Origin of the sequence: Archangium minus (assembly GCF_044360475.1) — a bacterium.
GTDB classification, from domain to species: Bacteria; Myxococcota; Myxococcia; order Myxococcales; family Myxococcaceae; genus Archangium; species Archangium minus.
This window is the reverse complement of the sequence record NZ_CP043494.1, coordinates 9,243,576-10,158,412: the sequence shown is the minus strand read 5'-3', so window position 1 is coordinate 10,158,412 and position 914,837 is coordinate 9,243,576. Positions and strand designations below refer to the sequence as shown.

Genomic DNA, 914,837 nt, shown 5'->3' with positions numbered 1-914,837 from the left:
GAACACCACCGCGCCCACGAGGTTGAAGGCCAGCGTGGAGCCCCACAACACGAGCAGGTCGCGGACCTTCCCCCGGCCGCTCATCAGCCCGGTGACCGGGATGAAGAAGTTCTCGGTGAACAGCTCGCCCTTGCCCACGAGGAGGATGATGAAGCCGATGGGGAAGGCGAGCGAGCCCAGCAAGTGCACTTGATTGTGCTCCATCACGTGGCTCCACGGTCCGGCCGTCCAGGCCATGGCTACCGCGCCGAAGCTCACGGCCAATCCGCCGATGAGCGCCGTCATCGCGTGGGCCATTGTCATCCGGTGGAGCCGCCGCTCGCCGAGCGCAATGGCGGTGTCGATGACCTCCGGTGATTCGGCGCTCAGCTCCTCGGTGGGGCTCGAGGTCTCCTCGGTGATTCCGGAGATGCGCTCGAGGACCTGCTCCACGGTGTTCGTCAGGCCCTTGAGCCGGTCGTGTGAGGCGAGCAGCTCGGCGGCGGCCACCTTCCCGATGCGCTGGAAGCCTCGATACGCGAGCTGCGCCAGACACTCGCGGGCCGCCTGGAGGCCGCGCAGCAGCTCGGTCATCTCCGTCTGGGCCTTGCCCATGGCGACCAGGGCACCCGCGGAGGCCCGCGGACCCGGTGCCTCCATCCCTTCCAGCTCCTTCCGGAGGGTTCTCCATATGGCGTCGAAGCCGTCTACGACCTCCTCGACGAGCGCCGCGAGGAAGCGATCCGTGCCCCCGGGAGGGTCATGGCGGAGGAATCGTGCGCGAGCCTGTTCCACGGGCCGAAGGGAACGGGCCTCCGCGGTGAGCACGGCGTCATCGGTGAGCACCACGTCCAGCCGCTCCCACCGCAGGGTTCCCTCCTCGTTGGTCTCCGGGACGTTGAGGCGGACGAGGAGCTGGCGGGGGAACTCGACAGCCCCGGGCGCGAAGTCCGGGTCCTGGAGCTGGTGCAGCAGGCTCTGATGGAGACCGAGCGACTGCCGGAGTGCTTGAAGCTCCTCGCGGGAGGGGTGGAGGGTGCGCAGGTGGCGCAGCTCACGGTCGGGCGCCACCTTCCAGCTCACCGTGTCCAGGGAGGGCGTGGGAGTCTCGGTATTTCTCACCCGAGGAGCTTGGGCATCCTCCCAAATCAGAGCAGCCATGGGCCCTTCGCTACAGCAGAGACCACGGTGACTGGCGCCTGCTCGTGCGCTCGGCGTGCATGGCTCGAACGTTGAGCACAGCACATCCGGGAGGGGAGGTGCTCTCCGTCCGTGTGGGCCAGCAACAGCCTATCCTCATCGTGGCGGATTTGAGCGAGGCCACGACCCTGGAGCTCGAGGGGGGGCGTTATCTCAGCGAGCATATCCAGCCAGAGTGGATTCTAGGCACCATCTACATCGGAGCGCGGTTGCTGCACAGGGCCGTGTCCAAGGGCATTGCCCTCGCGATGCACCTGACCGGGCGCACGGATGCGAGCGCGCTGACCAAGGTCCACTTCGTTGCCTCGGAGGCCCAGGCGCGCGAGCTCATTGACCGGCTGCGTGCGGAGCGGCTCGGGAAGGTGGCTTGCTAGATGGAGTTGTGAGCGTCATTCCGCGCGGGTTCGGGTACGGTCACGCTTCATTGCCTTCGGTGAAGGGTGTCTCGTGCAGCCGGTCATCTCCGTCAAGAACCTCAGTAAGACCTACGCCTCGGGCTTCCAGGCGCTCAAATCCATCAACCTGGAGATAAAGCGTGGGGAGATCTTCGCCCTGCTGGGCCCCAACGGGGCCGGCAAGACCACGCTGATCAGCATCATCTGCGGGATCGTCAACCCGAGCGGAGGCACAGTGCTGGCCGACGGGCATGACATCTTGACGGACTTCCGCGCGGCCCGGTCCAAGATCGGGCTGGTGCCGCAGGAGCTGTCCACCGATGCGTTCGAGAGCGTCTGGGCCACGGTGAACTTCAGCCGCGGCCTGTTCGGAAAGCCCCGCGATCCGGCCTATATCGAGAAGGTGCTGCGCGACCTGTCGCTGTGGGACAAGAAGGACGCCCGGATCATGACGCTGTCCGGCGGCATGAAGCGCCGGGTGCTGATCGCCAAGGCGCTGTCGCACGAGCCACAGATTCTGTTCCTTGACGAGCCCACCGCGGGGGTCGACGTCGAGCTGCGCCATGACATGTGGCAGATGGTGCGCCGCCTGCGTGAGAGCGGGGTGACCATCATCTTGACCACCCACTACATCGAAGAAGCCGAGCAGATGGCCGACCGGATCGGGGTGATCCGCAAGGGCGAGCTCATCCTCGTGGAGGACAAGGCGGTGCTGATGCGCAAGCTCGGCAAGAAGCAGCTGACCTTGACGCTGCAGCATCCGTTGGAGCGTATCCCCGAGGCACTGGTGGGGCTTCCGCTCGAGCTGTCTAACGCAGGGACGACCCTGGTCTACACCTTCGACTCCCAGGTCGAGGAGACCGGCATTGCGACGCTGCTGCAGAGGTTGGGCGAGCACGGCATCAGCATCAAAGACCTGCACTCCAGCGAGAGCTCGCTCGAGGACATCTTCGTCAGCCTGGTGAGGGCCCAGTCATGAACCTGTATGCGATCCGCGCCATCTATCGGTTCGAGATGGCCCGTACCTTCCGCACGTTGATGCAGAGCATCGCCTCGCCGGTGCTGTCCACGTCGCTGTACTTCGTGGTGTTCGGCTCGGCGATTGGCTCGCGCATGGGGCAGATCGACGGTGTCAGCTATGGGGCCTTCATCATCCCCGGCTTGCTGATGCTGTCGCTGCTGAACGAGAGCATCTCCAACGCGTCGTTCGGCATCTACATGCCGAGGTGGTCCGGCACGATCTACGAGGTGTTGTCCGCGCCGGTGTCCTACGTCGAAGTGGTGATCGGCTACGTCGGTGCCGCGGCCACCAAGTCAGTGATGCTGGGCACGCTGATCCTGGCGACGGCCCGGGTGTTCGTGCCCTATGAGATTCAGCATCCGCTGTGGATGGTGCTCTTCCTGCTGCTCACCGCGGTGACCTTCAGCATGTTCGGCTTCATCATCGGCGTCTGGGCGGACGGCTTCGAGAAGTTGCAAGTCATCCCGCTGCTCGTCGTCACCCCGCTGACCTTCCTTGGCGGTGCCTTCTACTCGATCAACATGCTGCCGCCGCTCTGGCAGAAGATCACCCTGTTCAACCCCGTGGTGTACCTGGTCAGCGGCTTCCGCTGGAGCTTCTACGGCGCCTCCGACGTCAACGTGGTCGTCAGCGTCGGCATGACCCTGGGGTTCCTCTCCCTGTGCCTCGTGGGCGTGTGGTGGATCTTCAAGACGGGGTACAAGCTGAAGTCCTGATGGACCGGCCTCAGGGGTCGCAGGCGACGGGGTACGCCGCGACGCTCACCACCGGAGCACTGTGAGGCACCTGGACCCAGGCACTGGAAAGGGTGGCGCGGGTCCAGAGGGCATTCTCCAGGCCCACGGCGACGAGGGTCCCGTCCTTCAGCGTGGCAGCACCCTTCACCGCCTGGCTGAGGGGAATCTGCTTGTAGGTTCCACTCAGCTCCTGCTTCCAGCGCGTGGTGTCCTTTCCAATGCCCAGGATGACGCCGTTGCGCAGCACGGTCATGGCCGCGAGGGCAGGTGGCCAGGAGCCCAGCTTCTCCCACGGCGCCTGCACGGTCCTTCTCATCAGGAGGGTGTTGTCCGGTCCAATGCCAAGAATCATGGGATTGTTCTCTGGGTTCGAGGTTTGTCTTTGAATGGCATTCAGGCCGCGGTGGCGGCGGGCTCCTCCATCCGTCGCCGCCAGAAGGGCTCGTCCGGCCAGCGGCGCTCGGTGGCGTAGTGGCCGAGGCGTGCCTCCAGGTACCGCGCGAACTCGGAGGACTGGGCCTCCGCGTACTGCTGGTGCGCCGTGCTGTCTCCTTCCTGGGCCGCACGGAGGGCCGCGGCAGCTCTGTGTCCGGAGCGGAGTGCCTTGAGGATGCCACCTGAGGACAAGGGGTCGAGCCCCGACGCGGCGTCTCCGACAGCCAGCCAGTGCTCTCCAGCGGAGCGCTCGAGGCTGCTGGTCTCGCATGGACGCACGTGGAGCCGGAGGTCCTCCGGCAGCGTCCCCAGGCGCTCCCGGATGTACCGCGTGGCGGACAGCAGCGCGAGCCACCCAGAGGGCCGGAATGCACCTGCGAGCGCGAGCAGATCCGCATCGCTGAGGAGCGAGACAATGACCCGCTGGTCGGGCAGGGGCGCGGCGTACCACCAGCCCAGCGGGGTGGACTCGACGAGCAGCGTCTGCTCCAGCCTCTCTGGTTGCGTGAGGACAACGGACACGCTGCACAACGCGTCCACCTGGTGCCGCCGCACGCCGCACTGCCGTGCGATGGAGGAGGCCCGCCCCGTTGCATCCACGACCCGCTCGCAGGTGAGGTTCAACTCCCCGGAAGGAGCGTTGGCGTGGACGTTCCACGCGCCCGGGCCCCGCTCGATGTACACGGCGGAGGTGAGCCTCAGGATGGGGACCTGATGCGCCTCCGCGTGGTGGGCCAGCAGCGCGTCGAAGCGCTGGCGGTCCACGTGCCAGCCACCCCCATAGGGGTTGGTGATGAACGGGTGGAACTGGGGATGCTCGGAGCCCCAGACCGCCTCGATGCCATGAGAGGGGATGAGGTCCTCACCGGCTTCGGGCAGAGGCACACCCAGGCGCAGCAGCTCCGCGTGCGCCAGTGGGGAGAGCGTCTCCCCGGGTCGCCACCGGTCGTACTGCGTCCGCTCGAGGACACAGACCGGAATGCCTTCCCGAGCCAGGGCGAGGGCGGTGGTTGTCCCCGCCACGCCCCCTCCGACCACGATGACGGCGTACTGGCGCGCGGGCCTCATTTGACGGACTCCCCCACCTTGGCCTCGAAGTACTCCTCGCCCTCCTTGAGGATGAAGCCGAGCGTCGACCCGTTCTTCTGCCTCTGCGCGTCCTGCTCGAGACGCTCCGGGCCGAGCTTCTCACTGGGGTAGAAGTCCGCCTGCCAGGGCAGCGCCATCTGCTGCGAGAAGAAGCCCGGGCCAATGGGCATGAGGTCCGGGAAGACGCGCGCGCCGTGTTTGATGCGGAACGGCTCCGCGTACACATTCTCGTGGCGGATGAGCCAGCTCACGTCGATGCCCGGGAAGAAGGGCCCTCCCGCGCAGTTGTCGAGCGCCGCGAAGTCGAGCCCCTCCGGCGTGAAGACGCCAGGGGTCGGAGGAGCCTCCGGTTTGCCGTCCCAGTCCTCGAGGAACTTCCCGTCCTTCCACTGCCGCAGCAGTGCGTACTGGACGTGGGTGAGGCTCATGAACTGCGTGGATTTGCCCGTGAAGGCCTCGTCGCCCAGCGCCTTGGGCATCTGTTTGGGATCGACCTTCGTCCCAGTCGAATCGGGGTTGTGGACCTGGCGTGCGAGCAGCGCGCGTTCGAGCAGGGGTTGGATCTCCCGCTTGAACGAGGGCTTGTAGTTCTTGAAGGACTTCGTCGCCTCGTTCCAGTCCTCCTTCTGCGCCTTGAGCTCGGCGAGTCGTCCCTGGAGGAACGTGCCGTTGTCAGGCGAAAGAGGGAGCTTGCGCACGGCGACGTCCCACATCGTGTCGGAGAGCCGGACGATGTTAGCCACGGACGACGCGAAGTCGGGCGGACCCACCAGGCACCAGGCGGGGTCCGCGGCAATCTCCTCTGCGTAGCCGTTCTCGTTGCGCACCACGATGACAGCGCTCACGGGCCCGTCGGCCATGTCACCAAGCCACGTGTCGTTGTTGACGTGTCCGCCGAGTACCAGCAGGTGGCCGGCCTCGTCCGTGCGCAGCTCCCCAAGGAACTTGATGGGAATCTCTGGGTTGGGGTTGTCGAACCGGACGGAGCTCTGCCTGACGCCGGAGATGATGCGCGGGCCTGGGTCGAACCACTTGCCAGTAGTGCCGTCTTGCCCGTCGAACTGGAAGCAGCTGGCCTTACGGTTGGCCAGATGGACAGTCCAACGGATGGCAACAATGTTGGCCGTGGACAGGGTGATCTCCCGCTTTGGGTAGAGGAGGCCACAGCACCCCTCGTATTCCCAGACGCGGAAGCGCGCAGCCTGACGCTTCACGCGGCCCTGGGCGTCCTTGAAGGGCAGGACGCGCCCCGTGGCCGGAGCGGGGTTGGGCGCCACACCGGGCTGCTCGGGGCCGATGAAGAACTCGGATTCGGGGTGACCGACCCGGGCGATACCCACTGCGGGATGGATGCGGAACACTCGGGACATGGTGCAGCCTCCTCATTCGTAACCCAGCCACTCGAGCTCCTCGTCGAGGTGGGTGCCCAGGAGGGGGTCAGGCGTGCGGACGCCGAGTGTCTTTGAGGGCATTTTAGTGCCCGCATGACTCGTGCGAGTGCGGCAATTCTTGACATGGTACTCCCCCCTGTTGCTGGCCCGGGGAGGACCCTGCCTTCTCGTTTCGTTGAACCCCCGGGATTCTAGGAAAGTCGAGTGTGCTGACATGTCATTGACGTGTCAACACGCGCGCTGACATGTCAGCGCGTGAGGCTCGAATTTCCTCGAGATGTCTGCCCTTGAGGACGAGGTCTTCGTTCTCTTGATTACAATCGAATGTATGGGTTCAGCCCTCCAGCTGATCCTCCACGAGCCGCCGGTAGGCGCCTCCCTCGAGGGCCAGCAGCTCCGCGTGAGAGCCTTGCTCCACCACGCGTCCTCGCTCTAGCACCACGATGTGGTCCGCTCGGCGCACAGTGGAGAGCCTGTGGGCCACCACCACCAGAGTCCTGCCGGCGGCCTCGCGCTGGAGCGACTCGGTGATGGCGCGCTCGGTGGAGGCATCCAGGTGGCTCGTTGCCTCGTCGAGGAAGAGCACGCGTGGATCGCGATAGAGGGCACGCGCGAGTTGCAGCCGCTGCTCCTCGCCCCCCGACAGACGTACGCCTGCCTCGCCAATGCGCGTCTCCAACCCGCGAGGCAGCCCGAGCAGGTCTCCCAGGCAGGCCGTGCGCGCCGCGTGGAGCACCCGCTCCCGGTCCGGCTCCGGGTCCCCAAGCGCGATGTTCTCCGCGAGCGTGCCATCGAAGACGTCTGTCTTCTGGAAGACATAGGCCACGGAGCGACGCAGGCCCGCCAGTGGCAACTCCTCCAGGGGCCGGCCGTCATACAGGATGCGCCCCTCCTGGGGTCGGTAGAGGCCGGACAGGAGATGGGAGAGCGTGCTCTTTCCCGCCCCCGAGCGACCCACGATGGCGGTCATCTTCCCCGCGGGCAGCGTGAAGCTCACGTCCTCCAGTGTGGGCGGCTCGTGAGGCGAGCCGTAGCGGAACGTCACGTGCTCCAGCCGGATCTCTGGTGCACGCTCCAGGGCAGGAGGCGCGCGCTCCGCGTCCTCGAGCGGCTCGGGCTCCACCTCGTGCACGACATCTACCCGGCGCAGCGAGAGCCCCACCTCCTGCAAGTCCCTCACGAAGCTGACGAGGTTCTGCAACGGCGCGAGCACCAGGCCGAGCACCGCCGTGGTGGCCACCATCTGCCCGAGCGTCAGCGTTCCAGAGATGACCAGCCAGGCCTCGTACAGCAGGATGCCCGCGAACATGGCCTGTCCCACGAAGAGGGTGCCGGCCTGGTGCAGGGTGTCCAGCCGCCACAACCGGTGGCTGGCCTCCAGGTCGCGCGCCTGGAGCCGCTCCCAGGCGGTACGCAACTGCCGCTCGGCGCCGCACGCCTTGAGCGTCTGGATGCCCGAGAGCATCTGCATCTCCAATCGTTGGGTCTCGGCCCCGACCCGGAAACGCTCGGTGTCCAACTCGGTGCGCCGGGGCAGCACCCACAGGGTCCACCCCACGTAGGTTGCGGTGCTCGCGAGGAAGATGGTGAAGATGCCCACGCCATAGCGCAGCAGCAGCGCCCCGTAGCCCACCAGCATCAAGCCATCCAACAGCACCGAGGCGGACGTGCCCTGCAGTACGCGGCGGATGCGCTGGTGGTCCCCCAGCCTCCGCAGCAGGTCTCCCCGGTGGCGTCGGGCAAAGAAGGACAGCGGCAGCATCAGGAGCCGCTCCCAGAAGCGCGTCAGCAGCAGCGTCGAGTAGCGCCCCGACAGCCAGAAGAGCGCGGCACCACGGGCCACTATGGCCACGGCCTGCGAGACGATCACCCCCGCGAGCGCCACACCGATGGTCCCCAGCAGCGGCACCGCCCTCCCAGCCACTGCCCGGTCCACCAGTCGCTGCAAGAGAAAGGGCTGCGCGAGTGCGAGCCCCTGCAGCAGCAGCGTGGCCAGCAGCGCCTGCGCCAGCAGCGCTCGGTAGCGAAGCAGCCCCTGTGCGAAGCGCCTCAACGGGGACGGACGGCGCACCTCCTCCTTCGGCTGCGCCGGGCGGAATACCGCCTCGGTGGGCTCGAGCAGCAGCAGGATTCCCTTCCAGTGCTCGCCCAGCCGTGCACGAGGCACGCGCCGCAGCCCGGCCGCGGGGTCTCCCACCACGGCCTCACGTGCGTTCACCTCATACAGGACGACGAAATGATCCTCGTTCCAGTGCGCGATGGCGGGCAGCAGCGCGCGGCCTTCCTCGTCCTCCAGGTCACTGGGGTCCTCCACCTGCACACCGCGCGCGCTCCAGCCCAGTTGCTGCGCCACGGTGAGCAGATCGAGCAGAGAGGTGCCCCCAGCTCGCACGTGCGCCAATTCTCGCAGCAGCTCGGGCGGATGCCGGACACCATGCCAGGCGGCAACCATCTCCAGGCAGGCGGGGCCGCAATCGGCCTCCTCGAGCTGGCGTCGGATGGGGTAGCGCCGCCAGGGGGCGGCGAGGCGGGAGAGGGGAGACACGCCTCTGGGTTATCACGGGCGAGGCCCTGAAGGCCTCGCCCTGGTACCGCGGGAGACGTCCGCGACTACAGCGAGTCGCAGCCGCCCGGCTCCTCACCACAGGCGGTGGTGGTGGTCGCCTTCACGTTCTCGGCCGGCGTGTAGCCGCGGCCACCCTGCAGGCGGGCGAGGTCCTGGATGAACAGCTCCTTGATGGCCTTGCTCTTCTTCTCGTTCTTCTCGTTCTTCACGATGCCTCCGGGGGGAAGAGGAACAGCGAGACCGGATTACTTTCCGGCCGGGCAATACAGCCCTGGCTCATCCTAGCGAATCCGTGGAACGTTGGAAGAGTTAGGAAGAGCCGGTAAACGCGCTGGAACAGGGGAGCTCGCGATAAATTCGACATCACCGTTCAGAACGAGCCGCTGTTCCAGACTCCGGACTACCCCAGCATGGGGATGAGCTCGGAGCAGCAGCGGCAGTTAGGGCTCCACGTCTGGCTGGGGCAGTGGGTGGGGGTCTACAGCGATGCCAACGCCCACAACTGGGCGGCGTTCGACCACTTCGAGCTGGTGAAGAACTAGCCCCGCGTCCCCGGTGGGGAGCACCCGTCTTGTGGCGCTCCCCACCGTGTGAATCGTGTCGCTTCTGGCTCAGCCCTGGACCCGGACCACGGAGCTGGCGATGAGGCACGGCGACGGGTTGCTCGAATCGAACAGGCGCACGCTGCCGTTCAAGATGTGGGCCTCCACCTCCTGAGGGGCGCCCGTGTTCTTGTTGTGGCCCATGTAGATCGACACGTGCGCGATGTTCCCCGCGGCGCAGGAGCGATAGATGATGAGGTCTCCCGGGCGACGCTCCGCGAAACGCACGGTGCGGCCCCAGGAGCTGAGGGTTGACACGCTCACACGCGACACATTGAAGCCTGCCTGGCTGTAGGCGAAGTAGGGCAGACCGACGCTGTCAAATCCATCCGGACCCGAGCCGCCGGCGATAACGGGCTTGCAGATCTGATCGCGGGCCACCGTGAGCGCCTTCTTGACGTTGGCGGAGTCGGGCTCTTCCCAGAGGTAATCCGCCGGGCGCGAGCACACCTCCTGCTGCTCGACGCCCATCCGCTCCTCCGCCGCTTCTCCCTCCCACTCCTCGGGTCCCACGTTACAGCCGACCAGGGAGAGGGCGAAGATGCACGAAGAGGCGACGAGAGACATTGGCTTGTGGAAGGACACGGTTGGATTCTCCTGAGAATGAACGTCAATCCAGTGGCTGGGAATTGAGAGAGTCCATCACGCATCTCCGCGGAGGCGCGTTCCAGCTGCGATGGTGGATGCGGCTGGCCGCGAAGGTCTTCCGATCGATGGAGACATGTCTCTCCCTTCGCCGGTATTGAGGTGACAGCGGGGAGAATCGGGTCAAAGAAGGAGCGCCCCCCGGCACGTTCTTCATCCACTTGTCCGATTGTTCGGACAAGTTGGACAAAAGTTCGGTCGGAGCGCCGCGCGGCCTCGTTCGATGTCCACTGGCCCCCGACCACGCCGTCGAGCCCTTTCACCCCGCGTGAAGACTCGGAATATGCCGGGGTGATACCCGGGACGCCTATCGCGGGGGCCCTCGATTGGACTAGGAGGGGGGCCGTTCCCCGCTTTCAGGTACTCGCCATGGCCGCCAGCCCCGAGGCTCCCGTCTACTTCCAGGCGCTCATCTTCCTTGGCGCGGCCGTTGTCGCCGTGCCCCTGTTCCGCAAGCTGCGCCTCGGCTCCATCCTCGGCTATCTGGCCGCGGGGCTCGTCATCGGCCCTTTCGGGCTCGGGCTCCTCTCTGACTCCACCTCGGTGATGCACGTCGCCGAGCTCGGTGTCGTGCTCTTCCTCTTCATCATCGGGCTGGAGCTGAACCTCTCGCGGCTGTGGGCCATGCGCCGCGACATCTTCGTGCTTGGCACTGCGCAGGTTGTCCTCTCCGGCCTGCTCACCATGCTCTACCCGCTCCTCGTGGCGGACCGCCCGTGGAAGGCCTCGCTCATCGCAGGGCTGGGCCTCGCCTTGTCATCCACCGCGCTCGTCATGCAGCTGCTCGGCGAGCGTGGTGAGGTGCAGCAGCCCCACGGCCAGAAGGCGTTCGCCATCCTCCTGCTGCAAGACCTGGCCATTGTGCCGCTGCTCGCGCTCGTGGCGCTGCTGTCCCCGTTGGACTCGGAGGGAGGGGACCCCGCGTGGCTGTCCGCGGCCAAGATGGTGGGCGGCGTGGCCGCGGTAGTGCTTACGGGCCGCTATCTGCTCAGCCCCTTCTTCCGAGTGCTCGCGAGCGCGGGGGCTCACGAAGTGATGACGGCCGCCGCGCTGCTCATCGTTATCGCGGCGGCCACGCTGATGACGTACGTCGGGCTGTCCTCGGCGCTCGGTGCGTTCCTCGCGGGCGTGTTGCTTGCTGAGTCGAGCTACCGGCACGAGCTGGAGGCGGACCTGGAGCCCTTCCGGGGGCTGCTGCTCGGTCTCTTCTTCATCTCCGTGGGCATGACGGTGGACCTTCAGCTCATCGCGAGGAGCTGGGCCGTGCTGCTCGGCGCGGTGGTGACGCTGACGGTCATCAAGACGACGGTGGTGTATGGGCTGATGCGGCTGCTGCGTCACGGGCACGAGGTGTCCATCCGCACCGCGCTGCTCCTGCCTCAAGGGGGCGAGTTTGGCTTTGTCCTGTTCTCCACCGCGGTGGCCGCGGGGGTGATGGAGCAGGAGCAGGCCACGCTGCTCGTCGCGCTCGTGACGCTCACCATGGCGCTTACGCCCCTGGTGGCCGCGCTCGTTCCCCTACTCGTCGGCACGCGCGCGGCTCCTGAGCGAGAGGAGCGCTTCGATGGTGCGCGCGGCTCCGTGATTATCATCGGCTTCGGGCGATTCGGACAGGTGGTCAGCCAGCTCCTGCTGGCGGAAGGAGTGGACGTCACCGCGATCGACAACGACGTGGAGATGATCGAGGCCGCCGAGCGCTTCGGCTTCAAGGTCTACTACGGTGACGGCACGCGGCTGGACGTGCTGCGCGCGGCGGGCGCGGAGCGGGCTCGGCTCATCTGCGTGTGCGTGGAGCGCAAGGAGGCGGCCACGCGCATCGTGGAGCTATGCCGGACGTCCTTCCCGCTCGCGGAGGTGTACGTGCGCGCGTACGACCGGGTGCACGCGTTGGAGCTGCTGGAGCACGGCGCGCATTTTCAGCTACGGGAAACCCTCGAGAGCGCCATCGTCTTCGGGCGGGCCACGCTCGTGGGACTGGGGCTGTCTCCGGAGCGCGTGGCGGAGGTGGAGGAGGACATCCGCCAGCGAGACCGGGAGCGCTTCGCCTTGCAGCAGCAGGGGAGGGACCCCAGGGCAGGCAACGACAAGCTCTACACCCGCCCAGTTCCCCGCCCCGAGCCGTTCCTCCCCCCTCAGCGGCAGGCCATCGCGCTGAACCCGGTTCCAGGCACAGGGGAGGACTCCGATCAGGATGGGAAGGGGAAAGGGGACCGCTAGCACGAGCGGTCCGGTTTCCGCTGTTGTTCAACACGACTCGACCGCGGAAAGAATTCCCCTCGGTGTAGCCCCCAAGGGGTCTCCTGCCCGCGGCCGCGCGCGCTCAGGGCTGAGCGGCGACCGTCACTGTCAGCTGCGCCTTGTCGTTGTCGCGGTTGGCGTCATGATCCAGGAGATCGGAGAGCGCGAACGCGTCGAGCTTCAGGGTGCCGACCGTGTTGGGCGTGCCGGTGATCGTCACGGTGGCAGAGCCGCCGATGGGCAGGTCGCCCAGCTTGCAGCGGATGCCTCCGAGCTCGCCGCGAGTGCACGTCCCCTGAGAGGATGTGAGCGAGGTGAAGGACACGGACGGTGGCAACTGGGTGGTGGCGATGACGTGAGGCACAACCGCCCACCCTGTGTTGTGTACCTTCAGCGTGAAGGTGATGGGCTGACCGGCGACAGCGGGCGAGGGGCTCGCGGTGAGCTCCGCTGCGCTGTCGTACTGGAGCACGAGCGGCTCACAGGCATCCCCGAAACCATCGCCATCCGCGTCGGCCTGGTTGGAGTTGACGGTACTCGGACAGTTGTCCTCGCCGTCAATCGTTCCATCGCCATCCGAGTCGTATTGGTTGAGCGCTTCGATGTCCATGGGGCTCTCCGCCTCCGGGCCCCACGTGGTTCCGGCGTTGGTCTCGACCGGCCTCGTGTTCTCGAACTCGAACCTCATCAGCTCCCAATCGTTGTAGCCCACGAGCGCGCTGTACGGGTCGGTCGTACCGAGCGCGATCTGGGGGCAGGCCTCTTCAATACGCTTGATGTAGTTGATGTTCTGCTTGGAGCTCCCAGGCTTGCCGTCCCAGTCGATGGGGCCTTTTGCTGACACCACCTTGACGTCACCCGCGTCGTTGCCGTGCACCACCATTCGATCGAGGCCCGTGTATTGGATGCCAATGGACTCATCCAGCGCGCCCTCGTAGAGGACGTGGTATTCGCCCGTGAGGACGGGCAGGGCCGCGTCGGAGAAGCTCAGCGGGCGCTTCGTATCTCCCCACGCATGCCGGAGCTGGAGGGAGTAGGACATGACACTCAGGTAGTTGGGCTTGCAGTTCTGCGCATCTTCACCGCCGTGCAGGAGCCCCAGCATGTGACCCAGTTCATGCATGTAGGTCCCCTTCTCGTACTCCCGAATACCGCAAAGCACACGGTCCTCGCTGCCATAGCAAGAGGTGGATTCATCACCCGTGTAGCTTCTCAGGGACGAACGAGTATGGAGCGCCACGAAGCCGTCGTTGCCGGTGAAATCGGCGATGCCGGACGACTTGGGGGCATCGTTGAACGAAGTACCGAAGATGAAGTAGCGGAAGGCGAGGTGGCGAGCGCCCAGGATGCTGGTGCACTTCGGGCTCTCGCGGTCCTTCTTGGAACCGAAGTGCCCCGAGCCACAGAGGGAAGGGATCGTCCCGAACTTCACGTCCTCGAAATAGGGCGGGGGCAGGGCGATGCCATTGTCCAGCTTCCTCCCAAACGAGAGGGTGCCTGTGGTGATCCGATCGGTGTCGTCCACGAGCGTGTGAAGCGCGATGTCCTTCTTGGCGAAGACCTTCGCCACATCGTCAAAACCTACCACGGACGGCCGTACCTCGTAGTCCACCTCCACGAAGATGTCTTTTCGTTCAGGGGCGGCACCAAGCGCCGCGAGATCGAGGTCGATCTCACCATCTTGATTGAAGTCGATGCCATGGCGCTCCCAGTGGTCCATCAGCCCGTCGTCGTCGCTGTCCAGACGCGTCGCACGAAGCAGCAGATCGCCATTGGCGGTGCTGACCTTGAATGCCAGCCGGTGGTCCCCCCGGTGCACGGCTCGGGGGAGCGAATCAATCACCTTCGCGCTCGCGATGGGGTCCCAGTAGTCGAAGCCAGTGACGACCCGATCACCCAGTGTATCGCCCACCTGCACTGCGGGCACGGGGCGCGCGATGCGCGCGGTGAGCCTCTTGGTTTCAAATTCCAGGCCCCTGAGGTCGACTCGTACGGTCCACAGCCCCAGGTTGGTATTGAATTCACCGAAGAAGCTGGCCTTGTCCGGCTTCGCGGAGAACGCCACCACGAAGCTATGGTAGTCGATGTCCGTGCTGCCCACGGCGTTATGGACGACCGCGACGCGCCCCGTGCCGTAGCTGGCGAAGGAGACGGGATCCGGCTCGCCGCCGGTCGGGTTGAGGCCCAATTCGCCGGGGACTCCGATGATGCGGATCAGCCGGTAGTTGCCGGTGCTGCCCCGGATGCTCGCGAAGACGCCGGGTCCCTCATTCGTGTGCAGCGCGGACGCGCCAGCACTGTTTAGCACGCCCTGGAAGACGACGATGCTGCCGTCGTCACTGATTCCCGGGTACTCTCCGACCTCGGAGAAGAAGAGCGAGGTGGCGATGTCCGTTACCGTTTGCAGGCTCTTGTTTCGCAGGCGGATGGTGGCCTGGGTCGCGCTTCCCTCCCGGCTCACGATGAGACCGTCATCGGAGATCATGGGGCGCGCCATGGTGGGGGTGGAGACCGTGGTGTAGGTGGGCGAGGCGCCCGTGCCCAGCACGTTCGTCGCGCTGTTGTTGGCGTACGCCGCGAAGGCGAGCTCCTTGTTGTTGTTCATGCTGGAGCGGCTGATGAGCGAGTTGAAGTTGCTCCCGGACTCGCCGCTCTTGGCCAGCACGACGTTCGTGTTGGGATTCGCCGTGTCCCAGCGGCGCTGGAAGTAGGCGCCGCCCGACGCGCGATCCTGCGCGAAGATCCATCCATCATTGGAGAGTTGGACGTGGTCGCCGAAGCTCCGGCTGGAGGAGACCCAGTTGGGGGTCACGTTGATGGGCATGACCGGGGCCAGGCTGACCACCGGAGCTTCCGGGGGCGAGCCGTCCGAGTAGAAGAGCGCTTGTCCTCCGGAGACCGAGGCGGAGAAACCCACGCGCCCGTTGTCATTGATGGACGGCCCGGTATTCAGCCCGGTGATGGGCTGCTCACCCGTGGCGGCCAGCACCTCGATTTCGTAATGCTTGCCATAATACCTGGCCCCTACCTTGGGCGAGACCACGACCGGGGCGCGCTGGCTGCCATGCTCGGAGGCACTCTCCTCCGGGGCGGTGGTGTTGTCTGGGACTTCCGTGGAACCACAGGCGGTGGCGAGCAGCGCGGCGACCATCAGTGCACAGCGCTGGGCGCGCGGCGCGGATAGGCCTTGGCTGGACGCGTCAAGAGGCCCGGTGACGCGATTGAACGATTTCACAACTCTACCTTTTTCCCGCGTCCGGCCCCGCTCGGGATTGTCTCTACAGGAGGTTGTCGTCGCATTCTCGTGACACAGCCATCAGGCGTGCCACGGTCGAAGCGTCGACGGGCCTCTCATACCAGACAATCCGTGGAAGTGAATCAAATTCCTCGTGGAGCGAGGCCACTCTGCTGCTCCTGTATTTGTTGCTCGTGAGTGTTCGAGGCGCGATGCGAGAAATTGTCGGGCCATGAGAATGTTTGGAGGTCAAGCCAGGAGCCCGCTCGCATGGCGGCTCAGGGCAGGACAGTTAATGAGAGAGTCGGCGTGTCATTGTAGCTGTTGGCGTCGTGGTCGAGCGCGTCAGTCACGGCGAGCGCATCGAGCTTCACTCTTCCTTCCGAGCGGGGTGTTGAGACGACAGTCAAGGTGGCGGAACCGGCGATGGGCAGATCGCCCAGTTTGCAGCGGATGGAGTTGTGCTCGTGAACAGTGCAAGTTCCCTGCGAGGGGGTGAGCGAGATGAAGGTCAGGGGGGGCGGTAGCCGCATGACCGCGACAATAAATGGAGCCACGACGGGCCCGTTGTTGCGAACGGTAAGGGTGAGGGTAAGGGGTTGGCCGACACGGACGGTGGTGGAAGAGGTGGTCAGGGTTGCGGAGGTGTCGAGCGTCAGGGGCTTGGGCTCGCAAGCATCACCGAAGTCATCACCATCGCTGTCCTCCTGCCCGGGATTGGGGGTGGAGGGGCAATTGTCCTTGCCATCCGCCCACCCGTCCCCGTCGGAGTCGAACCGGTTGAGTGCTTCGATATCCATGGGAGCCTCGTCCTCTGGACGCACCGTCACGATGCTCCGAGGTGGTCTTTCGGATGGAGTGAGAGGGGCTGCGGCCATACAGCCAGGGCCGCAGGCGAGTATCGCGGCGGAGAGGGCGAATACCGTACGCCGTGCGGAACCGGCGGCCCAAGGGCTCACCAGAGGATGGGGACGGGAATGGGCGACAGCGAAATTCATACTTCCTCCTTTCCGTGCAATCTATACGTATAGATGAAGCTCGGGACTCGACACTCAAATGCCGAGGGTACGACGCGCAAGAGCCATCAGTTGAAGAGAGCCCTCTTCCCGAGTCCGGGTAGAATCGCATATCCCTCGAAGCAGCAGTCAAGAATCTCTAATGCGAATTCCACTGAGCCCGACATCCGAGAAGTCAGGCTGAACAACCTCACCATCTCTGCGTTCCTGGAGCCAGCTCTTAACGATGGAAATCGCCTGGTCGGGCCGCTGGTCCGCTGGATCGCACTGGCATGCCAGCTGCCTGGAGGCATAGGCCATTGTCAAACACATCCACACGACCCTGCCGTGGCCTTCCTCCCATCCCTTATCCCACAATCCACGCACGATACTGTCGCACGACTCCACCAGTTGCACGAGGGACTTCCCTGAAGGTTCTTCGTAAAACTCGCGGTATTTTGTGTTCCAGCACCGCTCCAACCGTTCAATCCAGTGAGGGCTCGAAGTAAACTCAGGAGGAGTCTCGAACTGCGGAAAGTAGTCAATCATGCATTCAACTCCTCACCGGAGCAGGGCGCCCTGTTGGAAGTAGCCGCCAGCGAGAAGCCGGAGCGGGAGGAGCAAGCGAAGAGCTCCGCCCGCTACGCCTCGCCGAGACCATTCCGGGAGTGGACACCGGAGCAGGGGCAGTTGCTGCCGCAGTACGCGCGGGAGGTGCTGGGAGAGGGACATCTGGCGTGCTTCTTCGTTGAGGTGCGCAAGGCGCTCGACTTCAGCCCCATTCTGAAGGCGTACACGCAGGAGCGCGGGCAGCCGCCCTACCACCCGGTGATGATGACGCTGCTGCTCATGTACGCGTACGCGCGGGGCATTACGAGCAGCCGGGAGATTGAGCGGCGGTGCGAGACGGACATCGCTTTCCGTTACCTGACGGGAGGAGAGAGGCCCGACCACGACACGGTGTGCACCTTCCGGGTGCGGCACCTGGAAGCCTTCCGGGCGCTCTTCGTGGACACGCTGAGGCTGGCGCGTAGCTCCTCCTCGAGGACGCCCGCCGGCGGGACTGAGCTTCAAGGAGCGAATGAAGCGCAAGCTTTTGACGAAGCGGGGACGCAAGGCGTACGCGCGGCGCAAGGTGACGGCCGAGCCGGTGATTGGGCAGGTGAAGAACACAGTCCTGCCACGCTTCTCGCTGCGGGGCCTCACCAAGGTGCAAGGGGAATTCTCGCTGGCGTGTGCCGTCCACAACCTCAAGAAGTTGTGGAAGCTGGGCTGGGAGCTTCCCAGCCTGGCCGCGCAGGCGGCGTAGCGGAGAAGGTCGCCGCGAGGCGGCCACGGCTCCACGGCATCGCGCCTGTGGTGCCATATGGCTCCCGCTACGCGCACCCTACCTCTGGCCGATTCGCCGACAGGCTCCTAGCTCGCTTCGCGGTAGGCGATGAACGCAGGGAGGGCGCCTACGCGACCAGCACGGTCAGCCCGTGGAGCAGGTGCAGGGCCTGTTCACGCGTGGGCACACCTGCCTCGCGCACGAGTTGCACGGGAGGAACCTGGCTGCCCACCTCGTGCTCCAGCGTGCGCAGTGCCTCGCGGCGGGCCTGGAGGACGCGCTCTCTCGACGAGGGGGGAAGGTGCTCGGCGGCCCAGGCGTCGATGGCCCAGGCCAGCTCGGCGTGGCGCAGCTCGTCCCGTGAGATGGGGCCTAACGCGCGGCGCACCTTGGCGTCACCGGCGGTGCGGGCCTGCCAGGCCGTCACCAGGGCACCGAAGGTCTCGCGCACGCAGCCCTCGACAGCGTTCTCGGTGACCATGGCCTCCAGGGAGCGGGGCTGGAAGGGATGGATGTCCACCTCGGGCATGCGCGCTGCGAGCCGGAGGAAGGCCGGGACGGAGGCCGCTTCCAGCCAGGCGACATGGGCATGGAGGGCTCCGAGCAGGGAGTCCGACTCCCCCAGCCGGGGCTCCTGGAGTCCCTCCGGCCGCCGGCCGTCGTTGGAACACGTGCGGTAGGTGCAGACGGCCTTGGGAGCTCTTGGCGTCCAGGGTGATGGGGCCGAACACGCAGTCCTCGACGGGATCGTAACAGGCCGTCAGTGGGAGCGCGGGCGCGGCGAGCAGCAGGTGGTAGAGCGTGCGCCGCAGCAGACGGTTCTTCGGGAGCGACTCGTACTTCTGGTGGGACATCGGACCCCCCTCTTTCAGGGATGGGTCCAACCTCCGGCCAGGTTGGAACGGACGCCACCAGCCTACACGCTTCGAGCGGGTGGGCATAGAAACCCGGAGTGGATGCACTCATTTCAATGCCTCACTGAGTGCATTGCCCCTGCCCGCGGCGACACAGACGAGCACTCCGTCCAGGGAGCCACAAGTGGCTCGGCCCGCGGTGTCCTCCTGGAATTGCGCGGCGACGGAGCCATGGATGACGTAGAGGGTGGCCGGGTCGAGCCGCCCCTGGCGCATGTCACGCTCCAACTCCTGACAGTAGGCCAGCGTGCGTTGCTCATTGACCCGGGCCACGTAACCGGCGTTGAAGGTCATGCCGGCCTGCCAGGCCTGCCATGCGAAGGGGAGGCTCTCCTCGGTGGAGAACGTGTGGTCGGGTGGGCACCCATGTCCGGTGCCATCCACCATGACGGTGGGGTAGAGGACGACGTGCCGGTAGTGGCCGGTGGCAAGGCTCCAGAAGGCGCTGCCTCCTGGAATCTCGAGTGACTGGGGTTCGAAGCGGGCGCCCCCACGCAGGTCGTCGGGGACCTCGAGCGCCTGGAGGGCGAGCGCCAATCCCAATGCACCCGCCGCGGCGCGGGGGTGATGGCGGAGCAGGCGCAGCAGCGCGGCCACCGCACCGGCCATGAGCGCGTAGTGCAGAGGCCAGATGAAGCGCCCCGGCGCGCGGAAGATCTTCCCGAGCGGCTCGAACGTCACCTCGTACAAGCGCTCGTAGGAGAACACGGTGACTTGGGCGAGCTGGATTCGTGCCGAGAAGGCGAACAGGGCCAATAACAGGCACGCGGCCACCAGGGGCCACAGGCGTCGTGGGAGCAGTGGCCCCTCCTTCCTCCGCACAAGGAGGGCGCCCCCGGCGATGGCTCCCAGTCCGAGCACGCCCAGCCCGAGGTAGGCAATGCCTTCGTATTGTCGACGTCCGATAGGGAAGGCTGGGAGGAAGCGGGACAGGCCGGCCGGGTCGATGAAGGTGAGGAGGTTGGAGGAGAAGTAGTTGTAGCCGAAGGCCTCCGTGGTGACGCCGGAGAAGAAGCCGAAGAGCGCCATGATGCCGAGTGCCACCACGGGCATCCCGATGGCCCAGGCGACTGCTCGCCGCGCGGAGAGGTGCTCATCCAGGAGCCACAGGCGCACGGTGAGGGACAGGGCCAGGAGCAGGTTCATGACCGCGAGGTAGACGTGGACGCCCGCGGACAGGGCGATGAAGAACGTGGCGAGCGTCAGGGTCCGCGTGGCGGTGCGCGCGTCGGGGCACGGCCGCAGGTACAGCCAGAGGAAGACGAGCACCAGCCAGTGGGCACACAGCGAGACATGGCTCAGGCGCGAGTTGAGGGCTGGGGAGAGGACGAAGAGCGTGCCCGAGAGGAGTTGCAGCAGGGGGCGCGGGGTGAAGCAGGCGGCGATGCGAGCGCCGAAGAAGCCCTGAAGGGCGAAGCAGAGGGCGAGCCACGGTCCATGCACCTGGAAGACGGTGGGCAGCCAGGGGGAGAGCAGCTTGAAGAAGGTGCTCAGCCAGGGCGTGGCATCGGTATAGGCCAGCGAGGTGCCGATGGGGTGGAGGTAGCCCGGTGCCTGTCCGAGTGGGAGGCCCCATGGGGCGCTTCGGCTATAGAGCCAGCCGAACAGCGGCGGGGCCCAATCGTCGCGCATCATCCACGAGACGGAGGTGGGATCGATCGTGGAGGGGCCAATGAGGTACGTCCCCCAGGCGAGACCCGCCACCGCACACAGGGCAAGGACCCACCACCGAGGTGCGGAGGCGGGCGTTGACTCAGACATGGCCCCGCACGCTAGACCAGTAGGAGGGTCGCGGGGGAGGGGCGGGCGACCGTTGGTGGCGCCGTCACGCGTCCGCGCGTGCACCGTTCTCGGCGAGCCGCCGCAGCAGTTCGGCGGTGGGCCGATCCGCGGGGAAGAAGGATTCGATCGCCAGTTCGGAGAGGGTGATGTCGATGGGGGTGCCGAAGACGGTCGTGGTGCTGAAGAGCGACAGCACGCCGTACCGGGTCTTCAACCGCATCGGGACGACCACTCCCGCGAAGTCTTGTTCTCGTGCGGGGCCCGTGGGCTGAGAGGCTCCGCTCTGAGTGGCACCTTCGCGGAGCTCCTTGTGGAGCGCGGCGAGGGTCTCATCGGCGGAGGCGTCGATCTGTCGCTGGAGCCGCGTGAGCACGTGGGCCCGCCACTGCTCCAGATTGACGATGTTCCGGCCGAGACCGTCGGGGTGCAGGCTGAGCCGAAGGACGTTGACAGGAGGCTGGAGCAGCTCGGGTGGGACGTCGGCGAGGAGCACGCCGACGGCGCGGTTGGCGGTGATCAAGGTCCAGTGCCGATCCACGGCCAAGGCGGGGTAGGGCTCGTGACCGGAGAGGACGAGCTCGACCGCTTCCCGTGCGGCCCGGAGAGCAGGTGCATCGAGGCTCTCCTCGGAATAGACGGGGGCGAACCCCGCGGCGATCAGCAGCGCGTTGCGCTCACGCAGGGGGATGTCGAGCTCCTCGGAGAGGTGGAGCAGCATCTCCCGGCTCGGCTTGGAACGGCCGGTCTCGAGGAAGCTGACATGCCGGGCGGAGACGTCCGCACGGCAGGCCAGGTCGAGCTGGCTGAGAGAGCGTCGCTGGCGCCAGACGCGCAGCATTTCTCCAACGGGGCGGCTTGGGAGCGTCATGTCCCGAAGATAGGGCCTGGACGTAGTGCCACCAATTACCTCCGACGTAATCGACACCGGAACTGGCGCGGCGCACTTTGTGTCTCGACGCGAACCCATCCCAATGGAGGACACACACATGAGCGCAATGACCGCTTCGAATACCCTGCTGGGCCGTGCACTGCTCGCCGACGGAGTCGTCAGTGGAGCCACGGGCGCCCTGATGTTCGTCGCCGCCGGCCCCCTGAGCCAGTTGCTGGGGCTGCAGACCACCTTGCTGCGGACGGCGGGCTTCAGCCTGCTCCCCTTCGCCGCCCTGCTGGTGTACCTCGCCGTGCGGCCCCGTGTCCCGCGTCCGCTCGTCTGGGGAATCGTGGGCTACAACCTGCTGTGGGCCATCGACAGCCTCCTGCTCCTGACGACCGGGTGGGTCTCACCGACGCTCTGGGGCTATCTCTTCACCGTGGTGCAGGCGCTGGCAGTCGCCCTCTTCGCCGGGTTGCAGTACGCCGGACTGAGGCACTCTCGCGCGGCGCTGGCCTGACATGTTTCCCGACTTCGACCGAGGTGACGTCATGGAAAGACAGAACATTCGGACTCGCGACGGCGTTGACCTGTTCTACAAGGATTGGGGCACGGGCAGGCCCGTCGTCTTCCTCTCGGGCTGGGCGCTCTGCTCGGACATGTGGAACTACCAGATGGTCCCCCTGTCCGAGCAGGGCCTGCGCTGCATCGCCTACGACCGGCGCGGACATGGCCGCTCCGGTGACCCGGGGCGTGGTTATGACTACGACACGCTGGCGGATGACCTGGCCGCTGTTCTCGAGGCGCTCGACCTGCGCGAGGTCACGCTCGTGGGCCACTCCATGTCCAGCGGCGAAATGGTCCGTTACCTGTCGCGCCACGGTGCCGGGCGGATCGCTCGCCTCGCCTTCGTCGCTCCGGCGGCCACGCCGTTTCCGCTGAAGACCGCGGACAATCCGGAGGGAATCGACGCGAGCGTCTTCGAGTACGCCCGTAACCAGTTGATGCTTCGGGACTTTCCGAAGTGGCTGGCCGACAACGCCCGTCCGTTCTTCACCGCGGAGACGTCGCTTGAGATGATGGAGTGGATCATGAGCCTGATGCGGCAGTGCTCGATGAAGGCTGTCATTGAGTGCAATCGCTCCGGGACCACCACGGACTTCCGGGCCGAGCTGCCTCGCATCAGGCTCCCGACCCTGGTCATCCACGGCGACAAGGACGTGTCCGCCCCCCTCGAGCTCACCGGACGGAAGACCGCGCAGCTCATCCCAGGCAGCAGGCTCAAGGTGTACGAAGGTGCGCCGCACGGCCTCTTCGTGACTCACATGAACCGTCTGAACTCGGACCTGCTGGCCTTCGCGCGGAACGACGGCTGAACGGATGGACGCCGGCCGCCCCTGCCTGGGTCAGGGGCTCGTCGCCCTTGCCACCGCGAAGCTGTCCTCGAAGAGCCGGTAGCGAACGATGAGGCCGTTCCGTATCGTCAGGTGGAGGGCGAATTCACTGTCGATGATTTTGCCCGTGCTCTTGACCCGTGATTCCAGATGGCCCAGCGCCACGGCCTCATTGCCTTCGACGACGAGCGAGCGGACCTCGAAGCGGAGTGGTTCGACCTGCTCCCGAAGCTCGCGGAGGAAGGCCGCAACGCCAGCACGCCCCTTTCTTTTCCCTATCCAGGGAACCCGCTGGGTGTCGCCTGGAATATCCCAGTCGATGTCCTCGCTGAACAGCGACGCGATGGCGTCCGGCTGCGCTCCCGCTCGCAGGCGTTCGAAATAAGCGCTGGCGATGGCGCGGGTATCCGCGTGCCCCGCGGCTTCGCCCCGTAGGAGCCGGATGCGCTCCAGGTCCTCGCTGGTGAAGTCCGGATCGACATAGATATGAACGCGCCGGATCAGCGGCCCATCGAATTCAAAGACGTTGCAGAAACGGCCCTGGGATATCTCATTGTCCGGCCAGTGCACACCGGCGCGCGTCACGCCGCGCTCCGTCCCCTCGACCACGATGCTGTCGCCCGAGACCACATAACGGAAGCCCTCGATGTCGTGCTCGATGCTCTCCAGGTAGTTCGTGAGCCGTTGCGAGAACCGCGCGAGCTCGGCCTTGCCTCGGCTCACGCCAAACTTGGGGAAGAACAACTGCACGTCGTCGGTGAAGAGCTCCATGAGTCCAGGGTCTCTGAGATTCACCTTCCTGAAATAGTCCTGGACCGTCCTCAACCGGCTGTCGCTGTCGGGCTGCTCTGCCATACCGCCTCCGTTTTGTATGAACGACTACAGAAATAGGGAGCTTGATGGAGAGCGTCAAGAAGTTCTATAGCCCTGGCTACAGAAATAGGGCCGACATGTCGAACCGAGGAAGACCGCGCAGTTTCGATCGCGAGCTCGCACTCCAGCGCGCGTTGGAGGTGTTCTGGGCCAAGGGGTACGAAGGCGCACAGGTCGCCGATCTCACCTCGGCCATGGGCATCAATCCGCCGAGTTTCTACGCGGCCTTCGGCTCGAAGGAGGCTGCTTTTCGCGAAGCGCTCGAGCTCTATCTGGGCACGGCGGGTGCCGGCAGCATGCGAGCCCTGGAAGAGGCGGAGACAGTCCAGGAAGCCATCGAGGCCATGCTGAGGGCGAGCGTGGAGAGCGCGCTGGCGGCTCCCCACGCGAAGGGCTGTCTGGTGGTCTTGGGGCTCGTCAACTGTGCTCCGGACAACGCCCCGCTTGGCGGCCACCTCACGGAGATGAGGCACACCACCTTCAGGCTGATCCATCAGCGAATCGAGCGAGGCGTGCGGGAGGGAGACCTGCCCGCCCACGTCAACACGCAAGCCCTGGCCGCCTTCTATTGCACCGTCATGCAGGGCTTGTCGCTACGGGCCAGGGATGGCGCCCCTCGCGAGGAGCTTCTCGGTACGGTGACCTTGTCGATGGGCGTCCTGAACGGCCGCACTGGAGCACGACGCGTCTGACCCATGAACATTGACCACCTGCTGGTCCTAGCGGATCCCTCGTCGTCCTACCTGAAGCACCTCGAGCGGCTGGCCCCGAGAATCACCCTCACCGTGGGCCTTTCTGAAGAGCGCCTGGTCCCGGCCATCGAACAAGCCCAGGTGCTCTTGGTTGGCGCGCAGAAGAAGGAGTTGCTGCGCACGCTGCTGCCACGGGCCAGAGCCCTTCGATGGATTCACGCCCTCTCCGCGGGAGTGGAGAACCTCCTCTTCGAGGAGCTCATCCACAGCCCCCTGCCCCTCACCAACTCCAAGGGGGTCTACAGCGGTTCGCTCGGTGAGTTCGCCCTGGCCGCGATGTTGTTCTTCGCGAAGGATTTGCGCCGTCTGGTGCGCCAGCAGGGCGAGGCGCGCTGGGAACAGTACACCCCCGTGGAGCTGCGTGGTCGGACCCTGGGCATCCTCGGGTACGGAGACATTGGCCGCGCGGTCGCGGAACGCGCCAGGCCCTTCGGTATGCGCGTCCTGGCCTGTCGGCGCCGGCCGTCGCGGAGCGAGGGCGATTCCCTGGTGGACGAGGTGTTTCCCCTCGAGCGGAGGCTGGAGATGATCGCTGCCTCGGACTACCTGCTCCTGGCCATGCCCCACACGCCCGGAACACAGCGGCTGATGGGTGAAGCGGAGCTGCGAGCGATGAAGCCACAGTCCGTGTTGATCAACATCGGTCGCGGCAGCACCGTTGACGAACAGGCGCTGGTGAAAGCCCTGGAGGAAGGACGCCTGCGAGGGGCCGCGCTGGATGTCTTCGAGACTGAGCCGCTGCCGCCAGGGCATGCCTTCTGGCGGCTCGAAAACGTCCTGCTTTCACCTCATTGCGCCGACCAGACGCCCACCTGGAGGGATGATGCCGTGGCGTTGTTCCTGCGTAACCTCGACCGGTTCGAGAAGGGCGAGCCGCTGCTGAACGTCGTGGACAAGGAGGCGGGTTACTGAATTTGACGTCCCACCCAGAAGAGCACGGGGAGCGAGGCCGCCACCGTGGGCACCACCACCGCCGCGCCCCAGGCGATGGCGCGGCGGGTGAGCACTCCTTCTGCCAACGCCCGGCGCAGCAGCAGCGCGTTGACCGGGAGGTTGAGCATCAAGGCGGTGACCACGCCCGGGGCGTAGCGGTGCATCAACACAGTGGCCAGGACGTGGGGCAGCAGCACGTTGAGCAGCATGAGAACCCAGCTCCCGGCGGCGAGCGCGAGCCAACGACCCCCGCGCCTCGACGCCATCCACGTCAGCCACCACCCCGCGGCCGTCACCACCCCCACGGCGAAGTGGAACTCCCCCGTGCCCACCGGCGGGTGGAGTGCCCCCGCCTGCTGCGACCACCCCGGTAGCCAGAGCGCCTCCTCCAGGTTGTGGAACGTGAGGGCGAAAGGGAAGAGCCACAGGGCACGGCTCAGGGGAACGGTGTCAGTCGACATGGGAGCCTCCGGATGCGCGGAGCGGCACCGGTCGCGGGCCACCTCCACGTCGCTCACCTTGCGCCTGGCGCTGGGGAGTCCGCAGTGGCGGGGAGCGACAAGCGCATGTCTTGGCACGACAACTCCGTTCCGCTCCGGGTTTGGCTCGGGCAAGCTGTCTCCATGAGCGCATCGGTGCTCCTCACCCGGGTGGTGCTTGCCGCCGCGGAGCGAGCGGGCGTACGGACCCGGGAGTTGGCCGCCGCCGCGAGGCTGGACCTCTCGCTGCTCGAGGACCCAGACGCCCGCGTGCCGCACCCTGTCCACCTCGCCGTGTGGCGGGAGTCCGTCGCACGCAGCGGGGATGAGTGTTTCGGAGCGCGCGTGGCCGAGCTGCTCGTCCCGAGCGCCTACGGGGTTGTGGGCTACGCCTTCGCCGCGAGCGCCACCCTCGCCGAGGCGTGGGAGCGCATCGCCCGGCACTCCCGCCTCCTTTACGACGAGGTCCGGTTGACGCGCGAGGAGCACGGGGACGAGGTGACGCTCGGCTATGTGCTCGCCGGCCGGGAGGGGCCGGACGCCCTCTATGAGGCGGCGCTCGCGAGCCTCACCCTCAATGCGCGCCGTCTCTCCGGGGGAGCGTTCCGCGCCTTGCGCATCACCCTCCGGCACCGGGCCCCGCCCCGACGGCTGCCACAACTGCTGGGCGCGCCCGTGCTCTTCGGGCAGACGGAGGATGCCCTCGTGCTGGCCCGTGAGGCGATGTCTGTCCCCGTGCGTGGCGCCGACCCGCAGCTAGCGGCCATCCTCGAGCGGCACGCGCAGGACCTGCTGCAGCGACTGCCGCCCTCCAACGACGACCTGGTGCAGCAGGTGCGGCGAGTGCTGGTGGACGCCCTGCCCGATGGGCTGCCCGATGCGGCCACGGTGGCGGCGCGGTTGGGGCTGCACGTGCGCACCCTTCAGCGGCGTCTCCGCGAGCGGGGTCTCTCGCTGCACGTGCTCGGGGATGAGGTGCGCCAGGAGTTGGCGCGCGTCCACCTCGCCAACCCGCGACTGCCGTTGGCGGAGGTGGCCTTCCTGCTCGGCTTCTCCGAGCCGAGCGCCTTCCACAAGGCCTTCCGGCGATGGACAGGCCTGTCCCCTGGTGCCTTCCGTGTCAGGAACTCTTGACCTTGGCGCTGTTGAACATCCAGCTGATGCCGAACTCGTCACAAACCACGCCAAACAGTTCACCCCAGGGGGCATCGAAGAGCGGTTCGATGACCTTGCCGTTCGTCGCCAGCGCGTCGAAGCATCGCCGCGCCTGATCAGGATCATCGAATTGGAGGGCAACGCTCACGCTTCCGCTCTGCGGCGGCGCCTCCTCGTTGGGGCTGTCGCTCATCATCAGAAGCGCATCGCCCACGCGCAGCATCGCGTGCATGACCCGGCTCTTCATCGCGGCGGGACAGCTCTGGTTGACGTCTCCAAACCGCTGCAGCGTCTCGAGCTTCGCGCCGAGGGCACGCTGGTAGAGGGCGATGGCCTGCTCGGCCCTTCCGTTGAGGATGAAGTAAGGGGTCGCTGCCTTGATCGTCATGACGGTTCCTTCTCGGTTGAGAAAACGGCTCCCCATGGGAGCCTCAGCCCATGGACGGCCGAGCCGGCTCGAAATCATCGGTCATCCCGTCGATTTCGCGATTCGGCTGCTCCCCACCAAAGGTAGCGGGCGATCGCCTCCGAAATGGGCTGCCCCGCGTTCTCCTCGAAGTAGCTGAAGGCCGGGCTGGGATTCACCTCGAAGCAGAAGACCCGCCCCTCGCTATCCCGCTTCAGGTCGATGCCCGCCAGCGGCAGCTCCAGCGTCGCGGCCAGGCACACGCACCGCTCCGCCAGCTCCTCCGGAAGTTCCACCGGCTCGAACTCCAGGTGCGAGGCCCCCTGCTTGCGCGCGTAGCGGTAGTCCGTCACGTCCGTGGTGATGGCCGTGGCGAACACTTCATTTCCCACCACGTGCACCCGGATGTTCGTCCCGTCGATGAACTCCTGGAACTGCACCGGGCACCACCGGATGCGGTGCAGCCGCGTCAGGTCCTCCTCCTGGAGCTGTCGGACGATGGAGCGCACCCCGCTGATGGACTTGAACACGATGCGTCCTTTCCTCTCGCGGAAGTCCAACACCTGCTCCGGATCATTCGTGATGAGCGTCTCCGGGATGAGGAAGCCAGACTCTCGGATGAGCTGGGCTTGATAGGGCTTCGAGGCGTTCGACTCCATCGGGCGGTTGCGGTTGACCACACGGCAGGGCGCCAGCTCGCACCAGCTCCGCAGCACCTCGTGCAGCCGCGCACAGTGTCGATGGGCCTCCGAGCCGGGAGACTCGCCGCGCAGCTCGGGCAGCAACTGCTCGTCCATCAGTCGGGTGTAGACCCCCCGAATGTCCTCCAGCGCGTACTCCCGTCCCTCCAGCACGAGGGTTCCCGTCAGGGTCCCGCCCCGCAGCTCGTACGCGATGTGCGCCGACTTGAAGTGTCGTTGATTGAAGAAGAGGTGGGGAAGCCCCAGCTGCTCGACCCGCGCGAGCACCCGAGCCATCGGAGGCTCCGAGGGAATGCCGCAGAGGAGGATCATGACTGCACCTCCGTTCCCGCGCGCAGTTGCCGCGCCAGGTGGTCCAGCAGGGCGGGACCGCCCGGTCGGAGGTCGGGGAGGGGCGTGGCCCCCGTGAAGACCCAGGGCTCCACGCCGTTATTCGCGAACGAGAGGCCGAGCAGGGACGTCCGGGCGAGGGTCGCGAGCTGGATGCTGCCTTCGCGAATGGTGGCGGGAACGGGGGGGCCGAAGAGCTCGCCCTCGAGGACGAGGAGGCCCTGGTACCCCAGGAGGGCTGGGCCGGGCTGTCCGCGGAGGGCGCCGTTGTCCTCGCTCGATTGGTGGAAGGAGACCACCGGGAGGCCCGCTCGGGATGCAAGCCAGGTCCACTCGCTGGGATGTCGGTACCGCCCTGCCAGCGCGAGCGCCGACGGACGGTTGATGACCCGCCCGGGAAGCGACTGCAGCCAGCTGGCTATGAACGCCCCCAGCTCCTGGGCGGCGTAGTCCCGGTCCACCGGCGATGCGGCCAGGAGGTGCTCGGTGGGCAGCATCCCGAGCCGGTTGAGCACGCCCTGGACGTCCTCGCTGTGCAGGCGCCGGTGGGAGGGGAGGTCGAGCTCGAACGACGCTCCTCGCGAGGAGAGGTGGTAGCGCCAGCGCGGGCTATACATCAGCTCCTCCGCGCTGATCAGCTCCAGGGGGCTCAGCCCGCGAGCCTTCAGGCCCTGGTAGGCCCAGAGAGCGGAGGGGTCGCCCAGGTTGCACAGGATCAGCCACATCGAGAGTCTCCTCCAATCAGGGTTCAGGCTGGGTGTTGGACCTCATGACTCGCGGGGCTTCTCGGTGTCCTTGGCATCCTTCGCCTGCTTGGCATCGCGCGCGTTCTTCTCGAGCTGCTGGGAGAGGGCCTTCTTCTCCTCGGCATCGGCCTCGCTGGCGAGCGCCGAGGCTCCCAGGTTCGGGCGGAGCTGCGGGTCGATGAAGTGGGCCAGTTGCGCGACGGTCTGTTCCAGGCGCTCCATCCGGGCTTCCATCGGGCTCGGGTTGGAGACTTCGGTGTTCTTGGGGTCGACCTCCACGACGGCCTTCTCCAGGGGGAGCTTCTCCAGGGCCACGTCCTTCTCCAGGGGGAGCTTCTCCAGGGCCACGTCCTTCTCCGGGACTCCTTTGTCCTGGATGGCCGCCTTCTCCAGCAGGTCCTTGCGGTCCTTGGTGAGCTCCTTCTCCTTGGCATCCTTGGTGTCCTTGCGGTCTTTCGTGAACTCCTTGGCGTCCTTGCGGTCCTTGGTGAGCTCCTTCTCCTTGGCGTCCTTGGCGTCCTTGCGGTCCTTCGTGAACTCCTTCTCTTTGTCCTTGTCCTTGTCCTTGGCGATCTTCTCGAGCTCCTTGTCCTTGGCGATCTTCTCGAGCTCCTTCTGGGCCTTCTCCGGGGAGGGTTTCACGACCGCGGGCGTGTTGACATCCGGCGTCGTCTCTTGAGAACTCTTGTCTTGCTCGCTCATGTCTGTCCTCCTGAAAGCCTTCGCGAAGTAGCGTTGGCTCCACCCCCATTACGTTGAGCGGAAGAAACAGGATTTTGGCGAGCCGGGAGCCACCAAAGCTTGGTCCGTCTCCGGGTGAGCTCCGTCAGACGGTGCATCACATTGGCCGGAGCCCAACTCCCCCCGGAGTACAGGGTCGAGGCAGTCCGGCTGGTGCCGCAAAGTAGCGGCGGTGTATCAGGTGAGCGTGGTAGGTACGGCAGCCCGCGCTTGCCTGAAGAGGCGCCGTTTCGTGCAGACGTAACCCGGGTAAACTCAGTCGACAACATGGGGGCGAGTCCGGGTGTGACGCCGACGCCCACCTCGAAGCCAGGGCCACACGAGCACTGGCAGTGCCACAAGGGCGCCTGGCGCCGAGGTGCAGCCCAAGTCTGTCGTCCAGGGTCCCTCCGCGTCCTCGTCCGGGTCTTTATTTTCCTCGGGAGGCACGAGTCCCTCCAAGGGGAGCGTCGCGGAGAGGAAGTCCAGGTGCGTGGCCTTCACCGTCGCGGTTCCTCCGGTGCCGCCAGGGCGGAAGTACACGCGCTGTTCGGAGGCTCCCGCGCGGAGGAGAGCGCCCGGCACCGGGAACCTGCAGGCCGCATCCATGTGGAAGCGGCCCGCTCCCTCCGTGACGGCCAGGGCCACCATCATCGTGTACGGTGCGGGGGCGGGAGCCTCGGAGACGGAGCTTTGCAGGGACACGTCTACAGCGATGCACCCCGAGGAGGTCTCTCCGTCACCGGGTCGCCGGAGCTCCAGTCGGCTCGCCATGGGCGTGGTGCTCACCCGCACGTCATCGAAGTCGAGGGTGCCGATGAACTCCCCTTTGTCCGCCCACGGCTCGCCTACCACCAACCTGTTCATCACGTAGTTCGTGCCGCGCCAGTCGCGCCCGGAGAGGGCCCCCTGCTCGACGCCGTCCACCCACAGCCTTGCTTCTCCGGCAGCGGTGCCCAGTCCCCGAGCGTGGATTTCGACCAGGTACCACCGCTCCTCCTCCACTCGCGAGCCATGGAAGCTGACGTAGGTTGCCTGGTCCGAGCCATTCCTCCCCGCCAGCTCCCAGATGGGGCCTGGCGCCAGCAGCCGCAGTTCCACCTTGGCCGGCAGGGCCTGCAGGACCACCATGCTCCCGGGCGTGCTGACATTCCGCAGTCGCAGCCACGTCCGGATGAAGAACTCCTGGGTCAAGGCGTCACGCACGGCGTTGGCGTTTGCCTGAGAGCCCGCGTTGCTGGTGCGATCGACCACGGTGAGGCCGTATTGTCCCCGGTGCGCCCCCGCCGTGCCGCTGGTGAGGGTATTGGGGCTGCTGGCCCCAGTGCTGTCCCACCGGCCCTCGGGAGTGTCGCTCACGCGCAGCGTTCCCGTTTCAAAATCATCCGAGAACCAGTCTCTGGGGGCAGCGGCGCCAGGCAGGGGCTGGAGGAGCACGCAACTCCCCAGCACCATGCCCAGCCACGACCGTCTGACCCTTCCCGCGAGCATCCTGACGCAGTCTAGTTCCATGGCTCGAGGATAGGGCACGTGGACCTCAGGATTAGCGGAGGACCGTCAGGTTCAGGGTGGTCGCGTTCATTCCCACCATCTGGTAGGGCGCACCGTTCAGGTAGAGCTGCTTGCCCTGGCGGTAGAGAAAGTTGGCGGGAACTGCTTCGGGTAATGCGGTGCACGCGGCCAGCAGGAACAGGGAGCAAAATCCGATGACTCGGCGGAAGGGGAGGGCTGCTCTCATGAAATATTTCTCGGGGGTTGAGAGCGCCGTTTGAGAGCGCTTGCGGCTCTTTTGAGCAAACTTAGGGCCAATTCATGTGTTCCTGAATTCCTGAGACTTATGTGGTTCCTCGTGCATGCCAGGCCAGCTCTCGCGCTTCACCTGTCCTCTCCCGAGGACAGGACCTGTTCGCTCGACAAGACAGGTTCTCGGTCGTGGAGAGGTCAGCGGCGTTGGTCAGCCTTCCACCACATCGCTCGTCGAAGGAGATGGCGACACTGTGTTGACACGGTATTTCCCATGAAGGTGCACCGTGCCGAAGACAGTGCGCCGCGTCGCGAGAGTCGGCTCGCGGCTTTTCCATGGGGGAGTTCGTGCAACGTCAAAGTATTTCCCTGCTGTCATCTTTGGTAGCGGGGTGGATATGGATTCTTTCGGGCTGCGGCCTGGAGCAACCTCTGGATCCACAGTCCCTGGGCTTGGCCCAGGTGGAGACCCACGTCGAGCGGACCGCGCTCTCGGGGTCCACCGAGTCCCTTCCACAGGGCTCGTGGAGTGCCATCGGGGGATTGCGCTGGGGCCGCGAGGCCGTCACGGCAACACTGCTGCCCTCGGGCAAGGTCCTGGTGATCGCCGAGTTCGCGAGCTGGGCGCGGCAAGGGCAGGCGGAGGTCTACGACCCGAGTTCAGGGCTCTCCCTCCCGACGGGCGTCATGGTGGATCTTCGCTCCTTTCACTCCGCGACCCTGTTGCCCTCGGGCAAGGTGCTGGTGGCCGGAGGCGATACGGCCTCGGCCGAGCTGTACGACCCGGAGACGGGCACGTGGAGCCCGACGGGCTCCATGTCCGAGGCGCGCTCCAAGCACACGGCGACACTGCTGCCCTCGGGCCAGGTGCTGGTGGTGGGGGGCTACTCGACGGGGCGCACGGCCCTCACCTCGGCGGAGCTGTATGACCCGGCGACGGGCACATGGAGCGCGGCGGCCTCCACGTCCATGAGTCATCACAGCCATACAGCGACGCTGCTGCCCTCGGGTCTGGTGCTGGTCGCGGGTGGAGACAGCGCGGTGACGGAGCTGTACGACCCAACGACGGACACCTGGGCGCTCACGGGCTCCCTGGGCGCGAGCCGGTCCCAGCATGCGGCGACGCTGTTGCCCTCGGGGCAGGTGGTGGTGATGGGGGGCTCTGTCAATGGGAGCGATGCGTCGACGTCGGTCGAGAAGTACGACCCGGCGACGGGCACGTGGGCCCTGACGGGTGACATGGTCGCGTTCCACACCCATGTTTCGGCCGTGCTGTTGCCATCGGGGAGGGTGCTGGTAGCGGGCGGAGGCTCGGACGTGGCGGAGCTGTATGACCCGGCGACGGAGACGTGGGCGGCCACTGCCAGCCTGCGGACGTTCCGGGAGCGCAATGTGCAGGTGCTGCTGCCCTCGGGCAAGGTGGTGCTCCTCGGAGATGCTTTCGACTATTCCTCGGAGCCAATGGAAGGCGTCGCCTACGTGGAGGTGTTTGACCCGGCGACGGAGACGTGGGCTTCCCCTGGTTTCTGGGGCAGGAGCCGCACCCTGCACACGCTGACGCTGCTGCCCTCGGGCAAGGTGCTGTCGGCAGGAGGCAGGGTGCCACGGTGGATGAGCCCGGGCCTCGTCACGGCGGATCTCTACGACCCGGTGACGAACTCCTGGTCGGCCACGGGAAACATGCTTGAGGACCGGTGGATGCACACGGCGACGGTGTTGCCCTCGGGCAAGGTTCTGGCGGTGGGGGGCGTGCGGACGACGGAGGACTCTGGAGTCTATCACTTCGACTCGCTCGATACGGCGGAGCTGTACGATCCGGCGACGGGCTCCTGGTCTCCGGCGCGCTCACTGGGGACCGCCCGAGGGGGACATACGGCGACGCTGTTGCCCTCGGGCAAGGTGTTGGTGGTGGGGGGGGCCGCGTCGGGGCTCTCGGCACTCACCTCGGCGGAGCTGTATGACCCGGCAACAGACACCTGGTCCTCGGCGGCAGCCCCGCTCGCGGCCCACGACGAACACACGGCGACGCTGCTGCCCTCGGGCAAGGTGTTGGTGGTGGGTGGAGCGGATGCGTCCTCCGGTGCGGAGCTGTACGACCCAGCGACGGACACGTGGTCCTGGACGGCGGCGCCGGCCCACCCGCGTTGGGGACACACGGCGACATTGCTCCTCTCGGGCAAGGTGTTGGTTGCAGGGGGCTCCGACACGAGCCACGCGGCGGAGTTGTATGACCCGGCGACGGGCACCTGGTCCCTGACGGGCTCTCTGCGCTACACGCGCACTTCGCACACGGCGACGCTGTTGCCCTCGGGCCACGTCCTGGTGGTAGGGGGCGTTCCGACTGTCTGGTACCAGCGGGAGGTGTTGGTGATGGCGGATCTGTATGACCCTGACACGGGCACGTGGAGCGCCGCGAAGGAAACCCAGTCTGAGCGCGGGGGACACAGGGCGACGCTGCTCCCCTCCGGGCAGGTGCTGGTCGTGGGAAGCGACACCCCAGGCTATGCCACGGGGATTCTCTACACGCCCTGAGTCTGCATGAAGGTGGGGGGCACCCCCCTCCGGGCGCGGTCTTCCGTGACTTGTCCAACTGTCGGACAGGTGCGTGAAGAACGCGCCCGGAGGTCAGAGAAGCGCTACTTCAACGACGGCGGCCGCTTCGCTGGCACGCAGCGAAGCAGGGTGGGGTGGCAGGTGACGGCGAAGTCGGGATTGATGCTGAGCTCGTTCTGGCAGACGCTGTCATCTGGCTGGTCAGCCTCATTCCCGCAGGCAACGTCTCCCGGCCACATGGCCCAGACCTCGTACTTCACGGTGCAGCCGTTTTCGGTGCGCTCGAGCTCCGCCACCATCTGCGTGCCCGGTGCCTGGGCGATGGCGAGGATCCGCACGTTGCTCCACTGGTAGGAGATGTTCGTGGCGGGCCCTTCCTTGGAGTCGGGGACGTTCTTCCTGGCGACCGCCATCTCCGAGGCGGAGCAGAAGCCCTCCTCGTCCGCTTCCCGGGCCAGCGTGCCGAGCGAATACGACGGCTGGGAGGAGTCGCGCTCGTTGAGGTTCACGAGCGACTCGGGGTTGATGGACAGCCGCTCGTCGCCCGTGCGGCTGGAGAACTTCTGGATGCCGAGCATCTCTCCCGCGATGACGGGACAGGTGGTCGGCTCCTTCGGGATGTAGACGGCGGACCAGTCCAGGCTCTGCACCGGGCAGCCGATGGGAGGCTGGGAGGAGTCACAGGCGGACAAGAGCGCCACGGCCCAGGCCAGCCCAAGAATTCGTCGAGTCATGTGTGAAAGACCTTTCCTGAGCAAGGAGGGCTAGAAGGACAACCGAGCGCCGAAGCGCAAGGAGCGCGGAGACTGGTAGGCAATGGGCTTGCCGAAGTTCTTGTTGAGACTCGCGGCGTCGATCGGCTCGCCGTCGGGACCCACCAGCTTCGCCGGCAGATCGCTCGGCTGGCCGTTCTCGATGGGGAGCACGGGCGAGAACGTGTAGTTCTGGTCGTACGCGATGGGGGCCTGGAAGTTGAACAGGTTGAAGACATCCACGCTGAACGACGCGGTGAGCTCGCGGGTCAACCGGTAGTTGAGTGCCAGGCGACCGTCGATGCGGTGGTTCCAGGGCAGGCGGCCCCCGGCTCCGCGCGGCAGGATGAAGGCCTGTCCCGCGCCATAGTCCTCGTGCGCGCCGAGATAGCTGTAGGGCGTGCCCGAGGAGCTCCGGTAGGACGCGCCGAGGTTGAGGCTCAGGTTGGAGCGCAGGACGAACTCCCTCGCGCCGAAGACCTTGAACTGGTGGGTGCGGTCGGCGGGCAGTTGCCCGGAGCGGTTGGGCAACAGGGAGACGAGGTCGAAGTCGGAGTTGATGTTGGGATCCAACTGGCCGGTGTCCGAGCGGAACAGGCCCTCGTAATTGCCGCGCAGGGTGGACCACGTGTAGCTGACCTGGGCGAGCCACTGGTCGGCGAAGTTCTTCTGGAAGAAGAGGGTGACGGCGTCATAGTCGCGCTGGGGCTTGTAGGGGGCGAAGTCCTTGGCGAACCCGAGTCCCGGGTTGCCAATGAAATAGGTGGCCCCGTTGTCACGGCTCATGTCCTCGATGGCGATGTTGAGGGAGCGCCGGGTATAGGTCGCGCCCACGCGCGCGTTGGGCAGGAGCTCGTACTCACCGCCCGCCACGAACTCGTCGGTGGACGAGGGCTGGATGGAGGGGTCCACGATGGTGGCGCCCGCGCCCACGGTCTCCCACAGGCGGTTGGCATCCAGCCCGCCGGTGAAGGGCAGCCGGGCCGCGTCGGTGTTGCAGCTTCCCTGCTGCTGAGCCGGGTCCCGGGGATCGCAGATGACGGAGCTCTTGTACGAGCGCACGCCGGGCTCGCCTGGGAACGAGCGGTCCACGAGATCCAACGGGACGTTTTCGTAATAGCGGGCGTAGTTGGCGTAGAGCTTGGATTTGCCGGACCGGGTGGGATCGACGATCACCCCCAGCCGCGGAGACCACTGGTTGGCCAACACCATGGCCAGCTTGTCGCCCCCCATGAGGTACTGGGCGTCATAACGCACGCCCACGTTGAGCGTGGCCAGGTTGTTGAACAGGCTCCAACTGTCCTGGAGGAAGCCTCCGATGGAGTTGGACGTGGACACCCGGTGCTGGGACACCTCGATGTCCTCCTCGTCCGGGCCCACCAGGTAGCCAAACTGGCGGTAGTCGTAGAAGTACGCCCCGTCCTCGGACTCGATGAGCACGGTCCTGCCGGTCGCGGCGCGGACATGGTCGTAGCGCATGAGCTCCACATCCAGGCCCGCCTTGATGACGTGCTGACCCGCGCCCTGGAGCAGCAGGGTCCCGATGAGCTTGCCCTGATAACGATCCAACCGGCTGTCATCGATACGACCAGGACCTCCCGTCAGGTAGTTGATCACGGGACAGCGGGTTCCCCCGGGTGCATTGGGCGCGAGACAGACGGAGGGATCCGGCAGGGTTTCGAACTCGGTGATGGAGTGGGGATTCGGGCGCCCATCCGTGTCGGTGCTCCGCTGCCAGGTCGTGTTGGCGATGCCCGCGAGTCCGGTGGCGCTGCCCACGGCGGAGCCGTCCGAAGGGAGCAGGGCCGAGTCCTGGTGATGCCATCCCAGGGTGGCGTTGAAGAGCAGGCGCTTGTCCAGGAAGGACGAGGACCACTTGACGCTCGTGTCGAAGGCATTGGCGATGCGCTGGGTGGCGAGGGCTCCCGTCTGACCCGAGATGCGCTCCGCCTCTGGCAGGCCGGTGCGCTCACTGATGGAGAAGCGACCCTCTCCGCCCGCGGACGAGGGCGTGCCCGTCACCGTCACGCTGACGTTGTGATCCTGGTTGAGGAGGTAGGTGAGCTTGCCGATGAACTGGAAGTTCCGCTGATCCGCGAAGTATGTCTTTTGGGTGCCCGGGATGCGCTCGGTCTGGATGAAACCCCGCTCGTCCACCCGGGGCTGACCGTTCTCGTCCAGGACCTGGGCGTTGATGTTGCGCTCCAGTTGGTAGCGGGTGAATGAGGGGGCCACGCCGGCGAAGAACCACAGCTTGTCCCGGAGGATGGGGCCGCCCACCTCGAAGCCTACGTCTGCCAGGTTCCACGGCGCCGCCCGGCCGGAGATGGTGCCCGCCTCTTGGATGATTTCGGTGCCGCTGGAGGCCAGCGCGCCCGGCGTGAAGTTGCCAAAGATCGACCCATGGAACTCATTGGAGCCTGACTTCGTCACCGCGTTGACCACGCCTCCCGTCGAGCGTCCGTACTCGGGCAGGTAGCCGCCGCTGATGACATTCACCTCGCCCATGAACTCCATGCTCAGCGGGGCGCCGTTGATGCCGAAGCCCGGGTCGTTCACCGACACGCCATCGATGATGTACTGGTTCTCTGGAGAGGTGGCGCCGCCGATGGACACACCATAGGTGTCCGCATTCGCGCCCGGAGCCAGCTCTGCCAGGGCCTCGAAGGAGCGCGTGGCCGCGCCCTTGCCGGTGGGTGAGACGACTGCAACGTTGCGCAGGAAATCCGCGCTGACGTTCACCCCGGTGGCAGCCGAGCCGATGTCGACGGTGGGCGCCTGCGCCACCACGGAGATTTCTTCTCCAAACGCCTCGGGCAGCATCTCCACATTGACGCGGACCGAGTAGTCCAGGCGGATGTTGATGCTCTCGCGTGACAGGGGCTTGTATGACTCCTTGTCGAAGCGCAGCGTGTAGACGCCGGGAGGAAGCTGGGGAATGCGGTACTGGCCCTGGCTGTCGGTGACGACTGTCTGTTCTCCCTGGAGATTTGGAGACGTTGCGGTCACCACCACGTCTGTAACCGGCTTGCGCGTGGCCGCGTCTGTCACCGTTCCGAGGATGACGGAGGTGCCCTGTGCCAGGGCGGCATGACCCACCAGGCACAGGGCGAGCGCGAGCAGGCCGGAGTGCCGGAGGTTGCTTCTTCGTGTCATGGGACGTGTTGTGCCCAGGGGGATGAAGGGGGTGGGGGAGATCTCCCCTGGGCGCTCCTCGGGTTATGGAGCAAAGCGTCATAAACCGGAAGGATCAAGAATCGTGACAAAACACCGCCGTGCCGCGGGGACCGGCGGCTGACAGGTGTGCCCGATTGCCAATCGCGGTGCTGGAGTGGCGGGCTAGAGTTTCCGCCCATGTCCCATCAACTCATCCTCCACCACTACCCGCGTTCGCCCTTCTCCGAGAAGATCCGCGCCATCCTTGGCTTCAAGGGCCTGCACTGGACCTCCGTCATCATCCCCATGATCATGCCCAAGCCGGATGTGATCGCGCTGACGGGCGGCTATCGCAAGACACCCCTGCTGCAGATCGGCGCAGACATCTACTGTGACACGGCGCTGATCGCCGACGTGCTGGAGCGGCTCGCTCCCACGCCGACGCTGTATCCCGCCGAGTCGGCGGGGGTGGCGCGCATTCAGGCGCAGTGGGCGGACTCCACGCTGTTCTGGACCGTGATCGCCTACAGCTTCCAGCCAGCGGGCGTGCAGAGCATCTTCAGCAACCTGCCGCCCGAGCAGATCAAGGCGTTCATGGCGGACCGAGCGGTCTTCGGTCGCAACGTGACACGCATGCGCGTTCCGGAAGCGGTCGGCGCACTGAGGCTGTATCTCCAACAGCTCGAGGCCCAGCTCTCGGACGGCCGCCCCTGGCTGCTCGGGAAGTCCACGAGCATCGCCGACTTCTCCGTCTACCATTGCCTCTGGTACGTCCAGGGAGCGACCGCGGTCGCGGACATCCTCGAGCCGCACCCTCGCCTGGTGGCCTGGATGGAGCGCGTTCGGGCGCTGGGCCACGGCACGTCCGAGACGATGGAGAGTGGCGCGGCCGTCGCGCTCGCCGCCGCCAGCACACCAGTGTCCACCGAAGAGGAGCCCTTCCTCGACCTGCACGGCCTCGCGCGTGGCGCGCGCGTGACGGTGGCACCGACCGACTACGGCATCGATCCGGTGGAAGGGGAGCTCGTGCTTTCGCGCCCCAATGAGCTCGCGGTCAGGCGCGTCGATGCGCGAGCGGGCGAGGTCGTCGTGCACTTCCCCCGCCTCGGCTTCCAGGTGCAGAAGGTGGAGTGAGGCGCTCATGCTCGTTCGTCCCCAAGTGGCCAGGCTCACTCCCGAGCTGCGGACGACGAGAGGGCCCGCACACCGGTGACGGCGGCGCCGGAGACGAGCGCTGCCAGCACCAGCAGCCCGAGCATCGACGAGACCGGCAGAGAGGCACTCGATGGCCTGGGCTGGTAGCGGGGCAGCTGATCGAAGTCGGCCTTCTGGAACGGCCGCTCGTGGAACATGTACGGGTAGTAGAAGCCGCGAAGCCGTGTGTGGAACTGCTCGATGCTGAGTTGGTACGCCAGATGCGCCAGCAGGTCGCTGTCCGCGGCCCGGTGGAGGATCGTCTGAACGGCGGCTACTGGCAGGAGCCAGCCGAGCCGGGCGGTCCACACCTCGCGGGCCGTCAGGCTCTGGCGGTATTCCGCGACCTCGGCTGAGACCCCGTCGTCGCCCACCTCGTGCATGGCGTAGTACCACTTCCAATGGAAGCGTCCGAGCACCGGCGGCGTGTCGCGCCACTCCGGATGCTTGACGAAGAAGGGACGGAAGGTCTCCTCCTTGGGAATGTCCCAGGCGCGGTGCACCAGCTCACGCTGCGCCAGGGTCAGGTCGACGCCCTTGGCCACGGGGATGGCTCGAGAGATCACGGCGTTGGCCAGCGCGGGCGCCAGCAGGGTCAGCACGATCCAACATCCAACCAGCGTGGCGCCGTTGGCCGCCGAGCTCCGGCCCCGAGCGGCGACAAGAAGCGCCAGCCCCAACCAGAACGCCACGTAGAGCGCCGCAGCCAGGGAGATCGCGAAGGTTCCCACCACTGAGGCTCTGGCGATCACGGCGCCGAGCACAAGCGGTGCAAGCAGGGCACCCAGGACCAGCAGATAGCGCAGGGTGCTGCGACGCACCCACACCCCGCGACCGGACGCCGGCAAGGAGACGAGCAGCCGGAGCCGTCCAGCCTCACGTTCGCCCGACACCAGGTCGTGCATCAGCGCGATGATGACCAGCGGAGCCAGGTAGATCAGCACGAAGGCGAAGTCGAAGGCGCCTGGAAGCGCGAGCTCCGGGTTCAGGGTCTCGGACTCGTAGAGCTGCGATTGCAGGCCCAGCAGTCGTACCCGCAGGACATAGGGCTGCACATCCCGCTGGCCGAGTGCCGCGAAGGCCAGGGGCGAGGGTGGGTCCGTGGTGAGGTGGAAGGTGTAGTAGGCGGCGTTACCCGCATTTCCGTCGGGCTTGCCATAGTCCTTCACCACCGAGGCCAGGTCCTGCTGCTGGGCGGCTTCCACCCGCTCAATGACAGCCTTCTGCCGAGCGGTCGCCGCGAGGCCGGCCGCCACCGCCAGGGAGGTCAGGACGAGGAGCAGCAGGAGCGCGCCTGCGCTCAACGGTGCCCGGAACAGCAATCTGAAATCCGCTTTCCAAGCGCTCATCGTGCGGCCTCCCCCAAACGACGGGCAGCCAGGCCGCAACCTACGAGCAAGGCCGCCAGCCAGCAGACCAGAATCACCAGGTTGGCCCAGATCCGGTCGCCTGCGAGCTGGAGCACGTTCGGCTCCCGATAGGTAAAGCTCGGCAGCGTCTTCCAATGATCGGCGGATATCCGGGGGTCCGCTCCGGCGTTCCGGTTCGGGATCTTCGTCACCTGCATGAGGTTCAGTTCCTGGACAAAGCGGTAGCGGTGCTGTTCCACCTGCTCGAGGAAGTCCTGGTGGCTCTCCGTGTCGGTGGCGGCCAGGCTCATGGAGAGCTGGCGCACGGCGATGAGCGGGCTGACGATCCCAAACTGGCGCACGAGCCGGTTCTGCTCGGCCTCTCTTGCGAAGGCTTCCTGCGCGTAGCGATCGAACAGCCCACTGGTCAGGCGCTCTCCTTCCATTCCGACCAGCCCCGCCCACTGGACCGGCAGGTCCTCGACCTTCTCGACGCCGTACTTTGCGAGGGTCTTCGCCTTGAACTCGTAGAAGTAGGGGTCGTCTGGATTGTGGCTGTCGCCGATCTGCTTGAGCTCATGATGGACCGCCACATCCGTCTCGATGCGCGTCGGCGTTGGGAGCCGCGCTACCGCGAGCTCGGGCAGGATCCGAGGAGCGAGGATGACCACGCCCATCCAAGCCGCGACCAGGACGATCAGCGAGTCCCGGGCGCGCCGCACCAGCAGCGAAACGAGCAGGGCCGCGACCGCCCAGATGGACAGGTAGATGAGATAGCCGGACACCATCAGCAGGCTTGGGACTGGCGGCGCCCAGCCGGCGAGCGCCGAGGCTGCCAACACCAGGAGCGCCGGCGCGGCGACCGCGGCCACCACGCCGACATAGGCCGACAGCTTGCCCGCGGCGAGCTCAGATGGCCGCAACCCCTGGGCCAGGAGCAGCCGCAGGGTTCCCTGCTCACGCTCCCGCGCGACGGCGCCGAAGGCGAGGAAGACGATGAGCAGCGGGGCCAAGGTCTGCAGCACGAAGGCCGGTGTCAGTTGGCCGAACCGCAGCAGCAGCGAGGATTGCCGCGCCTCGCTGAAGTTGGCGCTGTTCTGCCTGTGTCCTTCGAGGAACACCGTGTTGCCGGTGAAGCCGTCCACCCCCGGATCAAAGAAGGCCAGCGCCGAGATCGGCCGGAAGACGAATTGTCCATAGTGCACCATCCGATGCGGATGGCGGTCCGGCTGGGCGTCGAAGGCCTCGTCCGCTGTGGCCTGGTAGCGGGCCCTGGCTGCCTCCGTGGCGTTGCGCTGCTCCATCCCCAGGACGGCAGAGGTCACGAGCAGGGCCGCGAGTGTGAGACTGGCAATCATCGCCACCCGGTTTCGTACCAGCGCCCGCCACTCCTCGGCGGCGACTCTCAGCACCGTCGTGCTTCGGAGGCTCATGCTGCCTCTCCTGCTTGCGCGTAGCGCTGATGCAGGGCTCTGACATCGAACCGCTCTGCGCCGGTGGCGGCCAGCTCCTCCTCGAGTCGGCCCTGCGCCAGGAAGCCGATTCGGTCAGCGATCTCGGCAGCGCTCAGGAGGTCGTGCGTCACCATCAGGGTGGCGACGCCGCGCGAGCGGGCGGTGTCCAGCAGTCGGTTGAAGTCGCCGGTTGCTCGCGGGTCCAGGCCGGAGGTCGGTTCGTCCAGCAGAAGCACCGGCACGCGCCGAGCGATGGCGAGCGCGATCGCCACCTTCTGGCGCATGCCTTTCGAAAACCCGCCCACGCGCTTTCCCCACGCTTCGCGCGCCAGTCCGACCGCCTCCAGCGCTTCATCGATGTGCGCCGGTGACCGTTGCTCGCTTCCCGCGATGGTCAGGAAGTAGTCGATGTTCTCCCGCGCGCTGAGGTGCTCGTAGAGCGCCACATTCTCGGGGACATAGGCCAGCCGCGAGCGCGCGACCCGGGGGTCAACCGACACGTCGTGGCCACAGACTCGGGCCAGCCCCGCCGTCGGGCGCACCAGGCCCAGGAAGATGCTGAGCGTCGTCGACTTGCCCGCGCCGTTGCCGCCGAGCAGGGCATAGATCTGGCCGGGCTTTACGGTGAAGTTCAGTCCTCGAAGGACGGTCTTCGACCCATAGCGATGCTCAAGCCCGATGGCCTCCAAGGCGCCGGTGCTTACAACGTCGGACATGCTTCCCTCGCTCCGAATGAACGGCGACAGCTTGCAATGCTCCACCGTCTCGATACGGGAGCTATATGCAACTCAGTAGCAATATCAAGCCTGTTGTTAATGCCGGGTACGCGTTCACGCGAATGGGGATGAAATCCCTTATCGAGCGGATGAAGTCTCTTATCGAGCTGCGGCGCTGGGAGCGATGTTTGACTGAGGGTGCGGCTTCCTGCACCTCGAGCTCATGAGGTGGGTGGGCTCACACCGAGCGTCCGGACATGTCAGGCCCGCCCAGCGCTCACCGAAAGGTAGGGCCGCTATGCTCTCTCGACGCGAACACATCACGGTGGCCAACGCCTCGCGGCTGACGCAGGTGAGGCCGGGGAAGGTGTCAGACGATTTGTTCGGACGATTTGTACGACTCGGGGGGGGGGCCAGCGGAGGGCCCTTCCCCAGAGCGGAGTGCGGCGTCTCGCTGACGGGACGAAGGTGGCGGAAGCGGACGTACACGGCTTACTGGTTCCCTGCATGGTGCGACTGGCCCGCTCCGTGCTGGGGCGCCGTGCGCCATGCCCGGACCTCATGACCTCTTCGCCCGGTATACCTTTGGCCGCCCCGAGCGGGCGGAGGCCGAGCTGCGTGCCGTCCTGCCCGCCCATGTTGTCTCCGAGGTGGACTGGTCGAGTCTGCGCCTGGAGCCCAGCAGTGTGGTGGACCCAGAGCTGCGGGAGACCGAGAGCGATCTGCTCTTCTCTGCCCGCCTGCGTACGGGCCGCTCGCTGCTGCTTTACGTGCTGCTGGAGCACCAGTCCACTGTGGACAGGTGGATGGCGCTGCGCATGCTGCGCTACGTGGTTCGCCAGGTGGAGCGCTGGCGCCAGGAGCACCCGGAGCGCTCACTGTTGCCGGTCATCATCCCGCTGGTGATGTACCACGGGCCGGAGGGAGCCTGGACTGCGCCGCGGCGGGTGCAGGACCTGTTCGAACTGCCTGGGGAAATAGAGGAGGAGCGGAAGCGCTGGCGAGCGCTGGTGCCGAGCTTCGAATACCTGCTCGATGACCTGACGGCCGAGCGAGAAGAGGCGCTGAAAGCAAGGCCTGGCCCTCCGCTAGCCCGGCTGGCGTGGTTGGTGCTGCGCTATGGGCGTACCGAGGAACTGGCGCGGAAGCTGCCGGAGTGGGTGAGCCTCTTCGCCCAAGTGCAGGCGGCTCCGGAGGGAACCGAACACCTGGTGGTGGTCATTCGTTACCTGTTGTGGACTGGGGACGAGGCCGTCCACGACGCCACGGGGCAGGTGCTACATTCAGTCCTGGATGAGCAACGAGCGGAGGAGTTGATGCGGAGCTATGGCGAGGAACTCATCGAGCGGGGACGCCAGCAGGGCCTGGCGCAGGGGCTGGAGAAGGGGCTGGAGAAGGGGCTGGCGCGAGGCAGGGAAGAGGGTCTGGCACGGGGGCTGAGCCGAGGACGTGCCGAGGACATCCTGCGGATTCTCGCCATACGGGGGGTTCACGTGGACGAAGGGGCCCGGCAGCGCATCCTCGACTGCACCGACATGGACATGCTCAACAGCTGGTTCGACCGGGCCCTCCAGGCCACGACCCTCTCCGAGGTGCTGGACGGCGGGGCACACGCGTCTCGGCAGAAGGACTCGTAGGGCTTACTGCAACAGCGAGCGCGCGTCAGTCATAGCAGCCGATGACCTGCGAGTTGGGGACCCAGTCACCACACAGCTCGCGGGTCGAGTGAAACACGAGTTTTTGCAGCACTCCCGACTCGACTGCGTCACGGTGCGCGACGTAGCTCGAGCCTTCGAGGGTGACCTCGATGCGACCGCGTCGATAGCGCTCGTTGTAGTAGTAGTAGCCCGAGGTCACTCCTTCGAGCGTCCATCCCGCGCGCGTGTGGCCACGGTCATCGAGGATCGCATCCATCAGTGCGCGCATGGGGGCTCGGTGGGTTGCGATCCACCGTGTCTCACGGTTTTCGCGGTAGATGTCGCCGAGGACGCTGAGCTCGCGAAACACAACGTGCTCGACGCCGAGCGCTTCAGCCTCGTCCAGATAGCGCTCGACGTGATCGATCGTAGCGACGCCCTGAGTATTGAGGATGCACACGAGCTTCACCCGCACGCCTTCACGTTGCACACGCCGAACGGTCTCGCTGAATACTTCGCTGCGACGGATCGGCTGTGCGAGGCCGAAGCGCATGATGCGTTGGTTGAGCTTCTCGTCGAAGTGAGCCCGGGAAACCTCGGCGCGATCGAAGCGAGCGCGGGCGAGCGCTGTCACCAAGCGCTCGTCGGTCGCGAGCCCCGAGCCGTTGCTGTAGAGCACGCGCTCTGCAAAAAGCGCGCTGTGCGCGTCGAGCAGCGAGAGCAGGCGCAGGAGCCACTCGGGCTCGGAGGTTGCTTCGAGTCCGCTGAGGCTGAGCCCCATCTCGAAGCCACGAAGCTCGCTCCACGCGCGATCGAGCGCCGCGAAATAGCGATCGTAGTCGGTGATCGGCGTGTGTGCGGAGAGTCGCGTCGCGTCGATGCGCGCGAGCTCTTCGGAGCAGAACGCGCAGTGCGCGTTGCAGCGTGTGGGGTTGGCGTACGGCGTGAACGTGAGGCCTGGCCGAAGGAGCCAGCGGCGGCCGAGAAGGATGCGCTCGACAGGGGCGCGCGGGGTGAAGGTGTGCCAGCGTCCGTCCCGAAATTCACTGGGGTGGGTGATGCTCGAGGCGTGGCGGAACTGGTTCGGGCTGAAGCGCTCGGAGCTCATCGGATGTGCTGGTTCAAGACCGTGTGGGCCATGGCGACGCCGAGTGTTCGCGGAGGGGTGAAGGCTTCGCGCGAGTGTCCGTAGCGGATGTTGTCGCAGAGCAGAATGTCGCCTGCTTCGTAGTGAAGGCCCTCGCGTGTCGCGAGAAACGCGCTGAGCAGGAGGTCGACTTCGTCGTCGTCGAGCTCGCGGCCGTTTCCGAGGGGATAGCGTCGGTGTCCGTTGACGATCGACGGGGGATCGAGCGCGATTCGCGGAAAGAACATCGTCTCGCGCCCGCTCGATGGATCCACGTAGAAGCCCGGAACACGAACGCGTGTCATCAAGGTGAAGCAGGGCTCACGTGAGGGGGTGGGCTCTTCGCGCCACCAGCACTCGTCGAATTGCAGCGTCGAGGCTCGACAGCGTGCTTCGGCTTCGTCGCGTGAGTGGGTCTCGAAGCGGTCTTGCCACGAGCGAAAGAAGTTCTTGTGCTTCTCGGGGTGTCGCTCGTCGACGAAGCCCATCTCGATGAGCATTCCGTGTTCGCGCAGGGCGCGGAGCAGGGCTTCTCCCTTGGGGCCTCGCGAGCGAATCCAGCGCTCCATCCCATCGGCTTCGTGCACGAACGTACGTCCTCCCTGCGCGATGGGGCACGCGCTGGCGGAGAAGAAGAGCAGGCTCGCAGGCATGTGCCGCTGGTAGAGCACTTCGTTGTGCGGGAGCAGCCAGAGGTGGGCGGGGTACTCGTCGGTGGCGCGGAGCTCGCGCGAGAGGGCTTTTCGCGTGGTGCGGCCGCTGTTCATTCCTCCCCAGGCGAAGCTCGAGTTCTGGCCGAAGCCGAGGGGCTCGAGAATGCTCCCGCCGAGCTGTCCGGGTTCGCTGAACGAGAGCCCGGTGTTGCGGATATGCAGCGCTCCGTGGCGGGCGAATTCGCGACGAATGGCTTCGAACGTCCTCGCGTTGAGCGCTCCCTCGGCATCGAACGTACGTACGCTGAACAGCTCGTCGCACCGCACGAACGCGGGGGCGATGGCGTATCGCTGGGACGGGTCCGAGGCGGTATTGGCGAAGCGCGCAAGAGAGGGAATGGGCTTTGCTTGCGCCTCTTCTCTCTGCCGTCGCGCCTGCTTGGTGCGGTCATCCCAGAGCTCGCCGCCCATGGCGACGTAGACCTCTCTGTCGCCCTCGAAGCTCTCACGCGAGTGTCCGTAGCGGAGGTTGTCGAAGAGGACGAGATCCCCGGGGCTCCAGTGAATCCCCTCGCGAGAGGCGAGGTACGCCGTGATAAGAGCCTCGCGCTCATCGCCGCTGAGCTCTTCGCCGTTGCTGAGCGTGAAGCGTCGATACCCGTTCTTCGCGCTCGGCGGATCCATCGCGATGCGTGGAAAACGCAGGTACCTCCGCCCATCGCTTGGATCGGACCAGAACGCACTGATCGTGATGCGAGTCATCAGCGTGGGGTGCGCGCGCTCGCTCGGGTCGTCGCGAAACCAGCACTCGTCGTACTCGAGCGTCTTCGCTCGTGCGCGCACGAGCACTTCGTCAGGGGAGTCGGTGCCGAAGCGCTCTTGCCACGATTGAAAATAGTTGGCGCTTTTCAGTGGGTGAGCGCGATGGAGAAAGCCTGTCTCGATCACCAGACCGAAGCGCTCGAGCTTGTCGATAAGGGCTCGTCCTGCGCGGCTCGTCTCGCGGAGCAGAGGGACAATGGCGTCTGCGCGGTGGACGAAGGTGCGACCACCCTTCGAGGGGGCTCGATGGCAGTAGAACAGCACGCGACGTGGTGAGCAGCGCTGGTACTGCACCTCGTTGTTGGGCAGCAGGTAGAGCTCGGGCGGATAGAAATCCATCCGTCGAAGGCCGGGTTCAACCCACTTCTTCTGCCACGATTCGCTGGTGCGACCGCCCGCGGTGAACTGCTCGTGCGGAGCAAAGCCGAGTTCACACATCGCACGGAGGGTGTCGTTGACGCCGCGGAGTCCTGTGCGACGAACGTGTACTGCGCCAAACTGCTCGAGCGTCTCACGGATCGATGCGAGCTTGCCGGCATCGAGCACTTCGTGGGCATCGAACGTCCTGGCGCTGAAGCGCTCGGGGTGCATCGCCGCGGAGCGAGCGCGCCATTTCTCCCATGAATCGTCCACGACGATGATGTTTAGCACATGACACGACACTTGGTGGGGGCCGGGGGCAGGAAGGCCCGGGAAGGTGTCAACCGAGCTGATGGCCGCGGGCGCCCGCGTGACGGATGCGGCGCTATCCGTCGGCTATGCCGCGCCCAGCGCCTTTTTGGTCGCCTTCCGCCGGGCCATGGGGACGAGTCCCGTCGTGCTCACCCGGGCCTGGGACCGTAGAGTCTGTCTGGATGCGAGTGGGAAGGGCGGGCTAGGCTTTCGCGTCATGAGTCTCGTCACGAAGGGTCGCGAGCCGCGGCGGCAGTTGGTCCTCCGACCCCAGCTCGGGTCGAAGCAGATTGTCACCGCCACCCACTCCTCCTCCGTCACCGTGGAGACGGCGGGCAGGTCTCATCCCGCTCCGCCAGTCCCCGCCACGCGGATGACTTTCATCATCCAGGTGCAGTCCCTCTCGTTGGAGGGCGATGCGCGGTATGACTTCACGCTCGACGCGGTGGACCTGCTCGTCCAACCGGGCACCGCCGAGCGGCACGTGGATGAAGTCCGCCAGAGCCTCGCCTTCCTGCCAGGGCTCACCGGAAAGGGGACGGCGGGTCGTCACGGCAACACGCTGGAGCTGAACCTTCCTCCCCAGCTGTCGCCCGAGCGCCGCAAGGAGCTGCTTGGGATCGCCAAGGCGCTCCAGTTCGTGGGCAACCCCTTCCCGCAGGAAGCCATTGGCCTGGGCGCCCGCTGGGAGCAGCCCCTCTATGGCTCCGGCCCTGTCGCGGCCCATGGCACCGCCAGCTTCGAGCTGACCTCCATGGACGGCGTCCGCGTGGGCACCCGGTTCCTCATCCAACAGACCTCCAAGAGCCAACCGGTACCCCCCGAATATCAAACGCGGCCGGATGCCTCGGAGCAGATGACTGTTCGCTCTCAAACACAAGGGGAGACGTTCTTCCGGTTGGATCGCCTCTGGCCCGCGAGCACGCAGATGGAGATGCGCGTCCAGGCGGACCTGAGCGCCGAAAAGGAGGACCCGCCACGGCGGCTCCGCATCATCACGGATGTCAAAATCCGCCTTGAGGAGAAAACCGTCTGAGGAGACGCGCCTCATCGGCAGGGGGGCGTCCCCTGTTGGCGCGGTGAGACAACTTGGGCCAGGTATTCTCCGATAACCTCGGGGAGAGATGTCCGAGGCCACCCATGAGGGTCGCCTTGAAGGTAGATGTCCGCCGTGGCGGACCGACGGGGAGCTGTAGGCATGCGAGTCAACGACGGGGGAGCTACTCGGACCACGGGCACGGACGGAGCGGGGGGTTCTGGTAAGAACTCCGCGGCGGAGGCCGCCGAGCGTGCCGCGCGCGAGGCGAAGCGTGCCGCGGAGGCGGCCGCGAGGGCCGCGGCGGAGGCTTCCCGGGCCCGTGCGGAAGCGGCGGCACGACAGGCGCAAGAGGCGCTCAAGCAGGCGCAGGCCGCGCTCGCGGAGGCTCAGAAGAAGGGCGCTCCCAAGGCGGAGCTGACCCGCGCCCAGCAAGCGGTGGCCCAGGCGAGCACGTCTGCCCAGCAGGCGGCGGCGTCGGCCCGCAGCGCGGCGCAGCGGGAGGCTGGGACCAGCTCCTTCGTCCCCTCGAATGCCCCCTCGAAGCCCGCCACGACAGCCACCACCACCCCGGCGGCGCCCGCGCAGCAACCCTCGGGCCCTCCGGGCGTCACCCCGGGCTACACGAAGGAGCAGGCCTCGAAGGATGCCACCGAGCTGTACAAGGCCACCCAGGGCGGCCTTACGGGGTGGGGCACGGACGAGGACGCCATCTTCAAGACGCTGGACAAGAAGTCCCCCGCCGACGTCGCGCTCATCCGCCAGGCCTTCAAGGAGCACTACAACCTGGACCTGGACGCCACCCTCCGCGACGAGCTGAGCGGTGATGACCTCACCCGCGCCAAGAGCCTCCTGGCTGGCAACAAGGGGAACGCGGGCGCCACGGCCATCCAGCAGGAGATGGGCTTGGGCACGGACGAGGAAGCCATCCTCGACACGCTGCGGAAGGCCACCCCGGCCGAGCGTCAGTCCATCGCCCGCTCCTTCCAGCAGATGTATGGGAAGGACCATCCGGACATCAAGGCTGCCACGCCGGAGGAGTTTCTCCAGAAGGCGCTGGATTCAGAGCTGGATGGGCCGCAGAGAGCCCAGCTCAGGGATTTGCTCGCCACCACCCAGGCCAGGTCGCCCGAGGAGGTGTCGAAGCTGGAGGCCGGGGCCGCGCGCTCGAAGGTGCATGACGCCCTCCAGGGCTTCTGGGGCGCGGACAGCGGCAAGGTCTTTGACACCATCAAGGACCTGCCCCCCGAGCAGAAGAAGGTGCTCCTCCAGGACACCGCGCTCCAGTCGGAGTTGCGCGACAAGCTGTCGAAGGAGGATTACACCCGAGCCAGGGGGATGCTGGAGGGCAACACCGCCGCCGCGAGCGCCGCGCAGATCAACAGCGCGACCCAGGGGTGGCTCGGCTCGGACGAGGGGGCCATCCTCGACGTGCTGAAGAACACCAAGCCGGAGGACCTGCCCGCGCTCAAGGCGGAGTTCCAGAAGCAGACCGGTCGCTCGTTGGAAGCCGAGGTGAAGAGCTGGGGTGGGGCGGACTCCGAGGTCGGTCTGCGCTACCTCAATCCCCCCGCCGCGAATGACAAGGCGGGGCAGGCGAAGGCCGCTGCCGAGCAGCTTCACCGGGCCCTGGACGGCATGGGCACCGACGAGGCCGCGCTGCGCGAGGTCCTGGGCAACAAGTCCAAGGCGGAAATCAATGACATCTCCGCGGCCTACCGCGAGCTCTACAAGAAGGACCTGCGCCAGGATCTAACGTCGGAGCTGGGCGGTCGAGACAAGTTCGAGATTGTCGACCAGATGTTCGACCTGGGCGCCATCGACCCGAACTCACCGATCGCGGCGCGGCAGCAGGCCGAGCGCCTGCGGGCCCAGCAGAAGTTCGAGCAGAGCGAGGGCCTGGGCTTCATCGACACCGTCCAGAGCTGGACGAAGGGCGAGTCGGACTCGGCGCGGCTGGAGCGCAACCTGGATGCCGCCGAGGCGGCGATCTCCTCCGGTGACACCGAGGCGGCGCAGCGGCGCCTGGGTTACTCCACCGACGACGTGAAGACCCTCCAGGAGACGAAGGACAGCACCGCGGACATGGCGGCCACCGCGGCCGTGGCGGTGGTGACGACGGCGGCGGTGGTGGCCACCGGTGGCGCGGCCACGCCGCTGGCCCTCGCGGGCTACGCGGCTCTGGGGGCGGGGACGAGGCTGGCGACCCAGTCGTACTTCAAGGGTGATGCGCTGGGGCTGGATGGCGCGGCCCAGCAGGCGTTGGTGGGCGCTGTGGAAGGTGGCACTGCCGTCATCCCGCTGCCCAAGGGGCTCAGCGGCGCGGGCAGGACGGTGGCGACGGAGTCCGCCGAGCAGGTTGCCAAGCAGACGGTGGGGCAGCGGCTGCGCAACACCGCCATCCAGGGCGCCTGGGAGGGAGGCATTGGCGGTGCCGCGGGCGGCGCCACGGACCAGGCGCTGCAGAGCGAGACGTGGGAGAACGGCCTGATGTCGGGCCTCGCCCAGGTGAGCAAGCGCGCGGTGGTGGATGGCGCGGTGGGCACCGTGTTCGGCGCCGGTGGCGGCGTGGCCATGGACGGCGTCATGGCGGGGGCGCAGCGGCTGACGCGCCCACGGGAAGTGCCGGTGTCCGTCAACCCGAAGCTGGAAGGGCGCACGGTGCATGTGCGCTATGGCGACGGGCGGGTGCGAATCGAGGCGGGACCGAAGGCGACGGACGCCGACATTGCCGCGCACATGGAGACGGCGCGGACACTGCAGAAGTACGAGGGCCCGCTGGGCCAGGTGCGCAAGCTCCGGGACGGCGTTCGCCAGGAGCTCACCAGCAGGCCTGGTTACGGCACCCAGGGCTTCGAGTCACAGCTCGAGGTGAAGAAGCTCACCACCCTCATCAAGGACCTGGAGGGCATCCAGCAGCGCATCGACTCCCGTCTGAAGCAGTTCGATGGCACCGGCCAGGTGCCGACCGCCGCGCAGCGCGAGGCCATTGAGCGGGAGATCGCCAACCTCCGCTCCCAGCTCGACGTGCACGCCAAGCAGGTGGACTCGCTCGCCGTGGCGCGCGGCTACGTGGCGGCGGAGGACGAGCGCGCAGGTGTCGCGGCTGCACGTCGGTTCGGCTACCCGTTGACCAAGGAGGAGGGGCTCCCCGAGGGCTACCACTGGCAGCCGAACCGCGATGATCCCGACGCGCCGCCGTACCTCCAGAAGAACCGGGGGGTCGACGGCGATACGCTGACCTACAAGCCGAGCGGCGACGAGCTCAATCCAGACCCGGCCAAGCGCAAGTTCGGCACCTTCGAGGTCTCTGACGGCAGCTCCCAGCCCAAGAAGATTCCAGACGGCTTCACCCGCGAGCAGGCGTTCGTGGAACTGGGGGGCAATGATCCGACGAAGGCCTTCGGGAAGTGGATGGAGGTGATGAAGACGGAGGGCATCATCAAGAACGATGCCGAATTCATCGCCAAGATGAAGCAGAACCCCGGGGGGAGCGACGCGGACTACGTGCGCCACGAGGCCAAGCGGGCCTTCGCCGACAAGATCGCCCATCACCTGACGGATGAGACCCGGCTGCGGGGGACGCAGGCCTACAAGGACGCACTCAAGCTCAAGAACGCGGAGGGGAAGCCACTGACGGACCGAGAAGCACTCGCCGCGGCCAGCCACAGCGAGATGTTGCGAATCACCAGTCAGCTGCCGAGCGCCGACAAGGGCGGTATCGCCAACCGCTGGTACGAAGCGCAGTACGGCGCGAGCCGTCCGCTCCAGCGCGAGGTCACCGTGGGGATGACCCAGGCGAACGAGGTGGGTGGCTTGAACCTCCGGAAGAATCGCCACCTCGACGTCGTCGAGAACGTCGATGGTGGCGTGCGCGTCCGGGAGCTGAAGAACGTCTCCACCGCGTTTGGTCAGGGGGAGATGGAGCAGATCGAAGACAATGTGAGTCTGCTCGGGTCTCGCGGGTTGCTGAAGGGATATGACAATCAAGAAGTGAAGGAAGTGGTTGTCACCTTCCTGGACCCCAAGGGGGCCGCTGCCAACGTCGGTTTCCTGGACGGTTTGTTCAAGGGAGCCAGCGACGGATTCAAGCTGGAGGTCTACAAGCCGGATGGGACCTCTGTGTTGATTGACGCGGATACCTGGAATAGAACCATCTTCAAGGAGGGGGGCGACCCGAAGGCCGAGCTCCTCATGGACTATCTCAGCAAGACGCCAGCGGAGCACCAGGCGCTTCGTAACGCGATGCTGGAGGAGGGTGGCGGGTGAAGGACATGGAGCTGAAGATGGGCCTGTCGGGCCCTGACCTTCCTGCTTTGGTGCGAGCGGTTGCCGGGCGCCTCTTTCCGAAGACGACCCCCAACCGCGTGTATGCCGACTTCAAGGCGCAGACGCCGGGGCCGGACTGGCTGGAAGCCCATCTGGTGAACAGCAAGCGTCGGGCCTATGCGGAGTGGCAGGACTCCGCTTGGAAGCTGCTCGTGGTCCACGCGCCGGTGGTGATGGCGGAGGGCCACTTCCCGAAGGACCCGCATCGGGTCGTGTCGGAGCTGGCGCCGCTCCCGTTCGCGTTGGGCTCGTTCGGCAGTCTGTTCCTCAGCTGGAAGGCAGGCACCCCGAGCTACTCCGGCCCCATCTTGGACGCGCTGCACTACCCCCATGGCTGGGCCTGTGCGTTTCGTGGGGCGGGGCACTCGCGGCTGGTGTCGCGCAGGTGGCTGGAGTTCGGCCCCTGGCGGCTGCTGCGCGGCGCCGATGACCTGTCGCTGGTGCAGTTCCATGACTTGGAAGTGGACGCGGCCACCGCGCAGGCCCAGGCAGCGCCAGGTCATGCGCGGCTGGGTCCTTCCGCGGAGGGAGGCTTCATCCGCGTGGGCCACCGCCGCACGCATGAGCTGAACGGCCTCTACGATCCAAAGGACAAGATTCTCCGAATCATCGTCCACGGCCGCGACGTCTCGCAGGAGGAGATGTTGGACGCTTGCGCGCTCCGGCTCGAGGGCATGGTGGAGAAGGGGCAGCCGCTGGCGCGCGTGGCCTACATCTTCATGGAGCCCCAGAAGGCGCGCGAGCACTTGCACGAGCTCTGGCTACGCGAACTGGAGTGCTGGACCATCGAGCTGGGCAAGGAAGTCCGGCTGGACACGGACTACCGCCCGAAGCCGTCGCCGCCCGACTGGGTGAAGGCGCTGGAAGCGCGTGAGGCCGCCGCGTCGAAGCGCTAGCACCCAACGCCAGATGGGGCCGTCGGGGGAGTAGAATCCGCAGCCCCGTGTTGTTGATGGCGCTGAAGCCGGAGTTGGGCTCTTCTTCTCGTGCTGAGACGCGGAGAGGAGCCCGGGCGCTCCTCTCTCCCTCTGCTCGCAATCCCTCTCACGCTGGTGCTGTTCCTGCCTTCAGGAGGGGTCGTGGCCGAGTCACACTCAGAGGAGCAGGCACACGGCGGCTCGGGGCCGTCTTTGGGGCAGGACACCGGTGTTGGTGCGCAGGAGGCGCTGCGAGACATTCAGCAGGCCCTCCGTCGCCAACGCAGGCTGGATGCCTTGCGCCGCACTGCCCTCCTGGACACACCCTCCGAGGAGGCGTTTGATCGGCTGGCTCGGCTCGCTACCCGGGTGGTGAACGCACCCGTGGGGCTTGTCACCTTGGTGGACCGAGACCGTCAGTTCTTCAAGAGCTGCGTGGGCCTACCCCCTCCCTGGTGCGATGTCCGCCAGACACCCCTGGCGTACTCCTTCTGCATGCACGTGGTGGCCACCGGAGAGCCACTCGTCATTGAGGACGCGCGCCTGCATCCCGTGCTGCGCGACAACCTGGCCATTGATCAGCTCGGGGTGGTGGCCTACGCGGGGGTGCCCCTGACTGCGTCTGAGGGGGAGACCCTCGGCACCTTCTGCGTCATCGATACACAGCCTCGTGTTTGGACGGATGAGGAGCTGTACATCCTCGGGGAGCTAGCGGCCTCGGTGATGACGGAGATTGAGCTGCGCGCGAGCCGAGCACTGGAGGCCCAGGCCCGGTCGGCCGAAGCGGCCCGTGCCGAGGCGGAGGCCGCGCGCCAGCGCTTCGCCCTGCTGGCCGAGTTGAGTGCGCTGCTGGCCGAGGGCTTCGACATCCGCGCCATGCTCGCCCGGGCCGCGCGTCGGGTGGTCCCCCTCGTGGCGGAGGGGCTCATGGTGGAGCTGCTCGAACACGACGGCCGGTTGCGGCGGGTGGCGGTGGTCCACCAGGAGCCCTCCGAGGAGGAGCGGCTGCGCGCTCTTCCCGAGTCCCTCTCCTTGCTCGAGTCCGAGCCAAGGGCCACGCCGTCGGTGGCTGGACACATCCGCCTCTCAGGGCCCGAGGGCTCCTTTCTTCGGTTGCCGCTGACGAGCCACGGCCGGGTGCTCGGGGTCGTGACCTTTCTCCGTCTGCCACAGCGCCACCCGGGAGAGATTGATTCGTCCCTGGCGGAGGATGTGGCGCGTCGCATGGCGATGGCGGTTGAGAATGCTCGGCTGTACGAGGAAGCGCACGAGGCCATCCTGTTGAGAGATCGGTTCCTCTCCATTGCCTCGCATGAGTTGCGCACGCCGTTGACGGCGCTACGGCTGCAGGCGCAGAGCGTGCTGCGCGGTACGAGTCCGTCCGCGCGGCAGTCCGCACAGGCGGACGTCACGGGGAAGGTGCAGGGCATTTGCCGGCAGGTGGAGCGGCTCGGGCATCTGGTGGACGAATTGCTAGACATCTCCCGCCTGTCGGAGGGGCACCTGTCCTTCCAGCTCGAGGACGTGGACCTGGCCGAGGTGCTGCGCGACGTGGCCTCGCGCTTCCAAGAGGAGCTGGTGCGCTCTGGCAACCGTCTGGTGAAGGTTGGGTTGGACGCACCCGTGGTGGGCCGGTGGAACCGGCTGCGTCTGGAGCAGGTGGTCGTCAACCTGCTGACCAATGCCATCAAGTACGGGCAGGGTCGGCCCATCACGTTGCGGCTCGAGGTGGATGAGGAGCACGCGTGGATCACCGTGCGCGACGAAGGAATTGGCATCGCGCCGCGGGACCAGGAGCGCATCTTTGAGCGCTTCGAGCGCGCCGTGTCCGAGCAGCACTACGGTGGTTTCGGCCTGGGGCTGTGGATCGTCCGGGAGATCGTCCACAGGCTGGGCGGCTCCATCTCCGTGACGAGCAGGCAAGGGGCTGGCTCGGCTTTCACGGTGGAGTTGCCTCGCCACCCAATGCCGGACCCCGTCCCGCTGCTGCACTGAGCGGCGCTCCGTTTCGTGGGGGCGACGCCCATCCCGCCTGCGAGATGGACGGCGGAACGCATCGCCGGATGTGACACTCGGAACGTTTTGTTCGCTGGAGCTGGCAGGGCGCCTGCACATGGGACGCCGCCATGACTCCACGAACTCCCTTCATGACGTGCCTGTGTGTTGTGTCCTTTCTCCTGCTCTCCGTCCCAGGTTGTGGCTCTGCTGGTGAGCGGTTCCTCGGTCGTTATGCGGTGACAGGGACTGCCCACTACAGCATCCAGGAGCTCGGCAACCGCTCCTCCCAGGTGTCAGAGACTTTTCGCGTGTCGGAGGGGACGACGTCGGAGCTCGTCCTCACTGATTCGGCGGGGAAGTGCTTTTTGCTCGCGGAGGTGGAGGGGGAGGTCGCGAGCCTCGAACAGGGGGCCTCCTGCAGTTGGAGCGACGACGGCGTCTCTTTCACTCTGACCCTCACGAGCGGGACGTTCTCTCTCTCCGGCGAGAGCGGTCGGTTCGACATGGCCGGCACCGTGACGGCCACGACGCGAGGGAAGATGTACCCGGGCTCCTTCTTTCAGAACGCCACACTCACTCGGCTCGGGGAGTAGGTGCTGCGCCCGAGCAGGACGCTTGCTCCATGCCCACATTCCCGGGGCCATTCGTGGCCCGTGACCATTCGGAATGGAGGAGATGCGGTATGGAGAACTTGACGCTTGGCTATGGATCGCTGCTGACGACACTCGGAGTGGGTGGGTTCCTCGCGACGGGGGCTCAACACAAGACGGCCCTCATCCCCGCGGGCTTCGGGACTGCGGCGCTCGGTTTGGGGCTGCTGGCGCGCCGCAGATCCTCCCAGCGTGGGTTGCTGGGGGGCTCGGCGCTCGTTGGGCTGCTTGGTTTCCTGGGGGCTGCCCGAGGCCTCCGCAAGCTGCCTGCCCTGCTGCGTGGGGAGAAAGTCGAGCGGCCCATCGCGATCGTATCCCAGTCCGTCATGGCGGGACTGTCCGCGGCGTACGCGTCGCTCTGCCTGCGCAGCCTGCTCGCGAAGTAGAACCGGGAGGCCCGCGAGTGGCTCGCGGGCCTCGTTCGGTTCCACCCTCCGTCAGGGCTGGACCGACGTGTCCGCTCCGTCCAGCGCGTTCACCAGAGGGAGCAGCCACAGCTCGTTGCCGTGGACTGCGTCGTTGGCGACGAAGAAGACCTTCGAGCCCACGCGGGTGAAGTCCCGAGGGAATGAGGAGGCGGTGCCCGGTGCGATGTCCTTCAACAGCCGCGTGCCGTTCTCCGTCCCGTCGCTCACCCAGGGCTCCAGGCCGTTCACGTCATCGCGGCCACTGAAGAGGACGCGGTCGTCCAGGGTGTACAGCGTGGACCCGAACTCGTCGGACAGGCTCAACGGGTGGTGCAGCATCTTCGTGCCGGTGTTCGTCCCATCGCTCACCCAGAGCTGGGTATCGAGCGGAGCCGGGCCCATGCCTTGGAGGGTGAGTGCGAGGAAGAGCTTCCCGTTGGCCACGGTGGAGTTGGTGATGGTGAGGGACGTGTCTGGATCAATGGAGGAGTTGGGCAGCGGGGCGACGAACTTCACTTGAACGCCCGCGGTGTCGTTCTTCAACTTGTACAGGCGCATCGAGCGGTTGGCCGTATCCATCGTGGTGAGGTACAGGCCTCCGCCGATGGGCGCGAGGAGCTGTGGGAAGCTGCTGTCTGGGCCCGGTATCAGGTCCGCGACGAGCGTCGTGCCCGCTTCGGTGCCATCCGTCCTCCACAGCTCGGTCCCATGCGAGGCCTCCGCCGCGGTGAAGAAGACGTGCTGGCCCACGGCTCGCAAGGAGAACGGATTGGAGCTATCGGGGCCCGGGACGATGTCCTTGACGAGCCTTGTACCGGCTTCGGTGCCATCGCTCTTCCACAGCTCGCTCCCGTGCGCCGCATCCGACAAGGCGAAGAAGAGCGTGTTGCCCACGATGGCCTGCGAGAAGATCAAGGACGCGTCGGGCCCCAAGTCCTTCACCCGCACCGTACCGGCGTCGGTGCCGTCGCTTCGCCACAGCTCATTGCGTGCGGGGGTGGTGGTGGTGGCGGAGACATAGCGGAAGAAGAGCAGGGTGCTCCCCACCGCCTTGAGGTTGTACGCCCCCGAGTCCGCCTGCCCCGGCGCGATGTCCTTCACCAGCCGGGTGCCCCCGGTGGTTCCATCGCTGACCCACAGCTCGCTGCCGTGCGTCTCGTCATTCACCACGAAGAAGAGCCGCGTGCCCATGGGCGTCAGCTGCGTCAATGAGCTGGAGAAGATGGGCCCCGAGAGAGGTGGGAACTGCTTGAGCGGCCCTGTTCCCGCCGGGGTGCCGTCGCTCGTCCACAGCTCTCTGCGACCATCCTCGAAGTTGGCCGCGAAGAAGAGCTTCCCGCGGAACTCCACCAGGTTCTCCGGATAGGGTCCGTACCACGCGGGTCCCGAGAGCGGAGGGAAGATGTCCTTCACAAGCCGTGCCGTCCCCAGCTCCGGGCGAGTCCCCTGTGCGGCCGTTTCTTCGTTCCCTTCCTCGGCTGGTGAGCGAGCCTGCGGCCGTTCACCCTCTTGAATTGCTTCCTCGGGGAGCGGCCCGCCGCATCCCACGGAGAGCGAGCAGAGCAGGACAACGTGACGCCACGAACCCATCCCCTACCTCCATGCATTGGGTGATACCGGAGGGTGGGGCGACCAGGGCGGTTCGTCCAGTGCCCCCCTGGAATGGGAATGCCCTTATTTGCTGTTCCGCATGCCCCGTGTGCGAAGCGATTCACTCCCTGTCGGCAACGACCGGGAACTCGTACCTGGCTACTGGCACCTCGGGCATCCCAGCAGGCTCGACATACCGGCGGTGCAAGTCCACACGCTCAGGTGTGACATCCATTCGGAAGCCATGTCGCGCGAGGAAGGGGCGCAGCTCCCTTTCAGGGATGTGCCAGAGGAACGGCTCGCCCGCGAGCCTCAGCCCCTCCTCGACCATCCACCGGGTCGCCTTTCCCAACCGGAGTCTGCCCTGCTCGTCGTTCTGGATGCAGGTGAAGAGCAGCAGGCTCCCGGGTCCGGTGCATCGATGCACCGCCTGGAGGAACGCCGAGACACTCTTCTCCTCCAGATACATCAGCAAGGCCTCGGCGATGACGACGCTCGGGAGCTCCGCGCGCCACACCGGCAGCCCGGAGAGCGCCTCTTCCAGGGTCGTGCGCGCCAGGTCCACTCCCAGCAGGTGCAGGTTGGAGGGGCGCGGTCCCGTGGCGTCCAAGGCCTCGCGCTTGAGCGCCTGGGTGGCCGGGTGGTCTACCTCGACGAAGGTGATCTCCGGGTGCTCGGGAGCCAGCCGCCAGCACAGCATGTCGAGCCCCGCTCCGACGACCAGCACCTGCCGCGAGCCCCGGGCCAGTGCGGCGCGGGTCTCGTCGTCCATGAAGCGCTTGCGCAAGCCGATCTCCAGGGCCTGGCCAGGGATGGTCCGCCGCTCGATGGCGGTGATGAGGCGGCTGTACCAGGGGCTCTCGTAGACCCGGAGCATCCAGGGCTTCAGCTCGCCGACCTGGAGCAGAATCCGCTCCATGGAGCTCAGGATGTTCTGGGGTACCAGGGGCCCCAGTCGGGGCTGCCGAGAGAGCCAGACAATCATCCGGCCCACCTTCACCGCGGTCCGGCTGGCGTGATGGGTTCGCATGGGCTTGGAGGTAATCACAGGCTTCCGTGACATGTACGTCATACCTGGGCACGGCTCTCCGCTGGGGTCTCCGAGGGAACACTGCTTCGGCATGGAGTTTGCGATCGCCTGGAAGCGCTTTCCGCTGGGAGGAACACCCATGACGAAGCCCCCCCGTCGTCTGCTGCTCTCCCTGATGGCGCTGTCGTGTCTCTCCGCCTGCGATGCCTCCTTCACCGTGCCGGTGGAGGTGACCTTCTCCGAGCGCTTCCAGGCGGAATGGGAGCCAGGCTTCCCGGCGGAGGTGGGTATCCGCTACACGACCCGGGCAGGCCTCCCGTCCTACACGCGGGGCAGCCGGCTGGGCTACTTCTGCGAGGCCTCCTCCGCACCGGTGAAGTTCCTGACCACTCTGGACGAGATGGGCTGTGTGCCGGAGGACCTGGAGGTGACGGTGTGGATTGCCCCGGCCCCCGAGCTCGCGCGGAGCCGGTGCGCGGAGCCGGGCGGCGCCAGGGTGCGCCAGGAGGGCACTCCCTCGGAGCCGGAGACCCTGCCTGAGCAGGGGGTGGTCAAGACCCTCAAGGTGAAGGCCCGGAGCTGTTCGAATGGAGAGACGGCGTTCCTCGACTTCTGAGGCACGCGCTTGTGGCCCTCAGCGCGTGGGCATCAGCGTCGAGAGCGTGCGCTCCACCCGGGCCGAGCCGGGCCCGTAGTCACGCTCCGGCGCGGAGTAGAGGACGAGCACGAACCGGTCCTTGAGGGGGAGGAAGTACACGAGTGTCCGGGACGCGCCTTGCTGGAACTCGTAGCGCGCCACCGGGCCCGCGGGGAGCGTCCCCTGGGTGGCGTTCAGCTGCTTGCCGGGCACGGGGATTCCCGCGGCGCCCAGCACGTCCGCAGAGGGCGAGTCGAGCCTGGGGACGCCCTGCCCAGAGACGGAGCGCAGCTCCAGGCCTCCCTCGAAGCGAGCCACGGCCGGTGGACCCGGCTCCTCGGTGCGCAGGGCCATGCCCGAGGGGGGCTCGTACTGGAGCCCGAGCGCGTTGGACTCCAGCTTGCGCGAGCAGGCCAGGGCACAGCACAGCAGCAGCCACGGGAGGAGCGCGGAGCGGTTCACGCACGTGACTGTGCCACAGCCGAGGCTCGGGAGCCCGGCTCAGAAGAGGCAGAGGCCGCAGTCCAGGGCGCAGGAGCGGGTGGTGATTCCGAGGCCGCAGGACTCGGTGAACTGGCAGGTGCCGTCACCGCACCGATAGATGTCCTGGGGATGGAGGCGGGTGGTGAGGGCGGCGTAGGTGATGCCGTTGTGCGTGCAGTGCGTGTAGTACGTGTTCGTGGGGTCGGGCGTGCAGTTCGCGGCACAGCTTCCAACCTGGGTGATGGGCTCGCACACCTTGCCCTTGCTCTGCCCGAGCGCGCAGACCCGTACGCTGCTCTCGTTCCAGGCCAGCGGCCTGGCGTCATGGCCGGAGAAGACGCCCTCTTGGGTGAAGAGGTTGCCGAAGAAGCACCCCTCCCGCTGCCCGAACTCCTGCAGTTCCGTGGGGGGCGTGGGGATGGGCTGACCGTCCGCCTTCTTTCCCTGGAGGGAGATGGCCACCTTCCGCCCGTACTTGTTGACGTGGGCGGCCAGACACGCGGAGATGAGCTGCTGCTCGAGCACCGTCGCGGGCATGCCGCTGGCCCAGTTCGGTGTCAGTCCTAGCGCACCCTTCCATATATAGGTGCTGCCGTTGTCGCCCTGATAGGTGCGCGTCTCTCCAGCGGGCACGGCACAGGCGGTGATGTACTTCATGACCATGGCGGCCTGTGAGGGGGCCTGCTCGAACCAGGACGAGAAGGCCGGGCTGTTCAGCCCATTGAAGGCGAGGCCATTGAACGCCAGCCCGTTGAAGGCAAGGCCGTTGAACGCCAGCCCGTTGAGCGTCTCTCCGTTGGTGGATTCGAGCTCCTGGGCCTGGGTGGCGGGCTCCTGGAGCTCGAGGGCTCCGTCCACGGGACCACAGGCCGTGTTCGCCAGCAGCAGTGCCACCAGCGGGGTGCCGACTCCGAGGCCTCGAAGGACACGGTGGCTCTTCGGGATCATCGTCATGTCCATTCATTTCCCCCCACTGCCATGGGCCTAAAGCACGTTTATAGAGAAAATGCCGCTGATTGTGCAATCCTGGAAAGGCCCCGTACTGCTTGTTTCGTCCGAACGTCACTCGGAGGATGTTTGGGGCGTGGAGTGGCGAACGGTTCACGAGGATTCCGTTTGCCGGCGGACGCTTGGGTAGGATGGCCCCCATGTCCGTACCCAAGCACCAGTCCGCGTCCATGTTCGTCGACTTCGAGCGTGAGACGTGGAGGGCCCTGCGCGCCGCGACCCCGCTCCCCCTCACCGCGGAGGAGGTGGAGGGGCTGCGCGGGCTCGGGGAGCACCTGGACCTCGAGGAGGTGGCGGACGTCTACCTGCCGCTCTCCCGGCTGCTCAACCTGCACGTGGCGGCGACGCAGAGCCTCTGGGCGGCGCAGCAGGCGTTCCTCGGAGGCATCACCCAGAAGGTGCCGTTCATCATCGGCATCGCGGGCAGCGTCGCGGTGGGCAAGAGCACCACGGCGCGCATCCTCCAGGCGCTGCTCTCAAGGTGGCCGGATCACCCACACGTGGAGCTTGTCACCACGGACGGGTTCCTCTTCCCCAACCGCGTGCTCACCGAGCGCAACATCATGCACCGCAAGGGCTTTCCGGAGAGCTACGACCGGCGCGCCCTGGTGCGCTTCCTCGCCGAGCTCAAGGCCGGACGCGCCGAGGTGACCGCGCCCGTCTACTCGCACCTCGTCTACGACATCGTCCCCGACCAGGTGGTGACGATCCGCCGGCCGGACATCCTCATCCTGGAGGGGCTCAACGTCCTTCAGACGGGTCCAGTGGAAGGCGGGAAGATGCCGCACATCTTCCTCTCGGACTTCTTCGACTTCTCCATCTACGTGGACGCGCACGAGCAGGACATCCGCCGCTGGTACGTGGACCGCTTCCTGCGCCTGCGGCAGACGGCGTTCCGCGACGAGCGCTCCTTCTTCCGGCGCTTCGCCGAGCTCACCGAGGAGCAGGCCATCGCCCGCGCCGAGTCCGTGTGGGGGGAGATCAACGGGCCGAACCTGGCGCAGAACATCGCGCCCACGCGCTCGCGGGCACGGCTCATCCTCGTGAAGGGGTCCGATCACAAGGTGCGCCGCGTCCGCATGCGCAAGCTCTGACTTCACACGCGCAGCACGCGTCCGAAGCCGCGCTCCCGACCGAGCTCAGGCTGGAGCGCGCCGCCGTGCACCGCGAGCCGGCCATTGATGAGCACCGTCTCCACGGCGCCACCATTCTGGTTCACCAGCCGTGCGAAGCCGTCGAAGCCCTCCATCGTGGATTCCTGGGGCACGTCCAGCCCGGCGCCGAGCCGCTCGGGAGCCATCACCACCACGTCGGCCCTGCGGCCCGGCGCGAGCGTCCCAGCATCCAGCCCGAGCCAGTCGGCGAGCTCCCCGGTGAGCCGGTGCACCGCGCGCTCCATGGGCATCACCGGCTCGCCGCGCTTCTCCGCCTCGCGCACCAGCCGCAGCATTCGCAGCGGGAAGTTGTAGTGCGCCATGTTGCGCAGGTGTGCCCCCGCGTCCGAGAAGCCGATGAGCACGTCCGGGTGGCTCACGATGGACTCCAGCTCGCGCGGCCGGTCGTTGGCCATCACCGTGTACCAGCGCAGCTCCGGGCCGTAGCGCGCCACCAGGTCCAGGAAGGTGTCCACCACGTCCTGCCCTCGCTCTCGGGCGATGTCCGCGAACGAGCGCCCCATGAGTGACGGGTCCGGCGCCTTGAGTATCTGGGACTGGTTGAAGTCCCGGTGGAACACCTTGGGCAGCAGCCGGCTCTTCCACTGCCGCTTGAACTGAGCCCGGTACTCCGGGTCCTCCAGCAGGCGCCTGCGCTCCGCCGCGTCCTGCAGGTGCAGCGCCGCCGCTCCCGCGCCGAACTCCTCGAAGACCACCAGGTCGATGCCGTCCGACCACAGGTCGAAGATTTCAGGCAGCGCTTGCCAGCGGAAGTCCGCCTTCAAGAGTCGGTTGAAGACGCGGGACAACAGGCCGACCTGCCAGTGAATGCCCCGGTTGGCGCGGCTGTCCATCATGGAGATGACCGTCGTCTTCAACGGCTGGCGCAGCAGCCCCATGCTCTCCCAGAGGAAGAGGAAGACATTCACCTTGGTGGTGATGTTGGGCACCCCTTGGAAGACGCGGCCCTGCTCGCGGAGGATGCGCGTGAAGCGGCGGTACTCGGACCAGCTCGCGAAGGTGGAGGGCAGGGGCTGGCTGCGGATGGCTCGGTTGCCGCCAATCTTGTCCCACTTCAGCGTCATGATGGAGAGGCCGGCGTAGCCCTCGTCGAGCCCCTCGCGCAGCAGGGTCTCCATTCGGGCCAGTTCCTCGGAGGAGGGCTTCACCGTGCGGTCCAGGCTGCGCTCCAGCCCCATCACGTGGGCGCGGAGGGCCGAGTGGCCCACGAAGGAGCCCACGTTGGGGCCCAGCGGCATCCTGTCCAGGTGCGCGAGGTATTCGCCGTGCGTCTCCCAGTCCTTCTTGCGCTCGAGCAGCGAGCGCACGGTGTCATAGGGGATGGCCTCCACCCGGCAGAACTGATCGGCGAGGTCCTCGGGGGTGCCCACCGCGAGGCTGAGCGAGCAGCTCCCCACCATCACCGAGGTGACGCCGTGGCGCACGGATTCGGAGAGCGAGGGCGCCAGCTCCACCTCGGCGTCATAGTGGGTGTGCAGGTCGATGAACCCGGGCATCACCCAGCGGTCCGTGGCGTCGATGACGCGCGTCCCGGGCCCGTGTGGCAGCGGCGACTCGCTGACAGCCGTGACCAATCCATCGCGGATGCCCAGGTGCCGCACGCGGGGCGGACTGCCCCGCCCATCGAAGAAGAGGCCATTGGCGATGATGAGCTCGTACGTCGAAGCAGTCATGAGGCCCTCCAGGTAGGGTGGCAAACGCCGTACCCTAGCCTCCTTCAAGGAGGGAGGGGCTCGTGGCCTCGCTGTGTTGACCAGGGTTGGACCTTGCCACCACGCGGCGGTCCTGGGACGAGGTCCGGGCAGGGTGTGCATTTTTCCAATCAGGAGGGTGCTCATGGGCTCGGAGGACGGCCACGCTCCAGTGGGGGTTGCCCACCTGGAGCAGGCGGCACAGCAGGCCCGGATGTGGCGGTATGGCGTGCTGGCGAGCCTGAGTCAGCTCGCCTTGCAGGGCCTCTCCCTGTCGAGCCTCGTTCGAGAGGCGCTCGCCCAGCTCCTCGAAGTACTGGAGCTGTCCCAAGGGGCGTTGCTGGAGCACCTCGCTGAAGGCCGGTTCCAATGTGCGGCCTGCTTCGGAGCCTCCCTGGAGCCCGGTCAGCTCCTGGAGCCGTCGGAGCTCGGTGGGTGGCAGTCGCTCCTCTCGACGCGCTCCCTCACCGCGGAGGTCTTTGGCGAAGACACGCGGGTTCCTCTCACGCCGCTCGGCACGGGCGCGCGAGGCCTCCTGGTCCGGCTGCCGGATTCCCTGGGGGAGACCGTGGCCGTGCTGGCCCTCGCGGTGTTCCCGGAGCGGCGTTTCGACGTGGACGCCATCTCTTTTCTCCAGGCCGTTGCCCACATCCTCGGAGCGGCCATCACCCGTGAGCGCCAGGAGCGGATGCGACGGGAGGAGGTGGCCCGGCTCGAGGCGCTCCTCGAGGTCTCACCCCTGGTCATCTGCCTGAAGGGGCCGGACGGACGCTATGTCTATGTGAATCGCCGGTTCGCCGCCTACCTGCGCAGGTCCGTGGACGAGGTGCTCGGACACACCGACGAGGAGCTCTTCTCCGCCGACACCGCCCGGAGGCTGCGCGCCCATGATGACGAAGTGCGGTCCTCGGGCGAGGCGCGGGAGTTCGAGGAGGAGCTCGCGCTGCCCGAGGGAGCGCTGTTCTTCCTGGTGCAGCGCTTCCTGCTTCGTGACCCGCAACATGGGCCAGGGGTCCTCGGGCTCATGGCCACCGATATCTCCGGCCTGAAGCACTCCGAGCGGGAGCTGCGGCGCGTCGAGGCGGAGCTGCGCCAGCTGGTGGATGGGCTCCGCGATCAAGGCATCATCATGTTGGACGCGGAGGGCCGGGTGGCGAGCTGGAGCCGCGGCGCGGAGCGGCTCAAGGGCTACCGCGCGGAGGAGATCATCGGCCGCCCGGTGACCTTCATCCACGAGGGCGAGCTCTCTCATCCCGGCCTGGTGCGCGAGATGCTGGATCAGGCCGTGGCGAAGGGTCGCATCGAGGTGGAGAGCTGGTGCATCCGCAAGGACGGCACACGGTTCCTCTCCGAGGATACGGTGTTCCCGCTGTGGTCGCAGGACGGCAAGGTCCGGGGTTTCTCCGCGGTGAGCCGGGACGTCACCGAGCGTCACCTGGCGCGCAAGCGGCTGGAGCGCAGCGAGGCGCGCTACCGTCTGGTGAGCCGCGCCACGCGCGAGTCCATCTGGGATTGGGATCTCCTCCAGAACCGGATGGAGTGGGGCGAGCAGGCGCTGGGGCGGTTGGGGTACGCCGAGGAGGAGGACGCCAGTCATCCGAGCTGGTGGGAGGCGCGCATCTACCCGAGGGACCGGGAGGAGGTGCTGGCGGGGCTGGTGCAGGTCCTCGAGGGAGGAGAGGAGCGCTGGAGCGCCGAGTTCCGCTTCCTGCGAGGCGACGGCAGCTACGCCTGGGTCAGGTTCCAGGGCTACGTGGTGCGCGAGGAGGAGCGGCCGGTGCGGCTCATCGGCGCCATGGCGGACATCACCCGCAGACGGCGCGCCGAGGAGGCGCGGAACCGCCTCTACCAGGAGGCCCAGGAGGCCATCCGCTTGCGCGACGAGTTTCTCTCGGTGGCCTCGCACGAGCTGAAGACGCCCATCACCCCCCTCCAGCTCCACCTGCAGGCGCTGCGTGTGCTGGCCTCGAAGGGGGACGAAGCCTTCAACGTGGAGCGGGCCACGCGCAAGCTCGCGCTCGCCGAGCACCAGGTGCAGCGGTTGGCCCGGCTCGTCGATGACCTGCTCGACATCTCCCGGCTCAACTCCGGGAGGGTGGAGCTCCGCTTCGAGACCGTCGACGTGGCCCGGTTGGTCCGCGAGCTATTGGAGCGGCAGCGGGCCGCCTTGCGGAGCAGTGGCTCCGAGGTGCGGCTCCAGCTCCGGGAGGCGCTCATGGCTCGCGTGGACCCGATGCGGTTGGAGCAGATCTTCACCCACCTGCTCGCCAACGCGGCGAAGTACGGGCGGGGTAAGCCCATCGATGTCACGCTCGAGGGGGATGAGGCCGGGTACTGCATCCGGATCCGCGACCGGGGCATTGGCATCGCACCGGAGGACCAGCAGCGCATCTTCGAGCGCTTTGAGCGGGCTGTTTCCGAGCGTCACTATGGTGGGCTCGGCCTGGGACTGTGGCTCGTCCGGCGAATCACCGAGCACCTCGGGGGCTCCATCAACGTCCGGAGCCAGCCGGGAGAGGGCGCCACCTTCGAGGTGCGCCTGCCGCGCTTCCCGCTCGAGGCGCGCCTCACCGGGGTGCCGGACGCGCCGATGGTGACCTGAGCGTGTTCAGCTGCGGTAGTCCGCGTTCTCGCTGATGTACTCGTGGCTCCGGTCCGCGCCGAGCACCGTGCTGGCCGCTGGGCCGGTGCCGAGGTCCACTTCGATCTCCACCGCGCGCTCGTGCGGAGGGAACGTCACCGGCGGGCGGAAGGTGAGCCCGTCCGGCGGTGCCACGCTGGCGTAGAGCTCAGCGCCCTTCATGTGGGCGACCAGTGCCTTCTCGGCCTCATTGTCGAGCCGGAAGGCGCCGTGCTCGAGGATGACCCGTCCCCCCATGCGCAGCGTGCAGTGCGAGAGGTCCACCTCGGGGTGGTTCGCTCCCACGTACTTGCCAATGGCCGCCACCAGCCGGCCCACGTTCGGATCGTTCCCGTTCACCGCGCACTGGAACAGCGGTGAGTTCACCACCGACTTGCCGATGCCTCGCGCCACCTCTTCGCTCGGCGCTCCGTGCACTCGCACGCGCATGACGTGGTGCACGCCCTCTCCGTTGCGCACGATGTCCTCGGCCAGGTCCGCGCACACCCGCTCCAGCGCGGCCTCGAACTCGGGGAGGCTCGGGCAGGGCACCTTCCTCGACGACAGCAGCGCCACCGTGTCCGACGTGCTCGTGTCACTGTCCACGCTGATGCAGCCGAAGGTCCTCTGCGTCACCGCGTGCAGCGTGGTGCGCAGGGCCTCGCGCGGCACGTCCACGTCCGTCATCAGGAAGACGAGCATGGTGGCCAGGTTGGGCTCGATCATCCCCGCCCCCTTGGCGATGCCTACGATGCTCCCGTTCCCCACCACGGCTCGGCGTGCCTTGGGGTACAGGTCGGTCGTCATGATGCCCTCGGCGGCGGGCATCACCGAGCCGGCCTCGAGCGCGGAGACCGCCTGGGGCACCGCGTCCACCATCGCGTCCACCGGCAGGCGCCAGCCGATGACGCCCGTCGAGCAGGGGAGCACTTGGGAGGCGCTCAGCCCCAGCTTCCCCGCCACGGCGGAGCACAGCCGCTCGGAGGCCTCGACGCCTCCGGGGGCGCACACGTTGCTCACCTTGTTGTTCACCACCACCGCGCCCAGCGTGGGCTCCTTCAGCCGCTGGCGCCCGATGAGCACCGGCGCTCCCGGGAAGGCGTTCCGGGTGAACAGCGCCGCGAACGACGGGGTCGGCTCGTCGAGCACGATGAGCGTCAGGTTCATCTTCGCCGGCTTGGCCACCTCGACGGGCATGAACTCGAGGCGCGTGCGTCCGACGCGGAAGCCGCGCGGCAGGGCGGACTGGCCCTCCAGCCAATTCCGGTGGGCCTCGGCGGACGAGAAGGTCAGGTTCGTGCTGGGAATGGCGTTACCTCGCGGCGTGGGGGATGGCGCTTGGTGCCGCAATCCCGCGCTCGAATCAATGGCGGAAACCCGGAGCCCGTGGGGGCGTGGAACCGAAACCCGCCGTTTCTCACCGCCAGTGCGGATCAGCCCGTGCGCTGAGAACCCCTGAAAGTTCTTCCGTCCACCCCCCTGTAAGAGCCACCGTCCTTCAGTGGACGTTGCTCGTAAGTGGTTGATCTCACGAAGATGCACGTTGGCCTGCTTTGTGCTCAAAATACGAAAGGACCTTTACCGCGACGTTTCATGCCCCGTTCCGTTTACACCGTCGACATCAGCCCTCCCGCCTGGAACCAGCTCGCCCACCTGACGCTGGAGACCTACCGCCGTATCCGCGAGGAGCTGGATGCTGTCGCTGTCTCCCTCACGCAGGAGGGGGGCCGCGGCGCTGGGCCCAACGCTGGGCCTAACAAAGTGAAGACGGACGGGCAGGCTCCCTCCAAGCTGTCGGTGGTGGTCGATGACGCCATCGCCCTCTACGACGTGGATCATTCGAGCCGGCGCGTGCTGCTGCTCGAGGTGGCGCGTCGCCTCCCCCGGGAGCTCTAGTCGCAAGAGGGACGCCTGCTGGGCTGCCTGCCCTGCGGACGGAGGGGCAACGGAGTCCGTGCGTGTCTCCGCCCCCGGTACAGGGGTTGCGTTCACATCCTTGGGATATGGCCACGCATGAGCCAGTGACCGAAGCCGAGGGGCGGATTCGCCTCTGTGACTTCATCCGGGCGCAGCGCACCGTGATCCTGGAGGACTGGGAGCACGCAGTGCGGCGGCTTCCCTGTGCCCGGCAGCTCGATTCCCCCCATCTGCTCAACCACCTGCCGCTCTTGCTGGATCGGGTGGCGAGCCTGGTGGAGGGCGTCCATACCGGCGAGCGGGGCTCGCTGGAGGAGTTGCCGGAGATCCACGCGCTGCAGCGGCTGGATGTGGGGGTGGACCTGGAGCAGGTGACGAACGAGCTTGCCCTGCTACGGGCCTGCGTCCTGCGGCTCTATGGCCGGTATGTGAGAGGCCGCGGAGCGGATGACGTGGAGCTGCTGCTGCGGGAGGTGGAGCGCTTCAACACGCTGTTTGACGAGGCCGTGTCCACCGCCGTCTCCCGCTATACGCGAGCCCGGGATCGCCTGTTGGTGGCGTTGGATCGCATCTCCGAGGCGGCGCTCGGCACGGAGGCGCTGGACACCTTCCTCGAGCGGCTGCTGCGCGTGGTACTGGAGACGACGGAGGCGGTGGACTCCGTCACGCTGCTGTTGCGCGAGGGGGATGCGCTCCGGGTCAGGGCGTCAGTGGGCCTGGAGATGGGCGCGGGCTTCGCCGAGAAGATTGCCGCCGAGCGGCGGCCATGGGAGGTGCGCTCGGCCCAGCTGTTCCAGGAGCGGGGCACGCGGGCCCTCTACGGGGTGCCGCTCATCGCCGGGGACGAGGTGCTCGGCGTGGCCCTCATGGGCAGCACTACCGCCTTCGAGTTCTCCAACGAGGACAAGCTCCTCTTCCGAGTGATGGTGGGCCGGGCCACGGCCCTGTTGGTGCAGACGCGGCTTGCCACCCGAGAGCGCGAGGCGCGAGAGGAAATGCGGACGCGCGATGATCTGCTGCGCCTCTTCAACGCCGAGGCCGAGCGTCAGTCCGAGACACTCGCGCTGCTGGACTCGCTGCTGTCCACCGCGCCCATCGGCCTGTCCTTCGTGGACCGGCAGCTGCGCTACGTGCGCCTCAACCGCATGCTCGCGGACATTCACGGCCTGGCCATGGAGCAGGCACTGGGACACACCGTGCGCGAGGTGCTCCCTGAAGAAGAGGCCAACCTCCTGGCGCCGTTGCTGCGTCAGGTCTTCCAGACGGGCGAGCCCCTCCGAGACGAGGAGCTGACCCTCTCTTCGCAAGTGGACGCGGGCCGTCCCCACCACTTCCTGGTGAGCATCTACCCGGTGCTGGACGCGTGGGACGAGGTGCATTGGGTGGGCACGGTGGTGGTGGACATCACCGAGCGCCAGCGTACCGAAGAGGAGCTGCGTCGGGCGGCGGAGTTCCGCGAGCGCTTCCTGGGCATCGTCTCGCATGACCTGCGCAACCCGCTCAACGCCATCCTCCTGTCCGCCACCACGCTGATGTGCTCCGAGGAGCTGCCCGCGCGTCACCTCAAGGCCGTGCGCCGCGTCGTCACCAGCGCCGAGCGCATGGCGCGGATGATCGGCGAGCTGCTGGACTTCACCCGGGGACGGCTGGGAGGAGGCATTCCCGTCTCACCCCAGCCAATGAACCTCCGCCACCTCGTCCGGCACGTGATGGAGGAGCTGGAGGCCGGCCACCCCGGGCGTGAGCTGCATCTGGACGCGGAGGGCGACTTCCTGGGGACGTGGGATCCGGATCGGCTCGCCCAGGTGGTGGGCAACCTGGGGAAGAACGCGCTCGACTACAGCCCCGAGGGGACACCCGTGCGCTTCACGCTGCACGACGAGGGCGACAGCGTCGTCCTGGAGGTGAACAACGGCGGGGCGCCCATTCCGGCCGAGCAGCTCGCCACCATCTTCGAGCCCTTCCGGCGGCTCACCCGGGCAAGCCCGCACCCGGCCTCGGGCCTGGGGCTGGGCCTCTACATCGTCGAGCAGATCGTCCGCGGCCACGGGGGCACCCTCTCGGTGCGCTCCAGCGCGGAGGAGGGCACCACCTTCGCGGTGAGGCTCCCCCGACACGTGGTTCTCGCGGCGTGAGCTACAGCGGAGTCTGGCCCACGACGCCCGGGGCGCTGGGTGCGCCAGGAGCGGTGGCCGGGGGCGCGAGCTCCTCGGGCGCGAGCGGCGCCGGAGAGATGGCTCCGTCCTGCGTCACGACCCACGAGTTGTAGCGCTTCTCGCTGACCTCGCGCAGCTTGCCGTCCTCGTAGCAGACGACGTGCAGGACGAAGGACTCCACCTTGATGCTGGGGCGACCGTACTGGTAGCACTCCTGGTTGCCGCGGCGCTCCTTGCTGGTGGGCTGGCCGAGGATGCCCGAGACATCCTGGGGCGACATCCCCTTGCGCACCGTCCGCAGGCCCCACGTCGTCTCCACGCGGATGGGCGTGGCCGCCTGCTCGAGGGACACGGTCCAGATGCCGAGCCCGATGAGGAGCAGCAGGGCCGCGGGGTAGAGGAGGATGCGAGGGTTGAACCGGGCGCGCTGCTGCTCCGTGTAGGCGCGGAAGATGGGCTTGTGCTGACCCTGGCCCATCACACTCGACCCCATCTGCTGCTGCTCTGGCTGGCTCACACCCTGTGACATGCCCCGCGTGAACGCCGGATGCAAGCAGGTCGAGGCCTGAAGCAGGCAGGCGAGCGGATGGACTGTCCGCTGGGCGGGGAGCTGTGTTCTCTTGCGCGACATATGGCGCCCCCCCTTGTCTATCGCCGCTATGGCGGCTCCCTCCAGGTCTCCATTCCCTCGTTCGAGGTGCTCGTGGAGGCCATCCGCATCCCGGAGACACAGTGGCTGGCTACCGCCTGCCCGCTCGAAGGGCTGAATTGTGATCGCCGCTTCCTCGAGCTCCTCGACGCCGACCACAACGGACGCATCCGGGTGGCCGAGCTGCGCGCCGCCGTCGAGCACACGGCGAAGCTGCTGAAGTCCCACCAGGGCGCGGACGCGGCGAGCGACGTGCTCGTGCTGGACGCGCTCTCCGAGCAGGGCGCGAAGCTCCGGGACGTGGCGGGCATCCTGCTGGGGACGCTGAAGGCCGAGGACCGGACGCGGCTTTCGTTGGAGCAGGTGCGCGCCAGTGAGAAGGCGTTGCTCGAGGCGGGGCAGAATGGGGATGGCATCGTCGCCCCGGCCTTCCTTCCCGAGTCGCTGCGTCCCCTGGCGGTGAAGATCCTGGCTTGCTTCCCCGAGGTGAAGAACCGCGCGGGACAGGCGGGCGTGGACCTGCCCATGCTCCAGCGCTTCCGCGAGGAGCGGAGCGCGCTGTTGACGCACCTGGCCGGGAAGGAGTCGGTGCTCGTGTGGGGGGCGCAGAGCGTGGAGCGCGCGCGGCGCATCCAGGAGATTCGGCCGCTGCTGGATACGTACTTCCTGCAGTGCCGGCTCGTGGCGGCCCAGCCCGAGGCGGTCACGAGCCTCAAGCTGGAACCGGGAAGGGTGCAGGGCGCACTGGGGGACACCCAGGCGCTCGCGCGGGTGGTGTCGGAGCTGCCCGTTGCGCCTCCCGAGCCTGGAGGCGCGCTGCGCTGGTCCCGGCTGTACCGGGGCCAGGCGTTCGAGAAGCTCGATGCCTTCCGGCGGGACGTGGCCGTGCCCATCACCGCGGACATGGCGACGCTCGGGGATGCCACCTGGCGGGAGATGTGCGCGCGGGCCGATGCCATCCTGGCGTGGCAGGCGAGGTTGGACGCGAGTCCCCTGCATGCATGGGTGGAGGGGCTGGCGGACATCCCCGAGTCCTCGCTCGATGGCCTGGAGGCAGCGTGCCGGGCGGACCTGGCGTTGAAGGACAAGCTGGACGCGGTGGTCGAGCTGGAGCGGTTGATCCTCTACCAGCGCTGGCTGCTGACGTTCGCCAACAACTTCATCAGCATGCCGGACCTGTACCAGACGAAGCGGCGCGCGCTGATGGAGAAGGGGACGCTCATCCTGGGAGGCCGCCGGTACAGGCTGTCGGTGCTGGTGACGAACCGGGCCGCGCACTCCGCGCTGACGAGCCAGGGCACGACCTGCACCCTCTACGTGCAGGTGGCGTCGAAGGACGGCGGTGAGAGCTACGAGGTGGCCGTGCCCGCTACGCGTGGCCGGAGTGGCGGGCTCGCGGTGGGCAAGCGCGGCGTGTTCTACGACGTGGAGGGTCGCGAGTTCGACGCCGTGGTGACACAGGTTGTCCGCCAGCCCGTGTCGCTGTGGGAGGCCATGACGATGCCGTTCGAGCGGATCGGCCAGTTCATCTCCAAGAAGATCGAAGGGATGGCGGCGGCTGGGGAGAAGTCGCTCGATGCGTCGCTGGAGAAGAGCTACGCGCACGGTACCGGTGTCGCGACCACCGCGGCGACGGCTCCGGCCACACCGGCTCCTGCGGCTCCCGCGGCTTCCCCGGTGGCGGGGCCAGGTGGCTTCATCGCGGCCACGGGCATCGCGTTCGCGGCGGTGGGCTCGTCACTCGCGTTCATCGTGACGCAGGTGAAGTCCCTGACGCTCTTCGATGTCCTCTCGGCGATCATCATCGTCGCCGCCCTGGTGATGTTGCCGTCAGGCCTGCTGGGGTGGCTCAAGCTGCGCAAGCGCAACCTGGCGCTGCTGCTGGAGGGCTCGGGCTGGGCGCTCAATGACAGGCTGATGCTCACGAGCGATCTGGCGGCCCTCATCACCCGGAGGCCGAGGCTGCCGAAGAACGCCACCGTGGACCGGACGGATATGTTGCGCTCGGCCCTCGTGAAGGTGCGCGAGGACGACGAGGAAGAGGAGCGCTCTCCGGGTCTCCGGGTGGGCATCGTGCTCGCCCTCCTCTTCGTCGTGCTCTGGCAGTTCCGTGAGCCGCTGATGCGCGAGGCCTGCAAGCGTCAGTGGCTGCCCGGCAGCACGTGCGAGGCCGTGCTGTCACCGGGCGCCTCTCCAGCGGAGCCGGTCACTCAGCCGAAGCCATGAGACGCGGGCGTCACTTCCAGCCGAGCAACTCGCGGAGATAGCGCGTCATTTGCTCGGCCACGCGCTGGTGCGTCTTGCGGCTGGGGTGCCAGGTGCAGCCGAAGCCCTCGTCCTCGAGCCTGGGAGGGACCTCGACGAAGTGCACGCGGGCATCTCCGGCCTGGCGAAGGGTCTCCACCACACCGGAGATCATGGCCCGAGCGTGGGTGCGCGCCTTGACCTCCTTGGGATGGTTGTCGCTGAGGCTGGAGCCGAGGACGCAGACGATGTGGGCGCTTGGGTAGTGGCCGCGAATGCTCTCCACGAGGGAGCGGTAGGCGTCGCGGAAGCGCTCCTCGCCAGGGTGCTCCTTCCAGAAGTCATTGGAGCCGAGCTGGATGAGCACCGCATCGGGCACCCATGACGTGAAGTCCCAGCGGCTGTCCTCGCGATGGGGGAGGGTGCGCGCGTAGAGCTGGGGCAGGGGGGGCGTAGGGTCGTTGGCGTAGTTGACGGCCACGCCCTTGCCGGAGAAGGCGACGATGGAGGCCTCGGCGCCCAGTGCCTGCGCGGTGAGGGAGGCCCAGGTGCGGGAGTTGCGCTGGGTCTCCGCGTTGAAGCTGCAGAGCTCGTTCTTGCCCTCGATGCCGAAGCCGGTGAGCCCCGAGTCTCCGACGAACTCGATGCGACGCGCGGGTCCAGGGGGCGCGGGTAGCACTCGGGCCCCTGGGTCCAGCTCGAGCCCGAGGAGCTGGGTCTCTCCAACGACGGGCTCGGTCTCCTTCTCCAGGCGCAGCACGTGCTCGCCTTGGGGGAGGCCCTCGGCGAGGCGGTAGAGCATGTGCCCCTCGCCCACGTAGAGGTCACGGAAGGGCGCGCCATCCACGCTGAAGCGGAAGCGGTTGGGCGCGTGCTCCTCGACCTTGGGGAGGTCGAGCAGGCGCAGACCGATGGACGTGCCGGTGAAGCGCACGGTCAGGGACGTGCCGCCCCAGGAGAGCCGAGGCCCCTGTGGGTCTGCACGGTCCACGCGGCCACCGAAGCGCAACTCCGGGGCCTGAGGGGATACCTGCACGGGAACGGTGCGGCAGCCACTGAGTGCGGCCAGGGTCACCAGCATTCCCATCAACTTCCAATACGTCCGTCTCATCCTGGGGTTGCCCTGAGCTTGTGGCTCTTCCACGGTTTGTGTGAATCCTGAGCACAGGAGGGGGGCCAGTGCAAAAGAGGCCCGCTGCCTTGCCATCCCTGATCCACACGCAGTGAAGGAGCGCCACGAAATCGGGGCAGGCTCATACCCGGGGTGTTTCGTCCGCGCCAGGCACCGGAATCTCCTCGCCCTGAATGCGTCGTCGGAACACCGCGGCCCGCATCAGGAACAAGGTGGTGACTGGCGCGGTGAGCGCGATGAAGATCGCGATGAGCAGCGCATGAAGGTAGAGCTGGCCGTGTTCGAAGGAGACCTGCACCGCCGTCGCGAGCGTGAAGCCCCAGGTTCCCAGCGTCGCGCCCAGGGTAGGCGCGTGGACGCGCTGGAAGAAGCTCTTCAGGCGCAGCACCCCGAACGAGCCGATCAGTGCCGCCAGAGCGCCCACCACCACGAGCAACGCGGTCAGCGCATCCACCCACGGAGGAGCCCACGCGTTCATTCGATGATCTCCCCGCGCAGGAGGAACTTGGACATCGCCGTGGAGCCCACGAACCCGAAGAGGGCAATCAAGAGCGCCGCCTCGAAGTAGGAGCTGCTGCGATAGACGAGCCCCAGCGCGAGGATGACCAGCATCGTGTTCTGGTACAGGCAGTCAAACGCCAACACGCGGTCCTCCGCCCTGGGCCCAACGATCATCCGTGCCAGCGCCAGCATCATCGCGAGGGCAAGACAGCCGAGGGCGAATGCCAGCGCCCAGGAGAGCAGAGGGCTCATTCGAAGATCTCCCTGAGCGGACGCTCGTAGTGTTGCTTGATGAAAGCCACCAGATCCGTCCCTCTCTGCATGGCGAGCACGTGCAGCAGCAGGACGCGATTGTCCGCCGACAACTGCGCCCAGGCGGTGCCCGGCGTGAACGTGACGATCATCGCCAGCACGGCCAGTCCGTTCGGATCCTTCAGCTCGAGCGGAATGAGAACGAAGCCAGATGGGATGTCGCGCGAGCGCCTTGTGAGAACCGCCCACGCCACCTCTGCGTTCGACCGCAGCATCTCGAGCACTACCCGGCAGAACAGGCGTGCCATGACGAGGGGCTTGCGCAACCGCATGGGGGTTGGCCTGAGCCTGACGGTCACCGCGGGCCAGAACAGCGCCAGGGCGGCGCCCAGCACCAGCGTCCCCGCGCTCAACGACTGCATGAGCAGGATCCAGAGCAGGAGCAGCGCCACCGAGAGCGCAGGGGAAGGGATGAGCCTCCTCATCGCCCAGCCTCCTGCGCCGTGGCTGACGGCCGCACCTCTGCTCCGAGGACCGCGTCAATGTACCCGCGGCGATCATAGAGGGACTGGGCCGTCGCGCGCGCGAGCTCCATCGCGGGGCCTGCAGCGAGCGTCAGCACGCCGCACGCGGTGAGGAGCACCACCAGGGGCAATCCCTCCGGCGCCCGGACCCGAGGTGGCTCGCGCTGCATCTCCGACCAGAAGGTCCGGATTCCTGTTCGCGTGAGCGCGGTGAGGGTGAGCAGGCCGCAGCCCAGGAGCACGCCGGTGAACAGCCATGCACGGGCGGAGACCGGCCCGTTCCCTCCGCTCAACCCGAGCGCCGCCGACAACATGCCGAGCTTGCCGATGAAGGTGGGTAGGGGCGGCAAACCGGAGGTGAGCAGCGCGCACGCGATGAATGCCATGCCCAACAACGCGGTGGAGGCAGGGAACGGCAGGGCGACGAGCGGCTCCTCCGCGTCGTCGAGGTTGACCTCCTGCGTTTCGAGCGTCGCGCTCAAGAAGGGCGCCTCGTCCACGACGGTCGCGCCCGCTCGCCACCGCTCGACGAGGTCGACGAGCAGGAAGAACGCGCTGGAGGCCAGCGTGGAGCTCACCAGGTAGAACACCGCGGAGCCGAGGACGGCTTCCTCGCCCAGCCCCAGCGCGGCCAGGAGCGTCCCGGCGGAGACCATCACCCCTGCCGCCGCCTGGACCGCGAGCCTCTGCGAGGCGAGCATCCCCAGCGCCGCGAGCACCGCGGAGACCACTCCGAACGCGAGCAGACCGTCCGCGCCGAACCCCGCCAGCGGCCCCCCGGCGAACATGAGCGTCCAGAGCCGCACCAGGGCGTAGACGCCGACCTTCGTGAGCACCGCGAACATCGCCGCCACGGGCGGAGTCGCCGACGCATAGGTGGGGACGAGCCAGAAGTTGAGCGGCCAGGTCCCCGCCTTGGCCAGGAACGCCACCGCGAGGATGGCCGCTCCCGCGTCGATGAGGTGCCGGTTGGCCACATTCCCCTCGGACAGGCGCGCGGAGAGCTCCGCCATGTTGAGGGTCCCCGTGACGCCGTAGATCATCGACACGCCGATGAGGAAGAGGGACGAGGCGGCGAGGTTCACCGCCACGTAGTGCAAGCCCGCGCGGACCCGTGGCCTTCCGGAGCCATGCAGCAACAGGCCGTACGAGGCGGCGAGCAGGATCTCGAAGAAGACGAAGAGATTGAAGACGTCCGCCGTCAGGAACGCGCCGGAGAGCCCCATGAGCTGCAGCTGGAAGATCGAGTGGAAATGAACACCCGCGCGGTGCCAGCGCGTGAAGGCGAAGGAGAGCGCACAGGTGCCCAGGAGCCAGGTCAGCACCAACATTCCCGCCGACAGGCGGTCCACCGCGAGGGTAATCCCGAACGGTGCGGGCCAGTTGCCGGGGAGGTAGGCCACGACGCCGTATTCATCCACCCACGCCAGGAGCGCCGCCGAGACAGCGAGCCCCAGGAGCGCGGAGCTCATCCCCAGCACCAGCTTGGCAGGGCGCTTTCCCTCGCCCATGAGGAGCATCACCGCCGCGCTCAACATCGGCAGGAGGATGGGAACCACCATCAAGTGGGGCATCAGTCCTTGAACGAGCGCTTTCATGCTTCGTTGCCGTCCACGTGATCGGTCCCGGTCATCCCGCGTGAGGCCAGGGTGATGACCAGAAGGAGGGCCGTCATCGCGAAGCTGATGACAATGGCTGTCAGCACGAGCGCCTGAGGGACCGGATCCGTGTAGTGGGCGAGATCCCTCGGGACGCCGTCCACGAGGATGGGCTCCTTATCAATGGCCAGGCCGCCAATGCAGAAGATGAAGAGGTTGACCGCGTAGGAGAGGAGCGACAGGCCAACGACCAGCTGAAACGTGCGGGGCCGTAGAAGCAGCCAGACGCCCGAGCCGGTCAAGATGCCAATCGCGATTGCAAGCACCACTTCCATCAATCATCTCCCGAGGCCCGGTGAGCGCGGATCGACTGGTGAGCGATTGCCACGAGGATGAGCAACGTGGAGCCCAGCACCAGACAGAACACGCCCAGGTCGAAGAACATCGCGCTTCCAATGTGGAGCTCGCCCAGCACCGGCACGCTCAGGTGGATGGTGTGCGAGGTGAGGAGCGGATACCCGACCACGAACGAGCCCGCGGCCGTGCCGAGGACCAGCAGGAGCCCGGCTCCTATCAGCGCGCGCGGCGCGAGGTTCAGCCGCTGCTCGACCCACTCGGTCCCGGAGACGATGTACTGGAGCAGAAACCCCACCGACATCACCAGCCCCGCCACGAAGCCACCCCCTGGCGCGTTGTGCCCACGCAGGAAGAAGAACGTCGCCACGACTCCCGAGACGGGCAGGAGCAAGCGGACCAGCACCGCCGGGACCATCAGGTACCCCACTGCTGTGTCCTGCGCCATGCGTGGGTTCACCAGGTCCGTCTGCAGGTCCTTCGGCAGCGCCTGCTGCTGTGGCGTAAGCGCCATGACCTCCTGCGCCGGCCGGAAGCGCCGCAGGAGCGCGTAGACCGTGAGCGCGACGAGTGCCAGCACCACCCCTTCCCCAAAGGTGTCGAACCCGCGGAAGTCCACCAGCATCACGTTCACCACGTTCCGTCCGCCTCCGCCGCTCAGCGCGTTCTCGAGGAAGAAGGAGGTGCGCTCGGGGAGCTCGCGCGTCATCACCGCATAGGCGAGGAGCGCCATTCCGCAGCCGGCGCTCACCGCGATGATGAAGTCGCGGACTCGCCGGCCCCTGGCAACCCGCAGGGTGTGCGCGTCGTACACGCCGCGAGTTGGCTCTCGCGGTGGGAGCCACCTGAGTCCGAGCAGGATGAGCAGCGTCGTCACCACTTCGACGGTGAGCTGGGTGAGCGCCAGGTCCGGAGCGGAGAACCAGATGAAGGTGACGCAGCTCACCGCGCCCGCGGTCCCTGAGAGCATGAGCGCGGCGAGCCGGTGGAACTTTGCCTGCCATGCTGCCCCCAGCGCCGCGACGCCTCCAACCACCCATAACGCGATGAACACCGGCGAGAGAGGCACCAGCGGACGATCCCCCTTTCCCATGCCACCCCACAACGCCGCGACACCCACGAGCAGCGTGACCAGAACCATGGCCAAGAGCTGCCGCTGGAGCCCCGTGGTGAGCAGCCACCGGCGGAGCCATCGGGCCAACGCGGTGAGCCACGCCAGCAGGGACGTCAGGAGCTTCGCGCCATCCAACCGCCCCACGAAGCGGCCTCCGTGGCGCACTCGCCCCACTTCCAGCCGCCGGAGCACCAGGTACAACACCGTGCCCCCGCCGAGCGCCAGCACGCTCATGAGGAGCGGGGGCGTGAACCCATGCCAGAGCTTGAGGCTGTACGGCGGGACCTGTCCGCCCACGACCGGCCGGACCGCGGCATCGAGGATGGGCCCGATCGACACCGCTGGCGCGACACCCACCACCAGGCACATGAGGACCAGCACCTCGACGGGGACGCGCATCCACTTGGGTGGCTCCTCCGGAACACGCGGGGTGTTCAGCTCGCTGGCGGGTCCGAAGAAGACCTTCACCGAGAACCGGAGCGAGTAGGCAACGCTCCCCATGCCGGCCAGGGTCGCCGCGATCGGCAGGCCCCACTGGACGGCGGGGATGGCGTTGATGAAGACGGTCTCGGCGAAGAACATCTCCTTCGACAAGAAGCCATTGAGCAGCGGGACTCCCGCCATCGCCGCCGTGGCGACGAGCGCGAGCGTGCCGCTGATGGGCATCAGGCGGAAGAGCCCCGACAGCCGCCGGATGTCTCGCGTCCCCGTCTCATGATCGATGATGCCCACCGCCATGAACAGCGACGCCTTGAAGGCCGCGTGATTCATGATGTGAAACACCGCCGCCACCGCCGCGAGCGGGCTGTTGAGCCCAAGCAGCAGCACCACCAGCCCCAGGTGCGAGATGGTGGAGTAGGCGAGCAGTCCCTTCAAGTCACGCTGGAACAGCGCCGCCCACGCGCCGAGCAGCAGCGTGACGAGCCCCGCGGAGCCGATGAGCCAGAACCAGGTCTCCGTCCCTGACAGCACCGGCCACAGCCGCGCCAGCAGGAACACGCCCAGCTTCACCATGGTCGCCGAGTGCAGATATGCCGACACCGGCGTCGGGGCCGCCATCGCGTTCGGGAGCCAGAAATGGAAGGGGAACTGGGCGCTCTTGGTGAACGCACCGAGGAGGATGAGGCAGAGCGCTACTGGATAGAGTGGGTGGGCCTTGACGCGCTGTGCGCTCCCGAGGACGGTGTCCAGCTCGTAGCTGCCGGCCACCTGGCCGAGCACCAGCAGCCCAGCGAGCAGGCACAGGCCTCCCATGCCGGTGACCGTGAGCGCCATCCGTGCCCCGCGCTGCGCGTCCTTCCGCTGGTTCCAATAGCCAATGAGCAGGAACGAGAAGAGGGAGGTCAGCTCCCAGAAGAAGGCAAGCTGCAGCAGGTTTCCCGAGAGGACCACGCCCAGCATCGCCCCCATGAATGCCAGGAGGAAGGCGAAGAACCTCGGCACGGGATCCGACGGCGAGAGGTAGTACCGCGCATACAGCATCACCAGCGCGCCGATGCCCAAGACGAGCACGCAGAATGTCCAGGAGAGGCCGTCGAGCCGCAGCACGAGGTCGAGCCCGAGCGAGGGCACCCACGAGAAGCGCTCGGCCCTGAGGCCTCCGCCCTGGACGCTCGGGAAGTGGAGCGCCACACCCACGAGGCCCAGCAGCGCGGTGAGGCCCGCGAGCCCCGCTGCGCGATTCCGGGCGCTCGTGGGCAGCAATGCCGCGAGGGCACCGGAGACCCAGGGAATGACCAGGAGCGCAAGGAGCGGCATCAGGAGAAGTTCGTGGGTGGAGGCGGGAGGCCAGTGACTCTTCTCCTGATCATGGGGGCGCCGCCGGAGCTTGGGGCATTGAAAGAAAGGCGGCGGTTCTATGGCGTTGGGTATGTGGCAGATGTCCCCAATCCCATTCAGGAACACGGGTTGGGAATACCCTCACCCTCGCCCTCTCCCAGAGGGAGAGGGGACATCCACGGAGCCTCGGGATTCTGTCTGAGGACTGCGTAGTCCGAAGGGGTTAGCTCGCGGCGCTCGTGGCGGGCGGACGCGAAATCCACGCGGCGATGAAGACGTCCAGCTCGCCGCGCAGCACGTCTTTCACCCGCGGGGTGCCGGCTCCGGTGCGCGGATCCTCCACCCGAGCGCCTCGGCCCAGGTGGTAGCGCCGGGCCTCGTCCGCCGTGTTGCTGCTTCCCTGACCCTTCACCACCCGCGAGGCGATGTCCTTCATCTCGCCCAGCTCGCCCGCGCCCGCCAGCGTCATCATCCGGCCCGAGCTCTCATCCCGCACCGTTACTTCCGTCTTCACCCGCGCGAGGTAGGTGCCCTCGTGCCGCTTCACCTCGCGGCCCTCCACGTCCAGGCTCTCCTCTTCCTCCACCGGCCCGCCCCGGTGCACTCGTACGTAGGCCCGTTGACGCTTCTCGTCCTCGATGCGCCGGTGCAGGCCCGCCTCGCCCGACAGGTAGCCGTAGGCACCCGGTCCCGCGATGCGCACCACCACACGGAAGGGCTCCTCCGCCTCCGCCACCGCCATGGCCTCGTAGCCGCGCCGCTCCGCCCAGCCCAGGTACATGGTCGCCAGCTCCTGCACCCACGCGTCCTGCCCCTCGCCCGTCTCGCTCGCGCAGATGTCCACCAGCGCCTCGTCGCCGTGGTCAGTCGTCCCTGCCGCGCCCAGTGCCTCGGCCATCTGCACTTCTCGCGCGACCTCCTCCACCTGCTTCGCCGCCGACGCGAGCTGCGCCTCTCCCTTCGCCTCGCGTACCAGCCGCCGTGCGAAGGTGGTCCGCTCCTCCATCCGGTCCAGCTCGTTGAGCTGCGCTTCCACCGAGCGGAAGGCCCTCAGCGTCGAGGCCGCCCGCTCCGGGTCGTCCCACAGGTTCGGGGCCTGCGTCGCCGCCAGCAGCTCCGTGCGCCGCTCCTCCAGCCTCGGCCGGTTGGCTGACACCGCCAGCGCTCGCGCACGGCCCACCAGCCGGTCCATCTCGTTGAGCAGCGACTTCTTGTCCAGCCGCCGCTTCACCGCGGACACCGACTTCTCCGTGGGCAGCGCGAGCTGTGCCGTCTCCTGACGCGGGTGCGGGGCGAGCTCCGCCACCGCCACCACCTTGCCTCCCGGCCTCGTCTCCACCCGCACCGGTGCACCCGGTGGGAGCGGACGGCGGGCGATCTCCACCGCCAGCGCCGCGGTGAGCGTCTTTTCAATCTCCCGTTGCAGGTAGCGCGCGCCGAACTGCGGCGAGTAGCCCCGGTCCACCAGCAGATCCACCACCGCCGGAGTCACCTCCACGTCCAGCCCGCGCGCGCGAATACCCTCGCGCTCCAGCACCCGGCCCACCTCGCGCTGGGCAATCTTCCGGATCTCCACCTTCGTCAGCGGCTGGAAGTGGCAGATGGCGTCGAAGCGGTTGAGGAACTCGGGGCGGAAGGCCTCGGCGATTCGCCGGTCCACCTCGGTGATGAGCTCCTCGGCCCGGCGCGAGCCCATGAAGCCGATGGCCGGCTCCCGGTACACTTCGGAGCCCACGTTGGACGTGGCCACGATGACGGTGTTGTTGCAGGAGATGGTCTCTCCCGCTCCGTTCACGAAGGTGCCCTCGTCGAACAGTTGGAGGAACCGGTCGTGCACGCTGCGCGCAGCCTTCTCGAACTCGTCGAGCAGCAGCACGGTGAACACCTTCCCCTCCAGCAGCGCCGTCAGCTCGCCGCGCTTCGTCTCGAGCGCGGGCGCCCACGAGGCCCCGAAGGGAACGCTCTCGTCACCGTCGTTGGGGAAGTCCGCCATGTTGAGGCGGACGAGCCTGTCCTGGGAGCCGAAGAGGTACTCGGCGAGCAGCTTCGCGAGCTGCGTCTTCCCCACGCCGGTGGGGCCGGCGAAGAGGAACACGCCCAGCGGGCGGCGCGGGTCGTTCAACCCCGCCTTGAGCAGCGCCACCGAGCGCAGCACGGCCTGCACCGCGTCTGTCTGCCCGAGCAGCCGCTCGCCGAAGAAGCGCTCGGTCTCCTCCAGATCCAGCGGCATGGCGTCGTCCACGACGAAGCGCGGCAGCCGGGTGGCAGTGCAGAAGCGGGTGAGGACGTCCTCGGGACCCACGCGGTCCTTGGCCCCACCGGCGGCCTCCGCGGCTGTCTCCTTGAGCAACTCAATCGCCTTGCGCGGCAGCCTCTGGGCCAGCAGGAACTTGGAGGCCAGCCGCAGCGTCAGGTCGCACGCCGCCGGGTCGATGGGCAGGCGCAGCTCGCGCTCCAGCTCCTCGGCCACGCGGCCCAATATCCACCGGGCCCGCTCGGCAGGGGGCTCCTGGAGAGGGATGAGGTGGAGCCGCTCGGCGAAGGCCTCATCCGCGCGCAGCAGCTCCTGCACGCGCTTGGGCTCGGTCTCGAAGATGAAGCGGATGCCCCCGGTGCGCAGGGCGCGGAAGGCCACGGGGGCCAGCGGCCCGCCGATCACCGCGGGCAGGTCGCGGATGTAGACGATGGGGCAGGGGTGCCTGCTCAGCCAGGCCAGCAGCTCCTCGAACGTCTCCGCCGCCTGGCGCTGAGTGCTGCGCGCCAGGATGTTGGCGACGGACACCTCCACCATGCGCGCGTTGGCCAGCTCCGCGTCCACGCGGCCTTCGATGATGCGGCGTGCCACCTCCTGCACCAGGGCGGACTTGCCCACGCCCGGTTCTCCCGAGAGCAGCGGGTGCTTGCCCCCTCGCGACAGGAGGCCGAGCACCTCCATCACGGGGCCGTCCACGCCGTGCGCGGCCGGAATCCTTCCCTCCCGCGCCAGCGCGGTCAGGTCTCGGTCGATGAGCCGCTCGTTGTCCTCGCTCTTCCTGGTGGCCATGGTCGGGAACGCCTCGGCGGGCGCGGGAGCACTCTAACGTGCTGAACCGCAGTGGTGGACCCCGACCCTCCCGGGCCAGAGCCTTTCCTTCCCAGAACTCGAGACTTCGCGCCCGCCATGGCCACCGACGCCCGGCTCAGCACTCCGCGACGGGGTGCCCCCAGGGGTTGGTGGCCGGGGTCTGCCGCAGCAGGGCCTGCAGCCTCTGGGCCCGGGCGCTGGCGCTCTCACGCGCCGGGGTGGATGGAACGAGGGGATGGGCCGTCGCGCTCAGGCGGGCTGCCTGGTTCGCGAGGAGCTGCTCCACCTCCGGAGACCAACGACCGAACTCGAGCCACTCCATATGCGTCCTCCGCGTCAGAAGAGATACGGCAGTACGCATCCATGCCCCGGCCCCCGTATGGGTTCATTACGCCACGCGTCAGGGGAAGACGGGAGTGATGGGTTCCAAACCTTTCAGGGTTTCCGGGCTGGTGATTTATCAATCAACACCGGTGATTTATCAATCAACGCCGGTGACATATCAATCAACGGAAGGCGGAGGACTCGAACCTCAGACCGGGAGACCCGGTCCGCACCCGGTAGCAACGGGGCCTGGCGCCATCGCCAGTTCACACTTCCAGAATGTGCCGGCAGCTGCTCCCGCCTGCCGGCGCGCGGGGCGTACGGGCCGGGGGATGCCTCTGGCTTCCCCAGTAAGCACCTGCTCCCTTCCGGGAGCAGGGCCGGGGCTCCCCCTCTGGAGGTTCCCCTGTACCCGCCGCTCACTCCTCCAGCTCCGTGTGCCAGTACGCGACGTCACGGAGGAACCTCTTCCACGAGAGGGGCATGCCCTTCTCGTAGGCGAACGTGAGCTGCACGGAGCCCGGGAGCTTCCGAGGCTTCTCCGGCGCGGAGAGCAGCTTCATGTTGGCCTGTACGGGCGTGCGCCCGCCCTTCTTCTGGTTGCAGGGCACGCAGGCGATCACGATGTTCTCCCAGGTGGTGCGGCCACCCTGGGCCCGGGGCACGACGTGGTCGTAGGTAGCCTCGGGGCGCGACACCTTCCGGCCGCAGTACTGGCACTTGCAGCCATCGCGCATGTACACGTTGTCGCGGCTGAACTTGATGCCTCGCCCCTTGCGCCGCTCGCCGCGCAGGAAGCGGATGACGGAAGGCATCCGGATCTCCAGGGTAACGGAGCGGACGAGGCGGTCATCGTACTCCTCGACCACCTCGACCTTGCCCTGCCACAGCAGCATCATCGCGCGCTGCCAGGAGATCCGTGCCACGGGCTCATACGACTGGTTGAGGACCAGCGTCTCCATGACTCGGGTGTCCTTCTTGGGGGATATGTCCGCGGCGAGAGTCGAACTCGCACATGAGCTGGGTTTGAGCCAGCCGCCTCTCCCGGTTGGGCCACGCGGACGGGTTGGGGAGCTTCTTCGAATGCCGACCCCAGGAATCGAACCTGGTCCTCCCATTTTTCAAACGGGCGCGCGGACCACCTACGCAAGGACGGCGAAACATCTGGGTGACAGGATTTGAACCTGCAACCTCGCGGACCCGAACCGCGCGCTCTACCAAATTGAGCCACACCCAGGTGATGCTCCACAGGAGGGACTCGAACCCCCAACCTGGCGGTTAACAGCCGCCCGCTCTTCCATTGAGCTACTGTGGAATGTGTTGCATGAGTACCTCCGGAGGGACTCGAACCCTCACCGTCCGCTTAAGAGGCGGATGCTCTACCCGTGAGCTACGGAGGCGTATGCCGCCCCTCGTGTGGGCAGGCGGCGTTTCACCACTGCGATTCAGTTGTCAGAGAGCTACAGACGGCGCGCTGCGAGTGGGGACGCTGGGAGTCGAACCCAGCGGGCCAATGGCTCCGGCTCTACAGGCCGGCGCGTCTCCGTAACGCTCTACGTCCCCAGGAGGTGAGGCTGGAAATGCGAGAGGCCGGGACCCTTTCGGGAGCCCGGCCTCGTTCGCGCCGCCTCACGTCTGGAGGCGGAGCATCAGCAGAGGCCAGGATACGAGCGATACGGATACGGCAACCACAAGGAAGGGGCCGGAAAGGCGCTGACGTGCGCGGGGTTGAAACCGGCCAGACTGTCGTACTGCTTCGGATTCATCGTGCTCGGCATCTTCATCGTCCGCATCGTCACCGCTCCTTTCGCAGAGAAGAGACGCCGGGCCCGAGAAATCCTGACGCGGTATTTCCCGGTGATTTTCCCGTCAGCCTTCAGGCCACCGCGTGGGCCGAGACTTCCAGGGGAGGCATCCCCGGCTGGCCGATGCGCATGGCGTACTGCAGCAGCGTCGTCCCATCCTCGCTCTCGGCGAAGAAGCTCCGCACGGGTCCGAACAACTGCTGGACCTCCTTCGCGGTGCAGGTGGGCAGGTACACTCGGAGGACGCGGGGATCGTAGTACCGGAAGTAGAGCTCCTTGCCCTGCTCGGTGCGCACCAGCAGCAGCGACTGCAGGTGCTTGCGCACGAGCTCCCTGTCACCCGTCGCCTGCAAGAACACTCCCCAGCTCTTGGTCCAGGCGTGCTCGATGAGCCAGGCCGGAAAGGGGGTGCCGCGCCTGAGCCTCACCAGATAGGGGGCCACCCGGCTCAGCTCTGGGGGCAGCACTCCGGAGAAGAGGCAGTCCACCTCCAGGTCGCTGTTCTGGACGGCGGGCAGGATGGCCTCGTCGCGGGCGGCATCCAGGAGCACATACACATCCAACAGGTTCCGCGCCTTGGGCGGCGGCCACACGTACTGGAGGATCTTCTCGACATGCGGAGCGGTCATCGCGGCTCACCGTTTCAGGTCGTGATCCCTCGTTTGATGTTCTCGCACACCTCGCAGAAAGGGGTGCCGTCCTGGGCCGCGCTCCCCAGGCAGCTGTCCTGCTGGGCCACGTTGACGTTGCGGGTGGGAGTGGCCTGGGCGGGCTTCGGCTCCTGGGCCAGCACCGCCGCATCGACGACGTCCTTGGGAACGGGGGGCGCCGGCTTCACGAAGAGGCTCAACGCGGGCTGCCTCGGCTCACGGCGGAACGCGACGAGCCGGCCGGACTGGAAGAGGTCGGTGAGCAGCCGCTTGAGCTGCCTGCTCTCCTCGGTGGGAGACAGGTCGGGCAGCACCCGGTCCATCGCGCCGAGCATCGAGCGAAGGGTGTTCAGGGAGTACCTCACCCATCCGTCGAATTCCCGCTGGAGCTCCTCAGGGGGCACCACGTGGGGGGCCTCTTCCTCGTCCAGCTCGAACTCCCGGATGACCTCATACTCATGGGAGGCGGTCTTGAGACGCCAGGCGCGTCGCTGGGCCTCGGGGGCGTTCTGCATGTCGCTCCTCGGAGTGTGTGGCGGGTGCTCGAATCCGCCGCAGCATACCGTCAACCGGAGGGACAGAGGAGGCGGGAGATGAAGAAGCCGGGTGAGCGGCTCTGGAGTTGCCCATAGACGAGGCCCCGGTGGTAGGGTGCTCGTCCCATGGCCAAGTCCCCTTGCCCCGTTACGCATCCGCAGTTCATGGAGAAAGCCGAACCGTTGAAGGTGGTGATCAACGGTCAGGAGATGATCGCCGAGGTCAAGTCGTTCTCGACGGGTTCCTTCGGCTGGTACATCAACGGCAAGACGACCGTCACTGTCGATGGCAAGCCGCTGTCGGTGCAGATCGGCATGAACCTGACCGTCGTCGGCTCGAAAGAGGCCGCGCGCTGAGCAGGGCGTCCTCGCGCCCCGCCCTGGAGCGGCTCAAGCGGCTGTAGGTGTCACCGCCACGAGGCTCACCATCGCGTCGCGGCGGGTGCCGTGCTTCACGAAGTCCTGCACCACCCGTGCGAGCGTGGCGCCAAGCTGGCCAATCAGGGGCAGGTGGGCGCCTCCCTCGCACGTGGCCTGGCCTTCGGTGTCCTCGGCGTCCGGGACGAAGCGCTCGTCCCAGCGCACCAGCCCGAAAGTGCCGTCTGCTGCCAGCGCTCCGTGCACCAGCGGCTTGTTCGCCTCCCTCGCGAACCCGCTCAGCAGCAGCCGGCTCGCCTGGTTGTCGAAGCAGTCCACGAGCAGGTCCGCGCTCCCGCACAGCGCTGCCACGTTGTCGCGCGTCACCCGCACGCCAAAGGCCTCCGCCTTCACCCCGTGCAGGTTGAGCAGCTGGAGCTTCAGCGCCTCCGCCTTGTTCTTCCCCACCGACGGCTTCACGAAGGCCTGCGCCAGCAGGTTCTTCGACTCCACCCGGTCGAAGTCGATGAAGACGAGCGTGGCCTCCAGGTTGCGGCACAGCACCGCCGCCGTGGAGCCGATGGCCCCCACCCCGCAGAAGACGATGCGCATGGCGGGCCCTCCTCACGCCCCGAAGGGCACCTTGGGTCGCAGGTAGATGCGATCCTCGCCCCGGGGCCCGCGGAACCGGTCCACCACGTAGTGGTTGAAGGTGTCCTCCGGCAGGTGGGCGATGTGCAATCCCGGCACTCCGCCCGAGCGCACCACCTCCACTGCGATGCGCCGAATGTCCACGTCCGTCACGTGACCGTCCAGCTCCAGGGGCAGGTCCGAGGACAAGCCGTTGAAGGTGATGTTCAGCGTCGCCATTTCACGTCTCCTTTTGTCGTGGGGGACGTGAAGGGACGAGGGTTCCTGACCGGGCTGTCAGACGCTGTGTCTCATCCGTGCCCGTGCCCCCCTCGGAGGGGCGTGCAGGAACGTGCCGCCGAGCGGACGCCGTAGGGCGAACTCGGGCGTTGGGCTGGCAGGAGCGGGCGCGGCGGAAGGATGAACCCAGACAGGGTGCGGAGGCCGCCGGCGAAGACCGCGAGCACCAGGCTCAGGAAGCCCACCGGCTCCAGGCCACGCGCTCGCACCGCCGCGGAGAGCCCCAACGAGAAGCTCACCAGCAGGTTGATGACTCCCACCACCACAATCCCCAATACCGCCCAGAGGAAGTCCGGCTCCATCAGCCGCTCGGGCCCCAGCGCCGTGCCCGCGAAGGTGAGCGTGCCGGCACTCAGGGTGACGTGCCGCACGTCCAGCGGCAGGCCGAAGAAGCGGCCCAGCGCGGGCGTCATGCCCAGCAGCAGGCCCAGGCTGACATTGGCTCCCAGGCCACACGCGTTACGTGCGAGCGCCTCGCCCAGCCAGCGTGCCCGCTTCTCACCCAGCAGGCCGATGAGGCCCCGATGGCTCGCGAGTGCCTCCGGCAGGCGCTGGTAGTGCACCCAGTTCTCCAGCCAGCCCCCGAAGACGCTCGAGCACCACAGCAGCACTCCCGTCAGGGCGGCGAAGAAGATCGTCCCACTCTTGAAGGGGTGCAGCGAGCGCACCACGTACTCCGCCTCCTGTTGCTCCAGCAGGGGCCGCCCCTGGAACACCTGGATGCCGAGTCCCACCAGCGTGACCGTGGCCACCACCGCGCCCAGGTTGCCGAAGACCGAGGCCAGCTGGGAGCGGGTGATGCAGGCCAGCCGCTCCATCAATCCACTCATCTCCTTGTCCCGAGCCTTCACGTCCAGCGACGCCGCCAGGGCCGCGCCCGTCATGGAGGGCTGCTTGGTGGCCAGCGTGAAGCCGAGCAACTGGATGAGCGTGAAGCTGAGGGCGTAGTTGGTGGCCGCCACCAGTCCCTCGAAGAAGAGCGGCAGCGCGGCGAAGGTGATGGCCAGTTTGAGCGCTGCCGTGCCCGCGGTGAGCAGTCCACCTCCCGCCGCCGCGCTCACCAGCCGGTGGTACTCGTCCTCGCTGGTGGTGATGTAGTGGCGGCCCACCTCACCGGTGTGCTCGAAGATGCGCCGCGAGATGCAGCGCACGCTGCCGCGCAGCAGCCCGGCCAGGCTTCGCTCCTCCTCGTACGCCCGCACCAGGGTGCAGAGCAGCCGGGTGGCGGCACCCGGCGTGACACCTGCGCGCTCCGGGGCGAGCAGCCACAGGAGTGCCTCCAGTCGATCCAGCGTGTGGCTGAGCTGCTCCAACCGGTAGACAAGGTCCGTGTCCACCGCGTGCGCATGCAGGTGGTTCAGCACCGCCTGTGCGGCGGCTCGGCACCCCGCGAGGGTTTCAGCGCAGGCCTCGCGTTGCTGCTCCAGCACGAGCCCTTCGGCGCCTGCACGCACCGTGTCCCGCAGCGCCTCGCACGCGCGAGGCAAGCGGATGAAAGCGGTTTGCGCGAGGGGCTCCGGTGGCAGCCGCGCTAGCACGTCGCTCGCCAGTCCGAGGGCACTCGCGCGCAAGGCGAGCACCGCCACGGCGTCGTCCACCGCCGCCTTCAACGGGGCGAAGGTCTGTGCTCCCAGTACGGCGCAGAGGGCGGCCACAGGCTCCTCCGACAGCTCGTCCAGCCAGGCCCGTTCCTTCTCTCCCGGAAACAGGCGCCACACCAGGGGTGCCAGTGCTCGCTCATCCGGGGCGGGCGGTACCATCCGACGGCCCAGCCGTGCCAGGGCCTCACCCAGGAGTCCTCGTCCGGCAGACAGGCCCGGCTCAGCGAGCAATCCCAGCGCGGAGGTCTCGGCGAGCACGGACGCGACGACACCTCGCAGGGCCTCGCACCACACCGGAGTCTCTCCGAGCACCTCGACCAGAAGCCGCAGGCGCGCCGAGCCCGCGGACTCCACCGGCGCCAGCCGCCCGCGCCTCGATGGCGTGGCTCCCGGCGCTCGGAGCCAGTGGGCCAGCTCCTCCAGCCAGCTCATGCGCTCTGCGAGCGGTGCTCGGGGCGGAGCCGAGGTCAGCAGCGCATGCAGCTCGCGCAGGCGCTCCTCCGTCTCGAGCGCATTCGGATAGCGGGCCAGCAGTTGTTCCAGAGAGGGGACTTGGGAGCCGGGCTCGGAACTCGGCGCGTGGACGGGGTAGTCGAACATGGGCAGTGGGATTTTTGTTCTCAAACCAACAGAGTTCAAAATGAGCCCACGGGGCCTGCCTGCTGCGCGGGCAACCCCTGTCCACACGCCATCCTGCCCCGCGGTGCGGGGTCATGGTTGGCCCATGTTCATCTTCCATGGGGGCGCTGGACTCGACTTGCATTTCGCTGTCTGCTCAGGCTTTCACGGAAATCATGATGTTGGCGGTCCTCGCGTTCAGGAGGCACTGAGGGATGAGCAGTCCAGGTCCGGAGAGCGAAGGAGTTGCCGCGCGCCTGCTCTTCGTGGCGGGTGAGAGCGAGACACGGCAGGTGTTGGAGCGGCTGCGAGGGACGGGACTGAACGTCTTCGCGGAGCGGGTGTGCACAGCGGAGGCGCTGACGGTGGCGTTGGCGCATTCCTGGGACCTGGCCGTCTGTGGCTCGGAGGTGACGGGGCTGGGCTTCCGAGAGGTCGCGCCGCTGCTGCGCGAGAAGGCGCCCTCGCTGGCCTTCCTTGTGCTCACTTCGCGATGGGAGGAGGAGGAGCTGAGCGCGGCTCTGGTGGCGGGGGCGCAGGGGTACCTGGACATGGGGCGGCTGGCGCAGGTGGTCCTGGAGGTTCAGCGGGAGGTGCGGCGGGCCATCGAGCGCCGCCAACGCCTCCAGGCCGAGGAGCGGCGCCAGCGCAAGAACGAGTTCCTGTCCGACCTCAACCACGACATCCGCTCGCCCCTCAACGGCATCATCGGCTACTGCGATCTCCTGATACTCGAGGAGGGTCGCCACCTGACGCAGAATGGTCTGCACGACCTGGGCATGGTGAAGAAGAACGCCCAGACGCTGCTCTCGCTCATCAATGACGTCCTGGCGCTCATCAAGCTCGAGGCAGGCCGGACGGATGTGGTGAATGAGCTGGTGAACTTCCGGGAGCTGACGGAGGAATGTGTCGGCGCGGTGCGAGAGACGCTCGAGGGCAAGGAGCTCGCGCTCACCACCCATCTGGCCGAGCAGGTGTACCTCCTGCGGACGGACGAGCTGAAGCTGCGACAGGTGTTGCTCAACCTGCTGGGCTACTCAGCCCAGGCCACCGCGTCCGGAAGGATTGCGCTCACCGCGCGGGCCGAGGGACAAGACGCCCTCCTCATCGTCGAGGACACAGGCGAGGGCATTCCCGAGGATCAGCTTCCGTTTCTGTTCGAGGACTTCTGCGAGGCGGAGGATTCCAGGGGACGCAAGGCGGCCGGCACCTCACTGGGGCTGGTGCTCGCCAAGGAGCTGACGCGGGTGCTGGGGGGCTCCCTGTCCGTGCAGAGCACCTTGGGGCAGGGCACCACCTTCTTCGTGCGGCTGCCCTGTCTCGTCGAGGACGAGGCCAGCTGAACGCCAGCCTCGTGGACGGCATGCGCGAGGGCTCAGTGGTCGCCGTAGCGCTTCTCGCCGGCCTCCACGCGCAGCTTCAGCCGGTTCTGCGGCGGCGGCAGCGGGCACGTGGCATAGGGAGAGAAGGCGCACGGGGGGTTGTAGGCCCGGTTGAAGTCCAGCACCACCTTCCCGTCCTTCGGCGGATCCGCGTACAGGAAGCGCCCTGCTCCGTAGGACTCCGTGCGATTGGTGAGGTCCGCGAAGATGATGAAGAGCTGCTCCGAGCTGTTCTCCTGCACCGGATCCAGCCGGTACTCCTGGCCGTTCACCGTGAAGACGATGGTGCCAGGCGAGGTCGCTTCATCCACCGTCCCGAGCACCGTGGGCACCGCCAGCTTTCGCGGGGTGGCCGCCGGCTCGAAGCGGGCCTCGATGCGCCAGGCCGTGCTCACCGGCCAGGTGGGAATGCCGTGGAATTGCTTGCGCGCTGGTGCCTCCGGATCCTTCACCCGGACGCCGAGCCGATCGCCCCGGCGAATGACGTAGAAGCGCAGCGAGCCCAGCATGAGCATGTCCTTCTCGCTCTCGCTGTCACTCACCTCGCCTCCGGTGAAAGGCTGGCCGGCCCGGGTGAGGGTGACTCCCGGCTGCACGGTCAGCGTCACCTTGCCGCCCTTGTTCGTGAGGGTGCCGATGCGCGCGGGGGTGCTGGCGGGGAAGACAAGGTCGTTGTCCTGGGCGGAGCCGAAGCGGTTGTCTCCTTCCTTCAGCCAGTGCAGGCCCACCAGGGAGAGCCAGCCTTCTTCGCTGGTGAGACTGGCGATGCGCTTCTGATGCCAGGCGCGCGTCTCCGCCTCGAGTTCGGAGTGCTTCGTATCAGGGGCTTTGGTGTCAGCGGGCTTCATCATGGCGGGCTTCACGGGGGGGCGGGTAGCGACCGCGGGAGTCGCGAACGCCAACGTCAGGAGGGGGGTTAGACGAGCAATTCGCATGGGTTGACCATCGCAAGACCGCTCGTGCTCGTCCACCCGCTTGGCGTCAGACCACCCAGCCCGGGCGAGACGCCCACCCCTCTCTTCCGCTAAGGGGGGGGCCAATGGGTGACGCGATGGGTGCCGTGAAGAACATGTGGGCTCGGGGCCGCGAGTACGTGGCCGCGCTGCTGGCGGGAGCCTTCGGGGTGTTCTGGTTCATCCAGAGCCACGGCGACCGGGCGCTCAACCCCCAGAAGGTGGACTGGTTGATGGAGGGGGATTGGTCCACCCACCTGGTGGGATGGCTCTTCTTTCGCAACGAGTCGCTGCGCTTTCCCCTCGGTGCCGTGCCCAGCCTGGCCCATCCGCTCGGGACGACGGTGGGCTTCACGGACTCCACGCCCCTGGTGGCCTTGCTCCTGCGCCCGTTCGCGGGCGTGCTGCCCTTTCCCTTCCAATATGTGGGGCTCTGGCTCGCGCTCTGCTTCTTCCTCCAGGGCTTCCTGGGCAGCCGGCTGACGGCGCTGTTCACCCCCCATCGGCTCGCGCAGCTGCTGGGGGGCATCCTCTTCGCGCTCGCCCCCGTGCTGGTGTCGCGCATGGGCCATGAGAGCCTGTGTGCGCACTGGCTCGTCCTGGGGTTGCTCTGGGTGAACCTGCGCGACTGGCCGGACGCCGCCGCGACCCGTCGAGCCCTTGCGGTGACGTTCCTCCTGGTGGGCCTGAGCGCCACCATCCACCCCTACCTGTCAGCCATGGCGGTGGTGCTTGGCGCGGCGGCGCTGGTGCGGCTGCGGCTGGTGGACAGGACGCTCTCCTGGCTCGGGCTGGGGCTCGGCCTGGGGGGGCTTGTGGCGCTCCTGCTGGCCCTGTTCTGGCTCTTCGGCTACCTGGGCACGGGCACCCCGTCTGGCATTGAGGGCTTCGGCCATGTCTCCGCGGACATGCTCACGCTCATCAACCCCCTGGACTGGTCCCGGCTGCTGCCCACCCTGCCCATCGCGGCGCGCGTCCAGGGCGAGGGCTTCGGCTACCTGGGCGCAGGCGTTCTGCTCCTGCTCGGGGTAGGCGTGGGCTCCGCGCTGCTCGTGTGGCGGAGGTGGCGCTCGGACTGGACGCCTCAATGGAAGCGCGTGGTGCCCCTGGGGGTGTGCTGCCTGCTGCTCGCCGTGTACGCGTTCTCCTCTCGTGTCACCTTCATGGGTCGGCTGGTGTTGGACCTGCAGGCGCTCTACCAGCCGGTGTTGCGGCTCGTGGAGCCGTTCCGCTCCTCGGGGCGCTTCATCTGGCCCCTGCACTACGCCCTGCTGACAGGCGCCATCGCGCTCGTGCTGGGCGTCTGGCGCCGCCGGCCGTGGGTGGGAATGGGTCTGCTCGCCCTCGCGGTGGGCGTGCAGGTGTTCGACCTGAGCCTGGCGGTGAGGCGGGAGCGCTTCCAGCCCCTCTCCTGGAATGGCCTGCGCTCCCCCGACTGGCGGCGGATGAAGGAAGACTACCGTCACCTCGTGCTGTTCCCGCCGCAGCTCCACGACGGCAATGGCCGGGGCTGTCCCTATCCCGGTCGTGGCGCGCCCTTCAGCCCCATGTTCGCGTATCACGCGGCCTCGCTCGGGATGACCTTCAACAGCGCGTACCTTGCGCGCGTAGACCCCGCAGCGGCCCAGGCCTACTGCACCGCGCTCCAGCAGGAAGCCGAGCGCGGCGAGTTCCAGCCCGACACCGTCTACGTGGTGCACCCCGCGCACCTGGCGCTGTTCCTGCGTCATCCGGAGCGGATGGTGTGCGGCAGGCTCGATGGCCACGCGGTGTGCGTCTCCTCAGGCAAGGAGAGCGCGTTCCGCCGGGTGCTCGAGTCGCGGCGGCTCCAAGCTGCTCCGCTCGCCAGTCCGTGAGGGGAGGGGAGAGGTTCTAGCGGCGGCCGGTGGCGCGCTTCACGGCGCGTCGGGCGGCGGCCGGAGCACGCTTGGCGACCGTCGTCGTCTTCGTGGCGGCGCGCCTGACCAATGTCTTCTGGGCAGGGCCGGCCTTCTTGGTGGGCCCCTTCTTCTGCGAGGCTGAGGGCTTGCGGCCACCCACCTTCGGTGTGGTGCTCCAGCCCTCCTTCTCGCGGAAGGTCTTGGTGGTGGCTCGCGTGTTCTTACGACGCGCGGCGGCCCTCTTCTCGCCGGTGGGGGCTGGGCGCTTCTTCTCGGGCTTGCGCTTGGCGACGGTGCGTCCCTTCCTGGCCGGCCCCGGTGGCCCGGACTTGCCCATCTTGCGTCGGGCACCCGCCTCGCCCGTGGGTGTCACGGAGGCGGGAGCCTGTTCGGGTGGATTGGCGGTGGGGGCCATCATCTCGGCCGTGTTCTGGTGTTCGGCCTCCTGGGGCGGGCGCGGTGACTCGCTGGACATTCGGTGCTCCTCCTTGAGTGAGCGATCCACGCCTGGTCACCGGATGTCAGCGTCCAGGCGTTGGAGGGGTGGAGTGAGCTCCACCCGACGAATGCGTAAGCATCGCGAGGCCATGATGCTCGGACGTGGAGATGCGCGGCACGAGCGACGCGCGCGCCGGTGCTACAGGAGCCGCCGCAGGACGAAGGCCATCAGACTGAGCAGCACCGAGAGCAGCAACATGGAGGCGAAGGGGACGTAGATCCGGGTGTGCTCACCCTCCCAGCGCAGGTCGCCCGGCAGGCGGCCAAACCAAGACAGCGCGCCCGAGTACACCAGCAGCCCGATGACGACGAGGACGGCCCCCGCCACCATCAGCATCAACCCCGTCGGCTTCACCCTGTCCTCCTACGCGCGTGTCGTGGCCCGTGGTCTGCCCATGTTCGGCCACTTCGACAAGGGGGATGCTGCCTCGCCTGCCCCTCCCTGAAGTGCCCCTCTGCCTGGGAGTGGCTTCCGTGGGAATCCAGTGGGACAGGTTGTCCGCCGGGTGGTGCGCACCAAGGTTCCCAGGACGAGGAGGGAATTCCATGCAGATGCGCGTACACGAGCTGCACCCGACGTTGATCCATGCCCCGTTGGCGCTGCTGCCGTCCACGGTGGTCGTCGACCTGACGGCGGCGCTCACCGGAAACCAGAAGCTGGACACGGCGGCCCGGACGTTGTGGTGGACCACCGCGGCGAGCGGGTTGATGGCGGGCCTGGCCGGTATGGCCGCCTCGCAGGAAGTGAAGGCGGATCGGCACACCCGGGACATGATGTTCCTGCACGGCCTGGGCAATGTGGTCATCGTGCTGAGCGCGTTCGGGGTCGCCGCCTGGCGCACCGCCCACCGCTCGTCGCTGGTCTCCAGTCTGCTGGGACTGGGCTCCTTCGCCTTTGCCACCTACACCGGCTGGTTGGGCGGCGAGATGGTGTATTCGCACGGCGTGGGTGTGAAGGAGCTGACGATGAAGGATGCGGAGCTCGACCAGCTCAGCCCTCCGCTGGCTTCGCGTCAGGCGCCTGTGCGCATTCTTCGCGACGCGGTGAAGGGCCTCGGGTGGTTGCTGGGGCGCGCCCGTCGCGTCTTCTCGGGTGACGAGCAGCTTGATCCGAGCGCGTTCGGCGTGGTGGCCGTTGAACAGAGGCTGACGCAGCAGTCGCAGGCCACGCCGGGTGACGTCCGGTCCGAGCTGCGTCCCGTGTGAGCACTGCCGCCGGCGCGCTCAGCGGCCGCTCTGCTCCAGGGCGTGCCGCAGGGCCAGGGCCATGCGCCGGACGGCGTAGCCCTCGAAGTCCTCCAGCGGATCCAGGTGTGATGGGAAGACCTCGAGCAGGCTGTCGAGGTAGCGGAGGGTTGGGGGAATCGCACCCGCCCTTCTCTCCGCTGCCTCCTTCGAGGCCAAGGTCTCCTCCAACAGGAAGGCCCCCGCCACTAGGCTCTGCCACCGGTCCGTACGCCCGCTTTCGTCGGGAAGATCCGCGCTCACTGCTTCATCCTAGAGCACGCGAGGTGCTCGGGGAGCCTGGGATCTCCGTGTGTCGGATGGTGTGTTAAAGAGGGGGGTGGTGTCAGATGGCAGCGACTGGTGACCAAGTTGTAAAGTTATGGCCAATGGATACGCGTGAGGCCGTGCGAAGCCGAATTGCGCTTGCCTTGCCCGATGAGCGCACCCATGGGCAGATGTTGGTGGACACCCTGGGCGGTTTTTCACAGCTCTATGGTTCCGAGGTGGCGGAGCAGGCGCGAGCTGCGGCCTCCGTGCCCGTGGAACTTGGGCTCTTCTCGTGCCCCATTGCGGAGCTCCTGCGTGTGACCGACGCGGGAGCGAGCGCCGCCGAAGCTCAAGGCCTGGATTCTTATTCGGAGGCCTTGGAGCGGATCGGCATCTTCCTGGCGGGCAGCTATCAACGCTCTCCTGTGGGCCAGGCGTTCCGGCGGATCACCGGCTCGGACGTGCTCAAGTCCATGGAGTTGTCGATGGCCTCCACCCGGGCCGTCACCACGTATGGGAACCGGCGGTTCGAGCGGCTCGGCCCCTCCTCGGCTCGCATTGTCTTCAAGCGGGAGCTGATGGGCCCGCTGTGGATCCGCGGCATCTATACGAAGGCGTTCCAGGCGAGCTCCGGGCTCGACTCCCTGTCGGCCAGCGTGGAGTTCCACCGGGAGCCGGGCATGGACTTCGCCTTGCTCTACACGTGGACGTTGTCCTGACGGAGCTGCATCCTGGACTCGGCCCGCAGGCGCCCGGTCCAGTGGGGCTCTTCGGTGACGAGGCGCTCCTCGCCGTGCTCACGCACCACCATGCCGTTGGGGGCCACCACCGAGAAGCGCACGGGCCGGCCGAGCGCCAGGGTGAGTGCCCCCATCGTCGTCTCGTCCTCGGCGCTGAAGGCCAGCGGTCCCACGGGGTGGCTGTGAGCAATCTCCTCCAGCTCGTCGCGCAGCCGCCAGATGGCCTCCCACCGCGCGCGAGAGTCCGGCAGGGCCACGGGGCTGTCCGAGGCATCGCTCCACAGCACCTTCCCGTCTCGGCCGATGAGCAGACAGACTTCACGCGGCTGCATGGCAAGCCCCTCACGCGTGCCGGGTGATGACCAGCACGTCGTCCTCAATGGCCTCGCGGATGACCGACGGCAGGCTCTCCAGCGTCACCTGTCGATCCTCCCCCGCGAGGCAGATGCCCGCGTCCACCACCCGCAGCGAGTCCGCTTCCACGATGCTGATGAAGCGCTCGCCCATGAAGCCGAACGTCACCTCGAGCCGCTCATTCTCCAGCCGCCGCGTGTCGAGCAGCCGGGCTCCTGCTGACTCCAGTGCCCGCTCCACCCGCGCGGTGCCCTGGGGCTGCCGCTCCTGGTGACGCGGAGCGCTCCGCGGCCGTGCCTCCACCACCCGCGCGTGGACCGCGCGCTCGGTGGCCAGTGCCCGCAGCCGGGCCTCGGCGACGGGACGCCCTCCCTCGGCCACGGACAGCACCTGGCCACGCACCTCAACGGGGGAGAAGCGGATGCCGAGCGCGCGCGAGGCGCCCTCCAGCACGGCATAGCCAAAGGCTGCCCGCAGCGAGGCCGGCACGGCCTTCACCTCCGCGAGCGTCCGGCCCTCCTCCAGCATGAGGCGTGCGTTGCCCTCCGCCTCGCCCTCGAACTCGAGCGCCTCGAAGACGAGCGTGCCGTCATGCCAGCGCCGGGCACGTACCGGAGAGAAGCGCGGCGGCTCCTCGTCGGGGAGGAGTTGCACCGGCTCAGCCACCGCGCCCTCACGCACCAGCCGCGTGCCCCAGAGATGTCCACGAAGGAGCGGGAGCCCGTCGAGCCCTTCTGGCCCGGCCGGCTCCCGCGCGGTGGCGGTGCGCCCCTGAACGTCGAAGCGCCACCACCCGGGAGCGGGCGGCGTGGTGACGCGGAGGCGCCGCGAGGGCGCGTCGACAGAGGGGCCGCCGAAGTAGGGCAGCACCGCCGATTCCACCTTCCCGAGGAACTTCCGGTAGTCCACGACACCCACTCCTCTCTCACGCCACCTTCAACAGCGGCGTGCGCATCACCCGCTCGACCCAGCCGGACTGGCTGGCTCCGGGCGTCGTCGGCGCGTCCAGCAGCGCCTTCAACACACGGGGGACCTGGTACGGGTCCTCGAACTGGCTCACCGACACCTCACTGAACGGCACCTGCATCTGCCGCGCGCACGTGCGCACGGTGGTGCCTCGCGTGCTCACCACGCTCAGCAACAGCGCCATGGCGGCCACGTCGTAGCCGCACTCGCGGAAGGCCCGGGCGAGCTGGTCCCCCGACTCACCGGCCTCGTCACCCACGACGATGACGATGAGCTTCGCCTCCTCCGGTACCCGCACTCCCGCCCGGTGCAGCGCATGCACACCGGCCGCGTGCGTGGTACCGCCCGACGCCTGGATGCCCTGCAGCATGTGCTGCACTGCCGCCCGGCTCGCTGCCTTGGGCTTGAGCACCGTGCCCATCGTGTCGAACGACGCGATGTGCAGCTTCTCCAGCGGGAAGCCCGCGAGGATTCGAGACAGCGCCTCCTTCGACTGCTCGATGGCGCCCTCCATGGAGCCGGACTTGTCGATGAGGAACATCACCCTCACGTCCGTCTCCGCCGTCGCCTCCGCCACCGCGGCCTTCGCCGCGTTGTCGCTCGCCTCCTCCAGCTTCGCCTTCAGCTCCTGGCTGCGGACGTTCTTCACGATGTGGAGCGCCCGCTGGTCGGTCGCCGTCTGCACCGCCTTCTCCCAGCGCGCGCGGATGGCGGGGTCAGACATCAACCCCAGCTCCTCGAGCGTGGGCGTCAGCATGCGCAAGTCCCTGTCGGACAGCGAGGGCAGGAGCGCCGCCATGATGGCCGGCGTCAGGCCCAGGTCCTTGGGAAGCCGACCCACCACCTCCTTGAAGGAGAGGCGATCCCGCTCAATCCACTCGCAGATCTCCGCCTCCGAGAGCCCATCGAAGCGCTCCCGCTTGACCAGGTTCAGTCCCTCCAACCCCACCGAGCGGTGGCCCGCGGCCGCCTGCTTCTGCTTCCAGCCGAGCACCTCGAAGAAGGCCTGCGATACCGGCTTGTAACCGGCCTTGCGGGCGATCTTCTTCAGCGTCTCCTTGTAGCCGGCCTTCACCAGGCCCTGGAGCATGGGCAGGTTCTGCTCACGCATGCGCAGCCACTTCGTCGCCACGGCCTTCCACCGGCCGAGGGGCGGCTTGCGGGACGCGGGGTCACCGAAACCGGCCTCGCGGTTGAGGCGGGCGATCTCCGGCGTCTCGAGCAGCTCGGCCACTCGCAGCACCGCCTTGGGCGTGAGCATGCGCGTGGACTTGCGCTCGTAGTGCAGGAGCATGGCCGCGCCGATGGCACGGAAGTCGTCGTCGAGGAACGCGATGGAGCCGTCGTCCTCGCGCACGGGCTGACCGGAGTGGTTCTGCACGAGCATCAGCGCGCACGTGGCCACCTTGAGGTCACGCCAGTCCGTCTGCGTGAGCGCGTAGGACGCGAAGTGCGCCATCAGGTCCGTGTTGAGCCGGTAGATGTCGAGCAGCTGGCGGTAGAGCTTCACCGCAGCGGGCACGAAGAGGCCCGGCTTCACCGGGGTGCTTCGGCGGACGAGGGTGTCCTTGGCGCCCTGCGCGGGATGCCAGACGCCATTCACGTCCAGGCCCGGGCGGTTGTGCCACAGGTGCGCGGAGCCACTGAGCACCAGGTCCAAGAGCTTCTCGGCCGGGCCGAGCTGGGCCTCAGGAAGCGTGGGCGTGGTCGGGTTGTGCGTCGTCATGTACTGCCCTCCGTCGTTCTGCCCGGAGGGACGCGAGCGCCCGCGGTTCCTGACGGAGGCTGTCAGTTCATGGCGGAGCCAGCGCTGCTCACCCGACCGTTGCGAGGCAGCCGGACGTGGAAGGTCGCTCCTCCTCCAGGCGTCTCTTCGACGAGGATGGTCCCCTGGTGGGCCTCGACGACCTGCCGCGTCACCCACAGCCCCAGCCCCAGGCCGCCGTAGTTGCGCACCGGGACGGCTCGCTCGAAGCGCTCGAAGACGCGGTCCCTATCCTCCGGGGGAATGCCGATGCCGTGGTCCACCACGCTCAGCTGCACCACGTTGCCTTCTGAGCGCAGGCTCACCTCCACGGGCTGCCCCTGGCCGAACTTCAAGGCGTTGGACAGGAGGTTGTGGACCACCTGCTCCATCCGGTCGGGGTCGAAGTGTCCGGCGAGGGGGCTCTCGATGCGGACCGACAGCGGTGTCTTCAGCTTCCGCGCTTCATCCTGGGTATTGGCCACGACCTCGCCGACGAGGGCCGAGAGGTCCACCTGCTCGGGCATCAGCTGCATGCGGCCGGTGGAGAGCTGCGACACGTCCAGCAGCGTCTCAATGAGCCGGGCCAGTCGGCGGACGGAGCGGCGCGCCACATCCAGCCGATCGCCGATGTTGTGCTCCGAGGTCCTGCTCAGCCCCCGCTCGATGGCGTTGAGGTTGAGCTGGAAGGCGGTGAGCGGGGTCTTCAACTCATGGGAGGCAACGGAGAGGAAGTCGTCTCGTGCCCGAATCGCCTCCATGAGGCTCTCCACGCGGGCCCGCTCCCGAGCCACATCGCGGCGCATGCGCATCCGCTCGAGATTGGACCTTACACGGGCGAGCAACTCGCGCGCGGAGAAGGGTTTGACGAGGTAGTCGTCCGCCCCGGACTCGAGCCCCTCGAGCGTGGCCTCCTCTCCGGCGCGGGCCGACAACAGGAGGATGGGCAGCTCCTTCGTATGCGGAGCCGCCCGCAGTGCGCGCAGCAGCCCCACGCCATCCAGCCGCGGCATCATCACGTCCGAGAGCACGAGATCCGGCGGATGGGCCAGCGCCGACTCCAGGGCTGCCTGTCCGTCCGCGACTGCCTCCACCTCGAAGTGAGGGGTCAGCACCCGGCGGATGTAGTCGCGCATGTCCGCGTTGTCGTCCGCGAGGAGCACCCGGGCTCGGGGCTCGTCTGCCTTCGGCGAGTGTTTCGACGAGGGCGAGGGCGCATGGGTCGGGTGGGGAGCCTCCTCCCTTGGGGTCTCCTCCAGCGACCAGCGCAGCGCCTCCTCGACATAAGGGGTGGCCCCGGTGGCAGTCGAGGGGAGGCTGCGGGCGGCGCGGATGCGCTCCTGGGCGAGGTGCGCCGTTCCAAAGGGAATCTCCAGGGTGAACGTCGTCCCTCGGCCCTCGGTGCTGTCCACGCTCACGGTGCCCCCATGCAGCTGCACCAGCTCTCGCACCAGCGCCAGGCCGATGCCCGTGCCCTCGTGCGTCCGGGAGTGCGTGTCCTTCACCCGGTGGAAGCGCTCGAAGATGCGCGGCAGCTCCGAGGCGGGAATCCCCGTCCCGGTGTCGCGCACGACGAGCACAGCGCGTCCCTCCCGCTCGAGGGTGTGGATGGAGATCTCCCCCTTGTGGGTGAACTTGAAGGCGTTGGAGACGAGGTTGAGGACGACCTTCTCCCAGAGCTCCTTGTCCAGGTAGACGGGCTGAGACAGGGGAGGACAGTCCACGAGGAGCTTCAGCCCGGCCCGCTCCACCGCGGAACGGAAGCTGCTCGCGAGGTCGGCGGAGAGCGCGGAGAAGTCCGTGGGCGCATAGCTGGCCTCGATGCGCCCCGCTTCCAGGCGGGAGAAATCGAGCAGCGTGTTGACGAGCCGCAGCAGTCGCTCCGCGTTGCGGTGGATGACCTGGAGCTCGGCCTGGACGCTCTCCGACACGGCGCCCGCGCCCCCCGCGAGCAGGTGCTCGGTGGGCCCCAGCATCAGCGTCAGCGGCGTGCGGAACTCGTGGCTGATGTTGCTGAAGAAGGTCGTCTTGGCTCGGTCGAGCTCCGCCAGGGCCTCCGCGCGCCGGCGCTCCTCCTCATAGGCCTGGGCATTGCGCAGGGCCACCGATACCTGGCCCGCGAGCAGCTCATAAAAGGAGCGGTAGCCCTCGTCGAGCGCGCGGTTGGGGCTCACCCCTGCCACCAGCACGCCAATGGGGGCCGTCTGGCCCGAGGAGGCAATGGGAATCACCAGCGCCGAGCGGACCGGATCCTTGTAGGGACCGCCCGTCAGCGCGACGCGACGCTCGACGTCCTCGACGAGGACCGTCTCTCCAGCAGCCGCGCGCTCCAGGGGCCAGATGCTGTCGGCGTCCACCCCCACCTTCACGGTGGCCGGGCACACGGGCGCATTCTCGTCCAGCCCGATGACGCCGCCGCGCGTGAGCGTCTTGCCATCCGGGCCGCGCAGGTAGATGAGCGCGAAGGGGACATCCAGCGGGTGCTCGGCGATGGTGGCGGAGAGATCGCCGCAGGTCCTCTCGACGCTGCGGGTCCCGTCCGTTCTCGAGGCCAGGTCTCGCAGCAGCCGCATCCGCCGCTCCCCGAGGAGCTGCTGGGTCACCTCGCTGCAGACGGCGAGCATGCCGACGATCTGTCCCTCGTCGTTCTCGGCGGGGGCGTGGGAGACGCTGAAGTAGGCCTCCTCGCGGTAGCCGGAGCGCTCCATGAGGAGCGGGAGGGCCGGCGTCCAGTTGGCCACACCGGTGGTCATCACCCGATGAATCATCGGGCCGAGCGTGTCCCACGAGGCGGCCAGGGTGATGCGGATGTCGATGCCAAGCGCGGCCGGGTGCCCATCGCCGATCAGCTTCGAGTAGGCGTCATTGTAGAACTGGGTGAAGTCGGGCCCCCACGTCAGCACCATGGGGTAGCTGGACGAGAGGAGCGTCCGCACCAGGGCCTTGAGGCTCTGGGGCCAGGTCTCCACGGGACCCACTGAAGTGTTGGCCCAATCGTGTGCCCGGACGCGCGCGTGCATCTCGCTTGGGCCGGCAAACATGTCCTGTTGGGTACGCGCCCGCTTTCCAGACTGCTCCACACCTGCCTCCGAACAAAAGGACCCACTAACAGGGACGTGGCCCTGGACGCGACCCTCCGCTTCCTGACCTCCCTGCGTTGATGGGATGTGAACATTTGCCCCCACACATGCCGTCAGAGCGCTAGACAGCCGGGCTGGAGAGCTGCCGGGCGTCCTATACGCGTCAGTGCCAATCGGCTCGACGACAGGACCGCCCAGGTGCTGTGTGGCGATGAGGAGGCGTGATGAGCATGGAATCGGCCGGAGCTGGGCGGACGGCGGATCTCACCAACTGTGACCGGGAGCCCATCCACATTCCAGGGGCCATCCAGCCTCATGGGGTGCTGCTCGTCCTGCGAGAGCCGATGCTGGAGATCCGCCAGGTCAGCGAGAACGTCCAGGCGCTGCTCGGCGTGACGGCCCAGGACCTGCTAGGCAGGACGCTCGAGGTCCTCCTGCCTTCCGCCCAGGTCGAGAGCGTCCGCGCGATTCTGTTGTCGGAGCGGCTCAAGGACCATAACCCGCTCAAGCTCACCATCCGGGGCGGGAGCGGCGAGCGCACGTTCAATGGCATCGCGCACCGGCATCAGGGCCGGCTCTTCCTCGAGCTCGAGCCCTCGTCCGGGCAGGAGGCGCTCCCGTTCTTCGGCTTCTACCACCAGGCGCGTGGCTCCATGTCACGCCTGCGTGACGCGAGGGACCTGCGCGAGCTGTGCGAGGAGGCCGTCCGCGAGGTCCGCCGGCTCACGGGGTTTGATCGCGTCATCATCTACCGCTTCGATGCGGAGTGGAACGGTCAGGTCCTCGCCGAGGATCGGGTGGAGAAGGCGGACCCGTACCTGGGCCTGCACTTCCCCGCCTCGGACATCCCCCGCCAGGCCCGCGAGCTGTACACCCTCAACTGGCTGCGCATCATCCCGACGGTGGATTACGTGCCCGCGCGCATCCTCGCGCTGCCGGAGGAGGCGGCTCAAGGTCCGCTCGACATGTCCTTCTGCGTGCTGCGCAGCGTGTCGCCCATCCACCTCGAGTACCTGCACAACATGGGGGCCTTCGCCTCGATGAGCATCTCACTCATGAAGGAGGGGCGGCTCTGGGGCCTCATCTCCTGCACGGACGTGTCTGGGCCCCGGTACATCCCCTACGAGGTGCGCACGGCCTGCGAGTTCGTGGGCGAGTTCATGTCCTCCTTCATCCCCTCGAAGGAGGGCTACGAGGACTATGACCAGCGCCTCCGGGCCAGGTCCGTGCAGGCGCGGCTGCTCGAGCGCATGACCCGCAACCCCGACTTCGCCGAGGGGCTCTGCCACCCACCGCCCGAGCTGCTCGAGCTCACCGGCGCGACGGGCGCGGCCGTCTACTTCAATGGCGCGACGACCATCGTCGGCAAGGCCCCCACGGACGAGCAGCTCCAGGGCCTCATCCGCTGGCTGGGCGAGAAGGCGGATCCAACGGAGGTGTTCTCCACCACCAGCCTGTCGCGGGAGTACCCCGAGGCGGAGGCGTTCAAGGACGTCGCGGCGGGCCTCATCGCCGCCTCCATGTCGCGAGGCCGCCACAACTATGTCCTCTGGTTCCGCCCGGAGGTGGTGCAGACGGTGGAGTGGGGCGGCAACCCGAACAAGCCGGTGGACATCCAGGACGATCAGCTGCGGCTCCACCCGCGCAAGTCCTTCGCGCTCTGGAAGGAGACGGTGCGCGGCAGGTCCCTCCCGTGGAAGGACTATGAGCTGGAGGCGGCCCAGGAGCTGCGCAGGAACATCATCGACATCGTCCTGCAGCGCAGCGAGGAGCTGCTCAAGCTCAACACGGAGTTGGAGCGCAGCAACGTGGAGCTGGACTCCTTTGCCTACGCGGCCAGCCATGATCTCAAGGAGCCGCTCCGGGGCATTCACAACTACGCCAGCCTGGTGCTGCGCGAGGAGTCCGGCCACCTCAAGCCCACCAACCGCACGCGCATGGACACGGTGGTGCGGCTCACGCAGCGCATGGAGAGCCTCATCAACTCGCTCTTGCACTACGCGCAGGTGGGCCGCACCGAGCTCTCCCTCCGGGAGACGGACCTCAACGAGGTGATCGCGTCGGTGCTGGAGGTGCTCAAGCCGAGGATCGACGAGGCCCAGGTGGAGGTGCGCATCCCCAAGCCGCTGCCGCCCGCGCGGTGCGATCGCGTGCGCATGGTGGAGGTCTTCACCAACCTCATCACCAACGCCATCAAGTACAACGACAAGGAGACGAAGTGGGTGGAGCTCGGCGCCACGAGCACGCCCGAGGGCGACACCGTCTACTTCGTGCGCGACAACGGAATTGGCATCAGGCCCGAGTACTACGAACCCATCTTCCGCATCTTCAAGCGCCTGCACGGGCGCGACAAATACGGCGGCGGTACCGGGACGGGCCTGACCATCGTCAAGCGCCTCATCGAGCGGCACAACGGTCGTATCTGGTTGGAGTCCCAGCCGGGCGAGGGCACCACCTTCTTCTTCACCTTGGGCAGTGAGAAGGATGAGCCCTCTTCGACAGAGGTCGGTCGATGAACCGCGATCTGCCCATCCTCGTGGTGGAGGACAACGACGAGGACTTCGACATGCTCCAGATGACCTTCCAGGGGGTGGGCATCCCCAACCCGCTCTACCGCTGTGCCGAAGGCGAGGAGGCGCTCGCGTTCCTCCACAACACCGGCCGCTACGCGGGCTCAGCGCCGGCGCCACGCCCGGGGCTCATCCTGCTGGACCTGAACCTCGCTGGCTTGGACGGCAGGCAGGTACTCGAGCACGTCAAGAACGATCCACACCTGAAGAGCATCCCTGTCATCGTGTTCTCTACTTCGGACAATCCGAAGGACGTCCAAAGTGTCTACGCGAATGGCGCGAGCGGTTATCTTCTCAAACCCGTGGATCTGACTCGGTTCGAGCGAATGATTCAGCTCTTCAAGGACTTCTGGCTGGACCACATCGTGATGCCGGAGGGTGACGGCCGGGAGAGCTCGCGCAGATGAGCCGCCGACAAGTGACGCTGCTCCTCCTGGAAGACAGTCCAGAGGATCGGCATGTCTTCCGCACCTACCTGGAGCAGGTGGAGGAGTACGCCTTTCGCTTCATCGAGGAAGAGAACGCGGAGCAGGCGCTCGAGGTGTGTAAGCGCGAGCGCGTGGACTGCATCCTCCTGGACTATGAGCTCCCAGGCGCGAACGGGCTCGAATTCCTCCGGAGGTTGGAGATTGACGAGGGCCTCCTCCGTCCGCCCGTGGTGATGGTGACCGGGCGAGGGAGCGAGCGCATCGCCGTCAAGGCGCTCAAGGGGGGAGCGTCTGACTACCTCGTGAAGTCGGAGGTGACTCCGGAGAGCCTCTACCGCGCCGTGCGCAACGCGGTGGAGAAGGAAGACATCCGCAAGCGCCTCACCGAGCAGCGGCTGCGGACGGGGATCGCGGAGTCGCGGCTCCAGCTCGCCCTTGAGGTCCTGGAGCACGGGGACGCGTTGATCGTCCTCGACAGGGACGGCCGCGTCGTCCTCGTCAACAGCAACCAGGAGCGCATCTCGCGCAAGCCGCGAGACGAAACCCTGATGCGCAAGGTGTGCGAGCTCTGGCCGCTGCTCGCCGACCCCAAGACGAAGTTCTGGTCCGAGTACCACCGGGTCATGAACGAGCGGGTGCCCGTGCACTTCGAGGAGTTCTATGCGCCCATGGACCTGTGGTTGGACGTCAGCGTCTACCCCACGAAGGAGGGGGGCCTCGCGGCCTTCTTCCGGGACATCAGCGAGCGCAAGCGCAAGGAGGAGCAAGTCCGGGCCGAGGAGCAGCAGCGCTCGGGGTTTGAGCAGCAGCTCATCGGCATCGTCAGCCACGACCTGCGCAACCCCATCACCGCCATCTCCCTGGGGATTTCGCTCCTGCTGCGCCGCGAGGGGCTGGATGAGCGCATCCTCAAGACGCTCGTGCGCATCCATTCCTCGGCCGAGCGCGCTATCCGGATGGTGAGGGATCTCCTCGACTTCACCCAGGCCCGGCTGGGCGGGGGCATCGTCCTGCACCGGGAGCAGATGGACCTGCACCCCCTCCTCCATCACGTGGTGGAGGAGGTCCACATGTCCTATCCCGAGCGCGAGGTGCGGGTCGAGGTGAACGGCAGTGGTCAGGGAACGTGGGACTCGGATCGGGTGGCGCAGGTCATCACCAACCTGGTCACCAATGCGTTGAAGTACAGCCCCGAGGGGACGCCCGTCACGGTGCGGACACACGGAGACGTCGACACCGTGGTGCTGGAGGTCCACAACCTGGGCGAGCCCATCTCGCCTCAGCTCCAGGCCCACCTCTTCGAGCCCATGAGACGCGGGGGTGACCGGCCCGACAGGACGAGCCGCAGCATCGGGCTCGGCCTCTTCATCGTGGACCACGTCGTCCGTGCCCACGGTGGCACCATCGACGTGCGGTCCAACGCGGCCGATGGCACCACCTTTTGTGTGCGGCTGCCCCGGGGCTCGGTCGACGTCTGAGCCGAGAAGCGCTACCCGTTGCGGGGTGTCCCGGACTTGCGGCGTCGCCCGGCCAGTAGCGCCAGGGTCGACAGGAGCAACCCTCCGGCGAACTCACTGGTGGAGGACGCGCCGCAGCCGCAGCTCCCGCGGGCGTACTGCCGGCTCACTCCCACCTGGAATGTGCACCGCGAGGTGTTGCCGGCCGCATCGGTGGCGGTGACGACGACGGGGGTGATTCCCACGATGAAGTCACTGCCGGGCGGAGGGTTGTAGGTGAGCGCCGGCGAGGACACGGAGTCGCTGGCCGAGGCCTTCGGGTAGTCCACAGTTGCCCCATACCGGGTCGTCCTCCAGACCTCATGGTCCTGGGGGCAGATGATCGTCGGCGGCTGGGTGTCGCGGACCTTCACGGTGAAGGAGCACTGCGCGCTGTTGCCGGACTCGTCGGTCGCCGTGGCGGTGACCTGGGTCGGACCGAGCGGGAAGGTCTCACCCGTGGCATGGCTGTAGCTGAAGACCGGGGGCTCGGGCTTGTTGTCGTGCCCCGTGGCGGCTGGAAATTTCACGGGCGCACCACTCGAGTCCCAAGCCTCGGCCGTCATCTCGGAGGGGCAGGAGATGGTCGGAGGCGTGCAGTCGTTGAGCACCCACGGCTCTGCGCCAATATCGCTCGCACCGGCGGAGGTGTTGTCTCCCGCGAGGAAGAAGACGCGCGGTCCCACGGGCGTGAGCAGCGAGGGCGACAGGGAGCCAGGTCCGGGGACGGCGTCCTGGAGCATCTCCGTCCTCTCCAGGGTGCCATCGCTCGACCAGAGCTCGCGGCCGGACTCCGTGGTCTCCGCGCTGAAGAGGACCTTGCCGTCCACCACGGTCAGCCACGAAGGCGCCGAGCTGTCGCTCCCAGGACGGATGTCTTCCACGAGGACCGTGCCGGCCACCGTCCCGTCGCTCCGCCACAGCTCGAAGCCGCTCGCCTCATCCCAGGCGGTGAAGACGAGCGTTCCGTTCAGGTTCGTCAGGAAGCGGGCGTCCGCCGAGGGCTTGATGAGGGACGTGCCCTTGTCGGTCCCGTCACTCCTCCACAGCGAGCCATCCGCGCCGGCCCGGAAGTAGATCAGCTCTCCCACCGGCGTCATGGAATCGGGACCCATGGCGTAGTCGGCGGCGCTCAGGGCCAGCGGCGTGACGCGGACCGTTCCCGGCCCCGTGCCATCGCTTTTCCAGAGGTCCCACCGCTTCTTGTAGGCCGACCCAGCGAAGAAGTAGAGCCGATCGTCTACGGCCGTCAGGCCTTGGATGAGCTCCTCGCCGGGATCGCTCTCGATGACTCGGACGACGGCGACGCGCTCGGTCCCATCCTTCGTGCCATCGCTGCGCCACAGCTCCGTCTCCTGGGGCCCACCGTCAGCCGCGAAGAAGAGCGTGTTGCGCATCACCGTCAGGGAGCTGAGCCCCGAGCCCAGGGAGCCGGGGACGAGGTCCGCGACCAGCTCCGTGCCCGCCTCCGTGCCGTCGCTCTTCCACAGCTCCAGGCCGTTCACGCCGTTGTTGGCGATGAAGAACAGCGTGTTGCCCAGCGCCGTCAGTGCGGTCGCTTCCGAGCCCTCGGTGCCAGGCCGGATGTCGCGCACGAGCACCGTTCCGTCCGCGGTGCCATCCGACTTCCACAGCTCGGCGCCGTGAGCACCGTCATCGGCGATGAAGAAGAGCGTGTCGCCGACCACAGTCAGGAAGCGCGGCTCCGAGTCCTTGGACCCCGGGAAGATGTCCTTCACCAGGGCCGTGTCGCCTTCCTTGCCGCGGCTTCGCCACAGCTCGAGTCCGGTCGTTCCATCCTTTGCGGTGAAGAAGACCGTCTTGCCCCGAACAGCCGGAGTCTGGACGTAAAGGTCTGGAATTGAACTGGCCGGCCCGGGGGCGATGTTCTTGACCAGCGTAATGGGCTGACAGGTTTCCAGTGCGTCCGCTCGCGTCGAAGCGCACACGCCTGCCAGCGCACAGACGGATAGCAGCGAAGACACACCGGTTGAATACCGACGCATGTCCACCTTCCTATGGGGCTTTTTGTGGGTGAGGGGGGACGTAGTCTGGGTATTCGGCTCGGCGGGACAACCTGCTCTCCAGAGAGGGTTGACGTTCTGCTTTCGGACGGCCTCGGCGCTATTCGGCCTGGGGGGCCGGAGTCTCGACGGCGGGAGGTTCGGCGGCGGGGGCGGGCTTTTCCTCCAGTGCCGGAACGGGTCGTGGGGGCATGGCGCGGTAGATGTCCACGGCGAAGACCGTGTGGGCCACCGAGAAGCCCAGCCGTGTGGCGATCACGAGCTGGGCCATCCCTAACGCCAGCCACGCCTTCCCCGTGCTGGTCACCTGCACCGCCGAGTGCAGCCGCGCGAGGGCGATCACCGCCAGCAGTCCGAGGAGGCCCAGGACGATGTAGCCGAGCAGTGCCCCGGGAGAGCGCACCATCTGCTTCAGGGCGCGCCAGGCGGCGACGCGCGTCTTGCGCTGGTCATCCGCGAAGAGCTGGACGCGCGCCAGGTCGAAGCTCGAGCGCCACAGCGCGAAGAGCACCACCACGAGCGCGAGGTGCGCCAGGCTCCAGCCGGTGAAGGGGTTGTCGAGCGCCCACTGCTCGGCGGCGAGGGTGAACAGGGTGGGCTTCTCCGCGCGGGCGAGGAGCACGGTGGCGAGCACTGCCAGCGCCGCGAGGGGGAGCAGTCCAAGCAGGGCCCACCCGAGCAGGCGCAGGTTGCGACCGAGCTGGTCGACGCAATTCCGAGCGAAGTGAGCCAGCGAGAAGCGCCCGGGCGTGCACAGCTGCGAGACGATGCCGCCGGCCAGCACGAGCTGGAGCCCAACGGAAAAGACGAAGCCCAGCAGGAGGGGGCCCGCGAGGAACGAGCCGCCACCCTGGGCGAGCAGCTGGGTGAAGTCGAACACCGCCTCGGGCGAGGGGAAGGCGCGTCCCCGGCCAGCGAGCGAGTGTCCGAAGTGGCCGAGGGCGGGGAGGAGGACGGGCGCGGACTGGACGAGTGCGACGCACAGGTTCGCCACCAGCAGCACGCCGAGCAGCTTCAGCTCGGAGAAGGCCCTGAGGGGCGCCATGAGAAGGGAACGGAGTGGCTTCATGGTTCGGGCCTGGTTCAGAAGAGGAGGGAGGCGAGTGTGGAGAGCAGCTGGCTCACGTAGGTGGTCCAGCCAAACAGTGAGACGGCCACGTGGCCGGACATGCCCTTCGTCCGGGTGTCGTTGGTCGGGTTGGCATCCAGCGCGTTGATGCCGCGGAGCTCCACCTGTTGGATCTCCTTGCCGGTGGGTTCGAAGATCAGCCGTGTCCAGCGCTCCTGGCCCTTCCAGTGCGCCTCCTGGGTGGTGCCGTCGTCGAAGGTCACCTTCACGTCCACCGGGACGCGGATGTCCCCGAGCCGGCTCACCTGCACCTCGCAGCGGTTCACCGCGTCCGCCTTCGATTCGACTCCGGGCTCGCGCTCCACCAGCAGGAGACCGCCCTGACCATCGTCGAAGAGACCCTTCTTTCCGGCGCGCTGCTCGCACGACAGCGAGCCCACCGCGTAGTCCAGCGTGCCGGTGCCCCGGAAGAATGTGTCGAAGAACCAGCCGAGGTCCTGCCCGGACACCTCGTTGGCCACCGCGAAGAAGTCCTCGCTGCGCGGGTGGCGGAACTTCCAGCGCTCCACGTAGGTGCGCAGGATGCGCGCCATCGTCTCCTCGCCCACGAGTTGCTCCAGCGCATGGAGCGTCACTTGCGTGCGGTCATAGCTGTTGTGGAAGTAGTCGCCCCTGCTTCGGTACTTCCACGAGGCCTGCAGGATGGGGGAGTTCTCGCGCGGCTGGGGCGTGCCGCGCATCCGCTCGCGCTCGTCCCAGTCAATGGAGAACAGCGGCCCCACCAAGCCACGCAGCGGGCTGGGGAAGAACTGCTCCGGGTGGACTCGCACGTCCTCCGCCAGGCACAGCTTGTAGGTGCCATAGCTGTTGATGCCCTCGTCGAGCCAAGGCTCCTCGAACTCGTTCGAGGCGAGGAGGCCCTGCCAGTAGTTGTGGCCGAACTCGTGCACCACCGTCTGCCAGATGAGGAAGTCCTTGGGCTCTCCGGGCTCGGCGCGTCCCACTGCGGTGATGAAGGTGGGGTACTCCATGCCTCCCGCGGCGATGCCATCCGTGGGCGGCGCCACCAGCGTCAGGTGCGGGTACGGCCAAGGGGACCACCATCGCCCGAAGTGCTCCAGTGAGGCCTTGGCGGCTTCGATGAGCTGCGGCCCCGAGCGGAGATGCTTCCGGTCTACCAGCACGGTGAGGCCCACCTCGGGCAGGCCCGGTGAGCGGAACACGTCCTCGAGCACCTCGAAGTTCTCGGAGGCGGTCCAGGCGAAGTCGTGCACGTCGTCCTGGTGGTAGCGCAGGGTGGTGGTGTTGTCCGGATTGTCCCGGCGCTCCACCAGCACGCCGGTGGCGCCCACCTTCATCGTCTTGGGGACTGTGAGGCGGACGTCGTAGGTGCCGAAGTCGGCGTAGTACTCGGAGGCGGAGTGGTACTGGTGGCAGTTCCAGCGAGGGCTCGTGGCGCCGCGCTCGGGGGGAACCTCGAGCACCCCGAGCTTCGGGAACCACTGGCCCATCAGGTAGAAGCCACTCTTTGAAACGCCGGCACGAGCGATGACCCTGGGCACGCGCGCCTCCCAGTGCACCTCCAGCGTCACGCGGCCTCCGGGGGGCACCGGCTCGGGCAGCGTTACGGTGAAGACCGTCTGGTCCTCCGTGTTGTCGTCATCCGGGTGCTCGAAGCGCAGCGTGGGCAGCAGCTCCGCGCCGCCCTTCACGCGGATGGCCTTCACGTCCGAGGAGCCCCACTCGTCCGGCTCGCGCTCTGGGAAGGCGGGGGAGCTCGCGTCCTCGTCGCGGACGCCGCCCATCATCTTGGCCTCCCGGTAGAACGTGGAGCGGTCGTTCTTGAACGCGTTCCAATAGAGATGGAACCACAGGGTGGACTGCGGCTCGGCGCTCCGGTTGCGCCAGGTGATCGTCTCCTGGCCGGTGAGCCGCTGGGTGGAGGGATCCAACCGGGCGTCGATCTCATAGTCGGTGACGCGCTCGGAGAGCGGTGGCCCCAACGTGCGTCCCTGTTTGTCGAAGAGGGGAGGCGCGACGGCCGGGGCCTCCGCGGCGTGCACAGACATCTGGCCGAGGAGCAACAGCAAAGTGAGGAGGCGTGTCATTGGGCCGCAGCTTCGCACGAGCACGGCGGTGGCGCGTGGGCGTCGGCCATGAGAAAGAGGCCCGCATGACTCACGTGCCTACGGATCCGGAAGAGGCCTCGCGGCTTGCGCGGCGGCTGGCGCAAGAGGAGTTCTTCGAGAACGAGACGTTCGCCGATTTGGACCTCCAGGGCTGCGACCTCGGCGGGAAGGAGTTCTATCGGTGTACCTTCCTGAGGACCCAGTTCCAGGAGAGCCGCTGGCGGAACGCCAAGCTGGAGGTCTGTGTCTTCAACGGGTGCGATCTCACCCGAGCACAGCTCAAGGGCACGGCGCTCCGGGACGTGCGCTTCGAGGGCTCGAAGTTGATGGGGATCGACTTCACGGAGGTGTCGGCCAACCCCGAGATGTCGTTCGAGGATTGCGTCCTGCGCTACGCCTCCTTCGTCGGCCTCAGCCTGCGCAAGACGGCCTTCCTGCGCTGCTCGGCCCTGGAGGCGAACTTCTTCGACCTGGACCTGTCGGAGGCGGACTTCACCGGGACGAATCTCGCGGGCAGCAACTTCCGGGGCTGCACCCTCACCCGGACGGACTTCTCCCAGGTGTCGGGGCTCTTCCTGGATCCGGCGAGGAATCGCCTCAAGGGCACCCGGGTTCCCGTCGAGACGGCCGTGAGTCTGGCGCAGTCGCTCGGGATGCAGGTGACGGGCTTCGATGACGAAAAGACCGAGCGCCGCAGCCGGAAGAAGTCCTGAGCCGCGGGCCTGGTGCGGGGCTCACGAGAAGACGTTCACGTCGCCGTGGACGGGGAGCAGGGACACGTCCTTGCCGCCCCGGTACGTGGTCCGCGCGGGGACCGAGACGAGCTCCCACGAGGGGAGCACCACCGCTGTGAGCGAGCGGCCGTAGACGCACCCGGTGTCGATGCCCACCGCGTGCTCCGTCACGAGCGGCCGGTCGAACACGGTGTGTCCGAAGATGATGCGCTGGGGGCCCTTCCAGTGGTGCGTCCAGAAGCGGTAGTCGGCAGGCGCCTTGGAGGGCCAGAAGCTCTTGCGCTCCGGGGGGCGCACGCACTGGGCATGGAGCAGGTGATAGGGATCCTGCGCCTGGATCGGCTTGCCGGGCAGCACGCCCGCGTGCACGACGGCGGCGTTGTGCTCGGGCAGCAGGATGTAGTGGGGCAGGGTGGCGAAGTAGTCGAGGTGCTCGGGGCCGAGGACCTGCCGCGTCTCCAGGTGGTCTGGAATGAGGTCGGCGTCCTTGCGGCGGCGCTGCTGCAGGTGCTTCTCCTCGTGGTTGCCGAGGATGGACTCGTGCTGCATGGCCAGCTCGACGCACTCGCGGCGCTTGGGGCCGCGGTCGACCAGATCTCCCGTGAAGATGATCCGATCACTCGAGGTGGCGCCCACCTTCGCGAGCAGCTCCAGGGCTTCGTCGTAGCACCCGTGGAGGTCTCCGATGACGATGGTGCGGGACATGATGATGCTTCCTTGAAAAGAGTGGGCACCCGAGTGGAGAAGCCGTTTGGCTGAATCCCTGATTCAGTGCCGTCCGCCGGCGTTACCCCCTATTGAGGGAGTAAGGTGGAGTCTAACCACCGAAGCTTGTGTGGCCTCTCCGGCCGGGTGCCCGAAAGGCGCTTTCGCCTCCCAGTGACGCGGAGACGAAACCGCTCCTGACATGGAGCTTCACCGCCGCGCATCGGGGGGAGGTGAGGAGAGGGGCAGGTCCACCGTGAAGGTGGAGCCTTCTCCCACGCGGCTCTCCACCCGGATGCTCCCGCTCATGGCTTCCACGATGCCGCGGGTGATGTAGAGCCCCAGCCCCAGCCCTCCGGAGTGGCGTTCGGAGACGGCCCGCTCGAACTTCTGGAAGATGCGCTCCTGGGCTTCCGGTGGGATGCCGATGCCCTGGTCGCGCACCACCAGCCGAGCGACGTCTCCCTCCACTGTGACCCGGGCGTGGATGGGGCGGCCGGCGCCATAGCGGATGGCGTTGGAGATGAGGTTGGTGACGACCTGCTCCAGCCGCAGCCTGTCCCACTTGCCAGTCACCCGGGTTAGTGTCTCCACCTGAAGCACCGAGCCCACTCGGACCGCCTCGGGCGCGAACCAGGCGGCGACCTCGTCCAGCATCTCGCCCAGGTCCGTGTCCTCCAGCTCCAGCTTCAGCTTCCCCTGAGAGAGTCGGCTGACGTCGAGCAGCGCGTTGATGAGCATGGACATCTTCTTCACCTGACGCTTGGCCACCTCCACGTGGCGCTGGAGCCCCTGAGAGCGGGTATCCCCCTCACAGCACCGGGGCAGCTCGCGCATGAGGGCGGTGAGCTTGAGGTGCAGGGGCGTGAGGGGCGTCTTCAGCTCGTGTGAGGCCACGGACAGGAACTCGTCGCGCAGCTGCACTGCGAGCTGGGCCTCTCGGTACAGGCGCGCGTTGTCCACCGCGAGCGCGGCCCGGTGCGCCAGGTCCTTGGCCAGCACCTGGTCCTCCTGGCTGTAGTGGGCAGAGTTGCGGCAGTAGTAGAAGGTGAGCGCGCCAAGGGTGCGGCCGCGGGCGCGCAGGGGAACCGTCAGCGTGGACGTGACCCCGAGGTTTCGCACCAGCTTCAGTTGCTCCGCGTCGATCGCATGCCCGGTGCGCAGCTTCTCGGAGAAGTCCGTTATCAGCTCAGGCTGCCCGGTACGGATGACGGCCCCGGGCCCACAGGGGGCGTTGAGCCCCTTGAGGTAGCGCCGCGCTACCTCCCAGGCGAGCTCCGCCCGGGCCGGATCCACGTGGGACACCGCGAGCCGGCGGAGCGTGCCATCTGGTTCGAGGATGTCCAACGAGCAGCCGTCTCCGAGCGTGGGTACAGCCCGCTGCACCACGTGGGCGAGTGTGTCCTCGTAGTTCAGCGAGCTGGCCAGGGTTTCGCTGACCGAGGCGAGGAAGGCCTGGTGCCGCTCGGTGCGCTTGAGCTCGGTGATGTCGATGCAGCTCGCCACCGCCGCCTGCAGTTTCCCCTGGCCGTTCCAGATGGGTCCAGCGCTGATGAGGAAGAGCCGTACGGAGCCGTCAGGCCGTTCATAGAGGAGCTCCTCCTCGGGCTGCGCTTTTCCGGTGAGCAGCACCTTCGTGAGGGGATACTCCTCCGCCGCGTAGCGGCGTCCATCCGGGTGGATGGCTCGGTAGCGGACGAAGTCCTTGATGCTGCGCACCTCGATCATGGGATGTCCGAGGAGCTGCTCGGTCCGGGCATTGACGGCCACGGTTTTCCCCGAGTGCGCCTCGACGATGTGGACCGCGCACGGGAGCTGTTGGAGGATGGCCTCCAGCCGGCTGTGCTCCAGCCGTGTCTGGGTCAGCAGTCGCTCCCGCTCCTGCTCGGCCTGGTGGTGCACGGTGATGTCGGTGACGAAGCCCTCCAACATCAGGAACTCGCCTTCGGGCCCGTAGATGGCCACCCCGCGCTCCCAGACCCAGCGCTCCTCCCCGCTTCGCGTTCGGATCCGGTAGGTGAGCGTGAAGGGCTCCCGGGAGTGGAGCGCCGCCTGGATGTGGGCCCAGACCTCCTGGACGTCATCGGGGTGGAGCAGGTCCACCCAGTGCACGCGGTGCGAGGTGAAGTCCTCGGCGCTGTAGCCGGTGAGCTCCAGGGCTTTCGGGCTGGCGTAGGACAGCGGGAAGCCCGGCGCGTTGTGGCACCGGTAGGCCATGCCGGGTAGGTTCCCCAGCAGCGTGCTCAGGACGCGCTCGCTCTCATGCGCGGCCGCCTCGGCCAGCTCGGCCCGTGCGAGCGCCGCCCGCATCGCCCGCTCTCTCCGGTGGAGCTCGATGAACATCCCCACCTTGGCGCGGAGCAGCTCCTCGTGGAGGGGCTCCAGCAGGCAGTCCACCGTCCCCAGCCCCTTGTCGCGCAGCAGGTCCGCCCCCGCGAGGGTGCTGCCTACAAGGACGAGCAGGGGGATGTGCCGGGCTCGCTCGTGGTCGCGCAGGTGGTGGGCCGTCTGAAGGCCTCCGAGCCCGTCTCGGCGTGCGTCCACCAGGATACAGGCGGGCTCTTCCTCGAGCAGGGGTGCAAACGCCTCGCTCCAGGGGCTGACCGTGTGCACAGGCTGTTCAAGGGGCGCCAGCATGGCCTTCAGCCCCTCCACCTCAGAATCAACTGCTCCCACGACCAGGAGGGGTGCGGCCGCCGTGTCCTCCGGCTGGACTCCTTCGCCCCCGGGTGGGGGCCTGGAGTCTCGGTGCTGCCCTGGAGCGGGAGGGGGGCTGACGTCCGGTTGGGTTCCCCACATCCCCTTGTCCTCCTCCTTCCCCCTCCAGGATTTCCGGGGGGTGACATTTCGCCAACCCCTCGCCCTTCCCAAGTCGTCCTGGCCGCCTGTTGCTCGGGGCGAAGGATGCCCGCTCGGCTAGGAGCGGAAAAAAGGCCGAAAATCGGCTGGAAAATCCCCGCCGTCAGGAATCCAGGGGGGGTTCCGTCGCTCTTCTCCAATACCCCTCGTGTGCCCTCTGTCGGACACACGAGGGTCGTGTCATCGGGAGACTGCCTTCGGATGCCGACGTGCTACCTTGCCCCGCCGTTTCACCCCACCCCACCCTGCCCAGGCGAGGGGCTCGTACTTCCTGGCGGCGCTCCGAGGACCTTCCGGTGTTTGACGATCTCACGGATGACGAACTGTTCGCAGAGGTGCTCCAGCGCCGCGCCGCGGGCGAGGCCGTCGGGGCCCCGCTTGGCGCGCTGTGTGAGCGCTGGGCCCGTCCGGCCCGCTACGTCATCTCCAAGATTCAGGCCAGCTATGGCCGTGGCTCTCCGGCGGACGCGGACGAGCTCTATCAGGACGCGGTCGGCAAGTTCCTCGACCGGGGGTTGGATCAATTCCGCGGTGTCTCCGAGCAGATGCCCGGGCGCAGCGCGTCTCCCAAGACGTTCTTCCTGCGCATCGTCAAGCACGTGGCCATCGACTTCTACCGGCGGCAGCGCGAGGACCTCGCCCCCGCGTCGGCGGACTCGGATGACGCCATGGAGGAGCCGCCTTCCGAGGTGGCTCGCGCAGTGGAGTCTTCACGGCGGCGCGAGGAACGCTCCGAGGCCCAGGAGTTGTACTGGCGCGCCTTTGAGCGTCTGCAGCAGGAACATCCCAAGGAAGCAGGTGCGTGGGAGCTGTACCACCACCAGGACGTAGAGGACCACGAGGAATGCGCCCGGCGCCTGAACATCAGCGTGGTCAATTCGTACAAGCGCGTCAGCCGCGCACAGGCCTACCTGCGGCTCTATCTGCTCGACCTCCAGCAGGAGGTTGGGCACGAGTGAGCCGCCCCCCCGTACCCGAAGGAGGGTACTCACATGGTCGTCGATGCACTCTCTCGTTATCAGGCTCGGCGTGAGCAGCTTGCGCAGGGTGGTTCTCCCAACGGTGGTTCGCTCGAGCTGATTGGAGACATTCTCCGGCGTGGCGAGCGGTTGGGCAGGGAGGGAGTCGAGCGGGCCCTTCGGGGCATGTCCCGCGGAGACATCGACACCTGGCTCCGGGCGCAGAAGCCGGAGTCCTTGCAGCCCGCGCTCCTGCGGGCCGCGGAGGAAGCTGCCGAGGTTGCCCTCGGGGAAGAGGGAGAAGAGGCCGAAGTCTGGCGCGCCTCCTCCTTGGAAGGTCTCACCGCACGAGACAGGGCCGAGTCCGCCGCCCGCGCCATCAGCGAGTGGGAATTACTTCATGGAGCGCTGGACGGCGAGACGGCACGGACGCTGCGCGCGTTTCGCGAGGGCCTGGGACGTCTGGATGAGGCGCTCCGCTCGAAGGCCCGCTGGTTCATCCCGCTCAATCCGCAGCGCAGGGCCGAGCGAGATCTCCTCGATGCCGCCGAGCGCGCCCGGGCCTGGTGGTTTACAGCGCGCGCCGATTGTGACGACTTCATCGCCGCACTCAGCCAGCGCCCAGCGCGACCGAGCTCCCACCTGCAGAGTTGCCCGGAGTGCCGTGCCGACCTGTCGAGTACAGAGCCCGTCGAAGCTCCTCCCAAGCGGCACCTGAGCGCGGATGACCTGTGGCGCTTCGACATGGGCTTGATGTCGGCCGTGGAGCTGAAGTGGGTGGATGGCCACACGGAGAAATGTCTGGATTGCGCGCAGGCCATCTGGGCGTTGGAGGAGGGCGACGAGGCCATCGAGCAGGCGCAGGACGAGCAGCCCGCCCCCGCGGCCCGGAGCTCACGGGCGATGGAGAACCCCGCGCGACGGCCAGGTGCCGCGCGCCATCCCGAGCAGCGTGAAGTGCTGGAGGAGCGGCGGGAGTTCCGAGTGGTGCTCGTGAGAGAGCGTCAGCGGGCCCGGCTCCTGGTTCAACCCCTCTCCGGGCGTGTCGTGACGGCGGCCGTCTTCCTGGCTCCCGGCAAGCCCTCCCTCAAACCCCAACAAGGCCCGGAAGGTCTCCAGTTCGACCTCGGCACGGGCGGCGGTCGCTCCGCCCACCTGATGGTGCGGGTGGGCAACAACGAAATCTTCGAGCGCGACTTCTCCTTCTAGGAACGTGCGTTTTGGTGCTACCGGCCGAGCTCCTGCAGCTCTCCGGAGGGCACCACCCGCACACCCGCGGGTGCGCTGTGCGCGAGGGCTCGCATGGCCCGTGCGACGGTGCGGGCCTCGATGGGGCGGCTGGCCAGCGGACGCAGCAGCGGTGCGAGCACTCGCGAGGCGATGATGGCCGCGTGCTCGCCCGGGCGGCGCTCCGCGCGCTCTCCGAGCAACAGTGACGGCTGGAGGATGACGAGCGACTCGAAGCCCACGGTCTTCAGCGCCTCCTCCACCTCGCCCTTCACTCGGTTGTAGAAGACGCGCGAGCGCGGGTTGGAGCCGAGCGCCGTCACCACCAGGAAGCGCTGGGCGCCCGCCCTTTTTGCCGCCTTCGCGAAGGCGAGCACGGCGTCATGGTCCACGGCGCGGAAGGCCTCCTGGCTGCCGGCCTTCTTGATGGTGGTGCCCAGGCAGCAGAAGGCATCCTGAGTAGCGGGGAGGGCCTCGTCCGCGAGCCGGGCGAAGTCCACGGTGTGCTGGACAAGCTTCGGGTGCTGCTTGGGCAATGGGCGGCGGCCCAGGGAGTGCACTTCCCGGTACCGTTCATCCTCGAGCAGCGCGCCGAGCAGGAAGCCTCCGACGAGCCCGCTCGCGCCTGTGACGACCGCGGTGCGCGTTTGCGTGTCCATGCGGCGGATGCTCAGCACATCCGGCGAGCTGGCGCCAGGAGCGTGTGGCTAGCGGGGCTGGTTGGGCGACAGTGGATCCTTGGGCGCCCGGGGTGGCGAGACAGGTCCCATTCGAGCCGAGACCGATTGGAAGCCTGTGAGGAGGAAGGAGACCGTCAGGGGCACCAGCGGTGGACTCTTGCTGAGTGCCAGGCCGCAGACGTCGAGGGCGTCACCCGCGAAGAGTCCTCCGGCGTCCCGGTAGCGGATGCAGCGCCCGTTCTCGGGGCGAACGTCGTCGCGCACCAGCTCCCGCTTGAAGACGCCCTTCTTCATGACGAGCTTCTCCGCGCCCAGCTCGATGGACACCTTATCGACTCCCCACTCGCCCTGGATGAGGGTGGTGGGGCCTCCCGCCTTGATGGTGACGTTCAGCGGCTGCTGCCTCAAGGTGCCCTGCACCTTGTTGCCGTTCACCAGGGAGGCGACATCGGAGAAATTGTCCTTCCAGGAGCCGTCCGGCTGCGCCACGGACCGGTACAAGCCATAGTCCACCATCTCCCGGCTGAACCAGACCTCTCCCACTCGGCCGGCGGCCGGGTGGGGCTTTGGCCTCTCCGCGATGAGGTTGGTGACCGGGACCGAGGCGTCCACCATTTCGAAGCGCACAGCGCCGATCCACGCCTTGCCCGTGCCGCTGAGCATCAGCCCGGCCATGATGGCCTTGGACTCCTGGGGCACGTCCAGCACCACCTCGTAGCGCTTGCACTGCGTGGTGCCCACCACCGCGCGCGACTGCATGTTGTCGAAGGCGAGCGGCTCCTTGGGATCCTCTCCCTCCACTCGCATCCACAGGCCAGCCCAGCCCTGTACGTCTTCGGTGCGCATCACCGCGGAGAAGCGCAGCCGCTTGCCGCGGAAGCTCTGCGCACCGAAGGCCTGCATGAAGGTGCCGTAGCTCGTGGGGTTGGCCTGGAGCGAGCGCAGATACGCGCTGCGGTTGCCCTCGCACGGACTCTGGGTGTCCAGGCCGGCCTCGTAGAGCTTCGGGGCGCTCTCGGTGACGAACCACCCCTCGGGCAGGCCCTTCTTGTCGTCCGCGGCCCAGGCGGTGCCTCCCATGGCGAGCGCCGCCATCCACAGGAGCGTCAGGATTTGCTTCATCCGATCGATCATGGCGGTGCCTTTCACAGCGAGTGGGGCCCTGCGGCGTTCAGCGCGCCCGCTGGGATTCCGGCGTAGCCTTCATAGCGCGGCACCTCGCCCACGCCCTGGGGGTACTGCACCAGCAGCCCGCGCGCCAAGGCTTCCGAAGCGCACTCCTCCTGGCTGTCCAGATCCGGGCAGGCGACCAGCCGCTGCGGCGTCTCTGGTAAGTCCACTGGCAGCGCCATGACGGGGAAGTCGTCGTCCTGGGTCCGCGGCTGGACAGCCCGCTCGGGGCGGAGGACGAGCAGCGTCACCGCCGCCGCGGCCGCCATCATCACCCCCGCGGCGGCGGACGAACGAGCCCGGTTCCAGCGAGCGGGGCGGATCACCTTGGCCTGCGTGGCGATGACCTGACCCACCTCGCGCAGCTGCTCCTCCAGCATCGCCTCCTGCTGGAGGAGGAGGGCACAATGCGGGCATTCGACTGTGTGGGCCTCGAGGGCCGCCGCGGCCTCCGGTTCCAACGCACCCAGGACGTACTGCTCAGCGTCGGCTGGGCGGATGTGCGGCTGGTTCATGGTGCTTCCTCCTCGAGGGCGCTCCGCAGCTTCTTGCGGACCTCGCACAGGATTTGTCGGACGCGCTGCACGGACAGGCCGACGCGCGCGGCCACCTCGGCGTGCGGCAGCTCTTGGCCGTCACACGCCAGTTGAAAGACACGTTGGGCGCTCGCCGGGCATTCCCGGAGCGCCGCCTGGGCTCGGGCGAGCTGCTCCTCGGAGAGCAGTCGTCGCTCGGCGGAGGCCGAGGGATCCACCGGGTGGTGGGACTCGGGCAGCTCCTCCACCGGACCCGCGAGGGACTCACGGCGGGCCCGGCGTGCCTCGTCAGCGGCGAGGAACGCCGCCTGGGTGAGGGCGAGGTTGGGCAGGCGCAGCTCGGTGAGCAGCCCCTTCTGTTGCTGCTGGATGAGCCGGGCCCAGGTCTCCTGGGCGAGCTCATGGGCTCTATCCGCCCGGACCCCCCGGGCGAGCAGCGAGACCACGACGCGGTGCTGGTAGCGGGAGATGAGTGCGTTCCAGGCGGTGCGCTCCCCATTCAGGGCGCGCCGTGCGAGCTCAGCATCCTCCTCCAGCGCACCACCCCCCGGTCGTGCGCCCCCCTCTCGCTGTCGCACCGCGCTCTGAATTGGCTGCACCAAGGCCACACCCATCGTCTCTTCCCGAGCTTCCGCCGGCTCGCCGGTGTCTCGCTGCTCCCCGGTGTCCAGGAAACGTCCGGTGTCGGTGGACATATCGATGGGGGGTGGAGGGCGTCAGTTGACGGCCGGGCTCTCTCCCGAGGCCCACTTCATCCTGGAGAGCTTGACCACGCCCTGACAGCGGGCACACACCTGCCCCTGTGCGTCGTACATCCGGGCGGAGGCGAAGAGGGTCGAGGTGCCGACGCTGTCGATGGTGGCTTCGGCGCGCACGGTGTCGCCGCGGAGGGGGCGCTCGAAGCTCGTGGAGAGCTGCATGGTGGCGGCGCGGCGGGTGGGATCCAGCAGGGCGGGCGTGCAGCCGATGGCGTAGTCGAAGAGGGCGGAGATGATGCCCCCATTGACGGCGGCGGTGCCCAGGCCGCCCCGGTGCTCGGGACGGACCTCGGGGAGGGTGACGACCACCTTCTCGCCATGAGGAAAGCTCACTCGCGCACCGAAGAGTCTCAGCGTCTGACTCTGGTTGAACTGTTCAGCGTAGCGGTCGAGCTGTTCCTGGGTCGGTCGGGGGTCGGCGTCGGACATGGGCGCGACTCTACTGGTAGAACGTCGTCCATGCCTCGCTTGTCGCGTGTCCTGGTCATCGTGCTGCTAGCCCTGTCGGGATGCACGGAGCTCCGGGGTTGTGGGGCCTCCGAACCGGTCCAGCCCCCGACTCCCCAGGCTCCGGCCGCCGAAGCACCGGATGCCTCCACTCCCAGTGTGGTTCCGCCGCCGCCAGAGGCACGCTACGCGAAGCTGTGGCTGGTCATCATCCACTCCTCGGCGACCCCGGGGGAGGGCAGTGGGGCGCTGGAGGCGCTGAAGAAGACGGGGTTGGCCGCGGAGCCGCTCCGGCTGTCCACCAACGCCTTCAGGGATCTGCGTCCGTGCTTGGAGGTGGTGGTGGCGAAGGCCTTCGCGGGCAGGGCGGAGGCGAACGCCTTCCAGGCGCAGCTGGCCCAGGCGGGCGTGGAGGCCTACGTGAAGAACGCGGGGCCGTTGGACCCGGACCGAGAGGGCAAGGAGGCCACGTGCCGTTCCGGAGCCGAGGCCCATGCCGCGCGTGCGGAGAGCTTGAAGCAGCAGGCGGTGCCGCGCTTCGTGGAGTCGCATGTGGGGCGCACCTTCATGCTGTTGGGCGAGGCGAGCGAGAGCGTCACGCTGGAGCCCGTGGACGCGCGCCGGAGCCTGTGGATGGCCGCGGTGGAGCAGGACCCCACCGGCCTCTTCACCAAGGGGGATACGGTGGACCTCTACGGTGCGGAGGGGCCTCTGAAGGCGGGCTGCGCGGTGACGGGGTTCGCGTGGATCAACCGCGGCATGCCCCACTTCGGCTACTTCCTGCAGGAGCCGCCCCCGGAGGCGCCGGGCTGTGGCCGGGCGTGGGCCTTCGCCGAGCTGGACTGTGCGGTGGCACCGGAGGCGCAGGTGTTTGCCCTGCCCGCGGGCACGAAGGCGCCGGTGTTCTTCGCACCCGAGGAGGGACCTCCGGATGAGATTCGGGCCTCCCAGGAGAACGAGCTCCGGCGGCTCCCGCGCTTCGCCGCGCTGCGCTCCGAGGGCTCCATCCTGGCGGAGCAGGTGGAGGAGGCGTTGAGCGAAGAGGTGAGGGCGTTCAGCTATGCCTCGGGCGAGCGGCACGCCGTCTTCACGGTGGCGCGCTTCCGTACGGGCGAGGGCAACTCGACGTGCGGCACCGACTACAACCAGCAGGTCTCCCGGGCAGTGGTGCTGGAGCCAGGAGCCGGAGAGCGGCTGCTGCCCATGAAGGAGCTGGTCGGCGACGAGGTGGTGGGCGTCTTGGACCTGGAGGGGGATGGACAGCTGGAGCTGCTGCTGCACGAGTCCTGGCCCTCCCAGACGGTGCGCCTGGTGCGCGAGGACGGTACCGAGGTGGCGGGGGCCTCGGTGGAGAACTGCGACTGCGGGTGCTGAGGCTCCCCAACAGGGCAGGCGGGCGTGCCCCTGCGTGGAACGTCCTTCCAGACGGGCGGAAACTCGTTAGAAGCAGGGTTTGCCTCTAAAAATGGCGCCTGCCTTGAACGCCGAAAACGAACTCCTCAAAGACCTGAACGAGCCCCAGAAGGAAGCCGTCCTTCACGGGGATGGTCCGCTCCTCGTGCTGTCGGGCGCGGGCAGCGGCAAGACCCGTGTCATCACCCGCCGGGTGGCCCACCTGGTCCAGGTGCGCGGCGTCTACCCCTGGCGCATCCTCGCGGTGACCTTCACCAACAAGGCCGCGCGAGAGATGAGAGAGCGGCTCGTCCAGCTGCTCGGCCCCCAGGCGCACGAGCTGGTGGTGAGCACCTTCCACTCCTCGTCGTCGATGATCCTCCGCCGCGTCCTGCGGGACCCGACGGTGGGCGCGGACAAGTCGCTGGAGGCGGTGACGGGAGGGCTTACCCCCTCGTTCGTCATCTACGACGACGGGGACCAGCTCCAGCTCGTCAAGCGCGCCATGCGCGAGGTGCGGGTGGACCCGATCATGCAGCCGCGGGAAATCCTCCACCGGATTGATCAGGAGAAGAACGCGGCCCGCCTGCCGGACGACATGGTGGTGGACTCGGAGGACCTGCGCGGGATGGTGGTGCAGAAGACCTACCGGGCCTACCAGCGGCTGCTGCGTGCGGCGAACGCGGTGGACTTCGGGGACCTGCTGCTGCTGCTGGTGGCGCTCTTCCGCAAGCGCTCGGACGTGCTGGAGCAGTACCGGCGGCGCTTCCAGCACATCCTGGTGGACGAGTTCCAGGACACCAACCCGGTGCAGTACGAGCTGCTGCGCCTGCTGGCCCCGCCGGAGCGGAGGCCCAACCTGGTGGTGGTGGGCGATGACGACCAGTCCATCTACCGCTGGCGCGGGGCGAGCGTGGACAACATCCTCGGCTTCCCAGAGGAGTACGTGGGCGCCCGGGTGGTGAAGCTGGAGCAGAACTACCGCTCGGACCAGACCATCCTGGACGCGGCGCACGCGGTCATCGCGCGCAACACGCGGCGCATGCCCAAGAAGCTGTGGAGTGATCGGCCCAAGGGCGAGCACCTCCAGCTGTTGATGAACCGGGACGAGCGCGCCGAGGCTCAGGACGTGGCGCGCCGCATCCACGAGCTGCAGCGCGAGGGCTTCATCAAGTACTCGGGGATGGCGGTCTTCTACCGGACCAACGCGCAGAGCCGCGTGCTGGAAGAGGCGCTGCGACTGGCGCGGGTGCCGTACACGCTGGTGAGCGGGCGCAGCTTCTACGACCGGGCCGAGGTGCGGGATGCGGCGGCCTACCTGCGGCTGATGGTGAACCCGCGCTCGGACGCGGACCTCTTGCGCATCATCAACACGCCGGCGCGAGGCATCGGCGACACCACGGTGGAGCGGCTGGTGGATTGGGCCCAACAGGCCGGGGTGAGCCTGTACGAGGCCACGGCGGCGCCCGAGCGGATTCCGGGCCTGAACACGGCGGCGGTGCGCCGGCTCACGGGGTTCCACGCGGTGGTGTCCTCGCTGCACGCCTTCGCACAGGAGTCGAAGGACGCGGCGAGCGCGGTGGACCAGATGCTGAAGGAGTCGCACCTGGTGGAGTCGCTGGTGACGGAGGGCAGTGACGAGTCGCTGTCGCGAGCGGAGAACCTGCGCGAGTTCCTGGGCGCGGCGCAGGAGTTCGACCTGAACCGAGCGGCGGCGGCGGTGGCGGCGGCCTCGTTGGGGGATGAGGAGGGAGAGGAGGAGGTGCCCGAGCGGCCACCGGAGGAGGAGAGCCTGGACGACTCGCCGCTGACGGCGGACGTGCCGCCGCTCAACGCGTTCCTGGAGCAGATCAGCCTGGTGGGCGAGGCGGACGCGGAGGTGGGCGAGGGGCGGGTGGCGCTGATGACGCTGCACGCGGCGAAGGGGCTCGAGTTCGACGCGGTGTTCATCACGGGGATGGAGGACGGGGTGTTCCCGCACTCGCGAGCGCTGGCGTCGGAGGACCCGGACGGGGAGGAGATGGCCGAGGAGAGGCGGCTCTGCTACGTGGGCTTCACGCGAGCGCGCAAGCGGCTGTTCGTGAGCCTGGCGCAGTGCCGGTCGCTGTTCGGCGAGCTGCGCTACAACCCGCCCTCGCGCTTCCTGAGAGAGGTGCCGCAGTCGCTGTTCGGCTTCGCGGAGCAGGAACTGGAGACGCCGGTGCCGAAGTCCGCGCCGATGGTGGCGCGCAAGCGCAACTGGGCGGACGAGGACGACGGGCCGCGAGTGGACCGCTCCTACTCCCAAACGTCGGACATGGACGGAGTGGGAGGGGACGTGAGGGGGATGCGGGTGCGCCACGAGCAGTTCGGGATGGGGCGCATCGTCTCGGCGGACGGAAACGGTCCGAACGCGAAGGTGACGGTGGAGTTCGGAGGGGGAGTGGGCCTCAAGCGAGTCATCGCCCGCTTCCTGATGCCGGGCTAAACGCCGCCTCCTCCCTCTCCCTCTGGGAGAGGGTCGGGGTGAGGGTATACGGGCCGCGAGTTCGCTCCTCGGTTGAAGCGCCTGCTAGCCCATCGTGTTCTTCTTGTTGTGGAAGAGCGGATCTCCCAGTCGGCACACATTCTTGCCTTCGAACTTCACATCGAAGGAATACATCATGAACTCCGCAGGCCCCTTGGTGGAACTGCTCATCACTCCACCGCCGGCCGTGCCCGCCTCGTCGCCAACGGACGTCTGGTACTGAGCGCCCTTCACCGCGGGCATCTCGCCGTTGATGGTGACCGTCTTCGGCCCCTTCGACGTGTCGGAGGACTTCGCAGTGTTGGGGTAGGGAATGGGGACTGGTCCTCCGGGAGAGGGCGTCTTGCAGACATCCGGCAGAACAATGCTCATGCCCCCGCTCCCACCGTGAGCGATTCCCCGTCCGTTGGCGTACGTCTTCGTTCCCATGTTCAGACTCCCTTGAGCTTCTCGAGTTGGATGTGGACTTCACGAACCTTCAGGACGCGCTTGTCACAGCGTACGGCTCCACGCCACGTCATGCACACCCGGGATTCTGACGGCTCGAGCAGTAATGTTTCCAGTCGTAGGGTGGGTTTTTCCTCGGCGCGGTCCAGCAGGACGCGGACGTGGAAGGAGCACACGGGCAACTGGAACTGGATCACGCTCACCGGTGCGAGGTTGATGAGCTTCACTGATTCGCCGCCCACCAGGGCCTTGTGGCTGTGCAGCCCTGGGGATGCGACCTGAAAGAACTCCGGCTTGAAGTCGAGAGGAAGGTAGGGGGCCCGTCGGGTCTCCCAGGTGTGGTCGTAGGTGCCTGCCAGGGGGCGGCGTGGCTCCCACCCCGGGGCGATGCAGCCGAATCCGGTGGGGGCTGGCGCGTCCGAAATGCTGCCAATCAGGTGTTGGGGGTCCTCCAGGTTGGGAAGGCGTACGCCTTCCATGTCGGAGGCGCTCCGTTTCCCTCGGAAGCCCGTGCCCACGGGGTTGCGGGAGTCGAAGAGGACCTTGTCCTGCTTTGAATCAACCTCATGCTTGCCGCCGAAGGCCCGCTCATAGACGAGAGGCATGGTCTGGAAGGGGATGGGCGAGGACATTCGTGGCGAGAGCACTCCGCCCTGCCAGGTCCGGTCTCCGAAGACCTGGATGCCCTTGCGCAGGGCGCCCACCTGCAAGGCCACGAAGCAGGAGTCGACCGGGCGCGGCGAGTGGGCCTCGCCCACCAGCACCACGTCCGTTCCGGGCTTCATCAGATGGGCTTCGCTCGCGTACTTCACACTCGACTGCCCGGGCTCCCCCCAGTACTCGTCCGCCATCACCACGGGGCGCTGCTCCGGTGCGATGGCAAGTGAACCGGCTCGCAGTTCAAACGTGGCCTTCACCACCACGTATGCCGTGTCCACGCCCTGCTCGTCGGGGAAGAGGAAGAGGTGGGTGTCGAAGGGGGTCTGGTTCTTGACCTGAAGCACCTGGAATCTCCTGTTCCTTCAGCCACCGAGCGTCCGCGAGAACAAGGATGCCTTCAACTGTGTCTGGGTTGCCCGGGCTCTTGCCAATCCCGCGTACTGCTGCTCCGTGAAGGCGCGTGTCGGGAGGATGCAGGTGCCTCGACTTCGGACGGCCAGTTCCAGGGCGTGCGCGTGCCGGCGCCGCATGGGTCCTCGTTCGAGTTCTCCCAACAAGCCATCGATGCTGAACGCCGCGCCGCGCAGGTAGCGTCCCCCCCGGTTGAAGCTCTTCCGGGCCTGCGACCACCAGTCGGTTACCGCCTCGCGGTCTGGTATTGGCAGGGCGTTCTCCGGCTTGGGCCCGAGGTCGCGCGCCAGGTCTTCTTCCAATGGCGGTAATGACTCCTCTTCCTGCTGCTGCACCACGTAGGACGCCGTCAGGTCCAGTCCGGTCATGGCACTGAAAGCCTCACCAGCCAGGGCCGCCAGGGACTGCTGTCCCATCAGTTCCAGGCACGTCTCCATGGCCAGCACCTGGCCGCTGAACCCCAGTGCGAAGAGCGCACCGCCGTCCGCCCCCGTCGACGTGGCACGCGCCACGAGCCGCTCGATGTCCCGCTCCTCACCTCCGAGCGCCAACAGCAGCAGCGTTCCCAACCCCACCTCTCCGCGTCCTTCCACTCGCTTGCGGCACGCCTCCCAAGCCGCTCTTGAGCCGGAGACCAGCCCGGTCTCGATGGCCGCCTCCTGGACCCTGGTCCGTCCATCCGCCAGCAGTCGGGGCAACTCTCGGGAGATCATCTCCCGGGGTAGGGGCCGCAGACCCCGGAGTGCCGCCGCCACCACCTGTTCGTCGGAGTGGTTGAGCAGCTCCATGCTCATATCCGGTGTCAGTTCCCCCCGGAAGGTGAGCACCTCGAGCGTCAGCGCCTGAAGGGGGGCACTTCCGTTCTTCAACAGCGGACGTAGTGCCGTGCCAACCTCCTCACGTTCGTTCAGTTCTAGCGCTCGTCCCAAGGCAGCGAGCGAGTCTTCGGGGGCGGCCTGCAGCAACTCCGTTACCTCGGTGGGCTCCAGTAGCCCCGGCTCGGCCAGAAGGGACCAGAGAGCGGCGGAGTGGCGCGGTGCTTCCCCTGATTCCAACGCCGGCTTCAAGAGCGCCTTGGCCACGGGCTCGCCCCCGAGCACCAACCCGTCTAGATGTGCCAACAGCCGTTTTTCCAACTCGGCCGTCTCCTCGATGTTGTACTCCGGCGCCACCAGAGCGTGCTCCCACCGCGCCCACAAGAAGGCCGCCTCGTCAAGGTGCTCCTCGTAGACGTCCATCATCACTGATGCCAAGATCCATTCCTTGCTGTTCCGCCCGTAGACGGCGATGGCTGAGTGAGGCGTCGTCCTCGCGCTAGCGGTTGATATTATGTCCGCCAGGAAGCACCTGTCATCCGGGTGTCTGTTACTCCTGGGATATTCCTTCCAAAGGATCAATGAGCGTCTTCACACCGCTGGATATCGCCGCCATTGGCATGGTGACGCCCGTAGGACTGACCGCGCCCGCCTCAGCCGCCGCCATCCGCGCGGGAATCGCTCGCCTGGGCGAGTCCCAGATGTATGGCAAGAAAGGCGAGCCGCTCGTGATGGGGCTCGTGCGCGACGATTACCTCCCGCCCCTGACTGGCTCCATCCGCAACCAGGTGGGCTTTCTTAGCAGGCAGGGGCGTCTGTTGCGGCTGGCGGCCCCAGCCCTCCTGGAGGTCTGCCGCGGACTGGAACTTCGGCAGATACCGCCGCTCCTACTCGCCTTGCCCGAGTCCTGGCCGGCTGGCGCACAGAGCGTTGGTCCCGCTCTGCTGGGACAACTGGCGGCCCAGAGCGGACTGCAACTGGACCTCCGCCGCAGTCGCACCGTCCAGCAGGGCCGCGCCGGTGGTTTGGTGGCATTGAGGCGGGCCCTGGACCTGCTCACGATACAGCGTGAGCCCTACGTTCTTGTCGGGGGGGTCGACACGTACATGGATCGTTCGCTGCTGAAGGCGCTCGACAAGGAAGAGCGGTTGGCCGAGCGTGGCGTCTCCGATGGTTTCATTCCGGGAGAGGCGGCGGCGTTCCTTCTGCTGCGGCTCGCGAGCCAGGGCCGGGTGAGCCCCATCGCACCCATCGCGCGGATCTCCTCGCTGGGACTCGGTGTGGAGCCCGGACATCTCTACAGCGAGCAGCCATATCTGGGTGATGGATTGGCGGATGCTTTCCGGGAGGTCTTCAACTCGCTGCCGCCGGATGCGCCCAGAGTGCGCAGTGTGTATGCGGGGCTGAACGGGGAGCGGTTCTGGGCCAAGGAGTGGGGGGTCGCCTACCTGCGTAACCGGGCCCGCTTCGAGGAGCAGCTCGATCTGGAGCATCCCGTTGATTGCATCGGGGACGCAGGGGCTGCGCAGGGTCCGCTCATGCTGGGACTCGCGGCGATAGGAGTGCAGCGCGGCTACCGGTCCTCTCCGTGTCTCGTGTGGTGCTCCTCGGACAAAGAAGAGCGGGCCGCCGCGCTGGTGCAACAGGCTCCGGAGCGCGGGAGTTCCACTGCATCTGCTGGTCTCCGGAGGAATGCATGACGGAGTTCAAGGAAGATATCAACGCCGCCCAACCCGGGGATATTATCGAGCTCAAGGAGGAGCCCGCCAACCCCAAGCGCATCTACCTCCAAGCGTTCCGAGGTAACCGGGACAAGGTGTACATGGCGATGTTCGATTCGAAGTTGGAGCAGAGTCGAAATAACGAGGGCCCGGGCCCGACCGAGTGGGAATGCCTGGTGTATACCGGCCACGTCGGTGTCTCGTTCGAGGCGCTCAAGCCCATCTATGGCTTCAACCCGAGCACTGGTGATGACCCGGTACATGTTGTCATGGAAAATCTCAAGGCGAGAAAGGCCTACCCGGGGAAGGTTACGGATGACACGCCTGCGTTCGAGCTTGGAAGCTCGCATGGATTGGAGACCATCCGGATTGAATATGTCTGTTCCGAAGATGCCTATAACAAGATCAAGGCTGCGTTCGACAAGGAGAAGAGCAATACAGAGCTGCGTTACAGCTTCCCCAATGGAAATGGCGACTGTAATTGCGCCACATGGCCCGCGAATATTGGAGTGCCTATTCCATCGGCGGACGGAAACATGCGGATGTATATGAAAGCCATGCAGGATGCACCCAAGCGCAAGTACCTCGGCCTGATGCCTGAGTAGAAGAAGAGCCATGACTGAGATAGATAGGTTGCTGGAATCCGCTCGGGCCATTGTCGAGGCCTGGAAGCGCACGAACCCCCAGGGAAAGCCCGGCCAGGAGCAGATCCGGCGGTTCAATGAGTTGCTGGAGCAGCTCCATCAGAGTGGTTGGGACTATGTTTTGGGCTGCGAGAACGAACTGCCTGATGAGAATCTCCCGGCTCGCTATCTTCGTAGGAGGGAGCAGGTGCTCGATGAGCTCCAGGATGAATTGGCAAGCATTGCTTCCCGGTATCGAGGCAGCCAGGAGGGCTCCGAGGCGGAACAAAAGGCCATCTCCGACTACCAACAGGTGGTGGAAGAGCTCTTCCGGATCGGACACTGGTCGGAGGTGATCGAGCCTGACTCCGAGCTCCCTGATAAGCACATGCCTCAGATTTACAAGGATGCCCGGCGAAAGAGGATCGAGGAGTATCGGGCCACCCACAAGCCGTGAGCTCCAGTCTCCAGCGAGGTTGGACCTGGGTGTCCGCTCAATGCTTCGGTGGCCGCAACCGCCACGAGAGCACCCGGCCGTCCTGTCCCTGGACGAAGAGCTGATCCCCCAGCACCACGGGCCGGGTCAGGAGCGGCGTATCCAGCCGCAGCGAGAAGACGGGAGGGCCCTCCCGGGGCTTGAGCCCGAGCAACCACCCCTGGCTGCTTCGGGTGGGCACCAACAACCACTCGCGGAACTCCGCCACCTGCGTCACCAGGGGCGCGGGCAGGCCCAGGCGGAAGAGCTCCCGTCCATCCTGGGGCGACAGCGCGAGGAGTAGGGGCTCCTCCGTGCCCACCCAGACATGGCCCTGGGCGAAGCTCGGTGGGCTCGTGAGGGCAGGGGAGGGCGTCTGCCGCCAGCGCACCTGACCGTCAGCGAGCCCGAGCGCGAGCACCTCGCCCTTCCGGGTGGAGACGTACAGCTCCTCCCCCTGGGCCTCCAGGCCCAGCACCTGTGTCAACGGATGGCGCCAGCGCACGGTGCCATCCTGGGGCGACAGCGCGAACAGCCCCGCGTCGCCCAGCACCACCACCAAGACGCCTCCGCCCAGGACGGGGGCGGGCAGGGGCCGGGTGGCATCGGGGCGGGGCTCTTTGGGGGGAAGGGGCCACCGCCAGCGCACCTCGCCCGATTCCACTGCCAGTGCGCGTACGGAGCCGTCCGGGGCCACGGCATAGGCGGAGCTCGCGTCCGAAACGATCGGAGTCAGGACGGCCGGTTGCCCGGTAAGGCGCCAGCGCTCCGAGCCATCGGCGAGCGCGAGGCTGACGAGAGTCCCTCCAACCGTTCCCACGATGAGGGTGTCTCCGGACACCGTGGGGCGCGCGGCGACCTCGCGGCCGAGCTCCACCTGCCAGACCGGCTCTCCTTGGGAGTCCAACCGCAGGAGCCGGCCGGCCTCGTTGCCCACCAGGACCCCATCCTCCAGGGCCACCAACCCCGCCCGGGAGGGGGCATTGGAGGAGAAGTCGAAGAGCTTGTCGGTGGGCTGCCGGCAGGCGGCCATCAGCGCCGCAATGGCGAGCAGTAAGACGAGGCGCTGACAGACGGATGGCGGCATGGTTGAGGGAGGATTTTCAGACCCCTAGGATGCTTGGCAAGGAAGGAACCCGACATGGCTTCAATACGCGACGACGAGCTCCCCAGCTCGACTGGTATTCCCTCATCCGCTCGCCGGGCTGACTGGGCCCCACCCCCGGCCATTCCCGTGACGGAGGAGCTGCTCCACGCTCTGCCCAAGACGGACCTGCACTGTCACCTCGACGGCTCCATGCGGCTCAAGACGATCCTCGAGCTGGCCGAGCAGCAGAAGGTGAAGCTGCCCGCGGACACGGAGGACGGCCTGGCCAAGGCCATCCACATGGGCGAGGTGTGCGAGAGCCTCGAGGACTACCTGGTGGCCTTCGACGTGACGCTCTCGGTGCTGCAGACGGCCGAGTCCCTCTACCGCTCGGCCTACGAGCTGGCGGTGGACGCGGCGGCGGAGAACGTGCGCTACATCGAGGTGCGCTACTCGCCCGCGCTGCACCTGCAGAAGGGCCTGAAGATGACGACGGTCATCGACTCGGTGCTCGAGGGCCTGCGCGTGGCCAAGCGCGAGACGGGGATCAAATACGGCGTCATCGTCTGCGGCATCCGCCACATCAACCCGCAGACGTCCATGCGGCTGGCGGAGCTGTCCGTGGCCTACAAGAACCGGGGCGTCATCGGCTTCGACCTGGCGGGCGCCGAGGCGAGCTTCCCGGCCAAGGACCACAAGGAGGCCTTCCAGCTCATCCTCAAGAACAACGTCAACTGCACGGCGCACGCGGGCGAGGCCTTCGGGCCCGAGTCCATCTCCCAGGCCATCCACTACCTGGGGGCGCACCGCATTGGCCACGGCACGCGGCTGCGCGAGGACGGCGACCTGCTCAACTACGTGAATGACCACCGCATCCCGCTGGAGGTGTGCCCCACCTCCAACGTGCAGACGGGCGCGGTGCCGAGCCTGGACGCGCACCCGTTGAAGTTCTACTTCGACTACGGCCTGCGGGTGACCATCAACACGGACAACCGGCTCATCACCGACACCACGGTGACGAAGGAGCTGTGGCTGGCGCACAAGGAACTGGGGCTGTCGCTGGAGGACCTGACCACCATCATCGTCTCCGGCTTCAAGAGCGCCTTCCTGCCGTTCCGCGAGAAGCAGGATCTGCTGCGCCAGGTGAACCAGGAGATCGCCCGGACGCTGGCGGACTTCGAGAAGCGGCCGCAGGCGGTGAAGCAGTCGGCCTGAGCCGGAGGTCTCACGGGGCGGGGGGGCTGGCCGGTGGCGCGTGCGCGTCGGCCGCGCCCTCCACCACCGGGAGGGTGAAGGAGAAGGTGGAGCCGAACCCCACCTCACTCTCCACCCAGATGCGGCCGCCGTGGTGCTCGACGATGTCCCGGCAGATGTAGAGCCCCAGCCCCAGCCCTCCGAAGCCCGAGATGGGGGCGTTGCGCGCCCGGAAGAAGCGCTCGAAGAGGTGGGCCTTCTGGTCCGGCGGGATGCCAATGCCCGTGTCCGTCACGGACACGAGGGCCTGGGCGCCGTGCCGCTCCACGGTGATGCGGATGGTTCCGCCCATGGGGCTGTACTTGAGGGCATTCTCCAGCAGGTTCACCAGCACCTGGGCGAGCCGTCCCCGGTCTCCCTGGATGGTGAGCGCCTCGTCGGGTTCCTCGTACTCGAGCGTGTGGTGGGTGCTGACGGGGCGGAGCTCCGCGAGCACCTCGCGGATGAGCTCCCGGAGTGGCACGGGCGCCTGCTTCAGCTCCAGCCTTCCTGCCTGGATGCGCGAGGTGTCCAGCAGATCATTGATGAGCCCGGAGAGCCGCGCGACCTGGGTGAGCGCCTTCTCCACGTGAGGGAGTGGGCAGGGTTGTCCGGACACTGCCTTCTGCTTGAGCACCTGGAGGTGGAGCTTGAGGGGGGTGAGTGGAGTCTTCAACTCGTGGGAGGCGATGGAGAGGAAGTCGTCGCGCACGCGGATGGCTTCCTGGGCCTCGCGCAGCAGCCGCTCGCGCTCCGCCTGCGCACGGCGCTCCGCCGTCACATCCCGGTAGCTCCACACGCGGCCGATGAGGGTGTCTCCCAGCCGCTGGGGGCGCGAGTAGCGCTCGAGGATGCGCCCATCTCGCATCTCGAAGGTGTCGAAGCTCTCCTGCTCGGGGGCCACGCGCAGCGCCTCGACCCGCTCGCGGAACTGCTCCGGGTGCTGGACCTGGGTGAGCGCGTACGTGAGCAACTTCTGGCCGTTCCAGTCCTTCCGTAACTCGTCGGAGATCCGCCAGAGCTCCAGGAACCTTCCGTTGTAGGCCGTGACTCGCCCGCGCCGGTCGACGACCACCACTCCATCCGCGGTCGAGTCGAGGGTGGCGCGCAGCAGCGAGACCGTGTGCTCCAAGTGCTCGCGCGCCCGGCGATGCTCGGTGACGTCCACCATGATGCCGCGCAGCTCTCGGGGGGCGCCGTCCTCGGAGACCACCGTGACGATGTCGCGCAGCCACACGATGCTCCCATCGGCGGCGATCATCCGGTACTCGAATTCGTGCGGTCTGCACTCAGCCGCCGCCTTCATACAGAAGCCGGGGGCCCAGTCCCGGTCCTCGGGGTGCAGGTGTTGCAGCCAGAAGTCAGGCTCCTGCATCCATTTCTGGACGGGATAGCCCAGCAGGCGTTCGGCCTGCTTGCTGACGAACGTGAAGCGGAAGTTCGGATCCGTGGACCAGACGATGCCGTCGACGCTGTCGGTGAGCTCCACGTGCTCGCGCTCGGTGCGGGTGAGCGCCTGGGCCACCTCTTCCGGCGGTCCCTCCAGGGCCGTGTGGACGGTGGGCGGTTGCTGGGGCGTGGGCCGCTGGGGAGAGGAGAGGATTTGGACGGTGCCGATGAGCTCTCCCGCTCCATCCGCCGAAGCTTCAATGGCGCTCAGCTCGACGGACAGGCGGACGAGTCTTCCCTCCGTCGCTTCGGCATGGAACTCGACTGTGCGCGACCCACCTGTCTTGGCCACCCCGCGCCAGGCCTCCAGCACCCGGTCGAGATCCTCCGGGCACACGAGCCGGAGGACGAAGCCCGATGTCCTCCACTCCTCCAGGGAATGGCCCAGGGCGCGCAGAAGGGACGGGCTCACCCATCGAAAGCGAGGAGGGATGCCTGCTCCGAGCCAGAGCAGGGGGGCGGCACTCGCAGAGTCGGTCGCATCTAGCCTCTTCTCGCTGCGATGCGTATCAGCCATGGCTCCCTTCTTCTCCGTGGGCTGTCGCGATGCCCTTGGCATTCAATATCCACCGTTGCTTAAGGAGTCCCGGCAGCTCCCTTGCTGACCGGTTGGGCGGGAGGGCTCAGGTTCGCACTGGAAGGGTGAAGCGGAAGGTGGCGCCGTGGCCTGTCTCGCTCTCCGCCCAGATGTGGCCGCCGTGACGCTCGACGATGTGGCGGCAGATGTAGAGCCCGAGTCCCATTCCTCCGAAACCTGAGATGGGGGCGTTCCGGGCCCGGAAGAAGCGCTCGAAGAGGTACTCATGTTGGTCCGCCGGGATGCCGATTCCGGAGTCCGAGACAGAGACGAGGGCGTCTGCTCCGCTCCGGGTGAGCGTGACGCGAATCGGTCCTTTCTGGGGGCTGTACTTGAGCGCGTTCTCCAGCAGGTTCGTCAGCACCTGCGCGAGCCGAGCCCGGTCTCCCAGGACGACCAGCTCCTCCGCGCACTCCTCATACTCCAGGGGGTGGTGGAGACAGTTCGGGCGGAAGTCGGCCAGGGTTTCGCGCAGGAGCTGCTGGAGCGACAGGGGCTCATGCTCCAGCTCCAGACGTCCTGCCTCGATCTGCGAGGAGTCCAGCATGTCGGAGATCACCCCTGAGAGGCGATCCACCTGGGCGAGTGACTTCCGCACGAGGTGGGGTGGGATGGGCTGATCGGAGGTGCACCGCTGCTCGAGCATCCGCAGATGGAGCTTGAGGGGGGTGAGGGGGGTCTTCAGCTCATGCGAGGCGATGGAGAGGAAATCATCCCGGATCTGAATGGCCTCGTGCGCCTCGCGCAGCAGCCGCTCGCGCTCCGCCTGTGCGCGGCGTTCCGCCGTCAGCTCCACGACCACGGCGCCGAGGCCCACGATTCTGCCGCTCTTCGTCCGGACGGGGTAGTAGCTGACGCGAAAGTACCGCAGCTTGCCCGGGGTGGCTGGGACCTCGAGCTCCAGGTCGAGTCCAATGACGGGCTCTCCCGTCTCGATGACCCGGCGCATGAGGGGCTCGATGGTGGCCGCCGCGTAGGGCGTCATCTCGCGGAGTGTCCGGCCCACCTCCTCCTCCCGGGTCCTGCCGTGGAGCAAGGCCAGCGCGTCGTTGGTCCGGATGAAGCGCAGGTCTCGGTTGAGGAAGCCCATTCCAATGGGCGCGTTGTTCAGGAAGGTGTCGAGCAGGGCGAACGATTCCTCCAATTGTTCGCGCGCGGTCTGCTCGGCTGCGAGCAACCGCTCCTGCTCTGCCTTGGCGCGGCGCTCCTCCGTGACATCCCGGAAGCTCCAGATGCGTCCGATGATGGTGTTTCCCAGCCGTTGGGGCAGCGAGGTGCGCTCGAGGATGCGCCCGTTGAGGAGCTCGACGGTGTCGACGTCCTCCTGCTCGGGAGCCGCATACAGCGCATAGACCCGTGCGCGGACGAGTTCTGGATTCTTGAGCTGGGCAACCGCGGCCGCGAGAACCTTCTGGGGGTCCACTTCTCCTTGCAGAAGCTCATCGGGGATGTCCCAGATCTGCAGGAACCGCTTGTTGAAGGCGGTGATCCGCTGGTTCCTGTCCACCACGAGCACGCCATCGGTGATCGAATCGAACGTGGCGCGCAGCATCGAGGCCACCTGCTCCAGCGTCTCCCGGGCCTGGCGCTGCTCGGTGACATCCACCATGATGCCGCGCAGTCTCAGGGGCCGCCCTTTCTCGGCAAGCACCGTGACGAGCGCCCGCAGCCACACGCTGCGTCCATCCGTGGCCAGCATGCGGTACTCGAACTCGTAGGGCCTGCGCTCCCGGGTCGCCTTCATGCAGTAGGCCTGGGCCCACTCGCGGTCCTCGGGATGGACGTGGTTCCTCCAGAAGTCCGGCTCCTGGAGCCATTGCTGGGGGGGATGGCCGAGCAGGCGCTCCGCCTGTTTGCTGACGAAGGTGAAGCGGAAGCCCACATCGGCTTCCCAGACGATGCCGTCGAGGGTGTTGACGAGCTCCTCGTACTGTTGCTGGGTGCGGGTGAGCTCCTGCTCGAGTGTCTCGTGTTGGGCGGACGCTGGCTTCACGGGCTCGCTCGCGCTGAGGCGGGCACATGCTCCCAGGCACTGGCCCTCGTTTCCGAAGACAGGAAGCACCAGGGCTCTCATTCGCTCGTCCCGCTCGCCGCCCTCGCAGACCGTCTCCCTTCCGGTGAGCGCCGTATGGAGGGCCCTCATGAGCCAGGGAAAGTCATGGAGTACTTCCTCCATGAAGCGTCCTTCGGGGGACGCTCCGTTTCCCCACCCGACGGCAGTTGCCAGCTGGCGGTCTATCCGACCAATCCGACCCTGGTTGTCGACAATCAACGTGGCGTGGAGGCTCCTGCCCACCTGCAGGAGTAGTTCGGGAAAGGAGCGCACGGAAGCCCCCAACCTTGCTTCACGTCCATGCCCGTCGGCTGTCGTCATGGGCTCCTCTGCTCCCCCTGCGACGAAGCGTCTCTCCGCCACATCAAATCTGCAACACCTCACGGTCAGGACAAAGTCGGCTCCGCCCCTCCTTGTCCTACCCAGCGTCTCTCGGTGTGTCAGGCGAGCGCGGGCTGGAGCGTCCTTCAGGCGGTGGACGCCGCGCTGCGTCCACGACCGCGGCTGCTGACCCGAGGTCTCGAATCCATTCGTACCGGTCCCCCGTGCCCCTCCGGGCGCGGGCCAGATTCCGAGAAGGTCATGCAGCCGAACTTGAACCGGCTCCTGCGGGCACTCGCCCGTGAGGGGCTCGATGTGACGTACGACGGTCGTGTCTACACCGTGCGCCTCCAGGGGGATGCGAATGCTCCGCCCGCCGAGGTGCTCCTCCCTCCGGACCTGCCCGTGGAGGGCAAGGCCTTCCAGCAACTCGCTGCGCTCGCCGCGCTGAAGCACCCGGGCGGTGGCGAGGTGAAGCGGGTGCGCGCCACGCCGGACTTCCACCCGGGAGACGCAGGGGTGGCCATTGGCTCGGTGGTGCACACAGAAGGGCTGGTGGTGCCCGGTGCGGTGGGCACCGACATCAACTGCGGCATGCGCCTGCACGTCGCGGACATCCCCGTGGAGGCCTTCCTCGCCCGCCGCGACGCCTTCGTCGAGCGGATGAAGGGCCATTACTTCTTCGGCACCCGGAACGTGGCGCTGGGCTCGCGCGCGGTGGAGGCGTTGTTGCGCGAGGGGCTTCCCGGCTGGCTCCTGGAGACACTGGAGGAGCCGCTGGGCATGGTGGCGAAGGCGGACCTGGAGCAGCTCGATCGGGAGTCCGCGCGGGTGTACCTGGGTGGGGCGCTCGAGGGAGATCCAGCCTGGGCGCCCACGGGGCTGCGCCGGGAGGGCGTGGTGAGAGACCCGGGGCTGGCCACCATTGGAGGCGGCAACCACTTCGTTGAGGTGCAGCGAGTGGAGGCGGTGATGGACCGCGCGCGGGCGTGGGAGTGGGGTGTGCGCGAGGGACAGCTCGCGTTCATGGTGCACTCTGGCTCCCGGGACATGGGCAGGCACGTGGGGCTCACGTGGCAGGAGCGGGCAAGGGCGGCCTGGCCGGTGGGGGCTCCCTTCCCAGAGAGCGGGATTCTGCCGTTGGCGGACCCGGAGCTGGTGCGCGAGTACCTGCGGGCCGAGGCGACGGCGGCCAACTACGCCTTCCTCAACCGGCTGCTGCTGGCGGAGCTGTTGCGGCTCACCCTGCGGGAGCTGTTCGGGGACGTGGAGGCGCCGCTCGTCTACGACGTGCCCCACAACATCACCTTGCCCTGGGAAGGCGGGTGGCTGGCGCGCAAGGGGGCGTGCCCGGCGGAGGCGGAGCAGCCGGTCATCATCCCCGGCTCCATGGGGGCGGCGTCCTACCTGATGGTGGGGTTGGGCAACGCGCGGGCACTGGCCTCGGCGTCACATGGAGCGGGGCGGGCGCGCTCGCGCTTCTCCTTGTCTCGCGGTGGGGCGGACCACCGGGAGGAGGCGCTGGGCCTGACGGGGGTGGACTGCATCACCCTTCGGGCCGAGCGTCGTATTGAGGAGGCGCCGGCGGCCTACAAGCCCATTGGACCGGTGGTGGCCTCTCAGGTGGAGGCCGGCATCGTCCGGGAGGTGGCGCGGATGGCCCCGTTGATGACCTTCAAGGCCTGAGGAGGGTGGGGAGGCCTCAATTCTCTGGCGCTCTTCCCCTCGTCCGGGTGGAATCCGCCCGCGCCTCGGCCCCTGGGCTCGTGGCAGCTCTTCTCATCCACCTACGACAGGGGGAAACGCACATGGAGAATCGTCCTGAGGACTTTCCGGGCATGCCGGGAGCAACGAACACGGCCGCGGCCCGGGAGGCTGTGGCCACGCCGGCCATCCTGCTGATGGTGACGGGGGGCCTGGGGGTGGTGATGGCGTTGTTCGGGCTGCTTTCGTCGGCCATGGGGGGCGGGGAGCTTCCTCCCGACCTGTTCGAGGCCAACCCGGACCTGGAGCAGCTCCGCCCGTGGCTGGAGCGCTCGCGGTCCTTCGGGGCCTTTGGAAACGTGCTCACCCTGGCGCTGAGCGGCGTGACGTTCTTCGGCGGCCTGAAGATGAAGAACCTGGAGAACTTCGGCCTGGCCATGGCCGCCTCCATCATCGCCATCCTCCCCTGCTTCGGGCCGTGCTGCTGCATCGGCATCCCGGTGGGAATCTGGTCGCTGGTGGTGATCAACAAGCCCGAGGTGAAGTCGGCCTTCCGCTGAGGTGACGTGTGTGTGACGTCCGAGGAGGCCCGGAGCGCTCGGCTCGGGGCCTCCCGGAGGGGTGGCTCAGGCGACCTTCATCCCCTTGGGGATGACGACCACGCCACCCGGAGTGACGTGGAAGCGGCGCCGGTCCTCTTCCAGGTCGTACCCGATGGTCATCCCGGGGGGGATTTCCACGTTCTTGTCGATGATGGCGCGGCGGATGCGGCAGCGCCGCCCGATGGTGACGTTCTCGAAGAGGATGGAGTCCTGCACCTCGGAGAACGAGTTGACGCGCACCTTGGGTGAGAGCACCGAGCGGTGCACATGGCCGCCGGAGATGATGCAGCCCTCGCTCACCAGCGAGTCCGTGGAGTGGCCCACCCGGTGGTTCTCCCGGTCGGCGAAGACGAACTTGGCCGGCGGGAAGTTGTTGGGCTGGGTGTAGATGGGCCAGCGGTCATTATAGAGGTTGAAGACGGGGTCCACCTCCACCAGGTCCATGTTGGACTGGTAGTAGGTGTCGATGTTCCCCACATCCCGCCAGTAGCCGCGCTCCTTCTCCTCCTGGCCGACGATGACGTTGCGCGCGAAGTCGTACACGTACACCGGCTCGCGCTTGTACAGCTCGCTGATGATGGACTTGCCGAAGTCATGGGCGCTCGACTCGTCCGCGGCGTCGCGCACCACCTCCTTCACCAGCAGGTCGGTGGAGAAGAGGTAGTTGCCCATGGAGGCCAGGCACATCTTCGGGTTGCCGGGCATGGGGGGCGGGTTCTTGGGCTTCTCCACGAAGCCCTTCATCCGGCCGTCCGGGCCCACGTCGATGATGCCGAACTCCCGGCCCTGCTCGATGGGGACGGGGATGGCCGCCACGGTGCAGGTCGCCTTCCGGTCGATGTGGAAGTCCAGCATCTGCTGGCAGTCCATCCGGTAGACGTGGTCCGCGCCGAAGGCGAAGATGTAGTCCGGCTCCTCGTCCGTGATGATGTTGAGGTTCTGGTAGATGGCGTCGGCGCTGCCCTTGTACCAGTCCATGCCGGTCCGCATCTGGGCCGGGACGGTTTCCACGTAGTGGCCCAGGAAGGCCGTCATCCGCCAGGCCCGGGACAGGTGCTTGTTGAGCGAGTCGCTCTTGTACTGCGTCAGCACCTTCATCCGATAGATGCCGGAGTTGGCGAAATTGGAAAGGACGAAGTCGATGATGCGGTAGCGCCCGCCGAAGGGCACAGCCGGCTTGGCGCGTTCACGGGTGAGGGGTTCCAGCCGGGTTCCGGCGCCCCCTGCGAGGATCATTGCCAGCAGTTTGGCCATAGGAGACGCAAGTTACCCGGGGGCAAGCGTCCTTCAAGGCCGCTCTAGAGCGTTCGTTGAATACCCAAACCGGGGGGGAATGGCGGGCCCTCGTGGCTTCTACCGGGGGAGCCGTGCTATGTCTCGAAGGCGATGGCTGGCGACGAAACCCGAGTAACCAAGATCTCCTCGATCAAGGATCTGGCGACCCCGGTCGAGGCGGAATGCTGCATCGTGCAGATCCACGGGCCGGAGCTGGGGAAGAAGTACACGCTCCAGGAGACCGAGTTCACTATCGGGCGTGAAGAGGGCAACCACATCGTGGTGGACCTCGACAACGTCTCGCGCAAGCACGCGCGCATCCTCCGCAGGCAGGGGAGGATGTTCGTGCAGGACCTGGGCTCCACCAACGGCACCTACCTGAATGACCAGGAGGTGACGCAGGAGACCCCGCTGCGCAGTGGCGACCTCATCAAGGTGGGCGGCTCCATCTTCAAGTTCCTCACCGGTGACAACGTGGAGCTGCAGTACCACGAGACCATCTACACGCTGACGATCGTGGATGGCCTGACCGGGGTGAACAACAAGCGCTACTTCCTCGAGTACCTGGAGAGGGAGATGGGGCGGTGCCACCGCTACGGGCGCCCGCTGACGCTGATGATGTTCGACATCGACTTCTTCAAGAAGATCAACGATGTCCACGGGCACCTGGCGGGTGACTACGTGCTGCGCGAACTGGCGCAGACCATCAAGCGGATGGTGCGCAAGGAGCAGTGCTTCGCGCGCTACGGCGGCGAGGAGTTCGCGCTCGTCATCCCCGAGGACGGGGCGGACAAGGCGCGCATCTTCGCGGAGAAGATTCGCCAGACCATCGAGAAGAAGCACTTCTCCTTCGAGAACCAGGACATCCCGGTCACCCTGTCGCTGGGGGTGGCGGACATGACGCCGGAGATGATGGAGCCGCTGCAGTTCATCAAGCTGGCGGACGCCAACCTGTACAAGGCGAAGAAGACCGGGCGGAACCGGGTGGTCGGCTAAGTGGCGGACGGTCGTCCTTCGTTGTTGCTCCGGGGCCTGCTGGTGCTGGGTGGCCTCGGAATGCTGGCGGCGGGCGTCGCGTGGAAGCAGGTGCCCAGGGCCAGCGAGCTGCGCATCGAAGTCGCACCCGAAGTCGTGGGCCTGAGCGACGGCCAGTCCTATGCCTGGGTGATGCGGACCCGGAACGGGGCGGCGCTCATCGACACCGGGGCGGATTCGAGCGGCGAGAAGCTGCTGGCCGAGCTGCGTCAGGAGGGTTTGAAGCCCGAGGATGTGCACACGGTCCTGGTGACGCACGGCCACCGGGACCACTGGAGCGCGGCGCACCTGTTCCCCAAGGCGCGGGTGCTCGTGGGGCCGGGAGAGGCCGAGGTGGTCCGCGGCGAGCGAGCGCTGCACAGCCTGGCCGGTCGGTTCCTCGCGCGTTTCACGAAGCAGCCCCCGTTGCCCGAGCGCCTCGAGGAGGTGGAGGCCGGGCAGACGCTGGACGTGGACGGAGAGTCGCTGCGCGTCTTCCACGTGCCGGGACACACCCCGGGCAGTGTCATGTACCTGTGGCGGGACATCCTCTTCTCGGGCGACTCGCTGCTGGGCGGCTCGGGTGAGGTGGTGCTGGCTCCGACGGTGTTCTCGGAGAGCACGAAGGAGAACCGGAAGTCGCTGGAGCAGCTGAAGGACGTGCCGTTCACGCGCATCGCGGACGGGCACGTCGGGCTGACGAGCAACGCGCGGCTGAAGCTGCGGGCCCTGCTGAAGTAGCCCGCGCTCCCTCAGGTCCTCTCGCGCAGCTCCTCGAGCCGGCCCTTGGTGCCGGGGAGATGACCCGGCGCCATCCGCGTGTACAGGTACTGCACCGTGTCGTGCAGCGTCTCGTGGACGTCGCGCGCCTTGAAGCCCAGCTCGCGCTCGGCCTTCGAGGAGTCCAGCCAGAACCAGTGCTCGCCGATGTCCACTTCCTGCGGATCCAACGTGGGCTTCGTCCCACGCCACTTGGCCACCTGCTCGAGCACCTTGGCCCCGAGCACGTTCACCCGCGGAGGCAGCTTCAGGCGGGGAGCGGCCACGCCCGACAGGCGCTCCAGCCGCTGGAAGAAGTCCGGCATGGACATGTTCACGCCCATCAGGTGGCGCCCGTACACCTCGCCCTGCGTCAGCGCGTTCACGAAGGCATCCGCCAGGTCGCGCACGTCCACGAAGGACATGCCTCCACCGGGCATGGCGGGAATCTCGCCCTGCAGGAACTTCAGCACCGTCCACGTGGAGGACAGCCGCTCGTCCCCCGGGCCCATCAGCAGGCTGGGGTTGAGCACCACGAGGGGGAGGGCGTGCTTGCGGCAGAACTCCAGCGCCAGCTTCTCCTCGTAAATCTTGGACAGGTAGTACGGCCAGCGTCCCACCACCTCGATGGGGTAGTCGTTGTCCTCTGTCTTGACGCGCGCTTCCTTGGACACGGCGATGGTGCCCGAGGTGGAGGCGAGGATGACGCGCTGCACGCCGGACTCGCGCACGTCCTTGAGCAGCTCGCGCGTGGAGTCCACGTGCAGCTCGTACATCTTCCGCGCGTCCTTGTCCTGGAAGGAGACGAGCCCCGCCAGGTGGTAGAGGGCCTGCACACCCTCGAGCGCGCGCCGGACGGCGTCGCGGTTCTTCAGGTCTCCTTGGACGTACTCCACCTTGTCGAAGCCCGGGCCCACCGGCTTGGAGCGGCCGATGATGCGCACCTCATGGCCCGCGGCGACGAGCCGCGGCACCAGGTGCGAGCCCAGGAAACCGGTGCCTCCGGTGACGAGCAGCTTCACGACTCGCTCCCTCCCGAGGACAGCGCGAGCCGCTGCTCCTCGATCGTCGCGGATTCATCGAAGTTCAGCACGCGGCCGGCGGCCAGCGCCTGGATGGAGTCCTCCGCCAGCCTGGTGGCGTAGCGGTAGCTCTCCGAGCGCGCCATGCCGTGCGTCTTGGCGCGCAGCATCTCGTACGTCAGCGCGGGCCCGATGTGGGCCTCCAGCTCGCGCGACTTGGGGAGCATGCGGCCCTTGGGCAGCGCCTCGTAGGTGCCCTTCAGGTAGATGGGCAACACGTCCACCTGGTAGGTGAGTGCCAGGTAGCCGAGGGTGGGCTTGAACTCGAGCAGCTCCCCCGTCGTCGAGCGCGTGCCCTCGGGGAAGATGAGCAGGTTGAAGCCCTGGCGCAGCGCGTTGCCGGCCAGCCGCAGCGACTCGCGCAGCGAGCCGTGCCGGTCCATGGGGAGCAGGTCCGTGAAGTTCTCGAAGTACGCGCGCTTGAGCGGCGTATCGAAGAAGTAGTCGCGCGCCGCGAGCGTGGTGAGCCGCTGCCCCTGCTCGCCGAGCACCACCTTCACGAGCCCCATGTCCAGGTGGCTCGTGTGGTTGGCGATGACGAGGAAGTTGCGGTTCATCGGGATGAAGGGCTTGCCCGTCACCTTCACGTCGAACAGGCCGCCGAAGATGGCCTGCTGACCGAGCCGCACCAACTGCCGGCCCACCGTGACGAGCGGCTCCGGCACCGGAATCTCCACCTCCTCGGAGCTCGTCGTCTCCCGGGTGATCTCCTTGGCGCGCGTCTCCACGGAGGGGCGGCGTCCGCTGGACACGACGAGCTTGCGCAGATCGTCCACCGTCTGCACGTGCGTCAGATCGCTCACCGCGGGCAGCGGCACGCCGGCCTGCTCCAGGGCCACGGACAGCTCGGTGAGCATCAGCGAGTCCAGGCCCAGGTCCACGGACAGGCGGGCCTCGGGGCGGATGTCCGCGAGGGGCTTGTTCACCACCTCGGCGATGAGCGGGTAGAGCCAGTCGGCCACACCCCCGGTGCTCAGCACCTTCTCGCGGGCCTTCTCACCCGAGGAGGCCAGCCGCTCCAGCCGCTTGAGCTCCTCCACCACCACCTTGCGCTTCACCTTGCGCGACGAGGTGCGCGGCAGCTCGCCATCCCAGAAGCGCAGCACCTTCACGCGGCGGTAGAAGGGCATCTCGTTGCCCACCTTGCGGAAGTGCTCCTCCAGCTCGCGCCGCACTTCCTCGCGGGGCCGCTCCTTGTAGTCCGGCACGCACAGGCAGGCGACCTTCTCCCCGCCAGCCTCGTCCGGCAGGCCGACGATGGACAGCTCCTTGATGTGCGAGTGGGTGCTGTACACGTCCTCGAGCTCGTCCGGGTAAACGTTCTTCCCGTTGGCATCGATGATGACGTCCTTTTTGCGACCCACCAGGTACAGCCGGCCCTCGGCGTCGATGCGCCCGAGGTCGCCCGTGTACAGCCAGCCCTCCTTGAGGACGGCGTCGGTGGACTCCTTGTCCCCGAAGTAGCCGGCCATGACGTTGGGGCCGCGGGCGATCACCTCGCCGATGCCCTCGGTGTCCGGGTCGAGGATGCGCAGCTCGATGCCAGGCAGTGCCTTGCCCACCGTGCCCGCCTGGCGCTTGTTGATGTTCGTCTCGGACACCGTCAGCACCGGGGCCGCCTCGGTGAGGCCATAGCCCTCGATGATGTTGAAGCCCAGCTGGTGGAAGGCCTTGTGCACGTCGTCCGGCAGCGCCGAGCCACCCGACACCAGGAACTTGATCTTCCCACCGAACTTGCGGTGCACCGGCCAGAAGAGCAGCTTGCCCAGGTTGAGGCTGCTGCGGTTGCGCAGCTCGCCGTGCGCCGACATGAGCGACTTGATGGCCTGCTCCACCAGGGGCGGCCGGCTGGCCATCTCCTGCGTCACCTTGCGGTGCAGGAGCTGCCAGAGCGCGGGCACGCCAATCATCGCCGTCACGCGGCCCGTCTCGAACACCTCGCCCAGCCGGTCCGAGGTGAGCTCGTCGATGTACGTAATCTCCGTGCCGCGCGAGAAGGGCGTGAGGAAGCCGGCGGAGAACTCGAAGGTGTGGTGCAGCGGCAGCACGGAGAGGACGGCGTCACCCACGCCCACGTTGAAGGCGCCCGCCAGCTTCGCGATGAGGGAGGCGAAGTTGCGGTGGGTGAGCATCACGCCCTTGGGCGTGCCCGTGGTGCCCGAGGTGAAGATGAGGCTGGCCACGTCGTCCGCGGCGGCCGTGCGGCGCACCGGCCCGATGTTGTCCGGGTACGCGGGGTCTCCGCTCATCGCCTCGGCGAAGCTGACCACGCGCGTGGACAGGCCGGCCCCGGTCAGCGCCGCCTCCAGGCCCGGCAGCTCCTCGGCGGCCTTCTCCGAGAGCAGCAGCACCTTCGCCTCGGAGCGACGGGCGATATTGACGACCTCGGCCTCGGTGAGGCTCGAGTCCACGGGGACGGCGGTGGCGCCCGCGCGGAGGATGCCGAAGTAGGAGACGGGCCACTCGGGCCGGTTCTCCGAGAGGATCATCACCCGCTCGCCGCGCTTGACGCCTTCCTTCATCAGGAAGCTGCCCACGCGGTTGGCGTAGCGGTTCACCTCGCCGTAGGTGAGGCGCTCCTCCTTCTCGTTGGCGGCATAGCGGAAGGCCACCCGGTGGCGCCACGCGTTGACGCTGGCCTCGAGCATCTCCAGCAGATCGCGGTTCGCGGGGATGACCGTGCGCCGCTTCGTCTCCTCCTCCATGCCTGGGAACACCCACTTCTCCAGGCCGGGCAGGTGGGTGTCGAGGAAGTAGGTGCGCCAGTCGATGGCCTCCGGCGCCCAGGGGATGAGGGCCCGGTCGTGGGCGGCCATGCGCGCGTACACCGAGCGGGTGTTGTCGCAGCGGAAGACGTAGCGGTTGTCGTAGAGGAAGGGGAGGAAGAGCTCGATGAGCCCCACCAGGCTCTGCGCCTGGTTCTCCACCTCGTCCAGCGTCTCGCGGGCCTTCTCCAGCACGGCCTGCACGTTGGGTGCGCCCCAGGTGGGCTTCACCTCGTCGATGACCTGGCGCAGGAAGCGCGCGCCCTTCACGAACATGGGGGCGCTGAGGTTCTCGAAGACCTGGCGGCTCACGGGCACGGGCTCGACGCGCGAGCGCACCTGGTTCATGAGCGAGTTGCCCGTCTCCTTGTTGCGGTAGTAGCGGCGGCGGTACAGGCCCACCAGCTCGATGGAGCGGCTGGCGTAGAACGGGTTCACGTCACCCGAGGCCAGGTTGTAGACGCGCCGCTCCTCCACCTGCATGCAGTGCGCGGTGATGCCGATGGTGGCGCCGGCCACGTGGTCCACGGGGATCATGTCCAGGATGGCCCGGTCGCCCGCGGGGATGTTGCGGTGGCCCTTGATGCCGGCGAAGGCCAGCGGCGCCGAGGTGGTGAAGCCCTCGTTCCACCCGGGGAAGGGGAAGTGCTGGGCGGACTCGACGATGGAGGGCCGGACGATGGCGTAGCGCAGGCCCGGCGTGCTGGCCATCACCTGCTCGCCCAGGCTCTTGGTGTACGTGTACGTGTTGGGCCAGCCCCAGTGCTTCGCCCGCTCCATGCCGGCGCGCACCAGCTCGCCGGTGAGCCACAGCTTGCGCTCGCGGCCCATGGCCAGCCGCAGCGTCTTGTCGTCCGTGGCGTCGCGGCCCTCCTGCTCCAGCCGCTCCAGGGCCTTCTTGCGGAAGAGGGACGCCAGCGCCTTGTCATCCGCCTGCTCGCGCAGCCGGGCGACGATCTTCTCTGCGTCCGCGAGCTCCTGCTCCAGGCTGAAGTCGCGCCCGTCCAGCTCGTCGCGGCGGGGGAAGTAGCCCACCACCTCCTCGTCCTCGAAGACGAGCCCGCTGCGGTTGCCGGCCACGAAGGCGGTGGACATGTGCACCAGCGGCACGCCCCACTTCAGCGCCAGCTCCACGGTGTACTTCACGCCGTGGGTGTTGACGTTGAGACCCACCTCCAGCGATGGGTTGAAGGACACCAGGCCCGCGCAGTTGACGATGGCGTGCACCTTGCCCGTGAGCGCGTCCGCCTGCTCCGGCGTGAGGCCCATGAGCGGGTCGGTGATGTCGCCGTCGAGCACCTCGCACTTGCGGCGGATGTACTCGAGCGCGCCCTCCTCGCCGTGGGCGTCACGCAGCGGTTGGAAGGGCTCGCTGGTGGCCACCTTGTCGAAGAAGCGCTGCTCGGCGGACTTCGCATTGCCCTTGCGCACCAGCACGTAGAGCTTGTCCAGCGCCTCGCCGTAGCGGGTGAGGAGCATGGACAGGGTGACCTTGCCCACGAAGCCGGTGGAGCCCGCGAAGAGCAGGCGCTTGCCGGAGAAGACCTGGGAGACGTTCAGCTCGGAGACACTCATCGTGGGGAACTCGGGGGGGCTTTACTTCACGTCGACCATGACGGTGGGGGCGATGCGCAGCAGGCTGATGCTGGCCGAGCGGCCCATGAAGCCGCGCGCTTCCTCGATGGCTTCGGTGAGGGTGTCAGTGCGGTCCCAGCCGAGCAGCGCCGGAACGTGGTTGTTCTCCGCGCCCGCGACGATGACCTTGCCCACGTGCTGGCGACCGTTCTCGCCCCAGTACCACATGTAGAGCGGGTGCACGCCGTGGTAGGCGTTGCCCTTGCGGTACAGGTGCACGTAGCTGGGGTTCTCCGCGAACTCGCGCTCGTACTTCTGCTCGATTTGAACCGCGTCGCGCGTCTCGGGCAGCACCCGGTTGAAGAACTCGATGTAGCTGGGGTGCTGCACCGGGTCGAACTCGTCGAAGGCCGGGTGGGTGAGGATGAGCACGCCGCCCTTCTTCACCAGCGGCACGCCGCGGTTGAGGTTGAAGAAGTAGCCCAGCCCCATCACCTGCACCAGCAGCGGGTTGAGGATGGAGTTGACGCTGTAGGGCGAGATGAACGGGATGGGGAAGATGACGATGTCGCTCTGCCCCTGCACCGGCACCACGTACTGCTGCCAGCTCTTCTCCAGCGTCTTGGCGTGGGTGGGCTCGGTGGCGCCGGCGAACACGCCCGTTACGTCGTAGGGCGCGGGGATGGAGTTGAGCACCTTGCGCGCCGCGGCCCGAGGCATCTTCGACAGGGCGTAGCGCATGGCGTGGAACTTCAGCCGATCCGCCTCCGTGTAGTCCTCCTCCTTCTTGTGGAGGAACTCCACGCCGGGACCGAACATGCGGTTGTTCAGCGCCGTCTCGATGTGGAACACCTTGAGGTGCTTGTCGATGGCCTTGCCGATCCGCTCATTGCGCCGGTACAGCTCGCTGTGCCCCGGCTCCATGTAGCTCTTGGACTCGCGGATCGTCTTCGGGTTGTGGTGCGCCCGGAGGCTGGCGTAGTTGGCCACGCCGGTGCCCATGGACTTGTGCCCGCCGTTCATGGGCACGAAGTTGACGTTCACGTAGACGATGAGGTCGCTCTCGGCCACGCGCCGGTTGACGGCCACCACGTGCGAGCCACACGGCGTGCGCTCGAGCTCCACCATGCCGTCGGGATCCTCGGCGTCATGGTTGTAGTAGCGGTCCGGGTAGTAGGCGTCGAAGATCTTCTGACCCACCATGCGCCGCATCTCGCCCTCCGTCATGCGGCGGTGCAGGGCGTTGGCGATGACGAGGTGGACGTCGTCCACGCCCGAGTCGGCGCACAGCTCCAGCACCACCTCGAGGATGGACTGGCGCACGTCCGGCGTCGCCATGGGCGGCAGCGGGACGGAGATGTCGTCAATGACACAGGTGAGCCGCATGCCCGGGCGCAGCAGGGCGTGCAGGGGCTCCATGCCCTCGGGGTGGTTGATGGCCCAGCGGATGGCGGCCTTGACGTTGGGCACGCCGGCCATGGCCGGCCGAGGGAAGATGACCCGGGTGCCCACGGGCAGGTCCTCGAGGAGGAAGTTCTCTCCAGAGAAGAGCGCCCGTGGCGGGCTGCCCTTCTCGGTGATGATCACCTGACTTTCCTCGTCGTAGAGCTTCTGGAGCGTCTTGAGCGGGCGCATGTCTCGGGGGGGGCTTTCCGTTACTTGAGGTCGAGGATGGGCCAGTTGTAGGCCCGAGCGATGGAACGCAGGCGCATGTCCGGGTTGACGGCCGTGGGCCGCCCCACCACGGACAGCATGGCGTAGTCGGAGGCGCTGTCGGAGTAGCCGTGACACTGGTCGAGCGCCAGGCCCTCCCGGACACAGTAGGAGCGGATGGCGTTGGCCTTGTTCGCCCCTTCGATGATGGGGGGGATCACCTTGCCCGTGGCCTTACCACCGACGAACTGCATCTTGTTGGCGATCATGTCGTCCGCGCCCAGGTAGCGGGCCAGCGGGCGCATGCTGAAGTCCAGAGCTCCGGTGACGAGCACAATGCGGCAGCCGACGCGACGCGCCTGGTCGATGAGGTCGCGCGTCTGCTCGTAGATGGCGGGCTTGAGCACGTCCTCGAACATGTCCTCGGCGACGGTCACCAGTCGGTCCTCGGACAAGCCGGCGTAATACCGGTAGAAGAACTCGTTGAAGGCCTTGCGGTTCACCGCGTCCATGGCGGCGAACAGGGGCGCGCTGGCCGCGGTGGCCAGGGTCCTCCCGGCAATGCCCAGGAGCGAGCCCCGGTTCATCGCGTAGTAGGCGTAGACGTGGACGACGTTGGTCTTCACCAGCGTCCCGTCGACATCGTAGAAGGCAGCTTTCGCGGGCATGGGCAAGGCGGGCTTCCTGACACCTGAGTCAGGCGTGTGTCAACCACGCGTAGCAGCCGTGAATTCGTCCCGAGTAGGGCAGGGAAGCGCTGAAGCGGTGGGGTCGTGCGGTCGAGCAGCCTCGGGTGTGGAGAGGTGGCTCGGTGAGCACGGAGCCAGCCGGCCCGCGCAGGCGCTCGGCGCGTGGACGCGAGCGACGCCCGTGTCGTCTCGCGCTTTATCCTACATATTGAGGACCCTTCAGGTGGTGGCCTGGATCGGGCCTGGCTCGGTGCTCAAAGCCACCCCTGCTCTTTGTACCAGCGAGCGCTGCGGCGGATGGAGTCGGCCACGTCCCGCGTGGCCCGGAAGCCCAGAAGCCGCTCGGCCTTGGCGCTCGAGCAGGTCCAGGCCGGCGCCAAGAGTTGACGTGCGAACTTCCGGTTGAGGGGCAGTCGTCGGCCCGTCAGCCGCGTCACCCCGTCCGCCAAGGTGGCCAGGGTCGTCAGCACGGAGGGGGGCAGGTGCACCGTGCGGGGTTGGATTCCCAGCGCCCCGGCGGCGATGTCCTGTAACTCTTCCAGCGAGAGGGGCTGGGGTGCGCCCACGAAGAAGGCCTGGCCCAGGGCCTCGTCCCGCTCGGCCAGCAGCAGGAGCAGGTCCACCACGTCCTCCACGTCCACCAGCGTCAGCGGCCGGGGGCCCCCACCCAGCTCCAGCCGCAGGCCCTTGGACACCAGCTTGAAGAGGAGGAGGTTCTCGCGATCTCCCGGCCCCACGATGCGGGGTGGGCGCACCACCGTCACCGGGAGCCGGTCCGCGAACGAGAAGGCGATTCGTTCGGCCTCGGCCTTGCTCTCGCCATACCACTCCACGGGTTGGAAGGGGTCCTCCTCCACCTTCGGCCTCCCTGGGGTGCCAGGCCCTGACGCGCCCAGCGAGCCGGCCAGCACCAGCCGAGGCCGCGTCCCGGTGGCCACCAGGGCCTCGCACAGCAGCCGCGTCCCCTCTGCGTTGACGCGCATGAAGTCCTCCCGGGTGGCGGCACGGCGGATGCCCGCCAGGTGGAAGACCACCTCCCGGCCCTCCACCGCCCGGGCCAGCCCGGACGCGTCCGTCACGTCCCCCTCCACCGTCTCGTACTTGCAGCCGACCAGACTGGAGAAGTCACTTCCGGGACGCAGCAGACAGGCCACTTTCAGCCCCCGCAAGGAGAGCGCTCGTACCAGCCAGGAGCCGAGGAAACCGTTCGCGCCAGTGACGAGTATGTTCAACATGGTGTGTTTCTCCTGAGAAAACACTCTTCCTTTCCGAGGGAGAAACACTATTTTCCCCTCGGCCCTCAGAGGGAAAAATGCAGCGGAGGGCTGTTTTTCGGCCTCGGGCGTGCTACTAGGCGCTCGACGGCTCTGGGTGTGAACAAGCCGTGCAACGCCCCCGGACACGCGAACAGGGGGAGGAGATCCGAACAGAATGGCCGCCAAGAAGACCACCGCCGCGAAGAAGGCTCCCGCCGCCGCGAAGAAGGCCCCTGCCGCCAAGAAGTCTGCTGCTGGGGGCAAGAGGAAGCCGAACGCGGCGTTCATGAAGGAGATGACTCCGTCCGCCGCCCTGGCGGAGATCGTCGGCAGCAAGCCGCTGCCGCGCACCCAGGTCGTCAGCAAGATCTGGGACTACATCAAGAAGAACAACCTTCAGGACGCGAAGAACAAGCGGCAGATCAACGCCGATGACAAGCTCAAGCCCATCTTCGGTGGGAAGAAGTCCGTCACCATGTTCGAGATGACGGCGCTGGTGAACAAGAACCTGAGCTGATCCAGATTCCGCTGAGTTGTCATCGGAGGGCTCGCCACCATGTGGCGGGCCCTCTGCACTTTCGAGGGACAAGCGGCCAGAGAGCGTTGGATAGCGTGCGGATGGGCGTCTCGGCGGTGGTCAGAACGGCCCATCGATCCTACGACTGGGGCATATGCGACTCGAGGGGACGGTTGTGTCGGGAGGAGAGATGGGGCAGGCGGGCGTGGAGACCCTGGCCGGGGCGCTGTACGGGCGAGTGCGGGATGAGCTCTTGGCGCGCGCCACGCCGCTCTCCACCTATCGGTTGCAGCTTCATAAGGGCTTTCCCTTCACCGCGGCGCGGGAGGTGGTGCCCTACCTGGCCCGGTTGGGGCTGTCGGACGTGTACTGCTCGCCCTACCTGAAGGCGACGCCGGGCAGTACCCACGGCTACGACTGCGTGGACCACAAGCAGCTCAACCCCGAGGTGGGCTCGCCCGAGGAGCACGGGGCCTTCTGCTCCACTGTGCGCGAGCACGGGCTCGGTCAGGTGCTGGACGTGGTGCCCAACCACATGGGCATCGAGTCCTTCAACCCGCTGTGGTTCGACGTGTTGGAGAACGGCCCCTCGTCCCTCTACGCGCGCTTCTTCGACATCGACTGGAGCCCGGTGAAGGACGAGCTGGAGGGCAAGGTGCTCCTGCCGGTGCTGGGGGACCAGTACGGGGTGGTGTTGGAGCGGGGGGAGCTGAAGCTGGGCTTCCGGGAGGGGGCCTTCTTCATCCACTACTACGATCGCACCCTTCCCCTGGCTCCCCGGCAGTACGGGCGGGTGTTGCGGCGCGGCCTGGAGGAGCTGGAGGGCCGGTTGGGGGTGGAGAACACGCACCTGCTCGAGCTGCACTCCATCCTCACCGCCATCGGCCACCTGCCCTCTCGCACGGAGACCGAGCGCGCCAGGGTCATCGAGCGCAACCGCGAGAAGGAGATCATCAAGCGCCGTCTGGCCGCCCTGGTCGAGGCCAGCCCCGAGGTGGCGGAACACATCTCCACCAACGTGAAGGCCTTCAACGGCACCCCGGGCAACCCCCGCTCCTTCGACGAGCTGGGCGAGCTGCTGGAGGGGTGCAGCTACCGGCTGGCCCACTGGCGCGTGGCGGGGGAGGAGATCAACTACCGTCGGTTTTTCGACATCAACGGGCTGGCCGCCATCCGGGTGGAGGATCCGGATGTGTTCACCGAGGCCCACCAGCGCATCTTCGACTGGCTGCGTCAGGGGTGCATCACCGGGCTGCGCATCGATCACCCGGATGGGCTCTATGATCCAACGGCCTACTTCCTCAACCTGCAGGAGCAGTACTTCATCGAGCGGGCGCGGGCCGTCTTCGAGGCCGAGCACGCCGAGCGGGCGGAGCTGTGGCCGGAGGTGGAGCGGCGGCTGCGCGAGCGCTGGCAGGGAGAGGCGGGGGCCCAGGTGGGCTCGCCGCTGCGCAAGGCGCTCTACGTGGCGGTGGAGAAGATTCAGGGCGGCCGCGAGCGCATCCCGGAGGCCTGGGCGGTGCATGGCACCACGGGCTACCGCTTCGCCAACGCGGTGGGGGGCGTCTTCGTGAAGCCGGACGCCGAGGCGTCGCTGACGGAGACGTACCACCGCTTCATCGACGAGGCGCCGGACTTCGAGGAGCTGGTCTACGAGAAGAAGCGCCTCATCCTGCGCGACTTCATGTCGAGCGAGCTGAACATGCTCGCCCACCGGCTCAACCGCATCTCGGAGATGAACCGGCGCACGCGGGACTTCACGCTCAACAGCCTGCGGCGGGCGCTGGCGGAGTTCATCGCGCTCTTCCCCGTCTACCGCACCTACGTGGACGACTGGCGGCCGGAGCTGGACGAGCGCGACGTGCGCTACATCCAGGACACCCTGCGTCACGCCAAGGCGCGCAACGCCACCCTCAACGCCAGCATCTTCGACTTCCTGGGGGACGTGCTGTTGCGGCGCTACCCGGAGCACCTGGGGCCGCACGAGCGGGCGGAGATGCTGGCCTTCGCCATGAAGGTGCAGCAGGTGACGGGCCCGGTGATGGCCAAGGGCCTGGAGGACACCGTCTTCTACGTCTACCACCGGCTCGTGTCCCTCAACGAGGTGGGTGGGGAGCCGGAGCACTTCGGCACTTCCGCGGAGGTATTCCACACCCGCAACCAGGAGCGCGCGGAGCACTGGCCCGCGAGCATGCTCACCTCCAGCACGCACGACACCAAGCGCAGCGAGGACGTGCGCGCGCGCATCAACGTCCTCACCGAGCTGCCCGAGGAGTGGCGTCAGCGGGTGGAGCGCTGGTCCCAGCTCACGCGGGCCCACCGCACGGAGCTGCCCCATGGCGTCGCTCCGTGCCCCAATGACGAGTACCTCTTCTACCAGACGGTGGTGGGGGCCTGGCCCATGGGCCCGTCCCTCTCCTCGGAGGGGCTGGCGGACCTGCGCAACCGCATCCGCGACTACATGCTCAAGGCCATCAAGGAGGCCAAGGTCCTCACTTCGTGGACCAACCCGGATCCGGCCTACGAGGAGGGGGTGGCGCGTTACGTGGAGGCCTGCCTGGACGAGGGCCGCAGCCGCGCCTTCCTCGAGGATCTCCAGTCCTTCAAGCGTCGCATCGAGCGGGCCGGGCAGCACAACTCGATCGGGCAGCTGCTGTTGAAGATGATCTCCCCCGGCGTGGCGGACACCTACCAGGGCTGCGAGCTGTGGGATCTGTCGTTGGTGGACCCCGACAACCGCCGGCCGGTGGACTATGGCCTGAGGGCTCGGCTGCTGGAGGTATTGGATCGGGAAGCGGAGGCCAACCGGCCCGGACTGTGCTCTCAGCTGGTGTCGAACATGGACGACGGCCGTATCAAGCTCTTCGTCCTGGCCGAGTCCCTGCGTCTGCGCAAGCGTCAGTCGGCGCTCTTCCACCACGGTGGGTACCGGGCCCTTCACCTGGTGGGCCCGCGCGCGGACGCTGCGGTGGCCTTCGCCCGCGAGCACGAGCGCTCCGTCGTTATCGCCGCCGCACCGCGTTACACCCTCTCCGCCCTGGAGTCCCCTGGGGGACTCACGGGTGCTTATGAAGAAACGTCCCTGGATCTGCCCGAGTCCTATGCCAGCATGACGTTCCGGGACGTGTTCACCGGGCAGGAGGTCCGGCCAGGGCGTCAGGCGGGTAGCGTGGTGCTGCCCCTGGCTCCGCTGCTGGCGGGCTTCCCGCTGGTGCTGTTGGAGAGGAGCGATGGATGAAGCGGGCCGAGGTGCTTCCGGGCAAGCCGTATCCCCTGGGCGCCACGTACCTTGGTAATGGAGTCAACTTCGCCGTCTTCAGCGAGCATGCGCGGAAGGTGGAGGTGTGCATCTTCGATCCGGAGCAGCCCTCGCGAGAGCTGCGCCGCTACGTGCTGCCGGAGCAGACGCAGCACGTGTGGCACGGCTTCATCCCGGGGCTGCAGACGGGCACCCTCTACGGCTTGCGCGCCCACGGCGCTTACGAGCCTCGGCGCGGTCTGCGTTTCAACCCGCATAAGCTGCTGGTGGACCCCTACGCCCGTGCCCTGCACGGGCAGGTGGACTTCTCCGCCCCTGTCTACGCCTACTCGCTTGGGGAGTCGGAGCAGGATCTCAGCTTCGACACGCGCGACAGCGCCGCCGGCGTGCCCAAGGGCGTGGTGCTCACCGACGACTTCGACTGGGAGGGGGACAGTCTTCCCTCCGTTTCCTGGAACCGGACGCTCATCTACGAAGCCCACGTGAAGGGCCTCACGAAGCTGCACCCGGCCATCCCCGAGCACCTGCGTGGCACCTACGCGGCCATGGCCCACCCGGCCATCCTCCAGCACCTCACGAAGCTGGGCGTCACCGCGGTGGAGCTGCTGCCCATCCACGCCCACGTGGATGAACCCTTCCTCGTGAACAAGGGCCTCACCAACTACTGGGGTTACAGTACCCTGGGCTATTTCTCCCCGGACGCGCGCTTCAGCGCCTCCGGCTCGCGCGGCGGCCAGGTCGTCGAGTTCAAGTCCATGGTGAAGGCGCTCCACCGCGCCGGCATCGAGGTCATCCTCGACGTCGTCTACAACCACACCTGCGAGGGCAACCACCTCGGGCCCACCCTGTCCTTCAAGGGCCTGGACAACGCCGCCTACTACCGGCTGCTGGACAAGGATCCGCGCTACTACCAGGACTTCACCGGCACCGGGAACTCGTGGAACGCCACCCACCCCTACGCGCTCAGGCTCGTCATGGACAGCCTGCGCTACTGGGTGCAGGTGATGCACGTGGACGGCTTCCGCTTCGACCTGGCCACCACCCTGGGACGCGATCGGTACGGCTACGACACCCGCGCCGCCTTCTTCCAGATGGTGCACCAGGATCCCGTGCTCAGCCGCGTGAAGCTCATCGCCGAGCCCTGGGATGTGGGCGACTTCGGCTACCAGGTGGGCAATTTCCCCGTGATGTGGAGCGAGTGGAACGGCAAGTACCGCGACACCATTCGCCGCTACTGGAAGGGTGATGACCGGCAGGCCGCGGAGATCGGCTATCGGCTCACCGGCTCCTCGGATCTGTTCGCGCTGAGCGGCCGCAAGCCCACCGCGAGCGTCAACTTCATCACCGCCCACGACGGCTTCACCCTGCACGACCTCGTCACCTACAGCCAGAAGCACAACGAGGCCAACCTGGAGGAGAACCGGGACGGGGCCAACGACAACCACTCGTGGAACTGCGGCGTGGAGGGTGAGACGACGGACGCCGTCATCACCGAGCTGCGCGAGCAGCAGAAGCGCAACTTCCTCGCCACGCTCTTCCTGTCCCAGGGCGTGCCCATGCTGCTGGCCGGTGACGAGATGGGCCGGACCCAGCGCGGCAACAACAATGCCTACTGCCAGGACAACGCGCTCTCCTGGGTGGACTGGAACCTCTCCGAGTCCCAACGCAAGCTGCTGGACTTCACCTGTCTCCTCAGCAGGCTGCGCCGCGAGCAGCCGGTGCTCACCAAGCGCAAGTTCTTCCGCGGCTCCCACATCTGGGACAGCGAGCTGAAGGACCTGGCCTGGTTCCGCCCGGACGGCCAGGAGATGAAGAAGGAGGACTGGGAGAAGCCCTACGTGCGCTCCATCTCCTTCCTGCTGGGCGGCGATGCGATCGCCACCCCGGACGACGAGGGCAACCGCATCGTCGGGGACACACTCCTGGTGCTGATGAACGCCCACCACGAGCCCATCACCTTCCAGCTCCCGGCCATCGAGTGGGGCGCGGACTGGGAAGAGGTGGTGGATACCGGCCAGTCCCGAGTTTCCCTGCACACCCATACGCCCGCCGGTGGCTCTGTGGTGGTGGCCGGCCGGGCCCTGGTGGTGCTACGTCGCCCAGCGACGGAATGACCGCTCGCGGGAAGAAGCCGCTCAAGGTTGTCGACGTCGGGTCTCCTGCCCCGGTATGAGGGGGGCGCCCGGCGTCTGTGGCCGGATCAGGGAAACACACTCGTGAACACACAAACCGCGCTCTGGGTGGGATTCAACGTCTTCGTCCTGGCCATGCTGGCCCTGGACCTGGGCCTCTTCCACCGCAAGGAGCACGTGGTAACGCCCAAGGAGGCGGGTGGGTGGACGGTGGTGTGGATCGTCCTCAGCCTGCTCTTCTGTGGAGGCCTCTGGTACTCGGGCTTCTGGACGACGTCCCAGGCCACCGAATGGGTGACGGCCTACGTCATCGAGTACGCGCTCTCGGTGGACAACCTCTTCGTCTTCCTCATGGTGTTCGCCTACTTCCGGGTGGCTCCGGAGGTGCAGCACCGCGTGCTCTTCTGGGGAATCATGGGCGCGTTCGTCATGCGCGCCGCCCTCATCCTGGCCGGCACCGCGCTCGTCCAGCGCTTCCACTGGCTGCTCTACATCTTCGGCGCCTTCCTCGTCTTCACCGCGGCCAAGATGGCCTTCTCCAAGGAAGACGATGACGCCGCGGACCCCGAGCAGACGGCGATCGTGAAGCTGTCGCGGCGCATGCTGCCGGTGGCCCGCCAGGGCGAGGGCAACCACTTCTTCACCATCGAGGACGGCCGGCGCAAGGTGACGCCCCTCTTCCTGGTGCTGATGGTGGTGGAGGCCACGGACCTGCTCTTCGCCCTGGACTCGATCCCCGCCGTGCTGGGCATCAGCCAGAACCCCTTCATCGTCTACACGTCCAACGTGTGCGCCATCCTCGGCCTGCGCTCGCTCTTCTTCGTGGTGTCGAGCCTCATGGACAAGTTCCACCTGCTCAAGATGGGACTGGCCGCCATCCTCGGCTTCGTGGGCATGAAGATGCTCATCACCTACTTCGACATCCACGTCCCCATCGGGCTGTCGTTGGGCGTCATTGGCGGGGTGCTGGTGGCCTCCATCGTGGCCTCGCTCATCTGGCCGAAGGCGGAGGCTCCTGTGCAGCCAGCGCAGCCGGGGCGGGACCGGGAAGGGGCTAACTCCTAAGCCCCTGAGTGGCTGGTTTGTTTGGCTTGCGTCCGGGCGGCGAGCCAGCCAATTGTGTGCCATGTCCTCCGTCACGACCGAAGGCGTCCGCATCACCGTCAAGCCCAGCTACTGGCCGGAGCGGAGCGCCCCTGAGTCCCACCAGTACGCCTTCATGTACACGGTGGAGATCGTCAACACGGGTCAGGAGGTGGCGCAGCTGCGCAGCCGCCATTGGATCATCACCGACGCCACCGGAAAGGTGGAAGAGGTGAAGGGCGAGGGCGTGGTGGGCAAGCAGCCACGGCTGGGTCCCGGGGAGCGCTTCGAGTACACGAGCTGGGCGCAGCTGCGCACGCCCTTCGGCTCCATGCGCGGCTCCTACACCATGGAGCGCGCGGACGGACGTCAGTTCGAGGCGCGCATCGGGGAGTTCGCCCTCACCCAACCCCACTCCCTGCACTGAGCGGACATGACTCCCGCACGCAAGGGGCTGCTGCTCATCAACCTGGGCACGCCGGATGCCCCTGAAACCGGCGCCGTGCGCCGCTACCTCCGCGAGTTCCTGAGTGATCCGCGTGTGGTGGACATCCACCCGGTGGGCCGCTGGTTCCTGCTCAACTTCATCATCCTGCCCTTCCGCTCGCCCAAGAGCGCGCACGCCTACCGCACCATCTGGACGGAGCAGGGCTCGCCGCTGATGGTGCACTCGCGGGCCCTGGAGAAGGCGGTGGCCGAGCGGCTCTCCGGTGAGTACGAGGTGGAGCTCGCCATGCGCTATGGCAACCCCTCGTTGCCGGATGCCGTGGCGCGGCTGCGGGCGCGGGGCGTGGCGGACTTCACCGTGCTGCCGCTCTATCCGCAGGAGGCTCCGTCCTCGTCGGGCTCCTCGCTGGCGCGCACCTACGAGGTGCTGTCCTCGCCCTGGGATGTGCCCAACGTGCGGGTGGTGCCCGCCTTTCACGCGCACCCGGCGTTCCTGGATGCCTTCACGGAGGTGGCTCGCCCCGTCATCTCCGACGCGCGGGCGGATCACGTCCTCTTCAGCTTCCACGGTGTCCCCGAGCGCCATGTGCGCCGCTCCGATGCCTCGGGCTCGCACTGCCTGGCCTCGGCGGGGTGCTGTGACGCCCTCACGGACGCCAACCGCCACTGCTACCGGGCCCAGTGCTTCGCCACGGCGCGGGGGCTGGCGAAGCGGCTGGGGCTGACGCCCGACGGGTGGAGCGTGTCCTTCCAGTCCCGCCTGGGACGCACCCCCTGGGTGCAGCCCTACACGGACGTGGTGCTGCCGGAGCTGGCCGCGCGCGGGGTGAAACGCCTGGCGGTGATGTGCCCGGCCTTCGTCGCCGACTGCCTGGAGACGGTGGAGGAGGTGGCCATACGCGGGCGCGATCAGTTCCTCGCGAGCGGGGGCGAGTCGTTCACCCTCGTCCCCTCGCTCAACTCGCACCCCGCATGGGTGGAGGCCGTGGTCCGACTCGTGCGCGAGTCGGAAGCGGCGGCTACTTCTGTGCCTGTGGCTGCAGCAACTCCTGCGGTACCGAATCGAGCGGGGTGAGGCGCAGCACGCGCTCGCCATTGGCCAGGCCGGGGACGGTGGTGCCCTCGGTGCTCGTGGTGATCGTGGCCTCCCAAGAGCGCCACCGGCCCGCCTTCACGAGGAACTCGCCCCGGCCCTTCACCCGCACCTCGGAGGAGGCAGTTGGGGCGCTTGGAGCCGACGCCTCCTCTTCGTGCGCGCCTTCCTTCCCGTGATCATGCCCGCCCCCCTTGCCGCTCGCTGCCGCCGCGGGCTTTGTCTTCTGGGGGGGCTGCCTCATGGGGCGGAGCTGCCCGGAGATGTCCTCGGAGAGCTCGTACTCGAGCGTCGCCACCTGCTCCCCATTCTCGGCGGGGGTGAGCGCGGTGAGCTTCACCTGGTTGCGCCGCTCGGCCTTCTTCTCGACGAAGCCGGGGATGGAGCTCAGGTCCACCAGGTCCGTCCCGAGCTGCCAGGTGGCGTTCTGGCCCACCGCGTCTCGAGGCAGCTCCAGCACCAGCACGGCCGTGTTGCGCAGCGGCCCCGCGAGCCCGTCCAGCACGAAGCCGCGCTCACTCATGGTGCCCTGGTCCGCCTCGCCGCCCGGTCCCTCTGGGACGATGCGGAAGGCGTAGTCGCCGGACTCGGTCTTCCGCAGGACAAAGATGGAGGACGTCTCTTTCTCCGTGGCCGAGTCCGCCTTGTCTCGCTTGCCCTTGGCGGACGGAGCGGACTCGGAGGCGGTGGTGGTGAGGCGGAAGGCGGTGGGGGCGTCGAGTTTCCAACGCAGCACCACCTTGGAGGGGTCCGGCGGTGGCTCGGGCGCGGGGGTCGGCTTCGGAGCCGCGGCCTGGTTTGCCGGGGTGACGGTCGTGTCGCGCGGCCGGGGGATGGGCTCCATCTTGCCGACGGGCTCATCCTTACAGGCGGAGGACAGGGAAAGGGCGGCGAGCAGGCCGAGGAGGCGCCGGTTCACGAAGAGGCTCCTGGTAATGGAGGCTGGAGAGGTTCCCGACTTCAGGTGTTCAGGAGTCTACGGCAGTGTTCCGGTAGGTGCACGCGGGGTCTGATTTCCCATTCCCTGAGTAACACCCCCCCCTCAGGTACCGGGGGGGCGGGGGGCGGCGGCGCGGGCGAGCCGGTCCCTTACGGCGATACCGAGGCCCTCGGCGCGAGGCAGGCAGGCCACCAGGACATCATGGCCCTGGAGATCCGCCTCGCGCAGCCGGGTGTACAGGGCGCGCGCCGCGCCGGCCGGATCTTCCGGCACGTCGTAGCGGGGCACCCCTTGGGGCAAGGTGAGGCTCGGAGGACCCAGCACCCCGACGCTCCGCCCCTGGGCGCGCAGGGCCTCCACGCGGGCAACGACGTCCGCGGGCTCGGAGAGCACCACACCTGCCCGGGGAGCGTAGTGCGAGGCGAGGCTGCCCGAGACGCGCACTGTGGACGAGGTTCGCACCGGCACCTGGCGCCCCAAGACGCGCTCAATCTCCTCCACCGCCAGGCCCCCGGGACGCAGCACCGCCGGCTCCTTGCTGCTCAAATCGACGATGGTGGACTCCACGCCCACCGTGCACGGGCCTCCGTCGAGGATGAGGTCCACCTCGTCTCCCAGGTCCGCTCGCACGTGCTCCGCCGTGGTGGGGCTCACCCGGCCGAAGCGGTTGGCGCTCGGAGCGGCCACCCCGCCGCCCAGGGCGTCCAGCACGGCCAAGGCCACGGGGTGTTGGGGGACGCGTAGGGCCACCGTGTCCTGGCCACCCGTCACGGCATCCGTGGCGCGCGCGGTGCGAGGGAGCACCAGGGTGAGGGGCCCCGGCCAGAAGGCGCTGGCCAGACGCCAGGCGTCCTCGGGGACATGGCGGGCCCAGGAGGACAGCGCCTCGGCGCGGGCCACGTGGACAATGAGAGGGTGGGTGGCGGGGCGTCCCTTGATGGCGAAGACGCGGCGCACGGCCAGCTCGTCCTCGCAATTGGCTGCCAGCCCGTAGACAGTCTCCGTGGGCAGGGCGATGACGCCGCCGTGCCGGAGTGTTTCCACTGCGCGTGTGAGGAGGTCCGGGGTAATCATGCCTGTCGGGCGCAATCTGGCTCTCGGAGGGGATGATGGGCAAGTCGCAGCTATTTGAAGCTCGCAGCCAGATGCCCGTGGACGCCGAGGCGGTCTTCGCCTGGCACGCCCGCGAGGGGGCCTTCCAGCGTCTGACGCCCCCCTGGGAGCCCGTCGAGGTGGCGGAGAAGCAGGGCGAGGGCATCCGCGAGGGCACGCGCGTGGTGTTGCGCATGCGCGTGGGGCCGGTTCCCCTTCAGTGGACGGCGAGGCACACCCGCTACATCCCCGGCTCGCTCTTCCAGGACGTGCAGGAGTCGGGGCCCTTCGCCCGGTGGGTCCACACCCATCGCATGTGGGACGAGGCCGCGGGGGGCACGGTGCTGGAGGACGACGTGGAGTACGCGCTGCCGGTGGGGACGCTCGGGCGCGTGTTGGGCGGCGGCTACGCGCGGCAGCGGCTGGAGCGGATGTTCGCCTATCGCCATGCGGTGACCCGCGAGGACTTGCGACGCCACGCGGCCTTCGCTGGACACAAGCCGCTGACGGTGGCGGTGAGTGGCGCGTCGGGACTGGTGGGGAGCACGCTGGTGCCTTTCCTCACCACGGGAGGCCACCGGGTGCGGCGGCTGGTGCGTGGGCAACCGGGAGCCGGGGACATTGCCTGGGCACCAGGCCAGGGCGAGATGGACCTGATCGCGCTGGAGGGCGTGGACGCGGTGGTGCACCTGGCGGGGGCACCCATCGCCGAGGGCCGCTGGACACCGGAGTACAAGGCCCTCATTCGTCGCAGCCGCATCGATGGCACTCGAGTGCTGTGCGAGTCGCTCGCGCGTCTGGCGCGTCCGCCGCGGGTCCTGGTGAGTGCGTCGGCCATAGGCTTCTACGGCAACCGGGACGACGAGGTGCTCACCGAGTCCAGCTCGTCCGGGGACGGGTTCCTCGCCGACGTCACCCGGGAGTGGGAGGCGGCCACGGCCCCCGCGGAGCAGGCGGGCATTCGTGTGGTGCACCTGCGCCTGGGCACGGTGTTGAGTGCCCGGGGCGGCGCGTTGGCGAAGATGCTGCCCGCCTTCCAGGCTGGAGGCGGAGGCCGCATCGGAGGCGGCCAGCAGTGGATGAGCTGGGTATCCCTCGAGGACGTCATCGGACTCATCCACTTCGCCCTGTTCTCCGAGGCCATGCGCGGACCCGTCAACGCGGTGGCGCCGAACCCCTTGCGGCAGGAGGAGTTCGCCCGGGAGCTCGGCCGGGTGCTCTCCCGGCCGGCACTGTTCCCTCTGCCGGTCACCGCCGTGCGGACCCTCTTCGGGGAGATGGGGCAGGAGACGCTCCTGATGAGCGCGCGCATCCGCCCCGAGGTGGCCGAGCGCCAGGGCTTCACCTTCCTCCACCCCTCGCTGGAGCAGGCCCTGCGCTTCACGCTCGGGAAGACCATCGAGGGGCCGCGCTTCCGTCATGGCTGACAGCAGGTCCGCCTGGATGATCGACGTCGAGGGACTGACCCGGTACTACGGCGGCCACGCGGCCATCCGTGAGCTTTCCTTCCGCATCGGTCGGGGCGAGGTCATCGGCTTCCTGGGACTCAACGGCGCGGGCAAGACGACCACCCTGAAGATTCTCGGGTGCGTGCTGCTGCCCACCTCGGGACGGGCCGTCATCGATGGCTATGACGTCGTGAGCCATCCACACGAGGTGCGCCAGCGCATCGGCTACCTCCCGGACACGCCGCCGCTGTACGACGAGATGGAGGTGGGGGAGTTCCTCGCCTTCGTGGCCAGGCTGCGCGGTGTGTCCTCGCGCGAGGTGTCCGCCCGAGTGGACGAGGCCGAGGAGAAGACGGGTCTGCGTGACGTGCACGACGCGCCCATCTCCTCACTGAGCCATGGCTACCGGCAGCGTGTGGGCGTGGCGCAGGCGCTCGTTCATCGTCCGGCCCTGCTCATCCTCGACGAGCCGGGCAGTGGCTTGGATCCACGGCAGTTGGTGGAGATGCGCTCGCTCATTCGCGGGCTGAGGGGGGCGCACACGGTGCTCGTCTCCAGCCACCTGCTGCCGGAGATCAGCCAGACGTGTGATCGGCTCCTGGTCATCAAAGAGGGGGAGCTCGTGGCCCAGGGCACCGAGGAGGAGTTGGGGCAGCGGCTGGGCGGTGGCGGCTTCATCGAGGTGGAGGTGCGGGGCGAGCGGGAGCGGGTGTTGGCGGCGCTCGAGGGTGTGGGGCCGGTGCGCGTGACGGGTGAGGCGGAGGGCGTGGTGACGCTTCGCGTGGAAGCTCCGGCGGACCTGCGGCCGAGGGTGGCCCGGGCGGTGGTGGGCGCGGGGCTGGAGTTGCTCCGGCTGGACCGTGGGGTGGAGAAGCTCGAGTCCCTCTTCCTGCGGCTCACCCAGGCGGGGGAGGGGAGCGCGTCATGATGCGGACACTGCTCATCGCACGCCGCGAGCTCGCGGCCTATCTGCGCACCTTCCAGGGATACATCATCATCGCCATGGTGCTGGCGGTGGACGGCCTGCTCTTCAACGCCTTCGCGCTGGGCGGGGTGAGCAAGCGCTCCTCGGAGGTGCTCTCCCTCTTCTTTCTGTTCTCCAGCGGCACGACGATGGTGGCCTCGGTCTTCATCTCCATGCGGCTGCTGGCCGAGGAGCGCCAGGCGGGCACGCTGGCCCTGCTGTACTCCTCGCCGGTGAAGGACCATGAAATTGTCCTGGGCAAGTTCCTCTCGGCGCTGGCCTTCCTGGCGCTGATGACGCTGGCCACGCTCTTCATGCCGCTGCTGGTGATGGTGCACGGCAAGCTGTCCCTGGGCCACATCGCCGCCGGCTACCTGGGGCTTCTGCTGCTGGGGAGTGCTTCGCTGGCCATCGGCACATTTGGCTCGGCGTTGGCGCGCAACCAGGTGCTGGCCGCGGTGCTCTCCGGGTGCATGCTGGTGGCGCTGCTGACGTGCTGGCTGCTGGCGCGCATCACCGAGCAGCCGCTCTCAGATGTCTTCAGCGCGCTGGCGCTGTGGAACCAGCACTTCCAGCCCTTCCAGGCGGGCGTGGTGCACGTGCGCGATGTTGTCTACTACCTGCTCGTCACCTACGTGGCCCTCTTCGCTGCCACGCGGGTGCTCGAGGCGCGGAGGTGGCGGTGAGCCTCCGTCCCAACCCCTGGGTGTCCGTGTTGTACGTGGTGGGGCTGGTGGCCCTCTTCCTCGGCGAGCGCGTGGTGGGCGCCGGCACAGCGAGGCTCGTGTTGAGCGGGCCAGGCCTGGCGCTCGTGGGGCTCGCGGTGGCATGGCGCGTGACGCGGATGGTACGGGCCTCGGGGGATGCGCGCATGCTGGAGCGCTGGCTGCTCGGCCTCTTCCTGCTGGGGGGGCTCGGCCTGACGCTCTACTTCCTCCAGTCGGATGTGGCGGCGCTCACGCCCGTTGCTTCGTTGAAGCGGCGGGTGCCGGAGCTGACGGGAGTGCTGCGGGCGCTCTTCCCCGCGCTGCTGGTGACCGCGTTGTTTCCGCTCGTCCTGGTGGAGTTGGCAGCCGCGGCCATGGTGCGAGGGCCCGTGCTGGCGCCAGGCCGATTGCGTGCCGCGCTGCACTCGGGGCTGGGGCTGGCCTTTGCGCTCATCTTCGCCTTCTCGACCATGTACGTGGCCACGAAGGCGGACGTGTCATGGGACCTGGCGTACTTCCGCACCGCGAGACCGGGCGATGCCACGCGCCTGCTGGTGCGTCGTCTTCCCGAGCCGGTGGAGATCACTCTCTTCTTCCCGCCCGCCAACGATGTGCGGCAGGCCCTGGAGCAGTACTTTCGAGAGCTGGCCCGGGAGTCCGGTTACCTCAAGGTGGAGGTGCTGGATCAGGCCGTGGAGCTCGCGCGGGCGAAGGAACTGGGCGTGGGGGAGAACGGCTCCGTGGTGTTCAGCCGGGGTCAGCGCATCGAACGGTTGAAGGTGCCGCTTGAGCTCGACAGAGCCCGAGGGCAGTTGCAGCGGCTGGACGAGGACGTGTACCGGCGGCTGCGAGTGGTATCGCGTCCCCGGCGGGTGCTGTACCTCACGGCGGGCCATGGTGAGCGGGGCCTGCTGCCCCAGGCCGCCACGGCGCTGGAGAAGGCGCGGCCTGGTCTGTCACAGCTCGAGGAGTGGTTGCGCGTGCTGAACGTGGAGGTTCGCACGCTGGGCATGGCCGAGGGGCTGGGGACGGAGGTGCCTCGTGATGCCTCGGTGGTGGCCGTCGTGGGGCCCGCGCGCGACTTTTCCCCAGAGGAACTTGCCGCGCTGCGCCGGTACATGGAGCGCGGTGGGCGGCTGTGGCTCGCGTTGGAGCCGGACGGGCCCGGCCTCGAATCGCTGTTGGAGCCATTGGGGTTGAAGCTGCTGCGCGTGCCCTTGGCGAATGACCAGCGCTTCCTGCTCATGAGCCACCAGCGGAGCGATCGCGGCAACCTGGTGACGGCGAGCTTCTCCTCGCACGCCTCTGTGGGAACTCTGGCCTCGTTGGGAAGCGATGCGGCGCTCGTCTTCGGTGGCGCGGCGGCGCTGGAGCCCTTGCAGCCCCTGCCCAAAGGTGTGGCCCAGGACGTCTCGGTGCGAGCGCCCGCGGAGACGTTCCAGGACAACAACCACGACTTCACTGCGGACGAGGGAGAGCCTCGGCGAGCCTGGCCCCTGGTGGTCGCGGTGGAGAAGGCCGGCGTCTCGGGAGCATCGCCCTCGCGTGTGGTGGTCATGGGCGACTCGGACGTGATGACGGATTCCGGCCCACGTGGCTATGGCAACCCGTACCTGCTGGTGGACTCGGTGCTCTGGCTCCTGGGTGAAGAGGAATTGGCGGGCGTGGTGTCCAACGAGGAGGACGTGCCGCTACAGCACACCCGTCAGCAGGATGTCCTCTGGTTCTACTCGGCTGTCTTTCTTGCTCCCTCGCTGGTGCTCGGGGCGGGCTTCCTCGTGACGCGGCGCCGGAGACGGCGAGGTGCGCGATGAGGGCGCGGGGAGTGGTGCTCCAGGGGGCGCTGGCGGCGGCGGGACTGATAGCGGCCTTCTTCGTCTGGCAGCGGGAGCCCGCCGGCATTCCCGGTGAGGTCGTGGTGCTGGATGCGCCGAAGCAGACGCTGGAGCGCGTGCGCTACGAGGACGCATCCGGCTGGGTGGAGCTGTTCCGCGAGGCGTCAGAGGATGGCGCGCTGTGGTTGCGATTGGGAACGAAGGCGCTTCCGAGGGAGCTGCGCGCCAACGAGACGGCGGAGAAGCTCTTCATCCGCTTCGCGCCACTGAGGGCCACGCGGAGCCTGGGCGTGCTGGACGCGGAGACACTGGCCGAGGTCGGGTTGAAGGACAGCCCCCGGAAGCTGGCGGTGAAGCTGACCAGCGGAGAGCACGTCTTCTCCCTGGCCGCTTCTTCGATTGGCTGGGGCAGTCCGTACCTGCGGCGGGAGACGGACGGGCAGGTCTTCCTCCTCTCCCCCTCGCTGCTGCCCGATCTGGAGAACGCCGCCAACCGACTGGTGGACCGGACGCTGCACGCCTTCGGTTCCGGGGAGTACGACGTCCTCACCGTCACCTCCGGGGACTCCTCGCGGACCTTCCTCGTCCGTGCGCGGGCGCAGCGCTCGGCGGAACTCGTGCCTCGGGATGCACCGGACTCGGTGGATGAAGCGGCTCGAAAGTGGCACGAGCGGGTCTGGCTGCTTGCGCCGGCGCAGGCGGACTTCCTTGGCCGGGGAGAGGCGCCGCCCGGAGGTGAGCCGCGGGAGGTGTTTCGCGTGGAATACCGGCGTGGGGACGAGCGCCTCGGATGGCTCTCCGTGGCGCGTGGCGCGAGCGGTGAATTCTACGCACGCACCGAGCACACCGCTGGCTGGGCGAAGCTTCCCCCCTGGGCGGACTCCATCGTCCAGGACGCGGAGAAGGTCGCCGCGGGGCGCTGAGTGGCCCGTCCCCTCCAGTTGTTCGCAACGGCATGGACCGAGGCCTGCCTCCTCCCCGAGCCATCGGACGCCGTGCGCCCCGGGGACGCTGCTAGGCCGCGGGGGAGACGGTCGCGAGTACCCGCTGGACCTCCTGGACCAGCGCGTCCGGCAGGCACGGCTTGGTGACGTAGGCATCACAGCCGGCGTCCTCTGCTTCGCGCGAGTGCCCGTCCAGGGCATGCCCGGTGAGCGCCACCACGGGGATGGAGCGCGTGCGGGGATCCATCTTGAGGCGCCGGGTGGCCTCCCAGCCATCCATCACCGGCAGCGAGAGATCCATGAGGATGACGGACGGGCGCAGCGCGAAGGCCTTCTCCACGGCCTCCAGACCATTGCGAGCCTCGGCCACACGGAAGCCGGAGTATTCGAGGTACTCGGCGTACATTTCCCGAGCATCCTGGTAGTCGTCGACGATCAGAACGAGGGGCGAGATGTCGTTGCGAGCTGAGCTGTTCATGTCCGCCTCGTGCGGCGTGGAAGGTGCAGTGTGAAGGTCGAGCCCTGTCCCACTGCGCTCTTGAGCGAGATGCGCCCATCGAGCATAGCGGCCAGACGACGACAGATGGAGAGACCCAGGCCCGTGCCGCCATAGGCGCGCGTGGGGGAGCTGTCCACCTGCTGGAAATCTTCCCAGATCTTATCCTGGTGACTGGGGTCGATGCCGATGCCGGTATCGGCGACGGCGATGTGGAGCGTGGCGGTGGCGACCTCGTACGAGGCCATCACCTTGATGGAGCCCTCGTGGGTGAACTTCAGGGCGTTGGACAGCAGGTTGACGACGATCTGCTTCACCTTCTGTCGATCGCTGTGCACCGGAGGCAGGCTCGGGTCCACCGAGGCGCTCACCGACAGCTTCGAGCGCGCGATGATGGGATCCAACTCGGCCATGACCTCCTGGACGAGCTCGGGGATGCGGAACTCGGACAGGTGCAGGGGCATCCGACCCGCTTCAATGCGGGTGATGTCGAGGATCTCGTTGATGATCTCCAGCAGGTGCCGGCCGTTGGAGTCAATGCGGGTGAGGCTGCGGCGCTGGGGCGCGGGGAGCTCTCCGTTGACGCCCTGCAGCAGCATGTTGGTGTAGCCGAGGATGGCGTTGAGCGGCGTGCGCAGCTCGTGGGACATGTTGGCGAGGAACTGCGACTTGGCGGCGCTCGCCTGCTCGAGCTGGATGGCCTGGCGGCGCAGCAGCTCGTTCTGCGTGGCCAGCTCCTCGGTGGCCGCGTTCACCCGGGCGGCCAGCTCGGAGGAGGCCTCCTCGAGTCGCGCGAGCTGGTGGCCCTTGTACAGGCGCGTCAGGTGCATGCCCAGGTGACCGGCGAGCCACGGGGCCTGAGGGGACAGCTCCGGCACAGGCGCGCCGATCAGCAGCAGCCCAGGGGCAGGCGAGCCCGAAGCGGCTCTGCCGAGTGACAGGGTGAAGAGGCCCGTGCCCGCCAGCGGCAGCTCCGAGGGGAGCTGGCCGGGATGGAACCAACGGGGCTCGGTCCACTGGAGCGCCTCCACCAGCGGATGCTTCGAATCATGCAGGGCGAGCACGAAGCTCCCCATGCTGGGCAGACCCTGTGCGGCGAGCGACACGAGGCAGTGCGAGTCCGACTCGTCGGGAGCCAGACACAGCACCTGGTCCACATGGGCGTGGTGAACGAGCCAGGCCACCGCGGCCTCGGCACAGGTCTTGGCATCGTCGCAGCCCAGCAGCAGCTCGGCGAAGGCGAGTCGCGCCTCGGGGCCGGGCGCGGGCAGCGACGGCAGGGCGGCGGTGGATGGCAAGACGCGACGCTCCGGGGTCCTCGGGGTACAGGTCGGGAACTACTAATCAGTGGAGCCGAGGCTACCTAGGGTTGTGCGTCACCTTCCGCGAATCGCCAACACCCCCCGGGCGGGGTTGTTGGCTCGTGCACATCCCAAGGCTTCAGTGGAGGACAGGCAGGCGGGCGGGGACGGTTGGTTGCTCGCCTTCCCGCCCATCGGCCTCGTTCCTAGCCTTGGAGCATGGTGGAAGAGCGCACGCACAAGTCGCTGTGGACGGTCTCGGCCCCGGCGCGGCGCTACCCGGCGCTGCAAGGGGACCTGGAAGTGGATGTGGTGGTGATTGGCGGAGGGATCGCGGGTCTCACCACGGCGTACCTGCTCAAACAGGAGGGCAAGCGCGTGGCGGTGGTGGAGATGCACCGGCTGCTGACAGGGCAGACGGGGCAGACCACGGCGCACCTCACCGAGCTGTTGGATACGCCCTATTACACATTGGCCTCGGACTTTGGGGAGAAGGGCGCGCGGATGGCCGCCGGGTCCACCCGGGCCGCCATCGAGAAGATCGCCGGGCTGGTGGAGGGGCTGCGCATCTCCTGCGGCTTCCAGCGGCTGCCCGCGTTCCGCTACGCGGAGACGGAGCGCGAGGCACGAGACCTGGAGCGCGAGGCGTCCGCGGCCCGGCAGGCCGGCCTGATGTGCTCGCTGACGAACGAAGTGCCGCTGCCCTATCCGGTGAAGCTGGCGTTGCGCGTGGAGGATCAGGCGCAGTTCCACCCGCGCGAGTACCTGCTGGCGCTCGCCGAGGGGATTCAGGGAGGTGGCAGCCACATCTTCGAGGAAACACAGGTGACGGAGCTGCACGAGGGCGTGCCCTGTCGGGTGCACACCTCGAGGGGCATCATCACCTGTAGGGACGTGGTGGAGGCGACCACGACTCCGCTCAACCGCGTCTTGCTGCACACCAAGCTCTATCCGTACCGCACCTACTCGGTGGCGGGGCCGCTCGAGAGTCCGCTGGAGACGGGGCTCTATTACGACAGTCAGGATCCGTATCACTACATCCGCACCCAGCGGGTGGAGGGCGTGGACTACGTCATCGTCGGGGGCGAGGATCACAAGGTGGGGACGGAGGAGGACACGGAGCGCCACTTCGAGGCGCTGGAGGCGTACACGCGGCGGCGCTTCCCGGTGACGCGGATTGAGTACCGCTGGTCCGGACAGGTCATCGAGCCCGCGGACGGACTGGCGTACATCGGGCGCAACAGCAATTCGCGGCATGTGTGGGTGGCCACGGGCTTCTCGGGCACGGGCATGACGTTCGGGACGCTGGCGGGGATGATTTTGACGGACCTGATCCTCGGGAGGCAGAACCCGTACGCGGCGCTCTACGACGCCACGCGGGTGAAGCCGAAGGCGGGGGTGAAGGACTTCATCCAGGAGAACGCGGAGGTGGCGTTCCACTTCGTGGCGGACCGGCTGGCGAAACCGGAAGGGCACGACCTGTCCGAGGTGCCAGCCGGAGAGGGCCGCATCCTGGAGGTGGACGGGAAGAAAGTGGCCGTCTTCCGCGAGGAGGGTGGGGCGGTGCACGCGGTGAGCCCGGTGTGCACGCACCTGGGGTGCCACGTGCACTGGAACAAGGCCGAGCGCTCGTGGGACTGCCCGTGCCACGGGGCTCGCTACAGTCCGACGGGCGAGGTGCTCAACGGTCCGGCCGTGAAGGGCCTGCCGTCGAAGAAGATTCGCTGAGCCGGGACGCGCTTTTCGAGGGCGGGAGGCTCACGCGACGACCGTAGGATGGGGCGCATGAGCTTCCTGCGCTCCAGGGTGGGGCTTGCGCTCCTCGGCGTGCTGTTATGCGCCTGTGCCTCCTCCGCGCCCACGGGGCGTGAGGAGGCACAGGCGCCCGAGGTCGTGTCCTCCGCATGGGAGGAGGCCCGAGCGGACGCCACATGCGTGGTGCCGCTGTGCGACGAGGAGCGCTGCGCCATCTGGCGTTGCCAGGACGTGGTGGAGGCGGAGGCCCCGCCCGTGCGTCTGGCACAGGCGATGATTCCGGCACCAGCGCCCGCGCCGGTGCCGATGTTCCGCACGCCCCTGGCGGAGGCCCCCAGCGCAAGCCGCTGGTGGGGACATCCGCTCGCGGTGCCCACGAGGGTGGAACCCGTCTTCGAAATCCCCTGGCACAACTGGAAGACCCGGGAGCTGAGCGCGCCCAGGCTCTTCCGCCACCAGTGCCTCTCCCCTCCGCGCGAGCCCTTCGAGAAGCACCACATCTTCCCTCAACAAAAGGAATTGGCTGAGTGGTTTGGCAGCAGAGGTATCGACATCCACGCCTTCACCATCCGCCTGCCAAGGAGCTTCCACCAGTGGCTGCACAGTGGCGAACCCAGGGGTGGGCAATGGAATGAAGCGTGGCGTCAGTTCATGAGGAAGAACCGCACCACTGCCAACGCAGATGACATCTGGCGGTTCGCGGGTGAGCTCATGATCCGGTTCGGCGTGAATGGGTCCTTCGTGCCCTACTCTTGCGATTGAGCGGTAAGGTGTCGAACACACGGATGCGATACTTCACCATCGACGAAGACAGAGCTGCGGGCTACACGGGCTTCGTTGACGCCGCGCACAAGTGGAAGCTTCCGGGCGTCCGCAACTGCCCTGTCTGCAAATCCACCTGGAGTGCCGGTTTCGCGTACCCCTGCGTGGACCTGACCCCAGTGGCCGCCTTGGCCGATTTCGAGAATGCTCGGCCTGAGCCCATCGAGGAGTATGAGCGGCTGTGTGAGCTGGTTCGTCCCCTGCTGCCTCCCGGGGCGTTGTTGGAGCCGGGTACGACTTTCGGTCCGCTGATTGGTAACGGCCAGGGTCGTTTCGGGCAGCTGGTAGCTCCTTATCCCTGGTGGCTTCTGGTGCGGCGCGAGGCACTGGAGCCGCTTCAGGCCGAGGACTTGCGCGGACTCGAGGGCTGCCACACCCAGGTGCGTTTCCGCCAGCGCAACGCGCCCGAGTTGCTGGAGCTGCAAATCCTCCCAATGGGCCGTCTGCACCGGGATTGCCTGCCCCCGGATCACCAACCGCCTTGTTCGCGTTGTGGTCGGGGCAGTACTCCGCTACCCGATGACCTTCTGTTGGATGCCACCGCTGTTCAAAGGGACCTGGATTTATTTCGATTGGAGGACTTCTCCGGAGTGATCGTCTGCACCGAGCGCTTCGTCGATACCTGCCAGCGCCTGGGCTTGGACGGCGTTGCTTTCAAACCTCTGCCGTCGAAGAAGAGCCGCTGAGCCGGGACGCGCTTTTTGGGGGAAGCTCATGCGGCGGAGGATAGGCCGCATGAGCTTCTCTCGCTTCAGGCGGGGGCTCGGTGCTGCTGCCGCGTTGGCTACTGCGCGAAGATCTTCACCGAGGACATCTTGTCGTTGGCGTCCTGCGGGATCAGCGGCGTATCCGCCGTGAACGTCCACATCGTCCCGGTGAAATTGTCGTCCTGATAGACCTGCACCGTCCATCCGGCAGGGACTCTGAGCGAGCTCATCCAGTCGTTGGGGATTCCCGCCGCGTTGAGCTGCGCGAGCGTGTAACTCCCGGCGGTCAGCGAGATCCCGAGACCGCCGTATCCTCCGTCCGCGTAGAAGATGGCCCCGGGCGGCTTCGATGCCTTCACGTTGTCGAACGCGGCCGCGCTCTCATGGGCCCGGAGTCCGAGCGCCCCTGATGCAAACGTGGTGTCGATGGCCGTGACGCTGGGGACCGTCGAATGATTCAGATAGACCGAGATGCGGTCGCCGTTGGCCACGACCACGAGGTGGTAGGTGACATTCGGGTCGATCGCTACGGCGGCGCTCGCGAGCTCGGTCCAGGTCCCTGCGTTCGCCTTGCCCAGAATCACCCTGTCACTGCCCGCGGCGATGCCGGCGTAATAACCCTTGTAGGCGTCGAGCCCCGCTCCTGGGTTGCTCACGCGGAACACCAACCCAGCGTCCCCGGTGGGGCCCGGCGTGACATCCGCCTCATAGGTCAGTGCGGAGAAGTTTGTGTTCAACAAGGCCTTGGCGTCGGGGCTCCGCTGGGTGACATACCGGCCGTTTGACACGGTCCACGTCGCGCCGTAGGTGGTCCAGCCCAGCGCGTTGTTGTCGCAGAAGTTGTCCTGGCTGCTCATCTCCACTGGCTTGATCGTCCCGTCGCTATTGAAATACATGCGATCGTAGGCGAGCACGCGGTGATTCCCGTCCGTCTCTCCGAGCGGACGGCGGTGATAGAAGATGTACCAGTCATCCGTTCCAGGGACGTTGACAACCGAGTTGTGGCCCGAGCCGGTGGCAATGGCTGCGTTCTGGCTGAGGATCGTCCCCGCCTTGGGGAAGGGCCCGAGCGGCGAGTTGGCCATGCCATAGGACACGCGGTAATCCGGCCCCGTCCACCCGCCCTCGGACCACATCAGGTAATACTTCCCGTTGCGCTTGAACATCAGCGCGCCCTCGACGTAGCCCGATGGCGTGATCTCCTTGAAGGACGAGCTGTCCAGGCTGATCATGTCATTGTTGAGCTTGACGACGTTGCAGTGTCCCCAACCGCCATAATAGAGATAGGCTTGGCCGTCGTCGTCGATGAAGACGTTTTGATCAATCGGCTGCGCTCCGTTGATGAACGTGCTGATCAGGGGGCGGCCGATCGCGTCGACGTAGGGTCCGCCGGGGTTGTTGGACTTCGCGACCCCGATACCACCCAACTGTCCGTTGCTCTGGATGTCGTTGGCCCCGAAATAGAGGTAATAGGTATTGTTGCGGAAGATGGGAGACGGCGCCCAGATCGCCCGGGTTGCCCAGGATACGTTCGCCTTGTCCAACACCTTGGAGTGCTTCGTCCAGTGGATGAGATCGGGGGAGGAAAAGGCGTCCAGATAGGTCTGCTCGTCATAAGGAGCGGAGTACGTCGGATAGACCCAGTACACGCCGTTGTAGAACTTGATGTCCGGATCGGCGTACCAGCCGCTCACAAAGGGATTGCCGGTGGTGCCGGGCGAGCACTCCGATGCCAGGGGCGCGCCTCCCACCCCTTCGGGGCCAACGTCTGCTCCACCAGTGCCGGGAGCTTGTACAGGCGAGCCCTCCGCGCCTCCGCCGGTGTTCTGATGAGACATCGTCCCGGCGCCGCAATGGACCGTGGCGGTCAGGAGCAGCGGCGCCAGCGCCAGGCGGCTCAGCCAGGGACGTCGCCACACGGGTCCTGGATGCGATGACTCACGAGCTTCACACGACTCCTCTTCACGCCGCTTCAAGGCCTGCGGCTGCACTGTCACCGAGCCTGTGTCCTCGCAACCGACTGCACGTCCATCATCGAGCGTCAATTTCATGGCAGCATCCTGTGTTGATCAAGCTTATCCATCAAGTCAAGAAATTCGAGCATAGTTCTCTTGTTGGTTTGTTGCCACTTCCGCGAGTTGTGTAGGGATGAGTCAAGAAAACGGGTTTCGCCTTGGCGGCCCGCGGCATGCCAACGACAGGCAGAGCCTGGATGTGTAGGTATTGGGAGCCACCGCCAGGGCAACCGCTGCGACGATAGGCGACGTGGAGCCCGCTCGCATCCAGTTCCGACTGACATTGCTACAGCCCGCTCCGCTGTCCGGCGGTCTCATCACCATCCAGACGGGGTGCGGCGAGCTTTTACCGACTTTCGGCCATCGGTCGGTAAGGCGCAGGGTCGCTTCGGGTCATGCGTTATGAGCTCCCCCTTGGGTGCTGATGGTACGGCACGATTCCAGAGTGAGCGTCTGCACTGCGCGCTTCGTCGATGCCTGTCAGCGTCTGGGCTTGGACGGCGTTGCCTGCGGGGAGGCGCTTTTCCGGGAGCGGAGGTTCACGCAGCGACCGTAGGATGGCCGTGCCCGATATCCACGCCTTCACGGTTCGCGTTCCCAAGAGCTTCCACCAGTGGCTGCACAGTGGTGGGCCCGCAGGTGGACAATGGAATGAAGCGTGGCGGCAGTTCATGGACCTAAACCGCAATACCGCCAAGGCGGAGGACATTTGGCGGTTCGCGGGCGAGCTCCTGGTTCGGTTTGGAGTGAACGGGCCATTTGTGCCCTACTCTTGCGACTGAGCGGTAAGGTGGCTGGCACACGCATGCCCTACTTCATCATCAAGGAAGACAGGTCCGCGGGTTACACGGGCTTTGTTGACGCCGCACCCAAGTGGGGGCTTCCGGGCATCCTCAACTGCCCCGTTTGCAAGGCCACCTGGGGGGCCGGTTTCTCGTATCCCTGCGTGGACTTGTCCCCCGTGGAGGCCCTGGCCGACTTCAAGGAGGCCCGGCCCGAGCCCATCGAGGAGTATGAACGGTTATGTGCGCTGGTACGTCCCTTATTGCCTCCAGGGGCGTTGTTGGAACCAGGCACGACGTTTGGCCCATCGGTCGGTAAGGCGCAGGGTCGCTTCGGGCCGTTCGCCATGAACTGCTCCTGGATATTAATGGTGCAGCGCGAGGCGCTGGAAAGGCTCCAGGCCGAGGGTGTCCGAGGGCTTACGGGTTGCCGTGCCGAGTTGCGCTTCCGTCAGCGCAATTCGCCCGAGTTGCTCGAGCTGCAAATCCTCCCAATGGGCCGCCTGCACCGGGATTGCCTGCCCCCCGATTACCAACCGCCCTGCTCTCGCTGCGGCCGGAGTTTCATTCCGTTGCCTGAAGAGATGCTGCTGGACGCCAGCACGCTTCCCAACGACCGGGACCTATTCCGGCTGGAGGACTTTTCCGGAGTGATTGTCTGCACTGCGCGCTTCGTCGAGGCCTGCCAGCGCCTGGGCTTGGACGGTATTGACTTCAAACCGCTGCCGTCGAAGTAGGATGGGCCCATGCCTGCTGCGACCGCTCGTGTTCTCCCGACCGCCGACGCTGTTCCTTCCTCCGAGCGCCTCCTGCCCGAGGGCTTCACACTTGCTGCGCGAAGGGTCCTAGCGAAAACGGATCCAACGCTCGGCGCGCTGATGAAGCAGGTGGGACCCTTCCGCATGAAGGTCAATTCAATCCAGAGCCCCTTCCTGGCTCTGGCGGAATCCATCGTCTACCAGCAGCTCACGGGGAAGGCGGCGGCCACCATCTTCGGCCGTGTCTGCGAGCGCGTGGGCAAGGGGCGGCGTTTCACTCCGGAGGCAGTGCTCGCCCATCCGGTGGACGGCCTGCGCGAGGCGGGGCTGTCCGGCGCGAAGACGGCGGCGCTCCGGGACCTGGCGGCGAAGGCGCTGGAGGGCGAGGTGCCCACGCTGGCCCGGGCGCGGCGCATGAGTGACACGGAGTTGGTGGAGCACCTCACGAAGGTGCGCGGCATTGGGCAGTGGACGGTGGAGATGCTGCTCATGTTCCGGCTGGGCAGGCCGGACGTCTTGCCGGTAGACGACTACGGCATCCGCAAGGGTTTCATGCGCACGTACGGCCTCGAGGAGCTACCGCGTCCGAAGGAGCTACTGGCCTACGGTGAGCGCTGGCGTCCGTGGCGTTCGGTGGCGAGCTGGTACCTATGGCGCTCGCTGGAGCTCTCAAACAACCCCGCTTCTCCAGGGGGCGGGCGTGCATGACCGTGTATGTCCCCTCTCCCTTCGGGAGAGGGCTAGGGTGAGGGTATGTCCGCCCGGAGCCCGACTTCCCTTCTGTCCTTCTTCCGAGGCGCGTATCCACTCCGCGCCCTCGCCAGCAACTCACGCACCTGCGCATCCGTGACGTCCGGGTAGCTGTCGTACCCATCCGACACGGAGACGAAGGGCTCGGGCTGAGCGCAGCAGACGACCTCCTCGAACTCGCTGGCGAGCAGGCGCAGTGCCTCCTCGGCACCGACAGGGACGGCGGCGACGAGGGCCCGAGCCCCGGCCCTGCGAAGAAGCCCCGCCGCACGGCGGAGTGTCATGCCCGTGGCGGTGCCGTCATCCACGACGACCACGGTACGCCCCTCGAGCGAAGGCACGGGTGCGGCAGGCCGCATGGCGCGCACGCGCTGACGGAGTTGCCGGCGGGCGCGGGAGAGGGCCTGCCCGAGCGCTTCGTCGGAGAGGTCGAGCGCGTTGAGCGTGGCCTCGTGGAGCTGCAGCGCTGCGGGAGCGCCGAGCAGCCCGAGTGTCACGTCGCGCGAGGAGGGTCCCCTCGAGTAGAGGATGGGCTGGACGACGGCCAGGTCCAGGGGCGCATCGAGCGCACGGGCGACCTCGAAGGCCACGGGTACGCCGCCATGGGGCACGGCGAGCACCAGGACGTCCTCGCGCCCAGCAAGGTGCGAGAGCGACTGGGCGAGTGTCCTACCGGCCTCGGTCCGATGACGGAAGGGGACATTCATTTGCGCACAACGTGCGCCCATCTCTTGGGTAGCGCAATACGGGGAATCGCCCTCGCGTCCAGGTCACGACGCTTGCCCGAGTTCCCGCCGGGAGGAAGTGCGCTCGCGCGTTGCCTCGCCGGGTGTACGTCTGTACAGTGCCCGACCCCATGAAGTCTGAGAAGGAAGAAGGGTCTTTCGCCGGGCCGCGGCGCAAGCCCTGGACGGGTCCCCGTGGTCTCAACGCCGTCCTACAGGGTTGGCGCGATGACAAGCAGGTCTGGCCCAACATCGTCCTCGACGAGGTGACGCCGGCCCGGGTTGGAGCTTATGCGCCCATCCCCGAGGACGTGGCGCCCCAGGTGCGCGAGGCGCTGAATCGCCGAGGCATCGACCGGCTCTTCTCCCACCAGGCCGAGGCCTACCGACTGGCGCGCTCCGGGCGCAGCCTGGTCATCGCCACGCCCACGGCCTCGGGAAAGAGCCTCTGCTACAACCTGCCGCTGCTGGACCAGTTCGCGCGGGAGCCGCAGGCGCGCGCCCTGTACCTCTTCCCCACGAAGGCGCTGTCGCGAGACCAGGAGGAGTCGCTGCGCGTCTTCATGCGCGAGGCGGGCCTGGAGCACGGCGCCATCACCTTCGACGGGGACACGCCGGGGGATGCTCGGCGGGCGGCTCGCGAGCGCAGCGGCGTGGTGCTCACCAACCCGGACATGCTGCACACGGGCATCCTCCCGCACCATGCGAACTGGGCGCGGCTCTTCTCCAACCTGCGCTACGTCGTCATCGATGAGCTGCACACGTACCGGGGCGTCTTCGGCTCGCACCTGGCCAACGTGCTGCGCCGGTTGCAGCGCGTGGCGGCCTTCCACGGCTCGTCACCGGTGTTCATCCTGGCCTCGGCCACCATCGGCAACCCGAAGGCACACGCCGAGCGGATGCTGGGCCGCGAGGTGGCGCTCGTCTCCGAGAGCGGAGCGCCGTCCGGTGAGCGCCGGATCATGGTCTACAACCCGCCGGTGGTGAACGCGGAGCTGGGCATCCGCGCCAGCTACCTCAAGAGCGCGGTGCGGCTGGTGGCGGACCTGGTGCGTGCCGAGGTGTCCACGCTGCTCTTCGGCCAGTCGCGCAACAACATCGAGGTAATGCTCAAGTACCTGAGGGACCGGTTCATCGAGGAGAAGATGGACCCGAACCTCATCCAGGGCTACCGCGGCGGCTACCTGCCGGGGACTCGCCGGGCCACCGAGGCGGCCATGCGCGCGGGCGAGGTGCGCTGCGTGGTGGCCACCAACGCGCTGGAGCTGGGCATCGACATTGGCTCGCTGGACGCGGTGGTGTGCGCGGGCTACCCGGGCTCAGTGGCGGCGTTGATGCAGCGCTTCGGACGCGCGGGACGCCGGGGGGCGGGCAGCCTCGCGCTCCTCGTGACCTCGAGCTCGCCGCTGGACCAGTACTTCGCGGGGGACCCGAAGTCCCTCACGGGTGCTCCGGTGGAGCACGCGCGCATCGATCCAGACAACGTGGAGATCCTCGTCCAGCACCTCAAGTGCGCGGCCTTCGAGCTGCCCTTCGAGGAGGGAGACACCTTCGGAGACGTGCCGGCCGAGTCCACCACGGACGCGCTCGGCTACCTCGCGCAGCACGAGGTGGTGCACCCCACGCCGGGCCCTCAGGGCAAGCGGATGTTCCACTGGTCCGCGGATGCGTACCCGGCCAACCACGTCTCACTGCGCAGCGTGGGCTGGGACAACGTGGTCATCATCGAGCTGGGCACGGACCGGACGCTCGCGGAGATGGACTTCCGCTCGGCGCACACGATGCTGCACGAGCAGGCCATCTACCAGCACGAGGCCGAGCAGTACCAGGTCGAGCGCTTCGACTACGAGAACCACAAGGCCTACGTGCGCAAGGTTGCGCCGGACTACTTCACCGACGCGATGACGTACGTGCGCGTGAACGTCATCCAGGAGGACCAGGGCGCCGCGCTCGGGCCGGACCTGCAGGCGGGCATGGGCGAGGTGAGCGTCATTGAGAAGGTGGTGGGCTACAAGAAGATCAAGTTCCACACCCACGAGAACGTGGGCTACGGAGACGTGAACCTGCCCGAGATGCAGATGCACACCACCTCGCTCTGGCTCACCGTGCCGGAGAGCGTGGTGCGCTCCATGGGCGCGCCGCGGCCCGCTGTCATTGATGCGCTTCGGGGGATCGCCAGCGCGTTGCGGACGGTGGCCTGCGTGGGGCTGATGATCGATCCGAGGGATATTGGCAAGACGCTCGGGAGCAAGGACGACGCGGATGGGCCACCGCGCAAGGACGGAGGCGTGGGCTTCGACCCGACCATCTTCCTCTACGACAACATCCCGGGCGGGGTGGGGCTGGCCGCGCGTCTGTTTGATCAGCGCGAGGAGTTGCTGCGGCGTGCGCGGCGGCTGTTGGAGTCGTGCGGCTGCGAGGATGGGTGCCCGGCGTGCATCGGTCCCGCCGCGGGCGTCATGCCCGGCAGCGCACCGGTGGAGACCCATCCGCGCAAGCGGCTCGGGTTGGAGATTCTCTCGGCCCTGGGTGTTGTGGCCCTGCAGTAGGCGAGGTGCGCCGTGGACTTGAAACGCAAGCTGGCTCGGCTCGGCGGCGTGGGTCCCGGCGGCAAGCCGGGCGCGAAACCGTCTCCCGCTCCTCGTACCCCGGAAGAGGAGACCGTATCCGTCGCTCCGGCGGTGGAAGTTCCGCCCAAGCAGGAGGAGGCTCCTCCCGCCGAGGTGCCCCGGAACGAGCCGGATCCGCGCGTGGTCGCCTTGCGTCGGATGCTCGGCGACTGGGCCGAGCGTCGGGGCGCGGCGGTGGGGCGCCGGGGGACGTCCGCGGTGCCGCCTCCGGGGCCTCTGCCCGCCGAGCCCCGAAGCACACCGCACGGCGTCGTCCACGTCGCTGAGCGCGTGCTGCCACCGGACCACCACCATGGCAACGCACCGCTCGCGGAGGCGTTGGACGTGGAGTCGCCGCTGGTGGCGAGCCTGGCGCTGCAGCCGGGGCTGGCAGGCGTGGACTTCCGGCGGATGCTCTTCCTGGACACGGAGACGACAGGGCTCGCGGGCGGTACGGGCACGGTGCCCTTCCTCGTGGGCCTGGCCTGGTTCGAGGGCCGCTCGCTGCGGGTGCATCAGCTCTTCCTGCGCAAGCTGGGAGAGGAGGCGCCGATGCTGCGCGTGTTGGCCGAGCGCATGGCGGAGTCCTCCTGCCTGGTGACGTTCAACGGTAAGAGCTTTGACTGGCCGCTGCTGCGCACGCGCTTCGTGCTCAACCGCGTGACGCCTCCCTCCGAGCTGCCACACCTGGACTTGCTGCACTGCGCGCGCCGCGTCTTCAAATACCGCGGCTCCGGGACGCGGCTGGTGCACCTGGAGGAGCAGGTGCTCGGGTACCACCGAGTGGGGGACGTGGATGGATCGCTGATTCCAGACCTCTACTTCCGCTTCCTGCGGGGGGCGGACGGCTCGGCTCTGACGCCGGTGCTGGAGCACAACGCGAACGATCTCCTGTTGCTGGCGGCGCTGCTGGGAGTGCTGGTGCGGCGCTTTCGGGCGAGCGGCACCGAGGGGAAGGATCCACGCGACCTGCTGGGCTTCGCGGGCGTGGCGCTACGGGCGCGGGACTACGAGCGGGCCCACGCCTTCGCCCGGGCCGCCGCGGCGGGAGACGGAGGCGCCGTGGGAGTCGAGGCGCTCGCGCTGGCCTCGCGCCTGTCACGCCGGGTGGGGGATGATCAGACGGCGGCGGCGAACCTCCAGCGGGCGCTCGAGTCGGCGCGGGCGGACCAGGCCGCACCCCTCCACCTCTCGCTGGCCAAGCTGTACGAGCATGACCTCAAGGACCTCCCGCGTGCCCTGCACCACGCGCGGCTCGCCTCGCCCGCCGAGAGCGCCGACGCGCTGCGACGCCGCATCGAGCGTCTCGAGCGCAAGCTCTCCCGCATGTCACGTGAGTACACGCTGGACTTCGGGGCCGCGCCGCCCCGGAGCGTGTCGTGAGCTGAGGCGTGTGAGCAGGAGCGAACGGCGCAAGCCTCCCTGTGGGGGGCGCCCATCGTTCGAGGGTGGTTCCTTCCATCTTGCCGCGGTCTGAAAGGTGCCAGGGGGCACTTGATCCGCACCCAGGTACTTCCCAAGTAGGGCGGGCCTGGATCTCCCAGGGGAGACGCGGAGGTGGCGGTATGGACGGCAGGATGGTGGGGAGTCTCGTCTGGCTGGTCTTCGCGGGGGTGCTGGGGAGCTGTGCTTCGGCTCCGCGCTCCTCGCCACCCCCTGCCGAAGGCACGGGAGGCAGCGGCTCGGTGATGTCGGAGCTGTCCGGGCGGGAGCGCGAGGTCTTCTACCATCTGCCTCAAGGCAACGAGCACCTCTGGCTTGCCGTCCTCCGGGCGCTGCCGAGCCGCGATACCCAGCAGGGCAGGACGGCCGGGTTCCAGTCCTTCTTGGAGGGCTTCGAGCGCTTCGGCTTCTTACCGGATCCCGATCACCCCGAGCGCCTGCCGGTGGGAGTCGCGCTCGTGCCAGCTACCGAGCGACAACCTGTGGCGCGCGTGGGCATCAACTGTGCCGCCTGCCACGTGGGCGAGTTCCACCATCGCGGTGCGAGGGTTCGGGTGGATGGGGCGCCGAGCCTCCTCAACATGGATGCCTTCAACCGGGAGGCGGTCGAGGTGATCGCCCTGACGCTCTCGGACCGGACGCGCCTCCTGGACTTCCTCGAGCGGCTGGCCACGTACCTTCCCCCGCAGACGCGCGAGGGCGGGCTGCAGGCCGCCTATCCGGACACGAACCTGACTCCGGATGGGAGCTCGAGCGCACGGGAGAAGCTCGTGGCCGAGGTGGCGTGGTACTGCAGCCAAGGCGCGGACTTGTGTAGGCCGCCGAAGCTCGGGCCTGAGCCGGAGCGCGGGCTGGAGTTCGATGCGCAGCTCTCGCTGTATGTCCGCGAGCTGAGTCGCAAGCAGGTGCGCACGGTGCCGGATGCCATCCGCTTGCTGCGCGGGCACCTGCTGTACTTCATGCGGCTGGGCAGGCTGCGGTTTGGCACCTACGCGGGCCCGGGCCGTGTGGATGCCTTCGGGGTGGCGCGCGGGGTGTTGTTCGGCCCCGAGGCGGCAGGCGTGCTGGCCGCGCCGGTGAGCTACCCCTGTCTCTGGGAGTTCCAGAAGAGCTCGTGGCTGCATTGGGACGGGAACACCAACTCGGTGATGGAGCGCAACATCGGCCAGGCGCTCGGGATGGGAGCGACCGTGGACCGACGCGACTTCTCGTCCTCCGTCCTTCCGCGCAACCTGGCGGAGCTCGAGCGGCTCTCGAACAAGATAGGCTCGCCGCGGTGGCCACAGGACGTCTTCGGGCCCTTGGAGACGGCGCGCCTGGAGCGTGGGCGTGAGCACTTCGCTCGACACTGCCAGAGCTGCCATGGCGCCGAGGACGCTGTGGTTCCCCTGGAGCGGATAGGCACCGATGGGAATCGGGCCCGGAGCTTCGCGTCGAAGGTGGGGGACCTGGAGTTCCCCGCGGCGTTGCAGGATTTGCTCTCGCGGGTGAAGCAGCGGGCCTATGCGCGCGAGGGGCTGACCCAAGAGGAGATCCATCCCTTGGAGCCGCGCATCGTCTATTGGCGCGCGCCGGTGGGGTACGTGTCCCGGCCGCTGGAGGGCATCTGGGCGACTGCGCCCTATCTGCACAACGGCTCGGTGCCTACGCTGTGGGATCTGCTCCAGCCCGCGTCGGCGCGTCCGGCGCGCTTCCCCATGGGCCAGCGGGAGTACGACCCGGGCAAGGTGGGCTACGTCACCGAAAGCTCCGATCCGTCCCTCTTCACCTTCGACGTGTCGATGCCCGGCAACAGCAACGCAGGGCATGAGTACGGCACGGGCCTGTCTGAGGAGGAGAAGCGCGACCTGCTCGAGTACCTGAAGTCACTCTGATCCTCCCCGTGGAGCACCGCGGGACAGCGCGCTGCCAGTCCCGCAGTGCGCCTCACAGATTACTGCCGGATGACCTCCACATCGTCCAGGTGGACGAAGCTGCTGCCGCTCGTGGCCTTGGTGTGGAGGCCGAACTCAATGTAGCCCGCGGTCACAGCAAGGGTCGGCGTCTCCAGCTGCGTCCAGTTGCCGTACGTGCCGAGCTCCGTGGCGGCGGGCGTGCATTCGGCGCACGTCTTGGCCTGGAGCCTGGAGAAGTGGAAGTCGCCGCCCTTCCGGACCCAGGCACGCACCCGGTAGTTCCCGTTGGGAATGTTGTAGAGCTGCTGGTACGTCCAAGTCTCGAAGGCCCCCGGGCTGTAATGCGTCAGGTGGTAGGTGCTGTTGTGGCCCCCGTTGTAGGTCTCCGTGAACGCGGCCCCGGCGGTGCCATCGGGCGACCAGGTGTTCCATCCCGTCAAACCGGACTCGAAGCCGGCGTTAACGACGGTGGGGGACGGCTGGGTGCCATTGAGGATGCTCGCGGCCTGGTCGGGTTGCAGGGCCACGAGGTAGTTGAAGGCCTGGTCGAGCTGGGCCTGCCTGGCTGCGTCGCCCGCGTACTGCTTGCGCTGCTCGTAGAGCTTGGCGATGAGCTCCAGCTGGCCCTGCCCATAGGGCACACCGAGCTTCTGCTGCAGGGTGGTCAGGAAGCCATAGCCGAACTCGCGCGTCGGCTCGATCATCGTGCCTTCGCCGTAGTCGTTCCAGGTGGCGAGCTGAATCCAGTTCACGCCGCTGTTCTTGGCCATGTCCAGCGTCTGACCAAAGGTGCCGGTCCCGTTATAGGGCAGGCCCCACGTCGGACCGCCCCATCCACCCGCGGTGTAGAAGGTGTTGAAGCCCGGGTAGGCCACGCCGAACTTCACGCTCAGCGGACGGTTGTCATAGAAGTTCTGCAACCCAGTGGTGAAGTCCGAGTAGATCCACGGGTACTCGCCCTGGGCGTTGGCCCCGGCATCACCGATTTGGTACCAGAGCGTCAGGAAGGTCGGCTTGGTCGACAGGGGTGAGAAGATATTGCTCCAGTCGCCCGGCGACTTGAAGGTCTGCGGACCGAAGTCCAGGAGCAGGGGCGCATTGTTGATTTTGATATAGTTGCTCCGCGGGAAGTAGTTGTCCCGCAGGTAGGCCATGTCATTCCGGGCCGCGGCGAGTTTGTCGGGAACGGAGCAGCCATACGTGGGCGCCAGCGTCAGGTTGTGGTCCTCGTAGACGATCGCGAACTCGAGACCCACCGCGGCGGTCTTGTTGATGAAGGCCTCGGCGTTCTGCTTGTTCTTGGGGTAGTCCACGCAGTTGAGGGTGCCGGGCCAGTCGATGAGCACGCCATCCACGCCCGCGTACTTCATGAGCAGCAACTGGTACTCCACCACATCCTTATCGCCCGACGCGTAGGGCCCGATCAGCGGGTAATAATATGAGGCGATCTGCCGCTTGCCCGAGGAGTCGACCACGTCGGGGTTCTGGTTGCTCATGGTCCAGTGGGCTCCCCAGGTGCCGTTGCCCGAGGACTCCTTGGTCTCGAACCAGGGCATGAGGTGGGCATAGACCTTCTTGGTGAAGGTCTTGCTCACGGCCACGGGCGCGGTGAGGGTGGAGGTGGGCTCCTTCTCCCTCGAACGGGTGATGCTCTGGGGGTCGGGTGAGGCTAGACCACACCCCGTCAGAATGAGCGCAGCGAACACTGCTCCTTCGGTCAAAAAACGATGATGTGTCATGACTTTGATTTCCTTGAATCTGAGAGGCTCATCACGCTGTGTTTGTGAACTGACAGGGGGGATGAACGAGGCAGTGATGAGGCAACGACGCGATTGCTCGCTGCGTGAAAGTCATTAACACGTGGTCGAAGTCTCGTAAAAACTTTCAGATATGAGAAAAGATACGGCGTTCTTGGACAGAGTCCGAGAGCCCGTGGAGCTCCCCTCTTCCAGAGGGAGAGGGGGCCTGCTCAACACGACCCTGTCCAAGAACTTCGTGACCCCACTAGGTCAAGGCGAGTGGGTTCCGGGTCAGAGGGCTCGAGGCCTTGGCCAAGACGTTGAGCGTGTCGTCCACGCGTGCGAGCCAGTGCAGGAAGATGGGCGGGCTCGCCGGACCGCGCCGCACGGTCTCCTCGCCGACGAGTGCCCTCCGGGCCTTTTCGAGCAGTGCAGCCGCGGACTCGAGGGTGGGTTTTTCCTCCTGGTCCAAGGTCTGCGCGAGCGTGCGTGCATTGCTCGCGAGCTTGGTTCCAGCCTCGCGGATCAGCTCGCGGACCTCCTCATGCACCTGCAGGACACCCTTGCCCAGCGCGAGGTGCCGGACGAAGACGACAAGCTCAGACACCGAGTGCACTGTGCGCGCCGTTCGTGGCGCCAGCCGCACGAAGGAGCCGGTGAGGGGACGCGCCACCGTCCGCAGCTCGCGAAGGCGTGCATCAAGGGTTCGCGCCGCGTCGATCAACCGGGCCGGGTCTGACTCCGGCGAGCGATTCACCACGGCTTCCTCGAGGTAGTCGCACACCGCGGAAAGGACCTGCTTCGCGGTCGCGTGGATGTGCACGGTCATCTTCTCCGGGAAGAGGAGGGTGGCGATGACCACGCCCGCGCCGGCGCCAATCATCGTCTCCTCGATGCGCAGGAACAGGAGCTCGGGCGAGAACCGGCCGAGCAGGCTGTAGAGGACCGACAACATCGTGGTGAACCAGAAGACCATCCACGCGTACGAGAGCCGTATCAGGTAGAAGCCGAAGAAGACGCACACGAAGAGGATCACGAGCTCGACGAAGCGGTGTCCGCTGACGAGCCCCGCGAGTACCAACCCGGCGATGACCCCCAGGAAGGTTCCGAGCACGCGGGACCAGCCGCGGAGCAGGGTATCGCCGAGTGTCCGCGTTCGCGTGAAGGTGACGAAGGCGGTGATGGCTGCCCAGTACCAGCGCTCGGAGGACACGACGTGGCCCACCATCATCGCGAGTACGCTCGCCACGGTGACCTGGATGGCCTGTCGCGTCGCTGGATGGAGTCCGTTCCCCAGGGGGATGGCGGGTGAGGCGGTGACGGCCTTGGGGGTGGCGCCTTGTCCCGGTGCGGGCAGGGGGACTTCGTCCGGGAGTTGGGCGGCGGCATCCACCAGGTCGGTGATGGAGTTGGAGAAGCGCAGGGCATCCACGCGGCCACGCTCGGGATCGGCCGCGCGTGGCACGGACTCTCGCACGTGCTCGAGGTGTTCGTGCATGAGCTGCCGCGCGGCCGTATCTCCGTTTCGCACGGAGGCGTGGGCGGCGAGCAGGGCCTGTCGAATCTCCCGGCGCGCATCGGGTGCCAGCGCACCTGATTCCACCACCTGGCGGACGGCGCTGATCACCCGGGTGGCCGCGAGCTCCAGGTCGAAGATCCGCAGCCGGAGGCCAGGCTGGCAGCGGGCGAGCAGGTCCTCCACCGCGAGCGCCGCATCATTCAGGCGATCCGCCTCCCGACGAAGCCGACGCTGGAGGGAAGGGGTCAGCCGTGGGCGCTCGGCGATGTCCGTGAGCTCCCACAACACGAGGGCGACCGTCTTTCGGAACGAGCGGAGGAAGCGCTGGAGATCGAGGTCCGCGCGGTCACGGACGAGCACGAACCGCACCCCGTAGGCAATGCAGAGCGCGACCACGATGGCACCGACGAGGGCCGGTACCTGCGCCAGCTGCGCGTGGAAGAAGAGCGCGTTGAAGAAGGCGAAGAAGCCAATCATCCCGAGCGCCAGCCCTCGGGGTCCGAACCGCCGTACGAAGGTGGCGATGAAGATTGTCACCGCGAAGGCCGCCGCACCGAGCAGGGGGATGCGCGAGGCGAGTGTTCCCACGATGACCGACACCGTGGCCGGGAGGACCATGAGGAGGGTCGTGATGCGTTGATCGCGCGGCTTGGGATCCGTCGCGATCTGGGAGCCCATCATCCCCATCATGGTTCCCACCATGGTGACGGTGGGCGGCTCACCCAACAGGCGTGCAAGCTGAGAGATGACGAGGGCGGACAGGCCAGCACCCAACACGGAACGCAGGCCCATCCGCAGTCGACCTAGATCTGGGTCGGAGGTGACGAAGCGATCCCAGAGATGAGTCGGGTGTAGACGGCGCTTCAGGCGTCTCAAGCAATTCCTCCCGGAGGAGGTTGCGAACGAGAGAGCGCGGATGCTCGCCCGTCTGCCCGGTCGGCCGGTGGAGGGACCGTCGACCGGGGGTCCTACTCCTGGTTGGGACCGAGGAGGCGTGGAGCCGTGTCGCGCTCCTGCCCCTTGGCCAATGCTTCGAGCGTGGTGCGCCAGCCTGGAGACAGGAACGAGACAGTGGAGAGTCGGGCTGCCAACTCGCGCTCCACTGGCCGGTGGTGCATGGCCCTGTTGGCGAGCGCCACCGTCCAGTCCGGACAGGGCCGTTCGAGCAACTCGAGCAGGTCGCCCTCGCGCACGTGGCCCTCCCTCAGCACGCGGAAATACCACCCCGTCATTCCCGTCCGCTGGATGATCAGCGACAGCTCTTTCCGGCGCCAGCGCCGCGAGGGTTTCCAGCAAGGCTGTCGGGGCTGGGACACCTGGAGGAGCGCTTCGCCGCACCGGAAGGTGTCTCCAATGCACACGGAGTCCTCGGTGGCACCTTCCAGCAGGAAGTTCTCGCCAAAGGCACCAGGGCCCACCTCCTCGTGTCCGAGCACTTCCCTCCACGCCGGTAGATGCTCGGAAGCGCAGGCGAAGACAGCCTTCTCGGGTCCGCCGTGGTGCCTCAGGTCCGCCTGCTCATCTCCCGCGAGTCCCTCCCGGCCCAGCCAGATGGGCCCCTGTCTGGGTGACTTGAAGATGCCGCTCGTCCAGGGCCTGTCGAGGACATCCACCGCCCCCTCAGTGCCGAGGGCTTGCGTCCGGCCCACCAGGAGGGTGATGAGCCGGATCGGACCGCATCGGAACTGTGACTCGGGGGCGGGTGTCATGGGGTGTGCTGGTCTTTGTGAGAACCGCGGACGAGGACGCTCCTCACGCCTCGAGCTTCGCGAGGATACGCCGCAGCGCCTCCACCTCGGGAGCGGGGAGTGGATGGAGGGGCGCACGCAGCGGCCCTACCTCTGTCCCGAGCAACTCCAGGCCCGCGGACACTGTGCGGGGCAGCCCTCCCTTCACGATGAACTGGAGGAGCGGGAGCTGCTTCTGGAACACCTTGCGCGCCGCCGGAAGGTCGGCCTTCTCGACGACCTGCCGGTGTAGCTCCAGGGTGAGCTCGGGGATGAGGTGGGCCGCGGCGGTGCACCAGCCCCGGGCTCCCGCGGCGAAGGCCGCGAGGGCGAGGGGGTTTGAGCCGTTGAAGAAGGCGACCTCCTCACCCGCCACCTGTCGCAGGCGGTGCATCCTCCCGACGTCTCCCGTGCTCTCCTTCACCATGGTGACGTTGGGAATCTCCAACAGCCGTGCGAGGAACTCCGGCGTCATGTCCAACCCGCCAGTGGCCGGGTTGTTGTAGGCCATGATGGGGAGGGAGGTGGCTCGGGCCACTGTGTCGAAGTGCCGGAAGATCTCCTCCTCGGTGAGCTTCCAGTAGCTCATCGGGATGATCATCACGGCATTCGCTCCCACGCGCTCGGCGAAGCGGGCGTGGTGGACGGTGCGCTCGGTGGTGAGGCTCGAGACGCCGACCATCACTGGGACGCGGCCTCCCACGGTCTTCACGGTTGCCTCGGCGATGGCCTCGCGCTCCTCGTCGTCCAGGTAGGGCAGGCAGCCCGTGCTCCCGAGCGGGGCGATGGCATGGACGCCCGAGGCCACCATGCGCTCGGTGAGCATCCGGAGCTTGTCGAGGTTCACCTTCCCGTCGGTGCCGAAGGGCGTGAGGGTGTAGCCGATGATGCCGTGCAGCGGAACGTGGCGGTTCATGTCAGCCCTCCTCCTCGTCACCACGGACGAGCTTCTGGCCCTTCTCCGGCACCTCCTCGCGCAGGGCGATGCCTCCCATGTTCTGGAGCATGGGCGCGTTCTCGCAGGCCAGGTAGCGCGCGCGCTGGGTGGGGTGGGTGTTGACGTGGTTGTGCCAGGCCCACACCGGGATGTAGAGGGCGTCTCCCTGCTTCCAGGGGATGCGCTTGCCCTGGATGTCCGAGTACCCCTCGCCCTCGAGCACGTAGAGGACGGTCTCGTACGTGTGGCGGTGCCTGTTGGAGGACTGGCCTGGCTCCAGCCAGCCGATCGTCATGCTGAGGGCGTGCGAGGGCAGGTCCACGAAGAAGACGGGGTGCTTGCGCTCCTTCGAGTAACCCTCGTTCTGGCCGGCGCTCTCCACGGCGGGGTGGAAGAGCTTGTCGGGAATCACCACGCGCGGGCGCGGGGGCGTCTTGTCGAAATCGGCGGAGTGGTACTTCGTGCTCTGGGTGCTCACGGTCTGGCTCATGAAGGGCCTCCTTGTGTGGGGCGAAAGGTAGAGACCGACCGGCACCCTCGAAAGAGCCGGTTTGGCGAAGTACATTGGGCCGGTGCTACGTACCTGGAAGCTCACTTTGGAGGTCGATCCGTCCTCGTCGGTGCCGCTCTTCGTCCAGCTCGCACGCGCGGTCATCCGCGACATCGAGCGGGGACGGTTGTCCCCTGGGGATGCGCTCCCCGGGACTCGGGCACTGGCTGTCTCCTTGGGGATTCATCGCAACACGGTGGACGCCGCCTATCGCGAGCTCGTCCAACAGGGTTGGGCCTGCGCCGAGCCTTCCCGCGGCACCTTCATCTCCCAGTCGCTTCCCGTGGCGACGCCGAAAGGGTTTGGTGGCTCGCCTCGGCAGCGGATGCCCGCGCGGCCGGGCTTCTCCCTGCCGCGGGAAGAGCTGTCTCTCGAGGGAGGGGCACCTGCTCCGAAGAAAGGAGTGCTGGTGTTCAACGATGGCGCTCCCGACGTGCGTCTGGCGCCAGCGGTGGCCCTGTCGCGTGCCTTCCGGCGGGTTCTCATGGGCCGTGCTCGAACGGCGCTGGGCGTGGGAGATGCGCGCGGAGAGCCCGGACTGCGCGAGGCGCTGGCTGGGATGCTCAGCCGCACGCGGGGCCTCGCCGCGGGAGCGGACGATGTCCTCGTCACGCGGGGGAGCCAGATGGCCCTCTTCCTCGTGGCGCGTGCCCTCCTCCGTCCGGGAGATGTCGTGGCCGTGGAGGCGCTCGGGTATCGACCCGCGTGGGACGCGCTGCGCCTGGCGGGCGCCCGGCTCGTGGGGCTCCCGGTGGATGCCCAGGGCATGAGGGTGGATGCGCTCCAGGCGTTGATGGCGAAGCAGCCGGTGCGTGCTGTCTATGTGACGCCCCATCACCAGTACCCCACCACCGTTACCCTTACCGCGGCGCGGAGGATGGAGTTGCTGCGCCTGGCCACCGAGGCCCGCGTGGCGGTGGTGGAGGATGACTATGACCACGAGTTCCACTACGAGGGCAGGCCCGTCCTGCCCCTGGCGAGCTCGGACCGCGCCGGGTGTGTCGTCTACGTGGGCTCGCTCTCCAAGCTGGTCGCTCCGGGGCTGAGGCTCGGTTACGTGGTGGCTCCCGCGCCGCTGGTGCGGACCCTGTCGACCCTGCGGACGGTGGTGGATCGCCAGGGGGATGCGCCGCTGGAGCGGGCCATGGTGGAGTTGCTGGAGGAAGGGGAGCTGCAGCGGCATGCCCGCAGGGCCCGCCGGGAGTACCTCACCCGGCGGGATGCGCTGGCGGAAGCGTTGCACGAAGCGCTGGGCGGCTCCGTGGACTTCGAGGTGCCGGCAGGCGGGCTCGCGCTCTGGGCTCGGGTGGACGAGTCGCTCGACGTGGGTGCCTGGGCGGAGCGTGCGGCTTCGCACGGTGTACACGTCACCCCGGGCCATGCCTTCGCGCTCGAGGGACGTGGCCCAGCGGCCTTCCGGTTGGGCTTTGCCTCGTTGACGCCCCAGGAGCTGCGCGAGGGCGTGCGACGCCTGGCCCTTGCCCGCCCGCGGCGGAGCTGAGCCGGGATGTCTCCGTCCAGGGGGCTCTCTCAACCGGCCGTGTGGCGCAGCACCAGGGACTCCAGTCGACCCAGAGCCTTGTCCAGCACCTCCAGGGAGGGGCCGAAGGACAGCCGCACGTAGTTGCGGAATCGCGAGGGGCGGGCGCGGCGCTTGCCGGGGTTCACGTCGAAGAACTCGCCGGGGACGGTGATGATCTTCTGCTCGAGCGCGGCGCGGAAGAAGCCCATGCCGTCATTGAGCGGGGCGGGCAGTCCGGACACGTTGCCCCAGATGTAGAAGGTGCCATCGGGAGGCCGGTCGGTGCGAATGCCCAGCCGCTCCAGCCGCGAGTGGAAGCGGTCGCGCTTCTCGCGGAAGTGGTGGTTGATGGCGAGCGTCTCCTTCACCACGTTCTGTTCGTCCAGCAGGGGAATCGCGGCGCGCTGCAAGGGACGGCTTCCGCCACCATCGAGGAAGCTGCCCGCGCTCGACACGGCCTCGATGACCTGGCGAGGGCCCAGCGTCCACGTCATGCGCCAGCCCGGGTAGCGCCAGTTCTTGGTGAAGCCGTCGAAGAGGACGATGGGGTCCTTGTTGACGTCCTCCACGTAGCGGGCGGCGCTCTCCACGGGGAGCTGACCGGGGCGGCCCGTCCAGACGTAGTGCGAGTAGAACTCGTCGATGAGCAGGGTGCACTCGAGCTCGCGAGCAACGGACACCCAGCGTGCCAGCTCCTCGCCCTGCACGAGCTTGCCGGTGGGGTTGCAGGGGTTGGAAAAGAGGAGGGCGGAGAGGCCGCGGCCCTGTACCTCGCGGCGGAGATCCTCGTGGGTGAAGGCGTAGCCGCGCTCGCCCTCCAGGAGGATGGGGATGGCGGTGAAGGCCTTGAAGACGTCCAGCAGCTCCTCGTAGGCGGTGTAGTCCGGGAGGAAGTGGCCGAGGTTGACGGAGCCGAGGCTGGCGGCGGCGCGGGTGAGGGCGGCGCGGCCACCCCCGGAGAGGCAGACGTTCTCCGCGCTGTACTGGCTCGGCAGGCCGCGCCGGTAGAGCCGGTTGTAGAGGGAGGCAATGGCCTCGCGGACTTCCCAGAGGCCGGCCACGGGGGCGTACTCCAGGTCGTTCACGTCTATCGAGACGCTGCCAATACGGGGTGGGGCGTTGGGCAGGTCACCCGTCTCGGGTTGCCCCTGGCCGAGGTTGCACCACTCGGGGTCGCCGCCCCGGTAGCCTCGGCGCATGGCCTCGGCGGTGACATAGATGACGCCCGTGCGCGGCACGGTGCGGAACGCTGGCAGGGAGGGAATGTCGTCGCTCACCCGCCAGACGCTAGCGGAGAAGGCGTGTGGCCTTCATCCCTGAATCGCTACTGCGAGTGAGGGCCAGGTGTCGAGCAAGCGGGCGCGGGGTTCTCCTGGATGGTCTCTTCAGCTTGACCTGCCCCGTCCGACGAGAGACAGAAGACGGGTTTCGGGAAGGGGGGGCGCCAGGCTGGGGTGTTGGCCAGTGAAACGTCGTGTCCGTCTCCGTTTTCCGGAGATCGGACCTTTTCGGTAGGCGCTGTAGGAGGCATCGATGGCGGAGCTCAAGCGCGTGTTGCTCGTGGAGGACAGCCCCAATGACGCAGAACTGACGTTGGAGGCGTTCGCGGAGAGCGGGCTCGCCAATGAGGTGGTGTGGGTGCGGGATGGTAGCGAGGCACTCGACTACCTCCACCGCGAAGGGTCCTTCGCGAATCGACCTGATGGGCTTCCGGCCGTGGTCCTGCTGGACTTGAAGATGCCCAAGGTGGATGGGTTGCAGGTGCTCGAGCAGGTGAAGAATCACCCGCAGCTCAAGTCGGTCCCGGTGGTGATGCTCACCAGCAGCAGGGAGGAGTCCGACCTGGCGCGCTCCTACGGGCTGGGCGTCAACGCCTACGTGGTGAAGCCGGTGGGCTTTCCGGAGTTCGTCAGGGCCTTGAAGGAGCTGGGGCTGTTCTGGGCGGTGGTGAATGAGCCGCCTCCGGGTTCGCTTCGAAGGTCGAAGGTTTCCTGAAGGAGCAGGTCACGACATCTCGAGGGCTTCCCATGCACCCACTCGACTTCGGAGAGATCTTCCGGCTCTCGCCCAACCCGTACATGGTGCTTGACCGGCAGCTGCGCTACGTGGCCGCCAACGACGCCTACCTGCGCTCTACTGCGAGCCGATTCGAGGACCTCGAGGGGCGCTTTATCTTCGAGCGCTTTCCCCACGACCCGGACGACCCCAACAACGAGAGTACGCAGATGTTGCGTGTCTCCCTGGAGCGGGTGCTCGCCACGCGGGCTCCGGATGTCCTGGCGCTCATCCCCTACCGCGTCCCCATGAATACCGAGACGGGCATCGTGGTGAAGGAGCGCTTCTGGAGCGCCACCCACACGCCCCTGCTCGATGAGCGCGGAGAGGTGGCCTACATCCTCCAGCACACGGTGGACGTGACGGAGTTGCAGCAGCTCAAGCAGGCCGCCGGCGAGGCCAGGGCGGAGCCGCGTGAGGCCTCGGCTTCCGTGGCCATGGAGGCGGGAGTGCTGGGCCGAGCGAAGATGCTCCAGGAGGCCAACCGGCTGCTCGACTCGGAGCGCCGGCACCTCCGGCTCCTCTTCGAGCAGGCGCCCAGCTTCATGTGCTTCCTGCGCGGAAGGGAGCACGTCTTCGAGCTGGCCAACCCCGCCTACGCTCAGCTGGTGGGACGGCAGGAACTGGTGGGCAAGCCGGTGCGAGAGGCGCTGCCGGAGGTGGTGGGGCAGGGGTTCATCGAGCTGCTCGACCGCGTCTTCTCCACGGGCGAGCCCTTCATCGGCCGTGGCATATGCGTCTCCCTCCAGAGACACGCGGGGGCGCCGCTGGAGGAAGCGTACGTGGACTTCATCTACCAACCCATCCTGGGGGGAGACGGCAAGGTATCGGGCATCTTCGTGCAGGGCCACGACATCACCGAGCAGAAGCGCGTGGAATCAGCGCTCAAGGAGAGCGAGGCGCGCTTCCGCAACATGGCGGACCACGCCCCCGTCATGCTGTGGGTGACGGACCCCACGGGCTTCTGCACCTACCTCAACAAGAGCTGGTACGAGTTCACGGGACAGACCGAGGAGCAGGGGCGGGGCTTCGGGTGGCTGGCTGCCACCCACCCGGACGACCTGAAGCGAGCCGAGGCCATCTTCCTCGCGGCCAACGCGAAGCAGGAGCCCTTCCAGCTCGAGTACCGGCTGCGGAGGAAGGACGGGGAGTATCGCTGGGCCATCGACTCGGCCTCGCCCCGCTTCAGCCCCTCCGGCGAGTACCTGGGCTACATCGGCAGCGTCACCGACATCACGGAGAGCAAGCGCGCGGAGGAGGAGATGCGGCGGTTCAACCAGCAGCTCGAGCGGCGGGTGCAGGAGCGCACCGCGGCGCTGCTGGAGGCGAACAAGGAACTGGAGTCCTTCAGCTACTCGGTGAGCCACGACCTGCGGGCTCCCTTGCGCCACATCATGGGCTTTGCCCAGTTGCTCGAGTCGCGCTCGGGCGCGAACCTGGATGCCACCGCCCGCCGCCACGTGAAGACGATCGCCGATGCGGCCCGGCAGGGCGGCAAGCTGGTGGATGACCTGCTCGAGTTCAGCCGCATGGGTCGCACGGAGTTGAAGAAGGCGCCGGTGTCGCTGCGAGAGCTCGTGGAGGAGGTGCAGCGCGATCTCGCGCCCGAGTTCGAGGGGCGCAAGGTGCAGTGGCGGGTGGGGACTCTGCCGGAGGTACAGGCGGACCCGGCGCTGTTGCGTCTGGTGCTCAAGAACCTGCTGGCCAATGCCCTGAAGTATTCGCGGCCTCGTGAGGAGGCGGTCATCGAAGTGTGGGCCAGCGAAGGGGAAGGCGAGACCGAGGTGTGCGTGCGGGACAACGGGGTGGGCTTCGAGATGCAGTACGTCGACAAGCTCTTTGGCGTCTTCCAGCGGCTGCACCGGCCCGAGCAGTTTGAAGGGACAGGAATCGGCCTGGCCAACGTGCGACGCATCGTTGCTCGTCACGGAGGGCGCACCTGGGCGGAGGGGGTGGTGGATCAAGGAGCCACCTTCCACTTCACCCTGCCGCACGCGGAGGTGGCGCGGCCCCTCTCCGCCTGATGTCTCCTCAGCCGCGGACCAGCGCGGCGAGGATGTCCTTCCAGTGGGAGTAGAGGGAGAAGTGCCCGCCTCCCTGCAGGAAGTGGGGCACCGTGCTCGGGATGCGCGCGTGCAGGTAGCGTCCCATCTGCAGCGGCACGATGGAGTCTCCCTCCCAATACCAGAGGTGCACGGGGATGCGGATGTCCTCGAGCGGGAAGCCCCACGGTGAGGTGAGCAGCCGGGCCTCTTGAATCATCCCCTGCACGCCCTGGCGCGAGGCCTCGAAGCGGAAGCCCTTCACCTGGGCGGCGATGGCTGGATCCGACAGCAGCGCCCGGTCATCCGCCGAGCACTCCTTCATCAACGTCTCCAGCGCGCGCTCGGGCTTGCGGCGGACGGTCTGGTCGTGCAGCGACATCACCGGTAGCAGCAGCCAGCCCGGCCACATGGCCATGCTATAGGCGGCGCGGTAATCCCGGTTGACGCCCGCCATGGCCCCGGAGCGGTTGAAGGGCGCCGAGCCGGAGACGATGGCCGCGCCCGTGAGCCGCTCGCCCAACCGGTACGCGCAGGCCGCCACGTAAGGGCCTCCCGCGGACACGCCCATGACGGCGAAGCGGCCCAGTCCCAGGGTGTTGGCCAACTGCTCGATGTCCGCTGGCATGTCCAGCAGCGTGCGGCCCTTCTTGAAGTCAGACTTCCCGTAGCCCGGCCGATCCGGGGTGATGAGCCGCACGCCCAGGCTCGCCGTGAGGCCGTCATCCGGATGCCGCATGTAGCGGGAGCCCGGGTTGCCGTGCATGAAGATGACCGGCATGCCCTCCAGGTTTCCGGACTCGACGTAGGCCAGCGTGCGCCCGTCGCGCAGCCGGATGGCGCCCTCTCGCGATTGCACCGCGCTCTCTCTTGCCCGCGCCTCGTTCATTCACCTGCCTCCAGCACCTGCGAGCGTTGTCCCATCCAGGCGGAGATGCGGGGCCACACCTTCACCGGCGACTTGCTGGACGCCGACAGGCCGATGTGGCCCACCGGGAAGCGCATCGTCTCGCAGTCCTTCGTGCCCACCAGGTCCGGCAGCGGCTCGCTCATGGCCGGCGGGGCGATGTTATCCTGCTCCGCGATGATGTTGAGCACGGGGCACCGGATGTTGCCCAGGTCCACGCGCTCGCCACCCACCTCCATGCGGTTCTGGCAGAACAGGTTCTGCTGGTAGCAGTCGCGGATGTACTGCCGGTAGACCTCGCCGGGGAACGGGACGGCATCCGAGCCCCAGCGCTCCAGGGCGAGGAAGGTGGTGACGAAGCCCGGGTCATCGATCTGCCGGCATACGTCGAGCCACTTGGTGATGCGCTGCACGGGGCCGGCCATGAAGAAGCCGCTCTCCAGCACGTAGGTGGGCACGTTGCCGTAGGCGTCCACCAGCGAGTCCACGTCGAAGTGCCGCTGCTGCGTCCACAGCGAGTAGATGCCGCCCTTCGTGAAGTCCACGGGGGTGGCTTGCACCACCAGGTTGCGCACGCCCTCGGGATAGAGCGAGGTGTAGGCCAGCGCCATGGTGCCGCCCATGCAGTAGCCGTAGAGCGTCAGGTCGTCGCTGCCGCTCACGCGCAGCGTCCAGCGCACGGCGGAGCGCAGGTGCCCGCCGAGCAGCTCGCTCCACGTGAGGTTCTGCTCGTCCTGCCCGGCAACGCCCCAGTCGATGGCGTAGACGTCATAGCCCTGTCGGGTGAGGTACTCGATGAGGCTGCGGCCGGGCAGGAAGTCGAGGATGTACCAGCGGTTGATGAGCGAGTAGACGAAGAGGATGGGCGTGCGGAAGCGGCGCCGGGGCGAGGCGTAGCGCAACAAGCGCATGCTGCCGCGCGTGTACACCACCGAGTGCGGGGTGGGGCTGATGGGCGGCTCGCGGACGTTGGCGGCCTTCTCGATGAAGGGCTTGAGGTACGGGTAGGGGTTGATGGAGCGGTCCTGCAGGGCCTGCGCGAGCGAGCGCGAGACGTCGACCTGGGACGAGACGAACGAGCGGATCCGCTGGATGGCTTGGGCGGGCCGATTCACGAGAGAGCTCCGGGTATCAGGTAGCCGCTACCATAGCTCAGGGCTTGAAGAGCCGCAGGATGGTGTCGGTGGAGGGAAACGGCGTCTTCCTCAGCTGGGGGAAGATCTGCGTCAGCGCGAGCCCCTGCACTGTGGCCAGGAAGGTCCGCGCGAGCTCTGTGGCCGGGACGTTCACGATCTGCCCCGCCTTCTGTCCGGACTCGATGAGCTCCTCGAGGTGCCGGTTGAACTGGGTGCTGTAGCGGTCCAGGGCCTGCTCCACCACAGCGGGGACGCTCTCGCTGGCATGCGCCTGCACGAGGATGAGGGGAATCGAGGGCTCCTCTCGGATGCCCTCCAGAAGCCGAGTGCAGACATAGTGGAGCTGCTCCCAGGGTGTTCCGGGTCTTCGCCTCGCCGAGGCGAGCAGCTCGATGCCACCCCGCACGGCCTCCTCCACGAGTGCGGCGAACACGGACTCCTTGTCCGGAAAGTAGTGGTAGACGAGCCCGTAGCTGATGCCCGCGGCGGCGGCGAGGTCCGTCATCTTGGTGGCCGCCAGCCCCCGGCGAGCGAAGACCTCGCGCGCCGCCTTCAGCAGTGCGCGCCGCCGCTCCTCCTTCAGCCGCTGGTTCTGTTCTGCGGTCCGAGGCATGGGAGACCTCGTGGGTCCCAAGAGACCTACCGGGAGGAAGGCGTCCGGCGGCGGCGGGGCGCGGGGGTGGAGGAGGGGGCCGGCTGCTGCTCCTGGCGCTCCAGCAGCTCGACGACGTGCTCGAGCTGCGAGCCCAGTGCCTCGACCTGATCGCCCATGCGGCGCAGCTGGTCGCGCAAGGCCTCGACCTCGGAGGCGGTGGGCACGCGCAGCGAGTGCAGCGTCTTCTCCATCATCGATGCGCGGCGGATCTGCTCGGTGAAGCCGCGGCGCATGAGGCCGCCGCTGACGCGCAGGAAGGTGGGGCTCTCGGCGAGGCGCGCGGCCACCTGGGTGAGACCCCGCTCGGCCTTGGCGAAGACCTGGCCCGAGCGGGTCTCCGGGCTGGTGAGCTGCCCGACCTTCTTCAGGGCACGGGCGAGCAGGCCAGGGGAGGGACGGGAGTCTGGGGCGGTCATGCCCCGGAATCCTACCTCGGACTCAACGAACGATGGGCACCGTCACCGGCTCCTTATCGTCGATTTCGACCTCCACCTTGCCCACGCGCCACAGCACTTCACTGAAGGTGACCCTGAGCCGGCGGCCATCCGCGGTCGTGATGAGGGCCTCGCCCTTCTTGGGCAGGAACTCGCCCACCTCGTACTGCAGCTCGGTGAGGGTGATGTGATCCGTGCCCAGCGGCCCGGAGACCTCGGCGGGCCCATCGAATACGAGCGTGGTGCCGCCGATGAGCGGCAGGCCATTGTCGCGCAGGCCCACCCGACCGTTCACGCTGTAGCTGCTGCCGGCCCGGCCTGGGAGGGCGCCCGCTGCCTCGGTCCAGAAGCGCTTCTCGTCGCCGCAGGTGCCGTAGCCCACCTTGGCCTCGAGTGACTCGCCATCCACCTTCAGCCTGCGTAGATCGGCGAAGACGTCCATCCGCTCCTCGCCTCCCTGGAAGATGAAGGCGCTCTGGCCGGACACGGTGTGCCCGTTCACGGTGCAGTGGGCCTCGGGGAAGGAGAGCACCACCTCGTCCGAGGTGTCGTCCAGGGCCTTGGCGGTGGCGGTGACGCAGGCCACCTGCACCTGGACACCGTCGGTGACCTTGCCCACGAAGGTGCGCCGCGGCTCGCCGCAGGTGTAGACGGGGAGAAGTCCGAGCAGCTCGAGCGCCGTGCGGGCCTGATGCGCCGCGTGGACCGCGAGGTCCACCCGAACCCTCGCGTCTTCGATCTCCTCCTTCGAGGGCAACTCCCGGCCGCAGGCGGTGGAGAGGAGGACGAGGGCGAGGCACGTAGGAATTCGCATGGGACAGCTCCGCTGAGAGGGGACCCGGCTGCACTGGGCTCCGGACGGATGTTCATGAGAGCAACCCGCGTGCCCTTCGTGCAAACCCGCGAAGCCTCGAGGCTTGGTCTGGCTCCCGTGCAGGGGGTTGCACAGTCTGGGGGTGGATTCGTCACGCTCGGACGGTTGTACCGGGAGGAGCGGGAACGGCATGCTCCCGGCAACCCGAGGCCCCGACATGCCCCCGCCAGAGATCACCCTCTACCAAATCCCCATCTCGCACTACTGCGAGAAGACCCGCTGGAACCTCGACGCCAAGGGACTCTCTTTTCGCATCGAGAACCTGATTCCCGGCCTGCACCGCCTGGTGACGAAGCGTCTGACGAAGGGGGGTCGAGGCACCGTGCCCGTGATGGTGGATGGGGGGACCGTCGTCGCTGATTCGACCGACATCGCCCTGCACCTGGATCGAGCCCATCCCTCGACGCCCGCGCTGATACCGACCGCGGGGCCCGAGCGCGAGCGGGTCCTCGAGCTGGAGGCCTACTACGACGAGGTGGCTGGCAAGCACGTGCGCCGCTGGGTGTACGCGAAGCTCTTCGCCAGTGACGCGGACATCAAGTCATTCATGTTCAACGCGTTCACGCCGCCGCTGCGCCTGGTCGGGTCCGCGATGCTCCCCCTCATCAAGGCGGCCATCCGGCGCCAGTACACGCTGACGCCCGACAAGGTGGAGGAGTCGCGTGTGAAGATCCTGGAGGGAATCGAGCGGCTGGAGCGGGAGATTCAAGGAGACCCCTCGCGCTATCTGGTGGGCGAGTCTCTGTCGATCGCGGATATCACTGCAGCGGCGCTCTACGGTCCGCTGATGGCGACGGAGGGTTCTCCGTACGCGGTGCGACCCGGAGAGATCGTACCGCTCGAGATCGCCGAGCTGCGCGCGGCCATCCAGGCGAGGCCCGCGGGCCAGTGGCTGCTGCGGCGCTACAAGGAGGATCGTCGGCGACTGGCTCGTGGATTCGTCACGCGCTCCGAGGCGGCGAACGGCTGATCCCTTTCAGGTAAGTCCGCGAAGATTTCCCCTCTCCCTTCGGGAGAGGGACGGGGTGAGGGTGCCAGGGCCTCGGGTTGAACCCCGTGTTTACACTGAGGGCCACGGGTTGGAAGAACGGGCTCGGATACCCTCACCCCAACCCTCTCCCAGGGGGAGAGGGAGCATTCATCCCCTTCGGTCACTTTCCCCTGAAGGGGGTTAAGGCCGCCGCCCTGGTCAGAGCACCCAGAGGCGCAGCAGGCCCACCGCCGCGCCTCCCAGCACGAGCCACGCGGAGTTGACGCGGTAGCGGATGAGCAGCACGGCGCTGAGGAGCGCGAGGCCCACGGTCCACACGTCCACCAGCGCGGCGCGCCCGAGCTGCCAGGTGACAGTGGCCATCAGCGCGAGCGAGGCCACGTTGACGCCATCGAGGAAGGCGCTGGCCACCCACGAGCGGCGCATGCGGGGCACGAGCGGTCCGCTCACCGCGACGAAGAAGAAGGCGGGCAGGAAGATGCCCACGGTGGCCACCACCGCTCCCGAGGGCCCCCCCAGCACGTAGCCGATGAAGGTGGCCGTGGTGAAGACGGGCCCGGGGGTCACCTGGCCCACCGCCACCGCGTCGAGCAACTGCGCCTCGGTGAGCCAGCCCCAGCGCTCCACAAGGTCCGCGCGCAGGAAGGCCAGCAGCACGTAGCCGCTGCCGTAGAGGATGGAGCCCACCTTCAGGAAGAAGAGGAAGAGTCCACTGAGGTTGAATCCCTGGGCTGCCGTCGCCGCCACCACTCCTCCCAGCGGCAGGCCCGGGAGGAGCGCCTTCACGGAGGGGGCCACGCCTCCGCTCTCGCGTCTTCGGGCCACCAGACGACACAGCGCCACGAAGCCGCCCGCCAGGACCAGCAGGAGCAGCTCGTTCACCCCGAGGAAGCCCAGCGCTACGCAGGCGATGCCCACCCCAGCCAGCAGCTTTGTCTTCGCCGCTCCGCGCGTCAGTCCCCAGATGGCCTGGAGCACCACGGCGATGATGACGGGCTTCACACCGTAGAGGAGGTTCGCCACCTGCGGCAGTTGGCCGAAGCGCGTGTACACCCAGCCAATGGCTGACACGATGAGGAACGCTGGGAGGATGAAGCAGGTGCCCGCCACCACCAGCCCGCTCCAGCCGGCGCGCCGGTGGCCGATGTGGATGGCCAGCTCGGTCGAGTTCGGTCCGGGGATGAGGTTGGCGGCTCCGAGCAGATCCAGGAACTCCTCGCGCGTGAGCCACTGACGGCGCCGGACGACCTCGTCCTCCATCATGGCGATGTGGGCCGCCGGGCCGCCGAAGGCTGTCGTTCCCAGCCGGAGGAAGAGCAGCGCCAGCTCCCGCAGCGCGCCGGGCTCGCTCATGTCCGGTTCCCCGTGCGAGCCGAGAGCCGAGCATCCAACGACCTCGGCCCCGCCCCGACGAGGAGCAGGAAGAGGGAGCCAAGCAGCATCGAGAAGTCCGTCCGGGAGTCGTGCGCCATGTTCCAGAAGCCACGCTGCAGGAGGATGGGCACCTTCGTGCTGGCGATGGCCACGAGCATGTTGATGATCAGCGGCACCGCCGCCAGCCGCGTCATGAGTCCGAGCAGCAGGAGCGTGCCCCCGACGATCTCCACCACTCCAACGAAGGGAGCCAGCACCTCCGGAGCGGGAAGGCCAATCTTCGTGAAGCGGCCGACCCCCAGCTCTCCGGGGAAGAGGAACTTCTGGATGCCCTCGGAAAGGAAGACCGCGCCCACCATCACCCGGATGAGGAGGGTGGCGGGTGGGGCGTCACTGTGCAGAAGCCGGTCGAAGCGCATGCTCATCCTCCCTTTGTCGCGGCGCATCATCTGCCACGGGGGAGAGCCTGGAGGATGAAGAATCCGTCACGACCCGGCGTGTCGGAAGGGGCTACTGGGAGCGGGTGGACGTTGCGCTCCCGGCCCGGGCAGCATGCGCGCCTCCGAAGGGGGGTGGAATCCCGGGCGTCCTGGGAATTCCCCGTCGCTTCCGGAGTTACCTACTTTCGTCCCACTCGACACAGCACAGTGAGAGCGCATGAACAGCATGAAGTTCCTCCGTCATTCCTGGGCTAGCGGCACGCTCGGCGCCTGCCTCCTCCTGGGGTGCACGGCTACAACGCGCAACACCCCGCCGGACGCGACCATGCAGCAGCAGACCCCGACCGCCCAGACCGCGAAGCCCCGGGCGCTCGGTGTCGAGATGAAGTACTTCGACACCAGCGTGCGCCCGCAGGATGACTTCTTCCGCTACGTCAACGGCACGTGGCTGAAGACGGCGCAGATCCCCGCGGACAAGGGCCGTTACGGCTCCTTCATCGAGCTGCGCGACAAGAGCGAGGCCGCCCTTCGCGCCATCATCGAGGAGGCCGCCGCCGCCCAGGACACGAAGGCCGGCTCCGACCTGCAGAAGGTGGGTGACCTGTACCAGAGCTTCATGGATACGGCGCGCATCCAGTCGCTTGGCGTTGAGCCGGTGCGTCCGGACCTCGCCCGTGTCGCCGCGCTCAAGGACAAGAAGGATCTGCCGGAGCTGATCGGCTCGCTGGCACGTCTGGGCGTCCAGATGCCGTTCTCCACCTACGTGGGTCAGGACGCGAAGCAGGCGGACCGCTACATCGTCTACGCCAACCAGAGCGGGTTGGGCCTGCCGGACCGCGACTACTACTTCAAGCAGGAGCCTCGCTTCGTCGAGACGCGCGCCGCGTACCTCACCTATATCGAGACGCTGCTGCGCCTGGCGGGTGAGAAGGATCCCGCGGGTGGGGCCAAGGCCATCCTGGCCCTGGAGACCTCGCTGGCGGAGAAGCACTGGGATCGCGTGCGCAACCGCGACCGCGAGGCCACCTACAACCTCAAGAGCGTCGCCGAGCTGGACAAGCTCACGCCGGGCTTCTCCTGGTCACGCTTCCTCCAGGCCGCGGGCGAGGAGAAGACGCCGGGCGTCATCATCCGCCAGCCGGACTACTTCCAGGCCCTGGCTTCGACGCTGGCCAGCACGCCGCTGCCCACGCTCAAGACGTACCTCTCCTTCAAGGTGCTCGACAGGTACGCGCCCCTGCTGAGCAGCCCCTTCGAGGAGGCCCACTTCGTCTTCTACGGCAAGACGCTCCAGGGCCTGCAGGAGAACCGCCCCCGCTGGAAGCGCGGCGTGGAGACGGTGGAGCTCGCGCTGGGCGAGGTGCTCGGCAAGCTCTACGTGGACCGCCACTTCAGCCCCGAGAGCAAGGTCCGCATGCAGGAGCTGGTGAAGAACCTGCGTGTGGCCTTCCAGAAGGGGATTGATCAGCTCGAGTGGATGAGCCCCTCCACCAAGGCCCAGGCCCAGGCCAAGCTGGCGAAGTTCAACGTGAAGATCGGCTACCCGGAGAAGTGGAAGGACTACTCCGCGCTCACCATCGACAAGGGCGATCTCATCGGCAACGTGCGGCGCTCCAGCGAGGTCGAGTTCCGCCGCAACGTGGACAAGCTCGGCAAGCCCATTGACCGGCTCGAGTGGGGCATGACGCCGCAGACGGTGAATGCCTACTACAGCTCGACGATGAACGAGATCGTCTTCCCGGCCGCCATCCTCCAGCCGCCGTTCTTCAACCCCGAGGCGGATGACGCCACCAACTACGGCGCCATCGGCGGCGTCATCGGGCATGAGATCAGCCACGGCTTCGACGACCAGGGCAGCCGCTCCGACGGTGACGGCAACCTGCGCGATTGGTGGACCGCGGAGGACAAGACCGCCTTCCAGCAGCGCACCACCATGCTCGCCGACCAGTACAGCGCCTTCAGCCCGCTGCAGGGCCTGAACGTCAACGGCAAGCTGACGCTGGGCGAGAACATCGGCGACCTGAGCGGCCTGACCGTGGCCTACAAGGCCTACAAGCTGTCCCTGGGAGAGCAGGGCGCTCCGGTCATCGAGGGCTTCACCGGGGATCAGCGCTTCTTCCTGGGCTGGGCCCAGGTGTGGCGCACGCTCAACCGCGACGACGCGCTCCGGCAGCAACTGCTCACGGATCCGCACTCCCCGGGCGAGTACCGGGTGAACGGCGTGGTGCGCAACATGCCTGAGTTCTACTCGGCCTTCGGCGTGAAGGAAGGCGATGGCGCGTACCTGCCGCCCGACAAGCGCGTGAAGGTGTGGTGAACGCGTCCTGAGGGTGCGCGCCCGGGGGCGGTTCCGACGCGGTGAGTCATGCCCCGTTTCGGAAATACGTCCCCGGGCTGGTAGGTTCGCGCGCACCATGAAAATTCGCGCATTCTCCGCCGTCGCGTGCGCCCTCTGGCTCACGCACTGCAGCCATGCCCCGACGCAGCTGGAAGCCCAGGCCCCCAGCGCGTCGCAGGCCTCCGAATCCGGGGCCGCCTCGTCCGCCACTGCCCAGGCTCCTGTTCGTCTGCGCTATCCGATGGCGCGCAAGGACACCGTGGTCGACAACTACCACGGTACCGAAGTGGCCGATCCGTACCGCTGGCTGGAGAACCCGGACTCCCCCGAGTCTCGCCAGTGGATTGAAGCCGAGAACCAGCTCACCTTCGGCTATCTGGAGAAGATCCCCGTTCGCGCCCGCATCAAGCAGCGGATGACCGAGCTGTGGGACTACGAGAAGTACGGGGTGCCCTGGCGTGAGGGCTCCCGTTACTTCTTCAGCCGCAACAACGGCCTGCAGAACCAGTCGGTGCTCTACACGGCCGACTCGCTCGGAGCCGAGCCCCGGGTGCTGCTCGATCCGAACACGCTGTCCGCGGATGGCACGGTGGCCCTGGCGGGCGTGGACATCACCCAGGATGGCAACCTGCTGGCGTACGGCGTGGCCTCCGCCGGCAGTGACTGGAAGGAGATCCGCGTGCGTGACGTGCGCACGGGCAAGGATCTGCCGGACATCGTCAAGTGGGTGAAGTTCTCGGGTTCTTCGTGGACGAAGGACGGCAAGGGCTTCTTCTACAGCCGCTATGACGAGCCCAAGGCCGGCGAGGCGCTCAGCGGGACCAACTACTACCAGAAACTCTACTTCCACAAGCTGGGCACGCCGCAGAGCGAGGACGTCCTCGTCTACGAGCGCAAGGACCAGAAGGAGTGGGGCTTCGGCGGCCACGTCACCGATGACGGGCGCTACCTGGTCATCAACGTCACGCGCGGCACCGAGCAGAAGAACCTCGTCTTCTACAAGGACCTCAAGGACCCCAAGGCCAAGGTCGTCGAGCTCCTCAAGGAGTGGGACGCCGAGTACGGCCTGATCGGCAACGACGGTCCGCTCTTCTGGTTCCAGACGGACCTGGACGCGCCGCGTGGCCGCGTCGTGGCGATCGATCTGCGCAAGCCGGAGCGCAAGAACTGGAAGGAGGTCATCCCCCAGGGTGAGGAGACCCTCTCCACGGTGAGCCTCGTCAACGACCAGTTCCTCGTCAACGTGATGAAGGACGCGCACTCGCAGGTGCGCCTGTACTCGCGTGACGGCAAGCCCGCGGGCGAGCTGCCGCTGCCGGGCCTGGGCACCGTCTTCGGCCTTGGCGGTAAGCGCGAGGACACGGAGACCTTCTACGCCTACTCCAGCTACACCTCGCCGACCACCATCTACCGCTATGACTTGAAGAAGGGTCAGAGCGAGGTGTTCAAGGCGCCGACGGTGAAGTTCGACCCGTCGCAGTACGAGACGAAGCAGATCTTCTACACGAGCAAGGACGGCACCCGCGTCCCCATGTTCCTCAGCCACAAGAAGGGGCTGAAGCTGGATGGGACGAACCCCACGCTGCTCTACGGCTACGGCGGCTTCAACGCGCCGATGACGCCGGGCTTCAACGTGGCCAACCTGGTGTGGATGGAGCAGGGCGGCGTCTACGCCGTGGCCAACCTGCGCGGCGGTGGTGAGTACGGCCGCGAGTGGCACGAGGCCGGCACGAAGCTGAAGAAGCAGAACGTCTTCGACGACTTCATCGCCGCGGCCGAGTGGCTCATCTCCAACAAGTACACGTCCACCCCGCGTCTGGCCATCAACGGTCGGTCTAACGGTGGCCTGCTGGTGGGCGCGGCAGTGACGCAGCGTCCGGACCTGTTCGGCGTGGCCCTGCCGGGCGTGGGCGTGATGGACATGCTGCGCTTCCACAAGTTCACCATCGGCTGGGCGTGGACGAGCGACTTCGGCTCCGCGGAGAACCCGGAGGAGTTCAAGGCGCTCCATGCGTACTCGCCGCTGCATAACCTGAAGCCGGCGCGCTACCCCGCGATGCTCGTCCACACCGCGGACCACGATGACCGCGTGGTGCCGGGCCACAGCTTCAAGTTCACGGCGGCGGCCCAGGCGGCGCAGACCGGCGAGGCCCCGGTGCTCATCCGCATCGAGACCAAGGCCGGCCATGGCGCGGGCAAACCCACGAGCAAGATCATCGAGGAGTACACCGACCTGTGGGCCTTCTCGCTGCACCAGATGGGCCTGGGTGGCGAGCAGTCCGTCGCGGGTGATCAGGCCCGCTAAGGGCCAGAGAAGGCGAGCGGGCGTCCGGGCCCTGCTCGGAGTGCCCGCTCGCCGCCTTGCCTCCGACTGGAGGGCATCCACCTTGTTCGGGGACGACTCGGACAAGGAGATGCAACGTGAAGAAGCTTTCCATCCTGGCTGCCACCGCGGTGCTCGGTCTCTGGGGCTGTGCCAACACCTCGAAGGCGCGGAGCGCTGACGAGCCCTCCATGGAGGAGATCATCGGCGAGGAGCAGGCTCGCCAGGATCGTCAGGGCGCGCCCACCGTCTATGACGGCGAGACCTCCAGTGACAGTGGCTCCCACAGCACGGTGACCACTCCGGACGGGCAGAAGTGGGATGTCCAGGAGGAGCCCGGCGGTGACGAGCCGAAGACCCCGGCTCAGGACCAGGCCACCGGTGGCTCCGGTGATGCGGCCAGTGGCTCCGGTGATGCGGCCGGTGGCTCCGGCGACGTGAAGGAGGACTCCCAGGTCATCGATGAGGGTCCGACCGACGATGCCGCGAACCAGACGGACGAGGCTCCGCGGCAGTAAGGCACACCTGCTTCCAGGAGCCCGGGCCAGACTCGGCTCCTGGAAGGAGCGGGGTGTCCGGGCTCAGCTCTCCAGCGAGGCGCGCAGGAACCAGGCGTGCTTCTCGAACTCGGTGATGATGCCGGTGAGCAGGTCCACCGTGTCCGTGTCCTGGTGCTGCTCGGCCACCTTGCGGCTCTCGCGCACGCCGGTCAGGTACGCCTCGATGCGCTCGGCCAACAACCGCACGTGCTCGAGGTCCTTCGTCGTGTCCTGTGGATAGTCCGGGATGCGGCTCGTCTTCGCCACGTGCCGGGTCGTTCCGTACGCCTTCCCACCCAGCGTCACCGCGCGCTCGGCGACGGAGTCGTTGTGGGTCGCCAGGCTGACGGCGAAGGTCTCGAAGAGCGGATGGAGCGCCGCGAACTGCGGGCCCTTGATGTTCCAGTGGGCGACCTTGATCTGACTGTGCAAGTCCAGACCATCGGCCAGCCGCTCGTTGAGGGTGGCGGAGACGGCGGAGCGGGTCTGCTCGGGAAGAGGGCTCGGGCTGCGGTACATGCGTTCGTTCCTTTCGTGTTCGTTTGCTTCTTTGGATGCGTGGACGCCAAAAGCGACGCGCCCCCCGGCGTTTCCACCGGAGGGCGCGTCTGATGTCAGCATGAAGCGGAACGCCTACTACGACTCGAGACCCACCGCCGCCGCGTGGATGACCGCGGCGATGCGGACGGCGTCGTGCACCTGGTCCTCCGAGAGGCCGCCCTCGATGACGACCTTCTCGTGGGCCTGGACGCACGTCTCACAGCCGTTGATGGCGCTCACCGCCAGGCAGACGAGCTCGAAGTCCACCTTGTTGGTGAGCACCTGCACCAGCCGATTCATCCGCAGGCCGGCCCGCTTGGTGGAGTACGACTCCTTCCCCACCATGTGGCGGAACCGGTAGTAGACGTTGTTCATCCCCATCAGCGAGGCCGCGGCGCGCGCGTCCTCGATGACGTTCTCGGCCTTCTCGCCCAGCGCCTGACGGGCCTCGTTGAGCAGGGCCTTCTTGAGCAGCTCATTGCGAGCCGCGTAGGCACTGCCCACCGCCACCCCCCAGCGCTGCTCGGGGGTGAGACTGTTGTTCTCCAGTACCGACTGGAGATTCAGCCGGGTGTCCCTGTGGGCATCCGCCAACTCACCACGAACGACTTCGAGCGACGCCATGGCGTATTACCCCGCCTTCGCCAGCTTCTTGGTGAGGGTCTCCTCGCCCTTCTGCCAGTTGCAGGGGCAGAGCTCGTCCGTCTGGAACGCGTCCAGCGTGCGGAGCACCTCGCTCACGTTACGGCCCACCGACAGGTCGTTCACCGACACGTGCCGGATGATGCCCTGGGGGTCCACGATGAAGGTCGCGCGCAGCGCCACGCCCGCTTCCTTGTGCAGGATGCCCAGCGCCGCGCTCAGCTCGCGCTTGATGTCCGCCAGCATCGGGAAGGGCAGGTTCTTCAGGTCCGGGTGGTGCGTGCGCCACGCGTGGTGCACGTACTCGCTGTCGGTGCTCAGGCCGAGCACCTGCGCGTTGCGGTCCTGGAAGTCCTTATCGCGCTTACCGAACTCGGCGATCTCGGTCGGGCAGATGAAGGTGAAGTCCTTGGGCCAGGCGAAGAGGACCAGCCACTTCCCCTTGTAGGAGTCCTGGTTGATGTCCTTGAACTCCTTGCCCTTCTCGAGGCTCACGGCGGCCGTGAGGTTGAACGCGGGAAGCTTGTCGCCAACGGTCAGCATTTGGTTCGACTCCTTCGGGGTTGAGGCCCGCCTGCTGGCGGGCCGGACAGGTTCGATTCGCGTACTACTTGGAGCAGCGTTCGTGCCAGGGAAACTCCACCAATGATTCCAGAGGGTTGACTCCTTCCCACTTCACGAACGACGCTGCCGGTTCGGTACATACCGAAATATCGGTGACCGACGCCACTGACATTTCGGTGGCGCTCCGGTTATTTAAGCTGACGCATGGCGGATGACATCGTTGCGCTGACACGGGCGGAACTTCGTAGGGAAGCCCGGGACCTGATCGAGCTGGCGACCTCGGAAGAGACGGTGGCGGAGCTGTTGCGCCGGGGCCTGGACTGGCTCACGCGCGTGGTGCGCTTCGACCTGGCGACGCTCTTCTTGTTGCGAGAAGGAAAGCTGGTGGCGGTGGCGGCGCGGGGGCCGCTGGCCTCGGAGCAGGTGCGGCGCCACGAGCTGAAGCTGACGGACTTCCCCACGCTGCGCCAGGCCCTGGAGACGCGCCGGGCGCGGGCCTTCACCCACGAGGACCATGCGCACGGGGACGGAGATCCCTTCGATGGGGTGTTGGACCTGCCGCCGGGGCACTCGTGCATGGTGGTGCCGTTGTGCGCGGGGGAGCGTTGCTACGGGCTGCTGACCTTGGACCGGACCGAGTGCGAGACATACCCGCAGGCGGTGGTGGATTTGGTGGAGGTGTACGGACAGATGCTGGCCACGTCGCTGCAGGAGACGGAGCAGAAGAGCACCTTCGAGCAGCTGCACCGGAGGGAGCACGAGCACGCGCGGCTGCTGGAGGCGCAGCTGGGCGGGGATGAGGTGGGGGTGCTGGAGACGTCGCGCAACGCGGCGGTGCGCGAGCTGGCGCGGCGGGCACGGCAGGTGGCGGAGACGGAGACGCCGGTGCTGGTGCTGGGCGAGACGGGCACGGGCAAGGAGCGGCTGGCTCGAGCGGTACACCGCTGGAGCGCTCGGGCAGAGGGGCCCTTCGTGACGCTCAACTGCGCGGCCATCCCCGCGGGGTTGTTGGAGAGCGAGCTGTTCGGCCATGTGAAGGGGGCCTTCACGGGCGCCACGCGGGACAGGGCCGGTCGCTTCCAGATGGCGCATGGAGGCACGCTCTTCCTGGACGAGGTGGGCGAGCTGCCGGTGGAGCTGCAGGCCAAGCTGTTGCGTGCCTTGCAGGAGAAGACCTTTGAGCCGGTAGGGAGCGACCGCACGGTGCGCGCGGACGTGCGGATCCTCGCGGCCACGCACGTGGACCTGCAGAAGGCCATCGCCGAGCGGCGCTTCCGGGAGGACCTGTACTACCGGCTGAGCGTCTTCCCCCTACGGCTGCCTCCCTTGCGCGAGCGGCTCGAGGACCTGCCGCAGCTCTGCGCGTTCCTCTTGGAGGAGCAGGCGCGGCGCACCGGGCGGCGAGGCGTGAGGGTGACGCCGGAGGGAATCGCCCGCCTCGCGGCGTACGACTGGCCGGGCAACATCCGCGAGCTGGCCAACGCGCTGGAGCGCGCCACCATCCTGTCGCGCAAGCCGGAGCTGGGCGCCGAGGCGTTCGATCTGCCGCTGCGCGTGCCGGAGACGGTGGACGGCACGGTGGAGGCTCCGCCGCTGCAAGCGGGCGCGGTGCCCACGCTGGAGGAGGTGCAGCGCCAGCACATCCTCCGTGTGCTGACGCTGACGCAGGGCCGCATCTACGGCCCGGGAGGCGCCGCGGCGTTGTTGGGTCTCAAACCCTCCACGCTGCAGAGTCGTATGAAGAAGCTGGGAATCGCCCGGTTGGAGCAATACGTGGCGAAATAGACACCCCCTTCCTGGAGGAATCATGAGCGACCCGCAGCCGCAGCAGCCTCGAGACGGCGCACCTCAGCCCGCCGCCCCGTCGCGCAAGTCCTTGCTCATCGCCCTCGGCCTCGGCGTGGTGGCCTTCCTGGGTATTGGCGGGTACCTGCTGTGGAGTGGGAAGGAGGCGCCGACTGCCGCCCCGGCTTCGCCTCCCGCGCAGCCTGTGGCGGCCGCGGAGCCGTCCACTCCCGATGCTGGGGCCGAGGCACCGCCAGCCCAGCGCATGCCGCCCCTGGGGCAGAGTGATGTCCGCGTGCGCGAGCTCGTGGGCCTGCTGTCCCCCGAGCCCCTGATGCAGAAGTGGCTCGCCTCCACCGAGGACCTGGTCCGGCGCTTCACCTCGTCCGTCGGCAACATCGCCGAGGGCGAGAGTCCGCGCGCCGCGCTCTCGTTCATGGCGCCTCCGGGGGCCTTCCAGGTCGTCGAGCGCGATGGCCGCACGGTCATCGCCCCCGAGAGCTTCGCCCGCTATGACCCCGTGGTGCGCGTCATCACCTCGCTCGATACGCAGACGAGCGCGCACACGTACAAGGCGCTCAAGCCGCTCATCGACGAGGCCTACGGGGAGATCAGCCGCCCCGGTCAGCGCTTCGACCAGACGCTCTCCCAGGCCATCCAGCGGATGCTCGACACCCCGGTGCCCGAGGGGGACCTGGAGGTGGTGGACACGCCGGGGGTGAACTTCACCTACGCGGCCCCGGAGCTGGAGCAGCTCAGCGCTTCGCAGAAGCACCTGCTGCGCATGGGGCCGGCCAACGCTCGTGCGCTCCAGGCGAAGCTGCGCGAGCTGCAGGGGGCGCTTGCGCTGCCCTCCGCCAGCCGCTGAACCGCCTCACCCGCGCGGTGGAGGCTCTGCCATGTAGAAGTGGAAGCGCGTGACGGCCCGGTACCCCATACGACGGTACACGGGCAGTCCCGCCGGGGTGGCGTGTAGCACCGTGCGCTCGATTCCCCAGGCCTGCTTCGCCTCGGCGAGCGCGTGGCGCATGACGGCCTCAGCGCAGCCGAGCTGCCGATGCGAGGGGAGGGTGGCCACCATCGCGATGTAGGCCACGTCCTGCACCCGGATGACGGCGGCGCTGGTGGCGGCCTCGCCCTGGCGGTAGCCGACGAAGCCCTTGCTGTCGCCCGAGAAGAGGCCCGGCACATCGAAGGCCTCGCGCCCCACCGGGAGCGGCACGTCGTAGCAGAGGGAGTTGACGTCGGAGAGATCGCTCCGCCCCCGCGAGTCCTTCGCCTGGCGCACGTCCATCACCGGCAAGGGCCGCATGGCGGGTGCGAGGCGCTCGGCCACCATGCCCGTGGCCACCAGGGACGGCTTGAGCCCATGTGGCGCGAAGAGCGCGGCGGCTCGCTCACGCAGCCGGGACGGTACCCAGTCCTCGCACAGGGCCAGCATCCATCCCCGCCCCTTGGGGAGGAAGAAGCGGGCAGCAGCTGCTGCGGCCCGCTCCAGCGCCTCCTCCGTCTCCACCGGGGCCGGAACGAAGGCCGCGTTCATCATCGACCAGGACACATTGCTCGACGCGATGCTCACCTCGGGCAGGTCGAGCACTTCTCCGGCGACGCTGTTCCTGGCGAAGAAGCGCCAGGAGTCATGGAACTGGGTATTGGACTCGTGGATCTCGTCGATGGACATGCGGGGGCTCAGCGCGAGCCCGCATTATTGGAGCCGCGCTCCCCGAAGGCCAGCGTGGTGAAGGAGGAGGCGTAGAGCAGCTGGTAGGCCGCTGCGCTGCCGAGCACCCGCTTGACGTAGAGGCGCGTCTCCTCCACGGGAATCCGCTCCACCCACTCGTCCAGCTCGGAGTCCGGGAAGCGCGACAGCCAGCGGTCCACCGCGCCAGGGCCCGCGTTGTAGCTGGCCACCGCGTAGGCCGGGTTGCCCGCGAAGCGCCGCTGCAGGCTGCCCAGGTATGCCGAGCCGAGGCGGATGTTCTCCCGCGGCTCGAGCAGCGCCGAGGGCGTGGCCAGCGGCACGTTGAGCTGGCGTGCCACCGCGAAGGCCGTGGCCGGCATGAGCTGGGACAGCCCCAGCGCTCCCGTGGGCGAGCGCGCGTTGGGGTTGAAGGCGCTCTCCTCGCGGATGAGGGCCTGCATGATGTCCGGGTGCACGCGCGCCGCGCGGCTGTGCTGCACCACCAGGTTGCGGAAGGCGTGCGGGTAGGCCGCCGCGTAGATGAGGCGTGTCTCGGCCTCGGTGGGCGCGGCCAGTCCTTCACGCCGCAGGGCCCAGGCGATGCTGCGTGCATACCGCTCGTAGCCGGACGCGTGGAGGATGTGGAAGAGCAGCCGGATGGACTCCTCGCTGCGACCCTTGCGGTCCACGGCCAGCAGCTCCGAGGGCGCCTCGCGGTGCTCCAGCTTCAGCAGCTCGATGCCGGTGACGAAGTGCGGATCCTGCGCGAGGTTGCCCGCATCCAGCGGCCAGACGTCCGCGTTGGCGAGGGGGCTGCGCAGCCGATCCAGCACGGCACGGGCCCGCTCTGGAGCCTCGTGCGTCAGGCGCGAGCGCGCCAGCAGCCCGTACCAGGTCGCCGCGCCCTCGGCCGCCACCCGCTCCATCAGCGCGTGCGCCTCCACGGGGCGGTTGAGCGCCAGCAGCACGCGCGAGCGCCAGTAGCGAGCCCGCTGCACCGACTCGTGCGTGGAGCCCTTGCCCTTGAGCTCCTCGATGCGCGTGAGTGCCTCGAGCGCCGCTTCGTTCTGGCCCTCCGCGCGGTGCACCATGAAGCGCTGGAAGAGGGCCTCGGACGCGAAGTTGCCGTCCGGGTGGTGGGCGATGAGCTGGTCCAGGTAGCCCATGGCCGCCACCTTGTTGCCCAGCTCCAGCGACTTGTGCGCCGCGTAGAAGAGCGCGTCATCCGCGTACGCATGCTGCGGATAGTCCTGCGCCAGCTTCAGGTAGGTGGGGATGGAGCTCTCCGGTTCCACCACCGATTCCGAGTAGCCCAGCACGTACAGCGCGCGCGGGCGGAGGTTGGCGTCCTGGCACTGCTCGACAACGGGCCTCAGCGCGCGGATGGCCAGCGCGTGCTTGCGCTCCTTGCGCAGGGCCGTGCCGTAGGCGAACTGCGCGCGGCAGGCGAGCGGATCCGGCAGCTCCATCTTCGGAAGCAGCCGCTCCAGGATGTCCATCGCCTCGTGGTTGTGGTGCAGGGAGAGCAGCGTCTCGGCGCGCGCCACCTTCCACTTGGGCACGTAGGGCAGGTCGCGCAGCCCCTTCACGGCCGCGGAGGACTCTTTGGAGAAGGGATGGAGTGCCCACACCGCGAGGTGCGCCCGGTGCTCGCCGTTGTAGTCGGCCTGGTAGCGCGCCAGCCGGGCAATGGTCAGCCACGCCTCGGCCTGCGCGGGGTTGTTGGGCTTGGGTGACTCCGTCTGGACGATGGGGGTGAGCGCCGCCACGGCCCCGGCGTAGTCTCGCTTCTTCTTCTCGAGGATGTACGCCATGCCGAAGCGAGCATCCTCGTAGCGCCGCGCGCCCGGGGACACGGCTCCGTAGTGCTGGATGGCCTCGGTCCACTTGCGCATCCGCTCATAGGCGCGCGCCGCCTCGAAGTGGCAGTAGTCGCGCAGGGGCGGATGCGCCTCCGCCAGCGATGCGAACTCCTCGGCCGCCGTGGCCCACTGGCCCATGCGCAGCGCGCTCATCGCCCGGAGGTAGCGCACCGGCGGCGTGGCCTCGTGGGTCTCCAGCAACTGGCGCGCGGTGCGGTAGCGACCCCGGTCATACGCGGCCTTCGCCTTCGCGAGCTCTCCCTCGGCGAAGTAGGACTTGATGTCCGAGCGCTCAAACTTGCGCACCCACTGGCGCTCACCGGGAGCCACCGGCTCCGCGGGCCCGATGGTGAACTCGGGCGGGGCCTCCTCGCTCTCGCTGTCCAGCGAGGAGTCCAGCTGGGGCCGGGAGGAAGCGCTCTCGGCGAGATTGGAGATGTCTCCGTCCTTCTGCTGGACCGTGCTCTGCGGTCCAGACGCCGATTCCTCGGCCCGGGCGGGCGCCACCCAGAGGGCGGCAACGAGTGGCCAGCTCATCAGCGGGCTCGTGTGCCGCAGGATGCCTCGGAGCGTTGCGTGTTCCAGTCCCACGACCATTCCCCTTGTTCGAGGCACGCATATCGCGTGAGGGCCTAGAACTAGCGACGGCCCGCAGGCACCGGGAGTGTGGGAGTGTGGCGCTATGCGCGCGTGCGTTGTCTCGTGCACGGCTCACATCCCTTCCGGAGGGCAGGCGAGCAAGCTGCGCAACAGTGCCTCCGTGGGGCTCGCTCCCTCTCAAAATCTGGGAACGCGAGTCCTCATGCGCCGAGGGTTTTCACGCGTGTCGCAGTGTCATCTCGTGAACGTTGGCGCTGTGCGGCGAACGTCAGTCGAGGAAACGGCGCTCCCACCGACGGAGATCCTCTTCGCTGAAGCCATCCCAGAGCGGGCGTTCCCTGTACAGCCAGGGTTCCAGCACATGCGCCAGCTCGCGGTAGGCGGGGAGCGTGTGGCTCTTCTCCGTGTCGCCTGCCTCCGGCCACTTCCCCAGTGTCACCAGGGCCTGAGCTTCGTTGAGTTCCTGTACGGAGATGTCGGGCGAGTGTAGGCGCGCGCGCAGGCTCGAGGTGCCTCCCAATTCTCCCAACACGGATTGGCCCAGGAAGTTCAGCCAGTGCACGCCGTCCACCCGTGTACCAATCGAGGATGCAGCGGAGCGTGCTCCTGGAATGTCCAGGCCCGGGTACCGGAAGGCCAGATCGCGGATGGGGCGGGTGATACCGAGGAGGGTGTCCGGGAAGTGGAAGCAAAGGCCTGCATGGCCGGAGTTGAAGGGCAGTTCCGCCGCCAGCTTCAGTGCCAGCTCTCGCACGCGCCCAGGGCCGTGCTCCTCCAGGTATTCAGTGGGGAGGAAGAAGGTCACTGCGCTTGCGGGGTCCCCCTCATGAACCTTGAGCAGAAGGCCGTCGTAGAGGAACTCGTAGCCCGTGGTTTCACTGGGAGATTCGCTCAGCCACGGATAAGCGGCGGGCTCCTCGAACAGATGCTGGCGGATGTATGCCCATCCCTTGTCATCGAGCTCATCCCAGTCACCCGTGTACGGATCGGCATACCAACCAAGATCATGGGGCTTCACCGCGCGGCGATACATCTCTAGGGCGCGTATCACCTGCTGCACTATCTCCTGGTGGGAGTGCTTCATGTAGAAGGTGATGCTCACGCTCTCCCGGATGCACAGGTAGCGTTTCTCCCCAATACTCCTGTCGATACGTATGCGCGGGTAGTGTTCGCTCATCACTGAGCTCCCTTGGGAGTAATGGGTTTGGGCTTACTCTTGCCTCCAAGGAGCGCGTCCGCGTACATCTTTTCCTGGTTCTTTGGATGGTGGGGATGGCCCTTTGCGTATGCTCCCCAAGAAGGAGCGTTGTCGGCGGGGCAGGGGAACTTGAAGTCATAGACGCGCTGAGCCTGATTCGGGTTTCCCGATGCGTGAAGGACGATATCGGGAACCAATGCGCCCCAGAGCTTGCTGGTCAGCCCGAGCTGTAGCCACTCCTCCACCTGCTCGGGGTTGATCCACCGCCACTGTCCCGTGTTCGGGTCCTTCTGGTAGGTCGGCTCCACGCGGACGTTCTCCGAGAAGCGTTCCGCGAAGACTTTTCGTGCGCAGTCGAGGGCCAGTGCATGCTTCTTGGTCCCTAGCTCCATGGCTCGTGTCACCTCCCTGGTTCCCTCTCGGCGTACCACCTTCTTGCACTGCTCCCGAGTGGGCTCCTGCCCCCGGAGCTCTTCATCCTCCTGGTTGACCTGCTCGTTCGCCGCCCGGGCGCAATCGGTCAGGGCTCGTTCGATGATTTTGATGTCCGCCTCCTGCAGCATCATCGCCACGGTGGTGGTGGCGCGAACCGCGCTCGTAGCGCGTGACAGCCAGGGGATGATGGCCTCTTCTCCCGGCGGAGTGGTGTAGCAGGCGGGGTTGCGCAGGCAGCCGCTCGTCGCCGAGTCCGTGGTCTGCGCGTAATGGCCAGCACTCCCCGCCGGCCCGCCCGTGGCGCATCCGGTCAGCAGCAAGAGAACGAGCAGGCTCGGCTGTCGGCTACTTCTCGGCCTTGGGGCCATGGGCCGGGTGGACATACCTCGACTTCCTCCAGGTGCAGTGCACTTCGACTGTAGTGGATTCCGGTGAGGTGGCTCGCGGCGTAAGGTGCGGCGCCATGGCCATCACCCAGCTTGAAGTCGCCGGGTACCGCTCCGTGCGCAGTCTCGTGCTGCCCGTGGGTCCCCTCACCGTCATCGTGGGGCCCAATGGCAGTGGCAAGACGAACCTCTATCGCTCGCTCTTCCTCCTGTCCGCGGCGGCCGAGGGGCGGCTGGCGCAGGTGCTCGCGGAGGAGGGCGGTGTGCCGAGCGTGCTGTGGGCGGGCTCGCGCGAGAAGAAGCCTGTGCGCATGACCGTGGGCGTCACCCTGGATGACCTCGCCTACGAGCTGAGCATCGGTCCGGTGCCGCCGGCGGGTGGAAAGGACGAATTCTCCTCCAGCCTCTTCAACCTCGACCCGGAGGTGAAGGAGGAGCACCTCTGGTCCATCGAGGGCAAGCGGCGCGCGGTGCTCATGGAGCGCAAGAACCGCACGGCTTTCCTCCGGGACTCGGAAGGGAACCGGACCTCCTTCCCCGTGCAGCTCTGGGAGGGTGAGTCGGTGATGTCCCAGCTCGCCGAGCCGCACCGCTTCCCGCGCCTGTCCGAGCTGCAGCGCACGCTGCGGATGTGGCGCTTCTACCACCACTTCCGCACCGATCCGGAGGCGCCCCAGCGCTCGCCGCAGGTGGGTGTGCGCACTCCCGTACTGGCTCATGACGGGCGAGACCTGGCCGCCGCCCTCCAGACCATCATCGAAATCGGAGACGAGAAGGGGCTCGAGCGCGCCGTCTCGGATGCGTTTCCGGGCTCGCGGGTAGAGGTGCAGGCGCCGCAGGGGCGCTTCAGCCTGTTCCTCCACCAGCCAGGACTGCTGCGTCCTCTCGCCGCGCGTGAGTTATCGGACGGGACGCTGCGCTACCTCTGCCTCCTGGCGGCGCTGCTGAGCCCGAGACCTCCCGCGTTCCTCGCGCTCAACGAGCCTGAGACGAGCCTCCACCCAGATTTGTTGGCGCCGCTGGGAAGGCTCATCGTGGACGCCTCGCTGCACAGTCAAATCTGGGTCACGACCCATGCGGAGCCGCTGGCCCGGGTCATCGCGGAGCGCTCGGGGGTGGAGCCGGTGCGGCTGACAAAAGAACTCGGGGCAACAGTGGTGGAGGGAAATGAGGCGCCGGAGGAATAATTCCACTGTCCAGCCTCTCGCCTTGTGGCACTACTGCCCCGTGGTCATTTTCGCGACAACGATTGCCACCCCCCTGAGGCTGTCATGAACGAATTGACGACCAAGCTCGCCCTCGTGCGAGACAATATGAACGAGCACGGTCTGAGCGCCGTCCGCCTGCGTGGCGTGGACTGGTTCGCATGGATGACGTGCGGTGGTTCCAACGTGGTGATCCTCACGACGGAGGCGGGCGTCGCCGAGGTGCTCGTCACCACGGATGGTGCCTGGGTGCTCACGGACAACATCGAGGCGGCTCGCCTGGAGCAGGAGGAGCTGCCTCCAGGGCTGCAGGTGTGGGCGCATCCGTGGCAGGACAGTGCTCAGCGCGAGGCCTTCGTGGCCGCGCGTCGTGGGTCCGGCGCCGTCGCCTCGGACCGTCCCTCTGCGGGCGAGGTGCCGCTGCCCGAGCGCCTGACGCGTGCCCGCTGGTCGCTCCTTCCCGAGGAGCTCGAGCGGTACCGCGCGCTCGGGCGGGATGCGGCCGAGGCGATGACCGAGGTGCTGCTCGCCGCGAAGCCGGAATGGACGGGCTTCGAGCTGGCCGGCGCCGGGGCCGAGGCGCTCTGGGCGCGCGGCATCCATCCCACCCTGACCCTCGTCGGGGATGAGCGCCGCCTCCCCGTGCACCGGCATGCCACGGCGTCGAAGGAGCGGCTCGGCGGACGGGCGATGCTCGTCTTCTGTGGTCGCAGGCACGGCCTCTTCGCCAACCTCACCCGCTTCGTCTATTTCCGGCCGCCCTCGGCCGAGGAGCGCCGGCTCGCGGCCGACGTGGCTCGCGTGGAGGCCGCCGCGTTCGAGGTGTGCCGCCCGGGTGTCACGCTCGGCCAGGTGTACTCCACGCTCGTCCAGGCCTACGCCACGGCGGGGCATCCGGGAGGCGAGGCGTTCCACCACCAGGGGGGCTCGTGCGGCTACCTGTCCCGCGACGTGGTGGCGCGCCCTGGCTCGACGGTGGCGCTCGAGCTCTACAACGCGATGGCGTGGAACCCCTCCCTGCCTGGCTCGAAGATCGAGGACACCGTGGTGGTGTCTCCGGACGGCCTGGAGATCCTTACAGTGGATCCGCGCTGGCCCACGGTGCAGGTGGCGGGGCGCGCGAGGCCAGACCTCCTCGTGCGGTAGTGGAGTGTCCACGATGCCTTGAACGGAATCTCGAGGCTCCGTGGATGTCCCCTCTCCCTCTGGGAGAGGGCTAGGGTGAGGGTATCGGGTGCAACCGGGTTGAACTCCCTGTCCACACCGGGGGCCATGGGTTGAAGAACGGGCTCGGTTACCCTCACCCCCCGCCCTCTCCCAGAGGGAGAGGGAGTATGCGCAAAGCTTCCGCTAGCGCTTGCGCTGCATCCAGCGCCAGGCGGACTCCACGATGGTGTCGAGCTTCTGCTGCGTAGGCCGCCAGCCAAGCTCACGCACGATGCGCGCGGAACTGGCGATGAGCACCGCTGGATCCCCGGCCCGCCGTGGTCCCTTGCTCACGGGAATGTCCCTTCCCGTGACGCGGCGGGCGCAGTCGATGACCTGCTTCACGCTGTAGCCCTCACCGCCGCAGCCCAGGTTGTAGATGGAGCTCGGGTGTCCCTTGGCCAGCGCGTGCAGCGCGAGGATGTGCGCCTGCGCCAGGTCCACCACGTGGATGTAGTCGCGCACGCACGTGCCATCCGGGGTGGGGTAGTCATCGCCGAAGACGGTGACCTCGGGCCGCTGGCCGGCCGCCGCCTGGAGAATGATCGGGATGAGGTGCGTCTCGGGATCATGGCGCTCGCCGCTGCGCTCGGTGGCGCCCGCTGCGTTGAAGTAGCGCAGGCTCACGAAGCGCAGCCCATGGGCCGAGTCGTACCAGCGCAACGCCCGCTCGAAGGCGAGCTTCGTCTCGCCGTACGGATTGGTCGGTTGGGTGGGATCTGTCTCCTCGATGGGCTGCTTGGCCGGCTCGCCGTAGACGGCTGCGGTGGAGGAGAAGACGAGGTACTTCACCTCCGCCCCGAGCATGGCATCCAGCAGGCTGAGCCCCCCGAGGACGTTGTTGCGGTAGTACTTCGCCGGCACCTTCACCGACTCACCCACCAGCGAGTCGGCCGCCATGTGCACCACGGCCTCGACCTTGTGGTGGGCGAGCGTTTCGCGCAGCAGCGCGGTGTCGAGCAGGTCTCCCTTCACGAAGGCGGCGCCCTCCACCACCGCCTCCCGGTGACCTTTGTAGAGGCTGTCGTAGACGACGACCTCGTCACCCCCCCGCAGCAACTCCTCCGTCACCACGCTCCCGATGTAGCCCGCACCGCCCGTCACCATGACCTTCATCGACAGTCCCTCCACACTCCGCGCAGACCGCCCGGCCCCCGCCGGCTGCCCGTCGCGCGGGCTTGATTTCATTCTCCTCGAGGTAACGCTCGAGGGCTTTGGTGAGCGGGGGCATGAGTTGGGCGCGCTCGCTCGACAGGGCACTATAGCGAGGCCTCGGTGCCGACCACCCAAATGATTCCAGGGGACGGCCATCCACCCGCCGCGGGTTGAGCCCCATCAGGGAGGCAGCCTGGCGCGCGAGCTCCGCCCACGTCACCTCGCCAGCGTTGGTGAGGTGCCAGACGCCGCTCGCCTCGTCGAGGAGGAGATCCAAGCAGGTGTGCACCAGGTCTGGCACGTACGTGGGGGAGACGACCACGTCATCCGCCGCCGCGAACCGATCTCCGTTCGCGAGTGTCCCGAGCGCGAGGGTGACGAAGTTGTGGCGATCCCACGGGCCGAAGAAGGCTCCTGTACGCACCACGAGTGCCTCGGGCATCCGCTCCAGCACTCGGCGCTCGGCTTCCACCTTGCTGCGACCGTACTGGTTGAGCGGCTGGACTGGGCAGCTCTCCAGGTAGGCCGAGCTGCGTTCTCCTCCGAAGACGAGGTCCGAGGAGAAGGTCACCAGCCGCACGCCCCGCGCACCGCAGGCGGTGGCGAGCACCTCCGGACCGAGGGTGTTCTCCCGGAAGCACCTGGCGGCATTCATCTCGGCATCATCCACGCGCACGTAGCCCGCGGCGTTGATGATGGCCCAGGGTTGGAACCGCTCGAGCGCGCGCTCCACCGACTCCAGCGAGGCGATGTCCATCTCCTGGCGTGACAGGAGCTGGAAGGCGATCCCCCGATTCCTGCACAGCCGGGCGAAGGCCCGTCCCAGCGTTCCCGTCGCACCCGAGATCAGGACGGGCCGGGGAGACTCGGACCCCGCGCGCCGAGCGGGCACATACGTCACGTAGGGCGCCGGGCTGTCTCCATGGAGGCTGGCGGCGAAGTTGGCTTCCGGCCGCGCTGTCCTCCGCCACCAGCCTGGCGAGGCGAGGACCGGGTGCTCGAAGTCCCCGCGGGTGGCTAGCGCATGCGTCATGCGAGCCAGCGCGGTGGGACGAGGGCGCGGCGCGCGTATGTCGAAGACTCCGGGCTCGTAGAAGCCGCGGTCGGCTGTCACCAGCGTGTTCCAGTCGTAGGCCCCCAGCAAGCTCCACACCGTGAGGGCGCGCACGTCCACGCCCTCCGCGCGCAGCGAGCAGGCCGCCTCCCACGCCTCCGCCAGCCAGCGCAGTTGGTCCTCCCGCGTGCAGCCCAGGTGCACCTCGGTGAGGGCCACGGGCAGCCGGTAGCGCTCCCACGCCCAGGCGAGCACGTCCCGGTGGCCGGAGATGGCGTCCTTCCACACTCCGGCCACATGCACGTCCGCGTAGGCGTCGCGATGGTTGCCGCCGTGGGACCAGGCCGGGTAGTGCTCCATCCGCTCGTCGAGCAGCCGGTCACTGGTGATGTAGTAGTTGAGCCCCACCACGTCCGGAGGCATCGGGTTGTCGAGGAACCACCCGAGCTCCTTCTCGCAGACGCCCCAATGCTGGAGGTGGTGCCAGAGGGGATGGTTGCGATCGATGCGCCCGCAGAGCAGATCCAGGCTCAACCAGCGCCGGTGGTTCTCGAACTCCGCCTGGTAGGCCAGGTGCGGGGTGCTGTACGTGCGCCCCATGTCCTCTGTCTGGATGAGGCGCGCTCCGGGCGTCACCTCGCGGATGGCGCGCATGGCTTCCACGATGGCACGGCACTGCACCACCATCGTGCGCGCGAAGGTGGTGTAGTCCTTGCCGTGTGGATACCAGTGGCCGTACAGCCCGCTGAAGCGCCCGGTGGTCAGCGGCTCGTTCACCGGAGTGTAGTCCTCCACCCACGGGTAGCGCTCGGCCACGGCCCGAGCGTACTTCGCGAGTTCGAAGGGGAAGGCCGGGTCCACCAGGCTGGTGTGTCGCGGTCCGCTGCCGTGGTGGACGAGCCCGACGATGGGCCGCACTCCCAACTGGCGCAGACGTTTCAGCCGCACGTCCGGCCAGGTCCAGTCCGCTCGCTTGGGCCCGAGCGGGGCAATGTGCTCCCACAGCACCGGATAACGCAGCGCCTGAATGCCAAGCGCCGCGATGAGATCCAGATCCTCGATGCGCTCCCAGTGGCCGCTGCGCCTCATCTGGTCGAAGTACTGGTCACCCACCCGGTTGACCGTGCCTTCGATGCCACCCCATACCTCGGGGAGCCCACCGGGTCTCTCGGAGGTCGCGCTCACGCGTGTCCCTCCACCTGCATGTTGAGCAGTTCCCGGCGGCGCATGCCGATGATCTTCGTGCAGAGGGTGAGCGCCTGCGCCACCACCTGGTCCATGTTGTAGTACTTGTACGTGGCCAGCCGGCCCACGAAGTGCACACCCGGCGTGTCCTTCGCGAGTTGCTCGTACTTGCGGTACAGCTCGGCGTTCTCCGGACGGGGCACCGGGTAGTACGGATCTCCCTCGGCGGTGGGGTACTCGTAGACGATGCTCGTCTTCGGATGCTCCTGGCCGGTGAGGTACTTGAACTCGGTGCAGCGGGTGTACGGGTACTCGTTGGGGAAGTTCACCACCGGCGCTGCCTGGAAGCGCTCCGTGCTGTGCGTCTCGTGGCGGAACCTCAGCGAGCGGTAGGGCAGCTTGCCGTAGCAATAGTCAAAGTACTCGTCGACCGGGCCCGTGAAGATCATCTCCCGGTAGGGGATGATGTTCTTCACCTCGTGGTAGTCCGTGTTCAGCAGCACCTTGATGTTGGGATGGTCGAGCATCCGCTCGAACATCCGGGTGTACCCGTGCAGCGGCATCACCTGGTACTTGTCGCTGAAGTAGCGGTCATCGCGGTTGGAGCGCACCGGGATGCGGGCGATGACGGTGGAGTCCAGCTCGCTTGGATCCAGGCCCCACTGCTTGCGCGTGTAGTTGCGGAAGAACTTCTCGTACAGCTCCTTGCCCACCTTGGTGATGATGACGTCCTCGGAGGTGCGGATCGTCTCGCGCTTCTCCGCGAGCTTCTGCAGGAACTCCTCCACCTGGAAGGCCGTGAGGTTGAGGCCGAAGTACTGGTTGATGGTGGTGAGGTTGATGGGGATGGGCATGAGTTGCCCGTCCACGCTTGCCAACACCCGGTGCTGGTAAGGGCGCCACTCCGTGAAGCGGCTGAGATAGTCGAAGACGTCCTGCGAGTTGGTGTGGAAGATGTGCGGGCCGTACTTGTGCACGAGCAGCCCGTCATCGTTGTAGTGGTCGTAGGCATTGCCGCCGATGTGCGGCCGCTTCTCCACGATGATGACGCGCTTGCCGTACACCGTAGCGAGCCGCTCGGCCATCACGCTGCCAGCGAAGCCCGCCCCTACGATCATATAGTCAAACATGGGTCTTCCTCGCTCAGGGCGCCCGTTCGCGCCGGTTGTCTCAGATGGTGGCCATGTCCACGGGGGTTGCCGCGCTCTCAGGTCGCTCCCCCACCTCGCGCCGCATCGAGGCCGCGTCGAGCAGGGCCTTCATCCCGGACCAGGTGTTGTCCCAGGACATCTCCGCCAGGTACTCGTCCACTCGGGGCAGCCAGGCGGCGCGGTCCTCGGCCAGGGCCGCTTCGCAGGCGCGCACGAAGTCCTCTGGCGTGTCCGCGATGCGCACCAGGCCCAGCTCGCCGTACGGGCGCACCACGTCGCGGATGGACGTGGACACCACGGGCTTGCCAGCCGCGAGGTACTCGGGCGTCTTGGTGGGCGAGATGAAACGTGTCGACTCGTTGCGCGCGAACGGCAGCAGCGCCACGTCCCAGCTCGCGAGGTAGGCCGGCAGCTCGGTGTAGAGCTTGCCCCCGAGGAAGTGGAGGTTGGGCCGACGCGGCAGGGCCGCCGGGTCGATCTTCACCACCGGACCGATGATGACGAGCTGCCAGTCAGGGCGGGCTTCGGCCACCGCCTCGAGCAGCGCGAGGTCCATCCGTTCGTCCACCACGCCGAAGAAGCCGAGCCGGGGATGGGGAATGGACGCCTGGTCCGGGGGCTCCCGGAGCGTGCCGCGCGCGGTGGCGAAGTGCGCCACATCCACGCTGCTGGGGAAGGCGTGCACGCTGTGATGCCGGTCCCGCTTGGCCTCATAGAGGCTCTGGCCACCGGTGAAGACCACGTGCGCGCGCTGGAGCAACTCAATCTCGTAGCGCAGCAACGCGGGAGGCGCGCCCCGGAAGGCGGACAGCTCATCCATGCAGTCGTAGGCGACGGCCCGAGGCTGGAGGTGGCGCGTGAAGGGCAGCGCCATCGGCGTGTAGTACCAGCTCACGTAGTGGCGTACGGCGTGCTCGAGCAGGAGCTCGTCGAGCATCTCCTGTTGCAGGGCTACGAGCCGCTCCGCATCGAGACCCTCGGGCAGGTGGGGCACCGCCACCCAGACGCCCTCGGGAGAGCGGGTGACGTGCAGCCGCGGCCGGCTGTTCTGCCCAAAGATGGGCTCCTCGTAGAAGAAGACCCGGCGCTCACGCGCGAAGCGGCTGAGCAGGTGCTGGGGACGCTGGAAGACGAAGTTCCAGCGCAGGTGCGAGAGGCACACCAGATCCGGCAGCTGATGGGTTCCCACCACGTTGTTGTTCGACTGTATCGTCATTTACCCGCCTCCATCTCCGTACACGCCCTGGAGTACGGAATGAGGGTGGGCACCTCTCGCGGTCACTCCTACTGACCTGGGGTACAGCTACCCCTATCGCTCGCTCAGCCGTTCGTCCCTCCCCGTGGATCAGGTCGAGGGAGTGGTCTGCGGAACGAGGACAGTGGCTTTGGGGGCCGCGCGCTCGCCGTAGCGGGTGGCGATGCGGCGCGCCGCGTCCGCGCTTTTTCCCGACCGAGCGAGCATCACCACGGAGCCGCCGAAGCCGCCGCCGGTCAGCCGCGCGCCGAGGACGTCGGGCTCTTCACGGGCGAGGTCCACCAGGAGATCGATCTCCGGGACGGACACTTCATAGTCGTCTCGCTGTGAGGCGTGCGAGGCGTAGAGCAGAGGTCCCAGCGCGGCCAGGTCTCCCGCGCGCAGCGCCCGCACGGTGTCCAGCACGCGCGCGTTCTCGGTGAGGACATGGCGCACGCGCCGGCCGAGCGGCTCGGGCAGGGCGAGCGCGCGGGGCAGCTCCGCGTCGGGCAGGTCGCGCAGTTGTTCGACACCGAGCAGCTTCGCAGCGCGCTCACACTCGGCACGGCGCACCCGGTAGTCGCCTCCTGCGTGGCTGTGGGTCACGCCCGAGTTGATGACGATGGGTTCCACCTGCGTGGGCAGTGGCACGCGCTCATACTGGAGGCTGCGGGTGTCCAGGAAGAGCGCCGCGCCCCCCTGCGCGAGGCTGGAGGCCATCTGGTCCATCACGCCTACGGGCGCGCCGACGAAGTCGCACTCCACCTTCTGGCCCAGCAGCGCGATGCGCACGTCATCCAGCTTCAACCCGAAGCACTCCCGCAGGCCACGCAGGAGTGCCACCTCGAGGGCGGCGCTCGAGGACAGTCCACTGCCGAGTGGGACGTCCGAGCGCAGCCACAGGTCGAAGCCTCCGAGCGCATGGCCCTCATCGCGCAGCACGCGGGTGACGCCCTGCACGTAGTCGAGCCAGCCCTTGCCTGCCTTCTCCTGGCCGAGCTCATACGTGTCCACCTTCCCGGCGGCGCCGAGGTTGGCGCTGAAGGCGCGCACCTGGCGATCCTCGCGCGGGGCCAGCACCACCTCGGTCTGCTGCGGGATGGCCATGGGCAGCACGAAGCCACCGTTGTAGTCGGTGTGCTCGCCAATGAGATTCACCCGCCCGGGTGCCCGGGCCCGTACCTTCGGTGGCCGGCCGAAGAGCGCTTCGAAATGGGGGGCTTCATCCTGGGGGCCTCGCATGGCCGCTCCTCTCGTGGCTCAGGCCCCCGCGGTCTCGGGCTCGCCCGTTTCCGTCGTGGGGCGGGGCCGTCCGGAGGGGGCGGGGGGCATGGGAATGTCGCTGAAGAAGCGCGGGCCACGCGTGGCCTCCGCCATCCGCTCCAGGGGGAACTTGGGCGTGCGGTCCGAGTAGAGCAGCCCGTTCGCCTCCTGGTACGTGTCGGCGAACTGCGTGTAACAGAAGCCCGCGAACAGCGCGAGCGAGCGCACCACCTCGAGCAGCGCGGTGTAGCGGCGCTCTAACTCCTCGGGGCCCTTGCATTGGGAGTAGCCCCACTCCCGCTGGTCTCCCCGCGCCATCGAGATGCCACCGAACTCGGAGAGCACGATGGGATGATCGGCATGCGGGTGCTCGGCGAGGACGATCACTCGCCCGCCGGGCCGCTCACGCTGGAACAGGTGCGGGCGTACCTCGTGCGAGTGGTAGCGCTGGGCGATCTTCGCAGGGTCCGAGTCGTAGTCGTGGATGCCGATGATGTCGGTGGCCACGCTCTCCCAACCATCGTTGCCGATGACCGGGCGCACGGGATCCAATGTGCGGGTGAGGTGGAAGAGCGCCTGCACGTAGTGCCGCTCGGCGGCGTTGTCGGGCAGGTTGGGCACGCCCCAGGACTCGTTGAGCGGGACCCACGCCACAATGCACGGGTGGCTGTAGTCGCGTGCGAGCACCTCCAGCCACTCGCGCGTGAGCCGCTCGACGGACTGGCGGGTGAAGCGGTAGGCGCTGGGCATCTCCTCCCAGACGATCAGCCCCAGCCGGTCCGCCCAATAGAGGTAGCGCGGGTCTTCGATCTTCTGGTGCTTGCGCACGCCGTTGAAGCCCATGGCGCGGGCGAGCTCCACGTCACGTCGGAGTGCAGCGTCATCCGGTGCGGTGATGCCGGTGCCATCCCAGTAGCCCTGATCGAGCACCAGCCGTAGCGGGTAGGGGCGCCCGTTGAGCACGAAGCGGTCACCCTGCACCGAGACGGAGCGCAGCGCCGTGTAGCTGTCCACCGCGTCGAACAACTGGCCGTCAGCGCCGCGCAGCTCAATCCGGGCATTGATGAGCGTGGGCGAGGAGGGGCTCCACAGCAGCTCGTTGCGGAAGTCGTCGATGCCCGGATCCGAAAGGGCGATGCGGCGGTACACCTCTCCCAGCACCACCGTGTACGAGTCCTGCGCGAGCAGCGTGTCTCCCACGCTCAGCCGCACGTCCAACCGCAGCCCCTCGGGCCGAGTCCCCTCGATGTGCACCTCGAGCCCCAGCTCCCAGCGCGCGAGGTTGGGTGTCCAGCGCAGGCTCTCAATGCGGGTGACAGGAACACGCTCAAGCCACACCGTCTGCCAGATGCCGGTGGTGCGCGGGTACCAGATGGAGTGGGGCTCCAGTTGCCAATCCTGCTTGCCTCGCGGTTTGGCGAGATCGGCCGGGTCGTCCTCCGCGCGCACGACAATCTCTTGAGGGCCGTCGCGGTGGAGCAGGTCCGTGATGTCGACCTTGAAGGGCGCATAGCCGCCCTCGTGGTGGGCGCAGCGCGAGCCGTTGACCCAGACGGTGGCCGCGTGGTCCACCGCTCCGAAGTGCAGCACCAGTCGCTCCTGCGGACTCAGCGTGGGGGGCTCGAAGGTGCGGCGGTACCAGCACGCGCGATAGAAACCGGTGTCGCCCACGCCGCTACGCTCCGTCTCCGGAGCGAAGGGCACGCGGATATGGGCGTTCCAGCTCACCTCAGCCGGGACTGACCAACGCCCGAGCGGATCCAGCGCGAAGTCCCAGCGGCCATTGAGCGGGCACCAGGCCGCACGCCTCAGCTGCGGACGTGGATAGCCACGGACCTCGGTGACCTCGTCTTTCCTCGCGCCTGTCCAGGGCGAGGGAGCCGGGGTGGCCTCCGGTACAGTGGCCCCCGGTACAGCGGAAGTGTTTGCCGCACGCGTCGAGTCCTGGCTACCCATGCGGCAAGAGTAGGCACCCCGCGCGAGTGCGGAATGAGGGGGCTTCTTTCGCCCGGTCGCGGAGCGGCCCAGCGGATGCGGCCGTTAAGGTGCGGGCGGCGGTGGGAGCGGTGAGACGGCTGGGGCGAGAGCCGCCGGTTCGGGGAGGGCTTCCGTGCGGTCGGCTCGGCGTGGGTGGCGCATCGGGCGTGGTCCTCGTGATGCAATCGCCCCCGAGGGTTGGGGCCGTATTGCCGGCTCGATGAGCTGGCGCGAGAGCAGCGCGGCGAAGCCCCGGGCGAGCGCCGAGACGAGGAAGGTGAGCTGCAGGGCCGTGCACGCGTACCCGAGCAGCAGGTGGCTGGGTGGAAAGAGCCGCATCAGCATTCCCCCCGCTGCCGAGGCGAGGGCAAAGGCCGCACCGCCCGTCATGGCGAAGGCCGCGTGGTAGAAGGGCCGCTCTCGCGCGGGGGACACTCCCAGGGACAGGGCGAAGTTCGCCAGTCCATGGCCGCTGAGCAGCACGCCTCCGAGGAGCGCCTCGAGCGCGATGGGCCACCAGCGGTCTGGTCCCGCCAGGACCCACAGCACGGGGCTGAGCACCAGGCCGGAGACGCAGGCCCTCAGCACCCAGCGTGCGCCGAGCCGATCGATGAGCTTGCCCCACAGCGGTGCGCTCAGCATGCGCGCGATGGAGGCGGCGGAGCCCTGGAGGGCCACGAGCGTGAAGCCCAGCTTCAGGTCCTGGAGGAGATAGAGGGAGAAGAAGGGGCCCGCGAGTCCGAGGGCCGCGTTCCACGTCATGCCATACGCGAGGAGCCGGCGCGCCGCACCATCGCGCAGCGGTTGGAGCACGCGAGCGGCCTGGAAGGGGCTCGCCACGCGATGGCGGACCGGGTCGTGTTTGAGCGCCATGAGGGCGGTGCTCAACGCGCCCAACACGCACGCGGTGAAGGCGAGCGCGGCGAGCGCCGGGCCCGTGTACTCCGAGGCGCGGGCTCCATCCAGGAAGGTGCCGGTGGTGAACGTGGCGAGTGCCCCGGCAAGGGTGCTGATGGCGGTCCGCCGTCCGAAGTACCGCCCGCGCACGCGCGTGGGCACCAGGTCCCCCATCCAGGTGACCCATGCGTTGTTACAGAGGATGCCCAGTCCGTGATGCGCCACGGCCACGGTGAAGAGCACTCCGCGCTTCACCTCGATGGGGAGTGGCAGGAAGGGCAGCGCGACAAGGGGCAGGAACGCCTGGCGCGAGAACAACACGGTGAGCAGTGCCACCCGGCGAGCTCCGAACCGCGAGGTGAGCCATGCGCCGGGTAGCTGCATGAGCTGGGCGAGGAACGGCAGCGCGCCCAGGAGTCCCACCCAGAAGGGGCCGCAGCCCAGGTACAGCGCCCAGCCGGTGAGGATGGCTCCTCCGGCACAGGCCATCACGCCCTCGGCCACCACGCCTTCCGCCACGGAGGCCCGGAGCGAGCGGCGCAGTCTTCTCGGGGGCTCTCTCTTGAACGGAGGTGGGACGGCACTCGCGGGCAAGGGCCTGCGGCGGAGCGGAGCTCGGGCGAGGATGTTCACGGGAGGATGGGGGGAGACGGCGGCGGATGCTGTCAGCGGGAGCTGGAGGCTTCAACTCGCGCCCTGACGCCGCTTGGATGGTTGACCGCCCACCAGCCCGGCGCGTCTCGTCCTGGAGGACAATGCGTCCCGGGGAGGCAGGGCTGAACCTTGTGCCCGTGACCTGCCAACCGATGGATACGGATCTCGATAATCCTCAATTCGCGCGTGACGGCTTCGACGTCTCGAGCTTTCGCGAACTGCTCGCCCGCTATCATCGCGGTGAGCTGGTCGAAGCTCCTCCGCTCGCCGGTTCCCTTCAGCCACTTCAGGAGGGTGACATCCGAGCGCTCCCTGCTGAGGGGACTCCCGAGTACGAGCAGTACCGGGTTCGTGGCGAGGAGGCGTTCCGCCAGGGCCAGGTGGCCGCCCTCGTGGTGGCGGGTGGTGCCGGCACGCGCTTTGGTGGTGGCGTGAAGGGGCTCGTGCCCGTGGTGGGGGATCGCACCTTCCTCGACTTCAAGATCGCGGAGGCGCGCCGGCTGGGCGAGCGCTTCGGGCGCCCGGTGCCCGTGGCGGTGATGACGTCCTTCCTCACTCACGACGAGATCGACGCGCACCTGTCGCAACGAGGTCAGAAGGAGGGCGTGTTCCTCTTCCGTCAGCGGATGCTTCCGCGGCTCACACCGAAGGGGGAGTTGTTCCAGGGGGCGGACGGCAAGCTCTCGTTTGCTCCCTCTGGGCATGGGGACGTCTTCCGCGCCTTGCGCGAGAGCGGCGTCGGGGCGGAGCTGCGCAATCGCGGCGTGCGCTGCGTGTACTTCTCCAATGTGGACAACCTGGCAGCGACGCTCGACCCGGTGGTCATCGGCATGCACCTGACGCAGGGCAAGGCCATGACGGTGGAGGTGACGCCACGGAAGAACCCCAGCGGGGCGCTCGATGCGGGTGCGGCACCGGTGCGGCTGAAGGGTCAGCTCCAGCTCGTCGAGAAGGTGGACCCGACCCAGCATGCGTTCATTTCGACCAACAACATCACCTTCGACCTGGAAGCCATCCTCGACAAGGAGATTCCCATTCCCTATCGGGTGGTCTCCAAGAAGGTGGAGGACCAGCCCGTGCTCCAGCTCGAGCAGGTGACGGCGGAGGCCAGCAGCCTCACCCGTCCGGATGGTCAGCCGCTCCTCCCCGTTGCTTTCATCGAGGTGAGCCGGACGGATCCGGTGACCAGTCGGTTTGAGCCGGTGAAGGCGCCTGATGACCTTCCGCGCGTAGCGAAGCGACTCCGACAGCGCCTCGTGTCTTCCTGAGCATGCTCCCTCTCCCTCTGGGAGAGGGGACTTCACGTCAGTGGACTGCTCCCTCCAGCCACCAACGCACTGCCTCGCGCGTCATCTCCTCGGGCACTACGTGCGGGCCCTTGAACTCCACATAGTGCACGTCCTGGCCCGCGCGCTCGAATACCTGCACCAGCCGGCGGCTGCATCGGTCGATGGGAAGCACCCGGTCATCCGTCCCGTGGCTCATGAAGATGCGCGGCGTGCCCTGCCGCCTAGGCGGTACGGCGAAGCCTGGCGAGAAGGCGATGATGTGCCGGAACAGGTCCCCGTTGCCGATTCCCAGTGAGAGCGCGTACGACGCTCCGTCGGAGAAGCCTCCAATCGCCACTCGCGCGGGGTCCACCGCGTACTGCTCGAAGACGTGCGCGAGCGCCTGATCGATGAACTGCACGTCCGGCCCGTAATCGTCCACGATGACGTCCCACGTGGGGCCTCGGGAGCCCGGTGCCAGGAGGATCGCGTTCGCCTCATCGGCAAGGGCCAGGAGCAGCTCCAGTCCATGTTGGGCTGAGCCTCCTGCTCCATGAAGCATCACGGCGAGCGGTGCAGGCTGGTCCGGTCGGTAGGCAGGGGGCACGTAGATGATCCCATCATGCCCAAGGCTCAAGCCCAGGGGGTGCAGACCCAGAGCTCCTTGGGTCCGAGGGGTCCCCGGCCGAGCACGCAGATGTCCCTGCCGGGCGGAACGCCAGGCCGCGTCCCGCTGTCCCGCTTCCACCTTTTCCCTACTCGTCATGGGCTCCGCCTTCCCGTAGGCCACACGCAGGTGAGTCCTTGGCCCGTCACCCTGTTCAATCAAGGAGGCGAGACCAATCCTTCCTGGAGAGGGAGAGCGCGAACCGCATGGCACGAGCGACGAGGACGAAGCGAGGTGGCAACAACGGGCATCGTGGCAAGGCCCGACGCGAGAGTTCGGCCCAGAGCCGGACCCAGACGGAGCGGCCGAGCGATGGTTCCCTCCTCCCTCCGGCGCGCACCCTGGCGCCCTCCGAGACGCGACGGCCGGTCGCCGGGCGGCTCATCATCATTGGGGGGCACGAGGAGAAGGAGAAGGGGAGCGATCGTCTTATCCTGCGCGAGGTGACCCAATGCACGAAGGGCGGACGCGTCATCATCTGCACGGTAGCGAGCAGCGTGCCCGGGGAGCTCTGGGAGGATTACAGGCGTACCTTCCAGGAACTGGGGTGCAAGGACGTTGTCCACCTGAGCATCGAACAGCGCGCGGACCTGCTGCTGGAACCACCGCTGGAGCTGCTCGAGGGGGCTGACGTCTTCTTCTTCACCGGCGGCGCACAGTTGAAGATCACCACGCGCTTCGCGGGCACCCGGCTGTGCAGCGCGGTCGAGGAGTTCTACCGTCGGGGCGGCACGGTGGTGGGCACGTCGGCCGGTGCGGCCGTCATGGCCGATACGATGCTCGTGTCCGGTGTCAGCGGGGAGACTCACAAGATTGGAGAGACGCTGCAGATGGCCCCGGGGCTCGGGTTCATCCGGGACGTCATCATTGACCAGCACTTTGCCGAGCGCGGGCGCATCGGCCGGCTCTTGGGCGCAGTGGCCCAGAATCCGCGCTTCATCGGCCTGGGAATTGACGAGAACACAGCGATCATCGTTGAGCGGGAGGAGTCCTTCACCGTCGTGGGCTCGGGAGCCGTCTACGTCGCCGACGCCGAGGACGTGACCTACACCAACGTGGCGGAGGAGGAGCGTGAACGAACCCTCTCGCTCTTCAACGTCCGGCTGCATGTCTTGAGTCAGGGCGACAGCTTCGACCTCCGGACCCGTCGTCCGTCACACGAGTTCGCCAGGATGATGGAGCAGCGGCTCGACAAGTCCTCGCACCACTCGGGCGACGAAGTCCGGCACTGAGGTGGCCCGGAGCGCCGGGCCACCCCTCGTATGCGCTCAATCTGGCGGCTCCAGGTAGTTCCCCTCGTCGTCCTTGATGGTGTCCATCGCGCAGCCCTCGATTTGATCCTCGGGCCCCGCGTTGGCCTTACCTCCGGGGGAGGAGGGGATCGCGTCCGCACTGGCCGAACGATCCTCTTCCGACCGGACGCCTTCGAGACGCTCCTCGGGACCGGGTGGGGCCGCGGAGCCTCGTTCCTTCGCCGGCTCTTTCATGGTGTGGACCTCCGTGCTCGAGCTCTCTCTCGAATCTGCCCACGGGAAATTCGTTACGCCCGATGCTTTACATCGCGATGCAGCCCGAGCAGGGGAACGAGCCCCAGGCAGGCGGCTCGGGAGGAAGCGGGGAGTAGTGGGGATGCCTACCCTCCAGGCATCACGGGGGCAGGTGCGGCCGTGCCGCGGGCCCTCGCAGCCATGGGGGAACGTTCATGAAGAAGATGCTGCTTCACGAGTTGCACCCGTCCGTCGTCCACGCTCCGCTGGCCCTGTTGCCCACTGCGACGGTGGCCGACTTCATCGCCGTCGCGAGTGGGGACAAGGCCTGGGCGAAGGTGGGCCGGCGGCTGTGGGTGGCCGGTACGGTGAGTGCCCTCTTCTCGGGACTGGCTGGACTGGCCTCTTCCCAAGAGGTTCGGCTGGAGGAGCCCCGCGCTCGGGACATGGTGTTCCTCCACGGTCTGGGCAATGCCGTCATTACGCTCGGAGCGGTGGGCGTGACGCTGTGGCGGCTGAGCCGTCCACCCTCGCTCGGTCAGAGCATTATTGGGCTGATCGCCAACTCCATGGCGCTGTACACGGCGACGCTCGGCGGCAAGATGGTCTACGAGCTGGGCGTGGGCATCAACCCGATGCCGGCGGACGCCTCGACGGGCACGTTGAAGGGACCGCCGCTGCTGTCGCGCGAGGCGCCGGCGGCGCTCGTGCGCGATGGGCTTCAGGGCATCCGCTGGCTGTTCGGCCGCGCGAGGAGCCTCTTGTCGGGGGCTCATCCCCTGCACTCCGGCGCCAAGGGGTTTGGCCGGGGCTACGAGGGACCCACGATTCCGGACGAGGCCGTGGTGCCGGACTCCACCGAGCCCATCCCTGACGCGCCGCGGCTCTGACCGGTCGCGGCCGGAACCGCTTGCGGCCACGGAGCCCGCTTCTCAACTTCCCCAGGTGGTCGAGCTTCCAGAAGGACTGAGCTATCTGCCTGGCTTCCTCTCCGAGGAGGAGGAGCGGGCCTTGGTGGACGAGCTCACTCGGCTCGACTACCGGGAGATCCACATGCACGGGGTGGTGGCCCGGCGCACTGTGGTGCACTACGGCTGGGACTATGGCTATGAGTCCTGGCGTCTCACGCCCGCGCCACCCTTGCCCCGCTTCCTCGAGCCGGTGAGGGCGCGCTGTGCCGCCGCTGTGGGGCTTGAACCCGAGGCGCTCGAGGAAGTGCTCGTCTCGCGCTACCCACCCGGAGCGAGCATCGGCTGGCACCGGGATGCGCCCATGTTCGGCCCCCGTGTGATTGGCATCTCGCTGCTCGGCGCGGCGCGGATGCGCTTCCGGCGTAAGGTGGGCGACACCTTCCAGACCGCCGTGCTCGAGCTCGCGCCGCGCTCTCTCTACGTGCTAGCGGGAGCGTCGCGCTCGGAGTGGCAGCACACCCTCTCGCCCGTGAAGACGCTGCGTTATTCGCTGAGCTTCCGGACCGTGAAGCATTCCCCGGGCCGCGTGGCTCCGTTGCTCGGATAACGACAGACACGTCGACGCTCGGGGCTCATTGAACCCGAGGACAAGTGCCGGCCGGGAAGGGCAGGAATACCTCTAAAAGCAGTCAGATGGCCATACGGCTCGTCTGGAATCATCTCGATCCGGAATTCATCCCATGACCTCCCACGGCGTGACGGTCCGCAGGGTTCAGGCCCTTCGGGGTCCCAATCTCCATGCCTACAAGCCCGTGCTGCGCATCGAACTGGACATCGGTCCCTTCGAGACGCGGCCGAGCAGCTCCTTCCCAGGTTTCGTCGAACGGCTGACGTCCTGGATCCCCGGGCTCCATACGCACGAGTGCAGCGTGGGCAGACCTGGCGGTTTCGTGGAGCGGCTGCGGCGCGGCACGTACCTGGCCCACATCTGCGAGCACGTCACGCTCGCGCTTCAGAACGAGATGGGCTTCGACGTGGGCTATGGCCGCGCACGAGGGACGGGCGAGACCGGGGTGTACACGGTGGTGATCGCCTATGAGGAGGAGGAGCCCGCGCGCGAGGCCTTCAAGACGGCGCTGGAGCTGACGCTTGCCGCCATGCTCGACGAGCCCTACGACGCGGCCGCCGCCATCGAGCGCCTGCGAGAGATCGCCGACGAGTACCGGCTTGGCCCGAGCACCCGCGCCATCGTCGATGCGGCGCGTCGCCGGAAGATCCCCGTGCGCCGGCTGACCCCTACCGGCAGCCTGGTGCAGCTCGGCTATGGCATCCACCAGAAGCGGATCCTCGCTTCGCAGACGTCCGACACATCCGCCCTGGCCGTGGAGATCTGCCAGGAGAAGCCGCTCACCAACCGGGTGCTGCGCAACGTGGGTATCTCCGTGCCCGAGGGCCGCACGGTGCGCTCGGCGGATGAGGCTTGGGAGGTAGCCGAGGAGCTGGGGCTGCCCGTCATCCTCAAGCCGGAGGCGGGCAACCAGGGCAAGGGCGTGATGGTCAACCTCCGCTCGGAGGCCGAGGTGCGTGCGGCCTACGAGGTCGCCAGTCAGTATCGCGGCGACGTGCTCGTGGAGCGGCACATCGAGGGAGACGACTTTCGCCTCTTGGTCGTCAACGGGAAGATGGTGGCCGCGGCGCGGCGAGAGCCCGCGCAGGTCATCGGGGACGGCCGGCACACGGTGACTCAGCTGGTCGAGGTGGCCAACCAGGATCCGCGTCGGCGGCCGGGGCACAGCAGCTCCCTCACGCGCATCCGGTTGGATGAGGCCGCTCGGGTGGTGCTCGGGCAGCAGGGCCTCACTGTGGACTCGGTCCCGGCGGCGGGCCAGGTCGTCAAGCTGCGGCAGAACTGCAACCTGTCCACCGGCGGCACCGCCACGGACGTGACGGACGAGGTGCACCCGAGCAACGCGCGCATGGCCGAGCTGGCCGCGCAGGTGCTCAACCTGGACATCGCTGGCATCGATCTGCTCTGCAAGGACATCCGGCGACCGGTGGGGGAGCAGGGTGGAGCCATCGTCGAGGTGAATGCGGCGCCAGGGTTGCGCATGCACCTGCAGCCGACGAACGGCCAGCCGCGTGACGTGGGCGTGCCCATCGTGGAGGCGCTCTATCCGCCAGGGGCGACCTCGCGCATCCCCATCATCGCCATCACGGGTACCAACGGGAAGACGACGGTCACCCGGCTGGTGGCGCACATGTTCGAGACGGCGCGCCAGTGCGTGGGCATGACGAGCACCGACGGGACGTACATCCGCGGCGAGCGCATCCTCGAGGGCGACTGCTCGGGGCCGAAGAGTGCCCTGGCCGTGCTCCTGCACCCGCGCGTAGAGGTGGCGGTGCTGGAGGTGGCGCGCGGCGGCATCCTGCGCGAGGGGCTCGGCTTCGACTGGTGCAGCGTGGGCGTCGTCACCAACGTCAGCTCGGACCACCTGGGCCTCGGTGGCGTCAACACGTTGGAGCAGTTGGCGCGGGTGAAGCAGGTCGTCGTCGAGTCGGTGGCGGCTGACGGCGCGGCGGTGCTCAACGCGGATGATCCCCTGGTGGCGGAGATGGCCGCCGCCTGCCATGGCAAGGTCGTCTACTTCGCGCGCAGTCCGGACAACGCCATCCTCCAGGCTCACCTGGCCCAGGGCGGGAGCGGCGTGTTCGTCGAGGACGATGCCATCATCACGGCCCAGGGAAGCCGTCGTCAGCGATTGGTGGAGTTGGATCGCGTCACCTTCACCGCTGGAGGTGCCATCCGCTTCCAGCTCGAGAACGCGCTCGCGGCCACCGCGGCGGCCTGGGCACAGGGGCTCAACCCTGCCCTCATCGTGCGGGCGCTGACCACGTTCCGTTCGGATCACCGCATGACGCCGGGGCGCTTCAACGTGCTGGGGTTGGCGGGGCGGCAGGTCATCCTGGACTACGGGCATAACGTCGGGGCCATGCGCGCCCTCGCCGAGGCACTGCCTCGCGATGGCCAACGCCGCACGATCATGGTGATGGGCCTGCCCGGAGACCGCCGCGACGAGGACATCCTGGCCACCACCCAGGCGTCGCTCCCCATCGTGGATGAGTACGTGCTCCATGACTTGAAGGATCGCCGCGGGCGCGCGGAGCTGGAGGTTCCGCAGTTGATGCGCAGCTGCCTGGCTCCGGACACGCCGCACCACTTCGCTGCGGACCAGCGCGAGGGCATCCTCCTCGGCTTCCAGCTCTCCCGGCCCGGGGACCGGCTGGTCATCATCGCGGACCTCGTGGAGGAGGCGCTGGCGGTGCTCGAGGCGCTCGCCGACATGGAGGTGGGTGAGGAGGGCGCGTGCGAGGCTCCGGTGTCGCGGAGCTTTGAGTAGGCGGAGCGAGGGGTCCGATGCTCACCCTCATCCGCAACGGGGTCCTCCATACGCCGGTACCGATAGACGCCCGGTCCGTGCTGCTGGTCGGTGACCGCGTGGCCCGGCTGGGGGCGGTGGAGGAGGCCGCGTTGGCCGCGCTCGGGTTGCCCTTCGAGGTCGTCGATGCGCGAGGGGGTCTTGTCATCCCTGGCTTCGTGGATCCCCACCAGCACCTCATCGGGGCTGGTGGAGAGAAGGGCTTCGCCAGTCGCATGCCCGAGGTATCCCTGGAGCAGCTGCTGCTCGCGGGCATCACCACCGTGGTGGGGTGCCTGGGCACGGATGGCTCCACGCGACACCTGGGCGCGTTGCTGGGCAAGGTGCAGCAATTGGTGGCGCAGGGGGTGAGTGCCTTTCTCTATACGGGTGGCTTTCACCTTCCACCCCTCACGCTCACCGGCTCCGTGACGGATGACCTGGTCTTCATCGACCGCGTGCTCGGTGTGGGCGAGCTGGCCATCTCCGATGTCCGATCGAGTCACCCCACGTTGGATGAGCTGGCGCGGCTGGTGTCCGCGGCGATGGTGGGCGGGCGGACCGCGGGCAAGGCGGGCGTCACCCACTTCCACGCGGGGCCGGGTCGCACCTTGCTCAAGCCCCTGCACGAGCTGCTCGACAGGTATGAGGTGGTGCCCGAGTGCCTCTACGTCACTCACGCCAACCGCACCGACGCGCTGATGGAGGACGCCATCGCCCTGTCTCGCCGGGGCGCTTTCGTGGACGTGGACACGGTGGACCCCGGAGCGGGCCGGTGGATCCGCTACTACCTGGAGCACGGAGGCGTACCCGAGCGGCTCACCGTGTCCTCGGATGCTCACACGGCGGGCGCCGAGCCGGCGAGGCTGCACCAGGAATTCGTCGCCGCCGTGCGCGAGCACGGGCTCCCGTTCGAGCAGGTACTACCTTTCTTCACGGCCAATCCGGCCACGGCGCTGAAGCTGCGCGGAAAGGGGCGGCTCGCACCGGAGTTGGATGCCGATGTGGTGGTGTTGGATGGGCGCTCGCTTGAGGTCGTCCACGTCTTCGCGCGGGGACGGCAGCGAGTGCGGGATGGGCGGCTGCTCGAGGGGAGGCAAGGAGACGAGGCATGAAAAGGCAGCCGGGGGATCTGCTGATCATCGGGGGCAGCGAGGACAAGGAATCCGACGAGGAGCAGGCCATCCTGCGGCAGGCGGCGAAGAAGGCGATCTCGGAGGATGGCGGGCACATCGTCCTGCTGACCGTGGCCACCATGGAGCCCGAGCAGACCGCGGAGACCTACCGCAGAGCCTTCGGCCGGCTGGGTGTGCGCCGCATGGAGGTGCTCGACATCCGCAACCGCGAGCAGGCCTATGACCCGGCGAACGTAGAGAAGCTCTCGGGTGCCTCGGTGCTGTTCTTCTCGGGTGGCGACCAGCTGCGCATCACCAGCCAGATGGGAGGCTCTCCGCTGCTCGAGCGCATCTTCGCGCTGCACCAGGAGGGGGTGGCCATCGTCGGCACCTCGGCGGGCGCGGCGGCCATGTCCGGGACGATGCTCATCGGTGGTCCCGGAAGTGCCACCACCAACGGGAGCAATCCCTGCCTCTCTTCCCTGGCCATGGCACCGGGGCTCGGGCTGCTCAAGGGCGTCATCGTGGACTCGCACTTCTCCGAGCGGGGCCGCTTCGCGCGGTTGATGGGCGCCGTCGCGCAGAATCCCCACAACCTGGGCATCGGCCTCGACGAGGACACCGCCGTTCTCGTGAGGAACAACGACGAGGAGTTCACAGTCCTGGGCTCGGGCGGTGTCTATGTCATCGATGGACTGGGCATCCGCTTCACCAGCCTCTCGGACATGCACACCCAGGGAATCCTCACCGTCCACGACGCGCGCGTCCATGTGCTTGCGCGCAACGATCGCTTCAGCCTGAAGGGGCGCCGTCCCCTTCCTCCCTTGTCTCCTGCTACCCCGTAAGCCGCGCGCCTCCTCGCGCCTCGAAAGGCATGGCTCGTCCGTCACGCTGTTCGGCTGACGGCCACGGAAGGGGCCTCGTCTTCGGGTCCAATGCTGCGCGGAGTGAACAGTACCTAACCTTCGCGATGTAGCCCTTTCACAGGAGGAGGACGGGTCAATGAGGCACATCAAGGCTGTATTCGTGGGTGCGGCGGCGGCGGCATTGCTCTTGGGGGCGGGGTGCAGGGGCGGTGGGCAGCAGGGGCAGCAGGGGCAGCAAGGACAGCAGGGGACGGGCGGCGCGGGAATGAACCAGGGCGGTTCCACGACTCAAGGTGGAGACGCGACGGGCGGCGACATGGGTGGAGGTTCCGGCATCGGTGGCGATACCGGAGGAACGGGCGGCACGGGCGGGACGGGCTCGGGCGGCGTGGGTGGCGGCTCCGGCGGCACGGGTGACGACATGGGTGGCTCGGGTGGCGGCGGTACGGGTGGCACGGGCGCGGGTGACGTGGGTGGTGGCACCGGTGGCACGGGCACGGGCGGCGGCACGGGTGACGTGGGTGGTGGCACCGGTGGCACGGGCACGGGCGGCGGCACGGGTGACGTGGGTGGTGGCACCGGTGGCACGGGCACGGGCGGCGGCACGGGTGGTACGAGCTCGGGTGGCAGCACGGGCGATTGAGGCCAGAAGACCTGGCGTGCGCTGACATCGCGTACAGACACCGTGGGTGGGTCAACCTGGTTTCACGAGAGGGGCCACTTCGCCCCCCAGTGGTTCCCTCTCGCGTAGACTCCGGTGCGACCAGGGAAAGATCCCCGAGGCCACGTGCCTCGGGGATCTTTCCCTATCTATCTGCTCCCTGACCTCCAGGACGATGTGTGCCCGGCGGCGTGCTCCCATTATGCGTGATGAGGGAGGGCTTTCACGTGCCTCCCTGGGCCGCGTATGGGACGGAGCGTGGTGGCCCGCGCGGTGGAGCCCGGGGTGTCCCCGTTGCCTCCCCCCACGGTGTGCCGCCTCCGTTCCCGTGCCGGGTTTCGGGAATGGAGGAGCGCTCCGCCCTGGTATCCTCGGGAGGGCGCCTGTCCTTGTCCTCCAGGACAATTGGGGCAGGGCTTCCATCAGGGTCCAAAGGCCAGTTCATGCTCATCGACACGTTACTGGGCGATCTTCCGCGTTCGACGTTCTTCCAGGAGCACTACCTCCAGCAGCCGCTCGCGCGGCCGTCCACGGCGGCGTCCCTGGTGGAGCTGGCGACCTGGGCCACCGCCGAGCGGCTCATCGAGAGCACCCCGTGCGATCTGCTGCTGGTCCGCGATGGCGAGGTGTGGTCGGGCCAGCGGCCCACGAGCGCTCGAGAGGCCCGTGCGCTCCATGCGGAGGGCTACTCGCTCGTCCTGCGGCACGCGGATCGTCATGACGCTGGCCTCGCGGAGCTGGGGCGTCGTCTCTCCGCCGAGCTGCAAGGCACGGTCAACCTGCAGCTTTATTGCACCCCGGCGGGGCACGGCAGCTTCGGGTGGCATTGCGACCCGGAGGAGGTCTTCATCTTCCAGACGCTCGGGGCCAAGCGCTACCTGCTGCGACAGAACACGCTCAACCCGACGCCCGTCCACGAGACGCTCACAGACGCGCCGGACATCTCGCGCGAACGGACACCGGTGCAGGAGTGCCGGCTCGAGGCCGGTGACTGGCTCTACATTCCCGGTGGCTACTGGCACCACGTGACCGCACCGGAGCAGGAGTCCATCTCCATCTCCGTGGGCCTCATGCCCCCGACGGCACTCGATGTCCTGGATTACCTGCGCGCCCAGTTGGTGCGCTCGCGTGACTGGCAGAGGCGGCTGCCCGTGCTGGGACATGCCTCCCCGCTCTCGGACGCGGAGAAGATGGAGGCCTACCGGACTCTGTTCCAGGGGCTCGGGGGCGAGCTGCAGCGGATGCTGGCGGATCCGCGGCAGGCGCTCCGGTTCATGGCGCTCACCGCCAGCGCCGGCCTCAAATCCTCGGCGATTGGGCTAGACGCTCCGCGCAAACCAGAGCGCTGATTCTTCTCCTGGCTTAGAGGCTGTGCTGTGTCGCGAGCCGCGCCACCACTTCCCCGCGGGCGGCGAATGCGAGGACGGCTCGGGTGAACTCCTGTGAGTCGGTGATGAGCCAGTCGTGGCTGCCAGAGCCCACGTACACCTGGGCCCGTGGCATGCGCTCGCGCAGCCGGTCCGCGCAGGACAGGGGCATGGTGTGGTCCCTCCGGCCCCACGCGAGGAGGGTGGGCCTTCGCACCTGGGGCGCATGGCGAAGCAGTGCCGCCAGGCTTCCCACCTTCACCTGGTGGAAGAAGGAGCGCGGGTGGCGGAGCGCGTTGTAGACGATGTGCCACCAGGCGCGCAGGTTGAGCCCCCACTCGAGGAACGCGTCCACCATACGTGCTCCCACCACGCGGGGAATGGAGCGCTCGCGTCGGGCCCCGATGCTGTCCGCGAGCACGAGCCTGTCCACGCACCCGCCGTACCGGGCCGCCACCAGCAGCGCCACGCCTCCGCTGTTGGAGTGTCCCACCAGCACCACGTGCCCGAGCAGCAGCTGCTGCATGAGGCGCGCGGTCCACCGGGCATAGGCCGAGAGCGTCCACGGCCTACGGACTCGAGCCGAGCGTCCGCAGCCCGGCAGCTCCACGGTCAGAACGCGGAAATGTTTCGACAGCCGGCGGATGAGCGGCAGGTAGGTGCGGGCCCGCACCAGCATGCTCGAGAGCAGGAGCAGCACGGGCCCCTCTCCCGCCTCGAGCACCTGCGCACGCACGCCGTCCACCTCTACCCAGCGCTGGATGGGACGTGGGGACCGCAGTCCGACGTGGCTCCGCCGAGGCTCCTGAGCTGGCGTCTTCAGTGGATTCCCCCCTCGGCGCCCATCTCCTCGGCGCTGCCGCTCCGCTTGTCGCGCTTCTTCGTTGGCAGCGTGAAGTAGAACGCCGCGCCCGCTCCCGGTGCGCTCTCCACCCAGATGCGCCCGCCGTGCCCCTCGATGATGCCCTTGGCGATCGCCAACCCGAGCCCGGCCCCGGTTCCCTTGGTGTGCTCGGCCTGCCAGTACGCATCGAAGACGTGCGGGAGATCCGCCTCCTTGATGCCCGGTCCCGTGTCCTTCACGCAGAAGCGGGCTTCCTGGTCACAGTCCTCGATGAAGACGACCGCCAGCCAGTCCCGGCAGATGCTGTCGCGCGAGCGCCGGAGCCGTGCCGAAGTGGCCTGGGCGGTGCCGTTGGCGCGAAGGTTCATAGGCAGAACGTGGGGGGTGGGAGGTCTCGGTGGAAGGGGCACTCACCTGCCGGGCGAGGCACCCCTCCATGGCTGGCAGGGCCCAAAGCCGCCGGGCAGCCGTGGACCCTCCGGCCCTTGCTCAGGTGTCCTGCATGTCCATGGGCGGGGCGTGGGTGCTCTCCTCGCCCGACATCGTGGAGAGCTCCGAGCGCAGGTCATTCAAGAAGCTCTCCTGGTCCCTCGCGTCCATGGACCCGAGGATCCGAGGAGCGATCATCCGCATCACACCGAGCTGGGCCTGGAAGGGGAGCTGGAAGATGCGCTCAACCACTGCCGTGAGCGACTCGCCGGTGCTCTGCTGCGGCGTGCCCATGCCGATGGGGCTCATCGTGCCCATACCCATCTCGGTGTGGCGCTTGGTCGTCTCAGTCCCGTTCCCGAAGCCGTGCACGGGCGCCCCGCGCATGCCCGTCTCGACGGTTTGCTGTGACATCCCTATCTCCCTCGCGGCGGCGTCGCGGATGCTCATCTCTCCCTTGGGCTTGTCGGCATGCTTCTCGGTCAGGGGGGGGTTGATTTGAATGTCGGTGTCCTTGTCATACCGGGCCATAGGGTTGCTCCTTGGGGATGGGGTCATGTCCGCCCCTCTTGCTGAGCTATGCAGGACATCGGACCGTACCCACCCACGAGAGAGCGGCGCGGCCCCTGAATGCCCGCTAGCATCGGGTGCCTCGTTGCCCCTCGGCCGCGGGAACACGTGCAACCCGACTCGGAAGGATTCACCTTTAGACACGCTATGAGTCCACGCGACGCCATTGCCGCTCCTGTTCCTGATGACGACTTCCAGTCCCTCGTGGGCATCCTCCCCGAGCCGCTGCAGGCCGCGGTCCGGGACCTGCCCTCTGGGGAGATCCTCGAGGTGGTGATGGATCTGGGCCGCGTGCCCGAGGCCCGGCTCACCGGACGCGTGGTGCGCCTGTCCGGGTCCGCTGTCACCCGCAAGGATCTGGAGCATGTGCTGGCGCAGGTGGGCACGGTGAGTGAGGACAACCGCGCCGGCATCGAGCGCACCCTCCACCGTGTCTCCGCCATCCGCAACCGTCAGGGCAAGGTGGTGGGCCTCACGTTGCGCGTGGGCCGCGCCATCTACGGCACCATCGACATGCTCAAGGACCTGATTGGCACGGGCTTGAACATCTTGCTGCTCGGCCGGCCTGGAGTGGGCAAGACGACGAAGCTGCGCGAGGTGGCGCGCGTGCTCTCGGATGACCTGGGCAAGCGCGTCATGGTGGTGGACACCTCCAACGAGATTGGCGGGGACGGAGATATCCCTCACCCGGGCATTGGCGGTGCGCGGCGCATGCAGGTGTCACGGCCGGATCGCCAGCACGACGTGATGATCGAGGCGGTGGAGAACCACATGCCCGAGGCCATCATCGTGGATGAGATTGGCACCTCGGCCGAGGCCTCCGCGGCGCGCACCATCGCCGAGCGCGGTGTGCAGCTCGTGGCCACGGCTCACGGCAACACGCTGGAGAACCTGGTGCTCAACCCCACGCTGTCGGATCTGGTTGGCGGCGTGCACACCGTCACGCTCAGCGACGAGGAGGCGCGCCGCCGCCGCACGCAGAAGACGATCAGCGAGCGCCGGGCTCCGCCCACCTTTGACGTGGTGGTGGAGATGGTGACGCGCGACGAGGTGCTGGTGCATCGCGACACCGCGCAGTCGGTGGACCGGCTGCTGGCGGGCGAGAACGTGGGGGGCGAGCGGCGCCAGCTCGTGGAAGGCCAGGTGGAGGTGAAGGAGGAGCCCGAGGCGGTGGCTCCATTGCCCAGCCGACCCGCGCGGCCCGGCCGGACCGCCCCAACAGGCGAGGCCCCTTCGCGGGAGGGGGCGCCCACGCCTCGGCGTGAGCCTGGCCTGCGCCAGGGCACCACGCGCGTCTACGCCCATGCGGCGAGCAGGGATCTGCTCGAGCGCGTGTTGCGCGACATCGGAGCGGATGCGCGCGTGGTGGGCCGACTGGAGAACGCGGATGTCGTCCTCACGCTGCGCTCGCGCGCCAATGATCCGAAGCTGCGCAAGGTGTCGGAGCGGACGGGGGCGCGGGTGCTGGCCATCAAGCGCAACAGCTCGTCGGAGATGCGGCGGGTGCTGCGCGACATCTTCCTCATCGCCGAGGGCGTGGACGAGGACCAGGTGCGTGAGGCCGTGGCCGAGGCCGAGCACGCCATTCAGCGTGTGTTGAGTGAGAGCGTGGTGGTGCCCCTGGCCCCGAGGCCTCCGCGGCTGCGCAAGCTGCAGCACCGGCTCGTCTCGCGCTACCACCTGGAGACGGTGAGCCACGGCAGCGAGCCCCAGCGGCACCTCATCATCTATCCGCTGGGCGCGCTGGTGGACATGCCGCAGGGCCGGGAGCTGGATGTCGAGGAGGAGGGCGCGGGAGGCCTGGCCTGAGGCCGGGGCCCGCCGCACGCCCTCCCGGGTGAGGCTCAGGTGCCCATGTGGGGCTGATCGCCCCGCTGCTCCCGAGGCCGTTCGTCGCGCAGCTCCGTCGCCTCGCGCGCCGCCGGCCTGTCCTCCACGGGCCGCACGCGGACGCGGTTGTGCACGTCATGCACCCCGCGCACGTTGGCGGCGATGTCCTCGATGGCGCGCTTCTCCCAGCGCTCTTCCACCGAGCCGCTCAGGGTCACCTCGCCGTCCTTGACGAGGACCTCCACGTCACCCACGTCGACGGGGCCCTCCATGAGCTGCTCGCAGACCTCCTCGCGGATGCGGTCGTCCGAGCGCTGGTATCCCTTTGGCGGCCGGACCGGACCGCGCCGGGCCTCCATTCGCTCCAGCATCCGGTCGTAGCTGCCGGGCTGGTAGCCGCGCTCATAGGCGCCCAGTCCTCCACGGCCACCCTGGTTGTAGCCGCGTTCGGCTCCGGACCCGGCGGGGTAGCCCGGGCGGCCCGGCTCGCCGCGGTGGATGCCTTCGTCACGCACCGGTTGCTCCATCCGCCGTGCGCGCACGGGAAATCGGGCCCCCTCGTAGTTGTCTTGATCACGCTGTGCCATTCGTGGATTCCTCTCCTGTCGGATGCGTGGGGTGCCGTCTCACTGCAGCATCTGGTCCTGCCGCGCGCCCTGGTTCTCGTCTCGCCGTTCCTCTCGCTGCTGCTGGGGGCGGGCGACGCGGAGCTCGTTGTGGACCTCCTTCACCCCGAGGATGTCCTCCGCCAGGTCTTCGATGGCGCGCTTCTCGTCCCGACTCTTCACCGTGCCGGAGAGGGTGACCTCGCCCTTCTCCACCCGGACGTCCACGTCGTCGGCGTCCATCCAGGCCCGCATCAGCTGTTCGCAGATGTCCTCGCGGATGCGGTCATCCGAGCGCTGGTAGTTGCGCGGCCCGCGGCCCTGACGGCGGGGAAGCTCGGGGGACTGCTCGTAGTAGGGATACGCCCCCTGCATGCCGCCGCGTCCGGCGCCGTGACCCATCTCTCGGTCCATGTCGCGCGTGGGGCTGGTGGCGTAGCCGGTGCGCGGGCGCTGCTCGATGAACGAGGATTGAATCCGGGGCGGTTGGTAGTCGTCGGCGCCGAAGCCACGGGTGCCGAAGCTGTTGTCGCGGCCCTGGTCCTGGCTCCAGCCCTCACCCCAGCCATAGCGACGCATGTCCTCGGGGTCCGCCGAGGCGCCCAGGGCGTATTGGCCTCGGTCCCAGCGGTCGGTGTCGTAGTGCTGGGTGCGCTGGGCGCCGCGAGCACCATAGCGATCGAAGTCACCCCGGGTCCGCTCGCGCGTCACCTCGCTCCAGAAGCCCTCGCCGAACTCCTCGCCAGGACCACCGGCCCGGCGAACCCCCGGGGCGCCTCGCATCAGTCCGCCTCGGTGGTACTCCTCACGACTGTCCTGGTCGAAGCGGCCCCGGTCCTCATCTCCGCCGTACTCGTAGCCTCGGCCGTAGCGGCCCACGTCTTGATCGCTGAAGCCGCTGCCCCGCATGCCTCCGCCGCCTCCGAATCGACCCCGATCCCGCTCCTCCTCGCGGGAGCCGCGGCCCGGTCCCCGGTCCTCTCCGCGGAATTCCCGCATGCGTCCCATGTCCCGCCCGCGCTCCGTCACGTCTCGTCGGTTGCCGCGCTCCGGGTCTTGGCCCAGTCCCTGTCGCTCAATGCCATGCCGCCGCCTGTCGGCCATCACCGTCTCCTTATGGGGTGTGAGATCGATCTGAAGGTCTTGATCGGCTCGCACCCACGGCAAGGGGGCGGAGTGAGGGCGGCTGCCTGGCTACCCATCCACGGAGAGGGAGACCGCCTTCGAACCGTGGATCTTCAACACCGGAAGGCCCCGGTTACCGGACGAGCAGGCTGGCAAGACCACGGGCCGCTCGTTCGATTCCCGTCGGGGCCGTTTGCCGAGCTCCCGTTTCCTTCGGAGACGCGGCGCCGTCTGCTCGCCTGCGGCTGGGCCTCATTGCGACACTCTCTCGGCAGGTGCGCGGCCAGTGGTCGGTGGACAACAGACCTGCGCCAACTCTCGCGCTCGGGAGAGGAGACTCTCGAAGGACGCGAGGACCGCCTGTCCGTCAACCTCGTAGATGCGGTGCCGTCGTGCAGCACCTTGAGGTGGCGTGAGATGACGGAGCGGTCCTGCGGCAGGTGCGCGGCAATTGCCCCCACATGGGCGGGGCCATAAAAGGACGACACGCGACCCGGGGTTCTACCGGGCCCAGCCCTCCCGGGTGAGCAGCTCCGAAACACGCAAGCGCACCTCGTCACGAATCTGCCGGACGCGCTCCACCGGCTTGCCCTTGGGGTCCTCGAGTGGCCAGTCATCACGCTTGAGGCCAGGCACATGGGGGCAGGCTTCACCGCACCCCATGGTGATGAGCCAGTGGGCGTCCCGGGCCAGCTCGTCCGTGAGGCGCTGCGGCTTCGCGCGTGACAGGTCGATGCCCACCTCGGCCATGGCGGATTGTACTTCCGGGTGGATACGCTCCCCGGGCTGTGTGCCTGCGGATACGCCGCGGGCCTTCGTCGGGTCCGCCAGCGCGTTGAAGAAGGCGGCGGCCATTTGCGAGCGGCCCGCGTTGTGGACGCAAGCGAAGATGACGGTCCTCATGGAAGCTCCAGGGCTGATGGTGGAGGAGTTCCCCGCACCGATGTGGCGGGCCGAGTTGCCCGTGCAGGAGAAGAGCTCTTTGAAGGGGGCGCGAGGCGTCACGACCGTGCCTCACCGGGAGGGGAGGCGGACGCGTCGGAGGGGGTGGCCTTGCTCTCGAAGCGGCGGGGCAAGACGACGGACTCCGACTCCGGGAAGAGCCGGCGCCGCAACCACAGGGAGAGATAGACGAGCGCGATGAGGGCGGGCACCTCGATGAGCGGGCCCACCACTCCCGCCAGCGCCTCGCCCGAGGCCATGCCGAAGACACCCACCGCCACCGCGATGGCCAGCTCGAAGTTGTTGCCCGCCGCCGTGAAGGACAGCGAGGCCGTCTCCTCGTAGCTGAAGCCCATCTTCCGCGACAGGAAGAAGGCGGAGGCGAACATGATGACGAAGTAGAGCATCAGCGGGATGGAGATGCGCACCACGTCCAGCGGCAGGCGCGTCATCTTCTCCCCCTGCATCGCGAACATCAGCACGATGGTGTAGAGCAATCCCAGCAGTGCGGTGGGCGCCAGGCGCGGAAGGAACTTCTTCTCGTACCACTCCTCTCCCTTGAGCCGGGTGAGCCCGAGGCGGGTGAGCGCCCCCGCCACCAGCGGCACGCCGAGGAAGATGAGTACGCTCTTGGCGATGCTCCACATGGACACGTCGAACGCGGTGCCTTCCGCGCCGAGCCAGCCGGGGACGACGGTGATGAAGAACCAGCCAAGCACTGAGTAGAAGAGAATCTGGAAGACGGAGTTGAGCGCCACCAGCACCGCCGCCACCTCAGTGCTGCCGCAGGCGAGCATGTTCCACACCAGCACCATGGCGATGCAGCGGGCCAGGCCAATGAGGATGAGCCCCGTACGGTAGTGGGGCAGATCCGGCAGCAGCGCCCACGCCAGGGCGAACATCAGCACCGGTCCCACTACCCAATTGAGGAAGAGCGAGACGCCGAAGAGCTTGCCGCGCGAGCGCAGCCGGCCCAGCTCTCCGTAACGTACCTTCGCCAGCACCGGGTACATCATCCACAGGAGACCGATGGCAATGGGCAGGGAGACGGTATCCAGCTTCACCATGTCCAGCCGGGCCCCAATGTCGGGGAAGGCCCGCCCCAGGCCAATGCCCAGCCCCATGGCGGTGAAGATCCATACCGGCAGGTAGCGGTCGATGAAGGAGAGCCGTTTGACGATGGCGTCGGACACTGAGAGGTACCTCGTGGAAGAAGAAGGGGCGGGTGGAGGGCCGAGGCTCACCGGCAGGAGCCGGGCCCTCGAGTCTCGAGGAGTTGCTCCACGTCCTTGCGGAGCGTCTCCTGCTTGCCGAAGGTGCTGACGAGCGCCTTGAGCTGCTGCTTGCACACCTCGTCGAGCTGGGGAGCGAGCCGGTAGTAGACCCAGCTCCCCTCCCGGCGAGGCTCCACCACGCCGGCCGCACGCAGCACGCTGAGCTGGCGGGAGGTGGTGGATTGCGTCAGCCCGAGGGCGGACTCCAGGTGGCAGACGCACAGCTCACCGTGGGAGAGCAGCGCCACGATGCGTAGACGGGTTTCATCCCCCAGCGCCTTGAAGAGGCGGGAGGCCTGTTGAACTTCGAGGGATGCAGCGGCCGACATGATGATATGCAGATATCCGCATGTCCTGTTGTTTCCAACTCCCCGTTTGCAACTTTTCGAAGTCCTTCTAACCCGCCGAGCCTGGAGTCTCCGGGGGCACGCGCTCCGCCGGGGACGGGTGCTGCGCGGACAGCACGGCGAGCTCCTGCGCCAGGCGTTGGATCTGCTTGCGCTGCTCGGCCACCTGGAGGCTCAAGCGGAAGAGGAGCCAGAGCAACCCGCCGCACACGATCGCGAAGAGCGCAGAGGGGGGGTAGTAGATGCCCATCGCGCTGGAGAGGGCGTCGATGACATTGCGCCAGAGCGCCAGGGAGGCCGTCAGCACGGAGACGAGCAGCCAGCTGAAGGTGTGGTGCTCCGACGTGCGGCGGCGACGCGCCGACAGCAGGACGGCCAGGGCGAACGCGGCCGAGAAGATGAGGACGATGATGCTGGAGCGGCTCATGTTCAGACCGCCCGGAAGCGCTCCATGAAGAGCGCGAAGGACACCTTGGCCATGTAGAACGTCGACCGCCAGGCGGTGAGGGAGCTCTCCCCCGCGCGCCGCGAGCGCATCTTCACGGGCACTTCCACAATGGGGAAGTGCTGCCGCGACGCCATCAGCACACTCTCCGGTTCCGGGTAGTCATGCGGGAAGCGCGTGGAGAAGAAGCGCATGGCCCTGGGGCCGAAGCCGCGGAAGCCGGACGTCGGGTCGGTGATGCGCTGCTTGCACAGCGACGAGAGCAGTCCGGAGATGAGCTTGCTGCCAAAGCGGCGCAGCCACGTGGAGCGGAAGCTGGCCACTCCGGCGAAGCGGCTTCCCACCACCAGCTCCGCGCCTTGCTCCAGGGCCTTCAGCAGCGCGGGGACGCTGTGCGGGTCATGCTGGCCATCCCCATCCATGCGCACCACGTGCGAGTACCCGTGGCGCAGCGCGTACAACAGGCCGGTGGCCTCGGCCGCGGCCACCCCGAGGTTGATGGGGTGACGGACCACGTGGGCGCCCGCCTTCCGGGCCCGCTCCGCCGTCTCGTCGCGCGAGCCGTCGTCCACCACGGCCACGTCGATGCCGGGCAGCTCCTGCCGGAGCTCGGCGACGACATCCGCGATGCAGGCCTCTTCGTTGTAGGCCAGCAGGATGATGAGGGTCCCTGCTTCCATGGCCACCCTTCTCGCCGAGAAACTCCCCTCGGGCAATAGAGGGGATGGGCTCGGATGCTCACACGCGCTGTGCGTGAAGATGCGACACACGGTCCGGTCTGGTATAGGGCGCCGCCGGTGGACACCGTCAACGCGAAGCCCTCCTCCTCTCTGCCGGTGCCACCCCGTGGGCTCGGCACGCTGTTCTTCCTGCTGCTCCTGTGGCTGCTGTTGCCAGGAGCCCTGGCGGGCGTGCTGCGGGCGGCGCTGGGCCTGCCCCTGTGGGTGGGTGCCCTGGTGGGCCTCGCGGGGGCGGCTGGGCTCACGTGGAAGGGGGTCTCGCATGAGCGGCCCTGGCCCACGCACGTGCCGCTGGTGCTTCTCCAGGGGCTCTACCTCGCCACGGTGTGGGGCGTGACGTGGCGGATGCTGGGCATCCCCGCCATGGAGGGCCTGGTGACGGTCGGGGGAGGGGACGCCGGCAACCACGCTGCGCTCCGGGCCGACTTCGTCTCCCACGAGCCCGGCGTCTACCAGGGCTTCATCCTCTTCCACACGTTGACGTATGGGCTGGAGTGGCTCTTCGGCCTGGACGCGTTCACCAGCTTCCGCGCCGGTTTCTACCTCGTGCCCATGGTCATCGCCGTGGCGCTCGCCGCGGGAGTCGAGTCCGTCGCCGGGCGGCTCTGGCACTCGGGTCGCGCGCAGGTGGCGGCGCAGGTTGTCCTGCTGGTGGCCACCGTCGCGGCATGGCGGTTCCTGCTGCTGCGGTGGCTGCACTACCACCAGGCCGATGGCTTCTATCCCCATCTCTTCGGGCTGGTGACCCTCGTGCTGGCGTGGCTCGCCTATGGCCTTCCGCGCTCGGTCTGGGGGCGCTGCGGCGCGCTCGCCGTGTTCACGGTGTTCTACCGGTTCACCTACGGGCTGAACCTCGGGGACTTCCTCTTCACGGGCGGGGTGCTCCTTCTGGTGGAGGGCTTCCGCTCGTTCGGCCCGAAGTACCGTTGGGGGGTCTGGTTCGTGGGGCTCGTGTTCCTCGGGGCCGCCGCGTACGCGTACTCGCGGCTCCTTCCCCTGGCGCAGGTCCCCGGCGCCATCGTGGCCCACTCGCACGAGCGCGCGCTGCGGGTGCAGTGGTGGACCCTGGTGGGGCTCCTGGTCGTGCGCTTCCTCTCCCCCCGGCAGGATTCCGTCGAGCGGCGGTTGATCGACTTCGCCGTGCTGTTCTGTGGGGCCAGCGCGCTGGTGCAGTTTGCCTACAGGAAGGCGGGGCTGCCCATTGACTACTACTTCCTCAAGTACGGCTTGCACGCCGTGGTGCTGCTGCTGTGCGTGGCCCTGTTCGTCACCAGCATCCGGATGGGGGCGGTGTTCCAGAAGGGGCTGGTGCGCGCATGGTACTGGGATCTCGCACTGGCCGTGCTTGTCGCCATCGGGCTCTTCGAGGTGACGCGTGGGTGGGGCCGGGCCTACGAGTCCTATGAGTCGAGCTACCGGGAGCGCGTGCGTGGAGCACCGCCCTTCCAGACGCTCGATGCGTTGGAGGATCGCGGAGCGACGGCGATCATCCGGCGGGTGCTGCATGACGAGGGCAAACGCTTCGGTGGGCTGCTGACTCCCTCCTGGCCTCGGGCGAACTTCTCCAACGTTGCGTTGGGCTGGGTGCCAGAGAACTGGTCCGCCACCGGTGGACACTGGCCGCTGTTCAGCAGCGGCGCGGTGCGGGAGGGGCCGGGCTTCTGTGTCTTCTGGGAGGCCTCCGCGGGGGATTGGGAAGGCTACCAGCGCATCTCCGATGACAACCACACGCCCCTGGTGGACGTCGTCCGGAAGCTCCAGGCTCGGCCCGACAAGGTCTGCCAGGACTACGCCGCCCCGTGGGTGTCGAGCGGCTCACGGACGCTCTGCTACCGCTGCGACTAAGGCGCAAAAGTTGCGCGGTGCGTTGAGGGAGACGTGCTTGCGAGCCGGGCCAGCTCGCGAACATCATCGGCCATGCCTTCTCCTTCCTACGTCCACGGAACCAGCACCACCCCGCTGCTTGGGGAGACCATCGGCCAGAACCTGCGCCGCACCGTCGAGCGTCATGGTGATCGCGAGGCGCTCGTCGTCGTCTCTCAGGGCTACCGCGCCACGTGGAGCCAGCTCTGGGAGCAGACGACGCGGGTGGCCCTGGGCCTGCTGGCGTTTGGCGTGGAGAAGGGGGACCGGGTGGGGCTCTGGTCTCCCAACCGCTTCGAGTGGGTGGTGGCCCAGTACGCCATGGCCCGCATTGGCGCGATCCTGGTGAACCTCAACCCCGCCTACAAGTCGGCGGAGCTGGAGTACGCGCTCAAGCAGTCCGGCACCAGCGTGCTGCTGCTCTCGCGCGGCTTCCGCCAGACGGACTACCGGAAGATGCTCGAGGAGGTGCGCCCGCGCTGCCCCGAGCTGCGCGTCGCGCTGGTGATGGAGGATGACTGGGAGCTGCTGCTGAAGAATGGCACCCACGTGAGCGAGAGCCTGCTCACGGCGCGTGAGGCCTCGCTCCAGTTCGACGACCCCATCAACATCCAGTACACGTCCGGCACCACGGGCTTTCCCAAGGGCGCCACGCTCAGCCACCACAACGTCCTCAACAACGGCTTCTTCGTGGGCGAGGCGCTGCGCCTCGGGCCCGAGGACCGCGTCTGCATCCCCGTGCCCTTCTACCACTGCTTCGGCATGGTGATGGGCAACCTGGCCTGCACCTCCCACGGCTCGACCATGGTGATTCCGGCCGAGGCGTTTGATCCACTCGCGGTGATGCAGACGGTGGGGGCCGAGCGCTGTACCGCGCTCTACGGCGTGCCCACCATGTTCATCGCCGAGTTGGATCATCCGCGCTTTGGCGAGTTCGACTTCTCCTCGCTGCGCACCGGCATCATGGCGGGCTCGCCGTGCCCCATCGAGGTGATGAAGAAGGTGCAGTCGCGCATGAACATGCGGGAGGTCACCATCTGCTACGGCATGACGGAGACCTCGCCCGTGTCCACGCAGAGCGCGTTGGACGACCCGCTGGACAAGCGCGTCTCCACCGTGGGCCGGGTGCACCCGCACGTGGAGGTGAAGATTGTCGAGCCAGCCACGGGCGCGGTGGTGCCTCGCGGCTCGCCTGGCGAGCTGTGCACGCGGGCCTACAGCGTGATGCTCGGCTACTGGAACAACCCCGAGGCCACCCGCAACTCCATCGACGCGGCCGGCTGGATGCACACCGGCGATCTCGCCACCATGGACGAGGACGGCTACGTGAGAATCGTCGGCCGCATCAAGGACATGATCATCCGCGGCGGCGAGAACGTGTACCCGCGCGAGATTGAGGAGTTCCTCCACACGCACCCGGGCGTCAGCGAGGCCCAGGTCATCGGCGTGCCCAGCGAGAAGTACGGCGAGGAGGTGATGGCCTGGGTGAAGACGAAGCCCGGGACCTCGCTCACCCAGGAGGAGCTCGTGCGCTTCTGCACGGGCCGCATCTCCACCTTCAAGATTCCCCGCTACTGGAAGTTCGTGGACGAGTTCCCCATGACGGTGACTGGAAAAATCCAGAAATTCCGCATGAGGGAAGTAGCTGTGGTTGAGCTGGGACTGGAGGGGGCCGCATCCATCCGCACGGCGTGACCCGGTGCACGGAGTTTTGCGCTCTAATGCACCTATCGTGACCGCCGCCCCCATTCCCGCTCCCGGCCTGGAGCAACTGCTGACCCTGGCCACTCCCGCGGACACCTGCCGCGGGATGTTCTTCAACGGCCTGTTCGAGGCGGTGCTCGCATTGGGGGGCGAGGAGGCGCGGAGGAAGTGCTTCGTGGCCGCCGGGGAGAAGCGGTTCGTGGACTTCTTCAGCTACCCGGTGACGGACCTGCTCAAGGCCGTCTTCACCGCCGCGGAGCTGCTCGGCCCGACACAGGGGGGAAGGGACGCCGTGCTGCGCCTCCTTGGGCGGCGCGCCACGGAGGACTTCCTCCAGTCCACCGTGGGCAAGACGATGGTGGCGCTCGCGGGCGATGATCCCCAGCGGTTGCTCGCGAGCTTTCCCAACTCGTTCCGGGTCTCGCTGAGCTATGGCGAGCGAACCGTGGAGCGGCTCGGGGAGAAGGAGGCGCGGATGAAGGTGCGCCGGGACTTCATGCCCCTGGAGTACAACCTGGGCGTCCTCACCGCCGCGATGGATCGCTCGACGGCCCGGGAGCTCGTCGTGGAGGGGCACCGTCTGGCGCCGCTCGACGTCGATTACCACTTCCGTTGGTCGTGAGGCGCTCCGAGCGCCCGTCCGGCTCCTTGCCCTTAGCGCTCCGCACCACGGAAGCGTGGATTGCCGCGTGTTCGGAGACATATTCCCCCCACTCCACCCGTTGCGTTGAGATGGAGGCCCCGCTCGTGGGAGAGGAGTGGACGCGATGGGAGTGAAGCTGCTGCTGGCAGGCTGGTACGGAAGAGAGGAGCTCTTCAACGCGCCCGAGGCTCCTCGGCCTTGGCTGCGGCGGGTGGAGCGCTGGGTCCATGAAGCGGCGGAGGTGCTGCTGGAGAGCTCGCGCACGGTGGATGGCCCGCAGGGTCCCATCCTGTTCCTGCGCCTGCATCCGGCCGCGGAGGAGGTGGCCATTGTGGCCGCGGGCAAGGGGCGGGTCGTCGTCTCGGCCAATACCTCCATGGTGGGGCCCGGCTACCACCGCTACCTTTGCGATCTGCTCCATGCACTGGGGGATGCGCTTCAGGTGGACTGGGCTGACCCGGCCCTCACCGTCGCGGGAGTGGGGGACCCTACGGGGTACTTCCATACGGGCGACGCGAGCGAGATTGCCCCGCGCATGCTCGCTTGGCTGAAGAGCATGGCTGAGCGGGCGCTGGAGTTTCGGAGACAGGGCCACTCGGGGGCCGCGCTCTCCCTGCGTGCTGGGCACGGCTTCGAGTACCCCGGTGCTCTGCTGACGCCGCTGGGCCCACGCAACGAGGAGTGGCTGCGCGCCGTGCACGAGGATCCGCAGCGGGGCCAGGACATCTTCCCGTGGTGGGAGCCGGGCCTGGGCGCCTCGACGAAGCTGGGCCGTGCGCTCAGCCGCATCTGGACGGAGATGGTGTGGCGTCCACCGTTGCTCGAGGAGGAGCGCCACCTCTTCCGAGACGTGGCGCGGCTGCTGGAGTCGGCGTGGCGGGAGGAGCCAGAGCTGGCCTACCCGTGGCGCGAGTGGCAGCAGGTGTTGGGTTACCTCGGCATTGGGGGAACGTTGGCGGAGGAGGTCTCCCGGCGAGCCATTGCTGCGCCTCCGGGTCCGCTCATTGGCTACCGGCGGGGTGCGGTGCAGGTGACCTTGCCCGAGGGCTGGGAGATTCGCATTCCGGGCTCGTTGGCGGAGGAACGCCTGGCGGACGGGAGCTGGGTGGCGAGAGATCACCGCCGCAGCGTGCGCTTCGTTCCGTTGGATGACGTGAGAGGAATTGCGCCGGGTCCCGAGGAGAAGATGGCGTACGAGTTCCAGCACCAAGGGGAGCGGGTGAGTGGGCGGGCCACATTGCACGTGGAGCCGGGGGATTGCCGGCTCACGGCGTTGTGCGAGTCCGGCACGCACCGGGCCTTGTGTGTCGTCAGCTTCGACGACCCCGAGGAGCAGGACTGGGCACTGGGCACCTGGCGCTCGTTGGACCACGCCGCCGCAGCGTGAGGGGCGCTGCATTTCGTTGGTCTCGGGGCAGGGCTGTGGCATATCGCCCGGGGCACACGCCCATGCGCTGCTCCACACGAATCTGCACGTCTGGTTATTGGCTGCTCGCGCCAGTTCTCGTGGCGACATGAAACCCGATCTCATCAAGAACACCCTGTCCTTGCTCCAAGAGGTGGCGTTGCATGCATCCACTTCGGAGCAACGTGACGCGCTCGAGAACTGCATGCTCACTCTCCACTTCATTAGCGGAAGGGGAGAGGCAGGTGAGTTCTCGGATTATGCCGAGAGCTTCGATACGGCACCTCTGACCCCTGTCCTCTCTTTTGCGACGAAGGATGAAGCGGATGGTTGGCTGCGGAATCACCCCGCTCCGCCCCATGGGGCCACCATCAGAGCCGCGGATGTTCTCTATACCGTTGCTTACTCACGAGAGCTCGAGCACCGGAAGTTGCTCCGCCTTCCCTCCAAAGAAGAGTTGGCGCAGATGGAAGGGGACGAGGAGAGCGGTGAAGAGGCCGAGGAGCAGGTGAGTCCTCCCAAGCCGAGCCTCGGTGCAAGTTTCGACTTCTTCGATTTCTTCAAGTGGACCTGCTTCCACCTCTTCGAGTTGGAGCAGCGTATTTCCTCACCCGAGGAACTCGAGGCCATCCGAACCGCCAGAATTGCCTTGCACTTCGTCATGCACGTGGGGGAGTACCACGGCTTCGAGGCGTACCTGGAGACTCTCCGCTCCTCGAGACTCTCACGTCCGCTTGAATCCTTCTCGACTCGGGATGCTGCGGAGACCTGGGTGGAGACTCAATCCGAGCCTCCAGCTCCTGGAGTGGTCGCCATCGGGAACGGCCTCTATTCCGTGGGATACAACCGCAGGCGTGCGCTGCGCGTGCTGATCCGCATTCCCACGCAACAGGAGTTGGACGCTGGAGCAGCGTGACTCAGGGAGCGGGCGGCGTCAGGGGCGCTCCGATCAGGTCGGGGTACTTCGCTCCTGTGGCGATGGGCCCCTCGTGTTTCAGCAGCTCGCGGGCTGCTTCCTGGAAGGCGCGCTCGTTGGGGGCCTTGGGCTGCCGCTTCATCGAGGGCACCGGAGGACACGCATGTGGCGCCACGGCGGGAACGGGCCGTAGGGCGGGTGCGTTCGCGAGTGCCTCGGACACGCTTCGGATTCCCTGCTCCTGGTTTCTTCGGTGCGTGACTGAGTCCGAGTAACCCTCTGGGCCTGACCCGAACTTCTCGGCGAGCAACTGAAGGATGGACGTGTGGTCGAGGTTGCCGTGGAAGGCCTTCCCGGGTTGTACCCAGGGGGAGATGAGCAGGCCGGGGACCCGCGGCCCGGTCGTTGTGAAGCGTTCTGTGTACTTCGCGTTTGGCGGCTTCAGGTTGTCGATGGGCAGCGGTGGCACGTGGTCGAAGAAACCGCCGTGCTCGTCGTAGGTGTGGATGAACAGCGTCCGCGCCCACTTGTCTGGGTTGCTCGTAAGCGCCGTATAGACCCGGTGCAGGAGCAGCTCGCCATGGCAGACACGTGCGATCGGATGGTTGCAATTGGGCGGCTCGTCCGACCAGAAGAAGTCGAAGTAGCGCGGCTCGATGAAGATGACCTCCGGCGTCTCGTCTGCCGGCTCGTGTTGGATGTCGTGCGCGAGCTCGCTGATGGGGCGGTACTTCGCCCCCACCAGCTCGTGGAACCGCCCGAACAGCAGGAAGAAGGGCGGCCCGTCATGGTAGACGCGCCAGCGGACCTTCCTCTTGTTCTTCTTCTGGGCGTTGTCCAACCAGTCGAAGACGTGCTCCTGGTGCTCGATGAGCCGCGAGCCCGTGTCGTCGATCAGCGTGGTTCCCGTGAAGGCCATGCAGCGGTTGGGCTGCGTGTCCGTGGGCAGGGGCGTGAACCAGCGATCGCACACGCAATACTCCCTGGCCAGGAAGGACGTCATCCAGGCTCCGCGCGAATCGAAATACCCCATGGGGGGCGAGTGCTCCCCCGCTCGATGCTGGGTGTAGTCGACATACGCCTCGACGAAGCCTGACATCCGGAACTTCTTGCCGCTGCGGCTCCGCGCCATCTGCATGTTCACGTGGTAGCGGCTGTGGGGGAGATCCCGGATGACCAACGCCTCGTCCTGGATGAGGAAGGGCCGGAAGAAGCGCTGCGCGAAGAAGTTGGCGTAGCGCGGCTCGGTGTCGGGGTTGCGCAGTCCGTCCACATCCCACTCCGGATGCTCCAGAGACAGGTGCCCCAGCATGTGATCGAACGACCTGTTCTCCTGCATCAGGATGACGATCGTCCGGATTTCGTCGAGCGCGGCCATGGCTTCACCTCGGGCATGCGAGCTGGAATTTGATGATCAACCGGCCATCCACTGACTCGAGCGCGTCCTCGCAGCTCTCGCCCGCGTCGAGCGGGACGCGCAGTTGCCAGAGTCCCTGGGCGGGCTGTCCCTCGAAGCCGGGTGCCTTCGCGCCTTCTCGTACCGTCTCGGAGGTCTCTCCCTTTCCGATGACCAGGGGGCGCGCGTTCATGTTCGTCACCTGCCCAAGGCGCACGTTGGGCGAGAGGTGGCTGCCGTCCAGCTGGAAGGAGGACTCCAGGGCCCCCGTCTGCTCCGAGCAGGTGAACTGGCTCCGACCCTCGGCATCGACGACGCCGTACTCGAGGTCCTTCGGAGGAGAGAGCACCTCGCTCTCGGTGAGCTCCTTCTTGAGGCCGAAGACGCGGGAGGTCTCCAGGTGGAAGCGCGTGGGTCCGCTGATGGTGACGGTCTGGGTCCCCGTGTTGTCCTTCCGACCGAGCGCGGGAATTTCGGGGAAGGCCTCGATGCGGACGGGCCCGTTGGTCTCCCAGCGGAGCGTGACCTCGTCGCCGGGGCAGGCCACCGGAGGGGTCGCGGTGAAATGCTGGATGTGGGGCTTGGGCAGGCAGCCACCCAGCACTGCGGCGAGCACCATGCACACCAGGACGCTCTGTTTCCTTGCCGCGCTCATACATTCCCCCCGGCCCCACCAAGGTTGATGGGCGGTTGTTGCGCCGGACTGCTTTGCGCCCTTGGAGGATGATGGAACTCACCCTGTTTGTGACGGGACACCTGCCGCCAGGCTCCTGTTCCCGACAGGAGAGGGGGCGGGCGGGGAGCACCCTCTGTAGAGTGCGCGCCACGATGCCGGACGCGTCCACGCTCGCCGAATGGGGATTGCCGGGGCTCTTCCTGGTGGCGCTGGTGGCCGGCTCGGTGCTGCCGGCGCCCTCCGAGGCGGTGCTGGCCGCGCTCATTTATGGAGGGGTTCCTCCAGCGCCGGCCGTGGCGGTGGCCACCGGGGGCAATGTGCTCGGGGCCCTCACCGTCTATCTGCTGGGCCGTTGGGTGGCACGCGGAGGAGGGGGCCCCGTGGGTCGCTGGGTGCAACGCCGAAGTGCCAGCGAGGGCCCCCGGTTGGAGCGAGCCCGGGCGCGGCTGGCCACCTGGGGCGCCCCGGTGCTCGCCCTCGCGTGGATCCCCGTGGTGGGAGATGTGTTCGTCCTCGCCGCCGGCCTCGTGGGAGTGCGCTGGGGGCCCTTCGTCGGCTTCGTCACACTGGGCAAGGGGCTGCGCTACCTCTTCGTCGCGTTGTCCGCTGTCGCGGCGAGCCATACTGGAATTTCACAGTAGGGTTGCGGGACAACAGGGGGTAAATGGACGATGATGGGGCCGCTGTACCCCTCAATCGCCCGCCCGCTGCGGGCAGGAAGTCGCTGATGCATCAGTTACCTCCCTCGAAGCGCGCTGGCTTCGGCTCCTGGTTGTTGGTCCCTTTGCTCACCCTGGTGCTCGCCGCGTGCGGTGAGGGTTCTTCCGTGGACTCGCTGGAGCCCACGCAGAACAGCGTGTCGTTCAATGGCGCCTCGCTCACCGATGTCCGGGTGCGGCTGATGGCCGCCAACATCACCAGCGGCAACAACCAGAGCTACGACCCGGGCCACGGCACCCGCATCTTCCAGGGCACGAAGCCGGACGTGGTGATGATCCAGGAGTTCAACTACGGCAACAACTCGGCTGCCGCCATCCGGAGCTTCGTGGATGAGGCTTTTGGACCGGGCTTCTACTACTACCGCGAGGGCGGGGCGCAGATTCCGAACGGAATCATCAGCCGCTGGCCCATCATCGCCTCGGGCGAGTGGACCGACACGCAGGTGAGCAACCGGGACTTCGCGTGGGCCCGCATTGACGTGCCGGGTCCCAAGGATCTCTGGGTCGTGAGCGTGCACCTGCTCACCTCGGGCAGCACCGTGCGCAACACCGAGGCGACCAACCTGGTCAAATACATCAAGGCCAACATCCCCGCGGGGGACTATTTGGCTATCGGCGGTGACTTCAATACCGACAGCCGCTCCGAGAGCTGCCTCTCCACGTTCAGCCAGGTGGTGACCACGAGCGGCCCGCACCCGGCGGACCGGAACGGCAAGGAAGGCACCAACGCCGGTCGCACCAAGCCGTACGACCACGTGTTGGTGGACTCGGACCTGCGCGCCTACCAGACGGCCACGGTCATTGGCTCCAGCTCGTTCAGTGCGGGCCTGGTGGTGGACACGCGTGTGTACTCGCCCCTTTCGGAGATCTCCCCCGCGCTGTCGGGTGACAGCGGCGCGTCGAACATGCAGCACATGGCCGTCATCAAGGACTTCCTCATCCCGGGTGGCGATGAGCCGACCCCTGTGGGGAGCGTGACGGTGGTGGCGCCCAACGGCGGGGAGAGCTGGACGGCGGGCAGCAGCCGGACCCTGACCTGGACGTCGAGCAACGTGAGCAACGTGAAGCTCGAGTACACGACGGATGGGAGCACGTGGAACGTCATCTCCGCCAGCACGCCGGCCTCCGCGGGCAGCTACACCTGGACGGTCCCGAACTCGGTGACCACGACGGCGAAGGTGCGGGTGAGCGATGCGGCCAACGTGGCCGTCACCGACGTGAGCGATGCGGCCTTCGCCATCACCTCGTCTACCCCTCTGCCGGATCCGACGACCGTCATCACGCAGGAGACCGAGAACAACGACACCGCGGCCACTGCCAACGGGCGGGTGGCGGCGGGCACCAGCGTGAGTGGGGCCCTCACCACCAACACGGACGTGGACTGGTTCAAGTTCACGGTGACCTCGCCCGGTACTGTCACGGTGCGGCTGGTCATGCCCGGGGTGGCGGACCTGGACTGGTACCTGTACACGCCGGATGACGTGAACCTGTACGCGGCGCGCGGCTACTCCTCGAGCAACCCGGAGGTGGGCAGCTACTCCGCCACGGCCGCGGGCACCTACTACGTGAAGGTGGTGGGCTACGCGGGCGCGATGAGCAGCTACACGCTCACTGTGACGGGCGCTGGCGTCCAGCCGTAGTCCCAGCGAGAAGACGTGAGGACTCCCGGGCGCACGTGACACCCGGGAGTCCTAGAGGCGCCCCTTCTTGAGGCTTCAGTGGCGGTGCTCGTCCGCCCCACCATTCGTGTGGAACCCGGAGGCCTCCCACTCCTCGCCTTCGGGCACCGAGGGCTCCGCCAAGGCGGGCTTGGTCAGCGGTGGGGTGCCCGGGTCTCCAGGGCGGGGGGAGGGCCGGCCGTAGTCGCGCTCGTAGATGCGCACCACGGCGAGGAAGAAGGCCACGATGAGCGGCCCCAGGAGCAGGCCAATGGCGCCGAAGACGGCCAGGCCGCCGAGCAGGGCGAAGAAGACGATGGCGCCGTGCATGTGCATGCCGCGCTTGGCGAGTATGGGCTTGACGACGTTGTCGGAGAGCCCCACCACGACGACGCCCCAGACGGCCAGGATGAGCGCGGCGATGGGGTGGCCGGTGGCGAGCAGCAGCAGGGCGGCGGCCAGACACACCACGGCGGCGCCCACGGCGGGGATGAGGGCGAAGAAGAACGTCACCGCCGCGAAGAAGATGGGGACCGGCACACCGGTGATGAGGTAGCCCACCAGGGCCGCCACCGCCTGCACACCCGCGGTGGCCACGCTGGACACCAGCACGGACTTGGTGACGCGGCGGAACTCGTTCAGCAGCTCCGTCGTCTGCCCTCGCTTGAGGGGAGACACACTCTCCATCCACGCGACAAGTCGCTTTCCATCCACCAGCAGGAAGTAGAGCGCGATGAGCATCATGACGGTCTGGAAGACCGCCGAGCCCGTGGTCGCCACCACTCCGCCCACCGTCTGGGCCGCCGTGGCGCCCCGGGTGGTCAACTGCTCCTGGAGGGTCTGCCACACCCCGGCGCTCTCTGACTGGAAGCGCTCGAGCAGCCGCCCCGCGTGATCCTTCAGGGGACCGGGGACGTAGGTCACCAGTCCCTGCAATCCCCGCTGCTGCACCGTGGTGGAGATGAAGTTCACCCCCTCGATGACCTGGGAGACGATGAAGGCGGTGAGGGCCGCCAGAGGCGCCAGGAGGGCCAGGACGGTGCCTACGCAGATGAGACCGGCCGACAGCCCGCTCTTCCCCCGAAAGCGCTGCGTCAACCACCGCTGCAGGCCCTGGAAAGCTCCGGCAAGCACCGCGGCCAGGAAGAAGGCGTTGAAGAACGGGGAGGCGACTAGCAACAGCAGGGCAATAGAGACGAGGATGAGCCCCACGAGGACACGCCGGGCTCCTTGTTCAGTGGCCATGGCCCCACTATGGGGGCGATCCCTGGTGGGAGGAAGGGGCAGGGGCCGTCCAGCCATCCGCTGGGCTCCCCTGCTTGGTGCTTGGGGAAGCAGGCAGGCCGGTTAGAGTGCGCGCCCATGCCGCCTCTCGACTCGAACCTCTTCCCCCTTTGGCTCGTTCAGGCGCTGTGCGCCCTCTTTCTCGCCATCACCTTCCTCCAGTCTGGCTTGGACAAGGTCATCGACTGGAAGGGCAACCTGGGGTGGCTTACCGGACACTTCGCCAAAAGCCCGCTGCGCAGCATGGTGCCGCTGCTGCTGGCCACCCTCACGGTGCTGGAGCTGGCCGCTGGTGCGGTGAGCGCGGTCGGGCTGGTGTTCCTGGTGCTCTCTGGCGCCACGCGGGTCGCCATGTGGGGCGCGGCCCTCTCCGGGCTTTCTTTCGTGGCCCTCTTCTTCGGCCAGCGCATGGCCAAGGACTACGCGGGGGCCGGAGGCCTCGTCCCTTATTTCCTCGTGAGTCTGGTGGCGCTCCTTACCCTGCGCGGTTGAACCGTCAGGTGGCGGGCACTTCCGGCACGTCCTGGTCGGGGCAGCACCCCCGACGTGGACCGTAGTAGGCTGAACCCCCGGCCTTCCCGTGGAGGGTGGACCGGGGGAGGCCCATGGAACGCCTGCGCTTCTTCCTGAATGACCGGCCCGTCGAGGAGACGGGGCTCTCTCCCACCACCACGCTGTTGCGCTACCTGCGTGACAGGGCCCACCTGCCCGGTACCAAGGAGGGCTGTGCCGAGGGCGACTGCGGGGCCTGTAGCGTCGCCGTGCTCGAGCACGATGGCCAGGGAGCCCCCGCGCTGCGCTCGGTGAACGCGTGCCTCGTGCTGCTGCCCATGGTGCAGGGCAAGCGCGTGTACACGGTGGAGGCGCTCAAGGAGGGCGGGAAGTACCACGTCGTCCAGGAGACGCTGGCGCGCGAGCTGGGCTCGCAGTGCGGTTACTGTACCCCTGGCGTCACCATGGCGATGCTGGAGGCCTGCCACCGCCGCGACCTGGATGAGCCCTGGAAGCTGGACGCGCAGATGTGCGGCAACCTCTGCCGCTGCACCGGCTACCGGCCCATCCGTGAGGCCGCGGGCCAGGTGGCCGGCCTTCGTCCTCCGGATCGCTTCGCTCGTGCGCTCGCGGAGACGCAGCCCGAGCCCATGGAGCTGGCCTACGCGGCCGGCGCCCAACGCTTCTTCACCCCCGGCTCGCTCGAGGCCCTCTGGGACGTGTTGGACAAGCACCCGGAGGCCCGCTTCGTGGTGGGCGGGACGGACTTGTCGCTGGAGGTGACGAAGCGCTACGCGGAGCCCCCGCTGCTGGTGTCGTTGGAGGCGCTCTCCGAGCTGCGCGTGCTGGAGCCGCGCGGCGGCGGGCACCGCCTGGGTGCCACGGTGCGGCTGACGGACCTGGAGGACTACGCGCGCGCCACGTGCCCGCCCCTGGAGCGGATGCTGCGCTACTTCGCCTCGCGGCAGATCAAGAACCGCGCGACGGTGGGGGGCAACCTGTGCACCGCCTCGCCCATTGGAGACCTGGCGCCGGTGCTGCTCGCGCTGGGGGCCGAGGTGGTGCTGCACTCGCGGGCAGGGGAGCGACGGGTGCGGCTGGAGGACTTCTTCCAGGGCTACCGGCGCACGGCGCTCGGGCGTGGCGAGGTGCTGGCCTTCGTGGACGTGCCGGCTCAGCCGGAGGGGACGAGGGCGCTCGCGTACAAGGTGTCCAAGCGGCGCGAGCTGGACATCAGCGCCGTGTCCGCGGGCTTCCGGGTGGTGGTGGACGGGGAGGGGAAGGTGGCCGAGGCGCGGCTGGCCTACGGAGGCATGGCGGCCACGCCCTCGCGGGCCCGGCGTACCGAGGCCGCGCTGGTGGGCCGTCCCTGGACGGAAGCCACGGTGGAGGAGGCGCTCGCCTTGCTGGACGAGGACTTCAAGCCGCTGTCCGACCACCGAGGCTCGGCGTGGTACCGCGCGCGGGTGGCGAAGAACCTCTTGCGCGGCTTCTTCCACGAGACGCTCGCGGAGCCGATGCCCCGGCTCGCGGAGCATCATTCGGCCACGGTGCAGGTGAGGTGAAACGGATGAGCACGCTTCCTTCTTCTCCTGATTCCACCCGCGCCCAGCAGACCGAGCCGGCCCGTACGCCCCTGCATGCCCCGGCTCCGCACGAGAGCGGCCTGAAGCACACCAGCGGCGAGGCCCTCTACGTGGACGACCTGCCCGCGCCGCCGGGGATGCTGGCGGGGCACCTCGTCACCTCGCCGCACGCGCACGCGCGTCTGTTACGCAAGGACGCCTCGCGTGCCCAGGCCCTGTCCGGTGTCCACGCCGTGCTCTTCGCCGAGGACATCCCTGGAGAGAACCAGGTGGGCCCCGTCATCCACGACGAGCCCCTGTTTGCCGACGGCGAGGTGCACTTCGTGGGGCAGACGGTGGCGCTGGTGCTGGCGGAGAGCGCCGACCTGGCCCGCCGTGCCGCCGCGCTGGTGGAGGTGGAGTACGAGCCCCTGCCCGCGCTCCTGACCCTGAAGGCGGCGGTGGAGGCCGGTGCCTTCCACACCACCCCGCATACCATCCGCCGGGGAGAGCCGGAGGCGGTGCTCGCAGCGGCGCCGGTGCGCCTCTCGGGCGAGTGCATGACGGGCGCTCAGGACCACTTCTACCTGGAGACGCAGGTGGCACTGGCGGTGCCCGGTGAAGACGACGCGGTGCACCTGTGGAGCTCCACCCAGCACCCCTCGGAGGTGCAGGCCATCGTCGCCGGAGTGCTGGGAGTGGGGCGGCACCAGGTGGTGGTGGAGGTGCCGCGCATGGGAGGCGGCTTCGGCGGCAAGGAGACGCAGGCGGCGCCGTTCGCGGCCCTGGCGGCCCTGGGCGCGCGCGTGACTCGGCGGCCGGTGAAGGTGTGGCTCAACCGCGACCAGGACATGGCCTTCACGGGCAAGCGTCACCCCTTCTGGGGCCACTATGACGCTGGCTTCGACGCCGAGGGGCGGCTGCTCGCGTTGAAGGTCGAGCTGTTCTCCGATGGAGGGTGGAGCACGGACCTGTCGCACGCGATCCTGGATCGAGCGCTCTTCCACCTGGACAACGCGTACTTCGTCCCGGCGTTGCAGTTCGTCGGCCGGGTGGCCCGGACGAACCTGCCCTCCAACACGGCCTTCCGCGGCTTCGGCGGGCCTCAGGGCATGTTCGTGATGGAGGAAGTGCTGAACCGCGCCGCCGAGCAGCTCGGGTTGGATCCGGCCGTGGTGCGCGAGCGGAACTTCTACCGGGACGCTCCCGGGAACGTCACCCCGTATGGGCAGCCGGTGGAGGGCAATCGCCTGCCGCGCATCTACGCCGAGCTGATGGCCTCCAGCGATTACGTTCAGCGGCGCGCGGAGATTGATGCATTCAACGCCTCCTCGCGGTGGACGAAGCGAGGCATCGGCTTTCAGCCGGTGAAGTTCGGCATCTCCTTCACCACGAGCTTCCTCAACCAGGCGGGTGCCCTGGTGGTGGTGTACACGGACGGCAGCGTGCAGCTCAATCACGGTGGTACCGAGATGGGGCAGGGGCTGCACACCAAGATGCGAGCTGTGTGTGCCCATGAGCTGGGCGTCCCTCCCGAGCGCGTGCGGGTGATGAACACCGCCACGGACAAGGTGCCCAACACCTCGGCCACGGCCGCCTCCAGCGGCGCGGACCTCAATGGCCAGGCGGTGAAGCAGGCGTGCGAGGTCCTCCGGGATCGGCTGCGCCCGGTGGCCGCGCGGCTGTTGCAGCTCGAGCGCGGTGGAGAGGTGGACTCGCTCGCCTTCTCCGGGGGCCGCGTCTTCCTTCCCGCACGTCCCGAGCGCTCGGTGTCGTTCGCCGAGGTGGTTCATGCCGCGTACCTGGCCCAGGTGTCGTTGTCGGCCACGGGCTACTACCGCACGCCGGACATCTCGTATGACCGGGTTGCCGGACGCGGCAAACCCTTCCACTACTACGCCTTCGGCGCCGCGGTGGTGGAGGTGGAGGTGAGCGGCCTCACCGGCGAGCACCGCGTGCGCCGCGTGGACATTCTCCACGATGTGGGCTCCTCACTGGTGCCCAGCATCGACAAGGGCCAGGTCGAGGGAGGCTTCATCCAGGGCTTGGGGTGGCTCACGTGCGAGGAGGTGCTGTTCGACACGAAGGGGCGGCTCGTCACGCACTCGCCGGACACGTACAAGATTCCGGCGGTGGGGGATGCGCCCGAGGACTTCCGTGTCGCCTTGCTGGAGCGCGCGCCGCAGGACAACACCCTCCACGGCAGCAAGGCGGTGGGCGAGCCTCCGTTCATGCTGGCCATCGGCGCGGTGACAGCGCTGCGGCACGCAGTGGCCGCATTCGGGGCGCCGCGCACGCCGGTGGAGCTGACCTCGCCCGCGACGCCGGAGGCCATCCTGCGCGCCGTGGAGATGGCGCGGGGCGGGGGCGCTCTCCCCGAGGGCTCGAAGTGAAGCGGCTCCCGCGCTCCCTGTGACTGCACGGGGGGCGCGGTGCGCAGAGATTCGATCTCTTGTCGACGGTGCTCCCCCACTGCGCTCCGCATGAGGACTCTCTCTTTCCTTCTCATCGTGCTGCTGGTGGCGGTGTCCGCATGCCGGAGCCACACGGACGGCGGCCCGGGTTCTCGCCTGGAATTGTCGAGGGGCGGGGTGGGAGTGGGCATGACCTCTTCGATGACACCCGCAGTCGAGGTGCTGGAGGGGACGAAGGAGATACGTACCCAGGCGTGGGCGGCGGTGCGCGGGTTGAGGCGCAGGGGGGCGTGGCTGTCTCTCGGGATGCGTGTGGAAGGAGGGCGGGTACGGTTACTTGCCCTCCACAAGCACGAGGGGACAGGTGCCCGTGTTGCTGCGGTGGAGGCGGAGAGCTTCCGCCAATTGCTGGAGTGGGCGCTGTACCGGTACGTGCGAGGCCACCGGGGCGAGGTGGTGCTGACATTGAGGCGGAGCGAAGGCATGTGGAGGGAGGAGGTGGAGTCGTCGGGCCCGGTGCTCTCGGCCGTGTCGCCCCAGGCTCCCTACGAGGCCTTCCTTCGCCACCAGCGGGAGAAGCTCCAGGCTTCCAGCCTCTCCGAGGCCGCACTCCGCAAGGAGCTGGCGGCGCTGACGAAGCTGGATGCATGGGTGCTGCGGCAACCGGAGGCTGCGTTGGAGAAGGCCCCCTCGCCTCTGGCTCGGTACGTGGAGCTGTTGGAGGAGGAGCGAGAGCGTGAGGTTCGCGGGCGAGCCGTGCAGCGCAAGCTGGCGGAGTATGAGGCCTGGGGACGTACGCTACTGGAGACGCACCTGGCGCCTCCGCGCCGTGTGGCACCGGGCTACCTGCTCGCGGAATCGCCTCTTCGCGAGCTGTCGCTGCGGGCCCTGGGCAACGCCACACTCTCCTGGGCCTACGCTCATACGGAGGACCCGGACTTCTTGAAGCGCACGCCCGAGGAGGTGGCGCTCTACTTGCTGGCGAGCCGCTCCGCTCTGGCGAGCGCGGTGCAACTGGGCCGGCTGGCACCCGTGCACCTGGATTACAGCGAGGCCCTGGACCCGGAGGTGTACACCTCTGATGAGCTGGTGCTGGAACTCCTGGTGGGTTTGTCACCGGGGGTGGGAGAGGTGACGGATGCGCGGGCGGCCGTTACCGGCGAGAGCTTTACAGGCCATCAACTCTCGCGCACCGAGCGAGTGGTGTGTGCGCTGGGTGTGCTGCTGCCCTTCGTCACGGGTGCCGTGCTGATGAAGGGGGGCAAGGAGGGCGCCGAGCGGCTGGCGCTGCTCACGGGCCGGGGATTGAACGAGGTGGAGGTGCTCTCGCGCGTGGCCTCGCACCTGTCCCCCAAGGATGCGAAGGAGATCGAGCGCTTGATGATGGAGGCCTCCCGGGGCCACACCTTCACCCAGGAGGAGCTGCGATTCCTCGAGCGGGTTGCGCATGGGCTGGAGGCGGCTCTGCGCGAGGCGGCCGAGGCGCTGCGGGCCGGCCAGAAGGTGCCGCTGCTGGGCGTGCGAACCCTGCCAGATGGCAGCCGGCTGCTACCCGGTACGCGGGCCCACAAGGCGCAGCGCTGGGTGGACTACCAGTTCCGCCACCCGGAGAAATACCGGCGATTCTCCTTCCAGCCAGACGAAGACTGGGAGCGCCTGTATGAGACCATTCTCAAGAACCGGCCGGCGGGCAACGCCTTCGAGGACGCCATCCTCAAAACCAAACACCATGAGCGCAACACCGCGATGATGATGCCCCCGCCGGGTAGCCGTTCACAGGGGTTCATTCCCGACGCCGTGAAGGGCAACCCGACGGAGTTGATATGGGGCCAGCCCTACTCCTTCGTCGAGGCCAAAGCACGCAAGGAGCTATCCGTCACCGGCAACCTCGATGCGATGATTGAGTATGTGGAAGAGTTCGGTGGCCACCTCGAATTGTGGGTCCGCTCCGCCAATCATCGTGATGGCCCTACGCATTTGTCGAAGCCGCTTCTGCGGCGCTTGAAGGGCCTGACAGACGATGGCAAAGCACGTCTGAACTACTATCCATGATTCGGAACCCAACATCCCCCTCTCCCGATATGTCATGTCCGTCAAGTACCTCGACATCCAGATAAGACTTCCTCCAGGCCGTCCTTCAGGCGAAGTCGTACGGGGGTTCCTCGGTCTTGTGCTTGTCCAATACCGATGGTTCGAGCCCAGGCGTTATGGTTCCGCCTCTCTGGCCAATGCCATGGATCCCACTCGTCTTGATCTTGCTCCGCTTATCGCCCACTACGAGGCTCGTAGGAGTCTGTGCGTCGCGGCCAGGACAGATCGGGACTTCATCTGGATTCAGCCTTCCTCTACAGGTGCGCCCCCCTTCACGGGTTCCATTTCTTGGATGACATCGGTCAGTTCCGCCTCGAAAGCCTCCTGGCGCGCATCGCTTGCACCTCAGGTGGCGGAGCTCATGCGTCTCGTTCAATCACCCCTTACCCTGGTTGGACTGGAAACGGATCTCGAAGGCAAGCAACGGCGGCGCGTTCGTAAGAGCATCCCCACGGAAGGAGGGGAGTTCACCTACTCGGAAGACGAATTCACCGTGCGCGACTACAGCGAGGGTCTTCCGGGTCTCGTCTGGCGCAACTTCTACGGGCCTCCCTTCATCCGCATGTTCGGCCAGCGCCTTGGCTCATTGCCCGCTGAGTGCCACAAGCAATTCGGGGAGGACATCGTCCTCGTCCAACCCTACGAGCTGCCCACCGAGGCCGGCACTGAAACGGGCATCGCCCGCGAGCGCGAGCTCATCTCGCTGCTCGGCCCCGAGTGCTTCTACGATCACGAGCACCGAACCCTCCCCACTCGCCGTCCTGTCCTGGACTCCCTCGGCCAGCCGCTTCATTGACGCGACTGTCCGTCCAGCCGCCTCAGGACATCCCACGCGCTGGTACCCACAGCCGTGGCAGCCAGCTTCCCGTCCTCGAGCTCTCGCGCCGTCCGTGAGCCGCGGGGAGGCTCCGGCCCAGCGCCTCGAAGAGCAGGTGCACCCCACGCACGGCGCGCCGCGCCTCGTTGGCGAGTACCTCACGTGCTTTCCCGTCCAGAGGCATCTGGTCGAGCGTATCGAGCAGGTGGGCCCGGTAGGCCTCTCCATCCAAGTGGGTGGCATGGCGGAGGAAGACCGTTCCCATCTTCCCGCGCAGCCCGAGTGTACGCGCAATCCCCGCGCCGCTCTGGCCGGCTCCGGGCAGGTCCGTGGCGTAGAGCACCCAGGCGTGCGCTGCGAGCAGCTCGGGGGCCTCGTCGCAGAGGAGGCCGAGCCGCTCCACATAGGCCGCCACCTCCTGGCGTGGCGCGTTCGAATACCAGCCCGGGCCGAGCAGGGTCCGCAGATCGTCCTGCAGCAGCTCGTTCCGCCACAGCTCGGGTAGACACAGGGGGCCTACCGCCGGGTGCAGGCGATTCCACATCAGCGCCCACTCCAACTCCGCGTAGACGGTCTGGAGGCAGGACAGGAGCCGCACATAGTTCGCCCGCTCCAGCTCTCCTCGTGCGAGCCGCCCGGCGAAGGCCGTGTGCGTCGCGGCGTGGGCCTCGTTGGCGGTGGCCTGCCGCAGCAGCTCCGTCAGCGTGCTCACTGCTTCCACCCTCCGACGGCGGCCTCCTTGGAGGGTTGCTCGGGTCCCCCGGACAGGGCCCGCACCGCATCCCCCATCGTGAGCCAGATGGCGTGCAGCGCGGCCTCGTCCATTCGGATCGTCATCGGCCCGAGGCTCAGGTGGATGTGGCCGCAGGTGCAGCGCGTCACCTCCGCGCTGGGGCTACGGGCCAGGAGGGTGCGGCAGCAGGGGGTCGTCGGCATGGGTCCTCCTCGGATTCACGTTGAATGTTGAAAATGATTTTGATTTTCGTTTTCAAAATCAAGATGCCAGACGGAGGGCAGGCGGTCAAGCCCTAGAGGGCAGGGAGTGGTATCCGGGCGGGTTGGACGGAACGCGCGTCAGAGCACCTTGCGCGGCGGGAGGAGGGCGTTGGCGAACAGGAGGCCGGCGACGAGGGCCACGGCCACCATGAGCATGGAGAAGGCGGTGTCTACGCCCGCGAGCACGTCTCGGGCGAGCAGGGACTCCATGCTGCGGAACCCGATGCTGCCCGGCACCAGCAGCATGATGGCGGGCACCACGGTGATGACGGCGGGGCGGTTGCGCACGCGCGAGAGCAGGTTGGTGCCCATCCCCACGACGAGCGCTCCGAGAAACGCGCCGAGCTGCGGTCCCAGCAACTGGGAGCCCAGACGCGAGCCCTGGTAGGCCAACATTCCGGCGAGGGCGATCCACCCCCAGTCGCGGGGCCGGGCGCGGAAGAGGACGCTCACTCCGAACATCATCAGCACGATGGACAGCGGCTCCGTCCAGGCCGGGAGCGCCGGGAGCGGACCGAGCTTCGGGGGGACGGGGAGCCACTCCGTCAACCGGGTGCCGAGCGCCACGCCGAAGCCGAGCTCCAGGAACACCAGCGCCGCGCCCGTGAGCCGCGACGTCCCGGAGATGAGGTTGCGTGTGGCGAGCTCGTTGAGGGCCACCGTCAGGCTCAGCCCGGGCAGCAGCACAATGAGGCCCGCCAGCGTGACGACCTGGACCGACAGCGGGCCCACGAGGCTCGCCGCCGCCACGGCCAGTGCCGAGGAGAGGACGGCCGCCACGGGCTCCAGCACCCAGACCGTCGAGGCCTGTCGCCGCGTCCACAGGTCCAGCCCGCCAATGAGGAGGCTGATCAGCGCCGCCACCCCCATCTCCCGAGGGCCGCCGCCGAAGAGCCGCGCTCCGCCCGAGGCGGCCAGGGCCCAGCACAGCAGGTGCAGGCCATTGCCGTAGCGAGGGGGCTCGGCGAGGACGGCCTCCACACGCTCGGCACCCTCCTCGGGGGAGAGCGCGCCCCGGATGACCTCGTCCGCGAGCGCATCGAGGCTCGCCAGCCGGCCCAGGTCCATCTCCCCGGGCTCCACGCGGATGAGGCAGGTCTGGAGGGACTCGGGAGGACCGAAGGACGCGAAGATGGAGGTAGGCGTGGAGAAGAAGCGAGCCTCGAGCCCCAGCCGTTGCGACACCAGCCGCATCTGCTCCTCCAGCCGGTGGGCGGGAGTGCCATAGCGGTGCAGCGCCTGTCCAAGACGCAGCGTGAACGAGACCGAGGGGCCTGGCGGTGGCGGCTGGAAGGCGACGAACTGTTCTGCCGGAAGCACGGGGCGCACATGGCAGAGGCTCTCTGGGGAGTCAAACGAAGCCTCTGTCATTCCTGCTGTCAGGTTGCCTGCCCCACGGCGTCCCTCCGAGCGCTCCCTCTTGACGAAGGCGTCCGTTCGCCGTGCTCTTGCGACCTATGAGTGACTTCGCGCAGGGATTCATCGTGTTGGGAGCGGCGCGTACCAAGGTGCAGCGTTCGCTCGGCTCGCGTCGATTGTCGGCCTTCCTCGCCTCCGGTCCGGGTAAGGCGTTGCGGCTGTGGCCCCAGGTCGAGGGCGAGGCCGCCGAGGAGGCCGCGACTGCGCTCTCCCGAGAGCTGCCGGGGAGCCGTGTCCTCGTCTTCTCCACCGGCGAAGACACCCTGAAGGTCGGCGCCCATGTGGAGGGTGCCTGCCAGACTCGCGAGGAGGTCGCCTTGCGCATGCGCACCGCGAAGCAGCTCGCTCAGGCTCATGCCGCCCTCCAGCGCGTGTCCACCGCGCTCGACTTCAAGGGACACCGGCCCACGCTGCTGCGTGATGGAGAGAGCCGCCCCGGCTTCCTCGCGCTCGCCGGCGTGAAGGAGGACGACATCGCCTCCCTGTCCTACGCACGGCTGGCGGAGGCTCGCCAACACCCGGAAGCCCCGGACGCCGCGCGCTTCCAGGGCTTCTTCTTCGTCGATGAGGAGGGAATGGCCCATCCCTTCTTCTCCTCTGACTCGGGCCAGGAGTCCTGACCGCCATGCTGCTCACCACGCCCCTGTCCACGCCCCGCCTGCTGCTGCGCGAATTTGAGGAGGAGGACTGGCGCTTCACCCACCCCTACGAGTCCGATCCCGAGGTGGTGCGCTACCAGTCCCACGGTGTTCGCACTCCGGAGGAGAGCCGGAGCTACATCCGCAGGGTGATGGACCTGGCGCGTGAGACGCCTCGGAGCGTCTACGACTTCGCGGTGGTGCTGCGCGACGGCCACCGGCTCATCGGCCGCTGTGGCATGCGCATCACGGACTTCGAGCAGCGAGAGGCCACCGTCTGGTACGTCCTCGATCGCTCGCGGTGGGGCCAGGGCTACACGTCCGAGGCCGCACAGGCGCTCGTGGACTTCGGCTTCGGAACGCTCGGTCTGCACCGCATGTGGGCCGACTGCGACCCGCGCAACCCGGCCTCCGCCCGAGTGATGCAGAAGCTGGGCATGCGCCAGGAGGCTCACTTCCGAGAGAACATGTTCATCAAGGGGGAGTGGTGCGACTCCCTCATCTACGCCCTGCTCGATCGCGAGTGGCGGGCTCGCGTCTCGGCTCCGGCGGACAGTCGATAGAGCAAGGCCGGGCGAGGCGTTGTCCGCCCCGTCCGGCCTCGTGCGCTCCGTGACTCAGTGCACGGAGGTGTAGTCATCGAGCGGCGGCAGTGGCGGGATGGAACCCCGCTCCCGCTCGCTCTCCGCGGAGGCGGACGACCGGAACTCTTCCTCCTGGCCGCGCGTGTCCTCGGACTGACCCGACAGCTTGCTCTCGAGCTGATCGCCCAGGTCGGAGATGCGCTCCTTCACCTTGCTCTTGGCGGGCTCAATGAGCTGGCGCTCGCGGTTGGTCACCGGGATGAGGCTGGCACACAGCGCGCCGATCGCGAGGCCGCCGATGGCCAGCAGCACCGGATTGTCGGTCACGGTGCTGTACCAGTCGGAAGCCTGGTGCCGCATCTCGCCCCGGTCCGGGATGCGCTCGCGAAGCCCATGGGCCTTGTCCACGGCCCGGTCCACCATCCCGCTGGCGCGCTCCTTGAGATCAGACGCCTTGTCCTTCGCCATGTCCACGGCGTCCGAGGCGCGGCTCTTCAGGTTGCTTTCCCCGGCGTTTACGTCACCCACGTCCGTGCTGGTCCGCACGCCGACGTCACTGCCGCGCATGCCCCGTACGTCTCCGGTGGGCCTCATCAGGCCGCCCTCGGGCGCCGGAACCAGCGATGGCGTCTCCAGGTCGTGACGGCTGTACATGCGGCGACCGCCGATGTCCGAGCCGTCATGGCGCACGTCGAAGGCCTTCTTCATCAGCACGGAGCCCACTCCGGCGCCGATGATGGCGCCCAGCATGCTCCATCCCTTGGGCGTATCTGCCCGATCCTTGATGTCATAGGTCCTGCGCATCACCGCCTCCTTGGCATGCGTCTTCAGTTCGTCTGCCTTCTCGGTGACCCGTTCCCGGGCCTGCTCTTTGATCTCCGTGACCTTGTCCGCGGCGAGCGCCTTGATGTGCTCTGGCTCCATGCGACGGGCCAGCTCATCGGCGAGCTCGCTCATGCGTGCCCGTGCATCTGTGATTTCACGGATTGGAACGTCCTGCTCGCCCATTGCCCGTCCTCCTTCAGGGTTTGGATTGTCTTGGTGGGTGCGTGGAGTTGCTTCATGCTCTTGATGCCCGCGAAGGCGACGCCCGCGCCGATGGCGAGGAAGGCCACCGTGACGATCAGCGTCGCGGCCCAGAAGGGCAGCACCATCGCCAGCAGGGCACAGGCGAAGAGCATGAAGGCGATACCTCCGATGAGGAGCAGCGCGCCGCCCACTCCCACCATGACGCCGCCGGCCTTGAACTTCGTTGCTTCCTGGCTCAGCTCGGTCTTCGCGAGGGAGAGCTCCGCGCGGATCAGCCGCTTGGCCTGATCGAAGAACTCGCCCACGAGCGAGCCGAAGGCGCGCTCCGACATGCCGTCGCCGGAGACGGTGCGCTCTTCATAGGTGTAACTTCCGCGAGTCTCTGGATTGCCGGGTCGCATCGTGGCCTCCCTATTCCTTCAGGACGCGGGCGGCGAGGAACCCCAGGGCGATGCAGCCAGCGAAGAAGGGCGCAGGCTTCTCGCGGACGAACTGCCGCGCGTCCTGCATCAACTCCTCGGTGGTGCCGTTCTCGATGCGGTCGGAGAACTTGCGGATGTAGCCCACGGCGCCATGGAGCACCTGCTGCGACATGCCATCGGCGTTCTGCGAGGCGTTCTCCAGCGTGGAGATGAATCCCTGCAGGCCCTTAACGAGCTCGTCCTTCCGGCTGTCCACCTGATGGTAGACCCGATCCCGGGTCACGCCGGTGAAGCGCTTCACCTGCTCCTTGCCCTGAGCCGCGAAGCCGGTGTCAGCGCTCTGGGCCGACACACCACTCGCGCCGATGTTCGAGCCGGTGTTGGTGAAGCTGCTCCCTTGGATGCCTCCTTCAGTCACGGTTGCCATACGGTCTTCCTCCGAGTCTGTTGGAACGTTGTGCTGCTCATGCAGGAATGACCCACACATGGCTCAAGCTAGGCACGCTCAGGAATGCGCCAGGATGGGGAGGGGGAACGCTCGCGAAGCAGGCGGCGGAGGAAGGTGCTCGCGCGTGGGGAATAGGAATGGGAAACAGGTGAACAGGGAGCAGGTGCGCTGATGGCGAGGAAGCCGAAAACACCGCGGTGGCTGGAGGCCGCGCGGCGACGCAAGGAGCCCGTGCCGGAGGGGCAGCGCGCGGACTGGTTGGTGCGCGCCCTGGGCCGAGCGGGGGTGTTGCCGCGGGCTGAAGCGGAGCAGGCCCTGCGCGAGGGCAGGGTGGAGGTGGACGGACGGGTGGAGACGGAGCCCTTCGCACCGGTGCACGCGGGGAGCGTGGTGCGGGTGGATGGGCAGCTGCGCACGCTGGAGGCGCGGACGCTCGCGTTGATGTTCCACAAGCCCGCGGGGGTGGTGGTGCACGGGAGCGATCCCGAGGGCATCGGCACCGTCTTCGAGCGACTGCGCGCGGTGCTAGCGCCAGAGCTACGAGGCTACGAGTGGTACGCGGTGGGGCGGCTGGATCGAGACACCACGGGCCTGTTGCTCTTCACGAACGAGGAGCGACTGGTGGCGCACGCGACCTCTCCGGAGACCCACGTGTCCAAGCGATACGTGGCAGAGGTCGAGGGAACCCCCTCGGAGGCGGCGCTCCAGCGGCTGCGTGAGGGCCTTGTCCTGGAGGATGGACCGACGAGGCCGGCGGGGGCTCGGCTGCTGGCTCCCAGTCAAGTCGAGCTGATGCTGACCGAGGGGCGGCACCACCAGGTGAAGCGGATGCTGGCGGCGGTAGGACACCCTGTGAAGACGCTGCATCGAGAGGCCGTGGGAGAACTCACTCTGGATGTACCCGAGGGAACCTATCGCCAGCTCACCGATGCCGAGATTGCGCAGGGCCTCGGCTTCCACGCCATTCCCTCTCCCTCTGGGAGAGGGCCAGGGTGAGGGTCGTCACCCTTCTCGCCGTGCAAACTCCCGCACCACAGTGCGCGCATACCCGGCCCATTCATGGCTCTCGGGCAGCGCGCGCCCGAGCAGCAGTGGGACAGCGAGGACCAAACTGACAGAGTTGGTGAGGACACAACCCCGCACGTCCCCGAGCCGCTCCCGAGTCAGCACCCGCTCCACGACAGGCAATCCTCCGAGCCGACCTTCCTCCAGAAGCACGGATCGGATGACCCCCGGCAGACACGGGGCCTCCAGCGGCGGGGTCACCACCGTGTCCCCCACGAGGAAGAACAGGTTCCCATTCGGAACCTCGCACAGCTCTCCGGCCTCGTTGACGAAGACGGTCCCTCGCCCGAGGTGTGTGTACTGCCGGAGGTACGAGAGGCTCTTGTGATTCAGGGAGGGATCTCCGCGGCGGTAGCAGCGGTCCTCCACCTCATCGAGGACCCACCCGTCGCGCAGCGTGCGCTCGTGTTGGGGCGCCAGGGAGCGGAAGGACAGCAGCAGCCGACCATCTCCCGCCACCCACTTGCCCACGCCTGTGAAGCGCGGCCCCAGGTGGACATCCGCCTCCAGGCATCGGCGCAGCGCCTCGCGCACAGCACCAGCGGTGAGCACTTCCGGCGGAGGCGCGCGTACGCAGCTCGCATGGGCGGCGAGACTCGAGCGGAGCCGCGCGAGGTGCCGCTCGAGGAACATCGGGGCCCCTTCCTCGATGAGGAACGTCTCGAAGAAGCCCGCGCCGAAGAAGAAAGACTGGAGGAAGTCCTGAAGCCGCAGTTCTTCCAACCGCCGCACCTCTCCGTTCACCGCGACCGTGTCCATCATCCGATGCGCGCCTCCATGAACCTGGCGAGCAGGTGGTTTCCGTGCGGCGTGAGGAAGGACTCGGGATGGAACTGGATGCCTTCCAGCCACGGGTGCTCGCGGTGGCGCAGGCCCATCACCAGGTCACCGCACCACGCCGAGACCTCCAGACACTCCGGGAGACTCGCTCGGTCCACCACCAGCGAGTGGTAGCGAGCGGCGACGAAGGGATTCGGCATCCCGTGGAAGACACCCCGGCCATCGTGGTGAACCTCACCCGTCTTCCCGTGCACAGGCACCGGGGCGCGGACGACGCGCCCTCCGAAGACCTGTCCGATGGATTGGTGACCCAGACACACGCCGAGGATGGGGACTCGACCCGCGAAGGCGCGGATGAGCTCCAGGGAGATGCCTGCCTCGTTCGGCGTGCAGGGGCCCGGGGAGATGACGATGTGGTCCGGTCTCAGCGCCTCCGCCTCGGCGAGTGTGAGCGCGTTGTTCCTCACCACCTTCAGCTCCGCCCCGAGCCCGCCCAGTGCTTGCACGAGGTTGAAGGTGAAGGAGTCGAAGTTGTCGATGAGCAGCATCATGACGCGTCTCCCACCGGGCGCGCGGACAGCGCGAGCAGCAACGAGCGCGCCTTGTGCAGCGTCTCCTGGTACTCGCGCCTTGGCTCCGAGTCGTGGACGATGCCCGCGCCCACCTGTACCCAGGCCCTTCCGCCCTTGAGCACCATTGTGCGGATGACGATGTTCAGGTCCATCTCTCCCGTGAAGCTCAGGTACCCGAGCGAGCCCGTGTAGAGGCCTCGCGCGTGTGGCTCCAGCTCGGTGATGATCTGCAGGGTGCGAATCTTTGGCACACCGGTGATGGTGCCTCCCGGGAACACCGCCGCCACCACGTCGAGCGGCTCCACGCCCGGCGTCAGCTGACCCACCACCTCGGACTCGATGTGGATGACGTGGGCGTACTCGATGATCTCCATGAGCTTCGTCACCTGGACGCTGCCGTGGACGCAGACGCGCCCCAGGTCGTTGCGCTCCAGGTCCACCAGCATCGCGTGCTCGGCGCGCTCCTTCTCGCTGGTGCGCAGCTCGTGGACAAAGCGGGCGTTCTCCTCCGGCGTCCCCTTGCGGCGCGTACCCGCGATGGGCCGCGTGATGGCTCGGCCGTCCTCCACCCGCACCAGCCGCTCGGGCGATGCGCTCACCACCTCCACTCCGTCTACCTCCAGGTAGCTGGCGAAGTGCACGGGGTTGAGGGTGGACAGGGCCTCGTACAGCTCCAGCGCGGACAGCCTTGGCTCGACCTCCAGCCGCTGCGAGAGGTTCACCTGGTAGGTGTCCCCCGCGCGGATGTACTCCCGTACGCGCTCCACCGCGCGCAGATAGTCCTCCTGCGTGAAGTTGGAGCGCCATGCCACGTCGGGCGCCTGCTCGTTCCCGAGGCGCCACGCAGGCGTCCTGGGCTTACGGGCATCGACCTCACGTACCACTTGCTCCAGCTCCGCCACCCGCCGGTCGCAATCGTCGTAGTCGCTGCCCGTGGCCACCAAGAGCGCGCGGCCCTCCTGGTGGTCCACGGCAACGAACGTGTCCACGAAGTCCAGCGCGATGTCCGGCAGCCCCAGGTCGTCGTTTGGGTGGCGTGGTAGCGACTCGAAGTAGTGCGCGGCCTCGTAGGCGAAGAAGCCCACTGCGCCGCCGCAGAAGAGAGGCATCCCCGGCAGCCGGAGGCCTCGCGAGCGCTTCAGCAACTCGCGCAGGGTCTCCAGGGGAGGGCCCGGGCGCGGCTCGCCGTTCACCTCGCACCGCCCACCCTTGGCCCGGAAGGTGAGGAACGGCTTCGAGCCCACGAAGGAGTAGCGCCCCTCGCTGGACGTCCGGGTGCTCTCCAGCAGGAAGCGATGTCCCGGGGGCAGTGCTCGCAGCAGCTCCAGCGGCCGTAGGCCGTGGAACTCCACGGTGCGGAAGAGAGGGACCTGATCATAGCCCTGGGCCACGAGCGCCTCGAAGCGCTCGCGGCTCAAAGGAACCGGAGGAGGGGAGGGGGACACCGACATGAGCGGAGGGCTTCTAACAGAGGCCGCGCGCCCATGTTCATCGTCTGTCCGCCTGCCTCCCTCACCCCTTTGAGCTCAAGAGGGGTGAGGGGAGGGAGGGCTCAGTGAAAGTGGCCGGCTGCCTGGGGCTGATAGGTGACCGAGACGATGCGTAGGCGCTTGTGCTTGCCCCCAGGCAGCTCCCATTCGATCTCTTGCCCCACCGAGAGCCCGAGCAGCGCCGCGCCTACGGGCGCCAGCACGGACACCCGCCCATGCTCCAGGGACGCATCCTGGGGATAGGAGAGTGTCACCTCGCGCGTCTCCCCCGAATCCTCGTCCCGGTACACCACCCGGCTGTTCATGGTGACCACGTCAGGCGGTATCTGGCTGGGCTCGACGACCTCCGCGCGCAGCAACTCCGCATCGAGCGTCTCCGCCTTATCTCCGGCGGTCGTGTCGATGAGAGTCCGCAGCCGCTCCATGTCCGTCGACGTGACCACGATCCTCGGCTCTTGCGTGCTCATGACTACTCAATCCTTTGACCCTGCGTGCGGCCGGTCAACCGAGCAGGAACCGAGCCGTGCCTGCATGGCGGCAGGGCGTCGGGAAGCGGACGTCCCACCGGGCGATACCCTGACGGTACGTCAAGGATTGAGCGGCTTCAGGAGCGGAGGGCAAATGACAAAAAACAAATCGGGGAGGAGCTGCCCCATCAGCTCCTCCCCGACTCGTTCCCCAACCCACTTCCCCCGAAGTGCTACTGCTCTGCCCCTCCCCCCAAACGACCGACCCCAACCCGCCCGTCCTGCCCAACCCGCCCGTCCTGCCCCGAACCGCCCGTCGACTTCTTGCCTGGGGGCTATAGCAGTCCGCGTGCCACGCCTTTCTCGTCCCATCCCTTGTGATTCAGGGGGCTTACAATGGTGGGTGGGCGGTAGTGCCCCGGAGGGCAGTAAGACTTACGGCGGCGGACCCTTTCGAAGAGCAGGTGGCCACATCACTCCTGGAGATCCAGCATCGGAATGCCGTTTTTCTGGCACCAGCCCCGATACACCTCGAATTGTGAGAGGCAGGTTGCTCGCTTCACAACTTCGCCGCGCTCATCGAGGTACTCGACCGCGCCGTACGCGGTGACGTGAACGATGACGGGCTCGGTGCCCACGGCCATCCAGCTGTCAACGTTGCCGGCGGGTTCGTAGACATACCCGCCTGGACCCACCAACTCGCCCGTGTCGAGCAGCTTTCGCTGGCCCACGAGGTTGAACCCGTGGACCTCTCCTGTATGGCGATGACGGGGAATGATGGTTCCGGGCTCGAGGCGCAAGAGCTGGATTCGGCCGAGCTCATTGCGGAGGAAGCGGAGGGGCTTGAATGAGAACCCAGGACTCAGCGGAACCCAGGGGATGCGCTCGGTATCAATGAAACGCGACGACACGACAGCCTGTTGGGACATGACGGCTCCTCTTGGAATGGCGCGGAAGGTGCCATGGGCTCTGGTCCACTAGGAGAGCCACAATTGACGAAAGTCACTGGGCCAAGTTACAGGCCGAGGTCGCATGGAGCTTCACGTCAACCTTCAGAACCGGCGGGACCTGGCGGGGCAGATCTACCGGGGTATCCGAGCCGCGATTCTTGACGGACGTCTGCGCCCGGGCGACCGGCTGCCTCCCACGCGCGAGCTGGCCGTGCGCCTCGACGTGTCTCGGAACACCATCGCGGTTGCCTACGAGTGGCTCACGGCGGAAGGGTTGCTGGCCGGTCGCGCAGGCGTCGGAAGCTTCGTCCAGGGAGAGGTGCGCACCACCGGCGTTCGAAAGGTCTCGAGCCCCGGGCGGCCCTTGAAGCTCCGCGAGTTCTGGCGCGAGCTCCCGGGTTCGAGCGAGCCCAGGACTCCCGTTGCTTACGAGTTCCGCGTGGGCATCCCAGATGCCCGGCTGTTTCCATTCGAGACGTGGCGCCGGTTGGTCGCGCGACAGTTGCGCGCCGCGACGCAGACGGCGGATGACGGCGAGCCCGCCGGTCATCCCGCACTCCGGGCCTCCGTCGCTCGGCACGTCTTCCTGGCACGCGGCGTTCGCGCGACCGCGGACGAGGTGCTCATCACGCAAGGGGCACAGCAGGCGCTCGATCTCATTGGGCGCGTGCTGATTGAGCCAGGGGCGTGTGTGGCCGTAGAGGAGCCGGGCTACCCGCCGGCACGACTCCTCTTCCAGTCACTGGGGGCCAGGGTGGTGGGTGTTCCCGTGGACGCCGAGGGCCTCGATGTCAGCGCGTTGCCGCATGATGCTCGGCTTGTGTACGTCACGCCCTCGCACCAGTTTCCGCTCGGGGTGGCCATGTCCCCCTCTCGTCGCAACGCCCTGCTGGCCTGGGCCGAGCAGCGAAACGCCGTGGTGATTGAAGACGACTACGACAGCGAATTCCGGTTCGGCGGTCGTCCCCTCGAGACCTTGCACGGGCTCGATCGCTCCGGGCGGGTCGTCTATGTCGGCTCGTTCTCGAAGGTGATGCTGCCCGGGCTGCGCCTGGGGTTCCTTGTCGCGCCGCCCTCCCTCTTCGCCGCTCTGCGGATGGCGAAGTCCGTGGCTGATGGGTACTCGCAATGGCCCGTGCAGGCGGCATTGGCCCGGTTCATCGACGAGGGCCACCTCGCTCGGCACATCCGCAAGATGCGACGTGAATACGAGTCCCGGCACGAACGCATCGTGGAGGCGTTGACGCGCCACTTCAGCCCGTGGCTGGAGCCGGTTCCTTCGCGGGTCGGTCTCCACGTGAGCGCGGTCTTCAACCGGAGCAGTACCCGGTGGGAGCAAGACGTCGTCGCGCAGGCGAGGGAGGCGGGAGTGGGGGTGCAATCCCTCTCGGAATACTGCGCGGAGCGGTCTGCCCAGCACGGGCTCATTCTGGGCTACGGTGCGATGGCGACGAACAGGATCGACGAGGGGCTACGGCGATTGCGCGCCAGCTTCGAGGCCGTCTCGCGGGCGCGGTCGCTTGCGCGTGGATGAGCGTCCCGGCACGCTGGCCGCTGCTCTCCCACCCGAGTCGCCCCCATGGACCTCACGCCAGCTTCTGAGTTGCCGCTCCACTCCCTCTCCACGCTCTTTGCCCGCGCCTTCGAGGGCTACTTCGTCACCATTCCCGACGCGCCCTTGCTGTTCGACGCGCGCGTGCGGGGCGAGCACATCTCCCTGGCAGACAGCCGTATCGCGCGAGTGGACGGCGAGCCGGTGGGGTTGGTGCTGATGGCTCGGCGGGGGCGGGTGAGCCGAGTCGCGGGCATGGGCATTGTGTCCACACACCGCAACCGCAAGCTCGGGGGTGCCATGCTGCTGCCCTTGATGGAGGAGGCGCGTGCTCGCGGGGACACGCGGATGCAGTTGGAGGTCATCGAGCAGAACCTCCCCGCGGTGAAGCTCTACGAGCGTCTGGGTTTCCAGCGCGTGCGCCGGCTGGTGGGGTTCATGGGGACTCCCACTCCCGAGCCTGCTGCACTGGAGGAGGTGGACCCCTTGGTCTGCGCGCGGCTCCTCCCCGAGGGGCTGCCCTGGCAGGTGGCGCCGGCCACCCTTGCGGGGCTGGCGCTCCCCTCCCGGGCCTTCCGGCTGGGGCCCGCGGTGGCGGTGCTCGGAGATGTCTCCGCGCCCACGCTTGCGCTGCGGGCCCTCGCCGTGGAGCCAGAGGCGCGAGGGCAGGGGGCCGGACGTCGGCTGCTGCGCGCACTGGCGGCGGCCTGGCCCGGCAAGCCGATGGCGGTGAGTGCCATCGTCCCGGAGGGGCGGTGCGAGCGCTTCTTCCTCGGGGCGGGGTTCTCACCTCTGGCGCTCTCGCAGCTCGAGCTTGCCCATTCCCTGACACCGTAGTGCCGTCCGCCTGCGCGCGCGTGACGGCGCTGGCGGTCAACCGCGGGCGGCGGGCGGCGGCGCAGGCGGCGTGGTGCGCTTCCACGCCTCGAGCGCCTGCACGCGCCCGAGCCAGGCCTGGATGTTCGCGTAGTCCCCGATCGGCAGGCGCGCCGGACCGGCGAGGGCGAACGACGCGGCCAGGGAGAAGTCAGCGAGCGTCAGGCGATCCTGCGCGACCCACGTCCTGCCCGCGAGGTGCGCGTCCAGGATCGGTGCGTGCTGCGCGAAGAGCGCCTCTCCCCGCGCGACCTCGGCGGGATCCGGCCTGCCGCCCGTCAGCGCCTTCACGAAGTTCTCGAAGACCAGGATCGTGTTCGCCGGGGCCATGTGGGTCGCGCACCAGAAGAGCCAGCGGCTCACATCGGCGCGGCCGCGCGCGTCCGTCGGGAGCAGGGTCTGCCCCGGCGTCTTTTCGGCCAGGTACTCCATGATGGCGCGCGACTCCCACAGCACGAAGCCGTCGTCATCGAGGACCGGGACGCGCCCGTTGGGGTTGCGCCCCAGGTGCGGCGCCCCGCGCTGCTCTCCTTTGGTCAGGTCGACCATGATGCGCTCGAGGGGCACGTCGAGGTGGGTGGCCACGAGCAGCACGCGGCGCGAGTTTCCGGACATGGGGTGGAAGTAGAGCTTCATGGCAATCCTCTTGGACGGCACCGTGCCGTCTCCTTCGCGGCCGTGGTGGCCGATGCCCCCCTTGCTACCGCCACCCTGCTGCCAGCATGCTGTCAGCATCGATTCACGATGATGGTTTCATGAGACGCGCCGAACGCCTTTTTCAGATCATCCAGATCCTCCGGCGGGCCCGGGGGCCAGTCACCGCCGACGCCATCGCCGCCGAGCTGGAGACCTCCAAGCGCAGCGTCTACCGCGACATCGCCGCGCTGATGGACCAGCGCACGCCGATCCGAGGCGAGGCAGGCGTGGGCTATGTGCTGGATGTTGGCTTTGACATGCCACCCCTGATGCTGACGGCCGATGAGATCGAAGCTGCGGTTCTGGGCGCCCAATGGGTGGCCGGGCGCGCGGATCCCTCCCTGGCCCGGGCCGCGAGGGATTTGATTGCCAAGATCCGCGCCACCGTGCCCGAGCGCCTGCAACCCTATGTGCTCGAGCCGGCCTCCGGTACGCCGCCCGTCTGGAACGTGACTCCCGACGGGCTGGACGTCGCCGGAGTGCGCGCCTCCATTCGCGAGGGCCGCAAGATCGTCCTTCGCTATCGCGACGAGCAGGGCCGCACGAGCGAGCGCACTGTCTGGCCCGTCATCGTCGGGTACATGGACACCGTGCGCATCCTGATTGCGTGGTGCGAGCTGCGGCGGGACTTCCGCAGCTTCCGCACGGACCGGGTGGTGGGCGCGGACTTCCTGAACGAGTCCTATCCTGAGCGTCCCGCCTCCTTACGAGCCCGGTGGCGCCGCTCGCTGGAGGCTCGCGAGCGTCCGGCCCCACGGCGGCAGGCTGCTGCTCCCGGTCGCTCATGAATCGTCCGATGAATGGGTTGCGCATGCTCCCTCTCCCTCTGGGAGAGGGCGGGGGGTGAGGGTATGTCTCCCCGTGTTGTTCTCTGCCCTGGTTCGTCTCGGAGCACGAGACTCCTGGTCCTTGTTCCCAGTCAGGAACACCAGGTGGGAAATACCCTCACCCTAGCCCTCTCCCAGAGGGAGAGGGGACATACACTGTCTTGACAAGCTGGTTTTGCGTTGTTTCCCTGTTCGGATGAACGCGAAACGGTCGAGCCGATTGTTCCTGGCGGTAGCTCTGTCGATCTCCGGGGTAGGTTGTGTGGAGCCGGGTGAGTCCACGCAATCGAGCCCCTCGGAACCCGTGCGTGAGGCGAGCCAGGCGGTCGTCACGCAAGGCATTCGGGACAAGGTCATCGTCGGTTACCAGGGCTGGTTCACCGCCTATGGTGACGGCTCCCCCGTCGAGCGGTGGTCTCACTGGTCGGCCGGTGTCTACCGGTCCAACGAGGGGGTGCCCGCCCCCGGCCATCAAACCTTCGAGCTGTACCCGGACATCTCGGAGTACGCGGCCGGGTCGCTCTTCCAGACCGGCTATGCGCCGCTCGGCAACGGGGCTCCGGCGAAGCTGTTCTCTTCGTACCCCGCAGACGTCGTGAACAAGCATTTCCAATGGATGCAGCAGTACGGCCTCGATGGGGCCGCACTGCAACGGTTCCTCACGACGGATGGGGTGTTCATGGCGCATCGCGACAGTGTCGCGACCAAGGTGAGGGCCGCCGCCGAGGCCACCGGGCGCCTCTTCTATGTCATGTATGACGTCTCTGGCCTGAACGAGGCCACCTTTGTCCAGATGGTGAAGGACGACTGGACGAGCAAGATCATCGGCCAACTCCGGCTCACCTCCTCCTCCCGCTACGCGGTGCAGGATGGCAAACCGGTGGTCGCCATCTGGGGCTTGGGCTTCACGGATCGGCCGGGCACCGCCGCACAAGCCTCGGAGCTCATCGAGTGGTTCCGAGCCCAGGGCACCTATGTCATTGGCGGTGTCCCGACGAACTGGCGCGACAGCCGCGAGGACTCGAAGCCCGGCTTCATCGAGGTGTACAAGAAGTTCGACATGATCTCTCCGTGGACCGTCGGGCGCTACGCCACGGACGCCGATGTCGACAGCTACAAGAACAACTACCTGATCCCCGACCGCGATTACTGCGCCACCTACGGCAAGGCCTATCAGCCGGTCTTGTTCCCCGGCTTTGCCTGGTCCAACTGGAATGGCGGGACGAAGAATCAGATCCCCCGGCGCGGGGGCGCGCTCCTGTGGAAGCAGGCCGTCAACATCCGCAGCGCGGGCATTCCCTCGGCCTACATCGCCATGTTCGACGAGTACGACGAGGGCACGGCCATTGCGAAGGCGGCTGAGGACTCGTCGATGGCTCCCACCAACCAGTACTTCCTCACGCTGAGCTCCGATGGCAGCTACATCTCCTCCGACTTCTATCTGCGTCTGGCGGGCAAGGTGACGCGGATGATCGCGGGGCTCGATGCGCTCACGCCGAGCGTGCCCATCCCCTATACGAATGGCCCGGTCTGGTTCCGGTCGGGTGCGGAGGAAACGGACGCCGCGCTGACGTGGAGCAACACCATCGATTCAACGGGAGGGGGGGTTCAGGGGGTGACGGGTTACGGAGGGACCGGCAGCGTCGGGTTCGGAGTCGTGGCGGGCGAACAGGCCCACAGCGGGAGCCGGGCGCTGCGGATCTCCGGGCGCGATACGCTCACCACGGGAGGCTCCTTCGCCTACTTCAAGGCCTACGACGTCCACATCCCGGTGCAGTCCACGACCCAGCTGTCCTTCTGGACATACCCACAGAACAGCCTCTCCCAACACGTGACCGTGGATCTCGTGATGACGGACGGCTCGACGCTCCGGGACTCGGGTGCGACGGACATCAACGGCATCAGCATGCACCCCGGAGCCAGCCGTGGCACCGTCAACGCGTGGACACAGACGAAGTCCCGGATCGGTCAATGGCTCGCGGGCAAGACGATCGACAGGATCCTGATCACCTATGATTACGGCCCCCTGACGGGTGACTTCCGCGGGTACGTCGACGACATCGAAGTCGCCAACTAAGAGGAAAATGATGGCTGCTCAAATGCGCGCCGCGATGACGACCATCGCCCTCATGGCGCTCGCTGCTGGGTCGACATGGCTGCTGACCGGCTCGTACGGCTGCGAGATCGATCAGGACTGCGCCGAAGCAGGAGTGCGCTACTGCATGGGTTGGCCGCACGCCGAAGCAAGCTCCATCGAACGGCCCTGGTGGGCACACTTCAAGCAATATCGGAGCTGCGAGCAGCTGTGTGGGACGGCGTTCAGCCCTTGCCCTGGTGGCTACTTCTGCACGGGCTCCTCGCATGGCGAACCCAGCATCTGCGTTCCGAAGAAATGACCGGGTAGTATTAGACATGGCGTGTCTTCGAGGGGGCTGGTTAGGAGGAGCACCATGGCGCTGAACCTGCAGTCCACCGTGAAGCTGAACAATGGGGTGGAACTTCCCCGGCTGGGTCTGGGCGTCTTCCGGGCACCCAGGGGGCAGGTGACGCGCCAGGCGGTGCTCTCGGCTCTGTCGGCGGGTTACCGGCACATCGACACGGCCCGCATCTACGGGAACGAGCGGGACGTGGGCGCCGCAGTGCGCGAGAGCGGTCTTCCTCGCGAGGACATCTTCGTCACCACCAAGCTGTGGAACGAGGACCAGGGCTACGACTCGACGCTGCGCGCCTGCGAGCGGAGCCTGAAGGACCTCGGGCTGGAGTATGTGGACCTGTATCTGGTGCACTGGCCCGTGCCGGGGCGGCGGCTGGATTCGTGGCGCGCCATGGAAAAGCTGCTCGCCGAGGGGAAGTGCCGCGCCATCGGGGTGAGCAACTTCCTGGAGCACCACCTCGACCAGCTGCTCGCGCACGCCCAGGTCGTCCCCGCGGTCAATCAGGTGGAGCAGCATCCGTTCCTCTATCAGCCCTCGCTGCTGCGCTACTGCGCGGACAAGGGCATCGCCGTGGAGGCGTACAGCCCTCTGACCAAGGGGCTCCGACTCGGAGACCCGCGCGTCGTGGAGATGGCCCGGAGGCACGGCAAGTCCCCCGCGCAGGTGCTCATTCGCTGGTGCCTCCAGCACGAGCTCGTGGTCATCCCCAAGTCCGTCCACGAGGAGCGCATCCGCGAGAACGCCAGCGTCTTCGATTTCTCCCTTTCCTCCGAGGATATGCAGCGGCTCGATGGGATGAACGAGGACCTGTACACGGGGTGGGATCCGACAGACGTCCCATGAGGCTCACCGGAGTCCTGGGAGATGGGCGAGAATGCCGGGCCGTATGACCCTGCCAAGCGAGCCCATCTACCTGGACCACAACGCCACCGCACCGCTGCTACCGGAGGTGGTCGATGCCATGGTGCCGTACCTGCGTGAGCACTTCGGCAACCCGTCGAGTGCTCACGTCTACGGGCGCCGAGCCCGCGAGGCCGTCGACCGCGCTCGGGCTCAGGTGGCCGCACTGCTTGGTGCGACGGCAGAGGAGATCTTCTTCGTCGCGCATGGCACCGAGGCCAACAACCTCGCCATCCGTGGCGTGGCGGCGGCGCTCCCAGACAAGCGTCACCTGGTGACCTCCGTCATCGAGCACCCAGCCACTACCGAGCCGTGCCACGAGCTGGAGAAGCATGGCTGGCGGGTGACGTGGCTCCCGGTGGATGCGGAGGGGCGCGTTCGCGTCTCCGAGGCGTTGGCCGCGCTGCGCAGCGACACGGTGCTCGTCACCCTCATGCACGCCAACAATGAGACGGGGGTGTTGCAGCCCATCGCGGAGATTGCCCGCGAGGCCCGGGCTCGGGGGGTATTGGTGCACACCGATGCGGCCCAGTCCGTGGGCAAGCTGCCTGTGTCCGTAGAGGCGCTCGGCGTGGACCTGCTCACCGTGGTGGGCCACAAGTTCGGCGCGCCCAAGGGCGTGGGGGCGCTGTACGTGCGCCGGGGAACGCCGCTGCGCCCGGTGCTGCTCGGGGCGGGGCATGAGCGCGGCCTGCGTCCGGGGACGGAGAACGTCGCGTCCATCGTGGGCCTCGGGGTCGCCTGCGAGGTGGCGCTCCGCACGGTGATGGTGGAGGAGGCTCGGGTGCGTGGGCTCCGGGACGAACTCTGGGAGCGGCTGCGAGCGCGTGTTCCGGTGCTGGCGCTCAATGGTCACCCGGAGGAGCGGCTGCCCAATACGCTCAACGTGCGTTTCCCGGGCGTGAGTGGCTCTGCGTTGCTGGCGGCGGTGCCCGAGGTGGCCGCGTCCACGGGCTCGGCGTGCCACGCGGGCGAGGAGTCCGCATCCTCCATCATCACCGCCATGGGCGTGGATCCCTCGGCGGCACTCGGCTCGGTGCGTCTGTCCCTAGGTCGGACGACGACGCATGCGGATGTGGTGGTGGCCGCGGACGCACTTGCCGCTGCGTGGAAGCGTCTGTCGGCGGGTGTTCAGGCCGGCCTCACTTGAAGCAGGCGCAGGGCCTCTTGTGGAGTGTCCACGAAGTCTTTGTGCGCATGCTCCCTCTCCCAGAGGGAGAGGGGACATCCACGGGCTCTCGGACTCTGTCCAAGCAGGGTGTTGCCCCCCAGAGCAATTGCTCGCACGAGACAGCGCTCCGGCTCGGTTGCCGAGGCCCTGGTGCAAACCAGTGGCCCGCTGGGTCATACTTCGGGTCCCCCCGCTGAAACGCCGGTGACCGAGGCTCCGCTGGCGTGACCCCCCCGAGGCAAGCATCTTGGCCGAGTCCACCTCCGCGCCCTCCCAGACCGCCTTCGTTCAGCAACTCAACTTCTGGGCTCGTGACGCGAGCAATGAGTCAGCGGCGCTCCTGGGTGCTGTCGCGCTCGGGATGTTCGAGCACCTCCCGGATGAGGGCTCCTCTCCTGTGTCCCTGGAGGTGCTCGCCCAGCGCATCGGTGGCTCCGTGCGGGGGACTCGCTCCGTCATCGAGCCGCTGGTGGGGCTCGGCTTCGTCCGGCTGGAGGAGGGGAGGGGTTATTCACTCCCGGTGGCGAGTGCCTTCCTCCGCCGCCCCGGGTTCGTCGCTCGGATGCGCGAGGCGCGGGGCTGGTGGCTCGTGTCCGCGAAGTTGCCCGAGGCCGTCCGCACCGGTTCGCCGGTGGCTTGGCTCGGCGAGTCCCGCGACCTGCTCGGGTGGTACCAGCAGGAGTTCCTGGCTCCTCGTGCACCCGCGCCGGATGCTCTCGCTGCGGACTATGATGAGCGTGCCGCCCGCAACTTCCTGCGCACCCAGGCGCTCGTGACGAGCGGTGAGGTGGGGCTGCTGGAGGCGCTGGTGCCCGGTCCCCGTCCCCTCGTGGAGCTGGCGAAGGTCACGGGCTCCCAGCCCGAGGCGCTGCGCGTCCTGCTCGGGGTCCTCGCATCCATGGGCATCGTCCGGCAGGAGGGCGAGTCCTTCGGTTTCTCCGAGCTGGCTGGCCGATCCCTGGACGCGAGCAGCCTGCCGTATTTCCAGCGCTCGTTCCCGGCCACCATGGACTACTGGGAGGCCTTCGGGCACCTAGATGAGGCGGTCACCCAGCGGAGGTTCCGGTTGGATCTGCGCGACCCCGAGACCGCCCGGCGCATCTACCAGCGCAACGCTTCGCGCATCACCGGCATCTTCGCCTCGCACGTGAAGCTGGGCCGCAAGGCCGCGGAGCTTGTCGTCCGCATGCGCCCGCTGAAGGACGCGCGTGTCCTCGACGTGGGCACCGGCTCGGGGGTCTGGGGCGCCGCCTTCGGGTTGAGCGAGCCCTCGGTCCACGTCACCTACCTGGACTCCGAGCACGTCCTGGAGCAGGTGAAGCCCAACATCGCGAAGCTCAAACTGGAGGGCCGTGCGCGCTATTGGGCCGGCGATTGTCTCTCCGTGGATTACGGCGAGTCCCAGTACGACGTCATCCTCCTGCCCCAGGTCATCCCCGCGCTTCCTCCCGAGGCGTTGCCAGGGTTCTTCGCGAAGCTCGCCCGCGCTCTGCGTCCCCAGGGGTTGCTCGTCATCTCGGGCTACCTGCTTACCGACCGGCGCGATGGTCCCCTGGACGCGCTCTACTTCTCGCTGCGTCGCTACGTGTCCAACGAGGGAGATGTGTTGTCCATGCCCGACTTCCGGCGGCTGCTCGAGCCCGTGGGGCTCACGTCCTCCCGCGGGTTCGAGATGCCCATCCAGCAGGTCGTCATCGCCTCGCGCGGTGACGTTCCGTGGCCGGATGTCGCCCCGGTCCGCTGACTCCGTTCTTCCTCCTTCCTTTCCGTCTGGAGAGACATGGAACTTCTGCGCTCGTTCTTCATGGAGGACTACCTCGAGGGCTCGCGCTTCACCGCGCGCTACAACCTCGGCGAGTCCGGTGCCCGGCCCCGCACCGTCGGAGAGCTGCTCACCGGCTCGGGCATCAACCCCCAGCAGGCCCTGGACACGTTCCTCTCCACCCTGCTGCGCGACAGCCCTAACTGGGGCCGTGCCGACCTGCGCGACCTCGTGGCCGCCATGCACCCCGGCGCCACGCGCGACAACGTCCTCATCACCACCGGTACCAGCGAGGCCCTGCTGCTCCTCTTCCGGCAACTCCGCCCTCGTAAGGTGGCTCTCGCCTGGCCCGCCTTCCAGCTCCTCTATGAGCTGCCCATGCAGCAGGGCGCGGAGATTGTCCGCCTGCCCGTACGCTGGGACTCGCGCGGCGTGCCCTCCGTCGACGCGGACGAGTGGCTCGCACGGCTCGAGCGCGAGTCCCCGGACGTGGTCGTCATCAACAACCCCCACAACCCGAGTGGCCTGGTCCTCGACTCGGAGTTGCTGGAGCGCATCTTTCGTTGGACGGAGCGCTCTGGCGCCACGCTCGTCGGTGACGAGCACTATCGCTTCCTCTCCTCGGAGACGGAGGTTCTGGGCGGCACCGTGTACCGCCCCGGTGCCCGAACTTTCATCACCGGCTCCTTCATCAAATGCCTGGGTTGTCCCGGCCTGCGCATCGGCTGGTGCGTGGGCGATACGGCCATGCTCGCGCGTGTGCAGAACGAGAAGAACTACACCACGCACACCGTGAACCCGATCACCGAGTGGATTTCCTTCGAGGTGCTCAAGGCGCTCGACAGTCCTGTCCTGAGTCAGGCTCGCGAGGAGTGGAAGCGGAACCGGCGTCTTCTCTCCTCTTTTCTGGAGCGCTCCCAGGGCGTGTACGGCGTGGCTCCGACGGGAGGGCTCGTCACTTGTATCGGTGTGAGCGGCGTGGCCAGTCCGAAGGAGTTCGAGGCGAAGCTCCAGGCGCTCGGTGAGGCTGGGGTGTTCGTCCTGCCGCTCAGCGCCATGGAGCACGGCGACCCCGCGGGGACCCACCCGCTGGAGCGTGGCCAGGGGTTCCGTCTGGGCCTGGGCATGTCTCCGGACCGTTTCCCCGAAGCACTGGAGGCCATCGAGCGCGCCACTCGCGGCTGACTCCGGCCGTGCTCCTCACAGCAGCGCGGAGAGGGAGTGCGGGCGAGCCGCGTACTCTGGATCCTTCATGAGGAGCTCGTGCACCCGGCCCTGCGCGGTGGTGGGCACTGCCGGGAAGAGGTGGTGCGTGAGGTGGTACTGGTCATTGCGTGGGAAGAGCATCCGGTTGAGCCACCCCCACGCGAAGATGTGGTTGCGCGAGCGGTGGAACTCGTCCGCCGAGCCGATGATGCCCGCGTGGTCCACCGCGTCCGACCAGTAGCGGATGACCTGATAGGCCACGAAGTAGGGCAGCAGGTAGAAGAGCCCGAAGGCCCTCCAGCCCACGCCCCAGTGCGCCAGCGCGAGCAGTCCCGCCACGAAGGCCCACCTGCACAGCGTCACCGGCCACGGGTCCGTGCGGCTGAAGAGCACCGGGCGCACGAAGGACGGCAGGTGGATGAGCAGCAGCGGTCGCAACAGGTGGCGCCGCGCGAAGTGCTCCGTGGGCTCGGCGAACCCGAACCTCCGGCGCGGCACGAAGTCCAGGTCCCGCTCCGCGTCTCCCAGGTGCTGGTGGTGCGTGAAGTGCTCGCGCGTGTAGGGCTCGAGCGCGGTGAGATCGATGATGGCCAGCAGGTGTCCGAAGGCGCGGTTGATGCGCTTGCCGCGCACGAACATGCCGTGACACGCCTCGTGCAGCATGTTGCCGAGCGCGCGGAACCGGGTGGCGATGAAGAAGGCCACCAGCGGGTAGAGCGCCCAGCCCGCCACGGGCCACGTCTCCAGCAGCGCGTGGGCTCCGATGGCCGCTCCCACGCCGAGCCCGAGGTGCAAGGCCAGGTGTCCGATTCCTCCGGCCGTCGAGTGCGCGTGGTTGCCCTGCCGGGCCACCTCTCGCGCGTACGTCGCCCTCAGCCGCGCCGCCACCGACGTGGATCTGCGGGGAGGGCTGTCCAGCGGCGCCAGGCGCATGGAACTTCCGGGGGGGACGAAAAAGTGTAATTCAAGTCTAAGTCGTTCCTCGCTTTCTGAGCAAGCGAGCAGCGCCCCGGCGTGTCGATGACGGGGCGTGTCAGGCGGCGGCGCGTGTGGCGGGCGCGAGCCGCGTGGGCAGCGTCACCCCGGGTCGCGCGGCGAGGAGCAGCTCCTGCGTGGGGAGTGGCAGGCAGACCGACGCGGTGAGGCCCACGTTGGACAGCAGCTCGCTGTACTCCGAGTGGGAGAGCAGATCCCCCTCGTTGGTGAGGAAGCGCCGCAGCCCGAAATAGAGGTGCTCCAGCGGGCCGTCACGCCGCTCGTTGAGCACGTACTCGGCGATGACCAGGATGCCGTCGGGTTTCAGCGCGCGTGCCACGCGGCGGAACATGTCCGGCAGGGACTCGGGCCGCAGCACGTTGAGCACCTGCGGGAGGATGATGAAGTCGTACGCGGCGCTTCCGAAGTCCTGGGTGAAGAGGTTGCCCGGCCAGAAGCGGGCTCGGCTCAGCGCCTGGAGTTGCTCCACGTTGCGCTTCGCCTGCGCCAGTACTTCCTCCTGGTCGAAGTAGGTGACGTGCGCGGTGGGCTCCGTCCGCGAGAAGGCCACGCCCCACACGCCCGAACCCGTGCCGATGTCGAGCACCGATGCGCCCGCCAGGGGTCGCACCTGGGCGATCGTCGCGGCCGCTCGCCGGCTGAGCTGGAAGTGCGAGGCGAACACCGCGGTGATCTGGTTCGAGTTGTCCGCGTAGAAGCGCCGGCTCACCTCGGGATCCTTCAGGTCCAGGACGAAGCGCTCGTGCCGCACCGTCTCGTCGAGTCGCTCCAGCGCCTCCCAGTACTGCGCGGAGACGGAGAAGGAGCGGAGCAGGTACTGCAGCGCCTTGCCTTCGAGCACCTGCCGGGCCTCATCCGTCAAGCGCACCGTCGTGCCTTCGGTTCGGGTGAGGCCCAGGTGGGCCAGGACGTCGAGCACCGTGCGCAGGCCCCGCTCGCTGGCTCCCGTGGCCGACCGGAGCGCCGCTTCGCCCTGGGGACCCATGGCGAGCTGCTCGAGCAGCCCCAGCCGGCCCACCGTCACGAGCAGCCAGGTGCGTGCGCTGCCGCGCGCGAAGCGATCGAAGAAGTCCTCCGCCTCGGGCGAGGGCGCGGGCGTCGTCTCCAGGAAGAGCCGCTGGTAGTGCTCGAGCACGTCCCAGCGTTGGCCCTCGTGGGTCATGGGCGCTCCGCTTCGCACCGCCTCTTCCAGGTGGCCGATGGGACCCCACCAGCGCGCCGCTTCGTGGAGCCTTTCGCGGAACACGGCATCCCGTAGGAAGGCCGCCACCGGACGGGCGAGCACGAGGCCCCGTGCCTCGTCCATGTGCACCAGCCGCAGGCACACCAGCAGTTCAACCAGCGAGCGCACGCCGCGGACCTTGGCTCCCACCTGCTCCGCGAGCCGCTGCACCGTCACCGGTGCGCCCTCGTCCTCAACTGGCAGTGTGTCGAAGATGCCCACGCTCAGTGACGTGCGCAGCAGCGCCGATTCATTCGAGGCATTGCGCGCCCAGAAGTGCAGGGATTGCGCCAGAGAGGGGGGCGTGGCGCTTCGCGGAGCCGTCATCGGAACCTCGCAGGGGGAGCCTCAGCTTCGCTTCTTCCCTCGCGTATCCGCAACCTGGACGCCCGGTGCGTCGGTGCCGCATGGCTTGCCAGGGTTGGCAGGGTTTTCTAACTTCCAATCCCTCGCGAGAGGGAGTGCGCATTGACTCTGGTGTTGTTGACGTTGCAGGGCGTCCTGGCGCGCCGCCGCAGCTGGTGGGTCGGTCTTCTCGCGGCGGGCGCGGCGGCTCTGCTGACGCCGGGTCTCGCGCTGGTGGAGACCATCCATGAAGGGACGCGGCGCAGCCTCATTGAGAGCGGCGCCGGGCACCTGCAGGTGTACCACTCGGGCTCGCCGCAGACGCCTGTGCTGCTGACGGGCCCGGCGGGGCCGCCAGAGCTCGTTCCCTTCGAGGACTTCCCCGCGACCGAGGCGCTCCTGCGTTCGGTGGAGGGCGTGCAGGACGTGGTGCCCATGGAGGCGGGGTCGGCCTCGGTCTTCCGGGGCAACTACCTGGACGAGAAGCTCGCCGTGGTGCGCGCGGTGACTCGGGAGCCCGCCTCCGAGGCGCGCGATGCGCGGCTGGGGCGGCTCGCGGAGGATCTGCGGCGCACGCTGGAGCGCGTGGCCCGGGACGAGCGTCAGCGCGAGGAGGCCTTCGCGGGTGAGGAGGGGCTCCTGGAGGATCGGCGCACCCTGGAGGAGGTGTCCTCCGACGCCTTCTGGGAGCGGTTCCGCGCCCAGCCTGAACAGGGTCTCGAGTTCCTCGAGGAGCGCGTGGCCAAGCTGGCCGGGGAGGGCGAGTCCCTGCCCCTCGACTATCTGGGGACGGATCCGGTGCAGTTCGCGCGGGCCTTTCCCCGCTTCGAGCTCCTGTCGGGGAGCATGCCGCCGCCCGGCAGCCGGGGCATCCTGTTGGGGCACGCGGCCTATGAGCAGAGCTTCAAGCTGCCCATCGCCTTGCGGCTCGACGCGCTGCGCCGGGAGCGCGAGCGCGGGGGCTCGTTCGAGGACGAGCGGCTGAGGACCGAGGTGGAGCGCAGCCTGGCCGAGCTCCCGGATTTGTTGTCGCGGCTCGACGTGGAGCGGGCCTCGTCGCTCCAGGCAGCGCTGACGCGCGTGCTGGGCCATGCGGGGGAGCTCGAGGCGCTGCTCCGCGAGTTCCTGTCCGTCGACGACAGCAACTTCGACACCCGGTACCGGCTCTTCTACGACGAGCTGGCGCCGCACCTGCCGCTGTACCGGATCCGCCCCGGCGACACCCTCACGTTGCGCAATCGGCAGCTCACCGCGGCCAGCGTGCCGGTGCGGGTGTGGGGCACCTTCCGGTTCCGTGGGCTGGGCGGAGACACCAGCCAGGTCAACACCACCTGCCTGGTGGATCTCATCAGCGCGCGGCTTCTGGCGGGCCGGCAGACCCAGGCGCAGGAGGACGAGGCCCGGACGCTCGTCGCGGCCTTCGGCATGAAGGACTCCTCGTTGTCGATGGGTCCGTTGGGCCGGCCGGCCATCATCGACGCGGAGCCGCAGGTGCCCGGCGCCGAGACGCCCGTGCTCGACAAACACGCGCCGGCTGACACCTTCACGGACGAGGAGCTGCGGGCCGGCAGTGTGCTGCAGGCGGCCCTCGTGCTGCGTCCGGGTGCCTCGCCCGAGGACGTCACCGGGCGCATTCAACGGCTCGCGGACGAGCGCAAGCTGCCGCTGGGCGTCGTGGGCTGGCAGGACGTGGGGGGCGCCTTCAGTGGGATGGTGGGGATGAGCCAGCTGGTGCTGGCGGTGTTCGCCGGGTTGCTCGCGTTCTTCGTGCTGCTGGTGGCCACCGGCACGCTGCTGCTGCTGGCCAAGGAGCGGGTGGGCGAGGTGGGCACCCTGCGCGCCATGGGCATGCAGCGCCGGGAGGTCTTCTCCAGCCTGCTGCTCGAGGGGCTCGCGCTCGGGGCCCTGGGTGGACTGCTCGGCGCTGGGCTGGGCGCGGCCCTGCTCGTGGGCTTCGTGGGACAGGGGCTCGAGGTGAGCAACGACTTCCTGCAGTTCTTCCTCGGGGGCGCGGTGCTGAATCCCCGGCTCGAGGGGGTGCAGCTCCTGTCGGTGGTGGCGGGGGTGGTGGCCGTGGTGGCCGTGGCGTCGCTGGTGCCCGCCTGGCGGGGCAGCGCCGTCTCCCCGGTGGTGGCCATGCGCCGGGGGGAGGACTGAGCCATGCTCTCCCTGCTGCGTATCGCCCTGCGCAACCTCTTCGTCGACCGCGAGCGCGGGCTGCTGCTCTTCGGTGTCATCGCCAGCGCCAGCGCGGTGCTCGTCGGGATGATGTCCCTCACCGCGGGCGTGGCCTCGGAGCAGCGCCAGGCCGTGCGGACGCTGCTGAGCGGGGACCTGAACGTCGGTGGCTTCTTCAAGGTTCACCCCGACACCATCGCCCCGGTGATTGGAGACGCTCGTCGCGTGCGCGCCGTGGTGGATCCGCTCATCCCGGCCGGTTGTGGTCTGCGCGAGCGGGGCAGGGGTTATGCCTCCGTGGGCGCGGGTCGGCACCGCGGCCGCTCCTACATGATGAGCCTGGACGTGACGCGCGAGCGTGATTCGCTCGGGCTCATCCGGGTTGAGCAGGGCTCGCTGGGGGCGTTGGACAAGCCGCGCACCGTGGCCCTCTCCTCGCCCCTGGCCGAGCGGCTCCGGGTCCGGGTGGGAGACGTGGCCACCCTCTTCTCGGAGATGGTGGGCGGCAAGCGCAACGCCCTCGATGTCGAGGTGGTGGCCATCACCGGGCGCGCCGGCATCCTGGGGGAGGCGGCGGGCATCCTCGTCTCCAACGCCACCCTGCGGGAGCTGGGCGGGTTCCGGCCCGAGGCCGCCAGCGTGCTGCAGCTCCTGTGCGGCGAGGATGTGGAGCTCGGTCCCCTGGATGAGTCCCTGCGCCAGGCGTTGCGGCGGGCGGGCTTCGAGGTCCTCCCGGCTTCGCACGAGGCCTACGGCGACAAGGTGTCGCCGCTGCTGCGGGAGAACTGGGCGGGTCAGCGGCTCGATGTCAGCACCTGGGAGGATGAGTCCTCCTTTCTCTCCTTCGTGACCGAAGGGCTCACGGCCCTGACCGGGCTGGTGGGGTTGATTTCCATCGCGGTCATCATGGTGGGGCTGTTCGTCTCCCTGAGCGTCTCCGTGCGCGAGCGGACGCGGGAGATCGGCACGCTGCGCGCCATGGGCATGCACCGCCGCTCCGTGGTGGGCCTGTTCATGCTCGAGGGCCTGCTGATGGGCCTGCTGTCCTCGGCGGCCGGGGCGCTCCTGGCCTCGCTCCTGTGCGTCCTGCTGCGTGGCGCTCTTCCTCTGCCCGGGGAGATGGTCAACCTCTTCTTCAGCGACACCCTCCCGCTGGAGCCCCACGCGCCGGGGGCTGTGCTCGTGGTGCTCCTCGTGACCATGGGCGCGGTCCTCGCCTCCATCATCCCCGCGGCCCGTGCCGCCGCCCTCCCCCCACGTTCCGCCATGGAGTCCCTGTGATGAAGCCGAGTGCCCGCCTGCCCTTGCTCCTCCTCGCGCTCCTCGTGTCGCCCGCCCTGGCCGCCGAGCGCGCCCCGGGCGCCAAGGCTCCCGCAGGCGGGGGGGACTCCCAGATGTCCGTGGTGGACTTCGTCCGCCGCATCGACAAGCGGTTGAGCTTTACGAGCGACTACAAGGGCGTCGTCCGCGTCCGGGAGCTGCGCAAGGACGGCACCGAGAACGCGGTGGAGATCCTCGTCTACCGCCGCGATACGACGCGCGACCTGCTCTTCATGACGACCAAGCCGAAGATCATGGCCGGCAGTGGGTACCTGCGCCTCGGCAAGAACCTGTGGGAGTACGACCCGGCCGTCGGCCAGTGGACGCGGAGCACCCTGCGGGCCAACATCGCCGGCACCTTCACCTGTGAGTCGGACTTCGATCGGTCCCGGCTCTCCGAGGACTACGACCCCAAGGACGAGGGCGAGGAGGTCATCGACGGCACGCCCTACCGGAAGGTGCTGCTGACCGCGAAGCCCGGCACCGAGGTGTCCTTCCCCATGCTGCGTATCTGGGTGGACCCCGACCTCAATATCGTCAAGCGCATCGGGTACGCGCCCTCGGGGAGGGTGCTGCGCACCGACTTCATTCGCAGCTACCAGCGGCTGAAGGATCCGGTGTCCGGCGAGAACGTCTACCACTACAAGGAAGTGCTGGAGATCGAGGAGGAGGAGGGCACGCAGATGCTGGTGCGGTACGACGAGGTGGTGCTCGCGCCCGTCGACCCCCACATCTTCACCAAGTCCTGGCTCGAGTCGCGCTCGCGTTAAGTCCGCGAAGATTTCCCCTCTCCCTTCGGGAGAGGGACGGGGTGAGGGTACCAGGGCCCTGGGTTGAATCCCGTGTCTACACTGTGGGCCACGGGTTGGAAGAACGGGCTCGGATACCCTCACCCTAGCCCTCTCCCAGAGGGAGAGGGGACATCCACGGACCCTCAGTCCTGCTCCCGCGTCAGCGTGGTCAGCACCCGTGCCACCACCGTGTCCACCTGCGGTGGGCGGATCATGTCGGGGTGATCTCCCTCCAGCGGCACCACCTCGAGCTGCTCGCGCGGCATCAGCTGGCTCCAACCGAGTGTTTCCTCTCGGCCGGTGCGCGAGTAGGTGGAGGTGAAGAGCAGGGGCCGTACGCGGAGCTTGGGCGGCGCCCATCCCCTTACCTGCGGAGTCAGCACCTCGCCGAGGATGTGCCACAGGCGGGAGAGCTGCGCGCCGGGGAAGTGGGGGGCCAGGATGCCCCGGTCCCTCGCGCGGGCCGCCAGCAGCTCCCAGCGTGCGTCGGGGGACAGTGGCGCCAGCTCCCGCTCCAGGTGCTCGTCGAGCACGCCGAACTCCTCCGCGAGCTGCAGCACCGGGTCCGGCGTCTCCATCACGGAGATGGAGTGGACGGGGAGGGTGTCCAGCAGGGCCACCAGTTCCACCCGCTCTCCCGCCGCCTCGAGCTCCGCCGCGACGCCCAGCGCCGGGTAGCCGCCGAACGAGAACCCGAGCAGCCGGTAGGGCCCGTGGGGTTGCACGGCGCGAATGTCCTGCGTGTACACCGCCACGCGCTCCTCGAAGGTGGTCAGGTGCCGCTGTGACACCGTCTCGGGTGCCTGGATGCCGAAGCAGCGCAGGCGTGGCTCCAGCCGCCCGGTGAGGTCCCGGTAGTGGTGCAGCTCGCCGTCGCCCGGGTGGAACAGGAAGATGGCCGGGGCCTCCGCCGGGGTGCCCGCGTTGGACAGGGGAATCACACTCGTCCGCGGAGGCCCGGCCTCCAGCAGCTCGTGCACCGCGTCCGTGCTCGCCTTCAGCGACGGGTACTGGAAGAGGGTGGCCAACGGCACCGGCATGCCGAACTCCTCCTCGATGCGCCCGAGCAACCGCATGGCCAGGATGGAGTCGCCGCCGATTTCGAAGAAGTCGTCCCCGGCCTGGATGTCCGGTTGGTTCAGCACCTCGGCCCACAGTCGCTGGAGCGTCATCTCCAGCGTCGAGCGGAACGCGGTCTCCCGCTTCGTCTGGGGCGGTGCCTCCCGCGCGGGAGCGGCCACGTCCGGGTCTGGCAGGGCCTGCCGATCCACCTTGCCGTTGTTGTTGACCGGCAGCTTCTCCAGGACGACGAACGTCGCGGGCACCATGTACTGGGGGAGCTGTGCCGCCACGTGCTCGCGCAGCGCGTCCGCACGTACCGGGGCCGGTGCCTGCACCCAGGCGCATAGCTGCTGCGCGCCCGCGGCCGACAGCCGCACCAGCACCACCGCCTCCTCCACTCCAGGGTGGCGCCGCAGGCAGGTCTCTATCTCCGACAGCTCGACGCGGAAGCCGCGGATCTTCACCTGGTGGTCCGCCCGCCCGAGGAAGCGCAGGCGTCCGTCAGGCAGCATCCGGGCCAGATCTCCCGTGTGGTACATGCGCGCGCCGGGCTCGCTGGAGAACGGATCCGGCAGGAAGCGCTCGGCCGTCAGGTGCGGTCCTCCGAGGTAGCCTCGCGAGAGCGCCGCGCCACCGATGTACACCCGGCCCGGCAGGCCCGGGAGCACCGGCTCGAAGTGCGCGTCGAGCAGGTAGACGCGGACGCGGGGAATGGGACGCCCGATGGGGAAGGTGGGCTCGGTGCCCACGCCCTCCGCGCCGGGGATGTCGCACGTGGCCGAGGTGATGGTGCACTCGGTGGGGCCGTAGACGTTGAGCCACGGCGCGTGCGTGCCGCCCACGCGCAGCCAGGCCTCGTACGTCTCGCGCTTGAGCACGTCGCCGCCGGGAGCCAGCAGCCGCAGCCGCGCGGGCACGCGTTGGCCCTGGGCCTCCATCTCGCGCACCCACTCCTCGATGTACGTGGGCGGCAAGCTGATGAGGGTGATGCCCTCCTGCTCCAGATAGGGCGTCATCTGGTGCGCCGGTACCAGCCCGTCCCGCATCACCACGGTGGCACCCACCGCTAGCGGTGGATACAGGTCCTCGGCGGCCGCATCGAAGCTGAGCGGCGCGAACTGCAGCATGCGATCTCCCGGACGCAGGCCGAAGCGGGCGGCGAGGGCGAGGTTGTGGTTGACCACCGAGCGGTGCTCCACCATCACGCCCTTGGGCTCGCCGGTGGAGCCGGAGGTGAAGATGATGTAGGCGAGCTGCGTGCTGGACACCGTCCGCGGCCCGGGAGCCGTCTCTCCCGTCACCTGCTCGGGCTGGGGCGGCACCTCCACGAGGGGCACGAGCCCTTCATGGGCGTGCAGTGCCGTCTCATCCACCCACAGGCGCCACACCCCGGAGCGCTCCAACACCGCGCGCTTGCGTGGCTCGGGCCAGCCCGCGTCCAAGGGCACGTAGGCGCCGCCGGCTTTGAGGATGCCCAGCAGCACCGCCAGGGCCTGTGCGGACGGCTGCATCACCACGCCCACCCGCTCCTCGGGTTGCAGGCCCTGCTCGACGAGGCGTGCGGCCAGGTGGTTGGCGCGGGCGTTGAGCTCGGCGTAGCTCCAGGTGGTGGTGCCGTGGGACACGGCGGGCGCGTCCGGCGTGCGGTGCACCTGGGCCTCGAAGAGCGTGTGCACGCACGCCCCGGCCGGCACCTCCTGGGCACCGCCATCCAGCGCGGCCAGCACCCGTTCCCGCTGGAGCGCCGACAGGAGGGAGAGCCGCAACAGGGCCACGTCCGGGGCCCGCACCACCTCCGAGAGCAGCTGCGCGAAGGCACCGGCCATGCGCTCCGACGTCGCCGCGGAGAAGAGGGCGCCGTCGGTGGCGATGAGCACGCGCGTCCAGCCCTCGGGCATCTCCACGAAATGGAGCACCACGTCGTAGGCCGGGATGATGCCCCGGCTGTCGCCCTCGAGTGGCGATGCGGCGAGCCCCTCGAAGGCCGGGGCGGCGAGGGTGTCCACCTGGAGGAGCACCTGGGCTAGGGGCGCTGCGGTGCGCTCGGCGTCGGGCTGGATCGCGTCCGCGATGCGCTTGAAGGGCACCTCCTGGTGGGTGGTGGCGTGCGCCACGACGTCATGGACCCTGCTCAGGAGCGCGCGGAAGGAGGGGGCGCTCCCCACCTCGGTGCACAGCGGCAGCAGGTTGGTGAAGAACCCCACCTGCCGCTCCGTCCCCGGGAGGACGCGCCCGGCGAAGGGCGAGGCCACCACCACGTGTGACTGTCCGCTCAGCCGGTGCAGCCAGAGCTGGGCGAGCGCGAGCAGGGCCACGTAGGGCGTGACGCCCTCCCGCCGGGCCAGCGCCTTGAGTGCGCCTACCTCGTCAGTGCGCAGCGTGAGCTGCACCGGGCGCATGTTGGCGTTGAGCGTGGGCGCGCGGCGCGGGAAGTCGTGCGGCAAATCCAACACCGGGGGGGCGTGCGCCAGCGCCTGCTTCCAGGACTCGAGGCTCTCCTCCAACTGGCGCAGGTTCTCGGGCCGCTGCTGCCACAGCGCGAAGTCGGCGTACTGGAGTGGCGCTGGCGGCAGCAGGGGAGTGCAGCCCGCCCGCGCCGCGCCATAGGCCACCGACAGCTCCTCCAGGAACGCTTGCTGGCCGACGCCGTCATTGACGAGGTGGCTCATCGCCATGACGAGCGCGTGCCGGGTGCCCGAAGGCTCCAGCCGCACCAGCTCGAAGCGGTACAGCGGCCCCGCCTCCACGTTGAAGGGCGTCTGGTCGTGCCGCAGGGCAAGCCGGCGCGCGGCCTCCAGTGCCTCGGGGAGCGGCAGGTGCGAGACGTCCGTGTGCGCGAGCACCGGGTGGACCACCGGGCCCGCCCGCGTGATGAGCTCGCCGCCCTCCATCGCGAACGTGGTGCGCAGGGTCTCGTTGCGCTCGAGCACCGCCACGAGGGCCGCCTCCAGCTTCGCGACGTCGAGCGGGCCGTCGAGCACGAGCGCGGACACCGTGACGAAGGGCGGCGCCTCCGGTAGCTGCAGCGCGTACCAGAGCCGCTCCTGGACTCGCGAGGCCAGGAGCCGCGAGGGACGCGGCTCGCCGGACGGATTCCACGGACTCTCCCGCCGGGGGGCGGTGTCGATGCGGGCCGCCAGTCCGGCCAGCGTGGGCGTGGCGAAGAGGGTCGCCACGGGCAGGCTCACACCGAAGCGGGTGCCGATGTGCGCGAGGAGCTGGACGGCCATCAACGAGTGGCCGCCGAGCTCGAAGAAGTCGTCCTGGGAGCCCACGTGGCGCACGCCGAGCAGCGCGCGCCAGAGCTCCGCCAGCGCCTCCTCGGTGGGCGTGGCGGGGGCGGCCAGGCCCTGACGGGGCGCGGCCTCGTCCGGCGAGGGGAGTGCCTGGCGATCCACCTTGCCGTTGGGCGTGAGCGGCAGCTCCGCCAGCGGCACGAGGGCCGAGGGCACCATGTACGCGGGCAGCGACCGCGCGAGCTCGGTGCGGAGGGCCGCGGTCTCCGGGCGCCCGTCGTGGCCCACCACGTAGCCCACCAACCGAGGGCCGGTGGGTCCGTCCTCGCGCAAGACCACGGCGGCATCGGCCACGCCCGGCAGCGAGCGCAGGGCCTCCTCCACCTCTCCCAGCTCGATGCGGTAGCCGCGCACCTTCACCTGCGAGTCGAGGCGTCCCAGGAAGTCCAGCTCGCCCGAGGGCAGGTAGCGCACCAGGTCTCCCGTGCGGTACAGGCGCGCGCCGGGCTCGCCGGAGAACGGATCCGGCACGAAGCGCTCCGCGGTCAGCTCCGGGCGGCTCCAGTAGCCGCGCGCCACGCCTACCCCGCCGATGTAGAGCTCGCCAGGCACACCCACGGGCAGCGGCCGCAGGTTCCGGTCCAGCACGTAGAGGCGGGTATTGGCGATGGGCCGGCCGATGCGCACGGTGCCCTCGTCCGGCTCCTCTGGGCGGACGGTGTGCACGCAGCAGCCCACCACCGTCTCGGTGGGGCCGTACTCGTTGATGAGGCGGGTGCCGGGCGCGTGACGGCGCCAGAAGGCGAGGCTCGCGGCGGACAGGGCCTCTCCTCCGATGACGAAGGCGCGCGTGCGTCCGGCGGCCTCCTCGGCGCGCAGCTGCCGCGAGAGGAGCTGCAGGTGCGTGGGCGTCAGCTTCACCAGGCTGAAGTCGCTTTCCGCGCGCAGGGCCTCGCCCAGGCCCTCCACGCCGGCCTCCTCCGGCACCAGCACCACGGGCCGGCCCATCACCAGCGGGGCGAGCAGGCTCGTGACGGTGAGGTCGAACGAGAGCGACGAGTGGACAGGGGTGCCCGTGCCTTCGGCCACCGGGTACGCGCGGCAGGCCCAGTGCAGATAGTTCACCACCCCGCGGTGCTCCAGCATGACGCCCTTGGGGCGCCCGGTGCTGCCGGAGGTGTAGATGACGTAGGCCAGGTCATCGGCCGTGGCGAGCGGGGCGGGGTTGTCCTCACGCTCGTGGGCGAGGAGCGTGTCCCTCTCCGACTCCAGGCACACCAGCATCTGGGTCCCCGTCGGGAGCTCGTCGGCCACCTCCTGGTGCGTGAGGATCACCGGGGCCGCGCTGTCCTCCAGCATGAAGGACAGCCGGGGCATGGGGTAGCCGGGGTCCATCGGGACGTAGGCGCCACCGGCCTTGAGCACGGCCCACAGCGCCACCACCATGTCCAACGAGCGCTTCAGACACAGCCCCACCAGCGTCTGCGGTCGCACGCCCAGGCCGCGCAGGTGGTGAGCCAGCTGGTTGGCTCGGGCATTGAGCTGCCGGAAGGTGAGCTGCTCTCCGCCGTGGCGCACCGCCACCGCGTCCGGTGTGCGCTCGGCCTGCGCCTCGAAGAGGTGGTGGAGACACACGTCGCGCGGGAAGTCCGCCCGCGTCGCATTCCAATCCACCAGCAGGCGCTGGTGCTCCTCCTCTGGCAGCAGCTCCAGCGCGCCGATGCGCGTGTCCGGGGCTTCCAGCGCATGCGCGAGCAGCCGCACGTAATGGCCCAGCATGCGCCGCGCCGTCCCAGCCTCGAAGAGGCCGGTGTTGTAGCGGATGGCCAGCTCGTAGCCCTCGTCACTCGCGGCGATGCCGAGCGAGAGGTCGAAGGGGCTGGTGGACAGCTCCGGATGGAGGGAGGTGGCCCGGAGCTCGGGGAAGCTCTCCCGCAGCGAGCGCTCCGCTCGGACGACGTCGATCATCACCTGGAAGAGCGGGGTTCGGCTGGGGCTGCGCTCCACGACCAGGGACTGGACGAGCCGCTCGAGGGGGACGTCCTGGTGGGCGATGGCCTCCAGGGTGGTGGTGCGCACCTGCTCGAGGAGAGAGGAGAAGGGGGAGGCCGGGTCGACGCGGGTGCGAAGAACGACGGTGTTGAGCAGCAGGCCGACGACGTCCTCGGTGGCCGGGTGGGTGCGGCCGGAGACGGGCGTGCCGACGCAGAAGTCTTCCTGTCCGCTGTAGCGGTGGAGGAGCGCGGCGTAGGCGGCCTGCAACACCATGAAAGGCGTCACCTGGTGCTGGAGGCAGAAGGCCTCGAGGGCCCGGACGAGTCCTGGGGGCAGCGGCTGCTTGGGGGTGACACCCCCGTGGTGCGACAGGACGGCGGGGCGCGGTTTGTCGGTGGGGAGCTGCAGGAGTGCCGGCGCCCCGGCGAGCTGGTGCTTCCAGTAGGCGAGATGGTGCTCCTCCCGTGCGCGCACGGCCTCGGTGCGCTGCCAGGCGGCGATGGCCGAGTGACTCAGCCGCACAGGGGGCAGGGCGGGCCGTTGGCCCTGGTGGAAGGCCGCGTAGGCCTCGCTCAGCTCGCGCAGGAGGATGTCCAGCGACAGGCCGTCCACCAACAGGTGGTGGAAGAGCAGCAGCAGCACGTGGCGCTCGGGGCCGGAGCGCAGCAGGCGGAAGCGGTAGAGGGCGCCGTCCAGTGAGAAGGGGCGGTTGACCTCCTCGCTCACCCACCGCTCCCGCCGCTCCGGGATGTCCGTCCCCGGCTCCAGCGACTCCACCGCCAGCACGCGCGAGGGGACTGGCAGGAGGAGGGGCTGGGGCAGGCCCTCGCGCGAGGGCACCGACAGGCGCAGCACCGTGTGACGCTCCAGCAACCCGTGCAGGGCCTGCTCCAGCGCGCTGGCGTCCAGTGGGCCCTCCAGCTCCACCGCCTCCAGCATGTGGTAGGCGCTGGAGTCCGGGAGCATCTGCTGGATGAACCACAGCCGCTCCTGCGCGAACGACAGCACCGGCGGAGCGTCCTCCGGGAGGGGGGAGGGATCGGGGAGAAGGGGCGGGTTGTCCTGGAGCTTCGCCACCTCACGGGCCAGGCCGGCCATGGTGGGGGCGGAGAAGAGGGCCGCCAGGGGCAGCTCCACACCGAAGGCCTGGCGCACGCGGGCCACCAGGCGGGTGGCGCTCAGCGAGTGGCCGCCGAGCTGGAAGAAGTCGTCCTCGCGCGACACCTCCTTCAGCCCGAGCACCTCGCGGAAGTGGGGGGCGAGCCGCTCCTCCAGGGCACCGCGCGGTGCCTCGCCCCGAGGCCGGGCTCCGGTGTCCTCCGCCGGCAGCGCGGCCAGCGCCTTGCGGTCCACCTTGCCGCTGGTGGTGAAGGGGAGCGCCGGGAGCGTGACGAAGCGCGAGGGCACCATCGCGTCGGGGAGCGAGCGGGCCAGGGCTTCGCGCAGGGAGTCCACTCCCCGCGCCGCGTCGCCCTCCAGCACGAGGAAGGCCTCCAGCCGCGCGTCGCGGCCACTGCCGCGCACCACCACGGCGGCCTGGCGCACGGAGGCCTGGCGCAGCAGGGCCGCTTCGATCTCCTCCAGCTCGACGCGGACGCCGCGCACCTTCACCTGGAAGTCGGTACGCCCCAGGAAGCTCAGCGTCCCGTCCCCGTTCCAGCGGACGCGGTCACCGGTCCGGTACAGGCGCGAGCCAGGGTCACCGGAGAATGGATCGGGCACGAAGCGCTCGGCCGTCAGCGCCGGCTGGGACCGGTAGCCGCGGCCCAGGCACGTGCCGCCGATGTACAGCTCACCCGGGACACCCGGAGGTACAGGCTCGCCGCGCGCGTCGAGCACGTACAGGCGGCATCGATCCAGCGGCCTTCCCAGTCTCACGGGCCGGTCCGGCAGCGTCCGCTCCGCGGCGACGTTGATGCTCGTCTCCGTGGGGCCGTACGTGTTGACCAGCTTCGTGCGGGCGAGCGGGAGCTGCCGCACCAGCGGCTCCGGCAGCACCTCGCCGCCGGTGACAAGCACCTTCAGCGAGCCGAAGGCCTCCGGCGCGCCGGGCTCCTCCAGGGCCGTGGCCAGCGAGGAGGGCGTGATGACGACGTGGGTGATGCCGTAGCGGAGGATGTCGCGCCCCAGCCCCAGCGGTCCCACCTCGCGCAGCACGGTGCACGCGCCCCGGGTGATGCTGAAGAGCAGCTCCTCCAGGTGGATGTCGAACGAGAGGCTGCCGGACGAGGCCCAGCGGTCCCCGGGCTGCGTCTCGTAGTACGGGTCGAAGGCCGCGAAGCAGTGGACGACGTTGCGGTGGGTCAGCTCCACGCCCTTGGGCTCACCCGTCGAGCCGGAGGTGTAGAGGAGGTAGGCGAGGTGGTGGGCGCGAGCGCGCTCCCGCGGGACGGGCGAGGGAGGAAGCTCCTGCGTGCGCACGTCCGGGGACACCAGGGGCACGTCGTTTCCGGCGTCGGCGAAGAGCTCCGGGCGGCTGATGACGAGCTTCGCGCCCGATCGGCGCAGGAGCGCGGCGCGGCGGGCCGCCGGGTGGGAAGCCTCCAACGGGAGGCAGCCGGCTCCACTGAGGAAGATGGCCAGCAGCGACACCACCGCGTCGAGCGAGCGCTCCAGGCACAGGCCCACCACGGTCTCCGGCCCGGCGCCCGCCGCCGCCAGATGCTCCGCCAGCCGTGAGGCTCGAGCGTGCAGCTCGCGGAAGGTGAGCGTCCCCTCGGGAGCCACCACCGCCGGTGCGTCCGGAGTGCGCGCCACCTGGGCCTCGAAGAGGGAGGCGAGGTTGGCCTCGGTGTCGAAGGGCCGCTCGGTGTCGTTGAAGGTGGACAGCACCTGCTCGCGTTCGCTGGGACCGAGCAGGGACAGGGCGCCCACGGGCGTCTGGGGCGCGGCCACCGCGCTCGCGAGCAGCTGGAGGTAGTGGCCCAGCATGCGCTGCACGGTGCCGGCCTCGAAGAGGTCGGTGCTGTACTGGAGGAGCAGCTCGGTGCCGTGTGAGCGCTCGGCGACGCTGAGGGAGAGATCGAAGAGGCTGCTGATCACATCCGGCTTCAGCGGGCGCGCCTGAAGGCCGGGGAACACCTCGGCCAGCGAGTGCTCGACCTCGCTGCGCTCGAACATGACCTGGAAGAGCGGCGAGTGGCTGGAGCTCCGCTCGGCACCGATGGACCGGACGAGCCGCTCAAGGGGCACGTCCTGGTGGGCGATGGCCTCCAGGGTGGTGGAGCGCACCTGCTCGAGGAGGGAGGAGAAGGGGGAGGCCGGGTCGACGCGGGTGCGAAGAACGACGGTGTTGAGCAGCAGGCCGACGACGTCCTCGGTGGCCGGGTGGGTGCGGCCGGAGGCGGGCGTGCCGACGCAGAAGTCTTCCTGGCCCGAGTAGCGGTACAGCAGGGCGGCGAAGGCGGCGTACAGCACCATGTAGGGCGTCACCTGGTGCTGTTGGCAATACGCGCGTACCGACTCGGCCAGCGCTGCGGGCAGCGGGAGATAGGAGACGCCACCGTGGTGCGACAGGACGGCGGGGCGTGGCTTGTCGGTGGGGAGCTGCAACACCGCGGGCGCATCGGCCAGTTGGCACTTCCAGTACTCCAGTTGCTCCTGCTCACGCGCGCGCAGGGCCTCGGTGCGCTGCCAGGAGGCGATGGCCGAGTGACTCAGCCGCACCGGAGGCAGCGCGGGCTGCTGGCTCCGGCCAAAGGAGGCATAGGCCTCGCGCAGCTCACGCAGGAGGATGCCCACCGACAGGCCGTCCACCAGCAGGTGGTGGAAGAGCAGCAGCAGCACGTGGCGCTCGGTACCCAGCCGCAACAGTTGGAAGCGGTAGAGCGGGCCGCCCGCGGTGAAGGGTCGGTTGATCTCCTCGTTCATCCACCGCGCGAGCCGCTCGGGTACATCCGCTTTGGATTCCAGCACCTGGACCGTCAGGGCCCGCTGGGGTGTGGGCAGGAGGACGGGTTGGGGCTGGCCCTCGACCGCGGGCACGGCGAGGCGCAGTGCCGTGTGGCGCTCCAGCAACCAGAGCAGGGTCTTCTCCAGTGCGTCCGTGTCCAGTGGCCCCGTCAGCTCCACGGCCTCCGGGATGTGGTAGGCGCTCGAGTCGGGCTGGAGCTGCTGCAGGAACCACAGTCCCTCTTGCGTGGACGACAGCACGGGAGGGGCGTGGGGAGGGAGGGGAAGGGGCTGAGGGAGGGGTGAGGAAGAGGCGCCCTGAAGCCGGGAGATTTCGAGGGCGAGGCCGGCGACGGAGGGGGCGGAGAAGAGGGACTCGAGAGGAAGCTCGACGCCGAAGGACTGACGGATGCGGGAGACGAGGGAGATGGCGTTGAGGGAGTGGCCGCCGAGGTCGAAGTAGTCGTCGTGGCGAGAGACGGAGGAGAGGCCGAGGGAGAGACAGAAGAGCTGAGCGAGACGCTCCTCGAGGGGGCCGAGGGGAGGCGCACCGGAGGGAGAGGACTCGGAGGAGGAGAGGGGGAGGGAGCCCAGGGCGTCGTAGTCGACCTTGCCGGTGTGGGTGAGGGGGAGGGAGCGCAGCAGCACCAGGCGGCTGGGCACCATATAGGAAGGCAGGGCGTGCTCGAGGGAGGCCAGAAGAGAGGAGGGGGAGACACCCTCGGAGGAAGGCACCACCCAGGCCACGAGGTAGTTGTCACCGGGGCTGCGCTCGCGCACGGAGACGGCGGCTGAGCGCACCTGGGGAAGGGCGTGGAGGGCGGCCTCCACTTCACCAGGCTCAATGCGGAAGCCACGCACCTTCACCTGGAAGTCGGCGCGGGAGACGAATTCGAGCAGGCCCTGGGGAGAGAGGCGCACCCTGTCGCCGGTGCGGTAGAGGCGGGCGCCAGGGGAGGAGGAGAAGGGGTGGGGGAGGAAACGCTCGGAGGTGAGCTCCGGACGGTGGAGGTAGCCGCGGGCGACGCCGGTGCCACCCACGTACAGCTCGCCGAGGACACCCGGAGGCACGGGACGAAAGGAGTCGTCCAGGACGTAGGCCTCCATGTTGGCCTTGGGCAGGCCAATGGGAGTGAGGGAGGTAGTGGGGGCCGAGCGCATGGGGTGCACGGTGACGATGTCGGTGCACTCGGTGGGCCCGTAGGCGTTGACGAGGAGGGTGCCCGGGTAGCGCGTCAGCCAGGAGGAGACGAGGGAGGGAGGAAGAGCCTGGCCGCCGATGACGAGGGCGCGCACGTGCTTGAGGAAGGGGGAGAGAGGGTCATCACCGTCCTCGAGAATGGACTGGAGGAGGGAGGGGACCATCTCGGCGATGGTGACGCGGGCCCGCTGAAGGGCGGGGACGAGCAGTGGGGGATTGCGGACGAGCTCGTCTTCGAAGACGTAGGTGGTAGCGCCGAAGGGGAGGGCGCCGAGCATCTGCCAGAGGGAGATGTCGAAGCCCATGGAAGCAGTCTGGGCGTTGACGTCACCCGGGGAGAAGCCGAGGAGCTCCTGCATGCCCAGGAAGTGGTTGAGCATGCTGCGGTGCTCGACCATGACGCCCTTGGGGGTGCCGGTGGAGCCGGAGGTGAAGAGGACGTAGGCGAGGTGGTGGGGGAGGCGCGGGCGCAAGAGGCTCAGGGCTGAAGGAGTCGAGCCCGTCGAGGGAGAGGACGTGGGGGCGCTGGGAGGGGGGAAGCAGCGCGAGCACCTCGGAGAGGAGGGTGCTGGAGGAGTCGAGGGGAAGGAGGAAGGGGGCGCGGCTCTCGGAGAGGAGCTGGGCGAGGCGGGCCGGGGGAAGCTGAGCGTCCAGGGGCAGGTAGGTGCCACCGGCCTTGTGAATGGAGAGGACAGCGCGGACGAGAGCCTCGGAGCGGACGCAGAGGACGGGGACGAGGCACTCGGGGCCGACACCCTGGGCCACCAGGAGCCGGGCGGCACGGTTGGTATGGGCTTCCAGCTGGGCATACGTCCACTGGCCCTCGCGTGAGGCGAGTGCCACCTGATGCGGGGTGCGCTGGGCCTGCTCGGAGATGAGCTCGTGCACGCACCTGTCCAGCTCCCACTCCCTCTCGGAGTCGCGGGAGGTCCGCCGCACGGACTGGTGCTCCTCGTGCGTCAGCAACTCCAGCGCATCCAGGCGCGTCTGGGGAGCCCGGAGCGCGTGGGTGAGGAGTTGGATGAAGTGGCCGCGCATCCGCTCCACGGTGGTGCGGGTGTACAGGTCCTCGCTGTAGCGCAAGAGGAGCTGGAAGCCGCTCGCGTGCTCGGTGACGGTGAGGACGAGATCGAAGAGGGTGTTCCGGTTGTCGAGGTGCAGCGGGCGCGCGCCGAGGCTGGCGAGCGCGTTCTCCAGAGTGCCCTCCACCTTGTACAGCTCGAACAGCACCTGGAAGAGGGGCGTATGGCCGACGCCGCGCTCCACACCGAGCGCGCTGACGAGGCGCTCGAAGGGCAGCTCCTGGTGGGCGATGGCGTCCACGGTGGTGGTCCGCACCTGCTCCAGCAGGGAGGAGAACGCCGCGGCCGGATCGATGCGGGTGCGCAGCACCACGGTGTTGATGAAGGGACCGACGACCTTGTCGAAGGCGGGGTGGGTGCGGCCGGAGGTCGGAGTGCCGACGCAGAAGTCCCTCTGGCCCGAGTAGCGGTACAGCAGGGTGGCGAACGCGGCGTACAGCACCATGTAGGGCGTCACCTGGTGCTGCTGGCAATACGCACGCAACGCCTCGGTGAGCCCGGCGGGCAGCGGCAGATGATTCGTTTCGGCTCCCCGGCTCGTGCGGGTCGAGGGAGCCATGTCGGTGGGGAGTTGCAGTGCCGCGGGTGCACCGGCGAGCTGGCGTTTCCAATACTGGAGCTGCTCGGCCTCGCGCTCCGCGGTGATGGACGTGCGCTGCCATGCGGCGAGGTCCGCGGCTTCGAGTTCCAGCGCCGGGAGCTGAGGAGGCTCCTGGCGGCTAAGCGCGGAGTAGAGGGCTCCGAGCTCCTGCATCATCAGGTTGAACGACCAGCCGTCGAAGATCAGGTGGTGGAGCACCAGCAGCAGGACGTGCCGGTGCGGCGAGAGGCGGAAGAGGTGGAAGCGATAGAGGGGCCCGTCCTCCAGCGCGAAGGGGAGTGCCACCAGCTCCTGCATGCGCCGGGAGAGCGTCTCTTCCGGCTGGCCCTCCAGCCGCTCGAGGCTCAGCACCTGGCGCGGGACGTCGTGGAAGGTGAGCTTCGGGTAGCCCTCCTTCGAGGGGAAAGCGGAGCGGAGTGCCTTGTGCCGGGAGAGGAGTTGCCGCAGCGCCGCGTCGAGTACCGCCGGGTCGACAGCGCCACTCAGCTCCACCGCCCGGGGCATGTTGTAGACCGGGACACGGGGCTGGAGTTGCTGCAGGAACCACATGCGTTCCTGGGCGAACGACAGCACGGGAGAGGCGTGGGGAGGGAGGGGAAGGGGCTGAGGGAGAGGGGAGGAAGAGGAGCCCTGGAGCCGGGAGATTTCGAGGGCGAGGCCAGCGACGGAGGGGGCGGAGAAGAGGGACTCGAGAGGAAGCTCGACGCCGAAGGACTGACGGATGCGGGAGACGAGGGAGATGGCGTTGAGGGAGTGGCCGCCGAGGTCGAAGTAGTCGTCGTGGCGAGAGACGGAGGAGAGGCCGAGGGAGAGACAGAAGAGCTGAGCGAGACGCTCCTCGAGGGGGCCGAGGGGAGGCGCACCGGAGGGAGAGGACTCGGAGGAGGAGAGGGGGAGGGAGCCCAGGGCGTCGTAGTCGACCTTGCCGGTGTGGGTGAGGGGGAGGGAGCGCAGCAGCACCAGGCGGCTGGGCACCATGTAGGAAGGCAGGGCGTGCTCGAGGGAGGCCAGAAGCGAGGAGGGGGAGACACCCTCGTCGGAGGAAGGCACCACCCAGGCCACGAGGTAGTTGTCACCGGGGCTGCGCTCGCGCACGGAGACGGCGGCTGAGCGCACCTGGGGAAGGGCGTGGAGGGCGGCCTCCACTTCACCGGGCTCAATGCGGAAGCCACGCACCTTCACCTGGAAGTCGGCGCGGGAGACGAATTCGAGCAGGCCCTGGGGAGAGAGGCGCACCCTGTCGCCGGTGCGGTAGAGGCGGGCGCCAGGGGAGGAGGAGAAGGGGTGGGGGAGGAAACGCTCGGAGGTGAGCTCCGGACGGTGGAGGTAGCCGCGGGCGACACCGGTGCCACCCACGTACAGCTCGCCGAGGACACCCGGAGGCACGGGACGAAGGGAGTCGTCCAGGACGTAGGCCTCCATGTTGGCCTTGGGCAGGCCAATGGGAGTGAGGGAGGTAGTGGGGGCCGAGCGCATGGGGTGCACGGTGACGATGTCGGTGCACTCGGTGGGCCCGTAGGCGTTGACGAGGAGGGTGCCCGGGTAGCGCGTCAGCCAGGAGGAGACGAGGGAGGGAGGAAGAGCCTGGCCGCCGATGACGAGGGCGCGCACGTGCTTGAGGAAGGGGGAGAGAGGGTCATCACCGTCCTCGAGAATGGACTGGAGGAGGGAGGGGACCATCTCGGCGATAGTGACGCGGGCCTGCTGAAGGGCGGGCACCAGGCGAGGCGTGTGGCGGACGAGCTCGTCCTCGAAGACGTGGGTAGTGGCGCCGAAGGGGAGGGCGCCGAGCATCTGCCAGAGGGAGATGTCGAAGCCCATGGAGGCAGTCTGGGCGTTGACGTCACCCGGGGAGAAGCCGAGGAGCTCCTGCATGCCCAGGAAGTGGTTGAGCATGCTGCGGTGCTCGACCATGACGCCCTTGGGGGTGCCGGTGGAGCCGGAGGTGAAGAGGACGTAGGCGAGGTGGTGAGGGGAGGCGCGGGGAGCAAGAGGCTCAGGGCTGAAGGAGTCGAGCCCGTCGAGGGAGAGGACGTGGGGGCGCTGGGAGGGGGGGAGCAGCGCGAGCACCTCGGAGAGGAGGGCGCTGGAGGAGCCGAGGGGGAGGAGGAAGGGGGCGCGGCTCTCGGAGAGGAGCTGGGCGAGGCGGGCCGGGGGAAGCTGAGCGTCCAGGGGCAGGTAGGTGCCACCGGCCTTGTGAATGGAGAGGACGGCGCGGACGAGGGCCTCGGAGCGGACGCAGAGGACGGGGACGAGGCACTCGGGGCTGACACCCTGGGCGACCAGGAGCCGGGCAGCACGGTTGGTATGGGCCTCCAACTGGGCATACGTCCACTGGCCCTCACGTGAGGCGAGTGCCACCTGATGCGGGGTGCGCTGGGCCTGCTCGGAGATGAGCTCGTGCACGCACCTGTCCAGCTCCCACTCCCTCTCGGAGTCCAGGCGTACCGTGTTGCGCGGTGGCGACGGCTGCGTCTGCTGCACGAGCTGCTCGGCGGAGGACGGGGCGTCGAAGTCTTTTGGAGAGGCCATGTCGAGAAGCGAGGAAGACGTGTGGGGTCCGCTCAGAGCCGCATGCGGACGTTGATGCCTGCACGGAAGAGGCCCAGATCCACCGCGGGGAGGGGAGCCACCGCCAGGTCTGGTTGGAAGAGGAACTCGCTTCCGCGAGCGCCGAAGGGGGCCTCGACGAAGACGAAGAACTTCACCGCGGTCGTCACCACCATCGAGTACTCCAGGCGGGACATGTAGGAGTGGTCGCTCACGTTCGCCACGGCGGTGAGGCTCAGCGTGGGCGCGTACATGCTGCGGCGGCTGAGGGAGACCTGGCCCATGCCGTAGTAACGACCGAAGAAGAGTGCCCGGTAGTCGCCCGTGGACTGCAGCCAGGTGAGGAAGGCGCGATCCTCATACCCGAGCGAGTTGTAGAAGCCCTCGAGCCGCAGGCCGACGCGGAAGACATCCGCGAGGCGGAACTGGGTGGACATGCCTCCGCTGGCGAGCAGCTTTGGCCCGCCGAAGTCACGCGGGGCGAAGCCTTCCGGGGTGCGCTCCCAGAGGCGGACGTCGGAGTCCCTCACGAGGGCGAGCTCGGCGTTGAGATCCACCGGGCCCACGCCCATGCTCCAGTCCAGGCCGTAGCGGGGGCGGCGCCGCTGGAGGAAGGACGCGGTGAGACTGAGCTCGCCAGCGTCGCCAATCACCACATCGGCGCGCAGGGCGCCGCCATAGCGCAACCGTTGCTCGGACGGCCCCAGGAGATCCGCCGTGAGCATGAGCGACAGGTGCGCGCCGAGGGACTCCCACGGGATGTTCACCTTCAGCATGTCCACGCCCGTGCGCAGGTCGATCCCCTCGAGCGGCTGCGGGTTGGGCTGCTGGAGGAAGTCGGTGGGGTTCCAGAGCAGGGAGCTGCCCCACTTGATCTGCTGCCGTCCGGCGGTGATGAACACGCGGTTGGCGAGGTCGAAGCTGAACCAGAACTGGTCGAGGAGGGTCTGTGGGCCGGACCGCGTTGAATCCAGCGGATCGTAGACGAGCCGCCCCACCACGAAGCCGCGCAGGCGCTCCGACGGCCTGGCGTCGAGGTAGAGGTTCACGAGCGCGGGGAACTTGGGCTGCAGCCGGGTTTGTCCCTCCAGGCGCGAGCCGAGCAGGTCGGCGCGCTGGTAGAAGAGTCCTCCCAGGGTGAGGAAGTCCTTCTTCCGCTCGAGCTCTTCCTGGAAGGAGGGCTGGGCGGGAGCGCTGGCCTCACCCTCTTCGGCTTCGGTGATGGTGGCGCGCCGGATCGTCCTGTCGGGCTCGGTTGGCTCGGTGGCGGGTGCCGTCTCCCCGGAGTCCTTGGGCTCGTCCTCGGGCTCGGTGAGGGTGGCGGGCCGGATGGACGTGTCGAAGGGGTCGCTGGCGGAGCTGGTGCAACTCCAGACGAGGACCACCACGGCTGCTGCACGAGCGAGAAGCTCTGTCTGGAATATCACGGGAGGGGGCGGTGATCTCTCGGGGGGAGCGAGAGTGTAACGGCAACCCATCGAGCGATGGAAGGCGCCCCGGCCCGGGGCCTATCCCCGCCATCCGTGTACGCGCATCATCGCTCCCAGTGCGATCCACGCGGCGCCGGCCAGGCCGAAGGGCAGGTCATCCACGAAGTACGCGGGCACCGGGCCGAACGAGAGCGTGGAGGCGAAGATCAGCACCACTGTCAGGCTTCCCACGGCGAGCAGCGCGATGCTGGCCCTGCGCGGAATTGATCGCTCACGCCATGTGGCGACACCGAGGAGCACCGCGCTGACACAGGTCGCCATCGCGCCGGTGCCTCCATGGAAAGGGTCGAACCGGGGGCGTCCCAGCAGCCCCGTCAGCAGGACGGTGTTGGCCAGGGATGACCCGACGGCGATGGTGGCCAGGAGCAGGCCCGCGAGGCTCGTCTTCCGCCGCCAGCGCCGGACCTGGAGCCCCACCAGGCTCGCGCCCAACGCGAGGGTGGCCCCGGCGAACGCGGTGAAATACGACCAGGCCAGCCACGAGGCGCTCGCGTCTGCTCGGGCCGAGCCGTTCTCCCGTCCGAGTTCCACCGAGGCCGCATAGGCCACGAGCCACAGCAGTCCGCCCACGCTGGCGGCGAGGCCCTCCCAGAGGAGGGGCAGGTTCGGACGAGACTCTCTGAGGAGGGGCTGGCTCATGGGGGATCGTCACTGGCAGCGTACTCGACTTGCTTGGGGGTGCATTGACAGCCACCCCTGCTTCGCATGACCATCCCGAGTTGCAGTATCTCCGCACCTTTCCTCCTGCTTCCCCCCAACTGGAGGTCCCATGGCATCGCAAGAGAATCCCCTGCCGTCGACCGAGTCCGCGGTGACTGCTCCTGCTCAGACTTCGGCCGCAGAGCCGAGTGTCACTCCCGTTGCCATGGCGGCTCCGGAGAAGCTCGACGAGCTCGAGGAGATCAACTTCCTGCTCGAGGAAATCGAGAGCAAGATCGCCCCGCTCGCGCTGGCGTGAGCGGAGCGGGCCCCCTGGCGCAGCCTGCGCGGGCTGGGCCTGGCTCGCTGAGTCGAGACATGGATTCGAGCGTGCGCTCCTATCAAGAAGCCTTCTCTCCGTACTGGCACCCCGTCGCGTTCTCGCACGAGCTGAAGGAGCGCCCGCTCGCGGCGCGGCTCCTGGAGACGGAACTCGTCGTGTGGCGCACAGGCTCTGGAGTGGCTGCCACGCAGCGCTACTGCGCCCATCGCGGCGCGGACCTGTGCGGTGGGCAGCTCACCGAGGAAGGTTTGCGCTGTGGCTTCCATGGCTGGACGTACGGGCGGGACGGGCGGTGTGTCCGGGTGCCTTCGCAGCCCGGCGTCCCCATCCCGGCCCGGGCCGCGCTCACCTCCTTTCGGGCCGTCGAGCGCTACGGCCTCGTCTGGGTGTGCCTGGCCCCGGAGCCCGCGGCGCCGCTGCCCGAGTGGCCGGAGCTAGAGGATGGCAGCGTGGCCACTGTCCCGCTGCCTCGCCTGGACTGGAACACCTCCGCGGGCCGCATGATTGAGATCGTCCTGGACGTGGCCCACCTGTCCTGGGTGCACGAGGGGACCTTCGGCAACCCGCAGCAGCAGGAGGTTCCTCCCTACGAGGTGGAGCGGAGCGCCGCTGGGGTGCGGGCGCAAATCTCCTATCCAGCGCTCTCGCCCGCGATTGGCGGGATGCCCCCCAAGGTGGACCGGACCACGCTCTCCTACGAGGTCTTCTTCCCCTTCGCCGCGCGCCTCTCCTTCAAGCCCACCATCTTCTACGCACACACCGTGTATGCGATCGCCTCGCCCTGGTCCGAGGAGAAGATGCAGTGCTTCTACTTCGCCTCGTACCACCCCAGGCTGCGCAACCACTTCCCGGACATGTTCGTGAAGAGCGAGCTGGCCATCCTCGAGCAGGATCGGCTCATCGCCGAGGCGCAGCGGCCCCGGGCGCACCCGCTGGACTTCTCCAGCGAGGTCCACGTCCGGGCGGACCGCCTGCCCCTCGAATACCGCCGCGGGTTGATCGCCATCCGCACGGGCCACCCGGTGGACGCGCCCACTCCGGACTGAGCCTCTCCCCAACAAGCGCCCATTCCATATAGAGTGCCGTCTCCGCGCTCATGTTCTCCCCCCGTCCTGCCGCCAGTTGTCGCGCAGGACTCGAGCTTCCATGAACCTGCACCAGAAGATCCTCCTCCTGTCCCTGGTGGTGCTCGCCTCGGGCTGTGATGTCCTCAATACCACCGACGCAGAGGGAACTCGTGGTCGTGGCGCGAAGGCGTTCGACCCCTACTCGAGCTCCGCCTCCGGTGCCATCTCGCTGTCCCTGCTGCAGTTCAAGGGCTGCGCCATCCTGCCCAACGGTCTGCCCGTGTCGGCCGGCTCCCTCAATCTGCCCGGCTATCCGTCCGAGTGCATCCACCTCACGGATGGCGTGCCGTTGGGTGAGCCGCGCCCGCCCACCGAGGTGCTCACGGTCACGCCCGGCGAGCTCTACTTCCTGCGCGAGTTCACCGCGATGGACACCGTGGTCAACGAGCACACGGACCTCAACGACCGGCGCAGCCCCGCCGCGTGGATCCGCAACAAGTCGCTCTTCAAGGACCTGGACTGGTCCGGGATGACCATCGGCCGTGACGAGTGGCGGGCCCTGAACAACCGGGGCTCCTTCCAGCGTGAGACCTTGTACGAGAACGCCGCGTGGATGTTGTCCGACGACGACGCGCTCACGCTCGAGGTGCTCGACGCGGACGGAAACGTTCGCGCCACCGCCACCTACAAGCGCAAGGACTTCCTCGCCGAGAACAGCACCACCGGCCGCACCCGGGTGAGCTGGGCGACCCTCGGCCTCCTCCGGCCTCGCTACCCCAATGATCCCGAGCTGCAGCCGGACCCCGACTATGGCGGCCTCCTCCACCTGACGGGCGTGAAGGTCTCCTTCGCCAACTCCACCAATCCCTTCAACACCTTCCGCATGCCCCAGCTGAACGGGGAGGGCGTCATCCGCGTCACCTGGAGCCTGCTGCCCGAGCAGCCCTTCCTCTTCCCGGTGACGTTCATGCCGGAGCCGAGCCGCGAGGCCTCCTGCTACAAGCTGGACGCGGACGGGCTGGCCACCACCGAGCGGGTGCCCTGCGGATTCGGCCTCAAGCAGAAGGTGAGCGTCGCGAAGCCGCAGAACGGCAAGTACTTCATGCCGGGCGACACGGTGGACTTCCGGCTGTCGCTGCAAGACGGTGACGGCCACGGCCTCCACCCGCGCGAAGCGCTGCCCACCTTCAACGAGTATATGGGCGGCAAGTCCAACGGCTTCAGCTACTTCAACGAGTTCATGCTCGTCACCTTCCGTGACGCCAGCAGCTCCGAGTCCGGCTTCAAGGTGGTGGGCCCCCTGCAGGATCTCCAGGTGGGTTACGGCACCTACAAGCTTCCGTACTTCGCCTATCCGGTAACCAGCGAGCCCTTCTACTACCTGGATCCCGGTGCCCCCTATCTGCCTCGCGGCGGGGATGTAGCGCCGCCCACGCAGTGGTCCGTCACCCTGCCGGAGAACGCGAAGCCGGGCACCTACGCCATCTTCGTCAAGGGTCACCGCTCCTTCATGGGTGAGCGCCTCAACCGGTTGGATCCGTTCTTCTTCCAGGTGGGCCAGGAGAAGCCCACGGTCTACCCGGGCCGGGTGGGGAACTGCCAGCTGTGCCACAACGGCGTGAACTCGCTGGACAACCTCCACCACGGCCTGTCCGTGGACCACGTGGAGGCGTGCAAGACGTGCCACAACGACGAGACGGTGGGCTTCCTGCCGGACTCCATCCACCGTCTCCACATGAGCTCGCGCAAGTACAAGCAGAACAAGGCGGACTGCACCATGTGCCACCTCTCGCGCGAGAGCACCCTGCGGCCCAGCATCCAGGTGTGCAACAGCTGCCACCTGCAGTCGCACGGCTCGGATTACTTCGACCTCAAGTTCGAGCGGTTCCAGAACACTCCCAACTCGTACGGCAACTGTGCCCAGGCGTGCCACGTCAGCACGCCGCCCACCCAGCACGTGCTGCCGCGTCAATGAATCCACTGAGGACCGCCATGAGAACTTCGAGCGTCGTTTCCAGCGCGCTGCTTCTCTCCGCCACCCTGTCCGGCTGTCTCGGCCAGGGGCCTTCCACCCCCACGACTCCGGATGCGGGCTCCTACGTGGACATGCCGCGGACGAGCACCGTCTCCGGTTTCCTCCTGGACCCGGAGGCCTTCTTCCTTCTGTCCTCCGCCTGGCCGGTGGCGCCGGATGATCCGGAAGGGCCGCCGCCGCCCTTCCTCGTCGATGGGACTCCCTACCTGGAGTACGCGAGCATCTCGGGCGCCAACGTGAGCCTTGTGTCCGGGAGCACCCAGACGAGTGGCTCGATCTCCGCGCAGAAGGGCGTGTGGCAGGTGTACAACGTCCCCCGCGGCGATTCGACCCAGTACGTGATGAAGGCCGATCCGATGGCCGCGGGCGTGGAGCTCGGCGCGGGGATTGATGAGCCCTCCCCAGTCGAGGTCCCCAAGAGCCGGTATGTGTCGACCACCACGCTGCGCCCCATCCTGCCGAGCGTGCCGCTGTGCCAGTTGATGGTGGCCACGATGGTGGGAGAGGCCGGGGCACTCTCGGCGCTCGCCCATGCTCGCTCGAGCACGGTCGCGGACCTGCTCAACCCGAGCAAGACGGGCGGCGTGGTGCTCACCTGGGTGTTCGTTCCCAGCATGATGCTCGACTGGGTCCAGTTCAACGCGGACCAGGTCTCCGTGGAGAGCAGCGCGGGTCAGGTCTACGCACTGAACTGGGATCTGCCGGGAGCGGGCGGGGCGGGCCAGTCCCCCATGGGCTTCATGGCCAGCGCGGGCGGGGTGAGCCCCATCGGCTACTACGCCATCGTGCTGCCGCCGGGCGGCTCGGGTCCACTGTCGGTGCAGTTCGTCGACCATGGCACGGGGGAGGACATGTTCGGGAATCCGCGGCCGTGGTTCATTCCCTCGCTCGAGGCTGACATCCAGCCGGGTGGCGTCTCCGTGGCCCGCGTCTTCGCCCTCCCCGGTGGGGAGGAGCCGCCTCCGCCCGAGGACACGGACGACGAGCCGTCGCCGGGCCAGGACTTCAGCTGGGTGTGCATGCCGTAAGTGTCAGGACGTTCCCCGCTGGCGGGCTTACCGCCAGGGCTGAACGTGGAGTTGGCGGAACCGCACGGCCGGCTGCCCGAAGGACACAGGCAGCGGGCCGTGGTCCTGTTTGCGGCAGCCGCGGGTGGCGAACAGGTTCTGGAGATCCGCGCCGACGGCGTCGATGTTCGCCAGGGCTTCCAGGCCATTGCCGCTGAGGATGCCCGGCGACACCAGCCGCCCCGGACGGCCCTCGCGGATCTCCTGCGCCTCCACCACATAGAAGCTGAAGTCCCCCGACAGGAGGTTCATGTGGCGGGGCGTCAGGTGGCGCACGAGCAGCCCGTGAGGGATGTCCGCCATCAGGCCTTCCAGGTCGCCCTGATGGGGCTCGACGCGGGTGTGCGCCATTCGGGGAAGAGGTGGATGCCGGAAGCTCACCCTCCGGCCATGTCCGTTGGAGGGCCGGCCCAGGCGTCGGGCGCTCTGCGCATCCAGCAGCGGCGAGCCGACGACGCCGGCGCGGAGGAGCGGCACGGATTGGGCGGGGTGGCCCTCGTCATCGCAGGTGTACGCGAGGGCTCCGCGGCCGTCCGTCGGGTCATCCGAGATGGAGACGAAGGGCTCGGCCACCCGCTGTCCGAGGCGGCTCGCCAGGTACGAGCCTCCCCGCGCGACGACGTCCCCCTCCAGCGGGTGTCCGCATACCTCGTGGAAGAAGCAGGCCGAGGCTGCCCCGGGAGGGAACACCACGGGCAGCGCGCCGGTGGGACAGGCCACGGCGGGGGTGCTCTCGCGCAGGAGCTGCACCATGTGCTCCACCTGGGACTCGAGCTCCGGCAGGGCCTCGCGCATCCGCTCGCCGTCCGGCCAGGCCGCGCAGCGCCACAGCTCGGCCATCCCGCCGGGGGTGGCGTGGAAGGCCTTCACCTCGAGGAGGGTGTAACGCCGCCGGTCCTCGGCCTGGTGCTCCTCACCGGTGAAGAGGATGTGTTGCTCCACCTCGCGCAGCAGCACGTCCAGGTGCGCCGCGCCTGCGGCCCGAGCTGTGTCCACGAGCCGCTGCACTGCCCACGTGAACACGGCGGCGTCCGGCAGGCGGAGCCCAGGGGAGAGCAGCTCGCTCGCCCGCGCGGACACCTCCGCGGGCAGGGCACCGGGGGGCAGTGTGTCACCGGCCACCTCCGCCCAGGTTCGCTCGATGCCACCGGGCACGTCCCGGCGTATCGAGTAGCCGCGCTCGAAGGTGGGGGCCTGGACACGCAACCCCGTGCGCTGATGGACGACCTCGGTCAGCTCGCGCCGCTCCACGAACCAGTCCAGCAAGAGGCAACTCCTTCCTGCCTTTTCATATCACCCGTGCGTGTCCGTCCGCTCGCAGGCAGCCGCTCCGGAGGACCCCCGGGATGAGGCATGATGAGAGGTATCGTGAAGGTGAGCGTGGAGCGCGAGGAGGTCGCGGTGAGCGCCGCCGGTGAGGAGCCCGGTGAGAGCGGAGGGGCGGCGTGTGGAGACGCGGCGCTGCACGCGCTGGCCGGTGCGGCCCGAGCGGAGCTGGACGTCTTCTCGCGAGGGAACGCGGGCACCCGGGCCGAGCTCTTCCTCTCCGCGGGCCGCCGACTGACGCTGGAGTACGAGGCCTCCACCACTGCCTTCACCCTCAACCGGGGCGGCTCCCTGCTGGCGGCGGCACGGGTATGGCAGGGGGAGCACTCCGGGTTCGCGGCCTTGCCCGTGAGTGGGCCCGTGGAGCTGGCTCGTGTACTGGAGGCCGCCCGACAGCGGATGGGGACGAGTCCTCCCCCGTCCTTGCCCGAACTGCTGGACCCGGCCGGCTCCGCGCCGCCGTCGTTCCCGGATCTCTCGGCCGAGCGGTCGCGGAGCCTGGCGGAGCACCTCCTCCGGACGGTGGTTCCCCCGGGCCGGGTGGTGCAGGCGGCGCTGCTCACCCAGTCCGTGACCAGGACCGTGCTCGTGCGCGGCGAGGGGGGCTGCTCGTGGGGAGGAAGCTCCCGGGAGGACGCCTTCGTGCGTTGCGAGACGCCGCGCGGGGCCATTGTCGATGCCGTGGCCTCCCCGCTGGGGCAGCCGTGGCCGCTCGAATCCCTCCGCGCGCGGCTCGCGCAAGCCGTCGAGGTCCTGGAGGGACCCGCGGAGCCGGTGGATCCAGACCTGCCTCTCGTCCTGCGGCCCGCCGTCGCGGTCCCGCTCGTCGAGGCGCTGGCCTGGCTGTTGAGGGGGGACGTGGGGGCCTCTCTGCCGGCGCTCGTTCGCGCGGTGGGGAAGAAGCCCTTCCCCTCGGTGCTGAGCGTCCAGGATGATCCGCGCCACCCCCTCGGGACGCAGCGGCTGGAAACGGATGACGAGGGGATGCCCGCCTGTCCACTGGGGCTCATCGAGGAGGGGGGACTGCGCGGCTTCCTTCACTCCACGGGGACGGCGGCGCGGCTCGGCGTGGAGCCGAACGGCCGGGGTCTGCGTCTCGAGGGCGCGCCGCCAGCGCCCTGCCCGATCAACCTCTTCGTGGTGCCGCGCGGTGACGCGCTCCCCGAGCGCTACACGGAGTTGGTGGCGCGCGTCGAGACGTTCACCACGATGCCGCGCCCCGGCCTGGTCTCTCTGATGGCCGGAGGCTGGGAGGTGCACGAGGGCCGGCGCGTGCGCCGGGTGGCCCCCGTGGACCTGAGCCTGCCGGTACTGGAGACATTCCGGATGCTGCGAGGCGTCGGGTCGGACCTGGCCTTCTTCCCCACTGCTGGGGGATGCGGCACTCCGACGCTCGTGTTTCCCCCGCTGCTGCGGGGCTGAGGCTGCTGCGCGGCTCAGCGGCGTTGGGAGGCGGGTGGCTCGCAGCGCCGTACCGCGCGCCAGCGCACGAGCTCATCGAGCAGTTCGCGGAAGGCACGCCGGCTGAACGCGCGGGCCGTCAGCCGGGTGAAGAAGGCCTCCTCGAGCGCCTCCACCTGCTGGGGAGCTCCGCTGTTGAGGCGCTCCACGAGCCCTTCGAGGCGGCGGCGCACCGCGGGGGGCGCGGGAATCGCACGGGAGTGGCCGTTGGCGGACACCAGCACCTGCGCCTCCGGCAGTGGAAAGCTGACGAGGGGGCGCGCGGGGGAGCCGAGGAGCCACTCGTGGGGGGAGAGCGGGGCCTCGGTGAGCACGGGGGCGGCACCCTCCATGGCGCCGCTCGCGAGGAGGCGGACCCACTCGGTGGTGCGCTCGCGCTCCAGGGCGAGCAGGCTCTTGCGCCCCATCCGTTGCTGGAGGGCCGTGCGCAAGGTGGCCGGCATCCGCCAGTCCCGCCCGCCGGGCAGTTCGGTGTGTCGCACCCGATCGGGCCACCCGTCCGGAGCCACCGCGCCGACGAACTCCGGTGGGCGGAAGGCCACCCCGAGCGAGGCGCTGACGGCCAGCCCCTCGGAGGGCTCGGCCCGGTGCCAGTAGGAGTCGGGCCAGTACATCAGGTCACCGGCCCGGCCCTCCAGCAGCTGGGCCTGGGAGAGCAGTCGTTCCTCCTCGGCCTTGTCTCGCAGGTGGATGGCACCCGCCCGGTGGATGAAGCCCGGCTCCTTGGGAACCTCCTCGCGCTGGGAGAGCGCCTCGAAGGGCCAGAGGCTGATGGTCTTCTTCCCCTCGACGACGAAGTAGAAGATGTGCCAGTCGTCCTTGTGGATGCCGAAGGGCGTGTAGCGGTAGTTGCCGAAGAAGACGGCCGAGTCGGCGCCGGCCAGGGGCACGCCCACCGTCTCGTAGAACCCCGACAGGAAGCTGCGCATCTGCAACCAGTGGCCCCAATGGTGACACTGGGCCCGGTTGAGGATGACACCGAAGCGCTTGCCTCCCAGCCAGCGGGTGACGCGCTCCAGGTACGCGTGCGCGTTGCCGTCCTCCCGCACCGGCAGGTGGTTGCGGTTGAGGGGGAAGAGCATCGAGTAGTACGGAATGCCCCCGGGGCCGTCCTCGTGCTCGACGTAGAGGCGGACGGCGCGCATGGGGGGAATCTCTCCCCGGAGGCAGCGCTCGCTGGCATCCACGAGCGCCGCGAACATCTCCTCGAGGGTGGGGAAGTGCGCCTGGAACAGACCCCGGAAGAGGCGCGGCTCGCGGTCCCAGTTCTTCCTGGCGAACTCCTTCCAGAAGGAGCGGGGCAGTGCGAGGGAGGGCTCGTCGGGGATGGAGAGGCGAGGAGTGGGGACCCGCATGGAGGTGTCTCGAGGGAGTGCGGAACGAAGGGGAGGGGAGGGGGTCGGCTAGGCCTGGAGGGGTTGGAGCGGGCCTGAGCAGAGGCGCTCGAAGCGCCAGAGGAGGGCGAGCGCCACGACGGCGAGCCCCATGCACAAGCCACCCCAGAGGCCCATCACGCCGTAGCCCAGCCCATAGGCCAGCAGCAGCGCCACGGGCAGTCCCACCAGGTACTGCCCGGCCATGACGGCGGCGGAGGTGAAGCGCGTTTCCCCCATGCCCCGCAGCACGCCCGCGCCCACCCCCAGCACTCCGTCCGAGAGCTGGAAGACGGCCGCCACCATCAGCAGCGGTATCAGCAGGGGCTCCACCTCCGGCGGCGCGCCGATCAACCGGACCAGGGACTGGGGGAAGAGCGCGAACAGCAGCGCGCTGCACGCCATGAAGGCCGCCCCGGACGCGAGCGCCACCCGTCCGCTCTGCCGCACCTGCTGGAGGTTGCCCGCGCCCACCGCCCAGCCCACGCGAACGCTGCCCGCGTTGCCAATGCCCGCGGCCACAGTGAAGGAGAGGATGCAATAGGAGATGGCGATCTGGTGGGCGCTGATGCTCTCCGGGCCCAGACTTCGCGCGAGCAGGCTGGTCACGGCGTGGATGCCCTCTTCCGCGACGACCTGCACCCCGATGGGGATTCCGATCCACAGGGCCTGGAGGATGTTGGCCCACTGCGGCCGCCGCGAGGGCGGCTCCCCGGACACGGGTACCCGGCGCACCGCCAGCGCCACGATGGCCCATTGCAGCGCGCAGCACAGCGTGGTGGACAGGGCCGCGCCCCTGGCCCCGAGCGCCGGTACCGCGCGCAGCGGTCCGAAGAGCTCGGGCAGTCCCGCTCCGCCGAAGACGAGCAGGAGGTCCGCCGCCAGGTTGAGGACGTTGGCGGCCACCGTGGCCACCACCAGCGCACCGGTTCGCCCCACACCCTGGAGGTAGGCGCGCGCGGTGATGAAGAGCAGCAGCAGCGGCAGGCCGGGCGCACGCCAGGTGATGTACTCCTGCATCTGGGGCAGCTCCACGAAGCGCACCCCGAAGTGGGGCAGCAGGTGGATGCCCACGACCATCGGCAGCGCGAGCAGGATGCCCGCCACCACCGCCAGGTAGCTGCCCTGCCATAGCAGGGCCCGGGTCCGCGACTCGTTGCCCGCCCCGAAGGCCTGGGAGACGAGCGGATCCAACCCCATCATCATTCCCGCCCCGAAGCCGCTCACCAGGAAGAAGATGGCGTTGGAGAACGCCACGGCCGCGAGCTCGGCCAGGCCCGCCCGGGCCAGCACGGCCGTGTCCACGAACCCCATCAGCGACTGGCCTGCCTGGGCGATGGCGATGGGGAGGGCCAGCTTCCAGAGCTCTCGGAGTTCCGCGCGGCGGCTGGTGACGGCTGGAGGGGTGGTCATGGAGGGGGGCGAGCGGAAGTCTAGCGCGGCCCGCGGGCGGGAGCGACCCGCTCCCTGGGAGTGGCTTCGTGCCTCGTGCGAGCCTGACGCCGTTGGGGCGCTGGTGGTCTCCAACGCCTACTCCGTCGACATCATCTACTCGCCGCTGATGGAGACCTTCCCGGACCTGGTGGGGGAGAAGGTGCAGTCCGTCGAGGAGCCTCATCCCATGACGCCCTACGAGCCGGAGCGCCGTCAGGAGCTGGCCGGCGCCATACCCGGGATGCTGCACGACACCACCCGGCGTGTGGTGCAGGGGCTGAAGGAACTGGTGGAGGGGGGCGGGCTCGCGCGGGAGCTGGAGCTCACGTGGCTGCGGTATGTGAGCGGCGGGGGCTTCCTGCGCGTCCCACCGTCCGCCTCTGGCGTGGTGCTGGATGAGACGCAGGCGCTGAAGCTCGTGCCCGAGTCGAATCTCGTCTGGCGCAAGCTCGCGAGCGGGGAGATCGGCGTCGCGGCCAACGGGCTGGTGGAGTGCTACCCGGAGAGCCGCGGGCTGTTGGAGACGCTCCAGCGCCTGTTGGGGGGAGGAGCGCACCGGGTGGGGGCGCTGCTCGAGGAGGCAAAGGAGGAGCTGCGGGGCGGCACGGTGGTGTGGTCGCGCGAGCGGATGCGGGAGCTGCTCACCACGCTCCTCGCGCAGCGCGCGCTCGTCCGCGCCTGAGCGGCCCGAGGCGTGTGCGCCTCAGGCGTCCTCGAGCCGGAGCTCCGCCCGACCTTGGAGCCGCTCGCCCACGAGGCCGAGCCGCCGACACGTCTCCAGCGCCACCTCCACCTCGCGCAGGCGCGTCTTCATCTCGTGCTCGGGGGTGGCCACGACGTGGCGCAGCCAGGGCTCGAGCGCCAGGGCGTAGCTGTAGTACCTGCGTGGCCTGAGCAGCTCGAGCAGGCCGGAGAGCTGGGAGCCCGTGGCCGAGCCCTGACGGCGCGTCTGGTCCATCTGCCGATTGGGGGGCTGGGTGAGCAGCGGGCCGTTGCCCCAGCTCAGCGGTGCTCCGTTGGCCTCGACCGCGTAGAAGAAGGCGTCCACCTCGCGGAGCAGGGGGGCGAGCCGTTCGTACAGCCTGGGCTCGGGCACCGACGCGTCGGAGCCGACGAAGATGCGCCGGCCTCCCAGCTCCAGCAGCCAGGACGCCTTGGAGAGGATGTCCAGGTCCCCGTGCTCTCCGAGGAACGGAATCGCGGTGGCCCGCCCACCGGGAAGGTCGAGCGTCTCGAGGTTGTCCAGGGCTCGGACCTTCCGGAAGCCGATGGCCCGGAGCATCGCATCGAGCGCCGGATCGCTCAGGTTGCCGCCGCTGCCGCGAGGTACCACCACGGTGTCGGTGCGGCCGCGCAGCTGTAGCAGTGTCTCCACCGAGAAGTGGTCCGCGTGGGCATGGGTGATGAAGACGCAGTCGAGCCGCTCGGGGAGTTCGGCGAAGGAGTAGCGGGCTTCGCCCTGGAGGCCGCCGTACCCGAGGGTGGGATCCACCATGATGGCCGTCTCCCGCGTTTCGATCAGGAGCGAGGCATGTCCGAAGTAGCGGATGCGGGCTCCCGGGCCCGAGTACCGTGGTGAAGCGGGGGCGCACTCCGGGGTGAGGAAGGTCTCGAGCAGCCGTGCGCGTTCATCCTCCAGCCGCAGGGCTTCCCGCACCTCGCCCAGGGGGCGGGCCTGGAATCGGAGCCCAGCGAGCAGGTCAACGAGCGGCGAGGAGAAGGGAACGTCCAGGGTGAGCAGCCCGGGCCCATCCAGGCGCGGCGTGCTGTAGCCGAAGGCCCGCTCGTCGCTCTGGGCGAGGGAGAGTTGAAGGGACTGATCCTCCTCGCGGTAGAGGGCGCTGCGATAGAGCAGGGGCTCGATCAGCCGGAAGCGGGCGCGGTGACGCGTGTCGTAATAGAGCTCGACGAGGCCGCGGAGCGGCTCGGCCACTTCCGAGTAGAGACGCTCGATTCCGGTGCCGGGATCGGCGGCCAGTCGCTCATCCAGCGCCTGTATGGCGTCCGCGAGTTGCTGGGGAGCGAAGGGGGAGGAGAGCGTCCTATCGAGCAGCTCCCGGACCTCCTGCGTGCGCTCGGGAGGGATGTCGACGAAGGGGCCGCCGCGCAGGGCGGGGATGCGCACGGCCTCGGCGTGGCGCTTGGGCTGTTCGAGAAAGGAGCGCAGCACCGGCAGATGGGAGCGCGACACCTTCAAGGCCCGGTGCACAGGCGGAATGAGGTGATGATCCGCGAGCCACCGGAGGATCAGCGGCTCGATGCGGACCTGGGGCCTGAGGAAGACGGGGGTGTCGGAGTTCACGTCGATCAATGCCACGGGCCCATTCTAGCGCACGGGGCACCTGGGAAAACCGGCTCCCCTGGCCCTGTTCCGGCCAGGGCTCCTCCAATCCTCCTCCCCGAAGCTCGAACGGAGTCCCGGATTGGGATGGCCGTCCAACAGCGTGGACGGAGCGCCGTGCTGCTGCCGTCACGGGAAGGCGGAAATTTCATTCCTGGAGATAAAGGACCCGGTCGTCTTCAAGCTTCGGTAGGTGCACCGAGAGGGTTCCCTGTGCCTGATTCACGTTCCTGAGTGGGTGGAGACGGGCCAAACCTTGTCAGTGTGCGAACGGGAGCTGGCACCTGTCAGGGAGAGGCGGCGAGACGCTTCCTGGAGTCCAGAGCGTTGAAGGCTCTCGTGGCTTGGTACGTCTTGTGCTTGGGCGACCGCCGGCCATGGATGTGAGGAACCGCGTGGAGCAAGCGATAGAGGGGCGTCTCCTTGAATCCAGGCATTCAACAGAGGTGTGTCGAATTGTGAGAATGAAAGACTCGCATCGTTCGAGCGGAAAGACGAATTCATGAGGCGGATTGTCGTGCTGTGGGGGCTCACCCTGGGAGTGTGGGCGGGCTGTTCGAACAACCAGACAGAGCCCGCGGCGTCAGGTGTAAGGGAGGTGCTGACGGAACATCGCACGCTGCAGGCCACAAAGGCGATGAAGCAGTTGGGGGAGGATTGTACGGAGAATGGCGCCAGCGCGTGCCTTTCCGGTGTCTGTCTCCATGTGAAGCCTGGGCGAGAGGAAGGCTACGTGTGCAGTCGCGCGTGCCAGAACGAGCAGACGAGTCCTATGCCCTGAACAATCCCATGATAATGGGCGACCTGGATGGACTTGCCCCATGGAGGATTGCACACCGGGTTGTTGGAGCAGGCATTCGCGCGGGGGAGCGCATTACTCGAAAAGTCGCCAAGCGGATATACAGGGCGGGGGGGGACGTTGTGTCAGGATCTGCCCGAGCTTCAAAAAAGCTTGCCAAGGATGTAAGCAAAGGAGGCGGGTGGTGGTGGCAAGGCCTGCCATGTCGAGGCGCATGGAAATGGTGCAAATCACTATCATTCCCTGGACAAGCGAGGCCGGCATTTGGAAGGCGCCGGGCATGTGTTTTATGACGAGGACCTGGTGATGATTCCAACCTTGCTGTTCGACCCCAATGAGAATGGTGAGTGGATGGATAATGAGGAGTTGTTTGAGTGGTTTAATCCATTTCCGTTTGGTTCGTATGAGGATTTCATATCCCCGGAGTGTTATGGAACCTGATTTCAATCCCGTGGTAGGGAGTTGATTCCTCCTGGGTCTTGAGTCAATTCTGGGTGAATTGGGGTCTTTGATGCCAAGCAGGGAAGAGAAATTGAGAGCGATTTGTCTCCTGGTCGAAGGCGAAGAGGATGTTGATGGCGAGCGTCTTCGATTCTTCCAGAGTATAGTTATCTATGCTCTGGATTTTCAGGATGCGGAGAGGCGGGTGACGGTGGAGTTGGCGCGTCGGGGGGCATCTTTGATCTCGATTGATCCAGAGGAAACACGAGAGGTTGAGCCCGACACCGTGAAGTTTGGCGGAGCCGATCCGGAGGCGGGCATTGTCGGTAAATCTGGACGTATTTGGGTCAAGCCGGGATTGTTCCGCAGGATCGGTTCAAGACTCCGGCGGATCTGGCACTGAGCTTTACGTGGAATCGCGAAGCGCGGCGCCGCTGGCGTATCTGCCTTCGTGGCTTGCTGTGTAGTGCTTGGCTTGGTGGTCCTTCTCCGAGCAAGGGGATGCCTCAGAATCGCTGAGGCATCCTCTTGTTGTTGCTTGCGCCGGGCGAGCTCGCGCACCGATTCCGGCTCAGGGTGTGAGGCAATAGGCGCCGCGGCGGGTTCCACACTGCTGTGGACTGGTGCAACAATAGGAGCGGTCTGGGTCGGCGCTGATCTCCCGGCGCCCGCATTGATGCCAGCTCGTGCGAGAGCTCGCGAGGGTTCCAGTCCATCTCATGGAAATGCTCCCGGCGTGCGACCGGGGTACGCGCTGGCCCCAATGACGTGAGCGGGTATCATCCTGGAACAGTATGGGACGGTGTCCCTCATATCCATATTCTTGGCGCAGGTAGAGGTGGACATGTTCCCGTCAAACCCGGGGTGGAGCCGCGATGAAGCTCGATGTGAATGGTTATATTGTTGTCGACAAGCCTCGGCAGGGTTCTCTCTATCGTGGGGTCGATAGAAATCCTTGGGACGTGGTTGCTGGCCATTTCTACGAAGGTCGGCTTCCGAAAGAGGAGCGGAGCAGGTTTGAGCACATCAAACTTCGTGAGCCGCACGAACTATGGTGGCCAGTGAGCCGTGAGGTTGGACCTGCCCATGAGTTGTTGGCCTATTCCATCGCCAACGGGTCTACCTGTGAGTTGATTGCGGTGTCTTCCCCGTATCTTTCTTCCCTTCGATTCCGAGCCGAAGCTTCCGGGCGTACTCTCTTGCGCCTGGGGACTGATGTGATTTCGGTCGGAGAGTGGTCTCTCTTGAAGATCTTGCAAGAGCATGTGTTGCAAGACCCGTCGCACTCGCTTTCCTTTATCCTGAATGAGCACGGGCTACTACGGGATGGGCGGGATGTTAGGAAGGTCGAGGCCCTGTATCGAGAGTGGTCCGACTTGGGGCGGGTCGAGCCCATTGCAGACGTTGCGAGCGGGCTTCCAGTTGAGCCTGTAGACGTATTTCTTCTGCAGTAGCCCGCGCGAGCCTTCTTTCATCCAGAGTTGAGATTCTCCAAGGGGTACTGAAATCAATAGGTGCCAGTGCGTCAGAAGTAGGTGGGGAAGGGGGTATTCACCGACCCGTGCTTCTGGGGAATCGTGTGCTGCTACTAAATGCCTTGAGTCAGATGCGGCGTGAGCTCGAGGCCGGTCGGCTCGAAATGCACCTGGGGGGTGTGGATGCGAACGTGCTTGCTAGGTTCGTGGCCGGGTATAATAGGGCGTGCCTTGGGGACAACGGAGTCGAGGACACCGAGTACGCGGCGTTCTCCGTTCGGAGCGATAGGCATGGAGGGGACATGAGACCGTATGGCCCGACATCTCTCGTGGTTGCTTGTGGTGTGGCCAGTGTCGGCGTGCTGGTTGCGTATCTGGGGTACAGCACGGTTGTTGTACCCCTTGTGAAAGGCGGAGGGGCGGTCCCTACCCTCCTGTGGACTGTTCTTGTTGGGGTGGCCCTCCTCGGGGTCATGGGTGGTGGGATGCTGGCACGGAGGGGGACCCACATCGTCGCGATCGGCGCATGGGTGACGATTCTGCGGAATACCGTCCAACTGCTCCTCGCCTCGACCAAAATGCCCGGATTCTTGAAGTTCGACGTGTTCGACACCTCAGTGTTTGATTGGAGTGTGGCGCTGGTGCTGGAGACGGGGCTGTGGTCGGTGACAGCCTGGCTCGGGTTGGCTCTCCTTACGGTCATCAATCGGGTGAACGCGTGGCGAGCGTCTCAAACCCGATGAGTCAACCTGCGTGTGTTGAGCAGGCCAACGGAAGTAACCTTCGGTGGAGACGCCTTTGCGCCGGTACGGAATCAGCATTTTCTACAATGCTCTGCGGTTGGGAGTTTCAGCCGTCTTCGCATTGAGTACGTCGTGCACCCGGAATGTTGTTCCCCAAGGAGTGTCGCCTGAGGTGACCTGGGAGAATTTCGAGCGGGAAGTCGAGTGCGCAACTCGTGCGGGTCATGAGGTTCCCGTCGCGGAGCGCGACCTGTGTCTTCAACGCTCGTTTGAAGGTCTCCTCGCGGCTGATGAGAATGCCTTCTGCACTCGGGATGATGATTGCAGCCTCGTGCGCGACTGGCCCCCCTTGGGGCCATCATGCCTTCCTGTTCGCTACGAATGGATCCAGAGTCAGGCCTACAGGGAACTGCGGGAGCGCCTGACGGACGCGTGCGGGTTCCTGGACAGTTTCTCTTCCCCACCATACTGTGAAGCGATCTGTCTCCGAGGTCGCTGCGTCGTGCCGGGTCGGAGGTGGCTGATTCTTGAGCCGACTGACCTCTGTGTCGCGAAATAGCAGCACTTCGGGACGAGATTGCTCCGATAGAAATAGCCTGTAATCCCGTTGAAGAGGTCGTCAAACGTTGTGAGGATGCATTGATGAGATGGGAAGGCCCATGATCGATCCTGAGCGAGCGCGGATTCTGACTTCAATCCTGGACCGCTCCATGGTCCACGCAGTCCCTGACGCCAAGGTGCGTGATGAGTTGTCGTTTCATATCGCCGACGTTCTCAGGGACTTTCTCCGGATTGAATCGCTCCTGGAAAAAGCCTTCGACGGTGGAGAATTGTCACGCGTCGACGTGGAGGAGGTTGTTTCCTTGATGGCCTCACATTGGCCTTATCATCTGAAGGCCATTGCGCGTCTCCGGAAACGCTTGGATGGCGAGTTTCAATGATCCACTTTGAGGCCATTCGTCTCGACCGCGAAGGTCGGATCGAGGAGGCTGCGCTGCTCTACGAAGAGGCGCTACTGGCTGGAGAGCGGACGCTGGAGCTGTTCTTGAATCTTGTGATTCTGTACTGGCAAGCCACCGATTTTGGATTCTCGACACATCACAGGCTTGGTCCAGGATTCGTCGCTACGGCTGGCAAACGATTCCCTTCTCTGCTCCGTGAAGCGGGTCGAGCCTATCCGGGAAGCACGGAAGTCAGGTTCTGGCAGAAGTACATCCCCTGGGCGGATCTTGGGGAGTACTTCGCTCCAGAGGACTGCCGGAAGCTGTTGCTGGAAGACCCATCCGTGTTGGTCCCAGTGGTGTACCTGTTCAATGAGAGGGAGGGTCGGGAGTACCGAGAGAAGGCCGTCGAGCTCCTTCAGCGATGCTGGGAGGACGGTACAACGCGCTCTCGATATGTCGCATCGGTCATCGGGGGAGTGGTGACTCGAATCGAGTGGGCCGATGCGCGTGGAAAAGGGTCGTGAATCGAGATGGGAGTTGTTGGAAGTGACGGAGGGGACGGGACTGAGAGGCAGTGGCAAATCGTCTGATGCCACATCGTCTTCCTCTCAATCCTGCCCCATCCATCACCGGCGCTCAGGCATTGACGGGCGGCGGCTCCCTATGTGCTCCCGTCGGAACGGTGCCCTTATGACTCTGGGCGATGTGCTCGAGCGCCTCGTCATACGAAGGCATCAGGCTGGCCGATAGGGCGCTTCGCGGGAATCCCTCCTGCTCGAGCATCCGGGCCACCTCACCCTGTGCGACCACGACGACCATGCCCTGGCGCACGATGATGCTCTCCCGGAGATCCTGCACGGCCTGGAGTCCAGTCGCGTCCATGTAGGGCACCGCCGACAGATCGAGCAGGAGGTACCTCGGGGAGGGATGGTTGGCGAGCGCTGTATTGAGGACACCCGGAGAGAGGAAGTCGAGCGGCCCGCGGACGCGGATGCGCTGGAGCGGCGGTCGATCATCCTGCTCGGCGGCGGCCGCGCCCAGGCTGCGGAAGTAGGGGCGTCCATCCAGCCGCAGGATGCGCGTCTGCACCTCCGTCCGAGGCCGCTTCATCAGGAGCAGTCCGATGGAGAGCGCCACGCCCGCGCCGAGTCCGAGCAGGAGATCCACCGAGGCGATGACGGACGCGGTCACCGCGACCACCGCCACCTGGGGGCGCTCCTTCTCCCACAGCGCACGCGCACCCTTCAGATCGAGCAACCGCACGCCGACGACCACGAGGATGCCCGCCAGCGCGGCGATGGGCACGCGAGCGACGAGCTGTCCGGCCACGAGGCACACCCCGAGCAGCAGGAGCGCATGCAGCACCGACGCCGCGCGGGTGCGGGAGCCCGCCTGGATCGACACCGAGGAGCGAACGATGGCGCCCATCACCGGCATGCCGCCGAAGAGCGAGGACGCGAGGTTCGCCATGCCCTGGGCCATCAGCTCCTGATCATGATCCGTCTGGTTCTTCTCGAACCCAGGGAACTGATCAATGGCGCTGGCCGACATCAGCGAGCCCAGTGACGCGAGGATGGTCAGCGAGAAGACATCAGGAAGCAGCGCGCTCCAATCCACTCCCCCCAGCGAGGGGAATTGAGGCGGAGGAAGCCCCGGGGGCAGCTCCCCCACACGGGCCAGCTCCGGACCCATCAGTCCGCCGAGCACCGTGGCCACCACAAGCCCCACCAACACCGAGGGCACTCGCCGCTGCACCCGTGGCAGGCCCACCATGCAGGCGATCACCAGCACGCCGAGGGCGATGCCACCCCAATGCACCGCCCCTGCTCCCCCTTGCGAGACCAGGGAGGAAAGCGAGCCGACGCTCTTCGGCAACCCCATCAGCCTGGGCAGCTGGACATTGAGGAGGATCAGCCCGATGCCCGCCATGAACCCACGCACCACCGGCGCGGGTAGCAGCTTCGCCAGCCGGCCCACCCGCATCACTCCGAGAAGAATCTGCAAGAACCCGCAGCAAAGGGTGGCCACCACCATGCCTTCGATTCCATGGCGCTGAACCAGAAGGAGCACGATGGGCACCAGCGCTGCTTCGGGCCCTGTCACCTGCAGGCGGGAACCTCCCAACAGTCCGGCCACGACACCCGCGATGGCGCCACTGATGAGGCCCACGCTGGCGGGCAGTCCCGAGGCCACTGCGAGCGCAAGATTGAGCGGAAGCGCTACGCACGCCACCGTAAGGGCTCCGGACAGATCCTGCCCGAGCGTCTTGGGCGACACCATCTGCTTCCAGTCCTGCCACAGCAGACGAACGCGATCCGCGGCTCCAACCGAGTGTTGTTCGAGCATGATGCCCGGGCGTCTCTTCACATCGCGTGCCGCACCGCTTTCTCCTCTGTGAGCGTGCCCCGCTGTCGGCTCGGGCCGACATGTCTGCTGCGGGGATGAACCGACACCTGTCTGTTCCAACCGACGCTACGACTGGCAGGTGGACAGTCGGATACATTCACACGTGCACGTGAAGCGGGAGCGCATTAGGAGGCGCTCCTCGGAGTTCGCCCACGACATGCGCCTCGTCCAGCGTCTGCTCATCTCCCACGCTCTGCTCACCACCGTCCTGCTCGGGGCCGCCGCGTTCGCTGTGGTGGCCCTGGTCCGCATGACGAGTCTCCTCACGGAGATCCGAGAGGAACATCTGGGAAAGGTGCAGGAAGAGGAGGCCGTTCATCAGGCCACCTGGGGCATCGAGGTTGCTGCTCGGCACTCCATCCTGGCCTGTGAACGTGACCCGACCGTGGGACCTCAGGTGGCGAGCGCCATGCAGACGTCACTGCTCCGGCTGGAGGCGCTGCTGGCCAAGTATGGAGAGGCCATCCAGCCGAACATCCGGGACACGGCGGAGAACTACCGCACCTATGCCCGGTATGTGATCGAAGAGAACACGTGCGCCCGTCTGTTCGATCCCTCGATGCGCGAGAAGCGGCTCTCCTGGGACGAGAACCTCACGGATGCCTGGATCGCCATCGTGCACTCTCTGCACGAGGTGGTTCTTCAGCGCGAAGCCGAGGCCTATGCCATCGGCGCCACCGCGATCAGCGTAGGGCTGGTGTTCGGCGTCCTGGCGGTGCTGGCCGCCTGGGGCGTGGCGCGCTGGATGGCACGAGGGGTCACCCGTCCTCTGGAGTTGCTCACCACGCAGGCTCGGCAAGTGGGGCAGGGGAACTTCAGCCCCATCACTCAAGTGGGGGGACCGCTCGAGGTGGAGGAGCTGACCTCAGAGCTGGAGCGGATGCGCGCACGCCTGGCGGAGATCGATCAGCTCAAGGACGCCTTCGTGGCCTCTGTGTCGCACGATCTCCGGACTCCGCTCACGCGGCTGCGGGCTGCGCTCGGGTTGATGGCGGATGGCACGACCGGTCCGCTCAACGAGCAGCAGCGGCGGGTGGTGGAGTTGGCCCGCAGTGCCTGCGAGCGGGAGATCCGCCTGGTGTCCGCGTTGCTCGACATGTCCCGGGTGAAGTCTGGAAAGGCCCTGCGGCGCGAGGCGGGCTGCCTCCTGGATGACGTGCTCCTCCGGGCGATAGAGGACGTGCGCAGCGAGGCCGATGCGGCTGGAGTCCAACTGGAGTTGCGGACCGAGGGGACGCTCGCTCCCGCCTCGCTCGACGCCGCCCTCATCGAGCGCGCAGTGGCCAACCTCTTGGGCAACGCGATTCGCGTCTCCTCGCCAGGGCAGCGGGTTCGGATGGTGCGCACCGTGACCCAGGAGGGACCACCGGGACACGCCGCGTCCGCCTCTAGCTGGGCTCGAGTGGTGGTGCGCGACGAGGGGCCGGGAGTCCCGCCCGAGGTTCGTGATCGGCTCTTCGAGCACTTCTTCACCTCTCCGGTGGGGAATAACGCCTCCTCTCCTCCTGGGATTGGCCTGGGCCTGCCACTGGCGCGCGAGATGATGCGCATGCATGGAGGCGAGGTAGCGTTCCTCGATGAGCCTGGCCCGGGAGCGGCCTTCGCTGTTTGGATACCGCTCGATCGCTCCACTCCGCCCCGCTACTCTTCCGAGGCGACGCCCTCTTCTCCGTCGCCGTCTGACCGGAGCCCCGCATGAGCCCGTCCTCCCAGCCTCTGTCCTCCCCCGCCAACCGTGTGCTGGTGGTGGATGACGACCTCGAGCTGTGTGAGCTCATCTCCCTGCGCCTGGCAGCTCAGGGAATGCAGGTGGCGAGTGTCTCCACGGGCCAACAGGCGCTCGCGCGGGTGGATCGCGGCGAGGTCGACGCGATGGTGCTCGACCTTCGCTTGGGAGACGCGGATGGCCTGGAGATCCTCGCCCAGGCGCGCGAGCGCATCCCGGAGCTGCCGGTGGTCATCCTCACCGCGCACGGGACCATCGAGACCGCGGTGGAGGCCATGCGCCGAGGCGCCTATGGCTTTCTCACCAAGCCGTTCCAGGACCACGAGCTGGTGCAGAAGCTGGTGCACGCGCTCGAGCGCACGACCTTGCAGCGCGAGGTGGATGATCTGCGCCGCATCGTGGCCGGCGTCCCACGCGAGCGGCTGATCGGCGGAAGCCCGGCCATCACCCAGGTGCGTGCACACATCGCGCGGGTGGCGCCGTCGGATGCCACGGTCCTGGTGCTTGGCGAGTCGGGCACGGGCAAGGAGCTCGCCGCGCGGTTGCTGCACGGACTCTCTCGCCGCGCGCACGGACCCTTCGTCGCGGTGAACTGCGGGGCGCTGCCGCCGGAGCTGCTGGAGAGTGAGCTGTTCGGCCACGTGAAGGGCGCCTTCACGGGTGCGACCCAGTCACGCGAGGGGCTCTTCGGGGCCGCGCGCGGCGGGACGCTCTTCCTCGACGAGGTGGGGGAGGCGCCTCCCAGTGTGCAGGTGAAGCTGCTGCGAGTGTTGCAGGAGCGGCGCTACACCCGGGTGGGCTCGAGCACCGAGGAGGAGGCGGATGTGCGGGTGGTGGCGGCCACCAACCGGGATCTCCGCGAGGAGGTGGAGGTTCGGCGCTTCCGTGAAGATCTCTACTACCGGCTGTGTGTGGTGCCGATCACCATGCCGCCATTGCGCGAGCGCCCGGAGGACATTCCGCTCTTGGCCCAGCTCTTCTTGGAGCGAGCCGCGGCGCATAACGGGATGAGGGTTCCGCGCCTGAGCACAGATGCGCTCCAGTTGCTCCGGGACTACGCGTGGCCGGGCAACGTGCGCGAGCTGCTCAACGTGATGGAGGCCGCTGTTCTACTGGCGGCCTCCGAGGAGCTGAGGGCAGAGCATTTGACCCACCTCGTGCAGCCGTCCCCACGTTCCGAGCAAGCCTCGGTGGAGGAGGGCGCACCCGGCGCCTTCATCTCCAAGTTGCCCGGGACGGAGGCCCCGCTGCCCACCTTGCGCGAGGCGCGTGACGCCTTCGAACGCAGCTACCTGATTGAGGCGCTGCGTCGCAGCGGAGGGAACGTGAGCGCCGCGGCACGCATGGCGGGGCGCAACCGTACCGACTTCTACGAGCTGCTGCGCCGGCACGGTCTGTCGGCCGCGGACTTCAAGGACACGGGCAACGGGCGCTGAGTCGCGGTCCTGAATCGTTTCCGAGCAGCACGGGGCATTCCCATGAAGTTGATCGGAGCTGTGGTGCTGTTGGTGTGCCTCTCCGGATGCGCGACAACCCGGAGCGCGGATGGCCCTGGAACGGGAGGCTCTGGCCCTTCGCCCTCTCCAGGGGCCAAGCCCGCCGTGAAGAAGGAACTGCCCTGGTTGAACGTGCCGGGCGGGCGCATGAAGACGACCCTCTTCTATGGCCCCTGGCAGTGCCGCCGGGAGTTCATGAACCAGTGCCAGAAGGAGTGCGGCGCGGGTTACAAGCTCAAGGGCTGCATGTGGCTGGCCGATCTCAAGTTCGACTGGGAGGGAAGCCTCGTCGTCTTGCCCGTCCCTGTGAAGGCCGGGAGCCGCTACGGCCTCTTTCACTGCTGCTGCAACTACCCCGAGCTGTCACCCGAGGACAATGCAGCTCAACGCAAGGCGTGGAACAGGTTTCGGACTTCCTTCCGGAAGGACTGGAGCGAGAAGTTTGGTCAGTGGCCCGAGCAGGGCGGGGTGTCCTGGCCGGGGCACCACATCCGAGACCTCTGGCACGGCGGGGACCCGGTGGACCCTAACAACGTCTTCCCCGCGCAACCGGACGTTCACGACGTGTACAACGAGCAGTATCCCGCCTGCTACGCCGGTCAGGCCCCCTGGAATACAGTGGGCCCCAACCTGCCCTACACGGACAACTGACGATGGCCACGTCCATGAGCCGCTTGCTCGAAGAGGTCTCCCGCGACCACTTCCCGTATCCCCCCGCTACGCCCGAGGCGATTGAGGAGTTCGAGCGGCGGGTGGGCTGGCGGTTGGATGCGGATCTGCGGGCCTTCTACCTGCACTGCAACGGGGCGGAGCTGGTTGAGCGCTTACCGGACACCCCCTACCGCATCCTCCCGCTGTCACAGGTCGTTCGGGCGCGGGTGGCCATCTTCGGGAAGAAGAACGACGATGACGCGCATGGGCCCGCCTCGATGTGGGCCATCTGCGACGTGCAGGATGGCAACTACGTGTTGGTGGACGTGGCCCGCCAGGAGAACGACCGCTACCCCCTGACGGACGGCTACCACGAGGCGTGGCCCAACCCGAAATACTGCGGGCCAGTCGCCAGCTCCTTCGCGGAGTTCTTGGAGCAGGTGTTGCGCACCCGGCGCGGTCTCTACTGGCTGGGGGAGTGAAATCCCTTCCTGTCCTAGCTACTTCTTCACGCGGCGCCTGGACGCCATCTTTTTCGTCCACCATTCCGGTTCCTGCACCTCAATGGACTCGATGTTCTCGATAAGGGCCGTGGCAACTATGGGCTCCTTGTTCTCGTCGTATTCGAGATCAACTCGGATGAGCGCCTTGACCTTCAGTGTCAGGTACGCCTGCGCTGCCAAGTAGTGGTCGTTCCAATCCCCCTCCGAAACAGAGAAATGAGTACCCTCATCTTCTTCGCTGGCCCAGAAGTCAGCCTTGAAAGCAAAGAAGTCCGCCAAGGCGTCGACGATAGTGAGGGTTGCAGGAACGAGGACTGCTTCGTGTCCAAGATCGTCCATGGCTCCCAGGTCGAGATTGAGTTCTTCGATTGAGCCATCGCCCGTGAGTTCGGCCGAGTTGTCTTCTGAGGGCAAGTGGCCTGCCGTAACGGACTTCCCTTGAAGAGCGCCCCAGAGCGAATCCTCAACACCGCTCTGGACAGAGTCCATCTGCTGAGAAATGGCCTCTTGCACGTGCTCTCGCCAATGGGCTTCAGTGGGTGGCTCGGGCAACTCGTCAGCAGCAGGGGGCTCCGCTGCCTTCAACGCGTCTCGTATATCTTGTGACGTGTTGAACGCGCTCAGCGTCTCATGCCCTACGAACCTGTCCTTCGGCATGCTCTTACGCATCCGTTCGTCCGCGCTCACCAGATGCAGGATCTTTCCGAGGCGGCTCTGTTCTTCAAGAGCGGCAGCCACGATGAACGCATCGGGAATATCTTCGCGGCTCTTGGCTTGCTTCATAGGGCCGTCGCCTTTGAAGTACATATCCCACGCCGCGCGTGTCGAAGCTTCCGACAGATGCAGGAACCGAGCACGTAGCGCGCGGAGACGCTGATCAACTCCATCGACCAGCAGCTTCTCCACCTGTTCGGAGAACTCGCTGACGTGCCCCAGGGCGGACTCCGCCTTTGTCGTCATTTCGCCGGGAATGCACCAGGAGAGAACCTTCTGCGGATCCTTCTCTCCCTTGTGCTGCCACTTCTTCCACTCTGCTGCCAACTGGGTTGCCAATTCTCGGGGAACAAGTTCCGGCACGAGAACCTCGACAACATGCTTGTCCACCAATTCTTGGAGCCGCTGAAGAGCACCGCTGCCGGGTGATACCTCCTTGCGGAGAGCGGAGGTGTCCAAGATTACGTGAACAACGCCAGGATTCGCTTTCGCTACTGCGCCAACGATGTCCCCCTCGTTCTTCTTGTTCTTGGGTTCGGTCACGCGTCTTCCTCCTGTTCATCACTTCCTGCGCACCACCATATGGGCCAGCGCAGAGCCAGTTGGATGAATACTAGGCAAGGGTGGGAACCTTCGTCGGGACGGCATGTGTTGCGTAGAAGCGCCGCGTAGTGGCCGGGCTCTTGTGGTTAAGGAAGGCCGCCACCGATGCCGGGTCCGCTCCGTTCTCGATGGCCCAGGTGGCAACGGAGTGCCGGAACCGTCCCGGGGTGAAGGGCGGGATGCCCGCCGCCGTGCAGGCCCTCTTGATGGCCATGCCGTACTTCTCGAAGCTGAACGAGCCGCGCTCCAGCAGCCGCTTCCCGGCCTCCAACACCTCGGCGGACACAGCGGTGCGCAAGGGCTCGCCGCTCTTGGTCTGCGGACACACCAGCACGCCCGCGATCCCCTCGGCCTCGCCTCGGTACGGCTCCACGCTGCCCAGCTTGGCGAAGCGCACCAGCTCCGAGACGTGCCAGCCGGTGCCCGTCTGCACGTCCATCCCGTCACGCCAGTGAGGCGCAAGGTGCTCGTGGGCGAGGAGGTAGTGCTCCCGGGGAATCACCTTGTCCCGCTTCCACTGCTCGGGCCGGGCCTGGGGCACGGTGAGCCGCCCGAAGGTCGGGTCCTCGGCCACCGAGAGGACGTGCTTCACCTTGCGCAACCAGGAGTAGACGCGCTTGAGGACCGAGAGCTGTGCCTCTCGCTTTCGCCCATGTGCTCTCGCCCTTGATTGGGGAGAACGTCCGGGTGGCTCGTCTTGTGTTCGGGGGGAGGGCGGGGCAAAAGAAAAAGGGCGCCGGGTTTGCACCCAGCGCCCTTCTTCAGCTCCCCGACGTGGACTCGAACCACGGACCTAGTGATTAACAGTCACCCGCTCTACCGGCTGAGCTATCGGGGAATATGTCCGCTGCGCGTTGGCCCGTGTGGGCCGCCGCGACAACGAGGTGCTTTCTAAAGAACGGAGTCCGTCCTGTCAACATCCTGTTTTGACCCGCTCTCACGACTTCGCTCGGTTCCCTGGTCGGCGCTCGATGGACTCGCCGTGGTGGTGACCGGTGCCATCGACACTGTCCTCGCCGGCAGTCCGGCCGAGCGGGTGCTCGATCGGACCCTCCGCTCCCACCGGGAGCTCTCTCGCGAGCAGCGCCAGGTCCTCGCCGAGGCCGTCTTCAATGTGGGGCTCTGGCGCCGCCGGCTCGGCTTCCTCCTGGGCCACCCCGAGCCCTCCTCGTCCGCGTTGCTCCATGCCCTGTTGCACGGACTCGCGGGAGTCCCGGCTGAAGAGGCGGCCCGGCTCGCCGGGTTGGGCGCGCCTCCGCCCCTCGTCACCGGGGAGCCCCCCACGCTCGCCCTCCGCTATTCGCTTCCGGACTGGCTCGCCGAGCACTTCACTCGCGAGCTCGGTCCCGCCGCCGAGGACTTCTGCGCCCACCTCAACGTCCCCGGCCCCATCACCCTGCGTGTGAATACGCTGCGGACTCACCGTGATGCCCTGGCGGCCCGGTTGCGTGACGAAGGCGTGGAGACCCGGCCCGGCGAGCTCAGTCCGCTGGCGCTCCACGTCGTGGGTCCCAGGCCCAACCTGTATGGGCTCGACTCGCTTCGGGAGGGGCTCTTCGAGGTCCAGGACGAGGGCAGTCAGCTCCTCGGGTTGCTCGTCGAGGCGCGGCCCGGGGAGACCGTGCTCGACCTATGTGCCGGCGCCGGGGGCAAGACGCTCCTGCTCGGCGGTGCCATGGAGGGCCGGGGACGGCTGCTCGCTCATGATCCGGATGCCGGGCGGCTCGATCGGCTGATGCTGCGGTGTTCCCGGGCGGGGCTCTCCAACGTCCAGGTCCTCCGGGCGCCCCCCGAGGGGTTTCTAGCCGACCGGGTGCTCGTGGATGCGCCGTGCTCGGAGCTGGGCTCCCTGCGGCGTGGACCCGACCTGCGCTTCCTCATTGAGCCGGCCCGCCTCGTCGAGATGGTCCGGCTCCAGCGCGACATCCTCGAGCGCGCGCGCCAGCTCGTGCGCCCCGGTGGGCGGTTGGTCTACGCCACCTGCACGGTGAATCGCGCGGAGAACGAGGAGCTCGTGCATGGGTTCCTGCGCGACGCCCCCGGGTTCCACCTCGTGCCTCCCGGGGAGGGCTGGTTGGCTCCCGGGTGTGTCCGGGAGGGATTCCTGTTCTGTGCTCCGCATCTGCATGGGACCGATGGCTTCTTCGCCGCCGTGCTCAAGAGGGAAGGGTGAACGGTGGGTCCACCCTCCGTGGATTGACGGACTTTTCAACCCCATGGTCTGCTTGCCGCCTCGGCTCTGGACGGTCCTGGCCGGCAACCTCCTCCTCCGCACCCACCACCTCATGGCACAGACCCAGTATTGGACCTCTAGGGGACTCATCATCCATGTCGAGCCAGACGGTTCGATCGTGGCCAATGCCTCGATGTCTCGCCCCTCGATACCGATGAACGCCGAGCACCTGTTGCTCCTGCATGCGTTCAAGGCGGCGAAGGGGCCGGAGCAGGCCTTCGACGAGGTGGCCCCGCGGATGTCGCGCGAGTTCTTCGAGCGGCTCCTGGCCGAGCTGGTGGAGCTGGACATCCTCGTGCCGGTGGTCAATGGGGGCGTGGATGCGACGCAGTTCCTGCCGGCCTCGGGTCTGTGGACGGACCTTTGCGAGCACTACGAGATGCTCCGGGACACCGTTCGCGTCAATTCGTACAAGTCGGCGATCTTCCAGAACGTGCGAGGCAAGGTCGTGGCGGAGATTGGCGCCGGCACGGGCATCCTCTCCATCCTCGCCGCGCAGGCGGGGGCCACGAAGGTCTACGCGATCGAGGAGACCGAGCTGGGCTCCCTGGCCGAGGAGATGTTCCGGGCGAACAAGGTGGACGACCGCGTCACCCTGATCCGGGGCAACAGCCGCAATGTGACGCTCCCCGAGGGCGTGGACGTCATCTTGCACGAGCTGATCAACGTGGATCCGTTCGCGGAGAACCTGATCACCAGCATCCGGGATGGCAAGCGATTCTTCCGCAACCCCAAGGAGGGGCGGTTCCTCCCGTACCGCATCCAGGCCGTCTGCATGGGGGTGAGCCCCCGGGATACGCCCACCGAGGGCAATCGCATCCTGCGGGATGTCGAGAACCTGGATGGCTTCTACGGCGTGGACTTCACCCCGTTCCGCGAGCGCGTCCGCGCTGCACGCCGGGATCTGGGGGCCTCTCTCTTCTTCCGCGGGGACTACACGCGGGTGGCGCCCAAGGGCATCCTGACGGAGGAGTGCGTTCTCCGGGATGTGGATTGCCATCAGGACATGAGCCGCGTGCTCGACGACAGCCCGGTTCCGGGCGTGCTGCGCGTCACCGACGCCGGAGTGCTCGGAGGCGTCGCCATCTTCTTCAAGGCCTGGCTGGACGAGAAGCACATCCTGAGTGCGTCCCCGTTCGCGCCGCCGACGTGCTGGGGCTTCATGGTCAAGGAGTTGGAGCACACGTTGCACGTCAAGCCGGGGGACGAGGTGCGGATTACCTCGCGCCTGCGCACCACGGCGCGCTCGCAGCGCATGGAAGTCAACCTGGCGTGAGCCTGCGGGGGGCCGCCGCCGCCCGAGTGGCCAGGCGGCCCCTCCGTCCCCCTCTCGCGGCGGGAGAGGAGAGGTTGTGGCGCTGACAGGTGCCTTCAGAAGCCCGGGGATGTTCTCTTCCGCGGTGCTATGAAGGCGCCCGTGCGTTGGCTCAAGCCCCTCCCGTTGCGTCCCCGCGACACCGTCCACGTCATCGCCCCCGCCGGCCCCTTCGATCGTCCCAGCTTCGAGGTCGGTCTCGGCGTCATCGGGCAGCGTTACTCGCCCGTCTTCCGGCCCGACCTTTATGAGTCCTGGCGCTACCTCGCCGGTACCGATGCGCGCCGCACCGAGGAGTTCTCCCGGGCCCTTGTCGACCGAGACGCCCGCGCCATCTTCTGTGCCCGTGGGGGCTACGGGAGCATGCGCCTGCTGCCCTCGCTCCCGCTCGCCGACATGGCTCCCACGGCACTCGTCGGCTTCTCCGACCTCACTGCCGTCCACCTGCCGCTTCAGGGGCTAGGTCGCGTCACCATCCACGGGCCCGTCCTCACCCACCTGGGCAAGCAGCCGCCCGAGGTCCAGGAGTACCTCTTCCGCCTGCTCGAGTCCTCCGAGCCCCCGCCGCCCCTCCAGGGCAAGGCCACCTACGTCCCGGGTGTCGTCGAGGGCCCGCTCCTCGGGGGCAACCTCTCCGTCCTCTCCCGGCTGCTGGGCACCCCCTACATGCCGCCGCTCGATGGGGCCATCCTGCTGCTCGAGGACGTGGGCGAGCGTCCCTACCGGCTCGACCGCATCTGGACGCACCTGATGCTCGCGGGCGTCTTCAACCGGGTGCGCGGCATCGTGCTCGGCGACTTCACCGACTGCGAGCAGCGGGATGCTTCCTACAGCAGCGCGGATGTCCTGCGCTCGCTCGCCGAGGAGGCGGGGGTGCCGTGCGCCGCTGGCTTCCCCATCGGCCACGACATCCCCAACTACCCCGTCGCTCTGGGCACCCAGGTGCGGTTGGATGCCGGCGCCGCCCGCCTCACCTTCCTTGAAGGAGCGGTGCAGGCATGAGCAGTCACCCCATCGCGGAGCTCCAGGGTGTTCTCGAGGAGGCCGTCTCGCTCGGCATCTTCCCGGCCGCGCAAGCCGTGGTGATGTACCGAGGCGCCCAGGTCTTCGGCGGCGTGGCAGGCAACGTCTCCGGAGACACGCGCTTCGACCTGGCCTCCCTGACCAAGGTGCTCTGCACCACCGCGCTCTTCTTGCGCTCCTGGACCGAGGGCAAGGTCGGTCCCGAGACGCCCGTGGCCCGCTTCTTCCCGGGCTCGCCCGTAGGGGACGCGGGCGCCACGGTGGCGGACCTGCTCTATCACCGCTCAGGCTTGCCGCCCTTCGTGCCCTTCTTCGCCGAGGCGCTCACCTCCACGCCCGAGCTCCTCGAGCCCTCCTGTCCCTCGGCCACCCGCGCTCGCGTCCGTGAGGAGGTCATCCAGGCCGCCGCGCGCACTCCGCTCGTGGCCAAGCTGCGCACCGCCACTGCCTACAGCGACGTGGGCTTCATCCTCCTGGGGGAGATTCTGGCCCGCGCGGGAGGCGCGTCCCTGGACGTCCTCTTCTCGCGCCATGTCGCCGAGCCGCTCGGGCTCTCCGCGCGCTTCCACCGCCTCACGGACTTCCCCACGGATGGCCTCGTGGCGCCCACCGGAGCCACCCGTCCTCGCGAGCCCGCTCCCGGTCAGGAGGGGATGTGGGGCGAGCTTCCCTCGCGTCCCTCGGTGCCCGGCGAGGTGGATGACGACAACGCCTGGGTGATGGACGGCGTCAGCGGCCACGCGGGCCTCTTCGGCACCGCGGTGGACGTGGCCCGTTTCGGCCAGGCCATCCTCGCTGGGTGTGCAGGGGACGCCTCCCTCGCTCCCGGGCCGCTCTGGTACCGCGCGTTGGCCAGCGATCCCATCCTGGAGGGCAGCACCCGCTCCATGGGGTTCGACTCGCCCTCCCAGGGCCTGTCCAGCGCGGGCCACTTCATCGGTGACACGCCTCCGGGCGCGGTGGGCCACCTCGGCTTCACCGGCACCAGTCTCTGGGTGGACTTGCGCCGCTCGCTCGTGGTGGCGCTCGTCACCAACCGCGTGGCGCATGGCCGCAAGGAAGTGCGCATCCGCGACTTCCGCCCCGTCTTCCACGATCTCGTCGTGCAGGCCCTCGGCCTCAGCGACCTCACCCCGAAAGCACATGGCTGACGACAACGGCAACGTCCTCGAAACCATCACTCCCGGCGCGGTGCGCCGCATCCACCTCGTCGGCGTGGCCGGCACTGGCATGGGCTCCTTCGCCGGCATGCTCAAGGCCGCTGGCTACGACGTCACCGGCAGCGACGAGAACGTCTACCCGCCCATGAGCGACATGCTCCGCGAGTGGGGCATCCAGGCGCTCACGCCCTACCGTCCGGAGAACCTCGAGGTGGCGAAGCCGGACCTGGTCATCATCGGCAACGTCATCCGTCGGGTGAACCCCGAGGCCACCGCCGTGCGCGAGCGCCGGATTGCCCAGATGAGCTTCCCGGCGGCGCTGGGCTCGCTCTTCCTGGATCGGGCGCACTCCGTCGTGGTGGCCGGCACCCATGGCAAAACGACCACGTCCTCGCTGATGGCGCACGTGCTCGTGGAGGCGGGGAAGGATCCGTCCTTCCTCGTGGGCGGCGTCACGCAGAACTACTCGGGCAACTACCGGGTGGGGAAGGGGCCGCACTTCGTCGTCGAGGGCGACGAGTACGACACGGCCTACTGGGACAAGGGCTCCAAGTTCCTCCACTACCGCCCGAAGACGGCCATCCTCACCAGCGTGGAGTTCGACCACGCGGACATCTTCCGGGACTTGCCGCACTACGAGTCCACCTTCGACAAGTTCGTCCGGCTGATTCCCAAGGACGGCCGGCTGGTGGTGTGCGCCGCGTACCCCAACGCCGTGAAGCTGGCGCAGGCGTGCCAGGGCCAGGTCATCACCTACGTGGCGAAGGAGGGCGCCGAGGCGGACTACACCCCGCGCAACGTGCGCTTCGGTCCCGAGGGCGCTCGCTTCGAGGTGGTCGAGCGCGGCACCGTGCTGGGCACCGCGCTGCTGCCGCTCTCCGGTATGCACAACGTGGAGAACACGCTCAGCGTCATCGCCGCGGCGCGCGGGCTGGGCCTGTCCTTCGAGGAGATCACCAAGGGCCTGGCCACCTTCCGCGGGGTGAAGCGCCGCCAGGAGGTGCGGGCGGAGCTTGGCGGCATCATGGTGGTGGATGACTTCGCGCACCACCCCACGGCGGTGCGGGAGACGATCGCCGCCATCCGCCACCGCTACCCGGAGCGCCGGCTGTGGGCCATCTTCGAGCCGCGCTCGAACACCAGCCGCCGCAACATCCACCAGGAGGACTATGCGCACTCCTTCACCGGGGCGGCCAGGGCCAGCCTCAAGGTGCCCGAGCGCCACGACAAGGTGCCCACCGGCGAGGAACTGGACGTGCCCCGCGTCACCGAGGAGCTGAAGTCCCAGGGCATCGCCGCGGATTACGCCTCGGACGTGCCCACGCTCGTCGAGCGCGTCGCGCGCGAGTCCCAGCCAGGTGACGTGCTGCTCGTCATGAGCAACGGCGCCTTCGGTGGGTTCATCGACAAGTTGCTCGTCGCGCTGCGGGCCCGTCTGGGGGCACAATAAGGCATGCGTCCCTTCCGCCTCGCCCTGGCTGTGCTCGCCCTCTCTGGTTGCGCGCAGAGGATGCCGTCGCTCACGGCTCCCGCGCTGGCCTCCTCCGAGGCGAGCCTGGCGTCCGCGCCCGCCCCGCTGGAGTTCTCCGTCAAGCGCTACCCCGGCGGTGAGCCCTACTCCATTGCCAGCGACCGGGGCAGCGTGGTGCTGCTCGACGTGTGGGCCACCTGGTGCGCGCCCTGCCGCGATGCGCTCCCGATGTACCAGGACCTCGCGAAGCACTACGCCTCGCGGGGCCTGAAGGTGTACGCGCTCAACGTGGACGCGGACACCCGCGGGATTCCCGCCTTCCTCGAGGAGGCGAAGGTGACGGCGCTGCCCGTGCTCCTCGACGCTGACGCCGAGGTATCGGAGAAGGTGCTGAAGATTCGCGGCATGCCCACCACGGTGCTGCTGGATCGCAAGGGTGTGGTTCGCTACGTGCACGAGGGCTTCGCCGAGGAGTTCCTCTCCAAGTACCAGGCGGAGATCGAAGAGCTGCTCGCAGAGCCCGCGAAGTAGACGAAGGAGGAGCCGATATGTCGGATGAATCGCCCGCGACCCTGCGCCGCATCGCCGAGGAAGGAGCCCGGCTCGCGGGTCGCGTGCTCGCCGAGCGTTTCCAGGGCGAGCGCACCATCGAGTACAAGGGTGGCATCGATCTAGTCACCGACGCGGACCGGGCGGCCGAGGCGGCGGTGCTCGGCTTCATCCGCCAGCGCTACCCGGGCCACGCGATCCTGGCCGAGGAGAGCGGATCCTCCCAGGGCTCGGGCCTGCGGTGGATTGTGGATCCCCTGGATGGCACCACCAACTACGCGCACCGGGTGCCGCACTTCTGCGTGAGCGTGGGGGTGGAGGGGCCGGACGGGGTGCTCGCCGGCGCCATCTACAACCCGATGTTGGACGAGCTCTTCTCCGCGGCGCGAGGGGAGGGGGCCACGCTCAACGGTCATCCCCTGAGGGCCTCGGGCACCACGGAGTTGGGGCACGCGCTGCTGTGCACGGGCTTCCCCTATGACGTGCACCAGCGGCCCGAGGGCCCGGTGGGGCTGTTGCGGCGCTTCATCGTCCGGGCGCAGGGCATGCGCCGCACGGGCAGCGCGGCGTTGGACCTGGCCTACGTGGCCGCTGGCCGCTTCGACGGCTTCTTCGAGTTCGGTCTCAAGCCCTGGGACGTGGCCGCGGGCTCGCTGCTGGTACGGGAGGCGGGCGGGACGATGGTGCGCATCGACGGAGCCCCCTTTCAGGTGGGCATCGGTGACGTGCTCGCCTGTGCGCCGGGGCTGGCCTCGCAGCTCATCGCCGAGTCCCAGGGCTTCCTCGCCGACATTGGCTGGAAGCCCTCGGCCCCGCGCGCCTAGAAGAAGCTCTCCGGCACGAAGATGATGTCGCCCGGCTGGAGGGGGAAGTTCTTCTCCGCGCCGTCACGGATGTCCTTCACCGGGACGCGGATCTTCAGCTGCTGGCCTTCCGTCTGCCGCGCCACCTGGGTGCCGTTGGGCGAGGCCACCTTGGTGAGGCCGCCGGCCAGGGTGATCGCCTCGATGACGGTCATCCCCTCCTCATAGGAGAACGTGCCCGGCTTCTGCACCTCGCCGAAGACGAAGACCTTCTTCGAGTTGTACTCGCGGATGACGACGGACACCTCGGGGTGCTTCAGGTAGCGGGCGAGGCATTCGCGCAGCGCGTCCGCGGCGGTCCCCGAGGTTCGGCCCGCCAGGTGAATCTTGCCGCACAGCGGGTAGTCGATGGTGCCTTCGGTGGACAGGGCCCAGACGCCCGAATGATCGGGCTCCTGGTAGACGCGTACATCCACCAGATCTCCCGCGCCGAGCGTGCGGCCGGTATCCGTGGCCACGGCAGCCGGGGGCGGCGGGGGAACCGCAGAGGCGTCGAGCGCCTGAGAAGACGCGGGAGTGCGGCACGCAGTCAGCGCGCCGAGCAGCAACACGAGGAGGGAAGAGGTACGCATCACGAAGGCCGTCTCAATACATCACGGACACTCGAACATACCCTTCGTGGCGGGAGTAGTTGATTCCGGCGCCTCCCATCGAGGACGAACGGACTCCCAACAGGTAGCCGGCCCCAAGCACGAGCCACCGCTCGAACTGATACTGGGGGCCGAGCTCCAGCTTGTAGAGGGTGTCGCGCCGGTCGCCCTGGAACTTCAGGAAGTCCAATGAGCTGATTGCCCGGAGGGAGAGCCGGCCCCCGAGCAGGGCCTGCGCTTCCACGTACCCGCGGTCATCGCGGAACAGGCCCAGGTACGCCACGGGCTCTAGCGTGCGCGTATAGCCAACCTTGAGGCTGGCCGTCTGGCTCAGCAGGTAGTTGGCCTCCAGCTGGGCGAGGAGCGCACTGCCTGCCACCTCGCCGAAGTCCTTGCCCCAGCCCATCGTGGCGGTCACGGCGATCTTCGGGGTCACCAGGCCTGACAGACCCGCCCTGGCGTGCATCAGCAGGGCCGTCGGAGTCCTGCCTCGGGCATAGGTGTGCACGTTGAAGTCGGTGTCCACCACCACCGCCGTCTTCGGCAGGAATCGCCAGCGGGCATTGAGACCCATCCGCACGTTGCTGTAGTCGAAGGTGCTCACCAGGTCCGGATCACACTCGGCGCTGTCGCAGCCCACCGGGGGCAGGGCGCCGGTCGCCTTGAAGTGCTCGATTCCCCAGGCCAGCAGGGGCGTCACTTCGAAGGCGCCGCCTCCGGGCCGGATCGGCACCTTGAGCTGCACCTCGTTGTAGAGCGACAGCACGCCCGCGCCGATCGCCGCGCTGCTCGTCTGATCCGAGCGCTGGAGGTGATCTTGCAACTCGAACCCGATCGGCGCTTCCCGGTCGTAGGTGAGGTTGAGGTCCGCCATCGCCTCCACGCGGGAGGTGTTGGTCGAGCCCGGGGTGATCAGGCCGGTGTAGTGGATGTAGTCGGCGTAGCCCTTGAGGCTCAGGTCCAGCTTGGAGCCGGGGAGCTCCAGCCTCACTCCAGGCCGGATGTGCAGCAGGGCCTCCCCGGAGAGCTGGTCCGACACCACGACAGGGTCACCACTCCCCGGACGCGGGAAGTAGCCGGCGGCGCTGTCGAACCGCGTCTCGAAGTCGAAGGTGAGGTGGAGCCGACCATTACCCACCTTGAGGCCGTTGCCGCCCCGCTCGGGGCCACCTCGTACGGCGGGGGGATCGGCCTGCCCAAACGCTGGCCATGCGGCCACCATTGCCAGCAGGCACAAGGCCCTCCATGTGTTGGCAGGCTGCGTCATGAGGCGATCAGTTCCCCGAGCCCGGCGTCATAACACGCACGTCCTCTGTGCTCGAAATGACTTTAGACTCACCCTAACGGCCACGGCCGCTTGGGGGGCTGAAGGTCAACCTGGCTGGAATCATCGAACAGCGCTGCTCGGAGGGGGGCGGACCCGGATGTCCTCAATGGGCCTGGGCTGGGTGGGATCTCCTCCCGGCAGGCCCTCGGGCTCCTCGACCTCCACGGACATATTCTCGTCCGCTTGGAAGGCGAGCTGCCCGATGCACTTCTCCGCCTCGGAGCGGAGCCCGGACACCTTCTGTTGAGCGATCATCACCTTGGTGTACTCGTGCTCGCTGGAGGTGTTCTCCTTCCGGGCCACCGCCTCCTGGAGCGCCACGCCTGATTGCTCGGAGATGCGCAGCAAGCCCTTGATCTGCGTGAGCTTCTCGTTGACGCAGTTGAGCTTCACCACGTCCTTGGCGCGCCGAGCCTCCTCCAGCTTGGCGAGCACGTCCCGAAGGGTCTCTCGCATGGAGGTGAGCGACTTGCTGCTGCGCTCGAGCTTCGTCTCGTCCGGTATGTCGCTGGCCTTCTCTTGTAGGAAGGAGGAAGGGCCGGTGGCTGGGGGTGGACGGGGGGCGGACTGGGCCGCCTGCGCAAGCCCGCTTGCGAGCACCACCGCCAGCATTCCGATGTAGCGCATGTCCTCTGCTCCAGGGCTGCGGCGAATGCCCCGACCCTAGAAAGGCCGAGCCGGGGGTGTCAACGCGGGCTTATTGCTTAGGCCTGCCTGGCTGTCAGGCGAGCGTTGGCCTCGCGCACCCGTGCCGACAAAATTCGCGCGATGTTGATGACGACGAAAGTGAAGCCGTCGCGGTGGGTCTGACGGAAGGTGGCCAGGTGTTGGGTGGTGAGCCGCAGCAGCACTGCCTCCGTGCGCGCCCGCACCGTGGCGGAGCGGTACTCCTTGTCGATGACGCTCATTTCCCCGAAGAAGTCCGGGGCGGTGAGCACGGTGAGTGGCCGGAGGATCCCACCGCTGTCGCTGCGGACCACCTCCACCTCGCCGCGAACGATGACGTAGAGACTGTCACCCAGCTCTCCCTCCTCGAAGACGAGCTCCCCGTCGGCGTAGCGCCGCTGCTCAGCCAGCTCGGCCAGATGCGCCAGCTCCGTGCTGGAGAGCATCTCGAACAGCGGCGATGAGGAAATGATGGCCAGCTTCTCCATGTCCCCGACCCCCCAGGATGCGGTGCGCTGACTGGAGCTTACCCCGCGGGCGAGAAGACGAACGGGTAGGCCACCGAAACATCGTCATCTGGTTTGAAGGGGAACACCCAGCCGCGGATGACGGCCCGGATACAGCTGGCCACCGCGTCACTGCCCAGGGTGTTTTCCTCGATTTCGATCTCCCCCGTGCGTCCGGTGGGTCGGATGCTGAAGCGCACCAGCACCTTGCCCTTGAGGTTGGGGTTTCGCTTGAGCTCCTTCTCGTAGCAGCCCTGGATGGACCTGAGGCGGCTCTTGACGTAGCGGGCGAGCGCATCGCGGTCCACCTCGGAGCTCTCCACCTCGGGGGCGGAGCTGGTGACGCGGCCGGAGACCTCGACTTCCTTCTTGGCGCCCAGGTCCACCTTGCCGCCGCCCTGGGTGCCGAGGTCGCCGATCCCGGTCACCTTTCCGCTGTCACCGCCGCGGGGACCGCTGTTTCCCACCGAGGCCTCGGTGGCGACGCCCACGCCTCCCGCGCCCTCCAGCGCCGCTGCGATGTCCCTCCCGCCGGTGCCGGAGCCGAGCACGTCCGCAAACGCGCCCCCGCCGCCACCACCACCCGAGGAGCCGAGGATCTTCAACAGGCCCTTGCTGGCCACCTTCTTCGCCACCTCGGCTTTCCGGGCGGCGGCCTCCTCCGCGTTGGCGGGCTTGGAGGCCGTCTCGGCGGGCTTGTCGTCCGAGTCATTCTCCTTGGGCTTCTTCTCCTCGGGGGCCTCGGCTTGAGCCGTGTCGGCGGCCTGCTTCTTGGGCTCCTCCGGCTTGGGCGGAGGGAGGAACACCCGGGCGAAGCGGTCATCCAGCTGATCCAGCTCCAGCTCGGGCTCCGGGGGCGTCTCGGAGGCGATGATGATCGCCGCGCCGGAGAAGTGGATCAGCAGCGAGGCGGCCAGGATGCCGAAGAACATCCGGTCCATGGTCCGCCACGAGCCGCCCTGGAGGTCCGGGGGCAGCTGCGGCTTCTCGGACTCGGGTGGCGGGGTGATGAACTGGAAGAGGAGGCGGAGATCCTTGTCGAGCTCCACCAGCCCGCGGGCGCTCTCCTGGAGGGGGAGGACGAACTGGTCGCCGCGCTCCATGGCCATGCCCTGGGTGCGCAGCGTCTGGAAGTCCACGTCCGAGGAGCCGAGGTTCACCCGGCCCTGCATGCCCTCGTTGAAGACAAGGTTGTACTGGTTGGCCCGGTACTCGAAGACGGGGAAGCTGGCCGGCAGGTCCGGCAGCGGCAGCACGAGGGAGTTCTTGGGATCCTGCCCGACGGTGAAGTCACCGGGCTGGCGCAGGTGGCGCTCCTCGAGGATGCGCCCATCCTGGACGAGGCCGATGCGGAGGATCCTGCTGTGCTGAGGGGAAGCCATGGTTCTTCTCTGGGACCCTTCCTACCCTAGAAAGGTTCCTTCTCCACGCTCTTGACGACCTTGGGCGTGAAGCTCTCGGCCTTGTTGAGCTCGTCGAAGTTCAGGTTGGAGCGGGAGAGGACGTAGAAGGCCTGCGGTTTCTGGATGTGGCCCTCGACGGTGATGGCGTCCAGGCGGATGACCTTCTTCTTCTTGGTGTCCTTGTCCTTGGAAGCAGTGGACGCCGTGGACGCGGAGCTGTCCTGCGCGAGCGCGGGCGCGGCGAGCAGCAACAGGAGGGCGAGGGCAGGGCGCATGGGCGGGCTCACTTTTTGTCCTCGGCTACCTTACCCGAGCCGGCGGCCTCGGGGGCAGGGGGTGGGGCCTCGTCAGTCTTCTTCTTGTCTTCCTCGGCTTTTTGGGCCTTGCGGAGCTGCTCCCGCTTCTCGCGCTCGCGCCGACGCTCTTCCTTCTCGATGCCCTTCTTCGCGTCCTTGACGTAGGTGTCCACCCGTTCGTCCTTGCCGCCCTTCGCGCGGTACTGCTCGAAGTAGGAGAGGCACGTCTGGAGCCGGACCACGGGGTCCATGTCCGGGGGCTCGGCGTCGAGGTGGAGGATGGCGAGGTTGAACAAGGTGTCCGGCAGCTCCGGGGCGAGGCGGAGCACGTGCTGGTACTCGGCGAGGGCGCGGGCGAAGTCCCCCTGGCCGCGGTAGGCGTTGCCGAGGTTGAGCCGGGCGGAGACGAAGTCCGGGGCGGCCTGGACGGCGGCCTCGAGCTCACGGATGGCGGCGTCGTAGTCCTGGGCCTCGTTGAGGAGGGCGCCGAGGTTGTTGCGCGCCTCGGCGAACTCCGGCTTCAGCTCCGAGGCCTTCTTGAAGGACTCCAGCGCAGCGGGCTTCGTCCCGAGCGCGAGCTGTACCAGCCCCAGGGCGTTGTGCGTCACGGCCTCGTTGGGGGCGAGGGTGCGAGCGTTCTCGAGCACCATCTTGGCCAGCTCGTATTTGCGCTCGCGGTAGTACACCTGGGCGAGCAGCTGCATGGCGCGCACGTTGCGCTCCTCCGCCTTGAGGACGCGCTTGGCCTCGGTGGCAGCCGCGTCGAGCCTCTTCTGACACAGCAGGGCCTGGACGAGCGCGATGCGCGGGGCGATGGCGTTCGGCGTGGCCTGGAGCTGCTCACGCAGTGAGGACTCGGCCTGGGCGGCGCGTCCGGTGCGGCACTGGAGGCGCGTGAGGTTCTCCCAAGCGGCCTGCTGGTCCGGCTTGAGCGCCAGCGCCTGCCGGTAGGAGCGCTCGGCCTCGTCATTGCGGCCCAGGCGCTCCTGAACGATGCCGAGGTTCGTCCACGCCCGGTCGTCCTTGGGGCGGTCGTGCTGGGCCAGGGCCTGCGGATCCGCAGCGGGTGGTGGGGGAGTGGGGGCCTTCTTGCCGGTGTCCTGGGTCGGCTGCTTCTCCAGGCTGGCGGCCGGTGGAGTGCGCGTGTCTGGAGTGCCCGTGTTCGGCGTGTCCGTCTCCGCAGGTCGGGTGTCCGGGGTGTCCGTTCCGGCCTCCGGGCCTGGGGTGGGCGTGGTGGCGCAGGCCAGGGAGAACAGCAGGAGGCCCGGGGCGAGCAGTCGGCGCAGCTTCACTGTCCACCTCCTTCCAGCGTGCCCTCGGGGTAGAGCAGGTCCGAGGCGATGGCGTCCTTGGGCTCCTTGAGCACCGGGTACTCCTTGGGCCGGAAGCGGTGGAGCGACTCGAGCGTCTTCTTCGTCCACTCGTTGGAGATACGGCTCTTGCGTGCCTCCTGGAGGGTGGCGGCGTAGCTCTCGACGGCCGCGTCCTCCAGCGTCGCGGTCTGCTGGGAGAGCAGATCCTGGTAGGCGACCACGGCCTCCTCGCCGAGCCGCTTCACGTCCGGAGGGATGGGCGTCTCGATGATGGTGTTGGCGAAGCGCTCCAGGGCGTAGCCGCGGCGGTAGAGCGCAGCGAGCGTCCACTCCAGCCGCTTGTAGGGGAAGACGCGGGCGTAGGCGTCATTGACGGACTTCACCGCGGTGCGCTTGGTGGTGAAGCTTCGCTCGAGTGCCTTGCCCTTACCGCCGATCTTCAGCGTGTCGAACTTGCGCAGCTCCGCCTCAGCGAGCTGGAAGCGGCTGTAGGCGGCGGCGTCCGCGGCGCGCGGGTGCGTGTCCGGCTGGAGCTTGCGGCGGTCGAACTCGTCGGCGGAGGACGCATAGGCGCGCAGGGCCTCCTTCTCGTTCTTCTGCTTCGCCCACGCGTCGCCGATGCGGCGCCTGGCCTCCACCACGAGCTCCGCCTGCGCGGGCTGGGAGGCGAACTTGCGCACGAAGGACTCCAGCGCGCGAATCTCTCCCTGCCAGTCCTGCTGCTTCTCCAGGATGAGCGCGGCCTGGTACTGGTTGCGCGGTGCGTCCTCGGCCTTGGGGAAGAGCTCGGCGTAGCGTTGGAAGGCGGTGGCGGCCTCAGCGTAGCGCTGCTGGCCCTCGAGCAGGCGCGCGGCGTTGAAGAGCGCGGCCTCGCGATCCTTCGAGGCAGGGTAGTCCTTCACCAGCTTCTGGTAGCTGTTCACCGCCTTGTCGAAGTCGTACGAGTTCTCCGCATTCACCGCCACGCGGAAGAGGGCACCGTCGGCGAGTGGCGAGGAGGGGTACTCGCGGAAGATACGCTCGTAGAGCTTGAGGGCCGAGTCGAAGCGCTGGGTCTTCTCATAGGCCACGGCGGCGTTGTTGAGGGCCTTGTCGGCGAACTCGTGGCGCGGGGCCTCGTCGACGAGCTCGATGTACTTGGCGGCGGCCTCCTCGTTCTTCCCCTCGGCGAGGAGCTGGTCGGCGAGCTTGAAGCGGCCGGCGAGCTTGAAGCGGACCAGGTCCTTGTGGAGGTCGCTCGTGGGATCGATGACGTCCTTGTTGCTGGCGAGCTTGCCGCTGACCTCCTCGACGCTCTTCCAGTCCTGGTCGATGAGGAAGCTCTCCACGATGAGGTTGGTGGAGAAGCGGGCCACCTCGTGCTGGGGGTAGGCCTTCACGAGCGCCTCGAAGCGCCGGCGCGCCTCGGGGAAGTCGTCGTGGGCGTAGAACAACTCCGCCGCCTTGTAGGCGATGGTGGGGTTGCGCTCGCTCGTGGGGAGCCTGGCCACGTGCGTGTCCGAAGCGGCCACCAGCTTTGCCTCGAGCGGGGTGAGCGGGGTGGGCGTGACGGCCTGGCCCTCGGGACGCTCGGTGGAGCGCCGCGGGATGGGCTCGGGCTGCTTGCCTGCCTTGATGTCCACCTCGAGCTGCTTCTGCCAGGCGAGCACCGCGCTGAAGGCCGACTCGGCGAAGTACTTGTTGCCCAACGTCGAGTCGCGCACCGCCTCGTAGTGCCGGGCGGCCTCGGCGAACTGCAGCGAGTTGTAGAGGCACTCGGCGGCGTAGAACTCGATCTCGTAGGAGTTCTTGCTGCGAGGGAAGCGCTCCAGGTACTTGCCGTAGCCGGCGGCGGCCGTCTCGAAGCTCACCTTGGCCTGGTCGACCTTGCCCTCCTGCTTGAACACGAGCGCCTGCTGGTGGTGGTAGATGGCGCTGGAGTAGAGGCTCTTCTCCGTCAGGTCGTTCGCGGTGGCCAGCACGTCCGCATCGCGCTGGTGCTTCTGGTACCAGGCGGAGCCGGGCGAGTAGAGCTCGGAGAGCTTCTGGGCCTCGGCGGAGGACTCGGTCAGCTTGCGGTCGCGCTCGTACGCCTGGACGATCTTCTGTTGGAGCAGAGGGGCGTCCGGCGCGAGCGGCTCCTTGTCCAGCACCAGCCGCCAGGCCGCGATGGCCGCCTCGTGGTTGGTCTGGTCGAAGTAGACATCCCCCAAGCGCCGATACACCTCGGGCTCATAGGGACGGGGGCCGATCTTCGCGAAGTACGCCCGGGCCTTGTCGAGGCCGCCCCACTGCTCGTCGGCGAAGGAGATGGCCGTGTACTGGAGCGCCTCGGTGCGCAGGTCGCCGCCGGCCTCGTTGCCTGTGGCCGCGCGCTGGGCCTCGTAGAAGTCCACCAGCGCGATGAAGCGATCGACCGCCTCGTCGAAGCGGTCCATGCGGTAGTACGTCCACCCCAGCTTGTAGAGCGCCCTGTCGTAGAGCGGGTGCGAGGTGTTGCGGATGGCGGCTTCGTACGCCTCGGCAGCCTGGGGGAGCGTGTCCGGATTGTCGAAGTAGTACTCGCCGATGCGGACCCACGCCTCGGTGGCGAAGCGGCTCTTGGGGTAGCGGGTGATGATCTGCTGATAGGCGACGCGGCCCTCTTCGAAGGCCCGCTGCTCCTGCAGACAGTAGCCGAGCAGGTACCAGGCGCCGTCGTTGAGCCGGTAGTCCGGGAAGCGGGAGAGGAGCTGCCGGTAGAGCTCGATAGACGGAGTGAAGTCCACCAGCGGCTCGGCGGGGGGCTCGGCGTTCTCCGAGAGGGTCCGCAGCTTCTCCTGGTGCTCTCGCAGGGCGATGTTGTGCGAGTCGCTGGAGCGCTCGAAATACAGCTCCGCCAGGCGGAACATCACGTCCGGGGTGTAGCGCGGCTCATCGGGGTAGCGCCGGAGGAACTCCTCGAAGCGCGCGATGGCCTCCTGCCGCTCCTGGCGCTCCTGGACCTCCAGGTTCGAGAGCGTCTGCTCGTACGCTTCCGACAGCCGATCCCGCCGCTCCCGGTACTTCTTCTCGATGAGGCGCTGCACCTCGCGCTTGTACGCGCGTGACTCTTCCTCGTAGCGCTGGACGGCCTCGCTGAGCTCTTCCAGCAGCTTCTCGTGCTCGGGCGTGCGACCCAGGCCCGCGAAGCGCGAGCGCACCGGCTGCTGCTGAGGCGCGGCGGCGGCCGACTGGGGACGTGCCGAGTCCTGCGCGGCGGCCTGCGCGGTGGCCAACGTCAGGAGGGTGAGCAGCAAGGGGCGGCGCATCTAGTTCACGTCCTTGAGGACTTCCTCGAACTCCTTCTCCAGCGAGCGCAGCTCCTCGTCCTTCTGCACGGACAGCTGCTGGATTTCCGTCGTCTTGTCCTGCTTGCGCGTGAAGGCCACGTCCACCAGCCCCACGTCTGCCTTGAGGACCAGGTCATAGAACTGCTTGCGCACCTTCTGGATGCTCTCGAAGGCGATGCGGCCCACCAGGTTGCGCGCGCTGCCTGTCACGCTGGCGACCTCCTGGTGGTAGTCCTGGAGGAGCTTCTGCTCGGCTAGCACCTTGTCGCGGATGAGCCTGCCGCGCTGCTCCACCTGGGCGCGCAGCACCTGCCGAGCCAGCTCCACCCGGGCACGCAGGGCATCGGAGCGCTGGCGTGTCTCGTGAGTCCGAGCCACCAGCGCCGCGTCGTCTCCGGACAGCCGCTGCTCGGCCGCGGTCAGGAGCGCATGCTCGCGGCGCAGCGTCTCACGGTACTGCTCGCGCAGCACGTGCTCTCCCGAGACGTAGGCGTTGGCGGAGGCGCGTTCGTCTGACAGCCGCGAGCGCAGCTGTTGCAGCTCGACCTGGAGCGCCCCCACCGTCTGCTCCTCGTTGTGCAGCTGGGCGAGGAACTCCTTCTCCACTTCGGGATTGGCCTGGCGATCCTCGCGCGTGTCATCCAGCCACTTGCGCACCGCGGTGGAGATGGCGTTCATGCTCTGAAGCTCGAAGCCTAGCTGGAAGGCCTCGCGGTCCAGCGCGTCCACCTGGTCCTGCATCCGCTGCTGGCGGGCCTTCAGCTCCTCCTGGTTGGTGGGAAGGGTGGCCAGGCGCTTGCCCAGGGCCTCACGCTCCTGGCGCACGCCTTCCAGCGCGGTGCGCTCCTCCGGGGTGAGCTTGTCGCGCAGCACGTCTCCCTCCACCTGCACCATCCACTGCTCTGACCGAACGAGCGCGCTGTCCACCGCGTCCGCCCGGAGGTAGCCCTCCTGCAACTCGGGGAACACCTCGAGGCCGCGCTCGTCCAGGGCCTGGAGGATGCGCATGGCAATGGCCTTCGACTCCTCCACGCCCTGCCGGCTGCTGTCGATGTCCTTCTGCATCCGCAGCGCGTCCGCCACCTCCTTCTGCGTGGAGGCGAACTTGAGCGCCATGGGCGGCAGCAGCGTGGTGATGTCCAGGGTGCGCTCGTTGCGCGCCAGCAGGTTGTCGAAGTACGCGATGGGGTCCTGGTTCTCCCTCAGCAGCCCGTCCACCTGGTCGCGCACCGGCTTGTAGGTGCCGATGACGCCCTCGTACGTGGACGTGGCCTCGTCGTAGTTCCTCAGCTTGAGCTGCAGGTGCCCCTGGAGCAGGCGGGCGTCGGGGGCGAGCGTGGAGTCAGGCCCCACCAGCAGGAGGATGTCCGTGGCGTTCTTCGCCTTGGCGAAGTCCCCCTTCTTCACGTGCACCCAGGCCATCTCGTAGAGCGAGTCCACGAAGGAGTCGCTCTCTCTCGGAATCTCCGCGTAGCGGTCGAGCGCCTCGTCGTAGCGTCCCAGCTCGTAGAGCAGCCGCGCCAGGGAGAGGCTGGCCAGCTCCTTCAGGCGCTTGAGCTCCGGCTGCTCGGGCGTGCCGGTTGCCAGGGGGCGGAACTGCTCCACAGCGCGCGCGTAGTCGCCGGCCTGCACGGACAGCACACCCAGGAAGTACGCGCTCTGCTTCTGGAAGCGTCCACCCTCCGTCCGAGCCAGCGGCTCAAAGGCCGCGCGGGCGCGCTCCCGCCGCGTCTCGTCCGGCAGGTCCGTCCGCTTGAAGAGCCACTTGGCGTAGACGTACTCGAGCTCCGGCGGGAGCTGGCCGCCCGACAGGCTCCGGGCCCGCTCGATGTACTCGTCGAGCCCCGTGAACTGGTTGAGCCGGCTGGCGATCTCCAGGTAGCGCACGAGCGCTTCCCGGTAGTGGCGGGTGTTGGAGAGCGTGAGCAGCTCGCGCAGGTAGATGCGTGCGGCGATGTAGTTCTGCTGCTGGTAGAGCGAGTCCGACAGGTAGAAGAGCGCGTCCGGGTAGCGCGGGTTGTTGCGGAACCGGGGGTCGCCCACCAGGTCGTAGAAGAGCACCGACGCGGCGGGCCAGTCGCTCAGCAGGTATTGAATCTCCCCGTCGGAGAAGCGCCGCAGCTGCATCTCCTCCTCACCGGGCTCGGGACGCTGGGTGTACTGCGTCTCGACGAAGCGGAGGTTCTCCTCGGCCACCTTGAGCTGACCGGACACCTGATCCAGGCGCGAGGTCAGCTCCTTGACGGAGGGGCGAGTGGCAGGCGCGGGCTCCGCAGCACGCACGGAACCAGGAGCCACGAGCGTGGCCGCCGCGAGCAGCAGGGCATGGAGGCGCGACGTACCCAAGGCCGGCCCTCTACTTTGTTTCGGTGGCGGCGGGGGGCGGTTGAGTGGCGTCCGAGGCGGGAGGCAACTGCAGCTTCGCCGCTTCGCGTGCCGACTCGACGTCGTAGCGTACCGCCGGCCGATCCTGCAGGTCCGTGGTCAGCCCCCCCTTCTCAAATCCCACCACGCGCACGGTCGTGACCTTCCCCGGTTCCGCGTTGAAGGTGTAGCTGGACTGCACCTTGAAGCGGTAGCCCTCGAGGTAGCTGAACAGCCCGTAGCCATGGCCGCGGTAGACGAGCCGCACGGCGATCTGGTGCTGGCCCGGCACGATGCGGCCGTTGAAGATCTCGAGCTCCGGACGGCCCGCCAGGTCTCCGTTCTCGTCGGTGCGGGTGAAGATGGGCGCACCGTCCAGCGCGTACGCCACCGACTCCAGCACGAACGAGTCTCCCATCTCGTTGCGATGGAAGAGCACCGCGCGCGCTCCGGTGGAGAGGTCTCCTCCCAGCACCGTCTCCTGCAGGACCTGCAGGCGTGCCTTGGAGCGGAAGACCTTCTCCTTCAGGTCAACGACCTGCTCCTCGAGCGTCCTCACCCGGGTGTTGAAGGCCTCGTCGGCCGTCTGGGCTTGGGGGCTGGTGGATGCAGGCGCCGGGGCGGCGGTGGAGGAGGACGACGTCGGCGCTGGCGCGGCAACGGCACCAGGGCCCTGCTGCGCGAACGCAGGGGCCCACAGGGCCGTGCCGACCAGGGCCAGCACTCGGAGGGTGGAGGTTGCGGAGCGCACGAAGGAGCGACCTCGTCTGGGGCGGACCCAAGAGTCCGCCACGTGCCTAGCCGCCCTTCTTCAACTCCGTCAACACCAGCTTGGCCACGGCCTTGAGCGTGTCGAACACGCCTACACCCGTGGGGGCGACCGCCTGGTACTCGGGGATATTGCGCGGGTTGAGGGCCTTGCGCATCTCCTCCACCGTCACCGCGTTGGGGAGGTCCCGCTTGTTGTACTGGATGACGTAGGGGATCTTATTCAGATCATAGCCCTGCTCGGCCAGGTTGACGCGGAGGTTTTCCAACGACTCCATGTTGGCCTCCATACGCTCCACCTGGCTGTCGGCCACGAACACCACGCCGTCCACCCCCTTGAGGATGAGCTTGCGGCTGGCGTCGTAGAAGACCTGACCCGGCACCGTGTAGAGGTGGAAGCGCGTCTTGAAGCCGCGGATCTCACCGAGCGACAGCGGCAGGAAGTCGAAGAAGAGCGTGCGATCCGTCTCCGTAGAGAGCGAGATGAGCTTACCCTTCGTTTCCGCGGCGGTCTTGTTGTAGATGTACTGCAGGTTCGTCGTCTTCCCGCACAACCCGGGACCGTAGTAGACGATCTTGCAGTTGATTTCGCGAGACGAGTAGTTGATGAAGGACATGGCTTCCCGGGTTACTCGCTGAAGAGGTTGTCGATATCGTCGTCGGAAATCTCGGCGAACGGCGAGCCGACCCCGGGACCATCCGTCTTCTTCACCAGGCTCTCGAAGATCTTGGTCAGCTCGTCGCTGGCCTTCTTGATGCGCAAGCGCACCAGACCGAGGCTGGTCCGATTGTCGAAGATGACGACCAGGACCACCCGACTTCCGACGATGGTCATGTAGAGCGAGTCCTTGGCCCCCTCATGGAACTGGTGGGGGAACTCGTTCTCGCCAATCAGCTTCGCGAGGCCGCCCATCGCCGCCACGTTACCGGCCGTCAGCGAGGCCAGCGAGGTGGTGTCGATGTTCTGCGTCTGTCCCGCGGAGGAGATGAGCTGGCCGTTCTTGTCGACGAGGAACACCACCTTCGCGTTCGCGTCCTTGGTCAGCCGGTCGCAAACCGCGTTGATTTTGGTGAACTCCTCTTCGTACATCACCAATTGCGTGCCCATGGGCGTTTACGCTCCTAAGCGTCTCGCTCGACCTTGTACTTCCGCGGCCCCCGAGGACTCCCCGTAGGTTTCCGGAATGAATTTCGGAGGTTAGGTGCGGCGCTCCCGACCGGGGGAGCTTTAGCAAAGCCCTTCCAACCCGGCAAGAAGCCACCGCCTTCCGTAGAAGCCCGTGCTCCAGGGGCTGGCATGCAGGCACGTGCCCACAGAGGTTGCCTGCTCAGGTCTGGCGAGGGTAGGGAGGCGATCATGCGAGGGGGGACCATCCAGGACATCGGAGCATGGATTTCCAGGCGCTTCCAGTTTCCGGGGGCCCTGTCGAGTATTCACTATACTCCGGCCGTGCTGGTTCGCTCGCTCTCCTTCTTCTTCGCCCTCCTACTTGTGCTCACCCTGGTGGGGCCGATCAGCGCCTCGGCGGGGGGCGTGCCCCCGGACGCGGAGGGGGCGACGCTGCGCTTGCGCTACGGGTTGGCCTTCCGTGAAGGCGCGCAGGAGTCCGGGCCGGCGGTGACGTACGGGGGCATGACGCCCAATGATGTGGCGCTGTGGGCCGCGGTGTTCGGCGGGAGCTGGGTGGGGGCGTGGGCCAGCGTGCAGCGCGAGGGCCTCAGCCTCTCCCGGGAGACGGAGCTCATCACGAGCGGCGGCCTGCTGCGGGCCTCGGTGGGGCCGGCGGCGCGTGTCTTCCTGGGGCCTCTGCGTGCCGAGCTGAGCGCTGGCTACGGCTTCGCGCAGCTGCCGGCGTTCTCCGGCTCGGGACAGGTGCAGCTCGTGCCCACGGCCCGCCATGCCGCGCTGGTGGGGGCCCGTGTCCTCGTGCCGCTGCCCGGGCAGCTGCGCATGGAGGTGCGCGGCGAGGTGCCCGTGGCACTCGGCTCTACGTCGAGTGGCTTCGCGGCCGGTGGCGCGTTGCTCCTCCCGGTGGTGCGGCGCGACGGGTGGGGTGGGGCGCTGGTGCTCGACTACCAATACGTGCGCGATGTGCTGACGACCGCGGAGGGATTGACGTCCCGGCAGGTCATCAGCCGCGCGGGAGTGGCCTTTGAGCTCTCCCTGGGTGGAAGGGCTGCCCGCGTGCAGCCGAAGACGGGCGAGCTCTTCCTGTCGGTGGTGGACGCGGACTCCGGCGCGGCTCTACCCGAGGCCCAGGTGGTGTTGGCGGCGGGCGGTGTGGAGCAGGCACCTCGCGTGACCGGCATGGACGGACGGTTGCCGGGTGTGGTGCTGCCTCCGGGCGAGGTGCTCGCGCGGGTGAGCGTGGGCGGCTATCTGCCCTCGGAGGAGCGCTACACCGTGACAGAAGGTGGGCGAGAGGTGCGGGTGGTGCGGCTAGGGCGGGTGCGCCCGGTGCCTCGCGTGGGCTCTCTGCTCGTGACGGTGGTGGACGCACGCGGCGGGACGCCTCTTCCGGGTGCGGCCGTGTCCGTGGGAGAGGCCGAAGTTCTCACCGATGAGGCGGGGCAGGTCCGCGTGGAGGGGCTCGCTCCGGGGCCTGTGGACGTGAAGATCTCCGCGGAGGGCTTTCGCGCAATCCAAGAAGCTGTAGTCGTTGTCGCAGGAGCCGAGACAGGGTTGCCTGTGTCGCTGGTGACCAAGCAGCAGTCAGCGCTTGCTACCCTGTCCGGACAGGTACGGAGCGTGCGCAAGGGCAAGCCACTTCGGGCTTGGCTGTCCATCCCAGAGGCGAAGCTCCGACGCCGCACGGACGTTCGGGGGTCTTTCCAGGTCCAGCTCAAGCAAGGTAGGTATCGTCTCGTCTTCTCGGCTCCCGGTCACTTGTCCCAGACCAAGGTCGTCACAGTGCAGGACGGCGAACAAGCCATCTTCAACGTCGATCTCTTCCCCAAGACCCGGTGAGCTCCCTCCGCCCTCGACTCCTGTCCGCGCTGTGCCTGCTGCTGGCCACTGGCTGCGGGGAAGAGGAGCCATTGCCTGCCGCGTCTCCTCCCGCTGCGGTGGAGAAGCCAGCCAGGGGGCCGGAGGTGGACGCGGGTGTGGAGGCGCTCGCGCGGCTCACGACGGTGACAGGCGAGGTGCGGCTCGAGCGCGGAGGGAAGCTGTCTCCCGCTACGACTGGCCCGCTGTGGCGCGGTGACGCCGTGGAGACGGGCGCGGACGGAGGCGTCACGGTGCTCTTTGCCGATGGGCGCACGGTGGAGGTAGGGCCGGAGGCGCGCTTCCTGCTCGACGAGGATGCGAGCGGCGTGGTGGTGGCGGTGTCGCGAGGCTTCGTGTTGTCGCGCGTGCCGGCGGAGCGGGCGCAGGGGAAGTCGAGCCCGCGGGTACAGCTCACCGTGCTCACGCCTTTCGGCCTCACCCGCACGGGCTCGGATGCGAGCGAGGTGCGGGTGGAGGTGGGCCAGGACGAGGGCCGCGTGGAGGTGCTGCTCGGCACCGTGGAGGTGGTGGCGAAGAACGGGAAGTCGGTGCGAGCCACGCAGGGCCAGGTGCTGTCGGTGAAGCCCGAGAGCGTGACGACGCGGGTGCTGGAGCTGGCGACCGTCCAGGTGACGGTGCACGCTGGGTCGGGCCGCGCGGAGTGGCGCCAGAAGGGGAGTGCCCGGTGGCGCGGGGTGGACCGGGACGGCGAGGCGCTGAAGGCCGGAGACAGCGTGCGCGCGCGTCAGGGCTCGGCGTTGCTGCGGCTGGAGGGCTCGGAGTCCGCGCTCACGCTGAGCCCGGGTGGCGAACTGGTGGTGGAGGGCGTGGAGCGGCGCGGCTCGACGGACGAGGCGCGGTTGGATCTGCTCAAGGGCGAGCTGGGGCTGATGCTGGCTCCGGGTCGTGCCAGCCGGGTGGTGTTGCCAGGGCTCTCGCTGGAGAGCGACGGGGCGGCACGGCTCGACGTGCGGCGCACCGGGGATGGCTTCACCGTGGACTCGCGCGTGGGGGATGTGACGCTGGTGCGCGGCGAGGCCCGCGAGTCCCTGCGCGCGGGTGAGCGGGCCACCGTGGCGGGAGCGGCCACTGCGCGAGTCGAGACCGTGGAGCAGGCGCCTCTCGTGCTGGCCTCGACCGCGGGCCAGCAGGTGTTCCACAAGCGTCTGTCGGAGGTGGCCCTCACGTGGGAGGAGGCCGGCGAGGTGCGGGTGGAGGTGGCCTCGGATGCTGAGTTCAAGAAGCCGGTGCTGGTGGGGGTGGCCCGGCGCGGCTTCGTCAACGTGACGGCTCCCGCGAAGGGTGCTCTGTACTGGCGGGTGCGGCGACCGGAGGGCTCGGAGGTGGCGCGTGGCAGCGCGTTCTTCGGTCCGGAGCGCTCCGCGAAGGGCGAGCTGGGCCGGCTGCGCAACCGTGTGCCCGAGGGGCCGGAGAAGACGACCATCTTCTTCCAGGACAAGCCCCCGGCCATCACCTTCACCTGCCAGGCGGAGCCCGGCGCGGCGTCCTACAAGGTCGCGGTGTACCGGAGCGGCGCGCTCGGCCAGCCCGTGGCGGAGCGCTCCGCGTCCTCGCCTCAGGTGCCGCTGGAGGCGGGCGTCCTCGAGGAGGGCAGCTTCGTCTGGTCCATCACCCCGTTGGCGGCCAATGGACAGCCGGTGCGCGGCGGGCGGATGAGCAAGCTGGAGCTCGTCTTCGACAACTCGGTGCCCACGCTCATCGTCAACGCGCCTCGGGAGGGGCAGCGGGCGGGGCGTCGCGTCCGGGTGTCCGGAGTGGCCCCGGTGGATGCGAAGTTGTTCGTAAATGGGCGGCCCCTGGCCCTGGATTCGAAACACCGGTTCGATACCTGGGTATCCTCCGAGGGAAGGCCCCCCCGCGTCGTATTCAAGATGTCTCGCCCCGGTGCACCGGACGTGTATTCGGTGCGCACCCTGAAGTGAGGCCCCGCATGACAACCCCCCAAGCCAGGACGGAAACCGGAGGGAGCACCGAGGCTCAGCCTCGGCCCTATGGTCAGTACGTGCTGGTCCGCAAGCTGGCCGAGGGAGGCATGGCGGAGATCTTCCTCGCCAAGCGGCTCGGCGCGGATGGCTTCGAGCGCAACGTCGTCATCAAGCGGATGCTGGCCAACTTGTCGGGCCTGCCGGACTTCGTGGAGATGTTCCGCGACGAGGCTCGGCTGGCGGCGCGGCTGGTACACCCCAACGTGGTGCAGATCCACGAGCTGGGCTTCGCCGACGGCTGCTACTTCATCTGCATGGAGTACCTGCCGGGGGAGGACTTCTCCACCACGGTGCGCACGGCGAGCTTCCGGGGCGAGTACGTCCCCATTCCACTGGTGCTGCGCGTGCTCGCCGACGCGGCGCGCGGCCTGCACTACGCCCACGAGTTCACCGATGAGTCGGGCCGGCGGTTGAACATCGTCCACCGCGACATCTCGCCCTCCAACCTGTACGTGACGTACGAGGGACAGGTGAAGGTGTTGGACTTCGGCATCGCCAAGGCCGAGTCGCGCCTGGCCCACACGCGGACCGGCGTGGTGAAGGGCAAGTACATCTACATGGCGCCGGAGCAGGCCCGGGGCGCCGAGGTGGATCGACGCGCGGACATCTTCTCGCTGGGCGTGTGCCTCTACGAGGCCCTCACCCACGTGCGGCCCTTCGCCCGGGAAAACGACCTGGCGGTGCTCAACGCGTTGATGGCGGACGACTACCAGCCGCCCCGGGCGCTGCGGCCCGACCTGTCCCCGGAGCTGGAGGCGGTGATCCTCAAGGCCATGTCCCATGAGCCCGCGCACCGCCACGCCACCGCCGCGGAGTTCGCCGACGACCTGGAGCGCATCCTGGCTCGCGAGCCCCAGCCGACGACCGGGGCCCACCTCGCCGCGTACCTGCGCACCAGCTTCGGAGAGCAGCGCTATACGGAGAAGACGCGCATCCCCACGCTCTCGACGCTGGGGATGGTTGGGATCCCCGTGTCGCTGGCGTCCGGTTCCTTCCCGACGTACTCCGGGGCCATGCCCGCCGCGCCCTCCGAGACCCGGACGGGTGTCATCCCTCCGCCGTCCCGGACGGGCATCCCGACGGTCCAGCGCTCGCGCCGCGGGGGGCTCGTCGTCGCGCTCGTGGCGAGCGGCCTGCTGCTGGTGGGTGGGGCGTTCGTGGTGGGACGCAAGCTCGCGCCCGTGAGCGAGGCCACTCCGCCACCGTCGAATCCCGTGCCTTCGGCGAGCCCCGAGGTGCCCGCCGCCGCGTCACCCGGGACCGCCGTGGCTCCGGCCGCGGTCGCCGAGGCACAGCCGGCCACCCAGCCGTCCGCGCCGGCAGAATCGGCTCCCACGCCACAGGCCGCCGTGGCCGTCGCTCCGACAGAGGCCCAGGTCGAGCCACCTCCTCCCGCGGCGAAGGCGTCGGCGCGCACGGCGACGAAGGCGCGCGTGTCGCTGGAGGCCGCGGACATCCAGCGCGTGGTGTCGCGCAACCGGGCCCGCATCATGACGTGCTTCGAGCAGTACAAGCGCGACCTGCCCGCGGATGAGGGCGATGTGCAGGTGCGCTTCACCATCTACTCCTCGGGCAAGGCGGACGCGGCCACCCAGGGGCCCCTGGCGAAGCGGCCCGTGGGCAGGTGCCTGGAGAAGCAGGTGGAGCGCCTGCGCTTCCCCGCGCACCGGGACAAGGAAGTGACGGTGGTGCTGCCCTTCGGCTACCGCGTCACGCGGTAGCCGCGGGTCTCACAGCTCACGCCGGGCGCTGAGCGCCTTGGCCAGCGTGGCCTGGTCGGCGTACTCGAGGTCGCCGCCCATGGGCAGGCCCTGGGCGATGCGGCTCACGCGGATGCCCATCGGCTTGAGCAGTCGCGTGAGGTAGAGCGCGGTGGCCTCTCCCTCCACGTCTGGGTTGGTGGCGAGGATGATCTCCTCGACATGCCCGTCTCCCAGACGCGTGAGCAGTTCCTTGATGCGCAGCTGCTCGGGGCCTACGCCATCCAGCGGCGAGAGCACTCCATGCAGCACGTGGTAGCGCCCCTTGAACTCCCGGGTACGCTCGAGCGCCATCAAGTCCGCGAACGTCTCCACCACGCACAGGACGCGCTCGTCACGCCGGTTGTCCCGGCAGAAGCCGCACAGCTCCGCATCGGTGAGCGAGAAGCAGCGGGTGCACAGGTGCACCTTCTCCTTCACCTCGCGGATGGCCTGGGACAGCTCCTGGGCGTACTCGCCCGGAGAGCGGAGGATGTGGAACGCCAGACGCTGTGCCGTCTTCTCCCCGATGCCAGGGAGCTTCGCGAGCTGGGCGACCAGGCGATTGAGCGGATCAGGAGTCATTCGGTATCAAGTAATGCCGGGGATCTTCACGCCGCCGGAGATCTTACCGAGCTCGCGCTGCATCTTCTCACGGCTGCTCGCCAGGGCAGCGTTGACGCCGGCGGTGACCAGGTCCTCGAGCATGCCCAGGTCGTTGGGGTCCACGAGCGACTTGTCGATCTTGATGCTCTTGATTTCCTGCACGCAGTTGGCGACCACGGTCACTCGGCCGTCACCGGCCTTGGCCTCGACGGTCTCGTCGGCCAGCTCCTTCTTGCGCTGTTCGATCTTCTCCGTGAGCTTGTTGGCCTGACGGATGAAGTAGTTCAGGTCGATGCCGGGCATGAGCTTCCTCGTTGAACGTGCGAGCGGGCATCGGGAGACCGCTCGGCTGAGTCGAAGCGCGCACCCTAGCGTCGGGCGCGCCCGTTGTCAGGGGCTCTCGTCAGGGAGGTCGTTCGTCGGGGCGGCCACCGGGCGCACGGGCTGGTCGTACACCTGGATGTGCTCGATCTCTCCCCCCAGGTACTTGAGGGTGGCCTTGAGCGCGGGATGGGCACGCACCCGGCCCTCGGCGCTCTTCTCGTACGCGGCACGCTCCTGGGCGTCCTGCTCGGCGAGGCTGATGAGGCCCGTGCCTGGTGCTCCCGGTGCATCCGCCGCGGCTTTGTCGGCCTCCGCACAATCCTGCACCACGAGCTTCGTGGGACGACCGAAGTGCTCAGCGAGGGCCTTCTCGACGATGGGGCGCCCGCTGCTCCCGGACACCGTGGTCTTGTGGAAGCCCTGGCTTGGAGGGTAGGCGAGCGCCACCTCCCCCTCGCGGATCCACAGCAGGCGTCCGCAGGCGAGCGACTTGGCATGTCGTCCGGAGGCCGTGCGCACGGTGTCCACGGCCGCGCGCCACCGCTCCTGGAGGGGGCGTCGGGGGTTGTCACGACCCGAGGCAGCCATGATGGGCGCCGCGGCGCGTGGGGCGTGGTGGACGTCGAAGGGGCGAACCGACTCGGCTTCTGGCTCCGGCTCTGGCTCGGCGAGAGGGACGGGCGGTGCGTCAGGCAGGCACTCGCCCGAGGCACAGCCGTCGGCCGGGCCCTCCTCGGGGAAGAAGCGCTCGTCGTCGACGGGAGGGGAGGCCTGAGGGGGCAGGCGCACGTTCGTTACGCGCACCACGGGCTGCGCGGGAGCGGGAGCCTCGGGCTGACGCGCGACAGGGGCGGGGCCCCCCTGGGACATGCCCCACGGAGACGAGGCCGGAGCCGCGGCGTTGCGAGGCGCCGGGGCAGGCGGTGCCGCCACGGGACCAGGACCTCGGGCCTCCACTGGGCGTGACGGGGCCGGAGCCGCCGCTGGAGACACGGCGGGCGCAGGCGCACGAGGCGCGGGGGGAGGGCGGGCAGGCTCTGGCGGGCGCTCAGTGGGCGCGAAAGTTGGGCGAGTTGGAGCGACCTCCGGGCGCCCCAGCAGCTACCTTGCGAGCGTCATCGGAACCACCGAGTCCGGCGGCGAGGCGATCCACCCGAGCGAGGAGCTCCGGGATGGAGCCCACCGGCGAGAGCTGGATGGCCTTGAGCAGCGCCATCTCCAGCGCGAGCCGGGGCTGCGCCGCGCGCGACACGTCCCACACGCACCCGTGCACGATGTCGAAGAGGCGGGAGATCTGCGCCGGGTCCGCCTCCTTCGCCAGCGTGGTGAGGGCGTTGCGCTCGGACTCGGCGAGCTCCGCGGGCGCCTCGCCCAGCGTCTTGGCCACGAAGAGGTGGCGCAGCTGCAGCGCCAGCTCCTCCGTCAGCCGCTTGAGATCCGTACCGCGGTTGAAGACTTCTTCCACCCGCTCCAGCACGCGCTTCGCGTCCTTGCGCACCAGCGCCTCAGCGAAGTCCTGCACCACCGTGCGATCGATGGCGCCCAGCGCGTCGGCCACGGCCTCATTGGTGGGCTCGGCGCCACAGGCGGAGAAGATCTGATCCAGGAGGCTGAGCGCGTCGCGCATGCCGCCCTCGGACTGGCGCACCACCATGGAGAGCGCGGTCTCCGAGATGGCCACCTTCTCCTGCTCGCAGATGTACTTCAGCCGCTCGAGCATCACCTTCGCGGGGATCCGCCGGAAGTTGTGGCGCTGGCAGCGCGAGAGGATGGTGTCCGGGAGCTTGTGCGCCTCGGTGGTCGCGAAGATGAACTTCACGTGCCCAGGCGGCTCCTCCAGCGTCTTGAGGAGCGCGTTGAACGCCGCCCCCGAGAGCATGTGGACCTCGTCGATGATGTAGATCTTGTGCCGGTCGCGCTGCGGCAGGTACTTGGCGTTCTCGCGAATCTCGCGGACGTTCTCCACGCCGTTGTTGGAGGCACCGTCGATCTCCGCCACGTCCACCGAGGTGCCCGCGGCGATCTCCGTGCAGGCCTGGCAGACGCCGCAGGGGCTCGCGGTGGGCCCCTTCTCACAGTTGAGCGCCTTGGCGAGCAGGCGGGCAGCGGTCGTCTTGCCCACGCCTCGCGGGCCGCAGAACAGGTAGGCGTGCGCCACCCGGTTCATCTTGATGGCGTTGGCGACGGTCCGGACCACGTGCTCCTGGCCGGTCATGTCGTCGAAGGTCTGCGGGCGCCATTTACGGGCAAGGACGAGGTAGCTCATGGGGGGCCGGAATCTAACCACGTAGAACACGCGAGCGCACGAGTTCCATGCGCTGGCTGCTCTACTTTTGAAGTCCTCCTCAGTGAGTCCAGGAATGGGATGCCAGGAGTCGGGTGCTTCACTCTGTGTCCGAGGGCCTTCACGACGACTCCAACGGCGTCGTGGCCGGCAGTGTCGATTCGTCGTCTATTGTTGGCTCCCGTTCCAATGACCGCGCCCGCGCCCCTTTCCGTTCTTCCGCCCTCCGCCGCTCCTGTTTCAGAGGCGCCACCCACCGCGGCGCGCCGGCGCTGGTCGCACGTCCTGCTGCTGGGCCTCGTGGGGGTGCTGCCCGCTGTCGGGGCGGTGGTGCAGCTCGGCCGCATCCACCCGGACGAGGTGTACCAGCTGCTCGAGCCGGCCTGGTTCCGTGCCCATGGCTACGGAGTGCTGGCCTGGGAGTGGCGAGCGGGTCTGCGCAACTGGGCGCTGCCCGGAGCGGCCGCGTGGCTGCTGCGGCTGGCGGATGTGCTGGGTCTCTCGCACCCGGTGGCGTACCGGGGCTTGCTCGCCATTCCCCAGGCCATGCTGCATGGGTGGATGCTGTGGGCTGTGTACCGCTTCGCCGAGCGTCGCGCAGGGACCGTCGGGGCGCTGCTCTCGGCCCTGGCCGTGGGCCTCTACGGGCCGGTGATCGTCTTCGCAGGGCGGACGTTGGGTGAGTCCTTCTCCACCGCCTTCTTGGTGGTGGCCCTGGAGGCACTGGACCGCACCGAGCGCCCGGTGCGAGCGGGCCTGGTGGGGGGGTTGATGCTGGGGCTGGCGGTGGTGGCGCGCTACGGCTCGGCGGTGGTGGTGCTGGCGGCTCTCCTCTGGCTGGTGGTGGAGCGGCGCTGGCGGGTGCTCGCCTTCAGCTGCCTCGCGGGGTTGGGTGTCGCGCTCGGGCTGGGCGCGCTTGATTGGGCGACGTGGGGCAAGCCCTTCCACTCCTTCTTCGCCTACGTGGACTTCAACGTCCTCTCCGGGCAGGCCGCGAGGCAGTTTGGCGCTTCCCCTCCGGGCTTCTACTTGTGGCCCTTCTTCTCCGGACTGCCCCTCTGGGTCTGGGCGACGATGCCCCTGGGCCTGCGCTCGCTCCACCAGCGGCGTGCCCTCTTGCTGCCGCTCTTCTGCGCGGTGGCCTACCTCCTGGCCATCACCGCCACCGCCCACAAGGAGGAACGGTTCCTCTACCCGGGGCTGGTCCTCCTCGTCATGGCCGCAGCCCCGACGCTGGCCGCCTTCGTGCTGAGCCGGGAGCGCGTCCTCCTGCGGAATGCAGTGGGCGCTCTGGCCCTGGTGGCCACGGTGGTGACCGGGCGCTTCTTCCCGCCGGTGGACCTACGCGGAGACCAGTTTAGGGGCATCGTCGCGGCCACCCGGGACGATGGCGTCAGCGGGCTGCTCATCGTCAACGAGGGGCTGTGGGGGGCAGGGGGGTACTTCTACATCGGCAAGAACATCCCCTGGATGACCTGCGACTGGCCTCGGGACGCCAACTTCAAGGGGGCCATGCGGGACAGGCGCTTCAACCGCGTCGTCACCTTCGAAGGCCGGGCCCTCGCCGAGCTTCAGGCGGCCGGCTTCCGGGTGGTGCAGCGGGTGGGCCGGGAGACGGTGCTCGCGCGCGACTGAGCCCAACCCAAAAAAGAAGAAGCCGACTCCCTTCTCAGGGAATCGGCTCCTTCACAAGAACGGCCGGGACACACGCGGAGGTGCGCTACCGTTGCTTCCTTCCGGACCTGGCGGGGTTCACGTCCCCACGTTGTCCCGACCACAAGCTCTTCAATGACTGAAACAACTACGGAGAGGGTGGGATTCGAACCCACGATACCCTTTCAGATATACACGCGTTCCAGGCGTGCGCCTTCAACCGCTCGGCCACCTCTCCATGAGACACTCTGCGGAGAGCGTAGGATTCGAACCTACGATACCGTTCCCGGTATGCCTGATTTCGAGTCAGGTGCCTTCGACCACTCGGCCAGCTCTCCAATATTCACTTGTCGCGTTTCTTCTCGCGCAGTCGCTCGAAGAAATCCTTCAGCATCTGGCGGCTCTCGTCCGCCAAAACCCCACTCATCACTTGGAGCCGGTGATTGTGCCGGGGCTCCTCGGCCAGGTTGTAGAGCGAGCCAACGGCTCCGGCTTTCGGATCCATCGTTCCGAAGACCAAGCGCGTGACCCTCGACTGGACCAGCGCTCCAGCGCACATCGCGCACGGCTCCAGCGTCACATACAGGGTGACACCCGTGAGCCGCCACGCGCCTAGCGCCTTGGAAGCTGCGTCCAGCGCGAAGATCTCTGCGTGGGCCAGAGGGTTCCGGTCGATTTCCCGTCGGTTGAAGCCGACCCCGATGACCTTGCCATCGTGTACGGCGACTGCTCCGACAGGAACTTCCCCGAGCCCAGCGGCTTCCCGCGCGAGCGCGAGCGCCTGCTGCATGAAAGCTTCGTCCAGACTCATGGGAATGGGGGTGAGGGGAAAGGTTGGCGCTCCCTGGAGGATTCGAACCTCCGGCCTTCGGATTCGTAGTCCGACGCTCTATCCAGCTGAGCTAAGGGAGCTTGCCGTTTCCTTTTTACCGCTCTACCACAACCGCGACCTCTGTACCACAACCACTTTCGCGCTACCACAACCAAGATGAGTGGCGGAGAGAGAGGGATTCGAACCCTCGATACCCTTTCGAGTATGCAGGTTTAGCAAACCTGTGCCTTCAGCCTCTCGGCCATCTCTCCACTGCCTTTACTGTCAAAGAACCGCATACAGCAACAACAAACTCGGAGGAGGTAGGATTCGAACCTACGGGAAGCTTGCGCCACCTGCGGTTTTCAAGACCGCTGCCTTCAGCCGCTCGGCCACTCCTCCAACCGCTTGAAGCCGTGCGGACCACCGAACCGCGTGGGCCGCCCTTCTACAACATCCGGGGCCCATTGCAACAACGTTGTGGGGCCCCGGATGCTGACAGCACTCCGGCGACTACATCGGCCGGAGTTCCTTGAGGCCTCCCATGTAGGGCACCAACGCCTCGGGGATGACGACGCTTCCGTCCTCGCGCTGGTAGTTCTCGAGGATGGCGATGCTCGTCCGCCCCACGGCCAGGCCACTTCCATTGAGCGTGTGGAGGAGCTGGGGCTTGTCCCCCTTCTGGGCGCGGTAGCGGATCTTCGCGCGGCGCGCCTGGAAGTCACCGCAGTCCGAGCAGGAGGAGATCTCCCGGTACGCTCCCTGGCCCGGCAGCCAGACTTCGATGTCGTAGGTCTTCCGGGAGCTGAAGCCCATGTCTCCGGTGCACAGCATCATCACCCGGTGGTGCAGCCCCAGGCGCCGGAGGATGTCGCAGGCGTCGTCCATCATCTTCTCCAGCTCGTCCAGGCTGGACTCCGGGGTGGCGAGCTTCACCAGCTCTACCTTGTGGAACTGGTGCTGGCGGATGAGGCCGCGCGTGTCCCGACCCGCCGAGCCCGCCTCGGCCCGGAAGCACGGGCTGAAGGCGCAGTAGCGCCGCGGCAGCGTCTCCCCCTCGAGAATCTCGTCCGAGTGGTAGTTGGTGACGGGCACCTCGGCGGTGGGGATGAGGAAGCGCTCGAACTCACCCGCGGTCTTGAAGGCGTCCTCCTCGAACTTGGGCAGCTGGCCGGTGCCCATCATCGCCTCGCGGAGCACCAGGTAGGGAGGCAGCAGCTCGACGTACCCCTTCTGGGTGTGCACGTCGATCATGAAGGTCACCAGGGCGCGCTCCAGCCGGGCGAGCGCTCCCTTGTAGAAGGTGAAACGGGAGCCGGACACCTTGGCGGCGCGCTCGAAGTCCAGCATCCCCAGCTTCTCACCCAGCTCGAAGTGCTGCTTGGGCGTGAAGGGCAGGTTGGGCTTCTCGCCCCAGGTGCGCACCTGGACGTTCTCGTCGGCGCTGGCGCCCACGGGGACGGACTCGTGGGGGATGTTGGGGATGAGCAGCAGGATGCGGCTGAGCTCCTCCTCCACTTCCTTGAGGCGCGCCTCCTTCTCCTTGATGGTCTGGGAGACGGTGCGCATCTCCCCGCGCAACGCCTCGAGCGCGGCCGGGTCCTCCTTGGCCTTGCGCTTCATCTCCTCGTTGGCCGTGTTGCGGCGCGCGGAGAGTGACTCCATGGCCACGTAGAGTTCGCGCCGTTCCGACACGAGGCTCTTGAAGGGGCCGAGGTCCAGGTTGCCGCCCCGGGACTGAAGTCGGGCGACCACCGCATCGAAGTTCTGCGCGACGTACTTGATATCCAACATGGCGGGGCGGGTTCTAGTCACCCCGCGAGGGTCCGGCAAGGCAGGAAGTACCCGGGCGCCCGGAAACGGACGCCCGGGTAGGGGCAAGTGACTACTCGAGGAAGCTGATCTCGTCCTCGATTTCCTTGCGGTTCTCGGCCTCGGGCTTGCGCGTCAGGTACTCCTGGAAGGCCTTGAGGGCTTCCTTCTTCTTGCCCTTCTCCTTGTAGGCGTAGCCGAGGTCATGCCAGGAGTCGGCGTTGTCCGGCGTGGCGGTGGTGGCCTTCGAGAGCCACTCGATGGCCTTGGTGTACTGGTTCTGCTCGCTCCAGGCGCGGCCCAGCTTGTAGTAGACGGAGGTGAGGCTCGGGTCCCCCTTCACCGCCTGCTCATAGGCGCGGGCGGCCTCCCTCCAGCGCGTGGCGCTGAAGTGTGCGTCACCGATGAGGGCGGAGGCCTGGCTGCTGCGCTTGGGATCCGCCTTGAGCGTTGCCTGGAAGGCGGCGATGGCCTGATCGAACTCGTTGCGCTCCAGGTAGGCCTTGCCCAGGGCTTCGTGGGCGTCAGCCATCTTCGGCTCGAGCTTCACGGCCTCCTTCCACTGCTCGATGGCCTCCGCCAGCATCTTGGCGTCTCGATAGATGACACCGAAGGCGTAGTGGTAGCCGGCGTTGGTGGGCGCGCGCTCCACCGCGATCTTCATGCTGTCGATGGCCTCGGCGTAAGCGTCGTCCCCCTTCTTGCCCTGGGACTTCTTGCTCGGATTCAGCTTCTGCTGGGCCGCCTTCACCTGCGCCATGTAGAAGTTGGCCTCGGCGTTGGAGGGCTCGCTCTTGAGCGCCAGCATCAGGCTGACCTCGGCCTCCTTCAGGCTGTTGCTGACCTCGGTCGTGCTCTTGCCCTCCTCGGTGGCATGGGCCTTGTCGAAGAAGACGGCGCCCAGGGTGATGGAGATGGCCGCCGAGCGTGGCTCCTCCTTCTTGGCCTGCTGCAGCTCGGCGATGGCGTCATCCAGCTTGCCCTGGCGCCACAGCACGGTGCCGCGATGCAGGCGAGCGCCCCGGAGCGTGTGCGGATCCAGCTCCAGCGCGGTGTCGGCCTCCTTCTGCGCGGTCCCCAAGTCTCCGGCGCGCAGCGCCAACTGGGACAGCCCGAAGTGGGCGGCGGCGAGGTGGGTGTCCAACCCAACGGCGCGCTCGAACGCCTCCCGGGCTCGGGCGTCGTCATTTTCGGCGAGCGCCAGCTCACCCAGGGCGACCTGCACCAGGGCGTTGTCGGGCGCCTTGGCGGAGACCGCCTCGAGCTGCTCCTTGGCCTGATCGATGCGGCGCATGCGCAGGTGGAAGCGGCCGAGGGCGATGCGGGCCTCGAGGGACTCGGCGTCGGCCTTGAGGGCGCGGGTGTAGTGCTCCTCGGCGGAGATGTTGCTGTCGCGCAACTCGTCGACGCGGCCGTGGAGGTACTCGATGCGAGCGTTGTTGGGGAAGGCCTTGGCGGCCTCCTGCACGACCTTTTGCGCGTCATCCAGCTTGCCGAGCGTCATCAGGGAGGTGATGTAGCCCTCCATGGCCTCGAGGTTCTTCGGCTCGGCCTTGGCCACCGCCTCATAGAGGGGCAGGGCGTCCTTGAACTGGCGCTGGGCGTACAGCACACGCGCCAGGTAGCTCTTGACGAGCAGGGGGCTGTCCTTGTCCAGCGCGGCCCGCAGCTCCTGCTCGGCCTCCGGGAGCCGGGCGAGCTGGAAGAGGGCAATCCCCTTCAGGGTGCGAGCATGGGAGAGCTCCGCCGGCCCCAGCTGAGACTTCTGCTTCTCGTCGAGCGCGCGCTCGGCGGCCTCGAGGCCCTTCTGCGCGTCCTTGCGCAGCAGCAGCTCCACCGAGGCCAGCTCCACCGCGGAGATGAGATGGGTGGCGTCCGCCTTGAGCGCGGCCTCGTAGGCCTTGACGGCCTCGTCCGCCTTGCCGCCTGCCTGGTAGAGGTCGCCCAAGGCATGGTGCGCCTTGGTCAGGTCAGGCTTCTTCTGCAGCACGCGGTTGAGCGTGTCGATGGCCTTCGCGTTGTCCTTCTTGGCGGCCTGCGCCTCTGCGAGCAGGAGGGCCAGCTCGATGTCCCCCTGATTGGACTCGCGGCTCCAGGCGTCCTGCAGCAGCTGGAGCGCCTTGCTCGGGTCGCGTGAGGCGAGGGCATTGCCGGCGAGGTACTTGGTGTACTCGACGTTCTTCTCGCCCAGCAGCTCCAGGCTCGACATCTCCTCCTCGGAGCGGCAGCGGCCCAGGTCGCCGCCGTTGGCGGCCGAGTAGCGGCGCTGGAGGTAGAAGACGGACTGGCACCAGATGGCGCGCACCTCGGGGTACTCGTCACCGGCCAGCACCTTGCTGGTCAGCGTGTGGGCCTGCTTGTAGCCCTGGAAGGAGTCCTGGAGCAGCGCTTTGCGCGCGGCCTCCACGTCCGCGTAGGCCTGGGAGCCGGGCTTCACCTGGGCAGGGAAGAACTTCTTCATCCCGAAGGCGCCATAGCGCGTGGCGCTGAAGCTGAAGCCCACGCCGAGCACCGCCAGCGCCGACGCGGCGGCGATGACCACCGGCAGGCGCTTCTTGACGTGGCCGAGGATGACCTCCATGCGAGAGGTGCTGTCCACCACGGAGACCTGGGCCATGCGGCCGCCGTAGAGCTGATTCAGCCGCTCCATGTTGGCGGCGGTGGCGGCGGGCTGGCCGGCCTTGGAGCCGGACTCGGCGGTGGGCATCGGCGGCGCCGCGGCCGGGATGGCGGGCGTGCCCGGCCCCTCCATCAGCTTCTGGATGGCCGAGGCGAAGATGGACACCGTCCCAATGGGCGCCCACGCGTCTCCGTCGGTGGAGACGTCCTCGTTGCCCAGGAGCTGGCCGTCCTCGAGCATCTTGACGACGACGCCTTCCTCGAACGGACCGAAGACCTTGCCCGAGCGGCGGCGCACGTGGAAGCGGCGGACGTTGGCCTTGGGCTTGTTGCCCCCGTTGTCCTTGGCCGCGTCGTCAATGAAGCTCAGCATCTCCAGGCCGTCGGCCGTGCCCGCGGCAGGCGGGGGAGGCAGCGGCGCGGAGAGGTCCGCCTCGAGGTCATCGCCCCCAGGCTGGGCGGGAGCGGAGGGATCGAACTCGAGCGCGTCGGGGATGGAGGGCGCGGGGCTCCCGAAGTCCACGTCGTCGAAGCCGCCGACGGCGGCAGGCGCCATGGGCGCGGCCGGCGGAGGCTCCGAGAAGTCGATGCCGACATCCACCGTGGCGGGCGCGGCGGCCATGGGTGGAAGGGCGAATGGATCATCCGCGCCGGGAGCGGCGGCGTACGGGTCCGCGGCCGGCTCGGGGGGCAGGCCGAACGGATCATCCGCGCCGGGAGCGCCGGCAGGAGGCAGGGCGAACGGATCGTCCGCTCCAGGAACTGCGGCGTAGGGGTCCGCGGCCTGCGCGGAGGGCATGCCGAACGGATCATCCGCGCCAGGAGCGGCGGCGTAGGGGTCCGCGCCAGGAACTGCGGCGTAGGGATCCGCGGCCTGCGCGGAGGGCAGGCCGAACGTATCCACCTCGGACGTGGTCGGCTGGTACGAGCCGAACGCGGCATCGCCCCCGAAGTCGGAGGCGGAGGCGTACGGGTTATCGGCGGGCGGAGGAGGCAGCGCAATCGCGCCCGCCTGAGGCGCGGCGGCGTACGGATCCTGCGCGTAGGGGTTGCCAGCGGGCGGAGGTGGCAGGGCGAAGGCGTCTGCCTGGGGCGCGGCGTCGTATGGGTTCCCGCCGTAGTAGCCATCCGAGGCTCCGCCGCTCTGCGGGTACGCGCTGCCCGCGTACGGGTCGCTCGCGCCGGGCAGGGGGATGGCCTCGCCCGTGGACGGCGCGGCGGCACCGGGCAGCGGGATGGCCTGCGAGGCGGGAGGCGCCACGTTGTCGCGGTAGGCCGCGGTCGGCAGAGGCATGGAGACGACGCGCGTGGTCTCCGTCTCCGCGGGCCGCTGGAAGTCATCATAGGCCGCGTAGGGGTCCGCCTGGGGCGCGGTGGCGCCGGGCAACGGGACAGCGGCCGAGTGCGGCGCGGCGGTGCCCGGCAGGGGCACGGCGGCGGGCGTGCTCACCGTCTCGGCGGGCCGGATGGGAAAGGTGTTCTGGCACCGGGCGCATTTGAGCTTCGCGCCGCCCGGGGGGATCCGCTTGTCATCGATGTTGTAGTTCGTCTGGCAAGACGGGCAGGAGACTTTCATGGGTTTCCTTCAGCGGGGGCCATCGGACGCGAGCGGCCGCACTGACCCGCGGCCGGCGCAGGTTATCAGAGGCATTTTCCAGGCGGCAAAGAACGCGACGTCCGGAGTGGACATATCCCCGGCGGCAGGGCAGGCGGGCGGGGGACCGACTCCCAGTTCAACGCAGTCACGCTCCTGTTGCCCCTCGTAGCGGCGAAGGTGGTAGACCCGGGGCTCCATGGAACCCATCGTCATTCTCGGCGCGGGCCTCGCCGGGCTCTCGGCCGCGCACTTCCTGCAGCGTCCCTGGCGCCTCATCGAGAAGTCCGAGCGGGTGGGCGGCCTCATCAAGACCGAGGTCATTGAGGGGTGCTACTTCGACCCCACCGGGCACTGGTTGCACCTGAGAGACCCGGAGATCCAGGCGCTGGTGGACACCCTCTGGCTGCCGGGCCAGATGGTCACCATCCAACGCAAGGCTGGCATCTACTCGCGGGGCGTCTTCACGCGCTTCCCCTACCAGGTGAACACGCACGGGCTGCCGCCCGAGGTGGTGGCGGAGAACCTCCTGGGTTACGTGGAGGCCATCTACGGGGAGAAGGGCCGGGAGCTGCGCGAGCGCGAGCCGCGCAACTTCACCGAGTTCATCCTGCGCTACATGGGGGAGGGGTTCGCGAAGAACTTCATGCTCCCCTACAACAAGAAGCTGTGGACGGTGGATCCGTCCGAGCTGTCCGCCGCCTGGGTGGGGCGCTTCGTGCCTCGGCCCACGTTGAAGGAGGTGGTGGATGGGGCGCTGGGCGTGGGGAGCGACGCGTTGGGCTACAACGCTTCCTTCCGCTATCCACGTGAGGGCGGAATCGAGAGCCTCGCCCGTGCCATGCAGGCCCACCTGCGGGGTGGGGAGCTCAGCGTCAATACGGAGCCCACCGCCATCGATTGGAAGGCCCGGCAGGTCACGCTGTCCGACGGGCGCACGCTCGGCTACTCGCACCTCGTCTCCTCCATCTCGCTGCCAGGGCTGGTGCGGCTGGTGGCGAAGGGGGCTTCAGGCGTGCCCGAGGAGGTGCTGGCCGCCGCCGGACGCCTGCGCGCCACCACGGTGACCTATGTGTGCGTGGCCGCTCGGGGGAAGAACCGGCAGCCGTGGCACTGGATTTACCTGCCCGAGCCCGAGTTCAAGACGTACCGCATCGGCTCTCCCTCGGCCGTGTACGCGCCGCTGGCCCCTCCGGACACCGCCACCTTCTACGTGGAGTACAGCCACCACGGCGAGCTCTCCATGGCCCAGGCGGAGACGTATGCGGTGGAGGATCTGGTGCGCTCGCAGATGGTGCACTCGGCAGACGACATCCTCTTCGCCCAGGCGCGGGAGATCCCCCACGCCTACGTGCTCTACGATGAGGCGTACGGGCCCGCGAAGACGGAGATCCTCCGCTTCCTGGAGCACGCGGGCATCGTCACCGCGGGGCGCTACGGGCAGTGGGAGTACTCCTCCATGGAGGACGCCATCCTGGCCGGGCGAGCATGCGCGCGCCGGTTGAACGGTTGATGGATTGATCGTCGACGGGGCCCTTGGGGGCGTGCTACGTCGCACGTCCGTCCATGGCCCCGTATCTCTCCATCGTCATCCCCGTCTACAACGAGGCCTCCATCGTCGCCTCCGCCGCGGCGGAGCTCACCCAGGGGTTGGATGCTCGCGGGTGGGACTACGAGGTCATCTTCGCGGAGAACGGCTCGCGCGACGCCACGCCGCAGATCCTCGAGGAGATGTGCGCGAAGAACCCGCGCCTACGCTGGTTCCACTCGGAGCGGCCCAACTATGGCGTGGCGCTCAAGGCCGGCATCGAGAAGGCCCGGGGCACCTACGTCTTCTGCGATGAGATCGACCTGTGCGACCTGTCCTTCTATGACACCGCGCTCCCCGTGCTGGAGAAGGGCGGGGTGGACATGGTGGTGGGCTCGAAGGCGGCCAAGGGCGCCAGTGATCAGCGGCCGCTCGTGCGGCGCGTGGCCACGCGGGTGCACAACAAGCTGCTGCGCGTGACGCTCGGCTTCCAGGGGACGGACACGCATGGGCTGAAGGCCTTCCGGCGCGAGGCGCTGCTGCCCGTGGTGGCCCGGTGCGTGGTGGACATGGACGTGTTCGCCAGCGAGTTCGTCATCCGCGCCTGGCGCGAGGGGCTGCGCGTGGTGGAGATCCCCATCAAGCTCCACGAGAAGCGCCAGCCGTCCATCCACCTCTTCAAGCGCGTGCCCAACGTGCTCAAGAACGTGGGCAAGCTGTTCTACGTCATCCGCATCCGCGGAACCTGAGGGGGCGAGGGTGGCGCGGCGGCTCGCATCCATCTCCGTCGACCTGGACTCGCTGCCGCACTACTGCCGCATCCACGGGCTGCCCGAGTCGCTGCTGGATGCGCGGGCTCGGGGGCTCGTCTACACCACGGCCGTGCCCCGGTTCATGGAGCTGCTGGCGTCGGTGGGCGTGCCAGGGACGTTCTTCGCCATCGGCGAGGACGTGGCGGCGGACGCGGGCGCGGCGCGAGTGCTGCGCTCCTCGCACGAGGCCGGCGTAGAGGTAGCGAGCCACAGCTTCTCGCATGACTACGCGCTGACCCGGCGCCCACTCGAGAGCATCCGCGAGGACCTGCGGCGTGCGGACGAGGTGCTCGAGGCAGCCACGGGCGTGCGTCCGGTGGGCTTCCGCGCGCCGGGTTACACGCTCAACGCGGCCCTGTATGCGGCGACGGTGGAGCGTGGCTACCGCTACGGCTCGTCCACGTTCCCCGCGGCCCCGTACTACACGGCCAAGGCCGCGGTGATGGGCGCGCTGGCGTTGCTGGGGTGTCCCTCGCGGGCGGTGCTGGACTCACCTCGGGTGTTGCTCGCGCCTCGCACGCCCTACCGGCCCGAGCCCGCCCGGCCCTACTCGCGGGGGAGGGGGGCCGTGTTGGAGCTGCCCATGACGGTGACGCCCAGAGTGCGCTTCCCGTTCATCGGCACCTTCGCCACCACGCTGCCGATGCCGGCTGTCCGGGCCTTGTACCGGGCCTGCCTCGGTGACTCGTTCTTCAACTTCGAGCTGCACGCGGTGGACGTGCTGGGTGCAGAGGACGGCATCCCTCCTGAGCTGGTTCGCCAGCAGCGAGACCTGCGGGTCCCCGTCGCGCACAAGCTGGAGCGGTTGCGGACCCTCTTCGGTTGGCTGAAGTCCGACTACGACGTGGTGACCCTGCGCGACGCGGCGTCCCACCTCGCCGTCAATGGGCAGGGCTCACCCCTGTCGTAAGCGGGGACGCTCAGTCGCCGATGAAGCCCCTCAGCGTCTCGATGCGCTGCTGCTGGGCCTGGATGACCGGCGAGGTCCTGGTGAGCAACAGGGCCAGGGACGTGTCGTCGCGGTACTCCTTCAGACCCTTGTCGATGAGCTCCTCGCCGCGCTCCTGGTCCTTCTTCACCTGCTGCAGGAAGGCCCGGTCGAACTCACGGCCGCTCAGGCCCGCCAGCTCGTTGCGCCTCTCGAGGAACTGGTTCACCTGCTTGTTGAACTTCTTGTCGTACTTCTCCTCCCCCTTCTCCATGCCCTGCATGGCGCCTTCGCTGCCCGCGCCACCGATGGCCAGGTCCTGCGTGGACAGGTCCACCGCGGCCAGCGAGAAGGCCTTGGACTGGGCCAACGTCTGGAGATCCTCCTGGCTCTTCTGGTGGTTGCGGATGAGCTCCTGGGCGAAGGCCTGCACCTCGGGCTCGCTGGACTTCTGGAGGGCGAGGTGGCCCAGGACGATCTGCTCTTGGTTCAACAGCGAGAGTTGGTCCGCATAACGGACCTTCTCCGCGAAGGCCTCGCCGACTTTTTCACCCCGGCTGCGCGCCTGCTTCGCCTCGTCATGGGCACAGCCCGCGCCCATCCCCATGAGCGCCAGCAGCCCCGCGCCCCACAACAATCGCCGCATCCTCATGTCCGCAACCCCCTTGGCCAGATGAACGATGCAAAGCTGATGCGCGGCTCAGAGGCCCGCAAGCGTTGGGGGCAGGGGGCCCGGCGGGGGCCCGGTCCCCACCTGCCTGCTCTCCCCCCTTGCTGCGCGGCGCTCCCAGGACGGCCGCTAGTCGGCACTCGGGCCCCGTTTCCCTCCCAGTGCGGGTCACGATGGTATAGACACGCCCCATGCTCGAGCAGCTCGGCGACAAGGTGAAGCAGGAGCTCCGGGAGTGGACGGAGCGCATGGTGGGGCCGGAGCGCAAGGAGCGCCTGCAGGCGCTCTCCCGTTCCGGCAACGAGTACGGGGTGGATCCGTTCGGCTTCAATCTCGACTACAGCCTGTCGGCGCTCGCCCCCATCTTCTGGCTCTACCGCCACTACCACCGGGTGGAGGCCTACGGCATCGAGAAGGTTCCCAAGGGGCGCGTCCTCCTCATCTCCAACCACTCCGGCCAGCTCCCCATGGACGGGGCGATGATCGGCGTGGCCATGCTGCTGGAGGCGGATCCTCCGCGCGCCATCCGCAGCATGGTGGAGAAATGGGTGCCCACGCTGCCCTACGTCTCCACCTTCATGGCGCGGGTGGGGCAGATCGTCGGCACCCCGGAGAACTGCCGGCGCCTGCTGGAGTCGGACGAGGCCATCCTCGTCTTCCCCGAGGGCGTGCGTGGCCTGGGCAAGCTGTGGCCCCAGCGCTACCAGCTCCAGGACTTCGGCCTGGGCTTCATGCGCCTGGCCCTGGAGACGAACACCCCCATCGTCCCCATCGCCGTGGTGGGCGCCGAGGAGCAGGCCCCCGCGCTCATGGACGTGAAGCCCGTGGCGAAGCTGCTCGGCTTCCCCACCTTCCCCATCACCGTCACCGGGCTGCCCCTGCCCCTGCCCACCAAGTACCGCATCTACTTCGGAGACCCGCTGCGCTTCACCGGCCGCCCGGATGACGAGGACTCCGAGCTGGACAAGAAGGTCCGCACCGTGAAGACCGCCATCCAGACCATGCTCAACCAGGGCCTCAAGGAGCGCCAGAGCGTCTTCTGGTGACGGGCCCGGCACGCGCGCCATGAATCAGGATCCTTCCAAGAGACCGGCCGTCGTCGTCACCGGCATCAGCGGCAACCTGGGCCGGGCCCTCGCCAAGCTGCTGCACAAGCACGAGCGCATCATCGGCATCGATCGGCGCCCCTTCGTGGGCCGACCGAAGGACGTCGAGATGCACCAGCTGGACCTGCGCAAGAAGAAGGCGGAGGACGTCTTCCGCAAGAATGAGATCCGCGCGGTCATCCACATGGGCATCATGCACGACCCGCGCATGAGCGAGGAGGAGCACCACTCCTTCAACGTGGTGGGCACCACGCGCCTGCTCGAGTACTGCGCCAAGTACGGCGTGTCCAAGGTGGTGGTCCTCTCGTCCGCCAACGTCTACGGACCCAGCCCGGACAACTCCAACTTCCTCACCGAGGACGCTCCGCTCATGGCGGCCAGCCGCTTCTCGGGCGTGCGCGATCTCATCGAAGTGGACATGCTCGCGCACGGCTTCTTCTGGAAGCACCCCCACATCCAGACGGTCATCCTCCGGCCCGTCCACATCGTGGGCCCCACCATCAAGAACGCTCCCAGCAACTACCTGCGGCTGCGCCGTCCGTGGGTGCTGGCGGGGTTTGATCCCATGGTGCAGCTCATCCACGTGGAAGACGTGGCGCGCGCCATGGTCGAGGCCGCCCTGCGCCCCGAACCCAAGGGCGTCTACAACGTGGTGGGCCCCGGTGAGGTGCCCCTGTCCGCGATCCACCGCGAGCTCGGCCACAGCCCCATCCCCGTGCCTCACCCCGTGGCCCGGCCTCTCCTGGGCGTCCTCTTCAAGTACCGGCTGGCCAACTTCCCCCCGCCCGAGCTGGACCACATCCAGTTCCTCTGCAACGTCGACGGCTCGCGCTGGCAGAAGGACGTGGCCTGGAAGCCCCGCCACTCCATGCGTGACACCATCCGTTCCGTCGTGGGCGAGTAAGAGTTTCCCCCGACGCGCATGTCAGGGGCCCCAAACCACGGGGCTCCGAGGGCGATCTGACACAGCTGTCAGGGCCCTTGGCTTTTTCGACACACGCCTTCACCTGGGGGCCGCGCGCAACCCCTTGATTTCACGGTGCGGGTGGGAGGGGCAGGGGATTGGCACCCGCCTTGCTCAATGGCCGGACATGGTTAGGGGGTTCCATGGGGGAGCCTCCGGCGCCCACCGTCTCGGCCGGCCCCGAGGCGGTGGGCGATTTTTTTTGCCCGGCTTCTCTCAGGGCAGCACGCCGTCGAACGGTCCCCCAAGCTGCCGCTCCAGGAGCCACGTCCCATTCCGGAAGACGAACTCGGAGGTGACGGCGGCCTTCTGCTCGGACACCGAGGGCAGGCGCGTCCACCGGATGGTGCTGGTGACGATGGCGCGTTGGCCCTCCTCCACCATCTCGACGCTCTCGATCTCGTAGTCGGTGATGTTCAGATCCCGCTCGGCCTCGCTCTCCCGGAGCGCCCTCTCAAAATCCTGACGGCGCTCGGGGACGATGTGGCCAGAGGCGACCCGGAAGTCCTTCCAGCGCACACGCTGATGGAAGGATTCCACTGTGGGGCGAAGATTCTCGGTGTTGGCGTTCTTCTTTGTGTGGGCACAGGCCCCACCGAGAGTGAGGGCGAGGAACACAGCAAGCAGGCGATTCACCCGGAGGACGGTAGCACCCCTCGCGGAGGGGGCGAAACGGGAGCAGCCCCGGTGCTATGGTCCGTGGCCGCATGGCCAAATCGTTGGTGGAGCGCTACGAGCAGCTCCTCGCCCAGGATCCTGCATCGTCGGTATTCGTAGAACTGGCCAAGGCCTTGATCGCCAAGGGCGAGCATGCCCGTGCCATTTCGGTGTGCGAGCAAGGCATTTCCCACCATCCCAACTCGGTCACGGGGCGGGTGTTGTGGGGCAAGGCCCTCATCCTCATGGGTCGCCCCGCGGAGGCGATGGCTCAGTTCGATCAAGCCATCGCGATCGACAAGGAAAACCCACACGCCTACAACCTGATCTCCGAGGTGCTGCTGCAGCGGGGCCTGTTCCGCTCGGCGCTGCCCATCTTGCGCAAGGCCCTGGCCCTGCAGCCCAACGATGGCCGCGTGCGCGGATGGATGGAGCAGGCTCAGGCCGCGCTCGCGGGTGGACCCGCGCCGGCCTTTGGTGATTTGAACGCGCTCGAGCCCCAGTCCGCGGAGGAGCCCGTTCCCCAGGCCGAGGCGTCCGCGCCGGAAGCTTCTCCTGAGGCGCCCGCGGAAGCGGCCCCTGAGCCAGAAGGGTCGGTTCACGAGGCCGTGACGGCCGAGACTCCGGTGGGACAGGCTCCTGCCGAGGAGTCCCAGCCGGTGCTGGCGCTGGAAACCGGAGAGATCGACGTGGGCTCGCCCTCCGAGGCGTCGCCTCCTCCGGTCGAGGCCTCCGAGGCAGCTCCCTCCGAAGCGCCTGCGGAGGGCGTGTCCACCGAGGAGGTGCCGCTGCTCCTGTCGGCGGAGATTCCCATCACGTCGGATGTGGAGGTCTCCGCTCCGGTGGAGGCCGCTTCCGCGGATGAGGGGGGATTGCTCTCGGATCTCCCTCCTCTGGAGGAGCCCGCCGCGCCCGCGGCCGAGGCGCCGCCCGTGGCCGAGGAGCCGCCCACCGTCCTCTCGCCCGCTCACGCCGCGCGTCCTGGTGCGACGGGCTCCCGGCGTGGGCTGCTCGAGGAGTTGCCCGAGGCAACCACGGAAGTCGCCACCCGGGCTGCTCCCGCTCCGGCCGCCGCTCCGGTGAGCCGACTTCCCGTCCAGGACGTGGCGGCCCTCACCGCGGCCTACGAGCGCGAGCTGCGCGAGAAGCTGCTCCCCAAGGGCTCGGACACCTTCTTCTCTCCCCGCACACTGAAGGTGATGGCCGCGGTCGCCGTCGTGGTGGTGCTGCTCGGCGTGTTCCTCGTCGTGCGGGCGAAGCAGGGGGGACAGGCGCTCGTCGCGGCGCTGGATCGCGTCTCCCGGCTGCTCGAGCAGGACACGGAGTCCTCCCGGCGGGAGTCGCTCCAGCTGCTCTCCCACGTGGTGGGGCTGGAGGATGACAACACCCGGGCTTGGGCCCTCTCGGCCTATGCCCATGCCCTGCGGTATGCGGACACTGCTTCCGCCGAGGAGCGCGCGCAGGCGCTCGCCGCGCTGGAGCACCCGGGCGTGCGCGCGGAGCACCCGGTGAGCGCTCTGCTCGTGGACATGCTGGTGGCTGACGCGCAGGGCCGCGACGCCGCCCGCCGGGCGCTCGTGGGCGCGAAGGTGGAGGCCCCGGAGGCGCAGGCGCTGGCGGGCGCTGTCCTGCTCGAGCAAGGCAGGACGAAGGAGGCCCTGGAGCGCCTTGAGCGAGCGCTGAAGGCCTCGCCGCGCAACGTGCGCGCCCTGGTGACGCTGGGGGCGTACTACCGGGACGCGGGTGATCCGGTGAACGCCTTGAAGATGTACACGGCCGCCATGAAGCTGGCCCCCGAGCACCCGGCGGCACGGCTCGGCGTCGCAGAGAGCCGGCTGGTGCTGGGCCAGGAGCTGGATCAGGCCCTCGCCGACGTGCAGGACCTGACCGGAGACTCGCTGCCGGTCTCCCTGCGTGAGCGTCATCGCCTGGTGCAGGGTCGGTTGATGACGGCGCTCGGCAAGGGCCGCGATGCGCGGACGCTGCTCGCCGAGGGCACGAAGGGCGCGCTGGCCTATGAGACGCACCTCGCGCTCGGAGAGGCGAACCGCGGGGCCGGGGACATGGCCGCCGCCCAGCGGGCCTTTGAGGAGGCCCTCAAGCTGAAGCCCGACAGTGATGACGCGAAGGCGGGCCTGGGCCGGGTGCTGCTGGACCGCGATCGTGAGCGCGAGGTGCTCTCCCGCGTGGACGGCGAGGGCCGCCAGGTGTCGCTGGTGCGGGGCGCGGCGTACTCGAAGCTGGGTGATTGGAAGCGCGCTCGGGTGGAGCTGGCCCGCACGAGTGTGGAGGACCGCTACCCCGTCGAGGCCATCATCTACCTGGCTCAGGCTGACGTCGCCGAGGGCGAGCGCGACCGGGCGGTGGCCGCGCTGGAGAAGACGCTTGCGACGACGAAGACGGCCAAGGCCGAGGTGCGCACGGCGCTGGGCCTGCTGCACTGGCAGGACAAGTCCCTGGACAAGGCGAGCTCCCTGCTGGAGGCCGCCGTGGCGGAGGATCCGCGGGACTACGAGGCTCCGTGCGCGCTGGGCCGGCTCCTCATCTCCCGGGGTCTGCCGGACCTGGCGATGAAGCCGCTGACGCAGGCGGTGGAGCGCAACAGCTCGCATGGCGAGGCGCGCGAGGCGCTTGGCCGGGCGCTGTTGGCGCTGGGCCGCACCAAGGATGCCCTCAAGCAGTTCGAGGAGTGGCAGCTCGACAACCCGGGCACCCCGTCTGCTCACAAGGGCTTCGCCCTGGCGCTCTTCCACGAGGGCCGGACGAAGGAGGCGGAGGCGGCCTCGGCGCGCGCGGTGAAGCTGGTTGCCAATGATCCCGAGGCGCACCGCGTGCGCTCGGACATCCTCTTCGCCCTGGGCGATACCAAGGGAGGCTTCGGCGCCCTGGAGAGCGCCAACAAGCTGGACAGCAAGTCGCCGGAGACCTTCTGCGCCATCGCCCTCGCCTTCATGCGGCAGGGCCTGGTGGCCAACGCTGAGAAGGCCTTCGAGGCGGCGCGGCGCGAGGGGCCGGACACCCCCTGTGGCCGGACGGGCGAGCACTGGGTGGCGGACTCGGGCGGACGGGCCGCGGCGAAGGTGCTGCAGGGCATCGCCGACAAGGCGCCCACCACGTGGGACAAGGCGTTCGCCCAGGCGGCCATGGCGCGGGTGCTGCTCGCCGCCGGGGCCACGAAGGATGCGCGCGCGGCGGCGGACGAGGCGGTGCGGCTGGCTCCCTTCTCCGGGCGCAACCACCTGGTGCTGGGGCAGGTGGCGCTCAAGCAGCGCGATGAGGCCACGGCGCTGAAGGAGCTTTCCCGCGCAGTGGAGCTGGAGCCCGTGGATGGACTGGCCCGGCTGGCCCTGGCGGACGCGCTCGTGCGCAACCCCGCCGAGACGGCGAAGGCGGTGGAGGCGTACCAGTCCTTCCTGAAGCTGGCGGCGGCCTCTCCCGAGGCGGGCCGGGTGAGGAAGGCCCTGCCGGCGCTGCTCCGCAAAGCAGGAGGCAAATGAGCGTGCGGCCCCAGACCCCGCCGCCTCTGCCGTTGATGCGCATCATGGGAGGCAATGCCTTCCTGCTGTCCGTGCTCTACCTGCTGGTGGGCATCGTGGTGGAGGGCGCGCGGCGCCTGCGGCCCTCGCCCTTCCTGCAGCGGCTCTCCCTGTCACTCGACTCGCTGCCAGCCCGGGCGCTGGAGTTGACGGGGCTGATGCATCCGCTGCGGGAAGCCTACTTCTCCGGCCGTATCACCGAGCCCGTGCTGCGCCTCGTCTTCGGCGCCACCACCGTCGTCATCATCTTCCTGCTCGCGGTGGTGGTGGGGCTGTTCATGGGCACGCTGCGCGGCCTCGCGATGCGCAAGGGCTCGCGGCCGTAGCTCCGCCCGCGGGCCTCAGTGGCGGGCGCTTCGGGACTTGCGTACTCGGGGCGGCACGGGGGCCACCGCGATGGGCTCGTGGCCGGCGGCGCGAGCCATGAGGCAGATCTCCACCACCTTGGGCCCGAACCGCTCCCAGCGACTCTCGCCCGTCCCCTTCACCGTGAGGAAGGACTCGCGATCAATGGGGAGGGCCGCGGCGAGCCCTCGCAGCGTCTCGTCGTTGAAGATGATGAAGGGGGGCACCTCGAGCTCGCGCGCGAGCTCCTTGCGCCAGCGGCGCAACTCGGTGGCGGCCAGCTCGCTGTAGCCCTCGGGCCGTCCCGGAGCCAGCGTCGGCGTGGCGCGGGAGGCGGTAGAGGAGCGGGCGAGTCCCTCCAATCGCCTCATCCGGCTCCCGGCGCACGTGTCGCAGTTGCCACACGTGGGCTCCACGTCCTGCTGTCCGAAGTACTGGAGGATGAAGGCCCGCCGGCACCGCTTCGTATAGGCGTAGTCCGTCATCCGCTTGAGGTGCAGCATGGAGCGCCGCTCCTGCTCGCGCACCTTGCTCAGGTCCACGCCCAGCTCGCGGAAGGGCACCTGTGACAGCGCGCGGATGGTTCGTCCCGAGAAGGGACGGCGCACCCGCAGCGCTCCAGCCCGCTCCAGCAGCTTCAACGCGTGCTGGATTTCCTCGCTGGACAGTCCCGTGCGCCGCGCAAGGATGGGGAGCTCGGTGGTAGCGGAGCGTCCCACGGGGAACGTCTCCAGCAGCGAGGCCAGCAGTCGCCGGGCGTCCGGGGCGTGAGGCTGGGTCGCGGAGGCCTTCTCCGTCAGGGTGATGCCGTACTCGCCCTCGCCGCGGCTTCCGCGCTCCACCTTGCCCTCGCGCTCGAGGATGCGGAGCGCGGCGGAGATCTCGAACTCGCTGGCGCCTGCCTGGGCGGCCAGCACGTGCAGGCCCTTGTCGTACTCGGGCACGCTCCGCAGCACGTTCCACATGTCCGAGATGACGGCCTCGGAGGGGTGGTTGCTCTCGATGAGCCGCTCCTGCGTGTAGACGTCCGCGTGGTTGAAGAGGAGCGCGGCGAAGGCCGGCCCCCTGTCGCGGCCCGCGCGGCCGATCTCCTGGTAGTACGCCTCCACCGCCTTGGGGATGTTGGCGTGGGCGACGAAGCGGATGTCCGGCTTGTCGATGCCCATGCCGAAGGCATTGGTGGCCACCGCCACCGCCTCCTTGGCGGACATGAACTCGTCCTGGGCGCGGCGCCGCGCGTCGTCGTCCATTCCCGCGTGGTAGAGGATGGCGTTCACCCCTCGCTCGAGCAGCGACGAGTGCGTGTTCTCCGCCGACTTCCGGGTGGAGCAGTAGATGATGCCGCTGCCTCCCAGCGACGCGAGCCCCGCACAGGCCCGGCGCTTGTCCTCGTCTCCGCCGACCTCGAACACCTCCAGGAAGAGGTTGGGCCGGTCGAAGCCCTCGGCGAACACCTGCGGATCCTTCATCAGCAGGGAGCGGATGATGTCGTCGCGCACCTCGGGGGTGGCGGTGGCGGTGAGGGCCACGGTGCGCGGCGGGCGCAGGCGCTTACGCACCTGGCCGAGCTGCGCGTAGTCCGGCCGGAAGTCATGGCCCCACTGGGAAATACAGTGGGCCTCATCCACGGCGAGCAGCTCCACCCCCACCTGCGCCAGCGCGTCCAGGAAGCTGGGGCTGCGGAAGCGCTCGGGCGCCACGTAGACGAGCTTGTACTCGCCCGCGCGCATACGGCGGATGCGGTCCGCGCGCTCCATGTCCGACAGGGACGAGTTGATGAACGTGGCGGGGATGCCCCGGCCGGTGAGCTGCTCCACCTGGTCCTTCATCAACGCGATGAGGGGGGAGATGACGAGCGTCACCCCGGACAGCAGCAGGGCGGGGAGCTGGTAGCACAGGCTCTTCCCCGCGCCCGTGGGCATCACCACCACGGTGTTGCGCCCGCTCAAGACGGAGCTGATGACCTGGGCCTGTCCCGGCCGGAACTCGGTCAGCCCGAAATGGCGGACCAGTCCCTCCTGGGCTTGCTCGAAGTAGGGCAGGGCCACCGGCATCCGTCGCATATTCACTGTTCCTTACTGGTCGTCAACGACCCAGAGGCTCCTGAGTCCAGGTCCAGCCCGTCAGGTACGGGAACAGCCAGGCGCGCACGCCATTCGGCCACCTCTCGGGCCAGCCGGGCTCCCAGCTCGGTATCCAGGCGGCCCTCCCGTACCACGTCTCCCTCTCTCGCTCCCGGGGGCAGTGTCGAGCGCGGCACCACGTAGGCCTTGCCGCCGCCCACGGGCACCACCTGCGCCACCTCGTCCTCCAGCACCTCCACCTGAAGAGCCCCGCTCATCCCGCCACATGCCGCTACACCCCATGCACCCAGCATCATCCACGCTCTCCCGCCATGCTCCATGAGCCTCTCGTCTCCCCACCCAGCAGCGGCAACTCGCCCCGCTCGAGCAGCGAGGTGTACGTCCCGTCTCCCACCACCACGTGATCCAACACCTTGATGCCCAGCACCCGGCCCGCCTCGATGAGCTGCGCGGTGAGGCCCAGGTCCTGCCCCGAGGGCTCCGGGTCTCCCGACGGGTGGTTGTGGGCCAGTACGATCGCGGAGGCGCGTGAGGTGATGGCCGCGGCGAACACCTCACGTGGATCCACCGGGCACGCGTTGATGGTGCCCTCGGCCACGCGGGCGTCGTGGAGCAGCACGTTGCGCGCGTTGAAGCACAGCACGTGGAAGACCTCGCGCCGCAACGCGCTCAGGTTGGGCGCGAGGTACGTGTAGATCTCCCTCGGGGTGCGCAGGCGGGGTCGCCGCTCCGTGACGCGCTGGGCTCGACGTCCCAGCTCCAGCGCCGCCATCACCTGCGCCGTGCGCACCGGCCCCATTCCGGGACGCGCGCACAGCTCGCGCGGATCCTTCTGCACCAGCTCCTTGAGCCCCCCTCGCGTGGCGAGCAGCGCTTCCGCCAGGGCCTGCGAGCGCGAGCCCAGCACCACGGAAAGCAGCTCCGGGTCGGTGAGGGCCGCCGCCCCCAACCGGAAGAGACGCTCCCGGGGGCTCTGTGCCTCCGGAAGTTTCTCCCTCACCGACCCATCGCCCGCGGACTCCTCCCACCCCACCGTCGCCAACGCCACCGTCCGTTCCATCCCGCCCTCCATCCGCGTCGCGTGACAAGAGCAACGCGCGTGCCGGGCGTGCTCCCCTCGGGCGTGTCAGGTCTCACCGTCCCGTTGTGTGTGGATCAGCTCTCCACCGAGACGGGCCCATGTGAGGCCGCGGCGCTCCTCACATTCGTTTCGAAGTTCCTCTCTCCTTTCGAAAGCAAGAAGCCGTACGGCCTCTCAATGGGACCAACGCAACGCATTTCCACACGGAGAGCACGCCATGCCTGTACCTGGTAACTGGACCTTGTTCTACGACTGGTATTCCGATGGCTCCTACAGCTCGGTACCGATGACGGTGAATGCCAACGGGACCTTCACCATGGGCGGTGGCCTTGGCGGCCTATGGGTCCAGAGCGCTGGAATGTTCATGTTCACGTTTGACAACTCCGAAACGACCTACGCTGGCAACCTCGCGAGCAAGTCGATCACCGGCATCATGAGTACCTTTGCTGGGTTGAACGGCAGCTTCTACATGCTGCAGGAAGGCGTGCCGACCGCGTTCACGGCCGCGCGGGTCGGCACCAAGCCGAACGCAACGGGGAGGTGAACGTCCACGGCGGGCCTGTCCCGGGCCCGCCGTTGGCTTACGGAGCCAGGGACTCAGGGTCGGTGAGGCAACGGACCTCACCGACCCCTTACCCACGGACATTCCTCCGCACTTTCCTCCACGCCACCCGACACGCCCGCTCACCCTTCGTCCGCGCCGGGATGTGGAGCAACGTGCGTGCCGACCCGTCCTGCCTCGGGGTTTCCGGGCGCGACCGTCGCATTGTGTGCGGATCGACCCACTGCCGGGATGGCGACGGCTGGCGGATCTCCCCGCGCGGTGTCACGTCAGGGAGGTGCCTGGCGTCGGCGTCCGTCTCGCGCTCACGCCTCGCACGGGTCCGCGGTCCGGGGGGACCCCGAGCAATCGAGGAGGTACCGATGACCACCAATTCCGAGCAGACGAAGGCGCACGCGTGGGGGCTCTATCCCTGGCATGGGCAATCTGAAGCCGAGCGTCAGCTCGTTCATCCCGATGACCTCGAGCGCTTCTCGCTGCTGTGGCCCTACTGCAAGGTGCTCCAGCGGCTCGGCGAGGCCGCGGAGCAGGGCTTCATCGTGCTGCGCTATGGCGAGAGCACCTTCCGCGTCCGGCCGGAGCTCTTCCAACCCATTGCCCCGCTCGCGTTCGGCTTCGGTGGCGAGGTTCGGTTGCGCAGGGACCGCGAGCGGACCGGCGTCGTCGTCGCCATCCACTGGCACTACAAACAGGCTCGGCCCTTCTTCCTCATTCGCTGCGGACAGCGGCGAGCTGCCGGGCGCTACTGGGCCGAGGAGCTCCTGCCCCGCTTGGAGTCCCCTCCGCAGCTCCCGTCCTCTCGGGGTTGAGCTCAGCCCTCGAGGCGGTTGCCACCCTGGGCCTTGGCCCGGTACAGCCGCTCGTCCGCCACGCGCAGCAGGGTCTCCACATCCGCGCCGTCCTGGGGCGCCACCGCGAGCCCCGCGCTGAAGGTGACGTGGAAGTGCTCGCCCTTGTCCCCTTCGAAGTCGGCCCGCGCCAGCTCCGCCGCCGTGCGCGCCAGGATGTCGCGAGCGCCCTCGGCTGACGCTCCCATCAGCGCCACCACGAACTCCTCGCCACCCCACCGGCACCGCAGATCTTCCTTGCGGAAGCGTGCTGTCAGCAGTCGTCCCAACTGCATCAGCACGCGATCTCCCGCCAGGTGCCCGTGCGTGTCGTTCACCTTCTTGAAGCGGTCCACGTCCAGGAAGCCCAGCGCCAGCGTCCTGCCCATCCGTTGCGCCTCGGCCAACTTCGCGCGCAGGCCCTCCAGGAAGGGACGGCGGAGCAGCAGCCCCGTGAGGACATCTCGCTCGGCCCGATCGCGTGCCAGCCGTGCCCGCTCCAGCCGGGACTGCACGCGGGCTCTCAGCTCCTCGCGCATCACCGGCTTGGCGAGGTAGTCGTCCGCGCCCGCCTGGAAGGCCGCCACCCGGAACTCCACCCCCGTGTGCGCGGTGATGAAGAGGATGGGCAGGCTCTGCCACTCGGGCATGGAGCGCACGATGCGGCACAGGTCGAACCCGCTCGGCCCCGGCATCTCCACGTCCAGCAGCAGCAGATCCGGCCGTTGCTCGGCCAGCACGTCCACCATGCGATAGGGATCTTCCAAGCCCACCACTTCCACCAGCTGGCTGGTCAGGGCTGCGCTTAGGGCGCGCACGGCTTCCGGGTCATCGTCTACCACCAGCACCCGCGAGCGCTCCGGGCGCCGGGCGGCCACCATCCGCTCTACTGCCTCCGAGAGCTCCACCGCGGAGAAGGGCCGTGGCAGGTAGAGCGATGCGCCGCAGTGGATCGCCGCGATGCGGTAGGTGACATCCCCCCCAGCGCCGAAGAAGCCCAGGGGCAGCTCTCGAAGCTCCGGCTCTGCGCGCAGCCGCTCTGCCACCGGGAAGCCTCCTTCTTTGCCTCCCAGGTCCACGTGCAGCAGCACGCCATCCAGCCGCTGCCGTCGCGCTTCTGCCACGGCCTCGTCCGCGTTACGGGCTGTCACCACCCGCAGCAGCCGCTCCTTCCCCATCCGCTCCACGTCCGCCAGCCACGCCTCGTCGTCATCCACCAGCAGCACCGTGCCACGTGGCTCCACCTCCATAGGGGGAGCCTTGGTCTTCGCGGCGCCTGGAGCCTGGGCAGCAGGGGAGGTGGGGGCGATGCTCCGAGCCACTGTGGCCAGCTCGTGCAGTGCCGCATCCAGGGCCCTCCAATCGACGGCTCCCTTCACCTCGCGGGCTGGCTTCAGCAGCGACTCCAGGTGCCGCGCCGCCCCGCTCACCGCGTGGAAGCCGTAAGAGCCCGCCGTCCCATGCAGCTTGTGGACGAGCTGGTACGCTTCTTCGAGCGCCTCGGGGTTCGCAGCTCGCGCCCGCAGCATCGCCGCCATCAGCTCCCGTAGCTTCTCCGCCAGGCGCGTGCCGTACTCGGCGCGCAGGGCCTGGAGGGTGGCATCCAGGTCGTCGTCGGCACGCGTGTTCTCGGCCAGCGTCTTGGGCGGCAGAGGTGGGGGCCGCCGCGCCAGGACCTGTTCCACCCAGATGAGGAGCTCCTGGGGGGTGTAGGGCTTGTGCATCACGCGCGACACCTTGAACCGCCGGGTGAGCTGATCGTGGCTCTTGAGGTCCTTCCAGAAGGCGGACGCGAAGAGGATGGGCAACGTCGGCTGCGTCTGGCGCAGCTCCTGGATGAATTCCGTCCCCGTCATCCCCGGCAGCAGCCCGTCCACGATGGCCGCGTCCACCCGGATGAGCGACAGCAGGTTGCGCGCCTCCTTCACGGTGCGGGCCGACTCCACCTCGTAGCCCCGCTCGCGCAGGTAGGCGCAGACGAGCGACTGCAGATCCTGATCATCCTCAAGGAAGAGGAGCGTTCCACGGCTCATGAGGCCTCCTTGCGTTGCTTCGGTTCATCGTCCCGGCGGGCCAGCAATCCATTGAGCAGCTCCCTCACGGAGGAGAGCAGCTCGTCCTCGGACGTGCGCGCCTTGGTGAGGTGGCGGGTGATGCCGAGCGTGAGTTGGTTCTGGTCCAGAGAGGACAGCTCGCGTCCCGTGAAGACGATGAGCGGCGTGCCGCGGCCCTTGCCCTGGCGGAGGATGTCCACCACCTCGAAGCCATCGAGCTGGGGCAGGCCCACGTCCAGGACGATGAGATCCGGGGGCGTCAGGCGCGCCATGGCCACGGCGCTCTCCCCATCCTCGGCCTCGTAGCAGGCGGCTCCGAGTCGCTCCACCTGGGCGCGCAGCACCTGGCGCGTGGCTGCGTCGTCGTCCACGATGAGCACCCGCGCCTGGCCGGGCCGGCGGATGGCGTAGCGCAGCGCCTGGAGGAAGCGCGTCTCGTCGAAGGGCTTGTCCACCCAGTCCACCAGCAGGGGTTTGACGAGTCCCTCTTCTTGCGGCGAGCGCCCCGCGAGCATCAGCACCGGCAGCTCGCGGGTTCGCGGCTCCTCGCGCAGCCGCCGGACGAAGTCCAAGCCGCTGCCGTCCATCCACTGCGCGTCCAGCACCAGCACGTCTGGCGCGCCTACTTCGATGAGCTTCTCCGCCTCCTCCGGCGAGGGGCTGCGCAGCACGCGGTAGCCCTCGTGGGTGAGCAGTCCGCGCAGCAGGCCAGAGAGCTCCGAGTCCGTCGTCACCACGAGGATGGTGTAGCGGGAGTCGTCCATGACGCGGGAGACGACCCCCGAGCCCGCGCGCAGCGCTGGCAGCGAGAAGGTGAAGGTGGCGCCCTGGCCTGGCTCGCTTTGGACCTCGATGCGGCCGCCGTGCTGCTCGATGATGGCCTGAGAGATGGCCAGCCCCAGGCCGGTGCCTCCCTTGGAGCGCGTGTCCGAGCTGTCGAGCTGCTGGAACTTGCCGAAGAGCCGGTCGCGCTTCTCCAGGGGAATGCCCGGGCCTTGGTCCACCACGGAGAAGCGCACCTGGCCGCGTGCGTCCCGAGCGGCCCGCACCTCCACCTGGCTGTCCTGGGGGGAGAACTTGATGGCGTTGGAGACGAGGTTGGTGAGCACCTGGATGAGGCGATCCCTGTCGGCTCGCACCGCGCCCGCGCCCACTGCCTCCGCGTGCAGCTTCACCCGCGCCGTGTCCGCCATGGCCTGCACACCGCTGAAGGTGGCCTCGATAGCGTCGGAGACCTCCACCGGCTGCAGCTTCAGCTCCAGCTTGCCGGACTCCATCTTCTCCAGGTCGAGGATGTCGTTGATGAGGCGGATGAGGCGCTCGGTGTTGGTGCGGGCGATGCGCACCATGTCCTGGGCCGGAGGGGGCAGCTCGCCCAGGACACCGCCCTCCAGCAGGCCCAGCGAGCCGCGGATGGAGGTGAGGGGCGTGCGCAGCTCATGGCTGACGGTGGAAACGAACTCGTTCTTCAGCCGCTCCACCTCTCTGCGCTCGGTGATGTCGCGCACGTAGGTGGTGAAGCGCGCGGGGCCGTCGCTGCGTACCCGGAGGAGGGTGAGCTCGGCGGGGAAGGTGCTGCCGTCGATGCGCAGGCAGGACAGCTCCAGGCGGGTGGCGTGGCCCGGCGTGGCGTCGGCCCGGAGCGCGCGTCTCACCGTCTCGCGCTGCTCGGCCTTCACGGTGGCGGCCAGTGCCAGGGTCAGGAAGTCGCGTCCCACCGCCTGGGCCCGAGGCAGCCGGAAGATGTGCTCCGCGGCCGGGTTGAACTCCAGGATGCGGCCTCCCTCGTCCAGGGAGATGATGCCATCGAGCGAGCTCTCCAGGATGGCGGCCTTGCGATCCTCGCTCTCGCGCAGCTCTGCGTTGGCGGTGGCGAGGGCCGAGGTGCGCTCCTCCACGCGTCGCTCCAGCTCTGCGTTGAGCGCGTCGAGCGCCGCACCCGTGCGTGCCAGCCGCATCAGCACCATCAGCACGAAGGCGACGAGCAGCAGCGAGAAGGCGAAGAGGATGATGCGGAAGCGCTCGGTGCGCGCCAGGGCCCCCTCGTAGAGCTGGAGGTAGGTGGTGATGAGGCGCTCGGCCTCGAGGCTGGCGGGGTGCGCCATCAGCTGCCGGAGCGTGGCGTCGACTTCCCGCTCCTGGGTCAGGAGGGCCCGGGCCTGTGTCTCCAGCTCTGCGCGCGGCGCCTCGAGCTCTGGTTTCCCGGCCGTCAGCGCCGCCAGGGAGGCCAGGGCCTCGTCCACCTGGGACTCACGGCCCGCGTCCGCGCCGGCCAGCACGGCGCTTGTGAGTGCCTGAGTCCTTCCCCGCGGCTCGCCCGGAGGCAGCTGCTCGGCCAGGGTGGCGGCTCGCCGTTCAAGGTCCGACCGGGTTCCGGTCCTTCTCTCTTCCTGTTCCTGGAGGCGCGCCAGCAACAGCTCCTCGTCCACCAGTGCGCGGACATAGGCGTCCAGCACCGCGCCCAGGGTGCGCTGCTCCTGCTCCGGCAGCAGGCTCGGGAAGTGACGCAGCTCCGCCGCCCTCAGGCGCAGCTCGGCCACCGTCTCTCGCGACGAGCCCTGTGCCTGCGGCAGCCCCAGGTGGGTGCGGAGGGTGTCCTGCTCCAGCTCGGCACTCTTGACGCGCAGCTGGCGCAGCCGAGTCCGGTAGCTGTCATGCTCGGCGGCCCTCATCGGGCGGCCCAGCACGAAGAGCACGCAGAGGAGCACGAGCGCCCCTGCCGCGAGCACCACCGAGCGTTTCGAGAGAAGGGTCTTCACGCGTCCTCAGGTGGGTGGCAGCAGCCGCTTGATTTCGGCGGGCAGGGTCATGGGATCGAACGGCTTGCCGATGACGCCCACGGCCCCCAGCTCCAGGTAGCGCGTCACCTCCTGCTTCTGGATCTTCGCCGTCATGAAGATGACGGGCGTCTTCGCGGTGGACGCCTGGGCGCGCAGCTGGACGAGCGTGGTGGGCCCGTCCATGCCCGGCATCATCACGTCCAGGAGGATGAGGTCCGGCTGCTCGGCGGCGGCCTTGGTCAGTGCCTCGGCACCCGATGCGGCGAGCACCGTCTGCCAGCCGCCCACGCGGCTGAGGCTCAGATGACCGATGGTCCGGATGTCGTCCTCATCATCCACGAGCAGCACCTTGCGAATCGTCATGGGGCTTCCTGTTCGGGCGGTGAGACTGCGAGGCACTCGGGCAACTCCACCCGGAAGGTGGTGCCGGCCCGCTCGGCGGTGACGAAGTCCAGGCGAACGGGGGCGGACAGACGCCGAGTGCTAGCGCATCCGAGCGGGTGTTGGCGAGGTCTCCCATGCGGGCACAGGTCACCCCGGCGGGACCCCGTGCCGCCAGGCGGGAAGGGGCTCGGCCCGGGTGGAGGCAAGCCCGCCTGTCAGAACCGCGACAGCGCGAGGAAGGTCTTCATCTTCGCGTTCGTCTCGCGCAGCCGCACCGACAGGGTGCGCACGAAGGACCACAGCAGTACATAAGCCAGGTCCTTGTCTGTGAACATCAGGTGATCCAGGTGCTCGCGCTCGATAACCCACAGGGTACACGCGGTGTGAGCGAAGGCGTCGGCCGAGCGGGGAATGTCCTCGATGACGGACATTTCCCCGAAATATTGGCCCTTTTCCAGGATGGCGAGCGCTTCCTCGCCCATGCCGGGCACTTGCTGAGAAATGCGAACCTTACCTTCCAGGATGATGAACATTTCCTGGCCGGCATCTCCCTCATGGAACAGGCAGGCGCCCGCCTCGTAGCCCCGGGGACGGGCAATTTTCGCCACGCGATGGAGCTGACTCTGGGTGAGTCCCTCAAAGAGCGCAACCTTCTTGAGGATCGAGGCATCCATGTGGCGCCAGTTCGTACCACGACCCGAGGGGCTCTGGTACGGTGACACCCCACATTTGAGATACAGAGGAGTGACGACCCGTGGCGGAGAAGATCAACAAGGTGACCATCATCGGCTCGGGGCCCGCGGGTTACACCGCGGCCATCTACGCCGCGCGTGCCAACCTGGAGCCGGTCATGTTCTCCGGCGGCCCCACGCTCGATGACCCGCAGCGCGTGCCCGGCGGCCAGCTCATGGTCACCACCGACGTGGAGAACTACCCTGGCTTCCCCGAGGCCGTGACCGGTCCGGAGCTGATGGAGCGCTTCCAGAAGCAGGCCGAGCGCTTCGGCACCGTCATCCACATGGAGAACGTGGTGAAGTTGGATCTCTCCAAGCGCCCCTTCTTCATCCAGGGCGAGAGCGTGAGCTGCTACTCGGAGACCATCATCATCGCCACGGGTGCGAGCGCGAAGTGGCTGGGCGTGAAGGGCGAGGACCAGTTCAAGAACCGCGGCGTGTCCGCGTGCGCCACGTGCGACGGCGCCTTCTTCAAGAACCAGGACGTGCTGGTGGTGGGCGGTGGGGATACCGCCATGGAGGAGGCCACCTACCTGGCGAAGATCGTCAAGAGCGTCACCGTGGTGCACCGGCGCGACTCGCTGCGCGCCTCGAAGGTGATGCAGGAGCGGGCCCTGAAGAACCCGAAGATCTCCTTCCTGTGGGACAGCGCCATCGACGAGGTGGTGGGCGACCAGAAGGGCATGTCGGGCGCGGTGGTGCGCAACCTGAAGACGAACGACACGAGGCTGGTGGCGGCCACGGGCCTGTTCGTGGCCATCGGCCACACGCCCAACACGGCGCTGTTCCAGGGCGTGCTGGAGACGCACCAGGGCGGCTACCTCAAGACGGTGCCGGGCAGCACCCGCACCAACATCGAGGGCGTGTTCGCCTGCGGTGACGTGCAGGACAGCTACTACCGGCAGGCCATCACCGCGGCGGGCACGGGCTGCATGGCGGCCATTGACGCCGAGCGCTGGCTCATCGAGCACGGCGAGTAGGCCCTTGCGGCACAGGTTTTGGGAGACCCTGGACACACCATGAGCACGAAGCGGAAGACGGTGGCGGTACACGCGGGCGCACAGCTGACGGGCAGCAAGTCCCAGCCGGTGGTGCCGCCCATCCACGTGTCGGCGGTGAGCTTCTTCGACAACAGCGACGAGCTGGACGCGGCGCTGGATGGCAAGGACTACGTCTACTCGCGCATCGCGGCGCCCAATGCCGCGCTGCTGGAGGAGGCGGTGGCGGCGCTGGAGGGCGCGGAGGCCTGTGTGGCCTACGCGAGCGGCATGGCCGCGCTCCGAGCCGTCTTCGACGTGCTGAACCTCAAGCAGGGCGACGTGGTGGTGATGCCGGCGGATGGCTATGGCGTCACCCGGTCTCTCTTCAAGAACCTGGCCGCGCGGACCGGGGCTCGCGTCGAGGCGCTCATCCTCTCGGACGCCTCGGCGCCCGAGCGCATCGTCGCGCTGCGCCCCAAGCTGGTGCTGGCCGAGAGCGTCACCAACCCGCTGCTGCGCGTGCCGGACATCCGGGCGCTGTCGCGGGCGTGCCGGGAGGTGGGCGCGGCGCTCGCGGTGGATGCCACCTTCCCCTCGCCGTACGGGCAGCGCGCGTGCGAGCTGGGGGCGGACTACTCCATCCAGTCCACGACGAAGTGGCTCAACGGGCACAGCGACGCGCTGGGCGGCACGGTGAGCGGCAGCCGCGAGAAGATGGCGGCGCTGCGGGCCGCTCGCCTGCTCGGCGGTGACGTGCTGGGGCCCTTCGAGGCGTGGCTCACGCTGCGCGGGGTGCGCACGCTGCCGGTGCGCATGAAGGCCCATTGCGAGCACGCCCTGCACGTGGCGAAGCGGCTCTCCGAGTCGCCGCTCGTCGCGCGCGTCCACTACCCGGGTCTGCCGGAGCACCCGGACCACGCGGTGGCCAGGCAGGTGCTGGAGGGCGGCTTCGGCGGCATGGTGGCCTTCGACATCAAGGGCGCGGGCCGGCCGGACTGCTTCCGCTTCCTGGAGAAGGTGAAGCTGGCGCGGGCGGCGCCGTCGCTCGGGGACGTGTGCACGCTGGTGATGCACGCGGCCAGCGCGAGCGCGCGTCGTATGACGCCCGAGGAGCGGCAGGCCGCCGGCATCGGCGAGAGCCTCATCCGCGTCTCGGTGGGCCTGGAAGACCCGGATGACATCGCGGACGACCTGCTCGCCGCGGTGGCGGAGGCGATGCAGCGGTGAAGATGGTGGATGTGGGAGGAAAGGAGAAGACCGAGCGCGTGGCGGTGGCCACCGCTCGGCTGCGCATGCTCCCGGCGACGCTCGAGCGCATTCTCCAGGGGAAGGTGGAGAAGGGGGACGTGTTGGCCGCGGCTCGCCTCGCGGGCGTGATGGCGGCCAAGCGCACCCCGGACATCGTCCCGCTGTGTCACCCCATCGCGCTGTCCGGGGTGGAGGTGCACCTCCAGCCGCTGGAGGATGCCCTGGAGATTCGCGTGACGGTGCGGACGGTGGACCGCACGGGCGTGGAGATGGAGGCGCTCACCGCGGCGTGCGCGTCAGCCCTCACGGTCTACGACATGTGCAAGAGCGTGGACCGGGGCATGGTGATGGAGAACGTGCAGCTGGACCACAAGTCCGGCGGTCGCTCCGGCACATGGGACCGTGCGAGCGAGTCCGAGAAGCCGACCGGGAAACGGCCGGCGACCCGCTCTCAGCGCAAGGCGACTCGCTCGTCGAAGCGGTAGTCCCTCGCGCCTACTGAGCCCGCCCACCCTTCGCGGTGGGGGGCTTCAGGGGAGTGGCCGTCACGTACGCGGGTGGAGACTCGCGCATGTCGATCAGGACGTCATAGTTCTTCGGCTCTGGGGCGCGCGGGCCGGCGGCGAAGCGATAGAGGCCACTCACATCGCGGACCTCCGGGAAGCGCTCCTTCATGAGCTGCTTCAACATCTCCTTGGCCACCCATTCGGCATCAACGGAGATGGAGCCAAACTCATCCAGATACCGGCGCGGCGCGGAAGAGTCGGTCTGCCGAGCGGTGACGACGAAGATTCGCGGGCGTTCCTCCGGCTCGATTTGACGAAGGCGGGCCTCCATGCGCGCGAGCTCGCGGCTCTGGGGAACCGCGAAGAGCTCGAAGCTCTGCTGGTACGCGAGGAGCACACTCGTCACCGCGAAGCACGCGAGCAGGGCGGTTGCGACCTTCTGTCCCCGAGCGGGCCAGCAGCTCCCGATGTTCACCAGCGACGCGGCGAAGAAGACGGTCCACACGCCGGTGAGCGCGTAGAGCGTGCGGTAGGTCGGCCAGCGCTCCTTCGCGAGGAAGCTGATGCCGTAGGCCACGGCCGAGAGCGCTACCAGACCCAGGATCCAGCGCCAGCGACCCGGGCTACCGGTGCGACGTCCCTCGATGAGGATTCCCGCGGTGACGATCACCAGGGTCAGCACCACCATGACCCAGAACCCACGGGCCGAGGCGTCGCGAACATCCTCGATGACGAGCAGCGCCAGGCTGTTGGGAAGCACCTCGGTGACGGCCCAGACCGCTTTGTCCAGCCAGTGGAGCTCGAAGGTGATTCGCGGTGAGGCGCGGAACACCCCGGCCGCGAACAAGATCTTCATGAACACGAACGCGGAGCCCAGTCCGGCGGCCATGACACACAGGTGGCGCACCAGCCAACGGAGGGTGTCCTTGACGGTGTCGTGGTGCCGCACCGCGAGCGCTGCCGCCACCAGCACGGCGTAGAACAGACCGCTCGGCTGATACGTGAGCGTCGCCGCGGCCATGACGAGGACCGCGAGAAGCCATCGGCTCCAGCGAAGCAGTCCCGAGGAGTGCCGTGTTGCCCCTTCCGAGAGCGCGAAGGCAAGGGGCCCCATCAGCGACGCCGGGGCTTGTGGCCAGCAGATGGCCCAGCTCGCGATCACCTGCGCGGAAGGCAACATCGACAAGGTGGCCGACAGCAGGGCGGCCTGCGGCAGGTGCCAACCCAGCTGGCCGAGAATCAGGAAGACCACCGCGCTGAGCAATCCCAGGCACACGACTCCCGCGAGCCGCTGCCAGCACAAGCCATCAATCTCGCCGGCCACACGCGCGGACAGCTCGAGGAGCCAGCCGTACAGCGGTCGCCCATGGGCGGCGCAGACCCTCAGTATCTTTCCGGGCTCCTCCTGGGCCTCCCGCAGGATGGCGTAGTCATCACGCAGTCCGTAGCGGTGGAAGATGGTGCGCCAGTAGGTGGCCAACGGCAGCAAGAAGAGCAGCGCGGTCGTCCCGAGGACGCCTGCTCCGCGTTGCATGTGGGTGTTGCCCATGTGTGAGAGGTTCCTCTTGTGCGCGGGCAATTAGCACAAGCGGAACCCGGTCACATGCGGGGCCCGGGAGCCCCAAGGTTGGAGCCCTAAGCTTTGCGCTCTAAAAGAGCCCTGCGTCCTGCGAACCCGTTCCGAGAGACGAGGGGGGCATCAGCCCGGAGCCGCCAACCCCCGCATCCGTCGCACCGAAGGGCGAGGGGTAGGTCGGTATCGCGCCGGAGCCTCCGGTGCCGGCATCCGTCCCGGTGTCATACGGGGACGGCTGCGTGGGAGGGACACTTCCAGGGGGAGGGGAGACCCCCGGCGTCGTCTGGGGGACGCCCGGCGTGGTGGTGGGCGCGCCGGTGCTGGGATCGAACTGCGCGTTGGCCACCGCCAGGGACAGCATCGAGGCGCCGACCACGGCGCCGGCCAGCATGAGCCGAGTCTTCTTGTTGATGACCACGTGTTGCCTCCTGCCAGGTTCAAGCGTCACGAAAGTGGCCATGTAGGCACTTTCCATGCAGCGAGCCCCGCCCCCTCTGTTTGGGGAGGAGACGTGCAGCTGTAACCCCCTGAAATGACTCGGGGAGTGCGGTTCCCAAAGCTTTCCCCTTGACGCCTTGTGTTGGTTCCGGGCATTTACCGACCGGTCGGTAGGTCAGTCGGGAGTTTGCTGGCTGGCCCCCCTCAAGGAGGACACGCGATGCATTCGGGTCGGAAGCAGGATGACGGCGAGCGCTACCGGACGATCCTGGAGACGGCGGCGCGCCTCATCTGCGAGCGCGGCTACGAGGGCACCTCGATGCAGGAGATTGCCGCCGCGTGCCGGATGACGAAGGCGGGGCTCTACCACCACGTGCAGAACAAGGAGCAGCTGCTCTTCGACATCATGAGCTACGGGATGGACGCCTTCGAGCAGCAGGTGCTCGACAAGGTGCGCGACTTCCCGGACCCCGTCGAGCGGCTGCGTGAGTGCATGCGGCTCAACATCCACCTGGTGACGGGTGGGTGCAGCAAGGAGGTCATCATCATCCTCCACGAGCACGCCACGCTCACCGGCGAGGCTCGGGCCTTCATCGACAGCCGCAAGAAGAACTACGTCCGGTTCCTGGAGGACGCGTTCTCCGAGGCCGTGCGCATGGAGCGTATCCGCCCCGTGCAGCCCACCGTGGCCGCGTTCTCGTTCCTCGGCATGGTGCTGTGGATCTACAAGTGGTTCCAGCCCGACGGGCGACTGTCGGCCGAGCAGGTCGCCAACGAGATGGTGGAGCTGCTCTTCACCGGGCTGGTGACTCCGGCGATGGCCGCCGCGGGTGCGACGGGTACTCCCGTGCTGTCGATCGTTCCTCCCAAGGTGGCGGGAGGGGAGTCATGAAGCCCGGTCGCTGGGGCTCGGTGACGGAGTTGGTGGCGTCCATCCCCGACGGGGCCTCGCTGGCCACCGGGGGCTTCATGCTGGGCCGCGCGCCCATGGCGCTGGTGCTGGAGCTGATCGCCCAAGGCCGCAAGGGTCTCCATCTCATCTCCCTGCCCAACCCGTTGCCCGCCGAGTTCCTGGTGGCCGGGGGCTGTCTTTCGCGAGTGGAGCTGCCCTTCGGCGCGCTGAACCTGGAGGGCCGGGTGCGTCCCATGCCCTGTCTCAAGCGGGCCATCGAGCAGGGGCGCATCGTCTGGCGTGAGCATGACGGGTACCGCGTGGTGCAGCGGCTGCGCGCGGCGTCCATGGGGCTGCCCTTCATTCCGGCGCCTGACGCGGACGTGTCCGAGCTGGCCGATGCCGAGCCGCTCCAGGTGGTGGTGGATCCCTTCACGGGTCAGCGGGTGCCGGTCGAGCCGGCCGTCTATCCGGACGTAGCGCTCATCCACGCGCGCGCGGCGGACGAGCGGGGCAACCTCTACATCGAGGACCCCACGACGGACCTGCTGGTCGCTGGCGCGGCTCGCCGGGTGCTGGCGACGGCCGAGGAGCGTGTAACCCGGCTTCCTCGGGTGACGATCCCCGGCTTCCAGGTGGAGCGCGTCGCGCTCGCGCGGGGTGGGGCGCTGCCGACTGGCTGTGTCGGGCTGTACCCGCATGACGACGCGATGCTCGCGGACTACCTCTCGCTGGCCGAGGCCGGGCGTGAGGCGGAGTTCCTCGACAGCCTCCTGCGGCGGACCCGGAGCGCGGCATGAACGTGGAATCGTCCGTGACGCCCGCGGAGGTCGTGGTCTCGCTGCTCGCCCAGGAGATTGACGATGGCGGCGTGGTGGCCACCGGGGTTGCCTCGCCGCTGGCCATCCTCGCCATCGCCGTGGCTCGGGCCACGCACGCGCCCTCGCTGACATACCTGGCGTGCGTTGGCTCGTTGGATCCGGATCTGCCCTCACTGCTCCCCTCGTCCGAGGACCTCGGCTACCTGGAGGGGCGCTCGGCGGAGGTCACCATTCCGGACCTCTTCGACCATGCCCGGCGGGGCAGGGTGGACACCGTGTTCTTCGGGGCCGCCGAGGTGGATGCCCTGGGACAGACGAACATGACGGCCTCGGGGAGCCTGGAGCGTCCGCGCACCAAGTTCCCCGGTGTGGCGGGGGCGGCCACGCTGCGGCAGTGGGTACGCCGGCCGGTGCTGGTGGTGCCTCGGCAGTCGCGCCGCAACCTCGTGCCCGAGGTGCAGGTGGTGACCACGCGGGATGATCGCCGCCCGGTGAAGCTCATCTCCGATCTCGGCGTCTTCGAGCTCGGGGCGGGCGGGGCGCGGCTCCTCTCGCGTCACCCCTGGGCCTCGCTCGACGCGATTCGCGAGCGTACCGGCTTTTCGTTCCACGCGGACGTGTCGCTGCCCGTCACCTCGCTTCCGGATGCGCGCACCGTGTCGGCGATCCGGGCGATCGATTCCCGCTGCCTCCGCGACCAGCTCGTGGGGGCGTGAGCCACCGTCTTTCCTGTCAGGAGTACCCGGTATGAAGGCTGTCGTTCTGCGTCAGTTTGGTGAAGCGAGCAACCTGAAGATGGAGTCCGTGCCCGACCCTCGTCCGGGTCGCGGCGAGGTGCTCATTCGCGTCCACGCTTGCGGCGTCTGCTACCACGACGTCATCAACCGCCGGGGAAACCTGCCGCGTACCCACGTGCCCGCCATCCTCGGCCATGAGGCCGCTGGCGAGGTGGTGGAGGTGGGTCCGGACACGCCGGGATGGAAGGTCGGAGACCGCGTGGCGACGCTGCAGCGGCTCTCGTGTGGCGAGTGCGCCCTGTGCAAGAGCGGCCGCAACAGCCTGTGCAAGAAGGACAACCGCTTCTTCGGAGAGGAGATCTCCGGCGGCTACGCGCAGTACATGACGGCGCCGGTGGCGGGGCTGGGCCGAGTGCCCGCGAACCTGCCCTGGCCGGTGGCGGCCACGGTGTGCTGCACGCTGGGCACGGCTGTCCACACGGTGCGCACGCGCGGCCGCGTGCGGGATGGCGAGACGGTGCTCATCACCGGCGCCAGCGGTGGCGTGGGGCTCGCGGCGGTGCAGCTGGCGAAGCTGGACGGGGCGCGCGTCATCGCGGTGACGTCCGGTGAGGCGAAGGTGCAGCCCTTGCGCGAGGCGGGAGCAGACGAGGTCATCGTGTCGCGCGGGCTGGACTTCGCTTCCGAGGCGCGCAAGCGCACGGGCGGCGAGGGCGTCAACGTGGCCATCGAGATCGTCGGCAGCGCCACCTTCGGACAGACGCTGAAGGCGATGGCGCCGGGCGGCCGGGTGGTGGTGGTGGGCAACCTGGAGTCGGGCAAGGTGGACCTCAACCCGGGCCTGGTCATCGTCAAGGAGCTGGAGATCCTCGGGGCCTACGCCACCACGCGTGACGAGCTGGACGAGTCGCTCCGGCTGACGGCCGACGGGAAGATCCGTCCCTTCGTGTCGGAGGAGGTCCCGCTGGCCGATGCCGGACGGGCGCACTTCCGGCTGGAGAACCGCGAGATCGCGGGCCGGCTGGTGTTGGTTCCCCCCGAGTTGCAGTAAGCGCACCGCGCGAGGAGCAATCTTATGAAGAAGCAAGTTGGAATCGAAGCGCTGGCCATCGCGGTGCCCCGCCGCTACGTGGACATTGAGGACCTCGCCCGGGCGCGCGGCGTGGACCCCGCGAAGTACACGGCGGGCCTGGGGGCGAAGGAGATGGCGGTGGCGGATCCAGGTGAGGACTCCGTCTCGCTCGCCGCCACGGCCGTGGCGCGGCTCATCCAGCGCAACGGGGTGGACACGTCCCGCGTGGGCATGCTGGTGGTGGGCACCGAGACGGGCGTGGACCACGCGAAGCCGGTGGCCTCGCACGTTCAGGGGCTGCTGAAGCTGCCCAAGACGATGCGCACCTACGACACGCAGCATGCGTGCTACGGCGGCACCGCCGGGTTGATGGCGGCCGTGGAGTGGATTGCTTCGGGCGCGGGCGCGGGCCGCTCGGCCATCGTCGTCTGCTCGGACATCGCGCGCTATGGGCTGAACACCGCGGGCGAGCCCACCCAGGGCGGCGGCGCGGTGGCCCTGCTCGTGTCGGAGCAGCCGGACCTGCTCTCGCTCGACATCGGGCTGAACGGTGTCTGCTCCATGGACGTGTACGACTTCTGGCGGCCGCTCGGCCGGCGGGAGGCGATGGTGGACGGGCATTACTCCATCAGTTGCTACCTGGATGCGCTCTCGGGCGCGTACCGCGGCTGGCGCGAGCGCGCGCTGGCACACGAGGTGGTGCGCTGGGGCGACTCGCTCCCGGGCGAGCAGCTCGCGCGCATCCTGTACCACGTGCCCTTCTGCAAGATGGCGCGCAAGGCCCACACGCAGCTGCGGCTGTGTGACCTGGAGGACGCGCCGAACGCCGCGGCCAGCACTCCGGCGGCGCGCGAGGAGGCCGCGAAGTCCACCGCCAGCTACGATGCCCAGGTGGCCTCGTCCCTGGGGCTCAACGCCCGCATCGGCAACGTGTACACCGCCTCGCTGTACCTGGCGCTCGCGGGACTGATGAACGGCGAGGGCGCCGCGCTGGCCGGCAAGCGGATCGGCCTGCTGTCCTACGGCAGTGGCTGTGCCGCGGAGTTCTACTCCGGCGTGGTGGGAGAGAAGGCAGCCCAGCGGATGGCCCAGGTGGACGTGGAGGCGGTGCTCGCGAAGCGCGAGCGCGTCACCGTGGAGGAGTACGAGCGCATCATGCGGCTGGCCTCGGATGCGCCGGAGCAGCTGACCCCGGCCCCGGGCGAGTTCCGGCTCTCGGAAATCCGCGACTTCCGCCGCATCTACGCCGCCGGCTGAGCACTGTGACGGACGCGGGTACCTGGAGCTGTGCGGTTGTCCAGGTACCCGGTTCGTGTGAAGGTGCACACGTCGAAATGACGAGTGTTCGGGCCGGCGAACCCTTCTGAAGTGGAAGGATCATGAGCCGACCCACGAATCCGTTTCTATTGATAAGCGTGTCAGTCCTGCTCTGGAGTGCCGCGGCCTGCAAGCCCAAGGACGATTCCGAGAAGCAGACACAGGACGCGGGAATCAACTGCCCTGCTGTCGAGGACACGTGCTGCGATGGCAGCTGTAGCGGGGAGACGGGGGCCGAGGGCTCTCTGTCTCTCGAGGACTTCTGCTCCGGGGCCAGCGATAACCTCTGCGAGCACTACGTGCGGTGCGGATACGCCGCCAGCTTCGCGGGTTGCAAGCAGTACAGCGGGGACCGAGACCCGTTTGCCAACAGGCTGTGTCCGAGCATTTACGTTCAGGCCGTACGAGAGGGGCGGATGAACTTCCATCCCGATCGGGCGGCGGCCTGTGTTGACTGGCTTATCGCAGCGGGCGGGCAGTGTTTGCGGGAAGACTTCTCGAAGACGCCCTGCGACAAGATCTTCACGGGTGCGAGGAAGCTGGGAGAGTCCTGCGCTGAGAACCTCGACTGCTGCGCGGGTGAGCTCGCCTACTGCCAGCCCCCACGAGAGGAAGGGGGAACGTCTGTCTGCGCGCCCAGGTTGTGTGAGGGAGAACGGGCGCCGGATAGCGGCGCCTGTCGCCCTGGACTCTATTCCTATGAAGGGGTTTGCACTGTGCTCGCGACCAACGACTGCAGACCGCTCAGAGAGGGGGGTCCCTACCAACAGTGCGAGCAGGGCTCCTTCTGTCGGCACAGGGATACGAGTTGTGTGTCAGGGCCCTTTCCGTCGTGTTCCATTTGCCCGTCCCCGCTCGTCTGTAGCTCCAGCTGCAGCAGTCCGATCGCCGCGGGCCAACCGTGTCCCATTGATGCGACGGATTTTTGTCAGGTGGATGCCACCTGCGTTGCAACGCCTGGCGCTCCTTTTGGCGGTATATGTCAGCCCAAGCCGCTATCCAATGAAGGCTGAGTAAAACAGTGACAGTGGCCGAGTCCCGCTCCTTCAGGTCCTGGAGGGCGGGACTTCTAATACCTGTGTTGACAGCGTGGCATGAGGTTTATAGGTCTATCAGTTGTTGATGAGACGGTAGGCACTTAAATGGAGGAAGTCATGCCATCCAACATGCTCGCAGGGCGTTTTGACCTCACGACGGGGAAGTTTGGAATGGAGACGGTGGCCATTCCGGAGCCCGGCCCGGACGAGGTGCGCATCAAGGTTTCCGCCGCGGGCATCTGCCTGTCCGACATCCACATCATCGACGGCACGTTGCGCCTGGAGCCGCGCGAGGGTCTCACGAAGGTCACGCTCGGGCACGAGGTGTCCGGTGTCATCGAGAAGCTGGGGTCGGCGGTGCCTCCCATGTGGCAGCTCGGCATGAGGGTCCTGCTGCAGGCGGGACAGAGCTGCGGCAGGTGTCCGACCTGTGTGGGCCGCACGGGCCCGTGCGTCAAGCCACTGACCCGGGGTGTGGACTACGACGGCGGTTGGGCGGAATACGCGCTGGCGCGCTTCGACACGCTGGTGGCCATCCCCGAGGACCTGCCCTCGGAGCAGGCCGCCATCCTTCCGGACGCGGTGTCCACGCCGTACGCCGCCATCGTGGAGACGGCCCAGCTCAAGCCCGCCGAAGCGGTGGGTATCTGGGGCGTGGGTGGTCTCGGCGCGCACGCGGTGCAGCTCTGCCGGGCCTTTGGCGCGGCGCCCATCGTGGCCATTGATCCCCTCCCCGATGCGCGGGAGCGCGCGCTGAAGCTCGGCGCGGACGCCGCGTTGGATCCCCGACAGCCGGATTTCCGCGAGCAGATCAAAACGCTGACGGGTCGCCGCGGTCTCGATGTCGCCCTGGATCTGGCGGGGGTGCAGCAGGTGCGCGAGCAGGCCCGGTCGGTGCTCGCGCCCATGGGCCGGCTGGTGCTCGTCGGGCTCGCCGGAGCCCCGCTGTCGCTCGGCCTGGATGTGCCCTTCTGCTACGCCATGCAGCAGGTGCGAGGCCATTACGGCTCCTACCCCCGGCATCTTCACCAGTTGGTGACGCTCTCCCGCTTCCGCCGAATTGATTTCTCCGGCTCCATCTCGGACGTCCTTCCTTTGCGAGACGCCCCGCGAGGCGTGGAGCGGCTCATGAAGAAGGAAGGGAGCCCCATCCGTCTGGTCTTGCGTCCAGGAGTCTGAGGTCCACCCGGTTTGTCCACAGGAGTAAAGCCCGTGTCCGCCTCTTCGCATGTCCTAGAGCTCTCCGAGCCCGTGCCTCTCACGATGGAATTGCTGCGCGCCGCCGTGGCCCTCCGCCCGGCTCGTCATGGCGAGGTCCCTCGTCTCGAGGTGCGCGTCCGTCACCTCTCGCCGGACCCGCGGCAGCTCGCGCGCTACCGCGAGGTGTGTGACTTCCCCGCGGATGGTTACCTGCCGCTGACCTTTCCCCAGGTGATGGCCACGTCGCTGCACCTCTCGGTGCTCAACCGCCCCGAGTTTCCGTATCGGCTGCTCGGCATGATCCACGTGCGCAACCAGATCCGTCAGTACCGGCGGCTGGCGGAGAACGCCTCGCTCTCCGTGCACGTGTGGGTCGAGGGCCAGCGCGAGGTCCGGCAGGGAATCGAAGTGGACCTGCACACCCGCATGGAGCAGGACGGGGTGCCCGTGTGGAGCGCCGTCACCACGATGCTGCGCCGTCTGCGTGGCGCGGACAAGCGCCGGCGCGAGGAGCGGCCCGCGGGGGCCACGTCCACTGCCACGGAAGAGGACGTGCTCTTCGCCCACAGCCGCCCCGCGCGTTGGTCGGTGTCCGAGGACACGGGCCGGCGCTACGCGCGAGCTTCCGGGGATTACAACCCCATCCACCTGAACGCCCTCACGGCCATCCCCTTCGGCTTCCCGCGTGCCATTGCGCACGGCATGTGGACGGTGGGCCGCTGCGTGGCGGAGATGGGCGAGGCGGCAGAGGCCTCCGCGCTCACCCTCTCCTCGGAGTTCCGCCGTCCGCTGTTGCTGCCCTCGCGGGTGGTGTTCCAGACGACGGCGCTGAAGGGCGGCGGCGTCGCCTACCGGGTGAAGTCCGAGGACGGCCAGCCGCACGTCATCGGCCGGCTGTCGCCCGGGGCAGCGGCGGAGTCCTAATCCCCTTCGGAGAAGTGACCGAAGGGAAGGCACCCTCTCCCTTCGGGAGAGGGTGGGGGTGAGGGTATCCGAACCCGTTTTTCCAACCCGTGGCCCTCAATGTGGACACGGGGTTCAACCCGGGGCCCTGGAACCCTCACCCCGTCCCTCTCCCGAAGGGAGAGGGGAAATCTTCGCGGACCTACCTGAAGGGGATTAGAGCCCGGCCACCTTGGAGGAGCTGACCACCGAGTAGGCGAAGGCCAGCTCCTGTTGTGAGCGGGGTGGGGCGCCCAGCTCGAAGCGCACGATGCCGTCCTCGCTCACCTTCGCGGGGGCGGGCTTCGTCTGCTCCTGGAGCAGCTTCACCTCCACGGCCTCGAGCTCGGACACGGGCATCCGCTCCTCGAGGACCACCTTCTCCGCGCGGGTGCCGGTGTTGGAGAGGAACAGCTTCACCTGATGGGTCCGGGTGCGCTTGCCGGTGATGCGCTGGGTGTCCTGCTTCGAGTCCACCAGGCGCGCGATGCGGAGGGTGTCTTCGCTGCCGAAGCCCAGCTTGAGCTTCTCGCCCAGACCCGTGAACTTGAGCTGGGCCCGGCCCACGTAGCCGCTCGAGCGAACCAGGTCCACCGGGCCGGCCAGCAGCACCGCTGGGCCCCGGTTGTCGAAGCGCGCCACCCGGTGCACCAGCGGCGAGTGCTCCGGATGGCCGATGAGCTCGGACGTCGCCGGGGCGGTGAACTGGAACAGCGGCACGCGGTGGGGTGCGCCGTCACTCGGCACGGTGACTCGGTGGGAGGCCCGCAGCGTCTGGGCCTCGCCGCCGTCGTCCAGGCCTGGCATGGAGTCGGACGGGCTGGCGCCCCCCTCTCCGGTGGTCTGGAGGACCTCCTCGCGGATGGATACCTCCACCGAGTGCTTCTCCTGCTCGCTCTTGTCGCGCAGCTGCAGCCAGTCCTCCATCAGCCGAGGCGGCGAGGCGCCCAGGGTGGGGCGAGCCGTGGAGAACAGCAGCTCCACGTCCTTCCACTCCTCCTCGGTGCGCTGCCACACCACGGCCTCGCATTCGAGCGTCACTGCCTCGCCGTTGTCGACCGGGGCGAGCGTGGCACGGTACGCCGGCCGCCACACGGCACAGGGCACCAGGTACGTCACGCGCAGCGATGCGGTTCCCCCTTGGGGGAGGTTCGTGTCCAGCTCCGCGGTGGTGACGAGCTGTTGCTCCGTCTGCTCGCTCTGGGCGAGCACTGCCCGGGCCTCCACCAGCCGCTTCCACGTCGCCTCCACGTGCTTGCGCGCCCGCCGAAGGGACTCCTCCGTGGAGGCGGACTCCTTGCGCACGGTCTCCAGTTGCTCGTGCCAGGACTCCGGCTTTGCGCGGCCGACGCCCGAGAGCTCGGCGATGGCGCGCAGCACATCCTCGCGAGCCACGTTCACCACCTCCAGGCGGGATTGCAGTCGCTGCGCGTCTGCCTGCGCGCGCTTCAACTCCGTCTCCAAGTCCTCGACGCGGCGGCGTAGCTCCGTCTTCTGTTCGCGCGCGTCCTCGCGGGGCTTCTCCTTCCACGCGCGGCTCACGCGCGCCTGCGAAACGGTGCCTCCGGTGAGCTGGGCCTGGAGCGACCGGTCTACCGCGAGCGGCGAGAGTCCCTCCACGCACAGCCGCTGCGGCCCGGCAGGCAGCACCACGTCTCCGCGGCGCTCCACCAGCGCGCGGTCCTCGAGGACGGTGACCTTGACGATAGGCAAATGGATGCGGGTGCTCATCACGTCCTCCGGTTGCCACCCACGAGCATCTTGCTCGAGGGAATCCGTACGGCCCACGTTGCATTCAGCGTCTGCGTCTCACCCGGCTGCAGCGTCACCTTCCAGGCGCGCTCGCCCTCCACGGGCGTCTCTCCGGGCAGGAGCGTGCGCTTGCTCCAGGCGGGTTGCACCTCGGACTCTTCCACCTTGATGTCCCTCTCCGCCGAGGGCACGGCCGGCACGCGCTCCAGCACCTCCACGGTGACACGCTGTTGCGTCCGGTTGGCCAGCTCCACACAGACGTGGTGGGTGAGCATGTTGGAGTTGCTGAACATGCCGCCGGAGACTTCGTCGAAGCGCGTGTTGCGCGACACCTTGATGGACTCTTCGACGCCCAGTCCCAACTGCTGCGTGGCGCCGGGCGCGAGCGTGGGCAGGGGAGACGTCATCAGGAACTCGTCGCCGAGCGTGATGTCCACCGGGCCCGCGAGCAACGCGTGCGGCGTGCGGTTCTCCACCTTCACGGTGCGGAAGGCGCGCGGCTCCATCGAGGGCACGCAGACGTATTGGGCGCTCAGCCCCACCGGCGCGGAGAACACGGGTACGGTGTGCCACACCCCATCCGAGGGCACATCGACGCGCATCTCCACGTCAAAGCGGTAGTCGAAGTGCGGCGTGGATTGGCGGGGGGGCACGGACCAGGCCGGGGGCGCCACACGCTGCACGGAGGCCGCTGTGCTTTCATACTGGGCCATGAGCGCGAAGACATCCACGCGCACGTGGATGCCCATGAGCATGAGCAGCTCTCGGGACATGGCCTCGGGCTGGGGACGCAAGCGACCGCGCTGGGCGGGTTGGTCCGCGGCGCCAAGCTCCAGGCTGCCGTAGTCGAGCAGGTCGCCTGCCGGCACCAGCTCCCCAGCCAGCTCAAACGGCGGGCTTCCAAAAGCACCGCCGCCGCCTTCGCCGAACGACAGCGCACCGTCCAGGTCCATGGCCTCGGACTCCGGTGCCTCCTCCTTCACGGAGGGACTCCTCCGCATCTCCCCGGAGGACGAGAGGTCGCCGCTCCTCATCATGTTCGAGCTTCTCTTGAGCGCGGGAGGTGGCGCGCTGGGAGCAGGGGCGGGCGGAGCGCCTCCCGGGGCCGGGGAGCGGAAGGAGCCGGTGGGCCTGGCCGCGGCCATGGGCGCGGCGGGCGCGGCCAGGGCGGGCATGGACTGGGACACGCGCGCCGGCGGAGGCGGAGGGACGAAGGCGGGGAGTGAGGGCCGTGAAGGGCGTGAGGGCTCCTCCATGACGGCCTGCGGTTTCGGAGTGGGCTCGGGTGGTGGGGAGCCGGGTTGGGGGCGGGGCGGACTCGCGGGTCGTGCCGTGTCGTAGCCCGCGAACAGCTCGTCGAGTCCGGGCGGTGGCTCGCGCCAGCCCGAGCGGGCCGGTGGAGGCTGGCGCCGGCCGATGCGCAGGGCCTTCAGCTCGGGGACGTCGGCGCGCCGCTCCAACTGGGCAGTGGACAGGGACATCCGCACGTTGCTCCAGTCCTCACCGGTGCGCTGGATGATGGAGGCGCGCATGAGCAGCGTGCCTCCATCGAGCGTCCGGGGCAGCCGCAGGTCGTATCCCGGCACCCAGCGGGCACCGTGCACCACGTACTCGAGCGCGAGCTGAGCGCCCTCGTGAGTCCCGTCCACCTCGGAGAGCGTGATGACGGCTGCCCGGTAGAGCTGCGCGCGTTGCCCGCGCACCGCGGATGAGCCCTCTTCCAGCCGGCGTCGGCGCAGCTCCACCTCTTCCATGGCCTCGCGGTGCTGGCGCTCCAGGTCGATTTGCTGGGCCAGAAGGGTGGAGAGCTCCGTGTCGACGAAGCCCGCGAGCGAGAGGATGGCGGTGAGGGCCGACTCGCGGGGCTCCTGGAGCACATCCTTCTTGTAGGGAGGGAAGGAGGGCTTGAGCTTCTGGAGGGCTGCGATGTCTCGCTGAACGCGCTCCATCTCAGAGGCGAGGCCGGAGAGCTTCTCCTGGGCCTCTTCCAGGGCGCGCTGGGCGGTAGAGATGTCCACCTCCTGAGGCAGCCGCACGTCGAAGACGGGCCGGATGTCCTGGACCCGGAGCGTGTGGGGGCCCTTCTGCACGGAGGCCCGGAGCGAGCCGGTGCGGAGCCCGAGCGGTAGGCCCTCGATGCGCACCTGTCTAGGAAGTCGGCCGTTGTCGGACGGCACCGCGGCCAGGCGTGTGCAGAGCGCGCCCTCGGCATGAACGGTGACCGCATCCAATGTGGAAGGTATGACGACCATCGAAGCCCCCTCGGTCGAGACAGCAACAGAGGGGAGGCTAGCCGGGATGAGGGGTGGACCGCGAGCCCCCTCTACGTTCGGCCATGGTCTCAGCCGAGGAGCTTCATTCCTGAGGTGAAAAGGACCAGGGGCGATTCTGGGGAAAGCCTCTGTCGGGTAGGGCCTTCATCGACCGCGTAGCTTCGCGCGTGTCCCCGTTTGTGGTGCTGTTGCGCCCGCTGCCGCGAGCCGTTCCGCGCGCAGGCGGCGCACGCGGCGAGTGCTGATCGTCAGCCCATCCACCTTGCCTGACGCCGTTCGCGTGAAGGTCACCGTCCCGAGCGAGCTGCTGACGAAGCGGTCGCCGCCGATGGCTTCGAGCGTGATGGCCGTCTGGCGCGGCCAGTACACCGTCAACTTGCCATCGGTGACGCGCACCGTGTAGGTCATGTCGACCTCGTCACTCCGGTACTGCCCCGCGAACGACGACAGCGCTGAGACGGTCGGCAACGGCGCGGTCACGCGCGCAAAGACCCTTGGCGGCAGCGGCTCGCCCAGGATGTGCAGCTCGCGCGGCGCATGGGCCGGCGCGCCGGCGGCTGGCGCGGGGAATCGCCATTCCTCGGTTGACTCGCCCACGCGGAACGCACCGTTGCCGAGCGGCACCAACGATGTCGGTGCATCGATACGCCGCAGCACGCCGTCCTTCACCTCCAGTCGCAGCACCGCGTCCGACAACTGGCTCCAATAGACGCCGGCCAGCGCGGACAGCTCCGTCTCCGGCACCTCCACCGCGGGCGGTGTAACGGCGGTCATGCGATCGCCCAGATACACGTCTGCGACCTTCCGTGTGAGCGTGTCGGGCGCGATCGTGGCACCGTTGCACAGCGCCACGATGGCCAGCCGTTGATCTGGGAAGGCAATGACCTCCGCGCGATAGCCGGCATCCGCGCCGCTGTGCCCCACGGTCCGCAGGCCACGATAGGTGCCGACGTACAGGCCGCCGCCGTAGCTAATCGCCACGCCGTTGTTCAGCGTCGCCGATTTCTGCATCCACTCCACCAGTGCGCGCCCGCCGACGCGCGCGTGGACGAAGTTCTCCTCCCATTTCAGCAGGTCGCCGACCGTGGTGAAGAGGCTACTCGCGCCGTAGACGTCGAACACCGGGATGCTGATGCTCCACCCGCCCCCTTTGCGCTGACGGTAGGCCGACGTGCGCTGCCGCACGATTTCCGTGTGATCGTCATGGAAGTGGGTGGCCGTCATGCCGAGGGGTCGAAAAATCCGCTCGTCGGCGAACGCCCGCAGCGGCTTGCCCGACACGCGCTTGATGATCACCGCCAGCAGCGTGTACCCGGTGTTGTTGTAGAGATCCTCCGTCCCTGGCTCGAAGTTCAGCCCGCGCTGCTTCGCCGCGACCCACAGCACATCCTCTTCGGTAATCAGGTCATCGAATCGCCAACCAGCCAGATTCAGCAGCGACCACTGGTCCCGCAGGCCGCTGGTGTGATGGATCAGGTGCGCGAGAGTGATCTTCTTCCCATAGTCGGGCATCTCCGGCAGGTACTTCCTGATGTCATCCTCCAGCGACAGCTTGCCCTCTTGCGCCAGCAGCCCGATCGAGAACGCGGTGAACTGCTTGGCGATGGATGCGACATGGAAGATCGACTCCGGTGTGATGGCGACGTCGTACTCAAGGTTCGACATGCCGTAGCCGCGTGCGTAGTCCAGCACACCGTCACGGGAGATCGCCACGGCGCATCCCGGCGTCGTGGGACCGGCCCACGGAGCGAACACTGCGTCGACCTGCTTGTGGCGATCGGCTGGCGAGGCGCTCGCCGCCTGGGCGTGGGCAATGGGGGCCTGGGTGGCCCACGCTACGGCGATGGCCGCCATCAGCATGATGGGTGGAGTGACACGCATGAGAGGCTCCTGAAGCCCAGTACACACGAGGATGTGTCCGCAACGTACCACACGCTTTCGTGGACACAGGTGGAGTGACGCGACTTGCTGCGAGCCCCCAGTTGCTGCGTGCCGGAGGCACCCCATTTGTGGACATTCAGGGATATGAAATACGCGTTAAACAACCGCCGGTCCTGCTGGAGAGAGGTCGATGCTTCGTCTTTTTTTTCTTTGCATCCTGCTGTTCGGAGCCGTGGCCGATGCCGCTGAAGCCGAGGGCTTCCGCGAGGACGCGCGGTCGATTGAGAAGCTGGTCAATGACCATTACGCCTATCTGGACCGTTTTTCGGATGGGCGGATGCCCCTGTCCGCGAAGCTCCGCGCCGAGGCGGAGCAGGTCCACGACAAGCGTTCGTTGCTCCGCTTCGCCGAACGAGCACTGCTCACCCTCGCTGATCACCATGCCATCACGGGGAGCTCCTTCTCGGACAGCTGGGCGATCGTTCCAAGCTACTCGGACCTGTGGATCGAAAAGCGCGGACCCGACTTCAGGGTGGAGGCCGTGCGGCAGGGCTCACCCGCGGAGCGAGCGGGGATCAAGGTGGGAGACCGGCTGACCGCGATAGAGGGCATGCCGATAGCACGAGCGGTCGAGGCTTTCTGGGCGGACCTCGGGATGACCTCGACCGACGAGCGGGCGGGTTTTGCCGCGCGTGTGCTGGCAGCGGGGAAGCGGGACCGGCCTCGGACCCTCTCGATTCAGCGTGAGCGGGGCAAGCCGCAACGGATGGTTCTGCCCAACCTCTATACGGTGGCGGCCCATCATCCCCCCATCTCCGCCAGCCCTTCGGGCACCGACCTGCGGATCAAGTTCAATGACTCGCTCGGCGATGACGAAACCATCGCGGCCTTCGACGCGGCGATGGCGCAGGCGCAGCCGGGACAGCGGGTGATCATCGATCTCAGTGAAACGCCGGGCGGAGGCAATACGGTAGTTGCCCGGGCGATCATGGGCTGGTTCGTGTCAAAGCCAACCGCCTATCAGGTGCACAATCTCCCCGAGGAGGAGCGGCGAACCGGAATCCCCCGCCAATGGGTGGAGCAGGTGCTGCCGAGGGCAGGGAAGCACCATCCGGGTCCTCTCGTGATTCGCGTCGGCCGCTGGACCGGGAGCATGGGCGAGGGGCTGGCCATTGGCTTCGCTGCACTGGGAGCAGAAGTTATTGGCGAGCCCATGGCGGGGCTGCTGGGCGCCATTTACGATTACAATCTCACCCACTCGGGCCTGCTCCTGAAGCTGCCAACGGAGCGACTCATGACGGTGGACGGGAAGCCTCGCGAGCACTTCATGCCGCACAGTCCAATCGCCGTCCCGAGCCGCTAGCCGAGCCTCGCTTTCGCGAACCTGTCCGACAGTCGGACAAGTTGTGGAAGAACACGCCCGGAGGGTCTCCTGCTCTGGATTCATTCAGGCCCCTGGAGGGACTTTCTTCGACTGGCTTAAAGGTAGAGACCTAGATTGTCCTCGATCAGGCCCGACCAGGTGTCGCTCGGAATGAGGCAGAACCGAGCCTGTCCGGCCTGGGCCTCGCGGAGTCGCCCGAGAAGGCCGTGCAGGTCGACCAGGAGGGGGGAGGATTCGGGGAGCGTCTGGGGTGCCTCCTCGAGTGCCCGGATGAGCGCCTCGACCAGAGGTATCGCGCTCTCTGGCTCATGACATGCAGCGCCCCGGCTGGTGACGGGTAACGGCGCCATGAACTGGCTGAGCGGAGGATAGCCCGATGCGACAGCGAGCCGGTCGAGCTCCTCTCCGTAAAGGGTCAGCATCCTCCCGCTGTCACGGGTGAGGCGGGTCCCCATGGGCACACGCCGGTCGAGGGCCACTTGAGTCGTCTCGGGCTTGCCGAGGAGAAAGGCCACATAGAGGTACCCGAGGTAGAGCGCGACGGCGGTGGACAGACCCGCGCACAGCACTGGGATGTACTCGTGCATGAAGCCATAAAAAATCAGCAGGCTGAGACAGATGACGCTCACAGTCACGAAGCCCCAGGTGACTTTCTTTCCCCGTAGAAACTCCCGATATGGACTGGCCAGCATGGAAGAACGCATCGCAAGGGTTGTGCCAGCCGCGCCCGCTTCGCATCGTGAGTGTGGCTCAGGCGCTTCCACGACTTCTCGTCCCGATTGAAGAGCAGCGGCGCGACAACCTGGCAAACGCACAGCCCGGTGGAAAATACATCGTCAGATCAAAATGAAGCCTTCCTCCTCCTTGGGCATGGTTCACTTCATGCTCCACCGACGCCCCTGACTGTCCGGGTTTGAGACCTACATCAGGCACGCTAGCGGCTTCAGGAAGAGGACACTCATGAGACGTTTGATGAAGGGAATTTGGCTTCGTTCGGTCGTAGGCCTCCTGGGGGCGGCATTGCTGCCTGCCTGCGACAAGACTCCTCCCCCGGAGCCGGAGATTCCCGTTTGCAGTGAGCCGGGCATCCCTGAGCTGGAGCCCCAGACACAGGTCCGCCCAGGGCCTGTGAGCTCGCTGGCTGCGGTGGATATCCGCACCCAGCTGGAGTCCATCCCCGGCCTCACCGTGCTGGATGAAGTGCAGGTGGATGGCTTCCGCTTCTTCACGCTGGACTTCGAGCAACCGGCGGATCACCTCAACCCCCAAGGTGAGCGCTTCCTCCAGCGGATGACGCTGTTCCACAGCGCGGTGGACGCCCCCATGGTGATGGACACGGAGGGAGAGGCCATCTTCGCGGAGCCTATCGCCGCCGAGCCCGTCTATCTCCTCGGGGCCAATCAGATCACCGTGGAGCACCGCTTCTTCGGCACCTCGCGGCCCGCCTCGGGCGACTGGAAGCTGCTGACCATCGAGCAGGCCTCGGCGGACTTCCACCGCGTCGTCGAGACCTTCAAGCCCATCTATGGCGCTCGGTGGCTGTCCACGGGAGTCTTCAAGGGAGGAACGTCCGCCATCCTCCACCGCTACTTCTACCCGGATGACGTGTATGCCACCGTGCCCTATGCGCTGCAGCACAGCCAGGGGCTGGAGGACGAGCGCCCCGGGCACAGGCTGGCCCAGGTGGGTGACCAGGCCTGCCGGCAACGGCTGGAGGAGCTACAAAGGGCCGCCTTGGAGCGGCGAGAGGAGCTACTGCCCCTCGTGAACGCGCTGGCGAGTGAGGGCACCCGCTTCGATACCCTGGGGCCAGACCGGGCCCTTGAGTTCGCCGTCGTCGAGCTGCCCTTCAACTTCTGGCAGCGCTACGGGCTCGAAGTTTGGGATTGCAGCAACCTTCCCGCGCCCACGCTCTCTGCCCAGGAACTCTTCAACTTCGTGCTCGACGTTGGGGGTCTCGCCTACGCCTTTTCGGATGAAGGCCTGGAGACGGATGCGCCGCTTCGCTACCAGTACGCCACGCAATTCGGCTCACCTCACTACCCGGAAGAGCACCTGCGGCCGTTGCTGCGTTATCCCGGTGAGCACGAGGTCACCCGCTTTCCTCCCACGGGAGTGGAGAAGCGCTTCGAGGGCCAGCTCATGAAGCGGGTAGAGGAGTGGATGCGCACGGACGCGCAGCGAATGCTGCTCGTCCATGGCACCCTCGACCCTTGGACCGCGAGCACCTTCGACGTGAACGTGTGCAAGGGCGCCTACCGCCTCGTCGTTCCGGACAGCAACGGCTTCTACGGCGTGCTGGGAGAGCTGAACGAACCCGCGCGCGGCTTCGTGTTCAGCAAGCTGTCGGAGTGGGCGGGCGTGCCGGTGAGGGAGCCCTCTTCGAGCCCCTTCGAGCGCCACCCGCGTGCTTCCAAGTGGCGTGCGAGGGTGGATCGCGGGCAGACGCTCCGTTCCATACGGTAGCTGCTCGCTTGTGGCGCGCTCGCCCGTCGGCGTATGGGCGGAAGGGGGGCCCTGTTGCTGGGCGGTGGGCTGGAAAAGCAGCCGCGGCTCACCGCCCGGGGATGCCGCCCCACGAGCGGCCCCCTCGAACAGATGCCTGGACCTCACCGCCGCCGCGGAGGACCTAGAGCGGGCCGTTGAAATTCAGGCCGAAGCCCGTACCGGAGACGTAGTACCAGGCCGGGTACGTGGAGCTGAACTGCGGCACGTAGCACAGCACCTGGCCGCCATCGGCGCGCACCGTTTCGCGGACCTGCTGGAGGATGTCCATCGTCTCCGAGACGCTCGTCCCAGAGATGTTGCAGTAGACCCAGTTATTGTCCGTCGTGAGCGCGGTCACCTGGAGGGTGTTGTTCCGCATGTGGACGAACCGGATGTTGGCATCGCGCCACTGATTCGTCGCCTGGGAGTAGATGGACAGCCTGGCGGGTACTGCCAGGGCGGTGCTCGACGCCAGCAGCCCGAAGAGCAACAGCGTGCGCATCATGCTCATCACTACACTCCTTGGTGCAGGGTGATGCGGCATCCTACGAGGGGGCTCTGACACCCTGCGGAGGTCGGGAGGGGGTCCTCCCATCGAGAAGCGCCCGCCCTGTTACGACAGGCAGGCCGAGTACAGGGGCAAGTGCTACCTACCGGTCTCGGCCAGCTCCCGGAACACGCGCGAGCCCCGGTCCTTGCGCCGGTAGGCAAAGGGTCGCGACGAAGCGACGGTGAAGGACCCAGGGTCAGTCCGCCCTTGACGAAGCCTCCTCCTGGCTTCTGCTCACTGCAGGGGGTCGCTCTTCGAGACCTCCTTCACCACGTCGATGAACGCACGCAGCCCCGCCGGAACGTGACGATGGCTGGGGTAGAAGACGCACAGCCCGGGCCACGTCGGCAGCCAGTCCTCCAGCACGCTCACGAGCTTTCCGGACGCGAGATACGACCGGACCTCCCACTCGAACAGATACGCGAGCCCGGCGCCACTCAGCGCGGCCTCGATGACGAGCGAGAGCGTGTCGAGCGTGAGCGGCCCATCCACCTCGACCGCGAGCTCCTCACCGTGACGTTCGAACTCCCAGGCGTAGAGTCCACCGTTCCTCTTCCGCAGGCGGATGCAGGAATGCGCATGCAGATCGGCCGGTACCTTCGGGCGAGGATTCGCCTTGAAATACCGGGGTGAGCCGACCACCGCGGCGCGCTGTCTCGGACCGTAGGGCACGGCCACCATGTCTTGCGGCACCGCTTCGAGTAGTCGGATGCCGGCGTCGAATCCCTCCTTCACGATGTCGACGAAGCGCGAGTCGGCCACGAGCTCGACCTTCATGTCGGGGTAGCGCCTCATGAACTCGAGCACCACGGGCTTGAACAACTGCCGCGCGGCGCCCTCCGCCGCGGTGATGCGCAGCGTGCCTGTCGGTGTGTCGCGGAACTCGTTGACCGACTCCATCGCCGCCGAGAGCTCGGTGAGCGCGGGCCGGACGCGCGAGAGGAGCCGCTCGCCTGCTTGCGTGAGCGAGACGCTGCGTGTCGTGCGCTGGAAGAGCCTGACGCCCAGCTGCTTCTCGAACGCCGCGACCAGATGGCTCAAGGCTGACGGCGAGAGACCGATCTCGGCCGCAGCGGCCCGGAAGCTGCGGTGCGCCGCGACGGCCGAGATGGCTTGGAGCTCGAAAAAACCCGGTCGTTTCATTGTGCTGTCTCCTGCATCAGTCCATGCCACTTAGCGGTGATGGTTGCACCAGTCGAGCGGGGTTATCTGAGCGCCACACAGGAGGAAGCACCATGAAGAAGACGGTCCTCATCACTGGCGCATCGTTTGGATTCGGCAAGGCCACGGCGGAGTTGTTCGCCGCTCGCGGCTGGAATGTCATCGCCACCATGCGCACACCGCGGGAGTTGCCCGGCACGTTCGTCACCCGGCTCGACGTCGAGAAGCCGGAGACCATCCGCGCCGCCGTGGACGCGGGTCTGGCGAAGTTCAGGCGCATCGACGCGGTGGTGAACAACGCGGGCTACGGCCTCTCCGGCGTGTTCGAACTGACCCCGGACGAGAAGGTGCGCGAGCAGTTCGAGGTGAACGTCTTCGGCGTCATGAATGTCGTGCGCGCGGTGCTGCCGCACTTCCGTGAGAACAAGGGGGGCTGCATCGTCAACGTGAGCTCCGGAGCCGGCGTGTTCGGCCTGCCGCTGATTTCCCTCTACACCGCGAGCAAGTTCGCCTTGGAGGGCTTCTCCGAGTCACTCTCGTACGAACTGGGCGCGCTCGGCATCCGCGTGAAGCTCGTCGAGCCGGGCGGAGTCACCAGCACGAGGTTCGTCGAGCGCTCGGCGAAGGAGGCGAGCGCGTTGCCAGGCGACGTCCGTGACTACGCCGCGTTCGTCTCGGCGGCGAACCAGGTCTTCGCGGCGATGCGCGCATCACGAGGCGTGGACAAGGCCGCGACACCGGAGCACGTCGCCGAGGTCATCTTCGAGGCCACGAACGATTCGTCGGACCGCCTGCGCTACGTCGCGACGAACGACATCCTTCCACTGGTCGAGGCGCGCCGGCAGACGTCCGAGACTGAGTACATGGCGTTCATGCGAACCCACTTCGGGCCAAGGTTGCCGCTGGCCATGAACCAGACCCTCCTCATCACAGGTGCATCCGGCCAACTCGGCCGCCGAGTGCTCCACCATCTGCTCGAGAGCAACGAGGTTTCACCCGCGAGAATCATCGCGACGACGCGTGAGCCGGCAAGGCTCGCGGAGTTCGCGGCGCGCGGTGTCTCGGTCCGGCATGCCGACTTCAACGATGCGGCCTCCCTGGAAAAGGCCTTCGCGGGCGCTGACAGGATTCTCATCATCTCGACTGACGAACTGGACCTCGTCGGCGGAAAACGCCTCAGGCAGCACGAGACAGCGGTCGCGGTGGCCAGGAAGGTGGGCGCTACGCATCTGGCCTACACGTCCATGCTCTCACCGGAACCGGGCTCGCCCTTTTTGCTCGCAAGCGACCACTACGGCACCGAGCAGGCGCTCAAGGCAAGCGGACTCTCCTACACCCTCTTCCGCACCAACTCTTATTTCGAGAACCTGATGTGGTCGCTGCCAGCCATCATCGCCACGGGCCGCTGGCATACGTCCGCGGGAGAGGGACGTGTCGCTTATGCCGCGCGCGACGACATGGCCGCCGCCATCGCGAGCCATCTGGCATCGGCTTCGAACGACAGCACAACGCTCATGCTGACGGGTTCCAGGGCCTACAGCCACGCGGAGGTCGCCAGGCTGGTGACGGAAGTGACTGGCAAGCCGATCGAGCTCGTCCCCCTCTCCGACGAAGCCTTGACCGACACCTTGATTGCCTCGGGCGTTCCCGAACCCTTCGCGCGGCTCCGCGCATCGGTCGATGCCAATGTGCGCGCCGGAAACTCCGACCCGGTGAACGATACGCTCGAGACGCTGTCACGGCGCAAGCCCATGTCCCTCGAGCACTTCCTCGACACGAACAGGGCCGCCTTGATGGGCGGATGAGGGAGCCCCCCCGAGGCACATAGGCCTCAAACTTCCAGCTCGCTGCGGGCAACTCGGCCCTGGTGGTGCGCTCCTTCCTCGAGTCGTTCTGAGTGCGAACAACCTCTAGGATGGGCGGCATGGGGAACTCGCTCTCTTGGTCGGGGTCCGCCTCGACCTGCTTTCACCTGGGGCTTCCGCGCTGTGAGCGTGTAGCTTCCGCTCCGTGGAGACCATCGGAATGACGGACCCAGGACCTGCCGGCAGGCGGGCTTTGGCTCGCGGGGCGACCGCGAGGTGGCTGCGATGCATCACGGGCCTCGGCTTGCTGATGTGCTGCGCGTTCAGTGGCGCGCACGCGGCGGAGCCGGCCCGCCTCATCAGGGATTTCCACCATACCGCGTGGACGCTCAAGGACGGCGCACCCGCGGGCATCTGGACCATGGCGCAGACCCAGGACGGTTGGCTCTGGCTGGGCACGTCCGCGGGGCTCTGGCGCTTCGACGGGGTCGTGTTCGAGCGATACGACCTGCTGCCAGAGGGCAGCTCGGTGTCGCGCTCGGTCAACATTCTGTTCGCCTCCCGGTCGGGTGGATTGTGGGTGGGCTACTCCTACGGTGGCGCCGGTTTCCTCAAGGACGGCGTGGTGACCCATTACGGCTCCAAGGAAGGCCTTCCGCAGGGCTCGCCCATCGAGAATTTCGAGGAGGATGGAGAGGGGCGGCTCTGGGTGGCGACCGCCAAGGGCCTCTACGTGCTCGAGCAGGGGGCCTGGCAGCTGGCCGACGCGCGATGGGGTTTCTCGGTACCTGGCGGCGCCTCGCTCGTTCGAGACCGGACGGGTACCCTGTGGGCCTCCACAGACGATGGCGTCTATGTGCTTCGCATGGGGGCGCGGCGCTTCGAACGTGTCGAAACCAACGCACAGCCGAGCGCCGGCTTGTTTCGCACGAACGACGGGACCCTTTGGAAGTACGACAAAAGTGGATTCAGCCCGCTTCTCGGTCCCGATGTGCCGCCGCGGTCGGCCACATTCTCCGAAGACGCGTCACTGGAATCGGACTCGCTCCTCTTCGACCGCGAGGGCGCCTTGTGGGGGATTTCTTGTCCCAATTCCGTCTGTCGCCTCGAGAATCCCTACGCCTCCAACCTACCCCTCCGCCGGCGGACTCTCTCCAGCGACATGTTCTTGGCGTCGGACGGCCTGTCGTCCGATTCCGCGATGATCCTGCTGGAGGATCGAGAAGGCAGTATCTGGGTGGGGACGAAGCTCGGGCTCGACCGCTTCCGGCGCAACGATGTCACGACCGTCCGGTTCCCCGAGCCGCTGGTGTACTTCGCACTGCTGCCTGGTGAAGCCGGCGCGATGTGGGCCGGGACGGCGACCAATAGCGGCCTTACCGATCGCTTGTGGCGGCTGGAGCCGCGCCCGAGCCTCGTACCTGGCTTCTCCGGCGAAGTGACGGCGGCCTACCGCGATACGGACGGCAGCATGCTGCTGGCCGGTTCTCAGGGCGCGTGGCGCTTCGCCGACGGGAAATTCACACCCCTGGCCGTTCCGAAGAAGGAAGAGGGCAACAGGGTGCAGGCCATCATGCGCGACGGGGCCGGGCGGCTGTGGATGTCCTTTCGTGCGTCGACCGCCTACAGGCTGGACGGCGACACGTGGACACCGCGCGGTGGTATCGCCCACCTGCCGGAGCTGCCTCCTACCCGCATCGTGACGGACGAGCAGGGGCGCATGTGGTTGGGGTACGGCCAGAACACGCTGGCCATCGTGGAGGGCTCGAAGGCGCAGGTGTTCTCCGAGGCCGACGGCTTGCGGACAGGAATCGTGAGCGCGATCCTTCCGGGCCCGGACACGCTCGTGGGCGGTGAGCTGGGGATGGCTGCCTTCGACGGCCGACGCTTCCGTCCGCTCGTCGCCACGCGGCCGGACGTGCTCACCGGTGTCACGGGCTTGTTGCGGACGCGGGATGGGACGCTCTGGGTGAACGGCAATGCGGGCGCCGTGCGTATCTCGGCGAACGACCTCCGCCGGGCGCTCGCCGAGCCGGACTTCCGGATGCCTTTCGAGCTCTTCGATATGCTGGACGGCATGCCGGGCGCCGCGCAGCAGGTTCGGCCCCTCCCGACGCTGGTCGAAGGCACGGACGGGAAACTCTGGTTCGCCGCGACGGACGGTCTTGCGTGGATCGATCCGGAACGCATTCATCACAACCCCCTGCCACCGTCTGTCGTGATTCGCTCCATCATCGCCGGCGATCAGCGCTATGCGCCGCGGGCTGACCTCCGGCTGCCGCCGCTCACGCGCAGCCTGAAGATTGACTACAGCGCGCTCAGCCTCGCCGTGCCTGAGCGTGTCGCCTTCCGTTACCGCCTCGATGGCGTGGACGACGGCTGGCAGGATCCGGGCTCACGGCGCGAGGCCATCTATACGAACCTCAGGCCGGGCCACTACCGCTTCCGGGTCATCGCCGCCAACGACGATGGCGTGTGGAACGAACAGGGCGCATCACTCGCGTTCGAGATTGAGCCGACGTTCTTCGAGACTCGCTGGTTCCTGGCGCTCTGTGTGCTCGTCGCGTCGGGGCTGTTGTGGCTGCTGTACATCCTCCGCCTGCGGCAGATGACGGCGCGCGTGCGCCAGCGCCTGGAGGAACGCCATGCAGAGCGCGAGCGGATCGCCCGCGAGCTTCACGACACGCTGTTGCAGGGCATCCAGGGATTGATGCTGCACTTCCAGGCGGCCACCGCGCGCCTGCCGCAGGGGGAACTCCGAGCGGGGATCGAACGGGCGCTCGACCGTGCGGACGATGTGCTCGTCGAGGGGAGGGATCGGGTGCGGGAGTTGCGTGCGTCGAGCGGCGGCCTGCCGGACCTCACCAACGCCTTCACGGCGATCGCGAGCGAGTTCGGCGAGAATCATGCCCTGGCCTTCCGCATCGTCGTCGAGGGCGCCTTGCGTGCATTGGATCCGCTCGTCGCCGACGAACTCTACCGTATCGGCCGCGAGGCCCTCTTCAATGCCTTCCAGCACGCGGACGCGAGCGAGATCGAAGTCGAGATTTCGTACGGCGTGGACGAGCTGCGCCTGCGCTTCCGCGACAATGGGCGTGGGATTGACTCGTTGATCCTCAGCGCTGGCCGAGCCGGCCACTGGGGACTTCGCGGCATGCGCGAGCGGGCGGAGAAGCTAGGGGCGCGCCTGGACATCCAGAGCGGCGTTGGACAGGGCACCGAGGTGGTCCTCTCGCTCTCCGCCGCTCGGGCCTACGTCTCGCGTGCCGGGGACAGAGGGCGGCGCTGGATACGTCGAGTCTTGCGTCTGCGCTGACGGGGTGGACGGAGCTCCCGTCCACCCCAGTCCCTACCTGGGGCACCACCGGGCCGTCAACGCTCGTCCTAGGGCGACGTGGCACCGTTGGAGACGGTGACGATGACGGCCGCCGAGGTGCTCTCGTTCCCCGCGGCATCGTGGGCCTTGACGCTCAGGGTCCGGGAGCCGTTGGGCAGCGAGGTCGTGTTCCAGCTCCAGGTGTACGGTGCGGTGGTGTCGCTGCCCAGCAGGCTGCCCTCGTCGTAGAACTCCACGCGCGTGACGCGCACGTTGTCCGTGGCGGAGGCGGAGAGGACAACGGTCCCCGTCACCGTCGTGCCTGGAGCGGGCATTCGGAGCGATACCCGGGGCGCGACGAAGTCGTTGTCAACGGTGACGCTGACGGTTGCCGAGGTGCTCGTGTTACCCGCCGCATCGTGGGCGATGGCCTGGAGGGTATGCGTCCCGTTTTCCACCCGTGACGTGTCCCAGGCGCCGTGGAAGGGCGACTCGGTCTGGGTCGACTGGACCGCACCGTCAATGACGTACTGCACGAGGATCACTCCGACGTTGTCCGTCGCGTTGACGCTGAGGGGCACGATTCCTCGCACCGTCGCACCGCTGGCCGGTGAGGCGATGGAGATGACGGGGGCCGTCAGGTCGTTGCTCAGGTTCACCTGGATGCTCGTGGAGGTACCCACATTCCCTCCCTCGTCGTAAGCCTTGGCGAGCAGGGTGTGCGTCCCATTGGCCGCCGAACGAGTGGCCCAGCTCAGGGTGTACGGCTCGGACGTGTCGCTGCCGAGTGGGGTGGTGCCGTCATAGAAATCCACGCGCGTGACGCCCACGTTGTCGGAGGCGGAGGCGGAGAGGGTGACGGTGCCCGTCAGTGTGGCGCCCGCCGTGGGCTCGGTGAGGGACACCTGGGGGGCGGTCTTGTCGTTGTCGATGGTGACCGTGACGGACGCCGAGGAGCCCACGTTCCCTGCCGCGTCGTAGGCCTTGGTGGATAGGGTGTGCGCCCCATTCGCCACGGTGCGGGTATTCCACAGGAAGGAGTAGGGCGAGGACGTGCTGCTGCCGAGCGGGGTGGTGCCGTCATAGAACTCCACGCGCGTGACGCCCACGTTGTCGGAGGCGGAGGCGGAGAGCGTGACGGTGCCCGTCAGCAGGGTGCCCGCGGCTGGGGACGTGAGCGACGTCACGGGGGCCACGGAGTCCGAGGAGTCGACGGCGAACACCAGGTCGTCATGGTCGTTGTAGGAGCCGCTCACGCAGGGCCCGGTCGCGCTTCCCCCATACCGGAAGAGGCCACGGATGACCTGGAGGCCGGCCTGCTGCGGCAGGGTGTAGGTTTGCGAGAGCACCTGGGCACCGCTGGCCGTGGACGTGAGGGTGCCGAGGAAGGTCCAGCTCGGGCTGTTGGCGTTGGCGGCGGCGTAGAGGTCCAGCTGATCCGACGAGGCGCCCCACACCCAGACGGTTGCCTCGATGCGGACCTGCTTGCCAGCGGTCAGTCGGGTGCCGTCCACGCTCACCACGCGCAGCCGGTCCAGCGACTCATCGCTATGGTAGGCACCCGACGTGCCGTCCGCGCACGAGGCATTCAGGGTGTTGGGGGCGTTGGCCTCGGGGCCGAGCTGGGCGCGGCCGTTGAGCAGCGTGCCCGAGGTGCACTCCGTGCCGACGGTGGAGCACACCGGCACGCGGCGCGTGCTGTCGTATACGGCCGTCACGACCTGGCTCGCGGTGGTGCAGACGTTCTGGGTGCTGCACACCTGGCCCGAGCCGCAGGTGCCGCACTGGAGCGTGCCGCCGCAGCCGTCCGGGATGCTTCCACAGTTCTTCCCTTGCGCGACGCAGGTGGTGGGCACACAGGTCCCGTTCCCGGGGGTGTAGCGCTCCGCCCCTGGTGAGCTGGCCCCACCCACCACCAGCACGCTGCCATCGGCCAGCAGGTTGGCCGTCAGGTACGAACGAGCCGAAGCGAGGGGTTGTTCGGCTGTCCAGGTACCCGTCGCGGCGGTCCACCGCTCCACCGAGGAGAGCCAGGCTCCGCTTGCGTTCTGGCCGCCCATCGCCAGCACGTCGCCATTGGAGAGGAGGATCAGCCCATGGTTCTTGCGTCCCTGCGCGAGCGAGCCGGTGAGCGTCCAGGTGTTGGCCGCCGGGTCATACAGCTCTGCGCTCGCCGCTCCCGCGGTGGTATCTCCGCCCACGACGAGCACCTTGCCGGAGGGCAGGAGCACGGCAGCACCCGAGCCATGCGGCTGGTTGCTGTTGCCCGCGTTGCTCCAGGTGTTGGTAGAGGGATTGTAAATCTCACACGTGGTGATGTTGCCGAACGTACCGGCCACCAGCACTCGGCCATCTGTGAGGCGCGTGGCTGTGTGCTTCAGCCGGGTGTAGTTCATGGCCGCCGCCGTGGACCAGGTCCCGCTCGACGGGTTGTAGATCTCAGCGCTGTTCGCATTGCCGCCCGTGGCGAGTTGGCCGCCCGTCACCAGGACGCGGCCATCCGACAGCAGCGTGGCGGCGGCCTTCGAGCGAGGGATCGCCATCGAGCCCGTCGTGCTCCAGGTCTCCGAAGCGGGATCGAATAGCTCAGCGCCGCTCAACACCACCGAGCCCAGGCCTCCGGCGATCAGCACCTTTCCATTGGAGAGTCGGGTCGCCGAGAAGTCGTAGCGAGGCACCGACACGTAGCCCGTGTAGACCCAGTCATTGGTGGAGGGACGGTAGGCCTCGGTATAACTCGAGACCTGGCCCGAGGACGTCAGTCCGCCGACCGCCAGCACGCGGCCATCCGCGAGCGTGACGGCCTGGTGAAGCTGCCGTGGCTCGAACATGGCCCCCGTGGGCTGGGTGAGCGCGGCCGGGGTGGTCCGCACCCGCTCCTCCTCTGCATGATGGGTGTTGCAACCTGCGCCCAGCCATGTGGCCGCGACGAGCAGTCCTATTGCCTCGAGCTGATGTTTCATTTCATCCCCCTCCGAGGAGAGCTGTCTTTCGAAATCCCCACAGCAGACGTCTCTATCGTCCGGCTCTGACATGGGAGCCACCTGTAAGAGAGAGATTGCGGTGACTGTCAGGTTGTGTGTCGGTGCCACGTGATAGCTGGGAACAATGGCCTCCAGAGGGAGGGGGAGAGACACATGACAGAGAAGAGAGCTGCAGCTGCGGGACCCTGGTGTCTCGCATTGGGAGCATTGCTGGGGGCCTTGCTCCTGGCGGGCTGCGAGGCGCCCGCGGGTAGAGAGGGTGGGGCGGTGGATTCGGTTTCCCAGGCCGTGCGGGAGTCGGAGAGCACCCGGCCAACATTCGCGAAGTTGGCGGCGGGAGCCGAGCACTCCCTGGCACTCGGCCCGAATGGCACGGTACGGGCCTGGGGCTCCAATGCCCACGGCCAGCTCGGGGATGGGACGACGGTACCGCATGCTACGCCTGTGCAGGCCGTGAGCCTGAGCGCCGTGGTGTCCGTGGCGGCCGGGGACTTCCACTCGCTGGCGCTGCGCTCGGATGGCACGGTGTGGGCTTGGGGCTCCAACGGCTATGGCCAGCTCGGAGATGGAACGACGGCCTCGCGCGCCACGCCGCTCCAGGTGCCGGGATTGAGCTCGGTTATCGCGGTGGCGGCCGGGAGCTACTCCTCGCTGGCGCTAAGCGCGGATGGCACGGTGTGGGCCTGGGGTGAGAACTCCCACGGCCAACTTGGGGATGGAACGAGCAGCGATCGCTCCACGCCCGTGAAGGTGGTGGGCCTGGACTCCGTAGTGTCCGTGGCGGCTGGGGACTTCCATTCGCTGGCGGTGCGCGCAGACGGGACCGTGTGGGCCTGGGGCGACAACTACAACGGCCAGTTGGGAGATGGGACCACCACCGACCGCCTGACTCCGGTGCAGGTGACGGGCCTGGGCTCCGTGGAGTCCCTGACGGCTGGGGACTTCCATTCACTGGCGGTGCGCGCGGACGGGACCGTGTGGGCCTGGGGAGCCAACTCGGAAGGCCAACTGGGAGACGGGACGTTCAATCAGCGCGCCACGCCGGTGCAGGTGACGGGGCTGAGCTCCATGGTGGCCGTGTCGTCCACGGGCTACCACTCCTTGGCGATGCGCGCGGATGGCACGGTGTGGGCCTGGGGCTACAACGCTCACGGCCAACTCGGGGATGCGACGAGCACCTCCCGCCCCACGCCGGTGCAGGTGACGGGCCTGGTCGCAGGGGTGGCCGTGGCGGCCGGAGGGTACCACTCGCTGGCGCTGCGCCCGGACGGCACGGTGTGGGCCTGGGGCTCCAATGCCGCCAGTCAGGTGGGAGATGGAACGGTCAGTGACCGCGCCACGCCCGTGAAGGTCTCGGGTCTCTCGTCGGGAGTAGGGACCGTGGCGGCCGGAGGGTACCACTCGCTGGCGCTGCGCCCGGACGGCACGGTGTGGGCCTGGGGGAAGAACATGTATGGCCAGCTCGGAGATGGCTCGACCAATGACCGCCCGAGCCCGGCGCAGGTGACCAACCTGGACTCGGTGGTGTCCGTGGCGGCCGGGGGACAGCTGTCTCTGGCGTTGCGTGCGGATGGCACGGTGTGGGCCTGGGGCGAGAACACGTATGGCCAGGTCGGCGATGGGACGACCACCCATCGCTCCCAGCCGGTGAAGGTGTCGGGCCTGAGCGGAGTGGTGGCCATGGCGGCCGGGGATATCCACTCGTTGGCGCTCCGCTCGGATGGCACGGTGTGGGCGTGGGGCAATGGCAACCTCGGCCAGCTCGGGCTCGGGGTGTACACCACCCGTAGCACGCCCGTGCAGGTGCCCGGGCTCAGCGGAGTGGTGGCCGTGGCGGCCGGAGGGTACCACTCGCTGGCACTGCGCTCGGATGGCACGGTGTGGGTTTGGGGCGACAACAGCGACAATCAGCTTGGGGATGGAACCACCACGACCCGTATGTCGCCGGTGCAGGTTCAGGGTCTGAGCAAGGTGGTGTCCCTGGGGGCTGGTCGATACCACTCGATGGTGGTGCGCGCGGATGGCTCCGTGTGGGGTTGGGGCTACAACAGCTATGGTCAGCTCGGCCTCCCGACGGGCAGTAACACCACCACGCCGGTGCAGATGCAGAACATGAGCGGAGCGGTGGCTGTCACGGGTGGGATGTACCACTCGCTGATGCTGCGCTCGGACGGGACGGTGTGGGGCGCTGGCTACGACAGCAACGGTCAGCTTGGCGGTACCTTACGGGGCAGGGTCTATAGCTCGCCGGTCCAGGTGCAAGGGCTGAGCGACGGGGTGGCCCTGTCGAGCGGAGACAGCCATGGGCTGGCGATGCGCGCGGATGGCACGGTGTGGGCCTGGGGCTCCAACCTCGAGGGCCAGCTTGGCAACGGACAGTCGGGCCAGCGCACGACGCTGGTGCAGGTGGTGGGCCTCAGCACGGCAGTCGGCTCAGTGGCCGGCTGGTACCACTCGCTGGCGCTGAGCTCGGATGGGACGGTGTGGGCGTGGGGTAACAACAGCTACGGCCAGCTCGGTATTGGGACGTTCGTCCAACGCAACACGCCCGCGCAGGTGCCGGGTCTGAGTGGGGTGCAAGCCCTTGGGGCAGGGGGGTATTACTCGATGGCGCTGCGCACGGACGGGACGGTGTGGACCTGGGGCGACAACTACGACGGCCAGCTGGGAGATGGGACGACGACCCGGCGCATCATGCCGGTGCAGGTGCAGGGGCTGAGTGATGTACGCGCCATCGCACCCGGAGCCAGCCATGCGCTGGCGCTGCGCACGGACGGGACGGTGTGGGCCTGGGGCAACAACGGCGGGGGGACGCTCGGAGATGGAACGACGACCGCGCGTGCCACACCGACGCAGGTGACAGGGCTGAGCGGGGTGCAGGCCATCGCCGGAGGGCTCAACCACTCGGTGGCGCTGCGCTCAGACGGGACGGTGTGGGCCTGGGGCAGCAACAGCTACGGCCAGCTCGGAATTGGGACGAACACCCAGCGCACCACGCCGGTGCAGGTAGTAGGGCTGAGCGGGGTGCAGGCCATCTGGAGCGGCCACGATCACGTCATGGCGCTGCGCTCGGACGGCACCCTGTGGGCGTGGGGTCGCAACTCCAATGGCCAGCTCGGGGATGGGACGACCGTCAATCGCTGGACGCCGGTGCAGGTGATGGGGCTGAGCGGGGTGAAGTCCTTCGCACCCAGTTCCGGCGCCAGCCACTCCCTGGTCCTGCGAACGGACGGGTCGGTCTGGGGTTGGGGTGCCAACACCACCGGCGAGCTTGGTGATGGGAGCACCACCCAGCGTACGACTCCGGTGCAGGTGCCGGGAGCTGTCGACATGGTGACCATGGCGCTGGGACATGGCCACTCACTGTTCGTTCGAGCGGATGGCACGGTCTGGTCCACCGGGTACAACCGTTATGGCCAGCTGGGGGACGGCAGCCCGTCCACCGACGTGAGCACCCCCATCCAGTGTCCGGTGCCCTGACGTCGCGAGTAGATGGCTTTAGAGGGCGGCTCCCCGCGATGGGGGGTCGCCCTCGTGTCACTTTTCACCCCTCGGAGAAGGCGCGCTCGATGAGGGCTTGCATGGGCGCATGGGCCGGCAGCGTGCCGAACGTCTGCCCGTGGGCTCCGCCCAGGCGCGATTCGCAGAAGGCGTCCGACACCGCGGTGTTGCCCGCGCGGATGAGGAGGGACGCCTGCAGCGCCAGGGCGAGCCCCTCGACGATGAAGCGCGAGCGCGTCTCCAGCGCGTCCGTGTTGGACAGCTCCTTGTGCAGGCGCGCTGTCGCCTCGTCGAACGCCGCGTGTCCGCCCTGCGCCGCGAGCAGCTCCTGGAAGAGGGCCTCGCGGCTGGCCGGCTCGCGCGAGGCCGCGCGCAGCACGTCCAGGCACTGGATGTTGCCGCTGCCCTCCCAGATGGAGTTCAGCGGCGCCTGCCGGTACAGGCGCGCCAGGTTGGTCTCCTCGACGTAGCCGACGCCGCCCAGGCACTCCTGCGCCTCGTTGACGAAGACAGGCGTGCGCTTACACACCCAGTACTTGCCCACGGCGGTGGCAATGCGGCCGAAGGCGGCCTCCTTCGCGTCCCGCTTGCTGGCGTCCACGGCCCGGGACACGCGCGCGGTGAGCGCTACGTGCGCCTCCAGCTCCAGCGCCAGGTCGGCGAGGACGTTGCGCATCAGCGGCTGCTCGATGAGCCGCTTGCCGAACGCGGTACGGTGACGGGTGTAGTGGATGGCCTGCACCAGCGCCTGCCGCATCTGCCCGCTGGAGCCAATCATGCAGTCCTGCCGCGTCATTGCGACCATCTCCAGGATGGTGGGCACGCCGCGGCCCTCCTCGCCCACCATCCAAGCGAAGGCGCCATTCAGCTCCACCTCGGAGGAGGCGTTGCTCCAGTCGCCCAGCTTGTCCTTGAGCCGCTGGATGCGGATGGCGTTCAGCTCGCCGTCGGGTGTGAAGCGCGGCATGAGGAAGCACGACAGCCCGCCCTCGGCCTGGGCGAGCACGAGGAACGCGTCGCTCATGGGCGCGGAGAAGAACCACTTGTGGCCCACCAACGCGTACGGCTGCCCGGGCCCGCGGGCGCTGCCCAGCCGCTGCGCCCGCGTGGAGTTGGTGCGCACGTCCGAGCCGCCCTGCTTCTCCGTCATGCCCATGCCCACGGTGACGCCCGCCTTCTGGGACGCGGGGATGAAGCGGCCGTCGTAGGTGGTGGACGTGATGCGCGGCAGCCACTCGCGCGCCAGCTCCGGCTGGTGGCGCAGCGCGGGCACGCTTGCGTACGTCATGGTGAGCGGGCAGCTCGTGCCCTGATCCGCCTGGTTGTGCAGGTAGAAAAGGGCCATGCGGGCCACATGGGCTCCGGGCTTCTCCTCGTTGCGCCATGCAAAGCCGGGCACCCCGTGGGAGATGCCCAGCTCCATCAGCCGGTGGTAGGCGGGATGGAACTCCACCTCGTCGCGGCGGTGACCATAGCGGTCAAAGGGCTTGAACTTGGGCTTGTTCTCGTTGGCCAGCACCGCCAGCTGCATCATCTCCCCGCTCACCACGGGGCCGTACTTCGCCAGCTCGGCCTCCGCCCAGCCGCCTCCTTCACGGGCCACGGCCTCCCGGAGCACGGTGTCCGTCTTCCAGGCGTCGTAGACGAGCGGCGGGGGCTGGTTGGTGACTTCGTGGGTGATGAAGCCAGCGGCGATGGCGTTGCGTTCAGTCATGGTGACGGTCCTCCCGGCGGGCCTGCGGCCTACGCCCCTTGGCTTATCGTGAACGGACGGGCCACACCACCGGCTCGGTGTGGTGATGGGCCCGGCGCACGGCCTGGCGCACAATCAGCCGGGGGGACATGATGTCCCCCCCTGAATGGAGACCTTGGCATGTCGATCCTGGGCGGATGTCGCTGCGGAGCCGTGAGCTATACGTTGGCCATCGATGTGTTGCCCGCGACCTACGCCTGCCACTGCCTCGATTGCCAGACGTGGAGTGGAAGCGCGTTCGCTCAGCATGCGCTGCTGCCCGAGGATGTCATCGCAGTGACAGGCCCCGTGGTCCTCTACGAGCACGAGGGGCCCGGTGGTCAGCCTTCATGCCAGCGGGTGTGCGGCGTTTGCCACACGCGCATCTACAACACCAACGCGGCCGTGCCTGGCCTCGTGGTGGTGCGGGCGGGGACGCTCGCCGACAGCCACCTGCTCGACCCGGTCGCGCACATCTGGGTGAAGCGGAAGCAGCCTTGGGTGGTCATTCCCGATGGCGTGCCGAGCTGGCCCGAGAGCCCGTCGCCGGAGGAGTTCGCGGCGGCGGTGCGAAGGCACAGGGGATAAAGCGACACCGAGGCCCCGAACCATCCACGGGCGGACAGGGCGGCTTCGCGGGGGATGGTGTTGACTTGACACTTACAGGCCGGGTGGCGGAGAACCGAGCGCATGACGACGCCCGGAAAGTCCGCTGACCTCGCCACGCGCCGGGAGCGCGCCCGCCTCTCGCTCGAAGGACTGTCGGTGGGAGACGCGTTCGGGGAGCGCTTCTTCGTGTCTCCCTCGGTTGCCCAGTCCATGGTGGAGCAGCGGCTCCTGCCGCGCGAGCCGTGGAACTATACGGACGACACGGAGATGGCACTCGCCATCGTGCGGGTGCTTGAGGAGCACGGGCGCATCGACCAGGACGCGCTGGCGCGGCTGTTCGGCCAGCGCTACCGGAGGAATCCACGCCGGGGTTACGGCGCCACCGCGCACGACATCCTGCAGAAGATTCACCTGGGGATGCCCTGGCGGGAGGTGTCCTCCGAGGTCTTCGAGGGCACGGGCTCCATGGGCAATGGTGGGGCCATGCGCGTGGCGCCGCTGGGCGCCTGGTTCGCGGATGACCTGGGACGGGTGGTGTCCGAGGCGCGGGCCTCGGCGGAGGTGACGCACTTCCACCCAGAGGGACAGGCGGGAGCCATCGCCATCGCCGTGGCGGCCGCGTGGGCGTACCGATGGCGGGAGGCCCGCCCGCCCGCGCGCCAGCTCTTCGACGTCGTCCTTGACCACACGCCCTCGGGGGAGACCCGGGCGGGACTGGAGAAGGCGCGCGAGTGGCCGCTCGATGCGACGCCCACGTCCGCGGCCCGGGCGCTGGGCAGCGGGCAGCGCGTCATCTCCCAGGACACCGTGCCCTTCTCGGTGTGGTGCGCGGCGCGGCACCTGGACAGCTACGAGGAGGCGCTCTGGAGCACGGTGGCGGGGATGGGGGACCGCGACACCACCTGCGCCATCGTGGGAGGCATCGTCGCGCTGAGCGCGGGGCGCGAGTCCATCCCCCGGGCATGGCTCTCGGCGCGCGAGCCGCTCGACATGACCTAGCGTTGCTCCTGCGCCTCTTCCCGGGCGCTCCCCCGTCACGGACACGTTCTGTCTGTGACGGGGGCGCCCTTATCGTGCTTCCGCTGAGGCCTCGAGCACCACCCGGTGCTTGCGAATCCCCAGGCTGAGGGGCACCGCCACCAGGGCAATGAGCGTGGCGACCAGGTAGACGTCGTTGATGCCCTCCACGAACGAGAACAACTCGATGCGACTGCGCTCCGTCATCCCCTGCCGCACGAGCTCCTGCGCCTCCCGGGCCGTGAAGGTGGACAGGAGCGACGTGAAGATGGCGATCGAGAACGCCCCGAACACGTTTCGCAACCAGTTGCTGATGGAGGAGGCGTGGCCGCTCAGCTCACGTGAAATCTGCTCCATGCCCGCGTTGCTGGCCGGCATCATGGAGAGGGCGATACCCACGTTTCGCACCACCATCCACATCACCATGTAGAAGCGTGGAACGTCCGGCGTCAAACGGCTCAAGGCAAACGTGCCCCCCGCTATCAATAGGACGCCAGCCGTCATGAGCGTGCTCGGCCCGAGCGGGCCATACATGCGCCCGACCAGGGGCATCAGGAGCGCCATGGCCAGGGAGGCCGGAAGGAGGATCAATCCGGTCTCGAGCGGCGTCACGCCCTGGACCTTCTGCAGGAACACGGGCACGAGGAACGCGCCCGAATACAGGCTGATCGTGATGATGCTCGAGATGATCAGCGTCACCAGATAGCGGCCGTTGGCGAGCACACGCAGGTCGAGCAGCGGAGCGCTCGTCTTCAACTCCCTGACGACGAAGACGATCAGTGACAGCGTCCCGATCATGAACAGGGACACGGTCTTCACCTGCGTCCAGCCCCAGTCCCTCCCCTGGCTCAGGGCGATCAGGAGCGACAGGGTGCCGGTGATGACGGTGAGCAGTCCGGGGAGATCAAACGCCTTCGGGGCCTGCAGGCGGTAGAAGGGAATGGTCCGCACGGCCAGGCCCACGGCGACGAGGCCGAGCGGAACGTTGATGAAGAACAACCACCGCCAGTTGCCCAGGGTGATCAACCAGCCCGCGAAGGTGGGTCCGAACGCGGGAGCGAGGCTGGCCGACAGGCTCCAGAGACTGGCGGCCAGCGCCTGCCGCTCCCGGGGAAGGAGCTGGTAGATGAGCGTCATGGTCACGGGCATGATGGCGCCGCAGAACGCGCCTTGGACGAACCGGAAGACCACGAGCGAGCGCGTATCCCAGGCCAGCCCACACAGCACGGACGCCAGGGTGAAACCCACCAGACTTGCCACGTACAGCCATTTGAAACTGAAGCGTCCGCCGAGATAGCCGGTGAGCGGCGCGCTCGTGCCCATGGCGAGCATGAAGCCCGTCAGGGTCCATTGCAGCAGGGAGAGCTCGGCACCGAAATATCTCTGCAACTCGGGGATGGCGATCGTGATCGTGCTGGAGCTCAGCACGGACATGAACGACCCCACGAAGAGGGCGAACATGAACGGCCAGAATCGGATGGCCCGTGACTCTTCTGATGGGTTCATGGGTTCGCTATTACCAGACCAGCGGCAGGCTCGTGATGCCCAGGTTGAAGCCACCCACGAATTGCGGCTTCTTCTCGGGGTCCAGCCGGAACGGCGGTACGCGCTTCAACCACTCCTGGTAGAACACCTTCATCTCCAGGCGGGCCAGATTCAGACCGACGCACCGGTGCGGACCCGTGTTGAATGTCTGGTGTTGCTCCTTCCGGCCGATGATGAACTGCTCGGGGTTGGGGAACGCCTCGTCGTCGTAGTTGGCCGCTGGCAAGAGCAACGACACCGTGTCGCCCTTTTTGAACTGGACGCCTTGGCAGACCTCGTCGCGCATCACCTGCCGGACCGTGGACGCGATACCATAGAGCCGCAGCAGCTCCTCGATGGCTCCGGGGATGAGGCTGGAGTCGGCCCGGAGCTTCGCCTGCAACTCCTGATCGCGCGCCAGGTGCCGGACGCCGAAGCTCAGGGCATTCACCACGGTCTCCAGCCCTCCGAGGAACAGGGCGATGCTGTAGCCCAGCATCTCATGGAAGTTGGGGTTGCGACCGTTGAGGTTCGCGTCGAGCAGCTGGCTGATCAGGTCATCCTCGCGCTTCTCCTGCCGGGCCTTGATGGTCTCCGCCAGGATTCCCGCGATGCTCTTGAAGACCCCCGCGCGGGTCGCGGGATCCACCGTGGCGGACGTCGCTTGCGTGGCCAGGTGACGGAACTCCGCCAGGCGGTTGGTCGGCATGCCCGCCAGCTTCATGAACAACGTGACGGGCAGCGGCTCGGCGACGTCCGAGAGGAAGTCGCAGCGTCCCGCGGCGAGCACCTTGTCGATGAGCTCGTTCGTCATGTCGCGGATCGCCGTCTCGAGTCCGGCGACGGATTTGGCCGACAGCGGCTGGTTGAGCGGCGCCCGGTACATCGTGTGCTGTGGCGGATCCGCCGCGATGGGCAGCATCATCAATCCCGGCTGCGAGTCCTTGTGTTCCCCCGAGTGTTCCTCCGAGTGCCCCGAGACGAGGAAGGCGTTGCTGTAGACCTCCGGCTTCATCGTGATGTCCACGATCGCCTTCTTCCGAGTCACCACCCAGTTGCCACCATTATACGGGGTGAAGAAGATGGGCGGGGCCTCGAGGATGAGGGAGCGCATCCGGGCGTGAGGATCCTCGAGCATCCTCGGATCCCTGGCGTTGTCGTATTCGTAGACCAGCTCCGGCGGGACGTGCGCGGGAATCTTGTCCAATTTCTTTCCGCTAAAGGAACTCATGTTCGAACCTTTCTGACTGTTGGAGAAAAAGCGTGGGCATCTACCCAGTCCTCACTCGCTCGTGTACGAGACGGGAAGACGGACCACCAGCCCATGAGGCTGTTGAGCGGGACGGCCGCGTCGCACAGACGGGTGACTTCGCGGCCATGAACTCCGCGGCAATGACCCGTCTGTCTTTGAAGTAGAAGGCCGAAAACTCCCAGCCCGCGTGACGCACTGCTCAGAGTGGGTGGAGAGTCCCCACTCTGAGCAGCTTCTGGCTCCTACCAGACCAGCGGCAGGTTCGTGATCGCCAGGGTGTAGCCACCGATGAACTGAGGCTTCTTCTCGGGGTCCAGCCGGAACGGGGGTACGCGCTTCAACCACTCCTGGTAGAACACCTTCATCTCCAGGCGGGCCAGATTCAGACCGACGCACCGGTGCGGACCCGTGTTGAACGTCTGGTGTTGCTCTTTCCGGCCCAGGATGAATTGCTCGGGGTTGGGGAACGCCGCGTCGTCGTAGTTGGCCGCTGGCAAGAGCAACAACACCGAGTCGCCCTTCTTGAACTGGACGCCATGGTAGACCTCGTCGCGCGCCACCCGCCGAGGCATGCACACGATGCCATAGAGCCGCAGCAGCTCCTCGATGGCTCCGGGGATGAGGCTGGGGTCGGCTCGGAGCTTCGCCTGCAACTCCTGATCACGCGCCAGGTGCCGGACACCAAAGCACAGGGCATTCACCACGGTGTCCAGCCCTCCGAGGAACAGGAGGATGCTGTAGCCCAACATCTCATGGAAGTTGGGGTTGCGGCCGTTGAGGTTCGCGTCGAGCAGCTGGCTGATCAGGTCATCCTCGCGCTTCTCCTGCCGGGCCTTGATGGTCTCCGCCAGGATTCCCGCGATGTGTTTGAAGGTCTCCGCGCGGGTCGCGGGATCCACCGTGGGGGACGACGCCTGCGCGGCCAGGTGACGGAACTCCGCCAGGCGGTTGGTCGGCATGCCCGCCAGCTTCATGAACAACGTGACGGGCAGCGGCTCGGCGATGTCCGAGAGGAACTCGCAGCGTCCCGTGGCGAGCACCTTGTCGATGAGCTCGTTCGTCATGGCCCGGATCGCCGGCTCGAGGCTGGCAACGGATTTGGCCGACAGCGGCTGGTTGAGCGGCGTCCGGTACATCGTGTGCTGCGGCGGATCCACCGAGATGGGCAGCAGCGTCAATCCCCCCGTCGGGTCCTTCTGTTCCCCCGAGTGTTCCCCCGTGGCAGAGGAGCGACTGCTGAAGACCTCCGGGTTCAGCGTCATGTCCACGATGGTCTTCTTCCGGGTCACCATCCACTGGCCCCCATTACACGGGGAGAAGAAGATGGGCGGGGCCTCGTGGATGAGGGATCGCATCCGGGCGTGCGGATCCTCGAGCATCCGCGGATCCCTGGCGATGTCGTACTCGTAGACCAGCTCCGGTGGGACGTGCGCGGGAATCTTGTCCAACTTCTGGCTTCCGCTGTCGGCGTGCATGGTTGAGCTCTCGGATTGTTGGAGAAAGAAGCGCGGGGGCCTGTCCAGTCCTCACTCGCTCGTCTGCGAGAGAGGAAGACGGACCACCAGCCCATCCAGCGCGGGAGTCACCTTGATCTGACAGGTCAGCCGGCTGTTGGATTGCACGTGGTAGGCGCACGAAATCATTCCCTCTTCCGCTGAATCGGGCGGGGGGAGCTTCTTCAGCCACGCCTCATCGACGTAGCCGTGGCAGGTCGCGCAGCTGGCGAAGCCTCCACACTCGGCGACGATGCCCGGCACGAGGTTGTCCATCGCCGCCTGCATGACGGACTGTCCCTCCTGCGCCTCGACCTCGTGCTCCTTCCCATCCGCCTCGATGAACTTGATCTTCGCCATGATGTCCTCTTGGGTGTTGCTTCCTGGTGTTGAACTGTCTTCAAGCGGCGAGGCTGTTGAGCGGGACGGCCGCGTCGCCTAGGCGGGTGATGTCCACCTCCGCTCGGCTCGAAACCAGACGCTTCGCGGCCATGAACTCCGCGGGGCGACCGATGACGTCCGCGGCGATGACCCGTCTGTCCTTGAGGTAGAAGGCCGAGAACTCCTTGCCCTCGACGGCGCCTCGCGTGACGCACTGCTCGTAGCCGGTGGAGAGCCCCACCATCTGCAGCTTCAAGCCGTACTGGTCCGACCAGAACCAGGGAATGGCGGCGTAGGGCTCCATCTTTCCCATCAGGGTGGCCGCCGCGACGCGCGCATGCTCGATGGCGTTAGGCACGGACTCGAGCCGGATGCGTCCGCCCGTGTAGGCGCTGGGCTGATTCGCGCAGTCCCCAATGGCGAGGATCGCTGGATCGGCCGTACAGGCGTACTCGTCCACGACGATGCCATTGTCGACGGCCAGACCCGCCGCGGAGGCCAGCTCCGTGTTGGGGATGAGGCCAATTCCTACCAGCACCAGGTCCGCCTCGAGCCGCTCTGGCACGCCACGACACGCGAGGCTCACCCCGCGCACCTGACGCCGCGCCTCGTCGAGCTCCAGGTCCCGCACCTCGCACGAGAGCCGGAACTCCACGCCCCGCTCGCGGTGGAGTTGCTCGATGAACGAGGACACCTCCGGCCCCGTCACTCGGGGGAGCAGGCGAGGTGCCGCCTCCAGCAGCGTTACACGCAGTCCAAGCTGCACGGCCACAGCCGCGACCTCGAGCCCCACGTAGCCGCCACCGATGATGATCAACCGGTTGCCTGGGACGAACTTCCCGCGCATTGCCTCGATGTCGGAAATCGAGCGCACCGAGAACAGGTTCTCGAGCCGGGCACCCTCCAGCCCGGGGAGGTTCAAGGGACGTGCCCGACCTCCCGTGGCCAGAACAAGCTTGTCATAGGCCAGCCGGCTCCCATCCCCCAGGGAGATCTCCCGGGTGGAGCGATCGATGGCCTCGACGCGCGTGCCAGTCTTGAGCTCGATGTCGAAGCGCTCATAGGTCGCGAGCGGCTTGAGATAGAGATCCGTCAGCGCCACCTTTCCCTGTAGGAATCCCTTCGAGAGCGGAGGCCGCTGGTAGGGTGGATGCGCCTCGTCTCCCAGCAGGAGAACGCGCCCCTTGTAGCCCTGCTTTCGCAAGCCGGCGGCCAGCTCGCCACCGGCCTGGCCGGCTCCCACGATGATGATGCGCTCTTCCATTGCCAAGACGTTCCTTTCTCGTTGCGCCCGGTTCGAATCGGTCACCGCCGAGCGGAGACGGGGGCTAACCACAACCCGACGAGCGCGTCGACCAGTCCGGCCGCGGTGGACTCCCACGTCGAGCGGGGCGGGGCCGTGCCCTCGTGCAGCGCGCGTTCCCGCTCGGCGCACATGTGCGCGATGAGCAACCGGCTCATGTTGCCGCGATCCTGCCGCACATCCTCGGGGAGACGCGGGACCAGCTGGAATACGCTCTCGATGATCTGCTGCAGCGCCCGCGAGGAGCCCACCTCTTTGCTCACGCGCTCACGCCAGGAGGGATGGGTCGTCACCTGGGCGATGAACCGCGCGTACCAGGAGGGGCTGCCCAACGAGGCGAGGTGCTCGGTGGTCGGCCGTACGAGGCAGGACATCCAGTCGCGCAGGTCGGGCGAGCCGGCGATCTCCGCGAGCATCTCAGCCCGCCGCCGTTCCACCGACTCGGAGTGACGGCGGACGATGGCCACCACGAGCTCCTCCTTGGAGCCGAAGTGATAGCCGACGGCGAAGTTGTTCGACTGGCCGGCCGCCTCGCTCACCTGGCGGTTGGAGACGGCCTCCACGCCGTGCTCGGCGAACAGCCGCTCGGCGGTGACGAGGATCAGCTCGCGGGTCTCGCTGCCTCGGTCGGATTTGCCCTGACTCATCAGCGCACCAGGTCCTTTCAGTTCATCAGCTCCGCGGGGGCGCACAGCCGCGCGCGCACCGTGGCCACGGGGGTCTCCCAGTGGTTCTCGAACCAGAAGTCGAGGAACAGCGGGGACGCGCGGCCACGGCGGTACGCGGCCCAGATCCGCCGCAGGTACTCGGACGTGTCGACGCCGGCTTGCCGGCCCTTGAGTTGTCCGAGCGTGCCGAACAGCACGATGAGTGCCGCAGTCCAGATACCCAGGTTTCCCTGGACGTATGCCTGTAGCTCTATCTCGCCCATCACGTCCGTGCCGTAGCCCGTCACCAGGTGCATCACGTCATGCGTCTCGCGGTAGCGCTTGGCGACGAAGTCGATGTCGTTCTTGAGCTTGAGCGTTGTCTCGAAGGGTGTGATCTTGTTGTCGCGGTAGTAGCGCGCGTACGCATGGCCGAGCGTTCCCTCGGGCAGGCGCTCGAGCGCGGCCAGATCCAGATCCTTGGCCTCCAGAGAAGGGTGCTTGGACAGCATGCGGCGCCAATCCTCGCTGTGCTGGAGCTTCTGGATGAGCGATTCGTAGACGTCGTAGTCCAGGCAGGCATTGAGCGTCTGGCCATAGACGGGATTCCCCTCGTTGCCCTTGACCAATTTCAGGATCTTGGTCGCGATGCGCAGGCGGGTGAACAGAGAGGCGTTTTCAGGCAGGGTCAGGGTATTGGTGTCGACCATGGGGTTTGGGGACAGGGTCTTGGGGTTGAAACAACCAGGACTTCCAGGGGGGCGCGGAAGAATCAGGGCGTGACTTCCAGGCCCGCGAGCTCGGCTCGGGTGTGTCACCGCCGGGCGGTAACGGGGGCCAGCCACAAACCGACGAGCGCATCGACCAGGCTGTCCGTGGTGGACTCCCACGTCGAGTGGGGCGAGGCCGTGCCCTCGTGCAGCGCGCGTTCCCGCTCGGCGCACATGTGCACGACCAGCATCCGGCCCATGTCGTTACGCTCTTGTCTTACGTCCTCGGGGAGACGAGGGATCAGCCGGAACATGCCCTCGTGGGCCTGCTGCATTGACTGCGAGGTGAATGACTCCTTGCGCACGCGCTCTCGCAAGGCGGGATGGGTCGTCACCTGGGCGATGAACCGCGCGTACCAGGACGGGATACCCAACGAGGCGAGGTGCTCTGTCGCCGGTCGCACGAGGCAGGACACCCAGTCGCGCAGGTCAGGTGAGCCGGTGATCTCCGCGAGCATCTCAGCCCGCCGCCGTTCCACCGACTCGGAGTGCCGGCGCACGATGGCCACCACGAGCTCCTCTTTAGAGCCAAAGTGGTAGCCAACGGCGAAGTTGTTCGACTGGCCCGCTGCCTCGCTCACCTGGCGGTTGGAGATGGCCTCCACGCCGTGCTCAGCGAACAAACGCTCGGCGGTGACGAGGATCAGCTCGCGTGTCTCGCTGCCTCGGTCGGATTTGACCTGACTCATCAGCGCACCCACCAGAGGGCGCGGAACGGGTCATCCAGAACCACCTTGCAGTCGTCGGCACTCATCCAGACCTCCGGGGCGTGGCCCGTCCTCGAGCCCACGCCACAAGGTCTAAGTCGAATGACTGAAACAGTCAACTGACTTAAATGGGTGCCTGATTGAGCAGGGGGCGGTCTCAGCCAGTGGGTTCGAGACGCACACGCGACCTGCTCAAGGTCGACCTTCGCGAGGGAGCCAGGTGTGCAGACTGGCTCCCTCGCCTGCTCCTACGGCGATGGGGTGGGGGAGGGGGCGGTGCTCTCGTCCGGCGCGAAGCCGAGCACCTTCGCGCCGGCCGCCTTGGCTCCATCCAGCGCGGCCACCAGCTTGCCGTAGCTCGCCTTGTCGTCCGCCACGAAGAAGACGATGCGCTCGTCGTTCTTCTTGGTGTTGAGCAGCTGGGTGAGCCGCGTGACGTAGTCCGTCGGCGCGATCTTCTCCGTGTTGATGGAGTAGTCCCCCGACTCGGTCACCTGCACCACAATCTGCGAGTCGTTCGAGTCGGGTGTTGGGTTCTCCGCCACCTCGGTCTCCGGCACGCGCACCTCGATGTCCTTCTCCATCAGCGGCGTCACCACCATGAAGATGATGAGGAGCACCAGCACCACGTCCACCAGCGGGGTGACATTGATTTCCGAGTTGGGTGCCGAGGCGGGTTTGACCCAGGACTTGCGAAGGTTGTTCTTGGCCATGGCTACTCCTTGAGCTGCTCGACCCCCAGGGACACGCGCTTGGCGTTAGCCTTGCGCGCCACGTCCATCACCTTGCGCACGTCGCCGACCCGTAGCGAGTTATCCGCCTTGAGGAGAATCCTGCGGACGGGGTCCTTGGCGAGCACCCCCTTCAGTCGGTCTTCCAGCGCCTTCTCGTCCAGGGGGTCGTTGTCCAGATAGAGCTTCTTGTCGGGTGTCACCGAGAGGATAAGCGCGTTGTCTTTGGTGTCCGTCTTCTTGTTTTCAATCTCCTTGGCCTTGGGCAGTGTCACGTTCTTGCCACGCTGGAGCATGGGGGTGACGACCATGAAGATGATGAGCAGCACGAGCACCACGTCCACCAGCGGGGTGACGTTGATTTCGGCCTTGGGGCCCCCGGAGGGACCCCCGACTGACATTCCCATAAGTGCACCTGGGGTTCTGGAAGGGTTGGACCACCGAGCTCAGGAGTGCAAGCCGCCGAGGTGTCGGGCCACCATGTCCAGGAACTCGTTGGAGGACTCGGAGATGTCCACCGAGCGAGCGTCCACCCAGCCCTGCAGGAAGTTGTAGGCCATCACCGCGGGGATGGCCACCAGCAGGCCGAAGGCCGTGGTGATGAGTGCCTCGGCAATACCAGACGAGATGGTGTTCAGACCCCCGGAGTTCGCCTCTGCCATGAGGCTGAAGGCGTTCACGATGCCCATCGTGGTGCCGAGCAGGCCCACGAAGGGGGCCGTAGAGCCCACCGTGGCCAGCACGCCCAGGCCGCGCTTGAGGCTCTGAACCTCACGCTGGGCCTGGCGCTCGAGGGCGCGCGCCACGGACTCCACCGCCACATCCTTGTTGGACGACGACACCCGGTAGGCCGTCAGGCCCGAGTTGATGACCCGGCCCAGGTGCCCCACGTCCTTGCCTGTCTTGGCATTGGCTGCCGTGTTGAGGTCGTCCTTCGCGAGGATGGCCCCCATCTTGGTGGCGAAGCTACGCGATTCGGAGCGGTTCTTCCGGTACACCATGATGCGCTCGGCAATGACAACCAGTGAGGTGATCGACATCGCACCCAGCGCAAAGATGATCATCCGGGCGAACGGACCCGTGTGCTCCCAGATTCCAGTGATCGTGAATTGCATGGCTGTGAGGCGCCCCTCCTTGAGCGCGTGGAGGCGAGTTCCATGTCGCCCGTCCACATGCCAGTCACCTTAAGGAGTTGCGGATGCGCCATGGCCAAGGGATGACCATATTTTTGTCATGGTCTTGTCATGGCCGCCGAAGGAACAGAGACACAGTCCCGCCAAGTCCTCAGGGAGCGAGTGAGCCCAGTGCTCGACGCAGCATCGAAAGATGAATTCCAAGCACGTCGGGCCAGCGCCACACCACCACATTGCATATGCATTCGCTGAAGGATTGTGAGCCCAGGCAGCATGGCCGTTGGAATCGCATGGAGCCGAACACGAAGAAGCTCGAGATCCGGGACCTCGGCTGCTCTTCCCCGTAATGTGCACCCGCACCAGACTCCCTGGTTGATGACGGAGGTGTACCTTATGAGGTTCATTGGGCTCGCGCTGATGCTGGTCTCGGTGGGTGGGGTGGGGGCCTGTCGTGCCACTGGAATGGGGAGTGAACCCCGGAGTGAGAATGAGCCACCTGCTGGCTCAGCCTGCACGGATGACACACGAGAGGACGACGACACGCTGGAACAAGGGCTGGCTGCCAGCCCCGTCCACCATATCTTCAACCAGGGGCCGTTGAGGCTCGAGGGCGTGGCGTGCCCCGGGGATGCGGACTGGATTCACGCCCATGTGGACTGCTGCAACCCGTCCGGTGCGGTCGTGCGGTGGGATGCTTCGCTCGGCGCGTTGGAGGTGGAGCTCCTCGACAACAAGGGCAGCCCGCTTCCGCTGAGCGCCCCCGGTGACACCGTCCAGCGTCAACCGGGTGAGGTGCGCCTGCTTCGCGCCGAGTACGGAGGCTCTTTCCTCGTCCGCGTTCGTGCCGAGGGCGCGGCGGCCGTGCCGTACTCCTTGGAGCTGACCGCGCCCGTGTTCGTCCGGTAGGGAGAAGGTTGGAAGAAGCGGGTCCATCCCCGCCGGCCCGGATGATACGGTCCGGCGCTGCTTCCTTTGTCTCTCCACAACCGAGGGTTTCAAGCCATGATGAACCATCGATTTGCGTCGCACCTGAGCCTCTCCGCCCTGGCCGCGCTCCTCTTCTTCGCGGCTACGCCCGCCCTGGCGCAGAAGAGCATTCCGCCCGCCAAGGCGCCCGTCAGCCCGTTCGAAATGACGGCGAAGAAGCTGAACGACACCACGTACGTGAAGGTGACGTACAACTCGCCCCGCATCCAGGACCCCAAGACGGGCCAGAAGCGCGTCATCTTCGGCAAGCTGGTGCCCTATGGCGAGGTGTGGCGGCTGGGCGCGAATGCCGCCACGGAGCTCACCACGACCGGCGACATCGAGCTCGCGGGCAAGCGGCTCCCGGCCGGCACCTACGCGCTCTTCGCCATCCCCCAGGCTGACAAGTGGACCCTCATCGTCAACAAGGATGTCGGTCAGTGGGGCGCCTACAAGTACAACAAGGACAACGACGTCCTGCGCGTGGACGTGCCGGCGAAGAAGACCGCCGACACCTACGAGGCCTTCACGATTGCCTTCGATGAGAAGGGCACCGCGCTGAACCTCACGTGGGAGAACACGCAGGTCACCGTTCCCGTGAGCCCGGCCAAGAAGGGCTAAGCCCCTTCAGGGAAGTGGGGCCAGCTGCCTGGCCGAGCACAAGGCGGGCGACACGGAGGTCTGCCGGGGCGCCCGCCTTGGTGTGGTGAGGGGCGGCGCCCGGGCCCGCCTCGTCAGGCCAGGAGCGAGCCGGCCAATGCCAGCATGACCAGCCCGATGGCTCCATCCAGAAGCCTCCAGGCGAGGGGCCGGGCGAAGAGGGGCGCGAGGTACCGCGCGCCAAAGCCCAGGCTGCTGAACCACGCGCAGCTGGCGGCCGCGGCCCCGACGCCGAAGAGCGGCGCGTCGCGCTCCCCTTCCCGCGCCGCGACGGAACCCAGGAGCACGACGGTGTCCAGGTAGACGTGGGGGTTGAGGAACGTGAGCGCCAGGGCCGTGCGCAGCGTGGGCCCCGCGCCCGCCTCCCGCCCGCCGGCGGCCTCCAGCCCTGTGTGGGCGGGGCGGAGTGCGCGGGCGAGCGACGTCAGGCCGAACCAGGCCACGTAGGCGGCGCCGCACCACGTGGTCACCACGACGAGCCACGGGAGGCTCTCGACGAGCCGCCCCATGCCCGCGACGCCTGCGGCGATGAGGAGCACGTCCCCGGCCACGCAGACGCCCACCACCAGCGGGACGTGCGCGCGCAGCAGGCCCTGCCGCAGGACAAAGGCGTTCTGGGCTCCGATGGCCACGATGAGCGAGGCGCCCAGCCCGGCCCCTCGGATGAACGGCGACAGCTCCATGACAACCCTCCGTGTGGTGCGCTCTTCGCGCCCCCACTCGGCAAGGTGCCCAGGTACAGGTATGTAGTGAAGCTAAACATCCTGAACCTGATGAAGGAGCGCTAAACCATGCTCGACTACCCTCTGCTGGAGGCGCTGGCGGCTGTCGTGCGCGAAGGGTCCTTCGAGCGTGCCGCCCGGGTGCTCCACGTCACGCCGTCGGCTGTCTCCCAGCGCGTCAAGCTCTTGGAGGAGCGCCTGGGCCAGGTGCTGGTTGTACGGGCGCAGCCCTGCCGCCCCACGGCGACGGGCGCGGTGCTCTGCCGGCACGCCGAGCAGGTCGCGCTGCTCGAGCACGAGCTGCGCGCCCGCCTTCCCGAGGTGGGGACGGCCTCGGGCCCCCTGCCCACGTTGCGCCTGGCGGCAAACGCCGACAGCGTCGCGACCTGGCTCGTGCGCGCCTTGGCGGCCTTCGCCTCGCGCCACGCCTTGCTGTTCGACCTGGCCGTGGACGACGAGACCAACACCGCCGAGATGCTTCGGTCGGGCTCAGTGCTCGGCGCCGTGACCTCGCAGGGCGAGCCCGTCCAGGGCTGCCGCTCCACGCGCCTGGGGGCGCTCCGCTACCTGGCGACGTGCTCTCCCGACTTCCACCGGCGCCACTTCGCCTCGGGCGTGACGCCCGCGGCCCTCGCCGGCGCACCGTGCCTGCGCTTCGACACCAAGGACGCGCTCCAGCGCACGTTCCTGCGACGGCTGACGCGCGCCCAACTCGAGCCGCCGACCCACTGGGTGCCCAGCCCGCACGGCTTCCTGGAGGCCTGCCGCGAGGGGATGGGTTGGGGGATGAACCCCGAGCCCCTCATCCGCGAGGAGCTGCGCGCCGGGAAGCTCGTCGAGCTCGCTGCCGGCCGACACCTGGATGTGGTGCTGTACTGGCAGCAGTGGCGATTGGCGTCCCCGCTTGTGGAGGATCTGACGCGAACGCTCCAGGCGGCCGCCCGCGCCACCCTGCGCTAATACTCGCCCACCAGCGCGTCATGCGTCAGACGGCCTCTCGCGTCCTCATCGCCTCGGGCTGGGGTTCTTCGGCCCCCGCCGTCAGGAGCTTGGGGGCGCGCGAGAACTCCATCGTGCCGTCATCGACCTTGCCGAAGCGCAGCGTGAACAAATCGAGCAGGTAGTTCTGATAGAGCCGCCACGGCCTCTTCGAGCCCTGCTTCGGCAACAGCTCGAGCGCCCGCTGGACGTAGCCCGACGAGAAGTCGAGGAACGGCCGCTCCTCCACCGTGGGATCTCTGCGCGGCGTGCAGGTCGTGGCTCCGTACCGCTCCATGTGGTTGAGCAGCCGGCAGACGTACTCGCTGGTGAGGTCCGCTTTCAGCGTCCACGACGCGTTGGTGTAGCCGAACGTGTAGGCGAGGTTCGGCACGTCACTGAACATCATGGCCTTGTAGCTGAGCGTCTTCGACAGGTCGCGCCGCTCGCCGTCGATGCTGAACTCGACGTCGCTCAGGAGCTGCAGCTTGAGACCCGTGGCGGTCACGACGATGTCCGCCTCGAGCTGCTGGCCGGAGCGGAGCGCGAGCCCCTTCTCCGTGAATGTTTCGAGCTGATCGGTGACGACCGAGGCGCGGCCCTGCTTGATGGCATCGAACATGTCGGCGTCCGGGACGAGGCAGACACGCTGATCCCACGGGTTGTAGCGTGGCGTGAAGTGGGTCTCGACGTCGTAGTCGTGGCCGAGATGTTCGCGCACCTGGCCGATGAGGAGCTTCTTCACCCGCTCGGGCATCTTCCTCGACAGCTTGTAGATGAGGATGCTGAGCAGCACGTTCTTCCACCGCGTGAGCCCATAGGCGAGCTTCTCCGGGAGGATGCGGCGCAACCCATTGGCGATGCGGTCCTCGGCTGGACGCGAGACGACATACGTCGGCGAGCGCTGCAGCATGGTGACGTGCGCGGCCTTCTTGGCCATCTCCGGCACGAGGGTGACGGCTGTCGCGCCGCTGCCGATCACGACGACGCGCTTGTTCTCGTAGTCCAGCTTCTCTGGCCAGAACTGCGGATGGACGAAGGTGCCCTGGAAGCGCGCCTCACCGGGGAACTCGGGCCGGTAACCTTCGGCGTAGTTGTAGTACCCGCAGCACATGAGCAGGAAGTTGCAGGTGATGCGCACGGGCTCCTTGTTGGGTCCGCGCACGGCCTCGATCGTCCAGCGCGCCTCCGCGGATGACCAGGAGGCCCGCTTCACGTGGTGGCCGAAGCGGATGTGCTGGTCGATCCCATACTCGCGCGCCGTGTCACGCACGTAACGGAGGATCGACGGCCCGTCGGCGATTGCTTTCGCCTCGGTCCACGGTCGGAACGAGTAGCCCAGCGTGTGCATGTCCGAGTCCGAGCGGATGCCCGGATAGCGGAACAGATCCCAGGTGCCGCCGATCGCGTCGCGACCCTCGAGGATCACGTAGGTCCTGGTCGGGCAGCGGGCTTGCAGGTGATAGGCCGCGCCGATGCCGGACAGTCCCGCCCCGACGATGAGCACGTCGTAGTGCGCTGTAGTTGTATCAGTCTCCACATTGTCAAAGTGGATCTGACAACGCATCATGTCAACAGGAGTCCTATGTCTCCCTCTCCCGTGACTAACCGGCGCTATCGCGGCTCCTCAGCCGAAGAGCGGAGAGCCCAGCGGCGCGAGCAGTTCCTCGAGGCGGCCATCCAGGTTTATGGGGAGCAGGGCTATCGCAACGCGACGGTGAAGGCCGTCTGCGAGGCGGCCGGGCTCACCGAGCGCTACTTCTACGAGTCGTTCTCCAACAGCGAGGAGCTGCTCGTCGCTTCCTTCCAGGCCGTGACGGACTTCGTCCTGGGCGAGCTGGAGAAGGCAGGGGCCGGGGCTTCGGGCCGCCCCGTCGAGCGGGCTCGCGCGATGCTCAGCGCCTATTACGAGGCGCTCAAGAACCATCCCCTGTCGGCGAGAGTGTTCCTCGTTGAGATCTCGGGCGTGAGCCCCGCCGTGGATCAGGTCTTCGAGGCGTTCCTTCGTGGCTTTGGCGAGCTGCTCGCGCGGACGCTCGACCCTCACGGGAAAAGCAGCGCGGCGGGCGAGCCGCTGCTGCGGGCGGGCGTGGTGGGTGGCGTCATCCACATCGCCTTGAGTTGGATCGCGAGCGGCTACTCGCGACCGATTCACGAGGTCGTCGACGCCGCCATGCGCCTCTGCCTCGTTCTCCGCGGGGATTGAGCCGGCGGGTTACTTCAGCACCCCGAGTGCCTCCAGCTTGTCGAAGAGCTCCTCCCGTCGCGGGCGCGGGGGAGGGTGGGCCTCCAGGAAGGACTGGATGGTCTGCACCTCGTCATAGCGGAAGGTGAAGCCGGTGGCCTGCTGGAAGGCGCGTGCGTCCACCACGATGGGGTACTGCAGGTGGTAGAGCGCTCCGGGGGGTAGTCGTGGCAGTCCGAAGCGGCCGATGAGCTGGCGCAGCACCATCATGGGCAGCGGCACCGGCTGGCGCTGGGCGTGTTGGATGATGACGGACAGCGGCAGCGGCTGCGGCCCCGCCACGTTGAAGACGCCGCGCACGCGCTTCTCCACCGTGAGGGCGATGGCCGCCGCCACGTCGTCCTCATGCATGAACTGGAAGAGCGGATCATACCCCGCCACCATGGGCACCCGCCGGCCCCTCAGGAAGGTGGCGAGCGTGCCCTGCGCCGAGGGTCCCAGCGTGTAGCACACGCGCAGCACCGACGTGGTCAGCTCCGGGTAGCGCCACAGCGCCGTGGAGGCGTACAGGTCCGCGGCCACCAGGTCTCCCAGCTCCGGGAAGGAGGCCAGCTCCTTCGGCGGCTCGTCCTCGGTGTGGTAGAGCGCCGAGTCCGGTGCCGCTCCGTAGAAGGTGTGCCGGCCCACGAAGACGGCGTGCTTCACCCCGTAGGTGCGGCAGTGCTCGAAGACCACGCGCGTGCCGCCCAGGTTGATGCGGTGGCGCTCCTCGCCCTGCACACGCAGCGACGTCACCGTGGCCATGTGCACCACCGCCTCGGGCCGCCGCGTGCGGAACACGTCCTCCGCCGCCCGCTTGCGCAGGTCCACCTCGTGCACTTCGACATCCGCGGGCGCGTCCTCCCACGGTCGGGTGTCGATGCCCATCACCGTGTGTCCGCTCTCCCGCAGCTGCAACGCCACGCGCTGCGCCACCGCTCCGCCAATACCGAGGATGAGAATCTTCATGGCTCAACGCCCTTCCAGCGCTCGTGACGGCGCTTCTCGACGATGCCCGCGATGCGCTCCTTCACCTGCTCCACATAGCCCAGGATGACCGAGTCCTCCTCGTTGCCCGTGCCCTCGAAGTGCATTGGCTCGCCATAGTGGATTTCCAGCGGCACGGGGAGGGGCACCGGCAGCACGTAGGGCGTGACGGGCACGTAAGGCATTCCGAGCGCCCGGCCCAGGCCGTAGAGGTTGGCGATCGTCGGAATGGCCGCTCCGCCTCCCAGAAAGCCGAAGGGGATGATGGGGGTGCGCGTCTTGAGCGCCAGGCGCATGAAGCCCGTGCCGAACTCCACCAAATCGTAGCGCTGCGGATAGAGCTTCGCGGTGCCGCGCGCGCCCTCGGGGAAGATCATCAGCAGCCGGTCCTCCTCCAGGAGGCGTATCGCGTGCTCGGGCAGGCCGGGGAACTGGCCGCAGCGGCTGGCCCACGTGGAGGCCACTGGCATCGCGTTGATGAACTTCTCCGCCATGCCCTGCGCCAACCGCGGGGGCTCCATCTCCAGGAAGGCCGAGGTGATGACCATGGCCCCATCCACCGCCACGCCTCCCGAGTGGTTGCCCACCACCATGGCCCTTCCTCGCGCGGGGATGTGCTCGATCCCGTGGCAGCGCACCCGGAAGTAGTTCCGGTAGAAGAAGGCCATCACCTCAAAGAAGACGCGCAGGTGTGATTTGGAGACGCCGTACGGGTCTACCCCATACGCGTTGAACGGCAGCTCCATTCGCTCCAGCCGCTCCCTCACCGACTCTTCTTGCTTCACGCCTTCTCCCCCTCCGCATCCTGGGGCGACCATCGTGTCAGATTCCGCATTCTCTCGGGGAAATGCGTTGCCTTCCCTCCACGCGCCGCGCTCGCGGGCCGCGGGCCTCTTCCCCTTACACGATGTTTTGTGTGAAAAGTTATTTTCATTGGAATTATCCGATTACAAGCAATAGCAGATGTGCCAAAATTTTCGTGTAATCGAGCTTTTCAAGAGTTCGTAGGAGAGAGGATCGTCATGAGGAGGATGAGGCGTTTCGTGGGCATCTGGATGGCGCTGGTGCTGGGCCTGGCGCTGGCGTTGCCGGGCTCGGCCGTGGCCAAGGGCTCACGAGACGTGAGGGTGGAGCGGCGGGAGTTCCCGGTCCGCCTGTCCGATGGGCACACCTATACGGTGGTGGGCTACCTCTATTACCAGGGCAGCTTGAAGCACCGCCCGGTGCAGATCCTCACGCACGGCATCACCTACAACCACGAGTACTGGGATCTGCCGGAGATCGACGGCCGGAACTACTCGTACGCGCGGTACATGGCCCGCCAGGGCTACGCGGTGCTCGCGGTGGATCTGCCGGGCACGGGTGAGAGCGACAGGCCGGACGGGGACTTCATCAACCTGGCGGAGTCAGCGAGCGCCCTGCACCAGGTGGCGCAGTACCTCCGGGTCACCGCGCCGAAGCACACCTTCGAGAAGCTCATCTATGTGGGGCACTCGAACGGGGCGCTCATCTCCACCTTCGCGCAGGCGCTGTATGGCGATGCGCAGGCGCTGGTGATGACGGGCTGGCTGAACACCCTGCACTCGGTGCCGGTGGACGAGGCGACCATTGGCGCCCTCCTGGCGCAGGGCCCGTATGTCCGCGTGCCCGATGAGCTGCGCACCGCGCTCTTCTATGACGTGGCGAACGCGGACCCGGACGTCATCACCTACGACAACCAGGTGGCGGACACGGTGACGCGTGGCCAGCTCACGGACCTGCTGACCATGCTGGCCTCGCCGGAGCTCATCCCGGTCCAGGACATCCGCGTGCCGCTGCTGGTGCAGCTCGGGGAGAACGACGTGGTGGCGAACGCGTCCTACGCCCGGAACGAGGCGAAGGCCTACCCCCGCTCCCCCTTCGTGTGGGTGGACACGCTTCCCAACATCGGACACGCCGTCAACGGCCACTCCACCCGGCTGCAAAGCTGGGCGGGGATTGATCTGTTCCTGCGCCTCGTGGTGCGGTGAGGCTCAGGAGGCGGAGGTGAGCTCGCCGAGGATGCGCGCCACCTCCATCGCAGCGGCCTCGGGACGCAGGCTGGTGTCGGAGATGCCAGCCACCACCCGGGTGATGTTGTGGTCCACCGCGCCCGGACTGGCCCAGACTCGGGCCTGGGGCGCGGTGACGTAGGCGGAGAAGCTGTGGTGCCCGGAGCCCGGGCGCTCGCCGACGACATGGATGAGGGCTCGGGGCCCCTCCAGCGACGGGTCTCCGAAGAGGATTTCTCCCGCGCGGTAGCCGGCCCGCACGCGCCCGAGTGTCAGCACCAGGTGCTCGGGGGCCACGCGGTGGCCAGCGGCCTCCAGCCGGGCGCGCAGCGTGGTGAGGAAGGGCTGCAGGTGGCCCTCGTCCATGAGCGAGCGCGCGTCCAGACCATCCGAGATGACGAACTGGACGTCGTAGCGGCCGGCGTGGCGCGCGCGCAGCGCCTCCAGCACGCGCTCGGAGGAGGGCTCCAGCTGCTCGCCCGCGGGCGGGCGGAGGATGTAGTCGCGGCGGGTGGAAGCCCGGGTGCGCAGGCGCACGGCGTCGGGGATGGCCGCGATGAACTCCGGGGAGAGGTCGGTCCACAGGCCGGCCTTGGCGTCGTTGTAGAGCTGGCGGATCTCCCGCTCGAGCGTGGGCTCCATGTCCCACGGCTGCGCGCCATGCCCCACCGCGAGGGGCACGCCGCGAGCGTGGACCTCGGCCATCTGCCGCGCGGCCTCGGCGAGCACGTCGGCGTCCGGGCGCATGTCGCCCTTATGGCGGCGGTACTGGAGGTACACCCAGGCCGGGTCTCCGAAGTGCTCGGTGGGCCTGCCTTCCGCGTCGATGACGCCCAGCCGCTGGAAGAAGGCCCACATCCGGTCATCCACCTTGTAACCAAACTTCTGGCGCAGCCGGACATGGTCCTGGAAGGCCGTGGTCAGGTAGCTGAGCATCGGATCATTCCGGGTGGGCAGCGCCATGAGGTAGCCGGGGTTGGCCGGCATGAGCTGCTCCAGGCACCAGCCCAGGTCGTCCAGCGAGACGTCCATGTGCAGCGTGGAGCAGACGTCCAGGCCGATCGTCAGGCCGTGCAGCTTGCCCATGACGATGTCCTCGAGGCAGCAGCGCACGAGCTGCTCACGGGTGCGGAACACCTCGGGGCCGATGAAGCCGGCCACGTCGTTGACGATGACCCAGGGCGCGGGCTCGGCGACGCCAGCGCGGGCCTGTGCGGCGCCCACCCGCTGCTTGAGGGCGCGCGAGAAGCCGTACTTGCGCGACTCGTGCACCACCATGTCCACGCCGGCGGCATGGCCGTTGGTGGCATCCGCGCCCTGGCCCGTTTCGAAGTACATGCCCCAGCGCCCGGTGCGCGCGGCGGTGTGGGCCTCCATCTTCTCCAGCGTGACGTCGAAGGTGCGGTTGGCGGCCTCGGTGCTGCCCAGGCTCTGGAACCAGACACCCGTGGTGCCCGGCTGCATGGCCTCCACCACCGCCTGCACGTCCACGTGCGCCAGCACGCAGTGCGGCATCACGTCCTGGAGCCCGAACGTCACGAGAATCTCGTGCAGGGCGGACTCCACGGCGGCCACGGACTCGGGCGCCGAGGACACAGGGTTGGTGCCGAGCACCACGTCACCCACGGCGAAGCTCCACCCGTTGAAGACCTGCCAGCGGATGTCGTCCGGGTGGTCCGTGGGCGAGTTGGGCTGGATGCGCGCGCCCAGGTAGCCCTTCGCGCCCACCTTGCCGCCAGGCAGCGGATTGAAGACCTTGCGCCCCACCGCGGCGAGCTCCTCGTTGGACATGAGCTTCACGACGCAACCAATGGCGTCGCTGCTCAGCCCGTCGATGAGCTCGTGGATGTCCTCCTCGCTCGCCGACAGCAGGAAGGCCTTGAGCTCGCCCAGCGTCCAGCTCGCGGTGCGCGCCTGCGCCGAGGGCTCGATCGCCCCCTGCATGTACGAATAGAGCCGCTCCTCGATGAGCGGGTAGGCGTCCAGGTCTCCCAGGCGCGTGCGCGCGAGCAGCTCGCGGGCGTTGCGGCGGGACACCTCGTCGGCCGCGGCGACCCCGATGGCGACGTCGCCTTCCTTGAGCTCGTTGGCCGCACCCACCACCTGCTGGTACAGCCGGGGCTCGAAGCCGCCGCGGACGCGCCGTACGTAGGCGAACACGTCCTCGTCCGGGAGGATGTCGGGGATGGAGACGCGGGCCGGGGCGCTCTCGTGAGAACGAGCGGCCTCGTGGCCGGCGTCAGAGGGAAGGGACACGGGGAGCTGCTCGGGGTGCTGCTCCTCGCGGGGCTGCGTCAGGCTTTCCGCCATGGCGAACTCACCTCGTGGGCAGAGGCTAGTGCTGCCCGGAGTACATGTCACGGGGGAGAAGCCCGGAAGAGGGTCTCCTGTGTGACGCTGGCGTCAAACGCGGCCGCGCACCCAACAATTTCAGCGGGAGCCCGGGGCCTCGGCGTGCAGACGCTCCAGGAAGAAGGCCACCACCACCAGCGAGTGGGAGATGGCCCCACTTTGGAGCAGCTGCGTCACCGCCGAGCGCGGGTGCAGCTCCACGGCGATGTCCTCGCCCTCATCCTGCTTGCCCTCGTGCTGCTTCACGCAGTCGAGCGCCAGGTAGCTGTGACAGAGGTTGTTCTGGATGGCGGGGTTGGGGTGCACCTGCCCGAGCCTCACCACTCGGCCCGGCACGTACCCTGTCTCCTCCTCCAGCTCGCGCGCGGCGGCGGCCCCGGGGTCCTCTCCGGGCTCCACCATGCCGCCGGGAATCTCCAGCGTCGTCTCCTCGGTGCCGAAGCGGTACTGGCGGATGAGGACGACCTGCTCGTCCTTTGTCACCGCGATGACGTTCACCCAGTCCGGGCAGTCGATGAGGACGCGCGGGTGCTCATGGCCGGTGCGCGGGTCCGCCACCACGTCCTGGCGGACCTTGAGAACGCGGTAGTCGTGCTCCAGGCCCCGGCGCAGGCGGGGCCACGGTTTGATGAGGCTCATCGGCTCAGTTCAGCAGAGAGGCGCGCTCGCGCAACTCCCGAGCTGTCAGTTCCAGCCGATCCCGGTCCGGTGCGTCCGGCGACAGCTCCATGCAACGCTCCACGTCCTTGAGGGCCGCTCGGTAAGCCCCCAGGTTGGCGAGCAGCGCCGCCCGCGTGCGCAGCTCGCCCGGATGGTTGGGGGCCAGCATCAGCAGCAGGTCCACCACGGCCAGCCCTCGCTCGTACTCCTCGCGCTCCAGGTACACCCGCCGCAGGTTGGAGAGCATCCGGTAGGTGATGAGCTCCACCGGCGCGGGCGCCAGCATGGAGGGCGTGAACTTGAGCTGCGGCGCCACGCGCTCCAGCAGCTCCTTGCAGCCCTCCTCCGTGAGGATTTCTCCTGCGTGGAACGGGTCCACCACCAGCTTGTGGTCCCCGGCGCTGCAGGCCACCAGGAAGTGCCCGGGGAAGGGCACCCCGTAGAGGGGGATGCCCGCACGCCGCGCTACCTCCAGGTACACGACCGAGAGAGAGATGGGCAGGCCCACCTTCCGCTCCAGTACCAGGTCCAAGAAGCTGTTTTCCGGGGACTGGTAGTCGTCCTCGTTCCCGCGGAAGCCCTCAATGTCCGCCAGCACGTGACGCAGCGCGGTGAGGCCCGCCATCACCTCGCCATGGCCCGCGTGGCGCTCCATCTCCAGTTGGACCCGGCAGGCCAGGGCATCCAGCGTGTGCAGGCACGCCGCAGCGTCCAGCTCCGGCTGATTGAGGGTGGCGATGGCGATAGCAGCCAGGTCCAGCCGCGGGGGATCGGCCGCGAGCGCGGACAGGAGGCGTTCGCGGGCGAGCGGCGGGCTCAAGGTCGAGGTGATACTCACGGCGGAAAGGACTAACCCACAGGAGGGCGGACGGCAAAGGCAGGCAGGCAGTCAGCGCTGGGGAGGTTCGGGGGGCAACAGGCGGCTCTTGATTTCCGCGTTGAGCGCCACTTGTGCGGAGATAAGCCCCGAGAGCAACCCGTCCTCGAACTCAAAGGTCGGGTGTTCCTTGAGTTTCGGGAAGTCATGTGGGTTGCGCAGCTCCTCCGGGGTGATGTTGGGGACCACCTCGCGGGCCAGGCGGAGGACCTTGGCCTGCTGCTGGGAAATCATCCGCTCGTAGAGCTTGCCGGCAATCTCCAGCATCTCCAGTCCGCTCTCTTCCGTCATGTGTCTCCTCGCTTACTGCTGGGCGATGTCCCACTTCACCCGGCGCCAGGTGCGCCGGAAGGCCGTTACATCTCCCTCCACCGCATCCCGCTCCTGCTCGCGTCCGTCGAGGAACGCAACGAAATCCAGCTGACGCTCGGGGCTGTCGTACTCGGAGTCGAAGAGGCGGACGAACTCATTGGCGGGCAGGGTGCGCCGGCCGGCCACGTCCACCAGGTCCACGCGCACCCCCTTCGTCTCCTGGGAGGGGACATAGGACTTATAGACGAGCTCGGTGCACACGAGGGTGGAGTCGGAGAAGAAGTCGAAGTTGAAGTCGTAGGGTCGGCCCTGGAGATGGAAGGCGCGGGCGATGGCGCGGGCCTTGTCCACGGGCTTGAGGCGCGGGCGCATGACGCCGAGGTAGTCCACGCGCATACCGTGCTCGGGCCCGGTGAAGGACACCCCCTCGCTAATGGATTCGATGATGCGCAGCGCGTCACCATGGCTGTCCGGGGTGCCGTAGGCGGCCCACTTGGCGGGGTACTCGCGCGCCAGGTGCTCAGCGAGCGTCTTCGGTGAGCCGGGCTGGGTCTTCAACCACGCCTGAACCTCGGGGTCACCGTCGAAGAAGGTGACCCAATCCTGGGGCGTCCCCACGTACAGCTCCGCATGAGGCCAGAAGCCGGGCAGGCCGATGTTGGAGAGGTACCAGTTCTGCCGCGCCACGAGGATGTCGCCTGGCTGCATGCGGGAGAGCAGGGCGAGCGTCTGCTCGCGCTTGATGAGCGGCTGGCCGATGCGCTTCACCCGCGTGTCGCCCATCCACTCGGCCACCGAGCGCTGCACGGGGAAGACGGCACTGCTGGTGGCGTCCTTGAGCACGTCCGCGCCGGCCTTGGCGAAGAGGGTGGGCCCTCGCTTGAGGAGCTTGCCCCGGGCCACCTTGGAGTTCTGCCGCATCTCCTGGAGGAGCCACACCGCGCGGCCCACGTTGAGGATGCCTGTCGTCTTCAGCAGGGGCCGGAGCTGCTCGGCGTAGGAGTCCCCCGTCATGAGCTGGGTGGAGGTGGAGACGTGGATGGCCTTCTGCTTGAAGCGGGCGAAGGTTCGCGCGGGCAGGCCGTACTCCTCGGCGGGCTCGTCCAGGATGATCTCGAGCTGCTTGCGGCCGTTGGTGAGCTCCGCGTACGTGAGCCCGTGGGCCAGCTGCGTGGTGAGCGCGCCATGGGTGAGCAGGAAGCCCCAGGCGTGCTTCGTGTCCTGGGTGCGCTTGGGCATCTTGAGGAAGTCCCAGTAGCGCTGGCGGATGAGCTCGAGCGAGGCGAAGTAGTCAGAGAAGGCTGCCCAGGTGGTGAGCAGGGTGCGCTTCTCCTCGGGCGTGTAGGGGATGTCCTGCTCGCGCGTGTAGAGGCCGCGCGTCTGGGTGATTTGTGCCTGCAGGGCGCGCAAGCCCTGGGCGTGGCGCTCGAGGAGCTCCAGGTCTCGGAGGGCCTGGTCCACGAAGGCCCCATCCTCCAGCGAGTAGACGCTCGTGGCCTCAACAACGGGGCTGTCCGCGTCGGGTGCCTGGGGCAGGGGAGTGGGGGGGGCGAACGCGAGCCAGGTGACGAGCAGCGGGGTGGAGAGCATCAGGAGTCCCGGAAGGGGTCTGGGAACCAGCAATCTACCCTGGCCCTGGCCGGTTGGCTGCCCAGGGGGCGCGAACGGAAGGGGCATTGCGAGGTGGCCCGCCGGACATTCCGTCCCCAGGTTGAAGCCGAAGCCCCGGGAGAGGGAGGCAAGCCCGGGCGGAAAGGCAGAGGACACGATGGCATTCGGATTTGCGGAGAACCCAGCGCTCTCCATCACGCCGCATCTGGACTCCGTAGACTACCCCGCGACGCGCGAGCAGATCGTCGCCGCAGCGGAGGACAACGGCGCCTACATGGACATCATCAACGTCCTCAAGTCGCTGCCGCAGGAGGAGTACCAGTCCCGGGAAGAGGTGATGAGGGATCTGGCGGAGGCCGCGCGGCGGTTCGCGCTGGGTGGCCGCCGGTACGACGATGACGGGGTGGATCGGGATCGTCGCAATATCGGCCGGGACCTGGTGGAGAACGCCCCGGACGGCAACCAGCGGCATCCGTAGCGACGATACGTTGAGCAACAGGTGAGAGGTGAGGCGCTCGCGGGAGCCGGCCAGGGGGGGCCGGTCCTCGCGGGCGTCTGGTGTTTCAATCCCTGTCAGGCGATCGGGCTAGCGGCGACGAGCCGGAGGTACTCGTGCACGGAGCCGTCGGATGGGCGGTGGGTGATCAGCCCGATGTAGCCATCCGGGCGGACCAGCACGAGTGCGTTGCCGTCGAGGTCGTATGCCGTCCGCGCGTGCCGATGGGTATCAACGAGAGTGTTCGCGCCGGTGGGTTCTCCCGGCTCGACCACGGTGTGCGCGCGCACGAGCGGACCATACCGGGCGTTGATGTGGGCGACCGTGTCCGCGTGGGCCGCGCCAAAGGCCAGCAACGTGAAGTGGGGGCCGCGGAACGCCTCGAACAGTCGCACGGGTGTGCCGGCCGCATCGTGGCAGGGCGCGTCGGGAGCCCGGTCTCCGGCTCGTATGCTTCCACGCGAGTCCCGCTCGTCGCGGGCGAGCCGGCTGTCCCGGTAGTGGAGTCCGAGTTGTTGTGTCTCCTTACCCCGCCGGTGCGCATCCGGTTCTCCCCGGACGGTCTTTTGGTGCAGCTTCGTGCTGAGGCCGAGCACGTCCGCGGCGATGGGCAGCCGTTCCTCTTCGTAGCTGTCCAGCAGGGCCCGGGGGGCTCCCGCGAGCACCTGGCCGAGCTTCCAGCCGAGGTTGTAGGCGTCCTGGATGCCGGTGTTCAGGCCCTGCCCTCCCTCCGGAGAGTGCACATGCGCGGCGTCGCCGGCCAGGAACACCCGGCCCACCCGGTACCGGTCCACCATGCGGATGTTGACCCGGTACACGGACATCCAGCTCGGGTCGTGAAGCCGCACGTCGGAGCGGCCGGACCCCTCGTCGAAAATCTTCTGGAAGGCGCTCAACGACAGCTCGGGGACGGCGTCCGGGGCGAGCGGCGCCACGAACTGGAAGACGTTCGTGCCGGGCAGTGGGCACATCATGACCCTGGGCGTGCGTGTCTCGGGGTTCACCCAGGCGTGCCAGTGCTCGCGGTCCAGCCCGTCGGCCTGGACGTCGCCGATCAGCATCCGATCCGTCTCGTACGTCTCGCCCACGAAGCTCACGCCGAGGTGCTTGCGCACGAAGCTGTGCCCGCCGTCGGCGCCGACGAGGTAGCTGGCCCGGACCCGCTCGGTCCTGCCCGCGTGGACGAGCGTGGCGGTCACTCCCTCTTCGTCCTGTTCGAAGCCGGTCAGCTCCGTGGCGAGCTCCACGCGGACGCCATATCCGGCGAGCCGGGTGCGCAAGATCTCCTCCATCCGCCACTGAGGGATCATCCAGCCGTTGGGGTAGGGCACGTCCGGCATCGGCTCGCGGGGCTCATGCATGCGACCTTCCCAGACGACCTTCTCCCCGGCGTAGGCGCGCATCAGCGGATACAGCGCGCCCGAGGCCAACACCGCGTCGAGCACCCCGAGATCCTCGAGCACCTCCATGCTGCGCGGTTGCAGACCCTTGCCCCGGGAACCGGAGAAGGGCTCCAGCGCCTTCTCGACGAGCCGGCATGCCACGCCACGCCGGGCCAGCTCACACGCCAGCGTGAGCCCCGTGGGCCCGCCACCCACGATGAGAACCGGAACATCCACGTGCTGCTCCATGTGCTTCCTCCTTCGCCAGGGAGGCGAACTTAACGGCGTTAAGCATGCATTTAACGGCGTTAAGCTGTCAAGCTCCGAGCCGGACCGAGGTGGTGATGGGACTGGATCGCGAGTTGGTGGTGCGCACGGCGCTGCGGGTGCTGAACGAGGAAGGACTGGAGGGGCTGACGCTGCGGCGGATCGCGCGCGAGCTCGAGGTGCAGGCGCCCGCGCTGTACTGGCACTTCAAGAACAAGGACGAGCTGCTCGACGAGATGGCCACCACGATGCTCAGGGATATGGTGGGGGCGACGAAGCGTCCCGGTGCCAGACAGTCCTGGGCGGAGTTCCTGGCGGAGACAGCCCGGGGCCTGCGGCGAATGATGCTCAGCTACCGCGATGGAGCGAAGGTCTTCAGCGGCACGCGCCTCACCGATGAGACGTTGTACGCGTCGATGGACGCTATTCTCCGGAAGCTCGTCGACGCCGGGTTCTCGCTTCGCGACGCGGTGTGTGGCTTTTCCACGGTCTACAACTACACGGTGGGGTTCACCATCGAGGAGCAGGCCGTGAATCCGCTGCCGGGCCAACACAACGAGGAGTACGACCCGGAGCGGCGAGCCCAACGAGTCGATGGCAAACGTTTCCCGCTCGCCTTGGCCGCGGGCGAGGAGATGTTCACGAAATTCGATGATCGCTTCGAGCGAGGGCTGAAGCTGATCCTCGGTGGAATGGAGCAGTTGCTCCCGCGTGGGCGGTGAGACTCGCGGGCACCGGCTGCATAGGACCGGTGCTCGTAGGTGTCCGGACTTACTCTCTGTGCGCGCTAGCTCCACTCGGAGAGCGGGAGCTATGCTGGTGCCTCCGAGCGCTTCCCGCGCTCAGGGGGGCCGGGTTGATGAAGCGTGTGCACGCGGCGGCGGCAGGGCTGCTGATGTTGATGGTCAAGACGGGATGCCCTCATGCCTTTGGCAAGGGGGGGAACCATTGATCAGGCCATGCTCAAGGACATCGCCAAGGAGTTGGCCGAAGACAGTTGCGACCCGCAGGATGTCCAGATGGAATGCGGGTATGAGCCGGGGGGCTACGATAAGTGCATGGCCTCATGTGAAGAGGAATTGAGGAAGAGGGCGGCCCGGAAATGAAGTGGCGTGCCCTGCCCGCCGTTTTGCTGGGGCTTCTGCTTCCGGTTCCCCTCATCTGGGCTGTGAGTTGGCTGTTGCCCGGCGGAGTTGGACCGCATGCGGTGCGTATCGATGACCGCAGGATTGTCCCCATGCTTCCCCCGGAATCACTGCGCCGGTTGCTCACTTTTCAGAAGCCCTGTCGCGGAGATGAGGATTGCGACGCCCCACTCATCTGTCTGCGAGATCAGTTCATGCGGAAACCCTTTTGTACGGCGAGCCAGTGTGCGACGGACCTGGATTGCAATGAGGGATTCGCTTGCCGCTCGGTGACCATGGGCGAGCGTGTGGTGCGTGTGTGCGGGGCCATGGGAAGTGCGAAGGAGGGGGAGTTTTGCCTGAAGTTACCTATAAAGCAGGACATGGGATGCATCCCGGGTCTGGTGTGCACTGCCAGGAAATGCCGCCGCCCCTGCCAGCCTCATGCTCCCCGGAGTTGCCCCGATGGCTATTTCTGTGGCACTGCGGATGCGGAGGGTCCTTCATGTCTTCCCTCTTGCGAGGGACAGGCCTGTCCCGAGGGACAGCGATGTGTGGCATTGGAGCACGGAATGTCGATGTGCGCGCGGGTGCATGGAGTGGATTGTCAGCTCAATCCCTGTCCTGCGGAGCAGGTGTGCGACGTCTCCTTGTCTTCCCAAGAGTCGCAAGTTGATGCGCTGATGAAGTGTGTACTGACGTGTGACGAGCAAGGGGCTCCGTGCACCGATGGTTTTTCGTGCGTCAAAGGGCGGTGCCGTCAGCGATGTCGCTCCGAATCACAGGGCTCCTGTGGGCCGCTGGAGAAATGTGTGGGCGCATCGGAGCGGTACCTCGGGTTTTGCGTTTTCAACACAGACAACTGAGGTGCGCCCGTTGATGGTATCCGTCCTGGAGACACGCGGCGCATGGAGCGCCGCGGTTCCGACTGGCCCAAGCGGAAGGACTCAGCGCCAGTCCGGTGGGGCCATGTTGACGCGGGGCATGTAGTAGCCCTCGGGTCCCTGCAACACCGTCTCGAAGCGTGGGTCGTTGAGCACCACGCTGCCGGGACTCTTGTCCACACGGGCCGGGTCCACCTTGGCCCCATGCATGGGCAACTTCGCGTACGTTGGGATGCCGTACTGATGCAATCCATCCAGGGCCACTCCACAGATGGGATACGAGGTGCCATCTGGTAGGTACAGTCGGTCGAACTGGATGTAGACACGATGGGGGGCCGTCACGGCCTCGCCGGTGATTCTCACGTACAACTCCTGTCCCTTCATGTTCACGAGCATGGAGGCGGAGATGGGACCGGGCTTGAGGTTGAGGGCGCCCCCATCCTCGATGGATTCATCCGATACGGGAGTACCGGATTCCGGGTCGATGAAGGAACCTTGCTCGTCGGGCACGATGCCCAGCTTGACGGGAGTGGCGCGGGCCTCAGGTGAGCAACTCGCGAGGTATCCGATGGGATCGGGCCGGACGGGAGCGGTGGCACACCCGGCGAGTTGCGCGGCGGCCACTCCCAGCATGCTGGTGAGCAGCACGCACAGGCGTGAGTCCGCCTGGGTCGGGGTAGGGGAAGAGAGGGTGGCTTCGGAGTTGGGAGCGGAGGACACGGACTGCGTTCCTTTGTCGGAAGGCGCCGGACTGGCCGGCGCGGTGGGCTCCGCATGCCAGCCGCCCTCTGGAGGAGGCGCCTGTGCGACGCGGAGGAGCGTCCACCCTATCCCGAGCAACCCCAGTCCGAGTGCCAGCGCGACGAATCGCCGCGTCCGCCTTCCCACTGGCCCTGTGTGCGCGGGTAGCGGGGTCTCCTGGGATAGAGGGGGGGCGGGTTGCTCCGGCTCCTGTGCTTCATCCCGCGACTCCTCCAGCATGTCCACGTCCGGAAAGAGCTTCCTCAACCCCGTGCATTCGGAAGGCCGCTTCGCGGGAGCCTGCCAGGACTCGGTATGCCCTTCTTCTCCACGCAGCCGCTCCAATTCCTCACGCACGGCGCGGGCGCTCGGGGGCCGGTGTTCGGGGTCCTTCGCCAGGAGCGACAGGGCCAGGGCGCACAGGGAAGCGGGAGCTGCGGGGGCGAGCTGCTGGGGGTGCAGGGGCGGTGTGGTGGCGATGGCCACCAGTGATTGCTCCAGCGACAGCCGGGTGCTGAAAGGACGGCAGTTGGTGAGGGTTTCGTAAAGCAAGACACCAATGGCATACAGATCAGCGGCGGGACGTGCCTCCAGTCGCGACCCCGGGCGCGTGGCGTCGAACAGCACGAAAGCGATGGCCTCGGGTGGCTGGCAGTAGAGGGTTCCGGGAGCCAGTCCCTCCGTCAGGGGGCGAGCCCAGGGCAGGTGCGCCGAGCCGAAGTCGATGAGGATTGGGCTGTCATCTCCCTGGCGCACCAGGAGGTTGTCCGCCTTGACGTCCCGGTGGCATACGCCGCGTTTATGCAGGGCCTCCAGCGTTTTCAGGAGCTCGCACAGCACACCCACCGCGCGGTGGAGCGATGCTCGTTTACGCCAGCGCCACACGTGAAATGTACTCCCTGAGATGTAGGGCGTGACAAACCATGCGTAACCCTTTTCCGGATTGGGCCACCGGCCCCACTCGAGTACTGGCAGCAGGTGGGGGTTGTCGAGGTACTCCAGCGAGGCGACCTCGCGGCGCATCCAGGCATCCACCCGGTCCTCGTCCTCTGCCGATGGTGGTCGGGCCGCCATCTTCATCGAGTACTGGTGACCCCCACGTGCCACCTGGAAGACGAAGGCGAATCCTCCGATACCCAGCTGGCGCACGATGTAGAAGTCCCTCACGCGGTCCCCCGCGCGGAGTTGGTTGGGATGGATTGGCGGGCTCATGGGCGGGTCCGCACTTCCTCTATGGGGATGCGTTGGAATGCTCCGGGTGATTCCTGTCCGTCCAGAGCCAGCTCCAACCTTGAGGCCCCTTCCGGGAGGAGGTCGGTCACGATGTGGCGCTGACGGATGGTGTCTGCTGTTCCAGAGGTCAGGTGCGCGGGCCACTCCAGGAGGGTTCCGTCCGGGAGCGTTGCCCGCAGGCGTGCTTGAACCAGTCTCCAAGGTGGGGCTCCCTTCTTGCGGCTGCGCACGGCCACGGTGGCGAAGAAGCGCTGCCCCACCCAGAGCACGGATTCGGCCTGTCCGCGTGCGGCCCGTGGGTCGCGGTCCACCGTTACTTGGGGGATGGCGAGCATGGCGCGGGCGTCTGGCGTGGCGAGGATGCTCCGGGCCATGGACTCCGCCTCCGTCCCATCGTCGGACGTCTGTCCGAACACCACGCGTACCTGCGCGTCCACCGTGTCGTGCCGGGTGATGAACACGAAGCGGAGGGGCTCGGCACCGGGCTCGGTCTCTACCGTGAGTGGGACCTGTTCTCCCTTGGCCAGGTTCGTGGTGGAGATGACGACCAGCGCACCGTCGTTCGTTCGGACGAGTTGGATGCGCTCCTCGTGTGCCGGAAGCCTCATGGCTCCGAGCCGCAAGGGGGCTTCGAACCGGGCGAGCGTGGCCACTCCGGCGCGAATGTGTAGCTCCAGGGGAGGCACCTCGTCGGGGCGGGCGGGAGCCACGAGCGTGCGCCACTGGAGCACTTGTCCACCGGGCGGGTCCTGCGCAGAAGCCAGGGTGGAGAGCAGGAGTGACGGCAGCAGGAGCCAGGGACCAGGGCGCACGCGGAGCCTCGACGAATGGGCGCGCAGGGTAGGGGAGGCCCGTTCGAGGGGACAAGCGCAAAACCACTCGTGTGGTCACCTTGGTGGAAATGACTCGGGAGATGGTGCGTGGTAGGAGCCGAGCCCTTCCTGGTTGCTCGATCTACCGTTCAGGCAGGCAGGGGTCCGCGGCTCGCTCCCTGATGCCCGCGACGGGCGTGCTCATGGAAGAGGCATGGACTGTTCTTCCGACGTGGTCGTCCTGGGCGCCGGGGCCGCGGGGCTCGCCGCCGCGGATCGGCTGACCCGCGCGGGCCTGCGCGTCGTCGTGCTGGAGGCCCGGGATCGCCCAGGTGGCCGGGTGGACACCGTGCGCGACGCGCTCGATGACATCCCCCTGGAACTGGGCGCGGAGTTCTTCCATGGCAAGCCTCGCCTTCTCCAGAAGCTGGCCCGGCGCGGCCGGGTGAAGGTGGGCACGTGCAACGACTCACACGCCCTGCTCTGGCGCGGAAGGCTTCAGGTCGGAGACGCAGACTTCGAGTTCGTGGAGGACCTCGCCGCCGCTGAGCCTCCGGACCGCCCCGTGAGCCAGTTGATCTCCGAGCACGCTCGCTCCGGGCACTGGTCCGAGCGCAAGGTCCTTCTGGCCCGCGCCTACGTGGAGGGCTTCTACGCGGCCACCGTGGACACGGCCAGCTCGCTCGCCATCGCCCGCATGGAGCGCGCCGCGGAAGCGCTCGGAGGCATTGCGCCTTCACGTGCGCTCCAGGGTTATGACCGGGTGCTGGCGCCGCTCGTCCGGGGGTTGATGCGCCGGCCCCAGACGCTCTTCTTCAACGCTGTCGCCGAGCTGGTGAGGTGGTCGCGTCGGGGAGTCGAGGTGCGCGCTCGCACGCGTGAGGGCGCACCTCTCGGCGTCTTTCGGGCCCGGCGAGCCGTGGTGACGCTGCCCCTGGGTGTGCTGAAGGCCGCGCCTCCCGAGCCCGGCGCGGTGCGGTTCCTTCCCCGCATCCCGGAGAAGGAGCGTGCGATGGCTCGGCTCGAGATGGGGCCTCTCGTGAAGGTGCTTCTGCGCTTCCGCTCGCCCTTCTGGGAGGAGCGCGAGGACACCCGGCGCCATGGCTTCTTCCACGCCCCGCAGCTCTCCATTCCCACCTGGTGGACGCTCTCGCCCCTGCGCTCGCGCTACCTCGTGGGCTGGACGGGTGGACCTGCCGCCGAGGCGCTCTCCCGACTTCGCGAGGAGGAGGTGTTCCGGCACGCGGTGGAGTCGCTCGGGCGCATCTTCAAACTCTCCCGTCGTGCGCTCGAGGAACAGGTCGAGAGCTGGCGAGTCCAGGACTGGCAGCGGGAGCCCTTCTCCCGGGGCGGGTATTGCGTCATTCCGGCCGGGGCCGTGGATGCGATGGAGGTCCTGGCCCGGCCTGTTCAGGGCACCGTGTTCTTCGCCGGCGAGGCCACCCACCTCGAGGGCGAGGAGGGCACTGTCCATGGAGCGCTCGCGACGGGGATTCGCGCGGCTCGCGAGGTCCTGAGGAACGAAGCGCTCGCGAGCAAGGGTGCTTTCTGACAGCGTGCGCCGACGTCATGCGACTCCTTCGTTCGTGCTCCCTGGTGCTCCTCGTGGCCTCGGCCACCGCGTGCAGCCGCAAGGTCCTTCCGCCGGTGCCCGAGTCGACCACGCCTCCTCCTCTTCGGCTCGAGTTCCAGCCTCCCGAGGACTCGGTCCTCACGGAGACGGTGAAGAGCTCCCTGCAGCGCAGGGGGGCGCCGGGTTCTCAGGAGGCGGTGCTGACCACCGTCACGCGCTTCACGCCTGAGCAGGGCGGCTGGCTCCTCACGCAGCGGGTGACGCAGGCGCGCTACTCGCGCGACGGGACTCCGGTGGAGACGCTGGTGGATGATGTCCTCACACGCTTTGACTTGCGCGTGCGGCTCGCGGCGGATGGTGCCTACGTGCGGGTGGTGGAGCCAGAGGGTGCTCTGGCGGCGCTCGATGCGGTGGCTCCACCCGGACAGGACGTCACGCCCCTGGAGGCCTTCTTCGCCCCCGACGCGCTGGAGTCGCGCACGCGCGGTGAGTGGGCGGTGAAGTACGGCGGTCTCTATGGGCGGACGTTGGCACCTGGGCAACACAGCTACGTGGTGGGCACGGTGCCGCTGGGTGGGCACGAGGTGACATACCTGCTGGAGCGCACCTTCCACGGTACGGGGCCCACCGAGCAGGGTGAGGCGATGGTGTTCACGCTGCGCTGCCTGGAGGCGCCGGGGGAAGGGGCGTCCCAGGAGTTGCACGAGGCGCTGCTCCTGGCGGGGAACCCGCAGCTCACGCCAGGGGTTGAGTGTGAAGGAGAACAGTTGCTCGGGAGGGGCCGCTTCCTGCCGGTGCGGCGCGGGCTCACCCTGAAGGCGACGTTGGACGGAGAGACCTGGACGTGGGCGACGCAGTCGGCGTTGGAGTCGTTGCGAGCGCCCGAGGAGGAGCGGCGATGAGCTACGAGCAGAACCTCATCAGTGACGAGGCGGGCATCCGCGCGGTGGTGCAGGGCAGCAAGCGCGTGGCAGTGCTGGGCATCAAGACGGAGCTGCAGCAAGGCCAGCCGGCTTTTTACGTGCCGCAGTACCTGGCCGGGGCGGGCGTGGAGGTGGTGCCCGTGCCCGTCTACTACCCGGACGTCACGCACATCCTCGGCAGGCCGGTGTATCGGCGGCTGGTGGACATTCCGGGAGAGATTGATCTGGTGGACGTGTTCCGGCGACCGAACGACATCAACCAGCACGTGGACGACATCCTCGCCAAGAAGCCGAAGGCGGTGTGGTTCCAGTCGGGCATCCGCAATGACGCGGCGGCCCGCCGGCTGGCCGAGGCGGGCATCAAGGTGGTGCAGGACCGCTGCTTGATGGTGGACCACCGTCGCTACGGGCGCTGAGCTCCACCCGATGCCCGGTGTGCGGGTTGCCACGGATTGACGCGGGACGTCCCTGGATGCATGTAGGGGCCAGCCTCGGGCTCCTGACCCCATGGATAGACAACCCGCCACCGGTGCGTTCTTCGATGACTCACTGTGGCCGCTGCTCATCGTCCGCCTGGTCGGGCAACTGAGCCACGCCCAGTTCGAGGCGTATCTCGAACGGATGAGGTCCTATCTGCTGCGCGGCGAGCGGCACCTCTTCATCATGGACACGAGCCAGAGCCGCAGCACGTCGGTGGATGGCAAGCGGCGGCTCCAGGCGGACTGGATGGATGCGAACGAGGCGTTGCTGCGCGAGTGGCGTCTCGGCACTGCCTTTGTCATCCGCTCGCCCTTCCTCGGGTTGGCGATGCGGGCCTTTCTGCATGCCAAACCGCTGGTGACTCCCTACGTCGTTGTCTCCAACCTGCACGAGGCGGCGGCCTGGGCGGCCGGACGTTTCGAGGAAGCGGGGCTCCCGCTCCAGGCGGGGCTCATTCGCGAGCACTTCGGGCTCCGGGTGTCCCGCCTGGAGCACTCCGCCCGTTAGGCCTCCTCGAAGGGGACAGGAGGCCGGGCCATGGCGCGCTCGGCGCTGAGCTTCGCCTGGTGCAGCGCATCGAAGCCGCGCTCCATCTGCGTCGGGGACACCGGCGGCAGGTTGGACACCACCACGTAGACGGGGAAGCCGCGCTCCTTGAGCAGCGAGAGCTGCAGCCGGAAGTGATCGTGCCGCAGCGCCGCTGAACCCGCGGCAATGCCCTGGGCATACGCCATGGGGCCGCCCAGCATCTTGCGTGTGCGGCTCGGCAGGTAGTGCACGAGGATGGCGTCCAGGTCCTTACCGAAGGCGCTCTCCCTCATGGAGAGCGCGGGCGCCTTGTCCACCAGACCCCCGTCCCAGTACAGGTCGCGACCCAGGCGCACCGCGCGGAACAGGCCCGGGTAGGCGCACGTGGCGTGCACCCGAGGCGCCAGCTCGCCGGAGGTGAAAATCTCGTGCGTCCCCTGTGAGAGGTTGGCGCTCGCCAGCAGCAGCGGGTGTGGCAGCTCCTCGAAGCTCTGCACCGGCAGCGTCCGCTCCAGCAGCTTGCGGAAGCGCTCGCCCTTGAGCAGGCCCGTGGCACCGTGGCCATTCACCGGGAGCGCGTTGACCACCGCCCCAATGGGGTCCGGATCCCAGAAGGCCTGCCGTGTCTGCTTGAGGACCAGCTCTTCGATGAAGGGCACGCTCGCTCCCGCGGCGGCGTACGCGGCGACCAGGCCGCCGGCGCTCGTTCCGGCATACGCGGTGGGCTTGAGGCCTGTGGCTGCCAGCCCTTTGAGGAAGCCGGCGTGTCCGTAGAAGCCGAAATACCCGGCTGAGAGAACGAGTCCGAAACGTTTGCCTTCGAGGAGCTGGCGCAGAGAGGGAGCGGGCATGCCCCGTCTCTAGATGACCCTTCCCCACATGGCAACGCGCCGCGTCGATTCTAAGTGTTCCCCCTCTGGCCTTTCGTGGCGTATCGACGTATGTAGATTCGACGATATGGAGGAACTCTCCCAATCCTTCCGGGCCCTCGGTGACCCGACACGACTGCGCATCCTTCGCCTGGTGGCGCGGGCCCCGCTGAACGTGTCGGAGCTGGTGTCCCTGGTGGGAGTGGCGCAGTCCTCGGTGTCGCACCACCTGGGGAAGCTCAAGGGCCTGGGGCTCATCCGCGAGGAGCGTCAGGCGGGCTTCACCTATTACTCGTTGGCGCTGGAGCCGACGGACTCCCGCTGGCCTCTCATCCGTCTGGCGCGCGAGGCGGCGGACGACGAGGGTGACTCGGCCCGGCTCGAGGATCTGCTGCGGCAGCGCGAGGATCGGCAGGCCCTCAACGAGCGGCTGCTGGAGCCGGGACAGTCCTGGTTCCTGTGGGCGGGGGCCTTGGCCTCGCTGCTGCCGGCGCTGGACGTGGCGGACTTCGGGTGTGGCACGGGGGTGCTGTCGGTGGCCATTGCGCGATGGGCGTCGCGGGTATGGGCCATTGATCAGAGCGCCGCCGCGCTGGCGCAGGCTCGGGAGCGCGCTGCTCGCGAGGGCCGTTCGAACATCACTTTTCTTCGCGAGGATCTGCACCGGTTGTCGCTGCCCTCGGGCGAGCGCGACCTGGTGGTCATCTCCCAGAGCCTCCATCACGTGGAGTCCCCCCCGGCGGTGCTGGCCGAGGCCGCCCGCATCCTCAAGCCCGGGGGCAAGCTGGTGTTGTTGGAGTTGATGCCGCACGACGAGCGGTGGGTGCTGGAGCGGTTGGGCCACCGGCACCTGGGTTTCGCGCCAGAGACGCTCGAGACCTCCCTGCGCGAGGTGGGCTTTGGAGCCCTCACGCGCGAAACGCATGCACGCGAGGGGGCGAGTCCCTTCCGCGTCTTTCTCATCACTGGAGTCAAGAAATGAGCAGCCACCTTCCCACGCCTCTTCCTCCTCCTCCGGGTGAGCATGGTCGCCGCGTTGAGGCCCTCCGGGCCGCGATGCGCGAGCGCGTGCTGGTGCTGGATGGCGCCATGGGCACGCTGCTGCAGCAGAAGAACCTCAAGGCGGCGGACTTCGGCGGGGCCGAATACGAGGGCTGCAACGAGAACCTCGTCCTCACGCGGCCGGACGTCATCAAGAGCATCCACGCGACGTACTTCGCCTCGGGCGCGGACGTGACGGAGACGGACAGCTTCGGCGGCACGCCGCTGGTGCTGGGCGAGTTCGGCCTGTCGCACAAGGCGGTGGAGATCAACATCGCGGCGTCGAAGCTGGCGCTCGAGGCGGCGCTGGAGGCCGAGGCCCGGGATGGGCGGATGCGCTGGGTGGCGGGCTCCATCGGCCCCACCACGAAGGCCATCAGCGTGACGGGCGGCATCACCTTCGAGGAGCTGGTGGACAACTTCGCCGTGCAGGCGGAGGCGCTCGCGCTGGGTGGCTCGGACTACCTGCTGCTGGAGACGTGCCAGGACACGCGCAACGTGAAGGCGGCGCTGCTCGGGTGCGACAGGGCCTTCCGCAAGCTGGGGTGGAAGCTGCCGGTGGCGGTGTCCGGCACCATCGAGCCCATGGGCACCATGCTGGCGGGCCAGTCCGTGGAGGCGCTGGCGGTGTCGCTGGAGCACGTGGAGCTCCTGTACCTGGGCCTCAACTGCGCCACGGGCCCCGAGTTCATGACGGACCACATCCGCTCTCTGGCCTCCATGAGCCCCTTCGCGGTGTCGTGTGTGCCCAACGCGGGCCTGCCCGACGAGAACGGGCACTACCTGGAGACGCCCGAGATGCTGGCGCGCTCGCTGCGCCGCTTCTGTGAGCAGGGTTGGCTCAACGTGGTGGGTGGCTGTTGTGGCACGCACACGGGCCACGTGCGCGCCATCGCCGACGCGGTGAAGGGCCTCAAGCCGCGCAGCGAGCTTCCGCCGGCGCGCTCCACGCTCTCCGGGGTGGACTTCCTGGAGGTGCGTGACGAGGAGCGCCCGGTCATCGTCGGCGAGCGCACCAACGTCATCGGCAGCAAGAAGTTCAAGGAGCTCATCGTCGCGGGCCAGCTCGAGGACGCATCGGAGATCGCCCGGGCCCAGGTGAAGCGCGGCGCGCAGGTCATCGACGTCTGCCTGGCCAACCCGGACCGGGACGAGCTCGAGGACATGCGCAACTTCCTGGAGGTGGTCGTCAAGAAGGTGCGCGTGCCCTTGATGATCGACTCCACGGACGAGCGCATCATCGCGATGGCGCTCACGTACTCGCAGGGCAAGGCCATCATCAACTCGGTGAACCTGGAGGATGGTGAGGAGCGCTTCGAGAAGGTGGTGCCGCTGGCGCGTCAGTACGGAGCCGCGCTGGTGGTGGGGTGCATCGACGAGAAGGGCATGGCCGTCACCCGTCAGCGCAAGCTGGAGGTGGCCGAGCGCTCCTTCGAGCTGCTCACCGGCAAGTACGGGATGAGGGCGGAGGACCTGTACTTCGATCCGCTTGTGTTCCCGTGCGCCTCGGGCGATGCGCAGTACACGGGCAGCGCGGTGGAGACCATCGAGGGCGTGCGCCTCATCAAGCAGCGCTTCCCTCAGTGCAAGACGGTGCTGGGCATCTCCAACGTGTCCTTCGGCCTGCCCACCGCCGGCCGCGAGGTGCTCAACTCGGTGTTCCTCTACCACTGCGTCCAGGCGGGCCTGGACATGGCGCTCGTCAACTCGGAGAAGCTCGAGCGCTACCCGTCGCTGCCGCAGGAGGAGCGCCAGCTGTCCGAGGACCTGCTCTACGACCGGGGCACGGATCCCGTGACTCCCTTCGCCGCGCACTTCCGTGAGCGCAAGCCGAAGAAGGCGGATGTGAGCACGCTGCCGCTCGAGGAGCGCCTGCAGCGCTACATCATCGAGGGCAGCCGCGACGGTCTGCATGCGGATCTGGAGCTGGCGCTGCAGAAGTACGCGCCGCTGGAGATCATCAACGGCCCGCTGATGAAGGGCATGGACGAGGTGGGCCGGCTCTTCGGCGCCAACGAGCTCATCGTCGCGGAGGTGCTCCAGAGCGCCGAGGCGATGAAGGCCGCGGTGAGCTACCTGGAGCCGAGGATGAGCAAGGCCCAGGCGGCCTCTCGCGGGAAGATCGTGCTCGCCACGGTGAAGGGCGACGTGCACGACATCGGCAAGAACCTGGTGGAGATCATCCTCGCCAACAACGGCTTCCAGGTGGTGAACCTGGGCATCAAGGTGCCGCCCGAGCAGCTCGTGATGGCGGTGCGCGAGCACGGCCCGGACATCGTCGGCCTGAGCGGCCTGCTCGTGAAGAGCGCGCACCAGATGGTGGCCACGGCGGAGGACCTGAAGCGCCAGGGCGTGGACGTGCCCATCCTGGTGGGTGGTGCCGCGCTGAGCCGCAACTTCGTGGACCGCAACATCGCTCCGGCCTACGGCGGCACGGTGGCGTACGCGCAGGACGCGATGAGCGGCCTGGAGCTGGCCAAGCAGATTGTGGACCCGGCCGCGCACGAGAAGCTCAAGGGCGAGCTGGCTGAGCGCCGCACGAAGCTGGCGCAGCAGGACAAGGACCGGCCCAAGCCCAGTGCCCCGGTGGCGGCGGTGCGCAGCCCCGAGGTGTCCATCCTGGAGCAGGTGCCTCCGGCGCCGGACTTCTCGCGGCACGTGCTGACGAACACGCCGCTGGACACCATCTGGCGCTTCGTGAACCCGGTGATGCTCTACGGGCGGCACCTGGGTCTGCGCACGGCGTCGCGCTCGCTGGGCACGCCCGCGGAGGCGGAGCTGGCGAAGACGGAGGAGGGCCGCAAGGCGCTCGCGCTCAAGGAGCAGGTGGAGTCCATCAAGGGCGAGCTGCGCGGTGGACGCATGCAGGCCAAGGCCGTCTTCCAGTTCTTCAAGGTGGGCAGTGAGGGCAACCGCATCCACCTCTTCGACGGGGAGTCGGGCCGGCCGGTCGTGGTGTTCGATCTGCCGCGTCAGGAGAAGACGGGCGGACTGTGCCTGGCCGACTTCGTGAAGCCGCTGGAGAACGGCGAGCCGCGCGACAACCTGGCCATGTTCGTGGTGACGGCGGGGCAGGGCATCCGCGAGCTGAGCGAGGAGTTCAAGGCGAAGGGCGAGTTCCTCAAGATGCACGCGGTGCAGGCGCTCGCGCTGGAGACGGCCGAGGCCTACGCGGAGATGCTGCACACCCAGCTGCGCAGCATGTGGGGCTTCCCGGATCGTCCCGACATGACGATGCTCGAGCGCTTCCGCGCCGAGTACCAGGGCAAGCGCTACTCGTTCGGCTACCCGGCGTGCCCTCGGCTCGAGGACCAGACGCTGCTGTTCCAGGCCCTGCGTCCCGAGGACATTGGCGTGCAGCTCACCGACGGCTGCATGATGGAGCCCGAGGCCAGCGTGTCCGCGCTCGTCTTCCACCACCCGCAGGCGAACTACTTCGCGGTGACCTGAGCGGCTCCCGAGCGGGCTCCCTGAGGGTGGTCTCATGTGGGCGAAGTGCATGCATTCGCCCGCTCGGTGAGTCGCCTACTACCCAGAGGTGGGTCAGGGAGTTACGGAAAATTGCGGAATCATGGTAGAAGTCCAGGAACACTGGTTGCGCATCTTGCGCCACCAAGCTCCTGGAGCCCGGCCCCATGAGTACGCAGAACTTGGAAGGCAAACATTTCGGAGTGGTTCGGGAGCTTCAGAACCAGTACGCGGAGGCCAAGGCCCCGGGCATTCCGAAGGAGCTCCTCGAGCGCGTCCAGGCGCGGGTGAAGGAGCTCATGCCGGGGCTGATGGCGTGGAGGGAGCGCTTCCCGGCCATCGCGACCTCTCGGCTCAAGGCGGCCACGCTGGGGTGTGTTGCCTCCGACCCCGGAGCGACGCTGGAGCAGCACCTGCTCATCTCCAAGGTGGGGCTGCTGGTGTTCGCCGTGGACGACATCGCGGACGGGGAGATCGGCGCGCTCTCGGACGAGGAGATTCACCGGGTGCTCGCGCGCTACGCGGAGACGGCCCGCGCGCCCGAGTCCCAGTCGTGGACGGGCGCTGGCGAGGCTGAGGCCGTGGGCGGCGCCGTGCAGGACGTGGCGCGCTCGCTCCACGCACTTCCCGGTGCGAAGCGCTATCTGGCCCTCTGGCAGGAGCACTTCCGGCGCATGTGCGAGGCCCACTCGACGGAGCTGAAGGACAAGCGCCGCGCGCAGCAGGACGGCACGCTGCCCACGCTGCAGCATTACCTGGACGTGTCGCGGTGGACCTGCGGCGCGCCCATGTACCACGCCGCGGCGCTCGTGGTGCTCGGGCCGGACTTCGCGGGAGATGTTCTGCAGGAGCCGCTCGTCGAGCGCGCCCTCGTGGAGATGGCGCTGCTGGGCCGCTGGATGAATGACGTGCGCAGCCTCGAGCGCGAGCGCGCTGAGGGGAAGGCCAACGGGCTGAGCCTGCTCATCGCGGGCGGCATGTCCGAGGCGGAGGCCGAGAAGTCCGCGGTGGAGCGCGCTGGGCAGCACCTCGAGTCGCTCCAGAAGGTCGTCGGACAGCTCCCCGAGCCCCTGCGGCCCTGGGGCAAGACGCTGGTCGCGACGGGCCACTTCAGCCGGATGTTCTACATGCAGCGCGAGTTCCACCATGCCGAGTCCGGTGGGTAGGCGCGCTCTCGCTGAAACCTTCCTGAAACCTCCCCTCCTGAAGTCCCCCCCCAAAAAGGTGTCTGCCTCACAATGAAACGAATCCAGGATGTCTTGGTGGCGGAGTTGCACTCGTTGATCTCCGCGTTGGGCTCGAAGGGTGGGCTGATGAGCCCGTCCGTCTACGACACGGCCCAGATGCTCCGGATCCTCCCTCCGGCGGAGGGGGTCTGGCCCGCGGTGGATTGGTTGTTGTCGAAGCAGCAGCCCGATGGGGGCTGGGGTGACCCCGCCATGCCTCTCCACCGGGACATTCCCACGCTGGCCGCGGTCCTCGCGCTGCGCGAGTACGGCCGCCGCAACGAGACCCGTGTCGCCATCCGGGAGGGCGTGGCCTTCGTCCGCAGGCAGGCGGCGATGTGGTCCACCTCGGCGAAGATGGCCAAGGACGATCTCCCCGTGGGCGGAGAGATTGTCCTCCCTGGCCTGTTGGATCAGCTCGACGCGGCGGGCGAGATGCACATCCCCCGCAAGCCCTACGGCCAGCTGCTGGAGTTCGGCGAGCGCAAGCGCAAGTCGGTGGCGAAGCTGCCCGTCATTCCGGGCATGCCCTGGAACCACTGCTGGGAGATCACTGGCACGGAGCCGAACGCGGTTCTCCTCGATGGCTCGGGGGGTATCAGCCACGGCCCGGCGGCGACGGCGGCGTGGGTGAAGGCTGCCTCGAACAAGCCGGAGTTGCAGGAGTCCGTCAACCGTGCGCGCAAGTACCTGGCCAATGCCGAGCGTGCGTGCGAGATCGGCATTCCGGGTGTCACGTCGACCATCTACCCGTTCGAGCGCTACGAGCAGCTCTTCTCGCTCTACGCCCTGCAGATCGCCGATCTCCTCAAGGATCCGCGCCTCGAGGGCGTGGTGGCCCCGGTCGTGAAGGAGATCGCCGGTGCCCTGGGGCCCAAGGGCATCGCCATGAGCGACTACTTCCTGCAGGACGGCGATAACACGGCGGCGGCCGTGATGCTGCTGCACGAGTTCGGCTACCCGGTGGATTTGTCCATCCTCTACCGCTTCCAGAACGACAACCACTTCGTCGCCTACGCGGGCGAGCTGCACCCGTCACCGACGGTGACGGCCCGCTGCATCCACGCCCTGATGGTGATGGGCAAGGACGTGGCGCCCTTCCAGAAGTTCCTGCTGGATCGGCGCGAGCCGGACGGCCGGTGGACGGTGGACAAGTGGAACCGCTCGTGGCTGTACACGACGAGCCACGCGGTCATCGCCCTGGTTGGCTCCCCATACGAGCAGGAGATGCGTGAAGCGGTCGAGGCCGTGCTCGTGTCCCAGCACCGGGATGGGGGTTGGAGCACCCATGGAGCGCCGAACCTGACGGAGACGGCGTATGCCGTGCTGATGCTCGCCTACCTGGAGCGGCAGGGCTTCACCCACCCGGGCATCGGCGCGTCGCTCGACCGGGCCTCCGCGTGGATGCTGGACAACTACCGTCCCTTCGCCCGGCCCGACAGCAAGGTGAAGTGCTGGATCGCCAAGGAGCTCTACCGGGTGGACCGCATCGACACCATCTTCGAGCTGAGCGCCATGCTCATTCTAGACCAGCGCAAGTCGAAGGAGCGGGGGGCCTGAGTCGGAGCTGAGCGGTCCGCTCCCGGTGGGGGACCGGGAGCGGGGGCCGCGGGCGTGGGCGCTACGCCACCTTCGTCTGGGGGGCGTCGCCGCTGCGGCGCTTCACCCGCATCTTGTACGCGGAGGGGCGCAGCGACACCGTGAGCACCTGGGGCTTCACCTGCTCACCCGCCGGCAGCTCGAGATCCAACTGCTGGAGCATCGTCGCCATGATGAGCTGCGTCTCCATCATCGCGAAGTGGCTGCCGATGCAGGTGTGGGGGCCGGAGCCGAAGGGCATGTAGCTCTGCTTGGGGCGGCTCTTCTCGCGCTCGGTCTCGAAGCGCTCGGGCTGGAAGCGCTCCGGCTCCGGGAAGTACTCGGGGTTGCGGTGGATGCAGTAGGGCGGAATCAGCACCATCTGCCCCTTGCGGATGGGGTAGCCATCGATCTCCACGTCGCGCACGGCGGCGCGGGCGATCATGAAGATGGTGGGGTGCAGGCGCAGCGACTCCTTGATGACCTGCTGCAGGTAGCTCAGCCGGGGCAGATCCTCGAAGCCCGGGGACTTTCCGCCGAGCGCGTCCACTTCCTGCCGGACCTTGGCGTACACCTCGGGGTGGCGGGCCAGCAGCTGCCAGGTCCAGCTCAGGGCGAGGGCGGTCGTCTCGTGCCCGGCGCTGAAGAAGGTCACGATGTGGGCGCGGATCTGCGACTCGTCGATGGGCTGGCCGGCGTCGTCGCGCACCTGCAGCAGCGAGCTCATCATGTCCTTGCGGTCCGTGGAGTCGCGGCGCCGCTCGTCGATCATCGCCCGGATGCTGTTGTCGATGGTGGCGATCGCCGCACGGGCCCGCTTGTTGCGGGCGGTCGGCCAGGACAGGGGGATGGGCGCGCTGGAGCTCATGTGATCCAGGTGCTCCAGCGTCACCATCATGGCCTCGCGCAGCTCGGGCGCCTCGTTCTGGAAGTCCACGTCGAACATGGTCTTCCCGATGATGCGCATGGTCAGGATGGTCATCTCATGGACCATGTCGAGCATCTGCCCGTCCTGCCAACCTGACGCGGCCTCCTGGGTGTAGCGCGTCATGGACTGGCAGAACTCGGCCAGGCGCTTCGGGTGGAAGCTGGGCGCCAGCAGCTTGCGCTGCTCACGGTGGGGCGCGCCATCCTGGAAGATGAGGCTCTTCTCTCCCACCAGCGGTACGAAGATGCGGCCGATGGGGCCTCCGTTGAAGTCCTCCGCATGGCCGACCAGGAGCGAGTTGGCGAGTGTGGCGGAGCTGATCACCACGACCTCGACGGGGCCGATCCGGAAGGACCCGATGTCGCCACACTCCCGGCTCACGCGCAGCAGCAGATCCAGCCGGCTGGCGCGGAACTCAGACAGGTTGCCGATGAGGGGAGCCCCCGAGATGCGGGGGATGGTCTTGTAGGGCTGGGAAGTTTCCATAATATTGTAACTGCGCGGCGGAGTGGGTTGTAACTGCGCGGCGGGGGGGCGGGGGAAACCGGCGCCACGATGTGTGGCGCCGGTGGTGCTACCTGGCCGAGCCGGGGGGGCGGCTCCAGGCCGTGTGCTGCGGCTAGGCCATGGGCTCGGAACGGGAGACGGTGGCCTGCTTGGCAAGCTCCTCGCTCTCCCACTCGTACTCGCCCACGAAGCCGGTGACGCGCTCGACCACGCCCTGGACGACGTTCATCGCGTCCTCCGAGGAGCGCAGCCGCGTCATCGTCTGATCCATCATCGTGGACAGCTCATTGACGGCCTGGAAGATCTGGCTGATGCCCGCGTTCTGCTGGGCGACAGCCGCGGAGATCTGCCGGACGGAGGCGGCGTTCTCCCGGACGATGCCTGACAGCTGACGGATGTTGTTTCCGAACTCGCGCACCTGCCCGAGGCTGCTGTCGATCCTCGCCGAACCGCGCTCGGTGATCTCCACCGTGGTGCGGATGGCGGTGCTGATGTCCTGGAGCAGCTCGCGCACGTTGCGCGTGGCCTTGATGGACTGGTCGGCCAGCATGCGGATTTCGCGGGCAACGACGGCGAAGCCCTTGCCGTGCTCGCCCGAGCGCACGGCCTCGATGGCGGCGTTGAGCGCGAGCATGTTGGACTGGTCGGCGAGGTCCTTCACCGTGGTGGTGATGTTGCCGATCTGCCGCGTTCTGCCGTCCAGCTCCTTGATGCGCCGGGCCATCTCCATCACCTGCTGGCGGATGCTCTCCAGGCCGGCGAGGCTCTGCTCGATGACCTCCTCGCCGGCACGGCTGATGGCGTCGGCGCGCTCGGTCTCCTTGAGGACGTTCTCGGCCTTCTGGAAGGCCAGGGTGGAGGTCTCCTTGATCTCCTGGGCGGTGACCTGGGTCTCCTGGAGCGCGGCGGCCTGACGGGAGAGCACCTCGGTCTGCTTCGTGGTGGACATGCCCAGCTCCTGAGCGGAGCTGCCCAGGCTCTGCGCGGACTCCTTCAGGGCGAGCGAGAGCGCCCGCAGCTTCGCGAAGGCCTTGCTCGTCGCCTGCGCCAGGTCGCCGATCTCATCCGTGCTCACCCACGCCGGCAGCTTGGGCGTACCGGACACCAGCGCCTCAATGGACTCCTGGACGGCCCGAGCGCCCTCCACCTGGTGACGGGCCACGCGCCACGCGGAGCTGGCGGCGTTGAGCAGGATGTACACGCCGACGACCAGCAGCGGCACCATCAGCTGCTTGGCCAGCATGCCCAGGCTCTGCTGCAGGTAGCTCGCGAGCTGCTCGGCCGACATGCCGCTCATCGTGGCGGCCATCTCCGGCATCATGCCTTCGGCGCTCTTGAAGATGATGGTGAGCATCGTCGCCACGGTGCAGGCGATGAAGATGCCGAACGCGTAGGGGAGGAACCACTCCTGGCGCGGCCAGAGGTAGCCCCTGTCCTGGATGTTCGGCGACGGGATGCGATGGAACTCCTTCATCGCGTACGGGCGCAGGTAGCTCTCGATGGAGAGCCGGACCTGGATCCACATGAGCGAGTTGATGAGGTACATCAACGTGAGGCCCCAGGGGATCGACATGACGCTCTTGTCGAACATGACGACGAGCGTCGTGATGTAGCCGGCCGCGAAGATCAGGAGCGCGCCCAGGATCTTCCACTCGAGGATGCGGGGGACCTTGAGGATCAGCCGCAGCCGGGTCTCGGGATCAGTCGGTGCGAAAGCCTTCTGGAGCTCGGAGCGCGTGACCAGGTTGGGAACGGCGCCGAACGCCGCGGAGATGACGCCCGCCAGGATGATGGCGGTCGTCGTCTCCTTCCCCGACTTGATGCCGAGGAGGATGGCGAACGTGAGGACCAACGGAGCCGCCCCCAGCATGTTGTTGATCTGGTAGGCGTTGTAGATCTTCTTGGTGAGGCTTTTGATTTCGTCCGATTGCATGGTGGCGTCTACCGACGTGTCTCTCTGGGAGCGAGCGGTTCCAGCCTAGCTGGGTAAAGGGGGAAGATTGAAGACGTTCGGGAACCAGCCCGGGCTGGCCGCTATCCGCCTACGTGAGCATCCGTTCGTCGGAGTCAGGAGCAGTTGATTCCATGGCCATCAAGGATTCTCCCTCGACTGCACTAAGGAGAGCCTACACCGCCTGTACGCGGTGGGCCAAATACCCGGGCCCGACCGTGGAGCGGGCAGGCGTACGTTGGGTCCTGGAGGCCTACCCGCACTGGAGGCCCAGCCAGGCTCGGTCGAACCGGCGGGCTCTCAGGTCCGCGTCCCGGATGAGGAGGTACAGGTTGCCCATATCTCCCCACATGAAGCCGGACGCGTCGTCGGAGCCGATCTGCCACATCAGGCTCCAGTCATGGGCGCCGGACTCCAGCCGCCGGGCCTGGGGCGAGTCGTAGCCGCGTGAGTCGCCGCAGTACAGGCCGTGGGAGACGAGCTGGGCCTCCAGGCGTGCGTCGCTTTGGATCCACCAGGGGTGCCCCCCTACCTGGTGAGCGTGCTCGCCGCCTGTGAGGCGCTCGCGCAGCACCGTGTAGTCATCCGCCGCGTCCTGGCCCCACTCGTCCACGGGCAGGGATGCGCGGCGATCCCAAGGATCGGGCAGGGACAGGCCGAGCCGGGGCGTGAGCTTCAGGGGAAGGTCGAAGGCCAGGCCCGCCTCTTCCAATTCCCGAGGTGGAGCGAGTGCCACCGCGTCCGCGCTGCGCGGCGTCCACAGGAGCTTCGACGAGGCGCTGTCCTTCGGGTCGAACCCCCAGGGCTGCTCCTGGACGTCGTAGAAGAGGGCGAGGACACCGTCGCGAGGCAGGTCCGGCAAGGACTCCGCCCGGCACGCGGCCAGCTCGGCGAAATCGAGCTGTCCCACGAAGGCGAGCGGGCCGCGGGGAGAGTGGGGCCACGGCGTCCCCGGTGGAACGAGCGGGTGTCCTCCGTAGCGGCACCCGGGCAGGCCCGGATCCTCCTCATCCCGGGCGGTGAAGAGGATGCAGGGCGCGAGGGCGGTCTCGATGCGGTCGCGCCAGGCATCCAGCGAGGGGGGCAGGGTGGGAAGCTCGGGCATGTGTGCGGCAGGCTACTCGACTCGCCGACAGCGTCCAGCATCGGCTGTCGGGCGGTCCTTTCCCTCCAGGGACGTGGTAGGGAGGGGCGATGATCACGCGCACGCTCGATCTTGGCGGACCCGTTCACTACGTCGACTTCGGTGGCTCCGGACCGACGATGGTGCTGGTGCATGGGCTGGGAGGCTCGCACCACAACTGGATGATGGTGGGGGAGAAGCTGGCCCGGCGCGCGCGGGTGTTTGCGCTGGACCTGGCGGGCTTCGGCCGTACGCCGCTGGCGGGACGCTCGGCGAGTGTCCACGCCAACCAGGCCCTGCTGGACTCCTTCATTCAGGCGGTGTCCCCCTCTGAGCCCGTCCTCCTGATGGGCAACTCCATGGGCGGGGCCATTTCGGTGATGCAGGCTGCCCGCCAGCCCCAGCGGGTGTCCGGGTTGGTGCTGGTGAACCCCGCGCAGCCGAGTGCCGAGAACACCCGAATGGAGCGGGCCGTGTTCATGATGTTCGCCCTCTACGCGATTCCGGGGGTGGGCGAGTTCTTCGTGAAGCGGCGCTCGGCCAGGTATGAGCCCGAGAAGCTGGCGCGGGGCATGCTCCAGCTGTGCTGTCGGGACCTGAGCCGCTTCCCGGAGGAAGTCGTACGGGCGCATGTGGAGTTCGCCTGCGAGCGGCACAAGCAGATGCCCTGGTCCGATGATGCCTTCGTCGAGGCCGCGCGCTCGCTGGTGATGATGCTGCTGCGCAAGAAGAAGTTCCGCGCGATGGAGAAGGCGATTCGCGTCCCCACGCTGCTCATCCATGGCACCGAGGATCGGCTGGTGCCGGTGGCCAACTCCCGCGAGCTGGCGCGGGTGCGGCCGGATTGGACGTACGTGGAATACCAGGGCATCGGTCACACGCCGATGATGGAGATTCCGGAGGAGTTCCTCGCCACGGTGGAAAGGTGGCTCGACAGCCAGGGCCAGGCAGCAGTGGGGCCTGGGGTGAAGGTTGCTTAGATTGGGGGAACCATGAGCGCGCCGAACATCCGCCGTGCCCTTCAGTTGCTGCCCACCTGTGCCACCACAGGCATCGGGAGTCTTCCGCACACCCAGCTCGAGATGGGCCTGCAGGCCGCGCTCGCGCTGGACATTCCCTTCCTGCCCCAGTTGCCGATCGGGCGGCCCTCGGAGTTCATGATTCCGCAGGCGCTCGAGGGGCTGCCGGGGCTGCGATGGGATGACGAGGGCCTGTGCTCGGTGGACCTGGAGACGTGGGCCAGCGCGCGCGGGAACTTCGAGGAGCGGTTGGAGGCGGCGCTGTCCTCGGGCGCCGTGGAGGCCTTCGAGCCCTCACTGGAGGGGTGCCGAGCGTGGCGGCCGTTCCTCTGGGAGGTGGAGAACCGGAAGCTGGCCTTCGCCAAGGCGCAGCTCGCGGGGCCCTTTACGGTGCGCTCGGTGGCTCGCACGAGCGAGGGGCAGGCAGCCTTGGATGTGCCGGGGCTGGACGAGGCCATGTTCCGGCTGCTGCTGGCGCGCTCACTGGCCATGGTGAAGGCGCTGCGCCGAGCAGGGACGACGCCCCTCTTCTTCCTGGATGAGCCGGGGCTCTACGCCTTCGATCGCTCCAACCCGAGGCACCTGCTGGCCATGCAGGAGCTGCGGTTGCTGGTGGTCGCGCTGCAGCGTGAGGGCGCGCTGGTGGGCGTGCACTGCTGCGGCAACACGCACTGGGGGAGCCTGCTGGAGGCGGGGATGGATGTGCTGTCGCTGGATGTGCGGCTGTCGCTGGACGCGGTGCTGGAGGAGTCGAGTGCGTTCGCGCGCTTCCTGGAGTCCGGGGCGACGTTGAGCCTGGGCATCATCCCCACGGATCTGACTTCCACGTACGAGGTGGGGGAGCTGGTGGACGCGGTGGAGGTGTCGCTCGAGGCGGCTTTGCCGCCGGGGTACGACTTCGCGCGGGTGGGCGCGCAGGTGCTGCTGACGCCGGCGTGTGGCCTGGCGATGCGCACGGTGGTGGATGCTGAGCACGTCCTCGAGCAGCTCAAGGTGGCTCAGCGGCGGCTCCGGGCGGCGCTGGTGGCGGAGTCCGAAGCGGTGCGGACACCGTACGTCAGCTGACGAGGAGGCCCCACTCGCGATGGAGAAGGACCTCTCGAGCGCACGACGATTGCGGACCTGGTGCGGGAAGTGAAGACGCTCGCGCGCTGAGGCGCTCAGCGTCCGAGCCGCAGCTCGCGCTCGGCCTGGATCCAATCGTCCTCATGACGGCCGTGGCTACCGCCACGCGCGAGGAAGAGCTCATAGGCGCGCCGGGCGATCTGCTCCTGGGTGGGCCCACTGCGGTTGGAGTTGGCGGCGTTGCGCGAGGTCTCCGCCACCTGCTGCGGCTGCGCGTGCTGCTGGGAAGACGTGTTCTGGGTCGCCTTGGCGTTTGCTCGTGCCATGTGGGGGCTCCTTCGGGGGCAAAAGGAAGACTGCTCCCCACAACATCAGCACCGTCATCGGAGCGGGGAAATTGGGCGCGAAGCCCTGCGTTCTCGGAGCAACATGCCGGCGCGGGGCTTGTCCGTTGCCGGACAGTGCTCACGCTTGAAGTGCTCCAGCGGAGACAGCGGCCTCGAGGGCCTTGTGCATCGCGGTGCTCATGCCGAGCGAGGAGGCCTCGTCGGGGGTGCACCAGCGCAGCTCGCGGAAGGCGGGGGCGTGCGTGGGGTGCGTGGCTCCCGTCACGCGCAGGAGCCGGAGTGAGAGGGCGCGGTGGGTGAGCTGCCGGCGCACGGTGCCGAGGTGTCCCCGGAGGGTGACGTCTGCGCCGAGTGCCTCGGCCAAGCGAGAGGTGGACTCTGTGTCAGGCGTGTCGTCGTCCACTTCCGCAGCGGGCAGCTCCCACAGGCCACCGAAGAGGCCTTTCTCCGCGCGGCGCGCGAGCAGCAGCCGACCCTCGTGGGCCCAGACGGCCACGGCGAGCGTCATGCGCTTGGGCGCGGCGCGAACCCTGGCCGGGGGCAGCTCGTCCACGCGGCCGTGGCGGTAGGCGAGACACTCCTCGCGCACGGGACACAGGAGGCACAGGGGGCTCTCCGGACGGCACACGGTGGCGCCGTGCTCCATGAGGGCCTGGTTGAAGTCGCCGGGCCGCTCGCCGTGGACGAGCTCGGTGGCGAGCGCCCACAGTCGAGCCTCGCGAGCGCGGTCTCCGGGTGCTCCCTCCACCTCGAAGATGCGGGAGAGGACGCGGGCCACGTTGCCGTCCACGAGAGGAGCGGGCTCGCCGAAGGCGATGGAGGCCACGGCCCCCGCGGTGTAGCGACCGAAGCCGGGGAGGGTGAGCAGCTCAGCGGCGGTGGAGGGGAGCTTGCCGCCGAAGCGGGCCACCACCTCTTGAGCCGCGCCGTGCAGGTTGCGCGCGCGCGAGTAGTAGCCGAGCCCCCGCCACAGGGCGAGCACGTCCGGCAGCGGCGCGGCGGCCAGGGCCTCCACCGAGGGGAAGCGCTGGAGGAACCGCTCCCAGTAGGGGATGACGGTGGCCACCTGGGTCTGCTGCAACATGACTTCGCTGAGCCAGATGGCGTAGGGGTCGCGCGTGCGACGCCAGGGCAGGTCGCGCTTCTGCCGGTCGTACCACTCCAGCAGCCGTGTGCGCAGCGACTCGCGGCGCCCGGGCTCGACGAGGCGCTCGGCGGAGGACTCCTTGCGCTTGCGCGGAGGGCTCATGGCTTTCTGGCCGGATTCACAACGCGGCGTGCAACGCGGTCGAAGAGACTCGGCATCCACCGGTTGGCGAGCACCATGACGCGCCCAGGGAGGGTGAGCACGGTCTCCCGGCGCTTGCGGCGGCTGGCGCGCACCATGGCGTTGGCCACGGCCTCGGAGCTCATCGCGTTGAGGGGGATGGCGTCCTGCTTCCAGCCCTCGGCGTTGAGGCGCGAGTCGCGGAACTCTGTCTCGGTGAGGCCCGGGGAGACGAGCAGCACGGAGATACCCTCGGCGGCGAGCTCGGCGCGCAGGGACTCGGTGAGGAGGTTCACCGCGGCCTTGGAGGAGCCATAGCCACCGAGCAGGGGCAGACCCCGGTGTCCGAGCACGGAGCTGACGTTGACCACCTGGGAGCCTGGGGCGCGCTTGCGCAGCAGGGGCAGGGCGGCGCGGGTGACGCGCACGAGGCCGAAGAAGTTGATCTCGAAGACCTGACGCAGCTGGGTCTCGCTGAAGCCCTCGACGGGCCCGTAGAGCCCGAGCCCCGCGTTGTTGACGAGGATGTCCAACCCGCCGAACGCGCGCTCCGTCTCCTGCACCAGCCGCGTCACGTCCTCCTCTCTCGTGATGTCACAGCGCACGGGGAGTGCCCGCACGCCGAGTGCTTCCACCTCACGCGCAGCGTCCTGCAAGTGAGACTCGCGGCGCGCGGCGAGCACAAGGTGGGCCCCCTGCGCGGCGTAGGCCTTGGCGGCAGCCCGTCCGATGCCGCTGGAGGCGCCGGTGATGAGTACCACCTTCTCCTGGAATGCTTTGGTTGCCATGGCGGCGCGCACCTTAGCGGCTCGCCCGTGTCGGAAAAGGACCTGCCGGGGTGTGCCTGCACGCCTGTCCCTCTTTCAAGTTGAGCGAGGCCCTATCTAGGATGCGCGGCTTCCATGCGGCGCACGTCCTTTACCAACGACTTCTCCTGGTCCAAGAGCCGTCACGAGAAGCTCCAGGAATGCCAGCGGGCCTACTACTTCTACTACTACCGCTCCTGGGGCGGCTGGGAGTCAGGCGCACCGAAGGAGGTGCGTGAGTTGTACGTGCTCAAGAAGCTGGGCAACCGCTACACCTGGGCGGGCAGCGTGGTGCACGACGCCATCCGGGATGCGCTGCTGGATTGGCGGGCGGGGCGCGAGGTGGATCCGGCGAAGGTGGAGAAGCGGGCGCTCGACCTCATGCGGGAGGACTTCCGGTACTCGCGCGGCAAGTCCTACTGGACGCAGAAGTACCGCAAGACGTTCTCCGGCTTGGTGGAGCACGAGTACGACGAGGCCGTGCCGGACGAGGCCTGGAAGCAGAACGCGGAGACGGTGCGCTCGGCGCTGAGCTGGTTCTTCAGCTCGCGTTGGCCGGCGCTGGTGCGGGCGCTGAAGCCCGCGCAGTGGCTGGAGGTGGACGCGGGCGCGGACTTCTCCACCTTCACGTTGGACGGTGTGAAGGTCTTCGCCATTCCAGACTTCGCCTTCGTGGACGCGGAGGGCGCGCCGGTGGTGGTGGACTGGAAGACGGGGAAGGCGCGAGACGGGTACGACGAGCAGGTGCTGGGCTACGCGCTCTACGTTTCGCAGCGCTACCGGCTGCCCCTGGAGAAGGTGCGCGCGTCGCTGGTGTACCTGAACGACGGGGCGGAGCAGCAGGTGCAGGTGGACCGCGATGCGGTGGAGGGCTTCAAGTCCCGCTTCGCGCAGAGCGTGGCGCGGATGCGCGAGCTGCTGGAGGACCCGGCCACGAACACACCCAAGGGCGAGTCCTTCTTCGCGCAGACGGAGAACCTGGCCTCGTGTGCCCGCTGCGCGTTCCGCCGCCCCTGTGGCCGCGAGCAGGCGGCGGCGAAGGTGGCCTGAGTCTCAGGCCGTCAAGGTCTTCGCCTCCATCCACGGCCAGGGCCCAGAGTGTCCGAATGAAGCCCTCAGATACTTCAACAAGGCTCCTTACCCTCATCCTCCTCGTATTGCTGACTTCCTGTGGCGCCACTCGTCATGCAGCCCCTGCCAGCCCTAGAGAGCTCATGGGTTTCGTGCTCCTCATCGAGGAGACGCCCCATGCGCAGGTGACTCACTCCTGGCGGCGCGTCGAGGAACTCGACCTCTCGCATTATCGCCAGCCATTGGGTGGCAACAGTCTGTCCGGTAGCACTGTCTTTGCCTCGGCCAGACTGCGGGATTGCCATGCGGAGTTCAATGATTGCCAGGATGACTGCTTGAAGCGCCCTCTTGCTCCTGGTTATGAACATGTCAAGCAAGGTAGCGGCGCACATGGTCGCATCTGCCGGGATGGATGCTGGCAGGCCTACCGGGACTGCGAAGAACTGCAGGAATTGCGAGTGCGTCAGACCCATGAATTCACCGCGACAGAGCGCGCCGTTGAATGGCTGAAGCGCAATCGCAAGGCGATTCTGGTTGGAAGCGTCGTCGTCATCGCGGGGGTGGTCTTCGTCGTGGCTTCCGCTGGGGCTGGGGCTCTCGTGCTCGCGCCTGTCATACTGCTAACCTCGGCGGGATTCCCTGATGGCTCGCACCTCGCGACGGTGTCTCCATGAACATGCATGAGCTCCTTCCCAAAGTGCAGGAGTTGCTCGTACGCCTTCGGACAACTGCTTCCTCCGAAGAGAAGGAACTGCTGGCGGTTGCCTATTTCGCTTTGGACTTCATCGAGGTGACGGGCAACTTCTATCCATTCGAGGCGTTCCTCCAGAGCTGGAACAGCCCGGATGGCACTCTCCCCACGGTGGCGTCCTTCGGTTCGCTCGCGGAGGCGGAGACCTGGTTGAAGGAGCACCCCGAGCCGCCGCATGGAGCCTATGTCCTGGTTTCCGGCCAGCCCTACTCCGTCTTCCACGTCCGCCACCTCGACAGGAGGTTGCTACTCCCAGCCCCCTCTCCTGGGACACGCGCGTCGGAGTGAAACCCTCAAGTCGTTCCTCGACGATACCGCGTGGCGACAGTTGAGGATGACCTGGGGAACCAGAGGCACCAGGGTGGGCACCTTCCGCCGCCCCTGTGGCCGCGAGCAGGCGGCGGCGAAGGCGGCCTGAGGCGGGCGGCCTACCGTCCCAGCGAGAGGCGTCGCACCACGACGCCCGCCGCGTTCATGCCGAACACGGAGGTGACGAAGGCCACGCTGCCGTCGATCTGGTTGCGGTGCTCGCAGGAGTGGAAGTCGTTGTCGTTGGGGCACACGCAGCTGAAGCCATCGTCGGCGTCGTAGCGCAGGGACACGGGCTGACGGCGCGTCTCAATGGAGTAGACGGCGGTGATACCCGTGGGACGGTCGGTGTTCACGTCGTACTTGCGCTTGAGCAGCTTGCGGATGTCCTTGGCGAAGGGATCCATGTGCGTCTCGCACAGGTCCTCCACGCGGATGGCCGTGGGATCCAGCCGGGCCGCCGCGCCCATGGAGCTCACCACCGGGATGCCCAGGCTGACGCAGCGGTGGAGCAGGTGCAGCTTCGCCTTCACGTTGTCGATGGCGTCCACCACGTAGTCATAGCTGCCCGGGGCTCGATACGTAGGCCACGAGTGCTGGTGGCTCAGCCGAGTTCGGGCTGCGCCTGGCGGATTTCCTGCCACAGCGGCTCGGGCGCGTTCTGCCGGATGTGCTCCAGCACACGCCCCATGGGGACGCCCACATTGACCCAGGCCGTGGCCTTCCCCTGGAAGCTGACGTTCTCCACGCAAACCGACGACCGGTGCAGGGCCACGACCTGCCACGAATCATCGAGCACGGGAGAGCCGGAGGACCCCTGCTGCGTGTCCGTGAAGTAGCGAAGCTCGGCGGGGGCGCTCGCTGTGACGAGGTTGTTCCGACAGGCGACCTTCTTTTCCTGCCCGAGCGGGTGCTGGATGATGTTCACCGGTGTTCCCACCGCCACCAAGCCGGTCTTCACGGTGAGCGGCCGGCGGGTCTGCCTCTGCGCGAGCCTCAGGACTGCGTAATCGAGGCCTGGATCGCAGCTCTCCAGCTTCGCGACCGCGACCGACACCGGCACCTGGGCCTTGGAGTCGAAGTCGAAACCGAGTCTTGCGTTCGCCGCCTGTAGCTCGAAATCCGAGCGTGCCGCGGCGGCTTCCCCATCCTGCCGCGCATGGATGATGTGGTGGTTGGTGATGGCCAACTCGGGGGTGAGCAGCCAAGCCGTCCCCTGGGAGAGGTAGTCCCCTCCACTCGCGAGCATGCGGCGCGCGCCTCCGTCGTAGCGGGGCACCGTCACCAGGGCCACGGCCGCGCCAGCTGCAACCGCTCCCGCGAAGAAACCGAACGACACCATGTCGTTCTGATGGATGATCCGCTCCTTGCGCTCCGGGACACTCTCCAGATCGATGGGCGGAGCACCCGATGAGCGCTGCGATATGACGGAGAGTGCTCGGGCGAAGACCTTTGCGTCCTCTACCGGCCCCGCCACTGCCACCGCGCTCTTCAGCCAGGCTTCGAGTGGCACGGAGCCATCCGTCAGGCGCTCGGTGCCATTGAGCCGGTTGAGGGTATTGAGCAGCATCACCGAAGGCGGAAGGCCCAACGTCTGGATGCTTCCCGCGAACTGGGGGTTGAGGCTGCCCAGCAGCATCATCTGGGTCATCGGGTTGCCGAGCCCCATCCTGGTGGCTGCGGCCGTCAGCTCGTTGATCTCGTCCTGCTTCAGGTATCTGAATTCCACGCTTCCCCCAGAGAGGCTCACTTGACGGTGTCTCCTCGCAGGGGGGTTGTGTCCAGCTCGAGGCTCCCACGCTCGACGAAGGTCAGGGCGAGCATCGCGGGTAGATCGGCTGGACAGTCCCGGGATCTCAAGACCTCGGCCAGGAACCGTTCGGCGGCAGTTGGGTGATACCAGACGGCCTGTACGCGGGGCCATCCCGCGTGCCGCAGGAGCCGTGCGATGTCATCGCCGATGCGCAAGAGCATGAAGCCGTCACCCCCGAGTCCCACGCCCTCAAGCCCCCACATCAATAGCTCGGGACGGGCCGAGGCCACCAGCCCGATTCCCAGCCGTGCGAGCTGTGGATTCTTGTTGGCGACATGGTTGGGGTTCGCGGCCAGTAGCGCGGCGAGTGAGTCCCTTCGCTCGTACCATTGTTCCGGAGTCGCCGCGTCGAGCTGGGCGCGGCGGGTGAGAGCCTGCAGCCATCTGTCGAACTGCCTCGTGCGCTGCGCGATCCGAGCGACCTGAAGCAGACTCGTCTCCGCGAGCGCGATGTCGCCCATGCGGCTGGCCAGTTCCGCGCGAATCAGAAGCATCGGGATTCTCACGCCGGCCTCGTCCGCCTCCCGCGTTATTTCCAGAACCGCCTCGAGTGACTCCAGCGCCACGCGTCCGGGGTACCTGCCCTCGAGCGCTCTCAGGAAGATCGGCCGTTCACCGAGCGCCTTTTGGAATGGTTCGTAGGATTGGACAATCCAGCCGGGTACCCCCCCGTCCCACCCCGAGCCCTCCTCATGGCTCACCGCTGCCCAGCGCCTCTCGCGAGCAGTGCGTTCAGGATCCTCGGGAAGCCCCTCGAGCATGAAGATCCGAGCAACCCAGGTGCCGAGCTCTGGAGGGCAGTGCCTCGCCTGGAGGACGTCCACCAGGAAATCCTCGACCGCACCCGCCTCAAGCGCGTTCGGCGCCGAGGGCCACCCTGTACGTCGCAGCAGGCACAGCACATCCCGCACATCGGGAGCCGAGGCCCGGACCTCGCCGAATCCCACGACCTTGAGGCCTCGAACCAGCAACTCGCGCTGACTGCCCGCCACCAGGCCGAAGGCCAACCTCGCGAGCCGGTCGCGTCGGGCCAAGAGCTCGTGTGCAGCACCCGCGAGGAAGGCCTGGAGGGCACCTGCTCGCTCGCGCCACTGTTCCGGGCTGCTCGCGCCACTCCGCACGCGCGCGACGAGCGCCTGCAGCACGAGGTCCTCCCGCCCGATCCTCCGCGCGATCTGCTCGGCATGACTCAAGCTTTCATTCGCACGCTCGTGCTGCTGCAGGGTGGTAGCCAGCTCGCCGCGGAGCAGCAGCAGCGGTACCGAGGAGGCTCCCGCCATCGGGGTCGCGGTGGCCAATCCCTCCTCCACCACCTCGAGCGCTTCGTCCATCTTCCCGAGCCGTTGAAGCACCTGGGCTTCCAATTCGTAGAGCGGACTCCCGGGAGTGCGCTCCTTGCGAGCCCCCAGTACCTGGGGCGCCAGATGGGCCTCGCCGCGTTCCAACATCCCCCGCACGCGCGACTCCACATTGCGCTCCCAATCCGCCAGCTCCGCCTCCTCCCACATGCGTGGCGGCAGCTCCAACCCCAACCGCGAGGCCAGGAACGGTCTGGCTGCTGGCGGTAGCTCCTCCAACGCATTGCCCAGGTACGGCTCGACCCCTGGCATCCAGCGCCCCTCCACCTCCCGGGGCGACGCTCCCATCGAGAGGCGGTGGTAGATTTCCTCTGCCCGGCTGAGCGGATCCGCGTTGCCTTCGTAGTAGCGAACCGCCGCCTCGTGGATCTCCTGGACCTGGACGGGTTTCTCGGCCTTGAGCGCCTCCAGCATCACTCGCCGGACGTCGGTCCGGTGGTGCAGGGACTGATCCGCCGCGACGAAGACGAGCGACACCTCGCGCTTGAACTCCTCGAAGAGCACCTCCGCGTCCCCGAGTCCGTCCAGGTGCAGCTCGCAGGGGCCCGCGAGCACCCTGGCGATGATCTCCGGGGTGATGCGCCGCACCACCAGGCCAGGATGGGCCAGCTTCCGTACCCGCGGATCATGGATGTGCCCCAGGATGCGCTGGTAGAGCTGCCCCTGGATCACTGCCTCTCGCGCGCTGAAGAAGAACAGCCGACGCGTTTTGAGGCCCTCGATACCGCCGCGGCTGGAGCCCTCCCGCTTCACCACATCCGCCGCCAGCTTGAGCGTCAGCGGATTCCCACCGAGTTGCTTCACGAGGCCGTCGATCGCCTCATCATCCTCCACGCCGCTCAAGCGCAGCAGCTCCCGGGACGCCTTGGTATCGAGCTCCGTCAACGGGAGTGCGTCGGCCCGCATGGTTTCCGTGGGAGCCCGGCCGCAGATCACCGTGCGCAGCTCGGGGCAGCTTTCCTGGAGCAACACCAGGAAGAGCGCCAGGGTCTCGACATGACCGATGCCCCTGAACTGCACCTCCTCGTACGTGTCGAGCACGAGCAGGACGCGAGGCAGTCTCCTGGGGGACTGGCTCCGAAGCATCGTCGCCAGGATGACGCTCAGGGTCTCGGTCAGGACCTGCCAATGTGGCCAGAGCGTGAGGCGGGGTTGTACCGCATCCGGGTGGGTCGGTGGGTGGGCTTCATCTCCCAGGGATTCCAGACGCTCCAGCAGGGCGGAGAGCGACCCGGCTGTGGGCGTGCGCTCCTCATCCGTCAGGCGCCGCCATTGATGCGCCCGCGCCGAGGTGACGCCCTCGCAGACACGACGAAACCGCGCGAGTTCCTTCATCTCCGGACGCTGGAGACTCAGTTGCCGGGCGATTTCCACGAGCAACGTGGCCGGGTTGTCGAGCAGGAGCGCCGGATCATCGAAGTCGAGATAGATGAACGGGATCGGCTCCTCGGCTTCAGCGTGCTCGAGAATGAAGCGGGCGAGGAGGGTGGACTTGCCCATTCCCCCCGGCCCATGGACGAAGAGCGGCTTCCGGGAAAAAGAGCCGAACGCCTCCAGCAGGGACCGCCGGACGGCCTCCGACGCGGAGACATCAACGACCCCCACGTAGTCGCGGAGCTTCTGCAGCTCGGCACTGCGGCCACAAAAGCGCTGCCCCGCGAGATACTGGAACGGCGCCATGAACTGCAGCCATTCCAGGCGGCGCTGGACCTGCTCGGGGCCGGGCAATTCCGGCACCAGCGCCCGGAACCAGTGCACCACTTGAAGCGTGCAGACCAGCTCCTCCAGTCCCTGCTCCTCGAGAGGCCGGGCCGTGCCCTTCAGCCAGTCCGAGATCATCCGCTGGAGGAGCTCAGGCTCACCGGGCGGGTTCGCCGCGAGCGCGCGCAACAGCTCCGCGCGCGAGCCAAGACGCGTGATGGCCGCCTGGCGGACGCCCTGGCGCAACGTCCACCGCGTCCTGCCACCGGGAGTCGTCACCGCCTCGCAGTCGCCCATGAGGTGCTGTAGCGCCCCCTCCCGGACATCCTGGGCGTGGAGCGGCCGGAGCGTGGTGGGCTCGAACGTCGAGAGGACGCAGGCCGCCATGCGGTACTCCCAGCGCAGTGGCTCCACCACCTCCTCCTGGACCGGAGCGGTGGGAGGCTTCAGCTTCGCGAACCGCTGCTCCACTTCCTCCAGGGTGAGCTTGCGATCAGCGGAGTGCATCGGAGACCTCCCGGACCGCGATGAAGACCTGGGACTGCCAGCCCGGCTCCGTGGGCAGCAGCGTCACGCGCTGAAGCACCTCCGTCACCGCGCGCTGGATGATGGCGGCGTCCTGCCCGGGCAGGAGTCTCTGGAAGTACTCCGTGATGTGCAGCGGCTCGATGGCGCGCAGTTCCTCGACTTCCACCGGGCAAGGCGCCAGCAACCGTGGCTCGTAGTCGAGCAGGAGGAGCCGGCCATCCGTCTGGTTGAGCGCCTGCGAGATGTGATGCGCCAGATTCTGGATGAGGGCCTGGGTTCCTGGAGGTGCGTCCCGGAACCCGTCGAGCACCAGCCAGAACGGCAGTCCCGGGCGGTTGAGAGCGGAGAGGATCCAGATGCACAGCTCCTGAGCCCAGCGCTTCTCCTGGGCCCGCTGGGGCGGCATGGTGGACAGATGTCCCTTGGCGAGCTGGACGAGGTCCCGCGCCACGTCGCCCAGCGTGTAGGTTTCCGCGAGCCCCTTCTCGGCCGCGTATGCGAACGTGACGAAGGAGGGCATGGTGTCATTGAGGTGGCTGACGAACCAGCTCGAGTAGGACTTGCCGCTCTGCGCGGGGCCGTTCACCACCAACACCCTGGGACCAGCCACACGCTCCACGAATCGGCGCAGCACGACGCGGAGCCGTGCCCGATCCAGGAAGGGACCGACGTGGAGCTGGCACCTGGCATACGGATCGTCCGCCGTCTGCTCCATCTTGCGGGCTTCCAGCTCGGTCCGGATCTGCTGCAGCTCGGGGAAGACGGAGAAATCGGGCAGCCGCAACAACCGCAGGATGGCAGGTTCCGGCGGTGCGAGGCCCTCCTCGTCGAAGAACCGGAGCAGCGCATGGATGTACTCGTGGACTGAGGTCTTGATGCCGATCCTGCTGCGCACCGCCAGTCCCAGCCAGGCTCCGATGGTGTCCGCAGGACTCTGGCCACCGAGGAGCTGGTCGAGCCGCGAGAACAGAGCGCTGGTCTGAGCCGAGGAGAGAAGCATCTGGGCGTCATGCGATCATACCGCGCCGGTCATGCACGAGCCAGCACCACCCCCCTCGCGTGTCGGGGGAGGCTCGTGGCACCGTCGAAGGCCGTTGCGTAGACTCCACCGGCCCCGAGTTCTGTGAGCCACGCCTCCGGGGGCCACCCGCTATCACCCAGGCCTCACCTCTTGGAGGACCCATGCCTTACGTCTGTGGAAGCTGCAGAACCGATCTCACCCACTTCGTCACGGAGAAGCAGACCGAGGTGGGCGTGATGGTCTTCGAGGGGTTCTCGTCGGACTCAGCCGCTCCGACGCCCTCTCCGAAGTTCCAGAGCGTGAGCTTCAAGTGCACCAACGCGCCCAGCTGCGGCAAGCTCAACGCCTTCGAGATCGCGGCGAAGGATGCCAACGACACGGTCCATGGCCGCATCCTGGATGAGGAGGAGAGCCAGACGTACACGCAGCTGCGGACTTATGTGACCCCCAAGGAGACGGGAGAACGGATCGACAAGTACGTGTCCTGGCTCTTCGGCGGTGCCGGGACCCTGAGCACGGTCCTGGCTCTCTTCAACAGCGTCATCCCCTTCACCACGGTGGGCAAGGTACTCCTCACGATCTCCATCATCTTGATGGTGGCCTGCCTCCTTGCCGCCGCAAGCGCCTCGACTCTGACCACGAAGAAGCTCAATCCGAACAACCTCAAGGCGCTCATGGCGCATGTCGTCGAGCGCCGCGGCAAGCAGGGCTCGCAGCTCTGGCTGGCCACGTTGTTCTTTGCGGGAGCGATTCTCGTGGTGGGGCTCATCCCCGCCCTGAACCTGATGACCGGGGAGAGCAAGCACCCTCAGCTCCAGGCCGGCTACTCGTATGACTCGAAGAGCCTGACCGCCACCTTGAACGCGTCGGGACTCGAGCCGTTCGAGGTGATCGAACTCCAGGTCACCGCTCGGAATGACCCGACTGCGGTGGTGGCCCGCGGGCGCTCGGCCGCCGGAGCCTCGGGTGAGGCCCAGCTCAACCTCGTGCTGGACCGCGGGGACCTGGTCCGCCCGCTGGCGATGAAGAGCTGGAGGTCACGCGACGGAAAGACGGAGGATGAGCTGCTCACCGCGATCGAAATCCCCGCCCCCTCCATCTCGGAGCAGGTCAGCTATAGCCTCGAGAACGGCAAGCTGCGGCTCGGCCTTACGGTGACCAACCTCTCAGCACCCAGGACCTACGTGCTCGAGATCTCGCGAGATAGCAAGAATGCACCGCACGTGTTGGCTCAGACCCGCCTCGTTCTTAGCCCTACAGTTTCGACAGGTGAGCTGAGGCTCGAGAAGGACGTCGAGCTGGCATCAGGAGCCCTTTCCCTCGTCGTCGCTCGGGAGGAGGGAAGCAATCTCGTGGACGTATTCAACCGCACGCTCGCGGACAGCGCACTGCGGGTCTCGCAAGTGCCGCTCACGAACGGGGCGGCGAACTGATGGGTCCGCGCCTCGCATGGAGACCCCTCCATCCTGCCGTGAACTCGAAGTGCCCGGATTCACCCACGACTCAGCGACAGACGTGTGCCGTCGCGGGTTCAAGGGCACCTCTCCTCCACGGGCTCGCATCCCGTAGGGACGCTCACCGTCCCAGCGAGAGGCGCCGCACCACGACGCCCGCCGCGTTCATGCCGAACACGGAGGTGACGAAGGCCACGCTGCCGTCGATCTGGTTGCGGTGCTCGCAGGAGTGGAAGTCGTTGTCGTTGGGGCACACGCAGCTGAAGCCATCGTCGGCGTCGTAGCGCAGGGACACGGGCTGACGGCGCGTCTCAATGGAGTAGACGGCGGTGATACCCGTGGGACGGTCGGTGTTCACGTCGTACTTGCGCTTGAGCAGCTTGCGGATGTCCTTGGCGAAGGGATCCATGTGCGTCTCGCACAGGTCCTCCACGCGGATGGCCGTGGGATCCAGCCGGGCCGCCGCGCCCATGGAGCTCACCACCGGGATGCCCAGACTGACGCAGCGGTGGAGCAGGTGCAGCTTCGCCTTCACGTTGTCGATGGCGTCCACCACGTAGTCATAGCTGCCCGGGGCGAGCAGCTGGTCAGCCAGCTCGTCGCGGTAGAACTCGCGCAGGGCCTCGACGTGGGCGTCGGGGTTGATCTCCTTGCAGCGCTGCGCCATCAGCTCCGCCTTGGGCTTGCCCACCGTCTTCGCGGTCGCGTGGAGCTGCCGGTTGGCGTTGGTGACGCACACGGTGTCGAAGTCCACCAGCGTGAGGTGGCCAATCCCACTGCGCACCAGGCCCTCGGCGGCGTAGCTGCCCACGCCGCCCAGGCCGAACACCACGACACGGGCGCGTGACAGCCGCTCCATCGCCGAGTCTCCAAGCAGGCGGCCGGTGCGGTCGAAGCGCCGGTGCAGCTTGAAGGGCTTGGGCTCCGAGGGGGCAGGGGTGCCAGGGGTGGCGGGGACGGTCTCGGGAGGAGGGGGCTGCGGATTCATGGGTTGCCTCTATAACGCGACGGCATCCCTACCGCGAAGACGTGGGAAAGGCTTCCCGGAACAGGCGGCGGGCATTCTCGGTCGTCCGCTGGGCGAGCACCTCCACCGGCTCCCCCAGGACCCGGGCCATGCCCTCGATGATGCGCGGCAGGTAGCCGGGCTCCGAGCGCTGTCCCCGATGGGGGGTGGGGGCCTGGTCCGGGGCGTCCGTCTCGGCCATCAGCCGGTCGGGGGGGATGACGCGCAGGGCGTCCAGGGGCTTGCGTGCCTCCGCCCAGGTGACAGGGCCCGCGAAGGAGAAATAGCAGCCCTTCTGAATGTAGAAGCGCGCCAGGTCCACGCCCCCACCGTAGCTGTGCATGAGCACGCCGGCCTCGGGCAGGGGCTCCTGCTTGAAGAGCTCGATGAGGGCAGGGTGGGCCCGGAAGCAGTGCATCAGCACGGGCAGGTGGTGCTTGCGCGCGAGCTCCAGGTGTCGTCGCAGCACCGCCACCTGCCGCTCCAGGGGGGCTCCGGGGATGGAGGGCCCGTCCAGTCCGCACTCGCCCACGGCGATGGCACCCCCTTGTGCGAGGAGCGCATCCAGACGCTCGAGGTGTTCCTCGTCCTCCTCGGGGGGGATGTCCGGCAATAACTGCGGATGGATGCCGAGCCCCACCTGGAGGCGCGGCTCGGCGCGGGACATGGCCAGCAGCGGCTCCCAGTTCTCCGGGCCCACGCCTGGCACGAGGATGCCGTGCAGTCCGGCGGCCCATGCCCGGGCGAGCACTTCCTCACGGTCCGGATCGAAACGCGGTGCGTCGAGATGGCAGTGGGTGTCAATCATCGGAAAGGTCCGGTGGCACTTCGTTCGTCCGTCGTTCAGCCCGCGACAGCAGGCACGGTGTGGGTGCCCGAATCCGCCTCCCATTGCTTCGGGGCGACCCTATACGCACGCGGCGGTTTTGGAGGGTCCATATGATCAAGCGTGTTGTCATCAGTGCGCTCGCAGGTGCGCTGATGGTGGTGTCGACAGGCTGTGCTGACGAGTGCGTCGATCCATTCGACTGTCTCAACGACGAGGGAGCGCCAGCGCAGGGGAGGGAGTGGGCCTGCGTCGACAACAAGTGCGAGCAGCGGGACATCCAACCCCCTTCTGGCGATGACGCGGGCACGGACACGGACGCGGGGACAGAGACGGACGCGGGCACGGACGCGGGGACAGAGACGGACGCGGGCACGGACGCGGGGACGATGACCGTCGACAAGGGCGGTGCTTGCACCGCCTCCATGGAATGCATGGCGGGCCTGCGCTGCGAGGGCGCCGCGGGGGCCAGGACGTGCCAGCCGCTCCACATCGCGGTGACCGCCTCCCTGGACGGCGGGAGCGGTGCCATCGAGGCGGTGGCGGTGCTCGCTGAGTCGGGCGCCACCGTGATCGAGCTCAGCCAGGGCGCGGGCCCGAGCCGTTTCCCGCGCTGGAACACGGACGGCACCGCCGTCGCCTTCGTGGAGGAGGAGACCGCGGGAGCTGCGGCGCTCGTCTCCCGGACCATTTCGCCCACCGCGGGGGTAGGGACGCCCCTCACCACCGCCGGCACCGCTGGAACCGAGGACTTCCGGCACCTGGAGTGGGAGCCGTCGTCCAGCGTCACCTGGGTCAAGAAGGCCGGGACGAGCATCTCGGGCATCTACGCCATCCCCAGCGCGGGTGGCGCCGTCGAGGAGCTCTCCCCCAACGGCGGGTTCCCGTCGTGGAAGAACGCGCAGACCTTCGCCTTCAGTGCCAAGGGGCAGGGTCTACAGACCCGGACGATCGGCGGGGCAGCCCAGGCGGTGACCGGCGGCGAGACGGGCGAGCAGCCCAAGTACAACCGGGTGAACGACTTCCTGCTCTATCTGGCCAGCACCGAGTCGGACACCTTCTCGGGGGGTGAGCAGCAACCCCTGTATGAGCTCTTTACCCTCCCCGCGACTGGGGCAACGGCGACCCAGCCCGCCAGCCCCATTGCCCGGCGGAGCGAGCCGACGCCTGTGACGGCGGGGGAGGTCAAGTCGTTCATCACGGCCCACACCTGGTCACCGGATGGGACGTACGTCACCTACGTCCGTGCGTTCTATTACGACCCGACCCTGCCCACCGCCCCCAACGTCATCTGCGGCGGTATGGGGGCCGAGTGTGGGACCCAGGCCGGCCCCAACGTCTACCTGCAGCGCACCAACCCCGAGAATGGCCAGGCGGTAGGCGATCCGATCCTCGTGGCGACCAACGCCACGCTGCCGGCGGTCTCCCCGGACGGGCATTTCGTGGCCTACATCCAGGGACAGCGCCTCTATATGCGGCGCATCAATCCCACGGATTGGAGCCTCGGGGAGCCTGCCGTGCTCACCCCGGCGACGATGCGGGTGCAGACCAACCTCGGCGACGACCACCGTCCTCGCTGGCAGCCTCGGTAGTCCTCTGTAGAGCCTGGTAGGGGCTGACGCCCGCGTCCCAGAAGCCACGGGGCGCGGGCGTTCTCATGTACACACTCCCCCGCATCCGAGGACTTGCCTCCCGGTCCAAAGCGACGTACGCAGGCGCCCCGCTTCCCGCTCCGCGGGCCGCTCTCGATTGGGAGGACTCGGATGAAGCTCCACGCCGCGCTCATTCTTCTGGCCATGGCTGGCTGTGCGACCGTTTCGTCGCGCACCAGTGACGCCGAGCCCCTGGCGGGCAGCGGTGGCCCCGGGGGAGACGTGCGCGGGAGCTCCGAGCCGGTGCGCATGGAGACGCCTGCGGGGACCTTCCTCGTGCACCCCAACAACGCCGAGGACTTCGCGAAGCTGCTCGCGGGCGAGCCCACCGACAAGCAGTACATGTCCGTCTCGGACGTCCCCTGAGGGCCTCCGAACGGACGCACCCGCGGAAGGGGCGACTTAGCGCACCAGGACGATGCGGCGTCCCAGGGCCCGGGTCATCTGGGGCGAGGTGACCAGCTTGAGCACCTCGAGGCGCTCTCCGCCGGCCGTGTCATAGGCCGCGGCGATGAGCTCTCCCACCGTCAGCGACGGAGCCACCTTGCGCTGGGTGGCCCGCCGCGGTGCTGGCATGACGCGCCGTCCCTGGCGCTTGACCGAACCGCTCTTGCGTGTCGCCGTCTTGGCCATGTGTCCTCCTACCCGCACTTCTGGGGTTGATGGACTGATACGGCCAAATGCTTTGCACTCAATGTGCCAAGGGGGTGTCTGTCTGCCCCTGGATGCTGCCCACGGGATATCAGGTATTTACAGTCAGCACTTGTCTCGGACCGTGGGGCAGGATTCCAAATTTCGTTCACTCTTCCAGGGACAGTGGCTCGTTTCGTCGAGTCTTTTCGTCCACATATGACACCAGAGTCAGGTAAGGCCAGCCCATGAACGTCCAGGTTCTGTTCCACGACAGTTGCTTCGACGGGGCCGCGAGCGCGGCGGTCTTCTCCCGCTTCTATCGCGAGCGCATCCGGCCGGATGCCCGCTTCAGCTACCGGGGGTTGTCCCACCAGGCGGGGGGCGCGGCGATTGATCCGTCCGTCTTCACCGGGGATGAGAACGTCATCGTCGACTTCCGCTACAGCCAGGATCCGCGGCTGTCCTGGTGGTTCGACCACCACGTCTCTGCCTTCCAGCAACCCGGTGACGAGGCTCATTTCCGCGCCGACACCAGCGGGCACAAGTTCCATGATCCACACCGCAAGAGCTGCACCTGCTACCTCGCGGACGTGGCGCGCGAGCGCTTCGGGTGGGATCCCTCGCCCATGGCGGACCTCCTGCACTGGGCGGAGATCATCGACGGCGCGCTCTTCCCCAACCCGGAGATGGCCGTGGCGCTGGAGGAGCCCGCGCTGCGCATCATGACGGTGCTCGAGGCCAACAAAGATCCGGCGCTCATCCCCCAGGTGATTGAGCGGATGCAGAGCGAGTCGCTGGCGTCTATTGCCGCCTCGCCGCTCATCGCCGGGCCGCTCGCGCCGCTGCTCGAGCGCCACCGGCGCCACATCGACCTGGTGCGCGCCAAGGCCCGCTACGACAATGGCGTCGTCTCCTTCGACCTCGTGGATGAGGGGGTTGACAGCCTCAACAAGTTCATCGCCTACGCGCTCTACCCCGAGGCTCGCTACACCCTCTGGGTGGGGCAGGGTCCCTCGCGCGCCAAGGTGTCGCTCGGCTCCAACCCGTGGCGTCCCCAGGAGCGGCGGCATGACCTGGCCGCCATCGCCTCGCGCTACGGCGGCGGTGGGCACCCCGTGGTGGCCGCCATCAGCTTCAAGGCCGGCGAGACCGCTCGCGCCCGTGCCGCTTTCCAGGAAATCCTGTCTGAGCTGTCTGGGTAGGCGCGGCCACTACATTTTGCGAGCCTCGCAAATTTTGCGAGGTTCCAGGCCGCAACACCTGCAGTGACATCCCTCCAACACTCGTGGTTTCGGGGGGTTGGCAGGCGGCCTGCCGTTTGCTTGTCGTTTCAAGTGTGAATGCCCCCTACCTGAAACTCCAGTGTCATCGGAATGTGTTGCACATTCCTGATCCGATGGCCCGTGAGGGCGCAAGCAACCGGGCGACAGCTTGCCCGATAATGGACGTGCTCGGGTTTTCCTGTGATTTTCCCATCACGGGAGCTGGGTGCGGATCGGGTCGGGTGCGTGTCGGGGGCCGGTTTGCGTCCGCTCAGGGCGTCGGAGAAGTCTCTCTGCGCGAGAGAACCCCTGCGGTAGGGCGGCGTACTTTTCGCAGAGTGTAAGGTTCCTCACATTCGATGCCCTGAGAATACTTTGTCTTTTCTGTAAGAGCGGGTAGTGTGCACTCCCGTATAGAGTGGATGGAATGAACGACCACGTAAGTCCAGTGAAACCGGGACGGCGCACCCGTGGCTTCACCCTCGTTGAGGTGATGATGGTCGTGGCCATCCTGGGCGTGCTGATCGCCATGACCCTGGTGGCCTTTGACGCGATGGGTCGGCGTGGGGCGCTGCAGAATGTCGCCTTTGACCTGCAGGGCGTGTTGAACACGGCGCGTGCGCAGGCGAGCTCGCGTGGACATTCGGTGTGGGTCGTCCTGTACCCGACTGCGAGCCGCGCTGATCGGTCGAGCGCCACGGGTCAGGGCGCGTTCGCCCTGGTCGAGGATCCGATTGGTCGGTTTGTGAGTGCTCCTGCCGATCTCTTCTTGCTGCCCATCGACAAGACGTCGACGGATGTGTCGGCGGTGTACTTCCTGGAGGACTACAGCAAGCAGGTGCGCTTCGCGGCCCTGAAGCCAGGTGAAAAGGGCCGTTACGGCCCGCCCTTCGCCACGCTTGATGTCGATACCTGCAGCTTCTGCTCGGGTGCACCTGCGCGTGGCGCCATCGTCTTCAATGCGGATGGGAGCGCCCGTTTCGTCGACGGGCAGGGCGTGTATCAGGGGCGCGTGAATCAGGCGCTGGCCCTGAGCTCGGTGGACCGCACGAACCAGTACCTCTTCGCCATCTCAGGCCCCTCGGCCTACGTGGCGACCTTCTCGCCCTGATGCCGACCGGAGGATCTACCGTGGACCTTGCTTCCCGACGTCGTGTCCGCCGTATGAGTTCTGCTCCTCGTGGGGTGTCGCTCATCGAGGGAATGGTCGCCTCCGTGGTGTTCCTCATCGGCCTGGTGGGGGTGTTCCAGGGAATCATGGTGGCCAGCGAGCAGAACGCGATGGCCAACCAGGTCAACCGTGCCTCCGGTATCGCCTCCCAGGTTCGTCTGGCGCTGGATTCGCTGGGCCATGACCGGGTGATTGGCGTGCCGGCGGGTGTCGGGGGCCTGCTCTCGGGCGAGTGCAACCCGGGCGCGGACGTGCAGGCGCTCGCCGGAGGGTTGGAGAACCTGAATCCAGGCTCGGAGAAGTGGCGCGTGCGGTGCATCTTCGATCTCGACGCGTACGAGCAGAACGTGGCGCCCAGCGCCAGGCTGCTGCCGGGCTATTTGGGTGAAGATGCATACCGCTTCCGTCGCGTGCTGGTGTGGGTGTCGCGGGTGGATGAGGTCTCCGAGGTCCGTATCGATGAGGTGGCGGTCGTCGTGTCGTGGCGGGAGATGGGTCGGCGGCGCTTCGTGCGTCAGTTCGTTGGCTTCTACGACGCGAGCTCCTTCGGCAACGCGACCAACATCGAAATCTGAGTGGTCTTCATGCCCCGTTCGAACTCCCCCCAGCCTCACGTACCGCGCGGCTTCACCCTGATTGAACTGCTGGTGGGCGCGGTTGCCACCAGTATCATCCTCTTTGGCGTGGCCTTCACCGTCGCGGCGGTGCAGGGCTCGTATCAGGCCGAGTCGCGCATCAAGGTGGCGGTGGAAGGGGTGCGCACGGCGACCACCTTCATTGAGCAGCGGCTGCGTCTGGCCGGCTACGGAGTGGATCCGCGCTTCGCGTTCGACTTCGACCCCGCCCCGCTGCCCAACAACAACAAGACCAACGAGGTCCTCTCCTTTGGGGCCGGTGTCCCGGTGTCCGTGACGGATGATCTGGCCTTCCGTTACCGGGATCCCTCGTGGTTGCGCCGGGGCACCTATACCGCGGAGGGCCTGCTGACGCTCGAGGATGACGACACCTTCGGCATGGACTTCCGCGAGGGTCAGCGCTTCATCGTCTCGTGCGTGGGCGGGCGTGACTACCTGATGCTGCGGGTGCTCGACGGCGGTTTGCCGAAAGGCGCCAAGAACTCCAACAACTTCGAGGTGGACGCTCGTTTCTCCTCTGTGGGAGCGGATGCCGGGTGTCTGACCCGGGCGGGGACCCAGGCCCCCTACATCATGCTGATGCACGAGGTGCGCATCCGCGTCATGGACATGGGGGGCCGGCCGTTCCTGATGGCCTTCCAGGGGATCGACGAGCTGGACGAGGCCACCGCCGTCCCGCTGGCCGCGGATGTGGAGTCGTTCCAGGTGGCCTATGTGATGAACCGCCCGCCGCCGGCCGGAGCCCCCGCTGGGGTCCAGGCTGTGGACAGCGGCTCTGTGCCCGTGAACTGGGTGCTGGGTGACGTGGGCAGCGTGGACTTGGAGCGCATCCCCGACCCGAACGCCGTTCCGGCTCCCTTGTACGAGACCCCCTACGACGACGCGGCACGCTACAACAAGCATCCCGCGAACATCCGGGCCGTGCGCGTGACCATCAGCGTGCGCTCGACGCGCCCTGAATCCAGCGGTCGCCGTGCCTTCCCTCGCGTGGACCTGGAGGACTCGGATGAGGACGAAGACTCCGAGGCTCAATCGGACGGCTATTACCGGACCAACATGACCACGACGGTGCGCGTGCCGAACCTGATGTCGCGCTCCGCCTTCAATCCTGAGGTGGGCACCTCGCCCGCCGACAACGCGTGGGGAGGCTGACCCATCATGAAGCTGCCGAGGACCCGGGTCCCCCGAGGCAACGCCCTGCTGCTCACCGTCATCGCCATTGCCGTGCTGATGGTGCTGGTGGGAGGAGCCATCCAGTTCACCAACCGTAACCGTGAGGCGTCCGCCGAGAAGCTGCGCGGTGATCGCGTCAACGTCTGCGCGGAGGCGGCACGCCGCCACCTGCTGTCTCGCCTGTCACTGTTCCAGGCCACGGGTTCGCTGCAGATCCTCGACACGCGGCTCATCGATGATCCGGACCCGGACGCGCGCTCGCGCATGACGACCGGGCACTACGGTAACGATACGGCTGTTGCCACGGTGAAGACCGTGGATGCAGTGACGATGGGAGCCGCGGGCCGTCAGGCCCGTGACATGGCGAATGCCGCTCCCAGCTCCGCCACCCTGGGCGGGCAGTACTACCGGGTGGTGGTCAAGTGCGAGGAGTCCTCGGGTGGCGGTCGCGAGTCCGAGGTGGAGTTCCTCTTCCGTTATGGCCTGTGAGGGAAGGCGCCATGTTCCGCAAGCTGACGTTATGTCTCGTTGCCCTGCTGGTGGTGGTGCTCCGGGCGGATACCGCGGTCGCCATTGATCAGGCGGCCTGCTGTCTGCCAACCACCTCCCGGTTGGATTCGTTGATGAACCCGACGCAGGGCGGAGACGAGAAGTTCTTCTCCCGCCCGGGCGGGCCCCCCAACATCCTCTTCATCATCGACACGTCGGGGTCGATGCATGCCTGGCCGATGACCTGGCCGAGCACGAAGGGGTGCTCGTACGACCCGATCAACAACCTGGGCTACAACAAGGACGAGACGTACCCGCGTCTGTGGACGGGTCTCAAGACCCAGTCCGACGACTGGTTCGCCACGAGCAAGTACTACGACGCGCCCGCGAGCGGTTACGGCTACAACTTCAAGAATCCCCCGGTTGCCAGCTCGTGGACGAACACGACGGATGCGTGCAGCGCCATGCCCAAGGCGGACCGGCCGCTTTGCCAGCAGTGCCTCGATACCGAGGGCTACTACGTTCAGAGCAGTTCGGTCCGGCGGGTGAAGGGCAACTTCCTCAACTTCTACGCGCCGCGTGACTCCGGTGCCGTGAAGGTGATGGCCGACGTCATCCGCGACCTGCGCGAGGTTCGCTTCGGTGTGATGGCGTTCCAGACCTCCAACACGAATGCGTGCTGGGGCAAGAAGTCGAACAACGGCGCCCAGTGCCTCTGCATGTCCCAGAGCGTTGGACCCACGTGCGACAAGTCCTACCCGCTGGATACCAGCTCGGTGGAGAACAACCGCAACAGCGTCCTCAACATGCTCACCAACGGGGATACGGGCAAGGGGCTCGCGTGGGATGCGTGCAACACCCCGCTCGCGGATGCGCTCTACGCGGCGGGTTACTACTTCCAGTCCAAGGATTCACCCACGCCCTACACCACCCTGTTCGGTGCCTCCCACAAGACGCCGTCGAACAAGAATAATGACTTCGCGAACACGGACGGCATCTGCTTCGAGTGCGGGTTCAACGCCATCATCCTGCTGACGGACGGCGAGCCCTACGACGAGGGCAAGGTGATTGACCTGCCTTCCGCCATCAAGAACGACACTACGCAGTGCGAGGGCTGCAACACCTCCAGCCATCTGCACAAGGTGGCCAAGTTCCTGTGGCAGAACGACCTGCGCGCCGACAAGGAGGGCGTGCAGAGCGTGGCCACGTACACCATCGGTTTCTCCGAGGACGTGTACTCCAGCAAGCTGCTGCAGGAGACGGCGCGGCTGGGCGGTGGCGAGTTCTTCCCGGCCCGGAGCACCAGCGAGCTCAAGCAGGCCATCCTGGACATCCTGGACAACATCAACGCCCGCAACAACGCCTTCTCCTCGGCGGCCGTGAACAGCCTGCAGTCGCAGACCTCGTCGCAGCTGGCGGTTGTTCCGCGCATGTTCCCCACGCGCAACAAGGGCTGGTTGGGCAAGCTCTACCGCTACGAGCAGTTCAACGAGTTCGTCCTGGATGAGGACAGGAACGGCGACAAGGACCTCGAGGACGTCTTCCTGACCGACAAGGACGGGAGCGTGGTCGCGGAGGACGAGGACGGCGTGTTCCGCAAGGTGACGGGCTTCAGCGACTCGTCGGGCGGCAAGACGCAGTTTGGTGACGTCGCCGAGCCGTACTGGGAAGCGGGCGAGCGGATCGAGAAAGACGGGCACGTCGACCGGCAGATCTTCACGGTGACCGACAACGGCAAGGTGAAGGGCGGGAAGGATGGGCTGCTCAATCAGGATGACGCGCTCGTCCGGTTCGACCTCAAGAACCTCGATGAGCTCCGCCAGTACCTGGGCGTGAGCGGGGCGCCGCTGTGCCCCACCGGCTCCGGTGTCAACTACAAGCCGGGCTACATCCTGGACAAGATGGAGTACACCCCCGCGAAGGCCTCGGAGCTGTTGAACGCCCGGTCTGGGGCGGGCTCGGTGCTCGCGCCCAACCCGGTGACCCAGGCCGAGTTCGACCGGCTGTGCGCGGCGCTGGTCATCCAGTACGTGCGCGGTCAGGACCTGTTCGACGAGGACAAGGATGATTCGCGCTGGGACACCCGGCCGTCCGCGCTGGGCGACATCTTCCACTCGTCGCCCGTGGTGGTGAGCCCGCCGGTGGACAAGTTCCTGTGTGACCTGGGCGTGAGCACCCAGTGCGTGCGGACGCTCTATGCCAACTCGAAGCAGCTCGGCATGCCGGCCACGGAGTTCGTGCCCGAGAACCTCACCATCCCCTCGTCATGCAAGCCGGGCGCGCCCTTGAAGGCGGCGGACGGCTACGACTACTACCACTACAAGCAGGGCATGCGAGAGCGGCTCATCCTCGTGGGCGCCAATGACGGCATGCTGCACGCCTTCAGCGATGGGGTCGGCTCGCAGGACGAGGCGTCGTGCAACATCTCGTACGATCCGGCGTCGGAGGAGGGTGGCAAGGAAGTGTGGGCCTTCATTCCGTCGGACCTGCTGCCGCGGCTGCAGGATCTGCTGCAGGGCCACGCCTACTACGTCGACGGTGACATCATGGTCCGCGACATCTGGGCGGACGAGAACAACGACGGCAAGAAGTCCGCCAACGAGTTCCACACCGTGGCGGTGGTGGCCGAGGGCCGGGGTGGTACGCACTACTTCGCCCTGGATCTGCAGTGGACTCCGGACGCGAAGCCGCGGGCGGTGGCTCCCAAGTTCCGCTGGATGTTCCCGCAGCCGTGCACGGACGAGGCGCAGCGCTTCGGCAAGACGCTCTTCAGCCTCAGCCCCAAGGCGCCCCCCATTGGTCCCGTCCTGATGTCGGCGGGTCAGTCCAATGGCCTGGCGCGGGATCCGTCGGATCCGGACAAGTACAGCGCCGAGCGCTGGGTGGCGATGCTGTCCGGTGGCTGGTCTCCCGCCGGGGAGAAGGGCCGCGGCATCTACATGGTGGACGTGTGGAACGGCAAGGTGGACAGCCGTCGCGACAACCTGCTGTGGAAGTGGGAGTACTCTCCGCCGGGCAAGGCCCCGAATGAGGCCCACAAGCCGCGCGAGTACATGAAGTACGGCTTCGTGGCTCCGGTAGCCATGGCGGACTACGGCGCCAACGACAAGCCGCGTCTGGACGGTTTCTTCGACACCGCGGTGGTGGGTGACCTGGGTGGCCAGCTCTGGACGCTGCGCTTCCACGAGCCGGGCGTCATCGACAGCACGGGTCTGGTGACCAACTGGAGCGGTGCGCGCTCCTTCTCGATGGACCGGCAGGATGTGGCTCCCTCCGAGGAGGAGGACATCAACCGGCGCTCGCCCTTCTACTACATGACCGCACTGGGTCTGCAGACGGACACGAACGCCCTGCGCGCCTTCGTGGGCTCGGGCAACCGCTACTCGCTGCTGGATGATGGGGTGGGCACCTGCCGCTTCGACAACCCGCAGGCGTGCTCCAAGCTCGGGTGCTCTCAGACGCTGGTCAACTACAAGATGACGCGCGGTACCTCCGAGTACCAGCAGATGACCAACGAGTGGGCCGACGGCATCTACAAGAGCACGAAGTTCACGCCGTGGAACGACACCTCGGCCTCGTTCAACTACTGCGGCCCGCAGAGCAACCCGTCCTTCATCAAGGCCACGTACGAGAATCGCGACGTGAAGGCCTGCCCCAAGCTCACCGGTGGCAAGGCCGACTACGAGTTCGCCCACACCAGCGTGGAGTGCGGTCAGTACGCGTTGAACGTCTTCGATTGCCGCGTGAAGACGGCGGGCAACACGCTGAACATGGGCGATGTGGACCTCAAGCAGCCGGCGGCCACGGACTCCTCGATTGGTAAGAACCGCTTCTTCGGCGTCTGGGTCTACGGTGGCTCCGAGGACCGCATCTTCGACGAGGATCCCGGCAAGTTCTCATCCAAGCTGGCCGCCAGTTTCGACGAGAAGCGGCTGACGGATACCGGTGGCGCGAACGGCTCGGGCGACCTGCGCAACGTAACGGAGGTCACCTGCAAGGCCGACGGCACCTGCACGTGCGAGAGCGGTAGCACGACGTGTGACTCGGCGAGGCCGTTGGCTCGCTCGGAGGACGCGGGTTGGTTCTACGAGTACGACGGGCTGGAGCACAAGACGGCCAGCGGTTCGTCGCTGCTGGCGAGCTGCACGATGTGGAACTCCATGCACGCGACCTCCGTCACGCCGCCGAGCAACGGCAAGAAGTCCGTGGCCTGCTCCGGCTCCTACGCGAGCAAGGCCCGCCTCTTCCAGGCGGACTTCATCTCCGGTGCGCCCAACTGCGCGGCGGGCCTCGCGGATCAGGGCCTGTTCGCGCGCTACCAGGAGCGTGACGTGATCGCGCCGCCGCCCGATGTCTCCACGTCCATCCAGGTGTCGAAGACGGGCAGGGTGAAGTACAGCACCATCTTCCTGGAGGCCGGGCCCAACCGGGAGCAGGCCTCCCAGACGCAGGTGGCGTCCGGCACCGACGTGCTGCAGTACATCTACGAGCTGCCTGTCTCGCGCGGTCTGCATGCCTGCCGCCATGACCAGGCGCACGGTAAGGAGTCCTGCGTCGCCTCGGACATGTAGGCAGGGTTCGACGCGGTGACTCCGGGGCCCGTCCTCGCCAGGTGGCGGTGACGGGCCCCGTCGTTTTTAATCAGAGGGCGGGCAGGCAGGCTCCTGACATCTTCCCGTGGTGCGGGCGATGCCGTAGCCTGCGTCCCCCATGTCCCGGCGCGGTCCGTTCGCCCTCTGCCTTCTTCTCCTCGGTGCCTGCCAGCGGACGTCCGCTCCGGCTGTGCCCGACGCGGGCTCCCCCGTGGCCGCTTCGGCGCCCGCGCCCGCCGCCGTCCCCGTGCCTGAGCCGATTCCCACGTGCCGGGCCGCGGGGGCTGCTCCGCTCGACGCGGCGCTGGACTACCTTGATAACGGCAAGTTCCCGGAGGCCCTCTCCTGTGCCGCTCAGGCCTCCGCCTTGGAGCCGGACTCGGCCGCCGCCCACTCGGCCCGGGGCGAGGCACTGGCTGCCCTCAACCGCACGGCGGAGGCGCAGGTGGCCTATGCCCGGGCGCTCGCCATTGATCCCGGCCACCCGGATGCGCTGCTCGGCGCGGCCCACCTCTACGCGGTGCAGCTGCCCTCCAGCCGCGAGTACGACGAGCTGGGCGCGCTCTATGCCGAGCGCGGGCTCTCCCAGGCCGATGTATCGCCGGAGTCATTGCCCCGCTTCGCCCTGGTCTCAGCCATGGCGCTCAATGATCTGGGACAGGCCAGCGAGGCGCTCCAGCGCGCGCAGCTCGTCCTGGCGCGAGAGCCCCAGAACCATGAGGCTGCCTACGAGAAGGCCCTGGCCCTCTTCGAGCTGTGCCGCTTTGCCGAGGCCAGGTCGGCCTTCAGTGGCCTGGTGAACGACAAGGAGCGCGGGGCGCACGCGCACTACCACCTCGGCCTGCTGCTGGAGCGCGAGGGCAAGTGGAAGCAGGCGCAGACGCACTTCGACAAGGCGCGCGCCCTCTCGCCAGAGGACTTTCCCGTACCTCCCACTCCCTCGCAGGAAGAGTTCCGCGCGGAGGTGGCCCGTGCGGTGTCGGCCCTCCCCGAGGACATGCGCAAGGATCTCTCCGGTGTGCTGGTGCGCGCAGAGGAGCTGCCTGCAGACGAGGATCTCCTCTCCGGTGAGCCGCCCCTGTCTCCCGCCATCCTCGGCCTCTTCCGTGGCCCGCCGCTGGGTGAGCCCTGCGACGGCATGGAGACGCCCTGCCGCTCGGTGGCGCTGTACCGCCTCAACCTTGCCCGCGCGGTGCGCTCCCGGGAGGAGCTGCGGGAGCAAATCCGGGTGACGCTGCTCCACGAAGTGGGGCACCTGCGGGGCGAGGACGATCAGGAGCTGGCCGCCCGGGGCCTGGAGTGACACGATTTATGGCCCGTCCAACATCTCTTCCCATCGCCCGAGTGAGCCTCAAGGGGGCCAAGGCCCTGCGCCGGGGCCACCCCTGGCTGTACCGCACCGAACTGGTGGAGCTGCCCGACACGCAGGATCGCGGCGCCGTGGTGTCGGTGGTGGACCCGCAGGGCAACCCCGTAGGCCAGGCCTTCTACGCGCAGCGCTCGCCGCTGGCGCTGCGGCTGTTGACGCGCAAGAGCCCCACCGAGGAGAAGGTGGACGAGGCATGGCTGCGCCATCGCCTGGAGCTCTCCCTCGCGAGGCGTGCGCCGTTGAAACAGCGCGACGGCTTGCGTCTGGTGCACGGCGAGGCGGATCTCCTGCCTGGCCTCTTCGTGGATCGCTACGGCTCAGGCCTGTCGCTGCAGACGCTCTCCGAGGGCATGGACGTGCGCAAGGAGTGGGTGGCGCGCACCCTGGCCGAGCTCACGGGAGCCACCCATGTGGTGTGCCGCGACGATGCCTCCGGCCGCGATTTCGAGGGCCTGACGCGCGAGGTGCGGCTGCTGCACGGCGAGGGCGAGGCCCGCTTCAGCTACCACGAGGGGGAGAACCTCTTCGAGGTGGACCTGCTGGGCGACATGAAGACGGGCGCCTTCCTGGATCAGGTGGACAACCACCTGCGCGCCGCCGAGCTGGCCCGGGGCGAGGCGTTGGATCTCTTCAGCTACCACGGGGGCTTCGCGCTGGCGCTGAGCCGGAGCTGTGACTCGGTGCTGGCGGTGGAGCAGGACGCCAAGGCCGCCGAGCGCGCCCGGGCGAACGCTGAGCGCAACGGGCGCACCCACGTCACGGTGGAGAACGCCAACGCCTTCGACGTGCTGCGCCGCTTCTCCGAGTCCGGTCGCCGCTTCGACACGGTGGTGGTGGATCCGCCGGGGCTGGCCAAGCGGCGCGAGGGCCTGGCCACCGCCCTGCGCGCCTACCACGAGCTCAACCTGCGCGCCCTCAAGTGCCTGCGTCCCGAGGGCCTGCTCGTCACCTGCTCATGCTCCGGCAAGCTCTCGCGAGACGCCTTCGAGGAGATGGTGCTCTCGGCCGCCGCGGACGCGAAGCGGCCGGTGCAGATCCTCGAGCGCCGGGGCGCGGGGTTGGATCACCCGGTGCTCGGTGGCCTGACGGAGACCGAGTACCTCAAGGCGTTCTTCGTCCGCGTCCTGTAGTCCCGGTGGGGTGGGGGCTCAGACCCCCAGCTCCTCGCGCAGCCGCTTCACCTGCTTGAAGTACTCGGTGCGGGGGAAGGGGACGTTGAGGATGTGGAAGTCCTTCTTGGACAGGCCCACGCTGCCGAAGCAGTAGTTGCTGTCGGACATGTTGCGGCACAGCACCAGGTAGGCGCTGCCGGTGCAGTTCTCGCTCTGCACGCAGTAGGCGCACTGGTGGCACTGCTTGCAGTCCACGCAGTGCGAGCAGTTGTTGCACAGCTCGCAGCGGGTGCAGTGGGTGCACTGGTAGCAGCTATCGCAGTCCTTACAGAACATGCAGTTGGCGCACCGCTCGCAGCCCTCGCACGCGTAGGAGCCGGGGTTGCCCGGATCTGCCGTGTAGAGCTTGGCGAGCCGCTGGTACTGCTCGAGGAACTCGCGCTTGCCCATGCCGGCCACCTGTTGGCGCGCCTGGGCCTCCTGCTCGAGCACATCCGGTGCGTTCCCCCGCGACCCTCTGTCCTTCACCACGGATGCTCCTTTCCTTGATGATCCGCGCCACCGGGGGCGCGGTCCAACCGTGCCAGCCCCTCGAGGTCGATGTCACGCGCCACGCGGCGCACCTCCACGGTGCCCGGGTACCCTCGACTGCTCACCGCGACCACGTACCGGTTGCCTACCAGCAGGCTGGCCTCGGCCTGTCCTGTAGACGCGTCGTAGCGTACGAAGCCCACCGCCTCTTTGTCCTTCCAGAAGATGGGGGCGGTGGGATCGTTCTGGGCCCGGTCCCGACCCTCCTCGGCCGCGGCGCGGATGGCCTGCCCCAGCTTTTGCCCCAGGGTGGTGTCCACGATGCGCACCTTCACTTCCCGCTCCTCACCGAGAGTGAAGCTGCGCTCGGCTTCGCTGACGGACACGTCGCCATAGCGGCCAGTGGAGCCCCCGTCCGCGGCGCGTGTGAGGCCCTCCATCTTCTCCGGGAGAAAGCGCCGCAAGTCCTCGAAATGCATGCAGGGGAAGGGGGCCTGGGTGTCCGCGGAGGCACGCTCCGAGACGCCCGGTGTCTTCTTTCCACCATCGGTGCAGGCGGAGCTCGCGACGAGCGCGAGGAGAATGAGCCGCCGCGGAAAAGAATAGTCGCGCACGGGGGAATCAAAGGGTATCCCCGAGCCGCGCGCAATGGACCTTTCGAAGCTCAACCCCCCGCAGCGCGAAGCCGTGCTCACCACCGAGGGCCCCCTCCTGGTGCTGGCGGGCGCAGGAAGCGGGAAGACCCGTGTCATCACCAACCGTATCGTCCACCTGCTCGATAAGCGGCCGGGTGGGCTGCTGGCCCGCAACATCCTGGCGGTGACCTTCACCAACAAGGCCGCCACGGAGATGAAGGAGCGCCTGGTCCACATGGCCGGGCCTCGGGCCCAGAACGTGCTGGTGTGCACCTTCCATGCCTTCGGCGCGGAGATGCTCCGCGAGGACATCTACCGGCTGGGCTGGCCCAAGAAGTTCACCATCGCGGATCAGGGCGATCAGGTGGCCATCATCCGGCGGGCCATGCGGGAGCGGCGCATTGATGATCGCTCCTTTGATCCTCGCAAGGTGCTCAACCTCATCTCCAAGGCGAAGAACGCCGGCAAGACGCCCGAGCCGCTCGGGGAGGGGATGGGGGACGACTACGATCTCATCGCCCACATGGTCTACGAGTCCTACCAGCTCGCCCTCAAGGCGCAGGGCTCGGTGGACTTCGATGATCTGCTGATCCTCCCGTCGCGGCTGCTGCGGGAGCACGAGGACCTGCGGCAGAAGTACACCCAGCGCTTCCGCTACCTCCTGGTGGACGAGTTCCAGGACACCAACCAGGCCCAGTTGGATCTGCTGAAGCTGCTGGCCAGCGGAGAGACGCGCAACGTGTGCGTGGTGGGCGACGATGACCAGTGCATCTACAGCTGGCGCGGCGCCGAGGTGCGCAACATCCTGAGCTTCGACCAGTACTTCCCTGGGGCGAAGGAGGTGCGGCTGGAGCAGAACTACCGCTCCACCCAGGTGGTGCTGGACGCGGCCAACGCCGTCATCGCGAAGAACCCCGAGCGCAAGGCCAAGCAGATGTGGTCCGAGCGCAAGGGCGGCCCGCTCATCAAGGTGGTGACAGCCCCCACCGAGGAGGAGGAGGCCCGGTACGTGGCCCACGAGATCGCCAAGCTCGTGGCCGGAGGCATCCCCCCGGATGAGATCTCCATCCTCTACCGCGTCAACGGCCAGTCTCGTCCCATCGAGGAGATGCTGCGCGAGAAGAACATCCGCTACGAGGTGGTGTCGGGCAGCGAGTTCTTCGATCGGCGCGAGGTGAAGGACGTCATCGCCTACTTCAAGCTGATCGCCAACCCTCGGGACGAGACGGCGCTCTTGCGCATCATCAACGTGCCGGCGCGGGGCATCGGCGACGTCACCATGGAGCGGCTGGTGGCGCACGCGCGGCGCGACAGCGTGTCGCTGTGGGGCGCCATGGAGCGCGCCGAGGGGTACGAGGACCTGCCAAAGGGCGCGGCCGAGAAGGTGAAGGAGTTCCTCCAGCTCGTGGAGCGCTACCGGCAGTCGTACGAGCACGGCAACCTGGCGGCGACGACGCGCAAGCTGCTGGAGGAGATCGGTTACAAGGACGACGCCAAGTCCCTCACCACCTCGCAGGCGAGCGCGGACCGGAAGCTCAAGTCCATCGACCAGGTGATCAACTCCCTGGAGGCCTTCGAGAAGCGCGAGGGCCCCAAGGCCAGCCTTCTGACCTATCTGAACCGGCTCAGCCTCGACACCCGCCAGGAGGAAGAAGAGGTACCTGGCGGGCAGAAGGCGGTCACCCTGATGACCCTCCATGCCTCCAAGGGCCTGGAGTACCGGGTGGTCTTCTTCATCGGTATGGAGGAGGAGCTGATGCCCCACAAGGGCATGCAGGGCGAGGCGCAGAACCTCGAGGAGGAGCGCCGGCTCTGCTACGTGGGGATTACCCGGGCCAAGGAGGTCCTCTACCTCACCCGGTCCGCGATGCGGGTGAAGCGGGGGAAAGAGGTGCCTCGGACCCCCTCGCGCTTCCTGGAGGACATCCCCCCGGAGCTGGTGGAGCTGGTGGACCTGGACGCCCCCCGCAAGGGCCCGCCTACCACGGAGGAGAAGAACTTCTTCGCCAACCTCAAGGAGCGCTTCAAGGCCAAGGCGGCCGCGCCCCAGGGAGCAGGCGGGGGAGCGACCCCTCCTTCCCCGACTGTTGGGGGGACGGCGGGAGCGGGGCCAGCCCCCACCGGAACGGCGGGTGGGGCACGCTGAACGCAGTGTGACCTTGACTTGCCTCCCGCCCGCCTCTAAGACGGTCGGCCTTTCCGGGACAGCTTGGAAGTTCTCAGGGTGGACCCGTGGTTGCTACGGCTACAGGCGCTACACGCGCCAACCATGCTTTTGGAGTTCAAACAATGTCGCAGAGGACCTACAGCGCCAAGCCGGCGGACATCAAGCGCGACTGGCACATCATCGACGTGAACGGGAAGGTGCTGGGCCGCGCTGCCAGCCAGATCGCCACGCTGCTCAAGGGCAAGCACAAGGCGATGTACACCCCGTCTATCGACACGGGTGACCACGTCATCGTCATCAACGCCGACAAGGTGCGCGTGACGGGTACGAAGGAGCAGGACAAGATGTACTACCGGCACCCGCGCGCGGGTTTCCCGGGTGCCCTGAAGATCACCAACCTCGAGAAGCTGCGTCAGCGGCACCCTGAGGACATCATCATCAACGCCGTGCGCCGGATGCTGCCGCGCAACGCGCTCGGCCGCCAGATGATGACCAAGCTCAAGGTCTACGCCGGTGACACCCACCCGCACGCCGCCCAGAAGCCGGTCGCGCGCGAGGTCGAGGCGTAAGCGCTCCTTCCTTCCCCACTTTCCGCACCTTTAGAGAAGAGACGACATGGCTACCGCCACCGAGAAGGGTTTTTATGGCACCGGCCGCCGCAAGGAGGCCACCGCGCGCGTGTGGATCCGCCCGGGCACCGGCGTTGTGATTGTCAACGGCCGCGACATCAACGTGTACTTCGGCCGTGAGACGTCGAAGATGATCCTCAACCAGCCCCTGGACGTCCTCGAGCAGAAGGGCAAGATCGACATCGAGGTCAACGTTCGCGGCGGCGGTCTGAGTGGTCAGGCCGGCGCGATCCGCCACGGTCTGTCCCGTGCGCTGTGCAACTACAACCCGGACTTCCGCCCCGCGCTGAAGAAGGCCGGCTTCCTCACCCGCGATGCCCGCGCCGTCGAGCGTAAGAAGTACGGCCAGCCGGGCGCGCGTCGTCGGTTCCAGTTCTCCAAGCGCTAAGCCGGCTTTCCGGTTTCGCTGGAGTACCCGCACGGCGGGGGTCCTTTCGGGGGCCTCCGCCGTTGTGTTTTGCGGGCCAGGGCAGGCGATCGAGCCTCGTCCCGGGGGGCCCCCTCGTCGGATCCGTTCGACGTGCTAGCATCCAACGGTATCCATGGAACTCAACGAGATCCTCCAGATTGCGCTCCGCGGCGGTGCCTCCGACATCCACCTCAAGGCGGGTTTGCCGCCCATGTTCCGTGTCGACGGCTCGCTGGTGCCGCTGAAGGACGGCAAGCGCCTCCCTCCCGAGGAGGTGGCTCGCATGGTCTTCGGCATCATGAACGAGTTCCAGAAGGAGAAGTTCAAGCAGAGCAACGAGGTGGACCTGGCCTATGGCGTGCCCGGGCTGGGGCGTTTTCGCGTCAACGTGTTCCAGCAGCGCGGCACCATTGGCGCAGTGATGCGTGTCATCCCCACCAAGGTGATGGCCATCAAGGAACTGATGCTGCCGCCCATCCTGGAGAAGATCTGCCTGGACGAGCGCGGCCTCATCCTCGTCACCGGTACGACGGGCTCGGGTAAGTCCACCACGCTCGCGGCGATGATCGATCACATCAACGCCACGGAGACGAACCACATCATGACGATTGAGGATCCGATCGAGTTCCTCATCCGTGACAAGCGCTCCATCGTGAACCAGCGCGAGGTGGGCGTGGACACGATGTCGTTCGCCCAGGCGCTCAAGAGCGCGCTGCGCCAGGATCCGGACGTCATCCTCGTGGGCGAAATGCGAGACCACGAGACGATCGAAACGGCGCTCGCGGCGGCGGAGACGGGCCACCTGGTGATGTCCACGCTGCACACGCTGGACGCCACGGAGACCATCAACCGCATCGTCTCGGCATTCCCTCCGTACCAGCAGAAGCAGGTGCGCATCCAACTGGCGAGCGTGCTCAAGGCCGTGGTGAGCCAGCGCCTGATTCCGCGTGCGGACGGCAAGGGCCGAGTGGCCGCGGTGGAAGTGCTGCGCTGCACGGCGCGCGTGAAGGAGCTCATCGAGGACAAGGACCGGACGAAGGAGATTCCGGACGCGATTTCCCAGGGCTTCGACACCTACGGGATGCAGACCTTCGACCAGTCGCTGATGTCGCTGGTGAGACAGGGGCTCGTCACCTATGAGGAGGCCCACCGGCAGGCCACCAACCCGGACGACTTCGCGCTGCGCTTCTCCGGCATCAGCGCCACGTCGGACTCGAAGTGGGACAACTTCGATGCGGGGGGAGCCAAGCCTGTGCCGGGCTCGGCCAACTTCGGCCAGCAGAACCAGCAGCCCCAGCCCGCGGCGACGCCGGCGCGTCCGGCACCTGCTCCCGCTGCGGCGGCCCGTCCTGCGGCTCCGTCCTCGGTGCCCCGTCCGGGGGTGCCCGCTGTCCCCAACCCCTCTCGCGCGGGGGTTCCGGCAGTAGGCGCGGCGGCCCGTCCCTCGGCTCCAGCTCTGGCGCCGGCCCCGGCCCCCAAGGCACCAGCGCCGGCACCGGCCGACGACGACTTCCAGATCGAGCGCTTCTAAGCGAAGTATCCCAGGGTTCCCGGACCTGCTGTGTATGTCCCCTCTCCCTCTGGGAGAGGGCTAGGGTGAGGGTATTTCCCCGCGCTGTGAGCCCGAACACCAGGCGTCACTCTGCAATCCTTGCGGCGCGGGTGCCGTAACCGCACCTCTTGCAGGCCCCTGAAGGAGAGCCGCTCGCAGTGCGGGGGGGCACCCTGGGTGGACCGTCGTTTGCTATGCGTCGGGCCCATGAACCCTGAGCCCTCCGTGGAACGCAACCGATGGTGGCACGCGTTGTTGTTCGTGGTGCTGCTTGCGCTGGGCTACCAGTTGCTGGACCGCGTGGAGCACACCTCTTTCTCGTACTCGGACTTCCGAGAGGCGCTGACGGCGGGGAAGGTGCAGGCGGTGACCGTCACCGAAGACCGTATCAGCGGGACGTTGGCGCCCGAGTCGGCGGGCGGTGAGCCGCGGCCCTTCGTCGTCGTCCGGGTGGAAGATCCGGAGCTGATGCGCGAGCTGATGGCGCACCAGGTGAAGGTGACGGGGACGGTGCCGGGAAACCCATGGGTGCAGCTCGGCCTCTGGCTGCTGCCGCTGGGGCTCGTGTTCCTGATGATGCGGCTGCAGTCGTCGTCAGGGCAGGGCACTCCCGGGGGTTACCTGTCGGTGGGGCGCAGCAAGGCGAAGGTGTACGTGGAGAAGTCCATCCCCGTGCGGTTCTCCGATGTGGCGGGGGTGGACGAGGCCAAGGGCGAGCTGCAGGAGGTCATCGAGTTCCTGCGCTCGCCGGACCGGTTCTCCAAAATGGGGGGCAAGGTGCCCAAGGGGATTCTCCTGGTGGGCCCTCCGGGAACGGGCAAGACGCTGCTGGCGCGGGCGGTGGCGGGCGAGGCCAACGTGCCCTTCTTCAGCATGAGCGGCTCGGAGTTCGTGGAGATGTTCGTAGGAGTCGGCGCCGCGCGAGTAAGGGATCTATTCGCTCAGGCGCGGCAGAAGGCGCCGTGCATCATCTTCATCGATGAGCTGGACGCGCTGGGGAAGGTGCGCGGCGCGGGGCCCAACGCCCACGAGGAGCGCGAGCAGACGCTCAATCAGCTCCTGGTGGAGCTGGACGGGTTCGATCCGCGAGGGGGCGTCATCCTGATGGCGGCGACGAACCGGGCGGAGATCCTGGATCCGGCGCTGCTACGCGCCGGGCGCTTCGACCGGCATGTGCTGGTGGACCGGCCGGACCGAGTGGGGCGGCTGGCCGTCCTGAAGGTGCACGCGCGCAAGACGCCGCTGGAGAACGAGAAGGACCTGGAGTTCGTGGCGGCGATGACGGTGGGGGCGGTGGGCGCGGACCTGGCCAACATCCTCAACGAGGCGGTGCTGCTCGCCGTACGCCGGAAGAAGGAGAAGGTAGGGCGTGCCGAGCTGGAGGAGGCGGTGGAGCGGGTGGTGGCGGGTCCGGAGAAGCGCAATCGCGTGCTCTCCGCGGCGGAGCGCGAGCGCGTGGCGCACCACGAGATGGGCCATGCACTGACGAGCGTGGTGCTCGCGACGGGCCAGTCGGTGAAGAAGATCTCCATCATCCCGCGGGGAATCGGGGCGCTGGGGTACACGCTGCAGCTGCCCACGGAGGACCGCTACCTGATGACCCGCGGCGAGCTGGAGGCGCGCATCGCCGTGCTGCTGGGGGGCCGGGTGGCCGAGGAGCTGGTGTACGGAGAGGTGTCCACGGGCGCGCAGGATGATCTGCTGAAGGCCACGGACATCGCCCGGAGCATGGTGAAGGGGTACGGGATGAGCGACTCGCTGGGCCCGGTGACGTTCGACCTGGAGCGCCGCTCGCCCCTCCACGACGGGAGCGTGTCGGGCTCGCGCGGTGACTACAGCGAGGAGCTGGCGCGGCGCATTGACCAGGAGATCCGCGGCCTGCTGGACTCGCAGCATGCCAGGGTGACGCGAGTGCTCAGCGAGCGGATCGACCTGCTCCGGGAAGGAGCGGCGCGGCTGCTGGCCCAAGAGGTGATGTCGGGCGAGGAGCTGGCCGCGCTGGTGAACCCGGCGGAGGGGAAGGCACCCGAGCCCGTGAAGGACGCCGCGTGACCCATCCCCGCTCCTTCGGGAGAGGGCGCTTTACGCCTCCTCGTCCCCGAGCTGGGCGCGGAGGCGCGAGAGCCGCTGGGGGCCGATGAGACCCTCCTTGGCCAGTACCTGGAGGAAGTCCACGGTGGCACGCAGGCTGGCCTCCAGCTCTTCCTCGGGCTTGTCGGCGATCTCGGATTCGTAGAGCGCCTCCATGTGCTCGGGGTTGATGGGGGTGGGCCCCTCGCCCCAGGCGGTGTTCACCAGGGCCCGGGAGATGCGCGCGCGGACATTGCGCTCCGTCTCGTCCCGCCCCGCCTTCTCGAAGCCGAGGATGAGGGCATCCACCTGCTCACGGGTGAGGGCCGCCAGGGCGGGAACCTCGCCGAGCGCCTCCTGGACGTACGTCCGGTCGAAGGACTCCACCTCCTCCTCGTAGCCGAAGGCCTCCTCCAGCAGGATGGAGGCGATGAAGGCGTCCGTCTCGTCCTCGGTGGCGCCTTCCTCCTCGAGGGCCTTCCGGGCCTTGGCGGTGGCGGCGGAGAGGGCGGGGTCCTCGGCGATGGCACGTGTCGCGGCGTAGGCGGCGAGGAAGACGACCGCCGCCTCGGCATCCGAGGAGAGGTGGCGCTTGCCCTTGCCCCCCATCAGCGCACTGCGCTTGTCGGGGTGGGCGGCGGCGGTTTGGGCGAAGAGCCGCTCCTCGGGCTCGAGGGGCGCTCCGTCCTTCTCCTTCTGGAGCGTCTCACGGGCGGTTTCGGGGCTGAGGTAGCGGGCAATGAGGGGGTGCATGCCGCGCCTGTTACCACATGCTAGAGAGCTGGCGATGGACTCCGAGGACTCCACTCCCGAGGAAGTCAGGCGTGCGACGGACGCGTGCCTGCGACTGTTGTCTGCTCGCGCTCGCAGTCGGCACGAGCTGCTGACGGTGCTCGAGCGCAAGGGCTTCTCCGAGCCGGTGCGCGAGAAGGCGCTGGCCCAGGTGGAGGGCTGGGGGTACTTGGACGACGAGCGCTTCGCCCGGGAGCGGGCGGCGGTGCTGTTGCAGCGGGGGAAGTATGGCCCTCGGGCGGTGCAGCAGCGGCTGGAGGCCCACGGGTTGAGCCGCGAGGCGGCCAGCGAGGCGGTGGCCACGGCCAGCGGCGAGGTGGAGTTCGACGCCGAGGCGGCCGCGCGCCAGGTGCTGGAGCGGCGGGGGCTGCTGGGCCGGAAGCTGGAGCCCAAGGAGGCGGCCCGGGCCGGTCGCCTCCTGTTCAGCCGGGGCTTTTCCTCGGACGTCATCCAGCGGGTACTCGGTGACGCGGCGCTGGAACCTTCGGGCCCGGAAGATTAGCTTGCCCCCCTACCCATGCGTTTCCTTCGAGCTGTCTGCCTGACTGCCTTCCTGTGCAACGCCGCTGGCTGCGCGGCCCTTTCCACCGGCCAGACCGTGGCGCCGGACTTCACCACCGCCGCCGAGACCAACCTCCAACGCGGCGACGAGGCCCTGGAGCGGAAGGACTTCCTCCAGGCCCAGCAGTATTACGAGCACGTCCGCACCAAGTACCCCTACCTGGAGGTGGCCAACGAGGCCGAGCTGCGGCTGGCGGATCTCGACTTCGCCCAGGAGCAGTACGCGGAGGCGCGCGAGAAGTTCTCGTCCTTCATCAAGCTCCACCCCACGCACCCCAAGGTGGACTACGCCGCGTACCGGTCGGCCCTCACCCACTACGAGGACTTCCCCTCGGAATTCTTCCTGCTGCCGCCCTCCACGGAGAAGGACCAGACGGAGGTGGTGGCGGCGCTGAGCTCGCTCAACGACTTCGTCCGCCAGTACCCCAACTCGCAGTACGTGTCCGAGGCGAAGCAGAAGATCGAGGAGACGCGCCAGCGGCTGGCCGCGCACGAGAAGTACGTGGCCGACTTCTACGCCCGGCGCAAGCGCTGGAAGGCCGTGGCGCAGCGGTTGGAGGGGTTGCTGAAGAACTACCCGGGCACCTCCCTGGAGGAGGAGGCCCTCTTCGATCTGCATGACGCCTACGTGCAGCTCAACGACACCGAGCGCGCGAAGCAGACGCTGCAGCGGATCATCGAGCGCCTGCCGGGGTCGCCCGCCGCCGAGCGGGCCCGGAGGATGATGGGCTCGTGAGCCGCTCCGAGGCATGGAGCCGGCTGGGCGGAGTGATCATCGCCGTGCTGGCCGCTGGGGCCGCCATGGTGGTGCTGGTGCCTCGCTGGTTGGGCGTCGCGGCCGGGCCGGAGGCGGAGATCATCACCGTCCTCAAGAGCACGGAGCGGGCGGGCCTGTCCCTCGCGCTCCCCGGCGTGGGTGAGCCGCTCACGTCCCGGGAGCACCACTTCGCGCGCATCACCGTCAACGTGGAGCCGGGCGGACAGCGCGCCGTGGCCTGGGCGACGCTGGACTTCAGTGGCCGGCTGGGCCGCACCTCGGTCAGCTCCCTGGGTGTGGAGCGGGTGCCCTTCGTCCGTCGCGGGCGGGATTGGGTCCCGGAGGGACTGGCCGCGCCCCGGCTGGCGGCGGCGGTTCGGGCGCTGGAGTCCCGGCGTCAGGCGCTGGAGGTGGGGGACCGCGAGGCCCTGGAGAGACTGCTGGTGCGGGGAGCGGAGGCCGACGCGGGGGCAGGGGAGGCGGAGCTGGCGCGGATCATGTCGCTCCAGCGGCGCCGCTACCGGTCGGAGGCGTGGTACCTGCGGCTCGAGCGGGACGAGGCCGTGGCCAGCGAGGAATGGCGGCTGGAAGGACAACTGCCCTCCCGTCCCGTGGACGAAAAGGGCCAGCGTCGGCTCTCCTTGATTCGCAGCGGAGAGGAATTCTTGTTTTCGCCCGGTCTCATGTAGGCTAGGGCGTTATTATCGGCTGACTCAGCTGCGGGGTCGGGTTCAATGGATGGACGGGTGCTGGGAGCCAGGGCAACACTCAATATCGAGGGCGTAGCACCGTGAGCACTCCGACGCCGGGCAAGATGACGTATGCGCTCAAGTTCATATCCGGCAAGTACCAGGGCGGTGAGTTCCCGCTGAAGACGGAGAAGCAGATCGTCATCGGCCGCTCCAGCGAGCTCGACATGGTGCTCGTCGAGGACATGGTCTCGCGCAAGCACGCGCGGATCGTCGTCAATGGGGCCGGGCAGATCTCCATCGAGGATCTGGGGTCGACGAACGGCACCTTCGTCAACGGCGAGAAGGTGAAGCAGGCGACGCTCAAGGAGGGGGACCGCATCCTCATTGGGACCTCCATCCTCAAGCTCATCCAGCAGGGAGCCGGTGTCGGCGAGGTCGACGACGCCATGGCCAAGCAGAAGCTGGAGGAGGCGGCGGCGGCGCAGGCGGCGCGGACCTCGACGAAGGCCTCGTCGATGACGGGGAAGATCGAGGAGATCCCCCTGCCGGACCTGCTCCAGCTCTTCCACACGTCGAAGAAGAACGGCGTGCTGGTGGTGAGCAACGAGAACGAGGGGAAGATCTACCTGCGCCAGGGCCGCGTGTACTACGCGGTCATCGACGACAACCACAACCTGGGGCCGCAGAAGAGCTTCAACCGCATCATCACCTGGGAGCAGGGCGACTTCGAGCTGCGTCCGGCGGATCCGCAGGAGTTCATGGTGGAGCTGGACTCGTCCACCGAGGCGCTGCTGATGGACGCGCTGAGGCAGCTGGACGAGTACAAGCGCATCCAGAAGGAGCTGCCGGCGACGAGCACGCATCTGTCGCTGGCCTCGCCGATGACGGCGCCGCTGCGCGAGCTGACGCCGGAGCTGCTGGACGTGCTGCAGGCGGTGCACAACTACGGCTCGCTGGGCGGGGTGTTGGACCACTCGGAGCAGGACGACGTGGTGGCCGCCGAGGCGGTGTTGCAGCTCATCAAGCGCGAGTACGTGCGCGCCAGCTAACGAGGCCTTTCGTGTCCGAGAATCAGAAGCCGCGCCGACTGACCGAACTGTCACATTGCGCGGGTTGAGCGGCCAAGATCCGGGCCGCGGACCTGGCGCAGGTCCTGCGCCAACTGAAGACTGCGAAGGACACGAGGGCGCTGGTGGGCTTCAACACCAACGATGATGCGGCCGTGTATCGTGTGGCACCGGGCCTGGCGCTGGTGAGCACGGTGGACTTCTTCCCGCCGGTGGTGGACGACCCGTACCAGTTCGGGGCCATCGCGGCGGCGAACGCGTTGTCGGACATCTACGCCATGGGGGCCAAGCCCCTGTTCGCGCTCAACCTGGTGGGCTTCCCGAAGGATCGCCCCATGGAAGAGCTGTCGAAGATTCTTGCGGGAGGTCAGGCGAAGGCGGACGAGGCGGGCATCCCCATCCTGGGTGGGCACTCGGTGCAGGACCCCGAGCCGAAGTACGGCCTGGCGGTGACGGGCCAGGTGCATCCGAAGAAGGTGCTGACGAACGCCGGGGCGAAGCCGGGGGACGTGCTGATGCTGACGAAGCCGCTGGGCTCGGGCATCGCCACCACGGCCATCAAGCGGGGCGTGGCCTCCGAGGAGCTGACGGAGCGCGTGGTGGCGCTCATGTCGACGCTGAACAAGAAGGCCGGTGAGGTGTTCGCCTCGGGGAAGTTCAAGGTGAACGCCCTCACGGACGTGACGGGCTACGGCCTGCTGGGGCACCTGCTGGAGATGATGACCGGAGCCAAGGCGAAGGCCTTCCTGGACCTGGAGCGCATCCCCATCATCTCGGAGGTGCCGGCGCTGGCGCAGCAGGGCGTGGTGCCGGGCGGGACGAAGTCAAACCTGGCCCACGTGGCGAAGAAGGTGCGCTTCCCCAAGGGGCTGCCCGAGGACATCCAGTGGGTGCTGGCCGACGCGCAGACGAACGGGGGCCTCCTGGCCTCGGTGCCGGCGCGCGACGCGGCGAAGGCGTACCGAGCGCTGGAGCGGGCCGGGGTGGACGTGGCCCTCATCGGTGAGGTGGGCGAGGGTCGGTCCGGCATCGAAGTCGTTGGTTAGACGGGAGCCCCCGGTCCGGTCGCTCGGCTGCTGGCGCACCCTCGTTTGCCCTCGTACGATCCGCGCCGGCATGACGCTTCGATTTCTCGCACTGGCCCGTGTGCTCGTCCTCCTCTGTCTGCCCGCGTCCTCGCTCGCGGCCGAGCGCCCCGCGCGCATCGTGGTGGACCCGGGGCACGGCGGCGCTCAGGAGGGCGCGACGAGCCCCACCGGTCTCCTCGAGAAGGAGGTCTCGCTCCAGATTGCCCACCGGGTGCGGGCACACCTGGAGAAGCAGCTCGGGGCGCAGGTGCTGATGACGCGGGACGAGGACCAGTCGATGCCGCTGCCCGAGCGAGTGGAGTTCGCCAACAAGCAGCGGCCGGACCTCTTCTTGTCCATCCACTGCAACGCGATGCCCACGAAGCGCACGCGCGCGCGCGTCCAGGGCATCGAGACGTACTTCCTGTCCGCCAACGCCTCCAACGCCACCGCGCGAGCGGCCGCGGACCGCGAGAACGCCGAGGCCCCGGCGGCGCGGGAGGCGCGAGGGGACTCCACGCTGGCCTTCATCCTCCACGACCTGGCGCGTACCGAGGCGCACCAGGACTCCTCACGCCTGGCGTACGCCATCCACCAGAAGCTCATCGCCGCCACGGGGGGTTCGGACCGCGGGGTGTTGCAGGCGCCCTTCTACGTCCTCAACGGCGTCGAGGCGCCCGCCGTCCTCATTGAGGTGGGCTACATCTCGCACCCAGAGGAGGGGGCCCGCCTGGGTCGGGCCGAGCACCAGGAGAAGCTCGCCATCGCCATCACCGAGGGCGTGCGCGCCTTCCTGGCCGAGGTGCGCAAGCGCGACGCTCCCAAGCCCCCCAAGGTGGCGGCTCCCGCCACGCCCTGACACGGGACGACACTCGGGACGGACAGCGGGGCCCTTCGTCTGCTAGAGAGGCGGCCCCTATTTCCTTGCCGAGGAGCCTCCCATGCGGTCCTTCAATCGTGGGGCGCTGGACCTGCGCCCCGTTACCCTCACTCCTGGTATCACCCGCCATGCCGAGGGCTCGACCCAGGTGGAGTTCGGCCATACCCGCGTGCTCGTCACCTGCTCGGTGGAGGACAGGGTTCCGCCCCACTTGATGGGCAAGGGCTCCGGCTGGGTGACGGCCGAGTACGGCATGCTGCCGCGCTCGACGCATACCCGCACTCAGCGTGAGGCCGCCAAGGGCAAGCAGACCGGGCGCACGCTCGAAATCCAACGGCTCATCGGCCGCTCCATGCGCGCCGCGGTGGACCTGCCCGGCCTGGGCGTCCGCACCTTCACGCTGGACTGCGACGTCCTCCAGGCGGACGGTGGCACCCGTACCGCCTCCATCACCGGAGCCTACGTGGCCCTGGTGCTCGCCCTGCGCAAGCTGCACAAGGACGGAGTGATGCCGCGCATGCCGAAGCTGACCCCGCTGGCCGCCGTGTCCGTGGGCGTGGTGAAGGGCGAGGTGCGGGTGGACCTCGACTATGACGAGGACTCCACCGCCGACGTGGACCTGAACCTGGTGGCCACGGGCGACGGCCGCATCGTCGAGGTGCAGGGCACCGCCGAGCACCAGCTGTTCGACCGCAAGGCCCTGGACTCCATGCTGGACGCGGGACTGGCCGCCATCCGCCAGCTCACCGAGGCCCAACAGAAGGCACTGGGAGGTTGATGACATGAAGCCCCGCCTGCTCTTCGCCACCACCAACAAGGGCAAGCTGCGCGAGCTGCGCGGCCTTGTTGGGGACGTGGTGGAGGTGCTCGCCCTGAGCGACCTGCCCCCCATCCCCGAGCCCGTCGAGGATGGAGTCACCTTCGAGGAGAACGCCGAGCTCAAGGCTCGCGCCTACGCCGAGGCCACGGGGCTGCCGGCCCTGGCGGATGACTCGGGGTTGTGCGTGGACGCACTGGATGGCCGTCCTGGCGTCTACTCGGCGCGCTATGCCGAGGGGAGCGACAAGGATCGCTACGAGAAGCTGCTCGGAGAGCTGTCAGGCGTTCCGGACGAGAAGCGGACGGCCGCCTTCGTGTGCGCGCTCTGCCTGGCGCTTCCGGGGAAGGGCCGCGCCCTCATCGAGGTGGGCCGCTGCGAGGGGCGCATCGGCCACGCACCGCGGGGCTCTCACGGCTTCGGCTACGACCCGGTCTTCGTCCTGCCGGGGGGCAAGTCGATGGCGGAGCTGACCTCCGAGGAGAAGGCTGGAATCTCTCACCGGGGCGTTGCCTTCCAGAAGATGAAGCCCCATCTGTTGGCCCTGGCCAGTGGCTCACCTGTTGGTGGGTGAGCAGGCGTCAGGAACGTTGCTCTTGCACGTCTGTTCCGGATGGTTCAACAATGTCGGCCTTTATCGGGGCGTAGCGCAGCCTGGTAGCGCACCTGCCTTGGGCGCAGGGGGTCGGAGGTTCGAATCCTCTCGCCCCGATACAGCAGTACCGCGGTAACGGAGTGAACTGGGCGCCAGTAGCTCAGCTGGATAGAGCATCGGCCTTCTAAGCCGAGGGTCGTGGGTTCGAGTCCCGCCTGGCGTACCAAGCCTCCGCTGTGACAAAGGGCTTGAACCGTAACGGTTTCCACGGTAGGGAAGCCGCCACGTTTCAACGCGGTTGTTCGACGTAACGGCGGCCATAGCTCAACTGGTTAGAGCGCAGGACTGTGACTCCTGAGGTTACCGGTTCGATCCCGGTTGGCCGCCCTCTCTGAATCCCCCGCTTTTTGCGCCCGTAGCTCAACTGGATAGAGCATTGGCCTTCGAAGCCAAGGGTTGGGGGTTCAAGTCCCTCCGGGCGCGCAGCAGCACCCTCTCTCGAGGGTGCCGCCGCACCGGGGACTTCTTCCCCCTCTCGCGCTAGGCCTTGGCTTCGTTTGCCGCGGGGATGCGGCAGCGCAGCTCGGCTTCGGTCTCGAGCGCCGCGAGGTTCTCGCGCATCGGCCGGGCCCACTTCGCCTTGGGCTGCTCCATCAGCTTCTCGTGAGCCAGGTCGATGGTCTCGGCCAGCTCCTCGTCGCTGAGCTCCGAGGCCGTCTTGCCCTTGTGCGGACCGAAGGCCACCACCACGGACGAGCTCTTCAGCTTCGCCGGGGCCTCGGCGGCCGGCACCGGCTCAGTCGCCGGAGCGGTCTCCTTGACCACGGTCTCCTTCGCCTTGGCCACGGGCTCCTTGGCCGCGGGCTCGCGCACTTCCTTGGCGGAGCGGGTCGCGGGCCGCGCCTTCACGGACTCCGTGGACGACTCGGGTTCACGCACGGTGTCCCGGGTCGTTTCCTGAGCCTGCGCTGGCGCGGGCTCCTTCTCCTCGCGTGCCTCACGAGGTGCCGTGGGTGGGGGAGGGAAGGACGCCTTCACCGGGCCAGGACGCGCGCCGAGCACCTCGTAGCCACCGTGCCCCGTGGAGGGCGCGGGCTCCGGCTGCGGCTCGAACTCCTCGGCCGGCATCTCCTCGCGCACGTACAGGCCGCCGAAGGCCTCGGGGTACGCCTTGCGCAGCGCCGCCACACGCGCGCACTTCTCGATCATCGTCGTGGGAATCTTGGCCCACAGCGGCGTCTGCTGGACGTAGCCCGCGAAGTCCAGCCACACCACCACGGGCAGCTTGCCCTCGCGCACCACACGTGCCCAGGCACCCACCAGGCTGCCCTTGCGCTTGGCCGGGTTGAAGCGGTGCACCACCTCGCCCTTGCCCTGGTCCACGATGATCTCATCCTCGGCGTACACCGCGCTCGCCTGGATGCCCTTGAAGTCCGGGAAGCGCTCCGCGCGCGCCAGCATCCCCGCTTCCGAGGGCTGGAACTCGTAGCGAGTCACCCAGTTGGGTCTCTCCCGGTTGCCCGCGTTCTGCCGGCGGGCCACGCAGAAGGCCTCCTTCAGCAGCGGATCCAACCCGGAGCGTTTGCACTGCTCGATGAAGAGGGCGAACTCGTCTTCCCCGATGCCCTTGGGGCAGATGGTCCGCTTGATGAGTTCCACGCGCTCGGAGCTCCACTGGCCCGACGCGGTTTCCGCCTTGTTGTGTGCTTCCATGCCGCTGCTCTGTTTCTCCGCCTTCGAAAAGGGCGGACGACCTCCGTCCGCCCGCACCTCGGGGTTGATTCAACCCTGGACGGATCGCGTTGGCATCCCCGAACTGAACATCCGTCCAGGCCAGGCCGGAGGGCAAGCGGGTTCACCCGGGGGACTGCGGAGGGGTTGCGCGGCTACGCGAAAAAAAGCATTTGACGTGGACGGCGAGGCCTCGTACAAGCCGTCCCCGTCGACGCGCGGTGACGAAGCCGCGACGGCGCACAAGAGTCGGGAGCGTAGCTCAATTGGTAGAGCAATGGACTCTTAATCCATAGGTTGTGGGTTCGATTCCCTCCGCTCTCAACACCGGGGCTCTCTCAGAAATGGGAGAGCCCCGGTTCCTTTTTGGGGCCCAGGATTCGCGTGTGCCGGGCCTCGGTTTCGATGTAAAACGCACGCCGTGCGCCCGGGCGGGTGGCGAAACTGGTAGACGCGCCAGACTTAGGATCTGGTACCGCAAGGTGTGAGGGTTCGAGTCCCTCCTCGCCCATTCCGGCCATTTCGCGTTGACCGGACAGGACCTATCTCCTAAAGGCGCACGTCCCACGTTTTCACGTCTTCACCCAACCGACACGCCGGCGTCCACGGTGCGCCCGGCGCGAGCGAGGCATCCCATGAAGGTCCAGGTCGAGGAGCTTTCTCCCATCGAGAAGAAGCTCTCCATTGAGGTCGAGAACGCCCGCGTGGCCGAGGAACTGACGCGTGCGTACTCGGCCCTTGGCAAGCAGGTGAAAATGCCCGGCTTCCGCCAGGGCAAGGTTCCCCGCCGGCTCCTCGAGCAGCGCTACCGGGAGCAGGTGGAGGACGAGGTCATCCAGCGCGTGATGCAGAGCGCCTGGCAGCAGGCCGTGCGGGAGCACAAGGTGGAGGCGGTGGCGCCTCCCCAGGTCACCAACAACTCCGGGCTCAAGGCCGACGCCCCCTTCTCCTTCGAGGCTCGCGTCGAGGTGAAGCCCAAGGTGGAGGCCAAGGACTACCAGGGCCTGCCGCTCACCCGCTCCGAGACCAAGGTCGAGGACAAGGAGGTGGACGACCGCCTGGAGCAGCTGCGTCAGGGCATGGCTCGGCTGGAGCCCGTGGAGGGCCGTGACACGGCCCAGATGGGCGACTTCGCCACGGTGGACTACGTGGCCACCGTCGACGACAAGGAGTTCCCCGGCAGCAAGGCGGAGGGCGTGACGGTCGAGCTGGCCCCCGGCGAGCTGGTGGAGTCCAATGTGGCCGCGCTCGAGGGCGCCAAGGTCGGCGAGACCAAGGAGATTGAGTACACCTTCCCGGCCGACTATCGGGTCGAGGACGTCAAGGGCAAGGCGGCCCGCTTCAAGTTCACCGTCAAGGGACTGAAGAAGAAGGTCGTCCCCGAGCTCAACGACGAGTTCGCCAAGGAGAGCGGCGAGGCCCAGACGCTCGAGGAACTGCGCGGCAAGGTCCGCACGGACCTGGAGACGGGCAAGCGCAACAAGGCTCAGGGCGAGGAGCGTGATGCCCTCCTCAAGGCGCTCATCGAGCGCAACACCTTCGAGGTTCCCCGCGGCATGGTGGATCGCACCATCGACAACATGCTGGAGAACCGGCTGCGCGCCATGGCCCGCATGGGCATGGATCCCCGCCAGCTCAACCTGGACTTCAACCGGCTGCGCGAGGACCTGCGTGAGGAGGCCATCAAGGAAGTGAAGGGCGCGCTCCTCATCGAGGCCATTGCTCAGAAGGAGAACATCCAGGTCTCCGACGAGGACGTGGAGAAGAAGATCGAGGAGCTGGCCAAGGAGGCCAACCAGGCTGTCTCCGTCGTCCGCAAGTACTTCAAGGGCCCGGAGGAGCGTCAGGGGTTGAGCCTTCGACTCCGCGAAGAAAAGACGATTGAATTCCTGAAGGGTCAGGCGAAGTATTCCTAAGAGTTCATTCTCCTTAGACCCTTCACGAGGTTGTCATGCCCTTCATGCCCGTTCCCTACGTCATCGAGCAGACCCACCGCGGGGAACGCTCGTACGACATCTATAGCCGGCTCCTGAAGGACCGGATCGTCATGTTGGGAACGGAGATCGACGATGACGTCGCCAACGTCATCGTCGCCCAGCTCCTGTTCCTCGAGTCCGAGGACCCGGACAAGGACATCAACCTCTACATCAACTCGCCGGGCGGGTCGGTGACGGCGGGCCTCGCCATCTACGACACCATGCAGTACGTGAAGCCCCAGGTGTCCACCATCTGCGTGGGGCAGGCGGCCTCCATGGGGGCCGTCCTGCTGCTGGCCGGCGCCAAGGGCAAGCGTTATGCCCTTCCCAGCTCGCGCATCATGATTCACCAGCCGCTCGGCGGGGTGCGCGGCCAGGCCACGGACATTGAAATCCAGGCCAAGGAAATCCTCCGCATGCGGGCCAAGCTCAACGAGCTCATCGTCAAGCACACCGGCCAGTCAATCGAGCGTGTGGAGAAGGACACGGACCGCGATTACTTCATGGGTGCGGCCGAGGCGAAGTCCTACGGCATCATCGACGAGGTTCAGAATCCCCGGAAGATCCTGGCGCCTCCGGGCGAGCGGAAGTAGCAGCCCCCTCGTGGGGCATACGGGCCGGAGCCGCGGGGAATGATGCACCGCGTCTCCGGCTTCTGTTTTCTGCGCTGGATGTTTTGGGGTGTTAAGTACCCCGCAAGCGCGTGGACGCCCCGGAAGGGGGCTGACTAGATTGGCTGTAGGCAGGGGGGGCGGGGCCGGTCGGACAGCGCACCTCCAGGCAGTTGCAGCGAGGGCATACATGGCGGGTAAGAACGTGGAGAAGCGAGACAACCAGTCCCTCTGCTGTTCCTTCTGCGGCAAGTCGCAGAAAGAGGTGAAGAAGCTCATCGCGGGACCGACGGTCTACATCTGCGACGAGTGCATTGGACTGTGCAACGACATCATCGCGGAGGAGATCGACCGCGAGGAGACCAAGGACACCAAGCTGCGCATCCCGCGGCCCAGTGAGATCAAGGCCATCCTCGACGAGTACGTGGTGGGCCAGGAGCGCGCGAAGAAGACGCTCTCGGTGGCCGTGCACAACCACTACAAGCGCATCGAGTCCAAGGTGGCCATGGACGATGTGGAGCTGCAGAAGAGCAACATCCTTCTGCTCGGCCCCACCGGTAGCGGCAAGACGCTGCTGGCGCAGACGCTCGCGCGCATCCTCAACGTGCCCTTCACCATCGCGGACGCCACGTGCCTCACCGAGGCCGGCTACGTGGGTGAGGACGTTGAGAACATCATCGTCAACCTGCTCCAGGCGGCGGACCACGACATCGAGCGGGCCCAGCGCGGCATCGTCTACATCGACGAGATCGACAAGATCGCCCGCAAGTCGGAGAACCCCTCCATCACCCGCGACGTGTCGGGCGAGGGCGTGCAGCAGGCTCTGCTGAAGATCATCGAGGGCACCATCGCCAACGTGCCGCCCAAGGGGGGCCGCAAGCACCCGCAGCAGGAGTTCCTGCAGGTGGACACGACGAACATCCTGTTCATCTGCGGCGGTGCCTTCGGCGGGCTGGAGCAGATCATCGAGCGGCGGCTCGGTGGCCGCAGCCTGGGCTTCGGCGCGGACATCCAGTCCAAGAAGCAGCGCAACCTCACGGAGCTGCTCAAGCACGTGGAGCCGGAGGACCTGCTGAAGTTCGGCATGATTCCGGAGTTCATCGGCCGTCTGCCGATCGTCACGGCGCTCGAGGAGCTGGATGAGCCGGCGCTGGTGAACATCCTGAGCCAGCCGAAGAACGCGCTGACGAAGCAGTACAAGAAGCTCTTCGATCTGGACGGCATCTCGCTGAAGTTCACGGACGGGGCGCTCAAGGCGATTGCCTCCGAGGCCATCCGCCGCAAGGCGGGCGCTCGCGGCCTGCGCTCCATCCTCGAGAGCGCGATGCTGGACGTGATGTACGAGCTGCCCTCTCGGAAGACGGCCCGCGAGGTCGTCATCTCCGAGGAGGTCATCCTCAAGAAGAGCGAGCCGGTGGTGCTCCACTCCCAGGACAACAAGGAAGCGGAGCCCAAGAAGGAGAGCGCGTAGTCACCCACCCTCCCTCTCCCTCTGGGAGAGGGTCGGGGTGAGGGAATGTGGCCCCCATCCGGGCCCGTACCCCAGCACTCCGCACGAACGCCCTCGCCCCTCCCACACTTTTCGTGGGATGGACGGGGGCGTTGCTTTATCTGCTGTCCCACCCATGGAGACGAAGCGGATGAACTACCCGTCCACGAGGGCCGAGGCGGTGGTGGACACCCTGCACGGGGTGAAGGTAGCGGACCCGTACCGGTGGCTCGAGGACGAGAAGTCCCCCGAGGTCCAGGCGTGGATGAAGGCCCAGGACGCCTTCACCCGGGAGTACCTCTCCCGGTTCCCCGGCCGCGAGGCACTGCGGCAACGCTTCACCGAGCTCTTCTACGTGGAGTCGATGTCCGCGCCGGCGGTGCGCGGCAATCGCTACTTCTACGTCCGCACCCACAAGGACAAGGAGAAGGCCGTCCTCTACTGGCGCGAGGGGGAGAAGGGGGAGGAGCGGGTGCTGCTCGACCCCAACACCTGGAGCACGGACGGCACGGTGTCGCTCGGCCTATGGGCGCCCTCGTGGGACGGCCGGAAGCTGGCCTTCTCGCGCAAGCCCAACGCGGCGGATGAGGCCATCCTCCACGTGCTGGACGTGGACTCGGGGAAGTGGAGCGAGGTGGACGTCATCGAAGGGGCCAAGTACGCCTCTCCGAGTTGGACGCCGGACAACCAATCCTTCTACTACGCGTGGCTGCCCACGGACCCGTCCATCCCCGTGGCCGAGCGGCCCGGCTACACCGAGCTGCGCCTGCACCGGCTGGGCACGGATCCTCGCTCGGATCCCCTGGTGCACCCGCGGACCGGGGACCCGAAGACGTTCCTCAATGGAGGCGTCAGCCGGGATGGCAAGTACCTCTTCGTCTACGTCACCCGCGGCTGGAACGAGAACGACGTCTGGTGGAAGCGGGTAGGGGAGAAGGACTTCCGCCTGCTGGTGAAGGGCGAGGGAGCGAAGTACTCGGTCGACGTCTGGGAGGACAGGTTCTACGTCCTCACCGACGAGGGGGCCCCCCTGCAGCGCGTCTTCAAGGTGTCGCCCGAGCGGCCCGAGCGCTCGGCCTGGACGGAGCTCGTCCCCGAGGACCCCTCGGCGTCGCTTCAGGGCGTCAACATCGTGGGCGGCCACCTGGCGCTGGAGTACCTGAAGGACGCCACCACCCGCGTTCGCGTGGTGACGCTGGACGGCAAGCCGGTGCGCGACGTGGCGCTGCCGGGCGTGGGAGCGGCGAGCAACCTGTACGGCCTAGAGGATCGGGACGAGGCCTGGTTCGTCTTCAGCTCCTTCAGTACCCCGCCGCAGGTCTACAAGACCTCCGTGTCCACCGGGCACGTGGAGCTCTGGGCCCGGGTGGAGCTGCCCATCCAGCCCGAGCGCTACACCGTCGAACAGGCCTTCTTCCGCTCCAAGGACGGCACGCGGGTGCCCCTCTTCCTGGTGCACCGCAAGGACCTGAAGAAGGACGGCAACAACCCGGTGCTGCTCTACGGCTATGGCGGCTTCAACGTGAGCCTGCTGCCGAGCTTCCGCTCCAGCATCTACCCGTGGCTGGACGCGGGGGGGGTGTACGCCGTGGCCAACCTCCGGGGCGGCGGGGAGTACGGCAAGGAGTGGCACGACTCCGGACGCCTGCACCGCAAGCAGAACGTCTTCGATGACTTCCACGCCGCGGCCGAGTTCCTCATCCGAGAGGGGTACACCCGGCCCGGGAAGCTGGCCATCTCCGGAGGGAGCAACGGCGGCCTGCTGGTGGGGGCCGCGATGACCCAGCGCCCGGAGCTGTATGGCGCGGTGGTGTGCCAGGTACCCCTGTTAGACATGGTGCGTTATCACCTGTTCGGCAGCGGCAAGACGTGGATTCCCGAGTACGGCTCCGCCGAAAACCCCGAGGATTTCCAGGTGCTTTATGCCTACTCGCCCTACCATCACGTGCGGCCCGGCGTGCGCTACCCAGCCCTCCTGATGATGGGCTCGGACCATGATGACCGGGTGGATCCCTTGCATGCGCGCAAGTTCGTGGCGGCCGTGCAGAACACGGGCCAGGAGGCTCCCACGCTGTTACGTATTGAGGCCAACGCGGGCCACGGCGGAGCGGACCAGGTGGCCAAGGCCATTGAATCCAGCGTGGACCTCTACGGCTTTCTTTTTGGTGTACTTGGTGTCCGGGCGGACATCATTGCATCCGCTGCGAGCGCAACGTGGGGCCGCTAAAGCACCGGCCGGACACCCGAAGGCCCCAAGGTGTTCCCTTGCTTGCAGGCCAACGTTCCCCATCTTTCACGCGGGGAACGGCCGCCGAAGGGGCCGTGTTATAGAGACCGTCTTCAACTCGTTCGTACTCTTGTGGTGCGGGCGAGCAACATTCCAGGGGCTTGCGCCCACGGGTGGCAAGCAGGCAGGTGGCGAATACATGTTCTTCGGACGAGACGACAAGAGGGATGCCCAGAAGCGTGGGAGCACGGTGCCGCTCCTTCCGCTGCGCGACATCATCGTGTTCCCGCACATGGTGGTCCCGCTGTTCGTCGGCCGGGAGAAGTCCATCGCGGCGCTGAAGGACGCGATGGCGCACAAGGGCCCCGATGACAAGGCCGTCATCCTCCTGGCCGCCCAGAAGAAGGCCAAGACGAACGATCCGACGTCGGATGACATCTTCCACTTCGGGACCATCGGGCACGTCATCCAGCTCCTCCCGCTACCCGACGGCACGGTGAAGGTGCTCGTGGAAGGTGTGCGCCGCGCGAAGGTCAAGCGGTTCATGCCCAACGACGCCTTCTTCATGGTCGAGGTGGAGGACGTCGAGGAGCAGAGCGAGAAGTCCGTCGAGCTCGAGGCGCTCGTGCGCAGCGTGCACTCGGTCTTCGAGGCCTTCGTCAAGCTCAACAAGCGGATTCCCCCCGAGATGCTCATGCAGGTGGCGAGCATCGATGACCCGGCGCGGCTCGCCGACACCATCGTCGCGCACCTGTCGCTCAAGCTGAACGACAAGCAGGCGCTGCTCGAGACCGAGAGCCCGGCCAAGCGGCTGGAGAAGCTCTACGAGCTGATGCAGGGCGAGATCGAGATACTGCAGGTCGAGAAGAAGATCCGCACCCGCGTCAAGAAGCAGATGGAGAAGACCCAGAAGGAGTACTACCTGAATGAGCAGATGCAGGCCATTCAGAAGGAGCTGGGTGAGCGCGACGAGTTCAAGAACGAGATCCAGGAGATCGAGGAGAAGCTCAAGAACAAGCGGATGAGCAAGGAGGCCACGCTCAAGGTCAAGAAGGAGCTGAAGAAGCTCCGGATGATGAGCCCGATGAGCGCCGAGGCCACCGTCGTTCGCAACTACATCGACTGGATCATCAGCCTGCCCTGGTACGAGGAGACGCAGGATCGGCTGGATGTCGTCGAGGCCGAGCGGGTGCTCAACGAGGACCACTACGGCCTCAAGCGCCCCAAGGAGCGCATCCTCGAGTACCTGGCCGTGCAGCAGCTGGTGAAGAAGCTCAAGGGCCCCGTGCTCTGCTTCGTGGGCCCCCCGGGCGTCGGTAAGACGTCGCTGGCGCGCTCCATCGCTCGCGCCACCGGCCGCAAGTTCGTGCGTCTGTCCCTGGGCGGCGTGCGTGACGAGGCGGAAATCCGCGGCCACCGGCGCACGTACATCGGCGCCATGCCGGGCAAGCTCATCCAGTCGCTGAAGAAGGCGGGCAGCAACAACCCCGTCTTCCTGCTCGATGAGATCGACAAGATGTCCACCGACTTCCGCGGCGACCCGAGCGCGGCGCTGCTGGAGGTGCTGGACCCCGAGCAGAACCACAACTTCAACGACCACTACCTCGACCTGGACTACGACCTGTCGAAGGTGATGTTCATCTGCACCGCGAACACGATGCACAACATCCCCGGTCCGCTGCAGGACCGCATGGAGGTCATCCGGATCGCGGGCTACACCGAGCCCGAGAAGCTCAACATCGCCCGGCGCTACCTGATCCCCAAGGAGCAGGAGGCCAACGGCCTGTCCGAGCTGAAGATCGAGATCACCAACGACGCGCTGCGGACCATCATCCACCGCTACACGCGTGAGTCGGGTGTGCGCTCGCTGGAGCGTGAGATCGGCGGCGTGTACCGGAAGATCGCGCGCGACATCCTGAAGAACGGCAAGCGCGACATCGTGGTCGATCGCAAGCAGGCGATGAAGTACCTGGGCACCCCGCGCTTCCGCTACGGCGTGGCCGAGCGCGAGGACCAGGTGGGCATCGTCACCGGTCTGGCCTGGACGGAGATGGGCGGGGAGATCCTCACCACCGAGGCCACCGTCATGCCGGGCAAGGGCAAGCTCATCATCACCGGTAAGCTGGGCGAGGTGATGCAGGAGTCGGCTCAGGCGGCCATGTCGTACGTGCGCTCGCGCGCCGAGCGGTTCGGGATCGACCGCAAGATGTTCGAGAACTACGACATCCACGTGCACCTGCCCGAGGGCGCCATCCCGAAGGACGGTCCGTCGGCCGGTGTGACCATGTGCACCGCGCTCGTGTCCGCGCTCACCCGCGTGCAGGTGCGCAAGGACGTGGCCATGACGGGTGAGATCACCCTACGTGGCCGGGTGCTGCCCATCGGCGGCCTGAAGGAGAAGACCCTGGCCGCCCACCGCGCGGGCATCAAGACGGTCCTCATCCCGAAGGCCAACAAGAAGGACCTGAAGGACATCCCGAAGAAGATCCGCGCCCAGCTGCGCATCGTCCCCGTGGAGTTCGTGGACGACGTGCTGCGCGAGGCCCTGGTCCTCGAGAAGCCCGAGGAGTTCGGCCGCAAGACGGAGCAGCAGAAGGCTCCCGAGGCCGCTCCGGCCGCCGCTGCTCCGGCGTAGTGACGGCCACGGGTTGAATCGGTGAAGTGAATCGCGGGCCCCGGGGAGTTCCCTGGGGCCCGTTCTTCTTCCTTCCCTCTCCCTCCGGGAGAGGGTCAGGGTGAGGGTATCCGGTCCCGTGTTCCTTCCCGCGTTCACTCTCGGGTGCCCCAGTGACATGAGCCCAGGCTGAACAGGGGGAACACCTGGGCAACCAGGGAAGCGAGTTACCCTCACCCCGTCCCTCTCCCGGGGGGAGAGGGGAGGGGGCTCATTCGGGAACCCACGTACCTGCACTGACGCGGTACAACCCCGTCCCAGTGGCCCCCCTCGTGCGCTCGTCTCGACTCGCCTTGATGCTCGTCCTGGTCCTCGTGGCCGGGGGCTGCCGGTGCGGCTTCCAGCCCGAACCCGGTATCAAGGTCGTCGTCCCCGCGATGCCCACCACGCTCGACTGGAGCTACTCCGATCCCTCCAGCTGGGCCAACTACCCCGTCATGCTCGCTACCCAGCGAGGGCTCACCACGCTCGCGCCGGACCACTCCGTCCAGCCCGGGCTCGCCGAGCGTTGGGAGCGCTCCCTCCGCCTCGATGGTCAGGAGGTCTACACCTTCCACCTCCGCCACGATGTGCGCTGGTCCGATGGTGTCACTCCGCTCATCGCCCAGGACTTCGTCCTGGGCTGGCACCGCGCCCTCCTGGGCCGCGAGCGCGGAGAGATGGGGGACCTCGCCGGTGCCGAGGAGGTGTTCGCCCTCCAGGAGCAGGGCGCTTCCTCCGAGCAGCTCCAGGCCGCTCTGGCTCGCGTCGGCGTCGAGGCGCTCGACCCGCATACCCTGCGCGTCACCCTGGCCCGGCCTCGCAGCTACTTCCTCGCGCGGCTCGCCAACGTCTACCTGTTCTTCCCCACGCCCTCCGCTGTCCTCGCCGGCAAGTCCGAGGAAGAGGTGCGTGACTACTTCGACCGGCCTCGAGACGGTCACCCCCTGGCTCTCGGCCCGTACCGCGTGGAGAACTGGGACCGCGCCGGCGAGCGCGTGCGGCTCGTCCATAACCCGCACTCCGCCTTCCAGCCGCCGCTCGGACCCGGTGAGCGCCCCGCGCCCGTGCTCACCCTGCTGAAGTCGGAGATTGGCCCCGCCCTCTACGAGCGCGGTCGGGTGGACTTCGTCTTCGTGGACAGCGCCGTGGCCCTCCAGGGCCGCCGTCCGGACGACCTCCAGCGCGAGCCGCTCCTCTCCACCTACTTCCTCGTCTTCAACACCGAGCGCCCTCCGCTCGACAGGCCCGAGGTGCGCCGTGCCATCGCCCGGGCGATCGACCGCGAGGCCCTCATGAAGGGCCTGCTGCCCGCCGCGCGCCCCAGCCACGTCCTCCTCCCGCCTGAGCTGCCCGGTGCTGCCTCGCCCGAGGAGGCCGCGAGCCTGCCCCACTTCGAGCCCGAGCGGGCCCGCGCGGAATTGGCCGGAGTCCCCGGGTTGGACCGACCGTTGCGGCTTGTCTACAAGGCGGGTGACTCCTTCGTGCCCGAGGTGGCCATCGCCGAGCGCCTGGCCGCGCAGCTCGCCGCGGTGGGCGTACGCGTCACGGTGGATGCGCGCTCGGACTTCACCGCCGAGGTGTCCCGCCGCACCGCCGAGGGCCCGCGGGCCTACGATCTCTACATGCGCCGCCTGGGCGCGGACTACGCGCACCCCAACACCTTCTTCACCCTCTTCGAGCGCACGGGGCTGCACCAGTCGGGCTGGGAGACGCAGAAGGGCGGCGAGCCCATGGACCGCTTCGAGAAGCTGCTGGACGAGGCCGACGCCGAGCCCGACGAGGCCCGCTCGCGCGCCCTCTATGGCCAGGCCCAGGCGGTGCTCCTCGACGAGATGGCCGTCATCGCGCCGATCTACCACCCGGATCGTTACTTCCGAGCGCGGGCCTCCCTGCACGGCGTGGACGTGGACCCCTTCAACTTCCTCTCCCTGCGCGAGCTGCGCCTGGATGGGACCGTGGCGGAGGCGCGCTGAGTCATGTCTCCCGCGCTCGTCCGACTCGGCCGGCAGTTGGTGCTCGTGCCCATTGTCGCGATTGCCTCCTACTTCCTCATGGCCGCGCTGCCGCTCACCACCGCGGACGACGCCAAGCGCCAGGTGGCTCCGGAGGTGCTCGCGTCCTACCGGAGGGACCTCGGCCTGGGACAGCCGCTCGGCTTCCTGCGCCCGTGGGAGAAGCTCTTCCGAGGCGAGCGTTTGGGCACCAGCGCCCAGGGCGTCACCGGCGATGAGCTGCTGTGGAAGCTCTCTGGCAGCGTGGGCGTGGGACTGGTCGCCCTGGTTCTCGCGCTCGGGTGGGCCCTTGCCTTCGCGCTGCTCCGCTCCCGGTGGAAGCGCAGCCGGCTCTCGCTCCTCGGGGACGCGCTGCCCGCCGTGGCCTTCGGTACCCCCGTCTTCATCCCCGCGCTGCTGCTCGCGCCCGCCGTCGTGGAGCGCGGGCACCTGCTGCCCGAGCTGTCCGCCGCGCTCGTCATCTCCGTGTGGCCGGGCATCTTCCTCGGCACCCTGGTGGCGGATGCTCTCGAGACGGAGCTGGCCCGCGACTACGTGCGCACCGCTCGCGGCAAGGGCCTGTCCCCGCGCGCCGTGCTGTGGCGCCACGTGCTGCCCAACGTGCTGCCTGCGCTCCTGGATGCCGTGGGTCCCGTGGCCACCGCGTTGCTCGCTGGCTCCTTCGCCGCCGAGCGCGTCTTCGGCCTGCCGTACTTCGGCCAGCTCTACGTCCTCGCCGTGCTGCAGAAACAGGTGGCCGTGGTGGTGGTGGCTACGACCGTCTTCGCCTCGCTGCTTGTCATCGTCGGGCTCGTGGTGGAGCTCGTGCGGCTCTTCGTGGACCCTCGTGCGCGGGAGGCCCGGACATGAGCGCGCGCCGCGTACCCAAGCGGGCCTGGGTAGGACTCGTGCTGCTCGTGGGCCTGGGCCTCGCGAGCTGGCTCGCCGCCCGCGTCTTCCCCGAGGCGCTCGCTCGCACCTGTCCGCTGGGCATGGACCCCACTTATCCCGATCGCTCGGTGTGCGAGCTGGCATTCGGGGGCCTGTGGGTCTCACTGGCCGTAGGACTGGCCGCCGGTGCGCTCTCCACCGTGCTGGGGCTCAGTGTGGCCATGCTCGCGCGCGCGGTGGGAGGCTCGCTGGAGCACCAAATCCTGCGCGCGGTGGACGCCGTCTTCGCGCTGCCGGACGTCCTGGTGGTGATGGTGCTGCAGCTCGCCGGCCAATCGATGCTGGATGCGGGCCACGCGGGCGGCCTGGGCCCCTTCGGGCTCATGGTGGTGTCTCTGGCTCTGGTGGGGTGGGCGGGCCCAGCGCGCATGTTCCGCAACCGTTTGGCCACGTTGGAGGGACAGGAGTTCATCGCCGCCTCGCGGGCCCTCGGCGCCGGACGCTGGCACTTGCTGCGCGTGCACCTCTGGCCCGCGCTGCGCCCCTTCGTGCTCGCCGTCTTCCTCAGCCGCCTGCCGACCGCCATCCTCACCGAGTCCACGGTCAGCTTCTTCGGCATCGCCCGGATGGAGCCCATGTCGCTCGGCCGCTACCTCGGCACCAGCTACGCGGCCCTCATCTACGAGGGCGGTGCACGGGTGGTGCTACCCGCGTGGGGACTGCTGGTGTTGCTCGTGCTTGGCGCCTCGCTGGCCTCTCAAGCACTCGGGGCCGGGACGCGCCGCGTCTGAGGGGTGCAGCGGCTCGCCCTCTCAGCCGATGCGAGTGTGGAATTTCGAGCACGGGTGTGGACGTTGCCACCACACGAACACCCCTCTCTTTCCCAAGGTTGCCATGTCCATCGCCAACGAGGAGCTTCCCATCGCCACGGGTCATACCCGCTCCAGGACCCGAGAAGACGACAGCCTGAAGCTGGAACCCGTCAGGGGCTCGGTCCTGATCGTCGAGGACGATCCCGCCCACCGCGAGCTGCTGGTGGAGCTGCTGACGCAGTGGGGCTACGCGCCCCTGCCCGTGGGCAGCGCCGAGGAGGCCGAGTTCGCCGTGCGCAACAAGCGCATGGACGCGGCCATCGTGGACGTCTTCCTGCCCGGGCGCAGTGGCACCAACCTGATGACCCGCCTGCGCGAGAAGTTCCCCCAGGCCGTCCTCATCGGCGTGAGCGCCATGAGCGATGCGTCCATGGCTCGCAAGTGCAAGGGTCTGGGCGCCGATCTGTTCATCGGCAAGCCGCTGGCGCCGGAGAAGCTCGCCCAGGCGCTGCAGTCCCGACACACCAGCTGGCACTGAGGCTGAAACCCGTCTGTCCTCAGTCCAAGGCTCGGGTACGAATCGGTTGCGCGGAGGGAGGGAAGCGTCGACACTTCCTCTGTGCAGACACTTGCTCCCGGCCTTCTCGTGGCCATGCCACAACTGACGGACTCCAACTTCCGGCGGTCGGTCATCCTCATGCTCGAGCACGGCGAGTCCGGCTCCATGGGGCTGATCATCAACCGGGGGGCTTCTCTGACCCTGGGGGACCTGGCGAAGAACCAGTCCCTCACCATCGCCCCCGAGCGCACGGGCCAACCCGTCTTCCTCGGGGGCCCCGTGGAGAACCACCGGGGCTTCCTCCTCCATGACAACGAGCATGTGACGGAGAAGCACGAGGTGGTGCCCGGCCTCTACCTCAGTCTCACGCTGGACACGCTCGGTCCCCTGCTGAAGGACCCGGGCGTCCACCTGCGCTTCTGCCTGGGCTACGCCGGCTGGGGTCCCAATCAACTGGAGAGCGAGGTTGCCTCCGGCTCCTGGCTCTATGCCGAGGCGTCTGCCCGGCCTGTGCTAGAAGGCGACCCCGGCCTGCTCTGGGACCACACCCTCAAGAGCATGGGCGTGGATCCCGCGATGCTCCTGAAGGGAAAGGGACTGAACTGATGCTCGACCCGAATGCCATCCACCAGCGGATTCTCGGCGCGCTCCCCGGCTCGGAGGTGGAGGTGCGCGACACCACCGGAACCGGAGACCACTTCGAGGCCCGCGTGGTGAGCCCCTCCTTTGCCGGCAAGTCCATGGTGGAACAGCACCAGATGGTGTACGCGCCGCTCCAGGACTGGCTGAAGACCGGCGAGCTGCATGCGCTCGCGCTCAAGACCTATTCGCCCGAGCAGTGGAAGAAGCTCGGGTCTCGCTGACGAGGTAGCTGACGATGACTCCGGAACTGAAGGCTCGTTTCGACAACGACATCCGCAACCACAAGGTTGTCCTCTTCATGAAGGGCAACGCGCTGTTCCCGCAGTGCGGTTTCTCCGCGCGCGCGCTGCAGATCCTGCAGCAGCACGGAGAGGTGCACACGGTGGACGTGCTGGCCGACCCCGAGGTGCGCCAGGGCATCAAGGAGTACAGCAACTGGCCCACGATTCCCCAGGTGTTCATCAACGGGAAGTTCGTGGGAGGCTCGGACATCCTCATGGAGCTGGAAGAGCGCGGCGAGCTGGCGGAGCTGATCGCCGGCAAGTGAGCTCCCTCTCCCTCTGGGCTGAGGATTGCACACGCTAGGCAGGCGGGGGGGCGGCGGAAAGGAACTGGGCAAGGGAGAAGCCCGCGACGTAGTCGCGCAGCCGTTCGTAGCCGCGCCAGAGGACGAGCCAGCCCGGAGGGCGCTTCTGCGGGTTGGCCATGTAACCGCCCAGGGCGGCGATGAGCAGCAGGGCCTGACGAAGCGTCAGCGCCCCTTGCAAGGGCATGCGTGGAGAGAGTTGGGGTGCCATGGCTTGGAGCACTTGCACCTCGGCCGGAGCCAGCACTGCGTCGGCGGGCTCATCCGGGAGGGTACGGCTCAGGGTGCGCAGGCGCAGCAACTTGACGGAGGTCAGCAGGGTGAGGGCGAGCAGGTTCTCCAGGTGCTCGCGTGCCTCGTGCTGACGCCCCTCCAGTCGGCAGCCCGTCTTCAGGGCCTTGTGCAATTCCTCAATGCCCCACCTCTTCTGGTAGGCCGTCACTGCGCCCCAGGCCGCCTCCTCACTTTCAATGGGCGCGTTGCTCAGCAGCAGCCACTCCACGGCTTTCTGTCCCTGTGGCGGCGCCTCTTCGCGCACCAGTACGCCCCACACCCGCACCGGCTGCCCACCCTGGCGCCCGGGGGCAGCAGCGTGAGGGGGCATAGCGCAGCGACAGCGTGGCGTCGCGTGCCGTGCGCGCCACCCTGTCGGCCCGGGCTGGCTGGGCCGACACGTGCAACGGCCGGCTGCCCACCACGGGTAACCCTTCCAGGGTGGCCCACAGCTTCCCCCCTTCCCCCTCCACTCGCCTGTCCTGGCCGGCGCGCACCAGCAGCTGAAAGCCCTCGCCGGTCGCGCGGGAGAGCAACTCGAAAATGTCTCCTTCGGCGTCGATGATGTGCAGCAGCCGCCCTGGCTCTCCCACGCGCTCTTCGGCCTCCACCAGGGCCCGCCACCACAAGACGCTCTCCTTCTGCTCGAAGGGCCGCTGCTTTCTGCTCTTGGCCTTGCCCCTTTGCGCGGCCGGGCGCTCCCAGGTGCACGCTCCCAGCACTCCAAAGGCGGCGCCGTCCGTCTGCACCACCAACGCCGTCTGCACGAAGAAGCCCTGACAGACGGGGTTGCCCACCTGTCCTACCCCGCTCATGGACAGGTGACTGAGTTCCACCTCGGTCCGGTCGTGCACGCACAGCGCCACTTCTCCCGCCAGCCCTTGTGCCACCGCCTTGCCCACTGTCTGGGCCGCCGGCTCCAGCAGCCTCTGGAAGCTGACGTCTTCATTCTCCACCATCCGGTAGGCCCCCATTCGCTCCGCCCGGCTGGTGCCCAATCGATTGAGGGTGACCCCAGGCTGCCCCTCCATCAGGTGAAGGGTGTGCAGCAGCCTGTCCCTCAGCCACACCTCGTCCTGGGGACCGAAACTCCCGGCCGGATAGAGAACCTCGTACGTCAGATACAATGCGGCAGCGTCCATGGGCTGCCTCCCTATCGGACCCTACCGCTCAAGTCATGCGCCTTCCTGCTTGCCCACCCCTTGCTCCCTCTCTCCCTCTGCGTGTGCATTCTTCAGCCCTCTGGGAGAGGGCCGGGGTGAGGGTCTACCCCAGGTCTGCCTGAGGAGCGCCGCATGTCCGCCGAGGACGAGAAGCTCCAGCGAATCGTGGAGGCGCGCCTGAAGCTGAGGGCGCGCTTTCTCGAGAAAATGGAGCGCACGCCAAGCGTGAGTGACGAGCGCCCTCAGGGCAGTGGCCCGCCCAACCGGCACGGGATGCCCAAGCTGCCGCCAGGGCAGACGGAGACGCGCAAGTGGCCGGTGCTGGACCTGGGCGCGTCGTTCGAGCACCCCACGTTGGAGACATGGGAGCTGCGCATCAACGGAGCGGTGGAGCAACCCGTCACGCTGAGCTGGAAGGACTTCCGGGCGCTGCCGCAGCACGAGGACACCAGCGACTTCCACTGCGTCACGGGCTGGAGCCTGATGGACGTACAGTGGGTGGGGGTGCAGCTCTCCACGCTGGCGGCGCTCGCTCGGCCGCTGCCCGAGGCGGCGTTCATCCTCGCGCACGCCTACGACGGTTACACCACCAACCTGTCGCTCGAGGAAGCCCTCAAAGACGACGTCCTGCTGGTGCACACGTACAATGGGAAGCCGCTGCCGCGCGAGCACGGCGGCCCGGTGCGGATGATCACGCCCCAGCTCTATGCCTGGAAGGGGGCGAAGTGGATCCGCCGCATCGAGTTCCTCCGGTACGACTCGCCAGGCTTCTGGGAACGATGTGGCTACAGCAACACCGCGCACCCCTGGAGAGACGACCGCTACGCCTGAGCCCGAGGGCCCCACCCCGGAGCTCGTAGGTCCGCTCGGTATCGTCTCCGCGCCTCCTGCCGACATCGTTGCGCCGGACGATCTGATTCCGACGCAGAAGACGCCCACGCTCAGGGCGCGGGTGAAGGACTTTCGCGCCCGTCATGCGAAGTGGGAGCTGGCGCTCTTCTTCTTCGCGAGCTTCGCCTACGACATCGCCACGCTGCCGCGGATCGACAACCGGTTCGTGCTCACCAAGCAGGGCGTGTATCTGAGCGTGCTGTCGCTGCTGCTATTGGTGGAACTGCGCTGGAACTGGCGCGAGGAGCCTCCCCGCTGGTTGGCCCGCGTGTGGCGCTTCCGGGAGGACGCGCTGCACTTCTTCCTCGGCGGCCTGCTGAGCCCCTACACGCTCTTCTATTTCAAGAGCGCCTCCGGGCTGACGGCGTTCCTGTTCCTCAGTGGAGTCTTCGGGTTGCTGGTGGCCAACGAGCTTCCGCGCTTCCGCGCACGCGGGCCCGTGGTGCGCGTGGCGCTCTATAGTTTCTGCGTCACCTCGTACTTCGCGTACCTGCTGCCGGTGCTGCTCGGCTACTACAGCGGGACGTTGTTCATGGTCGCGGCGGGCCTGTCCTGCGCGGCGACCCTGGTCCTCACGCTGCTGGCGCGCTGGTGGAGCGGGGACAGGCGGAGCACGCTGCGTCACGTGGCGCTGCCGGGCCTCGGTGTCCAGGTGCTGCTGCTCGGGTTGTATCTGCTGAAGGCGATTCCCCCGGTGCCTCTGTCCATGCTCGCCAGCGGCATCTACCACGGCGTGGAGGTGGTGAAGGGCCCGAGGGGCAAGGACTACCGGCTGCTTCACGAGCGCTCCGAGTGGAAGCTGTGGGAGCGTGGGGATCAGGACTTCCGCGCTCGCCCCGGGGACCGCGTCTACTTCTTCGCGAGTGTCTTCGCGCCCGCGAGCTTCAAGCCCCAGCGCGCGGGAGATCGGGGTACTCGGCTCGTCATCCGCTGGTACTACGACGACCCGGAGAAGGGTTGGACGGAGTTCCACGCCTACGATGACCTGTACCTGGAGCAGGGCGGGCGCGAGCGGGGCTTCCGGACCTTCGCGTATGTGACCAACCCGAAGTCCGGGGACTGGCGCGTCGCCATGGAGACCGAGGACGGGCGGGAGATTGGACGCCTGTCCTTTACTGTCACGCCGGACACGAGTACGGCGCAACGCGAGTTCAAGGTGGACGCGGGGTAGGTCTCCGTGGCCCAAGGGAGCGTGATGATGCGTGACATCTTCCTGGGTCTCGCGGTGCTCGTGGGGCTTCCGGGTCTGGCTTGGGCACAACCCGTGACTCCGTACCACCCTCGAGTCGCCGGCGTGCCCGTGTCCTGCTTGTCTCCCGCGGGGGCGCCGGTGGCCTTCGTGCCGAACTCCTCACTCGCGGACGTTGGGTTGTGGTTTCCCTCGTGGCCCGGGGTTCCGGCGCATGTTGAGTACAACCCTGCGTTGCTCGCGCGGCTGCCTCCCGCGGTGCAGTTCTTTTGGTTCGGCCATGCGTGCACGCATGCGGTGCTCGCGAATGGCTCCGACGAGGAGGGCGCGGACTGCGGGGCTCTTCAGCTCTTGAGGCGACAGGGGCTCGTGTCGCGCGCTCAGGTGGTGGAGATTCAGGCGTATCTCCTGCGTGCCCCCGTGGTTCAGTGGGGGCATCAGCCTGGGCCCGCGCGTGTGCAGCGGTTGCTCGGGTGCTACGACCGAGCCCCCGGCCCTCTGAAGTAGGCGCGGGGGCTCATGGGTGGGAAGCCGGGGGGCGCTTACCCTCACCCCGGCCCTCTCCCAGAGGGAGAGGGTCTAACGCTTTTCGCTCCAGATTTGCTTCATCCACTCCTCGACGTCCTTCGTCTGCCTCGGGATGTCCTCCGACAGCACTCGGCAGCCTGTCTTCGTCACCAGGACGTCGTCCTCGATTCGCACCCCGATGCCTCGGTACTTCGCCGGCACCGTCAGGTCGTCCTTCTGGAAGTACAGGCCCGGCTCCACCGTCAGCACCATCCCCGCCTTCAGCTTGCCGTACTTGTACGCCTCCTGACGCGCCTGCGCGCAGTCGTGTACGTCCAGGCCCAGCATGTGGCTGACGTTGTGCAACGAGTAGCGCTTGTAGAACTGGTGCTCGTCCTTCAGCGCCTCCTCCGGCTTCACCTTCAGGATCCCCAGCTCGTACAGGCCCTCGGCCAGCACGCGCATCGCCACCCGGTTCGGCTCCATGAAGTCGTTGCCCGGCTTCACCGCGTCGATGGCTCGATCCTGCGCCTCCAGCACCAGCTCGTAGATTTCGCGCTGCTCCTTGGTGAACTTCCCGGAGATGGGCAGCGTGCGCGTGATGTCCGCCGTGTAGAGGCTGTTGCCCTCCACTCCCGCGTCCAGCAGCAGCAGCTCGCCCTTCTTGATGTCGCCGTCGTTGCGCGTCCAGTGCAGCACGCACGCGTGGTGGCCCGCCGCGGCGATGGTGCCGTAGCCCACGTCGTTGCCTTCCACTCGCGCGCGCAGGTTGAAGACTCCCTCCACCTCGCGCTCGCTCCGGGCCTGCTTCAGCCGGCGGATGACGTCCTCGAAGCCCCGGTGCGTCGAGTCGATGGCCGCCTCCAGCTCGCGCACCTCCTGCTTGTCCTTGATGAGCCGCATCTCGGACAGCGCCGTGGCCAGTTGCTTGTCGCGCTCCGCGTGCTCGGGCACCGCGCCGTCCACCTTCGCCGAGTGGCCGCGCAGCACGCGCGTGGGCATCGTCGCCGCGCCCTTCAGTCCCTCCAGGTAGCCCTGCAGCTCGGGCAGGCCCCGAGCCTCGTGCACACCGAAGCGCGCCTGGCTCTCCTTCACGCCCAGCCGCGGGCCCACCCATAGCTCGCCCTTCACGCGATCCGTGAAGAAGGTGGAGTCACTGCGGCCCGGGTTCGGCTCCACGAAGAGGATGTCCGTGTGGCCACCGTCCTCCCTCGGCTGGAGCACCAGCACGCAGTCGGGCTCCATGTTGCCCGTGAGGTAGTAGAAGTCGGTGCCCGGCCGGAAGCGGTAGTAGGTGTCGTTGGCGCGCACCTTCTCGTGGCCGGTGGGAATGACGAGCGTCTCGCCCGGGAAGAGCTTGGAGAGCGCCCGGCGGCGGGCCTCGAAGGCATCCGCGTTCTTCAACTTCGGCGGCGCCTTTCCGCTCTGGGGCTTCCACCCCTGCATCATGAAGTCGAGCAACGCGGGCGGAGGTGCCGTGTCGTGGCTGGCGGGCTTTCCCTTCGCCTCGGACTCGGGAGTCACGATGGGCTGCTGCACGGGCGCCTCGTCCTGCTGCGGCGCGTTCACTGCGACGGCTTGGGCTTTGGATCGGGTCGTCTTCGCCATAGGACGACTCTTGAACAACCGAACGAGCCCCTTCAAGCCCGATGCGCTACGTCGTGCGCTCAGTGTCCTCTCGTAGTAGCGCCAACTGTCCCAGGAGGACGGGAACAGCCGTCTCCACCCGCAGGATTCGAGGGCCCAGTGAGAACGGGCGGAAGCCATGCGCCTCGAGCAGCTCCGCCTCGAAGGGCACCCAGCCGCCATCCGGTCCCACCGCCAGCACTACGCGCGGTGCGTCATGAACGCCTGCTTGGGTGAGCGGCTGCCGTGCGGGTGGGTGGGGGAGGAGCCGGAGGGCCTCGGTCCCGAAGACGGTGTCCAGCTCGTCCTCGACGAAGGGGCGGAAGCGCTCGCGGATGAGCACCTCCGGGAGCCGGGTGTCGCGGGCCTGCTCGAGCCCCTGGTGGAGGAGCTCCTCGACGAAGTCAGGGGCGAGCACCTTGGAGTCGAAGTAGCTCTTCTCCACGCGTGCGGCGTTGACGAGCACCACGCGGTCCACGCCGAGCTGGGCCACGGCGGGCAGCACGCGCTTGAGGGCCTTGGGGCGGGGAATGGCGAGCAGCAGATCCACTCCCGCGCGGGGCGGCGGCGGCTCGGTGAGGGTGACGCGCAGCCGCAGCAGGCCGGGGGTGTTCTCCAGCACCTCACCCGTGCCCACGAGCCCGCCGAGCTTTCCGACGCGGAGTGTCTCCCCGGGCTCGGCGCGGAGCACCTCGCGGGCGTGCTGGGCGCGACGGCCGGTCATCTGCACGGTTCCGTCGGGGAGGAAATCGGAGTCCTGGAGGAGGAGGAGGTTCACGGACGTTGTCTGCTCAGGGCTTCGCTTCCAGCAGCTTGTCTCGCTCGTTCTGGGCCGCCTCGAGCTTCTTGGCGGCCTCGCGGGCCCGTTCGAGGAGCTCCGTGGGCGCGGGGAGCTCGGGATTGTCCAAGGGATTCTTGGGGCTCGGGTCCTTGCCGGCACTGGGCGGAGAGCCGGGCTCGGCGGGCGTCGGCTCTCCGAGTTGCGAGTCCGCCAGCCTCTCCCGGCCACGTTGGGCTGACTCGACCTGCTTCACGGCGTCGCGGGCCCTGTCGATGAGCTCGGAGGGAGTGGCGAGCTGGGGATTCTCCAGGGAATTCTTGGGCGCCGGCTCCTTCCCTGTGTGGGACGGGGACTGAGGCTCCGGCGTGGGGGCGGGAGGCGTCGACTCCTCTCCTGCGAGAGGGCCCCGCATGGTGAGGACGCCCACCTCGGCTTCCACGCGTACGGCTCGGGCGCGGTACCGGCTGGGGATCTCCTCGCGCGAGCCCACGAAGTGGACCGTCCCCTTGTCATCCTTGTACCGGTACATCCCCGCCGCTTCGGCGAAGGCCTGCTTCTCTTCGGACGAGGCCGGAAAGCCCTCACCCGTGAAGCTCAGGCGGACCGAGCGTCCTTCCACCGTCTCGAACTCGATGGCCTTGCCGTCGGAGGTGTAGCGCGGTGGTTCTCCTTCGAGACCCGCCTGGCCCTTCACCCAGATGAAGTGGAGGAAGGGCTCCCGCGCCTGAATGGGAGCGCTGACGAGGGCCCCGGCCTTCACGCCCTTCATCCGCACGCCGTGCTCATAGAGCGCGGCCACCTCTACGTCCTTCCAGTTTCCCTGGGGGGAGGCCGGGAGCGGGTTGAGTACGAGCACCCGCGTTCCGTCCGGGGAGACGAACTTGAGCTGCTGCCTCGTCGCGATGCAGGTGTTCCACTCCCAGACCACGCTCGGCTTCTCGCCCGGAGGCGACAACGTCGAGGTAGTCGTGCAGCGGAGGGCCTTCCCGTCCTGGTGCGCGGTCTGCTGGACCTCCGCGTTCCCATCGGCGGAGCGCGCCGACCATGTGTGCTCGGGAAGCGCCTCCGCCGTGGGGGACGGAGGCTCACCGGGAGCTTCCAGTGCGATGGGCTGCTCACCGGCGTCCTTCCCAGGGCTGGCGGTGTGCTCGGCTTCGTTCACGGGCTCGGGCCGAGCGGACTGCTGACAGCCGCTCAGGAGCAACACCACCGCCAGACTCCTCAATCGCATGCATCTCCTCGTGGCTCGCGTCCGGGGTGGCGGATCGTACACGACTCCTGGCCGGGCGAGGTTTTCCATCGAGGAGTCGCTGGGTTACAGCTCCACCGGGAGCGTGACCAGATGCATGTTGAGGGGGCCCTCCTGCTTCCACTCGGGCGAGGCGTCCTTCGCGGGCCGCACGTTGGGGTAGCGCCGCAGCAGCGTCTCGAAGAAGACCTGGGCCTCCAGCCGCGCCAGCGCCGCGCCCAGGCAGTAGAACGAGCCGTACCCGAACGCCACGTGCTTGCCCGGCTTGCGGGTGATGTCGAACCGGTCCGGCTCGGGGAAGATCGCGGGATCCCGGTTCGCCGCGGCGAGCACCGTGTACACCATCTGGTGCGGCTGTAGCGTCTGGCCGCCGAGCTCCACGGGCGCGACGGTGAGCCGGGTGATCATTCCCGCCACGTCGCCGTAGCGCAGCATCTCCTCCACTGCTTGAGGAATGAGCGAGGGCTGCTGGCGCAACAGTGCGAGCTGCTCCGGGTGGTCGAAGAGCAGTGCCAGGCCCCGGCTGATGAGCCGCGCGGTGGTCTCGTGGCCGGCGAACAGGAGCAGCGCGCAGTTGGAGAGGATCTCCTCCTCGGTGATGAGGCCCTCGTCCTTGGCGCGCAGGAAGACCTCGAGGATGTTCTCGCCCGAGCCGCGGCGGTACTGGGAGAGGACCTCGCGCATGTAGTCCATCATCTCCAGGACGCTCTTCTGGCTCTGGAAGAGCTGCTGGGGGCTGAAGTTGTTGAAGATGGCGCTGAGGTCGCGAGACCAGCGCTGGAGCAGGTGCTCGTCAGTGAGCGGCACGCCGAGCATCTCGGCGATGACGTTCGAAGGCAGGGGGATGGCGAGCTCCTTCACCATGTCGAAGGAGCCCCGGGCCGCCGCGGCATCGAGCAACGTGTCGGTGAGGGCCTGGATGCGGGGCCGGAAGTTCTCCACGGTGCGCGGGGTGAAGTAGCGCTTGAGCAGCGCCTGGAAGCGGAGGTGGCCCTCGTGGGTGGTGTGTCCCATCCACATGTTGACGGCATCGCGCAGGGGCGTGAGCTGCTTGCGGACATCTTCGGGCAGGCGCTCGAACTGTCCCGTCATGGGTCCGGCCACCAGGCGGGGATCCTTCAGGACCTGGGCGATGTCGGCGTGGCGGGTGAGCACCCAGCCGTGGAGCTGGGGGCTCCAGTGGATCGGCTGCTGAGCCCGAAGTGTGTGGAAGAGCGGGTGCGGGTTCCGAGCGGCCTCGAGGCTGAGGAGATCGAACGAGAGGGGTTGGGGACTGCTGGTGGCCGGTTGCATAGGGCTCCCTGGGCGCGGTGGATGAGAGAGGCCGCGCTCGTCGGCGGCGTAGCATGACAGGGGACGTCTAAGAGGTCGCCAGGGGAGAGGGCAGCCCCTTGCTTGCCGAGCTCCGACCCGACGGCCGGGCCTCCAGATTCCCCACATCCCCCTTCGTGCGGCTCGTCACCAGTCCTTGCCGGCCCCCCCGGGGGACCGTTAAAGCGGCGGGGTGCGTTCCCTCTGTCTCCGCTGCCTGCGTCCCCAGTCCACGTGCTACTGCGCGCGCGTGCCTCAGGTGGACTCGCGCACGCGGCTCGTCTTCCTCCAGCACCCCCGCGAGCGGCGGGTAGCCATCGGCACGGCCCGTATGGCGCACCTGTCCCTGCCCAACTCCGAGCTCTACGTGGGCGTGGACTTCACCGGTCATCGGCGGCTCGCTGAGCTCGCGGCCCGTCCCGAGCGCGTGGCCGTCCTCTTCCCGGGTGAGGAGGCCGTTCCCCTGGAGGAGGCGAAGCAGAATCCCCCCGAGACGCTCATCGTGGTGGACGGCACCTGGCCGCTGGCGCGCAAGCTGGTGAAGACGAATCCCCTGCTCGCGGGGCTGCCGCGCATCGGCTTCGTCCCGCGCCGCCCGAGCAACTACCGCATCCGCGCCGAGCCGGCGGAGCACTGCGTCTCCACCATCGAGGCGGTGGTGGAGGTGCTGGGGGCGCTCGAGGGTGAGCAGGAGCGCTTCGACACCATGCTGCGCGCCTTCGAGTACATGGTGGACACGCAGCTCGACTGCCAGGAGAAGCGGACGGAGCCGCCACGCCGGCGCATCTACAAGTCCGCGTGGCAGCCGCCGCTGGAGCTGCGCTCCATTGCCGAGAGCTTCGAGCACCTCGTGCTCCTCTACGCCGAGGCCAACGCGCACCCCGCGGAGCGGAACCTGCCCTCGGAGCTGGTGCACCTGGTGGCGATGCGCCCGGCCACGGGGGAGCGCTTCGAGGCCATCCTCGCCCCGCGGCAGCCGATGGCGCGCAGCACGCCGCTGCACGTGGAGCTCTCGGAGGAGGTGCTGCTGGCGGGTGAATCCCTGGAGGCGGGGCTCGCGCGCTTCCAGGCCTTCCTGCGCCCGGGGGACAAGCTCGCGGTGTGGACGACGTTCGCGTTGGATCTGCTGCGGCGCGATGGCTTCCCGGTGCCCGAGGCGCTCAACGTGCGGCTCGCGTGTGCGCGGGCGCTCAAGAGCAAGCCGGGCGGGGTGGAGCAGGGAGCGGAACAGCTGGGCGCGCGGCTTCCGGAGCAGTGGGCCGGGGGGCGCGCGGGTCGTCGCATCGTGGCCCTGGAGGCGGTGGTTCGCGCTCTGGATGAACGGGGCCGGGCGACTCAACCTCCGCCCCGCGAGCGCATGGCGTCGTAGCCAGGGTCGCCGGGCGGAGGCGGTGGGTCCCCGCGTCACCAGGTGGCGCGCGGGGACTGGTGCTTCACGTCAGGACGGATCCGGCTTCGGGGTCTTCGGGCCGCTGGCCGGCAGCTTCGGCTTGGCGATGTAGCTCTTGGGCAGCTCGCCGGTGAGCGAGTCGAGGAAGGTGACGATCGACTTCGCGTCGTCGTCGGAGATCTGCTTGCCGAACTGGTGCTGGGCCATCAGCTTCACGGCCGTCTGCAGATCCTTCACCGAGCCGTCGTGGAAGTACGGCGCCGTCTTGGCCACGTTGCGCAGGGTGGGGACGCGGAAGATCATCCGGTCCGCCTCCTTCTTGGTGAGATCGAAGCGGCCCTGGTCCTTGGACTGGAAGGGCACCACGAGGCCCAGCTTCTGCAGCGAGCCACCGATGGCGGCGCCGTTGTGGCAGGTCTGGCAGCCCTGATCGAGGAACTTCTTGAGGCCGACCTTCTCCGCCTCGCTCAGCGCCTTGTCGTCACCGGCGAGGAACTTGTCGAAGCGCGAGGGGGTGACGAGCTGGCGCTCGAACGCGCCAATGGCCTTGGCCAGGTTGTCGTACGTCACCGGGTCCGCCTCGCCCGGGAAGGCCTTCTGGAAGGCCGTGACGTAGCCGGGGATGGACTTCACCGTCTCCACGACGCGCTCCGCGCTGGGCATCGCCATCTCGACGGGGTTGAGGATGGGGCCCTTGGCCTGCTCCTCCAGGTTGGCGGCGCGGCCGTCCCAGAACTGCAGGAGGTGGCCACCAGAGTTGTACACGGTGGGCGAGTTACGGCCGCCGAGCTGCTTCTTGTGGCCCGTGGAGAAGGGCTTGCCGTCCACGCCGAACTTGTTCAGGTCGTGGCAGCTGTTGCAGGACACGTCCTGGTTCTTCGACAGGCGGGTATCGAAGTACAGCATCCGCCCCAGCTCCACCTTCTCCGGGGTGATGGGGTTCTTCGGATCCTCGAAGCGGGCCGGCAGCGCCTTGAACGCGTTGAGCAGGGCGCGGTCGATGACGACATTCTGGGCGGCGGTGGTGGGTGTTGCGGCCGAAGCGACGACGGGCTTCGCCGTCTGGGCGAAGGCCGCGGTGCCCGCGGTGGCAGCGACCAGGAACAAGGGACGAACGAGCGAGTTGAATTTCATGAGGCTGTACTTTCACTGTGCTCCGCGGCCGGTGACCCTTTCGGGTCTGGGTGGGGGGGAGGCCGGAAGCGTCAGGAAGTTAGCAGTCTCGCGGGTGTGGAGGGAAACGTCGTGGCGCATTGCGTCTCGGAGCGCCAGGCCCTCCATCGGGGCGGGGCGCCGCATCCCTCGGCCTCGTGGGCGGGGACGCGGCACCGAGGGACGGCGATTAGTCGCCGTACACCATGACGCAGTACTTCGCGTACAGGCCGAGGATGTTCTCGAACTTGTGGTCAATGTGGGTGACGCGGTTGATGCCGGCCTTGCGCGCAGCCTCGGTGGCGGTGGCATCACCGGTGGTGACGATGCCGAGGATGGACGTCACGCAGCCCTCGCCGCTCTTCGTGCCGAGCTTCGTCTGCTCGTTGATGAACTCGGTGGCGGAGGTGGCGGCGTAGAGGGTGGTGGTGCCGATGACGGGACGGCCGATGAACGCCGCGCCCGCGCAGCCCGACAGGCCGGTGGCGCCAATGGAGAGGACGGCAACGACGGACAGCTTCTGCAGCAGGTGCATGTTTCCTCGCTGGGTCTACGTACGTGGGTAAGGAGGCGCGCATTAATGCACGCGCTGCGTGGATGTAAATGCTCTACCCGTCTCAGGTACGTTGGCCGGAGCGCAGGGCCGCGCTGTCGATGGGCACAGGGCGCGCGCGCCACTTCGTATTGTCCGCGGGGCGGTTGCTCCCACGGAGCAGCTTCGCCAGACGGGCGAGTGCATAGCACACCGCGAGCAGTCCCAGGCCCACTCCCAGAGCGGGCACCAGCCCCAGCGTGGGCCCCACGCGTCCAGCAAGGCCCGCCGTCCCGGCCCAGCCGTACACCACCGGCAGGTGCAGCACGTAGAGCCAGAGGGACGTGCGGCCCAGGGGCGCCAACAGGCCGGAGAGCACCTGGGGTACCAGGTTGACGGCGCCTAGCACCAGGAGGCCTTCGCCCACGCGGAAGGCGACGAGCCACGCGCTGGTGGGGCTCCAGTCCGCGGGCAGCCGCCCTGTGAGCAGCACCAGTCCCCCGCCGAGCGCCACGAGGGCCAGGCCCTGAGGCCAGCCGGGCCGCAGCAGTCGCAGCAGGTGAGCCGCGAGCGCCCCGGCGAAGAAGAAGCCCGCCCACGGGAAGAGCGGGAAGCGCGCGCCCGGCATGCCCACCGCCTGCCTCAGCTCAATGGGCCAGAGCGTGGCGGCGTTCCACATCCAGGTGCTCGCCAGGGGGATGCCCACGGCCAGCACGGCGAGCACCACCGCCCGCGTCCAGGTTCCGCGCGCCAGCACCAGCACCGCCGCGCCCACCAGCAGGCTCACGCCGATGCTCTGCAGCGCATCGAAGGAGAAGACATGTGAGCGCAGCTCCTCGCCCCAGCCGAGCGCATGCGCCGTGTCCCAGCCCGGCCAGTGCAGCATGTAGCCGAGGAAGAGGAGCAGCAGCGCACGCCGCACCCGGCGGAAGAAGGATGAGCCCGCGCTCTCTGGAGAGGTCCCGAGCGCGGCCACCACCGCGAAGCCCGCCACCAGCAGGAAGAGGGGCGCGGTGACGCCGCGCAGCTCCCAGTAGCGCTGCACCCACGGGTGGGCGCGCCACTCCGGTGCGAGCAGTGCGTCCAACGTGTGCCCCAACACCATCGCCACCACGGCCAACCCTCGTGCGCCATCAAGTCCAGGATGGCGGGAGGAGGGTTTGCTGAGATCGAAGAGCGAGGCGCCAGGTCGGGTCACGGATCCCGAGCATACGTCCAAGCAGGCTCCTCGTCTCGAAAACCGACGCGACAGGTATCCTGGACCCTCCCGAGAGGCCTCCGCGACTCAGGTACTGACGCAGGACCCCGAGCGGTGGTGTCATGTCTCGCTATGACTGCCCGTGAAAAACCCTTGTTCGTGCTGTGTCTGTCGTTGCTCGCACCGCTCTCCGCTCGGGGAGAAGTGTTGGAGGTCCCCTCCCGGGACCACTGGTTTGGTCGGGACAAGGCGCTGCACTTCAGTGTCAGCGCGGGTCTGGCCGGGGCGGGGTATGCCGGCGGGGCGCTCCTCTTCGAGTCACCCGAGGCGCGGTGGCTCACCGGCTCGGGGGTAGCGCTCGGGGCCGGGGTGGCCAAGGAGCTCTACGACGCCGGGCGCGGGAGCTTCTTCTCCCTGAAGGACCTGACCTGGGACGTGCTGGGGACGGCCACGGGGCTTGGGCTGTCCTGGGCCGTGGATCGGCTCTTCTTTCAGCGGGAGGACTCCGCCCGGACGCCTGCAATCCAAGGCAGCGAGGCGAGGTTGTCTCGGGGGCGGCGCTCCGCTCTGGCCTTCTCCCTCAACGCGGGGGGTCATCCCCAAGGTGTGCCGGGTAATGGTAGGAATATGCCCGTGATGTTGTTCCTCTCGGGAGGTTGGTAGATGAAGCAGTATCGGCTCTGGCTCGGCGCGGGACTGGTATCCCTGGGCGCCGTTTCTTCCTCGTGCAGCAAGGAGTCTCCGCCGCCCGAGCCCAAGCCGGCCGCCGTGGCCGCCGCGCCCGAGCCTGCGCCCGAGCCGCCGAAGCCGCGGATGAGCTACGAGAAGCTCGTCTCCTTCTTCCGCCAGTCCGCCGCCGCGAAGGCGGCCGAGGCCGAGGCTCCGGCGGACACCCCGGCGCAGATCGCACTGGGGCGCATGCTCTTCTTCGAGACGCGCCTGTCGAAGAACCACGACATCTCCTGCAACAGCTGCCACGACCTGGCCACCTTCGGCGTGGACGGCAAGGCCACCTCCGAGGGCCACAAGGGACAGAAGGGCAGCCGCAACGCGCCCACCGTCTTCCACGCCTCGGGCCACATCGCCCAGTTCTGGGATGGCCGCGCCACTACGCTCGAGGAGCAGGTCTCGGGACCGATGCTGAACCCGGCGGAGATGGCGATGCCGGATGAGAAGCGCATCCTGGCCACGCTCAACTCCATTCCGCAGTACGTGAAGGCCTTCAAGGACTCCTACCCCCGCGACAAGAAGCCCGTGAGCGTGACCAACGCCGCGCGCTCCATCGCCGCCTTCGAGCGCAAGCTCTTCACCACGGCGCGCTTCGACAAGTTCCTCGCGGGCGACGAGTCGGCCCTCACCGAGCAGGAGCGGCGCGGGCTGGAGCTGTTCGCCAGCTCCGGCTGCACCACGTGCCACAACGGCCCGTCGGTGGGCGGCACCTCGTTCCAGAAGCTGGGCCTCATCGAGGAGTACCCCACCGATGACAAGGGCCGCTTCGACGTGACGAAGAACGAGGAGGACCTGCACAAGTTCCGCGTGCCCACGCTGCGCAACGTGGAGAAGACGGGCCCCTGGTTCCACGACGGCTCCGTCAAGGATCTGCCCACGGCCGTGCGCCTGATGGCGAAGCACCAGCTCGGCATGTCCTTCTCCGACGCCGAGGTGGACGACATCGTCGCCTTCCTCAAGAGCCTCACGGGTGAGCTGCCCGGGCCGGAGGTGCTCACGCCTCCCGAACTCCCGCCGAGCACGCGCACCACGCCGAAGCCGGATCCGACGTAAAGGCTCGCCTCCCGGCCTGGGGGGCGTTAGGAAGCGCGGCCATGAGACCACTCTTCTATGCCCACTCCGGGCTGCGCTACCTCGTCCTCCTTATGGGGGTGATCGCCATCGCGTACTTTGCCTTCGGGCTCGCCACGAAGCGGCCCGTGGACAAGTCGGTGCGCATCATCGGCTCCAGCTTCGCGGGCCTGCTCGACACGCAGGTGCTGCTCGGGATTGTGCTGCTGGGCGCCGGCTGGCCCTTCTACCCGGCACTTTGGGGTCACATCGTCATGATGCTGGCCGCGGCGGTGCTGGCCCACGTGATGTTGGTGGTGAACCGCAAGCGCCCGAACCCCGGCTACCTGCTGCCGCTCATCGGCGTGGGCGGGGCTTTCGTGCTCATCATTGGTGGCATCCTGGCCATCGCACGCAGCCCGCTGGGCACCACGTCCCTCGGCGGGTGACGGCACACCCTTCTGGTAGCGAAAGGGAAGGGGCGCGCTCCTCTGCTTCTTGAATCAAGAAGCCCTCTTCCGCCCCCTTCTCGCATGCGCGGAAAATGCTGCGCGTCAGGAATGCGCGAGGCGCAAATGCTGCGCACCTGACACTTGGCGTGGAGTGGGCTTCCCCTCGGAGCGGAAGCCACTCGGCTGGCTGGCCCCCTGGTTGCAGTGCGGCGCGCTGAACCGAGCGAGGGGCTCGGGGTCCCCGAGAGGAGGGGCGCGCCGCGATGCGTACTCACGTCCCTGGCCGACGCCAGCTGCGAGCACTGGCCGTTGCTGCCTTGCCGATGCTGGTGTTGCTCGTTTCTCCGCTCGCCGTAGCGCAGGGGGTGCCCGAGGGCTCGCAGCTCTTCTCCCAGCGCTGTGCGAGCTGCCACACCGTGGGCCAGGGAGACCGAGTCGGCCCTGATTTGATGGGCGTGCTGACGCGCCGTGAGGAGTCCTGGGTCACCACGTTCCTGAAGAGCCCGGGCGCGATGATCGACGGCGGAGACCCGGTCGCCAACGAGCTCCTGAAGAAGTTCAACGGCATCCGGATGCCGGACCAGCAGCTCTCTGATGATGAGCGCAAGGGGCTGTTCGCGTTCCTCCGGGACTGTGCCGAGAAGGGCAGCTGCCAGCCGGGAGCCTCCGGGCCGAAGCTGGCCTCGGATGCCACGCCCGAGGAGATTGAACACGGCCGGCAGCTCTTCGAGGGCCGGGTGGCGCTGGCCAATGGGGGCCCGCCCTGTATCGGCTGCCACAACGTGCGCGACATCGGCGTGGTGGGCGGCGGGACGCTGGCGCGCGACCTGACCTTCTCCTTCGCTCGGATGGGCGAGCGGAAGATGACGCCTGCTCTGAAGGAACTGGACTTCCCTCTGATGAGGGAGCTGTACGGGCAGGCGCCGCTGACGGACGCGGAGCAGTTCGAGCTCAAGGCGTATCTGGCGCAGGTCTCGCGAGACGGCACGCCGCCGCGCAAGGACCGGGACTTCTTCTACCTGGGCTTCGTGGGGTTGGGTGTCGCCCTGGGTTTCATCGGCATTGTCCTGGGCGGCCGTGGCCGCGCGAAGGACTGAGAGAGCGAGGCGATACGTGAGCGACACGTTCCTCTACGATTCCCTTCCGTACGTGGTGCTGGCCCTCGCCGTGGGCGTGCCGGCCTGGCTGCGCAACCGAGAGCGATTCTCTGCCTGGATGAGGCAGTGGGTGGAGCGCGAGGGCACCGGCTCGGCCGCCGTGTCCCTGGTGGTGGGCGCCCTCATCATGCTGCTGTGGCATGCGGCCTGTTTCCTTCTGCCGCACCCGGTGCAGCTCTTCATCCGCTCGCCCATGCGCCTCTTCCTCCTGGAGGTGGTGGGGCTCATCGGCGGGATGATGCTGGCCTGGGGCCTGGTGGCGAGCATCACCCACCGGCTGTCCAGCCGCGAGCCCGGCACCCGCGCATGGCTGCCCTTTCAGGTGCTGCTGCTGTCCGAGGTGATCAACGGCCTCTACATCGCCGTGGCGTACCGCTGGGCCTCGGCCTGGTACGTGAGCGTGGTGGTGCCGTACCTGCGCTCGCTGGTGACGCTGCAGCCGGATGCGACGCTCGTGGCCCAGTTGCCGCTGACCGTGCGGATGCACCTCTTCGGGGTGCTCGCGCTGCTGCTCGCCTGGCCCATCACCCGCTGGCTGGCTTCGACGCCTGCGCAACCCCTCGTGTCCACCCGGGAGGAGACCGCCGCGCAAGGCGGGATTGTCACCCCATGATCGACTCGACCCGAGCTTCGCTGCTCTCCGGTGTGCTGGCCGCGCTCGCGATGGGCGGTTGTGACACCACGCCGGTGAACAACAACCAGAACTACATGCCCGAGCAGCCCATCGCGTTCTCGCACGCGGTGCACGCCGGCCACTATGAGATCGACTGTCAGTACTGCCACGTGGGCGCGGAGAAGAGCCGGCATGCCGGCATTCCCCACGCAGGCGTGTGCATGAACTGCCACACCCAGGTGAAGACGGACTCGCCGGAGATTCAAAAGCTCACCCGGGCGGTGAAGGAGAACAAGCCCATCGAGTGGGTGCGCGTGCACCGGCTGCCGGACCACGCGTACTTCAGTCACGCGAACCACGTAACGGCAGGGCTGGAGTGCCAGAAGTGCCACGGGCCCGTGCAGGAGATGGTGCGGTTGGAGCAGGTGGAGCCCATGACGATGGGCTGGTGCCTGGACTGCCACCGTCAGACGCAGGAGTCGAAGACCCAGGCTCCGGTGCCGCCGTTGGCATCCGGTGTGCTGATGGCCTCCGCGTCGGGAGTGGCCAAAGCCACCGCGCCCGTGATCCCGGCGCCTCGCACCCTGAATCCTCCCTCCGACTGCTCCGGTTGCCACCGCTGAGGAACGCGCACCATGTCTGAGACGACACCCAAGTATTGGCAGAGCCTGGCCGCGCGGGCGGGAGATCCGGCCCTGCTTGAGCAGTCCCGCAACGAGTTCGCCGAGGAGCTGCCCGTGGGCGTGGCGGCCCAGAGCTCGCGCCGCGACTTCTTCAAGGTGATGGGCCTGAGCGCCGCGGCGGCCATGGTGGCCTGCCAGCGCGCTCCGGTGCAGAAGGCGGTGCCCTTCATCGCGAAGCCGGACGAGCTCACCCCGGGCCTGGCCCTCTGGTACGCGACCACCTGCGGCGCGTGCAGCGCCCAGTGCGGCGTGCTGCTGAAGACGCGCGATGGGCGCCCCATCAAGGTGGAAGGCAACGAGGAGCACCCGGTGTCCCGTGGGGGGGTGTGCGCCGTGGGCCAGGCGTCCGTGCTGTCCCTGTATGACGCCAACCGCTCCCGCTGGCCGTCCGTGGGGGGCAGCCGAGCCGCGTGGGTGGACCTGGACAAGGCCGTGACGGAGGGGCTGCGGAAGCTGGCGGGTGAGGGGAAGGCGATCCGACTCGTCCTGCCCTGGGTGATGGGGCCCACCGCCGAGGCCGCCGTGGCGCGCTTCCTGGCCGCCTTCCCCACCGCGCGCACGGTGCGTTTCGACGCCACGGGGGAGCTGGAGGCCATCGCCGAGGCGTATCGCCTCACGCACGGTGCCCGCCTGGTGCCGGACTATCGCTTCGACCAGGCGAAGGTCATCGCCAGCTTCGGCGCCGATTTCCTGGGCACCTGGGTGTCTCCGGTGGCCTTCACCCGCCAGTACACCTCGGCCCGAGATGCGGCGGGCAAGCGGGAGATGGCGCGGCACTGGCAGCTCGAGCCGCTGATGTCGTTGACGGGCGCGAGCGCCGATCGGCGCGTCCCGGTGGCCCCTTCGGACCTGGTGCCCGCGCTGGCGGCGCTGGTGAAGCGGCTGGCGGAGAAGGCGGGCCGCGACGTGGAAGGTCTCACGGGACTGCCCGAGGCGCGGGTGTCCACCGACGTGCTGGACGCGCTGGCCGGTGAGCTGTGGGCCGCGAAGGAGAAGGCGCTGGTGGTGTGCGGCGGAGACGAGCCCGCCGCCTACGTGCTGGCCAACGTGGCCAACGAGCTGCTGGGCAACGCCGGCACCACGGTCTCCATCTCCGGTGGCCTCACCCTGGATGCGGGGGCGATGTCCTTTGGCGAGCTGCTCGGCGAGCTGGATGCGAAGCAGGTGGGGGCCGTCCTCTTCCACGGCGTCAACCCAGCCTATGCGCACCCAAAGGGAGATGCGCTGGCGGGCCTGTTGAAGGACGTGGCGGTGACGGTGGCCACGAGTGACCGGCTCGACGAGACGGCCTCGCTGGTGGGCTTCCACGCGCCGGACCACACGCCGCTGGAGTCCTGGGGTGATGCCGAGCCCCGGCGCGGTGTGCTGGGCCTGCGCCAGCCGGTGGTGTCCCCACTGCACGAGACGCGCAGCGCGATGGAGTCCCTGCTGAGGTGGGCAGGGGTGGAGCAGTCATACGACGACTTCCTGCGTGCGCGCTGGGAGGCCGAGGTCTTCCCTCGCGCGAACGTGGCCACGGGCTTCCAGGCCTTCTGGGACGAGTCGGTGCGTCAGGGCGTGGTGGTGGTGTTGCCGCCGGCGACCACCGAGGCGCCCGCGTTCCGCCCCGAGAGCGTGGCGGCGCTGAAGGGCTCTGCCGTGACGGCGGGGGAGCTCGAGCTGGTTCTGTATCAAAAGGTGGGCTTGAGGGACGGCGCGCTGGCCAACAACGGCTGGCTGCTCGAGATGCCGGATCCGATCTCCAAGGCCACCTGGGGCAACTACCTCTGTGTGGCGCCCTCCACGGCCTCAAAGCTGGGCATCAGCGATGGGCAGGTGGTGGAGGTGGGCTTCGGAGGGAGGACGCTCGCGGTGCCGGCGCTGGTGCAGCCGGGCACGCACCCGCGGGCGCTGGGCCTCGCCATGGGTTATGGCCGGACGAAGGTGGGACGTATCGGGAACGATGTGGGGGATAACGCCTTCGGACTGGCCTCTTTTACCAAGGGGAAGGTGCGCCGCGCGGCGCTCGGGGTGCGGCTGCGGGTGACGCCCGAGCACAAGCCGCTGGCCCTCTCCCAGATACACGCGTCGATGGAGGGCCGCGGGCTCGTGCGCGAGGCGGAGCTGGCGGAGTTCCTCGCCAACCCGAGCGCGGGCAATGAGAAGGAGGAGGGCCACGGCGGCGGCCATCCGCTCTCCATCTGGTCCGGCCACGAGTACAAGGGCCACAAGTGGGCGCTGGCGGTGGACCTGAGCGCGTGCACGGGCTGCTCGGCGTGCGTGGTGTCCTGCCAGGCGGAGAACAACATCCCCATCGTGGGCGAGGACGAGGCGCGGCGGCAGCGCGAGCTGCACTGGATGCGCATCGACCGGTACTACGAGGGCGAGCCGGAAGCGCCCCGGGTGGTGCACCAGCCGATGATGTGCCAGCACTGCGATAACGCCCCGTGCGAGACGGTGTGCCCGGTGCTCGCGACGGTGCACTCGAGCGAGGGCCTCAACCAGCAGGTCTACAACCGCTGCGTGGGCACGCGGTACTGCGCCAACAACTGCCCCACGAAGGTCCGCCGCTTCAACTGGTTCGACTACAAGCACGACGAGCCCATCGAGCGCATGGTGCTCAACCCGGACGTGGTGGTGCGCACGCGTGGCGTGATGGAGAAGTGCTCGCTGTGCGTGCAGCGCGTGCAGGAGGGCAAGGCCCTGGCGAAGCGCGAGGGGCGGGAGCTGCGTGACGGAGACATCCGCACCGCGTGCCAGCAGAGCTGCCCGGCCCAGGCCATCCACTTCGGCGACATCAACGACCCGAACAGCGACGTGGCGAAGCTGGCGAAGAGCGGACGCGCCTACCGGCTGCTGGAGGAGCTGAACATCGGGCCGGCCGTGACGTACCTCACCAAGGTTCGCAACACCGGGAACGGGAGCGCGACATGAGCAACCAGCACACTTCCCCCCTGCGGGTGCCGCTCGTCAGCGAGGAGCGCACCCTCGGACAGCTCACCGAGGAGATCTGCGCCCCCATGGAGCGCAAGCCCACCACCAAGTGGTGGGTGGCCTTCGCCCTGGCGGTCATCACGCTCGCGGTGGGCGCGGGGATGGTCTCCTACGAGATCGCCACCGGTATTGGTGTGTGGGGTCTGAACAAGACCATCGGCTGGGCCTTCGACATCACCAACTTCGTGTTCTGGGTAGGCATCGGCCACGCGGGCACACTCATCTCCGCCATCCTCTTCCTCTTCCGGCAGAAGTGGCGCACGAGCATCAACCGCGCCGCGGAGGCGATGACGCTCTTCGCTGTCATGTGCGCGGCGCTCTTCCCAGTCATCCACATGGGTCGGCCGTGGAACGCGTTCTGGGTGCTGCCGTACCCCAACAGCCGAGGCACCCTGTGGGTGAACTTCCGCTCGCCGCTGCTCTGGGACGTGTTCGCCATCAGCACGTACTTCACCATCTCGGCGGTGTTCTGGTACTTCGGCCTCATCCCCGACCTGGCCACGGTGCGCGACAGGGCGAAGGGCCTGAAGAAGAGCCTCTTCAAGGCGCTGTCGTTCGGGTGGAACGGCTCGTCGCGCACCTGGCACCGCTACGAGACGGTGTACCTGTTGCTGGCGGGCCTGGCGACGCCGCTGGTGCTCAGCGTGCACACCATCGTGTCGTTCGACTTCGCGACCTCGGTCATCCCCGGCTGGCACACCACCATCTTCCCGCCGTACTTCGTCGCCGGCGCGGTGTTCAGTGGGTTCGCGATGGTGCTGACGCTGATGATCATCACCCGCGAGGTGCTCGGCTTCCAGCACCTCATCACCATTCGCCACCTGGAGAACATGACGAAGGTCATCATCGTTACGGGTGGCATCGTGTCGCTGGCCTACGGGACGGAGTTCTTCATCGCCTGGTACTCAGGCAACCCGTACGAGAAGTTCACGTTCATGAACCGAGCCTTTGGTCCGTACGCATGGGCGTACTGGACGATGGTGACGTGCAACGTGGTGTCGCCGCACCTGTTCTGGTTCAAGAAGGTGCGCACGTCGCCGGCGGCCATCTTCGTGCTGTCGCTGGTCATCAACGTGGGCATGTGGTTCGAGCGCTTCGTCATCATCGTGACGTCGCTGCACCGGGACTTCCTGCCCTCGAGCTGGTCCATGTACTCGCCCACGGTCATCGAGGTGGGCACCTTCGTGGGCACCTTCGGCCTCTTCTTCACGCTGTTCCTGCTGTTCACCCGCGTGCTGCCCATCATCTCCATCGGAGAGGTGAAGAGCGTGGCGGCCTTCGCCCGAGCGGGCCATGACCCGGCGCATGCCGGACAGGCGGCTCATGGCTCCGAGACTCCGCACGAGCACCCGGCTGAGGAGCCGGTGCCCATGCCCGCGCCGGCCCTGGCGGCGGTGGCGGTGCGAAAGGACATGCCGGTATGAACCAGTCCGTCCTGCTCAGCTACTTCGACAGCGAGGAGCACATCCTCGATGCCACCCGGGCCGCTCGCGAGGCCGGGTACGCGGTGCACGATGTCTACACGCCGTACGCGATTCACGGCATGGACGAGGCCATGGGGTTGAAGCCCTCGCGGCTCACCTGGGTGTGCTTCGGGGCGGGGCTGCTGGGGGCCACGTCGGCGCTGTCGCTCCAGTACTACACGTCAGTGGTGAGCTGGCCGCTCAACGTGGGTGGTAAGCCCTTCAACTCCTTCCCGGCGTTCATCCCCGTGGCCTTCGAGCTCACCGTGCTATTCGCGGGCCTGTTCACCGTGGCGGCCTTCCTGCTGCGCACGAAGAGCTTCCCTGGCAACTCGCGTGAGGCGCTGCCCCGGGTGACGGATGACCGCTTCGTCCTGGCACTGCGCGCGGACGAGTCGGACGCGAAGGTGAAGGACCTGCTCCAGCGCCACGGGGCGTTGGAGGTGGAGCAGATGGAGGTGGCGTCGTGAAGCGGCTCCTCGTCGGTACGGGCGTGCTCGCCATGGCCCTTCAGTGGGGCTGCGAGCGGGACGTCTCCCAACCCAACCTCGAGTACGCGCCGGACATGTACAGCTCCGTGCCGTATGACAGCTACGCACCCAATCCCAACACCCGCGACGGCAAGACGCTGATGGCGCCCGCGCCGGGCAGCATTCCCCGAGGCTACTCGCCCGTGCGCTACGGCCCGAGTCCCGAGGAGGCCACCCGCGCCGCCGCGGAGCTGAAGAATCCCTTCGAGGCCTCGGAGCCGGTGCTGACGCGCGGCAAGGTGACCTTCAACCGCTACTGCTCGCACTGCCATGGCTCGGGTGGGCTCGGGGACGGCCTGGTGGCCGCGCGCTTCCCCCGGCCTCCGTCGCTGTTGGCTGAGCACGCCCGTGGCCTCGCCGACGGGCAGATCTTCCACATCATCACCCAAGGACAGGGGTTGATGCCGGCCCACGGTTCGCAGGTGGCGCAGGAAGATCGCTGGAAGATCGTCCACTACATCCGGTCGCTGCAGTCTCCGGCGCGGACCGCGCAGAAGGACACGCCATGAGCTCCTCGGGAATCGTCGTTGGCCCCAACCTTCGTCGGGCCAGCCTGGTCGTGGCGGTGCTCGGCCTGTTTGGGTTGGGCGCGGGCCTGGCGCTGGAGCCCACCCGCGGCTTCTCCAGCCTGCTGACCAACGGCTTCTTCTTCCTCACGCTGGCGCTGGGCGGCGCGGTGTTTCTCGCGCTCAACGCGGTGGCCAACGCGGGCTGGTATACCGTCTTCAAGCGCGTCCCCGAGGCTTTCGCCTCCTACGTCCCGGTGGGAGCGGCGAGCCTGCTGGTGGTGCTCGCGGGCCTGCCCTCGTTGTACCTGTGGGCGCGCCCCGGGGTGATGGAGACGGACCACCTGCTGCACAAGAAGGCCGCCTTCCTGAATGCTCCGGGCTTCGCCATCCGCATGGTGCTGATGCTGGCGCTCTGGGCCTTCTTCACCTGGCGGCTGCGGAAGAACTCGCTGGCCCAGGACTCGGAGTCCTCTGCCGAGCCCACGCAGCGCAACGTGGCCACCTCAGCGCTCTTCCTGGTGCTGTTCGCGATCACCTTCTGCCTGGCCAGCTTCGACTGGCTGATGAGCCTGGAGCCGCACTGGTTCAGCACCATCTACGGGCTCTACAACATCGCGGGGATGTTGGAGTCGAGCGTGGCGGCCATGACCGTGGCCGTCATCCTGCTGAAGCGCGCGGGGCTGATGAAGGAGGTCAACACCAGCCACCTGCACGACCTGGGCAAGCTGATGTTCGGCTTCGCCACGCTGTGGGCCTACCTGTGGTTCTCCCAGTTCCTGCTCATCTGGTACGCGAACATCCCGGAGGAGACCGTCTACTTCATCCAGCGGATGCACCATGGCTGGCGAGCGCCGTTCTTCATGAACGTCGTGCTCAACTGGGCGCTGCCCTTCGTGCTGCTGCTGCCGAAGCCCGCCAAGCGCAACCCGGCGCACCTGTGCTTCGTCGCTGGCGTCATGCTGACGGGGCGGTGGCTGGACCTGCACCTGATGATCGCCCCGGCCAACATGCCCGAATACGCTGGCATCGGCGTGTGGGACGTGGCGGGCCTGCTGGGCCTGGGGGCGCTGTTCGTGCTGACGGTGACGAGGACGGTGGGCGCGGTGCCGCTGATTCCGCGCAACGACCCGTACCTCGTGGAGAGCCTGCACCACCACACGTAGCCGCGAGGCTCACTCCCAGGAGAACTCGCACACGCTATCGAGCCGGCCCGTCTGCCGGCCGAAAACCTTCGCTCTGCTCGCGCCCACCACCTCGAGCAGCAGCTCCACCATGCCCGCGTGGAACGCATGCGGCAGGAACTCGCGCTTGAGGACGACGCGGCCGCTCTTCGGCCCCGTCCACTCGATGCTCTTCTCCCCGTAGCTCACCGACGCCTTGTAGGCGGAGGGCAGGCTGCTCAGCAGTTGCTTCGGGTCCCTCTTCGCCAGCGTCAGCATCATCCTGCCCGCCGGAGACGCCAGGAAGTCCATGGCCGCGCGCCGGCCGAAGTACCGGAGCACCCGCTCGGAGCTGCCGCACCGCACCATCAGCTCTGGCATGGCCGTGGAGATCATCCGCAGGTGGACGCTGATGGAGTAGCTGAAGCCCTCCACGAACCGCTCGTGCCCGCAGGCCGCGAGGCACTCCTTCTCCAACGGCTCGCCTCCGAGCGTGCGGATGGCCTGCAGCGTTCCGTTCAAGAACGTCCCGCGAACGGTGTCCTGGGCACCCACATGCACCAACCGCATCTCACAGTCGTGCTTCCAGTCGTACGACACCGCGCTCCACGTCGATGCCTGGCTCTCCATGACGTCCCCCCACAAGCAATGACAACAGCACACACATCCAGCAGCACTCCTGAGTTATACGGCGCCGCTTCGCGCGTGGCTGTGAAGCGATTCACAGGATTCTTAGGGTTTAGGGTCCTCGAATAATTCGAGTTCTGTTTCACCGTTTTCGCTTGGGGGACGACATAATTTTCATTTTAGATGAATAAGTCGGCCTTCCTGTCCAGCGAGGGGTGGGCAACGGCCGGCCAGGGGAGATTTTTTCATGAAGACGAGAGTGAAGGGCTGGAGCTCACGGCGCGCGGGGGTCTCGCTGTCGCTGATGGTGCTGGCCGCCTGCAGCCAGGTGCAGAACGAGGAGCAGCAGGCTCCGGCACCCAGCGCCGAGGCGCTCATCCGCGGGGCGCCGAGCCAGTCTCTGACGTCCATGGCCGCCAGTCTCACGCCGGAGCTGCAGTGGGCGTGGACGGGCAGCTCGGTGCTGCCGGCGCACAAGCAGGTGATGATGACGCCCGTGGTGGTGGACGTGAACGGGGACCGCACTCCGGACATCGTCTTCAGCACCTTCGATGGCGAGTACTTCAACCGCGTCAACGAAGAGGGCGGTAACGGCAACAGCAACGGCGTGCTCCGCGCCATCAGTGGCGATGATGGACGTGAGCTGTGGGCCGCGACGGATCCGTCTGCTCGGGTGAAGCCCGCGGCGAGCATCGCCGCCGGTGACATCGACGGCGACGGCAAGGTGGAGATCTGCGGCATCCCCGAGAACGGCCGCGGCATCATCTGCTTCGAGAACGACGGCACCTTCAAGTTCCGCTCGGCGCCGGACGCCTACGACTTCAACGAGTGGGGTGGCCCCTCGCTGGCGGACCTGGATGGCGATGGGACCGTGGAGATCCTCGACGGCAACCGCGTCTACAGCAACACGGGCGCGCTGAAGTGGGTGGGCTCTGACGGCATGGGCGGTGCCCTCTACACCGGCCCCATCTCCTTCGCGGCGGACATCGACCAGGACGGCATTCAGGAGGTCATCAACGGCCGCTCCGTCTACAAGGCCGACGGCAGCCTCAAGTGCGCGAACACGGAGATTCCGCACGGCTTCGCGGGCGTGGCCAACTTTGATGAGGACCCGGCCGCGGAGATCGCCGTGGCGGGCTATGGCTCGGTGAGCCTGCTCGACGACAACTGCGAGCTCCTGTGGACGCGCGACGTCCACTACACGGACCCCGGACAGTCCTTCCCGACCTGGCGTGGTCACGGTGGTGCGCCCAACATCGCGGACTTCGATGGTGATGGGCAGGTGGAGATCGGCCTGGCCGGTGATTGGAACTACACCGTCTACGGGGCCGATGGCTCCGTGAAGTGGACCCGATCCATCCAGGAGTACAGCTCCGGGAAGACGACCTCCACCACCTTCGACTTCGAGGGCGATGGCCGGGTCGAGGTCATCTACGCCGACGAGATCTCGCTGCGCGTGCTCGATGGTGTCACGGGCGAGGTGCGCTGGCAGACCCGTCACAGCTCGGGCACCACGCATGAGCTCCCGCTCGTCGTCGACGTGGACGCGGACGGCAGCGCGGAGATCATCGTGGTGGAGAACAACCACGTGGGCGGCGCTGGCTTCAACGGCATCCGCGTGTTCCGCGACCGTGCCGACGAGTGGGTGGGGACGCGCGGTATCTGGAACCAGCACGCGTACTCCATCACCAACATCAACGACGACGGCACCATCCCCGCGCAGCCGGCGGCCAACTGGCTCACCCCGGGCCTCAACAACTTCCGCTCCAACGCTCCGGGCACTCGTGTCGGCGTCTGCCGCGTGAAGGGCACCTGGGAGAACACGGGCAGCCTGGCGCTGCCGCGCATGCTGCACACGGCCGCGCTGCTGCAGGACGGGCGCGTGCTGGTGGCGGGCGGCTTCAACACCACCTCGGAGCTGTATGACGCGAGCACGGGCACGTGGACGCGCACGGGTGACACGCTGGCCACGCACCACTACCACACGATGACGCGGCTGCTGGACGGGCGCGTGCTGATCGCCGGCGGCGGACAGTGCCCCCTCACGCTCGCCACTGCCGAGCTGTACTACCCGTCCTTCGGCCGCTGGAGGGCCACCGGGAGCCTCCAGGTGTTCCGCACGCACCACACGGCCACGCTGCTGCCCAACGGCAAGGTGCTGATCACCGGTGGCGAGGACACCTCGGGTGTCGCGCTGTCCTCGATCGAGCTGTACGACCCGGCCTCGGGCACCTTCTCGCTCGCCGGCAACATGGGCACGGCCCGTCGTGATCACACGGCCACGCTGCTGCCCGACGGCAAGGTGCTGGTGGCGGGTGGTGGCAATGACGCCAGCTCCACCCTGAACTCGGCGGAGCTGTACGATCCGGAGAGCGGCACCTGGACTCCGGTGGGCAGCATGGGCACGGCGCGCCGCTTCCACACGATGTCGCTGCTGGCGAATGGCAAGGTGCTGGTTGCGGGTGGTGGGAGCTGGGACGTGGCCAGCAGCACCTCGGCCGAGCTGTATGACCCGGCCACGAAGAGTTGGAAGGCCACCGGCAGCATGAGCACGCCGCGCCGCTACCACACGGCCACGCTGCTGCCCAACGGTCGGGTGCTGGCCACCGCCGGCTACCACGAGGCCACCGGCATCCTGAAGGCCGCGGAGCTGTACGATCCGGCCACCGGGACCTGGTGCCCCGCGGGCAACCTGAACGTGGACCGCTACGGTCAGACGGCCACGCTGCTCGATGACGGCAGGGTGCTGGCCACCGCTGGCGTCAGCAACACCGATACGTCCTCCGCCGAGCTGTTCAGCATCGACAGCGGCAAGTAGTCGCAGTCTCGCGAGAGTCGAGGCCCCGGGCCGGTGCATTGTCCGCCGCGCCCGGGGTCGTCCTCGCGCTCCTTTCAACGCCACGACCCGCGGCCGACTCCGTTCCCGAGCGGCGAGATGGTAGACGTGACGTGAAAGGATTCACGCGCATGAAGAGCTGTCGATCGTTTTCACTCCTGCTCCTGTGGACCCTGGTGTCCTGGGCGGGGCTGGCTCGGGCTTCCGAGGTGGTGGTGTGGCACGGCTACCGTGCCTCCGAGCGCACCGCACTGGAGAAGATCGTCGCCACCTACAACGCGGCCCGTCAGCAGTCCGGCGTGCAGGTGAAGCTGCTGGCCATTCCCTCGGATGCCTTCACGGACAAGATCTCCGCGACGCTGTCGCGCGGGGTGGGGCCTGATGTCTTCGTCTTCCCGCAGGATCGGCTCGGAGGCTGGGTGGAGGGCGGCGGGCTGCTCGAGCCACTCGACTTCTTCCTCGAGCCCTCCGTGCGGCAACGCTACGTGCCGGGGACGCTGGAGGCGATGACCTATCGGGGCTCCGTCTATGCGCTGCCCCTGAACTTCAAGGCCATCACCCTCATCTACAACAAGAAGCTGCTGGAGAAGCCGCCCCGGACCACGGGCGAGATGCTGGCCATGTGCAAGGCCTTGCGCGCCAGGACGGCGGAGAAGGACCGGGTCTGCCTCGCCTATCCCTACACGGACTTCTACTACCACGCGGCGCTGATGCACGCCTTCGGGGGGCGCGTGTTTGATCCAGGTCCTCGGGTGCGGTTGGACGCGCCGGAGAACGTCAAATCCCTGGAGCAGTTGTTGCGGTGGGTGGGCCAGGAGGGCTTGATGCCTGCCGAGCCGTCTACGGCGCTCGTCACGTCGCTGTTCAACGAGGGCAAGGCGGCGATGGTCTTCTCCGGCCCGTGGTTCATCGGGGAGATCGCTCCGGGCATCGATTATGGATTGGCTCCGCTGCCCACGGTGGACGAGGCGGGCGGCAAGCCCCTGAAGCCGTGGATGACGGTGGAGGGCGTGGGCATCTCCGCGCACTCCAAACACAAGGACGCCGCCTACGACTTCGTGCGCTACCTCACGGGTCCTGAGGGCGCTCGCGTCATGGCGCTGCAGGGCCGGCAGAACCCCGCGCTCGCCCAGATTTATGAGGAGCCGGCCATTGCCTCGGACCCGGTGCTGTCGGCGATCCGCAAGCAGGCCGAGGTGGCTCTTCCCATGCCCAACCTTCCGGAGATGACCATGGTCTGGTCTCCAGCGACCTCGGCCATGAACGCCGTTCTCCATCGGCTCGCCACGCCCAAGGCCGCCTTGAGCGAGGCCCAGAAGGCGGTCCAGAAGGACGTGGCCGGCCTGCGGCGCGGTGCCAGGCCCGCTTCCGAGGCTCCGGCGAAGAGCCCGTAAGGGGCCGGTGTTACGCGGGGGAGCGGGGGTGTGCCCGCTCCCCCACGGCTCAGCCCTTCACCGCTCCCGCGGTGAGACCCGAGACGATCCGGCGCTGGAAGATGAGCACCAGGATGATGAGCGGCACGGTGACGATCACCGAGGCCGCCATGATGAGGCCCCACGGCAGCTCGTACTGGCTTGCTCCACTCAGCAGTGCGATGGCCACGGGCACCGTCCGCTTGTCCTGCCCCAGCGTGAACGTCAGCGCGAAGATGAACTCGTTCCACGCGGAGATGAAGGCGAGCAGCCCCGTCGTCACCAGCGCGGGCTTGAGCAGCGGCAGGAACACCTTCGTGCAGATGACCCACGGCGAGGCTCCGTCCATCACCGCGGCCTCTTCCAACTCCTTGGGCAGCTCCCGCATGAACGTTGTCAGCACCCACACCGTGAAGGGGAGGGTGAGCAGCAGGTACGAGAGCGTCAGGCCCGGAAGCTGGTTGTAGAGCCCCAGCCAGCGGATGAGCTCGAACATGCCCGAGAGCACGGCGATCTGCGGGAACATCGACACGCCGAGGATCATCAGCATCAGCGGGGTGCGTCCCCGGAAGCGGATGCGCGCCAGCGCGAAGGAGGCCGTGACCGCCAGGAAGAGCGACACCAGCACCACGGACCCGGCCACCAGCACCGAGTTGAGGAGGTTCTCCCCGAACGGCTGCTCGCTGAACACCAGCCTGTAGTTCTCCCAGGCTGGCTGTGCGGGCCAGGCCTCCACCTCGAAGAGCGCGCTGCCCTTCTTCAGCGAGGACACCACCGCCCAGTAGAACGGGAAGAGGGTGTAGACGGTGATGAGGACCACCAGCAGCCAGAAGCCGATCTTCCCCAAGATGCGGTTGAGCTTTCTCATGCGGCTTCCTCCGCGGTCACCCGCGCCAGCGAGAGGTAGGCCACGGTGAAGAGCGCGATGACCGCGAACAGCAGCGAGGCCGCCGCCGCACCCAACCCCAGATCCTGGAACTCGAACATCTGCTGCCGCGCGTAGACGGCCATGGACATGGATTCGCTGCTGTTGGTGGTGAGGACGTAGAACAGGTCGAACACCCGCAGCGCGTCCAGCACGCGGAAGATGATGGCCACCAGCATGGGGCCGCGGATGAGCGGCAGGGTGATTTGGAAGAAGACGCGCACCCGGTTCGCTCCGTCCAACTTCGCGGCCTCGTAGATCTCCTCCGGCAGCATCTGCAGCGCCGCCAGCAGCAACAGGGCCATGAACGGCGTGGTCTTCCACACGTCCACCGCGATGATCGCCGCCATGGACAACGAGGGGTCCGCCGTCCAAGCCATGGGCTGGGAGATCAGCCCCACGCTCAGCAGCATCGCGTTGATGACGCCGTAGACGTCATGGAACATCCAGCCCCACATGCGGGCGGACACCACGGTGGGAATGGCCCACGGCACCAGCACCGCCGCCCGCATGATGCCGCGCCCGGGGAAGCGGGTGTTCAGCGTGAGGGCGATGATCATCCCCAACACCGTCTCCAGGGCCACCGAGATGCCGGTGAAGCGGAACGTGTTCCACACCGAGCGCCACCACGTGGGGTCCTCCATCACGAGGATGAAGTTGTCCACGCCGACGTACTGTGCGGCCTCCAGGTCGGACAGGTTCGCGTCCGTGAAAGCGAACCAGAAGGTCCGCAGCAGCGGCCAGCCGGCTACCCCGGCCAGCACCACCAGCGTGGGCAAGAGGAACAGCCACGCTGAGCGGACGCGCTGCCGCTCCAGGAGCGAACTCCGGGCAGGAGGTGGAACCTCCTTCTTGATTGACTCGGCCCCGGTGGATGAGGCGGGTGTGACGGGAACTCCAGTTGCGCTCACCACTTCCCCCTGCGGCTCAGTCGATCAAGCTTCCCCTGCAGATCCTTCAGCTGCTCCTCCGGCTTGCCCTTACCGGACAGCACGGTGTGCACGGCGTTGCGGAAGTCGGCACTCACCCGGCTGTACTTGGGACCCGTCACCTTCGAGGGCCGCGCCACCGCGTTCGTGAAGGTATCCAGCAGGTTGCCGTAGAACGGGTTGGCCTTGAGCAGGTCGGGATCCTTGTAGAGGCTCATGATGGTGGGGTTGAAGGAGGCCTCGAGCGCGCGCCGCTTCTGTTCCTCGGGGCCCGTCAGGTACTTCACCAGGTCCGCCGCGGCCTCCTGGTTCTTGGAGTACTTCGACACCGCGAGCTGCCAGCCCCCCAGGGTACCCGTGTGCTTGCCGTCCGCGCCGCCCTTGGGCAGGGCCACCACCCCCACCTTGCCCTTCACCGGGCTGTCCGGCGCGTTGGCCAGCGCCCACGCATACGGCCAGTTGCGCATGAACACCGCGTTGCCCGACTGGAAGACGCCGCGCGCGCCCTCTTCCTCGTAGCTGAGCACGCCCTTGGGCGCGATGGTGTCGATCCACGAGGCCGCCGTCTTCAGCGCCTCCACCGCCTTCGGGTTGTTGATCGTCACCTTGCCGTCTTCCGCGACGATCGTCCCGCCACCGAAGGAGTCAATCCACTCCAGCGCGTTGCACGTGAGCGTCTCCGCCGCCTTGGCCTGGAACACAAAGCCCACCATCTTCGTGTTGCCGGCCTTGCGCTCGGCGTCCTGCACCAGCTTGGCGACCTGGGCCAATTCCTGCCATGTCGTGGGAGGCTTCTGACCGTGCTTCTCCAGCAGATCCTGCCGGTAATAGAGGAGGCCTGCGTCCGTGAACCACGGCATGGCCACCAGCTTCCCGTCCACGGTGTTGTTCTTCACGATGGCGGGGAAGTGTTGTGACAACACCTCCTCTGACATGTATGGCTTCAAATCAATGAAGTGCGCACCGAGGATGCCCGGCCACACCACGTCCACGCGGTAGACGTCGATCTCCGAGGCGCCCGCGGACAGCTGCTGCTGAAAGACCGTGAGCTGCTCGCTCGCGTCCGTGGGCCCGCTCTCCACCTTGACCTGATGTCCCGCCTTCTTCGCCCAGGCCTCCGCCCCCTTCCTGCACTGCTCGAACTCCTGGCCCACGGTGCCACAGGAAATGGTGACCGTCGCCGCCTCGGCCCGGGTGTGGATGACCAGCGCCCCGGCGAGGGCGAGCCCCATCAAGGTATTGCGCAGTGCGTCGTGAAAAGCGTTGCGCAGTGCGTTGTCCATGCGTTCCTCCAATGCGTGTTGGTTTCCGGACACGGGGTTATTCCCGGAACTGCTCGGTAAAGCAGACAAGGACGACGGCAAAATATAACGTCGCGTTGACTCCCCAGTCACTTACCCGTTTGGAGGTTCACTTGGCGACATCTGGTAGTTCCCTTCTTCCCGCGCGCTCTGTTTGGCGCACGTGCCTGACGTTGTGTGCCCTCGTGCTTCTGGCTGCTCCCGCCTCCGCCCGGGCGAGCCTGTTGGCGGACCGGTTGGAGATCTCCATGTACGGCCGCGTCGGTCTGGCGTGGTCGCCCGTGACGGGAAAGTTCATCCAGGGCAAGACGATGAACCTCACGGGGGGGCCGCAGGGCGGACGTTTGGAGGAGGGCGACTACCTGGAGCCCACCATCCGGTTCCACCTCCTGGAGCCGAAGAAGGATGATCCGACGGCGGCCTATGCGGATGTGGTGCTGACGCCGGCCATGTTCGCCAACAACGGCCTGTTCATCGGTACCTTCGGCAACAGGAACGCCCAGACGCTGCAGATCGAGCTGTTCCAGGCCTACGCCGAGGCGGGCAACATCCTGGCCCCCGGACTGAAGCTGTGGGCCGGCGCCCGCTTCTACCGCGGCGCGGATGTGCACATCGCGGACTACTTCTACTTCAACAATCTGACCGGCCAGGGCGTGGGCGTGACGTACGGCCCGCTTGACGTGGCCGTGCTACTGCACACGTCCGCGTCCACCACGGGCGATGTGTACAACTTCGACTCGGACGGGGACGGGAAGGCGGACCTGCGCCGCCAGCGCACCATGCTGGTGGGCCAGTACGTGCACAAGCTGGAGGCCGGGCACTCGTTCCACCTGCTGGGCGAGTTCCACCTGCTGCCGGAGCTCCAGGGGGCGCGCCTGGCTGACGGTACGCAGCGCGACCTGCCGTCGGACTTCGGCTGGGTGGCGGGCATCAAGGGTCACTTCAGCCTGGGCGGCGACAACTTCAACGACGTGTCGGTGCGCTACGGCAGCCGCATCGCCTCGGGCAGCCGCTCGGGCTCGCAGACGTGGGACGTGCTGGGCCCCCCGGGTGACAACCGCCTGTACTCCGATGCCGCGGGCCTGGAGGTCGTGGACCACTTCCTCTTCAACGTCAGCCCCCTCCTCAGCCTCAATGCCTACGGCATCCTCCACTGGAACCAGGGCACGGAGCGGACCCTCGAGGTGCCCGGCGCTCCTGCGTCGACGGTGACGGATCGCTGGTTCGATTACTCGGTGGGCGCCCGCAGCACCCTCTACCTGTCCGACTACTTCCACCTCATCAATGAGGCGACCTACCAGGGTCTGCGCGTGGGCAACGGCCCCATGTCCAATGCGCTGAAGCTCTCCCTCGTGCCCACCATCGTCCCCACCGGTCAGCGCAGCGTCTGGGCCCGCCCCCACCTGCGGCTCTTCTATACGATCGCCTTCTACGACGAGGACGCGGTGGCCAACCTCGTCTCGCCCTACCTGCAGACCATGGGCGGCGGCAGCTCCATCGGTCACTACGTGGGTGCCCGCGCCGAGTGGTGGTTCTGATTCACCCCGCCAGCTCCTCTCGCTGGCGGGATGTTTTTCAAAATCCTACATAGTGAGAAGCCCTGGAACGCATCAAGTTCCAGGCTCCCGACCGCGAGAGAGCGATCCATCCGCGTGGATGGCGACTATTCTCGCGGCGCTTTTGATCCCCCCGACTTTCGATCCCCCCGATACCGAAAGGACGTTCCCAGATGAATACGCGTTTCGCGAAACACCTCCTCCACAACCGTGTGACGGTGGTGGCCCTGGCGGCGCTGCTGTCGACCGCCTGCAAGAGTGACAAGAAGCCGGAAGGTGAGGCGGGCGCTCCCGCGGCGCCGGCGGCCAAGAAGATTGCCCTGCTCCTGCCCGAGTCGAAGACCTCCCGGTACGAGTCCCACGACCGGCCGATCTTCGAGCGCAAGGTGAAGGAGCTCTGCCCCGAGTGCCAGGTCATCTATAGCAACGCGGATCAGGATGCCGCCAAGCAGCAGAACCAGGCCGAGGCGGCCCTGACCAACGGCGCCAGCGTGCTGGTGCTGGATCCCGTGGACTCGGCTTCGGCGTCGGCCATTGTGGCGCGCGCGAAGCAGTCCAAGGTGCAGGTCATCAGCTACGACCGGTTGGTCGTCAACTCGGACGTCGACTACTACATTTCGTTCGACAACCAGAAGGTCGGCCAGCTTCAGGCCCAGGCGCTGGTGGACAAGCTCAAGGCGGACGGCAAGACCAGCGGCACGCTGGTGATGATCAACGGCTCGCCCACCGACAACAACGCGAAGCTCTTCAAGGCCGGTGCGCACTCGGTCATCGACGGGAGCGGCTTCACGGTGGGCGCGGAGTACGACACGCCGGACTGGAGCCCGGACAAGGCCCAGCAGCAGATGGAGCAGGCCGTGACCCGGCTCGGCAAGTCGGAGATCATCGGCGTCTACGCGGCCAACGACGGCACGGCCGGTGGTGCCATCGCCGCGATGAAGGCGGCCGGCGTCAACCCGCTCCCGCCCGTGACGGGTCAGGACGCGGAGCTGGCGGCCATCCAGCGCATCGTCGCCGGTGAGCAGTTCATGACCGTGTACAAGGCCATCAAGCCGGAGGCGGAGACGGCCGCCGAGCTCGCCGTCACGCTGGTGCGTGGCCAGAAGCCCGACGCGTCGAAGATCAACGGCCAGGTCAACAACAACAAGAAGGACGTGCCCTCCATCCTGCTCGCCCCGGTGGCGGTGAACCGGGAGAACGTGAAGAGCACCGTCATGGCCGACGGCTTCTGGACGAGCGAGCAGGTCTGCTCGGGCGCCTACCAGCAGGCCTGCGCGACCGCGCAGCTGCAGTGACACAGGAGTAGATGCAAATGCCATCAACCGCACTGCTGGAGCTGAAGGGGATTTCCAAGCGTTTCGGAGCCGTCCAGGCGCTCAGCCAGGTGGACTTCGAGACGTACCCAGGGGAGGTCGTCGCCCTGGTCGGAGACAACGGGGCCGGGAAGTCGACCCTCATCAAGATCATCTCCGGCATCCTCCCCATTGACGAGGGGCAGACCCTCTTCGAGGGCAAGCCCGTGACGCTGGACGGACCGAAGAGCGCCTCGGGGCTCGGGATCGCGACCGTGTACCAGGACCTCGCGCTCTGCGATAACCTGGACGTGGTCGGCAACCTGTTCCTGGGTCGCGAGCTCAAGTCCAAGGGTCTGGGAGGGATGCTGGGCTGGTTGGATGAGACGGCCATGGAGCAGGAGGCATCGGAGCTGCTCCAGAAGCTGGCGGTGAGCATCCCCAGCGTGCGGACCCAGGTGGCGGCGCTGTCGGGTGGACAGCGGCAGTCCATCGCGGTGGCTCGCTCGATGATGGGCTCGCCCAAGATGGTGTTGTTGGACGAGCCCACCGCGGCACTCGGTGTGGCGCAGACCCGTCAGGTGCTGGATCTCATCCGCCGGCTTCGCGAGCAGGGGCTCGGCGTGGTGGTCATCAGCCACAACCTGGCGGACGTGTTCTCGGTGGCCGACCGCATCATCGTGATGCGGCTCGGCCGTCGGGTGGCGACGTTCGATGTGAAGAGCGCGAAGGAAGTGGAAGTCGTCTCGGCGATCACCGGCCTGCGTTCGGCCGAGGTGTCCCCTGCCGTGGCAAAGGAGGCGCGATGAGCACCAACACGGTCAATCAGTACGCTAGGGATCCTCGGCTCATCGCCGACGCCCCTGGTCTCAAGGGCGTCTTGGATTCCTACCGGCGCCGGTTGTCGCAGGGTGAGCTGGGCAGCCTGCCCGTCATGGTGGGCCTGGTCGTCATCTGGCTCATCTTCTACCTGTCCAACGATCGGTTCCTCTCTCCGGTCAACCTCACCAACCTGATGCTGCAGATCTCCGCCATGGGCACCATCTCGGTGGGCCTGGTGCTGGTGCTGCTGCTGGGGGAGATCGACCTGTCGGCCGGAGCGGTGAGCGGCCTGGCGGCGGCGGTGATGGCCATGCTCAGCGTCAAGCACCAGCTACCGGGAGTGCCCTCGCTGCTGGTGGGGCTCGGCGCGGGAGCGGCGGTGGGGTTGTTCCACGGCCTGTGGTTCACGCGGATGCGCGTGCCCACCTTCGTGGTCACCCTGGCGGGCCAGCTCGGCTGGCAGGGCGCGCTGCTGTACGTGCTGGGAGACACGGGAACGGTCAACCTCAATGACGATCTGATCGTCTCCCTGACGGGGACCTTCTTCTCGCCGGCCATTGCCTGGACGGTGACGGTGCTGGCCATTGGCATCCTGACGGCGGTGATGCTGAACGGCCGGCGGCGCCGCGCGAAGGCGGGGCTGCCGCTTGCTCCCTGGCGTTCCACGTTGATGGCCGTGGGGGCGCCCTCCGCGGTGCTGATTGCGGCGATGACGGTGTTCACGATGGACCGCGGGCTGCCTCTGGCCGTGGTCATCTTCGTGGGACTGGCGCTGATGCTGGAGCTGATGCTGCGGCACACGCGCTTCGGGCGTCACACCTTCGCGGTGGGTGGTAACGCGGAGGCTGCGCGCCGGGCGGGCATCTCGGTGCCGGGCATCCGGACGACCATCTTCATGCTGGCCTCGGCCCTGGCTGCTTGCGGAGGCATCCTGGCGGCGTCCCGCCTCATGGCGGTGAACCAGTCCTCGGGCAGCGGAGACGTGCTGCTGAACGCCATCGCGGCGGCGGTGATTGGCGGAACCAGCCTCTTCGGCGGGCGCGGCTCGGCGTGGTCGGCTCTGCTGGGCGCGCTGGTCATCGGCTCCATTTCCAACGGAATGGATCTGCTCGCGCTCTCGTCCTCCGTGAAGTTCATGGTGACGGGCGGCGTGCTGCTCGTGGCCGCGTCCATCGACGCGCTCTCCCGCAAGGGACGGCAGGCGTCGGGTCGGGCGTAGTTGTACTTCCGCGCCCGGCGGTTCACTCCGCCGGGCGCGAGGCCTGCGCCTACCCCTCTTCAGGAAAGTGACCGGTACTCCCTCTCCCTTCGGGAGAGGGTGGGGGTGAGGGTAGCCGAGCCCGTTCTTCAACCCGTGACCCGCGGTGTGGACAGGGGTTCAACCTGGGTTCACCCGATACCCTCACCCCGTCCCTCTCCCGAAGGGAGAGGGGAAATGGCCGCGAGTCAGCTCCTGTTCCCAGCGGCTCTCCTTCGTGGACCTACCTGAAGGGGATTAGTACTTCGGCAGGTTGGGCAGGCTCTGGTTGCAGTTGTTGGTGATGCCGAGGATTTGGCAGACCTTCTGGCCGGTGGCGTTCACCGAGGCCGCACCCGCGGGCGGCGTGGCGTGGACGCGCTCCTTCCAGATCTGCCACACCATCATTCCGTCAGTCGGCTTGCCCTTGTTCTTGATGTACGTGGCGAGCGTCTCGACGTTGTAATACTTCGTCGCCATGTTGTTCTGCCCCGTGAGCATCTCGGCGTCGTAGACGGTGCCGGGCTCCGCGTTGAGCTTCAACGTCGCGCCACCCGCGCCCTCCGGCGCAATCTCCAGGCCCATGGCGATGGGCCCGCTGTAGATGGCCCGGTACGACTCATAGCCTTCGCGGGGGTCGTAGTAGTCGCCGCCGTCGTAGGACATGAGGTTGATGTGGTGGAGCTTGTTCCCGTGGTTCTTCACCACGTTGTACATGGTTCCGCCGAAGGGCGAGCCCCACTGCACCTTGCCCTCCTCGAACGGAGTCCCCGCCACGTAGTAGGCGCCCGTCGACCAGCCCGCGATCGAGATTCCCAGCTTCAAGCCTCGGGCCTTGATGGTGCTGTCCAGGCTCGTGATGATGTGGGCGATCTCCCCATCCTTGCTGCAGCTGAACTGAGCCGCCGAGAGCTTGTTGCAGTTGCTCCCGCTCGACTCCCAGTCGATGTCGATGCCGTCGACCTCGAGGTCCTGCGCCAGGTCGACGACATGCGGAGCGCTGAACTCCGACCACTGGCTGCCCTGGCTGTAGGTCCAGCCTCCCACCGAGAGCCACACCTGGGTGCCACGCGCGCGCAGCGCCCGGATGTTGTTGATGAGCGTCCGCGCCTGCTCCGCGGTGAACTTCTTCTGCCCGGTGTTCGTGGTGGCACCCTCGAAGAACTCGAGGCCTGCCACGGCCTGATCGAACTCGTACGAGCCTCTCTGGTAGGTCGTGTTCGGCCGCACGAAGGAGAGGTTCAGGTGCGTGTAGTAGCTGGGGATGATCGTGGTCGTCAGATCATTGATGCTCGTGTTCCAGCTGCTGGCATACCCGATGTACATCCTTCCCCCGGGAGGCGGAGGCGGAGGCGGCTCGCCGGAGATGTTGACGGTGACGTTCGCCACGCTGGAGGTGGTGACATTCCCCGCGGCGTCATAGGCCTTGGCCGTATAGCCATAGGTGCCATTCTGGGCGCTGGAGTTGAAGGCGTCCGAGGCGCTGAAGGGGCTGGCGGTATCCGTGCTCAGCAAGGTGTTGTTTCTGTAGAACTCGACCTTGGCCACTCCCACGTTGTCGTTCGCCGGAGCCGAAAGGCTCACGCTGCCCGCGCTCGTGAGGCTCGTCGGGCTGGCCGAGAGACTGACCGTGGGAGGCGTGGTGTCGTTGTCGGGAGGCAACTGGCTTCCATCACAGGCATACCCGTTGATGGTGCAGCTGCTCACCCCCGAGTACGTCCCCGTCCCCGAGAAGGTCACGGTCACGCTGCCATTGGCGGGCACGATATTGCCGCCCCAGGTGTTGGGAAGGAGCGTCCAGGACCCATCACTTCCCCGAGTGGCGGAGCCGCCAGCGCCCCAGGGGGAGCCGCTGATCGCGGCGTTGCCGTTGAACTTGACGGTGAGCGCCCAGTCCGAAATCTGACTGCTGGTGGTGTTCTTGATCGTCACCACCCCATTGAAGCCACCCTCCCAGCTGGAGCCGGCGTTGAGGGTGGCCGTCAATCCGGCGGCGGAGGCCGCGAGCTCGTAGCCCTGGGTGTTGCTCGACGTTTGCGGCTCCTGGCCGCCACAGGCGACCAGTGAACCCAACAGGGCGCTGACAATGAACTTCCTCGACTGACGCATGCTTCCTCCGGGCAAAGAAACTGAAAAATCAGAACGCTTGGGATAGAGCGTCGGCCCCGAAATTTCGGGTCATGCCGTCTTTGCCGGAGGAAGGAACGCGGTGCGTCAGGGCAACTGCACTGGGTTGGCGTAGTACTCCTGGATGCGAGTGATCCAATAGTAGTTATCGGTCGGCTGATCCTCGGGATAGCTCCCAGGCTGAGGAATGCCTCGAGTGCTCAGGCCGACACCCGCGCCCATGAGGATGGCGACGACGCCCGCGTGGGCGGCCTCCGACAGGTGCGAGCCCCACGTGACCGTATTGCCGTTCACCGAGACCTTGGGATCGTTCCACACGTTCTTCGAGAAGTAGGCCAGCCGGTTGCCCGAGAGCGTCAAGGTATCGCCGAAGAGATACGTGGACGCCGAGTCCTCGTAGCGCTGCACCGTATTGGGCAGGTCCGGGAAGGTGCCGGAGGGGTTGTACGCCGTGGGGCTGCGGCGCGTGGTGCCGTTGATGTGTCCAGTGGGGAGCTGCCAGAGCACCACGGGCAACCCGAGCGTCTCCTTCAGGGTTCGGACGAAGAGCAGGTAGTTGTTCCAGAGGTCCGCGTTCCAGAACCACAGCGAGCTCGCCGGATCATTCGGGTTCGCGCCGACCGCGATAGCGCCGTCCAGACCATACTTGTCGATGGAGATGAACTCGGCGCCGCCATACTGGACTCCGGCCTTCTGGGCGAAGCTCGCGTTGGCGCGTGCGTTCTCCTGGATGCGGGCCTTGCCAGCCTCGAAGCCATACACCTCGGTCGAGTGCATGATGCCGGTGCTGGGCGCCCCTGGCGCCGCCCAGAGGTTGAGCTGCCAGCCGAGGAAGGCCTTCGGGGTGTACTTGCGCAGGGTGTAGTTGATGCTCTGGACGAGCCCGGTCAGGGTGTCTGGGAAGGATGGATCCTTCCCACGCTGGAGCACCCCCGAGTCGTAGACGGCATGGGTGGCGGCGGGGATCTTCGAGGGATCGTTGCCATACTGCGAGGCGTATTGCTGCTGGATGTAGCCCAGCGTGTCGGGCTCGAGGATGTAGCCGATTCGGCCCGTTCCCATGATACCCGACGCGGTCTCGGCCACGTCGCGCAGGGCCAGGAAGTACTGCGAGAGGAAGCTGGCGCTCTGCAGGTTGCTCCATACGGCCGCGTGGCTGTCGGTGTTACCGCCAATCCCATACACCACGAAGATGGGCGTCATGCCCTGTTCCTTGCTCTTCTTGGCCAGCCGCTCGGCACGCCCATGCCACTCGCTGATCTGCGAACCTCCATTGAGGTACAGATAGCCGTAGTCGAGCCGCTTGCCTGCCGGGAAGAGCGGGTTGACCTTGGAGAAGAACGCGTCGGTGCCCGTGAAGGGCTCATAGACCGTACCGAGCGCGAGGTAGCTCGGGTGCCACGAGCCATCGGGGTTGCCTCCAGTCCCATCGGACGTTGTGGTCACCGAAACCGCGACGCTCGTCACCGACACGTTTCCCGCGGCGTCGCGCGCCTGGATGGCATAGGTGTACTGCGTCGAAGGCGAGAGACCACTGTCCGTGTATGTCGTCCCAACCGACGTGCCGACTTGTGTGCCATTGCGGAGCACGAGATAGCTGGTAACGCCAACATTGTCCGTTGCCGCGTTCCACGCCAGGGAGACCTGGGTGCTGGCGATGCTGGTGGAGCGCAGGCCCGTCACCTGAGAAGGAGCGGTGGTGTCACCCCCGGTACCGCCGTCAGTGCAGGAGCCAATGAGCTTGTACCAGCCGCTGGCGGTGCCGAGGACAGGGTCTGCCGTCCAGATGGCGACCAGTGCCTCGTACAGGTTGCCCTTGTAAACGACTCGCGCGCCCGGGTTGTAGATGGTGCTGGCATTCCACTCGGGGACTCCGGTGCAGCTCACCAGCTCCGCGAGGGTCGCGCCGGGACTGTTCGAGTCAATCGGCTCGCTGCTCTCGTCGGAGGAGGTCTCCGGCTGGCAGGCTGTGAACATCATGAAGAGGAGGGACAGGAGTCCCGTCCAGTTCGTGGCACTTCTGTGTGGGCTATGCATTCCGGCCTTCCTTTGGTACGGCGACACTCGTGGAGAGGCCTGGTCGCTTTTTTCCGGGTCAATCCAGGTGCTGGGTTCTCGGTCGCCTGCCAGGCTGCCGACTCAAGTGGGGCGGGTTGGAGGCTTCATTTCCTCTCAACGGGGAGTAAGACGGTTGTGGACTGTTTCAGTGGAGTACAGAATGACGGCTGACTCCGCCGAGCTGCTCGCCCTGCGCCGGGTGATGAGGAAGAACTACTTCGTCTGCGCGGCCCTCTTCCTCGTGGGAGTGTCACTCCATTGGATGGAGCTGGGTGTCTTCGTGCCCAAGCTCGCGCTGTTGAACGTCGCGTGGAGCGTGAGCTTCGTGGTGCTCGGGCTGGCGGAGGGGGCAGGGTGGCTCCGCTGTTCGTCGCCATGTACAGCCCGGACTCCTGGGGGCCCACGAGGTGGTGAACAACCCGCTGGCCTTCGTGAAGTCCAACCTGGGCTTCCTCGAGCAGGAGCTGCGGCGCGAGGAGGGGCCGGAGGATCGCGCCGAGCTGTGTGAGGTGATCGCCGAGACGCGGCAGGGCGTCTTGCGCATCCAGCAGATCGTCGCGGATCTGCGGCGCTTTTCGCGCGAGGAAACCCGTGATGAGGCAGGGAAGCCGGAAGACGCGATGCACGAGGCGAAGCGGTTGGCCTCGGTGCGCCTGCACAGCCTGGGAGAGGTGTCGCTGGATGTGACTTCGGGGCTGCCGCCCGTGCGCCTGGGACAGCGGCAGCTGGTTCAGGTGCTGGTGAACCTGCTGCTGAACGCGGCGGATGCGGTGGAGACGGCGGTACCCGCGCGTCGGGCCCTCATCGTGATGAGGGCCAGGGGGGTGGACGGCGGGTTGCGGATCGAGGTGGAAGACAACGGCTCGGGCATTCCTCCCGAAGTACTGCCGCGGCTCTTCGAGCCCTTCTTCACCACCAAGCCCCCGGGGAAGGGGACGGGGCTCGGGCTCGCCTTGTGCCTTGAGTACGTCTCACGCGCCGGGGGCACGCTCCACGCGGAGAACCGCTCCGAGGGAGGTGCCCGCTTCGTCTTGCGATTGCCCGTGGAGGCTCCGGCGCGGCGGAGCTCAACCCTCCATTGCAGGCTCGGCGTTGAGCGGAGCCTGGGCGGGAGCGCTGGCTTCCGCGGGAGGCGCCTCGCGAGGCGTCAGGCTGGGGCTGCCCATGGCAATGCCGGAGTGGTAGGCGCGCTCGCCGTGGACGTGGAGATCCAACCCCTCGAACTCGGCCTCGTCCTCCACGCGCAGACCCACCACCGCCTGCACCACCTTGAGGAGGACGAAGGTGAGCAGCGCGGAGAAGGCCGCCACCGCCAGCACGCTGAGCGCCTGCTTGCCAACGAGGGCCCAGTTGCCGCCAGCGAGGAGACCATCGGCTCCGGCGGGGTTGACGGCCACGGTGGCGAACACTCCGGTGAGCAGGGCGCCGAGTGCGCCGCCCACGCCGTGCACACCGACGACATCCAGGGCATCGTCGTAGTGCAGGTGCTCCTTGAGGAGGACGCCGCCGTAGCACACGGTGCCGGCCAGCAGGCCGATGGCCAACGCGCCCATGGGCGAGACAAAGCCGGCCGCTGGAGTGATGCCCACCAGACCCGCCACGAGCCCGCTGGCGGCGCCCAGCGCTGTCACCTTCTTCAGGCGCACCAGGTCGACGATGCCCCATGCCACCGCGCCGGACGCGGCCGCCAGATGGGTGTTGGTCGCGGCGAGCGCGGCCAGCTCATTGGCCGCCAGCGCACTGCCCGCGTTGAAGCCGAACCAGCCAAACCAGAGGAGCCCCGCGCCCAGCAGGGTGAAGGTGAGGTTGTGCGGGGGCTGCCGCGAGCCCTTGCGGCGGCCCACCACGAGTGCCACCACGAGTGCCGAGACACCGCTGGTGAGGTGCACCACCGCTCCACCCGCGAAGTCGAGCGCGCCCAGCTTCAGGAGCCAGCCGTCCGAAGCCCACACCCAGTGCGCCACGGGCGCGTACACGAACGTCGCCCACAGCACCGTGAAAAGGAGGAAGGCGGAGAACTTGAGCCGCTCGGCGTACGCGCCGCTGATGAGCGCGGGCGTGATGGCGGCGAAGGTGCCCTGGAAGAGGAAGAAGAGGGTGTGCGGCAGCGTGCCCCGAGCCTCGAGCCCCACGCCCTTCATGAACAGGTGCGTGGTGCCTCCAATGAGGCCTCCCTGCGTCTCTCCGAAGGCAAGTGAGTAGCCCCAGAGCGCCCACACCACCGTTACCACCGCTAGAGCGCCGAAGCTGTGCATGAGGGTGGAGAGCACGTTCTTGCCCTGCACCATGCCCCCGTAGAAGAGCGCCAGCCCCGGGACCATCAGCATCACCAGGGCGCACGAGACCAGCACCCACGCCACATCGGCTCCGACGATTCCTGCCGACATCATCACCTCTCACGCAATGGGCCTCATGGGCCCGCTCTCATGAGGGCCAGTGCAACTGGAGGGCCAGCGCCTTGAAGCGCGGCGGGGTGGCGTATCCCATTGAAATAACGAGGGGTTTGAGCCGAGGGCGGCCTGCCAGGCAGGCTTACCCGCGCCGTCTCCGGGGCTACGAAATTGTAGGTTTCCCCTCGGGAGCCGACAAATTTGTAGCTTCTTGGGAGAAGGGGCGTCGCCAGCGGAACGTGCCGAAAGCCGAGCGGTCCTACATTTTTGTCACCCGTGCGGCGAGTTGCTACAAATTTGTAGGATGTTGCGAGCTTCCTCCTCGGGAAGTGGTGCAAATGAAAAGGGGGCCGCAGCATCGCGGCCCCCCAGAGTTGCACTCGAGACGGGATCAGATGGACTGCAGGAAGCGGATCAAGGCAGCCCTGTCAGCGCTGGACATGTTGACGAAGGCCCTCTTGGAGGACTCGGCCTCACCTCCATGCCAGAGGATGGCCTCCGACAGGTTGCGCGCCCGGCCGTCGTGCAGGTAGGCCTCGCCGCCGCTGACGCCGGCCGTCAAGCCGATGCCCCACAGCGGCGGGGTACGCCACTCCGAACCCGAGGCGTTGCCTTCCGACAGGTTGTCGGCCAGGCCTGGTCCCATGTCATGCAGCAGCAGGTCCGTGTAGGGGTGAATCGTCTGGCCGCGCAGCTCCGCATGCGGATGATAGGGGCTCGTGGTCAGCGTGGCCTTGTGGCAGCTGGCACACCCCGCGCTCTGGAAGAGGGACTCACCTCGTACGGCCTGCGCGTCGTTCAGGTTGCGGCGAGCCGGGACACCCAGCAGGGCGATGTACCTGACGATCTTGTCGAGGTCCTGATCGCTCAGCTCCGTGCTGGAGCCCGAGCAGCCGGTCTGCGCCGAGCCACAATCCAGGGTCTTGTAGACGGAGCTTGTGACCCCCATGTCTCCGTTGAAGGCATCGGCGACCTGATGCCGTAGACGCGCCAGGCTCGCCTTCCAGCCGAAGCGGCCCAGGCGGGTCTCACCCGTCTGGGGGTCCGTCACGGTCCTCATGCGACCGGAGATGCCGTCACCGTTGCTGTCATTCGGATCGGCCAGGGCGGAGATGGCGCTCTCGGGCACGGCTTCCAGCAGGCCCAGTCCGACCAGCTGCGGGGTGGCGCGCGCCGAGTAGTGGGTGGGAATGACATTGAGGAAGCTGTAGGCCGGCTTGCGCAGCTGATAGGTCGTGCCGTCGCTGAACTGGCCGCTGCTCTCATCCCACCTGGAGATGCGGACATCCGCCTCGGCCGTGCCACTGGTTCTGAACGGTTGCAGCTTGGCGCCCAGCTGCGGATCCGCGGCGCCATTGGCCTGCCCCACCTTGACCACCATGTTGTTCAACGTGGTGTTGATGGCGGGCGGCAGGCCCCGTCCGTTGTTCTTGTGACAGGCGACGCAGGTCCGCGCGATGTAGTTCGGCCCCAGTTTGTTCTGCTGCTCCGTGAAGAGGGGGTTGCCCGACTCGGAATGGCTGCCATCACCGAAGTCGGTGTGATGGATGCGCCGGCCCTCGACGAACGTCTGCGTGTTCACGGGCGCGATGTTCAACGCCATCTGCATGAAGCGCTTGGTGGGCTCGTTCGAGTACGGCTGGTTCAGCGTGGTCCGGCCGCCGCTCCACGCGGCCTCCGGCAGCGGATACGAGTCCAGGGTGGTGCCAACGCCCTCGAAGGGGACGATGCCGCCGCTGCCCACGATGTAGAGCCATGCACGGGCGTAATAGTTGAAACGTCCTTCCACCGGCCGCTTCAGGAAGACGCCCACCTCTATCTCCATGCGATCGCCAATCCGGATCGCCCGCCCTTCCTTGGCGTTGTAGCCGACGCTGGCTGTATAGAGATAGTCATTCACGCGGGAGAAGGTCCCGTTATGCCAGTACTCCGCCACCGTGTTGATGCCCCTGAAGAACGCCCGGAAGTTCGTGCCGTCATGGGGGTAGGTCGTATGGAGGTTGACCGTGATCTGGTTTCCTCCCTTGGCGACTTGGTCCACGATCTCCACGTAGAACGTCCGGTTCACGAAATACAGAGGCAGGAAGTGATCGTACGCCTGGAATTCTGATTCACGTGCATGACGATCGCGTACCCGCTCACCGACGCGGGTGATCAGGGCCTGAGGCGTGTCCTCCACCAGGGCGGGTTCCAGGGGCGTGCTGCTGTTGAAGAGGGGCACGATGTTGGCGATGCCGCCGTCCGTGCCGCCATCGCCCGTTCCCCCATCCGTGCCGCCATCGCCCGTGCCGCCATCTGTACCGCCATCGCCCGTTCCCCCATCGACAACGGTACCGTGGGTGTACCTGGCCGCGGGCGTATCCCGAGCACAGTTACAAGCGGTGTCCCAGTAGGTAAAGTTGTAATCAATGACGTTACCACTGCTCAGGTTGCTCACCGTGTACTGGTTTCTTCCATTGGTGACAGTCATCCTGACGTTGAGCTGCCCCCCGTTGTTGAGGCGGTAATGGATGTCCGCCCAGGAGGTTGTGTCGACGTAGAAGATGGCGGATGAACCTGAAGGCTGCACGCCGTAGGTGGCGGCAAGAGAATCGTCTGCCATCAGGCTGGCGACCAGTAATGTGACTGCCATTCCGGTTGTCTTGTTGAGCATGGGGGGCTTTGGGTTTCCTTTTGGAACACTGCTCGAGCAGGCCATGCAGGCCTGGATGGATAGTGAAGAAGAACTGGAGTGCCGTGTAAGTCGAAGTAATGAGATGTTGGGTGCTCGACTGTTCGAGGTTTCAGGGCTGGACTCTGACGCAGTGAGTCGAAGCGCTTGAATGGGTTTGCAAACGCAACTGAGTTGCGATAACTGGCGTCCATCGAAGGAGGATGGACGATGTCCAAGGTGTGTCAGGTCACGGGAAAGCGCCCCCTGGTGGGCAACAATGTCAGCCACGCGAACAACAAAACGAAGACGCGCTCGCTGCCGAATCTGCAGTACCACCGCTACTGGGTGCCGAGCCTGAACCGCTTCGTCCGGCTGCGTGTCAGCACCCACGCTATCCGCATCATCAACAAGCGCGGCATTGAGCGCGTGGTGGCGGAGTTGCTCGCACGGGGCGAGCGCCTCTGACTCCCCGGCGCGTCGCCCACAGGGCCGGCATGCCAGCTGATGAACTCGAGAGGAGAGCGCACACGTGGCAGATGAGACGATGAAGCGAGAGGAGAGGGGCGGTCGGTTCCGGGAACCCCTCAGGAGAGACGACGAGGAGCGCCGCTCCTCCCGCGGTGGACTGGGGCGCCGCAAACCCAATCCACTCGGGGCAGCCCGGAACGTGGACTTCAAGGACGTGCAGCTCCTCAAGTACTTCGTGTCCGAGCGCGGAAAGCTCATTCCCCGTCGCATCACGGGGGTGACGGCGCAGCAGCAGCGCCAGGTGGCTCGGGCGGTGAAGCGCGCGCGAATGCTCGGGCTTCTGCCTTACGTCCACCATGGCACCTGACGGTTGGGAGTGGAGGACAGCCCATGCGCCGACGTGAGTTGAAGGCACGGACGAGACCTTCCGGACGCTCGCCCTCGGCACGTCCTCGCCCTCGCCACAGGGAGTACGTGCCGCCCGAGTACATCGACGTGGGGCGCGAGGACTGGGAAGACACCGACGAGGAGCCCTCGGCTGAGCACCCCAGGCGCTTGAGTGTGGTCCGGGCCGCGGAGCCCTCGACCGAACCACTTCCCTGAGCCGGTGGCGCAGAGGTCCCTGCTATCATCGGGGCCGTATGATCTCCCTGGACTCTCCTGAGTGGTCGGTGTTGCAGCACGCCTATGGAGCCGCGAGTGACATCCCGGAGCTCCTCACGCGGCTCCGGGTGCAACCCGACGACGAGGTCTGGGATGAGCTCTGGTGTTGTCTCTGCCACCAGTACACGACGTACAGCGCCACCTACGCCGCGCTGCCGCACCTCGCGGACATCGCGCGCGCGCAACCGCCCTCGGCGCGAGAGCGGTTCTTGAACTTCGCCGGTGTCGTGGCCGCGTGGACGGAGGAGGAGGCTGTGCCCGCGCCCTATCGGGCCGACGTCGCCCGGGCCATGGAGTCATTCCGAGCGCTCGCGGGCGAAGCCCTCTTGCTCCACCGCTATGAGCAGTCGGCCTTCATCTACCTGCTCGAGGCTTTTGCCGCACTGCATGGGTTACGCAAGCTGGGGCGGCAGTTGTCCCGGCTGGATGATGGAGAGCTCGAGTGCCTCTGTCCGCATTGCGAGGCGCACCTCTTGATTCTCGTGGAGACGCCGGCCTTCCAGCTGACCACCGAGGATCCCGCCCCCTCTTCACACGCGAAGAAGACGTCCGTGGTTCCTGCATCATCGAACGCTCCACCCTGGACGCCCTCCCTGCTGCATCACGTCGATGTGGCTTCCCTGCGGGCTTTGGCCGCACATGCGGGGCACGACCAGGTGGCGGAATGGTTGCGGCAGTTGGAGGGGACAGGGAGCTGTCCGGCGTGCGGCGGGAGCTTCGAGCTGCTGTCCGCGCTTTCGTGGTGAGGATTAGCGAGACGGCGCGAGCACCCGCACCAGCCACGCGAGCACTGCGTTGACACGAGCGTTGTGGCGCAGGTCGGGGTGGGTGACGGCCCAGAGCTCTCCCGTGGGAAGCCCGGCAGCGCGTGAAAGGGCGGGCACCAGGCGTGGCTCATGCGCGGCGAGCAACTCGGGCACCATGGCCAGCCCGTGGCCTTCGGCACAGGCGGTCATGAGGAGGGTGGTGGCACTGGTGCGCACCACAATCCGGCCTCCGGAGGCCTGCCGGCGCCGCCACACCTCGTGGGGCGAGGACTCCTGCGCGGCGTCGGGCACCACCCAGTCATGCTGAGACAGGTCGCGGAGGCTCGAGGGCCGCCCACGCCGTGCGAAGTAGGCCTCGCTGCCGTACACGCCGAAGGGGAAGGCGGTGAGCCGCCGAGCCAGCAGCGACGGCTCGCGGGGACGGAATGCGCGTACCCCCACGTCCGCCTCCCGGCGTGACAGGTCCAGCACGCGAGTGTCGGCGCGCAGCTCTACCTCCAGGTTTGGGTGCTGCGTGCGGAGCTCCAGCAGTCGAGGCATGAGCACGTACACCGCCAGACCGTCTCCCGACGTGAGTCGCACCGGGCCTGCCACACGTTGGTCCTCGCCGGTCAGCGCTCGCTCCGAGGCGAGCACCTCGGCCTCCACGCGCTCGGCGTGGGCACGCAGCCGCTGTCCGGCCTCCGTGGGGACCAGCCCGCCAGGCGTGCGCTGGAGCAGCTTCACTCCGAGCGCCGCCTCGAGTGCCCCGAGTCGCCGGCCGATGGTGGTGGCGGCAACTCGCAGCGACCGGCCGGCCGCCGCGTGGGTGCCATGGCGGTACACGGCGAGGAAGTAACGCAGATCATCCCAGGCCAACATGCCGTGCATTCTTGCACGTCCGGGCTGCGTGGACGTTCGTTTCCGCAGCACCCGTCTCCTTGCATCTTGAAGGGTATGAAGATCTACACCCTGGAAGACGGATGCGATTTTGACTCCCTGCAACCCTCCGTACGGCCGGACCCGGAGCCGGGCCCGCGAGAAGTGCTGCTGCGGCTGCGTGCCGTGTCGCTGAATTACCGCGACCTCGCCATCCTGAGGGGAACCTACGGGAATTTCCCTCGCCCGCTGGTGCCCGTCTCGGACGGAGTGGGCGAGGTGGTTGCGGTGGGGGCCGAGGTGCGTCGCTTCAAGGTGGGGGACCGCGTGGTTCCTGCGTACGTGCCGGACTGGGTGCGCGGCGGTCCCACGGCGGAAACCTCACGTCGGCGGCTGGGAGGACCGCTGGACGGGCTCCTGCGCGAGTACGCCTGTGTGCACGAGGATGCGGCCATCGCCGCGCCCGCGCACCTGACGGACGCGGAGGCCGCGACGCTGCCCATTGCTGGCGTCACGGCCTGGCACGCGCTCTTCACTCAGGGGCGCGTGGGTCCGGGAGACACGGTGGTGGTGCAGGGGACGGGTGGGGTGTCGCTGTACGCGCTTCAGCTCGCACGGCTGGCAGGGGCGCGGGTCATCGTCACCTCTCGCAGTGGGGACAAGCTGGCGCGAGCGGTGGCGCTGGGAGCAGCGCATGGCATCCACACGCGAGAGCACCCGGACTGGGCGGCGCGCGTCCTACTGCTCACGGGGGGGCGCGGGGCGGACCATGTTCTGGACGTGGTGGGAGGGGAGGGGGTTGAGCGTTCCATTGAGGCCACGCGCGTGGGCGGGACGGTGAGCCTGGTGGGCTTCTTGGAGAGCATGACGGTGCGGTTTGATCTCAGGCGAGCGTTGCAGAAGGTGGTGCGACTTCAGGCGATATCGACGGGAAGCCGCGACGACCTGGAATCGCTCGGGCGAGCGCTCGCCGAGTACGGGGCTCGGCCGGTGGTGGACCGTATCTTTCCGTTCAACGAGGCGAGAGCCGCGTTCGAATACCTCTCCAGCGGGGCTCAATTTGGAAAGGTGGTCATCGCCCTCCCATGAGATACGCCGATTCGAGCAAAGGATTCGCTCTCCTGGGCAAGGGGACCTGCTCGTATCTATGCACCCATGAGCGAAAACAAGACACGCCCCATGGGGCGCCCCATGAAGTTCTATGATCTGAGCTACGGTGTCTATCCGCGACGGGTGAGCATCTATCTCCTGGAGAAGGGGCTGACCGGCATCGAGCGCATCTCCGTTCGCGCGGACACGACAGACATAAACGGATGGAGCAACGAATGGCGCGAGGTCCGGGCTCGCAACCCAGCGGGGACCGTACCCATTCTGGAAACCGAGGACGGCACGCTCATCCGGCAGTCGACGGCGATCCTCGAGTACCTGGAGGATCGTTTCCCAGAACCGTCTCTGTTGGGGAAGACGGCCGAGGAGCGCGCCTTCACCCGGGATCTGGTCAGTCTGATCAACGAGGCGAACGTCCATTTCGGCACGTACTGCCACAAAGGCAACCCACTCTTCGCGGGCAAGGAGGTACAGAGCGCCGAGGCCGCCGAAATTGCATGGCAGGCCTACGTCGCTCAGCTCTCGCTCATCGACAAGTTGAGCCGGGACGCCGAGTTCCTCACGGGGGATCGGCCTACGATTGCCGACTGCATGTTGATGTCGCTGCTGCAGTTCGCCGAAGGGTTGTATGGGAAGACGATTCCTCCCCACTGCGAGCGGCTGAGCTCCTGGTACCGCCGCTTCTCCCTCCGGCCCAGCGCAGCAGCGCCCGAGTATCCGCCTGCCGTGGTTGCCATCGCGCAGGGGAAAACCGTGAGCTGAGGCGGCCTGCTTCGAAATGCCACGGGCCGTGTCTGGTTCTTCCAGACACGGCCCGCTCATGGGCGAAAGGGCTGCTCGCCCCGCCGCTTAACTATTCACACATGACATCCGGGCAGCCGCCACCCTCCGGGGCGCAGACACCGCAGCCCGGGTTGCAGCAGAAGTAGCCCTTGCCGCAGTAGTTCGAGCCGCAGGGACCCCCGGTGCCGATGGAGATGTCCGCGGAGGGCTCCAGCTCCGGCTTCGTCTCGGGCTGGGCAGTGGTCGGATTACACACCACGGCAGGACATGAGGCGCCCTTGGGGGCGCAGATGCCACAGCTCGAGTTGCAGCAGTAGGAGCCGATACCGCACACGTTCTCGCCGCACTTCGAGCCGCCAATCTCCAGGGCCTCCTCCACACTCGCGGGAGCCGGCTCCTCCACCTGCTGCACCGAGCCACCGCATGCCGTCACCAGCGAGACCAGGGCCACCACCATCAGATGCATCTTCATGATTTGCTCACTCCTCCATCGGGGTTTGAGTCCATCCATGCCTATCAAGCCGCGAGATGAGAGAGCAACGAGGATGTCCAGGATTCAGGACGACGCGGGCCACACTGCTCATTTTCTTAGCGCGAGAGAATGGCATGGTTTGGGTAAAAACAAGTAGTACAATGAAAGCAAGAATATGTAATAATACGGGTAAACATGTTTGGAGCGATATGCGCCGACTCAACTTGCTTTTCGTCATCGGCCTGCTGACCCTGGTGGGGTCTTCAACGGCCCACGCTCTGGTCTATGGAGTGAATATCCACCCGGTACACGTCCGCACGGTGGATGAAGCCAGGCAGATGGCTCTGGTCTTGAGCCAGAGGAACGTTCGCTCCGTCAGGTTGGACATCTCTCCCCAATCGAACATCACGTGGCTCACCCAGGTCGTTACCGCTTTCAAGGAGCGGAACATCAAAGTGGAAGCCATGCTGTATGATCCGAAGAACAACAACTATACGTGTGGGACTCAGGCCACGGAGCAGCAGGCCTATGATGCCACCAAGAACATCGTCAATCAGATGAAGCATCTGATTACGGATTGGGAGCTCCAGAACGAGCGGCAGTTGAAGATCGCGCCCAACTCGTCCGCGATGGACGCCTCTCCCTACAACACCGATTGTGGCCGGCGTGAGGCCGCTGTCAATCGTGGGATGTCTCGAGCCATCAGGGATGTCAGGGCGAGTTCTGGGGCGCCTCTGCGGATCATCCTGGGGTTCATCGGCCGGGCCTATGGCTTCATCGACTTCATGATCTCACAGGGCGTGCAGTTCGACGTCCTGGGGTATCACATCTACCCCTGGGAGCAGCAGGCGAGCCTCGATTCAGACCCCTGGTTCGGTTCCGGTGGGCTCTTCGCCAACATGGCGCGCTTCAACAGGCCCGTCAAAATCAACGAGTTCAACTGCGCGGAAGTCTATGCGGGAGATCCCCACACTCCTTATGGAGATAGGCCCCTGTATGAGAACACCGCCGGAAAGCCGATGACCGAGGCCTGCTTCCGGGGCATCACGAGGCATCTGAAGATCATCTTGTCCCAGACGAAGGTCAACGTCGAGTCGGTGCATTTCTATGAGCTGCTGGATCAGCCCGAGCTCAATTCGCTGTCCGAGAGTCGCTTTGGGTTGATGTATGACATCAACACGCCGAAGGTTCAGCTCTTCCTGGTCTCTGCTTTCGCCGGTGGAAACCTCAGCACGACGGAAAGGGGTCAGATCACGGGCCGTGGGCTGCTGACCGATGCGCAGATCGATGCGTACCGGAATGGGGCTGGCGGAGAGCCTCCCGCAGGTGAGCAGCCTCCCGCGGTCCACGCCTCGATGACCCATGCCGAGTATGTGAAGTACCTCTATGAGATCCTCCTGGGCCGTGTGGGCGATTCAGGAGGACTGACGACCTGGACCAACGCGCTCCAGAACGGTTCCATGGACCGGATTGAGCTGCAGGTCGCCTTCCTCAACTCCAATGAGTACCGGGTCAACAGGCTCGCCACGGGCAACTATGCTCCCGCCTCGACGCTGAATGCGCTGTCCAACGCCTACTTCGTGGCCTATGCGTACGCGGTTCTGCTGGGGAGGGATCCAGATCCCTCCGGGTTCGCCGCCTATGTCTCCGCCCTTCAGTCGGGAACGACGCGCGGTGACGTGGTGGAGGCCCTCATCACCAGCGCCGAGTACGAGACCCGGCACGGGTTGTAGGCTGTCGCTATCGCGGACTTGAGACGGGCCTCCAGCAGGAAGGCGCCGATCACCTCCAGTGCCATCGATTCAGGCAGGGCGTCTTGGAACTTGCTCAATCGGCGGCGTCGCGGAGGTCCAGCAGCAGGCGCTCGCGCAGGGTCCGGATGGTGGCGGAGAGCTGTCTCTTGGCTTCAGGCGTGAGGGGCATGGTCGGTCGCGAGACCGGCATGCTACAGCGCTGTTGCTGATTCAGGACAGACGGAATGGCACCGTCACAGTGGAGCCCCTCGCACTGTGAGTATCAATTGGAGGGGAACGCCCGATCAGGCTCGGTGCCGCTCGGCCACGCGGTAGAGCCGGGTGAGGGAGTAGTCCAGCAGCGATTGGCACGAGCGCATGTAGTGACGTGCCCGGACAAAGGGGAACCAGACGCGTGTGCCCACGAGCACCTGGGTCTCTTCGAGCTTCTTGCGCGGTATCCACTGGCCGCCCAGGTGGCGCACCAGCACCTCGCCCAGCCAGGCCCCAATGGCGGGTACCGCCCGCTTCTCAATGGTTTCCCGTAGGCGGCTCGCCGGGAACTCCTCGCGCCAGAAGTAGAAGTCGGCGTCGGTGAGGGATTCGGGCGTGGCGTCGAAGACGGAGGGCACCTCGGTGTGCAGAAGGGCCACGAGGAGCTCGGCGAGATTGCTGTAGTGCTCGAGGGTTCGTGTCGGGTCCTCCACGTCGGGAGGCAGGGCCGAGTCGGCGGGGCTCCACTCCTCGGGCTCGGGCGGCTGCCAGGCGTTGAATTCGGCGATTCTGCGCTGGCGCTCGTGACTGGCGGCGCTGTCCACCACGCGCGAGAGGAGCGGCGCCACATCCGGGTGGAAGTGGGGCTCTACGGGGGCGAGCGTGGCGCTGCGCTCGCGCAGGGTGCGCAGCACGGTGGAGAAGTCCAGGTCCGGCCGAAGGTGCGCGTGCGCGCGGGCCTGGGCCTTGCGCGCCTCGTCGCTGGCGAAGTCCGCGGCGGTGGGCCACGTCACCAGGAGGACGCAGCCGTTGGGGAGCTCTTCCACCCGCCAGGCTGGCGTGGACAGCATGCGCTCGCGGCCGACGGACTCCACCAGCTTCGGACCGAAGACGTTAAGCCAGCACACCTCGTAGATTTTGTCGAAGCCGTCTCTTCGCGAGGTCTTCTCATCGCGACCGAAGTCCGGAGCGCCAGACAACTGGTCGTCAGCCATGCTGTGGGCCGCGGCATGGGAGACCACGTAGCGTGAGGCCCAGGCGCGCACCATCTCCACGAAATGGCGGCAGCGCTCTTCGTCCGCGAAGAATGAGAGCGGCTGTATTGTGGTCAGGATGTCCAACTCGGGCGAACGAGGTGGGAACCAGAGCCGCAGCGACATCTCCAACGCGGGCCACTTCGTGCGATAGAGATAACCCACCGTGGTTCTTTCGCCGCGCCGTTCCTCCAGCGCTTTCCACAAGGAAGGGCGGGAGTATTGGACCTGGTGCTTGCCGCTGATGACATCCGGCAGCCACTCGCTGGCGTGCTCCTCGAGCGCCTGGAAAAAGGGCTCCAGCTCTCTTTCCAGTGGCACTTGCGGATTGAAGGCCCCTTTGAAAGTAAGGCGAAGGCTGTCGTCCGCCTTCAGTTCGTGAAACTCCAGCACCTTCATTGGAACACAACCTCCACGCCCGGAACCGCGTCCTCGGTCGCCTCCACGGCTCTCTTCAGTACTCTTACATCCTTGGGCTTGAGCTCGCCCCCTTCATAGAGGAGGCGTACCCTCGAGACCGGCACCTCGCTTCCCCCAGGCAGGAGGGGTTGGAGGGAGTCGCGGCGGATGTCCAGCGTCCCGCCGTATTTCCGCAGGGCTTCTGCCGCGTCCGCCGTCATCTGCGCCGTAAGGCATCTTCCTTCAGCCCCGAGAGGTTTCGGCTCTTGAAGCTGAATGTCTCGATGAGAGGTGGTCGTCCGGAGAGCTCGCCCGTTTCAATGACAAGCACATCCACATAGCACAGGCCGCTCTCCGGCTTCTTCACGCCCACGTATCTCAGGATGCGAGGCTCGAGGAGTGCCCCGAGGAAGCGGCGCTGGGCCCGAGGCAGTCTGGCGTCAGCCTCCAGCAATGCCACCATGAAGCGCTCGAAGGCCAGCCCCCGGGCGAACAATCCCCGCATCAGCTCGTAGGGCGCCCAGCGCAGAGGCCCCTCGACGGCCGTCCCCTGTTTGAGCTCCCCCAGGCGCTTGTCGTAGTAGGCGACGTACTCTCCCCAGCGCGGGGTACCCTCGGCTCCAGGTGGCGGCGAGTCCACGGAGGGACGTTGCTTCTCCAGTACCGCCACATCCCTGGGTAGGCGCGGGCCTCGGACCTCCAACTCCACCAGCGCCAGCCGGGCCTCCACCACCTCTTGGGTGAGGCCCGCCCCCTCGTCCACCAGCGAGGCAAGGCTCCCGGGCCCCTTTTGCGTCCCGCCCCTCGCCGTCGAGGAGCCCGTGGCCCCGGGCCTCGCCCTGGACAGGAGTGCTTGAGCCCGGGCCACATCACCCCGGGCCTCGCGCAGCGCCAGCGCGGCGTCCATTCCTCCCACGGCCACGAAGCGGCCCGCTTCCCGGCTGGCGCGTATGTCCCGGGCCAGCTCTCGCAGACCGTTCACGCCCAGCTTCGCCTCCAACAGCCGCGCCAGCTCGCGCAGGCTCCGCACCCGAGGTTCCACCGCCCGCGGTCCGCTGCCTGGCTGCGTGCCGACACCCGTCGCACCTCGGGCCTCGGAGAGGTAACGCGCGCCCTTGCCACCGGCGTACAGGGACACCAGCACCACCGCGGGCGCCAGCTCGCGCGTCGCCTGCTCGTACTCGCCCTGGGAAAGCGCGTAGGCTCCATGGCCCGTGCCGGCCAGCAGCCCGTAGAAGCCCAGCGGCACGCCGAAGGTGAGGTGGTCGGAAATTCCCAACGCCACGTGGCCCGCCGAGAAGTGCCGATCCCTCCACTTGCTCTCCGCCTCGCGGAGCGCTTGCTGGTACTCCGGCGGCAGTTGGCCTCGTATGGCGGAGAAGTTGAAGGCGGGCGCATCAGCGCTCAGCGGGGAGGAGGAGAGCGCGTCCTCGCCGGCCTGGGCAAGGCCGCGGCCCAGGTCGCTCCATTGGAAGTCGCGGTCCGCACGGGCCATGGGTTGCAGGCCCCTGTTCTCCAGTGCGGCCTGGAAGGAGGGCAGCTGCGCGAGCGTCCGCGCCAGTTGTTTGTCCCGGGCCAGCAGGAAGAGGATCTCCCGCAGGTCATCGTCATGGGCCGTGTCGGCGAGGAAGACGGCGAGCACCTCCGCGGCGAGGGGGCCATAGCGCCTGGCGGCAGTGAGCAGGAAGGAGGTGCGCTTGCGGTTTAGAATGCCGGCGGCCTCTTCTCGCACGGGACCCTGGGCGCCCAGCCGCACCGCGCGCCAGTCGTCCAGTGCTGCCAGCAGCCGGGGCATGTCCACGCGCTGCTGCAACGCGAGGAATTCCGCGGGCGAGACGCAGGAGAGGAAGGGGGCCAACAGCTCTTCGCTGCCGGAGGCGAAGTCGGGCCAGCCCAAGGGCGCTTCCTGGCCTCCGCAGGTGGGAGGGCCTTGGGGGAAAGCCCCGGAGCCCAGTGTGCCACCCCCTCCGGGGAGCGGTGCCAACGTGACGCATCCGGTGGTGAGCAGGGCTGCTCCCAGCAGCAGCACCGCCCACCTGAGCGCCAGGGCCTTTGTACACATGCTCCACCCCCCTTCACTGTCGCTGGCTCTCAGGGGAGGTCGCCGCCACCGGCCTCATCGACGAGGTCGGTCTGCCACCACCCGAGTCGCGCTGGTTCGCAGCGCCCCTCGCCGGCCCAGGCCACCGTGAGTTGCAGGGCAAGGATGGTATCGAGGGTACTGACGGGGGCGTTGGGGGTAGCCATGGGGGCGGGGATGGTACTTCGTGGGGGCCGGTTTCGGACAGGAGCGAGAGCGCAGTGGAGGCGGGGAGCGGGTTGGGTCTACGTGCCAGCGGACGGGCAACACTCACCGTGAGGCAAGGCGCGCTGCGGGAGAACCGAGATACCGGAGTGGGATGCCAGGCTGACCGATCCCCATCGGGCATTCCCGAATGCGCCTGCTTACGCGGAACTGAGAAACTTCGCGAAGCAAATGGAGACATGCTTCAACACGGCCCGAGACTCGGGTCGTGAGTTCCCTACTGAATTGCTCCGGGCAGATGCTTGATCGCAGGTTCAGTGAACTGTGATTCTTGCTGTTGCGGACTCAAGGTTGGGCCAGGGTTCATCCCGGCCCTTCTCTTTATGACGTAGTGGCCCCGGCTCAGGTCACACTGACGCCGGGGTACCGGCCCGGTGGATTGGCGGGCTCGATGATGTGCCGCTTGTCGCCCAGAGAAGGCGTTCCGGCCGGGCCGGCGTCGGGGTTCATCACGGGAACGGAGCGCGTGGGCTGCTCGTCATCCTCCGGGCCCGCTTCCCGCTCACGTTCGGGGGGAGTGGGAGTCAAGGGGACTTTCAACACGTCTTTCTTGCTCATGGTTGCTCTCCCAAGAGATGTCCCTTCAACATGAGGGTGCCTCGGACGAAGGACACCTGGGGATAGGAGGCCCGCCTGCTCGACGGGCTGCCTCGGGGCGCTCAGTGGCAGCTCGGGTGGCCCGTGCTGACGCCCACGGCTCGGTAGATGAGCACCGCCGCGGCCACCAGCGGCACCGCGCGCTTCAGCGCGAACTCCGCCATGTGCGGTTTCCGCTGCCATAAGCCTGTCTGGAGCTGGGCTCCCAGCAGCGCCGGGAGCCCACCCAGCGCGAACGCTCCCATCAACAGGGCTCCTCCTCCAAAGGAGCCGCTGGCCAGGGCCGCCGCGTACACGCCGTAGAGCAGACCGCACGGCAAGAGCGGTGTGACCGCACCCATTGCGCCCGATTTGCTCAAAAGCGAAAACTTTGCGCTCGCCCGGGTGACGGCTCCGGCCAGGTAGGACAGCCCGGGAAGGGGGCGCAGCCGCTTGCCCAATTCCAGCGCCGAGGCCACCAGCGCCGCCGCCATCACCCACGGTAGATAGGGCTGGGCCGAGACCGCGAGGACTTGGGTGACTCCTCCGCCCAACGCTCCGAGCAGCCCGCCCACCAGCGCGTACGCACCCACTCGGGCGCTCTGATAGGCGAGCACCGCGCGCCACCGCTCCGGGCCCTTCACTCCCGGCAATCCCGCGCACGCCAGCGGCCCGCACATGAGGAGGCAGTGCACGCTGCCGGTGACGCCCACCACCAGCGCTCCCATCACGCCCGTCCATACGCTTTCGAGAAGGGGAAATGCCGTGGTCATGCCCCGGTACATGGCAATGGGCATGCCGTTCGCAAGGGGCCCGGTCCGATGCCGGCCTCCCAGCCAAAAGAGCAGCTCGCGGCCTCGTGCCGTCACTGCGGCAGCCCCGTTCCCGAGGGCTCGTCGCTGAAGGATTTCTGCTGCGCGGGCTGCGAGGCCGTTCACCGTCTCCTCGTGGATCAGGGACTGACCCGGTACTACTCGCTGGCCGATGGCAAGGCGGCTCCGGCTCCCGAGCCCAAGCAGGACCGGGGTTTCGCCTGGCTGGAGCCGCTCGTCGCCCGCGCCGAGTCCTCCACTGGCGCTGTGTGTGCGCTCGAGCTGGATGTGCAAGGCATTCACTGTGCCGCATGCGTCTGGCTGATGAACGAGCTGTTCCGCCGGCAAGCCGGTGGGGCCTCGCTCACCGTGAATCCGGCGCTCGGCAAGGTGCGGCTCGCGTGGCGCAAGGGCTCCTTCGACGTGGCTGGCTTCCTTCGCTCTGTCGAGGGCTTTGGCTACCTCTTCGGCCCCAGCCGCAAGCGTTCTGAGTCCGCCTCGCACGATCTGCCTATTCGGCTCGGCATCTGCGCCGCCATCACGATGAACGTGATGCTCTTCTCGGTGAGCTTCTACGTGGGGCTCACGCCCGCCGACGGCGAGGTCTTCTCCCTCTTCAGCCAGCTCAGCGTGTGGCTCTCCACCGGCGTGGTGCTGGTGGGCGGCTGGCCCTTCTTCCGCTCGGCCTGGCGCGGGCTGCGCAGCGGCGTTCTCCACCTGGATCTGCCCATCGCCCTGGGCATTCTGCTCGTCTTCTCCACCTCGTTGCTGAAGGCGCGCGACGGCCGGGGGGACCTCGCCTACTTCGACACGCTCAACACCTTCGTCACCTTGATGTTGGTGGGACGCTGGCTGCAACAGCGCGTCCTGGAGCGCAACCGCCGCTTCCTCCTGGAGGATGACGGTGCGGACGGTCTCTTCACCCGCAGGCAGGAGGGGGACAGGCTCGTCACCGTGTGCGCCGCAGAGTTGCGCGCGAGCGATGTGCTCGTCATCGCCCCGGGCGAGCTGGTGCCTGTGGACGCCGAGCTGCTCGACGCACGCGCCAGCTTCTCCACCGACTGGGTGACGGGTGAGCCGGATGTTCGCGCGGTGGAGAGGGGAGGGGAGGTGCCTGCCGGGGCCTTCAATGCGGCCCGTGCCGCTGCCCACCTTCGCGCTCGGACGGACTTCCAGGACTCGCCGCTGGTGGCCCTGCTGCGCCAGACGCCCTCCGCGCCCGGCCGGGTTCCCGCACATGCGCGTTTTTGGAATGCCGTGTCCCGCCGCTGGGTGCTCTCCGTGCTGCTCGTCTCCGGGCTCGGCCTCGCGCTCTGGCTGCCCCAGGGGCAGGACAAGGCGTTGCAGGTGGCGGTGGCCCTCCTCGTGGTGACGTGCCCCTGCGCCATTGGCATCGCCGTGCCGCTCGCCTACGAGCTCACGCAGACGCGCCTGCGCCGGCTCGGCCTCTTCGTGCGCAGCCAGGACTTGCTGGACCGGCTTCCCCGCGTGTGCAAGGTGCTCTTCGACAAGACGGGGACGCTGACGCTCGGCCGGCTCGAGCTGGTGGACCGCGAGGCCGTGAATGCGCTCGCGCCTGGGACTCGCGACGTGGCCTTCGACATGGCCTCGCGCAGCAACCACCCGGTGAGCCGTTGCCTCGCCGCGGCCCTTTCCCGCGCGGGCGCGCGCTTCTCCGCCGGTGCGCAGGTGACGGAGCACCCTGGGCAGGGCCTGGAGTTGCTCCGGGAGGACGGGACGTGGCGGCTGGGCGCTCCAGCGTGGGCGGCGCCTGGAGCCACGGGGCTGGAGGGGACCGTCCTCGCTCTCAATGGTCAGCCGCTGGCCACCTTCGCCCTGCGCGAGTCCGTGCGTGCCGATGCGCGCCGGGAGATTCAAGCGCTGCGCGAGGCCGGCCAGGAGGTGTGGCTCATCTCCGGCGACGCGCCCGAGCGGGTGCGTGCCATGGCCGAGGCGCTGGGCGTACCGGTGGAGCACGCGCTTGGTGGCCAGCGGCCCGAGGACAAGGCCGAGGCGGTGGCGCGCATCGACCAGTCGGACACGCTCTACCTGGGCGATGGCGTCAATGACAGCCTCGCCTTCGAGCGCGCCTTCTGCGCGGGCACGCCCGCCATCGATCGGCCGGTGCTGCCGGGCAAGTCTGACTTCTTCCTCATGGGCGAGGGGCTCTCGTCCATTCGTGAGGCGTTGGAGCTCTCGGGTCGGCTGCGCCAGGTGGTGCGCCGGATCATCGGGATTGCCCTGGCCTACAACGTGGTGACGGTGTCGGTGAGTCTCGCGGGGCTGATGACTCCCCTGCGCGCGGCGGTGGTCATGCCGCTCAGCTCCCTCTCCCTGATCCTCTTCACCCTCGCGAGCCTCTCCGCCCGCCGCCAGCACGCGGCCAACGGGAAGCCTCAGGCGCTGAAGGAGTTGCCCGCATGAATGTCATCGTCTTGCAGGTCTTCGTCAGCCTGATGCTCGTGGTGGGCTCGGTGCTGCTCTACGCCTTCAGTGTGCGGCACCGGGATTACGAGCACTCTGATCGCCTGGCCCTCTTCCCGCTCGAGGACGACACCGCCCGCCCCACCCAGGCGGAGTCCTCTGAGTCCAAGCCGCAGCAGTGAATTTCCCGAGGTGATCTCGTGCAACAGCAACGCATCGTCTACGACGACACCACCACCCGGCGGTTCATCACCGCTTCGATCCTGTTCGGCGTGGTGGGCATGCTGGTGGGCTGTATCGTCGCTGCCCAGCTCGCCTGGTGGCAGCTCAACTTCGGCGTCCCCTATCTGACCTTCTCGCGCCTGCGTCCGCTGCACACCAACGCGGTCATCTTCGCGTTCGTGGGCAACATGATGTTCGCTGGCGTCTACTACTCCACCCAGCGCCTGCTGAAGGCGCGGATGGCGTCCGACCTTCTCTCGAAAATCCACTTCTGGGGGTGGCAGGCCATCATCGTCGCGGCGGCCGTGACGCTGCCGCTCGGTATCTCCACCTCGAAGGAGTACGCCGAGCTCGAGTGGCCCATCGACATCGCCATCGCGCTCATCTGGGTGGTGTTCGCCATCAACTTCTTCTGGACGCTGGCGAAGCGCAACGAGAAGAACCTCTACGTCGCCATCTGGTTCTACATCGCCACCATCATCACCGTGGCGGTGCTGCACATCGTCAACAGCCTGGCGCTGCCGCTCAGCCCGCTGAAGAGCTACTCCGTCTTCGCCGGTGTGCAGGACGCGCTGGTTCAGTGGTGGTACGGCCACAACGCCGTCGCGTTCTTCCTGACCACGCCCATCCTGGGCATCATGTATTACTTCCTACCCAAGGCGGCCGAGCGCCCGGTCTACTCGTACCGGCTCTCCATCATCCACTTCTGGGCCCTGGTCTTCATCTACATCTGGGCCGGTCCGCACCACCTGCTCTACACCGCGCTGCCTGACTGGGCGCAGTCGCTGGGGATGATCTTCAGCGTCATGCTGTGGGCTCCCTCCTGGGGCGGCATGCTCAACGGCCTGCTCACCCTGCGCGGTGCCTGGCACAAGCTGCGTGAGGACCCCGTCATCAAGTTCTTCATCGCCGGTGTCACCTTCTACGGAATGGCCACCTTCGAGGGCCCGCTGCTCTCCATCAAGTCGGTGAGCGCGCTCGGCCACTACACGGACTGGATTATCGGTCACGTGCACGGTGGCGCCCTGGGCTGGAACGGCCTCATGGCGGCCGGCATGTTCTACTGGCTGGTGCCCAGGCTGTACGGCACGAAGCTGCACTCGGTGAAGGCCGCCGACCTGCACTTCTGGACGGCCACGGTGGGCATCCTGCTCTACATGGTCGCGATGTGGGCCTCGGGCATCAACCAGGGCCTCATGTGGCGCGCCACCAACCCGGACGGGACGCTGCTCTACCCGAGTTTCGTGGAGACGCTGATCGCCATCCGGCCCATGTACATCGTCCGCTTCCTCGGCGGCTCGCTCTACCTGCTCGGCTTCTTCCTGATGGTGTGGAACCTCTGGAAGACGGCTCGCTCCGGTCAGGCCGTGGATGGTGAGACCACGGTGGTGGTGGAGGAGGAGAAGGCTCCTGCGTCCGTGGTGCCGGGCAAGCCCGCCTGGGTGGCCGTGGTCACCGGTTGGCCGCTCCTGTTCGCGCTGGCCATCATCGGCATCAGCATCTTCCTCGGCTGGTCCGGCCCGGTGCGCGCCATCGTCATCATGGGCGCCATTGTGGCGCTGGGTGAGTTCGCGTGGATCATCGCCCGCCGCAACCGCGAGTCCGGTGGGCCCTCCTGGTTCGCCCTCATCGAGGGCCGGCCCCTGGCTTTCACCGTGCTCACCCTGCTCGCCATCCTCATCGGAGGTGTGGCGGAGTTGCTGCCCACCATCCTCGTCAAGCAGGCCGTCCCAGCTCATGGCGAGGCGCAGCAGCCGTACTCCCCGCTGGAGCTACAAGGGCGTGACCTGTACGTGCGCGAGGGCTGCTACGTCTGCCACTCGCAGATGATCCGTCCCTTCCTCGCCGAGTCGCAGCGCTACGGCGACGTGTCTCGGGCTGAGGAGTTCATCTACGACCACCCGTTCCAGTGGGGCAGCAAGCGCACCGGTCCGGACCTGCACCGCGTGGGCGGCAAGTACCCCAACCTCTGGCACTACACGCACCTGATGGATCCGCGCGCCACCAGCCCCGGCTCCAACATGCCGTCGTATGCGTGGCTCGCGGAGAACCGGATCGACGTGAAGCTGGCGCCCAAGAAGCTGGCGCTGATGCAGAAGCTCGGAGTGCCGTACACGAACACCGACGTCGACGGGGCCGAGGCGCGTCAGAAGGCGCAGGCGGAAACCATCACGGCGGACCTGGCCAGCCAGGGCATCGAGGTGACGTGGGACTCGGAGATGGTGGCCATCATCTCCTACCTGCAGCGGCTCGGACGCGGGCCCCAGGACATCCAGCCGGCTCCGGGTGGCATCAAGACGGCCTCGACGGTGGGAGGGACTCCCTGATGTGGCGCCAATTCTACGAGGGGATGGACCTGGTCCATCTCCCGCTCTTCACCTTGCTTCTCTTCTTCGCTGTTTTCCTCGGCGTGACGGCGTGGGTGCTGCTCGCGCGACGAGGACAGGACTACGACGCGCTCGCACGGCTGCCGCTGGCCGAGCCGGGCGCGGTGACTTCCGACTCTCGCGGTGAGAGGGGCCACCATGAGCTCGAGTGAAAAGCCGGGCGTTCTCCACATCTATGACGGCATCGAGGAGATGGACAACCACCTGCCCCGGTGGTGGCTGTTCATCCTCTGGACCACCATCGTCTTCGCCTTCGGCTACTGGTTCTACTACCACGTGAGCGGCACCGGCCCTGGCTCCCTTGAGGTGTACAAGGCCGAGGCTGCCGAGGCCGCGCGCAAGGCCGCCTCGGGCAAGCCCACGTCCGACGAGACGCTGCTCGCGCTGATGCAGGATCCCCAGGCGGTGGATCAGGGCAAGGTGCAGTTCACGCAGCAGTGTGCGGCCTGCCACGGTCAGAAGGGCGAGGGGCTCATCGGCCCCAACCTCACGGACGAGTTCTGGCTGCACGGCGGCAAGCCGATGGACATCCACAAGACGGTGGCAGAAGGCGCGGTGGCCAAGGGCATGCCGGCTTGGGAGCGGACGCTGGGCGCCGAGCGCGTGCGCTCCATCGTCGCCTACGTGCTGACGCTCAAGAACACCCACGTACCCGGCAAGGCTCCCCAGGGCGAGCCGGAACAGTAGGGGAGGACGTATGCAGCCTCGAGCTCCATGGCCGGACACCGGGCATCTCTCCTCCATCCGGTCGGACGGCTCGCGCGTGGCCATCCACCCCTCGGATGTGCGAGGCCGCTTCGTTCACTGGCGGCGCATCGTCTACGCGGTGCTGATCGCCATTTACGTTGTGCTGCCGTTCATCCGGGTGGGCGGCCATCCCGCCGTGCACCTGGACGTGGCCGCGCGCCGCTTCTACCTCTTTGGGAGCACCTTCAACGCGCAGGACTTCTGGATCGTCCTCTTCCTGCTCACCACCGCCGGCTTCTCCCTGCTCTTCGCCACGGCGTGGCTCGGCCGGGTGTGGTGCGGCTGGGCCTGTCCTCAAACGGTGTTCCTCGAGGGCGTCTATCGGCGGATCGAGCGGTGGATTGATGGACCCCGCGAGCGTCGGCTGAGGATGGCCGCGGGGCCGTGGACGCCGGACCGGGTGATGCGCGCGGTGGCGAAGCACGGGGCCTTCCTCCTCGTGTCGTGGCTGCTGGCGCACGTGGCGCTCGCGCTCTTCGTCTCCGTGAAGGACCTGGACACCATGGTGCGCGAGGGGCCAGGAGGGCATGGCGTCCCCTTCGCCTGGGCCATGGCCGTCACGGGCGCGCTGTATTTCAACTTCGCCTGGTTCCGCGAGCAGCTCTGTGTGGTGCTCTGCCCCTACGGGCGCTTGCAGTCGGCCATGCAGGACAGGGACTCGCTCATCATCGGCTACGACCTTGCCCGGGGTGAGCCCCGGGGCCGGCTGGTGAAGGCGAGGCTGGGGACTCCGGATGCGCCCCGCCAGGGCGACTGTGTGGACTGTCGCAAGTGCGTCACCGCCTGCCCCACGGGCATCGACATCCGCAATGGCCTGCAGATGGACTGCATTGCCTGTGCGCAGTGCGTGGACGCCTGTGACGAGGTGATGGAGAAGCTGGGGCGTCCCAAGGGCCTCGTCCGCTACGACTCGCTCAACGGGCTGGCGGGACAGCCGCGGCGGGTGCTCCGGTCGCGGTTGTTCCTTTATGGGGGCCTGCTGTTGATCTCCGCCATCGCGCTCACGGTGGGCCTGGTGGGGCGTACTCCCTTCGAGGCCAACCTGCTGCGTTTCCAGGGTCTGCCCTACTTCCTGGAGGGCTCCACGGTGCGCAATCAGTTTGAGCTGCACCTGGTGAACAAGAACCCCGTCGAGTCCTCCTTCACGGTGCGAGTAGACAGCCCGGTACCGGCCTCCGTGGTGGTGGCGCAGCAGGAGGTGAAGCTCAGCTCCCTGGAGAGCTTCCGGCTGCCCCTCTTCGTCACTGTGGAGCGGGGGCTGCGCTTCCCCTTCACTTTCCAGATTCAGGTCACCGACCAGGCGTCCGGGCAGGTGAAACGGCTGGAAGCTCGCTTCCTGGGGCCTCCCTCCCCAGGCCGATAGCCGGGCGAATGGATGTCTGAAGCGCAACACTTGCGTCCGGGCGCAGCCCTTGCGCTCGGAAACGCAGTCGGGACGGGGGGTTCCGAGGGCTCGGCGCTGGCACGGTGCTTGGAATGGCAGGGTGCTCGATGGTCGCGCCCCTGCAAATCCCTACTCCCTCCGAAGAGCTGATGCGCCGGTACGATGTCGCCGGCCCTCGCTACACCAGCTATCCCACCGCCCCCGAGTGGAAGCACGACTTCGGCACCGAGCATTACGCCGAGCGGCTCGATGTGGCGGGCGCTGCTGGCGCTGAAGAGCCTCTCTCCCTGTATGTCCATCTGCCGTTCTGCCGCAGCCTCTGCTGGTACTGCGGGTGCAACGTGGTCATCTCCCAGGACCGGAGTGCGGCGGACGTCTACATCGACCACGTCCTCCGCGAGCTGGAGCAGGTGGTGGAGCGGCTGGGTCACCGGCGCAAGCTGTCCCAGGTCCACTGGGGCGGCGGCACGCCCACGTTCCTCAACGAGGCGCAGCTCGAGCGTCTGTGGAGCGGGCTCAACCGGCACCTCTCCCTGCTGCCGGACGCAGAGGTGGCCATCGAGGTGCACCCGGCCGTCACCTCGCGGGAGCAACTCTCCCTGCTGCGAGACCTGGGCTTCAACCGCGTCTCCATGGGGCTGCAGGACTTCAACCCGAAGGTGCAGGAGGTGACCAACCGCCACCAGCCCTTCGAGCAGACCCGAGGGCTGTTGGAGCACGCCCGCGAGCTGGGCTTCTCCGGGGTGAACTTCGATCTCATCTACGGGCTGCCGTACCAGACCCCGGAGAGCTGGGAGCACACCCTGCGGCAGGTGTTGTCGCTGCGGCCGGATCGGCTGGCTGTGTACTCCTTTGCCTTCATCCCGGACGTGCTCAAGCACCAGAAGCGCATGCCGGCCGAGGCTCTGCCGGACGCACGCACCAAGCTGGGGCTGTTCCGCTCCGCCTGGGCCGCCTTCGTGGAGGCGGGCTACCGGCCCATTGGCATGGACCACTTCGCCGTCCCCGAGGACGAGCTGTCCCGAGCCCAGGAGCGGCGCTCGCTGGGGCGCAACTTCCAGGGCTACACGGTGAAGGCGGCCTCGGACGTGGTGGCGCTCGGCGCTACCGGCATCAGTGACGTGGGCGGCGCGTACGCACAGAATGTCAGAGCCCTGCCGTACTACTACGAGCGTGTCCGCGAAGGCCGCTTCGCCACCGAACGGGGCATCCAACTCACGGATGATGACCGGCGCCGTCGCGCCCTCATCACCCAGCTCATGTGCAACTTCTGGGTGGACCTGGGCGAGGACGGCACGCGCGACTTCGCGCTGGAATTGGAGCGGCTCAAGCCGCTGGAAGATGACGGGTTGGTGCGCCGGGAAGGCAGCCAGCTCGAGGTGACTCCCCTGGGGCGGCTGTTTGTGCGCAACGTGGCGATGGTGTTCGACGCCTACTTGCGCCGGGCTGAGCGGTCCCGTTTCTCTCGGACGGTGTGAACATGGACGCTATCGACATTCTGGTGAACGAGCATCGCCACATCGAGCGCGTCATGGACGTACTCGATCGGGCCGTGACGCATGGGCGCGGAGGCGGGGAGGTGTCCCCGGTGCTCTTCGAGCGCGCCGCGCACTACCTGCTCACCTTCGTGGATGGGAGCCATGACGCGAAGGAGGGCGAGGTCTTCCAGGCCCTCATCGCGCGGGGGCTGCCATCAGGCGCGGGCATGTTGGCGGGGCTCTCCGCGCAACACGAGGTGGGGCGCGAACTGGCGGGGGAGCTGCGTGAGGTGGCTCGCGCGGTGGCCCGGGGTGAGAGGGAGCCCGAGGAGCTCTACGCGCTGACGGAGCGTTACGTGCGCCTGCACCGGGGCCACACGGAGGCGGAGGAGGGGCGCTTCTTCCCCATGGTGCGGCGGCTGTTGCCGGTGGACGTGATGGAGCGGGTGCGAGCGAAGTTCGCGCGCATCGAGGCGGCGCACGGCTCGCTGGCCGAGGCGGCGGATGCGCTGGAACTGGCCTTTCCCCTGCCGGCTACCCCCATGCGTCGCGCGAGCGGCATGCGCCCTCAACCCTGGATCGCGAGGTGAGCGCCATGAAGCGCATCCTGGTGGTGGATGGTGAGCCGGCGGCGATGGGCGCGCTGTGCGACCTGTTGTTGATGGATGGCTACTCCGCGGTGGGCTCGTGCGAGACGGAAGCGGCCGTGCAGCGCCTGCGGAGCGAGTATTTCGACGCGGTCATCACGGACGTGGAGCTGCCCGGTGGGCATGGGCTGGACGTGATTCGCACCGCGCGGCAGTCGCGGCCGGACGCCCCGGTGTTGGTGGTGACGGGGCAGGTGAACTCGCTGGCCTCCGAGGCCGCGCGGTCCTTGGGGGCGCGCCGCGTGTTGGGCAAGCCGCTGCGCTACGAGACGCTCATCGCAGAGCTGCAGCGCTGTATCCAGGGCCGCTGAGAGGCTGTGGTCCGCTCGGTTGCCTGCTCCTGGGTGCGGTTTGTCGTGCGGTCAGGGCTGCTCTCGGGAATCCGGGACGCCCGACATGGTGTAGAGAGTCGACATGGCCGACAAGCGTCGCTTCGACCTCTTCGCCCAGTTCATCACCGAGCGGTTTCCCGCTCCGCGCATCTACGACATCGCCGGAGGGCAGGGGCGGCTGAACGAGGCCCTGTCCCGGTTGGGGCGCACGGTCACCACCTTTGATTTGCGCCACAAGCATCTGCCCGTGCGCTACGCCCAGCGCATGTTCACCCTGGAGGAGCCGTGCGAGTGCGACCTGCTCGTGGGCATGCACCCGGACGGGGCGACGCGGATCATCATCGAGTACGCGGCGAAGCACCGGCTGCCCTTCGCCGTGGTGCCCTGCTGCTCGGACAACAGCATGCCGTACAACCCGTGGCGGCGGTACCTGGCGGACCTGGCGCGCGAGCTCGGCTTTCCCTCCGTGGAGGAGCACGAGCTGCCCATGGAGGGCCGGGCCCGCGTCGTGCTCGGGGACTTCGGCCGCCCCGCTGATGCCAGCTCACACGGATAGGTTCTGGGGCATCTCGAAGGTGGCGTCGTTCCCGCCCAGTCCCAGCGAGACGGCACGCCGCCAGTAGGTCATCCCGGCGTTCAGCGCCAGCATGTCCACGCCCGGCACCCGCCGCATCAACTGGCTGGTGCCCGAGAGCAGCACCCGCAACAGCGGCCCCACGAAACGCCAGGCGCTCGGGGGGTAGCCGAGCGCCTCTGCCGCCTCGTCACCGATGAGGTAGCGGGAGACGCCGTAGCCGAGCTGGATGGCCTGCTCTGCCCGGAAGACATCCTCGGGCGTGTGTGCCTGGAGGCGAGGGCTCTGGATGAGTGCCTCGGTCAATGCCACCGAGTCCTCGTCCGGTGGTGCCTGCGTGCTGGTGATCAGCTCCCAGAGGGGGCGTGCCTCGTTTTCGGTGGCGGAGAGCAGCTCCTCGCGCACGCCCATCACGTACCCGTTGTAGCGCCACAGGTGCATCAGGTCTTCCGTTTCGTCCGGCGAGAGCTGCACCCCGAGACGCCGCAGCCCATCCACCACCACGAGGCTGAAGAGGAGCACCGTGCCCGCCATGTCGAGCTGATTGATGGGCACGCCCCAGGCTTGCGCATTCCACTGCGGCGAGCCCGAGAGGATGCGCCGGACCTGGGCGTGCATCAGCCGCACGCGCACCGTCGACGCGAAGCCGGGGGCGCCCGGTCGCATCCCCCCCGGCAGGCACACGGCCTCCACGAAGCGGCTCGTTTCGGAGAGCCGGCGCGGTGCGGCCGTCTTGAGCCGCCCTGAGAAGGTGAGGGGTTTGTTTCCCGCCGGCGAGCAATAGCCCATCACGAGCGAGCGGAACGCGAGCACGAAGCCGCCAAAGAGGCCTGTGCGCAGGAGGGTCGCTCCGCCTCGATCGCAGCGCTTGTCGTCCACCCAGAAGGGGACGTAGTGGACATGAGCGAAGAAGCGGGCCACTGCCTCGGGAGCCGAGGGAGGCCTGTCGCCCGCTGTCATTCGGCAAATCAGCTCCTCTCTTAGCCGAGGCGAGAGAGTGGAGAGGGCTGCCGCGGCTTCGTCGGCGAGCGAATCTCCTTCGTTGAGCATGGCACCAAGGCGGTCCACGCGGCTTCCGAACAGGCGCCGCGTCTCTTGCGTGTGGATATAGCGCTCGGGAAACATGGTCCCGGAAGACTAACCACTGCGGGGAGGGCGCCGCCCGCTGAAGGTCCCCCGGCTGGTACGTGGGGCCGTGGTTTGACGGACGCACCCGCTCTTCCGTGTAATTCTGAAGCGACAGTTCGTGCGCCGTGCCGCTTCTGGAGGTGCGTTGTGACCACCCGTCTCGTTGGCTCGCGCTCACGTGGCGTTCGGCTGCTCCCCCTGCTGGGCGGCTGGTTTCTCCTCGTCCTCTTCCTTCAGTCTGCCTGCTCCACGGGCACCCCACACGGCAGCCTCCTCGTGGGCGACCGCTACAACGCGCTCACGCCCCCGCTGACACCGAAGGAGCGCGTGGCCGCCACGGCGGAGCCCGGGCTTGAGTCCGCCACCGTGTACGTCGTGGACTTCATGGAGCCCAGCGCCGTCGTCACCCGGCCGGTGCTCATACCCAGGGCCGAGTTCCAGCAGGCCTTCCTGCGCCTTTCCCGCGACGTGCGGCTGAAGCAGAAGACGCCACGGGAGGCCGCCCTCGAGTTGCTGAGCCTTCTGGGGACGCAACCAGACGCTCCCAGAGTTGCGGCAACAGGTGACTGGATGCTGGAGCAGTACCGCGGCGAAGGCCTCACCTGGATACCCCAGCGCCAGGAGGGCCCGGTTGTCCTCACCCCCCAAGCTGAAGCAGCCCTCAGGGAGAAGTACCTCAAGTGGTGTGCTCGTCAGGGTGGTGGCGACTGCCTGGGTCTGCTGGATGACGACACCTACCTGCGCACCGACGACCGGCGCACGCTGGCCCTGGCGCTGGCTTTCGGGACCGTGCTCGGCGAGACGCGCGCGGTTCTGGTGGGCGAGTTGCTGGACGCACGGGCGCTCGTCTCCATGATCGTCTGGACGGTCGCCCTCTACTGCATGATGTGGGTAGTGCCCGAGCCGACAACCAAGGCCTTGGCCGCCACCCTCACCGTCGTTCTCATGGGGTACCTGGGACTCAAGACAGTGTACGGGCTGATGGATGGGTGGGCTCGCCTGGCCGATACGGCGTACCACGCCACCACCTTCGAGGAACTGCGTACGGCGGGCGAGGAATTCGGCAAGGTACTAGGCGAGGACGCGGCGCGGGCCCTGATTCTCGCGGTGACCACGCTCAGCGGGCACACGCTGGGGCAGGTGGTCTCGCGGGTGAAGTCACTTCCGAGATTCAACCTCGCGGGCGCTCGGTTCGAGGCTCAGGGTGGCGCTGCCGTCATGGGGCGCCTGGAGGTCTCGGATGCGGCGCTCGCGACGGAGGAGGCCCTGGCCAAGGCCGTAGCGGCGGTGGAAACGGTGGCCATCTCACCCCAGGGCTCCATGGCCGTGGTGCTGCTCAAGAAAGGACAGGGCTCCGGGACGGGAACGGCCTCCGGCGGCCGCTCTTTCGTAACCGTCATTCGTCATCAAGGCGGCAACCGGCAGGTCGAACTCGACGATGGGCAGCGCTGGCACCTGCCACCCGGCAAGTCGGCTGCGGACATTCCCTTCGAGGACAAGGTGGGCGACCAGATTCAGGAGGTGGTCACCCAGGCTGCGAGGGAGTGGGGGCCGCACGAACTTTCCCCCAATGAGAGGGATGCCATCAAAGATGCCACGAACAAGGGGCGGCACTGGCTGGCTCGCCTCCTGGAGCGTGAGGCTCGGGGACGTTTCGTCCACAGGAAGGTGGAAGAACAATTTCGAGGGAGCCTCAGGTGGAACCACCAGGGCGTCGACATGATTGACCTGAAGACAGGCCGTCAGTACGAGATTCTCTCTGGCTCCGAGTCGAATCTGGCACGGCATGGCAGGCGCATGGCGAGCGAGTTCTTCCGGATGATCACCTTCTGAGGAGTGCGGAAATGGGATGGCTCGAGAACGTCCTCATCGAGGACAAGGAAGTCGACAACGAGCGGCTGGAACTCACCGACAAAGACTCCCTCTATTTTCTTGGTCCCAACCTGACGCTGCGGCACTGCACCCTCGTCCTGAAGGTGTCCTCCAAGCACCTTCATATCCTCGCAGGAGCACGGTTCATGAACTGCACCTTCGAGGTGAAGCAGGAGTTGAAGAACCATGACTGGTCGCGTGCGTTCTTGGTGGGGTGCCAGTTTTTCGGGCGGCTGTCGGGGTGCGATTTCGGCTATCGGTGCCCACAAACTTCGGGCCGGGAGCACGGTGGCATCGAGGCCTGCGATTTCTCCGAAGCCCTCCTGGACGGGTGCCGTGTCCATGGTTGTGACACCCGCACCCTCAAGTTTCCTCGATGGCCTTGCTTCACCTTCCTGGACCCTATCGAACGAGCCCCGGAGCTACGCCGAGTCAAGTGGCCGGAGCGCTTTGGCAGCGTCATCGTCGAGGAATTACACACCCACCCTCCTTCGACGAAGGCGTTGACGTATCATGCCCCCTCGGTGGCCAGGCGGATGGGGACCACGGAGGAGCAGATCCGGGCCGTCATCGAGAAGTTCGACTGCATCATCTTCTGAGCCCCCTCCCTCGTGATGCCGACGTAACAGGACGGGAGTGCCCCTGGTGACGCATGACAGAGGGTGACATTAGGCTCTCTCTCGTACTTCTCGAAAGGGCCCTCCATGAAGGCTTCCTATACGCTCGGCCGTCCGGTGCTTCCCGTTGGTACCTCGTCGAAGGTCGACCTGCTGGTGACGTTCAAGGCGGAAGCTTCGGAGGCATCCGCGAAGCGCTCGCTCAATCTCAGCCTCGTCATTGATCGCTCGGGTTCCATGGCGGGCGTTCCGCTGAAGCACGCGCTGCAAGCCTCGCGGCAACTCGTCGATCGGATGGGTCCCGAGGACTGGCTTTCCATTGTCACCTATGACGACGCGGTGCACTCCGTGCTCAAGCCTACGCGCGTCACGGACAAGGCGGCCATCGGCTCGGTGCTCTCCCAGGTGCGCGCCGGCGGGTGCACCAACCTCAGCGGCGGCTGGCTGAAGGGGGTGGAGCACGTGAGCGCCAACAAGGCCAGCGAGCGCATCAACCGTGTGCTGCTACTCACGGACGGTCAGGCCAACATGGGCATCACCGATCCGAAGACGCTCGTCTCCACGGCTCGGGAGAAGTCCGCCGCTGGCGTCATCACCACCACGCTTGGCTTTGGCGCCAACTTCAATGAGGACCTGCTCATCGGCATGGCCAACGCCGGCGAGGGGCACTTCTATTACATCCAGACGCCGGACGACGCCGAGGGCGTGTTTGGCATCGAGATGGAGGGCCTGGGCTCGATCGTCGCGCAGAACCTGGAGGTGACACTCAAGCCAGCGCCCACGGTGAAGGTGGCGAGCGTGCTCAACCGCTACCGCTTCGAGTCCCGAGGCCAGGAGGTGGCGGTGGGGCTGGGCGACCTATACTCCACCGAGGATCGGCAGCTCGCGGCGGAGCTGTCCGTGGACGCGGGGGCGGAGGGGGGTCCGGTGACGCTGGCCACGCTGGTGTATCGGGCGCAGGTGGTGGTGGATGGGGCCATCCGGGAAATTTCGGGTGAGGTGCCCATCGTCGCCACGCTGGCGGCGGCCTCGGAGTCGGCGGCGGTGTCGGCGGACAAGAACGTGCTGGCTCAGACGAATCGCCTGCGCATCGCACGCGTCAAGGACCAGGCTGTCGAGCTCGCTGACAAGGGTGACTTCACCATGGCCTCGCAGCGGTTGCGACAGGTCATCGCCGAGCTCTCCGCCCATCTGGACAAGGCCTCCTATGACATCGCCGAGGAGGTGGAGCAGCTCGCGCACTACGCACAGCGCCTGGAGTCGAGGAAGTACGATCCCGTCATCCGCAAGGAGCTGAGGGATCAGTCCTACCAGGCGGGCACGCGCAGCCGTGGAGATCTGGCCTTGCGTGGGACGGCGGGCGGCTCGGCGGACAGCCTGGAGGCGGTGTCCAGCGCGGGCACGGGCATCCTCCTCAAGTGCGTGCGAGAGGGCGGCAAGCTGCGCATCCACGCGGCCTCCGAGGGCTATGACCCGAGCTTCAACGTGCAGTTCCCCCGGAGCGTCCGTGAGGAGGGGGTCACGTACGTGGTGGACAAGCTGGAGCCCTCGGGGGATGGCTCCTTCTACCGCGTGGTGGGTGCCATCAAGCGGCTGGTCCTGCCGGGCCAGGAGCGTGCGGCGCGAGCGGCGGATGCGGCTCCAGCGAAGAAGAGCAAGCCCACGGCGTCGAAGGTGACGGCGGGCTCGGCGGCGGACCTCCCCACCACCAACAGCGTGGGCACGGGCGTCATCGTCCAGTGCATCAAGGAGGGCAGCAAGCTGCGCGCCCGCGTGGTGTCGGACGGCTACGATCCCAACCTCAACATCCGCTTCCCCCGCGACATCCGCGAGGAGAACGTGCTGTACGTGGTGGATGAGATCGTCACGACGGGCAACGGCGGCTCGTACATCGCCTGCGGGGACATTCGCCGGCTCGTCCAGTAGCGCCCAGGGGAGCGGAACCGACGGGCTCCGCTCCCTTGTCTGGGGCCTGCAGTCCGCTCAGCCGCGGGCGGCGCGCGCCAGCTGCATCTTGTTGGCCTTGGGGGCCTCGTCCTCGCCCTTCATCCAGCTCTTCATCGCCGGGACGACCTTCTTGCTCCAGTTGCGGCTCGCGCGCACCTCGAGGAAGGCCTGCACCAGGGTGTCCACCATCGCGGAGAGCTGCTCGGTGAGATAGAGCCGCTCCTGCAGCCGATCATCCTCCTCCTCAGTCATCAGCTCCGGCAGCTTGGCCGCGCGGATGTCGAGGAACTCGGCGTCCAGCGTCACCTCGTAGGCCTTCTCGCCGTGGGTGAAGCGCAGCCGCGCCTGGTGGATGAGCAGGCCGCGGTCCAGCGAGTGCTTCACCTGCTCCGAGTAGGGCGCGAGCGCTCCCCGGGCGGACATCTCGGTGACGTCGCCGTTGATGCCGCGCAGGGTGCACCGGCCGGTGTAGAGGACGATGAGCCCAGTGCCCTCGAAGTCCACCAGCGCGTCGCCGGACTCCGAGCGCCACAGCAGCCAGGTGAGGAACTCGCGACCCAGGTAGGCCCGGCCGCGCAGCAGTTGCTCGCGCGCTTTGTCGCGTTCGACTTCGGCCTCGTCTCGCGTTTCCTCCTCGGTGGCGGCACCGTCCACACCGGTGTCGCCCCGCATGAAGGCCGCTTCGATTCGGGCCTGCTCACGCTTCCCCATGGGTCACCTCGCTGCTGGGAATCTCGCTGTTGGAAATCTCCACGCCGATGAGCTCGGGCGTGGGAATGAGGGCGTCGTCGGCGATGCCAGCGCGCGCCGCCAGGGACGCGGGCACCAGCGGCTGGAGCTTCACCTCGAAGGCCGTCTCAATGGCGATGAGGATCTCATCCACCGCCTTGCGCGAGGCGGCCCAGATCTGCACCTGGCTCGTCTTCAGGTTCCAGCTCACGTCGTGCACCTTGGTGCTCGGCACGGCGCGCTGGCGCAGCATGTGGCGCAGGGAGGCGCGGTTCTCGGCCTTCTCTCCGCGGGTGGGCTGGCGGCCGTTCTGCTTCTCGAACGCCTTGGCCCACTTCTCCAGCTCGGCCTTCAGCACGGCCGCGGGCAGCTTGACGGTGTCAATACGGAAGCCGAACAGCGCGTACTCGCCATAGAGGACGCTGCCGGTGGAGAAGTCCACGGAGTCATGGTTCTCCAGCTCCACGAAGCCCGCCGCCCGCTCGTCCTCGGTCTTCTTGAGATCGATGGGCTCGAAGGCTCCGGACTTCAGGCCCTTGGCGAGCCAGCGTTTCGTATCGGAAGGCGCGTTTTCGGCCGGTTCGGCCCGGAAGCGCGAGAAGGTCACTGCACCGCTCAGGACTGGCATGAAGCCCGGCAAATTGGACAAGCTGGGGCCCGTCGTCAAGGCACTGGTGGTGCGCCTGGAAGTCCGGGGTCTCTGCTGGTAGATGGCGGGATCCACCCACGGAGGAGCCCGCGCCCATGCCCCAGATGCTCGACAGCCTGCCGGTCCTCTACAGGGATCTCCTTCCTGATTTCTTCCAGAAGGAGATTCCCGTCGAGACGAAAGCCACGTGCGCCTCGTGCGCCATGTGCCCCTCCTCGGGCTCGGAGACGGTCGAGTCCGTGGATGGGGTAAGCCGGCTGTTCCGGCCGGACACGAAGTGCTGCACGTACTACCCCAAGCTGCCGAACTACCTGGTGGGCGCGCTCCTGTCCGACACGCGCGATGAGCTGGACGAGGGGCGGCGGCGGGTGGGGGAGAAGATCTCCAGCCGTGTGGGCGTGACGCCGCAGTGGGTCCGGCCGTCGGCCCGGTACAACCTGCTCTACCGCAACTCGCGCCAGTTCTTCGGCAAGGCCGCCTCCATGCGCTGCCCGTACTACGAGCTGGATCACGGCGGCTGCACCATCTGGCCCTACCGCGAGGCCGTGTGCTCCACGTTCTTCTGCAAGTACGTGGCGGGGGCCGACGGGCGGAAGCTCTGGATGACGTTCAAGACGTACCTGGCGCTCGCGGAGATCCAGCTCTCGCGCTACGCGGTGCTCCAGCTCATGCCTGAGTACATCCTGGCGGGCCGGGACAAGCCGGATCTCTCGGAGACGCCGACCGTCGAGGACCTGGACGACAAGCCGCTGCCCCAGAAGGAGTACGCCGCGCTGTGGCGTCAGTGGGCGGGCCGTGAGCGCGACTTCTACCGGGGCTGCTTCGAGGCCGTCCGGGCGCTGTCTCCGGAGCAGGTGGAGAAGATCCTCGGCTTGGATGGGGTCATCGAGCTGAAGGTGCTGGAGAAGAGCCTCCGGGACGCGGTCGCGCCCGAGCTGCCGAAGGTGCTCAAGCTCAACCCCGAGGCCACCGTGAAGTGGCTCGCGGATGGGAGCGTCGCGCTGGGGGCCTACAGCGAGTACGACGCTGTCGCGCTGCCCGGAGTGGCCTACTCGCTCCTCGTGGAGTTCACGGGCCGCGAGCCGGTGTCGGCGGTGCGCGAGCGCCTGCGCAAGGAGAAGCAGGCGGACCTGCACGAGGACATCCTGCTGGAGCTCTACAGACACCGTATCCTGACGGAGGCCTGAGCCTTCATCACGGGGTACCCGGCGCGGCAGGCCGGGTGACCTGGCGCAGAATCTCCAGGGGGCCCAGCTCTTGGAGCTTCTGGAGCTGCTCGGGCGTCTTGACGAGCAGCGAGCCGGCGAAGCCCATGGCATTGACGTTGATGCCGTGGGTCTCCGCGCACGCGCGGGGCACGAGCAGCATCCAGTCCCGCGTGGCGAGCAGGTTGTACGGCGGCAGGGGAAGCTGCCCCATCCCGAGCGCCGCCATCAGGGACTGGTAGGCCGCCAGCATGCGCGCTCCGTCTTTCTCGGGTGAGTCCTCCCAGACGCCGAGCCCGGTCACGGCGTGGAGGAAGCCCAGGGGAGGGACGGTGGTGACGGGGCCCCGCGCGGGCGGGGGGGATAGCAGCTTCTCCACGGGCGCACGGAGTCCCTCGGGGCCGAGCGGCGGGATGAGCTGCAGGTGCTTGTGCCGCTGGCTGGCACCGGCCATCTCGCCGGAGTTGTAGAAGGCCAGCCCATCCAGGCCGCTCATGCAGAGCGCGAGCGCCTCGAAGTCCGCGGCCGTGAGCAGGGACTCCTGCTCCTCGAAGACGCGCGTCACGATGAGCAGGTGGTGCTCGACGACGTTGAACTTGTTGAGCAGGCACACGTGCGTGGGCGAGGGGTCCCCGACCACCATGTCCGGCTCCGGGTTCTCGAAGGGATTGAACGGCGCCGCGCGGGGCTTCTCGCGTTTGGCCCGGTCATCCTTGAGGTGCGCCCGGCCGAGCAGTCGCACCTGGAAGGGGATGCCCTGATGCTCCAGGGTCCGGCAATCGGTGGCGATGGGCTGCAGGGCTCCGGTGGCCAGCGCGTTCCGAGTCGTGCTGACCATGCGAGGCCACAGGTCCTCGGGCCGCAGCAGGGGCCTATGGGGGGCGGGGGTCGTGCTCATCACGGCGCAGATTACCGCAGCGCAATGGTTTCGAGGGTCGGCTCGTATGGGGTCACGACATGCGACACTCCGCGTCCCTCACCGTCCTGCTGGCCCTGCTGGGAGCCGCCCCCGCCGCCCTCGCTGGCGCTCCCGCCGCCACGCCCGCTCCGCTCAAGAAGATCTCCGTTGTCGAGTCCACCAACCTCAAGCTGGACGACCGCTACCGCACCCTGAAGCTGCCGGAGAGCCTCGATACTCCCGAGCTCCGCCAACTGCGCGAGTACGTCTTGAAGCAGGTGGACCTCTCGCGCCGCTCGGATCCGGAGATCATCCTCGAGGCGCTCGAGTGGGTGAGCATCCAGTGGGACCACGACGGGATGAATGAGCCCCCTGAGGGGACGTCGTCGTACCAGATCCTCCAGAACGTGAAGCAGGGGCAGCGCTACCGGTGCGTGGAGTACGGCACGGTGGTGTCGGACCTGCTGCTATCGCTGGGCTACCCGTCGCGGCCTTTGGGAATCAAGACCGCGGAGGCCGCCTACGGGGGCTTCGGACAGGGCCACGTGGTGTCCGAGGTCTGGTCCAACACTCACGACAAGTGGATCTTCATCGATCCGCAGTTCAGCGTGTACGCGACCCATCAGGGGCGCTACCTGAACTTCTACGAGATGTACCAGCTCAAGCGCGAGGGCCGGTTCGGGGAGATTCGCTTCATCCCGTCCGCGCGCTACCTGGAGCGCCACAAGAAGGGGCCAAAGGAGCTGGCGGAGCTCGACACGCAGTACAGGGGGTTCATCAGCCGGTACTTCGGCTACATGAACATCCCCTACGTCCGGGACGGGAAGAAGGCCACGTTGACGCTGCCGCTGGAGGGGAAGGGCCAGTTCGCGACCTTCCAGGGTTTCCACAACGACGACCTGCTCTTCACCGACGACCCGCGGGACTTCTACTTCCCGCTCAACCACACCCAGGTGCTGTTCGCGTACAAGGACGCGCGACAGCCCATCGACCTCATCAAGGAGCACGGCATCACCACCGAGGAGGAGTTCCTGCGCAAGCGGCCGTTGTTCGCCGCCCGGCCGGACTACACGCTCACGCTCCAGCACGGCATGCCCTGGTTCGACCACTACGAGCTGCGCGTCGATGGCAAGGAGTGGCAGCGGCTGCCCGGAGACACGGTGCCCACCAAGCTCCACGAGGGGCTCAACACGCTCGAGGTCCGGGCCGTCAATCAGGCGGGGGTCGCCGGTCCCATCAACCGGATGAAGATCCGGTACGCGGCGGACCCCTGATCGGCGCTGTCGCCAACCTCAGCCCTTCAGCAGTCGCTCCACGAGCGCCACGTATTGCTGCATGGCCGCCTCACGGGCCACACCCTTGCGGCCAGCCCAGGCGTCGTACTTGGCGCGGCCCTTGAGGTCGAGCATTCCCGGGCGCTTGCCCTGGACGTCGCCCTCGGTGGCCTGCTTGAAGAGCGAATACAGCTCCAACAGCGTGTCGTTGGAGGGGCGGGTGGTGAGCGTCTTCACCCGCTCCTGGGCGGAGCGGAAGTCATCCTCGAGTGCCATGGGGGTGTCTCCTCTATCGGGTCAGTTCTTCCAGCCAGCGGGCGAAGGGCTCCGAGGCCACGATGGGGGCCAGGCGATCGCGCAGCGCTTCCTGGCCCAGCTTCTGGAAGGTGTCGAGCAGGCCGATCGCCCCAAGCACCTCACGCACCGGGCGCTTGCCGTCGCGCTCCATCGCTCGTGTGAGCCAGCCCTCCAGCTCCGCGGTGGCATGGCTCGAGGCGAGCCACTGGGAGAGGGACTTGCGGACCACCACCGCGCCGCCAGGGACGTCCACGCGGGACAGCTCTCGCCCGAGTCGCTCCAGGGAGAGGCCCAGCACGCCCTCGAGGAGCGCCACGCGCATCTCCGCCTGCTCCGAGGCGCGGCTCGGATCCGTGAGCGCGTCGGCGAGCTGCTGGAAGATGCCGGACAGCGCCGAGTCGGTGAAGTCGCGGGCACGCTTCTCCACCTGTCGTTCGATCTCATCGGAGAGTGCGCTGGCGATGCCACCCAGTGCTCCGCCGGAGCTCTTGGCCTGCTCGGTCGCAAACCGCGCCAGGCCGGAGAAGCCCTTGGCGATGCGGTTCTCCGTCACGGGGGCGCTCACCTTGCGGCTGAACTCGATGAGCACGTTGAGCAGCAGCCCGCGGGCCAGCGCACGGACGGGGGGCCGATCCAACACCGAGAGCACCAGCGTCCGATCTGGCGAGTAGCGGCGAGCTGCCAGCTCCGCCAGTCCCTTGGAGAGCTCCGGCGGCACGGCCTCGCGTACGGTGCGTTTGTCCTGGGTGAGCTGTTGGTGGAGGTGCTCGATGGCGGAGGCGAGCTCGCGATCGGCGGTGTCGGAGGCGAGCCACCCCTCGAGAGCAGCCTTCATCGCGCGCGCCAGGAGGGGCGGCGGAAAGAGCGTCTCGAGGGGCTGGGAGAGCTCGTGCTCCACGACGAGCGCGGCGAGGCGATCCAACGGACCCTGGGGAGAGGCGTCCTGGAGTCGGGCGAGGAGTTGCTGGGCATTCATGGCTGCACCACGCGAGTGTCGTTAGGTCGGGGCGGGCAGTAGGGCTGTGGGTCCGGTTCAGCTCTGCCCGCCGAGCTGGGGCGGCTTGCCGGAGGCTGCGTCCTGGTGGCCGAGGCGTGAGTTCTTATGGCCATAACCGAAGTAGATGGCGAGCCCGAGCCCCATCCAGATGACGAGTCGCAACCACGTTGCCGGCCCCAGGCCCACCATGAGCGTCCCGCAGATGAGGATGCCGAGGATCGGCACCACGGGAACGAGGGGCGTGCGGAAGGGACGGGGAATGTCGGGCCGCGTGTAGCGCAGCAGGAGGATGCCGCCGCAGACGACGATGAAGGCGAACAGGGTGCCGATGGAGACCAGCTCTCCCAGCAGACCGATGGGGAACAGTCCCGCCACCGTCATGGACACCACGCCGGTGATGAGGGTGGAGACATAGGGAGTGCGGAAACGCGGATGCACCCGGCCGAAGAAGTGGGGCAGCAGGCCATCGCGCGCCATCGTGAAGAAGATGCGCGGCTGCGCCATCAACATGACGAGCACCACCGAGGCCAACCCGGCGATGGCGCCCAGGCTGACGATGGGCCTCAGCCAGGCAAGCGCTGGCCCCGCGCGGGAGATGGCCACGTACACCGGCTCGGGAACGTTGAGCTGGCTGTAGTGCGCCAGGCCCGTCATCACCAGCGCCATGAGCATGTACAGCACGGTGCAGATGGCGAGCGAGCCCAGGATGCCCACGGGCAAGTCCTTCTGCGGATTGCGAGTCTCCTGCGCGGCGGTGGAGACGGCGTCGAAGCCGATATAGGCGAAGAAGATGACGCCTGCTCCCGCGAGGACACCGCTCCAGCCGTAATGGCCGAAGGTTCCCGTGTTCTCCGGGATGAAGGGCGCCCAGTTGTCGGACTGCACGTAGGCCGCGCCGAAGCCGATGACGAGCAGGACGACGCCCACCTTCAGGTAGACGATGAGGTTGTTGATGCGCGCTGACTCGCGGATGCCGATGATGAGCAACCCGGTCATGATCGCCACCAGCAGCACGGCGGGCAGGTTGATGATGGCCCCGGTGGCGTGAGGGATGTGCGAGCCCGGCCGCACGTCGAAGGGGGCGCTCGTCAGCTCCATGGGGAGCTGGATGTGCAGGTAGTCACGCACGAAGGCGGTGAAGTAGCCGGACCAGCCCACCGCCACCGTGGAGGAGGCGAAGAGGTACTCGAGGATGAGGTCCCAGCCGATGATCCACGCGACCAGCTCGCCGAGCGTGGCATAGCCGTAGGTGTAGGCGCTGCCGGCCACGGGAATCATCGCCGCGAACTCGGCGTAGCACAGCCCTGCGAAGAGGCAGCCGACCCCTGCCAGGACGAAGGACAAGATGATTGCGGGTCCCGCGTGCTGGGCTGCCGCCGTGCCCGTCACCACGAAGATTCCCGCGCCAATGATGGCTCCTACGCCCAACAACATCAGGTGGACGCCACTGAGCGTGCGGTGCAGCTCGTGTGTCGCTCCTTCCTCGTTCTGAAGCTGGGCAATGCTCTTCTTCGACCAGATGCTCATGCCTGACAGTCAACGATGCTTCTCCCGATCATCAAAGGAGAACCGTGCTGGCACCTTTTTTTGAGTGTCATCCGAAGAGCGGATGTGTTCGACCTGGGACAGGCCGCCTGCCCACGTGATAGAGAGCTTCACGGTGCTCCGATTCTGGTTCGTCCTCAGCCTCCTGCTGTTCGCCCCAGTGGGGGGTGGCCTGCTGCTGCCCGCCAGCATGGGTGAGGTGTGTGAGCAGCGCTGCCCGGATGATGACGAGCGCGGGCAGTGCGCCCCGGACTGCATCGATTGCACCTGCTGCTCCCACGTGCGCCTGGCTGCCATGGCACCCACGGCCTCGGCCGTTCCGTTGGCTCCGTGGTCTCCGCTCCCCGTCGAGCACGAAGAGGACGAGCCGTCATCCGTCAAGGTGGGTGACATCCAGCACGTCCCAATAGCGCCCCTCGCGTAAGGCCCTGTTCGTCCATTCGCCTTGAGCGTCCTCAGGAGAGGTGTGCCCCGTTCGTTTCGGGTGGCGCCTCGCCCTGGATGCTCGCGTACTTTCGCGAGGTTTCTCATGTTCCCCCGTCTGGCGACGGCGGCCCTCGGGCTCGTCGTCGTGTTGCTCTTGCCGCGCTCAAGTGCGGCGCAGTCATCCGAACTCACCCTGGAGGAGGCCCTGGCCCTGGCCCGCCAGCGTGCCCCCTCCTTATTGGAGGCCGCAGGCCGCGTGGCCGAAGCGCAAGGGCCCGTTGCGGGTGCCTCCCCCTTGCTCCACGGCAATCCCACGCTGGAGGTCGAAGCGGGCCCACGCACCCTGGCCACCGGAGAACGGATGCCCAACGTTGCCGTGGGCCTCACTCAACCCTTCGAGCTGGGAGGTAAGCGGGGAGGGCGTCTTGAGCTTGCCCGCGCCGGTCTTGCCCGCGAGTCGGCCCACCAGCGAGAGACAGAGCGACAGGTGCTCGCGGAGGTGGCGGACACCTTCCTGCGAGCGCTGCACGCCCGGGAGCGACTCCGCCTGACGAGGGCGGCGGAAGAGGCTGCTCGGGACGTCGCCCAGACCACTCAGCGGCGATTCGAGGCCGGGGACGTGCCCGTGGTGGACGTCAACGTGGCGCGTGTGGCGCTGGTGCGTGCCCGTGCGGACGTGCTGGGCGCGGAGGGAGAAGCCGCGGCACTCCTTGGCACGTTGTTCGAGTTACTCGGTCTGCCCGCGGATGCGGACTTGGGGCTTCGCGGCGACTTGCGCGACCTGGCTTCTCAGCCTGTTGAGACCCTGTCTCCCGCTCCGGAGCGCTCGGACATCACCGCCCTGGTGGCGGAGCTGGAGGAGGCCAGGGTGGAGCAGCGCATGGGCGAGCGTGCCGCCTGGCCTGACGTCAGCGTGGGGGTCCGCTATGAGCGCGAGGGGGATGAGCGCGCGCTCCTCGGCGCCCTGGGCATCTCCCTTCCTGTCTTTGCTCGGGGGCAGTCCGCTCGGGTGACAGGTGAGGCCCGCGTTCGGCGTCTCCAGGTGGCCTTGGAGGCTGCCCGTCGGGCGCAGTCTGTCCAGGGGCGGGCCGCGACCACTCAGTACCTCAAGGAGCGCGAGGCGGTGGAGTTGCTGGAGCGCGAGGCTCTTCCGTTGCTCGCGGACAATGAGCAATTGGCGCGCAAGTCCTACGAAGCAGGGGAGATGGGGCTGGCCGAGTTCCTCCTCGTGCGCCGTGATGTCCTCGAGGCTCGTGTCGATCACCTCGAGCGTCTTCTGCGAGCCGCCCTCTCTCGCGTCCACCTTGCCGTCCAGACCGGAGCCCTTCGATGAAGGCCATTCACATTCTCCTGCTCTGTCTCCTCGGGGTGTGCGCCTGCAAGCGTGAGACGTCTCCGCACGACGAGGCTCGGACTCATGAGAAGGAAGCCGGGGCTCACGCCCATGATGAGGGTGAAGACGAGCGCATCCTCCACATCGACCCGGAGATGCTGAGGGATTTGCGCGTCACCACGGCCCCGGTGCAGGAGCGCCCCGGAGGTGAAGGGGTGACCGCCCTGGGCGAGCTGGGGGTGAACGAGAACGCCTACGCGGAGGTGGCTGCTCCCATCCCGGCCCGGGTGCTCGCTCTTCTGGCCTCACCGGGCCAGCAGGTGAAGAAGGGCCAGCCCCTCGTGGAGCTCCAGAGCCCTGAGCTGGGGAAGGCTCGCGCGGCCTTTCAATCCTCCCAGGCTCGTGCCACGGCCGCCCGGCAGGCCGCGGAGCGCAAACGCTCGCTGGGGGAAGAGCGCATCGTGGCCGACAAGGAGGTGCAGGCCGCCGAAGCCGAAGCGGCCGTCGCTGAGGCCGAGCTGGTGGCGGCACGATCGGAGTTGCTGGCGCTCGGCGTGGATGCCCAGGAGGCGGTCAGTGGCCGGGGCTTCGCGGGCTTTACCCTTCGCTCCCCACTGGACGGCACGGTCATCGAGCGCAGCGCCGTGGTGGGGCAGGTGGCCGACCCGTCCCGAGCCCTCTTCCACATCGGAGACCTGTCGCGCCTGTGGCTCACGGTCCATGCTTTCGAGCGGGATGCGGTGCGTATCCAGCCCGGAGCCCCGGCGCGAGTCACCTTCGCCGCCCTTCCCGGCAGGGACTTCGCCGCGAAGGTGGGGTTTATCGGGCAGCGGGTGGACCCTGCCTCGCGCACCATCCCCGTGCGGCTGGAGCTGGACAACCCGGAAGGGGTGCTGAGGCCGGGCATGTCCGCGTCGGCCTTCATCCCGCTGGGGGTGCAGGGCGCCAACGTCACCACTGTGCCAGCCGCGGCGCTCCAGCGGTTGGAGGACGGCTGGTTTGCCTTCCTCCCCAAGGATGGGGGGACCTTCGAGCGGCGATCAGTGGGGCGTGGCCGCACCCTGGGGGGAGACGTGGAGGTGCTCTCGGGTCTCAAGCCCGGTGAGCAGGTGGTGGTGGATGGGGCCTTCCTCCTCAAGGCCGAGGTGGAGAAGTCACGGGGCGAGGGTGAAGAGCATGGGCACTGAAAGGAGCCACTCGTGATCAAGCAAACCCTCGAGGCGTCCTTCTCACGTCCTGGCCTCACCCTGGTGCTGGCCCTGGCGCTCTCCGCTTTCGGCGTGGTGGCCTTCAAGGGCCTGCGCCGCGATGTCTTCCCGGATCTGTCCGCCCCCATCTTCAACGTCATCGTCCAGAACCCCGCCATGGGCGCGGAGGAGTTGGAAACGGCGGTGGCCATTCCCATGGAGGTGGCGCTCGCGGGCCTGCCGGACGTGCGCCGCATTCGTTCCACCTCGCAGCTCGGCGTCACCCAGGTGACGGTGGAGTTCGAGCCGGACGCGGACTACTTCCGCAGCCGTCAGTTCGTGGCGGAGCGCGTGGCGGCGGCCTCCGGCGAGCTGCCACCCGGCACGGAGACACCGCTCGTCTCCAGCCTCACCGGCCGGCTCAACGAGGTGTTCGAGTTCACCCTGGAAGCCGACCCGGGTGCGGCGGACCTGATGGCCCTGCGCGACCTGGCCGAGTTCGAGGTGAAGAACCGGCTGCTCGCAGTGCCCGGAGTGGCGGGTGTGGAGCGGCTGGGCGGCTACCTGCGCCAGTTCCAGGTGCAGATTGACTCGGACCAGATGGTGGCTCGAGGCATCTCCCTGAACGATGTGGAGCACGCCCTGGAAGGCGCCAACCTCAATGCCTCCGGCGGCTTCGTGGTGCAGGGGCCCCTGGAGTGGACGGTGCGGGCGGTGGGCAGGGCTCAGTCGCTGGAGGACCTGCGCGGCACGGTGGTGGCCCTGCGAGGGGGAAGGCCCGTGCTGCTCGGGGACGTGGCCGACGTGCGAGAGGCTCCCGCCATTCGCCGGGGCATGGCCCACCGGCTCGAGGGCGAGGTGGTGAGCTGCCGTATCAGCAAGCAGTTCGGCGCGGACACCGTGCGGGTGGCGGAGGGCGTGCGCCAGGCCATTGCCGAAGTGCAGGCGAGTCTCCCACCGGGAGTCCACCTGCGCGTTGTGTACGATCAGTCGGAGCTGGTGTCCTCCTCGTTGGGAGGCGTCAGCCGAGCCATCCTCATTGGCGCTTTCCTGGTGGTGCTCGTCCTCTTCGGCCTCCTGGGTGACCTGCGCGCTGCGGCCATCGTCACGCTCACCCTGCCGCTGTCCCTCGCACTCGCGGGTCTGTTGCTGAAGGCCACTGGTGTCGGCATCAACACAATGACGCTCGGTGGGCTGGCCATCGCGGTGGGGCTGTTGGTGGATGCCGCCATCATCGTCACCGAGAACATCGTTCACCGGCTCCGGGCCGGAGGCGATGCGGCCTCACGGAAGGCCCAGGCGCTGGATGCGGCACGGGAAGTGGGAAGGCCTATCACCTTCGCCACCCTCATTGTCGTCTCCGTCTTCATCCCGCTCTTCGCCATGACGGGCATCGAGGGGCGCATGTACCAGCCGCTCGCCGCGGCGGTGGTGGCGTGCCTGGCGGCCTCGCTGCTCCTTGCCCTCACGTTGGTGCCGGTGGCCTCGGCCCTCTTCCTCCGGCCTCGGGAGCAGGAGCAGCCGGAAGACGTGTGGCTCATCCGCAAGGTGAAGGCCGTGTATGCCCCGCTGCTCGACGCTTGCCTGCGGAGGGCGGGACTCGTGCGCGTGGTGGCGCTCGCCATCACCGTTCCCGCTCTGGGGCTCGCCTTCGCTGTGGGCAGCGACTTCATGCCCAAGCTGGACGAGGGGGCGCTCCTCCTTCAGACCTTGTTGCCGCCCGAGGCCTCGCTCGAGGAGGTGGATCGGCTCAACCACCGCATGGAGGATGTATTGCGTAAGTTCCCCGAGGTGGAGGACGTGGTCCGCCGTACGGGGCGAGCCGAGCGCACCGAGGACCCGATGCCCCACACCGTCTCCGACGTGTTGGTGGTGTTGAAGAAGGACAGGGCTCGAGGCCCGGAGGACCTGGAGGAGGAGATGCGTGAGGCGGTGGCGAAGGTGCCCGGACTGTCCGTGCTCTTCACCACGCCGTTGGGCATGCGGATCGACGAGGGGCTGGGGGGGAGTCCCGCCGACGTGTCGGTGCGCATCTTCGGTCCGGACCTGGAGCAGCTCGCCCAGCTCGGGGAGCGGGCCCGTGACGTCATGGCTCGGGTGAGGGGAGTGGCGGACCTGCGCGTGGAGAAGCTCAGCGGGCTGCCCCAACTGCGCATCGACGTGAACCGCGCCGCAGTGGCCCGCGTGGGGCTTACTCCCGGCGACGTCATCCGAGCGGTGCGCGTGGGCCTCGTGGGCGAGGAGTCCTCTCAGGTGTGGCAGGGCCAGCGCCGGTTCGACCTCGTGTTGCGCTTAGCGGACCACCACCGGGGGGACGTCAACGCCATCCGCGATCTGCTGGTGGACGGACATGACGGCTCTCGGATTCCCCTCAGTCAGCTCGCTACCATCGAGGAGACGACGGGCGCGGGAAGCGTGCGCCGGGAGGCGGGGAGCCGCCGCATCGCCATCGAGGCGAGCGTGGCAGGGCGCGACCTGGGAAGTACGGCGGCGGAGGTGCGAGAGCGGCTGGCGGCCGAGCTGAAGCTACCCACGGGCTACTTCCTCGACGTCGGGGGCAGGGTAGAGACCCAGGAGCGGGCCGCGCAGTCCCTGTTCCTCGCTATCGCGGTGGCGCTGCTCGCGGTCTTCCTCCTGTTGTACCTGGCGTTGGGCTCGTTGGCTGAGACGCTCGTCATCCTCGCCACCCTGCCAGATGCCTTCGTGGGAGGAATCCTCGCGCTGTTGCTGGCCGGGGAGACGTGGAACGTGTCCAGCCTCGTCGGCCTTATCGGCCTGTTCGGCATCGCGGTGCAGAATGGCCTGGTGCTGGTGGCACAGACGAAGGGACTCATGGCGGAAGGCAAACCCTTCCCGGAGGCGGTGCGCGAGGCCAGCATTGGCCGTGTGCGCCCCAAGCTGATGACGGCAGGCACGGCCATTCTCGGCCTCCTGCCCTTGTTGGTGCTTCCGCTGCACGGCACCGAGATCGAACGTCCCCTGGCCGTGGTGATGGTGGGCGGCCTGCTCACCTCAACACTCTTCACGCTGCTGGCCCTGCCCACCTTCTACGCGCTCGTCCATGGCGTGCAGGAGCGAATGGGCCAGCACCTTGCGGCCCGAAAGTGAACGGCGGCGGGTTCGATTCCCGCCGCCTCCACTCCGTATCTCCCAGAAAGGCTCAGCTTTCTGGGATGGACAATCACCTGTTCTGCGCCTTCTCCTGCTCTGCGATTCTCTCCTGCTCCCTCCGCCAGTCTTCCAGGATGGAGATGGGGTGTAGCGAGCGGTAATCGATCTTCTTGTGATACACCGCGAGATGGTGTTCGCCCGCGATCCGCACGAAGACCGACAGGGGCGGAGCAGGGTGACTCTTCCACCAGGCCGCTGCCTCCGCATGGGTGTCGAACGAGGCCGCCGGGACAGGCAACCCGCGTGACGTGACGGCCTCAATGAATCGTTCCAGTGCGTAATCGCGTCGGAGGGCACGCACACCCTTCTCACGAGAGTAGAAGACCTCCAGATATTCATTCCCCACCAGGATATATGCGCTGCTGGGTGGCTCGGGGAGGTTCCTCAACCAGGTCTCCGCCTCGTCGCGCGTGTCGAATCGGGCAATGACTGGAGGAGGATTACGGTAGAAGGTCTTCAGGTAATCGTGAAATTCCTCATACTGGCCTGTTGAAGCAATGAACTCGAGCTGAGCCCTGGCGACCTGGATGAGCCTCTTTTTCTCCTCGGATCGCAGGGTGTCACGGATTCGAGAGAGAGTCTGCCAGGCCTCGCCGGCCTCCTCGCCATTCTCTCCATGCCAGGAGGTTCTCACATCGACAGCACGGTCTGCCGAGAGGCCTGCGAGATAGTCCTCGAAGCGATAGAGCTGGCCTGTTCGCCAGATGAAGAAGCCTGCCTCTTTCAGGAGACGGTAGGCCTTGGAGTCGCCGGGCGGCTGGAGCTTCTGCCACTGGTCGGCAACCAGTGCTTCCGATGCGGAGAGCAGTTTGAAGATCGTCACGGTGTCTCCGGCGTCAGCTCAAGCCCTGAAGGGTTGCCCGAGGAAGCCACCAGCACGACCGGTACGAGGACGAGCGCAGCCCCACCTGAAGCGCCGACCACGGCGATGAAGGCGACGCCGGCAATGATGATGACCGTACCAGCCAGAATCTTGGTTCGATGTCGCCTGACCCAATCAACCGCGGTGTCCATGGCTTCGAATCTCACAGGACTGGCTTCCGCCTGTGCAAGGCACATGGCGAGTTGCTTCATGCATGCATCCGGGCAGTACCGCTTCTTCCCGGCCCTCCATTGGCCATACTGACTTGAATCGTATACATACTTGTCGACCTGGAAGATTCTGGTGCTTGCAAGGCAGGTGGGGACGCAGACCTCGTATTGCTGGTGACATGCCTGGTCCGTGAACACGACCTGTTCAAGCCGCCCATGAAAACCGTCGACGTGCACCTGCCTCAAGTGCCTCGCCAGCTCGAAGTCCCTGAAGGGCTTCCAGGCGTGAGTCACCCGTCCATCGGACGCCTCCTCAACGATGAGTACGTACCTGGATAGATCACGTCCCCCGGTGGGACCGGGGACTGGGGAGCGAGTCGTACTACAGGAAACAAGGAGCAGGCCGAGCAATGAGGCGCCAAACCTCTGCGGAATAGAAGGTGTATTCATGGCCGGAACTATCGGTGAATATAGCACCTTCAGGCTCAGCAGATGGGCAGCGAGCTGACGGGTGTCATCTACATCCTCGACGAGCCGTCCATCGGCCTCGGCCTGCTCCAGCGCGACAGCGGCAAGCTGCTGACCACGCTCAAGCGGCCAGCGACCTGGGCAACTCCGTGGTGGTGGTGGTGCACGACGAGGAGGTGATGGAGGAGGCGGACTATCTCGTGAATTTCGAGCTGGGCGCGGGCGGCGAGCAGGTGCTGGCTACGGCATAAGCATGCGGCATGTAATGGGGCAGTGGGTTCTATTCCCGCCGCTTCCTCGATTGGACCAGGCAGGTTGCTACGTAGGACATCGCCGCAGCGGGGCTCGCTCTGCCCCGGCGCGAGGCCGGGGTCTGAGCGGGGTTGCTGCTCCCCGGAAAAAACAGACTGGGGGGTCTCTTCCCTGAATGAATTCCGCTGGCTCCCGTCATGAGGGGCACAGAGCGCGAGGGCGCGGCGAGAGCCGCCCTCGCCTGGAAACCTCGAACAGGGAGAAGTTCCATGCAGGCGTTTCGGAGTGGCTCCGAGGGTGGACGTGCGCGTGAAAACCGGTCTTCGACGAAGGGCAAGGGATGGGCGGCGCTCGCGCTGCTGCTCCTGCCGCTGACGGCGGCCGCGGGGCCGGGCCCGGACTACCGCTGGGACGAGTCGCGCAACCGCCCGGGGCCCAACCGCTGCCGGGATAGCTCGCAGTGCGATGGCGCGCGCACGTGCAGCCCCTCGGGCTGGTGTCAGGGCGAGGCCCGTCCCACGCCGCCCCCGCCCCCGCCGCGCTCGGACCGGGGCCCGGGTGGGCAGGACTGGGACCATGGCAGGCCGGACCGGCGCCCCACCTTCATCCGCAGCCAGCTCAACGGGCTCGTCCTGGACATCTCGGGCAACAACCGCGCGTCCGGCGCGGAAGTGATTGCCCACCCGGCCAAGAGTCGCCGGGAAGGCATTGACAACCAGCAGTGGGAGCTCGTCCCCACCCGGGGCGGCTACTACATCCGCAGCCGGCTCAACGGGTTCGTCCTGGACATCTGGGGGCTGAACAGGAACGCCGGCGCCCCGGTCCGCATGGGAGAGATCAACGGCGGAGCCAACCAAATCTGGCAGCTCGTGCCCTCGCACGTCCGCGGTTATTACTTCATCCAGAGCAACCTCAACGGCTACGTGCTCGACATCGAGGGCGCCCGGACGGACGGCCGGCTCATCGCCCATCCCCGGAAGAGCTCCGGAACGGAGAACCAGCTCTGGCGGCTGGACCGCTGAGCACGCGCGCGACGTCAGGGCGCAGTCCGCAGGCGCAGGTAGGCCGTGCGCTGGGGCACCGGCGGCTCGCAGCGGACCCGCACGGGGGCGAGGGCGCCGCTCAAGCCCACCTCCACGGAGCCCTGGCGGGTGCACTGCTCGGCCGCGGCGTCGTAGGCGGCCGCGAGGTTCGCCATGAGCGAGAGCCCTGCCAGGGACGAGAGGTGCGGCTGAGGGCCAAGCGCTTGGCATTGGGCATCGACCTCCATGGCCTCGCCCTGGACGGGGCGGACGCGAAAGCCTTCACCGCAGTCCGTCCGCAGCACGAAGCGCAGCGCCCGACCCCCCACCTGCATGAGGAACTCCGGGGGACCACCCTCTGTCGCCTCGACCTCCAGCCCCCCTGCCTGCAGCGCCTCGAGTAGGAGCGCATCGGCCCTGGGGAGGGGCTCGTCGATGAGCCGCCGCATCCGCGCCAGCGCCGCAGGGGGCACCCCTCGGTCAGCGAGCGCCTGGAAGTAGAGGGACTCGTCGTACCGGCGGGAGGCACCGGCCAGCGCGAGGAGCCGGGCCCAGTGGGCGAACACGTCCTCGCCGGGGTGGGCCTTGCGCAACTCCGACTCGGCGATGAGCGCGAGGGTGGAGCCGCAGGTGTAGTGGTTGCGGTACCGGCCAGGGCGGGACACGTCCTTCAGCGCTTGGCCCTCCAGCCCCAGGGCGCACTGCGAAGCCGCGTCTGATAGGCGCGCCAGGTAGGCCTCGCGCGAGAGCAGCCCCAGGTGCAGCAGTGCCCGGTAGGCGAAGGCGTCGGCCCCTCCCTCGTGCATCCAGTCGCCGCCGTTCACCTCGTGGTAGAGCATCCGCCCGTGCCACAGGTGCGCGGCCTCGTGGGCGGTGAGCTGCAGCAGCCGCTCCTCCACCTTGGGGTCCTCCTCCCGCTGGAAGGCACTCCCGAGCCGCACCTCCAGCTGGATGAGCCCCTCGAGCGCTCCGCCGTTCATTCCAATGCTCCTGGGCCGCGGCTCCTCCGTGAAGCTCAGGAAGACGGTGGCCCGCTCGCCCAGGCGGGTCCCCGTCCGCTCCGCGTAGAAGGCGAAGAGCTGGGGCAGGAGGGCCTCCGTCCGCTGGCGGATCCACCCGGGCAGGCCCGAATCGACCACGGCGATGAGGTGCTCCGATTCGAGGGGAATGGCAGGACCGAAGTAGGCATAGGTGCCGTCCTCCGAGCCCTCCCACTTCACGGGCCCGGCGGCCACCCGGCCCGGAAGGACGACCCGCTCCGCGGCGCGGGGCACCAGGGTGAACTGAGCCTGCACGGGCGCCTCCCTGGCGCCGGAAGGGCCCGTAGCGGGCCTCAGGTTGAACTGCCCCGTATGGACGAGCGTGCCGCCTGCGCTGAAGGGGATGAAGGCCTGGTAGTCCTTCTCCGGCTTCCAGGCGAAGGGGGCGAGCTCGACCTCGAACGCGTCGAACGCCTCGCCGCTCGCTGAGGAGACCCGGTCCTCCCCGTCCGCGGCCTCAATTCGAACCCCCGCGGGGGAAATCACCTTCCAGTGCGTCTGCCGGTAGCCATACCCGGGCCGGACGAAGCGCGCCTCGCGGGTGGGGCTGGGGAGGCGGTAGCGCACCCGCCAGGCGCCTGTCTCGGGGAGCTGCTCGACATGCACCGACACGGCCGTGGGCGGTGCGGCGAGAGGGGGCGCGGGCACGGTGGCGCAGGCCGAGAGGGTGAGAATCAGCGCGGGGAGGAGCAGGTGAGCAAGGCGCATGGCCCTGCCTTTTACTCCTGACCAGGCCTCAGCGGAGCATCTCTGCCCAATCCACTCGCGGCGTCCTCTCCCTTATCGGTTCCTCTGGGAAGGAGAATGATCCTTCCGCGGGTCTCGCTCCTGCGGTGGACCGCGGCCAGCTCCGCCAGCGGATTCGTGGTAGTTCTGTGCGTCCTGGTAGCTGAAGACGACGGAGAAGTCATTCCAGGCGTTGGTGGTGGGTTGTGCGCCGCATTCGTGACAGCAGCTCCGCATCGCGGGACCAAGAGCTTCGCCGCCTCGAGCCGGTCACGGGTCCGTCACGCTCTCGTATGTAAGGTCCGTGTCCCTTTCAAGCTGTCTCCACCCACTTCCTCATCCACCACCATGCTCCGAGCTCTTGTCGCCCCGCTTCTGATTCTGTTCCTTTGCCCCGCGTGCTTCGTCAATGTCCGCGCGAGCAGCCGGGACTTTCTCTCTGAAAGTGATTCCCAGTACTCCTCTCCCGCCCCTGCGGATCAGGTAACGCGGCGGCTCATGGAGCTGATGTCCAGGCGAGGCATGAACTTGGTTGAACGAAAGGAACTCGAGCCCGGCAAGGTGATGCTCAAGTTCAAGGGCGATCGTGAGACCATGAAGGTCGGCGAGAGCAGCAGCGCCCAGGTGGGCTCGGTCTTCTTCGCGCTCTTCCAGATGCGAGAGGGGGGCACCACCTTTACCCTGTTCGGGAAGCCGACCTACATGGGCCGGGAGGTCTGCACGGACCACGACGGCACGCTCTTCCAGTGTGAAGGGAATGACCTCAAGAGCTTGCTCCAGGTTCCCGCGAACATGACGGGACGCGCGGAGTCCGAGACCATCCGCGGCGTCATTAGCGAGCTCGCCATGGAGCAGCCGTAACGCACCTGTTTGGAGGCGCCCGTCGTCGACCGCACCTTCTCCCTGCGACAGTGTGGATACGCGGCAACGAGGGACCCCACAACCAAAGGAGGGGTCCCTCAACCTCCTCCCTGGCTCAGGGGAGCGCCGTGCCACTGCGCGTCTTGCAGATCAGACCTGTGGGGCTGAAGGGAAGGGGCTTCTTCCCGAGAGCCGCCCCCGTCGTGCTGTTGAAGGAGAGCAGCTCGGGGTTGGTACCCACGATGTGCAGACGGCCATCCTCGGTGGCGTCCATCCCCATGATCCAGCCGTTGTATCCCTGGAGCTTGATCGTCTGGGGGCTCTCATTGCGATTCAACGCGAAGGTTTCGATCGAGTCCGTGGAGTGCCACGCGAAGTACCCGCGATCCCCCCCGGTCGCCATCCTGCTGGCATGGGGACGGTTGTTGAGCGTGCACGAGGTCACATGCCGCGCCGCGTTCCGGAATGTGTCGAACTGGACGAGCGTGTTCAACACGGAATGGTTGGAGCCATCGTAGTCGAGCAGGGTGATCAATCCATTGCGGTACGAAGTGACCGCCTGGCAAGCGATGGGGGCAATGTCCACGCTTCCATCCACGAGGGAAATGCGCGCCAAGCCCCGATCGTAAATACAGCCGTAGAGGTAATTGCCATTCCACGCCAGGGAGGAGATGTCATACAGATCGAAGATTTTGGCGGGCACGCCAGCGCATGTCCTTCCACTATCCAGCCCCACCACGGTAGGGGTGTTGTAGTTGAAGGTCATGCAATAGGCCGACTCAGTGGTGAGGTGCTCACACCCTCTGGGGACGACCGGCTCAGAGGCGGTGGACACCGTGTTCTCGGGCCGCAGCGTTCCCGGCTCGCCGATCTCGAAGCTAGCCGCCTCGTAGCAGCCACGGAAGGATGAGAGATTCCGCTCGACGAGATCCTCGGAGGCATTGACGAGTTGGGTGGCATCGTAGGTGGGCCATTCATGGGCAAAGGGGCCCACATAGTCTCGGGTCTGGTCGTAGCTGTGGAGCTCAACGGGCACTCCTGCTGGTGCCGAGACCTTCTGGGCATGGTAGCCATTCACGATGATGCGCTCCACTCTGGCTCCGGACCCGACTGTCACGTTCCAGGTGGTGGCGGTATACGCAGACAGGACAAGCACCGAGGAGCCAGCACGCGTAACCCGCACCTGGACGCTCCGAGTGCCATCGGTCCCCAGCGCGGCTTGATAGATGCCGATGACATGGAGCTGCGCTCCACTCCCCATGGTCTGTTCGTATTGAACATATCGACCCGCTCCACAGTTATGGACGCCCGTGGCATTTCCTCCTTCGAGGGTGCTCCGGAACGGCAGGGCCGTGAGGGGAGAGGCCGTAGAGGACGCGGGACACCAGGATGCGTTGGCAGTGGGGGTGGGCACAGCATCTTCGCCCGAGGAACCGGGGTTGGAGGAAGACGGCTCACCTATCGGCGGAGCTCCAACCCCGATGCTCCAGGAACCGACGTCCTCTTGAATTGCTTGCCCACACCCGACGAGCAAAATCAGGCAGGAAAAGAGTGAACCACGCCAAGAACCCACACCCTTCATTTTCATGGAAACGCCTCCTGAAAATAGAGAGGCACCTGGTTCACGGATTATGCAGAAGGCTTTTCCATTTCCGGGGGGGAGAGGTGATTGGGGTGAAAATGTACAATTCAGATGGAGCCCAGGGGCGCGAGCCTACCTCCTGGCCCTGCGCCTTGCTGGGGCGGGTTGACAGCTCACTCTCGCTGGGATGGGCCCGCCGCGCCTTCGAGCACGACATGGGCCGAGGGTGAGGCCCACGTCACTCCGTCCGGGTGAGGGAGCCACGGCCCGACACCGGGGAACGCCGCCGCGAGCTGCTTCGTCTCCCGGTGGAAAAAGAGTGTCACGCCTCCCTGGACCTCGGCGGAGAAGGGCACGGGGCGCGGCCCCACAAAACCCTCCCAGCCGGAGATCGCCCGGAGCGCCTCGGACGTCGCGTGCCATGTCCAGCGCTTGCCGGAGCCGCTTTGGTAGTAAGACGGGTCTCGCGCGTCGAGCGGGCGACTCGCGAGCGCCGCGCCACTGGGAATCGCCCAGAGTCGCAGCGCCTCGTTGTCCCCTGCGGACACCAGGCTGCGGCCGTCCAGGGAGAAGGCCAGCTCGTTCACCGGGGCGCCGTGGCCGGAGAGGGTGACGAGCCGCTGCCCGCTGGCGACGCTCCAAATCTCGATAGGGCCCTCCTGGGTGCCAATGGCGAGCACCTGTCCTTCCGGCGACAAGGCCAGACTCTCAATGTCTCCCTTCGCCAGCTCGACTTCAGCCAGGAGCTCGCCGGTGTCGACATCCAATACCTTGACCTCGGAATCGCCCTTTTTCCCGGCCGCGTAGCGCAGCCCATCGGCGCTGAAGGCTGTCATGTACCAATACGGATAGTAGACGTTGCTCCGGTGGGCCAGCGGCTTTCCGCTCTCCGTCTCCCAGACGTGGATGCCCCCTTCCAGGGACACGATGCGCACGCTCCCACAGGTGAACCAATTCTGTGTCGGTCCGCCCTCCAGATACCGCCCCCGGTGGATGTCGAGCTTTCTGAGGCGCTGCCCGGTGGCCCCGTCTCGGAGCCAATCGCCCGCGACCAGACGCCGGCCATCCGGTGAGAACCGCATCGGCCTTGAGTGCTCGGGCGCTTGGGGTCCCAACGCACGCAGCCGTGCGAGGTCCCAGACCCGTACCACCTCTTCATTCGTGGTGACCAACCGCCGACCATCCGCTGAGAACGCAACGCCCTGGGCGTCGTGGATGGGCAGACACTCCAGCTGGCCGGTGACGGTGTCGCAGAGGAAGAGACCCGCGTCGCTCGGCGCGAGCACGTGCCGGCCATCCGGGGAGAACACGGGCTGCTTCCTGAAAGGCCGCGGCCCCTCCCACTTGTGCAGGAGCCGCCCCGTGGCCGTCTCATGGAGGTGCAGGAATCCGAAGTTGTAGTCCTCCCCGAAGCCGGCGAGGACGCACAGGGTCCCGTCCGGGGAGAAGCTCCCGCTCGTGGCATTTCCTTCCTCTGGAATCGCGAGCTCGTGGCGAGGCATGCCGGTGGCGGCATCGTGGAGCGCGGCGCCATCCCAGCCGCGGGTGATGAGCTCCAGGCGGTGCGCTGGACGCGCCACGCCCGGTCCGTCGACGAGCGTCCCTTCCTCGGGCGCCCAGTGGCGGATGACGCCCCGCTCATCCAGGACGACGTGTCCCTCGGAGGTCATCGGAGAGAGGAGCTCGTGGGGGCGCGCCATGCGCAGCTCGGCGAGCAGCGGGCCACCTGGCGCATGGGGCGGTGGCAGCAGCGCATGCACCCACACGCTGCCCGGCCGAGCCGTGGTGCGTTCCTCCCGCCATCGTTGCGCGAGCTCGGCGAGGACGGGGTTGTCATGAAAGGCGCAGCGCCAGTGCAGCACCGGGAGGATCGCCTCGGGATAGGTCCGCAGGAAGGCCAGGTCCAGCAGGAGCGCCGCGCTCAACTCCTGCAGTGCCGTGGCGAAGCGAGAGTCGGGAGGTAGCTCCTGTGAGAGTGCCAGGAGCCGTCCGCGATGAGCCGCCAGCTCCCCCCGGGCGGCGGCCTCTTCCAGCGTGGTCCCGCTGCTCAGCAACTCGAACGCGCGCCGCTGCTCGTCTGTCATGCGGGCGAGGTTAACACTCCCCGCTCAGGTGCGAACCCAGGCGAGGAAGACGGGGGCTCTCCAATGGAAGAGGTGGGCGTGAGGCTCCTGAATCAGCCGTGCTTCATCACCCAATCGAGCGCCATGCGCACCCGGGCGGGCAGTTGCCGCCGGGACGGGTACACCGCGAAGAGCTCGCGCGGCTCGACCGTGCGCCCGGTCAGGGTGAGCTGCACGAGCGCCTGGCCCTGTTGATCGATGGCCTCTTTTGGAGCGCAGACGACACCCAGCCCCTGCACCGCCGCGGCGATGGTCATCCGCGGATCATTTACGCGGAGGCGCTCGCACGGCCGGAAATCCTCGACAGAGCCATCCCGTCGGCGGAGGCGCCAGATGCCGCCGGGCTGACTGAGGATGGCGGGTACCGAACCGAGCATCTCGCGATCGAGCTGGGTCCGGCCTCTCAGTGCCTGTTTCACAAACTGGGGCGAGGCGGCGAGCGTGAAGGGGATCGACCAGACGCGCCGAGCCACCAACTCCGCGTCGTGGATGGGCCCCGAGCGGAAGGCCAGATCGAAGCCCTCTTCAACCAGAGGCACCACGGCATTGGTGAGCTCGAGCTCCAGGGTCAAGTGAGGGTGCCGGGCCGCGAAGGCGAACAGCGCCGGCGCAATGCGCTGTGCGCCTGTCATCACCGGCGCCGTCACCCGAAGCCGACCCCTGGGCTCGTCCTCGCGTTCCACGCTCGTGTCGAGCACGGAGGTCAACCCTTCGAGCAGCGGACCCGCACGCTCCAGCAGTCGCTCACCCTCATGGGTCAGGCCGACACTCCGCGAGGTGCGTTGGAGCAGGCGGGCACCCAGCGCTTCCTCCAGCTGAGCCACCCTGCGGCTCACCGTGCTGGTGGGCACTCCCGAGCGCCGCGCCGCCTCCACGAAGCTCGAGTGCCGCGCAACGGCCACGAAGAGCCGCAAGTCGTCCAGTGAGGTCATCCCATTCATGGGATGGAGCTTGCCACACCATTCCATGGCTGAAGGAGGGGAGGGTGCGCTACTTCGAAGGCATGAACCTGAAAGACAAGCACGTCATCGTGGCAGGGGGCTCCTCTGGAATCGGTCTTGGGGTGGCCAAGGCCAGCCTCGAGGCTGGAGCCTCAGTGACCTTGGTGGGCCGCTCCCCGCAGAAGCTCGCTGCTGCCACCGCCCAACTCGGGGTGACACACGGAGTGCGTACCTTCGCCGCCGATCTCACCGAGGAGGAGCAGGCCCGGCGGCTCTTCGAGGAGTGTCCGCCCGCGCACCATGTCGTCGTCACGACGGTGGAGGCGTACTATGAACCTGTTCGTCAGCTCGAGCTGGCCAGGGCGCGCCGAACCCTCGACTCGAAGCTCCTGGTGGCGCTTCACGTCGCCAAGTACGCACGGCTCGAGTCCCAAGGCTCGCTCCTCTTCACCGGAGGCATCGCGGCGGTGCGGCCGGGGCCGGGCGGGTCGGTCGTCGCCGCTGCGAATGGTGCGCTCGTGTCACTCGTGAGGGCCCTGGCGCTCGAGCTCGCACCCGTCCGGGTGAACCTGCTGTCTCCTGGCTGGGTCGACACGCCCGTGTGGGACAGCTTTGGCGAGGGCGTCAAACAGCAACGCTTCGAGCAGCATGTGCGCCGTCTCCCAGTCGGGCGCGTGGGCATTCCCGCGGACATCGCCCATGCCGCGCTCTTCCTGATGGGGAACGGTTTCACCACAGGCGAGGTGCTGCATGTAGATGGGGGACACCGGCTCGTGTGAGCCATCCAGCTTCGAGGCACGCCTACCCACCAGGAGGTGCGCGCTCGCTTCCAGCATGAGGGACAGAAGCTCATCGCCGTGGAGCTCGACGCCACCAGTCCTGGCAAGTAGTGAAGTGAGCTGTGATCCAGGTGGGAGTCCGAGGCCGGAGAGCGCTGAGCACTCAGTGTCCTCCGGCCTTGTTACTTCCGGGTTATGTCCTGGGGTACCCGGGCATCGCGAAAAAGTGTGTTACAGCTTCGGCCGGCTGTCGTCCTCCTCGGGGAAACCTTTTCCTGGAGTGACGACCCATGCGTACCGACAACCCGCCGCGGCTCTCCTCGCGCTTCACTCCCCACCGGCGCCTTGCCGGCGGGGCTCTTCTCCTCGCACTGCTGTTCGCGTGTTCGCCCACCGAGGATACTGACCGGCCACCGCCTTCCGGTGGCCAGGATGCCGGTTCATCGTTCACCTGTGCCGATGCCTGCGAGAAGGTCGTGGAGACCTGTCGGATTCCGCCGCTGGACGTCGCGGCATGCACCAACGCCTGCAACGAGGCCCCCGAAGCCGAGCGCAACCTGGAGTGCGTGCGCACCTCCACCTGCGGGGAGCTCAAGGACGGTAAGTGCGCCGTCGATGTCCAGGAGCCGTTCACCTGTGCCGATGCCTGCGAGAAGGCAGTGGAGACCTGTCGGATTCCGCCGCTGGACGTCGCGGCATGCACCAACTTCTGCAAGGGGCTCCCCGAATCCGAGCGCAACCTGGAGTGCATGCGCACCTCCACCTGCGAGGAGCTCAAGGGCGGTAAGTGCGCTCCAGCGTGCACGCCAAGCTGCCAGGACAAGGTGTGTGGAGACGATGGCTGCGGTGGCTCCTGCGGCAGCTGTGCGTCCGGCTCCACGTGCGTCGACGGACAGTGCCAATCCACCTGCCCCGAGGGGAGCAGCTCGCAGGGAGGGCTCTGCGTGTGCGATCCAGGTTACATCCGGGGAGAGGACTGCTCCGGCTGTGTGCCCGATCCGGAGAACGACGGTTGTCCCGCTCATGCCTCGCGCGTGAATGGCCAGTGCGCCTGCGATAAGGGCTACATGCTGAACGAGTCCGGCTGCGGGTGCGTTCCCCTGCCGCGCTGCACCGACCTGTACCGCTGCGCCTACAAGCACGTGCATTACGCGGACGGCAGCGGCGTCTCCTACAACGAGTTCACCTGGCTCGATCCCGTCCAGGCCCATGAGTCCGCGTATCAGGCCTGCATGGTCCGCGAGCGCAATGGCAAGGTCTCCACGGTTCCCCCGGAGCAGCGCTGCGTCTTCCAGTCCTGCACGAATGTCTTCTCCGAGTCCAGCTGCGCTGGCGCCAATCTCTTCACCTGCCGGTACAAGCACCAGCACTACGCGGACGGCAGTGGCATTACCTACATCGAGAAGACGAGCAGCTCGCTGATGACCAGCCAGCAGGATGCCTACAACACCTGCGTGAACTACCAGATGTACGGGACGTTGACCGAGCTGCCGCCTCAAGAGGCCTGCAAGCTGATGGAATGCCGGGTCTCCGGGTAGCGGGGCTCAGTCGCCCTGGGTGCGCAGCACCCGCTCGAGGCTCAGGTCCACTCCGCTCTGAGCCATCCGCAGGATGCTGTCGAGCTGGGAGCCCTCCAGCTTCAACCGTTGGGAGAGCACGCTCCGGGTGCCTTCGAGCACCTGGCGGCGGGCGTCGGCGAGCCAGCGGGCGACGGAGACCCGGTGCACCCGGTAGAGCTGGGCGAGCTCCGCCGCGCTGAGCCCGTGGACATACGTCTGGCGCAGCAGGTTGCGCTCCCGGGGGCCAAGCGCCTTCAGGGCCTCGCGGAGGGCGTCATTGAAGTGCGACCGGTAGTGCGACTTGAGGTGGGCCAGCTCGGGATCCTCCTCCGGGCTGGCCGCCTCCCAGGCCTCTCCCAGCTCCTCCAGCCGCTCGGGAGCTCCCGCGGCGCGGCGGACCCGGACCGCGTCGATCATCTCTCGAAGGGCCACCATGCGAATCCAGTTCCGCAGCTCTCCGCGGCCGGCGTACTCGCAGATTCCCGGCCGCTGCTCCGGCTGCGCTACCAGCAACTTCTGCCACACGCGCTGGCGCAGATCGTCCCGGGACAGCTTGCCCTCGCCCGTTCGCGCCCACGCGGCGTCCACTTCGCGTCCATGGTGCTGCTCGAGCAGCGCGACGGCCTGGGCGTTCCCCATCGCGCATCCGCTGGCGAGGTAGAGATCAGCCGCCCGCAGCGAGTCCAGCGCTCGCGCGTCGGTCTCTTTCGACATGCACTGGGCGACGTGCGCGAGGAAGCTCCCAGCGTCGAGTGAGAGGGTGGGCCAGGTGGACTGGGCGGCTCGGAGCCATTCTCCCACGCACCGTTCGAGCTCCACCGTGGCGGCCAGCCTCTCGTGCAAAGAGGGGGGAAGCCGAGCGACGAAGCTCCTAACCAGGCTCTCGAGCGTATCCATACTGTCTACCGCTGTTCCTTCAGGCGCGCCGTGCCGAATGGCTATACCATTCCTGGGCATCAGGGGGCGAGGCGCCGAATCCCCCCACGACGTCTCCGCCCCACCGTACCCATGTCCACCTGCCCCGACGAGAATCGCTGGGTCGAATTCGCAGAAGGTCTGCTTGGTGAGCGCGAGTGCCGGGAGCTCGAGGTCCATCTCGACCACTGTCCCCGGTGTACCTCCCTCCTGGCGCTCTTCGCCCGGAACTCCGAAGCGAAGGAGCCTGAGCCTCCTCTCGAACCAGACCTTCCCCCCGCCGGAGAGCCGTCGGAGGACGCCTTGCTCCCCGGAGGACGCGTGGGCCGCTTCGTGGTTCTCGAGCGGGTGGGCACGGGCGGAATGGGCATCGTCTACGCGGCCCATGATCCCCGGTTGGACCGCAAGGTCGCGCTGAAGCTCCTCCATCCCGCGCTCCTCGGCCAGGCCCGTGGTGGCTCCGGCCCGTCCCGGATGCTTCGAGAGGCCCAGGCCGCCGCGCGCCTCGCGCACCCCCATGTGATCACCGTCCATGAAGTTGGCTCGGTGGGCGATCAGGTCTTCGTGGCCATGGAGTTCGTTGACGGTGGCACCTTGTCGCGCTGGCTGCGCGAGACGCCTCGCCGCTGGGAGGAGATCACCGGGAAGTACCTCCAGGCGGGCCAGGGACTCGCGGCCGCCCACCGGGCAGGCCTGGTGCACCGGGACTTCAAGCCCGACAACGTGCTGCTGGGGCGGGACGGGCGTGTCCGCGTGGCGGACTTTGGTCTGGCTCGCGGCACCTTCCCGGACGTGCCGTCAGGGCCCGCCGGAGAGCTCCAGCCGCCCGTGGCGGGGCCGCTCACCCGGACGGGAGCGCTCCTCGGGACTCCCGCCTACATGTCCCCGGAACAGCACCAGGGACGCGAGGTGGGCGCGCCTTCCGATCAGTTCAGCTTCTGCATCGCCTTCTACGAGGCCCTCTACGGAGAGCGTCCCTTCTTCGGGAGCGACTCCCCGGCGCTGCTGGAGGAGATGTCTCACGGGCGGGTCCGGCCTCCTCCCCGGGGGACAACCGTTCCGTCCTGGCTGCGGCAGGTGCTCCTTCGCGGACTGAGCTTCTCTCCCGAGCAGCGCTTTCCCTCCATGGAGGCCCTGCTGGCGGCGGTCGAGCAGGGCCGCAAGCGGCGCGGGCGCCGGATGGCCCTTGCCCTGGGCTCGCTCGCGCTGGTGTCTGTGATCGCCGGAGGGGCCTGGGTCCGGACCCGTGCGGCGGCGCAATGCCAGGGCCTGGAGGCGCAACTCCAGGGCGTCTGGGACGCCGAGCGCAAAGCGCGCATCCGCGAGCGTTTCCTCGCGGTGGGCAAGACCTTCGCCCAGAGCGCGTGGAGCCGTGTGGAGCAGACGCTCGATGGCTACAGCACGACCTGGCTCGCGCTCGAGCGGCAGGCCTGCGAGGCCCCTGCCCGGGAGCGGACAGAGTGGGGCGAGTTTCTTGGAGCCCAGCGAGTCTGCCTCCGCGAGCGCCTGTCCGGGCTCAAGGCGCTCACCACCGTGCTGGCTGGGGCCAACGAGGAGACCGTCGTGAATGCGGTGCGCAGCGCCCTGTCGCTGGGACGCCTGGACAGCTGCACCGATGCCCGCACTCTCACGTCCTGGGTGAGGCCTCCTCGGGAGCCGGAACGGGCGGCGGCGGTGGAGTCGCTTCGGGGCGAGCTCGCCGAGGTGAAGGCTCTGCTGGACGTGGGCAGATTCCACGAGGGGACGCCTCGGGCCGAAGCGGCCGTCGCACGGGCCCGCTCGCTTGAGTATCGGCCCGTGTTGGCGGAGGCGTTGTTCCTGCTCGGGGTGGGCCAGGGCAACCTGGGCGACTTCCCGCGCGCCGAGGAGACGCTCACCCAGGCCGTGCTGGCGGCGCTGGCCGGAGGACACGACCGGGAGGCCGCACGGGCATGGACGCTGCTGGCCTTCGTCGTGGGCAAGGGCGCCGAGCGCGACACCCCCCGCGCCCGCCTGCTGCTTCGTCACGCGGAGGCGGCCGGTGAGCGCTTCGGCGGAGATCCGGAGCTCACGGCGCGCCGGCTCTCCTACGAAGGGGATCTCGCCTTCGTGGACGGACGGTTCGAGGAGACGCTCGAGCGCTACCAGAAGGCGCTCGAGCTCCGCCGGCAGTTCCTCCCGTCCCATCATCCGGATATCGGCACCTCCCTCACCGACATGGCCGGGATTCTCGGCCAGCTCGGTCGCTACGAAGAGGCCGTGGAGCTGGCCCGGAGCGCGCTCGCCAACCTGGAAGCGGCGCTGAGTCCCCATCATCCCGACGTGGCGTACGCGCTCCAATCCCTCGGGTCCGCCGAGGCCGAGCTGGGCCGGAGCGAGGAAGCCCTCGCGTTCCACCAGCGTGCGCTGGAGATCTTCGAGAGCGCATACGGCGCGGAGAGTCACACCGTGGCCGTTGCGCTGACGTATGTGGGAGTCCAGAAGGGCAACCTGGGCCGCCATGAGGAGGCCTTGAAGGACCACCGGCGCTCGCTGGCCCTCTGGGAGAAGCTGGTGGGTCCCGAGCACCCGGACGTGGCCACCTGCCTGCAGGTGTTCGGGGGCGCCCTGCGCGAGGCGGGGCGACCCGGCGAAGCGCTGGAGGTGCTGCGCCGCTCGCTCCGCATCCGGCAGCGGAGCCTGCCCGAGCACGATCCGCAGCTGGGGCTCGTCAACCAGGAGCTGGCCGCGACGCTGGTGGAGCTCGGCCGACCTTCCGAGGCGCTCGAGGCCTACCGGAGCGCGCTCGGAGACCTCGAGCGGGCCATGGGTCCCGAGCACCCGGACGTCGGCCGTGCCTTGACGGGACAGGGACGCGCACTGCTGGCGATGAAGGAGCCCCGTGAGGCGCTCGGACCCCTGGAGCGGGCGGTGACCCTCTGGGATCGCACGAAGGGCAACCCGGGCCGGGTTGAGGCGGCCCATGCGCGTTTCGCGCTCGCCCGGGCGCTCACCGCGAGCGGGGGTGATACCCGTCGCGCCATCCTCCTGGCCCGGCAGGCCCGAGATGTATTTGCCGCACAAGCCCCGGCCGAACGTCACCCCCTGGAGGAAATCACCGGGTGGCTGCGTCAGCACGGGGACCCCACGCCCTGAGCCGTCCCCACGGGGGAGGGGCCTTCACGGGCCCTCCCATCAGGTACGCCAGCACCCCGCGCGCCTGCCCCCACGCTTCACGCACGAGGACACGTCCAGCGCGAAGGCCTTTCGCGGCAATCCAGTGAAAGTCCACTTGCCTTCCACACACCTGAGAGGCCCCATGCTTTTTCTCTACTTCCCGCAGTGGCAAGGATCCGGTTCCAGCGACGAGCTCTACCGTGGCGCGGTGTTGGTGAGGCAGCGCTGGCCCGAGCTGCCCTGGGTGGAGGTCCCGGTAACGAGGGAGACCGCGCTGCCCATCCGGCACGGCATCCTTGGCTATGACGCCCTGCTGGCCCAGCAGCAAGCGGCGGCGGCGCTGCTCGCACACCACGCGCCCGCGCGCCTTGTCACGCTGGGCGGCGATTGCGGTGTGGAGCTGGCGCCCGTCTCGTGGCTGAACCACCGCTACGCCGGTGACCTGGCGGTGCTCTGGCTCGATGCCCATGGCGATCTCAATACGCCGGAGAGCTCGCCCAGCGGGCATTTCCACGGCATGCCCCTGCGTTGCCTGCTGGGTGAAGGGGAGCCCGCGCTGACCCGGCTCGTCACCTCCCGGCTCGACCCGCGCCAGGTGCTGCTCGCTGGAGCGCGGGAGCTGGATCCGCCGGAGTCCGACTTCATCGCGGCCCGGCAGCTCTCCCGCCTCACGGCGTCGCGGCTCAACGACGAGCCGGCCTCGCTCGCCCGCTGGGTCGGAGAAGCCGGCTTCAGTCAGGTCTACCTGCACCTGGATCTCGATGTGCTCGAGCCCACGGGTTTCCCATATGTGAAGTGCCCGACCCCTGGAGGTGTGACGTCGGAGGCGCTGGTGGCGGCGCTCTCGCACCTGCGGGAGGGAGGACGGCTGGTGGGCTTGTCTGTGTTGGAGTTCGTTCCGGGCGAGGGCGAAGCCGGGCTTGACCTCATCGACCGCCTGTTGCGCGCCGCGCTGGGGGAAGTCCCGGAGTCGTTGCCGGAGTGACTGGCCACGGGCCGCGCGTCGTTGCAGCTTTAAGGCTTGATTTCACCTGGCTCCCTCGACATGAGACGCACCCAAAGCGTTCGTCACGAAGAGTCTTCCAGTAAATAAGAAGAGGAGAGCCAGATGAACACCCAGAGTCAGGAACATGGGCTACAGCTTCGCTCGCGAGTGAGTTCCCAGGGCGAATTGGAGTTGTCGCTGGCGCGGGTCGCGATACCGGACCCCGCTCCCGACGAAGTCGTCATCCGCGTTGAAGCCTCGCCGATCAATCCCTCGGATCTGGGCCTGCTGCTGGGCCCGGCCGACATGTCCACGGCCCGGGCTGGAGGAACGGCGGAGAGCCCCGTTGTCACGGCGACCATTCCGCAGCAGCTGCTGAAGGCCCTGGCGCCGCGGCTGGACAAGTCCCTGCCCGTAGGCAACGAGGGCGCCGGCGTGGTGATCAAGGCGGGAGCCAATGCCCGGGAACTGCTCGGCAAGACCGTGGCCGCGCTGGGCGGCGCCATGTACTCCCAGTTTCGGGTCCTCAAGGCGGCCCATTGCCTGGTCCTGCCGGAAGACGCGACCCCGGCCGACGGCGCCTCTTGCTTCGTCAATCCGCTGACGGCGCTGGGAATGGTCGAGACCATGCGTCGAGAGGGCCACAAGGCGCTGGTGCACACAGCCGCCGCCTCCAACCTCGGGCAGATGCTGAATAAGATCTGCATCAAGGACGGCATCGGGCTGGTGAACATCGTCCGGAGCCCGGAACAGGTGGCGCTCCTGCGCGACCTCGGTGCGGTCCATGTGTATGACAGCACCTCGTCCACGTTCACCGAGGATCTGACCAAGGCCCTGGTGGAGACCGGCGCCACGCTCGCGTTTGACGCCACCGGTGGCGGGCAGCTCGCTGGGCAGATCCTCGCCTGCATGGAAGCCGCGGCCAACCGCACCGCCACCACCTACAGTCCTTACGGGTCACAAGTCCACAAGCAGGTTTATATCTACGGCAAACTCGAGCCACGCCCGATAGAGCTCGGGGGCAACTTCGGCATGGCCTGGGGCGTGGGTGGCTGGTTGCTCATTCCTTTCCTGGAGAAGATCGGCCCTCAGGCCGCACAAAAGCTGCGAGAGCGGGTGGCTGCCGAGCTGAAGACCACGTTCGCCAGTCAATACGCCGCGGAACTCTCGCTGGTCGAGGCGCTGCAGCTCGACATGATCGCCGTCTACAGCAAGCGCGCCACCGGCAAGAAGTACCTGATCAATCCCAACAAGGGCCTGCGCTAAGCCTCTGGACATCGCTTGTCCAGAGGCTTGGATGCCCAGCGCCGCGCCCGCGGCACTCTGGAACTGTGAGAGGGGCCACACCCAGGAGGCGCCCCCTCACCGGGCCGGAGGAACCCCGAGCCGATCCAGGTCCTCGTTGAGCCGGGCCAGCAGCCGAGAGAGCTCCTCCTGGTCCTCCTGGGGCCAGGTGTCGAAGAGCCTCCGTATCGGCTGCATCCGGGCCTGGCGGACCTCGATGAGACGCGCCTCGCCCCGGGGGGTGATACGCAGCAGCACCGAGCGGGCATCGCGCTCGTCCGCCACGGCCTCCACCAGCCCCTCCTCCTCGAGCTTTCCGAGGTGCCGGCTTGCCGTCGACTTGTCGATGCCGAACCGGCGAGCCATCTCGCCCACCCGAAGCGGCCCCTCTTCGAGCAACCGTACGAGCAACGCGTAGTTCCAACGGTCGAGAACGTCCTCGTCCCGCTTCTCGCTCCAGAACAACCGGAGCGCGCGCCGGACGAATACGCTCAGCTCCCGCTCCAGGGAATCGAGCGTGGCCTCCTCGTGTGCCGGTTTCTTCCGCTCCGTTTTTCGCTGTCTGTTCATGTCCCCTCAATTTGTTCAATGAGGCAAGACCGCGAGGAAGTCCATGCCGCGGCGCATTGTTGCGGAGAGGAAAGTTGCATGGCACAACGTTGCACGGCGCAACGATTCGCAATAAGCATCACCCGAGAGTGGCCCGAGGCAGCCCGACCAGCAGCCAAGCACTTGAGGATCAATCCCATGCAAGCCCCCCCCACCCATCCCCTGCTCAACCGGGACGTCCTGGCCAATCCCTATCCCATCTACGCCCAGCTCCGGGAGTCCGCCCCGGTCCACTACATCGAGCCCCTGCTGGGGGCGTATGTCATCTGCCGCCACGAGGACATCGGTCCCATCCTGAAGAGCCCGGCGATGTTCTCGTCGAAGGGGATGGATCTCAGCAGGAGGACCACGAACAAGCTCAGCCCGGAGATCCGCGCGTTGGTGACGCCGGAGAACTCACTCATCGCCTCGGATCCGCCCATCCACACGAGCCTGCGCAACATGGTGGGCCGTGCCTTCACCCCGAAGCGGGTGGCGGAGCTGGAGCCTCGCATTCGGGAGATCGCCGTCGAGCTGATCAACGACATGCTGCGCAAGGACGAGGTGGAGCTGATGGAGGACCTGGCGGCCCCGCTGCCCGTCACCGTCATCGCCGAGATGCTCGGCGTGGAGCCCGAGCGCCGCCGCGACTTCAAGCGCTGGTCGGATGACGCCATCAACTCGTCCAACCTGTCGCTCGCCGACACCGCGCCCGCCCGTCTGGAGGCCAGCATCCGCGCGCTCCACGAGTACATGCAGCAGGCCATCGAGGAGCGCCGCCGCTCGCCGCGCAACGACCTCATCAGCGCCCTCGTCGAGGCGGGAGGCAAGGAGGACTTCGTCACCTCCGGCGACCTCGTCGCCTTCTGCCGGCTGCTGCTCATCGCTGGCAACGAGACCACCACCAACCTCATCGGCAACGGGATGGTCGCCCTGCTCCGGCACCCGGCCGAGTGGGAGAAGCTCGTGGCCGACCCCTCGCTCGTCCCCAACGCGGTGGAGGAGATCCTGCGCTACGACTCCCCCGTCCAGGGCATCTTCCGGGAGACCACGCAGGAACTCCAGGTGGGCGGGCAGACCCTCCCGGCGGGCTCACGGGTGATGACGCTGTTCGGCTCGGCCAACCGGGACCCCCGGAAGTTCCAGGAGCCGGATCGCTTCGACGTCACACGCGAGGTGCAGGGGCACTACTCCTTCGGCTACGGCATCCACTTCTGCCTGGGCGCGCCGCTTGCGCGGCTCGAGGCAAAGGTGGCCTTCGAGGAGTTGCTGCGCCGCGTGCGCCGCTTCGAGTTCGCCGCCAGCCCGGCCGAGTCGCTCGACTGGAACAGCAACCTCTTCCTGCGGGGCCCGAAGTCCCTGCGGCTCAAAGCGCAGCTGCGGTAGCGGGGGACGCACGAGCGTTCATCAGAAGCTCGCGCCGATGCGCAAGAGATTGAGGTTGAGATCGAAGACCCACTTGTTCTCGCGCGAGCGCTGGGGCCAGTCATAGAAGGAAGTGAAGAGACTCGAGCTGGTGTGCGGCACGTTCCAGCCCCGGCCCACGCTGCCGCCCAGCACGAACGTCAGGAAGAGGTGTTCGCTCTTCACGCGGTAGCCCACATCGAGTCCCAGCGAGAGCTGGCCTCCTGTCTCCGTCCACACGTCGGTATCGGAGGCGCCCACGTCCTGGGACACGAGCCCCATCACCTTCGGCAGGATGAAGAAGCTGGAACGGGAGGACAGGCTCCAGGCGTTCCCCACAGAGAAGGCGAGTGCTCGCGTGCGGCAGGGGCCCTCGCAGTCCTGGCTGCTCAAGAAGGGCGTGACCTCGAACACCAACTCCCGCGTGGGACTCAGGTGCACGTTCATTCCCACGGGGAGCATGAGGTACGAGGTGCCCGGGCCCCCCATGGGCCCGGCGAGCCCGAGCGCCAGCGTGCCCAAGGGTTGAATCCAGACAGACACCGAGGGCTCAGAGCCATCCGTCTCCGAGGAGGGAGAGACGGCCTCAGGCTGTGCCCACGCCGTTCCTGTGAAAAGACATGCCGCCAGGACCCAGAGCTTCTTCATCGACGACCCCCGTGCACTTCAAGTGTGCCGGGCCCGATAGCAAGCACTGGACCAGCCCGTTTCCCAGGGCGCTCTCTTCTGGGGACGCGTCTTGTCTGACATGCCCGTCCCACGCCTCGCGGAAATTCGTGACCCTGACAGGCATGACGCGGTTCATGAAGTGAGCAGCTCCCTCAGCACGCGGAGAGCTGCCGGGCCAGGCCCTGGCGTTTGAACGAGTCGATGATGAAGTCCACGAACACGCGCGTCTTCGCCGGCAGTTGCTTGTGCCCTGCGTAGTAGATCGAAATCGGCCCGATGTCGGCGTGCCAATCCGGCAGCAGCCGCACCAGCCTTCCCGCCTGCAGGTGCGGCAGCGCGTTGTGCATGGCGGTGAAGGTGATGCCCAGCCCCATCACCGCGCAGTGGGTGCACGCCTCCGGGTCATTGAAGAGCATGCGCGGGCGCATCTCGACGGCGACCTGCTCGCCTGTGCGGTTGCGCAATGGCCAGGATCGAATGCGTCCGGTCTGCGGTGAGCGCATCAAGATGCCGTCGAAGTTCTTGAGGTCCGCGGGTTTCCGGGGCGGCTTGACCTTCGCTACATAGGAGGGGGCGGCCACTGCGATGATGTGCGCCCGGGCCAACTCCCGCGCTGCCAGCCCCGTGGGCAAATCGAAGCCGCCACCAATCGCCGCGTCGAAGCCCTCGTTGATGATGTCCACCGACCGGTTGTCGAAGTGCCAGTCCGGGACGATGCCGGGATAGCGCGTGAGGAAGTCCTCCAGCAGGGGCAGCACTAAGTTCTGTCCGAAGGCGGCAGGCATGCTTACCTTCAGCGTTCCCGCCGGCTGTCCCGCCGTCATCGCCACGTTGGCAATGGCCATTTGGAGCACATCCAGTCCGTTGCTGGCCTCGCGCAGCAGGCGCTCTCCCGACTCCGTCAGGGTCAGCCCCCGCGTGCTGCGCTGGAACAGGCGCACGCCCAGGTTCGTCTCCAGCCGGGCGACGTTCTGGCTGACGGCTGCGGGCGTCAGCCCCAGCGTGCGAGCGGCGGCGGAGAAGCTGGAGGCTTGGGCGCTGCGGATGAACGATTCCAAAGTGACGAGCGTCTCCATGGTGGAGGACCTTAAAGGCCGCCGGGTTCGCTTTAAAGATCATCTTTAAAGTGATTCAGCAGACTGCCGGCTACCGCGGTGAGCGGCCCGCCGGCATTGTTCTCTCCATCAGCAACCCGGTGCGGTGCTGACGCCGAAACGCAGAGCCGCAGGTCCGCCCGTTGGGGTGGGCCGCTGCCTCTGCGATGACCAATCCTCACTGTCTTTGGAGCTCCACCATGAATGCCCCCCGTAACCCGAAGGCCGGTATCGACGCTCTGCTCTCTCCTGACAACTGCGCGCTGATCCTCATCGACCATCAGCCCTTCCAGTTCGCCGGCCTGCGCAGCCACGACTCCCAGACCATCATCAACAACGTCGTGGGTCTGGCTCGTGGCGCGAAGCTGTTCAACGTGCCGACGCTGCTGACCACGGTGCTCGAGGAGCGCGGCGGGCTCCTCCTCAAGCAACTCCAGGACGTCTTCCCGGAGCAGAAGCCCATCAACCGCACCTTCATCAACACGTGGGAGGACCCCCGCGTCATCGACTGGGTGAAGAAGACGGGCCGGAAGAAGATTGTCATGGCCGCGCTGTGGACGGAGATCTGCCTCGCGATGCCGGCCATCCACGCGCTCGGCGAGGGCTACGAGGTCTACATCGTCACCGACGCCTCGGGTGGCGTCTCCGTCGAGGCGCACGAGGTGGCCATCCAGCGCATGGTCCAGGCCGGCGCCGTGCCCATCACCTGGTCGGTCTTCGCCTCGGAGCTCCAGCGGGACTGGGCGCGCGAGGCCACCGTGCCCGGCCTGGCGAAGCTGCTGGTGGACCACATGGGCAACGTTGGCACCAGCTTCACGTGGGAGCAGCAGCTGCTCAACACGCCGCATTCCAATCGCTGAGGCGCGGCATCCCGGGGCACCCCGTGAGGAGTTCATCATCCGCGAGGCCACCATCCTGGGCGACGACGTGTCGGAGATCATCACCTTCGAGCCCCAGACCCAGGTGTCCTTCCACCAGTTCAAGGAGCCTCGCGAGGGCGTCATCGTCAACAGGAGCACGGCTACAAGCGGGCTCTGCTCTCGACCCTGCGCGGACTCGGGCGCTCGTCCAGGAAGGTCGGCTCTAACAGCTGTTCACCTGGAGGGCTGGAGCCCCGCGGCGCGCACGGCGTCCCGGAGGATTCCTCGAAACCAGAGGTGCTTCGGATCTCGCTCGTGCCCTGGGTGCCACGCCAGCTCCATCCTGATGGCGGGCAGCGCGAAGGGAAGGGTTCGCACGACGAGCTCCTGCTCCCGGGTTCGAGCAAGGGCGAAGCTACGCGGAAGGACCGTGATGCGGTCCTACTCCCGCGGCGAGTCTAGGAGGACGGCACCTTCATCGCGGCCAACACGCCGGCCGCGGCCAGGACATGGAAGGAGATGAATAAGAAGTCCATGGCGACGTTCGTCCAGAAGCCGAACCGCAGGGGGTCCGGCTCCCAGAGAATGTCGTAGGCCGCCTGGATGCCCAGCACGACCAGGAAGGTGAGGACGAGCAGCGTGGCGCCCAGCACGGCTGCATAGAGCAGGGGGCGTCCCCTCCGGAGCAGGCGGGGAATCCACAGCCCATGGTTCGCGTAGACCGCAAGCGCGGAGCAGCCCACGAGCAGGGTGGTCGCGATCACCAGCAGGGGAAGACTGGCCTGGTTGTTCCGGGAGATGAAGGCCCAGACCGCCCAGATGATTCCCCAGGCGAGCAGGTGCGTTCGAGCCCTGGGTTCTCGGGTGCTCATCGCGAGGGGCGGCTCTCGCTGGAGAACAGGGGCCGCTCGCGCTGGATGAGCTCGGTGAGGATGTGGAGCGTGGCGCGCACGCGCGCATCTTATTGCCGTTCCAGGGCTGCGCGGGAGCGGGACGAAAAGGTAGACAGCCCCGTGTCTGGTTCATCGGAGCACCCCCCACGAGGCCTGCGACGCCGCGGTCGTGGCCCTCTACCGGCAGGATCTCTTCCCCCCAGCGGCGCGAGTGAAGCAGATCACAGCGGAGCCTGTGGGGGCTCCGTATCATGCGCAGTACGTCTGAGCGGGTGAACCCCCGAGGTCACATGTCGATCCATCAAGGCTCCATCCATGCGGTCATGTCACTGCTCGTCATGAGCCTGCTGTGGGTGTCGATGGCGAGCGAGGCGCGCGACACCACGCCAAAACTCGAGAAGGCTCCGAATGCGTCGGTGGAGACCATCCTCTCCGGGTTCGCCGAGCTACCACCGGACGTCGATGCCTTTCCCAATCAGTCCAACATGGATCTCTACGCGTGGCGTGAGTTCATCGCGTTGAACTGGCCTGCGGCCCCTGGCACTTGCGAGCCGGATAGGAGTCGCACTTTTCTTGATACAAAGGGCCCGAGGGTCTGGGAGACCTGGCTCCAGCCGTCGGACGTATTCGTCCCACCGGGAGAAGCACCGGCCCGGTGGTGCTCTGCGCGCGAGGAGCGCGCCCGCCTGGGAAAGATCCAGCAATCCGTGGGCGGCGTGCTGGTGGACCAGAATGGCCGCTTCGTTCGCTACGAGGTGCGGCTGAACGAGGACGCATACAACTATCTTCTTGCCAACAACCTCTGGAACAAGGCCGGCCAGCGAGAGGCAACCATCAACCTGCCGGCGGGCCCCGACGACAAGTTTTGCAAGGACCAATCCTGCGGTCCGGTGGGAACTGTCGAGGTGAAGGCCGCGTGGAAGGTTCTGGGCCAGGGCGATGACCCGAGCCGTTTCTATACCATCGAGGCGGAAGTCTATAACGATGACCTGGTGCCACCTACGGCCAGTCCCGATCCGAATCCGGTGACGCTTGGACTGGTGGGCCTCCACATCGCCCACAAGACCGCCAGCCAGCGAAGCTGGCTCTGGGCTACCTTCGAGCATGTGGATAACGTCACGAAGTCCTTCAACAACCCGGACTGCCCGGAGACGCCTTCCTACACCCCGAACCCGCCGCGTCCGTGCACCACCCGCTGCTGCGCTCCCAACGCCCCCACCGCCGCCAAGGACCCCGAGACGAAGACCTATGTGGAGCTGGACCCCTTCGGTCAGCCACTTCACCGGCCCACCCAGGTGACGCGACTGCGCGGCCCCTCCAGCCAGCGGCTGAACAAACACTTCAAGGTGCTGTTCGGAAATTCGCCTTGGAGCAACTACGAGCTCATCTCCAATCAGTGGATGGGCATCAATCCGCAGACGCCTACGCCGACCTATCTGGCCAACACCGTGATGGAGACCTTCATCCAGGGGCAGCATCCCGCCAGCGACGGAATCCCTGCCTATCCCGCTCCGGGCTACAATCCATTCTCCACCAGGACCAGCTCCAGTTGTATCAAGTGTCACAGCGTGGCCAAGACCACGAGCGGCAGGTCGGCGGATTTCAGCTTCCTCTTCTCCGGGGCGCAATGACCGTCTGGCTCGCGCCTTCTCCCTCACTCGCGGCATCGCGGTAACAGACCTGTCTCACCAAGGAGATGAACCCGTATGTTTTCCAGAGCCGAGCTCGTTGAGCAACTGGAGTACAGTGGCACTGACGTGACGGAGCTGAAAACGCTGGTTCCCCCGGCCCAGCAGGAAGCCAGCAGCGTCCGGCCCCCCGTCAGTGTCCCCGTCTTCCAGGCGGTCTACTCGAACCAGAAGCTCATGGTGACCTGCCAGGCCGCGCCGTGGAATCCCTCTGACTACTCCATCTCGGCCCTGCTGACGTGGGCCGCGAACCCCGAGACACGCAATGTCTACTGCTCTGGTTACACCATGGCGAGCAACACGGCCTATCCGGCGGGAACGAGCCTTCAGGTCAACACCTATACTCAACTGTTCGACCCCTTGCAGGACGGCGGGTCCGTGACCATCAACTACTTCGGCTTCATCACGGACAAGCAGGGCAGGTCGTATTACTTCGAGGGTTCGAAGACCGTCTCTGTCGGCTAGCCGCGAGGGCTCAGCCCCAGAGAGAGAAACGGCACTCGAAGTAGGGATACGTCTTCACGGTGATGGGCTCGTTGGGCCGGCAGACCAGCTTGAGACCGATGGTTCGGCACAGCTTGCTCGGCCAGCGATCCCCCTCGAGCACCACCCGCTCGCTCCCCGACCACGCCAGGACGGCGTCGCGCTTGCCGGGCGTGCACACGCCTTGCTCCACCATCCGCTGGAGCACCTCGTGCACCCAGCTCACGTTCGTGTCGGCGGGGAGTGGCAGCGACAAGCCGATCGTCGGGGCGATGCCGTCTTCTCCCGCGTCGACGTTGATCTCCACATAGCCCAGGTGGGGGAGCCAGTCCCTCAAGAGCACCTCCACCTGCGAGCGAGGACCAGGCCAGCCAATCCCTTCCAGGTACGTCCCCACCTGCTCCCGGGGCAGACCGATCACCAGCCGTACCGCCTCCGAGCCGCGGCAGTCGAGAGGCGCAACGTGCTCGACTTCCGCTGACTCGGGGAGGAGCTCGAAGCAACGCGAGACGGTGTGCCGGACGGCGGGGAGGACCTGCCTACCCCGGAGAACCTCCAGGGCGTGCCAGGCGAGCTCTCGTGAGGACTCCACCTGCTGGCGGTGCGAGCCCCGGCGGGCGGACGGGCCGCTCGAGAGATCCTCTTGGATGCAGACGAAGGGGAAGGGCCGGGGTACCTCGGAAATGGGCCCGACCACGTCGTACTCGAGCCAGAAGATGGGGACCCGAGACAGCGGCGACCGCGCCGAGAGCCACTCCCGGGAGAAGGCTCGCACGCCGTCCCAGAGTGAGCCGGGTAGTCGCTCCCGGGTGCACTCGAGCCCCTCGGCCAGCGCCTTCGGTCCTCCGTCGCTCCGCATGCAGCAGACCATGAAGTCCACCCGCGAGGCGCCCTCTTCCAGGCGGCATTCCAGCGCGAGCCCACCCGAGATCATGGGCAACATCCGGGCTATCGCCGAGACGTGTGCCAGCGCCTCCCCCGAGAACAGCTCGGTGGAGTGCGCCTGTCCCAGGCGGCTCAGCAGATGATCGATATGGACGATCATGGGGTCTCGCGTTCAGGTGATGGTGAACGCATCCGGCATGAGCCCGTACCACCCATCCGGATTGGACACCGTGACCGAGTACCTGCCCGGCCGTGCACCGGCAGGAATGTTCAAGCTCGCGGTCAGCACCGAGTTCCGTGCTTCTGGATTGGTCACGCTGGTCGTCATCGCAAGGTAGTTCACCTGATCTATCTGCAACGTCGCGAACGCCCCGGAGGCGAAGTAGTCCCCCGTGATCTTCAGGGTGACGTTCGCGCCGGGCGCACCCACCTGCGGATTGACCGCGGTGACGGTGACCCCGCCCTTGAGCCACACCGCTGCGAACAACTCGGTGTTCTGGAGCTCGTTCCCGATGAGCTCAAGCACCTTTCCACGATCTCCACTGACCATGGCGGCCCGCTGCTCCGCGGTCAACCCTGCCTGCTCCATGGTGGCGTCATGGTTGTTGGTGAATTTCCGCTGCAGCTCCGGATCCCGCAGCAGGTCCGCGATGAATTGTAACAGCATCATGAACGCCCCTCCGTGTCCCAGAGTCCGGCTGGCGACTCCGCGGCCACTCCTGACTGTTTCGTGTGCAGCGTGCTCGACGGGGCGGAGATGCTATCAAATCGTACCTGGCGATACAGGATGATCCGACAGCGCTGCCGGAGCGCGGCAGCGCCTACCGTGAGAGACTGGGAGCCAGCATGGCCGCCCACTGTCGGGGACGCTTGATGCCTTCTTTCTCGAGCTCGGCCGAGGCGGTCAGCACCAGCGCTCTGCCTTCATCCCCTCCCACCAGCTCGCCCTTCCACAAGAGGGCGCAGGCCTCGTGGGTGGACATACCGGCGGACCGGTAGCCCTCGATGGCCGCCGACAGCAGGGCGAGCGTCTCGTCAGTCTGGCCGCGCTGGTGTGCAACCCCCGCCCGGAGCAGGCGAGCCAGGGGCTGGGCATCCCGGCGCATCTCACGCTCCAACATGGCCGCGTCCTTCTCCACTCGGGTGAGCAGTTCCCGCTTCCGGCCGGGTTCCTCCGCGGCCAATCCCAGCGCGCTCTGGGCGCGGAGGGCGTGGAAGTCCATTCGGCTGATCTGCGCGCGCATCATGTGGCCCTTCTCCAGGGCGGGCCAGAGCTCCTCGAGCCGCTTCCAGGTGTCCCCGGGCCGACCCCGGTACAGGTCCACCTGGCACTCCCTCAGGCTGGTATAGCCTTGCTGGATGGCCCCCAGCCGGGACCAGCCGGCCATGGCCTCGTAAATGCGCTGGAGGGCGGCCTCGGGCTCGTCGTGCGCGAGCAGGCAGTGAGAGATGAAGAAGGAAGCCATCACGCTGGAGTACGAGTCACCGAGCTCGGCGGCCACCCGATGCCACTCCGCTGCGCGCTGGGACAGCTCTGCCATCCGGCGCTGCAGATCGAGGAGCTGGCATTCCAGCAGGCGCCCGACGTTGGTCTCCCAGATCACGTCCACTCCGTGCTGCCGGAGCAGGCGCATCCCGGTGTCCACGTGCGCCATCCCGCCGCCCCAATCACCCAGGACGAGCGAGTGCGCGGCTTGATAAACCTCGGCGAAGCCAATCAGCGCCGGGTGCTGTAATTGCCGGGCGAGCGCCGCCCCCTGCTCCAGATACCGGACGCCCTTGCGCACCGAGTCCGGTTTCCCCTCCCATATCTGGATGGGCCCGAAGGCGATGAGCGACCGGGCGATCCGGGAGGGCTCCCCCGAATCGAGCGCCAACCGCAGACTTTGGAGCTGGAAGCCGGCGGCACGGATCCAGTCCACGCTCGCCAGCGCCTTGCCGAGCGACCAGCCCAGGTCGATTCGCAGGACCTGCTCGGGGGAGAGTGCCCCCCGACTCTTGCCGGGCTCCATGCCCCGCACCTGCAAGCGGAGCAGCTGCCACATCAGATGCGCCAGGGCGCCCGCCGAGCTCTTCCCATACGTGAGGGGTACCTGGGAGAGCATCGGCTGCAGGAGCGACTGTCCTTCATCGATCCGGCCGCTCAGCATGTAGTTCTCGATGGCGCGGCGCTGCAGCTCCAGCATCTCCCGGGGCTCGCCACCCGTTTGGGCCAACTCCAGGAAGAGCACCGCGGCCTCGGCGCCCCGGCCCGCGTTGGCCAGCGCCTCGGCACGGTGCAGCTTCAGCGAGCGCAGCGTTCCAAGCTCCGGAGCGGGTGAGCCTCCGCTCCACTCGATGGCGGACCCGAAGAGCTCCGCCGCATGGTTGAAGGCAAGTGCCTGATTGGCCCGCTCCGCGGCTCGGAATGCGTGGAGGGCCGCGCTGCGAAGATTCCCCGCCCCGTGGTGGTGTATGGCCAACAGCTCCGGATCCGAACCGGGCCGGGTTTCGAGTGCATGGGCGAGCCGACCATGATGGGCGGCGAGCTTGGAGGCCTCCAACTGCCCCACCACGCCCTCGCGGATTCGGTCGTGAGAGAGCTCCAGGATGGCGCGTTCCCCGCTCCGAATGCGCAGCAGGTTGTGCGCGCGCAGCAGCACGACGGTGGAGAGGAGGGCGTGCTGGCTCTCGGCTGCATCGAAGAGCAGATCCTGGCCGGTGGGTCTGCCGGCCACCGCGAGGAGCTCCAGCAGGTGGCGTGCCTCGTCCGGAAGTTGGCGGACGCGGCGGCCAAGGACCTCGCGGAGCGAGCTGCCCTCGGGGGAGTCGGCAAGGGAGGTGGGTGTGCGGGACAGCTCCTCGATGAAGAGCGGGTTGCCTCGGGACTCCGCGGCGATCTTCTCGGCCTTCTGGCGGGCCTCAGGTGAAGACGCGCCCAGGTGGTGCATCGCGAGCCGCACGGCGGTGTCCGGGGAGAGTGCTCCCACCTCGAGCTCATACCGGGCCATCTTCCAGGTGGCGCCCCCCAGCAGCCGCTCGAGCTCGAGCAGGAAGGGGCTGCGCTTCTCCTCTCCAGCGCGATAGCTGGCCACGAGCAGCAGCGGGGGCGCGTCGTTGGAGAGCAGCTCGGCCAGGAATCGCGCGCTGTCCACGTCGCCCCACTGCAGATCATCCAGGCAGAGCACCACGGAGGTGCGCTGGGAGATGTGGCGGAGCAGCTCCCGGAGCGCGGCCACCGCCTGTTGGCGGCCCTGGAGCTGGGACGAGGGCTCGGCGGGCCGCAGGGTATTGGGCAGGAGCTCCTCGTTCAACCGCAGAACGGGAAACAGGCGCGTGAGGCTCTGGAGCTCGGGGGTGATGAGCTCGCGGGCCTGGGAGCGCGGGAGCAGGAGCAGATAACGCCCCAGGGCATCCATGAGGCTGTCCAGCGCCTTGTATGGAACGGACTCGCGCTCGTAGCAGCGCCCCAGCAGGGCGGCCACGCCGCGCGAATAGAGCGAGTCCACGAAGGAGCGGAGCAGGGTGCTCTTACCCATGCCGGGCTCGCCGCGCAGGTTCACCAGGGTGAGGGTGCCCGCACTGCTGCGCTGCAATGCCTGCGTCAACACCCCGAGCTCCTGCTCGCGCCCGACGAGCACCTGGGCAGGCCCCATGGGGACGATGCTCCCCTGCCGGAGGAACTCGCCGCGACCCGGGGCGACACAGGCCATGAGGTCCTCGTAGCCGGCTCGCTGGCGCGGGTCCGGATGGAGCAGGCGCAGGCAGAGCGCTGCCAGCTCCGTGGGGATTCCCTCCACCAGGCTGGAGGGATCTATCGGCCCCTGTCTCTGCTGGGCGAGGCGGGCGTCCGACGGACCGTTGAACGGCCGCCTGCCGACGAGCACCTCGAAGAGCATGACCCCCACGCTGTACCAGTCGCTGGCCGCGGAGGTCTGCTCCCCCGCCCACTGCTCCGGTGCCATGTACGGCGGGGAGCCAGCGAACTCATCCGGGGTGGCCTCCGAGGGCACCGGCAGCAGCTCCTTGGCGAGCCCGAAGTCGAGCACCACGACGCGGCCAGACGGCGTGATGATGACGTTGGAGGGTTTGAGATCCCGGTGGACGATTCCCGCGGTGTGCAGCGCCTGGACTCCCTGGGCGAGGTGGAAGAAGGCAGAGCGCAGGCGCTCCAGATTGCCCGAGAAGGCACGGAGCGCCTGCTCCTTGTTCCTGAAGGAAAAAGCCTCCGTCGACTTGTCCGAGGGGTAGTAGGTGGTGGTCTCGGAATCCGCCTCGACCTTGCGCATGGTGACCGTGGGCTCGTCTGGCGCGAGCGAGCTCGTCTCCGCCGGGACCGGGTACTTGTCGGTGCTGGGTCCGGAGAGACCGGTGCCACGGACGTAGTCACCGAAGTGACTGCCCTCGACGTACTCCATGGTGAAGAACCACTGCTCGCCCTCCGAGTGGAGCTCGTACAGGGTGACCAGGTTGGGATGCGCCCTGTCCGCGAGCAGGCGGAACTCCTGCTTGAAGCGGTACAGCACGGAGGGCCGAAGCTCATTGAGGAGCTTGAGCGCCACCACGGTGTTGTAGTGCTTGTCGAACACCTCGTAGACGGAGCCGAAAGCCCCCGAGCCGAGAGGGCGACGGACCTGGAAGCGGGAATTGCCGTCGAACGCCACCTTCGCCGTGTTTCGCAACTTGGGTTCCTCCTTGGACGACAGGGAAGGGAGGACTGCGGTGCGGGAATCCCCTGGGCAGCAAGGAGCGAAAGCCTAGCAAGCTATCGTGCGGACCGCAGCCCCGCTGGCCATGGCGGGACATCATGACACCTTCTTAGCCCTGGGAAGGAGGGTCCGCCTGTCTGGGAGTTACAGGCCTTCACAAAACGTCTGGTACCGCCGCACCTTGAGGCAGATGGAGGTTTCCGATGCCAACGCCTACCGAGATCGATACGAGCTTCCTTCAACTCACATCCCTGGGCCTGCCCCGCGTGCTGCACAAGGGCTCGCGTGGCCCGCTGGTCACGGAGCTGCAACGCAGGCTGATCGCCGCCGGCTTCAATCCCGGCCCGACGGATGGCTTCTTCGGCGCGCAGACGGAGGACGCGGTGCAGTCCTTCCAACGGGGCCGGGGAATGAACGTGGACGGCATCGTGGATTCCGACACCTGGCACGAGCTCGGAGTCCACTTCCAGTCTCCGGAGCGGGAAGCGCCCGAAGGCCCGGGCCTCTCCGTGGAGCAGCTGCGGACCCTCATGCCCAACTGCTCGGAGATGCGAGCCACCGAGCTGCTGCCGCATCTCAACAAGGCGATGACCGAGGCGGACATCACGACGCCCCAGCGTCAGGCGGCCTTCCTCGCCCAGCTCGCCTTCGTGAGTGGCCAGCTCAACCTCCTCGAGGAGCCGGATTCAGGCGAGCAGTACGAGGGCCGGGAAGACCTGGGGAACGTGCAGCCTGGAGACGGCCCTCGCTACAAGGGCCGCGGTCCTCTCCTGCTCACGGGCCGGGCGAATTACCGTGCCGCCGGCAAGGCGCTGGGGATCGACTTGGAGAACAACCCCGAGCTCGCCGCGAACCCCGAGGTGGGTTTCCGCGTGGCGTGCTGGTACTGGACCAGCCGTGACCTCAACGCCGTGGCGGATCAGGGGGACTTCCAGGAAATCACCCGCCGCTACATCGGGCGCGACTCCGTGCTGCCAAGGCACATGGTCTTCTATCAGCGCGCGCTGACCATGCTCGCCCATTAGACGCCGGCTGCGCAGCGGCCATCCTACGAGCCCCCTCTGGCCCTTGGGCTCCCGTGGCGACCAGGCGGGGCTCTAGATGCCGTTGAAGCCTGGCCGCGCGGTGAATCCGGTAGCCAACAGGGTGGGGTTAGCGGAAATCCCACTTCTGGTTCGAGGTGCCGGTGCAGGTGTAGATGCTCAGCTTGGCGCCGTCGTTGGCGTTGAACCCCTCGATGTCCACGCACTTGTCGGCGAGGTAGCTGACCAGGTCACCCGCGGGGCTCAGCGTGAAGTCCTGGGCGCGGTTGCCATTGCAGTAGGCGAGCTGGATGCGGGTGCCGTTGGCCGTCGAGGCCCCAGCCACGTCCATGCACAAGCCACCAATCTTCAGCCGGGCGCCGTCCCAGGTGAACCTCTGGGCGTTGGTGTTATTGCAGGTCCACATCTGAAGCTGGACGCCATCGGCGAAGTTGGCATTGGGTACATCGATGCACTTGCCGTTCATCCGCGAGACGAACGACCCGGTGCTGCCGCCGCCGCCGCTCGTGACGAGCGAGAGGCCATAGGCGTTGAGGATGGGGTTGACGGGCTGGAAGAACGTCCGGGGAGGGTTGCCGTTGGCGCAGCCGCCCGCGATGCCCGAGGTCACGCCCTGCGCCTGGTTGCCGGAGAGGACCGCGCCACCCGAGTCACCGGGGTCGGCGCACGCGTCGGTCGTGGACAGGCCATAGACGGGGCCAGCGGAGTAGTTGACGGTGACGTTCGTGGCCAGGAGCGTTCCGCACCGCCAGCCGGTCGTGTTACCGGAGCGGCAGATGGACGCGCCGATGCTGGCCGGGTTGGAGCCCTGAACCAGGACGTTGCCGTTGTTGTGGTTGTACACCCAGGGCTGCGGCGTCCACGAGGAGTTGGTTGCCACCCACGCCCAGTCATTGCCGGGCCAGACCGACGCCCGGACGGTGCCCATGGCCTGCCAGTTGTGGCCGAGGGTGGGGATGCCCGCACCGCCACAGTGTCCCGCGGTGACGAAGCCGCCGCGCACGGAGAAGCCGACCGAGCAGGCGGAATAGGAGCCACCGGCACCGGTGCCGGTGAAGTAGACCTCGCCGCCGCGCACGTCGTATGCCGGGCGCGGGGCCTGGGCGGAGTGCTCCACGCGGAGCGCCCCGTCCTTCGCGCCGCTGCTCAGGGCGGCAAACGACTGGGCGCGCGAGGCCATCAGGCTCGTGTTGTTCTCGGCCAGCACCACCACGCTGTTGGAGGCGACGTCCACGTACCAGGCGTAGACCGAGTCGGGCGCGTTGTGGGCGTTGCGGTTCAGCTCCTCCATGATCTGATCCAGCCGCGCCTTGCTGTGCTTGACGAGCCGGGGCTCGGCTCCGGCTCGGCGAACGCGCGCGGCGCTGGCCTCATCGGTGACGCCGACGATGAGCTGGGTGCCCTCCTCGTTCAACCAGGCTCCGCCGAAGCTGTCGCCCAGCTGCTCACGCAGGCCCCGCTCCAGGGAGGGCGCCTTCGCCTCGAAGTTCAGCCGGCGCATCAACTGCTCCTCGGTGCCCTTCAGGTCTCGGCGCATTGCGTTAAGCATGTCCGGCGACACTTCTGGTGCGGTCACGCTCTTGCCGGCGGAAGCGGCCTCGGCGGTGGTCGGCAGGCCGTTCAGGGTGGCGATACTGGCGAACAACGCCGTCACGGTGGAGAGCGCGTTGAGCTTTGTATTCTTCATGTTTGTATTTCCCTGCGGGCGAAGCCGCCTCGACCGCGCCGCTTGAGTGGCGCTCGGTGAGGGGCAAGACTGCAGTGGATTATGGAACAACAATCTCGAAGCTAGCAAGCAAAACGTGCGAATCATGGAATCTTGAGAAGGCCTGGATTCCAGAAAGCGTCGGCTGGATGCCATCGGAAGGCGCGGTCGATTTATTTAACCCGAAAAAAGGCAAACCTTCCTCTAGTCCTTCGGGAGCAGTGCGCCGGGATGTTTCAACGAGGCCAGAGGAGCCAGATGGGGCTGACACCGCCTGAAGGCAATCGCATGCACACTCGAGCACGGAGGAACCGAGACGCTAGCGTTCAAGCTCAGCGATGACAGCTGCTCGCCCGCGACGCGGGCCTGTGACGCGCGGCCCGGGGCCGGACTCGCTGCTTCCGGCCCCGGCTACTGCCCTAGCGGACCCAGGAGACGTTGCTGATGGTGAACTTCGAGCCGTCCTGCTTCTCCGCGTTCGTGTAGGGCGAGTACACGCGCGTGGAGAAGGTGTTCGCGGCGGTGTCGATCTCGATCAGCCGCGTCGGGTTCGTCGTCGAGTCATGGTAGGTCGTCAGGATCTGGTAGAGCTTGTTGCCCTGGGTGCCGGTGGCCTCGCGATAGGCCGAGGTGCCCACGTGGCCGGAGAAGATGAACCGCACGTTGGGGTACAGCTTGAGCGCGTTGTCGAACACGTACTGGGGGCTGTTGTTGCCATAGCCCCCGTTGCTCTGCTCGATGCTGCCGCTGCTTGTCTGGTGCGAGTGGGTGATGACGATGACATTGTGGTTGGGGTGCTGGGCCAGCACCGTCTTTGCCCAGTTGACCGCGCCCGTGCGGGCCCACAACTCCAGGTTGAGCACGAGCCAGTTCAGGCCACCCGCCGTGAACGTGTGATAGGCGTTGTCGCTCTTCCCCGTCTCGTACACGCCAGCGAGCGCCTTGAACCGCGTCGTCGGGAAGTACGTGTTGAACGTGGTGGTGTTGCGCAGGTTGGTGTTCACGTTACCGGGGCAGGCACCGCCGCCCGTGCAGGTGGCCGCCGTGTCATGATTTCCAATGGCGAGCGCGAAGGGCATTCCGGCGGTTTCCAGCCGCTTGAGCGCATTGCTGGCGCGCTCGTACTGGATGTGGTCGGGCGTGTCCCAGTTCATCAGGTCGCCGGTCTGCACCACGAAGCGGATGTCGAGTGCGGACTTGTTGTCGGCGAGCCACTGCATGCGGTGGTCGATGAGGGTCGAGTTGTTGACGACCTCGTTCTGCGTGTCCGGGATGACGACCAGGGTGAACTTCGTGTCGACGGGCTGGGTGGAGGAAGGCGCGGCGTAGAGCTTGATGCCCTCGTCGACCCACCCGGCGGCGCTCAGGCTGTTGCGCTCGGCCTCGGTGGTGGCGAAGCGGTGCTTCTTGAGCGTCGTGTGGGAGTAGCGGTACACGGGGACGAGGCACGGAGCCGCCGTCTTCGAGGCGTAGAAGCCGATGCCCTCGTCGGTGGTGAAGCCTCCCGTGCTCACGAGGTTCTGCTTCTCCGTCGCGTCGATGGTCCAGAAGTGCTCGCCCCGGCTCGGGCTGTAGATGCGGTAGACGGGGGACAGCCCCGTCCCCGTGGCGCGGGTGGCGTGGAAGGCCACGCCGCGGTCATCGGTGTAGCCGTAGGTGGTATTGGCGTTGGCCGCCTCGTTCGCGTTGGTCGTGTAGAGGCTGTCACCCGTCGTCGGCCGGATGCGGTGATACACGGGGGCGCTCAGGGCGGCGCAGTCCAGCGCGGACTCGACGGAGTCGAGCTCGGGCGCCTCGGCCGGGATGCCTTCGCCACAGGCGGAAAGCGCGCCTGCCAAGGCCAGGGATGTGACGAATCTGAGAGTCCTCAAGGGTGTCTCCTTCTAAGGGGGGTTATGAGGAAGAGGGGCTGGCTCGGCCGCCATCTCAAAAAAGTGGGGCTGGATGCTCCCGGCATCCCACCCAGCCAGGCCTCGTGCGGCCGATGTGGGTGGCGGAGGTGGGCGGGCGTCCGTGACCCGATTTTCGCGGTCAGGTCCGAAAACGGCCAGACAGGGGCGGGCCACCACGCTACGAAAGCCCCGTGATGAACACGCTGGAAGCCGAAACCTGTTACCGAGCCCTGTCCGCGCGAGACCGGCGCTTCGACGGACTCTTCTTCGTCGGAGTGTCGACGACGGGCATCTACTGCCGGCCGGTGTGCACGGCGAGGACGCCCCGTCAGGAGCGGTGCGCCTTCTACCGGACGGCCGCAGAGGCCGAAGGGGCGGGGTTCCGCGCGTGCCTCCTGTGCCGCCCCGAGCTGGCTCCGGGCAGTGCGCCGGTGGACTCCGTGCCCAGGCTCGTCGCAGCCGCGGTCTCTCGCATCGAGGGGGGATTCCTCAACGAGTCCTCAATCGATGAGCTTGCATCGGAGCTGGGCGTCACCAGCCGGCACTTGCGCCGGGCGATGGAGACCGAGCTCGGCGTCTCACCTGTGGAGTTGGCCCAATCGAGGCGGCTCGCGCTGGCCAAGCAGCTCCTGCAGGACACGTCGCTTCCGCTGGCAGAGATTGCCTTCGCCAGTGGCTTCCAGAGCGTCCGGCGCTTCAACGCGCTCTTCCAGTCGCGCTTCGGCAGGCCACCCTCGGAATTGCGGCGCAGGGGGAGCGAGGGGGAGGGCGCACGCTCGCTCGTCCTCCGGCTGGACTACCGCCCGCCGCTCGACTGGGAGCAGATCCTACGATTCCTGCGTGGACGGGCCATTCCGGGGGTCGAGCACGTGGGGGACTCCGACTACCGGCGCACGGTGCGCCTGGGTGGAAGGACAGGCTGGCTCGTCGTCCGGCACGATCCCAAGCGCCCGGCGCTGCTGGCCGAGGTCTCGCTCTCGCTGGCGGGCGTGCTGATGCAGGTGGCCTCGCGGTTGCGTGCGCTGTTCGACCTCGACGCGCAGCCGGAGGTCATCGCGGAGTGTCTCGGGCGCGACGAGCTTCTCGGGAAGTGGGTGCGGGTCCACCCGGGCCTGCGTGTGCTGGGGGCCTTTGATCCCTTCGAGATGACGGTGCGTGCCATCCTCGGACAGCAGGTGTCTGTCCGGGCAGCGACCACGCTGAGCGGGAGGCTCGTCGCGCGCTTGGGCGAGCCCGTCGACAGTCCGCATGCGGAGTGCTCACGGCTCTTCCCCCTGCCGGAGACGCTGGCGGCGGCGACGGAGGGCGACATCGCGACGCTGGGAATGCCCGGTGCGCGCGCGAGGAGCCTCCTGGCGGTGGCGCGGGCTGTCGCGGAAGGCTCCGTGCGGTTGGATCGGCACGCCGACGTCGACAAGACGATGGCGGGACTCGAGGCGCTGCCGGGCATCGGGGCCTGGACGGCGCACTATGTCGCGATGCGGGCCCTGCGCTGGCCCGATGCCTTCCCCGCGAGCGATCTCGGTATTCGCAAGGCGCTCGGGGGGGTCACGGCGAAGGCTGCCGCCGAGCGTGCCGAGGCTTGGCGGCCCTGGCGCTCCTACGCGGCGATACACCTCTGGACTTCTCTCTCCGAAGGAGCAGGCGGATGACGCTGTACACCACGACGATGAAGAGCCCCGTGGGCCCCCTCCGGCTCTACGCCACGGAAGGAGCGCTCACGGCCATTTATATGGAGAACCACAAGGGAGCGCCGGTGCTCGTCGCGAGTGAGCGGGAGGACCACCCGGTACTCGAGGCCGCGCGACGCCAGTTGGAGGAGTACTTCGCGGGCGAGCGCATGTCCTTCGATGTTCCGCTCGATCCGGTCGGGACGCCCTTTCAGAAGAGCGTCTGGGCGTTGCTCCGGGAGATTCCGTTGGGCGTCACTCGGTCTTACGGAGAGCTTGCACGCTGCCTCGGAAGGGCGAGCGCGGCGCGAGCCGTGGGGGCCGCGAATGGGAGGAACCCCATCTCCATCATCGTCCCGTGCCATCGGGTCGTGGGCACGGACGGGAAGCTCACCGGGTACGCGGGGGGCGTGCCCACCAAGCAGTGGCTGCTCGAACACGAGCAGCGGATGCAGGCCCGGCCTCGGGTCGCAGGTGGGTGAGGGGAGGGCGGAAAAGCGAAGGGCCCGGAACCGATGCGCGGCTCCGAGCCCTTTGGCTTCAACTCCGAGCGCTCTGGCTCAGATGTTCCAGCGGATCATGCCCTGGAGCACGTTCTCCGTCTTGTTCTGGATGAGGTAGCGGTTGAAGGCGATCTGGTACTCGGCGCCGATGAGCAGCTTGTCCGGGGTGAAGGTAATGGTCTTGCCGAGGTCCCACAGGAGCTGGGGCTGAGCGAGGAAGAAGCGGTTGCCCTTCTGCAGGGGATCCCGCCGGTGCACGCCCTCACCGAAGAGGCCGAGCTGGAAGAAGCCGAGGAACTTGAAGTCCTGGCTGCCCAGCGAGAAGGACTTCTGCCAGGCGGCGCCCACCTGGAAGTCCACGCCGCGGAACATGTAGTCGTCGCGGACCACCGTGGTGGCCGTCACGAAGTCCATGCCCGGCACGGCGAGGTCCCACTGGATGCCGTAGTAGCTCAGCATGCCGAACTTGGCGACGTGCTCCGCCTCGTACTTGAAGGAGATGTTGGTGAGCGGACCCCAGTCCAGCTGCCGCTGCAGGAGCCGCTCGCTGAAGTACTTGCCCGACAGCGTCAGCGTGATGCCGCCGAAGAAGCCGCCCTTCTCGTTGAGGGTTGCCACGTCGGCGATGGCGCTGTTGAAGGGGCCGGTGATGTCGTAATAGAGGAACATCGTCCCGAACTCCCACGCCTGGAAGGCCTTGATGCTCAGCGTGGTACGGGAGCCCCCACCGTTGAAGTCCTTGTTGAAGCAGTCGACGGAGCCCCGGTAACGGCCGATGGCTCCGTTGTCATGGGCGATGTTGCTCTCGTCGCCCGTCCAGCAGGGGGCGTGCAGGAGTTCGAACCACACTCCGGCGGAGGCGTTGGACGACGACAGCAGGACGGCGAGAACGGCGACGAGGAACAGCGGCTTACGCGTCATGGGGGCTCCCCTCTGGTGCGTGCGCGTTCTCGATTGTCGGACAGCCGTCAGTCAAGTCCGGACTGTCACCCTCTCTTGACCAGGGGTGACCCCAGCCTGGGACGGCACGTGGATTCAGTGAAATCGCGAGTGAATCCGGGTACTTCGCCGTGCACAAGAAGAAGACGGGCGAGAGGTGGGCCGTGGCCCGGTGCCGCAACCCCTCCCGCTCCGTCGGCGTTTCTCAGCGCGAGGAGGGATCGCTCGAATCCTTCTTCGTCTCACGAATCCAAGACATCATCTCGCGAAGACGGCGGCCCACATCCTCGATGGGATGCTGCCGGCCCTGCTCGCGCAGCTTGTCGAACACCGGACGACCCGCCTGGTTCTCGAGGATCCACTCGCGCGCGAAGACGCCTGTCTGGATTTCCTTGAGGACCTTTCGCATCTCCGCGCGCACCGACTCGTTGATGAGGCGCGGTCCGCGCGTGTAGTCACCGTACTCGGCGGTGTCGCTGATGGAGTGGCGCATCCAGCCCATGCCGCCCTCGTACATGAGGTCCACGATGAGCTTGAGCTCATGCAAGCACTCGAAGTAGGCGCTCTCCGGCTGGTAACCCGCTTCCACCAGCGTGTCGAAGCCGGCCTGGACGAGCGCGGTGACACCCCCGCAGAGCACCGCCTGCTCACCGAAGAGGTCGGTCTCGGTCTCTTCCTTGAATGTGGTTTCCAGCAGGCCGGCTCGTGTCGTGCCCAGGGCTCGCGCGTAGGACATACCAAGCGCCTTGGCCTTGCCGGTGGCGTCCTGGTGCACCGCGATGAGCGCGGGAGTCCCCTTGCCCTCCTGGTAGAGGCGGCGCACCAGGTGCCCGGGTGACTTCGGGGCGATGAGCAGCACATCCACGTCCTCTGGCGGGCGGATCTGCCCGTAGTGGATGTTGAAGCCGTGGGCGAAGAACAAGGCTTTGCCCCGGGTGAGGTGGGGCGCGATGTCCGCGTCGTAGATCTGCTTCTGGGTCTGATCCGGGGCCAGGATCATGATGAGGTCGGCCCACTGGGCTGCCTCGGCCACGGAGGCCACCTTGAGGCCCGCTGCTTCGGCCTTGGCGCGCGAGCGGCTGGCCGCATGCAGCCCCACCCGCACCTCCACGCCGGACTCCTTGAGGTTGAGGGCGTGAGCGTGTCCCTGGCTGCCATAGCCGATGATCGCGACCTTGCGGGCGTGAATGGGCTCGAGGGAGGCATCCTTGTCGTAATAGATGGTGGTCATTCGTGCGGTCCTTGAGTGGGTGGGGTGGGGTGGGGCGGTACTAGGGAACTGCGGCCACCTTCCGCCGCTCGGCGGAGGGTGCCTGGGAGGTGGTCTCAGGTTGAGGGGGTCGCGTCATCGCGCCTTCGGAGGCCGAGGACACGAGGGCGGCGTACTTCGCGAAGACTCCCGAGGTGTAGCGGGGCGGAGGAGGGCGGAAGCCTCGCAGGCGCTCGGCGAGCTGCTCCGCGGTGAGGTCCACGGACAGCTGCCGGGCTTCGACGTCGATGGTGATGATGTCGCCGTCACGAACCGCCGCGAGCGGGCCGCCCACGGCTGCCTCGGGGGCTACGTGGCCCACCATCAGGCCGCGGGTGGCTCCGCTGAAGCGCCCATCGGTGAGGAGTGCCACGGAGTCGCCCAGGCCCTGGCCCACGAGCGCCGCGGTGACTCCCAACATCTCGCGCATGCCCGGGCCGCCGCGCGGTCCCTCGTAGCGGATGACCACCACAGCACCGGGCTGGATGCGGCGCTCCTTCACCGCCGCGAAGGCGTCTTCCTCGCGGTCAAAAACCCAGGCGGGTCCCCGGTGGTGGCTGCGCTCATGCCCCGACATCTTCACCACACAGCCTTCCGGGGCGAGGTTGCCATGCAGGATGACCAATCCGCCCGTGGAGCGGATGGGCTCGCTCAGGGGTCGGATGACTCGCTGTCCTGCCGGCTCGGAGGCGCTGACCGAGTACTCGGCCCAGGTGCGTCCCTCGATGGTACGGGCGCTCCCGTCCATGAAGCCGCCTGCGATCAACCGCTGGGCCAGCAGCGGCACACCTCCGGCACGGTCCATGTCCACCGCGGTGAAACGGCCGCCCGGCTTGAGATCTGCGAGGAGTGACGTGCGCCGGCTCACCTCGTCGAAGTCCTTCAGGGCGAGCGGCACGCCCATCTCCCCCGCCAGTGCGAGCAGGTGCAGTACCGCGTTGGTCGAGCCTCCTGTGGCCGCCACTGCCGCGATGGCATTGTCGAACGAGGAGCGCGTCACGACGTCTCGAGGACGCGCATCACGCTGGAGCACGTCCATGATGAGCTGGCCCGCGGCGACGCTCGCCGCGTCCTTGCGTGCATCCTCCGCGGGAATGGTGGCGTACCCCACCGGCGCAAGTCCGAGCATCTCGATGGCCAGTGCCATGGTGTTGGCGGTGTACTGACCGCCACAGGCACCAGCTCCCGGGCACGCGACGTTCTCGATCTCCGCGAGCGCCTCGCGCGACATCTTCCCGGCAGCCACCGCACCCACGGCCTCGAACATGTCCTGCACGGTGACGTCTTTGCCCTGGTAGCAACCGGGGGCGATGGAGCCGCCGTAGAGGATGAGCGAGGGGAGGTTCAGACGGAGCACCGCCATGGCAGCGGCGGGAATGGTCTTGTCGCAGCCCACCAGCGTCACCACGGCGTCGAACATGTGGCCGCGGCACATCAGCTCGATGGAGTCTGCGATGACCTCACGGCTCACCAACGAGGCCCGCATGCCCTCGGTGCCCATGGTCACCCCATCACTCACCGAGATGGTGTTGAACTCCATGGGTGTTCCGCCCGCGGCCCGGATGCCCTCCTTCACCTTCTCCGCAAGGCGGCGGAGGTGGAAGTTGCAGGGCATTGTCTCGGTCCAGGTGTTGGCCACGCCAATAAGGGGCTTGGAGAGATCCTCGTCGGTGAAGCCAATGGCCTTCAGCATGGCGCGTGCGGGCGCACGCTCGAATCCTTCGGTAATGGCGCGGCTGTTGTGGCGTGTGTCTCGAGGCATGAGGGCTCCTGAAAAGCCGTGAAGGAGAAGGGCGGCACGAACGCTCGTGCTCACTCACCAAGCCGGTCGATCACGGACCCGCCCACTTCCCGGGTTCCCGCGGGACGCGTGCTCGGGGCCGAGAGATCGGCGGTGAGGACACCGGCATCGAGGGAGGAAGCCACCGCGGCCTCCACCGCACGTGCCTCCTGCTCAAGCCCGAGCGAGTGGCGTAGCAGCATGGCCACGCTCAGCAGCGTCCCGTAGGGGTTGGCGACCCCGCGGCCGGCGATGTCTGGGGCGGAGCCGTGAATGGGCTCGTACAGCCCGCGTCGGTTCGCACCCAGCGAGGCCGAGGGCAGCATGCCGATAGAGCCCGAGAGCATGGCCGCCTCGTCCGTGAGGATGTCGCCAAACATGTTCTCGGTGACGATGACGTCGAAGTCGGCAGGACGTTTGATCAGATGCATGGCACAGGCGTCCACCAGCATGTGTTTCAGCTCAATGTCTGGGAATTCCTCGCTGACGATCCGCTCCGTCACGGAGCGCCACAGCCGCGAGGTCTCCAGCACGTTGGCCTTGTCCACGGAGGTGAGCCGCTTGCGGCGGGCCCGCGCCAGGACAGCGGCGGCGCGAACCACCCGCACCACTTCGTCCACCGTGTAGACGCAGGCATCGAAAGCCCGGTCCTCCTCGCGGCGCTTTTCGCCGAAGTAGATTCCACCGGTGAGCTCACGCACCACCAACAGGTCCACTCCGCGCAGCACCTCGGGCTTGAGCGTGGAGGTGTCGTAGAGCGAGGGAACGGGCGTGACGGGTCGCAGGTTGGCGAAGAGGCCCAGTTCCTTGCGCAGTGCGAGCAGCCCCTGTTCCGGGCGCACCTTCGCTGGTGGGTCCCACTTGGGTCCTCCCACGGCGCCCAGCAGCACCGCGTCCGCCCGCTGGCAGAGGGCGAGCGTCTCCGGAGGCAGCGGCGAGCCCGTGAGGTCGATGGCCGCTCCTCCCATGGGCGCTTCCACCAGCTCGAAGGAGTGGCTGAAGCGCTCGGCCACCGCCTTCAGCAGGCGCGTTCCCTGCTCCACCACCTCGGGGCCGATGCCGTCTCCCGGAAGAACCGCGATGAGTGCCTTCATGACCGGGCCTCCTCGAAGCGGGCGATGGCCTCTTCTTGGCTGAGCAGGAAGCCCAGCTCGTCCACCCCGTTCATCAGGCAGTAGCGGGCGAAGGGATCCAGGGGGAACGTCGCCTCCGTTCCATCCGCGAGCCGCACTGTGCGGTGCTCCAGATCAATGGTCACCTTCGAGCCCGGCTCGGCCAGCAGCCGGCGGTGGAATTCGGCGTCCACCCGCACCGGCAGCAGACCGTTCTTGATCGCGTTGTTCGAGAAGATGTCTGCGATGGAGGAGCTGATGACGGCGCGGAAGCCCCAGTCCACCAGGGCCCATGGAGCGTGTTCGCGCGAGGAGCCGCAGCCGAAGTTGTCTCCCGCCACCAGCACCTGGGCACCTCGGGCCTCCGGCTGCTCGAGGATGAAGTCCGGGCGGGGGCTGCCGTCAGGCTGGTAACGCCAGTCGGAGAAGAGCCAACGGCCCAGGCCCTCGCGGTGGGTGATCTTGAGGAAGCGGGCGGGGATGATCTGATCGGTGTCGATGTTCTGCTGCGCCAGGACGACGGTGTGCGAGCGCAGTGTGCGGATCGGTTCCATGGGATTCACCTCAAGAGCTCGCGGGGATCGGTGACCTTGCCGGTGATGGCGGCGGCGGCGGCGGTGAGGGGACTGGCCAGGAAGGTGCGGCTTCCCTTGCCCTGTCGTCCCTCGAAGTTGCGATTGCTGGTGCTCACCACGTACTGACCGGGCCTGGCCTGGTCCCCATTCATGGCGATGCACATCGAGCAGCCGGGCTCCCGCCATTCCGCGCCCGCTTGGCGGAAGATGTCGTGCAGCCCCTCGGACTCCGCGGCCCGTTTGACTTCCTGGGAGCCTGGCACCACGAGCGCACGGACGCGAGAGTCCACCTTGCGGCCACGGAAGACATGGGCCGCGGCGCGCAGGTCCGACAGCCGCGAATTGGTGCAACTGCCGATGAACACCACGTCGATGGGCTGGCCCAGCAGGCGCTGTCCCGGTGTCAGCCCCATGTAGCGCAGCGCACGCTCCAGTGAGTCGCGGGCGCTTGCATCCGTCAACTGGTGGGGGGCGGGCACGGTGCCGGTGACCGGAATCCCCATACCGGGATGGGTGCCGTACGTGAGCATCGGCTCGAGCGTGTTGGCATTCAGCGTCACCACCGCGTCGTAGGTGGCGTCCGGGTCCGAGGGCAGCGTGCGCCAGTGCGCCACCGCCCTGTCCCAGGCCTCTCCCTGGGGAGCGCGCGGGCGGCGGGCGAGGTACTCGAACGTCGTGTCGTCCGGGGCGATGAGGCCCGCGCGCGCACCGGCCTCGATGGACATGTTGCACACCGTCATCCGCTCCTCCATGGAGAGGCCGCGGATGGCGCTTCCGGTGTACTCGATGACGTGGCCCGTTCCACCGCCCACGCCCATCTGGGCAATGATGCCCAGGATGATGTCCTTGGCGCTCACGCCAGGGCGGAGGCGACCCTCCACACGGACCTCCATCGTCTTCGGTCGGCGCTGCAGCAGGCACTGGGTGGCCAGCACGTGCCCCACCTCGCTGGTGCCGATGCCGAAGGCCAGCGCGCCGAAGGCGCCGTGGGTGCTGGTGTGGCTATCGCCGCACACGATGGTGGAGCCTGGCAGGGTCAGACCGAACTCGGGCCCGATGACGTGGACGATGCCCTGGCGCTCGGAGCCCAGTGCATGCAACTCCACGCCGAACTCGCGGCAATTGGCCTCCAGTTGCGAGAGCTGCGCCGCCGCCTCCGCGTCCGCCATGGGGAAGTGGCCCCGTACGTCCCGTGGGAGGGTCGGGGTGGAGTGATCCATGGTGGCGAGGGTTCGCTCTGGCCGCCGCACGCGCAGGCCCCGCTCGCGCAGCTGGCTGAAGGCCTGGGGCGAGGTCACCTCGTGCACGAGGTGGAGATCCACGTAGAGGATCGCAGGGAGCTCGGCTGTCTCCGGCTGGACGAGGTGGGACTCCCAGATCTTCTGGAACAGGTTCCGTGGCCTTGGAGTGTTCATGTCACGCGCTCACTTCCATGGAGGGGACGTCGTGGCTGGAGATGGGGAGAGGGCTCGTGGTGTTGGCCGCCCGGTTGAGGGCGTCGAGCAAGGCGCGGGCGCTCGCGACGATGATGTCGGTGCTCACGGCCCGGCCACGGAACCGGCGGGTGCCTGCTTCCACCTCCAGGTCAACGTGTCCCTGGGCATCCTCGCCGTCGGTGACGCTCGTGACCTGGTAGCGGCACAGGCGGACCTGCTGGCCGGTGATGCGCTCAACGGCCTTGAAGACTGCGTCCACGGGCCCATCTCCGCACGCGGCGTCTCGGACCCGACGGCCATCGGAGTGCTCCAGGCAGACGGTGGCTGAGGGGACGGTCCCCACACCGGAGACGCAGCTGAGCGTCTCCAGCTTCCAAGTCGATTGCTCCCGAGGGCTGATGTGCCCCTGGATGAGCGCCTCCAAATCCGCGTCGAAGACCTCCTTTTTGCGATCCGCCAGCCGCTTGAACTCCTCGAACAGCTTGTCGATCTGCGGGCCGTCCAGCTGATAGCCGAGCTCCTTGACCCGCTGGCGCAGCACATGGCGGCCACTGTGCTTGCCCAGCACCAGGCTGTTGCCGGTGAAGCCCACGTCCTCGGCACGCATGATTTCGTAGGTGCCTCGGTGCATCAGCACACCGTGCTGATGGATGCCCGCCTCGTGGGCAAAGGCGTTCTGTCCCACCACCGCCTTGTTCCGTTGCACCTGCAGGCCCGTCACGTTGGAGAGCAGCCGGCTGGTGGGGTAGAGGCGCTCGGTGCGGATGCCGGTCTGCACGCCGAAGAAGTCATGGCGCGTGCGCAGGGCCATCACCACCTCCTCCAGGGCGCAATTGCCCGCCCGCTCACCGATGCCATTGATGGTGCACTCCACCTGCCGCGCGCCTTCCACCACCGCGGCCAGACTGTTGGCCACCGCCAGCCCGAGGTCGTTGTGGCAGTGGACGCTCAACACGACGCGCTCGATGCCGCGCACGTGGCGCCGGAGGTAGGCGATGAGGGAGGCGTACTGGGCCGGCATCGCGTAGCCCACTGTGTCCGGGATGTTGACCGTGGTGGCGCCTGCCTCGATGACACGCTCCACCACCTCGGCGAGGAACTCGGGCTCGGTGCGCACCGCGTCTTCGGCGGAGAACTGCACGTCCTCAAAGCGCTCGCGCGCGTAGCGCACGGCCTCCACGGCGCGCCGGAGGACCTCCTCCTGGCTCAGTTTCAATTTGAACTCGCGGTGGAGGGGACTGGTGGCGAGGAAGACGTGGAGGCGACGGCGCCTGGCCGCGCGAAGGGCCTCCCAGGTCCGGTCGATGTCCTCTCTGTTCGCGCGAGCCAGGGCGCACAGCGTGGGTCCCTCCACCTGGCCGGCCACAGTGGCCACTGCCTCGAAGTCCCCTTGTGAAGCAACCGGGAAGCCGAGCTCAAGGATGTCCACCCCCAGGTCTCGAAGCGCGAGCGCCACCTGGAGCTTCTGCGCCACGTTCATGCTGGCGCCGGGCGACTGCTCGCCGTCGCGCAGGGTGGTGTCGAAGATGACGACGCGATCCTTTGTGCTCTCCGTGCTCATCCGTTTGCCTCTTGTCCTTTCCTGGAAATGGCTACTTGTTGGGTACGTAGGTCAGCCACTCTGCGGCGCGCGGCAACTCGCCCCGGACGGCTGCGTGGTAGGCCTGCTGAATCTTCTGGGTGATGGGGCCGGTGCGACCGTTTCCGATGGTGCGGAAGTCGATCTCCCGCAGGCCGATGACCTCAGCGGCCGTCCCGGTGACGAAGACCTCGTCGGCCGTGTAGAGCTGGTCACGTGAGATGGGCTGGGCGCTGACTTCCAGGCCCATCTCTCGGGCCAGGATCATCACCGTGTCCCGCGTGATGCCCTCGAGGATCTGCCCTTCGGGAGGCGTCATCACCCGGTTGCCCCGGACGATGAAGATGTTCTCACCGGTGCACTCGGCCACCATGCCCTGCGTGTCCAGCATGATCGCCTCGTCGAACCCCAGGCGGACCGACTCCGTTTTGGCGAGCACCGAGTTGGGATAATTCCCCGCGACCTTCGACTTGGTCATCACCACGTTGGGGTGGTGACGGGTGAACGAGGAGACATTGGCGCGCACGCCCTTCTCGGCGGCCTGCGCGCCGAGGTAGGCATTCCAGGGCCACACGGCGATGCCGACGTGGGCCTGGCCACTGTCGATGTTGAGGTTCCACCCGCCGCTGCCGAGGTAGATGAGCGGGCGGATGTAGCATTCCTCATGGCCATTGGCCCGGACCGTCTCGATGCTGGCCTCGATGAGTTGCCCCACGGAGAAGGGCAGCTCGCGCCAGCCCAGGATTGCCGCGGACCTGTGGAGCCGCTCGATGTGCTCGCGGAGGCGGAAGATGGCGGGGCCCTTCGCCGTGCGGTAGCTGCGGATGCCCTCGAACACCGCCATGCCGTAGTGCGTGGCGGGAGTGAGGAAGTTCATCTGCGCCTCGCCCGCGGCCATCAGCTTCCCGTTCATCCAGATGTACTTACAGTCCATGCGTGTTGCCTCTCTTCGTGATGCGAAGGGTTCTTGTTGTTCCGGCGCCAGGGCCTGCTCACGCGGCTTGCTCTGGGGGCTCCGGCTCCAGCACGCTGGCGAGGGGAGACTGAGAGCCTCTCGCCATCGCAACGGCACCGGTACGCACCAACTCGATGATTCCGGAGGGGCGCAGCACCTCGATGAGCCCGTCAATCTTGTCAGGCGTTCCGGTGAGCTCCACCACCAGCGACGAGGGCGTCACGTCGATGGCGCGGGCGCGGAACACCTCACAGACCTGCAGAATCTGTGGGCGGGTCTGCTCACTGGCTTGCACCTTGATGAGGGCCAGCTCGCGAACTGCCGGTCCTTGATGTGTGACATCCTCCACGTAGAGGACGTTGATGAGCTTGTAGAGATTGGCTTCCAGCAGACGCGCCTCGCGGTCATCCACGACCACCACCAGGGTGATGCGCGAGATGGCGGGGCGCTCGGTGCGTGCTACCGTGAGCGAGTCGATGTTGTAAGCGCGGCGCCGGAAGAGCGAGATGACACGGTTGAGGACGCCGGGGCGATCTTCGACGTGAACGATGAAGGTCCGTTGAAGGGATGTGCTCATGGCGTTTTCCTCAGACGGCCCCGCTGCTCCATGAAGAGATGGCGCAGGACTCGCTTTCGTCCTGGGGACGGCGGATCATCTCGTCGAGGTTCGCGCCCGATGGAACCATGGGGTAGACGCTGTCCTCCTGCTCCACCCTGAAGTCGATGACGGTGGTGCACGGGCTGGCCCGCGCCTGTGCCACTGCCTCCGGAATCTCCTCTCGCCGGGTGACGCGCAGGCCGGTCAAGCCGTGCGCTTCGGCGAGCTTCACGAAGTCCGGGTTCCGCAGGGGGGTGGCGGTGTAGCGGTTCTCATAGAAGAACTGCTGCAACTGACGCACCATGCCGAGATAGCCATTGTTGATGATGGCCACGTGGAGCTTGATGCCTTCCTGGGCACAGGTCGACAGCTCGGCCGCCGACATCTGAAAGCCGCCGTCGCCCACCACCACCCAGACCTCCTCGCCCGGCTTGGCGAGGTGTGCGCCCATCGCGGCTGGCAAGGCGAAGCCCATGGTCCCCAGCCCACCGGAGGTGATGAGCTGGCGTGGGCGGTCGTGCCGGTAGTACTGCGCCTCCCACATCTGATGCTGGCCCACGTCGGTGACCATGAGGGCCTTGCCCTGGGTCAGCCACCACAGGTCATGAATGACGTGAGCCGCGTGGAGCCTGCCTTGGTGCGGCATATACTGGATGTCTCGCTCCGCCGAGTTGCCCTTGAGGGTATTGATGTGCTTCACCCAGGGGGTGCAGGTGCGCTGCTTGATGCGCGGGAGCAGGTCCGTGAGCGTTCGGCGCAAGTCCCCCGCCAGCGCGACGTCCACCTGGACGTTCTTGTTGATCTCAGAGGGGTCAATCTCGATGTGAATCTTTCGCGCCTTGCGTGCATACGTCTTCAGGTTGCCGGTGACGCGGTCGTCGAAGCGCATGCCCAGGGCAATCAGGAGGTCGGACTCCTGGATGGCGGTGTTGACCCAGGCCTCTCCGTGCATGCCCATCATCCCGAGGCTGAGCGGATGGGTCGCCGGAAAGCCGCCCAGGCCGAGCAGCGTGCTGGCCACGGGAATGCCCGTCTTCTCCACCAACTCCATCAGCAGCGAGGAGGCCTCGGCTTTGAGGACACCGTGACCGGCGAAGATGAGCGGCCGCTCGGCCGCGGCGATGAGCTCGGCGGCGCGCTCCAGGTCCTCCGCCGACGGGTGATGCCCGGGGCGATAGCCGGGCAGCCGCACGGCCCGCGGCTGTGACTCCACGGCGGCGGAGGCCTGCTGTGCATCCTTGGTGATGTCCACAAGCACGGGCCCGGGACGGCCCGAGCGCGCGATGAAGAAGGCCTCCCGGAGGGTGGGCGCGATGTCCTCTGCCCGAGTCACCAGGTAGTTGTGCTTGGTGATGGGAAGGGTGACGCCCGTGATGTCGAGTTCCTGGAAGGCGTCACTGCCCAGCAGAGAGGAGGGGACCTGGCCGGTGATGCAGACGATGGGAGAGGAGTCCAACATCGCCGTGGCAATGCCCGTCACCAGGTTGGTGGCCCCTGGACCTGACGTGGCCAAGCACACGCCCACCTTTCCCGAGGCTCTCGCGTAACCATCCGCCATGTGGGCCGCCGCCTGCTCATGGCGCACGAGGACGTGGCGGATCGCGCTCTGATGCAAGGCATTGTAGATGGGCATGATGGCCCCACCCGGGTAGCCAAAGACGACGTCGACCCCTTCGCTGGTGAGGACGTCCCAGACAATCTCGGCTCCTGTGCGTTTCGTCGTGCTCTGGGGGGGTTTGGGAGCGGAGTCGCTCGAGGACTCGCCGCGCCCCGTGGGGATCTGCTCTATCTTGGGACTCGTGCCAGCTTTCGTCATTGCGCCTCCACTGCGAACCACGAGGGATTGAGGACGCCGAAAAACGAAAAGCCCTGCCACCGGTTTCGGGGGCAGGGCTTCTCGCTCAGGCCTGGATGCTCTCCAGTCTCAGAACGGTGGCCCGGCCCCCTGCGCAAGAAGCACCGCAAGGAGCAGCTCGGCTACCAGGACGAGTACGAGCACCTCTACGAGCGAACGCACGCCACGGTTCGTCGCCGGGCGGAGGGTCAGCTCGAGAGTGGAGGTGCTGTGGGTCATGGTCCGTTCAATAAGAGGCTCGCGAGTATGCACCAGAACAACCCTCAATTGCAAATCAGAGGGGCGCTTCTCCTTTCCAGCGGCCTTTATCACTGGATGAGACGTGTTGAATTTTCTTCAGAACAGAGAGGACCGACTGGAAGTTTCCAGGTTGAGTGGGTCGTGTGGATGGGGCACGACTTCGCCAATCACCTGAAAGGGTCCCTCCCTGGTGACTTCAGTCACCACCTGGTGATTGGAGTCACCACAGGGGAACCCACCGCGAGCTCCGCAGCGCGATGCCCCAGCTGGAAAATCAACGACTTCCGCCGCCCACTGCGTGGCATGCGCGCTGCAGAAGGACATGGCAAGAGCTGCCGTCATGAGCTGGGTGGAAACCTATGTACAAACTCAACACGATGAGTCCGTCCCTTTCGGCCGCCAGGATTCGGCTGCCCTCCAACCCGTCCCTTTCAGCCGCCACGGCCTCGTCGGAGGTCGCTGGAATCGCGGGCGCGGCAACCCTCGGCGGCGCCCTGGGCACGTCTGGGCTCCGTCGCGGCGTGGTGGATGCGTTCGAGGCCGGTGGCCTCCAGGGCGCGCGCCTCGGTCTACCCGCGGCCGAGAAAAAGGACACCTTTGAGCGCGCCGCCTCGGATGGGACTGCCATCCCAAAGCCTACGGATAAACGGCCGCGGGGGGATACCCGCTCGGCGGCGGAGATCGTCAAGGACAGTCCCGTGCTGTCCAAGCTTGGCCGTCAGAAGGACATCAAGTTCGAGCAGCTCTGCAAGCAAACGGGAGTCGACCCCAAGCTCTCCCTGACGGATTCTCGCCAGAACCCCGATGCCGTCTATCGGATGACCAAGGTGCTGGAGTACATCGACAGCTCCAAGGATTCCAGCGGTGGGGACAGGACGAGCAAGGTGAAGGGCGGACGGGGAGACGGCAATATCGAGGGCATCACCAAGAGTGGAGATGCCAGGCATGGAACAGAGGCTGGACTGCTCAAGGACTTCGCTGAGAAGGGGTACGGTGCCCTGAACGCCGAGCATCGGCTAGACACCACGTCTGACACTCACGTCAAGAAGGACGGGAGCAACAAAGACAACTTCCAGTGGTTCGCTGGGGAGGCTGGCAAGAAGCTGTGGTTCATCCCGGGAGTCAGCAATGTCCTGACGGGGATTGGTGAATCGGAGGGTGGATTCCTGGGCGCGCTCGAGGGTGGATTGGGCGGGGTGGTCAAGACCTGGAAGGGGGCCGCCGAGGGAGTGTTTGGAGCCCTGACGACTGGAAGGGTGAACCCTCTCTCCATGGCACTGGGCGCTTACACGGGCGCGCTGGGAGAGACCGATGCCGCCCCCGAAGAGGTGAAGGACCTCGTCAACATGCTGCCTTGATCGGCGCTATCTCTTCCTCCGGGTGGAAGATGGCGCGACAGTCGCCCGATTCCTGTGGGAGTCGGGCACCGTCGATGACGGGCCTCCCTGGATGAGGTCGCCTGCCTGGTACAGCTATCTCGTTTTGGCTTCCTTGAAGTCGACCCGCATGTCGCGAATCGGAAGTTCGCGCGTGCGCTCTTCTGTACCGCTTTCCGTCCTGAGCTGGTACCGGTCAATGACGTGAGGTAGGCCTTCTGCCCCCAGGATGTGCGGCGCGTTCGCCAGCTGAAAATGCAAGTGTGGCTCGCGGGAGTCACCGGAGTTTCCGATACGGCCCAATCGTTGGCCCCGTCGCACACGATCGCCTTTCTTCACGGCAATGCTGCCCGCCTGCAGATGGGCGTAATACGCGAACTGTCCGCCGCCCAGGTCCAGGACGACACGATTTCCTGGGGCCGACTCCATCGTGACAGGCACGGCCGTACTGAACCCCGCCGCGGTACGAGGCACATTGTCCGGCATCCCATCCACGGTGCTGACGACCGTGCCTTCGGCCACCGCCAGGACGTCTTGGGCATAGGCATGGTAGGAGCGGACGTCGCGCGCATCGCCGGCGAACGAGGCGTCGTCCTTGAGCCGCTTCCAGTCGATGGCGTAACGGCGGGAAATCCGGGCTGCACCGTCTGTCGTGAACAGTCCCAGCCGGTGGTGGGAGGTATTGCTCGGCCCGTTCGCGGCGATCCACCCCGCCCCCGAGACAGGCGGTGCCAGTACTCGCAGCGGCGTATGTGCAACCTCGACGTCCGTGCTATCAAGAACGGCATTCTCGAGGACAATACGGTGACGCAGCCTGTGCGGAACCTGCGAGCTCTCCTCGAACGCCAGGCAGAAAAATGCGACGGCAGCCCGACCGCCTGCAAGCCGGACTCCGTCGTCTCCTTCGCCGGACGCGGCTTCGCTGCCGAACGGCACCAACAGCGACTGAAGTTGCTGCGCCTCGAATGCCGCGATCGGCTTTGCACCCGGAGCATCCACGGCGAGGACTTCCATTCCGCTTATCTTCATCGCGGCATCCGAGAAGTTCTGCAGATGCACTTCGTAGATCAGGTATTTGCGGCCTGCGCTGGGAAACGCCGTCGGTTCGAACGGTGTGCGGATCTGGAGCTGGGGCGGGGGAAAGACGGGGGCGCTACGCGTGACGGCTGGACGAGCAGCCGCAGACGGCCCGACCATCCGGCAACCCTCTGCGGGCTCCGCGAATGTCGCGGCCTCGGCGCTTATACAGGTCGAGGCAGCCAGCAGCATTGAAGTCAGCCCACAGCGGTAGAGCAGATTGGTCGGCATCTTCCATCCCTCGGTTGTCAGCGCGCGCGTAATGTAGCGGAGCCTGGGCCGCAGATTCGGACGTTCTGCGCACAGATTGGGACTGCGGCCACCTCTGGTCCCCTAAACAGGAGAGGAGGCGGCGAGCGTGGAGCCTGACACAGGTGGGTGCTGGCCCCCTGTAGGCCCTGCTCACGGGCGTGGGCCTCGATGCCGAGTGCTCACGGTTGGTCGTCAGCCCCTGCTCCGTCCATCACTGGCGCAAGCCCAGACAGCGGAAGGGCACTTACCTCAGGACCATGGCACCGCCCGGTTCGTCGGCCGCAGAGGAACCGGGAGCCATCCGGTGAGCATGCAGGACATCCGGAGGGAGCGTCACACCACTGCCCTCACCACTCCCTCATATCATGAACGATTGGCACCTGGGCCACGAGATGGGAAGCGACCTCAGCAGGCGAGGTCTTGTGGGAGGGGCTGAATTTCATGACTGCTAAAACAAGCGTCCTCTGTGGTGGGACTTGAGAGGTTTTCGGTGTCGAAAATCCACGAGCAGGCGCGATTGGATCAAATGTTGGCTGTCGTTGTGACGGTGGTCCCGACGCTGGGTACTGCCGCGGCGATAGCGCTATGGTGGGCGGGTCATGCGCCGGCAGCATCGGAACTCATCACGGCTGCGGTCCTCTACATCGTCACTGTCATTGGCCTGGAGGTCGGATTCCACCGACACCTGGCGCATCGGGCATTCAAAGCCCGTCCGGGTCTGCGCGCGGCCCTCCTCGCGGCCGGGTCCATGGCCTTCCACGGGCCTGCCATCTGGTGGTGTGCGATCCACCGTCGCCACCACACGCTGAGCGACCAGGAAGGCGATCCGCACTCCCCCAGGCTCTCCGGGGATGGGGTCTGGGGCAAGCTGAAAGGCTTCTACCACAGCCACATGGGTTGGCTCTTCGCTGCCGGTTCGACGCGTCCCGAGAACTGGCGTGATCGCGTCAAGGACCTCTATGAAGACGAGCTGGTCCTTCGCCTGCATCTTCAATATTACGTCTGGTTGATCCTGGGCCTGCTCATTCCCATCGCGGTGGGTGGCTTCGTGCATGGAAATATCTTTGGGGCCTTGATGGGGTTTCTCTGGGGCGGCATGGTCCGCATCTTCCTGGTGAATCAGTGTATCTGGTCTCTCAATTCGCTGTGCCACCTGATAGGAAAACCCCGCTTCCGCACCCGGGATGACAGCAAGAATAGCTTCACGCTGGCGCTGTTCACGTTTGGTCAGGGTTGGCACAACAACCACCACGCGTTTCCAAGCTCCGCGTACACGGGACTCAAGTGGTGGCAGATCGACTTCGGAGGGTGGGTCGTGTGGATATTGCGGTCCTTGGGGCTCGTCTGGGATGTGCGCAAACCGACCCCGAAGATGATTGCCTTCAAAGAACTCTATACAAGCCTAGAAACCAAAGCCGTGGATAGGGAGGATGTCCCATGAGCAGCGCAGCAGTCGCCAAGAAGCAGACCGGGGAATGTCGTGAGTGGATGTGCAACTACCTGGCCAGGAAGCTGGGCATTCCGTCCGAGCAGGTGGATACGAAGAAGACGTTTGACAGCTTTGGACTGGACTCGGCCGAGGCCGTGCGCATGGTCGGTGATCTGGAGGACTTTGTCGGCCATCGGCTGTCTCCGAGCCTGCCCTATAAGTACCCAACCATCGACGCCCTCTCCCAGCACCTGGAGGCGGGGAAGAAGCGCTGAGCGCGTCAACCATTCGTCAACCGGGACAGGGACATCGCCATGTCAACACGCATTTCACAGGAGCAGGTCGGCGCCTCGAAAGAGGCCATTCAGTACCATTACGATATTGGGAACGACTTCCTCGCCCTGGCTCAGGAGGAGACCCGCACGTACTCCTCCGCGATGTGGGAGGAAGGTGACACGCACGAGCAGGCCCAGCTTCGCAAGCTGGACTACCACATCGGGCAGATCCGCGCTCAGGGCGCCGAGCGAATTCTAGACATTGGCTGCGGCTGGGGCTCGCTGATGAAGCGGTTGGTAGAGAACCACGGCGTCAAGAAGGTCGTGGGGCTCACGCTCAGCCAGGAGCAGAAGAAGTACATCCATGAGGCCATCAGGCTGCCCCAGCTCGAAGTGCGGCTGGAGAACTGGCAGGACTACAAGCCGAGCGAGCCTTTTGACGGCATCATCTCCCTGGGTGCGTTCGAGCACTTCGCGAAGATCAACGAGGACAAGATTGAGGCCTACCGGCGCTACTTCCAGCGCTGTTACGAGTTCCTCAAGCCCGGTGGCCGGATGTCCCTTCAGACGATGGCCTACGGCGATGTGCCCCGCGACCGCAAGCACAAGGACCTGTTCATTGCCCGCGAGGTGTTTCCGGAGTCGGACCTGCCCTATCTGGCCGACATCGTCCGCTCCTCCGAGATGCTCTTCGAGGTCGAATTCCTGCGCAATGATCGCCATGACTACGTCAAGACGATGCGGGCCTGGTTCGAGAACCTGCGCCGCAACCGCGAGAAGGCGCTCAAGCTGGTACCCCTCGAAGTGGTGGAGCGCTACGAGCGGATGTACCGGACGATGAGCTACTCGTTCGAGCTGGGGGCCTTCCACCTCTATCGGATCACCTTCCGGCGCATCGAGCCCAACCGCTTCGGCAAAGACTGAGCCTTCGTGTCCCATGAGTGAAAATGAGCGGCTTTCCAATGCGTCCCTGCTGCGCCACAGCCTTGTCATCCTCGTGCCGGCCATCGGCACGGGTGCGGCCCTTGTCCTGTGGTGGAGCGGGATCGCGGTGCCGAAGGCGGCTGACTTCATCTTGCTGGGGGTGTTCTACGTCTTGAACATCCTCGGGATGGAGCTGGCGTACCACCGCTACTTCGCGCACCGGTCCTTCCGGGCACCCCGCGCGGTGGAGATCGCCCTGGGAGTGCTCGGCTCCCTGGCCTATGTGGGACCGATCATCTGGTGGGTGGCCGTCCACCGCATCCACCACAAGAACACGGACCAGGAGGGAGATCCGCATTCCCCTTGGTGGCCGCAGTATCCCGGCCGTTTCCGGCGGCTGTACCACGCCCATGTGGGGTGGCTGCTGGATGCCCGGTGCGCGCGGCCGGAGCAGTGGGGCCGGTACGCGATGGACCTGTACAGGGACCCGGTCCTGTTCAAGTTCCACATGATGTACGACTACTGGCTGGTGCTCGGGCTGGCGCTTCCGGCAGCCATTGGCGGCCTCATCCATGGCTCGCTCCAAGGGGTCCTGCTCGGGTTTCTTTGGGGTGGCACCGTGAGGGTCTTCCTGGCCACCAACGCCATCTGGAGCGTCAACTCCGTAGGGCACGCCCTGGGCGGGCGACGCCCACTGGCGGCCCGGGACAACAGCAGGAACTCGTTCTGGCAGGCCATCGTCACGCTCGGCGCTGGCTGGCACAACAATCACCACACCTTCCCGGCCTATGCCGTCACAGGCCTGCGCTGGTGGCAGGTGGACCTGACGGGCCTGCTCATCCGGTTCCTGGCACTCGTCCGGCTCACGCGTGACGTGCGCATCCCCAAGCCGGAGGCAGTGGAGGCCAAGAGGAAGAAACCCCTGGCGACAACGACCTGAGCACACACCATGGCCACTCAAGAACATCACGCCGCTTCTCCGCGGAGGCCGCGCGCCTTCGACGTGCACGTGCACCTCTTCCCTGGCATGTTGGCGCGCTTCATCTGGAGGTGGTTCGAAGAGAACGCCTGGCCAATCCGGCACAAGCCCGCCCCCGAGGAGACGTTCGAGCTCCTCGCCCGCTACGGAATCGAGCGCATGGTCGGACTCTGCTACACGCACCAGCCCGGCGTCGCCGGCATGCTCAACGACTTCATGGCCGAGCTGGTCGCCGCCAATACCGAGCGGCTCGTCGGCTTCGGCACTGTCCTGCCCGGGGAAGAAGGGTTCAAGGACGAGCTCCGGCGTGCGCTCGGGGAGCTCAACCTCTCCGGCATCAAGATTCACTGTCACGTGCAGAAGATTGCACCCGATGACGACCACATGGGGCCGGTGTTCGACACCATCGCGGAGACGGGCAAGGTCCTGCAGATCCACTGCGGTCCAGTCTCGAAGAGCAACGCCCACAAGGACGAGATCGACGAGCTGTGCGCCGTGCCTCGCTTCATCCGCGCCATGAGGCGCACGCCGGACATCAAGGTCATCGTGCCTCACATCGGGTACGACGAGGTCCAGCTCTACCTCGACATGCTGGATGAGTTCCCGAACCTCTACCTGGATACGGCCATGGCATTCGGTGGGTACCGGGTGGCCCGGGGAGAAGAGTTGCCGGACGCCCGGCCGCTCGCGATGAAGACCTACGAGAAGAACCGCAAGCCACGCCTGCCTGAGCCCTGGAAGCCCGCACTCGAGCAGCTCGTTCCCCAGATCCTGGAACGGCCGGATCGGTTCCTGTTTGGCACCGACTTCCCCAATCTCCCGTATGACCCGGATCTGGAGATGCGCGAGCTGGAGCGTTATCTGCCCGAGGAGGTGCTGCGCAAGGTGCTCTGGGACAACGCCGCCGCGCTCTTCGGGTCGGCAGGGAGGTAGGGACATTCATGGAGAGGCACAGCCAGGCTCCCCGTTTCAGGTCACTCGCAGAGATCATCGAGCATGCCGGCAGGGAGCAGCCGGACCTTGAAATCTATCGCTTCGTCGAGGAGGGGGAGCGTGTCGTCTCAAGCCTCACCTGCGGACAGCTCCTGCGCAGGGTTCGAGGGATCGCCAGCCTGCTGGCGGCCTCCGGCCTCGTGGGCGAGCGGGCGCTGCTCCTCTACCCGCCCGGGCTCGAGTTCCTCGTCGGGTTCGCCGCGTGCGTCTACGCGGGCGTCGTGGCGGTCCCCGTGTATCCGCCAGACCCGACGCGGTTGGAGAAGGCGCTGCCGCTCCTGCTGGGAATCATCCAGAACTCGCGGCCCCGGGCCATCCTCGGAGACTCCATGACGCTGGGCCTGGCTCGCATGCTGGCCAGTGAAATCGAGGGCGCGGACGAGAAGGTCTGGCTTGCGACCGACGAGGTCGCCGAGTCGGCGGAGCTCGAGCTCGTGAGGCCACCCTCGGAGGAGACCCTTGCGTTCCTGCAGTACACGTCAGGCTCTACGGGTACTCCCAAGGGGGTGGTCCTGACCCATGGAAACCTGATCCACAACCTGTCTGTCATCCAGGCGCGGTTCGAGCATACACGCCAGAGCAGGGGAGTGATCTGGCTGCCCTCGTATCACGACATGGGCCTCATCGGCGGAATCCTGCAGCCGCTGTACGCGGGGTTCCCCGTGGTGCTCATGTCGCCCTTTGACTTCGTGAAGAAGCCCATCAACTGGTTGCGCGCTATCAGTCGGTTCCGGGCGACCACGAGTGGCGGGCCCGCGTTCTCGTTCGATCTGTGCACACGCAACGTGCCGGACAGCGAGCTCGAAAAGCTGGATCTCTCGTCGTGGAGCGTGGCCTTCGTTGGCTCCGACATGGTCCGTTGGGAGGGCCTGAGTGCCTTCTCGAAGAAGTTCGCCCGCTGCGGCTTCCGCGTGGAGGCGTTTTACCCGTGCTACGGGCTGGCCGAGTCCACGCTATACGTCTCTGGCGGCGACAAGGCGGCCGCACCGGTGGTGCGCTCGATTCCCGTCCAGGATGGTCGCGAACAGCAGGTCATGGTCGGTTGCGGTAGGGCCAGCGCTGACAGCGAGCTCCTCATCATCGAACCTGACACGCGCACGCCCGTGGCGGAAGGGCAGGTGGGGGAGATCTGGGCGCGCGGGCCGAGCGTTGCGCTTGGGTACTGGGAGAACCCCGAGCTGAGCGAGGAGAGCTTCGGCGCTCGGCTCGCAGGCGATGACTCCCAGCGCTATCTGCGGACGGGCGACCTGGGGCTCATCCACGAGGGGGAGCTCTTCATCACCGGGCGCATCAAGGAAGTCCTCAAGATCCGTGGCAAGAACCACTTCCCTCGAGACATCGAGGTGACGGCCGAGGACAGCGATCCCCAGATGCTGCGCCGGGGCTGTTCGGCTGCATTCGTCACGAATGATGATGCCGAGCTCATCGTGGTCGTCGAGGTGCGCAAGTCCGACGGAGGAGACGTGGCACTGCCGGAGGTACGCGCCGCGGCGATTTGCGAGAACGTACGCAGCGCCATCACCGCGAGCCATGGGCTCTCCGCGGCGGGTGTCGTGCTGGTGCCGCCCGGCACGGTGCCGAAGACATCCAGCGGCAAGATTCGACGCGTGGCTTGCAAGGACATGTATCTTAGTGGTGAGTTGCCCGTGCTTGGTTCATGGCGTCGCAGCGGGTGAACGCAAGTGCATGGGACAGGAGGGTTGCACCATGACAGAGGACACCAGGCCAGGAAGCAGGAGCCGCACGGTTTCTTGGGCGGATATCCACGAGATTGGCGCGCATGCCAGGAAAGAGGACTATCTGCAGGGGTGGGCCGAAGGGCGTTACCCACCTCCGCCCATCTGCGAGTCCATGGGGATTCGCCTGGTAGAGGTAGGCCGGGGGCGAGCAGTGTTTACAGGGACTCCCGCCGAATACCATTACAACCCCATGGGCACGGTTCACGGGGGGATGCTGTCCACGCTCATCGACAGTGCCTGCGGTATCGCCTGCATGTCGCTGCTGCCTCATGGCTCGCGGTGGACGACGGTCAACCTGAGCGTCTCCTTCTTCCGCGTGGTGACCGAGGCGACGGGGCTCATTCGCTGTGAGGGAGTGGCAGTCCACCACGGGCGAAAGATCGTCGTCGCCGATGCCACCATCCTCTCTCCGGACGGAGAGCAGGTTGCCTCGGGTCGCGCCACCTGCCTGGTGCTCGACGCTCCACGCTGAACTCCCCGGAATGGAGGGGCTGTGATCAATGTGACATGGATCGATAGCTTCCGACTCCGCGCCCGTGCTGGCAGCATCAAGGAGGGCTGGGCGGCGGGCTCTCGCCCCGGGGTTGCGTTTCACGCGCTGCCACAAGCCACCCTGCGGGTGAGGACCGGCGGAACGCGCAAGGCGGACTGGCCCACCGTCGTGATGGTGTGCGATCCGCCGAATGTCCTCGAGCACTTCGATGATGTGTTCGAGAGGCTCACGCCACACGGCAGGGTCGTCGTCTTCGAACCGCCCGGGTTCGGCTTCTCATGCCCGAGTGCATCCTTTCGCTTCACCTTCGACGAATACCTTGCCAGCATCGAGAACCTGCTGCGTAAGCTGGATGAGGGGCCCTACGTGCTCGCCTTCACGTGTGTCTGGGCGCACATCGCGCTCCAGATCGCGGCGAAGGAACCCGGGCTGGTTGCCAGGCTGTTGCTTTGGCAGAGTCCCTCATGGGAGCAGCAGGTCACCTGGGCTCGGAACGTGGACAAGAAGAGGCTCCTGTCTCGCCCCCTTTTCGGGCAACTGGCCACCGCCTTGAAGCCCGAGAAGATAGGAGATGGATGGTACAGGTCGGCGCTGGCCAAGAACCGTCACCCCGACTTCATGCCCAAGCTGGAGCAGGCCCTGCAGAAGGGCGCCTTCTGCTGCCTGGGCTCGCTCTGGCAGCAGTGGTTCCATGGGTACACGCCATCGCCTGTGAAGGTGAAGCAGCCGGCGCTCGTGAGCTGGGGGCTGGCGGATCGCACGCACGCGCGCAGTGACAAGGAATCCATCGCGAGCCAGCTCTCCGAGGTGAAGTGGCACAGCTTCCAGCACGCGGGGCACTCTCCTGAGTTGGAGGCGAGCCAGGAATACTGCGACCTGCTCTGCAATTGGATCAAGGAAGCCTGAACCGGGGAGGTGTTTTCAATCGCCATGTCAGAGACACCCGTCACGGAGCTGGAGTTCGTCGCCCGCAGCTATGAGGTGGATGCCGTGCTGGAGCTGAAGCCGCTCACCTATATGAACTGGCTTCAGGAGATTGCGTGGGAAGCAGCCAGCGCTGGGGGAGTGCCTCCTTCCTGGTTCCTGGCCAGGAACATGGCGCCCGTCTTCAGTGTCTCCCGGTTCGAGAAAGAGCACCCCATCCGCTACGGGGACCGCATCCTTGCCCGGACGTGGTTCTCCACGATGGAGGGGCACACGGCCCACCGGGAGTTCGAGCTACGACGCGCCAAGGACGGCAAGGTGGTCCTTCAGGGGCGCACCGAAATCATCCTGGTGGACATGAAAGCCCGCGCCCCAACCCCCTGGGGTGAGCTCGTCGAGCGGTTCAGGCCCAACGGGCAGTCCTTCTACAACCAGTATCAACCCGCGGCGGTGACTCCGGCCGCGGAGGTCGTCTCCTTCCAGGTGAAGCGCTCCGTGCAGCCTGAGGAGATTGATATGGCCCGACACGTCAACAATGGCTTCTACCTGCGGTGGATGACGGATGCGTTGTACTCCTTCCTTCATCCAGGGCTGGGCGACGCCATCCATGAAGCTCGCCTCCAGTCTGTCCACTTGCAGTTCGGCGCGCCCCTCACTCTGGGGCAGGACGTGCTCATTTCCGGCCAGATGGCGGGGGTAGGAGAAGGCATCAGCCGCTGGAGCTTCCAGGTTTCCCCTGTCTCCAACAACCGCCGACCCGCCACTGCTCAGCTGACCCTCCGTTGGACCCCCGAATGGTCCGCCCAGCTCAAGCCGCAGCAGGGGGCGGTCACGCGCTAGCCGGCTACTTGACGACGAAGCGACTGCCTTCGTGGACACCGCGACCGAGGGCCTTGGTTCGACACCTTCCCGGCCCCCCTCCAGGTAGCCAGTGCATCGGAAGCACGTGCCCATCACAACGCCACGCATGCCACACCACCATGAGCAGAGCTGGTGGACGGAGAAGGGCCCTGTGATGAGCCGGAACATGGATGGGCGGAGCCTCGAAGAAGGCGAGTCGGACTTCAGCGACACGTTCCTGCTGCAGTTCAGAGAGTCAACCGCCCCCCTCCTTCTCCCCCAACCAGGAGATCTGCTTGGTGGGCAGCGCGGAGAGCGCTTCGAGCTTCTCGAGCAGTTGGGCCAGGGAGGCATGGGCCAGGTCTTCCGCGCCTGGGACGGGGAGCTGCAGCGCCATGTAGCCCTCAAATTCATCCATCCCTTCACGGACATCTCCGGCTCGACACTCACGTCACTCCTCAAGGAGGAGGCACGAGCCATTGCCCGGCTCGACCACGACAACATCATCCGCCTCTTCGATATCTCGGAATGGCGACCCACCCACTCCGCCGTTGTCCCCTTTCTTGTCATGGAGTGCCTGAAGGGAAAGTCCCTCTCCGCTCACCTGCGCCAGGGCGCGCTGGGCTGGGACCAGGCCCTCGCTGTCTTCCATGACGTGCTCGCGGGGTTGGCGCATGCCCACGAGAACCAGGTCATCCACCGCGACCTCAAGCCAGGCAACGTCTTCGTGCTCGAAGGGGGCCGCGCCAAGCTGCTCGACTTCGGGCTGGCCCGGCTTGCCATGAACTCGGGGAGCGCCTCCATCCGTGGGCTCGGGCAGGTGGGCTCGCCTCCCTACATGGCCCCGGAGCAATGGCTGGACACTCCGCACGACGCCCGGACCGACCTGTGGGCCGCTGGTATCCTGTGCTACCTGTTGCTGACGGGAAAGCACCCATGCCCCAGCGACTCCGTGGAGGAGTTGCGTGACTGGGCCCTCAGTCCCAGGCCGCTGCCGCCCGTGCGCGACAGCCACCCGGAGCTGCCCGCGGAGGTGGACGCCTTGCTCGGCAAGGCCACCGCACGTGAGCCAAAGCACCGCTTCCAATCCATCCACGAGCTCTCGGAGGAACTGAAGGCTCTGGAGCGCAGGCGCGAGGCCGCCCGGAAGGGCCCGCCAGCTCCGCGACGCGCGCAGGTCACATTCGTCTGCTGCGTCATGGCACGCCCTACCGAGCCGCTCGACGACGAGGCGCTCGGGGAGCAGCAGGACCACTTCCAGAGAGCCTGCTCGGAGCTCCTCCAGCGCCATGGCGGCTCGGTGCTGCAGTGCATGGGAGACGAAGTGCTCGCCTGCTTCGGCCACCCTCGTGCCGAGGAGGACGCACTGCTGCACGCGGTGCGGGCGGGGCTCGCGTTGGCCTCGCTGCGGCAGGCGCGCTTCTCGGTACGGGTGGGCCTGCACACCGCCTCCGTCGTTCTGAGCCCTCTGCCCTCGACATGGCAGAGCGGCAACACCTCCGCCATCCAAGGAGATGCACACGTCCTGGCCATTCAGGTGGCACGTCAGGCCCAGGCCGGGACGGCGTTGTTGAGTCAGAGCACGCATCAGGGGCTGCGCGGCGCCTTCATCACCGAGCCCCTCGCTCGCGATGATATGGGGGCCGCGCCCGTCTCCCTCCACCGCTTGGTCCGCGAGCGCGAGGAGCCACTGCGCTTTGAACGGACGCGCCCTCCCGGGCTCACGCCGCTGGTCGGCAGGGACGACGAGTTGCGCCAACTCCGGGAGCACTGGGAACAGGCGCGGCGGGGACACGGGGCCCTTGTGCTGCTCCAGGGTGAGGCCGGTATTGGCAAGTCCCGGCTGCTGAGCGAGCTGCGCGAGCAGGTGGGCGCCGAGGTGGGGGCCCAGGCCGTAGCGCAGTGCTGGCAGGAGTCCAGCACCAGTCCGCTCTTCCCGGTCAGCCAGCTGCTGCGTCAGCTCTTCGCCCTTCCTCCGGAGGCCCCACCGGAGCAGCGGAGGGAGCGCGTCATCCAGCGGTTGGAGGAGCTGGGTGTTTCCCGCGAGGAGCACCTGCCCCTGCTCGAGTCCCTGCTCCGCCTGTCCGGCGCCGAAGCCCCTCTCCCCGGAGGCGCGGAGCTCCGGCAGGCGCAGCTCCTGGAGCAGCTGGTCACCCTGCTCCTGGCGCTGACCGGGTCCCTGTCCCCGACAGCCGACCCCGCCCTGCTCATCATCGAGGATCTGCACTGGGCGGACCCGTCCACCCTGGACCTTCTGACCTCTCTGCGCGAGAGGGTCCAGCCGGCCCGGCTTTGTGTGTTGCTCAGTGCCCGCCTGGAGCTCCGGCCGCCCTGGCCTCCCACGCCCGGTTTCCACCGGCTTGTGCTGCCTCGATTGTCATTGGAGCACACGCTGCATCTCGTGGCCAATGTGACCCACGGCCAGCACCTCTCCGAGAAGCAGCTCCGTCAACTCCAGGAAAAGACAGACGGAATCCCTCTCTTCATTGAGGAGATGGCCCACATGCTCCTGAGCGAGGCCTCGCCCTCTCACCGCCTCGCGGACGCTCTAACCATTCCCATTCCCTTGCAATCCCTGCTGCAGGCGCGATTGGACTCCCTCCCAGGGGAGCAGCGGGACCTGGCCCGGCGCTGCGCGGTCATTGGCCGCGGCTTCTGTCCCTCCTTGCTGGCGGCTTGCGTGGAGCAGCGGGACGAGGCGCTGAGCCAGGGACTCGAGGGGCTGGTGGCCGCCGGGCTGCTGCGGCGGTGCGAGGAGTCCTCGGAGGTTCAGTACGAGTTCCGCCACGCTTTGCTGCGGGAGCAAGCTCGCGAGTCGCTGCCCCGCTCCGAGCGGCGCCGTGTCCACCAGCGCATTGCCCGGCACATGGCCGCGCGACTCGCGGACCCCTCCGAGTTCCCCCCGGAATGGGTGGCCCACCACTTCACCCAAGCAGAAGAGTGGGCCCAGGCCCATCTCTGGTGGAGGGATGCGGGGCGGATGGCTATGGCACGCCGGGGCTACACGGAGGCAGTGCACCATTACCAGCAGGCCGGTCATGCGCTGGAGCAGCTCCCCCCCGACGCGGGCCATGCCGCGGAGGAGTTACGGCTCCTGCTGGAGCTTGGGGTGCCAATGCTGGTCACCCGGTGTCCCACGAACGAGGTGAAGGGCCTCTTCCTTCGTGCCGAGGAGCTGTGCCGCCAATCCGGAGCGACCGAGCAGCTCCCTCCCGCACTTGTTGGCCGCTTCATCTGGCTCCTGGAGCATGCGGACTACACGGAGGCGCTTGGCACGGCGAAGAGCCTGATGGACTTGGGCGAAAGCACACACCAGCCGGAAGTGCGATCCGTGGGATTCGTGGCGATGGGCATCTGCCTGCTCTTCCAGGGAATGCCGCGGCAAGCGCTGGAGCTGCTCGAGCGGGCCCGCGAGCTCCAGGGGCCGAGCTTCCATCCCGAGCAAGAGCGGGTGCTTTGCCAGGCGTATTGCTTCTCGCCACGCGTCATGGCCCTCATCTTCTCGGCCCTGGCTCGGCTCATCCTCGAAGGACCCCGGCCAGAAGCCCGGAGCGACTGTGCTCAGGCCCTGCACTACCTGGAGACGCTCCACTGCCCCATGACGGCGTCCGTCACGCTGATCTATGCGGGCATCTTCTTTCAGCAGAGCGGGGAGGTGGCGCAAACCCTCGCGCTGACGTCGAGGTTGGTCCCCCTGCTGGCGCAATACAACCTGTCGAGCTGTGGAGTGGAGATGGGGGAAGTCCTGCACGAGTGGGGGTTGGACAAGCAAGGAGAGGCAGGTGGACTGCGCGCGCGCATCGAACAATGGGCGGAGGCTGGGATGCGCAAGGGGCTCTCCTACTGCTTCGGTCTGTTGGCCGAGCTGCACCTGGAGCGAGGAGAACTCGCCCTCGGGTTGGAGGCCGTACGGGAAGCCTTAGACTGGGTGGAAGCGCTGGGGGAGCGTTTCTACGAGGCTGTGCTGCACCACTTGAAGGGGCAGTTGCTCTGGAAGTGGGGAGCGGGCGGCGCGGCACGGCTCAGCCTCACGAAGGCATTGGAGGTGGCTCGAAGCCAAGGGGCCGCGTTCTTCGAGCGCCGGGCGGCCGAGACGCTGGCGCACATAGAGAGAGAGGGCCAAAGAATTTGAGCCCGGGGAAGGTGTCAACGCGAGGGGGTCGTTTTTGCTTTCGCTCTCCATGGGCTCCGCGACGAAGGAAAAGGCAGGTGGGGGAGGAAAGACGAAGGGCCCGGAACCTTGCGATTCCGGGCCCTTCTATTGGCGAGGAGTACGGGACTTGAACCCGTGGCCTCCGGCGTGACAGGCCGGCGTTCTAACCAACTGAACTAACTCCCCACGACACTCAACTGCACCTACCACGACTACTGCTTGGGCGGAACAGGGATTGAACCTGTGACCCTCGCCTTGTAAGGGCGACGCTCTACCGCTGAGCTATCCGCCCCTCGCTTGCGTCACCGCGTTGCGACGGGGCGGCCTTGTATCGGCCACGACCATCACTGTCAAGCATACGTTTTGGAGGGACGGATCATTCCGGTTCGTCCTGACAGGAACGTTGACCCTGGCGATGGCACCTGACAACCCTCTCCCCCCGCCCGCTCCCCCAGGGAGAGCGGCAGACACGGAGCCTACCCCTTGAACGACCGCCTCCTCCGCGCCGCTCGCCGCCAGCCCACCGACACCACCCCGGTGTGGCTCATGCGCCAGGCTGGCCGCTACCTCCCCGAGTACCGCGCTGTGCGCGGCACCATCGGCTTCCTGGACCTGTGCAAGAACCCCGACCTCGCCGCGGAGGTGACGGTCCAGCCCATCACCCGGCTGGGAGTGGATGCCGCCATCATCTTCTCGGACATCCTCATCCCCGTGGAGGCCATGGGCATTGAGCTGGAGCTCGGGGACAAGGGGCCGCACTTCCCCAACCCCGTGCGCACCGCCGCTGACATCGAGCGTCTGGGTGTGCCCGACCCCGTCCAGGGTACCGGCTTCGTCGCCGAGGCCATCCGCCGCACCCGGCGCGCGCTCAATGACTCGGTGCCCGTCATCGGCTTCTGCGGCGCGCCCTTCACGCTCGCCGCGTACATGGTCGAGGGCGGTGGCTCCAAGAGCTACATCCTCATCAAGCGGCTCCTTTTCGAGCAGCCGAAGCTGGCGCATACGCTCTTCCAGAAGCTGACCGACACGCTGATTCCCTACCTGCTGATGCAGGTGGAGGCGGGCGTGAGCATCGTGCAGATCTTCGACTCGTGGGGCGGAGAGCTGTCGCCCTGGGACTACGAGCGCTTCTGCCTCCCGTACCTCACGCGCATGGTGAAGGAGGTGCAGGCCAAGGGGGTGCCCGTCATCGTCTTCGGTACCGGAATGTCCAACCACCTGCCGCTGCTCAAGCGCACCGGTGCCGACGTCATCGGGCAGGACTGGCGCACGCCGATCGACGAGGCCCGTCGCGTCCTCGGGCCCGACGTGGCCGTGCAGGGCAACCTGGATCCGCTCCACCTCTTCCTTCCGCGTGAGGAACTGGAGCAGCGCGTGGTGGACATCCTCCGCCGCGCGGGGCCCGTGGGGCACATCTTCAACCTCGGCCACGGCATCCTCCCGCCCACGGATCCGGACGCCGCGAAGTTCATGGTCGAGGCTGTGCACAAGCACGGCGCCGCGCTTCGCCAGGGCGCCTGAGCACATGACCCCGTGAGTTGACCGGGGATGTCAGGGGCACTCAGTAGGGTGGTGCGAGTGGGGTTGGGGAAGGGGATGGGGGTCGTGACGGACGAGGGCAGGAGCGGCGAGTACCAGCGTAGGGTGCTCGCGCTCGAGCATGACGAGTTACTGCTGTTGTGGAGGGACCTTCTGGAGGGTGTCTCGCCCGCCGGTTGGCCCGGCGGTGTGCTGCTGGAGTACCTCATCCTGAGGGCCTTCCAATTGGAGGGTGCCGAGGTGACCTGGCCGTACCGGGTTTACCAGGATGGGCTCCTTCTGGAGCAGATCGACGGGGTGGTTTATTTCGATGGAGTGCCCTGTCTGGTAGAGTCCAAGGACGTGACCAGACCCGTAGATACCCATGCCATCGTCAAGCTGAAAGCTCAGATCCTTCGTCGCCCAAGGATGACTGTCGGGGCGGTGTTCAACACGGGCGAGTTCTCGTCGGCCGCGTTCTCGCTGGTGCGGATGTTGCCGCCGCCGGACGTGCTGCTGTGGCGGCGAGCGGAAATCGATTGGGCTCTACGAGAACGGCGGCTCCTCGAGGGAATGAGGGCGAAGCTGCGGTACGCGGTGGAGACGGGGTTGGCCGATTTGAACCTGATGGAGAGGGGGCGCTTCTGATGGGTGTTATCATCGTGACCTCGGGGATCGTGGCCGGAAAGATCATGAGGCGCCTGGTGGATGGGCATCCCCGTTTGTGTGAGCGGGGAATCTGGATTCAGGCGGATGACAGCAGAGGCGAGGCTTCCTCCACGGCAGCGAACATCCTCGCGCGGCGGCGCGGGCCCGTAGCGGTGGTGGCTGATGCAGACTCACTCTCGCCCCACATGATCGCGGAGCAGCGGGGGTGGATTGAGTATCTCCTGGGAGAAGCAGCGCCTCCGAGCGAATGGCGGATTCTGTTGATCGCACCCGAGGTCGCGGTGCTCCTCTTCCGGGACGAGCAACTGCTGCGCTCTCTGCTGCCAGTGAGCCCCTCGTTCGAGCAGCTCATCCGGGGTCGTTACGAGCCCAACCGGGTACTTGCCGAGCTCTTCGCTCAGGCGGGTGAGCAGCCTTTTCCCGAGTCCCTGGTGCGTCGTATCGAGCAGGCTGAGCTGTCCTCGTTGTGGGCTGCCCCGGAGCTCCGTCCATTGGAGGCGTTCCTCCTCGAAAAGTTGGCTGCTCAACAGCCAGGCACCGTGCCCTGAGTCCGCCCTCCGAGGGAGCGGAGGAGGCCTTGGCCCACTCGTTGACTCCGGAGTCAATCTCCCGTTGACGCGATGCGCAACGGCTCATTAGATGCGCCTCACCACGCAGTGAAGGTGAGGAACACATGGCACGCGAGAAGCAGCGCAACGGCCACCGGCGAGTGGCCATCGTCCGCGGATTGCGGACGCCCTTCGTGAAGGCAGGAAGCGACTTCGCGAAGCTCACCGCGCTGGACCTGGGCCGCATGGTGGTCCAGGAGCTGGTGCAGCGAGCGGAGATCGACCCCAACGAAATTGACCAGGTGGTGTTCGGCCAGGTCATCCCCACGCTCACTGCGCCGTCCATCGCGCGCGAGGTGGTGTTGGCCGCGGGGTTGCCGCGGAAGATCGAGGCGTTCACCGTGGCGCGCGCCTGTGCCACGTCCATCCAGGCCATGACGACCGCGGCCAATGCCATTGCGGTGGGCGAGGCGGAGGTGGCCATTGCCGGTGGTACCGAGTCCATGTCGGACGCGCCCATTTTCACCAGCCGCCCGCTGGCCCAGGCGCTGGTGACGGCCTCCAAGGCCCGCAGCCTCGCGGAGAAGCTCAGGGCCTTCCAGGCCCTCAAGCCGCGCGACCTCGTCCCGGTGCCCCCGGCCATCGCCGAGTACTCCACGGGCCTCACCATGGGCGAGAGCGCGGAGAAGATGGCCAAGGAGAACGCCATCTCCCGCCAGGAGCAGGACGGCATCGCGCTCGCCTCGCACCAGAACGCCGCGCGCGCCTGGAAGGACGGCTTCTTCGACTCCCAGGTGATGCACGTGGTGGTGCCGCCCAAGTACGAGAAGGTCTCGCAGAAGGACAACATCGTCCGCGAGGACACGAGCCTGGAGGCGCTCTCCCAGCTCAAGCCTGTGTTCGACCGCAAGTACGGCACCGTCACCGCCGGTAATGCCTCGCCGCTCACGGATGGTGCCGCCGCGCTGCTGCTGATGAGCGAGGAGAAGGCGAAGGCGCTTGGCCTGGAGCCGCTCGGCTACCTGCTCGCTCACGCCTATGCCGCCACTGACCCGGGAGACCAGCTCCTCCAGGGCCCGGCCTACGCGGCGCCCATCGCGCTGCGGCGCGCGGGCATGAAGCTCTCCGACATCGACCTTGTGGAGATGCACGAGGCCTTCGCCGCCCAGGTGGCCAGCAACATCCAGGCGCTGGCCTCCAAGGACTTCGCCCGGAAGGCCGGCTGGAGTGCGCCAGTGGGCGAGGTGGATCGGACGCGCCTCAACCTGTCGGGTGGCTCCATCTCTCTCGGCCATCCCTTCGGAGCCACGGGGGCGCGCATCGTCACCCAGGCCCTTCATGAGCTGAAGCGTCAGAACAAGAACACGGTGCTGTGCACCGTCTGCGCCGCCGGTGGCCTCGGAGCCGCGGTGGTCCTGGAGCGTGCGTGATGGCTGCGATGATTGCTCAGGAGCTCGAGGCGAAGCAGGGCTTCACCTACCAGGTCGAGGACGGTGTCGCGGTCCTCGTGTTCGATCTGCCGGGCGAGTCGGTGAACACGCTCTCCCCCGAGACGGGCGAGGTGTTTGCCTCGCTGCTCACCCGCGCGGAGAAGGACCCCACGGTGAAGGCGGTCGTCTTCATCTCCGGCAAGAAGGACAGCTTCGTGGCCGGGGCGAAGATCGACTTCCTCCAGACCATCAAGACGGCCGCAGAGGCCACCGTTGCCTCGCGTCAGGGACAGCAGGGCTTCGACCAGCTGGACGCGTTCCCCAAGCCGGTGGTGGCGGCCATCCATGGCGCGTGTCTGGGCGGGGGCCTGGAGTGGGCGCTCGCCTGTGACTACCGCATCGCCACCGACAGCCCGAAGACGACGCTCGGATTGCCCGAGGTGCAGCTCGGCCTCATTCCCGGTGCGGGTGGTACCCAGCGGTTGCCGGCGCTCATTGGCGTGCAGGCCGCGTTGGATCTCATCCTCACCGGCAAGAACGTGAAGCCCTCCAAGGCGAAGAAGCTGGGCCTGGTGGATGAGGTGGTGCCTACACCCATCCTCCGCCAGCTGGCCGTGCGGCGCGCTCGTGAGCTGGCCGAGGGCATGCTGAAGGTGGAGCGTCCCCGCGGCCAGGGGCTCAAGGCGGTGGCGCAGCAGGGCAAGAAGGGCCTGGGCGGGCTCCTGCTGGGGCTGACCAACAAGGAGCTGTGGGCCGAGGTTGCGCTCGAGGACAACCCGGTGGGCCGGAAGATCCTCTTCGACCAGGCGCGCAAGCAGCTGCGCAAGAAGACGCGCGGCAAGTACCCGGCGCCGGAGAGGGCGCTCGAGGCCGTCCGCATCGGCGTGGAGTCCGGCCGCGCGGCGGGTCTGGAGGCCGAGGCTCGGTTCTTCGGCGAGCTGGTGGTGTCCGATGTCTCCAAGCGGCTGGTGGAGATCTTCTTCGCCACCACCGCGCTCAAGAAGGAGAACGGTACGGCCAACGCGGACGTGAAGCCGCGCGAGGTGAAGAAGGTGGGTGTGCTCGGCGGCGGCCTGATGGGCGGTGGCATCGCCTACGTCAGCTCGGCGCTGCAGGGCGTGCCGGTGCGCGTGAAGGACAAGGATGACGCGGGCGTAGGTCGTGCCCTCAAGCAGGTGCAGGGCATCTACGACGAGCGGGTGAAGAAGCGCTCGCTCACGTGGCGCGAGTCGGCCGCGAAGATGGCGCTCGTCACCGGTGGCACCGGCTACGAGGGCTTCAAGAACGTGGACCTGGTCATCGAGGCCGTCTTCGAGGATCTGGCCCTCAAGCACCGCATCATCGGCGAGGTGGAGGCCGTCACCCACGCTGACTGCATCTTCGCCTCCAACACCTCCAGCATCCCCATCACCGAGCTGGCCAAGGGCTCGCGGCGGCCCGAGCAGGTCATCGGCATGCATTACTTCAGCCCGGTGCACAAGATGCCGCTGCTGGAGATCATCACCCACAAGGGCACCGCTGACTGGGTGACGGCCACCTGCGTGGAGGTAGGCAAGAAGCAGGGCAAGACGGTCATCGTCGTCAACGACGGGCCGGGCTTCTACACCTCGCGCATCCTCGCGCCGTACATGAACGAGGCCGCGCACCTGCTGGCCGATGGGGCTGACATCGCCGAGCTGGACAAGGCGCTCGTCGAGTTCGGCTTCCCCGTGGGCCCCATCACCCTGCTGGACGAGGTGGGCATCGACGTGGCCCAGAAGGTGGGCCCCATCATGGAGGCGGCCTTCGGCAAGCGCATGACCGCGCCCAGGGCCCTGGAGAAGGTGGTGGCCGAGGGGCGCCTGGGCCGCAAGAACAAGAAGGGCTTCTACACCTACGACGGCAAGAAGAAGAAGGAGGTGGACGTCACCGTCTACGAGCTCCTGCCGCACGGGAAGAACCGCAAGCAGCTCGACTCGCGCGAGATGGCCGAGCGGTGCGCCCTGCAGATGGTGAACGAGGCCGTGCGCTGCCTGGGCGAGGGAATTCTGCGCAGTGCGCGTGACGGCGACGTGGGGGCCATCTTCGGCCTCGGCTTCCCGCCGTTCCTCGGAGGCCCCTTCCGCTACGCGGACAGCATCGGCCCCGGCGAGCTGCTGCGCCGCCTGGAGCACTTCCAGGACAAGTACGGTGAGCGCTTCACCCCCGCGCCGTCGCTCGTGGAGATGGTGAAGGCGGGCAAGACGTTCTACCCGCGCTAATCACCCGCGCTGCGAGGGGAGGGCAGGAGGCTCCAAACCAGGGGCCTCCTGCTTCTCCGGCCCTCGTCAGTCGTCCACCGAGGGCAGCACGCTCACCTTGAGCGAGCTCGGGTGGGCCGCCGAGCGATACACGCGGTGGAAGGCGCGCACGAAGTCTTCATCCTTCGCCTCGAAGATGTTGGGCACGAAGGTCTGCGGGTTCCGGTCGATGAAGGGGAACCAGCTCGACTGCACCTGGATCATCACCCGGTGCCCGCGCTTGAAGGTGTGAAAGACGTCGTTGATGACGAAGCGCACCTTCGTCACCTCGCCCGGCTTGAAGGGCTTGGGCTCGCTGTAGCTGTCGCGGAAGCGGCCACGGAACGGCTCGCCGCGCACCAGCGTCTGCTGGTGGCCCCGGTTTCGCTGGCCCTCCTCGTTGTCACCGCCCCTCGGGCCACCGGGCAGCTTGCCCGGGTTGACGTCCACCAGCTTCACCACCCAGTCCGCGTCGGTGCCGGTGGTGGAGACCCACAGCTCCGCCTCCAGCGGGCCGGCCAGGGTGAGATCCTTCTCCAGCGGCGCCGTCTCGTAGACGAGCACGTCGGGACGGCGGGCGGCGAAGCGCTGGTCCTCGGTCATGTAGCCCTTGGCCCAGCCCGTCGTGAGCTCCATGGTGTAGGGGACGGGCTTGCTCGGGTCGCTCACGTATTCGTCGAAGGCCTCCTCTTTGCTCGCGGGCGGCGAATACGACAAGCCCCCCTTGGGCTGGAAGTAGAGCCGGGCCTCGCGCACCTGCTTGGGCGGCCACGTGTCGAAGCGCCGCCAGCGGTTGGCGCCCGTCTCGAACACCAGGGCCTCGGGCAGCTCGGGCTTCTCGCCTCCCTTGAGGTGGTGCTTGAAGAAGGCGAACTCCAGCTCCTGGTAGATGGCCGTCGTCTGGAAGCCGAAATCGGCGTCACCCAGCGAGGTGCCGTCCGTGCGCATCCAACCGCCATGCGGCCAGGGGCCCATGACCAGCGTGTTGGAGATGCCCGGGTTCTGCTTCTCGATGGTGGCGTAGGTGCGCAGGGGCCCGTAGAGGTCCTCGGTGTCGTACCAGCCGCCCACCACCAACATGGCGGCCTTGATGTTCTTCAGGTGCGGCAGGAGGTTTCGCGACTGCCAGAACGCGTCGTAGTTGGGGTGCGCGACGAGGTCCTTCCAGAAGGAGATGTCGCCCTTGAAGTAGCGCGAGTCCGCGTTGCTCAGCGGCCCCAGGTCGAGGAAGAACTGATAGCCGTCCGGGGTGCCGTGGTCGAAGCGCTTCCAATCCTCGCTGTCGGTTGGCTGTGGCCGCGGCCTGCCGAAGCTCGAGAAGAAGTTGAACGCCAGCACCAGGTTGAAGGCGCCATGCCGGTGCATGTCGTCCCAGAACCAGTCGGCGATGGGCGCCTGCGGCGATGCCGCCTTGAGCGCCGGGTGCGAGTCGATGGCGCCCGCCGATGTGTAGTAGCCGGGATAGGAGATACCCCACTGCCCCACGCGGCCGTTGTTGCCCGGCACGTTCTTCACCAGCCAGTCGATGGTGTCGTAGGTGTCGGTGCTCTCGTCGATGTCCTTGGGCCCGCTCTTCTTCGCGCGGTGCGGGCGCATGTTGACGAACTCGCCCTCGGACATGTGCTGACCGCGCACGTCCTGGAAGGCGAAGATGAAGCCGTCCTTCTCGTACCGCTCGTTGGGCCCGAGCCTGCGCGCGTACCGGTCCAGCCCGTACGGCGCCACCGTGTAGGGCGTGCGCGTGAGCAGGACGGGGTAGCGCTTGCCGGGGCTCGCGTCGTTGGGGATGTAGACGGCGGTGAACAGCTTCGTGCCGTCGCGCATGGGGATGCGGTACTCGAACTTGGTGTAGTGCGAGCGGATGTATTCGGCGCGCTCGGACTCGGCGGTAGGCTGCTGGGGCTTCGCGGCCTGGGCCCTTGCGGGTCCGGCGAGCGCGACAAGCACGAGCACCATGAGGCCGCGGAACGTGATGGGCATGCACTCTCCTGGTGAGGAGGCGGCATTGTCGGCGAACGGTGGCGGTGCGGAAAGCGTCGTGTGATGCCCGTGGGGCAGGGGAGGGTTCACCCGTACTCCAGGTTTTGGCGCTTATTCCCTGGGAGCTTGACCCTGGCGGGGTTCTGGATGGAGCCTTCGCCGCATGCGCCTCTCCGCGTCCCGTACTCTGGCTCTCGTCATCCTCGCGGCTGTCCTGGTCTGCGCCGCGGCGGCGGGGGCTGGTGCCTGGCGCTTTCACCACAAGAATCCGCAAGCCCCCGTGGTGCGGCTCGATGAGTACGTGGTGATGGGGTGGGTGGGGTGGGACTCGAGCTGGTACATGCGCATCGCCCGGGACGGGTATCAGTATGTGCCCGGAGAGCAGAGCTCGGTGGCCTTCTTCCCGCTCTACCCGTTGGCCATCCGTGCCGTCGAGCAGCTCGGCCCGGACGTGTACCAGGCGGGGGTTCTCGTCACCCTGCTCTGTGGTCCGCTCGCGCTCCTGCTCTTCGCGCGATGGGCGCGCATTCGCGTGGAGGATGAGACCACCGCGCTTCATGCCGGGTTGCTCCTCGCGCTGTACCCCTTCACCTTCTTTCTCTACGGAGTGATGTACTCCGACGCGCTCTTCCTCCTGCTGGTGGTGGGTGCCTTCCTCCTGTTGGAGAAGGGGCACCTGGTGCCAGCGGTCCTGCTGGGTGCAGTGGCGACGGCGGCGCGGCCCGTGGCGCCTGCGGTGGTCCTGGGGCTGCTGGCTCGCCGGCTCGAGTGGAAGCGCGAGCGGGGAGAGCGCTGGAGTGTCCTCGACTTCCTGCCCGTCCTCTCCGCGCTCGGCTTCGTCCTTTACGTCCTCTACCTCGGGGAGCGGTTCGACGCGCCGTTCGCCTTCGTCGATGCCCAGGTGGGGTGGGGACAGACGCCCGGTTGGGAGTCGTGGCTGAAGCTGTACTGGTTCAAGGCCGTCTTCTCCCCCGAGTCCAACGCCGAGACTGTTCTCCGGCTGTGCCTCCATGCGCTGTTGACCCTCGGGGCACTCGCGCTGCTGTGGCCCACGTTCCGGCGGCTGGGGTGGGGTTATGGCGTGTTCTGCGCCGTCCTCGTGGGTATCCCCGCCCTGTCGACCAAGGACTTCATGGGCATGGGTCGCTACCTCATTTCTGCCTTCCCCCTCTTCCTCACCCTCGCGCTGCTGCTGCGCGACCACCCGCGCGTGCGCCACGGGTTGCTCGCCGCGGGGGCGGTGGGGCTTGTCCTCTTCTCTGCCGCATTCGGCCTGGACCACTACGTCTCGTGAACGCTCCCCTTCCTCCTGCTCTCGCGTTGTTCTCTCTCTTCCCCCCGGCCGAGCGCTTCCACGTGCATGCTCGGGCCTTCTCCGCGCCGCTTGAGGCCGTTGCCGCCCGTGTACCCACAGGTGGGACTGTGGCCGATGTGGGCTGCGGCCACGGATTGCTCACCGCGCTCCTCGCCTTGGGGGACTCCCGGCGCATCGTGCATGGGGTCGATCCTGACCCACGTAAAATTGAATGGGCCCGGCAGGGTCCCGGTCGTCTGCCCAACGTGAAGGTGGAGGTGGGCACCGTGGAGTCGCTCGCCGAGCAGATGCCCGGTCACTTCGACGCGGTGGTGGTGTGCGATGTCCTCTACCTGCTCCCGGTGGAGCGTTGGCCCGGGTTCCTGCGCGAGACCCGGCGCCTGCTGCGTCCCGGTGGGCGGCTCCTGCTGAAGGAGGCCGAGGGCGACCGCTCCTGGAAGCACCTCAAGTGCCTCGCGCAGGAGGTGGTGATGGTGAAGCTGCTGGGCCGGACGAAGGCAGGGGGGGCGCTCGTGCTCCAGCCTCGCGAGGCGGTGGAGTCGATGCTGCGCCAGGCCGGCTTCACCCCGCGCGAGACGGTGGCGCTGGGCGCAGGCTACTCCACGCCTCACATCCTCTACGTGGCGGAGGCCAGCGCGCCGTAGGTGGTCAGCTCCACGCCGAGCTGCTCGAGGCGCGCTCGTACCCGAGGGCTGGTGAGCGCGTCCAGTTCGGATTGCCAGCCATAGGTCCAGCCCGGATCCTCCGGCACGTGGGGACGGCCCTCGCCCGGGTGGCAGCCCAGCTCGAAGTCTCCCTCTGGCAGGGACTCCAGCAGCGAGAGCAGGGCGGACTCGGTGAGCTGGCCCGCCTCGAAGACGCCGCCCGCGCTCACTCGCCGCACTCCGGGCTGGGGCCGAGGCGCGACTCGGGCCAACAGCGAGAGCAGCGACGTCTTCACGGCCGGCCCAGGGGACCGCAGCCAGGACACGCGGGGCAGCCGGTCCGGCCAGCGCAGGGGCAGTCCTTCTCGCCGCGCCAGGGCCTCCACCAATGGGCGCACGCCCGGCAGCAGGTGAAGGTGTTGGTGTGCGTCCAGGTGGTCCACCTCCGCGCCCAGGGCCCGCGCACGTCCTACCTGTGCGGCGAGCTCCAGCTCCAGCTCTTCCCGGCGCACCTGGCCGGTGAGCCACGCGCGCGCGAAGTCTGCCCAGCTGGCACGCAGGCGCCCAGCGGGGGCCACCGTGGGCACGTGCGAGGCAGGGGCGGCCGGAGGTAGCCGGGTGGAGAGGGCCAGATGGACTCCCAGGGCCAATCCTTGAGCCTGGGCTTGGCCCACGGCTTCGGGCGCGTCAGGGCCCATCACCAGCACGGTCGCACTGGTGACGATGCCCTCGCGGTGGGCCCGGAGGATGCCCGCGTCCAGGGCCGGGTGCAGCCCGAGATCGTCCGCGTTGACGACGAGGCGCGTGCGAGCCACCGCTCTACCCGTGGCTGCGCGTCCGCTCGCGCTCGCGTGCCGAGCCGTGCAGTGTGGTCACCGAGGGCGGCAGCCGCACCGGACGCTTCGTCGCCCGGGGCCAGCGCGTCTGCGGGTACAGCTTCGCCAGCTCCCGCACCATCTTCATGATGACGGTGGGCGAGGACAGCGTGGACACGCCACGGGTGCGCGGGAAGTAGTCCACGCCCATCTGGAACACGCGGAAGCCCTGGTGGATGGCCTTCACCACCAGCTCCGCGTCAATGAAGGAGCCCTGGCTGTTGAGCTCCACCGCCTCCAGCACTCGCCGGTGCATCACCTTGAAGCTGAAGTTGATGTCCTTCACGTGGACACCGAACAGCGTCCGGATGAGCAGGTTGTAGGCGAACGAGTAGACAATCCGCTTGGGTCCCTCGCTGGTGCGGTCGAACCGGAAGGCGCAGATCATGTCCGCTTCCAGGTACTCCATCAGGTGCAGCGCCCGCTCCAGCTCGTTCAGGTCGAACGGCAGGTCGATGTCCGAGTAGACCACCACGTCCTTGGTGGACGCGGACAGGCCCGTGCGCATGGCACCGCCCAGCTTCAAGTTGACTGGGTGCGTGATGACCCGGACCTGGGGGATGCGCGCGGCCAGCTGCTCGCAGAGCTCCTGCGTGCGGTCCGTGGAGGCATCGTTGACGATGATGATTTCGAAGTCGTCCGTGAGCCGGGGGAGAACGTCCATGGCGCGCGCCACGGACCGCTCGACGTAGTCCTCCTCGTTCCAAGCGGGGAAGAAGAGGCTGATACTGGGGGATTTGCCCACGATGAAACCTCGGCGATAAGCCAGGGTGACAGAGCTTGCCTGATGGGGGCTGGCTATCAAACATTGCTGGGCGATCGCAATCCAACGGTCGCTCCGCCTCGCTAGGCCGTGGTAGCGTGGCTGCTTGGGCTTGGTTTTGGGGAACGATGTGGGAGACAGGCGCCTCATTCTGCTGGTGGACGAGTTGCCGGAGCGGCACGCCGAGTTGGCGAGCATGCTGGAGCAGGAGGGTTTTTCCGTCAGGCTCGTGGCGGCGGGTCCAGAGGCCCAGCGCCGCATCGACGAGGCCCAGCTGGTGCTCCTCGTGCTGGGTCCCGCCGGGGGCCCCTCGCGCGCGTTGTTGCAGCACCTTGTAGCCCGGGACGATGAGGGGAAGGGCCCGCCCATCATCGCGCTCGTGCCCGCCGAGGAGCGCGCGGCGGTGCTGGCCGTGCTGCGGCTGGGCGCGGAGGTGGTGTGCACCCCGGTGGACCCCGACGAGCTGCTGGCGCGCATGGCCCGCTGCATCCAGGAGCGCGAGCGCCTCAACGCGCTCGTCACCCGCGTGGCCGCCCTGGAGCGCCTGTCCATCACCGACGGGCTCACCCAGGTCCACAACCACCGCTACTTCCAGGATCGGCTGCGCGAGGAGTTCCGGCGCGCCCAGCGCTACGACGATCCGCTGTCGCTCATCCTCATCGACCTGGACCACTTCAAGGCCTTCAACGACGACCATGGCCACCAGGTGGGCGACATCGTGCTGTGCGACGTGGCCGCCTCGCTCCAGCGCAGCGTGCGTGAGACGGACCTGCTTGCCCGCTATGGAGGCGAGGAGTTCGCCATCCTCCTGCCGCGCACGCCCCTGGCGGGTGCCCTCACCGTGGCCGAGCGCGTCTGGCGCGAGCTGGGCGCCCTGCACACCGGCCCCCAGCGCACCTTGCGCGTCACCGCGTCGCTCGGGGTTTCCGCCTTCCCCCACCACGCCGTGAACAACGCCGAACAGCTGGTGCGCTCCGCCGACCAGGCCCTCTACCGGGCCAAGGACGAGGGTCGCAACCGCATCTGCGTCCACATCTCGCCCATGCCGCTCACCGGCCTCGCCTCCCGCTAGCCTGCCTGGGTCCGCGTCCTGGGTCAACATTGACCCGATTCACGGGTCGGGGTATTGAGGGACCCAGGGTGGGCGTGAGCCCCGGGTGTGGAAGCACCCGGTATTAGGGGGCTTTGCGAGGCGGTGGATGTTGGCAGCGTCATTGCAAACGCTCGGGTCTCGGACCCAGGACGAGGTTGCCACTGGAACTGGCGCAGACACAGGGAGTGGTGCCACGCGGACGGCTGCTGCTGGTGGACGACGAGGAGTACATCCTGAAGTCCATCCGGCGGGTGCTCCGTCGCGGCGATTGGCAGATCGAGACGGCCTCCGATGCGGAGGAGGGCCTCAAGGCCCTCGAACGCTTCACGCCGGAGGTGGTCATCTCCGACTTCAGGATGCCGGGCATGAACGGCGTGGAGTTCCTCAGCCGTGTGAAGGCACAGGTGCCACGGGCCCAGCGCATCATGCTCACCGGTCAGGCCGATCAGCAGGCGATCGAGGAAGCCATCAACCGGTCGGAGATCTTCCGTTTCATCTCCAAGCCGTGGAATGACAGCCACCTGGTGCTCACGGTCAAGAGCGCTTTCGAGCAGTACGCGCTCCAGGCGGAGAACGAGCGGCTGCTCCGGGTGACGCAGCAGCAGAACGAGGAGCTGCGGCGGCTCAACGCGGAGCTGGAGACCCGCGTGGCGCTGCGCACGCACCTGCTGAGCCAGGCCAAGCGCGAGTGGGAGTTGTCGTTCGACTCCATGGACACGCCGCTGGCCGTGGTGCGCCGCGACTACGGGGTGCGCCGGGCCAACAAGGCGTACACGGTGCTGGCGGGTGAGCGGCTCCAGGGGACGCTGTCCGAGGAGGGCAGTGACCAGCTCTGCCACAAGCTGCTGTTCGACCGGGAAACCCCCTGCCCGGGCTGTCCTGTGCCCGAGGCGCTCGAAACTGGCAAGGGCGTGCGCGCGGAGATCAGCCAGCGCGGGCGCACCTACGCCATGGCCGCCTATCCGCTGACGGGTGAGGGGCGTGTGGTGTGCACCTACCGCGACATCAGCGACGAGCGCGAGATGACGCGCCGGCTCATCGAGACGGAGAAGATGGCCGCGGTGGGTCAGCTCGCCGGCGGTGTGGCGCATGAGATCAACAACCCGCTGGGGGGCATCCTCGCCTTCGCGCAGTTGATGAAGCGTGACGAGGGCCGCAGCGCCTCCGACATGGAGTCGTTGGATCTCATCGAGGAGAGCGCGCTGCGCTGCAAGCGCATCGTGGAGAGCCTGCTGAAGTTCAGCCGTCACAGCAAGACGGAGGATCGCCGCACCTTCCAGCTCAACAAGTGCGCGGAGGACTCGGCGGTGCTCTTCGGGGCCCAACTCAAGGCCTACCCCAAGGTGCGGCTGGAGCTGCGCCTGACGCCGGAGCTCCCGGAGCTGTTCGGCGATCCGGGACAGCTGTCGCAGGTGATGCTCAACCTGCTGCAGAACGGGCTCCACGCGCTGCCTTCCTCCGGTGGCGTGCTGACGCTGGAGACGGGCAAGGACGGAGACCGCTGCTTCTTCCGGGTCATCGACACGGGCAGTGGCATTGATGAGCGCTACGTGGCGCGCATCTTCGAGCCGTCCTTCACCACGAAGCCGCCCGGTCAGGGCACCGGCCTGGGACTGGCGATCGCCTACCGGATCGTCGAGGACCACGGCGGCATCTTCAAGGTGGACACCCACATGGGTGAGGGGTCGCGCTTCACCGTCTACATCCCCATTCCCTTGCAGCTTGAGAGGTTGCCGTGAACCCGCAGCCGTCCAGCGCTACCAAGCGCGCCAAGATCCTGGTCGTGGATGACGATCAGATCGTCCTCAAGGCGGTCACGTCCATCCTCACCCGCGAGGGCTACCAGGTCGTTTCCATCGACGACGCCGTGGAGGGACTGACCGCGGCGAAGGACCCCTCCATCGACGTGGCCGTGTTGGACATCAAGATGCCCAACCTGTCCGGCATGGACCTGCTGCGCGGCATCAAGGCGGCGCGGCCGGACGTGGAGGTCATCATGATGACCGCCTTCGCCACCGTGGAGACGGCGGTGGAGGCGGTGAAGTCCGGGGCGTACGACTACCTCACCAAGCCCTTCGAGAACATCGACGAAGTGAGCATGACGGTGGCCAAGGCCGCCGAGCGCAAGGCTCTGCGGGACAGGGCTCGCGCGCTGGAGGAGGCGCTCACCGCTCGCAACCAGTTCGAAGAGCTGATCGGCCAGTCGTCGCAGATGCGCGCCGTCTTCAAGCTGGTGGAGACGGTGAGCCACTCCACGGCCACGGTGCTCATCCAGGGCGAGAGCGGCACGGGCAAGGAGCTGGTGGCGCGGGCCATCCACTACCGCAGCGCGCGCAAGGACAAGCCCTTCGTGGCGGTCAACTGCTCGGCGCTGACGGACACGCTGCTGGAGAGCGAGCTCTTCGGTCACGTGAAGGGCAGCTTCACCGGGGCCACCTCCAACAAGAAGGGCCTCTTCGAGGCCGCTGACGGCGGCACCATCTTCCTCGACGAGATTGGCGACGTGCCTCCCGCCACCCAGGTCCGCCTGCTGCGCGTGCTGCAGGAGGGCGAGGTGAAGCGCGTGGGCGCCAACGAGCCGGTGAAGGTGGACGTGCGCGTCATCGCCGCCACGCACGTGGACCTGAGCCGGGCCAAGGAGCAGGGCAAGTTCCGCGAGGACCTGTTCTACCGGCTCAACGTCATCACCATCGACCTGCCGCCGCTGCGAGACCGCCCCGAGGACGTGCCGCTGCTGGCGCACCACTTCCTCAAGCTGTACGCGGCGAAGGTGGGCAAGCGGGTGACGGGCTTCACGCCGCGCGCCATGGAGGCGCTCACCTGCAACCGGTGGACGGGCAACGTGCGCGAGCTGGAGAACGTCATCGAGCGCGCGGTGGTGCTCACCTCCAAGGAGGTGCTGGACATCGACGACCTGCCGCCGGGCTTCCAGGACGCGCCGCAGGCCGGGGCCCAGGTGGAGGTGTTCAGCCTCGCGCACCTGCCGTATGCCCAGGCCAAGCGCCTGGCCATGCGCGCCTTCGAGCGGCGCTACCTCACCGCGTTGCTCGAGAAGCACAACCACAACGTCTCCAGCGCTGCTCGCGCCGCGGGCGTGGATCGCTCCAACTTCCGCCGCCTGCTCAAGCAGTACGAGGTGGCGGGACGCTCCATGAAGCGCTCCAAGGAGGACGATGACGCCCTCGAGGTAGCTTCCTAGCCTTCCTCTCCCGGCTCGCGGGTGCGGCTCGCGAGCTGGCGTTGGATTTCCTCGTAGCGCTCGGCCAGCTCCTGCTCGAGCCCATTGCGTGAGGGCTGGTAGAAGCGTCGGCCCCGCAGCGCCTCGGGAAGGTAGTCCTCGGGGACGTAGTGGCCCTCGAAGTTGTGCGGGTACTTGTAGCCGGCGCCGTACCCGAGCGACTTCATCAGCTTCGTGGGGGCGTTGCGCAGGTGCATGGGCACGGGCAGGGGCCCTCCCTCGGTGACGGCGGTGCGAGCCGCGGCGTACGCGGTGAGCACTGCGTTCGATTTGGGCGCCAGCGCCAGGTACGTCACTGCTTGGGTGAGCGGGAGGGTGCCTTCGGGCAGGCCCACCAGCTCGAAGGCCCGCAGCGCGTCCACCGCCACGCCCAGCGCCCGCGGGTCCGCGTTGCCGATGTCCTCCGAGGCGAAGATGACCATCCGCCGGAAGATGAAGACGGGGTCCTCGCCTGCCTCCAGCATGCGCGTCATCCAGTAGAGCGCGGCGTCCACGTCCGAGCCCCGCATGGATTTGATGAAGGCGCTGACGACGTTGTAGTGCTCCTCGCCGGCCTTGTCGTAGAGCAGCGCCTTGTGCTGCAGGGCCTCCTCGGCGATGGCCTTGTCCACCCGGGCGCCGCCGTGCGCGGCCGCCGCCTCCAGCGCGGTGAGCGCCCGGCGCGCGTCTCCTCCCGACGCCTGGACGATGAAGGTGAGGGCCTCGTCGTCCACCTCCACCTTGCCGCCCAGGCCCCTGGGGTCCGCCACCGCTCGACGCAGCAGCGCCACAAGCTCCTCCTCCTCCAGCCCGCGAAGGGTGACAACGCGCGCACGGGACAAAAGGGCGGCGTTCACCTCGAAGGAGGGGTTCTCCGTGGTCGCTCCGATGAGGGTGACGGTGCCCTTCTCCACGTGGGGCAGCAGCGCGTCCTGCTGCGCCTTGTTGAAGCGGTGGATCTCATCCACGAAGAGGATGGTCCGCTGGCGGTGCAGTCTCCAGCGCTCCTGGGCGCGGGCCACCGTCTCCCGGATGTCCTTCACGCCGGAGAGCACGGCGGAGAGGGACTCGAAGGAGGCACCGGTGGAGCGGGCGATGACGTGGGCGAGCGTCGTCTTTCCCGTCCCCGGCGGCCCCCAGAGGATGAGCGAGGGCACCTGATCCTGCTGGATGGCCCGGCGCAGGAAGCGCCCCTCGCCCGTCAGGTGCTCCTGTCCGACGAATTCCTCCAGGCGGGTGGGGCGCATCCGCTCCGCCAGGGGGGCCAGCAAGGCCTCGTCCTTCCGGCTGGCATGCTCGAAGAGGTCCATGGAGAAAACCTGCGGTCCGGGTACCACGTGTCACAGGGTCATCGAAGGGTCCATTTCGTCCAGCGCTCTCCCGGCTGTCTGGATTAGAACCCTTCTTCATCGTGCAGACCCTGGTGCTCGTAGCGAAGAAGGACAAGCCCGAGGCGGCGGAGCTCGCCGCGCGAATCCGTGAACGCTATCCCGCGCTGGAGGTCCTGGGAGACCGGCTCCTGGCGCATACGCTTGGATGGCCGAAGGTGGACGACCGGGAGCTGGCCGCCCGGGCGGACCTGGTGGTGGTGCTGGGCGGGGATGGCACGCTCATCCACGCGGCCCGGCTGCTCGACGGAAGCCCCAAGCCCATCCTCGGGGTGAACCTGGGCAGCCTGGGGTTCATGACGGAGATCCCCGTCGAGGGACTGTTCACCGCCTTGGATGATGTGCTCGCCGGCCGCTTCAAGGTGGACTCCCGGATGAAGCTCACGTGTCGGCTGATCCGCGACGGCAAGGTGGTGGTGCAGGACGAGGTCCTCAACGACGTGGTCATCAACAAGGGCGCGCTGGCGCGCATCGCGGACCACGAGGTGTCCATCGAGGACGTGCCCATCGCCACGTACAAGGCGGATGGCGTCATCCTGTCCACGCCCACCGGCTCCACCGCGTACTCGCTGTCCGCGGGAGGGCCCATCGTCCACCCGTCGGTGGATTGCACGGTGCTCGCGCCCATCTGCTCGCACGCGCTCACGCACCGTCCCATCATCGTGCCCGCGGACCGCACCATCCGCGTCGCCCTGCGAACCGAGACGGCGGACACCTTCCTCACCCTGGACGGGCAGACGGGTCACAGCCTGCGGTGCGAGGACATCATCGAGGTGGTGCGCTCGCCCAACCGGGTGACCCTGGTCCGCAATCCCCGCGTGGGCTACTTCACCATCCTCCGGCAGAAGCTCCACTGGGGCGAGCGGTAGCGCAGCGTGTTCATCTTCTTGTCGAAGCTGTTGGATCTGCTGCTCTCGCCGCTCTCCTGGGGGTTGCTTCTGGGCGTGCTGGGCCTGGTGCTGAGCCGGAGGAGGGCGAGGCTCGCGGCGTGGCTGCAGGGGCTCGGGCTGCTGGTGCTGTACCTCTTCTCCATCCAGCCCGTGGCCACCGGGCTGCAGCGCTGGGTTGAGGCGGGCGTGGTGTCCACGTACCGGCCGGATGAGGTCTACGACGCCGTCATCGTGCTGGGCGGAGCGGTGGACTCGTCGGCCACGGAGCGCTCGGGCCTCCCCGAGTACAACCAGCCGGTGGAGCGCATCCTCCGCGGTTTCGAGCTGCTGCGGGATGGGCATGCGCGCCATGTGTTGCTCGCGGCGGGCACGCTGGACATGCGGCCGGAGGCGCTGGTGGAGGCGGACGTGCTGGCGCGCCAGCTCCGGATGTGGGGCATCGCGCCCGAGCGCATCTTCACCGAGAAGCGGAGCCGCAACACGCGGGAGAACGCGGTGGAGTCAGAGCGCATCATCCGGCAGCAGGGGTGGAAGAGGCTGGTGCTGGTGACGAGCGCGGCGCACATGCCCCGGGCGCTGGGGACGTTTGAGGCGGTGGGGTTGAAGCCGGACACGCTGGCGGTGGACGTGCGCGCACACGAGTGGGATTTCCACGGTGCGTCGTGGCAGCCGAGGGCGTCCAACCTCTCCGCCGGAACGGACGCGCTACGGGAGCTCTTTGGCCGTCTCGTCTACCGACTGCGAGGCTGGGCCTGAATCCCCTCTCCCTCTGGGAGAGGGCCAGGGTGAGGGTATTCGCTCCCGTGACTGTTCCATCCTGGGAACAGTGATTTGCCCGACTGGAGCTGGTGCAACGCCGGATCGACGCGCATGATCCACTGACTCGCGAGCACCACTCATGTCCTCCTACCGACCAGGCCGACGCAGTGTCCTCAAGGCCGCCGCACTCGGCGCCGCGACCCTTCCATTCCTGGGCTGTCGCGATTCGGCTCGCGCCGCGCACCCGGTCCAGGAGGGGAGCACCACCATGACCACCTCCTCTTCCGGCTCCCGCCTGCCGGTGCTCTTCATCGGGCACGGCTCCCCCATGAACGCGATCGAGGACAACACCTGGACGCGAAGCTTCAAGTCGCTTGCCGGGCTGTTGCCCAAGCCGAAGGCCGTGCTCGCGATCTCCGCACACTGGTTCCTTCCCGGTACCTTCCTCACTGGGAACGAGCGCCCGCCCACGATCCACGACTTCGGCGGCTTCCCTCGTGCGCTCTACGAGATGCAGTACCCGGCCGCTGGCAGCATCGAGCTCGCGCGGCGTGTCGTTGAGCTCCTGGGGCCCGCTCGTGCGTCGATCCAGAACGACTGGGGCCTGGACCATGGCACCTGGACCGTCCTCCACCACCTGCTACCCGCGGCGGATGTCCCGGTCGTGCAGCTCAGCATCGACGCGCGGCTCGCGCCCTCCGAGCACCTCGCGCTGGGCCGTGCGCTGGCTGGGCTGCGCGACGAAGGCGTCCTGGTGATGGGTAGCGGCAACGTGACGCACAACCTGCGCCATGCCTTCCGGAGCATGCAGGCGGGTGAGCTCACGCCCCCGAAGTGGGCCACGAGCTTCGACGAGGACGTGGCGAGGGCGCTCGAGCAGCACGATGGCGCGTTCCTCGCGCGCGTCATCGAGACCGAGGCGGGGCGCATGTCGCACCCGAGCATCGATCACTTCCTCCCACTGCTGTACGCCGCCGGCGCCGCCAACGATCGTGATCCGGTGCGCTTCCCCATCAGCGGATTTGATCTCGGCTCGCTGTCGATGCGCTCCGCGATCTTCGGCTGAGGTTGACCCCATGGCCGGCCCCTCGCGGCTCAGCCCGCGTTGGGATGGGCCGAGAGCGGTCGTCCCCCGAGGAAGTCGAGCAGGAAGTCACGGAAGGCCGACACCTTCCTCGGGACGTGTTGGGTCCTCGGGTACAGCAGCACGAACGTCGTCGACCGTTGCGTGTAGCGCGGCAGCACACGGACGAGCTGCCCGGACGTCACGTCCGCCTGCGCGAGGAACGTGGGAAGGCTGGCGATGCCAACGCCCGCCTTCACCGTTTCGCGCATGAAGAGCATGTCGTCGGCGAGCACGCGCGCGTTCTTCTCCGAGAGGCCCAGTTCGCTCAGGTACTTGAGCCCTCGAAACGCGACGAAGTCGTGGTGGGCCAGGTCCTCGGGCGTGCGGGGCGTCCCTCGTCGTGCGAGGTACGTGGGCGAGGCGAAGAGCTGCACGTCGATCGTCCCGAGCCGCCGGACCATCAGCGACGAATCCGCCAGCTTCGCTCCAGAGGCGCGGAGCGCGAGATCGAACCCCTCCGCCACCAGGTCCACGTTCAGGTTCGTCAGGCGGCAGTCGACACTCACCGAGGGATAGCGCGCGGTGAAGCGCGCGATGACCTCTGGCAGGAAGGTGGCACCCATGTCGTTCGGCGCGGTGATCCGCAGCTTGCCTGAAGGGGCCTCCTCCCGCTCGGGCAGGGTCCCGACTGCTTCCCGCAGCGAGGCGAGCAGCGGCGCCGCTCGCTCGTACAGCGCGGCGCCGGCGGTGCTCAGCGAGACGTGTCTCGTCGTCCGGTGGAGTAGCTGCGCACCGACCGAGGCCTCGAGGCTCGCCACGCCCCTGCTCACGGATGACTTGGGGAGCCCCAACTTCCGGGCCGCCTCCGAGAAGCTGCCGGTCTCCGCGACGGCCACGAAGAGTCCGAGGAGGTTCAGATCCATGGGTCGCGGCTCCTCGGGAGCGCATCGAGCGCCCGTAATGGACGCGCCTAGTGTGCCGCCTGGGCCGCGGCCGTGGGGCAGGTGGGGGCGTTCGGGTCGTCCGCCTTCGCCAGGTCTCGCGAGCCACCGCGCAGCCGCTCGATGCGACCGTACGTGACCGGGGAAATCGCTTCGGTGGAGGCGAAGGCGTCACGCAGCACGTCCTGCGTGGTCTTCCCCTTCTGGGGCGACACCCGGTACTTCGCGCCCTTGAACATGGTGTACCCGTCACCGCCCTCGGCCATGTACGAGTTGGTGGCGAGCGTGTACGTCCGCTTCGGATCGAGCGGCTCGCCATTCACGGTGACGCGCACGATGCGGTCACCCGCGGGCCGGCAGATGTCGAAGGCGTAGTGGATGCCGGAGACCTGGGGGAAGCGGCCCGGGTCGGCCTCCTCGGCGCTGCGGCTGACGCCCTGCTCGAGCGCCTGGCGCAGCACCGCGCCCGTGACCTCGATGCTCACCACCGAGCCCGGATAGGGGTGAATGGCCAGCACGTCGCGCCGCAGGAGCGGACCGGGCCTCAGCACCGAGTCCGAGCGGATGGAGCCTCCGTTGATGAGCGCCACCTCCGCGCCGGTGGCCTTGCGGTAGGCGTCCGCGACGAAGGAGGCCAGGTTCGTCTCACGGGTGCGGTTGGCCTCCTCGCTGGCATCCAGGGCCACGGCGGTGCGGCCCACGGGCTGGGAGAGCTCGGCCGTCAGCGCGTCGTACTCGCGCATGGCGGTGGCGAAGGCCGGATCCTCCGGAACCTCGGGCGTGAGCGGCAGCACGTCGAAGTCCATGCTCTTGAGCTTGTGGCTCCGGGTGCCCACGTGCAGGGTGACACGCCCCAACTCCCGCGCCTCGGACGACATCTTCACGATGGGCGTGCCGTTGGACACCGCCTGCATCATCACGTGCTCGTGGCCCCCGATGATGAGATCAATGGGCGCACAGCGGGCGAGCACCTTGTCCTCGGCCACGAACAGGTGGGTGAGCCCGATGATGATCTGCGCGCCCTGCTTGCGCATCTGCGGCACCAGCTCGCGCGCCTTGGCGCACGTGTCCGTGAAGTACACGTCCGGGCCAGGCTTGGAGCTGTACTTCGTCTTGCCCAACAGCACCCCGAAGATGCCCACCTTCACGCCGCCCACGTCGCGGATGACGAAGGGCGGGGTGTCGCCGAAGGTGCGGCCCGTCTTCTTGTCCATCACGTTGGCGCCCAGCCAGGTGAAGTGGGACTCCTTCATGCGCTGGCGCATCACGTCGGGGCCGAAGTCGAACTCGTGATTGCCCAGCACCGCGTAATCCAGACCGAGCGCGTTCCACGCGTCGATCATCTGCTTGCCCTTGTGGAAGGTGGACTCCACAGAGGGCCCCAGCGTGTCACCGGCCATCAGGAACAGCGTGTTCGGGGACTCGGCGAGGACTTGCTTGCGCAGCGTGGACAGCCGCCCCAGACCGCCACGCGCTCCGAAGTCCACCGGGGTGAACTGGTACACGTCGTTGACGTGCAGCAGCGTGAGGGTGACGGTGGGCTCGTCATCCTGCGAGGACTCAGCAGCCGCGCTCGCGACGGGCGCTGGCGCGCTCCCCGACATCGAGGCACAACCAGCGAGGAGCAGGGCAGCCAGGGTGGAGGCCAGTGGGCTCGGCAGGCGGGACGGATGGGACATGGGATGTTCGTTGGGGCTGCGAATCTCCCACGTCCGGCGCGCGCGTGCATCTTTCGCGTGACGCACACGTGACTCGCCGTGGCAGCAGGGTCGGAGCAGGGCACCGTCCGACCGCTCGGTAGGTCAGCGCTAAACCGTGTAGCGGCGCCCCTGCGCGAGCGGCTCGATATTGCTCGCCTGGAGGTCGAAGTCATCCGGGTAGTGAATGAGCCGCATCTTTGCTCGCAGCGGCGCGGGCAACGCGGCCAGCTTCGCGTAGGGCGTGTGCACGCCGTAGTTCGTCTCGTGCACCACGAGGTCCGCTTCGGAGAGCCAGGAGATGAGGCCCTCGTCGTAGGCGGTGTCCGCGCTGTAGCCCAGGCAGCGGCCTCCCGCACGGATGCGCAGGGCCGTGGTGGGGACGTGGTGGTACGTCATGCGGCTCTCGATGGAGAAGGGCCCGAATTGCACGGGCGCCTCGGTGGAGAGCGCGAGGGGCTCGAAGTAGTCCTCGAAGCCGTGGCGTTCGGGCTCGCCTCCGGGCTTGCGGATGAGATCTTCCATGCCTGCGGCGAGGTGGCCCTCCCAGAGTCGGCGTGTCACGTCCGGATGGGCGAGCAGCCGCAGCTTCCGCTTCAGCACGAAGAAGGAGAAGTAGCCAAGCCCCTCCACGCCCGAGCTGTGGTCCGCATGCAGGTGGGTGAGGACGAGGCCCGACACCCGGTCCGCATCCAGCTCCACGCCCGAGGAGAGGCTGGCCTCGCGCATCATCTTGCGGATGGGGTGCGGACAGTCCAGGAGCAACACCTGGCCCTCGGCCTCGAGCGTCAGGCACGAGGAGTAGTGCAGCGCGGAGAAGGCATCCCCCACACCGAGGGTGACGAAGGACAGGCTCATTGTGGACTCCGGTGGGCGGTGGGGTTCATTCGTTGGCGCAGCTTCGCCGCGACTGCGGGCGGGCAGAAGTCTGAAACGTCCTCGCCGCGCTCCAGCTTCTCCTTGAGTGCGCTGCTGCTCACCGTGGCGAGGTGGGCCTCGGCGGGGAGGAACAGCGTGGCCAGGTCTGGCGCGAGGGCACGGTTGGCCTGGGCCAGTGTCGTCTCGAACTGGGCGTCCGTGGCGCCTCGCACTCCGCGCAGCAGCACACTCGCGCCGATGGCCCGTGCGTAGTCCACGATGAGCCCCTCGGTGCTGGACACGGAGACGTTGGGGTGGAGCGCCACCGCCTCGCGCAGCAGCTCCACGCGCTCGGCCACGGTGAAGAGGGTGCGCTTGTCGGGGTTGATGGCCACCACCACGACGACGTGGCCGAAGAGCCGCGCGGCCTGGCGGATGACGGAGAGGTGCCCGGCGGTCACCGGGTCGAAGCTGCCGGCATAGACGGCGATGGTCATCACGACACCTCCGGTTGTCCTCCGGACACGAGCGTCCGGGGCGGGTGAAAGGTGAGCGCTACCCAGGCCACTGCCGCGGCGCACAGGGCCGCCGCGAGCGTGAAGTGCCACGCGTAGCCGAGCGTCTGGGCGCTGAATCCACTCACGGCCGCGGCGCCTCCGGTGGCCAGCACGACGAGCGAGGCCTGCACCGTGTAGTCGGACGCGGCGTGCTCTGGGCGGCAGATATCCATCATCACGGTGAAGAGGGCCGCGGTGGCCATGCCGCTCGTGAGGTGCTCCACGCCGCAGACAATTGCGAGCACCGGAAGGGAGGTGGCTCCCTGCGCGGCCAGTGCGTAGAGGAGCACTGCGCCCGCCTGCAGGGTGCCGAAGACGAGCAGCGCGCGCCGCTGTCCCAGCCGGTTGACGAGCGCCCCACCGACGAGCGCGCCGAGCAGCCCCGTGGTGAAGCCCACGAACCCGAGCATCCAGCCCACCTGCGACAGGCTCAGCCCCTCGTCGACCAGGAAGGTGCGCAGCATTCCCGTCGCCAGGTGCTCACCCGCCTTGAAGAGGACGAGCAGGGTGAACCACGTGCCCGCGCCGGGGCGGCGCACCCAGTACAGCAGGGACTCGCCGAGCCAGCGCCCCATGCGCACGTGCTCGCCTCGGGGGGCGGGGGAGGGGGGCTCTCGGAAGAGCGCCACCGGCACCGTGGCCACGAGCAGCAGCAGGCCCAGACTCAGCAGGGTGGGGCGCCAGCCCAGCGCGTCGAAGAGGATGAGCATCAGCCCGCCACCAAGAATCATCCCCACCCGATAGCCAGCCACCTGTACGCCGTTGCCCCAGCCGAGCTCCTTCGGCTCAAGCAGGTCCACTGCGAGCCCGTCCGTGGCCACGTCCTGCGTCGCCGCCAGCAGGTTGACGAGCAGCACAGCGACGAGGAGCGTCGTCACGCTCACGGTCCCCTCGGGAAGGGCGAGCCCCAGGAGCAGCGCCGCCGAGAGGACTTGCAGCGGGAGGATGTAGCCCCGCCGCCGTCCGAGTTTCTCCGAGCCGTAGCGATCCATCACCGGGGCCCAGAGGAACTTGAGCGCCCACGGCAGCGCGAGCAGGTGCGTGAGCCCGATGGCTGGCAACGACAGGCCCTGTTTGCGCAGCAGCACCGGGAGCGCCTGGGTGAAGAAGCCGAAGGGCAGCCCCTGCGACAGGTAGAGGCTCGTGAGCAGCCCGATCTTCAGCGGGGTCTTCATCGCGGCCTTCATGTGCCCTCCGAGGCGTCCGCCGCGTCGAGCAGCCCCGCAGCCATGCGCTTCATCGTGCTCGCGGCGGATCCCGGAGGGATGAGCCCCGGAGCCGCCGAGGCGAGGACGAAGTAGCCCTGCACCGCGGCGAAGAGGCCCGCCGCCACCGCGCGCGAGCGTCTGCGCCCGATGACCGTGGCGACCAGCTCCTCCAGGAACTCCAGGTCCGCGCGGACCACCTTCTCGTAGGCCGCGCGCACCTCAGGCTGCCGCACCGCTTCCGCGCTGATGGTCACCCACGCCGCCACCGAGGCTGGATCCGCGTCGTCACCCGTGGCCAGGTACGCATCGAGGAAGGCGTCCACCTGTGCTCGAGCGCCGCCCCTCACCCGCTCCACCCGCGCCTTCACCCGCTCGCGCACTCGCCCCGCGAGCTGCTCCACCAGCGTCAGGAGGATCTCCTGCTTCTCCGTGAAGTGGTAGTGCACCAGCCCCGGGCTCAGCCCCGCTGCCTTGGCGATCTCCGAGATGGACGCACGCTCGTAGCCGCGCTCCGCCATGACGCGCAGCAGCCCCTCGACGATCTGCTGCCGACGCTCCTCTGTATTCGATGGGCGGGCCATCCTCGGCTCCATTTATAGGTTGGTTGACCAACTTATATGGCCGCAGAGGCGTGGCGTCAACTCGAGTCCAGTTCCAGGTGGTGTCGGAGGGTTGACCAAATCCCCTCTCCCTTTGGGAGAGGGACGGGGTGAGGGTATCGGGTGAACCCGGGTTGGACCCCTGTGCTCACTGGGGGCCACGGGTTGAAGAACGGGTTCAGTTACCCTCACCCTGACCCTCTCCCACGGGGAGAGGGAAGAGAGCGGGTTCAGGGCTTGTGGAGGATGGCCGAGTCTCCCACGAGCCACAGGTCGGACGCGGAAGCGGCCCACAGCCCTCGCAGGGTGCGGCCGGTGCCGGCGTGCTCGGAGGTCCACTGCGAGCCGTCGTAGCGCAGCAGCGTGCCGTTCTCTCCCGTGGCCCACACCGAGGACGCGGAGGTACCCCAGAGCGCGGTCAGGTTGGTCGTGGTGCCGATCGTCGCCTTGGACCAAACAGTGCCGTCATAGTGCAGCAGCGTGCCGTTGTTTCCCACGGCCCAAATGTCCGAGGGCCCGCTGCCCCAGACTCCGTGGAGGGCCGTGCTGGTGCCGGAGTTCATCCTGGACCAGGCGCTGCCATCCCAGCGCACGATGGTGCCCGAGTCGCCCACGGCGATAGCCAGTGAGGGTCCTAGGACCCAGACGTCGTTGAGTGCCTTGCCCACGCCGGTGGGCTGGCAGGCCCAACCGGAGCCCGTGTTGTGCAGGGCCACTCCGGACTGGCCCACGGCCCAGACGTCCGTCTCCGAGCTGCCGTGCACTGCGAGCAGCCCCTGGGGATGCGAGGAGAGCTCCTCCGTGTAGCCCGTGCCATTCCACCGAGAGATGCGGTGGGAGCTGGTGTCGCTCCCGGAGGTGACGATCCAGACAGTGTTGGCCGAGGCCGCGTAGACACCCGAGGCCTGGCCGGAGCCGTAGCTGGGGAGCTGGTGCCAACCGCCACCATTCCAGTGCATCAATCGGGAACCCACTGCCCAGATGTGGGTGGCGCTGATGCCATGCACGTCCTGGAGACGGTCCTCCAGTGCGCGGGCTGGTGCCTGCTTGGACCATGCGCTGCCATTCCACCGCTCGACGTGACCATCCCCCCCCAACAGCCACACGTCATTCGGGCTGCTGCCCGCGAGCACTCCATCTCTGCCAGAGCCCACCTTCCTCCATCCCGTGCCGTTCCATTGGTAGCGCAGGCTCTCGCCCACGGTGAATAGCGAGGAGGCGTCGACGGAGTACACGTGGAAGAGCTGGTCGTCGATGCGGAGGGTCTCGGAGAGGCCGCTGGGCGTGACGCGGTAGACGACGCCGTAGTCGTTGCAGAAGAGGCAGGGGTCCTCGGAGGAGACAGCCCAGACGTCGTTGGGGCCCGAGCCCGTCACCTCGTAGAGGGGCAGGGAGGTGCCCGCGTCGATGGCCGCGAAGGTAGTGCCATCGTGGTGGCGCAAGGTTCCAGCGTTGCCCACCACCCAGACGTCATTCGGGCCACTGCCCCACACACTGTTGAGCTCTTGGGTGGTGTTCGAAGCCACGGAGTTGAAGCCGCTGCCCTGGTTGCGCAGCACGGTGCCGGCGCCTCCCACCGCCCAGATGTCAGCGGGGCCTGAGGCCCAAAGGGAAGAGAGGTTCTGGGTGGTGCCGGAAGAGACGGGAGAGAAGGCGGCGCCCGAGGAGTGCAGCACCGTGCCAGCGCTGCCCACGGTCCACACGTCCGTGGCGGACACGGCGTGCACGTCGCTGAGGGGGGTGGTTGTGCCGCTGGGCACAGGCATCCACTTCGTGCCGTTCCAGTGCTGGATGTGGCCGCCCTCGCCCACAGCCCAGCCGTCGTTCGTGGCGCGGAAGTGGGCTCCCTTCAGGGAGTTGCCGTGAGGAACGGGATACTCCCAGCACCAGCCGTTCTCGTTGCACCAGCGCTCGGATGTGGGGATGGCGCAGGAGTTGGCCCGGCCACGGCCACCGCATACCTCCGGAGCGGTGCACGTACCGCAGGAGAGCGTTCCTCCGCACCCGTTGGAGATCGTGCCGCAGTTGGCCTCGAGCTGCTCGCACGTCAGCGGCTGGCAGCCCGCGTCGGGAGAACTCCCCGCATCGGGAGTGCTACCTGCGTCCGGTCGAAGGACTTCACCCGGACGGGTGCAGACCTCGACAAAGGGTTCCTCGGGGGGCGTGCCCGAATCGGCGGGGTCCGAGGGAGACGAGGGCGGATCATCCCCGCAGGCTGGGAGCAAGGTGAGCGTGGCGAGAGCGAGCAGGAGCACGCTCCTGCGCTGGCCCTTGTGAGCTGCGCGTACTGAGAAGGCAGAGTCGGGTGTCATGGATTCAGCCAGGGAAAGGTTGTGGTTGAAGGGGGGGAGGTGGGCTTCAGGGCTTGTGGAGGATGGCGGAGTCGCCCATGAGCCACACATCGGACGCGGAGGCGGCCCACAGCCCATGCAGAGTGCGGAGGGTGCCCGTGCGCTCGGAGGTCCACTTCGTGCCGTCGAAGCGCAGCAGCGTTCCCTTGTCTCCCGTGGCCCACACCGCCGTCGGAGAGACGCCCCAGAGGGCGTTCAGGGGAACCGTGGTGCCGCTCGTCACGGGACTCCAGAGGGTGCCGTTGTAGCGCAGCAGCGTGCCGTTGGCGCCCGCGGCCCAGATGTCCTTGGGTCCGCTGCCCCAGACACTGTTGAGCGCCACGCTGGTGCCGGAGCTCATCGCGGACCAGGTGGTCCCGTTCCACATCTGGATGGTGCCCGCGCTGCCCACGGCAATGGCGAGCGACGGCCCATGGACCCAGACATCGTTGAGCGCCGCCGTTACACCCGTGGGCTGATGCGTCCAGCGGGTGCCATCGAAGTGAATGGCCTCGCCGGAGGTGCCCACGGCCCAGACGTCCGTCTCCGAGCTGCCATGCACCGCGAGCAGTCCCTGGGCGTTGGACTCGAGCTCCTTCACGAAGCTCGTCCCGTTCCAACGGTAGATATGGTTGTAGTTGCTGCTGCTGCTGCCGCCAGCGCTGTAGGAAGAGTCGAGGGTGACCATCCAGACCGCGGTGGGTGAAGCCGCGTAGACGCCACGGGTCTGGATGAACGACGAGTTGTAGGGGGCGGTCCGCTCCAACCAACCGCCGCCATTCCAGTTCTGTACCTGGCCTCCGCTCCCCACCGCCCACACGTTGTTCGCGGCGCTGCCGTGCACGTCCTGGACGTTCATCGACAAGCGGACCGGCGTCTGGATCGACCACTGCGTTCCGTTCCATCGCTCGACGTAGCCGTAGTCGTCCAGGAGCCACACATCGTTGGGGCTGCTGCTCGCGAGGATTCCTCCGCTTCGTCCCGAGATCGCGCGCCAGCCCGTGCCATTCCAGTGGTAGTGCGAGCCGTCACCGAAGGCGAATGCCGCGGAGGGGCCAGCGGAGTACACGTGGAAGAGCTGGTCGTCGATGCGGAGGCTCTCGGAGAGGCCGCCGGGCGTGACGCGGTAAACGATGCCGTAGTCGTTGCAGAAGAGGCAGGGGTCCTCGGAGGTGACGGTCCAGACGTCGTTGGGGCCCGAGCCCGTCACCTCGTAGAGGGGCAGGGAGGTGCCCGCGTCGATGGCCGCGAAGGTGGTGCCGTCGTGGTGACGCAAGGTGCCGCCATTCCCCACGACCCAGACATCGTTCGGGCCACTGCCCCATACGTCGTTGAGCTTTTGGGTGGTGCTCGAGGCCACGGGCTTGAAGCCGCTGCCCTGGTTGCGCAGCACCGTGCCAGCGTTGCCCACGGTCCAGACGTCATTCGACCCGGAAGCCCAGAGGGCACTGAGGTTCTGAGTGGTGCCGGAAGCGACGGGTGCGAAGGTGGCGCCCGAGGAGCGCAGCACGGTGCCGGTGCTGCCCACCGTCCACACGTCGGTGGCGGACACGGCGCGCACGTCACTCAGGTCGCTGGTCGTACCGCTGGGCACGCGCGTCCACTTCGTGCCGTCCCAGTGCTGGATGTGGCCGCCCTCTCCCACGGCCCAGCCGTCGTTGGCGGCACGGAAGTGGGCTCCCTTCAGCGCATACCCGTGCGGAAGCGGCGCCTCCCAGCACCAGCCGTCCTCGTTGCACCAGCGCTCGGACGCGGGGATGGCGCAGGTGTTGGCCTGACCACGACCACCGCACACCTCCGGGGCGGCGCACGTGCCGCAGGAGATGACGCCTCCGCAGCCATCGGGTGCGACGCCGCATTCACCTTCGGAGAGGTCGCATTGCTGACGTGGGGTGCAGCCGCACACGTTGGCCCTGCCTCCGCCGCCGCATGAGGTCGGCGCGGTGCAGCTTCCGCAGGAGAGCGTCCCTCCGCACCCGTCGGATACCTCGCCGCAATTGGTTCCGAGCTGCGCGCATGTGCGTGGGGTGCAGCCGCAGGTGTAGCTCTCGCCGCCACCGCCGCAAGTGGAGGGCGCGGTGCAGCTTCCACAGGACAGCGTTCCTCCACACCCATCGAAGGGGGTGCCGCAGGTGGCTCCCAGTTGCTCGCACGTCTTCGGGGCGCAGGGCTCTTCGTCGGGCTCGTCCCAGAAGACGGGGATGCAGCACCCGGTGAACAAGGTGATGGCGGCGATGGTGGCCGTCAGAAGGAATGTGACGCTGCGTGTCATGATCGCTCCCCCGGGTGCAGGACCGCTGCTGGACTCCCTCGGTGCCGCAAAAGCTCTCTTAAGCGCCCCTCGAGTGTGGAATTGCGAGCAATGAGCTCCGGTGGATCTCCCACCCCCCCAGATCCAGTTCGGGTGCCATGTTCCAGACACGCCGCTGTCGTTCAGCGGACGGCTCGAGGGCCCGTGCGGCCCCATTCCTTCGCGATGAGCGTATTTTCAGCGACAACGATTGCGTTGTCTTCCCGGGGGGATGGTCGTGAAAGAGACTGCCTTGAAGGAAGTGACCATTGCGGGAACCCGTCTCGAGCACTTCCATATCGCCGCGTTCTTCCGCTCGCGTGAGGAAGAGTTCGAGGTGCTCCGCTCCTATATCCGAGACGGAATCGACGCTGGCGAGAAGGCCGTCCACATCTGCGATCCCAACCAGAAACATGACCACCTGAGACGCCTCGAGGCGATGGGGGTGCCCACCAGCAACTGCCTGAGGACGGGGCAGCTCGAGGTGCTGGGGTGGAACGACGCCTACCTCAAGGAGGGTCGATTCGACGGCGATACGATGATGGCGCTCATCGAGGAGCTGGTGATGACGAGCCGGGCCGAGGGCTTCTCGCGCGTTCGGATGATGGGCCACATGGAGTGGGTGCTCGAGGAGCGGCCTGGAGTGGAGCGCTTCATCGACTACGAATCGCGCGTCAACCTCCTGCTCAACCGGCTGAAGCAGCCCGCGATCTGCGTCTACGATGTCAACCGGTTCAGTGGCGCGACCATCATGGACGTGCTGCGGTCCCACCCCTTCGCCCTCGTCGATGGAGTGGTCCGCGAGAACCCGTTCTATGTCCCGCCCAAGGTGCTTCTCGGTTCCTCGCCGACGAACGAACAAGACTGAGCCAGGAAGGTCGTCCACTTGATTCGCGAGGGGACAGTCTTCCGGCTTTCGGATCTCGCCGAGTTGGGAGCGCTCGCGCTTCGCCGACAGGTCAATGACCTGTTCGCGCTGCTCGAGCTGCCTTCCGTCTGGCAGGGCAGGGAACCGGGGGAGATCGCCGCGAGTGGTCTCGACGTCCTCGTTGACCTGCTCCGTCTCGACGTGGCCCTCCTGTGGCTCCAGGGTCCGGAGGGGGTCCTCGAGCACCGCTTTCCGGCGGAGCTGGATCGCGAGGCGCTCCTGTCCGTGGGGCGTGGTGCGAGCCCGGATTCGCCGGTGAGCTTCGAGCTGCCACGGCCGAACACCGTGGGCCGGAAAACCGTGCGCGTGATCGCGGTCTCGACACTGGGTGGGTCGGGCACGGTCATCGTCGGCTCGTGGCGCACGAACTTCCCCACCGCGCACGAGCGTCACCTGCTCCAGACGATCGCGAACCAGGTGGCGCTCGCGATGCAGTCGAGCCGTGAGGCGCGCGCGCGGCGTGAGCTCGCCGAGGAGCGGGGTCGCCTCGCCCGGGTGAACGCCGTGCTCGCGACGCTCCACGCCGTCTCGGATGAGCTTTCCCGTACCCATACCTTCCCACGAATCGCGGACGTGATCCTCTCCCGGGGATTGGCCGCCATGGGCGCCCACGCGGGGCTCATGTTCCTGGCGGATGAATCCGGGTCCGAGCTGAGGCTGCTCCGCAGTGTGGGCTACTCCGGGACGCTCCTGCGCGGCTACCAACGCATTCCGGCGAACGCCGACCTGCCGATCGCGGAGGCCTTTCGCCGGAAGCTTGGCGTCTTCCGAGGTGATGCACCTCCTCCCTCCAAGGGCTTCGCCGCCGTACCCCTGGTGGTCGGCGAGCAGTGTCTCGGCGTCCTCGGCTTCGGCTTCTCCGAGTCCCGACGCTTCGCGGATGATGAGCGTGCGTTCATCCATGCGATCGCCCAGCAAGCGGCACAGGCGTGTGAGCGCGCCCGGTTGCTCGAGGCCGAGCGGTGTGCCCGGCTCATCGCGGAAGCGAGGCAGCAGCGGGCGGATATCCTGTCGGAGGCGAGCGCCATCCTCGGCTCCTCGCTCGATCTGGGGATGTCCCTCACCCAGGTTGCCCACCTGTTGGTGCCGCTGTTGGGTGACTGGGTCGTGTTGCAGGTGGAGGAACGCTCACCGTCCGGTGTCGACGAGGTGAGGACGGTGGCCGTCCACCGCGACCCGGATCGGGTCGAGATGGCATGTGAGTTGGCCCGGTCCCTGCTCGCGACAGCGGACACGCCGCGATCGTGTGTCACGAACAACTCGGTCATCGTTCCGATCTCCGCTCGAGGCCGAGCCCTGGGGGCCATCGTGCTGGGCTCGGAGGACACGGGTCGTTACGACACCGAATCCCTGGAGCTCGTCGAGGAGCTGGGCTTTCGGGCGGGAGTGGCGCTCGACAACGCTCGCCTCTATCAAGAGTCGAGGGAGGCGGACCGCCGGAAGGACGAGTTCCTCGCGATGCTCGGTCATGAGCTCCGCAATCCGCTCGCGCCGATGATCACGGCGCTCCACCTGATGCGCATGAAGGAGGGGGGCGCCTTCGAGCGCGAGCGGACGATCATCTCGCGGCAGGTCGAACACCTCGTCCGCCTCGTGGATGACCTCCTCGACGTCTCGCGCATCACGCGCGGCAAGATCCAGCTCAAGCGAGGCTGCATCGAACTGATGACCGTCCTGGTCAAGGCCGTCGAGATGGCGAGTCCCCTGCTGGAGCAGCGGTCGCATCACCTGGAACTGCCCCAGGCGAGCGAACCTCTCTTCGTCGATGGAGATCCGGCCCGGCTCGCGCAAGTCGTGGCGAATCTCCTCAACAACGCCGCGAAGTACACGGAGCCCGGTGGGCGTATCGTCGTCACCACGACGTGTGAAGGAGGGCAGGCCGTGCTTCGGGTTCGGGACAACGGAGCGGGCATCGCCCCCGATGTGCTGCCGAAGGTCTTCGACATGTTCGTCCAGGAGGGTCGGTCACTGGACCGTTCCCAAGGGGGATTGGGGCTGGGCCTGGCGATCGTTCGCAGTTTGGTTGAGCTCCATGGCGGTACCGTCTCGGCGTGGAGTGAGGGCCTGGGCCGTGGGAGCGAGTTCGTGGTGCGTCTGCCGCTCGTCACGCCGCGCGCCTCAGCGGCTGACGAGCACCGGCGCCCTTCATCCGAAGCGTCCGTCCAAGGGGCGGCGCGCTCCGTGCGACTCCTGGTCGTGGACGACAACCGTGATGCGGCCGAGCTGCTCTCCGAGCTGCTGGACTCGAGGGGCTACGTCACGCGGATGGCCTTTGATGGTCCCGCTGGGCTTTCGGAGGCCAACGCGTTTCGACCGCACGTCGCGCTGTTGGATGTGGGCCTCCCGGTGATGGACGGTTACGAGCTCGCGTCGAGGATTCGCCAGGAGCCCGCTCTCGCGGGCATCAAGCTGGTTGCCGTCACCGGCTACGGTCAGGACTCCGACTGCCGCCGTGCGCTCGCGGCGGGGTTCGATGTGCACATGGTCAAACCCATCGACCCTGGCGAGGTGCTGCGTGTCATCCGAGACCTGGTGGGCGTTTCGGAGGATGCATCCCATGCTTCCCCTGAAGAAGGGGAGGGGCGGTCTCAATAGGAGATCAGCGCGCAGACCTTCTCGGGGCCCAGTCGCTCGCGCCCGGGCAGGAAGTCCAGCGAGATGAGGAAGCTGAAGCCCACCACCTCGCCTCCCAGCTTCGTCACCAGCTTCGCCGTGGCCTCCGCGGTGCCACCTGTGGCCAGCAGGTCGTCCACGATGAGCACCCGGTCCCCGCGGCCCACCGCGTCCTCGTGGAGCTGCAGTCCGTCATCGCCGTATTCCAGCGCGTAGCGCTCCGTCACCGTCTTGTAGGGCAGCTTCCCTGGCTTGCGCGCCGGCGCGAAGCCCGCGTGGAGCGCGAGGGCGACGGGCGCTCCCACCAGAAAGCCGCGCGCCTCCATGCCCACCACCTTGGTGATGTGCCGGCCGCGGAAGGGTGCCGCCATCGCGTTCACCACTCGCCCGAAGAGGTGCGGATCCGCCAGCACCGGCGTCACATCCTTGAAGAGGATTCCCGGCTTGGGGAAGTCCGGCACGTCGCGGATGCGTGCCTTCACGTCCTCGAGGAGGGTGGAGTCGTGGCCGGGAATGAACAGGGGGGAGTTGTTGCTCATGTGAAGAGCTCCGGGTTGACGCAGTGAGGTGGTTTTCGCCCTTCCAGCGCGGCGAGGAGATTGTCGACCGCCATGGAGGCCATGCGGCCTCGGGTGGCGTGGCTCGCGCTCGCGATGTGCGGAGCGAGCAAGACGTTGGGGAGCTTCAACAACGGGCTGTCCAACGGCAGTGGTTCCGGCTCCGTCACATCCAACGCAGCGCCGCCCAGGTGTCCGCTCGCCAGCGCCTCGGCCAGGGCGGCCGGGTCCACCACCGCCCCTCGTGCCGTGTTCACCAGGAGCGCCCCCGGCTTCATCGCTGCGAAGTCCGCCCGTCCCAGCCAGTGCCGGGTTTCAACATTCAGGGGGACGTGCAGCGAGACGAAGTCCGACTCGGCCAGCAGCGTGGCCTTGTCCACGCGCGTGAGCCCTAGCTCCGCCTCCAGGTCCGGCCGAGCCCGGCGGTTGACGTACAGGACCCTCATCCCGAAGCCACGCGCCCGCCGGGCCATCGCCGCGCCAATCGCGCCCAGTCCCACGAGTCCCAGCGTCGCCCCGTGCACGTCCGTCCCCAGCAGCAGGCCGGGCTCCCACGTCCTCCACTGGCCCGTGCGCACGTACGCATCTGCTTCCGCCACGCGCCGCGCCAGCCCCATCAACAGGGCGAAGGCGAAGTCCGCCGTCGTCTCTGTGAGCACCCCGGGCGTGTTTCCCACCGGGATGCGCCGCGCTGTGCACGCCGCCACGTCGATGTTGTCGTAGCCCACGGCCACGTTGCTGACGGCTCGCAGGCGAGGGGCTCCTTCGAGGAGGGGCTCGTCCACCCGGTCGGTCAGCAGGGTGATAAGCCCCTCTACTTCCCGGGTTTCTGCCAGCAGCACTTCCCGTGGGGGAGGTAGCTGTTCTTCCCACACTCTGAGTGAGACCTGAGCGGCCAGCCGGGCGAGGGCGTCGCCGGGAAGTTGTCGCGTGACGAAAACTCGGGGCCGTGTGGGGCGTTCCATTTCGACTGCCGATGCTCGCACACCCGCGAGCCGTGCGGTGGAAGACCGAGCGACCATCGCTCGGCCACCGCCCTTCATTTTTCCCGCGACGGAGCCTGCCCCGTCTGTGGTAATCGAATGGATTCCCCTCGTACCGGGGGGATGGGACTTGAGAGAACGTGCCCTCCACCGCCGACACCCGAGAAGCTCCTTTCCCGCTTGATGGCCAGTGGCTCCGCGCCCTCAAGGCGGAGGTTCAGCCCACCACCTTCAAGAAGGGCCGCGAGGTCGCGGAGACGCGCCGCGTCTTTGGCCTCCAACGGGAAGGCAACCGCATCCGCGCCCAGGTGGCTGGCTCCTCCTCGCCCGAGGAGCGTTACGAGGTCGCCCTTGAGGTGGGCGATGGCAAGGCCACCTCCAAGTGCACCTGCCCGTCCTGGAACGTCTACGGCCCGCACTGCAAGCACGTGGTGGCTGCAGCGCTCGTCTTCGCTGCTCGCCTGCGTGCTTCGATGATCGCCTCGAGCGCGACCGCCGCTGCCGCCGCGTCCGCTGCCGCCGCGCCCACCGCTGCTGTCTCCCCTGCGCAGGAGGCCGCCGAGTCCTCGCCAGAGGGTGAGGCGGATGCTGACTCCGAGGCGCCTGTCCCCACGGCGGAGGACTCGCCTTTGATGGACGCGGTGAGCCTTCCCGCGCTTGCCAAGGTGGAGAGCTGGCTGGGCCTCTCCGCCCTGCCGGACTACGAGTTCCTCTACCGGCTCACTCCCTCCAACACGGGCCCTGGTGGCCGCCACTGGCTGGTGGACGTGCGCCGCCAGGACGCCCAGATGAAGGGGCCGGTGCATGTGAAGCGCATGCTCCAGGCCGGCACCCGCATCGCCCCGGCGGACGAGCGCATCTTCATTGTGCTCGCTCGGCACGAGCAGCGGTACGACTCGCGCGTCGTCCTCTCGGACGAGGACCTGTGCGAGCTGTTCGACTTCCTGCGCCAGCGCCGTGTGATCTACCGCGGCACCGCGCTCCTCTTCTCGGAGCAGCCGGTGCGGCCGCAGATCCACCTCGAGTCCCGTCCGGATGGAGCGACCGCTCGCATCGAGCTGCTCATGCCGGACGAGACGAGCGTGTCCCTCAAGGACGTCATCCTGCTGGCGGGCATGCGCACGTGGATCATCTCTGGGCAGTCGCTCTACCCGGTGGAGCCGGACCTGCCGCCGCGCCTGGTGCGCAAGTGGATGCTAGAGCCCACCATGGCGTTCCCGGTGGGGCAGTTGGACCGCGTGCTCACGTTCTTCGCTGCCCACCTGCCGCGCTTCCGCATGGCGCTCAAGGCGGACGACATCGACGTGGATGAGTCCGTGGAGCCGCGCTTCCTTCTTACGCTCGAGGGCTCCGCTGAGCGCGTGAAGGTGCAGCTCGCCGCGCGCTACGGGCAGACGACTGTCCCCGTCTCTCCCAACGCCGCGCACCTGGGTTACGCCAGTGGCGTGGGCTCAGAGGGTCGCAAGCTGTACCGGCGTCGCGAGGAGCTCGAGCGCGCCGCGGGCAAGCGCCTGCAGGAGCTGGGGCTGCGCTATGACGGCCATACCCACGCCTATGAGGGCAGTGGGGATGGAGCCATCGAGTTCTGGGCGCGCGGCCTCGCGTCACTGCCCGAGGACTGGGAGCGCTACGGCGTGCAGGCCCCCAAGGTGCGCCTGCGGCCCAAGCTGCGTCCGCGCATCCGCGTGGGGATGAGCGGGGTGAGCTGGTTCGACCTGGATGCCGAGTTCATCACCGATGATCAGGCGGTGGACCTGGGCGCCGTGCGCATGTGGCTCGACTCGGGCCGGCGCTTCGTGCCCCTGAAGGACGGCACCTATGCCGAGGCGGACATCGCGGAGCTCAAGCGTGCTGCGGACCTCTTGGAGGAGGCCGGTGCCATGCCCGGCCGCACCCGCACGCGCCTTCCGCTGCATCAGGCCGTTGCCCTGGATCTGCTCGTCGAGCTCGGCGAGTACACCGAGGTGGAGACCAAGGCGCGCAAGGCGATGACGGAGCTGCGCGACACCAACGGCGTGCCCAAGGTGGCGCTGCCCGATGGTCTCAACGCCACGCTCCGCCACTACCAGGAGGCGGGTCTCTCCTGGCTGTGGTTCCTCCATCGGCACGGGCTGTCCGGCATCCTCGCGGACGACATGGGTCTCGGAAAGACGATCCAGTCCCTGAGCCTCTTGCAGAAGGTGGCCAACGAGGAGGGCCGCAAGCCGTCGCTCGTGGTGGCGCCCACCAGCGTGCTCGCCAACTGGGAGCGCGAGGCCGAGCGCTTCACCCCAAGCCTCAAGACCGTTGTCTGGCACGGACAGGATCGCAAGGAGCGCGTTGAGGATCTCAAGGGTGCGGACCTTGTGCTCACCTCCTACGCGCTGGTGCGGCGCGACCTGGAAGCGCTCAGCCAAGTGGGCTTCCGCTACATCATTCTCGACGAGGCGCAGAACATCAAGAACGCGGACAGCGCCACGGCGCAGGCCTGCAAGTCGCTGCCGAGCGACACGCGCCTTGCGCTCACGGGTACGCCGCTGGAGAACCGGCTCAGCGAGTTGTGGAGCCTCTTCGACTTCCTGATGCCGGGGTTCCTCGGCAGCGCGGAGGGGTTCAGCGATCGCTTCGAGCAGCCCATTCAGGTGGCCAACGACGGTGCGGTGCGCGACCGCCTGCGCCGCCGCATCCAGCCCTTCATCTTGCGCCGTCTGAAGACGGAGGTGGCCAAGGATCTGCCGCCCAAGACGGAGAGCGTGGCCTGGTGCGAGATGGAGCCCGGTCAGGCGGCGCTCTACCGCGAGGTGCTCGAGGAGAGCCGCCGCAAGGTGAACGAGTCCATCGAGAAGATGGGCTTCAAGCGCAGCCGCGTCTCCATCCTCGCGGCCCTCATGCGCCTGCGCCAGGTGTGCTGCGATCCGCGCCTGCTCAAGATGCCGCCCGGCACGCTGCTGCCTGGCAGCGCGAAGCTGGAGCGCTTCGGTCAGCTCGTGGACGACCTCGTCGCCGAGGGCCACCGCGCGCTCGTCTTCAGCCAGTTCACCGAGATGCTGGAGCTGCTCAAGGGCGAGGCGGAGCGTCGGGGCCTGAGCTACCTCTACCTGGACGGCCGGACGAAGGACCGCATGGGCAAGGTGGACGAGTTCAACCGTGCCGACGGGCCGCCGCTCTTCTTCATCAGCCTCAAGGCGGGTGGCACCGGCCTCAACCTCACCGCGGCCGACTACGTCATCCACTACGATCCTTGGTGGAACCCCGCCGTGGAGGATCAGGCCACGGACCGTACCCACCGCATCGGCCAGACGCGCGCGGTCATCAGCTACAAGCTCATTACCCGCGGCACTGTGGAGGAAAAGATTCTCAGTCTCCAGAAGCGTAAGAAGGATCTGGCCGCGGGAGTGCTCAGCGCGGATGCAGACTTCGGCAAGCTCCTGACCGAACAGGATCTCGTCGACCTCTTCCAAGGCGAGTGACCCAGGAGGACTACACGAGAGTCCGACTGCTCACATCACCCTCCGTGCATGCAAGCTGCCGCACGAGCCACGGGCCGGAACGCTTGTGCAGTGTCAGAGCCCACTGCTAGGTTGTTCAGGTACGGTCCGAATGGCGAAGGAGGGCACCGTGCTGCTGGGCTTGCGCATTTCGAATGTGGCGGTGATTGAGGAGGTGGAGGTGACGTTCGGGGCCGGCCTGACCGTGCTCACGGGCGAAACGGGGGCGGGCAAGTCCATCCTGGTGGATGCGCTCGGGCTGCTGCTGGGCGGCCGGGCGGATGCGGACGCCATCCGCGCGGGCTGCGATGAGGCTTCGGTGGAGGGCGTCTTCGAGCGCACCCCGGTGCTGGCCGCGCGCATGGAGGAGCTGGGGGTGCCGGACCTCGGTGAGGAGGTGCTGGTGCGCCGGGTGGTGGGCCGCAATGGCCGGGCCAAGGCCTACATCAATGGCTCCATGGTGACGGTGGGCGTGCTCGCCCGGTTCATGCGTGGCGCGGTGGACATTGCCGGCCAGCACGAGCACGTGAGCCTCTTCGACGCCGGGCTGCACCGGGTGCTGTTGGATCGGTACGGGCGGTTGGAGGAGCAGCTCGCCGCCTATGGGCGGGACTACGCCGCTGTGGCGGAGGTGGTGGCGCGCATGGAGGCGCTGGGCGGGGACGAGTCCCGTCTGCGTGAGCGTGCCGAGTTCCTCCGTTTCCAACTGGAGGAGATCACCCGCCTGGACCCGGAGCCGGGCGAGGACGTGCGGCTGGATGCCGAGCGGCGCCGGCTGGCCGGGTCGGAGAAGCTCAAGCGTCAGGGGGCTGAGGCGGAGCTGCTGCTCGGCGGTGAGGAGTCGAGCGCGGTGGAGACGGTGGGCCGCGCGCTGGGGCTGGTGAACGAGGCGACCAAGTGTGATGCCTCGCTGGCTCCCGTCGCTGAGGCGCTGGGCTCGGCCCTGTCGGAGCTGGAGGAGGCGCAGCGCCGACTCAACCGGTACGTGGAGGGTCTGGAGTCTGACCCGGCTCGGTTGGGTGAGGTGGAGGATCGCCTGGATGCCCTCAAGCGGTTGTGCCGCAAGCACGCCACCAACCTGGAGGGCGTGCTGCAGAAGCGCGACGCGCTGGAGACGGAGCTGTCCACGCTGGACAACCGGCAGGAAGTGCTGGAGCAGCTCGCCCGTGAGCGCAAGGCGGTCGAGGAGCGCGCGCGTCGCAGTGGCGAGGCTCTCTCGCGGGCGCGCATCGCGTGTGCCGGCACTTTTGGAGTCCAGGTGCGTGAGGGCCTGGGGCAGTTGGCGCTGGGCAAGGCGGCCTTTGAGGTGCGCGTGACGCCTGGCACCCAGCTCAAGGCCGAGGGTCTGGACGAGGTGGAGTTCTTCTTCAGCGCCAACCCGGGTGAGCCGTCCCGGCCGCTGGCCAGGGTGGCTTCGGGCGGTGAGGCCTCGCGCCTCCTGTTGGCCCTCAAGCGTGCGCTGGCGGACAGTGATGGCTGTGGCTGCTACATCCTGGACGAGGCGGACTCCGGGGTCAGCGGCGCCATTGCCGACGTGGTGGGTCGGATGATCAAGGACGTCAGCAGCCACCGGCAGGTGTTGTGCATCACCCACCTGCCGCAGGTGGCGGCCTACGCGGACGCCCACCTGCTCATCCGCAAGGGACTTAAGGGTGAGCGCACCGTCTCCGAGGTTGTGCCCCTGGAGGCGGGCTCCGAGCGGACTCAGGAGCTGGCGCGCATGATGTCCGGAGTAGAGGTGACGCGCGAGGCGCTGGGGGCAGCCGAGGCCCTGGTCCGTTCGGCCCACCGGGCGTCCGGACCCCCCCGGGCCAGGCGGGAGCCGACTCCGGATGGCGGGTCCCGGAGTCGACTGCGCCGCACCGCGTAGGCGGGTACGTGCAACGCCTCCTTGCTCCGATAAGGTCCCTCACATAGCATCCACGCCGTGTCTAGAACCGCAGGGCAGACCGCGGCTCCCCGCATGAAGGTCGTCTCGGCCGGCCTCACGGATGTGGGGCGTAAGCGCAACCACAACGAAGACAGTTTCCTGATCGACGACGAGCTGCAGCTCTACGTCGTCGCGGATGGCATGGGTGGCCATGCTGGGGGCGGTACTGCCTCCCGCATCGCCGTCGAGACCATCGACAAGGAGCTGAGACGGGCCCGGGACAGCCGGGACAACCCGTTCGTCACCAGTCCCAACCTGCAGGACGCGCTCCTGCCGGATGCCTTGCGCTCGGCGGTGGAGAAGGCCTGTCTGGCCATCTTCACCACTGCGCAGGAGGATCCGCGCCTGTCGGGCATGGGCACCACCGTCATCTCGCTCGTCGTGCGCGACAACCACGCGTTCTTCGCGCACGTGGGTGACAGCCGCGCCTACCTCGTCCGGGGTGCCCTCATCCAGCAGATCTCCGAGGACCACTCGCTGGTCAACGAGCAGATCAAGGCCGGGATGATCACCCCCGAGGAGGCCAAGCACTCCCGCTACAAGAACATCATCACGCGCTCCGTGGGCTTCGAAGAGGAAGTCCAGGTGGACGTGATGGGTGTGGTGGCGGAGGCAGGAGACGTCTTCCTGCTGTGCTCGGATGGTCTCGCCAACATGGTGGAGGACCGGGAGATCCACGAGGTGGTGCAGGCCACCTCCAATCTCGCGGACATCCCCAAGCGTCTCATTGACCTGGCGAACGAGCGTGGTGGCGACGACAACATCTCGGTCATCGTGGTGCAGATGACGGCCTGAATCGGTCGCCCGGATTGGGCGACTGGAATTGTTCCACCAGGATGAACGTGGAGCCTCGGGTGTCGTGTGTCCCAACTTGACACCCTCAGAAGTCGGGTGATAGCTGCCCAAACGATTCCCGTGACTTGAGAGTCACGGTAGTCGACGGAGAGCTGGGCTGCAGGGCGTGGGGGAGATGAAACGCGCTCGGGGACGACCTAACCTCTCGCCCCGGGTTCGCACGCCGAAGCGCAGAGGCGCACAAGGGAGCTGGAATTGGCGAAGGCGAAAAAGTCCTACACCCTGATGTTGATCGCGGACCATAACTCCCCGGTCAGGCGGTTCAACGTCTCAAGGTCGCTCATCCTTCAGGTGGGCGGCGGGGTGTTGTTGATGGCGGGTCTGGCCCTGGGGGCCACCTTCCACTATTTCCAGGTGGCCCGGGACGCGGCGGAGAATCGCATTCTCCGTGAGGAGAACCTGACGCTGCGGGGCCAGTTGAAGACGGTGCGCGAGCGCATCGAGCACATCGGCTCCACGTTGGACCGGGTGGAGCGTTTCGATCAGAAGCTGCGCTCCATCACGCTGCTGTCGGATCCGCAGCGCAACCTGGCCATGGGCCCGGTGGAGCAGGCGCCCGGTGTGGGGGCGCCCGCCACGGAGACGCAGTTCACCGAGCTGACCAGCATGGAGTCTCCGAAGGCGCTGGTGGGGAAGTTGGATCGGCTGAGCGCCGAGGCCACCCGCCAGGAGCAGAGCCTTCAGGAGATGCAGGCCTACTTCCAGGACCAGAAGTCGCTGCTGGCCTCGACCCCGTCCATCTGGCCGACGCGCGGTTGGGTGACGAGTGACTTCGGTCAGCGGTTGGATCCCTACACGGCGGAGCGGGTGACGCACGCGGGTATGGACATCGCGGCCCCGCACGGCAAGGAGGTCAACGCGCCGTCGGATGGCACGGTGGTGTTCGCGGGTCTCGAGGGCGGTTACGGCAACGTGATCGTCATCGACCATGGCTACGGCATCAAGACGCGCTTCGGCCACCTGTCGAAGATCCTGGTGAAGGCGGGCGATCGCGTGAAGCGCGGCGTGCCGATTGCGGCCGTGGGCAACACCGGCCGCTCCACCGGTCCGCACCTGCACTACGAGGTGCGCGTCAACGGCATCCCGCAGAACCCGCGCAAGTTCATCCTCGAGGAGTAGAGGAGCGCTCCTGCGAGAGCATGGGGGGAGGGTCGACGGCCCTCGCCCCTTTTGCGTTTTCAGGGCTCGGAGCGAACGGGCACGAAGCCGCCGAGCTGCAGCCGTCGGCGCTGCAGGCCCCCGGCGGTGCCCATCCGCTCCAGGGTATAGGCGCGCTCGAGCTCGCCCCAGACGAGTGGTCCCAGCACCTGCCAGTGGGTGGGTTGCTCGATGGTGAGCTCTAGCAGTGCGACAGTGAAGTCCGGAGGCTCGGCGCCCTCGGGCAGGGTGGCGCGTGCGTCCGTGATGAGCCGGGAGCGGGCGGACGCACGCAACTCCTCCGTCACCGAGAGCCCCGAGGTGGGTACCAGCAGCGCGGCGAAGTTGTCCCCCTGCAGTCGGACCACCTTCGCCCCGGGGAACTGGTCCTGCAGGGACTTCACCACGCTGCGCAGCATCGCGTCCCCCGCGGGGAAGCCGTGGCGCGCGTTGTGGTGGATCATCGCCTTCACGTCCGCGATGAGCGCGCCCACCGTCCAGCCCGAGTGGTGCGCGTGCGTGGAGAGGTCGAACTCCTCCTTGAGCAGCGTCCCCTGCGTGAGGGCGAGTGGGTTGAGCGCGCCCGTCGCGTCCGGCACGCCTCGGCGCGCGTGCTCCTCGTCGAGCAGTCGCTGAAGCGCGACCTTTACGGGCTCGGGCGAGCGCTGCACGAGTCGCGGGTAGAGGGTCACCAGCGCGGTGGCCATGGCTTCGTCGATGGCGTAGGGCATGGCCGCTCTTTAGCGCGAGCGGCGGAGCCGCGCAGGGGGTCCGTGAGGGCGGGCGGGTAGACCCTCACCCTGGCCCTCTCCCAGGGGGAGAGGGGATTCACTCCGAGGGCAGGTTACAGGCCCCGGTGCGCGGTGACGGTGACTTCGTCCCGGTCATGGTAGAGCTGACGCATGGTCAGCCCCTGCCAGCCTCCGTCCTGCGTGAGGATGTGACGCACCCGCACGAGGATGGGGTTCTTGTCCTTTATGGGGAGCTTGATGTTGGCCACCAGGTGGGTGGCCCAGCCGCGCCGGCCCCACTTGGCCAGGAGCTGCGCCACCTCGAGCGGACGCCAGGCCATGTCACAGAAGAGCCAATCGGCCGGCTCCTCCGGCGCGTAGGAAAAGGCGCTCTCCTGCACGTGCTCCACGCGCGGTTGCCTGGCGAGCTCCGGCATCAGCTTCGCCGGGTCCACGGCAATCACCCGCGCCCCGCGCGCCACCAGCCGCTGTGTCCAACCGCCCGGTGCGGCGCCGAGGTCCACGCACACTTCGCCTCGGCCCGGCTCGAAGGGCAGGCTGACCAGCGCCTCCTCCAGCTTCATTGCCGCGCGTGAGGGGGAGTCGCCCGAGCGCCGCATCCGCTGGCGTCCGCCCGGAGCGAGCGACAGCGCCTCCCTGGCGGGCACCGAGCCCACCATCACCACCCCGGGGGCGACGCACAGCTCCACGAGCGTCGCGCTTGCTTCTCGGGCGCGCCAGGTCTCCTCCAGCAGCCTGTCGGCAGGCAGGCGGGCACGTACGGCTTCCAGCAAGGCATCCGCCTCGTCCGCCAGTCGGTTGCCTGCCGGGCTGTCTGGGAGGAAGGCCTGTAAGACGAGCGAGCCGGCCGGGGCGGCCTCGGCCGTCCGGGCGGCGATGGCCTCGGCCAGCTGCTCGGGCGTCTGATCGGTAGGGAACGAGGCCAGCACGCGAATGCCGGTGCGGGCGAAGACGGGGGGCTCTGTCGGGCGCTTCTCGCTCTCCACGAGCACCTCGCCGAGCATTCGGGGGGATGCTCCCGCCCACGCCAGCTCTTCGAACAGGTGCGGCTCGAAGCCGGCGCGGCAGGTCCACAGCCACCGCCCGGGTTGTGCGGGGAGGGTGTCCTCCGGAATGGGCGGGGGTTTCACCCGCGGCGGAATGGAAGGAAACGGTGTAGGCGATGGCTTCGCACTCCGAGAAGAGGTAGTGCCCTTCTGCGGACGGGGAGCAGGACGCCTGACTGGACGATGGGCTTCTTTTCGACGAGAGGGCATTGCGTGGCCTCGGTTCCGCTTTACTCTGTCCTGCCGCTCGCGCGGCGGCCAACCAAGTGGAATGACTCGGGGGAAACCCGTGGTTTCCTTCCTACATCCCACCTACAATCCAGGGATTTCCCTTCACTCGCCGCGCTCCTTCGAGGATTCTCCGGCGAGAGAGTCAGAATCGCATGATCGAATGGACGCTGAAGAAGATCATCGGGACGAAGAATGAGCGCGAGCTCAGGAAAGCGCTCCCGAAGGTAGCCCGCATCAATGAGCTTGAGAGCAAGATGCGGGCGCTCAAGGATGAGGATTTTGCCGCCGCCACCGCTCGGATGAAGCAGGAGGTGCAGAACGGCCGCCCGCTGGACGACCTGCTGTTCGACGCGTTCGCGCTGGTCCGTGAGGCCGCTCGCCGGGTGATCGGCCAGCGGCACTATGACGTGCAGATGATTGGCGGCATGTTCCTCCACCAGGGCTGCATCGCGGAGATGCGCACCGGTGAGGGCAAGACGCTCACCGCCACGCTGCCCTCGTACCTCAACGCCCTGTCCAGCCGCGGTGTGCACGTGGTGACGGTGAACGACTACCTGGCTCGGCGCGACTCCGAGTGGATGGGTCGTGTGCACCGCTTCCTGGGCATGACCACCGGCTGCATCCTCCACGAGCTGAATGACCGGCAGCGTCAGGAGGCCTACCGGGCGGACATCACCTACGGGCAGAACAACGAGTTCGGCTTCGACTACCTGCGCGACAACATGAAGTTCCGTCTGCAGGACTACGTCCAGCGTGAGCTCAACTACGCCATCGTCGACGAGGTGGACTCCATCCTCATCGACGAGGCCCGTACCCCCCTCATCATCTCCGGTCCTACCGAGGACACCACCGACAAGTACTACATTGTCGACAAGGTGATCCCCGGACTCGTTCCGGACCAGGACTACATCCTGGACGAGAAGCACAAATCGGTTTCCCTCACGGACTCCGGCATCGAGAAGATTCAGCAGCGCCTCAAGATCGGCAACCTCTACGATCCCAGCGAGATCGAAACCCTCCACCACGTGGAGCAGGCGCTGCGCGCCCACACGCTCTACAAGCGTGACCGCGACTACGTGGTGCGTGACGGCGAGGTGATGATCGTCGACGAGTTCACGGGCCGCCTCATGGCCGGTCGCCGTTGGTCGGATGGCCTCCACCAGGCCGTCGAGGCCAAGGAAGGCGTGAAGATCGAGAACGAGAACCAGACGCTGGCCACCATCTCGTTCCAGAACTACTTCCGCATGTACTCCAAGCTCTCGGGCATGACCGGCACCGCCGACACCGAGGCCGAGGAGTTCGCGAAGATCTACAACCTCGAGGTCCGGGTGGTGCCCACCAACCGGCCGATGATCCGCAAGGACCAGGACGACGTCGTCTACAAGACGGAGCGCGAGAAGTTCGAGGCGGTAGCCAAGGACATCGTCGAGTTGCACAAGAAGGGCCAGCCGGTGCTGGTGGGTACGGTGTCCATCGCCAAGAGCGAGGTGGTGGCCAACTTCCTCAAGAAGCAGGGCATCCCCCACAACGTGCTCAACGCCAAGCAGCACGAGCGCGAGGCGGACATCGTCGCGCAGGCGGGTCGCAAGGGCGCCGTCACCATTTCCACCAACATGGCCGGCCGCGGTACGGACATCCTCCTGGGCGGTAACGCCGAGGTGATGGCCAAGGCCGAGGTGGGCCCCGAGCCCGTGCCGCCGCCGCCCAGCGCGGATGGTCAGCCGGTGGACATGACCGCGTACCAGCAGGCGCTCGAGGAGCACAAGAAGCGCTTCGAGGCGGCGCTGGCGAAGTTCAAGGAGCAGACGGCGAAGGAGCGCGAGGAGGTGGTGGCCGCCGGTGGCCTCTACATCATCGGCACCGAGCGCCACGAGTCGCGCCGCATCGACAACCAGCTGCGTGGCCGCGCGGGACGCCAGGGTGACCCGGGTGGTAGCCGCTTCTACCTGTCGCTCGAGGACGACCTGATGCGCATCTTCGGGTCCGAGCGCATCTCGGGCCTGATGGAGCGCCTGGGCATGGAGGAGGGCGAGGTCATCGAGCACGTGTGGCTCAGCCGCGCCATCGAGAGCGCCCAGCGGCGTGTCGAGGGTCACAACTTCGACATCCGCAAGAACCTGCTCGAGTACGACGACGTGATGAACCAGCAGCGTCGCACCATCTACAAGCTGCGCCGCAAGGTGCTGGCCGCTGGTGCTGGCATCCCGCTGGTGGAGTACGACGAGGACAAGAAGACCCGCGCCAAGATCCGCACCGAGCAGACCGTGTCCTGGGCGGACTACAAGGAGATGATCCTCGACGCGATTGAGGACGTCATCGTCTCGCTCACCGACACCTACTGCCCGTCGCGCAACCCCGCTTCCTGGGACCTGGAGGCGCTCAGCCGCGGCGTGAAGGAGACGCTCAACCTGGAGCTGTCCTTCCTCAAGGCCGGCTCGCGCGAGGAGATCCAGGAGGACATCTACAAGGCGGCCGAGAAGGTCATTCAGGCCCGCGAGGAGGAGTTCGGGGAGGAGTTCCTGCGCTTCCTCCAGGTGCGCTACCTGGTCACCATCGACACCCTCTGGAAGGACCACCTGCTGGCGATGGACCACCTGCGCCAGGGCATCGGCCTGCGCGGCTACGGCCAGAAGGACCCGAAGCAGGAGTACAAGAAGGAGGGCTACTCGGGCTTCATCCAGATGCTGGGCGCCATCAGCTCGCAGTTCGTCAGCCAGATGATGCGGGTGCAGGCGAAGGCGGCCTCCGCCGCCGCCGAGGAAGCGGCTCGGCTGGCCCGGCAGATGGCCCAGCGGCAGCGGCAGATGCAGGAAGGCCGCGCGGACGCCGAGGGCAAGCTGGCCGAGCCCGTCGCCGCTCGTCCTCCGGCTGCCGACACGCGTTCGGCCGCCGGTGCCGCCTCGGCCGGTGGTCCCAAGGTGGGCCGCAACGACCCGTGCCCCTGCGGCAGTGGCAAGAAGTACAAGAAGTGCCACGGCGCGGCCGAGGCCAGCGTCTAGCAGGCGTACCCGGTGGACCGGGCCCCGGTGAGCTCCCCCGGGTGCCCGGCATCCGTCCACCAACCCCCATCCGGCGACGCGAAGCTTGCGCCGCCGGCATGGGTTTTGTTAGAGAAGCGCGCCCGTCGCCGGCCCAGGTCGGTGACGGGTTTGTTGTTCCAGTCAACCCCACTACACACACGACCGTGCCGGTCCTCGGTGTCTCCCTCGGGGGGCAAGCGGCCGGAAATTCCGCGGGCGTGGAGGAAGAACCGAGATGGAAACGCAAGAGACGACTCAGCAGCAGGCCATGGCCGCCGCCAGCGGCATCACGATGCGGCAGCTCCTGGAGGCCGGTGTTCACTTCGGCCACCAGACGAAGCGCTGGAACCCGAAGATGAAGCCCTACATCTTCGGCGCCCGTAACGGCATCTACATCATCGACCTGCAGAAGACGGTCAACATGGCCCGCGCGGCCTTCCGCTTCGTGTCGGACATCACCGGCCGTGGCGGCTCGGTGCTCTTCGTCGGCACCAAGAAGCAGGCCCAGGACGTCATCCAGGAGGAGGCGCGCCGCGCCGGTCAGTTCTTCGTCACCAGCCGCTGGCTCGGTGGCACGCTGACCAACTTCAAGACGATCAAGCAGGGCATCGATCGCCTGAAGACCCTGGAGAAGATGGCCGAGGACGGCACCTTCGAGCGCCTCCCCAAGAAGGAGGTCGCGGCCCTCGAGCGTGAGCGCGAGAAGCTGGAGAAGAACCTGGGCGGCGTGAAGGAGATGACCAAGCTGCCCAAGTGCATCTTCGTCATCGACCCGAAGAAGGAGCACATCGCCGTGCACGAGGCCAACCGCCTCGGCATCCCCGTCATCGGCGTGGTGGACACCAACTGCGACCCGGACGGCATCGACTTCGTCATCCCGGGCAACGACGACGCCATCCGCTCCATCAAGCTCTTCACCTCGAAGATCGCCGAGTCCTGCATCGAGGGCGGGGCCCGTTACCGCGCCAGCGGGGCGGCCGAGCGTGACGAGGACGAGGCGCGCGAGGAGCGTGGCGAGCGCCGTGACCGCGACGACCGTGGCGACCGCCGCGGGCCGCGCCGCGGGGACCGGGGTGACCGCCGGGGTGGCGAGCGTGGTGGCGACCGCCGCGGGCCTCTCGTGGAGATGAAGGGCGCTGCTCCCGCCTCTGCCGCGGGTGAGGGCGGTGAGGGCGGTGAGGGCGGGGAGACCGCCGCCGAGTAATGCCGCCGCGCTCCCTCGGGAGTGCGTGAAGTCCAGCCGGGCGGCGCTTGGTCGCCGTCCGGCTTTTCGTTTTCAACCCCCGCAGTACCTTCAAACCTGAACGCCCCTTCCGGTGCCTGGCGCTGGGGGAGGGCCCCTGGGAGACGAACATGGCCGAGGTCAGCGCCACGATGGTGAAGGAGCTCCGCGAGAAGACCGGCGCGGGCATGATGGATTGCAAGAAGGCCCTCGCGGAGTCCGGTGGCGACTTCGCCAAGGCCGAGGAGTGGCTGCGCAAGAAGGGCATCGCCAAGGCCGGCAGCAAGGAAGGCCGCGTGGCCGCCGAGGGCGTGATCGGCACCTACATCCACGGTGGCCGCATCGGCGTCATCGTGGAGGTCAACTGCGAGACGGACTTCGTTGCCCGCAACACGGACTTCCAGGACCTGGTGAAGGACGTGGCCATGCAGATTGCCGCGGCCAGCCCCAAGTACGTCCGCCGCGAGGAGGTCCCCGCCGACCTGCTGGAGAAGGAGAAGGACATCCAGCGCGCGCTGCTCAAGCAGCAGGGCAAGCCCGAGGCCATGTGGGACAAGATCCTCGTGGGCAAGGTGGAGAAGTACTACGAGCAGGTGTGCCTCGTGGACCAGCTCTGGGTGAAGGACGACAAGAAGAAGGTCGGTGAGATGATCACCGAGCGTGCGGCGAAGATCGGCGAGAAGGTCGCCGTGCGCCGCTTCGTCCGCTACGAGGTGGGCGAGGGCATTGAGAAGAAGAAGGACGACCTGGCCGCCGAGGTGGCCAAGACGCTGGGCCAGGCCTAGCCGTCCCGCGCCCAGGCGCTTTCAGAGGGCCGCGCGTCCCGGAAATTCCGGGGGGGCGCGGCCCTTGCCGTTTGGGGGCATGGGTGACAGGAGAGGGGCCACTGGAGGACGGCGTAGGCACTCCGGCGTTGATCGCCGCCGGGTCGAGGGATAGAAGCGGGACCAATGTCCGCTCCAGCCACACCCCTACGGTACAAGCGCATCCTCCTCAAGCTGTCGGGCGAAGCCCTGATGGGAGAGGGGAAGTACGGCATTCATCCCCCTACGCTGACGCGTATCGCCTCGGAGTTGAAGGAAGTGGCGGATGCGGGCGTGGAGCTGGCCGTGGTTATCGGCGGCGGAAACATCTTCCGCGGCGTGGCCGGCTCCACCGAGGGGATGGACCGTGCGAGCGCCGACTACATGGGCATGCTCGCCACGTGCATCAACTCCATGGCGATGCAGGACGCGCTGGAGAAGCAGGGCTGCCACACCCGGGTACTCTCGGCCATCAAGATGGAGCAGATCGCCGAGCCCTACATCCGTCGGCGCGCGGTGCGCCACCTGGAGAAGGGCCGCATCGTCATCTTCGCGGCGGGCACCGGCAACCCGTACTTCACCACGGACACGGCTGCTTCTCTGCGCGCCATGGAAATCAACGCCGAGGTCATCCTCAAGGCGACCAAGGTGGACGGAATCTACAGCGCGGACCCGAAGAAGGACCCCGAGGCGCGCCGCTACCGGACGCTGACGTACATGGACGTCCTCAAGCAGAACCTGAACGTGATGGACTCCACGGCCATCTCGCTCTGCATGGACAACAAGCTGCCGATCATCGTCTTCGATCTCACCCAGCGCGGTAACATCCGCAAGGCCATTCTTGGCGATGCGGGAGAGATTGGAACGGTGGTGGGCGTGGGCGAGACGGCCTGGGCCTGAGAGAAGCACGGACGCTTCATAAGGAGACCTGCACATGGCAGACGTCGTGACCGAACTGAAGGGCCGTATCGACAAGACGCTCGACGACCTCCGCAAGGAGCTCACGAAGGTGCGGACCGGCCGGGCCAGCCCCAACCTCCTGGACGGCATCCGGGTGGACTACTACGGCACGCCCACGCCGCTGAGCGGGGTGGCCAACATCACCTCGCCCGAGCCCCGGCTGATCGTCATCAAGCCCTGGGAGCGGACCGTCCTGAAGGACATTGAGAAGGCCATCCGCGAGGCCAACCTCGGCATCAACCCGATGAACGACGGAGAGGTCATCCGCCTGCCCTTCCCCCCGCTCACCGAGGAGCGGCGCAAGGAGATCGCCAAGCAGGTGAAGACCAAGGGCGAGGACCACAAGGTCGCCATCCGCAACATCCGCCGCGACGCCAACGAGGCCATCAAGGCGCAGCTCAAGGACAAGAAGATCACCGAGGACGACTCCAAGCGCCTGACGGAAAAGGTGCAGAAGGAGACGGACGACGGCGTGAAGAAGGTCGACGAGATCATCTCCAAGAAGGAGAAGGAAGTGATGGAGGTCTGAGATGGCCTTCATCCTCGTCGCGGAGCCCTCCGCCTCGGTCGCCGGGGCGTTGCGTCGGTTCCTGGAGAGCGCCAGTCACGAAGTGACGTTGGCAACCGACGTGCGGGAAGCACTGGAGCGGGTGCGCGAGCTGGCGCCCGCGATGGTGCTGGCTTCCGTCACGGAGAGTTTCGACGGCGAGTGGCTCTGCCGGCAGGTGAAGGAGGAGGCTCCGGCCATTCCGGTGCTCCTGCTGTACCTGCCGGAAGAGGAGCAGCCGGAGGCGCGCTCGTCGGCCGCGGGTGCGGAGGCGTGCCTGGTCGGGCCGCTCAAGCGCGCCACCGTGGTGTCCTGCGTGAGCTTGATGATGCAGCTCTCGAAGGCCCGCGAGATGGTGTCGGTGGTGCGGACCGAGATGCAGTTGATGCAGCACCAGGGGCCACGCCGCGAGCCGACGTCCTCTGGCTCGGATCTCGAGTTCCTCAAGCGGCTGCTCTTCATGGAGGTGAAGCGCAGCCGTCGCTACCGCTATCCCATTGCCTACCTGTTGCTGGAGCCGGACCGGTACGCGGAGCACATCGCGCCACTGCCGGCCGCGCAGCGCACGTCCGCGCTGGCGGAGGTCCTCCGGCGGCTCACCGAGTCGCTGCGGGACATCGACGTGGCCGTGCCGTTCGCCGAAGGGCGCTTCATCGTCTTCCTGCCCTACACGCCCTTCGAGGGGGCGGTGGTGGTGGCAGAGCGGTTGAGGCAGCGGGTGAAGGAGGTGGAGTCGGTGCCGGGGCTCACGGCATCGATAGGGCTGGCCGTCTTCGAGCCGTCGGCGGCGAAGGGCCAGGCCCAGGTCAGCTTCGGCAGCCTCATGAAGGAGGCCGGAGACTCGCTCAGGCGGGCACAGGCGGCGGGTGGAGACCGCGTCGAAGGTGGCCGTCCGGTGCTCACGGAGTCCGTCTCGGAATGAGCTGGAGCCCCTCTCCCTCTCCCCCTGGGAGAGGGACGGGGTGAGGGTCTTGAGGAGCTTACTGCCGTCCCAGCGCTTCACGCCGGGTACGCGAGCTCCTCGCCGGAGATCTCCCGGACCACGTCTGCCACGAAGCGGAACAGCTCCAGCCCCTTGCCCTTGTCGTCCTTCCAGGAGCCACTGGCGGCGTCATAGGAGAAGTGGATGCCCTGCCCGCGGCCGGCGACCCAAATCTGCCGCACGGCCCGCTGGGTGTTGACGATGCACTTCTCGCGCGAGGCGGCGGTGAGGGTGACCATGTCACCCGTGCTCTCCGCCTCGAGCACGTCCGGGTCGAGCGCATCCGCGGCGGCCATGATGCGCTTGAACGCCGCGGAGATGAGCTGGTTGTAGGTGGTCTCGTCCATCATCACGGCTGGATGACGTCGAGCACCTGCTGACCGGGGGCAGCGAAGAAGAGCAGCTTCGCCGGAGCGGGCGCGGCGCCGGGCTCGGTGGAGTCCGGACGCTCGATGGCGATGACAGTGCCCGGGTTCACCTGCTTGGGGAAGGACTGCATCCCCAGGAGGTGAGCGGCCAGGGCGCCCATGGAGGGCTGGTGGCCAACGAGCACGATGTTCTCACCGGTGTGCTCGTCGATGACGGGCGCCACGGCTCCCACCGGCATGTCCGGCAGCAGGCAGCGATGCGCGCGCAGCGTCCCCTCATGCTTGAGGATGGTGGAGAGCATCTGCGCCGTCTGTACCGTGCGTACCAACGGGCTCGCGAGTACGAGCGAGACAGAACCGATACGCTCCGCCAGCGACGCGAAATGTGCGGCCGTGCTGGCTCGGGCCTTGGCAGTGAGCGCGCGCGCCTCGTCGCCGAGCCCCTCGGGGGCTTCCGCGTCCGCCTCGCCGTGCCTTACCAGGAAGATCCTCAAGGTGCCTCCACCTCTCTGAACGAACCGCGGTTCGTACACGACCGCGACCGGGTTGGTCAAAGGTAATACAGCGAATGTTGGCTGCTGACGGCCTCGCCCTCTGGTGGGCAGGCAGCCAAGGCCCATTCCGCCCGGAGCGGATGCAATCCGTCCGTGGAGGGGCGTGTGCGGACGTATACTCCGCCCCCGTGCCAACCGGGGAGGACCCCTGGAGGAGTGTGGATGCGCAAGCTGCTGTGGGTGCTGTTCGCCGCGGGAATGGTGTCCGGCTGCAAGAGGGACGAGCCCCCCGCGCCTGTCCGTGCGGAACCTGGGGTGGCGGCCGGCAAGGGCGAGCAGGCAGCCCCGGCCGAGGTCGTCGAGGACTTTGATGACAGCAAGCCCTACGCCCTCACCCAGGCGAAGCTGGACGCCTATGTGGGCTACCAGCGCAAGGTGGTGGAGGCCTACTCCGCCATGGCGAAGGAGCTCCAGGCCGCGAAGGCTCGGCTGGCGGCTGGGACGGAGGCGCCAGGCAAGGGGCCGGGCCTCAGCGAGTCCATGAAGGCCATCGAGAGCAAGGCCGAGTCCGAGGCCAAGGCACGTCGCGAGGCCGGTCTCTCCGAGGAGGACGTCAACCGCATCGGCGCGCTGGTGACGGACGTCATCACCCAGCGGCACATGGCCGCCATGCTGGACCTGGCCGGCGAGCTCAAGAAGCTCGAGGAGATGCAGGCGAAGCTCAAGCCCGAGCAGGCCCGGGAGCTGGCGCCCCAAATCGAGGTCATGCGCCAGCGCGTCCAGGAGACGGAGAAGCTTGGGTCCGTCCGGAAGGTCCATGGAGACGCCAACGTGGACCTGGTCCTCACCCGCGAGCAGGAGCTGATGACCAACTACCAGGACATGCTCCGGTCCTTTGGTGCCAGGGCGCAGTAGGGGCGAGGGGCTCGCTCACCATGGGGGCAACCCATGGCTCGCGATACCCTCACCCCAGCCCTCTCCCGGTGGGAGAGGGGGTTTTAGACGCGACGCAGGTTCGGCACCTTCTTCAGCAGCTGCGCCAGGTACAGGTCCGACACCTTCTCCAGCACCGTGTTGCCCCGCAGGCGCTGGTTCAGGTTCACGAAATCCACCTGGTCCAACCGCTGATCCTGGTTGAAGCAGGAGAACACCCACGTCTCCTTGCCCGTCTGCGGATCCACGTGCCGCTGCAGGCACTGCGCGCAGATCTCCTTCATCATGCACTGCATCGGCGAGTTGATGGAGCCGATCGCCTCGTGCTCGGGGTTCAGGTACGGCTGCAGCACCCCGTGCCGGGCCTCCTGCACCGCCCTCATCATCCGGTCCGAGCCGATGGCGATGATGCGGTTCACGTCCCGGAAGGACGCCACCGGCGCCACGCCCAGCTCACCCTTGGCGTAGGCCAGCATCGCCTGCACCACGTTGCCCCGGAAGGCCGTGTCCTGCGGACGCCGCGCCTCGATGAGCTCGCCCGCGTCCACTGACCACACCACCTGGTCCGTGGCCGCTTCGATCTCCTCGCGCTTGAAGACGTCCACGCGCTGACGGAAGCCGGCGAAGTAGACCACCTTGCAGCCTGCCGCCTTCAGCGAGCGCGCGATGGAGAAGAGCACCGCGTTGCCCAGGCCTCCGCCCACCAGCAACACCGTCTCGTTGTGGCCGATCTCCGTAGGCGCGCCCGTGGGGCCCATCACCACCACCGGCTCGCCCGGCTTCAGGGCGGCGCACAGCCGGGACGAGGAGCCCATCTCCAGCACGATGGTGCCCATCAGCCCCTTCTCCTTGTCCACCCACGCGCCCGTGAGGGCCAGGCCCTCCATCGTCAGGCGCACGCCGTCCACCACCGTCGCCGACCGCTCGAAGTTCTGCAGCCGGTAGAACTGGCCGGGCTCGAAGTGCTGCGCCGCGAACGGCGCCTTCACCACCACCTCCACGATGGTGGGCGTGAGCCGGTTGACCGTCACCACCCTCGCCAGGAAGGCCTCGTCCTGCTTCGCGAAGTGCTCTGCCAGCTTCTCGTCACGCCGGGCCTGCGCCAGCTCGTCGTTGAAGTCCATGGCCGCCACTTCCTTCGCGTACAGACGCGCCACCTCGGGGTAGCCGTCCTTCGCGCTCGCCATGGCCTTCACCACGTTGCCCGCGTACGTGGGGTGGTTGTCGCCGAAGTACGAGATGAAGTGCCCGTTCTTCCGGTACGAGGTGAAGAAGCCCACCTTCGCCGCGATGTCCTCCACCGGCTCCACCGGCGCCAGGCTGAAGCCGTCCGCATGCTCGGCGAGCTCGAAGCTCTTGAAGTACTCGCCGTTCTCGTCCAGCTCGAAGGTGCCCGGGTACTCCTTCTCGTACGTGACGTTGGGCGCCGTGCCCGCCGCCACGCACACCGTGCGCGCCGGCAGCTCGAAGAACTCGCCGCTGCCACGCAGCTTGCCGTCCTTCGTCACCATGCGCTCGAAGCGGATGGCCTTCACCGCGCCCTTCTCGTCAGGCACCGCCTCCGTCGGGCTCATGCGCTCGATGAAGCGGATGCCCTCCTCGAGCGCCTTCGCCACTTCCTCATGGTTGAGGCGGTAGGCCGGCGACTCCGTGAGGCCACGCCGGTACACCAGGCTCACGCCGCCCCAGCCGCGCACCAGCCGGATGAAGTCCGGCGCCCGGCCCTCGGCCTGCGCGCTCTCACGCTCGGCACGCACCGCCCGGCCATGCTCCAAGAAGGTCTGGTAGGTGGCCTTCTCGTCGGCGTCCAGGCGCGCGAGCACGGCCTCCTCACCCAGCTCGGCCACCAGCTTCTCGTGGCGCTCGAGCGTCTTCTCCACCTGCACCGGGTAGTACGCCAGCAGCTCCGTGGCCGTGTCGATGCCCGTCAGGCCTCCGCCGATGACGATCGCCGGCAGCTGCACCTGCAGGTTGGCCAGCGAGTCGCGCTTGAAGGCGCCCGTGAGCTGCAGCGCCATCAGGAAGTCGCTCGCCTTGCGGATGCCCCGGATGAGGTTGTTCTTCATCCCGATGATGGTGGGCTTGCCCGCTCCCGCCGCGATGGCGATGTGGTCGAAGCCCATCTTCCACGCGTCCTCGATGGTCAGCGTGCCACCGAAGCGGATGCCGCCGTAGATGCGCAGGTTCTGCCGCCGCTCCAGCGTCAGGTGCATCAGCGTGAGGAAGTTCTTGTCCCAGCGCACGGTGATGCCGTACTCGGACACGCCGCCGAAGCCCTCCTGGATGCGCTCGTCCAACTCGCGGGTGAGCGCCTTCCAGTCGCGGATGGGCCTCATCGCCTTGCCGTTGCGGCCCACCAGCTCGTCCTCGAAGGGCTCAATCTTCAGGCCGTCGATGCCGGTGACGCCGAAGCCCTCGTTGAGCAGGTAGTGCGCGAGCGTGTAGCCGGCAGGGCCCAGGCCCACCACCAGCACGTTGCGGCCCACGTACGGCAGCGCGTACGGGCGGCGCACGTTCAGTGGGTTCCAGCGCGTGAGCAGGCCGTAGATTTCAAAGCCCCAGGGCAGGCTCAGCACGTCCGTCAGCGCCCCCGTCTCCACCATGGGGATGTTGACCGGCTCCTGCTTCTGGAAGATGCAGGCCTTCATGCAGTCGTTGCAGATGCGGTGGCCGGTGCCCGGGCACATCGGGTTGTCCACCATCACCACCGCCAGCGACGCCAGCGGGTTGCCCTCGCGCTTGAGGGCGTGCGCCTCGGAGATGCGCTCGTCCAGCGGGCAGCCGGTGAGCGGAATCCCCAGCGGGTTCTTCTTGAAGGTGTGGCCCTCGACGACGGGATCCTTCGCCTTGAAGCCCTTGGAGCACGAGTCCTTCTCGCGCTCGTGGCAGATGACGCAGTAGTCCACCTCGCCCATCACCTCGCGCTGCGTGCCGCGCGGGTCCGTCAGCTTGAAGCCGTCGCGGTAGCGCAGGTGGTGGTCCGAGCCCTGGGTGATCTCCGGCAGCTTCTCGTCCGGTCGCTCGAGCTGTACCAGCTGGTCGAACACCAGCGGCTTGGGCACCCGGTGCGTGGGCCACTTGTGGAACAGCTCCTTCATCTCCGGGTGCAGCGCACGCGCGTACGTCCAGCGGTCCGCCAGCGCCAGCAGGTTGCGCACCGACTGCAGCTCCGCCGCGTCGTCCCCGTGCGTCACCAGGCTGGAGCCAAAGGCCTCCTTGCCCTCGGCCTCCGCCAGCAGCGCGGCCCGGATGCCCGTCCACTTCGCCCGCAGCGCCTCGCCTTGCTCCGGCGTCAGCGGCGGCAGGTTGCCGGAGCTGCCCGAGAAGAGCCGCTCCAGGTCCATCAGCGTGAGGATGGACTCGGCCAGGGCGCGCTCCACGTCGTCACTGGCGAGCGCCTCGGGGAAGGCGAGCGACAGCATCAGCCGCATCCGCGCGTCCAGCGAGGGGTACTCGGCCAGCGTGGGGCGATCGGCCGCGCCCTTCTTGAAGACGCGGCGGGTGATGAACTCGCGCTTGAAGTCGAAGAGCGGCAGCTCTCCCTTGATGGCGCGGGCCACCCGTTCCGCCTCTGTCTCGAGGCCGAAGAGCCGGGTGATGAAGGCCGACACGTGGCGCGCCACGCGGATGAGCAGCTCGGACTCGGCCGGGCCACTGACGCTCTTGCCGCCGGACTTCCGGTAGGCGTCGAAGGCCTTGAAGAGCTCGGGCTCGGCGGTGGCGAGCTGCTCGTCAAAGCGCTCGGCCAGGCGGCGGAGCCCGCGGGGGCGATACAGATCCTCGAAGTTGAATCCGGGGATGCCGAGGGTCAGCGTGGAGCCGTCGTGAGTAGGAAGGGCGGTCAAGGGACGCATGTCACTGAGAGTAGGAGAAGGCAACCGAGGAAAAACGGCTGCCAGACCGGGCCTATTTCGCGGCTTACCGGTTGGAAAGCAAGCAGACTCAATCAGGTGTGCTTCTGGAGCAGGTGTAACCGACGGTGCATCTTCTTCAACCCCAAGAACATACGCACCGCATCCACGCCGAATCGGACCTTCGAATCCCCGGCATCAGCCCAGTCAATGGGGACCTCGAGCGGCCGAGCACCCTGCTCGCGCATGAGCACCAACAGCTCCACATCCAGCAGCCACCGGTCCTCCTGGAGCCGGTCCAACAGCGGCCGAAGCAGCGAGGCCCGGAAGAGCTTCGCCCCACATTGGGTGTCGTAATAGCCCAGGTGGAACTGGAGGTCCGTCAGCGTCGCGAAGACACGCCCCTGCAGGTGTCGGAAGAGGCTGCGCTCCACGTGCCGCCCCGCCATCTGGACGCGCGAGCCCACCACCACGTCAAAGTCCCGTGACGTGGCCGCCAGGGTGGCCAGGCGCAGGAACTCGTCCGCGCTCACGGCCCCGTCCGCGTCCAGGAAGGCCAACCACTCGGCCTGGGGATCGGCCTCCCGCCAGCCCTTTCGGATGGCCGAGCCCTTACCGCTATTGCGCTCGGCCGCCACGAAGCGGAAGCGATGGGGCGAGCCCTCGCGCGTGAGCCGGGCCTGGGCTGCCTCAATGCTCGCCCGCTCCTTCGCCGCCTGCTCTGGCGCGCTCCCGTCGTCCAGGACGATGAGCTCCAGGATGGGTGATGCGGTGGCGAGACAGACCCGTGTGAGCTGCTCCACGAAGCCTGGAAGCCGGGCCCCTTCGTTGTACGCGGGAATCACCACGCCGATGGTTGGAGCAGTCACAGGAGAGGTGTGAAAGCACGGCCCCTCTAGACCGTCAATGCGTGCGAAGCGCGAGAGGCCCCGTGCCCCGCCGCAGCCAGGCCCATCCTCCGAGGCCCGCCAGCACCGCCAGCACACATGCCAGCCCCTTCCACAGAGTGGCCGGGACGTAGCGCAGCACTACACGGTGCGCTCCCTCGGGCACGGGCACGGCCATGAAGGCGTAGTCGGCGCGAAGCAGGGGGGCGGCCTTTCCGTCCACCTCGGCGCTCCAGCCGGGGAACCACGGGTCCATCACCACCAGCAGCCCGGGCGTCTGCGCCGAGACTTCGAGCTCCGTGTGGTTGGGGCCTCTCGAGGTGATGGTGGCCGGTCGGGGGGCGTCCGTCGGCGCTGAGGGTGGGAGCGGGTGCTGCGTGGGCTCCACGGTGACCGTCTCGAAGGGCTGGAATCGGTGCACCTCCTGGCGGAAGCGCGCGCCATCCATCACCTCGTATTGCTGGGTCCAGAAGGCCAGGGGCAACGCCTTGATGGGGTAGCGCCAGAACTGCCCGTCCCGTTGCGCGGGAATCGTGAGTCCTCTCACCGGTCCGGGGGCGACGATGGACGGTGCGGCGAACAGCGGGAAGAGGGGACTGCCTGGGGTTGGCCAGATTTTGCCGTACTCGTCGTCCACGGGCGCCCCCGCGATGATGGAGAAGCCGCCGCTCCGGGTCGCGTAGAGCAGATCGTAGATACGGTCCACCAGGAGCTGGCTGTAGCCGGTGACGCCCTCGGCCCCCGAGGCCGCGGTGACGTTGGGATTGAACCCGACCTGCAGCACCCGGCCTCGTGCTCCCTCCTGCGCGGGGGGCAGGGGCGGGTAGTGCCGGACCAATGCTTTCGTGGGCAACACGGGCATGTAGTTGCTGTAGGCGTGGTGCAGATCCGCGAAGACGAGCAGCGCCGCGCCCAGGGGGAAGAGCGCTGGCCACCGCTTGGGCAGGTCCCGCGCGGCTACCCACACGGCGAACACAGCCAGCACGCCCATCGTCCAGGGGAGGCTTGCGCGCACCGAGCTGGCGCGGAAGCCCAGGGCCTCGGCTCGCGTAGCCATCCACCACGCCACCCCGAGCAGCACGAGCGTCCCGGCCACCACCGGCAGCCCCTGCCACCACCGCCTCCGCTCGGCGAGTGTATCGAGCGCGTCGGCCGTGAGGACGGCCGCGGCGAAGTTGGCGAGGAAGAGCGCCCGCGTGGCCACGCGCAGCATGTTGAAGCCCGGCAGGTAGCGGAAGAAGAGCCCGTAGAGTGGCGTGTTGCTGCCGAAGCAGAGCACGAGCGAGAGGACGAGCACCGCCAGGAAGTACCAACCCAGGCGCTTGGGCCGAGTGGTGAGCACGAGCACCAGCGCGGGCAGGCCGAGGTAGCCCGTCATCTCCCAATAGTTGAACTCGCCGCTGTAGGCAGGTGGCCGCCCCCACGCATCGGGGAAGAGGAGCAGGGCCAGGGCTCGAGGCGTGGGCCAGTGGTAGAAACTGGCCCAGCGCAGCGTCATGCCTCCCGCGCGAGGGCTGTACGCGCTGAACTCGGCGCCCGCGAGGATGAGGGGCGCCGCGAGCAGCAGGCCCGCCGGGAGCACGAGCAGCAGCGGCCAGGCCTTCCCCCGTGTGCTGAGCACCTGGAGGGCCACATAGCCCCCCACGAGGAGCGTGCCGAAGTAGGCGATCTGCGCCGCACCGCCGAACCAGAGCCCGGCAATCCCCAGGGCCGCGCCGAGGAAGAGGCCCGGGGTCAGTCCGCGCCGCAAGGCCTCATCCACCGCCAGCATCGTCCAGGGCAGCGGCGCGAGCGTCGCGCTGAACGTCCAGTGGTCCAGGTGCACCGTGGTGAAGCCACCGAGCGCCACGATGAAGGCGGCGGCCATGGCGGCTCCTACGCTCCGACCCCGGTGGCGCTGCCAGACGAACATGCCGAGCGCGGCCACCACCAGGTGGGTGAGCGTGCTGAGCGTCAGGGCGCGCGCGGCCTCCACCGCGAAGTAGAGCCACGTGGTGGGCAGGAAGATCCCCGCCTCGCTCGAGCTCCACAGCGGGAAGCCGGCATAGATGGAGCGCTGCCAGAAGGGCCACTCCCCGCCCCGCACGGTGTGCTGGAGGAGGTAGCGAACGGGGATGAAGTACTCGCGCAGGTCGTCGCTGCTGAAAGCCATGCCGGGCGCGGCGGCCCGGACGTGAAAGGCGAGCACCGCGGCAACGATGAGCAGCCCGGGGACCAGGGCCACGAGCAGCCGAACGGCGGGACGGTGGCTCGGAGGAGGGGCCTGGCGCGAGGCTTCCTGCCCCGGGGCGGCGGGCACCGGGGGCTGCTCCTGGGGTTGCGACTGGGTGGTCACCGCGTCTGTCTACCTTCTGGCTTCGAAAAGGTCACCGGCCAGGCCGAGAGGGGCTCTGTCCAAGGTGGACGAGGTGGGCTATGTGAGGGGCCGCATGGAAGCCCACCTGTATGAGGAGATGGCGAAGACCGAGGACCATCATTGGTGGTTCCGGGGCCGCCGCCACATCATCGAAGCCGTACTCCGGCAGCACCTGCCACCCGTCGCCCAGCGGCGCATCCTGGATGTCGGGTGCGGCACGGGCGGCAACCTTCCGCTCCTCCAGCGCTTCGGTCAGGTGGTGGGCCTGGAGGGCTCCCCGGAGGCGCTGGCGCTGTGCCGACAGCGGCTCGGGCCGGACTTTTCGCTCCACCAGGGGCAGATCCCCCAGGACATCCCTTCAGGTCGCTTCGACCTGGTGACGGCCTTCGACGTGCTGGAGCACATCCCCGACGCCGAGGGCGCGCTCCGGGGCATTCGCTCGGCACTGACTCCCGATGGGCTGCTGGTACTCACCGTGCCAGCCTTTGGCTTCCTCTGGAGCGAGCACGACACGGTGCACCACCACCAGCGCCGCTACACCGTGGACATGCTCACCGCGCAGCTCACGGCCGCGGGGCTTCACCTGCGCTGGTCCTCCTACTTCAACAGCCTCCTGTTCCCGCCCATCGCCGCGGTGCGCCTGCTGCAACGCGTGCTTCCGAAGCCGCGCCATGGCATGCCGCGCTCCGATGTGAAGGTGACGGACGGCACGGACCTGACCAACCAGGTGCTCGAGGCTGTCTTCAGCGCTGAGCGGCACGTGGTGCCGCGCGTCTCGCTGCCGTTCGGCGTGTCGCTGATCGCCGTGGCCTCCGCTGAAGTGAGCAACTGAGGTCGGCTACTCCTCCGAGGCCTTGCTCTGCTTGGCCGAGCGCCGAGCGCGAGACGGAGCCGGCTGCGGCTCCTGGGCCGGTGTCGTCTGGACCTGGGGCGTGGCCTGGGCGGCGCGGAGGGCCTCCACCTCACTGCGCAGGCGTACCACCTCGGCGGAGAGCTGCGCGTACGAGTCGCGCACGTGGCCATTGAAGACGCGCTGGCGGGCGAGTGCCTCGTTGATGAACACCTGGCACGTCTTGCGGAAGGCCCACTTGGCCACCAGCACGAACTGGCCCGCACCACCCCGGTGCGTGTGCAGCGGCAGCGCGCGCGTGGCGTCCGCGTTCTCCTCCAAGGCCTGGAGGTTGAAGGAGAGCGGATCCACCCGCGGCTCCACACCCTGCTCGGGCACGTCCACCTGCTCCGACGTGGGCAGGCCCCGCGTGCGCAGGCGCTCCTCGATGCGCGCGAGCAGCTCTCGCGCGGGGATGTCCCGTCCCATCAGCTTCATCGGCTCTTCTCCCTGACGATGCGTTCCATCTCTTCCCGGTAGGCGTCCACCACCTTGGGCCACGTGTACCGCGCCGCGTACGTCTTCGCGCGCCGGCTCAGCGTGGCGCGCTGCTCACCCAGCTCGCGCAGTCCCGTGATGAACGATTCGATGTCCTTGTACGTCCGGCCCGCGCCGCTGCGCTCCACCTGGCCCACCAGCACCTCCGAGTGCCCGTTGACCAGTACCGGCGTGCCCGAGGCAAAGGCCTCCAGCGTGAGCAGCGAGAGGCTCTCGAAGCGCGAGGGCACCACCACCGCCAGCGCGCCGGCCAGCGCGTCGTACTTGTCCTGCTCGCTGATGCGGCCCACGTGGCGCACGCCCTCGCCGCGTAGCTCCATGTGCGCCTCGCCCGCGAGCACCAGGTCCGGTGCGTCGTGGAAGCGCGAGCGCAGCTCCCGGTGGAACTCGAGCAGCTCGGGGATGCCCTTGCCGGCCTCCAGCCGCCCCACGTAGAGCAGGTAGGGGTTGCGCACGCCGTACTGCTCGCGGAAGCGCTGGGGGTCCATCTGCTCCGGCACGTCCACCCCCACGCCCACCACCTTCGCGGGCGCATGGTCCGGGTAGAACCTCCCGATGAGCTCCACCTCCTCGGGCGTGTTGCACAGCAGGGCGCGCGGGCGCTCGAAGACGTCCGAGTACACGCCGAAGCGGATGGGCGGCTCGTCATGTGCCGTGGGGACGAGCAGCGAGCGCTCCGCCACCATGGGCACGCCCCACACCGTGGGCGCGTACAGGTAGGTGAAGAAGACGAAGCCGTCGTAGTCCGCCCCGTGGGTGTCCAGGTGCTCCAGCAGGCCGGGCACCACCGGGCCTTGCTCGGCCACCCAGTGCTCTTCGCGCAGCCGCTCGTTCGGCTTGTCGAAGACCTGCTTCGACAGCGCGTTGAAGGGACGGATGTGGCGCACGCGCGTCACCGGGAATCGCAGCACCCGCACGCCCTCCACGTTCGAGTCCTGCTCCTCGCCTGGCGGGAAGACGTTCTCCCAGGAGAGGTGGTTCTTCGCGCACGTGGTGAGCACCGTCAGATCCCAGTGCGGCGCCAGCTGCTCCACCACCTGCTGGGCGTGCCGCTCGGCCCCGCCCGTCACCTCGCCGTAGCGCTGCACCACCACGCCGACCCGGGGCTTCTTCCTCGTCGGCGCGGCGCGGCGCTTCGGTCGTTTGTCCTCGCCCAGCGCTTTCGCGAGGGCCTTCTGGCTCGCCTCGGCGGAGAAGTCCTCCAGCCGCCGGGCCTGGCCCGCGAGCAGGCGCTCGCGCAAGGACAGGTCCTCGCACAGGTCCACCACCAACTCGGCGAGGAAGGCGAAGCGCTTCTGGTCGAAAGCGATTCCCGCGCCCCCGAGCGTCTCGGGCACCGCCGCCGCCGCGTAGGCCAGCACGGGGACCTCCGCGGCCATGGCCTCGATGAGGGGAACGCCGAAGCCCTCGTGCTCGCTCATGGAGACGAAGACGTTCGCCGAGCGGTACGCGGCCACCAGCTCCGCGTGGTTGAGCCTCCCGAGAAAGTGCACCCCGGACAGCCCACGCGCCGTGCGCTCGAGCGACTTGAAATACCGGCTGCCCGGCTCGTAGCCGCCTACCATCAGCAGGCGCGCCTCGGGCCGTATCCGGAGCAGCTCCGCGTGCAACGCGAGCAGGTCCTCGAAGCGCTTGTGGGGCGCCACCCGGCTCACCGAGAGCACCACGGGGCCTGGTCCGGACAGGCGCCGCAGCATGTTCTTGTCCGCGTTGGACTCGGAGAAGCGCTGGGGCTCGACGAAGAGGGGGACGGTGTGGACGTTGCGGTAGCCGGCCTCACGCAGCTCGGCGCAGTTGTAGTCCGACACGCCGATGGCCACGTCCGCGAACGGCGCCATGGCGGCGAGCTGCGCCCGTCCCGTCAGGAGCGCCTCGGCCAGCGGGGTGCCCGTGTAGTAGCGCGCGGGGCTGATGTTGTGGAAGACGACGCCTCGGCGGCAGGGCAGGTGCATCAGCCGGCTGCTCAACGGCGAGGCGATGCCATGGTGGTAGAGGACGAGGTCTTCCGGGCCCGGGCGCAGCGCGGAGACGGGGTGGGCCAGGGACTCCAGGCCTGCGCCGACCTCGCCCGCGTACAGCTCGCCGAAGTGACCCAGCCGGCGCAGCAGGAGTTGCAGGTGCAGTGCCGCCTGTCCGGTGGCATCGCCCGCGACGAAGCTCGGAATCAGCTGATGGACCGCCATAGGGGAACCCTGCCTATCACAGCACCGTGCTATGAGGCGCCCCGTGTCCATCGGTCCTGTCGCTTTCGATGCGAGTCTGTGGGACGAGCCCACCACGGGCATTGGCCTGTATGCCCGCTGTCTGGCCTCGGGTCTTGAGAACCGAGGCGTGCGCCTGCTGCGGCTGGGGGCTCGGGTTTCGGGAGAGGACCCACGGGGTCGGATGGGGCGCACCACCTACGTGCTCGGCCGGCTGCCCCAGGCTCTACGGGACTCGGAGGCGCCGCTGTACCATGCGCTCGGCAACTTCAACCTCCCGCTGGTGCGCATTCCCGGCAAGGCCTACGTCGTCACCGTCCACGACCTGATTCCTCTGCGGATGCCCGAGACCGTGTCCCGGGCCTATCGCTGGCAGTTCCGACTGTGGCTCGCCCGGAGTGTCCAGGTGGCGGACCGCATCGTCTGCGTGAGCGCGTGCACCCGGGACGATCTGCTGGCGCGCCACCCCGAGGTCGCGCACAAGGTCACGGTGGTGCACAACGGGGTGGACCACGTGGACCGCTACGCGCTGGATGCCACCACCGAGGACTTCCTGCGCTCGCTGTCTTTGCCCCAGCGGTTCGTGCTGTATGCGGGCTCGCTGGACGTGCGGAAGAACGTGAGCCTGGTGCTGGACGCACTTGAGCGGCTGAAGGCGCGGGGTCGCCCGGCCACGCTGGTGCTGGCGGGACAGAGCTGGTTTGGCTCGGGCTCCGTGGAGAGCCGGGTGGGGCGCATGCGTGCGGAGGGGCACGACATCCGCCCGCTGGGGTACCAGTCCGAGCCCGTCTTCTACGAGCTGATGCGGCGGGCAACGGTGTTCGCGTTCCCCTCGAAGTACGAGGGCTTCGGGCTGCCGCCGCTGGAGGCGATGCGGCTGGGGACTCCGGCCATTGTGTCCACGACAGGGGCCACGCCCGAGGTGTGTGGAGAGGCTGCGTTGGCGGTGCGGCCGGACGACGCGGAGGGCCTGGCGGAGGCGATGGATCGGCTGCTGCGCTCGGACACCGAGCGGCGGCGCTGGGCGGAAGAGGGGCGACGGCACGCGGCCCGGTTCACCTGGGCACGCTGTGCGGAGGGGACACTCGAGGCCTATGAGTCGGCGCTGCGGCGGTAGGTCGCCCGCGCCAACTCCAACGTGAAGGCGAGTCGGGGGCTGCCGGCCTTGCTCCAGTCGCGCTCGGGCGCCCGGACGAAGCCAGTGCGCGTGTACAGGCGTTGAGCTGGAGCCATGGTGGGCTGCGTCGAGAGCACCAGCCGTTGGCAGCCGTGGTCGCGAGCGCGGCGGATGCATTCCGTGACCAGCGCCTCGCCGATGCCTCGGCCCCGAGCGGCGGGCGCGACGGCCAGCAGGCGGAGCTCCGCTTCGTGTTCACGGGCGAGCTCGACATGGCGCGAGCCACTGAGCAGGAAGGTGACCGTCTCCATCAAGCCCTCGCGTTCATCCCTGGCCGCGATGAGCTCCCCGTCGGCCGCGAGTGGCTCCACGGCTCGGAGGACAGGTGCACGCTCGTCCGGCCGCATTCTTGGCCGACCTGTCCGACAGTCGGACAAGTTGCGGAAGAGCCGGCCCGGAGGGGCTGCCTGACAGCACCTGCTTCATGTGGCCTGGCGGAACGAGGGCTGCGCCACACCTCGCTCGTTGTTCGGCACCGTGCTCGGGACAGCCGAGAGCGCGATGCCGAGCTGCCCGGCCCAGTACAGCAGGATGATGGCGTAGCTCATGCCTTCGATGGGGTGCACGAACATCCTGAAGGCGAGCAGCGTGTCACTCAGGCCGAAGCACAGGGCTCCCATCAGCGCGGCCCACTGTTCGCGCCGGGCGAGTCCCTCCGTGCCGACAAGGGCGGTCGCACGCCAGATCATCGTGCAGATGACGGCGACGTAGACGCCCACGGGCAGGGCCAAGGAGCCCAGGCCGGGCCGGAGGAACCACCAGATGCCCGCGCCTGACACGAGGATGGGTACACCCAGAATCCAGCGCGGCGTGCGCGAGGCCGTCAGGTACGCGGCGACATAGGCCACGTGAGCCAGCAGGAAGGCACCCAGGGCGAGCAGGAACAAGTCCTCGCGAGCCTCCAGCACCAGGTCGCCCACGAGGGAGAGCGTGAGTCCCGCGGCGATCCACCGGGTGTAGCGGTCACGTGGAGGCCACAGCCACACGGTGAGGCAGAGTAGGGGCACGGCCTTGCTCGCGAGCCGTAGCCAGAACAGTTGCAGCCAGATGCCAGAGAGGAAGGCGGCGACGCCCAGCCCTCCCATCACGGCGAGCCCGAGCGTCCACGGAGCGGTGCGGAAGCGCATGTTGGGGCCCTACGCTCGCACACTCCGGCTCCCGGCGTCGAAGGTGGGCTTCGTGCGCCACAGGTAGCCTCGACTCGGTGTCAGGCGATCCCGTAGTACGTGGCGGAGCCTCGTATGGTCACGATTCTCCAGAGGCTCTTCGAGAGGTGGAGTATCAAGGGGATAGAGGTGGTGCACACGCAGCCCCAGCCCTGAGGCTTGTCGCGCATGGACGAGTTCTATTACGCCGCAGCCTATTGGGGATGTCGCCCGGAGTCGGCTCAACAATGCGCCCGACGTGCGGAACTCTTCTTCCGCCTGTTGTCAGAGTGCCACCCTGACTACGCCCGCTGGTACGAAAAAGCCAGGTCAACCCAGAAGGCGCTCCAGCTCCAGTTCGAACCCACCTTCGATACGTTCGTGCGTTTCTTCGGCATGAAGAAGTACCAGGAGGGAAGGGACGGCTTCCATTTCGGAGCCTGGACGGGCCATCTCAACAATCAGGGAGGGATGGTGACTTTCAACTGTGGGGCGCTCGCGGAGGCGGCTCCGAATGGTGTCTTCTTCTACTTTCCCTCGGAACCGCCGGGCTGGGACCGTCTGGTCAACCTTCCCGTGTTGACCGGGGTGATGCGAGCCATGGTACTCGCGTGGGAGCCGGATTGGGCCGTTGCTGCCACCGATGACTTCCGCGAGCAGCTGTCGCAGACACGTTACCCAGGCACCTTCGTGGGTTGGCTGACGTACTACTCGCGCCAGTGGGGCGAGGTCCCTGCGTTGCCGGAACCCACGCGCGTCGAGCCCATAGAAGACAAGGGCACGCTTGTTGTCCTCTCACCCGAGCGTCTCTCCGCCGCGAATCCCGAGCATGTCTCCCTGGGTCACCGTATCCAGGGAGTGCTCGAGGAGCGCGGCTTGCTCCGGGAGGTTCTCGAATCCCGGGCGTGAGCCCACCTCGAATCTCGCGTACGGCTCCGAACGGAAGCCGGGGCGTAACGCACTGCTCTGGCTCGCGGTGAACATCCGTGAGGGCTCCCCCCTTGCGCGAGCGGAACGCCGTGGCCACCCCGTTGCGACGAATACCGCCCAGGGGGCCGTCGTGCGCTTCCGAACATTCCTTGTCCTGGCCGTCCTTCTCACCGGCGTGCCCGTGCTCGCGCAACAGGCGCTCCAGGTGCAGCCCACGCTGGAGACGGAGCAGGTGCTGGGCACCGGGCCCGTGGTCCAGGGCGCCGCCTTGTGGCGACATCCTACGGATCCGCTCAACAGCTTGCTGCTCGTGGCGGACAACCAGACCGGAATCCTGCTCTACCGCCTCAATGGCGGTCTGCTGGCGCAGCTCTCCGAGGGCGTGGCCTTGGGCGTGGACGTGCAGGAAGGCGTTTCGGTGGCGGGCATCGCCCAGCCCCTGGTGCTGGTGGCCAACCCGACCCTCCAGGCGCTTGTGCCGTACATCATCGATCCCACGACCCTCGAGGTCCGCCGGGCCACGGGGCTGGCGCCCATCGTCGCGCAGGGCTTCTCCCCCAGCACCGTGGCGCTTTACGTGAGCCCCACCACCGGACGCACTTACGCCTTCGCGGGGAGCACGACAGGCGCCCTCGTGCAGTTCGAGCTCGCCCCCCAGTCAGATGGGAGTACGGCGGTCAGTCTGGTGCGCAACCTCGACGTGGGCGGTGCTGTGGTGAGCCTGGCTGTCGACGATGCCCAGCGCACGCTCTATGTCGTCGAGCAGAACACCGGTATCTGGCAATACGGCGCCGAACCCGGCGACGCGGACAATCGGGTCTCGGTGGATGTTGTCACCGGAGGAGGGCTCGTTCAGCCGCTCGGTGGCGTGGCGCTCTACACGGCGTCGGGAGTCCAAGGCTACCTGCTGGCGGTGAGCGGGGGCGAGAACGCGGTGCGCATCTACGAGCGGCAGCCCAATGCCCATACCTTCCGAGGCAGCTTCTCCCTCGTTCAGGACGGAGGGATTGACGCGGTGGAGCGCCCGCGTCATGTGGTGGTGACGAACCGTTCCTTGGGGAACCTCTTCCCGCTGGGGATGGTGGCCGTGCACGACAGCTCCAACGGCGCCGTCAACGAGAACTTCAAGCTCGTCCCGTGGCCGGCAATCGCCACGGGGTTCCCGACTCCGCTCGTGACGGACACGGGACCCGGAACCACCCCGGATGCGGGCACGCCGGATGGGGGCCTGGATGGTGGCTCCAGTGAGCCGGGTAGCAACGTGCCGCCCCCGGTCAATGGCGAGTCTCCGCCGGGCTACAACGAGGATGGTCCCAATTGTGCCTGTGCCTCGGCGTCCGTGCCGGGGGTGGTGCTGCTCGTGCTGGCAGGCGTGCTGCTGCGCTCGCGTCGACGCCCTGGCGCCTGACGTCGGTTGCCTGCGGGGGGCGGCTGGGCTCAACTCGGCGCCCGCATGGATTCCTCCCGACTTCTCTTCCCGCTGGTAGCCCTCGTGGCCTCCGGTTGTGCCAGTGCTCCGCGTCCCGCGGAGTCTCGAGCTTCCTCTGAACCCCCGGCTCTCCAGGCCCCCACCGAGCCCGTGCGGCTCACCCTGGTCGCCACCAATGACTTCCACGGCTGGATCATGCCCCACACCACCTCGCTGTCCGAGGGGCTCCAGGTGGAGGAGGGTGGGGCGGCTGTCTTCGCCGGCTACGTGTCCCGGCTGCGTGCGGACAACCCGGGCGGAGTGCTGCTGGTCGACGCGGGCGATCTCTTCCAGGGGACACTGGCTTCCAACCTCACCGAGGGCGCCGTCGTCATCGACGTCTACAACCACCTGGGCTACGACGCCGCCGCCGTCGGCAACCACGAGTTCGACTACGGTCCGGTCGGGCCCAAGTCCGTGCCCGCGCCGGGCGAGGATCCCGTCGGTGCGCTCACCGCGCGCATCCGCCAGGCGCGCTTCCCGCTGCTCACCGTCAACGTGCGCGACGCTGCCTCTGGCCAGCACCCCGCGTGGCTCGGCAATGACGGCACGCGGCTGGTGACGCTCAAGGGCGTGAAGGTGGGCATCGTGGGCCTCACCACTCCGTCCACCCCGCGCATCTCCAACCCCGCGCACATGGTCAACCTTCGCTTCGACGACATGGTGCCCACCACGCTGGAGGCCGTCAGTCGCCTGCGCGCCCAGGGCGCCGAGGTGGTGGTGGGGCTCGCCCATGCTGGTGGCAAGTGCTCCGACCTCTCCAATCCTCGCGACAACTCGAGCTGCGACCGCAAGGACGATGAGATCCTGGACTTCGTCGAGGCGCTGCCGCCGGGCACCCTGGATGCCGTCTTCGCCGGCCACACCCACCAGCCCATGGGCCACTTCTTCGGGGAGGTGCCCGTCGTTGCTACCTCGGGGCTGGGTCGCTCCTTCAGCGTGGTGGAGCTCTTCGTGGACCCGGCCAGCCGCAAGGTGCTGACCGGGAGCACCCGTATCCAGGCCGCTGTGCCCGTGTGCACCCGGGTGGAGACGACGACGGGGAGCTGCAACGCGCGCAAGTTGAAGGACGTGGGCGCCGCGGCGCAATTCGTGCCCGCCACCTTCCTCGGACAGCCCGTGGTGCCGGACCCGGCCGTCGAGGCGCTGGTGCGCACCTCGCTCGCGCACGTGGATGAGGTGCAGCGTCGGCCCATCGGCGTCACCGTCCCCGCGCTCCTGTGGCGCAACTACGAGGACGAGAGCGCGCTCGGGGACGTGCTGACGGATGAGCTGCGGGCCATGGAGGGCGCGGACTTCGCCCTCATGAACGCTGGAGGACTGCGCGCGGAGCTGGCGGCGGGCAACCCCACCTATGGTGACATCTATAGGGTGCTACCGTTCGATAATACCGTTGCCGTCGTCACCCTCACCGGGGCGGAGCTGCGGCGCCTGCTGGAGATCGCCTACGGCGGGGGCGTCTCCGTCTTCCAGGTGTCTGGCCTGAAGGTGTCGCTCGCGAGCTGCCCGGCGAAGGACCGCCTGCGGGAGGTGACGCTCGCGGACGGGCGGCCCTTGCGGCCCGACGCGCTCTACCGCGGGGTGATGCCGGACTTCCTCGCCCGGGGCGCCGAGGGGCTGTCCGCCGTGCTCGGCTCGGTGCCCGAGAGCCGCATCGACCTGGGTGCCTCCCGGGAGCTCAACCTGCGCGAAGCGCTGATCGCTCGTTGGAGCTCCCGCAAGATGCCCCTCGTGGCGCCCGCCCTGGGACGGATCCGTTACGTGGAGGATGGGGCCCAGTGCCCGCAGCGGGATGCCCGCGAGCGGCGCAAGCGCTGATCCGCGCTCTCCCTTTCCTGGGGGAGTGCTGGCAAGTGGCTGAGATCTCTGGTGGATCTCATCCCAGGCCTAAAAATCGGCTCCCGATCAGTTTTCAACGCGCGATTTCCTCCTTACTCTAGGGCTCGGAACGTCGTGTCCGCCCCCTGGGGACTCTCCTCGTGGGGGCCTGGGCGGGCCGTGCCGGCAGTTCGGGAGGGTATGGAAATGCTTTACAAGGTCACCCCGATGATGCCTCCGCAGGCACCGGAGAAGGCCAAGCCGCGTGAGCCGGGGCAGCCGCGCAAGCGGCGCAAGTCGGCCGTCTACGATGCGGACGGGCATGAGGTGCTGATCTCGCTGATGTGCCTCAAGTGCCGTTCGCTCAAGCCGCTGGCGCAGTTCGGTTTGCGCAAGATGGCGGACGGGGCCATCCGCAACCAGCCGTGGTGTCGGACGTGCCGCTCCGGCGCGGGGACGCGCAAGCCCAAGGAGCAGCAGGTCGAGGCCGCTCCCGAGGTCCAGATCCAGAACGAGCAGACCGAGCCCAACCCGGCTCCGACGGCGGGTCCCACCCTGCAGGTGATCTACCCGCCGAGCTCGGACGTCGACACCGACACCGACGCGTGAGCCTCCGCGGGCCTGTGCCTGCGAGGGGTTGCTTCGGGATGGCACCACGCGGGCTCCGCACCCGGTACGCGTGTGCTGGCGCTGTTGTGCCATGATGCGGGCGCATGCCCGCGAGAGAAGACATGAAGGACGACTTTCCTCGCCACCCGGTTGAGCCGGGCGTGGTGGAGGAGGGTCTGGGACGGGTCATCTACCAGGATGATCGGTGGACCCTGCGGGTGCGTGAGGTCATCTCCGCGCTCGTGGAGGCGGGGCGGCGTGTCTACGTGGTGGGCGGGACTCCGCGAGACTGGCTCTGCGGCCTGCCTGCCAAGGATATTGATCTGTCGCTGGATGCTCCGGTGGAGGATGCGCACCGGGTGCTGCGCCAGGCGTTTCCCGGCATTGAGCCCGTGCTCTTCCACAACCCGCGCTTCGGCGTGCTCAGGTGGGGTGACGCTCGCTCCGGAGGGATTGATCTCAACATCCTCCGCAGTCCCGAGGACATCCAGAACGACGACATGTGGACCACCACCTTCGTCTCTCGGGATGACCTGCGGCAGGACGCGCTCACCCGGGACTTCTCGGTGAACGCCTTCTATTACGCCTGCCATGGGGGCGGCGCGTTGATGGATCCGCTCGGCTGCGGGCTGGAGGATCTGCGCTCGCGGACGTTGCGCCTCATCTGCCACCCGAGAATCCTGGACGCGGGCTATCGCCTGTCCTTCCGCATCATCCAGTTCCTGGGCCGAGGCTATGCCCCGGCGCCCAATGTGGAGGAGTACCTGCGGCGCTGCGTGGACAGGGACGTCCAGGGGATGGGCAAGCGGCTCGAGATGTGGATTCCCAACCACCTCGGCCCGAGGTCCGACCGTTGGGAGGAGTTCCGGCGGCGTCTGGACGGTTGGATCCTCCAGGAGGCGTCACGCAAGGTGCTCGATGAGGTCTTCTCCGCCCTGGAGCGGGCGGGAAGGTAGGGAGGAGGCGTGCACTTCCGTCGTGTCTATCAGGCCGGTACGTGGGACGTGGCGGGCCGCTACATGGGTGGCACGGAGATCATGCACCTGGTGCCGCATGGGGGCAGGCTCTACGCGGCCACGTCCACGCTGCAGCAGGTGCAGGAGCCGGGCGACCCCGCGGTGGGGGCCCAGGTGCTCGTCTTGGAGAGCGCCGAGTCGAGCTGGCGGGTGGAGCGTGACTTCGAGCCGCGGCACTGGCGGCTGACGCTGGACTCTCTCACCTTCACGGAGGATGGCCGGGGGCGGCGGTTGCCCGAGCCACGTTCCCTGCTGCTCGCGGCGCCCACGGAGCGTACCGGGCGTCTGGCCGTCGAGGTCCGGGAGGAGTCGGGCTCGTGGACTCGAGTCCCCCTGGCGGAGGGGCAGGGCACAGCCAGCATCCGCAGCTTCTGCCTGTACCGGGACAAGGTCACCGGCCTGGAGCGGCTCTTCGCGGGCACGGCGCCGATGGGCATCTTCAGTGGGGTGTTGGACCTGGACGTGCCCGGGAGCATCCGCTGGGACACGCGGCCCGAGCTGGAGGGCTACCGCAAGCGGCCCATGGGGTTCGCCGAGTGCAATGGGGTGCTGCATGCCATCATCCACCCCGGCATCTACCGTCGGGTGGATGGAGAGCGGCCCCGCTGGGAGCAGGTCTACACCTTCCCGGAGCAGGTCATCCCCATCAGCAGTGGCCTGCGCGGACTGACGGCCATCCCCCATCCCTCCGGGCAGGGCGAGGTGCTCCTGGCCGCGCTGGAGGGAGATCGTGCTCGCCTTCTCCGGATCGACCCGTTGGCGAGCTACCGGGACACGCTCGAGCTGGACGTGCTCGACTTCCTGGGCGAGCGCTGGGGGCGGCGGCCGAGCTACGCCATCGCTGCCTACGACGACATGACGGAGCTGCGTCACCCGGAGACGGGGGCACCGGTGCTGTTGATGGGCGTGGGCGCTACCTTTGAGGCCGACCTGTCCACGCACCCGAAGCAGGGGTGGGATCCCGGCGGCTGGTACCTCATCCGCCACGGGGAGGGGCGCTATGCCCTCCGGAGCATCACCGCCCAGGAGCCGGTGCCGATGCCGCCGCTGGTCGCCACCCGGAGCATCGCCCTCTCGCCCTTCGACGGCCGGACGGTGTTCCTCGGGGGGTATGATCCCAACATGAGCCCGTGCCGGAACACGGCATGGATCTTCTCGGCCCCGCTGGAGACGGTGCTCGCCGCTCCTTCGTAAGACGTGTGCTCAGCAGGCGCCGTTGCGGGCCGCGACCCAGGCATTGGCGCGCTCGGTGAGCTGCTGCAGCAGGTGGCGCTTGAGGACGCTGTACTCGAGCCAGCTGTGCCCATGTGTGGAGGCGAGCTCCCGCTTGAGCCGCTCGTATTCCTCGCGCTCGGCCGGGTGCTCGCGCATGTAGTCCCGGAAGTGGAGCAGGTTCGTGTACCAGGCGGCCTTTGGATCGCACAGGTGCACCACCAAGGCTCCTGCCTCTTCTATCCGCCAGAACCAGAAGAAGCTCGGATCGATGGGGCTGGTCCCGTGGAAGCGGTAGCCGAGCGACTCGAGGAGCTCCCGCTGCCGCGTGGTGCAGAGCGGCGGGTGCAGCGCCACCGCGAGGTCGAGGACGTTCTTGCTGGGAAGCGGAGGGATGGAGGTGCTGCCGACGTGCTGGATGTCCACCAGCGGCTCTCCCGCCAGGGCCTCCTGGAGCCGCTGTCGCTCGCGCTCGAAGAGGACCGGCCAGGCCGGGTCATAGGGACGCACCTCGAGGCGCAGCTCTGGCGTCTCGACCCGAGACCAGCGGCGCACCAGTTGCTCGATGGGCTCTCCGCCGATGTGGTGGATGCCCAGGCGATCCTTGAGCTGGCGGATGATCCGCATCATGCGGAAGGCGCCGTTGTCCGGTGCGTTCATGGTTCCTCTTCCTTCCTCACCACAGCGTGCGCCCGAGCACCGCTTCCAGCCGGTTCACGTCGGGCCGTAGCTCCTCCTGGAGCCGAGCCCGCAGCTCCGGCCGCAGAGGGGCTCCCCGAGCGCCCTGGTGGAGGTGCTTCGCCGTCTTGCGCTTGAGCTTCTCGAGCACCTCGGGCGTGGCCGAGCGCATCTGCCGCAGCACCACGGGCCGGATGCGCTGCGCGGCCCGCTCCAGGTCCAGCTCCACCGGGAAGTCTGCATCCACCTGGAGGAACTCCAGCAGCCTGCGCAGCTCGCCCTGAGGATTCTTCAGCAGGTCCTCGAAGATGAGGACGTGGACCCGCTCCGAGCCGAAGACGCGCAGGAAGCGCTCCACGGGAGCGGCGAAGCGCGCGATGGAGCGGTACTGCAACCCCTCGGGGAAGTACACCCCGGCCGGGAGCCGCTGGCCTTGGGCGCGCTCCGCCTCGGCCTCCAGCGCCTGCTCGAAGTCCACCAGCTCCTCGTTCCCCGAGCGCAGGTAGAGCGCGTGCAGCGACTGCATCATCTCCACCGGGTCGCGCAGCATGATGAGGATCCGCGCCTCGGGTGAGTACGCGTGGATCTCCTCGGCCGCGCGCTGCGACATCAAATAGAAGACGGAGCCTTCTCCGACGACGCGGGCCTCACCCGCCCTGGCGAAGAGGCCCAGGTAGGCCTCCTCTCCGGAGATGGCGAGCGGCTGCCGTGTGAGATCCGAGCCGAAGAAGATGGGCTCCTTGAGCAGCGACAGGAAGATGTCCGGGTGCTGCTTGAGGTACGTGTACACCGAGGTGGTGGCGCACCGGGGAGCCCCGACGATGAAGAAGTTCGGCTTGCGCATGCCGCGCGCCTACCAGGGGAAGTCCTGCCGGTCCTTGAAGAAGCGGCCACGAGGCCCGTCGTCGGGGAGCGTGGCCAGCCAGGTGATCGTCTCCGCGCCCTGCTCGACGGAGCGCTCCGCGTTGATGCCACCCAGGTGGGTGCGCACCCAGCCGGGCGTCATCACGTTGACGAGGATGTTGGTGTCCTTGAGCTCGTCGGCGAAGGTCTTGGTCATCGCGTTCATGCCCACCTTGGACAGACGGTAGGCGAGCCGCCCGGAGGTGATCTTCGAGAAGGAGCCCAGGCCGCTGGACACGTTGACGATGCGCCCGTAGCCGTGCTTGCGCATGAGCGGCACGAAGAGCTGGATGAGGTGGATGGGCCCGTAGAGGTTCGTCTCGATGGTGGGGCGGATGACCTCGTCGAAGCTCACCTCCAGCGCGGGGACGTTGAAGTCGATGGAGATGCCCGCGTTGTTGATGAGGATGTCCAGCCGCCCGTACTCGCGGGTGATGGTCTCGGCGATGGCCTTGCGATCCTTCTCCGAGGTGACATCCAGGGGGAGGAAGGACGCCTTGAGTCCCTCGGCGGCCAGCTCCTCGACGGCCGCGCGTCCCTTGTCCTCCCGCCGAGCCGTCAGGATGACGTGGATGCCGAGCTTCGCCAGCTGCCGGCACACTTCCAACCCAATGCCACGGTTCGCGCCCGTGACCAGCGCCACTCTTTGCTCCACTGCTCTGACTCCTTGCTCAGATGTCGTAGTCCGGGAAGAGCTGGAACAGCATCCGCTCCCGGGTGCGCACGAACTGCTTCAGCTCGGGCGTGTAGTAGTTCTGCCAGCGATCCTCGTCCGCCCGGCCACCGCCCTCGGGGAACACCTTCTGCGCGTCGAGGATGAAGGCGAGCCGCTCGCGAGGCAGCCCCAGCTCAAGCAGGGCGTCGTGGATCTGCTGATTGAGATTCTCGGCCCGGGTGATGCGCAGGGGGAAGAGCGTCTCCCGGTAGCGGCCCGTCGTGAGGCTCTCCTCGTCGAGCGCCTGGAAGACGGCGCGCGGTTCGCGGCAGTAGAAGCGCACGAACTGCTCGGTGTGCCAGCCGAGCCGACGCTCCTCGGAGAATCGCTCGTTGTGGAAGCCCGTCTCCTGCCGCTGGTGGCGGTTGAGGAAGAGCGAGTTGGCCATCCGGACGAACTCCGGGAAGGACACGTCGGGGTAGCTCGGGTAGTGGGCCCGCATCTCCTCGACGCCGCAGTAGGCGTCCGGGTACCGCCGCCACCACCCGAAGTGGTACTGCGAGACGTAGCGGTCGTACGGGTTGCGCACCGTGGTGAGGATGGGCTTGCCCTGGTGCTCGGCGGGGATGTCACTGCACGTGCCGTGCTTGTGGGTGTTGATGAAGGGGCGGCCCTGGTAGAGCTGCTCCAGCACGTGCGTGACGAAGGTGCCACCCGTCTTGGGCTGGTGGATGTAGACGAAGTCGTCGGTGATGATCATGGGCTCAGGCCATCGCCTCGATGTGAGCCGCGAGCCTGCGCCCGACGTAGTCGCCCCACAGGATGCCCCTCCGGGTGAGGGAGAGCGTGCGTCCGTTCACGGTGGCGAGGTCGTTCTTCGTCAGCTCCTCGATGACGGGAGCGCACAGCTTCGCCAGGTCGAAGCCATGGCGCTGCTGGAAGCCGTCCAGGTCCAGGTGGACGAGCTTCATGCCGAGCACCGCCTCGCGCGTCATCAGCTCGCGGGCCGAGAGCTGGTAGCCCCGGGCCAGCGGCAGCTCGCCGGACTCGAGCGACTGCGTGTAGCGCGACAGCTCGCTGGTGTTCTGCAGGGCGTGGTTGCCGACCGTGCCGAAGGCCGAGACGCCGAAGCCATAGGTGTCCGTGCCCATCCACCGGGTGCTGATGTGGCGCTGCCGGAAGGCCCCGCCCTTGGTGAAGGTGAAGAAGTTCACCGGCAGGTAGCCGTGCCGATCCAGCTGCTCCATGGCGTAGGCGGTGAACTTCACCTCCTCGTCGTCGGTGGGCAGGGTGAGGGCGTTCTTCTTCATCTCCGAGTAGTACTCGGTGTTGGCGTAGACCTCCGTCTTGTAGACGGTGATGGCGTGCACGTCGGCGGCCAGCGCGCGCTCCACGGTATAGGCCCACGTCTGCTCGGTCTCGCCGGCCAGCCCGCTCATCAGGTCCACGTTGACGACGGCGCCGGTGCTCTTGGCGAGCTCGATGGCCTTGAAGGCGTGCTTCTCCGTGTCGCGGCGCCCCGTCTTCTGGATGATGTCGTCGCAGAAGGACTGGATGCCCAGGCTGATGCGGTTGACGCCGAGCGTCTTCAGGTGGTCCGCCTTGGCCTGGATGAGCGTCACGGGCTCACCCTCGACGGTGATCTCCGGCTCCTTCAGGGTGAGGTGCTCGTGGAGGGCCTCCATCACCCGGCTCAGGTTCTCCTTGGAGAGCAGGGTGGGCGTGCCGCCGCCGAAGTAGACGGTGGTGGCCGGGCGCTCCTTGAGGTGGAAGCGCTTGGAGGCCAGCTCGATCTCCCGGCACAGCGCGCTCACGTAGGCGTCGATCTCCGACTTGCGGCTCTCCCCGAGCGTCGTCGTCTTGTAGTGGCAGTACGCGCAGCGCTGCACGCAGTACGGCGTGTGCACGTAGATGTTGAGGGGGCGCGGCTCCAGCACTCCCTGGAGGGCCTCCGGCCGCCAGTAGCGATAGGGGGGGTAGTTGGTGACGAACCCCCGGCGTGTCAGCTCGTTCTGCGAGGAACTCTCGGCGGTGCTCATGTGCCGTCTCCCTGGGGTTGGTCAGACCGAGGCGCTCTTGCCCGCGCGCACCAGCTCGCGCTGGACGTAGCCGGCCAGCACGGTGAGGTTCTCGAACACCTCCGGGCGCAGGTGCTGGTCGGCGAACTCGATGCCGTAGCGCTTCTCGATGAGGGTGAGGAACTCGAAGAGCACCATCGAGTCGAGCGCCAGGCCTCCCTCCAGCAGAGGCACCGTCAAGTCGATCTGCGACTCGGGGATGCGCACGTCCAGCTCGTGGGCGATCATCTTCTTGAGCTGCTCGGCGATCGCGGCGGTGTCCGGCTGGGAGCTCGCGGGGGAGGGCTGGCTACCGGTCTCCAGGCGTGTAGCGGTCGATGCGGGCGTGCTCATGGTGTCAGGTCCTTTCCTAGGACGGGGAAGGGGGTGCCGCGGCTGCGGCTTGCAGGGCCTTGCGATCCACCTTGCCGCCGGGCAGCAGGGGAAGGGTGGAGAGGGGGCGGATTTCGTCTGGGAGGGCGTACGGAGGAAGCAGCTCGAAGCAGGCCGTGCGGACCTGGGCCGCGTCGAGTGGCTGCCCGTCGCGCGGGAGGCAGAACACGACGAGGCGCTGGCCCCGGAGGCTCTCGCCGCCGAGCACCGCGATGGCCCGCTCCACACCCGGCACGCGCTCCACGGCGCGCTCCAGGTCGTTGAGCATGACGAGGCGCCCGTCCCGCTTGACGCCATGGTCGGTCCGGCCCAGCACCTCGAGCAGGCCGTCCGCGTGCAGGCGGCAGAGATCCTTCGTCCGGTACCAGCCGTCCTGGAACGGGGGCTCGCCCCGCCAGGGGTGACCGTCCTCATCGAGGTAGCCCTGGAAGGGGAAGGGGTGGTGGCACCAGAGCTCGCCGACCTCGCCCTCCAGCGCTTGCGAGCCCTCCACGGACTGGAGCCGAATGTTGGCCCCTGGGACGGCCCGGCCCACGGTGATGGAGCGGGGTCCACGTGTCTCCTCGGCGTCCGCGGTGGCGATGACTCCCAGCTCGGTGCTGCCGTAGAGGTTGACGACGCGCTGGAAGACGGACTCCGCCATCTCGAAGAGCTCCGGCTTCAGCTTGTCGCCGGCCACCACGATATGGCGGTAGTGCCCGGGAGGGGTGCGCCGCCGCAGGAGCATGGCGCAGAGGTTGGGGGTGAGAAACGCCACCGTCGGGTGGAGCCGGCTCTCCCGCTCGAGGAAGCGCAGGAGGTTGGCTCCCTCCAGCAAATCAATGGAGGCCCCCACGGACAGCGCGGGCAGCAGGGCCGCGCCCAGCCCGTACATATGGGCGATGGGGACGGGCACGCTGACGCGATCCTCCGCGGTGAGGCGGAGCCGTCCAAGGCAGTTGAGCGCGTTGCCGAGCAGCCCCGCCTGGGTGTGGACGACGAGCTTGGGCGTGCCGAGGCTGCCCGAGGTGCGCAGGAAGAGCCGTCCGGGGGCGCTGGCCTCGCCCTCGGGAGGGGGATGGGCACCCTCGACTGGGGACACTTCCAGCAGGGACTCGGGACGCAGCGGCAGCTCCCCGTCCGCTTCGAGCAGGCCGCGCACCACCACCCGCTGGTGGAAGAAGCGCGGCGGCGCGGGAGGCGTCACCGCGCGCGAGGGAGGAGGCAGCAAGGCGAAGCTGGGGCCACGCAGGAGCATGGCCAGCAGGGTGAGCACGCCCGGCACGGAGCCAGCGGACTCCAGGATGACGGGGGCGCCTGGCACCACGCCGCGCGCGGCCAGGAAGGAGGCCCACTCCGCGAGCCGCTCGTCCAACGATGCGTAGGGCACCGAGAAGCGGCCATCGGTCAGAGTGCTTCCCCGGGCCGCGCCGGCGGCGATGGCACCGCGGAGCCACTGGGTGACATGGGCGCTCTCTGACGGGGGGATGTGCACGGAGGCCTTGGGAGGGTCGGAGCTCGAGGGCAGTGCGCGATCCGCCCCAGCTGCTCTTTTCTAGAATCCTGTTTCGTATTGTTTAGATAGTTTTACTTGAAAGTTCAAGTGGTCTTGTTTTTCTTAAAAATTTTGTTTAAACCGGCTGTCGCGGCTTCCAATGAGTACCCATTCCCTACAGTCCCCATGGATGCCCGAGCCGTTCGCCAGGTGTTACGAAGGACTGCCCGCGCCGCGCTTGACGGTGATGGATCCCGAGGAGCTGCCCTCGCCGTACAGGGAGCTGCTGGTGCATGACGGCACCATGACGCTCATGCTGGAGGGCTTCCTGGGGATGCGGCTGGAGCTGCGAGTCCTGGCTCAGGATCGCAGAGGAAGCAGCCTGTGGCGACAGGTATTGCTGACGGAGAGCGTGGGCGGGCGTCCCGTGGAGCTGGGGGCGATCCAGATCGATCTCACCTGCTTCGATGAGCGGACGCGAGTGCTGTTGATGGAGGGGCGGGTGCCGCTGGGGCGGCTGCTGGAGGACTCCGGGCTGGAGTACACGAGCCGGCCGCAGCGCTTCTTCCGCACCGAGGCGGATGCGTCCATGCGCGAGGTGCTGGGTGTGCAGGGCGCACAGCGGCTCTTCGGCCGGTGGAACTGGCTGGTGGGGAAGGGGGAGCGGGTGATGGCGGAGGTGGTGGAGCTGCTGCCACCGTTGGAGGCCGCGCCGGTCCGGCGGGTGGCGGCGCGGAAGTGATGTCCGGTAGCAGTGCGGTAGCGCGTGCGAGGGCCTCGCTTCTGGAGGACAGCATCCCCCGGGTGCTCACCGGGCTGACGCTGCCCATGATTCTCGGACTGGCCTCCACCTCCCTCTTCAACGTGGTGGATGCGTACTTCGTGGGACGGCTGGGGGGTGGGGCGCTGGCCGCACTGGGCTTCACCTTTCCCATCACCCTGGTGCTGACCAACCTGGCGGGGGGACTCTCCGTGGCGGCCACCTCGGTGGTGTCCCGAGCGGCGGGGCAGGGGGACCAGGGGCGTGTCGGGCGGACGGCGAGCCATGCGCTCTGGAGCGCCGCGGCGCTGGGGGTGGTGCTGGCCGGGGTGGGGCTGCTGACGCTCGAGCACTTCATGCGCCTGCTGGGAGTTTCGCGGGAGCTCCAACCGCTGGTGCGCGAGTACATGTGGGTCTGGTACGGCGGACTGCCCCTGCTGCTGGTGCCCATGGTGGGCAGCAGCGTGCTCCGGGCCATGGGCGATGCCCGGACTCCCGCCGTGGTGCTGGTGGTGTCGGTGGTGATCAACGCCGCGCTGGATCCCTTGCTCATCTTCGGGAGCGGACCGCTTCCCGGACTGGGGTTGGCCGGGGCCGCGTGGGCCGCCGCTGTTTCCAGGGCCGTGATGTTGGGGGCGTTCCTCTTCACGCTGTTCTCACGCGAGGGGCTGCTGGAGCGCTCGATTCCCCGTGCCAGCGAGCTTCGGGAGTCACTCAGGCCGCTGCTCTCCATCGCGGTGCCGGCCACCGCCAGCCGGCTGGTGTTTCCGGTATCCATGATGATGCTCACCCGACTCATCGCCCGTCATGGACCGGAGGGCGTAGCGGCGCTCGGGGTGGGCAACCGGGTGGAGGGCTTGCTGATGATGGTCATCGGCGCGCTGTCCACGGCGCTGATTCCCTTCATCGGGCAGAACTGGGGGGCCGGGCGCAAGGAGCGGGCCTGGAAGGGAATGCGGGTGGCGGTGCTCTTCACGCTGGGGTGGGGAGCGGCGTGCTGGGTCGTGCTGCTCTTCGCGGCACCGTGGGTGGCCGCATGGTTCACCCCGGACGCGGCGGTGGCGGCGGCCACCACGAGCTACCTGCGCATTCTCTCCCTGAGCTTCGGTTTCCAGGGCGTCTGCATGCTGACGAGTGTGGCGTTCAACGCGGTGAACCGGCCGCTCTTCTCGACGACACTCACCCTGGTGCGCATGTTCGGCCTCTACCTTCCCCTGGCGTACGCGGGCGCGTGGCTGTGGGGCCGGGACGGCGTCTTCATCGCGGGGAGTGTGGCGACCCTTGTGGGAGGGCTCGCGGCGCTCGTGTGGTGCGAGCGGTTCTTTTCGCGAGCCGCGCGGAGCGCGCAGGCCTGATCGGAAGGCGCGGGTGTTACAGGCGCAGGCCCGCGGGCAGCGTATCGCCGAGGGCTCGTGCTTCGTCTGCCGCCTCGAGCGCCACGACTTCCGTCACCATCTGCACCCAGGTGTCGGCCGCCTTGGCCGCGCGCAGGGCCTGGGCCGTCTTCGCTCGCAGCTCGGGGCTGATGTCCCGCATCCGGTCTCCCGTGAGCCGTGCGAGCTGCGCGGCCGCGAACGGCGCTCCGTCGATGCGCTTGAGATCCATGTCGAGCAGCAGCGACAGCCAGGTCTCGGCGACCTCCACCTCCACCACCTTGTGGCTGCTGCCATACAGAGGCACGCGCGCGCCCAGTCGTCCGAGCGCCCAGGCCCACGGGCCGCCGCTCTTGTTCTCCGCTTTCAGCCGCGCCGCCACCCAGCCGCCGACCTCCGCCTTGTCGTTCGGGTCGAGGTGCTCCAGCGACGCCGCCGTGCGCACCATCTCGTCGAGGCCCTCGGGCTGGATGCCCTTGAGCTTGCCCTGCTGCGGTGCGTCCAGTGGCACCTTCCTCGACAGGTGCGGCTTCAGGTAGTCGTACAGCTTGCGCTGCTGCGCCTCGCTCAGACCGCCGGCGATGCGCCGCCACATCACCCAGAACTCGATCCACACCGACTTCTCGGTGTGGTGCTGCACCAGCGGCTCGAAGAGCGAGAACGTCTGCTCCGCCCGCCAGTGGTCCAACGGGTAGCCAAAGCCCGGCCGCAGCGTGTAACCCGTCAGGCTGTAGAAGACGCGCTCGTGGTCCGCCGTACGGCGACGCTTGGAGGCCCCCGCGAAGAGTGAGCTCCACAGCTCGCGCAGCACCGGCACCCGCCACGTCTCGCGCGGGCCCAGCACCTTCTCCAGCGTGCGCGACAGCTGCTTCACGTCCTTGGGGCCAATGGGCAGCGGCTTGTTGCCGTACACCCGCTCGACGTTGTCCTTCGCCTCGGCGAAGCGTGCCGGCATGGACTCGGTGATGGTCAGCTCGCGCTCGCCGCCCGTGCCGCGCAGCTCGAACTCCAGGCGCCAGCGCTCGTCCGCCACGTTCGACACGGCGAAGAGCTCCAGCGTGCCGATCTCCGTGAGCCCTGCCTGCAGGTGCACCGGCACCTCCGCCGTCTTTCCCGCGGCGCCCTTGAGCACCGTGTGGATGGGAGGGAGCGGCTTCAGGTCCTCGGACAGCGTCACCACGTCGCCCGGCTTGTCGATGCGGTCACTCGTGGTGGAGTACAGCGTGAACTGCACCGGCCGCCCCAGCGTGAGCGTGAAGGAGCGCTCGCCGATGTCGACCTGGTTGCCCTCCTCGAAGCCTCGGGGAATGAGGCACAGCACCGGTTGCTCCGAGCTGTCCGCCGTGCGCTGCAGGGCCACGTAGTACGCCCGCGCCGCGCCGCCTCCAATCTTCAGGCCGTGCCCGCGCCGAACCAGCCCGTAGTAGGCCGCGCCGCGCGCCACCGCCAGCTCCAGCGACTCGTGTTTGAGCAGCCGGATGCGCGGGGCCCCCGGCCACCACGCGCTCACCGCCTCCACCAGCCGCTCGGCCAGCTGCGGCGAGTTGAAGACACCGCCATTGAGCAGGATGGCGTCGGGGCGGGGCAGGGCACCTTCCGAAGGGGCCGTCTCTCCCAGCGCCGCGAAGCCCGCTGCCGCGTGCTGTGCGAGGAAGGCCGCCAGGTGCCGGGTGATGGCCGCGTCCTGCGCGTACGGCAGTCCCAGCTCTTGGAGCGCCATGCGCGACACGCGCCGAGGCCGCTCCTGCGCGCCCGAGCGGGGGAAGAAGCCGTCCATGACGAGCGACTCCGCTTCCTCGCGCGTCAGGTCCGTGGACAGTGAGCCACCCAGGAGCCGGCTGCCCTCGGAGACGAGGGACACGCCGTAGCGCTCGGGCGGGTTGTTGCCCAGCAGGGCCTCCTTGGCGGTGCGAGCGGCCTGAATGGCCTGCGTCCACTGCGTGGCGGACAGACGTCGGTTGCCATCCGGGAAGAGCTTCTCCTCCACGCGTTTGGCGAGCGCCGCGTCCATGTTGTCGCCGCCGAGCATCAGGTGCTCGCCGACCGCGAGCCGCCGCAGCATGGGGCCCTCGGGGGACACGCCCGCGTGCACCAGGGTGAAGTCCGTGGTGCCGCCGCCCACGTCCACGACGAGCACCAGCCGCACGCCCTCCAGCGCGGTCGCCAGGTCCTTCCGGTGGCGCGCGGTGTAGTCGTAGAAGGCCGCCTGGGGCTCCTCGAGGAGGGTGAACTTCTCCAGGCCCGCCTTGCGCGCGGCGCTCACCGTGAGGGCGCGGGCCGCCTCGTCGAAGGAGGCGGGCACGGTGATGACCACCTCCTGCTGGGACAGTGGCGCGTCCGGGTGGGCGTGGTTCCACGCGCGGGCCATGTGCGAGAGGAGCAGGGCGCTCGCTTCCACGGGGGACAGCTTCGCCACGTCCGCTGGGGCACCCCAGGGAAGGATGGGGGCTGAGCGGTCCACGCCCGGGTGGCACAACCAGCTCTTCGCGGACGTCACCACCCGGCCTGGCACTCGGGCACCCTGCCAGCGGGCGAGCTCACCCACCACCTGCGGACCCCCGTCGCCCCAGGGGAGGCGCAGGGAGTCAGTGGCGAGCTCATGGCCGGCGGGCACGTAGACGCACGAGGGCAACAGCGACCGTGGGCTCACCTCGCCCTGGCGCACCAGTTGGGGGACGGGGAAGTCCTCCACGGGGGCGGTGGGGCCCTTGGAGGGGTCCACCGAGGCGACTGCACAGTGAGTGGTTCCGAGGTCGATGCCGACGATGTGCATAGGCGTGCGTGCGGCCCTCCTGACCGCGGGGCCCCTTCTACTCCTTCATGCGGACGTTGAGCTCCAGCTTCCACTTCCCGGGGCCATTCTTCTCCAGGCAGCGCAGCTCGAGCGTGCCCACCTCCGTGACGGCGGCCTGAAGGTTGACGGGGGTCAGGTCGCCGAAGGGGGCGGGCGTGCCCGGGAGCGTCGTCTCGATGGGGGCGAGCTCCTCGAACTCGTTGCTGTCTACGTCGTCCACCATGACGCCCACCTTGTCGTCGCGCCGCACGGACGAGGCGAAGAAGCGGAAGCTGGTGGGCTCACCGGTGACGAGGCCGAACTCCTGAGGCGGCACGTCCGCCTGGGTGCCCTCTTCCATGCCGAAGGGCGCCACGCACAGGGCCTTCACGGGGGGCTCCATGCCGGGCACAGCGGGCATGGCCGTCTCTACGCCCACGTAGTAGGCGCGCGCCGTGCCGCCGCGGATGCGCAGGCCGTGACCCTGCCGCACCCAGCCGTAGTAGGCCGCGCCGCGCGCCACGGATAGGTCCAGGTCCGCGCCCGAGAGCTCCTGCGCCGGCTGGCCACCGTCCGCGGTGAGCCAGCTGTTGAGCACCTCCATGACCCGGGCCTTGAGCGGCCCCGCCTTGAAGACGCCTCCGTTGAAGAGCACGGCGGTGGGGTGGATGAAGGACTTGCCGCCCACGTCCACCGGCGAGTCCGGCGAGTTGGCCAGCGCCTGGGCCTGCCGCGTGAGGAAGGCGGCCAGGTGCCTCGTCACTGCCGGATCCTGCGCGTAGGGCAGGGCCATCTGCGCGAGACCCGTGCGCCGGGCCACGCGTGGCATCTCCGAGGAGGGAGTGGGTGGGAAGAAGCCGTCGGTGAGGACGCGGTCGAGGTCCTCGCGTGCCAGCTCCGTGCGGAGCGTGCCGCCGATGAGCGACGAGCCCCGGCCCGGAATCGCGATGGGGGCCTTCGCCATGGACGGATCCGCGTACAGCGTCTCCTTGGCCACGCGGCAGCCATGGGTGAGGGCGTTGAACTGCCAGGCATCCAGCTTCTTGCCCTCGGCGGTGAGGCGCTGGTTGAGCGTGTGCGCCAGCGCCAGGTCCATGTTGTCGCCGCCCAGGAGGATGTGATCGCCCACGGCCACGCGGGTGAGCTCCACGTCGCCCGCGCGGTCGCGCACGGTGATGAGCGAGAAGTCCGTGGTGCCACCGCCCACGTCCACCACGAGGATGACCTCGCCCACCTTCACCCGCTTGCGGAAGGTTTCTCCCTGGGCCTCCAGCCAGGCGTAGAGCGCGGCCTGGGGCTCCTCCAGGAGGATGATGTTCTCCAGGCCAGCGGCCTTCGCGGCCTCGAGCGTCAGGTCGCGAGCGGCGGCGTCGAACGAGGCCGGGACGGTGATGATGACGTCCTGCGCGGCCATGGCATTGGCGGCGTCCTCCTTCACCCGAGCGAAGGTGTGGTCCCACGCCTCGCGCAGGTGGCGCAGGTAGCGGGTGGAGGCCTCCACGGGGGAGACGCGCTGAACCTCCTCGGGGGCCTGCCAGGGGAGCAGCGCGGCACGCCGGTCCACGCCCGGGTGGCTCAACCAGCTCTTCGCCGAGGAGACCAGCCGCGTGGGCACCTTGGCGCCATGCGAGCGGGCGAACTCACCGGCGATGCTGCTGGCACCCGGGTTCCACGGCAGCGCGAGGCTTCCCTGCGGGAACTCCTGAGCGCTTGGCAGGTAGAGGAACGAGGGCAGCAGCGGGCGGGCCTCCACAGTCCCCGGCGCCGTCAGCTGCGGGATGGGCAGCATGGACTGAGCGGGGCCGCGGGGTTTTCCCTCCTCCAGGTTGAAGTAGGAGACCGCGGAGTGCGTGGTGCCGAGATCGATTCCAATCGCGTAGCGGGCCATATGGGCTCAATCTGATGTCAGGACAGTTCGACTTCAGCGGGCGCGAGCACCCGGGGATCCATCGCCGGACTGGTGGACGGGAATTTCACGGCCGTGGTCACCCAGCCGTGGTGCTTCAGGGCGCCGTTGTAGGGAGGCTGGCCTGCCACGTTGCCGGTGAGGCGGATGCGCTGGGCGTCGAAGCCGGCGGGCACGTTCACCCGGTCTCCCTCCGTCTGGGGCAGCACGGGCTCTAGAGAGAGGTATTGGCGCACCACCTTGCGGCAACCCTCGTGGACGATGCGGGCAGCGGCGCCCACATCCGCGTCCGGGAAGGCCGCCACGTCCTCTTGGAGGAAGTCGATGAAGCGACCCTCACGCTGCAGCATGGACAGCAGCTGCAGGGCCGGGGCGTGCTCCCGCTCGGGCGGCGGGGGAGCGACCGGCGTCGGAGCCGCGACGGGGGTGGCCTTGGGCTGCTCGGCGACGGCTGGCAGCTCCGCGGGCGGGGTTGCGGTCGGCAGGGTGCCGGCCTTGTCGGCTTCTCGGACTGGCAGTACGGCCTGGGCGAACGCCTGGTCGAACCAGATTCGCCAGAAGCACACGAACGCGAGCCAGAAGCGAGCGAAGAACGAGATCGAAGGCTGTTCGGTCATCGGCCCCGGATAACAGACCCCGAGAGCTTTTCAATTCACTCGTAGCCCAAATGAAAAGGGCCTCACTGTTTCCAGTGAGGCCCTCTTCACTTCTTCATGGTGGAGGTGGACGGGATCGAACCGACGACCTTCGCATTGCGAACGCGACGCTCTCCCAACTGAGCTACACCCCCATACCCACTACGTACCACGCGCCTTGTCGGCGTGGGCTTTTTTTCCGCCGCCGAAAGACGAACGGGCAGATACAGGACCCTATTCCACGTGTCAAGCCGGGAATCTTTCGTACCCCTTGGGCGATTGACGCGCGGCAACTCGGGGTGTCATAAGAACCCCCTCCTTACAGGCGCCTCCATTCGGAATGTCTACTCCCTCATCGAAGACGTTGAGCCCGGCCGAGCTTGCGAAGCTGGAGCACGCGTTCGCTTCCGACCCTTCCTCTGACGCTTACAAGCCACTGGCCGAGGCCTATCTCGCCGCGAGCCGCTTCATGGAAGCGATGGTTGTCTGCAAGAAAGGGGTGAAGGCACACCCCGATCGTGCGGAGCCTCGCCTCCTGCTCGCTCGCGTGTACTCGGAGCAGGGCAAGGACAAGAAGGCCCTGGAAGAGGTGCTCGGCGCCCTCCAGGTGCAGCCCACCGACAAGGCCTCCCTGCGGATGGCCGGTGTGCTTCAGCTCAAGACCGGTGAGGCCGATGCCGGCAAGGCCAACCTCCTCAAGGCCTATGAGGCGGATCCCGCTGACGCCGAGACGCTCGCGGCGATGCAGCAGTACAAGGTTCCGGTGCCCCAGGCCGCCGCGCCCGCGCCCGCTCCGGTGGCCCCCGCGCCCGCCCCGGTGGCTGCTGCTCCTGCGCCGGTGGCTGCTGCTCCCGCTCCGGTGGCTGCTGCCCCCGAGCCCGCGGCTCCCGCTCCTGCGACCCGCCGGGCCCCGGTGGCCGCGGACGATGACGACGCGCCGCGTCCCAAGGCTCGTGCCGAGCAGCCCGCGCGCTCCGCGGCCCGCCGCCCGCCGGTGGTCGTCGATGAGGACGATGACGTCGACACCGACGACGATGACGCGCCTCGCAAGCCGCGCAAGAAGGGCGCCGGCAACAGCAAGTTCATCACGCTCGGCCTGCTGATCGCGGTCCCCATCATCCTGGGCGGCTACTTCGTCCAGGGGCGCATGGCCGCGCAGCGCAACCGGGAGATCAAGAAGCAGCTCGAGGCCGCCACCGAGCAGCTCAAGCACGACTCCTTCGACTCCTACAAGAAGGCGTGCGAGGCGGCTGACAAGGCGCTTGAGGTGGATCCGGACTCCACCGCCGCGCACGGCTACCTGGCCTACGCCTACGCCATCCGTTGGGGCGAGCACGGCGGTGGCGACGACGCGCGCAACAAGGCCGAGGAGCATCTGAACGCCGCCAAGAAGAGCGGGGAGATCAGCTCGCACCTGTATGCCGCCGAGGCCCTCTTCAAGACGTACGGTGGCAAGGGCAAGGATGCGCTCACCGAGCTCGAGACGCACGTCAAGACCTTCGACGAGCAGGGCAAGCGCAGCTCGCTGCTGTACCTGACGCTCGGCCTCATCCAGATGAACGCGGGCGACATGGATCGCGCCAAGGACAACCTGGAGAAGGCCCAGGCCCTGGCGCCGGACGACCCGCGCATCTACGCCGCGCTCGGCGCCGTGTACCGCCGGCTCGGCCAGGACGCCATCGCCTGGAAGAACTACGACTTCGCGCTGCGCTACGAGAAGGACCACCCCGAGTCCCTGCTCGGCAAGTCCCTGCTGATGCTGGAGCAGGACGAGCCCAACTTCGGGCTGGCGGCGCAGATGATCAAGAAGCTCGTGGACGCCCAGCCGCCCCCGTCGCCGCGCCAGCTCGCCGCGGCGTACCTGGCGCGCTCGCTGCTCATCTCGCGCGTGGTCGCGAGCATGGACAAGCTCAAGCCCGAGGAGCAGACGCGGCTCGTGGAGGCCACCGGTGTGCCCGCCGACAAGGAGAAGGCGGCCCAGGAGCTGAAGAAGGCCGAGGAGACGGGCTTCGCGCTGGACAAGAAGAGCCCCGAGCTGTCGCTCATCAAGGGCCGCCGGCTGCTGTCGGAGAACAAGTACGACGAGGCCGCCACGGAGATCCGCAAGGCCATCCAGATCGACGCCACGCGCGCTCAGCTCTACGTCGAGCTGGCCAAGGCCCTCATGGGCAAGCAGGGCGGCGAGAAGGAGGCCGCCGAGGCGCTCGTCACCGCCCTCAAGACCATGGGCGACAGCCCCAAGCTGCTCACCATGCTGGGCAACGCGTACCGCCGTCAGAACAAGCTCGACGACGCGCTGTCCGCGTACCAGCGCTCGGTGAAGGACGCCAACGCGAAGAACCCCGAGGCCCGTCTGGCCATGGGCTCCATCTACCGCGAGCGCTCGGACTGGGCGAAGGCGCAGGATGCGTTGGAGAAGGCGAGCACCGAGTTCATCGGTCAGCCGGACCGGGCCGCCGCCGCGCTGCTCGAGCTGGCGCGCGTCTTCGAGGGCAAGGGCGACGCCGCCAAGGCCGACGAGACGTACCAGAAGGCGCTCAACGCTGATGAGAACTACGCCCCGGCCTACTACTTCTACGCGGCGTTCCTCTCGAAGGACAAGAAGCAGGCCGACAAGGTCAAGGCGCTGGCGAAGGAGTACATCAGTCGCGAGCCCAAGGGCGAGTACGTGGCCCAGGCCCAGGCGCTGTAGCCGGGCTGCCGTTTCCAACAAGCAGTGCTGATTGCGACGGGCGCGGGGAGATTCCAAATCCCGCGCCCGTTTGCTTGAAGTGGCGCTCCCCTGTGTGTAAGGGGAGGGGCGTTTTCCACCCCAGGCGGAGTCGTCATCCGCCTCTAACCGCGTCAGCCGCCAGCCTGTCGCGCCTTGGGGAGTTCCGCGTGAGCGCGCGTGCCGTGAGTGAGTCGAGCTTCGCTTCGGATCTGCTGTCTCTTACCAAGCCGAGGCTGTCGGGGTTGGTGCTCGCCACCACCGCGGGCGGCATGTGGTTGGCTCCTGGCGAGCTGACGGTGCCCGGCATCCTGGTGACGCTGCTGGCCACCTCCGGCCTGGTGGGCTCCGCCAACGCCCTCAACTGCTACTGGGAGCGGCACAGCGATCGCTTCATGGCGCGCACCCGCAACCGCCCGCTGCCCTCGGGGCGCATGGAGCCGTCGGTGGCGCTGGCCTTCGGGCTGGGGCTGGCGGCCCTCTCACTGCCGGCGCTCGCGCTGGGCGCCAACCTGCTCACCGCGGGGCTCGGCCTGCTGGCGCTGCTCAGCTACGTGCTCGCGTACACGCCGCTCAAGGCGCGCTCCTCCACCGCCATGCTGGTGGGTGCGGTGCCCGGCGCGCTGCCTCCGCTCATGGGCTGGACGGCCGTCACCAATCAGATCGACGCGGGCGGCTACGTCCTCTTCGCCATCCTCTTCCTCTGGCAGATCCCCCACTTCATCGCCATCGCCCTGTTCCGTAAGGACGAGTACGCGGCGGCCGGCCTTAAGTCCGTGCCGATTGAGCGGGGGGATGACTCCAGCCGGCTGCAGATCGTCCTGTACCTGGTGGCCCTGGTGCCCATGACGCTGCTGCCCTTCCAGCTGCACATCGCCGGCGCCTGGTATCTGGCGGCCGCGGTGGTGCTGGGCCTGTCCTTCCTCGGGCTGGGCGCCATGGGACTCTTCCGGCAGTTGGGAAGGACCTGGGCGCGTCAGACGTTCCTGTTCAGCCTGCTGTACCTGGCCGGCCTCTTCGCCGCGCTGATGCTCGACAGCGGGGGACACGGTTGATTCGAGGATGTCCACGGTTCTGACGGCTCTCCCTTCCCTGGCGGGCCGCGCCCCGATGCCACTGCTCCAGCTCGACGGACTTACCCGCCGCTTCAAGGAGCGGGTGGCCCTCGAGGGTCTGAGCCTCACGGTGGGCAGTGGTGAAATCGTCGGGCTGCTCGGCCCCAATGGGGCAGGCAAGTCCACCACCTTCCAGTTGCTTGCCGGCCTGCTCGCCCCGGACTCCGGGCGCGTGCTGTTCGAGGGCAAGCCCCTGTCGCTCCATGATCCGGCCCTGCGTCGGCGCATGGGCATCATCTTCCAGCGCGGCAGCCTGGATGACCTGATGAGCGCGCGGGAGAACCTGATGCTTGGCGCCCGGCTGTATGGGCTGACGGGCGAGCGGGCTCACGAGCGCGTGGAGCGGATGCTCCGTCTCATCGGGCTCCAGGACCGTGGCGACGAGCGTGTCTCCACCTGGTCCGGCGGCATGCGCCGACGGCTGGAGCTGGCACGCGCCCTGGTGCACCAGCCGCGAATCGTCCTCATGGACGAGCCCTCCCAGGGGCTCGACGAGGCCGCCTTCCGCTCCTTCTGGGCACACCTGCGGTCCCTGCGCGACGCCGAGGGCCTCACCGTGCTCCTCACCACCCACCGCGCCGACGAGGCGGAGATGTGTGACCGGCTCGCGGTGCTGGACTCTGGTCGGTTGGTGGCCACCGACACACCGGCGGCCCTGGCTGCGCGGGTAGGGGGGGACATTGTGACCCTGGAGGCCCAGGAGCCCGAGTCCCTCGCGGCTGAGCTGCGCACGCGGCTGGGGTTGGAGGCGCGCGTGGTGGAGGGGCGGGTCCAGGTGGAAGTGGAGCAGGGGCATGCGCTGGTGCCCCGGCTGGTGGAGGCCTTTCCGGCTGGCCGGTTCGCCTCGGTGTCCCTGCGCCGTCCCACGCTTGCGGACGTGTTCCTCCAGCTGACCGGCCGAGTCCTCGGCACGGACCAACCCGCGGCCGAGCCCGCTCGTAGGAGTCGCCGTCGATGAACGCCCACGCCACCACCGCTCCCGAGACCTCCGGCGAGCCTCGGACAGACCTGGCTGTCGTGGACTCCCGCGCCTCCCGCGCGGAGGAGCGGACCCCTAGCGCGCTGGCGTTGCAGTGGGCCACCGTGCGCGTGCTGCTCGTGCGCGACGTGGTGCGCTTCTTCCGCCAGCCCAGCCGGATCGTCGGCGCGCTCGCCCAGCCCATCCTCTTCTGGTTTGTCATCGGCGCGGGCTTCGCCGGCTCCTTCCGCGTCGACGGCGCGCAGGGGATGGACTACCAGCGCTTCTCCTTTCCGGGCGTCGTCACCATGGTGGTGCTCTTCAGCGCCATCTTCGCCACCATCTCCGTCATTGAGGACCGGCGCGAGGGCTTCCTCCAGTCGGTGCTGGCCGGGCCGGGCTCGCGCCTGGCGGTGGTGCTGGGCAAGGCGCTGGGTTCCTCGGCCATCGCGCTGCTGCAGGCCTCGCTCTTCCTCCTCTTTGCCCCGCTCGCCGGAGTGAAGGCCGCCACCCTGGATGTGCCGCTGCTGGTCGCGGTGATGCTGCTGTCCGCGCTGGCCCTGACCGGCATGGGGATCGCCCTCGCCTGGTGGGTGCGCTCCACCGCCGGCTATCACGCGGTGATGAGCATTGTCCTGCTGCCCATGTGGGTGCTCTCCGGAGCCATGTTCCCCCTCAAGGGCGCCGGGCCCCTGCTGGCCTGGGTCATGCGCTTCAACCCCATGCGCTTCTCCGTGGAGGGCATCCGCCGCGCGCTCTACGGCGCCGAGGCCTCGCTCGCCGTGGGCACCTCCTCTTCGGGCGCGGGCCTCGAGGTGCCGGTGCTGCTCGTCTTCGCCACCGTCTTCCTGGGGCTCGCTGCCTTCAGCGTCAGCCGCCGGGAATAGCCGGAATGGCAGTTCTCGCGGTGGCTTCAGGATCTACTTTTTTGTTACGACTCAAGGGCTTGTTTCATCTCGCCGCTGGTGCACAGCCCGATAAGGGCCGGCGGCACGAGGGAGTGTTGACATGAAGCTGCGTACGCTGAGCGTCGCGGTGCTGGGTGTGGTGGGGCTTGCCGCTCTGCCGGCATGCAAAAAGGACGAGGCGCCTTCGGCCCCTGTTTCCCAGTCTCCTGCGCGGGACAAGGGTACGGCGAAGAGCGAGGCTCCAGCGGCGGAGTCCGCCCCCCAGCCTGTCACCGGAGGAGGCACCGTCCGAGGTGCCGTCACCTTCAAGGGTGTGGTGCCCACACCGGCCGCCATTGCGCCCAGTGAAGATCCCGCCTGTGACGGCATGCCGCTGACGGACCAGTCTCTCCGGGTGAAGGACGGCAAGCTGGAGAACGTCCTCGTGCGCGTGCGTGGCTTGGTGCCTCACTCGCGTCCGGCGCAGCCCGCCATCATCGATCAGCAGAAGTGCACCTACACCCCGCGGGTGCAGGGCGTCGCCGTGGGCCAGCCCATCCTCATCAAGAACAGCGATGGCACCTTGCACAACGCGCGTGCGCTCGCTGGGACGAAGTCCATCTTCAACGTGGCCCAGCCTCCGAATGGCAAGGCTGTGCAGCGCCCCCTGCCCGCCGATGCAGAGGTGGTCCGCCTCAAGTGTGACATCCACCCGTGGATGTCTGCCTCGGTGGTGGTGAACCCGAACCCGTACTTCGCCACCTCCGACGCGGGCGGGGCCTTCTCCATCGAGCACCTGCCCGCCGGCACGTACACCCTCGAGGCCTGGCACGAGACGCTGGGGATCCGCACGGCCGAGGTCACCGTGAAGGAGGGCGAGACTGTGACCGCCTCCTTCGAGTTCTCCTCTGTGGACACCAAGAGCATTGCCTCGGGTGGTCTGAAGTAGAGTCCCGAGGGGCGTGGAACTCGTCCCCTCCAGCGATGCGCGGAGCTCCGTCGCCCGGGTGCGCGGGCTGTACCTGCGTGCCCTTGGGCTCATCTTCGTCCTCGCCTTCGCCTCCCTCTTGCCCCAGCTCGTTGTGCTGCTGGGGCCTCGGGGCCTGAGTCCCGCCACGGAGCTGCTCGACTCCGTGCGCCAGGTGCTTCCCGGCCCCGAGCGCTACGTCCGTCTGCCGACGCTGCTGTGGTGGTTGGGGGCAGGGGAGGGCGCCCTCCGCGGTGTGGGGCTCGCGGGCCTCGTTTGTGGCGCGCTGCTTGTCGCGAACGTGGCTCCGCGCCTGGCCCTCGTGGGCGCCTGGGTCTGCTACCTCTCACTCGCCTCCGTGGGCGATGTCTTCCTCGGCTACCAGTGGGATGTGTTGCTGCTCGAGGCCGCGCTCGTCTCGCTCCCCCTCACTCCGGGACACCTGCTGCCTCGTGGCGCCTCGCCCTCGCCTCCGCTGGGAGCCATCTTCCTGCCGCGGCTGCTCCTCTTCCGGCTGATGCTCATGTCCGGAGTGGTGAAGCTCGTCAGCGGAGACCCTACGTGGCGGGACTTCACCGCGCTCCAGTACCACTACTGGACGCAGCCCCTGCCCAACCCCATCGCCTGGTTCGTCCACCTCCTTCCCCCTGTTCTCCATCGCGCCAGCGTCGGGGCGATGCTCGTCATCGAGCTGGTGGTTCCCTTTTTCATCTTCGGGCCCAGGCGTCTGCGGCTCGGGGCGGTCGGTCTGCTCGCCGCCTTGCAACTCGGCATCCTCCTCACGGGGAACTACGGCTTCTTCAACCTCCTCACGCTTGTGCTCTGCCTCTCCGTTCTCGATGACGGAGTGCTTGCGCGCTGGCGCACCGGTGCTCCGCCTCCCGTTGCCTCGGACTGGCCTCGCCGGCGGTCCGGGTGGGGCGCGGTGGCCCTCGTGCTGTTCATCGGGGCCTATGCCGTTCTCGGGTTCTCGAGGGATCTCCAGCGCCTCACCCGTCAGCCGCCGCCGGGCGTGCTCGAAACGGTGGAAGACGCCATCGAGGGCTTCCGGAGCATCAACACCTACGGCCTGTTCGCGGTGATGACCACCGAGCGTCGGGAGATTGTCCTCGAGGGGAGCGCCGACGGGCAGACGTGGAAGGAGTACCTCCTGCCGTACCGCCCAGGCCGCGTGGACGAGGCTCCTCGCTTCGTGGCTCCCCATCAGCCTCGGTTGGACTGGCAGATGTGGTTCGCCTCGCTCTCCTCCTGTCGGAACAACCCGTGGCTCATCCGTCTCCAAGAAGGGGTGCTGCGCGGCGAACCCCACGCGAGGCGCCTCTTCGCGGAGGAGCCGTTTCCCGAGGCGCCGCCCCGCTACGTGCGCACGCGCTTCTTCGACTACCGCTTCACGGACTGGGACACGCGGCGCGCCACTGGTGACTGGTGGACGCGCCAGGAGCTGGGGCCCTACTGCCCGCCCCTTACGCTTGAGAACGGGCAGCTACGGGCGGTGCCTTGACCGAGGCGGGACCCTCGCGCAGCAGGGTGAATCCTACGCGGGCGCCTCCTTCCGGACGGTTCTCCGCGAAGGTCTCTCCGCCATGGGCTCGGGCAATCCGCTGCACCAGCGCGAGCCCCAGCCCCAGCGAGCCTGCCTCGCGGGCCTCGCCGCCCCGATCCTTCCGGTAGAAGGGCTCGAAGATGCGAGTCTCCTCGCCCGGCAGCAGCCCTGGGCCCTGGTCGTCCACGCAGAAGGCGAGCTGTCCGTTGCGCTCGAGGAGGCGCAGGGCCTCCACTCGCTGGCCGTGCTTGCGCGCGTTGTCCAGCAGGTTGGCCAGTGCGCGTCCCAGCAGCGTGGCGTCTCCCACCAGCTTGGTGTCGGGCACCTCCACCACGAGTGCCTCCGCCGGCAGCCCCGTCCGCTCCAGTGCTCGCGCACCCAGGTCCTTCCCGTCCAGCTCGCGAGGCGCCAGCTGTCCGAAGTCCAGCCGCGAGCTCGCCAGCAGCTCACCGACCAGCGCGTCCAGCTCCACCACCTCGCGCTCCATCTGGTCCGCCGTGCGCTCCGAGCCTCCGGCATCGCGCATCAACTCCACGAGGACACGCAGGTGCGCCAGCGGCGTGCGCAGCTCGTGAGACACCGCGGCCAGCAGCTCGCGCTGATCCGCCATCTGCCGCTCGATGCGCGCGGCCATCTCGTTGAAGGCATCGGCCAGCACGGACATCTCCCCGGTGGCGTGGCGGCCCAGCTGCACGCGCGTGTCCAGCTTGCCCTTGCCGAGCTCCTGCGCGGCTCGCGCCAGCGTCTCCAGGGGGCGAGACAGCCGCCGGGCGAGCCACCCCGAGGCCATCCACAGCGAGGCTCCGGCCAGCACCAGCATCATCGGCCCACGCCAGGGCTGCCGGGCGCGGATGTGTCCATAACAGGCCCGTGCGGTGCCGAGCCTCACGCCTTCGCGCTCCACTGTCACGGAGAGCTCTGTGTGAGGAGGACAGGGAGGACCCGTGCGCATCAGCAGCGCTCCCGAGGCGTCCCGTAGCTCCACGTCGACGTCCAGGTCCCTGGCCACCGAGTGCACGAGGGCGTCCCTTCGCGCGGGCTCATCCCACGTCTCGGCGAGGCGATTGCTGACGAAGGTGCGCGCGCGCTCCGCCTCCTGGCGCCAGCCGGGACCGCCCACCAGGCTCATCATCGTGCCCACCACCAGGCCGGTGATGAAGATGGACACGCCGAACCAGAGGAAGAGCCTGCGGTGCAGCCTCGCGCGGATGAACCACCCCAGCCGACTCATGCGAAAGCGTGGGTGCCGGCCGTGATACCGCTCATGGTGGTGGCGGTGGCGCTGCTCCCATTCCTTGCGTCTCATGGGCCCTCTTTGGAGAAGAGGTAGCCCACCCCGCGCACCGTCTTGATGAGGCGCGAGCCCTCGTCGCCCAGCTTCTGTCGAAGATGGGAGATGTGCACGTCCACGGTGCGCTCGCCCACCACGGTGTCGCCACGGCCCGCCTCGCCGAGCAGCGCGTCGCGCGGAATGACACGCCCGGCCCGTCGCACCAGCGCCACCAGGAGATCGAACTCAAGCCCGGTGAGCTCCACCAGCTTGCCGCCCATGCGCACCTCCCGGGCGGACACGTCGATGGAGACTCCGCTGGACTCTAGCTTCTCGGCCACGGCCGCGGGCTGGGCGCGCCGCAGCACGGCCCTCAACCGCGCGAGCAGCTCGCGGGGGCTGAAGGGCTTGGCCAGGTAGTCATCCGCGCCGAGCTCCAGTCCCACCACCCGGTCCGTCTCGTCGCCACGTGCGGTGAGCATGATGACGGGGAGGGTGCTCTTCGCGCGGATGCGCCGGCACACCTCGAGCCCGTCCATGCCCGGCATCATCACGTCCAGCAGCACGGCGTCATAGGTGCTGGCCTCCAGCGCGGCCAGCCCTCGTCCTCCATCGGGTGCGTGGGTGACGGTGATGCCGTTCTGCCCGAGGTACTGCGCGAGCAGTTCGTACATCCGAGTGTCATCGTCGATGAGGAGGACGCGGGTGGCCATGGGCGAGTGCTGACTCTAACGCGGCTCAGGGGTGGGTGCCTGCGCCTGAGTCGCTGGATGTGCCCACGGCGCAGCGTTGTCGTTGACGTGGGAGTCGCGAAAGTGCCCGTGACGGCACGCGTGCCCGGGGCCGTGGTGGCGCCAGCGGTAGAGGCTCGCGAAGCCCGAGGCGTAGCCAGTGACGGTACCCAGGGCCAACAGGAAGATGAGCGCGCGGCGGCGGATCATGATGGGGTCCTTTCTTGTCCGGTGTTCAGGGCCGCTCAGTAGGAGCGGGCGCCGCGCCAACCCCCGCAGCCTCTGCCGTAGCCGCGATAGCCGTAGCCCCAGCCGTGCTCGAGCATGTCCGCCAGCTCGCGCCGCTGCTTGGGATCCAACGCCTCGTGGATCTTCGACAGCGAGGTGCGCAACGTCCGGCGCAGGTTGGCCACGAGCTCCTCGTGCCGGGCGTCCAGCTCGGTCAAGGCGGCGGAGTCGAACGTCTCACTGCGCAGCGAACGGGCCACGGCGGCGCGGGTGGCACTCAGCTCATCGCGCATCTTCTCGAAGGCCTCGGTGAGATCGTCCGCGGCCTGGACGATGACCTTCTCCTGGCCGGGCGAGGTGTCCAGGCGCTCGAACAGCCCGCGCATCCGGCCACGCCAGCTCCAGCGACCGGGGCCTCCGTGACGGTGATGCCAACGGCCACGGCGCAGGGTGTAGAAGAGACCGGCCAGGCAGGCGGTACCAAAGACAAATCCAAACATGTGCTGCTCCTTCCGTGAGCGGCCGAGCAGTCAGGGCCCGGCATCCATCGGTTGGTGCAGAAGGTACGGGGGGGGTGTGAAGCGCGCGCCCAGTACTTATGAAGAAGTGTGAAGGTCCCCGAGGAATGTGAGGAATGGGGGAGGCATGTGGATCGTTACCTCTCCCAACTACCCTGGAGTTCAGGGTGGGGTTTGTCAGTCCGTAGAAGCAGAACGCAGAAAGCAGGGATGTACATGGCAACTGGTACCGTGAAGTGGTTCAACGACGCGAAGGGCTTCGGCTTCATCGCGCCGGACGCGGGTGGCGAGGATGTCTTCTGCCACCACTCCGCCATCAACATGGATGGCTTCCGCTCCCTGGCCGAGGGTCAGAAGGTGGAATACGAAGTGACGCGCGGCCCTAAGGGCCTGCAGGCGCAGAACGTGCGTCCCGCCAGCTAAGCACTTTGAGCGCCATGGCCTTCGGGCCTGGCCCTTCGCGCCCGCTCTTCCCTTCGAGGGGGGAGCGGGCGTTTCCATTGCGGGGTTCGTCCCGTTCTTCCCTCCTTACCTTGTCCGGCAAAGGACAACGCGACGCCAGCGTCCGCGAAGGAGACGAGATGGGCGACACCAGCGTGAAGAAGGTCGACTCGCAGTTCTCCCCCAAGGGGGAGATGGGGCAGAAGTACCTGGCCGGAGGTATCCGGGTCTCCATGCGCCTGTGGGAGAACGAGCAGCCCGCCGAGCCGCTGCCCGCCACCGTGCGTGACTACGAGACCGTCGGCTACGTCATCAAGGGCCGCGCCGAGCTGCACCTGGAGGGACAGGTGCTGCTGCTCAATCCAGGAGACTCGTGGCTCGTGCCGAGGGGCGCCAGCCACACGTACAAGATTCTCGAGCCCTTCACCGCGGTGGAGGCCACCAGTCCGCCGGCGGCCGTGCACGGGCGCGACGAGAAGAGCCGCGAGCAGGCCAAGGCCTGAGAGAACAAGCGCGTGGGGAAGGGGAGTGGGCCCTCCTGGATTCGAACCAGGGACCAATCGGTTATGAGCCGACAGCTCTGACCGCTGAGCTAAGGGCCCTCGAACCACGCCAGCCCGGCGCCGAGGCACCGTGCTGACCGGGAAGTATCGCGCACCCCGCGCGCGCGCAAGGGGGCGCCCACCGTGATGCTCAGCGCCACACCCGCCAGAGGGTACCCTCACCGTCCAGGCGCACCCCTTCGGCCTTCAGCCGCCGGGCCTGCTCCACCGCCACGGCGGGTGCCAACGTCCCGTCCGCGCGGATGACGCGCCACCAGGGCACGTTCTCCAGCGTCTTCAGCTCCCTCCCCACCCCCCGCGCCGCCCCTGGCCTCCCCGCGTAGAGGGCCACCTGGGAGTAGGAGCGCACTTCTCCCCGGGGGATGGCTCGCACCGCTCGGCGCACGGCCTCGGGGAAGGGGAGGGGTTTGGGTGGGTCCCCCGGCTTCTTCCTCTCCGGTTTCTTCTCCGTCCTGCTCGCGGTCTTCCGCTTCGCCGGCATGAGGCCTCCCCTTTCGCTCACGAAAAAGCCCCCGGTCCACGGTGGGAACGGGGGCTTCTTCCTACTTCACCTGGGCTGGCTGACGGAGCGACCCACTGGGGCGGATACCCTCACCCCGACCCTCTCCCAGGGGGAGAGGGAGGGATGGGTGCTCAGCTCTCCACGAAGGAGCGCAGACGCTTGGAGCGGCTCGGGTGGCGCAGCTTGCGCAACGCCTTGGCCTCGATCTGACGGATGCGCTCGCGCGTCACCTCGAAGTCCTGGCCCACCTCTTCCAGCGTGTGGTCGCTCTTCTCGCCGATGCCGAAGCGCATGCGCAGCACCTTCTCCTCGCGCGGCGTGAGCGTGGCCAGCACCTTCCGCGTCTGCTCGGCCAGGTTCATGTTGATGACCGCGTCCGACGGCGACACCAGGCTCTTGTCCTCGATGAAGTCGCCCAGGTGGCTGTCCTCTTCCTCGCCGATCGGCGTCTCCAGGGAGATGGGCTCCTTGGCGATCTTCAGCACCTTGCGCACCTTGTCGAGCGGCAGCTCCATCTTCTCCGCGATCTCCTCAGGCGTCGGCTCGCGGCCGATCTCCTGCACGAGGTAGCGGCTGGTGCGGATGAGCTTGTTGATCGTCTCGATCATGTGCACCGGGATGCGGATGGTGCGGGCCTGGTCCGCGATGGCGCGCGTGATCGCCTGGCGGATCCACCACGTGGCGTACGTCGAGAACTTGTAGCCGCGCTTGTACTCGAACTTGTCCACCGCCTTCATCAGGCCGATGTTGCCCTCCTGGATGAGGTCCAGGAACTGCAGGCCGCGGTTCGTGTACTTCTTCGCGATCGACACCACCAGACGCAGGTTGGCCTCGACCAGCTCGGTCTTGGCGCGCTCCGCACGGCGCTCACCCAGGCGGATGGCGTCGTAGTTGCGGCGCAGCTCCTCCACCTCGAGGTTGGCCTCCTCCTCCACGCGCTTGATGTTGCGCGTGGACGTGCGCACGTCGCGCTCCAGCGCCTCGAGCTGCTCGGAGGTGATGTTGAGCTTGCGCTGCGCCTTCTTCATGGCCTCGGGGTCTTCCTTGGCCTCGCGCAGCAGCTCGCGCAGCGTGTCCATGGGCACGCCGTAGCGGCGCTCGATGTCGCGCAGCTCCGCCTCCGCCTTCTCCACGCGCTCGATGAGCCCCTTGAGGTTGGCGACGATGCGGTCCACCTGCTTCTTGTTGAGCCGCATCTCCTCCAGGACCTCCATCATCTTGGTCCGGAGATCCTTCACCTCCTGCTTGAGCTCCTTCTTGCGCACATCGGTGAGCTTCTTCTTGCCGGCGAGCTCCGCGTCCAGCGCCTCGCAGTCCTTGGCGAACTTGCGGATGCGCTCGATCTGCTTGTTGATCTGCTCGATCTTGTTGAGCTCGCTCTGGGCCAGCTGCTGCGGCTGAGCCTCGCCCTCGGCGCCTTCCTCGGCGACCTCGGCCTCGGCCTCCTCGCCCTCACCCTGGGCCTCCTCGGGCGCGTCCTTGATGACGTCGCGCACGCGCAGCTTGCCGTTCTTCAGCTTGTTGCCGATGTCGAGGATCTCCACCATGGCCACGCGGCAGGCCAGGAGCGCGCGCAGGACTTCCTTCTCGCCCTCTTCAATGCGCTTGGCGATCTCCACCTCGCCCTCGCGGGTGAGGAGGCTCACGCTGCCCATCTTGCGCAGGTACAGGCGCACCGGATCGTTGGACTTGCCACCCGGCTCGTCGTCCTCGTCCTTCTCGTCGTCGTCGGCCTCGGCGCGCTCTTCCTCCACCGCGACCGTGGGCTTGATCTCCGTGTTCTGGGCGGCCTTCTGCGCGTCGACGATCTCGATGTCGTTGTCGCCGAACATGCTCATCACGTCGTCGATCTGATCCGACGACACGATGTCCGCAGGCAGGGCGTCATTGACCTCGTCATAGGTGAGGAAGCCCTTCTCGCGGCCGGCGGCCAGGAGATCCTTGACCTCCTTGCGGTCCGCGATGGGCTCCTCATCCACCTCGTCCTCCACCGCGTCCGGATCGACCTCGACCGCGGCAGCCGCCTCCTCCGCGGCCTCCTCGGGATCGATGTCGCCGTCATCCACCTGAGTCACGGCCTTGCGCTTCTTGAGCGCCTCGGTGGCCTTCTCAGCGGCGGCGGTCTTCTCGCTCCGCTCGGCCTTGTCCGCCTTCTTCGCGGCGGCAGGGGCGGCGCTGGCTTCGGCGCTCTCAGTTCCCTTGGCCGAGGCTTCCTCCGGGGACTTCTTCTTCTTACGGATCTCCGGGGCCACCTTCTTCTTGGGCTTGACGGCCACCTTCGAGGAGGGCTTCTGCGTCGGCATTCGGGTACTTCTCCTTAGAAAAACAGGGGCTTGGCCTGGAGCGAGCCGGCCGATCTATCGCAAAGTAGAGGATTCTTACAAACGCGAACTCAAACCGGTTGCATTGGTGCCTTTGTTCCCGGGGGAGGCGGGCGAATTTCCTCTTCCACGCGTTTCTTCAGGGCGAGCAATTCGATGCGCTGAGCAAGCAGGCGTCGAGTCTCCTCGGAAAGGTCGTGGGCGCCGGCCGTCTGACGGGTGGCGCGCTCGATGTAGGAGAGCTGCTCGCGGATGCGGCGGAGGATGAGGTTGCGGCAGACGAGGAGGAAGGTGTGCTCGAGGGCGGAGCCGCCCTCGGGCAGCTGGCGCCAGGCGCCCTCCAGGGCCCGTTTGACGGTGTCGTGGGCCTCGAAGAGGGCGTCCTCGGTGCCGTGGCCGGCGGTGGCGTGGGCGAGGGCCAGGCGCAGGCCGGGGTGGGACAGCTCGTCGCAGACGCGGAAGGCATCACGGGCCACCAGCCGGGGCTCGCGCAGGGCGGCGGCTACGTACAGGGCCTCCAGCGCGTCCGGGGGCTTTACGGGGGCCTGACGGGGCGCGGGGGCACCCTGGGGGGCTGCTCCCCGGGCGGCCGACTGACCGGGGCGGCCCTGGCCCTGTGTGGGGACCTGGCCCGGCTTGGGCACGGGCTTCACCGGCGGGGGCGCCTTGCTGCGCAGGGAGGCCTCCAACTCGGCCGCGGGCAGGCCGCACCAGACGCTCAGCGCGGAGAAGAAAGCCGAGCGCACCAGCCCCACCGGGAGCTGTGCCGACACGGGCTTGAGCCGCTCCAGCGCGGCCATCTTCTCCTCGAAGCTGGCCTCCTTCCCCTGGGGGAGGAGGGTGAGGAAGACGTGGTTGGTGAGGGGCCGAGCCTCGGTGAGCAGCCGCTCCAGGCCCGCGCTGCCCTCGCGGCGGATGAAGGTGTCCGGGTCGTCGCCCTGGGGCAGCAGGGCCACCTTGGCGGCTGCTCCCGCGGCGAGCAAGGGGCCAGCCAGGCGCTCCACGGCGGCGAGGCCCGCCTGGTCTCCATCCAGCAGGAGGAAGAGCTCACGGGCCTCGGCGCGGCCGAGCACCTTGAGGTGGCCCGGGGTGAGGGCGGTGGAGCAGAGCGCCACCGTGTGCTTCACCCCCTCCTGGTGCAGGGCGATGCAGTCGAAGTAGCCCTCCACGAGGACGGCGGCCTTGCGGCGGCGGATCTCATCGCGTGCCTGGTCCATGCCGAAGAGCGTCTCGCTCTTGTTGTAGAGCCGGGACTCGCGGGAGTTGAGGTACTTGGGGCCCTCCTCCGCGTCCACCAGTCGGCCGCCGAAGGCGATGGGGCGACCCTCGGGGGCGCGGATGGGGATGATGAGGCGGCTGCGGAAGAAGTCGAAGTAGCCGTCGCCCTTCTGACGCTTGGAGATGAGGCCCGCGTTGAGGCCCCAGTCGATCATCCCCGCCTTGCCGAGCTTGTCCGCCAGCGAGGTCCACGCCGCCGGGGCCCAGCCCAGCCCAAAGGTCCGGGCGGTCTCCTCGGAGATGCCACGGCTCTCGAGGTAGGCGCGGGCGCGGCGTCCTTCCTCCTCCCACAGCAGGGCGCGGAAGTGCTCGGCCGCCAGGTCGGTGACTTCCTTGAGTTGCTGCCGTTCCCGGGCGCCTGGATCCTGCGCCGCCTCCAGGTCCACCCCCACCTCACGGGCCAGATCACGCACCGCGTCGAGGAAGGTCTTTCCCAGGTAGCGCTGGACGAAGGACACGGCGTCGCCGCTGGCCCGGCAGCCATGGCAGAAATAGAAGCGCTTTTCCGGGACGACGTAGAAGGAGGGGGTCTTCTCCTGGTGGAACGGGCAGCGGCCCTTGAACTCGCGCCCGGCCTTCTTGAGCTCCACGTAGCGCGAGACGAGCCCCACCAGGTCCACCCGCTCGAGGACTTCCTGGATTTTGTGCTCGGGGATCATGAGAGCCACCCCCTCCGCCCGGCGTAGCCGGACCCCCATGGTCCGCGCACCGACCCCAGCGGACGAGTATGGGTCGTACCCCTGACATGCGCAGTACACCCGCACGGAGGACGGCCGATGTAGGTGCGGTTCGAGGCGGCGATGTGGAGATGGAGGGCCATTGCGGCACGTCGGAGCTACCCGGGAAAGCGGGTAGGAAGACGACCGGACTACCCTTAATGGCCGATCTGCAGCCGGGCAAGTTCTCGAAGAACCCGCCCGGCGCCGTTCAAGGCCGGAAACCCGGGACTGCTACAGCTTGGACAGCTGGTTCTTCACTTCCTCGGAGATGGCGCGGCCCTCGGCGCGGCCCTGCAGCTTGGGCGTGAGGAGCTTCATCACCGCACCCATGTCCTTGGCGCTCTTGGCGCCCGCCTGGGTGATGGCGGCCTGCACCTCGGCGCGGAGCTCGTCCGGGCTGAGCTGCTTGGGCAGGTAGTTCTGGAGGACGGAGATCTCCGCTTCCTCCTTCTCGGCCAGCTCGGGGCGGCCGCCGGTCTTGTACTGCTCGATGGAGTCACGGCGCTGCTTGATGAGGGTGCCGATGACCTGAAGGATGGCGGCCTCGTCGAGAGGGCCGGTGGCGCCAGGCTCCACTTCCTTGTACTTGATGGCGCTCTTGAGCATCCGCAGGACGCTGGTGTTCAGCTCGTTCTTCGACCGCATCGCGTCCTTGAGGTCGGCATCGATGCGCTCTCTGACGGTGGCCATACAGGGCTCCAGAATGTGTGGGAAGGGTGCTACACGGACGGGAGCCAGGGCGCTGAACTGACGCGACCCCAGCTCCCAGTCGGGGCGGCTAGTACGTCTTGCGCGCCTTCTTCACCGCGCGCTTCTTGGCCGCGAGAGCCTTCTTCTTCCGCTTCACGGAAGGCTTCTCGTAGTGCTCGCGCTTGCGGATCTCGGAGAGGATTCCAGCCTTCTCGGTGGCCTTCTTGAAGCGCTTGAGAGCGCTCTCGATGGACTCGCCGTCCTTGACTCGAATGCCGGGCATTGACTGTCACCTCCTTCCGCGTGCCTAGAAATGTAGGGGGCGCCGATATGACGCAGCGGGCATGAAAACGCAAGGATGCCCTCAGAAAAGGATGTAACGGGTGGGCTAAAGTGGACCCTCCGTGAGCCCCGCACTTCTCCTCGTCCTGCTGTTATCGGCCGGCCAGCATGGTGGCCAGGGAGCGGTTGGTTGTTGGAGGTCCTGCCAGCAGCATGTGAAGGATCAGGCCCTTCGCACCCGAGTCTGCCAGTCGTGCGTCACCTCGGGCCGCGCCGATTCCTGGCTCTTGGAGCTGGGGCGGGTGAAGCCCGGTCCCTCGTCCCAAGCAGCGCTGCGCTCGGCGTTGACGGACCCGGAATGGCGGGTGCGGTGGGGGGCGCTGCGAGCTCAGGCGAAGGCGCAGGGGCTCGTTGAACGCCGTGTGCTGGCGGACTGGGTGGCTGAGGCTCCGGCCAAGGACGAGGTGCTCGCCTGCCTCACCGCCGCACGGGTTGCCGCCGAGGAGGGCCAATCCACGGCCTCCTTCTTGAAGGACGCAGGGGCGAAGGGCGGGGCGGCGGCCGCACGTGTCTGGGCACGCCGGGCGGCCGTCCGAGACGCCTTGGAGGTGGAGGTCTACGCGCAGGAGGCCTCCCTCCGGGGCGAGGCGCTCATTCACCTCTCCACCTTCCTGGGTCAATCGCCCGCCCGGGTGCTGCTGAGGGCCATGGCCCAACGCCCCGACTCCGGTGACGAGACTGCTGCCTCCGCACTCTTCCGAGTCGCCGAGAAGCAGGGTGGGTCCGTGGGGCGGATGCTGGTGTTGGAGGCGAAACCACCGGATCGGGTCCTCATCAATCGGCTGTTCGCCATCTACTCCCAACAGCTGGAGCTGCTGCGTAAGGGGCTCACCTCTCTCGACGTCACGGAGCGTCGCGCCACCGTGCAGTCGCTGCGGTCCTACGGCCCGCTGGCGCAGCGCGAGCTGGAGCGAGCCTTGGGAGACTCGGACGGCTCCGTACGCCGCTTGGCCGCCCGGGGGCTCGCCGAGTCCGAGGGGCTGTCGCTGATGGAGGCCGCGGGCCAACGCATCCGTGCGGACGGAATCCCCTTGGCCACCCAGCGCGTGTGGTTGGAGGTAGCCGCCGCCGACAAGGCCTGTGAGCCTTTCCTCCTGGAGGTGGCGAATGACACGCGGCTCCTCGCGGGCGCGCGGGGCGAGGCGGTCGCGTGGCTCTCCGAGTGCGAGGGCCGTGCCCCATCCCGCTTCCAGGTGCTGTCCGCTTTCCTGAAGGACGCGCAGCCGCTGGTGCGGGCCGGGGCGGTGCGGGCGCTCGCCAGGCCGCGCTCGACGGAGGGAGATGCCGCTGTGGGCGCCGCGCTCGGGGACCCTGCGCCGGAGGTGGTGGCCGCGGCACTCGGCGTGGTGGGTCAGCAACGCCAGCGGGTGCAGGGGGAGACCGCGGTGGCCCTGCTCGACTCTCCGCACTCGCAGGTGCGCGAGGCCGCCGTCCGGGCGCTGGAGCAGCTTGGGCGCGCCCAAGACGTGAAGCCCCTCGCCCAGACGCTGCGGCAAGACAGCGTGGCCTCGGTGCGGGTGGCTGCGGCGGAGGCGCTGAGCACCTTGGGTGGACCCTTCGCCGCCTCCGCACTCAGTGAGGCCCTGGCCAAGGATCCCGACTCCCATGTCCAGCACGTGGCGCGCCGGGGGCTGGTGCGGTTGGGGTTCAGACCTCCCTGAGCGACCGCTCGGTTCCCTTGCGGACGTCTTAGGTGTGTCAGTATGGTTCGAGGTCTGGAGAGGTGGTTATGAAGATTACACGAGCCATCGTTATCGAGCCGGGGGCCACCGGGCGTCGCAAGCTGAAGGAGGGCCTGGAGAAGGCAGGACTCGAGGTGTCCGCCGTGGCGGGGTGGGAGGAGGAGCCGGGTCGGGCCCAGGTGGTGGTTCTGGGGCCCTCGGTGGAGCGGGCGGCGCAGGTGGCGCGAGCGGTGCGCAAGCAGTTGCCTCAGGCGCTCGTGCTGTTGGCGCAGGAATCGCCTGGGAAGGCTGGCTTCGCGGATGGGGTCCTTCCTCTTCCTGTCTCCGCCAAGGATTTGAGGGTGCGCCTGCCCGAACTGGTGAAGCTGCGGACGCTCTCGCGCGGCACGCCGGTGCGCAAGAGGAGGGCCGCGCCCGCTTCCGAGCCGGTGCGTGCCTCGGGCGAGGGGCTGTTGGATCCGCTCACCCAGTTCTACGTCTTCGCGCACTTCAAGGACTTCGTCTTCGTCGAGGTGAAGCGCTCACGGCGCCACGGCCTGCCCCTGGCGATCGCGCTGGTGGCCTTCGATCCCCTTCCGGTGAAGGTGCAGCGCGAGCTGCGCGAGCAACTCCACGGAGGACTGGCGCTCGCCATCCGGCGCTCGCTGCGGGACACAGACTTCCCGGTGCAGTACTCGGCGGACCACGTGCTGCTGCTGCTGCCGCACACGGACCTGGCCGGGGCCCACACCGTGGCGCGCCGCGTCTGCGAGCGCGTGGCCCGCTCAAGCCTCTCCTTCGATGATCAGCTTCTCCGCCCCACGGTGTCCGTGGGCCTGGCGGCACTCGTTCCGGGGCGGGAGGTGTCCTTTGCCGACCTCGTGCGTCAGGCGCGCAGCTCGCTGGATATGGCCCAGGAGGCTGGCGGCAACCGCGTGGAGATGCTCGCGGAGACGCCGGGGTTGGAGTTCGAGGGGACTTGAGCCCTATGGGCCGCTGATGGCCTTGCCGTCCACGCGGTTCCGGCCGGCTCGCTTCGCGCGGTACAGATACTTGTCCGCCGCGGAGATCAGATCCTCGGCCTGCGCGAAGTCCGAGTCATGCAGCGTGGCCACGCCCAGGCTGATGGTCACCTTGATGGGCGTGCCGCTGAAGATGAAGTCCGTGCGGTCCACCGCCAGGCGGCAGCGCTCGGCGCAGGACAGGGCCTGCTCCTCACCGGACTCGCGCAGCATGAGGGCGAACTCCTCGCCTCCGTAGCGCGCGAACAGATCTTCCGTGCGGATGGTGTCGCTCACCCGCTGGGCGATGCGTGTCAGCACGTAGTCGCCGGCTGGGTGCCCGTACACGTCGTTGATCTTCTTGAAGTAATCCACGTCGAACATCACCAGGGACATGGGCTCCCGGTGGCGCAGGCAGTACGCGAACTCCTTGCGCAGCGTCTCCATGAAGTACTTCTTGTTGTACAGGCGCGTCAGGCCGTCGCGCGTGGCCGACTCGTAGATGCTGCGCTGGTAGGCCTCTTCCAGCTGATCCTGGATGGAGAACTTCAGGACCGTGTTGGAGCCAATCTGGATCTTATCGCCGTCGTAGAGCGGCGCGGCGCTCACCTTCACCCCGTTGAGGAACGTGCCGTTGGTGCTGCCCAGGTCCACCAACTGGAAGCGACCGTCGCCGAGCGACACCACCTTCGCGTGCTTGCGCGAGATGCCATCGTCCTCGACCTGGAACTGCGCCTCGACGCTGCGGCCGAGCACGGACTCAGACCGGTCCAGCTTGAACATCCGACCAATGCCGGATGCGGACTTCGCGCTGATGACGATGAGGTACGCGCTCTGCTGCTGAGGTGCGGCTGACCCCAGCAGGTCCGAAATCGAATGGACGGCGGTCTTCTCGTCGGACATCGTGCCCCCCATCTTATGGGTCGAGGATTGTTACCAGCAAGCAGGCCTCGAGCCGGACGCCCAGGGATGGTCGCTCTTAACGCGCGCGCCTCGACTTTTTAGCCGGTGTCTCCTGAACAGCAGGCGCCCGCTCGGTCATCTCCCCGACAGTTGGCGTCTGGATGAAACGAGCCAACGTCTCCCTGTCCCGGTAGTAGGCAATGCCCTGCATCAGCTTCACCAGCGCGGCCGAGGGCGTCATGTCGCCCCCGCTCAAGGCGCCCTCCGCGAGCGCCGCTGCCCCGGACTCATAGAGCGTGAGGTCCACCCCGTTGCGGTAGGCCTGGCTCACCACCACGACGGGCACTTCGCGCTCGCGGGCCTCGCGGAAGAGCGGCAGGAGCGAGCGGCCGAGGGTGGTGTCGATAGGGTAGTTCCCGGCGCCATAGGCCTCTACCACCAGCCCGCGCACGTGGGGCAGCAGGGCCAGGGGCAACGCAGGGTCCAGCCCCGGAAACACCTTGAGGAGGAAGACGCGCGACTCCAACTTCTCACGTAGGCGGAAGGGCCCCTTTTGTCGCAGACCCGGAGCGAAAGTTGCATCCACTCCCAGTGTCCCCAACAATGGGAAGTTGGGGCTCTCGAAGGCGTCGTACTCGGACACCTTCACCTTGCGGGTGCGGTTGCCGCGGTAGAGGTGGGAGTCGAAGCAGATGCTCACCTCGGGCGGGCCTTGGAGGGCGGAGAGCACCGAGTCGATCAAATTCAGCCGCGCGTCCGTGCGGATTTCACCCAGGGGCCGCTGCGAGCCCGTCATCACCACCGGCTTGGGCAGCCCTGGCAGCATGAAGGAGAGGGCGCTCGCGGTGTGGGCAAGCGTGTCCGTGCCGTGCGTCACCACCGCGCCGTCGAAGTCCGGCAGCCGGCGGTAGAGGTGATCGGCCAGTCGGCTCCACAGCTCTGGCTGCATCTCCGAGCTGTCCAGGTTGGAGAAGAGCTCCAGCTCGATGTCGGCGAGCGCGAAGAGCTCGGGGCAGCGGGCCTTGAGGGTCTTGAAGAAGGCCGCGGGGCGCAGCGCGGACGGCCGGCCACCGGCCATCCCCAGCGTACCGCCGGTGTGTAGCAGGAGGATTCTGGGCATATCGAGGGGCACCTCCCTGGCAGAGCCGGGGTTGCTTTACAAGCCCCGCGCGCATCGCTAAGACCGACTCGTGCTCCCCGACCGTCGCAACCGTGTCCTCCTCGCGCTTACCCTGGCGCTGACGGGTCTCGCCTGCTCCAAGAACTCCGAGGCGGCCAGCCCCCCCGCCCAGCCGACCGCGCCGAAGCCCGCTGCTCCGGCTCCGGCTCAGCCGCCCGCGGCTGCGCCCTCCTCGGGAGCCTCCGCCCTGACGGGCATCCCGGGCATGGACTTCTCTGCGCTGCCGCCCGCCGCACAGCGCGAGCTGTCCACTGTCTTCACGGATGAGTTCTGTTACTGCGGCTGCCCCCACACCCTGGGGCAGTGCCTCAAGGGACACACCGGGTGCCAGCACGCCAAGCGCATGGCTCGGCTCGCCGCCCGTCAGGCCGTCGCCGGAGTGCCTGCCTCGGACATCATCGTCGCCCTCTCCGAGTACTACTCGGCCTTCCGCGCGCCTCGGAAGACGTTCGACGTGGATCCGCGCATGTGCATGGGCGACGCCAAGGCTCCGGTGACGCTGGTGGAGTTCTCCGACTTCGAGTGCCCCTACTGCGGCAAGGCCCGCCCGGTGCTCGAGTCCTTCGCGAAGAAGAACCCCAGTAAGCTGCGCTTCTGCAACGTCCCGTTCCCGCTCCCCATACACCCCAACGCGGTGCCCGCGGGCCAGGCCGTCCTCTGGGCGCGGGACCAGGGCAAGTTCTGGGAGATGCACGACGCCCTCTTCGAGAACGCGCAGAACCTGTCCCAGGCCTCCATCGTGGCGCTTGCCAACAAGATTGGGCTGAAGGGCGCGGAGCTGCAGAAGGCGCTGCAGGCTGGCACCTACGCGAAGGAGCTGGAGAAGTACAAGTCGATGGGCAACGCGGCGAACATCCGCGGCACGCCCAGCCTCTTCTTCAACGGCCGGTACTTCGACCTACAGATGGGCCTCACCGAGGAGACGCTCAACCACACCCTGGACGACGAACTCGAGTGGCGCGCCAACCGCAACGCGTGGGCCGCTGACTGACGGTGTCATGAGCCAGCGCTTCCGCATCGACGGCACTCAACTCGTCCCCGACGAACGGCCGGGGACGCAATCCCAGCAGCCGCCAGCGCTGGCGGGCCGCACAGGCTCGTACGTGCTGCAGCCCACCTCGCCGGACCTGCTCGTCTTCTCGCGCTCTCCGGCCGAGGGGGGCTCGCTTCCCACCCCGCGCGTGGTGCTCTCCGGCGACGCGGCGGGCTTTCCGGTCTCGGACCTCATCGCCTTTCTCAGCCAGGCGCGCTGGAGCGGCATTGTCCGCGTGCATGCGCCCGGCGGCGAGCGCTCGGTCATCCTGCGCGAGGGCGAGGTGCGCGGGGCCACCTCAGACGTGGCGGCGGACCGGCTCGGCGAGGTGCTCGTTCGGTTGGGCTACCTGGATCGTCCTCAGCTCGAGGCGGTGCTGCGTGAGCACCCACCCTCCAAGATTGGCCGCGCCCTGGTGGAGCGGGGCCTGCTCCAGGCGCACGACTTGTTCAAGTGCGTCACCCACCAGGTGAGTGAGATCTTCCACGCCATCGTCCTGTGCCGCGAGGGCAGTTTCTTCCTCGTCGACCAGCCGGTGGAGGACAAGCTCGGCCACAACATCCAGCTGTCCACGCAGAGCCTGCTGATGGACAGCATCCGGAAGATCGACGAGCTGGCGCACTTCCGCAAACGCATCCCCCACAGCCGCCTCTACGTGCTCAAGAAGGGCATGACGAACGCGAAGCTGGAGCCGGACGAGGACAAGGTCCTGGCCCTGGTGGATGGCCGTCGCACGCTTCTGGACCTCGGGCAGGCGGCCCGGCTGTCCGAGTTCGACGTCACCAAGGTCGTCTACGGCCTGCTGGAGGGTGGCTTCGTGCAGCTCTCCGACAAGCCGCTGGGCGGCACGGCGCAGTCCCTCTCCGGCCTTCCGGCGGTGCGCCCCAAGACCTTCATGGGCATTCCCGTGGTGCGTCCGTCCTCCACGGGCATCCCCACGGTGCGGCACTCGCAGTCCGGGCTGCGTGCCATCACCACGCCGCCGGTGCCGCCCCCGGTGGTGGATGTGCGCGACGTGGTGCGCGTCTTCAACCGCATCTTCCGGGAGATCGCCTCCGAGGTGTCCAAGCAAGGCCTGGCGCGCGAGTTCATCGCCTCGGCCAATGCCGCGCTCTCGGGACAGGCATTGTCCTCGTCGCCGGTGCTGACGGGACTGGCCTTCGCTCCGGACGGGAGTCTTCCAGACGCGAAGCTGCTGGAGGCCTACGACCAGAACCGCGTCATGCTGGGCCCGGAGCCGCTGGTGGCCTTCCGGCAGGCGCTCAGCGACGTGATGTTCTTCCTCCTCTTCCAAGCGGGGGAGCTGCTCGAGTCGCGCGCGGACGAGGACCTCGCTCGGCGCGTGAAGGACATGCTCGCCGCGCTCGGCGGGTCCTGACATGAGCACCGAACGACCCCGGCTGACGGAGGGTGTGCCGGGCTGCGGTGGCGCCTTCAAGCTCGTCCCCGAGGACTTCGAGGTGGAGGAGCTGCCCGCCTACGAGCCCTCGGGAGAGGGCGAGCACCTCTACCTCTGGGTGGAGAAGCGCGGCCGGGACACCCGTGAGGTGGTGCGGGCCCTGGCCACTGCGCTGGGCGTGGACGAGGGCGAGGTGGGTGTGGCGGGGATGAAGGACCGGCAGGCCATTACCCGGCAGCTCCTCTCCGTGCCTGCGCGGGCCGAGGCGCGCGTCGCGGATTTCGCCCTGGAGGGCGTGCGCGTGCTGTGGACGCGGCGCCATGGCAACAAGCTGCGCACCGGGCACCTCAAGGGGAACCGCTTCCGGCTGCGCCTGAGGGGCGTGAAGGACGTGGGCGCCGCGCGCGAGAGCTTCTCCCGACTGAGCGCGGAGGGCGTGCCCAACTACTTCGGCGACCAGCGCTTCGGGCGCGAGGGCGACAACGCGAATTTCGGCCGACTGTTGGTGCTGGGTCAGCGGCTGCCGCGCCGCCCCGACAAGTTCCAGCGCAAGCTGTACCTGTCTGCCTTCCAGTCCCGCCTCTTCAACCAGGCCCTGGTGGAGCGGCTGCGCGCGGGCACCTTCGACAAGGCACTCCTCGGTGACGTGCTGCGCCGCGAGGACTCGGGGGGCCTCTTCGTCTGCGAGGCTCCTGAGGTGGATGCTCCCCGCGTGGCCGCCTTCGAGGTGAGCCCCTCCGGGCCCCTCTTCGGGCCGAAGATGACTGCGGCCGCCCACTCGGTGGCCGAGGCCGAGGCGAAGTTGCTCGCCGACGAGGGCGTGACGCTGGACGACTTCAAGCGCGGGGGCGACGAGACCCAGGGCGGGCGCAGGCCCTACCGGGTGCGGCTCGGGAACCCCTCGCTGGAGGTGGAAGGGGAGGACCTGCTGCTCACCTTCGAGCTGCCCAAGGGGGCCTACGCCACCGAGGTCCTCCACGAGCTGCTGAAGGACGGGTGAGGAAGCGACAGCGGGGCGCTGGCAAGGACTCCTGCCAGCCGCTCCGTGGAGCAAGCGATCAACCAGGCGCTCCCTGACGGGAATGACCCTGCTGATCAGGTTTCTGGCTCACATCGCTTCCTCTCAAGGAGAGACAACATGCCCAGGACCAGGCTCCTTCTGACCGGCCTCCTCGCTGGCGCCGTGGCGTTCGGTACCGCGTGCAAGTCGGACAGTGCCGCGCAGCGGGGTGAGTCCACGGATTCGACGCAGACGCAGACCCCGGCCGAGAACCAGGGCGGCACCACGCCCGGTTCCACCAGCCCCGGTGGCACGGGCGGCGCCGGCACCGAGGAGACCTCTCCCGACATCTATCAGGACTACTCGGTGCCCCAGGAGGACCGGGGGAGCACGGGCGGCTCCGGTTACGAGGATGCCGTGACCGACCCGGATGCCATCGATACGAGTGGCTCCAAGGGCGAGACGGGTGCCCAGGATGACCAGGGCACCGGCGGCTCTGGCGCGGAGGAAGACAACTCCGCGACCCAGCAGGACCCGCAGTAACCCAACGGATGCCGGAGAACGGAGTCGAGCAGGTTCTCCGGCATCCTTGGTTGTGGAGTTGTGGGCTCAGGGCGCCCAGGGGGCGACCACGCTCCAACTCACGTCCTCGTTGAAGCTGACGGGACTGTTCCAGGTGCTCCCCGCGCCTTCGGTGATCCACAGCTCCGCGCTGTAGTGGCGGAGGTAGCGGCCGGGGAAGTTGTAGGACTCGAACGAGACGCCGCTCCCGGCGCGACCCGGCTGGGCACAGAACGTGGCGTCCTGCGCGAACAGCGCCGAGCCATCGTTTGCATCGTTGCGGATGCGGGAGTTGGCATGCCGCAAGTAGCGGCCGGGGTAGTTGCGCGACTCGAACGAATAACAGCTCCCTTCAGCCAGGCCAGGCACGATCTTGAAGGTCGCGTCCTGCTTGAGCGTGGTGGAGCTACTGCTGTTCACCACCTCGGTATAGCCAAGCGAATCGGCGTGGCGGATGAAGCGGTTGGTGAAGCCGGGCGTCACGACCTGGAAAGACTTGTAGGTGTTCACCGCCAGGTCCGCGCCACTCTTCCACCACGGCGAGGCCACCGCCCACGTTGCGTCCTGCCGGTAGAGCTGGGTGTTCTCAAACACATCCAACCAGAGCTCGCTGGTTCGGTGACGGAGATAGGAGCCGGGCTGGTTCTTGGCCTCCAGGGACACGCCGATGGAGGAGCCGTCGAGCGCGTCACGCGCGCAGAAGGTGGCATCCTGGTCGAACAGCGCCGAGCCGTCGCGCGCATCCTTGCGAACACGGGAGTTGGCGTGCCGCAGGTAGTGACCGGGGAAGTTGCGCGCCTCGAAGGAGTAGCAGCTCGCATCGGCCAGACCGGGCACGATCTTGAAGGTCGCGTCCTGCTTGAGCGTGCCACTGCTCGTGCTGTTGACGATCGCGGTGGCGCCCAGGCTGTCGGCGTGACGCAGGTAGTGATCGGTGTAGCCCGGAGCCATCACCTGGAGCGAGCGGTACTGGTTGAGGGGCAGGGGCCCCTGGTTGTTGAGCTGGCGCGAGGCGGCGATCAGGTTGTCGTGGACCGCGCGCACCTGGGCGACGTCTGGCTTCATCACGACCCGATCGTAGGTCAGGATTCCGTTGATCTCGTTCTCCACGTCGGTGATTTCCGTATAGACCGCCGCGCTCAGACCGCTCTGGGTCATCAACGACTGGGTCTGCTGGATGAGACCCACGTAGCGGCTGGTCAGCGCCGCGGGGCTGCTCACCATCTCATAACCAAAACCATTGCCGGGGCTCCACTCGTGCCCGGTGATCCTCAGACCCAGGCCTCCGAACTCGCCCAGGACGGACGCTCGTGTGGCCGAGGGCGGCGGAGAGGCCGGGCCCACATAGACATGCCAGTCGGCGACGTCTCCGTTGCCACCGTCGACCGCGCCACAGCAATTGATGCCACTCATGTTGTCGACCAGCCGGCTGGGGTCCCAACTCTTGACGAGGTTGGCCAGACGGGCCTGGTCATACTGGCCCCAGCCCTCGTTCTGCACGACCCACAGGATGACGGAGGTCGCGCTGCGGTGCTCGTCGATCATCTCACGCAGCTCCCGCTCAAACTGGGCTCGCGCGCTCGTGGAGGGAGACTTGCCCGAGTCCATCAACGGCATGTCCTGCCAGACCAGGATGCCCAGCTTGTCTGCCCAGTAGAACCAGCGCTGCGGCTCGACCTTGATGTGCTTGCGGATGAGGTTGTAGCCCAGGTCCTTGTGCTTCTGGATGTCGAACTTCAGCGCCTCGTCGGTGGGCGCGGTGTAGATGCCATCCGGCCAGTAGCCCTGATCCAGCGTGCCCATCTGAAAGACGAACCGACCATTGAGCACCGGGCGCGGCGCCCCCCCGATCAGCTTCAGTCCGACCGAGCGCATTCCGAAATAGCTGGTCACCTGATCCACGGTGCTCGTGCCGCTCTTCAGCGACACACGCAAGTCGTAGAGGAAGGGGCTCTCGGGCGACCAGAGCTTGGGATTGGGCACCGGGAGGAGCAGCTCGGCGCCGACGCTGCCCGTGATACTGCCGACCTGCACGCTGCCGTCGAATGCGACCGCCTCGACCGTCTGTCCGTTGATGCCCTCGCCTCGCACCGTCAGCTTCAGCGCCTGTCCGGCCACGTCCGGGGTCATGTCGAGCCGGACAATCCTGGCGGAGGGCGTCGGCTCCAGCCAGACGGTCTGCCAGATACCGGAGGCAGCGGTGTACCAGATACCGCCCGGGGCCAGACGCTGCTTGCCGACCGGCTGCCCACCCGCATCCGTAGGATCATACACACCGACGATCAACTCGTTCGTCCCGCTCCTCAGTCGATCCGTGATGTCAAAGCTGAAGCCATCGAATCCGCCCTGGTGCGTGCCGACCTGCTGGCCGTTGACATAGACAGTCGCCTCCCAATCAACCGCGCCAAAGTGGAGCTGGACGCGCCGCTGTCCGCTCCAGGTGGACGGAACGGTGAAGGTGCGGCGGTACCACATGCGGTCGTGGTGACGCTGGATGCCGGAGAGCGCCGACTCGATGGGAAATGGGACCAGTACGCTCTCCGCCAGGTTCTGACCGAAGGGCGGCGTCTGACCCGCGGTGGCCGTGGCGAACTGCCACTCACCATTGAGGTTCAACCAGTTGGCGCGCACCATCTGCGGGCGCGGGTACTCCGGCAGCGCGTTGCTGGGAGAAACCTGGGCAGTCCAAGGCGTCGACAGCGGAGGCGTCTTGGGTGCCCAGGCCGCGAATGAGCCCCCGGGCGAGAACAACCCACCCAGCAGCGGCAGCAGCACCAGGAGGCGCCTGCCGACGTTCGTGGAACCAACGTGACGATTCATGACCTCTCCTTCTAAACTTGAACTCCAGGGTGTCCCTGGAATCCACGAAAAGGTCCATGAAAACGTGATGTTTGGTCAAATAGTGGATGAATGCCTCGCCCGGTGTGGCGAGGCAGAGGAGGCGCTATCTCACCCGGACGCTGTCCTGATTCGAGTAGGCGGAAGAGGTCGTCCCCAGGAAGGCCTTGGCCCGGTACAGATAGCTGCCCGGTGTCACCTGCGTGTCCACATATGTCGTGACGTTGGTGCCCACCCGCGCGATTTCTACGAACTGAGGCGGCCAGATATCGGGTGAACGCTCGATGATGAAGCCTTGCTCCGTCGCGGAGTTGTCCGTCCAGCGCAGTGTCACGTTCGGGCTGGTGAACTGGGTGTAGAAGCCGGAGGGGGCCGCCAGTGTGCTGGGGGCGAGCACCGAAATCGTCACGGTATCGGAGGCGGTGGCTCCATCATTGTCTGTCACCGTGAGCGTCGCGGTATAGATTCCCGGCAGTGTATAGGTATGGCTCACCGTAGGTCCCGTGCCCTGCTGGCCATTACCGAAGTTCCAGGCGTACGACAGGATCGTGCCGTCGGCGTCCGCCGAACCCGCGCTGCTGAAGCTCACCGTGAGTGGCACTGTGCCTGAAGTGGGGGTCGCCGTGGCGTTCGCCACAGGGGGCTGGTTGACGCGGCCGGCCGCGATGACGAAGAGCGTGACGCTCTGCGGAGGCACACTGGTGGTCACCTTCTCACCCGAGATGGCCACATCCGCCAGTCGGGTGATCGTGTTGGCCGCCGTGAGCTGCCAGCGCTGCGTCACCCCCGCATGGGAGAAGCCCGGCAGGTTCAACGTGACGGGCGTCTCTCCCGCCAGCGCCTTGCTGATGACCATGACCGTGAGGGCGCCATCGCTGGAGCGCTCGGCGGCGAACGCTGAGAGCGTGTCCGGATTGGGCACGGTGCACGAGACGCTCACGTCCCCGAAGGTCGACTTGAGACCGTCGTAGTTGCGGTACAGCTTCATCGCCTTGAAGGTAGGCGTGGAGGCGTCCGGCGACTCCCACCGGACGCCATAGTCGAGCCCCTCGCGCCCGAAGAGGCCCAGGATGTCGGCCTGCGCGGTGGCGCCGTTGATGTGAGCCTCCGCGCCCCAGCTGTATTCGGTGATGCCAATCCTCGTTCCGGGGTAGTAGCTCTGGACCCAGCTCTTCAGCCGGGGAATCAGCATGACCTCGTCGAGGATCCACGACTCGTCTGTGTAGCTGGGGTCCCACAGCGCACGCGTCGAGCGGTTGCGCCGCAGCTGCATGGCCATGGAGGTGTCAGTGCTGAACTCGCCGCCTTGGGGGTAGTAGTGGACGGTGAAGACATCCAACAACCTCCGCCCGGTGGTCTGCTCGTTCAGGCGGAGCTGGTTGAGCAGCCACGGCAGGTAATCCCAACCGCCATGCGCAATGCGATCTGGAAGCTGGCTCCACCCGTGGGCGGCGCCGTATTGCTGGTCATATCCGCTGTAGATATAGCCGCTCCACCCCCACTCCTCGGGTCCGAGCACGAGCGCCCCCGGAGCCGTGTCCTTCACCATGGCGGCGTGATTCAGGAACTTGTTGCGCACCTCCTCCATGGTGGCCCCCGTGGGGTGGACGTCGCGGTGGGTGGCGTGCCAGATGCTCGGTTCGTTATCCAGGGTGAAGAGTCGCACCCCACCCGTGATCGGCGAGCCCCAGCGCGCGAGGAGGTGGCGCACCCAATCCCGTTGGAAGAGATGATCCACCGGCATGTTGGCGTCATTGGGGTCATTGTGGGTGACGTACTGACCATTGAGCCGGATGCCATTGCCCGCGTCGGGGAACCACTGCACATCGCGGTCCGTCTGCGCGCCGTACTTGGCGATGGAGAAGCTGGCCAGGGGGGAGCGGTTGACACCGAGCCGAGCCACCCACCCCATGATGGGCACGGTGATGAGGGGCTCGGCACCTCCGGCCCGGGTGCTGGCGATGAAGGCATCCACCTCCGTGCCCGGCTGCGCGCCGGAGGACAAGGGGAGGCTCTCGAAGTACCAATCCCTGGCGCGATTGCTGGCGTTCAATTGCCAGTTGTAACGGGTGGTGGCGTTCCCTCCGCTGCGGTTGAGCGGAGCATTGAGCTCATTCAGATCAGCCTGGCTCGCATGTGCCACGCCGTAGATGAAGGGACTGATGGGATGCCTGCCGACATCCACGTCCACATTCACGGTTACGGCGGGGTTCTGCTGCGCGAAGGCGGGGAGGGCCATGACGACGAGCAAGCCCGCGAGACAACCCACCATCCCCGTCCGTTGTCCGCAATGCCTGACCTCTTGCGTTTCCATGGTACCCCCCGCGTTATGAGTTACACGGCTAGGTGCGCTTTCCTGTCGCTCGCGTACGGAGATTGTCGAGTAGCACCGCGAGGAGCAGAATCACGCCGCGAACGACGTATTGGTAGAAGGCCTGGATGTTCATCAGGTTCATCACGTTCTCGGCGATGCCCATGATGAGTACTCCCACCAGCACGCCGGAGATCGCGGCCCGTCCGCCGGCCAGTGACACGCCACCCAGGACGCAGGCGGAAATCACCGACAACTCGAGTCCCTGTGCCGCGTTCGGCTGACCGCTGGTGATGCGTGATGATAACAGAATTCCCGCGACCGCGCAGGCCAATCCCTGGAGGGTGAAGATCCAGATGCGGATGGTGCCGACGTTGACACCGGCCAATCGCGAGGCGTCTGGATTGCCGCCGATCGCCAACGTGTTGCGCCCGAAGACGGTACGGTTCAGCACGAAGCCGAAGAGCAGGAAGGTGAGCACCATCACGATGATGGGCACCGGGATGCCGAACAGGGCCGTCTGCGCGATGTCGAAATACGCCGGGTCATCGACGCCGACGGCACGCCCATCCGAGGCGATGAGCGCCAGACCTCGGACGATCTGCATCGTGGCCAGCGTCGTGATGAGGGCGTTGATCCGCAGCTTGGCAATCACCACTCCGTTGATGGCGCCCACCATCACGCCAGCCAGAAGAGCGGCCAACAGGCCCAGTCCGATGTTCTCCATGTGATTGGAGACCATCACGGCAATCATTCCGGAGAAGGCCACCGTCGAGCCGACGGACAGGTCGAAGTCACGCGACGCCAGGCAGAGCATCATCGTGCAGGCGACGATGCCGATGGTCACCACCGACTGCAGCAGGCCCAGGATGTTGCGCTGGGTCATGAAGTTGGGGACGGTGATGGAGACGATCACGAGGGCCAGCAAGAACAGGATGACCAACCCCTGCTCGCCGAGCACGACTCGTTTCAGGCGATTCATTGCAAATCCTCTCGAGCCGCTGTGCGGTCGGGCAGTGCCGCTGCCAGGAGTTTCTCCTCGGCGAAGTCGGGGCGTTGAAATTCTGCGGCGATTCGGCCGCCGCACATCACGAGGATGCGGTCGCTGATGCCCATGACCTCGGGCAGCTCGCTCGAAATAACGATGAGGGCAATGCCCTGCTCGGCTAAGCCGTAGAGCACTTCGTAGATCTCGCTCTTGGCGCCAACGTCAATGCCGCGGGTCGGCTCGTCGATGATGAGGACCTTGATGCCGCACTCGGCCAGCCACCGGGACAGGATGACCTTCTGCTGGTTGCCGCCCGACAGGTTGACGATGTCCTGGTGGCGCGAGGGGGTCCTCACACCCATTCGTTTGATGAAGTCGTTTGCCGTCTCGGCTTCCCTGCCCATGTTCAGGACGCCGAAGGGCGAGAAGTGTCGCCGGCAAGAGATGTTGATGTTCTCCTCGACGGAGCGGCCCTGCAGGATGCCGTCGGTCTTCCGGTCCTCGGGGCAGAGGACCAGCCCGGCGCGCACCGCCTGCCGAGGATGGTTGATCCGCACCCCCTGACCGTCGAGCCGGAGCTCACCCGCCTGGCGCTTGTCGGCGCCGTAGAGCAGGCGCGCCAGCTCACTGCGTCCCGCACCGACCAATCCGAAGAAGCCGAGGATCTCCCCGGCGCGGACCTCGAAGCTCGCGGGTGCTGACAGCCGCGGGCCGCTGACTCCCGACACAGAGAGGCGCACTGGGCCCAGTGTCCGAGGCCTCCAGCCCCAGATGTTCTGGATCTCCCGTCCCACCATCTCGCGCACCAGCGTCTCGCGCGTCAGGCCCTCCATGCTGTCGTGCCAGGCGACGAGCTTGCCATCGCGCAGGACGACGCAGCCGTCACACAAGCGGAAGAGCTCGTCCAGACGGTGCGAGACGTAGAGGATGACCTTGCCAGCCTTTCGGAGGCGGTCGACCAGGCGGAAGAGGATCTCGCTCTCGTGCGCGGAGAGCGACGATGTCGGCTCGTCCAGGGCGATGACCGAGGCGTCGAACATGGCGGCCTTGGCGATCTCCACCATCTGGCGGGCGCCAATCGATAGGTCCACGATCTTCGCGCGCGGATCCACGTCGATGCCGATGTCCTGCAACACCGCGCCGACCTTGGCGAACAGCTCCCGGTAGTTGACGACGCCGAACCGCTTCGGGAAACGGCCCAGCATGAGGTTCTCGGCCACCGTCAGCTCGGGCACCAGCTGCAGCTCCTGGTGCACGACGGAGACCCCCGCTGTGATGGACGCGCGGGTGGAGGCGAAGCGGTGCACCTTGCCGGCGATGCGGATCTCCCCGGTATCGGGGACATAGTCGCCGCCCAGAATCTTGATGAGCGTGGACTTGCCGGCTCCGTTCTCACCCAGCAGGCCGATGACGCGTCCGGCTGGAACCGTGAAGCTCAGATCCTGGAGGGCTCTGACGCCGGGGAAGCTCTTGGAGATGTTCGTGAATTCGAGAAAGGCCGTCATGCACCCTCGCCGGGCAGGAAACGTGGCGCGGGGTAGGGGTCCCACGCCACGTTCCGGGACCACACCTACTGCAGGCCGAGCTCCTTGCGGACGTCCTTGTACGTGTCGCGGGTGGCGAGCTTGCCGGAGGTGAGGATGAGCTTCTCCGGCTCCTTGTTGGCGATCACCCAGTTGTACATGTTGATCGTGGTCTCATAGCCGTGGCGCTTCGGCGAGATGATCACGCTGCCGTAGAAGCCGGTCGCAGAGGGCTTCTTGAACTCGTTCATGGCCGCGTCCGAGCCGCCAATGCCCACGGCCACCACGTCCGTGGCCTTCAGGCCAGCCACCTCGGTCGCGCGGACGGCGCCGAGCACGGCCTCGTCGTTGAGGCCGAACGCCACCCACTTCTTGATGCCGGGGTTCTTGTTGAGCACGACGGTGGCCGCGTTCAGCGCCGCCTCGGTGTCCGTCTTGCTCTGGGGCGCGTCGAAGATGTTCTGCGCCAGGAAGCCATTCTGCTTCAGCACGGAGATGGCACCCTCGACACGGTCCTTCGCGGTGGGGAGCTGGTCGTACGACACGCGGATGGCTCCCACTTCCTTCATGTTCCAGCCACGCGCCTTGATCTGATCCACGATGGCCTGACCGACGGTCTCGCCAATCTTGGTGGCGGAGATGCCCATGTGGGGCACGTTCTCGAGCGGCTTGCCCTTGCTGTTGACCAGGCGGTCATCGACCGTCATCAGCTTGAGCTGGTTGGCGTTGGCGCGAGCGACGAGCCCCGGCCCGAGCTTGACATCAGGGGTGCAGATGATGACACCCTGCGCGCCCTGCGCACCCAGGTTGTCGAGCGCGGACAGCGCCTTCTCTCCGTCCTCGGCGGCAATCTTTACCAAGGTGAAACCCTTCTCCTTGGCGGCGATGTCCGCGAACTTCCACTCATCCTGGAACCACGGCTCCTCGGGCTGCTTGACCACGAAGCCGATCTTCACGTCGGCGGCAGCGGCCACGGCCGACACCACGAGCACGGACATGGCTCCAGCCATGAGCAGATTCTTCCAAAGGCGCATTTTTCCTCCCAGGGCCGTCAATTCCTGACGCCGGGGTGTTGGGTGGTCCACGATTGGCGGGGGTCAATCGTACGAAGAGCGTAGTGGACGGACGAAACGAGTCAATACAAACCAAGAGGTCGCATCCGCTGAGCGCGCTCCACACACCGCGCCCCGCTCGTCGATAACGCGAGGCGTCATCCTCTCGACGGGCCCCTTCCCGCGTGAGTTCTTGGACAGAACGCTCAGTGGGGGGCGGTGGGTGTCTGTCTGTGTTTTTGATGCATGCAAGTACAGACGCTTGTGGATGTATTGATTTCCAGTGGCCCGCCACAAACCTGGAAAGCGGCCCCCGCACGGAGTAGGGGGGGTTCTCGCTCAGGAGGGTGAAGTGACGACACTGTTGGGTGGCATCGAAGCGGGAGGGACCAAGTTCGTGTGCGCGGTGGGCACTGGCCCGGATGACATCCGGGCCCAGGTGCGCATCCCCACCACGACGCCCGAGGAGACGATTGGTCAGGCCCTGGCGTTCTTCCAGGCGCAGATGCGCGAGCAGGGTCCGTTGGCGGCTCTTGGGATCGCATCCTTCGGGCCGGTGGAGCTCCACCCGGAGTCGCCGATGTTCGGCTTCATCACCTCCACGCCCAAGCCGGGCTGGAGGAACTCCGACGTGGCCGGTCCGTTCCGGCGTGCCCTGAAGATCCCGGTCGGCTTCGACACCGACGTGAATGGTGCGGCCCTGGGAGAGCATCATTGGGGCGCGGCCCAGGGGCTCGACACGTTCATTTACATGACGATCGGCACGGGCATTGGCGGTGGAGGGCTGCTCAACGGCCGGTTGATGCACGGCCTCATCCATCCGGAGATGGGCCACATCCGCCTGCCGCGAGATCCACAGAAGGATCCCTTCCCAGGCGGGTGTCCCTTCCACGGCGACTGCTTCGAGGGGCTGGCCTCCGGTCCGGCCCTGGAGAAGCGCTTGGGTCAGCGCGCCGAGTCCCTGCCGGTTGACCATCCGGTCTGGGCACTCGAGGCGCACTACATCGCACTCGCCCTGACCAGCTACATCTGCACACTCTCACCCCAGCGCCTCATCCTCGGCGGGGGGGTCATGGCCCAGCAGCATCTCTTCCCGCTGGTGCGCGCCGAGGTGCGGAACCTGCTCAACGGCTACATCCAATCTCCCGCCATCCTCGAGCACATCGACACGTACATCGTCCCGCCCGGCCTGAAGGATCGCTCCGGGGTGCTGGGGTCCCTCGCGCTGGCTCGGGCCTCACTCGCGTCCTCGTCGGCTCCATGAGGTAGAGGAGTGCGCATGCTCCCTCTCCCTCTGGGAGAGGGCGGGGGGTGAGGGTACCCGAGTCCGTTCTTTCAACCCGCGGCTCTCAGTGTGGACACGGGGTTCAACCCGGGATCCTGGCACCCTCACCCCGTCCCTCTCCCGAAGGGAGAGGGGAGTTCGCCTCAGGGCTGGAGCTGCGCCGTCGCGCAGGCGCTTGCGTAGGCACCCTCGCAGATCTGCGCGGTCGTCCAGAACCCGTCCGCGATGACGGTGCTCTTGATGTTGTCCTTTGTCACGATCTGGGCAGGCAGGAGGATGGACGGCACGTCCTTGGTGCCATTGTTCACCTTGCCGTTCACTCGGCCCGCGGGCGGCTGGCCCCCGCGCATCAGTGCCACCGCGACCTCGGCGGCGATCTCTCCCTCCTTTTTGATGGCCTTGTAGACGGTCATGTACTGCTCGCCAGCGAGGATGCGCTGGATGGCGGCCAGCTCCGCGTCCTGGCCCGTGACAGGCGGCAGCGGGTTGATGCCGGCGGCCTTCATGGCCGAAATGGCCCCGCTGGCCGTGCCGTCGTTGGCCGCGTACACGCCAGCGATCGTGTCCTTGCCGAGCCGGGTGATCGCCTGCTCCATCTGCTGCTGCGCCTTGTCCGGGCTCCAGTCCGGGGTGTCGTACTCGACGCCCACCTTCAGGCCGCTGCCATCAATCACGCTGTGCGAGCCGGACTTGTAGAGCTTCGCGTTGTTGTCGGTGGGCGAGCCGTGGATCATCACGATGGTGCCAGTGCCCTTGCCATCCGCCTTCAGCTTGTCGACCAGCGCCTGGCCCTGGAGCTTGCCCACCTGCTCGTTGTCGAAGGAGATGTAGTAGTCCACGTCCGCGTTGAGGATGAGGCGCTCGTAGCTGAGGACCGGCACCTTGGCCTGTTTGGCGCGCGCCACGATGGCGGCTGAGGAGGCCGAGTCCACCGGATCCAACACGAGAACCTGGGCGCCGTTGGTCAGCGCCGCCTCGGCCTGGTTCTGCTGCTTCGAGGCGTCCTGGTCCGCGTTGCTATAGAGAATCTGGCAGTCCGGACACAGCTCCTTGACCTTGCGCTCGAAGTGCGGCCGGTCATGGGTCTCATAGCGCGCGGTCTTCGATTCCGGCAGCAGCAGGGCGATCTTCCCGCCGGAGGCGGCCTTTCCCTCGGCCGGGGTGGCAGTTCCCTTCGCCTCCGGGTTGTCACGCTTACAGGCCGGTGCGAGGAACATCAGCGCGGTGAGCACTCCCACGGTGCGAATACGAGACGTCGATGAATGCATGTCCACCCGTCCTTCTCCGATGAGAAGATCCCTTCATGGGACCGGGGCGCATCCTGTGATTCTCCCTGGCGATGCGACAAGTTTCTCCGCATCCCTGCGGCACCGAGGGGTGCAACTTCGCTGCAAACTTCTGTCCCTGACTTTGGCGGGATGCGTCACGCTGATTTGCGTTTGGGCCCTCAGGTTTCTGAGTTCGACAGGGCACCGTGGGCGCGTGCTTTCGGAGTCCGTCTCTCGGAACACCGGGCAGGGGGTCCATGGCATCCGAGTTGCTCCATGGGGCTGCTCCTCATTTCCACGGAGCCCCTCATGGAATCGCCTCTGCTTCGCCGTGTCTTCTCTCGAGCCCTGCGGGCGTCGCTCGCTTCGCCGTTGGTGCTCGCTGGATGTGGGCACCTGGACCTGTCGGATTACTCCGCGCCTGTTTGTGAGGGCGGGTCGCTCGCGGTGAGCGGACTGTCACCCGCGCAGCAGGTGGACTTCGTGCAGCTGCGGCGCGTCGTCTCGTACCCGGGCAACGACCTCAGAGAAGAGTCGGCGACGACTTCCTCGGGTACCGCTTGCGCGACGGCCTCCAACCGGGCGGCTTGCGAGTCGGCCCTGAGTGCCCTGACCTCGGAGCAGGGCTTTCGTGCCTCCTGCACGGAGGTGTGTACCGAGTTCTATCTCGCCACGACGCGAGGCGATGAGGTGAAGGCCCTCACGACGCTGGAGGCGCTCAAGAGCTTCCTGGGCCCCATCGACACGAAGCAGGAGGCGGCGCTGCTCGCCTTCGCGGAAGGCTACAACCTGAGCTGTGACAACCTGCAGCGTGGCGCGGTGCGAGCGAATGCCGATGGCAGCTTCAGCGTGGTCGGCACCAAGGGATTCGCCTGCGGGGCCAATACCGAGGTGACGCGCTTCGTCCTGGAGGTGTCCGCGTCCGGCGAGGTGAGGGAGGAGCGCAGCGACGTTGTCGAGCGGGGCAATCCGGGTTGCGCCATCGGCCGGCGGCCCGTGGGGCTGCGGGTCGCGGGCCGGGTCATCTGCGAGGACGCGCTGGGTCGTCACTTCGCGCAGGCCGCGCACCTGGAGGCGGCCTCCATCAATGCCTTCCTGCGGCTGCGCGAGGAGCTCGCACTGCATGGGGCGGACGTCGCCCTGCAGGACGCGGCGCTGGTGAGCGCACTGGAGGAGGTGGTGCACACGGACGTCAGCACGCGGCTCGCCCGCCGCTTCGGCGCGACGCCTCGGCGGCCCGAGGTCGAGACGCTGCCGCTGCGCTCGCTCCGCGAGGTGGCGCTGGACAACGCCGTGGAGGGTTGCGTGCGCGAGACGTTCGGGGCTTTGGTGGCGCACCACCAGGCGCTTCACGCGCGTGACGCGGAGGTGCGCGGGGTCATGGCACGCATCGCCGAGGACGAGACCCGGCACGCCGAGCTGTCCTGGGCCATCGATCGCTGGGCACGGGAGCAGCTCCCCGCCTCCGAGCGCGAGGCCCTGCGCGAGGCTCAGCGTGAGGCCATCGCGACGCTGCGCGAAGAGGTGGCCGTGCCACTGGACGCCGCACTCGTCACGGAGGCCGGTATGCCCACGCCGGAGGTCGCCGCGTCCCTGGTGGACTCGCTCGCGCGAGAGCTTTGGGCCTGAGGCCTCGTGGTAGCGTCGGCGCTCGATTCCCCATCCAACGGATTCCCTCATGCGCCGATTCTTCCGGGTGATGAGCGCAGCGCTCATCCTCGCTCCGGTGATGTCCGTACCCTGTCGCGCGGACGCCGCCTCTCCTGAGGAGGGCGTCCCCATCACCCTCGGGGCGAAGTACACCCTGCACTCCAAACTCCTCGAAGAGGAACGCGGCTTCCTCGTCTACCTGCCGCCTGGGTACGAGAGCTCTTCCGAACGCTATCCCGTCCTCTACCTCCTGGATGGCGATGCGCACTTCCACCACGCCACCGGCGTCGTGCAGTTTCTCGCGGGGAACTCGCACATCCCCCGGATGATCGTGGTGGGGGTGTCGAACACGGCCCGCCTGAGGGATTTCACCCCGCCGGTGCAGGGCGACTTCCGGATGCCCGGGGACGACTCCACGCAGAGCGCCGCGGAGATGTTCCCCACCGCCGGAGGCGCGGAGAGGTTCCTGCGCTTCCTGGAGGAAGAGCTGGCCCCCCACATCGAGGCTCGCTACCGCACGCGCCCCTACCGCATCCTCGTGGGCCACTCGCTCGGTGGGCTCTTCGCCCTGCACACCTTGATGAACCACCCGCGCAGCTTCCACGCGTACATCGCCATCAGCCCGAGCCTGTGGTGGAACGATGGCGGGCTCGTGCGTGGCGCGGTGAAGGCCCTCGAGCGCCTACCTCCGCAGGAGCGCTTCCTCTACATGAGCATGGGGGACGAGGGGGACGGCATGCTGAAGCCCATCCAGCAGCTCGCGCGGACGCTCGAGCAGGCCCGTCCGGCGCGGCTGGCGTGGCACTACTCCTTCCTCAAGAACGAACAGCACGTCAGCACGCCCCACCGGACGCTCTACGACGGACTGGAGACGCTCTTCGCGGACATGCGGCTCACCGAGGCGATGGCGCGCGTGGGTGATTTGAAGAAGGTGGAGGCGAGCTACACCCGGATGTCGAAGCGGCTCGGTTTCGAGGTCCACCCGCCCGAGGACGCCCTCAATTTCATGGGGTACCAGCTGCTCAGGCGGGGGAAGACCGATGCCGCCATCTCCGTCTTCCGGCGCAACGTGGAGTGGCACGGTGGCTCGGCCAACGTCCATGACAGCCTGGGAGAGGCGCTGGAGTCCGCGGGCCAGCTGGAGGCGGCTCGAGACAGCTACAAGCGTGCCCTCGAGCTCGGTACCCAGGCTGGTAAGGCGAACCCCGCCTTCCAGCAGAACCTCGAGCGGGTGTCACGCAAGCTGGCGTCCACGGTGAAGTAGTCCGCACCCTCCAAAAAGGAAGAGGGTGCTCGCGGCACGGTGGCTCGCGGCACCCTCTCCTTGTCCCCTCCGGGAGGAGGAGGGGATGACTACTCGGCGATGTTGAACTCGGTGCGGCGGTTCTCCGCGCGTCCCTTCGCCGTCCCGTTGGTGGCGATCGGCTTCTCCTCACCGTAGCCGATGGCCTCCATGCGGCCCGGATCGATGCCGCGCTTGATGAGCTGCGCCATCACCGCATCCGCCCGCGACTGCGACAGCTTCAGGTTCGTCAGATCCTTGCCCAGCGAGTCCGTGTGGCCCTCGATGCGGAGCTTCTTGATGTTGGGCATGTCGCGCATCACCTGCGCCACGTCGTCGAGGATGGTGAAGCTCTCCTTGCCGATGATCTTCGAGGAGCCAGCCGCGAACTTGATCTGCTTCTTGATCTCGATCTTCTGCTTCTTGACGACGACCATCTTGTACTTCTTGGCGCACCCGCGCTCGTCCTTCACGCCGGGCTCTTCCGGGCACACGTCCACGCGATCCGGGATGCCGTCCTGGTCCGTGTCGGGATCCGGGCAGCCACGCATCTCCTTCGGGCCGGCCTGATCCGGGCACACGTCCATGCGGTCCGCCAGGCCGTCGCCGTCCTTGTCCTCGTCGGCGCAGCCACCGTTCTCCAACGGGCCGGCCTTCAGCGGGCAGCGATCCAGGCCATCCGGGATGCCATCGCCGTCATTATCGAGGTCCGGGCAGCCGTCCTCGTCCTGGAAGCCGTCCTTGTCCTCGGGCTCACCCGGGCACTTGTCCTGCGAGTCCTCGACACCGTCCCCGTCCTTGTCGGTGCGGGGGCAGCCCAGGTTCTGGATGGCGCCGGGGGCGTCGGGGCACTTGTCCGCGGTGTCGACGAGGCCGTCCTGGTCGTTGTCCGGATCCGGGCAGCCGTCCTCATCCTGGAAGCCGTCCTTGTCCTCGGGCTGGTCGCGGCACTTGTCCACGTTGTCGGTGACGCCGTCCCCGTCGCTGTCCCCGGGGGCATCCTCGGGGCAGCCCTGGTTGGAGAGCGGGCCGGGCGTCAGCGGGCACTTGTCGTTGCCGTCCAGCACCCCGTCCTTGTCGTTGTCCGTCTCGGGGCAGCCGTCCGAGTCCTCGAAGCCATCGCGATCCTCCGCGCGGTCCGGGCAGGGGTCATCCTTGTCGAAGATGCCGTCCCCGTCGGAGTCCCGCTCCTCGATCTGCACCACGACCTGCTGGGGCGACTTGGGGGTGATCTCCACCTGGGCCTGCTGGCTGGGATCCGTGGTGGGCGTGTCCGGCTTGTCCTTGACCAGGACCTTCTGGGGCGCGCAGCTCTTGGAGAGCTCCAGCGCCTTCTTGATGGCGGTCTCGGCGGAGCGGATGTGCACGGAGGCACGGTAGCTGGTGCCCTGGCTGAGCTCGCCGCGGGCGAAGTCGAGGTTGGCCTCGGCGGTGGCGAGCTCCACCGGGGCACAGCGCATGGCGCCACTGCGGCGGGCGCGCTCAATGTCGGCCTGGATGACCTCGGAGTCCGCGCGGACCTTGTTCCCGCTCACACAGGCGGCGGAGAGCAGGAGCAACGAGGAGGCGAAGAGACGTCGCATCGGTAGGGGGCTCTCGCGTCAGGGGTTGGGGCTGGGGGAGGTATCGTCGCCGTTGGCGTTGGCCATGGCCTTTTCACGGGCCTCGGCGGCGAAGCGTGCGGCCTTCTCGGCGAAGTCCACGCCGGCCTGGTAGTCGGAGTAGCTGACCTCCTCCCGGGCCTTGTGGATGTAGAGGTTGGCTGCGGTCCACTCGTAAGGGGCCAGCTTCGGGGCGCCGGCGGTGCGAGCCGCCTGAATCTGTACTTCGGCGTCCAGCAGGTGCGAGGTGGACTTCACGGGGCCGCATCCGGCGAGGGCTCCCGCCGCAGCCACCAAAACCAGGAGTCGCTTCATGGAAGGGGCCTCGGGATAAGGGCTGGAAGACACTAGGCCCGGTCGTATCAATCACGTCGGAGAGGGTCAAGAATCGGGCAGTCGTACAGCTCCGAGGGAGGGAGCGGGCCTGGCCGAGGTTTTGACAGCCCTGCTCGGGCCTTGTCATCGTGGCCGGCCGTGCGCAACCTGCCCGCCTGCCTGCTACTCGTCCTCGCACTGACCCTTCCGGCCGTGGCCGCCCCCCCCTCCGCCCAGAAGCGCGTGGCGCGCCAGGCGGAGACGCGTGGGCTCGTCCAGGAGGTCCTGAACGGGAGCCTCCCGGTGCCCACCGCCACCTCTCGCCTGCGCATCCTGCGTGAGGAGGCCTTCGCGGCGGGGCTCCTCATTGACGAGCTCCCCAGGATTTTGGAGCCCCGGAGGCTGCGGGACGTGACGGCGGTGCTGGCCGGGTTGGAGACGCGCGCGGCCGAGCCCACCCTTCTGCGGCTGAGCGGGCACGAGGACGGCCCAGTGCGCATGTACGCCGTCCAGGGCCTGGGCAAGCTGCGCAGCCAGCGGGTTGACGTGCTGCTGCCGCTGTTGGAGGACAAGTCGCTCGGGGTCCGCCGGGAGGTGGCGCGCGCCCTGGGTGCCACCCACAACCCCAAGGTGGGCAAGGCGCTCCTGAGCACGGCGCGCACCGAGTCGGATCCCCAGACGCGCGTCATGCTGCTGGAGGCGGTGGGGGCCTCGGGTGACAAGAAGCAGGCGCCGGCGCTGAAGGCCTTCCTCGACGACAGCTCGGAGAGCACCCGCTTCGCCGCCGCCCGCGGGCTGTGCCTGCTGGGCGCTCCCGAGGGCTTCGCCTTCGCGCGGAAGCTGCTGGCCTCGGAGGACAAGCTGGTGCGTCGCCAGGGCCTGGCCCTCTACGAAGGGGTGCCCGTGAAGCAGTCCCAGGCCGCGCTCCGGCCGCTGCTGGAGGACAAGGACAGGACGCTCGCGGCCGGCGCGGCCCGCGTCCTCTACCAGGGGGGCGACAAGACGATGATGTCGTGGCTGGTGCTCGCCTCGTGGAACGCCAAGGGCGAGGAGAAGCTCACCTACGAGAAGGAGCTGGAGACGCTCCACCTCGCGGACGACGAGCGCAAGGCCATCCTCCGGAAGGCAGGGATGGTGCAATGAAGGCCTTCGCCCTGATCTCCACGCTGCTCGCTCACACGCCCGCACTGGGGGCCTCTCCGGCCGTGGTCAAGCCCCGCACGCCCGTGCGCAACAAGGTTACGGAGCCGGTGGTGGTGTGGGCCTCGCTCAGCCCGCAGGAGCGCGCCGCCTTCATCACCGGAGCGGCGGCGCTTCCGCTGACGGATCGGCTTCTGCGCGTGAGTGAGCGCTTCCTGGGGACGCCTTACGTCCACTCTCCGCTCGGGGAGGGGAGTGGGGTGGATCCGGACCCGACCTTCCGGCTGGACGCGGTGGACTGCCTCACCTTCGTGGAGCAGGCGCTGGCCATGAGCATGGCCCACTCGGAGACGGAGGTGCCGGGGATCCTCGAGCGCCTGCGCTACGCGAGCACTCCCACCTATGAGGATCGCAACCACCTGATGGAGGCCCAGTGGTTGCCCAACAACCAGCGCAAGGGCTTCCTGGTGGACGTGACGCGGCGCTATGGCGGCGCGGACACGGTGCGCGTGCAGAAGACGCTCACCGCGCTCACCTGGACGTCGCGCTCCTCGTTGGCGCTGGGGTTGCCCAAGGCGCATCAGCCGCGGGGTACCTACAGCCTCGACATGATTCCGTTGGATCGGGTGCTGGAGCACGCGCGTCAGGTGCCCTCGGGCACCATCCTCGTGGTGCTGCGGGAAGATCTGCCGCTGAAGGCCACCCGGGTGACGCACCTGGGCTTCGTGGTGCAGAAGGGCAAGCGCACCTGGTTGCGCCATGCGCGGCGCGGTGCGGACGGTAACGGCCGGGTGGTGGACGAGGACCTGGAGACGTTCCTCGCGCGCAACGCGAAGTACGACAAGTGGAGAGTCTCCGGCGTGAGCCTCTACGAGCCGCACCAGCCCGATTCGAGCGGTGGCGAGCTCGTGCGCTCCCCGTAGCCAGCTTGCCTGCATGCTGCCCAGGCATCCGAGAAAGCCCCCCGGCGGAGGCCTGGGGGGCGGTGCTCTCGTGGTGAATTAGAGGGAGCTGGACGGTGGGGCGCTGCCCTCCGTCTCTCGCTCCTCCTCCTCGGCGGCGCGGGCGGCCTCCTCGGCGGTGGCGTCTAACTCCGCCTTCTCCCGGGCCAGCAGCTGGGTGGCGCGCTCCAGGAACTCCTCGCCCACCATGATCTCCCACCAGGGCTCCAGGGTGCCGGTGGTGAGTACATCCACGGTGCCGGTGCGACGCGGCCGGATGAACACGGGGATACGCTCGAGTTGAAGCAGGCGGGCGTAGTCCTCCGCGGTGAACGGATCATCCGCGGTGGCCGCTCGGACGAACTTGCGGGTGTCTCCCTCTCCGGGTGGGGCGACGTTGCGCTGGCGCATGGTCTCCGCGTCGACCAGCGTGCTGCCAGGACAGTCCGCGCACTCCTTCACCCCATCCTGGTATTCGGAACCGCACTGCATGCAGTACTTCATCGTGCCTCCCTCCAGGAACAACACCCTGGCAACCGAGCACGAAGTTAGCACGTCCCTGCTTCAGTGCTTGGCTGCTTCCCCCAGGCTCCCCACAGCGGCTGACAGCCGTTCGACATCAATGGGCTTGCGGAGCACCACGTCACAGCTGCTGGAATCCACGTTCGTATAGCCGGACACGAGGATGACGCCTGCCTTGGGCTGTCGGTGCTTCACTTCCTGTGCGAGTGCCGTGCCGCACATTCCGGGCAGTGACTCGTCCGTGACCACCACATCCGGGTGGTCTGCCTCGAAGGCCTGTAGCCCCGAGACGCCGTCCGCTGCCGTAATGACGTCAAAGTCGAGCTCGAGCAGCTCCGCGAGGAGCTCACGGCTATCGCCATCATCCTCGACCAGCAGCACCTTGATTCGCTCTCCCATGCGAGTGGGCAACCCGGGAGCGACGACAAAACGTCCGCGCCGGCCGTGCACTCCGTCCCTTGGCAGGCAAGCGAACGAGGCGGCATGCGCGATGACCGCTCACCGAATGTCACCGGGCTGTCCATTTTGAGGGACCAAGGGAGGTGACGCCATGAAGGTGTTGCTGCGAGGAGTCCACCTGGATTTGACGGATTCGCTTCGGGATTACGCCAACGAGCATCTGGTGGAGCCCATCCGCAAGTACATCGACGACGAGGCGAGCGAGATCGAGATCGCCTTGGTGGACATCAACGGAACCAAGGGGGGCGTGGACCAGGAGTGTCGGGTGACCGTGCGGATGCCTGGCTTCGCGGGCATTCACATCACGGAGACGGCGGAGACCATGTTCCAGGCGATCGACGCGATGCGTGATCGTCTCGAGAAGACCATCAAGCGCACAGTGGAGAAGCGGCGGGAGGCGAGCAGCCAGGGTCTTCCCGACGATGTGCGCTTCTAGCACGTAAGCAGAGCCCGGACCCCTTGCCTGGTGTCCGGGCTCCCGGGCGGACCTCGTCCGATTCTTGCTGGCCCCGAGCGGTGGACGCTATAAGCGGGACCCTTCACCCCGGGCTAAAGGTCGGCGATGGTCCGCTTCAAGTTCTTCCTCTTCGCGCTCCTGGTCCTCGGACTGGGCTTGGCTCATCTCCCCCTGGTTTCCGGACCGCTGAGTGTCCGGGCCACGGAGGGAGCATCCGCGCCCGCCACGGCGGCCATCTCCGAGGTGGCTCGCTCCCTGGTGGCGCGGCGGCTCGCCGTGCAGGGCGTGGCGCTGAAGCTGGCGGCCAGCCCCGATGTGGCCGCCGCCGTCCACCCCGAGGTGGTGGTGCTGCCCAAGGGCAAGGGCCTCCGCATCGTGGAGCCGCCCACGGGCCAGCGCTTCTCCGGCCTGCGCTCCGCCGCGAAGGAGTTGGTGCCCGAGTCCCTCAAGGGCTCGCTCATCCTCGCGCTCGCCACGAACGAGGGCTCGCTGTACGCGCGCGCCGACGGAGAGCCCGCCTCGGACGAGCAGGTCGACGTGAAGGCGTTGAAGGAGGCGGGGAACGAGGGGGTGGTGGTGGACGCCTTCGACGCGCCCCATGTCTTCTACTCCGTGCCGGTGTTGTGGAGTGCGGAGGGTGGGCGCCCGCAGGTGGTGGCGACCCTCGTGGTGGGCGCCCCCCTGGTGGAGGACAAGGTGCTGCAGTCCGCGGCCCTGTCGTCCGGCGTTGCCGCGCTCGCGCTGGTGAAGGGTGACAAGGTGCTGGGTACCGCCGGCTCGGCTCCGAAGCTCGCCGACGAGGGCCTCAAGAAGCTGTCCGCGGGCCAGTCCGGCCGCGTGGTGCAGCGTGGCAGCGTGCGCGGGTGGCTCCCCCAGGTGCCGCAGGTGAAGCTGCCCGTGCTCACCCACCTCGATGACACTCGGGGTGGCGATGCTCCGCTCGCGGTGGGCTCGCGCCGGGCGCTCGAGGGGGGCCTCGAGGTTGTGGCCGTGGTCAGCCTGCTGCCCTTCATGACGGCGCTGGCGGACTACCAGCAGATCGCCCTCTTCGGGTTGATGTGCCTGCTGGGCTTCTCCCTGGTGTGGACGCTGGTGATGGGCTCGAGCCGCGGTGCCGCTCCGGCCCAGGCGCCCGCGAAGGAGAAGAAGGACAAGAAGAAGAAGGGCAAGAAGGGCGAGGAGGAGGCCGAGGCCCCGGCGCCCGCTCCCGTGGCCGCGGCGCCGCTGCCCGTGGCGCCCGTGCAGGAGCCGCCCGTCCCCAGCCCGGATGACTTCCCCTTCCCGGCGTCTCCCGCTCCCACGCGGGCTGTTCCGGACTCTGACTTCCCGTTCCCGCCGCCTCCGGTGCCGGGCGTGGACTCGTTCGCGGCGCCTCCGGCTTCGGGCGGAGATGCCTTCCCGTTCCCGCCGCCTCCGGCTCCGGGCGCGGACCCGTATGGGTCGCCCACGGTTCCGGGCAAGGATCCGTTCGCCGGGCGGGCCTCGGCGGGGGATTCCTTCCCCTTCCCCTCGTCCGACTCGAGCGTCGGTGTGGCCACGGCGGCGCCGCGCGGCGCGTTCGCCTTCGAGGATCAGCCGACGGCGGCCTACTCGCTGAAGCAGGCGGCGGATCCCTTCGCCGCCGCCGCCGCGCAGGCGGGCCTCCCGCCCTCGGGCTTCGGTGCGGAGCCGGCTCCCGAGACGACGCGCGTGGCCGCGATCCCTCAGGAGTTGCTCGCGCGCTCGGCCCGTCCCAACACGGCCGAGGTCCCGCTCCCGGCGCCGGGTCACCCGGGCGTGGCCGCTCCCTCCTCCGCGCCTACGCCTGTCATGGGCACGCAGATGCAGGGCGTCCTGTCCGAGGAGAGCCACTTCCAGGAGGTCTTCCGCGAGTTTGTAGCCACGCGGGATCAGTGCGGTGAGCCCAACGACGGCCTGACGTACGACAAGTTCGTGGCCAAGCTGCGCAAGAACAAGGAGCAGCTCGTCCAGAAGTACGCCTGCAAGACGGTGCGCTTCCAGGTCTACGTGAAGGAGGGCAAGGCCGCCCTCAAGGCCACGCCCGTCAAGGACTGACGCGCGCGACACGGACACTGTCGTCCAGAGGGCTCCAGGTCTCCAAGACCTGGGGCCCTCGTGCTTTTTCCTGTTAGCTCTGGCGCCTCGCTCTCGAGGAGGAAGCACATGAAGGTTGGCTTCATCGGTCTGGGGAACATGGGCCACGCCATGGCGAGGAACCTGCGCGCGGCGGGGCATGAGCTCGCGGTCTTCAACCGCACGCGAGAGAAGGCGGAGACGCTGCGCCAGCAGGGCGCTCGGGTCGCGGACTCGCCCGCGGATGCGGCGCGCGGGGCGGAGCTCGTCTTCTCCATGCTCGCGGATGACCCCGCGGTGGAGGAGGTTGTCTTTGGTGGGTCGGGTCTGCTGGCCGGGCTGGGGCAGGGTGCCATCCACGTCTCGTCGAGCACCATCTCCGTGGCGCTCTCGGAGCGTCTGGCCGAGGCGCATGCGAAGGCCGGGCAGGGGTACGTGTCGGCGCCGGTGTTCGGCAGGCCAGATGCGGCGGAGGCGAAGCAGCTCTGGGTACTGGCCGCGGGTGCGCGGGCCGATGTGGAGCGATGCCGTCCCTTGCTGGAGGCGCTCGGGCGCGGGCTCACGGTGCTAGGGGAGAAGGCGTCCGCGGCGAACGTGGTGAAGCTATCGGGCAACTTCCTGATCGCCTCGATGATGGAGGCGCTCGGCGAGTCGTTCGCGCTCACGCGCAAGTCCGGCATCGAGCCGAAGGTGTTCCTGGAGGTGTTCCAGTCCGTGTTCGCGCGCTCGCCCATCTTCGAGCGCTACGCGACGTTGATCGCCCAGGAGCAGTACGTGCCGGCGGGCTTCAAGCTGCGGCTGGGGCTCAAGGACGTGAAGCTGGCGCTGCAGGCCGGCGACTCCCTGTCGGTGCCGATGCCGCTGGCCAGTCTCCTGCGCGACCACTTCCTCGAGGGCGTGGCCCGAGGGAAGGGCGATATCGATTGGTCGGCCCTCGGGGCGCTGGCGGCGGAACGGGCGGGCCTCGACGAGAAGTCAAGGGGGTGATCCGCCGCTCGATTTCCGAGAAACAAGAAAAATCGCCTGAAACTGCATGAAGGTAAGGAAGCCACGCCTTTTTCGCGCAACTTTTGGCCGTTTTGGGCGACAATGATCCTGAGAACCGAATTTCGCCATCCTTCCGGTCTTCCCCCGAATCGCCGGACCGGGATGGCTCAGCTGGTGGGAGAGAGCCATGGGGTCGAACATCAACAGGGCGAACAACACCCTTTCCCCTCTTGCGATCGAGGCCTTCCGGAAGGCACTGACGGAAGAAATCCAGAAGGTTCGCTGGAAGGACGCCAAGGTCGTCGATCAGCTCAATCCGGAGGGCGCCACTCCCGAGACCTACCGCAACGGCGTCTACAACTGCGCGGGAGCGGTGGCCGCGACGGTGGCGCGCGCGCTGGGGACGAGGCAGGACCAAACGGACGCGGACCTCATCAACGACCTGTCGCGGGATCGCACGTCGAGCAAGGGCACCACCGCCGCGGACATGACCTCCATGCTGAAGGAAGTGGGGGCCAAGGTCGACGGCAAGGTCATCACCGGGCGCTACACGGACAACCGGCTGGATTCGCTCCTGGCCAAGGGTGACAAGGTCGTCGCCCAGGTGGGCGTGCGCAACGAGAGCACCGGCAAGTACGACCCGCACTACGTCCTCATCGACGGCAAGGACAAGAAGGGCAACTACATCATCAAGGACCCGCTCAAGGGCACCTACTCGGCGACCGCGCAGCAGTTGCGCTCGGCCGTCAATCACGCGCCGGGTGCCGGAGGCGTACTCATCCCCATCAAGCCGGCCGATGAGGGCGTCGCCAAGGCGGCGGAGAAGTCCGCGAAGGAGGTCAAGGAGGCCAAGGCCCCGGTTACCCCCGATCCCTTCAAGACCGATGAGAGCAAGGTGGCGGGGAAGGACACGACCTTCAAGCCGTACCTGACGGACAGCTACCAGGACTACACGCCCCCGGCCCCCGTCGAGCTCAAACCGCAGGACACTTCCGACTTCAAGCCCCAGGTGCCGACGGTGAACGAGGCGCCTCAGAAGGTCACCCCCGGGACGGCTCCCGAGAGCTACGCGCAGTCCGTGCTGGGCTTGCTGAACAGCGAGGACCTGGGGGTGAAGGAGCTGGGACAGGAGCTGTACTCGGACCTCAAGACGAGCGCCAACCCCGTGGACAAGAGGGCCGACGAGGTGATCTCGGAGCAGTTCGCCAAGCAGCCGGGCATCGGCCAGAAGGTGAAGTACAACGGCTACGGTGACTGACGTGCCCCCGTGAGCGAGTCGGTCTAGAGTTCTCCCCATGTCTCGCTCATGGCCCCCAGAAGGTAGAGATTCCGAGCAGCACGAGGAGACGGAGGAGACCCAACCCCTGACTCCCGCGCCGCCGGTACGGGAAGCCACGCTCGCCGCGAGCCCGCGTGCGAGGCAGGCCCGGACTCCGTATCCGATGGACGGTGAGGCCTCGCAGTCGGGTGAGTTGCTCCGGGGCGCGCGCGTCGATCGCTACGTCGTCCTCAAGCCCGTGGGCGAAGGCGGCATGGGCGTGGTGTATGCCGCCTATGATCCAGAGCTGGATCGCAAGGTGGCGCTCAAGCTCCTGCGCCTGGAGACAAGCGATGTGGAGGGCGGACGGGCCCGGCTGCTGCGCGAGGCGCAGGCCATGGCGCGTGTCTCGCACCCCAACGTGTGCTCCGTGTACGACGTGGGGACGTTCGGCGAGCAGGTCTTCATCGCCATGGAGTTCATCTCCGGCTCCACGCTGCACCAGTGGATGAAGCAGGAGCACTCGTGGCGGGACATCCTGCGGGTGTTCCTCCAGGCGGGCCGGGGGCTCGAGGCGGCGCACGCGGTGGGGCTGGTGCACCGCGACTTCAAGCCGGCCAACGTGCTGCTCGGCAAGGGCGAGCGCGTCTATGTGACGGACTTCGGCCTGGCCCGGCTGGTGTCTTCCCCCGAGGAGGATGCTGCCACCGTCGCGCTGGCGCCGTCGCCAGGCTCCATGTCCGGGAGCATTCCCACTGTCGCCGCGTCCGTGACCCAAGCCGGGGTGGTGGTGGGAACGCCCAACTACATGCCTCCCGAGCAATACCTCGGGAAGACGCCGGACGCGCGCTCGGACCAGTTCAGCTTCTGCGCGGCGCTCTTCTGGGCGCTCTATCGCAAGCGCCCCTTCGAGCCCACGCAGGTGGCCAAGGCCGCCGAGATGCTGGGCGACCACACCACGGCTCCGCGCTCGCTGACCTCTCGGGTGCGTGGGGGCACGGAGCTGCAGGGCGTCATCCAAGAGCCTCCCTCCAACACCAAGGTGCCTGCCTGGGTGCGGCGCGCGGTGCTCAAGGGGCTGTCGCTTCACGCGGATGATCGCTTCGGCTCCATGACGGAGCTGCTGGCGGCGCTGTCACAGGAGCCTCGGCGGGCGGCGAGGCGGCAGGGGTTGGTGGTGACGGCAGGCCTGGTGCTCGCAGGAGTTGCCGCCGCGGGTGTGCAGTTTCATCAGCAGAGCCAGGTGTGCGCCGGGTCGGAGCAGCTCATGGCCCAGGTGTGGAACCTGGACGTGCGGCGCAAGGTGGAGACGGCCTTCTCGGCGACGGGCCGCGCCTTTGCGCCGGAGTTAGCCCAGAGCGTAAGCCGGGCGCTCGACGCGTACGCGGGCGAGTGGGTGCGCCAGCACACCGCGGCATGCGAGGCCACGCGGGTGCGTGGCGTGCAGACCGAGGAGCTGCTGTCGCTCCAGGTGGTGTGCCTGGAGCGGCACCGCCAGGACTTCCAGGCGCTGACCCACCTGCTCACGGAGGCGGATCGGAAGCTGATGGAGCGCTCGGTGGACGCGGTCAACGGCCTGCCCTCGCCTCAGGAGTGTCAGGACATCGTCTCGCTGTCCACCCAGGTGGGCCTGCCGGCGGATCCGGCCGTGCGTGGACAGATTGAGCAGCTCGGCAAGGAGCTGTCCGAGGCAAAGGCGCTCGGCAGAGCCGGGCGCTACAAGGACGCGCTGCGCCGGGCCAAGGAGCTCGAGCCCAAGGTGGTGAGCACCGGCTACCTGCCGCTCCAGGCCGAGCTGCGCGCCAGCCTGGGGTGGTACCAGCAGCTCACGGGCGATCCCGACGCCGGGGCAACCCAGGTGGAGCAGGCGCTCAACGACGCGGAGGCGGGGAGGGCGGATCGCCTGAAGGTCGAGGCCCTCAACCGGTTGGTGTTCATCCGCGGCATTCAGGGTCACCAGGAGCAGGCGGAGCAGTGGGCCCGGCTGTCGGGCTCGGTGCTGAGCCGCTTGGGGGGAGATACGCGCCTGGCCAGCGAGCTCGAGGGCAACCTGGGCAACGTGGCTCTGCGGCAGGGCAACTACGCCGAGGCCAAGCGCCACTTCGAGAAGACGCGCGAGCTGCAGCAGAAGGTGCTGGCGCCGGAAGATCCCCGGCAGATGAAGACGACGTACAACCTGGGGGTGGCCGCCCTGATGCTGCACGAGCGCGAGCGCGCGCTGGAGCTGCTGACCGAGGCGCTCGGACGGATGGAGTCCACCCTGGGCGAGGGCCATCCTCAGGTGGCGGACTGCCACTCCATGCTCGCCTGGGCGAACCGGGAGCTGGGGCGCCCGGAGCCGTCGTTGAAGCACGCGCAGGCGGCGGTGGCCATTCAGAAGGCCTCGTTCGGTGAGGAGCACCCGGCCGTGGCGGATGCGCTGGATGCCGTGGGGATGAGCCTCATCGCCCTCAAGCGCTACGACGAGGCGCGGAAGACCTTCGAGACCGCGCTGGCGATGAAGGAGACGGCCCTGGGGGCAGACAGCCCGGACCTGTCCTTCTCGTACGATGGCATCGGCCAGGCGTTGCTGGCGGCGAACCGCGCGGAGGAGGCCATCGCTCCGCTGGAGAAGGCGCTCGCCTTCGAGGACGTGGAGCCGGAGCCGCTGGCGGAGAGTGGCTTCGCGCTGGCGCGGGCGCTCTGGCAGGCAGGGAAGGATCCCCTCCAGGCCCACACCGTGGCCGCCAAGGCTCGCGAGCGCTTCGCCCAGGTGGGCAAGCAGGAGCGCGTGGCCGAGGTGGACGCGTGGGTCCAGTCCCATCCCGTGCCCGAGGAGAAGCCGACGCGTTCGCGAGCCAAGGCCTCGGCCCAGACGCGGAAGAAGGGCCCGGGGCGCCTCGCACGCCCGTAGGCGCGTGTCCCCGGAAGAGGAAGAGCGCCGCCTCCGTCTCCGGAAGCGGCGCTCCTCAGGTCACTTCACGGCGGTGACGACCCCGGCGCCGATCGTCTTCCCACCCTCACGGATGGCGAAGCGCATGCCGGGCTCCACACCAATGGGGTGGAGCAGGCGGAAGCCCACCTGGGCCCTGCCCCCTGGCTGCACGAGCCCCTCGCCCATCACCTCGATCGTCCCCGTCACGTCCGTACTCCCGAAGAAGAACTGCGGCGTGTACCCGGTGCCGAACGCCGTGTGGCGGCCCCCCTCGTTGGCGGAGAGCACGTACAGCTCGGCCTCCCCGGCCTTGTGCGGGTGGATGGAGCCCGGAGCGCAGAGCACCTGGCCGCGAGCCACCTCCTCACGCTTGAGACCGCGCAACAGCAACCCCACGTTCTCCCCCGCGCGAGCCTCCACCTGCTGACGGTGGAAGGACTCGATGCTGGTGACCACCACCTCCCGCGTGTCCGGGCCGCTCGCCCCCACCAACTCCACCGCCGCCCCCGCCGTGAGCACCCCGCGCTGGATGCGGCCCGTCACCACCGTGCCTCGCCCCGAGATGGTGAAGACGTCCTCGATGGGCATCAGGAACGGCGAGGTGTAGTCCCGCACCGGATCCGGAATGTGCCTGTCGAGCGCGTCCACCAGCTCCCGGATGCACCGGGTGGCCTCGTCCTGCACGCGCCCGGCCGTGACGGCCTCGAGCGCCTTGAGGGCCGAGCCCTTCACCATCGGCACGTCCGTGTAGCCGTGAGCCGCCAGCAACTCCTGCGTCTCCAGCTCCACCAGCCCGAGCAGCTCCGGGTCCGCCACGTCCACCTTGTTGATGAACACGACCATGCGCTCCACGCCTACCTGGCGGGCCAGGAGGATGTGCTCACGCGTCTGCGGCTGTGGCCCCTGCGAGCCGTCCACCAGCAGGATGGCGCCATCCATCTGCGAGGCGCCGGTGATCATGTTCTTCACGTAGTCCGCGTGACCGGGACAGTCGATATGGGCGTAGTGACGCGTGGCCGACTCGTACTCGACGTGGGTGATGTTGATGGTGATGCCGCGAGCCTTCTCCTCCGGCGCGCTGTCGATCTGGTCGTAGCCGAGACCCTTGCCGCCATGCAGCGCGGCCATCACCTGGGTGAGGGCGGCGGTGAGGGTCGTCTTTCCGTGGTCTACGTGGCCGATGGTGCCAACGTTGACGTGCGTCTTGGTGGTGCCCATGGGAGTGCTCCTGGTTGTGGGCCGGGCCGGCCCGGTTGAAGGCGCTGGAAAAAGAAAAACCCCTCGAGCCACGCGGGCCCGAGGGGTCGGACGGGGAAGTCCCTGACGGACTCAGCCGGTCAGAGCGCCTCCTCGCGCCGCACACGCGAGCCTCGCGACGAGCGGGTCGTCGCTGAGACTGAGACTGATGACGTGGGCGCGAGGGAGGTCATGGCCGTCGAAAGGAAAATGAGTTCAGGAGCATGGACGCACCGGGCCGTCGAAACTGACACCCACCGAGCGAGTGGGCGGTTGGCCTCGGGGGGGTGTCACGCTTTTGGGGCAGCGGCCTATAAGGGACGTGGCGGGCACGGAGCCCGTCCCCCGAGGACACGATGCGGGTGGAGAACGGCGAGCGGGAGCAACTCCGGCGGTGGATGGCGCGGCTCGCCGAGGGAGATCGTGAGGCCTTCACGCCGGCCTTCGTCTGCCTCCAGCCGCTCCTTGAGCGCTTCTGCGCGCGGCTGTTGCCGTGCCGAGAGGATGCCGAGGACGCGGCCCAGACGGCGCTGCTGAAGGTGTTCTCCCGGGCCTCGGAGTACGACGCGACGCGCGAGGTGCTGCCCTGGGTGTTGGGCATCGCCGCGTACGAGTGCCGCACCGTGCTCAAGGCGCGGATGCGCCGGCGCGAGGCCCCCGAGCTGGAGGGCGTGGAGGTGGATGATGGGGCGCCGGGCCCCGAGGCGCGGCTGCTCGCGGAGGACCTGCGGCGCGCGCTAGCGGAGGTGATGGGCGGATTGCGGCCGGAGGATGTGGAGACCCTGGCGGCGGCCATGGGAGAGCGGGAACGGCCCGCGATTCCTGGCGCCACGTTCCGGAAGCGGCTCGAGCGGGCGCTCGGGCGGCTCCGCGAGGCATGGAGGATGCGGCATGGTGTCGAGTGACGGGGTGAGCCTCCAACGGCGTGCGCGTTGGGCCTATGAGTGGGGCCGGCTGCGAGCCGCGGTGCCCGGGGCAATGCCCGCGGTGGGGCTGACCTTCCTGGTGCTGCTGCTCGAGCACCGCCTGAAACCCTCCGTGTTGCTCGTAGGGGGCTTGTTGGTGCTGGGGTGCCTCGGCCTGGGCTGGTGGGGGCGCCAGTGGGGCCGGGCGGTGGCTCCGGGGCTGCTCGCGGGGCTCATCCCGTTGCTGCTCCCGTTCCTGGTCCGAGGGGCCGGGCATGTTTGTTACAGCAGTGGGTGCCGAGCCTTCTGCTTGATGACGTGCGTGGTTGGAGGGCTCGCCGCAGGGGCCTTCCTCTCGTTGGCTTCCCTCCGGATTCAAGAGGGGCGTGAGCGCTTCATCCTGACCTCGGGTGCGGTGGCCTCGCTCTGCGGTGCCCTGAGCTGCATCCTCTACGGCCTGAGTGGAGTGCTTGGGCTGGTGGCCGGTCTGGCCCTCGTCTCGACTCCCGTGCTCATCCTGCGCCGCGCCTGAGGCGCCGTCCCGCCTCGGCGCGAAGGGCACTCGCCTTCACCTCACCTCTCGTCGTTCCCACCAGCCCGGGCCTGTTCCCGGGCAGAAAGGCCTCCTCATGTCTGCGTTCCTATCCCTTCCCCTCGCAATGCTGCTCCACGCGGCTCCCTCGGCCGCCCCCGAGCCCGTACTCTTCGCCCCGGGCGTGGTGTCCACGGGCCAGGAGGAGTTCGGCGCCAGCTTCTCGCCGGATGGGCGCACGGTGGTGTTCAACCGAGCGGACCCCACGCGCTTCAAGTTTCAGTTGTTGATGGTCTCGCAGTGGAGGGATGGCCGTTGGACGGAGCCCGAGGTGTTGCCCTTCTCGGGCCGCTACCGAGACATCGATCCCACCTTCTCGCCGGATGGTAAACGGCTCTTCTTCGCCTCCGTGCGGCCTCAGTCCGCGAGCGAGGAGGTGCACGCGGACTTCGACATCTGGTTCGTGGAGCGCACCGAGAAGGGCTGGGGGACACCGCGGCTGGCCGAGGGGCTCAACACACCTGAGGCCGAAACGAATACCTCGGTGACGCGCGAGGGGGCTGTCTACGTGACGCGCAGCCCGAAGGAGGGCAAGCGGCGCATCTACCGGCATGCGCCTCGGGGCGACGGGTGGGCACCGGGCGAGCCGCTGCCGGAGGTCATCAACTCGGGCCATGGGGATGGCAACCACTTCGTGGACGCGGACGAGCGCTACCTCGTCTTCTCCTCGCAGCGGCCGGGCGGACTGTCACTGGACGGGTTCGACCTGTACGTCAGCGAACGGACGGGAGGGCAGTGGGGAACGCCGCGTAACCTCGGTCCCGCTGTCAACCGCACCGATGGGGCGCTCACTCCCACGGTGGTGTCTGCGAGGGGGACGCTGCTCTATGCCCAGCGGCGGCCCTTCCTCACCACGCCCCCCGCGCGCCCGCTGACCACGAAGGAGTTCACCACCCGGCTGAACTCGCCCGGCAATGGCAATGGTGACTTCTACGAAGTGCCGCTCACTGCCGTGGGGCTGCCGGCACCCGGGAAGTAGCACGTGTGCTAAGGCCATGGATGAACCACACCGAGCGGAGGCTCGCCGTGTCGACATGCGTGGCCGTGCGGTGGCTGTTGGTGCTCCTGTTCCTGCTCCCCACAGTGGCTCGGGCCGGAGAGGGTAGGCACTGGGATGTTCCCACCCGGGCGGCGGCGCGGAACCCCTGGGAGCTGAGGCTCGTGCAGGAGCCGATTGTGGGCGCACCGAGGCTCGTGCCGGATGTCGTGCAGGTGCCGCCCCTCGAGCATCCCCTGTGGCAACGGCTGCTCGTCGAGGGCGTGGCGGGCGTGGGGACAGGTTTGGTGGGAGCCCTCGTGGGTGTGGGGACGTTCATGCTGGGGAGCGGACTCCACCTCCTCGAGCCCGAGGACGGCCTGACGGTATTGCCCTTCGCGCTGGCGGGCATGGCCGTCGGCTTCCCCCTGGGCGTCTGGTGGGGCGGCGAGCTGATGATGGGAAACGGGAGCCTGCTCGCGACACTCGGGGGCTACGCCGTGGGGGGGCTCGCGGCGGTGGGGTTGTGGGCGCTCTCGGAGCCTGCGAGTCAACCACGCTCCAGCCTCCTCAAGGGGGTGGCCATCCCCCTGCCGGTGGTGGGCGCCTTCCTCGGGTACGAGGTCTCCTCTGGCCTCCGGAAGAAGGTGAAGGGGCTCGAGGTGCAACCCGCTGTCATCATGTCTTCGGAGCGCCAGGCGCTGGTGTTGGCCGGCCGATTCTGAAAGCTCGCGCTCGCGCCGAGTGGTTCTCTCCGTCATGGCGTGGTACCCCCGTGCCGTGAGCGACACCTTCGAGCAGCTCGGTCTGTCCCCGGAGTCCCTTGAGGCGCTGCGCCGCGCTCGGTTCGAGCGACCCACGCCCATCCAGGCGCGGGCCATTCCCCCGGCGCTCGCGGGCAAGGACGTCATCGGCTGTGCAGCCACGGGGACGGGGAAGACGGCGGCGTACGTGCTGCCCCTGGTGGAGCGGTTCGCCGGCCGGAAGGGGACGCTGGGGTTGGTGTTGGCGCCCACCCGCGAGCTGGTGCAGCAGATCGCCGGGCCGGTGGAGTTCTTCGGCGGGCCGCGCGGTGTCTCGCACGCGGTGGTCATCGGCGGCGAGGACATGGCGGCACAGGCCGAGGCGCTGAAGCGGCGGCCCACCCTGGTGCTGGCCACCCCGGGCCGGCTGGTGGATCTGCTGGAGTCGAGGGTTGCGTCGTTTCCACAGCTGGAAGCGCTGGTGCTCGACGAGGCGGACCGGATGCTGGACATGGGCTTTCAGCCGCAGCTCGAGGCCATCCTCGCGACGCTGCCCCGCCGTCGGCAGACGCTGCTGTTCTCCGCGACGCTGGGCCCGGACGTGAGCCGCTTCGCCCGCGAGGAGCTGCACCGGCCGGTGCGTGTGGAGGTGACGCGCAGTGGGACTCCGGCCGAGCGCGCCGAGCAACGGCTGTACGTGGTGAAGCCCGAGGAGAAGTCGGCGCTGCTGCTCACGCTGCTGGCGCGTGACGAGGCGACGGCACTTGTCTTCACTCGGACGAAGGAGCGGGCGGATAAGGTGCACCGGGCGCTGGAGCGAGCGGGGTACCGCAGTGGGGTGCTGCACGCGGACCGGACGCAGAACGAGCGCAACCAGACGATGAAGGCCTTCCGCGAGGGCAAGTACCGGTGCCTGGTGGCCACGGACATCGCGGCGCGAGGGCTGGACGTGGAGGACGTGGGGCACGTCATCAACTACGACCTGCCACACGTGCCGGAGGACTACGTGCACCGCATTGGCCGCACGGCGCGGGCCTCTGCGAGTGGCGTGGCCTCGACGTTCGCGACGGCGAAGGATCGGCAGATGGTCGAGCAGATCGAGAAGCTCATGCGGGGCGGGATTCCCCGCGTGACGGTGCCGCGCGAGGACCCTGTCTTCCAGGCGGAGTGGGAGCGCCACCAGGCGGCCCAGCGCGACCCAGGCCCGCCGCAGAAGGACCACGGCGTCTCGAAGAAGGCTCCCGGGCAGGCTCCGGGGCGGCATGCGCGGACGCACGGGAAGGGCCCGCGCTTGGGCAAGACGAAGGAGTGATGCTCCGTCCTGATGGGAGGTTCGTTAGAGGAGCTGTTATTGCTCGCGAGGGAGGGACAGGGTGAAGCAGGCGCCCTGGCCGGGCTCGCCGCTCACGTCCAGCTTGCCGCCGTGCTCCTGAAGGATGCGCGCGGCAATCGCCAGTCCCAGCCCCGTGCCGCCGTCCTTCGTCGTGAAGTAGGGCTCGAAGATGCGCGCCCGATGCTCGGGTGGAATCCCCGGGCCGCTGTCCTGTACCTCCACCACCGCCTCCCGCTCGTCGCCTCGCACGCGCACGCGCAGGTCCCCGCCTCCCTTCGCCATCGCCTCCTCGGCGTTCTTCACCAGGTTCACCAGCACCTGAGTGAGCTGGTCCCGGTCCGCTTTCGCCACCACTCCCGATTGCACCTCGGAGTGGATGCGGATTCCCGGGGGAGGTGTGGCGTAGAGCGACAGCACGCTCTGCGCAAGCTCCCCCAGGTCCACCGGCTCCAGTTGCGGCTTGGGCAGGCGCGCGAAGCGGCTGAACTCGTCGACGATCCGCCGCAGCCGATCCACCTCTTCCAGGATGACGCCCGCGCTGTCCCGGAAGAGCGCGGGGAAGCGCGCGTCCTGCGCGTCCTGCACCGCCATCAGCGTCTCCAGTGACATGCGGATGGGCGTCAGCGGGTTCTTGATTTCATGTGCCAACCGCCTCGCCACCTCCTGCCACGCGGCGACTCGCTCGCTGGCCACCAACCGCTCGGTGGTGGAGCGCAGCTCTGTCGTCATGTGGTTGAACGTCTTCACCAGCTCGCCCACCTCGCCTGTGGCCTTCACCTGCACCTGCACGTCCAGCGCACCCTCGCCCACGCGCCTCGCGCCCGAGGTGAGTGCCTCCACCGGCTGCGTAATCCGCCGGGCCATCAGCAGCCCCAGCAGCACGGCGAAGCTCAGCCCCAACCCGGCCAGCAGCAGGAAGGAGCGGAACACGCCCACCGTCGCTTCCCGCTCGGCCGCGCGGCTGAAGACGAGCCGCACCGTGGCGGCTTCGCCCAGCGGCAACACGCGCGGCACCGTAGGGGGTTTGACGCTTCCCGCCCTCGCCACCACCGTGTCCCCAGACAGCAGGGACACCTCCGCCCCCGTAAGCCGCGACAGGTGCGCCGCCAGCCCCTGGTCCAGCAGCACCCCTCCCACCACCCACAGCCGCGAGTCCCCGTAGTCCACCGGCCTCGCGGTGACGAGTGCGGGCACCTCGCGCAGGCCCTGGTCTCCTCGGACCGACACCTTCACCGGTACGGGCTTGGATGACTTCTCCCGCGTCACCGCGAAGAGCACCGGGTCCGGATCTCCCCGGCGCGCGGGCAGGTGCCCCGAGGAGAGCGTGGTGCCTTTGCGATCGAACAGGGACAGCACCGTGAGACCCCGGCTCTTCATCAGCGGCTGGGCGGTGTCGGCGCGGATGGCGCGGGCGGGGGACTCGCGGGCCTCGCGTGCCAGATCCTCCATGGCGGAGCTCTCCACCAACTCCTCCACGGCTCGGCGTGCGTTGGCGGCGGCGCGCTCGAGGGCCTCTTGCGCGGAGGCGGTGGCCCCGTCCATGCGCGCGTCCAGCCCTCGCGACAGCGTGGCGCGCAGCTGCGTCAGCGTGAAGGGCACCATCACCGCCAGCGGCACCAGCGCCAGCAGGGCGAAGGCGAGCGCCAGGCGTGTCCTCAGTCTCATCTCCGCGCTCCCGGGACCCCCGGTACGGTGGGCTGCAGCCAGGCACCGTCCAACACGGGCAGCCCCTGGGCGTCGAACACGAGCCCTCCCACCTCCGGTGCCGCGCGCAGTGCCAGCCCCTGCGCGTAGAGCGGCAGCAGCGGTACGGACGAGGCGAGTGCCAGGGCTCGCTCACGTACCCGCGCGTCACGCGCCGCCGCGTCCGGCAGGGCACCGATGCGCGGCAGCTCCACCCCGAGCAGATCCTTCCGGCCCGCGGCGTCCAGCACCACGGCCAAGGCTGGGCCGGGCACAGGCGGCAGCAGCAGCGAGTGGAGCATCAGCTCGTAATCGCCCCTCGCCCAGCGGGCGCGCAGCTCGGCTCGCGGAAGGCGCTCCAGGGCCACGGCATAGCCTCGATCGTGCAGCCTCACCTGGAGGCGCTCGGCCACTGCGCGCTGGTCCTCGCTGCCCGCGTCGTAGAGGAGCGTCACCTTGCGCCCAGCCTGGGCGGGCGGTGGCGAGGGGCGTGGGCCCGCGGCCTGGGGGAGGAGCGCGGGCGGCAACAGGTGCGGCATGGGCACGGCCGGCCCTCGCACGAAGAGGCGCGTGAGATCGTCGCGGTCGAGCGCGCTCTCCACCGCTTGCCGGAAGTCCGGAGGCACGCGCCTCGGCGACCAGGCCAGGTAGGTGGCGTACAGCGCCGTGCCCGAGGCGGTGCCAGAGTCCGCGAGGACGCCGAGCGCCACCTGGGCCTCCTGCGTCGACCACAAGCGCGAGAGGCCGCGCTCATCGGTGGGCGTCAGGCGCAGTCTGTCCACATACGGCCGGCCCTGGCTCCAGGCGAGCCGTGCTTCCACGGTGTTAGCGCCAGTGGCGGAGAACGGGCCGAGCGCGGCGGGGACGGAGCGTGGAGGGGCGAGGGCGGGGTGGCACAGCGCGCGCTCCAGGTCCGGCCACGGGAAGGCGAGCGCGAGCTCCAGCGTGTCGCCGGTGGCGGAGAGTTGCCGGCCCTCACCGCGCAGAGGGAAGAGGAGGGCGCGATAGGGCGAGGGGGCCTCGGAGCCGGTGAGCCGGGCCCAGGCGCGGACGAGCGCGGCGGCCTGCGCGGCGGAGGGCAATCCGAGGCGTACCACCTGCGCAGCGGGGCGCGACAGCTCCCGGGCGAGCGCGGGCGAGAGGTGTCCGTTCGGGGTCAGGTGGCAGGGAGGTCGCGAGAGGAGCCCGAGCACGGTGGCTTCGGTGGGGGAGTCGGCGAGGGCCGGCTCTCCGGGCTCGGCGGGGCCGGTGTGGGCGACGCGCAGCTCACCTCCGTAGGGGACGCGGCCGGCGGCGAGCGACGGCATGGCGCCGAGCAGGAGGAGGCTGGCGAGGGCATGGCGGAGCGTCATGGCGCACCCTGGCGCAGGAGGAAGAGCACGCCGGTGCCATCCGGTTGAGAGAGGCCCACTACCACCTCACGGCGCTTGTCCCCGTCCAGGTTGGCCGTCACCACCTGGAGGGCTCGGCCGGCGGGAAGGGGTCCCTGCCAGAGGGGCTCGTGGAGGGTGGGGTCGCTGCCGTTCGTCTTGAAGACGCGCAGCACGTCCGGCGACGGTTGGAGTTCAGGCGAGGTGGTGAGCAGCTCCGGTGTCCCATCCCCATCCAGGTCCCCGAGCGCGCTGCCGGCGCCGAGGCCGGAGAGCTGCAAGGGAGCCACCGAGGGCCGAGCGAAGAAGGAGGCCGAGCCATCCGGGTGGACGAGGAGGAGGCGCGAGTTGGCGGAGCTGAAGGTGGTGAAGCGGGACTGCACACCGGCCAGGCGCTGCTCGCCGTTGCCGAGCCGCACCTCGGGAGTGAAGGCCGTCTGGCCCGGCATGAAGGCGCCGCGCGCGTCCGAGGCCAGGGGCGCTGACTCGAGTCGGGACACGGCTCGCAGCGCGCCGCCCTCCAAGGAGAGCACCTCGCCGTGGGCGAAGCGGGTGGAGAAGGCGGCGATGCGCGGCGGCCCGGAGAGGAGGGCCAGCGCGCCGAAGGGCTCGCGGGTGGGGGCGGGGCTTGGGGGCAGCGCCTCCAGCGAGCGCTCGGCGACGAGCTGCCCATCCGCGGCGAAGACGTGGACGGCCCGCTCGGTGAGCGCGACCACTTCATCCTTTCCGTCCCCATCGAGGTCCCCCGCGGCGAGCGCTGCGAGCGGGACGGGCAGTCGCGCCAGCACGGCGCCCAGCAGGCTCAGGGGACGCGGCTCCTCGGAAGGCGTGGCGGGCGGGCGCGGAGGCTCCACGGCGGCAAGCGCGAGCACCGCGGCATCCGCCTCCACGGCTTGGGCGATGGCAGCGGCGGGCGAGGGCGCGCGGGTGGCAGTGCGGCCGGACCAGAAGTTCACCCAGGTGCCGAACAGGTCGCCATGCGCGCGCAGCTCGCCGGCCTCCACGCCAAGGGTGAGCCGCAGCAGGGCGCGGGTGCCCTGCTCACGGGCGAGCGACTCGGCGGCGTCGGCGGAGGGTGCCTCCAGCACCACGGGGGCGAGCCCGGCGGAGGCGAGGCGCGAGGCAAGCAACGTCCCGAAGGCGCGCCGCAACTCGGGAGCCGCCCCGGAGAGGTACAGGGCCACGGGAGGTTCGGGCTTCACCTCGCGGACATCCGAGGTCACGGCCTGCGCGAGCCGCTCAAGGGCCGGAGTCGCCGCGGTCTCCGAGGCGGACGGAGCGGCCGGGATAGGAGACCGCTGCGTGGGCTTCGCAGCCGGAGAGGGGAGCGCGGCCAGGAGGAGTGCGGCGGCGAGGGCTCGGCTCACAGACCCCCCCGGCTACCTTCCTGGAGAAAGAAGTCGCTCGGGGTGACGTGGCCGGGAGGGGGCGCCTCGGCGGTGGGCTGGGTGCCGTCGAGGAAGGACTCAAGCCGGCCGGGCACGGAGTTGCCCGCGAGCAGTCCTGTGGCGGGGTCGATGCGCACCTGCACCACGCCGGGGGGCACCTCGAACTCGCGCGCAGGCAGGCCCTGGTGGGCGGCGCGCATGAACTCCAGCCAGATGGGGAGGGGCGCACGGCCACCCGTCTCGGAGCTACCCAGGGGCGAGTGGTCGTCGAAGCCCACCCACGCGCTGGCGACCCAGTCCGCGGTGAAGCCGGAGAACCAGGCGTCGCGGTTCTCGCTGGCGGTGCCCGTCTTGCCGGCGGCGGGGCGGTTGAGCTCCGTCACGGCCCGGGCCGTGCCCTCCTCCACCACGCTGCGCATCAACGAGGTGGTGAGGTAGGCCACCGCCGGGGGCAGCGTCTCCTCGAAGGCCGGCTGGTGCTCCTCGAGCACCTTGCCCTGCGCGTCCACCACCTTCAGCAGCGTCAGCGGCTCGGCGTAGCGGCCGTTGGCCTGCAGCGTGGCGTAGGCGTTGGCGGCCTCGAGGATGGACACCTCACCGGTGCCCAGCGCCAGGGTGAGGTTCTCCGGCAGAGGCGAGCGGATGCCGGCGCGGCGGGCGAAGTCGATGGCGGTGGCGGGGGTGATGGCCTCGATGAGGCGCACGGACACGGTGTTCTTGGACTTGGTGAGGGCCTCGCGCAGCGTCATGGGGCCCTCGAAGGTGCGGTCGTAGTTCTGCGGCTTCCACGTCTTGGCGGTGTACGGATCGCGGATGGCCTCGGGGGCGTCATTCACCGTGCTGATGGTGGTGTAGCGCCCGCTACCGAGCGCGGCGCCATAGAGGAAGGGCTTGAAGGACGAGCCGGGCTGGCGCCGGGCCTGGGTGGCTCGGTTGAAGGGCGAGAGCTTGAAGTCATAGCCGCCCACCATGGCCACGACGTAGCGGTTCTGCGGGTTGATGACGACGAGGCCGCCTTGCGCGAGCGGCACCTGGTCCAGCGTGGCCTCGAGCAGCGCGGGGGCGGGCGTGACACGAGTGATCCGCACGAGCACGATGTCGCCGGGCTTCATCACGTCCGACATCTTCGAGGGAGCGCTCTTGCCCTTCATGCGCGCCCAGGTGACGGAGGAGAAGGGAATCTCCGCGGTGCGGCCCACCAGGTCCACGCGGGCCTTCTTGCCGGAGTCATCCACCTGGGTGACGTAGCCGGACACGCGCAGGCCCTCCTTGAGGGGCGCGAGCTGCACGTCGCGCGCGAGCTTCTCGTCGGCGGAGAGCTTCTCGTCCTCCTCCTGCTCGGCGTCGGTGGTCACCACCGGCTCCTCGACGGGGTTGGGCTGCGGCGCGCCCGTCTGCGCGAGCGAGGCGAGGTCGGCCACGTAGGCACCTTCCTTCTGGCGCCGGCCGGCCTCTTCGATCTGCCGGGCGATGAGGGGCTTGAGGCGCTCGAAGCGAGCGGCCTCCAGCGTGCCCAGCGCACCGCGGTAGCCCTGACGACGGTCCACGGCCTCCAGTCCCTTGCGCACCGCCTCGTCGGCGATGGCCTGGAGCTTGGGGTCCATGGCGATGTCCACGCGCAGGCCTCCGGTGAGCACGGCCTGCTCCCCATAGCGGGCGACGAGCGTGCGGCGCATCTCCTCGGCGTAGTAGGGACCCACCTCGGCGGGAGGCCGAGGCGCGAGCACGATGGGCTTCTCCATCTCCTTCTCCACCTGAGCTTTGGGGGCGAAGCCGTGCTGCGCCATCTGCTTCAACACATAGCGCTGGCGCTCCTTGGCCTTGACGATGTTCTTCTCCGGGTTGATGCGGTTGGGCGACTGCACCGTGCCCGCGAGCACCGCGGCCTCGCCGAGGCTCAGGTCCTTGGCGTGCTTGCCGAAGTAGTAGAGCGCTGCCTCCTCGATGCCGCTGCGACCCTGCCCGTAATACACCTGGTTGATGTAGAGGCTGAGGATCTGATCCTTGGTGAGCGTCTGCTCCACGCGCGGGGTGAGGATCCACTCGCGAATCTTGCGCGGGAGGCTGCGTTCAGGAGACAGCAGCATGTTCTTCACCACCTGCTGCGTGAGGGTGGAGGCACCGGACTTGCGGCTGCCGGGGATGAGGTTCTTTACGGCGGCGCGGGTGATGCCGAAGAAGTCGAGGCCCTCGTGCTTGTAGAAGTCCGCGTCCTCGGCGCCGAGGAAGGCGTTGCGCACGTGAGGAGGCAACTGCTGGATGTCCACCACGGTGCGACGCCCTTGGGGCATGAAGAACTCGGCGCACACGGAGCCGTCGGCGCACCGCACCTTGGTGACCTGGGGCAGGGTGTAGTTGCGCAGGGCTTCAGGCGAGGGCAGGTCGCGGCTGAAGTAGAAGTAGGTGCCCGCGCCGATGAGCACGAGCAACACCACGCCCACGGCGGCGAGAACGAGGAGCCGCTTCGTCCAGTGCCACAAGCGGGCACCCAGGCCGGGACGGGCCGGGGGCGGGGGCGCCGGAGGAGCCGGGGACGCCGGAGGAGTGGCGGGAGTCGGGGATTGGGGCTGGGAGCTCATCTCGCGGGCCGGGTTCATGGGGCGCGGTGACAGTAAAAGGTGGGCGGACGTTAAACCGCCGGGCGGGGAACCGGAATGGGGCTGGTGGCCGAGTGGCTCGCGAGACGGCTGACGAGCGCCGGCTATTCCGGGCACCCCGGGGAGCGCCTGTCTCCCAAGAGTGCCTGTACATCGACGGAGGCACGGGCCTCACGATTCAACCGGCCGAGGTTGAGGCGGGCCTTGCTGTCCCCGGGTGAGAGGCGCATGGCAGTGTCAAAGGCCATACGAGCCTCCTCGTAACGGCCGAGCCGCTCATAGGCGAGCCCCAGGTTGTTGTGGACGAAGCCCACATGGGGAAGCAAGTAAGCAGCCTGGGCGAGGGCCTCGGCGGCGAGGGCCTCCTGGCCGGACTGCAGGTAGGCAAGCCCGAGGTTGTTGAGGGCATACCCGTGGTAGGGGTCAAGGTGCACGGCCTGTTTGAACCGGATGATGGCCTCATCGAGCTGGCCGGCGGAGAGGTGGGCGCGGCCGAGCACCTGGTAGAGCTCGGGGTACTCGGGGTCGAGCTCGAGCGCGGCCTCGGCGGCGCGGAAGGCGCCCTCGACGTCGCCGAGCTCCAGGAGGAGGCGGGCCTGCTGGACGAAGGGCTCGGGACCGTCGGGGAAGAGGACGGCGAGCTCCCCATACGCGTCGGCGGCGAGCTGCTTGTGACCGGAGCGGAGGGCCAGGGGGATGAGGGTGTCGAGGGCCTTCTCAGCGGCATCGACATCCTCGGCGGCGTCATGGACGGCGCGGCGGGCCTCGGTGAGGGCACCGGAGAGATCACCCTCATCGCGCAGGGAGCGAGCGCGAGCGAGGTGGTCCACGGGGAAGAGGTGCTCCTCGTGAGGGAGGGAGAGCGTGTCCGCGGGCTCGGCGGGGGCGAGATCCTCGGAGGTCTCGGGGAGCCCATCCCCCATGTCGGTGATGAGCGCCGCGGTCGCGACGGGAGTGGGCTCGGAGGAGGGGAGCACCCGGTTCTCGAGCCGATTCACGGAAGAGGGGAGGAGCGCCCGGGGCCGCCGGAGCTGACCGGCATCGCAGGCAGCGAGGGAGAGGGCGGCGAAGCAAGCGGACAGGATGGTGTTCCTCATGGTGTGGCTCCTTGTCGGGAGGAGCCCACTGCGATGCGCGTGCCAGGCCCCCTCTCCCTCTGGGAGAGGGCGGGGGGTGAGGGTCTACGAGGACGCCTCCCCGCTCCCCGGGCGGGCCCTGTGCGGCCTGAGGGCCACACCCGAGCCACCTAGCGAGTCCAAGGGCCGCTGTGCCAGAGCGCGGACCAAGACCCACAAGGGAGTACTCCCGAGGAGGAGGGGAAAAACCGTGGCGGGGGAGGAGGTGACGTGCGACGTTGGGCGGGATGAAGATCGCTGCCTGGAACGTGAACTCGGTCCGAGCCCGCCTGGACAGGCTGGTGGACTGGCTGAAGAGCGCTCAACCGGACGTGGTGTGCCTGCAGGAGCTGAAGTGCCAGGACACCGAGTTTCCGATGGAGGCCGTGCGAGCGGCGGGCTACCACGCCGCGGTGCACGGGCAGAAGACGTACAACGGGGTGGCCATCCTGGCGAAGACGGAGCCGACGGACGTGGTGCGAGGCCTGTCGGACGGGGTGGACGACACGCACGCGCGAGTCATCGCCGCGACGGTGAACGGGGTGCGGGTGCTGAGCGTGTACGCGCCGAACGGGCAGGCGGTGGACTCGGACCAGTACAAGTACAAGCTGCAGTGGTACGGGCGGCTGAGGCGCTACCTGGACACGCGGCACAAGCCAGGTGAGCCGCTGGTGCTGTGTGGGGACTGGAACGTGGCGCCCGAGGACATCGACGTGTGGGACGTGGCGCTGTGGGAGGGGCAGACGCTCTGCACTCCGAAGGAGCGGGCGGCGCTGAAGGAGCTGTGCGCGTTCGGGCTGACGGACACCTTCCGCAAGCTGCACCCGAACGAGCAGCGCTTCAGCTGGTGGGACTACCGGATGCTGGCGTTTCCGAAGAACCAGGGCCTGCGCATCGATCACATCTTCGCGACGGCGCCGCTGGCGGAGCGGCTGGTGGCAGCGGACGTGGACCGCGAGGCGCGCAAGGGCAAGCAGCCCTCGGATCACGCGCCGGTGTGGGCCGAGTTCAAGGACTGAGACGCTGTCCCCGAGGGAGGTTCCCAAGCCATGGAAGAGCTCCTGCGATTCCTCCTCACCGAGCCCTCCGCCCCAACGTCCCTTGGCACCATCGAGGACTGGTGGAGGCAGCACCTGCGGCTGGCTTCGCGCTTCTCCCTCCCGGTGGACGTGGCGTTCGCGGGAGGCTTCGCAGCGGATCGGCTGGGTTACGCCTTTGCCTCGGGCTACCACTCGGCCCTGCGCTCCTTGTTTCCCGCGCTGCCTCGTGAGCGCCGGTACGCGTTGTGCGTCACCGAGGCGCAGGGAGGACACCCCGCGGCGATGAACACCCGGCTCACCGGCGCGGGTGATGGCCCGCAGCGCCTCGGGGGCACCAAGGCCTTCATTACGCTGGGCACCGCGGCGGACGAGCTGCTGGTGGTGGCGACCGAGGGGCGGGACGCGCAGGGACGCAACCGGCTGCGGCTGGTGCGGCTCGACTCACGCCGTGCAGGGGTGACGCTCACCGAGCTGCCACCGACCCCATTCGTTCCCGAGGTCCCTCACGCCGAGCTGCGGCTGAACGAGGTGGAGGTGGCGCCCGAGGAGGTGCTTCCGGGCGATGGCTACGAGCGCTACGTCAAACCGTTCCGCACGGTGGAGGACTGCCACGTGTTCGCGGCGGTGCTCGGTTGGCTCATCCAGGTGGCCCGGCGCTCGGGCTGGCCGGACGAAGTACGAGAGGAATTGCTCGCACTGGCAGTGACGATGCGAGGACTCGCACAGTCGGACCCGGCTTCACCCGCTGTGCACCTGGCCTTGTCAGGGGCGATTGAGCTGTTCCGCGCGAGGGTAGACGGGCTGGGAACACTCTGGGAGCGAGTGGATACACAGACGCGTGAGCGCTGGGAGCGGGATCGATTGCTGCTCAACGTAGCGGGCAAGGTGCGAGCGAAGCGACGGGAGACCGCTCGCCAGAAGTTGATCACCCCCGAGTGAGCGCAGCGGTATAAGCGTCTCATGTTCAACAACACGCAGAGCAGTTCTCGTTCGTTCCAGGCAATTCGGCGCGCGCTGTTCACCTTGTCGTTCACGGGCGCCGCCATGTGCACGGCGATGATGCCGGCAGTGGCAAACGCGGCCCCGCCCGCGCAGCAGAAGACGCAGGTGCCGGGCTTCTTCCGCATGAAGCTGGGAGACTTCGAGGTCACCGCGCTGTACGACGGTTACATCGACCTCGACCCGAAGATCCTCAAGGGCGCGAGCGCCAAGGACATCCAGAACCTGCTCGCGCGGATGTTCCTCGATAACACGCCGGGCGTGCAGACCGCGGTCAACGGCTTCCTGGTGCACACGGGAGAGCATCTGGTCCTCGTCGACACGGGGTCGGCCACGGCGTTTGGCCCGACCGTTGGCGCCATGCTGGGCAACATCCGCGCCGCCGGGTATGAGCCCGCGCAGATCGACACGGTCCTGTTGACGCACCTGCATGCGGACCACTCGCGCGGCCTGTTGACCGCCGATGGCAAGGCGGCCTTCCCGAACGCTGAGGTGCGCGTCGCGAAGGCCGACGCGGATTTTTGGCTCGACGAGCAGATCGCCGCCAAGGCACCGGAAGCCGCTCAGCCCATGTTCAAACTGGCCCGCGAGGCGGTCGCGCCCTACGTGGCCGCGGGCAAGTTCAAGACCTTCGCCGAGGGCGAGGCGCTGATCCCCGGTGTCGTCGTTTCTCCGTCCCCGGGCCATACGCCTGGCCACAGCGGCTACCTGTTCACCTCGAAGGAGCAGAGCCTCCTGGTGTGGGGTGACGTCGTTCACAACCATGCGGTGCAGTTCGCCCGGCCGGAGATTGCCATCGAGTTCGACATCGACAGCAAGAAGGCCATCGCCTCCCGGAAGAAGGTGTTCGCGGATGCGGCGAAGAACAAGCTCTGGGTAGCCGGGGCGCACCTGCCCTTCCCGGGAATCGGCCATGTGCGCGCCGAGGCGAAGGGATACGCCTGGGTGCCGGTGGAGTACGGCCCCATCCGCTCGGACCGCTGAGCTCGGGCGCGGCCCTGAGCGGATGGCTTGACGACCGCTCAGGGCCTCCCAGTCATCCTCCAGTCACGCCTCCGTGTTTTAGCTGGGTGCCAGGGTTGTTGATCCTGTTGCACCGACAAGGAGAGCAGGCGGCATGGAGGGGACAGTGCAGATGTCATTGGGCCCCGCGCTGCGTGACGGGCCCTCCACCGCCATGGCTCCGGCGGACGAGGCCCAACTCCTGCTGCTCGTGCAGCGTGTGCGGGAGGGGGACCTCTCGGCGTTTGAGCGCCTCTACCAGCTCACCCGAAGCGACGCGGCTCGCATCCTGCGTCACCTGGTGGGCAACCGCACCGAGGTGGAGGACCTGCTTCAGGAGACCTACCTGCGGCTGCTGACCGCGCTGAAAGGCTTTCGGGGCGAGTCTCGCTTCCGGACCTTCTTCTACCGGGTCTGTGCCAACGTGGCGCTCTCGCACCTGAGGTGGAGGCGGCGCAGGCCTGAGGACCCGTTCGCGCAACCGCCCGAGTCCATCCATCCCGGGGAGGACCCGGAGCGTGCGGCGGCCCGGCGCCAGGCGGCGAAGCTGGTGGAGCAGGCGCTGGAGCGGCTCAAACCCAAGAAGCGGATCGTCTTCGTGTATTACGAGCTGTGCGGCATGAGCCCGGAGGAGATCGCCCAGGCCGTGGGAAGCTCACCCAACACCGTGCGCAGCCGCCTCCACCACGCGCGGCTGGAGTTCAACGAGGCCATGCAGCGACTGCTCAACACCCGCGCCGGAGGCCCCCATGGCTCGCCATGAAGTGGAGGCACTCTGGTCGCTGGCCGCGGGAGAGCTGGACGCGGAGACTCGCACCCGGGTGGAGGCACACGTTGCCGGCTGCGGCGAGTGCGCGCAACGGCTCGCGGAGATAGGGGAGACGCGGCACCTGCTGCGGGTGGCACGAGAAGAGCCGCCCACGGTGCAGTGGGCGAAGGTGGATGACCGCGTCCTGACGATGGCCGCCCAGCGCTTCAGCCAGCGCGAGCACCGGCCACGCGGACTGTGGATGACGGTGGTGATGGGCGCCTGCGCGGCGGTGCTGGCGCTGCTGATGCTGCGTCCTGGCACGATGCCCCGGGTGGAGGCCGAACCTCCCGTGCCCGTCCCCATGGCGCGGCTGGAGGGCTCGGCGAGCGCGTGGGTGCGCGAGGCGGACGGCACGGAACGCATGCTCCAGGCGGGTTCGGGCCTGCGGGCTGGCAGCACGGTGAAGACGCCCGCTCGAGGCATTGCCCGGCTGCGGCTGCCCGACGCGAGCGGCCTACAGGTGTCGGCCGATTCGGAGGTGGTGCTCTCCCGCGTCTCGGCGGAGGACGTGCATCTGCGGGTGCGGCAGGGGCGCGTCGCGGTACAGGCCTCGCACGCCGAGCGGCGCGCCTTCGTCGTGGAGGCAGACGGCCTGCGCGTCTTCGTGGTGGGCACGGTCTTCTCCGTGGAGCGCACGCCCGAGGGTCCCGCCGTCTCCGTGTGGGAGGGCAGGGTGCGAGTGGAGGCAGAGGGCTTGCCGACGGGTTTCGCCTCCGCGGGCCAGCGCGTAGAGCTCCACTCCAGCGAGCACACGTGGAGGCAGCTGCCTCTGTCCGTCCAGGATCAGCAAGCCTTCGAGGCGCTCGGCGTCCAGGTGCAGCTCCCCGCCACCGCCGAGTCTCCGGCGCCACCCAGCTCACCGGTGCCCGAGCGCTCTGCGCTCCCGCCCCGGAAGCAGCCTGCGCCCACGCTTGCCCCGGCGCTCCCTGTCGACCTCAGGGAGCCCGAGACCTCGTCAACGCCCACCAGCACAAAGGATGCCGCGGAACCCCCGCGGACGCCTCCCTCTGGAGAGGGAGAGAGCACGCTTGCGCCCGAGGAGTGGCAGCGCTTCCCAGCGCCGCGCGAGGTAGAGGAGCGCTTCCTCGCGCAGGCCCGCCTGCAGGTGGACACCCGCACGTGTGAGAGCTTCCTCGTAGGGCTCGAGGAAATCGCCGAGCAGAGTCAGGAGCGCTCGTTGCGTGAGGAGGCGCGCTACCTGCGCGCCCGTTGCTACGAATCCCGACTCTTCCCAGCCCAGGCAGCGGCCGAATACCGCCTCTACCTGAAGCAATTCCCCCACGGCCGCTGGTCCAAGGAAGCCCGTGGCTCACTGCCGCCGTGAGCGGCTCATCGCTGGCAATAGCTCGGCATCGTGCTCGGGAGTCCCCCCGCGTAGGGCGACGGAACGGTCCCGAAGGGATGTGCCTGGAAGAACTGCCAGATCGCCGCGCGAGCGTCCGTGGGGATCGAATGCCCCTTGCCGTGGTTGCAAATCATGGCGAACTGGGACTTCGACTTCAGATCGTTGTAGTAGTTCTGACTCACCGTCTGGAAGTTGATGACGACCTGGTCGGACGGCCCTCCATGGAAGATCATGGCGGCGAACTTGTTCGTCGTGTCCTGCGTGGGGATGGTGGACGACCTTCCGCCCGAGTAGGTCGCCACGCTCGCGATGTAGCCGGCGCGGCGATAGCTCATGTGCGTCGTGTTCAGACCACCCGCGCTAAAGCCCATGCTGTGGATCCGGCTCACGTTGACGCCGACCTTCTGGATGGCACAGGCCAGGACTTCGTCCGCCACGCGGAAGTCATCGTCGCGTGAGTTGGACGAGACATAGAACCAGGGGAAGGTCCCCGCGGCGGGATCCCGCTCCGGCGCCGCGACGATACCGCCCAGCGCCTTGATGGCGTTGATCTGCGTCGTGCCGATGCCCGTGGTGGCCTCCGTCGGAGAGCTGCCCGTGCCGTGCCAGTAGAAGACGAGCGGGCCGTCCAGCGTCTTGGCCGCATCCGACATCCAGATGCGAACTTTGCGCGCCTTGATTCCCGACGGCTGGAAGGTCAGCGTCCCCTCCGTGAACTCGGGACAGGGGCCGGTGGGCTTCGGAATGAAAGTGGGAGAGGGCTGCGCCAGGCTGGCGCTCTCGCTTGAAAGTGTTTCGGTCTGTCTGTCTTCGACTCCACTCCACTCGCCTCCTTCTTCACCACCACATGCAGAAACGGTCGCGATGAGCGCAGCGGCAAGGACTTTCTTCATGGCAACGACCTCCTGGTGAGAGACAGCGGTCAATGGGAAGACTCCATTTGAGCACTCTTTATCCAGGATATAAAGCAAAACGATGTATACGGAAAAATGAAGTAATTCAGGTTTTCTTGGGTTCCGGAGCTCGTCACAATCGGGTGCCGCCCGTGACACATTCCCGATGTAGAAGAACGCCACACCTCGGAAGGAGCACTCACACCATGATTGACGCGACCCGGCCTCCCATTACCGACCCGACCCCGATTTTCGATTTCTACCGAGGCAGTGCCGGCACCGAGTTGCTCACGGCCGCAGTCTCTCATTTTGGTGTCTTCGAGCGTCTCGCGCGTGCGCCGCGCCGCTTCGAGGAGCTGCGGGCCGAGCTCCACCTCGCCGAGCGGCCCGCGGTGGTGCTGGTGACGGCCCTGCGTGCTTTCGGTCTGCTCGCGCCCGATGCGGAGGGGCGGCTGGCGCTCACGCCGCAGGCCCGCGAGCACCTGGTGCCGGGTGCGCCCTTCGATATCAGCGGGTACATCGGGCTCTCCGCCAAGGCGCCTGGGGTGGTGGAGCTGGTCGAGCGGCTGAAGACGAACCGCCCGGCAGGCACTGTGCCCTCTCAGGACGGGGCCTCCTTCATCTACAGGGAGGGGCTCGAATCAGCGATGGAGAAGGAGCAGAGCGCGCGGATGTTGACCCTGTCCCTCGCAGGGCAAGCAAAGAACGTCGCTCCGGTGCTCGCGGCGCGCTACCCCCTCCCTGAGGCGCGTGTCCTCCTCGACGTGGGTGGGGGCACCGGCCTCTACGCCATCGCCTGGCTCCTGCGCCACCCGACGCTCCAGGCGATCGTGTGGGACCGTCCCGAGGTGCTCAAGGTGGCCACCGAAATCGCAGCGGCTCACGGGGTGGCGGAGCGGCTCAAGTGCGTACCGGGAGACATGTTCACGGACCCGGTGCCCCAGGCTGACGTCATCCTGCTGTCGAATGTGCTGCACGACTGGGATGTCCCCCAGAACCGTACCCTCATCCGGCGCTGCGCCGAGGCCCTGCCTCCTGGGGGGAGCCTGCTCGTGCACGATGTGTTCCTGAATGATGCGTTCGATGGACCGCTTCCGGTGGCGCTCTACTCGGCCGTGCTCTTCTCCCTCACCGAGGGACGGGCCTACAGCACGGCGGAGTACCGGTCCTGGCTGCGAGAGGCGGGCCTCGAGTCCGGCGAGGTGGTCCCAACCCTTGTGCACTGCGGCGTGCTGCCAGCACGAAAGTAGGGCCAGCTCTCGCGCTGATGGCGCCTCGTCAGCCGGGCTTGCGCACCCAGGCTCCAAAGGCTGGGAGGAGTTGGCGGTAGGCCTCCAGAATGTCCTCGGGCACGTCCACGTGGGCAATAAAGCCCTTCCCACGGGGGCCGTAGCCCGCTTCATCATCGTGGAGTCGCGGAATCTCCCCCAGGAGGAGTGAGACGAAGCGCTCGACACTCCAGAGCGGCCCGGCCTCGGTGCCCGGCTCGATGGCGAACGCTCCGTCCCTCACGACGAGCTGCGGGACGAAGGGCGCATGGCTGAGCAGTTGGATTCCTTCCGCCTCGGTGTTCCAGACCTGAACGAAGGACGCGTGGGTCCTGAGTTGCATGGTCGGGTCCTGCATCAGGATGACGGTGCGTGGCGACAGTCCAAGCCTCTTCACGAGGTTTCGCGACTGGACCGCGTTGTCCCCGCAGTTCGTCGATTGGGTTTCCAGGAGGATGTCGCGAGGCTCCAGCCCCGCGGCGCGGGCGGAGATATGGGCCATGATCTCCGCTTCGCTCAAGCCCTCCAGGTCGAGGTCCGAATACAGCGGGTTGCTCCGGACCGCCTCCCTCAACATCGGAGTCGAATGACCGATGCCGCCGGCGATCATGAAACGTTCGGCGATCCCCGAGGCGAAGGCGGCGGCAGCCCACTCAGCCGTGCGAGGCAGGCTGTTGCCCAGCAGGAGGAGCAGGTCCACCTTTTCGATACCCGCCTGCGCGCGCAGCGCGGCTTTCGTCAGGGCCTCGAGATCACGACGGGCCAGGAACGTGGCGATCCGATTCAGCTCGAGTGCGAGCGTGTCGATGGGGATACCCGCTCGTGTCCAGGGCTCATTCATGATTCGGCTCTTACGGACACATCTCGGTGATCGTCAGATCTTCGACCGGGGCCCAGGGGGCGCCTTCCTTGTGATGGAAGATGCTGACGAACTCGTTGAGCTCGTCCGAGCAGATGCTGTACGCAATCTCCTCGCCGGGCTTCGCGAAGACGCGCGTGTTCTGCAAGCAGGCGCTGAGGTACTCCTTGATCGAACCCTCGTCTCCGTCTTCACCGAGCAATTTCTTCTTCAACGCCTCTTCAAAGCCCTGGGGAGTGCTCGAGACACTTTTGAAGCCCTCGGGAACCTCCATGAAGAAAGTGCCTGCCGGGGCCTTCTTCTTGAGCTTCCCCACGACTTTCGAGCGAGGAAGCCATTTCATGGGATGCGTTCCACAACCCTCCGCCTCCGGAACGACGGGTTTCGACGGTTTGCTCGCCAGGGAGAAGCCGGGCAGGCTCTCGACGCCCTGGACGAAATATCCCGTGTAGTCCTCTTGCTTTGGAGCGAGCTTCAAGAAGGAGGCGTTCTTGAGCCGGGCCTGATCTACCTTCTCGGCGAAAACACTCCCAGCGCTGGGGGAAGCGTAAATCTTCCCATTCATGACGATGATGACCCCAGCGTGGGCCTGAAGCGACAGAACCACCGAGGCGACTGTTGCGAGAAGGTATTTCTTCATACTGTTCATGGGTTCCTTCGTACGGCTGGACGAACGCGCCCTTTATAGCCCGCCAAGAGTGGGCTGGCATCCACCACGTCGAAGCTCCTCAACGTGCAACGGCCTTGCTCCAGCAGGCTGCTGAAGCAAGGCCGTTCACGACGATCGGCGGAAGCGATGCGTCAGTAGTACACGTTAAACTCTCGCATGGACCACCAGCTCGACGCCGAGCCGGTCTGCACCACCCTGATGTAGCGGGCAGAGCGCGTGGTGAAGGTGACCGTCACGACGGGCCCCGTGCCCGTTCCGGTGGCAACCGCAGTGCCCCAGCTCGTTCCGTCGTTCGACACGTACACCTCATAGCCCCGGGCATAGTCATTGTTGCTGCCGGTGGAGTCCATCACGAGCTTGTTGAAGCTCTTCACCTCCTTCATGTCCACGATCAACGACTGGCCGGGAGCCATCGGCGTTCCCGTGGTCCAGCGCGTGGACATGCTGCCGTCCAGCAGGTTCGCCGCGGGTTCGCTGCTCGAGGGGGTCGAGGCGGCGGTCCAACCGGTCCGCACAAGCGCCGCGCCCGTGCCGCCGCCTGGCTGCGTGGTGGCGCTGGCGGCGTTGCTGGCGGCCGAGGTGTTGCCGGCCGCATCCTTCGCCCTGACCGTGTAGCTGTAGACCGTCGAGGCCGTCAGGCCCGTATCGCTGTACGACGTCGACGGCGACGAGCCCACAAGAACGCCGTTGCGGTACACGTCATAGCCGCTCACGCCCACATTGTCCGTCGAGGCGCTCCAGCTCAGGTTGATCTGGCTGCTCGACACCGCCGTGGCGGTCAGGCTCGCCGGGGTGCTCGGAGCCTGGGTATCGCCCGCACCGGTTCCCGCGAACTCGGTGAGGGTCTGCCTCATGGCCTCGCTGGGCGAGTTCGCATAGACCCTGCCACCGGTATTGTTGATGACGTGGGTGATCTCACTGCCCGCCGTTCCATTCAGCCAGATGGTCGTCGCATGGTGGAGCTTGATGCCTTGAACGTTGGGAACCTCGATGGCGCTGTTCAGCTTGACGGCCGCATCCCGGAAGTACGAGTACACCCCCAGGCCCCAAGCCTCGTGGCTGGTCACCGAGTTGGCGACCTTGTACGAAGCGTACCCATTCACCGTGCCATTCTGGCTCATCCACACGGCTTGGTTGGGGACGTCATAGGGGATCTCGGACTGGTAGAAGTACACACGGCCGCCGTTGCCGTTCCACACCGTCTGGTACTCGTTATGGTGCTCGTTGAACAGGCCATAAATCGTGACGTTGCTTCCATTCACGACGAGCCCGTTCTTGGAGACGTTGGAAGTCCAGCCGGCTCCCACGCCGTGATCTGCGCGCCACAGCCAGAAATGATCGCCGATGACGTGGTTGCTGTTGATCTTGATGCCCACATCATATCGTCCGTTGGTGGCGCCACCGGTTCGGACCGTGATGTCGTGAAGCGAGGTGGGATTGGCCGAATGGTTCGCCGAACTGCCCGTGGGCCCGACCTCCAGGATGGTGGGGGAGTTGATCGGACCGGCATCGAAGGTCAGGCCCGCGAGCTTCACTCCATCCACGTCGGCCACGGACATGGCCACCTGCCCATTGGTGGGGACCAGTGTGGCGAGGCCAATGCCCAGCACGACGGTGTTGGCGTTGGTAATCCGGATCGTATCGCTCAGCTGGTAGATGCCGGGGGTAAACAGCAGATGCTTTCCCTGGCTCAGTGCAGCATTGATGCTTGCAGCGGTGGCTGTCTCCGGACGAGCAATGTAGAACTGATCGATGGAGATGGACTGGCCCGGCGTGGAGCCGCTGGCCCAGCTGGGGCCCTGGGTGTTCGTCTGCAGGGCCGGGACGAAGACGTCATATTGCCCGGAGCTCCGGATATACAGGTAGGGCTTCTCCCGGATGATCGGCGTCTGGGGCACGACGGTGTAGGGCGGGTTCGGGAACTGTCCGGACGGCGCGTTGTTGCACCCCACGAAGACCATGTTCCACACGCCGTTGTTCCAGCTCGCCCAGCGGCTGTTGCGGGAGAGCCACTGCTGCTGCGAGGCGGGAACGATCTGGCCATCTACAATGGAATCGGCGAGGAATCCGCCGCTGGCCCAACCGGCATTCCAGTTCGAGTCGAAGTCGAACAGGTGCAGCTCTCCCTTGATGTGCAAACGCCTCAAGGGGGCGGCCTGTGAGACGGCGATCTGCGTCTGGCCGTTCGACGGGACGACCGTGTAGTTCTCGAGGGCCCGCCAGAAGTTCCGGGTGGCGTTGCCGTTATCCCAGTCGGCGTTGACGTTGACGCCGCCGTTGATGGTCACGTCGCCGGGGTTCTGTCCCAGGCCGGCCACGTGGGTATAGAAGCCCACGTTGAAATTGACGTTGTAGGTTCCTGGCTTGAAGAGCAGCGCATACCGCTCGCTGCTGAATTCATTGGACTCCAGTCGGGAGAAGATGGACGTGGCGACATTTCCGATGTCGGATGCCGACATGGTCGGATCGAAGACATAGACCCGGGGACCGAAGAGGGTTGTATTTGCCTCGGAGATCGGCGTAGCCGCTTGGGAAACATTGGGAGCGAGCGAGCACAGACTTGCTGCGGTGGCTAACACAGAAAATGTTGATGCCACTGTTTTCTTCATTGTGTTTCCTCCCATGCGGGCATGGGGCTGGGGGGGGAGGCAGACCTAAGCGAACAAATGCGCTTAGTCAGGAATAACTGTAACTGATGTTTAAGCCATCTGCGAGATTTTCTTAAGCAAGAGGTCTCGCCGCGCATGCGCGCGCCCACAGGGAGAGGGGGCATGCGCAACACGAGCAGGTCCAAGGAGGGCTCAGGGGCAGTCAGCGCTCACCTGGAGCGCGTCGTACGCCATCCATCCGTTGCGCTTGGTGCCGGTGGCAGCGATGACGTAGCCATAGATGAACTTCATCGTCCCCGACTGCTGGCGGTAGCGGCCCGAGCTGTCCTGGACCCAGAGCGGAATGTCGATGGACGGGGCGCCGGAGTCTGTGGGCACATCCAGGCGCTGGAACTTGGTGCCCGCCGGGAAGTGATCTACCGCGGGGCCGCCGAGGGCGAAGCCCGGCACATTGAAGACGAGGTTGACCGAACGCAGACCATTGGCGCGCACCAGCGGCAGATAGTCGCCCGCGCGCTCATGGGTCGCCGTGCTGTCGTAGACCACCTTCTTGAACTCCAGGGTGGTGTCATGCGAGTTGCGCACGGCGTAACAGCCCAGCTTGGCCAGGCCCGCGCCCAGCGCCGAGACGTGGCCCACCTTCTGCTCGAAGGACGTCCGTCCCAGGATGGCCGACATCGGCAGCCATCCTGCACTCGAGTTGGAGGTCGACACCGCGAAGGCATGGAGCTCGCCCGCGAAGGTGCGTGTCTGGCCGTAGTTGAAGGCGGCACTCGTCCGAGTATTGGTACCCATCACGGTGCCGTTGCCGTCACGGATGGGAACGCCTGTCACAAGCCCCCAATTATCATCGGCGGGATCATTGGTCTGAACGCGATTGCCGCCAGACTCCCGCAGCTTGCAGTTGTAGGGGCTCTCGATGCAGTACGTGCCATTCACGCCCGAGTAGGCGGCCTGTGCTCGAACCGAGAGCGCCTCGCCAACACCTGTATCTTCTTCAACGGGTGCTCCGCCGCCACATGCGGAGGTCACCAGAACCATGGCACAAATCTTGAGAATCGCTTTTTGCACGATTTACAAAAAAACCAAGTTCCATCCAGATGTCAATGCCTCCAGACGAGTCCTGGTCATTCGCTGACAGGGTCGGGTTTGAACGCAGTGCGTCAGCTCGCGAGCAGAAAGCCGCTGATGCGCTCGGACAACCAACGCCGGAAGGTGTCCGTCGTCGGTGGGCAGTGACGGCAATTTTCGAGCAGCTCCGTGTCGGCGAGCATCGGAAAGAGCTGGTGTGCGCGGGCGAGGAGTTTCTGTCCCGGGAAGCTCACATCCGTGTCCGCTCCCAGCACGAGCGTGGGCGCTTTCAATCCCTTGAGCTCATCCGGTGTCGCGAGCGCCGGCACCCGCATGTCCATGTTGTACGAGCGGAGGGCATCGCCCAGGTAGGGCGCCCAGTCGTCGTCCGTGGTCGTGAGCAGGTGACGGACGAAGGCCTTCAGCCGCTGCTCGGAAGGTGACAGGCGGTACAGCATCATCGGGAGGCCGAGCTTGGTGAACCCCTCCCACGACGAGCCCTTCACCACGCCCGCCGGGACGAGGAGCACGAGCCGGTCGATGCGCTCCGGTGCGAATGCCGCGAGGCGGATGGAGATGAAGCCGCCCCAACTCACGCCTATCACGTGCGTTCGTTGCAGCGAGAGCCCATCCAAGACGTCCGAGAGCCACTCTCCGTATTCGTTATTGGAGACCGAGGGCCGTGCGTCCGCGCTCTTCACCGACTGGCCGATGACGTCGACGGCATGAACCCGGAAGCGCGCGAGGAGGGGCTCCAGCTCCCTCAGCACGTGCGCCGAGCTCGCCATCGCACCGTGGAGCACGACCACCGGCGGTGCCCCCTCGGGCCCTCCAACGAGGACGTGGGTGTCTCCAAACCGCGTCTTGACCCTCCGGCTCTCGGTGGGCACCTCGAGCCGGTCTCGGAAGCGATCAAACCACCGCAAGAGCACGGTTTTCGCTTGCTCTCCTCTGAACGCGGACGTCATGGCTTCCTCCTTCTGGGTGGCTTCTCACTTGGACGCAGGCCCTCGAGGTGCTGGTGGACCAGGTGCTCGACCAGCGTCACGGGTGAGTCATGCGCGCCCTGCACCCACGCGATGAGGGCGAAGTAGAAGAACGAGAAGTACGCGACGGCGAACAGCGCGCCGTTCACGCCGGGCCGGAGCTCCCCCCGCGCGATGGCCTCCTCGGTCAGCCGCGCGATGGCTCCATGAACGCCGTGGACTTGGGCATTGAACTTCTGCGCCCACGGCTCATCCGCGAAGAGCGACTCCTTGAGCAGCGTCCGCGAGAGCTTGGGCCGCCGCTGGTAGTACCGGAACACGGCGCGAGTCAGCTCGGAGAGCTGCGTCTCCAGCGAGCCAGTGCCGAGCTTGGCGACCGCGCTCCGCAACGTTTCCTCCAGGTCATCAAACAGCGCGGCGTGGAGCAGCTCCCGCTTGTCGCCATAGTGGTGGAGCACCGTCCCGGCGGACACCCCCGCGCGCGCCGCAATCGCCCGCAGGTTCGCCGCTTCGAAGCCCACGCTCTCGAACTCCGCACGCGCCGCCTCGAGGACCGCCTTGCCGGTGGCTTCCTTCTGGGTGGCACGGATTCCGCCCTGTCTTTTGGATTCGTTGGACACGTTCAATGAACATGTTTAATGAACTTCTGCGCGGTGTCCAGCGAAACGACGAAGCGGCTCCGGGCTCACCATCGGCACGCAGGGCTGTACCTATGAGACCATGCTGCTGGTCTCGGGCGAGCATCGCCGGGGAAAAACTGATCGAGCTTTACCGAGCTGCTCCCTCTCCCGAGAGTTTCGGAGGGGGCTCTGGCCTTTCTTCAAGAGCAGTGCGTCAATCCTTCCGGAGAGATACGCAGACAGGCACTTCAAGAGGCCGTTGAGAAGGTGCCGAAGAATTCAAACCCAGTCAGACCCATACGGAGAGTATAGACCGTTCTCAGGTGTTGATAAGGTAGAACGATGCGTTTCAGCCGGACACGCAGGTTACGGTTCGAAGTCAGGGAAATTAAGAGCAGTCCGCGTGTCTGGATTAACTTCCCATCTCGGCATGCCTTTGGTACACGCCCGCGCCCGAGCAGACCTCTCTGCTCCCACGAGCACGCCGCAATGGCAGTGCTCCCACATCTCCGTCGAGTAGGCTTATGACCCGGCTTCCAGCATTGCTTGTATCAGCGCTCGTTCTGTCCGCGTGTGAACCCGACACGGCATCCAACGAGGAACCCTCTCCTCGTCTCAATTCCTCTGGCGACGCGCTGTATGCGTCCTGGAGTCAGCTCTGGCCGCGCCCCTCCGCGACCATCCCAGTCTGCTGGGAGAACCCGGCGCCCGAGCACGCGCAGCAGCGCCAGGCCACGCGTGATGCACTCGCCGAGACGTGGGAGCGCTATGGCAACCTCCGGTTCACCGGTTGGGAGACCTGCGTCCCGGGCTCTGGCGGCATCCATATCGTGGTCGACGACAGCCACCCTCGCTCGGCCGTGGGCTACTACGGGCCGAACTACCCGACCCAGATGTGGCTCAACTTCTACTCGTGGTGCGATGCGAGCAACGCGAACTACTACTGGACGTGCATCAAGTTCGTCTCGGTACACGAGTTCGGACATGCGCTCGGCTTCCAGCACGAGCAGGACCGTCCTAACACGCCCCAATGGTGCAAGGACCAGCAGCCCGGGAATGTGTACACGGGCTCCGGTGACTGGATGCTCGGCGACTGGGATTCGTATTCCATCATGAACTACTGCAACCCGAACAGCTACCAGACCTGGTTGCTGAGCGCGACGGACCAGTGGGCGTTGAGCTACGCATACCCGGCGTCTTCTCCCTGACGTCTCGCAGGTTGAGGACGGAACTGTTCCCATCCTTTGGGCGCTTGCCGGTGAGCTTCCGGGCCTGGCCAGCCAGGCTCGGATGACATCCAGGAAGGCGACGCACCTGAGTGACCGCCATGGTCCAGGTGTTCCCGTCAAGGAGGAGCGCCGTCCAGGAGGGCCGGGGTCGCATGGGGCCGGCTATTCCTCCCTGGTTGGCCTCCAGGGAGGAGACATGGCGCAGCGCCCCTCGAGGATTTCGCTGCCAGACCCGCACATCCGTCTCACGGATGAGGCACAGCGGTTGTACCGCCTCGCCGGTTGGGTGGGCGACTCCATCCAGGACGACTATTCCATCAGCTTCAGCTCGGTCCTCATTGCCTTCCTGCTGGCCGAGGATCGCGTCTCACGCTGGTTCTCCTCGTTCCTCGACAAGGGTCAGCGCAACAGGCTCCTCGCCGACAAGAAGCTCCACCCGGAGCTGGTCGAGCATGGCCCGGAGTGGGAGACGCTCCTGCTCGAATACTCCTCGTTCAGGGGAGGCTGGTCGCCATCCGCGGAGAAGGTGCTTCATTCCGCGGCGGAGCTGGCCAGAGGGTTTCCCATTGGACCCGAGCACATCATGGCGGCGTACATCCAGCATCCCCCGGCCGGCCATGAGGAGGAGTACCAACGATGGGGGCTTGTCAGGTCCGAGTGGCGAGCCTCATTCGATGCGCAGCGGTTCCTTCCCGGGGACGCCAATGGGTCCTCGAGCGAATGGAGCCTCCTGCCGGGTCATCGCATTCCTTCGAAGGCGCTTGAGGACGTGTTGCGGCGGGCTTTCGAATTCCGTGCACGGCGCACGAATGGACAGCCCTGGCTCTCGACCCTGGACGTCTTCTTCGCGGTGGTGGAGCACGGCCGCTCCTGGAAGGACAGCGGTCGGTTCCTCTTCGAGTGCATCAACGACTCCTCGGAAGGCCGGGAGGCCTACGCGCGGCTTCTCCGTGAGCGCTACGGAGAGAAGGCTGGGGAGGAAGCCTCGATACCGCGAGCTCCTGTCACGCCCAATGTCGCGGCGCTCTTCAAGCTGGCGGGCGAGCTCTGGGAGGAAGTGACGGGCACGGGGTTGATGTCACTCCGGCATCTGATTGGGGCGATGCTACTTCATGAGGCGCGCGGCAGATCAGGTTGCGAGAAACTCTTCCGGCAGTGGGGACTCGACCGGCAGCGCTTGCGCGAACGGTTCTTCCAGGATGTCTGCTTTACCCTCCGGGAGGGCTCTCCTTGGGACGAGCGGAGCAGGTGGCGTCCACTCCTGCTGCCAACGAGTGGCGAGCCCGCAGGACGTCGGGCGAGGATCAGCACCGATATGCTCGAGGAGGGATTGCCCCAGGAGCACCTCGAGAGTCTGGATCGCCTCGACTTCCGCCCTCAGGCCAGGGCCTTCGCCTCGCTCATCGCCTCCGAAGAGCTCGTTCCCCCCATCGCGATTGGCGTCTTCGGGGAGTGGGGTTCGGGGAAGACGTTCTTCATGCGGCTCGTGGAGTCCTACGTGCGCCGGATGCAGGAGTCCGCACGCCAACCGTTCTCCGGGCACGGCCCCTATCTCTCGGAGATCGCCCACATCCATTTCAACGCGTGGCAGTACGTGGAGTCGAATCTCTGGGCAAGCCTCGCGGAGCACGTCTTCCGCAGCCTTGGCGAGGATTTGTTCAAGAGTGCCTCGGGACCGAGCGCGGACGGGGTGCTCGACCTTGCCCAGCTCGAGACCGCGCGTGAAATGAAGCAGCAGGCGGAGGCCGAGCAGGAAGAAGCACGGAGCGTCTTGGAGAAGGCGGAGAGTGAGCTCGGCAAGGCGAGGATGGACCACGAGAAGGCGGCCTCCGCGCATGTCGAGCTGATGTGGAAGGAGCTCCAGCCGGTGCTCGACAAGCCCGTGAGGGATGCGGTCAAGGAGCTCTTTGGTGAGGATGCCCTGACCACGGCCGGCCATCTCCGGGCCGCCTATGATGATGTCCGCGACGCCTCGGGACGGATGCGACGGCTGTGGAATTACGTCCTCGTGAACCCACCTTCGCTTGGGGGCGTGCTCACCGTTCTGGGCGTCGCGGCCGTGATGTTCATCGGGGTGTTTCTGATTCCGCATCTGGGCGACGTGCGTGCGGTGCTGGCAGCGCTCGGTACCACCTTCATTCCGGTCTACGGCTTCATTTCCTGGCTCGTGCCCAGGTTGAAGCGGGGGGCGGACCTCTTACGGGTCATGGAGAAAGGAGCCAGCAAGGCCAGTGAAACCATTTCGAGGGCCGAGAGCGAGGTGGCGAAGGCCCGGAGTCAGCTGGAGGCCGCGCGGGCCGCCCTCGAAGCCGCGACGACGCGGGCCGAGGAGGCACGCCAACGGGTCGCGGTTGCCGAGGCCGCGGTGAGCGCTCCCAAGACAGCCGAGCGGATCGCCCGCTTCATCGAGGAGCGCATCACCTCCAACGAATACCGGCGGGAGCTCGGTGTCCTCCATCTGGTGCGCCGGGACTTCGAGCGTCTGTCCCGGTACATCCTGGAGCATCGAGAGGATTCGCGAAGGCAACGGCCCGGCGAGCAGCCGGGCCTGGAGCGGATTGTCCTCTACATCGACGATCTCGACCGTTGCCCTCCCGAGAGGGTTGTCCAGGTCATTGAGGCCGTTCACCTGTTGCTCGCCTTCAAGCTCTTCGTTGTGATCGTGGCTGTTGATGCGCGCTGGGTGAGCGAGTCGCTCTCGAAGAAGTTCGACTTCATGGGCGATAGCCAACGTCCAGGGGGTCCTGGAGCGACCGTTCATGACTATCTCGAGAAGATCTTCCAGATACCGTTCTGGCTCCCTCCCATGGACGCGGCTGGGTGCAACGAGCTGATTGGGGAGCTCTGTCCCTTGCGTACCTCCATGGTTGGGACTGGTGCACTCCTGGGGGTCGTGCAACCGGGAGCCCTCGTGCGGTCGTCCTTCTCTCCCTCGGGTGAAGGCACCGCCAGGGAACGAGGGGCAGCCCGAGCGTCTGAGTTGCCTGCTCTTCCCAGGGGTTCCACGCAGTCGGATGCCCTCACGCAGTCGGATGCCCTGGAGATCGATGAGCTGGAGATCCAGTACATGCAGGGACTGGTGCGGCTCTTTCCAAGCTCGCCTCGACGGGTGAAGCGGCTCCTCAACACCTATCGCCTGCTTAAAGCCTCCACCACGCGCGAGGAGTACACCCGTTTCGTCCACGGTGAGCGCGAGTCGGGACCGTATCAGGCCGTCATCACGTTGCTGGTATGCGTCATGGGGGCGCGGCAGCTGTCAGGCGAGGTGCTGCGTCGGCTGGGCACTGGTTCGAGGCAGGGCCTGGACGAGTTCATCCGGGAGCTTGAACGATGCGAAGGCGTCGAGCCCGTCGAGCGTCGGCAGGTGGTCGAGGCCCTCAGGGTGTACCGCAAGACACGAGGGCTCAACACGCTCGACGAGCTCGCGGAATGGGGTCCGCGAGTCGCCCGTTATTCCTTCCACTCACCGTTCTCCAACGGTGTGAGGTAGCGCGAAGAGGGGAGGCCTGGCGGCGAGGCCTACGGGGCGTGGTGGGCTGAGTAGAACGCGGGGAGGGTTCTGCCCTTTCGTTCATCCGGATCCAGCTCTTCATCCGGCACGCTGTCCATGGCTTCCCAGATCTGCAGAGACAGGGTGGCGCGCGAGATGGGGGAAGAGTCCGCGGCGGTGATGACGACGAATCCATTCACTTCGGTTCTTTCGACGGGTCTCACGATTGTTTCTCCTGAAGTGTTTCAATTCACGAGGAGGGGATCCCAAGGGGGCTCGTCAGGCATGGATGCTTCGGCCCCTTCTGGATGACGGGCATGCATGCAGGGACTGCCTTTTCTGCCTCTGATGCGAAGTGCCCTTGCGAAGATGCTCTGGAGTGCATTCTTGAGCTCGTCCATCTCCAGGGCTGTCAGCTCCGACCAGAAGGGGATCCTCTGATTCGAGTACAGGCAACACACGCCCACGGGGACCCACTGTTTGGAGTCATAGACTGGCACGCAGAGCAGGGAGGCGAAGATCCTTTCCCTGGCCCACTCATCCATCCACTGAGCCGCGCAGCTCTTGTCCACGTAGGAGCCTTGGTAGGAGGATTCGAGGGTCGCGCCCCAGATGAAGGCCCGGCTGACGGCGTCGCCCGGCTTGTCGATGTCCGTCACCCGCATGGAACGCTTCATGGCATAGGCGTGGGTGATCGGCTCGGGGTTCACCCGGCCATTGGAGAACCGGAAGGCCAATCGGAGGAGCGAGGCCTCCTTGTTGTCGGGCACGAAGCCAGCCAGGCCCAGTTGCTCATCGACCGCCACACCGAAGCGCTGGCGCAGGACGGCACAGGCCTTCTTCAGCCGCTCGAGGATCGGCCTCTGCACGGAGCCGTTGTACAGGTGCTCCGTGTAACGATCTGCCTGCGCGGAGAGGAAATTCCTGCCAGCTTGGGCCCAGTCCGTGCACCTGGGGCCCAGGCGGATCTGCCGCAGGAGGAAGGGAAGCAGCTCTCCTGATTCGACGCTGAGGACGTTGATGCCCCAGGCCTTCCAGAACGGCTCCTCGTGTTCCTGGACGAAGTCGTGGGCCATGCGTTCGATCAGCTCGGCCTCCGTGGGAGGCGGTCGCCTGTGGAGCAGCGCATAGATTCGGGGCTGACTGGCGGCCTCCCGGCCCGCGGAGCAGAGCTCCCTTCGCCGCTCCTGAAGCACGCCCCGGAGCCTGGGATCCGTCGGATTGAGCCCGACGAGCAGCACCACCGGCTTGTTGTCCGGGCTCACGGTCAGATTGTATTTCCCCAGGAAGAGTTGCTTCAGCTCGTTCGGCAACCCGGCCTGCTTGGCGTGGTAGTCCGTCTCCGAAAGGATGATGCTCCCGCGAGGCGCTCCATTTGTCGGCAGGTAACCCAGGAGGTGATGGACGGCAGGCGAGTCCTGCGTCCCCTGCTCGTCATCTGGGTAGCGCGTCTGGGCCTTGAGCCGGAACAGCCGCCAGAGCGCCTGCTCGAGGAGGTTGTCGAAGTTGAAGGTGTAGAGGATCCGCTTCCGCTCGTGGAGGGGCTTGGGGTGGATGTCCCCCAGGGAGGCCGCGAGCTCCAGGTGGAGGTCATTCTCCGCCTTTGTGCCGTCCCGCTCGTCGTAGAGCGACTCGCGCAGCATGTCGTTGTAGGTCCCCTGGTCCTTGTCCGGGGTGGCCTTCGTCACGCTCTCTCGAATCAGGTCCGCCACGGCCTCGTATCCGAAGCTCCCGATGAAGACGCGGGCCGCCTTCTTCAAATCCTCGAGCTGGAACTTGATGCGCTTGTATTCCCTCTGGAGGAAGGCCCGCAGGAGCCTTGCATTCAACTCCTCCCAGGAGGGAAGGCCCGACGCGCAGGAGACACCGGGGCCGACCAGGGTCTTCAGGGTTCCGCCCGTGTAGGCCTCACGCAGGGTCATGATGGCGCTGTGTGTCGATGATGACGACGGCAACATCCCTGGCCTCACACTCTAATCACCACGGTATGGATTCCCGGGGATGGAGGGCAGGCGCCGGATTTGTGACGCGGAGACGGGACCAGCTTCTTGCCCGCGACCTGAGCCCGGTCGCCAAGCATCCAGGCCATCACCGTGTAACGCCGGGCATCCAGGCCGTCACCGTGGGTCCGCGAGCCTCCGGGAGCGTCGGGTCCAGGGCTATCCGTGAGTTCCACGTGCGAGGAGGGGAGCGCCTCCAGCGCGGTCCTTGTAATCTGAGAAGTATCCCCGGTGGGGGGAGGACACGATGGAATTCGACTGCGACTGGCTCATTATCGGTTCGGGCTTCGGCGGCAGCGTGAGCGCCCTGCGGCTGACGGAGAAGGGCTACCGTGTGGTGATGTTGGAGAAGGGCCGGCGCCTGCAGGCGAAGGACTTCCCCAAGACGAACTGGAACCTGAAGCGCTGGCTGTGGATGCCGCAGCTCGGGTGGCGCGGCCTGTTCAAGATGACCTTCTTCCGTCACGTCACCGTGCTGTCTGGCGTGGGCGTCGGAGGCGGCTCGCTGGTGTATGCCAACACGCTGCCCATCCCCAAGGATGACTTCTTCCAGGCTCGCTCCTGGGGAGGCCTGGCGGACTGGAAGACGGAACTGGCGCCGCACTACGCCACCGCGCGCAAGATGCTCGGGGCCACCGTGAACCCGCTGCGCACCTTGCCGGATGAGCTCATCCAGCAGGTGGGCAAGGACATGGGCCGCGAGGACTTCCAGCCCACCACGGTGGCCATCTACTTCGGCCAGCCTGGGGTGACCGTGCCGGACCCGTACTTCGGCGGCGAGGGCCCTGAGCGCACGGGCTGCAACTCATGTGGCGGCTGCATGATCGGTTGCCGCTTCAACGCCAAGAACAGCCTGGACAAGAACTACCTCTACCTCGCCGAGAAGCGCGGCCTCGTCATCCATTCGGACACCGAGGCCACCTGGGTGCGCCCGCTGCCCGGTGGTGGCTACGAGGTGGAGGCGCTCGAGGGAACCTCACACTTCTCTCGCCGCAAGCGGCGCTTCACCGCGCGCCAGGTCATCTTCTCGGGAGGAGTGCTGGGCACGGTGGACCTGCTGCTCAAGCTGAAGGCCCACCCGGACGGGCTGCCCCGGCTCTCGGACCGGCTCGGTGATGGTGTGCGCACCAACTCGGAGGCGCTGATTGGCGTGGTGGCTGGCAAGCGCTTCCGCGACAAGGACCTGTCCCGGGGCATTGCCATCGGCTCCATCCTCCACACCGACGCGCACTCCCACCTGGAGCCGGTGCGCTACTCCGCGGGCTCCGACTTCTTCCGCACCCTGATGGCGCCCCACGTGGGGGGCGCTACTGTCTTCTCGCGCCTGGCGAACGTGGCGGGGCTCTTCCTGCGCCACCCGCTCAAGATGATCAGCTCCTGGTTCACCCGTGACTTCGCCCGGCGATCGATGATCCTCCTCTACATGCGCACGCTGGACGGGCACCTGCGGATGCGGCGCGGACGCGGGCTCTTCACCGCCGGACGCAAGGGGCTCAGCACCGGCCTGCAGGAGGGTCCCGCCCCCACCGCCAACATCCCCGAGGCCTCCGAGCTGGCCCACCGGGTGGCGGAGAAGCTGGATGGTATGCCCATGACCATGGCCACCGAGACGCTGATGGGCATCCCCACCACCGCGCACATCCTCGGCGGCTGCTGCATGGGGGACTCGCCTGAGACGGGTGCCATCGACCAGCAGCACCGCCTCTTTGGCTACGAGGGTCTGTATGTCGTTGATGGCTCGGCCATCTCCGCCAACCCAGGCGTGAACCCTTCGCTCACCATCACCGCGCTCGCTGAGCGCGCCATGACCTTCATCCCCGCCCGCCAGCAGGTGGACGCTGGGACGGAGAAGACGGAGGTGGCTGCGCGTCCCACCGCGCTCGGGGCGTGAGTCAGGAGAACAATCTCCGGGGGTTCATTGGATTCGTAGAAAACGAGTTTAGCACGCTTGACCGCTTGGTCACCGAGGACTTATTCCACGGGTTGCGCCCGTTTTCTTCACTCCCCGTCATCGCCCCCGGAGGTTTCCATGAAGTTGAAGCTGACTCAGGCCCTATTCACCTGCTCGCTGTTGGGTGTGGCCGCGTGTGGCGGTCCGCTGCCCGAAGAGGAGGGACTCCTCCCGTCCAAGGAGGTGGGGCAGGTGGCCCAGCTCGTGCGCAAGGCGAAGTCGGTCCCGGACGAGTACATCGTCGTGCTGCGCGAGGACATGAAGGACGTGGCGCTGCGCGGCTCCGCGGACATGGCGCGCGAGCTGGTGGTCGCACGCGGCGGCGAGGTGCTGCATACGTATGAGCGGGCGCTCAAGGGCTTCTGGGTGAAGCTGCCCCCGGGTCAGGTGCGTGAGCTGCTGGGGGACCCGCGGGTGGCGTACATCGAGGAGAACGGCATTGTCTCCGTGTCGGGCACCCAGACGAGCGCGACGTGGGGCATTGATCGGATTGATCAGCCAAGCCTGCCGCTCAACAAGACCTACAACTACAACTTCGATGGGACGGGGGTGCACGCGTACATCATCGACACCGGCATGCGGCTGACGCACTCGCAGTTCTCCGGGCGAGTGGGCAGTGGCTTCGACGCCATCACCGCCGGTGGCACCGGAGCGGACTGCCACGGCCACGGCACGCACGTGGCGGGGACGGTGGGCGGCACCACCTGGGGTGTGGCGAAGAAGGTGACGTTGCACCCGGTGCGCGTGCTCGACTGCACGGGTTACGGCACGGACGCTCAGGTCATCGCTGGTTTGGATTGGGTGACGGCGAACCATATCAAGCCGGCCGTGGCCAATATGAGTCTGGGCGGGGACGCGTCGCAGGCACTGGATGATGCCGTGGAGCGCACCATCGCCGCGGGAGTGGCGGTCGCCGTGGCCGCTGGCAACGACAGCTCGAGCGCTTGCAACTATTCGCCGGCACGCACGCCCAATGCCATCACTGTGGGCTCCACCACCAGCAGCGACGCGCGCTCGTCCTTCTCCAACTACGGCGCCTGCCTGGACATCTTCGCGCCGGGCTCGAGCATCACCTCGGCTTCGTACTCCAGCGACAACGGCAGTACGTCCATGAGCGGCACCTCCATGGCCTCGCCGCACGTGGCGGGCGTGGCGGCTCTGTACCTGAGCGCCAACCCCTCGGCCACCCCGGCCCAGGTGACGGCAGCGCTCACCGGCGGCGCCATCTCGGGCAAGGTGACCAGCCCGGGTAGCGGTTCGCCCAACAAGCTGCTCTACACGATGTTCATCACCGGAGGAGGCGACACCACGGCGCCCTCCACATCCATCATCCTGCCAACGGTTGGCTCCACGGTAAGCGGTACCACCACCGTCAGTGCCAACGCCTCCGACAACGTGGGCGTGAGCAAGGTGGAGTTCTACCTGGGCGCCAATATCATCGACGTCGATACCACCGCGCCGTACAGCGTGAGTTGGAACACCACGGGCCTGCCCAATGGCAACTACTCGCTGACTGCCAAGGCCTATGACGCCGCCAACAACGTGAGCACCTCGTCCGCGGTGTCCGTCGTCGTGAACAACGACACGGGTGGCAGCTGCGGCATCACCGAGCAGCTCTTGGCCAACGCTGGCTTCGAGAGTGGCAACACGAGTTGGACGGGCTCCTCGAGCGTCATCGACAACACCACCTCGGGCAGCTCGCCGCGCACCGGCAGCTACAAGGCGTGGCTGGATGGCTACGGCTCGAGCCACACCGACACCCTCTACCAGCAGGTGACCATTCCCTCCACGGCCTGCAGCGCCACGTTCAGCTTCTGGGTGAAGATCACCACCTCGGAGACCACGACCACCACCGCGTACGACACGCTGACGGTGCAGGTGCTGAACAGCTCGGGCACGGCGCTGGCGACGCTGGCCACCTACAGCAATCTGAACAAGTCCTCGGCCTACGTGCAGAAGTCGTTCGACCTGAGCGCGTACAAGGGCCAGACCGTTCGTGTCTACTTCAAGGGTGAGGAGGACTCGGCGCAGAAGACGAGCTTCTTCCTCGATGACACCGAGCTGACCATCACCCGGTAGTCGCCCGCTCCAGGGCTCGACATCCCAGCGGCGCGGGGACGGCAACAGGGTCCCCGCGCTGTTTTCATGTTTGGGGATGAGGCTCAGCCTACTGCGGGGTGTTGAGCTCTTTGAGCACCTCGCCCGCGTGCCTCGCCTCTCCCGGCACCATGGCCAGGTCGTCCAGGCTGATGAGGCCCACCGGCTTCTTGTACCCATCGAGCACCACCAGGCGCCGTACCGCCTTCTCCTCCATCAGGTGCTCGGCCTCGGAGAGGGGGGCCTCCGCGTCGCAGGTGATGACGGCGTGGGTCATCGCCTCTCGCACGAGCGTCAGGTTCGGATCCTTGCCCGCCGCCGTCGCGCGTACAGTGATGTCCCGGTCCGTCAGCATCCCCACGAGTTGCTCCCCGTCCATGACGGGCAGGGCCCCAATCCCGTATGAGCGCATCCGCTCGGCCGCCGTGCGCAGGGATGCATCCGCCTCGATGGTCTCCAGGCTCTTCGTCATCAGGTCGCTGATCCGCATCTGGTGCCTCCTTGGCGCACTCCGGGTCCCCGTGTGTTCCTTCATGCTCACGTTCAAGTCCTCCGCCATGCTGTGCCGGCTCAGGCCGGTGCCTGCAGCTCGGGCTCCGCGCCCAGCCACATGAAGTCCGGCATCCGCTCGTGCAGGTACTTCCGCATGCTCGCGATCAGCCCTGCCTCCACTTGGCGGGCCCGCTCGCGGCTGACGTGGAAGTGCTCGCCAATGGTCCGCAGTGTCTCGGGCTCCTCGGCCAGCAGCCGGTGCTCCAGGATGTAGCGTTCCCGCTCGTCGTGCAGCCCGTGAGAGAACGAGTGGAGCTTCTCTAGAAACCAGCGCGTCAGCTCCCGCCGCCCCAGCTCCTCGTCTACGGCGGGTGTTCCCGAGCGCAGCGCACGTCCCGGGGTCGGGCGGTCCTTGTCTCCCTCGGGAGGGACATCGAGCCGGACCTCGTCCTGCCTCAGCCGCTGGTCCATCTCGACAACGTCCTTCTCCGAGACGCCCAGGCGAGCAGCCAGCTGCCGGGGTGTCGCCTCCTGGCCCGCGGCGAGCAGGCGGCCCTCTTCCTCCCTCATCCGGAAGAAAAGCTTGCGCTGCACATCCGTGGTCCCCAGCTTCACCAGCCGCCAGTTCTCGAGGATGAAGCGCAGCAGGTAGGCGCGGATCCACCAGGCGGCGTAGGTGCACAGCCGCACCCCCCGCTCCGGCTCGAAGCGCTCCACGGCGAGGATGAGGCCGAGGTTGCCCTCCTGGATGAGGTCCATCAGGAGAAGCGGAGGTCGGTGGTGCTCGCGTGCCAGCTTCACCACCAGCCGCAGGTTCGAGGCCACCAACCGGCCCCGAGCCTTTGCATCGCCGCCTTCTCGGACCTGCCGGGCGAGTGCCGCTTCCTCCTCCCGAGACAGCAGGGGATGCCGCCTCACCTCCGCCAGCCATGTCGCGAGCAGCGTGCGATCGTCGGGGGTCAGCTCCCCGCGGTGGGGACGGCGAGACCGTGACGACCGCACCAGTCGGGCAGGTCGGAAGTGGGGGACCGACAACATGCGTGCACCTCTTGGTGGGTCATGGTCGATCTGCGACCGCCACCGCCCTGATGCAGCAAGCGTGCGAGGTGCGGCTCCTTCGAAGAGGTGCTCGGCCGCCCGCAAATCCTGCATGCGTGCGTGCGGCCGAGCGCAGAAGGTGCGGAGGCGCTGTCAGGCGTCGATGAGGGCGCCGTCGCGGACGCGGAGGGTCTTCTGGGTGAACTTCCCGGCGAGCGCTTCCGGCTGGTCTGCGTAGTTGGTCTTCACCTCGGAGCTGGGGATGAGGTGGAAGGTAGCGAGCGCCTCGTTGGCGCGGGCCTCGAGCACCACGAAGCCATGCGCGTCGGCGTTGGTGAAGACGATGCCGGGGTTGCTCGCACGCAGCGTGGACTCCATCTCGGTGACGACGCGCCGGTAGACGGAGCTGTCGGCCGGGAAGCCCGCGGCAAGCACCGCGGAGCCGGCCATCTCCTTCACCGAGCCGGACGAGATGGCGGGAGCGGTGAGGGTGGGAATGCCGCCCTCCACGGAGGCATGGGAGGAGTGGATGTCTCCGGAGATGAAGAGCGCGTTGCGCACGTTGTTGTCGCGCAGGTACTTGAGCAGCTCGGTGCGCTTGTTGGGGAAGCCGTCCCACTGGTCCACGTTGAAGTAGAAGCGGGTTTGCAGGTTGGCGGGGATGTCCGTGAGGTCGCTCAGGTTCCACACCATGGAGGTGAGCGATACGGAGCTGACCACCACCTTCCAGGTGTTGTCCGCGCGCACCGTCTCGCGCAGCCAGGCCTCCTGCGTGTCGCCCAGCGCGTTCTCACTGGCGCGCAGCGACTTCGCGTAGCGCCAGCCGGAGTACAGGTCGTAGGTCTGCTTCACCACGATGTAGCGTGAGCCCATCTGGTTGAACAGGTCCGTCTTCCCCATGTGCGCGTAGGCGAGCCCGCGGGGCTTGTCGGTGGGGCTGATGGGCGGGACGCCCACCTGGGCGAGCACCTGGTTGACGTAGATCAATGCCAGCTTTCCACGCACGTGCTCCCCGGCCTGGGAGGTCGCCGCCTCGGCGCTCAGTCCCGCCTTGGTTGCGAGCTGAACGTAGACCTGCTGCAGCACGCCCTTGTGCTGGGCGTACTCCGGCGCGTCGATGTCCACGTAGGCGTAGTCATCAGACGTGAGGACCGCGGCCACGCCCGCCTCCGCGAGCGCTGTGTTGTCCATCACCACGGTGCCAGGGTAGGCGTTCTCGGGGATGAGGTGATCCGGCCGGTAGGTGCGGTAGTCGGTGAGGAGCAGCCGCAGGTGCTTGCCGTAGTCAAAGTCCCGGTAGATGCGCGTGTCGGGGTAGCGAGGGGTGTTGTCGACGTTGATGGCGCCCGCGGCCGATTGGGTGGTGTCCAGCGGGATGTATTCGAAGAAGACCTGCTCTGCGTTGCGCTTGCGCTCGTCGGAGCGCTCGTTGGCACGGCCATCCGAGTACGTCGCGGTCGAGCCCCAGCAGTCGTCGGAGAACTCGTGGTCGTCCCAGACGACGATGAAGGGGTAGCGCTCGTGCACCCGCTGCAGTTGGCGGTCCGAGCGCAGCGTCTTGTAGATGTCGCGGTAGTTGGAGAGCGCCGCCGCGGCGTGGTACTGCCCGCCGCGCTGGGGCAGCGCCGAGGCGGTGTCGGTGAAGCGCACCCTGCGGGCCTCATCGGGCGTCTGGAAGGACGTGTCGCCGGTGGTCTCGTAGATGTAGTCGCCGAGGAAGACCACGAAATCGAGGTCCTCGTCGCGCTGCAGCAGGTACTGCCAGGTGTTGTAGTAGCGGCCGATGAAGTCCTGGCAGCTGGCGAAGACGAAGCGCACAGGGACGTCCTCGCCCTGCGCTGGCGCGGTGCGGGTGCGGCCCACCGGCGAGGCGTACCGCTTGCCGTCCTGCTCGTAGATGAACCGGTAATAGTAGGTGGTCCTCGGCTTGAGGTTTGCCACCTTCACCTTGAGGGCGTGGTCATGCGCCGGCAGCGCTTCCAGGTCCTTCAGCTCGAGCACGAGCTGGGTGAGCTCGGCATCCGTGCCCACCTGGAGCGTGAGCCGGGTGGCGGAGTCGGCGCGCAGGGGGTCCACGGCTCGAGTCCAGAGCACCACGCTGTCGGAGCGCGGGTCTCCGGACGCAACGGATTGTGGAAAGTGCTCCGGGCTAGGAGTGAGGGGGGCGGGGGATTCCCCTCCATCCCGACAACCGAAGGCGGTGCTGGCGGCGACGGCGGCGATGCACTGCAGGATGGTTCGACGGTGGAGCTTCTGGCTCACGTGGGCCTCCGCTAAGAAGGGCCACGAGCCTAACGCAGCCCTCTGCGAGGCATTCGTGACACAGTCTTGGCGGTCCGGTGACTTCCGGGAGACCTGTTTTGCCGCCGTGCGTTAGATGCGGTGACGCACCTTCGCGTCGAGGCTGTAGGGCCCAGCGCCGATGAACATGGCCGCGAACAGCACCGCGAAATAGAGCAGCGCCAACTCCATGCGAGCGAAGGGATCCGCCCGGTGGCGGTAGAGCGCTACCACCATCGTGAAGGCCGCAAGCGCCGCCGCCGGCCGGGTGAAGAGTCCCAACGCTATCAGCAGGCCGCCCACCAGCTCGGCCAGTGCTGCGCACCAGGCGAAGAAGATGGGGTAGGGGAAGCCCAGCGCGGCCACGCCATCGGCGAAGCGCCCCATGCCCCCTGTGACCTTCGGCAGCCCATGGAGAATCGCCAGCGACACGCCGAACACCACCCGCACCACGGTCCAGCCCAGCGTCGCTCCACGCGCGCCGATCATGACTCACCTCCGCCCGAGGCCGTGTCCTTCTCGCCACCGCGGCGCAGTCCCAGGGCCTTCATCTTCTTGGAGAAAACTCGCACCCGCACGGTGTTATCTGGTGTTGGTTCCTCTGTAAATACGGTCACTTCCGAGGCCGGCCGAGTTGATGGTGTTGGTGCGTGCTCCCTCCCGGTTGTTGCAGGTGAGCACACCGCGAGCACACGGCCCACCTACTGGCACGGAGGTGCTCCGGGGCTGAAGGTCGGCGAGCTGCTCCTCCCGCCGGCGGCCACGGGCACCACCGTCACGCTCGCCGCGTACATGGATGAGGACGAGAAGGCCCGTGCCGGGTACCGGGCTGATCGGGTGTACGTGACGAGCCTGCAGGAAGCGGCCGAGCTGTACGCCGCCCTCTACCCTGACGGGGGCTGGGTCTACCGCGTCCAGCCGTGTATGCCGCTGGAGGCGGATCCCGACTGTACCGAGCCAGGCGTGAGCTTCGCCTGCCTTGGTGCCCTCATCATCGAGGCCCATCCGCTCGACCCGCTGACCGCGTTCCTCATTCTCAAGACTGTCTCTGAGGCGGGCACGTCCTCGGCGGCCCGGCGCTCCCCCACGACGGCCGAGGGCTAACCATGGACCCCATGAAGAGGACGCCCGCGCAAGAGCGCGGAATGGGGAGTCGTGTGCCTTCGAGCCCTCTGCCCACCCCCGAGCAGCGCCGCGCTGCCGTGGTCGAGCGCATCGACTGCACCCCCGTGGCCGAGCGCGTCCTCCTGCGCGCCCGCCTCTACGAGGAGACCCCCGCCATGGGGCTGCTCGAGGAGATGCGCCGGGGCCCCAAGTGCAGGTGTGCCGTTTGCTGGGTGGTTCGGCCCGCACGATTGCAGTGGAAGGACCACGACGGGACACACCGATACACCTGTGAGTCCGACGACTGCCGCCAGCTGTGGCGGAAGCTCTCGCGGGCCGAGGAGGCCGCGCACGCCAAGGCCCAGGCGCGCCTCGTCCTGGCTGTGCAGGAAGGGATGGCCGCGTGAAGCCGCTCCGCCCGCTGGAGGTGGCCTTCCGTCTGGCTACCTCCGTCTTCCTTCTCTCGTGGCTGCCCGCGCTCTTCGGGTGCCTGACTGCTCGCCTCGTCTTCGTCCTTTCCTGGCCGGCGGCTGGCGGCCTCGCTCTCGTCGTTGCCGTCCGGAGGTCCCCGTGACCCGCTCACCGCGTCGCATCGCCTTGGTGGGCTGTGGCAAGTCGAAGCTGGAGCAGCCCGCGCCAGCGCGCGAGCTCTACACCGGCCCGCTCTTCCGGGCCGCGCTCGAGGTTGCCGAGGCCGAGTTCGGCGCCGACGTCTGGATTCTCAGTGCCAAGCACGGCCTCGTGGACCTGGAAGAGGACGTCGAGCCGTACGACCTGGCTCTCGGGGATATGGGCTCCGAGGCTCAGGATGCATGGGCTCGGGACGTCATCCGGAACCTCTGGGACGACGACGATGGCAGCCCGGCCCACCTCACCGTGTACGCGGGCTCCGCCTACGTGGAAGCCCTCCGCGCGCACCTTCCCATCACCTGGACCCTGGACGACCCGATGAAGGGGCTCAGCCAGGGCGAGCGCCTGGCGTGGCTCTCTGCCCGTCGCGCGGCGCTCACCGTCAACCCGGCTGCCACGAGTTCGGCGGCCTCTCTTTCTTCGGCGGCGCCCTCGGGCCCCGCCCCCGTGGAGCACTCGATGATCGCCACCGCCAACCGACTCACCGATGAGCAGCGCCAGGAGTCCTTCCTCATGGCCCTGGAGAGGGAGCGCGCGCTGAAGGAACTGCCCGAGCTGAGGGCTCGGCTGCTGGCTGCGCTGGAGATGCAGGAGGCTGGCTGGAGGGCCGAGCACACCCGGTTGATGCATGCTGCCATCACGGGCGAGCGCTCCCAGGGGGCGCAGCAGTCGGAGCTGCCGCTCGCCGCGCCTGCGCTGGCCGCGCTCGTCCAGGCCTCGGCTTCCGTCGTCTCGCCCGACAAGGACAAACAACCGCCCCCGGAGCCGCCGAAGGGCAAGCGTCGCAGCCGCTCTCGCAAGAAGCCCGCTGCGGAGACCGGGGAGAAGCGCGTGGAGTCCGCGGAGTCGGCTCGGACGGCGACGGAGTCCTCGGCCACGGTGAGCCAGGTGGCTGCGGAGGACGACCTTGTCCCCGCCCCGCGCGTGCCCTGCTGCACTTGCACCCATTCGATCGCGGACCACAAGCTCGGCAAGGGCCGGTGCGAGCGCTGCAAGTGCCGGAGGTTCAAACCGGTTGCTGTGGCGACGCCTGAGCAGTCCTCCACGGCCGACTCCACCCCGTGCGAGTGCGACGGGTGCGGCAAGACGTTCAAGGCCTCGGAGCTCGCGCCACTCGGCCCTGAGGACGCGCGCGGCTACTACTGCGCTGGGTGCAAGGCCGAGGTTGAAGAAATGGACGACGAGGCGCTCGCGACGCCGGAGCCCGAGCCGTCGGACTCGCTGACTCAGGCGGATGCTGAGCCGCCGGCCTCTCCCGCGAAGTCCAAGCGCTCACGGACCAAGGTGAAGGCCAGCTCGCCGCCGGCAGAGCCTGCCCAGGCCGAGCTGCTGCCTGCGACCATGCCCGTCACTGCGGAGCCGGGCACCTGGCGCGTGGATCTCCCGGAGTGGTGCGAGGGCCGCATCGTCCTGCTGTGGCTGGTGAACGAGGCCACCGGTGAGCGGCGGGCGGCCTCATGGTGGCCCAGCACCAACGCGCTGAAGTGTGGCCACCACCTGTCCGGGAAGCTGGAGGGCGCTACGCTCGCCACGCACCTCGAGCTGGAAGCGTGGTGGAAGGCCAACCTGGAGAGCGTCGTGGCGCCGCTCGAGCAGGCCTGCCGGGATGGGAAGGTACCCGGGCTGAAGGTGTACGGGCCGGAGCCCTCCGCGGACGGGCCGTACCGGTACGCCCTGTCCAACGGCTGGGTGCTGGAGGTGTGGGACACGGGGGAGGCGCGGGTGGCCGCGTACTTCGTCGGCCCCACCGAGCGCGCGGACACGCAGTGGCGCTCCGGACCCTTTCACCTGAATGGTGAGCTGCTCGTCGCCAGCGCGGTGGCTGACATTACCTGGTCCGCTGACAACGAGGAGGTGGTGAGGGAGGCCGAGTCCTTCATCGCGCGGGGCTTCGTCACCGAGCTGCGGAGGGCAGCTTCGGCATGAGCTGCGCCAGAAACCTGGACCAGGAGCTCGCAGCCCTTCGAGCCGAGCTTGAGCAGGAGCGCCTCGCCAGGGCGCGCGCGGAGGCAAAGCTGGAGGGCTTCCGCGAGGCGGTTGCCCTCATGGCGGCCTCGCGCCCCCATGCTCCCTCTGACTCTTCGGACCGTCACGCTGCCAGCGTGACGATTCAGCGTGACGGCGTGACGGCGGGCGTCACGCAGGAGGAGAGGGAGAAAGCTCAGAGAGAGAAGGCCAGAGAGAGGAGCAAGAATTACCGACTCCGGAAACGCAGCGTGACGATTCAGCGTGACGGCGTGACGGCAAGCGTCACGCATTCGCCTGAGCCCTCTTCCTCTCCCCCTCAGCGGCCCGTTCGAGGAACCCTGGCCCTCGTCACGGTGGCCGCGCGTGACGTTCAGCGTGACGGTCCGCGCGAGCACCGCACCCCGGCGACACTCCCGGCAGCCGTGCGCGAGCTGCGCTCTGCCTGGAACGAGCTCGCCGTCCCCCATGGCTTCCCTGCGTGGGGGGAGCGCACCTCCGGACGCCTGCTGCAGGATGCCCTGGCCGCGCTCGAGCGGCGCCCGTTGGAGGAGTGGCGGCGGGTGTTTGCCCTGGTGCCTCGTTCCCCCGTCTGCCGCGGGGAACTGAGCAGCCGCCAGCGGGCGAGCCTCGTGTGGATGCTGACGGGGCGCACCCGCGACGGCTACGAGCCGGCCGAGAAGCTGCTCTCCGGCACCTGGTCCATCGACCCGGAGCCCACCGCGACTCCTGCTGCGAACACAGCTGGCGCGGAGCTGGCGGGACTACCCGTGGACACCCCGGCGGCCAGCGCCTGGAAGCAGATGCTGGAAGCCATGCAGGAGGACGGGAAGCACTATGCACTGAGCTGGCTAGCTCGCCTGCGCGGACGAGCGGTGCAGGAGGGCTCGCTGGTGCTGGAGGCACCGGACACGTACGCCGCGACGTGGGTGGCCCAGCACTACGGCGAGCTGGTGCGGAGGATGGCGGCGATCCAGGGCTACACCGACGTGCGCTTCATCGCCGCAGGGGAGGCCTCGCCATGAGCTGCGCTTCCATGCCCGCCGCGCTGCTCGTCACGCCGCAAGGACGCAGGGCCGCAGAGCATGAGCGACCTGGCGCACGTGGCCGACGCCTTTTCTGCCTGGGACAAGGAGGAAGAGGCCCCATGACGCAGATTCGTCTCACCCTGCCGTACCCGCCCAGCGCCAACACGTACTGGAAGCCTGCCCGTGGCCGGGGGTTGGTGCCCTCGGACGAGGCGCTCCGGTACAAAGTTGCCGTCGCTCAGCTTGTCCAGGCTGCCGGCGTGCAACCGCTGAAGGGACCCGTGCGCCTCACCATGAAGGCCTACCGCCCGCGCAGGGTGGGGGACCTGGACAACGTGCGCAAGGTACTGCTCGACGCGCTCCAGGGATGGGCCTTCCTGGACGACGGCCAAGTGTCCGAGGACCACGGGTACCGGCTCGACGATGCGAAGGCCCCGCGCGTGGAGGTGCTGCTCGAGGCCGACGCAGTCGCCACACCCGAGGAGGCCCAGGCCCACCGGCAGGCCCGAGCGGAGCGCGCGGCGAAGGCTCGCGCCACCCGCAACCGCAACCGCCTCCAGAAACAGCGCCAGCAGATGCGCCTGTCTCCCGCCACCCGCCCCCGGAGTCTTCGATGAGCTGCGCAAGAACGAAGATGGTGGGGCCTGCTACCGCTACCTGCGGATGCGGCACTACGCTCGAAGTGAAGACCGGGGGCAGTTCCGCTACCCTCCAAGTGCGCCAGGCGTAAGGAACTGGCGAGGGCGCCCAGTCGGAAGCGGGTCCAGGCGAAGCGCCGGGAGAAGCGTACTAAGAGCCTGTTTCGGTAGGACACCCTCCCGTCAGGCTGCTCCTCCGCGGAGGAGTTGCCGGGGTCCCTACGAAACCTAGTTCTTAAGGGGATGTTTGCGGTTGGGCTGGCTGGGTAGTGATATCGGAAGGAGGTGCAGGCCGAGCGTCTTCAATCGCCTCCGCCACTTCGGCTGTTTGTAGGCGTTGTATCTCGCCACGCAGCCAATCTTGATAAAAGTACGTATTGGTAAAGGTCGACGTCCGGCCAGTACCAAGGCTTGCAACCCCAATGATTGAATGCGCGCCCCCTCCCGTATCTTCTCGCAGGCAGGGTCCTCCGCTGTCACCTCTGTAAATATGCGGTCCTGGCTGCGTTACCTGAATTTTTCTGCCTCCGTCAATGGAGGTGCTTGATATAGCGTTCCTTCCGGAGCGGCGGTGTCCATAAATCCCTCCGACTATTTTGTCGAAGCCGAAACCTACCATCGTTCCTGATTCACTAGTTCTTGCCTCCGCGTCTGCGAGTGTTACGCTGCCCCAGGTGCTTTGTGTATTTCTATCGAGAACCAGGAGGGCCAGGTCAGCATTGCTTGAGAAAACGACCTCCCTGTTGTTTGCCATAGTGATGAGGATCTTCAAGTCGGGATGAGGAATGACATCCGTAACACCGTGAGGTGTGCTCCTTAGCTCATAGCGCTGCCGCGGTCCTTTCTTGGTCATAATGGTTACCGGCTCATAGCGAACAGTAGTTACGTCGATCTCAGAAGTGCAGTCAGAGCTGTCGATAAGCGCTTTCCCTTCGTCACCTGGAGTGGTGGCTGGCTTCATTGCACACACACAATGTCCAGCTGTGAGAACAATGCGAGGGCTAAGCAGGGTGCCGCTACATCTCCCTCTGTTCGCAATTAATGGATCGGAAGATGTGACCATTACAACAAATGGAAAGCGATTTTCCTCGTCCACAGCTGCATCTAGAACAAAAAGTCTCTCATCGAGCTGCTGTGTCTCTTGTGCTGTCGTGGGTGTTGCGGCCTCTCCGCTGTCCACCAGAATGAGTGCATCGAGTGTTTTGCTGGCGGACGCGCCCGTCTTGGTTGTGCCATGAGTGGCAGTCTTTGTGTGTGTGTTTTGTGGTGCATGTGGTGTATGTGGTGTTTCGTGATTTGGTTTTTTTGGGAGGGCATCCAAAGTAAAACCGAGATTTGGTGTCAAAACAACGCCGACCGCTGCAAGAGACACAAGAAACGATCCGACTCTGCAATGCCTAATGCTCATTTGAGGCTCCTATTTCCACACAGCGAGCGGGATGAATGCATCGTCGCCAAGGACGAATGCGTCAATTCGGGCGCTGAGTCCATAATAGGTTGTATCTGTAATGAGGTCGCGGCCAATGCTGATTGCTATTGGGCCCAAGCCAAGGAAGCCGCTTACGCCAAAACGCCCCTTTATCTCATCGCCCCCACCGTCCCCGATGCCGGCATTCAATGCCGCCCCTAGCATCACCATTGGCGACAGCGTGAGATTGCCATCGCCATTGTAAATGCCTTTGCCAATCATCAAGGCGGCTCCGCCCCCTATTTCGAGCTTATTGCCAAGAGTCGCTTCTCCGTCCTTCACGCGGAGTTCTGTAAAGCCAACAGGCAATGTTGCTGTGAGCAATAAAATATTGTGGCGCTTGCCAATCTCTTGTTCTGCATTCAAGAGCACTGGCTGGCCTAGGCGCTGCTCAGCTAAGATACGCTCAAAGGCTTCACCCCCAAAAAGCTGGGCATTCGCGCGTCCGGACAAGCAGATGAAGCAGATCAACAAAAAGATGCTTGGCCTCATTTCCCCTCCCTGTTTGAGTCTTGTGCTGCGCAGACGTCTCTCATCAAAGGTTGGCTTTCGTGCAAAAGTCAACCCCCCCTGCGTAGCTGGCTCACAATGCGCCAAAGAACCGGTTTCGGCAGATAGCCCGGCAACTCCTCCGCAGGAGGAGCAGCCTGACAGAAGGGGTCCTTACCGAAACATGCTAAGTGGCGCCTGCACGCGTACGACATCACAGGCGAGTCCGTCGTGGAACTCGACTGGGTCGAGCAGTTGGCGGACGAGCGCGTGGCGTTGGGCTGCGCATTCCAGAACGTCCGCGCGCAGGTGCTCGCCTTTGCCCGCGACTGGGGCCTCCCGGCTCCCGCTGTGCAGTAGCAGGGAAGTGTCCTTGGCCAACTCCGTGCACTTTTTTGCACCTGTGGCACGGATAGAGGATGGCCTGTCCAGCACCGTACCTGTCCCGAGCCACACCGCCCGCGTCCTCTCTCGTGAGGACAGCGCGGCCGCAGGCGCTGGAGTCCCCCACCCAGCTGTCCCTGCCGATCTCCGTCCCCACGCGCCAGGTGCAGCGCAGGGAGCGGGCCCACCGGCCCCACCTGCGCCAGCGCACCCTCCCCGGGGTGGACACCCGACAACGGGTTTTGCCCTTCCGCCGCTCAAGGAGTGACAGCCTCCTCACGCCGGAGCTCGCCGAGGCCATGGAGACGGCCCTCGCCGAGGTGCGCTCCGCCGCGGAGGGCGGCCGTAGGCAGCGCGCCGCCGAGGCCCTGCTGCTGCAGCTGCTCACCCCCTTCCTCAAGGGCGAGGTGGCGCACGCCCTGGCGCACCACGAGCGCACCCACCTCAACAGGGACGACCTTCTGCAGGAGGCCCTCCTCCGCGCCCAGAAGCTGTGGAAGGGCTTCACCCCCGGGTGGGCTGGGCTTGGCCGCACCCTGTACCCGGCCTACGTCAAGAAGGCCGTCCGGCAGCACCTGGGCAACGTGCTCGAGGACGGCAAGCTGATTGGCCCCACCCACTGGGGGAGGAAGCTCGCCGCCCGCGCGCGCAAGCGGATGAAGCGCGAGCCGACGGTGACGTACGAGGAGGCCCTGAAGACGGAGGGCGCGGACCACGCCACCACCCTCGGACTCACCCTGGGGGCCACCCGCGCCGACGAGCGCGAGGCCGAGCTGCTCGCCGACGAGCGGGACGAGGAGCAGGCCGAGGAGAGGCGGACGCTCGAGCTGGGCTCCGCCGCGGTGGCCGCTCTCCGCCGCCTCCCCCAGCGCGAGCGCCTCGCCGTGGCCGTCCCCCTGGGGCTGTCTCGGGTGCGGCTCTCGGACGCAGAGCTCGCCCGTCGCCTCAAGTGCTCCCTCCCGGAGCTGCTGGCCGCCCGGGAGCGCGGGCTGGCGACCCTTCGGGCCGGCATGTCTAGGAGCTTGGAGTCATGATCATCATCGCCAAGAAGGACGGTACCTGCCGGGCCTGCGGCAAGCTCGTCCGCAAGAGAGAGGAGGCGGACTTCACCGCCGAGCTGGGCTTGGCCCATCCCGAGCCCCAGTGCTCCAGGGCACCCGCCGTCCACCGCCCTAACCGACGGGCAGGGCGGTGCCGGTGCGGAACGTGGGTGGAGGCTCAGGCCGGGCGCCTACGACTCCTCGAGGACAACGGTGCCAGCGGAGGCGGGAAGCACTGGGCGGTCGACTGCGCCGCCTGCGCGGGCTTGTGACGCTACCGAGGGGCGGGTAGGGTCCCCGGCAGGAGGGGACCGGTGACGCGATTCGTGTGTGTAGTGCTGATGTGCCTGTCATTGACGGGCTGCCTGCGCGTAGTCGTGGACTCACCCGCGGCGCGCTCGGGGCAGAGGGATTCCGACAGTGGCGTGAGCTTCGTTGGACTGACGACGGTAACCGCTGATGCTCGGCTGTGCACCCATGGCATCGCGAAGGTCGAGACCTACATGCCCGTATGGGGCTGGCTGCTTGGCGTATTCACCGGCGGGATCGTCCCGGGGATGAAGGCGGAGTATCACTGCGCGGCTCCCACATCGCTTGCTGAGCGAGATGCCCTCCGTGCTGCCCAGCGGAACACTGAAGAGGCCAAGCGGGTAGCCGAGGCGGCTCAGCGCAAGGCAGAGGATGACGCCAAGTCAGCGGAGGCTGCGCGCCGCAAGGCCGAAGAGGAGCTCGATGAGGTGCGACGGCAGCTTGAGGCGGTGCGCGCGACAAGCGCGGCACCCCGACCAACCACGGTTGCTACCACCAACGTTGCGCCTTTGCCTGATACGTCCATCACTCCAGCGCCTGATGCTGTGCAGGCACCGCACGACAAGGACGCGATGTGTGATCCGGCCAGCGCTGCTGCTGCTATTCAGGGGAGCGTGCGTCCCGCTGCTCCAGCTCGCGTAACCCTCATCGAGGAGGCAGAGGTGTATGCCGCTTCACGAGGCGTGGTGCTGCTATGCAAAACGGAGAACAAGGAGTCGATTGTTGCGCCCCGCTCGTTTAGATATCAGACGGAAAATGGTGTGCAGCTTGGTGTAAAGCAATTTCACACAAGCAAGGCCGCGTCGCGCTATCGCCAAGCCATTGAGGATGTTCCGCTCGGTGGCGAGACATTTATCCAGAGGGGACGCATTCTCTTCTCTATTTGGGGCGCGACTGACGCTGAGCGGAGGGCCGTCATCTCTGCTCTAGAGTAAGCCGCAACGCGTCCCCGCCGTGTTCGGCACCTCATGCCGCACGGAAGTTGATGCCGCAGAGGCTCGTCCATGCGGCGGACCCGGTGACAATCCGCACGTCACCGTTCGTGCCGACCTCGACGTATCCAGGGCCGGTGCTGCACGTCGTCGCGAAATCGCGAGTTGCGAGGGGACGGTAGCCTACGGGGAGGGTGAAGGCGACGGTGTTGCTGGCGCCGCCGCCGATCATCCCCTCGACGTGCACGCGCCCAGCTCCGTCGCGGTAGTAGCTCGCCCCCTGCCGGCCGTTGGTGGCGTAGGCTGTCCAGCCGTTCTGATAACCAGTGACGGTGGACACCAGGGTGGGGGACTCCTCCACGGAATCCACCTGTGCGAACACCACGGAGTCCACCCAGGCAAGCGCCCCGTTCCCGTTCGGCTTGGACAGACGCACGCGCGCGTATCGCGCTGCGGCCGGGGCCACCGCCACCGTGCGCACGTACCCCCATGTGTTGGCTGCGAGGTTGCTTGGCTCTGGGGTGGAGCTGTCGATTGTGGTCAGACTTGCATTCAGCCACTCCACATTCACCAGAAGACCAGACAGGGTACTGGCCACCTTGGCCGCCACGTCGACGGAGTAGCGTCCCCCAGGGCGCACGCTGACGGATCCAGATACCAGCGCTCCTCCGTTGTTCACGAGCACCACCGAGCGGGCGCCTGTATAGGCATCAGCGGACAGGGCGACGTCTGTACCCCACACACCCGCAGCCATCGTCCAGGCATCGGGAGGGGCCCCCGTATCGTTGGCGGCCTCGAAGTCGCTGTTGAGCAGCAGCGACTGGGCCAGCGACACAAGTGGCTGGAGTAGTCGTGGCTCCACATAGCGAGGTGTCAGCGCCACCTCATCGGAGGCCGGGCCGACGTTCCCCCTCCTGTCCCTCGAGCGCACCCGGGCATAGTAGGGGACGCCAGCGGCGAGCCCCGTCAGGTCGAAGCGCGTGGAACTGCTCACCGCCTTCAGCGTCGCCGCGGAGAGGGTGAAGCCGGGCGAGGTGCCGACGTGGAGCTCATACTCCTCGGGCACGGAGCCCCCGGAGGTGACGTTGGGCGCGGTGAAGAGCAGCACGGCCCCCGTCACTGAGTTCGTCACCGAGAGCCCTGAAGGGGCCGCAGGCCCAGTGAAGGTGACCGTAGGGGCCGTGTACCCGTCCGCGTTGCGGTTGAGCCACTGCCGCGCGCCGAGTGAAGGCTTTCCGTTGAGGGCGAGCCGCGTCTTGCCGTCCGTGCTGGTGAGGGTGTGCGTCACCTGGCGCACGGCCAGCACCTGGGGCGTGGTGAAGTGGTAGCCGTTGGGGGCGAGCTGCACCAGATCGGCGAGCTCGATGCCGGGGTGGAAGCGCACCTCCACCGAAGCGCCGACGTCGCACGTGGAGAGATCCGCGAGGCCGGCCTCCGCGAGGCGCACGGCCTCAGCGTGGGTGCGGATGCCGCCCGTTGTGGCCTCCGCCAACCACATGGTGCGCGGGAGCGCGACGCCTGCGGAGGTGATGTACCCGTAGCGCTGCGTCGCCGCGGTGTCCTCGCGCGCCACCGTCTTGCGCTTTGGCTGGCCGGCCGCGTCCAGGTCCTCCTCGTCCGAGTACGTCACCTCCACCCGGGTGCGCACGTTCTCGAGCGAGATGGTGAACTCACCGAGGTACTGGTAGTCGCTCGGCCCGTACGTCCACACGGGCGTAGTGCCCGCCCGGTCCGGGCCCCACAGCCACAGACCCCAGTCCCCGGTGTCCGGCCGAAGCTTCCACCGCACCTCCCAGCCGCGACCAGTCGCCCGGCTCGACAGGGCGTCCATGGCTGGCTGGCGCTCCTGCTTGTACTTGCCGAGCAACTGGAGCGAGGCCACCGGCGTGTAGAGGGCGAAGTCAGAGAGGTTGGCGGCCACGAGGAGTTTGTTGCTCACCGTCTCCAGCGGCGTGCCGTCGTCACTGCCGTACGTGCCCTCCGGCACCCACACGTCCTGGAGGACGCCCGCCATGTCCCGGCCCGTGAAGGTGATGATCTCGGGCCCGGAGTCCACCCGATCGATGCGCCCGAAGAAGAGCGGACGCCAGGCAGGGGCATGCGGCTCGAAGCCCAGCGGCACCACCGCCGCCTCCACGCGGAAGGGCCGCCCTGCCTGCAGGAGTGGTGCGTAGCTCCCGGGGAGGTTGTTGGCGCGCGACGTCTCCATGAGTGGGGCGAGGCTGAGCCCCTGCAGCTCGCGCATGACGCGGACGGAGGCCTGCCCCACGGGGTTGTCGAGCCCCTCGTCCACGTCCACGGAGTCCAGGAAGTCGCGGCCGAAGAGGTTGGCCAGGTCGTACCAGGTGCTTCCCAACAGCACGCGCACGCGGCCGCGAATGGAGTAGGGCGCGGACGAGCGGAGAAGCCTCAGTTGCTGCTCGAGGAGAGGGCGCATGCCCCGAAAAAGGGGCGCGCTGGCTCAGGTGCCGTAGAGGGTGAAGTCGAAGCGTTCGGAGATGGTGGTGAGCCGTGGGCCCGCTTTCGCTGTGCCGGCCTGTCCAACGCACAGCAGCCCGCCTGGGGGGAAGCGTGGACCCTCTGCCCACACCTGCGAGGGCCCAGGCCACGTGTGCGCGCTGTGAAAGGCGTACAGCCCCGGCACCCAGGACTCGGGCACCTCGAAGGGTAGGGCCACCACGTCATCGAAGGCGGTGGCGACGCCCTGGCCATCAATATCACCGAGGAGCAGGCCTCCACCGGCGATGTACCCGAAGAGCCATTCGTCGGCAGATGGCACCCCGTCGATGTACAGCCGCTCCACTGTGTTGATGACGTGCCGCCACAGCCCGGCGCCTTCGCGCACCCATCCGATGAATGTCCCCGGCTCGTACACGCCGAAGCCGAGGTCCCAGTTCACGAGCTGGTTGGCTGGCACAGTGAGTCCGGCGAGCCCCTTCTTTCGTACCGTCGTGGATCGCGCCACGCCAGCGCTCACGAACGACGGCGCAACCTCTCGCGAGGTGTAGAGGTGTGACGTGGACGACGAGCCATCATCGAAGGTCAGCACGTGCCCCTCACCGTCGATGAGCGCCCGCAGCGCATCCGCCTCTCCCGCGGAGAGAGGGCCGGTGGTGAAGCGGAAGTTGCGCTTCGTCTGAATCCTCTGAGTCGAGCGGGGGAGCCCGTTGATGGACCGAACCACCTCGCCCAGCCACACCGGCTCCCACTCCGAGTCGGTGCACTCCACCTCCACGCCATTGAGCGTAACGAGGGCCATGTCAGTCACCTCCCAGTCGTCCAGCTGCGCCCAGGACCCTGCCCACGGAGCCTCGGTGCCGGTACGCGATCTCACCGAGTTTGGTTTGCAGGTCTTGCAGGCCGGCGAAGAGATCGCGCGTCGAGATGTTCACGATGCCCACCAGCGGTCCCGAGGATCCCTGCGGACTGCCGGTGGCGGGTGGGGCAGAGGGCGAGCTCGCCGGCTGCGTCGACGTGACGTAGGTGTCGCCAGGAAGAGGGCCACGTCCCGTCTGCCCATCGCGCTCCCGCTGGGCGTTGAAGCGGGCAAGCGTCACCTTCCACGTGCTGGGCACGTTGGACAGGCTCTCGTTTGCCTTCTCCAGGGCCTCGCGGTTCCTCAGGACCTCCGCCGTCTCCTCGGCCTTGGCTCGAGCCGCATCCCACGTCATGTCGCGCAGGTTGCTGATGCTGTCGTTCAGCCCCGAGGTGGAGATCTTCGCGTCGTTGAGGCTCCTGGCCCAGTCGTTCATAAAGTCAAACGGCTTGGCCCCGAATATCTCGATGTCTCCGATTGCTCGAAACACAGACTGGATAGCCTTGATGATGCCATTCCAGACGCCGCTGATGCCCTTGGCGATTTCCAGGATGCCAATCGCGAGCCACCGCACGCCTTCAAAGAACCCCCGAAGGGCCACGCCGACGAGCAGGTCCATGGGGGCTCGCAGCATCTGAAGCACCCCGGCGAGTATCTGGAAAAGCGGGGCAAGTGCGTTGAGCACCTCACCCACCATGACAATGACTGGAATCAGCGGCTCAATTCCCTGGAGCAGCACCTGGAACACGGGCGTGAGTGCACCCATGAGCGCCTGGACGACGTAGCCGATGGCGCCGATGAGCGGCTGCAGCGGGGTGAGCAGTTGCCCCAGCGAGTCGGCCACCATCTGAAGAAGGTTGGTGACCATCGTAACGATGGTCTCGAATCCCTCGGACCTCATGAGCAGGTCGCCGAGCATGGCGGTGATACCCGCCAGCGGGTTGCCACCGGATGCGGCGAGCCCCTGTTTGAAGGAGTCGAACACGTCGACGATGTCGCCCAGCCGCGACATCAGCTTGCCCTTGAGGTTGTCACGGGCCTCACGCATGACCTGGGTGATCTCGTCGGACCTCTTCTTCACCTCCAGTGCCGCCTCCACCAGGGCCCCAGTCACGAGGCCGGCCGCGCTCAGAGCCTGTTTGGCGAACATGGAGCGGTAGGCCTCCATGATGTCGTCGCTCCGCTGGATCAACCGCTTGAGGTAGTCGCTCTCGGCTTCACCGACCGTCTTCGTCTCCTTCTCGGTGGGCACCGTGACGGAGTTGGGGTCGCCCAGTTCGGGCACGGCGCCGAGCAGCTTGTCCTTGAGCGCCATGAGCTCATCGAGGTGCAGTGCCTTGGCGAGGTCCTTGCCCAGCATCTCCGCGCCTTCCAGGCTGTGCTTGAGGCCGTACGTCACGTTCTCGCGGGCGGTCTTTGTTGCGTCCGAGAGGGCCTTGCCGGCAGTAGCGGCCGCGTCGTTAATGACGCCCCCGATGGCGGAGACTCCGTCCTCAACCTTCTTCAGGAAGGCCTCGGCCGAGAGGTTCTGAACCTGCGCGAGGTTCTTGGCCAGTCTGTCGGCCTCAAGCCTCCAGGCCACCGCCTCGAGATACTTGGCGACCGCCTTCACCCTGTCGAAGACGGCGTTGAGCATGGCCGTGGCGAGCTTGGAGATGAATCCCGTCACGGAACCCATCAGTTCGCCGAAGAAGTTCGCGGCCTTCTCTCCGAGGTCCTTCATCTTGTCTACGATGTCGGCGGTGCTTTCCTTCCAGAGGTGGACGATGTTGTCCCAGCTCTTGTAGAGCGACCCTGCGAACAGGACGATGGCGCCCACGGCTGCGGCTACGGCGAGTAGGGGGATCGCGACGGCGCCGATCTTCGGCAGTAGCGCTGTAAAGGAGTTGCCGAGTCCCTTCGTTGCATTCGGCAGCTCCTTAAGTGAGGAGGTGAAGGACGTCAGCCCTGACGTCATCTGCGCGAACACCTGGCCGACGGTCGCTTGTCGCAGATAGACGAGTGCCCACCCGGCTTTCTCGACGGAGCCGGCGAAGAGTGTCGTCACCGCCTTGGTGGCCATCAGGCTGGTGCCCAGGACACGCAAGGCGCGAACGAGCACCACCGTTCCCTCGAAGAAGGACTTGGTAAAAATGAGCGTCCGCACCATGGCGAGCCCCACGCCGCCGACGATCGCGGAGTACTTCACCATCTGGACGATGTTTGCTTTCTGCGTGTCCGATAGATTCCGCCAGGTGGCGATGGTCGTCTTGATGACCGTATTCAACTCCCGGACGAGAGGGAGGAAGACCTCCCCCACCTCTCGGCCGAGCAGCATGGTGGAGTCCTTGAGCCTTTCGAGCTCCTGCGAGGCCGCGTAGGACGTCTGGCCCGCCACAGCGACGGATGCAGCGGCGAGTCCGGCGACGGACAGCAGCCCCTCGGAGAAGTCGCCGATGGCAGCTGCTGCCTTGCTCATGTTCTCTTCGATCTGGTCGGCGGCCTCTTCGACAGCGTCCACCACCTGGCCCATGGTCTTAACCAGCTCGCCAATGGACGCCGTTACGGCGACATATAGGTCGCCGACTTTGAGCCCGCCGGGTCCGTTGCCAGCTCCAGCCATGCTGCTGCTCCTCGCGACGCTACGCCGCGCTGTACTGTGTGGTGCGGGTGACCCGCGTTCGTCCCGGGGCTGGGCCCGGTGCAGCGTCGGAGGACCTGCCCGGCGCGTCCTTCTCTTGCTCGAGCAGGAGGTCCGCTGCGATCTCCATAATCCACTTCAAGGATTGCGCTGCCGTCTCCTGCTCCGTCCACCCCTGGAAGCGTGCGACCCTGATCTCTATTGCTCGATCGGGGTCGCTTCGGAGTTTCCCTTCAGCTTCTCCAGCACTGCGCCGGCCGCCCCGAACGCCGCGAGGGCATCGTTCCGCACGTGCTCAAGCCAGGGGGCCCTGATGATGATCTGGAGGTCCTCGTCAGAGGTTCTGTCGAAGAGAGGTCGCACCGCGCCCGGCTCGAAGAGCACGGTGGCAATGGTGCGCGCGAGAAGCCGCATCGCGCCGCCAATGCTCGTGGGCTTTCCGTCTTCGTCGACGTCTCCCGCCTTCCTCGCCTCATCGAGCACCTCAGTCGTTACGCCCTCTGGGGCGCGGCGAATGATGAGTGCAATGGGCTCGCCATCGATGTCGATGGTGAGGTCTGTGTACTTGCGCCACGTGGCATTGCCCAGTTTGGTCTTAAGGTTGGTCATTGCATGTGTCTCCGTTGAGAGGGATTGGGGTGACGCCACTAGAAAGCGGTGGGGCCGCCCTTGAACTTGAGCGGATAGTTGAACTTGAGCGTGGTGCCGGGCTCGTAGTTCTTCTCGTTGGACTCGATGAAGACGCAGTACCGCTGGCCCTTGCTGCCGGACGAGGCCGTGGGGTTCTCCACCACGTGGATGTAGAAGGGCGTCTTGGTCTTTCTCGCAGTCTCCATCACCGCCTGCGTGGCGCTCCCCGTCTTGCGCGTGCCGGCGATGCTCCCGGTGACGGTCGACCACACGGGCTCGTTCTCGGTGTACCCATCCGAGTTGAGGAACTTGTGCTCCTCGAATTCGTCCGCCTCGGTGACGCTGAACGTGGTTCCGCCCTCCAGCTTGTTCGCGTCGGAGAGCACCTCGTCGGGCTCGGCGGTGATGTGGATGGGCACCTTGTGGGTAAGAGTTACGTCGGACATGTATCTGCCTCACTTCTGGGGGAAGAGCTTCGCCAGGGACTTCCTCAGCTGAGCGGCCACGCCCTTGCGCAGCAGCGAGCGCACGCCGCGTTTGAAGGCGTTGCGCAGCCAATTGGGTGGGGGATTCATCGTCTGCTCACCGAAGTGCCAGCCCGCGTGGATGGGGCCAGCCTGCGGGTGCGCGTAGCCGCCCGTCGCGGTGGTGGACATGCGCTCCGCGTTGTGGTGCGGAAGGCTGACAAAAGCGGTGTCAGCCAGGTCGAGCGGATCGTCCGGAGCTCCGCCGCGCGGGACGCTGAATGCTGCCTGGTCCATGCCGCGCTGGGTCGCATCGAGCACGGCGCGATCCAGGTCGCGAAGAACGACTTGGGGTTGCGAGCGCAGCCTTTCCAGGTCGGAGGTGTCCACCTCCACCTTCACGCGCGCTCGGTATGCCCGGTTACTTGCCATACCCCAGAGAAGGGGCGGCTCATTAGCGACGAGGGACGTCCTCTGGTGAGAGTTGGGGCACCACGGCGCCCGGGGCGCTGGCGCTCAGGTACTCCAGCTCCACGGAGAAGACCCACCGTGGCCGCCCCTCGTCGTCTGGTGTCTGCCGGGTGGGTCTGCCCTCGGTGGGCTCTACCCGCACGTATCCGTCGGGCTGCAGGTCATACAACGCAGACCAGGCCGCGCGTGCCCGGTCCCCCGTCTCCTTGTCGCTGCCCGGCGAGCGGGTGCCGCGCACCAGCACCGTCACCGTGTCCCGGTGGAGACTGAGTCCCGTGTCGGCGAGGTACTTCTCCGGCGGGTCGCCGCCTGCGTCGATCACGGCAATCATCTCGTCCGGGGCGCTGGTGGGGAAGGGTCCCGGGTACAGGGTGGGCGTGTCGCCGGAGAGCGTGCCCAGGCCCGCGGCCTCGAGCAGCGTGGCCACGTCGAGCTCGATGTCCCGGAGCCTCACAGGACGACCTCGCTGTGGTCGAAGCTGCCGGTCTCCAGGTCCTTGTGGACGAAGCTCTGCACTGGCTTGCGGCTGCGCTTGTAGTCGGCGGGGTCCGCCCCCGGTAGCCAGATCAGCACCTTCTCCAGGTCCTCCTGTGCGATGACGGCCGTGGTGTAGAGGGTGCCGGTGGCCACCACCTGCTTGCCCTCGGCAGACTGGACGCGACGAGCGCCCGGGGCCCAGCGGCACGGGTGCGGCTCGACTGGGCCGTACTCCTCGCGGCGGTTGTTGTCCGTCATGCGCAGGAACCGCCGGAGGTGAAACGTCTCGCGCATGTCCTCGAGGAAGAGGCTCATGACTGCTTTCTCCGGGTGGACTTGTGGTGGGGGCGCGCGAGCTGCTGGGCCAGGGCGGGCACCGCGGTGCGGTCAGCCGCCCATGTGACGGAGCCACCGCCGATGCTCCGGCTGATGACGGTGGGGTCTCTCCCTGCGCCGGAGCGCAGGGCCGTGAGGGTGATGAGCGCGGCTTCCTCGAGCGGCGCCGGCAGGTCGCTGGTGAGGGTGCTCGCCGGGTCCGCTACGAGGGCCAGGGCCACCTGGCCGGGCGTGCGCCAGCCCGCGTCGTAGGTGACCACGATCTCTCCCGTGTCGTGGGCACGGAGCGGCATGGGCGCGACACCGACCGTCCACTGCCCCGTAAAAGGCCAGCCTCCGCGGCGGTTCAGGATGCGCCCGTACCTGGGACTCTCCAGGAAGTACTCGCTGGGGGGCACCTCGGCGCCGGCCACGGTGACGGACACGATGCGGCGCACCGCCCCGGCCCGGAGGAACAGGACGCGGCCGCCCTCGCTCGGCACTGTCTCCTGGACGTTCTCGCGCAGGTGGGCGTCGTAGCCCAGCCAATCCGCCAGGGCTTGGCTCGCCGCGGTGATGAGCGCGGGCAGCTCGGCGTTCGTGGTGGCCACCTTGAGCCGCGCGGCCGCGCGCGCCAGCGTCGTGAAGTCGAGCTCGCTCGCCATCACACCGCCCCCGAGGACTGCGCCGCCAGCGCCTGGCGGATTCGCACCCACTCGAAGTTGTCGGCGGGGTCCACCTTGCGCCCGCGTGGCCAGGCCGTGTCGCGGTGGCCGAAGACGTACCGCTGCCCAGCGTTGAACGGGAACCCAAGCGAGAGGCCCGGCGTCCAGCCAGCGAACACGGCGCACGCGGTGCCTCGCATGCGCGAAACGATGCTGGGCACCAGCCACTCCAGCGCCCGGTACTGAGCCTCGGTGAAGGGCTTCTTCCCGTCGCCGGGGTTCACCACCTCCACCCCGACGGAACGCAGGTTGAAGTTGTAGGGCTCGGTCTCCCACGGAAGACAGCCCTTGCCTGCGTGCCACGCGGCGCGGCCCTCGTCGACAAGGCGCCAGATGGTGCCGTGCACGCCGACGAGGTAGTGGGCGGACGACACGGAGCGGGGGCTGCACAACCAGCTGAGCACGCCCTCGTCCGTGCCGGGACCGGTGTGGTGCAGGAGAACGACGTCCACCTTCGTCCCCAGGCGAGCGCTGTGATTGGGGGACGGGTTGTCGATGACGACGGGGGTGTCCATGAGCAGCCTCCAGAAATGGCGACGGGGAGACACCCCAGAAAAGGGGTGCTCCCCGGCCGTGAGTGCTGCGTGGACGTCGCGTCAGATGGGCAGGGTGGACGAGCCACCCATCACCATGAGCGCGCCCGTCACCACGGTGGGTGTGGTGCCGTCGGCGAAGCTCACCGTCTCCACCACGCGCAGCTCGTCATGTCCCACGGGGATGTGCTGGAAGTCGATGTCCAGTTCGGCAGCCGTGTTGGCCGCGGAGACCGTGAGCTCCACGGCTGCTCCATCCATGTTCTTCAACGTCACCCACTCGTTGTCTTCTTCGCTGCCATCCCGCGTCTCCACCTCGTAGGTGACCTCGATGGCCGTGGGGGTGCCAGTGGTGGCTCCGGTGAAGCCGACCAGCACTGCCGACCCGAAGCGCCCAGGGTCGAACGTGGTGCCCTGGCGCGAGCCCGCCGCACGGGCGGCGGGGGACAGGGCCAGGTTGTCCGCGTCGATGTAGGCGCCGATGTTGCTCCTGACGACCGTAAGCATCGTGTCTTCCGTCCTTCTCGGGCTGGGCCCGCTGTTAGTAGGTGACCTTCTCCTTGACCGCGAACGCCGTCTGGTGGCGGAGCTGCCAGTCGGCGTAACCCACGACCCGGACGTGCTGCAGGTCGTTGGCGAAGTCGTCCCCCGA

The 914,837-nt window shown here is 67.6% G+C and carries 758 protein-coding genes, 22 tRNA genes, 1 other RNA gene and 6 pseudogenes (2 of these 787 cut by a window edge); 390 read left to right on the top strand and 397 right to left on the bottom strand.

Features of this window, described 5'->3' with window-relative positions:
* Positions 1-1,101 carry the 5' portion of a formate/nitrite transporter family protein gene (locus F0U60_RS41520; protein WP_395808294.1) on the bottom strand. Its footprint begins 453 nt before the window's first position, so the window shows 1,101 of its 1,554 coding nt (coding positions 1-1,101); the start codon lies at positions 1,099-1,101; the stop codon falls past the left edge of the window.
* Between the two features lie 137 nt (positions 1,102-1,238).
* On the opposite strand from F0U60_RS41520, the gene F0U60_RS41515 reads away from it, so the two are divergent.
* The 3 genes from F0U60_RS41515 (at position 1,239) to F0U60_RS41505 (ending at position 3,311) form a co-directional block, all read left to right on the top strand.
* On the top strand, positions 1,239-1,553 hold the full coding sequence (locus F0U60_RS41515; RefSeq protein WP_395808292.1) for a hypothetical protein: 315 nt from the start codon (positions 1,239-1,241) through the stop codon (positions 1,551-1,553).
* 73 nt (positions 1,554-1,626) lie between these two features.
* On the top strand, positions 1,627-2,553 hold the full coding sequence (locus F0U60_RS41510) for an ABC transporter ATP-binding protein (RefSeq protein WP_395808290.1): 927 nt from the start codon (positions 1,627-1,629) through the stop codon (positions 2,551-2,553).
* Positions 2,550-3,311, top strand: coding sequence for an ABC transporter permease (locus tag F0U60_RS41505; RefSeq protein WP_395808288.1), 762 nt, complete (start codon positions 2,550-2,552; stop codon positions 3,309-3,311). The genes F0U60_RS41510 and F0U60_RS41505 overlap by 4 nt, the downstream gene beginning before the upstream one ends.
* Before the next feature lie 10 nt (positions 3,312-3,321).
* Here the strand turns inward: F0U60_RS41505 and F0U60_RS41500 are convergent, their stop codons facing one another.
* The 5 genes from F0U60_RS41500 to F0U60_RS41480 all read right to left on the bottom strand — a co-directional run bounded on the left by F0U60_RS41500 (position 3,322) and on the right by F0U60_RS41480 (position 9,022).
* On the bottom strand, positions 3,322-3,684 hold the full coding sequence (locus tag F0U60_RS41500; RefSeq protein ID WP_395808286.1) for a hypothetical protein: 363 nt from the start codon (positions 3,682-3,684) through the stop codon (positions 3,322-3,324).
* A gap of 41 nt (positions 3,685-3,725) precedes the next feature.
* Positions 3,726-4,835 carry an FAD-dependent oxidoreductase gene (locus F0U60_RS41495; protein WP_395808284.1) on the bottom strand — a complete coding sequence of 370 codons (1,110 nt, stop codon included), beginning with the start codon at positions 4,833-4,835 and terminating at the stop codon, positions 3,726-3,728.
* Positions 4,832-6,226 (bottom strand): LodA/GoxA family CTQ-dependent oxidase, encoded by a 1,395-nt coding sequence (locus F0U60_RS41490; RefSeq protein WP_395808282.1) that lies wholly within the window; start codon positions 6,224-6,226, stop codon positions 4,832-4,834. The genes F0U60_RS41495 and F0U60_RS41490 overlap by 4 nt, the downstream gene beginning before the upstream one ends.
* A 355-nt stretch (positions 6,227-6,581) precedes the next feature.
* Positions 6,582-8,792, bottom strand: a complete 2,211-nt coding sequence (locus F0U60_RS41485) for a peptidase domain-containing ABC transporter (protein ID WP_395808280.1) — start codon at positions 8,790-8,792, stop codon at positions 6,582-6,584.
* A 65-nt stretch (positions 8,793-8,857) separates the two neighbouring features.
* Positions 8,858-9,022: a hypothetical protein gene (locus tag F0U60_RS41480; RefSeq protein ID WP_395808278.1), complete on the bottom strand. Its 165-nt coding sequence runs from the start codon at positions 9,020-9,022 to the stop codon at positions 8,858-8,860.
* Positions 9,023-9,223: 201 nt separating this feature from the next.
* Here F0U60_RS41480 and F0U60_RS41475 point away from each other — a divergent pair, with 201 nt between their 5' ends.
* Positions 9,224-9,355 carry a hypothetical protein gene (locus tag F0U60_RS41475; protein WP_395808276.1) on the top strand — a complete coding sequence of 44 codons (132 nt, stop codon included), beginning with the start codon at positions 9,224-9,226 and terminating at the stop codon, positions 9,353-9,355.
* Between the two features lie 69 nt (positions 9,356-9,424).
* Here F0U60_RS41475 and F0U60_RS41470 read toward each other — a convergent pair whose 3' ends face one another.
* Entirely contained in the window at positions 9,425-10,000 is a 576-nt protein-coding gene (locus F0U60_RS41470) for a C40 family peptidase (RefSeq protein WP_395808274.1), read from the bottom strand.
* Between the two features lie 429 nt (positions 10,001-10,429).
* Here F0U60_RS41470 and F0U60_RS41465 point away from each other — a divergent pair, with 429 nt between their 5' ends.
* Entirely contained in the window at positions 10,430-12,277 is a 1,848-nt protein-coding gene (locus F0U60_RS41465; RefSeq protein WP_395808272.1) for a monovalent cation:proton antiporter-2 (CPA2) family protein, read from the top strand.
* A 103-nt stretch (positions 12,278-12,380) separates the two neighbouring features.
* Here F0U60_RS41465 and F0U60_RS41460 read toward each other — a convergent pair whose 3' ends face one another.
* The 3 genes from F0U60_RS41460 to F0U60_RS41450 form a co-directional block, all read right to left on the bottom strand.
* On the bottom strand, positions 12,381-15,533 hold the full coding sequence (locus F0U60_RS41460; protein ID WP_395808270.1) for a hypothetical protein: 3,153 nt from the start codon (positions 15,531-15,533) through the stop codon (positions 12,381-12,383).
* Positions 15,534-15,811: 278 nt separating this feature from the next.
* The gene (locus tag F0U60_RS41455; protein WP_395808268.1) at positions 15,812-16,333 is read right to left on the bottom strand and encodes a DUF11 domain-containing protein; all 522 of its coding nucleotides are present in this window, start codon (positions 16,331-16,333) and stop codon (positions 15,812-15,814) included.
* 345 nt (positions 16,334-16,678) lie between these two features.
* Positions 16,679-17,077 (bottom strand): hypothetical protein, encoded by a 399-nt coding sequence (locus F0U60_RS41450; RefSeq protein WP_395808266.1) that lies wholly within the window; start codon positions 17,075-17,077, stop codon positions 16,679-16,681.
* Here F0U60_RS41450 and F0U60_RS41445 point away from each other — a divergent pair.
* Positions 17,021-17,527: pseudogene (locus F0U60_RS41445) on the top strand (transposase); the annotation flags it as partial. The gene F0U60_RS41450 and the pseudogene F0U60_RS41445 overlap by 57 nt on opposite strands.
* 82 nt (positions 17,528-17,609) lie before the next feature.
* Positions 17,610-17,837, top strand: coding sequence for a transposase (locus tag F0U60_RS41440; protein ID WP_395808264.1), 228 nt, complete (start codon positions 17,610-17,612; stop codon positions 17,835-17,837).
* A 148-nt stretch (positions 17,838-17,985) separates the two neighbouring features.
* Here the strand turns inward: F0U60_RS41440 and F0U60_RS41435 are convergent, their stop codons facing one another.
* The 3 genes from F0U60_RS41435 to F0U60_RS41425 all read right to left on the bottom strand — a co-directional run bounded on the left by F0U60_RS41435 (position 17,986) and on the right by F0U60_RS41425 (position 21,392).
* Complete coding sequence (locus tag F0U60_RS41435) at positions 17,986-18,387, bottom strand: hypothetical protein (RefSeq protein WP_395808263.1); 402 nt, start codon at positions 18,385-18,387, stop codon at positions 17,986-17,988.
* A 433-nt stretch (positions 18,388-18,820) separates the two neighbouring features.
* The gene (locus F0U60_RS41430) at positions 18,821-20,533 is read right to left on the bottom strand and encodes a DUF6311 domain-containing protein (protein WP_395808261.1); all 1,713 of its coding nucleotides are present in this window, start codon (positions 20,531-20,533) and stop codon (positions 18,821-18,823) included.
* Between the two features lie 64 nt (positions 20,534-20,597).
* The gene (locus F0U60_RS41425) at positions 20,598-21,392 is read right to left on the bottom strand and encodes a helix-turn-helix domain-containing protein (RefSeq protein WP_395808259.1); all 795 of its coding nucleotides are present in this window, start codon (positions 21,390-21,392) and stop codon (positions 20,598-20,600) included.
* A 148-nt stretch (positions 21,393-21,540) separates the two neighbouring features.
* On the opposite strand from F0U60_RS41425, the gene F0U60_RS41420 reads away from it, so the two are divergent.
* A complete protein-coding gene (locus F0U60_RS41420) occupies positions 21,541-21,945 on the top strand; it encodes a hypothetical protein (protein ID WP_395808257.1) in 405 nt (134 codons plus the stop codon).
* Between the two features lie 31 nt (positions 21,946-21,976).
* Complete coding sequence (locus tag F0U60_RS41415; protein WP_395808255.1) at positions 21,977-22,801, top strand: alpha/beta fold hydrolase; 825 nt, start codon at positions 21,977-21,979, stop codon at positions 22,799-22,801.
* Between the two features lie 30 nt (positions 22,802-22,831).
* On the opposite strand, the gene F0U60_RS41410 is transcribed toward F0U60_RS41415, so the two are convergent.
* On the bottom strand, positions 22,832-23,674 hold the full coding sequence (locus tag F0U60_RS41410) for a nuclear transport factor 2 family protein (RefSeq protein WP_395808253.1): 843 nt from the start codon (positions 23,672-23,674) through the stop codon (positions 22,832-22,834).
* 95 nt (positions 23,675-23,769) lie between these two features.
* On the opposite strand from F0U60_RS41410, the gene F0U60_RS41405 reads away from it, so the two are divergent.
* Both F0U60_RS41405 and F0U60_RS41400 read left to right on the top strand, forming a co-directional pair.
* Positions 23,770-24,384, top strand: a complete 615-nt coding sequence (locus F0U60_RS41405; RefSeq protein WP_395808251.1) for a TetR/AcrR family transcriptional regulator — start codon at positions 23,770-23,772, stop codon at positions 24,382-24,384.
* A 3-nt stretch (positions 24,385-24,387) separates the two neighbouring features.
* The gene (locus F0U60_RS41400; protein WP_395808249.1) at positions 24,388-25,356 is read left to right on the top strand and encodes a D-2-hydroxyacid dehydrogenase; all 969 of its coding nucleotides are present in this window, start codon (positions 24,388-24,390) and stop codon (positions 25,354-25,356) included.
* On the opposite strand, the gene F0U60_RS41395 is transcribed toward F0U60_RS41400, so the two are convergent.
* Positions 25,350-25,838, bottom strand: a complete 489-nt coding sequence (locus tag F0U60_RS41395) for an HXXEE domain-containing protein (protein ID WP_395808247.1) — start codon at positions 25,836-25,838, stop codon at positions 25,350-25,352. The genes F0U60_RS41400 and F0U60_RS41395 overlap by 7 nt on opposite strands.
* A gap of 162 nt (positions 25,839-26,000) precedes the next feature.
* Here F0U60_RS41395 and F0U60_RS41390 point away from each other — a divergent pair, with 162 nt between their 5' ends.
* On the top strand, positions 26,001-26,990 hold the full coding sequence (locus F0U60_RS41390; RefSeq protein ID WP_395808245.1) for an AraC family transcriptional regulator: 990 nt from the start codon (positions 26,001-26,003) through the stop codon (positions 26,988-26,990).
* On the opposite strand, the gene F0U60_RS41385 is transcribed toward F0U60_RS41390, so the two are convergent.
* The 6 genes from F0U60_RS41385 to F0U60_RS41360 all read right to left on the bottom strand — a co-directional run bounded on the left by F0U60_RS41385 (position 26,977) and on the right by F0U60_RS41360 (position 31,652).
* Positions 26,977-27,399 (bottom strand): VOC family protein, encoded by a 423-nt coding sequence (locus F0U60_RS41385; protein ID WP_395808243.1) that lies wholly within the window; start codon positions 27,397-27,399, stop codon positions 26,977-26,979. The two genes, F0U60_RS41390 and F0U60_RS41385, sit on opposite strands and share 14 nt — an antisense overlap.
* 74 nt (positions 27,400-27,473) lie before the next feature.
* Positions 27,474-28,430 (bottom strand): RimK family alpha-L-glutamate ligase, encoded by a 957-nt coding sequence (locus F0U60_RS41380; protein ID WP_395808241.1) that lies wholly within the window; start codon positions 28,428-28,430, stop codon positions 27,474-27,476.
* Positions 28,427-29,173: a hypothetical protein gene (locus F0U60_RS41375; RefSeq protein ID WP_395808238.1), complete on the bottom strand. Its 747-nt coding sequence runs from the start codon at positions 29,171-29,173 to the stop codon at positions 28,427-28,429. Before F0U60_RS41375 ends, F0U60_RS41380 begins: the two co-directional genes overlap by 4 nt.
* A gap of 42 nt (positions 29,174-29,215) precedes the next feature.
* A complete protein-coding gene (locus F0U60_RS41370; protein WP_395808236.1) occupies positions 29,216-29,896 on the bottom strand; it encodes a hypothetical protein in 681 nt (226 codons plus the stop codon).
* 294 nt (positions 29,897-30,190) lie between these two features.
* Positions 30,191-31,273 carry a hypothetical protein gene (locus F0U60_RS41365; RefSeq protein ID WP_395808234.1) on the bottom strand — a complete coding sequence of 361 codons (1,083 nt, stop codon included), beginning with the start codon at positions 31,271-31,273 and terminating at the stop codon, positions 30,191-30,193.
* Between the two features lie 184 nt (positions 31,274-31,457).
* Complete coding sequence (locus F0U60_RS41360; RefSeq protein WP_395808232.1) at positions 31,458-31,652, bottom strand: hypothetical protein; 195 nt, start codon at positions 31,650-31,652, stop codon at positions 31,458-31,460.
* 353 nt (positions 31,653-32,005) lie between these two features.
* Here F0U60_RS41360 and F0U60_RS41355 point away from each other — a divergent pair, with 353 nt between their 5' ends.
* Positions 32,006-34,189: a Kelch repeat-containing protein gene (locus F0U60_RS41355; protein ID WP_395808230.1), complete on the top strand. Its 2,184-nt coding sequence runs from the start codon at positions 32,006-32,008 to the stop codon at positions 34,187-34,189.
* 104 nt (positions 34,190-34,293) lie between these two features.
* Here the strand turns inward: F0U60_RS41355 and F0U60_RS41350 are convergent, their stop codons facing one another.
* Together F0U60_RS41350 and F0U60_RS41345 are read right to left on the bottom strand one after the other, a co-directional pair.
* Positions 34,294-34,944, bottom strand: a complete 651-nt coding sequence (locus tag F0U60_RS41350; protein WP_395808228.1) for a hypothetical protein — start codon at positions 34,942-34,944, stop codon at positions 34,294-34,296.
* 30 nt (positions 34,945-34,974) lie between these two features.
* On the bottom strand, positions 34,975-38,118 hold the full coding sequence (locus F0U60_RS41345; RefSeq protein WP_395808226.1) for a carboxypeptidase regulatory-like domain-containing protein: 3,144 nt from the start codon (positions 38,116-38,118) through the stop codon (positions 34,975-34,977).
* A 198-nt stretch (positions 38,119-38,316) separates the two neighbouring features.
* On the opposite strand from F0U60_RS41345, the gene F0U60_RS41340 reads away from it, so the two are divergent.
* A complete protein-coding gene (locus F0U60_RS41340) occupies positions 38,317-39,252 on the top strand; it encodes a glutathione S-transferase family protein (RefSeq protein WP_395808224.1) in 936 nt (311 codons plus the stop codon).
* Positions 39,253-39,287: 35 nt separating this feature from the next.
* Here F0U60_RS41340 and F0U60_RS41335 read toward each other — a convergent pair whose 3' ends face one another.
* Genes F0U60_RS41335 through F0U60_RS41325 form a run of 3 tightly spaced genes read right to left on the bottom strand, consistent with a single transcriptional unit; the run spans position 39,288 to position 42,831 of the window.
* Positions 39,288-40,661 carry an ABC transporter permease gene (locus F0U60_RS41335; RefSeq protein ID WP_395808222.1) on the bottom strand — a complete coding sequence of 458 codons (1,374 nt, stop codon included), beginning with the start codon at positions 40,659-40,661 and terminating at the stop codon, positions 39,288-39,290.
* Positions 40,658-42,094 (bottom strand): ABC transporter permease, encoded by a 1,437-nt coding sequence (locus tag F0U60_RS41330; RefSeq protein WP_395808220.1) that lies wholly within the window; start codon positions 42,092-42,094, stop codon positions 40,658-40,660. Before F0U60_RS41330 ends, F0U60_RS41335 begins: the two co-directional genes overlap by 4 nt.
* Positions 42,091-42,831 carry an ABC transporter ATP-binding protein gene (locus F0U60_RS41325; RefSeq protein ID WP_395808218.1) on the bottom strand — a complete coding sequence of 247 codons (741 nt, stop codon included), beginning with the start codon at positions 42,829-42,831 and terminating at the stop codon, positions 42,091-42,093. The genes F0U60_RS41330 and F0U60_RS41325 overlap by 4 nt, the downstream gene beginning before the upstream one ends.
* Positions 42,832-43,379: 548 nt before the next feature.
* On the opposite strand from F0U60_RS41325, the gene F0U60_RS41320 reads away from it, so the two are divergent.
* The gene (locus F0U60_RS41320) at positions 43,380-44,468 is read left to right on the top strand and encodes an Rpn family recombination-promoting nuclease/putative transposase (RefSeq protein WP_395808216.1); all 1,089 of its coding nucleotides are present in this window, start codon (positions 43,380-43,382) and stop codon (positions 44,466-44,468) included.
* 25 nt (positions 44,469-44,493) lie between these two features.
* Here F0U60_RS41320 and F0U60_RS41315 read toward each other — a convergent pair whose 3' ends face one another.
* Positions 44,494-45,576 (bottom strand): hypothetical protein, encoded by a 1,083-nt coding sequence (locus tag F0U60_RS41315; RefSeq protein WP_395808214.1) that lies wholly within the window; start codon positions 45,574-45,576, stop codon positions 44,494-44,496.
* Positions 45,573-47,720 carry a TauD/TfdA family dioxygenase gene (locus F0U60_RS41310; RefSeq protein ID WP_395808212.1) on the bottom strand — a complete coding sequence of 716 codons (2,148 nt, stop codon included), beginning with the start codon at positions 47,718-47,720 and terminating at the stop codon, positions 45,573-45,575. Before F0U60_RS41310 ends, F0U60_RS41315 begins: the two co-directional genes overlap by 4 nt.
* Before the next feature lie 46 nt (positions 47,721-47,766).
* On the opposite strand from F0U60_RS41310, the gene F0U60_RS41305 reads away from it, so the two are divergent.
* The 6 genes from F0U60_RS41305 (at position 47,767) to F0U60_RS41280 (ending at position 57,057) form a co-directional block, all read left to right on the top strand.
* Entirely contained in the window at positions 47,767-48,777 is a 1,011-nt protein-coding gene (locus F0U60_RS41305; RefSeq protein WP_395808210.1) for a hypothetical protein, read from the top strand.
* A gap of 162 nt (positions 48,778-48,939) precedes the next feature.
* Positions 48,940-53,046, top strand: a complete 4,107-nt coding sequence (locus tag F0U60_RS41300) for an annexin (protein ID WP_395808208.1) — start codon at positions 48,940-48,942, stop codon at positions 53,044-53,046.
* Positions 53,043-54,002: a hypothetical protein gene (locus F0U60_RS41295; RefSeq protein WP_395808206.1), complete on the top strand. Its 960-nt coding sequence runs from the start codon at positions 53,043-53,045 to the stop codon at positions 54,000-54,002. Before F0U60_RS41300 ends, F0U60_RS41295 begins: the two co-directional genes overlap by 4 nt.
* A 183-nt stretch (positions 54,003-54,185) precedes the next feature.
* On the top strand, positions 54,186-56,018 hold the full coding sequence (locus F0U60_RS41290) for an ATP-binding protein (protein ID WP_395808204.1): 1,833 nt from the start codon (positions 54,186-54,188) through the stop codon (positions 56,016-56,018).
* A gap of 311 nt (positions 56,019-56,329) precedes the next feature.
* Positions 56,330-56,614: a hypothetical protein gene (locus F0U60_RS41285; protein WP_395808202.1), complete on the top strand. Its 285-nt coding sequence runs from the start codon at positions 56,330-56,332 to the stop codon at positions 56,612-56,614.
* Positions 56,615-56,703: 89 nt separating this feature from the next.
* Positions 56,704-57,057 carry a hypothetical protein gene (locus F0U60_RS41280; RefSeq protein ID WP_395808200.1) on the top strand — a complete coding sequence of 118 codons (354 nt, stop codon included), beginning with the start codon at positions 56,704-56,706 and terminating at the stop codon, positions 57,055-57,057.
* A 51-nt stretch (positions 57,058-57,108) separates the two neighbouring features.
* Here the strand turns inward: F0U60_RS41280 and F0U60_RS41275 are convergent, their stop codons facing one another.
* A complete protein-coding gene (locus F0U60_RS41275; protein WP_395808198.1) occupies positions 57,109-58,668 on the bottom strand; it encodes an ELWxxDGT repeat protein in 1,560 nt (519 codons plus the stop codon).
* 121 nt (positions 58,669-58,789) lie between these two features.
* A complete protein-coding gene (locus F0U60_RS41270; protein ID WP_395808196.1) occupies positions 58,790-59,731 on the bottom strand; it encodes a class I SAM-dependent methyltransferase in 942 nt (313 codons plus the stop codon).
* A 106-nt stretch (positions 59,732-59,837) separates the two neighbouring features.
* Between F0U60_RS41270 and F0U60_RS41265 the strand changes: the two genes are divergently transcribed.
* Positions 59,838-60,314, top strand: a complete 477-nt coding sequence (locus F0U60_RS41265) for a hypothetical protein (protein WP_395808194.1) — start codon at positions 59,838-59,840, stop codon at positions 60,312-60,314.
* An 18-nt stretch (positions 60,315-60,332) separates the two neighbouring features.
* On the opposite strand, the gene F0U60_RS41260 is transcribed toward F0U60_RS41265, so the two are convergent.
* Together F0U60_RS41260 and F0U60_RS41255 are read right to left on the bottom strand one after the other, a co-directional pair.
* Positions 60,333-60,797 (bottom strand): hypothetical protein, encoded by a 465-nt coding sequence (locus tag F0U60_RS41260; RefSeq protein ID WP_395808192.1) that lies wholly within the window; start codon positions 60,795-60,797, stop codon positions 60,333-60,335.
* Positions 60,798-60,836: 39 nt separating this feature from the next.
* A complete protein-coding gene (locus F0U60_RS41255; protein ID WP_395808190.1) occupies positions 60,837-61,772 on the bottom strand; it encodes a hypothetical protein in 936 nt (311 codons plus the stop codon).
* Positions 61,773-61,966: 194 nt separating this feature from the next.
* Between F0U60_RS41255 and coaA the strand changes: the two genes are divergently transcribed.
* On the top strand, positions 61,967-62,920 hold the full coding sequence (gene coaA / locus F0U60_RS41250; RefSeq protein WP_395808188.1) for a type I pantothenate kinase: 954 nt from the start codon (positions 61,967-61,969) through the stop codon (positions 62,918-62,920).
* A gap of 2 nt (positions 62,921-62,922) precedes the next feature.
* Here the strand turns inward: coaA and F0U60_RS41245 are convergent, their stop codons facing one another.
* Positions 62,923-64,674, bottom strand: coding sequence for an amidohydrolase family protein (locus F0U60_RS41245; protein ID WP_395808186.1), 1,752 nt, complete (start codon positions 64,672-64,674; stop codon positions 62,923-62,925).
* Between the two features lie 163 nt (positions 64,675-64,837).
* Between F0U60_RS41245 and F0U60_RS41240 the strand changes: the two genes are divergently transcribed.
* Positions 64,838-67,294 (top strand): PAS domain S-box protein, encoded by a 2,457-nt coding sequence (locus F0U60_RS41240; RefSeq protein WP_395808184.1) that lies wholly within the window; start codon positions 64,838-64,840, stop codon positions 67,292-67,294.
* Positions 67,295-67,300: 6 nt separating this feature from the next.
* On the opposite strand, the gene argJ is transcribed toward F0U60_RS41240, so the two are convergent.
* Positions 67,301-68,662 (bottom strand): bifunctional glutamate N-acetyltransferase/amino-acid acetyltransferase ArgJ, encoded by a 1,362-nt coding sequence (gene argJ / locus F0U60_RS41235; RefSeq protein WP_395808182.1) that lies wholly within the window; start codon positions 68,660-68,662, stop codon positions 67,301-67,303.
* Between the two features lie 243 nt (positions 68,663-68,905).
* Between argJ and F0U60_RS41230 the strand changes: the two genes are divergently transcribed.
* Complete coding sequence (locus F0U60_RS41230) at positions 68,906-69,208, top strand: type II toxin-antitoxin system RelE/ParE family toxin (RefSeq protein WP_395808180.1); 303 nt, start codon at positions 68,906-68,908, stop codon at positions 69,206-69,208.
* Positions 69,209-69,333: 125 nt separating this feature from the next.
* On the top strand, positions 69,334-71,364 hold the full coding sequence (locus tag F0U60_RS41225; protein WP_395808178.1) for an ATP-binding protein: 2,031 nt from the start codon (positions 69,334-69,336) through the stop codon (positions 71,362-71,364).
* 1 nt (position 71,365) lies between these two features.
* Here the strand turns inward: F0U60_RS41225 and F0U60_RS41220 are convergent, their stop codons facing one another.
* Positions 71,366-72,016, bottom strand: a complete 651-nt coding sequence (locus tag F0U60_RS41220) for a hypothetical protein (protein ID WP_395808176.1) — start codon at positions 72,014-72,016, stop codon at positions 71,366-71,368.
* Between F0U60_RS41220 and F0U60_RS41215 the strand changes: the two genes are divergently transcribed.
* A complete protein-coding gene (locus tag F0U60_RS41215; RefSeq protein ID WP_395808174.1) occupies positions 72,017-74,260 on the top strand; it encodes a kinesin in 2,244 nt (747 codons plus the stop codon). It begins immediately after the preceding gene.
* A 10-nt stretch (positions 74,261-74,270) separates the two neighbouring features.
* On the opposite strand, the gene F0U60_RS41210 is transcribed toward F0U60_RS41215, so the two are convergent.
* The 18 genes from F0U60_RS41210 to F0U60_RS41125 form a co-directional block, all read right to left on the bottom strand.
* Entirely contained in the window at positions 74,271-75,389 is a 1,119-nt protein-coding gene (locus F0U60_RS41210; RefSeq protein WP_395808172.1) for an SGNH/GDSL hydrolase family protein, read from the bottom strand.
* 142 nt (positions 75,390-75,531) lie between these two features.
* Positions 75,532-75,888: a monovalent cation/H(+) antiporter subunit G gene (mnhG, locus tag F0U60_RS41205; RefSeq protein ID WP_395808170.1), complete on the bottom strand. Its 357-nt coding sequence runs from the start codon at positions 75,886-75,888 to the stop codon at positions 75,532-75,534.
* The gene (locus F0U60_RS41200) at positions 75,885-76,163 is read right to left on the bottom strand and encodes a K+/H+ antiporter subunit F (RefSeq protein ID WP_395808168.1); all 279 of its coding nucleotides are present in this window, start codon (positions 76,161-76,163) and stop codon (positions 75,885-75,887) included. Before F0U60_RS41200 ends, mnhG begins: the two co-directional genes overlap by 4 nt.
* Positions 76,160-76,648 carry a Na+/H+ antiporter subunit E gene (locus F0U60_RS41195; RefSeq protein WP_395808166.1) on the bottom strand — a complete coding sequence of 163 codons (489 nt, stop codon included), beginning with the start codon at positions 76,646-76,648 and terminating at the stop codon, positions 76,160-76,162. The genes F0U60_RS41200 and F0U60_RS41195 overlap by 4 nt, the downstream gene beginning before the upstream one ends.
* Positions 76,645-78,285 (bottom strand): monovalent cation/H+ antiporter subunit D, encoded by a 1,641-nt coding sequence (locus F0U60_RS41190; RefSeq protein WP_395808163.1) that lies wholly within the window; start codon positions 78,283-78,285, stop codon positions 76,645-76,647. The genes F0U60_RS41195 and F0U60_RS41190 overlap by 4 nt, the downstream gene beginning before the upstream one ends.
* A complete protein-coding gene (locus tag F0U60_RS41185; RefSeq protein ID WP_395808161.1) occupies positions 78,282-78,620 on the bottom strand; it encodes a Na+/H+ antiporter subunit C in 339 nt (112 codons plus the stop codon). Before F0U60_RS41185 ends, F0U60_RS41190 begins: the two co-directional genes overlap by 4 nt.
* Positions 78,620-81,511, bottom strand: a complete 2,892-nt coding sequence (locus F0U60_RS41180) for a monovalent cation/H+ antiporter subunit A (protein ID WP_395808159.1) — start codon at positions 81,509-81,511, stop codon at positions 78,620-78,622. The genes F0U60_RS41185 and F0U60_RS41180 overlap by 1 nt, the downstream gene beginning before the upstream one ends.
* A 244-nt stretch (positions 81,512-81,755) precedes the next feature.
* A complete protein-coding gene (locus F0U60_RS41175; RefSeq protein ID WP_395808157.1) occupies positions 81,756-84,575 on the bottom strand; it encodes an AAA family ATPase in 2,820 nt (939 codons plus the stop codon).
* 136 nt (positions 84,576-84,711) lie between these two features.
* On the bottom strand, positions 84,712-84,918 hold the full coding sequence (locus tag F0U60_RS41170) for a hypothetical protein (RefSeq protein ID WP_395808155.1): 207 nt from the start codon (positions 84,916-84,918) through the stop codon (positions 84,712-84,714).
* A gap of 421 nt (positions 84,919-85,339) precedes the next feature.
* The gene (locus tag F0U60_RS41165) at positions 85,340-85,882 is read right to left on the bottom strand and encodes an HNH endonuclease (protein WP_395808153.1); all 543 of its coding nucleotides are present in this window, start codon (positions 85,880-85,882) and stop codon (positions 85,340-85,342) included.
* A 26-nt stretch (positions 85,883-85,908) separates the two neighbouring features.
* A tRNA-Leu gene (locus F0U60_RS41160) sits at positions 85,909-85,983 on the bottom strand.
* Positions 85,984-86,004: 21 nt separating this feature from the next.
* Positions 86,005-86,077: transfer RNA gene (locus F0U60_RS41155), tRNA-Phe, on the bottom strand.
* A gap of 6 nt (positions 86,078-86,083) precedes the next feature.
* Positions 86,084-86,157: transfer RNA gene (locus F0U60_RS41150), tRNA-Pro, on the bottom strand.
* A gap of 6 nt (positions 86,158-86,163) precedes the next feature.
* Positions 86,164-86,235, bottom strand: a tRNA-Asn gene (locus F0U60_RS41145).
* Between the two features lie 14 nt (positions 86,236-86,249).
* Positions 86,250-86,320: transfer RNA gene (locus tag F0U60_RS41140), tRNA-Lys, on the bottom strand.
* An 81-nt stretch (positions 86,321-86,401) separates the two neighbouring features.
* Positions 86,402-86,483: transfer RNA gene (locus F0U60_RS41135), tRNA-Tyr, on the bottom strand.
* A gap of 313 nt (positions 86,484-86,796) precedes the next feature.
* Positions 86,797-87,354 (bottom strand): DUF4123 domain-containing protein, encoded by a 558-nt coding sequence (locus F0U60_RS41130; RefSeq protein WP_395808151.1) that lies wholly within the window; start codon positions 87,352-87,354, stop codon positions 86,797-86,799.
* A gap of 14 nt (positions 87,355-87,368) precedes the next feature.
* Positions 87,369-87,890, bottom strand: a complete 522-nt coding sequence (locus F0U60_RS41125; RefSeq protein WP_395808149.1) for a hypothetical protein — start codon at positions 87,888-87,890, stop codon at positions 87,369-87,371.
* Positions 87,891-88,037: 147 nt separating this feature from the next.
* On the opposite strand from F0U60_RS41125, the gene F0U60_RS41120 reads away from it, so the two are divergent.
* Complete coding sequence (locus F0U60_RS41120; RefSeq protein WP_203407227.1) at positions 88,038-88,268, top strand: hypothetical protein; 231 nt, start codon at positions 88,038-88,040, stop codon at positions 88,266-88,268.
* A 33-nt stretch (positions 88,269-88,301) separates the two neighbouring features.
* Here the strand turns inward: F0U60_RS41120 and F0U60_RS41115 are convergent, their stop codons facing one another.
* From F0U60_RS41115 to F0U60_RS41105, 3 genes are all read right to left on the bottom strand, one after another.
* A complete protein-coding gene (locus tag F0U60_RS41115) occupies positions 88,302-88,880 on the bottom strand; it encodes a HesA/MoeB/ThiF family protein (RefSeq protein WP_395808146.1) in 579 nt (192 codons plus the stop codon).
* Between the two features lie 12 nt (positions 88,881-88,892).
* On the bottom strand, positions 88,893-89,138 hold the full coding sequence (locus tag F0U60_RS41110; protein WP_395808144.1) for a hypothetical protein: 246 nt from the start codon (positions 89,136-89,138) through the stop codon (positions 88,893-88,895).
* Positions 89,139-89,209: 71 nt separating this feature from the next.
* Complete coding sequence (locus F0U60_RS41105) at positions 89,210-91,399, bottom strand: site-specific recombinase (RefSeq protein WP_395808142.1); 2,190 nt, start codon at positions 91,397-91,399, stop codon at positions 89,210-89,212.
* A 233-nt stretch (positions 91,400-91,632) separates the two neighbouring features.
* Here F0U60_RS41105 and F0U60_RS41100 point away from each other — a divergent pair, with 233 nt between their 5' ends.
* Complete coding sequence (locus F0U60_RS41100; RefSeq protein WP_395808140.1) at positions 91,633-92,760, top strand: hybrid sensor histidine kinase/response regulator; 1,128 nt, start codon at positions 91,633-91,635, stop codon at positions 92,758-92,760.
* Positions 92,761-92,792: 32 nt separating this feature from the next.
* On the opposite strand, the gene F0U60_RS41095 is transcribed toward F0U60_RS41100, so the two are convergent.
* Positions 92,793-93,734, bottom strand: a complete 942-nt coding sequence (locus F0U60_RS41095; RefSeq protein ID WP_395808138.1) for a DUF1684 domain-containing protein — start codon at positions 93,732-93,734, stop codon at positions 92,793-92,795.
* A gap of 104 nt (positions 93,735-93,838) precedes the next feature.
* On the opposite strand from F0U60_RS41095, the gene F0U60_RS41090 reads away from it, so the two are divergent.
* A complete protein-coding gene (locus tag F0U60_RS41090; protein ID WP_395808136.1) occupies positions 93,839-95,608 on the top strand; it encodes a DUF6311 domain-containing protein in 1,770 nt (589 codons plus the stop codon).
* A 16-nt stretch (positions 95,609-95,624) separates the two neighbouring features.
* Here the strand turns inward: F0U60_RS41090 and F0U60_RS41085 are convergent, their stop codons facing one another.
* The gene (locus F0U60_RS41085; RefSeq protein ID WP_395808134.1) at positions 95,625-96,107 is read right to left on the bottom strand and encodes a hypothetical protein; all 483 of its coding nucleotides are present in this window, start codon (positions 96,105-96,107) and stop codon (positions 95,625-95,627) included.
* Positions 96,108-96,269: 162 nt separating this feature from the next.
* A complete protein-coding gene (locus F0U60_RS41080) occupies positions 96,270-96,485 on the bottom strand; it encodes a DUF2905 domain-containing protein (RefSeq protein ID WP_395808132.1) in 216 nt (71 codons plus the stop codon).
* Positions 96,486-96,676: 191 nt separating this feature from the next.
* Between F0U60_RS41080 and F0U60_RS41075 the strand changes: the two genes are divergently transcribed.
* The gene (locus tag F0U60_RS41075) at positions 96,677-97,336 is read left to right on the top strand and encodes a DUF2231 domain-containing protein (RefSeq protein ID WP_395808130.1); all 660 of its coding nucleotides are present in this window, start codon (positions 96,677-96,679) and stop codon (positions 97,334-97,336) included.
* An 18-nt stretch (positions 97,337-97,354) separates the two neighbouring features.
* Here the strand turns inward: F0U60_RS41075 and F0U60_RS41070 are convergent, their stop codons facing one another.
* Positions 97,355-97,618 (bottom strand): hypothetical protein, encoded by a 264-nt coding sequence (locus tag F0U60_RS41070; RefSeq protein ID WP_395808128.1) that lies wholly within the window; start codon positions 97,616-97,618, stop codon positions 97,355-97,357.
* Between the two features lie 143 nt (positions 97,619-97,761).
* Here F0U60_RS41070 and F0U60_RS41065 point away from each other — a divergent pair, with 143 nt between their 5' ends.
* Positions 97,762-98,343, top strand: a complete 582-nt coding sequence (locus F0U60_RS41065; protein WP_395808126.1) for a DUF2378 family protein — start codon at positions 97,762-97,764, stop codon at positions 98,341-98,343.
* Here F0U60_RS41065 and F0U60_RS41060 read toward each other — a convergent pair.
* The 4 genes from F0U60_RS41060 to F0U60_RS41045 all read right to left on the bottom strand — a co-directional run bounded on the left by F0U60_RS41060 (position 98,322) and on the right by F0U60_RS41045 (position 104,397).
* Positions 98,322-98,696, bottom strand: a complete 375-nt coding sequence (locus F0U60_RS41060) for a hypothetical protein (RefSeq protein WP_395808124.1) — start codon at positions 98,694-98,696, stop codon at positions 98,322-98,324. The two genes, F0U60_RS41065 and F0U60_RS41060, sit on opposite strands and share 22 nt — an antisense overlap.
* A 10-nt stretch (positions 98,697-98,706) precedes the next feature.
* Entirely contained in the window at positions 98,707-99,627 is a 921-nt protein-coding gene (locus F0U60_RS41055) for a hypothetical protein (RefSeq protein ID WP_395808122.1), read from the bottom strand.
* A 16-nt stretch (positions 99,628-99,643) separates the two neighbouring features.
* Complete coding sequence (locus tag F0U60_RS41050; protein ID WP_395808120.1) at positions 99,644-101,410, bottom strand: VWA domain-containing protein; 1,767 nt, start codon at positions 101,408-101,410, stop codon at positions 99,644-99,646.
* A gap of 62 nt (positions 101,411-101,472) precedes the next feature.
* Positions 101,473-104,397: an ATP-binding protein gene (locus F0U60_RS41045; RefSeq protein WP_395808118.1), complete on the bottom strand. Its 2,925-nt coding sequence runs from the start codon at positions 104,395-104,397 to the stop codon at positions 101,473-101,475.
* Positions 104,398-104,732: 335 nt separating this feature from the next.
* On the opposite strand from F0U60_RS41045, the gene F0U60_RS41040 reads away from it, so the two are divergent.
* The 3 genes from F0U60_RS41040 to F0U60_RS41030 are packed head-to-tail and all read left to right on the top strand — an operon-like array spanning position 104,733 to position 108,984.
* The gene (locus tag F0U60_RS41040; protein WP_395808116.1) at positions 104,733-107,024 is read left to right on the top strand and encodes an ATP-binding protein; all 2,292 of its coding nucleotides are present in this window, start codon (positions 104,733-104,735) and stop codon (positions 107,022-107,024) included.
* The gene (locus F0U60_RS41035; RefSeq protein ID WP_395808114.1) at positions 107,021-107,485 is read left to right on the top strand and encodes a response regulator; all 465 of its coding nucleotides are present in this window, start codon (positions 107,021-107,023) and stop codon (positions 107,483-107,485) included. The genes F0U60_RS41040 and F0U60_RS41035 overlap by 4 nt, the downstream gene beginning before the upstream one ends.
* The gene (locus tag F0U60_RS41030; RefSeq protein ID WP_395808112.1) at positions 107,482-108,984 is read left to right on the top strand and encodes an ATP-binding protein; all 1,503 of its coding nucleotides are present in this window, start codon (positions 107,482-107,484) and stop codon (positions 108,982-108,984) included. The genes F0U60_RS41035 and F0U60_RS41030 overlap by 4 nt, the downstream gene beginning before the upstream one ends.
* A gap of 11 nt (positions 108,985-108,995) precedes the next feature.
* Here the strand turns inward: F0U60_RS41030 and F0U60_RS41025 are convergent, their stop codons facing one another.
* The 3 genes from F0U60_RS41025 to F0U60_RS41015 form a co-directional block, all read right to left on the bottom strand.
* The gene (locus F0U60_RS41025) at positions 108,996-111,008 is read right to left on the bottom strand and encodes an ELWxxDGT repeat protein (protein WP_395808110.1); all 2,013 of its coding nucleotides are present in this window, start codon (positions 111,006-111,008) and stop codon (positions 108,996-108,998) included.
* A gap of 118 nt (positions 111,009-111,126) precedes the next feature.
* A complete protein-coding gene (locus F0U60_RS41020) occupies positions 111,127-112,095 on the bottom strand; it encodes a hypothetical protein (RefSeq protein ID WP_395808108.1) in 969 nt (322 codons plus the stop codon).
* A gap of 14 nt (positions 112,096-112,109) precedes the next feature.
* Positions 112,110-114,203, bottom strand: a complete 2,094-nt coding sequence (locus F0U60_RS41015) for a M1 family metallopeptidase (RefSeq protein ID WP_395808106.1) — start codon at positions 114,201-114,203, stop codon at positions 112,110-112,112.
* 65 nt (positions 114,204-114,268) lie between these two features.
* Between F0U60_RS41015 and F0U60_RS41010 the strand changes: the two genes are divergently transcribed.
* Entirely contained in the window at positions 114,269-114,937 is a 669-nt protein-coding gene (locus F0U60_RS41010) for a pentapeptide repeat-containing protein (RefSeq protein WP_395808104.1), read from the top strand.
* A gap of 21 nt (positions 114,938-114,958) precedes the next feature.
* Here F0U60_RS41010 and F0U60_RS41005 read toward each other — a convergent pair whose 3' ends face one another.
* Together F0U60_RS41005 and F0U60_RS41000 are read right to left on the bottom strand one after the other, a co-directional pair.
* Positions 114,959-115,663 carry a metallophosphoesterase gene (locus F0U60_RS41005; RefSeq protein WP_395808102.1) on the bottom strand — a complete coding sequence of 235 codons (705 nt, stop codon included), beginning with the start codon at positions 115,661-115,663 and terminating at the stop codon, positions 114,959-114,961.
* 210 nt (positions 115,664-115,873) lie between these two features.
* Positions 115,874-118,300, bottom strand: a complete 2,427-nt coding sequence (locus F0U60_RS41000) for an ATP-binding protein (protein WP_395808100.1) — start codon at positions 118,298-118,300, stop codon at positions 115,874-115,876.
* Between the two features lie 518 nt (positions 118,301-118,818).
* Between F0U60_RS41000 and F0U60_RS40995 the strand changes: the two genes are divergently transcribed.
* Together F0U60_RS40995 and F0U60_RS40990 are read left to right on the top strand one after the other, a co-directional pair.
* Positions 118,819-119,481 carry an RNA polymerase sigma factor gene (locus tag F0U60_RS40995; RefSeq protein WP_395808098.1) on the top strand — a complete coding sequence of 221 codons (663 nt, stop codon included), beginning with the start codon at positions 118,819-118,821 and terminating at the stop codon, positions 119,479-119,481.
* A 33-nt stretch (positions 119,482-119,514) separates the two neighbouring features.
* A complete protein-coding gene (locus tag F0U60_RS40990) occupies positions 119,515-120,690 on the top strand; it encodes a hypothetical protein (RefSeq protein ID WP_395808096.1) in 1,176 nt (391 codons plus the stop codon).
* A 17-nt stretch (positions 120,691-120,707) separates the two neighbouring features.
* Here the strand turns inward: F0U60_RS40990 and F0U60_RS40985 are convergent, their stop codons facing one another.
* From F0U60_RS40985 to F0U60_RS40965, 5 genes are read right to left on the bottom strand one after another with little or no spacing between them, the layout of a single operon-like run.
* The gene (locus tag F0U60_RS40985) at positions 120,708-121,367 is read right to left on the bottom strand and encodes an oxidoreductase (protein WP_395808094.1); all 660 of its coding nucleotides are present in this window, start codon (positions 121,365-121,367) and stop codon (positions 120,708-120,710) included.
* A gap of 48 nt (positions 121,368-121,415) precedes the next feature.
* Positions 121,416-122,510 carry an AraC family transcriptional regulator gene (locus tag F0U60_RS40980; protein WP_395808092.1) on the bottom strand — a complete coding sequence of 365 codons (1,095 nt, stop codon included), beginning with the start codon at positions 122,508-122,510 and terminating at the stop codon, positions 121,416-121,418.
* A gap of 23 nt (positions 122,511-122,533) precedes the next feature.
* Positions 122,534-123,073, bottom strand: a complete 540-nt coding sequence (locus F0U60_RS40975) for a hypothetical protein (protein ID WP_395808090.1) — start codon at positions 123,071-123,073, stop codon at positions 122,534-122,536.
* Positions 123,070-123,789: an RNA polymerase sigma factor gene (locus F0U60_RS40970; protein WP_395808088.1), complete on the bottom strand. Its 720-nt coding sequence runs from the start codon at positions 123,787-123,789 to the stop codon at positions 123,070-123,072. Before F0U60_RS40970 ends, F0U60_RS40975 begins: the two co-directional genes overlap by 4 nt.
* A 21-nt stretch (positions 123,790-123,810) precedes the next feature.
* On the bottom strand, positions 123,811-124,281 hold the full coding sequence (locus tag F0U60_RS40965; RefSeq protein ID WP_395808086.1) for a PaaI family thioesterase: 471 nt from the start codon (positions 124,279-124,281) through the stop codon (positions 123,811-123,813).
* A 30-nt stretch (positions 124,282-124,311) separates the two neighbouring features.
* Between F0U60_RS40965 and F0U60_RS40960 the strand changes: the two genes are divergently transcribed.
* Together F0U60_RS40960 and F0U60_RS40955 are read left to right on the top strand one after the other, a co-directional pair.
* A complete protein-coding gene (locus F0U60_RS40960) occupies positions 124,312-125,673 on the top strand; it encodes a hypothetical protein (protein WP_395808084.1) in 1,362 nt (453 codons plus the stop codon).
* Between the two features lie 91 nt (positions 125,674-125,764).
* Positions 125,765-128,158: an ATP-dependent helicase gene (locus F0U60_RS40955; RefSeq protein WP_395808081.1), complete on the top strand. Its 2,394-nt coding sequence runs from the start codon at positions 125,765-125,767 to the stop codon at positions 128,156-128,158.
* Between the two features lie 84 nt (positions 128,159-128,242).
* Here the strand turns inward: F0U60_RS40955 and F0U60_RS40950 are convergent, their stop codons facing one another.
* The 3 genes from F0U60_RS40950 to F0U60_RS40940 are packed head-to-tail and all read right to left on the bottom strand — an operon-like array spanning position 128,243 to position 130,959.
* Positions 128,243-128,569: a DUF4150 domain-containing protein gene (locus tag F0U60_RS40950; RefSeq protein ID WP_376759972.1), complete on the bottom strand. Its 327-nt coding sequence runs from the start codon at positions 128,567-128,569 to the stop codon at positions 128,243-128,245.
* A 59-nt stretch (positions 128,570-128,628) separates the two neighbouring features.
* Positions 128,629-129,648, bottom strand: a complete 1,020-nt coding sequence (locus F0U60_RS40945; RefSeq protein WP_395808079.1) for a DUF2169 domain-containing protein — start codon at positions 129,646-129,648, stop codon at positions 128,629-128,631.
* 18 nt (positions 129,649-129,666) lie between these two features.
* Positions 129,667-130,959 carry a TIGR02270 family protein gene (locus F0U60_RS40940; RefSeq protein ID WP_395825671.1) on the bottom strand — a complete coding sequence of 431 codons (1,293 nt, stop codon included), beginning with the start codon at positions 130,957-130,959 and terminating at the stop codon, positions 129,667-129,669.
* Positions 130,960-131,111: 152 nt separating this feature from the next.
* Between F0U60_RS40940 and F0U60_RS40935 the strand changes: the two genes are divergently transcribed.
* Genes F0U60_RS40935 through F0U60_RS40925 form a run of 3 tightly spaced genes read left to right on the top strand, consistent with a single transcriptional unit; the run spans position 131,112 to position 133,331 of the window.
* Positions 131,112-132,230: a hypothetical protein gene (locus F0U60_RS40935; RefSeq protein ID WP_395808077.1), complete on the top strand. Its 1,119-nt coding sequence runs from the start codon at positions 131,112-131,114 to the stop codon at positions 132,228-132,230.
* Positions 132,227-132,856 (top strand): hypothetical protein, encoded by a 630-nt coding sequence (locus tag F0U60_RS40930; protein WP_395808075.1) that lies wholly within the window; start codon positions 132,227-132,229, stop codon positions 132,854-132,856. The genes F0U60_RS40935 and F0U60_RS40930 overlap by 4 nt, the downstream gene beginning before the upstream one ends.
* Positions 132,857-132,866: 10 nt before the next feature.
* On the top strand, positions 132,867-133,331 hold the full coding sequence (locus tag F0U60_RS40925) for a hypothetical protein (RefSeq protein ID WP_395808073.1): 465 nt from the start codon (positions 132,867-132,869) through the stop codon (positions 133,329-133,331).
* A 37-nt stretch (positions 133,332-133,368) separates the two neighbouring features.
* Here F0U60_RS40925 and F0U60_RS40920 read toward each other — a convergent pair whose 3' ends face one another.
* On the bottom strand, positions 133,369-134,436 hold the full coding sequence (locus F0U60_RS40920) for a PQQ-binding-like beta-propeller repeat protein (protein ID WP_395808071.1): 1,068 nt from the start codon (positions 134,434-134,436) through the stop codon (positions 133,369-133,371).
* 54 nt (positions 134,437-134,490) lie between these two features.
* Between F0U60_RS40920 and add the strand changes: the two genes are divergently transcribed.
* Positions 134,491-135,651, top strand: a complete 1,161-nt coding sequence (gene add, locus F0U60_RS40915) for an adenosine deaminase (protein ID WP_395808069.1) — start codon at positions 134,491-134,493, stop codon at positions 135,649-135,651.
* Between the two features lie 10 nt (positions 135,652-135,661).
* On the opposite strand, the gene F0U60_RS40910 is transcribed toward add, so the two are convergent.
* Complete coding sequence (locus F0U60_RS40910) at positions 135,662-137,635, bottom strand: ATP-binding protein (RefSeq protein WP_395808067.1); 1,974 nt, start codon at positions 137,633-137,635, stop codon at positions 135,662-135,664.
* Positions 137,636-137,741: 106 nt separating this feature from the next.
* The gene (locus F0U60_RS40905; protein ID WP_395808064.1) at positions 137,742-139,871 is read right to left on the bottom strand and encodes a PAS domain-containing protein; all 2,130 of its coding nucleotides are present in this window, start codon (positions 139,869-139,871) and stop codon (positions 137,742-137,744) included.
* A gap of 459 nt (positions 139,872-140,330) precedes the next feature.
* On the opposite strand from F0U60_RS40905, the gene F0U60_RS40900 reads away from it, so the two are divergent.
* Positions 140,331-141,755 (top strand): RtcB family protein, encoded by a 1,425-nt coding sequence (locus F0U60_RS40900; RefSeq protein WP_395808062.1) that lies wholly within the window; start codon positions 140,331-140,333, stop codon positions 141,753-141,755.
* A gap of 122 nt (positions 141,756-141,877) precedes the next feature.
* Positions 141,878-142,333: a hypothetical protein gene (locus F0U60_RS40895; protein ID WP_395808060.1), complete on the top strand. Its 456-nt coding sequence runs from the start codon at positions 141,878-141,880 to the stop codon at positions 142,331-142,333.
* A gap of 66 nt (positions 142,334-142,399) precedes the next feature.
* On the opposite strand, the gene glgC is transcribed toward F0U60_RS40895, so the two are convergent.
* Positions 142,400-143,629 (bottom strand): glucose-1-phosphate adenylyltransferase, encoded by a 1,230-nt coding sequence (gene glgC, locus F0U60_RS40890; RefSeq protein ID WP_395808058.1) that lies wholly within the window; start codon positions 143,627-143,629, stop codon positions 142,400-142,402.
* A 132-nt stretch (positions 143,630-143,761) separates the two neighbouring features.
* Here glgC and F0U60_RS40885 point away from each other — a divergent pair, with 132 nt between their 5' ends.
* A complete protein-coding gene (locus tag F0U60_RS40885) occupies positions 143,762-144,646 on the top strand; it encodes a diguanylate cyclase (RefSeq protein WP_395808056.1) in 885 nt (294 codons plus the stop codon).
* Positions 144,647-145,405, top strand: coding sequence for an MBL fold metallo-hydrolase (locus F0U60_RS40880; protein WP_395808053.1), 759 nt, complete (start codon positions 144,647-144,649; stop codon positions 145,403-145,405).
* An 11-nt stretch (positions 145,406-145,416) separates the two neighbouring features.
* On the opposite strand, the gene F0U60_RS40875 is transcribed toward F0U60_RS40880, so the two are convergent.
* The 5 genes from F0U60_RS40875 to F0U60_RS40855 all read right to left on the bottom strand — a co-directional run bounded on the left by F0U60_RS40875 (position 145,417) and on the right by F0U60_RS40855 (position 154,419).
* Positions 145,417-146,445 carry an NAD-dependent epimerase/dehydratase family protein gene (locus F0U60_RS40875; protein ID WP_395808051.1) on the bottom strand — a complete coding sequence of 343 codons (1,029 nt, stop codon included), beginning with the start codon at positions 146,443-146,445 and terminating at the stop codon, positions 145,417-145,419.
* Positions 146,442-150,845 (bottom strand): AMP-binding protein, encoded by a 4,404-nt coding sequence (locus F0U60_RS40870; protein ID WP_395808049.1) that lies wholly within the window; start codon positions 150,843-150,845, stop codon positions 146,442-146,444. The genes F0U60_RS40875 and F0U60_RS40870 overlap by 4 nt, the downstream gene beginning before the upstream one ends.
* A gap of 21 nt (positions 150,846-150,866) precedes the next feature.
* Positions 150,867-152,480 (bottom strand): lactate racemase domain-containing protein, encoded by a 1,614-nt coding sequence (locus F0U60_RS40865; protein ID WP_395808047.1) that lies wholly within the window; start codon positions 152,478-152,480, stop codon positions 150,867-150,869.
* Between the two features lie 20 nt (positions 152,481-152,500).
* Complete coding sequence (locus F0U60_RS40860; RefSeq protein WP_203407183.1) at positions 152,501-153,166, bottom strand: HAD family phosphatase; 666 nt, start codon at positions 153,164-153,166, stop codon at positions 152,501-152,503.
* Positions 153,167-153,441: 275 nt separating this feature from the next.
* A complete protein-coding gene (locus F0U60_RS40855; protein ID WP_395825668.1) occupies positions 153,442-154,419 on the bottom strand; it encodes an NAD-dependent epimerase/dehydratase family protein in 978 nt (325 codons plus the stop codon).
* Between the two features lie 199 nt (positions 154,420-154,618).
* Here F0U60_RS40855 and F0U60_RS40850 point away from each other — a divergent pair, with 199 nt between their 5' ends.
* From F0U60_RS40850 to hemH, 6 genes are all read left to right on the top strand, one after another.
* Positions 154,619-154,960, top strand: a complete 342-nt coding sequence (locus tag F0U60_RS40850) for an SWIB/MDM2 domain-containing protein (protein WP_395808045.1) — start codon at positions 154,619-154,621, stop codon at positions 154,958-154,960.
* Between the two features lie 154 nt (positions 154,961-155,114).
* A complete protein-coding gene (treY, locus tag F0U60_RS40845; RefSeq protein ID WP_395808043.1) occupies positions 155,115-158,198 on the top strand; it encodes a malto-oligosyltrehalose synthase in 3,084 nt (1,027 codons plus the stop codon).
* Complete coding sequence (glgX, locus tag F0U60_RS40840) at positions 158,195-160,333, top strand: glycogen debranching protein GlgX (protein WP_395808041.1); 2,139 nt, start codon at positions 158,195-158,197, stop codon at positions 160,331-160,333. Before treY ends, glgX begins: the two co-directional genes overlap by 4 nt.
* A gap of 102 nt (positions 160,334-160,435) precedes the next feature.
* Positions 160,436-161,416: a TerC family protein gene (locus tag F0U60_RS40835; protein ID WP_395808039.1), complete on the top strand. Its 981-nt coding sequence runs from the start codon at positions 160,436-160,438 to the stop codon at positions 161,414-161,416.
* Between the two features lie 61 nt (positions 161,417-161,477).
* A complete protein-coding gene (gene apaG, locus F0U60_RS40830; protein WP_395808037.1) occupies positions 161,478-161,861 on the top strand; it encodes a Co2+/Mg2+ efflux protein ApaG in 384 nt (127 codons plus the stop codon).
* Positions 161,862-161,867: 6 nt separating this feature from the next.
* Positions 161,868-162,956: a ferrochelatase gene (gene hemH / locus F0U60_RS40825; RefSeq protein ID WP_395808035.1), complete on the top strand. Its 1,089-nt coding sequence runs from the start codon at positions 161,868-161,870 to the stop codon at positions 162,954-162,956.
* On the opposite strand, the gene F0U60_RS40820 is transcribed toward hemH, so the two are convergent.
* Both F0U60_RS40820 and F0U60_RS40815 read right to left on the bottom strand, forming a co-directional pair.
* A complete protein-coding gene (locus F0U60_RS40820) occupies positions 162,901-163,893 on the bottom strand; it encodes a hypothetical protein (RefSeq protein ID WP_395808033.1) in 993 nt (330 codons plus the stop codon). The genes hemH and F0U60_RS40820 overlap by 56 nt on opposite strands.
* 123 nt (positions 163,894-164,016) lie before the next feature.
* Complete coding sequence (locus F0U60_RS40815; protein ID WP_395808031.1) at positions 164,017-164,988, bottom strand: L-threonylcarbamoyladenylate synthase; 972 nt, start codon at positions 164,986-164,988, stop codon at positions 164,017-164,019.
* 35 nt (positions 164,989-165,023) lie between these two features.
* On the opposite strand from F0U60_RS40815, the gene F0U60_RS40810 reads away from it, so the two are divergent.
* The 5 genes from F0U60_RS40810 to F0U60_RS40790 are packed head-to-tail and all read left to right on the top strand — an operon-like array spanning position 165,024 to position 170,883.
* Positions 165,024-166,433 carry a TIGR01777 family oxidoreductase gene (locus F0U60_RS40810; RefSeq protein WP_395825664.1) on the top strand — a complete coding sequence of 470 codons (1,410 nt, stop codon included), beginning with the start codon at positions 165,024-165,026 and terminating at the stop codon, positions 166,431-166,433.
* The gene (locus F0U60_RS40805) at positions 166,426-167,382 is read left to right on the top strand and encodes an ABC transporter ATP-binding protein (protein WP_395808029.1); all 957 of its coding nucleotides are present in this window, start codon (positions 166,426-166,428) and stop codon (positions 167,380-167,382) included. Before F0U60_RS40810 ends, F0U60_RS40805 begins: the two co-directional genes overlap by 8 nt.
* Positions 167,379-168,104, top strand: coding sequence for an ABC transporter permease (locus tag F0U60_RS40800; protein WP_395808027.1), 726 nt, complete (start codon positions 167,379-167,381; stop codon positions 168,102-168,104). The genes F0U60_RS40805 and F0U60_RS40800 overlap by 4 nt, the downstream gene beginning before the upstream one ends.
* Positions 168,101-169,939, top strand: a complete 1,839-nt coding sequence (locus F0U60_RS40795) for a Gldg family protein (RefSeq protein ID WP_395808024.1) — start codon at positions 168,101-168,103, stop codon at positions 169,937-169,939. The genes F0U60_RS40800 and F0U60_RS40795 overlap by 4 nt, the downstream gene beginning before the upstream one ends.
* Positions 169,936-170,883, top strand: a complete 948-nt coding sequence (locus F0U60_RS40790; RefSeq protein WP_395808022.1) for a hypothetical protein — start codon at positions 169,936-169,938, stop codon at positions 170,881-170,883. Before F0U60_RS40795 ends, F0U60_RS40790 begins: the two co-directional genes overlap by 4 nt.
* Positions 170,884-170,974: 91 nt before the next feature.
* On the opposite strand, the gene F0U60_RS40785 is transcribed toward F0U60_RS40790, so the two are convergent.
* Positions 170,975-171,382, bottom strand: coding sequence for a response regulator (locus F0U60_RS40785; protein WP_395808020.1), 408 nt, complete (start codon positions 171,380-171,382; stop codon positions 170,975-170,977).
* On the bottom strand, positions 171,379-172,698 hold the full coding sequence (locus F0U60_RS40780; protein ID WP_395808018.1) for a sensor histidine kinase: 1,320 nt from the start codon (positions 172,696-172,698) through the stop codon (positions 171,379-171,381). The genes F0U60_RS40785 and F0U60_RS40780 overlap by 4 nt, the downstream gene beginning before the upstream one ends.
* A 222-nt stretch (positions 172,699-172,920) precedes the next feature.
* Here F0U60_RS40780 and F0U60_RS40775 point away from each other — a divergent pair, with 222 nt between their 5' ends.
* The 3 genes from F0U60_RS40775 to F0U60_RS40765 are packed head-to-tail and all read left to right on the top strand — an operon-like array spanning position 172,921 to position 175,964.
* Positions 172,921-174,429 carry an FAD-dependent oxidoreductase gene (locus F0U60_RS40775; RefSeq protein ID WP_395808016.1) on the top strand — a complete coding sequence of 503 codons (1,509 nt, stop codon included), beginning with the start codon at positions 172,921-172,923 and terminating at the stop codon, positions 174,427-174,429.
* 57 nt (positions 174,430-174,486) lie between these two features.
* Entirely contained in the window at positions 174,487-175,218 is a 732-nt protein-coding gene (locus F0U60_RS40770; protein ID WP_395808014.1) for a TIGR02269 family lipoprotein, read from the top strand.
* A gap of 23 nt (positions 175,219-175,241) precedes the next feature.
* Positions 175,242-175,964, top strand: a complete 723-nt coding sequence (locus F0U60_RS40765) for a double-CXXCG motif protein (RefSeq protein ID WP_395808012.1) — start codon at positions 175,242-175,244, stop codon at positions 175,962-175,964.
* Between the two features lie 98 nt (positions 175,965-176,062).
* Here F0U60_RS40765 and F0U60_RS40760 read toward each other — a convergent pair whose 3' ends face one another.
* Positions 176,063-178,036 (bottom strand): family 43 glycosylhydrolase, encoded by a 1,974-nt coding sequence (locus tag F0U60_RS40760; protein WP_395808010.1) that lies wholly within the window; start codon positions 178,034-178,036, stop codon positions 176,063-176,065.
* Between the two features lie 437 nt (positions 178,037-178,473).
* Here F0U60_RS40760 and F0U60_RS40755 point away from each other — a divergent pair, with 437 nt between their 5' ends.
* The 3 genes from F0U60_RS40755 to F0U60_RS40745 are packed head-to-tail and all read left to right on the top strand — an operon-like array spanning position 178,474 to position 180,248.
* Complete coding sequence (locus F0U60_RS40755; RefSeq protein ID WP_395808008.1) at positions 178,474-178,782, top strand: DUF2380 domain-containing protein; 309 nt, start codon at positions 178,474-178,476, stop codon at positions 178,780-178,782.
* 23 nt (positions 178,783-178,805) lie between these two features.
* On the top strand, positions 178,806-179,519 hold the full coding sequence (locus F0U60_RS40750) for a double-CXXCG motif protein (protein WP_395808006.1): 714 nt from the start codon (positions 178,806-178,808) through the stop codon (positions 179,517-179,519).
* 9 nt (positions 179,520-179,528) lie between these two features.
* The gene (locus F0U60_RS40745) at positions 179,529-180,248 is read left to right on the top strand and encodes a DNA-3-methyladenine glycosylase family protein (protein WP_395808004.1); all 720 of its coding nucleotides are present in this window, start codon (positions 179,529-179,531) and stop codon (positions 180,246-180,248) included.
* A 32-nt stretch (positions 180,249-180,280) separates the two neighbouring features.
* Here the strand turns inward: F0U60_RS40745 and F0U60_RS40740 are convergent, their stop codons facing one another.
* On the bottom strand, positions 180,281-180,997 hold the full coding sequence (locus F0U60_RS40740; RefSeq protein WP_395808002.1) for a phosphoribosyltransferase: 717 nt from the start codon (positions 180,995-180,997) through the stop codon (positions 180,281-180,283).
* 149 nt (positions 180,998-181,146) lie between these two features.
* Between F0U60_RS40740 and F0U60_RS40735 the strand changes: the two genes are divergently transcribed.
* The 3 genes from F0U60_RS40735 to F0U60_RS40725 all read left to right on the top strand — a co-directional run bounded on the left by F0U60_RS40735 (position 181,147) and on the right by F0U60_RS40725 (position 186,941).
* A complete protein-coding gene (locus F0U60_RS40735) occupies positions 181,147-183,564 on the top strand; it encodes a DEAD/DEAH box helicase (RefSeq protein ID WP_395808000.1) in 2,418 nt (805 codons plus the stop codon).
* Positions 183,565-183,576: 12 nt separating this feature from the next.
* Entirely contained in the window at positions 183,577-185,007 is a 1,431-nt protein-coding gene (locus F0U60_RS40730; RefSeq protein ID WP_395807998.1) for a ribonuclease H-like domain-containing protein, read from the top strand.
* Between the two features lie 182 nt (positions 185,008-185,189).
* Positions 185,190-186,941, top strand: coding sequence for a di-heme-cytochrome C peroxidase (locus F0U60_RS40725; protein ID WP_395807996.1), 1,752 nt, complete (start codon positions 185,190-185,192; stop codon positions 186,939-186,941).
* A 59-nt stretch (positions 186,942-187,000) separates the two neighbouring features.
* Here the strand turns inward: F0U60_RS40725 and F0U60_RS40720 are convergent, their stop codons facing one another.
* From F0U60_RS40720 to F0U60_RS40700, 5 genes are all read right to left on the bottom strand, one after another.
* Positions 187,001-188,701, bottom strand: coding sequence for a glycoside hydrolase family 71/99-like protein (locus F0U60_RS40720; RefSeq protein WP_395807994.1), 1,701 nt, complete (start codon positions 188,699-188,701; stop codon positions 187,001-187,003).
* A gap of 265 nt (positions 188,702-188,966) precedes the next feature.
* Positions 188,967-191,096 carry an FUSC family protein gene (locus tag F0U60_RS40715; protein ID WP_395807992.1) on the bottom strand — a complete coding sequence of 710 codons (2,130 nt, stop codon included), beginning with the start codon at positions 191,094-191,096 and terminating at the stop codon, positions 188,967-188,969.
* Positions 191,097-191,188: 92 nt separating this feature from the next.
* Complete coding sequence (locus F0U60_RS40710; protein ID WP_395807990.1) at positions 191,189-191,929, bottom strand: MOSC domain-containing protein; 741 nt, start codon at positions 191,927-191,929, stop codon at positions 191,189-191,191.
* 43 nt (positions 191,930-191,972) lie between these two features.
* Entirely contained in the window at positions 191,973-192,863 is an 891-nt protein-coding gene (locus F0U60_RS40705; RefSeq protein WP_395807988.1) for a dihydrodipicolinate synthase family protein, read from the bottom strand.
* Between the two features lies 1 nt (position 192,864).
* Positions 192,865-193,374: a cupin domain-containing protein gene (locus F0U60_RS40700; RefSeq protein ID WP_395807986.1), complete on the bottom strand. Its 510-nt coding sequence runs from the start codon at positions 193,372-193,374 to the stop codon at positions 192,865-192,867.
* Between the two features lie 61 nt (positions 193,375-193,435).
* On the opposite strand from F0U60_RS40700, the gene F0U60_RS40695 reads away from it, so the two are divergent.
* Positions 193,436-194,935: a PLP-dependent aminotransferase family protein gene (locus tag F0U60_RS40695; protein ID WP_395807984.1), complete on the top strand. Its 1,500-nt coding sequence runs from the start codon at positions 193,436-193,438 to the stop codon at positions 194,933-194,935.
* 29 nt (positions 194,936-194,964) lie between these two features.
* Here the strand turns inward: F0U60_RS40695 and F0U60_RS40690 are convergent, their stop codons facing one another.
* Positions 194,965-196,233 carry a pyridoxal phosphate-dependent aminotransferase gene (locus tag F0U60_RS40690; RefSeq protein WP_395807982.1) on the bottom strand — a complete coding sequence of 423 codons (1,269 nt, stop codon included), beginning with the start codon at positions 196,231-196,233 and terminating at the stop codon, positions 194,965-194,967.
* Between the two features lie 256 nt (positions 196,234-196,489).
* On the opposite strand from F0U60_RS40690, the gene F0U60_RS40685 reads away from it, so the two are divergent.
* A complete protein-coding gene (locus tag F0U60_RS40685) occupies positions 196,490-196,951 on the top strand; it encodes a response regulator (RefSeq protein ID WP_395807980.1) in 462 nt (153 codons plus the stop codon).
* Positions 196,952-196,983: 32 nt separating this feature from the next.
* Positions 196,984-199,035 (top strand): PAS domain-containing protein, encoded by a 2,052-nt coding sequence (locus F0U60_RS40680; RefSeq protein WP_395807978.1) that lies wholly within the window; start codon positions 196,984-196,986, stop codon positions 199,033-199,035.
* A 7-nt stretch (positions 199,036-199,042) separates the two neighbouring features.
* On the opposite strand, the gene F0U60_RS40675 is transcribed toward F0U60_RS40680, so the two are convergent.
* From F0U60_RS40675 to F0U60_RS40655, 5 genes are read right to left on the bottom strand one after another with little or no spacing between them, the layout of a single operon-like run.
* Positions 199,043-199,942, bottom strand: coding sequence for an alpha/beta fold hydrolase (locus F0U60_RS40675; RefSeq protein WP_395807976.1), 900 nt, complete (start codon positions 199,940-199,942; stop codon positions 199,043-199,045).
* Complete coding sequence (locus F0U60_RS40670; protein WP_395807974.1) at positions 199,939-201,075, bottom strand: alpha/beta fold hydrolase; 1,137 nt, start codon at positions 201,073-201,075, stop codon at positions 199,939-199,941. The genes F0U60_RS40675 and F0U60_RS40670 overlap by 4 nt, the downstream gene beginning before the upstream one ends.
* Before the next feature lie 37 nt (positions 201,076-201,112).
* Positions 201,113-201,709 (bottom strand): TetR/AcrR family transcriptional regulator, encoded by a 597-nt coding sequence (locus tag F0U60_RS40665; RefSeq protein ID WP_395807972.1) that lies wholly within the window; start codon positions 201,707-201,709, stop codon positions 201,113-201,115.
* A 26-nt stretch (positions 201,710-201,735) separates the two neighbouring features.
* Positions 201,736-202,167 carry a hypothetical protein gene (locus tag F0U60_RS40660; protein WP_395807970.1) on the bottom strand — a complete coding sequence of 144 codons (432 nt, stop codon included), beginning with the start codon at positions 202,165-202,167 and terminating at the stop codon, positions 201,736-201,738.
* A gap of 22 nt (positions 202,168-202,189) precedes the next feature.
* Positions 202,190-202,999, bottom strand: a complete 810-nt coding sequence (locus tag F0U60_RS40655) for a hypothetical protein (protein ID WP_395807968.1) — start codon at positions 202,997-202,999, stop codon at positions 202,190-202,192.
* A gap of 190 nt (positions 203,000-203,189) precedes the next feature.
* Between F0U60_RS40655 and F0U60_RS40650 the strand changes: the two genes are divergently transcribed.
* Complete coding sequence (locus F0U60_RS40650; protein ID WP_395807966.1) at positions 203,190-204,029, top strand: glutathione S-transferase family protein; 840 nt, start codon at positions 203,190-203,192, stop codon at positions 204,027-204,029.
* Between the two features lie 219 nt (positions 204,030-204,248).
* On the opposite strand, the gene chrA is transcribed toward F0U60_RS40650, so the two are convergent.
* Together chrA and F0U60_RS40640 are read right to left on the bottom strand one after the other, a co-directional pair.
* Positions 204,249-205,403 carry a chromate efflux transporter gene (gene chrA / locus F0U60_RS40645; RefSeq protein WP_395807964.1) on the bottom strand — a complete coding sequence of 385 codons (1,155 nt, stop codon included), beginning with the start codon at positions 205,401-205,403 and terminating at the stop codon, positions 204,249-204,251.
* Positions 205,400-205,843 carry a DoxX family protein gene (locus F0U60_RS40640; protein ID WP_395807962.1) on the bottom strand — a complete coding sequence of 148 codons (444 nt, stop codon included), beginning with the start codon at positions 205,841-205,843 and terminating at the stop codon, positions 205,400-205,402. Before F0U60_RS40640 ends, chrA begins: the two co-directional genes overlap by 4 nt.
* 238 nt (positions 205,844-206,081) lie before the next feature.
* On the opposite strand from F0U60_RS40640, the gene F0U60_RS40635 reads away from it, so the two are divergent.
* The 3 genes from F0U60_RS40635 (at position 206,082) to F0U60_RS40625 (ending at position 211,043) form a co-directional block, all read left to right on the top strand.
* Positions 206,082-208,181: a M13 family metallopeptidase gene (locus F0U60_RS40635; protein WP_395807960.1), complete on the top strand. Its 2,100-nt coding sequence runs from the start codon at positions 206,082-206,084 to the stop codon at positions 208,179-208,181.
* A 97-nt stretch (positions 208,182-208,278) separates the two neighbouring features.
* Positions 208,279-210,507, top strand: a complete 2,229-nt coding sequence (locus F0U60_RS40630) for a prolyl oligopeptidase family protein (protein WP_395807958.1) — start codon at positions 208,279-208,281, stop codon at positions 210,505-210,507.
* Positions 210,508-210,623: 116 nt separating this feature from the next.
* Positions 210,624-211,043: a hypothetical protein gene (locus F0U60_RS40625; protein ID WP_395807956.1), complete on the top strand. Its 420-nt coding sequence runs from the start codon at positions 210,624-210,626 to the stop codon at positions 211,041-211,043.
* A gap of 63 nt (positions 211,044-211,106) precedes the next feature.
* Here F0U60_RS40625 and dps read toward each other — a convergent pair whose 3' ends face one another.
* The 3 genes from dps to F0U60_RS40610 are packed head-to-tail and all read right to left on the bottom strand — an operon-like array spanning position 211,107 to position 212,789.
* Positions 211,107-211,685 (bottom strand): DNA starvation/stationary phase protection protein Dps, encoded by a 579-nt coding sequence (gene dps, locus F0U60_RS40620; protein WP_395807954.1) that lies wholly within the window; start codon positions 211,683-211,685, stop codon positions 211,107-211,109.
* A gap of 15 nt (positions 211,686-211,700) precedes the next feature.
* The gene (locus F0U60_RS40615) at positions 211,701-212,228 is read right to left on the bottom strand and encodes a carboxymuconolactone decarboxylase family protein (RefSeq protein ID WP_395807952.1); all 528 of its coding nucleotides are present in this window, start codon (positions 212,226-212,228) and stop codon (positions 211,701-211,703) included.
* A gap of 6 nt (positions 212,229-212,234) precedes the next feature.
* A complete protein-coding gene (locus F0U60_RS40610) occupies positions 212,235-212,789 on the bottom strand; it encodes a peroxiredoxin (protein WP_395807950.1) in 555 nt (184 codons plus the stop codon).
* A 225-nt stretch (positions 212,790-213,014) separates the two neighbouring features.
* Here F0U60_RS40610 and F0U60_RS40605 point away from each other — a divergent pair, with 225 nt between their 5' ends.
* Positions 213,015-214,595 carry a sigma 54-interacting transcriptional regulator gene (locus tag F0U60_RS40605; protein WP_395807948.1) on the top strand — a complete coding sequence of 527 codons (1,581 nt, stop codon included), beginning with the start codon at positions 213,015-213,017 and terminating at the stop codon, positions 214,593-214,595.
* Positions 214,596-214,617: 22 nt separating this feature from the next.
* Complete coding sequence (locus F0U60_RS40600; RefSeq protein WP_395807946.1) at positions 214,618-215,463, top strand: DUF3014 domain-containing protein; 846 nt, start codon at positions 214,618-214,620, stop codon at positions 215,461-215,463.
* A 6-nt stretch (positions 215,464-215,469) separates the two neighbouring features.
* Here the strand turns inward: F0U60_RS40600 and F0U60_RS40595 are convergent, their stop codons facing one another.
* The 4 genes from F0U60_RS40595 to F0U60_RS40580 all read right to left on the bottom strand — a co-directional run bounded on the left by F0U60_RS40595 (position 215,470) and on the right by F0U60_RS40580 (position 220,754).
* Complete coding sequence (locus F0U60_RS40595; RefSeq protein ID WP_395807944.1) at positions 215,470-216,276, bottom strand: GNAT family N-acetyltransferase; 807 nt, start codon at positions 216,274-216,276, stop codon at positions 215,470-215,472.
* An 8-nt stretch (positions 216,277-216,284) separates the two neighbouring features.
* Positions 216,285-218,675 (bottom strand): transglycosylase SLT domain-containing protein, encoded by a 2,391-nt coding sequence (locus F0U60_RS40590; protein WP_395807942.1) that lies wholly within the window; start codon positions 218,673-218,675, stop codon positions 216,285-216,287.
* A gap of 331 nt (positions 218,676-219,006) precedes the next feature.
* Complete coding sequence (locus F0U60_RS40585; RefSeq protein WP_395807940.1) at positions 219,007-219,915, bottom strand: DUF3396 domain-containing protein; 909 nt, start codon at positions 219,913-219,915, stop codon at positions 219,007-219,009.
* Positions 219,915-220,754 carry a hypothetical protein gene (locus tag F0U60_RS40580; RefSeq protein ID WP_395807938.1) on the bottom strand — a complete coding sequence of 280 codons (840 nt, stop codon included), beginning with the start codon at positions 220,752-220,754 and terminating at the stop codon, positions 219,915-219,917. The genes F0U60_RS40585 and F0U60_RS40580 overlap by 1 nt, the downstream gene beginning before the upstream one ends.
* Before the next feature lie 80 nt (positions 220,755-220,834).
* Here F0U60_RS40580 and F0U60_RS40575 point away from each other — a divergent pair, with 80 nt between their 5' ends.
* Positions 220,835-221,944 (top strand): AAA family ATPase, encoded by a 1,110-nt coding sequence (locus F0U60_RS40575; protein WP_395807936.1) that lies wholly within the window; start codon positions 220,835-220,837, stop codon positions 221,942-221,944.
* Between the two features lie 84 nt (positions 221,945-222,028).
* Positions 222,029-223,108: a M24 family metallopeptidase gene (locus F0U60_RS40570; protein ID WP_395807934.1), complete on the top strand. Its 1,080-nt coding sequence runs from the start codon at positions 222,029-222,031 to the stop codon at positions 223,106-223,108.
* 204 nt (positions 223,109-223,312) lie between these two features.
* On the opposite strand, the gene galE is transcribed toward F0U60_RS40570, so the two are convergent.
* From galE to F0U60_RS40535, 7 genes are all read right to left on the bottom strand, one after another.
* Complete coding sequence (galE, locus tag F0U60_RS40565) at positions 223,313-224,284, bottom strand: UDP-glucose 4-epimerase GalE (protein WP_395807932.1); 972 nt, start codon at positions 224,282-224,284, stop codon at positions 223,313-223,315.
* Positions 224,211-226,562, bottom strand: coding sequence for a family 1 glycosylhydrolase (locus F0U60_RS40560; protein WP_395807930.1), 2,352 nt, complete (start codon positions 226,560-226,562; stop codon positions 224,211-224,213). Before F0U60_RS40560 ends, galE begins: the two co-directional genes overlap by 74 nt.
* A complete protein-coding gene (gene glf, locus F0U60_RS40555) occupies positions 226,559-227,692 on the bottom strand; it encodes a UDP-galactopyranose mutase (RefSeq protein ID WP_395807928.1) in 1,134 nt (377 codons plus the stop codon). The genes F0U60_RS40560 and glf overlap by 4 nt, the downstream gene beginning before the upstream one ends.
* A gap of 40 nt (positions 227,693-227,732) precedes the next feature.
* Complete coding sequence (locus F0U60_RS40550) at positions 227,733-228,929, bottom strand: glycosyltransferase family 1 protein (protein ID WP_395807927.1); 1,197 nt, start codon at positions 228,927-228,929, stop codon at positions 227,733-227,735.
* Positions 228,930-229,058: 129 nt separating this feature from the next.
* Positions 229,059-230,189: a galactokinase gene (galK, locus tag F0U60_RS40545; protein WP_395807925.1), complete on the bottom strand. Its 1,131-nt coding sequence runs from the start codon at positions 230,187-230,189 to the stop codon at positions 229,059-229,061.
* A gap of 18 nt (positions 230,190-230,207) precedes the next feature.
* Positions 230,208-232,166, bottom strand: a complete 1,959-nt coding sequence (locus F0U60_RS40540; RefSeq protein ID WP_395807923.1) for a glycoside hydrolase family 2 protein — start codon at positions 232,164-232,166, stop codon at positions 230,208-230,210.
* An 84-nt stretch (positions 232,167-232,250) separates the two neighbouring features.
* A complete protein-coding gene (locus tag F0U60_RS40535) occupies positions 232,251-233,603 on the bottom strand; it encodes an MFS transporter (protein WP_395807921.1) in 1,353 nt (450 codons plus the stop codon).
* Positions 233,604-233,890: 287 nt separating this feature from the next.
* On the opposite strand from F0U60_RS40535, the gene F0U60_RS40530 reads away from it, so the two are divergent.
* Positions 233,891-235,006, top strand: coding sequence for a UTP--glucose-1-phosphate uridylyltransferase (locus tag F0U60_RS40530; RefSeq protein ID WP_395807919.1), 1,116 nt, complete (start codon positions 233,891-233,893; stop codon positions 235,004-235,006).
* A 37-nt stretch (positions 235,007-235,043) separates the two neighbouring features.
* On the opposite strand, the gene F0U60_RS40525 is transcribed toward F0U60_RS40530, so the two are convergent.
* Positions 235,044-235,772 carry an alpha/beta hydrolase gene (locus tag F0U60_RS40525; RefSeq protein ID WP_395807917.1) on the bottom strand — a complete coding sequence of 243 codons (729 nt, stop codon included), beginning with the start codon at positions 235,770-235,772 and terminating at the stop codon, positions 235,044-235,046.
* A gap of 107 nt (positions 235,773-235,879) precedes the next feature.
* Here F0U60_RS40525 and F0U60_RS40520 point away from each other — a divergent pair, with 107 nt between their 5' ends.
* Positions 235,880-236,905 carry a cyanophycinase gene (locus F0U60_RS40520; RefSeq protein WP_395807915.1) on the top strand — a complete coding sequence of 342 codons (1,026 nt, stop codon included), beginning with the start codon at positions 235,880-235,882 and terminating at the stop codon, positions 236,903-236,905.
* Between the two features lie 36 nt (positions 236,906-236,941).
* Here the strand turns inward: F0U60_RS40520 and F0U60_RS40515 are convergent, their stop codons facing one another.
* Positions 236,942-237,160, bottom strand: a complete 219-nt coding sequence (locus F0U60_RS40515) for a hypothetical protein (protein WP_395807913.1) — start codon at positions 237,158-237,160, stop codon at positions 236,942-236,944.
* A 215-nt stretch (positions 237,161-237,375) separates the two neighbouring features.
* On the opposite strand from F0U60_RS40515, the gene F0U60_RS40510 reads away from it, so the two are divergent.
* The 7 genes from F0U60_RS40510 to F0U60_RS40480 all read left to right on the top strand — a co-directional run bounded on the left by F0U60_RS40510 (position 237,376) and on the right by F0U60_RS40480 (position 245,478).
* The gene (locus tag F0U60_RS40510; protein WP_395807911.1) at positions 237,376-238,050 is read left to right on the top strand and encodes a DUF2231 domain-containing protein; all 675 of its coding nucleotides are present in this window, start codon (positions 237,376-237,378) and stop codon (positions 238,048-238,050) included.
* A 55-nt stretch (positions 238,051-238,105) separates the two neighbouring features.
* Positions 238,106-238,678, top strand: coding sequence for an alpha-ketoglutarate-dependent dioxygenase AlkB (locus F0U60_RS40505; RefSeq protein WP_395807909.1), 573 nt, complete (start codon positions 238,106-238,108; stop codon positions 238,676-238,678).
* 133 nt (positions 238,679-238,811) lie between these two features.
* Positions 238,812-241,469, top strand: coding sequence for a cyanophycin synthetase (gene cphA, locus F0U60_RS40500; protein ID WP_395807907.1), 2,658 nt, complete (start codon positions 238,812-238,814; stop codon positions 241,467-241,469).
* Positions 241,470-241,486: 17 nt separating this feature from the next.
* A complete protein-coding gene (locus F0U60_RS40495; RefSeq protein ID WP_395807905.1) occupies positions 241,487-242,602 on the top strand; it encodes an amidohydrolase family protein in 1,116 nt (371 codons plus the stop codon).
* The gene (locus tag F0U60_RS40490) at positions 242,599-243,447 is read left to right on the top strand and encodes a cyanophycinase (RefSeq protein WP_395807903.1); all 849 of its coding nucleotides are present in this window, start codon (positions 242,599-242,601) and stop codon (positions 243,445-243,447) included. Before F0U60_RS40495 ends, F0U60_RS40490 begins: the two co-directional genes overlap by 4 nt.
* A gap of 157 nt (positions 243,448-243,604) precedes the next feature.
* Complete coding sequence (locus F0U60_RS40485) at positions 243,605-244,111, top strand: hypothetical protein (protein ID WP_395807901.1); 507 nt, start codon at positions 243,605-243,607, stop codon at positions 244,109-244,111.
* 461 nt (positions 244,112-244,572) lie between these two features.
* A complete protein-coding gene (locus tag F0U60_RS40480; protein ID WP_395807899.1) occupies positions 244,573-245,478 on the top strand; it encodes a JmjC domain-containing protein in 906 nt (301 codons plus the stop codon).
* A 13-nt stretch (positions 245,479-245,491) separates the two neighbouring features.
* On the opposite strand, the gene F0U60_RS40475 is transcribed toward F0U60_RS40480, so the two are convergent.
* The 3 genes from F0U60_RS40475 to F0U60_RS40465 form a co-directional block, all read right to left on the bottom strand.
* The gene (locus tag F0U60_RS40475) at positions 245,492-246,232 is read right to left on the bottom strand and encodes an alpha/beta fold hydrolase (RefSeq protein WP_395807897.1); all 741 of its coding nucleotides are present in this window, start codon (positions 246,230-246,232) and stop codon (positions 245,492-245,494) included.
* An 83-nt stretch (positions 246,233-246,315) separates the two neighbouring features.
* Positions 246,316-246,708: a sensor histidine kinase gene (locus tag F0U60_RS40470; RefSeq protein WP_395807895.1), complete on the bottom strand. Its 393-nt coding sequence runs from the start codon at positions 246,706-246,708 to the stop codon at positions 246,316-246,318.
* 121 nt (positions 246,709-246,829) lie between these two features.
* Positions 246,830-247,300 (bottom strand): hypothetical protein, encoded by a 471-nt coding sequence (locus F0U60_RS40465; RefSeq protein ID WP_395807893.1) that lies wholly within the window; start codon positions 247,298-247,300, stop codon positions 246,830-246,832.
* 186 nt (positions 247,301-247,486) lie between these two features.
* Between F0U60_RS40465 and F0U60_RS40460 the strand changes: the two genes are divergently transcribed.
* On the top strand, positions 247,487-249,148 hold the full coding sequence (locus tag F0U60_RS40460) for a R3H domain-containing nucleic acid-binding protein (protein ID WP_395807891.1): 1,662 nt from the start codon (positions 247,487-247,489) through the stop codon (positions 249,146-249,148).
* A gap of 35 nt (positions 249,149-249,183) precedes the next feature.
* Here F0U60_RS40460 and F0U60_RS40455 read toward each other — a convergent pair whose 3' ends face one another.
* From F0U60_RS40455 to F0U60_RS40425, 7 genes are all read right to left on the bottom strand, one after another.
* Positions 249,184-249,756: a BON domain-containing protein gene (locus F0U60_RS40455; RefSeq protein WP_395807889.1), complete on the bottom strand. Its 573-nt coding sequence runs from the start codon at positions 249,754-249,756 to the stop codon at positions 249,184-249,186.
* Between the two features lie 39 nt (positions 249,757-249,795).
* The gene (locus tag F0U60_RS40450; RefSeq protein ID WP_395807887.1) at positions 249,796-250,878 is read right to left on the bottom strand and encodes a BON domain-containing protein; all 1,083 of its coding nucleotides are present in this window, start codon (positions 250,876-250,878) and stop codon (positions 249,796-249,798) included.
* Between the two features lie 522 nt (positions 250,879-251,400).
* The gene (locus tag F0U60_RS40445; protein ID WP_395807885.1) at positions 251,401-251,802 is read right to left on the bottom strand and encodes an arsenate reductase ArsC; all 402 of its coding nucleotides are present in this window, start codon (positions 251,800-251,802) and stop codon (positions 251,401-251,403) included.
* Positions 251,803-251,900: 98 nt separating this feature from the next.
* Positions 251,901-253,034: an ACR3 family arsenite efflux transporter gene (arsB, locus tag F0U60_RS40440; RefSeq protein ID WP_395807883.1), complete on the bottom strand. Its 1,134-nt coding sequence runs from the start codon at positions 253,032-253,034 to the stop codon at positions 251,901-251,903.
* A 47-nt stretch (positions 253,035-253,081) separates the two neighbouring features.
* Complete coding sequence (locus F0U60_RS40435; protein ID WP_395807880.1) at positions 253,082-253,444, bottom strand: ArsR/SmtB family transcription factor; 363 nt, start codon at positions 253,442-253,444, stop codon at positions 253,082-253,084.
* A gap of 67 nt (positions 253,445-253,511) precedes the next feature.
* A complete protein-coding gene (locus F0U60_RS40430) occupies positions 253,512-253,889 on the bottom strand; it encodes a DUF2304 domain-containing protein (protein WP_395807878.1) in 378 nt (125 codons plus the stop codon).
* Positions 253,890-253,891: 2 nt separating this feature from the next.
* Positions 253,892-254,587 carry a glycosyltransferase family 2 protein gene (locus tag F0U60_RS40425; protein ID WP_395807876.1) on the bottom strand — a complete coding sequence of 232 codons (696 nt, stop codon included), beginning with the start codon at positions 254,585-254,587 and terminating at the stop codon, positions 253,892-253,894.
* 54 nt (positions 254,588-254,641) lie between these two features.
* Between F0U60_RS40425 and F0U60_RS40420 the strand changes: the two genes are divergently transcribed.
* From F0U60_RS40420 to F0U60_RS40400, 5 genes are all read left to right on the top strand, one after another.
* Positions 254,642-256,492: a hypothetical protein gene (locus F0U60_RS40420; protein WP_395807874.1), complete on the top strand. Its 1,851-nt coding sequence runs from the start codon at positions 254,642-254,644 to the stop codon at positions 256,490-256,492.
* A 72-nt stretch (positions 256,493-256,564) separates the two neighbouring features.
* Positions 256,565-258,205, top strand: coding sequence for an AMP-binding protein (locus tag F0U60_RS40415; protein WP_395807872.1), 1,641 nt, complete (start codon positions 256,565-256,567; stop codon positions 258,203-258,205).
* Positions 258,206-258,242: 37 nt separating this feature from the next.
* Positions 258,243-258,836 carry a DUF2378 family protein gene (locus F0U60_RS40410; protein ID WP_395807870.1) on the top strand — a complete coding sequence of 198 codons (594 nt, stop codon included), beginning with the start codon at positions 258,243-258,245 and terminating at the stop codon, positions 258,834-258,836.
* A gap of 145 nt (positions 258,837-258,981) precedes the next feature.
* Positions 258,982-260,244 carry a hypothetical protein gene (locus tag F0U60_RS40405; RefSeq protein ID WP_395807868.1) on the top strand — a complete coding sequence of 421 codons (1,263 nt, stop codon included), beginning with the start codon at positions 258,982-258,984 and terminating at the stop codon, positions 260,242-260,244.
* A 127-nt stretch (positions 260,245-260,371) separates the two neighbouring features.
* Entirely contained in the window at positions 260,372-261,178 is an 807-nt protein-coding gene (locus F0U60_RS40400) for a hypothetical protein (RefSeq protein ID WP_395807866.1), read from the top strand.
* 1 nt (position 261,179) lies between these two features.
* On the opposite strand, the gene F0U60_RS40395 is transcribed toward F0U60_RS40400, so the two are convergent.
* Both F0U60_RS40395 and F0U60_RS40390 read right to left on the bottom strand, forming a co-directional pair.
* Positions 261,180-262,556, bottom strand: coding sequence for an alkaline phosphatase family protein (locus tag F0U60_RS40395; protein ID WP_395807864.1), 1,377 nt, complete (start codon positions 262,554-262,556; stop codon positions 261,180-261,182).
* Between the two features lie 4 nt (positions 262,557-262,560).
* Positions 262,561-263,229 (bottom strand): hypothetical protein, encoded by a 669-nt coding sequence (locus tag F0U60_RS40390; RefSeq protein ID WP_395807862.1) that lies wholly within the window; start codon positions 263,227-263,229, stop codon positions 262,561-262,563.
* A 173-nt stretch (positions 263,230-263,402) separates the two neighbouring features.
* Between F0U60_RS40390 and F0U60_RS40385 the strand changes: the two genes are divergently transcribed.
* Together F0U60_RS40385 and F0U60_RS40380 are read left to right on the top strand one after the other, a co-directional pair.
* Positions 263,403-263,891 carry a YqaA family protein gene (locus F0U60_RS40385; RefSeq protein ID WP_395807860.1) on the top strand — a complete coding sequence of 163 codons (489 nt, stop codon included), beginning with the start codon at positions 263,403-263,405 and terminating at the stop codon, positions 263,889-263,891.
* Between the two features lie 86 nt (positions 263,892-263,977).
* Entirely contained in the window at positions 263,978-265,609 is a 1,632-nt protein-coding gene (locus F0U60_RS40380) for a pre-peptidase C-terminal domain-containing protein (RefSeq protein ID WP_395807858.1), read from the top strand.
* A gap of 75 nt (positions 265,610-265,684) precedes the next feature.
* On the opposite strand, the gene F0U60_RS40375 is transcribed toward F0U60_RS40380, so the two are convergent.
* Entirely contained in the window at positions 265,685-266,872 is a 1,188-nt protein-coding gene (locus F0U60_RS40375) for an AI-2E family transporter (RefSeq protein WP_395807856.1), read from the bottom strand.
* Positions 266,873-266,989: 117 nt separating this feature from the next.
* Between F0U60_RS40375 and F0U60_RS40370 the strand changes: the two genes are divergently transcribed.
* From F0U60_RS40370 to F0U60_RS40350, 5 genes are all read left to right on the top strand, one after another.
* Positions 266,990-267,403 (top strand): DoxX family protein, encoded by a 414-nt coding sequence (locus F0U60_RS40370; protein WP_395807854.1) that lies wholly within the window; start codon positions 266,990-266,992, stop codon positions 267,401-267,403.
* A 113-nt stretch (positions 267,404-267,516) separates the two neighbouring features.
* Positions 267,517-268,968: a xanthine dehydrogenase small subunit gene (xdhA, locus tag F0U60_RS40365; protein WP_395807852.1), complete on the top strand. Its 1,452-nt coding sequence runs from the start codon at positions 267,517-267,519 to the stop codon at positions 268,966-268,968.
* 5 nt (positions 268,969-268,973) lie between these two features.
* Positions 268,974-271,361 (top strand): xanthine dehydrogenase molybdopterin binding subunit, encoded by a 2,388-nt coding sequence (xdhB, locus tag F0U60_RS40360; protein ID WP_395807850.1) that lies wholly within the window; start codon positions 268,974-268,976, stop codon positions 271,359-271,361.
* A 210-nt stretch (positions 271,362-271,571) separates the two neighbouring features.
* The gene (locus tag F0U60_RS40355; protein WP_395807848.1) at positions 271,572-273,434 is read left to right on the top strand and encodes a pre-toxin TG domain-containing protein; all 1,863 of its coding nucleotides are present in this window, start codon (positions 271,572-271,574) and stop codon (positions 273,432-273,434) included.
* A 400-nt stretch (positions 273,435-273,834) separates the two neighbouring features.
* The gene (locus F0U60_RS40350; protein ID WP_395807846.1) at positions 273,835-274,269 is read left to right on the top strand and encodes a hypothetical protein; all 435 of its coding nucleotides are present in this window, start codon (positions 273,835-273,837) and stop codon (positions 274,267-274,269) included.
* A 22-nt stretch (positions 274,270-274,291) separates the two neighbouring features.
* On the opposite strand, the gene F0U60_RS40345 is transcribed toward F0U60_RS40350, so the two are convergent.
* The 3 genes from F0U60_RS40345 to F0U60_RS40335 all read right to left on the bottom strand — a co-directional run bounded on the left by F0U60_RS40345 (position 274,292) and on the right by F0U60_RS40335 (position 276,606).
* On the bottom strand, positions 274,292-275,002 hold the full coding sequence (locus tag F0U60_RS40345; RefSeq protein ID WP_395807844.1) for a heme oxygenase (biliverdin-producing): 711 nt from the start codon (positions 275,000-275,002) through the stop codon (positions 274,292-274,294).
* Complete coding sequence (locus tag F0U60_RS40340) at positions 274,999-275,226, bottom strand: hypothetical protein (protein ID WP_395807842.1); 228 nt, start codon at positions 275,224-275,226, stop codon at positions 274,999-275,001. Before F0U60_RS40340 ends, F0U60_RS40345 begins: the two co-directional genes overlap by 4 nt.
* 138 nt (positions 275,227-275,364) lie before the next feature.
* Positions 275,365-276,606: a threonine/serine exporter ThrE family protein gene (locus F0U60_RS40335; RefSeq protein ID WP_395807840.1), complete on the bottom strand. Its 1,242-nt coding sequence runs from the start codon at positions 276,604-276,606 to the stop codon at positions 275,365-275,367.
* Between the two features lie 122 nt (positions 276,607-276,728).
* Here F0U60_RS40335 and F0U60_RS40330 point away from each other — a divergent pair, with 122 nt between their 5' ends.
* Positions 276,729-277,325, top strand: a complete 597-nt coding sequence (locus F0U60_RS40330; RefSeq protein WP_395807838.1) for a hypothetical protein — start codon at positions 276,729-276,731, stop codon at positions 277,323-277,325.
* A 5-nt stretch (positions 277,326-277,330) separates the two neighbouring features.
* Positions 277,331-277,906, top strand: a complete 576-nt coding sequence (locus F0U60_RS40325) for a GNAT family N-acetyltransferase (RefSeq protein WP_395807835.1) — start codon at positions 277,331-277,333, stop codon at positions 277,904-277,906.
* A 54-nt stretch (positions 277,907-277,960) separates the two neighbouring features.
* Here F0U60_RS40325 and F0U60_RS40320 read toward each other — a convergent pair whose 3' ends face one another.
* The 3 genes from F0U60_RS40320 to F0U60_RS40310 are packed head-to-tail and all read right to left on the bottom strand — an operon-like array spanning position 277,961 to position 279,805.
* Positions 277,961-278,884, bottom strand: coding sequence for a hypothetical protein (locus F0U60_RS40320; RefSeq protein WP_395807833.1), 924 nt, complete (start codon positions 278,882-278,884; stop codon positions 277,961-277,963).
* Positions 278,881-279,357 carry a phage holin family protein gene (locus F0U60_RS40315; protein ID WP_395807831.1) on the bottom strand — a complete coding sequence of 159 codons (477 nt, stop codon included), beginning with the start codon at positions 279,355-279,357 and terminating at the stop codon, positions 278,881-278,883. The genes F0U60_RS40320 and F0U60_RS40315 overlap by 4 nt, the downstream gene beginning before the upstream one ends.
* A gap of 10 nt (positions 279,358-279,367) precedes the next feature.
* Entirely contained in the window at positions 279,368-279,805 is a 438-nt protein-coding gene (locus F0U60_RS40310) for a hypothetical protein (protein ID WP_395807829.1), read from the bottom strand.
* 192 nt (positions 279,806-279,997) lie between these two features.
* Here F0U60_RS40310 and F0U60_RS40305 point away from each other — a divergent pair, with 192 nt between their 5' ends.
* Positions 279,998-280,822, top strand: coding sequence for a pseudouridine synthase (locus tag F0U60_RS40305; protein WP_395807827.1), 825 nt, complete (start codon positions 279,998-280,000; stop codon positions 280,820-280,822).
* Positions 280,823-280,828: 6 nt separating this feature from the next.
* On the opposite strand, the gene F0U60_RS40300 is transcribed toward F0U60_RS40305, so the two are convergent.
* From F0U60_RS40300 to F0U60_RS40280, 5 genes are all read right to left on the bottom strand, one after another.
* A complete protein-coding gene (locus tag F0U60_RS40300) occupies positions 280,829-281,653 on the bottom strand; it encodes an aminotransferase class IV (RefSeq protein WP_395807825.1) in 825 nt (274 codons plus the stop codon).
* Complete coding sequence (locus tag F0U60_RS40295; protein WP_395807823.1) at positions 281,650-282,222, bottom strand: anthranilate synthase component II; 573 nt, start codon at positions 282,220-282,222, stop codon at positions 281,650-281,652. Before F0U60_RS40295 ends, F0U60_RS40300 begins: the two co-directional genes overlap by 4 nt.
* The gene (locus F0U60_RS40290; protein ID WP_395807820.1) at positions 282,219-283,694 is read right to left on the bottom strand and encodes an anthranilate synthase component I family protein; all 1,476 of its coding nucleotides are present in this window, start codon (positions 283,692-283,694) and stop codon (positions 282,219-282,221) included. The genes F0U60_RS40295 and F0U60_RS40290 overlap by 4 nt, the downstream gene beginning before the upstream one ends.
* A gap of 101 nt (positions 283,695-283,795) precedes the next feature.
* Positions 283,796-284,200 (bottom strand): nucleoside diphosphate kinase regulator, encoded by a 405-nt coding sequence (gene rnk, locus F0U60_RS40285; RefSeq protein WP_395807818.1) that lies wholly within the window; start codon positions 284,198-284,200, stop codon positions 283,796-283,798.
* A 473-nt stretch (positions 284,201-284,673) separates the two neighbouring features.
* Positions 284,674-285,129 carry a cupin domain-containing protein gene (locus F0U60_RS40280; RefSeq protein ID WP_395807816.1) on the bottom strand — a complete coding sequence of 152 codons (456 nt, stop codon included), beginning with the start codon at positions 285,127-285,129 and terminating at the stop codon, positions 284,674-284,676.
* Between the two features lie 103 nt (positions 285,130-285,232).
* Between F0U60_RS40280 and F0U60_RS40275 the strand changes: the two genes are divergently transcribed.
* Both F0U60_RS40275 and F0U60_RS40270 read left to right on the top strand, forming a co-directional pair.
* Entirely contained in the window at positions 285,233-286,684 is a 1,452-nt protein-coding gene (locus tag F0U60_RS40275; protein WP_395807814.1) for a PLP-dependent aminotransferase family protein, read from the top strand.
* A gap of 45 nt (positions 286,685-286,729) precedes the next feature.
* Positions 286,730-287,539 (top strand): GNAT family N-acetyltransferase, encoded by an 810-nt coding sequence (locus F0U60_RS40270; RefSeq protein ID WP_395807812.1) that lies wholly within the window; start codon positions 286,730-286,732, stop codon positions 287,537-287,539.
* A gap of 36 nt (positions 287,540-287,575) precedes the next feature.
* On the opposite strand, the gene F0U60_RS40265 is transcribed toward F0U60_RS40270, so the two are convergent.
* A complete protein-coding gene (locus tag F0U60_RS40265; protein WP_395807809.1) occupies positions 287,576-288,214 on the bottom strand; it encodes a glutathione S-transferase family protein in 639 nt (212 codons plus the stop codon).
* A 119-nt stretch (positions 288,215-288,333) separates the two neighbouring features.
* On the opposite strand from F0U60_RS40265, the gene F0U60_RS40260 reads away from it, so the two are divergent.
* The 7 genes from F0U60_RS40260 to F0U60_RS40230 all read left to right on the top strand — a co-directional run bounded on the left by F0U60_RS40260 (position 288,334) and on the right by F0U60_RS40230 (position 296,554).
* On the top strand, positions 288,334-289,062 hold the full coding sequence (locus F0U60_RS40260) for a helix-turn-helix transcriptional regulator (protein ID WP_395807807.1): 729 nt from the start codon (positions 288,334-288,336) through the stop codon (positions 289,060-289,062).
* Between the two features lie 343 nt (positions 289,063-289,405).
* Positions 289,406-291,178, top strand: coding sequence for a glycoside hydrolase family 71/99-like protein (locus F0U60_RS40255; protein ID WP_395807805.1), 1,773 nt, complete (start codon positions 289,406-289,408; stop codon positions 291,176-291,178).
* Between the two features lie 7 nt (positions 291,179-291,185).
* Positions 291,186-291,497 (top strand): hypothetical protein, encoded by a 312-nt coding sequence (locus F0U60_RS40250; RefSeq protein WP_395807803.1) that lies wholly within the window; start codon positions 291,186-291,188, stop codon positions 291,495-291,497.
* A gap of 54 nt (positions 291,498-291,551) precedes the next feature.
* Positions 291,552-292,379: an aldo/keto reductase gene (locus tag F0U60_RS40245; protein WP_395807801.1), complete on the top strand. Its 828-nt coding sequence runs from the start codon at positions 291,552-291,554 to the stop codon at positions 292,377-292,379.
* Between the two features lie 31 nt (positions 292,380-292,410).
* Positions 292,411-293,586 (top strand): cysteine desulfurase family protein, encoded by a 1,176-nt coding sequence (locus tag F0U60_RS40240; protein WP_395807799.1) that lies wholly within the window; start codon positions 292,411-292,413, stop codon positions 293,584-293,586.
* 268 nt (positions 293,587-293,854) lie between these two features.
* Positions 293,855-295,351 (top strand): class I SAM-dependent methyltransferase, encoded by a 1,497-nt coding sequence (locus F0U60_RS40235; RefSeq protein ID WP_395807797.1) that lies wholly within the window; start codon positions 293,855-293,857, stop codon positions 295,349-295,351.
* 36 nt (positions 295,352-295,387) lie between these two features.
* Entirely contained in the window at positions 295,388-296,554 is a 1,167-nt protein-coding gene (locus F0U60_RS40230) for an aminotransferase class I/II-fold pyridoxal phosphate-dependent enzyme (protein WP_395807795.1), read from the top strand.
* Positions 296,555-296,569: 15 nt separating this feature from the next.
* Here the strand turns inward: F0U60_RS40230 and F0U60_RS40225 are convergent, their stop codons facing one another.
* Positions 296,570-297,508: a fatty acid desaturase family protein gene (locus F0U60_RS40225; protein WP_395807793.1), complete on the bottom strand. Its 939-nt coding sequence runs from the start codon at positions 297,506-297,508 to the stop codon at positions 296,570-296,572.
* A 100-nt stretch (positions 297,509-297,608) separates the two neighbouring features.
* Complete coding sequence (locus tag F0U60_RS40220) at positions 297,609-299,120, bottom strand: class I SAM-dependent methyltransferase (protein ID WP_395807791.1); 1,512 nt, start codon at positions 299,118-299,120, stop codon at positions 297,609-297,611.
* 150 nt (positions 299,121-299,270) lie between these two features.
* Here F0U60_RS40220 and F0U60_RS40215 point away from each other — a divergent pair, with 150 nt between their 5' ends.
* From F0U60_RS40215 to F0U60_RS40205, 3 genes are read left to right on the top strand one after another with little or no spacing between them, the layout of a single operon-like run.
* Positions 299,271-301,295, top strand: a complete 2,025-nt coding sequence (locus F0U60_RS40215; RefSeq protein ID WP_395825661.1) for an FtsX-like permease family protein — start codon at positions 299,271-299,273, stop codon at positions 301,293-301,295.
* Between the two features lie 3 nt (positions 301,296-301,298).
* Complete coding sequence (locus tag F0U60_RS40210; protein ID WP_395807789.1) at positions 301,299-302,597, top strand: ABC transporter permease; 1,299 nt, start codon at positions 301,299-301,301, stop codon at positions 302,595-302,597.
* Positions 302,597-303,406 carry an outer membrane lipoprotein-sorting protein gene (locus F0U60_RS40205; protein ID WP_395807787.1) on the top strand — a complete coding sequence of 270 codons (810 nt, stop codon included), beginning with the start codon at positions 302,597-302,599 and terminating at the stop codon, positions 303,404-303,406. The genes F0U60_RS40210 and F0U60_RS40205 overlap by 1 nt, the downstream gene beginning before the upstream one ends.
* Before the next feature lie 164 nt (positions 303,407-303,570).
* Here the strand turns inward: F0U60_RS40205 and F0U60_RS40200 are convergent, their stop codons facing one another.
* From F0U60_RS40200 to F0U60_RS40185, 4 genes and pseudogenes are all read right to left on the bottom strand, one after another.
* Positions 303,571-315,285 carry an amino acid adenylation domain-containing protein gene (locus F0U60_RS40200; protein WP_395807785.1) on the bottom strand — a complete coding sequence of 3,905 codons (11,715 nt, stop codon included), beginning with the start codon at positions 315,283-315,285 and terminating at the stop codon, positions 303,571-303,573.
* 67 nt (positions 315,286-315,352) lie between these two features.
* A pseudogene (locus tag F0U60_RS40195) lies at positions 315,353-319,027 on the bottom strand (amino acid adenylation domain-containing protein); the annotation flags it as partial.
* Positions 319,028-319,059: 32 nt separating this feature from the next.
* The gene (locus F0U60_RS40190; RefSeq protein ID WP_395807783.1) at positions 319,060-320,433 is read right to left on the bottom strand and encodes a hypothetical protein; all 1,374 of its coding nucleotides are present in this window, start codon (positions 320,431-320,433) and stop codon (positions 319,060-319,062) included.
* 120 nt (positions 320,434-320,553) lie between these two features.
* Positions 320,554-321,174 (bottom strand): hypothetical protein, encoded by a 621-nt coding sequence (locus F0U60_RS40185; protein ID WP_395807781.1) that lies wholly within the window; start codon positions 321,172-321,174, stop codon positions 320,554-320,556.
* Between the two features lie 130 nt (positions 321,175-321,304).
* Between F0U60_RS40185 and F0U60_RS40180 the strand changes: the two genes are divergently transcribed.
* The 4 genes from F0U60_RS40180 (at position 321,305) to F0U60_RS40165 (ending at position 325,647) form a co-directional block, all read left to right on the top strand.
* The gene (locus F0U60_RS40180) at positions 321,305-321,493 is read left to right on the top strand and encodes a Xan family putative trans-acting RiPP leader peptide (protein WP_395807779.1); all 189 of its coding nucleotides are present in this window, start codon (positions 321,305-321,307) and stop codon (positions 321,491-321,493) included.
* Positions 321,494-321,552: 59 nt separating this feature from the next.
* Complete coding sequence (locus F0U60_RS40175; protein WP_395807777.1) at positions 321,553-322,563, top strand: Rieske 2Fe-2S domain-containing protein; 1,011 nt, start codon at positions 321,553-321,555, stop codon at positions 322,561-322,563.
* A gap of 100 nt (positions 322,564-322,663) precedes the next feature.
* The gene (locus F0U60_RS40170; protein WP_395807775.1) at positions 322,664-324,559 is read left to right on the top strand and encodes a hypothetical protein; all 1,896 of its coding nucleotides are present in this window, start codon (positions 322,664-322,666) and stop codon (positions 324,557-324,559) included.
* Between the two features lie 17 nt (positions 324,560-324,576).
* Positions 324,577-325,647: a hypothetical protein gene (locus F0U60_RS40165; protein WP_395807773.1), complete on the top strand. Its 1,071-nt coding sequence runs from the start codon at positions 324,577-324,579 to the stop codon at positions 325,645-325,647.
* A 27-nt stretch (positions 325,648-325,674) separates the two neighbouring features.
* Here the strand turns inward: F0U60_RS40165 and F0U60_RS40160 are convergent, their stop codons facing one another.
* On the bottom strand, positions 325,675-326,952 hold the full coding sequence (locus F0U60_RS40160; protein ID WP_395807771.1) for a TldD/PmbA family protein: 1,278 nt from the start codon (positions 326,950-326,952) through the stop codon (positions 325,675-325,677).
* A gap of 87 nt (positions 326,953-327,039) precedes the next feature.
* Here F0U60_RS40160 and F0U60_RS40155 point away from each other — a divergent pair, with 87 nt between their 5' ends.
* On the top strand, positions 327,040-328,434 hold the full coding sequence (locus tag F0U60_RS40155; protein ID WP_395807769.1) for a metallopeptidase TldD-related protein: 1,395 nt from the start codon (positions 327,040-327,042) through the stop codon (positions 328,432-328,434).
* Between the two features lie 14 nt (positions 328,435-328,448).
* Here the strand turns inward: F0U60_RS40155 and F0U60_RS40150 are convergent, their stop codons facing one another.
* Entirely contained in the window at positions 328,449-329,828 is a 1,380-nt protein-coding gene (locus F0U60_RS40150) for a hypothetical protein (RefSeq protein ID WP_395807767.1), read from the bottom strand.
* Between the two features lie 48 nt (positions 329,829-329,876).
* On the bottom strand, positions 329,877-331,259 hold the full coding sequence (locus F0U60_RS40145; RefSeq protein WP_395807765.1) for an MATE family efflux transporter: 1,383 nt from the start codon (positions 331,257-331,259) through the stop codon (positions 329,877-329,879).
* Between F0U60_RS40145 and F0U60_RS40140 the strand changes: the two genes are divergently transcribed.
* Positions 331,258-331,962 carry a hypothetical protein gene (locus F0U60_RS40140; RefSeq protein ID WP_395807763.1) on the top strand — a complete coding sequence of 235 codons (705 nt, stop codon included), beginning with the start codon at positions 331,258-331,260 and terminating at the stop codon, positions 331,960-331,962. The genes F0U60_RS40145 and F0U60_RS40140 overlap by 2 nt on opposite strands.
* Positions 331,963-331,983: 21 nt before the next feature.
* Here F0U60_RS40140 and F0U60_RS40135 read toward each other — a convergent pair whose 3' ends face one another.
* Positions 331,984-333,597: an MBL fold metallo-hydrolase gene (locus F0U60_RS40135; protein ID WP_395807761.1), complete on the bottom strand. Its 1,614-nt coding sequence runs from the start codon at positions 333,595-333,597 to the stop codon at positions 331,984-331,986.
* A gap of 1,334 nt (positions 333,598-334,931) precedes the next feature.
* Here F0U60_RS40135 and F0U60_RS40130 point away from each other — a divergent pair.
* The 5 genes from F0U60_RS40130 (at position 334,932) to F0U60_RS40110 (ending at position 338,547) form a co-directional block, all read left to right on the top strand.
* Positions 334,932-335,264, top strand: a complete 333-nt coding sequence (locus F0U60_RS40130) for a hypothetical protein (protein WP_395807759.1) — start codon at positions 334,932-334,934, stop codon at positions 335,262-335,264.
* Positions 335,265-335,736: 472 nt separating this feature from the next.
* On the top strand, positions 335,737-336,315 hold the full coding sequence (locus F0U60_RS40125; RefSeq protein WP_395807757.1) for a hypothetical protein: 579 nt from the start codon (positions 335,737-335,739) through the stop codon (positions 336,313-336,315).
* Between the two features lie 152 nt (positions 336,316-336,467).
* Positions 336,468-337,079 (top strand): hypothetical protein, encoded by a 612-nt coding sequence (locus tag F0U60_RS40120; protein WP_395807755.1) that lies wholly within the window; start codon positions 336,468-336,470, stop codon positions 337,077-337,079.
* A 659-nt stretch (positions 337,080-337,738) separates the two neighbouring features.
* Positions 337,739-338,020, top strand: a complete 282-nt coding sequence (locus tag F0U60_RS40115; protein WP_395807753.1) for a hypothetical protein — start codon at positions 337,739-337,741, stop codon at positions 338,018-338,020.
* Positions 338,017-338,547, top strand: a complete 531-nt coding sequence (locus tag F0U60_RS40110) for a hypothetical protein (RefSeq protein ID WP_395807751.1) — start codon at positions 338,017-338,019, stop codon at positions 338,545-338,547. The genes F0U60_RS40115 and F0U60_RS40110 overlap by 4 nt, the downstream gene beginning before the upstream one ends.
* 112 nt (positions 338,548-338,659) lie before the next feature.
* Here the strand turns inward: F0U60_RS40110 and F0U60_RS40105 are convergent, their stop codons facing one another.
* Positions 338,660-340,369 (bottom strand): SulP family inorganic anion transporter, encoded by a 1,710-nt coding sequence (locus tag F0U60_RS40105; protein ID WP_395807748.1) that lies wholly within the window; start codon positions 340,367-340,369, stop codon positions 338,660-338,662.
* Positions 340,370-340,586: 217 nt separating this feature from the next.
* Here F0U60_RS40105 and F0U60_RS40100 point away from each other — a divergent pair, with 217 nt between their 5' ends.
* From F0U60_RS40100 to F0U60_RS40085, 4 genes are read left to right on the top strand one after another with little or no spacing between them, the layout of a single operon-like run.
* A complete protein-coding gene (locus tag F0U60_RS40100) occupies positions 340,587-342,128 on the top strand; it encodes an ATP-binding protein (RefSeq protein WP_395807746.1) in 1,542 nt (513 codons plus the stop codon).
* Positions 342,125-343,591: a sigma-54-dependent transcriptional regulator gene (locus tag F0U60_RS40095; RefSeq protein ID WP_395807744.1), complete on the top strand. Its 1,467-nt coding sequence runs from the start codon at positions 342,125-342,127 to the stop codon at positions 343,589-343,591. Before F0U60_RS40100 ends, F0U60_RS40095 begins: the two co-directional genes overlap by 4 nt.
* A 42-nt stretch (positions 343,592-343,633) precedes the next feature.
* The gene (locus tag F0U60_RS40090) at positions 343,634-344,302 is read left to right on the top strand and encodes a hypothetical protein (RefSeq protein WP_395807742.1); all 669 of its coding nucleotides are present in this window, start codon (positions 343,634-343,636) and stop codon (positions 344,300-344,302) included.
* 2 nt (positions 344,303-344,304) lie between these two features.
* Complete coding sequence (locus F0U60_RS40085; protein WP_395807740.1) at positions 344,305-344,784, top strand: SMI1/KNR4 family protein; 480 nt, start codon at positions 344,305-344,307, stop codon at positions 344,782-344,784.
* Between the two features lie 18 nt (positions 344,785-344,802).
* Here F0U60_RS40085 and F0U60_RS40080 read toward each other — a convergent pair whose 3' ends face one another.
* From F0U60_RS40080 to F0U60_RS40070, 3 genes are all read right to left on the bottom strand, one after another.
* The gene (locus F0U60_RS40080) at positions 344,803-346,062 is read right to left on the bottom strand and encodes a PIN domain-containing protein (protein WP_395807738.1); all 1,260 of its coding nucleotides are present in this window, start codon (positions 346,060-346,062) and stop codon (positions 344,803-344,805) included.
* A gap of 70 nt (positions 346,063-346,132) precedes the next feature.
* Entirely contained in the window at positions 346,133-346,714 is a 582-nt protein-coding gene (locus F0U60_RS40075; RefSeq protein ID WP_395807736.1) for a tyrosine-type recombinase/integrase, read from the bottom strand.
* Positions 346,715-346,887: 173 nt separating this feature from the next.
* A tRNA-Asn gene (locus tag F0U60_RS40070) sits at positions 346,888-346,960 on the bottom strand.
* A 144-nt stretch (positions 346,961-347,104) separates the two neighbouring features.
* On the opposite strand from F0U60_RS40070, the gene F0U60_RS40065 reads away from it, so the two are divergent.
* The 7 genes from F0U60_RS40065 to F0U60_RS40035 all read left to right on the top strand — a co-directional run bounded on the left by F0U60_RS40065 (position 347,105) and on the right by F0U60_RS40035 (position 354,697).
* On the top strand, positions 347,105-348,295 hold the full coding sequence (locus F0U60_RS40065; protein ID WP_395807734.1) for an RsmB/NOP family class I SAM-dependent RNA methyltransferase: 1,191 nt from the start codon (positions 347,105-347,107) through the stop codon (positions 348,293-348,295).
* A 43-nt stretch (positions 348,296-348,338) separates the two neighbouring features.
* A complete protein-coding gene (locus tag F0U60_RS40060) occupies positions 348,339-349,631 on the top strand; it encodes a 50S ribosomal protein L11 methyltransferase (protein WP_395807732.1) in 1,293 nt (430 codons plus the stop codon).
* Between the two features lie 129 nt (positions 349,632-349,760).
* Positions 349,761-350,672 carry an LD-carboxypeptidase gene (locus F0U60_RS40055; protein WP_395807730.1) on the top strand — a complete coding sequence of 304 codons (912 nt, stop codon included), beginning with the start codon at positions 349,761-349,763 and terminating at the stop codon, positions 350,670-350,672.
* On the top strand, positions 350,669-351,844 hold the full coding sequence (locus tag F0U60_RS40050; RefSeq protein ID WP_395807728.1) for a serine hydrolase domain-containing protein: 1,176 nt from the start codon (positions 350,669-350,671) through the stop codon (positions 351,842-351,844). The genes F0U60_RS40055 and F0U60_RS40050 overlap by 4 nt, the downstream gene beginning before the upstream one ends.
* Positions 351,837-353,303, top strand: a complete 1,467-nt coding sequence (gene mpl, locus F0U60_RS40045; RefSeq protein ID WP_395807726.1) for a UDP-N-acetylmuramate:L-alanyl-gamma-D-glutamyl-meso-diaminopimelate ligase — start codon at positions 351,837-351,839, stop codon at positions 353,301-353,303. The genes F0U60_RS40050 and mpl overlap by 8 nt, the downstream gene beginning before the upstream one ends.
* 3 nt (positions 353,304-353,306) lie before the next feature.
* The gene (locus tag F0U60_RS40040; protein ID WP_395807724.1) at positions 353,307-353,855 is read left to right on the top strand and encodes a TlpA family protein disulfide reductase; all 549 of its coding nucleotides are present in this window, start codon (positions 353,307-353,309) and stop codon (positions 353,853-353,855) included.
* Between the two features lie 17 nt (positions 353,856-353,872).
* Positions 353,873-354,697, top strand: a complete 825-nt coding sequence (locus F0U60_RS40035) for an inositol monophosphatase family protein (protein WP_395807722.1) — start codon at positions 353,873-353,875, stop codon at positions 354,695-354,697.
* Here the strand turns inward: F0U60_RS40035 and F0U60_RS40030 are convergent.
* The 12 genes from F0U60_RS40030 to mglB form a co-directional block, all read right to left on the bottom strand.
* On the bottom strand, positions 354,694-355,308 hold the full coding sequence (locus tag F0U60_RS40030) for a polysaccharide biosynthesis/export family protein (protein ID WP_395807720.1): 615 nt from the start codon (positions 355,306-355,308) through the stop codon (positions 354,694-354,696). The two genes, F0U60_RS40035 and F0U60_RS40030, sit on opposite strands and share 4 nt — an antisense overlap.
* A 13-nt stretch (positions 355,309-355,321) precedes the next feature.
* The gene (locus tag F0U60_RS40025; RefSeq protein ID WP_395807718.1) at positions 355,322-356,593 is read right to left on the bottom strand and encodes a hypothetical protein; all 1,272 of its coding nucleotides are present in this window, start codon (positions 356,591-356,593) and stop codon (positions 355,322-355,324) included.
* A 120-nt stretch (positions 356,594-356,713) separates the two neighbouring features.
* A complete protein-coding gene (locus F0U60_RS40020) occupies positions 356,714-357,280 on the bottom strand; it encodes a hypothetical protein (protein WP_395807716.1) in 567 nt (188 codons plus the stop codon).
* Positions 357,281-357,357: 77 nt separating this feature from the next.
* Positions 357,358-357,807 (bottom strand): cyclic nucleotide-binding domain-containing protein, encoded by a 450-nt coding sequence (locus F0U60_RS40015; RefSeq protein ID WP_395807714.1) that lies wholly within the window; start codon positions 357,805-357,807, stop codon positions 357,358-357,360.
* A 38-nt stretch (positions 357,808-357,845) separates the two neighbouring features.
* Entirely contained in the window at positions 357,846-359,207 is a 1,362-nt protein-coding gene (locus F0U60_RS40010) for an AgmX/PglI C-terminal domain-containing protein (protein ID WP_395807712.1), read from the bottom strand.
* A gap of 26 nt (positions 359,208-359,233) precedes the next feature.
* On the bottom strand, positions 359,234-359,503 hold the full coding sequence (locus F0U60_RS40005) for a hypothetical protein (RefSeq protein WP_395807710.1): 270 nt from the start codon (positions 359,501-359,503) through the stop codon (positions 359,234-359,236).
* Positions 359,504-359,511: 8 nt separating this feature from the next.
* The gene (locus F0U60_RS40000; RefSeq protein ID WP_395807708.1) at positions 359,512-360,816 is read right to left on the bottom strand and encodes a tetratricopeptide repeat protein; all 1,305 of its coding nucleotides are present in this window, start codon (positions 360,814-360,816) and stop codon (positions 359,512-359,514) included.
* Complete coding sequence (locus F0U60_RS39995) at positions 360,813-364,106, bottom strand: tetratricopeptide repeat protein (protein WP_395807706.1); 3,294 nt, start codon at positions 364,104-364,106, stop codon at positions 360,813-360,815. The genes F0U60_RS40000 and F0U60_RS39995 overlap by 4 nt, the downstream gene beginning before the upstream one ends.
* Positions 364,107-366,473 carry a tetratricopeptide repeat protein gene (locus F0U60_RS39990; RefSeq protein ID WP_395807704.1) on the bottom strand — a complete coding sequence of 789 codons (2,367 nt, stop codon included), beginning with the start codon at positions 366,471-366,473 and terminating at the stop codon, positions 364,107-364,109.
* A 10-nt stretch (positions 366,474-366,483) separates the two neighbouring features.
* Positions 366,484-367,242 carry a dihydrolipoamide acetyltransferase gene (locus tag F0U60_RS39985; protein ID WP_395807702.1) on the bottom strand — a complete coding sequence of 253 codons (759 nt, stop codon included), beginning with the start codon at positions 367,240-367,242 and terminating at the stop codon, positions 366,484-366,486.
* A 46-nt stretch (positions 367,243-367,288) separates the two neighbouring features.
* Positions 367,289-367,876: a gliding-motility regulator Ras-like GTPase MglA gene (mglA, locus tag F0U60_RS39980; protein ID WP_203406921.1), complete on the bottom strand. Its 588-nt coding sequence runs from the start codon at positions 367,874-367,876 to the stop codon at positions 367,289-367,291.
* A gap of 11 nt (positions 367,877-367,887) precedes the next feature.
* Positions 367,888-368,367 carry a gliding-motility regulator GTPase-activating protein MglB gene (gene mglB, locus F0U60_RS39975; protein WP_002626753.1) on the bottom strand — a complete coding sequence of 160 codons (480 nt, stop codon included), beginning with the start codon at positions 368,365-368,367 and terminating at the stop codon, positions 367,888-367,890.
* A gap of 249 nt (positions 368,368-368,616) precedes the next feature.
* On the opposite strand from mglB, the gene F0U60_RS39970 reads away from it, so the two are divergent.
* From F0U60_RS39970 to F0U60_RS39960, 3 genes are read left to right on the top strand one after another with little or no spacing between them, the layout of a single operon-like run.
* Complete coding sequence (locus F0U60_RS39970; protein ID WP_395807699.1) at positions 368,617-370,227, top strand: collagen binding domain-containing protein; 1,611 nt, start codon at positions 368,617-368,619, stop codon at positions 370,225-370,227.
* Entirely contained in the window at positions 370,224-372,191 is a 1,968-nt protein-coding gene (locus F0U60_RS39965; protein WP_395807697.1) for a hypothetical protein, read from the top strand. Before F0U60_RS39970 ends, F0U60_RS39965 begins: the two co-directional genes overlap by 4 nt.
* Before the next feature lie 8 nt (positions 372,192-372,199).
* On the top strand, positions 372,200-373,975 hold the full coding sequence (locus F0U60_RS39960; protein WP_395807695.1) for a protein kinase: 1,776 nt from the start codon (positions 372,200-372,202) through the stop codon (positions 373,973-373,975).
* Positions 373,976-373,984: 9 nt separating this feature from the next.
* On the opposite strand, the gene recR is transcribed toward F0U60_RS39960, so the two are convergent.
* The 4 genes from recR to dnaX form a co-directional block, all read right to left on the bottom strand.
* A complete protein-coding gene (gene recR / locus F0U60_RS39955; protein WP_203406918.1) occupies positions 373,985-374,578 on the bottom strand; it encodes a recombination mediator RecR in 594 nt (197 codons plus the stop codon).
* A 6-nt stretch (positions 374,579-374,584) separates the two neighbouring features.
* On the bottom strand, positions 374,585-374,902 hold the full coding sequence (locus F0U60_RS39950) for a YbaB/EbfC family nucleoid-associated protein (RefSeq protein WP_203406917.1): 318 nt from the start codon (positions 374,900-374,902) through the stop codon (positions 374,585-374,587).
* An 87-nt stretch (positions 374,903-374,989) separates the two neighbouring features.
* On the bottom strand, positions 374,990-375,856 hold the full coding sequence (locus tag F0U60_RS39945; protein ID WP_395807691.1) for a DNA polymerase III subunit gamma/tau: 867 nt from the start codon (positions 375,854-375,856) through the stop codon (positions 374,990-374,992).
* A gap of 115 nt (positions 375,857-375,971) precedes the next feature.
* Positions 375,972-377,189, bottom strand: a complete 1,218-nt coding sequence (dnaX, locus tag F0U60_RS39940; RefSeq protein WP_395807689.1) for a DNA polymerase III subunit gamma/tau — start codon at positions 377,187-377,189, stop codon at positions 375,972-375,974.
* A 207-nt stretch (positions 377,190-377,396) separates the two neighbouring features.
* Between dnaX and F0U60_RS39935 the strand changes: the two genes are divergently transcribed.
* Positions 377,397-378,842 carry a glycosyltransferase family 39 protein gene (locus F0U60_RS39935; RefSeq protein WP_395807686.1) on the top strand — a complete coding sequence of 482 codons (1,446 nt, stop codon included), beginning with the start codon at positions 377,397-377,399 and terminating at the stop codon, positions 378,840-378,842.
* Between the two features lie 55 nt (positions 378,843-378,897).
* Here the strand turns inward: F0U60_RS39935 and ffs are convergent.
* The 9 genes from ffs to F0U60_RS39890 all read right to left on the bottom strand — a co-directional run bounded on the left by ffs (position 378,898) and on the right by F0U60_RS39890 (position 385,678).
* Positions 378,898-378,986, bottom strand: an RNA gene (gene ffs, locus F0U60_RS39930) — signal recognition particle sRNA small type.
* A 25-nt stretch (positions 378,987-379,011) separates the two neighbouring features.
* A tRNA-Ser gene (locus tag F0U60_RS39925) sits at positions 379,012-379,098 on the bottom strand.
* A 13-nt stretch (positions 379,099-379,111) separates the two neighbouring features.
* Positions 379,112-379,198: transfer RNA gene (locus tag F0U60_RS39920), tRNA-Ser, on the bottom strand.
* Between the two features lie 5 nt (positions 379,199-379,203).
* Complete coding sequence (tadA, locus tag F0U60_RS39915) at positions 379,204-379,671, bottom strand: tRNA adenosine(34) deaminase TadA (RefSeq protein WP_395807684.1); 468 nt, start codon at positions 379,669-379,671, stop codon at positions 379,204-379,206.
* Between the two features lie 24 nt (positions 379,672-379,695).
* A tRNA-Arg gene (locus tag F0U60_RS39910) sits at positions 379,696-379,772 on the bottom strand.
* A gap of 81 nt (positions 379,773-379,853) precedes the next feature.
* Positions 379,854-379,943, bottom strand: a tRNA-Ser gene (locus F0U60_RS39905).
* A 43-nt stretch (positions 379,944-379,986) separates the two neighbouring features.
* Positions 379,987-380,073 (bottom strand) — tRNA-Ser (locus F0U60_RS39900).
* A gap of 111 nt (positions 380,074-380,184) precedes the next feature.
* A complete protein-coding gene (serS, locus tag F0U60_RS39895; protein WP_395807682.1) occupies positions 380,185-381,465 on the bottom strand; it encodes a serine--tRNA ligase in 1,281 nt (426 codons plus the stop codon).
* A 91-nt stretch (positions 381,466-381,556) separates the two neighbouring features.
* Entirely contained in the window at positions 381,557-385,678 is a 4,122-nt protein-coding gene (locus F0U60_RS39890) for a tetratricopeptide repeat protein (RefSeq protein ID WP_395807680.1), read from the bottom strand.
* Between the two features lie 217 nt (positions 385,679-385,895).
* Between F0U60_RS39890 and F0U60_RS39885 the strand changes: the two genes are divergently transcribed.
* From F0U60_RS39885 to F0U60_RS39875, 3 genes are read left to right on the top strand one after another with little or no spacing between them, the layout of a single operon-like run.
* Positions 385,896-387,209, top strand: coding sequence for a protoporphyrinogen/coproporphyrinogen oxidase (locus F0U60_RS39885; RefSeq protein ID WP_395807678.1), 1,314 nt, complete (start codon positions 385,896-385,898; stop codon positions 387,207-387,209).
* A gap of 53 nt (positions 387,210-387,262) precedes the next feature.
* Complete coding sequence (locus F0U60_RS39880) at positions 387,263-387,973, top strand: glycosyltransferase family 2 protein (protein ID WP_395807676.1); 711 nt, start codon at positions 387,263-387,265, stop codon at positions 387,971-387,973.
* Between the two features lie 10 nt (positions 387,974-387,983).
* Positions 387,984-388,946 (top strand): polysaccharide deacetylase family protein, encoded by a 963-nt coding sequence (locus tag F0U60_RS39875; RefSeq protein ID WP_395807674.1) that lies wholly within the window; start codon positions 387,984-387,986, stop codon positions 388,944-388,946.
* Positions 388,947-388,956: 10 nt separating this feature from the next.
* Here the strand turns inward: F0U60_RS39875 and F0U60_RS39870 are convergent, their stop codons facing one another.
* A complete protein-coding gene (locus F0U60_RS39870) occupies positions 388,957-389,616 on the bottom strand; it encodes a DUF4142 domain-containing protein (protein ID WP_395807672.1) in 660 nt (219 codons plus the stop codon).
* 209 nt (positions 389,617-389,825) lie between these two features.
* Here F0U60_RS39870 and F0U60_RS39865 point away from each other — a divergent pair, with 209 nt between their 5' ends.
* Positions 389,826-390,680, top strand: a complete 855-nt coding sequence (locus tag F0U60_RS39865; RefSeq protein ID WP_395807670.1) for a lysophospholipid acyltransferase family protein — start codon at positions 389,826-389,828, stop codon at positions 390,678-390,680.
* 19 nt (positions 390,681-390,699) lie between these two features.
* On the top strand, positions 390,700-391,644 hold the full coding sequence (locus tag F0U60_RS39860; RefSeq protein WP_395807668.1) for an SDR family oxidoreductase: 945 nt from the start codon (positions 390,700-390,702) through the stop codon (positions 391,642-391,644).
* A gap of 276 nt (positions 391,645-391,920) precedes the next feature.
* On the opposite strand, the gene F0U60_RS39855 is transcribed toward F0U60_RS39860, so the two are convergent.
* Positions 391,921-392,244 (bottom strand): hypothetical protein, encoded by a 324-nt coding sequence (locus tag F0U60_RS39855; RefSeq protein WP_395807666.1) that lies wholly within the window; start codon positions 392,242-392,244, stop codon positions 391,921-391,923.
* Positions 392,245-392,411: 167 nt separating this feature from the next.
* Here F0U60_RS39855 and F0U60_RS39850 point away from each other — a divergent pair, with 167 nt between their 5' ends.
* Both F0U60_RS39850 and F0U60_RS39845 read left to right on the top strand, forming a co-directional pair.
* Positions 392,412-395,858 (top strand): tetratricopeptide repeat protein, encoded by a 3,447-nt coding sequence (locus F0U60_RS39850; RefSeq protein WP_395807664.1) that lies wholly within the window; start codon positions 392,412-392,414, stop codon positions 395,856-395,858.
* Positions 395,855-396,223, top strand: coding sequence for a hypothetical protein (locus tag F0U60_RS39845; RefSeq protein WP_395807662.1), 369 nt, complete (start codon positions 395,855-395,857; stop codon positions 396,221-396,223). The genes F0U60_RS39850 and F0U60_RS39845 overlap by 4 nt, the downstream gene beginning before the upstream one ends.
* A 15-nt stretch (positions 396,224-396,238) precedes the next feature.
* Here F0U60_RS39845 and F0U60_RS39840 read toward each other — a convergent pair whose 3' ends face one another.
* From F0U60_RS39840 to radC, 3 genes are read right to left on the bottom strand one after another with little or no spacing between them, the layout of a single operon-like run.
* Positions 396,239-398,305 carry a RecQ family ATP-dependent DNA helicase gene (locus tag F0U60_RS39840; protein WP_395807660.1) on the bottom strand — a complete coding sequence of 689 codons (2,067 nt, stop codon included), beginning with the start codon at positions 398,303-398,305 and terminating at the stop codon, positions 396,239-396,241.
* A 2-nt stretch (positions 398,306-398,307) separates the two neighbouring features.
* Positions 398,308-398,583 (bottom strand): DUF3006 domain-containing protein, encoded by a 276-nt coding sequence (locus tag F0U60_RS39835; protein ID WP_395807658.1) that lies wholly within the window; start codon positions 398,581-398,583, stop codon positions 398,308-398,310.
* A gap of 35 nt (positions 398,584-398,618) precedes the next feature.
* Positions 398,619-399,386 carry a DNA repair protein RadC gene (gene radC / locus F0U60_RS39830; protein WP_395807656.1) on the bottom strand — a complete coding sequence of 256 codons (768 nt, stop codon included), beginning with the start codon at positions 399,384-399,386 and terminating at the stop codon, positions 398,619-398,621.
* A 238-nt stretch (positions 399,387-399,624) separates the two neighbouring features.
* Here radC and F0U60_RS39825 point away from each other — a divergent pair, with 238 nt between their 5' ends.
* Positions 399,625-399,951 carry a hypothetical protein gene (locus F0U60_RS39825; RefSeq protein ID WP_395807654.1) on the top strand — a complete coding sequence of 109 codons (327 nt, stop codon included), beginning with the start codon at positions 399,625-399,627 and terminating at the stop codon, positions 399,949-399,951.
* 380 nt (positions 399,952-400,331) lie between these two features.
* Positions 400,332-400,778, top strand: a complete 447-nt coding sequence (locus tag F0U60_RS39820) for a DUF6960 family protein (RefSeq protein WP_395807652.1) — start codon at positions 400,332-400,334, stop codon at positions 400,776-400,778.
* Positions 400,779-400,780: 2 nt separating this feature from the next.
* On the opposite strand, the gene F0U60_RS39815 is transcribed toward F0U60_RS39820, so the two are convergent.
* The 4 genes from F0U60_RS39815 to F0U60_RS39800 all read right to left on the bottom strand — a co-directional run bounded on the left by F0U60_RS39815 (position 400,781) and on the right by F0U60_RS39800 (position 406,688).
* A complete protein-coding gene (locus F0U60_RS39815) occupies positions 400,781-402,829 on the bottom strand; it encodes a response regulator (RefSeq protein ID WP_395807650.1) in 2,049 nt (682 codons plus the stop codon).
* Positions 402,826-405,609, bottom strand: coding sequence for an ATP-binding protein (locus F0U60_RS39810; protein WP_395807648.1), 2,784 nt, complete (start codon positions 405,607-405,609; stop codon positions 402,826-402,828). The genes F0U60_RS39815 and F0U60_RS39810 overlap by 4 nt, the downstream gene beginning before the upstream one ends.
* A 6-nt stretch (positions 405,610-405,615) precedes the next feature.
* A complete protein-coding gene (locus F0U60_RS39805; RefSeq protein ID WP_395807646.1) occupies positions 405,616-405,993 on the bottom strand; it encodes a response regulator in 378 nt (125 codons plus the stop codon).
* 236 nt (positions 405,994-406,229) lie between these two features.
* Entirely contained in the window at positions 406,230-406,688 is a 459-nt protein-coding gene (locus F0U60_RS39800; RefSeq protein ID WP_395807644.1) for a cyclic nucleotide-binding domain-containing protein, read from the bottom strand.
* Positions 406,689-406,768: 80 nt separating this feature from the next.
* Between F0U60_RS39800 and trxB the strand changes: the two genes are divergently transcribed.
* The 3 genes from trxB to moaC are packed head-to-tail and all read left to right on the top strand — an operon-like array spanning position 406,769 to position 409,461.
* The gene (trxB, locus tag F0U60_RS39795) at positions 406,769-407,728 is read left to right on the top strand and encodes a thioredoxin-disulfide reductase (protein WP_395807642.1); all 960 of its coding nucleotides are present in this window, start codon (positions 406,769-406,771) and stop codon (positions 407,726-407,728) included.
* 39 nt (positions 407,729-407,767) lie between these two features.
* Complete coding sequence (locus tag F0U60_RS39790) at positions 407,768-408,955, top strand: trans-sulfuration enzyme family protein (RefSeq protein WP_395807640.1); 1,188 nt, start codon at positions 407,768-407,770, stop codon at positions 408,953-408,955.
* Complete coding sequence (gene moaC / locus F0U60_RS39785) at positions 408,952-409,461, top strand: cyclic pyranopterin monophosphate synthase MoaC (protein ID WP_395807638.1); 510 nt, start codon at positions 408,952-408,954, stop codon at positions 409,459-409,461. Before F0U60_RS39790 ends, moaC begins: the two co-directional genes overlap by 4 nt.
* 10 nt (positions 409,462-409,471) lie before the next feature.
* Here the strand turns inward: moaC and F0U60_RS39780 are convergent, their stop codons facing one another.
* A complete protein-coding gene (locus F0U60_RS39780) occupies positions 409,472-411,031 on the bottom strand; it encodes a hypothetical protein (protein ID WP_395807636.1) in 1,560 nt (519 codons plus the stop codon).
* Positions 411,032-411,131: 100 nt separating this feature from the next.
* Positions 411,132-411,476 (bottom strand): hypothetical protein, encoded by a 345-nt coding sequence (locus tag F0U60_RS39775; protein ID WP_395807634.1) that lies wholly within the window; start codon positions 411,474-411,476, stop codon positions 411,132-411,134.
* Positions 411,477-411,716: 240 nt separating this feature from the next.
* On the opposite strand from F0U60_RS39775, the gene F0U60_RS39770 reads away from it, so the two are divergent.
* From F0U60_RS39770 to F0U60_RS39740, 7 genes are all read left to right on the top strand, one after another.
* Positions 411,717-412,388 (top strand): TetR/AcrR family transcriptional regulator, encoded by a 672-nt coding sequence (locus F0U60_RS39770; RefSeq protein ID WP_395807632.1) that lies wholly within the window; start codon positions 411,717-411,719, stop codon positions 412,386-412,388.
* Positions 412,385-413,188 carry a CoA transferase subunit A gene (locus F0U60_RS39765; RefSeq protein WP_395807630.1) on the top strand — a complete coding sequence of 268 codons (804 nt, stop codon included), beginning with the start codon at positions 412,385-412,387 and terminating at the stop codon, positions 413,186-413,188. The genes F0U60_RS39770 and F0U60_RS39765 overlap by 4 nt, the downstream gene beginning before the upstream one ends.
* Positions 413,185-413,925, top strand: a complete 741-nt coding sequence (locus F0U60_RS39760) for a CoA-transferase subunit beta (protein ID WP_395807628.1) — start codon at positions 413,185-413,187, stop codon at positions 413,923-413,925. Before F0U60_RS39765 ends, F0U60_RS39760 begins: the two co-directional genes overlap by 4 nt.
* Before the next feature lie 31 nt (positions 413,926-413,956).
* Positions 413,957-414,997, top strand: coding sequence for an alcohol dehydrogenase catalytic domain-containing protein (locus F0U60_RS39755; protein ID WP_395807626.1), 1,041 nt, complete (start codon positions 413,957-413,959; stop codon positions 414,995-414,997).
* Between the two features lie 24 nt (positions 414,998-415,021).
* Positions 415,022-416,275: a hydroxymethylglutaryl-CoA synthase family protein gene (locus F0U60_RS39750; RefSeq protein WP_395807624.1), complete on the top strand. Its 1,254-nt coding sequence runs from the start codon at positions 415,022-415,024 to the stop codon at positions 416,273-416,275.
* Between the two features lie 1,214 nt (positions 416,276-417,489).
* A complete protein-coding gene (locus tag F0U60_RS39745) occupies positions 417,490-418,551 on the top strand; it encodes a zinc-binding dehydrogenase (RefSeq protein WP_395807622.1) in 1,062 nt (353 codons plus the stop codon).
* Positions 418,552-418,584: 33 nt separating this feature from the next.
* On the top strand, positions 418,585-419,496 hold the full coding sequence (locus F0U60_RS39740) for a MaoC/PaaZ C-terminal domain-containing protein (RefSeq protein WP_395807620.1): 912 nt from the start codon (positions 418,585-418,587) through the stop codon (positions 419,494-419,496).
* Between the two features lie 195 nt (positions 419,497-419,691).
* Here F0U60_RS39740 and F0U60_RS39735 read toward each other — a convergent pair whose 3' ends face one another.
* From F0U60_RS39735 to F0U60_RS39725, 3 genes are all read right to left on the bottom strand, one after another.
* Positions 419,692-421,245 (bottom strand): mucoidy inhibitor MuiA family protein, encoded by a 1,554-nt coding sequence (locus F0U60_RS39735; protein ID WP_395807618.1) that lies wholly within the window; start codon positions 421,243-421,245, stop codon positions 419,692-419,694.
* Positions 421,245-423,518 (bottom strand): mucoidy inhibitor MuiA family protein, encoded by a 2,274-nt coding sequence (locus tag F0U60_RS39730; RefSeq protein ID WP_395807616.1) that lies wholly within the window; start codon positions 423,516-423,518, stop codon positions 421,245-421,247. The genes F0U60_RS39735 and F0U60_RS39730 overlap by 1 nt, the downstream gene beginning before the upstream one ends.
* A gap of 165 nt (positions 423,519-423,683) precedes the next feature.
* Complete coding sequence (locus F0U60_RS39725) at positions 423,684-425,420, bottom strand: serine hydrolase domain-containing protein (protein ID WP_395807614.1); 1,737 nt, start codon at positions 425,418-425,420, stop codon at positions 423,684-423,686.
* A 190-nt stretch (positions 425,421-425,610) separates the two neighbouring features.
* Here F0U60_RS39725 and F0U60_RS39720 point away from each other — a divergent pair, with 190 nt between their 5' ends.
* Positions 425,611-426,783 carry a S41 family peptidase gene (locus F0U60_RS39720; protein WP_395807612.1) on the top strand — a complete coding sequence of 391 codons (1,173 nt, stop codon included), beginning with the start codon at positions 425,611-425,613 and terminating at the stop codon, positions 426,781-426,783.
* A gap of 116 nt (positions 426,784-426,899) precedes the next feature.
* On the opposite strand, the gene F0U60_RS39715 is transcribed toward F0U60_RS39720, so the two are convergent.
* On the bottom strand, positions 426,900-427,433 hold the full coding sequence (locus tag F0U60_RS39715) for a hypothetical protein (protein ID WP_395807610.1): 534 nt from the start codon (positions 427,431-427,433) through the stop codon (positions 426,900-426,902).
* 343 nt (positions 427,434-427,776) lie between these two features.
* On the opposite strand from F0U60_RS39715, the gene F0U60_RS39710 reads away from it, so the two are divergent.
* Positions 427,777-429,270, top strand: coding sequence for a S28 family serine protease (locus tag F0U60_RS39710; RefSeq protein WP_395807608.1), 1,494 nt, complete (start codon positions 427,777-427,779; stop codon positions 429,268-429,270).
* Positions 429,271-429,433: 163 nt separating this feature from the next.
* Here the strand turns inward: F0U60_RS39710 and F0U60_RS39705 are convergent, their stop codons facing one another.
* Together F0U60_RS39705 and F0U60_RS39700 are read right to left on the bottom strand one after the other, a co-directional pair.
* Complete coding sequence (locus tag F0U60_RS39705) at positions 429,434-429,802, bottom strand: hypothetical protein (RefSeq protein ID WP_395807606.1); 369 nt, start codon at positions 429,800-429,802, stop codon at positions 429,434-429,436.
* Positions 429,803-430,075: 273 nt separating this feature from the next.
* A complete protein-coding gene (locus F0U60_RS39700) occupies positions 430,076-430,984 on the bottom strand; it encodes a LysR family transcriptional regulator (RefSeq protein ID WP_395807604.1) in 909 nt (302 codons plus the stop codon).
* A 92-nt stretch (positions 430,985-431,076) separates the two neighbouring features.
* Between F0U60_RS39700 and F0U60_RS39695 the strand changes: the two genes are divergently transcribed.
* Together F0U60_RS39695 and F0U60_RS39690 are read left to right on the top strand one after the other, a co-directional pair.
* Positions 431,077-432,807 (top strand): SDR family NAD(P)-dependent oxidoreductase, encoded by a 1,731-nt coding sequence (locus F0U60_RS39695; protein WP_395807602.1) that lies wholly within the window; start codon positions 431,077-431,079, stop codon positions 432,805-432,807.
* Positions 432,808-433,027: 220 nt separating this feature from the next.
* Entirely contained in the window at positions 433,028-436,123 is a 3,096-nt protein-coding gene (locus tag F0U60_RS39690) for a triple tyrosine motif-containing protein (RefSeq protein ID WP_395807600.1), read from the top strand.
* Between the two features lie 68 nt (positions 436,124-436,191).
* On the opposite strand, the gene F0U60_RS39685 is transcribed toward F0U60_RS39690, so the two are convergent.
* Entirely contained in the window at positions 436,192-439,086 is a 2,895-nt protein-coding gene (locus F0U60_RS39685; RefSeq protein WP_395807598.1) for an Ig-like domain-containing protein, read from the bottom strand.
* Between the two features lie 288 nt (positions 439,087-439,374).
* Here F0U60_RS39685 and F0U60_RS39680 point away from each other — a divergent pair, with 288 nt between their 5' ends.
* Positions 439,375-442,587, top strand: a complete 3,213-nt coding sequence (locus tag F0U60_RS39680; RefSeq protein WP_395807596.1) for an RCC1 repeat-containing protein — start codon at positions 439,375-439,377, stop codon at positions 442,585-442,587.
* Between the two features lie 64 nt (positions 442,588-442,651).
* Here F0U60_RS39680 and F0U60_RS39675 read toward each other — a convergent pair whose 3' ends face one another.
* Positions 442,652-444,322 carry an isovaleryl-CoA dehydrogenase gene (locus F0U60_RS39675; protein ID WP_395807594.1) on the bottom strand — a complete coding sequence of 557 codons (1,671 nt, stop codon included), beginning with the start codon at positions 444,320-444,322 and terminating at the stop codon, positions 442,652-442,654.
* Between the two features lie 159 nt (positions 444,323-444,481).
* Here F0U60_RS39675 and F0U60_RS39670 point away from each other — a divergent pair, with 159 nt between their 5' ends.
* Together F0U60_RS39670 and F0U60_RS39665 are read left to right on the top strand one after the other, a co-directional pair.
* Entirely contained in the window at positions 444,482-444,928 is a 447-nt protein-coding gene (locus tag F0U60_RS39670; RefSeq protein WP_395807592.1) for a GFA family protein, read from the top strand.
* A 102-nt stretch (positions 444,929-445,030) separates the two neighbouring features.
* Positions 445,031-445,948, top strand: a complete 918-nt coding sequence (locus F0U60_RS39665) for an ADP-ribosylglycohydrolase family protein (protein WP_395807590.1) — start codon at positions 445,031-445,033, stop codon at positions 445,946-445,948.
* A gap of 69 nt (positions 445,949-446,017) precedes the next feature.
* Here F0U60_RS39665 and F0U60_RS39660 read toward each other — a convergent pair whose 3' ends face one another.
* The 11 genes from F0U60_RS39660 to F0U60_RS39610 form a co-directional block, all read right to left on the bottom strand.
* A complete protein-coding gene (locus F0U60_RS39660) occupies positions 446,018-447,472 on the bottom strand; it encodes a DHA2 family efflux MFS transporter permease subunit (protein ID WP_395807588.1) in 1,455 nt (484 codons plus the stop codon).
* 10 nt (positions 447,473-447,482) lie between these two features.
* Entirely contained in the window at positions 447,483-448,721 is a 1,239-nt protein-coding gene (locus tag F0U60_RS39655) for a cytochrome P450 (RefSeq protein ID WP_395807586.1), read from the bottom strand.
* A gap of 263 nt (positions 448,722-448,984) precedes the next feature.
* Entirely contained in the window at positions 448,985-450,217 is a 1,233-nt protein-coding gene (locus F0U60_RS39650) for a cytochrome P450 (protein WP_395807583.1), read from the bottom strand.
* Between the two features lie 51 nt (positions 450,218-450,268).
* Entirely contained in the window at positions 450,269-450,595 is a 327-nt protein-coding gene (locus F0U60_RS39645; protein WP_395807581.1) for a 2Fe-2S iron-sulfur cluster-binding protein, read from the bottom strand.
* Positions 450,596-450,635: 40 nt separating this feature from the next.
* Complete coding sequence (locus F0U60_RS39640) at positions 450,636-451,880, bottom strand: NAD(P)/FAD-dependent oxidoreductase (RefSeq protein WP_395807579.1); 1,245 nt, start codon at positions 451,878-451,880, stop codon at positions 450,636-450,638.
* A gap of 41 nt (positions 451,881-451,921) precedes the next feature.
* Complete coding sequence (locus F0U60_RS39635; RefSeq protein ID WP_395807577.1) at positions 451,922-452,566, bottom strand: TetR/AcrR family transcriptional regulator; 645 nt, start codon at positions 452,564-452,566, stop codon at positions 451,922-451,924.
* A gap of 17 nt (positions 452,567-452,583) precedes the next feature.
* Positions 452,584-453,276 carry a Coq4 family protein gene (locus F0U60_RS39630; RefSeq protein ID WP_395807575.1) on the bottom strand — a complete coding sequence of 231 codons (693 nt, stop codon included), beginning with the start codon at positions 453,274-453,276 and terminating at the stop codon, positions 452,584-452,586.
* Between the two features lie 104 nt (positions 453,277-453,380).
* Positions 453,381-454,025 carry a TetR/AcrR family transcriptional regulator gene (locus F0U60_RS39625; RefSeq protein ID WP_395807573.1) on the bottom strand — a complete coding sequence of 215 codons (645 nt, stop codon included), beginning with the start codon at positions 454,023-454,025 and terminating at the stop codon, positions 453,381-453,383.
* Positions 454,026-454,291: 266 nt separating this feature from the next.
* The gene (locus F0U60_RS39620) at positions 454,292-454,756 is read right to left on the bottom strand and encodes an ExbD/TolR family protein (protein ID WP_395807571.1); all 465 of its coding nucleotides are present in this window, start codon (positions 454,754-454,756) and stop codon (positions 454,292-454,294) included.
* 2 nt (positions 454,757-454,758) lie between these two features.
* The gene (locus F0U60_RS39615; RefSeq protein WP_395807569.1) at positions 454,759-455,181 is read right to left on the bottom strand and encodes an ExbD/TolR family protein; all 423 of its coding nucleotides are present in this window, start codon (positions 455,179-455,181) and stop codon (positions 454,759-454,761) included.
* Between the two features lie 39 nt (positions 455,182-455,220).
* A complete protein-coding gene (locus F0U60_RS39610; protein WP_395807567.1) occupies positions 455,221-455,889 on the bottom strand; it encodes a MotA/TolQ/ExbB proton channel family protein in 669 nt (222 codons plus the stop codon).
* A gap of 411 nt (positions 455,890-456,300) precedes the next feature.
* Between F0U60_RS39610 and F0U60_RS39605 the strand changes: the two genes are divergently transcribed.
* Complete coding sequence (locus F0U60_RS39605; RefSeq protein WP_395807565.1) at positions 456,301-456,813, top strand: hypothetical protein; 513 nt, start codon at positions 456,301-456,303, stop codon at positions 456,811-456,813.
* A 96-nt stretch (positions 456,814-456,909) separates the two neighbouring features.
* Complete coding sequence (locus F0U60_RS39600; protein ID WP_395807563.1) at positions 456,910-457,494, top strand: DUF2911 domain-containing protein; 585 nt, start codon at positions 456,910-456,912, stop codon at positions 457,492-457,494.
* Between the two features lie 113 nt (positions 457,495-457,607).
* Here F0U60_RS39600 and F0U60_RS39595 read toward each other — a convergent pair whose 3' ends face one another.
* On the bottom strand, positions 457,608-458,216 hold the full coding sequence (locus tag F0U60_RS39595) for a LysE/ArgO family amino acid transporter (protein WP_395807561.1): 609 nt from the start codon (positions 458,214-458,216) through the stop codon (positions 457,608-457,610).
* 108 nt (positions 458,217-458,324) lie between these two features.
* Here F0U60_RS39595 and F0U60_RS39590 point away from each other — a divergent pair, with 108 nt between their 5' ends.
* On the top strand, positions 458,325-459,215 hold the full coding sequence (locus F0U60_RS39590; RefSeq protein WP_395807558.1) for a LysR family transcriptional regulator ArgP: 891 nt from the start codon (positions 458,325-458,327) through the stop codon (positions 459,213-459,215).
* A 25-nt stretch (positions 459,216-459,240) separates the two neighbouring features.
* On the opposite strand, the gene F0U60_RS39585 is transcribed toward F0U60_RS39590, so the two are convergent.
* The gene (locus F0U60_RS39585; protein ID WP_395807556.1) at positions 459,241-460,803 is read right to left on the bottom strand and encodes a flavin-containing monooxygenase; all 1,563 of its coding nucleotides are present in this window, start codon (positions 460,801-460,803) and stop codon (positions 459,241-459,243) included.
* Between the two features lie 15 nt (positions 460,804-460,818).
* On the opposite strand from F0U60_RS39585, the gene F0U60_RS39580 reads away from it, so the two are divergent.
* Complete coding sequence (locus tag F0U60_RS39580; protein ID WP_395807554.1) at positions 460,819-461,439, top strand: TetR/AcrR family transcriptional regulator; 621 nt, start codon at positions 460,819-460,821, stop codon at positions 461,437-461,439.
* Between the two features lie 9 nt (positions 461,440-461,448).
* On the opposite strand, the gene F0U60_RS39575 is transcribed toward F0U60_RS39580, so the two are convergent.
* A complete protein-coding gene (locus tag F0U60_RS39575; protein WP_395807552.1) occupies positions 461,449-462,426 on the bottom strand; it encodes an SDR family oxidoreductase in 978 nt (325 codons plus the stop codon).
* Entirely contained in the window at positions 462,423-463,229 is an 807-nt protein-coding gene (locus F0U60_RS39570) for a lysophospholipid acyltransferase family protein (protein WP_395807550.1), read from the bottom strand. The genes F0U60_RS39575 and F0U60_RS39570 overlap by 4 nt, the downstream gene beginning before the upstream one ends.
* A gap of 237 nt (positions 463,230-463,466) precedes the next feature.
* On the opposite strand from F0U60_RS39570, the gene F0U60_RS39565 reads away from it, so the two are divergent.
* Positions 463,467-464,453, top strand: a complete 987-nt coding sequence (locus F0U60_RS39565) for an alpha/beta hydrolase (RefSeq protein WP_395807548.1) — start codon at positions 463,467-463,469, stop codon at positions 464,451-464,453.
* 3 nt (positions 464,454-464,456) lie between these two features.
* Here the strand turns inward: F0U60_RS39565 and eutB are convergent, their stop codons facing one another.
* From eutB to F0U60_RS39540, 5 genes are all read right to left on the bottom strand, one after another.
* Positions 464,457-466,784, bottom strand: coding sequence for an ethanolamine ammonia-lyase subunit EutB (eutB, locus tag F0U60_RS39560; protein ID WP_395807546.1), 2,328 nt, complete (start codon positions 466,782-466,784; stop codon positions 464,457-464,459).
* 120 nt (positions 466,785-466,904) lie between these two features.
* Positions 466,905-467,465, bottom strand: a complete 561-nt coding sequence (locus F0U60_RS39555) for an NUDIX hydrolase (RefSeq protein WP_395807544.1) — start codon at positions 467,463-467,465, stop codon at positions 466,905-466,907.
* A gap of 4 nt (positions 467,466-467,469) precedes the next feature.
* On the bottom strand, positions 467,470-468,324 hold the full coding sequence (locus F0U60_RS39550) for a SirB1 family protein (RefSeq protein WP_395807542.1): 855 nt from the start codon (positions 468,322-468,324) through the stop codon (positions 467,470-467,472).
* A 51-nt stretch (positions 468,325-468,375) separates the two neighbouring features.
* Positions 468,376-468,654, bottom strand: coding sequence for a hypothetical protein (locus F0U60_RS39545; protein ID WP_395807540.1), 279 nt, complete (start codon positions 468,652-468,654; stop codon positions 468,376-468,378).
* Between the two features lie 12 nt (positions 468,655-468,666).
* Positions 468,667-470,265 carry a YiiX/YebB-like N1pC/P60 family cysteine hydrolase gene (locus tag F0U60_RS39540; RefSeq protein WP_395807538.1) on the bottom strand — a complete coding sequence of 533 codons (1,599 nt, stop codon included), beginning with the start codon at positions 470,263-470,265 and terminating at the stop codon, positions 468,667-468,669.
* Positions 470,266-470,443: 178 nt separating this feature from the next.
* Between F0U60_RS39540 and F0U60_RS39535 the strand changes: the two genes are divergently transcribed.
* Entirely contained in the window at positions 470,444-470,764 is a 321-nt protein-coding gene (locus tag F0U60_RS39535) for a DUF2795 domain-containing protein (RefSeq protein WP_395807536.1), read from the top strand.
* Between the two features lie 95 nt (positions 470,765-470,859).
* Here F0U60_RS39535 and F0U60_RS39530 read toward each other — a convergent pair whose 3' ends face one another.
* Complete coding sequence (locus F0U60_RS39530; RefSeq protein ID WP_395807534.1) at positions 470,860-472,413, bottom strand: FAD-dependent oxidoreductase; 1,554 nt, start codon at positions 472,411-472,413, stop codon at positions 470,860-470,862.
* A gap of 95 nt (positions 472,414-472,508) precedes the next feature.
* On the opposite strand from F0U60_RS39530, the gene F0U60_RS39525 reads away from it, so the two are divergent.
* Positions 472,509-473,153 (top strand): TetR/AcrR family transcriptional regulator C-terminal domain-containing protein, encoded by a 645-nt coding sequence (locus tag F0U60_RS39525; protein WP_395807532.1) that lies wholly within the window; start codon positions 472,509-472,511, stop codon positions 473,151-473,153.
* 237 nt (positions 473,154-473,390) lie between these two features.
* Positions 473,391-473,537 carry a hypothetical protein gene (locus F0U60_RS39520; protein ID WP_395807529.1) on the top strand — a complete coding sequence of 49 codons (147 nt, stop codon included), beginning with the start codon at positions 473,391-473,393 and terminating at the stop codon, positions 473,535-473,537.
* A gap of 965 nt (positions 473,538-474,502) precedes the next feature.
* Here the strand turns inward: F0U60_RS39520 and F0U60_RS39515 are convergent.
* The gene (locus F0U60_RS39515; protein ID WP_395807527.1) at positions 474,503-476,392 is read right to left on the bottom strand and encodes a serine/threonine protein kinase; all 1,890 of its coding nucleotides are present in this window, start codon (positions 476,390-476,392) and stop codon (positions 474,503-474,505) included.
* Positions 476,389-477,225, bottom strand: coding sequence for a DUF2381 family protein (locus tag F0U60_RS39510; protein ID WP_395807526.1), 837 nt, complete (start codon positions 477,223-477,225; stop codon positions 476,389-476,391). Before F0U60_RS39510 ends, F0U60_RS39515 begins: the two co-directional genes overlap by 4 nt.
* A gap of 214 nt (positions 477,226-477,439) precedes the next feature.
* On the opposite strand from F0U60_RS39510, the gene F0U60_RS39505 reads away from it, so the two are divergent.
* From F0U60_RS39505 to F0U60_RS39490, 4 genes are all read left to right on the top strand, one after another.
* Positions 477,440-478,777 (top strand): flavin monoamine oxidase family protein, encoded by a 1,338-nt coding sequence (locus tag F0U60_RS39505; protein WP_395807524.1) that lies wholly within the window; start codon positions 477,440-477,442, stop codon positions 478,775-478,777.
* A 17-nt stretch (positions 478,778-478,794) separates the two neighbouring features.
* Entirely contained in the window at positions 478,795-479,700 is a 906-nt protein-coding gene (locus tag F0U60_RS39500; protein WP_395807522.1) for a hypothetical protein, read from the top strand.
* Positions 479,697-480,137 carry a CoA-binding protein gene (locus tag F0U60_RS39495; protein ID WP_395807519.1) on the top strand — a complete coding sequence of 147 codons (441 nt, stop codon included), beginning with the start codon at positions 479,697-479,699 and terminating at the stop codon, positions 480,135-480,137. Before F0U60_RS39500 ends, F0U60_RS39495 begins: the two co-directional genes overlap by 4 nt.
* Positions 480,138-480,228: 91 nt before the next feature.
* Positions 480,229-480,708, top strand: a complete 480-nt coding sequence (locus F0U60_RS39490; RefSeq protein WP_395807517.1) for a hypothetical protein — start codon at positions 480,229-480,231, stop codon at positions 480,706-480,708.
* On the opposite strand, the gene F0U60_RS39485 is transcribed toward F0U60_RS39490, so the two are convergent.
* A complete protein-coding gene (locus tag F0U60_RS39485) occupies positions 480,705-481,580 on the bottom strand; it encodes a patatin-like phospholipase family protein (protein ID WP_395807515.1) in 876 nt (291 codons plus the stop codon). The two genes, F0U60_RS39490 and F0U60_RS39485, sit on opposite strands and share 4 nt — an antisense overlap.
* A gap of 106 nt (positions 481,581-481,686) precedes the next feature.
* Between F0U60_RS39485 and F0U60_RS39480 the strand changes: the two genes are divergently transcribed.
* From F0U60_RS39480 to F0U60_RS39465, 4 genes are all read left to right on the top strand, one after another.
* Positions 481,687-482,580 (top strand): ArsR/SmtB family transcription factor, encoded by an 894-nt coding sequence (locus tag F0U60_RS39480; RefSeq protein ID WP_395807513.1) that lies wholly within the window; start codon positions 481,687-481,689, stop codon positions 482,578-482,580.
* Positions 482,577-486,089: a methionine synthase gene (gene metH / locus F0U60_RS39475; RefSeq protein ID WP_395807511.1), complete on the top strand. Its 3,513-nt coding sequence runs from the start codon at positions 482,577-482,579 to the stop codon at positions 486,087-486,089. The genes F0U60_RS39480 and metH overlap by 4 nt, the downstream gene beginning before the upstream one ends.
* A 185-nt stretch (positions 486,090-486,274) precedes the next feature.
* Positions 486,275-487,273, top strand: coding sequence for a terpene synthase family protein (locus F0U60_RS39470; RefSeq protein WP_395807509.1), 999 nt, complete (start codon positions 486,275-486,277; stop codon positions 487,271-487,273).
* Between the two features lie 72 nt (positions 487,274-487,345).
* Complete coding sequence (locus F0U60_RS39465) at positions 487,346-488,893, top strand: prenyltransferase/squalene oxidase repeat-containing protein (protein WP_395807507.1); 1,548 nt, start codon at positions 487,346-487,348, stop codon at positions 488,891-488,893.
* A gap of 61 nt (positions 488,894-488,954) precedes the next feature.
* Here F0U60_RS39465 and F0U60_RS39460 read toward each other — a convergent pair whose 3' ends face one another.
* From F0U60_RS39460 to F0U60_RS39450, 3 genes are all read right to left on the bottom strand, one after another.
* Positions 488,955-490,325 (bottom strand): cytochrome P450, encoded by a 1,371-nt coding sequence (locus tag F0U60_RS39460; protein ID WP_395807505.1) that lies wholly within the window; start codon positions 490,323-490,325, stop codon positions 488,955-488,957.
* Positions 490,326-490,458: 133 nt separating this feature from the next.
* Complete coding sequence (locus F0U60_RS39455) at positions 490,459-492,279, bottom strand: methyl-accepting chemotaxis protein (protein ID WP_395807503.1); 1,821 nt, start codon at positions 492,277-492,279, stop codon at positions 490,459-490,461.
* 271 nt (positions 492,280-492,550) lie between these two features.
* A complete protein-coding gene (locus tag F0U60_RS39450) occupies positions 492,551-493,402 on the bottom strand; it encodes a YwqG family protein (RefSeq protein WP_395807501.1) in 852 nt (283 codons plus the stop codon).
* A gap of 89 nt (positions 493,403-493,491) precedes the next feature.
* Here F0U60_RS39450 and F0U60_RS39445 point away from each other — a divergent pair, with 89 nt between their 5' ends.
* Positions 493,492-494,400 (top strand): alpha/beta fold hydrolase, encoded by a 909-nt coding sequence (locus tag F0U60_RS39445; protein WP_395807499.1) that lies wholly within the window; start codon positions 493,492-493,494, stop codon positions 494,398-494,400.
* Between the two features lie 12 nt (positions 494,401-494,412).
* Positions 494,413-495,504, top strand: a complete 1,092-nt coding sequence (locus tag F0U60_RS39440) for a hypothetical protein (RefSeq protein ID WP_395807497.1) — start codon at positions 494,413-494,415, stop codon at positions 495,502-495,504.
* Positions 495,505-495,599: 95 nt separating this feature from the next.
* Here the strand turns inward: F0U60_RS39440 and F0U60_RS39435 are convergent, their stop codons facing one another.
* The 3 genes from F0U60_RS39435 to F0U60_RS39425 form a co-directional block, all read right to left on the bottom strand.
* Entirely contained in the window at positions 495,600-495,830 is a 231-nt protein-coding gene (locus tag F0U60_RS39435) for a DUF2934 domain-containing protein (protein WP_395807495.1), read from the bottom strand.
* Between the two features lie 139 nt (positions 495,831-495,969).
* The gene (gene mutY / locus F0U60_RS39430; RefSeq protein WP_395807493.1) at positions 495,970-497,100 is read right to left on the bottom strand and encodes an A/G-specific adenine glycosylase; all 1,131 of its coding nucleotides are present in this window, start codon (positions 497,098-497,100) and stop codon (positions 495,970-495,972) included.
* Positions 497,097-497,906, bottom strand: coding sequence for an SDR family oxidoreductase (locus tag F0U60_RS39425; protein ID WP_395807491.1), 810 nt, complete (start codon positions 497,904-497,906; stop codon positions 497,097-497,099). The genes mutY and F0U60_RS39425 overlap by 4 nt, the downstream gene beginning before the upstream one ends.
* 114 nt (positions 497,907-498,020) lie before the next feature.
* On the opposite strand from F0U60_RS39425, the gene F0U60_RS39420 reads away from it, so the two are divergent.
* From F0U60_RS39420 to F0U60_RS39410, 3 genes are all read left to right on the top strand, one after another.
* Entirely contained in the window at positions 498,021-498,974 is a 954-nt protein-coding gene (locus F0U60_RS39420; protein WP_395807489.1) for a PD-(D/E)XK nuclease family protein, read from the top strand.
* 164 nt (positions 498,975-499,138) lie between these two features.
* Complete coding sequence (locus tag F0U60_RS39415; RefSeq protein ID WP_395807487.1) at positions 499,139-499,669, top strand: hypothetical protein; 531 nt, start codon at positions 499,139-499,141, stop codon at positions 499,667-499,669.
* Positions 499,666-500,034, top strand: a complete 369-nt coding sequence (locus F0U60_RS39410; RefSeq protein WP_395807485.1) for a hypothetical protein — start codon at positions 499,666-499,668, stop codon at positions 500,032-500,034. The genes F0U60_RS39415 and F0U60_RS39410 overlap by 4 nt, the downstream gene beginning before the upstream one ends.
* A 140-nt stretch (positions 500,035-500,174) precedes the next feature.
* Here F0U60_RS39410 and F0U60_RS39405 read toward each other — a convergent pair.
* The 4 genes and pseudogenes from F0U60_RS39405 to F0U60_RS39390 all read right to left on the bottom strand — a co-directional run.
* Positions 500,175-500,627, bottom strand: a pseudogene (locus tag F0U60_RS39405) (ThiF family adenylyltransferase); the annotation flags it as partial.
* 32 nt (positions 500,628-500,659) lie between these two features.
* The gene (locus F0U60_RS39400) at positions 500,660-501,784 is read right to left on the bottom strand and encodes a trypsin-like peptidase domain-containing protein (RefSeq protein WP_395807483.1); all 1,125 of its coding nucleotides are present in this window, start codon (positions 501,782-501,784) and stop codon (positions 500,660-500,662) included.
* 17 nt (positions 501,785-501,801) lie between these two features.
* Positions 501,802-505,434: a hypothetical protein gene (locus F0U60_RS39395; RefSeq protein WP_395807481.1), complete on the bottom strand. Its 3,633-nt coding sequence runs from the start codon at positions 505,432-505,434 to the stop codon at positions 501,802-501,804.
* The gene (locus F0U60_RS39390; protein ID WP_395807479.1) at positions 505,421-506,455 is read right to left on the bottom strand and encodes a hypothetical protein; all 1,035 of its coding nucleotides are present in this window, start codon (positions 506,453-506,455) and stop codon (positions 505,421-505,423) included. Before F0U60_RS39390 ends, F0U60_RS39395 begins: the two co-directional genes overlap by 14 nt.
* Positions 506,456-506,637: 182 nt before the next feature.
* On the opposite strand from F0U60_RS39390, the gene F0U60_RS39385 reads away from it, so the two are divergent.
* The gene (locus F0U60_RS39385; protein WP_395807477.1) at positions 506,638-507,909 is read left to right on the top strand and encodes a hypothetical protein; all 1,272 of its coding nucleotides are present in this window, start codon (positions 506,638-506,640) and stop codon (positions 507,907-507,909) included.
* Between the two features lie 142 nt (positions 507,910-508,051).
* Here F0U60_RS39385 and F0U60_RS39380 read toward each other — a convergent pair whose 3' ends face one another.
* Both F0U60_RS39380 and F0U60_RS39375 read right to left on the bottom strand, forming a co-directional pair.
* On the bottom strand, positions 508,052-508,918 hold the full coding sequence (locus F0U60_RS39380; protein ID WP_395807475.1) for a ThiF family adenylyltransferase: 867 nt from the start codon (positions 508,916-508,918) through the stop codon (positions 508,052-508,054).
* Between the two features lie 28 nt (positions 508,919-508,946).
* Positions 508,947-509,744, bottom strand: a complete 798-nt coding sequence (locus F0U60_RS39375; RefSeq protein WP_395807473.1) for a TatD family hydrolase — start codon at positions 509,742-509,744, stop codon at positions 508,947-508,949.
* Positions 509,745-509,875: 131 nt separating this feature from the next.
* On the opposite strand from F0U60_RS39375, the gene F0U60_RS39370 reads away from it, so the two are divergent.
* Both F0U60_RS39370 and F0U60_RS39365 read left to right on the top strand, forming a co-directional pair.
* Complete coding sequence (locus F0U60_RS39370) at positions 509,876-511,354, top strand: TolB family protein (RefSeq protein ID WP_395807471.1); 1,479 nt, start codon at positions 509,876-509,878, stop codon at positions 511,352-511,354.
* Between the two features lie 171 nt (positions 511,355-511,525).
* Positions 511,526-511,780, top strand: coding sequence for a hypothetical protein (locus F0U60_RS39365; RefSeq protein WP_395807469.1), 255 nt, complete (start codon positions 511,526-511,528; stop codon positions 511,778-511,780).
* Between the two features lie 36 nt (positions 511,781-511,816).
* Here the strand turns inward: F0U60_RS39365 and F0U60_RS39360 are convergent, their stop codons facing one another.
* Positions 511,817-512,047, bottom strand: coding sequence for a hypothetical protein (locus F0U60_RS39360; protein WP_395807467.1), 231 nt, complete (start codon positions 512,045-512,047; stop codon positions 511,817-511,819).
* Between the two features lie 245 nt (positions 512,048-512,292).
* On the opposite strand from F0U60_RS39360, the gene F0U60_RS39355 reads away from it, so the two are divergent.
* The 8 genes from F0U60_RS39355 (at position 512,293) to F0U60_RS39320 (ending at position 523,868) form a co-directional block, all read left to right on the top strand.
* Positions 512,293-513,249, top strand: coding sequence for a bifunctional oligoribonuclease/PAP phosphatase NrnA (locus F0U60_RS39355; protein ID WP_395807465.1), 957 nt, complete (start codon positions 512,293-512,295; stop codon positions 513,247-513,249).
* 487 nt (positions 513,250-513,736) lie between these two features.
* Positions 513,737-514,420, top strand: a complete 684-nt coding sequence (locus F0U60_RS39350) for a Tfp pilus assembly protein FimT/FimU (protein ID WP_395807463.1) — start codon at positions 513,737-513,739, stop codon at positions 514,418-514,420.
* Between the two features lie 53 nt (positions 514,421-514,473).
* Entirely contained in the window at positions 514,474-515,055 is a 582-nt protein-coding gene (locus tag F0U60_RS39345; protein WP_395807461.1) for a prepilin cleavage protein, read from the top strand.
* 9 nt (positions 515,056-515,064) lie between these two features.
* Positions 515,065-516,267, top strand: coding sequence for a PilW family protein (locus tag F0U60_RS39340; RefSeq protein WP_395807459.1), 1,203 nt, complete (start codon positions 515,065-515,067; stop codon positions 516,265-516,267).
* A gap of 6 nt (positions 516,268-516,273) precedes the next feature.
* A complete protein-coding gene (locus F0U60_RS39335; RefSeq protein WP_395807457.1) occupies positions 516,274-516,777 on the top strand; it encodes a hypothetical protein in 504 nt (167 codons plus the stop codon).
* A gap of 11 nt (positions 516,778-516,788) precedes the next feature.
* Entirely contained in the window at positions 516,789-521,348 is a 4,560-nt protein-coding gene (locus F0U60_RS39330; protein WP_395807455.1) for a PilC/PilY family type IV pilus protein, read from the top strand.
* 139 nt (positions 521,349-521,487) lie between these two features.
* A complete protein-coding gene (locus tag F0U60_RS39325) occupies positions 521,488-522,672 on the top strand; it encodes a metallopeptidase family protein (RefSeq protein ID WP_395807453.1) in 1,185 nt (394 codons plus the stop codon).
* Between the two features lie 8 nt (positions 522,673-522,680).
* Positions 522,681-523,868, top strand: a complete 1,188-nt coding sequence (locus F0U60_RS39320; RefSeq protein ID WP_395807451.1) for a class I SAM-dependent rRNA methyltransferase — start codon at positions 522,681-522,683, stop codon at positions 523,866-523,868.
* A gap of 18 nt (positions 523,869-523,886) precedes the next feature.
* Here F0U60_RS39320 and F0U60_RS39315 read toward each other — a convergent pair whose 3' ends face one another.
* Together F0U60_RS39315 and F0U60_RS39310 are read right to left on the bottom strand one after the other, a co-directional pair.
* Positions 523,887-524,381, bottom strand: coding sequence for a caib/baif family protein (locus tag F0U60_RS39315; protein WP_395807449.1), 495 nt, complete (start codon positions 524,379-524,381; stop codon positions 523,887-523,889).
* Positions 524,375-524,995: a hypothetical protein gene (locus tag F0U60_RS39310; RefSeq protein ID WP_395807447.1), complete on the bottom strand. Its 621-nt coding sequence runs from the start codon at positions 524,993-524,995 to the stop codon at positions 524,375-524,377. Before F0U60_RS39310 ends, F0U60_RS39315 begins: the two co-directional genes overlap by 7 nt.
* Positions 524,996-525,029: 34 nt before the next feature.
* On the opposite strand from F0U60_RS39310, the gene F0U60_RS39305 reads away from it, so the two are divergent.
* The 5 genes from F0U60_RS39305 to ftsH all read left to right on the top strand — a co-directional run bounded on the left by F0U60_RS39305 (position 525,030) and on the right by ftsH (position 531,825).
* On the top strand, positions 525,030-527,162 hold the full coding sequence (locus F0U60_RS39305; protein WP_395807445.1) for an ATP-dependent helicase: 2,133 nt from the start codon (positions 525,030-525,032) through the stop codon (positions 527,160-527,162).
* A 143-nt stretch (positions 527,163-527,305) separates the two neighbouring features.
* Entirely contained in the window at positions 527,306-527,752 is a 447-nt protein-coding gene (rplM, locus tag F0U60_RS39300; protein WP_203406788.1) for a 50S ribosomal protein L13, read from the top strand.
* Between the two features lie 46 nt (positions 527,753-527,798).
* Positions 527,799-528,200: a 30S ribosomal protein S9 gene (gene rpsI, locus F0U60_RS39295; protein ID WP_203406787.1), complete on the top strand. Its 402-nt coding sequence runs from the start codon at positions 527,799-527,801 to the stop codon at positions 528,198-528,200.
* Positions 528,201-528,354: 154 nt separating this feature from the next.
* On the top strand, positions 528,355-529,752 hold the full coding sequence (locus F0U60_RS39290) for a type IV pilus twitching motility protein PilT (protein ID WP_395807442.1): 1,398 nt from the start codon (positions 528,355-528,357) through the stop codon (positions 529,750-529,752).
* A gap of 246 nt (positions 529,753-529,998) precedes the next feature.
* On the top strand, positions 529,999-531,825 hold the full coding sequence (gene ftsH, locus F0U60_RS39285) for an ATP-dependent zinc metalloprotease FtsH (RefSeq protein ID WP_395807440.1): 1,827 nt from the start codon (positions 529,999-530,001) through the stop codon (positions 531,823-531,825).
* A 30-nt stretch (positions 531,826-531,855) separates the two neighbouring features.
* On the opposite strand, the gene F0U60_RS39280 is transcribed toward ftsH, so the two are convergent.
* Positions 531,856-532,596 carry a hypothetical protein gene (locus tag F0U60_RS39280; RefSeq protein ID WP_395807438.1) on the bottom strand — a complete coding sequence of 247 codons (741 nt, stop codon included), beginning with the start codon at positions 532,594-532,596 and terminating at the stop codon, positions 531,856-531,858.
* Between the two features lie 34 nt (positions 532,597-532,630).
* Here F0U60_RS39280 and F0U60_RS39275 point away from each other — a divergent pair, with 34 nt between their 5' ends.
* The 12 genes from F0U60_RS39275 to F0U60_RS39220 all read left to right on the top strand — a co-directional run bounded on the left by F0U60_RS39275 (position 532,631) and on the right by F0U60_RS39220 (position 539,554).
* Entirely contained in the window at positions 532,631-533,137 is a 507-nt protein-coding gene (locus F0U60_RS39275) for a regulatory protein RecX (RefSeq protein WP_395807436.1), read from the top strand.
* 15 nt (positions 533,138-533,152) lie between these two features.
* Complete coding sequence (locus F0U60_RS39270) at positions 533,153-533,932, top strand: outer membrane protein assembly factor BamD (RefSeq protein ID WP_395807434.1); 780 nt, start codon at positions 533,153-533,155, stop codon at positions 533,930-533,932.
* Complete coding sequence (locus F0U60_RS39265; RefSeq protein ID WP_395807432.1) at positions 533,929-534,642, top strand: hypothetical protein; 714 nt, start codon at positions 533,929-533,931, stop codon at positions 534,640-534,642. The genes F0U60_RS39270 and F0U60_RS39265 overlap by 4 nt, the downstream gene beginning before the upstream one ends.
* Before the next feature lie 125 nt (positions 534,643-534,767).
* Entirely contained in the window at positions 534,768-535,694 is a 927-nt protein-coding gene (locus F0U60_RS39260) for a DUF4388 domain-containing protein (RefSeq protein WP_395825658.1), read from the top strand.
* A gap of 11 nt (positions 535,695-535,705) precedes the next feature.
* A complete protein-coding gene (gene selD / locus F0U60_RS39255) occupies positions 535,706-536,758 on the top strand; it encodes a selenide, water dikinase SelD (protein ID WP_395807430.1) in 1,053 nt (350 codons plus the stop codon).
* Between the two features lie 70 nt (positions 536,759-536,828).
* Positions 536,829-537,638 carry an N-acetylmuramoyl-L-alanine amidase gene (locus tag F0U60_RS39250; RefSeq protein ID WP_395807428.1) on the top strand — a complete coding sequence of 270 codons (810 nt, stop codon included), beginning with the start codon at positions 536,829-536,831 and terminating at the stop codon, positions 537,636-537,638.
* An 82-nt stretch (positions 537,639-537,720) separates the two neighbouring features.
* A complete protein-coding gene (rph, locus tag F0U60_RS39245) occupies positions 537,721-538,437 on the top strand; it encodes a ribonuclease PH (protein ID WP_395807426.1) in 717 nt (238 codons plus the stop codon).
* Positions 538,438-538,441: 4 nt separating this feature from the next.
* Entirely contained in the window at positions 538,442-539,050 is a 609-nt protein-coding gene (rdgB, locus tag F0U60_RS39240) for an RdgB/HAM1 family non-canonical purine NTP pyrophosphatase (protein WP_395807424.1), read from the top strand.
* 64 nt (positions 539,051-539,114) lie between these two features.
* A tRNA-Pro gene (locus tag F0U60_RS39235) sits at positions 539,115-539,188 on the top strand.
* A gap of 32 nt (positions 539,189-539,220) precedes the next feature.
* Positions 539,221-539,297, top strand: a tRNA-Arg gene (locus tag F0U60_RS39230).
* An 87-nt stretch (positions 539,298-539,384) separates the two neighbouring features.
* Positions 539,385-539,458 (top strand) — tRNA-His (locus F0U60_RS39225).
* A gap of 22 nt (positions 539,459-539,480) precedes the next feature.
* Positions 539,481-539,554: transfer RNA gene (locus tag F0U60_RS39220), tRNA-Arg, on the top strand.
* A 57-nt stretch (positions 539,555-539,611) separates the two neighbouring features.
* On the opposite strand, the gene bet is transcribed toward F0U60_RS39220, so the two are convergent.
* Positions 539,612-540,784, bottom strand: coding sequence for a phage recombination protein Bet (gene bet / locus F0U60_RS39215; protein WP_395807422.1), 1,173 nt, complete (start codon positions 540,782-540,784; stop codon positions 539,612-539,614).
* Positions 540,785-541,053: 269 nt separating this feature from the next.
* On the opposite strand from bet, the gene F0U60_RS39210 reads away from it, so the two are divergent.
* The 14 genes from F0U60_RS39210 to grxD all read left to right on the top strand — a co-directional run bounded on the left by F0U60_RS39210 (position 541,054) and on the right by grxD (position 555,203).
* Positions 541,054-541,126, top strand: a tRNA-Lys gene (locus tag F0U60_RS39210).
* A 105-nt stretch (positions 541,127-541,231) separates the two neighbouring features.
* Positions 541,232-541,313 (top strand) — tRNA-Leu (locus F0U60_RS39205).
* 124 nt (positions 541,314-541,437) lie between these two features.
* A complete protein-coding gene (gene tig, locus F0U60_RS39200) occupies positions 541,438-542,718 on the top strand; it encodes a trigger factor (RefSeq protein WP_395807420.1) in 1,281 nt (426 codons plus the stop codon).
* 35 nt (positions 542,719-542,753) lie between these two features.
* Entirely contained in the window at positions 542,754-543,371 is a 618-nt protein-coding gene (gene clpP, locus F0U60_RS39195; protein ID WP_395807418.1) for an ATP-dependent Clp endopeptidase proteolytic subunit ClpP, read from the top strand.
* A 208-nt stretch (positions 543,372-543,579) separates the two neighbouring features.
* Positions 543,580-544,860 carry an ATP-dependent Clp protease ATP-binding subunit ClpX gene (gene clpX / locus F0U60_RS39190; RefSeq protein ID WP_395807416.1) on the top strand — a complete coding sequence of 427 codons (1,281 nt, stop codon included), beginning with the start codon at positions 543,580-543,582 and terminating at the stop codon, positions 544,858-544,860.
* Between the two features lie 169 nt (positions 544,861-545,029).
* Positions 545,030-547,105, top strand: coding sequence for a prolyl oligopeptidase family protein (locus F0U60_RS39185; protein ID WP_395807414.1), 2,076 nt, complete (start codon positions 545,030-545,032; stop codon positions 547,103-547,105).
* Positions 547,106-547,304: 199 nt separating this feature from the next.
* Positions 547,305-549,740 (top strand): endopeptidase La, encoded by a 2,436-nt coding sequence (lon, locus tag F0U60_RS39180; RefSeq protein ID WP_395807412.1) that lies wholly within the window; start codon positions 547,305-547,307, stop codon positions 549,738-549,740.
* A 335-nt stretch (positions 549,741-550,075) separates the two neighbouring features.
* Positions 550,076-551,734 (top strand): peptide ABC transporter substrate-binding protein, encoded by a 1,659-nt coding sequence (locus F0U60_RS39175; protein ID WP_395825655.1) that lies wholly within the window; start codon positions 550,076-550,078, stop codon positions 551,732-551,734.
* A 3-nt stretch (positions 551,735-551,737) separates the two neighbouring features.
* Complete coding sequence (locus tag F0U60_RS39170) at positions 551,738-552,622, top strand: ABC transporter permease subunit (RefSeq protein WP_395807410.1); 885 nt, start codon at positions 551,738-551,740, stop codon at positions 552,620-552,622.
* Entirely contained in the window at positions 552,619-553,434 is an 816-nt protein-coding gene (locus F0U60_RS39165) for an ABC transporter permease subunit (protein WP_395807408.1), read from the top strand. The genes F0U60_RS39170 and F0U60_RS39165 overlap by 4 nt, the downstream gene beginning before the upstream one ends.
* Positions 553,435-553,537: 103 nt before the next feature.
* Positions 553,538-553,993: a response regulator gene (locus tag F0U60_RS39160; RefSeq protein WP_395807406.1), complete on the top strand. Its 456-nt coding sequence runs from the start codon at positions 553,538-553,540 to the stop codon at positions 553,991-553,993.
* Between the two features lie 81 nt (positions 553,994-554,074).
* Positions 554,075-554,620: a YqgE/AlgH family protein gene (locus F0U60_RS39155; RefSeq protein ID WP_395807404.1), complete on the top strand. Its 546-nt coding sequence runs from the start codon at positions 554,075-554,077 to the stop codon at positions 554,618-554,620.
* Positions 554,620-554,877, top strand: coding sequence for a BolA family protein (locus F0U60_RS39150; RefSeq protein WP_203406753.1), 258 nt, complete (start codon positions 554,620-554,622; stop codon positions 554,875-554,877). Before F0U60_RS39155 ends, F0U60_RS39150 begins: the two co-directional genes overlap by 1 nt.
* Before the next feature lie 14 nt (positions 554,878-554,891).
* Positions 554,892-555,203, top strand: a complete 312-nt coding sequence (grxD, locus tag F0U60_RS39145; RefSeq protein ID WP_395807401.1) for a Grx4 family monothiol glutaredoxin — start codon at positions 554,892-554,894, stop codon at positions 555,201-555,203.
* A gap of 34 nt (positions 555,204-555,237) precedes the next feature.
* On the opposite strand, the gene F0U60_RS39140 is transcribed toward grxD, so the two are convergent.
* Positions 555,238-555,744: a hypothetical protein gene (locus tag F0U60_RS39140; RefSeq protein WP_395804454.1), complete on the bottom strand. Its 507-nt coding sequence runs from the start codon at positions 555,742-555,744 to the stop codon at positions 555,238-555,240.
* A complete protein-coding gene (locus F0U60_RS39135) occupies positions 555,710-556,657 on the bottom strand; it encodes a hypothetical protein (protein WP_395807399.1) in 948 nt (315 codons plus the stop codon). The genes F0U60_RS39140 and F0U60_RS39135 overlap by 35 nt, the downstream gene beginning before the upstream one ends.
* A 153-nt stretch (positions 556,658-556,810) precedes the next feature.
* On the opposite strand from F0U60_RS39135, the gene F0U60_RS39130 reads away from it, so the two are divergent.
* The 3 genes from F0U60_RS39130 to F0U60_RS39120 are packed head-to-tail and all read left to right on the top strand — an operon-like array spanning position 556,811 to position 559,265.
* Positions 556,811-557,509 carry a sulfite oxidase-like oxidoreductase gene (locus F0U60_RS39130; RefSeq protein ID WP_395807397.1) on the top strand — a complete coding sequence of 233 codons (699 nt, stop codon included), beginning with the start codon at positions 556,811-556,813 and terminating at the stop codon, positions 557,507-557,509.
* Positions 557,460-558,740 carry a DUF2914 domain-containing protein gene (locus F0U60_RS39125; protein ID WP_395807395.1) on the top strand — a complete coding sequence of 427 codons (1,281 nt, stop codon included), beginning with the start codon at positions 557,460-557,462 and terminating at the stop codon, positions 558,738-558,740. Before F0U60_RS39130 ends, F0U60_RS39125 begins: the two co-directional genes overlap by 50 nt.
* Positions 558,741-558,764: 24 nt before the next feature.
* Positions 558,765-559,265: a hypothetical protein gene (locus F0U60_RS39120; protein ID WP_395807393.1), complete on the top strand. Its 501-nt coding sequence runs from the start codon at positions 558,765-558,767 to the stop codon at positions 559,263-559,265.
* A gap of 72 nt (positions 559,266-559,337) precedes the next feature.
* Here F0U60_RS39120 and F0U60_RS39115 read toward each other — a convergent pair whose 3' ends face one another.
* The 4 genes from F0U60_RS39115 to F0U60_RS39100 all read right to left on the bottom strand — a co-directional run bounded on the left by F0U60_RS39115 (position 559,338) and on the right by F0U60_RS39100 (position 564,214).
* The gene (locus F0U60_RS39115; protein ID WP_395807391.1) at positions 559,338-560,873 is read right to left on the bottom strand and encodes an aminopeptidase P family protein; all 1,536 of its coding nucleotides are present in this window, start codon (positions 560,871-560,873) and stop codon (positions 559,338-559,340) included.
* Between the two features lie 46 nt (positions 560,874-560,919).
* Entirely contained in the window at positions 560,920-561,669 is a 750-nt protein-coding gene (locus tag F0U60_RS39110) for a 16S rRNA (uracil(1498)-N(3))-methyltransferase (protein ID WP_395807389.1), read from the bottom strand.
* A gap of 13 nt (positions 561,670-561,682) precedes the next feature.
* Positions 561,683-562,903 carry a hypothetical protein gene (locus F0U60_RS39105; RefSeq protein WP_395807387.1) on the bottom strand — a complete coding sequence of 407 codons (1,221 nt, stop codon included), beginning with the start codon at positions 562,901-562,903 and terminating at the stop codon, positions 561,683-561,685.
* Positions 562,904-562,987: 84 nt separating this feature from the next.
* Entirely contained in the window at positions 562,988-564,214 is a 1,227-nt protein-coding gene (locus F0U60_RS39100; protein ID WP_395807385.1) for a cytochrome P450, read from the bottom strand.
* A gap of 211 nt (positions 564,215-564,425) precedes the next feature.
* Here F0U60_RS39100 and F0U60_RS39095 point away from each other — a divergent pair, with 211 nt between their 5' ends.
* On the top strand, positions 564,426-565,601 hold the full coding sequence (locus F0U60_RS39095; protein ID WP_395807383.1) for a tRNA-uridine aminocarboxypropyltransferase: 1,176 nt from the start codon (positions 564,426-564,428) through the stop codon (positions 565,599-565,601).
* Between the two features lie 69 nt (positions 565,602-565,670).
* On the opposite strand, the gene F0U60_RS39090 is transcribed toward F0U60_RS39095, so the two are convergent.
* The 3 genes from F0U60_RS39090 to F0U60_RS39080 form a co-directional block, all read right to left on the bottom strand.
* Complete coding sequence (locus tag F0U60_RS39090; protein WP_395807381.1) at positions 565,671-566,756, bottom strand: cytochrome-c peroxidase; 1,086 nt, start codon at positions 566,754-566,756, stop codon at positions 565,671-565,673.
* Between the two features lie 208 nt (positions 566,757-566,964).
* The gene (locus tag F0U60_RS39085; protein WP_395807379.1) at positions 566,965-567,309 is read right to left on the bottom strand and encodes a TRL domain-containing protein; all 345 of its coding nucleotides are present in this window, start codon (positions 567,307-567,309) and stop codon (positions 566,965-566,967) included.
* An 82-nt stretch (positions 567,310-567,391) separates the two neighbouring features.
* Positions 567,392-568,504 carry an acyltransferase family protein gene (locus F0U60_RS39080; RefSeq protein ID WP_395807377.1) on the bottom strand — a complete coding sequence of 371 codons (1,113 nt, stop codon included), beginning with the start codon at positions 568,502-568,504 and terminating at the stop codon, positions 567,392-567,394.
* 132 nt (positions 568,505-568,636) lie between these two features.
* Here F0U60_RS39080 and F0U60_RS39075 point away from each other — a divergent pair, with 132 nt between their 5' ends.
* The 11 genes from F0U60_RS39075 (at position 568,637) to F0U60_RS39025 (ending at position 579,826) form a co-directional block, all read left to right on the top strand.
* A complete protein-coding gene (locus F0U60_RS39075) occupies positions 568,637-569,167 on the top strand; it encodes a YfiM family protein (RefSeq protein ID WP_395807375.1) in 531 nt (176 codons plus the stop codon).
* The gene (locus F0U60_RS39070) at positions 569,168-570,286 is read left to right on the top strand and encodes a cytochrome-c peroxidase (protein ID WP_395807373.1); all 1,119 of its coding nucleotides are present in this window, start codon (positions 569,168-569,170) and stop codon (positions 570,284-570,286) included.
* Positions 570,287-570,327: 41 nt separating this feature from the next.
* Complete coding sequence (locus F0U60_RS39065; RefSeq protein WP_395807371.1) at positions 570,328-570,732, top strand: hypothetical protein; 405 nt, start codon at positions 570,328-570,330, stop codon at positions 570,730-570,732.
* A gap of 266 nt (positions 570,733-570,998) precedes the next feature.
* Positions 570,999-571,832 (top strand): c-type cytochrome, encoded by an 834-nt coding sequence (locus F0U60_RS39060; protein ID WP_395807369.1) that lies wholly within the window; start codon positions 570,999-571,001, stop codon positions 571,830-571,832.
* Between the two features lie 16 nt (positions 571,833-571,848).
* Complete coding sequence (locus F0U60_RS39055) at positions 571,849-572,505, top strand: respiratory nitrate reductase subunit gamma (protein WP_395807367.1); 657 nt, start codon at positions 571,849-571,851, stop codon at positions 572,503-572,505.
* On the top strand, positions 572,502-573,128 hold the full coding sequence (locus tag F0U60_RS39050; protein WP_395807365.1) for a cytochrome c3 family protein: 627 nt from the start codon (positions 572,502-572,504) through the stop codon (positions 573,126-573,128). The genes F0U60_RS39055 and F0U60_RS39050 overlap by 4 nt, the downstream gene beginning before the upstream one ends.
* Positions 573,129-573,140: 12 nt before the next feature.
* Positions 573,141-576,101 (top strand): TAT-variant-translocated molybdopterin oxidoreductase, encoded by a 2,961-nt coding sequence (locus tag F0U60_RS39045; RefSeq protein ID WP_395807363.1) that lies wholly within the window; start codon positions 573,141-573,143, stop codon positions 576,099-576,101.
* The gene (gene nrfD / locus F0U60_RS39040; protein ID WP_395807361.1) at positions 576,098-577,585 is read left to right on the top strand and encodes an NrfD/PsrC family molybdoenzyme membrane anchor subunit; all 1,488 of its coding nucleotides are present in this window, start codon (positions 576,098-576,100) and stop codon (positions 577,583-577,585) included. The genes F0U60_RS39045 and nrfD overlap by 4 nt, the downstream gene beginning before the upstream one ends.
* Positions 577,582-578,094 carry a DUF3341 domain-containing protein gene (locus tag F0U60_RS39035; RefSeq protein WP_395807359.1) on the top strand — a complete coding sequence of 171 codons (513 nt, stop codon included), beginning with the start codon at positions 577,582-577,584 and terminating at the stop codon, positions 578,092-578,094. Before nrfD ends, F0U60_RS39035 begins: the two co-directional genes overlap by 4 nt.
* Positions 578,091-578,663, top strand: a complete 573-nt coding sequence (locus F0U60_RS39030) for a c-type cytochrome (RefSeq protein WP_395807357.1) — start codon at positions 578,091-578,093, stop codon at positions 578,661-578,663. The genes F0U60_RS39035 and F0U60_RS39030 overlap by 4 nt, the downstream gene beginning before the upstream one ends.
* A complete protein-coding gene (locus F0U60_RS39025; protein WP_395807355.1) occupies positions 578,660-579,826 on the top strand; it encodes a hypothetical protein in 1,167 nt (388 codons plus the stop codon). The genes F0U60_RS39030 and F0U60_RS39025 overlap by 4 nt, the downstream gene beginning before the upstream one ends.
* A gap of 9 nt (positions 579,827-579,835) precedes the next feature.
* Here the strand turns inward: F0U60_RS39025 and F0U60_RS39020 are convergent, their stop codons facing one another.
* Positions 579,836-580,453 carry a TIGR02265 family protein gene (locus F0U60_RS39020; RefSeq protein ID WP_395807353.1) on the bottom strand — a complete coding sequence of 206 codons (618 nt, stop codon included), beginning with the start codon at positions 580,451-580,453 and terminating at the stop codon, positions 579,836-579,838.
* A 244-nt stretch (positions 580,454-580,697) separates the two neighbouring features.
* Between F0U60_RS39020 and F0U60_RS39015 the strand changes: the two genes are divergently transcribed.
* Together F0U60_RS39015 and F0U60_RS39010 are read left to right on the top strand one after the other, a co-directional pair.
* Positions 580,698-583,268: a kelch repeat-containing protein gene (locus tag F0U60_RS39015; RefSeq protein ID WP_395807351.1), complete on the top strand. Its 2,571-nt coding sequence runs from the start codon at positions 580,698-580,700 to the stop codon at positions 583,266-583,268.
* Between the two features lie 149 nt (positions 583,269-583,417).
* Positions 583,418-584,680, top strand: a complete 1,263-nt coding sequence (locus F0U60_RS39010; protein WP_395807349.1) for an extracellular solute-binding protein — start codon at positions 583,418-583,420, stop codon at positions 584,678-584,680.
* 49 nt (positions 584,681-584,729) lie between these two features.
* Here F0U60_RS39010 and F0U60_RS39005 read toward each other — a convergent pair whose 3' ends face one another.
* The 3 genes from F0U60_RS39005 to F0U60_RS38995 are packed head-to-tail and all read right to left on the bottom strand — an operon-like array spanning position 584,730 to position 587,835.
* Positions 584,730-585,566 (bottom strand): carbohydrate ABC transporter permease, encoded by an 837-nt coding sequence (locus F0U60_RS39005; RefSeq protein ID WP_395807347.1) that lies wholly within the window; start codon positions 585,564-585,566, stop codon positions 584,730-584,732.
* Entirely contained in the window at positions 585,563-586,534 is a 972-nt protein-coding gene (locus tag F0U60_RS39000; protein WP_395807345.1) for a carbohydrate ABC transporter permease, read from the bottom strand. Before F0U60_RS39000 ends, F0U60_RS39005 begins: the two co-directional genes overlap by 4 nt.
* Positions 586,531-587,835 carry an ABC transporter substrate-binding protein gene (locus F0U60_RS38995; protein ID WP_395807343.1) on the bottom strand — a complete coding sequence of 435 codons (1,305 nt, stop codon included), beginning with the start codon at positions 587,833-587,835 and terminating at the stop codon, positions 586,531-586,533. Before F0U60_RS38995 ends, F0U60_RS39000 begins: the two co-directional genes overlap by 4 nt.
* Positions 587,836-588,038: 203 nt before the next feature.
* Here F0U60_RS38995 and F0U60_RS38990 point away from each other — a divergent pair, with 203 nt between their 5' ends.
* The 4 genes from F0U60_RS38990 (at position 588,039) to F0U60_RS38975 (ending at position 592,742) form a co-directional block, all read left to right on the top strand.
* Entirely contained in the window at positions 588,039-589,391 is a 1,353-nt protein-coding gene (locus tag F0U60_RS38990) for a carbohydrate porin (protein ID WP_395807341.1), read from the top strand.
* Between the two features lie 191 nt (positions 589,392-589,582).
* Positions 589,583-590,704 carry a sugar ABC transporter substrate-binding protein gene (locus F0U60_RS38985; RefSeq protein WP_395807339.1) on the top strand — a complete coding sequence of 374 codons (1,122 nt, stop codon included), beginning with the start codon at positions 589,583-589,585 and terminating at the stop codon, positions 590,702-590,704.
* Positions 590,705-590,721: 17 nt separating this feature from the next.
* A complete protein-coding gene (locus tag F0U60_RS38980) occupies positions 590,722-591,510 on the top strand; it encodes an ATP-binding cassette domain-containing protein (protein WP_395807337.1) in 789 nt (262 codons plus the stop codon).
* Entirely contained in the window at positions 591,507-592,742 is a 1,236-nt protein-coding gene (locus F0U60_RS38975) for a sugar ABC transporter permease (RefSeq protein WP_395807335.1), read from the top strand. Before F0U60_RS38980 ends, F0U60_RS38975 begins: the two co-directional genes overlap by 4 nt.
* 276 nt (positions 592,743-593,018) lie before the next feature.
* On the opposite strand, the gene F0U60_RS38970 is transcribed toward F0U60_RS38975, so the two are convergent.
* Together F0U60_RS38970 and F0U60_RS38965 are read right to left on the bottom strand one after the other, a co-directional pair.
* Positions 593,019-594,869, bottom strand: coding sequence for a glycosyl hydrolase family 18 protein (locus F0U60_RS38970; RefSeq protein WP_395807333.1), 1,851 nt, complete (start codon positions 594,867-594,869; stop codon positions 593,019-593,021).
* 105 nt (positions 594,870-594,974) lie between these two features.
* Positions 594,975-596,924 carry a fibronectin type III domain-containing protein gene (locus tag F0U60_RS38965; RefSeq protein ID WP_395807331.1) on the bottom strand — a complete coding sequence of 650 codons (1,950 nt, stop codon included), beginning with the start codon at positions 596,922-596,924 and terminating at the stop codon, positions 594,975-594,977.
* Positions 596,925-597,565: 641 nt separating this feature from the next.
* Between F0U60_RS38965 and F0U60_RS38960 the strand changes: the two are divergent.
* A pseudogene (locus F0U60_RS38960) lies at positions 597,566-597,934 on the top strand (ATP-binding protein); the annotation flags it as partial.
* Between the two features lie 78 nt (positions 597,935-598,012).
* On the opposite strand, the gene F0U60_RS38955 reads toward F0U60_RS38960, so the two are convergent.
* Positions 598,013-599,335, bottom strand: coding sequence for an ammonium transporter (locus tag F0U60_RS38955; RefSeq protein WP_395807329.1), 1,323 nt, complete (start codon positions 599,333-599,335; stop codon positions 598,013-598,015).
* 391 nt (positions 599,336-599,726) lie between these two features.
* A complete protein-coding gene (locus F0U60_RS38950) occupies positions 599,727-601,988 on the bottom strand; it encodes a di-heme oxidoredictase family protein (RefSeq protein ID WP_395807327.1) in 2,262 nt (753 codons plus the stop codon).
* Between the two features lie 228 nt (positions 601,989-602,216).
* Here F0U60_RS38950 and rpmB point away from each other — a divergent pair, with 228 nt between their 5' ends.
* From rpmB to F0U60_RS38935, 3 genes are all read left to right on the top strand, one after another.
* Positions 602,217-602,453, top strand: coding sequence for a 50S ribosomal protein L28 (rpmB, locus tag F0U60_RS38945; RefSeq protein ID WP_395807325.1), 237 nt, complete (start codon positions 602,217-602,219; stop codon positions 602,451-602,453).
* 64 nt (positions 602,454-602,517) lie between these two features.
* Complete coding sequence (gene rpsR / locus F0U60_RS38940) at positions 602,518-602,823, top strand: 30S ribosomal protein S18 (RefSeq protein WP_395807323.1); 306 nt, start codon at positions 602,518-602,520, stop codon at positions 602,821-602,823.
* A gap of 274 nt (positions 602,824-603,097) precedes the next feature.
* The gene (locus F0U60_RS38935) at positions 603,098-603,865 is read left to right on the top strand and encodes a hypothetical protein (protein ID WP_395807321.1); all 768 of its coding nucleotides are present in this window, start codon (positions 603,098-603,100) and stop codon (positions 603,863-603,865) included.
* A 3-nt stretch (positions 603,866-603,868) separates the two neighbouring features.
* Here the strand turns inward: F0U60_RS38935 and F0U60_RS38930 are convergent, their stop codons facing one another.
* Positions 603,869-604,756 (bottom strand): LysR family transcriptional regulator, encoded by an 888-nt coding sequence (locus tag F0U60_RS38930; protein WP_395807319.1) that lies wholly within the window; start codon positions 604,754-604,756, stop codon positions 603,869-603,871.
* 66 nt (positions 604,757-604,822) lie between these two features.
* On the opposite strand from F0U60_RS38930, the gene F0U60_RS38925 reads away from it, so the two are divergent.
* Both F0U60_RS38925 and F0U60_RS38920 read left to right on the top strand, forming a co-directional pair.
* Positions 604,823-605,833, top strand: coding sequence for an NAD(P)-dependent alcohol dehydrogenase (locus F0U60_RS38925; RefSeq protein ID WP_395807317.1), 1,011 nt, complete (start codon positions 604,823-604,825; stop codon positions 605,831-605,833).
* A 102-nt stretch (positions 605,834-605,935) separates the two neighbouring features.
* Positions 605,936-606,613 (top strand): glutathione S-transferase family protein, encoded by a 678-nt coding sequence (locus F0U60_RS38920; RefSeq protein ID WP_395807315.1) that lies wholly within the window; start codon positions 605,936-605,938, stop codon positions 606,611-606,613.
* 91 nt (positions 606,614-606,704) lie between these two features.
* On the opposite strand, the gene F0U60_RS38915 is transcribed toward F0U60_RS38920, so the two are convergent.
* Positions 606,705-607,106, bottom strand: coding sequence for a hypothetical protein (locus F0U60_RS38915; protein WP_395807313.1), 402 nt, complete (start codon positions 607,104-607,106; stop codon positions 606,705-606,707).
* Positions 607,107-607,315: 209 nt separating this feature from the next.
* Here F0U60_RS38915 and F0U60_RS38910 point away from each other — a divergent pair, with 209 nt between their 5' ends.
* Entirely contained in the window at positions 607,316-608,839 is a 1,524-nt protein-coding gene (locus F0U60_RS38910; RefSeq protein WP_395807311.1) for a DUF4214 domain-containing protein, read from the top strand.
* 305 nt (positions 608,840-609,144) lie between these two features.
* Here the strand turns inward: F0U60_RS38910 and F0U60_RS38905 are convergent, their stop codons facing one another.
* From F0U60_RS38905 to F0U60_RS38885, 5 genes are all read right to left on the bottom strand, one after another.
* A complete protein-coding gene (locus F0U60_RS38905; RefSeq protein ID WP_395807309.1) occupies positions 609,145-610,485 on the bottom strand; it encodes a hypothetical protein in 1,341 nt (446 codons plus the stop codon).
* On the bottom strand, positions 610,482-610,706 hold the full coding sequence (locus tag F0U60_RS38900; RefSeq protein ID WP_395807307.1) for a hypothetical protein: 225 nt from the start codon (positions 610,704-610,706) through the stop codon (positions 610,482-610,484). Before F0U60_RS38900 ends, F0U60_RS38905 begins: the two co-directional genes overlap by 4 nt.
* Complete coding sequence (locus F0U60_RS38895) at positions 610,703-612,547, bottom strand: hypothetical protein (protein WP_395807305.1); 1,845 nt, start codon at positions 612,545-612,547, stop codon at positions 610,703-610,705. Before F0U60_RS38895 ends, F0U60_RS38900 begins: the two co-directional genes overlap by 4 nt.
* Before the next feature lie 585 nt (positions 612,548-613,132).
* Entirely contained in the window at positions 613,133-613,348 is a 216-nt protein-coding gene (locus F0U60_RS38890) for a hypothetical protein (protein WP_395807303.1), read from the bottom strand.
* 101 nt (positions 613,349-613,449) lie between these two features.
* Positions 613,450-614,163 carry a sulfite exporter TauE/SafE family protein gene (locus F0U60_RS38885; RefSeq protein WP_395807301.1) on the bottom strand — a complete coding sequence of 238 codons (714 nt, stop codon included), beginning with the start codon at positions 614,161-614,163 and terminating at the stop codon, positions 613,450-613,452.
* Between the two features lie 24 nt (positions 614,164-614,187).
* On the opposite strand from F0U60_RS38885, the gene F0U60_RS38880 reads away from it, so the two are divergent.
* The 10 genes from F0U60_RS38880 to F0U60_RS38835 all read left to right on the top strand — a co-directional run bounded on the left by F0U60_RS38880 (position 614,188) and on the right by F0U60_RS38835 (position 624,355).
* Entirely contained in the window at positions 614,188-616,602 is a 2,415-nt protein-coding gene (locus tag F0U60_RS38880; protein WP_395807299.1) for a heavy metal translocating P-type ATPase, read from the top strand.
* Positions 616,599-616,784 carry a cytochrome oxidase gene (locus F0U60_RS38875; protein ID WP_395807297.1) on the top strand — a complete coding sequence of 62 codons (186 nt, stop codon included), beginning with the start codon at positions 616,599-616,601 and terminating at the stop codon, positions 616,782-616,784. Before F0U60_RS38880 ends, F0U60_RS38875 begins: the two co-directional genes overlap by 4 nt.
* Before the next feature lie 18 nt (positions 616,785-616,802).
* A complete protein-coding gene (ccoN, locus tag F0U60_RS38870; protein WP_395807295.1) occupies positions 616,803-619,151 on the top strand; it encodes a cytochrome-c oxidase, cbb3-type subunit I in 2,349 nt (782 codons plus the stop codon).
* Positions 619,151-619,363 carry a CcoQ/FixQ family Cbb3-type cytochrome c oxidase assembly chaperone gene (locus F0U60_RS38865; RefSeq protein WP_395807293.1) on the top strand — a complete coding sequence of 71 codons (213 nt, stop codon included), beginning with the start codon at positions 619,151-619,153 and terminating at the stop codon, positions 619,361-619,363. The genes ccoN and F0U60_RS38865 overlap by 1 nt, the downstream gene beginning before the upstream one ends.
* Positions 619,350-619,898 carry a cbb3-type cytochrome c oxidase N-terminal domain-containing protein gene (locus tag F0U60_RS38860; RefSeq protein ID WP_395807291.1) on the top strand — a complete coding sequence of 183 codons (549 nt, stop codon included), beginning with the start codon at positions 619,350-619,352 and terminating at the stop codon, positions 619,896-619,898. Before F0U60_RS38865 ends, F0U60_RS38860 begins: the two co-directional genes overlap by 14 nt.
* 10 nt (positions 619,899-619,908) lie before the next feature.
* Complete coding sequence (ccoG, locus tag F0U60_RS38855; protein WP_395807289.1) at positions 619,909-621,321, top strand: cytochrome c oxidase accessory protein CcoG; 1,413 nt, start codon at positions 619,909-619,911, stop codon at positions 621,319-621,321.
* Positions 621,322-621,449: 128 nt separating this feature from the next.
* Entirely contained in the window at positions 621,450-622,820 is a 1,371-nt protein-coding gene (gene hemN, locus F0U60_RS38850; protein ID WP_395807287.1) for an oxygen-independent coproporphyrinogen III oxidase, read from the top strand.
* A 2-nt stretch (positions 622,821-622,822) separates the two neighbouring features.
* A complete protein-coding gene (locus F0U60_RS38845; RefSeq protein ID WP_395807285.1) occupies positions 622,823-623,410 on the top strand; it encodes a hemerythrin domain-containing protein in 588 nt (195 codons plus the stop codon).
* Between the two features lie 5 nt (positions 623,411-623,415).
* The gene (locus F0U60_RS38840; protein WP_395807283.1) at positions 623,416-623,778 is read left to right on the top strand and encodes a response regulator; all 363 of its coding nucleotides are present in this window, start codon (positions 623,416-623,418) and stop codon (positions 623,776-623,778) included.
* Between the two features lie 103 nt (positions 623,779-623,881).
* Positions 623,882-624,355: a hypothetical protein gene (locus F0U60_RS38835; protein WP_395807281.1), complete on the top strand. Its 474-nt coding sequence runs from the start codon at positions 623,882-623,884 to the stop codon at positions 624,353-624,355.
* Here the strand turns inward: F0U60_RS38835 and F0U60_RS38830 are convergent.
* Positions 624,344-625,333, bottom strand: a complete 990-nt coding sequence (locus F0U60_RS38830) for an oxygenase MpaB family protein (RefSeq protein ID WP_395807279.1) — start codon at positions 625,331-625,333, stop codon at positions 624,344-624,346. The two genes, F0U60_RS38835 and F0U60_RS38830, sit on opposite strands and share 12 nt — an antisense overlap.
* A 315-nt stretch (positions 625,334-625,648) precedes the next feature.
* Here F0U60_RS38830 and F0U60_RS38825 point away from each other — a divergent pair, with 315 nt between their 5' ends.
* From F0U60_RS38825 to F0U60_RS38815, 3 genes are all read left to right on the top strand, one after another.
* Positions 625,649-627,334 carry a hypothetical protein gene (locus F0U60_RS38825; protein WP_395807277.1) on the top strand — a complete coding sequence of 562 codons (1,686 nt, stop codon included), beginning with the start codon at positions 625,649-625,651 and terminating at the stop codon, positions 627,332-627,334.
* An 11-nt stretch (positions 627,335-627,345) separates the two neighbouring features.
* Positions 627,346-627,972 (top strand): hypothetical protein, encoded by a 627-nt coding sequence (locus F0U60_RS38820; protein ID WP_395807275.1) that lies wholly within the window; start codon positions 627,346-627,348, stop codon positions 627,970-627,972.
* Positions 627,973-628,077: 105 nt separating this feature from the next.
* Positions 628,078-629,916: a VWA domain-containing protein gene (locus tag F0U60_RS38815; RefSeq protein ID WP_395807273.1), complete on the top strand. Its 1,839-nt coding sequence runs from the start codon at positions 628,078-628,080 to the stop codon at positions 629,914-629,916.
* A 57-nt stretch (positions 629,917-629,973) separates the two neighbouring features.
* On the opposite strand, the gene F0U60_RS38810 is transcribed toward F0U60_RS38815, so the two are convergent.
* On the bottom strand, positions 629,974-630,648 hold the full coding sequence (locus F0U60_RS38810; protein ID WP_395807271.1) for a hypothetical protein: 675 nt from the start codon (positions 630,646-630,648) through the stop codon (positions 629,974-629,976).
* Complete coding sequence (gene rdgC / locus F0U60_RS38805; protein WP_395807269.1) at positions 630,635-631,294, bottom strand: recombination-associated protein RdgC; 660 nt, start codon at positions 631,292-631,294, stop codon at positions 630,635-630,637. The genes F0U60_RS38810 and rdgC overlap by 14 nt, the downstream gene beginning before the upstream one ends.
* A 116-nt stretch (positions 631,295-631,410) precedes the next feature.
* On the opposite strand from rdgC, the gene F0U60_RS38800 reads away from it, so the two are divergent.
* Positions 631,411-632,502, top strand: a complete 1,092-nt coding sequence (locus tag F0U60_RS38800; protein WP_395807267.1) for a hypothetical protein — start codon at positions 631,411-631,413, stop codon at positions 632,500-632,502.
* A 7-nt stretch (positions 632,503-632,509) separates the two neighbouring features.
* Here the strand turns inward: F0U60_RS38800 and F0U60_RS38795 are convergent, their stop codons facing one another.
* Positions 632,510-633,418: an ATP adenylyltransferase gene (locus tag F0U60_RS38795; RefSeq protein WP_395807265.1), complete on the bottom strand. Its 909-nt coding sequence runs from the start codon at positions 633,416-633,418 to the stop codon at positions 632,510-632,512.
* A 59-nt stretch (positions 633,419-633,477) separates the two neighbouring features.
* Between F0U60_RS38795 and F0U60_RS38790 the strand changes: the two genes are divergently transcribed.
* On the top strand, positions 633,478-634,692 hold the full coding sequence (locus F0U60_RS38790) for a hypothetical protein (RefSeq protein ID WP_395807263.1): 1,215 nt from the start codon (positions 633,478-633,480) through the stop codon (positions 634,690-634,692).
* An 18-nt stretch (positions 634,693-634,710) separates the two neighbouring features.
* Here F0U60_RS38790 and F0U60_RS38785 read toward each other — a convergent pair whose 3' ends face one another.
* Genes F0U60_RS38785 through F0U60_RS38775 form a run of 3 tightly spaced genes read right to left on the bottom strand, consistent with a single transcriptional unit; the run spans position 634,711 to position 637,513 of the window.
* Complete coding sequence (locus F0U60_RS38785) at positions 634,711-634,968, bottom strand: acyl-CoA-binding protein (RefSeq protein ID WP_395807261.1); 258 nt, start codon at positions 634,966-634,968, stop codon at positions 634,711-634,713.
* A gap of 13 nt (positions 634,969-634,981) precedes the next feature.
* A complete protein-coding gene (locus F0U60_RS38780) occupies positions 634,982-635,965 on the bottom strand; it encodes a hypothetical protein (protein WP_395807259.1) in 984 nt (327 codons plus the stop codon).
* A gap of 57 nt (positions 635,966-636,022) precedes the next feature.
* A complete protein-coding gene (locus F0U60_RS38775) occupies positions 636,023-637,513 on the bottom strand; it encodes an amino acid permease (protein WP_395807257.1) in 1,491 nt (496 codons plus the stop codon).
* A 133-nt stretch (positions 637,514-637,646) separates the two neighbouring features.
* Here F0U60_RS38775 and F0U60_RS38770 point away from each other — a divergent pair, with 133 nt between their 5' ends.
* From F0U60_RS38770 to F0U60_RS38755, 4 genes are all read left to right on the top strand, one after another.
* Positions 637,647-637,955, top strand: coding sequence for a hypothetical protein (locus F0U60_RS38770; protein ID WP_395807255.1), 309 nt, complete (start codon positions 637,647-637,649; stop codon positions 637,953-637,955).
* 105 nt (positions 637,956-638,060) lie between these two features.
* Positions 638,061-639,290, top strand: coding sequence for a TolC family protein (locus tag F0U60_RS38765; protein ID WP_395807253.1), 1,230 nt, complete (start codon positions 638,061-638,063; stop codon positions 639,288-639,290).
* Positions 639,287-640,477, top strand: coding sequence for an efflux RND transporter periplasmic adaptor subunit (locus F0U60_RS38760; RefSeq protein ID WP_395807251.1), 1,191 nt, complete (start codon positions 639,287-639,289; stop codon positions 640,475-640,477). Before F0U60_RS38765 ends, F0U60_RS38760 begins: the two co-directional genes overlap by 4 nt.
* A 12-nt stretch (positions 640,478-640,489) precedes the next feature.
* Positions 640,490-643,585: an efflux RND transporter permease subunit gene (locus F0U60_RS38755; RefSeq protein WP_395807249.1), complete on the top strand. Its 3,096-nt coding sequence runs from the start codon at positions 640,490-640,492 to the stop codon at positions 643,583-643,585.
* Positions 643,586-643,658: 73 nt separating this feature from the next.
* Here F0U60_RS38755 and F0U60_RS38750 read toward each other — a convergent pair whose 3' ends face one another.
* Together F0U60_RS38750 and F0U60_RS38745 are read right to left on the bottom strand one after the other, a co-directional pair.
* On the bottom strand, positions 643,659-644,471 hold the full coding sequence (locus tag F0U60_RS38750) for a hypothetical protein (protein WP_395807247.1): 813 nt from the start codon (positions 644,469-644,471) through the stop codon (positions 643,659-643,661).
* Positions 644,468-644,722, bottom strand: a complete 255-nt coding sequence (locus F0U60_RS38745) for a hypothetical protein (protein ID WP_395807245.1) — start codon at positions 644,720-644,722, stop codon at positions 644,468-644,470. The genes F0U60_RS38750 and F0U60_RS38745 overlap by 4 nt, the downstream gene beginning before the upstream one ends.
* Before the next feature lie 441 nt (positions 644,723-645,163).
* On the opposite strand from F0U60_RS38745, the pseudogene F0U60_RS38740 reads away from it, so the two are divergent.
* Together F0U60_RS38740 and F0U60_RS38735 are read left to right on the top strand one after the other, a co-directional pair.
* A pseudogene (locus tag F0U60_RS38740) lies at positions 645,164-645,390 on the top strand (hypothetical protein); the annotation flags it as partial.
* 279 nt (positions 645,391-645,669) lie between these two features.
* Entirely contained in the window at positions 645,670-646,422 is a 753-nt protein-coding gene (locus tag F0U60_RS38735) for an RICIN domain-containing protein (protein ID WP_395807243.1), read from the top strand.
* 14 nt (positions 646,423-646,436) lie between these two features.
* On the opposite strand, the gene F0U60_RS38730 is transcribed toward F0U60_RS38735, so the two are convergent.
* Complete coding sequence (locus F0U60_RS38730) at positions 646,437-648,170, bottom strand: hypothetical protein (protein WP_395807241.1); 1,734 nt, start codon at positions 648,168-648,170, stop codon at positions 646,437-646,439.
* Between the two features lie 540 nt (positions 648,171-648,710).
* On the opposite strand from F0U60_RS38730, the gene F0U60_RS38725 reads away from it, so the two are divergent.
* The gene (locus F0U60_RS38725) at positions 648,711-649,049 is read left to right on the top strand and encodes a hypothetical protein (RefSeq protein WP_395807239.1); all 339 of its coding nucleotides are present in this window, start codon (positions 648,711-648,713) and stop codon (positions 649,047-649,049) included.
* A 115-nt stretch (positions 649,050-649,164) separates the two neighbouring features.
* Here F0U60_RS38725 and F0U60_RS38720 read toward each other — a convergent pair whose 3' ends face one another.
* The 3 genes from F0U60_RS38720 to F0U60_RS38710 all read right to left on the bottom strand — a co-directional run bounded on the left by F0U60_RS38720 (position 649,165) and on the right by F0U60_RS38710 (position 653,686).
* Positions 649,165-650,310: a hypothetical protein gene (locus tag F0U60_RS38720; RefSeq protein ID WP_395807237.1), complete on the bottom strand. Its 1,146-nt coding sequence runs from the start codon at positions 650,308-650,310 to the stop codon at positions 649,165-649,167.
* Between the two features lie 494 nt (positions 650,311-650,804).
* On the bottom strand, positions 650,805-652,715 hold the full coding sequence (locus F0U60_RS38715) for a WD40 repeat domain-containing protein (protein ID WP_395807235.1): 1,911 nt from the start codon (positions 652,713-652,715) through the stop codon (positions 650,805-650,807).
* Positions 652,716-652,807: 92 nt separating this feature from the next.
* Positions 652,808-653,686 carry a LysR family transcriptional regulator gene (locus F0U60_RS38710; protein WP_395807233.1) on the bottom strand — a complete coding sequence of 293 codons (879 nt, stop codon included), beginning with the start codon at positions 653,684-653,686 and terminating at the stop codon, positions 652,808-652,810.
* A 53-nt stretch (positions 653,687-653,739) separates the two neighbouring features.
* Here F0U60_RS38710 and F0U60_RS38705 point away from each other — a divergent pair, with 53 nt between their 5' ends.
* Both F0U60_RS38705 and F0U60_RS38700 read left to right on the top strand, forming a co-directional pair.
* Positions 653,740-654,474, top strand: a complete 735-nt coding sequence (locus F0U60_RS38705; RefSeq protein ID WP_395807231.1) for an SDR family oxidoreductase — start codon at positions 653,740-653,742, stop codon at positions 654,472-654,474.
* Positions 654,475-654,764: 290 nt separating this feature from the next.
* Positions 654,765-656,012: a hypothetical protein gene (locus tag F0U60_RS38700; protein ID WP_395807229.1), complete on the top strand. Its 1,248-nt coding sequence runs from the start codon at positions 654,765-654,767 to the stop codon at positions 656,010-656,012.
* 6 nt (positions 656,013-656,018) lie between these two features.
* Here F0U60_RS38700 and F0U60_RS38695 read toward each other — a convergent pair whose 3' ends face one another.
* Positions 656,019-656,834 carry a sigma-70 family RNA polymerase sigma factor gene (locus F0U60_RS38695; protein ID WP_395807227.1) on the bottom strand — a complete coding sequence of 272 codons (816 nt, stop codon included), beginning with the start codon at positions 656,832-656,834 and terminating at the stop codon, positions 656,019-656,021.
* A 207-nt stretch (positions 656,835-657,041) separates the two neighbouring features.
* Here F0U60_RS38695 and F0U60_RS38690 point away from each other — a divergent pair.
* The 4 genes and pseudogenes from F0U60_RS38690 to F0U60_RS38675 form a co-directional block, all read left to right on the top strand.
* A pseudogene (locus F0U60_RS38690) lies at positions 657,042-657,140 on the top strand (hypothetical protein); the annotation flags it as partial.
* A gap of 111 nt (positions 657,141-657,251) precedes the next feature.
* Complete coding sequence (locus F0U60_RS38685; protein WP_395825652.1) at positions 657,252-660,062, top strand: tetratricopeptide repeat protein; 2,811 nt, start codon at positions 657,252-657,254, stop codon at positions 660,060-660,062.
* A gap of 163 nt (positions 660,063-660,225) precedes the next feature.
* Positions 660,226-661,068 carry an arginase family protein gene (locus F0U60_RS38680; RefSeq protein WP_395807225.1) on the top strand — a complete coding sequence of 281 codons (843 nt, stop codon included), beginning with the start codon at positions 660,226-660,228 and terminating at the stop codon, positions 661,066-661,068.
* A gap of 123 nt (positions 661,069-661,191) precedes the next feature.
* Positions 661,192-662,334, top strand: a complete 1,143-nt coding sequence (locus F0U60_RS38675) for a zinc-binding dehydrogenase (protein WP_395807223.1) — start codon at positions 661,192-661,194, stop codon at positions 662,332-662,334.
* Between the two features lie 96 nt (positions 662,335-662,430).
* Here the strand turns inward: F0U60_RS38675 and F0U60_RS38670 are convergent, their stop codons facing one another.
* On the bottom strand, positions 662,431-662,922 hold the full coding sequence (locus F0U60_RS38670; protein WP_395807221.1) for a MarR family winged helix-turn-helix transcriptional regulator: 492 nt from the start codon (positions 662,920-662,922) through the stop codon (positions 662,431-662,433).
* 177 nt (positions 662,923-663,099) lie between these two features.
* On the opposite strand from F0U60_RS38670, the gene F0U60_RS38665 reads away from it, so the two are divergent.
* Positions 663,100-664,326: a cytochrome P450 gene (locus tag F0U60_RS38665; protein ID WP_395807219.1), complete on the top strand. Its 1,227-nt coding sequence runs from the start codon at positions 663,100-663,102 to the stop codon at positions 664,324-664,326.
* 21 nt (positions 664,327-664,347) lie between these two features.
* Here F0U60_RS38665 and F0U60_RS38660 read toward each other — a convergent pair whose 3' ends face one another.
* Both F0U60_RS38660 and F0U60_RS38655 read right to left on the bottom strand, forming a co-directional pair.
* Complete coding sequence (locus F0U60_RS38660) at positions 664,348-664,992, bottom strand: hypothetical protein (protein WP_395807217.1); 645 nt, start codon at positions 664,990-664,992, stop codon at positions 664,348-664,350.
* 173 nt (positions 664,993-665,165) lie between these two features.
* Positions 665,166-666,089 carry a LysR family transcriptional regulator gene (locus tag F0U60_RS38655; protein WP_395807215.1) on the bottom strand — a complete coding sequence of 308 codons (924 nt, stop codon included), beginning with the start codon at positions 666,087-666,089 and terminating at the stop codon, positions 665,166-665,168.
* A gap of 218 nt (positions 666,090-666,307) precedes the next feature.
* Here F0U60_RS38655 and F0U60_RS38650 point away from each other — a divergent pair, with 218 nt between their 5' ends.
* Positions 666,308-666,967 carry a hydrolase gene (locus F0U60_RS38650; RefSeq protein WP_395807213.1) on the top strand — a complete coding sequence of 220 codons (660 nt, stop codon included), beginning with the start codon at positions 666,308-666,310 and terminating at the stop codon, positions 666,965-666,967.
* Positions 666,968-667,201: 234 nt separating this feature from the next.
* Here F0U60_RS38650 and F0U60_RS38645 read toward each other — a convergent pair whose 3' ends face one another.
* Positions 667,202-667,402, bottom strand: coding sequence for a hypothetical protein (locus F0U60_RS38645; protein ID WP_395825649.1), 201 nt, complete (start codon positions 667,400-667,402; stop codon positions 667,202-667,204).
* 23 nt (positions 667,403-667,425) lie between these two features.
* A complete protein-coding gene (locus tag F0U60_RS38640; protein WP_395807211.1) occupies positions 667,426-667,839 on the bottom strand; it encodes a hypothetical protein in 414 nt (137 codons plus the stop codon).
* Positions 667,840-668,150: 311 nt separating this feature from the next.
* On the opposite strand from F0U60_RS38640, the gene F0U60_RS38635 reads away from it, so the two are divergent.
* On the top strand, positions 668,151-669,491 hold the full coding sequence (locus tag F0U60_RS38635) for a hypothetical protein (RefSeq protein ID WP_395807209.1): 1,341 nt from the start codon (positions 668,151-668,153) through the stop codon (positions 669,489-669,491).
* A 75-nt stretch (positions 669,492-669,566) separates the two neighbouring features.
* Positions 669,567-670,013 carry a hypothetical protein gene (locus F0U60_RS38630; RefSeq protein WP_395807207.1) on the top strand — a complete coding sequence of 149 codons (447 nt, stop codon included), beginning with the start codon at positions 669,567-669,569 and terminating at the stop codon, positions 670,011-670,013.
* 10 nt (positions 670,014-670,023) lie between these two features.
* Here the strand turns inward: F0U60_RS38630 and F0U60_RS38625 are convergent, their stop codons facing one another.
* The 3 genes from F0U60_RS38625 to F0U60_RS38615 all read right to left on the bottom strand — a co-directional run bounded on the left by F0U60_RS38625 (position 670,024) and on the right by F0U60_RS38615 (position 675,577).
* Complete coding sequence (locus F0U60_RS38625; protein ID WP_395807205.1) at positions 670,024-671,076, bottom strand: hypothetical protein; 1,053 nt, start codon at positions 671,074-671,076, stop codon at positions 670,024-670,026.
* Positions 671,077-671,088: 12 nt separating this feature from the next.
* Positions 671,089-671,586 (bottom strand): hypothetical protein, encoded by a 498-nt coding sequence (locus F0U60_RS38620; RefSeq protein WP_395807203.1) that lies wholly within the window; start codon positions 671,584-671,586, stop codon positions 671,089-671,091.
* A 151-nt stretch (positions 671,587-671,737) separates the two neighbouring features.
* Complete coding sequence (locus F0U60_RS38615; RefSeq protein WP_395807201.1) at positions 671,738-675,577, bottom strand: serine/threonine-protein kinase PknK; 3,840 nt, start codon at positions 675,575-675,577, stop codon at positions 671,738-671,740.
* Positions 675,578-675,807: 230 nt separating this feature from the next.
* On the opposite strand from F0U60_RS38615, the gene F0U60_RS38610 reads away from it, so the two are divergent.
* Positions 675,808-676,629, top strand: a complete 822-nt coding sequence (locus tag F0U60_RS38610) for a peptidoglycan-binding protein (RefSeq protein WP_395807199.1) — start codon at positions 675,808-675,810, stop codon at positions 676,627-676,629.
* 127 nt (positions 676,630-676,756) lie between these two features.
* Here F0U60_RS38610 and F0U60_RS38605 read toward each other — a convergent pair whose 3' ends face one another.
* A complete protein-coding gene (locus F0U60_RS38605; RefSeq protein ID WP_395807197.1) occupies positions 676,757-678,334 on the bottom strand; it encodes a ricin-type beta-trefoil lectin domain protein in 1,578 nt (525 codons plus the stop codon).
* Between the two features lie 437 nt (positions 678,335-678,771).
* Positions 678,772-680,223, bottom strand: a complete 1,452-nt coding sequence (locus F0U60_RS38600; protein WP_395807195.1) for a metallophosphoesterase — start codon at positions 680,221-680,223, stop codon at positions 678,772-678,774.
* Between the two features lie 215 nt (positions 680,224-680,438).
* Here F0U60_RS38600 and F0U60_RS38595 point away from each other — a divergent pair, with 215 nt between their 5' ends.
* Together F0U60_RS38595 and F0U60_RS38590 are read left to right on the top strand one after the other, a co-directional pair.
* The gene (locus F0U60_RS38595) at positions 680,439-681,896 is read left to right on the top strand and encodes an AlkA N-terminal domain-containing protein (protein WP_395807193.1); all 1,458 of its coding nucleotides are present in this window, start codon (positions 680,439-680,441) and stop codon (positions 681,894-681,896) included.
* A complete protein-coding gene (locus tag F0U60_RS38590) occupies positions 681,893-682,396 on the top strand; it encodes a methylated-DNA--[protein]-cysteine S-methyltransferase (protein WP_395807191.1) in 504 nt (167 codons plus the stop codon). Before F0U60_RS38595 ends, F0U60_RS38590 begins: the two co-directional genes overlap by 4 nt.
* Positions 682,397-682,474: 78 nt before the next feature.
* Here the strand turns inward: F0U60_RS38590 and F0U60_RS38585 are convergent, their stop codons facing one another.
* The 10 genes from F0U60_RS38585 to ilvB all read right to left on the bottom strand — a co-directional run bounded on the left by F0U60_RS38585 (position 682,475) and on the right by ilvB (position 694,456).
* Positions 682,475-683,338, bottom strand: a complete 864-nt coding sequence (locus F0U60_RS38585) for a hypothetical protein (protein WP_395807189.1) — start codon at positions 683,336-683,338, stop codon at positions 682,475-682,477.
* A 223-nt stretch (positions 683,339-683,561) separates the two neighbouring features.
* Positions 683,562-684,587, bottom strand: coding sequence for a ketol-acid reductoisomerase (ilvC, locus tag F0U60_RS38580; protein WP_395807187.1), 1,026 nt, complete (start codon positions 684,585-684,587; stop codon positions 683,562-683,564).
* A 40-nt stretch (positions 684,588-684,627) separates the two neighbouring features.
* On the bottom strand, positions 684,628-686,367 hold the full coding sequence (gene ilvD, locus F0U60_RS38575; protein WP_395807185.1) for a dihydroxy-acid dehydratase: 1,740 nt from the start codon (positions 686,365-686,367) through the stop codon (positions 684,628-684,630).
* A gap of 50 nt (positions 686,368-686,417) precedes the next feature.
* The gene (gene leuB, locus F0U60_RS38570) at positions 686,418-687,479 is read right to left on the bottom strand and encodes a 3-isopropylmalate dehydrogenase (RefSeq protein ID WP_395807183.1); all 1,062 of its coding nucleotides are present in this window, start codon (positions 687,477-687,479) and stop codon (positions 686,418-686,420) included.
* Entirely contained in the window at positions 687,476-688,051 is a 576-nt protein-coding gene (gene leuD / locus F0U60_RS38565) for a 3-isopropylmalate dehydratase small subunit (RefSeq protein ID WP_395807181.1), read from the bottom strand. Before leuD ends, leuB begins: the two co-directional genes overlap by 4 nt.
* A 5-nt stretch (positions 688,052-688,056) precedes the next feature.
* Positions 688,057-689,487 (bottom strand): 3-isopropylmalate dehydratase large subunit, encoded by a 1,431-nt coding sequence (gene leuC, locus F0U60_RS38560; RefSeq protein WP_395807179.1) that lies wholly within the window; start codon positions 689,485-689,487, stop codon positions 688,057-688,059.
* A 1-nt stretch (position 689,488) separates the two neighbouring features.
* Positions 689,489-691,069 carry a 2-isopropylmalate synthase gene (locus tag F0U60_RS38555; protein ID WP_395807177.1) on the bottom strand — a complete coding sequence of 527 codons (1,581 nt, stop codon included), beginning with the start codon at positions 691,067-691,069 and terminating at the stop codon, positions 689,489-689,491.
* Between the two features lie 31 nt (positions 691,070-691,100).
* The gene (locus F0U60_RS38550; RefSeq protein ID WP_395807175.1) at positions 691,101-692,021 is read right to left on the bottom strand and encodes a branched-chain amino acid transaminase; all 921 of its coding nucleotides are present in this window, start codon (positions 692,019-692,021) and stop codon (positions 691,101-691,103) included.
* Positions 692,022-692,079: 58 nt separating this feature from the next.
* Positions 692,080-692,619: an acetolactate synthase small subunit gene (gene ilvN, locus F0U60_RS38545; RefSeq protein ID WP_395807173.1), complete on the bottom strand. Its 540-nt coding sequence runs from the start codon at positions 692,617-692,619 to the stop codon at positions 692,080-692,082.
* Positions 692,620-692,629: 10 nt separating this feature from the next.
* Positions 692,630-694,456 carry a biosynthetic-type acetolactate synthase large subunit gene (ilvB, locus tag F0U60_RS38540; protein WP_395807171.1) on the bottom strand — a complete coding sequence of 609 codons (1,827 nt, stop codon included), beginning with the start codon at positions 694,454-694,456 and terminating at the stop codon, positions 692,630-692,632.
* Between the two features lie 656 nt (positions 694,457-695,112).
* Here ilvB and F0U60_RS38535 point away from each other — a divergent pair.
* Positions 695,113-696,093 carry a hypothetical protein gene (locus F0U60_RS38535; RefSeq protein ID WP_395807169.1) on the top strand — a complete coding sequence of 327 codons (981 nt, stop codon included), beginning with the start codon at positions 695,113-695,115 and terminating at the stop codon, positions 696,091-696,093.
* Positions 696,094-696,207: 114 nt separating this feature from the next.
* Here F0U60_RS38535 and F0U60_RS38530 read toward each other — a convergent pair whose 3' ends face one another.
* Positions 696,208-697,419 (bottom strand): M23 family metallopeptidase, encoded by a 1,212-nt coding sequence (locus tag F0U60_RS38530; protein ID WP_395807167.1) that lies wholly within the window; start codon positions 697,417-697,419, stop codon positions 696,208-696,210.
* A 511-nt stretch (positions 697,420-697,930) separates the two neighbouring features.
* Between F0U60_RS38530 and F0U60_RS38525 the strand changes: the two genes are divergently transcribed.
* The 10 genes from F0U60_RS38525 to F0U60_RS38480 all read left to right on the top strand — a co-directional run bounded on the left by F0U60_RS38525 (position 697,931) and on the right by F0U60_RS38480 (position 710,168).
* Entirely contained in the window at positions 697,931-698,881 is a 951-nt protein-coding gene (locus tag F0U60_RS38525; protein WP_395807165.1) for an acyl-CoA desaturase, read from the top strand.
* On the top strand, positions 698,878-699,144 hold the full coding sequence (locus F0U60_RS38520; RefSeq protein WP_395807163.1) for an acyl carrier protein: 267 nt from the start codon (positions 698,878-698,880) through the stop codon (positions 699,142-699,144). Before F0U60_RS38525 ends, F0U60_RS38520 begins: the two co-directional genes overlap by 4 nt.
* Positions 699,145-699,183: 39 nt before the next feature.
* On the top strand, positions 699,184-700,068 hold the full coding sequence (locus F0U60_RS38515) for a class I SAM-dependent methyltransferase (protein WP_395807161.1): 885 nt from the start codon (positions 699,184-699,186) through the stop codon (positions 700,066-700,068).
* A 13-nt stretch (positions 700,069-700,081) separates the two neighbouring features.
* Positions 700,082-701,008 carry an acyl-CoA desaturase gene (locus F0U60_RS38510; protein ID WP_395807159.1) on the top strand — a complete coding sequence of 309 codons (927 nt, stop codon included), beginning with the start codon at positions 700,082-700,084 and terminating at the stop codon, positions 701,006-701,008.
* Positions 701,009-701,017: 9 nt separating this feature from the next.
* A complete protein-coding gene (locus F0U60_RS38505; RefSeq protein ID WP_395807157.1) occupies positions 701,018-701,980 on the top strand; it encodes an amidohydrolase family protein in 963 nt (320 codons plus the stop codon).
* 8 nt (positions 701,981-701,988) lie between these two features.
* Entirely contained in the window at positions 701,989-703,716 is a 1,728-nt protein-coding gene (locus tag F0U60_RS38500) for a fatty acyl-AMP ligase (RefSeq protein WP_395807155.1), read from the top strand.
* A 31-nt stretch (positions 703,717-703,747) separates the two neighbouring features.
* Entirely contained in the window at positions 703,748-704,251 is a 504-nt protein-coding gene (locus tag F0U60_RS38495; RefSeq protein WP_395807153.1) for a PaaI family thioesterase, read from the top strand.
* Between the two features lie 30 nt (positions 704,252-704,281).
* Positions 704,282-705,178, top strand: coding sequence for an alpha/beta fold hydrolase (locus F0U60_RS38490; RefSeq protein ID WP_395807151.1), 897 nt, complete (start codon positions 704,282-704,284; stop codon positions 705,176-705,178).
* 24 nt (positions 705,179-705,202) lie between these two features.
* Positions 705,203-706,036, top strand: coding sequence for a thioesterase family protein (locus F0U60_RS38485; protein WP_395807149.1), 834 nt, complete (start codon positions 705,203-705,205; stop codon positions 706,034-706,036).
* A 175-nt stretch (positions 706,037-706,211) separates the two neighbouring features.
* Positions 706,212-710,168, top strand: coding sequence for a protein kinase (locus F0U60_RS38480; RefSeq protein ID WP_395807147.1), 3,957 nt, complete (start codon positions 706,212-706,214; stop codon positions 710,166-710,168).
* 130 nt (positions 710,169-710,298) lie between these two features.
* Here F0U60_RS38480 and F0U60_RS38475 read toward each other — a convergent pair.
* Both F0U60_RS38475 and F0U60_RS38470 read right to left on the bottom strand, forming a co-directional pair.
* Positions 710,299-710,375, bottom strand: a tRNA-Asp gene (locus tag F0U60_RS38475).
* Positions 710,376-710,409: 34 nt separating this feature from the next.
* A tRNA-Val gene (locus F0U60_RS38470) sits at positions 710,410-710,481 on the bottom strand.
* Positions 710,482-710,672: 191 nt separating this feature from the next.
* On the opposite strand from F0U60_RS38470, the gene hemE reads away from it, so the two are divergent.
* From hemE to fadJ, 5 genes are all read left to right on the top strand, one after another.
* Complete coding sequence (hemE, locus tag F0U60_RS38465) at positions 710,673-711,710, top strand: uroporphyrinogen decarboxylase (protein ID WP_395807145.1); 1,038 nt, start codon at positions 710,673-710,675, stop codon at positions 711,708-711,710.
* An 84-nt stretch (positions 711,711-711,794) separates the two neighbouring features.
* Complete coding sequence (locus tag F0U60_RS38460; RefSeq protein WP_395807143.1) at positions 711,795-712,355, top strand: hypothetical protein; 561 nt, start codon at positions 711,795-711,797, stop codon at positions 712,353-712,355.
* Positions 712,355-712,924 (top strand): hypothetical protein, encoded by a 570-nt coding sequence (locus tag F0U60_RS38455; RefSeq protein WP_395807141.1) that lies wholly within the window; start codon positions 712,355-712,357, stop codon positions 712,922-712,924. The genes F0U60_RS38460 and F0U60_RS38455 overlap by 1 nt, the downstream gene beginning before the upstream one ends.
* A 125-nt stretch (positions 712,925-713,049) precedes the next feature.
* On the top strand, positions 713,050-714,354 hold the full coding sequence (gene fadI / locus F0U60_RS38450) for an acetyl-CoA C-acyltransferase FadI (RefSeq protein ID WP_395807139.1): 1,305 nt from the start codon (positions 713,050-713,052) through the stop codon (positions 714,352-714,354).
* Positions 714,354-716,594 (top strand): fatty acid oxidation complex subunit alpha FadJ, encoded by a 2,241-nt coding sequence (fadJ, locus tag F0U60_RS38445; protein ID WP_395807137.1) that lies wholly within the window; start codon positions 714,354-714,356, stop codon positions 716,592-716,594. The genes fadI and fadJ overlap by 1 nt, the downstream gene beginning before the upstream one ends.
* 66 nt (positions 716,595-716,660) lie before the next feature.
* Here the strand turns inward: fadJ and F0U60_RS38440 are convergent, their stop codons facing one another.
* Entirely contained in the window at positions 716,661-718,592 is a 1,932-nt protein-coding gene (locus F0U60_RS38440; RefSeq protein ID WP_395807135.1) for a CocE/NonD family hydrolase, read from the bottom strand.
* Positions 718,593-718,755: 163 nt separating this feature from the next.
* Between F0U60_RS38440 and F0U60_RS38435 the strand changes: the two genes are divergently transcribed.
* Positions 718,756-719,886, top strand: a complete 1,131-nt coding sequence (locus F0U60_RS38435) for a mannosyltransferase family protein (protein ID WP_395807133.1) — start codon at positions 718,756-718,758, stop codon at positions 719,884-719,886.
* Entirely contained in the window at positions 719,883-720,551 is a 669-nt protein-coding gene (locus F0U60_RS38430) for a class I SAM-dependent methyltransferase (RefSeq protein WP_395807131.1), read from the top strand. The genes F0U60_RS38435 and F0U60_RS38430 overlap by 4 nt, the downstream gene beginning before the upstream one ends.
* Here the strand turns inward: F0U60_RS38430 and F0U60_RS38425 are convergent.
* Together F0U60_RS38425 and F0U60_RS38420 are read right to left on the bottom strand one after the other, a co-directional pair.
* Positions 720,524-721,366, bottom strand: coding sequence for a ChbG/HpnK family deacetylase (locus F0U60_RS38425; RefSeq protein WP_395807129.1), 843 nt, complete (start codon positions 721,364-721,366; stop codon positions 720,524-720,526). The genes F0U60_RS38430 and F0U60_RS38425 overlap by 28 nt on opposite strands.
* Positions 721,367-721,370: 4 nt before the next feature.
* Positions 721,371-722,171: a glycosyltransferase family 2 protein gene (locus F0U60_RS38420; protein ID WP_395807127.1), complete on the bottom strand. Its 801-nt coding sequence runs from the start codon at positions 722,169-722,171 to the stop codon at positions 721,371-721,373.
* Positions 722,172-722,319: 148 nt separating this feature from the next.
* On the opposite strand from F0U60_RS38420, the gene F0U60_RS38415 reads away from it, so the two are divergent.
* The 3 genes from F0U60_RS38415 to F0U60_RS38405 all read left to right on the top strand — a co-directional run bounded on the left by F0U60_RS38415 (position 722,320) and on the right by F0U60_RS38405 (position 726,481).
* On the top strand, positions 722,320-723,261 hold the full coding sequence (locus F0U60_RS38415) for a diguanylate cyclase (RefSeq protein WP_395807124.1): 942 nt from the start codon (positions 722,320-722,322) through the stop codon (positions 723,259-723,261).
* 182 nt (positions 723,262-723,443) lie between these two features.
* Positions 723,444-725,021, top strand: coding sequence for a response regulator (locus F0U60_RS38410; protein WP_395825646.1), 1,578 nt, complete (start codon positions 723,444-723,446; stop codon positions 725,019-725,021).
* The gene (locus F0U60_RS38405) at positions 725,018-726,481 is read left to right on the top strand and encodes a sigma-54-dependent transcriptional regulator (protein ID WP_395807122.1); all 1,464 of its coding nucleotides are present in this window, start codon (positions 725,018-725,020) and stop codon (positions 726,479-726,481) included. The genes F0U60_RS38410 and F0U60_RS38405 overlap by 4 nt, the downstream gene beginning before the upstream one ends.
* On the opposite strand, the gene F0U60_RS38400 is transcribed toward F0U60_RS38405, so the two are convergent.
* Positions 726,478-727,809 (bottom strand): replication-associated recombination protein A, encoded by a 1,332-nt coding sequence (locus F0U60_RS38400; protein ID WP_395807120.1) that lies wholly within the window; start codon positions 727,807-727,809, stop codon positions 726,478-726,480. The two genes, F0U60_RS38405 and F0U60_RS38400, sit on opposite strands and share 4 nt — an antisense overlap.
* A 101-nt stretch (positions 727,810-727,910) precedes the next feature.
* Here F0U60_RS38400 and F0U60_RS38395 point away from each other — a divergent pair, with 101 nt between their 5' ends.
* The 3 genes from F0U60_RS38395 (at position 727,911) to ygiD (ending at position 730,602) form a co-directional block, all read left to right on the top strand.
* Positions 727,911-728,756 carry an NAD(+)/NADH kinase gene (locus F0U60_RS38395; protein WP_395807118.1) on the top strand — a complete coding sequence of 282 codons (846 nt, stop codon included), beginning with the start codon at positions 727,911-727,913 and terminating at the stop codon, positions 728,754-728,756.
* Positions 728,757-728,762: 6 nt separating this feature from the next.
* Positions 728,763-729,533 carry a YdcF family protein gene (locus F0U60_RS38390; RefSeq protein ID WP_395807116.1) on the top strand — a complete coding sequence of 257 codons (771 nt, stop codon included), beginning with the start codon at positions 728,763-728,765 and terminating at the stop codon, positions 729,531-729,533.
* Between the two features lie 271 nt (positions 729,534-729,804).
* Positions 729,805-730,602, top strand: coding sequence for a 4,5-DOPA dioxygenase extradiol (gene ygiD, locus F0U60_RS38385; protein WP_395807114.1), 798 nt, complete (start codon positions 729,805-729,807; stop codon positions 730,600-730,602).
* Positions 730,603-730,631: 29 nt separating this feature from the next.
* Here the strand turns inward: ygiD and F0U60_RS38380 are convergent, their stop codons facing one another.
* The 8 genes from F0U60_RS38380 to F0U60_RS38345 form a co-directional block, all read right to left on the bottom strand.
* Positions 730,632-731,525: a LysR family transcriptional regulator gene (locus F0U60_RS38380; RefSeq protein ID WP_395807112.1), complete on the bottom strand. Its 894-nt coding sequence runs from the start codon at positions 731,523-731,525 to the stop codon at positions 730,632-730,634.
* A gap of 47 nt (positions 731,526-731,572) precedes the next feature.
* Positions 731,573-733,222, bottom strand: a complete 1,650-nt coding sequence (locus F0U60_RS38375) for a bifunctional metallophosphatase/5'-nucleotidase (protein ID WP_395807110.1) — start codon at positions 733,220-733,222, stop codon at positions 731,573-731,575.
* A 129-nt stretch (positions 733,223-733,351) separates the two neighbouring features.
* On the bottom strand, positions 733,352-734,098 hold the full coding sequence (locus F0U60_RS38370) for an MBL fold metallo-hydrolase (RefSeq protein ID WP_395807108.1): 747 nt from the start codon (positions 734,096-734,098) through the stop codon (positions 733,352-733,354).
* Entirely contained in the window at positions 734,095-734,595 is a 501-nt protein-coding gene (gene coaD / locus F0U60_RS38365) for a pantetheine-phosphate adenylyltransferase (RefSeq protein ID WP_395825643.1), read from the bottom strand. The genes F0U60_RS38370 and coaD overlap by 4 nt, the downstream gene beginning before the upstream one ends.
* On the bottom strand, positions 734,595-735,842 hold the full coding sequence (locus tag F0U60_RS38360) for an MFS transporter (protein ID WP_395807106.1): 1,248 nt from the start codon (positions 735,840-735,842) through the stop codon (positions 734,595-734,597). Before F0U60_RS38360 ends, coaD begins: the two co-directional genes overlap by 1 nt.
* Positions 735,839-736,444 (bottom strand): TetR/AcrR family transcriptional regulator, encoded by a 606-nt coding sequence (locus F0U60_RS38355; protein ID WP_395807105.1) that lies wholly within the window; start codon positions 736,442-736,444, stop codon positions 735,839-735,841. Before F0U60_RS38355 ends, F0U60_RS38360 begins: the two co-directional genes overlap by 4 nt.
* A 248-nt stretch (positions 736,445-736,692) precedes the next feature.
* Positions 736,693-738,717 carry a WD40/YVTN/BNR-like repeat-containing protein gene (locus tag F0U60_RS38350; RefSeq protein WP_395807103.1) on the bottom strand — a complete coding sequence of 675 codons (2,025 nt, stop codon included), beginning with the start codon at positions 738,715-738,717 and terminating at the stop codon, positions 736,693-736,695.
* Between the two features lie 103 nt (positions 738,718-738,820).
* Entirely contained in the window at positions 738,821-741,064 is a 2,244-nt protein-coding gene (locus tag F0U60_RS38345) for a WD40/YVTN/BNR-like repeat-containing protein (protein ID WP_395807101.1), read from the bottom strand.
* A gap of 280 nt (positions 741,065-741,344) precedes the next feature.
* On the opposite strand from F0U60_RS38345, the gene F0U60_RS38340 reads away from it, so the two are divergent.
* Both F0U60_RS38340 and F0U60_RS38335 read left to right on the top strand, forming a co-directional pair.
* On the top strand, positions 741,345-741,950 hold the full coding sequence (locus F0U60_RS38340; protein ID WP_395825640.1) for an MEDS domain-containing protein: 606 nt from the start codon (positions 741,345-741,347) through the stop codon (positions 741,948-741,950).
* Between the two features lie 18 nt (positions 741,951-741,968).
* Positions 741,969-744,605: an ATP-binding protein gene (locus F0U60_RS38335; RefSeq protein ID WP_395807099.1), complete on the top strand. Its 2,637-nt coding sequence runs from the start codon at positions 741,969-741,971 to the stop codon at positions 744,603-744,605.
* Here F0U60_RS38335 and F0U60_RS38330 read toward each other — a convergent pair.
* On the bottom strand, positions 744,599-745,162 hold the full coding sequence (locus tag F0U60_RS38330; protein WP_395807097.1) for an adenine phosphoribosyltransferase: 564 nt from the start codon (positions 745,160-745,162) through the stop codon (positions 744,599-744,601). The two genes, F0U60_RS38335 and F0U60_RS38330, sit on opposite strands and share 7 nt — an antisense overlap.
* Positions 745,159-746,145 carry a 2-hydroxyacid dehydrogenase gene (locus F0U60_RS38325; RefSeq protein ID WP_395807094.1) on the bottom strand — a complete coding sequence of 329 codons (987 nt, stop codon included), beginning with the start codon at positions 746,143-746,145 and terminating at the stop codon, positions 745,159-745,161. Before F0U60_RS38325 ends, F0U60_RS38330 begins: the two co-directional genes overlap by 4 nt.
* 158 nt (positions 746,146-746,303) lie before the next feature.
* Here F0U60_RS38325 and F0U60_RS38320 point away from each other — a divergent pair, with 158 nt between their 5' ends.
* From F0U60_RS38320 to F0U60_RS38305, 4 genes are all read left to right on the top strand, one after another.
* On the top strand, positions 746,304-749,612 hold the full coding sequence (locus tag F0U60_RS38320) for an SNF2-related protein (protein ID WP_395807092.1): 3,309 nt from the start codon (positions 746,304-746,306) through the stop codon (positions 749,610-749,612).
* A 148-nt stretch (positions 749,613-749,760) separates the two neighbouring features.
* The gene (gene recN, locus F0U60_RS38315; RefSeq protein WP_395825637.1) at positions 749,761-751,500 is read left to right on the top strand and encodes a DNA repair protein RecN; all 1,740 of its coding nucleotides are present in this window, start codon (positions 749,761-749,763) and stop codon (positions 751,498-751,500) included.
* 93 nt (positions 751,501-751,593) lie between these two features.
* Complete coding sequence (locus F0U60_RS38310; RefSeq protein ID WP_395807090.1) at positions 751,594-752,355, top strand: Stp1/IreP family PP2C-type Ser/Thr phosphatase; 762 nt, start codon at positions 751,594-751,596, stop codon at positions 752,353-752,355.
* A 285-nt stretch (positions 752,356-752,640) separates the two neighbouring features.
* Complete coding sequence (locus F0U60_RS38305; RefSeq protein WP_395825634.1) at positions 752,641-753,534, top strand: M23 family metallopeptidase; 894 nt, start codon at positions 752,641-752,643, stop codon at positions 753,532-753,534.
* A gap of 59 nt (positions 753,535-753,593) precedes the next feature.
* On the opposite strand, the gene F0U60_RS38300 is transcribed toward F0U60_RS38305, so the two are convergent.
* Together F0U60_RS38300 and rlmM are read right to left on the bottom strand one after the other, a co-directional pair.
* The gene (locus F0U60_RS38300) at positions 753,594-754,283 is read right to left on the bottom strand and encodes a diguanylate cyclase domain-containing protein (protein ID WP_395807088.1); all 690 of its coding nucleotides are present in this window, start codon (positions 754,281-754,283) and stop codon (positions 753,594-753,596) included.
* 113 nt (positions 754,284-754,396) lie between these two features.
* Positions 754,397-755,419, bottom strand: a complete 1,023-nt coding sequence (gene rlmM, locus F0U60_RS38295) for a 23S rRNA (cytidine(2498)-2'-O)-methyltransferase RlmM (protein ID WP_395825631.1) — start codon at positions 755,417-755,419, stop codon at positions 754,397-754,399.
* Positions 755,420-755,733: 314 nt separating this feature from the next.
* Between rlmM and secA the strand changes: the two genes are divergently transcribed.
* The 6 genes from secA to F0U60_RS38265 all read left to right on the top strand — a co-directional run bounded on the left by secA (position 755,734) and on the right by F0U60_RS38265 (position 763,055).
* Positions 755,734-758,580 (top strand): preprotein translocase subunit SecA, encoded by a 2,847-nt coding sequence (secA, locus tag F0U60_RS38290; RefSeq protein ID WP_395807086.1) that lies wholly within the window; start codon positions 755,734-755,736, stop codon positions 758,578-758,580.
* Positions 758,581-758,836: 256 nt separating this feature from the next.
* Positions 758,837-759,805: a 30S ribosomal protein S2 gene (gene rpsB / locus F0U60_RS38285; protein ID WP_395807084.1), complete on the top strand. Its 969-nt coding sequence runs from the start codon at positions 758,837-758,839 to the stop codon at positions 759,803-759,805.
* 149 nt (positions 759,806-759,954) lie between these two features.
* Entirely contained in the window at positions 759,955-760,608 is a 654-nt protein-coding gene (gene tsf, locus F0U60_RS38280; protein ID WP_395807082.1) for a translation elongation factor Ts, read from the top strand.
* 165 nt (positions 760,609-760,773) lie between these two features.
* Positions 760,774-761,526: a UMP kinase gene (gene pyrH, locus F0U60_RS38275; RefSeq protein WP_395807080.1), complete on the top strand. Its 753-nt coding sequence runs from the start codon at positions 760,774-760,776 to the stop codon at positions 761,524-761,526.
* Between the two features lie 34 nt (positions 761,527-761,560).
* On the top strand, positions 761,561-762,115 hold the full coding sequence (gene frr / locus F0U60_RS38270) for a ribosome recycling factor (protein ID WP_203406598.1): 555 nt from the start codon (positions 761,561-761,563) through the stop codon (positions 762,113-762,115).
* Position 762,116: 1 nt separating this feature from the next.
* On the top strand, positions 762,117-763,055 hold the full coding sequence (locus tag F0U60_RS38265; RefSeq protein ID WP_395807077.1) for a diguanylate cyclase: 939 nt from the start codon (positions 762,117-762,119) through the stop codon (positions 763,053-763,055).
* Between the two features lie 77 nt (positions 763,056-763,132).
* Here the strand turns inward: F0U60_RS38265 and cyaY are convergent, their stop codons facing one another.
* Together cyaY and F0U60_RS38255 are read right to left on the bottom strand one after the other, a co-directional pair.
* Positions 763,133-763,465 (bottom strand): iron donor protein CyaY, encoded by a 333-nt coding sequence (cyaY, locus tag F0U60_RS38260; RefSeq protein ID WP_395807075.1) that lies wholly within the window; start codon positions 763,463-763,465, stop codon positions 763,133-763,135.
* Positions 763,465-763,977: a SixA phosphatase family protein gene (locus F0U60_RS38255; RefSeq protein ID WP_395807073.1), complete on the bottom strand. Its 513-nt coding sequence runs from the start codon at positions 763,975-763,977 to the stop codon at positions 763,465-763,467. Before F0U60_RS38255 ends, cyaY begins: the two co-directional genes overlap by 1 nt.
* A 222-nt stretch (positions 763,978-764,199) precedes the next feature.
* On the opposite strand from F0U60_RS38255, the gene F0U60_RS38250 reads away from it, so the two are divergent.
* Positions 764,200-764,892, top strand: coding sequence for a hypothetical protein (locus tag F0U60_RS38250; protein ID WP_395807071.1), 693 nt, complete (start codon positions 764,200-764,202; stop codon positions 764,890-764,892).
* Between the two features lie 83 nt (positions 764,893-764,975).
* Here F0U60_RS38250 and F0U60_RS38245 read toward each other — a convergent pair whose 3' ends face one another.
* From F0U60_RS38245 to F0U60_RS38235, 3 genes are all read right to left on the bottom strand, one after another.
* The gene (locus F0U60_RS38245; protein WP_395807069.1) at positions 764,976-768,764 is read right to left on the bottom strand and encodes an FAD-dependent oxidoreductase; all 3,789 of its coding nucleotides are present in this window, start codon (positions 768,762-768,764) and stop codon (positions 764,976-764,978) included.
* 92 nt (positions 768,765-768,856) lie between these two features.
* Positions 768,857-769,630, bottom strand: a complete 774-nt coding sequence (locus tag F0U60_RS38240; RefSeq protein WP_395807067.1) for a glycosyltransferase — start codon at positions 769,628-769,630, stop codon at positions 768,857-768,859.
* A gap of 34 nt (positions 769,631-769,664) precedes the next feature.
* Positions 769,665-771,983 (bottom strand): YfhO family protein, encoded by a 2,319-nt coding sequence (locus tag F0U60_RS38235; protein WP_395807065.1) that lies wholly within the window; start codon positions 771,981-771,983, stop codon positions 769,665-769,667.
* A 94-nt stretch (positions 771,984-772,077) separates the two neighbouring features.
* Between F0U60_RS38235 and F0U60_RS38230 the strand changes: the two genes are divergently transcribed.
* Positions 772,078-772,836: a class I SAM-dependent methyltransferase gene (locus F0U60_RS38230; protein WP_395807063.1), complete on the top strand. Its 759-nt coding sequence runs from the start codon at positions 772,078-772,080 to the stop codon at positions 772,834-772,836.
* A gap of 6 nt (positions 772,837-772,842) precedes the next feature.
* Here the strand turns inward: F0U60_RS38230 and F0U60_RS38225 are convergent, their stop codons facing one another.
* Together F0U60_RS38225 and F0U60_RS38220 are read right to left on the bottom strand one after the other, a co-directional pair.
* Positions 772,843-773,331: a hypothetical protein gene (locus F0U60_RS38225; protein WP_395807062.1), complete on the bottom strand. Its 489-nt coding sequence runs from the start codon at positions 773,329-773,331 to the stop codon at positions 772,843-772,845.
* Positions 773,328-775,574 carry a glycosyltransferase family 4 protein gene (locus F0U60_RS38220; protein ID WP_395807060.1) on the bottom strand — a complete coding sequence of 749 codons (2,247 nt, stop codon included), beginning with the start codon at positions 775,572-775,574 and terminating at the stop codon, positions 773,328-773,330. The genes F0U60_RS38225 and F0U60_RS38220 overlap by 4 nt, the downstream gene beginning before the upstream one ends.
* A 43-nt stretch (positions 775,575-775,617) precedes the next feature.
* On the opposite strand from F0U60_RS38220, the gene F0U60_RS38215 reads away from it, so the two are divergent.
* The gene (locus F0U60_RS38215; protein WP_395807058.1) at positions 775,618-776,709 is read left to right on the top strand and encodes a glycosyltransferase family 4 protein; all 1,092 of its coding nucleotides are present in this window, start codon (positions 775,618-775,620) and stop codon (positions 776,707-776,709) included.
* Here the strand turns inward: F0U60_RS38215 and F0U60_RS38210 are convergent.
* The gene (locus F0U60_RS38210; RefSeq protein ID WP_395807056.1) at positions 776,685-777,116 is read right to left on the bottom strand and encodes a GNAT family N-acetyltransferase; all 432 of its coding nucleotides are present in this window, start codon (positions 777,114-777,116) and stop codon (positions 776,685-776,687) included. The two genes, F0U60_RS38215 and F0U60_RS38210, sit on opposite strands and share 25 nt — an antisense overlap.
* 75 nt (positions 777,117-777,191) lie before the next feature.
* The gene (locus tag F0U60_RS38205) at positions 777,192-777,896 is read right to left on the bottom strand and encodes a lysoplasmalogenase (protein ID WP_395807054.1); all 705 of its coding nucleotides are present in this window, start codon (positions 777,894-777,896) and stop codon (positions 777,192-777,194) included.
* A 207-nt stretch (positions 777,897-778,103) separates the two neighbouring features.
* On the opposite strand from F0U60_RS38205, the gene F0U60_RS38200 reads away from it, so the two are divergent.
* The 6 genes from F0U60_RS38200 (at position 778,104) to F0U60_RS38175 (ending at position 784,949) form a co-directional block, all read left to right on the top strand.
* Positions 778,104-778,823 (top strand): immunity 52 family protein, encoded by a 720-nt coding sequence (locus F0U60_RS38200; RefSeq protein ID WP_395807052.1) that lies wholly within the window; start codon positions 778,104-778,106, stop codon positions 778,821-778,823.
* 151 nt (positions 778,824-778,974) lie between these two features.
* Positions 778,975-780,252: a myxosortase-dependent phytase-like phosphatase gene (locus F0U60_RS38195; RefSeq protein ID WP_395807050.1), complete on the top strand. Its 1,278-nt coding sequence runs from the start codon at positions 778,975-778,977 to the stop codon at positions 780,250-780,252.
* A gap of 45 nt (positions 780,253-780,297) precedes the next feature.
* Complete coding sequence (locus F0U60_RS38190; protein ID WP_395807048.1) at positions 780,298-782,130, top strand: bifunctional metallophosphatase/5'-nucleotidase; 1,833 nt, start codon at positions 780,298-780,300, stop codon at positions 782,128-782,130.
* Between the two features lie 207 nt (positions 782,131-782,337).
* A complete protein-coding gene (locus tag F0U60_RS38185) occupies positions 782,338-782,739 on the top strand; it encodes a hypothetical protein (RefSeq protein WP_395807046.1) in 402 nt (133 codons plus the stop codon).
* A gap of 104 nt (positions 782,740-782,843) precedes the next feature.
* On the top strand, positions 782,844-783,695 hold the full coding sequence (locus tag F0U60_RS38180; protein WP_395807043.1) for a CCA tRNA nucleotidyltransferase: 852 nt from the start codon (positions 782,844-782,846) through the stop codon (positions 783,693-783,695).
* 9 nt (positions 783,696-783,704) lie between these two features.
* On the top strand, positions 783,705-784,949 hold the full coding sequence (locus tag F0U60_RS38175) for a hypothetical protein (RefSeq protein ID WP_395807041.1): 1,245 nt from the start codon (positions 783,705-783,707) through the stop codon (positions 784,947-784,949).
* A 9-nt stretch (positions 784,950-784,958) separates the two neighbouring features.
* Here the strand turns inward: F0U60_RS38175 and F0U60_RS38170 are convergent, their stop codons facing one another.
* Genes F0U60_RS38170 through F0U60_RS38140 form a run of 7 tightly spaced genes read right to left on the bottom strand, consistent with a single transcriptional unit; the run spans position 784,959 to position 791,127 of the window.
* Complete coding sequence (locus tag F0U60_RS38170; protein WP_395807039.1) at positions 784,959-785,627, bottom strand: GrpB family protein; 669 nt, start codon at positions 785,625-785,627, stop codon at positions 784,959-784,961.
* A 16-nt stretch (positions 785,628-785,643) separates the two neighbouring features.
* Positions 785,644-786,489: a sulfotransferase family protein gene (locus F0U60_RS38165; protein ID WP_395807037.1), complete on the bottom strand. Its 846-nt coding sequence runs from the start codon at positions 786,487-786,489 to the stop codon at positions 785,644-785,646.
* A 9-nt stretch (positions 786,490-786,498) separates the two neighbouring features.
* Positions 786,499-787,191, bottom strand: a complete 693-nt coding sequence (locus F0U60_RS38160; RefSeq protein WP_395807035.1) for an SDR family oxidoreductase — start codon at positions 787,189-787,191, stop codon at positions 786,499-786,501.
* Positions 787,192-787,219: 28 nt separating this feature from the next.
* Positions 787,220-787,963 (bottom strand): sulfotransferase family 2 domain-containing protein, encoded by a 744-nt coding sequence (locus F0U60_RS38155; protein ID WP_395807033.1) that lies wholly within the window; start codon positions 787,961-787,963, stop codon positions 787,220-787,222.
* Positions 787,964-787,967: 4 nt separating this feature from the next.
* Positions 787,968-789,242, bottom strand: a complete 1,275-nt coding sequence (locus tag F0U60_RS38150; protein WP_395807031.1) for a coproporphyrinogen-III oxidase family protein — start codon at positions 789,240-789,242, stop codon at positions 787,968-787,970.
* A 21-nt stretch (positions 789,243-789,263) separates the two neighbouring features.
* On the bottom strand, positions 789,264-789,614 hold the full coding sequence (locus F0U60_RS38145) for an acyl carrier protein (protein ID WP_395807029.1): 351 nt from the start codon (positions 789,612-789,614) through the stop codon (positions 789,264-789,266).
* A 16-nt stretch (positions 789,615-789,630) separates the two neighbouring features.
* Positions 789,631-791,127, bottom strand: a complete 1,497-nt coding sequence (locus tag F0U60_RS38140; RefSeq protein ID WP_395807027.1) for a class I adenylate-forming enzyme family protein — start codon at positions 791,125-791,127, stop codon at positions 789,631-789,633.
* A 190-nt stretch (positions 791,128-791,317) separates the two neighbouring features.
* Between F0U60_RS38140 and F0U60_RS38135 the strand changes: the two genes are divergently transcribed.
* Positions 791,318-791,869 carry a hypothetical protein gene (locus tag F0U60_RS38135; protein WP_395807025.1) on the top strand — a complete coding sequence of 184 codons (552 nt, stop codon included), beginning with the start codon at positions 791,318-791,320 and terminating at the stop codon, positions 791,867-791,869.
* On the top strand, positions 791,869-793,242 hold the full coding sequence (locus F0U60_RS38130) for an MATE family efflux transporter (RefSeq protein WP_395807023.1): 1,374 nt from the start codon (positions 791,869-791,871) through the stop codon (positions 793,240-793,242). The genes F0U60_RS38135 and F0U60_RS38130 overlap by 1 nt, the downstream gene beginning before the upstream one ends.
* Before the next feature lie 16 nt (positions 793,243-793,258).
* Here F0U60_RS38130 and F0U60_RS38125 read toward each other — a convergent pair whose 3' ends face one another.
* The 4 genes from F0U60_RS38125 to F0U60_RS38110 form a co-directional block, all read right to left on the bottom strand.
* The gene (locus F0U60_RS38125; RefSeq protein WP_395807021.1) at positions 793,259-796,033 is read right to left on the bottom strand and encodes an Hsp70 family protein; all 2,775 of its coding nucleotides are present in this window, start codon (positions 796,031-796,033) and stop codon (positions 793,259-793,261) included.
* Positions 796,034-796,070: 37 nt separating this feature from the next.
* Entirely contained in the window at positions 796,071-797,921 is a 1,851-nt protein-coding gene (locus F0U60_RS38120; RefSeq protein ID WP_395807019.1) for an Hsp70 family protein, read from the bottom strand.
* A gap of 17 nt (positions 797,922-797,938) precedes the next feature.
* Positions 797,939-798,556 carry a DUF2760 domain-containing protein gene (locus F0U60_RS38115; RefSeq protein ID WP_395807017.1) on the bottom strand — a complete coding sequence of 206 codons (618 nt, stop codon included), beginning with the start codon at positions 798,554-798,556 and terminating at the stop codon, positions 797,939-797,941.
* A gap of 97 nt (positions 798,557-798,653) precedes the next feature.
* Positions 798,654-798,729, bottom strand: a tRNA-Ala gene (locus tag F0U60_RS38110).
* A gap of 185 nt (positions 798,730-798,914) precedes the next feature.
* On the opposite strand from F0U60_RS38110, the gene F0U60_RS38105 reads away from it, so the two are divergent.
* From F0U60_RS38105 to F0U60_RS38080, 6 genes are all read left to right on the top strand, one after another.
* A complete protein-coding gene (locus F0U60_RS38105; RefSeq protein ID WP_395807015.1) occupies positions 798,915-801,266 on the top strand; it encodes a tetratricopeptide repeat protein in 2,352 nt (783 codons plus the stop codon).
* 188 nt (positions 801,267-801,454) lie between these two features.
* Positions 801,455-802,339 (top strand): heme o synthase, encoded by an 885-nt coding sequence (gene cyoE, locus F0U60_RS38100; protein ID WP_395807013.1) that lies wholly within the window; start codon positions 801,455-801,457, stop codon positions 802,337-802,339.
* A gap of 7 nt (positions 802,340-802,346) precedes the next feature.
* Complete coding sequence (locus tag F0U60_RS38095; protein WP_395807011.1) at positions 802,347-803,357, top strand: ATP-binding cassette domain-containing protein; 1,011 nt, start codon at positions 802,347-802,349, stop codon at positions 803,355-803,357.
* Positions 803,354-804,244 carry an ABC transporter permease gene (locus F0U60_RS38090; RefSeq protein WP_395807008.1) on the top strand — a complete coding sequence of 297 codons (891 nt, stop codon included), beginning with the start codon at positions 803,354-803,356 and terminating at the stop codon, positions 804,242-804,244. The genes F0U60_RS38095 and F0U60_RS38090 overlap by 4 nt, the downstream gene beginning before the upstream one ends.
* Positions 804,245-804,365: 121 nt before the next feature.
* A complete protein-coding gene (locus tag F0U60_RS38085; RefSeq protein WP_395807006.1) occupies positions 804,366-805,193 on the top strand; it encodes a carboxypeptidase regulatory-like domain-containing protein in 828 nt (275 codons plus the stop codon).
* Positions 805,194-805,206: 13 nt separating this feature from the next.
* Positions 805,207-806,712, top strand: coding sequence for a lipase maturation factor family protein (locus F0U60_RS38080; RefSeq protein ID WP_395807004.1), 1,506 nt, complete (start codon positions 805,207-805,209; stop codon positions 806,710-806,712).
* Here the strand turns inward: F0U60_RS38080 and F0U60_RS38075 are convergent.
* From F0U60_RS38075 to F0U60_RS38060, 4 genes are read right to left on the bottom strand one after another with little or no spacing between them, the layout of a single operon-like run.
* Complete coding sequence (locus tag F0U60_RS38075) at positions 806,675-808,060, bottom strand: ATP-binding protein (RefSeq protein ID WP_395807002.1); 1,386 nt, start codon at positions 808,058-808,060, stop codon at positions 806,675-806,677. The genes F0U60_RS38080 and F0U60_RS38075 overlap by 38 nt on opposite strands.
* Positions 808,057-808,737, bottom strand: a complete 681-nt coding sequence (locus F0U60_RS38070; protein WP_395806999.1) for a response regulator transcription factor — start codon at positions 808,735-808,737, stop codon at positions 808,057-808,059. The genes F0U60_RS38075 and F0U60_RS38070 overlap by 4 nt, the downstream gene beginning before the upstream one ends.
* A gap of 15 nt (positions 808,738-808,752) precedes the next feature.
* Positions 808,753-808,965: a hypothetical protein gene (locus F0U60_RS38065; RefSeq protein ID WP_395806997.1), complete on the bottom strand. Its 213-nt coding sequence runs from the start codon at positions 808,963-808,965 to the stop codon at positions 808,753-808,755.
* A 35-nt stretch (positions 808,966-809,000) separates the two neighbouring features.
* Complete coding sequence (locus F0U60_RS38060; RefSeq protein ID WP_395806995.1) at positions 809,001-809,483, bottom strand: periplasmic heavy metal sensor; 483 nt, start codon at positions 809,481-809,483, stop codon at positions 809,001-809,003.
* Between the two features lie 234 nt (positions 809,484-809,717).
* On the opposite strand from F0U60_RS38060, the gene F0U60_RS38055 reads away from it, so the two are divergent.
* Together F0U60_RS38055 and F0U60_RS38050 are read left to right on the top strand one after the other, a co-directional pair.
* Positions 809,718-809,924 (top strand): cold-shock protein, encoded by a 207-nt coding sequence (locus F0U60_RS38055; protein ID WP_108073985.1) that lies wholly within the window; start codon positions 809,718-809,720, stop codon positions 809,922-809,924.
* 158 nt (positions 809,925-810,082) lie between these two features.
* Positions 810,083-810,445: a cupin domain-containing protein gene (locus tag F0U60_RS38050; RefSeq protein WP_395806992.1), complete on the top strand. Its 363-nt coding sequence runs from the start codon at positions 810,083-810,085 to the stop codon at positions 810,443-810,445.
* Between the two features lie 26 nt (positions 810,446-810,471).
* Here the strand turns inward: F0U60_RS38050 and F0U60_RS38045 are convergent.
* The 6 genes from F0U60_RS38045 to rpsU form a co-directional block, all read right to left on the bottom strand.
* Positions 810,472-810,544, bottom strand: a tRNA-Ile gene (locus tag F0U60_RS38045).
* 91 nt (positions 810,545-810,635) lie between these two features.
* Complete coding sequence (locus F0U60_RS38040; protein ID WP_395806990.1) at positions 810,636-810,986, bottom strand: MGMT family protein; 351 nt, start codon at positions 810,984-810,986, stop codon at positions 810,636-810,638.
* 152 nt (positions 810,987-811,138) lie between these two features.
* Positions 811,139-813,310, bottom strand: coding sequence for an RNA polymerase sigma factor RpoD (rpoD, locus tag F0U60_RS38035; protein ID WP_395806988.1), 2,172 nt, complete (start codon positions 813,308-813,310; stop codon positions 811,139-811,141).
* 89 nt (positions 813,311-813,399) lie between these two features.
* Complete coding sequence (dnaG, locus tag F0U60_RS38030) at positions 813,400-815,265, bottom strand: DNA primase (RefSeq protein WP_395806986.1); 1,866 nt, start codon at positions 815,263-815,265, stop codon at positions 813,400-813,402.
* Positions 815,266-815,556: 291 nt separating this feature from the next.
* A complete protein-coding gene (locus tag F0U60_RS38025; protein ID WP_395806984.1) occupies positions 815,557-816,015 on the bottom strand; it encodes a GatB/YqeY domain-containing protein in 459 nt (152 codons plus the stop codon).
* Positions 816,016-816,103: 88 nt separating this feature from the next.
* Entirely contained in the window at positions 816,104-816,298 is a 195-nt protein-coding gene (gene rpsU / locus F0U60_RS38020; RefSeq protein WP_002621505.1) for a 30S ribosomal protein S21, read from the bottom strand.
* Between the two features lie 121 nt (positions 816,299-816,419).
* Here rpsU and F0U60_RS38015 point away from each other — a divergent pair, with 121 nt between their 5' ends.
* Positions 816,420-818,018, top strand: coding sequence for a HEAT repeat domain-containing protein (locus F0U60_RS38015; RefSeq protein WP_395806981.1), 1,599 nt, complete (start codon positions 816,420-816,422; stop codon positions 818,016-818,018).
* Positions 818,019-818,086: 68 nt separating this feature from the next.
* Positions 818,087-819,001, top strand: coding sequence for a GGDEF domain-containing protein (locus F0U60_RS38010; protein ID WP_395806979.1), 915 nt, complete (start codon positions 818,087-818,089; stop codon positions 818,999-819,001).
* Between the two features lie 3 nt (positions 819,002-819,004).
* Here F0U60_RS38010 and F0U60_RS38005 read toward each other — a convergent pair whose 3' ends face one another.
* Both F0U60_RS38005 and F0U60_RS38000 read right to left on the bottom strand, forming a co-directional pair.
* Entirely contained in the window at positions 819,005-819,922 is a 918-nt protein-coding gene (locus F0U60_RS38005) for a diguanylate cyclase (protein WP_395806977.1), read from the bottom strand.
* 76 nt (positions 819,923-819,998) lie between these two features.
* Positions 819,999-821,042 carry an asparaginase gene (locus F0U60_RS38000; protein WP_395806975.1) on the bottom strand — a complete coding sequence of 348 codons (1,044 nt, stop codon included), beginning with the start codon at positions 821,040-821,042 and terminating at the stop codon, positions 819,999-820,001.
* 70 nt (positions 821,043-821,112) lie between these two features.
* On the opposite strand from F0U60_RS38000, the gene F0U60_RS37995 reads away from it, so the two are divergent.
* The 4 genes from F0U60_RS37995 (at position 821,113) to F0U60_RS37980 (ending at position 825,077) form a co-directional block, all read left to right on the top strand.
* On the top strand, positions 821,113-822,093 hold the full coding sequence (locus tag F0U60_RS37995; RefSeq protein WP_395806973.1) for a DsbA family protein: 981 nt from the start codon (positions 821,113-821,115) through the stop codon (positions 822,091-822,093).
* A gap of 7 nt (positions 822,094-822,100) precedes the next feature.
* Positions 822,101-823,513 carry a DUF4388 domain-containing protein gene (locus F0U60_RS37990; RefSeq protein ID WP_395806971.1) on the top strand — a complete coding sequence of 471 codons (1,413 nt, stop codon included), beginning with the start codon at positions 822,101-822,103 and terminating at the stop codon, positions 823,511-823,513.
* A gap of 1 nt (position 823,514) precedes the next feature.
* Positions 823,515-824,534 carry a tRNA pseudouridine(13) synthase TruD gene (gene truD, locus F0U60_RS37985; protein ID WP_395806969.1) on the top strand — a complete coding sequence of 340 codons (1,020 nt, stop codon included), beginning with the start codon at positions 823,515-823,517 and terminating at the stop codon, positions 824,532-824,534.
* A 138-nt stretch (positions 824,535-824,672) separates the two neighbouring features.
* Positions 824,673-825,077 carry a hypothetical protein gene (locus F0U60_RS37980; protein ID WP_395806967.1) on the top strand — a complete coding sequence of 135 codons (405 nt, stop codon included), beginning with the start codon at positions 824,673-824,675 and terminating at the stop codon, positions 825,075-825,077.
* Positions 825,078-825,143: 66 nt separating this feature from the next.
* On the opposite strand, the gene F0U60_RS37975 is transcribed toward F0U60_RS37980, so the two are convergent.
* The 5 genes from F0U60_RS37975 to F0U60_RS37955 form a co-directional block, all read right to left on the bottom strand.
* On the bottom strand, positions 825,144-827,915 hold the full coding sequence (locus F0U60_RS37975) for an AbfB domain-containing protein (protein WP_395806965.1): 2,772 nt from the start codon (positions 827,913-827,915) through the stop codon (positions 825,144-825,146).
* Positions 827,916-828,039: 124 nt separating this feature from the next.
* Entirely contained in the window at positions 828,040-830,247 is a 2,208-nt protein-coding gene (locus F0U60_RS37970; RefSeq protein WP_395806963.1) for a glycoside hydrolase family 44 protein, read from the bottom strand.
* Between the two features lie 28 nt (positions 830,248-830,275).
* Positions 830,276-831,226, bottom strand: coding sequence for an L-arabinose ABC transporter permease AraH (araH, locus tag F0U60_RS37965; protein ID WP_395806961.1), 951 nt, complete (start codon positions 831,224-831,226; stop codon positions 830,276-830,278).
* Positions 831,223-832,737 (bottom strand): L-arabinose ABC transporter ATP-binding protein AraG, encoded by a 1,515-nt coding sequence (araG, locus tag F0U60_RS37960; protein ID WP_395806959.1) that lies wholly within the window; start codon positions 832,735-832,737, stop codon positions 831,223-831,225. Before araG ends, araH begins: the two co-directional genes overlap by 4 nt.
* A gap of 65 nt (positions 832,738-832,802) precedes the next feature.
* The gene (locus tag F0U60_RS37955) at positions 832,803-833,765 is read right to left on the bottom strand and encodes an arabinose ABC transporter substrate-binding protein (protein WP_395806957.1); all 963 of its coding nucleotides are present in this window, start codon (positions 833,763-833,765) and stop codon (positions 832,803-832,805) included.
* Between the two features lie 394 nt (positions 833,766-834,159).
* Here F0U60_RS37955 and F0U60_RS37950 point away from each other — a divergent pair, with 394 nt between their 5' ends.
* Positions 834,160-835,071, top strand: coding sequence for an ROK family protein (locus tag F0U60_RS37950; protein ID WP_395806955.1), 912 nt, complete (start codon positions 834,160-834,162; stop codon positions 835,069-835,071).
* Positions 835,072-835,235: 164 nt separating this feature from the next.
* Here F0U60_RS37950 and F0U60_RS37945 read toward each other — a convergent pair whose 3' ends face one another.
* Entirely contained in the window at positions 835,236-836,360 is a 1,125-nt protein-coding gene (locus F0U60_RS37945) for a sugar ABC transporter substrate-binding protein (protein ID WP_395806953.1), read from the bottom strand.
* Positions 836,361-836,669: 309 nt separating this feature from the next.
* Between F0U60_RS37945 and F0U60_RS37940 the strand changes: the two genes are divergently transcribed.
* Together F0U60_RS37940 and F0U60_RS37935 are read left to right on the top strand one after the other, a co-directional pair.
* Positions 836,670-837,989: a ferritin-like domain-containing protein gene (locus tag F0U60_RS37940; RefSeq protein WP_395806951.1), complete on the top strand. Its 1,320-nt coding sequence runs from the start codon at positions 836,670-836,672 to the stop codon at positions 837,987-837,989.
* A gap of 49 nt (positions 837,990-838,038) precedes the next feature.
* Complete coding sequence (locus F0U60_RS37935; protein WP_395806949.1) at positions 838,039-839,274, top strand: alpha/beta fold hydrolase; 1,236 nt, start codon at positions 838,039-838,041, stop codon at positions 839,272-839,274.
* Positions 839,275-839,363: 89 nt separating this feature from the next.
* Here F0U60_RS37935 and F0U60_RS37930 read toward each other — a convergent pair whose 3' ends face one another.
* Complete coding sequence (locus F0U60_RS37930; protein WP_395806947.1) at positions 839,364-840,875, bottom strand: thrombospondin type 3 repeat-containing protein; 1,512 nt, start codon at positions 840,873-840,875, stop codon at positions 839,364-839,366.
* 18 nt (positions 840,876-840,893) lie between these two features.
* On the bottom strand, positions 840,894-841,208 hold the full coding sequence (locus tag F0U60_RS37925; RefSeq protein ID WP_395806945.1) for a DUF4398 domain-containing protein: 315 nt from the start codon (positions 841,206-841,208) through the stop codon (positions 840,894-840,896).
* A gap of 159 nt (positions 841,209-841,367) precedes the next feature.
* On the opposite strand from F0U60_RS37925, the gene F0U60_RS37920 reads away from it, so the two are divergent.
* Positions 841,368-842,351 (top strand): HEAT repeat domain-containing protein, encoded by a 984-nt coding sequence (locus F0U60_RS37920; protein ID WP_395806943.1) that lies wholly within the window; start codon positions 841,368-841,370, stop codon positions 842,349-842,351.
* A complete protein-coding gene (locus F0U60_RS37915; RefSeq protein WP_395806941.1) occupies positions 842,348-843,271 on the top strand; it encodes an N-acetylmuramoyl-L-alanine amidase-like domain-containing protein in 924 nt (307 codons plus the stop codon). The genes F0U60_RS37920 and F0U60_RS37915 overlap by 4 nt, the downstream gene beginning before the upstream one ends.
* A 78-nt stretch (positions 843,272-843,349) precedes the next feature.
* Here the strand turns inward: F0U60_RS37915 and F0U60_RS37910 are convergent, their stop codons facing one another.
* A complete protein-coding gene (locus tag F0U60_RS37910) occupies positions 843,350-843,793 on the bottom strand; it encodes a hypothetical protein (RefSeq protein ID WP_395806939.1) in 444 nt (147 codons plus the stop codon).
* Positions 843,794-843,853: 60 nt separating this feature from the next.
* On the bottom strand, positions 843,854-844,210 hold the full coding sequence (locus F0U60_RS37905; protein WP_395806937.1) for a response regulator: 357 nt from the start codon (positions 844,208-844,210) through the stop codon (positions 843,854-843,856).
* Between the two features lie 151 nt (positions 844,211-844,361).
* On the opposite strand from F0U60_RS37905, the gene hpf reads away from it, so the two are divergent.
* From hpf to F0U60_RS37880, 5 genes are all read left to right on the top strand, one after another.
* Positions 844,362-844,706, top strand: a complete 345-nt coding sequence (hpf, locus tag F0U60_RS37900) for a ribosome hibernation-promoting factor, HPF/YfiA family (protein ID WP_395806935.1) — start codon at positions 844,362-844,364, stop codon at positions 844,704-844,706.
* Positions 844,707-844,832: 126 nt separating this feature from the next.
* Positions 844,833-846,782: an MXAN_5187 family protein gene (locus F0U60_RS37895; RefSeq protein ID WP_395806933.1), complete on the top strand. Its 1,950-nt coding sequence runs from the start codon at positions 844,833-844,835 to the stop codon at positions 846,780-846,782.
* A gap of 108 nt (positions 846,783-846,890) precedes the next feature.
* Positions 846,891-847,787 (top strand): NAD(P)-dependent oxidoreductase, encoded by an 897-nt coding sequence (locus F0U60_RS37890; protein WP_395806932.1) that lies wholly within the window; start codon positions 846,891-846,893, stop codon positions 847,785-847,787.
* Positions 847,788-847,974: 187 nt separating this feature from the next.
* Positions 847,975-849,045, top strand: a complete 1,071-nt coding sequence (locus F0U60_RS37885; protein ID WP_395806931.1) for a hypothetical protein — start codon at positions 847,975-847,977, stop codon at positions 849,043-849,045.
* Positions 849,046-849,082: 37 nt separating this feature from the next.
* Positions 849,083-851,938, top strand: a complete 2,856-nt coding sequence (locus F0U60_RS37880; protein WP_395806930.1) for a tetratricopeptide repeat protein — start codon at positions 849,083-849,085, stop codon at positions 851,936-851,938.
* 60 nt (positions 851,939-851,998) lie between these two features.
* Here the strand turns inward: F0U60_RS37880 and tuf are convergent, their stop codons facing one another.
* Positions 851,999-853,177: an elongation factor Tu gene (gene tuf / locus F0U60_RS37875; protein ID WP_395806929.1), complete on the bottom strand. Its 1,179-nt coding sequence runs from the start codon at positions 853,175-853,177 to the stop codon at positions 851,999-852,001.
* A 374-nt stretch (positions 853,178-853,551) separates the two neighbouring features.
* Here tuf and F0U60_RS37870 point away from each other — a divergent pair, with 374 nt between their 5' ends.
* The 5 genes from F0U60_RS37870 (at position 853,552) to F0U60_RS37850 (ending at position 857,723) form a co-directional block, all read left to right on the top strand.
* Positions 853,552-854,100 carry an RNA polymerase sigma factor gene (locus F0U60_RS37870; protein ID WP_395806928.1) on the top strand — a complete coding sequence of 183 codons (549 nt, stop codon included), beginning with the start codon at positions 853,552-853,554 and terminating at the stop codon, positions 854,098-854,100.
* Entirely contained in the window at positions 854,087-854,632 is a 546-nt protein-coding gene (locus F0U60_RS37865) for a hypothetical protein (RefSeq protein ID WP_395806927.1), read from the top strand. The genes F0U60_RS37870 and F0U60_RS37865 overlap by 14 nt, the downstream gene beginning before the upstream one ends.
* Positions 854,633-854,729: 97 nt before the next feature.
* Complete coding sequence (locus F0U60_RS37860) at positions 854,730-855,671, top strand: TolB family protein (RefSeq protein WP_395806926.1); 942 nt, start codon at positions 854,730-854,732, stop codon at positions 855,669-855,671.
* A 47-nt stretch (positions 855,672-855,718) separates the two neighbouring features.
* Positions 855,719-856,393, top strand: coding sequence for a hypothetical protein (locus tag F0U60_RS37855; RefSeq protein WP_395806925.1), 675 nt, complete (start codon positions 855,719-855,721; stop codon positions 856,391-856,393).
* A 55-nt stretch (positions 856,394-856,448) separates the two neighbouring features.
* On the top strand, positions 856,449-857,723 hold the full coding sequence (locus F0U60_RS37850) for a DEAD/DEAH box helicase (RefSeq protein ID WP_395825628.1): 1,275 nt from the start codon (positions 856,449-856,451) through the stop codon (positions 857,721-857,723).
* Between the two features lie 36 nt (positions 857,724-857,759).
* On the opposite strand, the gene F0U60_RS37845 is transcribed toward F0U60_RS37850, so the two are convergent.
* The 5 genes from F0U60_RS37845 to F0U60_RS37825 all read right to left on the bottom strand — a co-directional run bounded on the left by F0U60_RS37845 (position 857,760) and on the right by F0U60_RS37825 (position 865,879).
* The gene (locus F0U60_RS37845; protein WP_395806924.1) at positions 857,760-859,409 is read right to left on the bottom strand and encodes a sensor histidine kinase; all 1,650 of its coding nucleotides are present in this window, start codon (positions 859,407-859,409) and stop codon (positions 857,760-857,762) included.
* On the bottom strand, positions 859,406-860,779 hold the full coding sequence (locus F0U60_RS37840) for a peptide ABC transporter substrate-binding protein (RefSeq protein WP_395806923.1): 1,374 nt from the start codon (positions 860,777-860,779) through the stop codon (positions 859,406-859,408). The genes F0U60_RS37845 and F0U60_RS37840 overlap by 4 nt, the downstream gene beginning before the upstream one ends.
* Entirely contained in the window at positions 860,776-862,164 is a 1,389-nt protein-coding gene (locus tag F0U60_RS37835) for an FG-GAP repeat domain-containing protein (protein ID WP_395806922.1), read from the bottom strand. Before F0U60_RS37835 ends, F0U60_RS37840 begins: the two co-directional genes overlap by 4 nt.
* Entirely contained in the window at positions 862,161-864,782 is a 2,622-nt protein-coding gene (locus F0U60_RS37830) for a penicillin-binding protein 1A (protein ID WP_395806921.1), read from the bottom strand. Before F0U60_RS37830 ends, F0U60_RS37835 begins: the two co-directional genes overlap by 4 nt.
* A gap of 104 nt (positions 864,783-864,886) precedes the next feature.
* A complete protein-coding gene (locus F0U60_RS37825) occupies positions 864,887-865,879 on the bottom strand; it encodes a tetratricopeptide repeat protein (RefSeq protein WP_395806920.1) in 993 nt (330 codons plus the stop codon).
* 266 nt (positions 865,880-866,145) lie between these two features.
* Between F0U60_RS37825 and xth the strand changes: the two genes are divergently transcribed.
* From xth to F0U60_RS37800, 5 genes are all read left to right on the top strand, one after another.
* On the top strand, positions 866,146-866,916 hold the full coding sequence (gene xth / locus F0U60_RS37820; protein WP_395806919.1) for an exodeoxyribonuclease III: 771 nt from the start codon (positions 866,146-866,148) through the stop codon (positions 866,914-866,916).
* 30 nt (positions 866,917-866,946) lie between these two features.
* A complete protein-coding gene (locus F0U60_RS37815; RefSeq protein WP_395806918.1) occupies positions 866,947-867,876 on the top strand; it encodes an acyl-CoA dehydrogenase family protein in 930 nt (309 codons plus the stop codon).
* Positions 867,877-867,897: 21 nt separating this feature from the next.
* Positions 867,898-868,920, top strand: a complete 1,023-nt coding sequence (locus F0U60_RS37810) for an MBL fold metallo-hydrolase (RefSeq protein WP_395806917.1) — start codon at positions 867,898-867,900, stop codon at positions 868,918-868,920.
* Between the two features lie 133 nt (positions 868,921-869,053).
* Positions 869,054-869,701, top strand: coding sequence for an RNA polymerase sigma factor (locus F0U60_RS37805; protein WP_395806916.1), 648 nt, complete (start codon positions 869,054-869,056; stop codon positions 869,699-869,701).
* On the top strand, positions 869,688-871,073 hold the full coding sequence (locus tag F0U60_RS37800; protein WP_395806915.1) for a FecR domain-containing protein: 1,386 nt from the start codon (positions 869,688-869,690) through the stop codon (positions 871,071-871,073). Before F0U60_RS37805 ends, F0U60_RS37800 begins: the two co-directional genes overlap by 14 nt.
* A 5-nt stretch (positions 871,074-871,078) precedes the next feature.
* On the opposite strand, the gene F0U60_RS37795 is transcribed toward F0U60_RS37800, so the two are convergent.
* Positions 871,079-871,987 (bottom strand): hypothetical protein, encoded by a 909-nt coding sequence (locus tag F0U60_RS37795; protein ID WP_395806914.1) that lies wholly within the window; start codon positions 871,985-871,987, stop codon positions 871,079-871,081.
* A gap of 206 nt (positions 871,988-872,193) precedes the next feature.
* On the opposite strand from F0U60_RS37795, the gene F0U60_RS37790 reads away from it, so the two are divergent.
* Positions 872,194-873,237: a methyltransferase gene (locus tag F0U60_RS37790; RefSeq protein WP_395806913.1), complete on the top strand. Its 1,044-nt coding sequence runs from the start codon at positions 872,194-872,196 to the stop codon at positions 873,235-873,237.
* Between the two features lie 28 nt (positions 873,238-873,265).
* Here F0U60_RS37790 and F0U60_RS37785 read toward each other — a convergent pair whose 3' ends face one another.
* The 6 genes from F0U60_RS37785 to F0U60_RS37760 form a co-directional block, all read right to left on the bottom strand.
* Positions 873,266-874,096, bottom strand: coding sequence for an ElyC/SanA/YdcF family protein (locus F0U60_RS37785; protein ID WP_395806912.1), 831 nt, complete (start codon positions 874,094-874,096; stop codon positions 873,266-873,268).
* A gap of 10 nt (positions 874,097-874,106) precedes the next feature.
* Complete coding sequence (locus F0U60_RS37780; protein ID WP_395806911.1) at positions 874,107-874,763, bottom strand: hypothetical protein; 657 nt, start codon at positions 874,761-874,763, stop codon at positions 874,107-874,109.
* 152 nt (positions 874,764-874,915) lie between these two features.
* Positions 874,916-877,243, bottom strand: coding sequence for a discoidin domain-containing protein (locus F0U60_RS37775; protein ID WP_395806910.1), 2,328 nt, complete (start codon positions 877,241-877,243; stop codon positions 874,916-874,918).
* A 342-nt stretch (positions 877,244-877,585) separates the two neighbouring features.
* Positions 877,586-878,434, bottom strand: coding sequence for a hypothetical protein (locus tag F0U60_RS37770; RefSeq protein ID WP_395806909.1), 849 nt, complete (start codon positions 878,432-878,434; stop codon positions 877,586-877,588).
* A 122-nt stretch (positions 878,435-878,556) separates the two neighbouring features.
* The gene (locus tag F0U60_RS37765) at positions 878,557-879,432 is read right to left on the bottom strand and encodes an alpha/beta fold hydrolase (protein WP_395806908.1); all 876 of its coding nucleotides are present in this window, start codon (positions 879,430-879,432) and stop codon (positions 878,557-878,559) included.
* Complete coding sequence (locus tag F0U60_RS37760; protein WP_395806907.1) at positions 879,429-880,070, bottom strand: TetR/AcrR family transcriptional regulator; 642 nt, start codon at positions 880,068-880,070, stop codon at positions 879,429-879,431. The genes F0U60_RS37765 and F0U60_RS37760 overlap by 4 nt, the downstream gene beginning before the upstream one ends.
* 524 nt (positions 880,071-880,594) lie before the next feature.
* Between F0U60_RS37760 and F0U60_RS37755 the strand changes: the two genes are divergently transcribed.
* Positions 880,595-881,278 carry a hypothetical protein gene (locus tag F0U60_RS37755; RefSeq protein ID WP_395806906.1) on the top strand — a complete coding sequence of 228 codons (684 nt, stop codon included), beginning with the start codon at positions 880,595-880,597 and terminating at the stop codon, positions 881,276-881,278.
* A 217-nt stretch (positions 881,279-881,495) separates the two neighbouring features.
* On the top strand, positions 881,496-884,789 hold the full coding sequence (locus F0U60_RS37750; RefSeq protein WP_395806905.1) for a P-loop NTPase fold protein: 3,294 nt from the start codon (positions 881,496-881,498) through the stop codon (positions 884,787-884,789).
* A 29-nt stretch (positions 884,790-884,818) separates the two neighbouring features.
* Here the strand turns inward: F0U60_RS37750 and F0U60_RS37745 are convergent, their stop codons facing one another.
* Together F0U60_RS37745 and F0U60_RS37740 are read right to left on the bottom strand one after the other, a co-directional pair.
* Entirely contained in the window at positions 884,819-885,013 is a 195-nt protein-coding gene (locus F0U60_RS37745) for a hypothetical protein (protein WP_395806904.1), read from the bottom strand.
* Between the two features lie 21 nt (positions 885,014-885,034).
* Entirely contained in the window at positions 885,035-886,711 is a 1,677-nt protein-coding gene (locus tag F0U60_RS37740) for an SIR2 family protein (RefSeq protein WP_395806903.1), read from the bottom strand.
* 325 nt (positions 886,712-887,036) lie between these two features.
* Between F0U60_RS37740 and F0U60_RS37735 the strand changes: the two genes are divergently transcribed.
* Together F0U60_RS37735 and F0U60_RS37730 are read left to right on the top strand one after the other, a co-directional pair.
* Positions 887,037-888,680: a GMC oxidoreductase gene (locus F0U60_RS37735; RefSeq protein WP_395806902.1), complete on the top strand. Its 1,644-nt coding sequence runs from the start codon at positions 887,037-887,039 to the stop codon at positions 888,678-888,680.
* Positions 888,681-888,818: 138 nt separating this feature from the next.
* Positions 888,819-890,819 carry a S8 family serine peptidase gene (locus F0U60_RS37730; protein ID WP_395806901.1) on the top strand — a complete coding sequence of 667 codons (2,001 nt, stop codon included), beginning with the start codon at positions 888,819-888,821 and terminating at the stop codon, positions 890,817-890,819.
* 88 nt (positions 890,820-890,907) lie between these two features.
* On the opposite strand, the gene F0U60_RS37725 is transcribed toward F0U60_RS37730, so the two are convergent.
* The 4 genes from F0U60_RS37725 to F0U60_RS37710 all read right to left on the bottom strand — a co-directional run bounded on the left by F0U60_RS37725 (position 890,908) and on the right by F0U60_RS37710 (position 895,136).
* On the bottom strand, positions 890,908-891,327 hold the full coding sequence (locus F0U60_RS37725; RefSeq protein WP_395806900.1) for a CBS domain-containing protein: 420 nt from the start codon (positions 891,325-891,327) through the stop codon (positions 890,908-890,910).
* A gap of 80 nt (positions 891,328-891,407) precedes the next feature.
* Entirely contained in the window at positions 891,408-892,367 is a 960-nt protein-coding gene (locus F0U60_RS37720) for an RNA polymerase sigma factor RpoD/SigA (protein WP_395806899.1), read from the bottom strand.
* Positions 892,368-892,520: 153 nt separating this feature from the next.
* On the bottom strand, positions 892,521-894,629 hold the full coding sequence (locus tag F0U60_RS37715) for an alkaline phosphatase D family protein (protein ID WP_395806898.1): 2,109 nt from the start codon (positions 894,627-894,629) through the stop codon (positions 892,521-892,523).
* Between the two features lie 111 nt (positions 894,630-894,740).
* Positions 894,741-895,136: a DoxX family protein gene (locus F0U60_RS37710; protein WP_395806897.1), complete on the bottom strand. Its 396-nt coding sequence runs from the start codon at positions 895,134-895,136 to the stop codon at positions 894,741-894,743.
* Between the two features lie 303 nt (positions 895,137-895,439).
* Between F0U60_RS37710 and F0U60_RS37705 the strand changes: the two genes are divergently transcribed.
* The 6 genes from F0U60_RS37705 (at position 895,440) to F0U60_RS37680 (ending at position 899,991) form a co-directional block, all read left to right on the top strand.
* Entirely contained in the window at positions 895,440-895,751 is a 312-nt protein-coding gene (locus F0U60_RS37705; protein ID WP_395806896.1) for a hypothetical protein, read from the top strand.
* Positions 895,752-895,804: 53 nt separating this feature from the next.
* Positions 895,805-896,158, top strand: a complete 354-nt coding sequence (locus F0U60_RS37700) for a hypothetical protein (protein ID WP_395806895.1) — start codon at positions 895,805-895,807, stop codon at positions 896,156-896,158.
* Positions 896,155-896,325: a hypothetical protein gene (locus F0U60_RS37695; protein WP_395806894.1), complete on the top strand. Its 171-nt coding sequence runs from the start codon at positions 896,155-896,157 to the stop codon at positions 896,323-896,325. The genes F0U60_RS37700 and F0U60_RS37695 overlap by 4 nt, the downstream gene beginning before the upstream one ends.
* The gene (locus F0U60_RS37690) at positions 896,322-898,307 is read left to right on the top strand and encodes a DUF6884 domain-containing protein (protein ID WP_395806893.1); all 1,986 of its coding nucleotides are present in this window, start codon (positions 896,322-896,324) and stop codon (positions 898,305-898,307) included. The genes F0U60_RS37695 and F0U60_RS37690 overlap by 4 nt, the downstream gene beginning before the upstream one ends.
* On the top strand, positions 898,304-899,371 hold the full coding sequence (locus tag F0U60_RS37685; protein WP_395806892.1) for a hypothetical protein: 1,068 nt from the start codon (positions 898,304-898,306) through the stop codon (positions 899,369-899,371). The genes F0U60_RS37690 and F0U60_RS37685 overlap by 4 nt, the downstream gene beginning before the upstream one ends.
* A 122-nt stretch (positions 899,372-899,493) precedes the next feature.
* On the top strand, positions 899,494-899,991 hold the full coding sequence (locus F0U60_RS37680) for a RusA family crossover junction endodeoxyribonuclease (RefSeq protein WP_395806891.1): 498 nt from the start codon (positions 899,494-899,496) through the stop codon (positions 899,989-899,991).
* Positions 899,992-900,247: 256 nt separating this feature from the next.
* Here F0U60_RS37680 and F0U60_RS37675 read toward each other — a convergent pair whose 3' ends face one another.
* Positions 900,248-901,420, bottom strand: a complete 1,173-nt coding sequence (locus F0U60_RS37675; RefSeq protein ID WP_395806890.1) for a trypsin-like serine protease — start codon at positions 901,418-901,420, stop codon at positions 900,248-900,250.
* A 9-nt stretch (positions 901,421-901,429) separates the two neighbouring features.
* The gene (locus F0U60_RS37670; RefSeq protein WP_395806889.1) at positions 901,430-901,972 is read right to left on the bottom strand and encodes a hypothetical protein; all 543 of its coding nucleotides are present in this window, start codon (positions 901,970-901,972) and stop codon (positions 901,430-901,432) included.
* A 228-nt stretch (positions 901,973-902,200) separates the two neighbouring features.
* Here F0U60_RS37670 and F0U60_RS37665 point away from each other — a divergent pair, with 228 nt between their 5' ends.
* From F0U60_RS37665 to F0U60_RS37650, 4 genes are read left to right on the top strand one after another with little or no spacing between them, the layout of a single operon-like run.
* The gene (locus F0U60_RS37665; protein WP_395806888.1) at positions 902,201-902,329 is read left to right on the top strand and encodes a hypothetical protein; all 129 of its coding nucleotides are present in this window, start codon (positions 902,201-902,203) and stop codon (positions 902,327-902,329) included.
* 59 nt (positions 902,330-902,388) lie between these two features.
* Positions 902,389-903,387, top strand: a complete 999-nt coding sequence (locus F0U60_RS37660) for a hypothetical protein (RefSeq protein ID WP_395806887.1) — start codon at positions 902,389-902,391, stop codon at positions 903,385-903,387.
* Positions 903,384-903,665, top strand: a complete 282-nt coding sequence (locus F0U60_RS37655) for a hypothetical protein (RefSeq protein ID WP_395806886.1) — start codon at positions 903,384-903,386, stop codon at positions 903,663-903,665. The genes F0U60_RS37660 and F0U60_RS37655 overlap by 4 nt, the downstream gene beginning before the upstream one ends.
* A 42-nt stretch (positions 903,666-903,707) precedes the next feature.
* Positions 903,708-904,637, top strand: a complete 930-nt coding sequence (locus F0U60_RS37650) for a hypothetical protein (protein ID WP_395806885.1) — start codon at positions 903,708-903,710, stop codon at positions 904,635-904,637.
* Between the two features lie 31 nt (positions 904,638-904,668).
* On the opposite strand, the gene F0U60_RS37645 is transcribed toward F0U60_RS37650, so the two are convergent.
* From F0U60_RS37645 to F0U60_RS37590, 12 genes are all read right to left on the bottom strand, one after another.
* Entirely contained in the window at positions 904,669-907,071 is a 2,403-nt protein-coding gene (locus F0U60_RS37645) for a fibronectin type III domain-containing protein (protein WP_395806884.1), read from the bottom strand.
* Between the two features lie 24 nt (positions 907,072-907,095).
* Positions 907,096-907,893 carry a hypothetical protein gene (locus tag F0U60_RS37640; RefSeq protein WP_395806883.1) on the bottom strand — a complete coding sequence of 266 codons (798 nt, stop codon included), beginning with the start codon at positions 907,891-907,893 and terminating at the stop codon, positions 907,096-907,098.
* 1 nt (position 907,894) lies between these two features.
* Positions 907,895-910,552 carry a hypothetical protein gene (locus F0U60_RS37635; RefSeq protein WP_395806882.1) on the bottom strand — a complete coding sequence of 886 codons (2,658 nt, stop codon included), beginning with the start codon at positions 910,550-910,552 and terminating at the stop codon, positions 907,895-907,897.
* A 216-nt stretch (positions 910,553-910,768) separates the two neighbouring features.
* A complete protein-coding gene (locus F0U60_RS37630) occupies positions 910,769-911,179 on the bottom strand; it encodes a hypothetical protein (protein ID WP_395806881.1) in 411 nt (136 codons plus the stop codon).
* Between the two features lie 38 nt (positions 911,180-911,217).
* The gene (locus F0U60_RS37625) at positions 911,218-911,646 is read right to left on the bottom strand and encodes a hypothetical protein (protein ID WP_395806880.1); all 429 of its coding nucleotides are present in this window, start codon (positions 911,644-911,646) and stop codon (positions 911,218-911,220) included.
* 9 nt (positions 911,647-911,655) lie between these two features.
* Positions 911,656-912,054 carry a hypothetical protein gene (locus F0U60_RS37620; RefSeq protein ID WP_395806879.1) on the bottom strand — a complete coding sequence of 133 codons (399 nt, stop codon included), beginning with the start codon at positions 912,052-912,054 and terminating at the stop codon, positions 911,656-911,658.
* A 64-nt stretch (positions 912,055-912,118) separates the two neighbouring features.
* Positions 912,119-912,589 carry a hypothetical protein gene (locus F0U60_RS37615; RefSeq protein ID WP_395806878.1) on the bottom strand — a complete coding sequence of 157 codons (471 nt, stop codon included), beginning with the start codon at positions 912,587-912,589 and terminating at the stop codon, positions 912,119-912,121.
* On the bottom strand, positions 912,586-912,927 hold the full coding sequence (locus F0U60_RS37610) for a hypothetical protein (protein ID WP_203404472.1): 342 nt from the start codon (positions 912,925-912,927) through the stop codon (positions 912,586-912,588). Before F0U60_RS37610 ends, F0U60_RS37615 begins: the two co-directional genes overlap by 4 nt.
* Positions 912,924-913,592 carry a hypothetical protein gene (locus F0U60_RS37605; RefSeq protein WP_395806877.1) on the bottom strand — a complete coding sequence of 223 codons (669 nt, stop codon included), beginning with the start codon at positions 913,590-913,592 and terminating at the stop codon, positions 912,924-912,926. Before F0U60_RS37605 ends, F0U60_RS37610 begins: the two co-directional genes overlap by 4 nt.
* Positions 913,592-914,167, bottom strand: coding sequence for an N-acetylmuramoyl-L-alanine amidase (locus tag F0U60_RS37600; RefSeq protein WP_395806876.1), 576 nt, complete (start codon positions 914,165-914,167; stop codon positions 913,592-913,594). The genes F0U60_RS37605 and F0U60_RS37600 overlap by 1 nt, the downstream gene beginning before the upstream one ends.
* A gap of 81 nt (positions 914,168-914,248) precedes the next feature.
* Positions 914,249-914,692, bottom strand: a complete 444-nt coding sequence (locus F0U60_RS37595) for a hypothetical protein (protein ID WP_395806875.1) — start codon at positions 914,690-914,692, stop codon at positions 914,249-914,251.
* Positions 914,693-914,726: 34 nt separating this feature from the next.
* Positions 914,727-914,837, bottom strand: the 3' end of a protein-coding gene (locus tag F0U60_RS37590) for a phage major capsid protein (RefSeq protein ID WP_395806874.1). 1,098 nt of this gene lie beyond the right edge of the window; only the last 111 of its 1,209 coding nucleotides appear in the window; its start codon lies off the right edge, out of view; it ends in the stop codon at positions 914,727-914,729.

Coding starts and splice junctions, on each gene's coding strand:
- F0U60_RS41505 (WP_395808288.1), top strand. CDS start 2,550: ATGAACCTGTATGCGATCCGCGCCATCTATCGGTTCGAGATGGCCCGT.
- F0U60_RS41500 (WP_395808286.1), bottom strand. CDS start 3,684: ATGATTCTTGGCATTGGACCGGACAACACCCTCCTGATGAGAAGGACC.
- F0U60_RS41495 (WP_395808284.1), bottom strand. CDS start 4,835: ATGAGGCCCGCGCGCCAGTACGCCGTCATCGTGGTCGGAGGGGGCGTG.
- F0U60_RS41490 (WP_395808282.1), bottom strand. CDS start 6,226: ATGTCCCGAGTGTTCCGCATCCATCCCGCAGTGGGTATCGCCCGGGTC.
- F0U60_RS41475 (WP_395808276.1), top strand. CDS start 9,224: ATGGGGATGAGCTCGGAGCAGCAGCGGCAGTTAGGGCTCCACGTCTGG.
- F0U60_RS41465 (WP_395808272.1), top strand. CDS start 10,430: ATGGCCGCCAGCCCCGAGGCTCCCGTCTACTTCCAGGCGCTCATCTTC.
- F0U60_RS41455 (WP_395808268.1), bottom strand. CDS start 16,333: ATGGATATCGAAGCACTCAACCGGTTCGACTCCGACGGGGACGGGTGG.
- F0U60_RS41450 (WP_395808266.1), bottom strand. CDS start 17,077: ATGATTGACTACTTTCCGCAGTTCGAGACTCCTCCTGAGTTTACTTCG.
- F0U60_RS41440 (WP_395808264.1), top strand. CDS start 17,610: ATGAAGCGCAAGCTTTTGACGAAGCGGGGACGCAAGGCGTACGCGCGG.
- F0U60_RS41435 (WP_395808263.1), bottom strand. CDS start 18,387: ATGCCCGAGGTGGACATCCATCCCTTCCAGCCCCGCTCCCTGGAGGCC.
- F0U60_RS41430 (WP_395808261.1), bottom strand. CDS start 20,533: ATGTCTGAGTCAACGCCCGCCTCCGCACCTCGGTGGTGGGTCCTTGCC.
- F0U60_RS41425 (WP_395808259.1), bottom strand. CDS start 21,392: ATGCTGCGCGTCTGGCGCCAGCGACGCTCTCTCAGCCAGCTCGACCTG.
- F0U60_RS41420 (WP_395808257.1), top strand. CDS start 21,541: ATGAGCGCAATGACCGCTTCGAATACCCTGCTGGGCCGTGCACTGCTC.
- F0U60_RS41415 (WP_395808255.1), top strand. CDS start 21,977: ATGGAAAGACAGAACATTCGGACTCGCGACGGCGTTGACCTGTTCTAC.
- F0U60_RS41410 (WP_395808253.1), bottom strand. CDS start 23,674: ATGGCAGAGCAGCCCGACAGCGACAGCCGGTTGAGGACGGTCCAGGAC.
- F0U60_RS41405 (WP_395808251.1), top strand. CDS start 23,770: ATGTCGAACCGAGGAAGACCGCGCAGTTTCGATCGCGAGCTCGCACTC.
- F0U60_RS41400 (WP_395808249.1), top strand. CDS start 24,388: ATGAACATTGACCACCTGCTGGTCCTAGCGGATCCCTCGTCGTCCTAC.
- F0U60_RS41395 (WP_395808247.1), bottom strand. CDS start 25,838: ATGTCGACTGACACCGTTCCCCTGAGCCGTGCCCTGTGGCTCTTCCCT.
- F0U60_RS41390 (WP_395808245.1), top strand. CDS start 26,001: ATGAGCGCATCGGTGCTCCTCACCCGGGTGGTGCTTGCCGCCGCGGAG.
- F0U60_RS41385 (WP_395808243.1), bottom strand. CDS start 27,399: ATGACGATCAAGGCAGCGACCCCTTACTTCATCCTCAACGGAAGGGCC.
- F0U60_RS41380 (WP_395808241.1), bottom strand. CDS start 28,430: ATGATCCTCCTCTGCGGCATTCCCTCGGAGCCTCCGATGGCTCGGGTG.
- F0U60_RS41375 (WP_395808238.1), bottom strand. CDS start 29,173: ATGTGGCTGATCCTGTGCAACCTGGGCGACCCCTCCGCTCTCTGGGCC.
- F0U60_RS41370 (WP_395808236.1), bottom strand. CDS start 29,896: ATGAGCGAGCAAGACAAGAGTTCTCAAGAGACGACGCCGGATGTCAAC.
- F0U60_RS41360 (WP_395808232.1), bottom strand. CDS start 31,652: ATGAGAGCAGCCCTCCCCTTCCGCCGAGTCATCGGATTTTGCTCCCTG.
- F0U60_RS41350 (WP_395808228.1), bottom strand. CDS start 34,944: ATGACTCGACGAATTCTTGGGCTGGCCTGGGCCGTGGCGCTCTTGTCC.
- F0U60_RS41345 (WP_395808226.1), bottom strand. CDS start 38,118: ATGACACGAAGAAGCAACCTCCGGCACTCCGGCCTGCTCGCGCTCGCC.
- F0U60_RS41340 (WP_395808224.1), top strand. CDS start 38,317: ATGTCCCATCAACTCATCCTCCACCACTACCCGCGTTCGCCCTTCTCC.
- F0U60_RS41335 (WP_395808222.1), bottom strand. CDS start 40,661: ATGAGCGCTTGGAAAGCGGATTTCAGATTGCTGTTCCGGGCACCGTTG.
- F0U60_RS41330 (WP_395808220.1), bottom strand. CDS start 42,094: ATGAGCCTCCGAAGCACGACGGTGCTGAGAGTCGCCGCCGAGGAGTGG.
- F0U60_RS41325 (WP_395808218.1), bottom strand. CDS start 42,831: ATGTCCGACGTTGTAAGCACCGGCGCCTTGGAGGCCATCGGGCTTGAG.
- F0U60_RS41320 (WP_395808216.1), top strand. CDS start 43,380: ATGCCCGGACCTCATGACCTCTTCGCCCGGTATACCTTTGGCCGCCCC.
- F0U60_RS41315 (WP_395808214.1), bottom strand. CDS start 45,576: ATGAGCTCCGAGCGCTTCAGCCCGAACCAGTTCCGCCACGCCTCGAGC.
- F0U60_RS41300 (WP_395808208.1), top strand. CDS start 48,940: ATGCGAGTCAACGACGGGGGAGCTACTCGGACCACGGGCACGGACGGA.
- F0U60_RS41280 (WP_395808200.1), top strand. CDS start 56,704: ATGGAGAACTTGACGCTTGGCTATGGATCGCTGCTGACGACACTCGGA.
- F0U60_RS41275 (WP_395808198.1), bottom strand. CDS start 58,668: ATGGGTTCGTGGCGTCACGTTGTCCTGCTCTGCTCGCTCTCCGTGGGA.
- F0U60_RS41270 (WP_395808196.1), bottom strand. CDS start 59,731: ATGTCACGGAAGCCTGTGATTACCTCCAAGCCCATGCGAACCCATCAC.
- F0U60_RS41265 (WP_395808194.1), top strand. CDS start 59,838: ATGACGAAGCCCCCCCGTCGTCTGCTGCTCTCCCTGATGGCGCTGTCG.
- F0U60_RS41255 (WP_395808190.1), bottom strand. CDS start 61,772: ATGACGATGATCCCGAAGAGCCACCGTGTCCTTCGAGGCCTCGGAGTC.
- coaA (WP_395808188.1), top strand. CDS start 61,967: ATGTCCGTACCCAAGCACCAGTCCGCGTCCATGTTCGTCGACTTCGAG.
- F0U60_RS41245 (WP_395808186.1), bottom strand. CDS start 64,674: ATGACTGCTTCGACGTACGAGCTCATCATCGCCAATGGCCTCTTCTTC.
- F0U60_RS41240 (WP_395808184.1), top strand. CDS start 64,838: ATGGGCTCGGAGGACGGCCACGCTCCAGTGGGGGTTGCCCACCTGGAG.
- F0U60_RS41230 (WP_395808180.1), top strand. CDS start 68,906: ATGCCCCGTTCCGTTTACACCGTCGACATCAGCCCTCCCGCCTGGAAC.
- F0U60_RS41220 (WP_395808176.1), bottom strand. CDS start 72,016: ATGTCGCGCAAGAGAACACAGCTCCCCGCCCAGCGGACAGTCCATCCG.
- F0U60_RS41215 (WP_395808174.1), top strand. CDS start 72,017: ATGGCGCCCCCCCTTGTCTATCGCCGCTATGGCGGCTCCCTCCAGGTC.
- F0U60_RS41210 (WP_395808172.1), bottom strand. CDS start 75,389: ATGAGACGGACGTATTGGAAGTTGATGGGAATGCTGGTGACCCTGGCC.
- mnhG (WP_395808170.1), bottom strand. CDS start 75,888: ATGAACGCGTGGGCTCCTCCGTGGGTGGATGCGCTGACCGCGTTGCTC.
- F0U60_RS41200 (WP_395808168.1), bottom strand. CDS start 76,163: ATGAGCCCTCTGCTCTCCTGGGCGCTGGCATTCGCCCTCGGCTGTCTT.
- F0U60_RS41195 (WP_395808166.1), bottom strand. CDS start 76,648: ATGAGGAGGCTCATCCCTTCCCCTGCGCTCTCGGTGGCGCTGCTCCTG.
- F0U60_RS41190 (WP_395808163.1), bottom strand. CDS start 78,285: ATGAAAGCGCTCGTTCAAGGACTGATGCCCCACTTGATGGTGGTTCCC.
- F0U60_RS41185 (WP_395808161.1), bottom strand. CDS start 78,620: ATGGAAGTGGTGCTTGCAATCGCGATTGGCATCTTGACCGGCTCGGGC.
- F0U60_RS41180 (WP_395808159.1), bottom strand. CDS start 81,511: ATGCCGCTCCTTGCGCTCCTGGTCATTCCCTGGGTCTCCGGTGCCCTC.
- F0U60_RS41175 (WP_395808157.1), bottom strand. CDS start 84,575: ATGGCCACCAGGAAGAGCGAGGACAACGAGCGGCTCATCGACCGAGAC.
- F0U60_RS41170 (WP_395808155.1), bottom strand. CDS start 84,918: ATGGAGTGGCTCGAGTTCGGTCGTTGGTCTCCGGAGGTGGAGCAGCTC.
- F0U60_RS41165 (WP_395808153.1), bottom strand. CDS start 85,882: ATGGAGACGCTGGTCCTCAACCAGTCGTATGAGCCCGTGGCACGGATC.
- F0U60_RS41130 (WP_395808151.1), bottom strand. CDS start 87,354: ATGACCGCTCCGCATGTCGAGAAGATCCTCCAGTACGTGTGGCCGCCG.
- F0U60_RS41125 (WP_395808149.1), bottom strand. CDS start 87,890: ATGCAGAACGCCCCCGAGGCCCAGCGACGCGCCTGGCGTCTCAAGACC.
- F0U60_RS41120 (WP_203407227.1), top strand. CDS start 88,038: ATGGCCAAGTCCCCTTGCCCCGTTACGCATCCGCAGTTCATGGAGAAA.
- F0U60_RS41115 (WP_395808146.1), bottom strand. CDS start 88,880: ATGCGCATCGTCTTCTGCGGGGTGGGGGCCATCGGCTCCACGGCGGCG.
- F0U60_RS41110 (WP_395808144.1), bottom strand. CDS start 89,138: ATGGCGACGCTGAACATCACCTTCAACGGCTTGTCCTCGGACCTGCCC.
- F0U60_RS41105 (WP_395808142.1), bottom strand. CDS start 91,399: ATGTTCGACTACCCCGTCCACGCGCCGAGTTCCGAGCCCGGCTCCCAA.
- F0U60_RS41100 (WP_395808140.1), top strand. CDS start 91,633: ATGAGCAGTCCAGGTCCGGAGAGCGAAGGAGTTGCCGCGCGCCTGCTC.
- F0U60_RS41095 (WP_395808138.1), bottom strand. CDS start 93,734: ATGCGAATTGCTCGTCTAACCCCCCTCCTGACGTTGGCGTTCGCGACT.
- F0U60_RS41090 (WP_395808136.1), top strand. CDS start 93,839: ATGGGTGACGCGATGGGTGCCGTGAAGAACATGTGGGCTCGGGGCCGC.
- F0U60_RS41085 (WP_395808134.1), bottom strand. CDS start 96,107: ATGTCCAGCGAGTCACCGCGCCCGCCCCAGGAGGCCGAACACCAGAAC.
- F0U60_RS41075 (WP_395808130.1), top strand. CDS start 96,677: ATGCAGATGCGCGTACACGAGCTGCACCCGACGTTGATCCATGCCCCG.
- F0U60_RS41060 (WP_395808124.1), bottom strand. CDS start 98,696: ATGCAGCCGCGTGAAGTCTGTCTGCTCATCGGCCGAGACGGGAAGGTG.
- F0U60_RS41050 (WP_395808120.1), bottom strand. CDS start 101,410: ATGACGACGCACAACCCGACCACGCCCACGCTTCCTGAGGCCCAGCTC.
- F0U60_RS41040 (WP_395808116.1), top strand. CDS start 104,733: ATGAGCATGGAATCGGCCGGAGCTGGGCGGACGGCGGATCTCACCAAC.
- F0U60_RS41035 (WP_395808114.1), top strand. CDS start 107,021: ATGAACCGCGATCTGCCCATCCTCGTGGTGGAGGACAACGACGAGGAC.
- F0U60_RS41030 (WP_395808112.1), top strand. CDS start 107,482: ATGAGCCGCCGACAAGTGACGCTGCTCCTCCTGGAAGACAGTCCAGAG.
- F0U60_RS41025 (WP_395808110.1), bottom strand. CDS start 111,008: ATGCGTCGGTATTCAACCGGTGTGTCTTCGCTGCTATCCGTCTGTGCG.
- F0U60_RS41020 (WP_395808108.1), bottom strand. CDS start 112,095: ATGAAGCCACTCCGTTCCCTTCTCATGGCGCCCCTCAGGGCCTTCTCC.
- F0U60_RS41015 (WP_395808106.1), bottom strand. CDS start 114,203: ATGACACGCCTCCTCACTTTGCTGTTGCTCCTCGGCCAGATGTCTGTG.
- F0U60_RS41010 (WP_395808104.1), top strand. CDS start 114,269: ATGACTCACGTGCCTACGGATCCGGAAGAGGCCTCGCGGCTTGCGCGG.
- F0U60_RS41005 (WP_395808102.1), bottom strand. CDS start 115,663: ATGTCCCGCACCATCGTCATCGGAGACCTCCACGGGTGCTACGACGAA.
- F0U60_RS41000 (WP_395808100.1), bottom strand. CDS start 118,300: ATGCTGGCGCCCCTTGAACAGCCTGTGCACACGGTCAGCCCCTGGAGC.
- F0U60_RS40990 (WP_395808096.1), top strand. CDS start 119,515: ATGGTCGTCGATGCACTCTCTCGTTATCAGGCTCGGCGTGAGCAGCTT.
- F0U60_RS40985 (WP_395808094.1), bottom strand. CDS start 121,367: ATGGACACGCAAACGCGCACCGCGGTCGTCACAGGCGCGAGCGGGCTC.
- F0U60_RS40980 (WP_395808092.1), bottom strand. CDS start 122,510: ATGAAGCAAATCCTGACGCTCCTGTGGATGGCGGCGCTCGCCATGGGA.
- F0U60_RS40975 (WP_395808090.1), bottom strand. CDS start 123,073: ATGAACCAGCCGCACATCCGCCCAGCCGACGCTGAGCAGTACGTCCTG.
- F0U60_RS40970 (WP_395808088.1), bottom strand. CDS start 123,789: ATGTCCACCGACACCGGACGTTTCCTGGACACCGGGGAGCAGCGAGAC.
- F0U60_RS40965 (WP_395808086.1), bottom strand. CDS start 124,281: ATGTCCGACGCCGACCCCCGACCGACCCAGGAACAGCTCGACCGCTAC.
- F0U60_RS40960 (WP_395808084.1), top strand. CDS start 124,312: ATGCCTCGCTTGTCGCGTGTCCTGGTCATCGTGCTGCTAGCCCTGTCG.
- F0U60_RS40955 (WP_395808081.1), top strand. CDS start 125,765: ATGGCGCCTGCCTTGAACGCCGAAAACGAACTCCTCAAAGACCTGAAC.
- F0U60_RS40950 (WP_376759972.1), bottom strand. CDS start 128,569: ATGAGCATTGTTCTGCCGGATGTCTGCAAGACGCCCTCTCCCGGAGGA.
- F0U60_RS40935 (WP_395808077.1), top strand. CDS start 131,112: ATGAGCGTCTTCACACCGCTGGATATCGCCGCCATTGGCATGGTGACG.
- F0U60_RS40930 (WP_395808075.1), top strand. CDS start 132,227: ATGACGGAGTTCAAGGAAGATATCAACGCCGCCCAACCCGGGGATATT.
- F0U60_RS40925 (WP_395808073.1), top strand. CDS start 132,867: ATGACTGAGATAGATAGGTTGCTGGAATCCGCTCGGGCCATTGTCGAG.
- F0U60_RS40920 (WP_395808071.1), bottom strand. CDS start 134,436: ATGCCGCCATCCGTCTGTCAGCGCCTCGTCTTACTGCTCGCCATTGCG.
- add (WP_395808069.1), top strand. CDS start 134,491: ATGGCTTCAATACGCGACGACGAGCTCCCCAGCTCGACTGGTATTCCC.
- F0U60_RS40910 (WP_395808067.1), bottom strand. CDS start 137,635: ATGGCTGATACGCATCGCAGCGAGAAGAGGCTAGATGCGACCGACTCT.
- F0U60_RS40905 (WP_395808064.1), bottom strand. CDS start 139,871: ATGGAGGAAGTACTCCATGACTTTCCCTGGCTCATGAGGGCCCTCCAT.
- F0U60_RS40900 (WP_395808062.1), top strand. CDS start 140,331: ATGCAGCCGAACTTGAACCGGCTCCTGCGGGCACTCGCCCGTGAGGGG.
- F0U60_RS40895 (WP_395808060.1), top strand. CDS start 141,878: ATGGAGAATCGTCCTGAGGACTTTCCGGGCATGCCGGGAGCAACGAAC.
- glgC (WP_395808058.1), bottom strand. CDS start 143,629: ATGGCCAAACTGCTGGCAATGATCCTCGCAGGGGGCGCCGGAACCCGG.
- F0U60_RS40885 (WP_395808056.1), top strand. CDS start 143,762: ATGGCTGGCGACGAAACCCGAGTAACCAAGATCTCCTCGATCAAGGAT.
- F0U60_RS40870 (WP_395808049.1), bottom strand. CDS start 150,845: ATGAGTGTCTCCGAGCTGAACGTCTCCCAGGTCTTCTCCGGCAAGCGC.
- F0U60_RS40865 (WP_395808047.1), bottom strand. CDS start 152,480: ATGCGCCCGCTCAAGACGCTCCAGAAGCTCTACGACGAGGAAAGTCAG.
- F0U60_RS40860 (WP_203407183.1), bottom strand. CDS start 153,166: ATGCCCGCGAAAGCTGCCTTCTACGATGTCGACGGGACGCTGGTGAAG.
- F0U60_RS40850 (WP_395808045.1), top strand. CDS start 154,619: ATGGCCGCCAAGAAGACCACCGCCGCGAAGAAGGCTCCCGCCGCCGCG.
- treY (WP_395808043.1), top strand. CDS start 155,115: ATGCGACTCGAGGGGACGGTTGTGTCGGGAGGAGAGATGGGGCAGGCG.
- glgX (WP_395808041.1), top strand. CDS start 158,195: ATGAAGCGGGCCGAGGTGCTTCCGGGCAAGCCGTATCCCCTGGGCGCC.
- apaG (WP_395808037.1), top strand. CDS start 161,478: ATGTCCTCCGTCACGACCGAAGGCGTCCGCATCACCGTCAAGCCCAGC.
- hemH (WP_395808035.1), top strand. CDS start 161,868: ATGACTCCCGCACGCAAGGGGCTGCTGCTCATCAACCTGGGCACGCCG.
- F0U60_RS40815 (WP_395808031.1), bottom strand. CDS start 164,988: ATGATTACCCCGGACCTCCTCACACGCGCAGTGGAAACACTCCGGCAC.
- F0U60_RS40810 (WP_395825664.1), top strand. CDS start 165,024: ATGGGCAAGTCGCAGCTATTTGAAGCTCGCAGCCAGATGCCCGTGGAC.
- F0U60_RS40805 (WP_395808029.1), top strand. CDS start 166,426: ATGGCTGACAGCAGGTCCGCCTGGATGATCGACGTCGAGGGACTGACC.
- F0U60_RS40800 (WP_395808027.1), top strand. CDS start 167,379: ATGATGCGGACACTGCTCATCGCACGCCGCGAGCTCGCGGCCTATCTG.
- F0U60_RS40790 (WP_395808022.1), top strand. CDS start 169,936: ATGAGGGCGCGGGGAGTGGTGCTCCAGGGGGCGCTGGCGGCGGCGGGA.
- F0U60_RS40785 (WP_395808020.1), bottom strand. CDS start 171,382: ATGAACAGCTCAGCTCGCAACGACATCTCGCCCCTCGTTCTGATCGTC.
- F0U60_RS40775 (WP_395808016.1), top strand. CDS start 172,921: ATGGTGGAAGAGCGCACGCACAAGTCGCTGTGGACGGTCTCGGCCCCG.
- F0U60_RS40770 (WP_395808014.1), top strand. CDS start 174,487: ATGAGCTTCCTGCGCTCCAGGGTGGGGCTTGCGCTCCTCGGCGTGCTG.
- F0U60_RS40765 (WP_395808012.1), top strand. CDS start 175,242: ATGCGATACTTCACCATCGACGAAGACAGAGCTGCGGGCTACACGGGC.
- F0U60_RS40760 (WP_395808010.1), bottom strand. CDS start 178,036: ATGAAATTGACGCTCGATGATGGACGTGCAGTCGGTTGCGAGGACACA.
- F0U60_RS40755 (WP_395808008.1), top strand. CDS start 178,474: ATGCCTGTCAGCGTCTGGGCTTGGACGGCGTTGCCTGCGGGGAGGCGC.
- F0U60_RS40750 (WP_395808006.1), top strand. CDS start 178,806: ATGCCCTACTTCATCATCAAGGAAGACAGGTCCGCGGGTTACACGGGC.
- F0U60_RS40745 (WP_395808004.1), top strand. CDS start 179,529: ATGCCTGCTGCGACCGCTCGTGTTCTCCCGACCGCCGACGCTGTTCCT.
- F0U60_RS40740 (WP_395808002.1), bottom strand. CDS start 180,997: ATGAATGTCCCCTTCCGTCATCGGACCGAGGCCGGTAGGACACTCGCC.
- F0U60_RS40735 (WP_395808000.1), top strand. CDS start 181,147: ATGAAGTCTGAGAAGGAAGAAGGGTCTTTCGCCGGGCCGCGGCGCAAG.
- F0U60_RS40725 (WP_395807996.1), top strand. CDS start 185,190: ATGGACGGCAGGATGGTGGGGAGTCTCGTCTGGCTGGTCTTCGCGGGG.
- F0U60_RS40720 (WP_395807994.1), bottom strand. CDS start 188,701: ATGACACATCATCGTTTTTTGACCGAAGGAGCAGTGTTCGCTGCGCTC.
- F0U60_RS40710 (WP_395807990.1), bottom strand. CDS start 191,929: ATGACACCCGCCCCCGAGTCACAGTTCCGATGCGGTCCGATCCGGCTC.
- F0U60_RS40705 (WP_395807988.1), bottom strand. CDS start 192,863: ATGAACCGCCACGTTCCGCTGCACGGCATCATCGGCTACACCCTCACG.
- F0U60_RS40700 (WP_395807986.1), bottom strand. CDS start 193,374: ATGAGCCAGACCGTGAGCACCCAGAGCACGAAGTACCACTCCGCCGAT.
- F0U60_RS40685 (WP_395807980.1), top strand. CDS start 196,490: ATGGCGGAGCTCAAGCGCGTGTTGCTCGTGGAGGACAGCCCCAATGAC.
- F0U60_RS40680 (WP_395807978.1), top strand. CDS start 196,984: ATGCACCCACTCGACTTCGGAGAGATCTTCCGGCTCTCGCCCAACCCG.
- F0U60_RS40675 (WP_395807976.1), bottom strand. CDS start 199,942: ATGAACGAGGCGCGGGCAAGAGAGAGCGCGGTGCAATCGCGAGAGGGC.
- F0U60_RS40665 (WP_395807972.1), bottom strand. CDS start 201,709: ATGCCTCGGACCGCAGAACAGAACCAGCGGCTGAAGGAGGAGCGGCGG.
- F0U60_RS40660 (WP_395807970.1), bottom strand. CDS start 202,167: ATGACCGCCCCAGACTCCCGTCCCTCCCCTGGCCTGCTCGCCCGTGCC.
- F0U60_RS40655 (WP_395807968.1), bottom strand. CDS start 202,999: ATGCGAATTCCTACGTGCCTCGCCCTCGTCCTCCTCTCCACCGCCTGC.
- F0U60_RS40650 (WP_395807966.1), top strand. CDS start 203,190: ATGCTCCCGGCAACCCGAGGCCCCGACATGCCCCCGCCAGAGATCACC.
- chrA (WP_395807964.1), bottom strand. CDS start 205,403: ATGAGCGAGCCCGGCGCGCTGCGGGAGCTGGCGCTGCTCTTCCTCCGG.
- F0U60_RS40640 (WP_395807962.1), bottom strand. CDS start 205,843: ATGCGCTTCGACCGGCTTCTGCACAGTGACGCCCCACCCGCCACCCTC.
- F0U60_RS40635 (WP_395807960.1), top strand. CDS start 206,082: ATGAACAGCATGAAGTTCCTCCGTCATTCCTGGGCTAGCGGCACGCTC.
- F0U60_RS40630 (WP_395807958.1), top strand. CDS start 208,279: ATGAAAATTCGCGCATTCTCCGCCGTCGCGTGCGCCCTCTGGCTCACG.
- dps (WP_395807954.1), bottom strand. CDS start 211,685: ATGCTGACATCAGACGCGCCCTCCGGTGGAAACGCCGGGGGGCGCGTC.
- F0U60_RS40615 (WP_395807952.1), bottom strand. CDS start 212,228: ATGGCGTCGCTCGAAGTCGTTCGTGGTGAGTTGGCGGATGCCCACAGG.
- F0U60_RS40610 (WP_395807950.1), bottom strand. CDS start 212,789: ATGCTGACCGTTGGCGACAAGCTTCCCGCGTTCAACCTCACGGCCGCC.
- F0U60_RS40605 (WP_395807948.1), top strand. CDS start 213,015: ATGGCGGATGACATCGTTGCGCTGACACGGGCGGAACTTCGTAGGGAA.
- F0U60_RS40600 (WP_395807946.1), top strand. CDS start 214,618: ATGAGCGACCCGCAGCCGCAGCAGCCTCGAGACGGCGCACCTCAGCCC.
- F0U60_RS40595 (WP_395807944.1), bottom strand. CDS start 216,276: ATGTCCATCGACGAGATCCACGAGTCCAATACCCAGTTCCATGACTCC.
- F0U60_RS40590 (WP_395807942.1), bottom strand. CDS start 218,675: ATGAGCTGGCCACTCGTTGCCGCCCTCTGGGTGGCGCCCGCCCGGGCC.
- F0U60_RS40585 (WP_395807940.1), bottom strand. CDS start 219,915: ATGAGCGAACACTACCCGCGCATACGTATCGACAGGAGTATTGGGGAG.
- F0U60_RS40580 (WP_395807938.1), bottom strand. CDS start 220,754: ATGTCCACCCGGCCCATGGCCCCAAGGCCGAGAAGTAGCCGACAGCCG.
- F0U60_RS40575 (WP_395807936.1), top strand. CDS start 220,835: ATGGCCATCACCCAGCTTGAAGTCGCCGGGTACCGCTCCGTGCGCAGT.
- F0U60_RS40570 (WP_395807934.1), top strand. CDS start 222,029: ATGAACGAATTGACGACCAAGCTCGCCCTCGTGCGAGACAATATGAAC.
- galE (WP_395807932.1), bottom strand. CDS start 224,284: ATGAAGGTCATGGTGACGGGCGGTGCGGGCTACATCGGGAGCGTGGTG.
- glf (WP_395807928.1), bottom strand. CDS start 227,692: ATGTTTGACTATATGATCGTAGGGGCGGGCTTCGCTGGCAGCGTGATG.
- F0U60_RS40550 (WP_395807927.1), bottom strand. CDS start 228,929: ATGACGATACAGTCGAACAACAACGTGGTGGGAACCCATCAGCTGCCG.
- galK (WP_395807925.1), bottom strand. CDS start 230,189: ATGCGAGGCCCCCAGGATGAAGCCCCCCATTTCGAAGCGCTCTTCGGC.
- F0U60_RS40540 (WP_395807923.1), bottom strand. CDS start 232,166: ATGGGTAGCCAGGACTCGACGCGTGCGGCAAACACTTCCGCTGTACCG.
- F0U60_RS40530 (WP_395807919.1), top strand. CDS start 233,891: ATGGATACGGATCTCGATAATCCTCAATTCGCGCGTGACGGCTTCGAC.
- F0U60_RS40525 (WP_395807917.1), bottom strand. CDS start 235,772: ATGACGAGTAGGGAAAAGGTGGAAGCGGGACAGCGGGACGCGGCCTGG.
- F0U60_RS40520 (WP_395807915.1), top strand. CDS start 235,880: ATGGCACGAGCGACGAGGACGAAGCGAGGTGGCAACAACGGGCATCGT.
- F0U60_RS40515 (WP_395807913.1), bottom strand. CDS start 237,160: ATGAAAGAGCCGGCGAAGGAACGAGGCTCCGCGGCCCCACCCGGTCCC.
- F0U60_RS40510 (WP_395807911.1), top strand. CDS start 237,376: ATGAAGAAGATGCTGCTTCACGAGTTGCACCCGTCCGTCGTCCACGCT.
- cphA (WP_395807907.1), top strand. CDS start 238,812: ATGACCTCCCACGGCGTGACGGTCCGCAGGGTTCAGGCCCTTCGGGGT.
- F0U60_RS40495 (WP_395807905.1), top strand. CDS start 241,487: ATGCTCACCCTCATCCGCAACGGGGTCCTCCATACGCCGGTACCGATA.
- F0U60_RS40490 (WP_395807903.1), top strand. CDS start 242,599: ATGAAAAGGCAGCCGGGGGATCTGCTGATCATCGGGGGCAGCGAGGAC.
- F0U60_RS40485 (WP_395807901.1), top strand. CDS start 243,605: ATGAGGCACATCAAGGCTGTATTCGTGGGTGCGGCGGCGGCGGCATTG.
- F0U60_RS40480 (WP_395807899.1), top strand. CDS start 244,573: ATGCTCATCGACACGTTACTGGGCGATCTTCCGCGTTCGACGTTCTTC.
- F0U60_RS40470 (WP_395807895.1), bottom strand. CDS start 246,708: ATGAACCTTCGCGCCAACGGCACCGCCCAGGCCACTTCGGCACGGCTC.
- F0U60_RS40465 (WP_395807893.1), bottom strand. CDS start 247,300: ATGGCCCGGTATGACAAGGACACCGACATTCAAATCAACCCCCCCCTG.
- F0U60_RS40460 (WP_395807891.1), top strand. CDS start 247,487: ATGAGTCCACGCGACGCCATTGCCGCTCCTGTTCCTGATGACGACTTC.
- F0U60_RS40455 (WP_395807889.1), bottom strand. CDS start 249,756: ATGGCACAGCGTGATCAAGACAACTACGAGGGGGCCCGATTTCCCGTG.
- F0U60_RS40450 (WP_395807887.1), bottom strand. CDS start 250,878: ATGGCCGACAGGCGGCGGCATGGCATTGAGCGACAGGGACTGGGCCAA.
- F0U60_RS40445 (WP_395807885.1), bottom strand. CDS start 251,802: ATGAGGACCGTCATCTTCGCTTGCGTCCACAACGCGGGCCGCTCGCAA.
- F0U60_RS40435 (WP_395807880.1), bottom strand. CDS start 253,444: ATGTCGGCCGCTGCATCCCTCGAAGTTCAACAGGCCTCCCGCCTCTTC.
- F0U60_RS40430 (WP_395807878.1), bottom strand. CDS start 253,889: ATGAGCCGCTCCAGCATCATCGTCCTCATCTTCTCGGCCGCGTTCGCC.
- F0U60_RS40425 (WP_395807876.1), bottom strand. CDS start 254,587: ATGGAAGCAGGGACCCTCATCATCCTGCTGGCCTACAACGAAGAGGCC.
- F0U60_RS40420 (WP_395807874.1), top strand. CDS start 254,642: ATGCTCACACGCGCTGTGCGTGAAGATGCGACACACGGTCCGGTCTGG.
- F0U60_RS40415 (WP_395807872.1), top strand. CDS start 256,565: ATGCCTTCTCCTTCCTACGTCCACGGAACCAGCACCACCCCGCTGCTT.
- F0U60_RS40405 (WP_395807868.1), top strand. CDS start 258,982: ATGGGAGTGAAGCTGCTGCTGGCAGGCTGGTACGGAAGAGAGGAGCTC.
- F0U60_RS40400 (WP_395807866.1), top strand. CDS start 260,372: ATGAAACCCGATCTCATCAAGAACACCCTGTCCTTGCTCCAAGAGGTG.
- F0U60_RS40395 (WP_395807864.1), bottom strand. CDS start 262,556: ATGGCCGCGCTCGACGAAATCCGGACGATCGTCATCCTGATGCAGGAG.
- F0U60_RS40390 (WP_395807862.1), bottom strand. CDS start 263,229: ATGAGCGCGGCAAGGAAACAGAGCGTCCTGGTGTGCATGGTGCTCGCC.
- F0U60_RS40385 (WP_395807860.1), top strand. CDS start 263,403: ATGCCGGACGCGTCCACGCTCGCCGAATGGGGATTGCCGGGGCTCTTC.
- F0U60_RS40380 (WP_395807858.1), top strand. CDS start 263,978: ATGCATCAGTTACCTCCCTCGAAGCGCGCTGGCTTCGGCTCCTGGTTG.
- F0U60_RS40375 (WP_395807856.1), bottom strand. CDS start 266,872: ATGGCCACTGAACAAGGAGCCCGGCGTGTCCTCGTGGGGCTCATCCTC.
- F0U60_RS40370 (WP_395807854.1), top strand. CDS start 266,990: ATGCCGCCTCTCGACTCGAACCTCTTCCCCCTTTGGCTCGTTCAGGCG.
- xdhA (WP_395807852.1), top strand. CDS start 267,517: ATGGAACGCCTGCGCTTCTTCCTGAATGACCGGCCCGTCGAGGAGACG.
- xdhB (WP_395807850.1), top strand. CDS start 268,974: ATGAGCACGCTTCCTTCTTCTCCTGATTCCACCCGCGCCCAGCAGACC.
- F0U60_RS40355 (WP_395807848.1), top strand. CDS start 271,572: ATGACCTCTTCGATGACACCCGCAGTCGAGGTGCTGGAGGGGACGAAG.
- F0U60_RS40350 (WP_395807846.1), top strand. CDS start 273,835: ATGCGTCTCGTTCAATCACCCCTTACCCTGGTTGGACTGGAAACGGAT.
- F0U60_RS40340 (WP_395807842.1), bottom strand. CDS start 275,226: ATGCCGACGACCCCCTGCTGCCGCACCCTCCTGGCCCGTAGCCCCAGC.
- F0U60_RS40325 (WP_395807835.1), top strand. CDS start 277,331: ATGCTGCTCACCACGCCCCTGTCCACGCCCCGCCTGCTGCTGCGCGAA.
- F0U60_RS40320 (WP_395807833.1), bottom strand. CDS start 278,884: ATGAGCGAGCTCGCCGATGAGCTGGCCCGTCGCATGGAGCCAGAGCAC.
- F0U60_RS40315 (WP_395807831.1), bottom strand. CDS start 279,357: ATGCGACCCGGCAATCCAGAGACTCGCGGAAGTTACACCTATGAAGAG.
- F0U60_RS40310 (WP_395807829.1), bottom strand. CDS start 279,805: ATGGCAACCGTGACTGAAGGAGGCATCCAAGGGAGCAGCTTCACCAAC.
- F0U60_RS40305 (WP_395807827.1), top strand. CDS start 279,998: ATGGCGAGGAAGCCGAAAACACCGCGGTGGCTGGAGGCCGCGCGGCGA.
- F0U60_RS40300 (WP_395807825.1), bottom strand. CDS start 281,653: ATGATGGACACGGTCGCGGTGAACGGAGAGGTGCGGCGGTTGGAAGAA.
- F0U60_RS40295 (WP_395807823.1), bottom strand. CDS start 282,222: ATGATGCTGCTCATCGACAACTTCGACTCCTTCACCTTCAACCTCGTG.
- F0U60_RS40290 (WP_395807820.1), bottom strand. CDS start 283,694: ATGTCGGTGTCCCCCTCCCCTCCTCCGGTTCCTTTGAGCCGCGAGCGC.
- rnk (WP_395807818.1), bottom strand. CDS start 284,200: ATGAGCACGCAAGAGCCGAGGATCGTGGTCACGTCGACGGACATGGAG.
- F0U60_RS40280 (WP_395807816.1), bottom strand. CDS start 285,129: ATGTCCCAACAGGCTGTCGTGTCGTCGCGTTTCATTGATACCGAGCGC.
- F0U60_RS40275 (WP_395807814.1), top strand. CDS start 285,233: ATGGAGCTTCACGTCAACCTTCAGAACCGGCGGGACCTGGCGGGGCAG.
- F0U60_RS40270 (WP_395807812.1), top strand. CDS start 286,730: ATGGACCTCACGCCAGCTTCTGAGTTGCCGCTCCACTCCCTCTCCACG.
- F0U60_RS40265 (WP_395807809.1), bottom strand. CDS start 288,214: ATGAAGCTCTACTTCCACCCCATGTCCGGAAACTCGCGCCGCGTGCTG.
- F0U60_RS40260 (WP_395807807.1), top strand. CDS start 288,334: ATGAGACGCGCCGAACGCCTTTTTCAGATCATCCAGATCCTCCGGCGG.
- F0U60_RS40250 (WP_395807803.1), top strand. CDS start 291,186: ATGATGGCTGCTCAAATGCGCGCCGCGATGACGACCATCGCCCTCATG.
- F0U60_RS40245 (WP_395807801.1), top strand. CDS start 291,552: ATGGCGCTGAACCTGCAGTCCACCGTGAAGCTGAACAATGGGGTGGAA.
- F0U60_RS40240 (WP_395807799.1), top strand. CDS start 292,411: ATGCCGGGCCGTATGACCCTGCCAAGCGAGCCCATCTACCTGGACCAC.
- F0U60_RS40230 (WP_395807795.1), top strand. CDS start 295,388: ATGGAACTTCTGCGCTCGTTCTTCATGGAGGACTACCTCGAGGGCTCG.
- F0U60_RS40225 (WP_395807793.1), bottom strand. CDS start 297,508: ATGCGCCTGGCGCCGCTGGACAGCCCTCCCCGCAGATCCACGTCGGTG.
- F0U60_RS40220 (WP_395807791.1), bottom strand. CDS start 299,120: ATGACGGCTCCGCGAAGCGCCACGCCCCCCTCTCTGGCGCAATCCCTG.
- F0U60_RS40210 (WP_395807789.1), top strand. CDS start 301,299: ATGCTCTCCCTGCTGCGTATCGCCCTGCGCAACCTCTTCGTCGACCGC.
- F0U60_RS40205 (WP_395807787.1), top strand. CDS start 302,597: ATGAAGCCGAGTGCCCGCCTGCCCTTGCTCCTCCTCGCGCTCCTCGTG.
- F0U60_RS40185 (WP_395807781.1), bottom strand. CDS start 321,174: ATGAGCCAGCCCCTCCTCAGAGAGTCTCGTCCGAACCTGCCCCTCCTC.
- F0U60_RS40180 (WP_395807779.1), top strand. CDS start 321,305: ATGGCATCGCAAGAGAATCCCCTGCCGTCGACCGAGTCCGCGGTGACT.
- F0U60_RS40175 (WP_395807777.1), top strand. CDS start 321,553: ATGGATTCGAGCGTGCGCTCCTATCAAGAAGCCTTCTCTCCGTACTGG.
- F0U60_RS40170 (WP_395807775.1), top strand. CDS start 322,664: ATGAACCTGCACCAGAAGATCCTCCTCCTGTCCCTGGTGGTGCTCGCC.
- F0U60_RS40165 (WP_395807773.1), top strand. CDS start 324,577: ATGAGAACTTCGAGCGTCGTTTCCAGCGCGCTGCTTCTCTCCGCCACC.
- F0U60_RS40155 (WP_395807769.1), top strand. CDS start 327,040: ATGATGAGAGGTATCGTGAAGGTGAGCGTGGAGCGCGAGGAGGTCGCG.
- F0U60_RS40150 (WP_395807767.1), bottom strand. CDS start 329,828: ATGCGGGTCCCCACTCCTCGCCTCTCCATCCCCGACGAGCCCTCCCTC.
- F0U60_RS40140 (WP_395807763.1), top strand. CDS start 331,258: ATGGAGGGGGGCGAGCGGAAGTCTAGCGCGGCCCGCGGGCGGGAGCGA.
- F0U60_RS40145 (WP_395807765.1), bottom strand. CDS start 331,259: ATGACCACCCCTCCAGCCGTCACCAGCCGCCGCGCGGAACTCCGAGAG.
- F0U60_RS40130 (WP_395807759.1), top strand. CDS start 334,932: ATGCCAAGCAGGGAAGAGAAATTGAGAGCGATTTGTCTCCTGGTCGAA.
- F0U60_RS40125 (WP_395807757.1), top strand. CDS start 335,737: ATGAAGCTCGATGTGAATGGTTATATTGTTGTCGACAAGCCTCGGCAG.
- F0U60_RS40120 (WP_395807755.1), top strand. CDS start 336,468: ATGCGGCGTGAGCTCGAGGCCGGTCGGCTCGAAATGCACCTGGGGGGT.
- F0U60_RS40115 (WP_395807753.1), top strand. CDS start 337,739: ATGATCGATCCTGAGCGAGCGCGGATTCTGACTTCAATCCTGGACCGC.
- F0U60_RS40110 (WP_395807751.1), top strand. CDS start 338,017: ATGATCCACTTTGAGGCCATTCGTCTCGACCGCGAAGGTCGGATCGAG.
- F0U60_RS40105 (WP_395807748.1), bottom strand. CDS start 340,369: ATGCTCGAACAACACTCGGTTGGAGCCGCGGATCGCGTTCGTCTGCTG.
- F0U60_RS40100 (WP_395807746.1), top strand. CDS start 340,587: ATGCGCCTCGTCCAGCGTCTGCTCATCTCCCACGCTCTGCTCACCACC.
- F0U60_RS40095 (WP_395807744.1), top strand. CDS start 342,125: ATGAGCCCGTCCTCCCAGCCTCTGTCCTCCCCCGCCAACCGTGTGCTG.
- F0U60_RS40090 (WP_395807742.1), top strand. CDS start 343,634: ATGAAGTTGATCGGAGCTGTGGTGCTGTTGGTGTGCCTCTCCGGATGC.
- F0U60_RS40085 (WP_395807740.1), top strand. CDS start 344,305: ATGGCCACGTCCATGAGCCGCTTGCTCGAAGAGGTCTCCCGCGACCAC.
- F0U60_RS40060 (WP_395807732.1), top strand. CDS start 348,339: ATGGTCTGCTTGCCGCCTCGGCTCTGGACGGTCCTGGCCGGCAACCTC.
- F0U60_RS40055 (WP_395807730.1), top strand. CDS start 349,761: ATGAAGGCGCCCGTGCGTTGGCTCAAGCCCCTCCCGTTGCGTCCCCGC.
- F0U60_RS40050 (WP_395807728.1), top strand. CDS start 350,669: ATGAGCAGTCACCCCATCGCGGAGCTCCAGGGTGTTCTCGAGGAGGCC.
- mpl (WP_395807726.1), top strand. CDS start 351,837: ATGGCTGACGACAACGGCAACGTCCTCGAAACCATCACTCCCGGCGCG.
- F0U60_RS40040 (WP_395807724.1), top strand. CDS start 353,307: ATGCGTCCCTTCCGCCTCGCCCTGGCTGTGCTCGCCCTCTCTGGTTGC.
- F0U60_RS40035 (WP_395807722.1), top strand. CDS start 353,873: ATGTCGGATGAATCGCCCGCGACCCTGCGCCGCATCGCCGAGGAAGGA.
- F0U60_RS40030 (WP_395807720.1), bottom strand. CDS start 355,308: ATGCGTACCTCTTCCCTCCTCGTGTTGCTGCTCGGCGCGCTGACTGCG.
- F0U60_RS40025 (WP_395807718.1), bottom strand. CDS start 356,593: ATGACGCAGCCTGCCAACACATGGAGGGCCTTGTGCCTGCTGGCAATG.
- F0U60_RS40020 (WP_395807716.1), bottom strand. CDS start 357,280: ATGCGCTACATCGGAATGCTGGCGGTGGTGCTCGCAAGCGGGCTTGCG.
- F0U60_RS40015 (WP_395807714.1), bottom strand. CDS start 357,807: ATGGAGAAGCTGGCCATCATTTCCTCATCGCCGCTGTTCGAGATGCTC.
- F0U60_RS40010 (WP_395807712.1), bottom strand. CDS start 359,207: ATGGCTTCCCCTCAGCACAGCAGGATCCTCCGCATCGGCCTCGTCCAG.
- F0U60_RS40005 (WP_395807710.1), bottom strand. CDS start 359,503: ATGCGCCCTGCCCTCGCCCTCCTGTTGCTGCTCGCCGCGCCCGCGCTC.
- F0U60_RS39995 (WP_395807706.1), bottom strand. CDS start 364,106: ATGCGCCGCCCCTTGCTGCTCACCCTCCTGACGTTGGCCACCGCGCAG.
- mglA (WP_203406921.1), bottom strand. CDS start 367,876: ATGTCCTTCATCAACTACTCGTCTCGCGAAATCAACTGCAAGATCGTC.
- mglB (WP_002626753.1), bottom strand. CDS start 368,367: ATGGGCACGCAATTGGTGATGTACGAAGAGGAGTTCACCAAAATCAAC.
- F0U60_RS39970 (WP_395807699.1), top strand. CDS start 368,617: ATGCGAGGGGGGACCATCCAGGACATCGGAGCATGGATTTCCAGGCGC.
- F0U60_RS39960 (WP_395807695.1), top strand. CDS start 372,200: ATGACAACCCCCCAAGCCAGGACGGAAACCGGAGGGAGCACCGAGGCT.
- recR (WP_203406918.1), bottom strand. CDS start 374,578: ATGACTCCTGATCCGCTCAATCGCCTGGTCGCCCAGCTCGCGAAGCTC.
- F0U60_RS39950 (WP_203406917.1), bottom strand. CDS start 374,902: ATGCCCGGCATCGACCTGAACTACTTCATCCGTCAGGCCAACAAGCTC.
- dnaX (WP_395807689.1), bottom strand. CDS start 377,189: ATGAGCTACCTCGTCCTTGCCCGTAAATGGCGCCCGCAGACCTTCGAC.
- F0U60_RS39935 (WP_395807686.1), top strand. CDS start 377,397: ATGACCGCGCCCGCGCCCCTTTCCGTTCTTCCGCCCTCCGCCGCTCCT.
- tadA (WP_395807684.1), bottom strand. CDS start 379,671: ATGAGTCTGGACGAAGCTTTCATGCAGCAGGCGCTCGCGCTCGCGCGG.
- serS (WP_395807682.1), bottom strand. CDS start 381,465: ATGTTGGATATCAAGTACGTCGCGCAGAACTTCGATGCGGTGGTCGCC.
- F0U60_RS39890 (WP_395807680.1), bottom strand. CDS start 385,678: ATGAAAGTCTCCTGCCCGTCTTGCCAGACGAACTACAACATCGATGAC.
- F0U60_RS39885 (WP_395807678.1), top strand. CDS start 385,896: ATGGAACCCATCGTCATTCTCGGCGCGGGCCTCGCCGGGCTCTCGGCC.
- F0U60_RS39880 (WP_395807676.1), top strand. CDS start 387,263: ATGGCCCCGTATCTCTCCATCGTCATCCCCGTCTACAACGAGGCCTCC.
- F0U60_RS39870 (WP_395807672.1), bottom strand. CDS start 389,616: ATGAGGATGCGGCGATTGTTGTGGGGCGCGGGGCTGCTGGCGCTCATG.
- F0U60_RS39865 (WP_395807670.1), top strand. CDS start 389,826: ATGCTCGAGCAGCTCGGCGACAAGGTGAAGCAGGAGCTCCGGGAGTGG.
- F0U60_RS39860 (WP_395807668.1), top strand. CDS start 390,700: ATGAATCAGGATCCTTCCAAGAGACCGGCCGTCGTCGTCACCGGCATC.
- F0U60_RS39850 (WP_395807664.1), top strand. CDS start 392,412: ATGGCCAAATCGTTGGTGGAGCGCTACGAGCAGCTCCTCGCCCAGGAT.
- F0U60_RS39845 (WP_395807662.1), top strand. CDS start 395,855: ATGAGCGTGCGGCCCCAGACCCCGCCGCCTCTGCCGTTGATGCGCATC.
- F0U60_RS39840 (WP_395807660.1), bottom strand. CDS start 398,305: ATGCGACGGATGCCGGTGGCCCTGCCCTACTTCGAGCAAGCCCAGGAG.
- F0U60_RS39835 (WP_395807658.1), bottom strand. CDS start 398,583: ATGAGCGGGGCTCTTCAGGTGGAGGTGCTGGAGGACGAGGTGGCGCAG.
- radC (WP_395807656.1), bottom strand. CDS start 399,386: ATGGAACGGACGGTGGCGTTGGCGACGGTGGGGTGGGAGGAGTCCGCG.
- F0U60_RS39825 (WP_395807654.1), top strand. CDS start 399,625: ATGCCTGTACCTGGTAACTGGACCTTGTTCTACGACTGGTATTCCGAT.
- F0U60_RS39820 (WP_395807652.1), top strand. CDS start 400,332: ATGACCACCAATTCCGAGCAGACGAAGGCGCACGCGTGGGGGCTCTAT.
- F0U60_RS39815 (WP_395807650.1), bottom strand. CDS start 402,829: ATGAGCCGTGGAACGCTCCTCTTCCTTGAGGATGATCAGGATCTGCAG.
- F0U60_RS39805 (WP_395807646.1), bottom strand. CDS start 405,993: ATGACGATTCGCAAGGTGCTGCTCGTGGATGATGAGGACGACATCCGG.
- F0U60_RS39800 (WP_395807644.1), bottom strand. CDS start 406,688: ATGGATGCCTCGATCCTCAAGAAGGTTGCGCTCTTTGAGGGACTCACC.
- F0U60_RS39790 (WP_395807640.1), top strand. CDS start 407,768: ATGAGCACGAAGCGGAAGACGGTGGCGGTACACGCGGGCGCACAGCTG.
- F0U60_RS39780 (WP_395807636.1), bottom strand. CDS start 411,031: ATGGGCAACACCCACATGCAACGCGGAGCAGGCGTCCTCGGGACGACC.
- F0U60_RS39770 (WP_395807632.1), top strand. CDS start 411,717: ATGCATTCGGGTCGGAAGCAGGATGACGGCGAGCGCTACCGGACGATC.
- F0U60_RS39765 (WP_395807630.1), top strand. CDS start 412,385: ATGAAGCCCGGTCGCTGGGGCTCGGTGACGGAGTTGGTGGCGTCCATC.
- F0U60_RS39760 (WP_395807628.1), top strand. CDS start 413,185: ATGAACGTGGAATCGTCCGTGACGCCCGCGGAGGTCGTGGTCTCGCTG.
- F0U60_RS39755 (WP_395807626.1), top strand. CDS start 413,957: ATGAAGGCTGTCGTTCTGCGTCAGTTTGGTGAAGCGAGCAACCTGAAG.
- F0U60_RS39750 (WP_395807624.1), top strand. CDS start 415,022: ATGAAGAAGCAAGTTGGAATCGAAGCGCTGGCCATCGCGGTGCCCCGC.
- F0U60_RS39745 (WP_395807622.1), top strand. CDS start 417,490: ATGCCATCCAACATGCTCGCAGGGCGTTTTGACCTCACGACGGGGAAG.
- F0U60_RS39735 (WP_395807618.1), bottom strand. CDS start 421,245: ATGAGCACCCGCATCCATTTGCCTATCGTCAAGGTCACCGTCCTCGAG.
- F0U60_RS39730 (WP_395807616.1), bottom strand. CDS start 423,518: ATGGTCGTCATACCTTCCACATTGGATGCGGTCACCGTTCATGCCGAG.
- F0U60_RS39725 (WP_395807614.1), bottom strand. CDS start 425,420: ATGCGTGTCACTCCACCCATCATGCTGATGGCGGCCATCGCCGTAGCG.
- F0U60_RS39720 (WP_395807612.1), top strand. CDS start 425,611: ATGCTTCGTCTTTTTTTTCTTTGCATCCTGCTGTTCGGAGCCGTGGCC.
- F0U60_RS39710 (WP_395807608.1), top strand. CDS start 427,777: ATGAAGGGAATTTGGCTTCGTTCGGTCGTAGGCCTCCTGGGGGCGGCA.
- F0U60_RS39705 (WP_395807606.1), bottom strand. CDS start 429,802: ATGAGCATGATGCGCACGCTGTTGCTCTTCGGGCTGCTGGCGTCGAGC.
- F0U60_RS39700 (WP_395807604.1), bottom strand. CDS start 430,984: ATGAAACGACCGGGTTTTTTCGAGCTCCAAGCCATCTCGGCCGTCGCG.
- F0U60_RS39695 (WP_395807602.1), top strand. CDS start 431,077: ATGAAGAAGACGGTCCTCATCACTGGCGCATCGTTTGGATTCGGCAAG.
- F0U60_RS39690 (WP_395807600.1), top strand. CDS start 433,028: ATGACGGACCCAGGACCTGCCGGCAGGCGGGCTTTGGCTCGCGGGGCG.
- F0U60_RS39685 (WP_395807598.1), bottom strand. CDS start 439,086: ATGAAACATCAGCTCGAGGCAATAGGACTGCTCGTCGCGGCCACATGG.
- F0U60_RS39675 (WP_395807594.1), bottom strand. CDS start 444,322: ATGACTGAACGCAACGCCATCGCCGCTGGCTTCATCACCCACGAAGTC.
- F0U60_RS39670 (WP_395807592.1), top strand. CDS start 444,482: ATGTCGATCCTGGGCGGATGTCGCTGCGGAGCCGTGAGCTATACGTTG.
- F0U60_RS39665 (WP_395807590.1), top strand. CDS start 445,031: ATGACGACGCCCGGAAAGTCCGCTGACCTCGCCACGCGCCGGGAGCGC.
- F0U60_RS39660 (WP_395807588.1), bottom strand. CDS start 447,472: ATGAACCCATCAGAAGAGTCACGGGCCATCCGATTCTGGCCGTTCATG.
- F0U60_RS39655 (WP_395807586.1), bottom strand. CDS start 448,721: ATGAGTTCCTTTAGCGGAAAGAAATTGGACAAGATTCCCGCGCACGTC.
- F0U60_RS39650 (WP_395807583.1), bottom strand. CDS start 450,217: ATGCACGCCGACAGCGGAAGCCAGAAGTTGGACAAGATTCCCGCGCAC.
- F0U60_RS39645 (WP_395807581.1), bottom strand. CDS start 450,595: ATGGCGAAGATCAAGTTCATCGAGGCGGATGGGAAGGAGCACGAGGTC.
- F0U60_RS39640 (WP_395807579.1), bottom strand. CDS start 451,880: ATGGAAGAGCGCATCATCATCGTGGGAGCCGGCCAGGCCGGTGGCGAG.
- F0U60_RS39635 (WP_395807577.1), bottom strand. CDS start 452,566: ATGAGTCAGGGCAAATCCGACCGAGGCAGCGAGACCCGCGAGCTGATC.
- F0U60_RS39630 (WP_395807575.1), bottom strand. CDS start 453,276: ATGGTCGACACCAATACCCTGACCCTGCCTGAAAACGCCTCTCTGTTC.
- F0U60_RS39625 (WP_395807573.1), bottom strand. CDS start 454,025: ATGAGTCAGGTCAAATCCGACCGAGGCAGCGAGACACGCGAGCTGATC.
- F0U60_RS39620 (WP_395807571.1), bottom strand. CDS start 454,756: ATGGCCAAGAACAACCTTCGCAAGTCCTGGGTCAAACCCGCCTCGGCA.
- F0U60_RS39615 (WP_395807569.1), bottom strand. CDS start 455,181: ATGGGAATGTCAGTCGGGGGTCCCTCCGGGGGCCCCAAGGCCGAAATC.
- F0U60_RS39610 (WP_395807567.1), bottom strand. CDS start 455,889: ATGCAATTCACGATCACTGGAATCTGGGAGCACACGGGTCCGTTCGCC.
- F0U60_RS39605 (WP_395807565.1), top strand. CDS start 456,301: ATGAGGTTCATTGGGCTCGCGCTGATGCTGGTCTCGGTGGGTGGGGTG.
- F0U60_RS39600 (WP_395807563.1), top strand. CDS start 456,910: ATGATGAACCATCGATTTGCGTCGCACCTGAGCCTCTCCGCCCTGGCC.
- F0U60_RS39595 (WP_395807561.1), bottom strand. CDS start 458,216: ATGGAGCTGTCGCCGTTCATCCGAGGGGCCGGGCTGGGCGCCTCGCTC.
- F0U60_RS39590 (WP_395807558.1), top strand. CDS start 458,325: ATGCTCGACTACCCTCTGCTGGAGGCGCTGGCGGCTGTCGTGCGCGAA.
- F0U60_RS39585 (WP_395807556.1), bottom strand. CDS start 460,803: ATGATGCGTTGTCAGATCCACTTTGACAATGTGGAGACTGATACAACT.
- F0U60_RS39580 (WP_395807554.1), top strand. CDS start 460,819: ATGTCTCCCTCTCCCGTGACTAACCGGCGCTATCGCGGCTCCTCAGCC.
- F0U60_RS39575 (WP_395807552.1), bottom strand. CDS start 462,426: ATGAAGATTCTCATCCTCGGTATTGGCGGAGCGGTGGCGCAGCGCGTG.
- F0U60_RS39565 (WP_395807548.1), top strand. CDS start 463,467: ATGAGGAGGATGAGGCGTTTCGTGGGCATCTGGATGGCGCTGGTGCTG.
- eutB (WP_395807546.1), bottom strand. CDS start 466,784: ATGGCGGAAAGCCTGACGCAGCCCCGCGAGGAGCAGCACCCCGAGCAG.
- F0U60_RS39555 (WP_395807544.1), bottom strand. CDS start 467,465: ATGAGCCTCATCAAACCGTGGCCCCGCCTGCGCCGGGGCCTGGAGCAC.
- F0U60_RS39545 (WP_395807540.1), bottom strand. CDS start 468,654: ATGACGGAAGAGAGCGGACTGGAGATGCTGGAGATTGCCGGCAAGCTC.
- F0U60_RS39540 (WP_395807538.1), bottom strand. CDS start 470,265: ATGCTCTCCACCCCGCTGCTCGTCACCTGGCTCGCGTTCGCCCCCCCC.
- F0U60_RS39535 (WP_395807536.1), top strand. CDS start 470,444: ATGGCATTCGGATTTGCGGAGAACCCAGCGCTCTCCATCACGCCGCAT.
- F0U60_RS39530 (WP_395807534.1), bottom strand. CDS start 472,413: ATGGAGCAGCACGTGGATGTTCCGGTTCTCATCGTGGGTGGCGGGCCC.
- F0U60_RS39525 (WP_395807532.1), top strand. CDS start 472,509: ATGGGACTGGATCGCGAGTTGGTGGTGCGCACGGCGCTGCGGGTGCTG.
- F0U60_RS39520 (WP_395807529.1), top strand. CDS start 473,391: ATGCTCAAGGACATCGCCAAGGAGTTGGCCGAAGACAGTTGCGACCCG.
- F0U60_RS39515 (WP_395807527.1), bottom strand. CDS start 476,392: ATGAGCCCGCCAATCCATCCCAACCAACTCCGCGCGGGGGACCGCGTG.
- F0U60_RS39505 (WP_395807524.1), top strand. CDS start 477,440: ATGGACTGTTCTTCCGACGTGGTCGTCCTGGGCGCCGGGGCCGCGGGG.
- F0U60_RS39500 (WP_395807522.1), top strand. CDS start 478,795: ATGCGACTCCTTCGTTCGTGCTCCCTGGTGCTCCTCGTGGCCTCGGCC.
- F0U60_RS39495 (WP_395807519.1), top strand. CDS start 479,697: ATGAGCTACGAGCAGAACCTCATCAGTGACGAGGCGGGCATCCGCGCG.
- F0U60_RS39490 (WP_395807517.1), top strand. CDS start 480,229: ATGGATAGACAACCCGCCACCGGTGCGTTCTTCGATGACTCACTGTGG.
- F0U60_RS39485 (WP_395807515.1), bottom strand. CDS start 481,580: ATGCCCGCTCCCTCTCTGCGCCAGCTCCTCGAAGGCAAACGTTTCGGA.
- F0U60_RS39480 (WP_395807513.1), top strand. CDS start 481,687: ATGGAGGAACTCTCCCAATCCTTCCGGGCCCTCGGTGACCCGACACGA.
- metH (WP_395807511.1), top strand. CDS start 482,577: ATGAGCAGCCACCTTCCCACGCCTCTTCCTCCTCCTCCGGGTGAGCAT.
- F0U60_RS39470 (WP_395807509.1), top strand. CDS start 486,275: ATGAGTACGCAGAACTTGGAAGGCAAACATTTCGGAGTGGTTCGGGAG.
- F0U60_RS39465 (WP_395807507.1), top strand. CDS start 487,346: ATGAAACGAATCCAGGATGTCTTGGTGGCGGAGTTGCACTCGTTGATC.
- F0U60_RS39460 (WP_395807505.1), bottom strand. CDS start 490,325: ATGGAAACTTCCCAGCCCTACAAGACCATCCCCCGCATCTCGGGGGCT.
- F0U60_RS39455 (WP_395807503.1), bottom strand. CDS start 492,279: ATGCAATCGGACGAAATCAAAAGCCTCACCAAGAAGATCTACAACGCC.
- F0U60_RS39450 (WP_395807501.1), bottom strand. CDS start 493,402: ATGCCCGAGCTTCCCACCCTGCCCCCCTCGCTGGATGCCTGGCGCGAC.
- F0U60_RS39445 (WP_395807499.1), top strand. CDS start 493,492: ATGATCACGCGCACGCTCGATCTTGGCGGACCCGTTCACTACGTCGAC.
- F0U60_RS39440 (WP_395807497.1), top strand. CDS start 494,413: ATGAGCGCGCCGAACATCCGCCGTGCCCTTCAGTTGCTGCCCACCTGT.
- F0U60_RS39435 (WP_395807495.1), bottom strand. CDS start 495,830: ATGGCACGAGCAAACGCCAAGGCGACCCAGAACACGTCTTCCCAGCAG.
- mutY (WP_395807493.1), bottom strand. CDS start 497,100: ATGAGCCCTCCGCGCAAGCGCAAGGAGTCCTCCGCCGAGCGCCTCGTC.
- F0U60_RS39425 (WP_395807491.1), bottom strand. CDS start 497,906: ATGGCAACCAAAGCATTCCAGGAGAAGGTGGTACTCATCACCGGCGCC.
- F0U60_RS39420 (WP_395807489.1), top strand. CDS start 498,021: ATGCGGCGCACGTCCTTTACCAACGACTTCTCCTGGTCCAAGAGCCGT.
- F0U60_RS39415 (WP_395807487.1), top strand. CDS start 499,139: ATGGGTTTCGTGCTCCTCATCGAGGAGACGCCCCATGCGCAGGTGACT.
- F0U60_RS39410 (WP_395807485.1), top strand. CDS start 499,666: ATGAACATGCATGAGCTCCTTCCCAAAGTGCAGGAGTTGCTCGTACGC.
- F0U60_RS39395 (WP_395807481.1), bottom strand. CDS start 505,434: ATGCACTCCGCTGATCGCAAGCTCACCCTGGAGGAAGTGGAGCAGCGG.
- F0U60_RS39390 (WP_395807479.1), bottom strand. CDS start 506,455: ATGCTTCTCTCCTCGGCTCAGACCAGCGCTCTGTTCTCGCGGCTCGAC.
- F0U60_RS39385 (WP_395807477.1), top strand. CDS start 506,638: ATGCCTTACGTCTGTGGAAGCTGCAGAACCGATCTCACCCACTTCGTC.
- F0U60_RS39380 (WP_395807475.1), bottom strand. CDS start 508,918: ATGAATCCGCAGCCCCCTCCTCCCGAGACCGTCCCCGCCACCCCTGGC.
- F0U60_RS39375 (WP_395807473.1), bottom strand. CDS start 509,744: ATGATTGACACCCACTGCCATCTCGACGCACCGCGTTTCGATCCGGAC.
- F0U60_RS39370 (WP_395807471.1), top strand. CDS start 509,876: ATGATCAAGCGTGTTGTCATCAGTGCGCTCGCAGGTGCGCTGATGGTG.
- F0U60_RS39365 (WP_395807469.1), top strand. CDS start 511,526: ATGAAGCTCCACGCCGCGCTCATTCTTCTGGCCATGGCTGGCTGTGCG.
- F0U60_RS39360 (WP_395807467.1), bottom strand. CDS start 512,047: ATGGCCAAGACGGCGACACGCAAGAGCGGTTCGGTCAAGCGCCAGGGA.
- F0U60_RS39355 (WP_395807465.1), top strand. CDS start 512,293: ATGAACGTCCAGGTTCTGTTCCACGACAGTTGCTTCGACGGGGCCGCG.
- F0U60_RS39350 (WP_395807463.1), top strand. CDS start 513,737: ATGAACGACCACGTAAGTCCAGTGAAACCGGGACGGCGCACCCGTGGC.
- F0U60_RS39345 (WP_395807461.1), top strand. CDS start 514,474: ATGAGTTCTGCTCCTCGTGGGGTGTCGCTCATCGAGGGAATGGTCGCC.
- F0U60_RS39340 (WP_395807459.1), top strand. CDS start 515,065: ATGCCCCGTTCGAACTCCCCCCAGCCTCACGTACCGCGCGGCTTCACC.
- F0U60_RS39335 (WP_395807457.1), top strand. CDS start 516,274: ATGAAGCTGCCGAGGACCCGGGTCCCCCGAGGCAACGCCCTGCTGCTC.
- F0U60_RS39330 (WP_395807455.1), top strand. CDS start 516,789: ATGTTCCGCAAGCTGACGTTATGTCTCGTTGCCCTGCTGGTGGTGGTG.
- F0U60_RS39325 (WP_395807453.1), top strand. CDS start 521,488: ATGTCCCGGCGCGGTCCGTTCGCCCTCTGCCTTCTTCTCCTCGGTGCC.
- F0U60_RS39320 (WP_395807451.1), top strand. CDS start 522,681: ATGGCCCGTCCAACATCTCTTCCCATCGCCCGAGTGAGCCTCAAGGGG.
- F0U60_RS39305 (WP_395807445.1), top strand. CDS start 525,030: ATGGACCTTTCGAAGCTCAACCCCCCGCAGCGCGAAGCCGTGCTCACC.
- rplM (WP_203406788.1), top strand. CDS start 527,306: ATGTCGCAGAGGACCTACAGCGCCAAGCCGGCGGACATCAAGCGCGAC.
- rpsI (WP_203406787.1), top strand. CDS start 527,799: ATGGCTACCGCCACCGAGAAGGGTTTTTATGGCACCGGCCGCCGCAAG.
- F0U60_RS39290 (WP_395807442.1), top strand. CDS start 528,355: ATGGAACTCAACGAGATCCTCCAGATTGCGCTCCGCGGCGGTGCCTCC.
- F0U60_RS39280 (WP_395807438.1), bottom strand. CDS start 532,596: ATGCACCCCCTCATTGCCCGCTACCTCAGCCCCGAAACCGCCCGTGAG.
- F0U60_RS39275 (WP_395807436.1), top strand. CDS start 532,631: ATGGACTCCGAGGACTCCACTCCCGAGGAAGTCAGGCGTGCGACGGAC.
- F0U60_RS39270 (WP_395807434.1), top strand. CDS start 533,153: ATGCGTTTCCTTCGAGCTGTCTGCCTGACTGCCTTCCTGTGCAACGCC.
- F0U60_RS39260 (WP_395825658.1), top strand. CDS start 534,768: ATGACGTATGCGCTCAAGTTCATATCCGGCAAGTACCAGGGCGGTGAG.
- F0U60_RS39250 (WP_395807428.1), top strand. CDS start 536,829: ATGACGCTTCGATTTCTCGCACTGGCCCGTGTGCTCGTCCTCCTCTGT.
- rph (WP_395807426.1), top strand. CDS start 537,721: ATGCGGTCCTTCAATCGTGGGGCGCTGGACCTGCGCCCCGTTACCCTC.
- rdgB (WP_395807424.1), top strand. CDS start 538,442: ATGAAGCCCCGCCTGCTCTTCGCCACCACCAACAAGGGCAAGCTGCGC.
- bet (WP_395807422.1), bottom strand. CDS start 540,784: ATGGAAGCACACAACAAGGCGGAAACCGCGTCGGGCCAGTGGAGCTCC.
- tig (WP_395807420.1), top strand. CDS start 541,438: ATGAAGGTCCAGGTCGAGGAGCTTTCTCCCATCGAGAAGAAGCTCTCC.
- clpP (WP_395807418.1), top strand. CDS start 542,754: ATGCCCTTCATGCCCGTTCCCTACGTCATCGAGCAGACCCACCGCGGG.
- clpX (WP_395807416.1), top strand. CDS start 543,580: ATGGCGGGTAAGAACGTGGAGAAGCGAGACAACCAGTCCCTCTGCTGT.
- F0U60_RS39185 (WP_395807414.1), top strand. CDS start 545,030: ATGAACTACCCGTCCACGAGGGCCGAGGCGGTGGTGGACACCCTGCAC.
- lon (WP_395807412.1), top strand. CDS start 547,305: ATGTTCTTCGGACGAGACGACAAGAGGGATGCCCAGAAGCGTGGGAGC.
- F0U60_RS39175 (WP_395825655.1), top strand. CDS start 550,076: ATGCTCGTCCTGGTCCTCGTGGCCGGGGGCTGCCGGTGCGGCTTCCAG.
- F0U60_RS39170 (WP_395807410.1), top strand. CDS start 551,738: ATGTCTCCCGCGCTCGTCCGACTCGGCCGGCAGTTGGTGCTCGTGCCC.
- F0U60_RS39165 (WP_395807408.1), top strand. CDS start 552,619: ATGAGCGCGCGCCGCGTACCCAAGCGGGCCTGGGTAGGACTCGTGCTG.
- F0U60_RS39160 (WP_395807406.1), top strand. CDS start 553,538: ATGTCCATCGCCAACGAGGAGCTTCCCATCGCCACGGGTCATACCCGC.
- F0U60_RS39150 (WP_203406753.1), top strand. CDS start 554,620: ATGCTCGACCCGAATGCCATCCACCAGCGGATTCTCGGCGCGCTCCCC.
- grxD (WP_395807401.1), top strand. CDS start 554,892: ATGACTCCGGAACTGAAGGCTCGTTTCGACAACGACATCCGCAACCAC.
- F0U60_RS39135 (WP_395807399.1), bottom strand. CDS start 556,657: ATGGACGCTGCCGCATTGTATCTGACGTACGAGGTTCTCTATCCGGCC.
- F0U60_RS39130 (WP_395807397.1), top strand. CDS start 556,811: ATGTCCGCCGAGGACGAGAAGCTCCAGCGAATCGTGGAGGCGCGCCTG.
- F0U60_RS39120 (WP_395807393.1), top strand. CDS start 558,765: ATGATGCGTGACATCTTCCTGGGTCTCGCGGTGCTCGTGGGGCTTCCG.
- F0U60_RS39115 (WP_395807391.1), bottom strand. CDS start 560,873: ATGGCGAAGACGACCCGATCCAAAGCCCAAGCCGTCGCAGTGAACGCG.
- F0U60_RS39105 (WP_395807387.1), bottom strand. CDS start 562,903: ATGCGATTGAGGAGTCTGGCGGTGGTGTTGCTCCTGAGCGGCTGTCAG.
- F0U60_RS39100 (WP_395807385.1), bottom strand. CDS start 564,214: ATGCAACCGGCCACCAGCAGTCCCCAACCCCTCTCGTTCGATCTCCTC.
- F0U60_RS39090 (WP_395807381.1), bottom strand. CDS start 566,756: ATGAAATTCAACTCGCTCGTTCGTCCCTTGTTCCTGGTCGCTGCCACC.
- F0U60_RS39085 (WP_395807379.1), bottom strand. CDS start 567,309: ATGCACCTGCTGCAGAAGCTGTCCGTCGTTGCCGTCCTCTCCATTGGC.
- F0U60_RS39075 (WP_395807375.1), top strand. CDS start 568,637: ATGACTGCCCGTGAAAAACCCTTGTTCGTGCTGTGTCTGTCGTTGCTC.
- F0U60_RS39070 (WP_395807373.1), top strand. CDS start 569,168: ATGAAGCAGTATCGGCTCTGGCTCGGCGCGGGACTGGTATCCCTGGGC.
- F0U60_RS39065 (WP_395807371.1), top strand. CDS start 570,328: ATGAGACCACTCTTCTATGCCCACTCCGGGCTGCGCTACCTCGTCCTC.
- F0U60_RS39060 (WP_395807369.1), top strand. CDS start 570,999: ATGCGTACTCACGTCCCTGGCCGACGCCAGCTGCGAGCACTGGCCGTT.
- F0U60_RS39050 (WP_395807365.1), top strand. CDS start 572,502: ATGATCGACTCGACCCGAGCTTCGCTGCTCTCCGGTGTGCTGGCCGCG.
- F0U60_RS39045 (WP_395807363.1), top strand. CDS start 573,141: ATGTCTGAGACGACACCCAAGTATTGGCAGAGCCTGGCCGCGCGGGCG.
- nrfD (WP_395807361.1), top strand. CDS start 576,098: ATGAGCAACCAGCACACTTCCCCCCTGCGGGTGCCGCTCGTCAGCGAG.
- F0U60_RS39035 (WP_395807359.1), top strand. CDS start 577,582: ATGAACCAGTCCGTCCTGCTCAGCTACTTCGACAGCGAGGAGCACATC.
- F0U60_RS39025 (WP_395807355.1), top strand. CDS start 578,660: ATGAGCTCCTCGGGAATCGTCGTTGGCCCCAACCTTCGTCGGGCCAGC.
- F0U60_RS39020 (WP_395807353.1), bottom strand. CDS start 580,453: ATGGAGAGCCAGGCATCGACGTGGAGCGCGGTGTCGTACGACTGGAAG.
- F0U60_RS39015 (WP_395807351.1), top strand. CDS start 580,698: ATGAAGACGAGAGTGAAGGGCTGGAGCTCACGGCGCGCGGGGGTCTCG.
- F0U60_RS39010 (WP_395807349.1), top strand. CDS start 583,418: ATGAAGAGCTGTCGATCGTTTTCACTCCTGCTCCTGTGGACCCTGGTG.
- F0U60_RS39005 (WP_395807347.1), bottom strand. CDS start 585,566: ATGAGAAAGCTCAACCGCATCTTGGGGAAGATCGGCTTCTGGCTGCTG.
- F0U60_RS38995 (WP_395807343.1), bottom strand. CDS start 587,835: ATGGACAACGCACTGCGCAACGCTTTTCACGACGCACTGCGCAATACC.
- F0U60_RS38985 (WP_395807339.1), top strand. CDS start 589,583: ATGAATACGCGTTTCGCGAAACACCTCCTCCACAACCGTGTGACGGTG.
- F0U60_RS38980 (WP_395807337.1), top strand. CDS start 590,722: ATGCCATCAACCGCACTGCTGGAGCTGAAGGGGATTTCCAAGCGTTTC.
- F0U60_RS38975 (WP_395807335.1), top strand. CDS start 591,507: ATGAGCACCAACACGGTCAATCAGTACGCTAGGGATCCTCGGCTCATC.
- F0U60_RS38970 (WP_395807333.1), bottom strand. CDS start 594,869: ATGCGTCAGTCGAGGAAGTTCATTGTCAGCGCCCTGTTGGGTTCACTG.
- F0U60_RS38965 (WP_395807331.1), bottom strand. CDS start 596,924: ATGCATAGCCCACACAGAAGTGCCACGAACTGGACGGGACTCCTGTCC.
- F0U60_RS38955 (WP_395807329.1), bottom strand. CDS start 599,335: ATGATGTCGGCAGGAATCGTCGGAGCCGATGTGGCGTGGGTGCTGGTC.
- F0U60_RS38950 (WP_395807327.1), bottom strand. CDS start 601,988: ATGCTCAACAAGACAACCGGAATGGCAGTCACATTACTGGTCGCCAGC.
- rpmB (WP_395807325.1), top strand. CDS start 602,217: ATGTCCAAGGTGTGTCAGGTCACGGGAAAGCGCCCCCTGGTGGGCAAC.
- F0U60_RS38935 (WP_395807321.1), top strand. CDS start 603,098: ATGATCTCCCTGGACTCTCCTGAGTGGTCGGTGTTGCAGCACGCCTAT.
- F0U60_RS38930 (WP_395807319.1), bottom strand. CDS start 604,756: ATGCACGGCATGTTGGCCTGGGATGATCTGCGTTACTTCCTCGCCGTG.
- F0U60_RS38925 (WP_395807317.1), top strand. CDS start 604,823: ATGAAGATCTACACCCTGGAAGACGGATGCGATTTTGACTCCCTGCAA.
- F0U60_RS38920 (WP_395807315.1), top strand. CDS start 605,936: ATGAAGTTCTATGATCTGAGCTACGGTGTCTATCCGCGACGGGTGAGC.
- F0U60_RS38915 (WP_395807313.1), bottom strand. CDS start 607,106: ATGAAGATGCATCTGATGGTGGTGGCCCTGGTCTCGCTGGTGACGGCA.
- F0U60_RS38910 (WP_395807311.1), top strand. CDS start 607,316: ATGCGCCGACTCAACTTGCTTTTCGTCATCGGCCTGCTGACCCTGGTG.
- F0U60_RS38905 (WP_395807309.1), bottom strand. CDS start 610,485: ATGAAGGTGCTGGAGTTTCACGAACTGAAGGCGGACGACAGCCTTCGC.
- F0U60_RS38900 (WP_395807307.1), bottom strand. CDS start 610,706: ATGACGGCGGACGCGGCAGAAGCCCTGCGGAAATACGGCGGGACGCTG.
- F0U60_RS38895 (WP_395807305.1), bottom strand. CDS start 612,547: ATGTGTACAAAGGCCCTGGCGCTCAGGTGGGCGGTGCTGCTGCTGGGA.
- F0U60_RS38890 (WP_395807303.1), bottom strand. CDS start 613,348: ATGAGCAAGAAAGACGTGTTGAAAGTCCCCTTGACTCCCACTCCCCCC.
- F0U60_RS38885 (WP_395807301.1), bottom strand. CDS start 614,163: ATGCCCATTGCCATGTACCGGGGCATGACCACGGCATTTCCCCTTCTC.
- F0U60_RS38880 (WP_395807299.1), top strand. CDS start 614,188: ATGCCGGCCTCCCAGCCAAAAGAGCAGCTCGCGGCCTCGTGCCGTCAC.
- F0U60_RS38875 (WP_395807297.1), top strand. CDS start 616,599: ATGAATGTCATCGTCTTGCAGGTCTTCGTCAGCCTGATGCTCGTGGTG.
- F0U60_RS38865 (WP_395807293.1), top strand. CDS start 619,151: ATGTGGCGCCAATTCTACGAGGGGATGGACCTGGTCCATCTCCCGCTC.
- F0U60_RS38860 (WP_395807291.1), top strand. CDS start 619,350: ATGAGCTCGAGTGAAAAGCCGGGCGTTCTCCACATCTATGACGGCATC.
- ccoG (WP_395807289.1), top strand. CDS start 619,909: ATGCAGCCTCGAGCTCCATGGCCGGACACCGGGCATCTCTCCTCCATC.
- hemN (WP_395807287.1), top strand. CDS start 621,450: ATGGTCGCGCCCCTGCAAATCCCTACTCCCTCCGAAGAGCTGATGCGC.
- F0U60_RS38845 (WP_395807285.1), top strand. CDS start 622,823: ATGGACGCTATCGACATTCTGGTGAACGAGCATCGCCACATCGAGCGC.
- F0U60_RS38840 (WP_395807283.1), top strand. CDS start 623,416: ATGAAGCGCATCCTGGTGGTGGATGGTGAGCCGGCGGCGATGGGCGCG.
- F0U60_RS38835 (WP_395807281.1), top strand. CDS start 623,882: ATGGCCGACAAGCGTCGCTTCGACCTCTTCGCCCAGTTCATCACCGAG.
- F0U60_RS38830 (WP_395807279.1), bottom strand. CDS start 625,333: ATGACAGCGGGCGACAGGCCTCCCTCGGCTCCCGAGGCAGTGGCCCGC.
- F0U60_RS38820 (WP_395807275.1), top strand. CDS start 627,346: ATGGGATGGCTCGAGAACGTCCTCATCGAGGACAAGGAAGTCGACAAC.
- F0U60_RS38815 (WP_395807273.1), top strand. CDS start 628,078: ATGAAGGCTTCCTATACGCTCGGCCGTCCGGTGCTTCCCGTTGGTACC.
- F0U60_RS38810 (WP_395807271.1), bottom strand. CDS start 630,648: ATGGGGAAGCGTGAGCAGGCCCGAATCGAAGCGGCCTTCATGCGGGGC.
- rdgC (WP_395807269.1), bottom strand. CDS start 631,294: ATGCCAGTCCTGAGCGGTGCAGTGACCTTCTCGCGCTTCCGGGCCGAA.
- F0U60_RS38800 (WP_395807267.1), top strand. CDS start 631,411: ATGCCCCAGATGCTCGACAGCCTGCCGGTCCTCTACAGGGATCTCCTT.
- F0U60_RS38795 (WP_395807265.1), bottom strand. CDS start 633,418: ATGAGCACGACCCCCGCCCCCCATAGGCCCCTGCTGCGGCCCGAGGAC.
- F0U60_RS38790 (WP_395807263.1), top strand. CDS start 633,478: ATGCGACACTCCGCGTCCCTCACCGTCCTGCTGGCCCTGCTGGGAGCC.
- F0U60_RS38785 (WP_395807261.1), bottom strand. CDS start 634,968: ATGGCACTCGAGGATGACTTCCGCTCCGCCCAGGAGCGGGTGAAGACG.
- F0U60_RS38780 (WP_395807259.1), bottom strand. CDS start 635,965: ATGAATGCCCAGCAACTCCTCGCCCGACTCCAGGACGCCTCTCCCCAG.
- F0U60_RS38775 (WP_395807257.1), bottom strand. CDS start 637,513: ATGAGCATCTGGTCGAAGAAGAGCATTGCCCAGCTTCAGAACGAGGAA.
- F0U60_RS38765 (WP_395807253.1), top strand. CDS start 638,061: ATGTTCCCCCGTCTGGCGACGGCGGCCCTCGGGCTCGTCGTCGTGTTG.
- F0U60_RS38760 (WP_395807251.1), top strand. CDS start 639,287: ATGAAGGCCATTCACATTCTCCTGCTCTGTCTCCTCGGGGTGTGCGCC.
- F0U60_RS38745 (WP_395807245.1), bottom strand. CDS start 644,722: ATGAAGCAACTCGCCATGTGCCTTGCACAGGCGGAAGCCAGTCCTGTG.
- F0U60_RS38735 (WP_395807243.1), top strand. CDS start 645,670: ATGCAGGCGTTTCGGAGTGGCTCCGAGGGTGGACGTGCGCGTGAAAAC.
- F0U60_RS38730 (WP_395807241.1), bottom strand. CDS start 648,170: ATGCGCCTTGCTCACCTGCTCCTCCCCGCGCTGATTCTCACCCTCTCG.
- F0U60_RS38725 (WP_395807239.1), top strand. CDS start 648,711: ATGAACTTGGTTGAACGAAAGGAACTCGAGCCCGGCAAGGTGATGCTC.
- F0U60_RS38720 (WP_395807237.1), bottom strand. CDS start 650,310: ATGGGGAGTGGAGCGCAGCTCCATGTCATCGGCATCTATCAAGCCGCG.
- F0U60_RS38715 (WP_395807235.1), bottom strand. CDS start 652,715: ATGACAGACGAGCAGCGGCGCGCGTTCGAGTTGCTGAGCAGCGGGACC.
- F0U60_RS38710 (WP_395807233.1), bottom strand. CDS start 653,686: ATGACCTCACTGGACGACTTGCGGCTCTTCGTGGCCGTTGCGCGGCAC.
- F0U60_RS38700 (WP_395807229.1), top strand. CDS start 654,765: ATGCGTACCGACAACCCGCCGCGGCTCTCCTCGCGCTTCACTCCCCAC.
- F0U60_RS38680 (WP_395807225.1), top strand. CDS start 660,226: ATGCTTTTTCTCTACTTCCCGCAGTGGCAAGGATCCGGTTCCAGCGAC.
- F0U60_RS38675 (WP_395807223.1), top strand. CDS start 661,192: ATGAACACCCAGAGTCAGGAACATGGGCTACAGCTTCGCTCGCGAGTG.
- F0U60_RS38670 (WP_395807221.1), bottom strand. CDS start 662,922: ATGAACAGACAGCGAAAAACGGAGCGGAAGAAACCGGCACACGAGGAG.
- F0U60_RS38665 (WP_395807219.1), top strand. CDS start 663,100: ATGCAAGCCCCCCCCACCCATCCCCTGCTCAACCGGGACGTCCTGGCC.
- F0U60_RS38660 (WP_395807217.1), bottom strand. CDS start 664,992: ATGAAGAAGCTCTGGGTCCTGGCGGCATGTCTTTTCACAGGAACGGCG.
- F0U60_RS38655 (WP_395807215.1), bottom strand. CDS start 666,089: ATGGAGACGCTCGTCACTTTGGAATCGTTCATCCGCAGCGCCCAAGCC.
- F0U60_RS38650 (WP_395807213.1), top strand. CDS start 666,308: ATGAATGCCCCCCGTAACCCGAAGGCCGGTATCGACGCTCTGCTCTCT.
- F0U60_RS38640 (WP_395807211.1), bottom strand. CDS start 667,839: ATGAGCACCCGAGAACCCAGGGCTCGAACGCACCTGCTCGCCTGGGGA.
- F0U60_RS38635 (WP_395807209.1), top strand. CDS start 668,151: ATGTCGATCCATCAAGGCTCCATCCATGCGGTCATGTCACTGCTCGTC.
- F0U60_RS38630 (WP_395807207.1), top strand. CDS start 669,567: ATGTTTTCCAGAGCCGAGCTCGTTGAGCAACTGGAGTACAGTGGCACT.
- F0U60_RS38625 (WP_395807205.1), bottom strand. CDS start 671,076: ATGATCGTCCATATCGATCATCTGCTGAGCCGCCTGGGACAGGCGCAC.
- F0U60_RS38620 (WP_395807203.1), bottom strand. CDS start 671,586: ATGATGCTGTTACAATTCATCGCGGACCTGCTGCGGGATCCGGAGCTG.
- F0U60_RS38610 (WP_395807199.1), top strand. CDS start 675,808: ATGCCAACGCCTACCGAGATCGATACGAGCTTCCTTCAACTCACATCC.
- F0U60_RS38605 (WP_395807197.1), bottom strand. CDS start 678,334: ATGAAGAATACAAAGCTCAACGCGCTCTCCACCGTGACGGCGTTGTTC.
- F0U60_RS38595 (WP_395807193.1), top strand. CDS start 680,439: ATGAACACGCTGGAAGCCGAAACCTGTTACCGAGCCCTGTCCGCGCGA.
- F0U60_RS38590 (WP_395807191.1), top strand. CDS start 681,893: ATGACGCTGTACACCACGACGATGAAGAGCCCCGTGGGCCCCCTCCGG.
- F0U60_RS38585 (WP_395807189.1), bottom strand. CDS start 683,338: ATGACGCGTAAGCCGCTGTTCCTCGTCGCCGTTCTCGCCGTCCTGCTG.
- ilvC (WP_395807187.1), bottom strand. CDS start 684,587: ATGACCACCATCTATTACGACAAGGATGCCTCCCTCGAGCCCATTCAC.
- ilvD (WP_395807185.1), bottom strand. CDS start 686,367: ATGCCTCGAGACACACGCCACAACAGCCGCGCCATTACCGAAGGATTC.
- leuB (WP_395807183.1), bottom strand. CDS start 687,479: ATGAAGGCACTCATCGCGGTTCTTCCGGGAGACGGCATCGGCCCCGAG.
- leuD (WP_395807181.1), bottom strand. CDS start 688,051: ATGGAACCGATCCGCACACTGCGCTCGCACACCGTCGTCCTGGCGCAG.
- leuC (WP_395807179.1), bottom strand. CDS start 689,487: ATGAACACTCCAAGGCCACGGAACCTGTTCCAGAAGATCTGGGAGTCC.
- F0U60_RS38555 (WP_395807177.1), bottom strand. CDS start 691,069: ATGAGCACGGAGAGCACAAAGGATCGCGTCGTCATCTTCGACACCACC.
- F0U60_RS38550 (WP_395807175.1), bottom strand. CDS start 692,021: ATGGACTGTAAGTACATCTGGATGAACGGGAAGCTGATGGCCGCGGGC.
- ilvN (WP_395807173.1), bottom strand. CDS start 692,619: ATGAGCACATCCCTTCAACGGACCTTCATCGTTCACGTCGAAGATCGC.
- ilvB (WP_395807171.1), bottom strand. CDS start 694,456: ATGACGAAAGCTGGCACGAGTCCCAAGATAGAGCAGATCCCCACGGGG.
- F0U60_RS38535 (WP_395807169.1), top strand. CDS start 695,113: ATGAGTCCGTCCCTTTCGGCCGCCAGGATTCGGCTGCCCTCCAACCCG.
- F0U60_RS38530 (WP_395807167.1), bottom strand. CDS start 697,419: ATGCCGACCAATCTGCTCTACCGCTGTGGGCTGACTTCAATGCTGCTG.
- F0U60_RS38520 (WP_395807163.1), top strand. CDS start 698,878: ATGAGCAGCGCAGCAGTCGCCAAGAAGCAGACCGGGGAATGTCGTGAG.
- F0U60_RS38515 (WP_395807161.1), top strand. CDS start 699,184: ATGTCAACACGCATTTCACAGGAGCAGGTCGGCGCCTCGAAAGAGGCC.
- F0U60_RS38510 (WP_395807159.1), top strand. CDS start 700,082: ATGAGTGAAAATGAGCGGCTTTCCAATGCGTCCCTGCTGCGCCACAGC.
- F0U60_RS38505 (WP_395807157.1), top strand. CDS start 701,018: ATGGCCACTCAAGAACATCACGCCGCTTCTCCGCGGAGGCCGCGCGCC.
- F0U60_RS38500 (WP_395807155.1), top strand. CDS start 701,989: ATGGAGAGGCACAGCCAGGCTCCCCGTTTCAGGTCACTCGCAGAGATC.
- F0U60_RS38495 (WP_395807153.1), top strand. CDS start 703,748: ATGACAGAGGACACCAGGCCAGGAAGCAGGAGCCGCACGGTTTCTTGG.
- F0U60_RS38485 (WP_395807149.1), top strand. CDS start 705,203: ATGTCAGAGACACCCGTCACGGAGCTGGAGTTCGTCGCCCGCAGCTAT.
- F0U60_RS38480 (WP_395807147.1), top strand. CDS start 706,212: ATGAGCCGGAACATGGATGGGCGGAGCCTCGAAGAAGGCGAGTCGGAC.
- F0U60_RS38455 (WP_395807141.1), top strand. CDS start 712,355: ATGGGTGTTATCATCGTGACCTCGGGGATCGTGGCCGGAAAGATCATG.
- fadI (WP_395807139.1), top strand. CDS start 713,050: ATGGCACGCGAGAAGCAGCGCAACGGCCACCGGCGAGTGGCCATCGTC.
- fadJ (WP_395807137.1), top strand. CDS start 714,354: ATGGCTGCGATGATTGCTCAGGAGCTCGAGGCGAAGCAGGGCTTCACC.
- F0U60_RS38440 (WP_395807135.1), bottom strand. CDS start 718,592: ATGCCCATCACGTTCCGCGGCCTCATGGTGCTCGTGCTTGTCGCGCTC.
- F0U60_RS38435 (WP_395807133.1), top strand. CDS start 718,756: ATGCGCCTCTCCGCGTCCCGTACTCTGGCTCTCGTCATCCTCGCGGCT.
- F0U60_RS38400 (WP_395807120.1), bottom strand. CDS start 727,809: ATGGACCTCTTCGAGCATGCCAGCCGGAAGGACGAGGCCTTGCTGGCC.
- ygiD (WP_395807114.1), top strand. CDS start 729,805: ATGACCACCTCCTCTTCCGGCTCCCGCCTGCCGGTGCTCTTCATCGGG.
- F0U60_RS38380 (WP_395807112.1), bottom strand. CDS start 731,525: ATGGATCTGAACCTCCTCGGACTCTTCGTGGCCGTCGCGGAGACCGGC.
- F0U60_RS38375 (WP_395807110.1), bottom strand. CDS start 733,222: ATGTCCCATCCGTCCCGCCTGCCGAGCCCACTGGCCTCCACCCTGGCT.
- F0U60_RS38370 (WP_395807108.1), bottom strand. CDS start 734,098: ATGAGCCTGTCCTTCGTCACCCTCGGTGTGGGGGATGCCTTCTCCGCG.
- coaD (WP_395825643.1), bottom strand. CDS start 734,595: ATGACCATCGCCGTCTATGCCGGCAGCTTCGACCCGGTGACCGCCGGG.
- F0U60_RS38360 (WP_395807106.1), bottom strand. CDS start 735,842: ATGAAGGCCGCGATGAAGACCCCGCTGAAGATCGGGCTGCTCACGAGC.
- F0U60_RS38355 (WP_395807105.1), bottom strand. CDS start 736,444: ATGGCCCGCCCATCGAATACAGAGGAGCGTCGGCAGCAGATCGTCGAG.
- F0U60_RS38345 (WP_395807101.1), bottom strand. CDS start 741,064: ATGACACGCAGCGTCACATTCCTTCTGACGGCCACCATCGCCGCCATC.
- F0U60_RS38330 (WP_395807097.1), bottom strand. CDS start 745,162: ATGAGCAACAACTCCCCCCTGTTCATTCCCGGCCACGACTCCACCCTC.
- F0U60_RS38325 (WP_395807094.1), bottom strand. CDS start 746,145: ATGGAACGCCCCACACGGCCCCGAGTTTTCGTCACGCGACAACTTCCC.
- F0U60_RS38310 (WP_395807090.1), top strand. CDS start 751,594: ATGAAGGTCGTCTCGGCCGGCCTCACGGATGTGGGGCGTAAGCGCAAC.
- F0U60_RS38305 (WP_395825634.1), top strand. CDS start 752,641: ATGTTGATCGCGGACCATAACTCCCCGGTCAGGCGGTTCAACGTCTCA.
- F0U60_RS38300 (WP_395807088.1), bottom strand. CDS start 754,283: ATGCCCTACGCCATCGACGAAGCCATGGCCACCGCGCTGGTGACCCTC.
- secA (WP_395807086.1), top strand. CDS start 755,734: ATGATCGAATGGACGCTGAAGAAGATCATCGGGACGAAGAATGAGCGC.
- rpsB (WP_395807084.1), top strand. CDS start 758,837: ATGGAAACGCAAGAGACGACTCAGCAGCAGGCCATGGCCGCCGCCAGC.
- tsf (WP_395807082.1), top strand. CDS start 759,955: ATGGCCGAGGTCAGCGCCACGATGGTGAAGGAGCTCCGCGAGAAGACC.
- pyrH (WP_395807080.1), top strand. CDS start 760,774: ATGTCCGCTCCAGCCACACCCCTACGGTACAAGCGCATCCTCCTCAAG.
- frr (WP_203406598.1), top strand. CDS start 761,561: ATGGCAGACGTCGTGACCGAACTGAAGGGCCGTATCGACAAGACGCTC.
- F0U60_RS38265 (WP_395807077.1), top strand. CDS start 762,117: ATGGCCTTCATCCTCGTCGCGGAGCCCTCCGCCTCGGTCGCCGGGGCG.
- cyaY (WP_395807075.1), bottom strand. CDS start 763,465: ATGATGGACGAGACCACCTACAACCAGCTCATCTCCGCGGCGTTCAAG.
- F0U60_RS38250 (WP_395807071.1), top strand. CDS start 764,200: ATGCGCAAGCTGCTGTGGGTGCTGTTCGCCGCGGGAATGGTGTCCGGC.
- F0U60_RS38245 (WP_395807069.1), bottom strand. CDS start 768,764: ATGCGTCCCTTGACCGCCCTTCCTACTCACGACGGCTCCACGCTGACC.
- F0U60_RS38230 (WP_395807063.1), top strand. CDS start 772,078: ATGGAAGCCCACCTGTATGAGGAGATGGCGAAGACCGAGGACCATCAT.
- F0U60_RS38225 (WP_395807062.1), bottom strand. CDS start 773,331: ATGAAGCTGATGGGACGGGACATCCCCGCGCGAGAGCTGCTCGCGCGC.
- F0U60_RS38220 (WP_395807060.1), bottom strand. CDS start 775,574: ATGGCGGTCCATCAGCTGATTCCGAGCTTCGTCGCGGGCGATGCCACC.
- F0U60_RS38210 (WP_395807056.1), bottom strand. CDS start 777,116: ATGCGGCCGGACGAGCGTGCACCTGTCCTCCGAGCCGTGGAGCCACTC.
- F0U60_RS38205 (WP_395807054.1), bottom strand. CDS start 777,896: ATGCGCTTCCGCACCGCTCCGTGGACGCTCGGGCTCGCCGTGATGGGA.
- F0U60_RS38200 (WP_395807052.1), top strand. CDS start 778,104: ATGGACGAGTTCTATTACGCCGCAGCCTATTGGGGATGTCGCCCGGAG.
- F0U60_RS38190 (WP_395807048.1), top strand. CDS start 780,298: ATGGATTCCTCCCGACTTCTCTTCCCGCTGGTAGCCCTCGTGGCCTCC.
- F0U60_RS38185 (WP_395807046.1), top strand. CDS start 782,338: ATGCTTTACAAGGTCACCCCGATGATGCCTCCGCAGGCACCGGAGAAG.
- F0U60_RS38180 (WP_395807043.1), top strand. CDS start 782,844: ATGCCCGCGAGAGAAGACATGAAGGACGACTTTCCTCGCCACCCGGTT.
- F0U60_RS38170 (WP_395807039.1), bottom strand. CDS start 785,627: ATGAACGCACCGGACAACGGCGCCTTCCGCATGATGCGGATCATCCGC.
- F0U60_RS38165 (WP_395807037.1), bottom strand. CDS start 786,489: ATGCGCAAGCCGAACTTCTTCATCGTCGGGGCTCCCCGGTGCGCCACC.
- F0U60_RS38155 (WP_395807033.1), bottom strand. CDS start 787,963: ATGATCATCACCGACGACTTCGTCTACATCCACCAGCCCAAGACGGGT.
- F0U60_RS38150 (WP_395807031.1), bottom strand. CDS start 789,242: ATGAGCACCGCCGAGAGTTCCTCGCAGAACGAGCTGACACGCCGGGGG.
- F0U60_RS38145 (WP_395807029.1), bottom strand. CDS start 789,614: ATGAGCACGCCCGCATCGACCGCTACACGCCTGGAGACCGGTAGCCAG.
- F0U60_RS38135 (WP_395807025.1), top strand. CDS start 791,318: ATGCCCGAGCCGTTCGCCAGGTGTTACGAAGGACTGCCCGCGCCGCGC.
- F0U60_RS38130 (WP_395807023.1), top strand. CDS start 791,869: ATGTCCGGTAGCAGTGCGGTAGCGCGTGCGAGGGCCTCGCTTCTGGAG.
- F0U60_RS38125 (WP_395807021.1), bottom strand. CDS start 796,033: ATGCACATCGTCGGCATCGACCTCGGAACCACTCACTGTGCAGTCGCC.
- F0U60_RS38120 (WP_395807019.1), bottom strand. CDS start 797,921: ATGGCCCGCTACGCGATTGGAATCGATCTCGGCACCACGCACTCCGCG.
- F0U60_RS38115 (WP_395807017.1), bottom strand. CDS start 798,556: ATGACCGAACAGCCTTCGATCTCGTTCTTCGCTCGCTTCTGGCTCGCG.
- F0U60_RS38105 (WP_395807015.1), top strand. CDS start 798,915: ATGTCTACTCCCTCATCGAAGACGTTGAGCCCGGCCGAGCTTGCGAAG.
- F0U60_RS38095 (WP_395807011.1), top strand. CDS start 802,347: ATGTCCACGGTTCTGACGGCTCTCCCTTCCCTGGCGGGCCGCGCCCCG.
- F0U60_RS38090 (WP_395807008.1), top strand. CDS start 803,354: ATGAACGCCCACGCCACCACCGCTCCCGAGACCTCCGGCGAGCCTCGG.
- F0U60_RS38085 (WP_395807006.1), top strand. CDS start 804,366: ATGAAGCTGCGTACGCTGAGCGTCGCGGTGCTGGGTGTGGTGGGGCTT.
- F0U60_RS38075 (WP_395807002.1), bottom strand. CDS start 808,060: ATGAGACGCAAGGAATGGGAGCAGCGCCACCGCCACCACCATGAGCGG.
- F0U60_RS38070 (WP_395806999.1), bottom strand. CDS start 808,737: ATGGCCACCCGCGTCCTCCTCATCGACGATGACACTCGGATGTACGAA.
- F0U60_RS38065 (WP_395806997.1), bottom strand. CDS start 808,965: ATGATCCGCCGCCGCGCGCTCATCTTCCTGTTGGCCCTGGGTACCGTC.
- F0U60_RS38060 (WP_395806995.1), bottom strand. CDS start 809,483: ATGTTTGGATTTGTCTTTGGTACCGCCTGCCTGGCCGGTCTCTTCTAC.
- F0U60_RS38055 (WP_108073985.1), top strand. CDS start 809,718: ATGGCAACTGGTACCGTGAAGTGGTTCAACGACGCGAAGGGCTTCGGC.
- F0U60_RS38050 (WP_395806992.1), top strand. CDS start 810,083: ATGGGCGACACCAGCGTGAAGAAGGTCGACTCGCAGTTCTCCCCCAAG.
- F0U60_RS38040 (WP_395806990.1), bottom strand. CDS start 810,986: ATGCCGGCGAAGCGGAAGACCGCGAGCAGGACGGAGAAGAAACCGGAG.
- rpoD (WP_395806988.1), bottom strand. CDS start 813,310: ATGCCGACGCAGAAGCCCTCCTCGAAGGTGGCCGTCAAGCCCAAGAAG.
- dnaG (WP_395806986.1), bottom strand. CDS start 815,265: ATGATCCCCGAGCACAAAATCCAGGAAGTCCTCGAGCGGGTGGACCTG.
- F0U60_RS38025 (WP_395806984.1), bottom strand. CDS start 816,015: ATGGCCACCGTCAGAGAGCGCATCGATGCCGACCTCAAGGACGCGATG.
- rpsU (WP_002621505.1), bottom strand. CDS start 816,298: ATGCCCGGCATTCGAGTCAAGGACGGCGAGTCCATCGAGAGCGCTCTC.
- F0U60_RS38010 (WP_395806979.1), top strand. CDS start 818,087: ATGAAGATTACACGAGCCATCGTTATCGAGCCGGGGGCCACCGGGCGT.
- F0U60_RS38005 (WP_395806977.1), bottom strand. CDS start 819,922: ATGTCCGACGAGAAGACCGCCGTCCATTCGATTTCGGACCTGCTGGGG.
- F0U60_RS38000 (WP_395806975.1), bottom strand. CDS start 821,042: ATGCCCAGAATCCTCCTGCTACACACCGGCGGTACGCTGGGGATGGCC.
- F0U60_RS37990 (WP_395806971.1), top strand. CDS start 822,101: ATGAGCCAGCGCTTCCGCATCGACGGCACTCAACTCGTCCCCGACGAA.
- truD (WP_395806969.1), top strand. CDS start 823,515: ATGAGCACCGAACGACCCCGGCTGACGGAGGGTGTGCCGGGCTGCGGT.
- F0U60_RS37980 (WP_395806967.1), top strand. CDS start 824,673: ATGCCCAGGACCAGGCTCCTTCTGACCGGCCTCCTCGCTGGCGCCGTG.
- F0U60_RS37975 (WP_395806965.1), bottom strand. CDS start 827,915: ATGAATCGTCACGTTGGTTCCACGAACGTCGGCAGGCGCCTCCTGGTG.
- F0U60_RS37970 (WP_395806963.1), bottom strand. CDS start 830,247: ATGGAAACGCAAGAGGTCAGGCATTGCGGACAACGGACGGGGATGGTG.
- araH (WP_395806961.1), bottom strand. CDS start 831,226: ATGAATCGCCTGAAACGAGTCGTGCTCGGCGAGCAGGGGTTGGTCATC.
- araG (WP_395806959.1), bottom strand. CDS start 832,737: ATGACGGCCTTTCTCGAATTCACGAACATCTCCAAGAGCTTCCCCGGC.
- F0U60_RS37955 (WP_395806957.1), bottom strand. CDS start 833,765: ATGGCTGGAGCCATGTCCGTGCTCGTGGTGTCGGCCGTGGCCGCTGCC.
- F0U60_RS37945 (WP_395806953.1), bottom strand. CDS start 836,360: ATGCATTCATCGACGTCTCGTATTCGCACCGTGGGAGTGCTCACCGCG.
- F0U60_RS37940 (WP_395806951.1), top strand. CDS start 836,670: ATGGAATCGCCTCTGCTTCGCCGTGTCTTCTCTCGAGCCCTGCGGGCG.
- F0U60_RS37935 (WP_395806949.1), top strand. CDS start 838,039: ATGCGCCGATTCTTCCGGGTGATGAGCGCAGCGCTCATCCTCGCTCCG.
- F0U60_RS37930 (WP_395806947.1), bottom strand. CDS start 840,875: ATGCGACGTCTCTTCGCCTCCTCGTTGCTCCTGCTCTCCGCCGCCTGT.
- F0U60_RS37925 (WP_395806945.1), bottom strand. CDS start 841,208: ATGAAGCGACTCCTGGTTTTGGTGGCTGCGGCGGGAGCCCTCGCCGGA.
- F0U60_RS37915 (WP_395806941.1), top strand. CDS start 842,348: ATGAAGGCCTTCGCCCTGATCTCCACGCTGCTCGCTCACACGCCCGCA.
- F0U60_RS37910 (WP_395806939.1), bottom strand. CDS start 843,793: ATGAAGTACTGCATGCAGTGCGGTTCCGAATACCAGGATGGGGTGAAG.
- F0U60_RS37905 (WP_395806937.1), bottom strand. CDS start 844,210: ATGGGAGAGCGAATCAAGGTGCTGCTGGTCGAGGATGATGGCGATAGC.
- hpf (WP_395806935.1), top strand. CDS start 844,362: ATGAAGGTGTTGCTGCGAGGAGTCCACCTGGATTTGACGGATTCGCTT.
- F0U60_RS37895 (WP_395806933.1), top strand. CDS start 844,833: ATGGTCCGCTTCAAGTTCTTCCTCTTCGCGCTCCTGGTCCTCGGACTG.
- F0U60_RS37890 (WP_395806932.1), top strand. CDS start 846,891: ATGAAGGTTGGCTTCATCGGTCTGGGGAACATGGGCCACGCCATGGCG.
- F0U60_RS37885 (WP_395806931.1), top strand. CDS start 847,975: ATGGGGTCGAACATCAACAGGGCGAACAACACCCTTTCCCCTCTTGCG.
- F0U60_RS37880 (WP_395806930.1), top strand. CDS start 849,083: ATGTCTCGCTCATGGCCCCCAGAAGGTAGAGATTCCGAGCAGCACGAG.
- tuf (WP_395806929.1), bottom strand. CDS start 853,177: ATGGGCACCACCAAGACGCACGTCAACGTTGGCACCATCGGCCACGTA.
- F0U60_RS37870 (WP_395806928.1), top strand. CDS start 853,552: ATGCGGGTGGAGAACGGCGAGCGGGAGCAACTCCGGCGGTGGATGGCG.
- F0U60_RS37865 (WP_395806927.1), top strand. CDS start 854,087: ATGGTGTCGAGTGACGGGGTGAGCCTCCAACGGCGTGCGCGTTGGGCC.
- F0U60_RS37860 (WP_395806926.1), top strand. CDS start 854,730: ATGTCTGCGTTCCTATCCCTTCCCCTCGCAATGCTGCTCCACGCGGCT.
- F0U60_RS37845 (WP_395806924.1), bottom strand. CDS start 859,409: ATGAGACTGAGGACACGCCTGGCGCTCGCCTTCGCCCTGCTGGCGCTG.
- F0U60_RS37840 (WP_395806923.1), bottom strand. CDS start 860,779: ATGACGCTCCGCCATGCCCTCGCCAGCCTCCTCCTGCTCGGCGCCATG.
- F0U60_RS37830 (WP_395806921.1), bottom strand. CDS start 864,782: ATGAACCCGGCCCGCGAGATGAGCTCCCAGCCCCAATCCCCGACTCCC.
- F0U60_RS37825 (WP_395806920.1), bottom strand. CDS start 865,879: ATGAGGAACACCATCCTGTCCGCTTGCTTCGCCGCCCTCTCCCTCGCT.
- xth (WP_395806919.1), top strand. CDS start 866,146: ATGAAGATCGCTGCCTGGAACGTGAACTCGGTCCGAGCCCGCCTGGAC.
- F0U60_RS37815 (WP_395806918.1), top strand. CDS start 866,947: ATGGAAGAGCTCCTGCGATTCCTCCTCACCGAGCCCTCCGCCCCAACG.
- F0U60_RS37810 (WP_395806917.1), top strand. CDS start 867,898: ATGTTCAACAACACGCAGAGCAGTTCTCGTTCGTTCCAGGCAATTCGG.
- F0U60_RS37805 (WP_395806916.1), top strand. CDS start 869,054: ATGGAGGGGACAGTGCAGATGTCATTGGGCCCCGCGCTGCGTGACGGG.
- F0U60_RS37800 (WP_395806915.1), top strand. CDS start 869,688: ATGGCTCGCCATGAAGTGGAGGCACTCTGGTCGCTGGCCGCGGGAGAG.
- F0U60_RS37795 (WP_395806914.1), bottom strand. CDS start 871,987: ATGAAGAAAGTCCTTGCCGCTGCGCTCATCGCGACCGTTTCTGCATGT.
- F0U60_RS37790 (WP_395806913.1), top strand. CDS start 872,194: ATGATTGACGCGACCCGGCCTCCCATTACCGACCCGACCCCGATTTTC.
- F0U60_RS37785 (WP_395806912.1), bottom strand. CDS start 874,096: ATGAATGAGCCCTGGACACGAGCGGGTATCCCCATCGACACGCTCGCA.
- F0U60_RS37780 (WP_395806911.1), bottom strand. CDS start 874,763: ATGAACAGTATGAAGAAATACCTTCTCGCAACAGTCGCCTCGGTGGTT.
- F0U60_RS37775 (WP_395806910.1), bottom strand. CDS start 877,243: ATGTCGGCATCCGACATCGGAAATGTCGCCACGTCCATCTTCTCCCGA.
- F0U60_RS37770 (WP_395806909.1), bottom strand. CDS start 878,434: ATGGTTCTGGTGACCTCCGCATGTGGCGGCGGAGCACCCGTTGAAGAA.
- F0U60_RS37765 (WP_395806908.1), bottom strand. CDS start 879,432: ATGACGTCCGCGTTCAGAGGAGAGCAAGCGAAAACCGTGCTCTTGCGG.
- F0U60_RS37755 (WP_395806906.1), top strand. CDS start 880,595: ATGACCCGGCTTCCAGCATTGCTTGTATCAGCGCTCGTTCTGTCCGCG.
- F0U60_RS37750 (WP_395806905.1), top strand. CDS start 881,496: ATGGCGCAGCGCCCCTCGAGGATTTCGCTGCCAGACCCGCACATCCGT.
- F0U60_RS37740 (WP_395806903.1), bottom strand. CDS start 886,711: ATGACCCTGCGTGAGGCCTACACGGGCGGAACCCTGAAGACCCTGGTC.
- F0U60_RS37735 (WP_395806902.1), top strand. CDS start 887,037: ATGGAATTCGACTGCGACTGGCTCATTATCGGTTCGGGCTTCGGCGGC.
- F0U60_RS37730 (WP_395806901.1), top strand. CDS start 888,819: ATGAAGTTGAAGCTGACTCAGGCCCTATTCACCTGCTCGCTGTTGGGT.
- F0U60_RS37725 (WP_395806900.1), bottom strand. CDS start 891,327: ATGCGGATCAGCGACCTGATGACGAAGAGCCTGGAGACCATCGAGGCG.
- F0U60_RS37720 (WP_395806899.1), bottom strand. CDS start 892,367: ATGTTGTCGGTCCCCCACTTCCGACCTGCCCGACTGGTGCGGTCGTCA.
- F0U60_RS37710 (WP_395806897.1), bottom strand. CDS start 895,136: ATGATCGGCGCGCGTGGAGCGACGCTGGGCTGGACCGTGGTGCGGGTG.
- F0U60_RS37705 (WP_395806896.1), top strand. CDS start 895,440: ATGGATGAGGACGAGAAGGCCCGTGCCGGGTACCGGGCTGATCGGGTG.
- F0U60_RS37685 (WP_395806892.1), top strand. CDS start 898,304: ATGAGCTGCGCCAGAAACCTGGACCAGGAGCTCGCAGCCCTTCGAGCC.
- F0U60_RS37680 (WP_395806891.1), top strand. CDS start 899,494: ATGACGCAGATTCGTCTCACCCTGCCGTACCCGCCCAGCGCCAACACG.
- F0U60_RS37675 (WP_395806890.1), bottom strand. CDS start 901,420: ATGAGCATTAGGCATTGCAGAGTCGGATCGTTTCTTGTGTCTCTTGCA.
- F0U60_RS37670 (WP_395806889.1), bottom strand. CDS start 901,972: ATGAGGCCAAGCATCTTTTTGTTGATCTGCTTCATCTGCTTGTCCGGA.
- F0U60_RS37660 (WP_395806887.1), top strand. CDS start 902,389: ATGGCCTGTCCAGCACCGTACCTGTCCCGAGCCACACCGCCCGCGTCC.
- F0U60_RS37655 (WP_395806886.1), top strand. CDS start 903,384: ATGATCATCATCGCCAAGAAGGACGGTACCTGCCGGGCCTGCGGCAAG.
- F0U60_RS37645 (WP_395806884.1), bottom strand. CDS start 907,071: ATGCGCCCTCTCCTCGAGCAGCAACTGAGGCTTCTCCGCTCGTCCGCG.
- F0U60_RS37640 (WP_395806883.1), bottom strand. CDS start 907,893: ATGGCCCTCGTTACGCTCAATGGCGTGGAGGTGGAGTGCACCGACTCG.
- F0U60_RS37635 (WP_395806882.1), bottom strand. CDS start 910,552: ATGGCTGGAGCTGGCAACGGACCCGGCGGGCTCAAAGTCGGCGACCTA.
- F0U60_RS37630 (WP_395806881.1), bottom strand. CDS start 911,179: ATGACCAACCTTAAGACCAAACTGGGCAATGCCACGTGGCGCAAGTAC.
- F0U60_RS37625 (WP_395806880.1), bottom strand. CDS start 911,646: ATGTCCGACGTAACTCTTACCCACAAGGTGCCCATCCACATCACCGCC.
- F0U60_RS37610 (WP_203404472.1), bottom strand. CDS start 912,927: ATGAGCCTCTTCCTCGAGGACATGCGCGAGACGTTTCACCTCCGGCGG.
- F0U60_RS37605 (WP_395806877.1), bottom strand. CDS start 913,592: ATGGCGAGCGAGCTCGACTTCACGACGCTGGCGCGCGCGGCCGCGCGG.
- F0U60_RS37600 (WP_395806876.1), bottom strand. CDS start 914,167: ATGGACACCCCCGTCGTCATCGACAACCCGTCCCCCAATCACAGCGCT.
- F0U60_RS37595 (WP_395806875.1), bottom strand. CDS start 914,692: ATGCTTACGGTCGTCAGGAGCAACATCGGCGCCTACATCGACGCGGAC.